Origin of the sequence: Pseudomonas lini (assembly GCF_964063345.1) — a bacterium.
In the GTDB taxonomy this organism is placed as follows: domain Bacteria; phylum Pseudomonadota; class Gammaproteobacteria; order Pseudomonadales; family Pseudomonadaceae; genus Aquipseudomonas; species Aquipseudomonas lini_B.
The window spans coordinates 2404784-3327529 of the sequence record NZ_OZ061318.1 but is presented as its reverse complement, the minus strand read 5'-3'; the positions used below and the strand labels follow the sequence as shown (position 1 = coordinate 3327529).

The 922746-nt window shown below is 58.9% G+C and carries 848 protein-coding genes, 9 tRNA genes, 7 rRNA genes, 1 other RNA gene, 12 pseudogenes and 1 riboswitch (2 of these 878 only partly in view); of the genes and pseudogenes, 447 read left to right on the top strand and 430 right to left on the bottom strand.

Annotated features, from left to right (window positions below; translation table 11 throughout):
• The 4 genes from pstA to AB3226_RS15185 all read right to left on the bottom strand — a co-directional run.
• A protein-coding gene (gene pstA, locus AB3226_RS15200) for a phosphate ABC transporter permease PstA (RefSeq protein WP_367373624.1) crosses the window boundary here: on the bottom strand, nt 1-1231 show its 5' portion. 440 nt of this gene lie to the left of the window's left edge; only the first 1231 of its 1671 coding nucleotides appear in the window; it begins with the start codon at nt 1229-1231; its stop codon lies off the left edge, out of view.
• Between the two features lie 15 nt (nt 1232-1246).
• Complete coding sequence (locus AB3226_RS15195) at nt 1247-3280, bottom strand: ABC transporter permease subunit (RefSeq protein WP_367375801.1); 2034 nt, start codon at nt 3278-3280, stop codon at nt 1247-1249.
• 502 nt (nt 3281-3782) lie between these two features.
• Nucleotides 3783-4781 (bottom strand): phosphate ABC transporter substrate-binding protein PstS family protein, encoded by a 999-nt coding sequence (locus tag AB3226_RS15190; RefSeq protein WP_123357149.1) that lies wholly within the window; start codon nt 4779-4781, stop codon nt 3783-3785.
• A 233-nt stretch (nt 4782-5014) separates the two neighbouring features.
• Complete coding sequence (locus AB3226_RS15185) at nt 5015-6313, bottom strand: MFS transporter (protein WP_367373623.1); 1299 nt, start codon at nt 6311-6313, stop codon at nt 5015-5017.
• A gap of 364 nt (nt 6314-6677) precedes the next feature.
• On the opposite strand from AB3226_RS15185, the gene AB3226_RS15180 reads away from it, so the two are divergent.
• Nucleotides 6678-7082 (top strand): acyl-CoA thioesterase, encoded by a 405-nt coding sequence (locus AB3226_RS15180; protein WP_007896491.1) that lies wholly within the window; start codon nt 6678-6680, stop codon nt 7080-7082.
• Nucleotides 7083-7184: 102 nt separating this feature from the next.
• Nucleotides 7185-8084: a D-hexose-6-phosphate mutarotase gene (locus tag AB3226_RS15175; RefSeq protein ID WP_367373622.1), complete on the top strand. Its 900-nt coding sequence runs from the start codon at nt 7185-7187 to the stop codon at nt 8082-8084.
• A 115-nt stretch (nt 8085-8199) separates the two neighbouring features.
• Here AB3226_RS15175 and AB3226_RS15170 read toward each other — a convergent pair whose 3' ends face one another.
• From AB3226_RS15170 to purE, 4 genes are all read right to left on the bottom strand, one after another.
• Nucleotides 8200-8736, bottom strand: coding sequence for a DUF3299 domain-containing protein (locus tag AB3226_RS15170; RefSeq protein ID WP_030132475.1), 537 nt, complete (start codon nt 8734-8736; stop codon nt 8200-8202).
• Between the two features lie 97 nt (nt 8737-8833).
• Complete coding sequence (locus tag AB3226_RS15165; protein WP_367373621.1) at nt 8834-9082, bottom strand: GlsB/YeaQ/YmgE family stress response membrane protein; 249 nt, start codon at nt 9080-9082, stop codon at nt 8834-8836.
• Between the two features lie 107 nt (nt 9083-9189).
• Nucleotides 9190-10272 carry a 5-(carboxyamino)imidazole ribonucleotide synthase gene (locus AB3226_RS15160; RefSeq protein ID WP_367373620.1) on the bottom strand — a complete coding sequence of 361 codons (1083 nt, stop codon included), beginning with the start codon at nt 10270-10272 and terminating at the stop codon, nt 9190-9192.
• Nucleotides 10273-10283: 11 nt separating this feature from the next.
• Nucleotides 10284-10775: a 5-(carboxyamino)imidazole ribonucleotide mutase gene (purE, locus tag AB3226_RS15155; RefSeq protein WP_003196369.1), complete on the bottom strand. Its 492-nt coding sequence runs from the start codon at nt 10773-10775 to the stop codon at nt 10284-10286.
• Nucleotides 10776-11213: 438 nt separating this feature from the next.
• Here purE and AB3226_RS15150 point away from each other — a divergent pair, with 438 nt between their 5' ends.
• A complete protein-coding gene (locus tag AB3226_RS15150) occupies nt 11214-11783 on the top strand; it encodes a reprolysin-like metallopeptidase (protein ID WP_367373619.1) in 570 nt (189 codons plus the stop codon).
• A 57-nt stretch (nt 11784-11840) separates the two neighbouring features.
• Here AB3226_RS15150 and AB3226_RS15145 read toward each other — a convergent pair whose 3' ends face one another.
• On the bottom strand, nt 11841-12752 hold the full coding sequence (locus tag AB3226_RS15145; protein ID WP_367373618.1) for a LysR substrate-binding domain-containing protein: 912 nt from the start codon (nt 12750-12752) through the stop codon (nt 11841-11843).
• A 180-nt stretch (nt 12753-12932) separates the two neighbouring features.
• Here AB3226_RS15145 and aspA point away from each other — a divergent pair, with 180 nt between their 5' ends.
• The 6 genes from aspA (at nt 12933) to AB3226_RS15115 (ending at nt 21069) form a co-directional block, all read left to right on the top strand.
• Nucleotides 12933-14357: an aspartate ammonia-lyase gene (gene aspA / locus AB3226_RS15140; RefSeq protein ID WP_367373617.1), complete on the top strand. Its 1425-nt coding sequence runs from the start codon at nt 12933-12935 to the stop codon at nt 14355-14357.
• Between the two features lie 489 nt (nt 14358-14846).
• Entirely contained in the window at nt 14847-16298 is a 1452-nt protein-coding gene (locus AB3226_RS15135; RefSeq protein ID WP_367373616.1) for an alanine/glycine:cation symporter family protein, read from the top strand.
• A gap of 197 nt (nt 16299-16495) precedes the next feature.
• Entirely contained in the window at nt 16496-17500 is a 1005-nt protein-coding gene (locus tag AB3226_RS15130) for an asparaginase (protein WP_367373615.1), read from the top strand.
• A gap of 153 nt (nt 17501-17653) precedes the next feature.
• Nucleotides 17654-18646 carry an AraC family transcriptional regulator gene (locus AB3226_RS15125; protein ID WP_367373614.1) on the top strand — a complete coding sequence of 331 codons (993 nt, stop codon included), beginning with the start codon at nt 17654-17656 and terminating at the stop codon, nt 18644-18646.
• Nucleotides 18647-18910: 264 nt separating this feature from the next.
• Nucleotides 18911-19948 carry a histone deacetylase family protein gene (locus AB3226_RS15120; protein WP_367373613.1) on the top strand — a complete coding sequence of 346 codons (1038 nt, stop codon included), beginning with the start codon at nt 18911-18913 and terminating at the stop codon, nt 19946-19948.
• A 5-nt stretch (nt 19949-19953) separates the two neighbouring features.
• Complete coding sequence (locus AB3226_RS15115; RefSeq protein WP_367373612.1) at nt 19954-21069, top strand: polyamine ABC transporter substrate-binding protein; 1116 nt, start codon at nt 19954-19956, stop codon at nt 21067-21069.
• Nucleotides 21070-21084: 15 nt separating this feature from the next.
• Here the strand turns inward: AB3226_RS15115 and AB3226_RS15110 are convergent, their stop codons facing one another.
• Complete coding sequence (locus AB3226_RS15110; protein WP_367373611.1) at nt 21085-22638, bottom strand: PLP-dependent aminotransferase family protein; 1554 nt, start codon at nt 22636-22638, stop codon at nt 21085-21087.
• A 90-nt stretch (nt 22639-22728) separates the two neighbouring features.
• Here AB3226_RS15110 and AB3226_RS15105 point away from each other — a divergent pair, with 90 nt between their 5' ends.
• Genes AB3226_RS15105 through AB3226_RS15095 form a run of 3 tightly spaced genes read left to right on the top strand, consistent with a single transcriptional unit; the run spans nt 22729 to nt 24497 of the window.
• A complete protein-coding gene (locus AB3226_RS15105; protein WP_367373610.1) occupies nt 22729-23352 on the top strand; it encodes an FMN-binding negative transcriptional regulator in 624 nt (207 codons plus the stop codon).
• A 9-nt stretch (nt 23353-23361) separates the two neighbouring features.
• Nucleotides 23362-23808 carry an N-acetyltransferase family protein gene (locus AB3226_RS15100; protein WP_367373609.1) on the top strand — a complete coding sequence of 149 codons (447 nt, stop codon included), beginning with the start codon at nt 23362-23364 and terminating at the stop codon, nt 23806-23808.
• Between the two features lie 17 nt (nt 23809-23825).
• Nucleotides 23826-24497, top strand: a complete 672-nt coding sequence (locus AB3226_RS15095; protein ID WP_367373608.1) for a GNAT family N-acetyltransferase — start codon at nt 23826-23828, stop codon at nt 24495-24497.
• A gap of 115 nt (nt 24498-24612) precedes the next feature.
• Here AB3226_RS15095 and AB3226_RS15090 read toward each other — a convergent pair whose 3' ends face one another.
• Nucleotides 24613-25509 carry a homocysteine S-methyltransferase family protein gene (locus tag AB3226_RS15090; RefSeq protein ID WP_367373607.1) on the bottom strand — a complete coding sequence of 299 codons (897 nt, stop codon included), beginning with the start codon at nt 25507-25509 and terminating at the stop codon, nt 24613-24615.
• Nucleotides 25510-25620: 111 nt separating this feature from the next.
• Here AB3226_RS15090 and AB3226_RS15085 point away from each other — a divergent pair, with 111 nt between their 5' ends.
• From AB3226_RS15085 to AB3226_RS15075, 3 genes are all read left to right on the top strand, one after another.
• The gene (locus AB3226_RS15085; protein ID WP_367373606.1) at nt 25621-26442 is read left to right on the top strand and encodes an ABC transporter substrate-binding protein; all 822 of its coding nucleotides are present in this window, start codon (nt 25621-25623) and stop codon (nt 26440-26442) included.
• Entirely contained in the window at nt 26439-27275 is an 837-nt protein-coding gene (locus tag AB3226_RS15080; protein ID WP_367373605.1) for an amino acid ABC transporter permease, read from the top strand. The genes AB3226_RS15085 and AB3226_RS15080 overlap by 4 nt, the downstream gene beginning before the upstream one ends.
• A 319-nt stretch (nt 27276-27594) precedes the next feature.
• Nucleotides 27595-29736 carry an autotransporter domain-containing protein gene (locus AB3226_RS15075; RefSeq protein WP_367373604.1) on the top strand — a complete coding sequence of 714 codons (2142 nt, stop codon included), beginning with the start codon at nt 27595-27597 and terminating at the stop codon, nt 29734-29736.
• Nucleotides 29737-29926: 190 nt separating this feature from the next.
• On the opposite strand, the gene oadA is transcribed toward AB3226_RS15075, so the two are convergent.
• Together oadA and AB3226_RS15065 are read right to left on the bottom strand one after the other, a co-directional pair.
• Entirely contained in the window at nt 29927-31735 is a 1809-nt protein-coding gene (gene oadA / locus AB3226_RS15070; protein WP_367373603.1) for a sodium-extruding oxaloacetate decarboxylase subunit alpha, read from the bottom strand.
• 11 nt (nt 31736-31746) lie between these two features.
• The gene (locus AB3226_RS15065) at nt 31747-33162 is read right to left on the bottom strand and encodes an acetyl-CoA carboxylase biotin carboxylase subunit (RefSeq protein ID WP_007896523.1); all 1416 of its coding nucleotides are present in this window, start codon (nt 33160-33162) and stop codon (nt 31747-31749) included.
• Between the two features lie 190 nt (nt 33163-33352).
• Here AB3226_RS15065 and AB3226_RS15060 point away from each other — a divergent pair, with 190 nt between their 5' ends.
• Nucleotides 33353-34315 carry a LysR family transcriptional regulator gene (locus AB3226_RS15060; protein WP_095052338.1) on the top strand — a complete coding sequence of 321 codons (963 nt, stop codon included), beginning with the start codon at nt 33353-33355 and terminating at the stop codon, nt 34313-34315.
• On the opposite strand, the gene AB3226_RS15055 is transcribed toward AB3226_RS15060, so the two are convergent.
• The 3 genes from AB3226_RS15055 to AB3226_RS15045 all read right to left on the bottom strand — a co-directional run bounded on the left by AB3226_RS15055 (nt 34257) and on the right by AB3226_RS15045 (nt 38731).
• A complete protein-coding gene (locus AB3226_RS15055) occupies nt 34257-34469 on the bottom strand; it encodes a PA3496 family putative envelope integrity protein (protein ID WP_367373602.1) in 213 nt (70 codons plus the stop codon). The genes AB3226_RS15060 and AB3226_RS15055 overlap by 59 nt on opposite strands.
• A gap of 250 nt (nt 34470-34719) precedes the next feature.
• Nucleotides 34720-35586: a transcriptional regulator HexR gene (gene hexR / locus AB3226_RS15050; protein ID WP_007896526.1), complete on the bottom strand. Its 867-nt coding sequence runs from the start codon at nt 35584-35586 to the stop codon at nt 34720-34722.
• A 271-nt stretch (nt 35587-35857) separates the two neighbouring features.
• Nucleotides 35858-38731: an EAL domain-containing protein gene (locus tag AB3226_RS15045; RefSeq protein ID WP_367373601.1), complete on the bottom strand. Its 2874-nt coding sequence runs from the start codon at nt 38729-38731 to the stop codon at nt 35858-35860.
• 257 nt (nt 38732-38988) lie between these two features.
• Between AB3226_RS15045 and uvrD the strand changes: the two genes are divergently transcribed.
• From uvrD to AB3226_RS15030, 3 genes are all read left to right on the top strand, one after another.
• On the top strand, nt 38989-41172 hold the full coding sequence (gene uvrD, locus AB3226_RS15040) for a DNA helicase II (RefSeq protein ID WP_367373600.1): 2184 nt from the start codon (nt 38989-38991) through the stop codon (nt 41170-41172).
• Between the two features lie 292 nt (nt 41173-41464).
• Nucleotides 41465-42337, top strand: coding sequence for a Tim44 domain-containing protein (locus tag AB3226_RS15035; protein WP_367373599.1), 873 nt, complete (start codon nt 41465-41467; stop codon nt 42335-42337).
• A 136-nt stretch (nt 42338-42473) separates the two neighbouring features.
• The gene (locus AB3226_RS15030) at nt 42474-42881 is read left to right on the top strand and encodes an SMI1/KNR4 family protein (RefSeq protein ID WP_008007803.1); all 408 of its coding nucleotides are present in this window, start codon (nt 42474-42476) and stop codon (nt 42879-42881) included.
• 22 nt (nt 42882-42903) lie between these two features.
• On the opposite strand, the gene AB3226_RS15025 is transcribed toward AB3226_RS15030, so the two are convergent.
• Entirely contained in the window at nt 42904-44667 is a 1764-nt protein-coding gene (locus tag AB3226_RS15025; protein WP_367373598.1) for a cation:proton antiporter, read from the bottom strand.
• Nucleotides 44668-44864: 197 nt separating this feature from the next.
• On the opposite strand from AB3226_RS15025, the gene AB3226_RS15020 reads away from it, so the two are divergent.
• The gene (locus tag AB3226_RS15020; protein ID WP_007896533.1) at nt 44865-45347 is read left to right on the top strand and encodes an acyl-CoA thioesterase; all 483 of its coding nucleotides are present in this window, start codon (nt 44865-44867) and stop codon (nt 45345-45347) included.
• Between the two features lie 109 nt (nt 45348-45456).
• Here the strand turns inward: AB3226_RS15020 and pdxY are convergent, their stop codons facing one another.
• Nucleotides 45457-46329: a pyridoxal kinase PdxY gene (pdxY, locus tag AB3226_RS15015; RefSeq protein WP_367373597.1), complete on the bottom strand. Its 873-nt coding sequence runs from the start codon at nt 46327-46329 to the stop codon at nt 45457-45459.
• Nucleotides 46330-46449: 120 nt separating this feature from the next.
• On the opposite strand from pdxY, the gene AB3226_RS15010 reads away from it, so the two are divergent.
• On the top strand, nt 46450-46863 hold the full coding sequence (locus AB3226_RS15010; RefSeq protein ID WP_007896535.1) for a DUF3301 domain-containing protein: 414 nt from the start codon (nt 46450-46452) through the stop codon (nt 46861-46863).
• Nucleotides 46864-46990: 127 nt separating this feature from the next.
• On the opposite strand, the gene AB3226_RS15005 is transcribed toward AB3226_RS15010, so the two are convergent.
• Nucleotides 46991-47953, bottom strand: coding sequence for a GTP-binding protein (locus AB3226_RS15005; RefSeq protein WP_367373596.1), 963 nt, complete (start codon nt 47951-47953; stop codon nt 46991-46993).
• Between the two features lie 27 nt (nt 47954-47980).
• Between AB3226_RS15005 and AB3226_RS15000 the strand changes: the two genes are divergently transcribed.
• Nucleotides 47981-48337: a hypothetical protein gene (locus tag AB3226_RS15000; protein WP_008073576.1), complete on the top strand. Its 357-nt coding sequence runs from the start codon at nt 47981-47983 to the stop codon at nt 48335-48337.
• A gap of 4 nt (nt 48338-48341) precedes the next feature.
• Here the strand turns inward: AB3226_RS15000 and AB3226_RS14995 are convergent, their stop codons facing one another.
• The 3 genes from AB3226_RS14995 to dksA are packed head-to-tail and all read right to left on the bottom strand — an operon-like array spanning nt 48342 to nt 50633.
• On the bottom strand, nt 48342-48992 hold the full coding sequence (locus AB3226_RS14995; RefSeq protein ID WP_367373595.1) for a DUF1826 domain-containing protein: 651 nt from the start codon (nt 48990-48992) through the stop codon (nt 48342-48344).
• Nucleotides 48992-50200 (bottom strand): zinc metallochaperone GTPase ZigA, encoded by a 1209-nt coding sequence (zigA, locus tag AB3226_RS14990; RefSeq protein WP_367373594.1) that lies wholly within the window; start codon nt 50198-50200, stop codon nt 48992-48994. The genes AB3226_RS14995 and zigA overlap by 1 nt, the downstream gene beginning before the upstream one ends.
• A gap of 28 nt (nt 50201-50228) precedes the next feature.
• Nucleotides 50229-50633, bottom strand: coding sequence for an RNA polymerase-binding protein DksA (gene dksA, locus AB3226_RS14985; RefSeq protein WP_217856960.1), 405 nt, complete (start codon nt 50631-50633; stop codon nt 50229-50231).
• Nucleotides 50634-50760: 127 nt separating this feature from the next.
• On the opposite strand from dksA, the gene AB3226_RS14980 reads away from it, so the two are divergent.
• Nucleotides 50761-51138, top strand: coding sequence for a glutamine synthetase (locus AB3226_RS14980; protein WP_367373593.1), 378 nt, complete (start codon nt 50761-50763; stop codon nt 51136-51138).
• Here AB3226_RS14980 and AB3226_RS14975 read toward each other — a convergent pair.
• Nucleotides 51135-52343 carry an N-acetylmuramoyl-L-alanine amidase gene (locus tag AB3226_RS14975; RefSeq protein ID WP_367373592.1) on the bottom strand — a complete coding sequence of 403 codons (1209 nt, stop codon included), beginning with the start codon at nt 52341-52343 and terminating at the stop codon, nt 51135-51137. The two genes, AB3226_RS14980 and AB3226_RS14975, sit on opposite strands and share 4 nt — an antisense overlap.
• Nucleotides 52344-52428: 85 nt before the next feature.
• Between AB3226_RS14975 and folE2 the strand changes: the two genes are divergently transcribed.
• The 7 genes from folE2 to AB3226_RS14940 are packed head-to-tail and all read left to right on the top strand — an operon-like array spanning nt 52429 to nt 58577.
• Entirely contained in the window at nt 52429-53325 is an 897-nt protein-coding gene (folE2, locus tag AB3226_RS14970) for a GTP cyclohydrolase FolE2 (RefSeq protein ID WP_367373591.1), read from the top strand.
• Nucleotides 53322-53990, top strand: coding sequence for a metal ABC transporter ATP-binding protein (locus tag AB3226_RS14965; RefSeq protein WP_367373590.1), 669 nt, complete (start codon nt 53322-53324; stop codon nt 53988-53990). Before folE2 ends, AB3226_RS14965 begins: the two co-directional genes overlap by 4 nt.
• A complete protein-coding gene (locus AB3226_RS14960; RefSeq protein WP_367373589.1) occupies nt 53990-54856 on the top strand; it encodes a metal ABC transporter permease in 867 nt (288 codons plus the stop codon). The genes AB3226_RS14965 and AB3226_RS14960 overlap by 1 nt, the downstream gene beginning before the upstream one ends.
• An 11-nt stretch (nt 54857-54867) precedes the next feature.
• Nucleotides 54868-55743, top strand: coding sequence for a metal ABC transporter substrate-binding protein (locus AB3226_RS14955; RefSeq protein WP_367373588.1), 876 nt, complete (start codon nt 54868-54870; stop codon nt 55741-55743).
• Entirely contained in the window at nt 55740-56300 is a 561-nt protein-coding gene (locus AB3226_RS14950; RefSeq protein WP_367373587.1) for a DapH/DapD/GlmU-related protein, read from the top strand. Before AB3226_RS14955 ends, AB3226_RS14950 begins: the two co-directional genes overlap by 4 nt.
• A gap of 2 nt (nt 56301-56302) precedes the next feature.
• The gene (locus AB3226_RS14945) at nt 56303-57640 is read left to right on the top strand and encodes a dihydroorotase (RefSeq protein ID WP_367373586.1); all 1338 of its coding nucleotides are present in this window, start codon (nt 56303-56305) and stop codon (nt 57638-57640) included.
• Nucleotides 57641-57674: 34 nt separating this feature from the next.
• Nucleotides 57675-58577, top strand: coding sequence for a His/Gly/Thr/Pro-type tRNA ligase C-terminal domain-containing protein (locus AB3226_RS14940; protein ID WP_367373585.1), 903 nt, complete (start codon nt 57675-57677; stop codon nt 58575-58577).
• A 78-nt stretch (nt 58578-58655) separates the two neighbouring features.
• On the opposite strand, the gene AB3226_RS14935 is transcribed toward AB3226_RS14940, so the two are convergent.
• Nucleotides 58656-59177 (bottom strand): DUF3617 domain-containing protein, encoded by a 522-nt coding sequence (locus AB3226_RS14935; RefSeq protein ID WP_123357105.1) that lies wholly within the window; start codon nt 59175-59177, stop codon nt 58656-58658.
• A gap of 130 nt (nt 59178-59307) precedes the next feature.
• On the opposite strand from AB3226_RS14935, the gene cls reads away from it, so the two are divergent.
• Nucleotides 59308-60747: a cardiolipin synthase gene (gene cls / locus AB3226_RS14930; protein ID WP_367373584.1), complete on the top strand. Its 1440-nt coding sequence runs from the start codon at nt 59308-59310 to the stop codon at nt 60745-60747.
• Here cls and cfaB read toward each other — a convergent pair.
• The 5 genes from cfaB to hflK (AB3226_RS14905) all read right to left on the bottom strand — a co-directional run bounded on the left by cfaB (nt 60744) and on the right by hflK (AB3226_RS14905) (nt 68102).
• The gene (cfaB, locus tag AB3226_RS14925) at nt 60744-61931 is read right to left on the bottom strand and encodes a C17 cyclopropane fatty acid synthase CfaB (protein WP_367373583.1); all 1188 of its coding nucleotides are present in this window, start codon (nt 61929-61931) and stop codon (nt 60744-60746) included. The genes cls and cfaB overlap by 4 nt on opposite strands.
• A 198-nt stretch (nt 61932-62129) precedes the next feature.
• Nucleotides 62130-64040: a cation-translocating P-type ATPase gene (locus tag AB3226_RS14920; RefSeq protein WP_367373582.1), complete on the bottom strand. Its 1911-nt coding sequence runs from the start codon at nt 64038-64040 to the stop codon at nt 62130-62132.
• A complete protein-coding gene (gene hflK, locus AB3226_RS14915; protein ID WP_367373581.1) occupies nt 64037-65095 on the bottom strand; it encodes a protease modulator HflK in 1059 nt (352 codons plus the stop codon). The genes AB3226_RS14920 and hflK (AB3226_RS14915) overlap by 4 nt, the downstream gene beginning before the upstream one ends.
• Nucleotides 65092-66141, bottom strand: a complete 1050-nt coding sequence (gene hflC, locus AB3226_RS14910) for a protease modulator HflC (protein ID WP_367373580.1) — start codon at nt 66139-66141, stop codon at nt 65092-65094. The genes hflK (AB3226_RS14915) and hflC overlap by 4 nt, the downstream gene beginning before the upstream one ends.
• Complete coding sequence (gene hflK / locus AB3226_RS14905) at nt 66138-68102, bottom strand: protease modulator HflK (protein ID WP_367375800.1); 1965 nt, start codon at nt 68100-68102, stop codon at nt 66138-66140. Before hflK (AB3226_RS14905) ends, hflC begins: the two co-directional genes overlap by 4 nt.
• Nucleotides 68103-68312: 210 nt before the next feature.
• Between hflK (AB3226_RS14905) and lpdA the strand changes: the two genes are divergently transcribed.
• Nucleotides 68313-69713 carry a dihydrolipoyl dehydrogenase gene (lpdA, locus tag AB3226_RS14900; protein WP_367373579.1) on the top strand — a complete coding sequence of 467 codons (1401 nt, stop codon included), beginning with the start codon at nt 68313-68315 and terminating at the stop codon, nt 69711-69713.
• A gap of 153 nt (nt 69714-69866) precedes the next feature.
• On the opposite strand, the gene AB3226_RS14895 is transcribed toward lpdA, so the two are convergent.
• Nucleotides 69867-70340, bottom strand: coding sequence for an Lrp/AsnC family transcriptional regulator (locus AB3226_RS14895; protein ID WP_038980472.1), 474 nt, complete (start codon nt 70338-70340; stop codon nt 69867-69869).
• 145 nt (nt 70341-70485) lie between these two features.
• On the opposite strand from AB3226_RS14895, the gene AB3226_RS14890 reads away from it, so the two are divergent.
• Nucleotides 70486-71115 (top strand): LysE family translocator, encoded by a 630-nt coding sequence (locus tag AB3226_RS14890; protein WP_367373578.1) that lies wholly within the window; start codon nt 70486-70488, stop codon nt 71113-71115.
• Between the two features lie 3 nt (nt 71116-71118).
• Here AB3226_RS14890 and AB3226_RS14885 read toward each other — a convergent pair whose 3' ends face one another.
• From AB3226_RS14885 to AB3226_RS14855, 7 genes are all read right to left on the bottom strand, one after another.
• Entirely contained in the window at nt 71119-73254 is a 2136-nt protein-coding gene (locus AB3226_RS14885) for a hypothetical protein (RefSeq protein ID WP_367373577.1), read from the bottom strand.
• Nucleotides 73241-74437: a DUF3142 domain-containing protein gene (locus AB3226_RS14880; protein ID WP_367375799.1), complete on the bottom strand. Its 1197-nt coding sequence runs from the start codon at nt 74435-74437 to the stop codon at nt 73241-73243. The genes AB3226_RS14885 and AB3226_RS14880 overlap by 14 nt, the downstream gene beginning before the upstream one ends.
• A gap of 161 nt (nt 74438-74598) precedes the next feature.
• On the bottom strand, nt 74599-75429 hold the full coding sequence (locus AB3226_RS14875; protein WP_367373576.1) for a class I SAM-dependent methyltransferase: 831 nt from the start codon (nt 75427-75429) through the stop codon (nt 74599-74601).
• Nucleotides 75423-76577 carry an acyltransferase family protein gene (locus AB3226_RS14870; protein WP_367373575.1) on the bottom strand — a complete coding sequence of 385 codons (1155 nt, stop codon included), beginning with the start codon at nt 76575-76577 and terminating at the stop codon, nt 75423-75425. The genes AB3226_RS14875 and AB3226_RS14870 overlap by 7 nt, the downstream gene beginning before the upstream one ends.
• Nucleotides 76574-77473, bottom strand: coding sequence for a class I SAM-dependent methyltransferase (locus AB3226_RS14865; RefSeq protein ID WP_367373574.1), 900 nt, complete (start codon nt 77471-77473; stop codon nt 76574-76576). The genes AB3226_RS14870 and AB3226_RS14865 overlap by 4 nt, the downstream gene beginning before the upstream one ends.
• On the bottom strand, nt 77470-78774 hold the full coding sequence (locus AB3226_RS14860) for a glycosyltransferase (RefSeq protein ID WP_367373573.1): 1305 nt from the start codon (nt 78772-78774) through the stop codon (nt 77470-77472). Before AB3226_RS14860 ends, AB3226_RS14865 begins: the two co-directional genes overlap by 4 nt.
• A complete protein-coding gene (locus AB3226_RS14855) occupies nt 78768-80333 on the bottom strand; it encodes a glycosyltransferase (protein WP_367373572.1) in 1566 nt (521 codons plus the stop codon). Before AB3226_RS14855 ends, AB3226_RS14860 begins: the two co-directional genes overlap by 7 nt.
• Between AB3226_RS14855 and AB3226_RS14850 the strand changes: the two genes are divergently transcribed.
• From AB3226_RS14850 to AB3226_RS14810, 9 genes are all read left to right on the top strand, one after another.
• A complete protein-coding gene (locus AB3226_RS14850; RefSeq protein WP_367373571.1) occupies nt 80332-80547 on the top strand; it encodes a hypothetical protein in 216 nt (71 codons plus the stop codon). The genes AB3226_RS14855 and AB3226_RS14850 overlap by 2 nt on opposite strands.
• A 215-nt stretch (nt 80548-80762) precedes the next feature.
• Nucleotides 80763-81677, top strand: a complete 915-nt coding sequence (locus AB3226_RS14845) for a GDP-mannose 4,6-dehydratase (RefSeq protein WP_367373570.1) — start codon at nt 80763-80765, stop codon at nt 81675-81677.
• Entirely contained in the window at nt 81674-82645 is a 972-nt protein-coding gene (gene gmd, locus AB3226_RS14840) for a GDP-mannose 4,6-dehydratase (protein WP_367373569.1), read from the top strand. The genes AB3226_RS14845 and gmd overlap by 4 nt, the downstream gene beginning before the upstream one ends.
• Nucleotides 82646-82648: 3 nt before the next feature.
• Nucleotides 82649-84091, top strand: coding sequence for a mannose-1-phosphate guanylyltransferase/mannose-6-phosphate isomerase (locus AB3226_RS14835; protein ID WP_367373568.1), 1443 nt, complete (start codon nt 82649-82651; stop codon nt 84089-84091).
• Nucleotides 84092-84889, top strand: a complete 798-nt coding sequence (locus tag AB3226_RS14830; protein WP_367373567.1) for an ABC transporter permease — start codon at nt 84092-84094, stop codon at nt 84887-84889. It begins immediately after the preceding gene.
• Nucleotides 84889-86142 carry an ABC transporter ATP-binding protein gene (locus AB3226_RS14825; protein WP_367373566.1) on the top strand — a complete coding sequence of 418 codons (1254 nt, stop codon included), beginning with the start codon at nt 84889-84891 and terminating at the stop codon, nt 86140-86142. The genes AB3226_RS14830 and AB3226_RS14825 overlap by 1 nt, the downstream gene beginning before the upstream one ends.
• Nucleotides 86139-87503, top strand: coding sequence for a glycosyltransferase family 4 protein (locus AB3226_RS14820; protein WP_367373565.1), 1365 nt, complete (start codon nt 86139-86141; stop codon nt 87501-87503). The genes AB3226_RS14825 and AB3226_RS14820 overlap by 4 nt, the downstream gene beginning before the upstream one ends.
• Entirely contained in the window at nt 87487-88617 is a 1131-nt protein-coding gene (locus tag AB3226_RS14815; protein WP_367373564.1) for a glycosyltransferase family 4 protein, read from the top strand. Before AB3226_RS14820 ends, AB3226_RS14815 begins: the two co-directional genes overlap by 17 nt.
• Nucleotides 88618-89748 carry a glycosyltransferase family 4 protein gene (locus AB3226_RS14810; protein ID WP_367373563.1) on the top strand — a complete coding sequence of 377 codons (1131 nt, stop codon included), beginning with the start codon at nt 88618-88620 and terminating at the stop codon, nt 89746-89748. It abuts the gene before it with no gap.
• A 103-nt stretch (nt 89749-89851) separates the two neighbouring features.
• Here the strand turns inward: AB3226_RS14810 and AB3226_RS14805 are convergent, their stop codons facing one another.
• The 27 genes and pseudogenes from AB3226_RS14805 to rpmH all read right to left on the bottom strand — a co-directional run bounded on the left by AB3226_RS14805 (nt 89852) and on the right by rpmH (nt 114853).
• Complete coding sequence (locus tag AB3226_RS14805) at nt 89852-90229, bottom strand: DUF6124 family protein (protein ID WP_367373562.1); 378 nt, start codon at nt 90227-90229, stop codon at nt 89852-89854.
• A gap of 416 nt (nt 90230-90645) precedes the next feature.
• Nucleotides 90646-90891 (bottom strand): annotated as a pseudogene (locus AB3226_RS14800) (2Fe-2S iron-sulfur cluster-binding protein); the annotation flags it as partial.
• 21 nt (nt 90892-90912) lie between these two features.
• Complete coding sequence (locus AB3226_RS14795; RefSeq protein ID WP_367373561.1) at nt 90913-91290, bottom strand: DUF6124 family protein; 378 nt, start codon at nt 91288-91290, stop codon at nt 90913-90915.
• Between the two features lie 422 nt (nt 91291-91712).
• Nucleotides 91713-92663, bottom strand: a pseudogene (locus tag AB3226_RS14790) (pyridoxamine 5'-phosphate oxidase family protein); the annotation flags it as partial.
• A 147-nt stretch (nt 92664-92810) separates the two neighbouring features.
• Complete coding sequence (locus tag AB3226_RS14785) at nt 92811-93437, bottom strand: glutathione S-transferase family protein (RefSeq protein WP_367373560.1); 627 nt, start codon at nt 93435-93437, stop codon at nt 92811-92813.
• A 129-nt stretch (nt 93438-93566) separates the two neighbouring features.
• Entirely contained in the window at nt 93567-94469 is a 903-nt protein-coding gene (locus AB3226_RS14780; RefSeq protein WP_367373559.1) for a LysR family transcriptional regulator, read from the bottom strand.
• Nucleotides 94470-94548: 79 nt separating this feature from the next.
• Nucleotides 94549-96381 carry a glutamine--fructose-6-phosphate transaminase (isomerizing) gene (glmS, locus tag AB3226_RS14775; protein ID WP_367373558.1) on the bottom strand — a complete coding sequence of 611 codons (1833 nt, stop codon included), beginning with the start codon at nt 96379-96381 and terminating at the stop codon, nt 94549-94551.
• 1 nt (nt 96382) lies between these two features.
• On the bottom strand, nt 96383-97159 hold the full coding sequence (locus AB3226_RS14770) for a DeoR/GlpR family DNA-binding transcription regulator (RefSeq protein ID WP_367373557.1): 777 nt from the start codon (nt 97157-97159) through the stop codon (nt 96383-96385).
• Nucleotides 97160-97388: 229 nt separating this feature from the next.
• Entirely contained in the window at nt 97389-98756 is a 1368-nt protein-coding gene (gene glmU, locus AB3226_RS14765) for a bifunctional UDP-N-acetylglucosamine diphosphorylase/glucosamine-1-phosphate N-acetyltransferase GlmU (RefSeq protein ID WP_367373556.1), read from the bottom strand.
• Between the two features lie 117 nt (nt 98757-98873).
• A complete protein-coding gene (locus tag AB3226_RS14760) occupies nt 98874-99299 on the bottom strand; it encodes a F0F1 ATP synthase subunit epsilon (protein ID WP_007969909.1) in 426 nt (141 codons plus the stop codon).
• 45 nt (nt 99300-99344) lie between these two features.
• Nucleotides 99345-100724 (bottom strand): F0F1 ATP synthase subunit beta, encoded by a 1380-nt coding sequence (gene atpD, locus AB3226_RS14755; RefSeq protein WP_038980433.1) that lies wholly within the window; start codon nt 100722-100724, stop codon nt 99345-99347.
• Nucleotides 100725-100751: 27 nt separating this feature from the next.
• Nucleotides 100752-101612 carry a F0F1 ATP synthase subunit gamma gene (gene atpG, locus AB3226_RS14750; protein WP_007934344.1) on the bottom strand — a complete coding sequence of 287 codons (861 nt, stop codon included), beginning with the start codon at nt 101610-101612 and terminating at the stop codon, nt 100752-100754.
• A 50-nt stretch (nt 101613-101662) separates the two neighbouring features.
• A complete protein-coding gene (gene atpA / locus AB3226_RS14745) occupies nt 101663-103207 on the bottom strand; it encodes a F0F1 ATP synthase subunit alpha (RefSeq protein WP_030132553.1) in 1545 nt (514 codons plus the stop codon).
• Between the two features lie 21 nt (nt 103208-103228).
• Nucleotides 103229-103765: a F0F1 ATP synthase subunit delta gene (locus AB3226_RS14740; RefSeq protein WP_007903030.1), complete on the bottom strand. Its 537-nt coding sequence runs from the start codon at nt 103763-103765 to the stop codon at nt 103229-103231.
• A 12-nt stretch (nt 103766-103777) separates the two neighbouring features.
• Nucleotides 103778-104248 (bottom strand): F0F1 ATP synthase subunit B, encoded by a 471-nt coding sequence (locus AB3226_RS14735; protein ID WP_258618469.1) that lies wholly within the window; start codon nt 104246-104248, stop codon nt 103778-103780.
• A 57-nt stretch (nt 104249-104305) separates the two neighbouring features.
• Nucleotides 104306-104563: a F0F1 ATP synthase subunit C gene (gene atpE / locus AB3226_RS14730; protein ID WP_002555987.1), complete on the bottom strand. Its 258-nt coding sequence runs from the start codon at nt 104561-104563 to the stop codon at nt 104306-104308.
• A gap of 133 nt (nt 104564-104696) precedes the next feature.
• Nucleotides 104697-105566, bottom strand: coding sequence for a F0F1 ATP synthase subunit A (gene atpB, locus AB3226_RS14725; protein WP_367373555.1), 870 nt, complete (start codon nt 105564-105566; stop codon nt 104697-104699).
• Nucleotides 105567-105582: 16 nt separating this feature from the next.
• A complete protein-coding gene (locus AB3226_RS14720; protein WP_007903021.1) occupies nt 105583-105990 on the bottom strand; it encodes a F0F1 ATP synthase subunit I in 408 nt (135 codons plus the stop codon).
• Nucleotides 105991-106138: 148 nt separating this feature from the next.
• Nucleotides 106139-107011 carry a ParB/RepB/Spo0J family partition protein gene (locus AB3226_RS14715; RefSeq protein WP_008007888.1) on the bottom strand — a complete coding sequence of 291 codons (873 nt, stop codon included), beginning with the start codon at nt 107009-107011 and terminating at the stop codon, nt 106139-106141.
• Between the two features lie 9 nt (nt 107012-107020).
• Nucleotides 107021-107818 carry a ParA family protein gene (locus AB3226_RS14710; protein WP_008007890.1) on the bottom strand — a complete coding sequence of 266 codons (798 nt, stop codon included), beginning with the start codon at nt 107816-107818 and terminating at the stop codon, nt 107021-107023.
• Nucleotides 107819-107836: 18 nt separating this feature from the next.
• A complete protein-coding gene (rsmG, locus tag AB3226_RS14705) occupies nt 107837-108481 on the bottom strand; it encodes a 16S rRNA (guanine(527)-N(7))-methyltransferase RsmG (RefSeq protein ID WP_367373554.1) in 645 nt (214 codons plus the stop codon).
• On the bottom strand, nt 108478-110370 hold the full coding sequence (mnmG, locus tag AB3226_RS14700; RefSeq protein ID WP_008007892.1) for a tRNA uridine-5-carboxymethylaminomethyl(34) synthesis enzyme MnmG: 1893 nt from the start codon (nt 110368-110370) through the stop codon (nt 108478-108480). The genes rsmG and mnmG overlap by 4 nt, the downstream gene beginning before the upstream one ends.
• Nucleotides 110371-110921: 551 nt before the next feature.
• Entirely contained in the window at nt 110922-112292 is a 1371-nt protein-coding gene (gene mnmE / locus AB3226_RS14695) for a tRNA uridine-5-carboxymethylaminomethyl(34) synthesis GTPase MnmE (protein WP_367373553.1), read from the bottom strand.
• A 79-nt stretch (nt 112293-112371) separates the two neighbouring features.
• Nucleotides 112372-114060 carry a membrane protein insertase YidC gene (gene yidC / locus AB3226_RS14690; protein WP_367373552.1) on the bottom strand — a complete coding sequence of 563 codons (1689 nt, stop codon included), beginning with the start codon at nt 114058-114060 and terminating at the stop codon, nt 112372-112374.
• A 2-nt stretch (nt 114061-114062) separates the two neighbouring features.
• Nucleotides 114063-114308, bottom strand: coding sequence for a membrane protein insertion efficiency factor YidD (yidD, locus tag AB3226_RS14685; RefSeq protein ID WP_074872215.1), 246 nt, complete (start codon nt 114306-114308; stop codon nt 114063-114065).
• Complete coding sequence (gene rnpA / locus AB3226_RS14680) at nt 114301-114702, bottom strand: ribonuclease P protein component (protein ID WP_038983561.1); 402 nt, start codon at nt 114700-114702, stop codon at nt 114301-114303. Before rnpA ends, yidD begins: the two co-directional genes overlap by 8 nt.
• 16 nt (nt 114703-114718) lie before the next feature.
• On the bottom strand, nt 114719-114853 hold the full coding sequence (rpmH, locus tag AB3226_RS14675) for a 50S ribosomal protein L34 (protein WP_003213577.1): 135 nt from the start codon (nt 114851-114853) through the stop codon (nt 114719-114721).
• 567 nt (nt 114854-115420) lie between these two features.
• Between rpmH and dnaA the strand changes: the two genes are divergently transcribed.
• From dnaA to gyrB, 4 genes are read left to right on the top strand one after another with little or no spacing between them, the layout of a single operon-like run.
• Nucleotides 115421-116941 carry a chromosomal replication initiator protein DnaA gene (gene dnaA / locus AB3226_RS14670; protein ID WP_367373551.1) on the top strand — a complete coding sequence of 507 codons (1521 nt, stop codon included), beginning with the start codon at nt 115421-115423 and terminating at the stop codon, nt 116939-116941.
• 39 nt (nt 116942-116980) lie between these two features.
• On the top strand, nt 116981-118084 hold the full coding sequence (dnaN, locus tag AB3226_RS14665) for a DNA polymerase III subunit beta (protein WP_367373550.1): 1104 nt from the start codon (nt 116981-116983) through the stop codon (nt 118082-118084).
• A 20-nt stretch (nt 118085-118104) separates the two neighbouring features.
• Entirely contained in the window at nt 118105-119208 is a 1104-nt protein-coding gene (gene recF, locus AB3226_RS14660; RefSeq protein WP_008007898.1) for a DNA replication/repair protein RecF, read from the top strand.
• Nucleotides 119209-119213: 5 nt separating this feature from the next.
• Complete coding sequence (gene gyrB / locus AB3226_RS14655; protein ID WP_007902994.1) at nt 119214-121631, top strand: DNA topoisomerase (ATP-hydrolyzing) subunit B; 2418 nt, start codon at nt 119214-119216, stop codon at nt 121629-121631.
• A gap of 314 nt (nt 121632-121945) precedes the next feature.
• Here the strand turns inward: gyrB and AB3226_RS14650 are convergent, their stop codons facing one another.
• The gene (locus tag AB3226_RS14650) at nt 121946-122743 is read right to left on the bottom strand and encodes a helix-turn-helix domain-containing protein (protein ID WP_367373549.1); all 798 of its coding nucleotides are present in this window, start codon (nt 122741-122743) and stop codon (nt 121946-121948) included.
• Nucleotides 122744-122907: 164 nt separating this feature from the next.
• On the opposite strand from AB3226_RS14650, the gene AB3226_RS14645 reads away from it, so the two are divergent.
• Complete coding sequence (locus tag AB3226_RS14645) at nt 122908-123807, top strand: EamA family transporter (RefSeq protein ID WP_367373548.1); 900 nt, start codon at nt 122908-122910, stop codon at nt 123805-123807.
• Nucleotides 123808-123935: 128 nt separating this feature from the next.
• Here the strand turns inward: AB3226_RS14645 and AB3226_RS14640 are convergent, their stop codons facing one another.
• A complete protein-coding gene (locus AB3226_RS14640; RefSeq protein ID WP_367373547.1) occupies nt 123936-124655 on the bottom strand; it encodes a response regulator transcription factor in 720 nt (239 codons plus the stop codon).
• A gap of 532 nt (nt 124656-125187) precedes the next feature.
• Between AB3226_RS14640 and AB3226_RS14635 the strand changes: the two genes are divergently transcribed.
• Nucleotides 125188-127500: a CHASE2 domain-containing protein gene (locus AB3226_RS14635; RefSeq protein WP_367373546.1), complete on the top strand. Its 2313-nt coding sequence runs from the start codon at nt 125188-125190 to the stop codon at nt 127498-127500.
• 182 nt (nt 127501-127682) lie between these two features.
• Here AB3226_RS14635 and AB3226_RS14630 read toward each other — a convergent pair whose 3' ends face one another.
• The 4 genes from AB3226_RS14630 to glyQ form a co-directional block, all read right to left on the bottom strand.
• Nucleotides 127683-128462, bottom strand: coding sequence for a lysophospholipid acyltransferase family protein (locus AB3226_RS14630; protein ID WP_367373545.1), 780 nt, complete (start codon nt 128460-128462; stop codon nt 127683-127685).
• Between the two features lie 82 nt (nt 128463-128544).
• Nucleotides 128545-129084: a D-glycero-beta-D-manno-heptose 1,7-bisphosphate 7-phosphatase gene (gmhB, locus tag AB3226_RS14625; RefSeq protein ID WP_367375798.1), complete on the bottom strand. Its 540-nt coding sequence runs from the start codon at nt 129082-129084 to the stop codon at nt 128545-128547.
• 4 nt (nt 129085-129088) lie between these two features.
• The gene (gene glyS, locus AB3226_RS14620; protein WP_367373544.1) at nt 129089-131143 is read right to left on the bottom strand and encodes a glycine--tRNA ligase subunit beta; all 2055 of its coding nucleotides are present in this window, start codon (nt 131141-131143) and stop codon (nt 129089-129091) included.
• Nucleotides 131140-132093, bottom strand: a complete 954-nt coding sequence (glyQ, locus tag AB3226_RS14615; RefSeq protein ID WP_008155694.1) for a glycine--tRNA ligase subunit alpha — start codon at nt 132091-132093, stop codon at nt 131140-131142. Before glyQ ends, glyS begins: the two co-directional genes overlap by 4 nt.
• Before the next feature lie 81 nt (nt 132094-132174).
• Here glyQ and tag point away from each other — a divergent pair, with 81 nt between their 5' ends.
• Nucleotides 132175-132732, top strand: coding sequence for a DNA-3-methyladenine glycosylase I (gene tag / locus AB3226_RS14610; protein ID WP_367373543.1), 558 nt, complete (start codon nt 132175-132177; stop codon nt 132730-132732).
• 40 nt (nt 132733-132772) lie between these two features.
• Nucleotides 132773-133660 (top strand): lysophospholipid acyltransferase, encoded by an 888-nt coding sequence (locus tag AB3226_RS14605; protein WP_052966003.1) that lies wholly within the window; start codon nt 132773-132775, stop codon nt 133658-133660.
• Nucleotides 133661-133819: 159 nt separating this feature from the next.
• Here AB3226_RS14605 and AB3226_RS14600 read toward each other — a convergent pair whose 3' ends face one another.
• The 5 genes from AB3226_RS14600 to def all read right to left on the bottom strand — a co-directional run bounded on the left by AB3226_RS14600 (nt 133820) and on the right by def (nt 138502).
• Nucleotides 133820-134131 (bottom strand): tetratricopeptide repeat protein, encoded by a 312-nt coding sequence (locus AB3226_RS14600; RefSeq protein WP_030129933.1) that lies wholly within the window; start codon nt 134129-134131, stop codon nt 133820-133822.
• Between the two features lie 131 nt (nt 134132-134262).
• Nucleotides 134263-135636 carry a Trk system potassium transporter TrkA gene (trkA, locus tag AB3226_RS14595; RefSeq protein ID WP_367373542.1) on the bottom strand — a complete coding sequence of 458 codons (1374 nt, stop codon included), beginning with the start codon at nt 135634-135636 and terminating at the stop codon, nt 134263-134265.
• A 22-nt stretch (nt 135637-135658) separates the two neighbouring features.
• Nucleotides 135659-136969 (bottom strand): 16S rRNA (cytosine(967)-C(5))-methyltransferase RsmB, encoded by a 1311-nt coding sequence (gene rsmB / locus AB3226_RS14590; protein ID WP_367373541.1) that lies wholly within the window; start codon nt 136967-136969, stop codon nt 135659-135661.
• Nucleotides 136966-137925, bottom strand: coding sequence for a methionyl-tRNA formyltransferase (fmt, locus tag AB3226_RS14585; RefSeq protein WP_367373540.1), 960 nt, complete (start codon nt 137923-137925; stop codon nt 136966-136968). Before fmt ends, rsmB begins: the two co-directional genes overlap by 4 nt.
• A 70-nt stretch (nt 137926-137995) precedes the next feature.
• Entirely contained in the window at nt 137996-138502 is a 507-nt protein-coding gene (def, locus tag AB3226_RS14580; RefSeq protein WP_008007919.1) for a peptide deformylase, read from the bottom strand.
• Nucleotides 138503-138671: 169 nt separating this feature from the next.
• Between def and AB3226_RS14575 the strand changes: the two genes are divergently transcribed.
• The 3 genes from AB3226_RS14575 (at nt 138672) to AB3226_RS14565 (ending at nt 141496) form a co-directional block, all read left to right on the top strand.
• On the top strand, nt 138672-139697 hold the full coding sequence (locus AB3226_RS14575; protein WP_367373539.1) for a LysM peptidoglycan-binding domain-containing protein: 1026 nt from the start codon (nt 138672-138674) through the stop codon (nt 139695-139697).
• Between the two features lie 80 nt (nt 139698-139777).
• Entirely contained in the window at nt 139778-140884 is a 1107-nt protein-coding gene (gene dprA / locus AB3226_RS14570; RefSeq protein ID WP_367373538.1) for a DNA-processing protein DprA, read from the top strand.
• Nucleotides 140885-140938: 54 nt separating this feature from the next.
• Nucleotides 140939-141496 carry an L-threonylcarbamoyladenylate synthase gene (locus AB3226_RS14565; RefSeq protein ID WP_367373537.1) on the top strand — a complete coding sequence of 186 codons (558 nt, stop codon included), beginning with the start codon at nt 140939-140941 and terminating at the stop codon, nt 141494-141496.
• A gap of 129 nt (nt 141497-141625) precedes the next feature.
• Here the strand turns inward: AB3226_RS14565 and AB3226_RS14560 are convergent, their stop codons facing one another.
• A complete protein-coding gene (locus AB3226_RS14560) occupies nt 141626-142603 on the bottom strand; it encodes an NADPH:quinone reductase (RefSeq protein ID WP_367373536.1) in 978 nt (325 codons plus the stop codon).
• 174 nt (nt 142604-142777) lie between these two features.
• On the opposite strand from AB3226_RS14560, the gene hemF reads away from it, so the two are divergent.
• A complete protein-coding gene (hemF, locus tag AB3226_RS14555) occupies nt 142778-143692 on the top strand; it encodes an oxygen-dependent coproporphyrinogen oxidase (RefSeq protein WP_008076302.1) in 915 nt (304 codons plus the stop codon).
• Between the two features lie 81 nt (nt 143693-143773).
• The gene (gene aroE, locus AB3226_RS14550; RefSeq protein WP_367373535.1) at nt 143774-144595 is read left to right on the top strand and encodes a shikimate dehydrogenase; all 822 of its coding nucleotides are present in this window, start codon (nt 143774-143776) and stop codon (nt 144593-144595) included.
• Between the two features lie 127 nt (nt 144596-144722).
• Here aroE and AB3226_RS14545 read toward each other — a convergent pair whose 3' ends face one another.
• The 3 genes from AB3226_RS14545 to betC form a co-directional block, all read right to left on the bottom strand.
• On the bottom strand, nt 144723-146291 hold the full coding sequence (locus tag AB3226_RS14545) for a SulP family inorganic anion transporter (RefSeq protein ID WP_367373534.1): 1569 nt from the start codon (nt 146289-146291) through the stop codon (nt 144723-144725).
• 191 nt (nt 146292-146482) lie between these two features.
• The gene (gene choX / locus AB3226_RS14540; protein WP_367373533.1) at nt 146483-147415 is read right to left on the bottom strand and encodes a choline ABC transporter substrate-binding protein; all 933 of its coding nucleotides are present in this window, start codon (nt 147413-147415) and stop codon (nt 146483-146485) included.
• 16 nt (nt 147416-147431) lie between these two features.
• Nucleotides 147432-148946: a choline-sulfatase gene (gene betC / locus AB3226_RS14535; protein WP_367373532.1), complete on the bottom strand. Its 1515-nt coding sequence runs from the start codon at nt 148944-148946 to the stop codon at nt 147432-147434.
• 114 nt (nt 148947-149060) lie between these two features.
• Here betC and AB3226_RS14530 point away from each other — a divergent pair, with 114 nt between their 5' ends.
• Nucleotides 149061-150011, top strand: coding sequence for a choline sulfate utilization transcriptional regulator (locus tag AB3226_RS14530; RefSeq protein WP_367373531.1), 951 nt, complete (start codon nt 149061-149063; stop codon nt 150009-150011).
• Between the two features lie 20 nt (nt 150012-150031).
• Here AB3226_RS14530 and AB3226_RS14525 read toward each other — a convergent pair whose 3' ends face one another.
• Nucleotides 150032-150694, bottom strand: coding sequence for an NAD(P)-dependent oxidoreductase (locus tag AB3226_RS14525; protein WP_367373530.1), 663 nt, complete (start codon nt 150692-150694; stop codon nt 150032-150034).
• An 83-nt stretch (nt 150695-150777) separates the two neighbouring features.
• On the opposite strand from AB3226_RS14525, the gene AB3226_RS14520 reads away from it, so the two are divergent.
• A complete protein-coding gene (locus tag AB3226_RS14520) occupies nt 150778-151104 on the top strand; it encodes a DOPA 4,5-dioxygenase family protein (protein ID WP_367373529.1) in 327 nt (108 codons plus the stop codon).
• Here AB3226_RS14520 and AB3226_RS14515 read toward each other — a convergent pair whose 3' ends face one another.
• Nucleotides 151105-151506, bottom strand: coding sequence for a GFA family protein (locus tag AB3226_RS14515; RefSeq protein ID WP_367373528.1), 402 nt, complete (start codon nt 151504-151506; stop codon nt 151105-151107). It abuts the gene before it with no gap.
• 320 nt (nt 151507-151826) lie between these two features.
• Here AB3226_RS14515 and AB3226_RS14510 point away from each other — a divergent pair, with 320 nt between their 5' ends.
• The 9 genes from AB3226_RS14510 to AB3226_RS14470 all read left to right on the top strand — a co-directional run bounded on the left by AB3226_RS14510 (nt 151827) and on the right by AB3226_RS14470 (nt 162263).
• On the top strand, nt 151827-153134 hold the full coding sequence (locus AB3226_RS14510) for a CitMHS family transporter (RefSeq protein WP_367373527.1): 1308 nt from the start codon (nt 151827-151829) through the stop codon (nt 153132-153134).
• A gap of 84 nt (nt 153135-153218) precedes the next feature.
• Nucleotides 153219-153986: a TerC family protein gene (locus AB3226_RS14505; protein WP_367373526.1), complete on the top strand. Its 768-nt coding sequence runs from the start codon at nt 153219-153221 to the stop codon at nt 153984-153986.
• A gap of 349 nt (nt 153987-154335) precedes the next feature.
• The gene (locus AB3226_RS14500) at nt 154336-155994 is read left to right on the top strand and encodes a Na/Pi cotransporter family protein (protein ID WP_367373525.1); all 1659 of its coding nucleotides are present in this window, start codon (nt 154336-154338) and stop codon (nt 155992-155994) included.
• A 56-nt stretch (nt 155995-156050) separates the two neighbouring features.
• Nucleotides 156051-157430, top strand: a complete 1380-nt coding sequence (locus AB3226_RS14495; protein WP_367373524.1) for a M16 family metallopeptidase — start codon at nt 156051-156053, stop codon at nt 157428-157430.
• 238 nt (nt 157431-157668) lie between these two features.
• Nucleotides 157669-158697 carry a DUF5924 family protein gene (locus AB3226_RS14490; RefSeq protein ID WP_367373523.1) on the top strand — a complete coding sequence of 343 codons (1029 nt, stop codon included), beginning with the start codon at nt 157669-157671 and terminating at the stop codon, nt 158695-158697.
• A 54-nt stretch (nt 158698-158751) separates the two neighbouring features.
• On the top strand, nt 158752-159900 hold the full coding sequence (locus AB3226_RS14485; protein WP_367373522.1) for an MlaE family lipid ABC transporter permease subunit: 1149 nt from the start codon (nt 158752-158754) through the stop codon (nt 159898-159900).
• Complete coding sequence (locus tag AB3226_RS14480; protein WP_367373521.1) at nt 159897-160700, top strand: ABC transporter ATP-binding protein; 804 nt, start codon at nt 159897-159899, stop codon at nt 160698-160700. Before AB3226_RS14485 ends, AB3226_RS14480 begins: the two co-directional genes overlap by 4 nt.
• A 1-nt stretch (nt 160701) precedes the next feature.
• Nucleotides 160702-161640 (top strand): MlaD family protein, encoded by a 939-nt coding sequence (locus AB3226_RS14475; protein ID WP_367373520.1) that lies wholly within the window; start codon nt 160702-160704, stop codon nt 161638-161640.
• Nucleotides 161637-162263, top strand: coding sequence for an ABC-type transport auxiliary lipoprotein family protein (locus AB3226_RS14470; RefSeq protein ID WP_367373519.1), 627 nt, complete (start codon nt 161637-161639; stop codon nt 162261-162263). The genes AB3226_RS14475 and AB3226_RS14470 overlap by 4 nt, the downstream gene beginning before the upstream one ends.
• A 117-nt stretch (nt 162264-162380) precedes the next feature.
• Here AB3226_RS14470 and AB3226_RS14465 read toward each other — a convergent pair whose 3' ends face one another.
• The 5 genes from AB3226_RS14465 to AB3226_RS14445 all read right to left on the bottom strand — a co-directional run bounded on the left by AB3226_RS14465 (nt 162381) and on the right by AB3226_RS14445 (nt 166858).
• Nucleotides 162381-163610 carry a nucleoside recognition domain-containing protein gene (locus AB3226_RS14465; protein ID WP_367373518.1) on the bottom strand — a complete coding sequence of 410 codons (1230 nt, stop codon included), beginning with the start codon at nt 163608-163610 and terminating at the stop codon, nt 162381-162383.
• A 232-nt stretch (nt 163611-163842) separates the two neighbouring features.
• The gene (gene gltP / locus AB3226_RS14460) at nt 163843-165174 is read right to left on the bottom strand and encodes a glutamate/aspartate:proton symporter GltP (RefSeq protein WP_367373517.1); all 1332 of its coding nucleotides are present in this window, start codon (nt 165172-165174) and stop codon (nt 163843-163845) included.
• Nucleotides 165175-165859: 685 nt separating this feature from the next.
• Nucleotides 165860-166324, bottom strand: coding sequence for an inhibitor of vertebrate lysozyme family protein (locus AB3226_RS14455; protein ID WP_367373516.1), 465 nt, complete (start codon nt 166322-166324; stop codon nt 165860-165862).
• A gap of 2 nt (nt 166325-166326) precedes the next feature.
• Complete coding sequence (locus AB3226_RS14450; RefSeq protein WP_003177151.1) at nt 166327-166491, bottom strand: DUF1328 domain-containing protein; 165 nt, start codon at nt 166489-166491, stop codon at nt 166327-166329.
• Between the two features lie 82 nt (nt 166492-166573).
• Entirely contained in the window at nt 166574-166858 is a 285-nt protein-coding gene (locus AB3226_RS14445; RefSeq protein WP_367373515.1) for a hypothetical protein, read from the bottom strand.
• Between the two features lie 442 nt (nt 166859-167300).
• Here AB3226_RS14445 and algB point away from each other — a divergent pair, with 442 nt between their 5' ends.
• Nucleotides 167301-168647, top strand: coding sequence for a sigma-54-dependent response regulator transcription factor AlgB (algB, locus tag AB3226_RS14440; protein WP_367373514.1), 1347 nt, complete (start codon nt 167301-167303; stop codon nt 168645-168647).
• A 10-nt stretch (nt 168648-168657) separates the two neighbouring features.
• Entirely contained in the window at nt 168658-170448 is a 1791-nt protein-coding gene (locus tag AB3226_RS14435) for an ATP-binding protein (RefSeq protein ID WP_367373513.1), read from the top strand.
• A 12-nt stretch (nt 170449-170460) separates the two neighbouring features.
• Here AB3226_RS14435 and AB3226_RS14430 read toward each other — a convergent pair whose 3' ends face one another.
• From AB3226_RS14430 to AB3226_RS14400, 7 genes are all read right to left on the bottom strand, one after another.
• On the bottom strand, nt 170461-172077 hold the full coding sequence (locus AB3226_RS14430) for an EAL domain-containing protein (protein WP_367373512.1): 1617 nt from the start codon (nt 172075-172077) through the stop codon (nt 170461-170463).
• A 73-nt stretch (nt 172078-172150) separates the two neighbouring features.
• A complete protein-coding gene (locus AB3226_RS14425) occupies nt 172151-172930 on the bottom strand; it encodes an N-acetylmuramoyl-L-alanine amidase (RefSeq protein ID WP_367373511.1) in 780 nt (259 codons plus the stop codon).
• A 105-nt stretch (nt 172931-173035) separates the two neighbouring features.
• A complete protein-coding gene (locus tag AB3226_RS14420; RefSeq protein ID WP_367373510.1) occupies nt 173036-175066 on the bottom strand; it encodes a diguanylate cyclase in 2031 nt (676 codons plus the stop codon).
• Complete coding sequence (locus tag AB3226_RS14415; protein WP_123500509.1) at nt 175067-175927, bottom strand: endonuclease/exonuclease/phosphatase family protein; 861 nt, start codon at nt 175925-175927, stop codon at nt 175067-175069.
• A 14-nt stretch (nt 175928-175941) separates the two neighbouring features.
• A complete protein-coding gene (locus tag AB3226_RS14410) occupies nt 175942-176583 on the bottom strand; it encodes a thiol:disulfide interchange protein DsbA/DsbL (protein WP_008007973.1) in 642 nt (213 codons plus the stop codon).
• 197 nt (nt 176584-176780) lie between these two features.
• On the bottom strand, nt 176781-177392 hold the full coding sequence (locus tag AB3226_RS14405; protein WP_367373509.1) for a cytochrome c: 612 nt from the start codon (nt 177390-177392) through the stop codon (nt 176781-176783).
• A gap of 46 nt (nt 177393-177438) precedes the next feature.
• Nucleotides 177439-177729: a cytochrome c5 family protein gene (locus AB3226_RS14400; protein ID WP_008156007.1), complete on the bottom strand. Its 291-nt coding sequence runs from the start codon at nt 177727-177729 to the stop codon at nt 177439-177441.
• 191 nt (nt 177730-177920) lie between these two features.
• On the opposite strand from AB3226_RS14400, the gene yihA reads away from it, so the two are divergent.
• On the top strand, nt 177921-178562 hold the full coding sequence (gene yihA / locus AB3226_RS14395) for a ribosome biogenesis GTP-binding protein YihA/YsxC (RefSeq protein ID WP_367373508.1): 642 nt from the start codon (nt 177921-177923) through the stop codon (nt 178560-178562).
• A 300-nt stretch (nt 178563-178862) separates the two neighbouring features.
• Here yihA and polA read toward each other — a convergent pair whose 3' ends face one another.
• Complete coding sequence (gene polA, locus AB3226_RS14390; RefSeq protein ID WP_367373507.1) at nt 178863-181631, bottom strand: DNA polymerase I; 2769 nt, start codon at nt 181629-181631, stop codon at nt 178863-178865.
• 74 nt (nt 181632-181705) lie between these two features.
• Here polA and AB3226_RS14385 point away from each other — a divergent pair, with 74 nt between their 5' ends.
• Together AB3226_RS14385 and AB3226_RS14380 are read left to right on the top strand one after the other, a co-directional pair.
• Nucleotides 181706-181993: a DUF2782 domain-containing protein gene (locus AB3226_RS14385; RefSeq protein ID WP_030127884.1), complete on the top strand. Its 288-nt coding sequence runs from the start codon at nt 181706-181708 to the stop codon at nt 181991-181993.
• 59 nt (nt 181994-182052) lie between these two features.
• On the top strand, nt 182053-183003 hold the full coding sequence (locus AB3226_RS14380) for a homoserine kinase (RefSeq protein WP_038980340.1): 951 nt from the start codon (nt 182053-182055) through the stop codon (nt 183001-183003).
• Between the two features lie 119 nt (nt 183004-183122).
• Here AB3226_RS14380 and AB3226_RS14375 read toward each other — a convergent pair whose 3' ends face one another.
• Nucleotides 183123-184043, bottom strand: coding sequence for a zinc ABC transporter substrate-binding protein (locus AB3226_RS14375; RefSeq protein ID WP_367373506.1), 921 nt, complete (start codon nt 184041-184043; stop codon nt 183123-183125).
• A 66-nt stretch (nt 184044-184109) separates the two neighbouring features.
• On the opposite strand from AB3226_RS14375, the gene zur reads away from it, so the two are divergent.
• From zur to AB3226_RS14355, 4 genes are read left to right on the top strand one after another with little or no spacing between them, the layout of a single operon-like run.
• Nucleotides 184110-184592: a zinc uptake transcriptional repressor Zur gene (gene zur, locus AB3226_RS14370; protein WP_007902861.1), complete on the top strand. Its 483-nt coding sequence runs from the start codon at nt 184110-184112 to the stop codon at nt 184590-184592.
• Nucleotides 184592-185377: a zinc ABC transporter ATP-binding protein ZnuC gene (znuC, locus tag AB3226_RS14365; protein ID WP_367373505.1), complete on the top strand. Its 786-nt coding sequence runs from the start codon at nt 184592-184594 to the stop codon at nt 185375-185377. The genes zur and znuC overlap by 1 nt, the downstream gene beginning before the upstream one ends.
• Nucleotides 185370-186158, top strand: coding sequence for a zinc ABC transporter permease subunit ZnuB (znuB, locus tag AB3226_RS14360; protein ID WP_367373504.1), 789 nt, complete (start codon nt 185370-185372; stop codon nt 186156-186158). Before znuC ends, znuB begins: the two co-directional genes overlap by 8 nt.
• 37 nt (nt 186159-186195) lie before the next feature.
• Nucleotides 186196-186912: a PA5502 family lipoprotein gene (locus AB3226_RS14355; protein WP_367373503.1), complete on the top strand. Its 717-nt coding sequence runs from the start codon at nt 186196-186198 to the stop codon at nt 186910-186912.
• Between the two features lie 77 nt (nt 186913-186989).
• Here AB3226_RS14355 and AB3226_RS14350 read toward each other — a convergent pair whose 3' ends face one another.
• From AB3226_RS14350 to AB3226_RS14335, 4 genes are all read right to left on the bottom strand, one after another.
• Nucleotides 186990-187826 carry an IS3 family transposase gene (locus AB3226_RS14350; protein WP_367372336.1) on the bottom strand — a complete coding sequence of 279 codons (837 nt, stop codon included), beginning with the start codon at nt 187824-187826 and terminating at the stop codon, nt 186990-186992.
• Nucleotides 187823-188128: a transposase gene (locus AB3226_RS14345; protein WP_229801896.1), complete on the bottom strand. Its 306-nt coding sequence runs from the start codon at nt 188126-188128 to the stop codon at nt 187823-187825. The genes AB3226_RS14350 and AB3226_RS14345 overlap by 4 nt, the downstream gene beginning before the upstream one ends.
• Nucleotides 188129-188231: 103 nt before the next feature.
• Nucleotides 188232-190409, bottom strand: coding sequence for a catalase HPII (katE, locus tag AB3226_RS14340; RefSeq protein ID WP_367375797.1), 2178 nt, complete (start codon nt 190407-190409; stop codon nt 188232-188234).
• A 162-nt stretch (nt 190410-190571) separates the two neighbouring features.
• Nucleotides 190572-192455, bottom strand: a complete 1884-nt coding sequence (locus AB3226_RS14335; protein WP_367373502.1) for a ricin-type beta-trefoil lectin domain protein — start codon at nt 192453-192455, stop codon at nt 190572-190574.
• 439 nt (nt 192456-192894) lie between these two features.
• Between AB3226_RS14335 and AB3226_RS14330 the strand changes: the two genes are divergently transcribed.
• Genes AB3226_RS14330 through AB3226_RS14320 form a run of 3 tightly spaced genes read left to right on the top strand, consistent with a single transcriptional unit; the run spans nt 192895 to nt 195410 of the window.
• Nucleotides 192895-193902, top strand: coding sequence for a methionine ABC transporter ATP-binding protein (locus AB3226_RS14330; RefSeq protein WP_367373501.1), 1008 nt, complete (start codon nt 192895-192897; stop codon nt 193900-193902).
• Entirely contained in the window at nt 193902-194576 is a 675-nt protein-coding gene (locus AB3226_RS14325; protein WP_123500528.1) for a methionine ABC transporter permease, read from the top strand. Before AB3226_RS14330 ends, AB3226_RS14325 begins: the two co-directional genes overlap by 1 nt.
• 60 nt (nt 194577-194636) lie before the next feature.
• Nucleotides 194637-195410: a MetQ/NlpA family ABC transporter substrate-binding protein gene (locus AB3226_RS14320; protein WP_367373500.1), complete on the top strand. Its 774-nt coding sequence runs from the start codon at nt 194637-194639 to the stop codon at nt 195408-195410.
• Nucleotides 195411-195629: 219 nt separating this feature from the next.
• Here the strand turns inward: AB3226_RS14320 and AB3226_RS14315 are convergent, their stop codons facing one another.
• From AB3226_RS14315 to AB3226_RS14295, 5 genes are read right to left on the bottom strand one after another with little or no spacing between them, the layout of a single operon-like run.
• Nucleotides 195630-196265, bottom strand: coding sequence for an SCO family protein (locus tag AB3226_RS14315; RefSeq protein ID WP_367373499.1), 636 nt, complete (start codon nt 196263-196265; stop codon nt 195630-195632).
• Nucleotides 196262-197161: a heme o synthase gene (gene cyoE / locus AB3226_RS14310; protein ID WP_367373498.1), complete on the bottom strand. Its 900-nt coding sequence runs from the start codon at nt 197159-197161 to the stop codon at nt 196262-196264. Before cyoE ends, AB3226_RS14315 begins: the two co-directional genes overlap by 4 nt.
• Nucleotides 197149-198228: a heme A synthase gene (locus AB3226_RS14305; protein ID WP_367373497.1), complete on the bottom strand. Its 1080-nt coding sequence runs from the start codon at nt 198226-198228 to the stop codon at nt 197149-197151. Before AB3226_RS14305 ends, cyoE begins: the two co-directional genes overlap by 13 nt.
• A gap of 10 nt (nt 198229-198238) precedes the next feature.
• Nucleotides 198239-198832, bottom strand: a complete 594-nt coding sequence (locus tag AB3226_RS14300) for a hypothetical protein (protein ID WP_367373496.1) — start codon at nt 198830-198832, stop codon at nt 198239-198241.
• Complete coding sequence (locus AB3226_RS14295) at nt 198798-199538, bottom strand: SURF1 family protein (RefSeq protein WP_367373495.1); 741 nt, start codon at nt 199536-199538, stop codon at nt 198798-198800. Before AB3226_RS14295 ends, AB3226_RS14300 begins: the two co-directional genes overlap by 35 nt.
• A 70-nt stretch (nt 199539-199608) precedes the next feature.
• Between AB3226_RS14295 and AB3226_RS14290 the strand changes: the two genes are divergently transcribed.
• Complete coding sequence (locus AB3226_RS14290) at nt 199609-199812, top strand: twin transmembrane helix small protein (RefSeq protein WP_030129650.1); 204 nt, start codon at nt 199609-199611, stop codon at nt 199810-199812.
• A 15-nt stretch (nt 199813-199827) separates the two neighbouring features.
• Here the strand turns inward: AB3226_RS14290 and AB3226_RS14285 are convergent, their stop codons facing one another.
• From AB3226_RS14285 to coxB, 4 genes are all read right to left on the bottom strand, one after another.
• On the bottom strand, nt 199828-200715 hold the full coding sequence (locus AB3226_RS14285) for a cytochrome c oxidase subunit 3 (protein WP_367373494.1): 888 nt from the start codon (nt 200713-200715) through the stop codon (nt 199828-199830).
• A 33-nt stretch (nt 200716-200748) separates the two neighbouring features.
• Nucleotides 200749-201306: a cytochrome c oxidase assembly protein gene (locus AB3226_RS14280; protein ID WP_367373493.1), complete on the bottom strand. Its 558-nt coding sequence runs from the start codon at nt 201304-201306 to the stop codon at nt 200749-200751.
• A 129-nt stretch (nt 201307-201435) separates the two neighbouring features.
• Nucleotides 201436-203028: a cytochrome c oxidase subunit I gene (gene ctaD / locus AB3226_RS14275; RefSeq protein WP_367373492.1), complete on the bottom strand. Its 1593-nt coding sequence runs from the start codon at nt 203026-203028 to the stop codon at nt 201436-201438.
• Nucleotides 203029-203110: 82 nt separating this feature from the next.
• Nucleotides 203111-204238, bottom strand: a complete 1128-nt coding sequence (gene coxB, locus AB3226_RS14270) for a cytochrome c oxidase subunit II (protein WP_367373491.1) — start codon at nt 204236-204238, stop codon at nt 203111-203113.
• Between the two features lie 371 nt (nt 204239-204609).
• Here coxB and AB3226_RS14265 point away from each other — a divergent pair, with 371 nt between their 5' ends.
• Nucleotides 204610-205260 carry a hypothetical protein gene (locus AB3226_RS14265; RefSeq protein WP_367373490.1) on the top strand — a complete coding sequence of 217 codons (651 nt, stop codon included), beginning with the start codon at nt 204610-204612 and terminating at the stop codon, nt 205258-205260.
• A gap of 139 nt (nt 205261-205399) precedes the next feature.
• Here the strand turns inward: AB3226_RS14265 and AB3226_RS14260 are convergent, their stop codons facing one another.
• From AB3226_RS14260 to AB3226_RS14250, 3 genes are all read right to left on the bottom strand, one after another.
• Nucleotides 205400-206926: a SulP family inorganic anion transporter gene (locus tag AB3226_RS14260; protein ID WP_367373489.1), complete on the bottom strand. Its 1527-nt coding sequence runs from the start codon at nt 206924-206926 to the stop codon at nt 205400-205402.
• A gap of 80 nt (nt 206927-207006) precedes the next feature.
• The gene (locus tag AB3226_RS14255; RefSeq protein WP_123356889.1) at nt 207007-207738 is read right to left on the bottom strand and encodes a carbonic anhydrase; all 732 of its coding nucleotides are present in this window, start codon (nt 207736-207738) and stop codon (nt 207007-207009) included.
• A 244-nt stretch (nt 207739-207982) separates the two neighbouring features.
• Nucleotides 207983-209041: a PA0069 family radical SAM protein gene (locus AB3226_RS14250; RefSeq protein WP_367373488.1), complete on the bottom strand. Its 1059-nt coding sequence runs from the start codon at nt 209039-209041 to the stop codon at nt 207983-207985.
• Between the two features lie 228 nt (nt 209042-209269).
• On the opposite strand from AB3226_RS14250, the gene AB3226_RS14245 reads away from it, so the two are divergent.
• Both AB3226_RS14245 and AB3226_RS14240 read left to right on the top strand, forming a co-directional pair.
• Nucleotides 209270-209575 (top strand): hypothetical protein, encoded by a 306-nt coding sequence (locus tag AB3226_RS14245; RefSeq protein ID WP_367373487.1) that lies wholly within the window; start codon nt 209270-209272, stop codon nt 209573-209575.
• A 299-nt stretch (nt 209576-209874) separates the two neighbouring features.
• Complete coding sequence (locus tag AB3226_RS14240) at nt 209875-210522, top strand: dual specificity protein phosphatase family protein (RefSeq protein ID WP_367375796.1); 648 nt, start codon at nt 209875-209877, stop codon at nt 210520-210522.
• Between the two features lie 46 nt (nt 210523-210568).
• Here the strand turns inward: AB3226_RS14240 and AB3226_RS14235 are convergent, their stop codons facing one another.
• Nucleotides 210569-210856, bottom strand: coding sequence for a YheV family putative zinc ribbon protein (locus AB3226_RS14235; RefSeq protein ID WP_367373486.1), 288 nt, complete (start codon nt 210854-210856; stop codon nt 210569-210571).
• Nucleotides 210853-212943 carry an oligopeptidase A gene (gene prlC, locus AB3226_RS14230; RefSeq protein ID WP_367373485.1) on the bottom strand — a complete coding sequence of 697 codons (2091 nt, stop codon included), beginning with the start codon at nt 212941-212943 and terminating at the stop codon, nt 210853-210855. The genes AB3226_RS14235 and prlC overlap by 4 nt, the downstream gene beginning before the upstream one ends.
• Before the next feature lie 62 nt (nt 212944-213005).
• On the opposite strand from prlC, the gene AB3226_RS14225 reads away from it, so the two are divergent.
• Together AB3226_RS14225 and AB3226_RS14220 are read left to right on the top strand one after the other, a co-directional pair.
• Complete coding sequence (locus AB3226_RS14225; RefSeq protein WP_007902790.1) at nt 213006-213551, top strand: gamma carbonic anhydrase family protein; 546 nt, start codon at nt 213006-213008, stop codon at nt 213549-213551.
• A 45-nt stretch (nt 213552-213596) separates the two neighbouring features.
• Nucleotides 213597-214247 (top strand): HAD family hydrolase, encoded by a 651-nt coding sequence (locus AB3226_RS14220; protein WP_367373484.1) that lies wholly within the window; start codon nt 213597-213599, stop codon nt 214245-214247.
• Nucleotides 214248-214358: 111 nt separating this feature from the next.
• On the opposite strand, the gene AB3226_RS14215 is transcribed toward AB3226_RS14220, so the two are convergent.
• Entirely contained in the window at nt 214359-215450 is a 1092-nt protein-coding gene (locus AB3226_RS14215; RefSeq protein ID WP_367373483.1) for an aminopeptidase, read from the bottom strand.
• 58 nt (nt 215451-215508) lie between these two features.
• On the opposite strand from AB3226_RS14215, the gene AB3226_RS14210 reads away from it, so the two are divergent.
• On the top strand, nt 215509-215925 hold the full coding sequence (locus tag AB3226_RS14210) for a hypothetical protein (protein WP_008008024.1): 417 nt from the start codon (nt 215509-215511) through the stop codon (nt 215923-215925).
• A gap of 40 nt (nt 215926-215965) precedes the next feature.
• Nucleotides 215966-216385 (top strand): hypothetical protein, encoded by a 420-nt coding sequence (locus AB3226_RS14205; protein WP_367373482.1) that lies wholly within the window; start codon nt 215966-215968, stop codon nt 216383-216385.
• Between the two features lie 6 nt (nt 216386-216391).
• On the opposite strand, the gene AB3226_RS14200 is transcribed toward AB3226_RS14205, so the two are convergent.
• Complete coding sequence (locus AB3226_RS14200) at nt 216392-216625, bottom strand: DUF1161 domain-containing protein (RefSeq protein ID WP_048397315.1); 234 nt, start codon at nt 216623-216625, stop codon at nt 216392-216394.
• Nucleotides 216626-216791: 166 nt separating this feature from the next.
• Nucleotides 216792-217223 (bottom strand): OsmC family protein, encoded by a 432-nt coding sequence (locus AB3226_RS14195; RefSeq protein WP_123500562.1) that lies wholly within the window; start codon nt 217221-217223, stop codon nt 216792-216794.
• A gap of 238 nt (nt 217224-217461) precedes the next feature.
• Here AB3226_RS14195 and AB3226_RS14190 point away from each other — a divergent pair, with 238 nt between their 5' ends.
• On the top strand, nt 217462-218463 hold the full coding sequence (locus tag AB3226_RS14190; protein ID WP_367373481.1) for an LLM class flavin-dependent oxidoreductase: 1002 nt from the start codon (nt 217462-217464) through the stop codon (nt 218461-218463).
• Between the two features lie 64 nt (nt 218464-218527).
• Here the strand turns inward: AB3226_RS14190 and AB3226_RS14185 are convergent, their stop codons facing one another.
• Together AB3226_RS14185 and AB3226_RS14180 are read right to left on the bottom strand one after the other, a co-directional pair.
• Nucleotides 218528-218752 (bottom strand): DUF1161 domain-containing protein, encoded by a 225-nt coding sequence (locus tag AB3226_RS14185; protein WP_367373480.1) that lies wholly within the window; start codon nt 218750-218752, stop codon nt 218528-218530.
• 130 nt (nt 218753-218882) lie between these two features.
• Nucleotides 218883-219098, bottom strand: coding sequence for a dodecin (locus AB3226_RS14180; RefSeq protein ID WP_007902773.1), 216 nt, complete (start codon nt 219096-219098; stop codon nt 218883-218885).
• Between the two features lie 155 nt (nt 219099-219253).
• On the opposite strand from AB3226_RS14180, the gene AB3226_RS14175 reads away from it, so the two are divergent.
• Nucleotides 219254-219580, top strand: a complete 327-nt coding sequence (locus tag AB3226_RS14175) for a YqjD family protein (protein WP_007902771.1) — start codon at nt 219254-219256, stop codon at nt 219578-219580.
• On the opposite strand, the gene AB3226_RS14170 is transcribed toward AB3226_RS14175, so the two are convergent.
• Nucleotides 219577-220470, bottom strand: coding sequence for a LysR family transcriptional regulator (locus tag AB3226_RS14170; RefSeq protein WP_367373479.1), 894 nt, complete (start codon nt 220468-220470; stop codon nt 219577-219579). The genes AB3226_RS14175 and AB3226_RS14170 overlap by 4 nt on opposite strands.
• Before the next feature lie 112 nt (nt 220471-220582).
• Between AB3226_RS14170 and trpB the strand changes: the two genes are divergently transcribed.
• Both trpB and trpA read left to right on the top strand, forming a co-directional pair.
• On the top strand, nt 220583-221818 hold the full coding sequence (trpB, locus tag AB3226_RS14165) for a tryptophan synthase subunit beta (protein WP_007902766.1): 1236 nt from the start codon (nt 220583-220585) through the stop codon (nt 221816-221818).
• Nucleotides 221818-222630: a tryptophan synthase subunit alpha gene (trpA, locus tag AB3226_RS14160; protein WP_367373478.1), complete on the top strand. Its 813-nt coding sequence runs from the start codon at nt 221818-221820 to the stop codon at nt 222628-222630. Before trpB ends, trpA begins: the two co-directional genes overlap by 1 nt.
• Before the next feature lie 336 nt (nt 222631-222966).
• On the opposite strand, the gene AB3226_RS14155 is transcribed toward trpA, so the two are convergent.
• From AB3226_RS14155 to AB3226_RS14105, 11 genes and pseudogenes are all read right to left on the bottom strand, one after another.
• Complete coding sequence (locus AB3226_RS14155; protein ID WP_367373477.1) at nt 222967-224928, bottom strand: DUF4105 domain-containing protein; 1962 nt, start codon at nt 224926-224928, stop codon at nt 222967-222969.
• Nucleotides 224925-225245, bottom strand: a complete 321-nt coding sequence (locus AB3226_RS14150) for a DUF2388 domain-containing protein (protein WP_008008047.1) — start codon at nt 225243-225245, stop codon at nt 224925-224927. Before AB3226_RS14150 ends, AB3226_RS14155 begins: the two co-directional genes overlap by 4 nt.
• 28 nt (nt 225246-225273) lie before the next feature.
• Nucleotides 225274-225591 (bottom strand): DUF2388 domain-containing protein, encoded by a 318-nt coding sequence (locus tag AB3226_RS14145; protein ID WP_367373476.1) that lies wholly within the window; start codon nt 225589-225591, stop codon nt 225274-225276.
• A 107-nt stretch (nt 225592-225698) separates the two neighbouring features.
• The gene (locus AB3226_RS14140) at nt 225699-226016 is read right to left on the bottom strand and encodes a DUF2388 domain-containing protein (protein WP_007902756.1); all 318 of its coding nucleotides are present in this window, start codon (nt 226014-226016) and stop codon (nt 225699-225701) included.
• Nucleotides 226017-226152: 136 nt separating this feature from the next.
• Nucleotides 226153-226362, bottom strand: a pseudogene (locus AB3226_RS14135) (DUF1127 domain-containing protein).
• A 260-nt stretch (nt 226363-226622) separates the two neighbouring features.
• Entirely contained in the window at nt 226623-226838 is a 216-nt protein-coding gene (locus tag AB3226_RS14130; protein ID WP_030129620.1) for a DUF1127 domain-containing protein, read from the bottom strand.
• 319 nt (nt 226839-227157) lie between these two features.
• Complete coding sequence (locus tag AB3226_RS14125; protein WP_367373475.1) at nt 227158-228651, bottom strand: acetyl-CoA hydrolase/transferase family protein; 1494 nt, start codon at nt 228649-228651, stop codon at nt 227158-227160.
• Nucleotides 228652-228840: 189 nt separating this feature from the next.
• A complete protein-coding gene (locus AB3226_RS14120; RefSeq protein ID WP_064675292.1) occupies nt 228841-230277 on the bottom strand; it encodes an NAD(P)(+) transhydrogenase (Re/Si-specific) subunit beta in 1437 nt (478 codons plus the stop codon).
• Entirely contained in the window at nt 230277-230600 is a 324-nt protein-coding gene (locus tag AB3226_RS14115) for an NAD(P) transhydrogenase subunit alpha (RefSeq protein ID WP_003187010.1), read from the bottom strand. Before AB3226_RS14115 ends, AB3226_RS14120 begins: the two co-directional genes overlap by 1 nt.
• Before the next feature lie 15 nt (nt 230601-230615).
• The gene (locus AB3226_RS14110) at nt 230616-231737 is read right to left on the bottom strand and encodes a Re/Si-specific NAD(P)(+) transhydrogenase subunit alpha (RefSeq protein WP_205888896.1); all 1122 of its coding nucleotides are present in this window, start codon (nt 231735-231737) and stop codon (nt 230616-230618) included.
• A 434-nt stretch (nt 231738-232171) separates the two neighbouring features.
• Nucleotides 232172-233071, bottom strand: coding sequence for a LysR family transcriptional regulator (locus tag AB3226_RS14105; RefSeq protein ID WP_367373474.1), 900 nt, complete (start codon nt 233069-233071; stop codon nt 232172-232174).
• A gap of 157 nt (nt 233072-233228) precedes the next feature.
• Between AB3226_RS14105 and AB3226_RS14100 the strand changes: the two genes are divergently transcribed.
• The 8 genes from AB3226_RS14100 to rrf (AB3226_RS14065) all read left to right on the top strand — a co-directional run bounded on the left by AB3226_RS14100 (nt 233229) and on the right by rrf (AB3226_RS14065) (nt 241717).
• The gene (locus tag AB3226_RS14100) at nt 233229-234410 is read left to right on the top strand and encodes an acyl-CoA dehydrogenase (protein WP_367373473.1); all 1182 of its coding nucleotides are present in this window, start codon (nt 233229-233231) and stop codon (nt 234408-234410) included.
• Between the two features lie 13 nt (nt 234411-234423).
• Complete coding sequence (locus tag AB3226_RS14095; RefSeq protein ID WP_367373472.1) at nt 234424-235644, top strand: CaiB/BaiF CoA transferase family protein; 1221 nt, start codon at nt 234424-234426, stop codon at nt 235642-235644.
• A gap of 641 nt (nt 235645-236285) precedes the next feature.
• Nucleotides 236286-237824: ribosomal RNA gene (locus AB3226_RS14090) — 16S ribosomal RNA — on the top strand.
• An 82-nt stretch (nt 237825-237906) separates the two neighbouring features.
• Nucleotides 237907-237983: transfer RNA gene (locus AB3226_RS14085), tRNA-Ile, on the top strand.
• A 30-nt stretch (nt 237984-238013) separates the two neighbouring features.
• A tRNA-Ala gene (locus AB3226_RS14080) sits at nt 238014-238089 on the top strand.
• 236 nt (nt 238090-238325) lie between these two features.
• A 23S ribosomal RNA gene (locus AB3226_RS14075) occupies nt 238326-241217 on the top strand.
• A 161-nt stretch (nt 241218-241378) separates the two neighbouring features.
• A 5S ribosomal RNA gene (rrf, locus tag AB3226_RS14070) occupies nt 241379-241494 on the top strand.
• 107 nt (nt 241495-241601) lie between these two features.
• Nucleotides 241602-241717 (top strand): 5S ribosomal RNA (gene rrf / locus AB3226_RS14065).
• The 16S, 23S and 5S rRNA genes sit together here with 2 tRNA genes alongside, the layout of an rRNA operon.
• Nucleotides 241718-241820: 103 nt before the next feature.
• Here the strand turns inward: rrf (AB3226_RS14065) and tssI are convergent.
• A pseudogene (gene tssI / locus AB3226_RS14060) lies at nt 241821-242637 on the bottom strand (type VI secretion system tip protein TssI/VgrG); the annotation flags it as partial.
• A gap of 727 nt (nt 242638-243364) precedes the next feature.
• Between tssI and tssA the strand changes: the two are divergent.
• The 5 genes and pseudogenes from tssA to AB3226_RS14035 form a co-directional block, all read left to right on the top strand.
• On the top strand, nt 243365-244921 hold the full coding sequence (gene tssA, locus AB3226_RS14055) for a type VI secretion system protein TssA (RefSeq protein ID WP_367373471.1): 1557 nt from the start codon (nt 243365-243367) through the stop codon (nt 244919-244921).
• Nucleotides 244922-244953: 32 nt separating this feature from the next.
• Nucleotides 244954-245469 (top strand): type VI secretion system contractile sheath small subunit, encoded by a 516-nt coding sequence (gene tssB / locus AB3226_RS14050; RefSeq protein ID WP_367373470.1) that lies wholly within the window; start codon nt 244954-244956, stop codon nt 245467-245469.
• A gap of 26 nt (nt 245470-245495) precedes the next feature.
• Nucleotides 245496-246488, top strand: a pseudogene (gene tssC / locus AB3226_RS14045) (type VI secretion system contractile sheath large subunit); the annotation flags it as partial.
• Nucleotides 246476-246961, top strand: a pseudogene (locus AB3226_RS14040) (protein kinase); the annotation flags it as partial. The pseudogenes tssC and AB3226_RS14040, both read left to right, overlap by 13 nt.
• Before the next feature lie 28 nt (nt 246962-246989).
• Nucleotides 246990-248933: pseudogene (locus AB3226_RS14035) on the top strand (type VI secretion system tip protein VgrG); the annotation flags it as partial.
• 270 nt (nt 248934-249203) lie between these two features.
• Here AB3226_RS14035 and AB3226_RS14030 read toward each other — a convergent pair.
• Nucleotides 249204-249584: a DUF6124 family protein gene (locus AB3226_RS14030; protein ID WP_305424512.1), complete on the bottom strand. Its 381-nt coding sequence runs from the start codon at nt 249582-249584 to the stop codon at nt 249204-249206.
• Nucleotides 249585-250171: 587 nt separating this feature from the next.
• Here AB3226_RS14030 and AB3226_RS14025 point away from each other — a divergent pair.
• Entirely contained in the window at nt 250172-250555 is a 384-nt protein-coding gene (locus AB3226_RS14025) for a helicase (RefSeq protein WP_367373469.1), read from the top strand.
• Nucleotides 250556-250602: 47 nt separating this feature from the next.
• Here the strand turns inward: AB3226_RS14025 and AB3226_RS14020 are convergent, their stop codons facing one another.
• A complete protein-coding gene (locus AB3226_RS14020; protein WP_367373468.1) occupies nt 250603-251367 on the bottom strand; it encodes a Fic/DOC family protein in 765 nt (254 codons plus the stop codon).
• Nucleotides 251364-251621: a hypothetical protein gene (locus tag AB3226_RS14015; protein ID WP_367373467.1), complete on the bottom strand. Its 258-nt coding sequence runs from the start codon at nt 251619-251621 to the stop codon at nt 251364-251366. The genes AB3226_RS14020 and AB3226_RS14015 overlap by 4 nt, the downstream gene beginning before the upstream one ends.
• A gap of 468 nt (nt 251622-252089) precedes the next feature.
• On the opposite strand from AB3226_RS14015, the gene AB3226_RS14010 reads away from it, so the two are divergent.
• Nucleotides 252090-253436, top strand: coding sequence for a hypothetical protein (locus AB3226_RS14010; protein WP_367373466.1), 1347 nt, complete (start codon nt 252090-252092; stop codon nt 253434-253436).
• 77 nt (nt 253437-253513) lie between these two features.
• Here the strand turns inward: AB3226_RS14010 and AB3226_RS14005 are convergent, their stop codons facing one another.
• The 6 genes from AB3226_RS14005 to exbB all read right to left on the bottom strand — a co-directional run bounded on the left by AB3226_RS14005 (nt 253514) and on the right by exbB (nt 260424).
• Entirely contained in the window at nt 253514-254914 is a 1401-nt protein-coding gene (locus AB3226_RS14005; protein ID WP_367373465.1) for an aminoacyl-tRNA deacylase and HDOD domain-containing protein, read from the bottom strand.
• 78 nt (nt 254915-254992) lie between these two features.
• Nucleotides 254993-257068 carry an ATP-dependent DNA helicase RecG gene (gene recG, locus AB3226_RS14000; RefSeq protein ID WP_030132455.1) on the bottom strand — a complete coding sequence of 692 codons (2076 nt, stop codon included), beginning with the start codon at nt 257066-257068 and terminating at the stop codon, nt 254993-254995.
• Nucleotides 257069-257077: 9 nt separating this feature from the next.
• Entirely contained in the window at nt 257078-258007 is a 930-nt protein-coding gene (locus AB3226_RS13995; protein WP_008007618.1) for a hydrogen peroxide-inducible genes activator, read from the bottom strand.
• A 285-nt stretch (nt 258008-258292) separates the two neighbouring features.
• Nucleotides 258293-259039: an energy transducer TonB gene (locus AB3226_RS13990; RefSeq protein ID WP_367373464.1), complete on the bottom strand. Its 747-nt coding sequence runs from the start codon at nt 259037-259039 to the stop codon at nt 258293-258295.
• A complete protein-coding gene (exbD, locus tag AB3226_RS13985; RefSeq protein ID WP_038980717.1) occupies nt 259036-259464 on the bottom strand; it encodes a TonB system transport protein ExbD in 429 nt (142 codons plus the stop codon). The genes AB3226_RS13990 and exbD overlap by 4 nt, the downstream gene beginning before the upstream one ends.
• A 6-nt stretch (nt 259465-259470) precedes the next feature.
• Complete coding sequence (exbB, locus tag AB3226_RS13980) at nt 259471-260424, bottom strand: tonB-system energizer ExbB (protein WP_367373463.1); 954 nt, start codon at nt 260422-260424, stop codon at nt 259471-259473.
• Nucleotides 260425-260613: 189 nt separating this feature from the next.
• Here exbB and AB3226_RS13975 point away from each other — a divergent pair, with 189 nt between their 5' ends.
• Together AB3226_RS13975 and AB3226_RS13970 are read left to right on the top strand one after the other, a co-directional pair.
• Entirely contained in the window at nt 260614-261471 is an 858-nt protein-coding gene (locus AB3226_RS13975; protein WP_367373462.1) for an SDR family oxidoreductase, read from the top strand.
• A gap of 98 nt (nt 261472-261569) precedes the next feature.
• Nucleotides 261570-262591, top strand: a pseudogene (locus AB3226_RS13970) (IS110 family transposase).
• A gap of 364 nt (nt 262592-262955) precedes the next feature.
• Here AB3226_RS13970 and AB3226_RS13965 read toward each other — a convergent pair.
• The 6 genes from AB3226_RS13965 to AB3226_RS13940 form a co-directional block, all read right to left on the bottom strand.
• Nucleotides 262956-263696 carry a hypothetical protein gene (locus AB3226_RS13965; RefSeq protein WP_367373461.1) on the bottom strand — a complete coding sequence of 247 codons (741 nt, stop codon included), beginning with the start codon at nt 263694-263696 and terminating at the stop codon, nt 262956-262958.
• A 57-nt stretch (nt 263697-263753) separates the two neighbouring features.
• Nucleotides 263754-264134 carry a RidA family protein gene (locus AB3226_RS13960; protein ID WP_003177257.1) on the bottom strand — a complete coding sequence of 127 codons (381 nt, stop codon included), beginning with the start codon at nt 264132-264134 and terminating at the stop codon, nt 263754-263756.
• Nucleotides 264135-264158: 24 nt separating this feature from the next.
• Nucleotides 264159-266264, bottom strand: a complete 2106-nt coding sequence (gene spoT, locus AB3226_RS13955) for a bifunctional GTP diphosphokinase/guanosine-3',5'-bis pyrophosphate 3'-pyrophosphohydrolase (protein WP_253546079.1) — start codon at nt 266262-266264, stop codon at nt 264159-264161.
• Nucleotides 266265-266321: 57 nt separating this feature from the next.
• Complete coding sequence (gene rpoZ, locus AB3226_RS13950) at nt 266322-266585, bottom strand: DNA-directed RNA polymerase subunit omega (protein WP_007894670.1); 264 nt, start codon at nt 266583-266585, stop codon at nt 266322-266324.
• A 167-nt stretch (nt 266586-266752) separates the two neighbouring features.
• Nucleotides 266753-267373, bottom strand: a complete 621-nt coding sequence (gmk, locus tag AB3226_RS13945) for a guanylate kinase (RefSeq protein ID WP_007894672.1) — start codon at nt 267371-267373, stop codon at nt 266753-266755.
• 12 nt (nt 267374-267385) lie between these two features.
• On the bottom strand, nt 267386-268249 hold the full coding sequence (locus AB3226_RS13940) for a YicC/YloC family endoribonuclease (RefSeq protein WP_038980731.1): 864 nt from the start codon (nt 268247-268249) through the stop codon (nt 267386-267388).
• 268 nt (nt 268250-268517) lie between these two features.
• Here AB3226_RS13940 and rph point away from each other — a divergent pair, with 268 nt between their 5' ends.
• A complete protein-coding gene (gene rph / locus AB3226_RS13935; protein WP_030132447.1) occupies nt 268518-269240 on the top strand; it encodes a ribonuclease PH in 723 nt (240 codons plus the stop codon).
• A 29-nt stretch (nt 269241-269269) separates the two neighbouring features.
• Nucleotides 269270-269638, top strand: coding sequence for a DUF4870 domain-containing protein (locus AB3226_RS13930; RefSeq protein WP_367373460.1), 369 nt, complete (start codon nt 269270-269272; stop codon nt 269636-269638).
• A 176-nt stretch (nt 269639-269814) separates the two neighbouring features.
• Here the strand turns inward: AB3226_RS13930 and AB3226_RS13925 are convergent, their stop codons facing one another.
• A complete protein-coding gene (locus AB3226_RS13925; protein WP_008030595.1) occupies nt 269815-270594 on the bottom strand; it encodes an exodeoxyribonuclease III in 780 nt (259 codons plus the stop codon).
• A gap of 82 nt (nt 270595-270676) precedes the next feature.
• Here AB3226_RS13925 and pyrE point away from each other — a divergent pair, with 82 nt between their 5' ends.
• Nucleotides 270677-271321: an orotate phosphoribosyltransferase gene (pyrE, locus tag AB3226_RS13920; protein WP_007894680.1), complete on the top strand. Its 645-nt coding sequence runs from the start codon at nt 270677-270679 to the stop codon at nt 271319-271321.
• 118 nt (nt 271322-271439) lie between these two features.
• Here the strand turns inward: pyrE and AB3226_RS13915 are convergent, their stop codons facing one another.
• The 5 genes and pseudogenes from AB3226_RS13915 to coaBC all read right to left on the bottom strand — a co-directional run bounded on the left by AB3226_RS13915 (nt 271440) and on the right by coaBC (nt 276161).
• Entirely contained in the window at nt 271440-271658 is a 219-nt protein-coding gene (locus AB3226_RS13915; protein WP_367373459.1) for a hypothetical protein, read from the bottom strand.
• 202 nt (nt 271659-271860) lie between these two features.
• The gene (argB, locus tag AB3226_RS13910; protein WP_008007602.1) at nt 271861-272766 is read right to left on the bottom strand and encodes an acetylglutamate kinase; all 906 of its coding nucleotides are present in this window, start codon (nt 272764-272766) and stop codon (nt 271861-271863) included.
• Nucleotides 272767-272791: 25 nt separating this feature from the next.
• Nucleotides 272792-274156, bottom strand: a pseudogene (locus AB3226_RS13905) (phosphomannomutase/phosphoglucomutase); the annotation flags it as partial.
• A 335-nt stretch (nt 274157-274491) separates the two neighbouring features.
• Nucleotides 274492-274947, bottom strand: coding sequence for a dUTP diphosphatase (gene dut, locus AB3226_RS13900; RefSeq protein ID WP_007894692.1), 456 nt, complete (start codon nt 274945-274947; stop codon nt 274492-274494).
• A gap of 5 nt (nt 274948-274952) precedes the next feature.
• On the bottom strand, nt 274953-276161 hold the full coding sequence (gene coaBC, locus AB3226_RS13895) for a bifunctional phosphopantothenoylcysteine decarboxylase/phosphopantothenate--cysteine ligase CoaBC (RefSeq protein ID WP_007894693.1): 1209 nt from the start codon (nt 276159-276161) through the stop codon (nt 274953-274955).
• Between the two features lie 136 nt (nt 276162-276297).
• Here coaBC and radC point away from each other — a divergent pair, with 136 nt between their 5' ends.
• Nucleotides 276298-276972: a DNA repair protein RadC gene (gene radC, locus AB3226_RS13890; RefSeq protein ID WP_367373458.1), complete on the top strand. Its 675-nt coding sequence runs from the start codon at nt 276298-276300 to the stop codon at nt 276970-276972.
• Between the two features lie 134 nt (nt 276973-277106).
• On the opposite strand, the gene AB3226_RS13885 is transcribed toward radC, so the two are convergent.
• Nucleotides 277107-278696 carry an ABC transporter substrate-binding protein gene (locus tag AB3226_RS13885; protein ID WP_367373457.1) on the bottom strand — a complete coding sequence of 530 codons (1590 nt, stop codon included), beginning with the start codon at nt 278694-278696 and terminating at the stop codon, nt 277107-277109.
• Nucleotides 278697-279141: 445 nt separating this feature from the next.
• Here AB3226_RS13885 and rpmB point away from each other — a divergent pair, with 445 nt between their 5' ends.
• Nucleotides 279142-279375, top strand: coding sequence for a 50S ribosomal protein L28 (gene rpmB, locus AB3226_RS13880; RefSeq protein WP_007894701.1), 234 nt, complete (start codon nt 279142-279144; stop codon nt 279373-279375).
• An 11-nt stretch (nt 279376-279386) separates the two neighbouring features.
• Nucleotides 279387-279542: a 50S ribosomal protein L33 gene (rpmG, locus tag AB3226_RS13875; RefSeq protein WP_007894709.1), complete on the top strand. Its 156-nt coding sequence runs from the start codon at nt 279387-279389 to the stop codon at nt 279540-279542.
• 189 nt (nt 279543-279731) lie between these two features.
• On the opposite strand, the gene AB3226_RS13870 is transcribed toward rpmG, so the two are convergent.
• Nucleotides 279732-280094, bottom strand: coding sequence for a cupin domain-containing protein (locus AB3226_RS13870; protein WP_038980750.1), 363 nt, complete (start codon nt 280092-280094; stop codon nt 279732-279734).
• Nucleotides 280095-280319: 225 nt separating this feature from the next.
• On the opposite strand from AB3226_RS13870, the gene AB3226_RS13865 reads away from it, so the two are divergent.
• Together AB3226_RS13865 and AB3226_RS13860 are read left to right on the top strand one after the other, a co-directional pair.
• Nucleotides 280320-281813: an aldehyde dehydrogenase gene (locus tag AB3226_RS13865; protein ID WP_367373456.1), complete on the top strand. Its 1494-nt coding sequence runs from the start codon at nt 280320-280322 to the stop codon at nt 281811-281813.
• Nucleotides 281814-281996: 183 nt separating this feature from the next.
• A complete protein-coding gene (locus AB3226_RS13860) occupies nt 281997-283142 on the top strand; it encodes an MFS transporter (RefSeq protein ID WP_367373455.1) in 1146 nt (381 codons plus the stop codon).
• Between the two features lie 185 nt (nt 283143-283327).
• Here the strand turns inward: AB3226_RS13860 and AB3226_RS13855 are convergent, their stop codons facing one another.
• Entirely contained in the window at nt 283328-284908 is a 1581-nt protein-coding gene (locus tag AB3226_RS13855) for a phospholipase D family protein (RefSeq protein ID WP_367373454.1), read from the bottom strand.
• A 58-nt stretch (nt 284909-284966) separates the two neighbouring features.
• Nucleotides 284967-286388 carry a PLP-dependent aminotransferase family protein gene (locus tag AB3226_RS13850; RefSeq protein WP_367373453.1) on the bottom strand — a complete coding sequence of 474 codons (1422 nt, stop codon included), beginning with the start codon at nt 286386-286388 and terminating at the stop codon, nt 284967-284969.
• Between the two features lie 179 nt (nt 286389-286567).
• Between AB3226_RS13850 and AB3226_RS13845 the strand changes: the two genes are divergently transcribed.
• Nucleotides 286568-286813, top strand: coding sequence for a DUF1127 domain-containing protein (locus AB3226_RS13845; protein WP_367373452.1), 246 nt, complete (start codon nt 286568-286570; stop codon nt 286811-286813).
• A 143-nt stretch (nt 286814-286956) separates the two neighbouring features.
• Here the strand turns inward: AB3226_RS13845 and AB3226_RS13840 are convergent, their stop codons facing one another.
• Nucleotides 286957-288270, bottom strand: coding sequence for an NAD(P)/FAD-dependent oxidoreductase (locus AB3226_RS13840; RefSeq protein ID WP_367373451.1), 1314 nt, complete (start codon nt 288268-288270; stop codon nt 286957-286959).
• Nucleotides 288271-288418: 148 nt separating this feature from the next.
• On the opposite strand from AB3226_RS13840, the gene AB3226_RS13835 reads away from it, so the two are divergent.
• Nucleotides 288419-288772: a YkgJ family cysteine cluster protein gene (locus tag AB3226_RS13835; protein WP_007894729.1), complete on the top strand. Its 354-nt coding sequence runs from the start codon at nt 288419-288421 to the stop codon at nt 288770-288772.
• Between the two features lie 124 nt (nt 288773-288896).
• On the opposite strand, the gene AB3226_RS13830 is transcribed toward AB3226_RS13835, so the two are convergent.
• Nucleotides 288897-289385 carry an Lrp/AsnC ligand binding domain-containing protein gene (locus tag AB3226_RS13830; RefSeq protein WP_003206849.1) on the bottom strand — a complete coding sequence of 163 codons (489 nt, stop codon included), beginning with the start codon at nt 289383-289385 and terminating at the stop codon, nt 288897-288899.
• A 156-nt stretch (nt 289386-289541) separates the two neighbouring features.
• Between AB3226_RS13830 and dadA the strand changes: the two genes are divergently transcribed.
• From dadA to AB3226_RS13800, 6 genes are all read left to right on the top strand, one after another.
• A complete protein-coding gene (dadA, locus tag AB3226_RS13825; RefSeq protein WP_367373450.1) occupies nt 289542-290846 on the top strand; it encodes a D-amino acid dehydrogenase in 1305 nt (434 codons plus the stop codon).
• Complete coding sequence (locus AB3226_RS13820) at nt 290818-291171, top strand: RidA family protein (RefSeq protein WP_367373449.1); 354 nt, start codon at nt 290818-290820, stop codon at nt 291169-291171. The genes dadA and AB3226_RS13820 overlap by 29 nt, the downstream gene beginning before the upstream one ends.
• A gap of 99 nt (nt 291172-291270) precedes the next feature.
• Nucleotides 291271-292344 (top strand): alanine racemase, encoded by a 1074-nt coding sequence (gene alr / locus AB3226_RS13815; protein ID WP_367373448.1) that lies wholly within the window; start codon nt 291271-291273, stop codon nt 292342-292344.
• A gap of 128 nt (nt 292345-292472) precedes the next feature.
• Complete coding sequence (locus tag AB3226_RS13810; RefSeq protein ID WP_007894746.1) at nt 292473-293021, top strand: cupin domain-containing protein; 549 nt, start codon at nt 292473-292475, stop codon at nt 293019-293021.
• Between the two features lie 181 nt (nt 293022-293202).
• A complete protein-coding gene (locus AB3226_RS13805) occupies nt 293203-293619 on the top strand; it encodes a cytochrome c5 family protein (protein ID WP_123720235.1) in 417 nt (138 codons plus the stop codon).
• A gap of 133 nt (nt 293620-293752) precedes the next feature.
• Complete coding sequence (locus tag AB3226_RS13800; RefSeq protein WP_367373447.1) at nt 293753-295675, top strand: acetyl-CoA hydrolase/transferase C-terminal domain-containing protein; 1923 nt, start codon at nt 293753-293755, stop codon at nt 295673-295675.
• A 127-nt stretch (nt 295676-295802) separates the two neighbouring features.
• Here the strand turns inward: AB3226_RS13800 and AB3226_RS13795 are convergent, their stop codons facing one another.
• Together AB3226_RS13795 and rep are read right to left on the bottom strand one after the other, a co-directional pair.
• Entirely contained in the window at nt 295803-296375 is a 573-nt protein-coding gene (locus AB3226_RS13795) for a xanthine phosphoribosyltransferase (protein ID WP_007934646.1), read from the bottom strand.
• A gap of 57 nt (nt 296376-296432) precedes the next feature.
• On the bottom strand, nt 296433-298442 hold the full coding sequence (gene rep, locus AB3226_RS13790; protein WP_123360904.1) for a DNA helicase Rep: 2010 nt from the start codon (nt 298440-298442) through the stop codon (nt 296433-296435).
• 263 nt (nt 298443-298705) lie between these two features.
• Here rep and AB3226_RS13785 point away from each other — a divergent pair, with 263 nt between their 5' ends.
• Nucleotides 298706-300379, top strand: coding sequence for a putative bifunctional diguanylate cyclase/phosphodiesterase (locus AB3226_RS13785; RefSeq protein ID WP_367373446.1), 1674 nt, complete (start codon nt 298706-298708; stop codon nt 300377-300379).
• Nucleotides 300380-300520: 141 nt separating this feature from the next.
• Here the strand turns inward: AB3226_RS13785 and AB3226_RS13780 are convergent, their stop codons facing one another.
• The gene (locus AB3226_RS13780; protein ID WP_367373445.1) at nt 300521-301918 is read right to left on the bottom strand and encodes a NorM family multidrug efflux MATE transporter; all 1398 of its coding nucleotides are present in this window, start codon (nt 301916-301918) and stop codon (nt 300521-300523) included.
• A 157-nt stretch (nt 301919-302075) separates the two neighbouring features.
• Between AB3226_RS13780 and AB3226_RS13775 the strand changes: the two genes are divergently transcribed.
• From AB3226_RS13775 to AB3226_RS13765, 3 genes are all read left to right on the top strand, one after another.
• Nucleotides 302076-302996 carry a LysR substrate-binding domain-containing protein gene (locus AB3226_RS13775; protein ID WP_305503808.1) on the top strand — a complete coding sequence of 307 codons (921 nt, stop codon included), beginning with the start codon at nt 302076-302078 and terminating at the stop codon, nt 302994-302996.
• A 185-nt stretch (nt 302997-303181) separates the two neighbouring features.
• Complete coding sequence (locus AB3226_RS13770) at nt 303182-305158, top strand: methyl-accepting chemotaxis protein (RefSeq protein ID WP_367373444.1); 1977 nt, start codon at nt 303182-303184, stop codon at nt 305156-305158.
• 265 nt (nt 305159-305423) lie between these two features.
• Nucleotides 305424-306638 carry an aldose 1-epimerase family protein gene (locus AB3226_RS13765; RefSeq protein ID WP_367373443.1) on the top strand — a complete coding sequence of 405 codons (1215 nt, stop codon included), beginning with the start codon at nt 305424-305426 and terminating at the stop codon, nt 306636-306638.
• 270 nt (nt 306639-306908) lie between these two features.
• Here AB3226_RS13765 and AB3226_RS13760 read toward each other — a convergent pair whose 3' ends face one another.
• The 5 genes from AB3226_RS13760 to AB3226_RS13740 form a co-directional block, all read right to left on the bottom strand.
• Nucleotides 306909-307277 (bottom strand): antibiotic biosynthesis monooxygenase, encoded by a 369-nt coding sequence (locus AB3226_RS13760; RefSeq protein WP_367373442.1) that lies wholly within the window; start codon nt 307275-307277, stop codon nt 306909-306911.
• 250 nt (nt 307278-307527) lie between these two features.
• Nucleotides 307528-308238, bottom strand: a complete 711-nt coding sequence (locus AB3226_RS13755) for a glutamine amidotransferase (protein ID WP_367373441.1) — start codon at nt 308236-308238, stop codon at nt 307528-307530.
• A gap of 37 nt (nt 308239-308275) precedes the next feature.
• On the bottom strand, nt 308276-309334 hold the full coding sequence (locus AB3226_RS13750; protein WP_367373440.1) for a 2Fe-2S iron-sulfur cluster-binding protein: 1059 nt from the start codon (nt 309332-309334) through the stop codon (nt 308276-308278).
• On the bottom strand, nt 309331-310293 hold the full coding sequence (locus tag AB3226_RS13745) for a diiron oxygenase (RefSeq protein ID WP_367373439.1): 963 nt from the start codon (nt 310291-310293) through the stop codon (nt 309331-309333). The genes AB3226_RS13750 and AB3226_RS13745 overlap by 4 nt, the downstream gene beginning before the upstream one ends.
• A gap of 245 nt (nt 310294-310538) precedes the next feature.
• Complete coding sequence (locus tag AB3226_RS13740) at nt 310539-311759, bottom strand: MFS transporter (RefSeq protein ID WP_367373438.1); 1221 nt, start codon at nt 311757-311759, stop codon at nt 310539-310541.
• 365 nt (nt 311760-312124) lie between these two features.
• On the opposite strand from AB3226_RS13740, the gene AB3226_RS13735 reads away from it, so the two are divergent.
• The gene (locus tag AB3226_RS13735) at nt 312125-313423 is read left to right on the top strand and encodes a serine hydroxymethyltransferase (RefSeq protein WP_367373437.1); all 1299 of its coding nucleotides are present in this window, start codon (nt 312125-312127) and stop codon (nt 313421-313423) included.
• A 33-nt stretch (nt 313424-313456) separates the two neighbouring features.
• Complete coding sequence (locus AB3226_RS13730) at nt 313457-313651, top strand: hypothetical protein (RefSeq protein WP_367373436.1); 195 nt, start codon at nt 313457-313459, stop codon at nt 313649-313651.
• A 15-nt stretch (nt 313652-313666) separates the two neighbouring features.
• Here the strand turns inward: AB3226_RS13730 and AB3226_RS13725 are convergent, their stop codons facing one another.
• The gene (locus AB3226_RS13725; RefSeq protein ID WP_367373435.1) at nt 313667-315166 is read right to left on the bottom strand and encodes a PLP-dependent aminotransferase family protein; all 1500 of its coding nucleotides are present in this window, start codon (nt 315164-315166) and stop codon (nt 313667-313669) included.
• 133 nt (nt 315167-315299) lie between these two features.
• Here AB3226_RS13725 and serC point away from each other — a divergent pair, with 133 nt between their 5' ends.
• The 5 genes from serC (at nt 315300) to glyA (AB3226_RS13700) (ending at nt 321127) form a co-directional block, all read left to right on the top strand.
• Entirely contained in the window at nt 315300-316382 is a 1083-nt protein-coding gene (gene serC, locus AB3226_RS13720) for a 3-phosphoserine/phosphohydroxythreonine transaminase (protein ID WP_367373434.1), read from the top strand.
• Between the two features lie 147 nt (nt 316383-316529).
• The gene (locus AB3226_RS13715; RefSeq protein ID WP_367373433.1) at nt 316530-317780 is read left to right on the top strand and encodes a benzoate/H(+) symporter BenE family transporter; all 1251 of its coding nucleotides are present in this window, start codon (nt 316530-316532) and stop codon (nt 317778-317780) included.
• The gene (locus tag AB3226_RS13710) at nt 317780-318598 is read left to right on the top strand and encodes a YggS family pyridoxal phosphate-dependent enzyme (protein ID WP_367373432.1); all 819 of its coding nucleotides are present in this window, start codon (nt 317780-317782) and stop codon (nt 318596-318598) included. The genes AB3226_RS13715 and AB3226_RS13710 overlap by 1 nt, the downstream gene beginning before the upstream one ends.
• Before the next feature lie 56 nt (nt 318599-318654).
• Nucleotides 318655-319827 (top strand): aspartate aminotransferase family protein, encoded by a 1173-nt coding sequence (locus AB3226_RS13705; RefSeq protein WP_367373431.1) that lies wholly within the window; start codon nt 318655-318657, stop codon nt 319825-319827.
• 34 nt (nt 319828-319861) lie between these two features.
• Nucleotides 319862-321127 (top strand): serine hydroxymethyltransferase, encoded by a 1266-nt coding sequence (gene glyA / locus AB3226_RS13700; protein WP_367373430.1) that lies wholly within the window; start codon nt 319862-319864, stop codon nt 321125-321127.
• Between the two features lie 99 nt (nt 321128-321226).
• Here the strand turns inward: glyA (AB3226_RS13700) and AB3226_RS13695 are convergent, their stop codons facing one another.
• On the bottom strand, nt 321227-322720 hold the full coding sequence (locus AB3226_RS13695) for a YifB family Mg chelatase-like AAA ATPase (RefSeq protein ID WP_367373429.1): 1494 nt from the start codon (nt 322718-322720) through the stop codon (nt 321227-321229).
• Nucleotides 322721-322899: 179 nt separating this feature from the next.
• A complete protein-coding gene (locus AB3226_RS13690; protein ID WP_201061277.1) occupies nt 322900-323070 on the bottom strand; it encodes a hypothetical protein in 171 nt (56 codons plus the stop codon).
• Nucleotides 323071-323314: 244 nt separating this feature from the next.
• On the opposite strand from AB3226_RS13690, the gene AB3226_RS13685 reads away from it, so the two are divergent.
• Both AB3226_RS13685 and AB3226_RS13680 read left to right on the top strand, forming a co-directional pair.
• A complete protein-coding gene (locus AB3226_RS13685) occupies nt 323315-323593 on the top strand; it encodes a type II toxin-antitoxin system RelE/ParE family toxin (protein WP_123720244.1) in 279 nt (92 codons plus the stop codon).
• An 8-nt stretch (nt 323594-323601) separates the two neighbouring features.
• A complete protein-coding gene (locus tag AB3226_RS13680; protein WP_283184651.1) occupies nt 323602-323907 on the top strand; it encodes a HigA family addiction module antitoxin in 306 nt (101 codons plus the stop codon).
• Nucleotides 323908-323960: 53 nt separating this feature from the next.
• Here the strand turns inward: AB3226_RS13680 and AB3226_RS13675 are convergent, their stop codons facing one another.
• Nucleotides 323961-324482, bottom strand: a complete 522-nt coding sequence (locus AB3226_RS13675) for a Bro-N domain-containing protein (RefSeq protein ID WP_367373428.1) — start codon at nt 324480-324482, stop codon at nt 323961-323963.
• A 418-nt stretch (nt 324483-324900) separates the two neighbouring features.
• Nucleotides 324901-325161, bottom strand: coding sequence for an accessory factor UbiK family protein (locus AB3226_RS13670; protein ID WP_283189406.1), 261 nt, complete (start codon nt 325159-325161; stop codon nt 324901-324903).
• Nucleotides 325162-325577: 416 nt separating this feature from the next.
• On the opposite strand from AB3226_RS13670, the gene glnK reads away from it, so the two are divergent.
• The 4 genes from glnK to sutA all read left to right on the top strand — a co-directional run bounded on the left by glnK (nt 325578) and on the right by sutA (nt 328357).
• The gene (glnK, locus tag AB3226_RS13665; protein ID WP_002555808.1) at nt 325578-325916 is read left to right on the top strand and encodes a P-II family nitrogen regulator; all 339 of its coding nucleotides are present in this window, start codon (nt 325578-325580) and stop codon (nt 325914-325916) included.
• A gap of 35 nt (nt 325917-325951) precedes the next feature.
• Nucleotides 325952-327289 (top strand): ammonium transporter, encoded by a 1338-nt coding sequence (locus AB3226_RS13660; protein ID WP_367373427.1) that lies wholly within the window; start codon nt 325952-325954, stop codon nt 327287-327289.
• A gap of 214 nt (nt 327290-327503) precedes the next feature.
• A complete protein-coding gene (locus AB3226_RS13655; RefSeq protein WP_007989493.1) occupies nt 327504-327929 on the top strand; it encodes a secondary thiamine-phosphate synthase enzyme YjbQ in 426 nt (141 codons plus the stop codon).
• Between the two features lie 104 nt (nt 327930-328033).
• The gene (gene sutA, locus AB3226_RS13650) at nt 328034-328357 is read left to right on the top strand and encodes a transcriptional regulator SutA (RefSeq protein ID WP_030129119.1); all 324 of its coding nucleotides are present in this window, start codon (nt 328034-328036) and stop codon (nt 328355-328357) included.
• Between the two features lie 199 nt (nt 328358-328556).
• Here sutA and AB3226_RS13645 read toward each other — a convergent pair whose 3' ends face one another.
• Genes AB3226_RS13645 through AB3226_RS13620 form a run of 6 tightly spaced genes read right to left on the bottom strand, consistent with a single transcriptional unit; the run spans nt 328557 to nt 333164 of the window.
• Complete coding sequence (locus AB3226_RS13645; protein WP_367373426.1) at nt 328557-329264, bottom strand: HAD family hydrolase; 708 nt, start codon at nt 329262-329264, stop codon at nt 328557-328559.
• Nucleotides 329261-330160 carry a tyrosine recombinase XerC gene (gene xerC / locus AB3226_RS13640; protein WP_367373425.1) on the bottom strand — a complete coding sequence of 300 codons (900 nt, stop codon included), beginning with the start codon at nt 330158-330160 and terminating at the stop codon, nt 329261-329263. The genes AB3226_RS13645 and xerC overlap by 4 nt, the downstream gene beginning before the upstream one ends.
• Before the next feature lie 2 nt (nt 330161-330162).
• Nucleotides 330163-330888, bottom strand: coding sequence for a DUF484 family protein (locus tag AB3226_RS13635; protein WP_367373424.1), 726 nt, complete (start codon nt 330886-330888; stop codon nt 330163-330165).
• 13 nt (nt 330889-330901) lie between these two features.
• Complete coding sequence (gene dapF / locus AB3226_RS13630; protein ID WP_367373423.1) at nt 330902-331732, bottom strand: diaminopimelate epimerase; 831 nt, start codon at nt 331730-331732, stop codon at nt 330902-330904.
• A 4-nt stretch (nt 331733-331736) separates the two neighbouring features.
• Nucleotides 331737-332984, bottom strand: coding sequence for a diaminopimelate decarboxylase (gene lysA / locus AB3226_RS13625; protein WP_367373422.1), 1248 nt, complete (start codon nt 332982-332984; stop codon nt 331737-331739).
• A gap of 9 nt (nt 332985-332993) precedes the next feature.
• Nucleotides 332994-333164: an LPS translocon maturation chaperone LptM gene (locus AB3226_RS13620; protein WP_074871901.1), complete on the bottom strand. Its 171-nt coding sequence runs from the start codon at nt 333162-333164 to the stop codon at nt 332994-332996.
• A 307-nt stretch (nt 333165-333471) separates the two neighbouring features.
• On the opposite strand from AB3226_RS13620, the gene cyaY reads away from it, so the two are divergent.
• From cyaY to rnk, 3 genes are all read left to right on the top strand, one after another.
• Nucleotides 333472-333804 (top strand): iron donor protein CyaY, encoded by a 333-nt coding sequence (gene cyaY / locus AB3226_RS13615; protein ID WP_305447385.1) that lies wholly within the window; start codon nt 333472-333474, stop codon nt 333802-333804.
• Between the two features lie 4 nt (nt 333805-333808).
• Nucleotides 333809-334027 (top strand): DUF1289 domain-containing protein, encoded by a 219-nt coding sequence (locus AB3226_RS13610; RefSeq protein WP_367373421.1) that lies wholly within the window; start codon nt 333809-333811, stop codon nt 334025-334027.
• A gap of 279 nt (nt 334028-334306) precedes the next feature.
• Complete coding sequence (gene rnk, locus AB3226_RS13605; protein WP_367373420.1) at nt 334307-334717, top strand: nucleoside diphosphate kinase regulator; 411 nt, start codon at nt 334307-334309, stop codon at nt 334715-334717.
• Nucleotides 334718-334723: 6 nt separating this feature from the next.
• Here the strand turns inward: rnk and AB3226_RS13600 are convergent, their stop codons facing one another.
• From AB3226_RS13600 to AB3226_RS13590, 3 genes are all read right to left on the bottom strand, one after another.
• Nucleotides 334724-337570, bottom strand: a complete 2847-nt coding sequence (locus tag AB3226_RS13600; protein ID WP_367373419.1) for a class I adenylate cyclase — start codon at nt 337568-337570, stop codon at nt 334724-334726.
• 194 nt (nt 337571-337764) lie between these two features.
• Nucleotides 337765-338010 (bottom strand): TIGR02647 family protein, encoded by a 246-nt coding sequence (locus AB3226_RS13595; protein WP_007894898.1) that lies wholly within the window; start codon nt 338008-338010, stop codon nt 337765-337767.
• Between the two features lie 309 nt (nt 338011-338319).
• On the bottom strand, nt 338320-338604 hold the full coding sequence (locus AB3226_RS13590) for a hypothetical protein (RefSeq protein WP_367373418.1): 285 nt from the start codon (nt 338602-338604) through the stop codon (nt 338320-338322).
• Between the two features lie 125 nt (nt 338605-338729).
• Between AB3226_RS13590 and AB3226_RS13585 the strand changes: the two genes are divergently transcribed.
• Entirely contained in the window at nt 338730-339389 is a 660-nt protein-coding gene (locus tag AB3226_RS13585) for a glutathione S-transferase family protein (protein WP_367373417.1), read from the top strand.
• A 120-nt stretch (nt 339390-339509) separates the two neighbouring features.
• On the opposite strand, the gene argH is transcribed toward AB3226_RS13585, so the two are convergent.
• The gene (gene argH / locus AB3226_RS13580) at nt 339510-340904 is read right to left on the bottom strand and encodes an argininosuccinate lyase (protein ID WP_038980789.1); all 1395 of its coding nucleotides are present in this window, start codon (nt 340902-340904) and stop codon (nt 339510-339512) included.
• A 461-nt stretch (nt 340905-341365) separates the two neighbouring features.
• On the opposite strand from argH, the gene AB3226_RS13575 reads away from it, so the two are divergent.
• The 7 genes from AB3226_RS13575 to AB3226_RS13545 all read left to right on the top strand — a co-directional run bounded on the left by AB3226_RS13575 (nt 341366) and on the right by AB3226_RS13545 (nt 347802).
• Nucleotides 341366-342112: a LytR/AlgR family response regulator transcription factor gene (locus AB3226_RS13575; protein ID WP_367373416.1), complete on the top strand. Its 747-nt coding sequence runs from the start codon at nt 341366-341368 to the stop codon at nt 342110-342112.
• A 126-nt stretch (nt 342113-342238) separates the two neighbouring features.
• Nucleotides 342239-343180 (top strand): hydroxymethylbilane synthase, encoded by a 942-nt coding sequence (hemC, locus tag AB3226_RS13570; RefSeq protein ID WP_367373415.1) that lies wholly within the window; start codon nt 342239-342241, stop codon nt 343178-343180.
• On the top strand, nt 343177-343944 hold the full coding sequence (locus tag AB3226_RS13565) for a uroporphyrinogen-III synthase (protein WP_367373414.1): 768 nt from the start codon (nt 343177-343179) through the stop codon (nt 343942-343944). Before hemC ends, AB3226_RS13565 begins: the two co-directional genes overlap by 4 nt.
• 16 nt (nt 343945-343960) lie before the next feature.
• The gene (locus AB3226_RS13560) at nt 343961-345115 is read left to right on the top strand and encodes a uroporphyrinogen-III C-methyltransferase (RefSeq protein ID WP_367373413.1); all 1155 of its coding nucleotides are present in this window, start codon (nt 343961-343963) and stop codon (nt 345113-345115) included.
• Nucleotides 345112-346350 (top strand): heme biosynthesis protein HemY, encoded by a 1239-nt coding sequence (locus tag AB3226_RS13555; protein WP_367373412.1) that lies wholly within the window; start codon nt 345112-345114, stop codon nt 346348-346350. The genes AB3226_RS13560 and AB3226_RS13555 overlap by 4 nt, the downstream gene beginning before the upstream one ends.
• Before the next feature lie 262 nt (nt 346351-346612).
• The gene (locus AB3226_RS13550; protein WP_367373411.1) at nt 346613-347164 is read left to right on the top strand and encodes a disulfide bond formation protein B; all 552 of its coding nucleotides are present in this window, start codon (nt 346613-346615) and stop codon (nt 347162-347164) included.
• Nucleotides 347165-347343: 179 nt separating this feature from the next.
• The gene (locus tag AB3226_RS13545) at nt 347344-347802 is read left to right on the top strand and encodes an Rsd/AlgQ family anti-sigma factor (RefSeq protein ID WP_007899333.1); all 459 of its coding nucleotides are present in this window, start codon (nt 347344-347346) and stop codon (nt 347800-347802) included.
• 62 nt (nt 347803-347864) lie between these two features.
• Here the strand turns inward: AB3226_RS13545 and AB3226_RS13540 are convergent, their stop codons facing one another.
• A complete protein-coding gene (locus tag AB3226_RS13540; RefSeq protein ID WP_367373410.1) occupies nt 347865-348530 on the bottom strand; it encodes an FKBP-type peptidyl-prolyl cis-trans isomerase in 666 nt (221 codons plus the stop codon).
• A 192-nt stretch (nt 348531-348722) separates the two neighbouring features.
• Here AB3226_RS13540 and AB3226_RS13535 point away from each other — a divergent pair, with 192 nt between their 5' ends.
• Nucleotides 348723-349880: an AlgP family protein gene (locus AB3226_RS13535; protein WP_367373409.1), complete on the top strand. Its 1158-nt coding sequence runs from the start codon at nt 348723-348725 to the stop codon at nt 349878-349880.
• On the opposite strand, the gene AB3226_RS13530 is transcribed toward AB3226_RS13535, so the two are convergent.
• Entirely contained in the window at nt 349877-350341 is a 465-nt protein-coding gene (locus tag AB3226_RS13530; protein ID WP_367373408.1) for a TIGR02444 family protein, read from the bottom strand. The genes AB3226_RS13535 and AB3226_RS13530 overlap by 4 nt on opposite strands.
• A gap of 50 nt (nt 350342-350391) precedes the next feature.
• Here AB3226_RS13530 and AB3226_RS13525 point away from each other — a divergent pair, with 50 nt between their 5' ends.
• The 3 genes from AB3226_RS13525 to AB3226_RS13515 all read left to right on the top strand — a co-directional run bounded on the left by AB3226_RS13525 (nt 350392) and on the right by AB3226_RS13515 (nt 353766).
• Nucleotides 350392-352302, top strand: coding sequence for an ATP-binding cassette domain-containing protein (locus AB3226_RS13525; protein WP_367373407.1), 1911 nt, complete (start codon nt 350392-350394; stop codon nt 352300-352302).
• Nucleotides 352302-352883, top strand: a complete 582-nt coding sequence (locus AB3226_RS13520) for a mechanosensitive ion channel domain-containing protein (RefSeq protein ID WP_367373406.1) — start codon at nt 352302-352304, stop codon at nt 352881-352883. Before AB3226_RS13525 ends, AB3226_RS13520 begins: the two co-directional genes overlap by 1 nt.
• A gap of 250 nt (nt 352884-353133) precedes the next feature.
• Nucleotides 353134-353766, top strand: coding sequence for a LysE family transporter (locus AB3226_RS13515; RefSeq protein WP_367373405.1), 633 nt, complete (start codon nt 353134-353136; stop codon nt 353764-353766).
• Between the two features lie 213 nt (nt 353767-353979).
• Here AB3226_RS13515 and AB3226_RS13510 read toward each other — a convergent pair whose 3' ends face one another.
• The 5 genes from AB3226_RS13510 to AB3226_RS13490 all read right to left on the bottom strand — a co-directional run bounded on the left by AB3226_RS13510 (nt 353980) and on the right by AB3226_RS13490 (nt 358738).
• Complete coding sequence (locus tag AB3226_RS13510) at nt 353980-354723, bottom strand: penicillin-binding protein activator LpoB (protein ID WP_367373404.1); 744 nt, start codon at nt 354721-354723, stop codon at nt 353980-353982.
• A gap of 3 nt (nt 354724-354726) precedes the next feature.
• On the bottom strand, nt 354727-355314 hold the full coding sequence (gene lpoB, locus AB3226_RS13505) for a penicillin-binding protein activator LpoB (protein ID WP_007899345.1): 588 nt from the start codon (nt 355312-355314) through the stop codon (nt 354727-354729).
• Between the two features lie 39 nt (nt 355315-355353).
• Complete coding sequence (locus AB3226_RS13500) at nt 355354-355725, bottom strand: DUF1425 domain-containing protein (RefSeq protein ID WP_367373403.1); 372 nt, start codon at nt 355723-355725, stop codon at nt 355354-355356.
• Between the two features lie 15 nt (nt 355726-355740).
• Nucleotides 355741-357135, bottom strand: coding sequence for a COG3014 family protein (locus AB3226_RS13495; RefSeq protein WP_367373402.1), 1395 nt, complete (start codon nt 357133-357135; stop codon nt 355741-355743).
• 205 nt (nt 357136-357340) lie between these two features.
• Entirely contained in the window at nt 357341-358738 is a 1398-nt protein-coding gene (locus AB3226_RS13490; protein ID WP_367373401.1) for a COG3014 family protein, read from the bottom strand.
• 153 nt (nt 358739-358891) lie between these two features.
• On the opposite strand from AB3226_RS13490, the gene AB3226_RS13485 reads away from it, so the two are divergent.
• Both AB3226_RS13485 and AB3226_RS13480 read left to right on the top strand, forming a co-directional pair.
• Entirely contained in the window at nt 358892-360790 is a 1899-nt protein-coding gene (locus tag AB3226_RS13485; RefSeq protein WP_367373400.1) for an FTR1 family protein, read from the top strand.
• 106 nt (nt 360791-360896) lie between these two features.
• Nucleotides 360897-361352: a YaiI/YqxD family protein gene (locus AB3226_RS13480; protein WP_367373399.1), complete on the top strand. Its 456-nt coding sequence runs from the start codon at nt 360897-360899 to the stop codon at nt 361350-361352.
• A 125-nt stretch (nt 361353-361477) separates the two neighbouring features.
• Here the strand turns inward: AB3226_RS13480 and elbB are convergent, their stop codons facing one another.
• Complete coding sequence (gene elbB / locus AB3226_RS13475; RefSeq protein ID WP_201061312.1) at nt 361478-362146, bottom strand: isoprenoid biosynthesis glyoxalase ElbB; 669 nt, start codon at nt 362144-362146, stop codon at nt 361478-361480.
• A 114-nt stretch (nt 362147-362260) separates the two neighbouring features.
• Here elbB and AB3226_RS13470 point away from each other — a divergent pair, with 114 nt between their 5' ends.
• Entirely contained in the window at nt 362261-363496 is a 1236-nt protein-coding gene (locus AB3226_RS13470) for a sterol desaturase family protein (protein WP_367373398.1), read from the top strand.
• On the opposite strand, the gene AB3226_RS13465 is transcribed toward AB3226_RS13470, so the two are convergent.
• Nucleotides 363477-364109, bottom strand: coding sequence for a DedA family protein (locus tag AB3226_RS13465; RefSeq protein ID WP_008076083.1), 633 nt, complete (start codon nt 364107-364109; stop codon nt 363477-363479). The two genes, AB3226_RS13470 and AB3226_RS13465, sit on opposite strands and share 20 nt — an antisense overlap.
• A 274-nt stretch (nt 364110-364383) precedes the next feature.
• Between AB3226_RS13465 and hemB the strand changes: the two genes are divergently transcribed.
• Nucleotides 364384-365397, top strand: coding sequence for a porphobilinogen synthase (gene hemB / locus AB3226_RS13460; protein ID WP_008076082.1), 1014 nt, complete (start codon nt 364384-364386; stop codon nt 365395-365397).
• Nucleotides 365398-365415: 18 nt separating this feature from the next.
• Entirely contained in the window at nt 365416-367638 is a 2223-nt protein-coding gene (gene ppk1, locus AB3226_RS13455; protein ID WP_367373397.1) for a polyphosphate kinase 1, read from the top strand.
• 120 nt (nt 367639-367758) lie between these two features.
• Here ppk1 and ppx read toward each other — a convergent pair whose 3' ends face one another.
• From ppx to AB3226_RS13430, 5 genes are all read right to left on the bottom strand, one after another.
• Nucleotides 367759-369261, bottom strand: a complete 1503-nt coding sequence (gene ppx / locus AB3226_RS13450) for an exopolyphosphatase (RefSeq protein WP_367373396.1) — start codon at nt 369259-369261, stop codon at nt 367759-367761.
• 250 nt (nt 369262-369511) lie between these two features.
• A complete protein-coding gene (locus AB3226_RS13445) occupies nt 369512-370249 on the bottom strand; it encodes an amino acid ABC transporter ATP-binding protein (protein WP_253546266.1) in 738 nt (245 codons plus the stop codon).
• On the bottom strand, nt 370236-370886 hold the full coding sequence (locus tag AB3226_RS13440; protein ID WP_367373395.1) for an amino acid ABC transporter permease: 651 nt from the start codon (nt 370884-370886) through the stop codon (nt 370236-370238). The genes AB3226_RS13445 and AB3226_RS13440 overlap by 14 nt, the downstream gene beginning before the upstream one ends.
• Nucleotides 370883-371563, bottom strand: a complete 681-nt coding sequence (locus AB3226_RS13435) for an amino acid ABC transporter permease (RefSeq protein ID WP_367373394.1) — start codon at nt 371561-371563, stop codon at nt 370883-370885. The genes AB3226_RS13440 and AB3226_RS13435 overlap by 4 nt, the downstream gene beginning before the upstream one ends.
• A 19-nt stretch (nt 371564-371582) precedes the next feature.
• Complete coding sequence (locus tag AB3226_RS13430) at nt 371583-372368, bottom strand: transporter substrate-binding domain-containing protein (RefSeq protein WP_367373393.1); 786 nt, start codon at nt 372366-372368, stop codon at nt 371583-371585.
• Nucleotides 372369-372625: 257 nt separating this feature from the next.
• Between AB3226_RS13430 and AB3226_RS13425 the strand changes: the two genes are divergently transcribed.
• The 6 genes from AB3226_RS13425 (at nt 372626) to AB3226_RS13400 (ending at nt 378774) form a co-directional block, all read left to right on the top strand.
• Nucleotides 372626-373333 carry a FadR/GntR family transcriptional regulator gene (locus AB3226_RS13425; protein WP_367373392.1) on the top strand — a complete coding sequence of 236 codons (708 nt, stop codon included), beginning with the start codon at nt 372626-372628 and terminating at the stop codon, nt 373331-373333.
• Between the two features lie 122 nt (nt 373334-373455).
• On the top strand, nt 373456-373785 hold the full coding sequence (gene trxA / locus AB3226_RS13420; protein ID WP_007899382.1) for a thioredoxin TrxA: 330 nt from the start codon (nt 373456-373458) through the stop codon (nt 373783-373785).
• A gap of 247 nt (nt 373786-374032) precedes the next feature.
• Nucleotides 374033-375292 (top strand): transcription termination factor Rho, encoded by a 1260-nt coding sequence (gene rho / locus AB3226_RS13415; RefSeq protein WP_007899384.1) that lies wholly within the window; start codon nt 374033-374035, stop codon nt 375290-375292.
• A 143-nt stretch (nt 375293-375435) separates the two neighbouring features.
• Complete coding sequence (gene ubiD / locus AB3226_RS13410; RefSeq protein ID WP_367373391.1) at nt 375436-376902, top strand: 4-hydroxy-3-polyprenylbenzoate decarboxylase; 1467 nt, start codon at nt 375436-375438, stop codon at nt 376900-376902.
• Nucleotides 376902-377870 (top strand): CDP-6-deoxy-delta-3,4-glucoseen reductase, encoded by a 969-nt coding sequence (locus AB3226_RS13405; protein WP_367373390.1) that lies wholly within the window; start codon nt 376902-376904, stop codon nt 377868-377870. Before ubiD ends, AB3226_RS13405 begins: the two co-directional genes overlap by 1 nt.
• Before the next feature lie 235 nt (nt 377871-378105).
• Nucleotides 378106-378774, top strand: a complete 669-nt coding sequence (locus tag AB3226_RS13400) for a gamma-glutamylcyclotransferase (protein ID WP_038980835.1) — start codon at nt 378106-378108, stop codon at nt 378772-378774.
• Here AB3226_RS13400 and glpT read toward each other — a convergent pair.
• Entirely contained in the window at nt 378750-380099 is a 1350-nt protein-coding gene (glpT, locus tag AB3226_RS13395) for a glycerol-3-phosphate transporter (RefSeq protein ID WP_008012529.1), read from the bottom strand. The two genes, AB3226_RS13400 and glpT, sit on opposite strands and share 25 nt — an antisense overlap.
• A gap of 219 nt (nt 380100-380318) precedes the next feature.
• Nucleotides 380319-381296, bottom strand: a complete 978-nt coding sequence (locus AB3226_RS13390; protein ID WP_367373389.1) for an NADPH:quinone oxidoreductase family protein — start codon at nt 381294-381296, stop codon at nt 380319-380321.
• Nucleotides 381297-381446: 150 nt separating this feature from the next.
• Between AB3226_RS13390 and AB3226_RS13385 the strand changes: the two genes are divergently transcribed.
• Complete coding sequence (locus tag AB3226_RS13385; protein ID WP_038980837.1) at nt 381447-381854, top strand: flagellar basal body-associated protein FliL; 408 nt, start codon at nt 381447-381449, stop codon at nt 381852-381854.
• 155 nt (nt 381855-382009) lie between these two features.
• Here the strand turns inward: AB3226_RS13385 and AB3226_RS13380 are convergent, their stop codons facing one another.
• Nucleotides 382010-382462, bottom strand: a complete 453-nt coding sequence (locus tag AB3226_RS13380) for an EVE domain-containing protein (protein WP_367373388.1) — start codon at nt 382460-382462, stop codon at nt 382010-382012.
• 200 nt (nt 382463-382662) lie between these two features.
• Between AB3226_RS13380 and AB3226_RS13375 the strand changes: the two genes are divergently transcribed.
• Nucleotides 382663-382812: a hypothetical protein gene (locus tag AB3226_RS13375; RefSeq protein WP_018927582.1), complete on the top strand. Its 150-nt coding sequence runs from the start codon at nt 382663-382665 to the stop codon at nt 382810-382812.
• A gap of 34 nt (nt 382813-382846) precedes the next feature.
• Here AB3226_RS13375 and AB3226_RS13370 read toward each other — a convergent pair whose 3' ends face one another.
• The 4 genes from AB3226_RS13370 to AB3226_RS13355 form a co-directional block, all read right to left on the bottom strand.
• Complete coding sequence (locus AB3226_RS13370; protein WP_367373387.1) at nt 382847-383452, bottom strand: 5-formyltetrahydrofolate cyclo-ligase; 606 nt, start codon at nt 383450-383452, stop codon at nt 382847-382849.
• A gap of 85 nt (nt 383453-383537) precedes the next feature.
• A non-coding RNA gene (gene ssrS / locus AB3226_RS13365) (6S RNA) lies at nt 383538-383716 on the bottom strand.
• A 30-nt stretch (nt 383717-383746) separates the two neighbouring features.
• Complete coding sequence (locus AB3226_RS13360) at nt 383747-384064, bottom strand: cell division protein ZapA (protein WP_007899404.1); 318 nt, start codon at nt 384062-384064, stop codon at nt 383747-383749.
• Nucleotides 384061-384270, bottom strand: coding sequence for a TIGR02449 family protein (locus AB3226_RS13355; protein ID WP_007899405.1), 210 nt, complete (start codon nt 384268-384270; stop codon nt 384061-384063). Before AB3226_RS13355 ends, AB3226_RS13360 begins: the two co-directional genes overlap by 4 nt.
• Nucleotides 384271-384488: 218 nt before the next feature.
• Between AB3226_RS13355 and AB3226_RS13350 the strand changes: the two genes are divergently transcribed.
• The 10 genes and pseudogenes from AB3226_RS13350 (at nt 384489) to gcvP (ending at nt 396956) form a co-directional block, all read left to right on the top strand.
• Nucleotides 384489-385043, top strand: coding sequence for a YecA family protein (locus AB3226_RS13350; RefSeq protein ID WP_008012538.1), 555 nt, complete (start codon nt 384489-384491; stop codon nt 385041-385043).
• Nucleotides 385044-385070: 27 nt separating this feature from the next.
• A complete protein-coding gene (pepP, locus tag AB3226_RS13345) occupies nt 385071-386405 on the top strand; it encodes a Xaa-Pro aminopeptidase (protein WP_367373386.1) in 1335 nt (444 codons plus the stop codon).
• Nucleotides 386402-387589 (top strand): 2-octaprenyl-6-methoxyphenyl hydroxylase, encoded by a 1188-nt coding sequence (gene ubiH / locus AB3226_RS13340; protein WP_367373385.1) that lies wholly within the window; start codon nt 386402-386404, stop codon nt 387587-387589. Before pepP ends, ubiH begins: the two co-directional genes overlap by 4 nt.
• A 22-nt stretch (nt 387590-387611) precedes the next feature.
• Nucleotides 387612-387707 (top strand): annotated as a pseudogene (locus AB3226_RS13335) (tetrameric acyl-CoA thioesterase); the annotation flags it as partial.
• Nucleotides 387708-387716: 9 nt separating this feature from the next.
• Nucleotides 387717-388934, top strand: coding sequence for a 2-octaprenyl-3-methyl-6-methoxy-1,4-benzoquinol hydroxylase (locus tag AB3226_RS13330; protein ID WP_367375795.1), 1218 nt, complete (start codon nt 387717-387719; stop codon nt 388932-388934).
• A gap of 247 nt (nt 388935-389181) precedes the next feature.
• Nucleotides 389182-390186: an extracellular solute-binding protein gene (locus AB3226_RS13325; RefSeq protein WP_367373384.1), complete on the top strand. Its 1005-nt coding sequence runs from the start codon at nt 389182-389184 to the stop codon at nt 390184-390186.
• Nucleotides 390187-390363: 177 nt separating this feature from the next.
• Nucleotides 390364-391980 (top strand): ABC transporter permease, encoded by a 1617-nt coding sequence (locus tag AB3226_RS13320; RefSeq protein WP_367373383.1) that lies wholly within the window; start codon nt 390364-390366, stop codon nt 391978-391980.
• A 315-nt stretch (nt 391981-392295) separates the two neighbouring features.
• Complete coding sequence (gene gcvT / locus AB3226_RS13315) at nt 392296-393378, top strand: glycine cleavage system aminomethyltransferase GcvT (protein ID WP_367373382.1); 1083 nt, start codon at nt 392296-392298, stop codon at nt 393376-393378.
• Between the two features lie 50 nt (nt 393379-393428).
• Entirely contained in the window at nt 393429-393812 is a 384-nt protein-coding gene (gene gcvH / locus AB3226_RS13310; protein ID WP_367373381.1) for a glycine cleavage system protein GcvH, read from the top strand.
• A 270-nt stretch (nt 393813-394082) separates the two neighbouring features.
• Nucleotides 394083-396956, top strand: coding sequence for an aminomethyl-transferring glycine dehydrogenase (gene gcvP, locus AB3226_RS13305; protein ID WP_367373380.1), 2874 nt, complete (start codon nt 394083-394085; stop codon nt 396954-396956).
• A 182-nt stretch (nt 396957-397138) separates the two neighbouring features.
• Here gcvP and AB3226_RS13300 read toward each other — a convergent pair whose 3' ends face one another.
• The 5 genes from AB3226_RS13300 to AB3226_RS13280 all read right to left on the bottom strand — a co-directional run bounded on the left by AB3226_RS13300 (nt 397139) and on the right by AB3226_RS13280 (nt 401233).
• Nucleotides 397139-397459 carry a DUF2388 domain-containing protein gene (locus tag AB3226_RS13300; protein WP_367373379.1) on the bottom strand — a complete coding sequence of 107 codons (321 nt, stop codon included), beginning with the start codon at nt 397457-397459 and terminating at the stop codon, nt 397139-397141.
• Nucleotides 397460-397527: 68 nt separating this feature from the next.
• The gene (locus AB3226_RS13295) at nt 397528-397965 is read right to left on the bottom strand and encodes an NfeD family protein (protein WP_367373378.1); all 438 of its coding nucleotides are present in this window, start codon (nt 397963-397965) and stop codon (nt 397528-397530) included.
• Between the two features lie 11 nt (nt 397966-397976).
• Nucleotides 397977-398897: an SPFH domain-containing protein gene (locus AB3226_RS13290; RefSeq protein ID WP_367375794.1), complete on the bottom strand. Its 921-nt coding sequence runs from the start codon at nt 398895-398897 to the stop codon at nt 397977-397979.
• Nucleotides 398898-399008: 111 nt separating this feature from the next.
• Nucleotides 399009-400793, bottom strand: a complete 1785-nt coding sequence (locus AB3226_RS13285) for a GspE/PulE family protein (RefSeq protein WP_367373377.1) — start codon at nt 400791-400793, stop codon at nt 399009-399011.
• Nucleotides 400794-400894: 101 nt separating this feature from the next.
• The gene (locus AB3226_RS13280; RefSeq protein WP_367373376.1) at nt 400895-401233 is read right to left on the bottom strand and encodes a hypothetical protein; all 339 of its coding nucleotides are present in this window, start codon (nt 401231-401233) and stop codon (nt 400895-400897) included.
• 127 nt (nt 401234-401360) lie between these two features.
• On the opposite strand from AB3226_RS13280, the gene AB3226_RS13275 reads away from it, so the two are divergent.
• Complete coding sequence (locus AB3226_RS13275; protein ID WP_046045137.1) at nt 401361-401825, top strand: Lrp/AsnC family transcriptional regulator; 465 nt, start codon at nt 401361-401363, stop codon at nt 401823-401825.
• Between the two features lie 125 nt (nt 401826-401950).
• Here the strand turns inward: AB3226_RS13275 and AB3226_RS13270 are convergent, their stop codons facing one another.
• Nucleotides 401951-403318, bottom strand: a complete 1368-nt coding sequence (locus AB3226_RS13270; RefSeq protein ID WP_367373375.1) for an inorganic triphosphatase — start codon at nt 403316-403318, stop codon at nt 401951-401953.
• Nucleotides 403319-403477: 159 nt separating this feature from the next.
• Between AB3226_RS13270 and argE the strand changes: the two genes are divergently transcribed.
• Both argE and argA read left to right on the top strand, forming a co-directional pair.
• Nucleotides 403478-404647 carry an acetylornithine deacetylase gene (gene argE, locus AB3226_RS13265; protein ID WP_367373374.1) on the top strand — a complete coding sequence of 390 codons (1170 nt, stop codon included), beginning with the start codon at nt 403478-403480 and terminating at the stop codon, nt 404645-404647.
• A 269-nt stretch (nt 404648-404916) separates the two neighbouring features.
• On the top strand, nt 404917-406215 hold the full coding sequence (gene argA / locus AB3226_RS13260) for an amino-acid N-acetyltransferase (protein ID WP_008026003.1): 1299 nt from the start codon (nt 404917-404919) through the stop codon (nt 406213-406215).
• Nucleotides 406216-406383: 168 nt separating this feature from the next.
• On the opposite strand, the gene tauA is transcribed toward argA, so the two are convergent.
• A complete protein-coding gene (gene tauA, locus AB3226_RS13255; RefSeq protein ID WP_367375793.1) occupies nt 406384-407373 on the bottom strand; it encodes a taurine ABC transporter substrate-binding protein in 990 nt (329 codons plus the stop codon).
• A gap of 363 nt (nt 407374-407736) precedes the next feature.
• Between tauA and AB3226_RS13250 the strand changes: the two genes are divergently transcribed.
• The 8 genes from AB3226_RS13250 (at nt 407737) to AB3226_RS13215 (ending at nt 413886) form a co-directional block, all read left to right on the top strand.
• Entirely contained in the window at nt 407737-409098 is a 1362-nt protein-coding gene (locus AB3226_RS13250) for an OprD family porin (RefSeq protein WP_367373373.1), read from the top strand.
• Nucleotides 409099-409391: 293 nt separating this feature from the next.
• A complete protein-coding gene (locus AB3226_RS13245; protein ID WP_367373372.1) occupies nt 409392-410030 on the top strand; it encodes a peroxiredoxin in 639 nt (212 codons plus the stop codon).
• An 82-nt stretch (nt 410031-410112) separates the two neighbouring features.
• Nucleotides 410113-410382, top strand: a complete 270-nt coding sequence (locus AB3226_RS13240; RefSeq protein WP_367373371.1) for a hypothetical protein — start codon at nt 410113-410115, stop codon at nt 410380-410382.
• Entirely contained in the window at nt 410383-410976 is a 594-nt protein-coding gene (ssuE, locus tag AB3226_RS13235; RefSeq protein ID WP_123360975.1) for an NADPH-dependent FMN reductase, read from the top strand. It begins immediately after the preceding gene.
• Between the two features lie 102 nt (nt 410977-411078).
• Nucleotides 411079-412044: a sulfonate ABC transporter substrate-binding protein gene (locus AB3226_RS13230; RefSeq protein ID WP_367373370.1), complete on the top strand. Its 966-nt coding sequence runs from the start codon at nt 411079-411081 to the stop codon at nt 412042-412044.
• Between the two features lie 6 nt (nt 412045-412050).
• Nucleotides 412051-412833 (top strand): aliphatic sulfonate ABC transporter permease SsuC, encoded by a 783-nt coding sequence (gene ssuC, locus AB3226_RS13225; RefSeq protein ID WP_367373369.1) that lies wholly within the window; start codon nt 412051-412053, stop codon nt 412831-412833.
• Nucleotides 412830-413636 (top strand): aliphatic sulfonates ABC transporter ATP-binding protein, encoded by an 807-nt coding sequence (gene ssuB, locus AB3226_RS13220; protein ID WP_367373368.1) that lies wholly within the window; start codon nt 412830-412832, stop codon nt 413634-413636. The genes ssuC and ssuB overlap by 4 nt, the downstream gene beginning before the upstream one ends.
• Nucleotides 413637-413670: 34 nt before the next feature.
• Complete coding sequence (locus AB3226_RS13215) at nt 413671-413886, top strand: molybdopterin-binding protein (protein ID WP_003229256.1); 216 nt, start codon at nt 413671-413673, stop codon at nt 413884-413886.
• A gap of 207 nt (nt 413887-414093) precedes the next feature.
• Here the strand turns inward: AB3226_RS13215 and AB3226_RS13210 are convergent, their stop codons facing one another.
• Together AB3226_RS13210 and AB3226_RS13205 are read right to left on the bottom strand one after the other, a co-directional pair.
• A complete protein-coding gene (locus AB3226_RS13210) occupies nt 414094-414726 on the bottom strand; it encodes a TetR/AcrR family transcriptional regulator (protein ID WP_367373367.1) in 633 nt (210 codons plus the stop codon).
• Between the two features lie 240 nt (nt 414727-414966).
• Nucleotides 414967-416343 carry a glutamine synthetase family protein gene (locus AB3226_RS13205; RefSeq protein WP_007897683.1) on the bottom strand — a complete coding sequence of 459 codons (1377 nt, stop codon included), beginning with the start codon at nt 416341-416343 and terminating at the stop codon, nt 414967-414969.
• A 278-nt stretch (nt 416344-416621) separates the two neighbouring features.
• On the opposite strand from AB3226_RS13205, the gene AB3226_RS13200 reads away from it, so the two are divergent.
• From AB3226_RS13200 to AB3226_RS13165, 8 genes are all read left to right on the top strand, one after another.
• Entirely contained in the window at nt 416622-417398 is a 777-nt protein-coding gene (locus tag AB3226_RS13200; RefSeq protein WP_367373366.1) for a gamma-glutamyl-gamma-aminobutyrate hydrolase family protein, read from the top strand.
• A 37-nt stretch (nt 417399-417435) separates the two neighbouring features.
• Nucleotides 417436-418794 (top strand): glutamine synthetase family protein, encoded by a 1359-nt coding sequence (locus tag AB3226_RS13195; protein WP_217857521.1) that lies wholly within the window; start codon nt 417436-417438, stop codon nt 418792-418794.
• A 58-nt stretch (nt 418795-418852) separates the two neighbouring features.
• The gene (locus AB3226_RS13190) at nt 418853-420217 is read left to right on the top strand and encodes an aspartate aminotransferase family protein (protein ID WP_367373365.1); all 1365 of its coding nucleotides are present in this window, start codon (nt 418853-418855) and stop codon (nt 420215-420217) included.
• A gap of 182 nt (nt 420218-420399) precedes the next feature.
• On the top strand, nt 420400-421497 hold the full coding sequence (locus AB3226_RS13185) for a polyamine ABC transporter substrate-binding protein (RefSeq protein ID WP_367375792.1): 1098 nt from the start codon (nt 420400-420402) through the stop codon (nt 421495-421497).
• Nucleotides 421498-421684: 187 nt separating this feature from the next.
• Complete coding sequence (locus AB3226_RS13180; protein WP_367373364.1) at nt 421685-422782, top strand: polyamine ABC transporter substrate-binding protein; 1098 nt, start codon at nt 421685-421687, stop codon at nt 422780-422782.
• A gap of 61 nt (nt 422783-422843) precedes the next feature.
• Nucleotides 422844-423986 carry an ABC transporter ATP-binding protein gene (locus tag AB3226_RS13175; protein WP_367373363.1) on the top strand — a complete coding sequence of 381 codons (1143 nt, stop codon included), beginning with the start codon at nt 422844-422846 and terminating at the stop codon, nt 423984-423986.
• A 35-nt stretch (nt 423987-424021) separates the two neighbouring features.
• Nucleotides 424022-424903, top strand: coding sequence for an ABC transporter permease subunit (locus AB3226_RS13170; RefSeq protein WP_177319477.1), 882 nt, complete (start codon nt 424022-424024; stop codon nt 424901-424903).
• The gene (locus AB3226_RS13165; RefSeq protein ID WP_367373362.1) at nt 424900-425790 is read left to right on the top strand and encodes an ABC transporter permease subunit; all 891 of its coding nucleotides are present in this window, start codon (nt 424900-424902) and stop codon (nt 425788-425790) included. Before AB3226_RS13170 ends, AB3226_RS13165 begins: the two co-directional genes overlap by 4 nt.
• Before the next feature lie 78 nt (nt 425791-425868).
• Here the strand turns inward: AB3226_RS13165 and AB3226_RS13160 are convergent, their stop codons facing one another.
• Nucleotides 425869-426510: an HD domain-containing protein gene (locus AB3226_RS13160; RefSeq protein WP_367373361.1), complete on the bottom strand. Its 642-nt coding sequence runs from the start codon at nt 426508-426510 to the stop codon at nt 425869-425871.
• A 344-nt stretch (nt 426511-426854) separates the two neighbouring features.
• Between AB3226_RS13160 and AB3226_RS13155 the strand changes: the two genes are divergently transcribed.
• The gene (locus tag AB3226_RS13155) at nt 426855-427820 is read left to right on the top strand and encodes a GlxA family transcriptional regulator (RefSeq protein ID WP_367373360.1); all 966 of its coding nucleotides are present in this window, start codon (nt 426855-426857) and stop codon (nt 427818-427820) included.
• 159 nt (nt 427821-427979) lie between these two features.
• Here AB3226_RS13155 and AB3226_RS13150 read toward each other — a convergent pair whose 3' ends face one another.
• Nucleotides 427980-430391 (bottom strand): penicillin acylase family protein, encoded by a 2412-nt coding sequence (locus tag AB3226_RS13150; protein ID WP_367373359.1) that lies wholly within the window; start codon nt 430389-430391, stop codon nt 427980-427982.
• Between the two features lie 384 nt (nt 430392-430775).
• On the opposite strand from AB3226_RS13150, the gene AB3226_RS13145 reads away from it, so the two are divergent.
• A complete protein-coding gene (locus AB3226_RS13145) occupies nt 430776-431660 on the top strand; it encodes a hypothetical protein (protein WP_367373358.1) in 885 nt (294 codons plus the stop codon).
• A 25-nt stretch (nt 431661-431685) separates the two neighbouring features.
• Here the strand turns inward: AB3226_RS13145 and AB3226_RS13140 are convergent, their stop codons facing one another.
• A complete protein-coding gene (locus AB3226_RS13140; protein WP_367373357.1) occupies nt 431686-432270 on the bottom strand; it encodes a DUF6436 domain-containing protein in 585 nt (194 codons plus the stop codon).
• Nucleotides 432271-432367: 97 nt separating this feature from the next.
• Between AB3226_RS13140 and AB3226_RS13135 the strand changes: the two genes are divergently transcribed.
• The gene (locus AB3226_RS13135) at nt 432368-433315 is read left to right on the top strand and encodes an alpha/beta hydrolase (protein ID WP_367373356.1); all 948 of its coding nucleotides are present in this window, start codon (nt 432368-432370) and stop codon (nt 433313-433315) included.
• A gap of 130 nt (nt 433316-433445) precedes the next feature.
• Here the strand turns inward: AB3226_RS13135 and AB3226_RS13130 are convergent, their stop codons facing one another.
• Nucleotides 433446-434198: a hypothetical protein gene (locus AB3226_RS13130; protein WP_367373355.1), complete on the bottom strand. Its 753-nt coding sequence runs from the start codon at nt 434196-434198 to the stop codon at nt 433446-433448.
• Between the two features lie 133 nt (nt 434199-434331).
• Between AB3226_RS13130 and AB3226_RS13125 the strand changes: the two genes are divergently transcribed.
• Entirely contained in the window at nt 434332-434964 is a 633-nt protein-coding gene (locus tag AB3226_RS13125; RefSeq protein ID WP_367373354.1) for a 2OG-Fe(II) oxygenase, read from the top strand.
• A 2-nt stretch (nt 434965-434966) separates the two neighbouring features.
• Complete coding sequence (locus AB3226_RS13120; protein WP_367373353.1) at nt 434967-435452, top strand: DUF523 domain-containing protein; 486 nt, start codon at nt 434967-434969, stop codon at nt 435450-435452.
• A 129-nt stretch (nt 435453-435581) separates the two neighbouring features.
• Here the strand turns inward: AB3226_RS13120 and AB3226_RS13115 are convergent, their stop codons facing one another.
• Nucleotides 435582-436166 (bottom strand): transporter substrate-binding domain-containing protein, encoded by a 585-nt coding sequence (locus AB3226_RS13115; RefSeq protein WP_367373352.1) that lies wholly within the window; start codon nt 436164-436166, stop codon nt 435582-435584.
• Nucleotides 436167-436301: 135 nt separating this feature from the next.
• Between AB3226_RS13115 and AB3226_RS13110 the strand changes: the two genes are divergently transcribed.
• Complete coding sequence (locus AB3226_RS13110) at nt 436302-436727, top strand: DUF4399 domain-containing protein (protein ID WP_367373351.1); 426 nt, start codon at nt 436302-436304, stop codon at nt 436725-436727.
• Nucleotides 436728-436790: 63 nt separating this feature from the next.
• On the opposite strand, the gene serA is transcribed toward AB3226_RS13110, so the two are convergent.
• Nucleotides 436791-438020: a phosphoglycerate dehydrogenase gene (serA, locus tag AB3226_RS13105; protein ID WP_367373350.1), complete on the bottom strand. Its 1230-nt coding sequence runs from the start codon at nt 438018-438020 to the stop codon at nt 436791-436793.
• 205 nt (nt 438021-438225) lie between these two features.
• Between serA and AB3226_RS13100 the strand changes: the two genes are divergently transcribed.
• The 4 genes from AB3226_RS13100 to AB3226_RS13085 all read left to right on the top strand — a co-directional run bounded on the left by AB3226_RS13100 (nt 438226) and on the right by AB3226_RS13085 (nt 442531).
• Entirely contained in the window at nt 438226-439620 is a 1395-nt protein-coding gene (locus AB3226_RS13100; protein ID WP_367373349.1) for an FAD-binding oxidoreductase, read from the top strand.
• 37 nt (nt 439621-439657) lie between these two features.
• The gene (locus AB3226_RS13095; RefSeq protein WP_008007329.1) at nt 439658-440323 is read left to right on the top strand and encodes a fumarylacetoacetate hydrolase family protein; all 666 of its coding nucleotides are present in this window, start codon (nt 439658-439660) and stop codon (nt 440321-440323) included.
• Between the two features lie 264 nt (nt 440324-440587).
• The gene (locus AB3226_RS13090; protein ID WP_367373348.1) at nt 440588-441517 is read left to right on the top strand and encodes an SdiA-regulated domain-containing protein; all 930 of its coding nucleotides are present in this window, start codon (nt 440588-440590) and stop codon (nt 441515-441517) included.
• A gap of 96 nt (nt 441518-441613) precedes the next feature.
• Nucleotides 441614-442531, top strand: a complete 918-nt coding sequence (locus tag AB3226_RS13085) for an SdiA-regulated domain-containing protein (RefSeq protein ID WP_367373347.1) — start codon at nt 441614-441616, stop codon at nt 442529-442531.
• Nucleotides 442532-442674: 143 nt separating this feature from the next.
• Here the strand turns inward: AB3226_RS13085 and rpiA are convergent, their stop codons facing one another.
• The gene (gene rpiA / locus AB3226_RS13080) at nt 442675-443349 is read right to left on the bottom strand and encodes a ribose-5-phosphate isomerase RpiA (RefSeq protein WP_367373346.1); all 675 of its coding nucleotides are present in this window, start codon (nt 443347-443349) and stop codon (nt 442675-442677) included.
• A 329-nt stretch (nt 443350-443678) separates the two neighbouring features.
• On the opposite strand from rpiA, the gene ilvA reads away from it, so the two are divergent.
• The 4 genes from ilvA to AB3226_RS13060 are packed head-to-tail and all read left to right on the top strand — an operon-like array spanning nt 443679 to nt 447382.
• Entirely contained in the window at nt 443679-445193 is a 1515-nt protein-coding gene (gene ilvA, locus AB3226_RS13075) for a threonine ammonia-lyase, biosynthetic (protein ID WP_050682241.1), read from the top strand.
• Nucleotides 445194-445232: 39 nt separating this feature from the next.
• Nucleotides 445233-445646 carry a DUF2269 family protein gene (locus tag AB3226_RS13070; RefSeq protein WP_367373345.1) on the top strand — a complete coding sequence of 138 codons (414 nt, stop codon included), beginning with the start codon at nt 445233-445235 and terminating at the stop codon, nt 445644-445646.
• Nucleotides 445647-445661: 15 nt separating this feature from the next.
• Entirely contained in the window at nt 445662-446918 is a 1257-nt protein-coding gene (locus tag AB3226_RS13065) for an SDR family oxidoreductase (RefSeq protein ID WP_367373344.1), read from the top strand.
• Nucleotides 446915-447382: a DUF2269 family protein gene (locus tag AB3226_RS13060; protein WP_367373343.1), complete on the top strand. Its 468-nt coding sequence runs from the start codon at nt 446915-446917 to the stop codon at nt 447380-447382. Before AB3226_RS13065 ends, AB3226_RS13060 begins: the two co-directional genes overlap by 4 nt.
• A 49-nt stretch (nt 447383-447431) precedes the next feature.
• Here AB3226_RS13060 and AB3226_RS13055 read toward each other — a convergent pair whose 3' ends face one another.
• Entirely contained in the window at nt 447432-448088 is a 657-nt protein-coding gene (locus AB3226_RS13055; RefSeq protein ID WP_367373342.1) for an HAD family hydrolase, read from the bottom strand.
• Between the two features lie 143 nt (nt 448089-448231).
• Between AB3226_RS13055 and AB3226_RS13050 the strand changes: the two genes are divergently transcribed.
• Both AB3226_RS13050 and ptsP read left to right on the top strand, forming a co-directional pair.
• Complete coding sequence (locus AB3226_RS13050) at nt 448232-448711, top strand: RNA pyrophosphohydrolase (RefSeq protein WP_007897732.1); 480 nt, start codon at nt 448232-448234, stop codon at nt 448709-448711.
• Nucleotides 448712-448733: 22 nt separating this feature from the next.
• A complete protein-coding gene (gene ptsP / locus AB3226_RS13045) occupies nt 448734-451013 on the top strand; it encodes a phosphoenolpyruvate--protein phosphotransferase (protein WP_038980905.1) in 2280 nt (759 codons plus the stop codon).
• Nucleotides 451014-451143: 130 nt separating this feature from the next.
• Here ptsP and AB3226_RS13040 read toward each other — a convergent pair whose 3' ends face one another.
• Nucleotides 451144-451890, bottom strand: a complete 747-nt coding sequence (locus AB3226_RS13040) for an NRDE family protein (RefSeq protein WP_367373341.1) — start codon at nt 451888-451890, stop codon at nt 451144-451146.
• A gap of 134 nt (nt 451891-452024) precedes the next feature.
• Here AB3226_RS13040 and AB3226_RS13035 point away from each other — a divergent pair, with 134 nt between their 5' ends.
• From AB3226_RS13035 to AB3226_RS13025, 3 genes are all read left to right on the top strand, one after another.
• Nucleotides 452025-452807 (top strand): sulfite exporter TauE/SafE family protein, encoded by a 783-nt coding sequence (locus tag AB3226_RS13035; RefSeq protein WP_367373340.1) that lies wholly within the window; start codon nt 452025-452027, stop codon nt 452805-452807.
• A gap of 82 nt (nt 452808-452889) precedes the next feature.
• Nucleotides 452890-453696: a prolipoprotein diacylglyceryl transferase gene (lgt, locus tag AB3226_RS13030; protein WP_367373339.1), complete on the top strand. Its 807-nt coding sequence runs from the start codon at nt 452890-452892 to the stop codon at nt 453694-453696.
• Nucleotides 453697-453760: 64 nt separating this feature from the next.
• The gene (locus AB3226_RS13025; protein WP_367373338.1) at nt 453761-454732 is read left to right on the top strand and encodes a thymidylate synthase; all 972 of its coding nucleotides are present in this window, start codon (nt 453761-453763) and stop codon (nt 454730-454732) included.
• 123 nt (nt 454733-454855) lie between these two features.
• Here AB3226_RS13025 and cadR read toward each other — a convergent pair whose 3' ends face one another.
• Nucleotides 454856-455305, bottom strand: coding sequence for a Cd(II)/Pb(II)-responsive transcriptional regulator (cadR, locus tag AB3226_RS13020; RefSeq protein WP_007897786.1), 450 nt, complete (start codon nt 455303-455305; stop codon nt 454856-454858).
• An 84-nt stretch (nt 455306-455389) separates the two neighbouring features.
• On the opposite strand from cadR, the gene AB3226_RS13015 reads away from it, so the two are divergent.
• Nucleotides 455390-457669 carry a heavy metal translocating P-type ATPase gene (locus tag AB3226_RS13015; RefSeq protein ID WP_367373337.1) on the top strand — a complete coding sequence of 760 codons (2280 nt, stop codon included), beginning with the start codon at nt 455390-455392 and terminating at the stop codon, nt 457667-457669.
• A gap of 84 nt (nt 457670-457753) precedes the next feature.
• On the opposite strand, the gene AB3226_RS13010 is transcribed toward AB3226_RS13015, so the two are convergent.
• Nucleotides 457754-459139 (bottom strand): GTPase/DUF3482 domain-containing protein, encoded by a 1386-nt coding sequence (locus tag AB3226_RS13010; protein ID WP_367373336.1) that lies wholly within the window; start codon nt 459137-459139, stop codon nt 457754-457756.
• The gene (locus AB3226_RS13005) at nt 459132-460511 is read right to left on the bottom strand and encodes a DUF2868 domain-containing protein (RefSeq protein ID WP_367373335.1); all 1380 of its coding nucleotides are present in this window, start codon (nt 460509-460511) and stop codon (nt 459132-459134) included. The genes AB3226_RS13010 and AB3226_RS13005 overlap by 8 nt, the downstream gene beginning before the upstream one ends.
• Before the next feature lie 85 nt (nt 460512-460596).
• Between AB3226_RS13005 and AB3226_RS13000 the strand changes: the two genes are divergently transcribed.
• On the top strand, nt 460597-461109 hold the full coding sequence (locus AB3226_RS13000; protein WP_367373334.1) for a dihydrofolate reductase: 513 nt from the start codon (nt 460597-460599) through the stop codon (nt 461107-461109).
• 134 nt (nt 461110-461243) lie between these two features.
• Here AB3226_RS13000 and AB3226_RS12995 read toward each other — a convergent pair whose 3' ends face one another.
• Nucleotides 461244-462635: an L-cystine transporter gene (locus AB3226_RS12995; protein ID WP_367373333.1), complete on the bottom strand. Its 1392-nt coding sequence runs from the start codon at nt 462633-462635 to the stop codon at nt 461244-461246.
• A gap of 240 nt (nt 462636-462875) precedes the next feature.
• Between AB3226_RS12995 and AB3226_RS12990 the strand changes: the two genes are divergently transcribed.
• Nucleotides 462876-463943, top strand: a complete 1068-nt coding sequence (locus tag AB3226_RS12990) for a haloacid dehalogenase-like hydrolase (protein ID WP_367373332.1) — start codon at nt 462876-462878, stop codon at nt 463941-463943.
• Between the two features lie 208 nt (nt 463944-464151).
• Here the strand turns inward: AB3226_RS12990 and ilvD are convergent, their stop codons facing one another.
• The 5 genes from ilvD to AB3226_RS12965 all read right to left on the bottom strand — a co-directional run bounded on the left by ilvD (nt 464152) and on the right by AB3226_RS12965 (nt 471160).
• Complete coding sequence (gene ilvD / locus AB3226_RS12985; RefSeq protein ID WP_367373331.1) at nt 464152-465993, bottom strand: dihydroxy-acid dehydratase; 1842 nt, start codon at nt 465991-465993, stop codon at nt 464152-464154.
• Nucleotides 465994-466251: 258 nt separating this feature from the next.
• Complete coding sequence (locus tag AB3226_RS12980; RefSeq protein ID WP_367375791.1) at nt 466252-467463, bottom strand: MFS transporter; 1212 nt, start codon at nt 467461-467463, stop codon at nt 466252-466254.
• Nucleotides 467456-468433, bottom strand: coding sequence for a diiron oxygenase (locus AB3226_RS12975; protein ID WP_367373330.1), 978 nt, complete (start codon nt 468431-468433; stop codon nt 467456-467458). The genes AB3226_RS12980 and AB3226_RS12975 overlap by 8 nt, the downstream gene beginning before the upstream one ends.
• Nucleotides 468430-469509, bottom strand: coding sequence for a SagB family peptide dehydrogenase (locus tag AB3226_RS12970; protein ID WP_367375790.1), 1080 nt, complete (start codon nt 469507-469509; stop codon nt 468430-468432). The genes AB3226_RS12975 and AB3226_RS12970 overlap by 4 nt, the downstream gene beginning before the upstream one ends.
• A gap of 454 nt (nt 469510-469963) precedes the next feature.
• Nucleotides 469964-471160, bottom strand: coding sequence for a class I SAM-dependent rRNA methyltransferase (locus AB3226_RS12965; RefSeq protein ID WP_007897847.1), 1197 nt, complete (start codon nt 471158-471160; stop codon nt 469964-469966).
• A 382-nt stretch (nt 471161-471542) separates the two neighbouring features.
• On the opposite strand from AB3226_RS12965, the gene AB3226_RS12960 reads away from it, so the two are divergent.
• Genes AB3226_RS12960 through AB3226_RS12950 form a run of 3 tightly spaced genes read left to right on the top strand, consistent with a single transcriptional unit; the run spans nt 471543 to nt 473576 of the window.
• Nucleotides 471543-472355, top strand: coding sequence for an HDOD domain-containing protein (locus AB3226_RS12960; RefSeq protein WP_367375789.1), 813 nt, complete (start codon nt 471543-471545; stop codon nt 472353-472355).
• Nucleotides 472356-472385: 30 nt separating this feature from the next.
• Nucleotides 472386-473198 carry a bifunctional DNA-formamidopyrimidine glycosylase/DNA-(apurinic or apyrimidinic site) lyase gene (mutM, locus tag AB3226_RS12955; protein WP_367373329.1) on the top strand — a complete coding sequence of 271 codons (813 nt, stop codon included), beginning with the start codon at nt 472386-472388 and terminating at the stop codon, nt 473196-473198.
• Between the two features lie 54 nt (nt 473199-473252).
• A complete protein-coding gene (locus AB3226_RS12950; RefSeq protein WP_367373328.1) occupies nt 473253-473576 on the top strand; it encodes a multidrug transporter in 324 nt (107 codons plus the stop codon).
• 138 nt (nt 473577-473714) lie between these two features.
• Here the strand turns inward: AB3226_RS12950 and AB3226_RS12945 are convergent, their stop codons facing one another.
• The 5 genes from AB3226_RS12945 to AB3226_RS12925 form a co-directional block, all read right to left on the bottom strand.
• A complete protein-coding gene (locus tag AB3226_RS12945) occupies nt 473715-473966 on the bottom strand; it encodes a YfhL family 4Fe-4S dicluster ferredoxin (protein ID WP_003195146.1) in 252 nt (83 codons plus the stop codon).
• A gap of 149 nt (nt 473967-474115) precedes the next feature.
• Nucleotides 474116-474595, bottom strand: a complete 480-nt coding sequence (gene coaD / locus AB3226_RS12940) for a pantetheine-phosphate adenylyltransferase (RefSeq protein WP_038980940.1) — start codon at nt 474593-474595, stop codon at nt 474116-474118.
• A 115-nt stretch (nt 474596-474710) separates the two neighbouring features.
• Nucleotides 474711-476306 carry a GMC family oxidoreductase N-terminal domain-containing protein gene (locus AB3226_RS12935; RefSeq protein ID WP_367373327.1) on the bottom strand — a complete coding sequence of 532 codons (1596 nt, stop codon included), beginning with the start codon at nt 476304-476306 and terminating at the stop codon, nt 474711-474713.
• Nucleotides 476307-476461: 155 nt separating this feature from the next.
• Nucleotides 476462-477007 carry a twin-arginine translocation pathway signal protein gene (locus tag AB3226_RS12930; RefSeq protein WP_367373326.1) on the bottom strand — a complete coding sequence of 182 codons (546 nt, stop codon included), beginning with the start codon at nt 477005-477007 and terminating at the stop codon, nt 476462-476464.
• Nucleotides 477008-477035: 28 nt separating this feature from the next.
• The gene (locus AB3226_RS12925; RefSeq protein ID WP_367373325.1) at nt 477036-478466 is read right to left on the bottom strand and encodes a coniferyl aldehyde dehydrogenase; all 1431 of its coding nucleotides are present in this window, start codon (nt 478464-478466) and stop codon (nt 477036-477038) included.
• 146 nt (nt 478467-478612) lie between these two features.
• Here AB3226_RS12925 and AB3226_RS12920 point away from each other — a divergent pair, with 146 nt between their 5' ends.
• Both AB3226_RS12920 and AB3226_RS12915 read left to right on the top strand, forming a co-directional pair.
• Nucleotides 478613-479284 carry a TetR/AcrR family transcriptional regulator gene (locus AB3226_RS12920; RefSeq protein WP_192344927.1) on the top strand — a complete coding sequence of 224 codons (672 nt, stop codon included), beginning with the start codon at nt 478613-478615 and terminating at the stop codon, nt 479282-479284.
• Between the two features lie 45 nt (nt 479285-479329).
• The gene (locus AB3226_RS12915) at nt 479330-480184 is read left to right on the top strand and encodes a sulfurtransferase (protein ID WP_367373324.1); all 855 of its coding nucleotides are present in this window, start codon (nt 479330-479332) and stop codon (nt 480182-480184) included.
• Between the two features lie 113 nt (nt 480185-480297).
• Here AB3226_RS12915 and AB3226_RS12910 read toward each other — a convergent pair whose 3' ends face one another.
• The 5 genes from AB3226_RS12910 to AB3226_RS12890 form a co-directional block, all read right to left on the bottom strand.
• On the bottom strand, nt 480298-481140 hold the full coding sequence (locus tag AB3226_RS12910) for an AraC family ligand binding domain-containing protein (RefSeq protein ID WP_367373323.1): 843 nt from the start codon (nt 481138-481140) through the stop codon (nt 480298-480300).
• Nucleotides 481141-481143: 3 nt separating this feature from the next.
• Complete coding sequence (locus AB3226_RS12905) at nt 481144-482154, bottom strand: hydrolase (protein WP_367373322.1); 1011 nt, start codon at nt 482152-482154, stop codon at nt 481144-481146.
• Nucleotides 482155-482227: 73 nt separating this feature from the next.
• Entirely contained in the window at nt 482228-482845 is a 618-nt protein-coding gene (rsmD, locus tag AB3226_RS12900; protein WP_367373321.1) for a 16S rRNA (guanine(966)-N(2))-methyltransferase RsmD, read from the bottom strand.
• On the bottom strand, nt 482845-484335 hold the full coding sequence (locus AB3226_RS12895; protein ID WP_367373320.1) for a M16 family metallopeptidase: 1491 nt from the start codon (nt 484333-484335) through the stop codon (nt 482845-482847). The genes rsmD and AB3226_RS12895 overlap by 1 nt, the downstream gene beginning before the upstream one ends.
• The gene (locus AB3226_RS12890; protein ID WP_367373319.1) at nt 484328-485683 is read right to left on the bottom strand and encodes a M16 family metallopeptidase; all 1356 of its coding nucleotides are present in this window, start codon (nt 485681-485683) and stop codon (nt 484328-484330) included. The genes AB3226_RS12895 and AB3226_RS12890 overlap by 8 nt, the downstream gene beginning before the upstream one ends.
• A 344-nt stretch (nt 485684-486027) precedes the next feature.
• Here AB3226_RS12890 and ftsY point away from each other — a divergent pair, with 344 nt between their 5' ends.
• From ftsY to rpoH, 4 genes are all read left to right on the top strand, one after another.
• Complete coding sequence (gene ftsY / locus AB3226_RS12885) at nt 486028-487593, top strand: signal recognition particle-docking protein FtsY (RefSeq protein ID WP_367373318.1); 1566 nt, start codon at nt 486028-486030, stop codon at nt 487591-487593.
• Nucleotides 487590-488261, top strand: a complete 672-nt coding sequence (gene ftsE / locus AB3226_RS12880) for a cell division ATP-binding protein FtsE (RefSeq protein ID WP_007897888.1) — start codon at nt 487590-487592, stop codon at nt 488259-488261. The genes ftsY and ftsE overlap by 4 nt, the downstream gene beginning before the upstream one ends.
• Nucleotides 488258-489286 carry a permease-like cell division protein FtsX gene (gene ftsX / locus AB3226_RS12875; RefSeq protein WP_367373317.1) on the top strand — a complete coding sequence of 343 codons (1029 nt, stop codon included), beginning with the start codon at nt 488258-488260 and terminating at the stop codon, nt 489284-489286. Before ftsE ends, ftsX begins: the two co-directional genes overlap by 4 nt.
• Before the next feature lie 113 nt (nt 489287-489399).
• Nucleotides 489400-490254 (top strand): RNA polymerase sigma factor RpoH, encoded by an 855-nt coding sequence (gene rpoH, locus AB3226_RS12870; RefSeq protein WP_007897890.1) that lies wholly within the window; start codon nt 489400-489402, stop codon nt 490252-490254.
• A 205-nt stretch (nt 490255-490459) separates the two neighbouring features.
• Here rpoH and mtgA read toward each other — a convergent pair whose 3' ends face one another.
• Entirely contained in the window at nt 490460-491182 is a 723-nt protein-coding gene (gene mtgA / locus AB3226_RS12865) for a monofunctional biosynthetic peptidoglycan transglycosylase (RefSeq protein ID WP_258617906.1), read from the bottom strand.
• Nucleotides 491183-491255: 73 nt separating this feature from the next.
• Between mtgA and AB3226_RS12860 the strand changes: the two genes are divergently transcribed.
• The 4 genes from AB3226_RS12860 to trmB all read left to right on the top strand — a co-directional run bounded on the left by AB3226_RS12860 (nt 491256) and on the right by trmB (nt 493509).
• The gene (locus AB3226_RS12860) at nt 491256-491627 is read left to right on the top strand and encodes a DUF423 domain-containing protein (protein WP_038980963.1); all 372 of its coding nucleotides are present in this window, start codon (nt 491256-491258) and stop codon (nt 491625-491627) included.
• A 90-nt stretch (nt 491628-491717) separates the two neighbouring features.
• A complete protein-coding gene (gene thiS / locus AB3226_RS12855; RefSeq protein ID WP_028621160.1) occupies nt 491718-491918 on the top strand; it encodes a sulfur carrier protein ThiS in 201 nt (66 codons plus the stop codon).
• A gap of 61 nt (nt 491919-491979) precedes the next feature.
• Nucleotides 491980-492774, top strand: a complete 795-nt coding sequence (locus tag AB3226_RS12850; RefSeq protein WP_007897902.1) for a thiazole synthase — start codon at nt 491980-491982, stop codon at nt 492772-492774.
• A 9-nt stretch (nt 492775-492783) separates the two neighbouring features.
• Nucleotides 492784-493509 (top strand): tRNA (guanosine(46)-N7)-methyltransferase TrmB, encoded by a 726-nt coding sequence (gene trmB, locus AB3226_RS12845; RefSeq protein ID WP_367373316.1) that lies wholly within the window; start codon nt 492784-492786, stop codon nt 493507-493509.
• A gap of 133 nt (nt 493510-493642) precedes the next feature.
• Here trmB and AB3226_RS12840 read toward each other — a convergent pair whose 3' ends face one another.
• From AB3226_RS12840 to AB3226_RS12795, 10 genes are all read right to left on the bottom strand, one after another.
• The gene (locus tag AB3226_RS12840) at nt 493643-493966 is read right to left on the bottom strand and encodes a DUF3392 domain-containing protein (RefSeq protein WP_007897907.1); all 324 of its coding nucleotides are present in this window, start codon (nt 493964-493966) and stop codon (nt 493643-493645) included.
• Nucleotides 493967-493975: 9 nt separating this feature from the next.
• Nucleotides 493976-495181: a radical SAM family heme chaperone HemW gene (hemW, locus tag AB3226_RS12835; protein WP_367373315.1), complete on the bottom strand. Its 1206-nt coding sequence runs from the start codon at nt 495179-495181 to the stop codon at nt 493976-493978.
• Nucleotides 495178-495774 (bottom strand): RdgB/HAM1 family non-canonical purine NTP pyrophosphatase, encoded by a 597-nt coding sequence (rdgB, locus tag AB3226_RS12830; protein WP_367373314.1) that lies wholly within the window; start codon nt 495772-495774, stop codon nt 495178-495180. Before rdgB ends, hemW begins: the two co-directional genes overlap by 4 nt.
• A complete protein-coding gene (locus AB3226_RS12825) occupies nt 495771-496205 on the bottom strand; it encodes a DUF4426 domain-containing protein (RefSeq protein WP_095052521.1) in 435 nt (144 codons plus the stop codon). The genes rdgB and AB3226_RS12825 overlap by 4 nt, the downstream gene beginning before the upstream one ends.
• 26 nt (nt 496206-496231) lie before the next feature.
• The gene (gene metW / locus AB3226_RS12820) at nt 496232-496852 is read right to left on the bottom strand and encodes a methionine biosynthesis protein MetW (protein ID WP_030130163.1); all 621 of its coding nucleotides are present in this window, start codon (nt 496850-496852) and stop codon (nt 496232-496234) included.
• Between the two features lie 7 nt (nt 496853-496859).
• Nucleotides 496860-497999, bottom strand: coding sequence for a homoserine O-acetyltransferase (locus tag AB3226_RS12815; protein WP_217857473.1), 1140 nt, complete (start codon nt 497997-497999; stop codon nt 496860-496862).
• A 193-nt stretch (nt 498000-498192) separates the two neighbouring features.
• Nucleotides 498193-498480: a DUF167 domain-containing protein gene (locus tag AB3226_RS12810; RefSeq protein WP_038980970.1), complete on the bottom strand. Its 288-nt coding sequence runs from the start codon at nt 498478-498480 to the stop codon at nt 498193-498195.
• On the bottom strand, nt 498480-499067 hold the full coding sequence (locus tag AB3226_RS12805) for a YggT family protein (protein WP_367373313.1): 588 nt from the start codon (nt 499065-499067) through the stop codon (nt 498480-498482). The genes AB3226_RS12810 and AB3226_RS12805 overlap by 1 nt, the downstream gene beginning before the upstream one ends.
• Nucleotides 499068-499091: 24 nt before the next feature.
• Nucleotides 499092-499910: a pyrroline-5-carboxylate reductase gene (proC, locus tag AB3226_RS12800; protein ID WP_367373312.1), complete on the bottom strand. Its 819-nt coding sequence runs from the start codon at nt 499908-499910 to the stop codon at nt 499092-499094.
• 36 nt (nt 499911-499946) lie between these two features.
• On the bottom strand, nt 499947-500633 hold the full coding sequence (locus AB3226_RS12795) for a YggS family pyridoxal phosphate-dependent enzyme (RefSeq protein ID WP_367373311.1): 687 nt from the start codon (nt 500631-500633) through the stop codon (nt 499947-499949).
• 195 nt (nt 500634-500828) lie between these two features.
• Between AB3226_RS12795 and AB3226_RS12790 the strand changes: the two genes are divergently transcribed.
• Nucleotides 500829-501863 carry a type IV pilus twitching motility protein PilT gene (locus AB3226_RS12790; RefSeq protein ID WP_367373310.1) on the top strand — a complete coding sequence of 345 codons (1035 nt, stop codon included), beginning with the start codon at nt 500829-500831 and terminating at the stop codon, nt 501861-501863.
• A 143-nt stretch (nt 501864-502006) separates the two neighbouring features.
• On the opposite strand, the gene AB3226_RS12785 is transcribed toward AB3226_RS12790, so the two are convergent.
• A complete protein-coding gene (locus AB3226_RS12785; RefSeq protein ID WP_367373309.1) occupies nt 502007-502627 on the bottom strand; it encodes a C40 family peptidase in 621 nt (206 codons plus the stop codon).
• Nucleotides 502628-502876: 249 nt separating this feature from the next.
• Here AB3226_RS12785 and AB3226_RS12780 point away from each other — a divergent pair, with 249 nt between their 5' ends.
• Entirely contained in the window at nt 502877-503308 is a 432-nt protein-coding gene (locus AB3226_RS12780; protein ID WP_367373308.1) for an NINE protein, read from the top strand.
• Nucleotides 503309-503415: 107 nt separating this feature from the next.
• Here AB3226_RS12780 and AB3226_RS12775 read toward each other — a convergent pair whose 3' ends face one another.
• From AB3226_RS12775 to gshB, 7 genes are all read right to left on the bottom strand, one after another.
• On the bottom strand, nt 503416-504687 hold the full coding sequence (locus AB3226_RS12775) for a dihydroorotase (protein WP_201061741.1): 1272 nt from the start codon (nt 504685-504687) through the stop codon (nt 503416-503418).
• Nucleotides 504684-505688, bottom strand: coding sequence for an aspartate carbamoyltransferase catalytic subunit (locus AB3226_RS12770; protein ID WP_007897943.1), 1005 nt, complete (start codon nt 505686-505688; stop codon nt 504684-504686). Before AB3226_RS12770 ends, AB3226_RS12775 begins: the two co-directional genes overlap by 4 nt.
• A gap of 27 nt (nt 505689-505715) precedes the next feature.
• Complete coding sequence (gene pyrR / locus AB3226_RS12765) at nt 505716-506219, bottom strand: bifunctional pyr operon transcriptional regulator/uracil phosphoribosyltransferase PyrR (RefSeq protein WP_008068126.1); 504 nt, start codon at nt 506217-506219, stop codon at nt 505716-505718.
• A 99-nt stretch (nt 506220-506318) separates the two neighbouring features.
• A complete protein-coding gene (gene ruvX, locus AB3226_RS12760; protein ID WP_007897947.1) occupies nt 506319-506756 on the bottom strand; it encodes a Holliday junction resolvase RuvX in 438 nt (145 codons plus the stop codon).
• Nucleotides 506756-507328: a YqgE/AlgH family protein gene (locus AB3226_RS12755; RefSeq protein WP_367373307.1), complete on the bottom strand. Its 573-nt coding sequence runs from the start codon at nt 507326-507328 to the stop codon at nt 506756-506758. The genes ruvX and AB3226_RS12755 overlap by 1 nt, the downstream gene beginning before the upstream one ends.
• Before the next feature lie 189 nt (nt 507329-507517).
• Nucleotides 507518-508417, bottom strand: coding sequence for a TonB family protein (locus tag AB3226_RS12750; RefSeq protein WP_367373306.1), 900 nt, complete (start codon nt 508415-508417; stop codon nt 507518-507520).
• Between the two features lie 77 nt (nt 508418-508494).
• Nucleotides 508495-509448, bottom strand: coding sequence for a glutathione synthase (gene gshB / locus AB3226_RS12745; RefSeq protein WP_038980983.1), 954 nt, complete (start codon nt 509446-509448; stop codon nt 508495-508497).
• A gap of 221 nt (nt 509449-509669) precedes the next feature.
• Here gshB and pilG point away from each other — a divergent pair, with 221 nt between their 5' ends.
• The 6 genes from pilG to AB3226_RS12715 all read left to right on the top strand — a co-directional run bounded on the left by pilG (nt 509670) and on the right by AB3226_RS12715 (nt 519643).
• Nucleotides 509670-510074 carry a twitching motility response regulator PilG gene (gene pilG, locus AB3226_RS12740; protein ID WP_038980984.1) on the top strand — a complete coding sequence of 135 codons (405 nt, stop codon included), beginning with the start codon at nt 509670-509672 and terminating at the stop codon, nt 510072-510074.
• 57 nt (nt 510075-510131) lie between these two features.
• The gene (gene pilH, locus AB3226_RS12735; RefSeq protein WP_007897961.1) at nt 510132-510497 is read left to right on the top strand and encodes a twitching motility response regulator PilH; all 366 of its coding nucleotides are present in this window, start codon (nt 510132-510134) and stop codon (nt 510495-510497) included.
• 10 nt (nt 510498-510507) lie between these two features.
• On the top strand, nt 510508-511062 hold the full coding sequence (locus AB3226_RS12730; RefSeq protein ID WP_367373305.1) for a chemotaxis protein CheW: 555 nt from the start codon (nt 510508-510510) through the stop codon (nt 511060-511062).
• Nucleotides 511063-511200: 138 nt separating this feature from the next.
• Nucleotides 511201-513258 carry a methyl-accepting chemotaxis protein gene (locus AB3226_RS12725; RefSeq protein ID WP_367373304.1) on the top strand — a complete coding sequence of 686 codons (2058 nt, stop codon included), beginning with the start codon at nt 511201-511203 and terminating at the stop codon, nt 513256-513258.
• 36 nt (nt 513259-513294) lie between these two features.
• Complete coding sequence (locus AB3226_RS12720; protein WP_367373303.1) at nt 513295-519192, top strand: Hpt domain-containing protein; 5898 nt, start codon at nt 513295-513297, stop codon at nt 519190-519192.
• Complete coding sequence (locus tag AB3226_RS12715; RefSeq protein ID WP_367373302.1) at nt 519185-519643, top strand: chemotaxis protein CheW; 459 nt, start codon at nt 519185-519187, stop codon at nt 519641-519643. The genes AB3226_RS12720 and AB3226_RS12715 overlap by 8 nt, the downstream gene beginning before the upstream one ends.
• 150 nt (nt 519644-519793) lie before the next feature.
• On the opposite strand, the gene AB3226_RS12710 is transcribed toward AB3226_RS12715, so the two are convergent.
• Nucleotides 519794-520171 (bottom strand): DUF6124 family protein, encoded by a 378-nt coding sequence (locus tag AB3226_RS12710; protein ID WP_123719679.1) that lies wholly within the window; start codon nt 520169-520171, stop codon nt 519794-519796.
• Between the two features lie 874 nt (nt 520172-521045).
• Between AB3226_RS12710 and mdcA the strand changes: the two genes are divergently transcribed.
• The 9 genes from mdcA (at nt 521046) to madM (ending at nt 528305) form a co-directional block, all read left to right on the top strand.
• Nucleotides 521046-522716 (top strand): malonate decarboxylase subunit alpha, encoded by a 1671-nt coding sequence (gene mdcA / locus AB3226_RS12705; protein WP_367373301.1) that lies wholly within the window; start codon nt 521046-521048, stop codon nt 522714-522716.
• Complete coding sequence (locus AB3226_RS12700) at nt 522716-523591, top strand: triphosphoribosyl-dephospho-CoA synthase (protein WP_367373300.1); 876 nt, start codon at nt 522716-522718, stop codon at nt 523589-523591. Before mdcA ends, AB3226_RS12700 begins: the two co-directional genes overlap by 1 nt.
• Nucleotides 523591-523890, top strand: coding sequence for a malonate decarboxylase subunit delta (locus AB3226_RS12695; protein WP_007897982.1), 300 nt, complete (start codon nt 523591-523593; stop codon nt 523888-523890). Before AB3226_RS12700 ends, AB3226_RS12695 begins: the two co-directional genes overlap by 1 nt.
• A complete protein-coding gene (locus AB3226_RS12690; RefSeq protein ID WP_367373299.1) occupies nt 523883-524734 on the top strand; it encodes a biotin-independent malonate decarboxylase subunit beta in 852 nt (283 codons plus the stop codon). Before AB3226_RS12695 ends, AB3226_RS12690 begins: the two co-directional genes overlap by 8 nt.
• Nucleotides 524731-525534, top strand: a complete 804-nt coding sequence (gene mdcE, locus AB3226_RS12685; RefSeq protein ID WP_367373298.1) for a biotin-independent malonate decarboxylase subunit gamma — start codon at nt 524731-524733, stop codon at nt 525532-525534. The genes AB3226_RS12690 and mdcE overlap by 4 nt, the downstream gene beginning before the upstream one ends.
• A complete protein-coding gene (locus AB3226_RS12680) occupies nt 525528-526148 on the top strand; it encodes a malonate decarboxylase holo-ACP synthase (RefSeq protein WP_367373297.1) in 621 nt (206 codons plus the stop codon). The genes mdcE and AB3226_RS12680 overlap by 7 nt, the downstream gene beginning before the upstream one ends.
• Nucleotides 526145-527056, top strand: a complete 912-nt coding sequence (gene mdcH / locus AB3226_RS12675; protein ID WP_367373296.1) for a malonate decarboxylase subunit epsilon — start codon at nt 526145-526147, stop codon at nt 527054-527056. The genes AB3226_RS12680 and mdcH overlap by 4 nt, the downstream gene beginning before the upstream one ends.
• 66 nt (nt 527057-527122) lie before the next feature.
• Nucleotides 527123-527539: a malonate transporter subunit MadL gene (gene madL, locus AB3226_RS12670; RefSeq protein WP_007897996.1), complete on the top strand. Its 417-nt coding sequence runs from the start codon at nt 527123-527125 to the stop codon at nt 527537-527539.
• Nucleotide 527540: 1 nt separating this feature from the next.
• Nucleotides 527541-528305 (top strand): malonate transporter subunit MadM, encoded by a 765-nt coding sequence (gene madM, locus AB3226_RS12665; protein WP_367373295.1) that lies wholly within the window; start codon nt 527541-527543, stop codon nt 528303-528305.
• Nucleotides 528306-528455: 150 nt separating this feature from the next.
• Here madM and AB3226_RS12660 read toward each other — a convergent pair whose 3' ends face one another.
• Entirely contained in the window at nt 528456-529370 is a 915-nt protein-coding gene (locus AB3226_RS12660; protein ID WP_052965016.1) for a LysR substrate-binding domain-containing protein, read from the bottom strand.
• Between the two features lie 263 nt (nt 529371-529633).
• On the opposite strand from AB3226_RS12660, the gene AB3226_RS12655 reads away from it, so the two are divergent.
• A complete protein-coding gene (locus AB3226_RS12655; protein ID WP_367373294.1) occupies nt 529634-530251 on the top strand; it encodes a hemolysin III family protein in 618 nt (205 codons plus the stop codon).
• A gap of 182 nt (nt 530252-530433) precedes the next feature.
• Here the strand turns inward: AB3226_RS12655 and AB3226_RS12650 are convergent, their stop codons facing one another.
• Nucleotides 530434-531342: a LysR family transcriptional regulator gene (locus AB3226_RS12650; RefSeq protein WP_367373293.1), complete on the bottom strand. Its 909-nt coding sequence runs from the start codon at nt 531340-531342 to the stop codon at nt 530434-530436.
• A gap of 107 nt (nt 531343-531449) precedes the next feature.
• On the opposite strand from AB3226_RS12650, the gene AB3226_RS12645 reads away from it, so the two are divergent.
• Genes AB3226_RS12645 through AB3226_RS12635 form a run of 3 tightly spaced genes read left to right on the top strand, consistent with a single transcriptional unit; the run spans nt 531450 to nt 533991 of the window.
• A complete protein-coding gene (locus AB3226_RS12645) occupies nt 531450-532691 on the top strand; it encodes a D-amino acid dehydrogenase (protein ID WP_367373292.1) in 1242 nt (413 codons plus the stop codon).
• Between the two features lie 18 nt (nt 532692-532709).
• Nucleotides 532710-533060, top strand: a complete 351-nt coding sequence (locus AB3226_RS12640; RefSeq protein WP_367373291.1) for a RidA family protein — start codon at nt 532710-532712, stop codon at nt 533058-533060.
• 28 nt (nt 533061-533088) lie between these two features.
• Nucleotides 533089-533991 (top strand): transporter substrate-binding domain-containing protein, encoded by a 903-nt coding sequence (locus tag AB3226_RS12635; protein WP_367373290.1) that lies wholly within the window; start codon nt 533089-533091, stop codon nt 533989-533991.
• Nucleotides 533992-534099: 108 nt separating this feature from the next.
• On the opposite strand, the gene AB3226_RS12630 is transcribed toward AB3226_RS12635, so the two are convergent.
• Together AB3226_RS12630 and AB3226_RS12625 are read right to left on the bottom strand one after the other, a co-directional pair.
• Nucleotides 534100-534819: a 16S rRNA (uracil(1498)-N(3))-methyltransferase gene (locus tag AB3226_RS12630; protein ID WP_367373289.1), complete on the bottom strand. Its 720-nt coding sequence runs from the start codon at nt 534817-534819 to the stop codon at nt 534100-534102.
• Nucleotides 534820-535017: 198 nt separating this feature from the next.
• Nucleotides 535018-536424 (bottom strand): adenosylmethionine--8-amino-7-oxononanoate transaminase, encoded by a 1407-nt coding sequence (locus AB3226_RS12625; protein ID WP_367373288.1) that lies wholly within the window; start codon nt 536422-536424, stop codon nt 535018-535020.
• A gap of 222 nt (nt 536425-536646) precedes the next feature.
• On the opposite strand from AB3226_RS12625, the gene AB3226_RS12620 reads away from it, so the two are divergent.
• Nucleotides 536647-538422, top strand: a complete 1776-nt coding sequence (locus AB3226_RS12620; protein WP_367373287.1) for a flavin monoamine oxidase family protein — start codon at nt 536647-536649, stop codon at nt 538420-538422.
• A gap of 94 nt (nt 538423-538516) precedes the next feature.
• Here AB3226_RS12620 and AB3226_RS12615 read toward each other — a convergent pair whose 3' ends face one another.
• Nucleotides 538517-539446 carry a YncE family protein gene (locus AB3226_RS12615; RefSeq protein ID WP_367373286.1) on the bottom strand — a complete coding sequence of 310 codons (930 nt, stop codon included), beginning with the start codon at nt 539444-539446 and terminating at the stop codon, nt 538517-538519.
• A gap of 284 nt (nt 539447-539730) precedes the next feature.
• Here AB3226_RS12615 and AB3226_RS12610 point away from each other — a divergent pair, with 284 nt between their 5' ends.
• The gene (locus AB3226_RS12610) at nt 539731-540282 is read left to right on the top strand and encodes a cytochrome b (protein WP_367373285.1); all 552 of its coding nucleotides are present in this window, start codon (nt 539731-539733) and stop codon (nt 540280-540282) included.
• A 32-nt stretch (nt 540283-540314) separates the two neighbouring features.
• Entirely contained in the window at nt 540315-540908 is a 594-nt protein-coding gene (locus AB3226_RS12605; RefSeq protein WP_038981025.1) for a YceI family protein, read from the top strand.
• Nucleotides 540909-541152: 244 nt separating this feature from the next.
• Here the strand turns inward: AB3226_RS12605 and AB3226_RS12600 are convergent, their stop codons facing one another.
• From AB3226_RS12600 to ahcY, 4 genes are all read right to left on the bottom strand, one after another.
• A complete protein-coding gene (locus tag AB3226_RS12600) occupies nt 541153-543018 on the bottom strand; it encodes a DEAD/DEAH box helicase (RefSeq protein ID WP_367373284.1) in 1866 nt (621 codons plus the stop codon).
• Nucleotides 543019-543240: 222 nt separating this feature from the next.
• Entirely contained in the window at nt 543241-544056 is an 816-nt protein-coding gene (locus tag AB3226_RS12595; protein ID WP_367373283.1) for a substrate-binding periplasmic protein, read from the bottom strand.
• Between the two features lie 192 nt (nt 544057-544248).
• The gene (metF, locus tag AB3226_RS12590) at nt 544249-545094 is read right to left on the bottom strand and encodes a methylenetetrahydrofolate reductase [NAD(P)H] (RefSeq protein WP_367373282.1); all 846 of its coding nucleotides are present in this window, start codon (nt 545092-545094) and stop codon (nt 544249-544251) included.
• A 162-nt stretch (nt 545095-545256) separates the two neighbouring features.
• Entirely contained in the window at nt 545257-546666 is a 1410-nt protein-coding gene (ahcY, locus tag AB3226_RS12585; RefSeq protein ID WP_007898042.1) for an adenosylhomocysteinase, read from the bottom strand.
• Nucleotides 546667-546689: 23 nt separating this feature from the next.
• Nucleotides 546690-546788, bottom strand: a riboswitch (S-adenosyl-L-homocysteine riboswitch).
• 197 nt (nt 546789-546985) lie between these two features.
• Between ahcY and AB3226_RS12580 the strand changes: the two genes are divergently transcribed.
• The 4 genes from AB3226_RS12580 to AB3226_RS12565 all read left to right on the top strand — a co-directional run bounded on the left by AB3226_RS12580 (nt 546986) and on the right by AB3226_RS12565 (nt 550004).
• The gene (locus AB3226_RS12580) at nt 546986-547390 is read left to right on the top strand and encodes an acyl-CoA thioesterase (protein ID WP_038981033.1); all 405 of its coding nucleotides are present in this window, start codon (nt 546986-546988) and stop codon (nt 547388-547390) included.
• 225 nt (nt 547391-547615) lie between these two features.
• Nucleotides 547616-548503 carry a formate/nitrite transporter family protein gene (locus tag AB3226_RS12575; RefSeq protein ID WP_367373281.1) on the top strand — a complete coding sequence of 296 codons (888 nt, stop codon included), beginning with the start codon at nt 547616-547618 and terminating at the stop codon, nt 548501-548503.
• A 229-nt stretch (nt 548504-548732) separates the two neighbouring features.
• Nucleotides 548733-549566 carry an EamA family transporter gene (locus tag AB3226_RS12570; RefSeq protein ID WP_367373280.1) on the top strand — a complete coding sequence of 278 codons (834 nt, stop codon included), beginning with the start codon at nt 548733-548735 and terminating at the stop codon, nt 549564-549566.
• 51 nt (nt 549567-549617) lie between these two features.
• Nucleotides 549618-550004 carry an MAPEG family protein gene (locus tag AB3226_RS12565; RefSeq protein ID WP_367373279.1) on the top strand — a complete coding sequence of 129 codons (387 nt, stop codon included), beginning with the start codon at nt 549618-549620 and terminating at the stop codon, nt 550002-550004.
• 158 nt (nt 550005-550162) lie between these two features.
• Here the strand turns inward: AB3226_RS12565 and AB3226_RS12560 are convergent, their stop codons facing one another.
• A complete protein-coding gene (locus AB3226_RS12560; protein ID WP_367373278.1) occupies nt 550163-551347 on the bottom strand; it encodes a murein transglycosylase A in 1185 nt (394 codons plus the stop codon).
• A 128-nt stretch (nt 551348-551475) separates the two neighbouring features.
• On the opposite strand from AB3226_RS12560, the gene AB3226_RS12555 reads away from it, so the two are divergent.
• Nucleotides 551476-551925 carry a cytochrome c gene (locus AB3226_RS12555; protein ID WP_052965033.1) on the top strand — a complete coding sequence of 150 codons (450 nt, stop codon included), beginning with the start codon at nt 551476-551478 and terminating at the stop codon, nt 551923-551925.
• A gap of 183 nt (nt 551926-552108) precedes the next feature.
• Here the strand turns inward: AB3226_RS12555 and AB3226_RS12550 are convergent, their stop codons facing one another.
• From AB3226_RS12550 to AB3226_RS12535, 4 genes are all read right to left on the bottom strand, one after another.
• Nucleotides 552109-552504, bottom strand: a complete 396-nt coding sequence (locus tag AB3226_RS12550) for a DUF1090 domain-containing protein (protein WP_367373277.1) — start codon at nt 552502-552504, stop codon at nt 552109-552111.
• A 90-nt stretch (nt 552505-552594) separates the two neighbouring features.
• The gene (gene ligB, locus AB3226_RS12545) at nt 552595-554274 is read right to left on the bottom strand and encodes an NAD-dependent DNA ligase LigB (RefSeq protein ID WP_367373276.1); all 1680 of its coding nucleotides are present in this window, start codon (nt 554272-554274) and stop codon (nt 552595-552597) included.
• Nucleotides 554275-554457: 183 nt separating this feature from the next.
• Nucleotides 554458-555648: a methionine adenosyltransferase gene (gene metK / locus AB3226_RS12540; protein ID WP_367373275.1), complete on the bottom strand. Its 1191-nt coding sequence runs from the start codon at nt 555646-555648 to the stop codon at nt 554458-554460.
• 18 nt (nt 555649-555666) lie between these two features.
• Nucleotides 555667-556662, bottom strand: a complete 996-nt coding sequence (locus AB3226_RS12535; RefSeq protein WP_123359187.1) for a metalloregulator ArsR/SmtB family transcription factor — start codon at nt 556660-556662, stop codon at nt 555667-555669.
• A 273-nt stretch (nt 556663-556935) separates the two neighbouring features.
• Between AB3226_RS12535 and tkt the strand changes: the two genes are divergently transcribed.
• The 9 genes from tkt to AB3226_RS12490 all read left to right on the top strand — a co-directional run bounded on the left by tkt (nt 556936) and on the right by AB3226_RS12490 (nt 565291).
• Nucleotides 556936-558933, top strand: a complete 1998-nt coding sequence (tkt, locus tag AB3226_RS12530) for a transketolase (protein ID WP_367373274.1) — start codon at nt 556936-556938, stop codon at nt 558931-558933.
• A gap of 151 nt (nt 558934-559084) precedes the next feature.
• Nucleotides 559085-560146 carry an erythrose-4-phosphate dehydrogenase gene (gene epd / locus AB3226_RS12525; protein WP_367373273.1) on the top strand — a complete coding sequence of 354 codons (1062 nt, stop codon included), beginning with the start codon at nt 559085-559087 and terminating at the stop codon, nt 560144-560146.
• A 25-nt stretch (nt 560147-560171) separates the two neighbouring features.
• Entirely contained in the window at nt 560172-561335 is a 1164-nt protein-coding gene (locus AB3226_RS12520; RefSeq protein WP_007894933.1) for a phosphoglycerate kinase, read from the top strand.
• Between the two features lie 34 nt (nt 561336-561369).
• Nucleotides 561370-561591: a hypothetical protein gene (locus tag AB3226_RS12515; RefSeq protein ID WP_367373272.1), complete on the top strand. Its 222-nt coding sequence runs from the start codon at nt 561370-561372 to the stop codon at nt 561589-561591.
• 56 nt (nt 561592-561647) lie between these two features.
• A complete protein-coding gene (locus AB3226_RS12510) occupies nt 561648-561980 on the top strand; it encodes an MliC family protein (RefSeq protein WP_367373271.1) in 333 nt (110 codons plus the stop codon).
• 291 nt (nt 561981-562271) lie between these two features.
• Nucleotides 562272-563336, top strand: coding sequence for a class II fructose-bisphosphate aldolase (fba, locus tag AB3226_RS12505; RefSeq protein ID WP_007945427.1), 1065 nt, complete (start codon nt 562272-562274; stop codon nt 563334-563336).
• A 157-nt stretch (nt 563337-563493) separates the two neighbouring features.
• On the top strand, nt 563494-563745 hold the full coding sequence (locus AB3226_RS12500; RefSeq protein WP_367373270.1) for a helix-turn-helix transcriptional regulator: 252 nt from the start codon (nt 563494-563496) through the stop codon (nt 563743-563745).
• Nucleotides 563738-565009: a type II toxin-antitoxin system HipA family toxin gene (locus AB3226_RS12495; protein ID WP_367373269.1), complete on the top strand. Its 1272-nt coding sequence runs from the start codon at nt 563738-563740 to the stop codon at nt 565007-565009. Before AB3226_RS12500 ends, AB3226_RS12495 begins: the two co-directional genes overlap by 8 nt.
• Nucleotides 565010-565159: 150 nt before the next feature.
• Nucleotides 565160-565291 carry a hypothetical protein gene (locus AB3226_RS12490; RefSeq protein ID WP_367373268.1) on the top strand — a complete coding sequence of 44 codons (132 nt, stop codon included), beginning with the start codon at nt 565160-565162 and terminating at the stop codon, nt 565289-565291.
• Nucleotides 565292-565344: 53 nt separating this feature from the next.
• On the opposite strand, the gene AB3226_RS12485 is transcribed toward AB3226_RS12490, so the two are convergent.
• Both AB3226_RS12485 and AB3226_RS12480 read right to left on the bottom strand, forming a co-directional pair.
• Nucleotides 565345-565638 carry a fructose-bisphosphate aldolase gene (locus AB3226_RS12485; RefSeq protein WP_367373267.1) on the bottom strand — a complete coding sequence of 98 codons (294 nt, stop codon included), beginning with the start codon at nt 565636-565638 and terminating at the stop codon, nt 565345-565347.
• Nucleotides 565639-566164: 526 nt separating this feature from the next.
• Nucleotides 566165-566833 carry a polysaccharide lyase family 7 protein gene (locus AB3226_RS12480; protein WP_367373266.1) on the bottom strand — a complete coding sequence of 223 codons (669 nt, stop codon included), beginning with the start codon at nt 566831-566833 and terminating at the stop codon, nt 566165-566167.
• A 316-nt stretch (nt 566834-567149) separates the two neighbouring features.
• Between AB3226_RS12480 and AB3226_RS12475 the strand changes: the two genes are divergently transcribed.
• The 4 genes from AB3226_RS12475 (at nt 567150) to AB3226_RS12460 (ending at nt 572768) form a co-directional block, all read left to right on the top strand.
• Nucleotides 567150-569273: a putative bifunctional diguanylate cyclase/phosphodiesterase gene (locus AB3226_RS12475; RefSeq protein ID WP_367373265.1), complete on the top strand. Its 2124-nt coding sequence runs from the start codon at nt 567150-567152 to the stop codon at nt 569271-569273.
• 45 nt (nt 569274-569318) lie between these two features.
• A complete protein-coding gene (locus tag AB3226_RS12470; protein WP_367375788.1) occupies nt 569319-569810 on the top strand; it encodes a M48 family metallopeptidase in 492 nt (163 codons plus the stop codon).
• A 253-nt stretch (nt 569811-570063) separates the two neighbouring features.
• Complete coding sequence (locus AB3226_RS12465; protein WP_367373264.1) at nt 570064-570990, top strand: DMT family transporter; 927 nt, start codon at nt 570064-570066, stop codon at nt 570988-570990.
• Nucleotides 570991-571097: 107 nt separating this feature from the next.
• Nucleotides 571098-572768: a B12-binding domain-containing radical SAM protein gene (locus AB3226_RS12460; protein WP_367373263.1), complete on the top strand. Its 1671-nt coding sequence runs from the start codon at nt 571098-571100 to the stop codon at nt 572766-572768.
• Between the two features lie 84 nt (nt 572769-572852).
• Here the strand turns inward: AB3226_RS12460 and AB3226_RS12455 are convergent, their stop codons facing one another.
• Nucleotides 572853-573797 carry a class I SAM-dependent methyltransferase gene (locus tag AB3226_RS12455; RefSeq protein WP_367373262.1) on the bottom strand — a complete coding sequence of 315 codons (945 nt, stop codon included), beginning with the start codon at nt 573795-573797 and terminating at the stop codon, nt 572853-572855.
• Nucleotides 573798-573991: 194 nt separating this feature from the next.
• Here AB3226_RS12455 and AB3226_RS12450 point away from each other — a divergent pair, with 194 nt between their 5' ends.
• The 3 genes from AB3226_RS12450 to AB3226_RS12440 all read left to right on the top strand — a co-directional run bounded on the left by AB3226_RS12450 (nt 573992) and on the right by AB3226_RS12440 (nt 576198).
• Entirely contained in the window at nt 573992-574708 is a 717-nt protein-coding gene (locus AB3226_RS12450) for a LuxR family transcriptional regulator (protein WP_367373261.1), read from the top strand.
• A 127-nt stretch (nt 574709-574835) separates the two neighbouring features.
• Nucleotides 574836-575426: an acyl-homoserine-lactone synthase gene (locus AB3226_RS12445; protein WP_367373260.1), complete on the top strand. Its 591-nt coding sequence runs from the start codon at nt 574836-574838 to the stop codon at nt 575424-575426.
• Nucleotides 575427-575901: 475 nt separating this feature from the next.
• Complete coding sequence (locus tag AB3226_RS12440; protein ID WP_007894945.1) at nt 575902-576198, top strand: helix-turn-helix domain-containing protein; 297 nt, start codon at nt 575902-575904, stop codon at nt 576196-576198.
• A 125-nt stretch (nt 576199-576323) separates the two neighbouring features.
• On the opposite strand, the gene AB3226_RS12435 is transcribed toward AB3226_RS12440, so the two are convergent.
• A complete protein-coding gene (locus AB3226_RS12435) occupies nt 576324-576776 on the bottom strand; it encodes a GNAT family N-acetyltransferase (protein WP_367373259.1) in 453 nt (150 codons plus the stop codon).
• A gap of 259 nt (nt 576777-577035) precedes the next feature.
• Between AB3226_RS12435 and AB3226_RS12430 the strand changes: the two genes are divergently transcribed.
• Nucleotides 577036-577773 (top strand): substrate-binding periplasmic protein, encoded by a 738-nt coding sequence (locus tag AB3226_RS12430; RefSeq protein ID WP_367373258.1) that lies wholly within the window; start codon nt 577036-577038, stop codon nt 577771-577773.
• A gap of 130 nt (nt 577774-577903) precedes the next feature.
• On the opposite strand, the gene yccS is transcribed toward AB3226_RS12430, so the two are convergent.
• The 9 genes from yccS to betI all read right to left on the bottom strand — a co-directional run bounded on the left by yccS (nt 577904) and on the right by betI (nt 592008).
• A complete protein-coding gene (yccS, locus tag AB3226_RS12425; RefSeq protein ID WP_367373257.1) occupies nt 577904-580087 on the bottom strand; it encodes a YccS family putative transporter in 2184 nt (727 codons plus the stop codon).
• A 287-nt stretch (nt 580088-580374) separates the two neighbouring features.
• Nucleotides 580375-581553: an NAD(P)/FAD-dependent oxidoreductase gene (locus AB3226_RS12420; RefSeq protein ID WP_367373256.1), complete on the bottom strand. Its 1179-nt coding sequence runs from the start codon at nt 581551-581553 to the stop codon at nt 580375-580377.
• 148 nt (nt 581554-581701) lie between these two features.
• The gene (gene dbpA / locus AB3226_RS12415; protein ID WP_229768771.1) at nt 581702-583039 is read right to left on the bottom strand and encodes an ATP-dependent RNA helicase DbpA; all 1338 of its coding nucleotides are present in this window, start codon (nt 583037-583039) and stop codon (nt 581702-581704) included.
• 262 nt (nt 583040-583301) lie between these two features.
• Nucleotides 583302-584729 carry a multidrug transporter subunit MdtD gene (mdtD, locus tag AB3226_RS12410; RefSeq protein WP_367373255.1) on the bottom strand — a complete coding sequence of 476 codons (1428 nt, stop codon included), beginning with the start codon at nt 584727-584729 and terminating at the stop codon, nt 583302-583304.
• 173 nt (nt 584730-584902) lie between these two features.
• Nucleotides 584903-586240, bottom strand: coding sequence for a TldD/PmbA family protein (locus AB3226_RS12405; protein ID WP_367373254.1), 1338 nt, complete (start codon nt 586238-586240; stop codon nt 584903-584905).
• Nucleotides 586240-587682 carry a TldD/PmbA family protein gene (locus AB3226_RS12400; RefSeq protein WP_367373253.1) on the bottom strand — a complete coding sequence of 481 codons (1443 nt, stop codon included), beginning with the start codon at nt 587680-587682 and terminating at the stop codon, nt 586240-586242. Before AB3226_RS12400 ends, AB3226_RS12405 begins: the two co-directional genes overlap by 1 nt.
• A 280-nt stretch (nt 587683-587962) precedes the next feature.
• The gene (gene betA, locus AB3226_RS12395) at nt 587963-589663 is read right to left on the bottom strand and encodes a choline dehydrogenase (protein WP_367373252.1); all 1701 of its coding nucleotides are present in this window, start codon (nt 589661-589663) and stop codon (nt 587963-587965) included.
• A gap of 170 nt (nt 589664-589833) precedes the next feature.
• A complete protein-coding gene (gene betB, locus AB3226_RS12390) occupies nt 589834-591306 on the bottom strand; it encodes a betaine-aldehyde dehydrogenase (RefSeq protein WP_367373251.1) in 1473 nt (490 codons plus the stop codon).
• A 108-nt stretch (nt 591307-591414) separates the two neighbouring features.
• Nucleotides 591415-592008, bottom strand: a complete 594-nt coding sequence (betI, locus tag AB3226_RS12385; RefSeq protein ID WP_367373250.1) for a transcriptional regulator BetI — start codon at nt 592006-592008, stop codon at nt 591415-591417.
• A gap of 380 nt (nt 592009-592388) precedes the next feature.
• Between betI and AB3226_RS12380 the strand changes: the two genes are divergently transcribed.
• Complete coding sequence (locus tag AB3226_RS12380) at nt 592389-594338, top strand: BCCT family transporter (RefSeq protein ID WP_367375787.1); 1950 nt, start codon at nt 592389-592391, stop codon at nt 594336-594338.
• Between the two features lie 200 nt (nt 594339-594538).
• Here the strand turns inward: AB3226_RS12380 and choV are convergent, their stop codons facing one another.
• From choV to AB3226_RS12365, 3 genes are all read right to left on the bottom strand, one after another.
• Entirely contained in the window at nt 594539-595717 is a 1179-nt protein-coding gene (gene choV, locus AB3226_RS12375) for a choline ABC transporter ATP-binding protein (RefSeq protein ID WP_367373249.1), read from the bottom strand.
• A complete protein-coding gene (gene choW / locus AB3226_RS12370; RefSeq protein WP_038983589.1) occupies nt 595714-596559 on the bottom strand; it encodes a choline ABC transporter permease subunit in 846 nt (281 codons plus the stop codon). Before choW ends, choV begins: the two co-directional genes overlap by 4 nt.
• 77 nt (nt 596560-596636) lie before the next feature.
• Nucleotides 596637-597587, bottom strand: a complete 951-nt coding sequence (locus AB3226_RS12365) for a choline ABC transporter substrate-binding protein (protein WP_367373248.1) — start codon at nt 597585-597587, stop codon at nt 596637-596639.
• Between the two features lie 437 nt (nt 597588-598024).
• On the opposite strand from AB3226_RS12365, the gene AB3226_RS12360 reads away from it, so the two are divergent.
• Together AB3226_RS12360 and AB3226_RS12355 are read left to right on the top strand one after the other, a co-directional pair.
• On the top strand, nt 598025-599401 hold the full coding sequence (locus AB3226_RS12360; RefSeq protein ID WP_367373247.1) for an L-serine ammonia-lyase: 1377 nt from the start codon (nt 598025-598027) through the stop codon (nt 599399-599401).
• Nucleotides 599402-599941: 540 nt separating this feature from the next.
• Nucleotides 599942-601045 (top strand): GlxA family transcriptional regulator, encoded by a 1104-nt coding sequence (locus AB3226_RS12355; RefSeq protein WP_258617744.1) that lies wholly within the window; start codon nt 599942-599944, stop codon nt 601043-601045.
• 114 nt (nt 601046-601159) lie between these two features.
• Here the strand turns inward: AB3226_RS12355 and AB3226_RS12350 are convergent, their stop codons facing one another.
• The 6 genes from AB3226_RS12350 to AB3226_RS12325 form a co-directional block, all read right to left on the bottom strand.
• Nucleotides 601160-601423, bottom strand: coding sequence for a hypothetical protein (locus AB3226_RS12350; protein ID WP_038981102.1), 264 nt, complete (start codon nt 601421-601423; stop codon nt 601160-601162).
• Nucleotides 601424-601819: 396 nt separating this feature from the next.
• On the bottom strand, nt 601820-602983 hold the full coding sequence (locus tag AB3226_RS12345; protein ID WP_367373246.1) for a gamma-butyrobetaine dioxygenase: 1164 nt from the start codon (nt 602981-602983) through the stop codon (nt 601820-601822).
• A gap of 10 nt (nt 602984-602993) precedes the next feature.
• Nucleotides 602994-603473, bottom strand: a complete 480-nt coding sequence (locus AB3226_RS12340; RefSeq protein ID WP_367373245.1) for a thioesterase family protein — start codon at nt 603471-603473, stop codon at nt 602994-602996.
• A gap of 161 nt (nt 603474-603634) precedes the next feature.
• The gene (locus AB3226_RS12335; RefSeq protein WP_367373244.1) at nt 603635-604600 is read right to left on the bottom strand and encodes an L-carnitine dehydrogenase; all 966 of its coding nucleotides are present in this window, start codon (nt 604598-604600) and stop codon (nt 603635-603637) included.
• A 120-nt stretch (nt 604601-604720) separates the two neighbouring features.
• Complete coding sequence (locus AB3226_RS12330; protein WP_054616877.1) at nt 604721-605608, bottom strand: 3-keto-5-aminohexanoate cleavage protein; 888 nt, start codon at nt 605606-605608, stop codon at nt 604721-604723.
• A 99-nt stretch (nt 605609-605707) separates the two neighbouring features.
• Nucleotides 605708-606652: a choline ABC transporter substrate-binding protein gene (locus tag AB3226_RS12325; RefSeq protein WP_192344854.1), complete on the bottom strand. Its 945-nt coding sequence runs from the start codon at nt 606650-606652 to the stop codon at nt 605708-605710.
• 208 nt (nt 606653-606860) lie between these two features.
• Here AB3226_RS12325 and AB3226_RS12320 point away from each other — a divergent pair, with 208 nt between their 5' ends.
• Entirely contained in the window at nt 606861-607805 is a 945-nt protein-coding gene (locus tag AB3226_RS12320) for a GlxA family transcriptional regulator (protein WP_367373243.1), read from the top strand.
• 153 nt (nt 607806-607958) lie between these two features.
• On the opposite strand, the gene AB3226_RS12315 is transcribed toward AB3226_RS12320, so the two are convergent.
• The 3 genes and pseudogenes from AB3226_RS12315 to AB3226_RS12305 form a co-directional block, all read right to left on the bottom strand.
• Nucleotides 607959-608375, bottom strand: a complete 417-nt coding sequence (locus AB3226_RS12315) for a DUF3010 family protein (protein ID WP_367373242.1) — start codon at nt 608373-608375, stop codon at nt 607959-607961.
• Nucleotides 608376-608408: 33 nt separating this feature from the next.
• Nucleotides 608409-608642: pseudogene (locus AB3226_RS12310) on the bottom strand (helix-turn-helix domain-containing protein); the annotation flags it as partial.
• 7 nt (nt 608643-608649) lie between these two features.
• Entirely contained in the window at nt 608650-609051 is a 402-nt protein-coding gene (locus AB3226_RS12305) for a lysozyme inhibitor LprI family protein (RefSeq protein WP_367373241.1), read from the bottom strand.
• Nucleotides 609052-609287: 236 nt separating this feature from the next.
• Between AB3226_RS12305 and AB3226_RS12300 the strand changes: the two genes are divergently transcribed.
• The 10 genes from AB3226_RS12300 to AB3226_RS12255 all read left to right on the top strand — a co-directional run bounded on the left by AB3226_RS12300 (nt 609288) and on the right by AB3226_RS12255 (nt 625661).
• The gene (locus AB3226_RS12300) at nt 609288-610265 is read left to right on the top strand and encodes a dipeptidase (RefSeq protein ID WP_007907542.1); all 978 of its coding nucleotides are present in this window, start codon (nt 609288-609290) and stop codon (nt 610263-610265) included.
• A gap of 78 nt (nt 610266-610343) precedes the next feature.
• A complete protein-coding gene (locus tag AB3226_RS12295; RefSeq protein ID WP_052967365.1) occupies nt 610344-610874 on the top strand; it encodes a DUF5943 domain-containing protein in 531 nt (176 codons plus the stop codon).
• 15 nt (nt 610875-610889) lie between these two features.
• A complete protein-coding gene (gene dgcA, locus AB3226_RS12290; protein ID WP_095052597.1) occupies nt 610890-612950 on the top strand; it encodes a dimethylglycine demethylation protein DgcA in 2061 nt (686 codons plus the stop codon).
• 162 nt (nt 612951-613112) lie between these two features.
• Complete coding sequence (dgcB, locus tag AB3226_RS12285) at nt 613113-615074, top strand: dimethylglycine demethylation protein DgcB (RefSeq protein ID WP_367373240.1); 1962 nt, start codon at nt 613113-613115, stop codon at nt 615072-615074.
• Nucleotides 615074-616294: an electron transfer flavoprotein subunit alpha/FixB family protein gene (locus tag AB3226_RS12280; protein ID WP_367373239.1), complete on the top strand. Its 1221-nt coding sequence runs from the start codon at nt 615074-615076 to the stop codon at nt 616292-616294. The genes dgcB and AB3226_RS12280 overlap by 1 nt, the downstream gene beginning before the upstream one ends.
• Nucleotides 616295-616309: 15 nt before the next feature.
• Nucleotides 616310-617080, top strand: coding sequence for an electron transfer flavoprotein subunit beta (locus AB3226_RS12275; RefSeq protein ID WP_030128552.1), 771 nt, complete (start codon nt 616310-616312; stop codon nt 617078-617080).
• A 21-nt stretch (nt 617081-617101) separates the two neighbouring features.
• Nucleotides 617102-617668: an N-acetyltransferase family protein gene (locus AB3226_RS12270; protein WP_367373238.1), complete on the top strand. Its 567-nt coding sequence runs from the start codon at nt 617102-617104 to the stop codon at nt 617666-617668.
• Between the two features lie 1202 nt (nt 617669-618870).
• Nucleotides 618871-622329, top strand: a complete 3459-nt coding sequence (locus tag AB3226_RS12265) for an alpha/beta fold hydrolase (RefSeq protein ID WP_367373237.1) — start codon at nt 618871-618873, stop codon at nt 622327-622329.
• A 192-nt stretch (nt 622330-622521) separates the two neighbouring features.
• Nucleotides 622522-624390 carry a hypothetical protein gene (locus AB3226_RS12260; RefSeq protein ID WP_367373236.1) on the top strand — a complete coding sequence of 623 codons (1869 nt, stop codon included), beginning with the start codon at nt 622522-622524 and terminating at the stop codon, nt 624388-624390.
• Nucleotides 624391-624416: 26 nt separating this feature from the next.
• Nucleotides 624417-625661 carry a metallophosphoesterase gene (locus AB3226_RS12255; RefSeq protein WP_367373235.1) on the top strand — a complete coding sequence of 415 codons (1245 nt, stop codon included), beginning with the start codon at nt 624417-624419 and terminating at the stop codon, nt 625659-625661.
• A gap of 120 nt (nt 625662-625781) precedes the next feature.
• Here the strand turns inward: AB3226_RS12255 and gbcA are convergent, their stop codons facing one another.
• Nucleotides 625782-627077: a glycine-betaine demethylase subunit GbcA gene (gene gbcA, locus AB3226_RS12250; RefSeq protein ID WP_052967373.1), complete on the bottom strand. Its 1296-nt coding sequence runs from the start codon at nt 627075-627077 to the stop codon at nt 625782-625784.
• A 286-nt stretch (nt 627078-627363) separates the two neighbouring features.
• On the opposite strand from gbcA, the gene gbcB reads away from it, so the two are divergent.
• On the top strand, nt 627364-628464 hold the full coding sequence (gbcB, locus tag AB3226_RS12245; RefSeq protein WP_367373234.1) for a glycine-betaine demethylase subunit GbcB: 1101 nt from the start codon (nt 627364-627366) through the stop codon (nt 628462-628464).
• A 120-nt stretch (nt 628465-628584) separates the two neighbouring features.
• On the opposite strand, the gene AB3226_RS12240 is transcribed toward gbcB, so the two are convergent.
• Nucleotides 628585-629409 (bottom strand): SDR family oxidoreductase, encoded by an 825-nt coding sequence (locus AB3226_RS12240; protein ID WP_367373233.1) that lies wholly within the window; start codon nt 629407-629409, stop codon nt 628585-628587.
• Between the two features lie 1208 nt (nt 629410-630617).
• Nucleotides 630618-631658 carry a low specificity L-threonine aldolase gene (locus AB3226_RS12235; RefSeq protein WP_367373232.1) on the bottom strand — a complete coding sequence of 347 codons (1041 nt, stop codon included), beginning with the start codon at nt 631656-631658 and terminating at the stop codon, nt 630618-630620.
• A gap of 127 nt (nt 631659-631785) precedes the next feature.
• Here AB3226_RS12235 and AB3226_RS12230 point away from each other — a divergent pair, with 127 nt between their 5' ends.
• The 9 genes from AB3226_RS12230 (at nt 631786) to AB3226_RS12190 (ending at nt 642970) form a co-directional block, all read left to right on the top strand.
• Complete coding sequence (locus tag AB3226_RS12230) at nt 631786-632502, top strand: TraX family protein (protein WP_367373231.1); 717 nt, start codon at nt 631786-631788, stop codon at nt 632500-632502.
• A gap of 319 nt (nt 632503-632821) precedes the next feature.
• Nucleotides 632822-634075, top strand: coding sequence for a serine hydroxymethyltransferase (gene glyA / locus AB3226_RS12225; protein ID WP_367373230.1), 1254 nt, complete (start codon nt 632822-632824; stop codon nt 634073-634075).
• A 23-nt stretch (nt 634076-634098) separates the two neighbouring features.
• Nucleotides 634099-635349 carry a sarcosine oxidase subunit beta gene (locus AB3226_RS12220; RefSeq protein ID WP_038981138.1) on the top strand — a complete coding sequence of 417 codons (1251 nt, stop codon included), beginning with the start codon at nt 634099-634101 and terminating at the stop codon, nt 635347-635349.
• Nucleotides 635350-635363: 14 nt separating this feature from the next.
• On the top strand, nt 635364-635693 hold the full coding sequence (locus AB3226_RS12215; RefSeq protein ID WP_038981140.1) for a sarcosine oxidase subunit delta: 330 nt from the start codon (nt 635364-635366) through the stop codon (nt 635691-635693).
• The gene (locus AB3226_RS12210) at nt 635690-638707 is read left to right on the top strand and encodes a sarcosine oxidase subunit alpha (RefSeq protein WP_367373229.1); all 3018 of its coding nucleotides are present in this window, start codon (nt 635690-635692) and stop codon (nt 638705-638707) included. Before AB3226_RS12215 ends, AB3226_RS12210 begins: the two co-directional genes overlap by 4 nt.
• 130 nt (nt 638708-638837) lie before the next feature.
• Nucleotides 638838-639470, top strand: a complete 633-nt coding sequence (locus AB3226_RS12205) for a sarcosine oxidase subunit gamma (RefSeq protein ID WP_367373228.1) — start codon at nt 638838-638840, stop codon at nt 639468-639470.
• 205 nt (nt 639471-639675) lie between these two features.
• The gene (gene purU / locus AB3226_RS12200; RefSeq protein WP_367373227.1) at nt 639676-640533 is read left to right on the top strand and encodes a formyltetrahydrofolate deformylase; all 858 of its coding nucleotides are present in this window, start codon (nt 639676-639678) and stop codon (nt 640531-640533) included.
• 206 nt (nt 640534-640739) lie between these two features.
• Nucleotides 640740-641939 (top strand): formaldehyde dehydrogenase, glutathione-independent, encoded by a 1200-nt coding sequence (fdhA, locus tag AB3226_RS12195; RefSeq protein ID WP_367373226.1) that lies wholly within the window; start codon nt 640740-640742, stop codon nt 641937-641939.
• A 413-nt stretch (nt 641940-642352) separates the two neighbouring features.
• The gene (locus AB3226_RS12190; protein ID WP_367373225.1) at nt 642353-642970 is read left to right on the top strand and encodes a DUF2780 domain-containing protein; all 618 of its coding nucleotides are present in this window, start codon (nt 642353-642355) and stop codon (nt 642968-642970) included.
• A 1-nt stretch (nt 642971) separates the two neighbouring features.
• On the opposite strand, the gene AB3226_RS12185 is transcribed toward AB3226_RS12190, so the two are convergent.
• Entirely contained in the window at nt 642972-643856 is an 885-nt protein-coding gene (locus tag AB3226_RS12185) for an acyltransferase (RefSeq protein WP_367373224.1), read from the bottom strand.
• Nucleotides 643857-644171: 315 nt separating this feature from the next.
• Between AB3226_RS12185 and AB3226_RS12180 the strand changes: the two genes are divergently transcribed.
• The 3 genes from AB3226_RS12180 to creC are packed head-to-tail and all read left to right on the top strand — an operon-like array spanning nt 644172 to nt 646851.
• On the top strand, nt 644172-644678 hold the full coding sequence (locus AB3226_RS12180) for an ATP-dependent zinc protease (protein WP_367373223.1): 507 nt from the start codon (nt 644172-644174) through the stop codon (nt 644676-644678).
• Nucleotides 644679-644737: 59 nt separating this feature from the next.
• Complete coding sequence (creB, locus tag AB3226_RS12175) at nt 644738-645418, top strand: two-component system response regulator CreB (protein WP_367373222.1); 681 nt, start codon at nt 644738-644740, stop codon at nt 645416-645418.
• On the top strand, nt 645418-646851 hold the full coding sequence (gene creC, locus AB3226_RS12170) for a two-component system sensor histidine kinase CreC (RefSeq protein ID WP_367373221.1): 1434 nt from the start codon (nt 645418-645420) through the stop codon (nt 646849-646851). The genes creB and creC overlap by 1 nt, the downstream gene beginning before the upstream one ends.
• A 1-nt stretch (nt 646852) precedes the next feature.
• Here creC and AB3226_RS12165 read toward each other — a convergent pair whose 3' ends face one another.
• Nucleotides 646853-647863, bottom strand: a complete 1011-nt coding sequence (locus AB3226_RS12165; protein ID WP_367373220.1) for an acyltransferase family protein — start codon at nt 647861-647863, stop codon at nt 646853-646855.
• 235 nt (nt 647864-648098) lie between these two features.
• Here AB3226_RS12165 and creD point away from each other — a divergent pair, with 235 nt between their 5' ends.
• The gene (gene creD, locus AB3226_RS12160; protein WP_367373219.1) at nt 648099-649469 is read left to right on the top strand and encodes a cell envelope integrity protein CreD; all 1371 of its coding nucleotides are present in this window, start codon (nt 648099-648101) and stop codon (nt 649467-649469) included.
• 211 nt (nt 649470-649680) lie between these two features.
• Here the strand turns inward: creD and AB3226_RS12155 are convergent, their stop codons facing one another.
• From AB3226_RS12155 to AB3226_RS12120, 8 genes are all read right to left on the bottom strand, one after another.
• Entirely contained in the window at nt 649681-650310 is a 630-nt protein-coding gene (locus AB3226_RS12155) for a glutathione S-transferase (RefSeq protein ID WP_038983590.1), read from the bottom strand.
• A gap of 166 nt (nt 650311-650476) precedes the next feature.
• The gene (locus AB3226_RS12150) at nt 650477-650656 is read right to left on the bottom strand and encodes a hypothetical protein (RefSeq protein ID WP_305447174.1); all 180 of its coding nucleotides are present in this window, start codon (nt 650654-650656) and stop codon (nt 650477-650479) included.
• Nucleotides 650653-651783: a PepSY-associated TM helix domain-containing protein gene (locus AB3226_RS12145; protein ID WP_367373218.1), complete on the bottom strand. Its 1131-nt coding sequence runs from the start codon at nt 651781-651783 to the stop codon at nt 650653-650655. The genes AB3226_RS12150 and AB3226_RS12145 overlap by 4 nt, the downstream gene beginning before the upstream one ends.
• Before the next feature lie 72 nt (nt 651784-651855).
• Nucleotides 651856-654285 (bottom strand): TonB-dependent siderophore receptor, encoded by a 2430-nt coding sequence (locus tag AB3226_RS12140; RefSeq protein WP_367373217.1) that lies wholly within the window; start codon nt 654283-654285, stop codon nt 651856-651858.
• 232 nt (nt 654286-654517) lie between these two features.
• Nucleotides 654518-655492, bottom strand: coding sequence for a FecR domain-containing protein (locus AB3226_RS12135; RefSeq protein WP_367373216.1), 975 nt, complete (start codon nt 655490-655492; stop codon nt 654518-654520).
• Nucleotides 655489-656007: an RNA polymerase sigma factor gene (locus AB3226_RS12130; RefSeq protein ID WP_201061817.1), complete on the bottom strand. Its 519-nt coding sequence runs from the start codon at nt 656005-656007 to the stop codon at nt 655489-655491. Before AB3226_RS12130 ends, AB3226_RS12135 begins: the two co-directional genes overlap by 4 nt.
• Before the next feature lie 248 nt (nt 656008-656255).
• Nucleotides 656256-656963 carry a PolC-type DNA polymerase III gene (locus AB3226_RS12125; RefSeq protein ID WP_367373215.1) on the bottom strand — a complete coding sequence of 236 codons (708 nt, stop codon included), beginning with the start codon at nt 656961-656963 and terminating at the stop codon, nt 656256-656258.
• Nucleotides 656960-658900 (bottom strand): putative nucleotidyltransferase substrate binding domain-containing protein, encoded by a 1941-nt coding sequence (locus AB3226_RS12120; protein WP_367373214.1) that lies wholly within the window; start codon nt 658898-658900, stop codon nt 656960-656962. The genes AB3226_RS12125 and AB3226_RS12120 overlap by 4 nt, the downstream gene beginning before the upstream one ends.
• A 262-nt stretch (nt 658901-659162) precedes the next feature.
• Between AB3226_RS12120 and AB3226_RS12115 the strand changes: the two genes are divergently transcribed.
• A complete protein-coding gene (locus AB3226_RS12115; protein ID WP_367373213.1) occupies nt 659163-659615 on the top strand; it encodes a response regulator in 453 nt (150 codons plus the stop codon).
• Between the two features lie 168 nt (nt 659616-659783).
• Here the strand turns inward: AB3226_RS12115 and AB3226_RS12110 are convergent, their stop codons facing one another.
• Nucleotides 659784-661961, bottom strand: coding sequence for a malate synthase G (locus AB3226_RS12110; protein ID WP_367373212.1), 2178 nt, complete (start codon nt 661959-661961; stop codon nt 659784-659786).
• On the opposite strand from AB3226_RS12110, the gene AB3226_RS12105 reads away from it, so the two are divergent.
• Nucleotides 661944-662210, top strand: coding sequence for a hypothetical protein (locus AB3226_RS12105; protein ID WP_131816009.1), 267 nt, complete (start codon nt 661944-661946; stop codon nt 662208-662210). The two genes, AB3226_RS12110 and AB3226_RS12105, sit on opposite strands and share 18 nt — an antisense overlap.
• Nucleotides 662211-662576: 366 nt before the next feature.
• The gene (locus AB3226_RS12100; protein WP_052967399.1) at nt 662577-663095 is read left to right on the top strand and encodes a glycine cleavage system protein R; all 519 of its coding nucleotides are present in this window, start codon (nt 662577-662579) and stop codon (nt 663093-663095) included.
• Nucleotides 663096-663310: 215 nt separating this feature from the next.
• On the opposite strand, the gene rarD is transcribed toward AB3226_RS12100, so the two are convergent.
• The 5 genes from rarD to AB3226_RS12075 all read right to left on the bottom strand — a co-directional run bounded on the left by rarD (nt 663311) and on the right by AB3226_RS12075 (nt 669104).
• The gene (gene rarD / locus AB3226_RS12095) at nt 663311-664198 is read right to left on the bottom strand and encodes an EamA family transporter RarD (RefSeq protein ID WP_367373211.1); all 888 of its coding nucleotides are present in this window, start codon (nt 664196-664198) and stop codon (nt 663311-663313) included.
• Between the two features lie 161 nt (nt 664199-664359).
• The gene (locus tag AB3226_RS12090; RefSeq protein WP_123357589.1) at nt 664360-665334 is read right to left on the bottom strand and encodes a serine/threonine protein kinase; all 975 of its coding nucleotides are present in this window, start codon (nt 665332-665334) and stop codon (nt 664360-664362) included.
• Nucleotides 665335-665530: 196 nt separating this feature from the next.
• Complete coding sequence (locus AB3226_RS12085; protein WP_367373210.1) at nt 665531-667432, bottom strand: PhoX family phosphatase; 1902 nt, start codon at nt 667430-667432, stop codon at nt 665531-665533.
• Between the two features lie 103 nt (nt 667433-667535).
• On the bottom strand, nt 667536-668300 hold the full coding sequence (locus tag AB3226_RS12080) for a TOBE domain-containing protein (protein ID WP_367373209.1): 765 nt from the start codon (nt 668298-668300) through the stop codon (nt 667536-667538).
• Between the two features lie 63 nt (nt 668301-668363).
• Complete coding sequence (locus AB3226_RS12075) at nt 668364-669104, bottom strand: ComF family protein (protein WP_367373208.1); 741 nt, start codon at nt 669102-669104, stop codon at nt 668364-668366.
• 90 nt (nt 669105-669194) lie between these two features.
• Here AB3226_RS12075 and bioB point away from each other — a divergent pair, with 90 nt between their 5' ends.
• From bioB to AB3226_RS12020, 11 genes are all read left to right on the top strand, one after another.
• Entirely contained in the window at nt 669195-670250 is a 1056-nt protein-coding gene (gene bioB / locus AB3226_RS12070; protein WP_367373207.1) for a biotin synthase BioB, read from the top strand.
• A 173-nt stretch (nt 670251-670423) separates the two neighbouring features.
• Nucleotides 670424-671602 (top strand): 8-amino-7-oxononanoate synthase, encoded by a 1179-nt coding sequence (gene bioF / locus AB3226_RS12065; protein WP_367373206.1) that lies wholly within the window; start codon nt 670424-670426, stop codon nt 671600-671602.
• On the top strand, nt 671595-672326 hold the full coding sequence (locus AB3226_RS12060; protein ID WP_367373205.1) for an alpha/beta fold hydrolase: 732 nt from the start codon (nt 671595-671597) through the stop codon (nt 672324-672326). Before bioF ends, AB3226_RS12060 begins: the two co-directional genes overlap by 8 nt.
• Nucleotides 672319-673131, top strand: coding sequence for a malonyl-ACP O-methyltransferase BioC (gene bioC, locus AB3226_RS12055; protein ID WP_367373204.1), 813 nt, complete (start codon nt 672319-672321; stop codon nt 673129-673131). Before AB3226_RS12060 ends, bioC begins: the two co-directional genes overlap by 8 nt.
• The gene (gene bioD / locus AB3226_RS12050) at nt 673128-673808 is read left to right on the top strand and encodes a dethiobiotin synthase (RefSeq protein ID WP_038981192.1); all 681 of its coding nucleotides are present in this window, start codon (nt 673128-673130) and stop codon (nt 673806-673808) included. Before bioC ends, bioD begins: the two co-directional genes overlap by 4 nt.
• A gap of 121 nt (nt 673809-673929) precedes the next feature.
• Complete coding sequence (locus AB3226_RS12045; protein ID WP_367373203.1) at nt 673930-674226, top strand: pyrroloquinoline quinone biosynthesis protein PqqE; 297 nt, start codon at nt 673930-673932, stop codon at nt 674224-674226.
• A gap of 276 nt (nt 674227-674502) precedes the next feature.
• The gene (locus AB3226_RS12040) at nt 674503-676308 is read left to right on the top strand and encodes a phenylacyl-CoA dehydrogenase (RefSeq protein ID WP_367373202.1); all 1806 of its coding nucleotides are present in this window, start codon (nt 674503-674505) and stop codon (nt 676306-676308) included.
• A gap of 227 nt (nt 676309-676535) precedes the next feature.
• A complete protein-coding gene (locus tag AB3226_RS12035; protein WP_367373201.1) occupies nt 676536-677825 on the top strand; it encodes a GGDEF domain-containing protein in 1290 nt (429 codons plus the stop codon).
• A gap of 90 nt (nt 677826-677915) precedes the next feature.
• On the top strand, nt 677916-679712 hold the full coding sequence (locus AB3226_RS12030; protein ID WP_367373200.1) for an acyl-CoA dehydrogenase C-terminal domain-containing protein: 1797 nt from the start codon (nt 677916-677918) through the stop codon (nt 679710-679712).
• A 276-nt stretch (nt 679713-679988) separates the two neighbouring features.
• Nucleotides 679989-681767, top strand: coding sequence for an acyl-CoA dehydrogenase C-terminal domain-containing protein (locus AB3226_RS12025; protein ID WP_367373199.1), 1779 nt, complete (start codon nt 679989-679991; stop codon nt 681765-681767).
• Between the two features lie 356 nt (nt 681768-682123).
• Complete coding sequence (locus AB3226_RS12020) at nt 682124-682282, top strand: YqaE/Pmp3 family membrane protein (protein ID WP_007904205.1); 159 nt, start codon at nt 682124-682126, stop codon at nt 682280-682282.
• Nucleotides 682283-682424: 142 nt separating this feature from the next.
• Here the strand turns inward: AB3226_RS12020 and AB3226_RS12015 are convergent, their stop codons facing one another.
• The 10 genes from AB3226_RS12015 to AB3226_RS11970 all read right to left on the bottom strand — a co-directional run bounded on the left by AB3226_RS12015 (nt 682425) and on the right by AB3226_RS11970 (nt 693407).
• The gene (locus AB3226_RS12015) at nt 682425-684257 is read right to left on the bottom strand and encodes a prolyl oligopeptidase family serine peptidase (protein WP_367373198.1); all 1833 of its coding nucleotides are present in this window, start codon (nt 684255-684257) and stop codon (nt 682425-682427) included.
• Nucleotides 684223-685398 carry a pyrroloquinoline quinone biosynthesis protein PqqE gene (pqqE, locus tag AB3226_RS12010; protein WP_367373197.1) on the bottom strand — a complete coding sequence of 392 codons (1176 nt, stop codon included), beginning with the start codon at nt 685396-685398 and terminating at the stop codon, nt 684223-684225. The genes AB3226_RS12015 and pqqE overlap by 35 nt, the downstream gene beginning before the upstream one ends.
• Nucleotides 685370-685645 (bottom strand): pyrroloquinoline quinone biosynthesis peptide chaperone PqqD, encoded by a 276-nt coding sequence (gene pqqD, locus AB3226_RS12005; protein WP_052967135.1) that lies wholly within the window; start codon nt 685643-685645, stop codon nt 685370-685372. The genes pqqE and pqqD overlap by 29 nt, the downstream gene beginning before the upstream one ends.
• Nucleotides 685642-686394, bottom strand: a complete 753-nt coding sequence (gene pqqC, locus AB3226_RS12000; protein ID WP_367373196.1) for a pyrroloquinoline-quinone synthase PqqC — start codon at nt 686392-686394, stop codon at nt 685642-685644. Before pqqC ends, pqqD begins: the two co-directional genes overlap by 4 nt.
• Before the next feature lie 129 nt (nt 686395-686523).
• Nucleotides 686524-687435 (bottom strand): pyrroloquinoline quinone biosynthesis protein PqqB, encoded by a 912-nt coding sequence (gene pqqB, locus AB3226_RS11995; protein WP_258617632.1) that lies wholly within the window; start codon nt 687433-687435, stop codon nt 686524-686526.
• Between the two features lie 84 nt (nt 687436-687519).
• Complete coding sequence (gene pqqA / locus AB3226_RS11990; RefSeq protein WP_009045898.1) at nt 687520-687594, bottom strand: pyrroloquinoline quinone precursor peptide PqqA; 75 nt, start codon at nt 687592-687594, stop codon at nt 687520-687522.
• A gap of 156 nt (nt 687595-687750) precedes the next feature.
• Nucleotides 687751-690189, bottom strand: a complete 2439-nt coding sequence (gene pqqF, locus AB3226_RS11985; RefSeq protein WP_367373195.1) for a pyrroloquinoline quinone biosynthesis protein PqqF — start codon at nt 690187-690189, stop codon at nt 687751-687753.
• A gap of 38 nt (nt 690190-690227) precedes the next feature.
• Nucleotides 690228-691022, bottom strand: coding sequence for a carbon-nitrogen hydrolase family protein (locus AB3226_RS11980; RefSeq protein WP_367373194.1), 795 nt, complete (start codon nt 691020-691022; stop codon nt 690228-690230).
• 12 nt (nt 691023-691034) lie between these two features.
• Nucleotides 691035-692717 carry a flavin monoamine oxidase family protein gene (locus AB3226_RS11975; RefSeq protein WP_367373193.1) on the bottom strand — a complete coding sequence of 561 codons (1683 nt, stop codon included), beginning with the start codon at nt 692715-692717 and terminating at the stop codon, nt 691035-691037.
• Between the two features lie 228 nt (nt 692718-692945).
• Nucleotides 692946-693407, bottom strand: a complete 462-nt coding sequence (locus AB3226_RS11970; RefSeq protein ID WP_007980298.1) for an Lrp/AsnC family transcriptional regulator — start codon at nt 693405-693407, stop codon at nt 692946-692948.
• 167 nt (nt 693408-693574) lie between these two features.
• On the opposite strand from AB3226_RS11970, the gene AB3226_RS11965 reads away from it, so the two are divergent.
• A complete protein-coding gene (locus AB3226_RS11965) occupies nt 693575-694222 on the top strand; it encodes a peptidase M41 (RefSeq protein ID WP_367375786.1) in 648 nt (215 codons plus the stop codon).
• Nucleotides 694223-694241: 19 nt separating this feature from the next.
• Here the strand turns inward: AB3226_RS11965 and AB3226_RS11960 are convergent.
• Nucleotides 694242-695031, bottom strand: a pseudogene (locus AB3226_RS11960) (helix-turn-helix transcriptional regulator).
• A gap of 139 nt (nt 695032-695170) precedes the next feature.
• On the opposite strand from AB3226_RS11960, the gene AB3226_RS11955 reads away from it, so the two are divergent.
• Nucleotides 695171-696274, top strand: a complete 1104-nt coding sequence (locus tag AB3226_RS11955; protein WP_367373192.1) for a polyamine ABC transporter substrate-binding protein — start codon at nt 695171-695173, stop codon at nt 696272-696274.
• Nucleotides 696275-696609: 335 nt separating this feature from the next.
• Nucleotides 696610-696918: a hypothetical protein gene (locus AB3226_RS11950; RefSeq protein WP_367373191.1), complete on the top strand. Its 309-nt coding sequence runs from the start codon at nt 696610-696612 to the stop codon at nt 696916-696918.
• Between the two features lie 60 nt (nt 696919-696978).
• Here the strand turns inward: AB3226_RS11950 and AB3226_RS11945 are convergent.
• The 5 genes from AB3226_RS11945 to rpsU form a co-directional block, all read right to left on the bottom strand.
• Nucleotides 696979-697055, bottom strand: a tRNA-Ile gene (locus tag AB3226_RS11945).
• A 15-nt stretch (nt 697056-697070) separates the two neighbouring features.
• The gene (locus AB3226_RS11940) at nt 697071-700817 is read right to left on the bottom strand and encodes a bifunctional diguanylate cyclase/phosphodiesterase (RefSeq protein WP_367373190.1); all 3747 of its coding nucleotides are present in this window, start codon (nt 700815-700817) and stop codon (nt 697071-697073) included.
• Between the two features lie 122 nt (nt 700818-700939).
• Entirely contained in the window at nt 700940-702787 is a 1848-nt protein-coding gene (gene rpoD, locus AB3226_RS11935; protein WP_367373189.1) for an RNA polymerase sigma factor RpoD, read from the bottom strand.
• Nucleotides 702788-702854: 67 nt separating this feature from the next.
• Nucleotides 702855-704828 (bottom strand): DNA primase, encoded by a 1974-nt coding sequence (dnaG, locus tag AB3226_RS11930; RefSeq protein WP_367373188.1) that lies wholly within the window; start codon nt 704826-704828, stop codon nt 702855-702857.
• A gap of 481 nt (nt 704829-705309) precedes the next feature.
• Nucleotides 705310-705525: a 30S ribosomal protein S21 gene (gene rpsU, locus AB3226_RS11925; RefSeq protein ID WP_002551877.1), complete on the bottom strand. Its 216-nt coding sequence runs from the start codon at nt 705523-705525 to the stop codon at nt 705310-705312.
• 199 nt (nt 705526-705724) lie between these two features.
• Between rpsU and tsaD the strand changes: the two genes are divergently transcribed.
• The gene (gene tsaD, locus AB3226_RS11920; RefSeq protein ID WP_367373187.1) at nt 705725-706750 is read left to right on the top strand and encodes a tRNA (adenosine(37)-N6)-threonylcarbamoyltransferase complex transferase subunit TsaD; all 1026 of its coding nucleotides are present in this window, start codon (nt 705725-705727) and stop codon (nt 706748-706750) included.
• Between the two features lie 23 nt (nt 706751-706773).
• Here the strand turns inward: tsaD and plsY are convergent, their stop codons facing one another.
• On the bottom strand, nt 706774-707343 hold the full coding sequence (plsY, locus tag AB3226_RS11915; RefSeq protein WP_007904248.1) for a glycerol-3-phosphate 1-O-acyltransferase PlsY: 570 nt from the start codon (nt 707341-707343) through the stop codon (nt 706774-706776).
• A gap of 74 nt (nt 707344-707417) precedes the next feature.
• On the opposite strand from plsY, the gene folB reads away from it, so the two are divergent.
• Together folB and folK are read left to right on the top strand one after the other, a co-directional pair.
• Entirely contained in the window at nt 707418-707774 is a 357-nt protein-coding gene (gene folB / locus AB3226_RS11910; protein ID WP_038981239.1) for a dihydroneopterin aldolase, read from the top strand.
• On the top strand, nt 707765-708283 hold the full coding sequence (gene folK / locus AB3226_RS11905) for a 2-amino-4-hydroxy-6-hydroxymethyldihydropteridine diphosphokinase (RefSeq protein WP_367373186.1): 519 nt from the start codon (nt 707765-707767) through the stop codon (nt 708281-708283). The genes folB and folK overlap by 10 nt, the downstream gene beginning before the upstream one ends.
• Before the next feature lie 105 nt (nt 708284-708388).
• On the opposite strand, the gene AB3226_RS11900 is transcribed toward folK, so the two are convergent.
• From AB3226_RS11900 to AB3226_RS11850, 11 genes are all read right to left on the bottom strand, one after another.
• Nucleotides 708389-709618, bottom strand: coding sequence for a multifunctional CCA addition/repair protein (locus AB3226_RS11900; RefSeq protein ID WP_367373185.1), 1230 nt, complete (start codon nt 709616-709618; stop codon nt 708389-708391).
• A gap of 65 nt (nt 709619-709683) precedes the next feature.
• Nucleotides 709684-711246 (bottom strand): SpoVR family protein, encoded by a 1563-nt coding sequence (locus tag AB3226_RS11895; RefSeq protein WP_367373184.1) that lies wholly within the window; start codon nt 711244-711246, stop codon nt 709684-709686.
• The gene (locus AB3226_RS11890) at nt 711243-712514 is read right to left on the bottom strand and encodes a YeaH/YhbH family protein (RefSeq protein ID WP_367373183.1); all 1272 of its coding nucleotides are present in this window, start codon (nt 712512-712514) and stop codon (nt 711243-711245) included. The genes AB3226_RS11895 and AB3226_RS11890 overlap by 4 nt, the downstream gene beginning before the upstream one ends.
• 201 nt (nt 712515-712715) lie before the next feature.
• Nucleotides 712716-714638, bottom strand: a complete 1923-nt coding sequence (locus AB3226_RS11885; protein WP_007904259.1) for a PrkA family serine protein kinase — start codon at nt 714636-714638, stop codon at nt 712716-712718.
• A gap of 297 nt (nt 714639-714935) precedes the next feature.
• Nucleotides 714936-715265, bottom strand: a complete 330-nt coding sequence (glpE, locus tag AB3226_RS11880) for a thiosulfate sulfurtransferase GlpE (RefSeq protein WP_030130002.1) — start codon at nt 715263-715265, stop codon at nt 714936-714938.
• 33 nt (nt 715266-715298) lie between these two features.
• Nucleotides 715299-716180 carry a symmetrical bis(5'-nucleosyl)-tetraphosphatase gene (locus AB3226_RS11875; RefSeq protein WP_367373182.1) on the bottom strand — a complete coding sequence of 294 codons (882 nt, stop codon included), beginning with the start codon at nt 716178-716180 and terminating at the stop codon, nt 715299-715301.
• Nucleotides 716180-716560, bottom strand: coding sequence for a Co2+/Mg2+ efflux protein ApaG (apaG, locus tag AB3226_RS11870; protein WP_367373181.1), 381 nt, complete (start codon nt 716558-716560; stop codon nt 716180-716182). Before apaG ends, AB3226_RS11875 begins: the two co-directional genes overlap by 1 nt.
• Before the next feature lie 115 nt (nt 716561-716675).
• Nucleotides 716676-717494, bottom strand: a complete 819-nt coding sequence (rsmA, locus tag AB3226_RS11865) for a 16S rRNA (adenine(1518)-N(6)/adenine(1519)-N(6))-dimethyltransferase RsmA (RefSeq protein ID WP_038981253.1) — start codon at nt 717492-717494, stop codon at nt 716676-716678.
• Nucleotides 717491-718480: a 4-hydroxythreonine-4-phosphate dehydrogenase PdxA gene (gene pdxA, locus AB3226_RS11860; RefSeq protein WP_367373180.1), complete on the bottom strand. Its 990-nt coding sequence runs from the start codon at nt 718478-718480 to the stop codon at nt 717491-717493. The genes rsmA and pdxA overlap by 4 nt, the downstream gene beginning before the upstream one ends.
• Nucleotides 718477-719793, bottom strand: a complete 1317-nt coding sequence (surA, locus tag AB3226_RS11855) for a peptidylprolyl isomerase SurA (RefSeq protein WP_367373179.1) — start codon at nt 719791-719793, stop codon at nt 718477-718479. The genes pdxA and surA overlap by 4 nt, the downstream gene beginning before the upstream one ends.
• Nucleotides 719774-722572 carry an LPS-assembly protein LptD gene (locus AB3226_RS11850; RefSeq protein WP_367373178.1) on the bottom strand — a complete coding sequence of 933 codons (2799 nt, stop codon included), beginning with the start codon at nt 722570-722572 and terminating at the stop codon, nt 719774-719776. The genes surA and AB3226_RS11850 overlap by 20 nt, the downstream gene beginning before the upstream one ends.
• 130 nt (nt 722573-722702) lie before the next feature.
• On the opposite strand from AB3226_RS11850, the gene AB3226_RS11845 reads away from it, so the two are divergent.
• Genes AB3226_RS11845 through AB3226_RS11835 form a run of 3 tightly spaced genes read left to right on the top strand, consistent with a single transcriptional unit; the run spans nt 722703 to nt 725159 of the window.
• Entirely contained in the window at nt 722703-723722 is a 1020-nt protein-coding gene (locus AB3226_RS11845; protein ID WP_367373177.1) for an aminoglycoside phosphotransferase family protein, read from the top strand.
• Nucleotides 723719-724390 (top strand): N-acetylmuramate alpha-1-phosphate uridylyltransferase MurU, encoded by a 672-nt coding sequence (gene murU / locus AB3226_RS11840; RefSeq protein WP_367373176.1) that lies wholly within the window; start codon nt 723719-723721, stop codon nt 724388-724390. Before AB3226_RS11845 ends, murU begins: the two co-directional genes overlap by 4 nt.
• A gap of 1 nt (nt 724391) precedes the next feature.
• Complete coding sequence (locus AB3226_RS11835) at nt 724392-725159, top strand: TerB family tellurite resistance protein (protein WP_367373175.1); 768 nt, start codon at nt 724392-724394, stop codon at nt 725157-725159.
• 140 nt (nt 725160-725299) lie between these two features.
• Here the strand turns inward: AB3226_RS11835 and AB3226_RS11830 are convergent, their stop codons facing one another.
• Nucleotides 725300-726292 (bottom strand): alpha/beta hydrolase family protein, encoded by a 993-nt coding sequence (locus tag AB3226_RS11830; RefSeq protein WP_367373174.1) that lies wholly within the window; start codon nt 726290-726292, stop codon nt 725300-725302.
• Nucleotides 726293-726365: 73 nt separating this feature from the next.
• Here AB3226_RS11830 and AB3226_RS11825 point away from each other — a divergent pair, with 73 nt between their 5' ends.
• The 10 genes from AB3226_RS11825 (at nt 726366) to trpE (ending at nt 738868) form a co-directional block, all read left to right on the top strand.
• The gene (locus AB3226_RS11825) at nt 726366-728762 is read left to right on the top strand and encodes a PAS domain S-box protein (RefSeq protein WP_367373173.1); all 2397 of its coding nucleotides are present in this window, start codon (nt 726366-726368) and stop codon (nt 728760-728762) included.
• A gap of 158 nt (nt 728763-728920) precedes the next feature.
• Complete coding sequence (locus AB3226_RS11820) at nt 728921-729562, top strand: response regulator transcription factor (RefSeq protein ID WP_174160275.1); 642 nt, start codon at nt 728921-728923, stop codon at nt 729560-729562.
• 366 nt (nt 729563-729928) lie between these two features.
• Nucleotides 729929-731053, top strand: a complete 1125-nt coding sequence (locus AB3226_RS11815; RefSeq protein WP_052967169.1) for an ABC transporter ATP-binding protein — start codon at nt 729929-729931, stop codon at nt 731051-731053.
• Between the two features lie 49 nt (nt 731054-731102).
• On the top strand, nt 731103-732146 hold the full coding sequence (locus AB3226_RS11810; RefSeq protein ID WP_367373172.1) for an ABC transporter substrate-binding protein: 1044 nt from the start codon (nt 731103-731105) through the stop codon (nt 732144-732146).
• A gap of 139 nt (nt 732147-732285) precedes the next feature.
• Nucleotides 732286-733533 (top strand): ABC transporter permease, encoded by a 1248-nt coding sequence (locus AB3226_RS11805; protein ID WP_367373171.1) that lies wholly within the window; start codon nt 732286-732288, stop codon nt 733531-733533.
• Between the two features lie 12 nt (nt 733534-733545).
• On the top strand, nt 733546-734370 hold the full coding sequence (locus AB3226_RS11800; RefSeq protein WP_258617533.1) for an ABC transporter permease: 825 nt from the start codon (nt 733546-733548) through the stop codon (nt 734368-734370).
• 221 nt (nt 734371-734591) lie between these two features.
• A complete protein-coding gene (locus AB3226_RS11795; RefSeq protein WP_367373170.1) occupies nt 734592-735740 on the top strand; it encodes an iron-containing alcohol dehydrogenase in 1149 nt (382 codons plus the stop codon).
• Between the two features lie 86 nt (nt 735741-735826).
• Complete coding sequence (gene rpe, locus AB3226_RS11790) at nt 735827-736501, top strand: ribulose-phosphate 3-epimerase (protein ID WP_007906892.1); 675 nt, start codon at nt 735827-735829, stop codon at nt 736499-736501.
• Entirely contained in the window at nt 736498-737316 is an 819-nt protein-coding gene (locus AB3226_RS11785) for a phosphoglycolate phosphatase (RefSeq protein WP_367373169.1), read from the top strand. Before rpe ends, AB3226_RS11785 begins: the two co-directional genes overlap by 4 nt.
• 70 nt (nt 737317-737386) lie before the next feature.
• On the top strand, nt 737387-738868 hold the full coding sequence (gene trpE, locus AB3226_RS11780; RefSeq protein ID WP_367373168.1) for an anthranilate synthase component I: 1482 nt from the start codon (nt 737387-737389) through the stop codon (nt 738866-738868).
• Between the two features lie 181 nt (nt 738869-739049).
• Here the strand turns inward: trpE and estP are convergent, their stop codons facing one another.
• Complete coding sequence (gene estP, locus AB3226_RS11775) at nt 739050-740960, bottom strand: esterase EstP (RefSeq protein ID WP_367373167.1); 1911 nt, start codon at nt 740958-740960, stop codon at nt 739050-739052.
• A 410-nt stretch (nt 740961-741370) separates the two neighbouring features.
• Here estP and AB3226_RS11770 point away from each other — a divergent pair, with 410 nt between their 5' ends.
• The 4 genes from AB3226_RS11770 (at nt 741371) to AB3226_RS11755 (ending at nt 744720) form a co-directional block, all read left to right on the top strand.
• The gene (locus tag AB3226_RS11770; protein ID WP_367373166.1) at nt 741371-741964 is read left to right on the top strand and encodes an aminodeoxychorismate/anthranilate synthase component II; all 594 of its coding nucleotides are present in this window, start codon (nt 741371-741373) and stop codon (nt 741962-741964) included.
• Nucleotides 741965-741973: 9 nt separating this feature from the next.
• A complete protein-coding gene (gene trpD, locus AB3226_RS11765) occupies nt 741974-743023 on the top strand; it encodes an anthranilate phosphoribosyltransferase (RefSeq protein ID WP_007906883.1) in 1050 nt (349 codons plus the stop codon).
• Nucleotides 743020-743856 carry an indole-3-glycerol phosphate synthase TrpC gene (gene trpC / locus AB3226_RS11760; protein ID WP_367373165.1) on the top strand — a complete coding sequence of 279 codons (837 nt, stop codon included), beginning with the start codon at nt 743020-743022 and terminating at the stop codon, nt 743854-743856. Before trpD ends, trpC begins: the two co-directional genes overlap by 4 nt.
• A 162-nt stretch (nt 743857-744018) precedes the next feature.
• Nucleotides 744019-744720 (top strand): biotin/lipoate A/B protein ligase family protein, encoded by a 702-nt coding sequence (locus AB3226_RS11755; protein WP_367373164.1) that lies wholly within the window; start codon nt 744019-744021, stop codon nt 744718-744720.
• Between the two features lie 23 nt (nt 744721-744743).
• On the opposite strand, the gene crp is transcribed toward AB3226_RS11755, so the two are convergent.
• A complete protein-coding gene (gene crp / locus AB3226_RS11750) occupies nt 744744-745388 on the bottom strand; it encodes a cAMP-activated global transcriptional regulator CRP (protein WP_007941656.1) in 645 nt (214 codons plus the stop codon).
• Between the two features lie 249 nt (nt 745389-745637).
• On the opposite strand from crp, the gene AB3226_RS11745 reads away from it, so the two are divergent.
• Both AB3226_RS11745 and speD read left to right on the top strand, forming a co-directional pair.
• Complete coding sequence (locus AB3226_RS11745) at nt 745638-746060, top strand: OsmC family protein (protein ID WP_007941657.1); 423 nt, start codon at nt 745638-745640, stop codon at nt 746058-746060.
• Nucleotides 746061-746298: 238 nt separating this feature from the next.
• Complete coding sequence (gene speD / locus AB3226_RS11740) at nt 746299-747093, top strand: adenosylmethionine decarboxylase (RefSeq protein ID WP_123355745.1); 795 nt, start codon at nt 746299-746301, stop codon at nt 747091-747093.
• A gap of 116 nt (nt 747094-747209) precedes the next feature.
• On the opposite strand, the gene coq7 is transcribed toward speD, so the two are convergent.
• The 6 genes from coq7 to hemJ form a co-directional block, all read right to left on the bottom strand.
• A complete protein-coding gene (coq7, locus tag AB3226_RS11735; RefSeq protein ID WP_367373163.1) occupies nt 747210-747857 on the bottom strand; it encodes a 2-polyprenyl-3-methyl-6-methoxy-1,4-benzoquinone monooxygenase in 648 nt (215 codons plus the stop codon).
• A 200-nt stretch (nt 747858-748057) separates the two neighbouring features.
• Nucleotides 748058-748396 carry a histidine triad nucleotide-binding protein gene (locus AB3226_RS11730; protein WP_007906873.1) on the bottom strand — a complete coding sequence of 113 codons (339 nt, stop codon included), beginning with the start codon at nt 748394-748396 and terminating at the stop codon, nt 748058-748060.
• 81 nt (nt 748397-748477) lie between these two features.
• On the bottom strand, nt 748478-749266 hold the full coding sequence (locus AB3226_RS11725; RefSeq protein WP_367373162.1) for an SDR family NAD(P)-dependent oxidoreductase: 789 nt from the start codon (nt 749264-749266) through the stop codon (nt 748478-748480).
• A gap of 62 nt (nt 749267-749328) precedes the next feature.
• A complete protein-coding gene (locus AB3226_RS11720) occupies nt 749329-750306 on the bottom strand; it encodes a DUF805 domain-containing protein (RefSeq protein WP_367375785.1) in 978 nt (325 codons plus the stop codon).
• A gap of 91 nt (nt 750307-750397) precedes the next feature.
• Nucleotides 750398-751366: an NAD(P)H-dependent flavin oxidoreductase gene (locus AB3226_RS11715; protein WP_367373161.1), complete on the bottom strand. Its 969-nt coding sequence runs from the start codon at nt 751364-751366 to the stop codon at nt 750398-750400.
• A gap of 33 nt (nt 751367-751399) precedes the next feature.
• Nucleotides 751400-751831 (bottom strand): protoporphyrinogen oxidase HemJ, encoded by a 432-nt coding sequence (gene hemJ, locus AB3226_RS11710; RefSeq protein WP_367373160.1) that lies wholly within the window; start codon nt 751829-751831, stop codon nt 751400-751402.
• A 135-nt stretch (nt 751832-751966) separates the two neighbouring features.
• Between hemJ and argC the strand changes: the two genes are divergently transcribed.
• Both argC and erpA read left to right on the top strand, forming a co-directional pair.
• Nucleotides 751967-753001: an N-acetyl-gamma-glutamyl-phosphate reductase gene (gene argC, locus AB3226_RS11705; protein WP_007941665.1), complete on the top strand. Its 1035-nt coding sequence runs from the start codon at nt 751967-751969 to the stop codon at nt 752999-753001.
• Between the two features lie 168 nt (nt 753002-753169).
• Nucleotides 753170-753520 carry an iron-sulfur cluster insertion protein ErpA gene (erpA, locus tag AB3226_RS11700; protein WP_007906865.1) on the top strand — a complete coding sequence of 117 codons (351 nt, stop codon included), beginning with the start codon at nt 753170-753172 and terminating at the stop codon, nt 753518-753520.
• Nucleotides 753521-753593: 73 nt separating this feature from the next.
• Here the strand turns inward: erpA and AB3226_RS11695 are convergent, their stop codons facing one another.
• Nucleotides 753594-754685, bottom strand: a complete 1092-nt coding sequence (locus AB3226_RS11695; protein WP_367373159.1) for an anhydro-N-acetylmuramic acid kinase — start codon at nt 754683-754685, stop codon at nt 753594-753596.
• Nucleotides 754686-754688: 3 nt separating this feature from the next.
• Nucleotides 754689-756119 (bottom strand): peptidoglycan DD-metalloendopeptidase family protein, encoded by a 1431-nt coding sequence (locus tag AB3226_RS11690; RefSeq protein WP_367373158.1) that lies wholly within the window; start codon nt 756117-756119, stop codon nt 754689-754691.
• A gap of 210 nt (nt 756120-756329) precedes the next feature.
• Here AB3226_RS11690 and tyrS point away from each other — a divergent pair, with 210 nt between their 5' ends.
• The 56 genes from tyrS (at nt 756330) to bfr (ending at nt 800012) form a co-directional block, all read left to right on the top strand.
• Nucleotides 756330-757529 (top strand): tyrosine--tRNA ligase, encoded by a 1200-nt coding sequence (gene tyrS / locus AB3226_RS11685; protein WP_008008359.1) that lies wholly within the window; start codon nt 756330-756332, stop codon nt 757527-757529.
• Nucleotides 757530-758081: 552 nt separating this feature from the next.
• Nucleotides 758082-759620: ribosomal RNA gene (locus AB3226_RS11680) — 16S ribosomal RNA — on the top strand.
• Between the two features lie 82 nt (nt 759621-759702).
• Nucleotides 759703-759779: transfer RNA gene (locus tag AB3226_RS11675), tRNA-Ile, on the top strand.
• Between the two features lie 30 nt (nt 759780-759809).
• A tRNA-Ala gene (locus AB3226_RS11670) sits at nt 759810-759885 on the top strand.
• A gap of 236 nt (nt 759886-760121) precedes the next feature.
• Nucleotides 760122-763013, top strand: a 23S ribosomal RNA gene (locus AB3226_RS11665).
• A gap of 161 nt (nt 763014-763174) precedes the next feature.
• Nucleotides 763175-763290: ribosomal RNA gene (gene rrf, locus AB3226_RS11660) — 5S ribosomal RNA — on the top strand.
• A 136-nt stretch (nt 763291-763426) separates the two neighbouring features.
• The gene (gene birA, locus AB3226_RS11655) at nt 763427-764386 is read left to right on the top strand and encodes a bifunctional biotin--[acetyl-CoA-carboxylase] ligase/biotin operon repressor BirA (protein ID WP_367373157.1); all 960 of its coding nucleotides are present in this window, start codon (nt 763427-763429) and stop codon (nt 764384-764386) included.
• Nucleotides 764376-765125 carry a pantothenate kinase gene (locus AB3226_RS11650; protein WP_367373156.1) on the top strand — a complete coding sequence of 250 codons (750 nt, stop codon included), beginning with the start codon at nt 764376-764378 and terminating at the stop codon, nt 765123-765125. Before birA ends, AB3226_RS11650 begins: the two co-directional genes overlap by 11 nt.
• Nucleotides 765126-765132: 7 nt before the next feature.
• A complete protein-coding gene (locus AB3226_RS11645; RefSeq protein ID WP_367373155.1) occupies nt 765133-765573 on the top strand; it encodes a hypothetical protein in 441 nt (146 codons plus the stop codon).
• 142 nt (nt 765574-765715) lie between these two features.
• A tRNA-Tyr gene (locus AB3226_RS11640) sits at nt 765716-765800 on the top strand.
• 24 nt (nt 765801-765824) lie between these two features.
• Nucleotides 765825-765898 (top strand) — tRNA-Gly (locus AB3226_RS11635).
• Between the two features lie 26 nt (nt 765899-765924).
• A tRNA-Thr gene (locus AB3226_RS11630) sits at nt 765925-766000 on the top strand.
• A gap of 84 nt (nt 766001-766084) precedes the next feature.
• Nucleotides 766085-767278 carry an elongation factor Tu gene (gene tuf, locus AB3226_RS11625; protein ID WP_019693885.1) on the top strand — a complete coding sequence of 398 codons (1194 nt, stop codon included), beginning with the start codon at nt 766085-766087 and terminating at the stop codon, nt 767276-767278.
• 53 nt (nt 767279-767331) lie between these two features.
• Nucleotides 767332-767407: transfer RNA gene (locus AB3226_RS11620), tRNA-Trp, on the top strand.
• A gap of 45 nt (nt 767408-767452) precedes the next feature.
• Nucleotides 767453-767821: a preprotein translocase subunit SecE gene (gene secE / locus AB3226_RS11615; protein ID WP_007896620.1), complete on the top strand. Its 369-nt coding sequence runs from the start codon at nt 767453-767455 to the stop codon at nt 767819-767821.
• Between the two features lie 9 nt (nt 767822-767830).
• On the top strand, nt 767831-768364 hold the full coding sequence (gene nusG / locus AB3226_RS11610; protein WP_007896622.1) for a transcription termination/antitermination protein NusG: 534 nt from the start codon (nt 767831-767833) through the stop codon (nt 768362-768364).
• 117 nt (nt 768365-768481) lie between these two features.
• Nucleotides 768482-768913: a 50S ribosomal protein L11 gene (rplK, locus tag AB3226_RS11605; protein WP_008008888.1), complete on the top strand. Its 432-nt coding sequence runs from the start codon at nt 768482-768484 to the stop codon at nt 768911-768913.
• Nucleotides 768913-769608: a 50S ribosomal protein L1 gene (gene rplA, locus AB3226_RS11600; protein ID WP_007896626.1), complete on the top strand. Its 696-nt coding sequence runs from the start codon at nt 768913-768915 to the stop codon at nt 769606-769608. Before rplK ends, rplA begins: the two co-directional genes overlap by 1 nt.
• Nucleotides 769609-769806: 198 nt before the next feature.
• On the top strand, nt 769807-770307 hold the full coding sequence (rplJ, locus tag AB3226_RS11595) for a 50S ribosomal protein L10 (protein ID WP_038981297.1): 501 nt from the start codon (nt 769807-769809) through the stop codon (nt 770305-770307).
• A 74-nt stretch (nt 770308-770381) separates the two neighbouring features.
• Nucleotides 770382-770747, top strand: a complete 366-nt coding sequence (rplL, locus tag AB3226_RS11590; RefSeq protein WP_038981298.1) for a 50S ribosomal protein L7/L12 — start codon at nt 770382-770384, stop codon at nt 770745-770747.
• Between the two features lie 220 nt (nt 770748-770967).
• Nucleotides 770968-775041, top strand: coding sequence for a DNA-directed RNA polymerase subunit beta (gene rpoB / locus AB3226_RS11585; protein ID WP_095054552.1), 4074 nt, complete (start codon nt 770968-770970; stop codon nt 775039-775041).
• 64 nt (nt 775042-775105) lie between these two features.
• Nucleotides 775106-779305 carry a DNA-directed RNA polymerase subunit beta' gene (rpoC, locus tag AB3226_RS11580; protein WP_008145492.1) on the top strand — a complete coding sequence of 1400 codons (4200 nt, stop codon included), beginning with the start codon at nt 775106-775108 and terminating at the stop codon, nt 779303-779305.
• Nucleotides 779306-779521: 216 nt separating this feature from the next.
• A complete protein-coding gene (rpsL, locus tag AB3226_RS11575; protein ID WP_002555494.1) occupies nt 779522-779893 on the top strand; it encodes a 30S ribosomal protein S12 in 372 nt (123 codons plus the stop codon).
• Nucleotides 779894-780011: 118 nt separating this feature from the next.
• On the top strand, nt 780012-780482 hold the full coding sequence (gene rpsG / locus AB3226_RS11570; RefSeq protein WP_002555493.1) for a 30S ribosomal protein S7: 471 nt from the start codon (nt 780012-780014) through the stop codon (nt 780480-780482).
• A 30-nt stretch (nt 780483-780512) separates the two neighbouring features.
• The gene (fusA, locus tag AB3226_RS11565; protein ID WP_038981309.1) at nt 780513-782618 is read left to right on the top strand and encodes an elongation factor G; all 2106 of its coding nucleotides are present in this window, start codon (nt 780513-780515) and stop codon (nt 782616-782618) included.
• Nucleotides 782619-782649: 31 nt separating this feature from the next.
• Nucleotides 782650-783843 carry an elongation factor Tu gene (tuf, locus tag AB3226_RS11560; protein ID WP_007896660.1) on the top strand — a complete coding sequence of 398 codons (1194 nt, stop codon included), beginning with the start codon at nt 782650-782652 and terminating at the stop codon, nt 783841-783843.
• Between the two features lie 157 nt (nt 783844-784000).
• On the top strand, nt 784001-784312 hold the full coding sequence (rpsJ, locus tag AB3226_RS11555; RefSeq protein ID WP_003186070.1) for a 30S ribosomal protein S10: 312 nt from the start codon (nt 784001-784003) through the stop codon (nt 784310-784312).
• Between the two features lie 80 nt (nt 784313-784392).
• Complete coding sequence (gene rplC / locus AB3226_RS11550; RefSeq protein ID WP_003186059.1) at nt 784393-785028, top strand: 50S ribosomal protein L3; 636 nt, start codon at nt 784393-784395, stop codon at nt 785026-785028.
• A gap of 12 nt (nt 785029-785040) precedes the next feature.
• The gene (gene rplD, locus AB3226_RS11545) at nt 785041-785643 is read left to right on the top strand and encodes a 50S ribosomal protein L4 (RefSeq protein WP_007896707.1); all 603 of its coding nucleotides are present in this window, start codon (nt 785041-785043) and stop codon (nt 785641-785643) included.
• Nucleotides 785640-785939: a 50S ribosomal protein L23 gene (gene rplW / locus AB3226_RS11540; RefSeq protein ID WP_002555488.1), complete on the top strand. Its 300-nt coding sequence runs from the start codon at nt 785640-785642 to the stop codon at nt 785937-785939. Before rplD ends, rplW begins: the two co-directional genes overlap by 4 nt.
• Before the next feature lie 14 nt (nt 785940-785953).
• Nucleotides 785954-786778: a 50S ribosomal protein L2 gene (gene rplB, locus AB3226_RS11535; protein ID WP_003176423.1), complete on the top strand. Its 825-nt coding sequence runs from the start codon at nt 785954-785956 to the stop codon at nt 786776-786778.
• Between the two features lie 16 nt (nt 786779-786794).
• The gene (rpsS, locus tag AB3226_RS11530) at nt 786795-787070 is read left to right on the top strand and encodes a 30S ribosomal protein S19 (RefSeq protein WP_002555486.1); all 276 of its coding nucleotides are present in this window, start codon (nt 786795-786797) and stop codon (nt 787068-787070) included.
• Nucleotides 787071-787081: 11 nt separating this feature from the next.
• Entirely contained in the window at nt 787082-787414 is a 333-nt protein-coding gene (gene rplV / locus AB3226_RS11525; protein WP_003103908.1) for a 50S ribosomal protein L22, read from the top strand.
• A gap of 13 nt (nt 787415-787427) precedes the next feature.
• A complete protein-coding gene (gene rpsC / locus AB3226_RS11520; RefSeq protein WP_003176422.1) occupies nt 787428-788114 on the top strand; it encodes a 30S ribosomal protein S3 in 687 nt (228 codons plus the stop codon).
• Nucleotides 788115-788126: 12 nt separating this feature from the next.
• Nucleotides 788127-788540 (top strand): 50S ribosomal protein L16, encoded by a 414-nt coding sequence (gene rplP / locus AB3226_RS11515; RefSeq protein ID WP_007896757.1) that lies wholly within the window; start codon nt 788127-788129, stop codon nt 788538-788540.
• Nucleotides 788540-788731: a 50S ribosomal protein L29 gene (gene rpmC, locus AB3226_RS11510; protein WP_008030901.1), complete on the top strand. Its 192-nt coding sequence runs from the start codon at nt 788540-788542 to the stop codon at nt 788729-788731. Before rplP ends, rpmC begins: the two co-directional genes overlap by 1 nt.
• Nucleotides 788732-788733: 2 nt before the next feature.
• Nucleotides 788734-789000, top strand: coding sequence for a 30S ribosomal protein S17 (gene rpsQ, locus AB3226_RS11505; RefSeq protein ID WP_003176419.1), 267 nt, complete (start codon nt 788734-788736; stop codon nt 788998-789000).
• A 23-nt stretch (nt 789001-789023) separates the two neighbouring features.
• Complete coding sequence (rplN, locus tag AB3226_RS11500; RefSeq protein ID WP_002555479.1) at nt 789024-789392, top strand: 50S ribosomal protein L14; 369 nt, start codon at nt 789024-789026, stop codon at nt 789390-789392.
• An 11-nt stretch (nt 789393-789403) separates the two neighbouring features.
• Nucleotides 789404-789718, top strand: coding sequence for a 50S ribosomal protein L24 (rplX, locus tag AB3226_RS11495; protein WP_003176416.1), 315 nt, complete (start codon nt 789404-789406; stop codon nt 789716-789718).
• 20 nt (nt 789719-789738) lie between these two features.
• Nucleotides 789739-790278, top strand: coding sequence for a 50S ribosomal protein L5 (gene rplE, locus AB3226_RS11490; protein WP_003176415.1), 540 nt, complete (start codon nt 789739-789741; stop codon nt 790276-790278).
• A gap of 13 nt (nt 790279-790291) precedes the next feature.
• Nucleotides 790292-790597, top strand: coding sequence for a 30S ribosomal protein S14 (gene rpsN, locus AB3226_RS11485; protein ID WP_003176414.1), 306 nt, complete (start codon nt 790292-790294; stop codon nt 790595-790597).
• Nucleotides 790598-790806: 209 nt separating this feature from the next.
• Nucleotides 790807-791199: a 30S ribosomal protein S8 gene (gene rpsH / locus AB3226_RS11480; RefSeq protein WP_003186040.1), complete on the top strand. Its 393-nt coding sequence runs from the start codon at nt 790807-790809 to the stop codon at nt 791197-791199.
• 12 nt (nt 791200-791211) lie between these two features.
• The gene (gene rplF / locus AB3226_RS11475; protein ID WP_007896774.1) at nt 791212-791745 is read left to right on the top strand and encodes a 50S ribosomal protein L6; all 534 of its coding nucleotides are present in this window, start codon (nt 791212-791214) and stop codon (nt 791743-791745) included.
• A gap of 10 nt (nt 791746-791755) precedes the next feature.
• Nucleotides 791756-792106, top strand: a complete 351-nt coding sequence (gene rplR / locus AB3226_RS11470; RefSeq protein ID WP_003186037.1) for a 50S ribosomal protein L18 — start codon at nt 791756-791758, stop codon at nt 792104-792106.
• 3 nt (nt 792107-792109) lie between these two features.
• On the top strand, nt 792110-792610 hold the full coding sequence (gene rpsE / locus AB3226_RS11465; protein WP_003186035.1) for a 30S ribosomal protein S5: 501 nt from the start codon (nt 792110-792112) through the stop codon (nt 792608-792610).
• 2 nt (nt 792611-792612) lie between these two features.
• Nucleotides 792613-792789 (top strand): 50S ribosomal protein L30, encoded by a 177-nt coding sequence (rpmD, locus tag AB3226_RS11460; protein ID WP_003186033.1) that lies wholly within the window; start codon nt 792613-792615, stop codon nt 792787-792789.
• A gap of 3 nt (nt 792790-792792) precedes the next feature.
• A complete protein-coding gene (rplO, locus tag AB3226_RS11455; RefSeq protein ID WP_007896782.1) occupies nt 792793-793230 on the top strand; it encodes a 50S ribosomal protein L15 in 438 nt (145 codons plus the stop codon).
• On the top strand, nt 793231-794559 hold the full coding sequence (gene secY, locus AB3226_RS11450; RefSeq protein ID WP_008073883.1) for a preprotein translocase subunit SecY: 1329 nt from the start codon (nt 793231-793233) through the stop codon (nt 794557-794559).
• A gap of 27 nt (nt 794560-794586) precedes the next feature.
• Complete coding sequence (rpmJ, locus tag AB3226_RS11445) at nt 794587-794703, top strand: 50S ribosomal protein L36 (RefSeq protein WP_002555468.1); 117 nt, start codon at nt 794587-794589, stop codon at nt 794701-794703.
• Nucleotides 794704-794833: 130 nt separating this feature from the next.
• On the top strand, nt 794834-795190 hold the full coding sequence (gene rpsM, locus AB3226_RS11440) for a 30S ribosomal protein S13 (protein ID WP_003186020.1): 357 nt from the start codon (nt 794834-794836) through the stop codon (nt 795188-795190).
• A gap of 30 nt (nt 795191-795220) precedes the next feature.
• Nucleotides 795221-795610, top strand: a complete 390-nt coding sequence (gene rpsK, locus AB3226_RS11435) for a 30S ribosomal protein S11 (RefSeq protein WP_002555466.1) — start codon at nt 795221-795223, stop codon at nt 795608-795610.
• Between the two features lie 18 nt (nt 795611-795628).
• Nucleotides 795629-796249 carry a 30S ribosomal protein S4 gene (gene rpsD, locus AB3226_RS11430; protein WP_003176404.1) on the top strand — a complete coding sequence of 207 codons (621 nt, stop codon included), beginning with the start codon at nt 795629-795631 and terminating at the stop codon, nt 796247-796249.
• 22 nt (nt 796250-796271) lie between these two features.
• Nucleotides 796272-797273: a DNA-directed RNA polymerase subunit alpha gene (gene rpoA, locus AB3226_RS11425; RefSeq protein ID WP_003186012.1), complete on the top strand. Its 1002-nt coding sequence runs from the start codon at nt 796272-796274 to the stop codon at nt 797271-797273.
• A 42-nt stretch (nt 797274-797315) separates the two neighbouring features.
• Nucleotides 797316-797702, top strand: a complete 387-nt coding sequence (rplQ, locus tag AB3226_RS11420; protein WP_007896790.1) for a 50S ribosomal protein L17 — start codon at nt 797316-797318, stop codon at nt 797700-797702.
• Nucleotides 797703-797944: 242 nt separating this feature from the next.
• Nucleotides 797945-799384: a catalase gene (locus tag AB3226_RS11415; RefSeq protein WP_367373154.1), complete on the top strand. Its 1440-nt coding sequence runs from the start codon at nt 797945-797947 to the stop codon at nt 799382-799384.
• A 163-nt stretch (nt 799385-799547) separates the two neighbouring features.
• Nucleotides 799548-800012, top strand: a complete 465-nt coding sequence (gene bfr / locus AB3226_RS11410) for a bacterioferritin (protein ID WP_123359019.1) — start codon at nt 799548-799550, stop codon at nt 800010-800012.
• A 156-nt stretch (nt 800013-800168) separates the two neighbouring features.
• On the opposite strand, the gene uvrA is transcribed toward bfr, so the two are convergent.
• On the bottom strand, nt 800169-803003 hold the full coding sequence (uvrA, locus tag AB3226_RS11405; protein WP_367373153.1) for an excinuclease ABC subunit UvrA: 2835 nt from the start codon (nt 803001-803003) through the stop codon (nt 800169-800171).
• A gap of 180 nt (nt 803004-803183) precedes the next feature.
• On the opposite strand from uvrA, the gene AB3226_RS11400 reads away from it, so the two are divergent.
• Complete coding sequence (locus AB3226_RS11400) at nt 803184-804581, top strand: MFS transporter (RefSeq protein WP_367373152.1); 1398 nt, start codon at nt 803184-803186, stop codon at nt 804579-804581.
• Nucleotides 804582-804590: 9 nt separating this feature from the next.
• On the top strand, nt 804591-805115 hold the full coding sequence (locus tag AB3226_RS11395) for a single-stranded DNA-binding protein (RefSeq protein WP_007896798.1): 525 nt from the start codon (nt 804591-804593) through the stop codon (nt 805113-805115).
• Between the two features lie 8 nt (nt 805116-805123).
• Here AB3226_RS11395 and AB3226_RS11390 read toward each other — a convergent pair whose 3' ends face one another.
• From AB3226_RS11390 to AB3226_RS11340, 11 genes are all read right to left on the bottom strand, one after another.
• Nucleotides 805124-805282 (bottom strand): hypothetical protein, encoded by a 159-nt coding sequence (locus AB3226_RS11390; RefSeq protein ID WP_367373151.1) that lies wholly within the window; start codon nt 805280-805282, stop codon nt 805124-805126.
• 23 nt (nt 805283-805305) lie between these two features.
• The gene (locus AB3226_RS11385; RefSeq protein ID WP_367373150.1) at nt 805306-807510 is read right to left on the bottom strand and encodes an OsmC domain/YcaO domain-containing protein; all 2205 of its coding nucleotides are present in this window, start codon (nt 807508-807510) and stop codon (nt 805306-805308) included.
• A 107-nt stretch (nt 807511-807617) separates the two neighbouring features.
• On the bottom strand, nt 807618-808775 hold the full coding sequence (locus AB3226_RS11380; RefSeq protein ID WP_367373149.1) for a glutathionylspermidine synthase family protein: 1158 nt from the start codon (nt 808773-808775) through the stop codon (nt 807618-807620).
• 12 nt (nt 808776-808787) lie between these two features.
• Nucleotides 808788-809513, bottom strand: a complete 726-nt coding sequence (locus tag AB3226_RS11375; protein WP_367373148.1) for a DUF1190 domain-containing protein — start codon at nt 809511-809513, stop codon at nt 808788-808790.
• A 19-nt stretch (nt 809514-809532) separates the two neighbouring features.
• A complete protein-coding gene (locus AB3226_RS11370; RefSeq protein WP_367373147.1) occupies nt 809533-809961 on the bottom strand; it encodes a DUF350 domain-containing protein in 429 nt (142 codons plus the stop codon).
• Nucleotides 809962-809975: 14 nt separating this feature from the next.
• Nucleotides 809976-810650: a DUF2491 family protein gene (locus tag AB3226_RS11365; protein WP_367373146.1), complete on the bottom strand. Its 675-nt coding sequence runs from the start codon at nt 810648-810650 to the stop codon at nt 809976-809978.
• Nucleotides 810637-811671, bottom strand: a complete 1035-nt coding sequence (locus AB3226_RS11360) for an ion channel (RefSeq protein WP_367373145.1) — start codon at nt 811669-811671, stop codon at nt 810637-810639. Before AB3226_RS11360 ends, AB3226_RS11365 begins: the two co-directional genes overlap by 14 nt.
• Before the next feature lie 72 nt (nt 811672-811743).
• The gene (locus AB3226_RS11355; RefSeq protein ID WP_367373144.1) at nt 811744-812307 is read right to left on the bottom strand and encodes a rhomboid family intramembrane serine protease; all 564 of its coding nucleotides are present in this window, start codon (nt 812305-812307) and stop codon (nt 811744-811746) included.
• A 238-nt stretch (nt 812308-812545) separates the two neighbouring features.
• Nucleotides 812546-813244, bottom strand: a complete 699-nt coding sequence (locus AB3226_RS11350; RefSeq protein ID WP_052967054.1) for a PspA/IM30 family protein — start codon at nt 813242-813244, stop codon at nt 812546-812548.
• A 24-nt stretch (nt 813245-813268) separates the two neighbouring features.
• The gene (locus AB3226_RS11345; protein ID WP_030131197.1) at nt 813269-813850 is read right to left on the bottom strand and encodes a YjfI family protein; all 582 of its coding nucleotides are present in this window, start codon (nt 813848-813850) and stop codon (nt 813269-813271) included.
• Nucleotides 813851-814212: 362 nt separating this feature from the next.
• Nucleotides 814213-814761, bottom strand: coding sequence for a cysteine hydrolase family protein (locus tag AB3226_RS11340; RefSeq protein WP_367373143.1), 549 nt, complete (start codon nt 814759-814761; stop codon nt 814213-814215).
• A 101-nt stretch (nt 814762-814862) separates the two neighbouring features.
• On the opposite strand from AB3226_RS11340, the gene AB3226_RS11335 reads away from it, so the two are divergent.
• The 3 genes from AB3226_RS11335 (at nt 814863) to AB3226_RS11325 (ending at nt 817943) form a co-directional block, all read left to right on the top strand.
• Nucleotides 814863-815858, top strand: a complete 996-nt coding sequence (locus tag AB3226_RS11335) for a GlxA family transcriptional regulator (protein ID WP_367373142.1) — start codon at nt 814863-814865, stop codon at nt 815856-815858.
• A 227-nt stretch (nt 815859-816085) separates the two neighbouring features.
• Nucleotides 816086-817195, top strand: a complete 1110-nt coding sequence (locus tag AB3226_RS11330) for a DUF3182 family protein (RefSeq protein ID WP_367373141.1) — start codon at nt 816086-816088, stop codon at nt 817193-817195.
• Nucleotides 817185-817943 carry an alpha/beta hydrolase family protein gene (locus AB3226_RS11325; RefSeq protein ID WP_367373140.1) on the top strand — a complete coding sequence of 253 codons (759 nt, stop codon included), beginning with the start codon at nt 817185-817187 and terminating at the stop codon, nt 817941-817943. Before AB3226_RS11330 ends, AB3226_RS11325 begins: the two co-directional genes overlap by 11 nt.
• Nucleotides 817944-817993: 50 nt before the next feature.
• Here the strand turns inward: AB3226_RS11325 and AB3226_RS11320 are convergent, their stop codons facing one another.
• From AB3226_RS11320 to AB3226_RS11300, 5 genes are all read right to left on the bottom strand, one after another.
• The gene (locus tag AB3226_RS11320) at nt 817994-818980 is read right to left on the bottom strand and encodes a lysylphosphatidylglycerol synthase domain-containing protein (protein ID WP_367373139.1); all 987 of its coding nucleotides are present in this window, start codon (nt 818978-818980) and stop codon (nt 817994-817996) included.
• Nucleotides 818977-820263, bottom strand: a complete 1287-nt coding sequence (clsB, locus tag AB3226_RS11315) for a cardiolipin synthase ClsB (protein WP_367373138.1) — start codon at nt 820261-820263, stop codon at nt 818977-818979. Before clsB ends, AB3226_RS11320 begins: the two co-directional genes overlap by 4 nt.
• On the bottom strand, nt 820260-821057 hold the full coding sequence (locus tag AB3226_RS11310; RefSeq protein ID WP_367373137.1) for an endonuclease/exonuclease/phosphatase family protein: 798 nt from the start codon (nt 821055-821057) through the stop codon (nt 820260-820262). Before AB3226_RS11310 ends, clsB begins: the two co-directional genes overlap by 4 nt.
• A complete protein-coding gene (locus AB3226_RS11305; protein WP_367373136.1) occupies nt 821054-821980 on the bottom strand; it encodes a DUF72 domain-containing protein in 927 nt (308 codons plus the stop codon). Before AB3226_RS11305 ends, AB3226_RS11310 begins: the two co-directional genes overlap by 4 nt.
• A gap of 290 nt (nt 821981-822270) precedes the next feature.
• Complete coding sequence (locus AB3226_RS11300; RefSeq protein ID WP_367373135.1) at nt 822271-826587, bottom strand: DEAD/DEAH box helicase; 4317 nt, start codon at nt 826585-826587, stop codon at nt 822271-822273.
• Between the two features lie 430 nt (nt 826588-827017).
• On the opposite strand from AB3226_RS11300, the gene AB3226_RS11295 reads away from it, so the two are divergent.
• Nucleotides 827018-827902, top strand: coding sequence for a sugar nucleotide-binding protein (locus AB3226_RS11295; protein ID WP_367373134.1), 885 nt, complete (start codon nt 827018-827020; stop codon nt 827900-827902).
• Entirely contained in the window at nt 827895-828824 is a 930-nt protein-coding gene (locus AB3226_RS11290) for an NAD-dependent epimerase/dehydratase family protein (RefSeq protein WP_367373133.1), read from the top strand. Before AB3226_RS11295 ends, AB3226_RS11290 begins: the two co-directional genes overlap by 8 nt.
• Nucleotides 828825-829001: 177 nt before the next feature.
• Here the strand turns inward: AB3226_RS11290 and AB3226_RS11285 are convergent, their stop codons facing one another.
• From AB3226_RS11285 to AB3226_RS11265, 5 genes are all read right to left on the bottom strand, one after another.
• Nucleotides 829002-829700, bottom strand: a complete 699-nt coding sequence (locus AB3226_RS11285) for an OmpW family protein (protein WP_367373132.1) — start codon at nt 829698-829700, stop codon at nt 829002-829004.
• 263 nt (nt 829701-829963) lie between these two features.
• A complete protein-coding gene (locus AB3226_RS11280; RefSeq protein ID WP_123720598.1) occupies nt 829964-830482 on the bottom strand; it encodes a DUF3299 domain-containing protein in 519 nt (172 codons plus the stop codon).
• An 11-nt stretch (nt 830483-830493) separates the two neighbouring features.
• On the bottom strand, nt 830494-831759 hold the full coding sequence (locus AB3226_RS11275) for an ABC transporter permease (RefSeq protein ID WP_367373131.1): 1266 nt from the start codon (nt 831757-831759) through the stop codon (nt 830494-830496).
• A gap of 1 nt (nt 831760) precedes the next feature.
• Entirely contained in the window at nt 831761-832471 is a 711-nt protein-coding gene (locus tag AB3226_RS11270) for an ABC transporter ATP-binding protein (protein ID WP_367373130.1), read from the bottom strand.
• 186 nt (nt 832472-832657) lie between these two features.
• Nucleotides 832658-833251, bottom strand: coding sequence for a DUF2796 domain-containing protein (locus tag AB3226_RS11265; RefSeq protein WP_367373129.1), 594 nt, complete (start codon nt 833249-833251; stop codon nt 832658-832660).
• 135 nt (nt 833252-833386) lie between these two features.
• Here AB3226_RS11265 and AB3226_RS11260 point away from each other — a divergent pair, with 135 nt between their 5' ends.
• Nucleotides 833387-833734, top strand: coding sequence for a hypothetical protein (locus AB3226_RS11260; protein WP_367373128.1), 348 nt, complete (start codon nt 833387-833389; stop codon nt 833732-833734).
• Nucleotides 833735-833847: 113 nt separating this feature from the next.
• Here the strand turns inward: AB3226_RS11260 and trxA (AB3226_RS11255) are convergent, their stop codons facing one another.
• From trxA (AB3226_RS11255) to AB3226_RS11245, 3 genes are all read right to left on the bottom strand, one after another.
• Nucleotides 833848-834720 carry a thioredoxin gene (trxA, locus tag AB3226_RS11255; protein ID WP_367373127.1) on the bottom strand — a complete coding sequence of 291 codons (873 nt, stop codon included), beginning with the start codon at nt 834718-834720 and terminating at the stop codon, nt 833848-833850.
• Between the two features lie 188 nt (nt 834721-834908).
• Nucleotides 834909-835565 carry a methyltransferase gene (locus AB3226_RS11250; protein ID WP_367373126.1) on the bottom strand — a complete coding sequence of 219 codons (657 nt, stop codon included), beginning with the start codon at nt 835563-835565 and terminating at the stop codon, nt 834909-834911.
• Complete coding sequence (locus tag AB3226_RS11245; protein ID WP_052967074.1) at nt 835562-836026, bottom strand: hypothetical protein; 465 nt, start codon at nt 836024-836026, stop codon at nt 835562-835564. The genes AB3226_RS11250 and AB3226_RS11245 overlap by 4 nt, the downstream gene beginning before the upstream one ends.
• 117 nt (nt 836027-836143) lie before the next feature.
• On the opposite strand from AB3226_RS11245, the gene nrdR reads away from it, so the two are divergent.
• The 12 genes from nrdR to AB3226_RS11185 all read left to right on the top strand — a co-directional run bounded on the left by nrdR (nt 836144) and on the right by AB3226_RS11185 (nt 845103).
• The gene (nrdR, locus tag AB3226_RS11240; protein WP_007906838.1) at nt 836144-836608 is read left to right on the top strand and encodes a transcriptional regulator NrdR; all 465 of its coding nucleotides are present in this window, start codon (nt 836144-836146) and stop codon (nt 836606-836608) included.
• Nucleotides 836605-837738, top strand: coding sequence for a bifunctional diaminohydroxyphosphoribosylaminopyrimidine deaminase/5-amino-6-(5-phosphoribosylamino)uracil reductase RibD (gene ribD / locus AB3226_RS11235; protein WP_367373125.1), 1134 nt, complete (start codon nt 836605-836607; stop codon nt 837736-837738). Before nrdR ends, ribD begins: the two co-directional genes overlap by 4 nt.
• Before the next feature lie 47 nt (nt 837739-837785).
• Nucleotides 837786-838448, top strand: a complete 663-nt coding sequence (locus AB3226_RS11230; RefSeq protein ID WP_367373124.1) for a riboflavin synthase — start codon at nt 837786-837788, stop codon at nt 838446-838448.
• Nucleotides 838449-838464: 16 nt separating this feature from the next.
• Nucleotides 838465-839556, top strand: coding sequence for a bifunctional 3,4-dihydroxy-2-butanone-4-phosphate synthase/GTP cyclohydrolase II (gene ribBA / locus AB3226_RS11225; protein ID WP_038981347.1), 1092 nt, complete (start codon nt 838465-838467; stop codon nt 839554-839556).
• Nucleotides 839557-839790: 234 nt separating this feature from the next.
• Nucleotides 839791-840267 carry a 6,7-dimethyl-8-ribityllumazine synthase gene (ribE, locus tag AB3226_RS11220; RefSeq protein WP_003228649.1) on the top strand — a complete coding sequence of 159 codons (477 nt, stop codon included), beginning with the start codon at nt 839791-839793 and terminating at the stop codon, nt 840265-840267.
• Nucleotides 840264-840764, top strand: a complete 501-nt coding sequence (gene nusB, locus AB3226_RS11215; protein ID WP_038981348.1) for a transcription antitermination factor NusB — start codon at nt 840264-840266, stop codon at nt 840762-840764. The genes ribE and nusB overlap by 4 nt, the downstream gene beginning before the upstream one ends.
• Before the next feature lie 27 nt (nt 840765-840791).
• Nucleotides 840792-841757, top strand: a complete 966-nt coding sequence (gene thiL, locus AB3226_RS11210; RefSeq protein WP_367373123.1) for a thiamine-phosphate kinase — start codon at nt 840792-840794, stop codon at nt 841755-841757.
• Nucleotides 841754-842257, top strand: a complete 504-nt coding sequence (locus AB3226_RS11205; protein ID WP_030131337.1) for a phosphatidylglycerophosphatase A — start codon at nt 841754-841756, stop codon at nt 842255-842257. Before thiL ends, AB3226_RS11205 begins: the two co-directional genes overlap by 4 nt.
• A 23-nt stretch (nt 842258-842280) precedes the next feature.
• Nucleotides 842281-843018: a substrate-binding periplasmic protein gene (locus AB3226_RS11200; RefSeq protein ID WP_367375784.1), complete on the top strand. Its 738-nt coding sequence runs from the start codon at nt 842281-842283 to the stop codon at nt 843016-843018.
• Nucleotides 843019-843269: 251 nt separating this feature from the next.
• Nucleotides 843270-843887, top strand: coding sequence for a GTP cyclohydrolase II (gene ribA / locus AB3226_RS11195; protein ID WP_007906827.1), 618 nt, complete (start codon nt 843270-843272; stop codon nt 843885-843887).
• Nucleotides 843884-844303 (top strand): MFS transporter, encoded by a 420-nt coding sequence (locus AB3226_RS11190; protein WP_367373122.1) that lies wholly within the window; start codon nt 843884-843886, stop codon nt 844301-844303. The genes ribA and AB3226_RS11190 overlap by 4 nt, the downstream gene beginning before the upstream one ends.
• The gene (locus AB3226_RS11185; protein ID WP_367373121.1) at nt 844303-845103 is read left to right on the top strand and encodes a cobalamin-binding protein; all 801 of its coding nucleotides are present in this window, start codon (nt 844303-844305) and stop codon (nt 845101-845103) included. The genes AB3226_RS11190 and AB3226_RS11185 overlap by 1 nt, the downstream gene beginning before the upstream one ends.
• Nucleotides 845104-845242: 139 nt before the next feature.
• Here the strand turns inward: AB3226_RS11185 and AB3226_RS11180 are convergent, their stop codons facing one another.
• From AB3226_RS11180 to AB3226_RS11165, 4 genes are all read right to left on the bottom strand, one after another.
• Nucleotides 845243-847126, bottom strand: a complete 1884-nt coding sequence (locus AB3226_RS11180) for a TonB-dependent receptor domain-containing protein (protein WP_367373120.1) — start codon at nt 847124-847126, stop codon at nt 845243-845245.
• Nucleotides 847127-847294: 168 nt separating this feature from the next.
• Nucleotides 847295-849193 carry a 1-deoxy-D-xylulose-5-phosphate synthase gene (gene dxs / locus AB3226_RS11175; protein WP_367373119.1) on the bottom strand — a complete coding sequence of 633 codons (1899 nt, stop codon included), beginning with the start codon at nt 849191-849193 and terminating at the stop codon, nt 847295-847297.
• 91 nt (nt 849194-849284) lie between these two features.
• A complete protein-coding gene (gene ispA, locus AB3226_RS11170) occupies nt 849285-850172 on the bottom strand; it encodes a (2E,6E)-farnesyl diphosphate synthase (RefSeq protein WP_367373118.1) in 888 nt (295 codons plus the stop codon).
• Nucleotides 850169-850411, bottom strand: a complete 243-nt coding sequence (locus AB3226_RS11165) for an exodeoxyribonuclease VII small subunit (protein WP_007894317.1) — start codon at nt 850409-850411, stop codon at nt 850169-850171. The genes ispA and AB3226_RS11165 overlap by 4 nt, the downstream gene beginning before the upstream one ends.
• Before the next feature lie 362 nt (nt 850412-850773).
• Between AB3226_RS11165 and AB3226_RS11160 the strand changes: the two genes are divergently transcribed.
• Nucleotides 850774-852204 carry a PLP-dependent aminotransferase family protein gene (locus AB3226_RS11160; protein WP_367373117.1) on the top strand — a complete coding sequence of 477 codons (1431 nt, stop codon included), beginning with the start codon at nt 850774-850776 and terminating at the stop codon, nt 852202-852204.
• 24 nt (nt 852205-852228) lie between these two features.
• Here AB3226_RS11160 and AB3226_RS11155 read toward each other — a convergent pair whose 3' ends face one another.
• The 28 genes from AB3226_RS11155 to AB3226_RS11020 all read right to left on the bottom strand — a co-directional run bounded on the left by AB3226_RS11155 (nt 852229) and on the right by AB3226_RS11020 (nt 881887).
• The gene (locus AB3226_RS11155) at nt 852229-852552 is read right to left on the bottom strand and encodes a hypothetical protein (protein ID WP_367373116.1); all 324 of its coding nucleotides are present in this window, start codon (nt 852550-852552) and stop codon (nt 852229-852231) included.
• A gap of 87 nt (nt 852553-852639) precedes the next feature.
• Nucleotides 852640-853419 (bottom strand): trans-aconitate 2-methyltransferase, encoded by a 780-nt coding sequence (locus AB3226_RS11150; RefSeq protein ID WP_367373115.1) that lies wholly within the window; start codon nt 853417-853419, stop codon nt 852640-852642.
• On the bottom strand, nt 853416-854150 hold the full coding sequence (locus AB3226_RS11145; protein WP_367373114.1) for a cupin domain-containing protein: 735 nt from the start codon (nt 854148-854150) through the stop codon (nt 853416-853418). The genes AB3226_RS11150 and AB3226_RS11145 overlap by 4 nt, the downstream gene beginning before the upstream one ends.
• Before the next feature lie 60 nt (nt 854151-854210).
• Entirely contained in the window at nt 854211-855110 is a 900-nt protein-coding gene (locus tag AB3226_RS11140; RefSeq protein WP_123720550.1) for a DMT family transporter, read from the bottom strand.
• Nucleotides 855111-855173: 63 nt separating this feature from the next.
• Nucleotides 855174-855797: a 2OG-Fe(II) oxygenase gene (locus AB3226_RS11135; RefSeq protein ID WP_223485655.1), complete on the bottom strand. Its 624-nt coding sequence runs from the start codon at nt 855795-855797 to the stop codon at nt 855174-855176.
• 3 nt (nt 855798-855800) lie between these two features.
• Nucleotides 855801-857039: a hypothetical protein gene (locus AB3226_RS11130; RefSeq protein ID WP_367373113.1), complete on the bottom strand. Its 1239-nt coding sequence runs from the start codon at nt 857037-857039 to the stop codon at nt 855801-855803.
• Nucleotides 857039-858028, bottom strand: a complete 990-nt coding sequence (locus tag AB3226_RS11125; RefSeq protein WP_367373112.1) for a hypothetical protein — start codon at nt 858026-858028, stop codon at nt 857039-857041. The genes AB3226_RS11130 and AB3226_RS11125 overlap by 1 nt, the downstream gene beginning before the upstream one ends.
• Before the next feature lie 214 nt (nt 858029-858242).
• On the bottom strand, nt 858243-858983 hold the full coding sequence (locus AB3226_RS11120; RefSeq protein WP_367373111.1) for an SDR family NAD(P)-dependent oxidoreductase: 741 nt from the start codon (nt 858981-858983) through the stop codon (nt 858243-858245).
• A gap of 349 nt (nt 858984-859332) precedes the next feature.
• The gene (locus AB3226_RS11115) at nt 859333-860478 is read right to left on the bottom strand and encodes a Fic family protein (RefSeq protein WP_367373110.1); all 1146 of its coding nucleotides are present in this window, start codon (nt 860476-860478) and stop codon (nt 859333-859335) included.
• A 408-nt stretch (nt 860479-860886) separates the two neighbouring features.
• Complete coding sequence (locus AB3226_RS11110; RefSeq protein WP_367373109.1) at nt 860887-862758, bottom strand: DNA/RNA helicase domain-containing protein; 1872 nt, start codon at nt 862756-862758, stop codon at nt 860887-860889.
• A gap of 24 nt (nt 862759-862782) precedes the next feature.
• Nucleotides 862783-863166 (bottom strand): nucleotide pyrophosphohydrolase, encoded by a 384-nt coding sequence (locus AB3226_RS11105; protein ID WP_367373108.1) that lies wholly within the window; start codon nt 863164-863166, stop codon nt 862783-862785.
• Between the two features lie 223 nt (nt 863167-863389).
• The gene (locus tag AB3226_RS11100; protein WP_281114280.1) at nt 863390-864046 is read right to left on the bottom strand and encodes a uracil-DNA glycosylase; all 657 of its coding nucleotides are present in this window, start codon (nt 864044-864046) and stop codon (nt 863390-863392) included.
• 5 nt (nt 864047-864051) lie between these two features.
• Nucleotides 864052-865173 (bottom strand): nucleoside triphosphate pyrophosphohydrolase family protein, encoded by a 1122-nt coding sequence (locus tag AB3226_RS11095; protein ID WP_078468537.1) that lies wholly within the window; start codon nt 865171-865173, stop codon nt 864052-864054.
• 6 nt (nt 865174-865179) lie between these two features.
• Nucleotides 865180-865806, bottom strand: a complete 627-nt coding sequence (locus tag AB3226_RS11090) for a hypothetical protein (protein ID WP_367373107.1) — start codon at nt 865804-865806, stop codon at nt 865180-865182.
• A complete protein-coding gene (locus AB3226_RS11085) occupies nt 865806-866273 on the bottom strand; it encodes a TIR domain-containing protein (RefSeq protein ID WP_367373106.1) in 468 nt (155 codons plus the stop codon). Before AB3226_RS11085 ends, AB3226_RS11090 begins: the two co-directional genes overlap by 1 nt.
• Nucleotides 866274-867412: 1139 nt before the next feature.
• Nucleotides 867413-867985, bottom strand: coding sequence for a TIR domain-containing protein (locus tag AB3226_RS11080; RefSeq protein ID WP_367373105.1), 573 nt, complete (start codon nt 867983-867985; stop codon nt 867413-867415).
• Between the two features lie 21 nt (nt 867986-868006).
• Nucleotides 868007-868477 carry a TIR domain-containing protein gene (locus tag AB3226_RS11075; RefSeq protein WP_234229297.1) on the bottom strand — a complete coding sequence of 157 codons (471 nt, stop codon included), beginning with the start codon at nt 868475-868477 and terminating at the stop codon, nt 868007-868009.
• A 2-nt stretch (nt 868478-868479) separates the two neighbouring features.
• The gene (locus AB3226_RS11070) at nt 868480-869925 is read right to left on the bottom strand and encodes an SIR2 family protein (RefSeq protein WP_367373104.1); all 1446 of its coding nucleotides are present in this window, start codon (nt 869923-869925) and stop codon (nt 868480-868482) included.
• Between the two features lie 521 nt (nt 869926-870446).
• The gene (locus AB3226_RS11065; RefSeq protein ID WP_367373103.1) at nt 870447-871688 is read right to left on the bottom strand and encodes a tyrosine-type recombinase/integrase; all 1242 of its coding nucleotides are present in this window, start codon (nt 871686-871688) and stop codon (nt 870447-870449) included.
• 587 nt (nt 871689-872275) lie between these two features.
• Nucleotides 872276-873022 carry a helix-turn-helix transcriptional regulator gene (locus tag AB3226_RS11060; protein WP_367373102.1) on the bottom strand — a complete coding sequence of 249 codons (747 nt, stop codon included), beginning with the start codon at nt 873020-873022 and terminating at the stop codon, nt 872276-872278.
• Nucleotides 873023-873257: 235 nt separating this feature from the next.
• Entirely contained in the window at nt 873258-873785 is a 528-nt protein-coding gene (gene ppa / locus AB3226_RS11055; protein ID WP_008052339.1) for an inorganic diphosphatase, read from the bottom strand.
• 123 nt (nt 873786-873908) lie between these two features.
• Entirely contained in the window at nt 873909-874721 is an 813-nt protein-coding gene (locus AB3226_RS11050) for a zinc-dependent peptidase (RefSeq protein WP_367373101.1), read from the bottom strand.
• 6 nt (nt 874722-874727) lie between these two features.
• Nucleotides 874728-875384, bottom strand: coding sequence for a DedA family protein (locus AB3226_RS11045; RefSeq protein ID WP_367373100.1), 657 nt, complete (start codon nt 875382-875384; stop codon nt 874728-874730).
• Nucleotides 875385-875723: 339 nt separating this feature from the next.
• Nucleotides 875724-876185, bottom strand: a complete 462-nt coding sequence (locus AB3226_RS11040) for a GNAT family N-acetyltransferase (RefSeq protein WP_367373099.1) — start codon at nt 876183-876185, stop codon at nt 875724-875726.
• Nucleotides 876186-876297: 112 nt separating this feature from the next.
• Complete coding sequence (gene eutC / locus AB3226_RS11035; protein ID WP_367373098.1) at nt 876298-877122, bottom strand: ethanolamine ammonia-lyase subunit EutC; 825 nt, start codon at nt 877120-877122, stop codon at nt 876298-876300.
• Between the two features lie 8 nt (nt 877123-877130).
• A complete protein-coding gene (locus tag AB3226_RS11030) occupies nt 877131-878525 on the bottom strand; it encodes an ethanolamine ammonia-lyase subunit EutB (protein ID WP_367373097.1) in 1395 nt (464 codons plus the stop codon).
• A 190-nt stretch (nt 878526-878715) separates the two neighbouring features.
• On the bottom strand, nt 878716-880086 hold the full coding sequence (gene eat, locus AB3226_RS11025; RefSeq protein WP_095054601.1) for an ethanolamine permease: 1371 nt from the start codon (nt 880084-880086) through the stop codon (nt 878716-878718).
• 280 nt (nt 880087-880366) lie between these two features.
• A complete protein-coding gene (locus AB3226_RS11020; RefSeq protein WP_367373096.1) occupies nt 880367-881887 on the bottom strand; it encodes an aldehyde dehydrogenase family protein in 1521 nt (506 codons plus the stop codon).
• A 481-nt stretch (nt 881888-882368) separates the two neighbouring features.
• On the opposite strand from AB3226_RS11020, the gene AB3226_RS11015 reads away from it, so the two are divergent.
• The 4 genes from AB3226_RS11015 to AB3226_RS11000 all read left to right on the top strand — a co-directional run bounded on the left by AB3226_RS11015 (nt 882369) and on the right by AB3226_RS11000 (nt 886696).
• Nucleotides 882369-884282 carry a sigma-54-dependent Fis family transcriptional regulator gene (locus AB3226_RS11015; RefSeq protein WP_367373095.1) on the top strand — a complete coding sequence of 638 codons (1914 nt, stop codon included), beginning with the start codon at nt 882369-882371 and terminating at the stop codon, nt 884280-884282.
• Nucleotides 884283-884440: 158 nt separating this feature from the next.
• Nucleotides 884441-885790, top strand: coding sequence for a UDP-N-acetylmuramate:L-alanyl-gamma-D-glutamyl-meso-diaminopimelate ligase (gene mpl / locus AB3226_RS11010; protein ID WP_008009026.1), 1350 nt, complete (start codon nt 884441-884443; stop codon nt 885788-885790).
• Complete coding sequence (gene ubiX / locus AB3226_RS11005) at nt 885787-886419, top strand: flavin prenyltransferase UbiX (protein ID WP_007894343.1); 633 nt, start codon at nt 885787-885789, stop codon at nt 886417-886419. The genes mpl and ubiX overlap by 4 nt, the downstream gene beginning before the upstream one ends.
• Nucleotides 886412-886696 carry a YceK/YidQ family lipoprotein gene (locus tag AB3226_RS11000; RefSeq protein ID WP_367373094.1) on the top strand — a complete coding sequence of 95 codons (285 nt, stop codon included), beginning with the start codon at nt 886412-886414 and terminating at the stop codon, nt 886694-886696. The genes ubiX and AB3226_RS11000 overlap by 8 nt, the downstream gene beginning before the upstream one ends.
• A gap of 131 nt (nt 886697-886827) precedes the next feature.
• Here AB3226_RS11000 and AB3226_RS10995 read toward each other — a convergent pair whose 3' ends face one another.
• From AB3226_RS10995 to AB3226_RS10985, 3 genes are all read right to left on the bottom strand, one after another.
• Entirely contained in the window at nt 886828-887469 is a 642-nt protein-coding gene (locus AB3226_RS10995) for an oxidoreductase (RefSeq protein ID WP_367373093.1), read from the bottom strand.
• A gap of 27 nt (nt 887470-887496) precedes the next feature.
• Nucleotides 887497-889212: a C13 family peptidase gene (locus AB3226_RS10990; RefSeq protein ID WP_367373092.1), complete on the bottom strand. Its 1716-nt coding sequence runs from the start codon at nt 889210-889212 to the stop codon at nt 887497-887499.
• 114 nt (nt 889213-889326) lie between these two features.
• A complete protein-coding gene (locus AB3226_RS10985) occupies nt 889327-889782 on the bottom strand; it encodes a MaoC family dehydratase (RefSeq protein WP_052967098.1) in 456 nt (151 codons plus the stop codon).
• Between the two features lie 197 nt (nt 889783-889979).
• Between AB3226_RS10985 and AB3226_RS10980 the strand changes: the two genes are divergently transcribed.
• The 3 genes from AB3226_RS10980 to AB3226_RS10970 are packed head-to-tail and all read left to right on the top strand — an operon-like array spanning nt 889980 to nt 891657.
• On the top strand, nt 889980-890342 hold the full coding sequence (locus AB3226_RS10980; RefSeq protein ID WP_367373091.1) for a CidA/LrgA family protein: 363 nt from the start codon (nt 889980-889982) through the stop codon (nt 890340-890342).
• Nucleotides 890339-891055, top strand: a complete 717-nt coding sequence (locus tag AB3226_RS10975; RefSeq protein WP_367373090.1) for an LrgB family protein — start codon at nt 890339-890341, stop codon at nt 891053-891055. The genes AB3226_RS10980 and AB3226_RS10975 overlap by 4 nt, the downstream gene beginning before the upstream one ends.
• Before the next feature lie 11 nt (nt 891056-891066).
• Nucleotides 891067-891657 carry an LON peptidase substrate-binding domain-containing protein gene (locus tag AB3226_RS10970; RefSeq protein ID WP_367373089.1) on the top strand — a complete coding sequence of 197 codons (591 nt, stop codon included), beginning with the start codon at nt 891067-891069 and terminating at the stop codon, nt 891655-891657.
• Nucleotides 891658-891764: 107 nt separating this feature from the next.
• Here AB3226_RS10970 and AB3226_RS10965 read toward each other — a convergent pair whose 3' ends face one another.
• Both AB3226_RS10965 and AB3226_RS10960 read right to left on the bottom strand, forming a co-directional pair.
• Entirely contained in the window at nt 891765-893081 is a 1317-nt protein-coding gene (locus AB3226_RS10965) for a bifunctional DedA family/phosphatase PAP2 family protein (protein ID WP_367373088.1), read from the bottom strand.
• A 192-nt stretch (nt 893082-893273) separates the two neighbouring features.
• Nucleotides 893274-893972: a DNA-3-methyladenine glycosylase gene (locus AB3226_RS10960; RefSeq protein WP_367373087.1), complete on the bottom strand. Its 699-nt coding sequence runs from the start codon at nt 893970-893972 to the stop codon at nt 893274-893276.
• 189 nt (nt 893973-894161) lie between these two features.
• Here AB3226_RS10960 and AB3226_RS10955 point away from each other — a divergent pair, with 189 nt between their 5' ends.
• The 13 genes from AB3226_RS10955 to AB3226_RS10895 all read left to right on the top strand — a co-directional run bounded on the left by AB3226_RS10955 (nt 894162) and on the right by AB3226_RS10895 (nt 906736).
• Entirely contained in the window at nt 894162-895433 is a 1272-nt protein-coding gene (locus AB3226_RS10955) for a glutamate-5-semialdehyde dehydrogenase (protein WP_367373086.1), read from the top strand.
• A 1-nt stretch (nt 895434) separates the two neighbouring features.
• A complete protein-coding gene (gene nadD / locus AB3226_RS10950; protein ID WP_008009047.1) occupies nt 895435-896124 on the top strand; it encodes a nicotinate-nucleotide adenylyltransferase in 690 nt (229 codons plus the stop codon).
• 72 nt (nt 896125-896196) lie between these two features.
• On the top strand, nt 896197-896691 hold the full coding sequence (gene rsfS / locus AB3226_RS10945; RefSeq protein WP_367373085.1) for a ribosome silencing factor: 495 nt from the start codon (nt 896197-896199) through the stop codon (nt 896689-896691).
• 9 nt (nt 896692-896700) lie between these two features.
• Nucleotides 896701-897168 carry a 23S rRNA (pseudouridine(1915)-N(3))-methyltransferase RlmH gene (gene rlmH, locus AB3226_RS10940; protein WP_003185785.1) on the top strand — a complete coding sequence of 156 codons (468 nt, stop codon included), beginning with the start codon at nt 896701-896703 and terminating at the stop codon, nt 897166-897168.
• Between the two features lie 10 nt (nt 897169-897178).
• On the top strand, nt 897179-899074 hold the full coding sequence (mrdA, locus tag AB3226_RS10935; protein ID WP_367373084.1) for a penicillin-binding protein 2: 1896 nt from the start codon (nt 897179-897181) through the stop codon (nt 899072-899074).
• Between the two features lie 31 nt (nt 899075-899105).
• Nucleotides 899106-900209 (top strand): rod shape-determining protein RodA, encoded by a 1104-nt coding sequence (gene rodA / locus AB3226_RS10930; protein ID WP_367375783.1) that lies wholly within the window; start codon nt 899106-899108, stop codon nt 900207-900209.
• A 17-nt stretch (nt 900210-900226) separates the two neighbouring features.
• Nucleotides 900227-901237, top strand: a complete 1011-nt coding sequence (gene mltB, locus AB3226_RS10925; RefSeq protein ID WP_367373083.1) for a lytic murein transglycosylase B — start codon at nt 900227-900229, stop codon at nt 901235-901237.
• Nucleotides 901237-902247 (top strand): septal ring lytic transglycosylase RlpA family protein, encoded by a 1011-nt coding sequence (locus AB3226_RS10920; protein ID WP_367373082.1) that lies wholly within the window; start codon nt 901237-901239, stop codon nt 902245-902247. Before mltB ends, AB3226_RS10920 begins: the two co-directional genes overlap by 1 nt.
• A 182-nt stretch (nt 902248-902429) precedes the next feature.
• Nucleotides 902430-903587 (top strand): D-alanyl-D-alanine carboxypeptidase family protein, encoded by a 1158-nt coding sequence (locus AB3226_RS10915; RefSeq protein ID WP_223485746.1) that lies wholly within the window; start codon nt 902430-902432, stop codon nt 903585-903587.
• A gap of 80 nt (nt 903588-903667) precedes the next feature.
• Nucleotides 903668-903943 (top strand): DUF493 domain-containing protein, encoded by a 276-nt coding sequence (locus tag AB3226_RS10910; RefSeq protein WP_038981383.1) that lies wholly within the window; start codon nt 903668-903670, stop codon nt 903941-903943.
• Nucleotides 903943-904590, top strand: a complete 648-nt coding sequence (gene lipB / locus AB3226_RS10905; protein ID WP_183682885.1) for a lipoyl(octanoyl) transferase LipB — start codon at nt 903943-903945, stop codon at nt 904588-904590. The genes AB3226_RS10910 and lipB overlap by 1 nt, the downstream gene beginning before the upstream one ends.
• Before the next feature lie 25 nt (nt 904591-904615).
• Nucleotides 904616-905614, top strand: coding sequence for a lipoyl synthase (gene lipA / locus AB3226_RS10900; RefSeq protein ID WP_161794746.1), 999 nt, complete (start codon nt 904616-904618; stop codon nt 905612-905614).
• 171 nt (nt 905615-905785) lie between these two features.
• Complete coding sequence (locus AB3226_RS10895; RefSeq protein WP_367373081.1) at nt 905786-906736, top strand: LD-carboxypeptidase; 951 nt, start codon at nt 905786-905788, stop codon at nt 906734-906736.
• A 115-nt stretch (nt 906737-906851) separates the two neighbouring features.
• Here the strand turns inward: AB3226_RS10895 and AB3226_RS10890 are convergent, their stop codons facing one another.
• From AB3226_RS10890 to leuS, 5 genes are all read right to left on the bottom strand, one after another.
• Nucleotides 906852-908174 (bottom strand): lytic murein transglycosylase, encoded by a 1323-nt coding sequence (locus tag AB3226_RS10890; protein WP_367373080.1) that lies wholly within the window; start codon nt 908172-908174, stop codon nt 906852-906854.
• A gap of 62 nt (nt 908175-908236) precedes the next feature.
• The gene (gene arfA, locus AB3226_RS10885; protein WP_003176285.1) at nt 908237-908401 is read right to left on the bottom strand and encodes an alternative ribosome rescue factor ArfA; all 165 of its coding nucleotides are present in this window, start codon (nt 908399-908401) and stop codon (nt 908237-908239) included.
• A gap of 234 nt (nt 908402-908635) precedes the next feature.
• Nucleotides 908636-909673 carry a DNA polymerase III subunit delta gene (holA, locus tag AB3226_RS10880; RefSeq protein WP_367373079.1) on the bottom strand — a complete coding sequence of 346 codons (1038 nt, stop codon included), beginning with the start codon at nt 909671-909673 and terminating at the stop codon, nt 908636-908638.
• A 39-nt stretch (nt 909674-909712) separates the two neighbouring features.
• Nucleotides 909713-910318 carry an LPS assembly lipoprotein LptE gene (lptE, locus tag AB3226_RS10875; RefSeq protein WP_367373078.1) on the bottom strand — a complete coding sequence of 202 codons (606 nt, stop codon included), beginning with the start codon at nt 910316-910318 and terminating at the stop codon, nt 909713-909715.
• An 89-nt stretch (nt 910319-910407) separates the two neighbouring features.
• A complete protein-coding gene (leuS, locus tag AB3226_RS10870) occupies nt 910408-913014 on the bottom strand; it encodes a leucine--tRNA ligase (protein WP_367373077.1) in 2607 nt (868 codons plus the stop codon).
• A 280-nt stretch (nt 913015-913294) separates the two neighbouring features.
• On the opposite strand from leuS, the gene AB3226_RS10865 reads away from it, so the two are divergent.
• The gene (locus AB3226_RS10865) at nt 913295-913615 is read left to right on the top strand and encodes a hypothetical protein (RefSeq protein WP_367373076.1); all 321 of its coding nucleotides are present in this window, start codon (nt 913295-913297) and stop codon (nt 913613-913615) included.
• A gap of 104 nt (nt 913616-913719) precedes the next feature.
• Complete coding sequence (locus AB3226_RS10860; protein WP_367373075.1) at nt 913720-914481, top strand: YdcF family protein; 762 nt, start codon at nt 913720-913722, stop codon at nt 914479-914481.
• Between the two features lie 156 nt (nt 914482-914637).
• On the opposite strand, the gene lnt is transcribed toward AB3226_RS10860, so the two are convergent.
• From lnt to miaB, 5 genes are all read right to left on the bottom strand, one after another.
• Nucleotides 914638-916161, bottom strand: a complete 1524-nt coding sequence (gene lnt, locus AB3226_RS10855; RefSeq protein ID WP_367373074.1) for an apolipoprotein N-acyltransferase — start codon at nt 916159-916161, stop codon at nt 914638-914640.
• 14 nt (nt 916162-916175) lie between these two features.
• Nucleotides 916176-917015 (bottom strand): HlyC/CorC family transporter, encoded by an 840-nt coding sequence (locus tag AB3226_RS10850; RefSeq protein WP_007894419.1) that lies wholly within the window; start codon nt 917013-917015, stop codon nt 916176-916178.
• Nucleotides 917016-917020: 5 nt separating this feature from the next.
• Nucleotides 917021-917515: an rRNA maturation RNase YbeY gene (gene ybeY / locus AB3226_RS10845; RefSeq protein ID WP_367373073.1), complete on the bottom strand. Its 495-nt coding sequence runs from the start codon at nt 917513-917515 to the stop codon at nt 917021-917023.
• On the bottom strand, nt 917508-918524 hold the full coding sequence (locus tag AB3226_RS10840; RefSeq protein ID WP_367373072.1) for a PhoH family protein: 1017 nt from the start codon (nt 918522-918524) through the stop codon (nt 917508-917510). Before AB3226_RS10840 ends, ybeY begins: the two co-directional genes overlap by 8 nt.
• Before the next feature lie 203 nt (nt 918525-918727).
• Complete coding sequence (gene miaB / locus AB3226_RS10835; RefSeq protein ID WP_367373071.1) at nt 918728-920056, bottom strand: tRNA (N6-isopentenyl adenosine(37)-C2)-methylthiotransferase MiaB; 1329 nt, start codon at nt 920054-920056, stop codon at nt 918728-918730.
• A gap of 134 nt (nt 920057-920190) precedes the next feature.
• On the opposite strand from miaB, the gene AB3226_RS10830 reads away from it, so the two are divergent.
• Complete coding sequence (locus AB3226_RS10830; RefSeq protein ID WP_007894425.1) at nt 920191-920520, top strand: DUF1820 family protein; 330 nt, start codon at nt 920191-920193, stop codon at nt 920518-920520.
• A gap of 221 nt (nt 920521-920741) precedes the next feature.
• Here the strand turns inward: AB3226_RS10830 and AB3226_RS10825 are convergent, their stop codons facing one another.
• A complete protein-coding gene (locus AB3226_RS10825; RefSeq protein WP_008070087.1) occupies nt 920742-921296 on the bottom strand; it encodes a tetratricopeptide repeat protein in 555 nt (184 codons plus the stop codon).
• Nucleotides 921297-921520: 224 nt separating this feature from the next.
• Nucleotides 921521-922746, bottom strand: the 3' portion of a protein-coding gene (gene hemL, locus AB3226_RS10820; protein WP_367373070.1) for a glutamate-1-semialdehyde 2,1-aminomutase. It continues 58 nt past the right edge of the window; 1226 of the gene's 1284 nt are visible here — the last part of the coding sequence; the start codon falls outside the window, past its right edge; the stop codon is at nt 921521-921523.

The window sequence follows — 922746 nt, the reverse complement described above, 5'->3', positions numbered from 1 at the left end:
CCACCGGCACCGCCAGCAGCGCCAGGGTCAGCGAGGCCCAGAGCAGGCCCGGCGTACCGAAGGTCGGCGCCGGCAGTGCTTCAGGGAAGAACAACCGGTCGACCGAACCGCCGAGCACATAGACGAAGAAGCCCAGACCGAATACGCCGTAAACGATGGCCGGAACACCCGCCAGGTTGTTCACCGCGATGCGGATCAGCCGGGTCATCGGTCCTTGCCGTGCATATTCACGCAGGTAAACCGCCGCCAATACACCGAACGGCGTCACGATCATCGCCATGATCAGAGTCATCATCACGGTGCCGAAAATCGCCGGGAAAATCCCGCCTTCGGTGTTGGCTTCACGCGGGTCATCACTGAGGAATTCCCAGACCTTGCTGAAGTAGAAGCCGATCTTGGTGAAAGTGCCCATGGCGTTCGGCTGGTAGGCGTGAACCACTTTACCGATGCCGATTTCGACCTCTTTACCGTTCGCGTCGCGAGCGGTGAGGCTGTCGCGGTTGAACTGCGCGTGCAGATCATTCAGACGCGCTTCGATTTCCTGATAACGGGCATTCAGCTCGGCACGCTCGGACTCCAGGTCCGCTTGTGCGGCAGCGTCGAGATGGCCAGCCAGTTCCAGTTTGCGACCGTGCAGACGCACTCGTTCGAGCCCGGCGTTGATCGCGCCGATATCGGTTTTTTCCAGGCTCTTGAGCTGTGCGGCGAGCTGGTTGACGCGATCGACACGCGCCTGCAACTCAGGCCATGCGGCCTCGCCTTCAGCGATAACCTTGCCATCCTGTTTGACGTTGACCAGATAACCGTAAAAGTTGCCCCACTCGCGACGCTCAATGGTCATCAGCTCAGGTGGGGTTTTCTGGTTGGTCAGCCATTCGCCGACAATCCACGTGAAGTCGGTGCCGTTCAGATCACGGTTGCCGACCTTGATCAGCTCGCGGGTCATGAACTCCGGGCCCTGATCGGGCACCGGCAGGCCAGCGCTTTTCAGGCGCTCGCGTGGCACTTCTTCCTTCTGCACCACTTCGCCGATGACGAGGTGATTGGCTTGTCCCGGCACGTCGTAACTGGCGTGGATCAGGTCCGCCGGCCAGAAGTGACCCAGACCGCGCACGGCAATCACCGCCAGCAGGCCAATGGTCATGATGACCGCAATGGACACCGCGCCGCCGCTGATCCAGACGCCGGGGGCGCCGCTCTTGAACCATCCATTCAGGGAGTTCTGTTTCACAGACTTCTACCTTTGTTAAAGCGACGAGTATTTCTTGCGCAGACGCTGACGAATCAGTTCCGCGAGGGTGTTCATGATGAAGGTGAACAACAGCAGCACCAGCGCCGAGAGGAACAGCACGCGGTAGTGGCTGCCGCCGACTTCCGATTCGGGCATTTCCACTGCGACGTTGGCCGCCAGGGTGCGCAGGCCTTCGAACAGGTTCATTTCCATGACCGGGGTGTTACCGGTGGCCATCAGCACGATCATGGTTTCACCGACCGCACGGCCCATGCCGATCATCAGCGCCGAGAAAATGCCCGGGCTGGCGGTAAGGATTACCACGCGGGTCATGGTCTGCCACGGTGTGGCACCGAGGGCCAGGGAGCCCAGGGTCAGGCCGCGAGGCACGCTGAACACGGCGTCTTCGGCGATGGAGTAAATGTTCGGAATGACCGCGAAGCCCATGGCCAGACCGACCACCAGAGCGTTGCGCTGGTCGTAGGTAATCCCTAAGTCGTGGGAGATCCACATGCGCATGTCGCCGCCGAAGAACCAGGTTTCCATGTACGGGCTCATGTACAGCGACAGCCAGCCCACAAACAGAATCACCGGGATCAGGATCGCGCTTTCCCAGCCGTCCGGCACTTTCAGGCGGATGGATTCAGGCAGGCGACTGAAGACGAAACCCGCCACCAGAATGCCGATCGGCAGGAGCATCAGCAGGCTGAAGATACCGGGCAAATGCCCTTCGACATACGGCGCCAGGAACAAGCCGGCGAAGAAGCCGAGGATCACCGTCGGCATCGCTTCCATCAACTCGATCACCGGTTTGACCTTGCGACGCATGCCTGGGGCCATGAAGTACGCGGTGTAGATCGCCGCGGCCACGGCCAGTGGCGCGGCCAGCAGCATGGCGTAGAACGCAGCTTTCAGGGTACCGAAGGTCAGCGGCGAGAGGCTCAGCTTGGGTTCGAAGTCGGTGTTGGCCGCGGTCGATTGCCAGACGTATTTAGGCTCGTCGTAGTTCTCGTACCAGACCTTGCTCCACAACGCGCTCCACGAGACTTCCGGGTGCGGGTTGTCGAGCAGCAACGGTTGCAGCTTGCCGCCCTGCTCCACGATCACGCGGTTGGCCCGTGGCGACAGACCGAACAGGCCTTGGCCATCAACCACCTGGTCCACCAGCAAAGTGCGGTGAGCGGTGCTGTGGAACACGCCGAGCTTGCCAGACGCGTCGAGGGCAACGAAGCCTTTGCGACGTTCTTCGGCGGTGATTTCAACGATTGGCGCAGTGCCCATCTGGAAGGTACGAATCTGCTTCAGACGCAGCTCGCCATCCGGGTCGCGGGCCATGAACCACTGGGCGAGGCCACCCTTGGAGTTGCCGATGATCAGCGAGATGCCGCCCAGCAATTGGGTGCTGGCGGTCACTTCGGCATTGCCATCTTCAAGCAACTTGTAGCGCCCGTTGAGGCTCTTCTCGCGCAGGCTGAAAACGTCGGCCTGAGCGCGACCGTTGACCACGTACAGCCATTGCTGACGCGGGTCGACGAAGATGTTCTTCACCGGCTCGGTCATTTGCGGCAGTTCGATGCGCTTCTGCTCGTTGGTGACTTCGCCGGTCATCATGTTTTCTTCGCTGGTCAGCGACATGACATGCAGTTGCGCACCGGTGGAACCGGCCAGCAGCAGGGTCGATTCGGTAGCGTTGAGGCTGACGTGCTCCAGCGCTCCGCCCGCCTCGTTCAGCGCGACCGGCGTTTCGCCGTACGGGTACTCGACGGCCGGCGAGATGGTTTTCTTGCCTTCCGGGTAGCTGACTTTATAGGTGTGACGGAACACCAGCGCCTGGCCGTTGGACAGGCCCACCGCCACCAATGGATGGCCGGGCTGATCTTCACCAATGGAGGTCACGCTGGTGCCGGCCGGAATCGGCAGGTCGACGCGGCGCAGTTCAGCGCCAGTGTCGATATCAAAGAACAACGCCTGGCCCTTGTCGGAAACCCGCATGGCGACCTGGTTCTGCTCTTCGAGGGAGATCATCAGCGGCTTGCCAGCGTCTTGCATCCAGGCAGGCGTGATGGCGTCTTTGGCGGTCAGGTCGGCCCCCTGGAACAGCGGCGCGACGACGTAACCGAGGAAGAAAAAGATCAGGGTGATTGCGCCAAGAACGGCGAGGCCGCCGACGAGGACGTACCAGCGGGTCAGGCGATCTTTCAGCGCACGAATGCGGCGCTTGCGTTGCAGCTCAGGCGTATTGAAGTCAATTCGCTTGGGGGGATTTGTAGTCATGGTGGAGTTGGCCAGATCATTCATTCGCACACCCTAGCGATCCTGTATGACAGAAAGATGACAATGCAGTGACGCAACAAATCCGCCGCCGGTGGGAACTGGCAGTGGATCGGAAATTTGGGAGGGCCGGGTTGCCATCGTGGCAACCCTGAGCCTTTGTAGGAGCGAAGCTTGCTCGCGAAGGGATCGCCTCGGTTCTCCCTTGAAAGCGATGCGATCCCTTCGCGGGCAAGCCTCGCTCCTACATAGGTCCGGGGTTTACCCCGGACCTAGGGTTTTACTTTTTTACGACGTTGTTGCCTTCTTGCAGACCCAGGTCAGCCAGTGCTTTTGCAGCAACCTTGGCTGGCAGCGGGATGTAGCCGTCTTTCACAACCACTTCCTGACCCTGTTTGGACAGAATCAGTTTCACGAACTCGGCTTCCAGCGGGGCCAGAGGCTTGTTCGGGGCCTTGTTGACGTATACGTAGAGGAAACGCGACAGCGGATACTTGCCGTTCAGGGCGTTCTCTTCGGTGTCTTCGATGAACTCAGTGGTGCCTTTCTTGGCCAGGGCCACGGTTTTCACGCTGGCGGTCTTGTAGCCGATGCCCGAGTAACCAACACCGTTCAGCGAGGAGCTGATCGACTGCACGACCGAAGCCGAGCCAGGTTGTTCGTTGACGTTTGGCTTGTAGTCGCCTTTGCACAGGGCTTCTTCCTTGAAGTAGCCATAAGTGCCGGATACCGAGTTACGACCAAACAGTTGCACTGGCTTGTTGGCCAGGTCGCCGGTCACACCCAGGTCGCCCCAGGTTTTCACGTCAGCTTTGGCGCCGCACAGACGCGTCGAGGAGAAGATCGCGTCGACTTGTTCCATGGTCAGGTGCTGGATCGGGTTGTCTTTGTGTACGAAGACAGCCAGGGCGTCCACGGCAACCGGGATAGCGGTTGGCTTGTAGCCGTATTTCTGTTCGAAGGCAGCCAGTTCGGTGTCCTTCATCTTGCGGCTCATCGGGCCCAGGTTAGAGGTGCCTTCAGTCAGCGCAGGTGGCGCAGTGGCGGAGCCAGCGGCCTGAATCTGGATGTTTACGTTCGGGTATTCTTTTTTGTAGTTCTCAGCCCACAGGGTCATGAGGTTGGCCAGGGTATCGGAGCCGACGCTGGACAGGTTGCCCGACACACCAGTGGTCTTGGTGTAGCTCGGGATCGACGGGTCAACAGCGGCAACCGCGTTGGCAGTCGCAACGCCAGCAGCGACAAAAGTCATTGCCGCCATCAAACGCTTCAGTTTCATGCCTTACTCCTAGCAGATAGGTGTGTTAAGTCGGGGCCAAGTATCAGCAGGCCGTGTGAACACTCTATGGCTGAAATATGACAATTGGATGAAAGGCCAGCATCTAGCAATAGATCGTTCCCACGCTCTGCGTGGGAATGCATCTCGGGACGCTCTGCGTCCCATTCAAAAGCGGACGCAGAGCGTCCATGGCGGCATTCCCACGCAGAGCGTGGGAACGATCGGTTACAAGGTTACCGCCCTTTCTTCCAGAGATATCCACCCACAAGAATCCCGACACAACAAATAATCGCCACATAATAGGCAGGCCCCAGCGGGCTTTCCTTCAAGAGCAACGTCACCACCATCGGCGTCAGGCCACCGAAGATGGCATAGGCCAGGTTGTAGGAAAACGACAACCCGCTGAACCGCACCACCGCCGGGAAGGCTTTGACCATCACGTACGGCACCGCACCGATAGTGCCAACCAGCAGGCCGGTCAGGGCATACATCGGGAACAGCCACTCGGGATGGTTGAACAGGCTGTGATAGAACGTCCACGAACTGATCAGCAGCGCGGCGCTACCGAACACGAACACCCGGCCGGCGCCGAAACGGTCAGCCAATACACCGGAAGCCACACAGCCCAGACTCAGGAATACGATGGCCAGGCTATTGGCCTGCAATGCGGTAGTCGGCGAGAAGTGGTAAACGGTCTGCAGCACGGTTGGGGTCATCAGGATGATCACGATGATGCCGGCGGACAGCAGCCAGGTCAGCAGCATGGAAATCAGAATCGCACCGCGATGGTCACGTAACACGGCACGCAGCGGCACTTCTTCGGCCAGCGCTTTGCGCAGTTGCAGTTCGGCGAACACCGGTGTTTCGTGGAGCCAGCGGCGCAGGTAGACCGAGAACAGGCCAAACACACCGCCCAGCAGGAACGGGATCCGCCAGGCGTAATCCGCGACTTCAACCGGCGTGTAAATGCTGTTGATCGCGGTGGCGACCAACGAGCCCAAAAGAATACCGGCGGTCAGACCGCAGGTCAGCGTGCCGCAGGCATAACCGATGTGCCGCTGTGGCACGTGTTCGGAAACGAATACCCACGCCCCAGGCACTTCACCGCCAATCGCCGCGCCCTGGATCACCCGCATCAGCAGCAACAGGATCGGCGCCCACATACCTATCTGCGCATAAGTCGGCAGCAAGCCCATGATCAGGGTCGGCACTGCCATCATGAAAATGCTCAAGGTGAACATCTTCTTGCGCCCCAGCAGATCACCGAAGTGCGCCATGACGATGCCGCCCAGCGGCCGCGCCAGATAGCCAGCGGCGAAGATGCCGAACGTCTGCATCAGGCGCAGCCACTCGGGCATGTCGGCGGGGAAGAACAGTTTGCCGACCACCGTGGCGAAGAACACAAAGATGATGAAGTCGTAAAACTCCAGAGCGCCGCCCAAGGCAGACAGCGATAACGTCTTATAGTCGTTGCGGGTCAGCGGACGTGCGGATTGGGTGGGCTGCGCGATGCTCGAGGGCGCTGTGGTCATGGCAAGGGCTTCTCTTATAGTCGGATCTGCAACCTCAACAACGCTGGCAGAGGCTTGGGCAGGTTCGGCACGATAGCAAATTGTTCGAAAAAGCACATAGAGGCGCGTATTTGACGGTCAAAATGAGAACCGGACGGTCGTCTCGGAGTCTACCGATCGATATACTCGTAACATTGCAACGGCTTGTAAGGGGTTGCTGTGCGAAACCGTCGTTGGCACCTGTCAGCCGATTTCGCAGAGTTTCCCTTTAGGCGCCTTACGAAAAACGTGACGAACGTAGTATGTTCGGGGCTGAATCGTTTTTCCAAGACGGCTATTTACCCGCTACATACATGAAGAGTCACGGGTCAGAGGCACCCCCGGCATGATAGAGCTCGAACAAGAAGATCCAATCCCGCAAGGCGATCTGGCCCTGCAAATCACCGCGCTTCCGCGCGAAACCAACGGCTTTGGCGATATTTTCGGCGGCTGGCTGGTGGCGCAGATGGATTTGGCCGGTACCGCTATGGCCAGCAAGGTTGCCGGTGGTCGCGTAGCCACCGTTGCGATCGATCGCATGGCGTTCCTGGTGCCGGTGGCGGTGGGTGCTCAACTGTCCTTTTATACCCAGGCGCTGGAAATCGGCCGCAGCTCGATTCAGATGATGGTCGAAGTCTGGAGCGACGACCCACTGTCCAGCGAATGGCGTAAAGTGACCGAAGCCGTCTTCGTGTTCGTCGCCATCGACGGCAGCGGCCGCACTCGCTCGGTTCCGCCCAGAGCTCGTTGAACCGGAGCTGGTAAAAACCAGAGTCCGTAAAAAAAGTGGGCGTTAAACCCGGCGACCGTTTTGCGGTCCATTGCAGTCCTGTTCCTGATCGAGAGTTGCCCCATGAGCACGCCCAACGTTGAAGCCGTGAAACTGGATGAACTGAACTGCTGGCGCATCCGCCACGGTCAGGCCGAATTGCTGGTGGCCCAGCAAGGCGCGCACATCCTCAGTTATCAACTGGCCGGCGAGCCGCCGCTGATCTGGCTCAACGATGAGGCGGTATTCAAGACTGGCAAGAGTATCCGCGCCGGCGTGCCGGTGTGCTGGCCATGGTTCGGTAACCTGTCGCGCAACCCGCAGAGTGTCCAGGCCATGCGCGTCAGCCAGGAACCGCCGACCGCCCATGGTCTGGTGCGGGCGATGGACTGGGAACTGGGTGGCATCGAAACCGAGGGCGAAAGCCTGAAGGTGGAATTTGTCCTGCCTTTCCCCGAAGACGGTCTGCCAGGATGGCCGCATCAGGTGGACTTGAAACTGAGCATTCGTCTGGATGAGCAGTTGCACATCAGCCTGACGAGCGAAAACAAGGGCGCCGAACAGGTCACTATCAGCCAGGCATTGCACAGCTATTTCGCGGTCAGCGATGTGCGCAACGTGCACGTTGAAGGGCTGGATGGCTTGAGCTATATCGAAACCCTGGGCGACTGGAAAACCGTCACCCAGACCGGTGATCTGCATTTTAGCGGCGAGACCGACCGCATCTATCTCAATACCCCGCCGAAGCTGAGCATCGTTGACCCGCACTGGGAACGACGCATCGAACTGACCAGCAGCGGTTCGCGCTCTGCGGTGATCTGGAACCCCTGGATCGACCGCGCCGCAGCGTTCAGCGACATGGCCGACGATGGCTGGCAGCGCATGCTATGCATTGAAACGGCGAATGTGATGGGCGATGTGGTGACGCTGGCACCTGGGGCGAGTCATACCCTGGGCGTGAGCATCGGTAGCAAACCTTTATAGCAACACCGTAAACCAATGTGGGAGCGAGCCTGCTCGCGATGAGGCCATAACATCCAACATCAATGTTGACTGTTAAACCGCCATCGCGAGCAGGCTCGCTCCCACATTTGAACGCCTACAAATCCGACTCTTTAACCACTCGCACCTGCGCCGCATCCAGCGCATAAGCCGCATCCGCCAGGTCGTTGTTGACCGTCTCGATCTTCAGCGTGCCGGTCACCCACAGCGGTGTATAGATGTCATTCAGCTTCAAGCCTTTGGGATAACGCACCAGCACCAACTGGTTAGGCGGTGGTGGCGGCACGTGGATGCAAGCGCCCGGGTACGGCACAAGGAAGAACAACGTGCTTCGGCCCTTGGCGTCGGATTCCAGCGGTACCGGATAACCGCCAATGCGGATGTGTTTGTCGTTCATCGACGGCACGGTTTTGGTCGAGTACATCACCGCCGGCAAGCCCTTGCTCTGCTTCATGCCACCCTTTTGGGTAAAGGTGCCGTTGGCTTCCGGGGAGTTGTGATCGATTTCGGGCATGGCCTCGAGGGCTTTCTGGTCCGACTTGGGCATCAGTTCGAGCCAGTCGGTTTCCGGCAGTTCGCCGGCATGGGCCAAACCACTGCCCAGGAAGAGAAGAGTCAACAGAAGACGGCGCATGAAAGTGCTCGGCAAAGGATAGGGCAATGTGACGATGGCAACGCCGAGCATTCTAGCCCTCTCCAGCGAGGACGCAGAGAGGGCTTTGTCACTTCAATCAGTTGTTTTTTTTGATCAGGCCGTAGACCACCAGCAATACCACCGCACCCACCAGAGCACCGATGAAACCTGCGCCTTCGCCAGCATGGTAAATGCCCAAGGCCTGGCCGCCGTAAGTGGCCGCCAGCGAACCGCCGATACCGAGCAGGATGGTCATGATCCAGCCCATGCTGTCATCGCCCGGTTTCAAAAACCGAGCCAGCAGGCCGACGATCAAACCGATAAAGATGGTTCCGATAATTCCCATGGCATTTCCCTCTGAATGATTTGGATATGCGGAAAGCCTAGACAGACTTTGGCATCCTGCCATCAGAGAACGGCGGTCCCTGAAGGTTCCGCCGTTGCCACATGAAACTATTCGGCGATGAGCGCTTCGACCTTGAGGATTTGCTCAGCCAACGTCTCACGGTCTGCACAGCGCAGATTGGCGTGACCGACCTTGCGGCCGACCTTGAAAGCCTTGCCGTAGTGATGCAAATGGCAGTCGTCGATCGCGATCACTTTTTCTACTGGCGGCACGACACCGATGAAGTTGAGCATCGCGCTCTCGCCGACCTTGGCCGTCGAACCCAGCGGCAGACCGGCGACGGCCCGCAGGTGGTTTTCGAACTGGCTGCACTCGGCGCCTTCGGTAGTCCAGTGCCCGGAGTTGTGCACGCGCGGGGCGATTTCATTGGCCTTGAGGCCGCCGTCGACTTCAAAGAACTCGAACGCCATCACGCCGACGTACTCCAGCTGCTTGAGTACTCGGCTGGAGTAATCTTCAGCCAACGCTTGCAGCGGGTGATCGGTGCTGGCCACGGACAGCTTGAGAATGCCGCTGTCGTGGGTGTTATGCACCAGTGGATAGAACCTGGTTTCGCCATCGCGAGCACGCACAGCAATCAGCGAGACTTCGCCAGTGAATGGCACGAAGCCTTCCAGCAGGCAGGCGACGCTGCCCAGCTCGGCGAAGGTACCGACCACATCTTCAGGCTTGCGCAGGACTTTCTGGCCCTTGCCGTCGTAACCCAGGGTGCGGGTTTTCAGCACGGCAGGCAGGCCGATCGAAGCCACGGCGGCGTCCAGGTCGGCTTGCGACTGGATGTCGGCGAACGCGGGAGTCGGAATCCCCAGGTCCTTGAACATGCTCTTTTCGAACCAGCGATCGCGAGCGATGCGCAGCGCTTCGGCACTCGGGTACACCGGGACGAATTGCGACAGGAAGGCCACGGTTTCGGCCGGGACGCTTTCGAACTCGAAGGTCACCAGATCGACTTCATCGGCCAACTGACGCAGGTGGTCCTGATCGCCGTAATCGGCCCGCAGGTGTTCGCCCAACGCGGCTGCGCAAGCATCCGGCGCCGGGTCCAGGAAAGCGAAATTCATGCCCAGCGGAGTACCCGCCAGCGCCAACATGCGACCCAATTGGCCGCCACCGATTACACCGATCTTCATCGTCAACAACCTCAGGCGATGCGTGGGTCTGGATTGTCCAGGACGCTGTCTGTCTGCTCAGCGCGGAATTTCTTCAACACGGTATGAAATTGTGGGTGCTTGGCGCCCAGGATGCTCGCCGAGAGCAGCGCTGCGTTGATCGCGCCGGCCTTGCCGATGGCCAGGGTGGCGACCGGAATGCCCGCGGGCATCTGCACGATAGAGAGCAGTGAATCGACGCCCGAGAGCATCGACGACTGCACCGGCACGCCCAGCACCGGCAGGTGGGTCTTGGCCGCACACATGCCTGGCAGGTGGGCCGCGCCACCGGCACCGGCGATAATCACCTCGATGCCCCGGGCCTCGGCCTCTTCGGCATACTGGAACAGCAGGTCCGGGGTGCGGTGGGCCGAAACCACTTTCACCTCGTAAGGAATGCCGAGCTTTTCCAGCATATCGGCGGTGTGGCTAAGGGTGGACCAATCGGACTTGGAGCCCATGATCACGCCAACCAGTGCACTCATCGTCGTGCCTCTTCTCTCTGGGCGCCCGCAGGCGCGTCAAAAAACAACAAGCCACGCAGGATGCGTGGCTTGATTGTACGAATTATGGCCGGGCGAACCGGCCGAAGGCCGCGCAGTATACCTCAATAAGGCAGATAAACAGCCCCTTGAGCGACCAGCTGTCACACGTCATGAATTTTCGGTTTTTTGACTCCAGGGTTAATAAATCAATGGGCGTTTTTCGGTAGCGAATCGATTTACCGCACACAACAAATACAACTACCTGTCATCCATAATTATTTAATCAGCAACATACAAGACATCTAATAAAACAACTTTTACTTGCTGGGAGCGCCAACAAACTTCAACTTATATCTCAATTAAATAGAACCATACGGTGGAAACCATCCATCAGTCAATTTCGCTCGACCCACTAAAAAACATATAAAGGACTATAACGTGAAAAACCCCATCCTATTAATGGTTTATATCCACGATGACCTCGATGCGTACGACCGAGACAAGCTCTACGATGATTATTTCTCTTGGCTGAAGATCGAGCTTGAAGATATTTCAGGTCGTGGCGTCTTGATTATCTTCGTCCCTAAAAACTCCTCACCGGAAATGACCAATTACAACTACAAAAATGAAAGCGCCGGAGACTCCAATCGTGGCTGGGGAAAAATGGTTAGCGAGTTAACATCGAAAGTAGAGGACACGCGCCCTTACGATCCAAACTTGAACAAGTTTTTGTTGTTAACCCGCAGCCCTATGAACAGCACCGTCGCTGGCGTTGCAACCGGAAAAGGTCAAGTTGCATTAGCCTCGATAAACTCCTATTTGACGCCTGCACACGAGGTGGGTCATATGTTCGGTGCCACGCATGAAGACGCTGACGTCGTCTACGACGGCTGGTGGCACGACACAATTATGAAAGCCGACCTAGGTTCTACTTTCCGGGGTAATTACTACCGTTTCAGTGAAAAAAACCGAGAGAATATTCGAAACTACCTCAATCAATTCGACTGAAACACCTCGGGTTGTCTGCCTCTGGCTGAAAATCAGAACCCCTGATTTCCACCCATCTCAAGAGGCAGGGCTCGCCGCCCCGCCCTCGAGTTTGCGCCACAACAACCGAACATTGGCCTTGCGCACCAGTGCGCAGCGATACAGCCGGATTTCCAGTGGCACATGCCATTGCGGGCCGCCGCAGATCACCAGTTCACCGCGCGCCAACTCGGCGCGCACGCTCAGTTGCGGCACCCAGGCGATGCCCAGGCCTTCCAGCGCCATGCTTTTCAGGCTGTCGGCCATGGCGGTTTCATAAATGGTGGTGAATCGCAGCGCTCGCTGACGTAAAAGCAAATTCACAGAACGCCCGAGAAATGCCCCGGCGCTGTAGGCCAGCAAAGGCACGCTGGTTTCGCCTTCCAGGTCGAACAACGGCTTGCCGTCGGCGTCGGCCGCGCAGACCGGGAGCATTTCAGTGTCGCCCAGATGCAGTGACGGGAAAATCTCCGGGTCCATTTGCATCGCCGAGTCCGGGTCATAGAACGCCAGCATCACATCACATCCGCCTTCACGCAGCGCATGCACCGCATCGCCGACGTTGGTGGCCACCAGCCGCGTGGCTATATTCAATCCTTCGTTGCGCAATTGTGCGATCCAGCGCGGGAAAAAACCCAGTGCCAGAGAGTGAGCGGCAGCGATTTGTATCACCTCGCCCTGCCCGCCTTCCAGGTGATGAAGATGGCGCAACACTTCACCCAATTGCTCGACCACAGTACGTGCAGTAACGAGAAACAGCTGACCCGCCGCTGTCAACTCGACGGGTGTGCGGGAGCGATTGACCAGTGTCAGCCCCAGCGCGGCTTCGAGGCTGCGGATCCGCCGGCTGAATGCAGGCTGGGTCACGAAGCGTCGTTCAGCCGCTTGGGAGAAGCTACGGGTGGCGGCCAGAGCACTGAAGTCTTCAAGCCATTTACTTTCCAGATTCATCACGCCCTCCCGGACACGCACCAATTTAGGTCACACGCTCGCCATACACGCGGCGTCACACGGGCATTATGCCGAATGTGCATAGGCTAGTGTTTAACAGCATTGGCCCAAAATAGTTCACCAGCCTAGCATTTGCAGTGTTCCGGCACAGACCGGGTCCCTATCGAGATGATTTCTATCATGTCCTCCGCTGCATCTTTCCGCACAGAAAAAGACCTGCTTGGCGTACTCGAAGTACCTGCTCAAGCGTATTACGGCATCCAGACCCTGCGAGCGGTGAACAACTTCCGCCTCTCGGGCGTTCCGATTTCGCATTACCCGAAACTGGTTGTCGGTCTGGCAATGGTCAAACAGGCCGCCGCTGACGCCAACCGCGAGTTGGGTCACCTGAGCGACGCCAAGCACGCTGCCATCAGCGAAGCCTGTGCCCGATTGATCCGCGGTGATTTCCACGAAGAATTCGTGGTGGACATGATTCAAGGCGGCGCTGGCACTTCAACCAACATGAATGCCAACGAAGTCATCGCCAACATCGCGCTGGAGGCCATGGGCCACAGCAAGGGCGAATATCAGTACCTGCATCCGAACAACGACGTGAACATGGCGCAGTCGACCAACGACGCCTACCCGACCGCGATCCGTCTGGGTCTGCTGCTGGGTCACGACGCACTGTTGGCCAGCCTCGACAGCCTGATCCAGTCGTTTGCCGCCAAAGGTGAAGAATTCAGCCACGTCCTGAAGATGGGTCGTACCCAACTGCAAGACGCCGTGCCGATGACCCTGGGCCAGGAATTCCGCGCTTTCGCCACCACCCTGAGCGAAGACCTGGCGCGCCTGAAGACCCTGGCACCTGAGTTGCTGACCGAAGTGAATCTGGGCGGCACCGCGATCGGTACCGGCATCAACGCTGACCCGCGTTATCAAGCCCTGGCCGTTCAGCGTCTGGCAACGATCAGCGGTCAACCGCTGGTGCCGGCTGCCGACCTGATCGAGGCCACCTCCGACATGGGCGCCTTCGTGCTGTTCTCCGGCATGCTCAAGCGCACCGCAGTCAAGCTGTCGAAAATCTGCAACGACCTGCGCCTGCTGTCCAGCGGTCCACGCACCGGCATCAACGAAATCAACCTGCCAGCACGTCAGCCAGGCAGCTCGATCATGCCAGGCAAGGTCAACCCGGTTATCCCGGAAGCCGTGAACCAGGTGGCGTTCCAGATCATCGGCAACGACTTGGCCCTGACCATCGCGGCCGAAGGTGGCCAGTTGCAACTGAACGTGATGGAGCCGCTGATCGCCTTCAAGATCTTCGACTCGATCCGCCTGCTGCAACGCGCCATGGACATGCTGCGCGAACACTGCATCGTCGGCATCACCGCCAACGAAGAGCGCTGCCGTGAACTGGTCGAGCATTCGATTGGCCTGGTCACCGCGCTGAACCCGTACATCGGTTATGAAAACGCAACCCGCATTGCCCGTATCGCCCTTGAGAGCGGCCGCGGCGTGCTGGAACTGGTGCGTGAAGAAGGCTTGCTCGACGAAGAAATGCTCGCCGACATCCTGCGTCCGGAAAACATGATTGCTCCGCGTCTGGTGCCTCTGAAGGCTTAACCAAACGCAGGCTCTTTTGAAGAGCCACGCTCACCAGGTCGAGGGACTAGACACCTCTCACCTTTTGAGGGCTTGGGGATATGTTCCCTCAAGCCCTTTTTTTTACCCATTCGCGGATTTTCCGAACATGTTGAATGTTTTAAGTACCACCAAGATCGCAGCCTTCGTCAGCTTCCACAGGGTTTGAGACCCTCTGTAGAAGCTGCCGAAGGCTGCAATTTTTTGATTTTGCAGCACTCTCGTTTCGTCGCTTGCACCACAATCGTGCAGACGGACGGCACTCTCCTTATGTATAGTGCCGCCCCTCTTCGCGTGAGTGCTCGTCGTTAACGAGGCCCAAACCCATGCGAAACCCGAACTAATAACAATCCCGCGATATGGAACCGGAACGAACGTCGATCCACCTGCTGAGCCACGCGCAAGCGGGTGTAACGCAATATGTCGGACCCTCCAGCATCTGCACCCACAAAAAACAGCGAGGAAAAATCCATGCTCGAAGTCATCAACGACTTCCTCTCAGGGAAAGTACTGATCGTGCTCATTGTCGGGCTCGGTAGCTACTTCACGATCCGCTCGCGTTTCGTTCAGTTCCGCCATTTCTTTCACATGTTCGCGGTCTTCCGCGACAGCCTGAAAAGCAGCGCTGGCCAGCTCAGCTCATTCCAGGCCCTGATGCTCAGCCTCGCCGGCCGCGTCGGTGCGGGTAACATCGCCGGTGTCGGTATTGCCGTGACCCTTGGTGGCCCCGGTGCGGTGTTCTGGATGTGGGTGACCGCGCTGGTCGGCATGTCCAGCAGCTTCTTCGAATGCTCCCTCGGCCAGCTCTATAAGCGCTGCGACTCCGAAGGTCAGTTCCGCGGCGGCCCATCCTTTTACATTCAGCACGGCCTGCAGAAACGCTGGCTGGGGATGATCATGGCGTTCCTGCTGCTGATCACCTTTGGCTTTGCCTTCAACGGCCTGCAAGCCCACGCCGTAACCCACTCGCTGAACAATGCCTTCGGCCTCGACACCACGTACACCGGGCTGGGCCTGGCGGTATTGTTGGGTCTGGTGTTCATCGGCGGTATCAAGCGGATTGCCAAGGTCGCTGACCTGCTGGTACCAGTGAAAACCCTGGTGTACATCGGCGTGACCATCTACGTGATCGTGCTGCAGTTCGACCACGTTCCGGGCATGTTGATGACCATCGTCAAAAGCGCCTTCGGTCTGGACCAGGCGTTCGGCGGCCTGATCGGCAGCGCCATCGTCATGGGCGTGAAGCGCGGCGTGTTCGCCAACGAAGCAGGCCTGGGCAGTGCGCCGAACGTCGCCGCTGTGGCCTCGGTCGAGCATCCGGTTTCGCAAGGTGTGGTTCAGGCGTTCAGCGTGTTCCTCGACACCTTCGTGATCTGCACCTGCACCGCATTGCTGATCCTGCTGTCGGGCTTCTACACCCCGGGCTTCGAAGGCGACGGCATTGCCCTGACCCAGAACTCCCTGGCTGCCGTAGTCGGTGAGTGGGGTCGGATGTTCATCTCCGTGGCTCTGGCGCTGTTCGTATTCACCTCGATTCTCTACAACTACTATCTGGGCGAGAACAACCTGCGCTTCATGATCGGCGAAAACCGCAAGGCACTGATCGCCTATCGCGCGCTGGTACTGGTACTGATCTTCTGGGGTGCCATCGAAAACCTCAGCACGGTGTTCGCGTTCGCCGACATCACCATGACCCTGCTGGCGTTCGTGAACCTGATTGCGCTGTTCCTGCTGTTCAAGGTCGGCATGCGCATCCTGCGTGACTACGATGACCAGCGTGCTGCCGGCATCAAGACCCCAGTGTTCGATTCGAGCAAGTTCCCGGATCTGGACCTGGACCTGAAAGCCTGGCCAGCCAATCCGCCAGCCGCCGCTCCTACGGCCGCAGCCGAGCCGCAAGGCGTGACCGCAGCGCAACGCTGATCGGTAAAAAACCGGGCGCATCCCCTGCGCCCGGCGTGACACAGCTTGCGACCGGCGTCATGCTCGGTCGCATGTTGTGGCAGCTTTTTTGATGCTGCCGTTTTGGTTCGAGCTTGAGACCACATCGCTCGAGCGCGACCCCGGTCCATCGCGAGCAGGTCGCACCGTCGCTCCCACATCGTTTTCGGAGAACCTCCATGAACCCTTCGACTTTTCCTGCCGCCCAGCACGTCATGGTGCTGTACACCGGTGGCACCATCGGCATGCAAGCCAGTGCCCACGGCCTGGCCCCGGCGTCCGGTTTCGAAGCGCGGATGCGCGAGTATCTGCACAGCCAACCCGAACTGGTGATACCGCAGTGGCGCTTTCGCGAGATGTCGCCGCTGATCGACAGCGCCAACATGACGCCCGCCTACTGGCAGCAACTGCGTGAAGCGGTGGTCGATGCCGTTGATGTCCAGGGCTGCGACAGCGTGTTGATCCTGCACGGCACCGACACCCTGGCCTACAGCGCCGCGGCCATGAGCTTTCAATTGCTCGGTCTGCACGCCCGCGTGTGCTTCACCGGTTCGATGCTGCCGGCCGGCGTGACCGACAGCGATGCCTGGGAAAACCTCAGCGGTGCGTTGGTTGCTCTTGGCCAGGGCCTCGCACCGGGCGTTCATCTGTACTTCCACGGTGAACTGCTCGACCCGACCCGTTGCGCCAAGGTTCGCAGCTTCGGTCGTCATCCATTCAAGCGACTGGAGCGTCAGGGTGGCGGCGTGAAAGCGTCTTCGATACCTGAGCCGCTGAACTACAACCAGCCTAAACAGTTGGCGAAGGTCGCGGTGCTGCCGCTGTTCCCGGGCATCGGTGCCGATCAACTGGATGGCCTGCTCAACAGCGGTATTCAGGGTCTGGTGCTGGAATGTTATGGCAGCGGTACCGGGCCAAGCGACAACCCCGAGTTTCTCGCCAGCCTGGAACGGGCCCGGGACAAAGGTGTGGTGGTGGTCGCGGTGACGCAATGTCATGAAGGTGGCGTGCAGCTCGACGTGTACGAGGCAGGCAGCCGCTTGCGTGACGCCGGTGTGTTGTCCGGTGGCGGCATGACTCGCGAGGCGGCGTTTGGCAAGTTGCATGGGTTGCTGGGCGCAGGGCTTGAGACGGCTGAAGTTCGGCGGTTGGTTGAACTCGACCTGTGCGGCGAACTGAGCTGACACGACACAGAACCGTGTAGGAGCGAGGCTTGCCCGCGAAGGCGTCTTCAAGTGCGCCAAAAGCTTCGCGGGCAAGCCTCGCTCCTACAAGGGCCGGGTCATACCGGCATATAACTTGCTCCCATTCCGGCACGCCCAACGCGGGAAGCCCCCATGCTCCACTCCCATCTCACCACCCTCAACGCCGTCTCCCTGGTACTCAACACCTTCAAGGCCGAAGGCCTGTCGAGCGATGCATTGCTGGCCGGCAGCGGCATCAATGCGGCGGATCTGAGCCGGGCGGATACGCGTATTACCACCAACCAAGAGATGCTGGTTTGCGCCAACGCCGTCGCGTTACGCCACGATATCGGCTTGGAGTTGGGCCGGCGGATGCACGTTTCCTCCTACGGCATGCTCGGGTACGCCTTACTCACCAGCGCCACTTTGGGTGACGCCTTGCGGTTGGGGCTGCACTATCCGGCGCTATTGGGAACACTGTTCGAGTTGAGCCTGGAAGAAGATGGCGAACGCATCTGGCTCACCGCCGGCGACTATCGGGAGAATCCGGCGCTGGCGCCGTTCAATGTCGAGTTTTGCCTGGTCTCTATGAAAGTCACCTGCGAAGACTTGCTCGGCCACCCTCTGCCTCTGCTCGGAGCCCGCTTCGAACACCCGGCGCCGGACTATCACGCGCGCTACGCCGAGCGTTTCGACTGCCCCTTGCAGTTCGAGGCAGTATCCAATGCCTTTGCCTTCGATAAACACTGGCTCGAACAACCACTGCCTCTGGCCGACGCCATTACGCACCAGGCCATGGCCGAGCGTTGCCGCAAGCAAAACACCGAATTCACCGGGCGTCAGGCCTGGCTCGGGCGTATCCGCCAACTACTCGCGGCGCAACTGAGCGCGGCGCCGGGCCTGGATGGGTTGGCCGAACAGCTGAACTGCTCGGCGCGCACGCTACGTCGACATCTGAAGGGCCTGGGTTGCAGCTATCAGGAACTGCTCGATGAGTTGCGCTTCGAGCAGGCCAAGCGAATGCTCTGCGAAGATCAATTGCCGATTTATCGAATTGCCGAGGCGTTGGGGTTCAGCGAGACCGCGAGCTTCCGCCATGCGTTTGTGCGCTGGAGTGGCGTGGCGCCCAGCCAGTTCCGGCCGTGATCTACCTCTGTGGCGAGGGAGCTTGCTCCCGCTCGGCTGCGCAGCAGTCGTAAAACCGGCAACCGCTATTTGAATGGAAGAACGCGGTGTGCGGTTTGGGTCTGCTACGCAGACCAACGGGAGCAAGCTCTCTCGCCACAGAGGGGCGAATTTCGGTCAAATCTTTTGGCCATATCGATCCCCTTTTGGCCTTTCTTGCCGTTCTCCCAAACGCCGCCCGCCGCAAGACTGTATGCAAACCGAATCAGCCTGCGGAGAACAAGAATGCTGACGATCTACTCGGACGATCACCACCTGCACCACGGTCGTTGTGAATTGATGGACGGGCAATTGATGCCCTGCTTCGAGATGCCCTCGCGGGCCGACCATGTGCTGGCACGCGTGCAGTACCGCCGTCTCGGCCCGGTCGAGGCGCCGGAGGACTTCGGCCTCGGGCCGATCGAGCGCGTCCACAGCCGCGACTACCTCGACTTCTTCAAAGGAGCCTGGGCGCGCTGGACCGAATTCAAAACAGACGGCGACTTGCTGCCCTATACCTGGCCGGCCCGCACCTTGCGCCGGATCATGCCCACCAGCCTGCACGGCCAGCTCGGCTATTACAGCTTCGACGGCGGCGCACCGATTACCGCCGGCACCTGGCAAGCGGCGTACAGCGCGTCGCAAGTTGCCCTCACGGCTCAAGCGGTGATCCAGCGTGGAGCGCGCAGTGCCTTCGCCTTGTGCCGTCCACCGGGACACCATGCCGCCAGCGACTTGATGGGCGGTTATTGTTACCTCAACAACGCCGCCATCGCCGCTCAGGCTTTCCTCGATCAAGGCCACAAAAAGGTCGCGATCCTCGATGTCGATTACCACCACGGCAACGGTACCCAATCGATTTTCTACGAGCGCAGCGATGTGCTCTTCACCTCGATCCATGGTCATCCGGAAGCCGAGTTTCCCTTCTTCCTCGGCTACGAAGACGAACGCGGTGAAGGCCCTGGCGAAGGGTTCAACTTCAACTACCCTTTGCCCGCCGGGTCGGGCTGGGACCGTTGGAGCGCGGCGCTGGAGCAGGCCTGCAAAGAGATCGAAAAGTACGGCGCCGACATCATCGTCGTGTCTCTGGGTGTGGATACATTCAAGGACGACCCGATCTCCCAATTCAAACTCGACAGCCCGGATTACCTGGCGATGGGCGCGCGCATCGCGGGCCTCGGCAAGCCGACGCTGTTCGTGATGGAAGGCGGTTACGCGGTGGAAGAAATCGGCATCAATGCCGTGAACGTTCTCGAAGGTTTTGAAAGTGCCCAGAGGAATTAGAACAAATGAACCGACTCAAGCGTTTTATCGCGCCAGCGCTCTTCCCCACAGTGCTATGCGCCACGTTACTCAATGGTGCTGTTCACGCTGAAGAACGCACCTTGCGGGTGTACAACTGGTTCGACTACATCACCCCCAAAGCGCTGGAAGACTTCAAAGCCCAAAACACCCAGACCAAACTGGTCTACGACATCTTCGACACCAACGAAGCATTGGAGGCCAAGTTGCTGACCGGCAACTCCGGTTACGACGTGGTGGTGCCGTCCAACGTGTTCCTCGCCAAGCAGATCGAAGCCGGGGTGTTCCAGCCGCTGGACCGCAGCAAACTGCCGAACTGGAATCACCTCGATCCGAAGCTGATGAAGCTGATCGAAGCCAACGACCCGGGTAACAAATTCGCCGTGCCGTACATGTACGGGACCATTCTGATCGGCTTCAACCCGGACAAGATCAAGGCGGCTTTGGGCGACAACGCACCGGTGGACAGCTGGGACCTGATCTTCAAGGAAGAGAACATCCGCAAGCTCAAGCAGTGCGGCGTAGCCCTGCTCGACTCGCCGTCGGAGATCCTGCCGCTGGCCCTGCAACACCTGGGCCTGGACCCCAACAGCAAGAAGCCGGCGGACTACGCCAAGGCTGAAGCGCTGCTGATGAAGATTCGTCCGTACATCACCTACTTCCATTCGTCCAAGTACATGGCCGACATTGCCAACGGTGACATCTGCGTGGCGGTCGGTTACTCCGGCAGCTTCTCCCAGGCCGCCAACCGCGCCAAGGAAGCCAAGAATGGTGTGATCGTCGACATGCGCCTGCCCAAAGAAGGCGCGCCGATCTGGTTCGACATGCTCGCGATCCCCAAAGGCGCGAAAAACCCGGAAGACGCTTACACCTTCATCAACTACTTGCTGCAACCTCAGGTCATTGCACCGGTCAGCGACTTCGTCGGTTACCCGAACCCGAACAAGGACGCCACGGAAATGGTCGACCCGGCGATCCGCAACAACCCGAACCTGTACCCGACCGAAGCGGCGATGAGCACGCTCTACACCCTGCAACCGTTACCTCGCGATGCTGAGCGGGCGCGGACCCGCGCCTGGACCAAGATCAAGTCCGGCACCTGATCCGGGTGGCGTGGCTCACACCGGAATCCAGATCTCCTTGAGCCTCGCCAGTGCCGATTCGATAGCCGCCTCCGGCACTGCGGCGAACCCCAGGACCAGCCCCGCTCGCTGGTCCTCGGGGAGCGTCGTATCTGGCAGCCAATAACTGCTCAGTCCATTAACCTCCACCCCGACGCTGGTGGCTTGTTCGATCAATTCGCGCTCACGAGCCATGCTCTCGACACGTACCGTCAGGTGCAAACCGGCCGCCACACTGGGTAGCTTACCGACGCCCGGGATATCCACAGGCCAGCCATTGAGCAAGACGTTACGCCGACTCAATGCAGCACGGCGCATACGCCGGATGTGTCGTTGGAAGTGCCCGGCCGCCATGAACTCAGCCATTACCGCTTGAGTGCTGACCTCCGAGTGCCGCACGTCCACCGCACGACGCTGGGAGAACGCCTCAACCAATCCGGGAGGCAATACCAGATAACCCAGTCTTAATGCCGGGAATGCGACCTTGCCGAAGGTGCCGACATACAGCACCCGCCCCTGCCGATCGAGTGCAGCCAACGGTGCCAGTGGCGCGCCGCTGTAACGGTATTCGCCATCGTAGTCGTCCTCGACGATCCAGCCTTGGGTGCGTTCGGCCCAGGCCAACAATTCAAGACGTCGCGCCAGACTCATGACCACCCCGGTCGGGTACTGATGCGACGGCGTGACGTAAGCCAATCGACAATCGCTGAGCGCCGCCAATTCGGTGCAATCAATGCCCTCACTGTCCACCGCTATCCCGTGCAATCGCGCGCCGGCAACAGCGAACGCATGACCCGCCGCTCGATACCCCGGATTTTCAATGCCCACTCCATCGCCAGGCTCCACCAGCAACTGTGCACAAAGGCTAATCCCCTGTTGCGCGCCACTGGTGATCACTATTTGCTCAGCCGAGCACTGCAGACCCCTTGAGCTGCGCAAGTAGGCCGCAATCAATCCGCGCAAGCGTTCATCACCCGCCGGATCGCCATAACAGAGTTGCCGTAAATCCGGCTTACGCCAGAAAGCCGCGTTCAGCTTGGCCCAGACCTCGAAGGGAAACAGATCAAAGGCCGGAACGCCGACACGAAATGCCCGAGGCGGACCACTGGGAGGCAAGGCCAAATGGTTCTTTTCAACCCGACCCAAAGCACCGTTGTGGATAACTTTACTGGATGAAAGCACAGGTAAATCCAGCCAATCTGTGGATAAGGCTGTGGGTAACCCTGTTGAAAACCCTGTGGATACTTTTGTGGATAGTTTTTTCACCGACAGCGCGGCTTTAGGCAATTGCGCGACATAAGTCCCGTCACCCACACGCCCCTCGATGAAGCCCTCAGCGTAAAGCTGATCGTAGGCACGGACCACGCTGTTACGGGAAATCGATAACGCCGCCGCCAGATCGCGACTGGCCGGCAGTCGTGTGCCGCTGGCCAGTCGCCCGTCGAGCACACGCACCCGTAGCGCTTGATAGAGCTGACGACTCAGGCCCAGACGGCGGTCAAGTTCGATACCCGCGGGGTTGAATGAAGAAGGAAGCGGCGTGTTCGACATGATAATGGACCTATGAAATTGGTCATTAATGGCTCTTACAACAGACCAATAGCCTGCCTAGGATGCAGGCATTCGCCAAGGAAAACTTCCATGTACACGCCCGGTTCTTTCGCTATCGATGATTTGAATGAACTGCATCAGCAGATTCTCGGGACTCGTCTCGCGGTCTTGGTCACCCACGGTGAGCAAGGCCTGCAAGCCAGTCATCTGCCATTGCTGCTGAATGTCGACCACGGCCCGAATGGCACTCTCTACGGGCACCTCGCTCGGGCCAATCCACAATGGCGGGAATTGCAGAACGGCGCCGAGGCGCTGGTGATTTTTGCCGGTGCCGATGCCTACGTCAGCCCGGGGTTTTACCCGAGCAAAGCCGAGCATGGCAAAGTCGTGCCGACCTGGAATTACGTTGCCGTGCACGCCTATGGCATGGCCGAAGTTTTCACCGACGCCGATCGCCTGCGCAATCTGGTCAGCACTCTGACTGATCGCCATGAGTCGGGTCGCACCCATCCATGGAAAGTCGCCGATGCCCCCACCGACTACATTGATGGGATGCTCAAGGCCATCGTCGGTTTTGCCTTGCCGATCCAGCGTCTGGAGGGTAAACGCAAGCTCAGCCAGAACCGCAATGCTGCAGACATCGCCGGTGTGCGCGAGGGGCTGGCCGCCAGCCCTGATGTGCATGACCAGGCCCTCGCCCACTTGATGCGTTAAGGAACCCACATGAGTCAGATCGACATCCGCCAAGTCACCGCCGACGATCACGCTGCCTGGCTGCCGTTGTGGCAAGCCTACTTGCGCTTCTACAACACCGAATTGCCCGATGCAGTCACCCAGAGCACCTGGCAGCGCCTGCTCGATCTGGGTGAGCCGACCCATGGGGCGCTGGCCTGGGCCGATGGCAAAGCGGTGGGCATGGTGCATTTCATCTATCACCGCTCGAACTGGAGCATCGAAAACTCCTGTTATCTGCAAGACTTGCTGGTGACGCCCGAAACCCGTGGCACCGGTGTCGGTCGGCAACTGATCGAATTCGTCTACACCACGGCCAAGGCCGATGGCTGCTGCAAGGTTCATTGGCTGACCCACGAAACCAACGCCACCGCGATCCAGCTCTATGAGCGCATCGCCGAGCGTCCCGGCTTCATCCAGTTTCGCCACGCCCTATAAGGTTCAAGGAGAGCAGCATGTCGACTTCACTCGCGGACTGGAAAGGCGTTCCGCCGCCCTCGGTTCAGCTGATCGAAGGGCGTTTCATCCGCCTGGAAAAACTTGACCCGCCCCGTCACGCCGACGGCTTGTGGAAAGCCCTCGAAGGCCCGGGCTCGGATCCGAAACTCTGGGACTATTTGCCTTACGGTCCGTTCCCGGAGCGCAGCGCGTTCAATGATTGGCTGAACAACCACGCGGCCAACAGCGACCCGTATTTCTTCACGGTGATCGACCGCGCCAGCGGCGACGTGCAGGGTATTCTCAGCCTGATGTCGATTGTCCCTGCTCAGGGCCGCATCGAGATCGGCCATGTGACCTTCGGCGCAGCCATGCAACGCTCACCAAAAAGTACCGAAGCGGTTTACCTGCTGGCCAGGGAATCCTTTGAGTTGGGTTACCGGCGTCTGGAATGGAAATGCAATAACGGCAATGCCCGCTCCAAGTACGCGGCCGAGCGGTTGGGGTTCAGTTTTGAAGGGGTTTTCCGTCAGCACATGGTGGTCAAGGGTCAGAACCGAGACACGGCGTGGTATTCGATTCTGGATTCGGAATGGCCGGCGATTGGCGCAGGGTTCGAGCGGTGGCTGTCCGATGAAAACCAGACGGAATCGGGACAGTTGAAAACGTTGGTGGAGTGCCGCACCTGATGATCGTTCCCACGCTCCTGCGTGGGAATGCAGCCACGGACGCTCTGCGTTCGATCCGGAAGGCGACGCAGAGCGTCGCCGGATGCATTCCTTTGCCGCGCGTGGGAACGATCTTTCAAACCAGTTTCTGGGCGAGCACCGCAATGTGCTCCGGCCCGATCCCGCAGCAACCGCCCAAATGGCTGGCCCCGCGCTTCTGCCACTCGGCCGCCCACTGCAGGTAGCCCGGCGGATCGAGATCGTCGCGCAACGGGTCCAGACCGTCATTGGCCGTGGCCTCTTTCGGCTGCGGCGGGAAGGCATTGGCGTACGCGCCGATGTGAATCTTCACACCCAAGCGTTCGAACGTTTCCCGTGCCGCATCAATCGCAGCGCCGATCACTTCTGGCTGGCTGCAGTTGAACAGCAAGGTCTCGACGCCCAACTCAGCCGCCACCGCGGCGGCCTCAGCCACGGGCTCACCCGAACGCAGACGCGGCACTTCGTCGGTGTCTTCATCCTTCAAGGTAAACGACAGCCAGAACGGCTTGCCGTCCTTCGGCAGACCGGCATGGATCGCCTTTGCTTCGGCAGTCGAACTCTGGGTTTCGGCCAGCCATAAGTCGACATGAGGCGCCAGTCCATTGACCAGGGGCGCCAGCAGTTCAGTTACGCGAGCAGCGTCGAACAGGTCCGGACGATAGGAGCCGAACAAGGGTGGCAATGAACCGGCCACACGCACCGGTTTGCCCGCCGCATCGACCGCACGACGGGCCAGTTCACCGGCCAACGCCGCAAGCGCCTGACCCTCAGCGGCAAAACGCTCTTCACCAATATGGAACGGCACCACTGCGTAACTGTTGCTGGTGATCACGTTGGCACCGCTTTCAATATAAGCCGCGTGCACCGCCTCTACGGCTTGCGGCGCCTCGCTCAAGGCCAGCGCCGACCACTCGGGCTGCCTGAACGGCGCCCCTCGGCGTTGCAGCTCCCGACCCATGCCGCCATCCAGAATTACCGTATTTGCGCCCATATGCTTTTCACTCATAAGCTTATGAAAATAACTCACTATCAGAGTCCTTCTTATAACTATTTAATACGCACCACTCGGTTAATAACAACCTCTTTTTTTCAGGGATCAACTGTGAAATTTCAACCACTGCTGGCCCTGGGCCTGACGATTTTGGCTGCCTCTACCCAAGCCTTTGCGGGCGCCACCCTGGATCGCATCGAGCAAAAGAAAGAACTGGTGGGCGTGCTGATGGAAAGCTATCCACCTTTCTCGTTCCTCAACGATCAAAACCAGCTCGACGGTTTCGACGTCGACGTGGCCAAGGCCGTGGCGGACAAACTGGGCGTCAAGCTGCGCCTCGAAACGCCGTCCTGGGATGTGATCGCCGCCGGCCGCTGGAGCGGGCGTTACGACATCTGCATCTGCTCCATGACTCCGAGCAAGGCCCGCGCCGAAGTCTTCGACTTCCCGGTTGAATACTACGCGTCCCCTGCCGTGATTGTGGTCAACGCCAAGAACGACAGCATTCACAGCGCCAAGGACCTGAGCGGCAAAAAAGTCGGCCTCACCAGCGCCTCCAGTTATGAAAGCTACCTGAACAAAAACCTGGTGATCGAAGGCGCCGAAGACACCCAACTGCAGTACCCGTTCGAGAACGTGCAGATCGCCCCGTATGACACCGACAACGTGGCCTTCCAGGATTTGGGCCTGGGCGCTGGCGTGCGTCTGGATGCGATCCTCACCAACCTTGTCACTGCCCAACCACGCCTGAATGAAGACAAGCGCTTCAAACTCGCCGGCCAGCCGCTGTACTCGGAGCCGAACTCGGTGGCCATCGAAAAAGGCGACGTGCAGTGGAACAGCAAAGTGCGTGAAGTTTTCGCTCAGTTGAAACAAGACGGAACCCTGAGCAAACTGTCGCAAAAATGGATTGGCGCCGACATCAGCAAATGACTTCTTTCCCCAAACCACCTCAGCCGCCGCAACCAGTGGCTGAGTCATTGCTGCAACGGATTTTCGGTTTCCGCACGCGGCTGTACCTGACCTGGGCGGCGATGTTCGGCTTGTTCGCGAGTTTCTTCCTGAGCTTCGACCTGAAGTTCTCGATCATCCTCGATAAACTGCCGAACCTGATCGGCCTGCACCTGGCGCCCAACGGCTTTCTGCAAGGTGCGGCGCTGACATTGTTTTTGTGTCTGTGCTCGATCGTGACGTCCTCGCTGCTAGGATTCATCACCGCCCTGGCGCGGCTGTCGAAAAGCGCCGTGGCGTTCGGTATCGCGAGCTTCTATGCCTCGTTCTTTCGCGGCACACCGCTGCTGATTCAGATACTGCTGATCTACCTCGGCTTACCGCAATTGGGCATCGTGCCGGGCGCCATCGCCGCGGGCATCATCGCGCTGTCGCTGAACTACGGCGCTTACCTGAGCGAAATCTTCCGCGCCGGCATCCTCGGTGTCCCCCATGGCCAACGCGAAGCATCATTGGCCCTGGGCATGCGCGAAACCGTGATCTTCTGGCGCGTCACCCTGCCCCAGGCCATGCGCACCATCATCCCGCCCACCACCAACCAGTTCATCTCCATGCTCAAAGACTCGTCACTGATTTCGGTGATGGGGGTTTGGGAAGTGATGTTTTTGGCGCAGTCGTATGGGCGCTCGAGCTATCGCTATATTGAAATGCTGACGACGGCGGCGATTATTTATTGGTTGATGTCGATTGGATTGGAACTGATTCAGGCGCGGATGGAGCGGCATTATGGGAAGGCGTATTTGAGCCGTAGTTAGGTTAAAAGCCAAAAGATCGCAGCCTTCGGCAACCCCTACAGGGTACGCGCCGGCCCAATGTAGGAGCTGCCGAAGGCTGCGATCTTTTGATCTTTAACATGCGGCAGATGCGTTTTTGGCAATGCGATAGCCCTCTTGTCTTGATTCGTTGTCAGAAAAAGCATCAGCTCAAACGGGCAAAAACAGTCCTCCTCAAACGACTGGCCATTTTCTACACAACCCATCTGACAACCCCCGCAAGCCCGCCGGAAGCGGCTGACATCGGTACCTATAGCCTCCCTCTTAGAGTTTGGTCTCTATTCAAAAGAGGCTGTACTCGATGCCCGTTCAATACAAACACCGACCACATCACCTTGCTTTAGCGATTGCGCTGGCACTGGGTTGCACTGATTTCGCAATTGCCCAGCAGATCCCTGAAGCGCCCACCCCGGCTGAAACACCGAATGATCTGATCGTGACACTCGATGCCTTCATCAGCGATCCAGAAACCATTCGGACCACAGTCGCCAAGGGATACAAAGGAAAGAACGAGCCAGCGCTTCAACTGACCGATGCAGATGATCTGATCACTGTTCTCCCCCGGGGAAGTTTTAGCGGGTTATTGGATGGCGGGGGCGGAACCAATGTCCTGCAACTCGATGCTCCTAAAGGAGGCACGCTGGGTGAAACCCGGAACATCAATGGACTGGAGGTCAAGCAGGGAAGCTGGACCCTCAAAAGTACAGATTTCTCTATCGGTGCGCTGGTAAGACCCAACGCAGCACTGATCAATGAAGGTCATATTGAGGGCAAAGTACTGACCTTGGGCCGCGTGGAAAACAAAGGCAAGATTGGCGGCGACGCCTTCGTGCTTTCCACAGGCAGCCTGACCAACCTGGGCATTATCGGAGGTAACGTCGACGTCAGTGAGCAAGGCAGTTTTGCCGGTGATGGCAGCGTTGGTGGTCTGGCAGTACGAGGCCGTCTTAACGTCGACAAATTACACGGAGCCCCGACGGTAGCGGGTGATCTGAAACTGTCTAGCACAGCCGTATTGGTCTATGGAATTACTGCCAACGCTCCTGGCGAGACCATCAACGTCAAGGGTACCGCCAGCCTCGGCAATGCAACCCTGAAGATCGTCGCTGCCCCCAATGACTACCCGCAAAGCAGCCAGCACACGATCATCAGGGCCGAAAACCTCGTGGAGGGCGAATTCGGAGCCATTGAAAACAATCTCGCGTTCATGACTCCTACCCTGCAGTACCACAAGAAAGAAGTAGGCCTGACCTACGCACGCAACGAGGTGCCATTCGAGAGCGTTGCGACCACCGAAAACGGTCGAGAATTTGCTCGCAGTCTGAAGGAACCAATCAGTCCAGCCGCGCCGTCGTCTACCCGCACGGAAAACGCTCCTGTGGCTCAACAGCCATCCAATGCCGCCGTTACCGCCCTGCTCGCTTCCAACAAGGAAACAGCTTCACAGGCTATCGAGCTACTGGCCGGCGACAGCAATGCGAACCTCGCAAAGGCGACGCTGGCCAGTGATAGTCCGGTAGGTTCCAGCATGCTCTCGGCCATGCGCCAGCTGGATAGCGCCAGTGCCTACAGCAATCCCGACAAGCGAAACAACGCACCACGCTTGGCCGCCGGCGGCAGCGAAGACGACGGCAGAGTCTGGCTACAAGCGCTTGGGCATAACGGGAAACTGGATCGCGACGTTTATCCCCTGCAGCACACAACCGAGGGCCTGTTGCTGGGAGCGGATTGGAGAATCGACGAGGAATGGCGCTTGGGGGTGATGGGCGGCAAATCCCGGACTCGGTTGGATAGCAGCGAACTCGACGGAGATCTCGACAGCTGGCACCTCGGGGCCTATGCATTGCGCCAGGACGGCCCGATGTCACTTCGCCTTGGCGCGACTTACAGCAACCACGACGGCAGCAACACACGCCAGATAGCCTTCGCGGGCTTCAGCGACCGCCCCAAGGGCAGCTACGACGCCAGTACCCAGCAAGCCTTCGTTGAGGTGGGTTACAACCTGGGCCGCGCTAACGCCAGCATCGAACCGTTCGCCAGCCTCGGCTACCAACGCTATCAGCGCGATGGCTATACCGAAAAAGGCGGTGCTGCGGCGCTGAAAGTCCATGAGCAAGCCCAAAACAACATGAACAGCACCTTTGGCCTGCGTCTGGCGAAGGTCAACACGCTGGGTAACGGCATGCAACTGACGCCGAGATTCAGTGCCGGCTGGAAACATACGTACGGTGAGGTCTACACCAAAACCCGTCAGCAGCTGGTCAATGGCGGCAACAACTACTCCGTTTACGGTGCGGAGCTGGATCGCGACAGCGTGTTGCTCGATGCGGGACTGGATCTTGGGGTTTCGACAAACCATACAGTTGGCGTTGGCCTCACCGGCGAGATCGCCGGTGATAGCCGCAATCATGGCGTGATGGGGCAATGGCGAATGGCATTCTGATAAAGCCGCTCTCACTGACTTGATGCAGAACCTGTGGGAGCGAGCCTGCTCGCGAATGCGGTGTGACATTCAGCATCATGGTTGGTTGATACTCCGCTATCGCGAGCAGGCTCGCTCCCACATATCGGGCGAAAAAAAAGGGGAGCACATGCCCCCCCGAGGTTTAAAACGGTATATCGAGGCTGTTAACTCAGCCTTCGATCTCGATCAGGATCTCGCCCGGATTCACCCGGTCGCCCTTGGCCACGTGGATGGCGGTGACTTTGCCGGCGATGGCCGATTGGACTTCGGTTTCCATCTTCATCGCTTCGGTGATCAGCACGGCCTGGCCGGCTTTCACGGTGTCGCCTTCCTTGACCAGCACATCGACGATGTTGCCCGGCATGGTGGTGCTGACGTGGCCCGGTGCAGTGGCTTGCTTGCGCTTGCTGCTGCCACCGCTGACGAACTCGTTGAGCGGTTCGAACACCACTTCTTCCGGCATGCCGTCGATGGACAGATAGAAGTGGCGCTTGCCTTCCGACTTGACGCCGACACCGGTGATGTCGACGCGGTAGGTTTCGCCGTGAACGTCGATGACGAACTCGGTCGGCACGCCTTCGCCACCGACCGACGCCACGCCGCCCGCTTCCGGAATTGGCAACAGCACCTCTGGTGTGAGGGTGCCGGCTGCGCGTTCTTCGAGGAACTTGCGGCCGATGTCCGGGAACATGGCGTAGGTCAGCACGTCTTCTTCAGACTTGGCCACGGCGCCAATTTCGGCACGCAGCTTGGTCATTTCCGGCTTGAGCAGGTCAGCTGGACGGACGTCGATCACTTCTTCGCTGCCGATCGCCTGACGACGCAGTTTTTCGTTCACGGTGCCCGGCGCTTTGCCGTAGCCGCCTTGCAGGTAGAGCTTCACTTCGTTGGTGATGGTCTTGTAGCGCTCGCCGGCCAGCACGTTGAAGAACGCTTGGGTGCCAACAATCTGCGAGGTCGGCGTCACCAGAGGTGGGAAGCCGAGATCTTCGCGAACGCGCGGGATTTCCGCCAACACTTCGCTCATGCGGTTCAGGGCGCCCTGCTCTTTCAACTGGTTGGCCAGGTTGGAAATCATCCCGCCCGGTACCTGGTTGACTTGCACGCGGGTGTCAACGGCGGTGAATTCGCTTTCAAACTGGTGGTACTTCTTGCGCACGGCGTAGAAGTACAAGCCGATTTCCTGCAACAGCTCCAGGTTCAGGCCGGTGTCGTATTCGCTGCCTTTAAGGGCAGCGACCATTGATTCGGTGCCCGGATGGCTGGTACCGGAAGCGAAGCTGGAGATCGCGGTGTCAATGTGATCGGCACCGTTTTCGATGGCCTTGAGTTGGCACATGGTGGCCATGCCAGCGGTGTCGTGCGAGTGAATGAACACGGGCAGCGATTGCTCGGATTTCAATGCCTTGACCAGTTCGCCAGTGGCGTACGGGGTCAACAGGCCGGCCATGTCCTTGATCGCCACGGAATCACATCCCATGGCTTCCATTTGCCTGGCTTGCGCCACGAACGCGTCAATGGTGTGCACTGGGCTGGTGGTGTAAGCGATAGTGCCTTGAGCGTGTTTGCCGGCCGCTTTCACCGCTTCGATGGCGACTCGCAGGTTACGCACATCGTTCATCGCATCGAAGATGCGGAACACGTCGATGCCATTGACCGCAGCCTTGGCGACGAAGGCCTTGACCACGTCGTCGCTGTAATGGCGGTAGCCCAGCAGGTTCTGGCCACGCAGGAGCATTTGCAGACGCGTATTAGGCAAGGCCGCGCGCAGTTGGCGCAGGCGCTCCCACGGGTCTTCTTTCAGGAAGCGTACGCAGGCGTCGAAGGTCGCGCCGCCCCAGCATTCCAGCGACCAGTAGCCGACTTTGTCGAGCTTGTCGCAGATCGGCAGCATGTCTTCGGTGCGCATGCGGGTGGCGAGCAGCGATTGGTGGGCGTCGCGCAGGATTGTGTCGGTAACGTGGATTTTTTTAGTCATTGGAATATTCCTCACAGGCCTGCGTGGGCGGCGATGGCGGCGGCGATGGCCAGGGCCAGCTCTTCGGGTTTGCGCTTGATCGAGTAGTTGGTCAGTTCAGGGTGGCTTTCAACGAAGCTGGTGTTGAACTGGCCGCTACGGAATTCCGGGTTACGCAGGATTTCCTGGTAGTACGCGGCGGTGGTCTTGACCCCTTGCAGACGCATGTCGTCCAGAGCTCGCAAGCCACGGTCCATCGCCTCTTCCCAGGTCAGCGCCCAGACCACCAGTTTCAGGCACATGGAATCGTAGAACGGCGGTATGGTGTAACCGGTGTAGATCGCCGTGTCGGTGCGCACACCAGGACCACCGGGCGCGTAGTAACGGGTGATCTTGCCGAAGCTCGGCAGGAAGTTGTTTTTCGGGTCCTCGGCGTTGATCCGGAACTGCAGCGCGAAACCGCGGTGCTGGATGTCTTCCTGCTTCACCGAAAGCGGCAGGCCGGACGCGATGCGAATCTGCTCGCGAACGATGTCGATGCCAGTGATTTCTTCGGTGATGGTGTGTTCCACCTGCACCCGGGTGTTCATTTCCATGAAGTACACCTCGCCCTCGGCGAGCAGGAACTCCACGGTGCCGGCGTTCTCGTAACCCACAGCCTTGGCCGCACGCACCGACAGATCGCCGATGTAGGCGCGCTGTTCCGGGGTCAGTTGCGGGCTCGGGGCGATCTCGATCAGCTTCTGGTTGCGACGCTGGATCGAGCAATCACGCTCGAACAGGTGCACCACGTTGCCAAAGCTGTCGCCGAGAATCTGCGCTTCGATGTGTTTCGGATTGACGATGCATTTTTCCAGGAACACTTCCGCCGAACCGAAGGCCTTGGTGGCTTCGGAAATGACCCGTGGAAAGGCTTGTTCGAGTTCTTCGCGGCTGTTGCAACGACGAATACCGCGGCCGCCGCCCCCGGAGGTGGCCTTGAGCATCACCGGATAACCGATGCGATCGCCTTCGGTCAGGGCTTCTTCGATGCCCGACACGTTGCCTTCGGTGCCCGGCGTGACCGGTACGCCAGCCTTGATCATGCTGCGGCGCGCTTCGGTCTTGTCGCCCATGCGGCGAATCACTTCAGCCGATGGACCAATGAATTTGATACCGCGTTCGGCGCAGATGTCTGCCAGCTCGGCATTTTCCGAAAGGAAGCCGTAACCGGGGTGCAACGCATCGCAACCGGTTTCCACCGCCAGGTTCACCAGCTTGCGCGGGTTCAGATAGCCGGCCAATGGCTCGGCACCGATGCTGTGGGCCTCGTCCGCACGCTTCACATGCAAGGCATGGCGGTCGGCGTCGGAATAGATCGCGACCGAGCGAATGCCCATTTCGGCGCAGGCACGCACGATTCGTACGGCAATCTCACCACGGTTGGCGATCAGGATCTTTTTTATCACTTGGAGGTTCCCTTGAGCCGGTGGTACCCACGACCTGTCAGACCAGGTCGACGCGTGACCAAATATTTCAATTCAGTCGCAGCTCCACACTAGCCTTCGCAAAGGATTAACAAAAATGAATAATAATTGGGTTACACATAAGCAAAGACTTATAGTTGAGGCATCAGCCTCCGCTCAGGGTCTCTAGAAAATGCGTAAGTCATTGATGCGTATGACGTTGCGTCAATTGCAGATCTTCAATGAGGTGTGCGACTTAAGGTCCTACAGCCGCGCGGCCGACGAAATGTCGCTCACACAACCTGCCGTGAGCCTACAGATTCGTCAACTCGAAGAGCTGATCGGCCAACCTTTATTCGATTACGTCGGCAAAAAACTCTACATGACCGAGGCGGCCGAAGCACTGCAGCGCGCCAGCCGGGACATTTTCGGGCGCCTGGAAAACCTCGATATGCAGCTGTCGGACATGCAAGGCTCATTGCAGGGTCAGCTGAAACTGGCGGTGGAATCCAGCGCCAAGTATTTCGTGCCGCACCTGTTTGCCGCCTTCAAGCGCCAGCACCCGGAGGTGAATCTGCAACTGACGGTGGTCAACCGTGGGCAGGTAATCCGGCGCCTCTCCGACAACCGCGACGATCTGGTGATCATGTCCATGGTGCCGCAGGACATGGGGCTGGAGTTCTTGCCATTTCTCAACAACCCGATTGTCGCCGTAGCACCACCGGATCATCCGTTGTGCCACATGGGCCCACTGCGCTTACAGGATCTGGAGCCTTACACACTGCTATTGCGCGAATCCGGCTCCGGTACGCGATTGGCGTGCGAAGAGTATTTCAAAGAAAAGCGCGTGCACTTCAACCAGACCCAAGAAGTCTCATCGGCCGAAGCCCAGCGTGAATGCGTGCTCGCGGGTCTGGGCCTGGCGCTGTTGACGCGCCATGCCCTGAACCTTGAATTGGCAACGGGCGGATTGATCGAGTTGCCGGTCGAAGAACTGCCGCTGTACCGCAGTTGGTGCCTGGTCCAGGCAAAAGCCAAACGGCTGTCACCGGTGGCGCACGCATTTCTTGCGTTTATCCGCAGCGAGCGGATGCAGATCAGCGCCCTGGTTGAGCGTTTCGACGGGAAGTTACGGGAGCTGCCTGCCAGTAATTGAGTTCGAGGTCGTCAGGAAATTCGCCAATTTCCGCCAGAAGCTGACGGCGCTCGCTGCGATCTTCGATGGCACGGCGAAATTCCATGCGGCGCTGATCTTCTTGCTGACGACGGGTTTTGACGGCGCTGTTGCGTTCTTCGTAGGGCTGAGCCATTTCGAGTCTCCCAAGGCGAGTACGGGAGTTACAAGATAGGTGCGAGGGATGACGGTTTGGCGGCGGGAAGGTTACAGCGGTGTGAACATTGGCAGATGACAGGGGTGTTTTTGAGGACGCCTTCGCGGGCAAGCCCGCTCCCACAGGGACCGGTGGTGTTCACTCATTCTGTGCAACACAGCCGATCCTTGTGGGAGCGGGCTTGCCCGCGAAAAGGTCGGAACGACCTTCCGGCAATGTCAGATCGGGCTCAATCGTCGAGGGCTTTTACTGACTTGGGCGACAGCCGCAAGCTGCGAAGGCTGCGTTTGACGCTCTTGAGGTGATTGACCAGGCTCGGACCGCGGGCCATGGCCACGCCCATCGCCAGCACATCGATCACCACCAGGTGCGCGATGCGCGACGTCAGCGGCGTGTAGATTTCGGTGTCTTCATGCACATCGATCGCCAGGTTGACGGTCGACAGCTCGGCCAACGGTGTCTGGCTCGGGCACAACGTGATCAACGAAGCTCCGCTTTCGCGCACAAGGTTGGCGGTGATCAACAGGTCCTTGGAACGCCCCGATTGGGAAATGCAGATCGCCACGTCGCTCGGCTTCAGGGTAACCGCCGACATCGCCTGCATGTGCGGGTCGGAATACGCCGCTGCAGTCAGCAGCAAACGGAAAAACTTATGCTGGGCATCCGCCGCCACGGCGCCCGAGGCACCGAATCCATAGAACTCGACACGCTGGGCCTGAGACATCAGCGACACCGCCCTCTGCAACTCCACCGGATCGAGTTTCTCGCGAACTTCCATCAGCGTGTGCAGGGTGGTGTCGAAGATTTTCAGGCTGTAGTCGGCGACCGAATCGTCTTCATGGATCGCGAACTGCCCGAAACTCGCGCCAGCCGCCAGGCTCTGCGCCAGTTTCAGCTTCAAATCCTGAAACCCGGAGCAACCGATGGCGCGGCAAAACCGCACGATGGTCGGCTCGCTGATGCCCACGCTGTGGGCCAGGTCGGCCATGGAACTGTGCATCACCGCCGCAGGATCAAGCAGCACGTGGTCGGCGACCTTGAGCTCCGACTTGCGTAACAGGTGGCGTGACTGGGCGATGTGTTGCAGCAGATTCAAAGGGGCGGACTCTTTGTTATTGGCAGGTGCCGGGGATGTAGCACGCTTGTAGTTATACTACATGAATCGGCATTTTGCCTGCTCAATGCGTAACTCAATGTCCCCATTTCATGCGACATGCGCTCCATGTAGCCCTCTCGGTCCTTGTAGCAGCATGTGAAGCCTGCGTTCGGCTGCGAAGCCGTTGTGAAGGTGGATGCGGTTTAACAGGAAAAGTCCGGTAAGCAGGTTTACGACTGCGTTGCAGCCGAACGCTGCCTTCGGCAGCGGGCTACAAAGGATTGGCGTCGCGACGTAAAAGCTCGGCCAGGTCGGCGGCCTCGACCGGACGGCTAACCCAATAGCCCTGCACTTCATCGCAGCGCTCGGCTTTCAGAAATTCCAGCTGTTCCGGTCGCTCGACGCCTTCAGCCACCACTTTCAGCGACAAACCATGCGCCATGGCGATGATCGCCCGGGTGATCGCCGCATCCTCACTGCTCTCCCCCAGCCCGCGGATAAATGCCTGATCGATTTTCACGTAGTCCACGGGGATGCGCTTGAGATAGCTCAAGGACGAATAGCCAGTGCCAAAGTCGTCGATGGCCAGTTTCACTCCAAGGTCGCGCAACTGCTGGAAGGTCGCAATGATGTGCTCGACACTGTCCAACAACTGGCTCTCGGTGAGCTCCAGTTCCAGGTAATGCGGCGCCAGGCCGGTTTCCTCCAGCACCTGACGCACCAGGCTGACCAGTTTTCCCTGACGCAACTGATGCACCGACAGGTTGACCGAGACCCGAATCGGCTCTAGTCCCTGACGCTGCCACTCACACGCTTGCCAACAGGCCTGGCGCAAAACGAACTCGCCTATAGCGCCGATCAGCCCGGTTTCCTCGGCCAGACCGATGAAATCCCCCGGCGGTACCTGACCCAGGATTGGGTGATTCCAGCGTACCAACGCCTCGGCGGCGTTCAGCCGGCCGGTGGCGAGGCAGAGTTTCGGTTGATAAAACACTTTCAGCTGCTTTTCTTCGATGGCTTTGCGCAACTGGTTCTCGAGCTGCAAACGCTCGAGCGTGCTGGCTTGCAGGCTGTCTGTATAGAACTGGAAGTTGTTGCCGCCCAAGTGTTTGGCATGCTGCATGGCCATGTTCGACTGGCTGACCAGCGCGGAAATATCCCGCGCGGTGTCCGGCAACAGGCTGATGCCCATGGACGCGCTCATCACCAATTCATGCCCCTCGACGGTGAGCGGCAAACGCAGTTTGGTCGACAATCGGGTCGCCACCCGCGCCAGGCTCGACAAGTTGCCGTAGGTATCGAACAGCACTGCAAACTCATCGCCGGACAGCCGGGCGATAGTGTCCGCTTCCGGCAGTGCATTGACCAACCGTCGGGCCATTTTTTGTAACAACTCATCGGCAATTTCGTGGCCGAGGCTATCGTTGAGCAGCTTGAAACGGTCCAGATTGATGTGCAGTAACGCCAGACTGCGACGACCGCCCTGGCGCCCACGCTGATGAGCCTCGTGCAGCCGTTCGCGGAACAACGAACGGTTGGCCAGCCCCGTGAGTTCATCGTAATGAGCGAGGTAGCGCATACGTTCTTCGGATTCACGCCGAGCGGACAGATCGGCGAAGAAGCCGACGATATGACTCACATTTCCCCGCGAATCGCGCACGGCATTCAGTTGCAGCCATTGCGGATACAGCTCGCCATTCTTGCGGGCTTCGACCAGCTCGCCCTGCCAGCTACCGTCCTGCTCCAGCGCCTGACGAATCGTCGCGTAATGCCGGCGGGCATCGCGGCTGCAGGGCAACTCGACCACGTTGCGTCCGAGCATGTCATCGATGTCATAGCCGGTAACCCGACTGAAGGCCTGATTGACGGCAATCAGCGCGTAATTCGGGTCCAGAATTACAATGCCTTCGCTGGCGGCCTCAAACACCGTCGCCGCCAGTTGTCGCTGTTGCTCCAGACCCTTGCTGGCGCTGATGTCGCGACGGGTGCCGACCATGCGGATCACCCGGCCGTTTTCACTGCGCTCAACCGCTCGACCACGGTCCTCGATCCAGACCCAATGGCCATCGCCATGCCGCACCCGATACTCGATCTGATAATCCTCGCTACGCCCCTTCAAATGCTCGACCAGCGCCCGCTTCAGCGATGGCAAGTCGTCGGGGTGCAGCCTGGGCTTGAGGTGGCGGAGCATCGCCGTCACGTATTCTGGCTCCAGACCAAACAGCTCCTGGAGTTGCGTGTGATGAACTTCGTCTGTCTGCAGGTTCCAGTCCCACAACCCGAGTTCGCTCGCCTTCAATGCCAGCGCCAGCCGCGCTTCGCTTTTGCTCAAGGCGTGGTTGGCGGCGTCCAGCTCCAGACTGCGTTGTGCGACCCGGTTTTCGAGGTCGACCTGAGTTTCACGTAATTCGTCTTCGGCGCGGCGACGCTGGTCGATTTCCTTGCCCAGCTCCTGATTGAGCTGATCACTACGACTTTGCGCCTGCTGCAAATGCTCGATCAGGGCCTGATTTTGAAAACGCCGCAGCAACCCCTGATCGATCAGCCGATTGACCTGCCAGGCAACCACGCTCAGCGAGCCCAGCAAAATCAGCCCGAACCAGCCCCAGCCCTGTTCCTGCTCATCCCCGCCCCAGAACAGATAGCCGATGGCCGGCAACAGACAGGGCAAGGTAAAGGATAGAAAAGCCGGCAGGCTGACGGCATAAGCAACGCTGGCCGAGAGTGCCGCGGCGCCGATCAGGCCGAATACCCAGGCTTGTTGCATGAAATTATCAGCGGGCACCAACGCGATGCCGGCACCGGCCAGGGTCAGGCCTGTCATCGCCGAGCCGAGGAAGAACATACGACGCCAGACCGGATGCGCCTGACGATTGGGAATCGCCGAATCGAAGGCCGCGACTTGAATCACCCGCAATGCCACCAGCGACAATAGCCAGATCAGCCAGACGCTGACCATGAAGTAACGCTGCGGGCTCCAGAGCAAGCCGGCGCACACCAGACCGTTGATCAGCATGAACAGCGTAGGCAACAGCGAACCCTGGTACAGCAGACGCGTGCGTTCGACCGCCATCTCCATGGCGTACTGTTTGCGGATAACCCGGGGCTCCACAGAGGGGCCCGACAGGTCGGAGCTGAAGGTCATAGGCAATGTTCTTGTTCTTATAGTGAGCATGCGAGCCCGAATTGTGGACGGAGCATACACAAGCAAATGCCCGGACCAAACAGCCCAAGGTCATAAAGTAGACGAAAGTTTGAGCCGCCTGCCTTGGTAAAAAAGCCGCCAGACGAGCTCCGCCCATGCTTGCAGCTGGTGACCGACCAGTCGTCATCGGTGCTTCTTTCATCGGCTAATGCAAAGCTCGGTTTGCCCGGTGTGACGGCGCACCCTAGAATGCCCCGATGCGCGATGATCTCTCCCTTCTGCTGAACTCCCTCAACGATGCCCAACGTCAGGCCGTAGCTGCCTCCGTGGGTCGTCAGTTGGTCCTGGCCGGTGCTGGTTCCGGTAAAACCCGAGTGCTGGTGCACCGTATCGCCTGGTTGATCCAGGTCGAAAACGCCTCGCCCCACTCCATTCTGTCGGTGACCTTCACCAACAAGGCCGCTGCCGAGATGCGTCATCGCATCGAGCAGCTGATGGGTATCAACCCGGCCGGCATGTGGGTCGGTACCTTCCACGGCCTGGCGCACCGCTTGCTGCGGGCGCACTGGCAGGAAGCAGGCCTGAGCCAGACCTTCCAGATTCTCGACAGCGACGACCAGCAACGGCTGGTCAAGCGGGTGATCCGCGAGCTGGGGCTGGACGAGCAACGCTGGCCGGTCCGGCAGGCCCAGTGGTTCATCAACGGGCAGAAAGACGAAGGTCTGCGTCCGCAACATATTCAGGCCAGTGGCGATCTGTTCCTGGCCACTATGCGCAGCATTTATGAAGCCTACGAGGCCGCGTGCCTGCGCGCCGGTGTCATCGACTTTTCTGAACTGCTGCTGCGCGCCCTCGATCTGTGGCGCGATAACCCGGGCCTGCTCGCCCATTATCAGAAGCGCTTCCGGCACATTCTGGTGGACGAATTCCAGGACACCAACGCCGTGCAGTACGCCTGGTTGCGTCTGCTGGCCAAGGGTGGCGACAGCCTGATGGTGGTCGGCGACGACGATCAGTCGATCTATGGCTGGCGTGGCGCGAAAATCGAGAACATTTATCAGTATTCCGACGACTTCCCGGATGCCCAGATCATTCGTCTGGAGCAAAACTACCGCTCCACAGCCGGGATCCTCAAGGCCGCCAACGCCCTGATCGCCAACAATACCGGGCGCATGGGCAAAGAGCTGTGGACCGATGGCGGCGAAGGCGAAGCGATCAATTTGTACGCAGCCTTCAACGAACACGACGAAGCACGCTACGTGGTTGAAACCATCGAAAGCGCGCTGAAAACCGGCTTGGCTCGTAGCGATATCGCGATTTTGTATCGCTCCAACGCCCAATCGCGCGTTTTGGAAGAAGCCTTACTGCGTGAGCGCATTCCGTATCGCATTTATGGCGGTCAGCGCTTCTTCGAACGGGCAGAAATCAAGAACGCCATGGCGTACATGCGTTTGTTGGAAGGCCGTGGCAACGATGCGGCCCTCGAGCGGGTGATCAACGTTCCGGCCCGTGGCATCGGTGAAAAAACCGTCGAAGCCATCCGCGATCATGCACGCCACAGCCATGTGTCAATGTGGGAAGCCATGCGTCAGCTGGTGGCCAACAAAGGCCTGACCGGTCGCGCTGCCGGTGCTCTTGGGGCATTTATGGAGCTGATCGAGAACCTCGCCGCCAAATGCCTGGAAATGCCGTTGCATCTGATGACCCAAACCGTCATCGAGCAGTCGGGACTGATTGCCTACCACCAGGCGGAAAAAGGCGAGAAAGGCCAGGCCCGGGTAGAAAACCTTGAGGAATTGGTCAGCGCCGCGCGCAACTTCGAAAATCCGGAAGAGGATGAAGAGCAGTCGCCATTGGCGGCGTTCCTCGGTCACGCCTCGCTGGAGGCCGGAGATACCCAGGCTGACGAACACGAAGACAGCATTCAGTTGATGACCCTGCACAGCGCCAAGGGCCTGGAATTCCCTTACGTGTTCCTGGTGGGTATGGAAGAAGGCCTGTTTCCGCACAAGATGAGCCTGGAAGAACCCGGCCGTCTTGAAGAGGAACGCCGCCTGGCCTATGTCGGTATCACCCGGGCGATGCAGAATCTGGTGCTGACTTATGCTGAAACCCGACGCCTGTACGGCAGCGAGACCTACAACAAGGTGTCGCGTTTCGTACGTGAAGTGCCGAAAGGCCTGATCCAGGAAGTGCGGCTGTCCAACAGCGTCAGCCGTCCGTTCGGCGGTGGCCAGCAACAGAGTTCCAGCAGCCTGTTCGGCGGCAGCGAGATCCCGGACACCGGTTTCAGCCTCGGCCAGACTGTGCGGCATTCGGTGTTCGGCGATGGCGTGATCCTGAACTTCGAAGGCGCTGGTGCTCAGGCGCGGGTGCAGGTGAATTTCAGCGAAGGCAGCAAGTGGTTGATGCTGGGTTACGCCAAGCTGGAAGCCATCTAAAAGCGACCGAGCGCTTTTGTGGGAGCGGGCTTGCTCGCGAAGAACGATGACGCGGTGCCTCTGATACACCGAGGTGCTGCCTTCGCGAGCAAGCCCGCTCCCACAGGTTGATACCCTGACTCCTACAGAACTCATCCACTCATCCTACAGACCAAAATCAACAGGCCTTATTGCGCTGACTGAAGCTGAACACAACCTGTCAGGCAAAAGCCCGAAACACTCTGCCGCTAGCCAGTAACACTTCAGCTGTGCAACATGGCGCGCGTGCCATCCACAAATGGGAATTCCCTTTATGAAACGTTTTCTTAGCATCGCCATGGCGTTGTGCATCGGCCTGACGATGAGCCTGGACGCCAACGCCAAGCGCTTTGGTGGCGGCAAGAGCTCCGGCGCTGCGCCGACTCACCAGACCAGCCAAATGGCTCCTTCTTCTCCTGCAGGCGGCGCTGCGGCCACTGCGGGCGCGGCCGGTGCCGCTGGCGCTGCCGCCAAGGCCGGCGGTGCTTCGCGCTGGCTCGGCCCTCTGGCCGGTATCGCGGCCGGTGGCCTGCTGGCCTCCATGTTCATGGGCGGCGGCTTCCAGGGCATGCAGATCTTCGACATCCTGATCATGGCGGTCATCGCCTTCCTGGTCTTCCGCTTCATCGCCGCTCGTCGTCGCAAGCAGCAGGAGCACATGGCTCCAGCCGGCGCGCCGATGCAGCGTGAAGTGTTCGAACAGAAACCAGCAGCCATGGGTTCGATCTTCGGCGGCTCGGCGGCACCTGCTGCCGCTCGTCCGGTGATTAACGCGCCAGCCTGGTTCAATGAAAACAACTTCATTGAAGCGGCCCGCAACCACTTCCAGTCCCTGCAGCAACACTGGGACGCCAACGAAATGGACAAGATCGCCGAGTTCGTGACTCCGCAACTGCTGGAGTTCCTCAAGCGCGAACGTGCCGACCTGGGCGACGGCTTCCAGTCGACCTACATCGATAACCTCCAGGTACAACTGGATGGCGTTGATGACCGTGCGGACAAGACCATCGCCACCCTGACCTTCAGCGGCGTGTCGAAGTCCTCGCGTTTCGACCAGGGCGAAGTGTTCAGCGAAAGCTGGAACATGGAACGCCCACAGGGCGAAAACCAGCCTTGGCTGGTGGCCGGTATCCGCCAGAACGGCTGATCACTTCCCGCGTTGTACCTGTTGTAATAAAACCCCGGCCTCGGCCGGGGTTTTCTATTTCGCGGTTGCATCTATAGCGAGCTACTGTATAAACCGCCCCAACTAAACCGCGCCATCAAGCAAGAGGATCCCGGACGTGGAAGAAATCATCGAACAACTGCGTGAAGCCAACGAACCGGTACCGGTCCCCTTGGAATTGCCTGACGAAGATCAGATTGTGGAAATCGAAGAGCAACTGTTCATCGACATCCCGTTCGTCTTCAGAGAATTTTTGCTGACCGTCAGCGACGTGGTCTACGGCAGCCTGGAGCCGGTGACCGTCACCGATCCGCAGTCCCACACCTACCTGCCAGACGTTGCCGCCAACGCCTGGGACGCTGGCGTCGATCGCAGCATGATTCCGATCTGCCAGGACGGTGACAATTACTACCTGGTCGAAGAAGACGGCACCGTGGTGCTGTGGCTGGCTGAAGAAGAGCTGATCGCCGAAGAAACCTGGGAATCGGTATGGCACTGGGCGCGGGACGTCTGGCTGGAAAGCTGATCCACCCTGATGCGTCGAGTGGTCAATGCCCGGACGAGTCCTTGTGATTGTCCAGCGTTTCCAGCAAGGCCACCTGCATCCGCGTATGCACGCGGATGAACCAGCGCCAGAGCAGCGCCACTACGGCGGCTGCGACGATGACGATCAGCAGCAGCAACTTGTTGGTCGGCAGAATACTGGCCGACAAGGCTGCCAGCAGCAGGAAAATTACTAACAGCGAGAGTATCGGGATCACTTCGGCGATCACCCGACGCACTCGCTGTGTGTGGCGGCCAGCCATTTCCGGCTTCACACCCATCTCTGCCAGCAGCATCGACAGCGCCTTGAGCTTGCGATAGGCGGCGATCAGGAACGGCAGTGACAACAGCAACGCCCCGCCCCAGATCAACGCTTTCTGCCAGCTCGGATCGCTGATCCAGGCTTGCAGGTAAACGGACATGCGCTCGGCGAAGAACGCGCCCGAGAGAAAGATCGCAATCACCAACGCCAGATTGACCCCTACCTGCAACAGAATCCGCCGAATCATCGACGCCAACAGTGCGCCCTCGCCCTGAGGCTGAATGCTGCGCAGCCATTCGCCATACATCCCCAGCACACGGCCCAGACGCTGCGGCATCACTGCCGCAAGTTTGATCGACAGCGGATCAGCCGCGCGAATCAGATACGGCGTCAACAGCGTGGTGATCACCGAGACGGCCACCGCCACCGGATAAAGAAAGTTGCTGGTGACCTGCAGCGTCATGCCCAACGCCGCAATGATGAAAGAGAATTCGCCAATCTGTGAGAGCCCCATCCCCACGCGCAGTGAGGTGCGTCCGTCATTGCCGGCGATAAAGGCACCGAGGCCGCAGGACAGCATCTTGCCCAACACCACGGCCACGGTGATCACCGCGATTGGCCACGCATATTGCAGCAGGATCATCGGGTCGAGCATCAGGCCGATGGCGACGAAGAAAATCGCACTGAACAAGTCGCGAACCGGCTCGATCAACTGCTCGATCTTCAGCAATTGCCGCGATTCGGCCATGATCGCGCCAATCAGGAATGCGCCGAGGACCATGCTGTATTCAAGTTTGACCACCAACAGGCAGAAGCCGAAACACAGGCCCAGCACGGTGATCAGCAGCATCTCGTTGCTGTCGAATTTCGCCACGTAGGCCAGCAGTCGGGGCACCAGCAGAATGCCTGTAACCAGTGCGACAATCATGAACAGTGAAAGCTTGCCGACCGTGGAAAACACTTCGCCGGAACTGACGGTGCCGCTGACTGCGATGCTCGATAGCAACGCGATGATGCCGATGCCGAGGATATCTTCGACGATCAGTACGCCGAAGATCAGTTGGGCAAAACGCTCGTTCTTCATCTTCAGGTCGTTGAGCGCCTTGACGATGATGGTGGTCGAGGAAATCGCCAGGATCGCGCCGAGGAACAGCGAATCCATGGTATTCCAGTCGAACCAGCGGCCGATTTCATAGCCGATCCAGATCATCAGGACGATTTCCAGGAAGGCCGCGATGAACGCCGTGGCGCCAACCTTGAACAGCTTGCGCAGGCTGAACTCCAGGCCCAGGCAGAACATCAGGAAAATCACCCCGAGTTCGGCAAGGGTTTTGATGGTTGCTTCGTCGTGGATCAGGCTGAACGGCGGCGTGTGCGGGCCGATGATGAAACCGGCGACGATGTAGCCGAGCACCACCGGTTGTTTGAGACGATGAAAGAGCACGGTCACCACACCCGCGATCAGCATGATCACAGCCAGATCCTGAATGAAGCTGATGGCATGCATGGCATATGGCTCCTTGGGGTGGGCTTTTGAAGGGTAACACCGCGACTTCCGGCGGGAAGACGGTGCAATATATGGAAACAGATCGATTCGGGCGTGACGGCGGCCCCCCGCCCGGCGTCCCGATAACTGTTGGTTTGAAAAACCAAGCGCCCACAGAGGTGCAATCCCCAATCCTGCCTTGAACCCGTGAGTACGTTATGGAACCCGGAAACGCCCAGCTGTCGATGACGGTATTGATGACCCCCGACATGGCCAACTTCTCTGGCAATGTCCACGGCGGCACCCTGCTCAAATACCTCGATGAAGTGGCCTACGCCTGCGCCAGCCGTTATGCCGGTCGCTATGTGGTAACCCTGTCGGTGGATCAGGTGATTTTCCGCGAGCCGATTCACGTCGGCGAACTGGTGACCTTTCTGGCCTCGGTCAACTACACCGGCAACACCTCGATGGAGGTGGGCATCAAGGTTGTGACCGAGAACATTCGTGAACGCTCGGTGCGTCACACCAACAGCTGCTTCTTCACCATGGTCGCGGTGGATGACCAGCGCAAACCGGCCGCAGTCCCGCCGCTGCAACCGCAGAACAGTGAAGACAAGCGTCGGTACATGCAGGCGCAGCAGCGTCGGCAGATTCGTCAGGAACTGGAAAAGCGTTATCAGGACATCAAGGGCGACGCCTGAGGTGTTCGGTCTTTAGATCGCTTTCGCGGGCAAGTCGGATCACCGCACCGCTCGCTCCTACGGGTAATGCGCCATCCCTGTGTAGGAGCGAGGCTTGCCCGCGAAGCTTTTAAAGGCTGATCGCTGTCGCCTCAAACCGCACCCGCGGATGGGCAATCCGGTCCTGCGCCCGCACCAGTTCCAGCTCATAGCTGGCGCACGCCTGGGTTTCCAGCAGCACTTCATGCACCGCGGCCGCGGTGAATTCGAAGGCGCTCACCAGATTGTCACCTTGCAGCACACGCGCCAGGAACAGCCCGGCAGTCAGATCGCCAACGCCCACCGGCTGACGCGGAAACGCCAGCAGCGGCCGACGCAGGTGCCAGCTGCCTTCGGCGGTCACCAGCAACATCTCGAAGCCATCCGCCAGTTTGCCGGGATAGTCCAGATGCTTGACCAACACCGCCTTCGGACCACGCGCCAGCAGCGCCCGCGCCATGGCCAGGCAATCGAACAATGACTGCGCCTTACGCCCCGAGAAGCTGTTGAGCTCCAACTGGTTCGGGCACATGAAGTCGGCCACCGCTGCCGCCTCCTCCAGCAGAAAATCGCTGACTTCAGCCGGTACGCTGCAACCCTTCTCCGGATGGCCCATCACAGGGTCGCAGAGGTATAGCGCTTTGGGATTGATCGATTTGATTCGTTCCACGCCCGCGAGAATCGCCCGGCCCTGAGCCGCGCTACCCAGGTAACCGGACAACACGGCATCGCAATTGCCCAGCTCGCCGATCGCCGCGATGCCTTCGACCAATTCCGGAATCTGATGCGGGGCCAGCACTTCACCCGCCCACTGGCCATATTGCGTGTGGTTGGAGAACTGCACGGTATTGAGCGGCCAGACGTTCACCCCGACCCGCTGCATCGGGAAAACCGCGGCACTGTTGCCTGCGTGGCCGAACACCACGTGGGACTGGATGGCGAGCACATGGGGCGTACGTTTCATGCGGTGAGTTTTCCGTCAAACGATTGAAATTCAAGCCGCGCAGTATGCGACCAAACGCAGCCTGTACGACAGACCGGCGACGCAGTTAAGCTGGCACTATCTTGTTGGAGCACCCTGTTGATGCTGACCCTCGGAAATATCTTCGTGCTGATGCTGCTTGCCACCGGTGGCGCGTGGCTGTGGCATAACCACGGCTTGCGCGAGCGCGCGCTGGAGCGGGTCATGCAGCATTGCGCCAAGCTGCGGATCGAGCTGCTGGACGGCAACGTAGCCTTGAAGAAGATCGCCTTCATTAAAGACGCCAATGGCCGTCGGCGCCTGGCCCGTGTGTATAACTTCGAATTCACCGTGACCGGCGAAACCCGCCACACCGGAACCATCACTCAATTCGGCGCCCATAGCGCACAGATCGAGCTCGCGCCCTACCCGATGCCGTTCGACGACACACCGCCGGTGGTTGATATCGCGAAGCCCAGAGCTGAGGTGATTGAACTGAGTCAGTGGCGGCAAGAACACACGAAGTGGCGTCCATGAGTCGGATGTCAGTCTATTAAAACCAATCGCGGGCAAGCCCGCTCCCACAAGGTGCACACTGTACCTGTGGGAGCGGGCTTGCCCGCGATGTGGCCTTCAAAAACGGCACAAAAACTCGCTAATTTGCCTAAGTGCGGCACCCCGCCAAACCTTCCTGCAGTTCCGGGACAGCCTGCGGCTCACTGAAAATCAGCTCAATGCGCGAATCCCGACGCCATTCGCTGGGCTGCCAATCCAGCATCGAGTTATCCAGCGCATTCGCCGACACCCAACCCTCGGCACTGTGGATAACCAGCTTCGCCCGCCGCCATTCAAGGCGCTCAAGCCATTTCCCGATCAGTACGGCATCGAATATCTGACTCGGATGCCACCGCCATCCAACGCTCCAGCCGCCCTCCTGCGCCTGACTCAAGCAAATCGGCAGCGTGGGGTCAGTCCAAATGGCTGGCATCTGCGCCAATCCCTTGGGCACGACAAAGTTATCCACACCCCCGACAGCCTGAGCCCCGAGCCCTGGTAACTCGCTCAACGGCAAGACCGCTTGCTGCGTCCAGTACAAAGGACGCATCGGCAACTGTGCGGCGATTCGCTGGCGATCGCTGTCGTCGAGGCCTTCCGCCTTGTTCAGCAACAACAACCCGGCACTGTCCAAGGCTTGCTGTTGCGCCGCAGGCAGCGGTTTTCCGACCGCGAGCGCCTGGGCATCCAGCACCAGCACGCAAGGTTGAACAGCCAAGACGCCTTGCCACGGCGCCTCACTCAATTGCCTGAGCAACTGCGCCGGATGTCCCAGCCCGGAGGGTTCGATAAACAGTCGATCCGGTCGTGCCTTGCGCAGCAACCGCCCGAGGCCGATCTGAAACGGCGCACCATTGACGCAACACAAACAGCCCCCGGCCACTTCCCCCAGTGCGATACCATCGGCATCCTGGGTCAACAACGCGGCATCCAGACCGATCTGGCCGAACTCGTTGATCAACACCGCCCAGCGCTCACCCACGGGCCGCTGCGCCAACAGGTGCTTGATCAGGCTGGTCTTGCCGGCACCCAGCGGGCCGGCAATGACGTGGGTGGGAATGTTCTGCAACATGGTCGAGGTTTTCTGAGGAGGTAAAGAATGCGGTTGATGGGATGGTCGTTGCTTCTGGCGCTCACATCGGGCGAAGCGCTGGCTCAGGCCTGCGTGGTGCACAGCACGGCTGAGCGGCTCGACGTGAAGGTCTGCCAGCAAAACCGCAACATCCCGGAAAAACTGTTCGCCGACGGATTCTGCCAGCCGAATCTGCCCGGGCAGAAAGTCGAGGTGCAGTACGTCGATCAATGCCCTACCGGCGCGTTCGGGGTATGCAGCAACGCTCAAGTCGCCAATATGCCTTACCGGCAGGATATTCACTATTACGGCGTGGCCACCGATGCGGCGTATTTGAAGCCGTTTTGCGAAGCCCAGAGCCAGGGAACCTGGCTCAAACCTTGAGCGGCTAGCTCAGCCAGTCGAGAGTCAGGATCAAACGACGCTCGCCCGGCGCCGGCTGCGGCGAGCGGTGGATCAAACCAAAGCCTTCGTTGCCGTGCCACTTCTCCCCTTTAAGCAGCGCCACTTCACCGCTGGTGATTTGCTGGATCAGCGAATCGTCCTGCGGTTCGGCTTCAGGTTTGCCTAATTGCCGACGATCCATCACCCCTTCTTTCAGCCATTGGCTGCCGATACCTGCGTAGGTGGTGATCAACCGCACCGGCACATGATCGACGTGGAAGCGCGGGCACATGGCTTTGTCCAGAACCCGCAGGCGCAGGCCGATACGCTGGGCGCCCAACAGGCAAGCAAAAGCGCTGACCAGCCAGGAAACATCAGTGATAAAGCCTTCGTAGCCCTCAAGGTCGCTGAAGCCTGAGGCTAAACCGTGGAGATTGGGTTCGGCGTCATCGCCGGGCATTTCCAGGGACAGCGCCTCGGCCAACGGCTCGTTCAGGGACAACAACAAGCGACCGAAATCAGCAATATGCGCCGGGAGTTGGCGTTGCCAGAGAGCGAGGTTCACGCCGTCGTCCAGAATCCCGGTCAGCGCTTTTGGCGTATCACCTTGAACCTGACGAATGACCGGTCGCAGCTTCAGACTGGGCGCCAACATCAAGCAGCCGCCTCTTCGTGCCAAGGACCAAACGGATCGGGCAGTAACTGCCAGCCCTCGACACCCAAGGCCATCTCAGTATCCGTCAGCAGGCAGCTATCGAGTTCGATGGTGAGTTGCGCGAAATCGATGTTCTGGCCGATAAACACCAGTTCCTGGCGGCAATCACCGGTAGCTGCCGTCCAGTTCTCCATGATCCCGGCGGTGCTTTCTTCGTCTTGCGGCCACTGGTTTTTCGGCACGAAACGCCACCAGCGTCCGGCAAAACCGTGACGCATCAAGCCGCCGGCCTGGGACCAGCTACCAGCGTCCCGGTGTTTGCTGGCCAACCAGAAAAAGCCTTTGGAACGCAGCAATTTGCCGTTCACCCACGGACGGTCGATGAAGCTGAAGAAACGTTGCGGATGAAACGGTCGCCGCGCCCGATAGGCCGTGGAGGCGATACCGTATTCCTCAGTTTCCGGCACGTGCTCACCGCGCAATTCCTGCAACCATCCCGGCGCCTGAGCAGCCTTGTCAAAGTCGAAGCGCCCGGTGTTGAGAATCTTCTTGAGCGGCACTTCGCCCATGACCATCGGAATGATTTCCGCCTGGGAATTGAGCCGTTCAAGGATCGCGATCAATTCCTGACGCTCGCTACTGCTGATCAAATCGATCTTGCTGATCAGGATCACGTCGGCGAATTCGATCTGCTCGATCAACAGATCGGTGATTGAGCGTTCGTCCTCCTCCCCCAGGGTTTCGCCACGGGATGCGAGGCTTTCGGCGGCCTGATAGTCGAGCAGGAAGTTCATGCCGTCGACTACGGTAACCATGGTGTCGAGCCGCGCGACGTCCGCCAGGCTCTGCCCTTCTTCATCGCGAAACGTGAAGGTTTCCGCCACGGGCAGAGGCTCGGAAATGCCTGTGGACTCGATCAACAGGTAATCGAAACGACCGTCCCTGGCGAGTTTGCTGACTTCTTCGAGCAGATCTTCGCGCAAGGTGCAGCAGATGCAACCGTTGCTCATTTCCACGAGTTTTTCTTCGGCACGGTTCAGGCTGACATCGCGCTGAACTTCGCTGCCATCAATGTTGATCTCACTCATGTCATTGACGATCACCGCGACCCGCAAATTATCGCGATTACGTAATACGTAATTAAGAAGTGTACTTTTTCCTGCGCCGAGAAAGCCCGACAGGACGGTCACGGGGAGACGATTGGGCATCAGGTATTCCTCATCAGGATGTGGCCGGTCAAATCGCCCGTTGATGGCGTTCGCGCAGCTCTTCACGTTCTTTGGCTTCAATGCACAGAGTGGCGGTGGGTCGCAGCAACAGGCGCTTGAGGCCGATCGGCTCACCGGTTTCGCGGCACCAGCCGTACTCGCCGCGAGCCAGGTGTTCGAGGGCTTCGTCGATCTTGTCCAGGAGCTTCTTTTCCCGCTCCAGCAGGCGCAGTTGCCACTGGCGCTGTTCTTCAGCGCTGCCTATATCGGCGGGATCGCTGTGGGGTTCCTGCTCGCGTAACACATCGAACTCGCCGGCAATGCGCTCCTGCAGTTCGCTGCGCTGAGCCAGTAGCAGGTCGCGAAAGAAGCCTTGCTGGGCGTCGTTCATGTAATCGGCGGCGGGTTGAGCGAGGAGTTCTTGTTCAGTCATGGCGGCGGATCATCAGAGCGGGTGTATTTTGATGTTATAGTATAACAATACAAATAAGCCACTCCCCTCTTGCTCGCCACGACAAAGGGCACGATGCTTGCGCCCGTCCGCCCCCTTGAGAAATGCCATGGGAAACGTCCTGAAATTCTCACTGTTGAGCCTTTCGTTGCTGATCGCAGTCGATGCCTGGGGACAAATGCCGAGCCTGGCCAACTGCACTCGCAGCGCCAATTTGTTGGCCTGCGTAGATGCCGACGGCAATGCCTACAGCGTTAACACCGTCGGTAGCACGATCTATCTGCGCGGCTTCGAAGTAGCCGGTAAACGCCAATGGGCGCAAACCAATAGTCGCTACGGGCAACTGACGTTCTTCACGGGCATCGCGTCCGATGGCGAAGCCTGGGTCGGCTACAACCGCCGGGTTGGCTGGACAACCATCAATCGGTTTTCCAGCTCCGGCGGCAGCAGTGGCAAGTTCACGTGCAGCCGGATGACCGGCTGCTAGGCCTGCGTCTTTTTCTGTTCCTGCTGCCAGGCGATGTAACTGTTCATCGGTGGGTTCTTCTGAAAATAGCGCTGCAACCCTTCGAACAAACCATCGGCCACGGCTTGCTGATGACGGGCAGTCACCAGTCGCTGGCTGTCGCGGGCGTTCGAGATGAAGCCGATTTCCACCAGAATCGACGGCACATCCGGCGACTTCAACACGGCGAATCCTGCTTGTTCCACGCGCCTCTGATGCAGCGTGGTAATGCCCGCCAGGCTGCCAAGCACCGTGCTGCCCAGTTGCAAACTGGCGGCGATGGTGGCGTTCATCGACATGTCGAGAATCACCCCGGCGAGCATCGGGTCCTTGTCCTTGAGATTGAGCAGGCTGGTGGCGCCCAGCAGATCTGCACCGTTCTCCCGTTGCGCCATGAGGCGCGCCGTGGCTGAAGTCGCGCCACCTTCGGACAGGCAGTACACCGACGCACCTGAAGCGGTGAGACGCGGCGCCGCGTCCGCATGGACCGAGATGAACATGTCGGCCTTGTGCTTGCGGGCGATCTCCACGCGCTTGCGCAGCGGAACGAAGAAGTCATCGTTGCGCACCAGTTTCACGTCGAAGCCCTTCTCGCGCTTCAGCCGCTTGGCAAGCAGTTGGGCGATCGACAGCACTACGTCTTTTTCCCGCTCACCTTTGGCACCGACCGCGCCCGGGTCTTTGCCACCGTGACCAGGGTCGACTACCACGATGATGTCGCGCTTGGGGTGGGCCTTGTCGGTGACGGGTTCGCGTTTTTCCAACGGCGCCGCTGCGATCTGTAGCGGCGCAGCGGTCGTCAGATCGAGCACCAATCGGTGCCCCTGCCCGTCCTGGGGCGGCAGCAGGAAACTGTTGAGCTGCACCGGGCTGCTGAGGTCGAGGACGATCCGCGTATCGCCCTGACCGAAATGTCCGGAGCGGATTGAGCGAATCACCGTGTCGCTGAGTGCCAACTGACTGAAATCGCCGCTGAGATTGGCGCCACTCAGATCGATAATCAGCCGTTCCGGAGCGCTCAGGAAAAACGTCTTGTATTGCACCGGCCCGCTCAGATCGAACACCAGTCGCAGCTTGTCGTCAGAGCGCCACAGTCGTGCATTGCGGATTTGCGTGGCCGACGCACCAAAGGGTAACGCGAAGGCCGCGCTGGCTAGAATCAGGTTGAGCAAGTGACGTCTGTGCATGTGAAAGCCCGTTCATGAAAAAGGCATCGTCGATTTGACTGTTATAATATAACATGCCAAATCAACTCCCACGATGGACCTGCTCATGAATGCGCTGACTCTGCCGGATATCGCCGCGCAGGCCTCACGCCAAGCCCTGCCACTCGATTGGGTGGGCATGTGCGGCATTGCTCTTCCTGTTGTATTCGACGGCCAGCGGCTGAGCGCAAAGGCCGACGCTGGCGTTAGCCTCGACGATGGAGAGGCGCGCGGCATCCATATGTCGCGGCTGTATCTGGCGTTGGAAATGCTTGAGCAGGAAAACCTTTCACCGGCGTTGTTGCGGCGAGTCTTGCAGAGTTTTCTCGAGAGCCATGAAGGACTTTCCCACAACGCTTACCTAAAGATTCACACCGATCTACTGCTCAAAAGACCTGCGCTCATCAGTCCGCTAGCCGGTTGGAAAATTTATCCGGTGAGCATCAAAGCCAGTTTGAAAAACGCGATGTTCCACGTGGAACTAAAAATCGACGTTCCTTATTCCTCAACCTGCCCGTGCTCAGCAGCGCTTTCGCGGCAGCTGATTCAGCAGCAATTCGTTGATGACTTTGCCAATAAGTCACTGCAACACGCCGACGTTCTGGCTTGGCTCGGCTCCACGAAAGGCATCGTCGCCACGCCGCATAGCCAACGCAGCAATGCGCAATTGCAGCTGCGTCTGGACGACTACCTGGATGACCTGCCGCTGATCGCCGCAATCAACGACGCGGAAGCAGCCCTCGGCACCGCAGTGCAAACCGCCGTGAAACGCGCCGATGAACAAGCCTTCGCCCTCGCCAACGGCCAGAACCTGATGTTCTGCGAAGACGCTGCTCGACGCTTGAACCTGGCCCTGAAACGCTCCCCGGGCATCAACGCCTTTCACGTGCGAGTCGTTCACGCCGAAAGTCTTCACGCCCACGATGCCGTTGCCGAAAGCCGTTGGAATTGGGAGGCCGCATGATCCGATGCCAAGCCTTGCGCTGGGGCGCACCCGGTCAACCGCTCACTCCGTCGGTGGATCTCCAACTACCCAAAGGAAGTCTGACCGCCGTCATCGGGGCCAACGGTTCGGGTAAAAGCAGCCTGCTAAAAGTCATCGCCGGCCTGCAAAAACCACTGACCGGAAAAGTCATCATTGATGTTCCACGCAAAGGCGGCCTTTCGTTCCTGCCTCAGCAACAACACCTGGACCGGCAATTCCCCATCAGCCTGCAAGAGTTGGTGGCTGCAGGTTTCTGGGGCAGCAAGCAAACTCCGGAAATTCGCAGCCAGCGACTCAAGTCTGCGCTGGAAGACTGGTGCCTGACCGGCCTGGAACATCGCCCATTGATGGCCCTCTCCGGAGGCGAATTGCAACGTGCCCTGCTCGCTCGGTTGAGTCTTGCCGAAGCCCCCTTGCTGCTGCTTGATGAACCTCACGCCGCGCTCGACGAACTCGGCCAGGCGCTGCTCTGGAAACACATCCACGCTTGGCATGCCGAAGGTCGAACCCTGGTCGTGGTGTGTCATGACCTGGCCGCTGTGCGCCAACATATTCCGCAAGCCCTATTGATCAAGAGCAGCGGCTGCGTCGTCGGCCCCAGTACCGATCTGATTCACCAACAACCCCAGACGCAGGTGGCCTGATGATCGCTGCCGCTCAGCTTTGGCAACCGTTCCACGAATTCGTATTCATGCGCCGGGCGTTGCTCGGTGGTCTCGTTCTGGCGTGCAGCACCGCTCCGCTTGGGGTGTTTCTGATCCTGCGACGCATGAGCCTGATCGGCGATGCAGTGGCTCACGGCATCTTGCCGGGCGCCGCATTGGGCTTCTGGTTTGCCGGGTTGAGTCTGCCCGCGTTGACCATCGGTGGCCTCGGTGCGGGCCTGAGCATGGCCGGACTGGCGGCCTGGATTACCCGCCGCACTGGCCTGCGAGAGGACGCGAGCCTGGCCGCGATTTACCCGATATCGCTGGCCAGCGGCGTGCTGATCCTCGGCATCGCAGGCAAGCGTCTGGACCTGTTGCACCTGTTGTTTGGCTCGGCACTCGCGGTCGATGGGCCGACTTTGACCGGCATGGTTTGGGTCTCGGGCTTCAGCCTGATCGCCATGGCCCTCATCTACAAACCCCTGTTACTGGACACCCTCGACCCGCTTTTTCTGCAAACCGTCAGCCGCCTCGGGCCTCTGGCTCATGGGGTATTTCTGACCCTGGTGGTGCTGAATCTGGTGATCGGTTTCCAGGCCATCGGCGCCCTGATGGTGGTCGGTTTGATGATGTTGCCAGCCGCCGCTTCTCGCTTCTGGAGTCGTCGCTTGCCGGCACTGATGGTCATCGCCGCGCTGCTCGGCTGCCTCTCGGTCTGGCTCGGATTGTTGCTGTCGTTTTACTACTCGCTGCCCAGCGGCCCGGCGATCGTGCTGGTGGCTGGCGCTTTGTATCTGCTGTCCGTGGTGTTCGGTCCGGTGCACGGTTTACTGCGCCGCCCGCCTTTGCTCACATCCCAATGAGGTGTTGCCCGATGCGCGCTTTACTCGTGCTGTTCAGTTTGATGCTGTCGATGTCACTGTCTGCCGCGGAAAAACTCCAGGTCGTCACCAGCTTCAGCATCCTCGCCGACATGACTCATCAGGTCGGCGGCGACCATATCCAGATCACCAACATGGTCGGGCCGGACGCCGATGCCCATACCTACGAGCCGACGCCGGACGATGCCAAGGCATTGCTCAAAGCCAAACTGATCATCAAGAACGGGCTGGGTTTCGAGCCATGGCTGGACCGTCTGGTGACCAGCACCGAGACCAAAGCTGCGGTCATCAGCGCCAGCCACGGCGTCATTCCACGCTCGCTGGATGAAGACGGCGAAACCATTCCCGACCCACACGCCTGGCACAACCTGGCGAACACCGAGCTGTACATCAGCAACATCACCAAAGCGTTGATCGCCGCCGACCCTGCGAACAAAGCCGACTACGAACACAACAGCCAGGCCTACCTGAAAAAGATCTACGCCTTGCTCGCCGAGGCCAAAGCCAAGCTCGGTTCGCTGCCGCCGGGTAATCGTAAAATCGTGACCTCCCATGACGCCTTCGGCTATCTCGGTCAGGCTTACGGCATCGACTTCATGGCGCCACAAGGTCTGTCCACCGAACGTGAACCGTCGGCCGCCGAAGTCGCTGCGCTGATCACACAGATCCGTCAGGCCAAGGTCAAAGCGGTGTTCATGGAAAACATCAAGGACGCACGCCTGCTCAAGCAAATCGCCGATGAAAGCGGCGCGCATATCGGCGGCACGCTGTACTCCGATGCCCTCGCGGCGAGCGGTCCCGCCAGCACGTTCGCCGGGTTGTTCGAATACAACCTCAACACCTTGTATGAGGCGTTGAGCAAGCCATGATCCGCAAGAATCCTTCGGGTGATCTGCCGTTGATTGCGGAGTCCGCGTACGTGGATAAAACCGCCATCATCTGCGGCAAAGTGGTGATCGGCGAGAACGTGTTCGTCGGTCCGTACGCGGTGATTCGCGCCGATGAAGTGGACGACTCGGGCGAGATGGAGCCCATCACCATCGGCGCTAATTCGAACATTCAGGACGGCGTGGTGATTCACTCCAAGTCCGGTGCAGCGGTGACCATCGGCGAGTTCAGCTCCATCGCCCACCGCTCCATCGTGCATGGCCCCTGCACCGTCGGTAACCGCGTGTTCATCGGATTCAACAGCGTGCTGTTCAACTGCGCGGTGGGCGACGGTTGTGTGGTGCGGCACAACTCGGTGGTCGATGGTCGTGACTTGCCTGAAGACTTCTACGTGCCCTCCACCACGCGCATCGGCCCCAACACTGACCTGTCGCAGTTCCCACCGGTGAGCGTCAGCGCCTCGGAGTTTTCCGAAGACGTGGCGCGCACCAACGTCGATCTGGTGCGCGGCTACAAAGCCCTGCAAAACGAGTTCTGACCATGAGCAGCGTGCTGATTCGCAATGCCCGGCTGGTCAATGAAGGTCGTGAGTTCGACGGTGATTTGCTGGTAAGCCACGGTCGCATCGTCAAGATCGCCAGCAGCATCGAAGGTGAAACGGCCACCGTGGAAATCGACGCCAACGGCCAATGGCTACTGCCGGGCATGATCGATGACCAGGTGCATTTCCGCGACCCCGGAGCGCCGGACAAGGGCAGCTTTCATACCGAATCTCGAGCGGCGGTGGCCGGCGGCATCACCAGTTTCATGGACATGCCCAACACCTCCCCAGCCACCCTGACCCTCACCGCGCTAGCCGACAAGAAGCGTCGAGCGGCGACCGACTCAGTGGCCAATTACGGTTTTCATTTCGGCGTGAGCAATGACAATCTCGACACGGTTGCCGCGCTCAACCCTTGCGAAGTGGCCGGGGTCAAAGTATTCATGGGCGCCTCCACCGGCAACATGCTGGTGGACGATCCACGGATTCTCGAGCGGCTCTTCGCCGAGGTGCCGACCATTTTGTTGGCCCACTGCGAACACACGCCCAGCATCGAAGCCAATGCCACGAACCTGCGAGAGCTGTTCGGCGAGCACCTTCCACCCGCCGCTCACCCGCTGATCCGCAACGCCGAAGCGTGCTTTCGCTCCTCTTCAATGGCCGTTGATCTGGCCAGGCAACACGGCACCCGACTTCACGTTTTACACTTGAGCACGGCCCGCGAACTGGCGCTGTTCGAAGACCAGCCGCTGGCACAGAAACGCATCACCGCCGAAGTCTGTCTGCATCACTTGCTGTTCGATGATCGCGACTACCCGAGCCTTGGCAACCTGATCAAGTGCAACCCGGCGATCAAGACTCAGACCGACCGCGATGCCTTGCGCCAAGCGCTGTTGAGCAATCGACTGGATGTGATCGGCAGTGATCACGCGCCTCATACCTGGGCCGAAAAACAGCGATCCTACAGCCAGGCGCCGTCCGGTTTGCCGTTGGTGCAACACGCCCTGCCCGCGTTGCTGGAGCTGGTGTCCGATGAGATATTGCCGATCACCACCCTCGTGGCCAAGACCAGTCACCGGGTCGCCGATCTGTTTGCCATCCCCGACCGCGGCTACCTGCGCGAAGGCTACTGGGCAGATCTGGTGTTGATCAAACCCGAGCCCGATGGCCTTGCCGTTTCCCGGCAACCGATCCTCTCTCAATGCGGCTGGACGCCCTTCACCCACCATAGCTTTCGCCACAGCGTCAGTACTACTGTGGTGTCGGGGCAAATTGCCTGGCACAACCAACGTCTTAATGACAGCTGCCAGGGTTTAGCTCTACGGTTTATGCGCTAGCGCGCGTTGTCGAAAACATTCGAGAACTCCGATCATGATCCACATCACCCTGCCCGATGGTTCATTGCGTGAGTACGATCAGCCGCTGTCTGTGTATGAAGTTGCTGCAAGTATCAGTCTCGGGTTGGCTAACGCGGCGGTGGCCGGTCGGGTCGACGGCGTGTTGGTGGACTGTGGTTTCCTGATCGAGGGCAATGCCCGGGTCAGTATCGTCACGCCCCAGGAACCCGATGGCCTGGAGATCCTTCGCCGTTCCTGCGCGCTGATGCTGGCCACTGCCGTCAAACAGCTCCATCCGAATGCGCAGTTGCGAGCCGGATCGTCGCTGGGTGATGGTTTCTTTTATGAGTTTGCTTTCCACCGCTCTTTAACTCTGGCCGAGCTGCCAGCTATCGAAGCGCGCATGCATGCACTGGCGGCGACCAACCATTCGATCCGACGGGCAACAGCTCCCCGGGCGACGTCAACCGAACGGTTATCGCTGTATCGCTTGGGGGATTTTGAAAGTTTCGCTGCAGGCCCGCATGTTCCCACCACCAAGGTATTGCAAGCATTCACTCTGGACCATATCAGCGGCACGTCACAGCAACAGATCTACGGCACGTGCTGGTCCAGCCAACAGGAGCTGGACACTTGGCGAGCGCCGCCGCAAGTGATGGTCGTGAACATCGATGAACGTCAGAGCGCTTATGCGCACTCGGTGACCCAGGCACTGCGCCGCCGCGAACTGCGGGCCAACTCGGATCTGCGTAACGAGAAAATCAGCCACAAGATTCGCCAGCACAGCCAGAAAGTGCCGTATCTGTTGGTGGTGGGAGAGAAGGAAAAGGAAGGCGGGTTTGTCAGTATGCGCAGCGGCAGCGGGGAGGACTTCGGGGAGAAAGGGATTGAGGCGGTGTGTGAATTGTTGAATCCGCCGAAGATTCAAGGTGACTAAACGGACGCCTTCGCGGGCAAGCCCGCTCCCACAAGGTCAAATGTGATCCCTGTGGGAGCGGGCTTGCCCGCGAAGCTTTTAGGCCCGCGGTTTAACGGTCCCGCAATCCTGGCCCAACCACACAGCGCGAGTATCGAGGCTGCCCTTCTGCTGAATGCCGGTGGCGTTGAAAGTGCCGTTGACCTTGGTGGTGAACTCACGATCGCTGAGGAATGTGGCGACACCCGCACCTTGCGCTTTCGGACAGCTGAAACGGAATTTCCACTGGTTGCCGGTACGTTCGGTGATTTGCTGCTTGCAGCCCGATTGTGGGTCCGTCAGTGGAATGTTGTCGGTCTTCACCTGCTCAGGCGTCAGGCAAGCCCGAATACCTTTACCGCCCATGGTGATGCCCTGCTTCTCCAGCTGAGCGCGCTGTTCAGGGGTCATCTGACTCTGTATCTGGCCGAGAATCAGTTGAAGATCGGGCAGGTTCTGGTCATCGACCTTCATGTTGCTTGAAGTCATTTCCCACAAACCCGGTTGCAACATCTGCGCCTGAGCAGCCACAGGAAGTGCCAAACCAAACGCAATGGCCAAACCCAGCAGACGAACGTTCATCGAGTAACTCCTGATCATTAGTGGCCGTTAGACGTCAGCTACGGGCTTCGGTTCATGGACCAATTAAATAGCGACATTCTGCCCGGAACATGGTCTGTTAAGCATGAATCTTCAGGAGCAAGGCTGCCCCATGGATTATTTTGGACCGCATGTTTTTGGTTATCTGATCGCTCTGCTGCACACGCTGGGCTCGATTGCCGCCATTCATGCCGTATTGACCGTTCGGACCGCTCAAGGCTCGATCGCCTGGGCTCTGTCCCTGCTGTTCATTCCCTACCTCACCCTTATCCCCTATCTGGTCTTCGGCCGCAGCACCTTCGATGGCTATATCAAGGCCCGGCGGCAAGCCAACGAAGAAATGCGCAAGGCAATCTCCGAGCTGAACTGGCGCCCCTGGGTAGAAGAGGCACTGGCTGCTCGCGCCTCCAGCGCCTACGCGTCTTTGAGGGCCATGCCGAAACTGGGACGTATGCCGTGTCTGGCGAATAACGAAGTGCGCTTGCTGATCGACGGCCAAGCCACCTTCGAGGCGATTTTCGACGCCATCAGCAACGCCCGGCAAGCGGTGCTGATCCAGTTCTTCATCATCCACGATGACCGCCTCGGCCAACGCCTGCATACCTTGCTGACCAAGAAAGCTGCAGAGGGCGTGGCGATTTACTTGCTCTACGACCGCATCGGCAGCCACTCCCTGCCCCACAGTTACGTGCAACCGTTGCGCGATGCCGGTATCGAGGTCAAAGCCTTCGCTACCCGCAGCGGCTGGCTCAACCGCTTTCAGGTCAATTTCCGCAACCACCGCAAGATCGTAGTGGTCGACGGGATTGTCGGTTTTGTCGGCGGGCTCAACGTCGGCGACGAGTACATGGGCGAGAAACCGCCCTTGGCACCATGGCGCGACACTCATGTGCAAGTGCGCGGGCCAGTGGTGGCCTGCATGCAGGAATCCTTTGCCGAAGACTGGTTCTGGGCGGCCCGTTCGCTGCCGCCGTTGATCCTGCCGGAGGTTTATCCGGATGACGGCGTGCTCTGCCAATTGCTGGCCAGCGGCCCGGCGGATTCCTACGAAACCTGTTCGCTATTCTTTGTCGAAGCCATCCATGCGGCGACGGAACGGGTGTGGATCACCAGCCCTTACTTTATCCCGGACGAAGCGGTATTCGCCGCGTTGCGACTGGCAGTGTTGCGCGGTGTGGATGTACGGATTTTGTTACCGTCGCGGCCGGATCACCGGATCGTCTACGCCGCTTCCAGCCTTTACGCCTTCGAAGCGGTACGTGCTGGCGTGCGCTTGTTCCGTTACCAGCCGGGGTTCATGCATCAGAAAGTGGTGTTGATCGACAGTGAAATCAGCGCCATTGGCAGCGCCAACATGGACAACCGTTCGTTCCGGCTGAATTTCGAAGTGATGTTACTGACGGTCGATAGTGTATTTGCCGCCGAAGTGGAACAGATGCTCAACGACGACTTCGCCCAGGCTCACGAGATCGCCAAAGAAGAAGGCCGGGAGACCCACCGCCTGCAACAGATCGGCATGCGGATCGCCCGGCTTATTTCACCGATTCTTTAAGGGTTGTAAATGTCATCGCGGGTCCATGGCAGTTCATGGCTGCCATCGGGATGGGTTTTCACCGCAAGGATTTGATGCAGGTTGATCCAGCCTCTGGCGAAGGCATAGGCGCACCCCGCCAGGTACAACCGCCAGATCCGCAAAGCCTGCTCCGGCACCAGTTTGCCGGCGGCTTCCAGATTGTCCTCCAGGCGTTCGCTCCAGTGGTCCAGGGTTCGCGCGTAATGCAGGCGCAGGCTCTCGACATCAACGATTTCCAGCCCCGCATCGCTGATCTCAGCCGAGATCATCGACAGGTGCGGCAGCTCGCCATTGGGGAACACGTACTTCTCGATGAACTCCCCGGCACCGCGCCCGACCGGACGACCGTCGATGTGTTTGGCGGTGATCCCGTGGTTCATCACCAGGCCACCCTCTTTCACTGCGCCGAACAAGGTTTTGCAGTACTCGGCAAGATTCGCATGGCCAACGTGTTCGAACATGCCGACGCTGACCACCTTGTCGAAGCGCCCGTCCTGAGGCAAATCGCGGTAGTCGAGCAGTTGCAGTTCGATCTGATCCTCCAGACCTTCGGCTTTCACCCGTTCGCGGGCCAGTTCCAATTGCTCTTTACTGAGCGTGATCCCGAACACCTTTGCGCCGAACTCACGAGCCGCATACCGCGCCAACCCGCCCCAGCCGCAACCGACATCCAGCAGATATTCGCCTGGCTGCAACCGCAGCTTGCGGCACAGGTGACGAAACTTGGCCTGCTGGGCTTGCTCGAGGGTTTCACTGCCGGTCTCGAAATAGGCGCAGGAATACGCCATATCGCTGTCGAGCCACAGTTGATAAAACGCGTTGGAGAGGTCGTAGTGATAGGAGATGGCTTTGGCGTCGGCTTCCTTGTCATGCACCGCGCGCACCGGTTGCACTTCGTCGTCTTCGTTGAGCAGCGCCTGACTCCATTCATCGCACACACGAATCACATCGCTGATGGAGCCTTCCAGTTCCAGCTTGCCTTCGACGAACGCCGCCCCCAACGCATCGAGGCTGGGATGGGTGAACTGGGTAACCATGTGGGGGTCCTTGACCACAATGGTGACGCTGGGCGTCGGCCCCAGATTGAACTCATGGCCGTCCCAGAGTCGCAAGCGAAGCGGTAATTGCAGATTCTGTAAGGCCGGTGGAAGTTGCGCGAGCATGAAAAGCCCCCCTTTTTCAGACGACAAATCTGAGGGTAGACCATCCTTGAAAAATAGCAGGCTATCGAATTAATAGCCTTTTTCTATTCCCGGTGTTGCCTGCAACACTGAAACCATCCAACGGGCGACCGTTGAAAATGATCGCCTTACCCTAGATGACTACAAATCCGGCACGCAGTTCTGAAAAGTTGTAGACGCTCACACCTCATCCTTAAGCTTGAGTAGGGGTTCCTGAAAGCGTAGCAAACGCCCGGCATTACCGAGCACCAATAACGTGCTCAAGTTGTGCAACAGCGCGGCAATCATCGCGCCTGCCGCGCCAAGCCAGCCGAATGCGGCGAACGCGACGATGGCCAGGGTCCAGCCCAAACCGATAATCACGTTGACCTGCAAGGTCTGGCGGCATTGGCGACTCAAGCGCACACAGGTTCCGAGCCGGCGCAGATCGCTGCCAATCAGTACGATATCGGCCGAGGCCAGCGCGATGTCCGCGCCGCCCGCGCCCATGGCCACGCCGACGACACCGGCCTTGAGCGCCAGGGAATCGTTGATGCCGTCTCCCACCACCATCGGCCGGAAACCGCTGCCGATTTCCTTCAGCACTCGATTGAGTTTGTCCTCGGGCAAAGCCTGGGCTTCGACATCGCTGATGCCCACATCCCGGGCCAGCGTGTGCGCAACGCTTTGCCGATCCCCGGTGAGCAACAGCTGACGACCCAAACCCAATTCACGCAACTCACTCAGGGCAAACCGCGCCTCGGGCTTGACGCTGTCGGCGAGCAACAGCCAGGCGAGAAATTCACCGTTGAGTGCCAACCCGGCAATCGGGCCGTCGTGTTCGGGAACAGCTGATGTATCGATGCCCAATTGCGCGAACAGCTCCGGACGACCGAGGGCCGCCTCGCCCTGCTCGGTCATCGCCACTACACCCAGCCCCTGACGCTCGTGAATGTCGGAAAGCAGCAGAAAGTGTTCCTGAGTAACCAATCCGGCCAAGGCGCGGCTGACCGGGTGGCTGCTGGCGGAACCGAGGCTGGCAGCGAGCTTCAGTACGTGACTGCGATCCTGCAGAGGACTGTCGATGGATTGCAGGCGCAAGGTGCCGAACGTCAGGGTTCCGGTCTTGTCGACCACCAACGACGTAAGGTCAGCCAACTCTTCGAGGAATGCCGAGCTGCGAATCAGAATCCCGTGCCGAGCCGCCACCGCCACCCCGGCGATGGCTGTGGCCGGTGCCGACAACACCAGCGCGCAAGGGCAAGCCGCTACCAACACGGCGAGCATCGCTTGCGCATCGTTGGTGATGAACCAGGTCACGGCCGCCAGCAACAACACCAGCACCATATAGCTGCCAGCGTAGCGTTCGAGCAAACGGGTGATCGGCGGCTTGGAACGTTCGGCGCTTTGCATCAGCGCGATGACCTTACCCAAGGTCGATTCGTTACCGGTGCGGGTCACTTCAATGCGCAACAGGCCATCAAGATTGATCGCCCCGCCGAACACCGACATGCCCACACCGGCTTCTATTGGTACCGACTCACCGGTAATCGAGGCGGTATCGAGGCTTGCCTGACCGGACAACACCCGGCCATCCGCCGGCACTCGATCGCCGGCACGCACCTCCACGAAGTCACCGGCCTTGAGGGTGCCGTTGTCGACTTCAACGACGGAACCGTCAGCCTGAATCTTGCGCGCATGGCTGCGAGTCAGTTTGCCGAGGGCATGAATCGCCTCCTGCGATCCGATTACGCTGCGCTCTTCCAGCACGTGGCCGAAGATCATGATGATCGGTAGCAGAGCCGCGGTGAGCAGATCGCCTGTGGCCCAAGCGCCGAGCATGGCCAGGGCGATCAGTTGATCGGTGATCCCGTGCAGGCTGGGATAACGCAGGCTGTACCACGCCGAGCGCATGACCGGCACGGCCACCAGCAAGGAAGCGAACCCCAGCAGCAATTGGCTGACACCGGTCTGCTCCGGCGACAACCAGCGCCAGATCAGGCCCAGTGCAAGCAACCCCAGTGCAAGCATGGCCAGGGTCAACTGGCGCGCGGCGCTACGTTGTTCAGCCGAGGACAACATGCTCGGCGCGGCGGCGGTGTGGGCAGTCATTGCGCAGCTCCCTGAATGATCAGGCGGGAATCGTCTTTCGGATCAACCGTGGTCACCGAGCCGGCCTGCCCGAGAATCTTCGGCATCCGCTCACGGTAAATACGCAGCAGCATTTGCGGGTCAGTGCCCTGTTGTTGCGCCTTGGCCAAACTCAGCACCGTGGCGGTGTCGGCAGAGGCTTTGGCCAAGCGTTCGCTGGCTTGGGCGTGAGCCACTTGCAGCGTGCGGTCGGCTTGTTCGTTGGCCGACTGAGTCAGTTTCTCGGCTTCAGTGCGTGCGTTGGCCACGACTTTGTCGGCTTGCTGACTGGCAGTTAATACTGCATTGAACGCGTTCACCGCCGGGCCGGGCAGACTCGACTGCACATCGACCCGCACCACTTCGATGCCCATCCCCTGTCCCGTCGCCGTCAGTTCGGCCAAGCGCTGATTGATGCCCCGCACCAGATCGCCGCGTAGACGTTCGCGGCGCTCAGCGGCCTGATTGTCGGCACCGATCAGTTCCGGTCGAGCCACCAGAATGGTGTCCAGGTCTCGTGCGGCGGTGAGCGCCACGGCGCTGCGGGTCACCAGCCGATCCAGTGCCGGCAGCACATGTTCACCTTGAAGAACGAAGGCATACGGCTCGGTGACTTTGTAGAACACCCGCACATCCAGTTGCACAACACCTGCATCACCGGTCAACAAATAACCTGAGCCGGCGAGCGCATCGCTGATCGGCGTGGCGAAACTCGCCACTCGATCCGCCTGCAATGCAGCATCCATGCGCAGCAGATTTTCTACACGGCGCTCGATCACCCGATCCGCTGCCGGCAACAGGATTACCTGCTCGAACGGGCGCGGCCATGCCAACAGCAAACCGGCATTTTGAATGCGATCCAGTGCGCCGAAGTGCAGCACCACGGCACGATTTTGCGGGTCGATTTGCCGCACATTGGAGAATGCCCACGCCAAAGCAGCCAACACGGTCACGGCGTACAGCGCCAAAAAAGCCAAGCGCCCGGCCTGAATCCAGGGGCTGCTCAACTCATTTGTTCCACGTGGAACTAAACTCATGGCTGCGATCCGGACTTGTTATCGAGCGTCGGCGGACCGTCAACCAACACCCGAAACGGCGCGGCATCGGTACGTAAAATCAGTTTGGTGCCCGGCGTGACGATGGTGCCCAAGGTGTCGAGAGAACGCAGCAAGTTGTAGAGCTGCGGCGAACCGGCGTAGGCACGGCCGTAAATCTGCGCGGCTTCGACGCGGGATTGGGCTTCGATGTCCGCAGCTTTCACTGTCGCATCAGCTTGCACGATCCGCGCATCACGCTCTGCCGCAGAGCGAATTTGCGCGGCTTCACGCTTGCCGATGGCCGTGCGTTCAGTGGCGATGGTTTCACGCTCGGCGCGCATACGATCGACAGTCGCGGTGAGCGTCACCGACGGCAAGGTTAAACGCTCGATGCCGACTTGCAGCACTCGCACGCCATAAGTGGTGAGCAACTGTTGATCGATCTGCTGGCGCAGCTGTGCTTCAAAATCGGCGATGCGTACTTGGTTGGCATCGGTGTTCACCAGGTTGGCCAGATCGAAACTGCTGGCGGTGGTTTCCAGCGCCGAGCCTACAAAGGTGCGGATCTGCCGTGCCGCTTCGTCCGGCTGGTTCTGTACGGCGCGCATAAAACGTTGCACGTTGTCTGGATCACCCTGCACCTGCCAGGCCACGTAGGCTTGCACGATGATGCGCAGGCCATCGCGCGTGCCCACATCCTGCAAACCGCTGGAGGTGGTACGCAGCCGCAGATCCACCGGGATCGCCGCCTCGAACGGTGCCGGCCAACGCCAACCAAGTCCCGGCTCCAGCAACACCCGCGATGGATTGCCGAAGCGCGTAATCACCGTGGCCTCGCCCGAGCGCACTTGCACCAGGCTCGCTGCCGCAATGGCAAACGCCACCAGCAGCGCCGCCCAACCCATTCGCCGCCACGGGAAAGGGCCAGCTTCTTGTGGATCACCGTGGTGATGATGGTGATGACCGTGGTGATGCCCGCCATGGCCGTGATCGTGGCCGGCGTGATCATCGTGATCGCGATTGTGAGTAGGCGTCGACTGGCTCAATGGACAGCTCCAGGTTGAACAGTATTACGCGGCGGCGCAGGATCAGCCGGCAGCGTGAATGTACGTAGGTCGATGGTCGGTGCATTACCGCTGCCGCCCAGACGATGATCGAGAACCAGCAACTTGGCGTTGGCCAAACCTTGGGTCAGTTGACTGAGGTATTGCTCCAGCACGAAGGCCTGGCCGGCGCTGGAAAAAGCCTTTCGCTCGGCGGCAAATTTCAGGTCGGCGGCCTGAGCGGTCGAATTGATTTCATGAGCACTGGCCGTGGCTTGATCATGAGCGATGCTGGCCTGCAATTGCGCCTGATTGGTCGCCTCCGCCGCTGCACCGCGCTCACGGGAAATCAATGCCTGAGCACCAATCTGCGCCGCTTGCACGCCGTGATAAGCGTTGGCGGCCCCCGCTGGCGGATGAATGGCTTCAACCACCGTGGCGAGAATTTCCACGCCGCTGTCGAGTTTTTGCAGGTCAGCCTGCACAGCGCGACCGATTTCTTCGGCGAGCCCTACCCTGTCCTCGCCGAGCAAACCATCAAGGGTTCGCGAGGCGAAGTCGTGAACCAGAATCCGGCTGGCGGTGCTGCGGATCAACGTTGGCACATCGGCGCTGTTGTACGTTGCTGCCAGCGCCGCCTGATCGCTCAGGCCAATGCGATAGACGAAGCGCACATCCATGTTGACGATCTGGAAGCTCTGTTTGTCGGCGCGGCTGCTGGCGATGACTTGGGATTTGTCGTTCACATGGCTGGCATCCCACAAGCGATTGGCAATCGCCGGTGCCGGGCCTTCGGCAGGTTCGGCTGCGACTGGTGCCGAGGTTTCGCCAACGCTGGTGGCCAACTCGTGGACCACGCCGTTCTCGACGCTCAGCACGCGGCCCAGCGGCCACGGTAAACCAGCGTGCAAACCAGGACCGAAAACTTCCACCGGTTTGCCAAAGCGCTCATAGATACCGCGCCCCTGCAGCGATATTTCGTGAATGCCGGTGAGCGACCAACCGACGATTGCCACCACCGCCAGCACCGGTAAAAACGCCCGGCGCATGTAGGTGAAGGCCCAGATTTGTCGCAGGTCGATACCGAAGCGGTTGTGCAGTTCGTGCTGCAATGCGAGCAAAGGCTGCGGCGGCCAGCGCAGCATGTCGGCGACGAAGCTTCGCGCCAGCAACGCCGGTTCCAGCTGTTCACGACGGGGACTGAACAGCGACAACACGGCGCGCAGCAGCAACTCGACAGCGACCAGCCCCGGCAGCAAGCCGATCAGCACCGCCAGACGCACCGGCCAGACCGATGTTTCGCTGCCGAACAACAAACACAGGGCGCTGAGCACCAGGCAAATAATCGCGACCCGCGTCAGCTGCGCCAACGACCCTGCTTCGGGCCACTGGGCGACGTTTTCCTGCGCCAGTTGCCGCTCCAGCACCAGCAAACCGAACGCCAGCAACAACGACAGCGCGGCGCCGACACTGGCCGACAACCCCAGCGCAGCGGGCGGCAAGGTCAGATTCCAGATTTGCTCGATGCTGTACAGCATCAACAATGCCCAGCCGCCAAGCCATAGCGTCGGTGCACCGATCTGCCCCAGCAAGCGCAACCAACGCTGACTGATCCGGTCCAGCAACCGCTCGTACCAGCCTTCAGCGGCAACGACTTCCTCAGCGACAACCACCGGCACCAACACAGCCGGATTCATCGCCCGTGCGCGCCATTGCGTCACCCACCAAGCTGATTGCAGGCCGGCGACCAGCACCAGCAAACCGGCGCTCTGATTGACCAGCAACGCCGGCCAAAGCGACTGCGGCGCAAACAGCCCGACAAAAAACGCCAGCACCAACCCTGCGCCAGCCAAGGCACCCAAACCGATCGCGAATTGCCGCAATCGCCGTCCTTGAACCACCGCCTGCTGAAAGCGCGGCAGCCCTGCTATCTGTGCTCCATCGCCATCGAGATCGACTTGCATACCACCCCAGCCATTGCTCACATCACAATTCGTTACGATATAACGAAAATGGTGAAATTTTCGTCCTGAATCGTTCTATGTAAAAGCGTTAAACCTGTCGCCAAGCTGAAGCCTTGACCGAAATGCTGAGAAACGCTCATATTACGTTCGTAATTTTTTCTGAAGACTACTTTTTTTCGATCCCGTCCCTCTCAATCCAGGAGTTGCACCATGAGCACCTATGACGTCGTAATTCTGGGCGCCGGCCCCGGCGGTTACAACGCAGCGATCCGCGCCGGGCAGTTGGGCTTGAAAGTGGCGTGCGTGGAAGGCCGCGCCACTCTGGGCGGGACCTGCCTGAATGTCGGCTGCATGCCGTCCAAGGCCCTGCTGCATGCCTCCGAACTCTACGACGCGGCCATGGGGGCGGAATTCGCCAACCTGGGGATTGAGGTCAAACCCGTCCTCAACCTTGTTCAAATGATGAAACAGAAGGATGAAAGCGTTACCGGGCTGACCAAAGGCATCGAGTTTCTGTTTCGCAAAAACAAAGTCGACTGGATCAAGGGCTGGGGCCACATCGACGGGCCGGGCAAAGTCACGGTGACCGACAGCCAGGGCGTCAAGACCGAGCTGAGGGCCAAGGACATCGTTATCGCCACCGGTTCCGAACCCACTCCCCTGCCCGGCGTGGACATCGATAACAAACGCATCCTCGACTCCACGGGCGCCCTGTCGCTGAACGAAGTACCGAAGCACCTGGTGGTGATCGGTGCCGGGGTGATCGGCCTGGAGCTGGGTTCGGTATGGCGGCGCTTGGGCGCCCAGGTGACGGTGGTCGAATTTCTCGACCGGATCTGCCCCGGTGTGGATGGTGAAGCGGGCAAGACCCTTCAGCGCTCATTGAGCAAGCAAGGCATCAGCTTCAAGTTGAGTTCGAAAGTCACCAGCGCCACGACGTCGGCAAGCGGTGTTCAGCTCAGCGTCGAACCGGCCGCGGGTGGCACCGCCGAGCTGCTTGAAGCCGATTACGTGTTGGTGGCCATTGGTCGACGCCCTTATACCCAAGGCCTGGGACTGGAAAACGTCGGTCTCGCCACGGACAAACGCGGGATGCTCGCCAATAAGGGCCACCGCACCGAGGCCGCTGGCGTCTGGGTAATCGGTGATGTCACGTCGGGGCCGATGCTCGCCCACAAGGCCGAAGACGAAGCCATGGCCTGCATCGAGCAAATCGTCGGCAAGGCTGGCGAGGTCAATTACGACCTGATCCCCAGCGTGATCTACACCAAACCGGAGCTGGCCAGCGTCGGCAAGACCGAAGAACAGCTGAAGGCCGAAGGTCGCGCCTATAAGGTCGGCAAGTTTCCCTTCACCGCCAACAGCCGGGCGAAAATTAATCATGAAACCGAAGGCTTCGCCAAAGTATTGGCCGATGAGCGCACTGACGAAGTCCTCGGCGTGCATCTTGTGGGCCCGAGCGTCAGTGAAATGATTGGCGAATATTGCGTGGCCATGGAGTTCAGCGCCTCGGCCGAAGACATCGCCCTGACCTGTCATCCACACCCGACCCGCTCCGAAGCCTTGCGCCAGGCGGCAATGGATGTGGAGGGGATGGCGACGCAGATGTAGGGCGGAGATTGGCGGCAGCTGGTCTACCGCTTGATCGTTCCCACGCTCTGCGTGGGAATGCAGCCCGTGACGCTCCGCGTCACATCAAGAGCCGAACGCGGAGCGTCCGTAGAGGCATTCCCACGCAGAGCATGGGAACGATCCTGACTCGGTCTAAAGCGGCAAATGCTCCAATGGCAGTGCCCCCGGTGTCTTTACCGTATGAATCGCAAAATTGCTGCGAATGTCGCTCACACCCGGCAATTTCAGCAGACGCCCTGTCAGAAACCGGTCATAGGCGCGCAAATCCGGCACCACCACTTGCAGCAGAAAATCCGACTCGCCTGACACCAGGAATGCCGAAATCACTTCAGGCAATGCCGTCACCGCCAAGCGAAAGGCTTCGGCCTGTTCATCGTTGTGTCGTTCGACTTTGACCCCGACAAACACCGTCAGCCCAAGGCCCACTTCATCTCGATCCAGATTGGCCTGATAGCCGCGAATCACTCCCGCCTCTTCCAGCATCCGCACACGACGTAAACAAGGCGAGGCAGACAGGCCAATCTCGTCAGCCAATTGCACGTTGCTCAGGCGTCCGTCCCTTTGCAGCGCCGCAAGAATCTTGCGGTCGTAGGCGTCCAGTTTCATGGTTTGGCATATCCCGATGGTTCAATCATCACAAAATGGCAGGTTATGCCAAATATAGAAGCTTTAGAAGCTGACTACGCAACCACCTGCCCTGCCCCTCAGCCGTAGACTGATCTCACCAAATCGACAACGAATGGGGTGAAACATGGCAGGACTCTGGCTGTTTTTCATGGCACTGGCGGTGGTGTACCTGTTGCCCGGCCCGGACATGATTCTGCTGTTGCAAACCGGCGCGCGTCAGGGCAAAGGCGCGGCGCTGGCCACGGCATTGGGGCTGGGCGTGGCGCGTGGTTGTCATGTGGCCTTGGCCGCGTTGGGTTTGGCGGCGCTATTCAAGACCGCACCGTGGACCTTCGACGTAGTGCGCCTGGTCGGGGCCGCGTACCTGCTGTGGATTGGCATTCAGTGCCTGCGCACCACGATGCTGCCGAGCTTGAACAGTACAGACCCAACCACCGAAAAACCGCATTGGCGCGAGGCGATCCAGCGCGGTTTGCTGACCAACCTGCTCAACCCCAAGGCGCTGCTGTTCTGCTCGGTGCTGTTGCCGCAGTTCATTGAGCCTCATGCCGGGCCAGTGCTCGCGCAATTTGCAACGCTGGGCGTGATGCTGGTCGGTGTCGGGTTGTTGTTCGACAGCGCCTACGCGCTGGTCGGCGCAGCACTGGGCCGCTGGCTGCAACGCAGTCCATCGGCCCAGCGGGTGCAGCAGTGGTTGTTCGGCAGCCTGCTGATCGGCTTCGCGGTGCGGCTGACCTTTGTGCAACAGGTTTGAGGGCTATCGCGCTCTACGACGGTGGCGGCGGCTAATCAGTAACAGCGCCGCCGCCGTGATCGCCACAATAGCGCCTACTTGCACCGGTTTCTTATAGGGCCGCAGCATCGAACGCGTAGCATCGGTGGCCTGGGTTACATAGCGTTTGCTGGCGTTCTGAAAGTCGGGATAAGGACATTGGTGACCGAAGTTCTCCGCCCAATCCACGTACGCCCCTTCTTTTACATAGCGTTGATAGAAGGCACTCTCCTCTTCAAGGCTGGTGTTCCACCCCGCCGCCGCACACAACACCGCCGCAAAAGCATGGCTGGTATGGGGCAGATTATCGGCAGCACGACTGGCCAAAGCTGTTGCGACATAACGATAGTGATAGCGCTCATCGGGTTGAGCGGCGCTGGCTTGCTGACGCAGGACTTCATCTTCAGCCACTAACGGACCGACCTTTAGCTCACGGCTCTCAAGGCTGTAATTACCACCGAATGTGGCGTAATCCGGCGCCATTTCGTAGCCGAGAAGCTCCATTCCCCATCGGCGTGCCATCCCAGCGGCATTGAACAACGCAGCGGCACGTTTGGTCGGCCACCAGGCAGCGTCCGCCTCCTGACGTAACTGCCCGTACGCCTTGGCCTTGTTCTGCAGATCGATATTGTCGAAGTAAGCCGGTGCTTCATCGTAACGTTCTTCGCGCAACAGGCGCCGCCCGAGCAAATTGCGCAGGTTTGCGGCCACCGGCAACGGCACATAATTGTCGCGATCCTGCTGGCTGAGCGGCGGCGGTGCGGGCACCTGAGTGTCGACGTACTGCTTGAGTTCATCGAGGGTCAGCACCCGCTCGGCAACGGTGGCTGCGTCGTACCAGTAAATGCTTTGGCTGCGATAGAGCTGATCAAAGGCTTGCAGATAATCGCCACGCTGCAGGGCCAGGATCGCGCTTTCGCCGTCGACCCGGCACTTGGGCTGCACCGTTTCGTAATCCCAGTCCGGGGTCCGTCGTTCGCCCCAGGACTCGTTCTGCGGAAAGGCCTGGGCTGCCTTGGCATACGCCGCGGCGGCAGCGCTTTTGTCGCCATCACGCAACGCCAGTTTCGCCCGCAGCCACCATGCGAGACCACCGTCACCGGCCTGTTTGAGGAAGGCTTTGGCGCTGGCGTAATCGCCCTGTTGATAATTCATCGCCGCCAGGCGATCGGCGTTATCCAGGCTGCCGCGGGTGCTGTTTTGCAGCAGTTTGATCAGTTTCTGTTCGTTCGGCGGTTGATCACCGAATGACCAGCCCAATCGACTGATCAACGACGCCGTCACCAGTTGCTGCACCGCTTTGCCCTTGAGCAACACGGCCAGTTGATCGTCGGGCATTGCCATCAGATCGGCCATCAACAACTTCAACGAGCTGTAGCCCACCGCCGAACCGTGGAGGTTCTGCGTCGCATAAAGTTTGATGGCGCCATCCCAATCACCCGCGGTGCGAGCCACTCGCGCTTCTTCGCCGAGGCTGGCAACACCCAGCTCCAACGGGTCACTGAAGCCGTCGATGCTCAGCTGACGAGTCTGCTCGAAGGCCTTTCGAGATTGAGTCAGCAGGTCGGGACCCGCGCCCGCCTCTGAACTCATGGCAAACAATGCCCGCCCCAACGAGTAAGCCGCCCAGGTACTGCGCAACGCGCGTTGATCCGCCGGCAGCACCAGCACTTTCTGAAAGTATTCGGCGGCCAAACCATGGTCACCCGCGTTGAACGCCACAGCGCCCGCCAGATAGAACAGATGCTCGGCCGGCAGGCTCGCGCCCTGCTCTTCAACCTGATAGGCATCGGTCAGGCTGCGCAGCTGTTGCACCAGCGCTTGCTGCTCAGGCGTCAGACCGGCCTGTTCGGCGGTGTTGCGCTGACCCGCGTAATCTGGCGCATCGCCGTAACCGTCCCCCGGAATGTTGGTGGCAGCCGTGACATTTTTCAGTCCCGCGATGGCATGCCCGAGGCGACTGATCTCAAAGTTGAAGTTACCTTCCGGCAGCTCCGCCAGCGACTGGCCACGGTTGTCCAGCAGGCGCATGGGGAAGTCCGGCCCGCAGGCCAGCGCCGAACCCAACGGCAGGCTGAGGCTCAGGCAAAGCACATGACGGAGCCAGTTACGGGTGAACATTCGAACCTCCTTGATCAATAGTTGCGCAACGCGCCCAACCGATAGCGCGCTGCCCGCCGGCCGGGATTCGACCCTCGCGCAGGCGGGTGAAGGTAAGCAGATCCGGGCGCTGTTGCAATGCATAACCGGCCAATGCATCGGCGCCATCGCAACCCTGCACCGCCAATGTCAGGCGTTCGGGCCAGGCGCTGTCGAGGTTGCCTTGGTTGCTGACGCTGATGTCGTAGAGGCCGTCCTGCGTCGAGAGCTTCAGCCCCACGCGGCTGTCGAGCGTATCGCCACGCGCCACAGCGGCCAGCGTCGTCAGGCTCCAGGCCCTGCGATCATTGGCCAGCGGCAGGCGAAACCAGATCAGCCCGGCCAGATGAGCCGGCGGATCGGCGCGCAACTCGGCGCCGAGTTTGCTCAGTTGCAGCGGATCCGCCAGTAACTCCCGACGATCGCCACCTCGGTCGATAGACACTTCACTTTCCACGACCGGCGCGCCACCGGTCCCCGGCAACAACGCCACGCCATAAGCCGGCAGTGCCAGATAAAACGGTTTCGAAGTGATACCGCTCCAGGCCCTGGCCCATTGCCGTGCCTGATTCGGGTCGAACAGCCCACGCCGTGGATCGCTCACCGCGTGCACCTGCAATACGCTGCTGTCGACCGTCGCCAGCAACGCCGGCAATTCAGGGCTGTCGAGCCAGGCCGGCAACGCGGTGATGCTCAGTGGCAAGGAAGCCGGCAGAACAGCGCGCAAATGCGTTAGAAATTCGCGGTAGGCCGGTAGCCGGGCGTTACCCGCATCGTGGTCGATTTCCACGCCGGAGAGGACCAGCCCCTGCCCTTGCCAATCGCTGAGCACTTGCTGAATTTGTGCAGTGACCTCGTCCTGATCCAGCCCCTTTAGCTGGCCATCCAGACGAATCACCGCAATCAGCGGTCGGCCATCACGCTTGAGCAGCACCGGATCGATTCGCGCCCGGCTCCAACCGGCTTGTGGAAACGCCTGCAAGGCCAGTACGCGCAAGGTCGAGAAGTCGGCGCGGCTGTCGCGCAGCGCAGCGTCATGGGCCGACATCCATTGTCGTTGCCAGACATAGAGTTGCTGATCGAGCGGCGGCGCGTCCGGTCGCTCGCAACCGTTGAGCAACAGCAATGCGGCGAGCAAGGCCGACAGACGAATGAAAAACACAATGAACCCTCATCCTCTGTGGCGAGGGAGCTTGCTCCCGCTCGGCTGCGCAGCAGTCGCAAATGCAGCCAATGTGGTGTGTCTGATGAAATGAGGGGCTGCTTCGCAGCCCAGCGGGAGCAAGCTCCCTCGCCACAATTGATCTATTACGAATTCCCGGCAGCCTACTCAGCTATCGGCTTGCGGGCAATGATCACCTGACTTTTCGCCACCACCGCGTCCAGCGCCTGTTTGATCTGCGCACCCCGTGGCGAGGACAGAACGGCTTGCCAGGTGTCGGCCCAATGATTGAGCAACGGGTGGTCGGCGTTGCTGAAATCGACCTTGGCTTCCCAGAACAACAGCATCCACATCGACCAATAGAACCCGTACTGGCTATGGCTGATGAGTTCCAGGCCGGCGTCGCTGACCATCGCCTTGAACTGCTCTTCGCTGATGATGCGAATGTGGTTGGGCTTCTGGAAATACTCAGGCGCAGCGATGTCTTTTTGCAGGTCTTCGGAACTCGGATGCGGAACGCTGAGCAAATACAGCGCTCCGGGCTTGCCGACCCGCACCAGTTCGGCGAGGAACTGCGCTGGATCGTCGACGTGTTCGATGACTTCAGTGGACACGACCCGGGTCGCGGTCGCGTCGGCAATCGGCAGCGGGTTGCAGTCGGTGACGTGGCACTCGACGCCCCGCGCCGGCGTGTCGGTCAGGCGCTGACGAGTCGCTTCGACCTTGGCGGCGTCGATGTCGGCGATGATGATCTTCGCCCCGCGCATGCCGCAGAAATGCACGTTGCCGCCGTCACCGCAGCCCACATCCAGTAGTGTGTCCTCGGGGCTGACCGGGAAGCCGGTAAACAGCTCGCCGGTTTGCTGGTTGAACCAGCCGCTGAGCATCGCATCGTGCAGGCCGAGCATGTACGGGTCGACCTTGTCCGGGGCCGAGGGTACTGGCGTCGCGGCAGCGGACGTACCCGCCGTGAGTTTCTTCAAAAGGCTCAACATGAGGTGGCTCCAGAGGATGGAAGGGCTGATCGGGATCCACGCAAGCGTTGCACCAGACGGGCACCCCGGTTGCGCATGGGCAGCTCGATGAATCGGTAGTTGAGATCACTCAGCAGCACGATCAGGCTCATGGCGCAAAACAGCGCCAGTGCCGACTGCATTGCCACGTCCTGCGAACCGGCGGGCGCAAAACGAAACCAGCCTTCGCGCACGGCAAAAAACGCCGGGATGTGGATCAGGTAAATGCCATAGGAACGGGCGCCCAACCAGACCAGTATTTGTTTGAGCCTGCCCTTGGGCAGCAAATAATCGCGATTGTAGGAAGCGATCCAGACCAGCGCCGCGCACAACAAGGCAATGACTGCGACCCGATAGCTCGCCAGGTTGAACGGTGTGCTCGCCAGCACGCTCAGTGCCGCCCCCAGGCCGATCAGTATCAACGGGCCGGACCAGGAGCGGCGTAACAACCGTGGCTCCCAGGTCAGATAGCTCGGCCTTGAACTCCACATCGCCAGCAACACGCCCAATGCCAGAGCATCGGTCCTGATGCTCATCAACAGCGCTGAACGCCAAGTGAACAGCTGCACCGCTATCAGGGCCAGCAACACCCACACCAACCGCTTGCGGCAGACAAAGATCAGCAACGGCAACAGCAGGTAGAACTGCTCTTCAAGGGACAGGCTCCAGTAAACGAAGCTGGCACCGTATTCGAAGCGCATGAAGCTTTCGGCAAAGCGGAAATTGGCAAATTGCAGAAAGCCCGCCAGCGTCGCCTGCAGATTGGCCTGCACCGTGCCAAAGGCACCCGAATGATTGAAATACAGCGCGCCCGATAACATCAGCAGCAGCCACAACCAGGCGGATGGCAACAGACGAAAGGCCCGGCGAATCCAGAAATCACGGGTTTCCTGCCAGAAGGCCTGCGGTGTGTGGCATCCGCGCAGCAGCGGAATCAGACCACGGGCGATCACAAAACCCGAGATCACGAAAAACAGGTCCACGCCCCACCAGAATTGCCCATGGGCCGTACCCGACTCAAAGCCCGGTAGCCCACCCGGAAACGGCATGGTTTGCAGGTGATGCACCAGCACGCCGAGCACGGCGATCCCGCGCAACAACTCGATGTCGAGAATTCGTCGACCACTCATGGCGCAGTCCCGGCCTTTGAGTCAGTCGCCATCGGTTTGCGAGCAATGATCACCTGGCTCTTGGGCATGAACTGATCGAGCATCTGCTTGATCGCCAGCCCATTGGGTTGCGCCAGCAATTCTTGCCAGGTTTTCGCCCAGCTCTCCATCAGCGGTGGGTACGGCGCCTGAATCCGGTCACGCACCGCGCCGCCCAGGTCGCGCCCGGACGCGCGCTCGCTGGCCCAGAAGAAGATCATGCCCATCACCCAGAAAAACCCGGTGGCCTGACGATGCTCGATCACCAGACCGGCGTCCTCCACCAGCGCGGCAAAGCGTTCCGGGGTAAAAATCTGTATGTGATTGGGCGACTGGAAATAGCTGGCCGGTGCGATGCCTTGTTGCAAATGCTCGCCCACCGGAGCCGGCACGCTGAGCAGATACTGCGCACCCGGACGGCCCATGCGCACCAACTCGGCCATGAACGGCTCGGGCTGGTCGATGTGTTCGAGCACTTCCATGCACACGACTTTGCTCGCGCAGCCATCGGCCAGCGGCAACGGCAGGCTATTGCTGACCAGTCCCAGGTTGGACTTGTCCGTCTGCGCTTCCACTTGCCGGGCCAGATCACGGACCTTGTCGTATTCACTGTCGGTAAAAATCACCGACGCGCCCTGACGTACCGCAAACAGTGTCGCAACGCCCTCACCGCAGCCGACATCCAGCAAGGTGTCGTCCGCTGTGATCGCAAAGCCCTTGAGCAATTCGCCGCTATCGCCCGAAAACCAGCCATCGAGCATGGCGTCGTGCAAGCCGACATCGCGCGGCGACACGCGGCCTTGCGCAACCGGTGCAGGCACAGGCACCGGTTCGGGTTTCGCCACTGGACGCAGCCAACTCATCAATGCGCGGATCATGCCTCGGGGGTTTCCACGGCAGATGTAGCGCGGGTTTCGAACAGCCGGGCAAGAAATGCTTTCAGACGCTGTTCAGCGGTCGTCTGGCTGCAGAAGTTTTGCAGGCTGGTCACCGCGTGGGCGGACATCCTTGCATAGCGTTGCGGATCGTCCGTGGCCACGTCATAGCTGGCCCGATAGGCTGTGCACAGCGAGGCCCAATTGGTGATGTAACGCAGGGTGCGAAACGCCTTGCGTGGGTCGTGGGGCCAGGCTGTCAGCTCATCCGTGGAGTCAATGAGGAAAGCGTTGTCGGCGTCCAGGTAATCGATCATCGCCGTGGTGCGCGGCGCCACCGCCGGCTTGCCACAGGACATGAACTCCATCAGCGGAAGGCACTGGCCCTCGCCGTAGGATGTGTTCACCGCGTAACTCGTGGCCTGCACCAGACGTTCGTAGTCCGCATCCGCGAGGTAGCCGTAAATCAACACGATGCGGCAGCGGTAAGGCTGGTTTTTGTACAAGTGATGAAGGATATCGGTCAGCGCTTCTTCGGCATCGTGGTGCGTCAGTTTGAGCACCAGCGTGGCGTCTTCCACCTCGCGGAAAGTCACGCAAAAGGCGCTGAGCATGTCTTCCCAATTCTTGCGCCCGTCGCCGGGGTTGAACACCGAGGTATAGATCACACCGTCGAGCACCAGCTCCTGTTCACGAGCGGGCGCCTGAAAGTCGATGCCCTTGCCGGCACGCAGATGCGCAGGACCAAAGGCCCGCAGATCAAGTTGGCGACTGTCTGCCAGCAAGCCTTTGATCTTCAATCGCACCTGGCGGGCCTTTGGCTGGCGCTGCAGCTGCGCACCGCGCTCGGCAAAGCGATCCCACACCGGCGCCGGCACCGCGACGATCGGATAGTCGGCGCCCATGGATTCGCGCACGGCGTTGACGGTGTAGCTGGAATGGGTGATCGCCGCACCGCATGCGCGCAACACCGTGCGCCAGTCATTACGCGGATCACCGGCAAATGGCTCGTTGGGGATGGTGCTGAACTCCCACGCAAACACCGCCAGGGTCGGACAGGCGAAATGCACCGGCGTGCGATGGGGTGGCGAGAACGAAAGGAACACGCAGTCTTCGCCATGGGACAGGCAGTCGAGGTACAGGGCGTCGACTTCGGTCTGCGGGTCGCTGACTTCCACTACCCGCCCCAGTCGCTCCAGCACCGGCCGATACTCCTTGAGCACGAAGTAGTAGCTGTATTCCGAACGGCCAAGGTTCTGGGCAATGGTGCGCTGGTTGGTTTCCGAATGAATGATGATCAGCATGAGGCGTTATCCGTCGCGGCCGCTGCCGGCACACTGTGTGGCGCCAGCCCGAAAAAGTCCGCCAGGCGCTGTTGCACCGGAACGAAGGCACAGTATTCGTGCATGCGCTCGACCGCAGCGTGAGACATGCGCTGATACTCCAGCGGCTGCTCCTTGGCGATCCGGTAGCTGTTTTCGTAGGCCGCTTTCAACGAACCCCAGTCCGGTCGATATCGCAGGGTACGGTAAATAATGCGGGTGTCCTGGGGCCAGATGGTCAACTCTTCGCTGGACTTGACCACAAACGCCACACGCTCATCGATGTAATCCTCCATGGCCGTGTGGTCCGGGGCGATCACCGGTTTGCCGCTGGCCATGAACTCCATCAATGGCAGGCACAAGCCCTCGCAGCGCGAAGCGTTGACGTAATAACTCGCCGCCTCATAGAGCCGGGCATATTGCGGATCGTCCAGGTAACCGTGCATCACCACCACCCGACAGGCGAACGGCGACAGCTGCGCCAGCAAGGTCATCAGCTCGGTGTAGTAGGCCGACAGGTCGCTCTGGGTGATCTTCAATACCAACGTGGCATCCTCGGTTTCCCGGAACGCCCAGCAGAATGCGCTGATCAGTTGATGCCAGTTCTTGCGCCCGTCCTTGGGGTTGAACACGGTGACGTAGACCACGCCGTCGACTCGGGTTTGCACCTGGTCCGTAGTGTCTGGCAGGTCCACCGTTGCCGGGACATGGACCGGCAACGACTGCTGACCGGCAATGGCCGGGAGGTATTTTGCGAGCCTGGAGTGAGCCGGATCGGACAACAGATCGCGAATCCCCTCCCAGTACCACTGGCTCAGAAAATGAGTGCGATGGACCGGCACCGGTTGCGCCTTGCCCAGGTCCAGCGCCCACAGACGCAAGTAGTGCCTGGCGATGACGAAGCGGCGTTTCAGGGTCAGCGGCGGCGGTCGCAAGGCATCGAGTTCGGCCTGCTGCTCGGGGGTCAACGGCGGTGGAATCAGTGAGTCGGCAAACAGTCCGAGCGTATGGGTATCGAGGATGCAGCCCTTGATGTCGAGGGTCGAACCGGCATTGACCGGCACGCTGGTATGATGGCTCCGGATGGTCGCGAAGTTTTCCCACAACGGGGTCGGCAATACCAACACCGGAAAGTCTTCGCCCATGGCCCGACGAATCGCCCGCGCGGTATGACTGGAGAGAGTGATCACCCGGCCCTGGCGCGCCAGTATACGGGTCCAGTTCTGTCGGGGATCGTTGTCCCACTGCTCATCGGGAATCGAATCGAACTCCCAGGCCACCACGCAGATCGTCGGGCATTCAAGATCGTTCGGGGTTTTCTGCGGTGGAGTGAAAGACAGGAACAGGCTGTCTTCGCCAGCGGCATGCAGTTGCCTGTAGAGGGGGTCGACCTCGGCGGTGGAGGACACCACATGCACCCGCCCAAGGCTTTCGAGCACCGGGCGATAAGCCTTGAGCACGAAGTAATAACTGTATTCGGGACGACCAAGACTTTGGCTGATGGAGCTGTCGTTGACGTCCGAGTAAAGAATGAAATTCATGGCATCCCACGATGAGGCCGCCATCCCGGCGACCTCACTCTATGACGGCGAAGCCATGGATCGAGTCGGCATTTGTCCGCCCTCGTCCATTGTCTTCATGCCCGTCTACGTTCTTGTTTTAGTGGTCAGTTTCGCGGAGTTCCAGAACAACCTTGCCGAACCCTGGTCGATCGTGACGAGGGGCATTCTAAACACATCCATCAAGGGTTCGTGAACCGCTCGGCGAGAATAAATAGACCTGCAAAAACGAGAACTGACCAGTCACGGTGGGACCTGTTGAAATTGCTGCGCAATTGGCACAGATTGGCTATCAAACAACTACAACAACGACTTCGCCTGTCTTTCGACCCAGTCATCCACCCGGTCTGACAGACATCTCCGCCAAGCCTGTGGGGAATGGACGAGGTTTTATCATCAAGGGGCCATTGCTTGAAAAAGCGTCTGTTCGTCACGGGTCTGAGTGGATTCGTAGGACAACACATCCAATCTCGTCTGAAGGCTGATGCCTCGGAATGGGAACTGCTGCCTGCCCCTTCCCGGTACGATCTTGAACAGCCAGAAAGCCTTGAAGGCCTGTGGCCAGAGATGCCCGACGCGGTCATTCACCTGGCCGGCCAGACTTTCGTTCCCGAAGCCTTCCGTGATCCGGCGCGTACGCTGAATATCAACCTGCTGGGCACCCTCAACCTGCTTCAAGCCCTCAAGACCCGCGGCTTCAACGGTACCTTCCTGTACGTCAGCTCCGGTGACGTCTATGGCCAGGTCAACGAGACCGATCTGCCCATCACCGAAGGCCAGCCACCCTGCCCGCGCAATCCTTATGCCGTGAGCAAACTGTCGGCGGAGTTCCTGAGCCTGCAATGGGGCCTGAGCGAGGGCTGGCCGGTATTGGTTGCGCGCCCGTTCAACCATATCGGCACCGGGCAGAAAGACAGCTTCGTCATTGCCAGCGCTGCACGGCAGATCAGCCGGATCAAGCAAGGCCTGCAAGCACCGCAACTGGAAGTCGGTGACATCGATGTCACCCGCGACTTCCTTGATGTGGGCGATGTGGTGTCGGCCTACCTGACGTTGCTGGAAAAAGGCGCGCCGGGGCAGGTCTACAACATTTGCTCGGGGCGCGAGCAGAGCATTCGCAGTTTGATTGAACAGCTGGGGGACCTCGCCCAGGTCGATATGCAATTGATTCAGGATCCGGCGCGTCTTCGCCGCGCGGATCAGCGTCGCGTTTGTGGCAGCCACGCCAAGCTTGCCCAGACCACAGGATGGACGCCTGAAATCACAACACAACAATCCCTGCGGGCGATCCTGTCCGACTGGGAGAAGCGAGTACGACAAGAATGACAAAAAGTGCACTGATCACAGGAATTACCGGCCAGGACGGCGCGTATCTGGCCAAACTGTTGCTCGACAAGGGTTACAAGGTTCACGGCCTGGTGGCGCGGCGCAGCAGCGATTCGCGTTGGCGGCTGCGCGAGACGGGGATCGAGGGCGATATCGTCTATCTGGACGGCGACATGGCCGATGCCTGCTCGGTGCAGCGCGCGGTGATCAAGTCGGCGCCGGACGAGGTCTATAACCTGGCAGCGCAAAGCTTTGTCGCCGCCTCCTGGGATCAACCGGTGACCACTGGCATCGTCGACGGCCTGGGCGTGACCCATCTGCTCGAAGCAATCCGCCAGTTCAGTCCGCACACCCGCTTCTATCAAGCGTCCACCAGTGAAATGTTCGGCTTGATTCAAGCCGAACAACAGGACGAAAACACGCCGTTTTACCCGCGCAGCCCGTACGGCGTGGCCAAGCTCTACGGCCACTGGATCACCGTGAACTACCGCGAAAGCTTCAACCTGCACGCCAGCAGCGGGATCCTGTTCAACCACGAATCGCCGCTGCGCGGCATCGAGTTCGTGACCCGTAAGGTTACCGACGCCGCCGCTCGCATCAAACTGGGCAAACAGCAGGAGCTGCGCCTGGGCAACATCGACGCGAAACGCGATTGGGGATTCGCCGGCGACTACGTCGAAGCCATGTGGCTAATGCTGCAACAAGACAAGCCTGACGATTACGTGGTCGCCACCGGCGTGACCACCACCGTGCGCGAAATGTGCCGCATCGCTTTCGATCACATCGGCCTCAACTACCGCGACTACGTGAAGATCGACTCGGCATTTTTCCGTCCGGCCGAGGTAGAGGTGCTGCTTGGTAACCCGGCCAAGGCCATGCGCGTTCTGGGTTGGAAGCCAAAAACAGATCTGGACACCTTGATCCGCATGATGATGGATGCGGACATGAAACGCGTTGCCAAGGAGTAGATCATGCTGATTCCCGTGATTCTCTCCGGCGGTGCCGGGACCCGTTTGTGGCCTGTGTCCCGTGAAGGCCATCCCAAGCCGTTCATGACCCTGCCCGACGGTCAGTCGCTGCTGAGTAAAACTTATCGGCGTGCAGCCGGTTTGCTCGATGGCTGGGGCGATATCGTCACGGTGACCAACCGCGACTATTACTTCCAGAGCAAGGATCACTATCAGGATGCGCGCCTGGAGCGCCATCGCGGGCATTTCCTGCTCGAGCCGATGGGCCGCAATACAGCCCCGGCCATCGCGGCAGCGGCCCTTTCGCTACAAGCCCTGCACGGCGACGAAGCGATCATGGTGGTGATGCCCGCCGACCATCTGATCCTCCACGAAGACGCGTTGAAGAGCGCGGTCGAGCACGCCATGACGCTGGCCAAGGCCGGTCATCTGGTGACCTTCGGCGTCGTGCCGACAGCCCCGGAAACCGGCTTTGGCTACATCGAAACCGGTGCGCCGCTGGACGACAAAGGCGCCGCCAAGGTGCAGCGCTTCGTTGAAAAACCTGATTTGCAAACCGCCACGCATTATCTGGAGAGCGGCAATTTCCTGTGGAATTCGGGGATGTTCTGCTTCTCGATCGCCACGCTGCTGGCCGAGTTGCACCTTCACGCCCCCGCACTGCTTGAACAGGCTCGGGCCTGCATGGCGGCCAGTGCGCCGGTGGAAACCGGTGGTTGCCTGCAACAGGAACTGTCGCCAACGCACTTCGCCGAAATCACCGACATCTCCATCGACTACGCCTTGATGGAACGCTCCGACAAAGTGGTCGTGGTGCCAGCCTCTTTCGACTGGAGCGACATCGGTTCCTGGGGCGCCGTGGCGGCGCTGGTGCCGGCCGATGCACAGAACAATCGCGCCAGCGGCGATGCGATCTTCATCGACAGCCACAACAACTTCATCCAGAGCGAAGACCGGTTGGTGGCCGCAGTGGGTGTGGATAACCTGATCATCATCGACACTGCCGACGCGGTGCTGGTGGCCCACGCCGACCGCGCCCAGGATGTGCGCCGGGTAGCCCGGCAGCTCAAGGACAAAAAACACGAAGCCTATCGCCTGCACCGCACAGTCAGCCGACCTTGGGGCACTTACACCGTGCTCGAGGAAGGTCCGCGGTTCAAGATCAAACGTATCGTGGTCAAACCCGGTGCCAAGTTGTCGTTGCAGATGCACCACCACCGCAACGAACACTGGGTGGTAGTCGAAGGCATGGCCAAGGTCACCAACAACGGTTCCGGGTCGCACCTGGTGGCCAAGAACGAGTCGACGTTCATTGCCGCCGGGCACAGGCACCGCCTGGAAAACCCCGGCGTGATCGACCTGGTGATCATTGAAGTGCAAAGCGGTGAATACCTGGGGGAGGACGATATCGTTCGCTTCGAAGACCAATACGGCAGGACGGTTTGAATGTTGCTTTCCCTGTATCGCTCGCTGTGGGGCTATCGAGGTTTCATCCTCGGTAGCGTCAAGCGAGAGTTTCAAGCGCGTTATCGCAATTCGCTGTTCGGTGCCCTGTGGACCGTGCTCAATCCGCTGTCGATGATCGTCGTCTACACCGTAATTTTTTCCCACATCATGCGCGCACGCCTGCCGGGTGTGGATGACGGCATGGCCTACAGCATCTATCTATGCGCGGGGTTGCTGACCTGGGGGCTGTTCTCGGAAATCACCCTGCGCAGCCAGAACATGTTTTTGGAGAACGCCAACCTGCTGAAGAAAATCAGCTTCCCGAGAATCTGCCTGCCGGTGATCGTACTGTTCAACGCCGGCATCAACTTCGCAATCATCATCGGACTGTTCCTGGGTTTTCTACTGATCACTGGACGCCTGCCGGGCATGGCCCTGTTGGCGTTGCTGCCGCTGCTGGCGTTGCAAGTGATGTTCTGCGCCGGGCTGGGGATGATCCTCGGCGTGCTGAACGTGTTCTTTCGCGATGTCGGGCAATTCTTCGGCATCTGCCTGCAATTCTGGTTCTGGCTTACGCCGATCGTGTACCCGATGAGCATCCTGCCCGAGTGGGTCCAGCGGCTGTTACAACTCAACCCGCTGACGAACTTGATTGGCAGTTACCAGAACCTGTTCCTCTACGGCCAATGGCCGGTCTGGAGTTCGCTGCTGCCGATCTTCGTGATCGGCGTGTTGTTCTGCGTAATCGGGCTGCGGCTGTTTCGTCAGCGAGTCGGCGAAATGGTGGATGAACTCTGATGGGGCACATACGCGTGACCGGCCTGGGCAAGGCCTACAAGCAATACCCCACGCGCTGGAGCCGACTGGCCGAGTGGCTGATCCCGTTTTCGCCGATCCGTCATCGCCAGCACTGGGTGCTGCAAGACGTGGCATTCGAGATCGCTCCCGGTGAAGCGGTGGGCATCGTCGGAGTCAACGGCGCCGGCAAAAGTACCTTGCTGAAAATGATCACCGGCACCACCCAACCCACCTGTGGGCAGATTCAGCTCGAAGGCCGCGTCGCCGCCCTGCTGGAACTGGGCATGGGTTTTCACCCGGATTTCACCGGCCGGCAGAACGCGATCATGGCCGGGCAATTGCTGGGCATGCAGGTCGAAGAAATCGAAACCCTGATGCCGCAAATCGAACACTTCGCGGAAATCGGCGAAGCCATCGACCACCCGGTGCGCACCTACTCCAGCGGCATGCAGATGCGCCTGGCGTTCAGCGTGGCCACCGCCCGCCGCCCGGACATCCTGATCGTCGACGAAGCGCTGTCGGTGGGCGACGCCTACTTCCAGCACAAGAGCTTTGAACGCATCCGCAGCTTCCGCAAGGCCGGCACCACATTGCTGATCGTGTCCCACGACCGCTCGGCAATTCAGTCGATCTGCGACTCGGCGATCCTCCTGGAAAACGGCCACATGGCCATGCACGGCAAGCCCGAAGCCGTCATGGACTACTACAACGCCCTGCTTGCCGAGCGTGAAGGCCAGACGGTGCGTCAGGAAATGCTCGCGGACGGCCAGGTGCAAACCGTTTCCGGCACCGGTGAAGCCGGGATCCTCAGCGTGCGCATGCTCGATGAGCGCGAGCACGCCATCGATGCCGCCGAAGTCGGCCAGCCGGTGGTGCTTGAGGTGCAAGTCGAAGTGCGCCAGGACATCGAACGCCTGGTGCTGGGTTTCATGATCAAGGATCGGCTGGGCCAGGCCATGTACGGCATCAATACCCATCGTCAGGACCTCGCCCTCACCGATCTGCAGGCCGGCGAACGGGTGACCTACCGCTTTGCCTTCGTCATGGGCCTGGGCAAGGGCAACTATTCCGTGGCCCTGAGCCTGTCGCGGCTGGACTCGCACCTGGACCGCAATTTCGAGTGGCGCGACTACGGCTTGGTGTTCCACGTGATCAACAACCGACACGAAGACTTCGTCGGTTGCTCGTGGCTGGGGGCAAAAACCACCATCACGCGCGCAGCCGAATCGATTGTCTCGGAGAACACGCCATGACCCGTCTTATGGTGGAATGCACGTACGTGTTCCAGCATCCCAAGGTCAATTCGGGCATTCAGCGAGTGGTGCGCAACGTCATCAATCAGTTACCTGAACGCGTCGATGGCGTTGAGTGCATCCCTGTGGTGATGCTTAAAGGCAAGCTCTACCGGGTTCTGAAGCTGAGCCCTTCGGGCATCCCTTTTTTCAATGGGCTGATGGAATTCGGTGGGCGTCTGGAGCGATTGGCCCATCGTTTCTGGCAACTGCACCAGCGCCTCGACAAACGCTGCACATCGCGATGGACCCGGCGTGCGCTGTATGTGGCCTACCGCCTTACGGCACTGGCGGGGTTCAGCGTACCGTTGCGTGTGATTGACCGGATCAACCAATATCACCTGCCCAAACGTTGCTCGCCGCTGCAGCATCAACCGGGCGATCAATTAGTGTTGCTGGATTCGTCCTGGCACGCCGATTTCTTCCCGTTGGCCGAACAGCTCAAACGCGAAGGCGTGGGCATTGTCTCGGTGATCTACGACCTGATTCCCCTGACCCACCCGCAGTTCTACGACACGCGACTGGTGCAGATTTTCAACGAGTGGTTCGACTGGATCGCCAAAACCGCCGACGGCTACGTGGCGATTTCCGCCACGGTGCGCGATCAGGTGCGCGAGGAATTGCATCGTCGCGTCGGTCCTGCCAAAGCCGAGACCTTGTGGTTCGACTATTTCCACCTGGGCTCCGAGCTGGACCTGCGCGAAGAAACCGCCACCGTCGAAACGCGTTTGACACGGCTGTTCGATACCCCGGAACCGGTGTTTCTGATGGTCAGCACCATCGAGCCGCGCAAGAACCATGACTACTTGCTGGACGCCTTCGAACTCGCCTGGGCCGCAGGTTCCACCGCCCGTCTGTGCATCGCCGGGCGCATTGGCTGGAAGTGCGATGCCCTGCTCGCCCGGGTGCGCAATCACCCGCAGCTGAATACGCGACTGTTCATGTTTAACGACCTGAGCGACACCAGCCTCGAACACGCCTATTCCCACGCCAGTGCGCTGGTATTTGCGTCCTACGTCGAAGGCTTCGGCCTGCCACTGGTGGAAGCCATGCAGCGTGGCTTGCCGGCCATGGGCAGTGACATCCCGGTTTTCCGTGAAATAGGCGGCGAGTTCATGGCGTACTTCGACCTGGCCGAACCCCAAAGCCTGGCCGATCTGGTTGCTCGATTCGAGAGCAGCAAACAATTCCCGGCCGCCCTCGATGTGGCGGACTGGCGCTGGATCGGCTGGCGTGAAGCCAGTGCGCAAATGGCCGAACGGACCCTGCGCAACCTTGTGGAAACACCCGTGGTAGAGAGGCAACATGCGAATTGCCCTTAACGCACGAATCCTCCAGGCCCCGCGCACCGGTATCGGCCATTACGTTGCCGAACTGGTGAATGCCCTGGCCGGTGAGCCGGATGTTGAATTGTCGTTGTTCCATGGCTGGGGCTGGAGCTCTTCGCTACCCGATGCCGCCATGCCGGGTTACTCGCGACTGACGCCATTGTTGCGGCAGATACCAGGGGCGTATCAGGCTCGGCGCTGGCTGACGCAGAAACGCTTTGATCAAGGCCGCGCCCAGGCGATCGACCTTTATCACGAACCCAGTCTGTGGCCATTGTCGTTCGACGGCCCGACGGTCATCACCCTGCATGACCTGACGCACTTGCACTATCCCGAGACGCAACCGCCGGCGCGCCTGCGAGAAATCGAGCGGCGACTGGCCGATGGCGTGCAACAGGCGCAGCTGATTCTCACCGATTCGCAGTGCATCGCCGACGAAGCTCAGGCCCATTTCGCCCTGCCAGCCGAGCGTTTTGTGGTCGCACCGTTGGGCGTGGCGGCACGTTTCCACCCCCGCGAACCCGAGGCCATCGATGCCGTGCTCAAGGCCCACGGGGTTGAAATGCGGGAATATTTTCTCTGTGTCGGCACCCTGGAGCCACGCAAGAACCTGACCCTGGCCCTGCGCGCTCACGCCCAACTGCCGGAAGCGCTGCGCCAGCGTTTTCCGCTATTGATCGTCGGCATGGCCGGCTGGCAGCGCGAACAGTTCAGCGATGAGCTGCGCCAGGCATTGGCCAATGGTCATGTGTGTTTGCTCGGCTATCTGCCCGACGAGCAAGTCGCGCAGCTGTTGGCGGGCGCCCGGGCGCTGATTTTCCCGTCGCTCTACGAAGGCTTCGGCCTGCCGGTGCTGGAGGCCATGGCCAGCAGCACGCCGGTCATCCTGACCCGACGTTCGGCCATGCCCGAAGTCGCAGGTGTTGCGGGCAACTATATTGAACCTGACGATCCGAACAGCCTGCGCGATGCCATGCGCCGTCTGATCGACGACCAAACACATTGGCAGGGATGCTCGGACGCCGGATTGCAACAGGCAAGGCTTTTTTCCTGGGAACGTTGCGCAAAGGTCACGGCCCGCGCCTACCGCCAGGCTATGGGAGGTTGAATGCGAGTTCTTCATTTTTTCAAGACGTACCTGCCTGACTCGGTCGGCGGGATCGAACAAGTGATCTTCCAGTTGTGCGAAAGCGGCGCCCAACATGGCATTCAAGGCCAGGTGCTGACCCTCAGTGCCGATCCGACACCGCCGGTGGTGCAGCTCGGGCAACACGAAGTGCATCGGGCCAAACTCGACATTCAGTTCGCTTCCACAGGCTTTTCTTACAGCGTCTTCAAGCAATTTCGCGAAATGGCCGCTGAAGCGGACGTGGTCAATTACCACTTCCCGTGGCCGTTCATGGACCTGGTGCATTTCTTCAGCGGCATGAACAAACCCAGCGTAGTGACCTACCACTCGGACATCATTCGCCAGAAACACCTGCTCAAACTTTACCGGCCACTGATGAACCGCTTTCTCGCCAGCGCTGACCGAATCGTCGCCGCCTCCCCCAACTATCTGCACACCAGTGACGTGTTGCAGCAGTTTCAGGACAAAACTCGAGTCATTCCCTACGGCCTGAACAAGGCCGGTTATCCACAGGCTGATAGCGAACGCATGGACCGTTGGCGGCAAAAGCTTGGGGATAAGTTTTTCCTGTTTGTGGGCGTGATGCGCTATTACAAAGGCCTGCACATCCTGCTCGACGCCTTGAAAGACGTGGACTACCCGGTGGTGATCGTCGGCGCCGGGCCGCTGGAAGCCGAACTGCACGCCCAGGCTGCGGCGTTGGGTTTGCGCAATATTCACTTCCTCGGGCGCTTAGGGGACGAAGACAAAGTCGCGCTGCTGCAACTGAGTTACGCGATCGTATTTCCGTCACACCTGCGCTCCGAAGCGTTCGGCATCTCGCTGCTTGAAGGCGCGATGTACGGCAAACCGATGATCTCCAGCGAAATCGGCACCGGCACCAGCTACATCAACATCCACAACGAAACCGGGCTGGTAGTGCCGCCGAGTCATCCACAGGCGTTCCGTGAAGCCATGCGCACGCTGTGGGAGAACCCGACGCTTGCAGCCGAAATGGGCGTGAAGGCAGAAGCCCGTTATTGGCAGTTGTTCACGGCGGAAGAAATGGGTCGCAAATGGACCCAGTTGTATGAAGAACTGCTGGAAGAAAAATCCCTGTCCTACGCCTAACTGCTTTTTGTGGGAGCGGGCTTGCCCGCGATGGCTGAGTCTCAGTCAACATCAATGTTGAATGTTAATCCGTCATCGCGGGCAAGCCCGGCTCCCACAGGGATCAGCTGTGCGGCGCAGGTTTTGGGATGGCAACGTTATCCAGCATCCGGTTCACCGCCAGTTCGGCCAGCATGACGATCTGTTGAATCGCCATCGCCGTGTGCCGGTGCGGCCCTTCCAGATACCCCGCAAAATCACTCGCCATCACACTGGCCTGGGCCAACGATTCACAGGTGTGGGCCAACAGGTCTTCGTCTTTGATATCCGGCGCAATCATATACATCGTGCTCGGTTTGCGGGTCGCGGGTGATTTGAGGGCGGATGGGTTGAGGTAGTGATCGAGCGCGCGGTCAGCGGCTTCGTGGAATTTTTTTGAGTCGAGGGATTCGTAGGGGGAAACGTCGTCGGTTTCTGGGGGATTCGGTGTGGCTTTGAACATGGTGAAACTCCATTCGAGGACTGGAGTTCGCCAACACTGCGACCAAGCAGAAGGGTGGCGAACCGTACGCGGGTTGGTCGACCAGGGAATGGAACCCGGCAGGGCCTGAGCCCTCCCACGCACAGCTCGCCATGAAGCAAGCACAAAAGTGCGCCATTCTAAACCTGGGCGACCAAACCCGATCACTGAATTTGCAGCGACCCCCAAAGCCTATCCACCCCATTTCCGACCGACAACCGTCAAAACCTGTCGGAAACATCCCCAAAAATCACTCGGTCTGTAGGACGACCACAATCAAATGTGGGAGCGAGCCTGCTCGCGATAGCGGTGTGTCAGGCAACTTAGATGTGGAAGGCTAGAACGCCATCGCGAGCAGGCTCGCTCCCACAGTGGATTTTCTGTGTTTCCCCCATGGGTTACAGGTCGAGCACCAAAGGATCTGAACCCTGCGCCGGCACCGCACAACAAATCAGCACCTCTCCAGCGTCGGGAACCTCCGCAGGGGGCTGTGGATAATTCACCTCTCCGCTGATCAGGCGGGTTTTGCAGGTCCCGCACGAACCGCCACGGCAGCTGAATTCCGGGCGCAGGCCACGGCTTTCCGCCAACTCCAGCAAACTACCGCCGTCCGGCTGCCAAGGCGCCTCTTTAGTCGAACGTTGGACACGACTGGCACCAAAATTTTAGCTCTGTGCCGCCGGCTTCGGCACGCCCACGTTATCCAGCATCCGGTTCACCGCCAGTTCGGCCAGCATGACGATCTGTTGAATCGCCATCGCCGTGTGCCGGTGCGGCCCTTCCAGATACCCCGCAAAATCACTCGCCATCACACTGGCCTGGGCCAACGATTCACAGGTGTGGGCCAACAGGTCTTCGTCTTTGATATCCGGCGCAATCATATACATCGTGCTCGGTTTGCGGGCCACGGGTGATTTGAGGGCGGATGGGTTGAGGTAGTGATCGAGCGCGCGGTCAGCGGCTTCGTGGAATTTTTTTGAGTCGAGGGATTCGTAGGGGGAAGTGCTGTCCGCTTCGGGTGGATTTGGTGTCGGCTTGAACATGGCAAAGATCCTTAAAGAGATGGAGCTGCCATTTTTCGTTTTCCAGACGAAAAGGGTGGCAGCTGTACGCGGACTGGAAAAACCGGTAAAGGATCAACCCCGGCAGACCCGAAGGTCTCCCACGCACAGCCGCCATAACTGCGGAGCTGAGAAAGCGCCGCATTATGTCATTTGCCATGATCCTATACTTCGGGTTTTCCAGACCCGATCGCTGATGTGCAGCGACCCCCAAAGCCTATCCACTCCACTTCCCACCCGACAACCGTCAAAACCTGTCGGAAACCTCCCCCTAAAATCATCGTCTGTAGGACTGCCTGAAGATCAAAAGATCGCAGCCTTCGGCAGCTCCTACGCAGGATTTGTTTACACCCTGTAGGAGCTGCCGAAGGCTCGGGCCGCGTTCGGACGATCTTTTTCTAAACCTGAGCTCGCAGACGAGCATTCGCCTGCGCCCAAGTACCGGTCAGCAAACTTTTGGGTGACACACCGTCAAAGCGCCAGCGCAAGGCCAGCGCCGCAGGCCGCCGCACCACGCGCTCCACCTCGAATGTCCACAACCGCTCGGCCCCTTGAAAGGCTTCGACCTGCGGGCCTTCGAGGATGATTTGCGTACGACCGCTGAGGTGCAGCAAGTCACCCGAATCGAAGTCGATGAATAGCAAACCGGCTCGAGGATTGGTCAGCAGGTTGCCCAAGGTATTGAAGAACAGGTTGCCGGCGAAGTCCGGGATGGTCAGGCGATTGCCCTCTACCTGGACGAAACCCGCCTGGCCACCCCGATGAGAAACGTCCACCGAGCGTTGGCCATCGACGTCCACATAACTGGCGACAAAGAAGGTATCAGCGCCGGCGATCATGGCTTTGGCCGCGTCATCCAGCCCATTGAGGTGCTGCGCGATACGGGTCGCCGGATCCGCCAAGGGCACCGAGCGAAACTGGCGCAATTGAATGTACTTCGGGCAATTGCCGAAAGACTGCTCCACCTTCACCTCGAAGCCGCTCGCCGTCACAGCGCCAACTCGGCCATTGAGACGGTTGCGACGTCGAGTGTGCAGCTCGATACCGAGCAGACCGATCGCCGCGCCCTCTTGCAATTGCGCAGGGTCGTCGCGGCCAGGCAGGCTGCCGAACTGCAACAGCGTAGGCTCTGGAGAATGGGCAAAACCCGGCGCCCCTTCAAGAATGCTGGCCCAAGGATTGCCGTCAGCATCCACCGCGCCGTACAGCATGAACGGCAGTTGCTGATAGAACATGCGGTGCTGATCCGCCATCTCGCTGCGAATCACCCTACGACCTAATTCGTCCATTCGCTCGGCGACACCCACACGAGCCTGCAACTGTTTCTCGCCTGCGTGCCAAGGTGAACGTTCCATAACGGCTTCTCCCCTGCGCTCCTCGCGCAACAAGAATGGCCCGGCTGAGTCGTAATGCTGTTCACTTAAGGCTCGCCTGAATCCCTCGCCACGGAATCATTTCATCCGCTTAAGTGAACAACATTACGGCTGAGTCGGGCCGTTAGCTCAGGCAGTTTTTTGCAAACCGGCGACGGTGCGCGGCATGCCGACAAACCCTGGCAAAGCTTCAATCCGCGCCAGCCACGCGCGGATGTTGGCGTAGTCGTCCAGCGACACATTGCCTTCGGGTGCATGGGCGATGTAGCTGTACGCAGCGATGTCGGCGATGGTCGGCTCGCTACCGGCCAGATAGGCCGTTGCGCCCAATTCCTGATCGATGACTTTGAGCCATATATGGGAATAAGCGATTACCTCTTGCGCATTGAAAGACGCACCAAACACAGTGATCAGCCTTGCCCTGGCAGGGCCAAAGGCAATCGGCCCGGCAGCGACCGACAACCAGCGCTGAACCTTGGCCGCACCGACCGGGTCGGTTGGCAGCCAGTGACCGTTGCCGTATTTCAGCGCAAGGTAGACCAGGATCGCGTTGGAATCGGCCAGCACCACGCCTTGATCATCAATCACCGGCACCTGACCAAACGGGTTGAGTGCCAGGAAGTCCGCTTGCTTGTGCGCGCCCTTGGCCAAATCGACGAAGATCAGCTCGGTCGGCAGTTGCAACAGCGACAGCATCAGCTCCACACGATGAGCGTGGCCAGAGAGGGGAAAGCTGTAGAGTTTGATGGCTTGCATGGTGACTCCGCTGAGTGGTGGCGCCATTCAGAAAAGATCAGCGCCGATGGGGGCTATCTTCCACTCGCCATCAAACCAACAGAATAACCAGCAAACGCAATCCATTATTTCATCCGGTGCAATAACCCTTCATCCGTGCAGGGCCGGGTGTTCGCGCAGTACGTTCACCGCAAAGTCCACAAAACTACGGACCCGCACCGGGGCCTTGCGCCCACCCTGGTAAACCACATGAATGGGCAATGGCGGCAGTTCGAAGTCAGCCAGCACGATTTCCAGTTCACCGGCGGCGACCTTGCTCGCCACCTGATACGACAGGACCCGGGTCAGTCCCAGTCCCATGGCGGCGGCAGTGATAGCCGCCTGATTGGCGGTGACCACAAGACGCGGTTCCGGACGAACGCTGATCGGCTCGCCCCCATCAAGGAACGGCCAGCTTCTGTGCTGCCCAATGGATGAGGTAGCGATGATCGGGGCTGCGCTCAAATCTGCAGGATGCCGGGGCCGACCATGGTCGGTCAGGAATCCAGGAGAAGCGCAGATCACCCGCCGCACTTCGCCCACGCGAATTGCATGTTGATTGCTGTCAGGCAACTCACCGATGCGCACAGCCACATCGATGCCCTCCTCGACCATGCTCACCACCCGGTCGACCAGTAGGGCGTTGATGCTGACTTCGGGGAATTGAGCCAGGTAACCGACCATGACCGGCGTAACGAACAAATCACCGAACAACACCGGCGCCGTGATCGTCAGTTGCCCACGGGGTTGGGCATGGCTGCCCGCCGCAGAATCCTCGGCTTCCTGCACCTCGGTGAGAATTCTCCGACAATCTTCCAGATAGCGTTGACCCGCCTCGCTCAAATGCACACTGCGGGTGGTACGCGTCAGCAATTGGGTACCGATGCGTTTTTCCAGCGCCGCCACCGCCCGAGTGACACTGGCCGCCGACATCCCCAACCGCCGCGCCGCCGCCGAGAAGCCTTGCTCCTGGGCGACGGTGGCGAAGACCTGCATTTCCTGGAAGCGATCCATCGGGCATGTCCTTTATTCAGATAAAAAAATCGCAACCATAGGCTGCGATTTTTTATTGTTTCGATCACCTGTGGATAACTTATTCCACCGTCACCGACTTTGCCAAGTTACGCGGCTGATCAACGTCAGTACCTTTCAACACAGCCACGTAGTACGAAAGCAGCTGCAACGGAATGGTGTAGAGAATCGGCGACAGGATGTCGTGGATGTGCGGCATCTGGACGACATGAGTGCCTTCGCCATTGGTCATGCCAGCCTGCTCGTCAGCAAAGACGATCAGCTCACCGCCACGGGCGCGGACTTCCTGGAGGTTGGACTTCAGCTTCTCCAGCAACTCGTTGTTCGGCGCCACGGTGACCACCGGCATGTCGTTATCCACAAGCGCCAACGGGCCATGTTTCAGTTCGCCCGCCGGGTAGGCTTCTGCGTGGATGTAGGAGATTTCCTTGAGCTTGAGAGCCCCTTCCATCGCCACCGGGAATTGCGCGCCGCGACCGAGGAACAGCGTGTGGTTCTTCTCGGCGAACAGCTCGGCGATTTTCTCCACGGTGCTGTCCATGGCCAGGGCTTCGCCCAAACGGGTTGGCAGGCGACGCAGTTCTTCGACCAGTGTGGCTTCGACACCTTCGGCCAACGTACCGCGAACCTGACCCAAAGACAGGGTCAGCAACAGCAGGCCAACCAGTTGAGTGGTGAAGGCTTTGGTCGAGGCCACGCCGATTTCGCGACCGGCCTGGGTCAGCAGGGTCAGGTCCGATTCGCGTACCAGAGAGCTGATGCCGACGTTGCAGATTGCCAGGCTGGCGAGGAAACCCAGCTCTTTGGCATTGCGTAGCGCGGCCAGAGTGTCGGCGGTTTCACCAGACTGGGAGATGCTCACGAACAGGGTGTCCGGCTGCACCACTACCTTGCGATAGCGGAATTCGCTGGCGACTTCTACCTGACACGGGATGCCAGCCAGTTCTTCGAGCCAGTAACGGGCAACCATGCCGGCGTGATAGCTGGTGCCGCAGGCGACGATCTGAACATTGCGCACCTTGGCGAACAGCTCGGCAGCTTGGGGACCGAACGCCTCGACCAGCACCTGGTTCTGACTCAGGCGACCTTCAAGGGTGCGCTGCACCACAGCCGGTTGCTCGTGAATTTCCTTGAGCATGTAATGGCGGAATTCGCCCTTGTCAGCCGCTTCGGCACCATCACGGTACTGAACGCTTTCACGCTGGACGAGCGCGCCATTGATGTCCCAGATCTGCACGCTGTCGCGGCGAATTTCGGCGATATCGCCTTCTTCCAGGTACATGAAGCGGTCGGTAACCTGGCGCAGCGCCAATTGATCGGAAGCCAGGAAGTTCTCACCCATACCCAGACCGATCACCAGCGGGCTGCCACTGCGAGCGGCGACCAGACGATCCGGTTGAAGGGCGCTGATCACCGCCAGGCCGTAAGCACCGTGCAGCTCTTGCACGGTCGCTTTCAGGGCCGCCGTCAGGTCGGGTTGCAGCTTGAGTTTCTCGTGCAGCAAATGCGCGATGACTTCAGTGTCAGTGTCCGACGTGAATACGTGGCCCAAAGCCTTGAGTTGCTCGCGCAGGGCTTCATGGTTCTCGATGATGCCGTTGTGCACCACCGCCAGATCGCCGGAAAAATGCGGGTGAGCATTGCGTTCACACGGCGCGCCGTGGGTCGCCCAGCGGGTATGGGCTATGCCCAGACGGCCGACTAGAGGCTCTTCGATCAGCGCCTGTTCCAACTCGCTGACCTTGCCCGGACGACGCGTGCGCAAGAGTTTTCCATCGTTGGTGTACAACGCCACACCGGCGCTGTCATAGCCACGGTATTCCAGGCGCTTGAGGCCTTCGAGCAGGATGGCGGTAACGTTACGTTCTGCGACTGCACCGACAATTCCACACATGCTATTTCTCCTGACTGACGGCGGCGCAGATCAAATTAATGCCGCGGGCCTGAATCTGATCGCGTGCCTCCAGTGGCAGGCGATCATCGGTAATGAGGGTATGGACACTGCTCCATGGCAGCTCCAGATTGGGAATTTTGCGGCCGATCTTTTCGGCCTCGACCATCACGATCACTTCGCGGGCGACTTCGGCCATGACTCGGCTCAAGCCCAGCAATTCATTGAAGGTGGTGGTTCCGCGCACCAGATCGATGCCATCGGCACCAATAAACAACTGATCAAAGTCATATGAGCGTAGTACTTGCTCGGCCACCTGACCCTGGAAGGACTCGGAATGCGGGTCCCAGGTCCCCCCGGTCATCAACAGCACTGGCTCGTGCTCGAGTTCGCTCAAAGCGTTAGCGACATGCAGGGAGTTGGTCATCACTACCAGACCCGGTTGTTGGCCGAGTTCCGGGATCATCGCGGCGGTGGTGCTGCCACTGTCGATGATGATTCGCGCATGCTCGCGGATCCGCGTGACAGCGGCGCGTGCAATCGCCTGCTTGTATTTGGAAACCGGTTGGCCGAGGTCGGCGACCAGTTCCTGAGGCATGGTGACCGCTCCGCCATAACGACGCAGCAACAGACCGTTGCTTTCAAGTGCCGCCAAGTCCTTGCGAATCGTAACTTCCGAGGTTTCGAAGCGCTTGGCCAATTCATCCACACTGACTTCGCCCTGCTCATTGAGCAAGGCAAGGATGTTGTGGCGGCGTTGGGGTGTGTTGCGCTTTGACATGGTCTGGTAAGTTTCGATTCGAAAGATAACGTAATCAATCAAAACCTATTAGCGAAACTTCGTCAAGCGGGACACGATAAAAATGATCTGTGGATAAAAGCTTCGCGGGCAAGCCTCGCTCCTACAGGGCCGGAGTCGTAAACACATTTGTGAACGACCTAAAATCCTGTAGGAGCGAGGCTTGCCCGCGAAGGCGATCTCAAGACCGCCGCAAAGCGCTGTGGATAACTCAACCCTTCTTGATCTTCTCCGGCCGTTTCCAGCCATCGATGTTTTTCTGCCGCGCCCGGCCCACAGCCAACTGAGCCTTATCCACATTCTGGGTAATGGTCGAACCGGCCGCCGTGGTCGCACCCGCTGAGATATCCACAGGTGCCACCAACGAGTTGTTGGAACCGATGAAAACATCTTCACCCAACACGGTTTTCCACTTGTTGGCGCCGTCATAGTTACAGGTGATGGTGCCTGCGCCGATGTTGGTGCGCGCACCGATTTCTGCGTCCCCCAGATACGTCAAGTGACCGGCCTTGGCGCCTTCGCCCAGGTGAGCGTTCTTCAGCTCAACGAAGTTACCCACATGCGCGCGAGCTTCCAGTACCGTGCCGGGACGCAAACGAGCGAACGGGCCGGCATCACTGCCTTCGCCAAGGATCGCGCCTTCGATATGGCTGTTGGCCTTGATCACTACACCTTTGCGCAGGGTGCTGTCCTTGATCACGCAGTTCGGGCCGATCACCACGTCGTCCTCGATGACCACTTTGCCTTCGAGGATCACGTTGATGTCGATCAGTACATCGCGACCGACTGTGATCTCACCACGCACATCGAACCGTGCCGGGTCGCGCAAGGTCACGCCTTGAGCCATCAAACGACGAGCAGCGCGCAGCTGATAGTGGCGCTCAAGCTCGGCCAGTTGCTTGCGATCGTTGGCACCCTGCACTTCCATGGTGTCATGGGGGTGTTCGGTAGCCACCACCAGACCATCACTGACCGCCATGGCGATCACGTCGGTCAGGTAGTACTCGCCCTGGGCGTTGTTGTTGGAGAGCCGGCTCATCCAATCGCCCAAGCGCTCGAAAGGAACCGCCAGAATGCCAGTGTTGCCCTCAGTGATAGCGCGCTCGGCTTCGTTGGCATCTTTCTGCTCGACGATGGCGGTAACCTTGCCGGCGGCATCGCGGACGATACGGCCGTAACCAGTCGGGTCATCCAGCTCGACAGTCAAAAGGCCCAGCTGCTGCGGTGCAGCGAGCTTGAGCAACCGTTGCAGGGTTTCGACTTCGATCAAGGGTACATCGCCGTACAGAATCAGCACGGTATCGGACTCGATGAACGGCACAGCCTGAGCCACCGCATGTCCGGTACCCAGTTGTTGATCCTGCAGGACGAAATTCAGGTCATCGGCCGCCAGACGCTCGCGCACGGCTTCGGCGCCATGACCGATCACCACATGGATGCGTTGTGGATCAAGTTGCCGGGCGCTGTGGATAACATGACCAAGCATTGAATTACCGGCAACCGGGTGCAGAACTTTCGGCAAGGCCGAACGCATGCGCGTGCCTTGGCCGGCAGCGAGGATAACGATTTCAAGAGACATGACAGGCTACTAATCCTGGGAGGTCAGCGGCTGCGACCGGGTGATAAAAGTCAGAAAAGAAAAAAGGGTAGCCGAGGCTACCCTTTTTAATCAATCACACAATTAGTCGATGGCCAATTAGTGGCCGAACTTCTTGCGGATCTGCTGGACGGTGCGCAGCTGAGCTGCAGCCTCGGCCAGACGTGCGGCAGCAGAACCGTAATCGAATTCCGCGCCCCGCTCATGCAGTGCCTTCTCGGCAGCCTTTACGGCTTCCTGAGCGGAGGCTTCGTCCAGGTCGGCAGCACGTTGCACGGTGTCGGCAAGAACCTTGACCATGTTCGGCTGAACCTCGAGGAAACCACCGGAGATGTAATACACCTCCTCTTCCCCGCCCTGCTTGACCAGGCGGATCGGGCCCGGCTTGAGATTAGTGATCAACGGCGCGTGACCCAGAGCGATACCAAGATCACCCAGTGCACCGTGCGCAATCACCATCTCGACCAGACCGGAAAAGATTTCCCCTTCCGCGCTGACGATATCGCAATGGACTGTCATAGCCATCTGATTGCCTCAACCTAAATTAGCGCCCGTTGCCGGGCGCCGGGATTACAGTTTCTTGGCTTTCTCGATCGCTTCTTCGATGCCGCCGACCATGTAGAACGCTTGTTCTGGCAGGTGGTCGTAGTCACCGTTGAGGATGCCTTTGAAGCCAGCAATGGTGTCTTTCAGGGAAACGTATTTACCCGAAGCACCGGTGAAGACTTCAGCCACGAAGAACGGCTGCGACAAGAAACGCTGGATCTTACGAGCACGGTTTACCAACTGCTTGTCGGCTTCCGACAGCTCGTCCATACCCAGGATCGCAATGATGTCCTTCAGTTCTTTGTAACGCTGCAGAACATACTGTACGCCGCGAGCGGTGTCGTAGTGGTCCTGGCCGATTACGTTCGGGTCCAGCTGGCGCGAAGTCGAGTCGAGTGGATCGACAGCCGGGTAGATACCCAGGGAAGCGATGTCACGGGACAGAACGACGGTAGCGTCCAAGTGGGCGAAGGTGGTCGCTGGCGACGGGTCAGTCAAGTCATCCGCAGGTACGTATACCGCCTGGATCGAAGTGATCGAACCTTCCTTGGTCGAAGTGATACGTTCTTGCAGAACGCCCATCTCTTCAGCCAGGGTCGGCTGGTAACCTACTGCCGAAGGCATACGGCCCAGCAGTGCGGATACTTCAGTACCGGCCAGGGTGTAACGATAGATGTTGTCGACGAACAGCAGAACGTCGTTACCTTCGTCACGGAACTTCTCGGCCATGGTCAGGCCGGTCAGTGCTACGCGCAGACGGTTACCCGGCGGCTCGTTCATCTGACCGTAAACCAGTGCCACTTTGTCCAGAACGTTGGAATCCTTCATCTCGTGGTAGAAGTCGTTACCCTCACGAGTACGCTCACCCACACCGGCGAACACGGAATAACCGCTGTGCTCGATGGCGATGTTACGGATCAGTTCCATCATGTTTACGGTTTTGCCTACACCGGCACCACCGAACAGACCGACTTTACCGCCCTTGGCGAACGGGCAAACCAGGTCGATAACCTTGATGCCGGTTTCCAGCAGGTCGTTGCCGCCCGCTTGTTCAGCGAAGGATGGCGCAGGACGGTGAATGCCCCAGCGCTCTTCGGTGTCGATCGGGCCCGCTTCGTCGATCGGGTTACCCAGAACGTCCATGATCCGGCCCAGGGTCGCTTTACCGACGGGTACGGAGATGGCTGCGCCGGAGTCGATGACGTCCAGACCGCGCTTCAAGCCTTCGGTGGAACCCATCGCAATGGTACGAACCACGCCGTCGCCCAGCTGCTGCTGAACTTCCAGGGTGGTCCCGGCCGCGCTTTGAACTGTCAGCGCGTTGTAGATGCTCGGTACGCTGTCGCGTGGAAATTCCACGTCGATAACGGCGCCGATGATTTGAACGATACGTCCGCTACTCATAGCTGGATCCTCTGAATATTTGAACCGTTAAACCGCGGCAGCGCCGCCGACGATTTCCGAGATCTCTTGGGTGATCGCAGCCTGACGCGCCTTGTTATAGACCAGCTGCAAATCGCTGATCAAATCACCGGCGTTGTCGGTAGCGTTCTTCATCGCGATCATCCGCGCAGCTTGTTCAGCCGCGTTGTTCTCGACCACCGCCTGGTAGACCTGCGACTCCACGTAGCGGACCATCAAGCCGTCAAGCAGCTCTTTGGCGTCCGGTTCGTACAGATAATCCCAGTGGTGCTTGAGTTCTTGATCCGGGGTTGCCACCAGTGGAATCAACTGCTCCACGGTAGGCTGTTGCGTCATGGTGTTGATGAACTTGTTGGACACCACGGACAGGCGGTCAATACGGCCGTCCAGGTAGGCATCCAGCATCACCTTGACGCTGCCGATCAGGTCATTGATCGACGGCTCTTCACCCAGGTGGCTGATAGCTGCAACGACGTTACCGCCGAAGTTGCGGAAGAAAGCCGCACCCTTGCTACCCACTACACACAGATCAATCTCGACGCCGTTTTCGCGGTTTACCGCCATGTCCTTGACCAGGGCCTTGAACAGGTTGGTGTTCAAGCCACCACACAGACCACGGTCACTGCTCACCACAACGTAACCGACGCGCTTTACTTCACGGTCGATCATGAATGGGTGGCGATATTCCGGGTTGGCGTTGGCCAGATGGCCAATAACCTGGCGGATGCGCTCCGCGTAAGGACGGCTAGCAGCCATGCGCATTTGTGCCTTGCGCATTTTGCTGACCGCCACTTTTTCCATGGCGCTGGTAATCTTTTGCGTGCTTTTGATGCTCGCAATCTTACTGCGAATCTCTTTTGCGCCTGCCATGTAACACCTATCAGGTTAGCAAGCGGGAGCCTTGCGACTCCCGCTGCGGCTTACCAGGTTTGGGTGGCCTTGAACTTCTCGATACCGGCTTTCATGCCAGCGTCGATTTCGTCATTGAAGTCACCCTTCACGTTGATCTTCGCCATCAAATCGGCGTGATCGCGGTTGAAGAAAGCAATCAGCGCTTGTTCAAAGCTGCCGATCTTGGCGATTTCGACGTCAGTCAGGAACCCACGCTCAGCGGCATACAGCGACAGCGCCATGTCAGCGATCGACATTGGTGCGTATTGCTTCTGCTTCATCAGCTCGGTAACGCGCTGACCATGCTCAAGTTGCTTACGGGTCGCTTCGTCCAGGTCAGAAGCGAACTGGGCGAATGCCGCCAGTTCACGGTACTGAGCCAGAGCGGTACGGATACCACCGGAGAGCTTCTTGATGATCTTGGTCTGAGCGGCACCACCCACACGGGATACCGAAACACCGGCGTTCACAGCAGGACGGATCCCGGAGTTGAACATGGCCGATTCCAGGAAGATCTGACCGTCGGTGATGGAAATCACGTTGGTCGGAACGAACGCGGAAACGTCGCCAGCCTGGGTTTCGATGATCGGCAGTGCGGTCAGGGAACCGGTTTTGCCGGTCACTGCGCCGTTGGTGAACTTCTCTACGTATTCTTCCGAAACGCGGGATGCGCGCTCCAGCAGACGGGAGTGGAGATAGAACACGTCGCCTGGGTAAGCTTCACGGCCTGGTGGACGGCGCAGCAGCAGGGAAATCTGGCGGTAAGCCACTGCTTGCTTGGACAGATCGTCATAAACGATCAGCGCGTCTTCACCGCGGTCGCGGAAGAATTCACCCATGGTGCAACCGGAGTACGGTGCCAGGAATTGCAGCGCAGGAGATTCCGAAGCACTGGCAGCCACGATGATCGTGTTGGCCAGAGCGCCGTTTTCTTCCAGCTTGCGAACCACGTTGGCGATGGTCGATTGCTTCTGACCGATCGCTACGTAGACGCAGAAAATGCCGCTGTTTTTCTGGTTGATGATCGCGTCGATCGCCAGAGCGGTTTTACCGATCTGACGGTCACCGATGATCAGCTCACGCTGGCCACGGCCGACAGGGATCATGGCATCGACAGCCTTGTAGCCAGTCTGTACAGGCTGGTCTACCGACTTACGCCAGATCACGCCTGGAGCAACTTTCTCGACCGCGTCGGTCTCGGTGTTGCCCAGTGGACCTTTGCCGTCAACAGGGTTACCCAGTGCGTCGACTACGCGACCCAGCAGTTCCTTACCCACCGGAACTTCGAGGATGCGGCCAGTGCACTTGGCGCTCATGCCTTCAGCCAGAGACTGGTAAGCGCCCAATACAACGGCACCTACAGAGTCTTGCTCGAGGTTGAGAGCCATACCGAAGACGCCGCCCGGAAACTCGATCATCTCGCCGTACATAACGTCGGCCAGACCGTGAATCCGCACGATACCGTCAGATACGCTGACGACAGTGCCTTCGTTACGGGCTTGGGAGGTCACATCGAGCTTGTCGATGCGGCCCTTGATAATTTCACTTATTTCGGAAGGATTGAGTTGCTGCATTGCTCTGCTGCCCCTTCAAACTCAAGATTTCAATGCTTCGGCAAGGTTCGCGAGTTTGCCGCGAACCGAGCCATCGATAACCAGGTCGCCGGCGCGGATGACAATGCCCCCAATCAGGGATTTGTCTTCCTCGACTTGCAGGCGCACTTCCCGGTTGAGTCGTGCACTGAGAACCTTGGCGAGTTTGTCTTGCTGTTCTTGGTTCAATGCAAAAGCACTGGTCACTTCAACGTCTACCGACTTCTCTTGTTCAGCCTTGTACAGGTCAAACAGAGCGGATATCTCCGGCAAAAGCGGGAGACGGTCGTTTTCGGCAACGACATTAATGAAGTTCTGTGCCTTGGCATCAAACTTGTCGCCGCACACGTCAATAAACGTGGCGGCCTTGTTTGCGCTCGTCAGTCGCGGGGCCTTGAGCACGCGCTGCATGGTGTCGTCTTGCGACACTGCTGCAGCCAGGCCGAGCATGGCTGACCAAGAGGCCAGTTGCTGGTGGGCCTGGGCGTGCTCGAAGGCTGCCTTAGCGTAAGGTCGGGCCAACGTGGTCAATTCTGCCATGATCGCCCTCGCTTAAATTTCAGCAGCCAGTTTGTTTACCAGCTCCGCGTGCGCGTTTTGATCGATTGTGGCACCCAGGATCTTCTCGGCGCCGCCGACAGCCAGTGCACCCAGTTGGGCACGCAGCGCGTCTTTGACACTGTTCAGTTCCTGCTCGATCTCGGCCTGAGCCTGAACCTTCACACGGTCAGCGTCGATACGGGCCTTTTCAACGGCCTCTTCGACGATCTGATTACCGCGTTTCTTGGCTTGCTCAATGATTTCAGCTGCCTGAGCTTTCGCTTCGCGCAGTTGCTGACCCACTTTCTCATGGGCCAACTCCAGGTCGCGAGCTGCTCGGCTGGCAGCGTCCAGTCCATCCGCGATCTTCTTCTGACGTTCGTGCAAAGCCGCGATGACCGGAGGCCACACGAACTTCATGCAAAACAGTACAAAAATGAAGAACGCAACGGACTGGCCAATCAGGGTTGCATTAATGTTCACGCCAACACCTCGCTCGTTCGTTGCACATCACACCAATCAACTCGAAGGTTCGAGTGATTAGCCAGCGAGTTGACCAACGAATGGGTTCGCAAAGGTGAAGAACAGAGCGATACCAACACCGATCATGGTTACGGCGTCGAGCAGACCGGCAACGATGAACATTTTGACTTGCAGCATTGGAACCATTTCTGGCTGACGCGCTGCGCCTTCCAGGAACTTGCCGCCCAACAGGCCGAAACCAATTGCGGTACCCAGTGCGCCCAGGCCGATCAACAGTGCAACAGCGATAGCGGTTAGACCAACTACAGTTTCCATCTTTCCTCCCGACTTTTACGTCGTATGGTTTAGGTTTTTTAGATTTTAAAGCGGTAAAACAAATCGTTTCATAGCCCTGTTCGGGCACCCTCTCGTTTGACCGAGAGGGACATCAGACTAGTCGAGACTGGTCTTAATGGTTCTCTTCGTGCGCCATCGACAGGTAGACGATGGTCAGCATCATGAAGATAAACGCCTGCAGGGTGATGATCAGGATGTGGAACACAGCCCACGCCCACTGCAGAACTACGCCCAGGCCGCTAAGCCAGAGCAGACCGCTGCCGAACATCACAGCAATCAGAATGAAGACCAGCTCGCCGGCGTACATGTTGCCGAACAGACGCAGCGCCAGAGAGATTGGCTTGGCCACCAGCGTCACGAACTCCAGCAGGAAGTTCACCGGAATCAGCAGGGCTTGAACGAAGATGTTCTTGCTGCCGAACGGGTGCAGGGTCAGTTCGCCAATGAAGCCGCTGATGCCCTTGACCTTGATGCTGTAGAAAATGATCAACGCGAATACCGACAGGGACATACCCAGGGTCGCATTCGGGTCAGTGGTAGGAACGGCACGGAAGACCAGGTGCGGGTCGCCGGTAATGATGGCAGCCAGCTTCGGAATCCAGTCAACCGGTACCAGGTCGACGGCGTTCATCAGGAACACCCAGACAAAAATCGTCAGGGCCAATGGTGCGATCAATGGATTACGGCCGTGGAAGGTATCTTTCACGCTGCCGTCGACGAACTCGATCAGAACTTCGACGAAGTTCTGCAGGGCGCCTGGTTGACCGGAAGTCGCCTTCTTTGCCGCCATGCGGAAAAGAAGAACGAAGATCAGACCCAACGCGACCGACCAGCCGAGAGTATCGACGTGGAAAGCCCAGAAGCCCATTTCTTTGGCTTCTGCTGCGGTGTGGGCAAAACCCCACCCGCCAGTTGAGTGCTGACCGAAAGTCAGGTTCTGCAAGTGGTGCTGGATATAGCCCGAAGCGGTTGTCTCTGCCATGGTTGCCTCAAACGCCCTAAGGTCTCGAAAGTCTTGTTCTCATTAGCAGGGGAGCGAACCAGCTAACCAGTTGGGTCAGCACGAAGACGCCGAATACTGCTAACGGCGCCAGTGGCTTCACACCTGCAAACGTCAATGCAAACAGCACTGCCGTCAAAATCAGTTTGCCCGCCTCGCCGGCATAAAAAGACCGGACGATGGCTTGAGCTGCTCGGGCGCCGGAAAACCGAAATGCCCTGTGAGCGAAATAAATATTGGGAAGCAAGGCTATCAGGCCTCCGCAGAGTCCTGAGTACCCGGCAACGACTCCATGCCATTGCCAGAGCGCCAAAGCGGCGATCAGCAAAACGACAAATTGAGCCATTAACACCGGAAAAACTGCCAGGCGATGGAACGGCAAGCGGTCTGGCGTGCGGTTTTCCATCTCTTTTGCTCCCCAATGGTCGGCTGCCAGAACTCAATAACCTGGCATAATTTGTGCCGACAAAATGCGCGCAGAGTATAGGGGCGGTTCTGCCCCTATTCAACTGTCAGGTAGTGATTTCCGACTTCACGCTACATGAGGAATTGTTTCAGCGGATGTGTGCAAGCACACCTTGAAGCTCATCAAGAGAGTTGTAGCCGATCACCAGCTGCCCCTTACCCTTCTTTCCGTGGCGGATCTGCACCGCAGAGCCTAGGCGCTCGGCCAGACGCTGCTCGAGTCGGGCGATATCCGGGTCCGGTTTTGCAGGTTCCACAGGCTCCGGTTTGCCACTCAACCACTGGCGGACCAGTGCTTCAGTCTGGCGCACAGTCAGCCCCCGTGCGACAACGTGTCGCGCCCCTTCAACTTGTTGATTTTCCGGCAAACCAAGCAAGGCACGGGCATGACCCATTTCCAGGTCGCCGTGAGACAGCATGGTTTTGATGACTTCCGGCAGCGCAATCAGACGCAACAGGTTGGCCACGGTAACGCGGGACTTACCCACAGCCTCGGCCACTTGTTGCTGAGTCAGCTGGAATTCCTGCTGCAAACGCTGCAGAGCCACCGCTTCTTCGATCGGATTGAGGTCTTCGCGCTGGATGTTCTCGATCAGCGCCATGGCGATGGCAGTTTCATCCGGCACATCGCGAACCATCGCCGGGATGGTTTCCTGGCCTGCCTGCTGGCTGGCGCGCCAGCGGCGTTCGCCGGCGATGATTTCGAAGCGTCCGCTGCCGATCGGGCGAACCACGATCGGCTGCATCACGCCCTGGGCCTTGATCGACTGCGCCAGCTCCTCCAGCGCTTGAGGATCCATGTCCCGACGCGGCTGGTACTTGCCACGCTGGATCAGGTCCAGGGGCAGGTGCTGCAGCTCGCGCTGATCGGCTTGCACCGCTTGCTCTTCCAGCGAGCTGACAGTCGGACCACTCAGCAGTGCATCCAGTCCACGTCCGAGACCTCGTTTCTTGACGGCCATGGGGATTCCTTAAGTTGCCTGAGCAGCGGCGATGCGTGAATTTTTGCGCTGACGGCGAACCATCTCGCCCGCCAATGCCAGATAGGCAATCGCGCCCCGCGATGATTTGTCGTACGCCAGCGCCGGCATGCCATAGCTTGGCGCTTCGGCCAGGCGGATGTTGCGCGGAATCACGGTGTCGTAGAGCTGATCGCCAAAGTGTTCCTTGAGCTGCGCCGATACATCGTTCATCAGGCTCAGGCGCGGGTCGTACATGGTCCGCAACAGGCCTTCGACTTTCAGGTTCGGGTTCAGCAGTTCGGCAATGCGCTTGATGTTATCCACAAGGTCGCTCAACCCTTCGAGCGCGAAGTACTCGCACTGCATGGGGATAATCACCCCGTCGGCGGCAACCAGCGCGTTGAGCGTCAACATCGACAGCGACGGCGGGCAGTCGATCAAAATGTAATCGTAGTTTTCTCGGATCGGCGCCAACGCACTGCGCAGACGACTTTCCTTCATCTGCATTTCCAGCAGAACGACCTCGGCCGCGGTCAGGTCGCGGTTGGCCGGCAGCAATTGATAACCGCCGTGCTCGGAATAGTGCATGGCCTGGGCCAGATCGCATTCACCGATCAGCAGGTCGTAGACCGAGTTTTCCAGGCCGTGTTTATCCACACCGCTCCCCATGGTGGCGTTGCCCTGTGGATCGAGATCGATCAACAGCACCCGACGCTTGGTAGCGACCAGGGAAGCTGCGAGGTTGATGCAGGTGGTGGTCTTGCCCACACCACCTTTTTGGTTCGCTATCGCGAATACCTTAGCCATTCTTGCTTGTGTTCCCAATCATGCCGTGCGGCGCAGTATCAGCAGATGGCGTTGGCCTTGGCAACCGGGTACGGCCAGGGCGTGTTCGCTATCGAGGTGGAAGTCTGCCGGCAATGCTACCAGCTCATCGGCGGGATGAACGCCCTTCATTGCCAGCCAACGTGTTTGGGCATCGCCCAAATGGCGAGTCCAGTTGCTGAAGTTCTCCATGCTGCTGAACGCACGGGAAATGATCCCGTTGAATGGCAGTTCCGGCTGAAAGGCTTCGACGCGACTGTGGATAACTTGCAGGTTATCCAGTTTGAGTTCGAGTTTGACCTGGGTCAGGAAGCGGGTTTTCTTGCCGTTACTGTCCAGGCAGGTCACTTGCGACTCGGGAAACAGGATCGCCAGGGGAATCCCTGGCATGCCGCCGCCACTGCCCACATCCAGCCAACGGCCGTTTTCGATGAAGGACATAACACTCAGGCTATCGAGCAAATGCCGTGAAACCATTTCATCCGGATCACGCACTGCCGTGAGGTTGTAGGCCTTGTTCCATTTTATCAACAGGGCCAGATAACCCAGCAGCTGTGCATGCTGGGCTTCCGTCAGGTTGACACCGAGCTGGCGAGCACCTGTGGATAACTCTTCGGCGTGTTGCGAGGTGACCAACGAACTCAAGCGCTTTGCTCCAACTGACGGCCCGCGCCGCGTTTTTTCAAATGAATCATCAACAGCGAAATCGCTGCCGGGGTCACGCCCGGAATACGCGACGCCTGGCCCAGGGTCTCTGGACGGGTCGCGCCGAGCTTGCTCTGGATCTCTTTCGAGAGACCGGAGATGTTCGTGTAATCGATATCCACAGGCAGTTTGGTGTCTTCGCTGGCCCGCAGACGCGCGATTTCATCCTGTTGACGATCGATGTAACCGGCGTACTTGGTCTTGATTTCGACCTGTTCGGCGACCTGTGGATCTTCTGCGCCCCCACCGGTCACAGCGATCAGACCAGCGTAGTCGATTTCCGGACGGCTCAGCAGGTTGAGCAAATTGTATTCGTGGGTCAGCGGCGTACCGAATTTCTCGGAAATCGCATCGCCCTGCTCGGTGCCCGGGCGAACCCAGGTACTTTTCAGGCGTTGCTCTTCCAGATCGATGCTTTCGCGTTTCTTGCAGAACGCTGCCCAACGCACGTCATCCACCAGACCCAATTCGCGACCTTTTTCGGTCAAGCGCAGGTCTGCGTTGTCTTCGCGCAGGATCAAACGGTATTCGGCGCGGGACGTGAACATCCGATACGGTTCCTGGGTTCCCAGGGTAATCAGGTCGTCGACCAAAACGCCGATGTACGCCTCGTCGCGACGCGGGCACCAGGCATCTTTGCCCTGAGCACGCAGTGCGGCGTTGGCTCCGGCCAGCAAACCTTGGGCGCCAGCTTCTTCGTAACCGGTGGTGCCGTTGATTTGCCCGGCGAAGAACAAACCGCCGATCACTTTGGTTTCCAGGCTGTATTTCAGGTCACGCGGGTCGAAGTAGTCGTACTCGATGGCGTAGCCAGGGCGAACAATGTGCGCGTTTTCCATGCCGCGGATCGATTGCACGATCTGCAGTTGCACGTCGAACGGCAGGGAAGTCGATATCCCGTTCGGGTACAGCTCGTGGGTGGTCAAACCTTCCGGCTCGATGAAGACCTGATGGCTTTCCTTGTCGGCAAAGCGGTGGATCTTGTCTTCGATCGATGGGCAATAACGCGGGCCGATACCTTCGATCACACCGGAATACATCGGCGAACGATCAAGGTTCGAAGCAATGATTTCGTGGGTACGGGCGTTGGTGTGGGTAATCCAGCAGCTGACCTGTTTCGGATGCTGCTCCTTGGAGCCCATGAACGACATCACCGGAATCGGCGTATCCCCTGCCTGCTCGGTCATCACCGAAAAATCCACAGTGCGACCGTCGATACGCGGCGGGGTACCGGTTTTCAGGCGACCGACACGCAATGGCAGTTCACGCAGACGATGAGCCAGCGCAATCGACGGCGGATCACCCGCGCGACCGCCGGAATAATTCTGCATGCCGATGTGGATAAGTCCACCGAGGAAGGTGCCGGTGGTCAACACCACGGAATCTGCGAAGAAACGCAGGCCCATTTGGGTGACAACACCGCGCACTTGTTCCTGCTCGACGATCAGGTCGTCAGCAGCCTGTTGAAATATCCACAGGTTCGGCTGGTTTTCCAAAGCTTCGCGGACAGCGGCCTTGTACAGAACCCGATCTGCCTGGGCGCGGGTTGCACGCACGGCTGGGCCTTTGCGGCTGTTCAATACGCGAAACTGAATACCGCCTTTATCGGTAGCCATGGCCATCGCGCCGCCCAGGGCATCGATTTCTTTAACCAAATGGCTTTTGCCGATCCCGCCAATGGCTGGGTTGCAACTCATGGCACCGAGGGTTTCCACGTTATGCGTCAGCAATAGGGTTTTTGCCCCCATACGTGCTGACGCCAGTGCTGCCTCGGTACCGGCATGACCGCCGCCGATGACGATCACTTCAAAACGGGAAGGGAAATCCACCACGCACCTCGTGCCTGCTTCAGTCAGGTAATCCGGAAATAGTTTGAGCTCAGGTTTTTGGACCTGGTCGGCAAGTATAGGGACTTCGCCCTTCCTAAAGAACCCTTTGCACAAAATTTAACCAGCTGTGGAGAAGTCGAGGTTATAGAAATTAAAAAGAGAGAAATTTATTAAATCTTTGTTTTTATGTTTATTTATACTGAGCCACCTTTCTGTGGATAGATTGATGTAGCCCTTTATTTTCAATATGTACAGAGATTCAAAACCCTGTGGTCATGTGCCAAGGAGGCCCTTGGATAACCGGTGTAAGCCTGTGGATGAAAGGGGTGGTTATCCACAGAGGTGGTTATCTTCAGTTTTGAGGCCTTGTTATCAACTGCCCTTAGCGGCACTTATTCACAGGGCTTAATCCACAGAAAAGCCGTCGCGTGAGCAAATCCCGGGCAAGGGAAATCCGCTCAAGCGAAGAATCTGCTCGGCACTGGGGGAAAATTTCAGAAAAGGAGAGGACAGACAGGCCTGAATGGCCTGTCTGTGAACTGCGGAAGGGACTATTTACCGATACAGAAGCTGGAAAAGATCCTTCCCAGCAGATCATCGGAGCTGAATGCGCCGGTGATTTCGCCCAAAGAGTGCTGAGCCTGCCGTAAATCTTCGGCCAACAGCTCACCGGCACCCGCTAACGTCAGCTGCGCACGGCCATGCTCGAGGGACGCACTCGCCTGACGCAGTGCCTCCAGGTGACGCCTGCGAGCACTGAAGCTGCTTTCGGAGGTCTGCTCGTAACCCATGCATTCCTTGAGATGCTCACGCAGCAATTCAAGGCCTTCGCCGGCAGATCTAGCACTGAGGCTGATAGTAACGTGGCCATCGTTGCTGACTTCCAGGGCAATCTCTTCGCCCGTCAGGTCAGCCTTGTTACGGATCAGAGTAACTTTTGCCGGATCCGGACGGGTTTCGAGGAATTCAGGCCACAAGGCAAAGGGATCAAGGGCCTCGGGAGCCGTGGCATCAACCACCAGAAGTACCCGATCCGCCTCGCCGATGGCTTTCAATGCCCGTTCGACGCCAATTTTTTCCACCTGATCATCGGTATCTCGCAGGCCGGCAGTGTCGACCACGTGCAACGGCATGCCATCGATGTGGATATGTTCGCGAAGAATGTCCCGGGTCGTGCCGGCAATCTCGGTCACGATCGCAGCTTCACGTCCGGCCAAGGCATTCAGAAGACTGGACTTGCCGGCATTAGGCCGACCGGCGATCACCACAGTCATACCGTCGCGGAGCAAGGCCCCTTGCCCGGCTTCACGCAGCACTGTGGATAATTCGTCGCGTACTTTGTCGAGCATGCTCAGCACATGGCCATCGGCGAGGAAGTCGATTTCTTCTTCCGGGAAGTCGATGGCGGCTTCGACGTAAATGCGCAGGCCTATCAGTTGTTCGGTGAGGTTGTGCACACGCTGGGAAAACGCGCCCTGCAACGAACGCAGGGCATTTCGTGCCGCCTGTGCAGAACTTGCCTCGATCAAGTCGGCGATGGCTTCGGCCTGAGCCAGATCGAGCTTGTCGTTGAGGAAGGCGCGCTCGCTGAATTCACCCGGCCGGGCCAGACGACAGCCCAGTTCCAGGCAACGCTTGAGTAGCATATCCAGAACGATCGGCCCGCCGTGGCCCTGCAGCTCAAGCACATCTTCGCCGGTGAACGAGTTCGGTCCCGGGAAGTACAACGCGATGCCTTCGTCCAGCACCTCTTCGTTTGCACTGAGGAACGGGCCGTAATGGGCAAACCGCGGTTTCAGTTCGCGACCGCTGATGGCTTTGGCTGCCAGACTCGCCAGCGGCCCGGAAATACGGACGATGCCCACACCGCCGCGACCTTGAGCGGTGGCAACGGCAGCGATGGTTTCACGAGGAACGCTCATAAACCGGTATCCAGACAAAAGTGACAGATAGCAAAACGCCCCACTAGGGGGCGTTTTGAGTGGTTACCCACAGAGTAAGTTACGCCTCGGCTTTTTTGGTAGCCGCTTCGATCTTACGCGTGATGTACCACTGTTGGGCGATGGACAGGCAGTTGTTCACTACCCAGTACAGCACCAGACCCGCCGGGAACCACAGGAAGAAGAAGGTGAAGATGATTGGCATCATTTTCATGACCTTCGCCTGCATCGGATCCGGAGGTGTAGGGTTCAACTGCTGCTGGATGAACATGGTTGCGCCCATGATGATCGGCAGAATGAAGAACGGATCCTTGATCGACAGGTCAGTAATCCACAGCATGAATGGCGCTTGGCGCATTTCCACGCTTTCCAGCAGAACCCAGTACAGCGAAAGGAAAACCGGCATCTGCACGAGGATTGGCAAGCAACCACCCAGCGGATTGATCTTCTCTTTCTTGTACAGCTCCATCATGGATTGCGACATTTTCTGCCGGTCGTCGCCATGTTGCTCTTTCAGCGCGGCCAGTTTCGGTGCCACTGCACGCATGCGCGCCATGGATTTGTAGCTGGCAGCCGACAGCGGGAAGAAAATCCCTTTGATCAGCATGGTCAGGAAGATGATCGACCAGCCCCAGTTACCGACCAGCGCGTGGATATGTTGCAGCAGCCAGAAGATTGGCTGGGCAATGAACCACAGAATGCCGTAGTCGACAGTCAGTTCCAGACCTGGGGACAACTCTTTCAGCACAGCCTGGCTTTTCGGACCCGCGTACAGAACGGCGCTGGTTTCAGCTTTCGCACCTGGCGCAACAGTCATTGCCGGGGCGGTGTAGCCGATGATGTAGTTGCCTTTGCTGTCTTTACGGGTCTGGACGACGTTGTTTTCGCCCTTGGCCGGAATCCACGCGGTCACGAAGTAGTGCTGCAACCAGGCAACCCAACCACCGGTGACGGTTTCTTTCAGCTGAGCCTTGTCCATGTCCTTCATCGACACTTTCTTGTACGGCTCGTTACTTGTCCACAGGGCGGCGCCCAGGTAAGTCGCGGTGCCGGTGGCGGTGCTGGAAGAAGGATCGGAGCTGGCATCACGCTTCAATTGCGCGAACATTGCACCGGACCAAGGCTGAGCGCTCTGGTTGTCGATCAGGTAGGAAACGGTTACGTCATACAGGCCACGTTTCAGCGTGAAACGCTTGATGTAGTTGACGCCGTCCTTGCTGAACTTCAGGTCCGCGACCAATTGGTCTTGACCGTCAGCCAGTTGATAAATCTTCTTCTCGGAGGAGTAAACCGGACGACCGGCAGGACTTGCGTCCGGACCGTTGGTGCCGATCAGGCCACTCTGAGCCAGATAAGTCCGCTCGTTGCCGTTATCAAACAGCTGGAATGGAATTTCCGGATGGTCCTGGCGACGTGGATACAGCGGCAACGTCAACTGGGCAACATCGCCACCTTGTGGATCGATTGCCAGGTTGAGCACATCCGTTTTGATCTGGATGAGGTCTTTGCTTGCAGCTACTGGTGTTTCAGCAGGTGCAGTTGCACTGGTATCGCTTGCGGCGCGTGGAATGTCGTCACTGACAGAAGCATTATTGCCAGTCGCCGTATCCGGTAGGCCCGGTGCGGTAGTACTGGAAGCAACATTCTGAGTCGGCAGGGCAGCCTGGCCATAGTCCTGGTTCCATTTAAGGACCATAACGTAGGACACGATTGCCAGGGCGACGATCAGGATCGTGCGTTTGATATCCATGATTACTCGGCCATCGAAGAAGAACGGGAGGTAGGGATAGATGGAACCGGGTCATAACCACCGGGATTCCACGGATGACAGCGACCTAAACGACGAAAGGCCAGCCAGCCACCGCGCAGAAGGCCATGATTTTCTATGGCTTCATACGCGTAGCAGGAACAACTGGGGTAGAAACGACAGTGACTGGCCATCAGGGGACTGATGGCATAGCGATAAAACTGGATCGGAACGAGTGCCAGTTTACGCATCGGGACTGTCTACCCCTACAGTTTCGGTTTTGACTGCTGGTACCGGCTTGCTGCGTGCCAGACGTTTCCAGAGTTTGTCGAAATGCTGAATCAATTCGGGGCTTTCTACGTCACCCAAACCTTTGCGCGCGACGATAACAATGTCCCAACCGACCAGTAAATCCTGGTTCAGGCGAAACGATTCGCGCATCAGACGTTTGAGGCGATTGCGCTCGACGGAGAGCTTTACGCTCTTTTTCCCGATAACCAGCCCGAGACGGGGGTGATCAAGATCGTTGTTGCGCGCAAGGAGCAGGAGATTTTTCCCCGGAACCTTGCCGGTAGGGGAGTCAAAGACTGCCTTGAAATGCCGGGGAGTAAGCAGACGCTTTTCCCGACTGAAGTCCTGACTCACCTCCAGTGCCGGATTATCAAACTGCCAGACGCGCACGACCTTTGGCGCGACGACGCGACAGGACGGCACGACCGTTCTTGGTAGCCATGCGAGCACGGAAACCGTGGGTACGAGCGCGTTTGATAGTGCTTGGTTGGAAAGTACGTTTCATTGTCGTGTTACCTGGTTCGTCCACAACGGGCCGGAATGGCCCCCGTTTTAAGAGACCGGGGATTCTAGAGAAAGCAAGCCTCTAGGTCAATTTCCAACCAGCGTTTCCTTATAAATAGATCTCCAGACGATTTGCTCGCCGAAGGTCGTTCTCTAGATATAGAAATAAAGAAGGGAATTATTTAAAGCTTTTCTGTAAAGCTTATAAAAGCTAGGGCCACGTTCATCTGTGGATAACTGCCTTTAGCCCTTCTAAACCGTGATGTACAGAGAATGACAACTACAGTGGAAAACGGTGGTCAGCCTGTGCTGCGCTGTCGGATAAGCTGTGTGTGGAAAGGCTAGTTATCCACAGGCAGGTTATCCACCGAGTTTCGCCCCCACTTGTCCAGTGCCCTCATGGGCGGTTATCCACAGAGCTTATGCACATACCGTTGGTCTTCTTTTCAAGGGTTAACGCATTGATAAATCATGCCCTGTGCGCAACCTGCATGTGGATAAGTGGACGTCCGGTCGCTACAATGACCGCTTGTTTTTGCCTCACCGGCTTTCAACTTAGGGGATATCCGTGTCAGTGGAACTTTGGCAGCAGTGCGTAGAGCTTTTGCGCGATGAGCTGCCTGCCCAACAATTCAACACTTGGATCCGTCCACTACAGGTCGAAGCCGAAGGCGACGAGCTGCGTGTCTACGCGCCGAATCGTTTTGTTCTCGACTGGGTCAATGAAAAATACCTGGGCCGCGTCCTTGAACTGCTGGATGAGCATGGCAATGGCCTGGCGCCGGCGCTTTCCTTATTAATAGGCAGCAAACGCAGTTCGGCACCGCGCGCGGCACCCAATGCCCCGTTGGCCGCTGCGGCGTCCCAGGCTCAGGCCGCTCAAGCGCCTGTCAGCGCTCCGGCGCCAGCCCCGGTAGTTGCCTCGACCAAGCGTGCGACCCAAAAAGTAGCTGAGCTCAGTGAAGAGCCGTCCCGCGACAGCTTCGATCCAATGGCCGGCGCCAGTTCGCAACAGGCTCCGGTTCGCGCCGAACAGCGCACGGTGCAAGTCGAAGGCGCGCTCAAGCACACCAGCTACCTGAACCGCACCTTTACCTTCGAGAACTTCGTCGAAGGCAAGTCCAACCAACTGGCCCGGGCTGCGGCCTGGCAGGTGGCGGACAACCCCAAGCACGGCTACAACCCGCTCTTCCTTTATGGCGGTGTCGGCTTGGGTAAAACCCACTTGATGCACGCTGTGGGTAACCACCTATTAAAGAAGAATCCGAATGCCAAGGTTGTGTACCTGCATTCGGAGCGTTTCGTTGCGGACATGGTCAAGGCCTTGCAGCTGAATGCGATCAACGAGTTCAAGCGTTTCTACCGCTCGGTGGATGCGTTGCTGATCGATGACATTCAGTTCTTTGCCCGCAAGGAACGCTCTCAGGAAGAGTTTTTTCACACCTTCAACGCCCTGCTTGAAGGTGGCCAGCAGGTCATTCTTACCAGTGACCGCTATCCGAAAGAAATCGAAGGCCTTGAAGAACGCCTGAAGTCACGTTTCGGCTGGGGCCTGACGGTTGCCGTCGAGCCGCCGGAGCTGGAAACCCGCGTGGCGATCCTGATGAAAAAGGCCGACCAGGCCAAAGTCGATCTGCCACACGACGCAGCGTTCTTCATTGCCCAGCGCATTCGCTCCAACGTCCGTGAGCTGGAAGGCGCGCTCAAACGCGTGATCGCCCACTCGCACTTCATGGGTCGCGATATCACCATCGAGCTGATTCGCGAATCCCTGAAAGACTTGTTGGCGCTGCAAGACAAACTGGTGTCTGTGGATAACATTCAGCGCACCGTCGCCGAGTATTACAAGATCAAGATCTCCGACTTGCTGTCCAAGCGTCGTTCACGCTCGGTAGCACGTCCGCGTCAGGTCGCCATGGCGTTGTCCAAGGAACTGACCAACCACAGCCTGCCGGAAATCGGCGATGTGTTTGGCGGCCGCGACCACACGACTGTTTTGCACGCCTGCCGCAAGATCAACGAGCTTAAGGAATCCGACGCGGACATCCGCGAGGACTATAAGAACCTGCTGCGTACACTGACTACTTGATGAACACCAGCGCAGCTTATTAAGGCAAGGGACTAGACCATGCATTTCACCATTCAACGCGAAGCCCTGTTGAAACCCCTGCAACTGGTCGCAGGCGTCGTCGAGCGCCGACAGACCTTGCCGGTGCTCTCCAACGTGCTGCTGGTTGTCGAAGGCCAGCAATTGTCGCTGACCGGTACCGACCTGGAAGTCGAGCTGGTCGGTCGTGTGCAACTCGAAGAGCCTGCGGACCCGGGTTCCATCACTGTGCCTGCGCGCAAGCTGATGGACATCTGCAAGAGCTTGCCGAACGATGCGCTGATCGACATCAAGGTCGATGAGCAGAAGCTCGTGGTGAAGGCCGGCCGTAGCCGCTTCACCCTGTCGACCCTGCCGGCCAATGACTTCCCGACGGTGGAAGAAGGCCCAGGCTCGCTGACCTGCAGCCTTGAGCAAAGCAAACTGCGCCGTTTGATCGAACGCACCAGCTTCGCGATGGCGCAGCAGGACGTACGCTACTACCTCAATGGCATGCTGCTGGAAGTCTCGGCCGGGATCATCCGCGCCGTGGCGACTGACGGTCACCGTCTGGCCATGTGTTCGATGCAGGCCGATATCGGTCAGCCGGATCGTCATCAGGTGATCGTACCGCGCAAAGGTATTCTGGAACTGGCGCGTCTGCTGACCGAACCGGACGGCAACGTCAGCATCGTGCTGGGCCAGCACCACATTCGCGCCACCACTGGCGAGTTCACTTTCACCTCGAAACTGGTCGACGGTAAATTCCCTGACTACGAGCGTGTTCTGCCTAAAGGCGGCGACAAGCTGGTACTCGGCGATCGCCAGGCATTGCGTGAAGCGTTCAGCCGTACTGCGATTCTGTCCAACGAGAAGTACCGTGGCATCCGTCTGCAACTGGCCAATGGTCAGTTGAAGATTCAGGCGAACAACCCGGAGCAGGAAGAAGCGGAAGAAGAAGTGGGCGTTGAGTACAACGGCGGCCCTCTGGAAATCGGCTTCAACGTGAGCTATCTGCTCGACGTACTGGGCGTGATGACCACCGAGCAGGTTCGCTTGATCCTGTCCGACTCCAACAGCAGTGCGCTGGTGCAAGAGTCCGACAACGACGACTCGGCCTACGTTGTCATGCCGATGCGTCTGTAATCATGTTCAGCAGAACCTAGATGTCCTTAAGTCGCGTCTCGGTCACCGCGGTGCGCAATCTGCACCCGGTGACCTTCTCCCCCTCCCCCCGAATAAACATTCTTTACGGCGCCAACGGCAGCGGCAAAACCAGTGTTCTGGAAGCCATTCATCTGCTGGGGCTTGCCCGTTCGTTTCGTAGCAGCCGTCTGTTACCCGTCATTCAATACGAGCAATTGGCGTGTACGGTGTTTGGCCAGGTCGAACTGGCCGAGGGTGGACACAGCGCACTGGGGATATCTCGCGACCGGCAGGGTGAGTTCCAGATCCGCATCGACGGGCAGAACGCCCGAAGTGCTGCGCAACTTGCAGAGATCCTGCCGTTGCAGTTGATCAACCCGGACAGCTTCCGCCTGCTGGAAGGCGCGCCGAAGATTCGCCGACAGTTTCTCGACTGGGGTGTGTTCCACGTGGAACCGCGATTCATGTCCACGTGGCAGCGCTTGCAGAAGGCCTTGCGCCAGAGAAACTCTTGGCTGCGACATGGTACACTTGACGCCGTTTCGCAAGCGGTTTGGGACAGGGAACTGTGCCAGGCCAGCGCTGAAATAGATGAATACCGCCGCGCTTACATCAAAGCCTTGAAACCAGTCTTTGAACAGACCTTGAGCGAACTGGTTGAGCTTGAGGGCTTAACGCTCAGCTATTACCGAGGTTGGGACAAAGACCGTGAGTTGAGTGCAGTGCTCGCCGGGTCCCTTCAGCGGGATCAGCAAATGGGTCATACCCAAGCCGGACCACAACGCGCTGATTTGCGTCTTAGATTGGGCGCACATAACGCCGCGGACATCTTGTCTCGTGGCCAGCAGAAGTTGGTGGTCTGTGCATTGCGGATCGCCCAAGGGCACTTGGTTAGCCAGGCCCGTCGCGGCCAGTGTATTTATCTGGTGGATGACCTGCCGTCCGAATTGGACGAGCACCACCGTCGCGCGCTTTGCCGCTTGCTGGAAGACTTACGCTGCCAGGTCTTTATCACCTGTGTAGATCACGAATTATTGAGGGAAGGCTGGCAGACGGAAACGCCAGTCGCTTTGTTCCACGTGGAACAGGGCCGTATCACCCAGACCCACGACCATCGGGAGTGAAGGCATTGAGCGAAGAAAATACGTACGACTCAACGAGCATTAAAGTGCTGAAAGGCCTGGATGCCGTACGCAAACGTCCCGGTATGTACATTGGTGACACTGACGATGGCAGTGGTCTGCACCACATGGTGTTCGAGGTGGTCGATAACTCGATCGACGAAGCTCTCGCCGGCCACTGCGACGATATCAGCATCATTATTCATCCGGATGAGTCCATTACCGTTCGCGACAACGGTCGTGGCATCCCGGTAGACGTGCACAAAGAAGAAGGCGTCTCGGCGGCCGAGGTCATCATGACCGTGCTGCACGCCGGCGGTAAGTTCGACGACAACTCCTACAAAGTATCCGGCGGTCTGCACGGTGTGGGCGTTTCGGTTGTGAACGCACTGTCCAAAGAACTGATCCTGACCGTTCGCCGTAGCGGCAAGATCTGGGAACAGACTTACGTCCATGGTGTTCCGCAAGAGCCGATGAAGATCGTTGGCGAGAGCGAAACCACCGGCACCCAGATTCATTTCAAGCCATCGGCTGAGACCTTCAAGAACATCCACTTCAGCTGGGACATCCTGGCCAAGCGGATTCGCGAACTGTCCTTCCTCAACTCCGGTGTCGGCATCGTCCTCAAGGATGAGCGCAGCGGCAAGGAAGAGCTGTTCAAGTACGAAGGTGGTCTGCGTGCGTTCGTTGAATACCTGAACACCAACAAGACTGCGGTCAACCAGGTGTTCCACTTCAACATCCAGCGTGAAGACGGCATCGGCGTTGAAATCGCCCTGCAGTGGAACGACAGCTTCAACGAGAACCTGTTGTGCTTCACCAATAACATTCCTCAGCGCGATGGCGGTACTCACCTGGTGGGTTTCCGTTCCGCCCTGACGCGTAACCTGAACACCTATATCGAAGCTGAAGGTCTGGCGAAGAAGCACAAAGTTGCCACCACCGGTGACGATGCCCGCGAAGGCCTGACGGCGATCATTTCGGTAAAAGTGCCGGATCCGAAGTTCAGCTCCCAGACCAAAGACAAGCTGGTTTCTTCCGAAGTGAAGACCGCGGTCGAACAGGAAATGGGCAAGTACTTCTCCGACTTCCTGCTGGAAAACCCGAACGAAGCCAAGCTGGTCGTCGGCAAGATGATCGATGCGGCGCGTGCGCGTGAAGCGGCACGTAAGGCTCGTGAGATGACCCGTCGTAAAGGCGCGCTGGACATCGCCGGCCTGCCGGGCAAACTGGCTGACTGCCAGGAAAAAGACCCTGCCCTCTCCGAACTGTACCTTGTGGAAGGTGACTCTGCTGGCGGCTCCGCCAAGCAGGGACGCAACCGTCGCACCCAGGCCATCCTGCCGCTCAAGGGCAAGATCTTGAACGTCGAGAAGGCACGCTTCGACAAGATGATCTCTTCGCAAGAAGTAGGCACCTTGATCACCGCGCTGGGCTGCGGCATTGGCCGCGACGAGTACAACATCGACAAGCTGCGTTATCACAACATCATCATCATGACCGATGCTGACGTCGACGGTTCGCACATTCGTACCCTGTTGCTGACCTTCTTCTTCCGTCAGTTGCCGGAGTTGATCGAGCGCGGTTACATCTATATCGCTCAGCCACCGCTGTACAAGGTCAAGAAAGGCAAGCAAGAGCAATACATCAAAGACGACGACGCCATGGAAGAGTACATGACACAGTCGGCCCTGGAAGACGCGAGCCTGCACTTGAACGAAGAAGCCCCGGGTATCTCCGGTGAAGCCCTCGAGCGTCTGGTGAATGATTTCCGTCTGGTGATGAAGACCCTCAAGCGCCTGTCACGCCTGTACCCACAGGAACTGACCGAGCACTTCATCTACCTGCCAGCGGTGAGCATGGAGCAACTGTCCGATCACGCAGCGATGCAGGATTGGATGGCTCAGTTCGAAGTTCGCCTGCGCACCGTCGAGAAATCCGGTCTGGTTTACAAAGCCAGCCTGCGTGAAGACCGTGAACGTAACGTCTGGCTGCCAGAGGTCGAGCTGATCTCCCACGGCCTGTCGAACTACATCACCTTCAACCGCGATTTCTTCGGCAGTAACGATTACAAGACTGTTGTGTCGTTGGGCGCTCAATTGAGCACCTTGCTGGACGACGGCGCGTACATCCAGCGCGGCGAGCGCAAGAAGCCGGTCACCGAATTCAAGGAAGCACTTGAATGGCTGATGGCTGAAAGCACCAAGCGTCACACCATCCAGCGCTACAAAGGTCTGGGCGAAATGAACCCGGATCAGCTGTGGGAAACCACCATGGACCCAAGCCAGCGTCGGATGCTCAAAGTGACCATCGAAGACGCCATTGGCGCAGACCAGATCTTCAACACCCTGATGGGTGATGCGGTCGAACCTCGCCGTGACTTCATCGAAAGTAACGCCTTGGCGGTTTCCAACCTGGACTTCTGATCCGGCAGGACCGCTAGAACGAAAAAGGCCAACGCTTAGCGTTGGCCTTTTTTATTGCGTGTTATGGACGTCGCGACAGTGCCCTGTAATGAAGATGAACCCTGCGCGCTCAAGCAGATCCAGAGTGGACGGGAATTTTCGCGGACCGCAGGCTGGAGTTCCGGGTCTTCAAGGATCTGTGTTTCCACCACGAAATGAACGTCCCTTAGGTCAACCAAGGGGTGGCTCGGTCCGGATACGCCTCGCATAACACTCCATTGAGACGGCATATCAATTTATTAAGACGTCGATTATTTCCCTTCTCGACCAATCGCTCAGAACATCGATGCGCCTTTGGACTTAGCCAGATAACGCCCCGGTGAATCCCCCAGATTACGCCGAAATACCGAGGTAAATGCGCTTGGGCTGCTGTAACCCAGATCAATCGCCACTTCGGTGATAGATGAACCATTGCTCAATCTGGATGTTGCTTCCAGCAAACAGACTTGTTGCCGCCAGAACACAAAACTCATGCCAGTCGCTTCCCGAAAACTTCGCGTGAACGTTCGCCGGCTCATGCTCGACCAACTGGCCATTTCACTGATGGAAATATTCTGCGTGGGTGCATCAAGGAATCGATGGCACGAATGGGCCAGTCGAGGCTCTGAAGGCAAAGGTGCGCTCAGTGGAAGCTCCGACATGGCGCCGATTTCATCCACCAGTAGCGTCTGCACGGATTGGCTTCGAATGTTGGGCGGTTGCTCCGGATCAATAGTCAACGCCGCTTCCAACAAGTGCCTGAGTAGCGGCGAAACATTGTAGACCTGGCAATGCTCCGGCAAACCGGCGCGGATGGAGGCAGCCTCATTGAGGTAAGTATTGATCATGGTCACGTCGCCGCGCATATGCATTTCATGCGACACGCGCGCGGGCACCCAAAGCGCTCTTTGAGGCGGGACAACCCAATTCCCCTGATCGGTGAACATCTTCAACGCGCCCGTTGAGGCGTACGCAAACTGACCACGATTGTGCGTGTGCCGCGCAAAAACAGTACCCGAAGAATACTTGCGCAGACTCACCACCGCATCGGGGCTTCCATGCTGGTAGGGATCCAGTGTTTGATTGATCGACATGGCCCGATTTTGACAAAAATAGACCTGCTACAGCAAGCAGGCCAAATTTTTGGACCCTAGAATCGCATCTCCAAAACTACCTGATGCAAAAACGGTTCGCATTGAACTGATTGGAATGCGACACACCGCCTACGCGGTGTGCCGCTTAATGTGAGGCTAGGGACATGCAGAAAAAACATTTGGTTCTGGCGATACTCGTCACCTTAGTATGGGGAGTGAACTTTCCAATCACCAAACTGGGTTTACGCTCGATCGATCCCTTTGTGTTAACCGGAATACGCTTTGCACTCGCCGCCATACCGTTGGTGTTCTTCATCAAGCGCCCCGCCATCAAGTTCAGCTATGTTGCCGCTTACGGCTTCATTTTCGGGTTGGGTATGTGGGGGGTGATCAACTATGGCATTCAGGTCGGTGTCAGCCCTGGTATTGCTTCGCTGATCATTCAACTCAGCGTGTTCTTCACCATGGGTTGGGGAGCGTTATTGTTTAAAGAAAAGTTACGCGGTGCTCAGCTTATCGGGGCACTGCTGGCATTGGTCGGGCTAGGTGGCATCATGTCCACCCAACAAGGGGAGCACGCAATACTTGGAGTACTGCTGATTGTGCTGAGTGCGGTCGCTTGGAGCGTCGGCAACGTGATTATCAAGAAATCCGGTGTCAAAGAGATCTTTTCATTCATGGTCTGGGCCAGTCTGTTTCCACCCATCCCACTCTTCTTCATCGCTTGGCTCATGCAGGGCGCCGCGCCCTTTGTGAACCTGCAAAGTAGTCTCGACTTCACGGCTGTGCTATCGATCGTTTTCCAGGTTTACCTGGCCACCCACTTTGCCTATTGGGGATGGAATTCGCTGTTGAAGCTTTATCCCGTATCCACAGTGGCACCGCTGTCGTTGTTGATTCCGGTATTCGGCATCGGCAGTTCGATGCTGATTATCGGCGAACACATCTCGATACCGAACTTGATTTCAATTGCGATCATCATTATGGGATTGGCAGTCGGCCTCTATCGTAAGTCCCCCGGCACAATCAATGCAGCCCCCAAAGCCGCGTTCCGCCCTGAGTGAACCGGTCGTGCCAGAACTATTCATCTTTGCCAGCATTTGCCAGGGCTGCCGAATCATCCGGCAAAACCGCTAGAACGAAAAAGGCCAACGCTTAGCGTTGGCCTTTTTTATTGATCGTCGAAACGTCGTCATGCGCTAGCGGTGGCCACGCTCTCGAGCCGATACCCATACCCGTAAATCGTCAGCAGTTGCCAACCGCGATCGGCCGTCAGGCCCAACTTGTTGCGCAGGCGATAAATATGAGTGTCCAGCGGGCGGGAGGAGACTATTTCTTCATGGGTCCAAAAGCGCTCATACAAATATTCACGGGATAAAGGTCGGCCCAGATTAGCGAACAGGCAACGGGCGAGACGGTATTCCCGTTCGGTCAGGCTGATGGGGGTGGACGCGCGGGTGACGGTGAGTTCGGCGTCGTCGAACTCAAGGTCATTGAAAGTCAGTATTTCGGGGGCTGCCGCGCGTTGCAGTCCATGCCGACGAAGTACGGCGCTCACTCGGGCCATCAGCTCGTTTGGACGAAATGGTTTGCTCACATAATCGTCGGCCCCGGCGTTCAACGCCTGGACGATATCGCTTTCAGTATCGCGACTAGTGAGCATGATCGCGGCCGGTGGAGCGTCCATATGTTCACGGGTCCAGCGTAACAACGCCAAGCCACTGATATCGGGCAGTTGCCAATCGAGGATCAGCAGGTCGAAGGTCTCCCGCCGGAGTTGCCGCAGCAAGTCCTCTCCCCGCTCGAAACTGTGCAACGTCCACGTCTGCTCTCCCGTTGCGGGAATCTGTCGCAGTGTCTGTTCCACCCGGCGGAGTTCGGCGGGTTCGTCATCCAGTATTGCGACACGCATGCCGAGTGATTCCTTTATCTCGTAAGTGCAAAGTGAAAATTGCGGAGTTTAGGCCGATTGATTGAATCGAAGTTCCCAAGCAGGGGTGACGTTGATGATGTTTTAGCCTTCGACCAATTCTGAACAAATATTGTGAATCGGCTTGCAGGTTACTTATGCCGGTAAATTCGTCGTCGCTGAGCGGCACAAGGGCATTGGGATGTGCCCGACGCAGGGAGCGTCAACCTGGCAGGACCATCGATTGCCGGTTTTCGACGGTTTGCAGTTCAGGGGGAAATACACGGAGTGCCTGCTCGGTTCTAACACAAGTATGTGTCATCTCTTATGTTCTTTGCTCCGATGGCTATCTGCCAGAGCGGCCGGTCGGGTATCGTGCGTTAAGTACTTGTGCGCGTTACTGGCGTGATTTTCATAAGAGCATAAAAGCCAATCCATGAACCCCATGACCTTATTGCTTCCACGCGGTGTTTGTCTCTTTGATGGGTTAGAGGGCAAGACAACGCATGTCCAATAGCATCCTGGTCGACGACCGATGAAGAGCCGACCAAGGAAGGACGAGCGTGAACCCACCCAGGCTCAGCGGTTGTTTCGGCGTATGGTCCGAGAGTGGCTGTGGGTCTGTCTGATCCTGTTGCCGCTGACGGCGATGCTGTCCATGAGCCAAGGCCTGATCTTCAGCAAGCTGTTGTACGACAATCTTCGCCGGCTAAGCCCGCTGTCGGTGGACCCACGAATACTGCTCGTAACGATCGACGACTACAGCTTGCAGCAGCTTGGCCAATGGCCGTGGTCGCGGGCCACGCACGCGCAACTGCTGGATCGGCTCAGCGCCGCGAACGTTAAAGGCGTTCTATTCGACGTAATATTCAGTGAACCTGATAGCCAACCCGAGAATGATCAGCTTTTGGCCCAGGCGGTCTGCCGGGCCGGGAATGTTTTCGTGCCGCTGCTGCGTGAAGATGAAGCGCGTTACGGTCAGCCCCTGGGGGAAATTGAACCGACGGATCCGCTGAACCATTGTGCCAAAGGCGTCGGGCACATCAATGCCGAAGCGGACGCCGACGGGATCGTGCGCAGCGTGTACTTAAGCGAAGGACCGGCGCAAAAAACACGCCCGCAACTGGCCTGGCTGCTGTACGACGAAACCCTCGCCAATAAGGGAAATGCACCAATGCCCGGTGTTCCGGCCCTGCCATCAGAGCAAGGCTGGCAGCGAGCCCACGAAATAAGGATTCCTTTCATCCACTCCGACGCGGGCTTTCCTACTGTGCCCTACGTCAGCGTATTACGCGGTGAAGTCCCGCCCGAGTTGCTGCGCGATCGCTTGATCCTGATAGGCTCAACCGCTTCAGGCCTGGGCGACCGTTATGTGACACCGCAATCGGCCAGCATCGGCACCACACCGGGCATCGAGATACAGGCGAATGTCCTCAACGGACTGCTACAAAAGCGCAATATTGTGGTTGTCGATAAGCGCTTGGCGGCATTGCTGACGATAGTGATTGTCGGTGAATTGCTGGGCCTGCTGTTGGTGCGTCCGCGTCGCGCCTTATGGCTGACCTTGGGTGCAATGACAGTCGCTCTCCTGGTTTCGGGTGTGCTGTTGCGCTTAGGTTGGTGGTGGTCGCCGGCTGCGAGCCTGATGGGTATTTTGCTGGGCTACCTGATCTGGAATTGGCGAAGGCTGAATGCGGTACTCGCCTATTTCGGCTGGGAGCTGGCGCGTCTGGACAGCGAGCCAAAAGTCTTTCCCGAACGTCGTCGTACCCAAGCGCCGGCCGGTGATGTGCTGCAAGGGCAAATCGTCGCGCTGGAGCAGGCCATGAGCCGGACCCGCGACACCCGGCGTTTTATTGCTGATGGACTTGAATACCTGCCGGTGGCGACGCTGATTAGCGATCCGAACGGGCGCATTCTGCTGGCCAACCGCAAGGCTCGAGAAATGTTTTGTCGTGGCCTGGTGGGCGAGGACATGCTCGAGCAACTGAGCGATCTGGGTTACCCGGTGCCGTCCAATGGAATGCCGTCTGCGTTGTCGACCCTGGAGCCGCTGGAGTTTCGTGACACCCAGGCACGCAGCCTGCGCCTGGACCTGGCACCGCTGTTTCCGGCCGAGGGTGACTCCGTGATTGGCTGGCTATTGAGCCTCACTGACCTGAGCGTCGAGCGGGACGCCGAAGAGCAGCGAGCGGTGTTGTTGCGCTTTTTGTCGCATGACCTCAGAGCGCCCCACTCGGCGATTCTGGCCTTGCTCGACGTTCAGCGTCATCAGGTGTCCGGCGACACACAAGTGTTCAGCCAGATCGAACTACAAGTGCGCAAGGCGCTGAAGCTGACCGAGGCTTTTGTGCAGTTGGCAAAAGCCGAGTCCGAGGCCTATCAGTTTCAGCCGAGCATATTCGCGATGTTGTTACTCGATACCTTCGACCAGGCTTCGAGTATTGCTCATCTGAAGAACATTCAATTGCTGCATGACCTCGACGAAGACGCTGAAGCGCTGGTACTGGCCGATCAGTCGCTGCTGACACGGGCACTGTTCAACCTGCTGGAAAACGCCATCAAGTACAGTCCGGCGGGTTCTCGGATCTCGGTGCGGGTGAGTTGTGCCGAGAGCTGGTTGCTGTGCGAGATCGCGGATCAGGGCCGAGGGATTACTGTCGATGAACTTCCCGAGTTATTCACTCAGTATCGGCGTTTTACCTCGGCTCACGGCAGTGATGGCCTGGGGCTGGGTTTGTCCATGGTCAAGGCCGTGGTAGACCGTCATGGCGGGAGGATTTCCTGTCATAGCGTGGTGGGGCGAGGCACAACGTTCAGTGTCCAGTTACCGCTATTGAGCGAGTGAGCCAGACGTTTTCAACGGGCATAAAAAAACCGGCTATAACAGCCGGTTTTTTTACGTCCGAAATAAACTTATGCACCTTTTTCGACGTTTTATTTGCTTAAGAAATATGTATGTAAATCATAAGCTTAAAAACTAAAAAAGACGTTTTTCAACAAAACGGTACACAGGTTATCCACAGAACTTCAGACAGTCACTTGATCGGTGGCGTTGGGTGCCGCCGGGGTTGCTGGCAACGAACCCATTTCGCGCTGCATCTGTTCGTTCCAGGCCTGCACACGGTCATTCAGGTCGGCGATGGCTCGCGGCCCACTACCCTCGGCGTACATCGGCGCGCCAATGATGACGGTGATCACGCCTTGCTGCTTCGCCCAACCGGTTTTTGGCCAGAACTTGCCAGCATTGTGCGCAATCGGCAGTACCGGTAATGACGCATTGACGGCCAACGCGGTGCCACCGCGGGAGAACTTGCCGATGGTGCCGTAAGGAACGCGAGTCCCTTCAGGGAAGATCAGTACCCAGACATTGTCCTTTAGCAGCTCATCGCCCTTCTTCGCCACATGCTTGAGCGCAGCTTTGGGATTGCCACGGTCGATGGCGATCGGTCGCAGCATGGCCATGGCCCAGCCGAAGAACGGAACGTAGAGCAGTTCGCGCTTGAGCACCTGGCTCAGAGGCGAGAAATAGGCCGAGAGAAAGAATGTCTCCCAAGTGCTCTGGTGATTCGACTGAATCACGCAGGGCTGGTCAGGCACATTCTCGGCCCCCTTCACTTCGTAACGGATGCCCAGAAAGACTTTGCTCAGCCACAAGGCGCAGCGGCACCAATACACGTTGATAAAACGATAACGCGCCTTGAACGGCAGAAACGGCGCGATAAAAAAGCTCAGGGTGCACCAGAGCAAGGAGCTGGTGCCCAGCAGCAGGTAAAAGAGGAAAGTTCTGATGGCCTGCAGTATCGACATGGCGACATTTACCGTTGCGGGCATTGCCCGCCTATTCAAACGCACTCCCGATCAGTCCTTGGCCAGGATGTTCAGAAGAGCCTTAGTGATGGATAAGTTCTGCGGCAATCGCCGCCAGATCGTCAAAAATCAAGGTGCCCGCCGGCAGGGTTTTGCTCTGAGTCTTTTCGCCTTTCCCTGTCTTTACCAAAACTGGCTGACAGTCGACGGCTCTGGCGGCTTCCAGGTCACCGAGAGTATCGCCGACGAACCATAGATTCGTCAGCGAAACGTTGTAATGCGCGGCGATGGTTTTCAACATCCCGGGTTTTGGCTTGCGGCAATCGCAGCCATCATCTGGCCCGTGCGGGCAATAGACGATCAGCCCGACGTCACCGCCCTGCTCCGCCACCAACTCGCGCAAACGAGCGTGCATGGCCTCCAGGGTGGCGATGTCGTAATAGCCGCGAGCGATGCCGGACTGGTTGGTAGCGACCGCCACCGTCCAGCCGGCCTTGCTCAACTGCGCAATCGCTTCGATCGAACCGGGGAGCGGAATCCACTCCTCCACCGACTTGATGTACGCGTCGGAGTCGTAATTGATCACTCCGTCCCGATCGAGAATCAGCAGTTTCAACAGCAGCCCCTTAGCCCAGCAGCGAAATGTCAGCGACGCCGAGGAACAAACCACGCAGACGCGCCAGCAGCGCATAGCGGTTGGCTCGCACCTTGGCATCTTCAGCGTTGACCATCACCGCTTCGAAGAACGCATCCACTGGCTCGCGCAAAGCGGCCAGACGTGCCAGTGATTCGCTGTACTGACGGGCCGCCGCCATTGGCTGCACAGCCTGGTCAGCTTGCTGGATCGCCGAATACAGCGAGAACTCATTGGCGTTGTCGAAGTACTTGGCTTCAACCACCGAAGGAACAGAGCCTTCGACCTTGCTCAGCAAGTTCGAAACACGCTTGTTCACGGCAGCCAGGGCAGCGGCTTCCGGCAATTTGCGGAACGCTTCTACCGCTTGTACACGCTGATCGAAGTCCAGCGCCGAACCCGGCTTCAGGGCACGTACCGACAGGTAAGTCCCGACATCAACGCCTTCGTCTTCATAACGGGCACGCAGACGGTCGAAGATGAATTCCAGCACCGAGTCATTCAGGCCGGCAGCCTTGACCTTGGTACCGAACGCATTCACGGCAAACGCCACGGCGTCGTTCAGGTCGAGGTCGAGTTTCTTGTCGATCAGGATGCGCAATACACCCAGCGCAGCACGGCGCAGGGCATACGGGTCTTTGCTCCCGGTTGGCAGCATGCCGATACCGAAAATACCCACCAGCGTGTCGAGCTTGTCGGCGATGGCCACGGCCGCACCGGTCAGGGTGGTTGGCAGTTCAGCGCCGGCACCGCGCGGCATGTACTGCTCGTTCAGCGCCAAAGCGACGTCTTGCGGCTCGCCGTCGTTGAGGGCGTAGTAGTAACCGGCGACACCTTGCATCTCCGGGAACTCGCCGACCATCTCAGTCGCCAGGTCGCACTTGGACAGCAGGCCGGCACGGGAGGCCCATGCGGCGTTGCCGCCAATGCGCTGAGCGATGAATGCAGCGAGTTTGGAAACGCGTTCGGCCTTGTCGTAGACGCTGCCGAGTTTTTCCTGGAACACCACGTTCTGCAGACGCAGATTGAAGTCTTCGAGTTTCTGCTTCTTGTCTTGCTTGAAGAAGAACTCGGCGTCGGTCAGGCGTGGGCGAACCACTTTCTCGTTACCGGCGATGATCTGCTGCGGGTCTTTGCTTTCGATGTTGGCCACGGTAATGAAACGTGGAAGCAACTTGCCCTCGGCATCCAGCAGGCAGAAATACTTCTGGTTGTCCTGCATGGTGGTGATCAGCGCTTCTTGCGGCACGTCGAGGAAACGTTCTTCGAACGAGCACACCAGCGGCACCGGCCATTCAACCAGCGCGGTCACTTCGTCGAGCAGGCTCGGCGGCACGATCGCCGTACCTTCCTGCAGCGTCGCCAGTTCTTCGGTGCGCTTGCTGATCAGCTCGCGACGCTCGTTGGCATCGGCCAGCACATACGCCGCACGCAGATCGCTCAGGTAGTTGGCCGGCGAGGTGATGCGCACGCTTTCAGGATGGTGGAAGCGGTGACCACGGGAATCGCGGCCGGACTTTTGCGCGAGGATGGTGCAGTCGATGACGTGGTCACCGAGCAGCATCACCAGCCATTGAGTCGGGCGAACGAATTCTTCCTTGCGAGCACCCCAGCGCATGCGCTTGGGGATAGGCAGGTCGTTCAGGGAATCTTCGACGATGGTTGGCATCAGGCTCGCGGTCGGCTTGCCGGCGATGCTTTGGCTGTAGCGCAGTTTCGGACCGCTCTGATCGATTTCGCTCAGGTCGACGCCGCACTTCTTGGCGAAGCCCAGGGCTGCTTGAGTCGGGTTGCCTTCGGCATCGAACGCGGCCTGACGCGGCGGGCCGTCGAGGTTGATGCTGCGATCCGGCTGCTGGGTCGCCAGCGCGGTAATCAGCACGGCCAGACGACGTGGCGCGGCGTAGACGGTTTTGGTTTCGTAGTTCAGGCCGGCAGCTTGCAGGCCTTTGTCGATACCGGCCATAAACGCTTCGGCCAGGGTATTCAGGGCTTTGGGTGGCAGTTCTTCGGTGCCCAATTCAACCAGAAAATCTTGAGCACTCATTGTGCAGCCTCCAGCTTGGCCAGTACTTCATCACGCAGGTCCGGGGTCGCCATCGGGAAGCCCAGCTTGGCGCGAGCCAGCAAGTAGGCTTGCGCAACGGAACGCGCCAGGGTGCGTACACGCAGGATGTATTGCTGACGCGCGGTCACCGAGATCGCCCGGCGCGCATCCAGCAGGTTGAAGGTGTGGGAAGCCTTCAACACCATTTCGTAGCTCGGCAACGGCAATGGCTGATCGAGTTCGATCAGGCGCTTGGCTTCGCTTTCATAGAAGTCGAACAACTCGAACAGCTTCTCGACGTTGGCGTGTTCGAAGTTGTAGGTCGACTGCTCCACTTCGTTCTGGTGGAACACGTCGCCGTAGGTCACTTTGCCCATCGGGCCGTCAGCCCAGACCAGGTCGTAGACCGAGTCCACGCCTTGCAGGTACATGGCCAGACGCTCAAGACCGTAAGTGATCTCGCCGGTCACCGGGTAGCACTCAATGCCGCCCGCTTGCTGGAAGTAAGTGAACTGCGTCACTTCCATGCCGTTGAGCCAGACTTCCCAGCCCAGACCCCAGGCGCCCAGCGTTGGCGACTCCCAGTTGTCTTCGACGAAACGGATGTCGTGTACCAGCGGGTCGAGGCCCACGTGCTTGAGGGAACCCAGGTACAGTTCCTGGAAGTTGTCCGGGTTCGGCTTCAGCACGACCTGGAATTGGTAGTAGTGCTGCAGACGGTTCGGGTTTTCGCCGTAGCGGCCGTCAGTCGGGCGACGACTGGGCTGCACATAAGCGGCGTTCCAGGTTTCCGGGCCAATGGCGCGCAGGAACGTGGCAGTGTGGAAAGTCCCGGCGCCTACTTCCATATCGTAGGGCTGAAGTACCACACAACCTTGCTCGGCCCAGTATTGCTGGAGGGCGAGGATCAAGTCTTGGAAGGTACGCACGGCTGGCGTAGGCTGGCTCACGAAATTCACCTGTTTCTTGGGCTGCGATTTAAAGAGCGGGAGTATACCCGATTCGGTCCTGCGCACGCCCCCTGGAGCCTTATGCCACGCTGCTTTTGGTGTACCGAAGATCCGCTGTACATGGCTTATCACGATCAGGAGTGGGGCACGCCGCTACGCGATGCGCAGGGTTTGTTCGAGTTGCTTTTGCTCGAAGGGTTCCAGGCCGGGCTTTCCTGGATCACCGTGTTGCGCAAACGAGAGCGTTATCGCGAGGTGCTGTTTGGCTTCGACGTACAGCGCGTGGCGCAGATGAGCGATGCGGAAATCGATGAATTGATGCTCGATCCGGGGATCATCCGCAATCGTCTCAAACTCAATGCAGCCCGGCGCAATGCCCAGGCCTGGCTGGCGCTGGAGGACCCGGTGGGGTTTCTCTGGTCGTTCGTCGGCGGAACGCCGGTGATCAATCATTTCAAGGATCGCAGTGAAGTGCCGGCCGTGACACCGGTCGCCGTCGAGATGAGCAAAGGCCTGAAAAAAGCCGGATTCACGTTCGTCGGCCCGACCATTTGTTACGCGTTGATGCAGGCTTCGGGCATGGTCATGGACCACACTCGCGATTGCGATCGTTACGCCACCTTGGCGAACGGCGGTTAGAATAGCCGCCTCGCGCACAGCACAAGATCAGGAGTGACCTGTGGATAAGTTGAAAGGCGCCTTGCTGGTAGGCGCTCTGCGTCTGTTTGCCCTGCTTCCTTGGCGGGCAGTGCAGGCGGTGGGTTCGGCGATTGGCTGGATCATGTGGAAAACCCCCAACCGTTCCCGCGACGTGGTACGGATCAACCTCGCCAAGTGCTTTCCGCAGATGGACCCGGCCGAACGCGAGCGTCTGGTGGGCCAGAGCCTGAAAGACATTGGCAAGTCCCTGACCGAGAGCGCTTGCGCGTGGATCTGGCCGGCTCAGCGCTCCATTGACCTGGTGCGCGAAGTCGAAGGTCTCGACGTTTTGAAAGAGGCGTTGGCATCCGGCAAAGGCGTGGTCGGCATCACCAGCCACCTGGGCAACTGGGAAGTGTTGAACCACTTCTATTGCAACCAGTGCAAACCGATCATTTTCTACCGTCCACCCAAGCTCAAGGCGGTGGATGAATTGCTGCGCAAGCAGCGGGTTCAATTGGGTAACCGGGTGGCCGCTTCCACCAAGGAAGGCATCCTCAGCGTGATCAAGGAAGTGCGCAAAGGTGGTGCAGTGGGTATTCCGGCTGACCCGGAACCGGCCGAATCCGCCGGGATCTTCGTGCCGTTCTTCGCCACTCAGGCCCTGACCAGTAAATTCGTCCCGAACATGCTGGCCGGTGGCAAAGCGGTCGGCGTGTTCCTGCATGCCCTGCGGCTGCCGGACGGTTCAGGTTACAAAGTGATCCTCGAAGCCGCGCCCGAGGCCATGTACAGCACCGATACCGAAACCTCCTGCGCGGCGATGAGCCAGGTGGTCGAGCGCTATGTGCGGGCTTATCCGAGCCAGTACATGTGGAGCATGAAACGCTTCAAGAAGCGCCCGCCAGGCGAAGAACGCTGGTATTGAGACACTGGATGATCTAACGCTGTGGTCCCTTGTGGGAGCGGCGGTGCGGCGATCCGACTTGCTCGCGAAGACGGTGTGTCAGTCGACATCATCTTGGCTGGCACTCCGCTTTCGCGAGCAAGTCGGATCGCCGCACCGCCGCTCCCACAGGGTTTTGTGTCAGATCTGACGCTCAAGCTTTTTCAGAAACACCGTCATTTCCTTCTCGGCCTGCTTGTCGCCATGGTTGCGGGCAGCTTCCAGGCCCTGTTCCCAGGCCTGACGCGCCGCCGCGTAATCCGCCAGCGCCAGATGGGCCTTGCCCAATAGCTTCCAGGCTGCCGAATATTTTGGATCGAACTCGACGCAGCGCTGGAAATGCTCTGCGGCTTTGGCATTTTCACCAAGATCCAGATAACCCTTGCCCAGGCCGAAGCGCAGCAGCGAGTTATCCACACCCTTGGCGAGCATTTTTTCCAGGGATTCGATCATCGGTGCTTCCTCAGTCAGTGATCGTTCCCACGCTCCGCGTGGGAATGCAGCCCGGGACGCTCTGCGTCCCATCCAAAGCCGAACGCGGAGCGTCCGTTGAGGCATTCCCACGCAGAGCGTGGGAACGATCATCAGAAAAAGCTCAACCCCACATGGAACAGCTTTTCCACATCCCGGATATGCTTTTTATCCACAAGGAACAGAATCACATGGTCGCCGGCTTCGATCACTGTGTTGTCGTGGGCGATGATCACTTCTTCGTCGCGGATGATTGCGCCGATGGTGGTCCCCGGCGGCAGGCCGATGTTTTCGATGGCCTTGCCGATCACCTTGCTCGACTTCGCATCACCGTGGGCGATGGCCTCGATGGCTTCCGCCGCACCTCGACGCAGTGAGTGCACGCTGACGATATCGCCGCGCCGCACGTGGGCCAGCAAGGTGCCGATGGTTGCCAGTTGTGGGCTGATGGCGATGTCGATGTCACCGCCCTGGATCAGGTCGACGTAGGCCGGGTTGTTGATGATCGTCATCACCTTCTTCGCGCCCAGACGCTTGGCGAGCAGCGACGACATGATGTTGGCTTCGTCGTCGTTGGTCAGCGCCAGGAAGATGTCGGCGTCGGCGATGTTCTCTTCCATCAGCAAATCGCGGTCGGAGGCACTGCCCTGCAACACCACGGTGCTGTCGAGGGTGTCCGAGAGGTGGCGGCAGCGGGCCGGGTTCATCTCGATGATCTTCACCTGATAACGGCTTTCGATGGCCTCGGCCAAACGCTCGCCAATCTGCCCGCCGCCAGCGATGACGATGCGTTTGTAGCTCTCATCGAGGCGGCGCATTTCGCTCATCACCGCGCGAATATTCGCTTTGGCGGCGATGAAAAACACTTCGTCGTCGGCCTCGATCACCGTATCGCCCTGGGGCAGGATCGGCCGGTCACGACGGAAAATCGCTGCAACGCGGGTTTCGACGTTCGGCATATGTTCGCGCAACTGGCGCAGTTGCTGACCCACCAGCGGACCGCCGTAATAGGCCTTCACTGCCACCAGCTGCGCCTTGCCTTCGGCAAAGTCGATTACCTGCAACGCACCCGGATGCTGGATCAGGCGCTTGATGTAGTTGGTAACGACTTGCTCCGGACTGATCAATACGTCGACCGGAATCGATTCGTTATCGAACAGTTCGGCGCGGGTCAGGTACGCGGCTTCGCGGACCCGGGCGATCTTGGTTGGTGTGTGGAACAAGGTGTGAGCGACCTGACAGGCCACCATATTGGTTTCGTCACTGTTGGTCACTGCAACCAGCATGTCGGCGTCGTCCGCGCCGGCCTGACGCAGTACGGTCGGCAGCGACCCGCGACCCTGCACGGTACGGATGTCCAGCCGATCGCCGAGGTCGCGCAGGCGTTCGCCATCGGTGTCGACCACGGTGATGTCGTTGGCTTCGCTGGCCAGGTGTTCTGCCAGCGAACCGCCGACCTGCCCTGCGCCGAGGATGATGATTTTCATCCAGTCACTCCCTTAAAACCGGTTAACCGCGCGCGGCGGCAATCTTGATCAGCTTGGCGTAGTAGAACCCGTCGTGGCCGCCTTCCTGAGCCAGCAATTGGCGGCCATGAGGCTGCTTGATGCCGGCCGTCGTGGCGAGGTCCAGTTCACGGGCTCCCGGCGTGCGGGCGAGGAACGCTTCGATGACTTCGGTGTTTTCGGTCGGCAGCGTGGAGCAGGTGGCGTAAAGCAGAACGCCGCCCACTTCCAACGTTATCCACATGGCATCAAGCAGCTCGCCCTGAAGCACCGCCAGCGCGGCGATGTCATCGGGTTGGCGGGTCAGTTTGATGTCCGGGTGACGACGGATCACCCCGGTGGCCGAGCACGGTGCGTCCAGCAAAATGCGCTGGAACGGTTTGCCGTCCCACCAGGTCGCGGTGTCGCGGCCGTCGGCGGCGATCAGTTCGGCGCTCAGTCCCAGGCGCGCAAGGTTTTCCCGCACTCGCACCAGACGCTTGGCTTCCAGATCCACGGCCACCACGCCGGCCAGTTTGGGCTCGGCCTCAAGGATGTGGCAGGTTTTACCGCCCGGTGCGCAGCAGGCGTCCAGCACCCGTTGGCCTGGCGCCAGGTCCAGCAGATCGGCGGCCAGTTGCGCGGCTTCGTCCTGTACGCTGATCCAGCCTTCGGCGAAACCCGGCAGGCTGCGCACGTCGGCGGCGGCGTCGAGGATGATGCCGTCCCGGCTGTAAACACACGGCGTGGCAGCGATGCCCGCTTCAGTCAGCAACCCGAGATAAGCATCGCGGCTGTGATGACGACGGTTGACCCGCAAAATCATCGGCGGGTGAGCGTTGTTCGCCGCGCAAATGGCTTCCCATTGCTCAGGCCAGAAGGCTTTGAGGGATTTTTGCAGCCAGCGCGGGTGAGCGGTGCGCACCACCGGGTCGTGTTCCAGCTCGGCCAGCAGCGCTTCGCTTTCCCGTTGGGCGCGGCGCAGCACGGCATTGAGCAGGGCTTTGGCCCAGGGCTTTTTCAGTTTGTCGGCGCAACCGACGGTTTCGCCGATGGCCGCGTGGGCCGGAACCCGGGTGTAGAGCAGTTGGTAGAGGCCGACCAGCAACAGCGCCTCGACATCGGCATCGGCTGCTTTGAACGGCTTTTGCAGCAACTTGGCCGCCAACGCCGACAAACGTGGCTGCCAGCGAGCCGTGCCGAACGCCAGGTCCTGGGTGAAGCCGCGATCACGGTCTTCGACCTTGTCCATTTGCGTTGGCAGAGAACTGTTGAGTGAGGCTTTTCCGTTAAGAACAGCAGCCAGTGCCTTGGCGGCAGCCAGACGTGGGTTCATTGAGCGTCCGCCGCTTGGCCGAGAACGGTGCCGAGGGCGAATTTCTCACGACGGCTGTTGAACAAGTCGCTGAAGTTCAGCGCCTTGCCGCCGGGCAATTGCAGACGGGTCAGACACAGCGCCTGGTCACCGCAGGCGACGACCAAACCGTCCTTGCTGGCACTGAGGATTTCACCCGGCGCGCCCTGCCCTTCGGCCAGGCTTGCAGCCAGCACTTTCAGCGCTTCGCCGTTTAGCGTGCTGTGAGTGATCGGCCAGGGATTGAAGGCGCGAACCAGGCGCTCCAGCTCAATTGCCGGGCGACTCCAGTCGATGCGCGCTTCGTCCTTGTTCAATTTGTGTGCGTAGGTGGCGAGGCTGTCGTCCTGCATTTCGCCTTCCAGAGTGCCTGCGGCCAGGCCGGCAATTGCCTGAATCACGGCCGGTGGACCCATCTCTGCGAGGCGATCGTGGAGGCTGCCGCCGGTGTCTTCGGCACCGATCGGCGTGGTGACCTTGAGCAGCATCGGCCCGGTATCCAGACCCAGTTCCATGCGCATGACGGTCACGCCACTTTCGCTGTCGCCCGCTTCGACGGCACGCTGGATCGGCGCCGCACCGCGCCAGCGTGGCAGCAGGGACGCGTGGCTGTTGATGCAGCCCAGACGCGGAATATCCAGCACCACTTGCGGCAGGATCAGCCCGTAGGCGACCACCACCAGCAAATCCGGTTTCAGTGCGGCGAGTTCCGCCTGAGCGTCTTCGTTGCGCAGGGTTGGCGGTTGCAACACCTGGATGTTGTGCTCCAGAGCCAACTGCTTGACCGGGCTCGGCATCAGCTTCTGCCCACGGCCCGCCGGACGGTCCGGTTGGGTGTAGACCGCAACGATCTCGTAAGGACTGTCGAGCAGGGCCTTGAGGTGTTCGGCGGCGAATTCCGGGGTACCGGCAAAGACAATGCGCAGTGGCTCAGTCATGAAAGCTCTCAATTACAAAGCGTCTTGAAAAGAAAAAGGCTTGCCGCGGCAAGCCTTTGAAAGAAGGGCATCAAGCGTTCTGGCGATGGAGCTTTTCCAGTTTCTTCTTGATCCGGTCGCGTTTGAGCGTAGACAGGTAATCAACGAACAATTTGCCGTTGAGGTGGTCGCATTCATGCTGGATGCAGACCGCGAGCAGGCCTTCGGCGATCAGTTCGTACGGTTGGCCATCGCGGTCCAGGGCTTTGATCTTGACCTTTTGCGGGCGATCGACGTTTTCGTAGAAACCCGGCACCGAAAGGCAGCCTTCCTGATACTGGTCCACCTCGTCGGTCAGGACTTCGAACTCGGGGTTGATGAACACCCGCGGTTCGCTGCGGTCTTCGGAGAGGTCCATCACGACGATACGTTTATGCACGTTGACCTGGGTCGCGGCGAGGCCGATGCCTGGCGCTTCATACATTGTTTCAAACATGTCATCGACCAACTGACGCACTTCGTCGTCCACTACAGCCACTGGTTTGGCGATAGTACGCAGGCGCGAGTCGGGGAATTCGAGGATGTCTAAAATGGCCATAAGCTCAATTGCTGCACGTGTGAGGTAAAGTCGGGTCGATGGCCTGGCGAGTCCGAGGATGCAGGCTACCGTTGTGAACGTAGCTTCCGGCTTTTCAATAATGAGCCGGGAGCGAGCCACGAGGGCTCTGGCGTTTCACGCGAACGTACATAATAAAGGGATTCACCGCATGAGGAAATCACTACTCGCCTTGCTCCTTCTGGCCTCGGCCGGTTTTGCGCACGGGCAAGTGCAACTCAGGGAAGGTTTTCCACAGCAATACACTGTGGTGGCAGGGGACACACTCTGGGACATTTCCGGCAAATACCTGCGTGAACCGTGGGAATGGCCGCAGCTTTGGCAGGCCAATCCACAGATCGAAAACCCTAATCTCATCTATCCGGGCGATACGCTGTCGCTGGCCTACGTCAACGGTCAGCCACGCCTGACCCTCAATCGCGGCGCTTCCCGGGGCACCATCAAGCTTTCGCCACGAATCCGCAGCTCGCCGGTGGCCGATGCCATTCCGAGCATTCCGCTGAAATCGATCAACAGCTTTCTGCTGAGCAACCGCATCGTCGACAAGGCAGAGGATTTCGACAAGGCGCCCTACATCGTCGCCGGCGATGCCGAACGGGTGCTCAGCGGTACGGGTGATCGAATATTCGCGCGTGGCCATTTCGACCCGGCACAACCGGTGTACGGCATCTTCCGTCAGGGCAAGGTCTACACCGATCCGCAGAGCAAGGAGTTTCTGGGGATCAACGCCGACGACATTGGTGGCGGCGAGATCATTGCCACTGAAGGCGACGTCGCCACCCTGGCCCTGCAACGCACCACTCAGGAGGTGCGACTCGGCGACCGGTTGTTCGGCGGCGAAGAGCGTTCGATCAATTCGACCTTCATGCCCAGTGCGCCAACTACCGAAATCGACGGCTTGATTATCGATGTACCGCGTGGGGTGACCCAGATCGGTGCGCTGGATGTCGTCACGCTGAACAAGGGGCAGCGCGATGGCTTGGCCGAAGGCAATGTGCTGGTGGTGATGAAGACCGGTGAAACCGTGCGTGACCGGATCACCGGCCAGCCATTGAAAATTCCCGACGAGCGGGCCGGTTTGCTGATGGTCTTCCGCACTTACGACAAGCTCAGCTACGGGCTTGTCCTTAACGCATCGCGCTCCCTGGCGGTGATGGACAAGGTGCGAAACCCTTAACACGCTCCACAAGTTACCAACAGAGTTATCCACAGCTTATTCCCGATTCGACGGGACTCTATAACGATCAAGGATGATCCATGTCGCTGCCTGCCTGTACGTCCGTTTCCCCTGCGGAACTGGAAGCCCGTTTACGCCTGCACCGTTTGCCGGAACTCGGTCCTGTGCGTTTCAAGAAATTGCTTGAGGCCTTCGGCTCTGCCTCCAAAGCCATCAGCGCACCGGCCAGTGCCTGGCGTGCATTGGGTCTGCCACTCGCTTGTGCGCAGGGCCGGCGCTCTATTGAAGTCCGTGACGGCGCCAGTCACGCATTGGCCTGGTTAGAGCGCCCGGGCCAGCATTTACTGATGTGGGACCAACCTGACTACCCCGCGTTGCTGGCGCAAATCAGTGATGCGCCGCCGCTGTTATTCGTCGCGGGCGATCCGGGAATCCTGGAAAAACCACAGCTGGCGATGGTCGGCAGCCGTCGTGCTTCGCGGCCGGGCATGGACACAGCCTCCGCGTTTTCCCGCACTCTGGCCGGTGCCGGTTTTGTCATCACCAGCGGTCTGGCCCTGGGCATCGATGCTGCGGCGCATCAGGCGGCTCTGGACGTTGGCGGGCAAACGGTCGGCGTACTTGGCACGGGGCTGGAAAATTTTTATCCACAGCGAAATCAGCGACTGGCGGACGCCATGATCGCCTCGGGAAGCGCGGTACTTTCGGAGTTCCCGCTGGACGCCGGCCCTGCCCCCGGCAACTTCCCCCGGCGCAATCGAATCATCAGCGGTTTGTCCCTCGGCGTGCTCGTGGTCGAGGCGAGTATTGCCAGTGGTTCATTGATCACCGCGAGACTGGCGGCGGAACAGGGACGTGAGGTGTATGCGATTCCAGGATCGATCCACCACCCTGGTGCAAAGGGGTGTCATCAGCTGATCCGCGATGGGGCGGTGCTGGTGGAAACCATCGAGCACATCCTCGAAGCCTTGCGCGGCTGGCAACGGCTGCCGTTATCCACAGAAACGCCGCAGACGACAGAGACTCATCCGCTGCTCATGTTGCTCCACGCGGCGCCCCATACCAGTGAAGCCTTGTCGATCACCAGCGGCTGGGCGTTGTCGAAAGTGTTGGCAGCGCTGACGGAGCTGGAAATGGACGGCCGTGCGGTCTGTGAAAGCGGCCGCTGGCTTGCGCGGGGACGCTAGGTTTTATAGGGAAGATCGGTAAACTGCGCAGAGCCTTATTCCGGAGAGTCTTTCATGGTTAACAGTTGGCGCGTGCAACAAGCCGCACGAGAAATTCGCGCTGGGGCGGTCATTGCCTATCCAACCGAAGCTGTCTGGGGCCTGGGTTGCAACCCGTGGGACGAAGAGGCGGTGGATCGTCTGTTGCTGATCAAGGGACGGTCTGTGGATAAAGGCCTGATTCTGGTGGCCGATAATATTCGTCAGTTCGACTTCCTCTTCGAAGACTTCCCTGAATTGTGGATGGACCGCATGGCCAGCACCTGGCCTGGCCCCAACACCTGGCTGGTGCCGCATCAGAATATGTTGCCCCAGTGGATTACCGGTGTGCACGAAACCGTGGCATTGCGGGTGAGCGATCACCCATTGGTGCGGGATTTGTGTGCGTTGGTCGGGCCGTTGGTTTCAACCTCGGCCAACCCTCAGGGACGGCCGGCGGCGCGGACGCGGCTTCGCGTGGAGCAGTATTTCCGTGGGCAGGTTGATTGGGTGCTGGGTGGCAATCTGGGTGGACGGAAGAATCCGAGCGTGATTCGCGATCTGGCCACCGGCCACGTTGTGCGCCCGGATTAATACCGCGTCATCGTTTATCGCGGGCAAGCCCGCTCCCACAGGTCCGAGTCGTATACGAATAATGTGAACGACCGAAATCCTGTGGGAGCGGGCTTGCCCGCGAAGAGGCCCTGACAAACACCAAATATCTTATGGCAGAAGCACCGTGGAGCCCGTCGTGCGCCGCGCCGACAATTCGGTCTGCGCTTTGGCCGCTTCAGCCAATGAATACCGCTGACTGATGTCCACCTTCAACTTGCCGCTGATGATCATCTCGAACAGCTCATCGGCCATGCTTTGCAGGTTTTCAGCGTTGTTGGCGTAGGTCGCCAGGGTCGGTCGGGTCACGTACAGCGAACCCTTCCCCGCGAGAATCCCCAGATTCACTCCATCCACTGCGCCCGAAGCATTACCGAAACTCACCACCAGCCCTCGAGGCGCGACGCTGTCGAGTGACGTCAGCCAGGTATCTTTGCCTACGCCGTCGTACACCACCGGCACTTTTTTACCGTCAGTCAATTCCAGCACGCGTTGTGCGACGTTTTCATGGCTGTAATCGATGGTCGCCCAGGCACCATTGGCTTTCGCCAGGGCGGCTTTCTCTGCTGAACTGACCGTGCCGATCAGTTTCACATCCAAAGCCTTGGCCCATTGGCAGGCCAGGGAACCGACGCCGCCGGCTGCTGCGTGGAACAGAATGGTTTCGCCGCCCTTGAGTTCATACGTCTGACGCAGCAAGTACTGCACGGTCAGGCCTTTGAGCATCACGCCGGCGGCCTGTTCGAAGCTGATGGCATCCGGCAAATGCACCAGATTGGCTTCCGGCAAGACATGAACGTCGCTATAAGCGCCCAACGGGCCACTGCCGTACGCCACGCGATCGCCGATCTTGAAGCGGGTGACTTCGCTTCCGACCGCCTCGACCACGCCCGCGCCCTCTGCGCCCAGGCCCGACGGCAAGGCGGGTGGCGCATAGAGGCCACTGCGGTAATAAGTGTCGATGAAGTTGAGGCCGATGGCCTTGTTGGTCACGCGTACCTGCAGCGGGCCGGGCTCGGCGGGTTGGTAGTCCACGTATTCGAGCACTTCGGGGCCGCCATGGGCGCGGAACTGGATACGCTTTGCCATCTGTTCTCTCCTTAAGTCTTGGCTTCTAGAGTTGTAGCGCCAAGCGCCCTATCGGACTCTTAAAGCTTGACCTTCGTCAACTGCGACGGCACAAGGTGCAGTGTTATCCTACGCAGCAATTTGCCGCCGGCCTGTATGAGCGCCGTGTAGCTTTGCCCGATTCAAGGTGATGCCATGACTACCCGCACCGAGGCCGTAAAAGCCTATCTGCTCGACCTGCAAGACCGCATTTGCGCTGCCCTGGAAGCTGAAGACGGCGGCGCGCATTTCGTCGAAGACGCCTGGACCCGGCCTGCCGGTGGTGGCGGTCGCACCCGGGTGATCGAAAACGGCGCGGTCATTGAAAAGGGCGGCGTCAACTTTTCCCACGTCTTTGGCAGCGGACTCCCACCCTCCGCCAGTGCTCATCGGCCAGAACTGGCCGGCCGAGGCTTCGAAGCCTTGGGCGTGTCGTTGGTGATTCACCCGCACAACCCGCATGTGCCGACGTCCCACGCCAACGTGCGCTTTTTCATCGCTGAAAAAGAAGGTGAAGAGCCGGTCTGGTGGTTCGGTGGCGGCTTTGACCTGACCCCTTATTACGGCAATGAAGAAGACTGCGTGCACTGGCACCGCGTCGCCGAACAGGCCTGCGCGCCGTTCGGCCCGGACGTCTACCCGCGCTACAAAGCCTGGTGCGACAGTTACTTCCACATCAAGCATCGCCACGAGCCGCGTGGCATCGGCGGCCTGTTTTTCGATGACTTGAACGAGTGGGACTTCGACACCAGCTTCGCCTTCATGCGCGCCATCGGCGATGCGTTTATCGACGCGTACCTGCCGATCGTGCAGCGCCGCAAAAACGATGCGTTTACGGCCAAACAGCGTGAATTCCAGGAGTTTCGCCGTGGTCGTTATGTCGAGTTCAACCTGGTCTATGACCGCGGCACGTTGTTCGGCCTGCAATCGGGCGGGCGTACCGAATCGATCCTGATGTCGCTGCCACCGCAAGTGCGCTGGGCCTACGACTGGAAAGCCGAGCCGGGCAGTGAAGAAGCGCGCCTGACCGAGTACTTCCTGCAAGACCGCGATTGGTTGGCCAAGGCCTGATTCATGGGTTTGAGTTTTTGCATCGTCGGGGCTGCAGTCAAGATCGCAGCCTTCGGCAGCTCCTACGGTTGAGGAATGTAGATGGATCGTTACGTCGTATTCGGTAACCCGATTGGCCACAGCAAGTCGCCGCTGATCCACCGTTTGTTCGCCGAGCAGACGGGGCAAAAACTGGACTACAGCACTTTGCTGGCGCCCCTGGATGATTTTTCCGGCTGTGCCCAGGCATTTTTCCGCGAAGGGCGTGGGGCGAATGTGACGGTGCCGTTCAAGGAAGATGCCTATCGTTTGGCGAGCAGCTTGACCAAGCGGGCGCAGCGGGCCGGTGCGGTGAATACCCTGAGCAAACTGGCCGATGGCAGTCTGCTGGGCGACAACACCGACGGCGCCGGGCTGGTTCGGGACCTGACGGTTAATGCGGGTTTCAGCCTTGCGGGTAAGCGCATCCTGCTGCTCGGGGCCGGCGGTGCGGTGCGCGGTGCGCTGGAGCCGCTGCTGGCGGAGCAACCGGCGTCGGTGATCATCGCCAACCGCACGGTGGAAAAAGCCGAATTGCTGGCGGAATTGTTCGCGGATCTGGGGCCGGTGTCGGCCAGTGGCTTCGATTGGTTGCAGGAGCCGGTGGACCTGATCATCAACGCGACGTCCGCCAGTCTGTCAGGCGATGTACCACCGATTGCCAGCAGTTTGATCGAGCCGGGCAAGACGGTTTGCTACGACATGATGTACGGCAAGGAGCCGACCTCGTTCTGCCGCTGGGCCAGCGAGCACGGTGCGGCGGTGGCGATGGATGGCCTGGGAATGTTGGCCGAGCAGGCGGCGGAAGCTTTCTATTTGTGGCGCGGCGTGCGCCCGGATACAGCGCCGGTGTTGGCCGAACTCCGCCGGCAATTGGCGCTGTAGTTCTTTGTGGCGAGGGGGCTTGCTCCCGCTGGGTTGCGAAGCAGCCCTAAAAATCTGCGGGCGCTTCGCACCCGAGCGGGAGCAAGCTCCCTCGCCACAGGTATGCCGTTGCATCGACGTCAGTGTTTCAATCTTCGAAGCGAATCGGGCATTTCTCCGCGCCTTCGAGCTTTCTCAATTCCTCCACCACCTGCGGCCGTGCCCGCCGCAGGGTCAGGCTGCGATCCTGGCGTAGTAGCCGTCGCGCTTCCTGGTGCAGCATTTCCACGCCCGAATAGTCGATGAAGTTGATCTGTTGCGCTTCGATCACCACCCGTGCGCCGTGCATCCGTTGCAAGCGCACTTGCAGGTAATGGCTGGCGCCGAAAAAGATTGAACCGCCGACTCGCAGAATATCTTCGTCGCCCTCACGCCAATGCTGCACCCGTGGTTGCGAGGTGCGTTTGAGGTAGAAGAACAACGAGGCCAGCACGCCGGCGTAGATCGCCGTTTGCAACTCCAGCAACAGCGTCGCGACACAGGTCAGCGCCATGACCAGAAACTCGGCACGGCTGACCCGCAACAAGGCGCGAATGCCGCGATGGTCGACCAATCCCCAGGCGATCAACAAAATGCTGCCGGCCATGGCCGGGATCGGAATGTGCGCGATCAATACCGCGCCGAAGATAGCGAACAACGCCACCCACACCGCTGAAAAAACCCCCGCCAACGGTGAGCAGGCTCCGGCGTCATAGCTTAGGGCCGAGCGGGTGAAGGAACCGGCTGACAGCGACCCGGAAAAAAACGCACCGACCATGTTCGAGAAACCCTGGGCGCGGACTTCTTGATTGGCGTCGAGTAACTGCTGCGAGCGCGCGGACAAGGAGCGGGCAATCGACAGGCTCGTCACCAGCCCGAGCATCCCGACCGCCACCGCGCTAGGCAGCAGGCGCAACACTAGGTCCAGATCCAGCGGCAACGGGCTGAAGGGCGGCGGCCGTCCGACAAAGGCGCTGACTAATTGCACATGGCCGAACATCGCTGGCCACAGCCATACCAGCAACCCGCTCAAGGCCAGAGCGATTAACAGCGTCGGCCAGCGCGGCACCAGCAGTTTCAGCACGATGCCTATCATCACCGTGGCCAGGCCTAGTACCAGCGAGGGTTTGTCCACCTCACTGAGATGACTGAACAGCAGCACCAGGCTGTTCAGCGCCGTGGCCTGGTTGGGCACATCCAGCCCCAGCAAGTTCGGCAGTTGCCCAATGGCAATCACCACCGCTGCGCCAAGGGTGAAGCCCAGCACCACCGAGTGAGAGACGAAATTCACCAAGGCGCCGAAACGCAGCAAACCCAGCAGCCACTGGAAAATGCCCGCAAGGAGTGTCAGAAGCAGGATCAGCGTGACGTAGTCCTGCGACGCGGGGACGGCCAGAGGACTGACGCTGGCGTACAGGACGATGGAAATGGCCGCCGTAGGACCGCAGATCAAATGCCACGACGAACCCCAGAGACAGGCGATCAGCACCGGGATAATCGCGGCGTACAACCCGTATTCCGGTGGGAGACCGGCAATCAAGGCGTAGGCAATGGATTGTGGCAACGCGAGAATCGCGCCGCTCAGGCCTACAATCAGATCACGGCCGACGCTGGCGCGGGTTTGCCGGGGCAACCAGGTCAGGAAGGGAAAGAGTGAATGGCGGCTGGGGAAGGCCATGGGTCCTCTCGGGCGGGATTTTACGCAAGGGTAACAGTGTAAAACGATCAATGTGGTGAGGGAGCTTGCTCCCGCTCGGCTGCGCAGCAGTCGCAAGTCCGGACATCTCGGTGAGACTGACAAACTGCAGTCGCCGAAATGGGAGTGCTACGCACTCCAGCGGGAGCAAGCTCCCTCGCCACAAAGAACCGTTACAACTTGGCTTTGACCGCCGACAACGCGTCCTTCCCATCCACAGTCTTCACACCGTCCAGCCACTTATCCAGCACCGCCGGGTTGGCCTTGATCCAGGCCTTGGCCGCTGCGGCATTGCTGACCTTTTTGTTTACCACCTCGGCCATGATGCTGTTCTCCATTTCCTGGGTAAAACTCAGGTTGGTGAGCAGCTTGCCGACGTTCGGGCAGGCCTGTGCATAACCTTTACGGGTCAGTGTATAAACGCTGCCGGTGTCGCCGAAATACTTCTCGCCGCCCTTCAGGTAATGCATTTTCAGCTGCACGTTCATCGGGTGGGGCGTCCAGCCAAGGAAAGTCACGAACTTCTGTTTCTTCACCGCGCGAGACACTTCGGCCAGCATCGCTTGCTCGCTGGATTCGACCAGCTTCCACTGACCCAGGTCGAAGTCGTTCTTCTTGATGATCTCTTGCAGCGAAATGTTCGCCGGGGCGCCGGAGCCGATGCCATAGATCTTCTTGTCGACTTCTTTTGGGTGTAGCTCGGCGTACTTGTTCAGATCGTTAAAGTTATGCACACCCGCGTCCCAAACGTAATCCGGGACCGCCAGCGTGAACTCGGTGCCATCGAGGTTTTTCGCCAGTTGAGTCACGTCGCCATTGGCCACGAACTTGTCGTAGAAGCCCTGCTGCGCCGGCATCCAGTTACCCAGGAACACGTCCACCTGGCCATCCTTCAGACCGCCAAAGGTGATCGGCACCGCCAGCGTGTCGACCTTGGCCTTGTAGCCCATGCCGTCCAGCAGAAACCCGGTGATGGCGTTGGTTGCAGCGATGTCGCTCCAGCCAGGGTCGGCCATTTTCACCGTCTCGCAGCTTTGCTCGGCATAAGCCGAGGCGCTGCCCAGAGCCAGAAGCCCGACCGTCAGTACTGTGGATAACCTTTGCATGGACTTCCCCTTCACATTATTGGTTTTGGCAGGGTTGTGGATAACGTGCTTTACGTTCCAGATCGTCGAGGTCGATGTGGTTGCGCATGTACTGCTGACTGGCATCCACCAGAGGCTGGTGATCCCAGCTCTTCAGCTTGCCGATGGTCAGGGCGTCGGCGACGAAACGCCGGCGTCGCTGACTGGCGAGCACCTGCTGGTGGATCGCCGGGATATCCCATTTGGCCCGTGCTTCGGCGAGAAACGCCTCGAAAAGCTGTCGATGTTGCGGCGACTGGCTGAGTTCTTCTTGTTCCTTCGGGTCGTTATGTACATCGAAGAGTAGGCAAGGGTCGTCTTCGCTGTAGATGAATTTGTAGGCGCCACGACGAATCATCATCAACGGGCTGATGGTGCCTTCAGCCATGTACTCGCCGAACACCTCATCGTGACCGCCCTGCCCTTGCAGGTGCGAAACCAGCGAGCGGCCGTCCAGCGGCAGACCCGGTTCCAGCGAGCCGCCGGCCAGTTCGACAAAGGTCGGCAACAGATCGGCAGTGGACACCGCCGCGCTGACCCGCCCAGCCCCGAATTGCCCTGGTGCACTGATCAACAGCGGTACACGGGCAGCCATTTCGTACCAGTGCATTTTGTACCAGAGGCCGCGCTCGCCCAGCATGTCGCCGTGGTCACCGGAGAATACGATGATGGTGTCATCGATAAGCCCGGTTTCCTCGAGTGTTTGCAGAAGTTTGCCGACGTTGCTGTCGATATAGCTGCACGCACCGAAATAGGCACGGCGCGCATCGCGAATTTTATCCACAGGCAGCGGCTTGTCCCAAAGGTCATAGACCTTGAGCAAACGCTGGGAATGAGGATCAAGTTGATCCTGTGCAGGTGTCTCGGGCAAAGGGATGTCGGCATTGTCGTACATATCCCAGAAAGCTTTGGGAATCGTGTACGGATCGTGTGGGTGAGTCATCGACACGGTCAGGCAGAACGGCTGATCGCTATCCTCGCGGATGTGGTCGAACAGGTATTGCTGGGCCTTGAACACTACATCTTCGTCGAAATCCAGCTGATTGGTGCGCACGCAGGGCCCGGCTTGCAGGACCGACGACATGTTGTGATACCAGGTTGGGCGTACGTCCGGCTCATCCCAGTTCACCGACCAACCGTAATCGGCCGGGTAGATGTCGCTGGTCAGGCGTTCTTCATAGCCGTGCAACTGGTCCGGGCCGCAGAAATGCATCTTGCCCGACAGCGCGGTGCGATAACCGAGGCGCCGCAGGTAATGGGCATAGGTTGGAACGTCGGCGGGGAAATCGGCCGCGTTGTCGTAGGCGCCGATCTTGCTCGGCAACTGACCGCTGACCAGCGTAAAACGCGACGGCGCGCAAAGAGGGCTATTGCAATAAGCGGCGTCGAACACCACGCCTTCGGCGGCGAGGCGGCTGAGATTCGGCAGTTTGATCGGCGAAGGGCCGTAGAACGGCAACATTGGCGCGGCCATTTGATCGGCCATGATGAAAAGAATATTTTTGCGCTTCATGTGATCGCGGCATTCCATAGTGGATATTTATGCGAGAGTGCTGTGATCGAGCATGGAGTCCATAATCTTTGTGGTAAAGCCCATGCCAGGCAATGACTAGGATAAGCACAGCTTATGTATGACGCCCTCGGTGATTTGTCCCTGGACCTGCTGCGTGCCTTTGAAGCCGCGGCCCGGCAACGCAGTTTCACCGCCGCCGCGGTGGAGCTCGGCACCACGCAACCGGCCATCAGTCAGCAGATCAAACGATTGGAAGAACAGCTCGCTACCCGATTGTTCGACCGTATCTATCGCGGTATTGAGTTGACTGAAGCCGGGGCTATTCTGTTTGAGCAAGTTCAGCTCGGTTTGCAGAATATCGATGCAGGATTGAGCGCAATCAGCGCACAGCAACAGCACGAAGTGTTGCAGGTGGCCACCGACTTCGCCTTTGCTGCGTACTGGCTGATGCCGCGTCTGCACCGCTTCCATACCGCCAACCCTCAAGTGGACGTCAGCCTGGTCACCAGTGAACGCAGCCACAACATGTTGCGCACCGATATCGATGTGGCAGTGCTGTTCGGCGATGGCCGGTTCAAGCAGGGCGAGAGCCATTGGCTGTTCAGCGAAGAGGTGTTTCCGGTGTGCAGCCCGCTGCTATTGAAGGACCGTCCCCTGCCCTTGCCGGCTCAGGCATTGCTGGAGTTTCCGCTGCTGCACCTGCGAGGCGAAAACAGCAGCAACTGGTTCGACTGGAGCGGCGTGTTTCGCGAACTGGGAATTACCTCGGCCCCAGCGCCGGGGCAACTGCGCTTCGACAATTACACCTTGCTGATTCAGGCGGCGATTGGCGGCCAAGGCGTTGCAATCGGTTGGCGGCACCTTGTGGATAACTTGTTGGCGCAAGGTCTGTTGTGTCGCCCGATTGCCGACACGGTGATTTCCCGGCTGGGCTATTACGTGGTTCTGCCCCAGCGCAAACGGCGTGGGGCGTTGATTCAGCTGTTTGTGGATTGGTTGATGGCGGAACAGGCCAGCAGTGCGCAATCGCTTAGCGGTCTCCCTTTACCTTCGATTGCGGTGTAAACGGGTTCGGACGATTTTTGCTATTCCGACGTCGCAATAAAACTCACATGCTCACCAACATGCAGGTTCAGGTGCAGCTCATCGGCAATCCCTACGGCGACTCTGTTCAGCCGCTCCAGCGCTGCGGCCAGGCCAGGTTCCAGGCTACTGCTGACATGACTGAAATGCTCGATGGTCAGCCCGGGCACGCGGCGTGGTGCATTCACCAAGGTCCAGTGCAACGAGCTGCTTTGCAGAGCCTCGCGGATTTCTTCGGCGGCGTGGCGTTGCAACGGGTCTTCGATTTCCGGGTCGTCCAGCACCTCGAAATCGCCCACCACAAACAGCCGGGCAATGCCCGCCGCCTGCATGCCGTCGATCAGTGCATCCACCGCCAGCACCTCCTCGACCGGGCCGGGCACGATGGATTTTTCGATGTGTTCACTGTTCATCGGCAACCCTGGCGCATCGAGCAAGCAAATCACTGCCGAGCAGCCGGCCACGCTTTGCTTGACCCGCTTGGCATCGAACAGGTCACCCGCCTTGGTGCGTAAACCCGGGCGCGGCGCGAGCGCGTTCAGGTCATCGAGAATCGCGATCACTTCATGCTGGCGCCGCAGCATTTCAGCCATCAGCGCACTGCCCAGGCTACTCATGGCACCATAAAGCACTACCTTCACCACCGGGGTTTCGGCATTTTTCATGGCCGTGCTCCCTACTTTCCTGCGTATATGGTGTGTGACCCGTGGAAAGCGGCGAGGGTTCGACAAGGTTCAGAGGGAGTCAGATGCAAACGATCAAGGGTTACCACGCCCATGTCTATTTCGATGCCAGCACCCTGGCACAGGCACGGGCCTTGTGTGAGCAGGCAGCGCAATTGTTTCCACTGAAGATGGGGCGCATGCACGAACGCCCGGTCGGCCCGCATCCGGACTGGAGCTGCCAATTGGCTTTCGAGCCGCAACACCTCGGCGCGGTGTTGCCGTGGCTGGCACTCAACCGCAAGGGATTGGTGATATTCCTGCACCCGGACACGGGCGACGATCTGCTCGACCACACCGAGCACGCGATCTGGATGGGCGCGATCCGGCCGCTGAACCTGTCTGTTTTCTGATCAGAGTTGTTCTTGGGCCTCATCGGGCAAGTGCTCGTCCAGATGCAACCACGGCAAACGACTGTCGGTCCAGATATGGCGCTCGGCCGGCGCCTGCTCGGGATGGTCGAGGGTGGCGATGGTCACATCGATGCTTTCGGGGCTGAGCTGCGTTACCAGCGCCAGTTGCGCCCCACAGTTTGGGCAGAAATATCGCACGCAAGTGGACGAAGACTCGTACCGGGACGGTGTGCCCGCCATCCATTCAAATGCTGAGGCAGGCACGGTGATCCAGGTGGTCACGATTCCACCGCTGACCCGTCGGCAAATCGAGCAATGGCAGTGAGCGATGTCGTGCAATGACCCGTTGAATTGATAGCGCATTTGTCCGCAGTGGCAACCGCCGGTGTGAAGTTCGCCCATGTCTTTTGCTCCTGACCCGTGTTTACGGACGCTCAATCCGGCCGACGACCGGTTGTACATTCGGTCAATGCTTTCACTCGCGAAAGCTGGCTGAAAGCTTCCCCGATTAGGATCGCCCCACTGCCGGCAAATAGACCGGCTGGCCAATGCGCGTGTTTTATCGCTCGTCCGGTCCATTTAACAACAACAATGGTGATCCTGATGTCCTCTCCTATCCGCCTCTTCGCTGCAACTCCGCCCGTACGTCTCGTGCTTCCCGTTCTGCGCTGACCTCATCCGGTTCGCCCATTTACTAGCCGCGCTACGCCTGGAGTATTCCTATGCTGACTTTCCTTGGCTTCGCCATGGTCATCACGTTCATGTTCCTGATCATGACCAAGCGCCTGTCCGCGCTGATCGCTCTGATCATCATCCCGATCATTTTCGCCCTGTTCGGCGGTTTCTCGCCGAAGATCGGCCCGATGATGCTCGAAGGCATCACTAAACTCGCGCCGACCGGCGTGATGCTGATGTTCGCCATTCTCTATTTCGCCCTGATGATCGACTCAGGTTTGTTCGACCCGGCTGTGCGCAAGATCCTCAAACTGGTCAAGGGCGACCCGTTGAAAGTTTCGGTCGGTACCGCCGTTCTGGCGCTGATCGTGTCCATGGACGGTGATGGCGCCACCACTTATATGATTTGCGTGGCCGCCATGCTGCCGCTCTACAGCCGCATCGGCATGAGCCCGCGGATCATGGCCGGTCTGATCATCCTCGCTGGTGGCGTGATGAACATGACCCCCTGGGGTGGCCCGACCGCCCGTGCGGCCAGTGCGCTGCACGTGGACCCGTCCGCGATTTTCGTACCGATGATTCCGGCGATGCTGGCCGGTGTGGTGGCGATTCTGGCAATTGCCTACTTCTACGGTAAACGCGAGCGTGCGCGTCTGGGTGAACTGCATCTGGTCGGTGATGAAGTCGATCACAGCGAAATCAGCGTTTCGCAGTTCCCGGACGCCCGTCGTCCAAAGCTGATCTGGTTCAACGGCGCGCTGACTTTGACGCTCATGGGTACCCTGATCGCCGGCCTGTTGCCGCTGCCGGTGCTGTTCATGGTGGCGTTCAGTATCGCGATGATCGTCAACTACCCGTGCCTGCAACAGCAGAAGGATCGCGTTGCGGCCCACGCCGGTAGCGTGTTGGCAGTGGTCGGGTTGATCTTTGCCGCGGGCATCTTCACCGGTATCCTGTCGGGCACCGGCATGGTCGATGCGATGTCGAAAAGCTTGCTGGCGGTCATCCCGGATTTCCTCGGCCCGTACCTGGCCGTGATCACCGCGCTGGTGAGCATGCCGTTCACGTTCTTCATGTCGAACGATGCTTTTTATTACGGCGTGTTACCGGTACTTGCCGAAGCCGCCAGTCATTACGGTATAACCGCGGTAGAAATGGCACGTGCCTCGATCGTCGGTCAGCCCGTCCACTTGCTGAGCCCGCTGGTACCATCGACTTACTTGTTGGTGGCCCTGGCCGGTATCGAATTCGGTGACCATCAGCGGTTCACCTTGAAGTGGGCAGTGCTGGTTTGCCTGTGCATACTGGTCGCTGCATTGCTGATGGGGATTTTTCCGCTGTTCAGCACTCTATAAGCTCAAGACTCACCATGACGGGTCCAGGCTTTGTTGTTGAAGCCCGGGCCCTTCGTGGTTTAACACATCCTCAAAGGAATACACATGGAATGGCTGACCAACCCTGAAATCTGGGTTGCCTTCTTCACCCTGACTGCCCTGGAGATCGTCCTGGGCATCGACAACATCATCATGATTTCGATCCTGGTCAGCCGCATGCCCAAGCACATGCAGGCGCGCACCCGGATCTTCGGCCTGGCGCTGGCCATGATCACGCGGATCCTGTTGCTGCTGTCGATCACCTGGGTCATGCGCCTCACCGCAGACCTGTTCGAAGTGTTCGGCCAGGGTATTTCCGGGCGTGACCTGATCCTGTTCTTCGGTGGTCTGTTCCTGCTGTGGAAGAGCTCGCAAGAGATGTACCACGCGCTGGAAGGTCAAGATGAAGGCGGCGACGAGCCTTCGGGCAAGGGCGGCAATTTCCTGTACACCATCATCCAGATCGCGATCATCGACATCGTGTTCTCGCTGGACTCGGTGATCACCGCGGTGGGCATGGTGTCCCACGTACCGGTCATGGTCGCGGCGATTGTCGTTGCGGTACTAGTGATGATGTGGGCTTCTGGCACCATCAGCGAGTTCATCGACAAGCACCCGTCGCTGAAGATGCTGGCGCTGTCGTTCCTGTTGCTGGTGGGTACCGTGCTGATTGCCGAATCGCTAGACGTGCACTTGCCAAAAGGCTACGTCTACTTCGCGATGGCGTTCTCGTTGGCGGTGGAAGCGATCAACATCAAGATGCGCACCGCAATGATGAAAAAGAAGAAGCAGCAAGACCCAGTGAAACTGCGCAAGGATGTTCCGGGTCAGTAATCGGTCTCAATGGGACCTCTGTGGCGAGGGAGCTTGCTCCCGCTGGGCCGCGAAGCGGCCCTGAAACCAGTCACCGCGATTACGCAGTAAAACCGCGGAAGCCTGTATTGCGGCTGCTTCGCAACCGAACGGGAGCAAGCTCCCTCGCCACAAGAACAAAGGGCCTAACGGCCCTTTGTTCGTTTCTGCAGCAAGCTGTTTTTATGACAGTTTTGTTTCAATCATCTCTTTAGCTATGCGATGCTGGCGTCCAGACCGTTAGCCAACTACAGCTTAAGTACAGAAGTAGAAGAAAAACGCGGCACTACGAACTTGCCCCACTGGGGCGCTACCACCACAGGGGGCCTGCATGCTCACCCTGCTCAATTTGTTATCAGCCGTGGCCCTGTTGATCTGGGGCACGCACATCGTCCGAACCGGCATCCTGCGGGTTTATGGTTCCAACTTGCGCCACGTGATCGCCCATAACATGTCCAGGCGCTGGTTGGCGTTTGCCGCCGGGATAATGGTGACCGCCATGGTCCAGAGCAGCAATGCCACCGCCATGCTTGTCACCTCATTTGTCGGTCAGGGCCTGATGGCGCTGACTCCGGCTCTGGCGACCATGCTCGGTGCCGATGTCGGTACCGCACTGATGGCGCGAGTACTGACCCTCGACTTGTCGTGGCTGTCGCCGTTGCTGATTTTCCTTGGGGTGATTTTCTTTCTGTCGCGCAAGCAGACCCGGGTCGGACAGATGGGACGGGTCAGCATCGGTCTGGGACTGATCATTCTGGCGCTGCAACTGATTGTCGAGGCCGCCGCGCCGATTACTCAGGCGCAAGGGGTGAAGGTCATCTTCGCCTCGCTGACCGGCGACATTCTGCTCGATGCTCTGGTCGGCGCGCTGTTCGCGATGGTTTCCTATTCCAGCCTGGCTGCCGTCCTGCTGACCGCGACCCTCGCCGGTGCCAGCGTGATCAGTTTGCCAGTGGCCATCGGCCTGGTGATCGGTGCCAATATCGGCAGCGGTATTCTTGCTTTCCTCAGTACCAGCATGCAGAACGCGGCCGGCCGTCAGGTGGCGCTCGGCAGCCTGTTGTACAAACTGATTGGCCTGCTGCTGATCATTCCGGTGCTCGACCCATTGGTGCACTGGATCGACAGCCTCGACTTCAGCCCTCAGGAAATGGTCATCGGCTTCCACCTGCTCTACAACACCGCGCGTTGCCTGATCCTGTTGCCCAGCGTCGGGGCGATGGCCAGGCTCTGCGCGTGGTTGTTGCCAGAGCGGCCGGACATCAACGGCACGGCCAAACCGCGGCATCTTGACCCGACTGCACTGGTTACCCCGAGTCTGGCGCTGGCCAACGCTGCTCGGGAAACCCTGCGCATCGGCGATCTGGTCGACAGCATGCTCGAAGCCATGCTCGACGTGCTGCGCGGCAAACAGACCGCCGTCACTCAGGAAATGCGTCGCCTGACCGATGATGTCGAAGCGCTGTACAGCGCCATCAAACTCTATCTGGCGCAAATGCCCCGCGAAGACCTCAGCGAACAGGACAGTCGGCGCTGGGCGGAAACCATCGAGCTGGCGATCAACCTGAAACTGGCCAGTGACCTGATCGAACGCATGCTGCGCAAGGTTCAGCAGCAGAAAACCTCGCAACGCCGGTCTTTTTCCGAGGTCGGTCTGGAGGAGTTGGCGGGGCTGCACAGTCAGCTGATTGCCAACCTGCGTTTGGGGTTGTCAGTGTTCCTTAGTGCCGACCCGGAAAGTGCTCGCCAGTTACTGCGTGAGAAACGTCGCTTTCGCGCACAGGAGCGCCGCCTGGCCCACGCTCATGTCAGCCGTTTAAACCGTAAGATCGTGCAAAGTATCGAGACCAGTTCGCTGCACCTGGAACTTATTGCCGACATGAGACGCTTGAATTCCCTGTTCTGCAGCAGCGCTTATGCGGTGTTGGGCACTTCGGACACCGGCGCTCTGGCGGTCGACGATTTGACTGACATCACTCATTCACCCTGAACGTCCACAGTTGCTTGAAGTCTGTTGAACTTACGCTGGTCGTACGGAAACTCGTTATGCGTTGTCTGTTGTTCGCTTGTCTGTTGCTCGGCTCACTGCCTTCATTTGCCCTGGATCGCTTTCAGGTCGAGGGCTACACGTTGCCCAACGGCCTGCAATTGGTCCTTAAGCCGGGCACCGAGCGCGGGCATGTGGCGATCCGGTTGGTGGTTGGCGTAGGCCTGGATGATTTCAGCTGTGCCGACAAAGAGCTGCCGCATTTGCTCGAACATTTGCTGTTCAGCGGCATCGACGCCACCGGCGAAGGCGGTCTGGAAGAACGCATGCAGGCCCTGGGCGGTGAGTGGAATGCCTACACCAGCAATGCCGACACGACCTTCGTCATCGAAGCCCCGGCGAAAAACCAGCGCAAGGTCCTCGACCTGTTGTTGGCGCTGCTGACCCAGACCCGGATCGACGACAATGCGATCAACGTCGCCAAGCAAGTGGTCGAGCGCGAAGACGGTGGCCATTACTCGCACCTGCAACGCTGGCTGGATCGCCAGGATCTGGGCCACACCGCCAGTAATCAGTTGGCGGTGGAACTGGGCCTCAAATGCCCCGAGCGCGCGCAAGTCGATCACCTGACCCGCGAGCAATTGGAGAAGGTGCGCAAGACCTGGTACGCGCCCAACAACATGACCCTGATCGTGGTTGGAGACCTCGACCGCCTGCTGCCGGCCTATCTGGAACGGGCCTATGGCGCACTCGAGGCGGTTGAGCCGACTGAGCACCGGCCTCTGCCAGACATTCAGGCCAGCGCGGCCCACGAGCGCAATTTGAGTAACGGTTTCGTCGGCGGCGGCGCCAAATTGCATTGGCTAGTGCCAGAACCGGTGCTGGAAGACCAGCACGACGAAACCTTCGACCTGCTCAAGGACTATCTGGACTGGGCGCTCTATCGCCAATTGCGCCTGGCCCATGGGTTGTCCTACGGGCCCTCGGCCGAGCGCGAGGTATTTGGCGGGGTGGGCTTCATGAGCCTGAACGCCGACCTTGATCGCGACGACGTGCTGGCAGCGGAACAGGTGCTGGATGAGCTTCAAGCCGATCTGCTCAAGAACGGCCTCGACGCCGCCACCTTCGCCCGTCTCAAGCAAGCCGCCATCGCTCGCCAGGCCTGGGCCGTGCAAGGCAACAGCGCCCTGGCGGACTATTACTGGAGAGCCCTTGGCGACTACGAGGACGGCCATTTCGTCAACCCGGCCAAGGCGCTGCAAGACGTGACACTGGCCGAGGCGAACAAGGCAATGCGCGAGTTGCTGCTGCAACCGGGGTATCTGCGGATCGAGAAGCCGCTGGTGAGTTATGACCAGGTGATGTGGGCGATTGTCGGGGGATTTGGGTTGATGGTGCTTGGAATATTGGGTTGGCGCGTTCACCGCACAAAGCAATGATTTCCCTGTGGCGAGGGAGCTTGCTCCCGTTGGGCTGCGAAGCGGCCCTGAAAAACGGCACCCCGGTTTATCAGACACACCGCATTCACCGATATTGCGACTGCTGCGCAGCCGAGCGGGAGCAAGCTCCCTCGCCACAGGGTTTTGGGTTCTATCAAAGTGACCGCAAGCCTCGCCACAGGGCCCCTCGGGCGGTACCCTGTCGAGGATTTTTCCCACGACTATTGTGAATCGCCGAATGCCGAATCTGACCCTGTACATACAGCGCATCCTCGAATTGATGAAGCGCTATCCTGGGGTCATTGCGCTTGGTGGTTTCATCTCCGGGGTCGGCAGCTTCATGCTGGTGGATCGCCAACAAGGTCTGGCGACGTGGATCACCACCATCATGCTGGTCAGCTGGGTCTGGCTGATGCTGGAAAACAGCCTCACCAAGCTGTTCGCCAGGGTCTTCAAGCGCGAAATACCCCAGCCACTGCTGCGTTACGCAACGCAGATGATCCATCAGGAAAGCCTGTTCTTCGTCCTGCCGTTCTTTTTGATCACCACCACCTGGAACAGCGGCCAGTTGTTCTTCACGGGATTACTGAGCATGGCGGCGCTGATTTCGATCATCGATCCGCTTTATTACAAATGGCTGGCACCGCGCCGCTGGGCGTTCCTGGCGCTGCACACCCTGACCCTGTTCGCGGCCCTGTTGACCGCCCTGCCCGTCATTTTGCACCTGACCACCGCCCAGAGCTTCAAGCTGGCGCTGGGCATTGCCATGTTGCTGTCATTCCCGAGCCTGGCCTCGATCTTCCCGATTCGCACCGTGCGCAATGCGTTGGCGATCCTCAGCATCACCGTCGGCATTGGCGCCGCCGGTTGGGTGCTGCGTTCCTGGGTGCCACCGGCGACCTTGTGGATGACCGATGTGGCGATCAGCACCCAAATGCAGGACCGCACCCCCGGCAAGAGCCTGGAAGAAGTCAGCGCCGAACAGATTCGCGGAGGTGGGCTGTACGCGTACACCGCGATTAACGCCCCTCGGGGTCTGGCCGAGCGGATTTATCACGTCTGGATGTTCAACGGTAAAGAAGTCGACCGTATCCCGCTGGATATCAACGGGGGGCGCAAGGAAGGCTACCGCGCCTGGACCCACAAGCAGAACTTCCCCGGCAACCCCGCAGGCAAATGGCAGGTCCGGGTGCTGACTGAGGACGGTCAGTTGATTGGCGTGCTGCGCTTCAAGGTGATGGACAGCACACCCGTCAAAGAAAAGTAACGCGGTTCGTGCTATTAGTCAGGTCTGCGCAATAGCCGAACAAGCACGGAGCTTATGACTAGCAGCACAATGCCCGGCAGTGCCCGACTGGACACCTCGCACAGCCCTGCCCTGTTGCGGGTCACGGGTGACTGGACGCTCGCCCATTACGCCGATCTCAGCCGCCTGAGCGAAAAGCTCCGTGGCCAATACGACAACGACACCCACATCGATCTCAATGGCCTCGGCGCGCTCGATACGGCGGGTGCGTCATTGCTGGTGGAGCTGCTGGGGGCCGAGCGTCTGGGCAAATCTGCCGAACACCCCGATTGCACCCTTTCCTCCGCTGATCGCGCCTTATTGCAGACGGTGTACTGCTCACTCACCGATTTCTGCGTGCCGATCAAAGAGCCGGAAATCAGTGTCGGCATTCAACTGCTGACCCGCATCGGCCGCGCAGTCGATGCGGTCTGGCAGGACACGTTGCAACTATTGGGTTTCGTCGGCCTTATCCTGGAAACCATCGCTCGCGGGCTGTTTCGGCCCAAGCGCTGGCGCCTCACGCCGATGGTCGCTCACATCGAACAAACCGGTCTCGACGCCGCGCCCATCGTCGCCTTGCTGACCTTTCTGGTAGGCGCGGTGGTGGCGTTTCTCGGGGCGACGGTGCTGGCGAGTTTTGGCGCGAGTATTTTCACCGTGGACCTGGTGGCGTTCTCTTTTCTGCGGGAGTTCGGCGTGTTGCTCACGGCGATCCTGATGGCCGGCCGCACCGCCAGCGCGTTCACCGCGCAGATCGGTTCGATGAAGGCCAATGAAGAAATCGACGCGATCCGCACCCTCGGCCTCGACCCGATGGAATTGCTGGTAGTACCCCGCGTCCTGGCGTTGCTGGTGGCGTTGCCGATGTTGACCTTTCTGGCGATGTTGTCAGGGATTGTCGGCGGTGGCGTAGTCTGCGCGCTGTCGCTGGATATCTCGCCGGCGATGTTTCTGTCACTGCTGCAATCGGACATCGGCGTTCAGCACTTTCTGGTGGGGATCGTCAAAGCGCCGATTTTTGCGTTCCTGATTGCCGCTATCGGCTGCCTCGAGGGCTTCAAGGTCAGCGGCAGCGCCGAGTCCGTCGGCGCGCACACCACGTCCAGTGTGGTGCAGTCGATTTTCGTGGTGATCGTGCTCGACGCCGTGGCTGCGTTGTTTTTCATGGAGATGGACTGGTGAGTCGTTTACCCCGAGCGCCTTCAGAGGCGGTGATTGAAGTCCGTGGGCTGTGCAATCGCTTCGGCCGCCAGAGCGTGCACGAAAACCTCGACCTGGATTTGTACAAGGGCGAAATCCTTGCCGTTGTCGGCGGTTCCGGCAGCGGTAAATCGGTGCTGCTGCGCAGCATTGTCGGCCTGCGTCAGCCCAGCGAAGGGCTGGTGAAGGTCTTCGGCAAGAACTTGCCAAGCCTGTCGGAACACGAGCGCTCGCTGGTCGAACGGCGGTTCGGAGTGTTGTTTCAGAAAGGTGCCTTGTTCTCTTCGCTCACCGTGACCGAGAACGTCGCCCTGCCTCTGATTGAACACGCCGGCCTGAGCCGTGCCGACGCCGAGCATCTGGCGGCAGTGAAAATGGCGTTGGCCGGGTTGCCGTTATCGGCGGCCGACAAATACCCTGCTTCATTGTCCGGCGGCATGATCAAACGCGCGGCCCTGGCCCGTGCCTTGGCCCTGGACCCGGACATCCTGTTTCTCGACGAACCCACCGCCGGTCTAGACCCGATTGGCGCCGCGAGCTTCGATCAACTGATCCTGACCCTGCGCGATGCCTTGGGGCTGAGTGTGTTTCTGGTGACCCACGACCTCGACACGCTCTACACCATCACCGACCGGGTGGCAGTGCTGGCGCAGAAGAAAGTGCTGGTCGCGGACGCCATCGACAAGGTGTCGGAAACCGATGATGCGTGGATTCACGAATACTTCCATGGCCCTCGCGGCCGCGCGGCGCTGACGGCCGCTAACCAGCTCAAGGAGGTCTGACATGGAAACCCGAGCCCATCACGTATTGATCGGCCTGTTCACCGTCATAGTGGTGGCAGGCGCCCTGCTCTTCGGTCTGTGGCTGGCCAAGTCCAGCGTCGATACCGAATTCAAGGATTACGAAATTGTCTTCAACGAGGCGGTCAGCGGTTTGTCCAAGGGCAGCGCGGTGCAGTACAGCGGGATCAAGGTCGGCGACGTGGTGATGCTGCGCCTGGACCCGAACGATCCGCGCCGGGTGTTAGCGCGGATTCGCCTGGGCGGAGACACTCCAATCAAAGAAGACACCCAAGCCAAACTGGCGCTGACCGGGATCACCGGGACCTCGATCATCCAGCTCAGCGGTGGCACGCCGCAAAGTCCGACGCTCAAGGGCAAGGACGGCAATTTGCCGACAATCGTTGCATCGCCCTCGCCCATTGCCCGGTTGATGAATGACAGTAACGATCTGATGGAGGGCGTGAACGTGTTGATGCACAACGCCAATCAGTTGTTTTCCTCGGAGAACGTCGCGCGTATCAGCAGCACCCTGGAGCACCTGGAGCAAACCACCGGCACCATCGCCGACCAGCGCGGCGACATTCGTCAGGCGATGCAGCAACTGGCTTCGGTCGGCAAGCAGGCCAGCGCCACCCTGGAACAGACCACCGCGTTGATGCGCAACGCCAACGGCCTGCTCAACGATCAGGGCAAGCAGATGTTCGGCAGTGCCGGGCAAGCGATGAAGTCCCTGGAACAAAGCAGCGCGACCATCAACACGTTGCTCTCCGCCAATCAGGATTCCCTCAACAACGGCATGCAGGGCCTCAATGGCCTGGCACCGGCGGTGCGCGAGCTGCGCGATACCTTGAGTTCGCTGCGAACCATTTCCCAGCGGCTTGAGGCCAACCCCAGCGGTTACCTGCTGGGCAGTGACAAAAACAAGGAGTTCACGCCATGAAGCTGGCTCATCTCGCCCTCCTCGCCGGTTTTGCGTTGATCGCTTCCTGTTCGATTTTCCCCAAGACCGAGCCGTCCGATGTCTATCGACTGCCATCGGCGCAGCGCGACGTATCGGCCCAACACGGCACACCGCAGCGCTGGTCATTGCGGCTGGCCAAGCCTCAGACCAGCGAAGCCTTGAACAACCCGAAAATTGCCGTAATCCCTCAAGGTGACCTGATCAGCAGCTACAAGGCTTCACGCTGGAGCGACCCGGCACCGGTGCTGTTGCGCAATCGTCTGCTCGATGGTTTCCAGCGTGACGGTCGCGTGCCGTTGCTCAGCACCGATGACAGTAATTTCCAGGCGGACCTGGAGCTGGGCGGTAACCTGCAAGCGTTCCAGACCGAGTACCAAGGCACGGCGGCGAGCGTGGTCGTGCGCCTGGATGCGTTGTTGGTACGTGGGTATGACCAGCGAATCCTCGCCAGCCGACGCTTTGAAGTGCGTCAGCCGTTAAGCGATGTGAAGGTGTCGGCGGTGGTGACCGGTTTTGGCCAGGCCAGCGATCAATTGACGGCGCAGGTGGTGGCTTGGACGGTGGAGCAAGGTCAGAAGGTTGCCCCGCCGCTGAGGCCTTGAAGCCACCACTGAACCCCTGTGGGAGCGGGCTTGCCCGCGATGAGGCCGGAGCATTCAACATCTGTGTTAAGGGTTAGACCGTCATCGCGGGCAAGCCCGCTCCCACAGGATTCTCGGTCAGCCGAAAAACCAGTAACAAACCCCGATCGCGCCAAGAACACCCGCCAACTCCGCCAGCAACGCACACCCCACTGCATGCCGCGCGCGCTGGATGCCCACCGCGCCAAAGTACACCGCCAACACATAGAAGGTCGTTTCGGTACTGCCCTGAATCGTCGCCGCCACCAGCGCCGGGAAGCTATCTACCCCGGAGGTCTTCATGGTTTCAATCAGCATTGCCCGTGCGGCGCTGCCGGAGAAGGGTTTGACCATGGCCGTCGGCAGCGCATCGACGAAGCGCGTGTCCCAACCGGCCCACTCTACCAGATGACGAATCCCGTCCAGACCGAAGTCCAGTGCCCCGGATGCTCGCAGCACGCCCACGGCACAGAGCATCGCCACCAGATACGGCAGCAGGTTCTTGGCCACGTCGAAGCCTTCTTTCGCGCCTTCGATGAACGCCTCGTAGACCTTCACTTTGCGTAATGCGCCGATCACCAGAAACAGCATGATCAGCCCGAACAGCGTCAGGTTGCCGAGGATCGATGACAGGCTCGCCAGCGCGGTCGCCGAGAGCGTCGCCAGCAGCGCCATGAAGGCGCCGAGGGCCAGGGCACCGGGAATCAGGTAGGCGAGCACCACCGGGTCCCACAGGCGCAGACGCTGCATGAATGCCACCGACAACAGACCGACCAGGGTCGAACAACTGGTCGCGAGCAGGATCGGCAGGAACACCAGGGTCGGATCGGGCGCCCCTTGCTGGGCGCGGTACATGAAAATCGTCACCGGCAGCAGGGTCAGGGAGGAGGCGTTGAGTACCAGGAAGAGGATCTGCGCGTTGCTGGCGATGGTGTCGCTGGGGTTGAGCTCTTGCAGCGCCTTCATGGCTTTGAGGCCGATCGGCGTGGCGGCGTTGTCCAGGCCCAGGCCATTGGCGGCGAAGTTGAGTGTGATCAGGCCGATGGCCGGGTGCCCCGGCGGCACTTCCGGCATCAGGCGCAAGAACAGCGGGCCCAGCGCCTTGGCCAGCCATTCGACGATCCCGGCCTTTTCGGCGATCCGCAGAAAACCGAGCCAGAGGGTGAGGGTGCCGAACAACAGGACCATGACCTCGACCGACAATTTGGCCATGGCGAAAATGCTCTCCACCATCGCCGCAAAGATCCCGGCGTTACCGCCGATCAGCCACTGCGCGAGCGCCGATACGGCTGCCACGATGAAGAAGCCAAGCCACAGGCCATTAAGCATCAGTCAAATCCCCCGGAAGATGCGGCGAATGATAGCGGGGTAGTCAGAAACGACAAACCCCGGATTTCTCCGGGGTTTGTTTGGCACCGCTAGCGGGGAACCAATGTGGGAGCGAACTGTGGCGAGGGAGCTTGCTCCCGCTGGGTCGCGAAGCGGCCCCAAAAAGGACTGCTGCGCAGTCCAACGGGAGCAAGCTCCCTCGCCACAGAGGCCGCTCCCACAGGGTTATGCGTCAGTTGCTGGAAATTTCGCCAACCGGCAGCTTTTCCTTGCTGCGCCAGTGCGGCAGGGAGTTCCAGTAGCGCTGGCCCTTGGCGTCGTCGTACATGCCTTCCCAACGCGAGATGACCAGCACGGCCAAGGCGTTGCCGATTACGTTCAGTGCGGTACGGGCCATGTCCATGATGCGGTCGACACCGGCGATGAACGCCAAGCCTTCCAGCGGAATGCCGACGCTGCCCAAAGTAGCCAGCAGTACCACGAAGGACACACCCGGTACGCCGGCGATGCCTTTGGAGGTGACCATCAGCGTCAGTACCAACAGCAATTGCTGGCTGATGGACAGGTCGATGCCGTAGAGCTGGGCAATGAAGATCGCCGCGATGCTCTGGTACAGGGTCGAACCGTCGAGGTTGAACGAATAGCCGGTCGGCACCACGAAGCTGCAAATGGCTTTCGGCGCGCCGTAGGCTTCCATCTTCTCGATCACGCGCGGCAGCACGGTTTCGGAACTGGCGGTGGAGTAGGCCAGGACCAGCTCATCCTTGAAGATGCGCATCAGCTTGATCACCGAGAAGCCGAACAGGCGAGCGATCAGGCCCAGCACCACGAAGGCGAAGAAGGCGACGGCGAAGTAAACCAGAACGACCAGTTTGGCCAGCGGCAGCAGGGAGGCGAAGCCGAAGTTGGCCACGGTCACCGCGATCAATGCGAACACGCCGATCGGGGCGTAATTCATGATCATGTGGGTGACTTTGAACATGCTTTCCGACACGCCCTGGAACATCTTCACCAGCGGATCGCGCAGGTCCGATTGCAGGCTCGACAGACCGAGGCCGAACAACACGGAGAAGAAGATGATCGGCAACATCTCGCCGCGCGCCATGGCCGCAAAGATGTTCGACGGGATCAGGTTGAGGATGGTCTGCACGAACGCGTGTTCATGCTGAACCTCGGCGGCAGTGGCCTGGTACTTGGAGATATCCACCGTACCCAGGGTGCTCATGTCGATGCCGCTGCCCGGATGGACCACGTTGGCCAGCACCAGACCGACCAGAATGGCGATGGTGGTGACGATCTCGAAGTAAAGAATGGTCTTCAGACCAATACGCCCGAGTTTTTTCGCGTCCCCTACGCCAGCGATACCGACGATCAGCGAGGAGATCACGATCGGGATCACGATCATCTTGATCAGACGGATAAAGATATCGCCTGCCGGTTGCAGAATATTGGTGATCCACCAGGCTTTTTCGGCACTGAAATGGTTGAGCACTGCACCAATTGCTATCCCCAGAACCAGACCGATCAGGATCTGCCAGGCGAGGCTAAGCTTTGCCTTCTTCATATCTTTACCCTTACTTGCATTTGACTCAGACCGATGCAAGAACTGAAACGCTCAATGGCGAACAAGTCTTGCACCGGCCCCCGTATAAGGTTCCCGCGAGCGAGCATTTACAGCTCTCAGGCAGCGAAAAAGGCGCAACTATTCCGATGCGGCGAAGCGCCGTCTAATGCCGTAAACGCCTACCCTATGCCGAATCGGCATGAGATTTTCTATCGGAAGTCCGCGTCCCAAGCGGTTCGAAGGCGACATTTCGGCGGGCATAAGTGCCGTGAGGCGGCCATTTCAGCGCAGGTGGATGTTTTTTAAACAGACGCAAATTTGGGAAAAAGCCTACGTTGGGCTGCGAATTCTCTTTCAGCGGAAGTCGGAGCTTTCTCGATATACGGTCACGAAGAAACACCGCGAAACGGTTTGGCGGGGAATATGCAGCAAAAACAGATGAGCTGAATGCTCTAGATCAACGTTTTGCACGTTGAAGCTCTCCGCAAGTCCGTCGAGCCGCTTTGGCCCCGGCGAACTTGCGTCGCAGCTTTACCTGACCCGGCCCGTGAGCAGGTACTCCCTGTACCCGTAGGTCACTCCGACCCTGAAACAGTCAGAACGTCCCGACCCCTTGGTCATGCGTCTACCGTCCTCGGGTAGCGCAGTGGAAAGAAGCGCGGTGGCCTCTTTCGTGTTTCGAAACTCAGTACCAATTCGGATCTTTCTTCAGTTGTTCCATCAATAACTTCTGCATGCCTTCGTCCGGCTTGCCGAGGAAGCGGTAGTCGGCGTGTCGTGTGGGCGACTTGTCGGCCGGCAGGCCTGCTGGCACTTCGACGAGCATGGCGTAGGCATCTTTCTTGTCGAAACTGAACGCCACGATCAGGCGCTTGTTCAGACACGTCTGCCGGGTTTCGCAGAGCGGCCCGACTACATACTTGTCGCCATCCTCTTCGACAGCATTCATTTGCTCGGCATCGCCGGACAGGTTCATCACCCATTCCGGCAGGCGTTCTTCTTTCTTCACAACGCCTTGCCAGGTTTCACGGTACTGCGGGTCGGCAGTGAGCAATTCATTGGCCCGCATCTGGCCATCATTCGCCGCGATTGCCATGGCACTGCCGCCCAGAAGCAGGGCGGCAGCCACTGTCTTTAACGAAATGCGCATGTTCAGCCTCTACCGCGGCGGCCAAAGAAGAAGGAAGCAATGAACATCACCAGGAATACGACAAAAAGAATCTTGGCGATACCCGTGGCGGTGCCCGCGATACCACCAAAGCCCAGTACTGCAGCGATGATGGCAATGATCAAGAATGTGATTGCCCAACTCAACATGGTGATTCTCCTTACGCGTTCTGTTTAAAGGTGTTGCTGGTGGTGCTTTTCCCGGCGCGTCGAGCGCGCCAAGTTCGTTTGCTTAAAACACCCAACGTTCCTGAGGCGTCTCTTCCACAGGCTGGGCCTGGTCGACATCCATCATTCGCATCGAGTCGCTGTCAGCCAGGCTGCTGCTGACGGCGCTGAAGTGGGTTTGGGGAGTGTGTGGAATCGACAGGTGCGGCGTCTCTGGCTGCTGACTCTGTTCCCAACGCAAGTACTGTTGGCCGCCAATCAAGGTGATCAATAGCGCCAGCAGGGCAAACAAACCTTGCTGGAGGTGCAATGGCGAGAGACGCAATTGGGCGGCACCTTGGCGATTCATCCTGAAGTTCCTCCCACGCTGGGGTAGTGATCTTTGGTGGGCGCTGGTTCATTAAATGCCCTGGTTACCCAGACTCCTGCAGCCTGCATGCCACCTTTTTGTTGGTATTAATTCGTTATAAATCAATACGTTGGATGATTTGTGAAAATCGTTCTGAACGCATCCTGCACGATGGCCCTTCTGAGGTCGTGCGTAATGCACGATGGACTCGCGAATACTTTCAATATTTTTGGAATTGAGGGAAGGGCGCAGATGTCAGAAAGGGACGCAGGCAATCACCGAAGAACGGTTTATTAATAAAAAATTAAATAAATCAGATGGTTATCTTGTTGATAAGTAGATAGCTCCGCTGATTTGGCTGAAATCGACCACAATCAATCATGCAACTTGCCCGATTTTTTCTGGGCCTAACCAAAATCAACAATTAAAGGAGCGCAGGAACATGGAATCAGCCACTGAGCATCAAGGCCGCATTCTGCTGGTGGATGATGAATCCGCCATCCTTCGAACCTTTCGCTATTGCCTCGAAGACGAAGGCTACAGCGTGGCCACCGCGACCAGCGCTGCTCAGGCCGAAGCCTTGTTGCAGCGCCAGGTTTTCGATCTGTGCTTCCTCGATTTGCGCCTGGGTGAAGACAATGGGCTCGATGTGCTGGCCCAAATGCGCATCCAGGCACCCTGGATGCGGGTGGTGATCGTTACTGCTCACTCGGCCGTGGACACTGCCGTGGATGCGATTCAGGCCGGTGCTGCCGACTATCTGGTCAAACCTTGCAGCCCCGACCAGTTGCGTCTGGCCACTGCCAAACAGCTGGAAGTTCGGCAACTCTCGGCGCGCCTGGAAGCCCTCGAAGGTGAAGTGCGCAAACCCAAGGAGGGCCTGGATTCCCACAGTCCGGCCATGAAAGTGGTGCTCGAAACCGCACGCCAGGTTGCCAGTACCGACGCCAACATCCTGATTCTCGGCGAATCCGGCACCGGTAAAGGTGAACTGTCCCAGGCGATTCACGGCTGGAGCAAACGCCAGAAGAAATCTTGCGTCACCATTAACTGCCCATCCCTGACAGCAGAGTTGATGGACAGCGAGCTTTTCGGCCACAGCCGGGGCGCCTTTACCGGTGCCAGCGAAAGTACTTTGGGTCGCGTCAACCAGGCCGACGGCGGAACGTTGTTTCTCGACGAGATCGGCGATTTTCCCCTGGCATTGCAGCCAAAATTGCTGCGTTTCATTCAAGACAAGGAATACGAACGCGTGGGCGACCCGGTAACCCGTCGCGCTGACGTGCGAATCCTCGCAGCCACTAACCTCAACCTGGAAGACATGGTTCGCGATGGTCGTTTTCGTGAAGACTTGCTCTATCGCCTGAACGTCATCACCTTGCACCTGCCGCCGCTTCGCGAGCGCAGGGAAGACATTCTGAACCTTGCAGACCGCTTCCTGGCGCGCTTCGTCAAGGAATACTCGCGTCCGGCCCGGTGTTTCAGCGACGAGGCCCGCGAAGCGCTGCTCAGCTACCGCTGGCCGGGCAACATTCGCGAGCTGCGCAACGTGGTGGAGCGCGCGAGCATTATTTGTCCGCAGGAGCGGGTAGAACTCAGCCACTTGGGCATGGCTGAGGCCCCGGCCAACCACACGCCGCGCATTGGTGCTGCGTTGAGCCTGGATGAGTTGGAGAAAGCTCACATTGGCGCGGTCCTCGCCACGGCCGACACACTGGATCAGGCGGCCAAGACCTTGGGTATCGATGCCTCGACCCTGTACCGCAAACGCAAGCAGTACAACCTGTGAGTCGTAATCGATGAAACTGGCGATGACGTTGCGCACCCGGCTGTTTCTGAGTATTTCCGCACTGATTACCGTGGCGCTGCTTGGGCTCTTGCTCGGGCTGGTCAGTGTGATGCAGATGGCAGGGACTCAGGAAGCGCTGATCCGTGACAACTTCGTCACGCTGGATCTGGGATTGAAGCTGCGTCAGAGCCTGGGTGATCAGCTGATTATCGTGCTTGGTCAGAACCCTGACCCTGCGGAGTTCGAGGCCTCCAGGCAGCATTCCCTCGAATTGCTTGACCAAGGCATTGCTCGCGAGCCGTCCAGCGAGGGAGCCCCGTATGGTTTCAGAAAGGCCAAGGCTGATTATCAGAGCTTACTGCAGGCCTTTGATCTTTCCCGCGTTCCGGTACAGGTAGTCAGTGATGACGGGGATCTCACGGAAAAATTCAATGCCTTGCGAAACGGTTTGATCTCTGAACAGAAGCGCGCGCTGGAAAACATCACTGAGATCGAACGCAAGGCCCGAGAGCGGGCACTGTTAATTGCCGGTCTGCTTGGATTGGTCGGGGTGGCGGTGTTGTTTATCGGGTTCATTACCGCCCATGCGATCGCCCGGAGGTTCGGGGCTCCGATCGAGGCTCTGGTGCAGGCAGCTGACAACATCGGCCAGGGCAATTTCGAAGTGACCCTGCCGATTTCTTCCGCAGTGGAACTGAACCAGTTGACCCGGCGGTTCGGAATCATGGCCGAGGCCTTGCGTGAGCACCAGGCGACCAATATCGACGAGCTGCTCGCCGGCCAGCAACGTTTGCAAGCGGTGCTCGACAGCATCGACGACGGTTTGCTGATTATCGATCGTCAAGGTCATCTCGAGCACCTCAACCCGGTGGCTCAGCGCCAGCTAGGCTGGGACACCGAGCGTCTCGGCCAAGGGCTGGGCACAGCGCTTGGGCGTCCCGAACTGGATGAACAGCTGCAGTTGGTGTTGCGCGGCGGCACTCTGGAGCAGGCGCCGGACGACCTGAGTATCGAGGTCGATGGCGAGTCGCGATTGCTGACGTATAGCCTGACGCCGGTCAGCCATACCGAAGGTCATATTCTCGGCGCCGTGATGGTGTTGCACGACGTCACCGAACAGCGTGCTTTCGAAAGGGTACGCAGCGAATTTGTCTTGCGCGCCTCCCATGAGTTGCGCACACCAGTTACCGGCATGCACATGGCATTCGGCCTGTTCCGCGAGCGGACGCATTTTGCCGCAGACTCCCGCGAAGCCGACCTGCTGGACACCGTCAACGAAGAAATGCAGCGCCTGATGCAGTTGATCAACGACCTGCTGAATTTCTCTCGCTATCAAAACGGCCTGCAAAAACTCACGCTGGCACCGTGCTCCATCGAAGACTTGCTGGATCAGGCCCAGATACGCTTTGCCGGCTCGGCGCAGGAGAAGGGCATTGAGCTGCTGGTGGAAGTGCAGGGACCATTACCGCGGCTACAAGCCGATCAGGCGCAACTGGAGCGGGTGCTCGACAACCTGATCGACAACGCCTTGCGCCATACCTCTCATGACGGACTGATCCGTTTGCAGGCCCGGCGCCATGGGGAGCGGATGATTATCAGTGTCGAGGACAATGGCGAAGGCATTGCCTACGGCCAGCAGGGACGGATCTTCGAGCCCTTTGTTCAGGTCGGCCGCAAAAAGGGCGGTGCCGGGCTTGGTCTGGCGCTGTGCAAGGAAATCGTGCAGCTGCACGGCGGGCGGATGGGTGTCTATTCGCGGCCGGGGCAGGGGACGCAGTTCTACATGGCACTGGCGATATAAACCGGAGCCCTCTCAGGCTTCGTCGTCCAGGCGTCGCGTGCTCAGTCGGCGGCCACGGGTAATCAGTTCGATGAACTGCACGGCGCTCAGTGCGTGGGCGAACAACCAACCCTGGCCAAACTTTACCCCTTCGCTGCTCAGAAACACCGCTTGGGCTTCATGTTCGATGCCTTCTGCAATCACCTTGAGTTGCAGGGCCTGAGCCATGCGAATGATGTGCGGTGCCACGCCGCTGCTGGCGGCATCATGGCCCAGTGCGTCGATAAACGCCTTGTCGATTTTCAGGCAGTCCACCGGTAGGGTTTGCAGGTAGGCGAGGCTGCAATAACCGGTGCCAAAGTCGTCGATCAGCACCTGATGCCCGACATCCCGCAGGGCTTGCAGGTTTTCTCTGGCCACCACCACATCGACCAATCCGCGTTCGGTCACCTCAAAAGCAATCTGCCTGGCCGCCACCCGATGCACACTCAGCAGACGGGCCATCACCTGACCGATACGCGGCACCATGACATCGCAGGCCGCCAGGTTGACCGAGATGTACAGCTGCGGATTGGACCGCAACAGTTGGCCGAGCTGTTCCAGCAGGCGCTGCAATACGAAGTCGGTCATCTGGCGGATCTGGCCGGTATTCTCCGCCATCGGAATGAACAGGTCGGGGCTGGTCAGCGTGCCGTCCGGTCTTCGCCAGCGCAGTAGGGCTTCGGCACCGACGCAGTTGCGGCTGTCGAGGTCGAAGATCGGTTGATACAACACCTGTAGCTCGCCTCGCCGCATGGCGCCTTGCAGTTCGGCATCCAGCGACTGACGCTGGCGTACCAGCAAAAACACCAGAATCCCTACACAGGCACTCAGCGCCAGGCTGGCCGGCAGTAGCCACCACCATACCGCCGGTACATGCATTCCTGTGCGTGGGGTGATCAGTACCAGTTGGTATTCGGGGGTGTTAGTGGGCATTCGGTAAATCAGGCGGGTATGGGTGACTTGCAGCGCATCGGGGCTTTTCGGGGGCCAGGGTTCCGCGGGGGGCCAGGGCTGCGCGACACCGAGTACCGGAATCGCCCGGGTGCCGTGGTCAAGCACCACCAACAGGCTGCTCCCCGCAGACAGATCGACCATGTCGGTCAAATGTCCGCGCGACGTCGCCACCCGGAAATTGCCACGCCCAAGCATCAGTGCGGCGCGGTTCTCATCAGGTTCGGTGGTGGTGTTCAGCCAATAGCTGTAGGTGGGGCCCTTGATGTCCGGCGGTCGGATCAGCGATACCCCTTCCTGGCGGGGGCGGTTGGAGCAGGTTCGCGAAGTGTCCATATAAGCGGCTTCATAAACGAAGCGGTAATTGAAACTGACCTGCTGCAGGGTGGCGATCATTTCGTCATCGCAGCCTCGCAGCGGCTGGGCTTCCAAGTCATCGAGGCTTTCGCGCAACTGCCCGAACAGCTGTTCCAGGCGGACCAGAAAGCGTTCTCCCTGGGCGTTCATTTCCTGGCTTTCGTTGTGCTCGACTTGATTCATCGCCACGAACAAACTGCCGACTGTCAGAAGCGTTGCGCTCAAGGCAGTAGCCAGCATCGCCAAAAACCAAGGGCGATAGAACCAGCTATGCAGTCTCTCCCGAGCAGCAGGCATCATGGAATATCCGAAGGATTACCAATGAGTTATAGCTGCTGATTTGGAAAAAGCGCTGACCGTCGGGCGGGCGTCATTATTTTGTCTGATTCAACACCTGAAGAATCGCCGCGGTTTGTGCGTCCGGTGTACCGTCGAAACGGGAAGGGCGAAAATGCAGCTGAAAGGCTGCCAGTACATTGCGTGTCTCTACATCCAGTTCGCCGGTTTGCGGCGTGGCATAGCCTACGCGGGCAAGCTGTCCCTGAAACCAACTGATGCTTGGCAGTTGCACGGCGAACTGCGCTTGCTGCCGCGCCACGGCCTGCTCGTTCGGCCAGATCCCCAAGCCTTCGGCAGCCAGGCGCTTCCAGGGAAACAGCGGGCCGGGGTCGAGCTTGCGCATCGGTGCGATGTCGCTATGACCAATGATATGGCGAGGGCTGATCCCTTGGCGCTTACTGATGTCCTTGAGCAGGAAGATCATCGACTGAATCTGGGCTTCGCTGTAGGGATACCAGAGACGCCCGTTCGGGGTGTCCTCAAAGCCCTGATTAACGATCTCGATACCAATGGAACTGGAGTTCAGCCAGGTCCGGCCTTGCCATTCGCTTTCGCCAGCGTGCCAGGCCCGGAAATTTTCATCCATCAGCTTATAAATAGTGGCGCGCTTGTCGTCGCTAATCAGGTAATGGCTGCTGACCTCGCCATGGGTCAGCAATTGCAGCGAGGTCTCCAGGGATGCGGAGGTGTAATGCATCACCACGAACTGGATACGACTGTCGTGATTGGCCGAAGGGTGGCTGGTATCAATTCGGGGGCCGCTGGCACAACCGGCTAATAGAAGCAGCGACGCAATAAGAACAAGACATTTCATGGCGGGAGGCAGTACACGCAAGACAATAATGCAACAGTGTAACGGTATTGCCTTGCGCGCAGATGGCAAAAAATGCTGTTTTAAACAAAATGGAACAATTGGCAGTCAGCCCAGTTCTACTCGATTCCGGCCATTATTTTTCGCCCGATATAGCGCCTGATCGGCTCTTTTAAGTACCAGATCGCTATGTTCGCCCGATCTGAAGGCGGTCAGCCCCATGGAAATGGTGATGGTGACTCGCTCGCCCTTGAAGTGGAACGGGCAGGCTTCGATTGATGCGCGCAAGGTTTCCAGAAGTTTCGCGCCCACAGCCGGCACTGTGGCAGGCATCAACAGTACAAACTCCTCACCACCGAACCTGGCAATAAAATCAGTCCCGCGCAGACGCTTACGTAGCACGCTGGCGATGATTTTCAGCACCTTGTCACCCGCCAGATGGCCATAGTTGTCATTGATGCGTTTGAAATGGTCGAGGTCGAGCATTGCCAGCAACAGGGTATTGCCATGTTGTTGCCATTGACCGATTTCATGCTCCAGGCGCTCGCTCCAGGCTGCTCGATTCGGCAGGCAGGTCAACGGATCGATCAAGGCCTTCTGGCGCTGCTCTTCGAGATGCTCGCGGTAGCCCAGGGCTTCCTGCTCCATGTGGGCAACCCTTTCGGCCAGGCTTTGCAGGCGGGCAGCTACTTCCTGTTCACGCTCGTCGCGCTGCTTTTGGTGTTGGTCCATGGTGCCGAGCAGGCCTTCGAGATGGTTTTCCAGCACATGCTTGAGATCATCAAGGTCTGCCGCTTCCTGCATGCTGTTTTGCAAGCCGTCGACTTGCTCGCGAATCTGCGTGTCCATCTCCCGCGCAGCCGAGCGGTTGTCGGCGTGGCCGTCGCTCGCCGCTTGCAGATTGCTCTGGAATGACTCAAGGCGTTCGTTGAGTTGCTGCAAATACGCTTCGAATTCGTGCTGGCCACTGTCGGTGATCGCCAGCATTAACGTTGCAAGATCATCGAGGATCGGTAGCAACTCGTACCAGTTCAAGCCATTTTGAAGGCGATCGCGCATCGCCTCGGCTTGCGGACGATGGCGCTCGGGCAACGCCAAGTCATCGAGAAGGCCCAGCAGCGTGTCTTCGATGTGCTTGGCGACGGAGCTGTAGGACGGCTCAGGCGAGTCTGGCAGGGCATACAGAATATCGTGCTCGGACGGCTCTGGGTCGATGGCCATCGGGGTCAGTTCATCAGGATTGATTGCCGATGGAGCCTGAGTAGCCGGTAGGGCGATCGATGGAACCGGCTCTTGTGGTTGCTCGACATTCGGTCGGGTTTGTAACTCCGGGATCTGGCTGCTCGTAGCTTCGGGCTCAAGGACGGGCGGGACAAACGCCACGACTTCAGCCGCAGGCGCCATTGATGTTGGCGCCTGAATTTGCGCTGGCTCAGGGTGCGCGGCGGCGGGCAGGGCGGTTTCTATGGTTGGCAACACCACTTGCGGCTTATCGATGGCTGGCGTGAGATTGGCCATCGGTTGTGGGGACTCGGCCGATGCTGCAACCGGTTCGACAGGTTGCGGAGCAGGCATTTGCGATTCGGGGACAGCGACCTGTTGCGCGGTCTCTTCCGTTTCCCTACCGAACAACCGCTGCAGGAAACCCGGTCGATCAGGTTCGGCAGGGTTCTCCAGCAGGTTCAAGGCTTTGCCCTGCAAGCCGCTCAGTTCGCTGAGCAGCAACGGGATTTCGCGAGCCTGACTTACGCGTCCGTCCAGTTGTTTGGCGAATTGTTTCAGCGGCCGGCTCACTTCCCTGGGCAGCGGCAACGCTTGCAGCTGAGAGACCAGCGACGTCAGGGCGGCACTGACTTGATCGACCCGGGTTTCCCGGCGCTGCTCGGAGTCGAGCACGGCTTTTTCCAGGCGCGGCAGCAAGGCAGCCAGGCCGGCGTCCATGTCATCGGTGCGGACGACTTCGCGCATTTCCTTCATGCATTGGTCAACGGCGCGATCGGTACCTTCTGCGGCCAGGGTGCTGCGCACCAGCCCGCGACGCAGCAGGTCGAGCCGGGCGTCCCATCGACGTTCCAGCTTTTCCTGTTGTTCGATGCTTTTGAGGTATTTCTCTTTCCAGCGCTGTGCTTCGTCGCTCATTCAGGCAGGACTCAACGCGGGCAATGCATCGGCCGTGAGCGAACCCGGCAGACGAATCTCTACCGCGACCGGCAGGTGATCGGAAATGGGTTGTGCCAGCACTTCGACCTTTTCAAGGGTCAGGGTAGGGCTGAGCAGAATATGGTCCAGGCAACGCTGTGGGCGCCAGCTGGGGAAGGTCGCTTCCAGTTGCGGCGCGAGCAGGCCTAAATCACGCAACGGGGAGTTTTGCAGCAAGTCACTGGCATGGGTGTTCATGTCGCCCATCAGCACCTGGTGTTTATAACCGCCGATCAACTCGCGGATGTAAGCCAGTTGCAGGCTTCGGGCGCGAGCGCCCAGCGCCAGATGCATCATCACCACCACGAGCGCCTCCGGACCTTCGCCGAAGCGCACCAGAATGGCCCCGCGACCCTTGGGCCCCGGCAGCGGATGATCTTCAATCGCCCACGGGCGCAGGCGGCTGAGCACGCCATTGCTGTGCTGGCCGAGATGACCGAGATTGCGATTGAGTTGTTGATACCAATAGGGGAAGGCGCCGAGCTGCGCCAGGTGTTCGACCTGATTGACGTAGCCTGATCGCAGGCTGCCGCCATCGGCTTCCTGCAAGGCGACCAGATCGAAGTCGCCCAGCAGATTACCGATTTTTTGCAGATTGTCGGCACGCCCGGTGTGCGGCAACAGATGCTGCCAGCCGCGGGTCAGATAGTGCCGGTAGCGCTCGGTACTGATACCGACCTGGATATTGAAACTGAGCAAACGCAGACGGCTGTCCACGGGCAACCCCGTCGATTCCAGGTGATGCTCGTTGACCCGCGGATGATGCAGGCCAACGATGCGTTCAGTTCCCCAGCGGCGCATGGCAGGTGCCGCGCTTAGTTGGCGACGGCCTTGGTTGCCGCTCGCTCTTTGGCTACCAGTTGGTCGGCCAGTTTCAGCGCTTGTTCGGCACCGCCGGCAGAGCCGATGTCAAAGCGATACTTGCCGTTGACGATCATGGTAGGCACGCCGGTGATTTCATATTTCTTTGCAAGTTCTTTGGCCTTGTTGATCTGGCCCTTGATGGCGAAGGAGTCGAAGGTGGCCAGGAACTTGTCCTTGTCTACACCTTGGGTTGCCAGGAAGTCCGCCATGTCTTCTTTGTCAGTCAGTTTCTTGTGTTCTTTCTGAATCGCTTCGAAAACTGCGGCGTGAACCTTGCTTTCGACGCCCATGGCTTCGAGGGTCAGGAACATCTGGCCGTGTGCGTCCCAAGGGCCGCCAAACATGGCCGGGATGCGCACGAAGTTCACGTCGGAAGGCAGCTTTTCAACCCATGGGTTAATGACGGGTTCGAAGGCATAGCAATGCGGGCAGCCGTACCAGAACAGCTCCACGACTTCGATTTTGCCAGGCGCGGCCACCGGGACCGGATTGCTCAGCTCGACATAGGGCGCTTCAGGTTTTTCGGCGGCTTGGGCGGTCATGCCGAACAGGCTGGCAGCGACGAGTGCGGCGCTGATGATCAGATTACGCATGCTTTACTCCTGGACAATTGGGTCGCCTCGCGCGACCTGTTTTCAGACAGATCCTGGCGGGCTTGAGTTTGTAGTGTAACGGCAGCGGCCACAAAAAAGGGCAGCCAAAGCCACCCTTTTTATGTTTGCATCGACGGATTAATCGAGTGTTAACGTTGCAAGAGATGTACATCACTCGCAACGCTCGATCGCAGGCCTTAGTGCAAGCCTTGAATATAGCTGGAGACGGCGGCGATATCTTCGTCGCTCAGCTTTTTAGCGATGCTCTGCATCGGTTTGGTATCGCCGTCGTTGGTCCGGCCACCTTCTTCTTTTCTGAAGTCGGTCAGTTGCTTGCCAACGTACTGAGCATGTTGGCCACCCAGATGCGGGAAGCCGGCAGCAGCGTTGCCCTTGCCATCTGGAGAGTGGCAGCCGGTGCAGGCTGGCAGCCCTTTGGCCAGGTCGCCACCACGGAACAGTGCTTCACCGCGAGCCACGACTTTCGGGTCGGCGGCGCCAACGCTGCCTTTCTGGCTGGCGAACCAGGCGGAGATATCAGCCAGGTCCTGATCGTTCAGGTTGGTCAGCAGGCCGGTCATTTCCAGTACCGTGCGTTTGCCGGACTTGATGTCGTGCAGCTGCTTGTTCAGATAACGCTCGCCCTGACCTGCCAGTTTCGGAAAGTTTGGCGCCATGCTATTGCCATCCGGGCCATGACAGGCGCCACATACTGCGGCTTTCGCCTGACCAGCAGTCGCATCACCTGCAGCATGGGCAATGCCGGAGATCCCCACGGTCAACAGCAGACTCACGATCAATTTGTTCATCAGCTAATCCAACTACGGCTAAGGGTTAAAGAGTTATGGGCCGGGATCACTCGCTCATCCACTGGATGATTGCTTGGTAATCCTCGGCACTGCAGTCCATGCACAAACCACGCGGCGGCATCGCCTTGAAACCCTGGGTCACGTGTTGCACCAGCGTCTCCATACCTTTCGCCAACCTCGGCGTCCAAGCTTCCTGATCGCCCTTTTTGGGCGCCATGGGTAGTTGGCCGGAATGACAGGCACCACAAACACGGTTGTACACAGCTTCCGGATCCTGTGTAGCCTGAGCGCTGTAAAGCGGCATCAAGACACCGGCAGCTAGCAGCCATTTCGTCATAAAACGACCTTTTCAGGGTTGAGAGCGTGCTGCGTTCTAGTGCGCAATCAAGGTCAATCGCTCTCGTGAACTTCATCCTACGCTGGGACAAAGCGCACACAAAATCTGCGGCATTATATACTGGCGTCACTGAAACGGAAACGACACAGCTTGCCGCGTCCATTCCCGGCGCCGCCCACATCGGAAATCCCATGCAACTCAAGAACCCCATCCTCGGCCTGTGCCAACAGTCCACCTTCATGCTCAGCGCCGCCAAAGTCGATCAATGCCCCGACGACGAAGGCTTTGAAGTGGCCTTCGCCGGGCGTTCCAACGCCGGCAAGTCCAGCGCGTTGAACACCCTGACACACGCCAGCCTGGCGCGGACCTCGAAAACTCCGGGTCGCACGCAGCTGTTGAACTTCTTCAAGCTAGACGATGAACGCCGTCTGGTCGACCTGCCGGGTTACGGTTACGCGAAAGTACCGATCCCGTTGAAGCTGCACTGGCAGCGTCACCTGGAAGCCTATCTGGGTGGTCGCGAGAGTTTGAAAGGTTTGATTCTGATGATGGACATCCGTCATCCAATGACCGATTTCGACCTGCTGATGCTCGATTGGGCCATGGCCAGTGGCATGCCGATGCATATTTTGCTGACCAAGGCAGACAAGCTGACCTACGGCGCGGCGAAAAACGCGCTGCTCAAGGTTCAGGCGGAAATCCGCAAGGGCTGGGGCGATACGATCACTATCCAGCTGTTTTCGGCACCCAAACGCATGGGTCTGGAAGACGCCTACACTGTATTGGCGGGCTGGATGGAGCTGGCGGACAAGGGCAGCGAGACTGCCGAGTAAAGCTCTCCAGACAAATCTGCAGGCAAAAAAAACCCCGGACTTCATATGGGGAGGGAGAAGTTCCGGGGTTCAAGCTCCGGACCGCTAGGGCGGGGTCCAGATATCTGCCAACACTTAACACAACATAGGAGCATCGAAGGGCTTCACCAGCCATTCAGTATCTCTGAGTGGCGGTTCACGGATTTAGTTCAGACTATTTTCAAAAACCATTGGAAATAATCGATGTCATTTTCCGCACTATAGCCCTTCGTTATTTTGTGCTGCGGCATAAGGCCGCAGCACAGGCGTCTTTCAGGCTGATCAGTGCGCTTCATCCCAGTTGTTGCCTACGCCTACCTCGACCAGAAGCGGTACATCCAGTTTTGCGGCGCTGCTCATGTGCACGCGAATCTCCTCACGCACCTGGTCGATCAGGTCCTCACGCACCTCAAGCACCAATTCATCGTGTACCTGCAGGATGACTTTGGCGTCCAGGCCTGACGATGTCAGCCAGTTATCCACCGTTACCATGGCTTTCTTGATGATGTCCGCCGCCGTGCCTTGCATCGGGGCGTTGATTGCTGTGCGCTCGGCAGCTTTGCGCAGTGCCTGGTTTTTTGCGTTGATTTCCGGAAGGTACAAGCGACGACCAAAGATGGTTTCGACGAAACCTTGCTCGGCGGCCTGGGCGCGCGTGCGCTCCATGTACTCCAGCACGCCGGGATAACGAGCGAAGTAGCGGTCGATATAGGCTTGGGACTGTTTGCGGTCAACGCCGATCTGCTTGGCCAGGCCAAACGCGCTCATGCCGTAGATCAAACCGAAGTTGATGGCTTTCGCGCTACGACGCTGATCGTTAGTGACTGCATCCAGCTCGACGCCAAACACCTCTGCGGCCGTTGCCCGGTGTACATCGAGGTTGTTGCGGAAGGCGTGCAGCAAGCCTTCGTCCTTGGCCAGATGCGCCATGATCCGCAGTTCGATTTGCGAATAGTCCGCGGCCAGCAGCTTGTAGCCTTTCGGCGCGACGAACGCCTGACGAATCCGACGACCTTCGGCAGTGCGAATCGGAATGTTCTGCAAGTTCGGGTCGATCGACGATAAACGTCCGGTGGCGGCGACGGCTTGCTGGTAAGACGTATGAATGCGCCCGGTGCGAGCGTTGATCTGCTCTGGCAAACGATCGGTGTAGGTGCTTTTGAGCTTGCTCAGCGAGCGGTACTGCATCAGTACTTTGGGCAGCGGATAGTCCTGTTCGGCCAACTCGGCCAATACCGCTTCGGCAGTCGAAGCCTGGCCCTTGGCGGTTTTGCTGAGTACGGGCAAACCGAGCTTTTCGTAGAGGATCACGCCCAGTTGCTTCGGCGAACCCAAATTGAATTCTTCACCGGCAATGGCGAACGCCTCACGTTCAAGGGCGACCAGTTTCTCGCCCAGCTCGACGCTCTGGATGCCCAGCAGGTTGGCATCCACGAGCGCGCCCTGGCGCTCGATACGGGCCAGAACCGGCATCAGCGGCATTTCAATCTCGTTGAGCACTTTGCCCAGGCTTGGCGTTGCTGCCAGTTTTTCCTGCAAAGCCAGATGCAGGCGGAAGGTGACGTCGGCGTCTTCGGCGGCATAGGGGCCAGCGAGCTCAAGAGATATCTGATCGAAGCTCAGCTGTTTGACGCCTTTGCCGGCAATCTCTTGAATGTCGGTCTTGCTTTGGCTCAGGTACTTGAGCGCCAGGCTGTCCATGTCGTGACGGGTGGCCGTCGAGTCCAGGACGTAAGACTCGAGCATGGTGTCGTAGGCAATACCCTGAACAATAATCCCGTTGCTCTGATCGCCACCGATGGCACAGTTGGCGAGGATATTGGTTTCGAACTTGGCGTGCTGGCCGACTTTCAGCTTATTCGGGTTTTCCAGCAGCGCCTTCAACGCCAGCAGCACGGTGTCGCGATCCAGTTGTTCCGGCACGCCCATGTAGGAATGGGTCAGCGGAATATAGGCCGCTTCGTTGGCTGCGACGGAAAACGACAGGCCCACCAATTGTGCATGTTGCGCATCGCTGCCGTTGGTTTCGGTGACGAAGGCGATCAATGGCGCCTTGTCGAGCTTGTCCAGCCAAGCCTCGAAGTGCTTTTGGTCGAGGATGGTCTCGTATTTCGCTTCGGCGGCGCCCGGCTGTTCCTGGATGACCTCGACAATGTCCTGGCCCGATCGCTTCGCGTCGCGCTGGTTCTCTTCGAACCAGCTTTTGAATTCCAGCAGGGTATAGAGCTCGGCGAGCTTGTCGTGATCCGGTTTGCCCATTTGCAGGTCATCGAGACCGATGTCCAGCGGCACGTCGATCTTGATGGTTGCCAGTTGATAGGAGAGGAATGCCATCTCCTTATGCTCTTCGAGCTTGGCCGGCAAGGTTTTGGCGCCGCGAATCGGCAGGGTCGGGACGATGTCGAGCTGTGCATAGAGCTCGGTCAGGCCACCGTTCACGCCGACCAGCAGGCCGGAAGCGGTCTTTGGACCGATACCCGGAACGCCCGGGATGTTGTCGGACGAATCGCCCATCAGTGCCAGATAATCGATGATCTGCTCGGGAGCGACGCCGAATTTCTCCTTCACGCCTTCTACGTCCAGCGCGCTACCGGTCATCGTATTGACCAAGGTAATGTGCCCGTCGACCAATTGCGCCATGTCCTTGTCGCCGGTGGAGATCACCACCGGGCGGTCGGCGGCCGCACTGCTGCGGGCCAGGGTGCCGATCACGTCGTCCGCTTCAACGTTGTCCACGCACAGCAATGGAAAACCCAAGGCCTTGACGCTGGCGTGCAACGGCTCGATCTGGACCCGCATGTCGTCGGGCATGCTTGGGCGATTGGCCTTGTATTCGGCGAACATCGCATCGCGAAACGTCCCGCCCTTGGCATCGAACACCACGGCAAACGGGCTCTCCGGGTACTGCTTGCGCAGACTCTTGAGCATGTTCAAGACGCCCTTGACCGCTCCGGTCGGCAGGCCTTTGGACGTGGTCAGCGGTGGCAGCGCGTGAAAGGCGCGGTACAGATAAGAAGAACCGTCCACCAGGACGAGGGGGGCTTGGCTCATGAGCAGGATCAACCTTTTCGGCGGGTCCGGCGCTAGAATAGCGGGACCGTTGACGACAAAGGGACAAGGTTATCATGCGCACACTAAATCGCTTGTTGCTGGCTGGTTTGTTTGCAATCACCCCATTGGCTGTCATGGCGGCGGACGACGCGCCCTCGGCGGACCCGGATGTAACGATCCGCACGGAAGGCGACAAAACCATTCAGGAATACCGGCAAAACGGCTTTCTGTATGCCATCAAGATCACTCCGAAGGGCGGTAAACCGTACTTCCTGGTGCGCTCGGATGGGACTGATGCAAACTTCATTCGCTCGGACCAGCCGGATATGCTGATTCCGTCGTGGAAAATATTCGAGTGGTAAACCGCTCCTAACTTAAATCGGCGCCGGCAGTCGCGGCGCCCGTACTGGCAGTTTTAACCATGTCTGTGTTCACCCCCCTGGCTCGGCCCGAGCTGGAAACCTTTCTCGCCCCTTACGGGCTTGGCCGCCTGCTTGATTTCCAGGGGATCGCCGCCGGTAGCGAAAACACCAATTTCTTTATCAGCCTGGAGCAGGGCGAATTTGTCCTGACGCTGGTGGAGCGCGGTCCGGTGCAGGAGATGCCGTTCTTCATCGAGCTGCTCGATGTGCTGCACGACGCCAACCTGCCCGTGCCTTATGCCCTGCGCACCACCGACGGCGTCGCCTTGCGCGAACTGGCCGGCAAGCCTGCGCTGTTGCAACCGCGTCTGGCGGGCAAGCACATCAAGGACGCCAACGCGCAGCATTGCGCTCAGGTCGGCGAGCTGCTGGCTCATTTGCACTTGGCAACCCAGGCCAACATGATCAAACGCAAAACCGATCGCGGCCTGGACTGGATGCTGGAGGAGGGCACGCAGTTGCTTTCGCATCTGAATGCCGAGCAAAGCGATTTGCTGCAACGGGCGCTGGATGAAATCACACAGCAGAAGACGAAAATTCTGGCGCTGCCGCGAGCCAACATCCATGCGGACCTGTTCCGCGATAATGCGATGTTCGAAGGCACGCACCTGACCGGGTTGATCGACTTCTACAACGCCTGTTCGGGGCCGATGCTCTATGACGTGGCGATTGCCTTGAACGATTGGTGTTCGGACGAGCAAGGACAGCTTGATGGCGCTCGGGCGCGGGCGTTGCTGGGGGCTTATGCCGCGCTGCGACCGTTTACCGCTGCCGAAGCCGAGCTATGGCCGACCATGCTGCGCGTGGCGTGCGTACGGTTCTGGTTGTCGCGGTTGATCGCCGCGGAGTCTTTCGCCGGGCAGGACGTGTTGATTCACGATCCGATGGAGTTTCAGCTGCGCTTGGCGCAGCGGCAGAAGGTCAGCACGCCGCTGCCGTTCGCCCTCTAAAAAGCATCGCGGGCAAGCCACGCTCCCACAGGGTTTGTGTCGTTCATAATTTTGGCGAACGACACAAACCCTGTGGGAGCGTGGCTTGCCCGCGATTGGGGCCGACACAATATTCGGAACTACAGCGACTCCAGACACCCCGCCAAATCATTCCCCAGCTTTTCCAACACCTGCTCATACCCCTGAGCGGTCGCTGGCGTGTACCCGCCCAATGCATCCAGTTCCGCCAACTTCACCGGCAAACCCGCCACCAACGTTTCCGCCAGGCGCGGGCGTAGCGGCGGCTCGCTGAACACGCAGGTCTTGCCGACTTCCTGCAATCGCGTGCGCATCGCTGCCACGTGTTGGGCGCCGGGCTGCACTTCGGCAGCGACACTGAACACGCCGGTGTGCTTGAGGCCGTAAGCGTCTTCAAAGTAGTCGAAGGCTTCGTGGAACACGAAGTAAGGCTTGCCCGCAATGCCCGCCAGGCGAGCCTTCAGGCGCAGGTCCAAAGCATCCAGACGCTCATCGAACGCCTTGAGGTTGCTCTGGTAGCGCGCTGCGTTGGCCGGATCGACAGCACTCAGATCGGTGGCCATTTTGCTGGCGATCACTCGGGCGTTGATCGGTGACAACCACAAGTGTGCATCCAGGCTGCCGGGGCGGTGATCGTGGTCATGCTCGTCGGCTTCTTCGGCGTGGGAGTGGTTATCTTCGGCGAAGTGTCGCAGTTTCAGGCCAGGCAAATCCTGCACCGAGACGCTGGGCAACGTACGACCTTTCAGTACGCGAGGCAGGAAACCTTCCATGTCCGGGCCGATCCAGTACAGCAGATCCACCGATTGCACTTTCCGTACGTCGGAAGGGCGCAAGGCGTAGTTATGGGGTGAGGCGCCGGGCGGCAGCAAGACTTCCGGAACCGCTACGCCGTCCTGCACTGCTGCGGCGATCAGCTGCAGGGGTTTGACGCTGGTGAGGACTTTGACCTCGGCTTGAGCCGAGCCGATCAGCAGAAAACTGGCGACAAATGCGACAAAGATAGAAAAAAGTCGGGACACGATGACCACTCGAAGAGGCGAGAACGGGTAACATAATAACGTCTCTCACAAAACTCGTCGCCGCTCATGCCTAAAACACCGATTGCCAGCCGTCCCCACGACCACTCTCATTGCGTGCATAGCGCATTGTCTGAGGCCGATGCCTTGTGCGCACGTCAGGGGCTGCGTCTGACCGCTTTGCGTCGGCGGGTGCTGGAACTGGTATGGCAAAGCCACAAACCGTTGGGTGCCTACGACATTCTGGCGGTGCTCAGCGAGCAGGACGGCCGCCGCGCCGCGCCTCCGACCGTGTACCGCGCGCTGGATTTCCTGCTGGAAAACGGACTGGTACACCGCATCTCCTCGCTGAACGCCTTCGTCGGCTGCAATCATCCGGAACACGCTCACCAGGGCCAGTTCCTGATCTGCCGCGAATGCCACGCCGCCATCGAACTCGAACAGAAATCCATCAGCGACGCGATCATCAATAGCGCCAAAGATGTCGGATTTATCGTCGAGGCCCAGACCGTTGAAGTGATCGGTCTCTGCTCGGGTTGCCAGGGGGCTTGATGAGCAACGCGCTGATTCGCCTTGAGCAGGTGGCTGTCACCTTTGCCGGGCAAAACGTGCTGGACAATATCGAGCTGAGCGTCGAGCCGGGGCAGATCGTCACTTTGATCGGCCCCAATGGTGCAGGCAAAACCACGCTGGTGCGCGCCGTACTCGGTCTGTTGAAACCAGACAGTGGCAGCGTCTGGCGCAAGCCGAAGTTACGCGTCGGTTACATGCCGCAAAAACTCCATGTCGACCCAACCCTGCCGCTTTCGGTGCTGCGCTTCTTGCGTCTGGTGCCGGGCGTGGACCGCGCTCGCGCCTTGGCCGCTCTCAAGGAAGTCGGTGCCGAACAGGTCATCGACAGCCCGGTGCAAAGTGTTTCCGGTGGCGAAATGCAGCGGGTGCTGCTGGCGCGGGCATTGTTGCGCGAGCCGGAATTGCTGGTGCTTGATGAGCCGGTGCAAGGCGTCGATGTGGCCGGTCAAGCCGAGCTCTACAGCCTGATTACACGCTTGCGCGACCGGCATGGTTGCGGCGTTTTGATGGTCTCTCACGATCTGCATCTGGTGATGAGCACCACCGACCAGGTGGTGTGCCTGAATCGTCACGTCTGCTGCTCCGGACATCCCGAGCAAGTCAGCGGCGATCCGGCATTCGTCGAGTTATTCGGAAAAAACGCACAAAGCCTGGCGATTTATCACCACCACCACGACCACGCCCACGATCTGCATGGCTCGGTGGTCAGCGCGGCCCCGTCGACCCCTACCCACGTTCATGGAGATAGCTGCAAGCATGGCTGATTTTCTGCTCTTCGCCCTGCTTGCAGGTCTGGCCCTGGCGCTGGTCGCGGGCCCGTTGGGGTCGTTCGTGGTCTGGCGGCGCATGGCCTATTTCGGCGACACCCTGTCCCACGCCGCACTGCTCGGTGTGGCGCTGGGTTTTCTGCTGGATGTCAGCCCGACGGTTGCCGTCACTGTAGGCTGCTTGTTGCTAGCGGTATTGCTGGTGACGTTGCAACAACGGCAGCCACTGGCGTCCGACACGCTTTTGGGAATTCTCGCACCGAGCACGCTCTCGCTTGGCTTGGTGGTACTAAGCTTCATGCATGAAGTGCGGATCGACCTGATGGCCTATCTGTTCGGCGACTTGCTGGCGATCAGCCCGACTGATCTGGTCTGGATCCTCGGCGGTAGCGCGGCGGTGCTGGCCTTGCTGGTCACCCTGTGGCGACCTTTGCTGGCAATCACGGTGCATGAAGAGCTGGCCAAAGTGGAAGGTTTACCAGTGGCAGCCTTGCGTCTGGTCCTGATGTTGCTGATCGCTGTGGTGATCGCGGTGGCGATGAAAATCGTTGGCGTGTTGCTGATTACTTCGTTACTGATTATTCCGGCGGCTGCGGCACAGCGTCACGCCCGCTCGCCGGAGCAGATGGCACTGGGCGCGAGCCTGCTGGGCATGCTCGCGGTGTGTGGCGGGCTGGCGTTGTCCTGGTTCAAGGACACCCCGGCCGGCCCGTCGATTGTGGTGACGGCCGCCGCGCTGTTTCTGCTGAGTTTTGTCCTGCCCCGTAGAGGGGTGTAGACTTGCTCGTTTTTTGCGCAAATAGAGAGTCGCAGGAATGAAGCTGTTCGCCTCCCGTTATCTGCTCCTTGTCGCATTTTCGCTGCTGCTGGGCGCTTGCCAAAGCACACCACCGGCGGCCACCGAGGCCCCCGATGCGCGGGCCACGGCTATCGCACAGCTGGAACAAAGCCTGGCCAGCAGCGAACTGGCCACCGCCGAGGACCAATTGGCCGCCTTGCAGGCAGAGTCACCCAACGATCAATCCCTCGAGCAATACCAGCGGCAATTGGCCGAAGCTTATTTGCTGCGTAGCCAGATCGTGTTGCAAAAAGGCGATGTGAATGCCGCAGCCACTGCCCTCAGCCGTGCCCGGGTGTTGATGCCCAAGGCCCCGGCGCTGACGGGTGGCGTCAACAGCGCCATTGTCCATGCGCGCAAGGCTGAACTGGATAAAGCCGAAGCGGCTCTCAAGGCTGCCGAAGCCAAACCGCAGGCCAAAGTCATCGACCCGACGGCTGAAAGCACTACGGTGGCGTTGAACCTCACCGATATGAGCAAGCTTCGTCGCCAACTGGATGCCATCGCCGCCGATGTGGTGAATTATCAGTGCGATGTGAGTATTCAGGCTCCGCGCACTCAGGATTACCCTTGGTTGGCCACGTTGCTGACCAAGCGGGTGAAGAAGCTGGATTCGGAGTTTGATCTGAAGCTGGAGAAGCAGATTCTGCGCAACATTGCGGCGCAGATGGTTTTGAGTCCGCGCAAGCCTTAAAAGCTTCGCGGGCAAGCCTCGCTTCTGTAGGAGCGAGGCTGATCTGGTCAAGTAATCCCGGACACCAGTTACGGTGTTTATGCCGCTTTTAGCTCCATAGCTATTGGCGACAGGTAGTTGTTGTAGCTGTGGAGCCTGGTGCGGTTGTAGTACATGAAGAAACGCACCATATCGGTTTGTGCTTCCTCGCTCGTGCTGTAGCCGTTGCGAGGGACCCATTCTGACTTCAGGGTGCCGAAAAAGCGTTCCGTTGGAGCATTGTCCCAACACTGCCCGCGATGACTCATGCTCTGCAAAATGCCATGGCGCATCAGCTCTTCTTGAAACTTGCGACTGGTGTACTGACAGCCCTGATCCGAATGGAACATCAACCCAGGTGGGCAGGTTCGAAGCTCTGTCGCCATGCGTAGCGCTTTACTCACCAAGTTGGCGTCATTGACCAGCGAAAATGCCCAACCAATGACCCGACGAGCAAACAAATCGATCACGATGGCCAGATGAACCCAGCGCTTGCCTACCATCAAGCTTGTAACGTCGCCACACCAGACTTGATTGACCGCGGTCGGCTTGAAATTGCGCTTGAGCAGGTTGGGCGCGACAAATGCTTCAACTCCTTTGGATCTGAATGGATGAGGCTGGCGTTGTTTGCTGACAATGTTGGCTTCCCTCATCAGGGCTTTAACAAGGCTTCTTCCGACCGCTATGTTTTGGGCCTGCAGATGCTTGCTGATCGTTCTGGACCCCATGGCTTCCCGGCTTTCGCTGTGCAGTTCGACCACCTTCCCCTTGAGCTCTTCGCGCTCGATCTTAGGCCGCGAGAGACGCTGTAGCCATTCGTAAAAGCTGCTGCGCTTCACATCGAAAACGCGACACAGGATGGCGGTCGGGAATGACTCTCTTAGCTCCGCGATCATCGAAAACGATCGGGATCCGACATCAAGAGAGCGGTAGCCTTTTTTAAGATTTCGGCTTCCATTTCCATGCGTTTGATCTTGGCTTTCAAATCCTGAATCTGGCGCTGATCCTCAGTAATGGCCTTGGTGCCTTGAACCGGTTGCCCCTTGTGTTCCTTGCGAACCTGATCCACCCAGCGCCGCAACGCGGTGGCGCTAATGTCCAGCGACGCGCAGACTTCCTGTACCGAACAACCGTCATCAATCACCATGCTGGCTGCACGATGTTTGAACTCGCGGGAAAAGACTCTTCTTTCTTTCATGGAACCTCCAAATTGGCGAAATCATATCGCCCTTAAGAGGTGTCCGGAATTATTAGGCCAGATCAGGCTTGCCCGCGAAGGCGTCCTTACTAACGAAAAAATCCTAAGCCGGAATCGCCTTCGCCTTAGGCTCCCTCTCCCAAATCCGATGCTGACCGATCGCGGCAAAAAACGCCTTGAACAGCGTGGCATCCGTCCCCACGATCAACCCCGCATCAACCTCCAGCTTCAATACATCCAGCAACTGCTTCGCTTCGCCATGCAACGCGATTGCCTTCAAATGCTTGTACGCCTCCAGCAGATAATGCAGCGCTACACCATCGGTACTCAGCGCCTTGATCGACGTCGCGCCACCCGGCACGAACACGGCGTCGAACGCTACAGAAGGCAAACCTTCCATCGACGCATCCACCGGCAGCGCTTTGCCATCGGCGGTTGTCACGGGGGCCGAGGTCGGGCCGAGCAATTTGGCGTGCGCGCCTTCGGCCATCAGAGCCTTCTTCATCGCATCAATCGCCGCGCCATCCACCCCGTTGGCCGCCAGAATGGCCACTTTTCGGGTTTTGATGTCCCCCGACAGCAGGTTGGCCTGACTCAGGGCGGGGGAGTGGTCGAGTGAAGTTTGACGCACCTCGACCGTTCCGGCCTTCGGTACCGGCAAGCCCAGGTTCTGCGCCACGCGTTTGGCCAATTCCAGATCGATATTGGCCAGGATCTCATTCACCTGCCGCGCACGAATAAATTCGCGTTCGACCTTGCCCAGCTCGAAGCTGTAGGCCGCGATGATGTGTTCCTGTTCGTGCTTGCTCATGCTGTGAAAGAACAGCCGGGCCTGAGAGAAGTGGTCGGCGAAAGACTCGCTGCGCTGACGGATTTTCGCAGCGTCGATGCGCTCCGGATAAGTCTCGAAGCCACCGTTCTGCGCGGCCGGTGGGGTTTCCTTCGGCCAGCCGCTGTCGATAGAGTTCGGCTCGTAGGAGGCGCGTCCCTTGTCGATGGTGGTGCGGTGCTGCGCATCTCGTTGACCGTTGTGAAATGGTGACACCGGACGGTTGATCGGGATCTCATGAAAATTCGGCCCACCCAGTCGGCTGATCTGCGTATCGGTGTAGGAAAACAACCGCCCTTGCAGCAAAGGATCATTGGAGAAGTCGATTCCCGGCACGATATGCCCGGGGCAAAAGGCAACCTGTTCGGTCTCGGCGAAGAAATTGTCCGGGTTGCGGTTGAGCACCATCTTGCCCAGCGCAGTGATCGGCACGACTTCCTCGGGAATGATTTTGGTTGGATCGAGAAGGTCGAAATCGAAGGCATGTTCGTTTTCCTCTTCGATAACCTGTACGCCCAATTCCCATTCCGGGTAGTCCCCCATCTCGATGGACTCCCAGAGATCACGACGGTGGAAGTCGGTGTCTTTACCGGCAAGCTTCTGCGCTTCATCCCACACCAGCGAGCAGGTGCCAGCGGCGGGGCGCCAGTGGAATTTTACGAAGCGCGCCTTGCCTTCGGCATTGATCATGCGAAAGGTGTGCACGCCGAAACCCTGCATGGTGCGCAGGCTTTTGGGGATCGCTCGGTCGGACATGGTCCACATCACCATGTGCGCGGATTCCGGCACCAGAGAAACAAAGTCCCAGAAAGTATCGTGGGCCGAACCGCCGGTAGGAATCTCATTGTGGGGTTCGGGTTTTACCGCATGTACGAAGTCAGGAAACTTGATCGCATCCTGAATGAAGAACACCGGCATGTTGTTGCCCACCAGATCGAAGTTGCCTTCGTCGGTAAAAAATTTCACCGCGAAACCTCGTACGTCCCGCACGGTATCGCCGGACCCGCGCGGGCCTTGCACCGTGGAAAAGCGCACAAAAACCGGCGTTTTCTGGCTAGGGTCTTGTAGGAACCCGGCCTTGGTCAGTACGGAATGGGTTTCATACGCCTGGAAGTAACCATGGGCACCGGTACCGCGGGCATGGACGATGCGCTCGGGAATGCGTTCATGGTCAAAGTGCGTGATCTTTTCACGCATGATGAAGTCTTCCAGCAACGACGGCCCGCGGGCACCGCCCTTCAACGTGTTCTGATTGTCCGCGACCTTCACGCCCTGGTTGGTACGCAGGGCCTGTTCGGTGGCATCGGAGCGAAATTTTTCCAGGCTGTCGAGCTTGGCGTTGGTGTTGCCGCGGTCCAGGGTATCGGTCCCGGCCAGTGCGCTTTTGGGGGCGGCAGGCTTCTTGGTACTCATCAGTTTTGAACTCCTCGTTGCGACTCCTGCCGTAGCCAGGACTCTTGAGCAATTCCCCAGGCACGGCACCGGGGGCGTTTTCGAGTTGCCTGATTAGTGACTGATAACGTTTTTAGCCGTTCCTTTTTTCTGCCCCCTGAATGCCAACCGGCGTACGACCAGGCACATTTCTGGCGTGGCCGATTGGCAAATGGTCAGGATCTAGATGCCGTCGCGCAGGATTTCAATTCGCCATCTTTGACGAGTATCAACACCTTGATACCTGTCCACCCACTCCGGACTGATCTGAGGCGAAGGTCCTAAATGGTTGGGCATGACGTCTTGGATGGAAGGCGCCAACGGGTAGCTGGCCCAAGGGATGTTCAGTGGGTTGAACACGTTTTTCGGAGTGTTTTGAAAGTGCATCGAGCCGTCTGGAATAATTTTCAATCGACTGTTATCGGAATATAGACGCCATTCACGGTTGTACAGTGAATGAAGCCGATCCGCTTGCCACTCCCACTGCTGTCTGTTATCGAGCGCACAACTATTGGTTATCAGTGCTCCGTCAGTTTCGCGAACACTCAGGCATCGCTGTGTTGCTCTATTAACATAGCGGCTTTCGGAATCCAGACCCCATAATTGCTGCGCATCCGAGGCGGCACACGACTCAAGGGTAATACTGGAGTTGGCATTTCCAGACATACATTTGCCGGTACCCTCCGCCGAACGAATCAGCACGGTCATCTCACGTGTCAAGAATGGATTATTCATATCCAGTGTGTACTTTTCCTCGGTGTTATAGATGTCGGTAATTTGGTGTGTCTTGACCTGGGTTCTATCCCACCACCACTCAGTTCGATCCAGATCGTAACCTCCCCCCACACTCACGGTAGCGACGCCTGTATAAGTGCCCGGTAACTCCCATAATGAATAAGATTCAAGCGCAGCAGAACGCATCATGGGCGTCATTTTGTCTTCGGATAAAATGGGCGTCGTGCTGGTCAGCTGCTTGATCAATGCGCCCCTTAGCTTTGTGTCTATCGGAGCGTTCCATGTCACTCTGGAACCATTTTGTGCCGCCAGCAATGAATAGTCTTTGAAGTTGTAACTCATCGTTTTAGTGTGTGCGTAACTTAAGCCGAAGTTCACGTTGAACGGTGATTTTGCCGCATACGCGATATTGTCAGCTTTCGTTCCACCAAACTCGCCACCCAATGACCCACCAATAGAAAGTCCTGTGGTTTTCGTTTCGGTGAAACTGAATTCGGTCCTTGAATCACTGGAAGGGGCGGACTTTACCAGTACAGGAGCAATTTGCGGAGCAGTCAGTTGATGGGTAAATCGATAGGCGTGAGGCAAATAGGAACCCCACAGATTAAGCCCGTTGCCACCTGGCCCGAATCCACCAATGGTTATGCCGTTTTTTGCAGAGCGCACAGTCGTCGGGACAGTTGTTATGGAAACAAACTTTTTATCCTGGCTTCGCTGAGCACTCCTGATAATGTCGATATTCACCACGGATGTCATTTCGCGAGTAGGGCTTTGGACATTAATGTTGTAAGTCAGCTTTGGCAGACCAATAAATTCATCTTCCGGTGGGTCGCTCTTGAGGTTCAATTCTTTCACCAGCAACCATGCGGCCTCCATAATATTCTTATCGTCGTAGCCTTCTAGTCGGTAAACTTCGATTTTTGAACTATTCTGGCGATGAAACAGTGCATAGTCGAAGGATCCGGAAATCCCGAAAACAGTGCTCACTTCCTTTGCAAGTTCTGGAGAATGGCTATTCATTTTCAGCAGTACCGGAATGCCTGAGCGGAAGATATCCGTCACTTGTCCGATGACCTTTTCATCATCAGCTATTGACCCAATATCCAGGAAAGCCATGGTGGAAGAATTATTGTTATCCGCTGATTTATTTAACTCCGCCTGGCTCAGCGCTGTGGCCAATCGTTGAGTGCGCTGCACGTTTTCAGTGCCGGTACCGGGGGGCGGAGACCCAAATACCATCAGTGTTTCTGAAGGTGTTGAAGTTGCGGCGACTGCGCTCCCGATTAAATTCAGTGCAAACACTCCAGCCAAAAGTACTTTATGTTTCTTCAAGTTTTAATTCCTTTTATTATTTCCAATGCAAGCTGATCAATTAGATCGCTGTCCAGTTGTTGATTTGAAGAGATTTTAAAATAACAGGCGGAAAGGCTTATACAACTAAAAGTTCTGCCGGAAATGCAACAGCGCATGTGGTTGAAGTAATAAAACAACTAATTATAAGTTATGTTAAAACATGGTTTTTCATCACTGTGGCGGTCTGGCGGAGACCTCAGTCGTTCCCCTCCTTGGCAGAAAAGGATGTACCCGGTGATTGCGAATATCCGGGCGTTCACGGTGGTTTGCGCCGGGTTTTGCCTCGACCTTTGATCGCGTTATTGCCAAATCGCTGGTTGAATGCGAAATAAATGCTAAGAACCTCTATACAGACAGGCTAAAATGCGCGCCCGGCTAACCGCTGATCCTTTTCTAACGCGCCCACAAGGTTCGCTACGTGATCGAGTTTCAAAACGTCCACAAAACTTACCGCGTCGCCGGTAAGGATATTCCCGCCCTGCATCCGACCAGTCTGACGATTGAGAATGGTCAGGTCTTTGGTCTGATCGGCCATTCGGGCGCGGGAAAAAGTACCCTGCTGCGTCTGATCAATCGCCTGGAAAACTCCAGTGGCGGCAAGATCATCGTCGATGGCGAAGAAATCACCGCGCTGGACGCCAATAGCCTGCGGCGCTTCCGTCAGCAGGTCGGGATGATTTTCCAGCACTTCAACCTGCTGGCGTCCAAAACCGTGGCCGATAATGTCGCGCTGCCGCTGACCCTCGCCGGTGAACTGTCCCGTAGCGAAATCGACCGGCGTGTGGCGGAGTTGCTGGCGCGGGTCGGCCTGGCCGACCATGCGAAAAAGTACCCGGCGCAACTGTCTGGTGGTCAGAAACAGCGTGTCGGCATCGCCCGCGCCCTGGCAACCAAACCGAAAATCCTGCTGTGCGATGAAGCCACTAGTGCCCTGGACCCGCAAACCACGGCGTCGGTCCTGCAACTGCTGGCCGAGATCAACCGCGAACTGAAACTGACCATCGTCCTGATCACCCACGAAATGGATGTGATCCGTCGGGTCTGCGATCAGGTGGCGGTGATGGATGCCGGCAAGATTGTCGAGCAAGGTTCGGTGGCCGAGGTGTTCCTGCACCCCAAGCACCCGACCACTAAGCGCTTCGTGCAGGAAGACGAGCAAATCGACGAAAGCGAACAGCGCGATGACTTCGCTCACGTTCCGGGGCGCATCGTGCGTCTGACCTTCCAGGGCGAAGCGACCTACGCGCCGTTGCTGGGTACCGTTGCCCGGGAAACGGGTGTGGACTACAGCATCCTGGCCGGTCGTATCGACCGCATCAAAGACGTCCCTTACGGGCAATTGACCCTGGCCGTCACCGGTGGCGATATGGAAGCGGCATTTGCTCACTTCACTGCAGCTGACGTCCACATGGAGGTGCTGCGCTGATGGAAGTCCTGATGAGTTTCTTTTCCAATATCGACTGGTACGAAATCTGGCTGGCCACCGGCGACACCCTGCTGATGCTCGGCGGTTCGCTGTTGTTCACCGTGCTTTTGGGATTGCCGCTGGGCGTGCTGTTGTTCCTGTGCAGCCCGCGCCAGTTGCTGGAAGCCAAAGGTGTCTACGCGATGCTGTCGCTGGTGGTGAACATTCTGCGTTCGCTGCCATTCATCATTTTGCTGATCGTGATGATTCCGTTCACTGTGTTGATCACGGGCACCTCCCTGGGTGTCGCCGGTGCGATTCCACCCTTGGTGGTGGGTGCCACGCCGTTCTTCGCGCGACTGGTGGAAACCGCCTTGCGTGAAGTGGATCGCGGCATCATCGAGGCGACCCAGGCCATGGGCGCGACGACACGTCAGATCATCATCAATGCCTTGCTGCCGGAAGCCCGCCCGGGCATCTTCGCGGCGATTACGGTGACAGCGATTACACTGGTGTCCTACACGGCAATGGCCGGTGTGGTCGGCGCTGGCGGCCTGGGCGACCTGGCGATCCGTTTCGGTTACCAGCGTTTCCAGACGGATGTGATGGTTGTGACGGTGGTGTTGCTGCTGATGCTGGTTCAAGTGCTGCAAACCGTTGGCGACAAATTGGTTGTCCACTTCTCACGTAAATAAGTCATGAGCCGGCCATTCGCTGGCAGGCGCCAAACGGGCGCCTCACAAGGAGTTAGCTGAATGAAAAAACTACTCGTCGCGTTTGCTGCCGTTGCAGCCTTTTCTGCACACGCTGCCGACACCCTGACCGTCGCGGCCTCCCCGGTGCCTCACGCGGAAATCCTCGAGTTTGTTAAACCGGCCCTGGCCAAAGAAGGCGTGGACCTGAAGGTCAAAGTCTTCACCGACTACATCCAGCCGAACGTGCAGGTGGCCGAGAAGCGTCTGGACGCCAACTTCTTCCAGCACCAGCCGTACCTGGATGAGTTCAACAAGGCCAAGGGCACCAACCTTGTCAGCGTTGCAGGCGTGCACCTGGAGCCGCTGGGCGCTTACTCCAGCAAGTACAAAACGCTGACCGAGCTGCCGGGCGGCGCCAACGTGGTGATCCCGAACGACGCCACCAACGGTGGTCGTGCGCTGTTGCTGCTGGCGAAGGCTGGCCTGATCAAGTTGAAGGATTCGAACAACATCCTGTCGACCGTGAAGGACATCACCGAGAACACCAAGGACCTGAAATTCCGCGAACTGGAAGCCGCGACCATCCCACGCGTGCTGACTCAGGTCGACCTGGCGCTGATCAACACCAACTACGCGCTGGAAGCCAAGCTCGATCCGTCCAAGGATGCGCTGGTCATCGAAGGCAGCGACTCGCCGTACGTGAACATCCTCGTTGCCCGTCCGGACGACAAGGACAGCACAGCGATGCAGAAACTGGTTGCTGCCCTGCACAGCCCGGAAGTGAAAGCCTTCATTCTCGAGAAGTACAAAGGCGCGGTATTGCCGGCGTTCTGATCAGCTGATGTAAGCGAAAAAAGGGGCGCAATCACTGCGCCCCTTTTTTGTGCCTGTTGTTCCGTCCTGAATAAGGTTTACACCTGTTTCAGGACTAGACATGAAACACCGTACCTGTGGGAGCGGGCTTGCCCGCGATGGCGGTGAAACAGTCGACATCAATGTTGAATGACGCTCCGTCATCGCGGGCAAGCCCGCTCCCACAGGGTATTGTGTCGGTTACTCGCGCTTGAGCATCACCGGCAACTGCGCCACCAGTTTCTGGTTGTTCAACGGTGCACGAATGAACCCGCGTTGAGTCCCGTCCGGGCCGATCACTGCGAGGTTACCGCTGTGGTCGACGGTGTAATTAGGCTTGCTGGTGTCCGCCGGAATAAACGGAATACTCACCGCATTGGCCAGTTTCTGAAGGTCTTCGACCGAGGATGCCGTCAGCCCGATGAACTGTGGATCGAAGTAGCCCAAGTATTGCTTGAGTTGCTTGGGCGTGTCGCGGTTCGGGTCGACGCTGACCAAAACGACCTGCAACTTGTCCACAGCATCCGCCGGCAGTTCGCTCTTGATCTGCCGCAGCTGGGCGAGGGTGGTCGGGCAGATGTCCGGGCAGAAGGTGTAGCCGAAGAACAACACACTCCATTTGCCTTTCAGCTCGTTGACCGCCACCGGCTTACCGTCCTGATCGGTCATCTTCACGTCCGGCAGGTTACGGCTTTGGGGCAACAGGATGATCCCCGCATCAATCAGTGCCGTCGGGTCGCCCTGGTTTTTTCCGCTCAGTACTTTATTGATGGTGAGGCCCAGGATCAGCGCGATCAGGGCGACGAGAATGAAGACGGTTTTCTGGGTTCGAGTCATAGGTTCAACAGTAAGTAGTGATCTACGAGCAGCGCGATAAACAGCAGGAACAAGTAGTAAATAGAGTATTTGAACGTGTTGATCGCCGCGTGCGGCCGAGTGCCACGGTACAGCACCACGGCCCATTGCAGAAACCTCGCGCCCAGTGCGAGGGCACACATCAGGTAGAGCACGCCGCTCATGTGGATTACGTAGGGCATCAGGCTGACGGCCAGCAGCGCAAAGGTATAAAGCAAGATGTGGACTTTGGTGTAGTGCTCGCCATGGGTCACCGGCAGCATCGGAATGTCAGCCTTGGCGTATTCCTCTTTGCGATGAATCGCCAGCGCCCAGAAGTGCGGCGGGGTCCAGGCGAAGATGATCAGCACCAGCAGCAACGGTTCGGCACTGACATGACCGGTGGCGGCGGTCCAGCCGAGCAGCGGCGGGGCCGCACCAGCGAGGCCGCCGATGACGATGTTCTGCGGCGTCGCACGTTTCAGGAAACCGGTGTAAACCACGGCATAACCGAGCAAGGATGCAAGGGTCAGCCATGCCGTCAACGGGTTGGTGAAGGCCAGCAGTAAAGCCTGGCCGAGCAGCGCCAGCACCAGAGCGAAAGTCAGCGCAGCACTCGGAGTTACCCGCCCTTCGGCCAAGGGCCGCTTGTGGGTCCGGGCCATGACCGCGTCGATGCGCCGGTCCACCACATGATTGACCGCCGCGGCACCGCCGGCACACAAGGCAATCCCCAGATTGCCGAACACCAGCACCGTCCACGGCACCCCGGCGCGCGTCGCGAGGAACATGCCGACCAGCGAGGTGATGAGCATCAGCACCACCACTTTCGGCTTGGTCAGCTCCAGGTAATCGCGCCAGATTGCCTGACTGTGACGTTCGCCGATCAGGGTCGCCATGGCATTTCTCCTTTTATTGTTATGGGCCCGGCCGAGTGTTTACGCAGGCTGAAACGCCAGCGCACTGGGGGCTGATGCTTGACCCGAACCAGACTGGTTCGCGCGTGATAATTGACCAGCACCATCGTCAGCAGCAGGGCTGCACCGCCGGCGTTGTGGGCGACGGCCACCGGCAGCGGCAAGTGGAACACCACATTGCTGATGCCCAGGGTGATTTGTGCGGCCAGGGCGATCAGCACCATGGCGGCCAGGCGCGTCATGCCGACGACCTTCAGTTGCCAGGCCAGACCGAGCAGAACGAGAGTGACCAGTAGCGCGCCGATACGGTGAGTCAGGTGAATCGCAGTGCGGGCATCGCTGTCCAGTTGCCCGCCCAGGTAATTGGGGCCGATGTGTTGGGTCAGGTGAAAGCCGTTGGCGAAATCAGTGGGTGGCAGCCATTGTCCGTGGCAGGTTGGAAAGTCGATGCAGGCCACCGCCGCGTAATTGGAGCTGACCCAGCCACCCAGGGCAATTTGCAGGATCACCAGCAGCAACCCGGCGGTCGCCCAGTGCTGCAAGCGCCGTGGCACGGTCAGCGCCGGCAACACGCCGGACAGGCGCAAGGTCAGCAGAAACAACAGGCTCAAGGTCGCAAAGCCGCCAAGCAAATGCCCGGTGACCACTTGCGGCCATAGCTTGAGTGTCACCGTCCACATGCCGAACGCCGCTTGGGCGAACACCACCGCCAGCAAGAACAACGGTAATTTCACCGGCTGCCCCGGGTGATGACGATGGGTCCAGGCGCGGCCCGCCAGTACCGTGATCAACAGCCCCAATGTGCCGGCAAAGTAGCGGTGAAGCATCTCGTTCCAGCCTTTGTGGGCTTCTACCGGGGTATCGGGAAAATGCAGTTCGGCATGGGCCAGTTGGGCTTCGCTGTTCGGCACGCTGATAAAGCCGTAGCAGCCGGGCCAGTCCGGACAGCCAAGGCCAGCGTGAGTCAGGCGTGTGTAGGCGCCGAGCAACACCACAATCAGTGCCAGCAAGGTGGCAAACAGCGCGAGGCGAAATCCAGGTTTGGCCATGACGATGCCCTTATCCGATGTTCGACAGTTTCAGCAAATGGCGCAGGTCGTTGAGCAGGTCCTTGCCCTTCACCGTCGGGTCGTAGCGCAGCACCAGATTGCCGTGAGGGTCGATGATCCACAGGTGCGGCGTGTCATTGCCCTGTGCGCCTTTGATGTAGGTCGGCGAGTCCAGTGAATAACGTTGCAGCTGCGGGTACTCTCGTTGAAGTTTAGTCGCGTAATCGCTGTTCAGCGGTTGCGCGATGGCCAGCGCATGGCTGGCGCGGGCAGCATCGCGGCCGAGGCCGATCTGGATCTGTCGCGCCAGATACACCAGTTGCTGGCAGTCCACCGAACAGTCCTTGGGCGCCGTCACCAGCAACTGCCAGCGGTCTTCTTGCGCCGGTACGCCGATGTCGGCGCGGGTCTGGCCGTTTCCGATCAGTTCACCGTGATAACTGCGGCCCTCCGGCACCCAGAACTGCAATTTGTACATGCCGGTGGCGAGGATCATCGGACCCACCACTCCCAACAGGATCAGTAACAACTGCAAGCGCCCGCGCCGACGATTTACCGGCGTTTTCGCCTCAGACATGCCGAGTGGATTCATGGCCGCTCCCATTATTGTTCTCCTTTGCGTTGTGCCATCCGAGATAGAGGTAAAGGCCGAGCAGGGCGATCGACAGGGCGAACCACTGCACGGCATAAGCCAAGTGTTTTTCCGGCCCCATGGCCACCACCGGCCAATCGGCCTGGTAGGTCGCGGGACCGCTTTGCGCGCGTAATTCGTAGGCGAAACCGTCACGGTCAAGCGCCGCCCAGAGCCTGGCCGGTTCAATGGCGGTGACCAGTTGTGGCCAGTTCGTGGCGTCTGGGTCGGCGTGCAACTGGAACGTTGCGCCGGGGGGGACGTAGACCCAGGCGTCGAGGCTCAATGCCTGAGTCGGTGTGGTGAATGACGGCGGTGTGCGCCGATCCGGCCACGGCAACCAGCCGCGATTGACCAGCAGCCAGAGCCCGGTTGCCCGGTCCTGAAACGGTTGCAGCAGCTCGACCCCGACCTTGCCGTCGCGCTGACGGTTGTCCAGCAACAGGCTGTGTTCGGCATCGAACTGGCCGTGCAGGCTAACCCGGCGGAAGGCCGGATCTTCGGTGTGTTGCAGTTCAGTGCTGGCCATCGGTTCGGCCGCCCGGCGCTCGGCGTAGCTTTGCAGCAGCGCGCTTTTCTCCGCGCCCCGGCTCAACTGCCAGAACCCGAGTGACACCAGCAAAGGCAGCAGCATCGCCACCACCAGGGTCGGCACGAGGCCCGGCCGGAAGCGCTTCATGGCGTCGCCAGAAAGTCGGTAGTCGCGATAGCTATACTCAAATGCATCGCCTTTCCCCCGGAGTGTCACCATGCTCAAAGCAGCCATCGTCCTGATGCTGATTGCCACGGTTGTCAGCCTGTTCAGCGGCCTGTTTTTTCTGGTCAAGGACGACAGCCACTCGAATCGCCTGGTCATCGCCTTGAGTGTTCGTGTTGCGCTGGCCGCCACCACTGTCGGCTTGATCGCCTGGGGTTTTTTCAGCGGCCAGTTGGTGTCTCACGTACCTTGGTAGTCATGAAGCCAAGTCTCAGAGCACGTAGACGAAAACGAACAGACCGATCCACACCACATCCACGAAGTGCCAGTACCAGCTCGCCGCCTCGAAGCCGAATTGATGGTCGGCATCGAAGTGCCCGCGCATGACCCGCATCAGCATCACGAACAGAATGATGGTGCCCATGGTCACGTGGGCGCCGTGGAAACCGGTGAGCATGAAGAAGGTCGCGCCGTAGATGCCGGAGCCCAGGGTCAGGCCCAGCTCGTGGTAGGCGTGCAGGTATTCTTCGGCCTGGAAACCGAGGAACGCGCAACCGAGCAACACGGTCAGCGCCAGCCAGATTTTCAGTGCGCCGCGATGGCCTTTCTTCAAGGCATGGTGAGCGATGGTCACGGTGACGCTGGAACTCACCAGCAGCACGGTATTGAGCAGCGGCAGGCCCCAGGGGCTGATGACTTCCTTGGGGGGAGGAAAGAGTTTCGAGTCCGGGTTGTTCAGCAGCGGCCAGGTGAATTCAAACGCCGGCCACAGCATGTGAGCGATGCCTTTGGTGCCTTCACCGCCCAGTGCCGGGCCTGCGATGTTGCGCACATAAAACAGTGCACCGAAAAACGCGATGAAGAACATCACCTCCGAGAAAATGAACCAGCTCATGCCCCAGCGGAACGAGCGGTCCATCTGTGCGCTGTACAACCCTTGGCGACTTTCCTTGATCACCGTACCGAACCAGCCGAACAGCATGTAGGCCAGCAACAGTCCGCCGACGAAAAAGATCAGCGGGCCGTGGGATTCCGGCCGCGCAGCCTTAAGGTCGTTGAACCAGGTGCCCAGGCCGAACACCGTGACCAGCATGCCGATCGTGGCGATGATCGGCCATTTGCTCTGGGCTGGAACGTAATAATGTTCATGAGTTGCCATTTATTGTTCTCCTTATCGGGCACGCTTTAACGCCTAGCCGCCGGTGCTTGCTGCAACAGCCACGGGCGGATGACGTGCGGTGATATCGAACAGCGTGTAGGACAGCGTCAGGTGCTTCACATCCTTGGGCATGTCGCGGTCAACAATGAACCGTACCGGCATCTCGATGCGTTGACCGGGCTGCAGCACTTGCTGGGTAAAGCAGAAACATTCGGTCTTGTGGAAGTACGCCGCGGCTGCGCTGGGTGCGATGCTCGGCACCGCTTGGGCGCTCATCGGGCGATCGGTCGGGTTGTGGGCGATAAAAATCATCTCGTTCACCGTCCCCGGGTGTGCGACCAATTCATCGCCCTTGGGATAGAAGTCCCAAGCCATGTCGGCGGCGTTGGTTGACAGAAACTGCACGCGAACCTGCCGCGAGACGTCGACCGTTTGCTCGCCTTCATACTGCCCGGCGGTTTTGCCATTGATGCCGAACGCCTGGCACATCACGTCGTAGATCGGCACCAGGGCAAAGCCGAAGACAAACATCGCCACCACCACCAGTAACAGGCGGGTGACCAGTTTCTTCGTCGAAATCGAATCAGCCATCGCACGAGCCCTCTACACCGAACCCTGTGGGAGCGGGCTTGCCCGCGATAGCGATATATCTGACACACCGCGCCGCATGCATCGCAGGCAAGCCAGCTCCCACAGGAATTCCTACAAGACCGAGGCGTTTCATTTCACTTCCGGCGGTGTGGTGAAGGTGTGATACGGCGCCGGCGACGGAATGCTCCACTCCAGGCCTTCTGCCCCATCCCACGGTTTGGCCGGTGCCGGCTCGCCACCACGAATGGTCTTGATCACGATGAACAGGAAGAAGATCTGCGTGGCCCCAAACATGAACGCGCCGATCGACGACACCATGTTGAAGTCGGCGAATTGCAGGTTGTAGTCCGGAATCCGCCGCGGCATGCCCGCCAGGCCCACGAAGTGCATCGGGAAGAACGCCATGTTCATGCCGATGAAGGAAAGCCAGAAGTGCAGCTTGCCGAGGGTTTCGTCGTACATGTGGCCGGTCCATTTCGGCATCCAGTAGTAGGCCGAGGCGAAGATCCCGAAGATCGCCCCCGGCACCAGCACGTAATGGAAGTGCGCGACCACGAAGTAGGTGTCCTGGTACTGGAAGTCCGCCGGGGCGATGGCCAGCATCAACCCGGAGAACCCGCCAATGGAGAACAGGATGACGAACGCCACGGCGAACAGCATCGGCGTCTCGAAGGTCAGCGAGCCTTGCCACATGGTGCTGGCCCAGTTGAACACCTTGACCCCGGTGGGCACCGCGATCAGCAGCGTGGCGTACATGAAGAACAACTCGCCCACCAGCGGAATGCCGACCACGAACATGTGGTGCGCCCAGACGATGAACGAAAGGAACGCAATACTCGCCGTGGCATAGACCATCGAGGTGTAGCCGAACAATGGCTTACGCGAAAAGGCCGGAATGATCGAGCTGACGGCACCGAAGGCCGGCAGGATCATGATGTACACCTCGGGGTGACCGAAGAACCAGAACACATGCTGGAACAACACCGGGTCTCCGCCACCGGCGGCACTGAAGAAACTGGTGCCGAAGTGGATGTCCATCAGCATCATGGTCACGCAGCCGGCCAGTACCGGCATTACTGCGATCAGCAGGAACGCGGTGATCAGCCAGGTCCAGACGAACAGCGGCATTTTCATCAACGTCATGCCGGGGGCGCGCAGGTTGAGGATGGTCGCGATCACGTTGATCGCCCCCATGATCGAACTGATCCCCATCAAGTGGATGGCGAAGATGAAAAACGTCACGCTTTCCGGCGCATAGGTCGTCGACAGCGGTGCGTAGAAGGTCCAGCCGAAATTCGGCCCGCCACCGGGGGTGAACAGGGTCGATACCAGCAGCAGGAACGCTGCCGGCAACAGCCAGAAGCTGAAGTTGTTCATCCGCGGCAAGGCCATGTCCGGCGCGCCGATCATCAACGGGATCATCCAGTTGGCGAGGCCGACGAAGGCCGGCATCACCGCACCGAACACCATCACCAGGCCGTGCATCGTGGTCATCTGGTTGAAGAATTCCGGCTGGACGATTTGCAGTCCCGGCTGGAACAGCTCGGCACGAATCACCATGGCGAACGAGCCGCCCAACAGGAACATGGTGAACGCAAACCACAGGTACAGCGTGCCGATATCCTTGTGGTTGGTGGTCAGCACCCAGCGCATCAGGCCTTTGGCGGGGCCGTGGGCGTGGGCGGTGCCGGTATGAACATGCTCATCGACGACAACTGTCATGTCCTGTCTCCTGCAAACGGATGGGCTGGGCGGGCCGGGGCGTCATGCCCCGAGCGGTTCCTTACGTACGCAATAGACCGGGTCATTTGCTTTCCGCCTGTTTCAGCTCCAGCACTTCTTTAGGGGTGACCATGTCGCCTTTGTTGTTGCCCCAGGCGTTACGTTCGTAGGTCACGACCGCTGCGATATCGACTTCCGAAAGCTGCTTGCCGAACGCCGCCATGGCGGTGCCGGGCTTGCCGTGGAAGACAATGCTCAGGTGATCCTTGATCGGTCCGGTGGCGATTTTCGAGCCCTTGAGTGCCGGGAACATCGGCGGCAGGCCCTGACCTTCGGCCTGGTGACAGGCCACGCAGGTGGTGTGATAGACCTTGTCGCCGCGCTCCTTGAGCTCGTCGAGGGTCCATTCCTTGCTGGTCAACTCTTTGAGCTGCGCAGCTTCCGCCTTGCGTTCGCCCAGCCAGGTTTCGTAGTCGGCCTTTTCCTTGACCTCGACCACAATCGGCATGAAGCCGTGGTCCTTGCCGCACAGCTCGGCGCACTGGCCACGGTAGATGCCGGGCTTTTCGACACGGGTCCAGGATTCATTGACGAAGCCCGGAATCGCATCGCGCTTGACCGCGAAGGCCGGCACCCACCAGGAGTGGATGACGTCGGCGGAGGTCACCAGAAAGCGCACCTTGGCACCGATCGGCAGCACCAGCGGCTTGTCGACCTCCAGCAGGTAATGCTCGCCCTTGGCTTCTTTGTTGTGGATCTGATCGGCGGGGGTGGTCAGGTTGCTGAAGAATTCGACGTCCTGACCCAGGTATTTGTAGTGCCACTTCCACTGGTAGCCGGTGACCTGGATATCGATATCCGGCTCAGTGTTGTCGTACATCTTGATCAGGGTGGCAGTTGCGGGGACCGCCATGGCCACCAGAATAAGCAGGGGCACGATGGTCCAGAGGATTTCGACGGTGGTGCTTTCATGAAATTTTGCGGCCACCTGCCCGGTAGAGCGGCGGTGGAGGATCATCGACCAGAACATGGCGCCGAAGACGATGATGCCGATCACTACACATATCCAGAAAATGGTCATGTGCAGATCGAATACTGCGTGACTGATTTCAGTCGCTCCAGGCGCCATATTCACAGTCCAGGCCGCTTGCGCCTGACTGAAAATCGACCACAACAGGAGGCCCATCCAGACATGTGGATGTCGCATCATTGCGGGTTCCCCTTATAGTTCTTTTTATCCCGCCGGCTTTCACCTGCGGCAAGGGAGCGGCTTTTTCAGACTACGAACTTGAATCGCCGAGCCTTGCTGCATATGCAGTCGGGCGTCATCAGCTAACTCCATTCAGAACCGAGTATAGACAGCGACTGCCACCTCGCAACGCGATGGCGTAAATCAACCGAAACAGGTTGGACTTGCGTTCCAGGTCGTGAATGGAGAAGGATGCAGACGAGTGGTGGCAAATCGATATAACTTCGATGTCTCAAGGATGAAATAATTATGACAAATGCGTCTTAGCATTTTTCGTAAGCCAGCTAAGTTATGTCTTCCCTATTTCATTGCCTTTGTTTCCTGGAGTTTTCATGAACACCGCCGCATTGCGCGAGCAGATCCAAAAAGCCCAACAACATGAGGCCGAGACCGGCCTGCTGACTCGTCAGCTGCAGTCCCAACTGCCTCACCTGCACCCTGCTATCCAATTGCCGGAGGCCGATGCCAACGGCGTGCTGACGCGTTTTGTTTGCGCCTACATCGAAGAGGTGCCCGACCTGCTGGAAGCAGCCAATGAAGTCGCCAGGGAAGCGGGTATCGAATCGCAAATCAAACCGGTGCTGAAAATCGCCGAGCAGTATTTCCTCCAGCCGCCGGCCATCATGGCCGGGCATGTCGGTCTGGATGGCCTGCTGGATGAAGCCTATCTGGCGCACCGCTTTGTAGAAGAGGTCAACGACCTGTACATCAAGCATTTCGGCCAGCCACTGATCCCCTTGGACATGACGGTCGCCAACTTGATTGCTCACCAATTGATCGGTGAGGAATTTGCCAACCAACTGGATGAAGCGGTACATCACGCCATCGACGAGATGCTCAACGAAGAGAGTTTTGCGCTGGAATCGGTGGAAGCCTACCGTGAGAAACTCAACAGCCCGGACACCGGCGCCGCGTGGAAACGCTGGCCGTGCATGTCGCGCCGCCTGGGCGTAGGCCTGGAACTGGATCAGCCAGCGGCGTAAGTCTACGCAATACCTGTAGGAGCGAGGCTTGCCCCAATGCCAGTCAGTTAAGGGCAACTCGGACATGTAGGAGCCAGGCTTGCCGGTGAAGGCGTCCTTAAGAGCGCTTTCGCCGGCAAGCCTCGCTCCTACAAGTGGTTTAACCGGCTGAACCTACTCCGGTTGTAGTTCGCAACCGTCCTTCAAGCCTGCGCTTCAACCCTCGTGCTTCAATTAACAGCTTCGAACCCTTGGCCGCATTGGCCCGGCCCCACTCCTCCAGCAACTCCAGGCACGAGTGATCGATGTAACTCAGGTTATTGAGCGGCACATGCACCGTTGCGCCTGCCGGAATGCTCCCCAGCACTTGGGTCAACGCCGGTACCTTGAGGAAGGTCGCCGCCCCCACCAGTCGCAGCTCCATCTTGCCGTCCGCCGGCAGATCGATCAGGCTGATTTTCAGACGCGAAGCCTTCCAGGCCAGTTTGGCCAGTGTCAGGCCGAAGCCGATCAATACGCCGGTCAACAGGTCGGTGAAGATGATTGCCAGTGCGGTCGCCGCATACGTGAACATCGGCATCCGGCCATAACGGCCCAGACCGCGAAAGGCCTTGAGGTCCACCAGTTTGAAACCGGTATAAACCAGAACCCCCGCCAGACTCGCCACCGGAATGCTTTGCAACACGCTCGACAGCAGCAGCACGAAAGCCAGCAACCACAGACCATGAAACACGGTCGATAGTCGAGTAGTAGCGCCGGCCTGAACGTTGGCCGAGCTGCGCACGATTACCCCGGTCATCGGCAGCGCGCCGAGCAGTCCGCACAGCATGTTGCCCACACCTTGCGCCGACAGTTCACGATCGAAGTCCGAGCGCTGGCCGTTGTGCATTCGGTCCACGGCGGCGGCCGAGAGCAAGGTTTCGGCACTGGCGATAAAGGCCACGGCGAAGGCGGCGATCAGCAGAGTCGGGTCGGCGAGATTGAGCAAGTCCGCCGGGCGCAGCCAATCGATGGCTTCTGCCAGGTTGGCCGGGACTTCCACACGCTTGACTTGCAATGCGAGCATCAGGCTGGCGACCGTTGCCAGACCAACCCCCAGTAATGCTCCAGGAACGAAACGCAGGGAATGCGGACGGAATTTTTCCCACAGCCACATCACGGCAATGGTCGACAGCCCGAGCAAACCCGCTTGCCAGCCAAACGACGGCAAAGCCTGAATCACTGCAGCGGGGAAGGCCGCCAGATTATCCAGCCCCGAAGGCTTGGGCACAGCATCGAGCATCACATGCACTTGTGACAGCACGATCAGCACCCCAATCCCGGCGAGCATGCCGTACACCACCGCCGGCGCCGTGACCCGAAACCAGCAACCCAGTTTCAGGCGCCCGGCCACCAATTGCAGAAAACCCGCCAGCAGCAGGATCGGCCCGAGCATGGCAATACCATGCTGGCGCACCAGTTCGAACACCAATACCGCCAGACCCGCCGCCGGGCCGCTGACTTGCAGCGGCGATCCGGCAAGCCAGCCGACCACCAGGCCACCGATGATGCCGGTGATCAGACCTTTGGCCGGCGGCAGCCCCGAGGCGATGGCGATACCCATGCACAAGGGCAGGGCGACCAGAAACACAACCACCGAAGCCAGTAGCTCCCGTGGCAGAACAGCTTTTAGTTGAGCAGCACGCATGGTGACTCTCCCGAAGTTTTCTTCAGGCATGGCAAAGCAGGCTGCCAGATCAGCAGCCTCGGCTAAACCACACGGAGGATTTAGAAGCGCGCTTTAGGCGTCGCCACCGGAATCGGATGACTGCCATCGAGCGGCAGGAAACACCCCTGATCCGCGTCGTAAGCTTTGATTTCGCTGGTTTCGATGTTGTAGACCCAACCATGGATAAACAGCTGACCATTGGCCATGCGCGAGGCCACCGACGGGTGTGTGCGCAAATGCTGCAACTGAGCGATCACATTCTCCTCAGTGAGGATATGCATGCTCTCGTTTTCGTCAGTGCAATGGCAATTGTCTTGAACCATGGTTTTCGCCACTTCCGCATGACGCAGCCAGGCCTTTACCGTCGGCATCTTTTCCAGGCTCTGTGGGTTGAGCACTGCACGCATGGCGCCACAGTCAGAGTGCCCGCAGATAATGATGTGCTGCACGCCGAGAGCCAGCACCGCGTATTCGATGGCCGTGGAAACACCGCCGTTCATTTGCCCATAGGGCGGCACGACGTTGCCGACGTTGCGGGTCACGAACAAGTCGCCGGGGGCGCTTTGGGTAATCAGTTCGGGAACGATGCGTGAATCGGCACACGCGATGAACATCGCTCGAGGCCGCTGGGCCGTGGCGAGTTTTTTGAAGAGTTCTTCCTGCTGTGGAAAGATCTCGTGATGAAAATGCAAAAAGCCGTCAACGATATGCTGCAGCGCTGCATCGGCGGTTTCCGCCTCGGGTTGGGCTGAAGCCGACGCAGCCAACGGCTGTTTATCCTTGTCACTCATGATTCATCCTCTTTGGCGGAGTCAGGGAATTTTCCCGTTTTGTCCGGTATGAAGCCAGTGGCTGTTTAAAAAACGTCCAGGTCGAAAGGCCAGACCCGTCAGTCACTCGATGAACAAGGTAGCGGTTGAAACTTAACTCAAACTGAATAAAACGCTCTAGAACGAGTGTTCCAGGTCACCAAAAACGTGACCAGCCTAAACGCGGCGTATCGTTTTCTCTACTCAACCATAGGGCCAATTGTCCTTAAATCAACGACATTTGGCGACCCGGCGGACAAAAGGCTTCGCAATCCAGATTGAAACCTTCCCGACGATTGAGCCCCAGGCGTTTGATGGTTTTGGCGAAGCGCTGCGCCAACAGATCCGCAAACGGTCCTTCACCGCGCATTCTGGCACCGAACCGGCTGTCGTAGAGCTCACCACCACGGCTTTGGCGAATCAGGCTCAACACATGAGCTGCACGCTGAGGATAGTGGGCAGCCAGCCACTCTTCGAACAGCGGCGCCACTTCCAGCGGCAGGCGCAACATCATGTAGGCCGCACTTTGCGCGCCGGCCGCATGGGCTTCGGTCAGCAGGCTTTCGAGTTCGCTGTCGTTGATCATTGGAATCATCGGTGAGCACAAAACTCCCACCGGAATCCCGGCTTCGCGCATCACCCGGATGGCCCGCAGTCGTGCCTTGGGTGCCGCGGCGCGAGGTTCGAGAATGCGTTTGAGTTCATCATCCAGCGTGGTCAGGCTGATCATCACCGCCACCAGCCTTTGTTCGGCGAGTTCGGCCAACAAGTCCAGATCGCGAAGAATCAGCGAGCCCTTGGTGATGATGGTCACCGGATGGCGGTAACGCAGCAGCACTTCGAGAGTCTTGCGGGTGATTCTGTGTTCACGTTCGATGGGCTGATAGGGATCGGTATTGGAACCCAGATTGATCGGCGCGCATTGATAGCCGCGCTTGGACAGTTGTTCTTCCAGCACATCGGCGGCGTTGGTCTTGGCGATCAGTCTGGTTTCGAAATCCAGCCCCGGTGACATATCCCAATAGGCGTGGCTGGGCCGTGCGTAGCAATAGATGCAGCCGTGCTCGCAGCCGCGATAGGGATTGATCGAACGATCGAACGGCAGATCTGGCGAGTTATTGCGGGTGATGATGGTTTTCGCCGTCTCAATGCGCACCTCGGTGCCTTGGGTGATCGGCGCTTCCTGATACCAGCCGTCATCCTCGGCCACTGAACAGTTAGGCGCAAAGCGGTTGTGCGGGTTGGTGGCGGTACCGCGGCCACGGGGTGGCAGAGGCGTATTCATCGACAAAGTCCAATGGCTGTATGTGCATACAGTATCCGAAGGTCAGGTGACAGACTAGTGCCGTTCGGCAGCTTCATACCTTAGGTAACCATATTAACTAACACGATGAATTGTGCTCCGCAGTAGTCATCGCGAGAAACAGATATAAAGTGGTGCGCTTACAATAAATACCATTACTATCCATTCCACACGAAGTTGTCGTGGATCAATAATTAGAAGGATCTAATCATGTCGTTTTTTAATCAGCGCGGTATTTTTTTACAACTGCTGGCGCCAAATATCACCAGCCCTCGTGAAGCCCGGGTATCGATGCAACTTGCACGTAAAGAGTTGGAGTGGGATGCGGTAAATAAGGTGGAGACCACAGCACTGGTCGACTCCGTCTATGTGACAGCGGTTTCCAACGATGCTGGCCGGTCCTTCACGATCAAGACCATCAACAGCGATGTGGATGGGGACGGCGATATTGATAATGATGACAGGGCTAAACTTCTGGCTTTGGCCAAGGCTTATTCCAGCATTGTAAATCCCTGAAGTTTATAGTTATTGCCAAACCTGCATGAGTGTACGTGCAGGTTTGGCTTATCTCCCTTTGCTGATTCAGTCCCGTGCCGGAGTGAGTCTCGAAACTAATGCATCACTGAACGTCAGAGTTTTTTCTGTATATAACGTCAATCAGCGAAGTCGGTACTTTGACTGCAACACCCTGGATGACCCTCTGTGTCGGAAATCAGCTATTTATTCACGATTCTTTGACAGTGGCCTCACAGGCCTTTGACTGCCCCGGGTTCAGGATGTCGGTTACTTCTTCACCCTTTACGGTCAACCTGAGCATGCCCCTACTGCGCCTTTTACCCGCGATGCTCTTTTTGTCGCTGGCCGCACTTTTCAACCTGACGCTGGCCCATGCGGACGACTCGGCTTTACCTCGTCCCTCGGAGTGGGCTCAACCGGTAGAAGCCAAATACAACCTTTTTAAAATGTCCCCGACGCTGTACCGCAGTGCATTGCCCGACCGCACAGCGCTACCGTTGCTGGAGAAACTCAAGGTCGGCACTGTCATCAATTTCCTGCCCGAATCGGACTCAACCTGGTTGTCCACACCCGGAATCACCCGGCTACAGCTGCCCTACCGCACCAATCACGTGGATGACAGCGATGTACTCAAGGCCCTTCGCACAATTCAGACCGCCGAGGCCAAAGGCCCTGTGCTTATGCATTGCAAGCACGGCTCTGACCGCACCGGCCTTATGGCCGCAATGTATCGGGTGGTCGTGCAGGGCTGGAGCAAGGAAGATGCCTTGAGTGAAATGACCCAAGGCGGCTTTGGTGACAGCACCCATTTCAAGGATGGTGTGCGTTACATGATGCAGGCCGATGTCGACAAACTTCGTACGGCGCTGGCCAATGGTGATTGCAGCACCAGCCCATTTGCCAGTTGCTCGATGAAGAACTGGTTCAAATCGGCCCATGTCGAGTAAGTAATACCTCCCACTGCATGGCGCAGTGGAAGGTGGTTTCCAGCACTCAGTGTTGCTCGTCTGGGTTCTTCTTCAGCTTCGGGTTCGGGAAAAACTGCACGGCCTGAACCTTGGCGTCCGGCACCTTGAGTGCCGAGGTATTGACCCGCGTGCCCAATTCCTTGGGCACCGACAGACCTTGTTCATTCAGCGTGTCGGAATAACCGCAGGCCACGCACTCGCGGTGCGGAACGGCGTCTTCGCTCCACATCATCAATTTGTCCGGCTCGCTGCAGGCCGGGCAGACCGCCCCGGCGATAAAGCGTTTTTTGGTAATCACAGATCCCTCACTCATGCTGCCGCGTCCTCACTCAGGCCGCTGTGGCGCAAGAGTGCGTCAATCGATGGCGCACGGCCACGGAAGTCGACGAACAGCACCATCGGTTCTTGGGAACCGCCCCGCGCCAGGATCGCTTCACGGAACGCACGACCGGTCTCGGCATTGAGCACGCCGTCTTCTTCGAACTTCGAGAAGGCATCGGCCGACAATACTTCAGCCCATTTATAGCTGTAGTAACCCGCCGCGTAACCGCCGGCAAAGATGTGGGCGAAGCTGTTGGGGAAGCGGTTGTAGGCCGGCGGACGCATGACCGAGACCTCATCGCGCACGCCTTCGAGCACTTGCAGCACACTGCGACCGTCGTCGTGGGTGGCGTGCAGTTCGAAGTCGAACAGCGAGAACTCCAACTGGCGGACCATCATCAGGCCGGACTGGAAGTTCTTCGCCGCGAGCATTTTCTCCAGCAAGTCCTGAGGCAACGGCTCGCCGGTTTCGTAGTGACCGGAAATCAGCGCCAGGCCTTCTGGCTCCCAGCACCAGTTTTCCATGAACTGGCTTGGCAGCTCGACCGCATCCCAAGCCACGCCATTAATGCCGGACACGCCAGCATGCTCGACGCGGGTCAGCAGGTGATGCAGGCCGTGACCGAATTCGTGGAACAGCGTAGTCACTTCATCGTGGGTAAGCAGGGCCGGTTTACCGCTGTCGGCCGGGGTGAAATTGCACACCAGATTCGCCACCGGGCTTTGCAGCACGCCGTTGATCGTGCGGCGATGATCGCGAGCGCCGTCCATCCAGGCACCGCCGCGCTTGTTGGCGCGGGCATACAGGTCGAAGAAGAACCGGCCGACGTGCTGGCCGTTTTCCTTGATTTCGAACAGGCGAACGTCCGGATGCCAGGTATCGAAGCCTTTCAGCTCGGCGATCTCGATGCCGTACAGGCGCTGGACGATGCTGAACAAGCCTCCCAGAACCTTGTCGATCGGGAAGTAAGCACGAAGGGTTTCCTGGGCGACGCTATAGCGCTGTTCGCGAAGTTTTTCACCGTAGAAACCGCTGTCCCAGCTTTGCAGGTCCGGGCAACCTTGTTCGGCGGCATAGGCCTTGAGCTGTTGCAGATCCTGGGCGGCGAACGGCTTGCTGCGTTTGGCCAGGTCGCGCAAGAAACTCAGCACCTGATCGTTGGACTCGGCCATTTTGGTGGCCAGGCTCAGCTCCGAGAAGCTGGAGAAACCCAATAGCTTTGCCAATTCCTGACGCAGGTCGAGGATTTCTTCCATGACCGGGCCGTTGTCATTCTGACCGGCATTCGGCCCTTGGTCCGACGCACGGGTGCAGTAGGCGGCGTAGACTTCTTCACGCAGGGCGCGGTCCTGGGCGTAGGTCATCACCGCGTAGTAACTCGGGAATTCCAGGGTGATCAACCAGCCTTCCAGCTCTTTGGCTTGCGCGGCGGCGGCCATTTGCGCCTTGGCCGACTCTGTCAGGCCGGCGAGGGCGGCTTCGTCGGTGACGTGCTTGGTCCAGGCCTGGGTGGCGTCGAGCAATTGATTGGAGAAGCGGCTGCCCAGCTCCGACAGTTTGCTCTGCACATCGGCGTAACGCTTTTGCTCTGGCGCAGGCAGGTCGATACCCGACAGGCGGAAGTCACGCAGGGCGTGTTCCAGGATGGTTTTCTGCGCCACGTCGAAACCGACGGCCTCTGGGCTGTTGGCCAGCGCTTCATAGGCCTGAAACAATTCGCGGTTCTGGCCCAGTTCGGTGGCGTATGCGCTCAAGGCCGGCAGGCAGGACTCGTAGGCTTCGCGCAACTCGGCGCTGTTGCACACGGCATTGAGGTGGCTGACCGGGCTCCAGGCGGCGCCCAGACGATCGTTGAGTTCATCCATCGCCAGCACCAGGCCGGCCCAGGTCGGTTGTGTGCCTTGGGTTTGGAGGATATCGACGATGGCGGCGCGGTTGTCAGCCAGGATCTTTTCAATGGCCGGTTGCACGTGTTCGGCACGGATCGCCGAGAACGGCGGCAGGTCGTAGGACTGCAGAAGAGGGTTGTTCACGCTCACGGTTGGCACCTTGGCTGGAAAACATGCGGGAAGAAACATGGCCCCATCTTAATTACAATCGACGCTCACCGCAGCTATCAGCAAAAGAGAGAGAGCCTATCGTGACCCTTCGCAAGTATCAGAACCACACGCCGCTGCTGGGCAAAGGCGCCTTTGTCGACGGCTCGGCAGTGGTGATCGGCGACGTCGAAATCGGCGAAGACAGCTCTGTCTGGCCGCTGACGGTGATCCGCGGCGACATGCATCGCATCCGAATCGGTGCGCGCACCAGCGTGCAGGACGGCTGCGTGTTGCACATTACCCACGCCGGACCATTCAACCCCGATGGCTTCCCGCTGTTGATCGGTGACGATGTGACCATCGCGCATAAAGTCATGCTTCATGGTTGCGCCGTGGGTAACCGGATTCTGATCGGCATGGGCAGCATCGTCATGGACGGTGCGGTGGTCGAGGACGATGTGATCATCGGCGCTGGCAGCCTGGTACCCCCGGGCAAGCGCCTGGAAAGCGGTTTCCTTTATGTCGGTAGCCCGGTGAAACAAATCCGGCCGCTGACTGACAAGGAAAAAGCCTTTTTCACCTACAGCGCGGCGAACTACGTGAAGCTCAAGGATCTGCATCTGGCCGAAGGCTACGACCAGCTCTAAGCCTCTTGATAATAGAAAGCGTCTCGTTATTGCCCAGGAATTTTCATGCATTACCAAACCGTACTGTTCGACCTCGATGGCACGCTGACTGATCCGCGTGAAGGCATCACCCGTTCCATCCAGTTCGCCCTAAGCAAATTGGGCATCGATGAGCCGGACCTGACCAGGCTCGAGCACTTCATCGGCCCGCCGTTGTTGCAGGCGTTCATGCAGTTCTACGACTTCGACGAGCCTAAGGCCTGGGAAGCGGTGAACTTCTATCGTGAGCGCTTCAAGGTCACCGGGCTGTATGAGAACCGGGTGTTCGACGGCGTCATGCCGCTGTTGGAAACCCTCGGTGGGCAAGGGCGACAGCTGTACATCGCGACTTCCAAGCCATGGATTTTCGCCCGGGAAATCGCCCGGCATTTCGACTTCGCCAAGCATTTCAAAGTGATCTACGGCAGTGAGCTGGATGGCACGCGGACCAACAAGGTCGAGCTGATTGCGCACTTGATGAGCGAAGAAGGCCTGGACCCGGCCAACACGCTGATGATTGGCGACCGTAAACACGATCTGATCGGCGCTCGCAGCAATGGACTGGACGCGGCGGCGGTGGGTTATGGGTTTGGCAGCCGGGAAGAGTTGAGCGCAGAAGCGCCGGCGTATCACTTTGAAACGCTGGAGGAGATGCATCAGGCGTTTTTGCAGCGCTGATCAAAACCCTTCGCGGGCAAGCCCGCTCCCACAGGGATTTGTGTTTGGCCAAGGGACATTGGCATACACTGATCGAATGTGGGAGCGAGGCTTGCCCGCGAAGAGGCCCGCTCAGCCACCGGGGCTCTTTGATCCCGCCAGCACTTTCAACGTCGCCTTACGCTCCCCAACCGGCATTGCGCCCAATTTCTCCACCGCAGCATAAAACCTCACCCAATCCCCATCGACCTGCCCGAACAATGCGGCAAACGCCGGCACCCATTGGTCGTACAAACCAAACGGCAGTAGCCTGGCATTGTTCATCGGGGTGTTGATCCAGGCGTCATAGCGTTTGTTCCCGGCCCATTGGCTGTCGCGTAACGTCCGGTATTCACGGCGCAATTGTTCGAACTCTGCGGCTTTGCGCTCGCGCATTTGCTCTGCCAGCAGCGGCAAGGCGTAAATCTGTTCCAACCTCTTGCGGGTGTTTAGAACCAATTGGATGAACTGATCGCGTTGCTGCCCCAAAACTCCATTATCCGGCGGCATGCCGCGGAATGTGCGCCATTGGCGAGTGCCTTCCTGCTCGACGAAGGTGGCGAAGGACTCGTTGAACTCGGTGTCGTCTTTCACATAAAAACGTTGATGTGCGAGTTCGTGAAAAATCAGCGTCGCCAGCCGTTCGTCGCCCCAACCCATCATTGAGCTCATGATCGGGTCGTTGAACCAACCGAGCGTCGAATAGGCCTCGACGCCGCCAATCGACACGTCCATACCTTGCAACCGTTGCAACGCGGCCTCACCGCGGGCAGCGCTCTGGCTGTAATACCCGCGATAGGCGACGCAGCCAGCGATGGGGAAGCAATGGTTCTGCGGCTTCAGGGAAAACTCCGGCGTGGCAAAGACGTTCCAGACTACAAACGGTCGGCCGATGTCGGCGTACAGGCGGTAGCTCTGGTTGTCCGGCAGGTGCAGATGTTGGCTGGCGAATGTCCGGGCCTTTTGTGATTGCGCCAGATGCACGCGCAATTGCTGATCGCGGCCGGGATCGGCAATCACACTGGATACCGGCTCCCGTGCCCGCAGCAAGTGCAGCTGACCACTGGCCAGTTGGCCGTAATAGCTGATGCTGGTGCAGCCGTTCAATAACAAAAGAAACATCCCCGGAAACAAAATGCGTAAAACGCGATCAAGTAACCCAAGGCTTGGACGCGGCCTGATCAAAATGAATCATCCCTGGAAAGTCTGCCCGCAAGACTATCCCGCCTATTGGAGCTCCGCTATGCGTAAGTTGATGCTGACGGGAGGCCTGCTGATGCTGGCCGGTTGTGCTGGACTGCCCACCCCTGATCCTTCGCAGGCATGGATCGATCTGGATTCACGGCAGGAAGACACCGCTCTGCAAGCCGTGGAAGTCGATGACAAGGCTTCCATCGATAAGCGCTACTTCGAGGTGCAGCCGGGTAGCCATGAGCTGACGGTTCGCTACTTGTTCGCAGTCCAGCCGACCAACATTGGCCCCGACGCCGAGCCGCTGTGGCGCGACTGCCAGTTGAATGTGAAATTCAAGGACTTCAACGCCGGTCAGCGGTATCAGCTGCAAGCGGGGTATATCGGCTTTCGGCCGTGGGCGAAGCTCTACGATCAACAGCGAAAAGTGATTGGGCAGGGCACACCGGCAGGCTGCCAACGTACTTGATCGACGCTATGCTGAATTATCAGTCCTTGGGAAATTCATCATGCGCAGGTTGTTGCTGTTGCTCGCTGCAGGCGCCTTTGTCGGTTGCACGAGTCCGTTGCCGGCGGTCGATCCGCAGATGGCCTGGGTCGACTTCGCTACGCCGAGCCCCGGCGGGAAACTGCTGATGGCCGAACGGCTGGACAACCAGCGGCTGAGCGACGGGCGTTACTTCCAGGTCACCCCGGGTAGCCATGAACTGAGGGTACGTTTCGATTTTGAAGTGTTTGGTGGCGGCTCGGGCTTGATGAATGCTCCGCTGGAGCGGCTGTGCTACCTGACCATCAACTACGACCATTTCGAGGCCGGCCAGCGTTATCTGCTGGAAGCGCGTTCTATAGCGTTCACCCCCAGCGCCCGGCTGTACAACGCCAAGCGGGAGATTGTCGCCGAAGATCGGCTGAGCAATTGCGTCATGTGAGACGAATCAACGGTCATTTTTTTGGTAAATGATTTTCTTGGTGCCGCCTTCGCATGAGCCGACGACCATGTTCTGATCGTGAACTTCGTCGTTGGTGACGATTTCCAGGGTGTAGGACGAGACGTTATTGGCCTGAATCTTGGCTTCGATCTCGGCCTTGAGTTCCTCACAGGATTTCGGTGCCGCGAGGGCCGATGTGGCCAGCGTGCAACAGATAACCGCCAAGGCAAAACGTTTCATGGTTGAAGCTCCCTTAGGGCAGCGCGCAGGGTGATGCGCTGAAGCTGCTGTCATTTATTCGACCACAGTTTTGTCTGTCAGGTTATGTTTCAGGGCAAAAAAAGACCGCAACCTGCGCAAGGGAGCCCGCGAAGGCCGCGATCTTTTATAAGCGATCAACCCATTATCAGCTGACCAACGTCGCATCCAGGCTGATTTTCGCATTCAGCACTTTGGACACCGGGCAGCCTTCTTTGGCCTTGTTGCTCAGTTCCTCGAATTGCGCCTGGGTCGCCCCGGGGATTTTCGCCTTGAGAATCAGCTTTACCGCTGTGATTGCAAAGCCACCGTCTACCTGGTCCAGGGTAACTTCGGCAGTGGTGTCGATACTGTCGGCCTTAAGGTTGGCCTCGCCGAGAATCATTGAAAACGCCATGGAGAAACAGCCCGCGTGAGCCGCGCCGATCAGCTCTTCCGGATTGGTGCCTTTACCCCCTTCGAAACGGGCCTTGAAGCCGTAGGGCGCTTCTCTGAGGACGCCGGTTTCCGTGGAAATCGAGCCGATACCGGTTTTCAGATCACCTTCCCAATGAGCCGATGCTTTCTTTGTGATAGCCATGTCTGCCTCCTCAAGATCCGGCGCGAAACGTCGCGCCTTCGTGGTTTTCGGTTACCAGGGTTCTGAGGATAGACCGTCAGGCAAAGTTCACCTCATCTGATCGGTCCTCTAATCGCGTAGGAATTTTGTCGCTCCTATTGAAACTCGGGTATATGCCCTCATTGCATAGAACACGCTTATAGACTCGGCAGGTTTTCGTTCGTGAAAAAACCTGCTTACCCATTGGAGAAGCAGGTTTATGAAACGACTATCCGATATCAAGTTCTCGACCCTCGATCTGGTGCCCGTGCGGGAGAACGGCAGTGCGGCCCAGTCCCTGCACAATTCCCTGGACCTGGCGCAGCACGTCGAAAAATTCGGCTACAACCGCTTCTGGGTTGCTGAGCACCACAACATGGACGGGATCGCCAGTTCGGCGACCTCGGTCCTGCTGGGTTATTTGGCTGGCGGCACTTCGACCATTCGTGTCGGTTCGGGTGGTGTGATGCTGCCCAACCACGCGCCGCTGGTGATCGCCGAGCAGTTCGGCACCCTTGAAAGTCTGTATCCGGGTCGGATCGACCTGGGCCTGGGGCGTGCCCCCGGCTCCGATCAGATGACCGCCCGCGCTTTGCGTCGTGAGCGCTCCGGCAGTGCCGACGACTTCCCGGAAGACGTGACCGAACTAATGCGCTACCTCGGCCCACGCACGCCAGACCAGCGGATCATTGCCATGCCGGGTACCGGCACTAATGTCCCGATCTGGTTATTGGGTTCGAGCCTGTTCAGTGCCCAACTGGCCGGTGAGCGCGGTTTGCCCTACGCCTTCGCCTCACATTTCGCACCGCGCTTCATGCACGAGGCGATTCGCGTTTACCGCAACCACTTCAAGCCTTCTGCGGTTTTGGATAAGCCTTACGTGATGCTCGGCGTGCCGTTAGTGGCAGCGGATACTGATGAGCAGGCCGATTACCTGGCCACCTCGGTCTACCAGCGGATTCTCGCATTGATGCGTGGCCAGAGCCTGGTGCAACGCCCGCCAGTGAAGACCATGGACGGCTTGTGGCTGCCCCATGAGAAAGAAGCGGTCGGTGATTTCCTTGGCCTTGCGATGGTCGGCAGCCCGCAGAAAATCCGCGCCAAGCTGGAAGTGTTGATCGAACAGACTCAGGCCGATGAGCTCATTTTCACCTGTGACCTGTACGAACATGCCGATCGCCTGCACTCCTATGAATTGCTGGCGCAGGTCATGAAGGGTTGAAGCGCAAACAGCGCTCACAAAAAAGCCGACGCCATTGCGTCGGCTTTTTCATTTTCGAGGGCAGTCAGCCCTGCTTGTAAACGATTTGCCTGGAGCCTTTTTCACAGGTGCCGACGACTTTTCCGTCAGCTGCAGCGCCTTTGTCGACGATCTCCAGTGTGTAATTGGAAATACCCTTGGCATCCAGTTTCGCTGCGATTTCGGCTTTCAGCTCTTCGCACGGTTTGCCCTGGGCAAAGGCTGTTCCCGCAAGGCTCAACAAACCTACTGCCAAAATAAACTTCTTCATCGGTTGCACTCCTTGGTCGGAACAATAGGGTGAGGACATCCAGCCATCGGCCGGAGGCGCTCGCCACGTAGCGCTTTGCCAATCCCTATGGCAGTCGGCCGGCGCGCAAGTTCAGAAGGCTGGCTTAAGCTCAGCTACTGGCAATCCGGAATCCGACTTTGAGCGTCACCTGGAAGTGTGCAGCTTTCCCGTCCTTGATGTGCCCACGGGTTTCGGTCACTTCAAACCATTCCATGTACTTGAGGCTTTTGTTGGCTTCGGCCAGGGCATTGTTGATGGCATCTTCAATGCTGGTGGTGGATGAGCCAACCAGCTCGACTTTCTTGTAGGTGTGATGGTCAGTCATGGCGTTCTCCTAAGGGTGTGAAATACAGCCTAGCAGTGATTTTTTTTATTTCTTCTGTCGACCAATTCGAGGTGGAAGTTCAGATTTACTGCACTTTCTCGAACCCCTGAAGTCCCAACCAACACACGCAACTCAAACAATGCAGGAGAGCCACCATGGCCAATACCTCGTTACGCAAAGCCTCATTGCAAAGCATGGAAGCCGAAATCGAGAGTCTGCTGAAATCGTTGGAAAGCCTGAAGGACGATGCCTCGGACGAGTCGCGTAAAACCCTTAAAACGCTGAAAATCAACGCCGAAAACGCGCTGAAACATTCGCGTCATCTGCTCTCCGATGCTTATGAAGAGGTCAAGGTCAAAACCCGTGAAACCGGGATCGCGACACGTGATTACGCCCAGGAACACCCTTGGACTACCGCCGGTGTCGCCGTTGGTGCATTGGGTCTGCTCGCGGCCTACCTGCTGTGCAAACGCGGTAATTAAGGCGCCTGGCGCAGTTCGTTTTTAAGCCATTGCGCCAATTGCCGAGCGCGCCCGTCCGCGGCGCGCTTGGGTAGCCACAACGCCAGTTGCGCCGGGGTTTCACAGAAACCCCATGGCGCAACCAGGCGACCGGCTTTCAAATCCTCGGCCACCAGCGGCTCGGGCGCGATGGCTACACCCAGTCCGGCCACTGCCGCCTCCAGCAAATAATACAAATGCTCGAACCCCTGACCGTACTTCAACGCCTTGGCGTCGAGGCCGCTTTGCTGTGCCCAACTCGGCCAGGCTTGCGGGCGTGAGGTGGTGTGCAGCAAGGGTTCGGTCAACAGTGCGTTTGCCGGTGCGTTCTGCAGCCTTTCGTAGCCGACGAATCGTGGGCTCATGACCGGGCCGATGCGTTCGCTGGCCAATTCGTAGACCTGCATGTCCGCCGGCCAGGGCGGCTCGGCAAATACCAACAAGGCATCCAGGCCGGGTCGCCGTGGATCGAGATCGCCTTCGCCAGCCGACAGATGCAAACGCAGATCCGGCAGGTCCGCATTGAGCCGCCCCAAACGCGGAATGAACCAGCGCGCCAGCAGGCTGCCCGAGCAGCCGAGTACGAACGGCGCATCGGCGGTGCTTTGGGTCAGTTCGGCGCAAACGCTGCGCAATCGCTCAAAGGCTTCACCGCTGACATCGCGCAAACGGACACCGGCATCTGTGAGTTTCAGGCCGCGTCCTTCCTTGATGAACAGACTCACGCCGAGGTGTTCTTCCAGCACCTTGAGTTGTCGGCTGACCGCACCATGAGTGACGTGCAGCTGTTCGGCGGCCTGACTGACGCTGTTCAGGCGGGCAGTGGCTTCGAAGGCACGAAGGGCGTTCAGTGGAGGAAGGTCGTGGCTCATTGGATCTGTGAGTTTTCCTGACAGGTTGTGGCGATCTTATCGGTTTTCAGTGCGGGATGTCAGGGGTAGAGTGAACCCCATCGTCACCTCTCGAATACAACTGGAGCGACCCATGACCCAGACTAATCTGCGCAACGGCCCCGACGCCAACGGCCTGTTTGGCGCGTTCGGCGGCCGTTACGTCGCCGAAACCCTGATGCCGTTGATCCTCGATCTGGCCCGCGAATACGAAGCGGCCAAGGAAGATCCGGCGTTCAAAGAAGAATTGGCCTACTTCCAGCGTGATTATGTCGGACGTCCAAGCCCACTGTATTTCGCCGAGCGTCTGACCGAGTTCTGTGGCGGCGCGAAGATTTACCTCAAGCGCGAAGAGCTGAACCACACCGGCGCGCACAAGATCAACAACTGCATCGGTCAGATCCTGCTGGCGCGGCGCATGGGCAAAAAACGCATCATTGCTGAGACCGGCGCTGGCATGCACGGCGTGGCGACCGCCACCGTGGCTGCGCGTTTCGGCCTCGATTGCGTGATCTACATGGGCACCACCGACATCGAACGTCAGCAAGCCAACGTGTTTCGCATGAAGCTGCTGGGCGCCGAAGTGATCCCGGTGGTCGCTGGCACCGGCACCCTCAAAGATGCGATGAACGAAGCCCTGCGTGACTGGGTAACCAACGTCGACAGCACCTTCTACCTGATCGGCACCGTGGCCGGCCCACACCCGTATCCCGCCATGGTTCGCGACTTCCAGGCTGTGATCGGCAAGGAAACCCGCGAGCAATTGCAAGCCCAGGAAGGCCGTCTGCCCGACAGCCTGGTGGCGTGCATTGGCGGTGGTTCCAACGCGATGGGCCTGTTCCACCCGTTCCTCGATGACAAGAGCGTCGAGATTATCGGCGTCGAAGCTGCCGGTTATGGCATCGAAACCGGCAAGCACGCGGCCAGCCTGAACGGCGGCGTACCGGGTGTTCTGCACGGCAACCGTACTTTCCTGTTGCAGGACGATGACGGCCAGATCATCGACGCTCATTCGATTTCCGCCGGCCTCGACTATCCGGGTATCGGCCCGGAGCACGCCTGGTTGCATGACATCGGCCGCGTCCAGTACACCTCGGTAACCGACGATGAAGCCCTCGACGCGTTCCACAAATGCTGTCGTCTGGAAGGGATTATTCCTGCACTGGAAAGCGCCCATGCCCTGGCCGAAGTGTTCAAACGCGCACCGACGTTGCCGAAAGATCACTTGATGGTGGTCAACCTGTCTGGCCGTGGTGACAAAGACATGCAGACCGTGATGCACCACATGGAACACTCTCAACAAGAGCAATCCAAGCAGGAGAAACACTGATGAGCCGCCTGCAAACGCGTTTTGCCGAACTCAAGGAACAGAACCGCGCCGCCCTGGTGACCTTCGTGACCGCTGGCGACCCGAGCTACGACACGTCTCTGGCGATTCTCAAAGGCTTGCCGGGAGCGGGTGCCGACGTGATCGAGTTGGGCATGCCCTTCACCGATCCGATGGCCGACGGCCCGGCGATTCAACTGGCCAACATTCGTGCCTTGGGCGCCAAACAGAACCTGGCGAAAACCCTGCAAATGGTTCGCGAGTTCCGCGAAGGCAATAACGAGACGCCGCTGGTGCTGATGGGTTACTTCAACCCGATTCACATGTACGGCGTGCCGCGTTTCATCGCTGAAGCCAAAGAGGCCGGTGTCGATGGCTTGATCGTGGTCGACATGCCGCCGGAGCATAACGGCGAGCTGTGCGACCCGGCACAGGCGGCGGGCCTGGACTTCATTCGTCTGACCACTCCTACGACTGATGACGTGCGCTTGCCGACAGTATTGAACGGCAGCTCCGGCTTTGTTTACTACGTGTCGGTGGCGGGTGTGACCGGCGCGGGCGCGGCGACTCTGGAACATGTCGAAGAAGCCGTCACCCGTCTGCGTCGCCATACCGATTTGCCGATCAGCATCGGTTTTGGTATTCGCACACCGGAGCAAGCGGCGTCCATCGCGCGTCTGGCCGACGGTGTGGTGGTGGGGTCGGCACTGATCGATCACATCGCCAATGCCTCGACGCCGGATCAGGCTGTGGAGGGCGTACTCAGCCTGTGCGCAGCCTTGTCTGAGGGCGTACGTAAAGCGCGGGTCAGCTGAAGGTACCTGATACACAGGAATTAGCGCCTCGCGGCACAGAGTAAAGAGCAAGACCGAGGGCTTCAGGATTACGTTCTGAGGCCCTTTTGCTGTATGGCTGTGAGGATATTGTGCTGATCGCCGTAGGCACCGGAATTGTTTATGAGATTCTTGATGGGGTTTTGTATTGACCCACAGCTAAGCAATCAGGCGACCCACTGTGGCGAGGGAGCTTGCTCCCCCTGGGGCGCGAAGCGGCCCCAAAATCGACCAGGCACCCTATCGCGCCGGCTTTGCCGTCGAACGGGAGCAAGCTCCCTCGCCACAGAGGATTTTGCTTTCTCGGGGGCTTATGCTTCAGGGCAATTCCAACCCACCCGCAGCCTTGTGCAACTTCCTCAGATGTTCGCCAACCTGCTTCAGGTTGGCTTCGTTGGCGGCCATTTCGGCGGCACGACTCGGCTCGAGCAACGCTCTCACTTCCTTGTCGAGATCCCCGGTCAGCGCTTGAAGCTGCTTCTGGCGCAAGCTGCTTTCTGACTCCAGGCGTGTCCATTCATTCGGCTGCGGCAAACCATAACCACCGGTGCCGAGCAGTTCGGCCGGACGGCTGAGGAAGCCGCTGTTGGCGAGAATCTCCTGCAAGGTCGCATTGGCCTTATCCATGCCGCCATTCTTCAATTCCCGAGCGCCCAGATAACGTTGCTTCACTTCGTCCTGGGCCAGCACCATCTGCTGACGGAAACTGGCCTGCTCCAGCAGCAGCAATGCCGCGCTGGTGCGTAAGTCAGCCTGATCAATCCATTTGCGGCGTTCCTCAGCTTTCAAGGACAGCCAGTCTTCGACCTTGTCCTGCTTGATCGGCAAATGCTTTTTCAGCACTTCGAACATCGCTTGATAACGCTCGCGGAAGGAGTCGAAGCGATAGCCCAGACGCAGTGCTTCGCGGGGATCGTCCAGCACGCTGGTGTCTGCCAATCCGCGGCCCTTGAGCACTTCCAGCAAACCGTTGGGCATGATGCTGTCGAGGCCGACCAGTTGCGTATTGTTGGTGCTGCTGCGCAGTAATTTCAGGCCTTCTACCGCACAGTTGTTGGACAGGAAAAAATAGTTGCCGTCGTAACTCCAGTGCATCTCCGCAGCGTGTTCCACCACGTCTTCGATCTCGCTGTGCGACAGGTTCAGCGGCACCGATGCCAGGCTGCGCAGTTCGGTCTTGGTGTATTCGTCGATCACCTGGGCCAGCGGCAAGACAAACAGGCGCGACGGGTATTTACCCACTAGCCCATCCCAGCTCGACAGCTGTAGGTCACCGACGAAGGCGCGGTAGGACAACACCAGATGCTGATCCAGATCCAGTCGACAATCCGGCCCGCGAGGCCGACCCGGTGCACAGATCACCAGTCGCAGCATGCTGTGGCCCCAGCGACTGACCCAGTTCTGGTTGGCTTCTGCCAATAGATAGTCAACCGCGTAAACCCGCTCCGGATCGACCTGACCCAGTGGCTGCTTGGCGAAGTCGTTACCCGCATTGAGGAAGGCGAATGATTGGGCGCACGTATCTTTTGCGGCGGGCGCCCAACCAAAATGTTCTTTGTAGTAGCGATACAGCGCAGGGCGACGGCAGGCATAGCTTGGGTCGAGGAGGAAATACTCCATATTGACCGCGACGAACTCCTTCGGGCTGCTCGTCTCGTAGATGTCCGGGCTGCGGGCAATCTGCCGGTTGTGCTGTTCGCGCTCGCCGCGCCGACCGACGTATTGCGGCCAGCCGGCCAAATCCAGCAGACGAGGGTCATCGCTGAGGGTCCAGCGCCGCTCCGTCTGCCCACGGCATTGATCGGGGATGCCGATCAGCCCGGAGCTGCTGTTACGTTGGGTGCAACGCTGGATCAGCGTGCGCTCGGCAGCTGGCCACAGGCGCGCACGGTCATAAATGTGGGTGAGTTCGTGCAACACCGTGGCGAGCATTTCCCGGCGCACAGTGCCGTGGGGGCGATACGTTTTTTGGGTCGCGGCGCTGCCGTTGGTGAGGCTGGCGAGCAGATTGCGATTCAGGTCCAGCTCGGATACCAGCGACGCCTGACCGTAAGCATCGCTCGGCATGTCGTCGGTCCAGCCGACATCAATGCGCCGGTCCAGTTGCTCGATGAAGCGCGGCGGTAACGCCTGCATGGCTTCATCAAGCAGCGCCTGACTGGCCTGCTGTTGCGCGGGGCTCAGACCGTCGGTCTTGAGCCGTAGTTGCAGGCCGGCCTGAGCCGTATTGCCGAGCAGCAATACAACCCCGGCCAACAGCCAGGCGCCTAGCGACTTCACAGTGCGAGGATAGCTTCGGCGAGAACCTGATCACTGGCGTCGCGGGCTTCCGGTACGCGGGTGCGCAAGGTGTCGAAGGCCGCTTCCAGGTGCGCGCCGCGGATTTCACCGTCGCTGGCGACGAAACTGGCCGCATCGTCGTGGGCTTCACGGACAATTTTCGAATCACGGATGGACGTGGTGGTATCGGACGTGAAATCAAGCGTGCGTTGGGAGGCACGAATGATGATGTTACTGGTGGCTACCAGGGTGTGCGCTTGGGCCACGTCGGCCAACAACAGCAGGCCAAGGGTGGCAGCAATCAGCGGGCTACGCATGGAACGACTCCGGAGGAACAAGGGATAACTATTGGACGAGAATTGCCTCTGCCAGTTCAAGGTCGCTGGCATGAAGTTTTGGCTGGGTCCGACGCAGGTAAATCAAGGCGGCCTCCAGTTGCGATCCTCGCAGTTGACCGTCACTGGCAATGAACGCGGCAGCGTCATCCCGGGCGGCGATCAGCAGTTTATGGTCGAAGGGTGCGGAGCTCACCATGCTGGAGGCATAACCACTGGCCACGGTGCCTTGCGTAGATAGGTTGAAAGCGTCGAAGGCATCGGCCGAACCCGACCAGCAAGCCGCAAGAAAAACCGCAGTGATCGAAAGATTGGAAAGAAAACGCATGAGACTCGATAGCTGAAAGCGAGTCCCAAGGCTAGCGTAATGCCCGGGCTAGAGCCAGTGCCGAAACATTGGGACACGACGGGCGTGTCCCACTTCCGAGCTGTCGCTTAGATCGTCAGGATGGCTTGGGCCAGCTGTGCGTCGGTCGCATTCAGTTGTGGAGTCTGTTGGCGGATATGGTCGAGCGCGCTTTCCAGTTTCACGCCACGAATAGCGCCTTCACTGGCGACGAAGCTGGCGGCATCGTCACGAGCAGCACGGACGATTTTGTCGTCGCGAAAGGAAGACGAGACATCCGACGTTGCGTCAGAGGACGCCTTCAGTCCACCAACAATGGAATCGGTGGTCACGATAAAACTGGTGGCGTGGGAATTGGCAGCAACGGCAAGCAGGGCGGCAGCGCTGAGCAGACGTAGACGGGACATGGGGTAGCTCCTTTGGATAGACCGATTTAGAGGTGGCTCGGGATCAGACGCCTGTCGTAAAGCGTTCGCCACGTTCTATCTGGATATTAGGCCTGTGCACCTCGGTTAGAACAGTCCTGTCTGTTAATGGAGAAAGCTAGCGCCAGAAGGGTTTGTCTACTTCGTTGAGGCGGTCGGCATGCTGATGCCCAAATCCGAGAGCTGTTGATCATTGAGTTGGCCCAGTAACCGTCGGGTGCGAGCCCTTTCCAGGCTGTCGGTGAGCGCTCTCGGTAATCCTCGAAGCCTTGGCCAAGCGGGGCTTCGCTTGAGGTATGACGATCGAAACATTTAGTAAGTTATTTATGGGCGCAGTCCTTTTGCCAACGTGTCGGGATTCAATGGTGAACCCCCTTACGCCTGCGGGCACAGACTCACTCCGATGAAATTGTACTTGTTCAACTGGTACAAATCATAAACTGTACCTATTGGTGGTTTTCTCTTCTGTACGGCCGAATATGAAAGCTCCAAAACGACAAAACCCGTCGTGGTTTCCCACGACGGGTTTTGTTTGTTCAATTCGGGTGCTGGCGGTGGATCCGGAGGATCAGAGCCAGCGACGCTAACTTAGCGCCAGAACGGCTTGCTCAGCTCTTCGTAGCGTTGTGCTTCGCTAATCCCGGCATCAGCCAGCAGACGCGAATCCAGACGAGCCAGTTGATGGCGGCTGGTAATGCGGCGCTGCCACAGCATCAGGTTGGCGATAACGCGCAGAGGCATGGAAGCCTGGGTTTTTGCAGCAGTATCTTCGAAGAACAGTTCGGAACTGAGTGTACGTTCCATGGTTGACATCCTTCCGCTTATGGCGGGATTAGGTAGTGGTTTAACTGATGCCAATGATCCTCTCGTTTGGCCAGTCTCTGTAGATACAGTTGACCTGTATTGTGAGCGACCAGTTAACTGTTAAAAGGCAGTGTACTGGTCGAAATTGAGGCAACTGTACCTGTCCGCACTGATACGGTGCATTTTTGCTCAATTCTGCGCAAAGGGTAGGAAAATACTGTAGGAAAAGACCGGTACAGCAGTACAGTTTTTGGCAGTGTGGAGTGTTATCACCGCGAGCTGACGAAACTGTGTTTGCGTCAGCTGCAATCTGTATCAATTACACCGCCAGCATGCGCCCGGTTTCTTCCAGGTTTATGTGCCAACTCAGGGCATCGCGAAGGATGTGCGGGGTATGCCCGCCGACTGCGCAAGCGGCAGTGAAGTAGTCATTCAAGGCTGGTCGATAGTCCGGGTGAACGCAGTTGTCGATGATGACCCGGGCGCGCTCACGCGGGGCCAGGCCACGCAAGTCGGCCAGGCCTACCTCGGTCACGAGAATGTCGACGTCATGTTCTGTGTGGTCGACGTGGCTGACCATGGGGACCACGCTGGAAATCGCGCCACCCTTGGCAATCGACTTGGTGACAAAGATCGCCAGGTGCGCATTGCGCGCGAAATCGCCTGAGCCGCCGATGCCATTCATCATCCGCGTGCCGCATACGTGGGTGGAGTTGACGTTGCCGTACAGGTCGAACTCCAGAGCAGTGTTGACGCCAATAATGCCCAAGCGCCGCACCACTTCGGGATGGTTCGAGATTTCCTGGGGGCGCAGCACCAGCTTGTCCTTATAGTGCTCCAGATTCCCGAATACATCGGCATTGCGCCGGCTCGACAGGGTGATCGAACTGCCGGAAGCAAAGCTCAGCTTGCCGGCGTCGATTAGGTCGAAAGTCGAATCCTGCAGCACTTCGGAGTACATGGTCAGGTCTTCGAACGGCGAGTCGATCAAGCCGCACATCACCGAATTGGCGATGGTGCCGATACCGGCTTGCAGCGGGCCGAGCTTGTTGGTCATGCGCCCGGCAGCCACTTCTTGTTTGAAGAAATCGATCAGGTGATCAGCGATGGCCTGAGTGTCACTGTCCGGCGGCAAGACAGTGGACGGCGAGTCAGACTGATTAGTGATCACGATCGCGACGATCTTTTCTGGCGGTATCGGGATGGCGGTGCTGCCGATGCGGTCGTCTACCTTCACCAGCGGAATAGGCGTACGGGTCGGCCGATAGGTCGGGATATAGATGTCGTGCAAACCTTCGAGATTCGGGTTGTGAGCCAGATTAATCTCGACGATCACGTGTTTGGCGAAAATCGCGAAACTGGCCGAGTTGCCTACCGAGGTGGTCGGCACGATATGGCCCTGCTCGGTGATTGCCACGGCTTCGATCACTGCGATGTCCGGTAGCTTGAGTTGTTGGTTACGCAGTAGCTCTACGGTTTCCGACAGGTGCTGGTCGATGAACATGACCTCGCCGGCATTGATCGCCTTGCGCAGGGTGCTGTCCACCTGGAACGGCATACGTCGCGACAGTACGCCGGCTTCAGTCAGTTGTTTGTCGAGGTCGTTGCCCAGGCTGGCACCGGTCATCAGGGTGATTTTCAGCGGTGCGACCTTGGCACGCTCGGCCAGGGCATGAGGCACGGCCTTGGCTTCGCCGGCTCGGGTAAAGCCACTCATGCCGACTGTCATGCCGTCCTGAATCAGAGCGGCAGCGTCGGAGGCGCTCATTACCTTGTCCAACAATGAAGGCAAGCGAATACGGTCACGGTACATAATTGTTTTCTCGGGGCAACGGAAGCAAGGTACGCAGTCTAGTGAATTTGATCAGTGCCCGTCCCGCTACCAAGGTCGCATTCGAGGCGTCTATTCTGGGTCTTTCAGGCAAAACACCGTTACAGGATCGGTAACAGCCACAAACAAAAACGCCCCGACGAGTCGGGGCGTTCAGGTTGCCGAAGGGTGTTACTCGACGGCTTTAACCATGTCTTCGATGACTTTCTTGGCATCGCCGAAAACCATCATGGTCTTGTCCAGGTAGAACAGTTCGTTGTCCAGACCGGCATAGCCGCTGGCCATCGAGCGCTTGTTGACGATGACGGTCTTGGCTTTGTAGGCCTCGAGGATCGGCATGCCGGCAATCGGCGATTTTGGATCGTTCTTCGCCGCCGGGTTGACCACATCGTTGGCGCCAAGCACCAGCACCACGTCGGTCTGACCGAACTCGGAGTTGATGTCTTCCATCTCGAACACTTGCTCGTAAGGTACTTCGGCCTCGGCCAGCAGGACGTTCATGTGGCCTGGCATCCGCCCGGCGACCGGGTGGATCGCAAACTTCACAGTGACACCACGGTGAGTCAACTTCTCCGCCAGTTCCATCAGCGAGTGCTGGGCACGTGCCACCGCCAGGCCATAGCCCGGCACGATGATCACGGTGTCGGCGTTGGTCAGCAGGAACGCGGCGTCATCGGACGAGCCGGACTTCACCGGACGAGCTTCCTTGGCGCCGGCGGGGCCTGCGGTTTCCGTTGCACCGCCGAAACCGCCTAGCAGTACGTTGAAGAACGAGCGGTTCATCGCTTTGCACATGATGTACGAGAGGATTGCACCGGAAGAGCCCACCAGCGAACCGGCGATGATCAGCATCGAGTTGTTCAGCGAGAAGCCGATACCCGCTGCTGCCCAACCGGAATAGCTGTTGAGCATCGACACCACCACGGGCATATCGGCACCGCCGATCGGGATGATGATCAGCACGCCCATCACGAAGGCCAGGGCCAGCATCAGGGCGAAGGCGCCGAGGTTGCCGGTCAGCATGAAAGTGATGCCCAGGCCGAGCGTCGCCAGGCCCAACACCAGGTTCAACTTGTGTTGACCGCTGAACTGTACCGGTGCGCCCTGGAACAGACGGAACTTGTACTTGCCCGAGAGCTTGCCGAAGGCAATTACCGAACCGGAGAAGGTGATGGCACCAATCGCTGCGCCAAGGAACAGTTCCATGCGGTTACCGGCCGGAATCGAATCACCTAGCTGTTTGACGATGCCCAGCGACTGCGGCTCGACCACCGCCGCAATGGCGATGAACACTGCGGCCAGACCGATCATGCTGTGCATGAAGGCGACCAGTTCCGGCATCTTGGTCATTTCAACGCGTTTGGCCATGATCGAACCGGCCGTGCCGCCGACCAGCAGGCCGACGATGACGTAGCCGATCCCGGCGGTGGCCAGCTCTGCGCCGAGCTTATAGATGAGGCCCACGGTGGTCAGGATGGCCAGCGCCATGCCAAGCATGCCGAACAGGTTGCCGCGCCGCGATGTAGTCGGGTGCGACAGGCCTTTGAGGGCCTGGATGAAGCAGATCGACGCGATCAGGTAGAGCGTCGTTACAAGATTCATGCTCATTACTTAGGCGCCTCTTCTTTTACTGCTTTCGGGGCTTTTTTCTTGAACATCTCAAGCATGCGACGCGTTACCAGAAAACCACCGAACACGTTCACCGCCGCCAGAGCTACCGCCAGGGTGCCCATGGTCTTGCCCAGTGGCGTCACGGTCAAAGCCGCCGCCAGCATGGCGCCGACGATCACAATCGCCGAAATGGCGTTGGTCACCGCCATCAATGGTGTGTGCAGTGCAGGTGTAACGTTCCAGACCACGTGATAACCGACATAAATCGCCAGCACGAAGATGATCAGGTTGTAGATACCGGGGGAGATAAGCTCTTCCATCGTCTGAATCCCTGCTTAGGCGTTTTTGCGGATGACTTGGCCGTCGCGGCACATCAGGCACGCAGCGACGATGTCGTCTTCTAGGTTCACTTCGAACTGGCCTTCTTTGTTGAAGACCAGCTTCAGGAAGTCCAGCAGGTTGCGCGCGTACAGAGCCGAAGCATCGGCCGCGACTGCGCCGGCCAGATTGGTCGGGCCGCAAATGGTCACGCCATTTTCGACGACCACCTGATCGGCCACGGTCAGCGGGCAGTTGCCGCCCTGGGCTGCCGCGAGGTCGATGACCACCGAGCCGGGCTTCATCTGCGCCACGGTTTCGGCGCTCAACAGCGTCGGCGCCTTGCGGCCCGGGATCAGTGCGGTGGTGATGACGATGTCAGCCTGCTTGGCGCGTTCATGCACGGCCAAGGCCTGGCGCTGCATCCAGCTAGCCGGCATTGGGCGCGCGTAACCGCCGACACCGACGGCGCATTCGCGCTCTTCATCGGTTTCGTACGGCACATCGACGAATTTCGCACCCAGAGATTCGATCTGTTCCTTCACCGCAGGACGCACGTCGGACGCTTCGATGACTGCACCCAGACGTTTCGCCGTGGCAATCGCCTGCAAACCGGCTACGCCAGCGCCGAGAATCAGCACGCGCGCCGCTTTCACGGTGCCCGCAGCCGTCATCAGCATCGGCATGAAGCGTGGATAGTAGTGGGCGGCCAACAACACGGATTTATAACCGGCAATGTTCGCCTGAGAGGACAGCACATCCAGGCTCTGTGCGCGGGAGGTGCGCGGCGCGGCTTCCAGCGCAAACGCAGTAATGCCGCACTCGGCCAGTTTGGCAATGGTTTCATTGCTGAACGGGTTGAGCATGCCCACCACTACGGTGCCGCTCTTGATCAGCGTCAGCTCACTATCGCTGGGGGCTACCACCTTGAGAATCAGCTCGGCGCCAAACGCATCATTGGCGCTGCCAATGGTTGCGCCTGCCGCTTCATAAGCACTGTCGACAACGCTGGCATTAATGCCGGCGCCGCTTTGCACAGTGACTTTATGACCCTGGCCGATCAGCTTCTTGATGGTTTCCGGGGTTGCAGCAACCCGTGTTTCACCCGTCTGGGTTTCGAGAGGAACACCAATGTGCACGTCAAATCTCCTGCGTGATCTTATTGAGTAAACCCAGGCACTTCGGATGGTGCGACTGGGGCGGCCGATCAGCACGATCCCGCCAAAATCAGGGCGGGGCGCGGCATTTTGCAGGCGAACTTTGTGCCCTTCAAGGGATTATGACGGGTGACGGAAAATTAACTACAAGTCACCCCGTGACCGAATGTCGCACCGATCCGTTCAATCCCTTGCAAGCCGTGGCTTGTGAGGATTATGTCCAAAATTCAAGAATTTACACATCGGCCCGGTGAATGAGTTGTCATTGCCTACCAATAGAGGCTCAAGGCCACGTATTCAGGCCTTTGTAGGACGTTTGTGCTACTCCTCAGTACAGTCTGCCAATATGCGACAAATACTTACATCTGTAGTGCTTTTGTCTTCCTGACTACGGGGTCAGCTAACAGGCGGAGCCTTTATCCTTCTAGGCTGTAGCCTTGTGCCTGATTCACCAGCCAATCGCGAAACGCCTTTAAAGAGGCTGATTCGACTTTTCGCTCGGGAATCATCAGGTAGTAGGCCTTAATGCTCGATAGTGCCTGGGCGTTCGCAATCACCAGGCGCTTCTCTGCCAATTCGCGCTGAATCAGGAACGGTGGAATCAGCGCGATCCCCATATCGTGCATCGCAGCTTGAGCAAGCATGGAGAATAGCTCGTAACGCGGCCCTGTCATGTCTCGCGGGATATTCAGGTTTTGAGAGTTGAACCACTGGCGCCAGGCATAAGGGCGTGTGGTCTGCTGAAGCAGGGGCAGTTCGGCGATTTCACTGGGGGTCAGGTTGGTTTTTTTTCCCAGTAACGTGGGGCTGCACACCGGCATCGGATTTTCGCCCATTAGCCTGTGGGATTCGGTACCCGACCAATCGGCGTCGCCGAAATAGATCGCGGCATCGAATTCGGTGTCGGCAAACAGGAAGGGGCGGGTGCGGTTTGTGAGGTTGACCGTCACTTCCGGATGTTTGTGCTGAAAATCCTTGAGTCGCGGCAACAGCCATTGAGTGCCGAAGGTTGGCACCACCGCCAGCTCGATCACGTTGGCGCCTTGCTGGCCCATCACTGACAAGGTGTCCCGTTCGACCGCGTCGAGTTGGGTGGCCACTCGGCGGCTGTAGGAAAGCCCGGCCTCCGTCAGCTTCACTCCGCGCCGGGAGCGTCGGAATAGTTCGACGCTAAGGAACTCCTCTAGGCTGGCGATCTGTCGGCAAATCGCTCCCTGCGTGAGGGAAAGTTCCTGGGCGGCCTTGGTAAAGCTCTCGTGGCGCGCTGCCGCTTCAAAACTGATCAGGGCAGTTGTACTGGGGATCTTCCGGCGCATGTACATCAACCTCACTAATACATCGCATATGAGCTATTTTTCGACGTTACGGAGTGAGAAATTAGCACAACAGTATGCAAAATCCTCGTTTGTCGTGAAGCCGAAGCCGGCCTAGGATCACTCCACGTTATTTGACCCGATTCGAGAGGACTCACTCATGGGCGGTAAAGCTAGCTTCAACTGGATTGATCCTCTGCTGCTGGATCAACAGCTCACTGAAGAAGAACGCATGATTCGCGACACCGCTCAGCAATTCGCTCAGCAGAAGCTCGCGCCGCGCGTTCTCGAAGCTTTCCGTCATGAGAAGACCGACCCGGCGATCTTCCGCGAGATGGGTGAAGTGGGTCTGTTGGGCGCGACCATTCCTGAGCAATACGGTGGCAGCGGCCTGAGCTACGTCAGTTACGGTCTGATTGCCCGTGAGGTCGAGCGTGTCGACTCTGGCTATCGCTCCATGATGAGCGTGCAGTCCTCGCTGGTCATGGTGCCGATCAACGAATTCGGTACCGAAGCACAGAAGCAGAAATACCTGTCGAAGCTGGCTTCGGGTGAATGGATCGGTTGCTTCGGTCTGACTGAGCCTGACCACGGTTCCGACCCGGGTGCGATGATTACTCGTGCACGCAAAGTGGAAGGCGGCTACAGCCTCACCGGCAGCAAAATGTGGATCACCAACAGCCCGATCGCCGATGTGTTCGTGGTTTGGGGCAAGGACGACGCGGGCGACATTCGTGGTTTTGTTCTGGAGAAGGGCTGGAAAGGTCTGAGTGCACCGGTGATTCACGGCAAGGTTGGCCTGCGTGCATCCATCACCGGCGAGATCGTCATGGACAACGTATTTGTCCCTGAAGAGAATATCTTCCCGGATGTCCGGGGCTTGAAAGGTCCTTTTACCTGCCTTAACTCGGCGCGTTACGGCATTTCCTGGGGCGCACTGGGCGCTGCCGAGTTCTGCTGGCACACCGCTCGTCAGTACACCCTGGATCGTAAGCAGTTTGGTCGTCCATTGGCGGCCACGCAGTTGATCCAGAAGAAGCTGGCGGACATGCAGACCGAAATCACCATGGCGCTGCAAGGCTGCCTGCGTCTGGGTCGTATGAAGGATGAAGGCACGGCTGCCGTCGAAATCACTTCGATGATGAAGCGCAACTCCTGTGGCAAATCCCTGGATATTGCCCGCATGGCGCGCGACATGCTGGGTGGCAACGGCATCTCCGATGAGTTCGGTGTCGCTCGGCACCTGGTCAACCTGGAAGTGGTGAATACCTATGAAGGTACGCATGATGTCCACGCGCTGATCCTCGGTCGCGCGCAGACCGGCATCCAGGCGTTCTATTAATAGGAGAACGGCCATGGGCGCGCTTTCGCATCTACGGGTACTGGATTTGTCGCGGGTGCTTGCCGGGCCTTGGGCCGGGCAGATCCTGGCGGACCTTGGCGCCGAAGTCATCAAGGTCGAGCGCCCGGGCAATGGCGATGACACGCGCGCCTGGGGACCTCCGTTCCTTAAAGACGCCTATGGCGAGAACACCAGCGAGGCGGCCTATTACTTGTCCGCCAACCGCAACAAGCAATCAGTAACCATCGACTTCACGCGGCCAGAGGGGCAGCAGCTCGTGCGTGAGCTGGCGGCGAAGTCGGACATCCTCATTGAAAACTTCAAGGTCGGTGGTCTGGCGGCTTATGGGCTGGACTATGAGTCGCTCAAGGCAATTAATCCGAAGCTGATCTATTGCTCGATCACTGGATTCGGTCAGACAGGTCCGTATGCCAAGCGTGCGGGTTATGACTTCATGATCCAGGGCTTGGGCGGTCTGATGAGCTTGACCGGTCGTCCCGAAGGAGATGAAGGTGCGGGCCCGGTGAAAGTCGGTGTGGCGCTAACAGATATTTTGACCGGTCTCTATTCAACGGTAGCGATCCTGGCGGCCTTGGCTCATCGGGCTCAGGGCGGTGGCGGGCAGCATATAGACATGGCATTGCTGGATGTTCAGGTGGCTTGTCTGGCCAATCAGGCGATGAACTACCTGACTACAGGCGTTGCGCCTAAACGCCTGGGCAACGCTCACCCGAATATCGTGCCTTATCAGGACTTTCCTACGGCCGATGGCGATTTCATCCTCACCGTGGGGAACGATGGGCAGTTCCGCAAGTTTGCGCAGGTGGCTGGTCAGCCGCAGTGGGTGGATGATCCGCGTTTTTCGACCAACAAATTGCGGGTGGCTAACAGGGCAGTATTGATTCCGCTGATCCGTCAGGCGACGGTGTTCAAGACTACTGCCGAATGGGTGGCGCAGCTGGAGCAGGCAGGTGTGCCATGCGGACCGATCAATGATCTGGCTCAGATGTTTGCCGATCCTCAGGTTCAGGCGCGGGGGTTGGCCATTGAGCTGCCTCATGCTTTGGCCGGGATGGTGCCGCAGGTTGCGAGCCCGATTCGTCTGTCCGAGACTCCGGTGGAGTACCGTAGTGCGCCTCCTTTGTTGGGTGAGCACACGCTGGAGGTTCTGCAGCGGGTGTTGGGTCTGGATGTCGGCGTGGTTGCTGGATTTAAGGCGTCTGGAGTGCTCTGAGCATTCCTTCTATATAGCAGGGCTGGTTTTGCTCTCCTATATAGAGGGAAATGCGCAGTTTTCCGGCTTTGCGCAAGTTATTGATAGAAAAGCGTAATCAGGGGTTGACGGCAGATTCTGGAAGTCTATAATTCGCCCCACTTCCGGCGCAGTCGAAACGGAAAACTCCTTGGTAAACAAAGAGTTACGCAGTTTTCGACAGCGGTTACGCTTCAGTTCATCGAAGCCAGAAGGAGTTGGTAAGGCCGTGTGTTTTCGCCTTATTGACGGTTCGATCATCTCGGTCGAAAGCGGAGAAAAAGAGGTGTTGACAGCAGCGAGTAACGCTGTAGAATTCGCCTCCCGCTAACGAGAGATCGGAAGCGCAAGTGGTTGAAGTTGCAAGGGAAACTTTGAAAGCTTCTGAAAATAACCGCTTGACAGCAACAGAGGCTGCTGTAGAATGCGCGCCTCGGTTGAGACGAAAGATCTTAACCAACCGCTCTTTAACAACTGAATCAAGCAATTCGTGTGGGTGCTTGTGGAGTCAGACTGATAGTCAACAAGATTATCAGCATCACAAGTTACTCCGCGAGAAATCAAAGATGTAACCAACGATTGCTGAGCCAAGTTTAGGGTTTCTTAAAAACCCAAAGATGTTTGAACTGAAGAGTTTGATCATGGCTCAGATTGAACGCTGGCGGCAGGCCTAACACATGCAAGTCGAGCGGCAGCACGGGTACTTGTACCTGGTGGCGAGCGGCGGACGGGTGAGTAATGCCTAGGAATCTGCCTGGTAGTGGGGGATAACGCTCGGAAACGGACGCTAATACCGCATACGTCCTACGGGAGAAAGCAGGGGACCTTCGGGCCTTGCGCTATCAGATGAGCCTAGGTCGGATTAGCTAGTTGGTGAGGTAATGGCTCACCAAGGCGACGATCCGTAACTGGTCTGAGAGGATGATCAGTCACACTGGAACTGAGACACGGTCCAGACTCCTACGGGAGGCAGCAGTGGGGAATATTGGACAATGGGCGAAAGCCTGATCCAGCCATGCCGCGTGTGTGAAGAAGGTCTTCGGATTGTAAAGCACTTTAAGTTGGGAGGAAGGGCAGTTACCTAATACGTATCTGTTTTGACGTTACCGACAGAATAAGCACCGGCTAACTCTGTGCCAGCAGCCGCGGTAATACAGAGGGTGCAAGCGTTAATCGGAATTACTGGGCGTAAAGCGCGCGTAGGTGGTTCGTTAAGTTGGATGTGAAATCCCCGGGCTCAACCTGGGAACTGCATTCAAAACTGACGAGCTAGAGTATGGTAGAGGGTGGTGGAATTTCCTGTGTAGCGGTGAAATGCGTAGATATAGGAAGGAACACCAGTGGCGAAGGCGACCACCTGGACTGATACTGACACTGAGGTGCGAAAGCGTGGGGAGCAAACAGGATTAGATACCCTGGTAGTCCACGCCGTAAACGATGTCAACTAGCCGTTGGGAGCCTTGAGCTCTTAGTGGCGCAGCTAACGCATTAAGTTGACCGCCTGGGGAGTACGGCCGCAAGGTTAAAACTCAAATGAATTGACGGGGGCCCGCACAAGCGGTGGAGCATGTGGTTTAATTCGAAGCAACGCGAAGAACCTTACCAGGCCTTGACATCCAATGAACTTTCCAGAGATGGATTGGTGCCTTCGGGAGCATTGAGACAGGTGCTGCATGGCTGTCGTCAGCTCGTGTCGTGAGATGTTGGGTTAAGTCCCGTAACGAGCGCAACCCTTGTCCTTAGTTACCAGCACGTCATGGTGGGCACTCTAAGGAGACTGCCGGTGACAAACCGGAGGAAGGTGGGGATGACGTCAAGTCATCATGGCCCTTACGGCCTGGGCTACACACGTGCTACAATGGTCGGTACAGAGGGTTGCCAAGCCGCGAGGTGGAGCTAATCCCAGAAAACCGATCGTAGTCCGGATCGCAGTCTGCAACTCGACTGCGTGAAGTCGGAATCGCTAGTAATCGCGAATCAGAATGTCGCGGTGAATACGTTCCCGGGCCTTGTACACACCGCCCGTCACACCATGGGAGTGGGTTGCACCAGAAGTAGCTAGTCTAACCTTCGGGAGGACGGTTACCACGGTGTGATTCATGACTGGGGTGAAGTCGTAACAAGGTAGCCGTAGGGGAACCTGCGGCTGGATCACCTCCTTAATCGACGACATCAGCTGCTCCATAAGTTCCCACACGAATTGCTTGATTCATTGAAGAAGACGATAAGAAGCAGCCCGAAATTGGGTCTGTAGCTCAGTTGGTTAGAGCGCACCCCTGATAAGGGTGAGGTCGGCAGTTCGAATCTGCCCAGACCCACCAATTTTGTGTGGGAAACGCCTGTAGAAATACGGGGCCATAGCTCAGCTGGGAGAGCGCCTGCCTTGCACGCAGGAGGTCAACGGTTCGATCCCGTTTGGCTCCACCACTACTGCTTCTGTTTGTTGAAAGCTTAGAAATGAGCATTCCACCAAGACGGTGATGAATGTTGATTTCTAGTCTTTGATTAGATCGTTCTTTAAAAATTTGGGTATGTGATAGAAAGATAGACTGAACGTTACTTTCACTGGTAACGGATCAGGCTAAGGTAAAATTTGTGAGTTTAATCGCGAATTTTCGGCGAATGTCGTCTTCACAGTATAACCAGATTGCTTGGGGTTATATGGTCAAGTGAAGAAGCGCATACGGTGGATGCCTTGGCAGTCAGAGGCGATGAAAGACGTGGTAGCCTGCGAAAAGCTTCGGGGAGTCGGCAAACAGACTTTGATCCGGAGATGTCTGAATGGGGGAACCCACCTAACATAAGTTAGGTATCTTAAGCTGAATACATAGGCTTAAGAAGCGAACCAGGGGAACTGAAACATCTAAGTACCCTGAGGAAAAGAAATCAACCGAGATTCCCTTAGTAGTGGCGAGCGAACGGGGACTAGCCCTTAAGTGGCTTTGAGATTAGCGGAACGCTCTGGAAAGTGCGGCCATAGTGGGTGATAGCCCTGTACGCGAAAATCTCTTGGTCATGAAATCGAGTAGGACGGAGCACGAGAAACTTTGTCTGAATATGGGGGGACCATCCTCCAAGGCTAAATACTACTGACTGACCGATAGTGAACTAGTACCGTGAGGGAAAGGCGAAAAGAACCCCGGAGAGGGGAGTGAAATAGATCCTGAAACCGTATGCGTACAAGCAGTGGGAGCCCACTTTGTTGGGTGACTGCGTACCTTTTGTATAATGGGTCAGCGACTTATTTTCAGTGGCGAGCTTAACCGAATAGGGGAGGCGTAGCGAAAGCGAGTCTTAATAGGGCGTCTAGTCGCTGGGAATAGACCCGAAACCGGGCGATCTATCCATGGGCAGGTTGAAGGTTGGGTAACACTAACTGGAGGACCGAACCGACTACCGTTGAAAAGTTAGCGGATGACCTGTGGATCGGAGTGAAAGGCTAATCAAGCTCGGAGATAGCTGGTTCTCCTCGAAAGCTATTTAGGTAGCGCCTCATGTATCACTGTAGGGGGTAGAGCACTGTTTCGGCTAGGGGGTCATCCCGACTTACCAAACCGATGCAAACTCCGAATACCTACAAGTGCCGAGCATGGGAGACACACGGCGGGTGCTAACGTCCGTCGTGAAAAGGGAAACAACCCAGACCGTCAGCTAAGGTCCCAAAGTTATGGTTAAGTGGGAAACGATGTGGGAAGGCTTAGACAGCTAGGAGGTTGGCTTAGAAGCAGCCACCCTTTAAAGAAAGCGTAATAGCTCACTAGTCGAGTCGGCCTGCGCGGAAGATGTAACGGGGCTCAAACCATACACCGAAGCTACGGGTATCACTTAGGTGATGCGGTAGAGGAGCGTTCTGTAAGCCTGTGAAGGTGAGTTGAGAAGCTTGCTGGAGGTATCAGAAGTGCGAATGCTGACATGAGTAACGACAATGGGTGTGAAAAACACCCACGCCGAAAGACCAAGGTTTCCTGCGCAACGTTAATCGACGCAGGGTTAGTCGGTCCCTAAGGCGAGGCTGAAAAGCGTAGTCGATGGAAAACAGGTTAATATTCCTGTACTTCTGGTTATTGCGATGGAGGGACGGAGAAGGCTAGGCCAGCTTGGCGTTGGTTGTCCAAGTTTAAGGTGGTAGGCTGGAATCTTAGGTAAATCCGGGATTCTAAGGCCGAGAGCTGATGACGAGTGTACTTTTAGTACACGAAGTGGTTGATGCCATGCTTCCAAGAAAAGCTTCTAAGCTTCAGGTAACCAGGAACCGTACCCCAAACCGACACAGGTGGTTGGGTAGAGAATACCAAGGCGCTTGAGAGAACTCGGGTGAAGGAACTAGGCAAAATGGCACCGTAACTTCGGGAGAAGGTGCGCCGGTGAGGGTGAAGCATTTACTGCGTAAGCCCACGCCGGTCGAAGATACCAGGCCGCTGCGACTGTTTATTAAAAACACAGCACTCTGCAAACACGAAAGTGGACGTATAGGGTGTGACGCCTGCCCGGTGCCGGAAGGTTAATTGATGGGGTTAGCTAACGCGAAGCTCTTGATCGAAGCCCCGGTAAACGGCGGCCGTAACTATAACGGTCCTAAGGTAGCGAAATTCCTTGTCGGGTAAGTTCCGACCTGCACGAATGGCGTAACGATGGCGGCGCTGTCTCCACCCGAGACTCAGTGAAATTGAAATCGCTGTGAAGATGCAGTGTATCCGCGGCTAGACGGAAAGACCCCGTGAACCTTTACTATAGCTTTGCACTGGACTTTGAATTTGCTTGTGTAGGATAGGTGGGAGGCTTTGAAGCGTGGACGCCAGTTCGCGTGGAGCCAACCTTGAAATACCACCCTGGCAACTTTGAGGTTCTAACTCAGGTCCGTTATCCGGATCGAGGACAGTGTATGGTGGGTAGTTTGACTGGGGCGGTCTCCTCCTAAAGAGTAACGGAGGAGTACGAAGGTGCGCTCAGACCGGTCGGAAATCGGTCGTAGAGTATAAAGGCAAAAGCGCGCTTGACTGCGAGACAGACACGTCGAGCAGGTACGAAAGTAGGTCTTAGTGATCCGGTGGTTCTGTATGGAAGGGCCATCGCTCAACGGATAAAAGGTACTCCGGGGATAACAGGCTGATACCGCCCAAGAGTTCATATCGACGGCGGTGTTTGGCACCTCGATGTCGGCTCATCACATCCTGGGGCTGAAGCCGGTCCCAAGGGTATGGCTGTTCGCCATTTAAAGTGGTACGCGAGCTGGGTTTAGAACGTCGTGAGACAGTTCGGTCCCTATCTGCCGTGGACGTTTGAGATTTGAGAGGGGCTGCTCCTAGTACGAGAGGACCGGAGTGGACGAACCTCTGGTGTTCCGGTTGTCACGCCAGTGGCATTGCCGGGTAGCTATGTTCGGAATAGATAACCGCTGAAAGCATCTAAGCGGGAAACTAGCCTCAAGATGAGATCTCACTGGGACCTTGAGTCCCCTGAAGGGCCGTCGAAGACTACGACGTTGATAGGTTGGGTGTGTAAGCGCTGTGAGGCGTTGAGCTAACCAATACTAATTGCCCGTGAGGCTTGACCATATAACACCCAAGCAATTTGCTGACCTGAGAAGGCACCAGATTGCGGTGTGTGAAGACGAAACGAACCGAAAGTTTGTGACACTCACGAAACACCAGATCTATCACATACCCATTCGCTGGAGCGTGATCTCGCAAGAGAGAACGACCTGGCTACCGAATTTCTTGACGACCATAGAGCATTGGAACCACCTGATCCCATCCCGAACTCAGCAGTGAAACGATGCATCGCCGATGGTAGTGTGGGGTTTCCCCATGTGAGAGTAGGTCATCGTCAAGATTAAATTCCGAAACCCCTATCTGCGTATGCAGGTAGGGGTTTTGTTTTAGTAGAAGTCACCGTTTTTGCTGGCACGTTACCGCTGTAACGGGCTGGTCACAGAATTTCTTGACGACCATAGAGCATTGGAACCACCTGATCCCATCCCGAACTCAGCAGTGAAACGATGCATCGCCGATGGTAGTGTGGGGTTTCCCCATGTGAGAGTAGGTCATCGTCAAGATTGAATTCCGAAACCCCTGTCTGCTTATGCAGACAGGGGTTTTGTCTTTCTAGGGCCATAGAAACTTCAATCCGGAACGGGTCAGATCCAGGCCTTGCGTGCATTGATTTTCATGGGTGGTTTCAACCCAGTCCTGACGCAGACCCAAAGAGACATGCCACTTATCCGTCTCGATGAGGTCTTGCAGGTAGATGCCGGTTGTTCCAGGCGATGCAGATAGCTGGTCGGGCTGTAGAAGTCGATGGCCGAATTGCCATGCTCCAGATTGAGCGCATCGATCGGCGCAAGACCGTCACTGGTCCAGTCAACTACCGTTTTGCGTCGCTGGTAGTCCGCGTCCATCAGCTCTATATAGTTGCGTCGGTGAAAAACTCGGCTTGCAGCATATGGTCGGGATTGCCATCCAGATAGTGTGACCACGACTTCCATGCTGATGCGTGGAATGATCACCGCGCCGAAATTCCCTCCCCGCCCAGCTGGAGGACACCCGCAGCCAACAACTGCTGTGTTCGCTATTGCCGCTCAGCACCCAATAAATTCGACTTTGACGCGACCATATTCATCGCAATAGATCTCTTCGCCGGGCCGGCCTGTGGCACGCGCGTTCTGGCAGACCAGCACAGGTTTTCGGGGAGGCATCGGTAGCCGATAGAACACGTCCCCAAGGAATCGCGTTGAAGCGTTTGCGGTAGCCCTGGGTAAAATCGTCCTCAGGTTCGGCAGCGCTGGTGACTGACTCTTAAGTACCTGGGGTTGATTTCCAGCGTGAGTGACCCCGTACAGCAGCCATAGATCGTTGTACGTTTCGCGTGGGTGTTGCATCAGGCGGAAAAAATGACCGCTGCACAGGGTCGACTGATCGCGTTCGCTTCGGCCAATTGGTAATCGGTACGGTGCCGTCCCAGCGTCTGCCGGGCGAGCTATTTACCGCGCTTTTCTCGTGGCGGGTGGTTGTGTTGGGGCGGGGTGCTGAAACGCAGGGAGACCTTAAGCCTAAAGAGCAGACAAGTCGCAGTGCCAAAGCCATGCCCGGCGTGAGCAAACGCAAACTGCCCAGCACGCTAACAAGAGGGCAAAAGAATGAATGTCGGACACGTCCAGAAAATGCGTCAGAGTTTTCCCCATTTCAGAATGTTGCGTCAGTAATGCGCGAATGGCTTTCGATACTTTTGTAAGAAGGTTGAGGGGTAAATACAAGGTGCCGTCATTGGTGGCGCCTTATATTGCTTATTGTCAGTTATCGCTATATCCATGAATGACTGTAACTTTCGGAAAACTCCTACATTTTTTATTGTTTATTTTTGTCATGCTGAGTTCCGTTTCAGCGCGTGAATGTTCTGTGATTATTGGCGCGGTTAATAAACCGCTCTGGCTCGTTGTTGCATGGGTGATACGTCGAGAGAGGGGAAGTCAAAACCAAAGTCAAGGGATCCACTGTGCCATATAGGGCGGATCTCCTACAGTAACAAAAAGACGCGGTTTTATTGTTTAATCGGATGCTTGCAAATGGCCATCGTTGTGATTGGGGTGCGCGCCTTGAAAGAGCGCGAATTCAATTGGATGAGATTCATCGCAGCTCTTTGATACTGTCCGGCACCATTGCAACTTCAATGGCCGTATGACCGTAATCCTAATTAAAGGCCATGGATGTCCTATTCAAGCAAACTTTCCGCTCATTACCTTGAACTCGCAAAAGGCTCCGTTTCAGAAGAGAATTTCGCGGGTGAGGATGTTCGCTTTTCGAGCGAATATGAGGCATTGGAAAGCGAGCTGGGCAAAGCCCAATCCATGTACGAAAGCGGTCAGATCGACTGGCTGAAAATCCGCGAAAACAGTGAAAACCTGCTGCGTGCTCAATCCAAGGATTTGCGTGTCGGAGCGTGGCTGACCTGGGCGCTGTACCAGCGCGAATCCTTCCAGGGGCTGCTGGCCGGCCTCGGTTTGCTGCACCATCTCTGTGAAAACTATTGGGCCGAGGTTCACCCTGGCAAGGCTCGTACTCGCGCTGCTGCCATCAGTTGGTTGGTGCCGCGTCTTGAGCAGGTGCTGAACGAAAACGTCGCGATCAAAGAGCAGCTGCCGCTGTTCCGCCGTCTGGTCGAGCATCTTGAAGGCCTCGACACCGCATGCACCGAGCATCTGGGCGACGAGGCGCCGTTGCTGTTGCCGATTTCCCGTCGCTTGAAAAACATGGTCCAACGCGCCGCCGACAATCAGCCGGAACCCGGTGTTGTGGGCGCCGCAGTGGCGCAGGTCAAGCAGGCCGCGACTCAGCTGTTCACCCCCGGCGCGCCAATCGACAACGAGAAAGAAGCCCACAAGGCCCTGCGTGCCCAGCAGGAAAACGCCCGTCCGTTGTGTGCCTGGTGGCTCAAGCAGAAGGCTACTGATCTGCGTGCCCTGCGCCTCAATCGCACGTTGTTGTGGCTGCCCATCGACGCGGTGCCCGAGCGCAACGCTGAACAGATCACCGTTCTGCGCGGTTTGCCTGCCGACAAGCTCAAGGCCTATCAGGACCGCTACGACCAGGGGAAATACGCTGATCTGCTGGTAGAGCTGGAGGCGAGCCTGGCGAAGGCGCCGTTCTGGTTCGATGGCCAGCGAATGGTCTGGGAATGCCTTCAAGGGCTGAGCGCCGAGATGGCGATGCGCGAAGTGGAAATCCACTTCGCGCTTTTTTTTCAGCGCCTGCCCGGCATTATCGAATTGCGTTTCCATGACGGCGCGCCGTTCGCCGATCCGGCCACCCGGGCCTGGATCGGTGCCCACGTCATGCCGCATCTGCAAAGCGCCAGTGCGCCGCGCAAGGTGGAAGTCGCCGATACCCAGCCGGCCTGGGAAGTGGCCTTGGAAGAGGTCTTGCCGATTCTGCGCAAGGACGGCCTCAAGGCCGCCGTACAAATCCTCAAACAAGGCCTGCAAAGTGCCCACGGCGGGCGGGTTCGATTCTTCTGGCAGTTCGCCCTCGCGCGGCTGTGCTTCATGGCCAAGAAGTACGAACTGGCCAAGACCCAACTCGAAACCCTCGACCAAATATTACAGGACTCAGGCCTGCACGCCTGGGAGCCCGATCTTGCGCTGGAAGTGCTGCATTTGCTGCATAGCTGCTGCGAGTTGTTACCGCAGAACCATGCAGTGCGTGAACGCAAGGAAGAGATTTATCGCAGGCTGTGCCACCTCGATCTCGAAGTGGTACTCGAATAGGCCCCAGGGCCACAACCGCAAGGAGAAAAGCCATGGCCAAAGAAGGCTCGGTAGCCCCCAAGGAACGCATCAACGTCACCTTCAAACCCGCCACCGGCGGTGTTCAGGAAGAGATTGAACTGCCGCTGAAGCTACTGGCAATCGGTGACTACACCCACCGCAAGGACGAACGCAAAGTCGAAGATCGCAAGCCGATCAGCATCGACAAAATGACTTTCGACGAAGTGCTGGCCAAGCAAGAGCTGAGCCTGACGCTGAGCGTGCCGAACCGTCTTCAGGAAGAAGGCGACACTGAAGAGCTGGCCGTGAAACTGCGCGTCAACTCGATGAAGGACTTCAACCCGGCCTCGCTGGTCGAGCAAGTGCCTGAGCTGAAAAAACTGATGGAACTGCGCGACGCGCTGGTGGCCCTCAAAGGCCCGCTGGGTAACGCGCCTGCGTTCCGCAAAGCCATCGAAGGCGTGCTCGCCGACGACGAATCCCGCGGTCGCGTGCTGGGTGAACTGGGCCTGAACGCCGCAGCCCAGGACGCCGCTAAAAACGTCTGAGCCTCTATCAGTCAAGGAAGCTAACAATGAGCACTAGCGCAGCACAGCAAAAGAGCAACGAGAACGGCGAATACAGCATTCTCGACAGCATCATCGCCGAAACCCGCCTGACCCCGGATGACGAAGCCTACGATATCGCCAAACGCGGTGTATCGGCATTCATCGAAGAGCTGCTCAAGCCGCAGAACAACGGTGAGCCGGTCAAGAAGGCCATGGTCGATCGAATGATCGCCGAGATCGATGCCAAGCTCAGCCGTCAGATGGACGAGATCCTCCACCACCCGGACTTCCAGTCTCTGGAGTCGTCATGGCGTGGCCTGCAGTTGCTGGTCGATCGCACCAACTTCCGCGAAAACATCAAGATCGAAATCCTCAATGTCTCCAAAGAAGACCTGCTGGACGACTTCGAAGATTCACCGGAAGTGATGCAGTCGGGCCTGTACAAGCACATCTACACCGCTGAATACGGTCAGTTCGGTGGTCAACCTGTGGGCGCGATCATCGCCAACTACTTCATGTCCCCAAGCTCGCCGGACGTGAAACTGATGCAGTACGTGGCCAGTGTTGCCTGCATGTCCCACGCGCCGTTCATCGCCGCGGCCGGCCCGAAATTCTTCGGTCTGGAAAGCTTCACCGGTCTGCCGGACCTGAAGGATCTGAAAGATCACTTCGAAGGCCCGCAATTCGCCAAATGGCAGAGCTTCCGTCAGTCGGAAGACTCTCGTTACGTTGGCCTGACCGTGCCGCGTTTCCTGCTGCGTAACCCGTACGACCCGGAAGAGAATCCGGTCAAATCGTTCGTGTACAAAGAAACCGTCGCCAACAGCCACGAGCACTACCTGTGGGGCAACACTGCCTACGCGTTCGGCACCAAGCTGACCGACAGTTTCGCCAAATTCCGCTGGTGCCCGAACATCATCGGCCCGCAGAGCGGTGGCGCGGTTGAAGACCTGCCGTTGCACCATTTCGAAAGCATGGGCGAAATCGAAACCAAGATTCCTACCGAAGTATTGGTTACGCCCACGCTCGCGGCGTGCTGCACGGCGACATGAAACCAAGCAACGTCATGCTCAGCGAAGAAGGCGTGCGCCTGTTCGACTTCGGCCTCGGCCAAGCGGAAGAGGGCATCTTGCCCGGCCTGCCGCACCTGAGCCGCAACCGCTTCAACGCCTGGACCCCCGGCTACGCGGCCCCCGAACTGCTCGAAGGCCAGCCGCTGTCGGCCAGCGCGGACGTGTACGGCGTGGCCTGCGTGATTTACGAACTGGCGGGTGGCAAACACCCGTTCCGCCGCTTGCCGTCGACCGAGGCCCGCGACGGCCAACTCGAACGCGAGCTGCACGCCCCTCGAAATCTACCGAAACACTGCTGGCCAGCCCTGCGAACGGCGCTGGCTTTCGATGCGGCAGATCGAACGATCACTGCTGCCCAACTGCGTGACGCTATGGGTGCCACATCGTCTTGGCTGCAACGCCTTCGACTGCGGGGGTAACGGATGACTACCGAACAGGGAGCAAGCAATGTTCAACTCAGCGAACGAAACGCACTTCAGCCTCACAGTCGAAGACTACGCAGGCGACCTGCATGTGTTGTCGTTCACCGGCACTGAAGGCATCAGCCAGCCGTATCGCTTCGACCTCGAATTGGTCAGCGAAAACCCGGACCTGGACCTGGAAAAGCTCCTGCACAAACAGGCGTTCCTCGCATTCGACCCGAAGGGTTCCGGCATCCACGGCCAGATCTACCGCGTCGCCCAAGGCGATGCCGGCAAGCGCCTGACCCGCTACAAAGTCTCCCTGGTGCCGCACCTGCAATACCTGCATCACCGCACCAACCAGCGCATCTACCAGCAGATGTCGGCGCCGAAAATCATCGCGCTGATCCTCGAAGAACACGGCATCAAAGGCAACGCCTACAAATTCCAGTTGAGCACCCCGTGCCCGGACCGCGACTACTGCGTGCAATACGACGAAACCGACCTGCACTTCGTCCAGCGCCTGTGTGAGGAGGAAGGCATTCACTACCACTTCCAGCACACCTCCAAAGGTCATTTATTGGTCTTCGGTGACGATCAAACGGTGTTTCCGAAACTCGGCCAGCCCACCGCTTATGTGCAAGGCAGCGGCATGGTCGCCGACGAACCGGTGATCAAAGGCTTCAAACTGCGCCTGGAAACCCGCACCGGCCGCGTCACGCGCCGCGACTACGACTTCGAAAAGCCCAGCCTGCGACTTGAAGCCGCGTACAAACCCGACGGCGAAAGCACCGAGCCAGACCTGGAAGACTACGACTACCCCGGTCGCTTCCTCGAGCGCGCGCGCGGCAAATTCCTTAGCCAGCGCGTCCTCGAACGCCACCGCGCCGACTACCACCAAGCCGAAGGCCATGGCGACCAAACCACCCTCGTCAGCGGCCACTTCCTGGAAATGTCCGACCACCCACGCACCGAGTGGAACGACCTCTGGCTGCTCACCGAAATCGTCCACGAAGGCAAACAGCCGCAAGTGCTCGAAGAGGCGGTGACCAGCGATACCACCGAAAACAAAGACGACTTCCACCAAGGCTACCGCAACCGTTTCCTCGCCACCCCATGGGCCATGTTCTACCGCCCGGCACTGGAACACCCGAAACCCCGCGTCCTCGGCTGCCAGACCGCCATGGTCACCGGCCCCAAAGGCGAAGAAATCCACTGCGACCAATACGGCCGCATCAAAGTGCAATTCCACTGGGACCGCGAAGGTTTGGCGGATGACAAAACCAGCTGCTGGATGCGCGTTTCTTCCAGTTGGGCTGGCGACCGTTATGGCCCCATCGCCATTCCGCGTATTGGCATGGAAGTGCTCGTCACCTTCCTCGAAGGCGACCCCGACCAACCGCTGGTGACCGGTTGCCTGTACCACAAGGAAAACCAGGTTCCGTACGAACTGCCGGCGAACAAGACTCGCACCGTGCTCAAAACCCTCAGCTCACCGGGGGGCGGTGGGTTCAATGAACTAAGGATTGAGGACAAGAAAGGGGCGGAACAGATCTTTATTCATGCTCAGCGCGATTGGGATGAAAACATTGAGCATGATCAGAAGATTCGGGTCGGCAACGAGCGTCACGACACCGTTGAGAAGAACACTTACACCGAGCTGAAGGCTGAGGAACATCGGACCACCATCGCCGACCGCAAGACTGAAGTGCGGGTGGATGATCACCTGACGATTGGGCAGAACCAGCACATCAAACTCGGGAATGCGCTGCTGACCAGTGCCGGGAAAGAGATTCACCTTAAGGCTGGGGACAAGATTGTTATCGAAGCAGGGATGGAGCTCACGGTTAAGGTCGGTGGGAGTTTTATCAAGCTCGATGCAGGTGGTGTGACGGTTGTTGGGCCGGTGGTGAAGATTAATGCCGGCGGGTCGGCGGGGAATGGGACCGGGATTGGGATTAAGCCACCGGTGCTGCCGGGGGCTGCGGATGTCCCAAGAACTCTTCCGGTTTGAAGATCCGCAAGCAGTATCTGTATCTAGCAATATGCGGACGGGCAGTGCGAGATGAGTTTCCGTCTGTTTCGTGAAGACCTTGTCTATTGCGCTGTGCGAATGCGCTTTCAGTTATCTATGAACCGCTAAAGGAATGATCGGTTTGAAATATCTGCATGAAGGCGTCACCGGAGACAGGCTGCCAGTGGTGAGTCGAGATCATTGAGAAAGGGGACTCAATGTCCCCTTTTTCTTTCTGTGGTCCCTTTATGCCTTCGCCCGATGCTCCGCCGGATTCGGCGAATCAATATGATCCAGCGCTCGTTCTACCAACAACTGAACCCCATCGGCCATTCTGCTGAGCGCCAGGGCAACTGAGCGGCGGGTGCCTTCGATGTCGTCGGCCAGGTCGGCGGCAATGGCGCTGATGGACTTCAGGTCTTCTGAGGCGTTGGCCAGGAGGGCTTCGGTGTCGATATCGGGGGAGACGGTGAAGAGTTTGCCTTTGCGTTTGGGTTTTTCGTTGGGCGGTGGGGCGAAATGGTGGTCGAGGGCGCGTTCGGCGGCTTCGTGGAGTTTTCTGGAATCGAAGGATTCGTAGGGGGATGTGGCTGGGTTTTCTGGCGGATTCGGTGTTGGCTTGATCATTGGAATAGTACCGATATTAGGAGCTAACACCGTTTCGCTTGCACTTCGAATGAGGTGGCGGCTGTGTATAGGTGTGCAAGACCGGAATCGGCAAACCGGCAGACCCGAAGGCCTCCCACACACAGCCGCCATAACGATTCGCGAGCATAAGAAAACGCTCGATGAATAGCCATAACCGATTGTGTGCCGATTCTGGACTTGCACGTCCGAGTCACCGATTTTGCGGTGACGAACAGAGGTTATCGGTGAAGATGAGGGTTGCCTAGTTCATGGACAGCCCGGCGTTTTGAAGGAAATTTCCCAGAGGTTTGAGGGCATCAAGATCAAAAGATCGCAGCCTTCGGCAGCTCCTACAGGAATGTGTTTCTTCAGGTGTAGGGCGGGTGTTGGGTATGACGCGGAGCGTCACGGGATGCATTCCCACGCGGGAGCATGGGAACGATCAAGGTTGAGGCGGGAAAGCGTGACTTGGCGGTCATCATGCGGGAAAAGCGGTTCATCTTCTTCTAACGCAACCTAACAGTGGTGTTCTTGCTTGAAGCGGCTACACTGCGCCGGCCGTTCATTTTTCTATTGAGGCTACGCGCATGAAATTTCGTTTTCTTCTGTGGATGCTGGGTTTGTTGATGGGTAAGGCCAGTCGGACTAATCCTGCGTTTCAGCAGCAGTTGGGTGACAAGGAATTGGTGTTTCAGCTACAGACCCTGGACGGGAAAGTGGCGCGGCATTTCTTTGTGAAGGATCAGCGCATTACCAGCAAGTCGGGCGTGTATGCCGAGCCGGCGTTTGCGATTGCGTTCAAGGACGCGGCGTATGGCTTTGCCACGATGCAGGCGAAGAGCAAGCAGTTGGCGTTTATGACGGGGATTCAGGACAAGTCGATTCAGATCAAGGGCAACCCGGCGTTGGTGATCTGGTTTCAGGGGTTGACCAAGTATTTGAAGCCGAGGAAGGCCAAGCCTAAGGCCTAGGTCTTTCAGGTGGCTCGCCGGGATTCATCGAGAGCAAGTTCGCCTCTTCAGCCATCCGACTCAGGAGGCGCAGGGGCGTCGAGCGGTTGGGCCCGGTATGTCTTGTAGATCTGCTGGACTTGCGGGTTATCCAGGTTCTCGTAGGTGATGTCTTCCTTGTCCAGGCCATCCAGGCCTCTGATACCACTAATGGTCTCTGGCCACTCGTCACGGCTGGATATATCGACTACGAACGGGTTGAGGTAATTATCGAGATGCCTCTCGCGAGGCTCTCGGATCTCGTCGCTGAGTGCCCGCAGGTAGTCGTCTTTGCTTGTCTTTGACCAGTCGATGGCGAACTCGGCCCGATAACAGAGTTCCATGAAGACTAATAGAATCGTGCGCCCATTGCCGTCCAGGAAGGGGTGTGCGAAAGCCAGCTGACCCATCACCCCGCCGGGATGGTCTCTGAAGCGTTTCTCGTCTGCTGCTAGCTTAAGCGCATAGTCGACAGACATTTTGATGGAGTCCGGGCGCTCGAAGATGGTGCTGCGGGGATCGTCGAGGGAACCCTTGAAGACTGCCAGGTGAGGGACAAGCTCGTTCCGGTCTTTTCCTGCCCAGTGATAGAAGCCGGAGAACAGGATTTCGTGAACGTTGAGTACAGTCTTGTAATCGATTGGCTTTTTCTTGGCCAAATAGGCAAGCGCTTCTTCGATACTCAACTCGAACGAAAGATGCTCTGACTCTTTTACTTCAGTGGGATCTTTCAGTTGCAGCGAGTTTTGAAGGTATCCAGCCGTTTCGAAGTCGCCGAACGGATCAAAAGTCATGCGCTACGTTTCTGTGCACGCCTTTCCTGAAGATAACGTCCTTGAAGCGCCAGGATTTCAGACTTGCTCAGAACGCCTTTTCTCTTGAGATTGACGAGCAACTGTTCGATGCCATCCAACTCGACGACATCGCCAGCCAAACGGGTAATGCTCACGGCCATACGACTCATGCCGTCACGTTCGGCGGTGACTTTGTTTTCTTTCGCAAGCTTACGGACCTGGTTTGCAACACTGACAGCAGCTGATTGGGTCATCGGAAAGCCCTCTATTTGCCGTCAAATCATAGCAGGGCGATTGCTGCTTGTCGTCGCTGGCTCAAAGGTCAAAATCTATGGACATTGGGTCATGTTTGAACCCCGAAAAGGCCCAGGGTAGTGTAGCGAGGCGAGTTCGCGCAGCTGCACTTCAGCCTCAAGAACATTGCTGACGACGTCGTTGGCTTTGTCGCGGGTCATGGAAAAGGGACGCCCATTAGCCGGTCTCAAGCCAAGGGGAATCCGGCGTTGGTGATCTGGCCTCAGGGGGTGACCAAGTATTTGAAGCCTGGGAGGAGGCCTGCTGCTGTTCGTTGAACTGATTCAGTGGCTCGAAAAGTCAAGCACTTGGCTTTTAATGAATGCAGAACTGCCATTTGTGACAGGTGTTTCGGGCGGTGTCTCCGTGCTCCACTGCGATTGTGTCCCTAGAAGGGACATCCTTTTGCACCACGATGGAGCGCGATTATGGATCAGATAAAAACAAATGCAGCAGGCACTCTCGATCCGTCGTTTGGTAGCGATGGCGTGGTGAAGCTGCCGTTCCCTGACATTGTCGGAGGCATTCCGGCGGCTGTTCTCGCTTTGCCAAATAACAAATTACTTATCGCTATTAGCCTAACGAGTGCGCAAAATTTACCGGTCAAGGTGATACGGCTGGATATGGCTGGAAAGATCGATGATTTGTTTGGTACGGGCGGTTTCGTTGATATCCCTTTCGGGGATGCGGGACGGTTTGTGCCATATCAACTGCGTCCGCTTCAAAAACGCGGATGGATGATTGTTGGCACGCTAGAAGAAAGCCCAGCTGATTTTTACGGCGATCTGGCCATCGTCCGCCAGTTTGAAGATGGGCAGCTGGATGCTTCATTTGGTAATGACGGTAAAGTCATCATTAAAACCAACGAACTTTTGGATAGCTGTGTCGGAGCTGACGCCAAGTTTTTAACTCGCCGTCACAACGAAAAGTCAGCTGAGACGCACGGTAATGTTCCGGTTACAGCTGCTGTGTCGGCAGCCGAGCAACAGGACGGGAAACTCGTCTTGGTCAGCACAGTTGTCTTTGATTTCGACAATTCTCTGGGGATTGTGCTGCGTCTTGATGTTGATGGCTCGCTGGATAAGACCTTTAATCAGACAGGCTTTGTATTCGTCAATCTTCCTGGCGTGACGCATTCTTGGACATTTGCTCAGGGTGTCGCAATTCAGGGGGACGGGAAGGTTTTGGTCTGTGGTGATTTCATCCGTAATGAGACGGGTGCGTTCCAAGAGGCTTATGTGCTGCGCTACCTTGAGGACGGAACAGTCGATTCGGAATACGGTGCTAGCGGATTGGTGACCATCAAAGGTAACGGAACAAAATTCTCCCTTGAAGCGATGGCCCTAAAACCGGACGGAGGGATCGTCGCCGCCGGCACCTCGACAACTCATGGTAAAGGGGCAGGATTGCTCGTCGCTCTAAACCCTAGCGGGGATTTCAACCTCGTCTTCAACAATGGAAAGCCAGTGATCTCTGATTTCCTGCCGAATGGATTGTCCTGGAGGCGGTGTGCATTGCAGACGGATGGAAAAATCATCGTCACCGGGCAGGGCGGCAGTGAGCCTCTCGATGAAAATAGCACGATGGTAACTGCCCGCTATCTCGCCGATGGCTCCCGGGATCAGTTGTTTGGAGATGATGGTTGGGCCGACTTCAATGATGGTGCAGGGCTAGTTCTCCACAGGGACAGCGTAGTTACGGTAGGCAATCAGGTCGTAGTTTGCGGCCGTATCATCAAGCCCGTTCAGGGACATGTGGTCCGTTACTTGGGATGAGCTGGTCAGCTAGTCCGCGAGGGATTCTTCGCGAGCAAGCCCGCTCCCACACTGGACCGAGTGTGGGAGCGGTTTTTTTATGCCTGGCTGAACTGCGAGGCGAGTTCACGCAGAAGCACTTCAGCCTCAAGCACTTTGCTGACGACGTCGTTGGCTTTCTCGCGGGTCAGGCCTACGCGTTCGAGCAGGGCGTCGGGGATGTCTTCATCCGGGCCGGAGCCGATGCCGCGGCTGCGCAGCAGGCGCACGGCCAGGCAGACGAGGTTCGGGTATTCGGCGTAGTCGCCGTCGTAGCCCGGATCGTGCTGGAAGCGCAACGCAGTTGCCAGTTCATCGGGCATGTCCCAGTAGCGCATCAGCCATGAGCCGATCTGTTCGCGGCTGATGCCCAGCAGGTGTTGTTCCACGTAGCTGTGGCACAGGTGCGGGTTGACCTCCAGGTGGCGGCAGATCAGCGAGAAGTGTGGCGGGAACACGTGAGCCAGCAGCAAGTAGCCGAAGTTGTGCAGCAGGCCGGCGAGGTAGGTCAGGCCGGCTTCCGGGCGCTGGGCGCGGGGCATGGCACGGGTCAGGCCTTCGATGACGGCGGCGGTGTAGATCGATTGCTGCCAGTACGGCGTGGTGTGTTGCGGGTGGTCTTTGGGCAGGCTCAGGGTTTTGCCCAGGGCCAGACCCAGCGCCAGGTTGATCACCAGGTCGAAACCCAGCACGCGGACGATGGCGTCTTCCACTGAACGAATCTTGCCCGGCGAGGCGTAGTACGGCGATGCTGCCCAGCTGACGACTTGTGCGGCCAGGGCCGGGTCGGTTTCGACCACGCCAGTGATGTCGTCGATGGTGGCATTGGGGTCGACGCGCAGCTTGATGATTTTCTGCGCGGTCTCGGCCAGCGGCGGAATCTCGATGGTCTCTTCCAAACGTTGCTGGATGCGCCGCGCGGTGAACGCTTGCACGGCCTGGGTGATTTCCTCGCGGTCATCGTCGGGGCGGTCGAGGTTCGGGCGGATGCGGTTCACGGCTTCGCCGAAATTGCCGGCGCTGGATTTGGTGAGCATGATTTTGAAATCGTCGCTGGCGATTTCCAGCAGCACGCCCGGCTCGCCCGAGTTGATCAGCAGCGTCGGTTCGCGCAGCAGGCTTTCTTCATACAGGCACGGCGAGCTGGTGAGTGCCGGCAGGCCGGGCAGCAGGCTCAGGTTTTGTTTGCCGAGCATCTTTACCTGGCGTTCGGTGGGTACAGCAGTCAACCGGCGGCCAGTGAGTTCGGCGAGGCGGTTGAGGTCGAGCAATTGATTCTGGGGGAACAGCACCATGAGCGTGCCGACGGCATCGTCCAGCAGAACTGCCTGCACTTTACGCGCGGCGTTCAGGCCGTGATGGTCGAGGACTTCTTCGTAGGCGATGCCCAGCTTGCCCAGCATCAGCCGAATAACAGACGGAGCGTGCGAGGTTTCGGGGGCGAGGGCAGCTTCTGTCATGGTCTGTATCCGTTTGCAAACAATTGCAGGAGTATAACCAGCTTGTTTAAAGCCAGGGTCCAGAAACTGCGACAGTGCTCACACTTGGCCGTATTGCTGCCCATGGCGTAGCCAGCGGTCGAGTAGCGGGCTGACGTGATCCGGCCAGCGTTCGAGCAAGGCCTGAGCGGCGTCGCGCACGGCGGGCAATAAATCGGCGTCGCGCATCAGGTCCGCGACCTTGAATTGCAGCAGGCCGGTCTGGCGCGTGCCGAGCATTTCGCCAGGGCCGCGCAGTTCGAGGTCTTTTTCGGCGATGACAAAACCGTCGTTGGTTTCGCGCATGATACCCAGCCGCTGACGGCCGATCTGCGACAACGGCGGATGGTAAAGCAGCACGCAATGGCTGACGGCGCTGCCCCGACCGACACGGCCACGCAGTTGGTGCAGCTGCGCGAGGCCGAGGCGTTCAGGGTTTTCGATGATCATCAGACTGGCGTTGGGCACGTCGACGCCGACTTCGATCACCGTGGTCGCGACCAGCAGTTGCAGGTTGCCAGCCTTGAACTCGGCCATCACCGCAGCTTTTTCGGCGGGCTTCATGCGGCCGTGGATCAGCCCGACCTTCAACTCGCCGAGGGCGGCGGTGAGGTCTTCAAAAGTAGTTTCGGCGGCCTGACAGGTCAGCTCTTCAGACTCTTCGATCAGCGTGCACACCCAATAAGCCTGACGCCCTTCGGCACAAGCGCCGCGCACGCGTTCGATCACTTCGACGCGCCGGGTATCGGTGACCAGCACCGTGTTTACAGGCGTACGGCCGGGCGGCAGTTCGTCGAGGATCGAGGTGTCGAGGTCGGCGTAGGCGCTCATGGCTAGCGTCCGGGGAATCGGCGTGGCGGTCATGATCAGCTGGTGCGGACACATCCGCCCACCGACGCCTTTCTGCCGCAATGCCAGGCGCTGCTGCACGCCGAAGCGGTGCTGTTCGTCGATGATCGCCAGCGCCAGGTTCTTGAACTGCACTTCTTCCTGAAACAGCGCGTGGGTGCCGACCACCATTGGCGTGCCATTGGCGATTTGCTCCAGCGCGGCCACGCGATTTTTACCCTTGAGCTTGCCGGCCAGCCACGCGACTTCGATGCCCAGTGGCTCGAGCCAGCGTTTGAAGGTGATGAAATGCTGCTCGGCGAGAATCTCTGTGGGCGCCATCAATGCGACCTGATAACCGGCCTCCAGCGCTTGCAATGCGGCGAGGGCAGCGACCACGGTTTTGCCGGCGCCCACGTCGCCCTGAATCAGCCGCAGCATGGGTTCGTGCTGACTGAGGTCGTAAGCGATTTCGTTGCCGACCCGTTGCTGAGCGCCGGTCGGGGTGAAGCCGAGGTTGGCCAGATACTGAGCGGGCAGCTTCGTGGCTTTTGGCATTGCCGGGGCACGCAGGGCACGCATGCTTTCGCGAAGGCGCTGCTGGGACAGTTGATGGGTCAGCAGTTCTTCGAATGCCAAACGGTGTTGGGCCCAGTGATGACCGAGGGCGAGTTCGTCGACGTCGGCATCGGCGGGCGGGTGATGCAGGTAGCGGATCGCATCGGCCAGCGGCGCCAGCTGATAGTCCCGGGCCAGTTCGGTCGGCAGCCAGTCGGGCAGGCTGCTGGGGCCGAGCAGGGTCAGGGTTTGCATGCACAGTTGGCGCAAACGCTGCTGGGTCAGGCCTTCGGTGAGCGGGTAGACCGGTGTCAGGGTTTCATCCACCGGCGGCGGCTCGTCGCCCGTGATGGCGCGGTATTCCGGGTGGTAGATCTCCAGTCCCGACGCACCGGGCCGCGCTTCGCCATAACAGCGAATGCGCGTGCCGCGTTTGAGGCCTTCTTTCTGGGCGTTGCTGAAATGGTAGAAGCGCAGGCTGAGCCCGCCGGTGCCGTCCTGCAAACGGACAACCAAACTACGTCGCCGGCCCATGACCACGTCGGCGCCGCTGACGGTGCCTTCGATCACGGCGTCCTGGCCCGGTCGCAAATGGCCGATCGGGACCACGCGGGTGCGGTCCTGATAACGCAGTGGCAGGTGGAACAGCACGTCCTGGAGATTCTCCAGGCCGACCTTGGCCAGTTTCTCGGCCATGGCTTCGCCGACACCCTTGAGTGCCGTTACCGACACTTGCGACAACTCGGTCATGGCAGCGACTTAACCGGCCACCACCGGCGCTGGCGGCTTGGCCACCGAGCACAGGCGAATGGAGTCGGCGAGAATTTCAATCGCCTTCGGCCGCGGGAAGCTCGCGCGCCAGGCGATGGCCACGGTGCGGAACGGCACTGGCGCGCTCAATGGGCGAACTTCGATCACGCCGGGAGCGTAGTGATGGCTGTCCACCGCCGACAGCGGCAGGATCGAAATGCCCAGGCCGGACGCGACCATGTGGCGAATGGTTTCCAGGGAGCTGGATTCCACCGTGGTGTGTTTGGCGCCGTCGTTGCCTTTTGCCAGGGTCGGGCAGGCTTCCAGCACTTGATCGCGGAAGCAGTGGCCTTCGCCGAGCAGCAGCAGGCTCTTGTCGTTGAGCAGGGCGGCGTCGATGGATTCTTTTTGGGTCCACGGGTGCTGGGCCGGCATCAAGACGTAGAACGGCTCGTCGTAGAGTTGCAAGGTCAGCACGTCGGCTTCGTTGAACGGCAGGGCGATGATGATCGCGTCGAGCTCGCCGTTGCGCAGTTTATCGCGCAGCACGTGGGTGAAGTTTTCTTCGATGTACAACGGCATCTGCGGGGCGACCCGGTGCAGTTGTGGAATCAGGTGCGGGAACAGGTACGGGCCGACGGTGTAGATCGCGCCGACTTTCAGCGGCGCGGTCAGCTGATTCTTGCCGGCCTGGGCCAGTTCGCGGATGCCTTGAGCCTGTTCCAGGACTTTCTGCGCCTGGGCGACAATGCCTTCGCCGACCGGCGTCAGGCGCACGGCGCTCTTGCTGCGCTCGAAAATCAGCACACCGAGTTCGTCTTCAAGCTTTTTCACGCCCACCGACAGGGTCGGCTGGCTGACGTGGCAACGCTCGGCCGCGTGGCCGAAGTGCTGCTCTTGGGCGAGGGTAACGATGTAGCGTAATTCTGTGAGAGTCATAGCAAGCGTCCATGAAGTTGCGGGCCAAGCATACCGGCTGCAATCGATAGACGCACGTTATCAGACTGAGTGTGCTGAGTGACACAGGACAATGCGGGTTTGGCGTTTGCGGATATGCAAAAGGCACCTTTCGGTGCCTTTTGGCGAGATCGCGGATCTTTCTGAAGTAAGCATGACCCTGTGGGAGCGGGCTTGCCCGCGATGAGGCCATCACATCCAACATCTTTGTTGCTGTTATATCGCTATCGCGGGCAAGCCCGCTCCCACAGGGTTTTGTGTTGTGTCTTAACGGCGACGTTCCAGCGAGTAAACAAACGGTGCAACGATTTCGATGGAGCCGTTGTTCAGCATGTCGGCCGGTGGCTTGGGCAGCGGTTGGGCGCGGCGGATCATTTCCAGGGTGGCCCGGTCCAGATCGGCGTTGCCGGAGCGGCCCACCAGTTCGAACGACAACACGTTCCCTTCAGCATCGACCACGAAGCGCAGACGATTCAAACCTTCCTTGCCGCGCTGCTGTGCACTGGCCGGGTACTTTTTGTACTTGGCCAAGTGCGCGAGCAGGGTGCCTTGCCAGCTAGCCTTGGCAGCTTGCTGCGCGGGCGATGGGCCGGGTGCCGGCTGAGCGGATTTCTCCGTCGGTGCCTGGGTCGGTTGCGCGTCGCTCGGTTTTTCCTCGGAAGGCTTTTCCTTCGGCGGTTCCGGCTTTTTCTCCACAGGCTTGGGCGGTTGAGGCTTCGGCTTGGGTTTGACCTGTTTCGGCACGGCAATCTCGGCCTTCGGCGCTTCAGCGAGTTTCGGCAGCGGCAGTTCCTCCACCGGGGCCGGAGGTTGTGGCGGCGTGATCACCTTCGGCGGTGCGGGCGGTGGCGGGGCCGGAACCGGCGCCAGCTCGACCATCATCGCCTGCGGCGGCAGCTCGATCGGCGGGCGCGACGTCCAGTTCAGCGCGAGCGCAATGGCCAGCGCATGGACGCCCAGCACCACGGCCAGGCTCCCGCTGTAACGCGTCAGCTTTTGGCGCGTGTTGATCATTTCTTGGCTGCCGTCTCGAGTCCGACCAGGCCGACCTTCAGGTAGCCGGCGGCGCGCAGGGCGTCCATCACGCTCATCAGGTCGCCGTAGTCCACGCCTTTATCGGCCTGGAAGAAGATCGTCGTGTCTTTCTTGCCCTTGGTCTTGGCGTCGAGTGTGGCGCCAAGGGTCTCGGCCTTCACTTCATCTTCGCCGAGGAACAGGCGCTGGTCAGCTTTCACGCTGAGGAACACCGGTTTCTCTGGCCGCGGCGCCGGTTTGGCGGTGGAAGCAGGCAGGTCGACCTTGATGTCCACGGTGGCCAGCGGGGCAGCCACCATGAAGATGATCAACAGCACCAGCATCACGTCGATGAACGGCGTGACGTTGATTTCGTGGTTCTCGGCCAGATCGTCGTCTGCGCCTTCTTTCAAATGCAGGCCCATGGCCGATTACCCCACTTTCACCATGTGCGGTTGCGAGCTGCGCTCGGTCGGCAGGTGGTCGAGATCACGGCTGACCAGCAGCAGGACTTCTGCCGAGGCATCGGACACTTGCGCCTTGTAACCGGCGATGGAGCGGGCGAAGACGTTGTAGATGACCACCGCAGGAATCGCTGCAACCAGACCCAGCGCGGTTGCCAGCAGGGCTTCGGCGATGCCGGGGGCTACGACGGCGAGGTTGGTGGTCTGGGTTTTGGCGATGCCGATGAAGCTGTTCATGATGCCCCACACGGTACCGAACAGACCGACGAACGGCGCGGTGGAACCGATGGTGGCGAGTACGCCGGTGCCGCTGCTCATGTTGCGACCGCACGCAGCGACGAGGCGCTCGAGGCGGAAGCTCACGCGTTCCTTGATGCCTTCCTTCTCGCGGCTGTTGGCCGACAGGCGCATTTCTTCCAGCGCGTCATGGACCAGCAGGTTGGCGAGGGTGCCTTGCTTGGCCGCCGTGGCGCTGGCTTCTTTGAGAGTGGCGGCTTTTTTCAGGTGAACGATTTCAGTGCGCAGACGACGCTTGGCGCCCATCAGCTCGAAGCCCTTGGCGATCCAGATGGTCCAGGTGATGATCGAGGCGATAGCCAGGCCGATCATCACGATCTTCACGATGATGTCGGCGTTTTGGTACATGCCCCACGGCGACAGGTCATGGGCCATGCCCAAGGTATTGTCGGCTTCGAGGACTTCCGGTACGTCAGCGGCGTCCACGGCCTGGACCGGATCGGTCGCGGCAGGTGTCACGGCAGGCGCAGCGGGTGTTTGAGCGGCGGCAGGCTGTGTGGCCGGCGCTTGTGCATCAGCGAAGGCGGCGGTCGGCGCCAGCATCAGGCTGAGCAGCAGGGCGGCCACCGCGCTCCAGGCGCGAGGTCGTTTGGTTGGCGAAGCGGGGAATTGATTGGGTGTCATGCTGGCCGGACCTGAGAGGAAAAGACGGTAAATGTTCTTCCAGGCCTCGTGAGGCCGAGAACAAAAGTGGCGTGCATTATTGCAAGTAATTCTTGTTAACAAAAGTAATAGAGTATCTTTTTTTCCTTCATTGCTAGCCGCGTGTCCTTTGCCGGCGCTAGTCTGTAGCTTTCCGATAGGAGTTTTCTGATGTCCGCGCCTTCTGTTTTGATCGCCGGCTGCGGTGATGTTGGCAGTCGTCTGGCCACGCAATTGTTGAATTCAGGGTGGGAGGTTCACGGCTTGCGGCGTAACGTCTCACGCCTGCCCCAAGGGGTGATTGGCGTTGCCGGCGACTTGTTCAATAAAGACTGCCCGGCGACCTGGCCAATCGGAGCGGTGGATTACCTGGTGTATTGCGCGGCGGCTACCGATCACGATGAGGCCGGATACCGCGCCGCTTATATTCAGGGTTTGCAGCACGTGCTGGAATGGCTCGGCGACTACGGGCAAGTGCCCAATCGGCTGCTATTCGTTTCCAGCAGCAGCGTTTACGGCCAGCAAGAGGGCGAGTGGGTCGACGAGAACTCGCCGACCGTGGCGGCTGGCTATTCAGGGCGTGTGATGCTGGAGGCCGAGCAAGTGGCGCGTGATAGCGGCATTCCGGCCAGCATCGTGCGCCTGACCGGCATTTATGGTCCGGGCCGGGAATGGCTGCTGACCCAGGTCCGTCGCGGTTATCGCGTGGCGATCGATCCACCGTTGTACGCCAACCGCATTCACGTCGATGACGCGGCGGGGTTGCTGGCGTTTTTGCTTGAGGCAGATCGGCGTGGGGTGACGCTGGATGATGACTATATAGGCGTCGACGATGCGCCCGCGTCATTGGCGGAGGTGGTGGGCTGGTTGCGTGAGTATCTGGGCGTGACCGAATGGGCCGAGGATGCGAGTGTGCGTCGTGCCGGCAGCAAGCGCTGCAGCAATGCCCGGGCGAAGGCGTTGGGTTGGGTACCGAAGTATCCGAGTTTCCGCGAAGGTTATGCCGCGATCCTCGAAGGCCGCTGCTGAAATCCAGTTACACACAACAACTAATGAAATGGCTACCCCCGCCGCCCCCTGCGATCGCCCACTAAGCTTTCGCAGGGGGCCTATCGGAGACCGTTGCCATGAAAGTAGCTATTGCCGCCATCGACCTGGGAAAACACACCTTTCATCTGCATGCACAAGATGATCGTGGTCATGAGCTTTACCGCAAAAAGTTTAACCGAGTGGCGCTCATTCAACACTTGGCGAACCTCGAATCCTGCACCGTCGTGATGGAAGCCTGTGGCGGCGCCCACTTCATGGCGCAAGAGGTGGCCAAGCAGGGCCATACGCCCAAGCTCATTGCGCCGCATCTTGTGCGTCCTTTCGTGAAAAGCAACAAGAACGACTTCGCCGATGCCGAGGCGATCTGCGAGGCGGCGACTCGCCCCTTGATGCGCTTTGTGCATCCCAAAACCCAGGCTCAGCAGTTGCTGGCCATGCTCAACTCGACACGCGACTCGTTCATCAAGGAGCGCACCGCGGCCGCCAATCGGATTCACGCGGCCCTGCTGGAGGTGGGCGTCAGCCTGGCCCCGGCTTCAAATCAATCAAAGAGCTGCCGGCGCTGCTGCAAGCGAGTTCACTTTCTGAGCCCTTCAAAAAAATCCTGATGGGGTTGCATAAGCACTTCAACTATCTGGATGAGCAGGTCAAGGCGCAGGACAAAGACGTGGAGTGCCAGGCCGCCGAAGATGATCTGGCGGCGCGTCTGATGACCATGCCGTGTGTCGGCCCGATCACCTCCACCGTCCTGGCTGCCGAGTTGGGCGATGGCAAACAGTTCAAATGCGGCCGGGGCTATTCGGCGTCGATCGGGCTGGTACCCAAGCAGCATTCCACGGGCGACAAGACCGTCCTGTTGGGCATCAGCAAGCGCGGTGATCGAAACCAGAGGCGCCTGCTTGTCCAGTGCGCCCGGGTTTACTTGATGCAACTGGACCGCCAGAAAGGCTGGCTGGCGGACTGGGTCCGGCAGCTATTGGCCCACCATCACTCCAACCATGTGGTCTGCGCGCTGGCCAACAAGCTGGCGAGGATCGCCTGGGCGATTGCGGCCCACCACACTGAATTCGATGCAGGGCCAAGCGCAATGAACGCCTGACCCTGCTGTCACCCGAGCACCACCCACCTGGTTTTGCGATGCTGGATAACTGATGACGTGAACGGCCAACCGGCCTGACGACAACCCTGAGCTCCCACACGGCTGAAAGGCCGTTCAACTAATTAGGATCGTCGGGCATCGATTCTCATCGAGGCGCGGGGCACAGTCCCCACTCAGACGCCGGATAGATGAAAGCAAGCCAACCACGCATCACAAACAGTATTGCAGAAAAGGGGGTAACCATAGATGTGGGAGCGGGCTTGCCCGCGATGAGGCCATAACATTCAACATCCAGGTTGACTGTTACACCGCCATCGCGGGCAAGCCCGCTCCCACAGGGTTATCTGTTGGCTTCAGAACCGGGTTACTGCTTTTCCAGCAACCATTTGCGATCGCCCGGCGTAAACGAAGGCATCTCGTCCGCCAGTGCGGTATTCACCGTCTGGAAGATCTCCAGTTCTTTGCCCTTGCGCGCAAAGATCCAGGTATTGCCCTGGCCATTCACCTGCAGCCAGATGTTGTCGTTGCCGCCGCTCATCGATGCGCAATCGCCCGCCAGGCATAGGGCATAACGATCCGCACCGGGCAGGCCGGCAACCTGGCCGTCTGCCTGGAATTGCACGGTATTGCCTTCGCCCGGGCCGCTGAGAATTTTCCAGCTGCCGCCCATATAAGCCGAATACAGTGCCCGCTCGAAACTCGCGCCAATCGGTGCGCCTTCCGGCACCTGGACCGCTGCACGGTCGAAGACTTGCTCCGGCTCGTTGTCGTTGGCGGCCTGGCTCAGTTGCTTGCCATCACGCTTCAACTCGCTGGCGGAGCTGCCATAAAAGTCGACTTTCCAGGCGCCGGACTCTTCGCCCAGCAGCTTGCCTTCGACATTTTCAAAACCATTGGTGTAGCGGGCCTGACCGGCCCTGGTGTTGACGTCCCATTCCAGGTTCGGGCCATAGGCCTGAAGCGCTTCCCGCAGGGGGCCGCCTTTGGATGCAGCATCAATCGCCGACTGATTGATCCAGGTGCCGCTGATATCACGGTCGGCAGGGTCGCTGGCACAACCGCCCAAGAGAAGGGCGACCAGCGAGAGAGCTAGCGCTTGGCGCATGGTGGAATCCTTTCAAAACAAGATCGGCGCAGCATTAGAGGGGCTGCGCCGGACACATTACTCGATGACCAGAATGGCATCCATTTCAACCTGCGAGCCCTTTGGCAGGGCTGCTACGCCGATGGCGGCGCGGGCTGGGTAAGGTTGGTCGAAGTACTTGCCCATGATCTCGTTGACCTTGGCGAAGTGGCTCAGGTCGGTGAGGAAGATGTTCAGTTTGACGATGTCCTTGAACGAACCACCGGCCGCTTCAGCCACGGCTTTGAGGTTCTCGAACACCTGGACGGTCTGGGCTTCGAAGCCTTCGACCAGTTCCATGGTTTTTGGGTCCAGAGGAATCTGACCCGACATGTAAACGGTGTTGCCAGCCTTGATCGCCTGGGAATAAGTACCGATGGCGGCCGGGGCCTTGTCGCTGTTGATAACGGTCTTGGTCATGTATGACTCCTTGTGAAGGGTGGGCTACGCGCGCATGCGGGTGATGCGAATCACCCCGGTCAGGGCGCGCAGTTTCTTGATCACGCGGGCCAGGTGCACGCGGTCGTGCACGCTGACCACCAGTTGGACCACGCTGATACGACCGTCGCGTTCGTCCATGCTGATTTTTTCGATATTGCCGTCGGCTGCATTGACGCTGCTGGCCAGCAGGGCGATCAGGCCGCGCTGGTGTTCCAGTTCGACGCGCAGCTCGACATTGAATTCGCCGGTGACATCCTTGGCCCACGAGAGCTGGATGCATTTTTCCGGGTTGTGGCGGATTTCGCTGATGTTGCGGCAGTTGTCCAGGTGCACCACCATCCCTTTGCCGGCGGAGAGGTGGCCGACAATCGGGTCGCCCGGGATCGGCGTGCAGCACTTGGCGTAACTGAGCACCAGACCTTCGGTGCCACGAATCGCCAGCGGGCCTTCCGGGCTTGGCAATTGTTCGCCTTCCCCGAGCAGGCGACGGGCGACCACGTAAGCCATGCGATTGCCCAGGCCGATGTCTTCGAGCAAATCTTCGATGAGTTCGAGGCGATATTCGTGGAGCATCACCTGCACGCGCTCGGCCGGGACTTTTTCCAGGGAGCTGTCGAAACCGTTGAGTACCTTGTTCAGCAGGCGTTCGCCGAGGCTGATGGACTCGGAACGGCGTTGCAGTTTCAGCGCATGGCGGATGTGCGTCCGCGCTTTGCCGGTAACCACGAAGTTGAGCCATGCCGGGTTTGGTCGTGCGCCCGGGGCGCTGACGATCTCGACCGTGGAGCCGCTTTGCAGCGGTTCGGACAGCGGCGCGAGACGACGATTGATCCGGCAGGCGATGCAACTGTTGCCCACATCGGTGTGCACCGCGTAAGCGAAGTCGACCGCCGTTGAGCCTTTGGGCAGCTCCATGATCCGGCCTTTGGGCGTGAACACGTAGACCTCGTCCGGGAACAGGTCGATCTTCACGCTCTCGATGAATTCCAGCGAATTGCCGGCCCGTTGCTGCATCTCCAGCACACCTTTGACCCACTGACGGGCGCGGGCGTGAGTGCCTTTGGGCTGCTCGTCGCCGCTGGATTTGTACAGCCAATGGGCAGCGATGCCGTTGTTGGCCATCTCTTCCATTTCACGGGTGCGGATCTGAATTTCGATCGGTACACCGTGCATGCCGAACAGCGTGGTGTGCAACGACTGGTAGCCGTTGGCCTTGGGGATCGCGATGTAATCCTTGAAGCGACCCGGCAACGGTTTGTACAAATTATGTACAGCGCCTAGCACGCGGTAGCAGGTATCGACCTTGTCGACGATGATCCTGAACGCGTAGACGTCCATGATCTCGTTGAAGGCCCGACGCTTGCCGCGCATTTTCTTGTAGATGCCGTAGAGGTGTTTCTGACGACCGCTGACCTCGCCCTGGATGCCATCGATGGCCAGGCAGTGGCTGAGGGATTCTTCGATCTTGTTGACGATTTCCTTGCGATTGCCCCGGGCGCGTTTGACCGCCTGGTTGATCCGCGCGGAACGCATCGGGTGCATGGCCTTGAAGCCGAGGTCTTCGAACTCTATGCGGATGGCGTGCATGCCCAGCCGGTTGGCGATGGGCGCATAGATTTCCAGGGTTTCCTTGGCGATTCGCCGGCGCTTTTCGCCGGACAGCACTTCCAGTGTGCGCATGTTGTGCAGGCGGTCGGCCAGCTTGACCAGGATCACGCGAATATCGCGCGCCATGGCCATGGCCATTTTCTGGAAGTTTTCGGCCTGGGCTTCGGCTTTGGTCTCGAAGTTCATCTGGGTCAGCTTGCTGACCCCGTCGACCAGTTCGGCCACGGTTTCGCCGAACTGCGCTTGCAGCGCTTCCTTGGCAATACCGGTGTCTTCGATCACGTCATGCAGCATGGCCGCCATCAGGCTCTGATGGTCCATATGCATGTCGGCAAGAATATTCGCAACCGCGAGTGGGTGCGTGACGTACGCCTCACCGCTGCGGCGGCGTTGGCCATCGTGGGCTTGTTCGGCGTAGAAGTACGCTCGGCGGACCAGATTGACCTGGTCCTTGCCGAGGTAGGTCGATAAGCGATCGGCGAGGGCGTCTATGCTCGGCATGATAATTCCTGCCGTTCGTTGTGACCCCGCGCCGTGCTACGTCGACCAGGCATAGGCTTATACTGCCTCGTTGGACTCGTCCTCGAACGCTGCGAACAGCGGTTCGTCTTCGACGATTTCTGCGTTGGCGATGAACTCGTAGCTCATCAGGCCTTCGGCGATTTCACGCAGCGCTACAACAGTAGGCTTGTCGTTTTCCCACTGAACCAGGGGCTCTTTGCCGCCGGTGGCCAGTTGACGGGCACGCTTGGTGGACAGCATGACCAGTTCAAAACGGTTTTCCACGTGGTTCAGGCAGTCTTCAACGGTTACGCGGGCCATGGTATTCCTCGGAGCGAATGCAATATGCGCGCTGCCCGGGTGGGCGAGCGGACTCAACAGTTTAAAAAATCACCAGCGATTAGGGAAGCGCTGATTTTTTGACCAGGCTCTTCAACGCGCTATAAGTGCCAATGTAAAGCCCTTGCAGCAGTTTTGGGAAGTGCTGTTTAGCCGAGCAATTCAGCCAAAAGTTTTCCGTTACGCTGCTGCTGACGCTTCTGATGCAGCTGGTTGGCACGGAAAATCGCCTGCAAATCACGCAGCGCGTGGGCGAAATCGTCGTTAATGATCAGGTAGTCGTAGTCGACGTAGTGGCTCATTTCGCTGACGGCTTCACGCATCCGGCCTTCGATGACCTCGTTGCTGTCCTGGCCGCGATTGTTCAGGCGCTGACGCAAGGCTTCCAGGGACGGCGGCAGAATGAAGATCGAACGCGCCTGGGGCATCAACTTGCGCACCTGCTCGGCACCCTGCCAGTCAATTTCCAGAATCAGGTCGTGGCCTTCATCCAGGGTTTGCTGCAGGTGGCTTTGCGAGGTGCCATAGAGATTGCCGAACACTTCGGCGCGCTCGAGGAAATCCCCGTGCTCGATCATCTTCACGAACTCGCTGCGTTCGACGAAGTGATAGTTCACGCCGTTGACTTCACCGGGGCGCATGGCACGGGTGGTGTGGGAGACCGAGACACGGATCTCCTGATCAGCGTCGGTCAGGGCCTTGACCAGACTGCTCTTGCCCGCGCCCGAAGGGGCGGAAATGATGTACAGGGTGCCGGTGCTGTGGGTCATGTCGGGTTTGCCTTACTCAATATTCTGCACTTGTTCGCGCATCTGCTCGATCAACACTTTGAGGTTGACCGCCGCTGTCGTGCTGCGCGGGTCGAAGGCTTTGGAGCCCAGTGTGTTGGCTTCGCGGTTGAGTTCCTGCATCAGGAAGTCCAGGCGCCGACCGGCAGCGCCGCCGGATTTGAGCACCCGGCGAACTTCGATGATGTGAGTGCTCAGGCGATCCAGTTCTTCGGCGACGTCGCTCTTTTGCGCGAGCATGACCATTTCCTGTTCCAGTCGCTGTGGGTCGAGGTCGGCCTTCATGTCGGTGAAGCGGTCGAGGACTTTCTGGCGTTGGGTGGCGAGCATCTGCGGGACCAGTTCACGCAGGATCACCACATCCCCTTCAATAGAGGTCAGGCGCTCGTTGATCAATCGCGCCAGCTCAGTGCCTTCGCGCTCGCGCCCGGCCTTGAGTTCTTTCAGTCCCTGATGGAACAGCGCCAGGGCTTCGGCATTCAGCGCTTGCGGGTCGGCGGCATCGGCCACCAGCACGCCGGGCCAGGCCAGGACTTCCAGCGGGTTCAGTGCGGCCGGGTTCTTGATCAGGCTGGCGACCGTCTCGGCGGCAGCGACCAGTTGCGCGGCGCGCTCGCGGTCCACTTGCAGCGGTTTGCCGGTGCTTTCTTCGGTAAAGCGCAGAGTGCATTCGAGCTTGCCCCGGGACAGTTCCTGGCGCAGGGCTTCGCGGACCGCGCCTTCGAGGTCGCGGAAAGATTCCGGCAGGCGCAGGTGGGGTTCCAGGTAGCGGCTGTTGACCGAGCGCAGTTCCCAACTCAGGGTGCCCTGGACGCCGGCTTTTTCGACGCGGGCGAAGGCGGTCATGCTGTGCACCATGGAGGTACCTCGCAATGCAGGTCGGCGCGTAACCCATGGTTTCGCGGACCCGCTATCTGTGAATTAAAGCCGACAGGCAGCAAAGGCGCAGGATTGTAGCGCAGTGGGGCGGATGCGCCCAAACACACGCTGTGACAAAGAGCTGCAGGCCGTCGGCTAAGCTCTATTCAGGGGCTTCAATCGTCGGGCGATTTTTTAGAAGTGCCCACGGGCGGTCCACGGCTCTATAATGCTCGGCAGTTTTCCGTCCTCCGTACAGGTAATCCCTATGAAACGTCCAAGTGGTCGCGCTGCCGATCAGCTCCGCTCGATCCGCATTACCCGCAACTACACCAAACACGCCGAGGGATCTGTACTGGTCGAGTTCGGTGATACCAAAGTCATCTGCACCGTCAGCGTCGAGAACGGCGTGCCGCGCTTCCTCAAAGGTCAGGGCCAGGGTTGGTTGACCGCCGAATACGGCATGCTGCCGCGCGCCACTGGCGAGCGTAACCAGCGTGAAGCGAGCCGCGGCAAGCAAGGCGGCCGTACTCTGGAAATCCAGCGTTTGATCGGCCGTTCCCTGCGTGCTGCGCTGGACATGTCCAAGCTGGGCGACGTCACCCTGTACGTCGACTGCGACGTGATCCAGGCTGACGGCGGCACCCGCACCGCGTCCATCACCGGTGCCATGGTTGCACTGATCGACGCCTTGAAAGTGATCAAGAAGCGCGGCGGCCTGAAAGGTGGCGACCCGCTCAAGCAAATGATCGCTGCCGTTTCGGTGGGCATGTACCAGGGCGAGCCTGTGCTTGACCTCGACTACCTGGAAGATTCGGCTGCCGAGACTGACCTCAACGTGGTGATGACCAGCACTGGCGGTTTCATCGAAGTTCAGGGCACTGCCGAAGGCGCGCCGTTCCAGCCGGAAGAGCTGAACGCGATGCTGGCGCTGGCGAAGAAAGGCATGAACGAGATTTTCGAACTGCAGAAGGCTGCACTGGCCGACTGATCGGACCTGCTCCACGCAAGGAGGATGCCATGAGTGACGAGCAACTGCCGCTACCCACGCCGAGCCGAGAGGCTCGTCAGTGGGCGATGTTTTGTCACCTGTCCGCCTTGCTGGGGATCTGGCTGCCGTTCGGCACGCTGATCGGGCCGCTGATTCTCTGGCAGATGAAGCGCGAGTCAGACCCGTTCATCGATGCGCAAGGCAAGGAGGCGCTGAACTTTCAGATCACCGTCGCCATTGCTTCCGCCATCTGCTTCCTGCTGATGGTGGTGATCGTCGGGTTCTTCCTGTTTGGTCTGGTCGCGATCGGTGCATTGGTATTGACCATTATTGCGGGCGTGAAAGCCAATGAAGGGTTCCCTTACCGGTATCCGTTCACCTGGCGCCTGGTCAAATAATAGCCAGCAAAGATTTCCTGTGGGAGCGGGCTTGCCCGCGATAGCGATCTGGCAGGCAACACATCTGTTGATTGTGACGGCCTCATCGCGGGCAAGCCCGCTCCCACAGAAAGCAAATCATCACCCACAAAAAAGCCGACAGCGAAGTCGGCTTTTTTGCATCTGCGAAAAGACGCTTAGATAGTCAGCGTCCAGTCGTAGTCCACGATCAACGGTGCATGCTGCGAGAACCGTGGCTGACGCGGCAGGCGTGCACTGCGTACAAAACGCCGCAGGCCCGGCGTCAGTATCTGGTAGTCGAAACGCCAGCCCAGGTTGAGCATCTCGGCCTGTTCGTTGTCCGGCCACCAGCTGTACTGGTCGCCTTCACGGCTGACTTCACGCAGGGCATCGACATAACCCATGTTGCCGACAATCTCGTCCATCCAGGCACGCTCAGGCGCCAGGAAGCCCGGAGATTGCTGGCTGTCGCGCCAGTTCTTGATATCCAGCTTCTGTTGCGCCACGTACAGCGAGCCACAATAAATGTACTCGCGACGTTTGCGTCGCTGTTTATCCAGATAACGGGCGAAGTCGTCCATTAGCTTGAACTTCTGGTTCAAGTCTTCATCGCCGTTCTGCCCCGAAGGGAGCAGCAAGGTCGCGATGCTGACCTTGTCGAAATCGGCTTGCAGGTAACGCCCGTAGCGGTCGGCCGTCTCGAAGCCGAGACCGCTGATGACTGCCTTCGGTTGCAACCGCGAGTACAAAGCCACGCCACCTTGGGCGGGAACTTCGGCTTCGCAGGCATAAAGGAAGTAGCCATCCAGTTGGAAGGCTGGATCGTCCAGTTCAAAGGCGGAGGCGCGGGTGTCCTGCAGGCAGATGACGTCGGCATTCTGTGCTTGCAGCCAACTGAGCAAACCACGCTCGACTGCAGCCTGAATACCATTGACGTTCACACTGATGATCCGCATAAGTGGCCCCAAAAATCGCGTGCGGGTATGATACACGGCGTCTACCTAATTAGCTAAATCCGTGGTATTTGGGGTTTTTTTCATGCAAGCGTATCAGCGCGACTTCATTCGTTTTGCCATTGATCGTGGCGTTTTGCGCTTCGGTGAGTTCACCCTGAAGTCCGGACGCACCAGTCCTTACTTCTTCAATGCCGGCCTGTTCAACTCGGGCTCTGCCCTGGCGCAGCTGGGTCGTTTCTATGCGGCAGCCATCGTCGAGAGCGGTATTTCGTTCGATGTGCTGTTCGGCCCGGCCTACAAAGGCATCCCGTTGGCGGCGACTACTGCCGTGGCGCTGGCCGAACATCATGGCCGTGATCTGCCATGGTGCTTCAACCGCAAGGAAGCCAAGGCCCACGGCGAAGGCGGTAGCCTGGTCGGCGCGCCATTGACTGGCGACGTGCTGATCATCGACGACGTGATCACCGCAGGCACCGCCATCCGTGAAGTGATGCAGATCATCGCTTCCCAGGACGGCGCCAAAGCCGCGGGCGTGTTGATCGCCCTGAACCGTCAGGAGCGTGGCAACGGCGAATTGTCGGCCATCCAGGAAGTGGAGCGTGACTTCGGTATCCCGGTGATCAGCATTGTTTCGCTGAATCAGGTTCTCGAGTTCCTGGCCGATGATCCGCAGCTCAAGCAACATTTGCCTGCCGTCGAAGCGTATCGCGCCCAGTTCGGCGTCTGACAGCACGGACCTGTAGGAGCGAGGCTTGCCCGCGAAAGCGATTTAACAGCCAACGTTCATGTTGGATGTGATGACCTCTTCGTGGGCAAGCCTCGCTCCTACAAGGGATTTTTTTGATCTAGACGGGTTTACTGGTTTTCTCTGGGTACGGATCAACAGCGGCGTCGCCCTGACCGGTAAGAATTTTCCAGCCATGACGGGTGTGCGGGGTTTTCCGGAGTTGCGGGCACGGCGGCATCGAGGTTTTGGCTTGGTTCGAATACTCATGACCGCAATCGACGCAGGCATAGGTGCCAGGTGAAACATCACTGCCGTATGGGACATAGTCTTTTTGCATGGATAGATCTCCTGTGGATTCAGGGACGATCCTATGCAGATTGATTCTTTTGCGATGTCGGACGTTTCGCCCAATCAGGTCAGGTATTTCCTGCACGCATAAAAAAGATCGCAGACTTCGCTAGCTCCTACAGAGTTTTCGTACATCCGAAAATCCGCTGTTGTAGGAGCTGCCGAAGGCTGCGATCGTTTTAAGGTTTGAATCAGTGACGCTTGCGATTACTGATCAAAGTGCCCACACCGGTGTCGGTGAAGATTTCCAGCAGAATCGCGTTCGGCACCCGACCATCGATGATCAACGAGCTACCCACACCGCCTTGTACCGCTTCCAGCGCGCAACGAATCTTCGGCAGCATGCCGCCGTAGATAGTGCCGTCGGCGATCAGGTCGTCGACCTGTTGAGTCGTCAGGCCGGTCAGAACCGTGCCCGACTTGTCCATCAGGCCGGCGATGTTGGTCAGCAGCATCAGCTTTTCAGCCTTCAGCGCTTCGGCCACTTTACCGGCCACCAGGTCGGCGTTGATGTTGTACGACTCGCCGTTGGCGCCGACGCCGATTGGCGCGATCACCGGGATGAAGTCGCCTTTGACCAACAGGTTCAGCAGGTCGGTGTTGATCCCGACCACTTCGCCCACTTGGCCAATATCGATGATTTCCGGCTGGGTCATTTCCGGCGTCTGACGGGTAACAGTGAGCTTTTTCGCGCGAATCAGCTCGGCGTCTTTACCAGTCAGGCCGATGGCGCTGCCGCCATGACGGTTGATCAGGTTGACGATGTCCTTGTTGACCTGGCCGCCGAGGACCATTTCCACCACGTCCATGGTTTGCGCATCAGTCACGCGCATACCATCGATGAAGTGGCTCTCGATCGACAGACGCTTGAGCAGGTCGCCGATTTGCGGGCCGCCGCCGTGAACCACCACCGGGTTAATGCCGACGGCTTTCATCAGCACGATGTCGCGGGCGAAGCCGGTTTTCAGCTCCTCGCTTTCCATCGCGTTGCCGCCGTATTTGATCACCAGCGTCTTGCCGACATAGCGGCGAATGTAAGGCAGCGCTTCGGACAGGACCTTGGCGGTGTTGGCGGCGGCTTCGCGTTCGAGGGTCATTCAGGGCTCCGGGTGCTTCAGAAGATCAAAACGGTAATTGGAGATCAGGGGCAACGCGTTTCAGTTGGACGTGGAACACATCCTTGATGCGCTGCAATTCAGCCTCGTCATCGGCCTCGAAGCGCAGCACCAGCACCGGTGTGGTGTTGGACGCGCGAACCAGGCCCCAGCCTTTGGCGTAGTCGACTCGCACGCCGTCAATGGTGGTCAGGTCGGCGCCTTCACCCCACTTCGCGTCGTGCAGTGCATCAATGATGCTGAATTTGCTCTCTTCGGTCACATGGATATTGATCTCTGGCGTAGAAATATCGTTCGGGAAGGTCGCAAACAGCTCTTCCGCGGTGGATTTCTCTTTGCTGAGGATCTCCAGCAGGCGCGCGGCGCTGTAAATACCGTCGTCGAAACCGAACCAGCGCTCTTTGAAGAAGATGTGGCCGCTCATTTCGCCGGCCAGCAGGGCGCCGGTTTGTTTCATTTTCTTTTTGATCAACGAGTGACCGGTCTTCCACATTAGCGGGCGACCGCCGTATTCCTTGATCAGCGGTGTCAGGCGACGGGTGCATTTGACGTCGAAGATGATTTCCGCGTCAGCGTTGCGCGCCAGTACGTCACGGGCGAATAGCATCAGCAGGCGGTCCGGGTAGACGATGCTGCCGGTGTTGGTCACTACGCCGACGCGGTCGCCGTCGCCGTCGAAGGCCAGGCCCAGGTCGGCGTTGGTTTCCTTGACCTTGGCGATCAGGTCCACCAGGTTTTCAGGCTTGCCCGGGTCCGGGTGGTGATTCGGGAAGTTGCCGTCGACGTCGCAGAACAGCGGGATGACTTCGCAGTTCAGGGCTTCGATCAGTTGCGGGGCGATCACGCCGGCCGCGCCGTTACCGCAGTCGACCACGACTTTGAGGCGGCGAGCCAGTTTGATGTCCTGGACGATTTCGGTGTTGTAACGGTCGAGGATCTCGACCTGGGTGATGCTGCCCTTGCCGCTGCTCAGGTTGTTGGTCTTGAGGCGGTCGTGCAGGGCCTGGATCTGTTCGTTGGCCAAAGTGTCGCCAGCGATGACGATTTTGAAGCCGTTGTAGTTCGACGGGTTGTGGCTGCCGGTGAGCATCACGCCGGATTTGCCGGCCAATACGTTGGCGGCGTAGTACAGCGCAGGGGTTGGCACCAGGCCGACGTCGCTGACGTGGCAACCGCTGTCGGCCAAGCCTTTGATCAGTTGCTCGACCAGCTCCGGGCCGGAGAGGCGACCGTCACGGCCGACGGACACGTTGGGTTCGTTTTGGGCCAGGCTCTGGGAGCCGATGGCGCGACCAAGCCAATAAGCTGTTTCAGCGTTCAAGAATTCCGGGACGGTGCCGCGAATGTCGTAGGCGCGGAAGATGCTGTCGGGGAACTTGGGTGGGACTTGGGCTGGGGTGCTCATCTGTAGGAATGCTCCATCTTGAAAGTGGCTGGACCTGCCGGCGAAAAACTCGTCTGCAGGCTCAAACTGAAGGGTATGACGGTGTTTTCCACCGAGAGTTCGTGGTGTGAAAAGGCCATGCCATCAGCACTGGCGAGCAATTGTCCGTTCAATGCCTTGATTTTCAGTGGTAAACCTTCCAGATGACGTCTTTGCAATTTGTGGTGAGGGAGCCCGCTTGGGTGCGCAGCACCCATAAAATCTTGGGGCCGCTTCGCAGCCCAGCGCGAGCAAGCTCGCTCGCCACAGGGTTCTCTATCAGATCAGTGGCTGCCGGAATGTCCGAAACCGCCGGTGCCGCGCTGGGTTTCGACGAACTCTTCGACCATTTCAAAATGCGCTTGAACCACCGGTACCAGCACCAGTTGGGCCAGGCGTTCGCCTACCACCATGTTGAAATCGGTCTGGCCACGGTTCCAGCACGACACCATCAGCGGGCCCTGGTAATCGGAGTCGATCAGGCCGACCAGATTGCCCAGCACGATGCCGTGCTTATGGCCCAGGCCTGAGCGCGGCAGAATCAGCGCGGCTAAACCTGGATCGCCAATGTAGACAGACAGGCCAGTCGGAATCAGCAGGGTTTCGCCCGGCTTGATGACGGTGTCTTTTTCCAGCATGGCGCGCAGGTCGAGGCCGGCGGAGCCTGGCGTGGCGTATTGCGGCAGCGGGAATTCGGTACCGATGCGTGGGTCGAGGATCTTGGCTTGCAAAGCGTGCATGTAAATTAAACCTGGTTCAGACGTTCGGCGATAAAAGTGATCAGCTGGCGAGCGATTTTGCTCTTGCTGGTCTGGGCGAAGAGTGTGGCGTGCAGCTCACGGTCGATCACGCTGCAGGCGTTTTCTTCGCTGTTGAAGCCAATACTCGGGTTCGCGACGTCGTTGGCGACGATCAGATCGAGGTTCTTGTCTTTCAACTTGCGTGCAGCGTAATCGAGCAGATGTTCGGTTTCGGCGGCGAAGCCGACACTGAACGGACGGTCGGGACGGGTGGCGATGGTGGCCAGGATGTCTGGGTTGCGCACCATCTGAAGCAACAAGCCGTCGCCGTTCGTAGGATCTTTCTTGAGTTTCTGTGGGGCGACGACTTCCGGGCGGTAGTCCGCGACCGCAGCAGAGGCGATGAATAGGTCGCAAGGGATCGCCGCTTCGCAGGCGGCGAGCATGTCACGGGCGCTGACCACGTCGATGCGCGTGACGCGATCCGGGGTCGGCAGGTGCACGGGGCCTGTGATAAGGGTCACGCGGGCGCCGGCTTCTACCGCGGCTTCGGCCAGGGCAAAGCCCATTTTCCCGGAGCTGTGGTTGGTGATGTAGCGCACCGGGTCGATGTTTTCCTGGGTCGGGCCGGCGGTGATCAGCACGTGTTTGCCGGTCAGTGCCTGACGCTGGAAGCAGTCTGCCGCGCACTGGGCGAGGTCGGTGGCTTCGAGCATGCGACCCATGCCGACGTCGCCGCAGGCCTGGCTTCCAGAGGCTGGGCCGAAGACTTTGAGGTCGCGGCTTTCGAGGGTTTGCAGGTTGGCTTGGGTCGCCGGGTCGCGCCACATGGCCTGGTTCATCGCCGGGGCAACCGCGACCACCGCGTCAGTGGCCAGCACCAGCGTGGTCAGCAGGTCGTCGGCAATGCCTTGGGCCAGTCGGGCGATCAGGTCCGCAGTGGCGGGAGCGATCAGTACCAGATCGGCCCATTTGGCCAGCTCGATGTGGCCCATCGCGGCTTCGGCCGCCGGGTCCAGCAAATCGAGATGGACCGGATGCCCGGACAACGCCTGCATGGTCAGCGGGGTAATGAATTCGCTGCCGCCACGGGTCATGACCACGCGCACTTCGGCGCCCTGGTCGATCAGGCGGCGAACCAGCTCGGCGCTCTTGTAGGCAGCAATGCCGCCGCCGACGCCCAGAACGATGCGTTTCCGATACAGCCGCTGCATAGGTCTGCCTTTCATTTCGTTGATGACTGCATGGCGATACCCCCTCCCCAGGGATGAATTCGCCAGCAAAAAAGATGGGCTACGATATCACAGCGACCGCTATGGAACAGCGGCGCCCACATTCCAGGGAGGTGCTATGAGTATTCGTGATTGGCCGGCGGCGGAGCGGCCGCGAGAGAGGTTACTTGAGTTGGGCTCGGGGAGCCTTTCGGACGCCGAGCTGCTGGCGATTTTTTTGAGGACCGGCGTGTCGGGTAAAAGCGCGGTAGATCTGGCGCGGCATCTGTTGAATCAGTTTGGCAGCCTGCGCGCCTTGCTGGAGGCCGATCTAAAGACATTCAGCGGGCAGTTGGGGCTCGGCCCGGCAAAGTTTGCGCAGTTGCAGGCAGTGTTGGAAATGGCCCGTCGGCATCTGGCTGAGCGCTTGCGCCACAGCTCAGTGTTGGAGAGTCCGCTGATCGTGCGTGATTACCTCAAGTCAATGCTGCGACACGAGCCTCATGAGGTATTTGGCTGCCTGTTTTTGGACTCGAAACACCGAGTGCTGGCGTTTGAATCTCTATTTCGTGGCTCTATCGACTGCACCAGCGTTTATCCGCGTCAGGTGGTCAAGCGCGCTTTGGCCCATAACGCCGCAGCTTTGATCCTTTGCCACAACCATCCGTCAGGCAACTCCGACCCCAGTCAGGCCGACCGAATGCTGACCAAGCGCCTGCAAGAGGCGCTGGACCTGATCGACGTGCGGGTGCTCGACCATTTCATCGTCGGTGACGGCGATCCGCTGTCCATGGCCGAGTATGGGTGGATGTGAGCGAGGGGGGCGGAGCTAAGTAAGTCCCTGTGGGAGCGGGCTTGCCCGCGATGACGTCGGCAAATTCAACATAGTTGTCGCCTGAAAGTCCGCTATCGCGGGCAAGCCCGCTCCCACAGGTTTTGTATTGGTGCTTATGGTTTGAGGACTACCTTGGAGTAGTCCTGGCGACCAAACGGGCTGACCTGATAGCCCTGCACATCCTTGCGCGTCAGCGCAAAGGCAGTCGGGTGAGCCAGTGGCAGCCACAACGCCTGTTGCTGGATCTGCGCCTGGGCCTGTTCGTAGAGCTTGGTGCGTACACCTTGCTCGCCAGTGGTCTTGCCGGCGCTGATCAGCTTGTCCAGGTCCTGGTTGCAGTAGCGGGCGAAGTTGGTGCCGGATTTGACCCCCGCGCAGGAAAACTGCGGTGTGAGGAAGTTGTCCGGGTCGCCGTTATCGCCAGCCCAGCCCATGAATAACAAGTCATGTTCACCGGCCTTGGCGCGGCGAATCAGTTCGCCCCATTCGATCACGCGAATCTCGGCCTGAATGCCGATTTCCGCAAGATCGGACTGCAGCAATTGCGCGCCAAGGCTCGGATTGGGGTTCAGCAGACTGCCAGAGGGGCGGGTCCAGATGGTGGTCTGGAAGCCATTCTTGAGGCCGGCCTTGGCCATCAATGCCCGGGCTTTCTCGACATCATGGGCATAGCCCGAAAGGTTTTTGGCGTAGCTCCATGTATTAGGCGGGTATGGGCCATTGGCGGGTTCGGCGGTGTCTTCGAACACAGCCTTGACGTAGTTGGCCCTGTCGAACGCCAGGTTAATGGCCTGGCGCACTTCAGGTTTGTCCAGCGGCGGATGCTGGCTGTTGATGCCAACGAATGCGGTCATGAAGGCGTCAGTTTTTTCCACCTTCAGTGTCGGTTCCTGCTTCGCAGCCTGTACGTCCAGCGGTTTGGGCGACAGGGCGATCTGGCACTCGTTGCGGCGCAATTTCTGCAAGCGCACATTGGCATCGGGGGTGATGGCGAAGATCAGCGGGTCTACCGACGGCTTGCCACGGAAGTAATCCGGGTTGGCCTTGTAGCGAATCGAGGCGTCTTTCTGGAAGCGCGTGAAGATGAACGGGCCGCTGCCGATCGGCTGGCTGTTGAGTTTCTCCGGGGTGTCGGCCTTCAGCAGTTTGTCCGCGTACTCAGCCGAATAGATCGAGGCGAAACCCATGGTCAGGGTTGGCAGGAAAGTCGAGTCCGGGTGATCGAGGGTGAAGCGAATGGTAAGCGGGTCCAGTGCGTCGATCTTCTTGATCAACGCCGGTAACTGCATCGATTGCGCGTGCGGAAAGCCACTCTGCGCCACTTTGTGCCACGGGTTTGCCGGGTCGAGCATGCGGTCGAAGCTGAACTTCACGTCTTCGGCGGTCAGGTCACGCGTCGGGTTGAAGTATTCGGTACGGTGAAATTTCACCTGCGGGTGCAATTTGAAGACGTAGGTCAGGCCGTCGGGTGTGACTTCCCAGCTGTCCGCCAGGCTGGCGACCACTTTGCCGCTGGCCGTGTCGAAGTCCACCAGACTGTTCATCAGCACGTCGGCCGAGGCATTGGTGGTGGTCAACGAGTTGTATTGCACCACATCGAACCCTTCAGGGCTGGCCTCGGTGCAGACGGTCAGGGCGGCGGCATGGGCCAATGGGCTCAGCAGCAGTGGGGCGAGCAGCAGCGGTAGGGCAGCAAGGCGCATGGTCGGATTCCTTTACAGATCGAAGGCCCATCTGCAAGTGCAGTCTGGAAAAGGCTTACCCTAGTGGGCTCTTTTGCAAATGACTATCCCCTTTTTCATTTTAAGGGGACTATGTGCGCTTGTTTTCGGTGATGCGGGCCGAGGAAAACCCGGAATCGGTCGGTTAGCCGATTCTCTGCGACGAGCGGTCTTAATCGGCGACAGCCTTTATCCAAGGCGTCCGGCGCCCGGAAAAGGGGGAATTTATCAAGTTCGCGCACACGGAATGTTGTTGCTCTCCAGTCTTTCTGGTATAAAGCAGCGCTCTTTTCTAGGGGCCCGGTTCCTTCACTGTAGGTGTAGCCGGTAAGACCTCTAAAGAAACGCGGCGCCTGGCGCCAAATGACTGAGAGATTAAGCGGCCAACCCATGCCGGGTTGGGCATGTGGTTTTAGAGGGCTGAGGCATGTCGAGAGTATGTCAAGTTACCGGTAAGGGTCCGGTGACTGGGAATAACATTTCCCACGCAAACAACAAAACCCGTCGTCGTTTCCTGCCGAACCTGCAGCATCACCGCTTCTGGGTTGAAGAAGAGAAACGTTTCGTGCGTCTGCGCGTATCTGCCAAAGGCATGCGTATCATCGACAAGCGTGGCATCACTGTCGTGCTGGCCGAAATCCGCAAAGCCGGCAAGATCTAAGGGAGCTAATCATGCGTGAATTGATTCGTTTGATTTCGAGCGCCGGTACTGGTCACTTCTACACTACCGACAAGAACAAGCGCACTACTCCGGACAAAATCGAGATCAAGAAATTTGATCCGGTTGTTCGTAAGCACGTGATCTACAAAGAAGGCAAAATCAAGTAATTGATTTTTCCCTCTTACGAAAAAGGCCCGTATCGCGAGATACGGGCCTTTTTTGTTGCCTGTGGGTTTTGTGTTGTCTGTCAGGGCCTCATCGCGGGCAAGCCACGCTCCCACAGGTTTTGTGATTGACACAGATCCCTGTGGGAGCGGGCTTGCTCGCGAAGGGGCCGGCCCAAACAGCACAAATTCTCAAGCCTTCTGTTCAAACACCACATAGATCTTGCGGCACGGCTCCAGCACTTCCCAAGTGCCTTTGAAACCGGCCGGAATCACGAAGCGATCGCCCACACGCAGGGTCTTGGCGTTGCCATCGCCGTCGCGCAGCACTGAAACCCCCTGAACGATTTCGCAGTATTCGTGCTCGGTGTAGTTCACTAGCCACTGGCCGACTTCGCCTTCCCAAACACCTGCACTCATCTGGCCGCACGGGCTGTTGTAATGGTTGTACACCGCTTGCTCGGGGTCGCCCTTGAGGACTTTTGCAGGGTCGGGCCGATAACGATCGGGCTGGGTGTTGGCCTGGCTGAAATCGACGATATCCTGAATGCTCATGCTGGTATTCCCCCGTTTGCGCTGGAAAATGGAAAGTCTATGTTTATTAAAATGAACATCGCAAGGCCGTTTGCCGTCCTTGTGTCAAATATATTGAAACTTCACCGGCCGCTGGTTTAGGGTAACGGTTGCCTTGAGCCGAAAAGCAGGCTGGCCGGGCAGAATTCCTGACAGCACCCGCATAGAACGCGGGGCACTCGTATTCAATAAGAGGAGGACACTCGAATGACCACCCTGACTCGTGCCGACTGGGAACAACGGGCTCGCGATCTGAAGATCGAAGGCCGCGCCTACATCAATGGCGAATACACCGATGCCGTCTCTGGTGAGACCTTCGAGTGCATCAGCCCGGTCGATGGCCGTCTGCTGGGCAAGATTGCCAGCTGTGACGCCGCCGATGCCCGGCGCGCCGTGGACAACGCCCGCGCCACTTTCAATTCCGGCGCCTGGTCGCGCCTGGCGCCGACCAAACGCAAAGCCACCATGATCCGTTTTGCCGGCCTGCTGAAACAGCACGCCGAAGAGCTGGCCCTGCTCGAAACCCTGGACATGGGCAAGCCGATCAGCGATTCCCTGTACATCGACGTTCCCGGCGCGGCGCAAGCCCTGAGCTGGAGCGGTGAAGCCATCGACAAGATCTACGACGAAGTCGCTGCTACCCCGCACGATCAACTGGGGTTGGTGACTCGCGAGCCGGTCGGCGTGGTGGGTGCAATCGTGCCGTGGAACTTCCCGTTGATGATGGCCTGCTGGAAACTCGGTCCGGCGCTGTCCACCGGTAACTCGGTGATCCTCAAGCCTTCCGAAAAATCGCCGCTGACAGCCATTCGCATTGCGGCGCTGGCCGTTGAAGCCGGCATCCCGAAAGGCGTGCTGAACGTGCTGCCGGGTTACGGCCACACCGTCGGCAAGGCCCTGGCCCTGCACAACGACGTCGACACCCTGGTGTTTACCGGTTCGACCAAGATCGCCAAGCAACTGCTGATCTACTCCGGCGAATCGAACATGAAGCGCGTCTGGCTGGAAGCTGGCGGCAAGAGCCCGAACATCGTGTTCGCCGATGCGCCGGACCTGCAAGCCGCCGCCGAAGCCGCTGCCGGTGCCATCGCCTTCAACCAGGGCGAAGTCTGCACCGCTGGCTCGCGCCTGCTGGTGGAGCGTTCGATCAAGGACAAATTCCTGCCGCTGGTGATCGAGGCCCTGAAGGCCTGGAAACCGGGTAATCCGCTGGATCCGGCGACCAACGTCGGTGCGCTGGTGGATACCCAGCAGATGAACACCGTGCTGTCGTACATCGAATCCGGTCATGCCGACGGCGCCAAACTGGTCGTCGGTGGCAATCGTATTCTCCAGGAAACCGGGGGTACCTATGTCGAGCCGACGATTTTTGATGGCGTAAGCAACGCGATGAAAATCGCCCAGGAAGAGATCTTCGGGCCAGTGTTGTCGGTCATCACCTTCGACAGCGCTGAAGAAGCCATCCAGATCGCCAACGACACGCCTTACGGTCTGGCCGCAGCAGTCTGGACCGCCGACATCTCCAAGGCTCACCTGACCGCCAAGGCTTTGCGTGCCGGTAGCGTGTGGGTCAATCAGTACGACGGCGGCGACATGACCGCACCGTTCGGTGGATTCAAACAGTCCGGCAACGGTCGCGACAAGTCGTTGCATGCATTCGACAAGTACACCGAACTGAAGGCGACCTGGATCAAGTTGTAAGCCTGTGAAGGAGCCCGACTGAGTATCGGGCTCCTGAATGACCCAGATCCCTGTGGGAGCGGGCTTGCCCGCGATAGCAATCTGACAGTCAGCCTCGATGTTGAATGTCAGTACGCCATCGCGGGCAAGCCCGCTCCCACACTGTTTTGTGTTGCACATAGAATATCCACAGGAGCGTGGAACATGCGTTGGGCGACGTATTTCGCCGTTTTGGCGTCTGTCTTGAGTGTCGGCCTGGCCCTGGGTGTCAGCATGCCGTTGGTATCGCTGCGTCTGGAAGGCTGGGGTTACGGCTCGTTCGCAATCGGCGTGATGGCGGCGATGCCGGCCATTGGCGTATTGCTGGGGGCGAAAATCTCCAGCCACCTCGCGGCGCGTCTAGGCACGGCCAATTTGATGCGCCTATGCCTGTGGGCCGGGGCGGTGTCCATCGGTTTGCTGGCCGTGTGGCCGAGCTATCCAGTCTGGCTGGTGTTGCGGTTGATGATCGGGGTAATTCTGACGCTCGTCTTCATCCTCGGTGAAAGCTGGATCAACCAACTGGTGGTCGAGCAATGGCGCGGTCGACTGGTGGCGCTGTATGGCAGTAGCTATGCGCTGAGTCAGTTGGCCGGGCCGTTACTGTTGGGTGCGTTGGGTACCGAGCATGATTATGGTTTCTGGGTCGGCGTCGGTTTGCTGATGACGTCACCGTTCCTGCTGTTGGGCCGCAGCGGCGCACCCACCAGTGAAGCCTGCAGCGTAACCCTCGCAGACTTGTTGACCTTCTGCCGTGGCTTGCCGGCGATTGCCTGGGCGGTATCGCTGTTCGCGGCGTTCGAAGCGATGATCCTGACCTTGCTGCCGGTCTATTGCCTGCGTCAGGGCTTCACCACGGAAATCGCCTTGGCGATGGTCAGCACGGTGGTGGTGGGTGATGCCTTGCTGCAATTGCCGATTGGCGCGCTGGCCGATCGCTTGTCGCGGCGTACGTTATTTACCGGTTGCGCGATGCTCTTGCTGCTGTCGAGCCTGGCGATTCCGTTGCTGATCGACACGCTGCTGATCTGGCCGCTGTGGGTGTTGTTTGGCGCCAGTGCCGGTGGTTTGTTCACCTTGTCGCTGATCTTGATTGGCGAGCGTTATCGCGACGATGCCCTGGTGCGAGCTAATGCCCACATCGCGCAGCTCTGGGGTATTGGTTGCCTGATCGGGCCATTGGCGGCGGGTGCCGGCAGCCAATGGATCAGCGGGCATGCCTTGCCGTTGCTGATGGCAGCGGGCGCATTGGGGTTGGTGATTCTGGTATCGCGGCAAGGGGCGTTTGGCACGGTTGCCGAACCGGCCTGAACGCTGCACAAACCTGTGGTGAGGGGGCTTGTCTGTGGCGAGGGAGCTTGCTCCCGTTGGGTCGCGCAGCGGCCCTGAATCATGCGCCACCGCTTATTCAGATAGAACGCGGATGCCGATTTGCGACTGCTGCGCAGCCGAGCGCGGGCAAGCGCCCTCGCCACAATTCATCACCAGCCTTCTGGCTACAACATCCGCTCCAGACCGACCATGCTGCTGAGCCATGAATTGAAACGCCTCCACCAGCCCCCCGGTTCTTTGGTCAATGTGTGCTGCTTGCCGTCATCTTCGGTGACCCAGACGATCTGACCCTTTTCCAACCGGGCCTGATAGCTGAGGGCAGGCGCCATGCCCTCAAGTGCCAGTTCGCGCACCCGCCCGGCGAGCTGCGGGTTGTCCACCAGTACCCCGACTTCGGTGTTCCACAGTACCGAGCGCGGGTCGAAATTGAACGAGCCGATGAAGGTTTTCTGTCGGTCGAAAACCATCGCCTTGCTGTGCAGGCTGGAATCGGAACTACGGTAGGTGCTGCTCCCGCTGTGGAACAGGCTCGGTCCGCTGCCGCTGTCACCGCTATCGCCGGGCTGGCGGCGCAATTCGAACAATTGCACCCCATGCTCCAGCAAGGCTTTTCGATAAGGCGCGTAACCACCGTGCGTGGCCGGTACATCGGTGGCTTCCAGTGAATTGGTCAGCAAACTAACCGACACGCCTGCATCGGCGCGACCGGTCAAATACACCAGGCCCGGTTGGCCGGGCACAATGTAGGCCGAAACCATGATCAGCTCCTTGCTGACCCCATTGAGCTCGGGCGCCAACTGGGTGGTCAGCTGCAAGTGCGGCTCCGGCTCACCCTTGGACAAGACCTTGCTCGGTGCGTCCCACAACGCCTGGTTCCAGGCCCAGATCAGCTCCCGGCGCCAGACATCCAGGCGAGGGTGAGTGGTGTAGGCCATTAGCTGCTGATAAAGCGCGTGGTTCTGTTTGCGCGTTTCCTCCAGGGATTCGTCCAGTCGGGTCCGGGTGTTTCTCAGATCCCTGGCTGTCGGCTTGGTCGAGAGAAACTGCTCGATCGGCTTGCTCAGGGCGCTGTTCCAGTACTCGTCGAAGCTGTGCCCTAGCTGCTCTGCAACCGGGCCGACACTGAGCATGTCGATGTCGGTGAAGTTCATGTTGGGCTCGGCATCGAAATACTCATCCCCCAGGTTGCGCCCGCCAACGATCGCTGCGCTGTTGTCCGCCACCCACAGTTTGTTGTGCATGCGCCGGTGTTGCAGCGACAGGTTGAAGAACCGGCCCATGGTTCGCGTAACGACGGTGCTGCGGCCCAGGTGCAGCGGGTTGAACACGCGGATCTGAATCTGCGGATGGGCGGCAAGGGTCGCGATGATCCGGTCCAGGCCATCGCTGGTGGTATCGTCGAGCAGAACCCGCACCCGTACGCCGCGGTCGGCGGCATTGAGCAGCTCGCTCACCAGTATCCGTGTGCTGATGCCGTCGTGGACGATGTAGTACTGCAGATCGAGGCTGCTTTGGGCGTTGCGAATCAGCTCGGCGCGGGCGGTGAAGGCCTCGGCGCTGTCAGAGAGCAAGCGAAAGCCCGATTGGCCCTGATGGGGGGCGGCCTGGGCCCGGATCGAACGGCCGAACGCCGAGTCTGCTGCCGGTAGGGCCTGACTCGGTTCGCGAGGGACGTCGAGCGTCGCGCAGCCACCCAGGAACGAGGCGAGTAACAGAAGAGCAAGCAGGGGCTGTCTGATTCTCACGGAGCATGTTCCGTTGGCGGCCTTGTTAGTTATATGGACGCCGGATCCCGAAGAAAGGTCAGTCGGCTTCCGCCAGCAGTTTGATGGCTGCCGCACCGACCTTGCGCACCGCTTCTTCGATCTGCGGGGTTGTTTTGGCAGCGTAGTTCATCCGCAGGCAATTGCGGTATTTGCCCGAGGCGGAAAAGATGCTGCCGACAGCGATCTGTACGCCTTGATCATGCAGCGCCCGATTAAGTTTCAGGGTGTCGAAGCCCTCCGGCAGTTCGACCCACAACATGAAGCTGCCTTGCGGACGGCTGGCCCGAGTGCCAGCGGGGAAGTAGCGGGTCACCCAGTCGATCATCGCGTCGCGATTGCGCTGGTATTGCGTGCGCATCTTGCGTAAATGCGGTTCGAAGTGCCCGGCCTTGAGAAATTCGGCAATCGCAATCTGCGGTTGCGGCGCGGTGGAGCCGGTGCTGATGTATTTCATGTGCAGCACCCGTTCCAGGTAACGGCCCGGTGCGACCCAGCCAATGCGCAGGCCTGGTGCCAAAGTCTTGGAAAAAGAACTGCAGAGCAGGACGCGGCCGTCTTCGTCGAAGGATTTGATCGTGCGCGGGCGCGGGTAGGTGTAGGCCAGTTCGCCATACACATCGTCCTCGATAATCGCCACGTCGAAACGCTGTGCGAGTGTCAATAGCGCACGTTTGCGCGCCTCCGGCATGATGTAGCCCAGCGGGTTGTTACAGTTGGGGGTCAACTGTATGGCTTTGATCGGCCATTGCTCCAGCGCCAGTTCCAAAGCATCGAGGCTGATGCCGGTGAGCGGGTCGGTGGGGATTTCCAGGGCTTTCATGCCCAAACCCTTGAGCGTCTGCATGGCGCCGTGAAAGCTCGGCGAATCTACGGCGACGATGTCACCCGGCTCGCAGATGGCGCGGATGCTGGTGGACAGTGCTTCATGGCAACCGGTAGTGATCACCAGATCGTTGGCGCTCAACTGGCAGCCGGAGTCGAGCATCAGGCGAGCGATCTGCTCGCGCAATTCGAGGGTGCCGTAGATGTTGTCGTAATACAGGCCGGGCATGTCCTGTCGACGGCTGATTCGCGCCAGGTTGCGCAGCAGCGGTTTCATGGTCGGCGTGGTGATGTCCGGCATGCCGCGACCCAGTTGCACGACGTCCTTGCGCGGTACGGCGCGGATCAGTTCCAGCACTTGATCCCACTGCGAAATATCCACTGGTCGTTGGGCTGGCCGGCCAACCACTGGCAGCTCCGGCAGCTCACGACTCACTGGTACGAAGTAGCCGGACTTGGGTTTGGGCATCGCCAGACCGACGTCTTCCAGCACTCGATAGGCTTGCTGCACCGTGCTCAGGCTGACCCCATGTTCGACACTCAGTGCCCGCACCGAGGGCAACCGGTCGCCGGGACGATAGAAGCCCTGTTCGATACGAGTGCCGAGCAATTCGGCGAGGTTGACGTAAAGGGTCATGGCGCAGTCTCGGTGTGGATGATTCGGTTAACCAGTACAGATGGGGCAAAAATATGTGATTCAGAGGCTGAAACGGAAAATCTGTATGGAGTTAATACACCATCGTTGAATCTGTAATGCTTTTCGCCGTCCGCGCATCATGAAAGCTCTGGCTACCCAAGTAAACAGGAGCAATGAAAATGAACGGCTTGAGCGATGTGCGGCTGACGTTACACAGTCAGGAACTGGCGGCAGGGCAAAAAAACGGCGCACGCGAGGCGGTCATGCGCAACGCACCGTCCTGCCTGGGTCGCTGGGGCCTGTTCTGGCATCGTCTGCACACGCGCAAGGTGTTACTGGAATTGACGCCGGAACAGCTCAGGGATGTCGGATTGAGTCAGGCGCAGGCGCGGGAGGAGGGGCTTAAACCGTTCTGGCGGATCTGAGTTCCAGGGCGCTCTTACGGGCCTCATCGCGGGCAAGCCCGCTCCCACAGGGATTGGCGGTGAACACAATTCTTGTGAACACCAGCGACCATTGTGGGAGCGGGCTTGCCCGCGATGAGGCCCGTAAGAACGCAGCTAACCGATCAGGCCAACTCCTTCATCCGATGCCACAACATCCCCAACGCCAACAACGGCGAACGCAAATGTTTACCGCCGGGGAAGGTGATATGCGGCACCTTGGCGAACAGGTCGAAACCACCGCCCTGCTGACCACTGATAGCTTCAGCCAACAACTTCCCCGCCAGGTGCGTGGCGTTCAACCCATGCCCGGAATAGGCCTGGGCGTAATACACATTTGGCTGATCTTTGAGCCGACCGATCTGCGGCAGGCGATTGGCGCCGATACCGATCATCCCGCCCCATTGATAGTCGATTTTCACCCCGGCCAGTTGCGGGAACACCGCCAGCATCTTCGGTCGCATGTACGCGGCGATGTCTTTCGGATCGCGCCCTGAATAATGGCAGGCGCCGCCGAACAGCAAACGTCGGTCCGCCGAGAGTCGGTAGTAATCCAGCGCCACCCGTTGATCGCAGACCGCCATGTTTTGCGGCAGCAGCGCGTGAGCCTGTTCTTCACTCAAGGGTTCGGTGGCGATGATGTAACTGCCGGCGGGCAGCACCTTGCCGCCGAGTTGCGGATTGAGATCGTTGAGGTAGGCGTTGCAACCCAGCACCAGCGTCTTCGCGCGAACCGAGCCCTGGGCGGTGTGGACTTTGACCTCGGGGCCGTAATCGATGCGGGTCACCGCCGATTGTTCGAACAGCTTCACGCCCAATTGCCCGGCGACGGCCGCTTCGCCGAGTGCCAGGTTCAATGGGTGCAGATGCCCGGAGCCCATGTCGATCAAGCCGCCGACATAACGGTCGGAACCCACCACGCTGTGCATTTCATTGGCTTGCAGCAGACGGGTTTCGTAACGGTAACCAAGGCTGTGCAGCTCGATCGCGTCTTCGGCAAAGCCTTCCAGGTCCTGGGCTTTATTGGCGAGGTCGCAGTAACCCCAGGTCAGGTCGCAAGGGATCTGAAAACGCTCGATCCGCTGTCGGACGATTTCCACCGCTTCCAGGCCCATCAGTTTCATCTGACGCACACCGTCTGCACCGATCACGTTGGCGAACTGATCGAGGCCATGGCCGACGCCGCGAATCAATTGCCCGCCATTGCGTCCGCTGGCGCCCCAACCGATCCTGTGCGCTTCCAGCAGCACCACGCTGAAGCCGCGTTCGGCCAATTCAATCGCGGTGTTCAGCCCGGAGAACCCGCCGCCCACCACACACACGTCCGCAACCAGCTCACCTGTGAGCGCCTCAAGATCGGGTTGCGGCAAGCTGCTGGCGGCGTAATAAGAGGCCGCGTGTTGATGGCTCGGGGCGGGTTGCTGAACGGGGGCGTTCATGTGCGTCATCCTGAGTTCGTGTGTTTGAAAAAGTTGACGGAGCATAAGCCGCCGCTTCGGACACGGGCAACACCGGTCGGTTGGCGCTGTCTGGATCGGGGTTTTTGCGTCAGAATCCCGGTCTATTCCGCATTCGGTCACCGTTTCGATGAGTTGCAACAGCCAGAAAATTCGCACGCTGCGCCAGCAGATTCCCTCTTTCGAGTGCGTGCCCGGCTGCCATGACTGCTGCGGGCCGGTGACCACCTCGCCCGAAGAAATGTCCCGCCTGCCGCGCAAGACCCGGGCGGAGCAGGATGCGGCGATGGATGAGCTCAACTGCGTCCATCTGGGCCCCAACGGCTGCACGGTGTATGACGAGCGCCCGCTGATCTGTCGGCTGTTCGGTACCACCAAGACGTTGCCATGCCCCAACGGACGGCGACCGGTGGAGCTGATCCATCCGCGGGTCGAGAAGCAGATTCATGAGTACATGGCTTCTACCCGACAGGTGTTGGTCTGACTGTTGCGTGAATCAGAGTCACCGAGTCGACCCCATCGCGGGCAAGCCCGCTCCCACAAGATCGGCGCAACACCTGTGGGAGCGGGCTTGCCCGCGATGGGGCCCGAACATGCACCACAAAGCCTCAATCCGGAATCGGCAGGTTCAAGCTCTCTTTCACTTCTTCCATCACGATATAGCTCTTGGATTCGCGCACATGCGGCAGCTTGAGCAGGATGTCGCCCAGCAGTTTGCGGTACGAGGCCATCTCGGAAATCCGTGCTTTCACCAGGTAATCGAAATCCCCTGACACCAAATGGCATTCCAGTACGTGGGGCAGTTTCAGCACCGCGCGTCGGAACTCTTCGAAAGTATCGCCGGATTTGTAGTCGAGGCTGATCTCGACGAACACCAGCAAGCTACCCTTGAGGTGCTGCGGATTCAGGCGAGCGTTGTAGCCCATGATGATCCCTTCGCGCTCCAGTCGCCGTACCCGCTCGGTGCAGGGCGTGGTGGAGAGGCCGACCTTTTCCCCGAGTTCGGTGAAGGAAATACGCCCGTCCGCTTGCAGGATCCGCAGGATGTTGCGGTCGATCTTGTCCAGCTCACGTTTGGTCTGAGTGTTGGTCCGCATAGGGGATGCGCCTCCGTGAAAAGGGTTTTTGCCGAGAATTGTCGCCAAATATAGGCACTTATATAGTGAAAAGCACTGGCTAATCTTTTTTAAACTGCCCACATCTTCGGTCTGCACAATAAACGTCAGCGGTAAGCCGCGATGAGGGATATGAAAATGCGCGTTCTGGTCTTGGGTAGCGGCGTCATCGGTACCGCCAGTGCCTATTATCTGGCACGAGCCGGTTTTGAAGTGACGGTCGTCGATCGTCAACCAGCAGCGGCCATGGAAACCAGTTTCGCCAATGCCGGGCAGGTTTCGCCGGGTTATGCCTCGCCGTGGGCCGCGCCGGGCGTGCCGCTCAAAGCCATCAAGTGGCTGTTGCAGCGTCACGCACCACTGGCGATCAAGGCCACTGCCGACATCGACCAATACCTGTGGATGGTGCAGATGCTGCGCAACTGCACCGCCAGCCGTTACGCGGTGAACAAGGAGCGCATGGTGCGCCTGTCCGAGTACAGCCGCGACTGCCTCGACGAATTGCGCGCCGAAACCGGCATTGCCTACGAAGGCCGCAGCCTGGGGACTACCCAGCTGTTCCGCACCCAGGCGCAGCTTGATGGCGCCGCCAAAGACATCGCCGTGCTGCAAGAGTCCGGCGTGCCGTTCGAACTGCTCGACCGCGCCGGTATTGCCCGGGTCGAACCGGCCCTGGCCAGTGTCACCGACATCCTCGCCGGTGCCTTGCGCCTGCCGAACGACCAGACCGGCGACTGCCAGATTTTCACCACCCGCCTGGCCGAAATGGCCACGAAACTGGGTGTGGAATTCCGTTTTGGCCAGGACATCCAGCACCTCGACTTCGCCGGTGATCGCATCAACGGCGTGTGGATCGACGGCAAGCTGGAAACCGCCGACCGCTACGTGCTGGCGCTGGGCAGCTACTCGCCGCAATTGCTCAAGCCGTTGGGCATCCGGGCTCCGGTGTATCCGCTCAAGGGTTACTCGCTGACCGTGCCGATCATCAACCCGGCGATGGCCCCGACGTCGACCATTCTCGATGAGACCTACAAGGTCGCGATCACCCGTTTCGACAACCGCATCCGCGTCGGCGGCATGGCGGAAATTGCCGGTTTTGACCTGTCGTTGAACCCGCGTCGACGCGAAACCCTGGAGATGATCGTCAACGACCTTTATCCTCAAGGCGGCGATCTGCCCCAGGCGAGCTTCTGGACCGGCCTGCGTCCGACCACGCCGGACGGCACCCCGATTGTCGGCGCCACGCCGTTCAAAAACCTGTTTCTGAATACGGGCCACGGTACGCTCGGCTGGACCATGGCCTGTGGCTCCGGTCGTTTGCTGGCTGACCTGATGGCGAAGAAAACGCCGCAGATCAGTGCCGAAGGCCTCGATATTTCCCGTTATGGCAACAAACTTCAGGAGTCCGCAAAACATGTCAATCCAGCGCCAGCTCACCAATGAGCGCATGAGCCCGATCGTTGTCCACAACAGTACCGTGTATCTGGCAGGGCAGGTCGGCGATGACATGAGCGCCGGGATTGAACAGCAGACCCGTGAAACCCTCGCCAACATCGAGCGTTTGCTGGATCTGGCCGGGACCGACAAGAGCCGTCTGCTGTCGGTGACGATTTACCTGAAAGACATCGATGCGCACTTCGAAGGCATGAATTCGGTGTGGGACCAGTGGCTGCCGAAAGGCGTTGCCCCGGCCCGCGCTACCGTTGAATCGAAGCTGTGCGAACCGCAAATCCTGGTTGAGCTGTCGGTTGTCGCCGCGCTGCCATAACGCTCAGCCAGAAAGATCCCTCTCCCGGCGCTGTTGGCGGTTCACGCTGTCAGCCAGTGCCGGTTTTTTATTCCAATGACCGACTAGAAGTCTGCCGCCATGCGTCCAGCCCGTGCCCTGATCGACCTTCAAGCCCTGCGCCACAACTACCGGATCGCCCGTGAAGTCACGGGGGCAAAAGCCCTCGCGGTGATCAAGGCCGATGCCTATGGCCATGGCGCAGTGCGTTGCGCCCAGGCGCTGGAAGCCGAGGCGGACGGGTTTGCCGTGGCGTGTATTGAAGAAGCGTTGGAGCTGCGTGCCGCCGACATTCGTGCACCGGTGTTGTTGCTCGAAGGCTTTTTCGAAGCTGATGAGCTGTCACTGATCGTCGAGCATGACTTCTGGTGCGTGGTGCATTCGCTGTGGCAGCTCGAAGCCATCGAAAAAGCCGCGCTGAGCAAACCGATCACGGTCTGGCTCAAGCTCGACTCGGGCATGCATCGGGTTGGTTTGCACCCGGCGGATTACCAGGCGGCCTATCAACGGCTGCTGGCCAGCGGCAAAGTGGCGAAGATCGTGCTGATGAGTCACTTCGCCCGCGCCGATGAGCTGCACTGCCAGGCCAGCGCCGAGCAGGTTGCGGTGTTCGAGGCGGCGCGTCAGGGTTTGGCGGCCGAAATCAGTCTGCGTAACTCGCCGGCGGTGCTCGGTTGGCCGCAGATTCCGAGCGATTGGGTGCGCCCAGGCATCATGCTCTACGGCGCAACGCCGTTCGAAGAGGCCAATGCCGTGGCGTCCCGCCTGCAACCGGTGATGACCCTGGAATCGAAAGTAATTTGCGTGCGTGAACTGCCGGCCGGCGAGCCGATTGGCTATGGCGCGAAATTCGTCACCCCCAAGCCAATGCGCGTTGGCGTGGTGGCGATGGGGTATGCCGACGGTTATCCGCGCCAGGCACCGACCGGTACGCCCGTGATGGTCGCCGGGCAGCGCAGCCAGTTGATTGGCCGCGTGTCGATGGACATGCTCTGTGTCGACCTGACCGATGTACCGCAAGCCGGCCTCGGTTCGCCCGTCGAGTTGTGGGGCAACAATATCCTCGCCAGTGACGTTGCGACGGCCGCAGGCACGATTCCTTACCAGATCTTCTGCAATCTGCGTCGAGTGCCGCTGCTCTATTCCGGGGCCTGACGAATAACACTCCCGACCGAAAGTCGCTTCGCCAAACAGGATTCAGGCCCAAGTGTTGTAAATACTGAACGCTGTCGCCATGATAACGCTCAATATTCCTGCAACCTGAATCCCTGGAGGCGCAAGCATTGGACGTCGGTGAACGACTGCAATCGATCCGTAAGCTCAAAGGTCTTTCCCAGCGTGAGCTCGCCAAACGCGCGGGTGTTACCAACAGCACCATTTCGATGATCGAGAAGAACAGCGTCAGCCCCTCGATCAGTTCGCTGAGGAAGGTACTGGGCGGGATTCCCATGTCCATGGTCGAGTTCTTTTCCGAAGAAATCCTGCAGGAAAAACCGACTCAGATCGTCTACAAGGCCCACGAGCTGATCGATATTTCCGATGGGGCAGTGACCATGAAACTGGTCGGTCGGGCTCACCCGAGCCGGGCTATCGCGTTCCTCAACGAAATCTACCCGCCTGGCGCCGATACCGGTGACGAGATGCTCACCCATGAGGGCGAGGAAACCGGAATTCTGGTGGAAGGTCGGCTGGAGCTGGTGGTCGGGCTCGAAACATTTGTGCTCGAGGCCGGCGATAGCTACTACTTTGAGAGTACCAAGCCGCACCGCTTCCGTAATCCGTTCGATGCCCCGGCGCGACTAATCAGCGCAGCTACCCCAGCGAATTTCTAAGAGAAGAGGCGTCCTGCCCGGATTGTGGAGACGCCCATGCTGTATTTCCGCCCACGATAAAACCCCTTCGACTTTGGGGTTGTTTCAGTGTGACGGGCTTACCGCTATACTTGCGCCCGCCTGCGAACCGTGGCCGTGGGCGTGACTAGCCACCATTGAGGGTGAACGCGTGAATCTAATTATGAAAATGCTGGCTGTACCAGCAACCGTATTGGCCCTTTGGGCAGTCAGCGCACAAGCAGCGACCAACGACGATATTGCTAAACGTCTTGAACCCGTCGGCCAGGTTTGTGTGCAGGGCAAAGAATGCAAGGGGATGGAAGTCGCTGCATCTGCTGGTGGCGGTGGTGGTGCCAAGACCCCTGACGAAGTGATTGCGAAACATTGCAACGCTTGCCACGGTACCGGCCTGTTGGGCGCACCGAAAATCGGTGATGCCGCAGCCTGGGGCGAGCGCGCCAAGAAAGAAGGCGGCCTGGACGGCTTGCTGGCGAAAGCAATCTCCGGCATCAACGCAATGCCGCCAAAAGGCACTTGCGCCGATTGCGCAGACGCCGAGCTCAAGGGCGCCATCCAGAAGATGTCTGGCCTGAAGTAAGCCCGGTCTTCAACGAAAAGCCGCTTGCGAGCGGCTTTTTTGTGCCTGCGATTTACCCCTGAGGCTATGCTTTGCAGCAAAGACCCAGCAAGCTCGGTCCAATCCCAATTCATGGAGCGGGCGGGAGGATCAGATGGTGCAGTTGTGTTCTATCGAGCAGGCGGTCGATGACGTTCTGGCGCGGTTGCCGGCGCATATCCACATGGGATTGCCGCTGGGGCTGGGCAAGCCCAATCACTTCGTCAACGCGCTGTATCAACGGATCGCGCAACTGCCCGAGCGGCAACTGACGATTTACACCGCCCTGTGCCTCGGACGCCCACCATTGGGCGATGGTTTGCAAAAGCGCTTCCTCGAACCCTTCATCGAGCGGGTGTTCGGCGATTATCCGGAACTGGATTTCCTCGCCGACCTGCATCGCGACAGCCTGCCAGCCAACATCCACATTCATCAATTTTTCATGCAGCCAGGCAGCCTGCTTAACAGCGCGTCGGCCCAGCAGGATTACGTCAGCAGCAATTACAGCCACGCCGCCCGGGACATCAATGCCGCTGGCTTGAACCTGGTGGCGCAACTGGTCGCCAGCCACAGCGAGCATCCCGATCGCCTGAGCCTGAGCTGCAATCCGGACATCACCCTCGACCTGTTGCCGATGATCGCCAAACGCAGGGCGGCGGGGGAAACGATCCTGCTGGTGGGGCAGGTACACAACGATTTGCCGTACATGCCTGGCGATGCGGAAATCGGCATCGACAGCTTCGACCTGCTGATCGACGCGAAGGACGAAACCACACTGTTTTCTACACCGAACATGCCGGTGGGTTTCCAGGATCATTTCATCGGACTGCACGCCAGCACGCTGGTGCGCGACGGCGGCACTTTGCAAATCGGCATCGGTGCCATGGGTGATGCCCTGACGGCAGCGTTGCTGGCGCGACAGGCTGACAGTGATGGTTACAAGGCGTTGTTGGCGGATCTGAATCTCAGCCAATGGGCGCAGCTGATTGAGCGCGAAGGAGGCATCGAACCGTTCGCCAAGGGCCTTTACGGTTGCAGCGAAATGTTCGTCAACGGCTTACTGGTATTAGCAGACGCCGGGATCGTGCGGCGCAAGGTCTACCCGGACGTGCCGACCCAACAGCAGGCGAATGCCGGCACGCTGGACGAGGCCGCCCAAACGGATGGGATCTGCGTGCACGGCGGGTTTTTCCTCGGGCCGCGCAGTTTCTATGAACGCCTGCGGGAGATGCCCCAAGGCAAACGACTCGAATTCAACATGACCCGCATCAGCTACATCAACGAGCTCTACGGTCAGGAACAACTCAAGCGCTTGCAGCGCCTTGATGCGCGCTTCATCAACACTGTCTTCACCATGACCTTGCTCGGCGCCGGCGTGGCCGATCAACTCGAAGATGGGCGGGTGCTGAGCGGCGTCGGCGGGCAATACAACTTCGTCGTCCAGGGCCATGCGCTGGAAGGCGCGCGTTCGATCCTGCTGCTGCGCAGTTGGCGCGAGTCGGGCGGTGAAGTCAGTTCGAATATCGTCTGGGAATACGGCCACTGCACGATCCCGCGGCAACTGCGGGATATCGTCGTCACCGAGTACGGCATCGCTGATTTGCGCGGCAAGACCGACGCGGCAGTGATCGAGACGTTGCTGAATGTCAGCGACTCACGCTTCCAGCCGGGGCTGATCGAGCAGGCGCAGAATGTTGGCAAATTGCCGAAGCATTTCCGCCTCGATCCGCGTTTCGCCGACAACAGCCCACAGCGGTTGCAGGCCATTCAGGCTCGGCATTCGAATCTGTTTCCGGAATATCCGCTGGGCTGTGATTTCACCGCTGAGGAACGGGACTTATTGCGGGCGCTGAACTGGTTGAAGAGCAAGTTCAAGCTTACGGAGATTCTGGAGTTGGGCAAGGCTGCGCTGGATGCTCCGCAGCCTTCGGAATTCCCGGTGCATCTGGAAAGGATGCAGCTGACCAACCCGGAAGGGCTGAAAGAGGATTTGTTTCAGCGGTTACTGCTCACCGGCCTCAAAGCCACCGCACAATAACTGCCACCACAAAAACCTGTGGGAGCGGGCTTGCCCGCGATGAGGTCATAACATTCAACATTGATGTTGGATGTTCCACCGCCATCGCGGGCAAGCCCGCTCCCACAGGTTCGGTGATGCTGTTGGTTTATTCGATGAAGGTTACAACGCCATCCTTCAGCGACTGCACCCGCGCCAACGATTCAACGCGATAACCCTGAGCATCCAGTTCCGCACGACCACCCTGGAACGACTTCTCGATCACAATACCCAAACCCGCCACAGTCGCGCCGGCCTGTTTGATAATCGAGATCAGCGCTTGCGAGGCCTTACCGTTGGCCAAAAAGTCGTCGATGATCAGCACGCGGTCGCTGCTGGTCAGGTGGCGCGGGGAGATCGCGACGGTACTTTCGGTCTGCTTGGTGAACGAGTAAACGGTCGCCGACAGCAGGTTTTCAGTCAGGGTCAGGGACTGATGCTTGCGGGCAAAAATCACCGGCACGCCGAGGTTCAGGCCGGTCATGATCGCCGGAGCAATGCCCGAGGCTTCGATCGTGACGATCTTGGTGATGCCCGAATCCTTGAACAGCGTGGCGAATTCGTCGCCGATCAGCTTCATCAGGGCCGGGTCGATCTGATGATTCAGAAAGGCATCGACTTTCAGAACCTGGTCGGAAAGCACGATGCCTTCTTCGCGAATTTTCTTGTGCAGTGCTTCCATGAAGCGTTCCTCTTTTGGCGCCTTGTGGCCCCTGAATGCTTATAAAAGTGCTCGATTCTAGCGCTTTAACATCGCGCGTATATCCGCCAATGCGGTATTTCCGCGAACCGCTTTGACTTCAACGGGAGTGTCGTCATTACCTTCCCAGGCCAGGTCGTCCGGTGGCAGTTCATCGAGGAAACGGCTAGGCGCGCAGTCGATGATCTCGCCGTATTGCTTACGCTTGGCAGCGAAGGTGAACGCCAACGTCTGACGCGCTCGGGTAATCCCGACGTAGGCCAGGCGACGTTCCTCTTCAATGGTGTCGGCTTCGATGCTGGAGCGGTGCGGGAGGATTTCCTCTTCCATGCCCATGATGAACACGTAGGGAAACTCCAGGCCCTTGGAGGCGTGCAAGGTCATCATCTGCACACCTTCGGCGCCGTCTTCCTCTTCCTGCTGACGCTCCAGCATGTCGCGCAGAACGAGTTTGCCGATGGCGTCTTCAACGGTCATCTCGCCTTCTTCGTCTTTCTCCAGCGTGTTCTTCAAGGCCTCGATCAGGAACCAGACGTTACCCATGCGGTAATCGGCGGCCTTGTCGCTGGAACTGTTGGTGCGCAGCCAGTTCTCGTAGTCGATGTCCATGACCATGCTGCGCAGGGCGGAGATCGGGTCTTCGCCGGCGCACTGCTCGCGGACCTTGTCCATGAAACGCTTGAAGCGTGACAGGCGATCGGTGAAGCGCGTGTCGAGATGCTCGCCCAAACCAATTTCGTCGGTGGCAGCGTACATCGAGATTTTGCGCTCGGTGGCGTAGTTGCCCAGCTTCTCCAGCGTGGTCGAACCGATCTCCCGGCGTGGGACGTTGATCACCCGCAGGAAGGCGTTGTCGTCGTCCGGGTTCACGATCAATCGGAAGTAGGCCATCAGGTCTTTCACTTCCTGACGTCCGAAAAAGCTGTTGCCGCCGGACAGGCGATACGGAATCTGGTGGTGCTGCAGCTTCAACTCGATCAACTTGGCCTGGTAGTTACCGCGATACAGGATCGCAAAATCGCTGTATGGCCGATCCGTGCGCAGGTGCAGGGTCAGCAGTTCCACCGCCACGCGCTCCGCTTCGGCGTCTTCGTTGCGGCAACGGATCACGCGGATTTCGTCGCCGTGGCCCATCTCACTCCACAGCTGTTTTTCGAACTCGTGCGGGTTATTTGAGATCAGCACGTTGGCGCAGCGCAGGATGCGGCTGGTGGAGCGGTAGTTTTGCTCGAGCATGACCACTTTCAGGGACGGGTAATCGTCCTTGAGCAGCATCAGGTTTTCCGGACGGGCGCCGCGCCAGGCGTAGATCGACTGGTCGTCGTCACCCACCACGGTGAACTGATTACGCTTGCCGATCAGCAGTTTCACCAGCAAATACTGGCTGGCGTTGGTGTCCTGGTATTCGTCCACCAACAGGTAGCGGACCTTGTTCTGCCATTTTTCCAGGATATCGTCGTGTTCCTGGAACAGTTTTACCGGCAGCAGGATCAGGTCGTCGAAGTCCACCGCGTTGAACGCCTTGAGCGTGCGCTGGTAGTGGGTGTAGACGATGGCGGCGGTCTGTTCCTTGGGGTTGCGGGCGTTTTCCAGGGCTTCAGGCGGCAGGATCAGATCGTTTTTCCACGAGCCGATCATGTTCTTGATCTCGTCGACGCCGTCGTCGCCCGAGTATTCCTTCTGCATGATGTCGGTCATCAGGGCTTTGACGTCGGTCTCGTCGAAGATCGAGAAGCCCGGTTTGTAGCCCAGCCGCACGTGTTCCTTGCGGATGATGTTCAGGCCCAGGTTGTGGAAGGTGCAGACCGTCAGGCCGCGGCCTTCGCCGCCCTTGAGCAGCGTGCCAACCCGCTCCTTCATCTCCCGCGCGGCCTTGTTGGTAAAGGTCATGGCGACGATGTACTGGGCGCGGATGCCGCAACTCTGGATCAGATGCGCAATTTTGCGGGTGATCACGCTGGTCTTGCCGGAGCCTGCGCCGGCGAGCACCAAAAGAGGGCCGCCGACGTAGTTCACGGCTTCTTGCTGCCGGGGATTGAGTCGGGACATACGAAGTCAGGGAGTCATTAGCGAAATGGGCCGGCATTTTAACAGGCTCAGCGAATTGTGCTGCTCTCTCCGACTTGTGACGCAACACGCTATCTCTATTTGCCGGTTTTGCTACTTTCACGCAGGATGCGCAGTGAATTTGCGTCTAATGTTCGTATTCAATACGCCAAAGTCGTGTTTGATAACCGATGTCATTTTGTCATTGGTTATCTGCGCGGCATAATGCCCGCCGCCTACATCTTTGCAGAGTCTAGGGAGCTAGCTTGTCTACGCCTGTCGAACCCTTGCGTTTGCTGCTACTGGCTGAAGAGCCGGCGTGGGCAGCGTTGTTGCGCGAGTGTCTGGCTCCGATGGGGAGTTCGGCTGTGCTGCTCAGCGCGCCGAGCTGGGAGTCGGTCAGCAACCTGTTCGATGACAACCGCAGCGCGGTGTTGTTGACGATTCCTGCTCTCCAGCCAGCACCCGGCCGTTGCAACCTGCCGACCGTGTTGCTGCTCGAACACGAGCCGCTGGCGCCGCCCGACGGTGTGAGCGACTGGCTGGTGCGCAATCTGCTGGACCCCGGCATGTTGCGCCGCTGCCTGCGCCATGTGCGTGAACGCGGCGTGCTGGAAAACACGTTGCAGCGCCTGGCCGAGCAGGACCCGTTGACCGGTATCGCCAACCGTCAGGGTTTCCAGACCTTGCTGGCGGCGCGTCTGGCCGAAAACGAAGGTCGCGGCCTGGCCCTCGGTCACCTCGACCTCGACAACTTCCGACACGCCAACGACGCCCTCGGCCACCAGGCCGGCGATCGGTTGATCCTGCAGGTGGTCTCGCGGCTGAAAAGCCAGCTGGAGGCCAGCGATCAACTGGCGCGGCTGGGCAGCGATGAATTCGCCCTGCTGATCGACACCCGCCGCGCCCCTCAGCGCGCCGAATGGATGGCCGAACGCATTACCGAAGCCCTGTCCGAACCCTATTGGGTCGACGGCGAAAGCCTGTTGATCGGTTCCAGCCTCGGCATCGCCCACGCACGAGCGCAGGCCGGCGCCGACCCGTTGATGTGGCATGCGCACATCGCCATGCAGCAGGCCAAGAGCACTCAGGGCTGCACCTTTCACATCTTCAACGAACGGATCAATCGCAATGCCCGCAGCATCGCCGACCTTGAAAGCGAGCTGCGCCGGGCCTTGCGCCGCGATGAGCTGGAATTGCATTACCAGCCGCGCCTGAACCTTGAGGACGGTCAGATCGTTGGCCTCGAAGCGTTGGTGCGCTGGCGTCATGGCGAACGCGGCTTGTTGCCCCCCAGCGAATTCGTGCCGCTGGCCGAGCAAAGTGGTTTGATCGTGCCGCTGGGGTACTGGGTGATTTCCCGGGCCCTGCGGGACATGCAGGCGTTGCGCGAACGAGGTCTGCCAGCGTTGCACATGGCGATCAACCTGTCGTTCCGGCAGTTTCAGGACAGCCAATTGCTGTCGACCCTGAGCCGGCTGATTGCCGAGCGAGGCGTCGAGGCGCAATGGCTGGAATTCGAACTGACCGAGACGGCGGTGATGCGCCGCAGCGATCTGGTCAAGCAGACCATGGACGCCCTCGGGCGTTTGGGCGTGCGCTTCTCGCTGGATGATTTCGGCACCGGATTCTCTTCATTCGTGCACCTCAACAGCCTGCCGATTGCATTGTTGAAGGTGGATAAGAGCTTTGTCGGCGGCATGGAGGAGCGGGAAGAGAATCGCAAACTGGTGCACGCCATGATCAACCTGGCGCACAACCTCAACCTCGAAGTGGTCGCCGAAGGGGTGGAAACACAGGCACAGCTGGATTTATTGCGCGGGTTTGGTTGCGACCAGGTGCAGGGGTATCTGATCAGCAAGCCGTTGCCATTGGCGGAGTTGGTTGAGTATTTGACCTTTGGCAGCAGTCAGCAGACCGCACTGGAAGTCGTGAGCTAACCACAAACAACTGTGGATGCTTTTGTGGCGAGGGAGCTTGCTCCCGCTCGGCTGCGAAGCAGTCGCAAAGCTTTTGGGGCCGCTTCGCGACCCAGCGGGAGCAAGCTCCCTCGCCACACAGCCTCGCTCCCACAGGGGACCTCAGTCAGGCTGAGCGACCTGGAAATTCTGCTCTGACGCCGGCTCCCGCCGAATCATCCGCTTCATCTTCCACTCAAACGCCAGCGTCAGGCTCACCGCCGCACACGCCAGACCCAGCGCCAGACCCCACCAGACCCCCGTTGGCCCCCAGTTCAAATGGAAGGCCATCCACCAGGCGGCCGGTGCGCCGATCAGCCAATAGCAACCCAAACCCACCAGGAACGTGGTCTTGGCATCCTTGAGCCCGCGGATGCAGCCCATGGCGATGGTTTGCGTGCCGTCGAACAGCTCGAACCACGCCGCCACCGCCAACAGGCTCACGGCCAGGTTGATGACTTCGCGGAACGCCGGGTCGTTGTGGTCCAGGAACAAGCCGATCAACTGATGCGGCAGCAGCCAGAAAACCATCGCAAAACCCAGCATTGCCGCCGCACCGAAAGCGATCCCGACCCGTCCGGCCAGCCGTGCATCGAGCAATTGCCCGGCGCCGTAATGCTGGCCGATGCGCATGGTGATCGCGTAAGAAAGTCCCGCCGGAATCATGAACGCCACCGAGACGATTTGCAGGGCGATCTGATGCGCCGCCAGTTGCGTACTGCCCATGGTGCCCATGCACAGCGCAGCGAAGGCAAACAGTCCGACTTCCACCGCATAGGTGCCGCCAATCGGCAGGCCCAGGCGCCACAATTCCTTCAAGTACTGACGGTTGGGCCGCGACAGACCCTGACGCAGCGGATAGGCGTCGTAGGCCGGATGCCGACGAATGTGCAGCGCGAGCGCCAGCGCCATGAGGTTGGCGACGATCGCCGTGACCAGACCGATGCCCACCAGGCCCATTTTTGGTAGGCCGAACATGCCGGTGATCAACGCATAGTTGAGCAGGAAGTTGGCCACGGTACCGGCGAGACTGATGACCATCACCGGCGTCGCCCGGCCGATGGCGCTGGTGAAGCCGCGCAGCACCATGAAGCTCAGGTAGCCGGGCAGGGCGAACGGCAGGATCAACAGAAACTGCCCAGCCGCCTGAACGTTGGTTTCGGTCTGGCCGAACAGCAGCAACACCGGTTTGAGGTTCCACAGCAGTAAACCCGCCACCAGCGCCATCAACCATGCCAGCCACAACCCGGCTTGGGTCAACCGCGCCGCGCCAATGATGTCGCCCGCGCCCTGACGGATCGCCACCAGGGTGCCGACGGCGGCGATCACGCCAAGGCAGAAAATCGACACGAATGAATACGTCGCCGCGCCCAGGCCGCCGCCGGCCAGTGCTTCGGGGCTCAGGCGCGCCATCATCAACGTGTCGGTGAGGACCATCAACATGTGCGCCAACTGCGAGGCAATCAACGGCCCCGCCAGCCGCAGGATGGCCCAGAGTTCAATACGCGCTGGATGCTGCATGATCATCACGCTCGATTGTCAGAGAGAACAGGAAGCGTCGATTCTCGGCGCTCTGCGGGGTTTGCACAAAGGGATAAAAAGGATGGGTGGCATGATTAAAACTCATGCGAGAGAGTTTCTGATAAGTTGAAGCAATCACGCTGTAGGAGCTTTCCTGATGTCTCGTCGTCTTCCTCCCTTGTATGCCCTTCGAGCATTCGAAGCGGCGGCGCGGCATAGCTCGTTTACCCGCGCCGCCGAAGAACTGTCGATCACGCAAAGTGCGGTCAGTCGGCACATTCGTACGCTCGAAGAGCATTTCGCCTGTCGGCTGTTTCATCGCAGCGGGCGAAACCTGCAACTGACCGAATCGGCGCGGCTGATCCTGCCCGGCATTCGCGAAGGCTTCACTGCCCTTGAGCGGGCCTGCAATACCTTGCGCGCCGAGGACGACATCCTGCGCATGAAAGCCCCGTCGACCCTGACCATGCGCTGGTTGTTGGCGCGACTCAGCCGTTTTCGGCACCTGCGACCGGGGAACGAGGTGCAATTGACCAGCGCCTGGATGGATGTCGATACGGTGGACTTCAACCACGAACCCTTCGATTGCGCGGTCATCCTCAGTAACGGGCATTTTCCACCGGACTGGGAGACGACTTTGCTGTTCCCCGAAGAGCTGATTCCGGTGGGGGCGCCGAATCTTCTGAAGGATCAACCGTGGGACGTTGCGCGCCTGGCCAGCACCGAGCTGCTGCATCCGACGCCGGACCGCCGTGACTGGCGCAATTGGCTGGAGCGCATGGGCTTGACCGATCAAGTCTCGCTCAAGGGCGGTCAGGTGTTCGACACACTGGAGCTGGGCATGATCGCCGCTGCCCGAGGTTACGGCGTGTCCATGGGCGATTTGCTGATGGTGGCGGAGGATGTTGCGCAGGGGCGTCTGAGTTTGCCGTGGCCGACGGCCGTCGCCAGTGGTGAGCATTATTACCTGGTCTGGCCGAAAACCCGCCCCGGCGGTGAGCGTTTGCGCCGCCTTAGTGATTTCCTGCAAGGCGAAGTCCGGGCCATGGAATTACCGGATGTAGAACGTCTTGGCTGAATCGATGGAGTCGCCGCAATGGCGGCCTTGAGCCATATCCCCGTTAATTACTCAAGTATTCAGCTTTGCCGCCGAAAATCTGCTGATGGCACCGTCGTGCAGGTTCCATGTTTTCCCCACAATCAGAAATTTTGCCGAGTGTGCGATGGGATCAGAATGATCCGGCCACTGGGTCAGGAGCTGTCATGTCTCAACCTCGTGCTCGGATTGCCTCACAGCTGGGTCTTGCGCTTGCCGTGATTCTGGCGATTGTCATCAGCGGCAGCACAGTATTCGCCCTGCGCTCGCTTGACTCGGCCAACCTCGCCACCCGCGAAGAGCATCTGGCCAGTGAGGCCCGCTTGCTGGCCGATCAGTTGAGCACCTTTCACGGCACCTTGCGTGAAAGTACCCAGCGCCTGGCCGGCCTGTTCGAGAAGCGCTTCAGTGCCGGTTTGAGCGTGCATCCGGATGAGCCGGTGACCGTGGCGGGTGTGCAGACCCCGGGCCTGCACTTGGGCAGTGAAGTGTTGAACAACAACTTCGCAGAAGTCGACGAGTTCAAGCAGATGACCGCAGGCGTGGCGACCGTGTTCGTGCGCAGTGGTGAGGAGTTCATTCGGGTCAGCACGAATGTCACCAAACAAGATGGCAGCCGCGCCATTGGCACTCTGCTCGACCACGCGAACCCGGCTTACGCCCGTTTAATGGCGGGGCAGAGCTACGTGGGTCGAGCGTTGCTTTTCGAACGCTTCTACATGTCGCAGTACACTCCCGTACGTGACAGCAGCGGTAAGATCATTGCCGTGCTGTACGTAGGATTCGATTACACCGACGCGCAGAACGCGCAGTTCGCCAACCTCAAACGCTTCCGCATCGGCCAGACCGGTTCTCTGGCGTTGCTGGATGAACAAGGCAAATGGCTGGTGCCGATTGCCGGTGTACAAGCGCCGGATCAAGCGGTCCCGAGCATCGTCGGTTTGGCCAAGACACCGGGCAAAGGCGACTTCTGGAACGACAAGTCGCAAGACTTTTACAGTGTTGCCGTGCCGTTCGAAGGCGGGCCGTGGTCGGTGGTGGCGAGCATGCCGAAAACCGAAATCCGCGCCGTGACTTGGAGCGTCGGTATTCAATTGGCGATCGGCAGTCTGCTGGCGATGTTGCTGGCAGTCGGTGCGGCGGTCTGGTTGCTGCGCAGCAAACTGGCGCCACTGGGTGATCTGGTGCGTCAGGCTGAAGCCTTGGGCGCTGGTGATTTGAGTGTTCGCCTGAACGTGTCGAGCAATGACGAAATCGGTCAACTTGCCCGCGCCTTCAACCAGATGAGCCAGGCCCTGTCGACCATGGTCGAGCACATCCGTAAAGCCTCGGGAGAGGTCAACAGCCGTGCCCAAGCGTTATCCGGTTTGTCTGGTGGTGCCTATGAAGGGATGGAACAGCAGTCCGGCGAAATCACCAGCATGGCCGGCGCCGTAGAAGAATTCAGCGCCACCTCGCTGAACATCGCCGACAACATGGGCAACACCCAGCGTCTGGCGCAGGAAAACGCACAGCAAACTCAGATCGGTCGTACGTCGATGGACGAAGCGTCCTCATCCCTGGAGCAAATCGCCGGCGCGCTGAACAGCACCGCGACGGTGATCAATACCTTGGGGCAGCGCTCCCAGGAAATCGGCGGCATTGTCGGGGTGATTACCGCGATCGCCGAGCAAACCAACTTGCTGGCGCTCAACGCCGCCATCGAAGCCGCCCGCGCCGGTGAGCAGGGCCGTGGGTTTGCGGTGGTGGCCGATGAGGTGCGCAACCTGGCCTCACGCACCCGCCAGGCCACTGACGAAATTTCCGGGATGATTCAAAGCATCCAGCAGGAAACCGGCAACGCCATCAGCACCATGGAGCAAGGCAACGTGCTGATGCAGGAAGGTTTGTCGCGCAACGCCAACGTTGCCTCGGCGCTGGCGCGGATCGATGAACAAAGCCGCTCGGCCGGTCAACAATTCGCCGCCATCACCACCGCGACCCAGGAACAAAGCAGCACCGCGACCTTGCTCAGCAGCAACCTGCAAAGCATCGCTTTGGCGAACAGTGAACAGCGAGAAGTGGTGTCGAACCTGGCGGTGACTGCCAAGGAGCTGGAGAAGCTCGCGGCGGATTTGCGGCATGAGGTTGACCGGTTTCGTTGAGTCGCCTCTGAAATTGCCTTCGCGAGCAAGCCCGCTCCCACAGTAGATCTGCGGCGAACACAGTACCTGTGAACACCCGAGATCATGTGGGAGCGGGCTTGCTCGCGAAGGGATCGACTCCATTCCCTATTTGCCCCAAATCTGCGGATCAATTCCTGTCTAGTGGTATTCCTTGGCATTTAGCACCAGTGTCTCGATTTTTATGCTTGCTGAAACGTTTCTTCAAGTCTATAAAATTGGCACAACTCCAAGAAAGGCTGCTGCCATGACTCCGCTCAAACTCTTCGTTGCTCTCAGCGCACTGTCCGCTGCTTCCCAGGCCATGGCTTGGGACTACGTCCTGCTCGACACCGATAAAGCTGCCCAGAACTGGCAAATCACCAGCCAGCAACTCGGGGCAAAAACCGACAAACCCTTCAGCGTGACCCTGCGCACTTTGCACGGCGGTCGGCAGGAAGGCGTCAGCATCGTCGACATCGATAACGGCACGATGAAACTCTCGGTGGTGCCCACTCGCGGCATGAACGTCCTACAAGCGTCTGTAGGTGATGTGCGCATGGGCTGGGATTCGCCGGTCAAGGAAGTGGTCAATCCATCCTTCATCGAACTCAACGGCCGTGGTGGTCTGGGCTGGCTGGAAGGTTTCAATGAACTGGTCACCCGTTGCGGCTACGAATGGGTCGGTCACCCCGGCATGGACAACGGCGAACTGCTGACCCTGCACGGTCGCGCCGCTAACATCCCGGCGAACAAAGTCACCCTGCACATCGACGAAAAACCGCCGTATGCCATCACCCTGCGCGGCGAGCTGAAGGAGCAGGCGTTCAAGAAAGTCGACTTCTCCGTCGCCACCGAACTGGTCACCGAACCCGGCAGCGTAGCGTTCGCCCTCAACGACACCCTGACCAACAACGGCGACTATCCGAAGGAATACCAGGCGCTGTATCACAGCAACTTCAGCACCCCATTCCTGGAGCAGGGCGCCCGCTTCGCTGCGCCGGTGAAACAAGTGTCGCCGTTCAACGACAAGGCCAAGGGCGATCTGCCGGACTGGCAAACCTACCGCGCACCGACCAAGGACTACGACGAAACGGTTTACAACGTGGTGCCGTATGCCGATGCCAAGGGCGATACGCTGACCGTGCTGCATAACAAGGCCGGCAGCCTGGGCGTCTCGGTCGGCTTCAATACGCAAACACTGCCCGTGTTCTCCCTGTGGAAAAACACCGATACCCAAGGGCAGGGCTATGTCACGGGGCTGGAACCGGGGACGAGTTTTTCCTACAACCGCCGGTATCAGCGGCCATTGAACCTGGTGCCGACGATCGGGCCGAAGGAACAGAAGCAGTTCCGCATCAACTACAGCTTGCTGGCGGATAAGGCGGCTGTGGATAAGGCGTTGAAGCAGGTGAGCGAGATTCAGGGTGGGCGGGAAACTGAGGTGCGGCAGACGCCGTTGGTTGATCTCACCAAGGGGTAACGTCGACTAGAGCGTTGTCGGCCGATATTGCAGCGCATCGGCCAAGTGTTCACGGGTAATGCCATCGACTTGCTTGTGCAGTCGATGGACAGCTCTAAGGGGCAAGAGCCTCTCCCATGCCCTCCCAAAAGGAAGGAGAGTATTGATTCGCGCATAAGAACGCCGGTTCTGGATGTGTTTGATCGCAAGTACAACATCCATTAAACCGGCGTTCTTGTTTCTGTGTTTCCCGGGATTGCGTAAAGAGTCCTGCCTGGTAGAACCTGGGCCCTACGCCTCGGCGGTTGTTTTGGCGGGTTCGCCGTCGATTACTTCGTTGTAGGGGGCCTGTTCACGATCACGCAATCCGTAGTCACGGATCACCGAGGTCACACGTACACGGTAGTCATCGAAAATCTTGTCGCGGCCCGCTTTCTGCGCCGACAGGTGTGCGGTCACGTTGCGCCACTGCACCACGGCTTCCTCATCACGCCAGGTAGTGACCGACATGACTTTCTTGGGGTTCAGCGTGCTTTGAAAACACTCGACCGAAATAAAGCCGTCCATGGGTTCGAGCATCGGCGTCAGCTTGTTTACCAGGTCAACGTAGGTCTCGCCTTGACCTGGCAGTGCCTGCAACTCAAACAAAACTACGATCATTCTTGACTCCTCATCCTTGCATTTATAGGTATAAAAAAACGTACTTCTTGACCCACCAAAACGTGAAACCCTGGTTTGGGTGAGTGATGAGAAGGCCGTGGTGAGACGGCTGATGACTCGCCGACAGGGCCTTCTCAATCTTCCTTGGTTCCTCGGGAGTCATGTTGGTCAAGATGGCTTGCAGGCCGATTTATACGGCGAAAATGGAGTGGTCTGCTAGTCCGGTTGCCGGTAGCAAAGCAGACCACTTTCAGGCCGACGCGTGGTCATCCAGGTTACTCAGCCAATCGCTAAGTACCGCGTGTGCCGCGTGGGTCAGCCGATCGCCGACGGCTGCAGCAGCGTCCCGCAGTGCGCAAGGAGTGATACCGGCCTGCGCCAATTCGCTGGCATGACCGACCAGCCATTGTTCGAGCTTGCGCACATCGGCTTCCAGGTGAAATTGCAGGCCGAGGACGTTGCGCCCCACCGCAAACGCCTGATGGGCGCCGACAGCGGTACTGGCCAAATGCACGCCACCTTCGGGAATATCGAACTGGTCGCCGTGCCAGTGCAGCACGGGCGTGTCTTCCAGTTTGGCCAGCACCGAATCCTGCCCCGCCGGGGTCAGGGTCAGTGGTGAAAAGCCGATCTCCTTGACGCCCAGCGGATACACCCTGGCGCCCAGGGCACGAGCGATCAGTTGCGCACCCAGGCAGATACCCAACATGGGTTTGCCGGACTGCAAGCGCTGACGCACCAGCGCCATCTCATCTTTAAGAAACGGATAGAGCTGTTCGTCATAGGCGCCAATGGGACCTCCGAGCACGATCAGCAAATCGGCCTGCTGCACCTGAGCGCTGTTCAATGTGTCGAGGGTGGGATCGAGGTAACGCAGCTCATACCCCTGCTCGGCGATTACGGTATCAAGGGTGCCAACGTCCTCGAAGTGAATGTGGCGCAACGCAATTGCAGTTTTCATGGAAAACTCACTTGTGAAAGAAGTAGAGGGAGATGATTCAGGCCGGTGGGTTCAGGCCTACCTTGACCGCCCCGGACTGGGGGAAGGTGCAACACGCCAGCGCATACCCTTCGTCCTTATCCTGATCACTGAGGCAGAAGTCTGGCTCGAGGGTGTATTCACCGTCCGACACCTTGATCCGGCAATTGCCGCAGATACCGGCCCGACACAGGCTGCGCACCGCAATACCGTTGGATTCGAGCATATCCAGCAGGCTCTTGCCTGCGGGCACTTCAATGATCTGATCGCTATCTGTCAGGTGCAATCGTACCGAGCCTGGCGCCTGGGCATCTGACTGCTCTGTCGCTACAGCTGCCGCCGGGGGTGTGAATGACTCGATCAGGAGCTTGCTTGCGGGAAACATCGCCAGAGTGTGCTCGCGCAAGCCTTGGGCAAAGCGATGGCTGCCGCAAATCACCACGGCCTCTGGCATACCCAGAAAGCTCAAGTCTTCGGCACCAGGGCGGCCCGACGTAAAGTGCCCGTTGCTTTTGACTGTCTCGCGGGTGACGAACACCTGCAAGGCGAACCAGGACGTGGTCAGCTCCAGCTCCAGCAACTCGTGAAGGAAGGGAATCTCGGCAATGGTCGGTACACACAGCAGCAATGCGACCCTGGGCACCGATAACCCGCGACGCGAACGCTCGAGCAGCCCACGCAGCAAGGCAATCGGCAGGGTGATACCTATGCCGCCAGCGAGCATACCGACCTGTTGACAGCCGACGATCGACGCCAGGGAAATCTCCCCGGCCACAAATTGCATCGGCACTATCGAGCCTTCCTGCAAGGTGGCATGCAGATGGTCCGAAACCCCGCCGCGGCCTTCGCGCTTTACTGCGATTTCGAACAGATCCGCACCTTGTTTGCGGGTGATCGAATACAGCCGCTGGTGCTGAGTGCCCGCTGTGTTCGGGTAATGCAGGGCCACATGTTTGCCGGGTTCCAGGCTGTGGAGAAACTCGGCATGGGCGCCTTGCGCACGCAGGGCGAACACCTTCACGCCCGTCGTTTCAGTGGTCACGCGCTCACAGCGCGCCTGAAGGGTGATGCTGTTCATGCGCGGACCTTTTCGCGTAAGGTTTCAAGGGCGTTATCAGCACTGCCAAGGCCGTTGCCGGTCAGTCCGATGCGGTTGATCAGGGCTTCGACCGAGCCGGTGTAGACGCTGATCTCGTTGCTATCGCCCACGTCATGCAGGATGTCTCTGGCGTGGGGAAACGCCAACATCGAAAACACCGTGGACCACGCGCCCATTTCATTGTTGGCGAACATCTGCACGGTTTTGAGAATGACCGAGCGCAGGTACTCACGCTCTTTGCGGCTCAGGCCATGAACGATGTCAGAGGCGACGAAGCTGAAGACACTGGAATGGCTCCATTCATCTATGGCATGGGTGCGCGTGACTTCATGGCAGATGGACTGGATGCTATTGTCTTCAGCCATGGTCTTGAGGTAGTCGGTGATCAAAGTCTCACTGGCGCACGCGATGCCGAAGCGCGTCAGGCGGCGCTCCCACTCGGCATTGCAGTCGGCCAGGAGGCCTTCGCGCCAGGTCACCAGATTGAAGTCACGAAAGTCCAATGGCGCGAGTGCGCGCATGTCGTAGATGTAGTTGCAGGCCATGATCGACATGCGCGTGTGCAGCGCCTCGTCCAGCAGCGCCTGGGACATCACATCCTGCAGCAGTGCGCGATTCTGGCTCGGCGGCGGCGTCTTGATAATGTCCTCGCAAGCGGGCACCACCACATCGCATTCGATGTAGATGGTTTTGAGGTTATAGATTCCCCAGGCATAGGAGAGACACTTGGATTGCAGCTCTTCAGGGGCTTCGCGCCATGCCTGGTGATGACGGAAAGGCAGCAGGGAGACACTGAAGTCCTGCTTGGCCGGGTCGAAGGCAAGGTTCCGGTAATCCACTTGGTCATTGTTGACGGCGGCGCGGGTTTCCCAGAGTCCGGATAACTTTGCCAGCATGTTTTGAACCACGTCATCGGTTCCACAGTTCGAACGGTCCATGTTTTAGCTCCCATGGGTCAGGCTATTTTTTAAAGCGTTAACGCTGCAGTCATTGCTTAAACATCCCTCACCGCCACAGTCCCCGCGCCGTAAAGGGAAGCAAGTCTGCGGGGTTTTTTTCATCTGCTCTCGTTGCGGGGCCGGATGCCAGAAGTAGCAGTGGCAGTGCGGGGTAGGGCGATGCCGGCAGGTATCCGCCCTTCAAGTTTGCTGCAAGAATGCGGCACAAACCTTGTCCCAAGTCATTAAAAGGCCACCAGCAGTGGCTTCGTTTTTCTGAGTCTTGCCAGGTACCACTCTTGCATCAGAGTCAGCACGACGGTCAGGCTCATGAATGTCACGCTGGCCCAGAAGATGGCCGTGGGGTGCCCTTGGTCCAGCATCCAACCGAAGCCGAGGGGCCCGACTGCGCCACCGATGTTGAAACCGGTGGAGACGATGCCGAAGGTTTTGCCTTCAGCCCCCTTGGGTGATGCCGCCCGCACCAGCATGTCGCGCGACGGTGCGATCAACCCCGTCAGAAACCCTACGGCGCCAAGAGCGAAGATTAGTGCCAGTTCGCTCAAGCTGGCCGTGCCGACGATGGCCGTCAACACGGCGGCCAGTGCAAAAGCGGTGGCGGCAACCACCCCATGACGCTGGGTACGATCGGCCAGTGCACCGCCGGCCAGCACGCCAAAGGCGCTGGCAAACAGGAATGCCGTCAGCGCCGAATTGGCCCAAGGCAACGTTGCACCTTGCCCTTGCATCAGGGCCGCGACGGAGAATTTTTCAATCGCGCTGGTGCTTAAATTCAACAACACGAATAGCAAGGTCAGGCTCAGGATCATCGGCGAGAGCAGTGACAGCCGTCGGTTGCTGGCAATGTTGAGTGCAGGCTCGAGTGGGCGGCGCACCTGGGCAACCCGTGCCAGCCCTGAGCCGGGTATCAATAACAGCCCCAACGCGACAAAACCCACCAGTGCGGCGCCAACGAATGCCAGGCCCGGGTCACTCGCGGTTGCAATCCCCAGCAGAAACAATGGTGCGATGGCGGCGCCCAAAAAGCCGGCAAAGGTATGGACAGAGAACGCCTTGCCGATGTGGGCAGGATTGATCTCTTGAGAGAGCAATGCATAGTTGGCCGGATGGTAGACGGCGTTGGCTATACCGGCCAACGTCATGGCAATCAGCAAACAGCTGTAGCTCGGGAACAGTCCAATCAGCAGGAAGCTGATGCTGCCCAAGGCAACGCCGGCAATCAGCAAACGCCTGGCCCCGTAATGATCGACGGCGAAGCCCATGGGGGCTTGCACCAGTGCCGTGACGATGTTGAAGATGCTCAGGGCCAGGCCCAGCTCCACATAACCCGCGCCAAAAAAATCCGGCAGCACGGGAAACAGGGCCGCCAACACCATGATGTGCAAATGGCTGACAAAGTGCGCTGTTGCTACCTGAGGAAGCAGTCCAATACGAACAATCGACATGGCTAAACCTGTTCTCTGAGCATCAACGCTCTGGCAAGAAGTGTCCTGCTGATCCGGCTGAGTCGCTGCCTGCTGGCGGTAGAAAAATACAGGGCCGGGTCGGCTCGGCGCAGATCTTAAGCACGTCATGGTCTTGCTTGATAGTCCATTACTGGCGGGACAACCAGACCACTTTAAAAAGGTCAGAGCCCTCGCGTTTTCGCCCCCGCGTACATGCTTCGAAGCAGCACTGCGCCCAAAGTGGTCTGTAGAGCCCGCACGAAATGGTATATCTCGTCAGTCCGTTAGCCGATAGGGTAGTCGCCAGTTGATAAGACCGCAGGCAGGTGCAGCTTGCTATTCGACATTTACCGACTGGAGTCAAAATGCCGCATTTCGCTCATATGGACGGGCACGCGCTGCCGATTGTCAGTGGCGCTAATTTGCCCCAGGCGGACCGGGATGTCTGGCGCGCAATCGACACCGAACGCCTGCGCCAGATGCACTCGATCGAGCTGATCGCCGCCGAGAATTTCGTCAGCCGCGCCGTACTCGAGGCTCAGGGATCGGTATTGACCAACAAGCATGCCGAGGGCTATCCGGGGCGTCGCTACTACGCCGGTTGCCGCAATGTCGATGCGATCGAAGACATCGCCATCGAGCGCGCAAAGCGGCTGTTCAAGTGCGCCTACGCCAACCTGCAGCCCCATTCGGGTAGTCAGGCGAACCAGGCGGTGTTTCTGGCGTTGCTGGCGCCGGGCGACAAGATCCTGGGGCTGGACCTCAAGGCCGGCGGGCATCTGTCCCATGGCGCGACGTTCAACATGTCCGGGCGCTGGTTTCAGGCTCTGAGTTATGGGGTGCATCCTGTCACCCATCAAGTGGACATGGACCAGGTCGAGCGGATAGCCCGGCGAGAGCGGCCCCGGTTGATTATCGTCGGCGCCTCGGCCTACTCGCGCATATTGGACTTTGCCCGGTTTCGGTCCATTGCAGACGAGGTGGGCGCATTCCTGATGGCCGATATCGCCCATGTAGCCGGCCTGGTTGCCGGTGGCGCCTATCCGTCGCCGGTGCCGTTCGCTCACGTTACCACCACCACCACGCACACCACATTGCGCGGGCCACGTGGCGGGATGGTCCTGTGCAATGAGCAAGCGATAGCGCAAAAAATCAATGCAGCGGTGTTCCCCGGCCTCCAGTGCGCTCCGCTGATGCACGTCATTGCGGCAAAAGCGGTCGCGCTGGGTGAGGCGCTGCAGCCCTCTTTCAGTACTTATGCTCACGCCGTCGTTGCCAATGCCCAGGCCCTGTGTGGCCGACTTGCCGAAGGTGGATTGTCGATAGTTTCGGGCGGCACCGACTGTCATCTGGGCGTCATTGACCTTCGGCCCTGGGATCTCGCGGGCGATGTCGCCGAACACGCCCTGGAACAGATTGGCATCACCGTGAACAAAAATGCCGTGCCCAACGATGAGGCCAGGCCGACGGTGACTTCCGGTATTCGCCTGGGCAGTGCGGCGTGCACGTCGCGTGGCATGGGTGTCGATGAATTCCGGGAGATCGGCGACATGATCCTCGCGCTGCTCGGCGGAGTGCGTAGCGGAACCATCGACAGCCGCACGGAGAGGTCCATTCGTGAAGGCGTTGCTGGCCTGACGAAGCGTTTCAGACTGCCTTATTAACCGCCTGCGCTTTTTGCCTGAAAAGGAATTCCAATGCCTGATAGCAACCAACCCGGCCGATACAGGGCACTACAAACCCTGAGGCTCAAGCCGCTCAATACGGTCATGGCCGAGCCGTTGCAACCCCGTCTTGAGGTAGACGTTGTCGCCTGCGCCAAAGGGATGAAACGCGCGCGGATTGCCGCCCAGACGCAACGCCTGTTGATGAACTATGCCTTGGGCCACTAGTCGTCAGACATTGCCCTACCGGGTTTTCAGGGCATTGGCCAGGCGCAGCATGGCCGCTTCGATTTCATAAGCGGTCAGGGATGAGTAACCCAATAGCCAGCCTTGTTTCTTCTCCTCGCCGGCATACAACCGGCTCAGACCGGAAAGCTGTACGCCCGCGCTGGCCGCTTGGCGGATGGTTTTTTCCTCAGACCAGCCATCGTGCAGCAGGCAGGGAATTTGTAGGCCGCCGGGCGGGCGCAAGGCGGTAACGATGCCGTCCAAGTGCTTGCCGATCGCGTCGAGCATGATGGAACGGCGTCCGGCATACAGCTTGCGCATGGCCCGGACATGGGCGTTGTAATGGCCGTCCTCCATAAAGCGCGCCAGGGTCAGTTGGAGGATTTGTGGCGTGTGGCCGTCCATCATGCTGCGCGCGTAGGTGAAGGCTTTGATCAACTCGTGGGGCAATACCATGTAGCCCATTCGCAACCCGGGGTAGAGGGTCTTGCTGAAGGTGCCGATGTAGAGCGTACGCTGGTACTTGTCCAGGCCCTGTACGCAGGCGGTCGGTTGCCCGTCGTAGTGAAATTCGCTGTCGTAGTCATCTTCGATGACCCACTTGCCCTTCTCTGCGGCCCAGTTGATCAGCTCAAGACGACGTTCCAGTGGCAAGGTCGCGCCGGTGGGGTATTGATGAGACGGCGTGACATAGACGCAATTGGCGCCGCTGCGGTCGGCGTATAGCAGGTCAGTGCGTATGCCCAGTTCATCGACATCGATGGGCAGAACCTTGGTCTCGGCGGTTTCAAAGGCCTTTTTGGCGCCATAGTAGCCCGGGTTTTCCAGCAGGATCGGTTTGCCGGCATCCACCAACAACTGCGCACACAGAAAAAGTGCCTGGCGAGTGCTGCTCAATACCATGATCTGGTCGGGGGAGCATTTGGCCCCGCGTTCGAGGTTCAAGTAGGTGGCAATCGCCTTGCGCAGCGGCTCGGCACCTTGCGGGTCGCCATGCAACAGCACGTTGGCGCGATAGTCCTTCATCACCTGGCGTTGCAAGCGCTCCCAGACATCGGTGGGGAAGGTGCGGGTTTCCGGCAGGCCAGTTGCAAACGCCTTGATCACCTGCTGATCGGTAACGCCGCCACTGGCGAAGATCATCCGCCCGCGCTGGCTCAATCCCGCCCCCGGTGCCGCCTGGCTGCTTTTGACTTCTTGCGCCTTGATGCGTCGGCGCGCTGCGCCGCGCAATTCGGTGCCCAGCGTTTCGCAGACATAACTGCCAGCCCCCTCGCGCCGCACGATAAAACCGTCGCGGTGCAGTTGCACGTAGGCGTTCTCAACGGTGTCGCGGGCAATCCCGAGTGACTTGGCCAAGACCCGAGTCGCGGGCAGCTTCAAGCCTGGGTCAAGGGCACCCTCCAGGATCAATGCACGCAGTGCGCGCTGAATCCGTTGGTGCAGATCCAATAGCTGAAACTCAACATCGTTGAGGCGCATTTTCAGCGTTTCCAGTTCGAACGTTTTCGCCATGCGGTCTGCCTCGATTGAATAAATTGGCCTGCAAGGGCAGGCCATCCTATCCGTAGAATCCGCTCCTCGCCACTGCCTTTGCGCTCGGCGATCACGTGCATTGCGAGCAATTTTGAACAGGGGTTACTCAGCTATGGCCAGGTCATACAACTTCAGCGCAGGCCCAACCGCGTTGCCGATGGAAGTACTCAGGCAAGCGCACGAGGAGTTTTTTGACTTCGCGGGTACGGGCATGTCGGTGATGGAAATCAGCCATCGCTGCGAGGTGTTCATGGAGGTTGCCTACCAGGCCGAGCACGACCTGCGGGAGATTTTGCAGGTGCCCGGCGAGTACAAGGTGCTGTTCGTGCAAGGGGGCGCCTCGCTGCAATTTGCCCAGGTGCCGATGAACCTGCTGGGGGATAAGCGCACGGCAGACTATCTGCATACCGGTCTCTGGTCAGGCAAGGCCATCGAGGCCGCCCGGCGCTATTGCGACGTTCGCATCGTCGCCAGCAGCAAGGCGTCTGGTTTTGATCGCATCCCCGAGGTGTCGGACTGGAACCTCAACCCGAACGCCGCCTACCTGCACTACACCGAGAACGAAACCGTACATGGCCTGCAATTCGTCGAGGCGCCTGATGGTTTGGCGCCTTTAGTGTGCGACGCCTGTTCAAGCCTGCTTTCCAAGCCGATTGACGTGGCTAAACATGGCCTTGTGTATGCCGCCGCGCAAAAAAACATGGGAGTGGCCGGACTGACGGTGGTCATCGTCGACCCGGCGTTGCTGGATGCCGCGCAGACGTTTACCCCGGACATACTCAACTACGCGCGCATCAACGACGCCCAGTCGATGCTCAACACCCCGGCGACCTTTCCTTGGTACCTCACCGGCCTGACGCTCAAATGGATCAAGCGCAGCGGCGGCCTCGACGCCCTTCACCGGCTTAACCAGGCCAAGGCCCAATTGCTGTATCGCACACTCGACGACAGTGATGGATTTTACCGCAACAGCGTGCAGGCACCGTTTCGTTCGATCAACAACGTGCCATTCCTGCTCGCCGATGCAGCGCTGGAAAAGACCTTTATGCAACGGGCCGAACAGGCCGGGCTCAATGGACTAAAAGGGCACGCCTCGGTCGGCGGGATGCGAGCCAGTCTCTATAACGCAGTCACGCTGCAGGCGGTCGAGGCATTGAGCGACTTCATGAAGAATTTTGCCCGCGTGCATGGCTGAGGCAGGGATCGCTTTTCAGTCACAGCAAGCGGTCTGGTAAGTGGTCTGGCCTTCTACAAGAAAGTGTAGGGGCAAAACATGCCATTTCAGCGCTATAAATTCCCTCACCCGGGGCAAACACCTCGTTTTGCAAGGAGCAAAGCAATCATGTCTTCTTCAGCATCCCCATCGCCCCTGCGTTTACGCGACCTTCTGCATCCGATTGTCGCCGGGCTGATTTCAGTCATCGTCAATTATGGCGGCACATTCATCCTGGTCTTTCAGGCCGCCAAAGTGGCCGGGCTCAGCCCAGAGCTGACGGCGTCGTGGGTATGGTCGGTGTCGATTGGCGTGGGCATTACCGGGCTGTTTCTCAGTTGGGTGAGCCGCGAGCCGATTATTACTGCCTGGTCGACACCCGCTGCGGCCTTTCTGGTCGTCGCGCTGTCCACCACGCCCTACGCCGAGGCAGTAGGTGCGTACATTATTTCGGCCGCCGCCTTCGTGCTGCTGGGTTTGTCCGGCTGCTTCGAAAAAGTCATTCGCCTGATTCCGCCGGGTGTGGCTGCGGGCCTGTTGGCCGGCATCTTGTTGCAGTTCGGTATAGGCGCATTTGGTGGCATGAGTCTTGACCCCGTGTTGGTCGGGTTGCTGATTACCGCTTACGTTGCGCTCAAGCGCTTTACCGCGCGCTACGCGGTGGTAGGCATTCTGGTGCTGGGGCTGGCGTTTCTTCTGACGCAGGGCCGTGTAGAACTGTCGGGGCTGGCGCTGCAATTCGCGGCACCGGTATTCACCCAGCCTGAGTTTTCGATCAATGCGCTGCTCAGCGTGGCGCTGCCGCTGTTTCTGATCACCCTCACTGGCCAGTACATGCCGGGCATGCTGGTGCTGCGCAACGATGGCTTTAGCACCAGCGCCAACCCTATCCTGACGGTCACAGGGCTGGGCTCCTTGCTGATGGCGCCCTTTGGTTCCCACGCCTTCAACGTCGCCGCCATCACTGCGGCTATCTGCACCGGCAAGGAAGCCTCGGAGGATCCGTCCAAGCGCTGGATCGCCGGGGTTGCCGCGGGGGTGTTCTATATCCTCGTCGGGATTTTCGGGGTGACCCTCGCTGCAGTGTTCATGGCGTTACCGGCCTCCTTCATTACGACGCTGGCCGGGCTGGCCCTGCTCGGCACTATCGGCGCCAGCCTGGCCAGCGCCATGGCTGACGTCAAAACCCGCGAAGCCTCGCTGATCACCTTTCTGGCGTCTGCCGCCAACATCACCTTGCTGGGGATCGGTGGGGCGTTCTGGGGATTGCTGATTGGTCTGGCGGCCTACGCCTTACTCAATGGGCGCTTGCCGCGTCGCGAGGCGGTGGTCATTCCGGCTGCCGACGTTGTTGTGACGAGTAAAGGAGCCACCCACTGATGCTCGATCAATTGGAAGAAACCGTCACCCTGCACGAGCGTCATGGCCGTTACCCACAGGCCACCAGCGTCGAGGACTTTCGCCGCAACCTGGCAGCCGTGCAGCAGCGAATTGCTGACGCCTGTCTGCGGGTCGGACGTGATCCGGCGAGTGTGCGCCTGTTGCCGGTCAGCAAAACCTTTGATGAAGCTCATCTGCGTCTGGCTTACGCCGCCGGCTGCCGGCTACTGGGTGAGAACAAAGTTCAGGAAGCGCAGCGCAAATCACAAGCCATGGCCGATCTGGCCGACCTGCAATGGTCGGTTATCGGCCACCTGCAAACCAACAAGGCCAAGCAGGTGGCGCGTTTTGCCAGTGAGTTTCAGGCGCTGGACAGCTTGCGAGTGGCCGAGGCCCTGGATCGTCGCCTGCACATCGAGGGGCGCCAGCTGGATGTGTTCGTTCAGGTCAATACCTCCGGCGAAGCCAGCAAATATGGCTTGGCGTCCGAAGCCGTCGCGGACTTTTTGAACGCCCTGCCGGCGTTCCCGGCGTTACGGGTGCGTGGATTGATGACACTGGCGCTGTTTTCGGCTGACGTGGTCCGTGTCCGCCCTTGCTTTGTGCGGCTGCGCGAACTGCGCGAGCGCTTGCGCCAGCACGCCCCGGCGGGCGTCGGGCTGGAGGAACTGTCCATGGGCATGTCCGGTGATTTCGAAGTCGCCATTGAAGAGGGGGCCACCGTGGTGCGTGTCGGTCAGGCCATCTTCGGCGCACGTGCCATGCCGGATGCCTACTACTGGCCGACCGCGGATGCCCGCCCGGGAAGTAATGAGTAGCCGCCGCTGACACCCCCCTTAAACATCTTGATCCAGCTCTACAGGAAGCCAATCCGATGTCCTCTGCACCCTCGTACCTCATGCACAACTATGCTCGCCAGCCGGTCTCCTTCAGTCGAGGCCAAGGGGCATCTCTGTGGGACACGCACGGGGTCGAATACCTGGATGCAATCGCCGGTGTGGCGGTAACCAGTCTCGGGCATGCCAACCCCGAAATCGCCGCCGCCATTGCCGAGCAAGCGAGCCAGTTACTGCACACCACCAACATGTTTCGCATCGAATGGCAGGAGCAGTTGAGTGAGCGTTTGTGCGTCTTGTCGGGCATGCAACGCGCCTTTTTTTGCAACTCGGGGGCTGAAGCCAACGAAGCGGCGCTCAAGTTGGCCCGGCTGCACGCCAACGCCAGGCACGTGGCACAGCCACAAGTGTTAGTGATGGAAAACAGCTTTCACGGTCGCACCCTGGCCACCCTCGCAGCCACCGGGAACCCGGCCGTGCAGCGTGGCTTTGAGCCTTTGATGCCAGGCTTTCTACGGGTGCCTTACGACAACATCGAGGCGATCCGCGAGGTGGCGGCGCAATCACCCAACATCGTCGCGGTACTGGTCGAGCCCGTGCAGGGTGAGGGCGGTGTGCATGCCGCATCCACCAGTTATTTGCAGGCTCTGCGGCAACTGTGCGACGAGCACGATTGGCTGATGATGGTCGATGAAGTGCAAACCGGGATGGGCCGCACCGGTGCCTGGTTTGGTTTCCAACACGCGGGGATAGTGCCGGATGTCATCACGCTGGCCAAGGCACTGGGCAATGGCTTTCCCATTGGCGCATGCCTGGCTCGGGGTAAGGCCGCTGAACTGTTTTCCCCGGGCCATCATGCCTCCACTTTCGGCGGTAACCCCCTGGCCTGCCGCGTGGGATGCACCGTACTCGACATCATGGAGCGCGATCACATCCCGCAGCGCGCAGCCACATCTGGCCGTCGGCTGCTGGCTGCGCTGCAGGAGGCGCTGGGCAATCACAGCGAGGTCGTTTCCATTCGCGGCCTGGGCCTGATGGTCGGTATCGAACTGAACCGTGAGTGTGCCGAACTGGTCGGCCGGGCGCGGGATGAACAACGCCTGCTGATAACGGTGACTCGCGGCACCACCCTCCGATTGTTGCCGCCGTTGATCTGTGAGGACTCGCAGATCGACGACATCGCAGTGCGTGTTACTCGGCTCTTCTCGTAAACCGGCTTACTTTCCCAACCAAGGACCCCTTCATATGTACGACACAACACTGACCCTTAAAGCATTCGACGCCGAGCTGTGTGAGGCGATTCATAACGAAGAACATCGTCAGGAAGACCACGTCGAACTGATCGCTTCCGAAAATTACGCCAGCCCTCTGGTGATGAAAATCCAGAGCACCGTGCTCACCAACAAATACGCCGAAGGCTATCCAGGCAAGCGCTACTACAGCGGCTGTGAGTATGTCGATGTGGCCGAGCGCCTGGCCATCGAGCGGGTCAAGGCCCTGTTCAACTGTGACTACGCCAATGTGCAGCCACATGCGGGTGCACAGGCGAACGCCGCGGTATTCCTGGCTTTGATCAATCCCGGCGACACGGTGATGGGCATGAACCTGGCTCAGGGTGGGCACCTGACCCATGGCAACCCTTCAAATTTCTCGGGCCGTCATTACAAGATCGTTCCTTATGGCCTTGACCCGCAGACGGGCTTTCTCGACTACGACGAGATGGAACGTATCGCCCTGGAAACCCGGCCGAAGATGCTGATCGGTGGTTTTTCTGCCTACTCCCGGTACAAAGACTGGGCGCGCATGCGGGCCATTGCCGACAAGGTCGGCGCCATTTTCTGGGTCGATATGGCCCACGTCGCCGGGTTGGTCGCCGCGGGAGAATACCCGGACCCATTGCCGCACGCCCATGTGGTCACCAGCACTACGCACAAGACCCTGCGGGGCCCAAGGGGTGGCTTGATTTTGTCCAAGGGGCAAGATGAAGCATTCTACAAAAAGCTCGATTCTGCGGTATTCCCGGGTGTCCAGGGCGGCCCATTGATGCACCAGATCGCCGCCAAGGCCGTCGCTTTCAAGGAAGCACTGAGGCCCGAGTTCAAAACCTATCAGGCGCAGGTGGTGATCAACGCCCGGGCCATGGCGGCCGTGCTGCAAGAGCGGGGTTACAAAATCGTCTCCGGTGGCACCGATAACCACATGATGCTAATCGACCTGTCCGACAGGCCTTATACCGGTAAGGAAGCCGATGCGGCCCTGAGCAATGCCTACATCACCGCCAACAAGAACTCGGTGCCCAACGACCCGCGCTCACCGTTCGTGACCTCCGGGCTGCGCATCGGTACCCCGGCCATCACCACCCGTGGTTTCGGCGTGATCGAATGTGAACAATTGGCGGGCTGGTTGTGCGACGTACTGGACGCCCTGGAAAATGGCAACAGCGAGAAGGTCGGGCATCACGTGCGTGAGCAGGTGGTGGCGCTCTGCCGCCGTCATCCTGTCTATCGTTAACCCTTTTGCTCCGGGCTATTACCCGGCTGATGTCATCATTGGGCGAAAAACCAGACGCTTGGGACGAACGGGTGCATCCGGTGCCAACCTGTTGCGTCTCTAGCTGGGTGCTGATGGCCGATATTGCAGTGCTTCGGCGACGTGGCTGCGACCGATAGCGTCTACTTGTTCCAGATCCGCCAGGGTACGGGCGACTTTCAGTAGGCGGTGAGCGGCACGAAGCGAAAGGGTCAGTCGCTCGCAGGCGCTTTCCAGCCAGCCTTCATCGGCTTTGGATAACGCGCAATGCTGGCGTAGCCCTGGCAGGTCGAGAAAGGCGTTGGCGCAGCCTTGACGCTGTTGCTGGCGCTCCCGGGCCTGGGCGACCAGGGCAGAAGCGCTGGCCGTGTCGTCACCGGTTTTGATCGGGTTCAACGCCGTGCTTTCCCGGGCTACGGTTAGATGCAGATCGATGCGGTCCAGCAGCGGCCCCGACAGTTTGTTGCGATAGCGCTGAACCATGTCCGGCGTACAGGAACAGCGGCCACTCGGCTCGCCAAGATATCCACAGGGGCAGGGATTCATCGCGGCGACCAGTTGAAAGCGCGCCGGGAAGCGTACGCGGTCCTTGGCGCGGGAAATCACGATGTGGCCGGATTCCAGTGGCTCTCTCAATACCTCCAGCACCTTGCGGTCGAATTCCGGGAGTTCATCGAGGAACAGCACACCATGGTGGGCGAGGGTGATTTCGCCGGGTTGCGGTTTAGAGCCGCCGCCCACCAGTGCCGGGCCTGAAGCGGAATGGTGTGGCTGTCGGAAGGGGCGCTGTGGCCAATGGCTCAGTGGCACACAACTGGCGACGGATTGAATCGCTGCGACTTCCAGTGCTTCGCTCTCGGACAATGGTGGTAACAGCCCCGGCAGACGACTCGCCAACAACGTTTTTCCCGTGCCGGGTGGACCACTAAACAGCAGGTTATGACCTCCCGCGGCCGCAATCAGCAACGCGCGCTTGGCCGCGAGTTGCCCCTGCACTTCATTCAAATCGGGGTAGGGTTTGTTGGCGTAGAGCAAACCATTGGAAGCATAGGGCGCGATAGGCGTGTGGCCATTGAAATGTGCGACGGCTTCCAGCAAATGATCCACCGCAATCACTTTCAGCCCTGAAGCCAGGCAGGCCTCCTCGGCATTCGCTCGCGGCACCACCAGTGTGCGTCCGGCCTTGCGCGCTGCCAGCGCAGCGGGCAACACACCCCGAACTGCCCGCACCGCGCCCGACAGTGCCAACTCCCCAAGACACTCCACATCATCCAGCGTCAATGTTGGGACCTGCACGCTGGCCGACAGAATCCCCAGGGCAATCGCCAGATCGAACCGTCCGCCGTCCTTCGGTAAATCGGCCGGGGCGAGATTCAAGGTGATACGCCGCGCCGGAAATTGCAGACCTGAATTGATGATCGCGCTGCGTACCCGGTCCTTGCTTTCCTTCACGGCCGCTTCAGGTAGCCCAACCATGGTCAGCGATGGCAAGCCGTTGGCCAGATGGACTTCTACGGTGACGGCGGGCGCTTCCACGCCGACCTGGGCGCGGCTGTGGACGATGGAGAGGGACATGGTCGTTCCTTGAGCTGACAGAGAACCGCGTCCTGCGGTTTTTTGAAGGGTAGTTGGCGGAGGAAGTTCTGGTGGGGTGGTTTAGGCGACAAACTTTCACTGGATGTTGCAAGTACGAAGCAGGCCAATCGCGAGGCACAAAAAAACCGCCACTCGGGCGGTTTCTTCGGGGAGCCTAGTCAGGCTCGTGCACCTGCAAGCAAGCCATCAGGTTCAAGTTCTTTGCCATATGTTGCCGCCACTTTAAAAAAGCGATGTTGGCTGGCAGAAACGTTTCCGGCTAAACGGAGCGCCTCGGCATGATACTCAGCAATCATTAACGGCTTCGCTTTTTGCTTTTTGCGTTTCATAGACACCTCGCGTGCCTGGATGAGTGTTCGAGTCAATCAGCTTAAGAGATGTGCTTACTTGTGAGGCAATGGGAATTGGAGGTTTTTTTTGTAGGACTCAGCTTGGTTTTGAAGACCTTCTGAAGGGCGCAGGTAGTCCTTTTCCTAGATTTTTGAAGGGAGGCCAAAAGTCAAAACAGCACGTTTGCATTTGTGAATTCAGGTTATACACTCAAGATTAATGCATAACGTTAAGCTTTAAATTGTGATCGTTAGCTTTAAGTGTTCTGAGACCAAGTACCTGTTTCGCAGCGGAAGAACCCGTGTGTGGTCAGCCATTTTGAATGTCGCGGAACGAAAGCTGACGATGCTTGATGCCGCAGCTGTGTTAATAGATCTCCGATCACCGCCGGGCAATCGTCTGGAAGCGCTCGAGGGTAGTCGCAAAGGGCAGCACAGCATCCGTATCAACGCCCAATGGCGAATTTGCTTTATCTGGAGTCCTAACGGACCGGAGAATGTCGAAATCGTCGATTATCACTGAGGTGAGTAATGACTAAGAATGGTATGCGCCCGGTTCATCCCGGCGAGATCCTCAAAGAGGAATACCTGGAGCCTCTGAACCTTACGGCTGCTGCTTTGGCCAGAGCATTGAGCGTATCGACACCGACGGTGAACGACATCGTGCTTCAGCGTAGGGGCGTCAGTGCAGACATGGCGCTCAGGCTTTCCATCTGCCTGGATACGACCCCAGAATTTTGGCTGAACCTGCAATCGACATACGATTTGCGCAAAGCCGAGATTGAACGGGGTGCCGTGATTCGAGATCAGGTTGAGCGTCTTCCTCACTGCGCCTGATCTTTCGTATTAATTGAACCCCACGTTAAAAGCGTGGGGTTCTTTTTTGGGGATCAGAATGCTTGGAGCACCTTCGATACTCGCTTCCACCAAGGTTCGTTGACGGCGCTTCGTGGTCGATCCTGGTCCGGCAACATCTGCGGAACATCCTGCAACCGAATCCACGGCTGGTTATTCCAGTGCAGCAAACTCAACGACATCTCCGGCCAATTCAGCAGGCTCAGAATCGGGCGCTCTGTTGAGGTGGGTTGCTGGGCGTCTCTGAGGGCTGGCACTACGTCATGGGTCAGCCATTCGCGCAGGCCTCGGTATTCGGGGCAATAGTGGTAGACCAGTAATGCGTAGACGCCGGATTCGCTGATTAGCAGGGTGTTTTCGACGGTACCGTGGATGAGTGTCTGCAGATTCTGGTGTTGGTCGGGATCGAGTTTGCGTAGTGCTCGTTCGTCGAGGAAGAGGCGGAGCAGTCGGCCGAGGTCACGTGCGCTGAACCAGGGTTGGTTTTCTAGCAGGAGTGCGTGGAGGTGAAGTTTGTGGCGGGTGAAGGTGTGGGGGATTAGATAGTTTTCGTCCATGGTGCAGTTCTCGGGATCAAATGAAGAAAACTGCCTCTGATCGTCGCCAAACGAAAAGGGTGGCAGCCATGCGCGGGTTGGCGAACCGGTGACGCCCGAAAACCGGCAGACCCGAAGGTCTCCCACGCATAGCCGCCATAATTCGAGATGGGAACAAATTCCTCGGTCGAATGTGGTCGCGGTGCGTCGGGGTCTTCCGGGTCGCCAAACCCAGTGCTGAATATTCAGCATTGGGTGAGCTTAGGAACCGGAGCTTTGCGACGCAATCGGACGGCGGATGAGAACTTTGTAGGACGTTGCCGAGATGTTTGCGGGGCTTAAGATCAAAAGATCGCAGCCTTCGGCAGCTCCTACAGGTGGGCTGGAAGGTCGTTCCGACCTTATCGCGGGCAAGCCCGCTCCCACAGGGATTGCGGTGTTATTCGGCTGGTGGATTGAGCTTCGCTTCCATCTCAGCCACTTTCGCCTCAAGGCTCTCCAACCGTGCCCGGGTCCGTGCCAGTACGACCATCTGGCTATCGAATTCTTCCCGGCTCACCAGGTCCAGCTTGCTGAAGCCGCTCTGCAACAAAGCCTTGAACTGGCTTTCGATTTCGCTTTTTGGCAGTGGAGTATCGCCGCTGAAGAGGCGGGAGGCGGTGCCGCTCAGGGCGTCGAGAAAGTCTTTGGGCGCAAGCATGGGAAATGTCCTGTCAACAATGGCGGGCAGTGTATCACGCAGTGTCTATAGTCAATCTCGGCGACTGCGATGCACGCTTTTCGCGCATGTGAGTGGGCGGCCGCGCACTGTTGTTGTGCGTAACCGTCGCGTCAATTGGGCGAAAGGGTCTTCGGCAGCGGCCAAGCACTTGAAATCAATGGGTTTTGGATAGATGGCAAGCTTTCTGCTTAGTCGCTGGTGACCCATGCACTGATGCAGTCGCTGTGACGAATGCAGTGCGCCAAGCGGAACGGGGGAAGTTTCGTGCGGAGTGGTTCGCTGGCGTCGGACGGGCAGGTAAGGCCGACGATGCGTTACAAAGCCAGGCACTGCGCTTAGACTTGAGTCGGGTTTGTTTTCCTGGGGCAAGTCCACCAATTCGGGAGAGAGTTTTCATGAAGCTAGTCACTGCCATCATCAAGCCGTTCAAACTGGACGACGTACGCGAGTCGCTGTCCGAGATCGGCGTGCAGGGCATTACCGTTACTGAGGTCAAAGGCTTCGGTCGGCAGAAGGGTCACACCGAGCTGTATCGCGGCGCGGAATACGTGGTCGATTTCCTGCCCAAGGTGAAGATCGATGTCGCCATTGACGACAAGGATCTGGACCGGGTTATCGAGGCGATAACCAAGGCCGCCAATACCGGCAAGATCGGTGACGGCAAGATCTTCGTGGTCAATCTGGAACAGGCGATTCGCATCCGTACCGGCGAAACCGATACCGACGCAATCTAAGCCGCCACAAACCCAACGCCCCAGGAGAAAACAAAATGACTCTGCGTAAATTCGCAGGGCTAGGAGCCCTGTTGTCCCTCGTAATGCCCGGCCTGGCCATGGCGGCAGACGAAGTGGCGGCCCCAGTCCTCAATTCCGGCGATACCGCCTGGATGATGACCTCGACAGCCCTTGTGCTGTTCATGACCATTCCCGGCCTCGCGCTGTTCTACGGCGGCATGGTTCGTTCGAAAAACATTCTTTCCGTGATGATGCAGTGTTTCGCCATTACCGGTCTGATCAGCATTCTGTGGGTCATTTATGGCTACAGCATTGCGTTCGACACCACCGGCATGGAGCAGGGCGTCGTCAACTTCAACTCGTTCTTCGGCGGCATGGGCAAGGCTTTCCTCGCCGGTGTCACGCCATCGAGCCTGACCGGTCCCGCGGCGCTGTTCCCTGAGGCGGTGTTCATCACCTTCCAGATGACCTTCGCCATCATCACCCCTGCGCTGATCGTCGGTGCCTTCGCCGAGCGGATGAAGTTCTCCGCCATGCTGATCTTCATGGGCATCTGGTTCACCCTGGTTTACGCACCGATTGCGCACATGGTCTGGTCCGGCAACGGCGGCCTGATGTGGGACTGGGGCGTACTCGACTTCGCCGGCGGCACCGTGGTGCACATCAACGCCGGTGTGGCCGGTCTGATTTGCTGCCTGGTACTGGGCAAGCGCAAAGGTTTCCCGACCACCCCGATGGCTCCGCATAACCTCGGCTACACCCTGATGGGCGCCGCGATGCTGTGGTTTGGCTGGTTCGGCTTCAACGCCGGTTCCGCTGCCGCCGCCAATGGCACTGCCGGCATGGCAATGCTGGTCACCCAGATCGCCACTGCCGCTGCGGCACTGGGCTGGATGTTTGCCGAGTGGATCACCCACGGCAAACCAAGCGCGCTGGGTATCGCTTCGGGTGTGGTGGCCGGTCTGGTTGCAATCACTCCAGCGGCAGGCACCGTGGGCCCGATGGGCGCTCTGGTGATCGGTCTGGCGGCGGGCGTGGTGTGCTTCTTCTGCGCCACCACCCTGAAACGCAAACTCGGTTATGACGATTCCCTGGATGCCTTCGGCGTGCACGGTATCGGCGGTATCCTCGGCGCGATCCTGACCGGTGTGTTTGCTGCGCCATCGCTGGGCGGTTTCGGCACCGTTACCGACATCGCTGCTCAAGTCTGGATTCAGTGCAAAGGCGTGGGCTTCACGGTGATCTACACCGCGATCGTTACCTTTATCATTCTCAAGGTCCTGGACGCCGTCATGGGTCTGCGTGTCACTGATGAAGAAGAGGCGGTCGGCATCGATCTGGCGCTTCACAACGAACGCGGCTACAACTTGTAAGCACGCGCATGAAAAATTTGCCCGGCTTGCCGGGCATTTTTTTGTCTGGGATTTGTCTTGGAAGGAGGAGCTGAAAGGTTTTTTCATACACGTTCAGTCGCGTTTACGACGAGCGTTTTTCTACGGCCAAAGGCTTACATGATTGAAGGAATATTAGGGCCTTTGTTTTTTCACAGAGCGCGCTAGAATGCGCCCCGAACGTGCGGAGAACTGTATGTGGCAACAGACTCTGATTACCCTGCGGGCACGGCCCCGGGGCTTTCATCTGGTAACGGATGAATTACTCGCCGGCTTGCCTGAACTCAAGGCGTGTCGGGTCGGTCTGTTGCATTTGTGGCTACAACATACCTCGGCGTCGTTGACCATCAACGAGAACGCCGATCCGGCGGTACGTCGCGACTTCGAACGATTTTTCAATCGTCTGATCCCACAAGGAACAGACGGTTATGAGCATAACGACGAAGGCCTGGACGACCTCCCGGCGCACTTCAAGGCCAGCGTACTTGGCTGTCAGCTCAGTTTGCCGATCTCGGCAGGCCGACTGGCGTTAGGGACCTGGCAAGGTGTTTATCTGGGCGAGCACCGTGATCATGGCGGTGCCCGTAAAGTCCTCGCCACCGTGCACGGTGAAGGGGCATGAAAACCGCTGGTTGCCAGCGGTGGTTGATTTTTTTCCGGCTGCCGTCGACAGACGGCAAAGCTGGGCTATAACTAATCTGCTTTTCGCAAGTCATGAGGTAGAACATGAGCGACGATGATCTGGAAAACGACGACCTCGAAGTAGGCGACGAAGACGAAACCGAAGAAGGCCTTGAAGCAGCGGCAGAAGACGTTGCTGAAGATGACGGCGGTGATACGCCCGTTCCGACTGCCAAAGGCAAGGCCAAGGCTGCGGTATCGGTCGATGAGCTGCCGAGCGTCGAAGCCAAGAACAAGGAACGCGACGCCCTGGCCAAGGCCATGGAAGAGTTTCTGGCACGGGGCGGCAAGGTGCAGGAAGTGGAGGCCAATGTGGTCGCCGATCCTCCCAAAAAGCCTGATAACAAGTACGGCAGCCGGCCTATCTAAGCGCCTGCTTCTTGCTTGCTGAAAAAGCCCGCCGTCGCTGCGGGCTTTTTCATGGGTGCAGAAATTCAAAATTCGCGCTGATCCCTGTGGGAGCGAGCTTGCCCGCGATGAGGCCGTCACATTCAAAATTTATATTGGATGAAACACCGCTATCGCGGGCAAGTCGAATCGTCGCACCGCCGCTCCCACAGGTTATGTATCAGGCGGAAGCCGAATTCCACCGCGCCAACAACCCCGGCAATTCGGTCAGGCTACGAATCTCGGCATCCGGCGCCTTCTCGGCTTCCCACACTTTGCCCGCCGGGTTAAACCAGATTGCCCGCAACCCCGCCTGCTGGGCGCCGGCAATGTCGTCGCCGGGGTGGTCGCCGATATGCACCGCTGTTTCGGCGGTCGCGCCGCCCCGCTGCAGCGCTTCATGAAACAGTCGCGCATCGGGCTTGGCAATGCCGATGTCTTCGGCGCACAACGCAAACTTGAAATAATCCGCCAGCCCCAATCGACGCACATCGGCATTGCCGTTGGTCACCACGCCAAGCGCATAGTGATTGGCCAGAATTTCCAGGGTCGGTTGTACCTCCGGGAAGATCTCCAACTGATGCCGTGCATGCAGAAACACTTCGAAACCCTGATCGGCCAGGTCGGATGCTTCGGTATGTCCATAACCGGATTCTTCAAGTGCATGGAACAGCACCCGCCGACGCAGGGCACTGATGCGGTGCTTGAGGCCCGGTTCGTTGCTCAGCACTCGCTCACGAATCGACCACAGATGTTCCACCGGCACCGCGCCCAGGTTCGGTGCATGCTCGGTCAGCCATTCACGCAATACGACTTCGGCGCTGGCGATCACTGGGGCGGTGTCCCACAGGGTGTCGTCGAGGTCGAAGGTGATCAATTGGAGGGTCATGAATCATCGCCTTTAATGCGTTTGGCCCGTGGATGGGCACTGTCGTAGACGGTCGCCAGGTGCTGGAAGTCCAGGTGGGTGTAGATCTGGGTGGTCTTGATGTCCGAGTGGCCTAGCAGTTCCTGCACCGCCCGCAAGTCCTGAGAGGACTCCAGCAAATGGCTGGCGAAGGAGTGTCGCAACATGTGCGGGTGCAGGTTCTGTCCCAGTTCGCGCTCGCCGGCGGCCTTGACCCGCACCTGAATCGCCCGAGGGCCGAGGCGCCGGCCTTGCTGGCTGACAAACACCGCATCGTCCGCCGGGTTGGTCATGGCTCGCAATGGCAGCCATAACTCCATTGCTTCGCGAGCCTTTTTGCCCACTGGCAACAGCCGGGTCTTGCTGCCCTTGCCGAGCACCTGGACCATACCGTCAGCCAGGTCCAGCTGATCAAGGTTGAGCCCGGTCAGTTCGGAGAGGCGCAGGCCAGAGGAATAGAACAGTTCCAGAATCGCCTGATCCCGACGCGCGAGAAAATCATCCTCCACCGCGCCCTCAAGCAGTTGCAGCGCGCGGTCGGTGTCGAGGGTTTTCGGCAGGCGACGTTCGCCCTTGGGCGGTGCCAGGCCATTGGCCGGGTCGTGATCGCACAGACCTTCGCGGTTCAGATAGTGATAGAGCCCGCGCACTGCCGACAGCAATCGCGCCAGGCTACGGGACGATTGACCTTGGGAATGCAGGCGAGCGATCAGGCTGCGCAGGCGCTGGATGTCCAGCGCGGCCCAGTTGTCGATGTTCTGTTTGACGCACCAGCCCAGCACTTTGTCGAGGTCGCGGCGGTAGGCGTACAGCGTGTGCGGCGACACCTGCCGCTCACTGCGCAGGTGTTCGCAGTAAGCGTCCAGTTGTCGTTCCATGGTCAGCGTACCGAGCGCAGGGAGTTGTTGACCCGTGGCAGCACGCGGCCCATGACTTCGGCGATGTAACTCAGGAACAGCGTACCCACCGAGCTCTTGTAGTGCTGCGGATCACGGCTGGCGATGGCCAGAACGCCGTGGATGCCCTGATAGCTGATGGCGACGACGGCGGTGGAGCCGATCTGCTTGCGCTGTTCTTCGCCGAACAGGAAGTCCAGTTCGTGTTCGCGCAGGCTGCCGCTGACGCTTTTGTCTTCCGAGAGCAAACCGCCGATGGCCGTTTGCGCGTCGGCATGCGTCACCCAGCGACCTACCGGCATCGGGTTGTCGCCCAGCAGGATCAGGCTGACAAAGGGCACCTGGAAGTCCTGGCGCAGGCTGTCTTCAACGCTGATCACCACATCTTCCAGGCTGGTGGCGTCCATCAGCGCGAGAATCAGGCGGCGGGTCTTGTCGAAGAGGCGGTCGTTGTCGCGGGCCACGTCCATCAAATGCGAGAGGCGATGACGCAGCTCGATGTTGCGGTCGCGCAGAATCGTCATCTGGCGTTCGACCAGCGAAATGGTGTCACCGCGCTGGTGCGGAATGCGCAGCGCCGGGAGCAGTTCTTCGTGCTCGATGAAGAAATCCGGATGAGCCTCCAGGTACGCGGCAATCGCCGCCGCCTCAAGGCTTTCGGAAGGGGATTCGTCGGGCTGTAGGGCGGGAACCTGGGGCTTGTCGGTCATGGATTTCGCTCTCTCAAAGACGCACTTGTCCTTCGTATACGCGCACTGCCGGGCCGGTCATCATGACCGGTTGGCCTGGGCCTGCCCATTCAATGGACAGACGCCCGCCGGGCAGGTCGATCAATAGCGGCGAATCCATCCACCCCTGGCTGATCGCGGCCACTGCGGCAGCACAGGCGCCGGTTCCGCACGCCTGGGTTTCCCCGGCCCCGCGTTCCCAGACGCGCAACTGCGCGCGGCTCCGGTCGATGACCTGGAGAAAACCGACATTGACCCGCGCCGGGAAGCGCGGGTGATGTTCGATTTTCGGTCCCAGTTCATGCACCGGTGCGTTGTTGATGTCGCTGACCCGCAACACGGCATGGGGGTTGCCCATGGACACCGCGGCCAGTTCGACCGTGGTGCCGTCGACGTCGACTTGATAGCTCAGGGCCTGGCTCGGGGCTTGGAACGGAATCTCGGCCGGCACCAGACGCGGAGCGCCCATGTTGACGCTGATCTGACCATCGTTGCGGATGTCCAGTTCGATGATGCCGCTTTTGGTCTCGACGCGAATCAGCCGCTTGGCGGTCAGGCGCTTGTCGAGCACGAAGCGGGCGAAACAGCGCGCACCGTTGCCGCACTGTTCCACTTCGGAGCCGTCGGAATTGAAGATCCGATAGCGGAAATCCACGTCCGGGTTGCTCGGCGCTTCGACGATCAGCAACTGGTCGAAACCGATCCCCGTGTGCCGATCGCCCCAAAGCTTTGCGTGTTTTGGCAGGATGTGCGCGTGCTGGCTGACCAGGTCGAGGACCATGAAGTCGTTGCCCAGGCCGTGCATCTTGGTAAAACGCAGCAGCATGGTTTTACTCCGGCAGCAGGCTTTCGCCAGCAAACAACTCGGCTACCGTCTCACGGCGACGCACTTCACATGCCTGATCACCGTCCACCAACACTTCAGCGGCACGGCCACGGGTGTTGTAGTTGGAACTCATGACAAACCCATAGGCACCGGCCGAATGCACGGCCAACAGATCGCCTTCTTCCAGGGCCAGTTGACGATCCTTGGCCAGGAAGTCGCCGGTTTCGCAGATCGGGCCGACGATGTCGTAGGCGCGAGCGGCGCTGTTGCGCGGGCGCACGGCGGTGACGTCCATCCAGGCTTGATACAGCGCCGGGCGGATCAGATCGTTCATGGCCGCGTCGACGATGGCGAAGTCTTTGTGCTCGGTGTGCTTGAGGTACTCGACCTGGGTCAGCAGTACGCCGGCGTTGGCGACGATGAAACGGCCCGGCTCGAACACCAGCGCCAGGTCACGACCGTCGAGACGCTCGCGCACGGCTTTGATGTAGTCGGCAGCCAATGGCGGCTCTTCATCGCGATAACGCACGCCCAAACCACCACCGAGATCGATGTGGCGCAGGTAGATGCCGCAATCGCCGAGGCGGTCGACCAGGCCCAGCAGGCGGTCGAGGGCGTCAATGAATGGCGGCAGGGTAGTCAGTTGCGAACCGATGTGGCAATCGACGCCGACCACTTCCAGGTTAGGCAGTTGCGCGGCACGGATGTACACGTCTTCGGCGTCGGCGATGGCGATGCCGAACTTGTTTTCCTTGAGACCGGTGGAGATGTACGGATGAGTGCCGGCATCGACGTCCGGGTTCACGCGCAACGAGATCGGCGCACGAACGCCCAGCTCGGCAGCCACCACTTGCAGGCGTTCCAGCTCATCGGTGGATTCGACGTTGAAACAATGCACGCCGACTTCCAGCGCCCGACGCATGTCGTCACGGGTCTTGCCGACACCGGAGAACACGATCTTGTCAGCCGTACCGCCAGCGGCCAGTACGCGTTCCAGCTCGCCACGGGAAACGATGTCGAAACCGGCGCCCAAACGCGCCAGGACATTCAGCACGCCCAGGTTTGAGTTGGCCTTGACCGCAAAGCAGACCAGGTGCGGCATGCCGGTCAGCGCATCGGCGTAAGCCAGGTACTGGGCTTCGATGTGGGCACGGGAGTAGACGTAAGTCGGAGTACCAAAGCGTTCGGCGATGGCGGACAGGGCAACCCCTTCCGCGAACAGCTCACCGTCACGGTAGTTAAAAGCGTCCATAGCGTTCCCTTAGTAGACGTCGTGCTTGTGTGCTTTCGACGGAGTCTGCTGCGACGATTTGGCTTGCTCTGCAGGATCCTGATTTTCATCAGGCAGGTACAGCGGGCCTTTTTGACCACAGGCCGATACAAGGCAGGCGACCGCGACGAGCGCAGCAAGGGAAGAGATCAGGCGCTTCATGGCGAAATCCTTGAAAATGCGTTAATTGCGCCGGAGTATACCGGCCACCCGGCAGCTTGCCTATGCGACGCGGCTCCCGTCCGGCGGGGCTTGGCCGGATGTGCGTCGGTTTAATGCAATCCCTGTGGGAGCGGGCTTGCCCGCGAAGGCGTTGGTTCAGTCAACAAAGATATTGAATGTGCTGACCCCTTCGCGGGCAAGCCCGCTCCCACAGATCGGCGCGGAGTGGTTATCCTTTGCAATCACCGGGGCTCGCCCGTATCTTGCGGCGCTTGAGCGTGAGTAGACACTTTTTGAGGTTCCCGCAATGAGTTTGACTGAAGCCCGTTTCCACGATCTGGTCGATGCCACCCAGCAGACGCTGGAGGATATTTTCGACGAGAGTGGCCTGGATATAGATCTGGAGAGCTCGGCTGGTGTGCTCACCGTCAAGTTCGAAAACGGCAGCCAATTGATCTTCAGTCGTCAGGAACCGCTGCGTCAGCTGTGGCTGGCGGCGGTATCCGGCGGCTTCCACTTTGATTACGACGCAGAAAGCGAGCGCTGGATGTGTGACAAGAGTGAAGAGCAGCTCGGTGAGATGCTTGAGCGCATCGTCAAGCAGCAAGCCGACGTCGAACTCGATTTCGAAGGTCTGTGAGATCGTGACCCCGCCTGCGCCCGTCCGTCCGCCCAAGCCGCTTTACAGCAATGTCAGCCCGGCGGTGCCGTCGCCGTGCAGCGGTGTGTGTCGGCTGGATGAGCAGAAGGTGTGCCTTGGGTGTTTTCGCCATGTCGAAGATATTCGCGAATGGCGCTCGGCGGATGATGAGCGGCGGCGGGTGATCTGTGCGCAGGCTGTTCAGCGAAAATCTGCGGTCTGATCACTCTATTGGGTAACGATGCTTACTTGTGGCGAGGGAGCTTGCTCCCGCTCGGTTGCGAAGCAGCCGCAAGGTTTTTAGGGGCGCTCCGCGCCCCAGCGGGAGCAAGCTCCCTCGCCACAGTGATCAGAGCAGGGCCATGGTCGCCCCTGACTTGTATATTTATTGAGCTGTGATAGTGTCCAGAGACGCCTCAACCCATCGAGGCTCGTGAAAACCCCGCCTTTTTCTGGCGGGGTTTTGCTTTTTTCGTGCAGAAGAAAGGAGTCTGCCCTGATCATGACCGCACCTTCCATCACCCTTACCCGTCTGGACGTACAACGTCTGGAGCGCCTGATCGACAGCCTGGATGACACGCTGCCGGGCGTTATCGCGCTGCAAACCGAACTGGATCGCGCCGATACTCTGGTCGGTCACGATGAAGTGCCCGCCGATGTCGTGACCATGAATTCCCGTGTGCATTGCCGTGAAGAGAGCAGCGGCAAGGACTATCACCTGACTTTGGTTTACCCCAAGGATGCCAACGCCGACGAAGGCAAGATTTCCATCCTGGCGCCGGTCGGCAGCGCGTTGCTGGGGCTTAAGGTTGGTCAGCACATCGACTGGCCAGCACCGGGTGGCAAGACCTTGAAACTGACCCTGCTGGAAGTTGAATCGCAGCCTGCTCATGGCGGCGACTTCCCGGAATGAAACCCCTCAGACCTGCTCGAGCGCCTCGTTCAGTGCGCGTTCCAGGTCGGCCTTGTAGCGCAGATACAGCTGGCTTGAACCCTGACCATCACCGAGCAGGCCCGACAGGTCCAGGTCGGTGATGTAGCAGCGATAGCGTTCCGTCTCGCGACGCTGCGAGACGATTTCCCCCGCGACTGCGCTGAACAATTGATCGCCATGTTCCAGCTCGGAAAATTCCCGTTGATTGCAATACAAGGTGACCTGCCCCTGCCCCGGTGCGGCTTTGCCGATGATGGCCTGCACGTCATAGAACGGTTTGTTGAGCGGGGTTTGCGGTGTCGGCCGGGCTTCGACCCGACGCGCCCGCGCGGGACCTGAAGGCAACAACTGGTAATACAAAGTCTCCAGGCTCAGTGGCTGGGCGGCGTCTATCGGCAGCAAGGCATCGCGCCGGTACTGGATCGATTGCAGGAAGCGTTGCAGCGGCACCAACAGGCTCTGTTCGTCGTGATAGGGCAAACGCTGCTGCCACAAGGCATTGAACTCATCGAGCACATACAAATCGGCCTGGTGCTCATTGATCCGGTAGAACACCTGAACGCAGTCGGGTTGCCCCATGGGCAGGATCAGTGCCAGATCGTGGTCTTCCAGTGCCATCGGGTCCAGATGAAACGGGCTGTAGCTCGCCAGTTCTTCGCCGAGGTAGTCGAACAGCGCCGGCAGTGTGGCGAGGGCGACGTGATTGACCTGGCCCGGCACCAGCTCCAGCACGTGGTAGTGCTGTTGGACCTGAATCAGGTAACGATGATTGAGTTTACTCAGCAGCAGGTTCTGCGTGGTGTCGAGGATTTCTTCGACCCGCCGCGCAATGAATTGCGCGCGGTTGTGGCAGAAGCAGCGCACCCGCAGCTTGGGCTGTTGTGGCCCGTCCGGCAGGTTGTTGAGGTAATCGCGCAGGCAGTCGAGCAGGGCGTGGGGGCCGTCAAAACGGCTGACCAGCACCTCGTTCCAGCTGTTGAGCGTGACTTGGTCCAGGGTCAGCACCAGGTTTTCCCGCACGCCGGCGTAGCTCAGGGAGTCGGTGCGCTCGGTGGTCATCAGGATGTTCAGGTCGCGATGGTGCCTGAGCGGATCGACGCCGACGTTCACCAGAATCAGTATTTCGCTCGGCTCACTGGCGCGCAGCAAAGGCTCTTCGGCAACAGTGGTCAGGGGCAGGGCGATGCTTTGTTGCAGGCTGCCGAGCAGGTTGAACAATTCGAATTCGCTCAAGTCGCTGGTGCCGGGGTGCAGGGCCAGGCGGGTGCTGCTGTCGATCACGCCGTTGCGGTGGCACCAGGTGAGCAGTTCCAGTAACTGACGACTGCGCTTGATCGGCGCGAAATGCTCCCACTCATGGGTGGTCAGGCTTCCGTTGTACAAACCCCATTGGGTTTGCCCCGGTTCTTTTTTGTTCGGCGCCTGCACCAGCGTCAGAGTGTCTTCGGCCAGATCGGGGGCGATGCCCGGGTTGATGAATTCGATCTTGTCGGCCTTGCGCTCGAAGGCCGCGTACAGCCGCCGGCCCAGTACATTGAGGTCGCGCTTGTTGATCAGGCTGACGGTTTGCTCGTTGCGGGCAAACTGCGTCAGGAAGCGGTAGCTGTAATTCAGCTCGCCCACCAGGGCCCTGCGTTCGGCGCTGACCTGGCGGACTTTCCACTGGCTGCGGCTGTCGAGCAATGCGAGCTGACGCTGATCCCAATGCCATTCTTGGGCCAGGCGTTCGAGCAATGAACGCTGCCAGCTCTGAGTGCGACCGCTGCTGCCGGTGAGTTTGCGATTGACCTTCAGGTACAGCGCGCGGCGTACCAGCTCCAGCCGTTCCGGTTCGCCCCGGGCCGCGAGGTATTCCTCGATACGCCGGTAAACCACGATGTATGGATCCAGTTCGTCGAGATCCAGTCGATTGGCAAACACCGCCTGCTTGAAGCGCAGGCTCAGGCATTGGACCTTGGGGTGTTCGCTGGCGTAGACCTCGGTCAGCAGCAGTTTGAGCACTGATTTGTACGGTGACTCAATGCCTTTGAACAACTGCCAGAGCCCGGCGCCGATGAATTCCCCGGGCGGGATATACGCCAGATGCCCCAGGTCCAGGGTTTCGTCGGCACGGATAAAACGCTTGGATAACAGCGTGTGGGTATAACGGTCGTACGCCGCCTCTTCGTAAACCGGCACCAGCCACCAGATGGGTGTACGGCCGGCCAGCCAGATCGCGGTGCGGTAGAACTCGTCCAGCAGCAGATAGTGCTGGGTGGTGCCGCAGTCTTCCGAACTCAGTTGGGTATCGCGCTCGCCGAGTACGAAGCGAGCAGGGTCGATCAGGAAAAAATGCGCCTCGGCACCCTGGCTGGCGGCCCATATTTCAAGCAACTGGCATTTCTTGCGCAGCTCTGTGAGCTCGCTTTCGCTCAAGTCCGGCCCGTGACAGACCCATACGTCCATATCGCTCTGGTCGGCCTGTGCCAAGGTACCGAGGCTGCCCATCAGGAACAGGCCGTGAATCGGTCGCGGTGGATTGCTGCCGTGGCGCGGCTTATAGGAAAACGAGCGGGTCAGGCGCTGGGCTTCGGCGAGGGTATTGGCGTCAGGTTCGAAATTCGACAGCCCGGCCGGGGTGCTGCCCGAAACGTAACCCGGCAACAGCGGATGATTGACATGGAAAAACAGCGGCAGCAGGGTCAGAACCGTTTGCTGGCGGGTCGATAGCCCTTCCATGGCGCGTGCCATGCGGCCCTCGTTGAGTTTCAGAAAACGGGCGCGCAGCTGGCTGAGAACCTTGCGGTCGATTCCCTCGTCCAGATCGGGGCGGATTTCATGGGTGCGGGTCATGTCAGCTCAATCCGGCTCGCGGGGCTCGGACGTGGAGGGCTCGGGATGAGGGGCAGTTTAGCGCCTCGGCCCCGGGACTTTTAAGCTGATTTTGTATTTCTGGTGTCAGGTTCCTATCGCACGGCGACAGCGGGCACCAAAGTGTGCCCGCGGAAATCCCGTGACAGAGGTTTCCGTGGGCGATGCGGTGAGGCTCAGGCTGTTTCGCGCACGGACAGAATGGTTAGAACGGTTTGCACATTTTGTGCAGCATCACGCCCCAGGCTGGTCAGATAACCGCCATCGGGCTGGGTGATCAATTCTTTGTCGAACAGTCTTTGGGCAGCGGCAATGGCTTTCGGGGCAGCGGTCTGATGAATTTTCAAACCTTCCTGGGAACTGTCCAGGTTGAAGAGGGCGAGGATTTCCAGTTCGGCAACCAACTCAGGGGTAAGCGACATAAGGACTCCAGACTTTCTAGGAATTGGACGATAGCGCTCCTAAGGTGATCCCACTCGCGCAGCATGTCCAGTGCTCGTAACAGGGTTTTTTCGCCTCGGGGCGGTTTCCAGTTTAGTCAGCGTCTGGGGCAAGGCGGTACTGATTGGTGACAATCCATGTGGAGGCGGGTTTCTGTGGCGAGGGGGCTTGCCTGTGGCGGGGGAGCTTGCTCCCGTTGGGTCGCGAAGCGGCCCCAAAAGCTTTGCGACTGCTACGCAGCCGAACGGGAGCAAGCTCCCTCGCCACAAAAGCCCCGTGACAGGGCTGGCTTATTTCTTTTCCGGCGGCAACTCTGGCAGCGCGCGCAGCGCGGTTTCGTACCATTCGGTGTTGAACGCGCGGTCTTCTTCGAGGATCGCGTCGATTTCCACTGCCAGCACGTGAGCCATCAGGCTGAGGATTTCCTCACGCTCGTAACCCACCAGGGTCAGCTTGTTGAAGGTCGCCTTGGCCGCTGGCGGGTTATCGCTTTCGATCTGGTTCTCGATCGCTTCGATCAGCGTCGTTTCGGTGAACTCTTCTTCGTCGTTGTCGATATCGTTAGGCTCGCTCATGGCAGGCTCCTCAAGGAAAGGCGGCCAGTTTACCCGCATTCAGCGCTGTGATGCTGCTGGCAAGAAGTGCCCGGGCGTTCTATAACTGGCGCTGCCAACCCCCTGCACGGCCTGGAGGCTATGTAATGCTCAAGCTTTATGGATTTTGCGCCAGCAACTACTACAACATGGTCAAGCTGGCGTTGCTGGAGAAGGGACTGCCGTTTGAAGAGGTGCCGTTTTACCCAGGCACTACCCCCGAGACGCTAGCCATCAGCCCACGTGGAAAGGTTCCGGTGCTGGGCGTCGAACAAGGTTTCATCAACGAAACCAGCGTGATTCTCGAGTACCTCGAGCAGAGCCAGAAAGGTACGCCACTGCTGCCGAGCGATCCCTTCGAGCGAGCTCAGGTCCTGGCGATGGCCAAGGAAATCGAGCTGTACATCGAATTGCCCGGGCGCGCCTGTTATCCCGCGGCGTTCTTCGGCATGTCAGTACCGGAGGCTATCCAGGAAAAGACCAAGGCCGAGTTGCTGCTGGGGTTTGCCACGCTGGGCAGGCACGGTAAGTTCGCCCCTTATGTGGCGGGTGACAGCCTGAGCGTGGCCGATCTGTATTTCCTCTACAGCGTGCCGTTGGCGCGTGCAGTGGCGCAGAAGCTGTTTGATATTGATCTGTTGGCCGAGATGCCAGCGGCCAGGGCGCTGCTGGAGCGTCTGGGGCAGAATCCGCATGTGCAGCAGATCGCAAAGGACAAGGACGCGGCGATGCCGGCGTTTCTGGCGATGATCGCGTCCAAAAAGTAGGTTTTGTAGTGCTCTGAAGTCCGTCATCGCGGGCAAGCCCGCTCCCACAGGTTTAACTGTCTGGCAAAAATTTCTGGCCAGTCGGAGATCCTTGTGGGAGTGGGCTTGCCCGCGATGCTTTTAGCGGCTGGCGAGCAACGCCTGACCGCGAGCAACAGCCTTCTTGACTTGCGCCGGCGCAGTCCCGCCGATGTGGTCACGGGCATTCACCGAGCCTTCCAGGGTCAGCACGGCAAATACGTCCTGCTCGATCTGATCGCTGAACTTGCGCAGTTCTTCCAGGCTCATTTCCGCCAGGTCCTTGCCGCTTTCCACGCCGTACTTCACGGCATGGCCAACGATCTCGTGGCAATCACGGAACGGCAGGCCACGACGAACCAGATAGTCAGCCAGGTCGGTAGCCGTGGAGAAACCACGCAGAGCTGCCTCGCGCATCATCGCGTGCTTGGGCTTGATCGCCGGGATCATGTCGGCAAAGGCCCGCAGCGAATCGCGCAGGGTGTCGGCGGCGTCGAACAGCGGCTCTTTGTCTTCCTGGTTGTCCTTGTTGTAGGCCAGCGGCTGGCCTTTCATCAGGGTCAGCAAGCCCATCAATGCGCCAAATACCCGGCCAGTCTTGCCGCGAACCAGCTCCGGGACGTCCGGGTTTTTCTTTTGCGGCATGATCGAGCTGCCGGTGCAGAAACGGTCAGGTAGATCGATGAACTGGAACTGCGCGCTGGTCCACAACACCAACTCTTCGGAGAAACGCGACAAGTGCATCATCGCGATGCTCGCGGCCGAGCAGAACTCGATGGCGAAGTCGCGATCGGACACGTTGTCCAGGGAGTTACCGCCGACAGCGTCGAAGCCCAGCAGTTGAGCGGTGTATTCGCGGTCGATCGGGTAAGTGGTGCCCGCCAGTGCGGCGCTGCCCAGCGGCATGCGATTGGTGCGCTTGCGGCAATCGACCAGACGCTCGTAGTCGCGGCTGAGCATTTCGAACCAGGCCAGCATGTGATGCCCGAAGGTCACCGGCTGCGCGGTTTGCAGGTGAGTGAAGCCCGGCATGATGCTGGCGGCTTCGCGCTCGGCCTGCTCCAGCAAGCCTTGTTGCAGACGGGTAATTTCGCTGAGGATCAGGTCGATCTCGTCACGCAGCCACAGGCGGATGTCGGTGGCGACCTGGTCGTTACGGCTGCGGCCGGTGTGCAGCTTTTTACCGGTCACGCCGATACGGTCGGTCAGACGCGCCTCGATGTTCATGTGCACGTCTTCAAGGTCGATGCGCCAGTCGAACTGGCCAGCCTCGATTTCACCCTGGATGGTGTTCAGGCCATCGATGATACTGTCGCGCTCGGCATCGGTCAGCACGCCGACCTTGGCCAGCATGCTGGCGTGGGCGATCGAGCCCATGATGTCGTGGCGATACAGGCGCTGGTCGAAGGTGACGGAGGCGGTGAAGCGGGCGACGAAGGCGTCGACGGGTTCACTGAAGCGGCCGCCCCAGGACTGATTGGTCTTGTCAGTGCTCATGAATTCGCTCGTATCGGCTTGAAGAAAGATGGCGTGAAACGCTGACGCGGATAATAACAGGGTTGCCAATCCTGTCGCTGACACTGGTCGACAGGTTTTTTTCTCATCGTGCGACCCCTGCTCGAAGCAAACGATACAGAAATTGCGCAACGATATTTTTCAATTGAGCAATATCGTCCCGGCAACCGTCTACAGTTGGACAGAGGATCAGCGCACTTCTCGATGCTGCAGCTGACTATAGAGAGAAGAGGGGTGTTCATATTGTGTATCAGCAAACCCTACGGCGATACCTCGCCAGTGCGGGCCTGGGCCGCCAGTCAGACGGCAGATAAAAATTTAGCCGCCGGTCTCGCGGCACTTTTTGGCCCTCGCGCTAGTCTTAGCGTGGATCGCGGTGACGGACGTCACTTCACCTGTCTACGCTATCCTTGTGCGAGACTCACGCAGGAATCCAGCGCAATATGAATGTCCTGATCGTTGATGACGAACCCCTGGCCCGCGAGCGCCTGAGCCGAATGGTCGGCGAACTCGAGGGATACAATGTCCTGGAGCCCAGCGCCACGAACGGCGAAGAGGCGTTGGCACTGATCGACAGTCACAAACCGGATATCGTGCTGCTCGATATTCGCATGCCGGGCCTCGATGGCCTGCAAGTGGCTGCACGATTGTGCGAACGCGAAACCCCGCCCGCCGTGGTGTTTTGCACCGGACCCGATGAATTTGCCGTGGAAGCCCTACAGGCCAGCGCCGTGGGCTATCTGGTGAAGCCAGTGCGCACAGAACAGTTACACGAAGCGTTAAAGAAAGCCGAGCGACCCAATCGCGTCCAGCTTGCGGCCTTGACTCGCCCGGCGGCCGAAACCGGTAGCGGTCCGCGCAGCCACATCAGCGCCCGCACCCGAAAAGGCATCGAACTGATCCCATTGGATCAGGTGGTCTACTTCATTGCCGACCACAAGTACGTCACCTTGCGTCATGAAGGCGGTGAGGTGCTGCTCGACGAACCACTCAAGGCCCTCGAAGACGAATTTGGCGACCGTTTCGTTCGCATCCACCGCAACGCACTGGTTGCCCGCGAACGCATCGAGCGGCTGCAACGCACGCCCCTGGGGCATTTCCAGCTGTTTCTCAAAGGCCTGAATGGCGATGCCCTGATCGTCAGCCGACGCCATGTGGCCGGTGTGCGCAAAATGATGCAACAGCTTTAAGGGCCGGATTTCTACCCTGTTACCGGACATTGAGGGCCAGGGAGGCCACGCAGTTTCTGATACAAGTCAAAGCGGATTTGGCTGAGCTGTTATTATCTGCCGTATCTATTCAGTACGGATTGATCCATGTCCTCTCGCGAAATCCGCATCGCCACCCGAAAAAGTGCTCTCGCCCTGTGGCAGGCCGAATACGTCAAGGCTCGTCTGGAAGAGGCCCATCCGGGCCTGCTCGTGACGCTGGTTCCCATGGTCAGTCGAGGCGACAAACTGCTCGATTCGCCGCTGTCGAAAATCGGCGGCAAGGGCCTGTTCGTCAAGGAACTGGAAACCGCGCTGCTGGAAAACGCAGCCGACATCGCCGTGCATTCCATGAAAGACGTGCCGATGGACTTCCCCGAAGGCCTCGGTCTGTTCTGCATCTGCGAGCGCGAAGACCCGCGCGATGCATTTGTCTCCAATACCTACGCCAGTCTGGATGAGTTGCCGCCAGGCAGCGTCGTCGGCACCTCCAGCCTGCGTCGTCAGGCTCAGTTGCTGACCCGCCGCCCGGATCTGGAAATCCGCTTCCTGCGCGGCAACGTCAATACTCGTCTGGCCAAGCTCGATGCCGGCGAATACGACGCCATCATCCTCGCCGCGGCGGGTTTGATTCGCCTGGGCTTCGAGGACCGCATCACTTCGGCTATCAGTGTCGAAGACAGTCTGCCGGCAGGTGGCCAGGGCGCGGTCGGTATCGAATGCCGTAGCGCCGACACTGAAATACATGCGCTGCTGGCGCCGCTGCATCACCAGGACACGGCCACTCGCGTTACCGCCGAACGTGCCCTCAACAAACATCTGAATGGCGGCTGCCAGGTGCCAATTGCTTGCTACGCCGTGCTTGAAGGCGAGCAGATCTGGTTGCGCGGTTTGGTGGGTGATCCGAATGGTGGCCTGCTGCTCAGCGCCGAGGCCCGGGCGCCACGGGCGGATGCCGAGGCTTTGGGTGTGCAAGTGGCCGAAGACCTGCTGAGCCAGGGCGCCGCTGACATTCTGAAAGCAGTCTATGGCGAGGCAGGGCACGAGTGACTGGCTGGCGCCTGTTGCTGACGCGCCCTGTGGATGAGTCGGCGGCGCTTGCCCGTGTGCTGGCCGACGCGGGGGTTTTCAGCAGCAGCCTGCCGCTTTTGGATATCGAGCCGATTCCTGCCTCTGACACAATGCGCGAAGTGATTCAGAACCTGGATAGCTATTGCGCGGTGATCGTGGTCAGCAAGCCGGCCGCCAGAATCGCTGTCGATCTGCTCAACCAATACTGGCCGCAACCACCGGGTCTGAAGTGGTTCAGCGTGGGCGCGGCGACGGCGCAGATCCTCGAGGATAGCGGGCTGGATGTGAGTTTCCCGGTCGATGGCGATGACAGTGAAGCCTTGCTTGAGCTTGCGCCGTTGCGCGAGGCTGTCACTCGACCCGATCCGCGAGTGCTGATCATGCGCGGGGAGGGTGGGCGCGAGCTGCTGGCTGAGCGTTTACGCGAGCTTGGTGCTAGTGTCGAGTATCTGGAGTTATACCGACGCGGTTTGCCGCAGTACCCGTCGGCAACGCTGCCTGACCGGATCAAGGCGGAACGCTTGAACGGGCTGGTGGTCAGCAGTGGACAGGGTTTTGAGCACCTGCACCGATTGGCTGGCGATGCCTGGCCGAGCATGGTGCGGTTGCCGTTGTTTGTTCCAAGCCCCAGGGTCGCCGAGCTGGCACGTGCCGCCGGGGCCCAAACAGTTGTGGATTGTCGTGGCGCCAGTGCCGCGGCCTTGCTGGCGGCGTTACGGGAACACCCCGTGCCCGTTTTCTAATGCAAAGGATGGATACGTGAGCGAAACAGCCTTGCCTAAAGATGACGTCCGGCCCGTGCTTGATGCACCGGCTGATGCACCGGTTGAAACTGCGCCACCTGCCGTTGAGCAGCGCCGAGGCAATGGGTTGGCAATCGTCGCGCTGCTGTTGGGCGCTGCCGGTGTTGCCGTGGGCGGTTGGGGTGTCTGGCAGGTGCGTCACCTGCAAGCCAATAACCAGCAACAGTTGAGCCAGGTACAGGCGTTGAACGATCAGGCACAGAGCCTGAAGCTCAACGAGCAGCGCCTGACGGCTCGCCTTGAGCAAATGCCGGCCGCCGAGGAACTCGACGCGCGCAGTCGTCTGGTCACTCAACTCCAAGGCGATCAGCAGCGCCTGAATCAACGCCTGGAAACCGTCCTCGGCGCAAGCCGCAAGGACTGGCGTCTGGCCGAAGCCGAGCACTTGCTGCGTCTGGCCAGCCTGCGTCTGTCGGCGTTGCAGGACATCAGCAGCGCCCAGGCCCTGGTGCAGGGCGCCGATGAAATTCTCCGTGAACAGAACGACCCCGGGGCTTTCGCCGCTCGCGAGCAAGTGGCCAAAACCCTGGTAGCCCTGCGCAGTACCGAACAGCCGGATCGCACCGGGTTGTTCCTGCGACTGGGTGCCTTGCGCGACCAGGTGATCAACCTCACCGAGCTGGCGCCCGAGTACAAGGACCGCGGCGAATCCCTGCTGGGCCTGACCGCCGATGGCGACGGTGCCAGTCGCTGGGCACAATGGTGGGATCAGATTTCGCGTTATATCCGCATCGATTTCAACGCCGACAAGAATGTCCGGCCGTTGCTGGCAGGGCAGAGCCTGAGCCAGGTGCGTCTGGCTCTGAGCCTGGCGCTAGAGCAGGCGCAGTGGGCTGCGCTCAATGGCCAGGCTGCGGTTTACACCCAGGCGCTGGCCGAAGCGCGGGACGTGCTCAAGGGCAACTTCAACCCGGACAACCCCCAGAGCAAAATCATGCTCGAGCAAGTGGCCGAGCTGAGCAAGCAGCCAGTCACGGTGGTCACGCCAGATCTGACGGGCACGTTGAGTTCGGTTCAGGCCTATCTCGAGCGTCGTAACGTCAATGCCGAGGAGTCGGTGAGACCTCTGGCCAAACCTGCCGCGAGCACTACGCAGGAGGCCACGCCATGAAGCGCCTCTATGTGATCGTGTTCGTGGTCATCGCCGCTGCCGCCGCGCTGGGACTGGCGATTGCCGAGCATTCCGGCTACGTGCTGATCGCCTACAAGAACTTCCGTTACGAATCGAGCCTGTGGGCAACCCTGGCCTTGGTGGTCGTGCTGTGGCTGGTGTTCTGGGGCATCAAGGTGTTGATCGAGCTGGTGACGACTTCCGGTGGAGTGGTCAATCCATGGTCGCGGCGCAATCGCAGTCGGCGGGTGCAAGTAGCGATCGAGCACGGTCAGCTGGATTTGGCAGAGGGCCGCTGGGCCAGTGCGCAGCGTCATCTGTATCGCGCAGCGGAAGCCGAGCGCCAACCGTTGCTCTACTACCTCGGTGCCGCCCGCGCCGCGAACGAACAAGGTCACTACGAGGAAAGCGACAACCTGCTGGAGCGCGCTCTGGAGCGACAGCCCCAGGCCGAGCTGGCAATTGCCTTGAACCATGCCCAATTGCAGACTGATCGCGGTGACACTGAAGGCGCGCTGGTGACCTTGCAAGCCATGCACGAGCGTCATCCTCATAACGTCCAGACCTTGCGCCAGTTGCAGCGCCTGCTTCAACAGCGGGGCGACTGGTCGGCCGTGATTCGCTTGTTGCCGGAGTTACGCAAGGACAAGGTATTGCCACCGGCCGAACTGGCTGAGCTGGAGCGCCGGGCCTGGGGTGAAAATCTTTCGTTGGCGGCGCACCGGGAAGAGGACGGAACGGTCGGTTTGCAATCGCTCAATCGCGCCTGGCAGCAACTCACCGCCGCTCAGCGGCAGGAACCGCAACTGGTGCTCGCCTATGCCGAGCAATTGCGGCAACTGGGCGCGCAGGTAGAGGCTGAAGAGGTCCTGCGTGCAGCCCTCAAGCGCAAATACGACAGCCATCTGGCACGCCTGTATGGGCTGGTTCGCGGCAACGATCCGGCCAGGCAACTGCACACCGCCGAGGGTTGGCTCAAGGATCATCCCGCCGACCCGAGCCTGTTGCTGACGTTGGGCCGTTTGTGTCTGCAAAGCAGTCTGTGGGGCAAGGCCAGGGATTATCTAGAGAGCAGTCTGCGTGTGCAGCGCAATCCAGAAGCCTGCGCCGAACTGGCGCGGTTGCTGGCGCAACTGGGTGACACCGAGCGCAGTAATCAGCTGTTCCAGGAAGGCTTGGGCCTATTGGATGAGCGCTTGCTGGCAGCACCGCTGCCATTGCCGGCTCACGCCTGATTCCTGCGCCGGACCTTATGTGGGAGCTGTCGAAGACTGCGATCTTTTGATCTTCTTATAAGAACGCAGTCGCTTCAAATCCATCACTGTTTCAGTGTTGTAATCCTTCGCCGGCAAAGTCCTACAGAGGACTACATCAAATCCTCTCGGCACTGTCGGGAATTCGCTACACTTCTGGTGAAGTGTCCGTGGTGGCCTGCCTTGAAAGGCTGCTGCGCTTTCCTCTACCGTAACCGCCTGTCTCTACTGTTACGGAAAAGCCATGTCTTTGGCCTGCTCACGCTCCTTGTTTTTCATGGTTTTCATTGCAGGTGCCCTGGCCTTGGGCGTTTCCTATTACCTGGAATATGCGGTCGGCCTCAAGCCTTGCGGGTTGTGCCTGTTGCAGCGGGTTTGCCTGACGCTGCTCACGGGTGTCTGCCTGGCGGCTTCAGTGCAAGGGCCTGGTCGCTTCGGATCATTCCTGTATTGGCTGCTGGGTCTGCTTTGCAGTCTGGCGGGTACCGTCACGGCGTGGCGGCAGGTGTTGTTGCAGAGTGATCCGGTGCATCAGCTATCGACATGCTCGCCTGATCTGGCGGATCTGTTCGCCAGTACGCCCTGGCTGTGTGTCGTGCAGCGAATGTTCAAGGGGACCGCCGATTGCGCGGAAATTTCCTGGACGCTGTTCGACCTGAGCATTCCGGAGTGGAGCCTGCTGTTCTTCGTTGCGATGATGATTCTGGGCGGGTATCAGTTGCTGCGCCTTGTCTGGATCGCGTGTCAGCGACCGCTCAGCGGCGAGTCGTCGCACCGGGTGCTGGCGGGCGATTAAACACTTGTATGAACTTTATCTCCTGCGTACCTTGAAGCCATAGGCGCGCGGGCATAATCTGGCCCGCACGTGTCATTGGATTTATGTTGCTCGAATGACGCTCTGCCTGGTCGATTCTTGATTTTCAAGTGTGCGACAGGTGTAGAGCAGCATGACCCACAAGGGAAGAGAGAATCACCATGCTCGAAAGTTGTCAGAATGCTCAGGAACGCTGGGGTGGAGTGCATCTGCTGATCGATCGCTGGTTGCAGGAGCGTCACGAACTGGTTCGGGCCTATGATGCTCTCGGCGCCAAGCCCGAAGCTTTGGGCGAGAACCGAAAACCGTTGCAGGAATTCTGCGGTGTGCTGGTCGACTACGTGTCTGCCGGGCATTTCGAGATCTACGAACAACTGACTGGCGAAGCCAAGGCGTTCGGTGATACTCGCGGTCTGGAGTTGGCCGAGACGATTTACCCGCGCATCGACGTCATTACCGAAAAGTTGCTGGCGTTCAACGATCTGTGTGATGCCGGTAAGTGTGTCGCGGAGAAATTCAAGGAGTTGGGTGGCTTGTTACACGAACGCTTCGAGCTGGAAGATTGCCTGATCGAAGTGCTGCACACCGCTCACAAGGAAGAGGATTCGGTTCAGGCTTGAACCTTGTCCAGCAACACCCTCAAAACGGTGCGCAAATGCGCGCCGTTTTTCGTTTCCGGCTTTCAGCTTGTAGCACCACGCAATTCGACTTCGAATACCAGTGGTGTGAACGGCGCGATCAGGTCGCCGGCACCGTCGGCACCGTAGGCTTGGGCCGATGGAATCACGAGGCGCCATTTCGCGCCGACCGGCATGTTTTGCAGCGCACTGCGCCAGCCCGTAATCACACTATCAAGACTGAACCACTGCGGCTGGCTATTCTGGTCGAACACTGAGCCGTCAGGCAGGCGTCCGATGTACAGCACCTGGACCTTACCGTTCGGACCAGCCTTGGCGCCAGTGCCTGGCGCCAGCTCTGTCAGCAATATTCCATCGGTCAGTTCGCGAACGCCGGGTTTGGCTTTTTCCTCGGCGAGAAAACGTCGCTCGTTTTCCAAAGCCAGTTCGCTTTGCGGCACAGGCGATTGCATGGCAATCCGGGCTTCATGCTCGGCCAGAATCTGTTCGATCCGCTCATCTTTCAATGCCAGCGGCTTACCTTGATAGGCTTGCTGCAAACCTTCGAGCAGGGCCTGAAGTTGCAGTTCCGGAACTTCCTGGCGCAAGCGTTCGCCAAGGCTTGCGCCCAAGCTGTAAGCGAGATCGTGAGCGTCATTTTCGGCGGTTTTTTCGGCGGCCTGGGCCACGGAAAAAAACACGCACAGCGATAAAAAAAGGTAGCGCGACATGGGCACTCTCCGACCTGAGATGCGCAGGATTATGCCAGTGTGAATGCTCTCGAAGGTGAACTGGTTTTACGTCAGCGCAGAACTTTTTTACTTCATTGCAACGGAGTGCTTTCGATACTGTCAACATGCCCTAGCGGCGGTAGCAGCAGAGGTCTAGTATGAGCCGCATTCACGTCAGCCAGGAGGTAAATCATGTCGGCCACCAAGAAGCCTGTAAATACTCCGTTGCACTTACTCCAACAACTCTCGGGCAGCTTGCTCGAGCATTTGGAAAACGCTTGTTCCCAAGCTCTGGCTGATGCTGAAAAACTGCTCGCCAAGTTGGAAAAGCAGCGCGGAAAAGCGCAGGAAAAACTGCACAAATCCCGGACCAAATTGCAGGACGCTGCGGCGGCCGGCAAAGCCAAGGCGCAAGCCAAGGCCAAAGAGGCGGTGAAAGAGCTTGAGAACTTGCTCGATGCCCTCAAGGATCGTCAGTCCGAAACGCGCAGCTACATCCTGCAACTCAAACGCGACGCTCAAGAAAGCCTGAAACTGGCCCAGGGTGTCGGTCGTGTCCAAGAGGCTGTCGGCAAGGCGTTGTCCCTGCGTTCGGCCAAACCAGCTGCGGCACCTGCGAAGAAAGCCGCTGCCAAACCAGCTGCTGCAAAAGCACCGGCCAAGCCTGCTGCCAAAGCTCCGGTAAAAGCCGCAGCCAAGCCAGCCGCAAAACCGGCGGCTAAAAAACCAGTCGCTGCCAGTGCTGCGAAACCAGCGGCTAAAACGACGGCTGCCAAACCTGCCGCCAAGCCAGCTGCTGCCAAAACAGCTGCCGCTAAACCGGCTGCAAAAACCACGGCTGCCAAACCCGCCGTGGCAAAAACTGCAGCGGCAAAACCAGCGGCTAAAACTGCTGCCAAGCCAGCCGCTAGAACTGCCGCCGCGAAACCTGCTGCCAAGCCAGCTGCCAAACCTGTCGCGGCTAAAACCGCCGCAGCCAAGCCTGCTGCAAAAACAGCTGCTAAACCGGCTGCAAAAGCTGCGGCCAAACCCGCCGCGAAACCAGCTGCCAAAACTGCTGCTGCGAAACCTGCGGCTGCTGCCAAGCCAGCCACTGCAGCCAAACCAGCCGCCGCAAAACCGGCTGCAAAACCGGCTGCAAAACCAGCAGCCAAGCCAGCCGCAAAACCGGCCGTGAAAAAGCCAGTCGCCGCTGCCAAGCCGCCTGTTGCGCCAGCGATCAAGCCAGCAACTCCGGCCCCGGCCTCCTCGGCTTCGTCCGCGCCTGCAGCAACCACCTCGACAACCACCTCTGCGCCAACGCCAGCCGCGTCGTCGAGCACCAGCACCACCCCAACCAGCGCTTCCTAAGTGCCGGTTACCGCGACGCGCAACTGATGCAGCGCGTCGCGGTCCAGGTTGGCGGCATCCGCTGCCACACCTTCGAGCCAGGCCGTTCGTTCGGTCTCCTCATACTGCGGCCAACTCTGTGCCACTCGTTCCAGCCGTGACAGCAGATGTCGTTCGGCTTCCATCTCCAGTGACTTTACTTGTTCGCGCAAATCATTCAGCCCGGCATCTTCGCTAGCGGCGGCTTTCCATTGCAGGCGCAATGCGCGCAACGGTTGCACGACATCCGCGTCCCAAGGCCCGGCTACATCGCGAAGCAGCTGCAAGCGTTGTTTGTCGTAGGTAACTCCACGTTCTTCAAGCCACAACCCGCACAGCAGCAGGCACACATTCACGCCTGCCGACTGCAATTGCAGGCACGCACGTTCTACTCCGCGACGGGAGTAAGTGATAACGGAAAAACTCCACAGGTCAGAGGACATAGTGCTACTCGCGCCAGTTGCGAGCGAAGCTGGTAGACTCCGCCGCCATTATGATTCGACTTCAGAACCTGACTTTACAGCGTGGCCCGCAACGTCTGCTAGAAGACGCCGAGCTGACCCTGCACGCCGGCCACAAAGCCGGCCTCATCGGTGCCAACGGCGCCGGCAAATCGAGCCTGTTCGCCTTGATCCGGGGCGAACTGCACCCGGACTCGGGTGATTGCTTCCTGCCGGCCGACTGGCGCATCGCCCACATGCGTCAGGAAATCGAGACGCTCGAACGCATCGCGGTCGACTACGTGCTCGATGGTGACCTGCGCCTGCGCGAGGTGCAACGCGACCTCGCCGCAGCCGAAGCGGCCCATGACGGTGCCGCTCAGGCCCGCCTGCACTCGGAACTCGACAGCGCCGACGGTTACACCGCCGACGCTCGGGCTCGAAAGCTGCTGGCCGGCCTTGGTTTCACCAACGAGCAAATGGATCGACAGGTAGGAGATTTCTCCGGTGGCTGGCGGATGCGTCTGAACCTGGCGCAGGCTTTGATGTGTCCTTCGGACCTGTTGCTGCTCGACGAGCCGACCAACCACTTGGACCTCGACGCCATCATCTGGCTCGAAGATTGGCTTAAAAGCTATCCCGGCACCTTGATGCTGATTTCCCACGACCGGGACTTCCTCGATGCCGTGGTCGATCACGTAGCCCACGTCGATCAGCGCAAGATCACCCTGTATCGCGGTGGTTACAGCGCCTTCGAACGCGCCCGTGCCGAACGTCTGGCCCAGCAACAACAGGCCTACGAGAAGCAACAGGCGCAACGTGCGCACATGGAAAGCTACATCGCCCGCTTCAAGGCCCAAGCCACCAAGGCCCGTCAGGCCCAGAGCCGGATCAAGGCGCTGGAGCGGATGGAAGAGTTGTCCGCCGCCCACGTCGATTCTCCGTTTGATTTCGTCTTCCGCGAATCGACGAAAATTTCCAGCCCGTTGATCGATCTGTCGGATGCTCGACTGGGTTACGGCGACAAAGCCATTCTGGAGAAGGTCAAGCTGCAACTGACCCCAGGCGCGCGGATCGGTTTGCTCGGCCCGAACGGTGCGGGTAAATCGACCCTGATCAAAAATCTCGCCGGTGAACTTGAGCCGTTAGCCGGTCGCCTGACGCGCGGTGAAAACACCGTCGTTGGCTACTTCGCCCAGCATCAGCTCGATTCCCTCGACTCCAAGGCCAGCCCGTTGCTGCACTTGCAGCGCCTGGCGCCGACCGAGCGTGAGCAGACCCTGCGCGACTTCCTCGGCGGTTTCGACTTCCGCGGCGCGCGTATCGATGAGCCGGTACTGAATTTCTCCGGTGGTGAGAAGGCGCGTCTGGCCTTGGCATTGATCGCCTGGGATCGACCGAACTTGTTGCTGCTCGACGAACCGACCAACCACCTGGACCTGGAAATGCGTCTGGCGCTGACCATGGCCCTGCAGGAATTCAGTGGTGCGGTGTTGGTGGTCTCCCACGATCGCCATTTGCTCAAAAGCACCACTGACAATTTCTATCTGGTGGCCGACGGCAAGGTCGAGGAGTTTGACGGCGACCTGGAAGACTACGCTCGTTGGCTGGTCGAATACCGTCAACGCAATGCCCCGGTCAGCAATACCCCGGTCAATCCGGACAAGACCGACAAGAAGGCTCAGCGTCAGGCTGCTGCTGCGTTGCGTCAGCAACTGGCACCGCACAAGCGTGAGGCCGACAAGCTTGAAGCCGAGCTGGGCAAGCTGCACGAGAAGCTGGCCAAGATCGATACCAGCCTCGGCGACAGCGACATTTACGAGCCGATGCGCAAGAACGATTTGCGTGATCTGCTGGCTGAACAAGCCAGGCTGAAGGTGCGTGAAGCCGAACTGGAAGAAGCCTGGATGGAAGCGCTGGAACTGCTGGAAAGCATGCAGGCGGAGTTGGAGGCGCTGTCCTGATGGAAGCCTTCAAGCTGCCGTTGCCGGCGATGTGGGTCGAGCCGCTCTGGCTGGTCGTGCAAATCCTGCTGATCCTGCTGGCCGGTTATATCGCCCAGCGCGTCGTCGCTAAATGCCTGACTCGGTTGGGTGAGCGCTATCCGTTTCCGCCGCAGTTCTTCATGCCGCTGCGCGGCGGTTTGCGCTGGCTCATCATGGGCAGCGCGCTGATCTTTGTGCTGGAACGTCTTGGCGTGTCGGCCACGGTACTCTGGACGGCGTTGTCCGGTTTCGTTGCGGTGGCTGCCGTGGCGTTTTTCGCCATGTGGAGCGTGCTGTCCAACCTGCTGTGCGCGATCCTGATCTTTACCGTCGGCCCGTTCCGTATCGGCGATGTGGTCGAGTTGGTGGATACCACCGACAAACCCGGCGTCAAAGGCCGGGTGGTGGCGATCAATCTGCTCTACACCACGCTGATCGAAGCCGAAGAACTCGGTACCGGCAGCGCCATGGTGCAAGTGCCCAATAGCCTGTTCTTCCAGCGCTCGGTTCGACGCTGGCGTGGCACGGATGTGTTCTCTTCGCACGGGTTCGAAAAGTAAGCCTTCTGTTGCCTGACACCGCCATCGCGGGCAAGCCCGCTCCCACAGTTTTCGGGTTGAATTGCAGGTTTGTGATCAGACCGAAACCCTGTGGGAGCGAGCATGCTCGCGATGGCGGTTCGCCAGACGATAGCTCCTTCAAGCCATAAACACTGGTCGGCAGTCGCCATGTCCTGCAAAAAATCGGTAGTCATCGGCCCAAAGGCGCATTAGCTTAGACGTCTGTCACGAGTCTGAGTCGAGGTGTGCGATGGTGCTTCAAACATGGCTGGCGTTTTTTGCCGCCTGCTGGGTGATCAGTCTTTCTCCCGGTGCCGGCGCCATTGCGTCGATGTCCAGCGGTTTGCGCTACGGTTTCTGGCGCGGTTACTGGAACGCACTGGGCTTGCAACTGGGCCTGGCGGCGCAGATTGCGATTGTCGCTGCCGGTGTGGGAGCGATCCTTGCGACTTCGGCCACGGCTTTCTATGCGATCAAATGGTTTGGCGTGGCTTACCTGGTCTACCTCGCGGTCAAGCAATGGCGCGCGCTGCCCAATGAGATGAACGACGACGCTGCCATCCGGCAGATCGGCAAGCCGATGGCGCTGGTGTTTCGCGGTTTTCTGGTGAACGTCAGCAACCCCAAGGCCTTGGTGTTCATGCTCGCGGTGCTGCCGCAATTCATCGACCCCCACGCACCACTGGTGGCCCAGTACCTGATCCTCGGCGTGACCATGATTTGTGTCGACCTGATCGTCATGGCCGGCTACACCGGGCTGGCGGCCAAAGTACTGCGTTTGTTGCGCACACCCAAACAGCAAAAACGCATGAACCGCACCTTTGCCGGGCTGTTCATCGGCGCGGCGGCGTTCATGGCGACCCTGCGCAAAGCCGCGGTGTAAACCTTCAGGCACAAAAAAGGCGACCTCTTACAGGTCGCCTTTTTCATTGTGGAGAGCGAGCTTTTGTGGCGAGGGAGCTTGCTCCCGCTCGGCTGCGTAGCAGTCGTAAAGCCGACTGACACGGTTTGCCTGACACTACCGGAGGAATGGTTTTGGGGCCGCTACGCGGCCCAACGGGAGCAAGCTCCCTCGCCACAGGTACCTACTGAAATATCAGTGCAGAATCACCGGCGCCGTATCCCGCGGCAAGTTATTGCGCTGCGGCGCCTGCCCCGGCTGCTCATAGCCACCGCCACCGAGCTGTTGGCTCAGTTGCGCAGCCACATCCTCACCCAGTGCCTTGGACACATCACGTACCACCCGTGGGCGGTTCAGCGAAATCTTGATATCCCGGCCATTCACCAGTTTGGTGTCCTGACCTTCACCCATCGCCGTGAAAGCCGAGGTGATCTCATAGGTCTTGGTGTTGATCAAGCTGAAGTCCGCCACCAGCGTCAGCCCCAGCACTGCCGAATAACTGTCGGTGTTGGCCAGCTCGTTCATGTCGCGGGTGAAGTCGATGTCCGACACGGTGCCGAACAGCACGTAGTCGGCACCTTTGAAGCTACCAGCCTTGATCCGCTTGATCACGTCATACACGTCACCTTTGGACGATGCTGTGTAAGGCGTGCCTTGCACCAGCTGAAACATGCCGGTGCGCAGAATCTCGCCCTTGATGTCGCCGGTGAATTTGCGCAGTTCACCTTGCTCGATGTAGCTGCTGGTTGCTTCGTACTCTTCGTAACTGGACGAACCACTGGCGCTGTAATAGCTCTGGCTGTGGTTGCTCTGGGCCGAAACAGTGTGGACGTATTGCTCCACCCGTTCCTGATACGCCAGGTCCGCTACTGCGACTTTCGGGGCCGCTTGCACGCTGAACGCGCAAGCCAGGGCCATCATGCCAATCCATGCGCGCATCGATTAACGCTCCGTGGTTTTGCGAATCTCTTTTTCGTCCATCCATTCGGCCAGACCGCTTTCAACGTCGATCAATTGCAGGCTGAATTTGTAGAAGACGTCCTTGTAATCGCTGCTGCGCTTGACGATCGAGCTGATCGAACCTTCGATGCGATACTGGGCAGCGATCATGTTGCCAGTCTTGGCAACGGTGCTTTTCTTGTACAGGCCGCTCTGGTTTTGCAACTTGAGCTGGTCAACCTGGCTTTGCATGGCGGTGTTGTCGCTGGCGAAGCGGGCGACGCCGGTCTTCATCAACTGGGTCTTGATGCTGGTGGTGATTTCGCGGGTATCGATGTACTCGCTGGTCTTGTTCTTCACGTCGTAAACCTGAACCACCGGCCGGCCTTGCAGGATGCCGGACTGGGCCAGGGAGCGGGTCATGGATTCGGCGATCATCTGCAGGTCGGTGGAGCCGAACTCGTTGGTCACGGTTTCCACGGCCTTGGTGTCGCCGTAGCTGATGTTTTTGCTGCCCAGGGTCGGCGAAGTGTTGGCGCAACCGCTGGCCAGAAGGGCGATGACGGCGATGAACGAAAAGCGTGCAAACATGGGAATGCTCTCTAGAACTGAACGAATAGGGTGTCGGGCTTAAGGCGTTTTGATTTCGAGACGGAAATCCACGGCTTTGGCGGTTGGCGCAATGGCCTGAATGAAACTGGTCTGCTCGCCGTACATCAGCTGGCTTTTCCAGGTTTCTTCTTCGGCAACCGGGAAGCCTTCAGGGCCGAGCCAGGCAAAACGGTAGTAGAAGGTCTTGTTGTTGTAGCTGGTGTTGCTCAACTGGGCATTGACCGTCATGAAGCCGTTTTCCCGGGCCACGCGCATGGCGCCGACCACGATGTTCTTGAGCTTGCCCATGGCCACGACCTTGCTGGCAGCGCTGCCAGGCTCCGGCGGTGGCGGGGTGGCGCAACCGGCCAGCAAGGCCAGGGCGACGACAGCGATGAGTTTGAAGCGCATGCAAAGACTCCGTTCTTAAGGTTGTTTGAGGCTGGCCACGGCGGTCGGGTTGGCGCTCGGGATCACGTGCGCAGCCACGCCGCTGGCGAATACCTGATTGCCCACGGCGCGCAGGGTGATGACCTGAAAGCGCTGATCAACAGTGACCTTGACCACCGAGCCGCCCACGGCACTCGGCAGCGTGAGGCTGTGCTCGCCTTTCTTCAAGCGCAGACGCACTACCTGAGTGTTGTCCGGCAGCGTACGCCACGTACGGGTATCGGCACCTTCGAGCACGGCTGAAGTGATGCCGACTGCAAGGCCTGCCAGCGGGTTGGTTTCGTTGATCTGCTTCTGCGCCACGCCACGGGTGATTGCCCGCACGGTAGTGCGCAGGATGATGCCCGGCATGTCATCACGCAGCGCGCGACGGGACATGGCGGTGGTGCTGTTGAGTTGCGTCAGATTCAGCTGCTGACCGTCCACGCCGATCTGGGCGAAGGTGGCAGTGGAGGTATCCGGCTTGATGATCGGGAACGACAGCGGCGTGATCACCACGTTGTTGCTGATCGGCAATGGCAGCGGAATGCGGATCGAGTCGCGGGACGGCGCCAGACCGCTTTGCACGACGATCAGGATGTCGCTGTTCTCGTCCTTGGCGGGTTTGTCGAGATTCACCAGCGCCTGTTCCAGCAGCGGCGTGTTAGGACGCAGTTCGGCGGCTTTGCGATAACCTGGCGCCGCCAGATCTTTCTCGCCCAGGGCTTCATAGACGAAGCCGGCCAGGTAATGGCTGAACGCACTCTGGTAGCTGTTTTTCAAGCCGACCACTTCCGGCGCGTCGAGGCTGGCCACCGGGTAACCCTGAAGATCCTTGTACTGGGTTTTGACGCCTTCTTTTTCGGCTTGCTCTTCGCTCTTGAGGTATTCCTTGTCGCGCAGGTCGGCGATCACTGCTTCACGTTCGTGAGTCTTCTTGATCGCGGTGCGCGCGCCGTCGAAGTCGTTCACTGCCAGCAGGTTGAGGGCCATCTGCGTGGTCAGCATGACTTTTTCGTAGTCATAGCCTTCGTAACGACGAACCTTGTCGTTGACCAGGAAGCTGCCGAACTGAGCTAGGTATTTGTCGGTGTCGAGCTTGACCGAGTCCTCCCACTTGCCCACCACCTGATCGGCGCTGGTCCAGGCGTTCTGGCTGCCGGACAAGTCGCCCTTGGCGCGCAGCAGTTCACCTTTCTCGAAGTAATAGAGCAGGTCTTTGTCTTTGCTGGAGTTGTTCTTTTCCAGCAGGGTCAATGCGGCGTCGACGTTGCCGGCAGCCAGTTGCTGGTTGGTTTGCGCAAGTTCCGAATCGTAGTTACGAAAGGCCGAACAGCCGGAAAGCAACGTGACAGCGCTGAGCGCGATCAAGGTGGGGGCGCGGAATGCCATAAGGGGTACGTCTTCCCTGAATATAAGCAGCCGCGTGCGGGTCGGGCTGTTGGGACCTATCGGCAGGGCTGTTGGCCTCCTGCCAATTCCTCATAAAAAGAGGAGCTTAAATGCCGAATCGTAATAACTGCGGCGCGGCATTATAAACAGGGATGCTGGCTATGTAATGGCTTTTTAATTACATCTTTTCACAATGTGCCACTACTTATTTCTGGCCTGATACCGGCGCTGGCGAGGTGAGCTCGTAAGTCGTTCCGACGATAAATGCCACGGTGTTTATCGTGCGCAGGTTGATGACTTGAAAGTCGCGGTCGATGCGCAGGGTAACCGGCGCGGTGCCGGGCGCGTTCGGCGCGATGAACAGGTGTTCACCTTTTTTCAGCCGCAAACGCGCGACCAGGGTTTTGTCCGGCAGGGTGCGCCATGTGCGGGTGTCGGCCTCCTCGAATGGGTCTTCGCGGGTGACCACCAGCGATGCTTTGGCCGGGTTGCGTTGGTTTTCCTCGGCCTGGCCGATAGCCGCCATGTTAGCGCGGAACATGGCCCGCGAGATGATGGCGGGCATGTCATCACGCAAGGTGCGCAACGCCATGTCAGTGACGCTGTTGAGTGCGGTCAGCGGCCGTTTGCGACCATCGACGATGATGTGGTCGAACGTTGGCGTGATGCTGTCCGGGATCATCACCGGGAAAGAAATCGGGGCAACGATCACCAGGTTTTCGTTGAGCCGTACCGGAATCGGCACGCGCACCGAGCTGCGTGCCGGCGCCAGGCCGCTTTGGACGATGATTAACACATCACTTTCATCGGCTTTTGCCGGCGGCTTGTCGAGGTTGCGCAGCGCCTGCTCGAGAAACGCCAGGTTCGGGCGCAATTCAATTGCCTGGCGATAGCCCGGCGCGGCGAGAGCGCGTTCGCCGAGGGCTTCGTAGGTGAAGCCAGCCAGGTAATGACTGAACGCACTCTGATAGCCGTTCTTCAGCTCGATGACGGCTGGCGCATCGAGGGTGGTCACCGGGTAGCCCTGCAGATCCTTGTAGCGCACCGAAATGCCCTGGGCCTTGGCCTGCTCCTCGAGCTCTTCGTACTGCCGCTCGCGCTGACGGGCAATCAGCGCTTCGCGTTCGTGGGTTTTCTTGATGTCGGCGCGGGCGCCGTCGAAGTCATTCGCAGCCAATTGGTTGAGGGCCATTTGGGTGGTCAACATGACTTTTTCGTAGTCGTAACCTTCGTAGCGACGCAGTTTGTCATTGACCAGCATGGTGCCCATTTCATTGCCAAACCGTGTGAGCAGTTTCATTGCGCCGGAGGGCACCGCTTCTTCGCGCTGGAACACCATCTGGTCGGCACTGCGCCAGGCTTTCTGGCTCTGCGGCAGCGCACTGGCGACACTCAGGATGGCGCCTTTCTCGAAGTAATAGAGCAGATCCTTGTCTTCCCAGGGATTGTGCGATTCCACCAGGTCCAGCGCACCCTGAAGGTTACCCGCCAATAGTTGATCGTTGGTCTGTTGCATCTCCTGATCGTAATTTCGGTACGCGGCACATCCACTCAGTTGCAGGGCGAGGCTCAGCAGCAGTGAGAAAAAGAGGCAGGAGCGCATGGACGATGATTCTTCCCTGATCGGATTACGCGAGGAGGTAGTAATTGGCCGCTGAATGTATACGCAGCTGCGCAGGAAATACCAACAAAGCTTGAGTGAAACTCATTGGGAGTGAACAATGTGTTACTTCGTATTTCCATTTGAGATTTATTCATGATTGCCTCATCTCGTTTTCTGGCGTGGCTCGTGCTGCCGGTGATCGCGTTCTGCAGCTTCAATGCGCTGGCCGAAACCGCGGAAGGTGCGCCCAAGGCCCTGCATTTGCTCGATTACATTGGCGCTGATTACCCGGCGACGGTCGAGGCGGGCAAAATCATCGATGAGTCTGAATACCGCGAACAGCAGGAATTCCTCAAGGTGCTGCAAGGTTTGATCGCCGATTTGCCGGCCAAACCCGAACGCGCAGAACTGGAGCAAGGCGTCGGCAGCCTTGGCGTTGCAATCGCCGCTCGCAAGGAGGGCGCAGACGTCGCCCGTCAGGCGCGGCAGCTGGGGGCAAAACTGGCGGTGACCTATGAGGTCAGCCAGGCTCCGGTTATCACGCCGGATCCGACTCGCGGCGCGCCGCTGTATGCCCAGCAATGCTCGGTGTGCCATGGCGATGCGGGCGCCGGTGATGGCCCGGCAGGTGTCGGCATGACGCCGCCGCCGGCCAATCTGCGCGATGCCGTGCGACTGGACCGTCTGAGCCTCTATGCGATCTACAACACGCTGGGCATGGGCGTTGAAGGCACCGACATGCCGGCCTTCGCCGATCAATTGGATGATCGTCAACGTTGGGACCTGGCGACCTACATCGCCAGCTTCAGCGCCGACCCGGCTGCGGCAAAATCCGAGAAAACCTACAACATCGCCGACCTGGCACGTCAGACGCCAGCCGAAGTGCAGGCCGCCGAAGGTCCGCAAGCAGCCGCGACCTTCCGCGCGCAACGAGCGCAACCGCCGCAGGTCAAGCGTGGCCCGGGACAGTTGCTGGATTACACGGCAGCCACCTTGGACAAGAGCATCGCAGCCTACCGTGCCGGCGAACACGACCAGGCTTACGACCTGTCGGTGGCCGCGTACCTGGAAGGCTTCGAGCTGGTCGAAAGCTCCCTGGACAACGTCGACGCCAACGTGCGCAAAGACACCGAGAAGTCCCTGATGGCTTACCGTCAATCGTTGCAGGACGGTTTACCGGTGGCCCAGGCCGAGCAGCGTCTGGAGGCGGCCAAGGCCAAATTGAAAGAGTCCGCTGGCCTGCTTGGCAGTGATGGCTTGAGTTGGTCGCTGAGCTACATTTCCGGCCTGTTGATTTTGTTGCGAGAAGGTCTGGAAGCGATTCTGGTGCTCGCGGCGATCCTCGCGTTCCTGCGCAATACCGGTCAGCAATCGGCGGTGCGCAGCGTCAACATCGGTTGGGGGCTGGCGCTGCTGGCCGGGCTGGCGACCTGGGCGGTGGCAGCGTATGTGATCGACGTCAGCGGTGCCCAGCGTGAACTGCTGGAAGGCGCGACGGCGTTGTTTGCCAGTGTCATGGTGCTCTGGCTCGGCGTGTGGATGCACGACCGTCGCCACGCGGCGGCCTGGCAGGATTACATCAAGAGCAGCCTGGTGAGCGGTGGCGGGCGTTTCGGGTTTGCGATCCTGGCGTTCTTCTCGGTGTATCGCGAGCTGTTCGAAGTGATCCTGTTTTACGAAACCCTGTGGTTGCAGGCCGGGCCGGCAGGGCACAACGCCGTAATGGCGGGCGGGGCGACGGCGCTGGTATTGCTGATCGGTCTGGCCTGGGTGATTCTGCGCGGCTCGGCGAAACTGCCGTTGGCGTTGTTCTTCGGCATCAATGCCGGTTTGCTCTGCGCGTTGTCGGTGGTGTTTGCCGGGCATGGGGTGAAGGCATTGCAGGAAGCCGGGATCTTCGGCACGCGGCCGGTGCCGTTCTTTGACTTCGACTGGCTGGGGATCCACGCTGATGCGTATTCGCTGAGTGCTCAGGCCGTGGCGATCATTGCGATCATCGTGTTGTACAGCCGTAGCCGGATGGCCGAGAAGCGTAGGGTGTCGGCTTCTTAAAAGCATTCGCTGCGCTCACAATCGCGGGCAAGCCCGCTCCCACAGGTTCAGCGCTAACCTTGTGGGAGCGGGCTTGCCCGCGATGCTTTTCAACAGAGGAAACAATATGCGCGTGTGGATCGATGCCGACGCTTGCCCTCGGGCAGCCAAGGATCTGGTGGTGAAATTTGCCCTCAAGCGCCAGTTCGAAGTGGTGCTGGTGGCTGGTCAGCCGCAGATCAAACCGGGCCTCGCCCTGGTGAAGCTGATCGTGGTGCCCAGCGGTCCAGATGCCGCCGATGATTACCTGGTGGAATACGCGGTACCGGGTGAACTGGTGATTTGCAGTGATGTGCCGCTGGCGGATCGGCTGGTGAAGAAAGGTGTTGCGGCGCTGGATCCACGGGGCAAGGAGTTCGATGCGCAGAACATGGGCGATCGACTGGCGGTGCGTAACCTGTTCACCGATCTGCGCGAGCAGGGTCAGATGAACGGCGGACCGGCACCGTTTGGCGACCGTGAGAAGCAGGCGTTCGCCAATGCGCTGGACCGGATACTTACGCGGTTGTCGCGCAAGTCTTAAGCAAGACGGTAATGATCGTTCCCACGCTCTGCGTGGGAATGCCTCAATGGACGCTCTGCGTCCGCTTTGGGACGCAGAGCGTCCCGGGCTGCATTCCCACGCGGAGCGTAGGAACGATCACAGTGTTACTCGTCGTTTTCGTGGGTCAGTTCCAGTACGCGGTCGACCAGTTTGTTGATGCCGGAAGCAGCCTCGCTGATCGATTGCGCCAGCATGTACGCCGGAGTGCTCACCAGCTTGCGCGCCTTGTCTTCGACGATGTCGGTCACTGCGCACTCGGCATGCGTGGCGCCCATTTTGTTCATCGCGGCGGCGGTATCGGCATCGTTGCCGATGGTGCAGGTCACACCCGGGCCGTAGATCTTGGCCGCCAGGGCCGGCGAGATGCAGATCAGCCCCACCGGTTTGCCGGCCTCGGCGAACGCTTCGGTCAACGCCAGGACGTCAGGCTGAACGCTGCATCCGGCGCCTTCGACGGCAAAGTTCGACAGGTTCTTGGCCGAGCCGAATCCGCCTGGAACAATCAACGCATCGAAGTCTTCGACGCTGGCGTCACGGATATCCTTGATGTTGCCCCGGGCGATCCGTGCCGATTCCACCAGCACGTTGCGCGCCTCGGGCATTTCTTCGCCGGTCAGGTGGTTGATCACATGCAATTGCGCGATATTGGGTGCGAAACACTGCACCTGGGCGCCGCGCTGGTCCAGCCGCAGCAGGGTGATCACGCTTTCGTGGATCTCGGCGCCGTCGTACACGCCGCAGCCGGAAAGGATCACTGCAATTTTTTTGCTCATGGGCTTTTCTCCAGATTCATGGCGTTAAATGTCCACTAATTTGTCACTCGTTGCCATAGGGTTAATACGCGGCTACACCTAATCTCTGCTGAACGATTCTGATCAGGGCGCGTCATGGACTTCATTCTGTATGCGGTGCCGTTTTTCTTTGTGCTGATTGCGGTCGAGTTGCTGGCCGACCGTTGGCGCGGGGTGAGCAATTACCGCGTGGCAGACGCGATCAACAGCGTCAGCACCGGCGTGCTGTCGACTACCACGGGCCTGTTGACCAAAGGCGTCGGCCTGGTGACTTATGCCTTCGCCCTGAAGCACCTGGCCGTGATCGAGTTGTCGGCCGACAGTGTCTGGGTCTGGGTGTTTGCTTTCGTCTTCTACGACTTCTGCTATTACTGGCTGCACCGCATGGGCCACGAGCGCAACATCCTCTGGGCCGCCCACTCGGTGCATCACCAGAGCGAGGATTACAACCTCTCCACAGCCTTGCGCCAGACCAGCACCGGGTTTCTGTTGAGCTGGATTTTCTATCTGCCCATGGCCGTGCTCGGTGTGCCGCTGGTGGTGTTTGTCAGCGTTGCGGCGCTGAATCTGCTGTACCAATTCTGGGTGCATACCCGGCACATTCCCAAGCTCGGCTGGTTCGAGTGGTTCTTCGTTACGCCGTCCAATCATCGGGCTCACCATGCACAGAATGCTCTTTACATGGATCGCAACTACGGCGGGGTGTTCATTATTTGGGACCGTCTATTTGGCTCGTTCCAGGAAGAGGACGACAACGAGCCGGTGATTTTCGGCGTGACCACGCCGCTGGCGAGCTGGAATCCATTGTGGGCAAACGTGCAGTTCTATGCGCAGCTGTGGGATGACGCCCGGCGCGCCGAAAGCGGGTGGGACAAGCTGCGGATCTGGTTCATGCGCACCGGTTGGCGGCCAGCGGATGTGGCGGCCAAATACCCGATGAACAAACCGGACCTGAGCCAGTTCCGCAAGTTCGAGGTGCCGCTGGACGGGCGCCAGCGGTGGTATGTGGCGCTACAGTTTTGCGTCTACATCGCCTTGGGCAGTTACTTGATGAACCTGGAACAGAGCTTGCCGGTCTCGGCCCTGGTGTTGGGCTGGGGTGCCGTGGCGTGGGGGCTGTTTGTGTTGGGCGTGGCCCTGGAAAATCGCCCGCAGGCACTGAAGCTGGAGCTGTTGCGGCTGGCGTCGAACCTGCCGCTGGTATGGCTGGCGCCAATGGTCGGGCTATGGCCGGGCAGTGCGGTGGGCTGGGTGGGGCTGCTCAGTTACAGCCTGCTCAGCGGAATCGGTCTCTACTGTTGTAGAAACCGCTTCACTCGATGGGCGTCGTAGGTTCGCTGGACTTGGCCTGTTCGGCTTTCAACGCTTGCTCGTCGGCGTAGATCTTCTTCGCCAGACGGGCATTCTTGAAGCGCCGCCGCAGCCACAGGCAAAAGCCCAGTACCAGCAGGGCACCCAGCACCCACAGCTCATACTTCTTGACGCTGCCCAGCATGCCTTCGAGCACTGCGCCGAAGTGATAGGCGGCGGAAGCCAGCGCGGCGGCCCAGATCGCCGCGCCAATCCCGTTGAGCAGCAGATAGCGTCCCGGCGGATAGCCCGACAGACCGATCGCCACCGGCATCACGGTGCGCAAGCCGTAGACAAAGCGGAAGCTCAGCACCCAGATATCCGGGTGTTTGCGGATATGTTCCAGCGCCCGATCACCCATCAGTTGCCAGCGCGGTTTGCGCGCCAGCAATTTGCGCCCGTGCTTTCGCCCCAGGAAGTACCACAGCTGATCGCCGGCATAACTGCCGAGGAACGCCACGAGCATCACCACCTTGATGTCCATGTATCCACGGAACGCAAGGAAGCCCGCGAGCACCAGGATGGTTTCGCCTTCGAAGAACGTGCCGAGAAAGAGGGCGAAGTAGCCGAATTCCTGAAGAAATTGTTGGAGCATTGTCTGGGTGCTGGCGAAATGAACGCGCAGCCTAACCCCTCGGACACATTCAGGAAAGTGTCAAAATGTGTCTCGACGTGAACATTTCCTACAAGGACAATGGAATGCGGCTACCTGTCACAGGGGGGCACGGGTGTCTCGTCCTGAAGTCAGGTTCAAGCCGCCGCTGCAGTTGAACAGTGACTTCAAGACGAGACACTTATGTAATACGTTCGTCATAATGGCCGCTTATAACTGTCACGCTCGCCCGCCAGCGCGGGCTCAGGAGTCTGCCGTGAGCTTTACCCCCGCCAACCGTTTGTTTCCTGCAACCCGCCTGCGTCGCAACCGTCGTGATGATTTCTCGCGTCGACTGGTCCGTGAAAACGTGTTGACCGTCGACGATCTGATTTTGCCGGTGTTCGTGCTGGACGGTGAAAACCGTCGAGAAGCGGTGGCCTCGATGCCGGGCGTCGAACGCCTGACCATCGATTTGTTGCTTGAAGAAGCGGCCAAGTGGGTCGAGTTGGGGATTCCGGCGCTGGCATTGTTTCCGGTGACGCCACCGGAGCTCAAATCCCTGGACGCCGCTGAAGCCTGGAACCCGGACGGTATCGCCCAGCGCGCTACCCGAGCCCTGCGTGACCGGTTCCCGGAGTTGGGTGTGATTACCGACGTCGCTCTGGACCCGTTCACCACCCACGGGCAGGACGGCATTCTCGATGAAGAAGGCTACGTGCAGAACGACATTACCGTCGACGCACTGGTTAAGCAGGCTTTGTCCCACGCTGAAGCCGGCGCTCAGGTGGTGGCCCCGTCGGACATGATGGACGGTCGCATCCAGGCGATCCGCGAGGCGCTCGAGCTGGCCGATCACGTCAACGTGCGGATCATGGCTTACTCGGCCAAGTACGCCAGCGCCTATTACGGCCCGTTCCGCGACGCGGTGGGTTCGGCGCTGAACCTGGGCAAGGCCAACAAGGCCTCCTATCAAATGGACCCGGCCAACAGCAACGAAGCCCTGCACGAAGTGGCGGCGGACTTGTCAGAAGGCGCGGACATGGTCATGGTCAAGCCGGGCATGCCGTATCTGGATATCCTTTACCGGGTCAAGGAAGAGTTCAAAGTGCCGACCTTTGTGTATCAGGTCAGCGGCGAATACGCCATGCACATGGCGGCGATCCAGAATGGCTGGTTGAGCGAAGGGGTTATCCTCGAATCCCTGACCGCTTTTAAACGTGCAGGCGCTGATGGCATCCTGACCTACTTTGCCGTCCGTGCCGCTCAATTGTTACGAGAGCAAAAATAGCCCTCCCAGGAACATTCGATGAATACCGAAGGACTCACTGAAGTTGCCGTAAAAGACGCTCAACCTGTGGTGGAGCAAATCGCCGAAACCCCGCCGGAGCTGGAGCCTGCTCCACCCGCGGTGGTGGCCGAGCCCGTTGTGGCGGCGCCAGCGATTGCCATTCCCGGCCTGGATGACAGCAGCCTGTACATCCATCGTGAGCTCTCGCAACTGCAGTTCAACATCCGCGTGCTGGAGCAGGCGCTGGATGAGTCTTACCCGTTGCTGGAGCGGCTGAAGTTTCTGCTGATCTTTTCCAGCAACCTGGACGAGTTCTTCGAGATTCGGGTGGCCGGCCTGAAGAAGCAGATCACCTTCGCCCGTGAACAGGCTGGCGCCGATGGCTTGCAACCGCACCAGGCCCTGGCTCGCATCAGCGAGCTGGTGCACGGCCACGTCGATCGCCAATACGCGATCCTCAACGACATTTTGTTGCCGGAACTGGAAAAACATCAGGTCCGCTTCATCCGCCGCCGCTACTGGACCACCAAGCTCAAGACCTGGGTTCGTCGTTATTTCCGCGACGAGATCGCGCCGATCATCACCCCGATCGGCCTTGACCCGACACACCCGTTTCCGTTGCTGGTGAACAAGAGCCTGAACTTCATCGTCGAGCTCGAAGGCGTCGACGCCTTCGGTCGCGACTCCGGTCTGGCGATCATCCCGGCGCCGCGTCTGTTGCCGCGAATCATCAAGGTGCCGGAAGAAGTTGGTGGCCCGGGCGACAATTACGTGTTCCTGTCGTCGATGATCCACGCCCACGCCGATGACCTGTTCCAGGGCATGAAGGTCAAGGGCTGCTACCAGTTCCGCCTGACCCGTAACGCCGACCTCGCGGTCGATACCGAAGACGTGGAAGACCTGGCGCGCGCCCTGCGCGGCGAGTTGTTCTCCCGTCGCTACGGTGACGCGGTGCGGCTGGAAGTGGCCGATACCTGCCCGAAACACCTGTCCGATTACCTGCTCAAGCAATTCAACCTGCACGAGACCGAGCTGTATCAGGTCAACGGCCCGGTCAACCTGACCCGGCTGTTCAGCATCACCGGCCTGGACAGTCATCCGGAGCTGCAATACACGCCGTTCACCCCGCAGATCCCGAAACTGCTGCAAAACAGCGAGAACATTTTCAGCGTGATCAGCAAGCAGGATATCCTGCTGCTGCACCCGTTCGAGTCGTTCACCCCGGTGGTCGATTTGCTGCGCCAGGCGGCCAAGGATCCTCATGTGTTGGCGGTTCGTCAGACGTTGTATCGCAGCGGCGCCAACTCGGAGATCGTCGATGCGCTGGTGGACGCTGCGCGTAACGGCAAGGAAGTGACCGCGGTAATCGAATTGCGCGCGCGGTTCGACGAAGAGTCCAACCTGCAACTGGCCAGCCGTCTGCAAGCGGCCGGTGCGGTAGTGATTTACGGCGTGGTCGGCTTCAAGACCCACGCCAAGATGATGCTGATTTTGCGCCGCGAGGCTGGCGAGATTGTCCGTTACGCCCACTTGGGTACCGGCAACTACCATGCGGCCAACGCCCGTCTGTACACCGACTACAGCCTGCTGACCTCCGACGATGCCTTGTGCGAAGACGTCGGCAAACTGTTCAGCCAGTTGATCGGCATGGGTAAAACCCTGCGCATGAAGAAACTGCTACATGCGCCGTTCACGTTGAAGAAGGGCATGCTCGACATGATTGCCCGCGAGACTCAGTTCGCCCTCGACGGCAAACCTGCGCACATCATCGCCAAGTTCAACTCGCTGACCGATCCGAAAGTCATCCGCGCGTTGTACAAGGCCAGTCAGTCCGGTGTGCGTATCGATCTGGTGGTGCGCGGCATGTGCTGCTTGCGACCGGGCATCGCCGGGGTCTCCCACAACATCCACGTGCGCTCGATCATCGGTCGCTTCCTGGAACATACCCGGGTCTTCTACTTCCTCAACGGCGGCGAAGAACAGATGTTCCTGTCCAGTGCCGACTGGATGGAGCGCAACCTCGACAAGCGTGTCGAGACTTGCTTCCCGGTCGAAGGCAAGAAGCTGATCATGCGGGTCAAGAAAGAGCTGGAGCTCTATCTCACCGACAACACCCACAGCTGGAGCCTGCAGGCGGACGGTCGCTACATCCGCAACACGCCGACCGGCAACCAGAACCCGCGCAGTGCCCAGGCAACCTTGCTTGAGCGTTTGGGCAGCCCGATTCTGGCGGTCCGTTAACGTAGATTCGGTTGATACAAAAAAAGGGCGATCCATGTGGATCGCCCTTTTTTATCCCCGCCCGAGGGGTGAATGACTTGCTCCCTCGCCACAGGGATAGTGTTCGCCCTTTCTGGGGTTTTAGCGGACGTTGAGTACGAAGCTGACGCGGGTCAGCCACTCTGCTTCCAGGGCGAAGTCGGCCTGGGTCAACTGGTTGTCGTCCAGCCAGTGTTCCGGGAACAACACATCCAGGCTATCGCCATTGGCGTGCAGCACCACTTGTGGCATTTCCTGCGTGCCGCGGATGTGATGGAACAGAATCGCAAAGCGCAGCAGCACGCACAGGCGAATCAGCTTGATGCCGTCGTCACCGAAGTCGGCGAACTTGTCCTTGGGAATGTTGCGTCGGTGGCCACGCACCAGCAGCGCGAGCATTTGCTGGTCTTCACGGGAAAATCCGGCGAGGTCCGAGTGCTCGATCAGGTAGGCGCCGTGCTTGTGGTACTGATAGTGGGCGATGTCCAGGCCCACCTCATGGACCTTGGCCGCCCAGCCCAGCAATTCGCGCCAGACACCGTCGTTCAGGTCCCAGTCTTCAGCCACTTGATCGAAGGCATGCAGCGCCTTGCGTTCGACACGCGCCGCTTGTTCGAGGTCTACGTGGTAACGCTCCATCAGCGAGCTGAGCGTACGTTCACGGACGTCTTCGTGATGATGACGGCCCAGCAGGTCATAGAGCACGCCTTCGCGCAGGGCGCCTTCACAGTGATCCATGCGTTGCAGTTCGAGGGAGTCGAAGATTGCTTCGAGAATCGCCAAACCGGCGGGGAAGATCGCCCGGCGGTCGGGCTTGATGCCTTCGAAGTCGATTTTCTCGGCATCGCCGAGTTTGAACAGCTTGCGCTTGAGCCAGGCCAGGCCTTCGGCATTCACTTCGCCAGTGCCATGCCCGCCGGCCTTCAACGCCAGGCCAATGGCGCGAATGGTGCCCGAGGAGCCGATGGCTTCATCCCAGGTCAGGCGGTGCAGGGCGTGTTCGATGCTCATGATCTCCAGCCGCGCCGCGGTATACGCCTGGGCGTAGCGGGCCGGGGTGATCTTGCCATCCTTGAAATAGCGCTGGGTGAAGCTCACGCAGCCCATTTGCAGGCTTTCGCGCAGCAACGGTTCGAAGCGCTGGCCGATGATGAATTCAGTACTGCCGCCGCCGATATCGGCCACCAGACGCTTGCCTGGGGTGTCGGCGAGGGTATGGGAGACGCCGAGGTAAATCAGGCGCGCTTCTTCTCGGCCGGAGATGACTTCTACCGGATGGCCGAGAATTTCTTCGGCACGGTGGATGAATTCGGCGCGGTTACGGGCTTCGCGCAGGGCGTTGGTGCCGACGATCCGCACGGTGCCGGGCGGCATACCGTTGATCAGTTGGGCGAAACGCTTCAGGCAATCGAGCCCGCGCTGCATGGATTCTTCGCTGAGTTGACGTTCTTCGTCGATGCCGGCGGCCAGCTGAACCTTCTCCCCGAGACGTTCGAGAATCCGGATTTCGCCGTTCTGGGCCTTGGCCACGACCATGTGAAAGCTGTTGGAGCCCAGGTCGATTGCGGCGATCAGGGACAGATTCTTGGCTTGGGATAGCGGCATGGTCAGGGGGTCTCGGTCGATAACCTCGACATCCTGCCACGATCAAACGCTGCCGCCAACGCGTAGAGTTTAAAGCTTTGATCCAGCGCATGGCCGACATAAGTTCCCTGTGGCGAGGGAGCTTGCTCCCGCTGGGCTGCGTAGCGGCCCTAAAACCATTCAACGCGGTGCATCAGGAAAAAGGTGTATGGCAGGTTTTACGACTGCTGCGCAGCCGAGCGGGAGCAAGCTCCCTCGCCACAGGGGGGTATTAGCCCGCCGCCTCAACCGTCCCGATGAAATTCGCCAGCTCCGCCGTCTGCGGGTTGGCAAACAACACCTTCGGATCCCCCACCTCATGCACCTTGCCATGGTGCATGAACACTAATTTGTCCCCAACCTCGCGGGCAAAGCGCATTTCATGGGTGACCATGATCAGCGTCATGCCCTCCTTGGCCAGTTGCCGGACCACGCTCAGCACTTCGTTGACCAGTTCCGGGTCGAGTGCCGAGGTGATCTCATCGCACAGCAAGACTTTCGGCGACATCGCCAACGCCCGAGCAATCGCTACCCGCTGTTGCTGGCCGCCGGAGAGTCGATCCGGGAAGGCATCAAACTTCTCCCCCAACCCGACCCGTTCCAGCATCTGCCGCGCCAGCTCGGCGGCTTTGGCTTTCGGCACTTTCTGCACCACTTGCGGCGCGAGCATGACGTTTTCGCCCACGGTGAGGTGCGGGAACAGATTGAACTGCTGGAACACCATCCCGACTTTCTGCCGCAGGCTGCGCAGGTCGGCGCGGGCGGCGTCGAGGTATTCGCCGTCGACTTCGATCACGCCGTCATTGATCGACTCCAGGCCATTGAGGGTGCGCAGCAAGGTGGATTTGCCCGAGCCGCTGCGGCCGATGATCGCCACCACCTGGCCTTCCTCGACACTCAGGTCGATGCCTTTGAGCACATGGTGATCGCCGTAATATTTATGCAGGGCGGAAATTCTAAGCAGAGGCATGCAGTCTCCTTTCCAGGTAGCGCGCACTGAGGGACAAGGGGTAGCAGAGCAGGAAGTAACCGAGCGCCACCAGGCCGTAGACCATGAAAGGCTCGAAGGTCGCGTTGGCGAGCATGCCGCCGGTCTTGGTCAGTTCGGTGAAGCCGATGATCGAGGTGACGGCGGTGCCTTTGACCACTTGCACCGAGAAACCCACGGTTGGCGCCACGGCGATGCGCAGGGCTTGCGGCAGGATCACGTAACGCAGTTGCTCCAGCGGATTGAGCGCCAGACTCGACGAGGCTTCCCACTGGCCATTGGGGATCGAGTCGACGCAACCGCGCCAGATCTCCGCCAGGTAGGCGCTGGTGAACAGCGTCAAGGCAATCGCCGCCGCCATCCACGGCGAAATCTCCAGACCGGCCAACGCCACACCGAAGAACACCAGAAACAGCTGCATCAATAGCGGCGTGCCCTGGAACAGTTCGATGTAGGTGCGGGCGAAGTTGCTGGGCAGGGACTTTTTTGAAATCCGCATCACCATGATCAGCAAACCGATCAGCCCACCGCCGATAAACGCCACCAGCGACAACGCCAGGGTCCATTGCAGGCCCATGAGCAGATTGCGCAGGATGTCCCAGAAGGTGAAATCGCTCATTGGCTGGTCCTTGCGCTGCTTCTTGATATAAACCGCCGGCCGATCCAGTTCAGCAATTGGCGGATCAGCAGCGCCATGCACAGGTAGATCAATGTGGTCAGGGCATAGGTTTCAAAGGCGCGGAAGTTGCGCGATTGAATGAAGTTGGCGGCGAAGCTCAGCTCTTCGGTGGCGATCTGCGAACAGACCGCCGAGCCGAGCATCACGATGATGATCTGGCTGCTCAGGGCCGGCCAGACCTTGCCCAGCGCCGGCAACAGAACCACGTGGCGGAAAGCTTCGAAGCGGGTCATTGCCAGAGCGGCCGCGGCTTCCAGCTGCCCGCGAGGGATCGCTTGAATGCCGGCGCGGATGATCTCGGTCGAATAGGCGCCGAGGTTGATCACCATCGCCAGCACCGCCGCCTGCCATTCGGAAATCTGCAGGCCCAGCGACGGCAAACCGAAGAAGATGAAAAACAACTGGACCAGGAATGGCGTGTTGCGGATCAACTCGACGTAAACCCCGAAAATGCCGGCGAACGGGCGGATGTTCCACGCCCGCACCAGTGCCCCGACGATGCCCAGACTGACTCCGAGCACCGCGCCAATGGCCGTCAACTCAAGGGTGAACAGCGCACCGCGCAGCAGCAGGTCGGTGTTTTCCACCACCGGCAAGAAATCGAACTGATAAGCCATAAATCGTCTCCGCGAACGATCAGAGATCGGCCGGCAGCGGCTCTTTCAGCCAGGTTTGCGAATTTTTTTCCAGCGCACCATCAGCCTTGGCCGTGGCGAGGATGTCATTGACCTTGCCCAGCAATGCCGGCTCGTTCTTGTTCACGCCGACGTAAACCGGCGAATCCTTGAGCTTCACTTTCAGGGCCGGCACGCGTTTCGGGTTTTTCTCGCTGATCGCCACCATCACCACGTTACCGCTGGCGATCAGGTCGACTTGCCCTGCGAGGTAGGCGGCGATGGTCGAGTTGTTGTCTTCGAAGCGCTTGATGGTCGCGCCTTCGGGAGCGACTTTGGTCAACTCGATGTCTTCAATGGCGCCACGGGTGACGCTGATGGTTTTGCCCTTGAGATCGTCCAGGCCCTTGATGGTGGCGTCTGGCGGGCCGAACACGGCGAGGTAGAACGGTGCGTAGGCTCGGGAGAAGTCGATGACTTTTTCGCGCTCAGGGTTCTTGCCGAGGCTGGAAATCACCAGGTCGACTTTGCCGGTGGTCAGAAACGGAATGCGGTTGGTGCTGTTGACCGGGGTCAGTTCGAGTTTGACCTTGAGTTGGTCGGCCAGCAGTTTGGCGGTGTCGATGTCCAGGCCCCGAGGTTTCATGTCCGGGCCGACCGAACCGAACGGCGGGAAGTCCTGGGGCACGGCGACTTTGAGGGTGCCGCGCTTGACCACATCCTCCAGGCCGTCGGCGTGGGCGGGTGCCTGGCTCAGCATCAGGCTGGCAAACAGGGCTGCGAGGAGGGCGCTGTAACGCATGGTCATGGCAAATCTCCGGATCGGCGGGAAGTGATTTCTGCGGATCGACAGAGCATGGGCCATGCCAAGATTCGATTTTGGGGCGCGCAGGCCACGGTTTTGCTGGTGTTGTTCGGTCTTACTGGTCTGAACAGTGGGGTGGCATTTCGCACCCTGATGGCGCACCCGTGAAAATTCCCGAACCCCCATGGGGCACGACTTGCCGGGCGTCGCGAATAGCTTTACAACTAGCCGCTCATTGGCCTGGCTCGTCTGAAAAAACCATGAACTCGATCTCCCGCGCCGTACCCGAAGTGGCGCTGCAAGCCATCCGCAAACTGATCGCCGAACAAGGTTTTGGGGCGGGGGATGCCTTGCCCTCGCAACGGGACCTGGCGGTGCAATTGGGGGTCAGTCGGGCGTCATTGCGTGAGGCGTTATCGTCCCTGAGTGCGCTGGGCGTGATCAGTATCCAGCCAGGCAAGGGCGTGTTCGTGCAGTCATCGGTCGATCTGCCCCGGGGCGATGCAGCGCCGGGCTGGCCGTTCGCAGCTCAGGCATCGCCGTTGGACATCTTCCAGTTGCGCTACGCGCTGGAAGGTTTTGCCGCCGGGCTGGCGGCCGTGACCCTGAGCACCGATGAGCTCGATGCCCTGGAAGACAATGTCGCCGCCATGCGCAATGAACTGCGTGCCGCTGACTTCGATGCCGCGGCGCGACTGGATTTCGAGTTTCACCGGCGCATTCTTCTCGCCAGCGGCAATCAGGCGATGCTGAGCATTCTGACGGCCAGCGCCGACATCTTCCTGGAGAGCCAGAAGCTACCGTTCATCCGGGCCGAACGGGCCATGGAAACCTGGCAGGAACACCGTAAAATCCTCCGCGCGCTGGCTCGTCGGGCCTCAAGTGCTGCGCAGAAGGCCATGCAGGAGCATGTGCGCAACGCCGCCCTGCGCACTGGAATCGCTTTCGTGGCTCCCGCCACCTCGTGACTTGAGCTATACCCAAACTCATGGGCCACCATAGCGAGACTCAATCATCTGCGGCTTCCTGAACACGGGAAGGGCGGCTATGATGGGCCACGTTTTTTATTGCTTACAACCCGGAGACATCCATGAGCAGCGATCTTATCAAGCACGTCACCGACGCGAACTTCGAAGAAGAAGTACTGAAGGCTGCTGGCCCTGTGCTTGTTGACTACTGGGCTGAGTGGTGCGGCCCTTGCAAAATGATCGCCCCGGTTCTGGACGAAATCGCTGGCACCTACGCTGGCAAGCTGACCGTTGCCAAGCTGAACATCGACGAAAACCAGGAAACCCCGGCCAAGCACGGCGTACGTGGTATCCCGACGCTGATGCTGTTCAAGAACGGCAACGTCGAAGCCACCAAGGTTGGCGCGCTGTCGAAGTCGCAACTGGCTGCTTTCCTCGACGCCAACATCTAAGCGTTGTTATAAAGCGTCATGAAAAGGCCCCGCATTATGCGGGGCCTTTTCGTTATTGAGGGCTAGACGCTCTGAAACTCAGGTGGTACATTCGGCCCCGCACTGGTTTCTCCACTGCCCCCTGCTAGCCGTCGCCGACGCACTCCTTTTCGAATAAGTACGCGATCCTGTCGCCTTCTCTGCGGCGCGGCCTCATTAAGCCAAAAGCTTAATTTCCCCCCTCCATAAATGATTACGTCATTCCTATATGAATCTGACTGAACTCAAGCAAAAGCCGATTACCGAACTGCTCGAATTGGCCGAACAGATGGGCATAGAAAATATGGCCCGTTCGCGCAAGCAGGACGTGATTTTCTCCCTGCTCAAAAAGCACGCTAAAAGCGGCGAGGAAATCTCCGGTGATGGCGTGCTGGAGATTCTCCAGGACGGCTTCGGCTTCCTGCGCTCCGCTGACGCTTCCTATCTCGCCGGCCCAGACGATATCTACGTCTCGCCGAGCCAGATCCGCCGCTTCAACTTGCGCACCGGTGACACCATCGTTGGCAAGATCCGCCCTCCAAAGGAAGGCGAGCGGTATTTCGCGCTGCTCAAGGTCGACACGATCAATTACGATCGTCCCGAGAACGCGAAAAACAAGATTCTCTTCGAGAACCTGACCCCGCTGTTCCCGACCGTGCGCATGAAGATGGAAGCCGGCAACGGTTCCACCGAAGACTTGACCGGTCGTGTCATCGACCTGTGCGCCCCGATCGGCAAAGGCCAGCGCGGCCTGATCGTTGCACCGCCCAAAGCCGGTAAAACGATCATGCTGCAGAACATCGCGGCGAACATCGCACGTAACAATCCTGAAGTTCATCTGATCGTATTGCTGATCGACGAACGTCCGGAAGAAGTGACCGAAATGCAGCGCACCGTGCGCGGCGAAGTAGTTGCCTCGACGTTCGACGAGCCGCCAACCCGCCACGTGCAGGTTGCCGAAATGGTGATCGAGAAGGCCAAGCGCCTGGTCGAACACAAGAAAGACGTGGTGATCCTGCTCGACTCCATCACCCGTCTGGCGCGTGCCTACAACACCGTGATCCCGAGCTCCGGCAAGGTACTGACCGGTGGTGTCGATGCCCACGCCCTGGAGAAACCGAAACGTTTCTTCGGCGCTGCACGGAACATCGAAGAAGGCGGCTCGCTGACCATCATCGCTACCGCGCTGGTTGAAACCGGCTCGAAGATGGACGAAGTGATCTACGAAGAATTCAAAGGCACCGGCAACATGGAACTGCCTCTGGATCGCAAGATCGCTGAAAAACGTGTGTTCCCGGCCATCAACATCAACCGTTCCGGTACTCGCCGCGAAGAGTTGCTGACGGCCGACGACGAACTGCAGCGTATGTGGATCCTGCGCAAGCTGCTGCACCCGATGGACGAAGTCTCTGCCATCGAGTTCCTGGTCGACAAGCTGAAACAGACCAAGACCAACGACGAGTTCTTCCTGTCGATGAAGCGCAAGTAAATCGCAGAAAGTCAGCAAAAGCCGGGGAAACCCGGCTTTTTGCTATCTGATTTTTGATGAACCGGCAGTTCGTGGTTCTGAATAGAGGGGTTCGGCGCTAAACTGCCTGCCCCCGAACGCCACGGCCAACACGAGGCTCACGCATGCAGTATCGCGACTTGCGCGACTTTATCAGCGGCCTGGAAAAGCGCGGCGAACTCAAGCGCATCCAGGTTCCAGTGTCCCCAGTGCTCGAAATGACCGAGGTCTGCGATCGCACGTTGCGCGCCAAGGGCCCGGCGCTGCTTTTCGAAAACCCTACCGGTTATGACATTCCAGTACTCGGCAACCTGTTCGGCACCCCCGAGCGCGTGGCGCTGGGCATGGGCGCGGAAGCGGTCAGCGAGTTGCGCGAAATCGGCAAGCTGTTGGCGTTCCTCAAGGAGCCCGAGCCGCCGAAGGGCCTGAAGGACGCCTGGTCCAAGTTGCCGATCTTCCGCAAGATCATTGCCATGGCGCCGAAAGTCGTCAAAGACGCGGTGTGCCAGGAAGTGGTCATCGAAGGCGACGATGTCGATCTGGCGATGTTGCCGGTACAGACCTGCTGGCCGGGCGATGTAGGCCCGCTGATCACTTGGGGTCTGACCGTCACCAAAGGTCCGAACAAGGATCGCCAGAACCTCGGCATCTACCGTCAGCAAGTGATTGGCCGCAACAAGGTGATCATGCGCTGGTTGAGCCACCGTGGCGGCGCGCTGGATTACCGTGAGTGGTGCGAGAAACACCCCGGCCAGCCGTTCTCTGTCTCTGTGGCCTTGGGCGCTGACCCGGCAACCATTCTTGGCGCCGTGACGCCGGTGCCGGACAGCCTCTCCGAATACGCTTTCGCCGGTCTGTTGCGCGGCAATCGCACCGAACTGGTGAAGTGCCGTGGCAACGACCTGCAAGTGCCGGCCACCGCCGAGATCATCCTCGAAGGCGTGATCCATCCGGGCGAAATGGCCGATGAAGGTCCATACGGCGACCACACCGGCTACTACAACGAAGTCGACAGCTTCCCGGTGTTTACCGTCGAGCGCATCACCCACCGGATCAAACCGATCTACCACAGCACCTACACCGGCCGTCCGCCGGATGAGCCGGCGATTCTCGGCGTGGCGCTGAACGAAGTGTTCGTGCCGATCCTGCAAAAGCAGTTTCCGGAGATCACCGACTTCTACCTGCCGCCCGAAGGCTGTTCGTACCGCATGGCCATCGTGACCATGAAGAAGTCGTATCCTGGGCATGCCAAGCGGGTAATGCTCGGTGTCTGGTCGTTTTTGCGACAGTTCATGTACACCAAGTTCGTTATCGTCACTGACGACGATATCAACGCACGGGACTGGAACGACGTGATCTGGGCCATCACCACGCGCATGGACCCCAAGCGTGACACGGTGATGATCGACAACACGCCGATCGACTACCTGGACTTCGCCTCGCCGGTCTCCGGCCTGGGTTCGAAGATGGGGCTCGATGCCACGCATAAATGGCCGGGCGAAACCACTCGCGAGTGGGGCCGGGTCATCGTCAAGGATGAAGCCGTTACCCAACGGATCGATGCCATCTGGAATCAGTTAGGAATAGATTGATGCGTGTAACTTTGCAGCCCTCCGGAGCAGTGCTAGAGATTCTGCCCGGCGAGCGGATTCTCGATGGCGCGCGGCGCCTGGGCTATGAATGCCCGCAAAGCTGTCGCAACGGCAATTGTCATGTGTGCGGCGCGTTGCTGGTGGAAGGGCGGGTCGAACAAGCCGGCGATGTGCGCGACCATGGCGAGTTCTACACTTGCATAGCAGAGCCGCTGGAAGACTGCATCGTGCTGTGGGATGGCGTGCTCGCGCTGGGAGAGTTGCCGGTGCGCAGCGTGTCGTGTCAGGTCATTGAATGCAGGGACGTCGGCGGCGATACCTGGCGCGTGCGTCTGCGTGCGCCCGCGGGCAAGCCGCCGCGCTATCACGCCGGTCAGTACCTGATGATCGAGCGTGAGAACGGCGAGAAATCCGCCTTCTCCTTGGCCTCTGCACCGCATTCCGGCCGCGATCTGGAAATTCACGTACTGGCGCGCGAAAGCAGTGCGCTGAGCCTGATCGAACAGCTTCAGCGCAACTCGATGGTGCGCATCGAGATGCCATTCGGCGATACCCATCTGGCGGAACTGCCGGACGGTCCATTGGTACTGATTGCTGCCGGAACCGGCATGGGCCAGATCCACAGCCTGATCGAACATTGCCGGGCCACGGGTTTCAAGTATCCGGTGCATCTGTATTGGGGCGTGCGTCGTCCCGAAGACTTTTATGACATCGAGCATTGGGATGAATGGGAAAAACTGCCCAATTTATTCCTGCACAAAGTCGTCAGCGATCAATGTGGCTGGGGCGGGCGCTGCGGTATGTTGCATCAGGCGGTGTGTGAAGATTTCCCTGATCTGAAAGCCCTGCACGTCTACGCCAGCGGCTCTCCGGCCATGGTTTATGGCACGCTGGATGCGTTGGTCGAAGCAGGAATGGATGCCCATCAAATGCGCGCGGATGTTTTCGCTTACGCGCCTCGATCTTGATCCTCGATCTTGATCCTCGATCTTGATCCCCGATTTAAATCGTTATAACTCCCCATATAGCCGATCGGTATTTATAGATTTATATAAATGCCGGTAGGTTATATCTCATTCAGGCAATAAGTTTTAGAGCGCCGCCATGGCACTTAAATTGCCTTAAAACATATGTGCCTTATTGTTACAACGGTGCGTTCTATTAAGTAATTCTTCACTCGCGAGGAGCTGAACGCTATTCGCCATGAGCGCCATTGAATCTGCTTTTTTGAATCTGGCTTACCCTCCGCGGCTCGATCTGGGGCCGCAGCTTACGCACGAACAATTACTCGGCTCAATGCAGGCGACCATGGCACGCCACAAGGGTGGGCCGGTCTGGTTGTTCGCTTATGGTTCGCTGATCTGGCGTCCTGAATGTGCGGCGGTTGAGCGAGTACGCGGTCGCGTGCATGGCTACCATCGCGGCTTGTACCTGTGGTCCCACGAACATCGCGGTACGCCGGAGGTGCCAGGGCTGGTGTTTGGCCTGGATCGTGGCGGCTCATGCAGCGGGTTTGCCTATCGCTTGCCCGAAGAGCAACTCGAAGCTTCGCTTTATGCGCTCTGGCAGCGTGAAATGCCATTCCCGTCCTATCGTCCACATTGGCTCAACTGCCGTCTTGAAGACGGAAGCCAGGTTCAGGCATTGGGATTTGTATTGGAGCGGCACCTGCCCAGCTATGCCGGCAACTTGCCGGATCATGTGCTGAGCCAGGTATTCGAAAGCGCTTGCGGGCGTTACGGCACCACTCGCGAGTATGTCGAGCAGACTGCGCATGCCCTGCGTAGCCACGCCATGCCAGACCGGAATCTGGAGGCGCGGCTCAAGCGCTGCAAATCAAAGGCCGATCAGGCGATCGCTTCGCGGCTTTGACTGGCGACGTTCTTGTGACCCAGAGTGGGTGCAAGGAACGCCATCGCCAGCAGGCAGGCGACGACCAGCAGGATGAAGCCGCCATCCCAACCGAAATAGTCCACCGTGTAGCCCATCAGGGCACTGGCCGCGACTGAACCACCCAGGTAACCAAACAAACCGGTAAAACCGGCAGCCGTACCCGCCGCTTTCTTGGGCACCAGTTCCAGCGCCTGCAGACCCACCAGCATTACCGGGCCATAGATCAGGAAGCCGATCGCGAACAGCGAGATCATGTCGACCATTGGGTTACCCGGCGGATTCAACCAGTAAACGATCGTTGCAACGGTCACCAGTGCCATGAACACCATGCCCGTCAGGCCGCGGTTGCCCCGGAAGATCTTGTCCGACATCCAGCCGCACAGCAGCGTGCCGGGAATGCCTGCCCACTCGTACAGGAAGTAAGCCCAGGACGTTTTGTCGAAGTCGAAGTGCTTGACCTCTTTAAGGTAGGTCGGCGCCCAATCCAGAATGCCGTAGCGCAACAAGTAGACGAAGACGTTGGCCAGCGCGATGAACCAGAGCATTTTGTTGCGCAGCACGTATTTGACGAAGATGTCCTTGGCGCTGAATTCTTCTTCGTGGCTGGCGTCGTAGCCTTCCGGGTAATCGTTCTTGTACTTCTCGATGGGCGGCAAGCCCGTCGATTGCGGGGTGTCACGCATGACAATGAAGGCAAATACGGCGACCAGCAACGCCACCGCTGCCGGAACGTAGAACTTGCTGTGCCAGTCGTTGAACCAGCCCATGCCGAGGATCGCCAACGGGCCGATCAAGCCGCCGCCAACGTTATGCGCGGTGTTCCATACCGAAACCACACCGCCGCGTTCTTTCTGCGACCACCAGTGCACCATGGTTCGCCCGCTCGGTGGCCAACCCATGCCTTGCGCCCAGCCGTTGATGAACAACAGGATGAACATCATGGTCACGCTGGACGTCGCCCACGGTGCGAAACCGAAAACGAACATCACCCCGGCGGACACAATCAGGCCAAAGGGCAGGAAGTAACGAGGGTTGGAGCGGTCGGACACGATGCCCATCAAAAACTTGGAAAGACCGTAGGCGATTGCAATCGCCGACATCGCCACCCCGAGTTGGCCTTTTGTATAGCCTTGGGCGATCAGATCCGGAAATGCCAGGGTGAAGTTCTTGCGCAGCAGGTAGTAACCCGCATACCCAATGAAAATCCCGGCGAAGATCTGCCAGCGAAGGCGTCGGTAGGTGCTGTCTATTTTTTCTTCAGGCAATGGAGCCTGATGTGCGGCAGGACGAAAGAAAGCAAACATTCAAGAGCTCCAGATTTCTTGTTTTGACTGCGGATGCGAATGTTACAGTTTCGTTACCGAAAATAGCACCGGTCTGCATCGGCCAAATAGCTGAAATGTTGGAGATCACATGTTCTTTTATGAACATGTCGCTCAGGTATAAATGAAGGGCGGTATGGGGATGGCGGCACCGGGTCGCAGGGCTGGGACCCGGTTAGGTAAAACAGTTCAGGTAAACAATCAGCGAACCTGAACCACCACTTTCCCGACCGCCTTGCGCTGGCCAAGATCATTGATGGCCTGCGCCGCGTTGCTCAGCGGATACACCTGCGACACCAGTGGTTTCAATTTGCCCTCGGCAAACCAGCCAAACAACTGCTGGAAGTTGGCCGCGTTGTCCTGTGGCTGGCGCTGGGCAAACGAGCCCCAGAACACGCCGACTACCGCTGCGCCTTTGAGCAGTGCCAAGTTCACTGGCAGCTCAGGGATTCGTCCGCTGGCGAAGCCGACTACCAAAAGACGGCCGTTCCAGGCGATGGCGCGGATCGCCTGGTCGAACAGGTCGCCGCCCACCGGATCGTAGATCACGTCGGCGCCCTGGCCGTCGGTCAGGCGTTTAATCTCGTCCTTGAGGCTGGTTTCGCTGTAGTTGATCAACTCATCGGCACCGGCGGCCTTGGCCACCGCGAGTTTTTCCGCGCTGCTGGCGGCGGCGATTACCCGGGCGCCCATGGCTTTGCCGATTTCCACCGCGGCGAGGCCGACGCCACCGGAAGCACCGAGCACCAGCAAGGTTTCGCCGGGTTGCAGGTTGCCCCGTTGCTTGAGAGCGTGCATCGAAGTGCCGTAGGTCATGCTGAATGCGGCGGCGGTGTTGAAGTCCATTGATGACGGGATCGGCAACACGTTGTAGCCCGGCACCGCGACCTGCTCGGCAAAGCTGCCCCAGCCAGTCAGGGCCATGACCCGGTCGCCAATCTTGAGGTGGCTGACCTTTTCGCCCACCGAGCTGACCACGCCAGCTGCTTCGCCACCCGGAGAAAACGGGAAGGGCGGTTTGAACTGGTATTTGCCCTCAATGATCAATGTGTCCGGGAAGTTCACCCCAGCCGCGTGCACATCCAGCAGGATTTCATTCTTCTTCGCGACAGGACTGGCGACGTCTTCCAGCACCAGCGATTCGGCAGGGCCGAAGGCTTTGCACAGCACGGCTTTCATCAGGGCTATTCCTTTGGGAGTGATGGCCGATAAGTGTAGGTGTGTGAGTCATTGGGTCAACGAGCATGCCCGACCCTGATAGTCAGCCATAAGCTTGTGCTTGAGCGGCGGGTCGTTATGCTTGGCCGCAAACCGGATAAGGAGCGAATTGTGAAAGCGTGGATCATGTTGTTGCTGGCCCTGTCTCTGCCTGTGGCAGCGATGGCCGAAGAAGCCAAAGAAGGTGAGGCCCCTAAGGTCAACTACATCACCCTGAGCCCGCCATTCGTGGGCAACTATGGGCTGGACGGCACGCCGAAGCTCAAGGTCTACAAGGCCGATGTGGCGTTGCGGGTGACCGGTGAAGAGGCGACCAAAGCGGTGAAGGCCAATGAGCCATTGATCCGCAATCAGCTGGTGGCGTTGTTTGCACAGCAGACCACTGAAGCCATGAATAATGTCGAAGCCAAGGAAAAGCTGCGTCAGGAAGCCTTGAAGCAGACCCAGCAAGTGATGAACGACGAAACCGGCAAGCCGGTGGTTGAGGATTTGTTGTTCAACAATCTGATAATTCAATAAGTCTTTTGCTGTCCGGGCGGGCCTCATCGCGGGCAAGCCCGCTCCCACAATGATCTCCAGTGAATGCAGCCTTTGCATCCATCCCAGATCCCTGTGGGAGCGGCGGTGCGGCGATCCGACTTGCCCGCGATGACATTCGAAGTAGCGCTGGAGATTTACGGCTTGAGCGCAATCACCCCCGCCCACTGCTCGGCTGTCACTGGCATCACCGACAATCGCGAACCTTTCTGTACCAGTGGCATCTCGGCCAGCGCCGTTTGCTGCTTCAGATACTCCAGCTTCAGCACGCTGGCAAACGTCTCGACATGCGCAACATCAATCGCGCTCCAGGCGTTTTTCTCGGCAGTGGCCTTCGGATCGAAGTAATGACTCTCAGGCTCCAGCGCCGTCGGGTCCGGGTACGCGGCTTCGACAATCTTGCCGATCCCGGCAATCCCTGGCTCAGGGCAGCTGGAATGGTAGAAAAAGAACTCGTCACCCACCGCCATGGCCCGCAGGAAGTTACGCGCCTGGTAGTTGCGAACCCCGTCCCAGCGCGCTCGGCCAAGCTTCTGCAGGTCTTTGATCGAGAGTTCGTCGGGCTCGGATTTCATCAGCCAATAGGCCATGGGTTTGCTCCTTGCGAGGTGAGTGGGCAAGCGGTCGGGCAATTTTATGACAAACCGACAGTCGGTTGACGCCAGCGTTTGCGTGTCGGTTCACGTTGTCGCAAAATGCCGGCCTTCTAAGCTTGACGCTGCTGCACGGCCTACACCTACAACGGAAACCGCTGCTGTCATCGTGTTGATGTGCCTTTGGGGGGCAATCGATGAAACGCAAACCGGATTTACTATGGATTTTGGTAATTTTATTCGGCCTTGGTGTTGTGACCACCGGCTATGCCCAAAGCCTGTGGAACAACAAACCCGATGCTCCTGTCGAGATCGCACAGCAACAGCCGTCGGCCTTCAAGCGCTGAACCTGTCTTTCGACGCCGCTGAAATCAGTGGCGTCTAGTCCGCGAAATACCACGCGTTGTCCGTGACCGTTCCCTGCAGCGGCACATCCCAGCTCGCCTGAGCCAATCGTTGAACCTTCTGACATTCATGGGCCAGGCCCAGCAGCGTCGGCTTGCGCCAGTTTTTGCGGCGCGCCAGGTACGCCAGGCTCCGGTCGTAGAAACCACCGCCCATTCCCAGGCGTCCGCCGACATCGTCAAACCCCACCAGCGGCAACAACACCAGATCCAGCGCCCAGACCTTGCGTTGTCGGGCGATGTTGTGTCGAGGTTCGGGGATGCGAAAACGGTTAGGTTTGAGCTTTTCGCCGGAACGAATCCGCTGGAACACCATTTTGGTTCGCGGCCAGGCACTGAGCACCGGCAGATAAGTCGCCTTGCCCCGACGTTGTGCGGCACGCATCAGCAGACTCGGATCGATTTCACCGTCCATGGGCAGGTACAGGGAGATGTGTTTTGCGCGGCGGAACAGCGGATGCTGGGCCAATTGTTTATACAGCCCGCGAGCGGCCTCGCGCTGCTGACTGGGGGTCAGTGCGCGACGGGCCTTGCGCAGCATGCGTCGAAGTTGCGGGCGGGGCAGCAGCGCAGGTTCGGTCATGGATTCAGGCTTCGAAGTGCGAGTACGTAAAGCGTACCCGTAAAAAAGCCGATGCCGGTATTTAAACCGGCATCGGACTGGAATCAGGCTCCCCGGATGAACCGCTGTCGACTTAGCCCTTGAACCCGAAAGTTCAAGGTGGAAGATGCAGTAGGCTTTAAGGCTTTCCGTCTAGCGGACATGCACACCAGCCCAACGTGCAACCTCCAGGGTAGTGCGAATCGGCTCAGGGACGTCGTCAACTGGCAAGCACCCCAGGGAGTGATGCGAGTATACCCCAAGCGGTCGCGCGAATCAGCCCTTGGTGACATCCGGATCGGTCGACAACACCAGATCGACGCGGTCCAGCAGATCGCGAACCTGCTCACGGGTCGAACCGCTGGCCTGCACATCCGGGCGTTCTTCCTTGTGCAGGAGATCGTGCGTGATGTTCAGCGCGGCCATCACGGCGATGCGGTCGGCGCCGATGACTTTGCCGCTGCTGCGGATTTCGCGCATCTTGCCGTCCAGGTAACGGGCAGCGCTCACCAGGTTGCTGCGCTCTTCCTGGGGGCAGATGATCGAATATTCTTTGTCGAGGATCTGCACGGTAACGCTATTGCTTGAACTCATGAGTCTTGCTCCAGGGCCTTGAGGCGCGAAATCATCGATTCGACCTTACGCCGGGCGATTTCATTTTTTTCAATGAGATGCGCGCGTTCCTCGCGCCAGCTCTTTTCCTGAGCTAATAGGAGTCCATTCTGACTCTTTAGTTGCTCGACTCGAGTAATTAGCAGTTCGAGTCTGGCCATCAGCGCTTGCAGGTCGGTGTCTTCCATTGTGTCCACTGAGTTTGTGTCTGATGGATGGCAGGCCCTGTACGAAACTGCCTGCGCGTCGATCATGCTGCGTTAAAAACAGGCTCGCCTGATCGGCGCTCGGCGAGTTTCGTACAGACCCTGGCTGGCGGACAGCCTTTAATAGTCTTGGCGAGTCTGTCGATGTAGGATACAAGGCCTTCATTCTAGACATAGCGCCGTCTGGCGCCTAGCTGCCCATGCCCATTCAGAATTCTCCGTACCAAGCCTTTGCCACCCTGCTGAGCACCAGCGGCCATCCCGTCTCGCCTGCCGAACTGCACGGACTGTTGCTCGGCCGCAGTTGCGCCGGTGCCGGCTTCGAAGCCGACAGCTGGTTGGCCGACGCCGCCGAGCTGCTCGAAGGCGAACCACAAGACAACGTTCGCAACGCCTTGATCGGCCTGCAAGAGATGGTCAAGGGCGAGCTTACCAGCGACGACATGACCGTTGTTCTGCTGCTGCCGACCGACGACGCGCCGCTTACCGAGCGTGCGGCTGCACTGGGCCAGTGGTGCCAGGGCTTCCTTACCGGCTTCGGTCTGACCCGCCGTGAATATGCCTTGAGCACTGAAGCCACCGAAGTGCTGCAGGATCTGGCCGCTATCGCCCAGGTGCAAGACGCGCTGGAAGAGTCCGACGACGGCGAAAGCGATTACATGGAAGTGATGGAGTACCTGCGCGTCGCTCCGTTGCTGCTATTCACCGAAACCAAGAAAACCGACGAAGCGGCTGCCAAACCGTCGTTGCATTAATCGCGTGCCAGGGAAAGCCATCTGCCCATGATTCATATCCCGAAATCGGAATACAGCCGTCGCCGCAAGGCGCTGATGGCGCAGATGGAACCCAACAGCATCGCGATCCTGCCCGCCGCCGCGGTGGCCATCCGCAACCGCGATGTCGAGCACGTCTACCGTCAAGACAGCGATTTCCAGTACCTCAGCGGTTTCCCCGAGCCTCAAGCCGTCATCGTCTTGATGCCTGGCCGTGAGCACGGCGAATACGTGCTGTTTTGCCGGGAGCGTAATGCCGAACGTGAATTGTGGGACGGCCTGCGCGCCGGCCAGGAAGGCGCGATCCGCGACTTTGGCGCCGACGACGCGTTCCCGATCACCGACATCGACGACATCCTGCCGGGCCTGATCGAAGGCCGCGACCGGGTGTACTCGGCCATGGGCAGCAACCCGGAATTCGATCGGCACCTGATGGACTGGATCAACGTGATCCGCTCTAAGGCGCACCTCGGCGCCCAGCCGCCGAACGAATTCGTTGCCCTGGATCATCTGCTTCACGACATGCGCCTGTATAAATCGGCGGCAGAAGTGAAGGTGATGCGCGAAGCCGCACGGATTTCCGCCCAGGCCCATATTCGTGCGATGCAGGCCAGCCGTGCCGGTTTGCATGAGTTCAGCCTCGAAGCCGAGCTCGATTACGAGTTCCGCAAGGGCGGGGCGAAGATGCCGGCTTACGGGTCGATCGTCGCGGCGGGGCGCAACAGCTGCATCCTGCATTACCAGCAGAATGATGCGGTGCTCAAGGACGGCGATCTGGTGCTGATCGACGCCGGTTGCGAGATCGACTGCTACGCCAGCGATATCACCCGCACCTGGCCGGTCAACGGCAAGTATTCACCGGAGCAGAAGGCGATTTACGAGTTGGTGCTGGCTTCCCAGGAAGCAGCGTTTGCCGAAATTGCGCCGAACAAGCACTGGAATCAGGCGCACGAAGCCACGGTCCGGGTGATTACCACCGGTCTGGTGAAGTTGGGCCTGTTGCAGGGTGACGTCGACGAGTTGATCGCCAGCGAAGCCTATAAAGCGTTTTACATGCACCGCGCCGGCCACTGGCTGGGCATGGATGTGCACGACGTCGGCGAATACAAGGTCGGCGGCGAATGGCGCGTGCTGGAAGTCGGCATGGCGCTGACGGTCGAACCGGGCATTTACATTGCTCCAGACAACCAGAACGTAGCGAAGAAATGGCGCGGCATTGGCGTACGCATCGAGGACGACGTGGTGGTCACCAAAACCGGTTGTGAAATCCTGACTAACGGCGTGCCGAAAACGGTCGCCGAAATCGAGGCATTGATGGCCGCAGCACGGACACAAGCGGCATGAGTCGAGTCAATCTGGCAATCATCGGTGGTGGCCTGGTCGGCGCCAGTCTGGCGTTGGCGTTGCAGGCCGGGGCCAAGGCCCGTGGCTGGAAGATCGTGCTGATCGAACCGTTTGCCCCCGGCGATACCTATCAACCGAGTTATGACGCCCGCTCTTCGGCGCTGTCCTTCGGTGCGCGGCAAATTTATCAACGGTTGGGCGTGTGGCAGGAAATCTCTCGCCGCGCCGAGCCGATCAAGCAGATTCATGTCTCCGACCGTGGACGTTTCTCCACCGCGCGGCTGTCGGCGATGGAAGAGGGCGTTCCGGCGCTGGGTTATGTGGTGGAAAACGCCTGGCTTGGCCAATGCCTCTGGCAAGGTCTGGACAAGGACGTGATCAGTTGGCGTTGCCCGGCGGAAGTCATCCGCATGGAACCGTTGACCGACGGCTATCGCCTGACCCTTAACGATGAAACCACCCTGGAATGCGACCTTGCGGTGCTCGCCGATGGCGGCCGTTCCGGTTTGCGTGAGCAACTGGGGATCGGCATCAAGAAACGCCCGTACAACCAGAGCGCGCTGATCGCCAACATCACCCCAAGTGAAGCGCACAACGGCATGGCCTTCGAGCGTTTCACCGACGATGGTCCGATGGCCTTGCTGCCGTTGCCGGACAATCGTTGCGCCTTGGTCTGGACCCGTCTGGGTATGGACGCGCAACGGCTGGCAGCCCTGGATGACCGCAGCTTTCTTGCCGAGTTGCAGGGCATCTTCGGTTATCGCCTCGGCACGCTGAAACAGGTGGGCGCGCGGCATTTGTATCCGCTGTCGCTGATCGAAGCCGAGGAACAAGTCCGCCCGCATCTGGCGATTCTTGGCAACGCCGCCCACAGCCTGCATCCGATTGCCGGGCAGGGTTTCAACCTGTCGTTGCGTGACGCCCAGGCGCTGGCCGACAGTTTGTTGGGCAGCGAGACATCGCCCGGCGACTTCGCCACCTTGCAGGCCTATCGCGAGCGTCAGCGTCTGGACCAGAGCCTGACCGTGGGTTTCTCCGATCAGGTCACCCGCTTGTTCGGCAGCACGCAGCCGCTGGTTTCCCTGGGCCGCAACATTGGGCTGCTCGGCCTCGATCTGCTGCCGCCGGCCAAGCGCTGGTTCGCCCGGCAGGCCATGGGCTTGGGTACGCGTCCCGATGATTAAGCGAAAACCGGGCAGGGTGCACCTGCAAGTCGATATTCATGACGGCGCGAGCACTTGGGTGACGCGGGTCGAGAAAAACCTTTATGGGCGGCTCAAGCCGCAAGCGAGACAGGCTTAAAGCATGGAAATGCGCGCAGATCTGCTGATTGTCGGGGCCGGAATGGTCGGCAGTGCCCTGGCGCTGGCGTTACAAAACAGTGGGCTCGAAGTCCTGCTGCTGGACGGTAGCCCCCTGAGCGTCAAACCCTTCGATGGGCAGGCGCCGTTCGAACCGCGGGTGAGCGCCTTGTCGGCGGCCAGCCAGCGAATACTCGAACGTCTCGGCGTCTGGGATGGCATCGCCAGCCGGCGCAGTAGTCCGTACACCGACATGCACGTCTGGGACGGCAGCGGCACCGGGCAGATCCATTTCTCGGCGACCAGTGTGCATGCCGAAGTGCTCGGGCATATCGTCGAGAACCGCGTGGTTCAGGACGCTCTGCTCGATCGACTGCACGACTGCGATCTCGGGATGCTGGCCAATGCGCGTCTGGAGCAGATGCGCCGCTCCGGTGACGACTGGCTGCTGACCCTGGCCGATGGCCGCACCTTGCGCGCGCCTTTGGTGATTGCGGCGGATGGCGCCAACTCGGCTGTTCGACGCCTGACCGGTGTTGCAACCCGTGAGTGGGATTACATGCACCACGCAATCGTCACCAGTGTGCGCAGCGCAAAACCTCATCAAATGACCGCGTGGCAGCGCTTTACCGACAATGGCCCGCTGGCGTTTCTGCCGCTGGAACGGGACGGTCAACAGGATTGGTGCTCGATCGTCTGGTCGACCACGCCGACCGAAGCCGAACGCCTGATGGCGCTGGACGACGAAGGCTTCTGCAAGGAGCTGGAACGGGCCTTCGAGGGTTGCCTCGGCACAGCGCTCAGCGTCGACCCGCGTTTGTGCGTGCCGCTGCGTCAGCGTCATGCCAAGCGTTACGTGGCTGAAGGCCTGGCGCTGATCGGCGACGCGGCCCACACCATCCATCCGCTGGCCGGGCAGGGCGTGAACCTCGGTTTCCTCGATGCCGCGGTGCTGGCCGAAGTGCTGCTGCAAGCGGCCGCGCGTGGCGAGCGGTTGGCGGACGTGAAAGTGCTCAGTCGCTACGAGCGTCGGCGCATGCCCCACAACCTGACGTTGATGGCGGCGATGGAAGGGTTCGAACGACTGTTCCAGGCCGATCCGTTGCCGGTGCGCTGGTTGCGTAATACCGGGTTGAAGATGGTCGATCAGATGCCCGAGGCCAAGGCGTTGTTCGTGCGTGAAGCGCTTGGGTTGATTGGGGATCTGCCGGCGTTGGCCAAGGCTTGAAATTTTCGCTGTGGTAGCTGGCCCCATCGCGGGCAAGCCCGCTCCCACAGGTATTCAGGTGTTAATGCATTATGTGTGAGCGCTGAAGCTCCTGTGGGAGCGGGCTTGCCCGCGATGGCGGCAGACCAGCCACCTCATATCCCAAGTTGTGCAACATCCGGTAACTCCTCCACTCACTGTTCGATTGAGAAGCGAAATGTGAGTCCTTATCATTTGGCCTCACTTCCCCACTCGAGAGACCGCTTCCATGTTGGCACCCAAGCGTCTACTGACCGCACTGGCCTTGACCCTGATTGGCAGCACCGCTGCCCAGGCCGCCGACGAGGTGGTGGTTTACTCCTCGCGTATCGATGAGCTGATCAAACCGGTCTTCGATGCCTACACCCAGAAAACCGGCGTGCAGGTGAAATTCATCACCGATAAGGAAGCGCCGCTGATGCAGCGGATCAAGGCCGAGGGCGAAAACGCCACTGCCGACCTGCTGCTGACCGTCGACGCCGGCAACCTCTGGCAGGCCGAGCAGATGGGCATCCTCCAGCCGTTCACTTCCAAGGTGATCGACGCCAACATCCCACTGCAATACCGCGCTTCCTCCCATGCCTGGACCGGCCTGAGCCTGCGGGCGCGGACCATCGCCTACTCCACCGACCGGGTGAAACCCGGTGAGCTGAGCACCTACGAGGCGTTGGCCGACAAACAGTGGGAAGGCCGCCTGTGCCTGCGCACGGCGAAGAAGGTCTACAACCAGTCCCTGACCGCCACCATGATCGAAGTCCATGGCGCCGAAAAAACCGAGAAGATCCTCAAGGGCTGGGTTAATAACCTGTCCACCGACGTGTTCTCCGACGACATTGCCGTGCTGGAGGCGATCAACGCCGGCCAGTGCGACGTCGGCATCGTCAATACTTACTACTACGGTCGTTTGCACAAACAGAAGCCAGACCTGCCGGTGAAGCTGTTTTGGCCGAATCAGGGCGACCGTGGCGTACACGTCAACCTGTCGGGCATCGGCCTGACCAAACACGCGCCGCACCCGCAAGCTGCCAAGGCGCTGGTGGAGTGGATGACCACGCCTGAAGCGCAGAAGATTTTCGCTGACGTGAACCAGGAATTCCCGGCCAACCCTGCCGTTCAGCCTTCAGCTGAAGTCGCGAGCTGGGGCAAGTTTGTGGCTGATACCTTGCCGGTGGAAATCGCCGGCAAGCGTCAGGCTGAAGCGATCCGGATGATGGATCGGGCTGGCTGGAACTGAGTCTGTCGATATACTGCGCCACACAATGAAGTCGGCGGCGTCCCTGCCGGCCTGATCATTCCCACGCTCTGCGTGGGAATGCATCCACCGACGCTCCGCGTCGAGGCGTGACGCAGAGCGTCACAAGATGTGTGCCCACGCAGAGCGTGGGCACAATCATTTAAACGAGAGCTTTCCTTGGCCCACCCCGCCCAACGCCGCTGGTATCCCCTGGTCTTCGCCATTGCTGCGCTGGTCCTGCTGCCCCTGAGTGTCCTGCTTCTTTCCTGGCAAACCATCGATCAGCAGATCTGGTCCCACCTGTGGGAAACCCAGATGCCACGACTGCTGGGCAATACCCTCACGCTGGTCCTTGGTGTCGGTTTCGGCGTAACGCTGCTGGGCGTCAGCCTGGCCTGGCTCACCAGCCTCTGCGAATTCCCCGGGCGGCGTTGGCTGGACTGGGCGCTGATGCTGCCCTTTGCGATTCCTGCGTACGTGCTGGCATTTGTCTTCGTCGGTCTGCTGGATTTCGCCGGCCCCGTGCAAACCTTGCTGCGCGAATGGTTCGGCAGCGGTTTGAGGCTGCCGCGAGTGCGTTCCACCGGCGGTGTGATTCTGGTGCTGGTACTGGTTTTCTATCCGTATGTTTACCTGTTGGCGCGTACCGCATTCCTGGCTCAGGGCAAAGGCTTGATGGAAGCAGCGCGAGTCCTTGGGCAATCTCCATGGCAGGCGTTCTGGCGCGTGGCGTTGCCGATGGCACGTCCGGCCATCGGCGCGGGAGTGGCGTTGGCGCTGATGGAAACCCTGGCGGATTTCGGTGCGGTGTCGGTGTTCAACTTCGATACGTTCACCACCGCTATCTACAAAACCTGGTACGGCTTTTTCAGTCTTTCCACCGCGGCGCAACTGGCCAGTCTGTTGCTGTTGGTGGTGATGGTGGTGCTGTATGGCGAGCGCCGTGCCCGCGGGGCCAACCGGGCGAGCAACGAACGGCCACGGGTCAAGGCGTTGTATCACCTGCGCGGGGTCAAGGCGCTGGCGGCCATGAGCTGGTGTGGTCTGGTCTTCGCCTGCGCCTTCGTCATTCCCGTGCTGCAACTGGTGGTGTGGTTCTGGCAACGTGGACGTTTCGATCTGGATGAGCGTTATACCGGATTGATCATCCATACCTTGTACCTGGGTGGCATGGCGGCGTTGATCACCGTCGGTGTTGCTTTGGTGCTGGCCTTTGCCCGTCGATTGGCGCCGACCCGGGCGATCCGTTCTGGCATCAGTCTGGCGAACCTTGGCTACGCTTTGCCGGGCTCGGTGCTGGCGGTGTCGATCATGCTGGCGTTCAGTTACCTGGATCGCGAAGTGGTGATCCCGCTGTCGGGGTGGCTGGGCGGCGCGGGCAAACCGCTACTGCTGGGCAGTCTGTCGGCGTTGTTGCTGGCCTATCTGGTGCGATTCATCGCTGTGGCCTATGGACCGCTTGAAAGCAGCCTGGCGCGAATACGGCCCTCTTTGCCCGAAGCTGCACGTAGCCTTGGCGTCAGTGGGCCACGACTGTTTTTCAAAGTGTATCTGCCGCTCCTGCTGCCGGGCACGTTGAGCGCGGCGTTGCTGGTATTCGTCGACGTGCTCAAGGAAATGCCCGCGACCCTGCTGATGCGCCCGTTTGGCTGGGACACACTGGCGGTGCGGATCTTTGAAATGACCAGCGAAGGCGAGTGGGCGAGGGCCTCATTGCCGGCACTGACGCTGGTGTTGGTCGGGTTGTTACCGGTTATCGGATTGATCCGACGTTCGGCGCATCGAAACACGTAGGCGCCCTGTCTCGCGAATCCGTCCCGAGTTTGACGAGTGACTGTTATTGCCAGGCAAGGCGCCGTGACGAGTCATAGCTCGCTATGGCGAGGAACGGCAACGCAGCATGGCAATAACAGGCGCCGTCAAAACGGGACAGTGATTCGTGAGACAGGGCGCTGTGCCAGTCCTACACCTTGCGGCTACAATGCGCGGCATTCGGTGCGGTCCGTCTTTCAGACCGGGTCGCTGAAACGGCTGAAAGCCTTTTATTTCAAGGCATTCACCCCGTGCAGCGCCTGTCCGCATCTTCGCCACGCCCGGAAGGAGAAACCCATGGGACAGCGTACGCCTCTGTATGACCTTCATCTCGCCCTCGGCGCGAAGATGGTCGATTTTGGCGGTTGGGATATGCCTTTGCATTACGGCTCGCAGGTCGAGGAACACCATCAGGTGCGCCGCGATTGCGGGGTTTTCGATGTATCCCACATGACCGTGATCGATGTTGACGGCCCCCAGGCCAAGGCCTGGCTTCAGTATTTACTGGCCAATGACGTCGAACGTCTGCACAGCCCCGGCCGTGCCATGTACAGCGCCATGCTCAACGAGCACGGTGGCATCGTCGACGACATGATCGTCTACCGTCTCGAGGACGGTTATCGCCTGGTGGTCAACGCCTCCACCCGCAATCAGGATCTGGCCTGGATGCAAGCTCATCTCGGCGACTTCGAGGTGCAGCTCAACGAGCGCTCCGAGTTGGCGATGCTGGCCATTCAAGGGCCCCACGCCCGGCACAAGATTGCCGAACTGGTGACTCAGTCCCGTGGCACGCTGATTCAGCAGCTCAAATATTTCGAAGGTCAGACCGACGGTGACTGGTTCATCGCGCGCACCGGTTACACCGGTGAGGATGGTCTGGAAATCGTGCTGCCGGCCGATCAGGCGCCGGGGTTCTTCAATGATCTAGTGGGTGCGGGCATTTCCCCGATCGGCCTCGGCGCGCGCGATACCTTGCGGGTCGAAGCCGGCATGAATCTCTACGGTCAGGATATTCATCAAGACGTTTCGCCATTGGCTTCCAACATGGCCTGGAGCATTGCCTGGGAACCGGCCACGCGCCAGTTCATCGGCCGCACTGCCCTGGAAGCCGAACTGGCTGCCGGCGTGCAGCACAAACTGGTCGGTCTGGTCCTTGAAGAACGGGGAGTTTTGCGTGCGCATCAGGTGGTTCGCATCGCCGATGTTGGCGAAGGGGAGATCACCAGTGGTAGTTTCTCTCCTACGCTTAGCAAGTCGATAGCACTGGCGCGCGTGCCGGTGGCCACCGCCGACCGCGCTGAAGTGGAAATCCGTGGCAAGTGGTACCCGGTTCGAGTGGTCAAACCGACCTTCGTACGCCACGGCAAAACCTTGATCTAACTTTTTTTGGCGGGCAATGACCGCTGACATTTTTCTTGAGGACACAGAACATGAGCGAAATCCCTGTCGACCTGCGTTTTGCCGAAAGTCACGAATGGGCCCGTCTAGACCATGATGGCGGCGTGAAAGTGGGTATTTCAGACCATGCTCAGGAAGCCTTGGGTGACGTGGTGTTCGTTGAACTGCCGGAAATCGGCAAAGTGTTCGCTGCCGGTGAGGCTGCGGGTGTAGTCGAGTCGGTCAAGGCCGCCTCCGATATCTACTCGCCAGTCTCCGGTACCGTCATTGCCGTTAACGAAGAATTGGCCAACAACCCGGAACTGGTCAACAGCGCGCCTTATGACAGCTGGTTCTTCAAGCTCGAGCCAAGCGATACCTCTGAGCTGGACAAGCTGCTCGACCCGTTGGCCTACAAGGCTGCTATTGGCGAGTAAGCCTTCAGCGTTACCCCAAAAGCCCCGATTTTTCGGGGCTTTTTTGTCTCTGCTAACTTGATGCGCTGGAGATTGATGTGGGAGCGGGCTTGCTCGCGAAAGCGATTAATCATTCAACGTATATGTCGACTGACCCACCGTTTTCGCGAGCAGGCTCGCTCCCACAGGGTATGTGTCAACCTTTCCCACAGGTTCGCTGCTGGCAGCGACTGCTATGCTGGTTTGACCGCATTGCATCGACGCCGAGCGCCAGTCAAGAGAGAGCCCGTCATGTCCCAGTTGCCGTCCTTGAGCCAGTTACGCGACCCCAATACCTTCCTGCGCCGCCACTTGGGCCCTGATGCCGCCGAGCAGCAAGCGATGCTCGACAGTCTTGGTCTTGGCAGCCGGGTCGAACTGATCGAGCAGACGGTGCCGCCGGGAATCCGCCTCAACCGGCCACTGGACTTGCCGCCGGCCCTCGACGAGGAAGCCGCACTGGCCAAGTTGCGGGGCTATGCCGAGCAGAACCAGGTCTGGACCAGCCTGATCGGCATGGGGTACCACGGCACCCTCACGCCGGCCGTCATCCTGCGCAATGTGTTGGAAAATCCCGGTTGGTACACTGCCTATACGCCCTATCAACCAGAGATCGCCCAAGGCCGGCTCGAAGCGTTGCTGAATTTCCAGCAGCTAACCATCGACCTGACCGGCCTGGAACTGGCCAACGCCTCACTGCTGGATGAAGCCACGGCGGCAGCCGAGGCCATGGCTCTGGCCAAGCGTGTGGCCAAATCCAGAAGTAACCTGTTTTTCGTCGATGAGAATTGCCACGCGCAGACCATTTCCGTGGTGCGGACCCGGGCCGAAGGGTTCGGTTTCGAGCTGATCGTCGACGCTGTGGATAACTTGAAACAGCACCAGGTGTTCGGCGCGCTGCTGCAATATCCCGACACTCACGGTGAAGTGCGCGATCTGCGTCCATTGATCGATCATCTGCATGCCCAACAAGCTTTGGCTTGTGTGGCGACCGACCTGCTAAGCCTGCTGTTGCTGACCCCTCCGGGGGAGTTGGGCGCTGATGTGGTGTTCGGTTCATCCCAGCGATTCGGCGTGCCCATGGGTTACGGCGGCCCGCACGCGGCTTTTTTTGCCAGTCGCGACGAATACAAGCGGGCGATTCCCGGCCGGATCATTGGCGTGTCGAAAGATGCTCGCGGCAACGTCGCCCTGCGCATGGCCCTGCAAACCCGCGAGCAACATATCCGCCGGGAGAAAGCCAACTCCAACATCTGCACCGCTCAGGTGTTGCTGGCCAATATCGCCAGTTTCTACGCGGTCTACCATGGCCCGGAAGGGCTCAAACGGATTGCCCAGCGCGTCCATCGGCTGACCTGCATCCTCGCTGCCGGCCTGGAGCGCCATGGCATCACCCGTCTCAACCAGCATTTCTTCGACACCCTGACCCTGGAGGTCGGTGGCACTCAGACTGCGATCATCGAAAGTGCCCAGGCGGCGCAGATCAACTTGCGCATTCTTGGCCGTGGACAGCTCGGCCTGAGCCTCGACGAAACCTGTGACGAAACCACCGTGGCGAAGCTGTTCGATGTGTTTCTCGGCGCCGATCATGGGCTCAACATCGACGAATTGGACGCTGAAACGCTGGCATCCGGCATTCCTGCCGGGTTGCAGCGCAGTACACCGTATCTGCGTCATCCGGTGTTCAACGCTCATCACAGCGAAACCGAAATGCTGCGTTATCTCAAGCAGCTGGAAAACAAAGACCTGGCGCTCAACCAATCGATGATTCCGCTGGGCTCCTGCACCATGAAGCTCAACGCCACCAGCGAGATGATCCCCATCACTTGGCCGCAGTTCGCCAACCTGCATCCGTTCGTGCCGAAAGAGCAGGTGGTGGGTTATTCCTTGATGATCGAGGAACTGGAGCGCTGGCTCTGCGCGATCACCGGTTTCGATGCGATCTGCATGCAACCCAACTCGGGCGCTCAGGGTGAGTACGCCGGGTTGTTGGCGATTCGCAAATATCACGAGAGCCGCCATCAGGGCGCGCGGGATATCTGCCTGATCCCGTCCTCGGCCCATGGCACCAATCCGGCCTCGGCGCAGATGGCCGGGATGAGGGTGGTGATCGTCGAGTGCGACGAGGGGGGTAATGTCGATCTGAATGATCTGAAGGAAAAAGCCACAGAGGCGGGAGACAAACTCGCCTGCCTGATGGCGACTTATCCTTCGACCCATGGGGTCTACGAGGAGGGCATCAGCGAGATCTGTGAAGTTATTCACAGCCATGGCGGTCAGGTGTACATGGATGGCGCCAACCTTAATGCGCAGGTTGGACTGGCACGGCCGGCCGACATCGGTGCCGACGTGTCGCACATGAACTTGCACAAAACCTTCTGCATTCCCCACGGCGGTGGCGGACCGGGGATGGGCCCGATTGGCGTTCGGGCGCACCTTGCACCGTTCGTTGCCAATCACCCGGTAGTGCCAATCGATGGCCCGCTGCCGGAGAACGGCGCGGTGAGCGCGGCACCTTGGGGCAGCGCAAGCATTCTGCCCATCAGCTGGATGTACATCGCCATGATGGGGCCGCAACTGGCGGATGCGAGCGAGGTGGCGATTCTCGCCGCGAATTATTTGGCACAGCATTTGGCTGGCGCATTTCCAGTGCTCTACACCGGGCGCAACGAGCGAGTGGCCCACGAATGCATTCTCGACTTGCGACCGCTCAAGGCGCAGACCGGGATCAGTGAAGAAGACGTTGCCAAACGCCTGATGGATTACGGCTTCCATGCGCCGACTATGTCATTCCCGGTGCCGGGGACCTTGATGGTCGAACCGACCGAGAGTGAATCGAAGGCGGAGCTGGACCGTTTTATCGGCGCGATGCTGAGTATCCGCGCGGAAATCACCGAGGTGCAGAACGGCAACTGGCCGGCGGAGGACAACCCGCTGAAACGCTCACCGCATACCTTGGCCGACATCACCGGGGTTTGGGAGCGCCCGTACAGCATTGAGCGGGCGGTGACGCCGGATGCTCACACCAAGGCCCATAAGTATTGGCCGGTGGTGAACCGTGTGGACAATGTCTACGGGGATCGCAACCTGTTTTGCGCGTGTGTGCCGGTGGATGAATACCGCTGACAGGGGGAGGCTGATCGTTCCCACGCTCTGCGTGGGAATGCATCCCGGGACGCTCCGCGTCCCAAGAGCGGACGCAGAGCGTCCATGGCGGCGCTACCACGCGGAGCGTGGGAGCGATCATCGACAATTAGGGGGCAAAAAAATGCCGCTCATGAGAGCGGCATTTTGTTCAGCAACGAACTTTATTTCGAGGCGATGGCATTCTTCGCCAGGATGGCGTTCGCCAGTTCCATGTCCGTGGCTTGCAGGCCAGGGTTGTCGGCGCGGACTTTCTGTATCGCGGCTTCCAGGTAAGGGCCGCGAATTACGCCATCACTGGCGACAAAGCTGCCGGCGTCGTCCTGGGCGGCGACGACCAGCTTGTGATCCCTGGAGGTCAGGTAGGACGTACCGGTGGTGGCACCGGACGTAAGGACGTTACGCAAAAAGCTGTCATCAGCCATCGCCGAACCGACTTGAAGGGACAACACGGCGAAGGTAGCGACAGCAAGTTTGAGACGCATAAAAGGTGACTCCACTGGGTTTTAACTGCGGCCTTTGATTGCCGATAACCCAATCGAGTTCCGTGACGTTAGTCGGCTCGCTCCACCAGTAAAATCGCCCCTTGTTGCCCGACCACCCGAACACGGCTGCCGGATGCGGAGTCAGGTCCTCGGGCCATCCACACGCCATCGGCGACCTTGATCTTGCCGCGGCCGTCGACAATCGCTTCGCTGACCACAAACACCTTGCCGATCAGCTCTTGTCCTCGCAGGTTCAGATTCGGCTGGTCGCTGGCCCGCACCACACTGCGTTGACGTCTCCACCAGTACAGCGCGGTGAGGATTGAAAAGACCGCAAACAGCAGCACCTGCAATTCCCAGGGCAAGCCCGGTATCACGAAGGTCAGCACGCCGACAGCGGCGGCTGCCATGCCGATCCACAACAGATAACCACCGGCCCCGAATACCTCGAGGATCAACAACAGCGTGCCCAGGGCCAACCAGCTCCAGAACGAAAACAGCTCCATGGGCACCGACCTCAGCCTTTCTTGCCGTCGAACGTGGCCTTGACGATTTCGCCAATGCCGCCGACTGCGCCGATCATCGAACTGGCCTCGAGCGGCATCAGGATCACTTTGCTGTTGTTGGCCGAGGCCAGTTTGCCTAAGGCATCGATGTACTTCTGCGCAACGAAGTAATTGACCGCCTGCACGTTACCGCCGGCGATGGCTTCGGACACGACTTTGGTGGCTTGGGCTTCGGCCTCGGCCTGACGCTCCCGGGCCTCAGCTTCGAGGAACGCCGCCTGACGGCTACCCTCGGCTTCCAGGATTTGCGCCTGCTTCTTGCCTTCTGCGGTGAGGATCGCCGAGGCGCGCAAACCTTCGGCTTCAAGAATCTGTGCGCGTTTGATCCGCTCGGCTTTCATCTGGCCGGACATGGCGGCCATCAGGTCGGCGGGAGGGCTGATGTCCTTGATTTCGATCCGGGTGATCTTGATGCCCCACGGTGCGGTAGCCTCATCAACGGTGCGCAGCAGTTTTTCGTTGATGTTGTCGCGCTGGCTGAGCATCGCGTCCAGCTCCATGGAGCCAAGCACGGTACGGATATTGGTTTGCAGCAGATTGCGGATCGCGTGTTCGAGGTTGTTCACCTCGTAGGCGGCCTGGGCGGTGTTGACCACCTGGAAGAAGCACACGGCGTCGATTTGCACGGTGGCGTTGTCGGCGGTGATGACTTCCTGGGGCGGGATGTCCAGCACGCTTTCCATCACGTTGATCTTGCGGCCGATGCGGTCCATCACCGGAATGATGATGTTCAAGCCTGGTTTGAGGGTGTTGGTGTAACGGCCGAAACGTTCGACCGTCCATTCAAAGCCCTGGGGCACCACCTTGAAACCCATGAAAAGAATGGCCACGGTCAGCGCGACGAAAAGACTCAGTGCAATACCCATAACGATCCCTGTCCATCTGGTGGAGTTGCGATGGCCAGAGTGTAGGGCAAAAGGCCTGCAACGTTGTGTTCGACGTGAGGCTTTAGATGTCTGAACGCGTGCTACCGGGACTATTGCCTACTTCTGCTCACTTTGCGGCGTCACTCGCAACACCTCTTCGATGGTGGTCAAACCCGCCGCCACTTTCTGCGCCCCCGACAGCCGCAAGCTGCGCATGCCTTCCTTGAAGGCCTGACGGCGGACCGCCAGCAAATCGGTGTCGGGATTGATCAGCGCTTTAATGCCGTCAGTCAGCTGCATGATTTCGTACACCCCGGCGCGGCCGCGATAGCCGGTTTCGCGGCATTCCAGGCAACCGATAGCGCGTTGTGCGTTACTTGGCAGTGGCGCTTGCCAAGGTCGGGTCAGGGTATGCCAGTCGTCCTCGCCCAAAGTTAATGGCGCCTTGCAATGCGGGCAAAGGGTCCGGACCAGACGCTGAGCCATAACCCCTAGCACCGTGGCCTTGATCAGGTAATGCGGCACGCCGAGCTCCAGCAGGCGGCTGATGGCGCTCGGGGCGTCGTTGGTGTGCAACGTCGACAACACCAAGTGACCGGTGAGTGCGGCCTGAATCGCCATTTCGGCGGTTTCGAGGTCGCGGATCTCGCCGATCATGATGATGTCCGGGTCTTGCCGCATCAGTGCGCGCACACCGGCGGCAAAGGTCAGGTCGATGTTGTGCTGGACCTGCATCTGATTGAACGCCGGCTCGACCATTTCGATCGGGTCTTCAATGGTGCAGAGGTTGACCTCCGGCGTCGCCAGTTTCTTCAAGGTGGTGTACAGCGTGGTGGTCTTGCCTGAACCGGTCGGCCCGGTCACCAGAATGATGCCATTGGGCTGGCGGGTCATGTCTTGCCAGCGACGCAGGTCATCGGCGGAAAAACCCAGCTGATCGAAGTCCTTGAGCAGCACTTCCGGGTCGAAGATCCGCATGACCATTTTTTCGCCGAACGCAGTCGGTAGTGTCGACAGCCGCAGCTCGACTTCGCCGCCATCCGGGGTCTTGGTTTTGACCCGGCCGTCCTGGGGTTTGCGCTTTTCCGCGACATTCATCCGCCCCAGGCTTTTCAGGCGGCTGACGATGGCCATGGTCACCTGCGGCGGGAATTGATAGACGTTGTGCAGCACGCCGTCGATGCGAAAACGTACCGTGCCTTGCTCGCGCCGGGGTTCGATGTGGATATCGCTGGCCCGTTGCTGGAACGCGTACTGGAACAGCCAATCGACGATATTGACGATGTGTGCATCGTTGGCGTCCGGCTCCTGGTCGCTGGCGCCGAGGTTGAGCAACTGTTCGAAGTTGCCCAGGGTGCTTGTTTGCTGATCAGCGTTGGTGGCGCCGGTGACCGATTTGGCCAGGCGGAAAAACTCCACGCTGAAGCGCTGGATGTCCACCGGGTTGGCCACCACGCGCTTGATCGGCAGTTTCAGCACGTGGGTCAGGTCGGCTTCCCAGCTGCTGACGAAGGGCTGGGCGCTGGCTACGGTGACGGCGTCGCGGTCAATGGACACCGCCAGAATCTTGTGGCGTTGGGCGAAGGCATAGGACATCAACGGCGTAATGGCCGCGACATTGATTTTCAGCGGGTCGATGCGCAAGTAAGGCTGACCGGCCTGCTGAGACAGCCAGAGCGTCAGGCTTTCCAGGTCGAGGTGTTTGCCGGGACGGCTGAGGTCGTCCAGGTGTTGGCTGGCAATGAATTCCAGCGGGTGCTGCTGACCATTTATGGCGTGACGGCGGCGGGCGTTGAGTGCGTGTTCGGCCGAATCCTGACTGATAAAGCCTTGGGCGACCAATTCACGCAGCAAATCATTGAGGTCCAGCCAGCGGTCCTGAGTGGCGAGTTGAACGGACATGCGGGCTCCTTATGAACAACCGTTCGCAAAGGATAGTCGCGCACCCGTAAACCGTTGGGCCACTACCGGACCAAGTCGTGTCGGGTTTTTTCAGGGTTTTTTTAACCAGCTGCCTGAGCTGGCTCTCCCCACGCAGAATCAGTCGCTTGCAGGTTCACCGAGCAGACGCTGATCAGGTTACGTAATTTTTCCGCGATCACTTGAGCACGGTGCCAGCTCAGGCCGTCCATGACGATGTCAATCGACAGCAAATCGTCCATGCGCTGCACGTTGACCTGCTGCGGCGTCAGAAACTGCAAGGCGAACAGATTGAGCGCCCGGCACAGCAGATCCGGCTCGGCCTCGGCCAGTAATTGATAGTGAACGCGGCAGTGGGCATTGCTGACGTTCCAGACATCGGCGCGGGCGGGCGGGGTGTTCACGGCTTCTAAATGCGGCATGGTCCGGTCTCCAAAATCACTGGAGGAATTTTTACATTCGGTGCGGGGCATTTCTTATCTATGATTGGGCTTATTGACCATTTATCGAATCGATCAATTCGATTAAGTACCCACTATAGGTTTTTCTATGCACAGCGAGCTGGATGGCTACGACCGCAAGATTCTCGCGTTGCTGCAAGAGGACGCTTCGCTTTCCAGTGCACAGATTGCCGAACAGGTAGGGCTCTCGCAGTCGCCGTGCTGGCGGCGGATTCAGCGGATGAAGGAAGAGGGGATCATTCGCGGTCAGGTGACGTTGCTTGACCGCAAGAAAATCGGCCTTAACACGCAGATCTTCGCCGAGATCAAACTTAACGCCCACGGACGCTCGAACTTCACTGAGTTCACCGAGGCGATTCGCGGTTTTCCCGAAGTGCTGGAGTGTTATGTACTGATGGGGTCGGTGGATTTCTTGCTGCGGATCGTTACGGCGGACATTGAGGCTTATGAGCGCTTCTTCTTCGAGAAGCTGTCGATGGTGCCGGGGATTCAGGAGGTCAACTCGATCGTGGCGTTGTCGGAGATCAAATCCACGACGAGTTTGCCGGTCTGAAGTTTTTGCGGTGGATGTGAAGGCCTCATCGCGGGCAAGCCCGCTCCCACAGTATTTTGTGTTGAAACACGATGCGCGTTCCAGCATTGATCCCTGTGGGAGCGGGCTTGCCCGCGATGGCGGTCTTACATACGCAGGAGCATCTTCCAGGCACGATTCTGATACACCGCAATCGCTTGGTGCTTACGCGCATCCAGCAACTCATCGGTGATCGGCTCGTTGGCCAGTTGCGTCAGTTTGTTCAGCTCACCGTACAGGCGATCCATTTCCGGGATCTCCAACACGCCACGGGCATGGTGCAGCCAGGCTTGGATGCGCTCGATACGCGGCAGCTGCTCGGCCAAGTCTTCCGGCTGTTGCTGGTAACGCTGCAATTGCAGCGAGTTGGCTTCTTCACCCAGCATGCGCGGCAGCCAGCTGCCCAGTTGTGCCGCACCCTGGCGATTGCCACGGGTGTTGCGATCGGCGGCCCAGGTGCGGGCCAGCAACCAGCGCGACGTGTTCAGGGAGAACAGGCCCCAACGCACGTCTTCCAGCTCTTCGAGGAATTGCTCCGGCGCGGCTTTGCGCACGTCTTCGTCGTCCAGGCCGGCTTGTACCAGCGGGCGCCAGTCTTCCAGCAGGGCATCCAGCGCGACCCGCAGATCGTGAGTCGACTGACGCGGTGCGGCCTGACCGAGGCTGCTGATCAGCGCGCGCATTTCAGCGAGGTTCTCGACCCAGTCCTGCAACAGGCGCCAGTGGCCATTGAAGCGATATTGCTCGGCCAGACGCTGGCTGCTGCTCAGCAAATGCCAGCTCAGGGAGGCGAACGCATCGTCCAGCGGCATTTCGGCGGTGATCTGCGGCGCCGGCAAGCTCAGCGAGTAGCTGTTGGCGTCGAACAAGCGATAACCGCGTTCGGCCTTGCTGATGTCACATGGCATCAGCGCCAGGGTCGCAGCCAGTTCGGCGGCCAGTTCCAGCAACGCGGCCGGTTCGCCTTCGCGTAGCTCCAGCTCCAGCTCGCAGATTTCTTCTTTCTGCTTGCCGACCACCACGTGGCCCAGGTCCAGCGCGGCTTCGATGACCACTTTGGTCTTGCCACGGCCCCAAGCGATTTCCGCGCGTTCGCGAACAAAATCGGTGGTGAAGATGGCTTTCAGGGTTTTCTTGTCCAGCTCGGCCAGCTCTTCGGGCCAGCATTCACCGTCGAGTTTCTTCACGTCGAGCTTGGCTTTGGGCAGGGACCAGTCGTACTCGTGACGCTCGGACAGACCGGCGACGCTCTGGCCACGGGTCTTGAGGGTCTGAATCACTTCTTCGCCATCGCGGCGCAGGCGCAGGGCAACCTTGGCGCGGGCCAGGTCGCGCTCAGGCGTGTCGAAGTACTGGTTCATCAACTCACGGCGTTCCCAGCCACTTTTGTTGCGTTTTTTCAGTAACGGGTGCTCGCGCAGGGCGGCGAGGGTTTCGCGGCTGACGCGGAGTTTGATTTCGGTTTCTTTCTGCATGGCCGGAAAATCCAGGATCGGGAGCGCAGCCGGGGGAATGTGTGGCTGCCAAGGTCGTGCAGTGTACAGGACTCCCCCCTCCTACGCGTCGCAACGGTTTATTCCTGTCGCCGGATGGTTCTATGATGGACTTCAATTCGGGAGTGTTGGGAGTCAGCGATGCCTTTGCCGTCCATGAAAGATCAGTTCGCTGCGCTGATCGCCGCGCCGTCTGTCAGCTGTACCCAACCCAGCCTGGATCAAACCAATCGGCCGGTCATCGACTTGTTGGCGACATGGCTCGGGGACTTGGGTTTTGCCTGCGATATCCAGCAGGTCAGCCCCGGCAAATTCAATCTGCTGGCCAGTTTTGGTTCCGGCCCCGGCGGCCTGGTGCTGGCCGGTCACAGCGATACGGTGCCGTACGACGAGGCGTTGTGGCAGACCGACCCGCTGAAGCTGACGCAAGTGGATGGTCGCTGGGTCGGCTTGGGCAGTTGCGACATGAAGGGTTTTTTCGCCCTGGCCATCGAAGCCGTCAAACCTTTGCTCGACCAACCGTTCAAGCAACCCTTGCTGATCCTCGCCACCTGCGATGAAGAAAGCTCGATGTCCGGCGCTCGCGCTCTGGCCGAAGCTGGGCGACCATTAGGTCGCGCAGCGGTGATCGGCGAGCCGACCGGGCTGAAGCCGGTGCGGATGCACAAAGGCGTGATGATGGAGCGCATCGACATCCTCGGCCAGAGCGGCCATTCTTCGGACCCGCGCCTGGGCCACAGTGCCCTCGAGGCCATGCACGATGCCATCGGCGAACTGCGCGGCTTGCGCTTGGCGTGGCAGCGCGAATTTCGTAACTTGCAGTTCAGCGTGCCACAACCGACGATGAATTTCGGCTGCATTCACGGCGGCGATAACCCCAACCGCATCTGCGGCCAGTGCTCGCTGGAGTTCGACTTGCGTCCGTTGCCAGGCATGGACCCCAAAGCCCTGCGCGCGGCGATTTTGCAGAAACTCAATCCAATTGCCGAACGGCATATGGTTAAGATCGATTACGCGCCGCTGTTCCCCGAAGTGCCGCCGTTCGAGCAGGCCGAGGACTGCGAATTGGTGAGGATCGCTGAAAAGCTCACCGGCCATCGCGCCGAAGCAGTGGCGTTCGGCACGGAAGCGCCTTATCTTCAGCGTCTTGGTTGTGAAACGCTGGTATTGGGGCCGGGTGATATCGCCTGCGCACACCAGCCGGGGGAATACCTCGAAATGTCACGTTTGCAGCCTACCGTGCATCTATTACGACAACTGATTGAACATTACTGCCTGACACCGGCCAAAACGGCGATGCCAGTGCGTTAAGTGCAAAAATCAATGTGGGAGCGAGTCTGCTCGCGAATGCGATTGAACAGGCGGCATTGATGTCGACTGTCACGGCGTCTTCGCGAGCAGGCTCGCTCCCACAGGGTTTGTGCTTTGCCTGACAAGCCGTATAAATTGCCGGTACCCAAACCCGTATTCATGAGGAGAGCGCGCGTGTCGCCAAGCCTGTTCCGACGATAACCATCAGCCCGCTGTGCGTTTACTGCTTTACCCTTTTTTCGGCTGCTATTTATTACAGGCCCAGGTTCATGCCCGAATACGTCAATTGGCTTCGTCACGCTTCGCCTTACATCAACGCCCACCGCGATTGCACCTTCGTCGTCATGCTGCCCGGCGACGGCGTGGAGCACCCGAACTTCGGCAACATCGTCCACGACTTGGTGCTGTTGCACAGCCTGGGCGTACGACTGGTGCTGGTTCACGGTTCGCGTCCGCAAATTGAAACCCGCCTCGCTGCTCGTGGCCTGACCCCGCATTACCACCATGGCATGCGCATCACCGATGCGGCGACGCTTGAGTGCGTGATCGATGCGGTCGGCCAGCTGCGCATCGCCATCGAAGCGCGGCTGTCCATGGACATGGCCTCGTCGCCGATGCAGGGTTCGCGCCTGCGGGTGGCCAGCGGCAATCTGGTCACTGCACGGCCGATCGGCGTACTTGAAGGTGTCGACTATCACCACACCGGCGAAGTGCGTCGGGTTGATCGCAAGGGCATCAATCGCCTGCTGGACGAGCGCTCCATCGTGCTGTTGTCGCCATTGGGTTACTCGCCGACCGGTGAGATCTTCAACCTCGCTTGCGAAGATGTCGCTACTCGCGCCGCTATCGATCTGGGTGCGGACAAGCTGCTGCTGTTCGGCGCCGATTTGGGCTTGATCGATGAAAATGGTCGTCTGGTTCGCGAATTGCGCCCGCAGCAAGTGCCGGCGCATCTGCAACGCCTGGGCAGCAACTATCAGGCCGAACTGCTGGACGCGGCCGCTGAAGCGTGCCGGGGCGGGGTGGCGCGCAGTCACATCGTCAGTTACGCCGAAGATGGCGCGCTGCTGACCGAACTGTTCACCCGTGACGGTGGCGGTACGCTGGTGGCGCAGGAGCAATTCGAAGTTGTGCGCGAGGCGGCCATCGAGGACGTCGGCGGTTTGCTCGACTTGATCAGCCCGCTGGAAGAGCAGGGCATTCTGGTACGGCGTTCCCGCGAGGTGCTGGAGCGTGAGATCGAGCAGTTCAGCGTGGTCGAACGCGAAGGCATGATCATCGCCTGTGCGGCGCTGTATCAGATCGCCGATTCGGATGCCGGGGAGTTGGCGTGTCTGGCGGTGAACCCGGAGTACCGCCATGGCGGTCGCGGCGATGAACTGCTGGAGCGCATCGAAACCCGCGCTCGGGCTCAGGGGCTGAAAACCTTGTTCGTGCTGACCACCCGGACGGCCCACTGGTTTCGTGAGCGGGGCTTCGTGCCGAGCAGCGTCGAACGCCTGCCGTCGGCGCGGGCGTCGCTTTACAACTACCAGCGAAATTCGAAGATCTTCGAAAAAACCCTCTGACTGGGTGGCTGTCCGTGTTGGCTTTTGTGGCGAGGGAGCTTGCTCCCGCTGGGCTGCGAAGCGGCCCCAAAACCAGTAAACGCGTTATGACTGATTCACCGCGTTGTCGGGTTTGGGAGTCCTCCGGCCTCCAGCGGGAGCAAGCTCCCTCGCCACAGGTTTTGCGTGTTATTCAGTGACGAATTTCGCGCTGACGTACGGCGAATAATCCGGCAGTACCGTCTCGACCTTCCCTTGCTCCTTCAAGAACTTAGCCGTCTCGCCAATCGCCTTGGCTGTGCCGCCATCGAGCAGCGCGGTGGTCTGTTGTGCCTTGGCATCCGGGAATGCGGAACCGGCCAGCAGCTCCGGCACATCGGCGGCATTGGCACCGGTCAATTTGGCGATTTTCTGCACCGGTACCGAATCAGCGGTCCAGCTGTCTTTATGGGCGGCATAGTCGGCGAATGAATCCAGGGTGACCTTGGCAAATCGGGCCACGACTTCAGGATGCTTCTCGGCGTAATCCTTGCGAGCGACCCACACCTCGAAGGTCGGCGCGCCCCATTGGCCGACCTGCGCCGCGTCGGTCAACGTCTTGCCGGTCTTGCGGATCTCCCCCAGCGCCGGCGACCAGACAAACGCGCCATCGATGTCGCCACGCTTCCAGGCTGCGGCGATCTCCGCCGGTTGCAGGTTCACCACTTTGACTTTCGAGGCGTCCAGGCCCCAATGCTTCAGCGCGCCGAGCAGGCTGTAGTGGGAGGTTGAAACGAAGGGCGTGGCAATGGTTTTTCCGATCAGATCTTCCGGTTTATCGATGCCGCTGCCATTGCGCACCACAAGTGCTTCGGCAGCGTTGATCTGAGCCGAAACAATGAACGCGACAATCGGCAGATTGCGCGAAGCGGCTGCCGCCAACGGGCTTGAGCCGAGATTGCCAATTTGCACATCGCCGGATGCAATGGCGGTGACCACTTCCGGGCCACTGTTGAAGCGACGCCAATCGATTTTCTGGCCGATGGTTTTCTCGTAAACGCCATCGGCCTGAGGAACTTTGCTGGGATCGATACCGGTTTGATAACCGACGGTGAGAGTGGTCGCCTGGGCGGAAAAAGAAAATATAAGCGATACACAAACTGTAACAAATTGACTAGATAGTGCGCGTTTGGCCATGATGGCGTCGCCTTTTCGAAAGTGATTGACGTTTGGGGAATACGTCAAAGCTAATCGATCTAAAAAAATGCTAACAAATACCATTTAGGAATTAGCTTATGAGCCGATACCTTGGGTCCCGGTTCGGATCTCAATCGGTGAGCCATATTCCTAAAGGGTATTAAAAAGAACGAAATAATTCTTTTTGGGTTTATGAGAAAATCATTACCCTGCAGGGAGCAAATCACTGCGGTTAGACCTTGGTCGTAGACACACATGGTTACGATTGACTTGTTAGTCACGGTCTGGCGCTAATCGCGCATCTGTGGATCTGGGCGTTAGACCCGAGACCAAAGAACACAAAAATTAGAACGAGAGGAGCGAAACATGAATAAGTCCACCTTGGCCCTGGCTGTGGCCGTAGGGGTTTTGGCGCAGCAGGCAAGCGCCGCCGGTTTTATCGAAGACAGCAAGGCTACATTGGGGCTGCGTAACTTCTACATCAACACGGATAACCGTGATTCCGCTGCGAGCACGGCTGCTGGCGTTCAGAACAAAAACGAAGAATGGGGTCAAGGTTTCGACCTGCGCTTCACTTCCGGCTACACCCAAGGCACTGTCGGCTTCGGTATCGATGCCATCGGCCTGCTGGGCGTGCGTCTGGACTCGGGCGGCGGCACCAACGGCGCCACTTCGACTTCTTACGGCGGCACTGTTTTCCCAAGCAAATCCAACGGCGAAGCAGTTGATAACTTCTCCAGCCTGGGCCTGACTGCCAAAGCCAAGATCTCCCAGACCGAACTGAAGCTGGGCACCCTGCAGCCAAAACTGCCGGTGATCGTGACCAACGACGGTCGTCTGCTGCCGCAAACCTTCCAGGGCGGTCAGATCACTTCGAACGAGATCAAAGACCTGACATTGGTCGGTGGTCAGATCGAGCACGCCAAGGGCCGTAACTCCAGCAACAACGAAGAGTTGTCGATTGCTGGTGCGAACGCTCACACTGCTGCCGGTCGTGACAGCAACAAGTTCATCTACGGCGGCGGTGACTACAAAATCACCAAAGACCTGACTGCCCAGTACTACTACGGCAACCTGGAAGACTTCTACAAGCAACACTTCCTGGGCCTGGTTCACAACTGGTCGATCGGCCCTGGTGTGTTGAAGTCTGACTTGCGTTACTTCAACAGCTCTGATGATGGTGCCAACGGCCACGACTCGGCTTATTTCAGCTCCGGTAACGATGAAGGCTTCCGTTCCGGTCGCGGTAAAGTCGACAACAACCTGTACAGCGGCCTGTTCCTGTACTCCGTTGCCGGTCACACCTTCGGCGGCGGTTATCAGGTCAGCAACGGCAGCAGCGACTTCCCTTGGTTGAACCAGGGTGACGGCTCGTCGGCTTACCTGACTACCGACAGTCAGATCGCCAAGTTCGCCCGCGCTGGCGAACGTACCTGGCAAGCTCGCTACTCGTATGACTTCGCCAAGTTGGGTCTGCCAGGCGCTACTGCCGGCATCGTTTACCTGCGTGGCGACAACATTGATACCGTGGGTACCAATGGTCGCGAGAACGGTTCCGGCCGTTCCGAGTGGGAACGCGACCTGACCCTGGCTTACGTAGTGCCAGAAGGTCCGTTGAAAAACCTGGGCTTCACCTGGAAAAACGCTATGTGGCGCAACGACGTCCCAGGTCAGCGCGACCAGGACGAAAACCGCCTGATCGTCAGCTACTCGATCCCGCTGTTGTAACAACGCTCGCGTAACCGACGTAAAAAAGCCCCGCCCGGCATCACGCCGGGCGGGGCTTTTGCGTTTTCAAGGTGGGCTCACCCCCGTAAACCCTCCTTGAAATTCCCCTCTTTTGCAGCAACTCAAGGCCTTCTCGAACCTTGTGACCGATGTTCGTCTCGATGGCTATTCAGGTCCAGTGAACAGATTTTTAATATTCATTTTGGATCTAAATAAATCGATATTTATTCTTTTTAATTAATACCGAACGCAGGCACAGTTGGGCTCAACAAGCACTCACAAGGATCAGCACCATGAGCCTCAGACTTGGCGATATCGCCCCCGATTTCGAACAGGATTCCAGCGCCGGCACCCTCCGTTTCCACGAATGGCTGGGCGATAGCTGGGGCGTGCTGTTTTCCCATCCGGCGGACTTCACGCCGGTGTGCACCACCGAGCTGGGCTTCACCGCCAGGCTCAAGGATGAATTCGCCCAGCGCGGCATCAAAGCCATTGCTCTGTCGGTAGACCCGGTGGACTCGCATCACAAGTGGATAGAGGACATCAACGAAACCCAGAACGCCATCGTCAACTTCCCGATCCTCGCCGATGCGGACCGTAAAGTGTCCGACCTGTACGACCTGATCCATCCGAATGCCAACGACACCCTGACTGTGCGTTCGCTGTTTGTAATCGATCCGAACAAAAAGATCCGGCTGACCATTACTTACCCGGCGAGTACTGGCCGTAACTTCAATGAAATTTTGCGGGTGATCGATTCGCTGCAGCTCACCGACAACTACAAGGTGGCGACCCCGGCCAACTGGCAGGATGGTGATGAAGTGGTGATCGTGCCGTCGCTCAAGGACGAAGACGAAATCAAACGACGTTTTCCCAAGGGATATCGCGCAGTGAAGCCGTACCTGCGCCTGACACCGCAACCGAACAGGTGATCATCCGAATTTTGCGATGTGGCTGAAATCGCTATCGCGGGCAAGCCCGCTCCCACAGTGGACTGGGGAGGGTCAGAGATGTGTGGCAGATCTAAAATCCTGTGAGAGCGGGCTTGCCCACGAAGGCGGTAGACCGGCCAGTGAAAATTTCGTGTCATCCACAAAGCAGGGGATTTCGGGCCGTTTCGACGGCCTGTTTTTTTGCCTGGAAAAAGACAGTTCTCATATTCATTTTGGGTATAAACAAATGAATAAATATGATTTATGGATATATGAGTCAGCTGTTAAGGTCATTCCATCGACGCGAGATCGCAAGCCGCGAATCGCCAACACCGCTAAAGGAATTGTCTGAATGCTGGTCGTCTCACTCGGTGGCAGTCCCAGCCCACGCTCCCGTTCCGGAGTTTTGCTGGAGCGCTCGCGACGCTGGTTGCAAGAGCAAGGGGTGGAAGTGGTGAGTTACCAGGTACGGGACTTCCCGGCCGAAGATTTGCTGCATGCCCGCTTCGACAGCCCGAAGGTGATCGACCTGTTGCAACAGATTGAAAACGCCGATGGCTTGCTGATCGCCACGCCGGTTTACAAAGCGTCGTTCTCCGGCGCGCTGAAAACCCTGCTCGATCTGCTGCCCGAACGCGCCCTGAGCCACAAGGTGGTTTTACCGATGGCTACTGGCGGCAGCATCGCCCACATGCTGGCGGTGGATTACGCGCTCAAACCGGTGCTGTCGGCGTTGAAAGCCCAGGAAATGCTGCAGGGGATTTTCGCCGTGGACAGCCAGATCGCCTACGGCGAAGGCAGCGCCCAGGCACAGTTGGCGCCGGAGCTTGCGCAACGATTGTTTGAAGCGCTGGAGCAGTTTTTCAGCGCCATGGCTCGTCGGCCCAGGCCGCTCGATCCTAATCTGTTGAATGAACGTTTGCTGAGTGCTCGCTGGAGCATTTAAACCTGCACTTAAGCCACACCTGAATTTGAAGTACTTCACCTTACTGGCCCGCTAACGGGCAAGCAGGTGCAGCCAAAACCCAACTGCAAAAAGGAGAGCGCTATGCGCACTGTCATTTTGCGTCGTGGTCTGGTCGCTCTGTTTGCTGCGGCTGTGTCCTTCGGCGTTATTGCTCAAGCTCAGGCTGAGACACTAAGAATCGGTTATCAGAAGTACGGCACTTTGGTGCTGCTCAAAGCCAAAGGCACGCTCGAAAAACGCCTCGCCGGCCAAGGCGTGGACGTGCAATGGACTGAATTCCCCGGTGGCCCGCAACTGCTCGAAGGCCTGAACGTCGGCTCCATCGACTTTGGCGTCACCGGCGAAACTCCACCGGTGTTCGCTCAAGCAGCCGGCGCCGATCTGCTCTATGTCGCCTACGAACCATCAGCGCCCCACAGCGAAGCGATCCTGGTGCCGAAGGACTCGCCGATCCAATCGGTGCAGGACCTCAAGGGCAAAAAAGTCGTGCTCAACAAAGGCTCCAATGTGCACTACCTGTTGGTACGTGCGCTGGAAGATGCCGGCCTCAAATACACCGACATCCAGACCGTGTTCCTGCCGCCAGCCGATGCCCGTGCCGCGTTCGAGCGTGGCAGTGTCGATGCCTGGGTGATCTGGGATCCGTACCAGGCTGCCGCTGAACAGCAACTGCAAGCACGCACTCTGCGTGATGGCCAAGGCCTCGTCGACAACCACCAGTTCTACCTGGCGACCAAACCCTACGCGCAGAAAAATCCTGAAGTGATCAAGGCGCTGGTGGAAGAAGTGCGCGCGGTTGGCGAATGGTCCAAGGCCAATCCGGAGGACGTGACCAAGCAAGTTTCGCCACTGCTCGGCCTGCCAGCGGACATCACCCTGACCTCGATGAAACGCCAGGGCTACGGCGCACTGTTCCTTACCCCTGACGTGGTCGCGGCCCAGCAAAAAATCGCCGACAGCTTCTACCAGCTCAAGTTGATTCCAAAACCATTGAGCATCAAAGACGTGATCTGGACGCCACCGGCGGCCGTAGCCAAAGCGCAGTAATTCACCATGAAAAAAATCATCCACAACCTCGCGCCCTGGGCGTTGCCGGTCTTATTGCTGGCGGTATGGCAGTTGTCGGTGTCGGCGGGGTGGTTGTCGACGCGGATTCTGCCGGCGCCGATCGCGGTGATCGAGGCCGGTGTGAGCCTGGTCAGCAGCGGTGAAATCTGGACCCACTTGGCCATCAGCGGTTGGCGCGCGGCGCTCGGTTTCGCCATTGGCGGCGGCATTGGTCTGACCTTGGGCTTCATCACCGGCTTGTCAAAATGGGGCGAGCGCCTGCTCGACAGTTCGGTGCAGATGATCCGCAACGTACCGCATCTGGCGCTGATTCCACTGGTGATCCTGTGGTTCGGCATCGACGAGTCGGCGAAGATTTTTCTGGTGGCGTTGGGCACGTTGTTCCCGATCTACCTCAACACGTATCACGGTATCCGCAACGTCGATCCGGCGCTGGTGGAGATGGCGCGCAGTTATGGCTTGTCCGGTTTCAGCCTGTTTCGCCAAGTGATCCTGCCGGGTGCATTGCCTTCGATTCTGGTCGGTGTGCGTTTCGCGTTGGGCTTTATGTGGCTGACATTGATCGTGGCGGAAACCATTTCCGCGAGCTCGGGCATCGGCTACCTGGCGATGAATGCCCGGGAGTTTTTGCAGACCGACGTTGTGGTGCTGGCGATTCTTTTGTACGCGGTGCTCGGCAAGCTGGCTGATCTTGCTGCGCGTGGGCTTGAACGTGTGTGGCTGCGCTGGCATCCGGCTTATCAGGTTGCCAAGGGAGGTGCTGCATGACGGCTCAACAACCTCCACGCCTGCTGCGCGGTATTCCGCTGGCCGTGCGCAAGCTGCAAAAAACCTTTGGTTCACGGCAAGTGCTGCGTGAAATCGATCTGCACATTCCGGCCGGGCAGTTTGTGGCGGTGGTCGGGCGTAGCGGCTGCGGTAAAAGCACCTTGCTGCGCTTGCTCGCCGGTCTCGACAAGCCCACGGGAGGTGAGCTGCTTGCAGGCTCCGCGCCACTCAGTGATGCGCGGGAAGACACTCGGCTGATGTTCCAGGAAGCACGTCTGCTGCCGTGGAAAAAGATCATCGACAACGTCGGTCTCGGGCTTAAAGGCAACTGGCGACCGCAAGCACTGGAAGCACTGGAAGCGGTCGGCCTGGCGGATCGCGCCAACGAGTGGCCGGCAGCCTTGTCCGGCGGGCAAAAGCAGCGTGTGGCCCTGGCTCGCGCATTGATTCATCAACCGCGCTTGCTGTTGCTCGATGAACCCCTGGGCGCATTGGATGCTCTGACCCGAATCGAAATGCAGCAACTGATCGAACGGCTCTGGCAACAGCATGGCTTCACCGTGTTGCTGGTGACCCACGACGTCAGCGAAGCGGTGGCGATTGCCGATCGGGTGATCCTGATTGAAGAGGGCGAAGTCGGCCTCGACCTGCATGTGGAACTGCCGCGCCCTCGGGTCCGTGGCTCCCATCGGCTGGCGGCGCTGGAAACCGAAGTGCTCAACCGCGTGCTGTCCCTGCCTGGCCAGCCGCCGGAACCGGAACCTGTTTCACCACTGCCTACGCAATTGCGCTGGGCTCAATAACTTAAAGATTCATCCAACGACAGGAATCAACATCATGACTATCAAAGCCATCAACGTTCGCAACCAGTTCAAAGGCTCGATCAAGGAAATCGTGCTGGGTGACGTGCTGTCGGAAATCGACGTGCAGACCGCCTCCGGCATCGTCACTTCGGTGATTACCACCCGTTCGGTGAAAGAGCTGGAACTGGTGGTCGGCAGTGAAGTGATCGCGTTTGTAAAATCCACCGAGGTGTCGATCGCCAAGTTGTAAGGGCGTGCGCCAACTACAACCCCGGAGGGTGTGAGCCCTTCGGGGTTTTTCTATGTCTGCCTGATTTGAAACTGGTGGTGCTGCCATCGCGGGCAAGCCCGCTCCCACAGGAATCTCCAATGGATTCAGATTTTGTGAGCGACAGATAAACCTGTGGGAGCGGTGGTGCGGCGATCCGACTTGCCCGCGATGAGGCCAGTGAAGGCGCTAGAGATTTCTCTTGGGCAGATAGGGCGGCAAATACAACCCAAGATAAGCATCAAACACCCGCATCCCTTCTTCAGCCATTCTCGGCGTGATCTGCCCATGCTGCTGCACCGAACGTGCATACACCCGATCGCCCAGCTCCATGGCCAGCGCAAACACATCAACATCACTTGGCAGCGTCGGCAGTTCGAAGTGGTGGTCGAACAACTTGTGCATCAGGTCGCCGAGTTCGATGTCGTGCTGGCGGTCGGCTTGGGTGACTTCGGTCAGACCGTGCTGGGCGAGGATCAGCTGGCGGGCGGCGGCGTCTTCGTCGTAGATAGCGAGCATGCGTTGTTCCACCAGTCGCGACAGATCGCGCCAGCCGTTGAGTGCGTTGTGGTCGATGGGCGCTTGCAGGCAGGCGCGGAACGCGGCGTGGACGTCGGCGGTCAGGGCTTCAAGCAGGGCCGGGACGCTGGCGAAGAAATGGTAGACGGAGGAGGGCGGGATCTCGGCGCGTTCGGCGACGCTGTAGATCGACAGGCTGGCCACGCCCTCGGCGGCCAGCAGCGTGCGGGCGGCATCGAGTATCGAATCGATCCGGGCCTGGCTGCGGGCGCGAGGTTTGCGGATGGTGGCGGTGCGCGTCATTGAAGTCTCCTGCAGGGCAGCGGGCATTGTACGAGTCGAGTTGTGTGTTGTCTTCTCGGCCGCCATCGCGGGCAAGCCCGCTCCCACAGGGAACTGCTGTGGACGCAATATCTGTGTGCATCACACGACACTGTGGGAGCGGGCTTGCCCGCGATGCAGGCACCTCGGTTTAACTGAATAAACCCCATAAAAAAACGCCGCAAGCTGTAAGGCCGGCGGCGTTGTTTTTACTGCAAACGCTTACACGGTATGCAGGTACCAGTTGTACTCGAGGTCGGAGATGGAGTGTTCGAACTCCTCCAGCTCACTCTCTTTACAGGCGACAAAGATATCGATGTATTTCGGATCGATGTACTTGGCCATGACTTCGCTGTCATCCAGCTCGCGCAGTGCGTCACGCAAATTGTTGGGCAGGCTTTGCTCGTTCTGCTCGTAGGAATTGCCTTCCACAGGCGCGCCCGGCTCGATCTTGTTGGTCAAGCCGTGATGCACACCGGCCAAAACCGAAGCCATCAACAGATACGGGTTAGCGTCAGCGCCGGCGACACGATGCTCGATGCGCACGGCATCGGAGGAACCGGTCGGTACGCGGATGGCCACGGTGCGGTTGTCCAGACCCCAGCACGGCGAGTTCGGCACATAGAACTGTGCGCCGAAACGACGGTAGGAGTTGACGTTCGGGCAGAGGAAAGCCATCTGCGCCGGCAGGGTCTCGAGCACACCGCCGATCGCGTGACGCAGTGCGGCGTTCTGCTCGGGATCCTCGCTGGCAAAAATGTTTTTGCCATCTTTATCAAGAATCGAGATGTGGACGTGCAGACCGTTACCCGCCTGGCCCGGGTAAGGCTTGGCCATGAAGGTGGTATCCATCTCATGGTCGTAGGCGATGTTTTTAATCAGACGCTTGAGCAGGACCGCATAGTCGCAGGCCTTGATCGGGTCGGCCACGTGGTGCAGGTTCACTTCGAACTGTGCCGGGGCACTTTCCTTGACGATCGCGTCGGCAGGGATGCCTTGCTCCTTGGCGCCTTCCAGAATGTCCTGGAGGCAGTCGACGTATTCGTCGAGGTCGTCGATCAGGTAGACCTGGGTCGAATGCGGGCGTTTGCCGGAGATCGGCGAGCGCGGCGGTTGCGGGCGACCGTTCACGTTCTCCTGGTCGATCAGGTAGAACTCCAGTTCGAACGCGGCGCAGATGGTCAGGCCCATCTCGTCAAACTTGGCTACGACTTGTCGCAGGACTTCGCGCGGGTCGGCGAAGAAAGGATCACCTTCGAGTTCGTGCATGGTCATTAACAGCTGCGCGGTCGGGCGCTTCTGCCAGGGTTCATTGCACAGGGTGTCGGGGATTGGATAGCAGATTCGGTCAGCATCGCCGATGTCCAGGCCCAGGCCGGTGCTTTCCACCGTCGAACCATTGATATCCAGAGCAAATAGAGAGGCCGGCAGGTTGATGCCTTTCTCGTAAACCTTGTGGAGGCTGGTGCGTTCAATGCGCTTGCCGCGCACCACACCATTCATATCCGCAATCAGAAGGTCAACGTACAGAACCTCAGGATGTTCCTTAAGGAACGCGTTCGCTTCGTTAAGCTGAACGGCACGCGGGGGTACCGACATGATGCAACACCTTTGTTGTTAAAAATATCAATCATTGATCTCTTCGGATTCCAGTCAACCCGAACGGCATGCCGAAGTCAAGCGAGGCCTTTTTTGCCCTAAAAAAGCACTCACGGGGCTTTTTTGAGGCACTTTGGGGCGTTTTTTGGCCTTCAGTCGTCTTGGCTCCCGCGAGCTTGAGCGGGCCGTGTTGTATTTTTTACGGGGGTGTTGTGTAAAAAAATGAACAAGGCTAAGCTCGATTTAAACCCATAACAGCAATAATACCGGGGTGCTTCATGTCTCGCCTGCCGTTAATCGGCGTCACCGCCTGCTCAAAGCAGATCGGTCTGCATGCTTATCACATCAGTGGCGACAAATACGTACGCGCCGTGGCTTCAGCTGCCAAGGGCCTGCCGTTGATTCTTCCATCCCTGGCGGATCTACTGGCGTCGCCCGATATTCTGGACGCTCTGGACGGTATTCTCTTTACAGGCTCTCCATCTAATATAGAACCGTTTCACTATAACGGCCCGGCCAGTGCGCCAGGTACTGCTCATGATTCTGCACGCGATGCCACCACTCTCCCGCTGATCCGCGCCGCTGTCGAGGCCGGTGTTCCCGTGCTCGGCATTTGCCGCGGCTTCCAGGAAATGAATGTGGCGTTCGGCGGCAGCCTGCATCAAAAAGTTCACGAAGCCGGTGCTTTCACGGATCACCGTGAAGATGACAGCCTGCCGCTGGAAGGGCAGTACGCGCCAAGTCACCCGGTGCACGTCCAATCGGGCGGTGTACTGGCCGGACTTGGCCTGGCGAGCGAGATTCAAGTCAATTCGATTCATGGTCAGGGCGTTGACCGTCTGGCGCCGGGCCTTCGCGTAGAGGCTTTGGCGCCAGACGGATTGATCGAAGCTGTCTCGGTCGATGGCGGCAAGGCTTTTGCTCTGGGAGTCCAATGGCATCCCGAATGGCAGGTAAGCTCTAACCCTGACTACCTTGCGATTTTCCAGGCATTTGGCGATGCCTGCCGCAAGCGCGCACTACAACGCGACGCCGATGCGTCAAACAACGCCTGACTTATCAAAGTCAGGAAACTCAGCCTAAGAGGCATTTATGAGTAACAACCTCGACCAGCTCACCGATTGGTTGAAAGACCACAAGATCACAGAAGTCGAATGCATGATTGGCGACCTGACCGGCATCACCCGGGGCAAGATTTCGCCGACCAACAAGTTCATTGCCGAAAAAGGCATGCGCCTGCCCGAAAGCGTTCTGTTGCAGACCGTGACCGGCGACTACGTCGAAGACGACATCTATTACGAACTGCTCGACCCGGCCGACATCGACATGATCTGCCGCCCCGACCAGAACGCGGTGTTTCTGGTGCCTTGGGCCATCGAGCCCACTGCGCAGGTGATCCACGACACCTACGACAAGCAGGGCAATCCGATCGAGCTGTCGCCGCGCAATGTGCTCAAGAAGGTACTGAAACTCTACGCCGACCACGGCTGGCAGCCGATCGTGGCGCCGGAAATGGAGTTCTATCTCACCAAGCGCAGCGATGACCCGGATTACCCGTTGCAACCACCGATTGGCCGCTCTGGTCGCCCGGAAACCGGTCGCCAATCCTTCTCGATTGAAGCCGCGAACGAATTCGATCCGTTGTTCGAAGACGTCTACGACTGGTGCGAACTGCAGGAGCTGGACCTCGACACGCTGATCCACGAGGACGGCACCGCGCAGATGGAAATCAACTTCCGTCATGGCGATGCCCTGTCTTTGGCCGACCAGATTCTGGTGTTCAAACGCACCATGCGTGAAGCCGCGCTCAAGCACAACGTGGCGGCGACCTTCATGGCCAAGCCCATGACCGGCGAGCCGGGCAGCGCCATGCACTTGCACCAGAGCATCATCAGTATCGAGACCGGCAAAAACGTTTTCTCCAATGAAGACGGGACCATGAGCCAACTGTTCCTGAACCACATCGGCGGATTGCAGAAATTCATTCCTGAGCTGCTGCCGTTGTTCGCACCCAACGTCAATTCGTTCCGCCGCTTCCTGCCGGATACCTCGGCACCGGTGAACGTGGAGTGGGGCGAAGAGAACCGCACCGTGGGCCTGCGGGTTCCGGATGCCGGGCCGCAGAACCGCCGGGTGGAAAACCGTCTGCCGGGTGCCGATGCCAACCCTTACCTGGCCATCGCCGCCAGCCTGTTGTGCGGCCTGATCGGCATGGTCGAAGGGCATAACCCGAGTGCTCCGGTCGTGGGTCGTGGTTACGAGCGGCGCAACCTGCGCTTGCCACTGACTATTGAAGATGCCCTGGATCGCATGGAAAACAGCAAGACCATCGAAAAGTACCTGGGCAAGAAATTCATCACGGGCTACATCGCGGTCAAGCGTGCCGAGCATGAAAACTTCAAGCGCGTGATCAGTTCGTGGGAGCGGGAGTTCCTGCTTTTCGCCGTCTGATGCGCCGGGCGCCGCCGCGCTTGGCGGCGCCCTCCACTCGAATCCCAGGAGAATTCGCATGACCAGCAACAACCCGCAAACCCGTGAATGGCAAGCCCTGAGCAACGATCACCACCTGGCCCCGTTCAGCGACTTCAAGCAGTTGAAAGAGAAAGGCCCGCGCATCATCACCAGCGCCAAGGGCGTTTACCTCTGGGACAGCGAAGGCAACAAGATCCTCGACGGCATGGCCGGCCTGTGGTGCGTAGCGATCGGCTACGGTCGCGATGAGCTGGCCGATGCCGCCAGTAAGCAGATGCGCGAATTGCCTTATTACAACCTGTTCTTCCAGACCGCTCACCCGCCGGTGCTGGAGTTGGCCAAGGTGATTGCCGACGTTGCGCCTGAAGGCATGAATCACGTGTTCTTCACCGGTTCCGGTTCCGAAGGCAACGACACCATGCTGCGGATGGTTCGCCACTACTGGGCGATCAAGGGCCAGCCGAAGAAGAAAGTCATCATCAGTCGCAAGAACGGCTATCACGGTTCTACCGTGGCCGGCGCGAGCCTGGGTGGCATGACGTACATGCACGAACAGGGCGACTTGCCGATCCCGGGCATCGTCCACATTGCCCAGCCGTACTGGTTCGGCGAAGGCGGCGACATGACCCCGAACGAGTTCGGTATCTGGGCGGCCAATCAGCTGGAAGAGAAGATTCTGGAAGTCGGCGTCGACAACGTCGGTGCCTTTATTGCCGAGCCGATCCAGGGCGCTGGCGGCGTGATCATTCCGCCAGACAGCTACTGGCCGCGCATCAAGGAAATCCTCGCCAAATACGACATTCTGTTCGTGGCCGACGAAGTGATTTGCGGTTTCGGCCGTACCGGTGAGTGGTTCGGTACCGATTTCTACGACCTCAAACCCCACATGATGACCATCGCCAAAGGCCTGACCTCTGGTTACATCCCGATGGGTGGCCTGATCGTGCATGACGACGTGGTCGAGGTGCTCAACGAAGGCGGTGATTTCAACCACGGTTTCACTTATTCCGGGCACCCGGTGGCCGCTGCGGTGGCGCTGGAAAACATCCGCATTTTGCGTGACGAGAAAATTGTCGAGCGCGTGCGTACAGAAACGGCACCTTATTTGCAAAAGCGTCTACGGGAACTGAGCGATCACCCGTTGGTGGGAGAAGTGCGTGGCGTCGGTCTGTTGGGGGCCATTGAACTGGTTCAGGACAAAGCCACCCGCAAACGTTACGAAGGGCGGGGCGTCGGCATGATTTGCCGCACCTTCTGCTTCGACAACGGCCTGATCATGCGCGCGGTGGGCGACACCATGATCATTGCTCCGCCACTGGTGATTACACCGGCTGAAATCGATGAGCTGGTAACAAAAGCACGCAAGTGCCTGGACCTGACCCTGAGTGCGTTACAGGGCTAAGTGCTAGGCTCTGAGCGAGGTGCGAAATTTGCACTTCGCTCAGTGCAAACAAAGGATGGGTCTTTCCTTGAAAGCCTGCCTTGGATCTTGCCAGACTACCGGTTGTTCGGATGCCCAGTAACAGGCCGCTGAGCACATGGTTAAAAAGAAAAATTGGAGCATTACCCATGAAGGCATTAGGTATGAAGATAGCTGGCAAGACCCTCCTCGCCATGTCCCTGATGGGCGTGATGGCGGGCGCCGTTCAGGCTGACGACAAAGTGCTGCACGTGTACAACTGGTCCGATTACATCGCACCGGATACCGTCAAGAAGTTCGAAGCCGAGTCGGGTATTAAAGTCGTCTACGACGTGTTCGACAGTAACGAAACCCTCGAAGCCAAGCTATTGGCAGGCAAGTCCGGCTACGACATCGTCGTGCCGTCGAACAACTTCCTGGCGAAGCAGATCAAGGCCGGCGTCTACCAGAAGCTAGACAAGTCCAAGCTGCCTAACTGGAAAAACCTGAACCCGGACCTGCTCAAAGCGGTGTCGGTGAGTGACCCGGGCAACGAACACGCATTCCCTTACATGTGGGGTTCGATAGGTATCGGGTACAACGCCGAGAAGGTCAAGGCTGCATTGGGTGCCGATGCACCGACCAACTCCTGGGACTTGCTGTTTAAACCTGAAAACGCTGCCAAGTTGAAGTCGTGCGGTATCAGCTTCCTCGATTCGCCAACCGAGATGATTCCGGTGGCGTTGCATTACCTGGGCTATCCAACCGACAGCCAGGACAAGAAACAACTGGCTGAAGCCGAAGCGCTGTTCCTGAAGATTCGTCCTTCGGTGGGCTACTTCCACTCGTCCAAGTACATCTCCGACCTGGCCAACGGCAACATCTGCGTCGCCGTGGGTTATTCGGGTGACATCTACCAGGCCAAGGCTCGCGCCGCTGAAGCCGGTGACAAGGTGAAAGTCAGCTACAACATTCCGAAAGAAGGTGCCGGCAGTTTCTACGACATGGTCGCCATCCCTAAAGATGCCGAAAACGTCGAAGGCGCCTACAAGTTCATGACCTTCCTGCAGAAGCCGGAAATCATGGCCGAGATCACCAACGCCGTGCGTTTCCCGAACGGTAATGCGGCGTCGACTCCACTGGTCGATAAAGAAATCACCAGCGATCCAGGCATCTACCCACCAGCAGAAGTGCTGGCCAAGCTGTACGCGATTGCCGATTTGCCGGCCGCCACCCAGCGGATCCTGACTCGTAGCTGGACCAAGATCAAATCCGGTAAGTAAGCCGATTTGAGGCAACTACCTGTTGCCGTCGTCGCGCGACGGCGGCAACAGGAATAATTAAATGACAGAAAGTTTTGCTGGAACGGTTTTTCGAGGGTAAGTTGCGCGCCGGTTTTGTTGCCAGGCAGCCATGGCTGTCATGTAACGCGGGGCAACTTGGGCCCAACTAATTTTAGAGGACCTCCACTTGCCTATTTTTTCTTTGTTGCGCAATGCCCTGCTGGTCGGCACCGGGCTGACACTTGCTGTCAGTGTTCAGGCCGCTGGCACAGTGCATATTTATAACTGGTCGGACTACATCGGTGAAACCACCCTGGCCGACTTCCAGAAAGAAACCGGCATCAAGCCGGTGTATGACGTTTTCGATTCCAACGAAACCCTGGAAGGCAAGTTACTGGCCGGGCGTACCGGTTATGACGTGGTCGTGCCGTCCAACCACTTCCTTGGCAAGCAGATCAAGGCCGGGGCTTTTCAGAAGCTCGACAAATCGAAGCTGACCAACTATTCGAACCTTGACCCGGTGCTGCTCAAGCGCCTGGAGCAGAACGATCCGGGCAATCAGTATGCCGTGCCGTATCTGTGGGGCACCAACGGCATCGGTTACAACGTTGATAAGGTCAAGGCCGTGCTGGGCCTCGATAAGATCGATTCCTGGGATGTGGTGTTCGAGCCGCAGAACATCAAGAAACTGCACAGCTGTGGCGTGGCGTTCCTCGACTCTGCCGATGAAATGATGCCCACGGTCCTCAACTATATGGGCCTGAACGCCAACAGCACCAACCCTGAAGACTACAAAAAGGCTGAAGCCAAGTTGCTGGCAGTGCGGCCTTACGTGACGTATTTCCACTCATCCAAATACATCGCAGACCTGGCCAACGGTGACATCTGCGTGGCGATCGGTTTCTCCGGCGATATGTTCCAGGCCAAGGCCCGCGCGGCTGAAGCCGGCAAAGGCATGAACATCGCCTACTCGATTCCGAAAGAGGGCGGCGCGCTCTGGTTCGACATGCTGGCGATCCCCAAGGATGCCGCCAACGCCAAAGAAGCCCATGCCTTCATCAACTATTTGCTGAAACCCGAGGTGATTGCCAAGGTCAGCGATTCCGTAGGCTACGCCAACCCGAACCCCGGGTCGGACAAACTGATGGAACAGTCCATACGCACCGACGCATCGGTTTATCCACCACAAGCGGTCCTCGACAAGACGTACGTATCCATCGAGTTGCCACCGAACATTCAACGTTTGATGACGCGCAGCTGGACCAAGGTCAAGTCGGGCAAATAGCTTCAAACTATCCAGGTTCGCCACGTTGAGCGAACTGCAAATTCTGTTGGGAGTTTCGTAAATGGCAGTTGCCTCCGGCGCCTATAAGAAAGCCCTCGAGGGCGACCAGACACCTAAACAGGTGTTGGTCAAAATCGACCGGGTCACCAAAAAGTTCGACGAGACGATTGCTGTGGACGACGTGTCCCTGGAAATCAAGAAAGGCGAAATCTTCGCCCTGCTCGGCGGCTCGGGTTCGGGCAAATCCACCTTGCTGCGGATGCTGGCAGGTTTCGAACGGCCCACGGAGGGGCGCATTTACCTCGACGGCGTCGACATCACGGAGATGCCGCCGTACGAGCGACCGATCAACATGATGTTCCAGTCCTATGCCTTGTTCCCGCACATGACCGTGGCGCAGAACATCGCCTTCGGCCTCAAGCAGGACAAGCTTCCCGCCGCTGAAGTCGATGCACGCGTGGCCGACATGCTCAAGCTGGTGCAGATGAGCCAGTACGCCAAGCGCAAACCCCATCAGTTGTCCGGCGGTCAGCGTCAGCGTGTGGCGCTGGCGCGTTCGTTGGCCAAGCGGCCAAAGCTGTTGCTGCTCGACGAACCGATGGGCGCGCTGGACAAAAAACTGCGCTCGCAAATGCAGCTGGAACTGGTCGAGATCATCGAGCGGGTCGGCGTGACCTGCGTGATGGTGACCCACGACCAGGAAGAGGCCATGACCATGGCCGAGCGCATCGCGATCATGCACTTGGGCTGGATCGCCCAGATCGGCAGCCCGATCGACATCTACGAAACCCCGACCAGTCGTCTGGTCTGCGAGTTCATCGGCAACGTCAACATTTTCGACGGTGAGGTGATCGACGACGCCGAAGGCCACGCGACCATCACCTGCAAGGACCTGGACCGCCAGATTTACGTAGGCCACGGCATCAGCACGTCGGTGCAGGACAAATCCGTGACCTACGCGATCCGTCCGGAAAAACTGCTGGTAACACCGACCATGCCGACCTGCGAATACAACTGGTCCAGCGGCAAAGTCCATGACATCGCCTACCTCGGCGGCCACTCGGTGTTTTACGTCGAACTGCCGAGCGGCAAGATCGTCCAGTCGTTCGTCGCCAACGCCGAGCGCCGCGGCCAGCGCCCAACCTGGGGTGACCAGGTTTACGTGTACTGGGAAGACGACAGCGGCGTGGTGCTTCGCTCATGAACATGCGCAAATTCAAACGCCGGCTCAATCGAATAATTCCCGGTGGCCGTCAGCTGGTCATCGGGGTTCCGTTCATCTGGCTGTTCATGTTCTTCATGCTGCCGTTCTTCATCGTTCTGAAGATCAGCTTCGCCGAAGCCGACGTGGCCATTCCGCCGTACACCGAGATCTACAGCTTCATCGACCAGAAGCTCCAGGTGCTGCTTAACCTGAGCAACTACGCGATGCTCGGCGATGACGAGTTGTACATCGCCGCTTACCTCGGTTCGCTCAAGATGGCGCTGATCAGCACCGTCCTCTGCTTATTGATCGGCTATCCGATGGCCTACGCCATTGCCAGCGCCCGCAAAGAGCTGCAAACCGTGCTGGTGCTGCTGATCATGATGCCGACCTGGACTGCGATCCTGATCCGCGTTTACGCGTGGATGGGCATCCTCAGCAACAACGGTCTGCTTAACGGCTTTTTGATGAGCATGGGCTGGATCGATGAGCCGCTGCAGATCCTCAACACCAACCTCGCGGTTTATATCGGGGTGGTTTATTCCTATCTGCCGTTCATGATCCTTCCGCTCTACGCCAACCTGGTCAAACACGACACCAGCCTGCTGGAAGCCGCGTCGGACCTCGGTTCGAGCACCTTCAACAGTTTCTGGAAGATTACCGTGCCGCTGTCGAAAAACGGCATCATCGCAGGCTGCATGCTGGTGTTCATCCCGGTCGTGGGTGAGTTCGTGATCCCGGAACTGCTCGGCGGTCCGGAAACCCTGATGATCGGTAAAGTGCTCTGGCAAGAGTTCTTCAACAACCGTGACTGGCCGGTGGCATCAGCGCTTGCGGTGGTGATGCTGGCGATCCTGATTGTGCCGATCATCCTGTTCAACCGTAGTCAGGCCAAAGAAATGGAGGGCAAGGAATGAAGCGCTTCCGTTTCTCAAGTTTCATGCTGGTAGCGGGTTTGCTGTTCATCTACGCGCCGATGCTGATCCTGGTGATCTACTCGTTCAACGCCTCGAAGCTGGTGACGGTGTGGGGCGGCTGGTCGATCAAGTGGTACGTGGGGTTGATGGACAACACCCAACTGATGGGCTCGGTGGTGCGCTCGCTGGAAATCGCCTGCTACACGGCGATTGCAGCGGTGGCGCTCGGCACCTTGGCGGCGTTCGTGCTGACCCGCATCACCCACTTCAAGGGCCGCACGCTGTTCGGTGGTCTGGTCACCGCGCCGCTGGTGATGCCGGAAGTGATCACCGGTCTGTCGCTGTTGCTGCTGTTCGTGGCCATGGCGCAGATGATCGGTTGGCCACAGGAACGCGGCATCGTCACCATCTGGATCGCCCACACCACGTTCTGTGCCGCGTATGTGGCGGTGGTGGTGTCGGCGCGCTTGCGTGAGTTGGACCTGTCGATTGAAGAAGCGGCCATGGACCTCGGTGCGCGGCCGTGGAAGGTGTTCTTCCTGATCACCATCCCGATGATCGCGCCGTCGCTGGCGGCGGGCGGCATGATGTCGTTTGCCCTGTCGCTGGATGACCTGGTGCTGGCGAGTTTCGTGTCCGGTCCGGGCTCCACGACCTTGCCGATGGAAGTGTTCTCGGCGGTGCGCCTGGGCGTGAAGCCCGAGATCAACGCCGTGGCCAGCCTGATTTTGCTGGCGGTGTCGCTGATGACATTCCTGGTCTGGTTCTTCAGCCGTCGTGCCGAAGAAGCGCGCAAGCGCGCGATCCAGCAAGCCATCGAAGAAGGTGCCGCCGACTCCTGGAAACAACCGGACGTGCGCCGGGCGCCGGCGCCGGAAGCGGCTTGAGCTAGATGTTGGGTTGACCACCGTTGCGTGGCCAACCTAAATCCCTGTGGGAGCGGGCTTGCCCGCTCCCACAGGTTTCTAGGAAATCCACGGTGATTTGCGGATGATCTCGACGAAGTTCATCGGCTTGAAGCCCGGCTCGCTGTCCACCAGCACATCCGCGTTCACGGTGCCAAAAGTGCTGTCCGGCTTATGTTTGAAGCCATTGGCAAACGCACACAGAATGCACTCCTTGAACCCTTCACCCCGTGGATGCGCATGCACCACTGCTTCACGCTGCACGGTGGAAAACGCCGCGTAGTCGATACCCAGCACATCCATCTCGACACCGGCCGTCACTAGCGCCACGTTGGGGCGCAAGTGTTGCGGCACGCACGGTGTGGTGTGCAGGGCAATCGACAACCAGACCTGTTCGATATCGTCGTCAGACAAACCGTAGGGTTTGAGGAACGCTTTGGCTGCGTTGGCACTGTCGACTTCGAAGCGCTCGTCATCGCTGCGGTGACCTTCCACCAGGCCCAAGTCATGAAACATCGCGCCGACGTAAAGCAGCTCCGGGTCGTAGGCCAACTGCTTGCGCCCACCGCTCAATGCGCCGAACAGAAACACCCGGCGTGAGTGATGGAACAGCAGGTCGGACTCGACGTCGCGAATGTATTCAGTGGTGGCCCTGGCCAACGCGCTGTCGGGGATTTTGATACCGGCGATGATGCTGCTCATGGTGCTTTCCTCACGGGGAACGCCGTGGCGGCGCTGATGGGGTCAGTCTGTTCGCGCAGCCGAAACCGGACAATCGATCCATGGCTGCGATCCCGGCCAATGAACCTGCATATCGCGCCAACCTCGCTTGTTGGGCTTGGATTGGCTAGGGTTCAACGCGGTGATTAAGCTTTTGTGGCGAGGGAGCTTGCTCCCGCTGGGCTGCGAAGCGGCCCCAAAGCATCCACCGAATTCTGTCAGGCATACCGCATCCGGCTATCTGCGACTGCTGCGCAGTCGAACGGGAGCAGGCTCCCTCGCCACAGGTAGGCGTTGATCCGGAACCACAGAGAGCCTTTCGTACCATGAGTAAAACCATTGCCATCGTGGTGTTCCCAGGCGTCCAGTCGCTGGACGTCACCGGCCCCATGGATGTGTTTTCCGAAGCTAATCGTTTCCTGGCCCCGCAGGATCACTATCGGCTGGAGGTGATCGGTGTCGAGCATGGGGTGATGGCCTGCTCCAATGGTTTGTCACTCAATGCCCACCGGCATTTCAATGAAGCGCTGGAGGCTTATGACCTGCTGTTGGTGGCAGGCGGGCCGCAGTTGCCGTTCATGAATTTTGGCGCGGCGTTTGATACCTGGTTGTGCGATGCCTGCGCGCGGGCGCAATGCTTCGGCTCGATCTGCAATGGCGCCTTCATGCTCGCCCGGGCCGGACTGCTCGACGGGCGAACAGTCACCACCCATTGGGGCGATGCTGCGGCGCTGGCGCAGTTGTGCCCGTCGACTCAGGTCGAGGCTGATCGCTTGTACGTGCAGGACGGCGAGCTTTACACCTCGGCCGGGGTTACGGCGGGGATCGATCTGTCGCTGTATCTGCTGGCTCGGGATCACGGGCCGGACGTGGCACTCAGCGTGGCCAAGCGGCTGGTGGTGTTCACTCAGCGTTCGGGCGGGCAATCGCAGTTCAGCCCGTTCCTCACGCCCCATGCCGAACCGACTTCGGCGGTTGCGCTGGTCCAGCTCTACGTGTTGGCCAACCTCAATGGCGACCTGACCATCGCTGATCTGGCCAACGCCGCCAATATGAGTGCGCGCAACTTTTCCCGGGTGTTCGCCAAGGAGGCGAAAATCACCCCGGCGGAATTCGTCGAGCGGGCGAGGGTGGATGCGGCGCGGGTGATGCTCGAAAGCACCCATGCGCCGCTGAAAACCGTGGCGTATCAATGTGGGTTTCGCGATGCCCAGCACATGCGCAGTGTGTTCAACCGCAGGCTGGGGGTGACACCGCAGCAGTTCAGATTGAATTTTGCGGTGATGGTTTGAGCCAGGATTTGGGTTGTTTTTGTGGGCCTCATCGCGGGCAAGCCCGCTCCCACAGTGATCGGTGTGAAGCCACAATCTTGTGATCAACACAAAACCTGTGGGAGCGGCGGTGCGACGATTCGACTTGCCCGCGATGACGTCAGTTCAACCAACAGAAATCTATTGCCCTGAACGCGCTGGCAACAGCTTCAACGTACTGCGGGTATTGGCCGTCACTTCTTCATCATTGAAATGTGCCTGGTAGTAAACCCCCTCGATATATGCCTCGGCCTGATCGGCATAGTGGCTGTCAAATGGCACGCCGCTCTGGCCGACCGGGTTGATAGTCAGGCTGTGGGCCGGGTCGGCGAAGTCGATCAGCCGTCGCGTCGACGGGCCGTAAGTCACGGGCCACGGCGCCGGGCCGATCTTGGCCGAGAGGTTGTTCGGCACTTCGTGGGTGCCGGGCGCCGCGAACGGGCCGACGTTGAAGATCCGCTCCAGCGGTTTCTGCGTCCCCAGCGGATGGCCATGAGTCAGGGTGTGCGCCTTGCCCCACTTCCATTGTGTCGAATCAGCGCCAAGGGTGGTTTTGAGGTGAGCCATGCTCGCTTGCCAGGCAACCTTGACCGTCTCGGCGTGGGTTTCCTTGCCGGGGGTGTTGCGGTTGTCCCACCACGGTGAATCGGCGGAGGCCGCCAGACGCGGCAGTGCGGCATCGATCACCCGAGTCGGGAGCAGCGTTTCGAAGAAGTCATTGCCCAGTTCATCGCGCATCGCCGCGTCGGTGAGGTTGAACAAGAACTGGTTGAACAGCGTGGCGCTGATGGAGTCCAGCGGATAATCGCCGCTCCACTGCGCCAGTTGCTCCACCAGTCTGAGCTCGGCGGGATCGCTCACCACTTCACGCAGTACCGGTAGCAACGGCGCCAGCAAACGCGGACCGTAGTCGGTGGTGGTGCCCAGTTGCAGCTTCTGGTTGGAGTCGTTGTCCCACTTCACGTTCTTGTCGCTGAGTTGACGATTGAGCTGCTGGCCGCGATCGGCGAGGTTGTAGTAACCGGGAATTTCCATGCCGGTCGGCGACACCGGCTGGAAGTTGGCCGAGACGATATAGCCTCGCGCCGGGTTCTCTTCCTGTGGGTTGGCGCTGAACGGGTAAAAACCTTCCTTGTCCGCCTGAGGGGTACTGCCGTCGAGGATGAAGCCGGGTTTTACCCCGGCCGGGCGCTTGGGCAGCAACGCCGAGGCCCACCAACCGATGTCGCCCTTGGCGTTGGCGTAGACAATGTTCAGCCCCGGTGCCTGGATCTTGGCCGAAGCGGCGCGGGCCTTGGCCAGGGTGTCGGCGCGGTTGAGCTGATAGAAGCCGTCGAGGATCGGATTCGGCGTCTCGAGGAAGGCCCACCACATGGCGACCGGCGTCTTTCCGGCGGCGGTGCCGAGTGCATCGTTGATGATCGGGCCGTGGGGTGACTGGCGCAGGGTCAGCGTGACCGGTGACTGGCCTTTAACCGAGATCTGTTGTTCGGTGTTGACCATGTCGACCCACTGGCCGCGATACCAGACCTGGTTCGGGTTGTCCGGGTTGACCTTCTCGGCGATCAGGTCCAGATCGTCGTTCTGGAACATCGTCAGGCTCCAGCCGAAGTCCAGGTTGTGGCCAAGAAACGCAAACGGCACCAGCGCCTGATGGTAGCCATACAGCTCGAAACCCGGTGCCGACAGATGCGCTTCGTACCACACCGATGGCACCGAGAAGCGAATGTGCGGGTCACCTGCCAGCAGAGGCTTGCCGCTTTTGCTGCGGTTGCCGGAAATCGCCCAGGCATTGCTGCCTTCGAATTGTGGCAGGCCATTGTCGGCCAGCGCCTGCTCACTCAAACGAGCGAGGGCGTTCAGACCCTTCCAGTCATTGGCGGTAAGGGCCGGCGCAGGGTTGGCGCGCCTTTTGGCCAACACGCCCTGAGGCTGCCAGTCGAGATCGAAGATGTTCAGGTACTCGGCGCCCAGTTGGTCACGCACGTAAGTCAGCAACGGTTCGGTGCGAAACGCCGCAGCAAAGCTGTAAGCCATGTAGCCGGCGATGCTGATGCTGTCTTCGGCGGTAAAAGGGCGCTTGGGGATTCCCAGCACATCGAACTCTACCGGCGCAGCGTGGCTGTCCTGATATTGGTTGATGCCGTCCAGATAAGCTTGCAGGGCCTTCCACGCCGGCGACTGACGATCCAGCGCGGCCACATAGCTTTCAGCCCGTTCGCGGATGCGCAGGCTGCGAAACAGTTTGTCGGTGTCGAGCAGTTTCGGGCCGAGGACTTCGGCCAGTTCCCCACGGGCCAGGCGCCGCACGGCTTCCATCTGGAACAATCTATCCTGGGCGTGCACGTAGCCGAGGGCGCGGTAGAGGTCGGTTTCGTTTTCGGCACGGATATGCGGCACGCCGCGTACGTCGTAGCGCACGGTCACCGAACCTTGCAGGTGTTGCAATTGCACCTGGCCCTGGCGCGTCGGCTGCTTGCTGTACACATACCAGCCGCCCCCGGCGACGAGTACGGCGATCAGCAAGGCAAGTACGGTCAGGACGCGTTTCATGGTGACTCCTTGTTCTAAAAGCCGCTCGGTCATCCGGGCTGCGAATGTTTATCACAACCGAAAGGGACGCGCAGTGTATCGATCGATATTTTGCTGGAGTCCGGCGGATGTTCCGTCTGGGGGAGTCGCAAATTTTTCAGGTGGGGAAGCATATGTGGGTCTGGTTAAGTATGTTTTAGTTGGAGTAAGTTTGATTCTGACGGCTTGAAAAGTTGGTGTTTGAATATTTGTGAAATAACTCTTTCTGGTGTTTTTTTATTGTTGGGTGCTATGTTTGATTTGCGATGTGTTTGCGGTTTTGGACGCTTCGAAAAATAATTTCTCATTGGTTTTTTTTGTTCGTCTTAACTAAGTGACGTGCAATTTATTGAAAAGGATTTTGATATGAAAGAATCACAAGAGTTTAGTAGCGCTGTAGGGCCTGACATGACCGCGACACTCAGGGCAGGTTATAGGCCAAACGCCTGGATGACTGACCTGCAAAACAATATCGGGCATAAGAGAATTTGGCAGTTGAGTTTGCCGGGTGCACACAACAGCGGAATGGATAGGGCGGCAGGGTATAGCAACTCTTACATAACATGTCAGCATGATAGTTTTAGTTATCAACTGAATAGCGGTATCAGGGCGCTGGATATACGACTGAAGTATTACGCAGGTGTGTCCACTCCCAGTCTTCGCTTCCGACATGAACACAGTCAGGACTCTGGGCGCACGCTGTGGGACACGATGCATGCCGTTCACTGGTTTCTGGAGTATAACCCCGGAGAAATAGTAATTCTGGATATACATGAGATCAATACGCAACAGTCGCCGGCCGCCTATAGGGAGTTACTTGATTATTTGATGGGTGAGCATGGCTGGAAATTTATTCCGCGCGCGGCGGCCAATATGACGTTAAATCAAATTAAAGAAGCATACCCGCGACGTCGAGTTATTTTGGCTGCGCCCCATGAGCTCTCGAGTTTAAATGCGACCTACATTTGGCCTAAGATAAACCATCAGTGGGTAGGTTCGGGGTTGGTCAGTGTCAGTCGTTTATACGGTCATATCGAAAGTGTTATGAGGAATCCGCCCGCCGCAGGTGCGTTATGGTCGATGTCCGCTACTTGTTATTCGATATTGGGTGTGGAGGGGATTCCATCGGAATTGAATAATTGGTACAGGGCCAGGAGCGAGTGGCAAATGAAGAGCAACATTATCAATGTCGATTTTTTCGGAAGTTCTAACTTGGTTGCCAATTGCATCGAGAGCAATCTTGTCAAATAGCTCTGCCCGTCCGACCGAACCTTTTTCACTGTGAGGGGGTGACAACCGGCCACGGGCAGTAACAACCGATGGCGAGCGTATGCGTTGCATTCACTGCGCGACCTTCGCTCAGGGCTTGCAGGATGGGCTCGATAAAGCTGTTGTTCGAATTGCAGGTCAGGCCTTCGCTGTACGGACCGAAGTAGGCCAGTTTGCCGCTGCGATCCCAGATCGCCACGGCCGGGCTGGCGGGAATCTGTTCAGAACCCGGCAGGACGGTAATGGTTTTCAGGTTGCTCAGCGTGGCAGGTAGCTGGCCATGACTGCCGGGTTTTTGCACGGCGTAAAACTCAACGCCTTGCGGAACATAGCGCTCGACCAGTTCGCTCAGGTGTTGCTGATTGCCGACATTGCACGGGCAGGCCGGGTCCCAGAAGTGCACCAGGCGAATGGCGCCGGGGCCGGCAAGTTCGTCCGGCAGGCGCAATGGGTCGCCGGAAAACACCGCGGTGTGCGAACTGAAGGCGCGCAAGTAGCGCCCCTGAAACCAGTCATAGGCGGCCCACAGCACGCCGGCACACACAAGGGCGAGCAGGATGGCAAGCAGTGTGGTGCGGTAGGCCGGACGCATGGGTTTCAATCCTCGAAGGTCGGCTAGCTTGCCATGCTTGCCGCGACAGATGAATATCGCAGGCCTATAAAGTCCGTTTCGCGCTCTGGAATAGCCCATGTCTGCCACTTTCGACCCCGATCATTTGCGTGCCAGCCTGCGGCCATTGGCCGAGTGGCAGCCGCTGTCGGCGGAGGCGATGGCCTATCAGCATTTTTATCGGCTGGATTTTCCCCGGCGGACCTTGCGCAGTGGCCTGGGGCGTTTCGAGGTCGATGGCTATGAAGTGGTCAGCCAACTCTGGTGGCCCGAGCGGGCGAAGGCGACACTGTTTCTGTTTCACGGTTTCTACGATCACACCGGGCTCTATCGGCATGTGATCGAGTGGGCGCTGGACCAGGGTTTTGCAGTGATCGCCTGTGACCTGCCGGGGCATGGTCTGTCCAGTGGCGAACGGGCGAGCATCAAGGATTTCGCCGAGTATCAGAGCACGCTGCAAGGGCTGTTGGCCGAGGCGCAATCGCTGGGCCTTCCGCAGCCCTGGCACCTGTGCGGGCAAAGCACCGGCGGGGCGATCGTGATCGATCATGTGCTCAATCAGGGCGCGCACAGTCCCGCCCAGGGGCAGGTGATTTTGCTGTCGCCACTGGTGCGGCCGCGAGCGTGGGGCTGGTCGCAGCTCAGTTATTACCTGCTCAAGCCGTTCGTCAAAGGCATCGCCCGGCGTTTCAGCGAGAACTCCAACGACCCTGACTTCCTGACGTTCCTGCAAGCCGATCCGTTGCAACCGCTGCGTCTGCCAACGGCCTGGGTCGGTGCGCTGGGTCGGTGGATCAAGCGCATCGAAGCGGCGCCGCGCAGCCCGCGGCGGCCGCTGATCGTGCAGGGGCAGGCGGACATGACCGTGGATTGGCAGCACAACCTTGAGGTGTTGCGGGGCAAGTTCGATCGGCCTCAGGTGCTGATGCTGCCTGAGGCGCGGCATCATCTGGCGAATGAGTCAGCGGGATTGCGGCAGGAGTATTTCGGGTTTTTGACCAAGCGGATGAAGGGGCGAAATCTTTAGTGCTAGTCAGGGCCTCATCGCGGGCAAGCCCGCTCCCACAGGTATCTGCTTTGACCGAAGGATTTGTGAACGACACCGATCACTGTGGGAGCGGGCTTGCCCGCGATGGCGATCTGGCGGACACCAAAAACTATTGGGTAAGACTCGACGTACTCTGCCCCACCGCCAACCCCGCCCGAATTGCTGCCAATGCCGCTTGGTAGTAAGTCTTGCCTTCAGTGGACTCGGCAAAAGTTGCGAACTCTTCCAGCTCGTCATCCGACAGGTCGCGATAGACATACAGCAGCGTGTTGTTCAGATCGGCGCCGATCTGCTCCATCAGGCGCTGGCGCTGACCGTTCAACATGCCTTGCGCCTGACCGCCGCCGAGCAGGCCGGGGATCATCGAACTCAGGCTGTCGGCCGCCACGCCCGCGATCGCCAGGCTGACTTCAGCGCCGGCCTCGCGAGCGGGCAGGGCCTGGGCCAGGTGACCGATGATGAGTTGACGGGTATCGCTGGCCTGCATTTTCGGCAAGCCCTTGGCATTTTTCGCCAATTGATCGCGACGGGTCGCCAGCAGTTCGGCGGCGACGATTTTCTTGCCCAGGGCCGATTGAAAGAAGGTCAAGGCAGGTTTTGGATCGGCAAGCTTTTTGCGTAATTGCGCTTCGGCACGCTGGTCCATGGCCTTGGGAGCAAAGCGCTGATTGCTGTTGTTGACCAGAGCCTGGAACACCGCCGGCGGCAGGCTGTTCTGGTAACGCTGCTGAGCGGCCGAAAGAGCATCGTTGAAATGCGCGCGTTGTTCTGGCCAACCGGCGACCTTGTACAACTGGTCGTGGCCGTCCGCCCAAGCGGGCAAAACGCAGAACATCAACAGTGAGAAAAGCAAGCGACGCATAGGGACTCCTGTCAGCAGGCGACTATTCTCCGTGCGGCATTCGTACTTGTCGAGAATTCGTATCAGGTTGAGTGCCTTATCCGACCAATCCTCCGCTATGCGGCTCTGTCGGATTTGCGGGCACAGGAATACTATGCGCGCCATGCAAATATCCTCTGATCATCCGCTGCTGTTACGTATCGTCGACGACCTGGCTGAGCGTGGCTGGTCGCGGCAGAATATTTTCCTGCCTCTGGATCTGACCCAGGCGCTGGCAGCCGAGTGCCGAAAACGTGCCGCTGAGGGTGAGCTCGCCCCGGCCGCCGTGGGGCGCGGGCCGTTTTCGGAAATTCGCGAGGGCATTCGTGGTGACCATATCCAGTGGATCGAACCCGGTCAGGCCGAGGCCTGCGACCGTTATCTGGGGTTGATGGACAGCCTGCGTGAGGCGATGAATCGCGGTTTGTTTCTGGGCCTTGAAGATTTCGAAAGCCATTTCGCCCTGTACCCGCCTGGCGCTTTCTACCTAAAGCATGTCGACCGTTTCCGCGACGACGACCGGCGCATGGTCTCGGCGGTGATCTACCTCAATGACGGCTGGCTGCCCGAGCATGGCGGTCAGCTGCGCATGTACCTCGACGAAGGCGTCGAACACGATGTGGTGCCTACCGGCGGATGCCTGGTGGTGTTCCTGTCGGGCGAAGTCCCCCACGAAGTCCTGCCCGCGACCCGAGATCGCCTGTCGTTGACGGGCTGGTTCCGGCGTCGTGGCAACGAGCCGTTCTGATCATGCAAAAGATTCTGGTAAGCCGCTGTTTGCTCGGTCACCGCGTCCGTTACGACGGCGGCGCCAGTGGGCCATTCAACCTGTTGGAACAGTGGATTTCCGAAGGCCGGGTGGTGCCGTTGTGCCCGGAAGTCGCCGGTGGTTTGCCGACGCCAAGGGCCGCGGCGGAGATTCCGGGCGGGCAGGGCGCTGAAGTGCTTGATGGCCTTGCATCGGTGATCACCACCGAGGGCGAGGACGTCAGTGCCGAGTTTCTTTCGGGGGCTTATCAGGCGCTGGAACTGGTGCAGCAGCACGGCATCCGCATTGCCGTGCTCAAGGCCAACAGCCCGTCTTGCGGGAATCTGTTGACGTATGACGGGACGTTCAGAGGCGTGAAGGTCAGTGGTGAAGGTGTCACCGCTGCATTGCTCAAGCGCAATGGCGTCCAAATCTTCAGCGAGTTGGAATTGGCCGAAGCGGCGCAGGCTCTGGCAGCCCTCGACTAACGACCCTGCACAAATCCCTGTGGGAGCGGGCTTGCCCGCGATGGCGGTTCTACATTCAACATCGATGTTGAATGTTATGGCCTCATCGCGGGCAAGCCCGCTCCCACAGGGTTACTCATCAGCCTTGAATCAGGGTTTCGGCGTCACACTCGTATCCGCCCCTAACCACTTCTGCGACAACGCTTCCAATCGGCCATCTCCCTTGATCCGCTGCAAGGCGTTTTCGAGGCTCGCTTGAAATGCCGGGTTACCCTTCTGAAACGGAATCGCCAGGCTCACGGTCTGGCTGGCTTTCGGCTTTTCCTCAGTCAGCGACTGCACCAATAGTATTGAGCGCGGTTCTTCCTTCTGCGCGATCAATTGCGCATCGGTTTGAATGTAAGGTTGGCTGAAGTCGAAACGCTCCGTGAGCGCCGGGGTCTCTGTGATGTGGTTGATGGCGATGTCGTATTTGCCACTTTCGACGCCGGTCAGCAAATCATTGGAATCGGTGACGACAAAGTCGGCGCGCACATCCAGCTCAGCGGCCAGCAACTGCCCCAGCTCGACCTCGAACCCGGTCAGTTTGTCGTCCTCCTTGAAATTGAAGGGCGGTGTATTAGCCTCAAGGGCAATGCGCAATTCGCCGCGGTCGTTTACATCGTCAATCAGTTCGGCATGAGCCAAAGGGCTCAAAAGGGGCAGCAGGCAAATCAGGCCAGGCAAAAAGCGCATGGTCACTCCTTTGAATTCATTTATCGCGACGCGCTGTTCAGCCTCGCTTTGCTATGGTTATTGAGTGACTTCGACAACGAATGGCCGTGAAGTTGTCACGGTCGAGCGGATTTTACGGAAAAACTGGAGAAGAGAATGAAAAGCTTTATGTCACGTGCAGCGTTGGCTGGCCTGTTGCTGGGTGCATCGATGCTGGCAACGGCTGCTACACCGGCCCCCAAAGGCGCCGAAGCGTCCATCGTTTCTCCTGAGGACGGCGCCACGGTTCCCCAGACCTTCACCGTCAAATTCGCTGTGAAGAACATCGCGCTGGCGCCTGCCGGCGATGTCACCAAGAACACGGGGCATCATCACTTGCTGATCGATGTCGATAAACTGCCCGCCGCCGGTGCGCCGATCCCGATGGATGCCAACCATATGCACTTCGGCAAACCGCAGACCCAGGCCGAAATCAAACTGGCACCGGGCAAGCACACCTTGCAGCTCGAGCTGGGCGACAGCGGTCACATGCCGTTCGATCCGCCGATCGTTTCGAAGAAAATCACCGTGACTGTGAAGTAACTTTTCCACAGCCATGAAAAAGGGAGACCCGAGGGTCTCCCTTTTTTGTCGCTCAAAACGCGATCAGAACAACACGCGGCAACGAATGGTGCCGTTGATGTGCTGCAGCTTCTCCTGGGCAATTTCCGAGTAATCGGCGTCGACGTCGATCACGACGTAGCCGACTTTCTCGTTGGTCTGCAGGAACTGACCGGAAATGTTGATGCCGTTTTCGGCGAAGACCTTGTTGATCTCGCTCATCACACCCGGAATGTTCTCGTGGATGTGCAGCAGACGGTGCTTGCCAGGGTGAGCCGGCAGAGCCACTTCCGGGAAGTTCACGGACGATACCGAAGTACCGTTGTCGCTGTACTTGACCAGTTTTTCCGCCACTTCCAGACCAATGTTGGCCTGCGCCTCAGCGGTGGAACCACCGATGTGCGGGGTCAGGATCACGTTGTCCAGGCCACGCAGCGGGCTTTCGAACTCTTCTTCGTTGGAGCGCGGCTCCACCGGGAATACGTCGATGGCCGCACCGATCAGGTGTTTGTCCTTGATCGCGTCCGCCAGGGCGTCCAGTTCGACCACGGTGCCGCGAGCAGCGTTGATCAGAATGCCGCCCTTCTTGATGGCGCGGATTTCCTTCTCGCCGATCATCCACTGGGTGGCTGCGGTTTCCGGAACGTGCAGAGTGACGATGTCGGACATGCCCAGCAACTCGGTCAGGCTGGCAACTTGCGTTGCGTTGCCCAATGGCAGCTTGGTCACCGTGTCGTAGAAGTACACCTGCATGCCCAGGCCTTCAGCCAGGACCGACAATTGAGTACCGATCGAGCCGTAACCGACGATACCCAGCTTCTTGCCACGGATTTCGAAGGAGTTGGCTGCGCTCTTGATCCAGCCGCCACGGTGGCAGGAAGCGTTCTTCTCAGGAATGCCGCGCAGCAACAGGATCGCTTCGGCCAATACCAGCTCGGCTACGGAGCGAGTGTTGGAGTACGGCGCGTTGAATACTGCGATGCCGCGTTCGCGAGCCGCGTTGAGGTCGACCTGGTTGGTGCCGATGCAGAAACAGCCAACCGCCACCAGTTTCTTCGCGTGATCGAAAATTTCTTCGGTCAGTTGAGTGCGGGAGCGAATGCCGATGAAGTGAGCATCAGCGATCTTTTCCTTCAGCTGGGCTTCCGGCAGAGAACCTGTGAGGTACTCGATGCTGGTGTAGCCCGCCGCCTTGAGGACGTCGACAGCCGATTGGTGGACGCCTTCGAGAAGAAGGAACTTGATCTTGCTCTTATCGAGAGAAGTCTTGCTCATCTGCGTAAACCTGTGTCCCGGAGAAAAAATGGCAGGAAGTAGCCAGCAGATGCTGACCCGGACGGCAAGAAAGCCGTCGCCGCAGAACAGCCTTTGGGCACTATCCTGCGGGGTCGGTATGCTAGCATATGCACCCCGCTAAACACTCATTCCTGCGACGTGAAGCGTCTTCAGGATGACCATGAATTGTTCGAGAGTTCTGTCGATGACCAATCCTGCCCTGATTGATGAGCTGAAGACCCTGGTTGAGCCTGGCAAGGTGCTGACCGACGCCGACTCCCTGAATGCTTACGGTAAGGATTGGACCAAGCATTTCGCCCCGGCCCCGACGGCCATCGTGTTTCCCAAGACCACCGAGCAGGTCCAGGCCATTGTTCGTTGGGCCAATGAACACAAGGTGGCGCTGGTGCCGTCCGGCGGTCGTACCGGGCTTTCGGCTGCGGCCGTGGCCGCCAATGGCGAAGTGGTCGTGTCCTTCGACTATATGAATCAGATCCTCGACGTGAACCTGACCGACCGCACGGCCGTTTGTCAGCCAGGCGTGGTCACTGAGCAATTACAGAACAAAGCCGAAGAACACGGTCTGTACTACCCGGTGGACTTCGCGTCGGCAGGTTCCAGCCAGATTGGCGGCAATATCGGCACCAATGCCGGCGGGATCAAGGTGATTCGCTACGGCATGACCCGCAACTGGGTGGCCGGCATGAAGGTCGTCACCGGCAAGGGCGATCTGCTGGAACTGAACAAGGACCTGATCAAGAACGCCACCGGCTACGACCTGCGTCAGCTGTTTATCGGCGCCGAAGGCACGCTGGGTTTTGTGGTCGAGGCCACCATGCGTCTGGACCGTGCGCCGAAAAACCTCACCGCAATGGTCCTCGGCACCGCCGATTTCGATTCGATCATGCCGGTGTTGCACGCCTTCCAGAGCAAACTTGACCTGACCGCCTTCGAATTCTTCTCTGACAAAGCTCTGGCCAAGGTTATGGCGCGCGGCGATGTGCCGGCGCCGTTTGAATCCGATTGCCCGTTCTACGCGCTGCTGGAATTCGAAGCGACCACTGAAGAAGTGGCCAACCATGCCCTGGAAACCTTCGAGCACTGCGTCGAGGAAGGCTGGGTGCTGGACGGCGTGATGAGCCAGAGCGAAACCCAGTTGCAGAATCTCTGGAAGCTGCGCGAATACATCTCCGAAACCATTTCCCACTGGACGCCTTACAAAAACGACATTTCGGTCACTGTGTCGAAAGTTCCGGGGTTCCTGAAGGAGATTGACGCGATCGTCGGCGAACACTACCCGGATTTCGAAATCGTCTGGTTCGGGCACATCGGCGACGGCAACCTGCACTTGAACATCCTCAAGCCGGATAACCTGAGCAAGGACGAGTTTTTCGCCAAGTGCGCGACTGTCAACAAGTGGGTGTTCGAAACCGTCGAGAAGTACAACGGTTCGATTTCCGCCGAACACGGTGTGGGCATGACTAAACGTGACTATTTGACCTACAGTCGCTCGCCAGTTGAGATCGAGTACATGAAAGCCGTTAAAGCGGTATTCGACCCGAATGGCATCATGAACCCGGGCAAGATTTTCGCTGTTTGATTCTTCGAACTTTAAAAGCACGAAGCAGGAGTCGGTAATGAGCTACCAGCACCAGTATGTCGACGGTACGCGTATTCATTTCCCGTTGGGAAAAGTGGTATGCATCGGCCGCAACTACGCCGAGCACGCCAAGGAACTGGACAATCCGGTGCCTACCGAGCCACTGCTGTTCATCAAACCGGGCAGTTGCGTGGTGCCGCTGGAAGGCGGTTTCAGCATTCCAACCGAGCGTGGCTCGGTGCATTACGAGGCGGAAATCGCCGTGTTGATTGGCAAGCCATTGTCGACCAAACCGAGCCGTGAAGAAGTGCTGGACGCCATCTCCGGCATCGCCCCGGCTCTGGACCTGACTCTGCGCGACAAACAGGCCGAGCTGAAAGCCAAGGGCCTGCCGTGGGAAATCGCCAAGTCCTTCGATGGCGCGGCGGTGATTGCGCCATTCGTGGCGGGCAGTACCTTCGCCGACCTGACCGACATTGGCATCCGCCTGACCATCAATGGCGAAGTCCGCCAGGATGGCAACAGCAAGGACATGCTGAATCCGATCGTGCCGATGATCCAGTACATGGCCGGCTGCTTCTCGCTGCAGGCCGGTGATGTGATTCTCACGGGTACGCCGGTGGGCGTTGGTCCGCTGAATGTTGGTGACGAACTGGTGCTCGAACTGCCGGGCGCCAGCCGCTTCACCAGTAGCGTGCGCTGATCCAACGCAAAACCCTGTGGGAGCGGGCTTGCCCGCGATGAGGTCGTAACAGTCAACATTGATGTTGAATGTCAGACCGCCATCGCGGGCAAGCCCGCTCCCACAATGATTTTTAGTGGTCGCAAGTTTCTGTGTTCACACAGGGCAATCCCGCCATTTCCCGTTTTTTTCACATTTTGTCCGGATAATTCCGGGGCTTCTGGCGTCTGAGCCAGTCCCAATGTGCTATTACCCATAGCCTGAATTTCTGGAACGCATCCCTGCATGGCCACCCAACCGCTGCCCAAGCTGAAAACTGTCCGCCGCTCGCGCTTTGTCATGCGTTGGTATTCCTGGTTTTTGCTGGTGGCGGCCGCCGTGTATGGCCTCATGTTTGCGATGCATTGGGACGATCGCGGCCTGCTCTGGGTGATGGAGCGTTTCGAAAGCCCGGCCGAACGTCAGGAAAGTATCTGGCTGCCGGATTATCGGGCTGTGATCGACGCCAAGCTGCTCCCGGGCATGGAGAAGGATGAAGCATCGGACGTGTCTTATGACCCGCAGACCAAAACCCTGTTTGCGGTGATGGGCAAGAACCCGTTTCTGGTCGAATTGACGTTGCAAGGCGACGTGTTACGCAAGATGCCGCTGGTGGGTTGGGGTAACCCGGAAGGCGTGACGGCCATGGGTAACGGTTTGCTGGCGATTACCGATGAGCGCAAACACCTGCTTTCCATCGTCAAGGTCGATGCCGATACTCGCGAATTGAATATCGACAGTTTCCCGAAATATGACCTTGGCCCGTCGAAAAACCAGAATAAGGCCTTCGAGGCGATCGTCTGGGATGCGCGCAACCAGCAACTGCTGCTGGGTGAAGAGCGTCCGCCGGCACTGTTCAGCTGGAAAAGCGACGGAAGCCAAATCCTCAAGGGCGACAAGCAAAAGCTGCCCAGCGATGAGTTGGACATCCGCAATCTCTCGGCCCTGGCTATCGATCCGCGCACCGGCCACACCCTGGTGCTGTCCGCCGACTCTCACTTGTTGCTGGAATTGAACGAGAAAGGCGAGCAGGTCAGCTTCATGACTTTGCTTGGGGGGTTCAATGGTCTGAAGGAAACCATTCCTCGTGCCGAAGGCGTGACCATGGACGAAGCGGGTACGCTGTACATGGTGAGCGAACCTAACCTGTTCTACCGGTTCGAAAAACAACCGTAGAGTTCGGTAATTGTGGTCGAAGGCCACTGGCCATTAAGCTTGAATTCATACTGCCGTGGTATTTCATCCGCCCGTCTTGTTGCCGAGCTCGCCTGAATGCGCCGACTTGCCCGTCCCAAACCCCTGATGCTGATCCTGTCGGTAATTGCGCTGATCGTGCTGATTGCAGTCGGCCAGTACCTGCGTCTGTTCGAGCGCACCTGGTTCAATGTGCAGGCGTTATGGCAGCCTATGAATGCCCAGTCCATTGGTCTGGATCAGTATCAGGCAGTCATCGAGGCGCAAGTCATTGACGGTCTGGACCACGATGTTTCGGCGCTGACCTTCGATCCCGTGCGTAAAAGCTTGTTCACCGTTACCAACAAAAATGCCGAACTGATCGAATTGTCCCTGGAAGGCAAAATCCTGCGGCGTGTGGCGTTGGTCGGGTTTGGCGACCCGGAGGCGGTGGAATTCATCAGTGCTGACACTTACGTGATCACCGACGAGCGCCAGCAACGGCTGATCAAGATTCATCTGGAAAAGGACACGACGTTCCTCGATGCCGCGGACGCCGAGCAGATGACCCTCGGCGTGCACATGAGCGGCAACAAGGGTTTTGAAGGGTTGGCCTATGACTCGGTGGGCAAGCGCTTGTTTGTCGCCAAGGAGCGCGACCCGATGCTGATCTACGAAGTTCAGGGCTTTCCGCATTACAACCCGGAGAAATCCTACGCGGTGCATGTGGTGAACAACCCCAAGCGCGATGCCGGGATGTTCGTGCGAGACCTGTCGAGCCTGCAATACGACGAGCGCAGCGGCCATCTGCTGGCGCTGTCCGATGAGTCACGACTGATTCTGGAGCTGGATGTCGATGGGCGACCGCTGACCACTCTGTCACTGAGCAAGGGTCGTCAGGGATTGCAGAAGACTGTGCCGCAAGCAGAAGGCATCGCCATGGACGACGACGGCACCCTGTACCTCGTCAGCGAGCCGAATCTTTTCTACGTCTTCAAAAAACCGACGCAAAACTAACCGGTATCCCAAAACACTGTGGGAGCGGGCTTGCCCGCGATGGCGGCCTTTCAGTCAACATCAATGTTGAATGTGACGGCCTCATCGCGGGCAAGCCCGCTCCCACAGGTATTTCATTTGCCCATAAATCTGGGCGATTTCACTTACTCGGCGCGCAGGGTTTTCACACCTTCACTCGTCCCCAGCAGCAGCAAATCGGCCGGGCGGGCTGCGAACAAACCGTTGGTGACCACGCCGACGATGGCATTGATCTGTGTTTCCAGCTCCACCGGGTTGGTGATCTGCATGTTGAACACATCGAGGATGATGTTGCCGTTGTCGGTCAGCACGCCTTCACGGTAAACCGGGTCGCCGCCGAGTTTCACCAGTTGGCGGGCCACGTGGCTGCGGGCCATCGGGATCACTTCCACCGGCAGCGGGAACGCACCGAGCACCGGCACCAGTTTGCTGGCGTCGGCGATGCAGATGAAGGTCTTGGCCACGGCCGCAACAATCTTCTCGCGGGTCAGGGCCGCGCCGCCGCCCTTGATCAGATTCAGGTGTTCGTCGCTTTCATCGGCGCCGTCGACGTAGAACTCCAGGTCGCTGACGGTATTGAGCTCATACACCGCAATGCCGTGGCCCTTGAGGCGGGCGGCGGTGGCTTCGGAACTGGCGACCGCGCCATCGAACGCGCCTTTGTGCTTGGCCAGGGCATCGATGAAGCAGTTGGCGGTGGAGCCGGTGCCGACCCCGACGATGCTCTTGTCGTCGAGTTTCGGAAGGATGAAGTCGACGGCGGCCTGGGCTACGGCCTGTTTGAGTTGATCCTGGGTCATGCGGGCTCCGAAGTGCCGAAAGGGGAACGAAAGGCCGGCATTATAGGCCTCGCGATGGGGAAGGTCATTGCCGGTATGTCGAATGGTGGCGAGGGGGCTTGCTCCCGCTCGGCTGCGCAGCAGTCGTAAAACCTGCTGATGCGGTGTGTCTGAAAGAACGGGGGTGTCTGTTTTGGGAGCGCTTCGCGCTCCAGCGGGAGCAAGCTCCCTCGCCACAATGAGTCTCTTGCGTTCGCGAGCGGCTAAAACCATCTGTTTAGTGTGGTCGCCCGCCCAAAAGCCGGGTTAGACTCCTTGACCCTGCCCAACCCGCTCAGTGATGCTTTCCGATGCTCGAACAGTACGTCAAAAAGATCCTCACCTCGCGCGTTTATGACGTTGCCGTAGAAACCCCATTGCAGACTGCCCGCCAGCTCTCCGAGCGGCTGGGCAACGATATCTGGCTCAAGCGTGAAGACTTGCAGCCGGTGTTCTCGTTCAAGATTCGCGGCGCCTATAACAAGTTGACGCAGCTGAGCGATGAAGAGCGCGCTCGCGGCGTGGTCACCGCGTCGGCGGGCAATCATGCGCAAGGCCTGGCCCTGGCGGCCAAGGTTCTGGGCGTGAAAGCGACCATCGTGATGCCCAAGACCACCCCGGAGATCAAGGTCGAAGGCGTACGCTCGCGCGGCGGCAAAGTGGTGCTGCACGGGGATTCGTTCCCGGAAGCCTTGGCCTACTCGCTGAAACTGGTCGACGAAAAAGGCTACGTCTACATTCACCCTTACGACGATCCCCACACCATTGCCGGGCAGGGCACGGTGGCGATGGAGATTCTGCGCCAGCACCCTGGGCGCCTGGATGCGATCTTCGTTCCGGTGGGCGGCGGCGGGCTGATCGCCGGGATCGCGGCGTACGTGAAATACCTGCGCCCGGACATCAAAATCATCGGCGTCGAACCGGATGACTCCAACTGCCTGCAAGCCGCCATGGCGGCCGGCGAGCGGGTGGTGCTGCCGACCGTGGGGCTCTTTGCCGACGGCGTCGCGGTGGCTCAGATCGGTCAGCACACTTTCGATATCTGCAAAGACTACGTAGACGAAGTCATCACCGTCAGCACCGACGAGATTTGTGCGGCAATCAAGGATATCTACGACGATACCCGCTCGATCACTGAACCTGCCGGCGCCTTGGGCGTGGCCGGGATCAAGAAGTATGTCGAGCAACGCGGTGTCACGGGGCATACCTTCGTGGCCATCGACTCCGGCGCCAACGTCAACTTCGACCGCTTGCGCCACGTGGCCGAGCGCGCTGAACTGGGCGAGGGTCGCGAAGCCATCATCGCCGTGACCATTCCCGAGAAACCGGGCAGCTTCAAGGCGTTCTGCGAAGCCATCGGCAAGCGCCAGATCACCGAATTCAATTACCGCTACAACACTGGCAGCGAAGCGCACATCTTTGTCGGCGTGCAGACGCATCCGGAAAACGACCCGCGCAGTGCGCTGCTCGCCAGTCTCACCGAGCAGGGTTTCCCGGTGCTCGACCTGACCGACAACGAACTGGCCAAGTTGCACATCCGCCACATGGTAGGCGGGCGTGCTGTCCATGTGGTCGATGAAGTGGTGCTGCGCTTCGAGTTCCCGGAGCGTCCGGGTGCGTTGTTCAACTTCCTCAACAAACTCGGCGGGCGCTGGAACATTTCGATGTTCCACTACCGCAACCACGGCGCGGCAGATGGCCGTGTGGTCGCGGGCCTGCAAGTGCCGCACGACGAGCGTCACCTGGTACCGGCCGCGCTGGAAGAAATCGGTTACCCGTACTGGGACGAAAGCGACAACCCGGCCTATCAGCTGTTTCTCGGCTGAGCGGCTACGCTGATGGGCACGGCCTAAGGAAGAAAACACATGGAAACCCTGACTACCCTCAAAGTCCTCCACGTCGCGGCGACCGTTGTGTTGCTGGCTTGCGGTCTGGGGCTCGCGGTTCTGACCTGGCGTAAGCGTGGCGAGGGGCCGGCCAGTACGCTGCGCCGGCCGTGGTTGTTTGTCTGGTATCTGGCGCTGCTGTGCATGCTCAGCATGCCGTTCACAGGCTGGTGGCTGGTGCATCTGGTCGGCTGGCCGTTGGGTCAGACATGGGTGCTGGGTTCCAGTGTCATCTATGTCATAGCGGCGTTTAGCGCGCTGTGGCTGCTGGCGCGACTGAATCGCCTGCGCACTGGCGGTGCCGGCAGCTGGAAGTTCACGCTGGGGCTGGCGATCGTCAGTGGCGTCGGTTTTCTCTCTATTGCTGCATTGATGGGTGCAAAACCCGTTTAAGCAACAAGGACGTTCATGAAAATTCTATTGGCGGGTGGCACAGGTTTTGTGGGCCGCCACCTGTTGCGTGCGCTGCGCGGTGCGGGCCATTCGGTCATTGCCACCAGCCGCGAACCTCAGGCTCCGGGTTGGCCGGGTGTTGAGTGGCGGCGACTGGATCTCGGGTTGTTGGCGGGCGATCCCGCGCATTTTGTTTTTCCCTACGATGTCGATCTGTTGATCAATGCCGCCGGTCTTCTGAGCGTCGACGCGCAGACGCTGAGTCTGATTCAGGATCGCGGCACCCGAGTGTTGTTCGATCAGGCTGCGCGCCAGGGTGTCCGGGTACTGCAGATTTCCGCGCTGGGGGCGGCGGCTCAATCCGATGTGCCGTTTCTTGCCAGCAAAGGTGTGGCAGATGAGTATCTGTTGGGGCTGAACATCGCCTCAGTCGTCTTGCGGCCCTCGCTGGTGCTAGGCGCGGGCGGTGCGAGCAGTGCCTGGCTGGCCGGCCTTTCCCCTTGGCCGTTGATCCCCTTGCTGGATCTCAAGGCTCGGCTGCAACCCCTGCATATCGATGATCTGGTGGGTGCTGTGATGGCCCTGCTGCGGCAATGGCCGGCTCAGTCAATGGTGCTGCCGCTCGTTGGTCCCGAGCCGATGACGCTAGCCGAGGTCATCGATCATATGCGTGCGGCGCAGGGTTGGGCGCCCGGGCGATATGTAAAGGTACCTGACTTGTTGACCCGCGTGGGCAGCTGGCTGGGAGACCGATCCGGCTGGCGGGCCTTGAACCGTCAAAGCGTGACCCTGGCGCAGCGGGACAACCTGGCTGACCCCGACGTACTGGCTTCGGTCTGCTGCTATCGCGCCGCGCCTGTGCAAATCTGTTTGCAAGACTGGCCCTCGGTGGCTCAAAGCAGTCAGCGTGCCTTGCGCCCGCTGATGTTGGCGGTGCTGGCACTGATCTGGCTGGGGACGGCAGTGGTCTGTCTGGGCCCCGGCTACGAATGGAGTCTGCGGATCATGGCTGAAACCGGCATACACGGTAGCTGGGCGAAGTTTGCAGTCATCAGTGGCGCCGTGTGTGACGGCTTGCTGGGGTTGGGAATGCTGTTCAAGCGCTGGCGCCGATTGGCGTTGCGGCTGCAATTGGGCTTGATGCTCGGTTACACCGTCTGCATCAGCTTCGTGCTGCCCCATTACTGGTTTGATCCTTACGCGGCTGTCGGCAAGAATCTGGTGCTGATGGTGGCTACTTTATGGCTTCTTTGGACTGAACCCCGCCGATGAGCGCTTATCTGCTACTGAAAACCCTGCACATCCTGTCGTCGACTATTCTCTTTGGCCTTGGAGCCGGGTCCGCCTATTACGCACTTCGGGCCTGGCGCACCGGCAAGGTCGAAGTGATTGCTGTCACCTTCAAGCATCTGGTTTTTGCCGACTGGGCTTTCACCGCCACCACAGCCGTTCTCCAGCCGCTGAGCGGTTTGGGCCTGATGCATCTGGCAGGCTGGCCGCTGCAACAGACCTGGCTGATGTGGAGCATCGGTCTCTATTGCCTGGCGGGGATTTGCTGGTTGCCGGTGGTGTGGCTGCAAATCCGCGTGCACAAAATGGCCGACAAGGCTTTGCTGGAGGGCGCGCCGATGCCGATCAAGGCAGCGACCTACATGCGCTGGTGGTTTGCCTTGGGCTGGCCGGCGTTTTTGGCTTTCATGGCGATCTTCTACCTGATGGTGGCCAAGACCGCTTGAAAGCTCGCCCACAGGGGGGCGGCAACCACTGTGGGCATTGAGACAGCTTTTAGTCGCGCAGGCTGATCACCGGCCAACCACGCTTTTCAGCCTCGGCCCGCAGATTCACGTCCGGATCAACAGCAATCGGATTCGCCACCTGTTCCAGCAACGGCAAGTCATTCATCGAATCGCTGTAGAAATAGCTGTCTTCCAGGTTGTGGCCAGTCTCTTCCAGCCAACGAATCAACCGGGTCACCTTGCCTTCACGGAAGCACGGAACATCGGTGCTGCGCCCGCTGTAACGGCCGTCGATCATTTCGCATTCGGTGGCGATCAGGGTTTCGACGCCTAAACGCGTGGCAATCGGTCCGGTCACAAAGCGATTGGTGGCGGTGATGATCACCAGTTTGTCGCCGGCCTCACGGTGTTTAGCCAACAGTTCGAGGCCCTTGGGCAGCACGATCGGTTCGATGCAGTCGCGCATGTAGTCCAGGTGCCATTGATCCAGCGTGGCCATCTCGGTGCGGCCGAGAACTTCCAGGCAGAAGTTCAGGTACGCGTCGTTATCCAGCTTGCCGGCCAGGTAATCCTGATAGAACTCGTCGTTGCGTGCCTTGTAGGCGACGGCGTCGAGGAAACCGCGTTCGCACAGATAATCGCCCCAGGCGTGGTCACTGTCACCGCCCAGAAGCGTGTTGTCCAAGTCGAATAAAGCCAGCCGCATTGCAGTTACTCGCTGAAAAGTCTGTAGAAAGGTGTCCAGAATACGGACTTTTCACAAGAGTGCACATAAGGTAGGTCGGCTCGTTGCTGCTTTCACAACCTTTGTGGAACAATGCGACGACATGCGTTTGCGAGGTTGTTGCCGTGATCGACCCCGATGGTTTCCGCCCCAATGTCGGGATCATTCTGACGAATGATGCCGGCCAGGTGCTATGGGCTCGCCGTATCAATCAAGATGCCTGGCAGTTTCCACAGGGAGGGATCAACCCCCAGGAGACGCCGGAAGACGCCTTGTACCGCGAGTTGAACGAAGAAGTGGGCCTGGAGCGCGAAGATGTTGAAATACTCGCCTGCACCCGGGGCTGGTTGCGCTATCGTTTGCCGCAACGTCTGGTCAGGACGCACAGCCAACCACTGTGCATCGGCCAGAAGCAGAAATGGTTTCTCCTGCGCCTGATCTCCAACGAGCAGCGGGTGCGGATGGATTTGACCGGTAAACCGGAATTCGATGGCTGGCGCTGGGTCAGTTATTGGTATCCGTTGGGCCAGGTGGTGACATTCAAGCGCGAGGTTTATCGCCGCGCTCTCAAAGAGCTTGCCCCGCGCCTTTTAGCGCGCGACTGACGACGGAGTTCGACCCCGAGCCATGCTCAATACGCTGCGCAAGATCGTCCAGGAAGTTAACTCCGCCAAGGATCTCAAGGCGGCGTTGGGGATTATTGTGTTGCGCGTCAAAGAGGCCATGGGCAGCCAGGTCTGCTCGGTCTACCTGCTTGACCCAGAGACCAACCGCTTCGTGCTGATGGCCACCGAGGGCTTGAACAAGCGCTCGATCGGCAAAGTCAGCATGGCACCCAACGAAGGTCTGGTCGGCCTGGTCGGCACGCGTGAAGAACCCCTGAACCTCGAAAACGCCGCGGATCACCCGCGCTACCGTTACTTCGCCGAGACCGGTGAAGAGCGCTACGCCTCGTTCCTCGGGGCGCCGATCATTCACCACCGTCGCGTCGTCGGCGTGTTGGTCATTCAGCAAAAAGAACGCCGCCAGTTCGATGAAGGTGAAGAAGCCTTCCTCGTGACCATGAGCGCGCAACTTGCCGGCGTTATCGCCCACGCCGAGGCCACCGGCTCGATCCGTGGCCTGGGCCGTCAGGGCAAAGGTATCCAGGAAGCAAAGTTCGTCGGTGTACCGGGCTCACCGGGCGCGGCGGTCGGAACCGCGGTCGTCATGCTGCCGCCGGCCGACCTGGACGTGGTGCCGGACAAGACCATCACCGACATCAACGCGGAACTTGGCCTGTTCAAAACTGCCATCGAGGGCGTGCGCGCCGACATGCGAGCCTTGTCCGCCAAACTGGCGACCCAGCTGCGGCCTGAAGAGCGGGCGCTGTTCGACGTTTACCTGATGATGCTCGACGATGCCTCGCTCGGCAGCGAAATCACCACGGTGATCAAGACCGGTCAGTGGGCCCAGGGTGCGTTGCGTCAGGTGGTCACCGAACACGTCAACCGTTTCGAATTGATGGACGACGCCTACCTGCGTGAGCGCGCCTCGGACGTCAAAGACCTCGGTCGGCGCTTGCTGGCTTATCTGCAGGAAGAGCGGCAGCAGACGCTGGTCTACCCCGACAACACCATTCTGGTCAGCGAAGAACTGACGCCGGCAATGCTCGGCGAGGTGCCGGAAGGCAAGCTGGTCGGTCTGGTGTCGGTACTCGGTTCCGGCAACTCCCACGTGGCGATCCTGGCGCGCGCCATGGGCATCCCGACGGTGATGGGCCTGGTCGACTTGCCGTACTCCAAGGTCGACGGCATCCAGATGATCGTCGACGGCTACCACGGTGAGGTCTATACCAACCCGAGTGATGTGCTGCGCAAGCAGTTCGCCGAGGTGGTCGAGGAAGAGAAGCAACTGGCCCTCGGCCTGGATGCACTGCGGGACCTGCCGTGCATAACGGTCGACGGTCACCGCATGCCGCTGTGGGTCAACACTGGCCTGCTGGCGGACGTGGCACGGGCGCAGAAGCGCGGTGCCGAGGGCGTGGGTCTGTACCGCACCGAAGTGCCGTTCATGATCAATCAGCGCTTCCCGAGCGAAAAGGAGCAGCTGGCAATCTATCGCGAGCAGCTCGCCGCGTTCCATCCGCAACCGGTGACCATGCGCAGCCTGGACATCGGCGGCGACAAGGCGCTGTCGTACTTCCCGATCAAGGAAGACAACCCGTTCCTCGGCTGGCGTGGCATTCGTGTGACCCTCGATCACCCGGAGATTTTCCTGGTTCAAACCCGCGCCATGCTCAAGGCCAGCGAGGGCCTGAACAACCTGCGTATTTTGCTGCCGATGATTTCCGGCACCCATGAACTGGAAGAAGCCCTGCACCTGATTCATCGGGCCTGGGGCGAAGTGCGCGACGAAGGCTGCGACGTGCCCATGCCGCCGATTGGCGTGATGATCGAGATTCCGGCGGCGGTGTATCAGACAAAGGAACTGGCGCGGCAAGTGGACTTCCTGTCGGTCGGTTCCAACGATCTGACCCAGTATCTGCTGGCCGTGGACCGCAACAACCCGCGGGTGGCCGATCTCTACGACTACCTGCACCCAGCGGTGCTGCAAGCCCTTCAGAGCGTGGTGCGTGACGCTCATGCCGAAGGCAAGCCTGTGAGTATCTGCGGCGAAATGGCCGGTGACCCGGCGGCGGCGGTGTTGTTGATGGCGATGGGTTTCGACAGCCTGTCGATGAACGCCACCAACCTGCCGAAAGTGAAGTGGATGCTGCGTCAGATCAATCTGAGCAAGGCCAAGGAGTTGCTGGCTGAGCTGATGACCATCGACAACCCGCAAGTTATCCACAGCTCGCTGCAGTTGGCGCTGAAGAACCTTGGGCTGGCGCGGATGATTAATCCGGCTTCGGTTAAAACCCTTTAAAAGGCTGATGGCCTCATCGCAGGCAAGCCAGCTCCCACAGGAACTTGGGTCGACTCACAGATTTGTGATCAACACCAAAACCTGTGGGAGCTGGCTTGCCTGCGATGGGGCCAGTCCAGACAGTACAAAATTAAATCCTGACTTCCACTTCCCCCAAATGCCCCCCATACGGCCCGAAACTCCTTTCGACCATATGCCGTCCCCCCTCCGCCTGAACAATCAACGCCGTGCTCGCCCGTGTCCCATAAGTCGGGCTCTTGATAAATACGCTCGACAACAACGTCTCGGTAGCTTGCCCCACGCCAGTGTCCGGCAGTTCGGCAAGTGGCGCCGTCTGCGGGTCGCTCAGCAAGGCCAATAGCGCCTGTGGCTGCGGATCGCCCAACACTTCGCTCAATGCTGCCTTGGCCTTGAGCACTTTTGGCCACGGCGTATCCAGCCCCGCGTTCGATAGGCCATAAACCCCAGGTTTGAGCATGACTGCCTCTGTCTCACGGGCATTGAAGTGCCATAGCTCATTGGTATTGCCGATCAGCAGGTTAAACCCGGCATATTCCAGCGAACGTGCAACAACGTCGCTCAAGTAGTCGTCAATCGACATGTCCCCGCTGAGAAACTGCGCCACCAGTTCGCCTCGCGATTTGCGCGCCGGTGGCTGGAGGGGATCACGGATGTTGGTCAGCGCGGCGAAGCGCCCGTTGGCGCCGACACCGAGCCACGTACCGCCAGCCTCAAGGTCGCGACCGGCGTACACGTGCGGGGCTTGCGGCCATTGCGCCAGGGGCAGGCTGGGCCGGGCATAGAATTCGTCGCGGTTGGCCGCCACGATCAGTGGCTGGGCATGACCCGGCCGCCAGGCAAAAACAATCAGGCACATAAGGTGGTCCTTGTGTGTTTTTTGCTCACTCTACGCAGACATCGCTCATCGATCCATCGCCATCCACAGTGGAGCCAGAGGCCATGCTTCCGTTACCATGCCGCTCCTGATTCGGGATGCTTGGGGATGCGGCCATGGAATTTCTGCTCTATCTGGCGCTGGGCGCCTGTGCGGGCGTGCTGGCCGGGCTGTTCGGGGTAGGCGGCGGGATCATCATTGTCCCGGTGCTGGTGTTCAGTTTCACCTTGCAGGGATTTGATGCGTCGATCCTGACGCATCTGGCAGTCGGCACCTCGCTGGCGACAATCATCTTTACGTCGGTCAATGCGGTTCGCGAGCACCATCGCCGCGGCGCCGTGCGTTGGCCGATTTTTGCCTGGATGACGCTGGGCATTCTGATCGGTGCCGGTTTCGGCGCGCTGACTGCCGAAGCGATTTCCGGGCCGCATTTGCAGAAGATCATTGGTGTATTTGCGCTGATCATCGCCGTTCAACTCGCTTTGGACTTCAAGCCCAAGGCCAGCCGAACGGTGCCCGGTAAAGTCGGTCTGACCGTGGCTGGCAGCGTGATCGGCTGGGCCTCAGCGATTTTCGGGATTGGCGGCGGCTCGTTGACCGTGCCGTTCCTGACCTGGCGCAGCGTGCCAATGCAGCAGGCGGTGGCCACTTCGTCGGCCTGTGGCCTGCCAATCGCCCTGGCCAGTGCATTAAGTTTCATGATTCTGGGGTGGCACGATCCACTGCTGCCGGCCCATAGTCTCGGTTTTGTTTATTTGCCGGCGCTGCTGGGGATCGCCCTGACCAGCATGGTTTTCGCCCGCCTCGGTGCGCGACTGGCCCACAGGCTGTCGCCGCGTTTGCTAAAAAGACTGTTTGCCGCTTTGCTGTTTTGCGTCGGCTTGAGCTTCCTGCTCTGACGCATCGCGCAATCCTGGCTTAATCCTGGCGTGACAGCGTCGCCCGGGAATTTGAAGGTTTCAACTCTAAGGAGGAGTCGCAATGCTGCCTTACCCGCAGATCGACCCGGTGGCCCTGGCCATCGGTCCGCTGAAAATCCACTGGTACGGCCTGATGTACCTGATCGGCATCGGCGGTGCATGGCTGTTGGCGTCCCGTCGGCTGAACCGCTTCGACCCGACCTGGAGCAAAGAGAAACTCTCCGACATGGTGTTCTGGATGTCGATGGGTGTCATCGTCGGCGGCCGTTTGGGTTATGTGCTGTTTTACGACCTGAACGCCTACATCGCCAACCCACTGCTGATTTTCGAAGTGTGGAAGGGCGGCATGTCGTTCCACGGCGGATTTATCGGCGTGATGCTGGCGGCGCTGTGGTTCGGTAAAAAGAATGACAAGTCGTTCTTCCAGCTGATGGACTTCGTCGCGCCGATGGTGCCGATTGGCCTGGGTGCCGGGCGTATCGGTAACTTCATCAATGCTGAGTTGTGGGGCAAGGCGACCGACGTGCCGTGGGCGATGGTCTTCCCGACCGATCCGGCGCAGCTGGCGCGTCATCCGTCGCAGCTGTATCAGTTCGCGCTGGAAGGCGTGGCGCTGTTCGCGATCCTCTGGCTGTTCTCGCGCAAGCCGCGGCCGACCATGGCGGTGTCCGGGATGTTCGCGCTGTTCTATGGCATCTTCCGTTTCATCGTCGAATTTGTTCGCGTGCCGGATGCGCAACTGGGCTATCTGGCCTGGAACTGGCTGACCATGGGCCAGGTGCTGTGCGTACCGATGATCGTCGGCGGTTTGTTCCTGATCTGGCTGGCTTATCGACGCGCCCCGGCGACCCCGGCGGCCGCTGTATAAGAAGCAGGCGTTAAAATTCGAACCCCGGGGGCTTTGGCCCCGGGTTCAAGGACACAGGTAATTCATGAAGCAATATCTCGAACTGGTCGCCCACGTCATCAAGAACGGCACCAAACAGGCCAACCGCACGGGCGTGAACACCATCAGCTTTCCGGGCGCGATGCTGCGCTTCGATCTGCAGGAAGGTTTCCCGGCGATCACCACTCGCAAGATGGCTTTCAAATCCGCCATCGGCGAGATGTGCGGTTTTCTGCGTGGGGTGAACAACGCCGCCGAATTCCGTGCGCTGGGCTGCAAGGTCTGGGACCAGAACGCCAACGAAAACGCCCAGTGGCTGGCCAACCCGTTCCGTCAGGGCGAAGACGACCTCGGCGAGATCTACGGCGTGCAATGGCGCAAATGGCCGGCGTACAAGCAGATCCCGGTCAGCAACCAGGCGGCCATCGAGCAGACCCTGAGCCAGGGTTATCGTCAAATTGCCGAAGGCGAAGAAGACGGTCAGGCCTATGTGGTGCTGTACAAGGCGATCGACCAGATCCGCCAGTGCGTCGACACCATCATCAAGGACCCGGGCAGCCGTCGCATCCTGTTCCACGGCTGGAACGTTGCCCAGCTCGACGAAATGGCCCTGCCGCCGTGCCACTTGCTGTACCAGTTCCACCCGAATGTCGAGACCAAGGAAATCTCCCTGACCCTCTACATCCGCTCCAACGATCTGGGCCTGGGCACGCCGTTTAACCTCACCGAAGGCGCCGCGCTGCTGAGCCTGATCGGTCGCCTGACCGGTTACACACCGCGCTGGTTCACCTATTTCATCGGCGACGCCCACGTCTACGAAAACCATTTGGACATGCTCAACGAGCAGCTCAAGCGCGAGCCGTTCCCGATGCCGAAACTGGTGATTTCCGACCGCGTGCCGGAGTTTGCCAAGACTGGTATTTATCAGCCGGAATGGCTGGAGCAGATCGAGCCGAGCGATTTCTCGCTGGAAGGCTATGAGCACCACGCGCCGATGACCGCGCCGATGGCGGTCTGAAGATCAACGACTGAACCTGTGGGAGCGGGCTTGCCCGCGATGACGGCGTCACATCCAACATTGATGTGACTGACAAACCGCTATCGCGGGCAAGCCCGCTCCCACAGGGGATTTGTGGTGTTCTTAGTGGCCGTGGCTTCTCCCGACATGGGAATGCTCAACCTCCGTCGCCACAACCCCGCCGCTCACTTCCAACCGCTGCAAAATCCCGCACTGATCGATATCCGGCCCTTCGCTGCAGCGTTGGCGCAGGTCGAGCAGTTGTGTCTGCAAGGCCAGCAAACCATCGATCCGGGCCTTCACATGGTGGATGTGTTCGTCGATCAACGCGTTGACGTTTTCGCATTGGTCCTGCGGGCTGTCGCGCAGGGCCAGCAGGCTGCGGATTTCCTCGAGGGTCATGTCCAGGGTGCGGCAGTTGCGGATGAAAGTCAGGCGCTCGGCGTGGGCCTGGGTGTAGACGCGGTAATTGCCGTCGCTGCGGGCGGGCTCCGGCAGCAGGTTTTCGCGCTCGTAGTAGCGAATGGTTTCCACGGCGCAGTCGGTGAGTTTCGCCAGTTCTCCGATTTTCATCGCGACAATCTCCAAAAGGGTGCTTGACCCTATAGTGGCTACAGGGTCTTTACTTGGCAACAGGCACCTTCATGGACGCGACCAATGAGCGATTCTCTTCACACCCACAAACCCGAGACCGGGCACGATCACAGCCACAAGCTGCAGCCTGTGCCCCAACATGGCCATGGAAGCCACGGGGATTCCTGCTGTTCCTCCAAAGCAGCGGCACCTTCGCGGATTGTGTTGAGCGAGACGCCGACCGCCGGTGCGCGGTTGAGCAGTTTCCGCATCGAGGCCATGGATTGCCCGACCGAGCAGACGCTGATCCAGAACAAACTCGGGAAGCTGTCGGGTGTGCAGCAACTGGAATTCAACCTGATCAACCGGGTGTTGGGCGTGACCCATGACCTGCCAAACACCACGCCGATCATCGACGCGATCAAGTCCCTCGGCATGCACGCCGTGCCGATAGAGCAGGGCGCTGAAGCGCCGGCGTCGAGCCCTGAACCTGCGAAAAAGCCCTGGTGGCCGCTGGCGCTGTCCGGCGTCGGGGCGCTGGCCGCCGAGCTTATCCACTTCACCAATGCGGCGCCAAACTGGGTGGTGGCGGTTATTGCGCTGGTCTCGATCCTCAGCGGTGGCCTCGGCACTTACAAAAAGGGCTGGATCGCCCTGAAAAATCTCAACCTGAACATCAACGCACTGATGAGCATCGCGGTGACCGGCGCGATCCTGATCGGCCAATGGCCGGAAGCGGCGATGGTGATGTTCCTGTTCACCGTGGCCGAGTTGATCGAAGCCAGGTCTCTGGACCGGGCACGCAATGCCATCGGCGGGCTGATGCAGATGACCCCCGAGCAAGCTACGGTGCAGCAGGCCGACGGCAGTTGGGTCGCACAACCGGTTAAAAACATCGAACTGGGTGCGCGGGTGCGGGTGCGTCCCGGCGAACGGATCGGTCTGGACGGCGAAGTGCTGTCCGGCAACTCGACCATCGATCAGGCGCCGATCACCGGTGAAAGCCTGCCGGTGGAGAAAACCATCGGCGACAAGGTGTTCGCCGGCACCATCAACCAGTCCGGTTCGCTGGAATACACGGTAACCGCAGCGGCGAGCAATTCGACCCTGGCGCGGATTATCCACGCCGTGGAACAGGCTCAGGGTGCTCGCGCTCCGACCCAGCGTTTCGTCGACGCCTTCTCGAAAATCTACACCCCGGCGGTGTTCATCCTGGCCCTGGCCGTGGCGGTGATTCCGCCACTGTTCATGGATGCGCTGTGGTTCGACTGGATCTACCGGGCGCTGGTGTTGCTGGTAGTCGCCTGCCCGTGTGCCTTGGTGATTTCCACCCCGGTGACCATCGTCAGCGGCCTCGCGGCAGCGGCGCGCAAAGGGATTCTGGTCAAGGGCGGCGTTTACCTGGAACACGGCCACAAACTCGATTACCTGGCCCTCGACAAGACCGGCACCCTCACTCACGGCAAACCGGTGCAGACCGACTATCTGTCCCTCGACCCAATCGCTGATGAAATAGCCCCGGCCATTGCGGCGGCGCTGGCCACTCGTTCGGATCACCCTGTGTCGCTGGCCATCGCCAATGCAGTGGTGAATGCAGTTACGGAAAACCAACGCGCGCCGCTGATTGTGGATAACTTCGAAGCCTTGCCGGGGCGTGGCGTGCGCGGCGAGATCAACGGTGAGCTCTACCACTTGGGCAACCACCGCCTGGTGGAAGATTTGGGCCTGTGCTCGCCAGCGCTGGAAGAGAAACTGTTTGCGCTGGAGAAACAGGGCAAGTCGGTGGTGCTGTTGCTCGACAAATCCGGCCCATTGGCCTTGTTCGCCGTGGCAGACACCGTGAAAGCCTCCAGTCGCGAGGCGATCCAGCAATTGCATGAGCTGGGCATCAAAACCTTGATGCTGACCGGCGACAACGTTCACACCGCTCAGGCCATCGCCGCCCACGTGGGCATCGATCAGGCGCAGGGCGATCTGTTGCCGACCGATAAGCTGCAAGCCATCGAAAGGCTGTATGCCCAGGGCCATCGGGTCGGGATGGTTGGCGATGGCATCAACGACGCCCCGGCACTGGCGCGAGCCGAGATCGGTTTCGCCATGGCGGCCGCCGGCACCGACACCGCTATTGAAACCGCTGATGTCGCCCTGATGGACGACGATCTGCGCAAAATCCCTGCTTTCATCCGCCTGTCGCGGCAGACCTCGAATATCCTCAAACAGAACATTGCCCTGGCATTGGTCATCAAAGCGATCTTTCTTGGGGTAACCTTCGCCGGGATCGCCACCATGTGGATGGCGGTGTTCGCCGACATGGGCGTTAGCCTGTTGGTGGTGTTCAACGGTTTGCGCCTGTTGCGCAAATAGACGATGAGGGAAGGGTGTGCTGAGGCGCAGGAAATGGCCTCGGTTGAAGAACTGCGGCGATCCGACTTGCCCGCGAAGGCGTACTTAACTATCAACCACCTTCCCAGCCAACACCTCAACCTGCTCTTGGCGCTCCGCCTGACTCAACTTCGAATGAGGATTGAGCGACGACCACTGCGGATGCGCCCGCGCCTTGCTCAGCGCATCCGGCAGTTTGCCTTCGCGCCAGGTTTTATCCTGCGGTGTGGCGAACTGAATGCTGTCCATCGCCGCATGCCCACGGGAATTCAGAGCCTGCAGCAATTGTCGCTGGCGCAAGGCCAACAGCCGTAACACGCCGTCATCGACAGTCAGTTCTCGCTGCCCTTTGATTTTTCCCAGCAGGCGACTGCCATAACTGCGGGCAGTTTGCAGGGCGCCGCCGGCAATCGCTCCGGCCAGTGCCGCCGCGCCGAGGGTCAGGCCGCCCACCAGCAAATCGACACCGGCCCCGGCCGCCGCGCCGGCTGCGATACCGCCGCCGACCCGCACACCGAGCTGCTTCAGGGTTTCCGGGTTGAACAGATCATCGCCCCAGCGGCCATCGAGCAGCGGCAAGTCACTGGCCGCCGCATCTTGTGGGCGAAAGGCGTAGAGCTTGAGCAAAGCCTCGACGCAGCGTTGTTCGCGCTGACGCACTGCTTTGCGCAGTTCGCTGATCGCTTGCTGTTCCTGCTCCACCTCGCTGACCACACTGCGGCGGCAGGCGGCGCAATCGATCAATAAATCGGCAATCAGCCGCGCTGCACTTTGCTGACGGGCCAGACGTTGGGCCTGCTGGTCGGCGATCAAGCGCTCCAGTTGTTCGCGGGAGTTTTCCAGCAGCAGCGCGAGGCTTTCATAGAGTCGACGCTCGCCATCTTCCGGCGGCGCGACGCTGTCAAAACGCACCAAAGCATGTAAGCCGAGACGCGCCAGAGCTTCACGCCAATCAGGTTCGCGATGCTGGGCGCTGCTGACAAAATTCAGCACCGGCAGCAGCGGTTTGCCGCAACTGGCCAACACTTCCAGTTCGTCGCGGTACTTGGCCAGCACCGGCTCCCGAGCGTCGATCACATAGAGGCCGGCGTCCGAGGCGAGCAGTTGCCGCAGCACTTTGGCTTCCTGTTCGAAGCGCTGTCGGGCTTCGCTGGCCTCAAGAAAACGCGCCAATCGTGCCGGGCCGTCGAGGCGTTCGCCGGGCCGTTCCAGGCGCTCAAGGTAGTCGAGCAGGGCGATGGCGTCTTCCAGGCCCGGAGTGTCGAAGAGATCAAGCAACGGCTCGCCGTCTACCGACAATCGTGCGCCTTCGACGTGGCGAGTGGTGCTGGGGCGATGGGACACTTCGCCGAAGCCGACGTCTCGCGTCAGCGTTCGCAGCAACGAGGTTTTGCCGACATTGGTGTGGCCGACCACGGCGAGCTTCAATGGCTTATTCCAGGCATCAGTCATGACCCGTCTCCAGCCAGTTCAACGGCGCGCAATCGGCGAATGGCAGGTCCAGTTGTCGTAGCGCAACATGCCAGTCGCCCAAGCGTTCGGCATCCAGTGCTTCGCCGGGTGGCGCTTGCAACAACCACACGCGGGTGGCGCTGGCGCTGCGGGCCAGTTCGGCAATCAGCGCCAGGCTGCCACGGTCCGGCGAGCGCCGTGGGTCACAGGCGATGGCCAGACGGGCCGGAGGAAAACGGCTCAGCTGTTCGAGCAGTTTGTGCCGGGATTCTCGGCTGTCGAGGATGCCGGCGTTGTTGACGGTTTTCGGCAACTGCGGTGGCCAGGGGCGTTGCTCGTCCAGTTCGATGGCCACCAACAGTGCGCCATCGCTTTGCAGATCACTGGCAGAACTTTCAACCCGATGAAGTTGTTCTGGCGCGGCATCGCTGATGCCCAGGCGTTCACTGGTGGGCATCAGTCGTTCGCGCAACTGGGCGTAGCCGGGCAGGTTCAAATCCAGATGCAGGGCTGCTTGACCGGTTTTCCAGCGCCACAGGCAGAACAATGCGAGCAGCAGTCGCGGCAAAACACCGTACACCAGCAGCACCCCAACCAGCCACGCCGCCCAGGCCTGGCGAGCGCTTTCGATGTTCAGCGCGGCATCGCCGCTGGCCCGGATCATCTCCACGCTGGGCACACTGAAACCGAGCAAGGCCGGCAGGGCACCGAGGGCTTGGGTCATGGCGACGAAGGTGTCGCCGCCGAGAATGGTGGTTGCCCAGACGAAACCGTAGCGCCGGGTCGCCATCAGCGTCAGCACCATCACCAAGGCGCTGAGCATCGCCAGCAACCACAATCCATTGACCAGCACGCCCAGCGCCCAACGATTGAGTTTCTGCCGTTGCAGCAACAGCAGCAGGGCTGGCGCCAGTTGCGCGGCGTTGGCATCGCGGGCGAGTTTTTCACTGAGCCACAGCCATAATCGTCCAAGGGCTGCACCCTGCTCGCCGGCAAACACCAGACCCAGGGCCCAGCTCAGCAATAAAATCAGATTCAGTCCGAGCAGGCTGCCCAACGCCCAGAACACATTGACTGGGGTCTGGCCATCGCCCAGCGCGGCAAACGCCAGGCCGGCGCCGCTGATCACGGCCAGAACGGCCAGCACGATCAGCGCCAGTCGCGCGCCTTGCAGCCAATGTTTGAGGGCGTGGGTCTGTCCGTCGCGCTCGGCCAGCCACAGGGCGCGGCGTTGAATACGCGTCGGCAGGTCGCCGCCGGCGCTACGGGCGATTCGATTGGCTTCCAGATCGTCCAAAGGGCCGGCGTGTTCTTCACGCAGGCGCACGGTTTCGCTCAGCCAGAGGTTTTGCAGTGGAGTCAGTTCAGTCACGCGGCATCCCGTCGCTTAATTGAGCGGTGAGCATAACCGCTGTGACGCTTATCGGGGTAAGGGAGGCTCTGGTATCCTCGCCGACATGACTAAATCACTCCCCCTCAGCCTGATCGCAGCCCTCGGTGAAAACCGTGTGATCGGCGTCGACAACAGCATGCCCTGGCACTTGCCGGGGGACTTCAAATACTTCAAGGCCACCACCCTCGGCAAGCCGATCATCATGGGTCGCAAGACCTGGGATTCCCTCGGTCGTCCGCTGCCGGGCCGATTGAACATCGTGGTCAGCCGTCAGGCGGATCTGCAGCTGGAAGGCGCGGAGGTTTATCCGTCGCTGGAGGCAGCGGTGGTTCGCGCGCAGCAATGGGCGAACGAGCAGGGCGTCGATGAGGTGATGTTGATTGGCGGGGCGCAGCTGTATGCACAAGGGTTGGCACAGGCTGATCGGCTGTACCTGACCCGCGTGGCACTGAGCCCGGAAGGGGATGCGTGGTTTCCGGAGTTTGATTTGAACCAGTGGAAACTGGTGTCGAATATTCCGAATCCGGCGGAGGGTGACAAGCCAGCCTACAACTTCGAAGTGTGGGAAAAAGCTTAAAAGCATCGCGGGCAAGCCCGCTCCCACAGTGATCAAGGTGGAACACAAATTGTGTAAACACCAAAAAACCTGTGGGAGCGGCGGTGCGGCGATCCGACTTGCCCGCGAAGAGGCCCGCTCAGACGATGAAAGCCTTAAGCCTGAGCCAACGCCCCATGCTCATCCGCATCCAGCAGCTCTTTATCCGTCTGCTGCATGATCTGGCTGGTAATCGCACCCGCCGTAATCGAACCACTTACGTTCAACGCCGTACGACCCATATCAATCAGCGGCTCAACCGAAATCAGCAACGCCACCAGTGACACCGGCAAACCCATGGCCGGGAGCACGATCAGCGCGGCGAACGTCGCGCCACCACCGACCCCGGCCACCCCGGCCGAACTCAGCGTCACAATCGCCACCAACGTCGCGATCCACAGTGGGTCCAGCGGGTTGATGCCCACGGTCGGCGCCACCATCACCGCCAACATTGCCGGGTACAGACCGGCACAGCCGTTCTGGCCAATGGTCGCGCCAAACGAGGCAGCGAAACTGGCGATGGATTGTGGAATACCCAAACGGCTGGTCTGGGCTTCGATACTCAGTGGAATAGTCGCGGCGCTGGAGCGGCTGGTGAAGGCAAACGTCAGCACCGGCCAGATCTTGCGGAAGAAGCGCAGCGGGTTGATCCCGGCCGCCGACACCAGCAGGCCATGGACCACAAACATCAAGCCCAGGCCGATGTAGGACACCACCACGAAACTGCCGAGCTTGATGATGTCTTGCAGGTTGGAACCGGCGACCACTTTGGTCATCAGCGCCAATACGCCGTACGGGGTCAGCTTCATCACCAGGCGTACCAGACGCATCACCCAGGCTTGCAGGGTGTCGATGGCGTTGATCACTTTCTGACCTTTCTCGACATCGTCCTTGAGCAGTTGCAGTGCCGCGACCCCAAGGAATGCGGCGAAGATCACCACGCTGATGATCGACGTCGGCTTGGCGCGGGCCAAATCGGCGAACGGGTTCTGCGGGATGAACGACAGTAGCAATTGCGGCACATTCAGGTCAGCGACCTTGCCCGCGTAGTCGCTCTGAATGGTTTGCAGGCGAGCCATTTCCTGGGTGCCGGCGACCAGGCCTTCGGCGGTGAGGCCGAACAGGTTGGTCAGGCCGATGCCAACCAGCGCCGCGATAGCGGTGGTGAACAGCAGCGTGCCGATGGTCAGGAAGCTGATTTTGCCCAGCGACGAAGCGTTGTGCAGGCGCGCCACGGCGCTGAGGATCGAGGCGAACACCAGCGGGATCACGATCATTTGCAGCAACTGCACGTAACCGTTGCCCACCAGATCGAACCAGCCGATCGAGGCTTTCAATATCGGGTTGCCAGCACCGTAAGTCGTGTGCAGAGCGACGCCAAATACCACGCCCAGAACCAGCGCCAGCAGAACCTTTTTGGCCAGGCTCCAGGTGGTGTGACGGGTTTGCGTCAGGCCAAAGAGCAAGGCGAGGAATACCAACAGATTGAGGATCAGCGGTAGATTCATTGGAACTCCCATAGGACGTGTGCCAACTGCCTTCCGGGGCAGCTGCGAACCGGGAAGCCTAACAGCTTGAAAATTAATGAATTAATATCAAAAACGTATGGCTACTGTCGTTTTTGGAATAAGCGGGTGTCGCTGTCGGAGATGCAGTTGGCGCAATAGGAACGCGGGCGGTCGCTGACAGACGAGGACTGTCACACTTATTTGTTAGCGTCGATTTCTTTGAATCAGGGAGAAACGCCGATGAAGCTCGCACCGAAATTTCTGGCTGTCGCACTTGGATTGAGTTTGGGCTTTGGCCTTGCTGGCCAGGCGTTCGCTACTGACCTGAAGCACTGGCCAGCCGATCAGGCCAAGGCGCTGGATGCGATGATCGCGGCCAACGCCAACAAGGGTAACTTCGCGGTGTTCGACATGGACAACACCAGTTACCGCTACGACCTCGAAGAGTCCTTGTTGCCGTTCATGGAAAACAAGGGCCTGATCACCCGCGAGAGCCTCGATCCCTCCCTGAAACTGATCCCGTTCAAGGACACTGCCGACCATAAGGAAAGCCTGTTCAGCTATTACTATCGCCTCTGCGAAATCGACGACATGGTTTGCTATCCATGGGTTGCCCAAGTGTTTGCCGGGTTCACGCTTCAAGAGCTCAAGGGCAACGTCGATGAGCTGATGGCGTCCGGCAAACCGGTGCCGAGCACTTATTATGACGGCGACGTGGTGAAGACCATCGACGTCAATCCGCCGAAAATCTTCACCGGTCAGAAAGAGCTCTACAACAAGCTGATGGAGAACGGCATCGAGGTCTATGTGATGACTGCCGCCTCCGAAGAGCTGGTGCGCATGGTCGCCTCTGATCCGAAGTATGGCTACAACGTCAAACCACAGAACGTGATCGGCGTGAGTCTGCTGCTCAAGGACCGCAAGACGGGCGAATTGACCACGGCACGCAAGCAGGTCACCGCTGGCAAGTATGACGAGAAGGCCAACCTGGGCCTCGAACTGACTCCGTACCTGTGGACCCCTGCCACCTGGATGGCTGGCAAGCAAGCGGCGATCCTGACGTACATCGATGAATGGAAAAAACCGGTCCTGGTGGGCGGTGATACTCCGACCAGCGACGGTTACATGCTGTTCCACAGCGTCGACGTGTCCAAGGGCGGCATCCATTTGTGGGTCAACCGCAAAGACAAATACATGACCCAGATTAACGGCATGATGGCCAAAAACGCAGCAGCCCAAGCGAAAGAAGGGTTAGCGGTGACGGCGGACAAGAACTGGGTGATCGTGAAGCCGGAAGAGATTCAGTAAGACCGAGTCGCACCCATCGCGGGCAAGTCGGATCGCCGCACCGCTCGCTCCTACAGGACGATGATCGTTCCCACGCTCTGCGTGGGAATGCAGCCCGTGACGCTCCGCGTCACTGGACGCGGAGCGTCCCTTGAGGCATTCCCACGCGGGAGCGTGGGAACGATCAGCCCCGCACTTGGCGGGGCATTTGTGTTTCTGCGGCTGACGCTTACAACCCGTCGAGCATCGCCTTGTTACGTACCGCACCCTTGTCGGCGCTGGTGGCCAACAGGGCATACGCTTTCAGCGCAGTGGTCACTTTACGTGGACGCACTTCCACCGGTTTCCAGCCTTTCTTGTCCTGCTCGGCACGGCGCGCGGCCATTTCTTCATCGCTGATCAACAGGTTGATCGAGCGGTTTGGAATGTCGATCAGTACCTTGTCGCCATCCTGCACCAGACCGATCGCGCCGCCAGCAGCGGCTTCTGGCGAAGCGTGGCCGATGGACAGGCCCGAAGTACCGCCAGAGAAGCGGCCGTCGGTGAGCAGCGCACAAGCTTTGCCCAGGCCTTTGGATTTCAGGTAAGACGTCGGGTACAGCATTTCCTGCATGCCCGGGCCGCCTTTCGGGCCTTCGTAACGGATGATCACGATGTCGCCGGCCTTCACTTCGTCGGCGAGGATGCCGCGTACGGCGCTGTCCTGGCTTTCGAAGATCTTCGCGTTGCCTTCGAAGACGTGAATCGATTCGTCGACGCCGGCGGTTTTCACCACGCAGCCGTCCAGGGCGATGTTGCCGTACAGAACGGCCAGGCCGCCTTCTTTCGAGTAAGCGTGTTCGACACTGCGGATGCAGCCGTTCTCACGGTCGTCATCCAGGGTTTCCCAACGGGTCGACTGGCTGAACGCGGTTTGCGTCGGGATGCCCGCCGGACCGGCCTTGAAGAAGTGATGCACGGCTTCGTCGGTGGTCTGGGTGATGTCCCACTTGGCGATGCCTTCAGCCAAGGACTTGCTGTGCACGGTCGGCAGGTCGGTGTGCAACAGACCGCCACGGGCCAGGGAGCCGAGGATGCTGAAGATCCCGCCGGCACGGTGCACGTCTTCCATGTGGTACTTCTGGATGTTCGGCGCGACTTTGCACAGTTGCGGTACGTGACGGGAGAGACGGTCGATGTCGCGCAGGTCGAAATCGATCTCGGCTTCCTGGGCCGCGGCCAGCAAGTGCAGGATGGTGTTGGTGGAACCGCCCATGGCGATGTCCAGGGTCATGGCGTTTTCGAACGCCTTGAAGTTGGCGATGTTGCGCGGCAACACCGACTCATCGTTGTCGCCGTAGTAACGCTTGCACAGCTCGACGATGGTGCGGCCGGCCTGCAGGAACAGCTGTTCGCGATCACTGTGGGTGGCCAGGGTCGAACCGTTGCCCGGCAATGCCAGGCCCAGGGCTTCAACCAGGCAGTTCATCGAGTTGGCGGTGAACATGCCGGAGCACGAGCCGCACGTCGGGCAGGCGCTACGTTCGTACTCGGCGACTTTCTCGTCGGATGCGCTGGAGTCGGCGGCGATCACCATGGCATCGACCAGATCGAGACCGTGGCTGGCCAGTTTGGTCTTGCCGGCTTCCATCGGACCGCCGGACACGAAGATCACCGGGATGTTCAGGCGCAAGGAGGCCATCAACATGCCAGGGGTGATCTTGTCGCAGTTGGAGATGCAGACGATGGCGTCGGCGCAGTGGGCGTTGACCATGTATTCGACGGAGTCGGCGATGATCTCGCGGCTCGGCAGCGAATAGAGCATGCCGTCGTGGCCCATGGCGATGCCGTCATCCACGGCGATGGTGTTGAATTCTTTGGCGACGCCACCGGCCCGTTCGATTTCGCGAGCGACCAGTTGCCCCAGATCCTTGAGGTGCACATGGCCCGGTACGAACTGGGTAAAGGAGTTGGCAATGGCGATGATCGGCTTCTTGAAGTCGTCATCTTTCATCCCCGTGGCGCGCCACAGTGCGCGGGCACCGGCCATGTTGCGGCCGTGGGTGGATGTTTTCGAGCGGTAATCAGGCATGAAGCACTCCGGGCGGCTAATCAGATATCAAAAGGGAAGTGAGCTTCTATTTACGTCTGGAACACTCAGAAATGGCCGTGTGTCCGGAAGTTGCCGATAACTTTGCGGGATCGCCGCGCGCTTCAGCTTGAGCTCATAAACCCGCCGGGGGATGAATGGCGATGAATCTCGCGATTCTACACCGCTGGCGTCAGGAGGGAATGCCGGAAAGTGTTGAACCGGCGCTGATGGAGCGGGCGAGATGACGACTGGCACGTATCACCCTGTATTAAGTGCCTGTTGAGTCTTGTGGTTGATCACTGCGTTCACCCCAAGCCCTGCAACGCTCATTGTCAGGAAGCCCAGAGCCAGCGTCGTGGTCAGGTCTTCGGGCGTCAGAATGATCACCGAGCTGATCACACCGCCGAACATGAAAATCAGCATGGCCCCGACCGAGGTGGAGGCCCCGGCATTCTCCGGGTGAAGACTCATCGCTTTGGAATTGACGATTGGCCGGGCAATGGTGGTGCCGATGGTGCAAACCAGCATGGAGATCAATACCGTCGCCGCAGAAAGACCGAACTGGCGAGTCAGCCACAGCATGACCCCGCCTGAAACGGCGATCAGACCTAGGCCGATAATGATCTGGGTGTTGGCTTGCAGGTATCGATGCAAAACGCTGGCCAGTACTCCGCCGAATACGTACGCCACGCCATACAGCAGCAACGCCCAGGCGAATTCATACGGTGAGAGCGTCAGACGCTCCATGAAAATGATGGGAGAAGAAACGATGAACGAAAAATGGCAGGCGAAGGCCAGGGCCGAAATCAACCAGTAACCCATGAAACGTACATCCGAACACAAGCGCCGATAAGCACTGAAAAAAACCGTGTGTGCAGCCCTGCGAACTGGCGGGATGTGCTTGAGCAGACGGTAGGTGCCGACCCAGGCAACAATCGCCAGTGCAATGAATACATAGAAACTGCCTTGCCAGCCAAGGCACGATTGCAGCCAGGTTCCCAGCAGGGGCGAAATAGAAATGAACACTCCGCCCGCCGTCACCATCCAGATCCTGATGCGCTCACGTTCACTACCGACGAACAGATCCTGGATCAGTGCCTGCGACAATGAAAATGACCCGCAGCCCATCGCCTGAACCATACGAAACACCAGAAACCAGCAGTAGTCGCTTGTGAGCACGCAGCCAACCGCTCCAATTGCCGCGATGGCAATACCTCCCAGCAGCAGTTTCTTGCGCCCCCACGCATCCGACAATGGCCCGACCAGCATCACGGACAGTGCCAGACTAATGGCGAACACGCTGACGGACAGGGAAATCTCGGACGGCGAGGTCTGAAAGTAATCGCCAAGATCGGGAAAGGACGGGAGCACGACGTCGAGAGGGAAGACACCCAGCAGCGTCATGGCCATCAGCAGCGTGACCGTGGCCCGGTGTTTTTTGATGCAGGCCGCATCGTTTCCTTCATTCATCGAGAAGCCCGGCCTGGATGAACAGTTTTCGGTTACAAGACAGATCGAAGAACCCGGCATTTTTCAAGGCGCTCAGGGTAGCGCTGGCGCCCGAGCGGGCCCGTTGCAGGGTGGCTTGCGCGTCGGACAGCCCTTCGATGATTTCTAGGCAAGCTGTCTCGCTGAGGCCGACAAAGCGAAGGCTCGCCCGCAGCCAACGTTCATCGACTTCAAAGAAAACCCGAATGAGTTCCGGCAGCAGACCCGCGCAGAACAAGCGTTGCGCGCTGTTCAGGTGCAGCCACAGATAATGGAATACTTCGCAGAAATAGCGACTGTGTCGCGCCTCGTCGGCGAGGTGGTCCCTGAGCATTTCCTGAACGCCGTCCACCAACGCATCGCGACAGATGTCGAGTAGATCCTTGGCGATGATTGTCTCGGAGACGAAGCCGGTGAGGAACCAGGCCAGTGGCTTGTGCCTGTCAGGTGTGCGCTCGAGCAGGGCGTGCAGTCGGATAATTCGCTGCGGCATGACGGGGCGATCGAACATGCCGTAGAACGCGGCAATCTGTTCGGCGAGGCCATTGGAAACGAGGGCGTGATACCCCTCGTCGGTGTAGAGCTGCAGCGCGGCGTTTTTCATCCGCCGGGGAATGCTCACACCGAGTTCGTCATGGATGATGGTTTCCACGGAACGGTTGACGATGCGGTGTTCGAGCACGGTGGTGTAGTCGAGGAAGTACACCAGATGATTGGCCGACAGCCGATGGATGACGGTTGGACCTAGCGCCTTGATAGCCGGGTGATTCAGGTAAGCCAGCAACCCTGGGGGAAACCAGTGACGTGTTTCCAGTTGCTGTTCCAGGTCTGGCGGTAATAGATAGTCATGCTCGCTGGTTCGCACCGACGCGCGGGTATTCCAGTCGCCGAGAGTGAAACGCAGAGCCCAGGAAACGGGGTGGTCTGACGGGGCAATGATGGGGGCGGTCATTGTTGCGGCTCCCGACTGCTCAGCAGATCCTTCAATTCCTTGCACATCACTTGTCCGTCACTGTGGCCACAGCCAACAAAAAACAAGGGTTGTTCTGCGTTGTTCTCGAGCCCCAGCAATGTTTCCACCTGATCGTCCGTGAGTGCTCCGGTCAGCCACGTGTTCAACCCCAGTGCAGTGGCCACCAGTTGAAAGGTCTGGGAGATATGGCCTGCCTCGATGTAAGCCATTCGGTAGGCTCGTGAGTGTCCATATTTCCACCACAACTTGTCGAAGCGAGCGGTAATGAACAATCCCACGGGCAGGTTATTGATGAAGTGTTGCCCACACAGCAATTGCCCCAGGAGCGAGTCAGGTACCGCGTTGACGAAGCTCAGTGCATGGTCGGTGGGATGGTAGGCGTAGAGCCCTGGATTCAGGCCGCTGACGTTTTGTACATGAAGAAAGCCTTCGCAGGCATTCAACCCGCCGCCGGACGGGCTGCTGCGTCGGGCGCCGAGACCTTCGACAGTGGTTTCGTCGACGTCATTTTCGCGCTCATGCAAGTAGCCCAGGGACAGGTAAAGCAGTGTGCCGACATCTTCCAGTGAGACCGCTTCATCCGTGAAGGTGCGGCAGGTTTTTCGGCCGATCAGGACGTTGGCAAGGGAGCCCTCCGGCAGACAGGACGGTTTTGGCAGGGTAATCAGCTCGTATGCCTGGCGCTCTGTGAGCCTGGCGTCCGGCGCGGGTGCGTCCAGTACTTCGGTGCAATGATCCAGATAGTGTATCGACCATTCATGAATATTCTGAGGAACATGTTCGCAGGGGATGTTCTTGGTGCCGATATGGAATATCTTCGACAGTTCATCCCAACCCCATTCAATAGTGTTTTGTGTTGAGGTGGTCAGTATTCCGGAGTTTAGAAGTTGAGTGTCTACTGTGTTGCTGTCGTTATACAGTTGGGGGTTATAGATAAGTTGTGCAAGCCGGGTTGAATATTCCAGATTAAGTTCAAATTGTTTGTGGTTCTTGTAATCCCAGACTATTTGCCCGGGCGTACGGGGAAGTATGAACAGGTATGGATTTATCTGCATGATTGGCGGTTCGCTCTGGGCTGTGCCATAGAAAAGCTGTGCCATAGAAAACGCTGGGTAGCCGGCACTCCCCAACGTTTCATTTACTTAGCGGGTCTTTGGCGCAACCAGAAAAGCCAGGTTGGCGATTTTGTTTGTTTCCAGAGTAATTGCTTTCATGTTTTTTGACTCCTTGTCATTGATAGTGAGTGTCACTTCGCGGTGACAACTCAATCATAGGCTGTAATGAGCTCTTATCAAGGGGATATTAAGTAGGAATATTCTAGTAATTTTGTCGGAGCGATCTGGGGGTGGGGGCAAGTTTGTAAGTTATATTCTTTTAAATAAAAGATGCAGAGAAACGTCCTGCAAGTCAGTAGGACCGCAAGAGTAAGAAGCAGAGGCTGAAGAGTGGATGATGTGGCGTTAAAACGGCTGACGGAGAGCCCGTTGGCTCCCCGTCAAACCAGCGTACTCAGCTGTTTGGCAGCAGACGGCAGGTGATGCTCTTGATGTAGCGAGTCTCGGCAATCGCTGGGTGTACCGGGTGATCCGGGCCCTGGCCGCCGCGCTCCAGCATCTGGATGTTGCGGTCCAGGTGACGGGCGCTGGTCAGCAGAATGTTCTGCAGATCGTCTTCCGGCAGGTGCATCGAGCACGAAGCGCTGACCAGGATGCCGTCCTTGCTGAGCAGGCGCATGGCTTGCTCGTTCAGACGACGGTAAGCACCTTCACCGTTTTTCATGTCTTTCTTGCGTTTGATGAAGGCAGGAGGGTCGGCCACGATGACGTCGAAACGCTCTTCGCTGGCTTTCAGTTCCTTCAGGGCTTCGAATACGTCGCCTTCGATGCAGGTCATTTTTTCGGCGACGCCGTTCAGTGCAGCGTTGCGCTCGACGCCGTCGAGGGCGAAGGCCGAAGCATCGACGCAGAACACTTCACTGGCGCCGAAGGCAGCCGCTTGAACGCCCCAGCCGCCGATGTAGCTGTACAAGTCCAGTACGCGTTTGCCTTTGGCATAAGGTGCCAGACGTGCGCGGTTCATGCGGTGGTCGTAGAACCAGCCGGTTTTCTGACCCTGGATGACTGGCGCTTCGAATTTCACGCCATTCTCTTCCAGCGCGACCCATTCCGGCACCAGGCCGAATACGGTTTCGACGTAACGGTTGAGGCCTTCGGCATCACGGGCAGCGGAGTCATTCTTGAACAGAATGCCGCTTGGCTTGAGCACTTGGGTCAGTGCCGCGATCACGTCATCTTTATGAGCTTCCATGGTTGCCGAGGCGATCTGGACTACCAGGATGTCGCCGAAACGGTCGACCACCAGGCCTGGCAGCAGGTCGGAGTCACCGTAGACCAAGCGATAGAACGGCTTGTCGAACAGGCGATCGCGCAGGGACAGGGCAACGTTCAGGCGATGCACCAGCAGCGACTTGTCCAGCGGCAGCTTGATGTCGCGCGACAGCAGGCGGGCGCAGATCAGGTTGTTCGGGCTCATGGCAACGATGCCCAGCGGCTTGCCGCTGGCGGCTTCGAGGATCGCCTGGTCGCCGGCCTTGAAACCGTGCAAAGGCGTAGCGGCTACATCGATTTCGTTGCTGTAGACCCACAGGTGGCCGTTTCGCAGGCGACGGTCGGCGTTGGCTTTGAGGCGCAGGCTAGGCAGGGACATGACGTCGCTCCGGAAAAAAGAGCGGGAGTATAGCGTGTTGAGATCCTGGATAGTCCGGCGAGTGGACATGTGGCGAGGGAGCTTGCTCCCGCTGGATGGCGAAGCCGTCCCGAAATCGGTAGTTGCAGTGCATCAGCCAAACCGCATTCGCTGGATTTGCGACTGCTTCGCAGCCGAGCGGGAGCAAGCTCCCTCGCCACAGGAGTTGTTTTGTACCTGGAAGAGGGCCTGAGCATTTTCTGATGAAACTTCAAGCGATGTTCCGGCCACAGTGTCAGATCCATCTTCTTAAGGGTTAGAATCGCCGCCTGACCCGGAGTGTGTACTTATGTCCCAAGAGCTGACGGCCGAACAGATTCAACAGTCCCTGCAAGGCATCAGCGTGCCGGCCCAGCCGCAGATCATGGTGGATCTGCAGATGGAGCAATACATGCCCGACCCGGACCTGGAAGTGATCGCGAAGCTGATCTCCCAGGACCCAGGCCTTTCCGGCGCCTTGCTGAAAATCGTCAACTCGCCGTATTACGGCCTGAGTAACAAAATCACCGCGATCCAGCGGGCAGTGAACCTGTTGGGCAGCCGCTCGATCATCAACCTGATCAATGCGCAGTCGATCAAGGGCGAGCTGAACGACGACGCTATCGTCACCCTCAACCGATTCTGGGACACGGCGCAGGACGTGGCGATGACATGCCTGACCCTGGCCAAGCGTGTTGGTGTCCAGGCCGGTGATGAAGCCTATGCGCTGGGCCTGTTCCACGATTGCGGCATCCCGTTGATGATCAAGAAATTCCCCGACTACATGAAAGTGCTGGAACAGGCCTATGGCAATGCCAGCGCCGAATGCCGCGTGGTCGATACCGAGAACAAGCAATACAACACCAACCATGCCGTGGTCGGGTATTACACCGCCAAATCCTGGCGCCTGCCGGAACACGTCACTCAGGCCATTGCCAACCATCACAACGCCCTGGCCATTTTCAGCGATGAATCGTCGCGCAACACACCGCTGAAGAACTTACTGGCGATCCTGAAGATGGCCGAGCACATTTGCGCCTCCTTCCGCGTGCTGGGCAACCAGTCCGAAGACCATGAATGGAACAGTGTCGGGCCTCTTGTGCTCGATTACATGGGGCTGTCGGAATACGATTTCGAAACCCAGAAACAAGAGATTCGCGACCTCGCCACTCGTTGAGTGTCGAACCTCGCCTGATTCGAGAGCGCCATGCCTGAACTGCCGGAAGTCGAAACCACCCGCCGCGGGATTGCACCGCACCTGGAAGGCCAGCGCGTCAGCCGTGTGATCGTGCGTGAGCGCCGTCTGCGCTGGCCGATCCCCGAAGACCTGGATGTGCGGCTGTCCGGCCAGCGCATAGTGCTGGTGGAGCGGCGCGCCAAGTACCTGCTGATCAATGCCGAAGTCGGCACGCTGATCAGCCATTTGGGGATGTCGGGGAACCTGCGGCTGGTGGAAGTCGGCACGCCGGTGGCCAAACATGAGCATGTGGACATCGAACTGGAATCGGGCCTGGCTCTGCGCTACACCGATCCGCGACGCTTTGGCGCGATGCTCTGGAGCCTGGACCCGCTGAACCACGAATTGCTGATTCGCCTCGGGCCGGAGCCGTTGACCGATCTGTTTGACGGCGAGCGGCTGTTCCAGCAATCGCGCGGGCGTTCCATGGCGGTCAAGCCGTTCATCATGGATAACGCGGTGGTGGTCGGCGTCGGCAATATCTACGCGACCGAAGCGTTGTTTGCGGCTGGCATCGACCCGCGTCGCGAAGCCAAGAGCATTTCCCGGGGGCGCTATTTGAAGCTGGCGATCGAGATCAAGCGCATCCTGGCCCTCGCCATCGAGCGCGGCGGCACCACGTTGCGGGACTTTATCGGCGGCGATGGTCAACCGGGTTACTTCCAGCAGGAACTGTTCGTGTACGGCCGTGGTGGTGAACACTGCAAGGTCTGTGGCACAGGGCTGCGGGAAGTCAAGCTTGGGCAGCGCGCCAGCGTCTTTTGTCCACGCTGCCAGAGCTGATATCGGCGACGGTCTATAGTCAGTGTTCTCACTGCCTAGCCGAAGGACCGTGCCATGAAACTGTTTCGAACCCTTGTTGTTACGCTGCTGCTGAGCGTCGGTGCGTCCGCGCTGGCGGCTGAGAACGGCAGCGGCGATCCGCGTTACACCATCCAGAACCCACCGGCCTACGCCATGCTTGGCGATTTACTGATTGCCCGACCGTTATTGGTGGTGGCGACGGTGATCGGTGCGGGGGCGTTTGTGCTGTCGTTGCCGTTTACCGCGTTCGGTGGCGGTATTGGCGATGCAGGGCAGGCATTGGTGGTCGATCCGGCGAAAGCCGCATTTGTGCGGTGCCTGGGGTGTATCGGGGAGGGGTTTGAGCAGCGGGAGTGAAGTCAGTTACATCTACGGTGTGGCTGATGACCTCATCGCGGGCAAGTCGGATCGCCGCACCGCCGCTCCCACAGGGTTTACGCGGTCCTTGTGGGAGCGGGCTTGCCCGCGATGGCGGCGTTGAAGTCGCCGGATGACTCAAGCCTTACCGGTAATCTTGCGGTATTTCTCCATCAACTGTTCTTCAGTCTCCGGATGGGCCTCGTCCAGTGGGATGCAATCCACCGGGCAGACCTGCTGGCACTGCGGTTCGTCGTAATGGCCGACACATTGTGTGCACAGGTTCGGGTCGATCACGTAGATCTCTTCGCCTTGGGAGATGGCGGCGTTCGGGCACTCGGGTTCGCAGACGTCGCAGTTGATGCAATCGTCGGTGATGATCAGGGACATGCTAACTCCAGCCGGGGCGGCAGGCCCGGGCGCAATAAATCAATGCGCACAATTGTGCCGCATTGGCGCCCGCAGTGCACGCGGGCGCGATCAAGTGCAGCAGATCGCAGACTGCGGTAACCCCAAAAGATCGCAGCCTGCGGCAGCTTTTACTTCTTGAAGCGCAGGGTGAGGGCGTCGGCCACCGCCGGGTGGACGAACTTGGTGATATCGCCGCCCAGGGCTGCGATTTCACGGACCAGCGTCGAGGAAATGAACGAATAACGCTCGGACGGGGTAAGAAACAGGCTTTCCACATCCGGCGCCAGTTGGCGGTTCATGTTGGCCAGCTGGAATTCGTATTCGAAGTCCGATACCGCGCGCAAACCACGCAGGAATATGTTGGCGTTCTTCTCTTTGGCGAAGTGCGCGAGCAACGTCGAGAAGCCGACGACTTCAACGTTCGGCAAATGTTTGGTGACCTCGCGGGCCAGCTCCACACGTTGTTCCAGGGGAAACAGCGGGTTTTTTTTCGGGCTGGCGGCGACGGCGATGATCACATGATCGAACAGGCGCGAGGCGCGTTCGACCAGATCGCCATGGCCCTTGGTAATAGGGTCGAAGGTACCTGGGTACAACACTCGGTTCATCGCGTCGTCCTGGCGGGAGTCCGTTGGGGAGTCGGATGGTATCGCAGCCTTCCCGGTCGGCCAAGTCGCCTTTTGGGTAAGAAAGCACTATAGACGATGGGAATATTCCGCGTTTTCATGGGTTTTTCAAACGTTCGGCCAGCGAAGTGGCCAATTGCGCCGTCAGTCCGTAGACCGACAATTGTGGGTTTGCGCCAATGCTGGTAGGGAAAAGCGAGCCGTCATGAATCGACAGATTGCGCAATTGGTGATGTCGGCCGAGGCTGTCGGTCACGGCGTTTTTCGGGTCTTCACTCATGGCACAACCGCCCATCACATGAGCACTGCCCAGGCGCGTGCGGTACAACTCAAGACTCAAATCGTCGATCAATGCGCGCGCTTCGGTGAGTGTTTTCACGTAACGAGCGTCGGCGTGCATCGGCATCACGGCGTTGGCGCCCCCGGCGAACTGGATCTCGGCCATGCTGTGGAACGCCCGGCGCAACCCGTCCCAGGCATACGGTGAAACCTGATAATCGAGCACCGGTGTACCGTCATCGCGCAATTCAACGCTGCCGCCAGGGCTGTCCGGGTGAAAACCGTCCCGCAGCAACGCCAACATGGCGTGAGTGTGTGGCAGGTTTTCCATATCCCGGGCGCTTTCCGTGCCGAAACCACCGAGTAATGTGCTGGCCAGCGCCGGGTGGAGCGGTGGAACCTCCAGTTTGTAGGACATCTTGCCAGTGGTGCCATCCTGCCACTGGAAATGGTCGGAATAGATCGACTGCGGCGCGCCGTAGAACGGGTTGATCACCTCATCAAACAGCCCGGCGGACATGTTTACCAAGTGAAGGAAGGTCCGTTTACCCAGCCGCTCGTGCGGATCTGGCGCTTCGGAGCGCAATAGCAGCGCCGGGCTATTGATCCCGCCGCCGGCCAGCACGTAATGCCGCGCCTTGACCGTAATCGTGCGTCCGGTGGGCGCAACGCAACGCTCATCCATCGCCACACATTGCAACCCCGTAACCCTGCCGTCTTTGATCGACAGCTTTTCGGCGCGGGCCAGATAGAGCAGTTCGCCACCTTTTTCCAGGGTCGCCGGGATGGTCGTGACCAGCATTGACTGCTTGGCGTTGGTCGGGCAACCCATGCCGCAGTAGCCGATGTTCCAGCAGCCACGCACGTTGCGCGGGATCACATGCCAGGCGTAACCGAGCTTTTCACAGCCTTTGCGGATGACGTCGTTGTTGGCGTTGGGAGGCACCATCCACGGGGCGATACCCAGGCGTTGTTCCATTTTCTCGAACCAGGGCGCCATCTCGGCCGGTGTGTGGCCTATGACGTCGTGCTCTTTGGCCCAATGTTCCAGCGTCGGGTCCGGGGTGCGAAAGCTCGAGGTCCAGTTGATCAGCGTGGTGCCGCCCACCGCTCGACCCTGGAGGATGGTGATCGCGCCGTCCTTGCTCATGCGCCCAATGCCTTCTTGATAGAGGCTGGTGTAGGCCTGGTCTTCGAGCATCTTGAAGTCGCTGCTGGTCTTGAGCGGGCCTTCTTCGATCAGCAACACCTTATAGCCGGCGGCGCTGAGGATTTCGGCGGTGGTCCCGCCGCCAGCACCGCTGCCGATGATCGCCACGTCCGCTTCGAGGGTCAGGTCCTGGGTCAGTTGGGCGCCGTTGTAGGTTTTCCAGCCACGGGCCAGGCCTTCGCGGAACGGATCGGGTACGGGCATGTTTGGGTTCTCTTATTATTTTGGATTTGGTGGTGATGCGGCTGACGCCATCGCGGGCAAGCCACGCTCCCACAGGGGTTGAGTCGTTCACAAAAGGGTGGTCCATCTCAAACCCTGTGGGAGCGTGGCTTGCCCGCGATAGCGTCGACTCGGTCTCAAACCGTGGGCGGCCCGGGATACCCGCAATGCGCCCACGATTCCGCCCGGCTGTACCACGCCATCATTACCATTTGCAGCAACGAGCTATGGCCCATGCGCAGCAGGCTCAACGAGCTGTTTTCCCAGCGGTCGAGAAAGTGCCGGATTTGTTCGCTGCTGGCGTTTTCCCAACTGCCCCAGATCCCGGTCAATGGGCCGCGGGTAATGCTCATCCCCAACACATCGAACAATTGCCGGGTCAGTTTGAGCATTTCCGGCGACAAGTGATTCAGGCCGTTATCCAGGCAGTGCAGGGTCTTGGCGACGGCAGCCGGCATTTTTTCGACGGCCACGGCACCGTCGAGCATCACCGGGATCACTGCCCGCAGAAACAGCAGGTCGCCGCTGCGCAGAATCGCGAAACCGCTGGCCGGAGTACTCGACGAGCAACCGCTGAGACTCGCGCCTAATCCGGCCGTGGCCAGAAAAGCGCTGGCGCCGAGGCTGAATTTAAGCAGGCCGCGCCGTGACAGCGCGGGTGTGTCGGACAGGCTTGGGCTCATTATTGTTATTACCCGGCGGTGATGATCGTTAGCGGATAAACAGCTTCTGGATCAGTTTCTGAATGGATTTGCCGTAGGGTGGATAGATCAACTTCGCCGCATTGAAGCGCTGTTTGATCAGCACGCCTTTGGCCTTGCTGAAGGTCAGGAAGCCTTCGTGGCCGTGGTAGTGGCCCATGCCCGAGGCACCGATGCCGCCGAACGGCATGTCGTCCTGAGCAACGTGCAGCAAGGTGTCATTGAGGCAAACGCCACCGGAATGGGTTTCGTGGAGGACGCGGTTTTGCTCGCGCTTGTCGTAGCCGAAGTAATACAGCGCCAGCGGACGAGGGCGTTGGTTGATGTAGGCAAACGCTTCGTCGAGATCCTTGTACGGCACGATCGGCAGCAACGGGCCGAAGATTTCGTCCTGCATCACCGTCATGTCGTCGCTGACGTTGAGCAGCAGGCTATGACTCATGCGCCGGCCCTGGCCCTGATCGAACAGCGGAATCAGCAGCGCCCCTTTGCTGGTGGCGTCGCTGAGGTAGCCGTTGAGCCGCGCCAGCTGCCGGTCGTTGATGATGGCGGTGTAGTCCGGGTTGTCAGCCAGCGTCGGATAAAACCCGCGAACCGCCTGACGATAGGCTTCGACGAAAGAGCCGACGCGGTCTTCCGGCACCAGCACGTAGTCCGGGGCGACACAGGTTTGCCCGGCGTTGAGGGTTTTGCCGAAAGCGATGCGTTCGGCGGCGTCCTTGAGCGGCACATCGCGGGACACGATGGCCGGGGACTTGCCGCCCAGTTCGAGGGTCACCGGGGTCAGATTCTCGGCCGCCGCGCGCATCACGTGTTTGCCGATGCTGGTGGCGCCGGTGAACAATAAATGATCAAAACGCAGCCGCGAGAACGCCACACCGATATCGGCCTCCCCCAGCACCACGCAGACCAGGTCCTGCGGAAAAACTCGCCCCAGCAATTCCTTGAGCAGCAAACCGGTGGCAGGGGTCGATTCGCTGAGTTTGAGCATCACCCGATTGCCTGCTGACAACGCCCCCACCAACGGCCCGATGGCCAAGTAAAGCGGGTAGTTCCACGGCACGATCACGCCGACCACGCCCAACGGTTGATAAACCACTTTGGCCGATGCTGGCTGAAAGGCGAGGCCGACTTTGCGTCGCGAGGTTTTCATCCAGTTTTTGAGGTGCCGGCTGGCGTAATGAATGCCGTGCAGGCTGGGCATCAGTTCGGCGAGCAGGGTTTCATCGGCGCTGCGGTGGCTGAAGTCCTGGCTGATGGCGTCGATCAGGGCCTGACGCTCATTGCTCAGCAGGTCCTTCAACGCCTTTAGCCATTGCTGGCGCTGAGCCGCGGGTGGCATCGGGTTGGCTGCATACGCTGCGCGTTGAGCATCGAACAGGGCTTGGAGTTCGTCCAGAGGCTGCTGCAGGTTCTTCAGGTAGGCGATGTCAGCAGGCATGGTCGGCTCCGGATTTATTGTAATGAGGAACTTTTTAGAGTCTATGCTCTAGAATGTCAAATGACACTCTGGTACAGCTTTGTTTTATCCATGCGTGGATAGGTCGTAAGATGCCCCTCATCGCACTCTGAATTAAAGCTCAAGCCATGGCCCCTCGGATCAAAACCAGCGAGCGCATCGTGCAGAACAGCCTGGAGCTGTTCAATCAGCAGGGTGAGCGCAGCATCAGCACCAACCACATTGCTGCCCACATGGAGATTTCCCCGGGCAACCTGTACTACCACTTCCCCAACAAGCAGGCGATCATCGCCGTGTTGTTCAGTGAGTACGAAAACCTGGTGGACAGCTTCCTGCGCCCGCCCCAGGGTCGCGCTGCGACGGTCGAAGACAAGCGCTTCTACCTCAAGGAATTGCTCGCAGCCATGTGGCAATACCGCTTCCTGCATCGCGACCTCGAGCATTTGCTCGACAGCGATCCCGAGCTGGCCGCCCGTTACCGGCGCTTTTCCCAGCGCTGCCTGATCCAGGGCACGCACATCTACGCGGGCTTCGTCGAGGCCGGCATTCTGTGCATGGACAAGGTTCAGATCGAGTCCCTGACCCTCAATGCCTGGATCATCCTCACCTCGTGGGTGCGTTTTCTGTGCACCACGCGGGAAAACTCCAACCATCTGAGCGAACAGGCGATCAAACGGGGCGTGTATCAGGTGCTGGTGCTGGAGGCCGGATTCGTCACGGATCAAGCTCACGATGCGGTGAATGCACTGTTCGAAGAGTTTTATGTGCCGCTGGCCCAGGCGCTGGAAGAAGTGGGATAAAGAGTGCAGCAGGATTGCAGACAAACAAAATCACAGGAGCCCGTTATGCCCATTGCGCAACTGATCAGCCCGCAAGCGTTGGACCTGAAAAAGGAGACGCCGGGGCTGGTGATTCTGGATTGTCGTTTTGCCCTCGAAGACCCTGATTACGGTCAGCGCAGCTACGCCGAAGGGCATGTTGCCGGATCGAGCTTTGCCGACCTGGAGCGTGATTTGAGCGGTGCTGTGGTCAAGGGGGTGACCGGGCGTCATCCATTGCCTGAACCCGCCGACTTGATCGAACGCTTTCAAGCCTGGGGCATCAACGCCGACAGCGAAGTGGTTTTGTACGATGACGGTCCCGGTGCCTACGCGGCGCGGGCCTGGTGGTTGCTGGCGTGGCTGGGCAAGCGCGATGGCGTGTTCATTCTCGATGGCGGGCTGAAAGCCTGGCACGCCGCCGGATTGCCCCTCAGTCTTGATCCGCCGTCGGTTACCCGCGGCACCTTCAGCGGGACGCCGGATGCTTCGTTGGTGCTCAGTGCCGAACAGCTCCAGCAACGTCTCGGCCAGCCGGCGCTGACCTTGCTCGACGCCCGCGGCTTGCCGCGTTTCAAGGGTGAAGTGGAGCCGATCGATCCGGTTGCCGGGCACATCCCCGGCGCACAATGTGCCGCGTTCACGGATAACCTGGGCAGCGACGGGCGGTTCCTGCCGGCCGAACAGCTCAAGCAGCGGTTTGCCGCAAAGCTCGGTGATCGTTCACCGACAGAGTTGGTCGCGTATTGCGGTTCCGGTGTGACCGCCTGCCACAACTTGTTCGCCCTGTGCCTGGCGGGTTATCCGTTGGGGTCGTTGTATGCCGGGTCGTGGAGCGAGTGGATCAACGATCCTGCACGAGGCGTCGCCAAGGGCGAATGATCCCCAATCATTGTGGGAGCGGGCTTGCTCGCGAAGGCGGTGTAACAGACGACATTAATATCGACTGACTCACCGCTTTCGCGAGCAAGCCCGCTCCCACATTTGGATCTTCGTCATCCATAACCGGGTAGCTGCCGCGCGCTGCGATACGCCCCCGGTCCTACGCCGTAAACTTGCTTGAATTGCCGACTCAGATGGCTTTGATCGGCAAAACCCAGTTGCGTCGCGACTTCCAGCGGCAGGCAGCCGCGCTGTAACAGCGCTCGTGCCTGGGCGATACGCTGCTGCATCAACCAGGTGTGTGGCGGCATGCCGGTAGCGCGGCGGAATACTCGGGCGAAGTGGAAAGGCGACAGGTTCACCGTCGTCGCCAGTTCTTCCAGCGAAGGCGGGGCAGCCAATCGGGATTGCAGTAGTTCTTTGGCCCGGATCACCGCCCGGTGTTCCTTGCCAGGTTTGTTGGCGGTCGGAACGGCTGCGTGACGTTGCAACAGCGACAGCATCATTTCCCGCCAGACCGTTTGCTGCTGCAGCGCCGTGGACGGGCTCTCGAGCAAGCAATGCAGTTGGCAGAACCCCTTCACCAGATCCGGATCGCGATACAACGTGGCGCCAAACGCCGGCAAGGTATCGGTCGGCAGTTCGAGCTCGTCCAGCAGTGAAAGAATCTGCCCACTGTCGGGATAAAACGCCCGGTACAACCAACCGTCTTCCGTACCTTTATGGCCGGTGTGAAGTTCATCCGGATTGATCAGCACCAGCGTGCCGCTGCCCGCCAGATGCTCGGCGCCTCGATAGCGATAACGCTGGGCGCCGGCCATGATCATGCCGATCACATAGCCGTCATGCACGTGGGGGGCGAAGCGCTGTTCGATGTAGCGTGCGGACAACAACTCGACCCCGGCCAACGGCGCCGTTTGCCAGAAGTGGATCGACTCGCCCTGATCCGAACCCATGCTCTACTTGCGCCCTGTGGTGGCCAGCCATTGGGGAATGCGCCGTTCCAGGTAGTAACCCGGTTGCCGGAACGAGCCCTCGACGAAGCCGACATGCCCCCCCTTGGCCTGCAACTCGAATTGCGTGCAGGCAGACAACTCGTCGGTTTGCGGCAGGCTATGAGGAAAGACAAACGGGTCATCGGTCGCCTGGATAATCAGGGTTGGTGTGCGAATCTCTCCGAGGAAATAACGACTCGACGCACGGCGATAATAATCCGCGGCATCGGCGAAACCATTCAGCGGTGCGGTCACCCGGCCATCGAAATCCCAGAAGGTGCGCATATTCTCCAGTGAGCCCAGCGCCTCCAATGCGGCCAGGCCATCCTTATGCCCATCATGCTGGAACCTGCGCTGCTTGTTCTTGATGTAGGCGACCATCTCTCGCATGAAATGCGCTTGATAGAACTTGGAAAAACCCTGGCTGATCCGATCGGCGCAGTGATCGAGGCGAAACGGCACCGACACTGCAACGGCGCCTAGCACACCGCTGTTGCTGCCGGTTTCGCCCAGATGCTTGAGCAACACGTTACCGCCCATGGAATAACCGACCGCATACAGCGGTGCAAGGGGGCGTTGGTTTCGCAGGTGCTTGATGGTTTCCGCCAGATCTTCACTGGCCCCGGAATGGTAACTGCGCGGCAACAGATTAGGCTCGCCGGAACAGCCTCGCCAGTTCAGCGCGACACTGGCCCAACCCTGGGCACCCAGTGCCTTTTGCATCCCTGCCACGTAAGGCGAATTCGACGAGCCAGTCAGGCCATGCAACACCAGCACCAACGGCGCATTCGCGCTGTGGGGGCCATGCCAGTCCAGGTCAAGGAAGTCCCCGTCTTCAAGCCATAAACGCTCGCGCTCGCGGTCCAGGTGTGTGGTTTTGCGCCATAGCGGTCCCCACAGGGTTTGTAAATGCGGATTACCCAGACCGTAGGCGGGCGTGAAGGCGGGGGTGAAGCGTTCTGGCAGATGGGACACGATTGCTCTCGATGCAGCGGTGCTTACCCGCAGCGTTAACTGACTGAGCTTCGCACCGTTTTTACAGGCCGGACTAACCGGCGATCCCTGCCATACGTTGCCACAACGCGTAATACACCCGTCCGGATTTTTGCTCCCGATGCAGGCGCCAATTTTCTGGCAAGCCCACTATCGACGGTGCCGTTTCGCTTTCAGTGTAGACCCACGCATCGTCACTCAGCCAATGACGTTCTTCGAGCAAAGTGCAAACGGCCGGCAACAGATTCTGATTAAACGGCGGGTCGAGAAACACCAGATCGAATGCCGTGGCCGGTTGGGTTTCCAGATAGCGCAAGGCGTCGGCAGTCTGTACCTGGCCGGTCGTGCAGCGCAGGGTGCCCAGATGTTCCTTGATGCTCGCTACCGCAATGTTGCTGGCATCCAGTGCCTGGCCCATTGCTGCGCCACGGGACAAAGCCTCGAGAAACAATGCGCCGCTACCGGCAAAGGGGTCGAGCACCTTGGCCCCGGCGACATAAGGCGCGAGCCAGTTGAACAGGGTTTCACGGACTCGGTCCGGCGTTGGGCGCAAGCCTGGCGCATCGGGGAAGCTCAGCTTTCGGCTGCCCCATTCACCGCCGATGATGCGCAGTTGATTCACACCGTTATGCACGTTGTGAACAGGTTTTTTTGGACGCGATGGATGGGCCATTAATGCTCCGGAACCCCGAGCGGTTGCTCGGCAGGTTTGTCAGTAGGGGCCGGCAACGGCTTTTGTGGCACGGTCGGGCCAGCGCTGACGATGACCAGTTTGTCCGTGCTCAGGTGTTTGTTCAATGCGGCTTTGACTTGCTCGACGGTCAGGCTCTGGGACTGCTGCATGAAGTCTTCCAGGTAGCTCAGCGGCAAGTTGTAGAAACCCATGGCGCCGAGTTGCCCGACGATATCGGCGTTGCTGGCAGTGGACAGCGGAAAGCTGCCGGCCAGTTCGCGCTTGGCATCGTCGAGTTCTTTCTCGGTGGGGCCGGTTTTAAGGTAGTCGGCGAGTACGTCCTGCACCAGTTTCAGCGTGCCTTCGCTCATCTCGGCGCGGGTTTGCAAATTGATCATGAACGGGCCGCGAACTTGCATCGGGCTGAAACCCGAATACACACCGTAAGCCAGGCCACGCTTCTCGCGCACTTCGCTCATCAACCGGGTGCCGAAGCCACCGCCGCCAAGGATCTGATTGCCCAGCGACAATGCTGCGTAATCCGGATCGTCACGGTCGATGCCCAGTTGCGCGATCATCAGGTTGGTTTGCTTGGACGGAAACTCGATGTGTCCGATGCTGGACTTGGGGTCGGTCGGTTGTTCGATTTTCGCCAGGGCCGGCCCTTTGGGCAGATCGGCGGACACTTGTGCGGCAACCGCCTCGGCCTCGGCGCGCGACAAGTCGCCCACCAACGCAATCACCACGTTACCGGCGGCGTAGGCTTTCTGATGGAAGGCTCGCAACTGCGCCAGGGTGATCGGTGGGATGCTTGTCGCCGTGCCGTCGCTGGAGTGCGCGTACGGGTGATCGCCATACAAGCGGTTCATCAGCTCCAGGCTGGCGAGTTTGCCGGGGTTCTGTTTCTGGTATTCGAAGCCGGCCAGCATCTGGTTCTTGATGCGGGCAAACGAGTCGGCGGGGAAGGTCGGTTTGCCGACGACTTCAGCGAACAGCTTCAAGGCAGGCTCGCGTTTGTCCGCGGCACTGAGGCTGCGCAGCGAGGCAATCGCCATGTCTTTATAGGCGCCGTTACCGAAGTCGGCTCCCAGGCCTTCGAAGCCCTGGGCGATAGCGCCGACGTCTTTGCCAGCTACACCTTCGTTGAGCATGGCGTTGGTCAACAGTGCCAGGCCGGATGCATCGCCGTCCTGGCTGCTGCCGGCGGCGAAAGTCAGGCGCATGTCGAACATCGGCAGCTCACGGGCTTCGACGAACAGCACCTTGGCGCCTTCGGCCGTGTTCCAGGTCTGCACGTTCAGTGAGCGATGGCTTGGAGCCTTGCCGTCGAGTTCGGCCAGCGATTGCAGTTTCTGGCTCGCCTTGGCTTTGTCGAGGGCTTCGCTGGCGCTGGTTTCGTCAGACTTGGAGAAATAGAAGGCGGCAGACCCGAGCAGTGCAATGACGACCAGGCCGATCAGGGCCAGGCGCGGTTTTTTACGCTCACTCATGAGTCGTCTCCTCTGGCAGTACATGGGCGACGCTGAGACGTGCGCGGGTGAAGTACAGCTTGGCGGCCTTCTGGATGTCTTGCGGGGTTACGCTTTCCAGTTCGGCGAGTTCGGTGTCCATCAGTTTCCAGGACAGCCCGACGGTTTCCAGTTGGCCGATGGCGGTGGCCTGGCTGGTGATCGAGTCACGCTCGTAGACCAGGCCGGCAATGACCTGCGCTCGCACCCGCTCCAGCTCTTCAGTGGACGGCGCGGTGGTTTTCAGCTGTTCGAGCAGTTTCCACAGGCCGGCTTCCGCCTGGGCCATGGTTTTCTTCTTCTGGGTGTTCGGTGTGGCCGACAAAGTGAACAGGCTATCGCCACGGGTGTAGGCGTCGTAGCTCGACGAACCGCCGGACACCAGCTCTTCGCCGCGTTCCAGTTGCGTCGGGATCCGGCCGCTGTAGCCGCCGTCGAGCAGTGCGGAGATCAGGCGCAGAGCGTTAACCGAACGCTTGTCTTCGGCGGTGGCGATGCTCGGCACGTTGAAAGCCAGCATCAGGCTCGGCAATTGGGTCTGCACATGCAGGGTGATCTTCCGTTCGCCGGGCTCGGCCAGTTCCAGCGGGATTTTCGCGGGTGGCACGTCACGCTTGGCGATCGGGCCGAAGTAACGCTGGGCCAGGGTTTTGACTTCGTCCGGGGTCACGTCACCGACCACCACCAGGGTGGCGTTGTTCGGCACATACCAGGACTGGTACCAGTGGCGCAGTTCTTCGACCTTCATGCGGTCGAGGTCCGCCATCCAGCCGATAGTCGGCGTGTGATAACCGCTAGCGGGGTAGGCTATGGCCATGAAGCGTTCGTAGGCCTTGGACATCGGCTTGTCGTCGGTGCGCAGGCGACGCTCTTCCTTGATCACCTCGATCTCGCGGGTGAACTCGTCGGCCGGCAGGCGCAGGCTGGCCATGCGGTCGGCTTCCAGCTCGAAGGCCACGCCCAGGCGATCACGGGCCAGCACCTGGTAATACGCGGTGAAGTCGTCGCTGGTGAAAGCGTTCTCTTCGGCACCGAGGTCGCGCAGGATCAGCGACGCTTCGCCGGGGCCGACTTTCTCGCTGCCCTTGAACATCATATGTTCCAGCGCATGGGACAGCCCGGTCTGGCCCGGGGTCTCATAGCTTGAGCCGACCTTATACCAGACCTGGGAAACGACGACCGGCGCACGATGGTCTTCGCGCACAACGACCTTCAGGCCATTGTCGAGGGTGAATTCGTGGGTGGGTTGTGGGTCGGCAGCCAGGGCCGAGAGGGGCAGACAAACTGTGCTGAACAGCAGGCCTGCAGCGCGGCGGGCTAGAGCATTCATTCGTTTTTAAACCTTTGGGGCTGCCCGCTTGGTCTTAGCCTAGGCGGGCGAGGAGGTGCTAGGATACTGATCCGTTTTACTGGCGGCCACGCCTATCAGGCCTTTGATCGGTCAATAGGTTGTTTGGGTTTGCGGCTTGGGCTTTGAGTTTGTCAGCTAAACTCTGCGTTTTCGCCGACGATGCTGTTCCAGTCCTTCGTATTAATCAACCTTTGAGGTGCCGTTGGTACCTCGACAAAATGTTGCGCGTGAACAAGCTGGATGAATCGCAGTCTGTTCTGCATCGAATTATTTATTGCCGAGGCGCCCTTTGGCGCGTCGCTACTGTGAGATAGCCGTCCTCCATGTTTGGTTCCAACGACGACAAGAAGACCCCAGCTGCGGCTGGCGAGAAGAAAAGCCTGTTCGGATGGCTGCGCAAAAAGCCGCAGGAACCCGTTGTCGAACAGCCACAACCACTTCCTGAGCCAACACCGACGCCGGTCATGGAAGAAGTGCCCGCGCCGATTGCCCTGCCGATCGCCGAGCCGGTGCTGCAATCCGTGGTCGAGCCTGCGCCTGAAACCGTAGTCGTGGCCCCGTTGCCGCTGACGCCAGCCGCCGAGCCGTGGCTGACGTTGCCGGTGGCGGAAGAGCCGGTGGCATTGGTCGAAGATGAGCAAGCAGCGCACATCACTCCGCCGATTCCGGCCCCGACCGCGTTTGCTCCTGAGCCGGTTCAGACGCCAGTGGTTGAGCCGGTCGTTGAACCTGTGTTCGTGGCTGAGCCTACGCCGGTTGCTCCAGAGCCTGAAGTGCCGGTATTTGTTGCTCCTGCTCCGGTTGCTCCGATTGTTCAAGCGCCAGAGCCTGCACCTGCACCTGCACCTGCACCTGCACCTGCACCTGCACCGGTCATCGTTCCTGTTGTCGCCACGTCCGTTGCTCCCGTTGCTCCTGTTGAAACGCCGGTCGAGCCTGTGCGTACCGAAGAGACCAAGGCCGGTTTCTTCGCCCGTCTCAAACAAGGTTTGTCCAAGACCAGCGCCAGCATTGGCGAGGGCATGGCCAGCCTGTTCCTCGGCAAGAAAATCATCGATGACGAGTTGCTCGAAGACATCGAAACCCGTCTGCTGACCGCCGATGTCGGCGTCGAAGCGACGTCGGTGATCATTCAGCGCCTGACCCAGAAAGTCGCCCGCAAAGAGCTGGCCGATGCCGACGCACTGTACAAATCCCTGCAGGCGGAACTGGCGGCGATGCTCAAGCCCGTCGAACAGCCGCTGAAAATCACCTCACAGAACAAGCCATTCGTGATTCTGGTGGTGGGCGTCAACGGCGCCGGCAAGACCACCACCATCGGCAAGCTGGCGAAGAAGCTGCAACTGGAAGGCAAGAAAGTCATGCTCGCCGCTGGCGACACCTTCCGCGCCGCAGCGGTGGAGCAATTGCAGGTCTGGGGCGAGCGCAACAAGATCCCGGTCATCGCCCAGCACACCGGCGCCGATTCGGCTTCGGTCATCTTCGATGCCGTGCAGGCCGCCAAGGCCCGTGGGGTTGACGTGCTGATCGCCGACACCGCCGGTCGTTTGCACACCAAAGACAACCTGATGGAAGAACTGAAAAAAGTTCGCCGGGTAATCGGCAAACTCGACGCCGATGCGCCGCACGAAGTGCTGTTGGTGCTCGACGCCGGTACCGGCCAGAACGCCATCAACCAGGCCAAGCAATTCAACCAGACCGTCGAACTGACCGGCCTGGCGCTGACCAAACTCGATGGCACCGCCAAGGGCGGGGTGATTTTCGCCCTGGCCAAGCAATTTGGCTTGCCGATTCGCTATATAGGTGTCGGCGAAGGCATCGACGATTTGCGTACTTTTGAAGCAGAACCCTTTGTCCAGGCATTGTTTGCCGAGCGGGAGCGTTCATGATTCGTTTCGAACAGGTCGGTAAACGCTACCCGAATGGTCACGTCGGCTTGCATGAGCTGAGCTTTCGAGTCCGTCGGGGCGAATTCTTGTTTGTCACCGGCCATTCCGGCGCCGGTAAAAGCACCTTGTTGCGGCTGCTTCTGGCCATGGAACGTCCGACCACCGGCAAATTGCTGTTGGCAGGGCAAGACCTGAGCACCATCAGCAATGCGCAGATTCCGTTCCTGCGCCGGCAAATCGGCGTGGTGTTCCAGAATCACCAGCTGCTGTTCGATCGCACGGTGTTCAACAACGTCGCATTGCCGTTGCAGATCCTTGGCCTGTCCAAGGCCGAAGTCGCCAAGCGCGTGGACTCGGCCCTGGAGCGCGTGGCGCTCTCGGACAAGACCGATCTCTACCCCGGCGACCTGTCCACCGGCCAGCAACAGCGCGTCGGCATTGCTCGCGCCATCGTTCACCGTCCGGCCTTGCTGCTGGCGGACGAACCGACCGGTAACCTCGACCCGCGTCTGGCGGCAGAAATCATGGGCGTGTTCGAAGACATCAACCGTCTGGGCACCAGTGTGCTGATCGCCAGTCACGACCTGGCACTGATTGCCCGCATGCGTCACCGCATGCTCACCCTGCAGCGTGGCCGATTGATCGGCGACGGGGAGGCTGGCGTATGAGTGCAACACGTAGCCCCAAGGTTTCCGAGCGCGTGGCCCCGAAGGCCGCCGATCCGCAACCGCAGCAGCAGAAGAAAAAGCGCGACGATGACGATGGCCCGGATTTCTCTACGCTGTTCCGCGCCTGGGTCGAAAGCCATCGTGCCAGTCTGCTGGACAGCTTGCGCCGCTTGGGCAAACACCCGATCGGCAGCTTTTTCACCTGCATGGTGATGGCAGTTGCCCTCAGCTTGCCGATGGGTCTGTCACTTTTGCTAAGTAACGTCGAGCGTCTCGGCGGTTCCTGGCAACGTGCGGCGCAGATTTCCCTGTACCTGCAACTCGATGCCAGCCCTGAACAGGGCGAGTCGTTGCGTGAGCAGATCAAGGGCATGCCGGGCGTGGCCGAGGCCGAATACGTGGGTCGTGATCAGGCGCTGGAAGAGTTCCAACAACAGTCCGGCTTGGGCGAAGCGCTCAAGGAACTCCCGGAAAACCCGCTGCCGGGCGTGGTCCTGGTGACCCCGAACGAGGTCGACAAGCCCGCGCTTGAAGCATTGAGACAAAAACTTTCCGAATTACCGAAGGTACAACAGGCGCAACTTGATCTAGTCTGGGTCGAGCGTCTGGCAGCCATCCTCAAGCTGGGCGACCGATTTGTCTTCGGTCTGACCGTGCTTTTGGTTTCTGCATTACTTTTGGTGATAGGCAATACCATTCGTCTTCATATTGAAAACCGCCGCACAGAGATAGAAGTGATTAAACTCGTCGGCGGCACTGACAGCTATGTGCGCAGGCCCTTTCTGTATATGGGCGCGCTTTATGGCTTTGGTGCGGGGATTCTGTCCTGGGGTGTATTGGCGTTTGGCCTGAACTGGCTGAACGACGCGGTGGTTGGGCTGTCCGGTTTGTACGGCAGTGATTTCGCGCTGGCCGGAGTGCCAGTTGCCGACGGTCTATCGCTCTTGCTTGGCGCGGTGCTGTTGGGGTATATCGGTGCATGGATTGCAGTCGCACGCCACCTGCGGGAGCTTGCGCCAAAGTAATATCATTTTGCTCGTATTGACCTTTCAGCGTTTATGGGAACTTGTCTTTTGGTTTCCGGTCAATTTTCGCAGTGCTGAACTGCACGAGTTATGTAAGTCGGAGGTTTTTTCGTATGACCAATTCTTTGCAGCCTGCATATGCTCTGGTCCCGGGTGCGAACCTGGAGGCCTATGTGCACACGGTGAACAGCATTCCATTGCTGACGCCGGAGCAGGAGCGTGAACTGGCCGAGAGTCTCTATTATGAGCAGGATTTGGGGGCGGCTCGGCAGATGGTGCTCGCCCACCTGCGTTTTGTCGTACACATTGCCCGTAGCTATTCCGGCTACGGCCTGGCCCAGGCTGACCTGATCCAGGAAGGCAACGTTGGCCTGATGAAAGCGGTCAAGCGTTTCAACCCGGAAATGGGTGTACGTCTGGTGTCCTTTGCGGTGCACTGGATCAAGGCGGAAATCCACGAGTTCATCCTGCGCAACTGGCGGATCGTGAAAGTCGCGACCACCAAGGCTCAGCGCAAGTTGTTCTTCAACCTGCGCAGCCAGAAGAAACGTCTGGCCTGGCTGAACAACGAGGAAGTCCATCGCGTGGCGGAAAGCCTCGGCGTAGAGCCGCGGGAAGTGCGCGAGATGGAAAGTCGCCTGACCGGCCATGACATGGCTTTCGACCCGGCTGCGGAAGCGGACGACGACAGCGCATTCCAGTCGCCGGCCAACTACCTGGAAGACCACCGGTACGATCCGGCCCGTCAACTGGAAGATGCTGACTGGAGCGACAACTCGAACCACAACCTGCACGAAGCGCTTGAAGTGCTGGACGACCGCAGCCGCGACATCCTCTACCAGCGCTGGCTGGCAGAAGAAAAAGCTACGCTGCACGACCTGGCGCAGAAGTACAACGTGTCGGCCGAGCGTATTCGCCAGCTCGAGAAGAGCGCGATGAACAAACTCAAGTTGTCGATCGCCGCATAACCTGCGCGCCGGCAATAAAAAACGCCCCGATCATTGATCGGGGCGTTTTTGTTGGTGCCCATTTTCCAGCCTCACCTTGGTCCCTGTGGGAGCGGGCTTGCCCGCGATAGCGGTGTGTCTGTGACTGTTGTGTTGACTGACACAACGCCTTCGCGGGCAAGCCCGCTCCCACTGGGATCTTCAGTGTTCAGAAAGTAGTGTTCGACTATTGAGACCAAGGTGCCCGGCGCGAATCGTTAAGCCCGAGCAGATAACTGTCCCCGCCCAGCTGACTCATCTGCTGGCGAATCCAGCCGGCCCGTCTTGCAACGTAAGAGGTTGGATGGCTGGCGCTCCACACCCGCGGGTTCGGCAGTACCGCGGCCAGCAGACTCGCCTGCTGTCGGGATATCGAGCGAGCGCCCACACCAAAGTGATGCCGGGCCGCCGCTTCGGCGCCAAAAACGCCTTCATCCCACTCGACACTGTTGAGGTACACCTCAAGAATCCGCTGCTTGGGCCAGAACACCTCGATCAGCCCGGTAAACCAGACCTCCAGGCCTTTGCGCAGCCAGCTGCGGCCAGACCATAGAAACAGGTTCTTCGACACTTGCTGGCTCAGGGTGCTGGCGCCGCGAATCGAGCCACCGCGCTCGTTATGCGCAAACGCCGCCTGAATCGCGCCGATATCAAAGCCCCAATGCTCGGGAAACTTCTGATCTTCACCGGCAATCACCGCGACTTTCAGGTCGTCGGAGATTTCATCCCAGGGTTTCCAGGTGCGTTGCACGTCGATGGGTTCGCCATCGAACCAGGATTCGATCTTGCGCTCGACCATCAGCGCCGTTCCCGGTGGCGGCACCACCCGGAACAGCAACACCAGCAATACGCTACCGCCCGCGAACCAGAGCAGGGCCTTCGTGAAGCGACGGAAAATTAAACGCAGCATAGAGATGGCTTGGCCGAACCCGTTGAGCCGGCCATTATACAGACCCTGTTGATCGAGTCTGACTGGAGTTCTCATGTTGCGTGGCTTCCTGATGCTGGCTGCTTTTTTCGGCTTCACCGGTGTTGCCTTGGGCGCCTTCGCCGCTCATGGCCTGAAAAGCCGCCTGAGCGCCGAGTACCTGGCGATTTTCCATACGGGTGTCACCTATCAACTGGTGCATACCTTGGCGCTGCTGGGTGTAGCGCTACTCGCCACGCAGATTCCCGGTCGACTGATTACTTGGGCCGGCGCATCATTTGCTATTGGCATTCTGTTGTTTTCCGGCAGCCTGTACCTGCTGACGATAACGGGCATCAGCAAGCTCGGGATCGTTACGCCCTTCGGTGGCCTGGCGTTCCTGGTCGGCTGGGTTTGCCTGGGACTTGCCGCCTGGCGGCTGAGCTGACCACGCGGTCCATTTCGTGACGAATGGCTTGGGTCGGCCTGACTGATCGGGCTAGAATGCCAGCCCCTAAAAATGATGGCGGCATTCGGTATGCGCATTCAATTGAACGGCGAATCCCTTGAACTGCCCGACGGTGAAACCGTTGCGGCCCTGCTGACCCGTCTGGAATTGACCGGGCGCCGGGTGGCGGTCGAACTCAATCTGGATATCGTCCCGCGCAGTCAACATACCGACACCACGCTGAACGACGGCGATTCTGTCGAAGTCGTTCACGCCATCGGCGGCGGCTAGCCGTCCGGCCCTTAAAGGGCACAGAATTCTGCAAGAACCTCACCCCTACAGAGGATTTCCCATGAGCATCGTTCGTAGCGACAAGCCCTTCGTCCTGGCCGGTCGTACTTACCAGTCACGTTTGCTGGTAGGTACTGGCAAGTACCGCGACATGGAAGAAACCCGCCTGGCCATCGAAGCCTCCGGCGCCGAGATCGTGACCTTCGCCGTGCGCCGCACCAACCTCGGCCAGAACCCGGGCGAACCGAACCTGCTCGAAGTCCTGTCGCCGGATCGCTACACCTTCTTGCCTAACACCGCCGGCTGCTTCGACGCTACCGAGGCCGTGCGCACCTGCCGCCTGGCCCGTGAGCTGCTCGGCGGCCACAACCTGGTGAAGCTGGAAGTGCTGGCGGACCAGAAAACCCTGTTCCCCAATGTGATCGAAACCCTCAAGGCCGCCGAAGTGCTGGTCAAGGAAGGTTTCGACGTGATGGTGTACACCAGCGATGACCCGATCATTGCCCGTCAACTGGCGGAAATCGGCTGCATCGCGGTGATGCCGCTGGCCGGTCTGATCGGCACAGGCTTGGGGATCTGCAACCCGTACAACCTGCAGATCATCCTCGAAGAAGCCAAGATCCCGGTGTTGGTGGATGCCGGTGTCGGCACCGCCTCCGACGCCACCATCGCCATGGAACTGGGTTGCGAAGCGGTGCTGATGAACTCGGCCATCGCCCATGCCCAGCAGCCGATCATGATGGCTGAAGCCATGAAACACGCCATCGTTGCAGGTCGCTTGGCCTACCTCGCCGGCCGCATGCCGAAAAAACTCTATGCCAGCGCCTCCTCGCCGCTGGATGGTCTGATCAAGTAAGAGCCACTGATGACTGAATCAAACGACACGCCTATCCAGACGGAAGAAGGCGAAGAGCGCCAACACCGCCGCATCAAGAGTTTCGTGATGCGCGCCGGGCGCATGACCGAAGGCCAGCAGCGCGGTCTGGACCAAGGTACGCCGCTGTTCGTACTGCCTTTGGCCGATGCGCCGGTGGACTTCGACCAAGTGTTTGGCCGTTCGGCGCTGCGCTCGCTGGAAATCGGCTTCGGCATGGGCCATTCGCTGCTGGAAATGGCCGCGGCCTCGCCGGAGCAGGATTTCATTGGCGTTGAGGTTCACCGTCCGGGTGTCGGCGCGCTGCTTAATGGCGTGCTGACTCAGGGCCTGACCAACCTGCGTGTCTACGATTGCGATGCGATCGAAGTGCTCAACCGTTGCATCGCCGATAACAGCCTCGATCGCTTGATGCTGTTCTTCCCGGACCCGTGGCACAAGAGCCGTCACCACAAGCGTCGTATCGTTCAGGCATCGTTCGCTGAGCTGGTGCGCAGCAAGTTGAAAGTCGGCGGTGTGTTGCACATGGCCACCGATTGGGAACCGTACGCCGAGTACATGCTGGAAGTGATGAACGTCGCGCCGGGCTATCGTAACGTCGCCGAAGACGGCAAATGTGTCCCGCGCCCGACCGAACGCCCGATCACCAAGTTCGAACGCCGCGGCGAACGTCTTGGGCATGGCGTGTGGGATTTGAAGTTCGAAAAACAGTCTTAAGTACAACACTGACTGATCGTTCCCACGCTCCGCGTGGGAATGCCTCAACGGACGCTCCGCGTTCGGCTCTGAATGGGACGCGGAGCGTCCCTGGATGCATTCCCACGCAGAGCGTGGGAACGATCATCAGCCCTCAGCGGCGGTCTGCCACGACGCCAATCAATACCAGCACCACCAACAACACCGGCGCCAGGCTGTAGTTGTTGAACTGGCTCAGGCCTTTGATGATCCATGGCGTCGCATAGATCAGCGCCACGCCGCTGCCGACCATGCACAGCAGGGCCATCAGCGGGACGCGCAAGGCGCCGGCGATGCTACCCAGGCGTTGGTCGACCCAGCCTTTGATGTCGGCGCCAAACAGCACCAGCAAGCAGCCCACCAGTGCCAGAGAGATTTCCGACAGGTTGCTACGGCTCCAGCGGGACACGGTGGCGAGCAGGTCGAGTACCAGATCCATTCGATTTCCTTATGTCAGAAAATTCTGCAGCAAGTCATTGAGAAAGAGTTGTCCGCGCAGCGTGGCCGCCAGACGTGACGGTTCGACCTGCAACAAGCCACTTTGTTCGGCCTCTCGACGGCCTTCGGCGAGGCTTTCCAGGGGTAGCCCGGTGCGCTCTGGATACAACCGCGCTTCGACGCCCTCGGTCAGGCGCAAGGCGTTCATCAGGAACTCGAACGGCAGCTCTTCGTTGGTCAGGGTTTTCTCGCCGGCCTGGAAGCTCTTGGCCGGGTTGAGGTAGTCCTTCGGCAGGCGGGTCTTCCAGGTGCGCACGATGCGCCCGTCTGGATGGCTGAGCTTGCCGTGGGCGCCAGCGCCGATGCCGATGAAGTCGCCGAAACTCCAGTAATTGAGGTTATGCCGCGCCGGGCGACCGGGCAGGGCATAGGCCGAGACTTCGTATTGCGCGTAACCGTGTTCGGCCAACAGTGCCTGACCGGCCTCCTGAATATCCCACAGGGTGTCGTCTTCGGGCAGCGTCGGCGGCTGGTTCCAGAACACCGTGTTCGGTTCCAGCGTCAGTTGATACCAGGACAGGTGCGTCGGCTTCAGGGCAATGGCCTGGCGCAGATCGCTCAGGGCGTCGTCCAGGGACTGATCGGGCAAACCATGCATCAGGTCCAGATTGAAGTTGTCGAAGCCGGCCTGACGGGCCATGCCGGCGGCACGCACGGCTTCATCACCGTTGTGAATCCGCCCCAGGGCCTTGAGTTTCTCTTCCTGAAAGCTCTGGATGCCGATCGACAGGCGATTGATGCCCAGCGCCCGGTAGGCGCGGAATTTCTCCTGCTCGAACGTTCCGGGGTTGGCTTCCAGGGTGATTTCAATGTCGCTGGCAAACGGAATACGTTGCTCGACACCTTTGAGCAAACGGCCCAGACCCTCGGCGCTGAACAGGCTCGGCGTGCCGCCACCGAAGAAGATCGAACTCAGTTCGCGACCATAGACCGCATGCAGGTCTTGATCGAGGTCGGCCAGCAAGGCGTCGACATATTCTTCTTCCGGCAGCACCGGGCTGGCGGTGTGGGAGTTGAAGTCGCAATAAGGGCATTTGCGTACACACCACGGGATGTGGATGTACAGCGCCAGGGGCGGCAGCACGGGCAGGGCCGCTCGAGGCGATTGGGCGGCGCCGCCGAAGATCAGCGGCGACGCGGACGAGTCATGGGTCATTTCAGGCCCAGACGCTGGCGCAGCAGATCCATTGCACGGGCGCGGTGGCTGATCTGGTTCTTGTCGCTCGGGCTCAATTCGGCGCTGGAGCACTCGCGCTCCGGCACCCAGAACAGCGGATCGTAGCCAAAACCATGCTCCCCGCTGGCCTGGGTGAGGATGCGCCCATGCCACAGGCCTTCGCAGAGGATCGGCAACGGATCGTCGGCATGCCGCACCAATGCCAGCACGCAGACGAACTGCGCGCCGCGCTCGGCTTCGGGCACGTCTGTCAAGACGTCGAGCAGTTTGGCGTTGTTCGCCGCATCGCCCTTGCCGTCGGCATAACGCGCCGAGTAGATACCCGGCGCACCGCCGAGGAAATCCACTGCCAACCCCGAATCGTCGGCCAGTGCTGGCAGGCCGGAGATGCGCGAGGCATTGCGGGCCTTGAGAATGGCGTTCTCGACGAACGACAGGCCGGTTTCTTCAGGCTCGACGCTGCTGAACTCGCCGATCGAGCGCAAGTGCACCGATTCGCCGAGCATGGCCTGGAGTTCCTTGAGTTTGCCGGCGTTATGGCTGGCCAGTACGAGTTGGGTGAAATTCATCATTGGCCGGGGAAAAGCTCTTGTTGAAAACTGATGGTGTTGGTTTTGTCACCGGTCTGCACCTTGATGTCAAAGGTGCGGATTTCCTGCTGATCCACCGGGAACTGGGCGATGTAGTATACCGCGCCTGTTTCGGTGATCTGTTTGAACTTCAGCGGGATGCTTTGGCTGGTCAGGTCTTTGACCGTGCCGCTGACCTGAGCCGTCTGTGGTTTACCTTCCTTGAGTATCGAGACGTTGATCACGCCCTGATTCTTGCTGCGGGTCAGCTCGGCCGCTTTGGCGATCTCCGGCGTCAGGAAGGTGGAGTTGAAGGTGTTGTAGTGCACCGTCACATCGCCAAAGGTTTCCTTGCGCTCGCCCTTGATAACATCGGCGGCCATGGCGGTGACGCTCAGGCAGGCAGTAAGTAAAAACAGCGCTAGACGACCCATGATCGTTCTCCTCGAAGTGTCGTGATTCAGACCGCGACCTTGTGGTCCGGCAGACCGGGGCTGCTGACGCGATAGATACCGATCTCACCTAACAGATTAGGCCATAGCTTACTGGCCCACCCATGCCGATGCTGTTGATCCACGGCAAGCCGATCAATGACCTTGGCTTCACGTTCGCGACACAGCGCTTCGAAGTCTTCGAAGGTGCAAAAGTGGATGTTCGGCGTGTTGTACCAGGTGTATGGCAGAAAATCGGAGACCGGCATCCGGCCCTTGCTCGCCAGGTACCAGCGGCAGCGCCAGTGACCGAAATTGGGGAAGGTGATGATGCACTGGCGACCGACCCGCAGCATTTCGTCGAGGATCTTGTCCGGGTAGTGCACAGCTTGCAGGGCTTGGGTCATGACCACGATGTCGAAGCTGTTGCTGGCGAAGTTGCCCAGGCCCTTGTCCAGGTCCTGCTCGATGACGTTGATGCCCTTGGCCACGCACTCGGCAATATTGTCCGGGTCGTTTTCCAGGCCATAGCCGGTGACCTGTTTGTGGTCACGCAGCCAGGTCAGCAGCTCGCCGTCACCGCAACCGAGGTCGAGCACGCGGCTGCCGGCGGGGATCCATTCCTGGATGATTTCCAGATCGGCTCTCATGTCTTCCTCAAAGCGCTATACGGTTCATGTAATTGCTGAAGGCCTGCAAATAACGCGGGATCGGAATCAGGAAGGCGTCGTGGCCTTGCGGTGCGTCGATCTCCAGGTAGCAGACGTCTTTCCGGGCTGCCATCAGCGCGTCCACCAGTTCCCGCGAGCGGGCCGGGGAGAAGCGCCAGTCAGTGGTGAAGGACATCACGCAGAACCTGGCCTGGGCATTGGCGAAGGTTTTCGCCAGGTCATTGTCGAAGTTCGCCGCCGGGTCGAAGTAGTCCAGTGCCTTGGTCATCAGCAGGTAGGTGTTGGCGTCGAAACGTCCGGAAAACTCCTCGCCCTGATACCGCAGGTAGCTTTCGACCTGAAACTCGACGCTGTGGAAGTCGTAGTTGAGCTTTTCGCTCTTCAGGCCACGACCGAATTTCTCGCCCATGGAGTCGTCGGACAGGTACGTGATGTGCCCGACCATCCGCGCCAGCATCAGCCCGCGCTTGGGGATCACGCCCGCTTCCTGGAACGAGCCGCCATGGAACTCCGGGTCGGTGAGGATTGCCTGGCGGGCGACTTCGTTGAACGCGATGTTCTGTGCCGACAGTTTCGGTGCCGAGGCAATCGCCAGGCAGTGCCGCACGCGGTCCGGGTAGGTGATGGTCCACTGCAAGGCCTGCATGCCGCCGAGGCTGCCGCCGATCACTGCTGCCCATTGGCGGATGCCGAGCAAGTCGGCGAGACGTGCCTGGCTGTGCACCCAGTCTTCCACGGTCAGTACCGGGAAGTCGGCACCGAATGGCTTGCCGGTTTCCGGATTGATGCTGCTGGGGCCGGTGGAACCGTTGCAGCCGCCGAGGTTGTTCAGGCTGACCACGAAGAACTTGTTGGTGTCGATCGGCTTGCCGGGGCCGATGCAGCTGTCCCACCAACCGGGTTTGCGGTCGTCGGGGCTGTGGAAGCCGGCAGCGTGATGGTGGCCGGACAAGGCGTGGCAGATCAGCACGGCGTTGCTCGCCGTAGCGTTCAGCGTGCCGTAGGTTTCGTAGATCAGGTCATAAGCGGGCAGCGAACGTCCGCAGGCCAAGGCCAGGGGTTCACTGAAGTGCGCCACTTGCGGCGTCACCAGACCAACAGAATCGGGGGGGAAGGCAGCTGGCATCGACCCTGCTCTCATTGAAATGAGGCGTAAGTCTAAAGACCGGTGGGGTTAGCGGCAAGCAAAGGCCGGGCCTGATTGCGTTCCCGTCAGGCCGAGGTGCGGCCATCGCGGGCAAGCCACGCTCCCACAGGGTTACGCATTCCAATGTGGGAGCGTGGCTTGCCCGCGATGAACGATGACGCGGTCATTCGGATTAACGCGACAACCCCGGCAAATCCGGCAGCTTCTTCGGCGAACAGATCCGCACCCGCTTCTGCCGGTTCAGCTCCCCGCTGATCAAACTCACCTGACTCTTGGAGACCCCAAACGCCTTGGCCAAAAACGCCATCAGATACGCATTGGCCTTGCCTTCAACGGGCGGTGCGGTCAGGCGGATCTTCAGGCGATCACCATGCAGCCCGCAGAAATCATCGCTGCGGGCCGCAGGTTGCAGGTGACATTCCAGAATCAGGTCATCACCGTCCCAGCGAAAGTAGCTCATCAGATCAGGCCGAACAATTCCTTAGGCATGAGGGCGTAGTACGCAAGACGTGGAATCAGCCAGCTTTGCAGCAACTGCAGCGCGATAAACGCGAAGATCGGTGAGATGTCGAGGCCGCCCAGGTTCGGCACGATCCGACGGAACGGCGCGAGTACCGGTTCAGTGATCTGCTGGACCAGCTCTGCGCCCGGGTTATGGCTGCCCGGAGCAACCCAGGACAGAATCACACTGATGATCATCGCCCAGAACAGGATCTTCAAAAACAGCGCGAAGATACCAATCAATGCCCACGGCGCCAGAAACAGCACGTCGACCTCATAGCCACTGAGCAGCAGGATGACCGCGTACAGCGCCATTTGCACGATCAGCGCCAATACCAGCGACGACATGTCCAACCCGAACATGCTCGGGATAACCCGACGCAGCGGCTTGAGCAGCGGTTGAGTGGCTTTCACGGCGAACTGGCAGAGCGGGTTGTAGAAATTCGCCCGTACCAGTTGCAGGATGAAGCGCAGCAGCACGATCAGCAGATACAGGCTGCTCAGGGTTTGAATCACAAAAATGGCAGCGTCATTGAGTCCGAGCATCATTGATTCCTTTGTAAGAGCTGATTAGCGGCCGAGTTGCTCAGCCATCTCGGCCGAGCGGTGCGCAGCGGCGCCGAGTGCTTTTTCGACCAGGGCTTCGAAGCCGCCGGCCTGGAACGACTTGATCGCCGCTTCGGTGGTGCCTGCAGGCGACGTCACGCGGCGACGCAGTTCTGCCGCGTCGACATCACTGGCGGCCGCCATGTGTGCTGCGCCCAACGCGGTTTGCACGGTCAGTTGGGCGGCGATATCCGCTGGCAGGCCGAGCTTCACGCCTGCGGCGGTCATGGCTTCGATCAGCAGGAAGAAGTACGCAGGGCCCGAGCCGGAAACGGCGGTGACTGCATCCAGTTGCTGTTCTTCGTTCAGCCACAGGGCAAGGCCAACCGCCGACAGCAGCTCTTCAGCTTGCTGGCGTTGTTCGGCGCTCACCTCGCCGGTGGCGTACAAGCCGCTCACGCCCTGGCGCAGCAGCGCCGGGGTATTGGGCATACAGCGCACGATAGGCTGGGCGCCAAGCCAGTTGTTCATGCTGGCGCAGGTGATGCCGGCTGCAATCGAGACAACCAGTTGATTCGGCTGGAGGCTTGGGCGAATGGCTTCGCAAACGGCTTTCATCGCCTGCGGTTTGACCGCCAGCACGATCACGTCCACGCCCTGAATGGCGTCGGCGTTGTCGGCAAACACTTCGATGCCGTGTTCGGCGCTCACGCGGGCACGGGTTTCTTCACCCGGATCGCTGGCGCGGATCTGCGCGGCGTCCAGACCTTTGGCGCGCAGGCCGCCGATCAGGCTGGCGGCCATGTTGCCGGCTCCGATAAAGGCAATACGAGTCTTGCTCATGTCAGGTCCTTATAAAGAGAGGTGTCAGCCATTGTTTCAAGACTGGCCGTAGTCGCGGGCGCCAAACAGGGCCGTACCGATACGAACCCACGTGGCGCCCTGGGCAATGGCCGACTCAAGGTCGTGGCTCATGCCCATGGAAAGTGTGTCGAGTGGCAGATTCAGGCTGGCTTGCAGGCTCTGCACGGCAGCAAAGGCTGCATCCTGGGCGGCGCGATCTTCCGTCGGCTCGGGAATCGCCATCAGGCCGCGCAATTTCAAGCTCGGCAGAGCGCTGATGGCATTGGCCAGGGCGGGCAGGTCGGCCGGGGTGCAGCCGGACTTGCTGGCTTCACCACTGACGTTGACCTGGATGCAGATGTTCAATGGAGGCAAATCGGCAGGGCGTTGTTCGGACAGGCGTTGTGCGATTTTCAAGCGATCCACGGAATGCACCCAGTCGAAATGCTCGGCGATAGCGCGAGTCTTGTTCGATTGAATGGGGCCGATGAAGTGCCAGATCAAGGGCAGGTCGGCCAATTCGAGCTGTTTGCTCAGGGCTTCCTGCAAGTAGTTCTCGCCAAAATCGCGCAGGCCGGCGGCATACGCTTCCCGCAGGGCTTCGGCGGGCTTGGTCTTGCTCACGGCCAGCAACTGGATGCTGTGCTCGTCGCGCCCGACGGCGAGCGCGGCAGCACGGATGCGTGAACTAACCTGAGCAATGTTGTCTGCTATCGTGGACATCAAATCCTGCCTGAAAAGTGCCTACACTCGATCATGCGGCGTTAAAAGTCGACTCAGAATGCTTATTGACTGACGTCAACTCCGCTTCTTCGCCGACTTTTGCCTTGCCTGATCATCGCTCGGCTACTTTTCGGGCGAGGATTGGGCGCCAGCGGGTCTGAGGTTCGCGGCATTCTACTGGAATTGAGGAGCGCTATGGATATCACTGAGCTGCTGGCTTTCAGCGCCAAACAAGGCGCGTCTGACCTGCACCTGTCCGCCGGCCTGCCACCGATGATCCGTGTCGACGGCGATGTGCGATGCATCAACCTGCCGGCCCTGGACCACAAGGAAGTGCATGAGCTGATCTACGACATCATGAACGACCTCCAGCGGGTGGACTTCGAGAAGCATCTTGAAACCGACTTTTCCTTCGAAGTGCCCGGTGTGGCACGTTTTCGGGTCAATGCCTTCAACCAGAATCGTGGCGCGGGCGCGGTATTCCGGACCATCCCGTCCAAGGTTCTGAGCATGGACGACCTAGGGATGGGGGAAGTGTTTCGCAAGATTACCGAAGCGCCCCGAGGCCTGGTGCTGGTGACCGGTCCGACCGGTTCCGGCAAGTCCACCACATTGGCGGCGATGATCGATCACCTGAACAACCATCGCCATCACCACATCCTCACCATCGAAGACCCCATCGAGTTCGTCCACGAATCGCGCAAATGCCTGATCAATCAGCGCGAGGTCCATCGCGATACTCGCAGCTTCGCCACGGCCCTGCGCTCGGCCCTTCGCGAAGACCCGGACGTGATTCTGGTAGGGGAAATGCGTGATCTGGAGACTATTCGGCTGGCATTGACCGCCGCCGAAACGGGTCACCTGGTATTCGGCACGTTGCACACGACGTCGGCGGCGAAAACCATCGACCGAGTGGTGGACGTGTTTCCGGGCGATGAGAAATCGATGGTGCGTTCAATGCTCTCCGAGTCGTTGCTGGCGGTGGTGTCGCAGACATTGATCAAGAAAGTCGGCGGCGGGCGAATTGCCGCCCACGAAATCATGCTTGGCACTTCGGCGATCCGTAACCTGATCCGTGAAGACAAGGTGGCGCAGATGTATTCGTCGATTCAGACCGGAGGGTCGCTGGGGATGCAGACACTGGATATGTGCCTGAAGGAGTTGGTGACCAAGGGCGTGATCAGCCGCGAGCATGCGCGGGAGAAGGCGCGGTCGCCGGATAATTTTTAAGGCTGGAATGCGAACCTGTGGCGAGGGAGCTTGCTCCCGCTGGGCTGCGAAGCGGCCCCAAAAAACTGCGAGCGCTGCGCACTCGAACGGGAGCAAGCTCCCTCGCCACAAATGCCCGCCTTCAGAAGGTGAGGGTTTTCAAATCAACGCTGAACAACCCGCAATGCGTTCTGTTCTTTCGGCAGAACCCGCTTGGCAACCACGTAGTGGCTTTCCCAGTACGGTTTCTTCAGGGTGTCGATGCTCACCGACTTGCCACGGCGCGGTGCGTGGATGAAGCGGTCGTTGCCCAGGTAGATGGCAACATGATTGACCCGACGGCTCTTGATGTTGAAGAAAATCAGGTCGCCTGGCTTCAGATCGTTGCGATCGACTTTCTCGCCATGACCGCTGGCCATGGCGTTAGAGGTACGTGGCAAGTCGAACGTGGCGTCGTTGAACGCGTATTTCACCAGACCGCTGCAATCGAACCCTTTACTTGGGCTGCTGCCGCCCCAACGATAAGGGGTACCGAGCACGTTTACCGCGCGGCTCAGCACGTTACTGCTTTCCTTGGTCGCCATCGGCGGGACCAGCTTGCTGTTTACGCTGCTCAGTTGGCTGGAGCGTTTTACTGTTTGTTTGTTTTTGCTCGAAGGAGCAGAAACATGGGATTTTGGAGTGTAACCATTAACGTTAGGAAGACGTTGCTCACGATTGGTGGCGTGGGCGGCCAGTGGCAATAATAGGCAAATGGTTAGCCATGTCTTGAAAAATGGACGCATTAGGCAAGGCTCATATAGGTGAACGCGCAACTTTATAACAGCTTTTTTGGCCCTTCCGAGTCCGTTGGTCGATTCACTTTGCGGGCAATGGAACCAAATAAGCAGAAAATGGACGCGATTGTCGGACAGAGGTCAGGTATTACAAGGCTTTGACAGGAATGAAGGTAGCATTTGCCGTATGTCGGCCGCCTGTAAAAAAGTCACAAAGAATTCAAGAATATTTCTCTATCGTGTGAGTCGAGGTCATCCATGAACACCTATCAACACCCCGTTTCAGGGCAAGACACACACAGCAAAGTGATTGGTTACCTGTTGTGGATTTTCGGTTTTACCGGGGCTCACCGCTTCTATTACGGCAAGCCGGTGACCGGGACGATCTGGTTTTTTACCTTCGGTTTGCTCGGTATCGGCTGGTTGATCGACGTGTTTCTGATCCCTGCCATGGATCGTGAAGCGGACCTGCGTTTTACCGCTGGCCCCATCGAATACAACGTTGCGTGGATTCTGCTGACGTTTCTCGGGGTTTTCGGCGTACACCGGATGTATCAGGGGAAGTGGATCAGCGGGTTGCTGTACCTGGTGACGGGCGGGGTGTTCTTTCTGGGGGTGTTGTATGACTTCTGGACGTTGAATGACCAAGTGTCTATTCGCAACGCGCAGAACAGAGGCGCCTTCCAATAAGTCATCGCGGGCAAGCCCGCTCCCACAGTGGTTATGTTGTCCGAAAATCTTGCGGCCAACCGATAACCCTGTGGGAGCGGGCTTGCCCGCGATTGGAGCACCGCGTTTTACGCCTGGTGACTGATCCGCCCATCCACCAAGGTGTAACGCACCACACCCGGCAGGCTGTGACCAATGAACGGGCAGTTTTCGCCCTTGGACAGCCAGGTCTCACCGGCCACGGTCGAGGCCGCTGGGTCGAACAGTACGATATCCGCCGGCCCACCCACCGCCAGCTTGCCCGCCGGCAGACGCAACGCTTCGGCAGGACCGGCGCTCAAGCGTGCGAGCAGCGTCGGCAAGTCGAGCAAACCGTCTTCCACCAGGGTCATCGCCAGCGGCAGCAGCAGTTCAACACTGCTGATGCCCGGTTCGGTGGCACCGAACGGCGCCAGTTTGGCATCGCGTTCATGGGGCTGGTGATGGCTGGAGATGGCTGACACCACCCCCGACTTCACCGCTGCCCGCAGGCCATCGCGGTCCGCACGAGTGCGCAACGGCGGCTGGACGTGGTAGAGGCTGCTGAAGTCGATCAGCGCTTCGTCGGTGAGGATCAGCTGATACAACGCCACGTCCGCCGTGACCTTCAGGCCACGGGCCTGGGCCTGAGCGATCAGCGCCACACCGCGCGCGCTGGTGAGCTGGCTGAAGTGCGCACGCACGCCGCTTTGCTCGACCAGCAGCAGATCCCGGGCCAGGGCCACGGTTTCGGCGGTTTCCGGAATGCCCGGCAAACCCAGGAAACTGGCGGTCGGGCCTTCGTGAGCCAGGCCACCTTCGGCCAGATCATGGTCCTGCGAGTTAAAAATCACTGTCAGGTCGAACGTCGCCGCGTATTCCAGCGCCCGGCACAGGGTGCGGGTATTGCGGAAACTCTCCAGGCCGTTGCCGAAAGCCACGCAGCCGGCATCGCGCAAGGCGACCAGTTCGGCCAGCTGTTCGCCGTCCAGGCCTTTGCTCAGGGCGCCGATCGGGAAGACTTTGGTGTTGCCGGCCTCGCGAGCGCGATCGAGGATCAGCTCGGCCACGGCCGAGGTGTCCAGCACCGGTTTGGTTTTCGGTGGGCAGCACAGGCTGGTCACGCCACCGGCAGCAGCTGCGCGGGTTTCGCTGGCGATCGAGCCTTTGCGGCTGTAGCCCGGCTCGCGCAGGGCGACGTTAAGGTCAACCAGGCCCGGGGCCGCCACCAAGCCCTTGGCGTCGATGGTGTCTACTGCAACGAAACCGGCCGGAGCGGCGCCAAGGGCGACGATCTTGCAGGCTTCAACGTGGATATCAGTCACTTGATCCAGGCCGCTGGCCGGATCGATAACGCGTGCGCCGAGAATGCTGAGCTTCACTGGGCGTTCTCCTGCTCGAATTGGCGCTGGGCTGTTTGCCCGCTCATGGCCATGGACAGCACAGCCATACGAATCGCGATGCCGTAGGTCACCTGGTTGAGGATCACCGAATGCGGACCGTCGGCCACCGCCGACTCAATTTCCACCCCACGGTTGATCGGCCCCGGGTGCATGACGATGCAATCCGGTTTGGCCCCGGCCAGGCGCGCGGTGGTCAGGCCGAACAGGCGGTAGAACTCGCCTTCGCTCGGCAGCAGGCCGCCGGTCATGCGTTCGCGCTGCAGGCGCAGCATGATCACCACGTCGACGTCTTTCAGGCCTTCGGTCATGTCGGTGTAGACCTTCACGCCGTACTGCTCGATGCCGATCGGCAGTAGGGTTTTCGGCGCAATCACGCGGATGTCCGGGCAGCCGAGGGTTTTCAGCGCAAGCATGTTCGAGCGGGCCACCCGCGAGTGCAGGATGTCGCCGACGATGGCCACCGAGAGGTTTTCGAAGCCGCCCTTGTGCCGACGAATCGTGAGCATGTCGAGCATGCCCTGGGTCGGGTGGGCGTGACGGCCGTCGCCGCCGTTGATGATCGCCACTTGTGGGCAGACATGCTCGGCAATGAAGTGCGCCGCGCCGGAGTCACCGTGACGCACGACGAACATGTCGGCGGCCATGGCTTCCAGGTTGCGCAGGGTGTCGAGCAGGGTTTCGCCCTTGCTCGCCGACGACGTGGACACGTTCAGGGTGATCACGTCTGCCGACAGCCGCTGGGCCGCCAGTTCGAAGGTGGTGCGGGTGCGGGTGGAGTTCTCGAAGAACACGTTGCACACGGTCTTGCCGCGCAGCAACGGGACTTTCTTCACCGCCCGGGCGCCCACTTCGAGGAACGAGTCGGCGGTATCGAGGATTTCCGTCAGCAACTCGCGGCGCAAACCGTCGAGCGAGAGGAAGTGGCGCAGCTGGCCCTGATCATTGAGCTGCAGCGGGCGCTTGGTTTCTAGAGGCGTCATCGCGAGGGGGACTCTCAATAGGGCGAATTAAAGGGCGAGGTCTTGAAGTTCGAGCTTGAGTTCCGGGCCGGACAGTTTCACTCGTTCGTGGGCCGCCAGCGACAGGGTCGCGCCAACCACGTTCGGGCGGATCGGCAGCTCACCGGCGTCAAGGTCCAGCAGGCACACCAGCGTCACGCTGGCCGGGCGGCCGTAGTCGAAGAGTTCGTTCATCGCGGCGCGGATGGTCCGACCGCTCATCAGCACGTCATCGATCAGCACCAGGTGCTGGCCTTCGATTTCGAACGGCAGCGCCGATGGGCGTACTTGTGGGTGCAGGCCGTTCTGGCTGAAATCGTCGCGGTAGAACGAAACGTCCAGGGTGCCCAGGGGCGAATCGCTGCCCAATTCATCGAGCAACGCCTGCGCGACCCAGACGCCACCGGTCCGAATGCCGATATAGCGCGGTTCGCTGATGCCCCGTTTGGCCAGATAGGTGTCAAGACGGATCGCCATCTGGCTGATCAGTTCGGCGGGATTGGGCAGGCTCATGGTTTGCTCCTTCTTTGTCCCGAGCCGGATGTTGCTTGAGTGGTGGCTCGGGTTGTAGCTAAGGGAGACGCCGCAGCGGCTCTTCAGAATTAGGTGCGGTCAGGATTCGAACAGTGCGGTGTTTTCGTCGAGCCAGCCTTGCAGCAGCAGGGCGGCGGCGATGGCATCGACCGGGTTGTCGCGGTAACTGCCTTTCTGGCCGCCACGGACCAGGCGTTCGCCCTTGGCCTCGAAGGTGGTCAGGCGCTCGTCATGCGTATAGAAGGGCAGGTTGTAGCGGCCGTTCAGGCGTCGGGCGAACTTCTCGGCCCGCAGGCACATGTCGCTCGGCGTGCCGTCCATGTTCAGCGGCAGGCCGACCACCACAGCGTCGGGTTTCCACTCTTTAATCAGCGCTTCGACCTGATTCCAGTCGGGAATGCCATTTTGCGCCTTCAAGGTGCACAGCTCGCGGGCCTGGCCGGTAATCACCTGACCGACCGCAACGCCGATCTGTTTGGTGCCGTAGTCGAAACCCAAAATCAACCGCAGGGCCATCAGGCGTGCCCCGCCTGGCTGGTGAGCAGGTTGAGATTGACGCCCAAGTGCTTGGCCGCCGCTTCAAGACGCAATTCGCTGCTGGTGTTGAACAGAATGTCGGCATCGAACGGGCAGGTGAGCCAGGCGTTATCGGCCAGTTCGGCTTCCAGTTGCCCGGCTTCCCAACCGGCGTAGCCGAGGGTGATCACACTTTTCGCGGGACCGACGCCGTCGGCGATGGCGAACAGCACGTCCTGGGAGGTCGAGAGGGACAAATCGCCTTCCAGATCAACGGTCGCCTGAAAAGATTTACCCGATGGGTGCAGGACAAAACCGCGGTCGGTTTGCACCGGGCCACCCATAAAGATCGGCACGTGCTGGCAGAGCAACGGCGGTTCGATATCGGGGCGCAATTGCTCGAGGATATCGGCCAGGTTCAGGTCCTGCGGGCGATTGACCACCAGCCCCATGGCACCATTGGCCGTGTGCTCGACGATGTAGGTCAAGGTGTGCGCAAAGTTCGGGTCGGCCATGTGAGGCATGGCGATCAGGAAGTGATGCTTGAGGTAGCTGGGGCTGACGTTCTTCATGAGCGCTAGTGTGGCGTTGGAGGGGCGAACTGACAAGCCGGGGATGCACAGGAAATGCCCCGAATACCCGCAAACAACCTGTTCCCTGTGGGAGCGGGCTTGCCCGCGATGACGGCGGTACATCCAAAATTGAAGTGTCAGACAGACCGCTATCGCGGGCAAGCCCGCTCCCACAGGGTTTTGTGGCGTTCAGTTACTCGAAAGACGATCCCCACGCGCAAACTTCCACGTGCGAATGATTTCCAGACGGTCAATGTCCGACAGATCCCCGGTAAACGGTGCAAACGGCGCCGCGAGCCTGACGATGCGCTGCGCCGCCTGATCCAGCAGCGGCTGGCCGGACGATTCCAGCACCAGCACTTCATACAGCGAGCCGTCGCGGTTGATCGAGACCATCAGTCGCAAATTGCCATAGATCTGTTTGCGCCGAGCCTCGTCGGGGTAGTTGAGGTTGCCGATGCGCTCGACCTTCTTGCGCCATTCATCTTTGTACCAGGCGCCTTTGTCGCGCATGGTCGACGCGGCGCTCAAGCGGTGAATGCGCGGGCGCTTGGCGTACAGCTGTTGTTCGTTGGCCAGTTCCGCTTCCAGGCTGGCGATGTCGCTGGACAGCTGCGAGCTATCGAAGGTCGGTGCCGCCACTTGGGGTTTGGTCAGGGGCTTGGGTTCTTCAGTCTTGGTTGCGGCTTTTTTCGGCTTCGGCGCGACGGTGGTCACAGATGCCTTGGGCGCGGCTTCCTGCACTTGAGGCTTGGCCGCCGGCGGTGGGGTGACTTGCTGCACCTTGTTGTCCTGGAATGGCGCGACCTCGGTGGTCTTGGGAATCGCCTTTTTTTCCAGGGTGCCGCTGCCTTGCTGATTTTCCTGGGCGAGAAAGTCAGCTTTTGCAGGCTTCTTTTCGCTTTTGAAAGTGGCGAGGGTGATTTCCAGGGTTTTGCTGATTTGCTGGGGCTCGACCATGGAGAACCCGACGCCCAACAGCAAGGCCAGGTGAATCAGCGCCGCCAGGAACAGGGTGAAACCGAGGCGATCAGCCGGACGCACGCCACGGTGGGCGAGTTCAGGGGGCAGATCGGACGGGAGTGTCATAACAAGAAAACCAACATCGCGTTTTTTACAAGCCGGGGATGATAACGCAATGTTGGTTGCTTCTTGGCTGTTCTCGATCAACGAGTCTTGAGCTTCTGATCGATGGCATCCATCAGAAGGCCACCAATGTCGGTGCCGAACGCGTTATCGATCTCGCGAATGCAGGTCGGGCTGGTGACGTTGATTTCGGTCAGATGCTCACCGATCACGTCGAGACCGACGAACAGCAAGCCCTTCTCACGCAGGGTCGGGCCGACTTGCGCGGCGATCCAGCGATCCTTCTCGGTCAGCGGTCGGGCTTCGCCACGGCCACCGGCGGCGAGGTTGCCACGGGTTTCGCCGAGCGCGGGAATCCGTGCCAGGCAGTAATCCACCGGCTCGCCGTCGATCATCAGGATGCGTTTGTCGCCATCAACGATCGCCGGCAGGTAACCCTGGATCATGATCTGCTGACGGCCATGCAAGGTCAGGGTTTCGAGGATCACCGACAGGTTCGGGTGGCCAGCGGTGTGACGGAAGATCGACGAGCCGCCCATGCCGTCCAGCGGCTTGAGGATCACGTCACCGTGATGGTCGGCGAATTCACGCAATACGTCCGGGCGACGGCTGACGATGGTCGGCGGCGTGCACTGCGGGAACAGCGTGGCGAACAGCTTTTCGTTGCAGTCACGCAGGCTTTGCGGCTTGTTGACCACCAGTACGCCAGCATTTTCCGCTTGTTCCAGCAAATACGTGGAATAGACGAATTCCATGTCGAACGGCGGATCCTTGCGCATCAGGATCACGTCCAGGTCGCTCAGCAGCGCATCGCTTTCGGCGCCCAGCTCAAACCATTTTTCCGGGTTGGCGAACACCTTCAGCGGACGCATCCGCCCGCGAGCCTCGCCTTCGGCCTGATACAAATCGCGCTGTTCCATATAGAACAGTTCCCAGCCACGCTTTTGCGCGGCCAGCAGCATGGCCAGCGAGCTATCCTTTTTATAGGAGATGCTGGCGATAGGATCCATGACAATCCCGACGCGAACGCTCATGGGGTTTTCCTCGAAATTGGGGTGGAAAGTGTGGTGAAAAAGTGGCGTCAGAGTGGCGCTGAGTGTGTTCCCGGTCAAGGAAAAACCACCGCCAGGGTCGCCCGATAGATTGGAGGGGGAGACTGTGCTAAAAAGGCTCGGCCCTTGATCAATAAGGGTTTTGAGCCATCAATGAGCCGTAAACGGACAATTTGATTCACAAAGGCGACGGTAGAGCCACTATGGAACAGCATTCCAGCGCCTTGAAGGTCATGGTGATCGATGATTCGAAAACGATTCGTCGCACCGCCGAAACGCTGTTGAAAAATGTGGGCTGTGAAGTCATCACCGCAATCGATGGTTTCGATGCCTTGGCCAAGATTGCCGACAATCACCCCGGCATCATCTTTGTCGACATCATGATGCCGCGTCTGGATGGTTATCAGACCTGCGCTTTAATCAAGAACAACAGTGCGTTCAAGTCCACGCCAGTGATTATGCTGTCGTCCAAGGACGGGTTGTTCGACAAGGCCAAAGGCCGGATCGTCGGTTCCGACCAGTTTTTGACCAAGCCTTTCAGCAAGGAAGAACTGCTGAACGCGATTCAGGCCCATGTACCGGGCTTCGCCGCCGTTTCGCCGCAGTAGGACACGCACAGTGACGCTCGGCCATGGGGCCCGGTGTCGACAAGAATGGGGAAGACCATGGCACGTATTCTGATCGTCGATGACTCGCCGACCGAAATGTACAAATTGACCGGCATGCTCGAAAAGCACGGTCATGAGGTGTTGAAAGCCGAAAACGGCGCCGACGGCGTGGCCCTGGCCCGTCAGGAAAAACCCGACGCAGTGCTGATGGACATCGTCATGCCCGGCCTTAATGGTTTCCAGGCGACCCGTCAGCTGACCAAAGACCCGGAAACCGGGCACATTCCGGTGATCATCATCACCACCAAGGATCAGGAAACCGACAAAGTCTGGGGCACGCGACAGGGCGCCAAGGACTATCTGACCAAACCGGTCGATGAAGACACCCTGATCAAAACCCTGAACAACGTGTTGGCCGGTTGATCATCCGGTCATGACCGAGTCGCTGACGGCTTTCGAACTGCTGCTGCAGATTGACCAGCGCTGTCGTCTGCTGGCGGCGGATCTGCCGTCCCAGCCGACCCGACAGGACAGCTGGAGCGGCATCGGCTTTCGCTTGGGCGAGCATTGGTATGTCGCGCCCATGGGCGAAGTCAGCGAAGTCCTGCATGAACCGCGGGTTACGCAATTGCCGGGGGTCAAACCCTGGGTCAAGGGCGTGGCTAACCTGCGCGGGCGCCTGCTGCCGATCATGGATTTGCATGGCTTTTTTTATGGTCATGAGCCCGGCCATGAACTGCCTGCCTTGCGCAAGCAACGGCGGATATTGGTGGTGGAGCACAAAGACGTGTTTGCAGGGTTGATGGTCGATGAGGTCTTCGGCTTGCAGCACTTTGCCCTGGAAAGTCTGGAGCCGGTGCCGGTCGGTGACTTGCAAGGGCCGATGTCGGCGTTCGTCAAAGGCCGGTTTCAGCGGGAGCAGAAGTGGCAGGTGTTCAGCCCGTTTGCGTTGGCGCAGTCGCAAGGATTCATGAACGTCGCCGCATAACCTGTGGGAGCGGGCTTGCCCGCGATAGCGGTGTGTCAGGTTCAATAGATGTCGACTGACACGCCCTCATCGCGGGCAAGCCCGCTCCCACAGGGTTCTCGGCAAGGTTCACAGATGTTGGTTAACAGGCGAGGACCGATGATAAAAGCAAACACAGGCAAGCCAGAAGGGTCGCGCAGCCGGTCGCAGATCATCGTGCTGTTCATCGCGCTGATTGTCTTCATCATGCTGCTGTTCGCCAACTTCGCGTACCTCAACACCCAGGCGAATTACGACAAACAGTACATCGGGCACGCCGGTGAACTGCGCGTGCTGTCCCAACGCATCGCCAAGAACGCCACCGAAGCCGCCGCCGGCAAGGCTGCGGCATTCAAATTGCTCAGCGATGCGCGCAACGACTTCGCCCAGCGTTGGGGTTATCTGAAGAAAGGCGATCCTTCCACCGGCCTGCCACCAGCACCGTCCACCGTGCGCCCGGAAATGCGCGCCGTGCAGCTGGATTGGGAGCGTCTGCTGAAAAACACCGACGCCATCCTCTCCAGCGAACAGACTGTGTTGTCCTTGCATCAAGTGGCCGCGACCTTGGCAGAAACCGTGCCGCAGTTACAGGTCGAGTATGAAAAGGTCGTCGAAACCCTCCTGCAACGTGGCGCCCCGGCCACTCAGGTGGCGATGGCCCAGCGTCAGTCGTTGCTGGCCGAGCGGATTCTCGGTGCGGTGAACACCGTGCTGTCCGGCGATGAAAATTCGCAGCAGGCGGCCGACGCTTTCGGTCGCGATGCGGCGCGTTTCGGCCTGGTGCTCAACGGCATGCTTCAGGGCAATGCGGCACTGAAAATCAGCCAGGTTGAAGACCGTGATGCGCGTACCCGTTTGACCGAAATTTCCGAACTGTTTGAATTCGTCTCGGGTTCGGTGGATGAAATCCTCGAAACTTCGCCGCAGCTGTTCAAGGTCCGCGAATCGGCCAGCAACATTTTTACCCTCTCGCAAACCCTGCTCGATGAAGCCTCGCACCTGGCCAGCCGTTTCGAAAACCTCGCCGGCGGGCGCAACACCGATACCATCGGCGGCTATGTGCTGGGCTTGCTCGCACTAATGTCGATCATCCTCATCGGCCTGGTGATGGTGCGCGAAACCAACCGTCAGTTGCGTGAAACCGCCGAGAAGAACGAGCGCAACCAGAACGCGATCATGCGTTTGCTGGACGAAATCGAAGACCTCGCCGACGGCGACCTGACCGTGACCGCCTCGGTGACTGAAGACTTCACCGGGACCATCGCTGACTCGATCAACTATTCCGTCGACCAACTGCGCGATCTGGTGGCGACCATCAACCTCACCGCCGGCCAAGTCGCCGCCGCCGTGCAGGAAACCCAGGCCACCGCCATGCACCTGGCCCAAGCCTCGGAGCATCAGGCCCAGCAGATTTCCGAAGCCTCCACGGCCATCAATGACATGGCCCAGTCCATCGATCAGGTCTCGGCCAACGCCGCCGAATCCTCTGCGGTGGCCGAGCGCTCGGTGGAAATCGCCAACAAGGGCAACGAAGTGGTGCACAACACCATTCATGGCATGGACAATATTCGCGAGCAGATTCAGGACACCGCCAAGCGCATCAAACGACTGGGGGAGTCTTCTCAGGAAATCGGCGACATTGTCAGCCTGATCGATGACATTGCTGATCAGACCAACATCCTCGCCCTCAACGCGGCCATTCAGGCGTCCATGGCCGGTGATGCCGGGCGCGGTTTTGCGGTGGTGGCCGACGAAGTACAGCGGCTGGCAGAGCGTTCGTCCGCGGCGACCCGGCAGATCGAAACACTGGTGCGGGCGATTCAGACCGACACCAACGAAGCGGTGATTTCCATGGAGCAGACTACCACCGAAGTGGTGCGCGGCGCGCGTCTGGCGCAGGATGCCGGAGTGGCCCTGGAAGAAATCGAAGGTGTATCGAAGACCCTCGCGGCATTGATCCAGAGTATTTCCAACGCCGCGCAGCAACAGACTTCGTCGGCCGGCCAGATTTCCCTGACGATGAACGTGATCCAGCAGATCACCACGCAAACCTCGTCCGGCTCCACCGCCACCGCCGAGAGCATTGGCAACCTGGCGAAAATGGCCAGCCAGCTACGACGTTCGGTGTCTGGATTCACCTTGCCGGCCGCTAAAGCGCAGGCTGCGGACAAAGCTTGAACCGCCTCAGGGCGTATGCATTTGATTGGAGTAGTTATGGGTGATCGGCACGACTATGTGGCCCTCGAGTGGGTCAAAGGCGAGATTGCCGAAACGCTGAAACAGGCTCATCAGGCGATCGAAACCCTGATCGACGACCCGCAGGCGACGCACACGCTGGGTGAGTGTCTGGCCTGTGTCCATCAGGTTCACGGTAGTTTGCAGATGGTCGAGTTTTACGGCGCGGCCCTGCTCGCCGAAGAGATCGAGCAGTTGACCAGCGCCTTGCAGCAGAACCGCGTCAGCCATCGCGACGAGGCGATCCATCTGTTGCTGCAAGCCCTGGGGCAATTGCCGACTTACCTCGACCGGGTGCAAGGCGCCCGTCGTGATTTGCCTTTAGTCGTGTTGCCTTTGATCAACGACCTGCGCAGCGCCCGTGGCGAAAGCCTGTTATCGGAAACCAGCCTGTTCAGCCCGCAACTGCTGGAGCTGCCGCCCCTGAGCCAAGAAGCCCTGGCGCTGCTGGAACCGTCCGACTTGCCGAATGTGCTGCGCAAGTTGCGGCAAATGTTGCAGATGGCCCTGGTCGGTTTGTTGCGCGAGCAGGATGACGAAACCCACTTCGGTTATCTGGCCAGGGTTTTTGCGCGCCTCGAAGCGCTGTGCGGCAATGCGCCCCTGAGCCCGTTATGGCAAGTCGCTTCGGCACTGGTCGAGGGCATGCGCAATGGCTCTATCGCCAACAGCCCGGCGTTGCGCAGTCTGTTCAAGGACGCCGACAAAGAGCTCAAGCGTTTGCTCGAACAGGGCATGCCCGGCATCAATCAACCGGCACCGCCGGAGCTGCTCAAGAGTTTGTTGTTCTATATTGCCAAGGCCGAACACCCCACCGGGCAGATGCTGACCATGAAAGATCGCTACTCACTAGACGATGCGCTACCCGACGGCGCGATGGTCGATGAAGAACGGGCACGGCTGGCCGGCCCTGACCGCGACGCCATGCGCTCGGTATTGTCGGCGCTGTGCGAAGAGCTGGTGCGGGTCAAGGAGCGCCTGGACTTGTTCGTGCGCAGCGACCGCCAACACACCTCGGACCTCGAAAGCCTGCTGGCGCCCCTGCGGCAAATCGCCGACACCTTGGCGGTGCTCGGTTTCGGCCAGCCGCGCAAGGTCATCATCGATCAACTGGCGGTGGTGCTGAGCCTCGCTCAGGGCCAGCGTGAACCCAACGACGCGACCCTCATGGACGTCGCCGGGGCCTTGCTTTACGTCGAAGCGACCCTGGCCGGCATGGTCGGTACCGTGGAGCCGGAAAGCCAGGAAGACAGCCGTCTGCCGACCACTGATCTGACGCAGATCCATCAGATCGTGATCAAGGAAGCGCGCATTTGCCTGCAACAGGCCAAGGACATGATCGTCGACTACATCGACGCCGACTGGGACCGCCAGCATTTGCAACCCTTGCCGGCGTTGCTGACCCAGGTGCGCGGTGCGTTGGCGATGATTCCGTTGGCCCGCGCGGCGAGCCTGGTCGAGACCTGCAACGGCTTCATCCGCGAGCATCTGCTGGTGGACCCTGGCCAGCCCGGCTGGCAGCAACTGGACAGCCTCGCCGACGTCATCACCAGCATTGAGTATTACCTGGAGCGCCTCGGCGACGACCCCGAAGCACCGGGGGAACACCTGCTCGATGTCGCGGAAAAAGGCCTGGCCTCACTCGGCTTCTTCCCCAGCGAACAGCAGGTGCCGATGCTCAAGGATGTGCTCAACCCAAGTGAAGCCCTGGTCATGCAGGACATGCAGGAACTCGACGACCCCGAAACCGTTCAGTCTCTGGCCGATGTGCTGGCCAGTCCTGTGTCGTCGGTCAACCCACCAGCGCTGATCACGCCGGGTAGCCTGTTGCCGCCGCCCGTCGGTGAAGATCCGGTGGACGATGAACTGCGGGACGTCTTCCTCGAAGAGACTGACGAGGTGCTGGAAATCCTCGAGGAGTATCTGCCGCGCTGGTCGGCCAACCCCGACAACACATCAGTCTTGAGTGAATTACGCCGCGCCTTCCACACCCTCAAAGGCAGTGGCCGGATGGTCCGTGCGCTGGTGTTGGCTGAGTTGGCCTGGGCGGTGGAAAACCTGCTCAACCGTGTGCTTGAGCACAGCGTCGCCCCTTCGCCTGCGGTGCAACAACTGGTGGGCGATGCGCTGAAGCTGCTGCCGGATCTGGTGGCCGAATTCGCCGCAAATGCCCAGCGCCAGCGCAACGATGTCGATCAATTGGCCGCTCGCGCCCATGCCCTCGCCAAGGGTGATAAGCCGGTGACCGACGAGGACACGCAGGATGTCGCGGCGCTCGATCCACTGTTGCTGGAGATCTTCCGCAACGAGGCGCAAACCCATCTAAGCAGCCTCAATCGCTTCCTCGACCAAGCCTGCGAACGCGTGCCGCTCCAGGCCAGCGACGAGTTGCAGCGGGCGTTGCATACGCTCAAGGGCAGCGCCTCGATGGCTGGCGTGTTGCCGATTGCCGAACTGGCGGCACCCCTGGATCAACTGGCCCGGGAGTACAAGGCGCACCGGATTGCCCTCGACCTGGACGAAGTTGAATTGCTGCTGGAAGCCGAAGGGCTGTTCCGCCTTGGGTTGCGACAACTCAAGAGCGACCCGCTGGCTGAAATCCCCGACGCTCGCTCGCTGATCGAGCGAACCAAGGCATTGCTGGCCGAGCGTCTGCAAAGCCTGTTGAGCACGCCCGATACGAAGCAGCGCATCAAGCGCGATCCGCAACTGATCAACAACTTCCTGGCCCAAGGCATGGACATCCTGCTGGACGCTGAAAGCCTGTTACAGCGCTGGCAGCAGCATCCCGGCGAGCGGCAGGAACTGAGCGCGCTACTGGACGAATTGACCACCCTCGGCGAAGGCGCGCACCTGGCCGATCTGCATCCGGTGGATGAACTCTGTGAAGCATTGCTCGACCTTTATGGCGCGGTGGAAGAAAGCAGCCTGGCGGTCAGCGACAGGTTTTTCCATGAGGCGCAAAGTGCCCATGAAGCGCTGATCAACATGCTCGACGAACTGGCCGCCGGACAGGAAGTCACTGCGCAACCGGAACGCGTACGGGCCTTGCGCGGCTTGCTCGATGAGAGTCTCGATCCATCTTCCATGGGCCTGATCCGCAGTGACGGCAGCCGCACCCTGAGCATCCGCGAACTGGGCAGCGCCACCGCCGAGCTGGAACAAGCCGCGACGCAGGTGGAGGTGGACGACGAAATCGTTTCGATCTTCCTTGAAGAAGCGGTGGATATCCTCGAAAGCGCCGGCCAGGCCTTGCAGCGCTGGCTGAGTGAGCCGGACAACGCCGCGCCGCTGTCGTCCTTGCAGCGCGATTTGCACACCCTCAAGGGCGGTGCGCGGATGGCCGAGATCGGGCCGGTCGGCGATCTGGCCCATGAACTGGAAAGCCTTTACGAAGGCTTGGTGGACCGCCGTTATAGCCACAGCGAAGGGCTGGCGCAGTTGCTGCAGCAGAGCCATGACCGACTGGCTATGTTCCTTGATCAGTTGCAGCACAATCGTCCGTTGGGTGACCCGGGCGAGTTGATCGAAGCCATTCGTGAGTTTCGTCAGGGCAATGCCGGCAGCGCCGAGGTGGTCGAGCCAGCGGTCAGCAATGACTCAGCGGGCCATGATTCCGAGCTTCTGGAAATCTTCCTCGAAGAAGGTTTCGACATCATTGAAAACTCCGGCGCGGCACTGTTGCGCTGGCAGGCCGAACCGTCGAATCGCCAGGAAGTGGAAACCCTGCTGCGTGACCTGCACACCCTCAAGGGTGGCGCGCGGATGGTGGAAATTGCGCCGATTGGCGACCTGGCCCATGAACTGGAATTCCTCTATGAAGGCTTGTCGGCGGGCGCGCTGCAACCCACTGTCGAGCTATTCTCGTTGTTGCAACGCAGCCATGACCGACTGGCACAGATGCTCGACGCCACTCGCGCCGGTCAGCCATTGCCGCCAGCCGATCGGCTGATCGACGCGATCAAGAATTTCAGCCATCCGACGGTGCCCGAAACATCGGTGACGCTGCCTGCAGTGCCCAAAGCCGAGCCGGCCACACCGCAAACCGAAGGCACCGACACGGTCAAGGTCTCGGCGGAGTTGCTCGACGACCTGGTCAACCTGGCTGGGGAAACTTCAATCTTCCGCGGGCGCATCGAACAACAGGTCAACGACGCACGGGTGGCCCTGAGCGAAATGGAAACCACCATCGAACGCATGCGCGACCAATTGCGCCGTCTCGATACCGAAACCCAGGGGCGGATTCTCAGCCGTCAGCAAGTCGAAGCCGAGCGCTTGGGCTACGAAGAGTTCGACCCGCTGGAGATGGACCGTCACTCGCAGTTGCAGCAGTTGTCTCGGGCGCTGTTCGAGTCAGCTTCGGACCTGCTCGACCTCAAGGAAACCCTCGAGCGGCGTAATCATGACGCGCAAAACCTGCTGCAACAGCAGGGCCGCATCAACACCGAATTGCAGGAAGGCCTGATGCGTACGCGCATGGTGCCGTTCGAGCGAATGCTGCCGCGTTTGAAACGCATCGTTCGGCAGGTCGCCAGCGAGCTGGGCAAGGACGTGGACTTCGTCGTCGGCAACGCCGAAGGCGAGATGGACCGCAACGTTCTCGAGCGCATGGCCGCGCCGCTGGAACACATGCTGCGCAACGCCGTCGACCATGGGCTGGAATCGGCCGAGGTGCGTATCGCGGCGGGTAAACCGGCCCAAGGCAAAATCACCCTCGACTTGTCGCGAGAGGGCGGCGACATCATTTTCGACATCCGCGACGACGGTGCCGGCGTGCCGCTGGACGCCGTGCGGCGCAAGGCGATCAAGCGCGGATTACTCCACCCGGAAAGCGATATCAGCGACCGCGACGTGCTGCAATTCATCCTGCAACCGGGGTTCTCCACCGCCGAGAAAATCACCCAGATTTCCGGACGTGGCGTCGGCATGGACGTGGTTCACGAAGAAGTCCGGCAGCTCGGCGGCAGCATGATCATCGACTCTGTGCCGGGGCAGGGCGTGCACTTCCGGATTCGCCTGCCGTTCACCGTGTCGGTCAACCGCGCGCTGATGGTGCAGTGCGCAGAGGATCAATACGCGATCCCGCTGAACACCATCGACGGCATCGTGCGGGTGTTGCCCAACGAACTCGAAGGGCATTATCGGCTCGATCCGCCGACCTACGAATACGCCGGGCAACGTTATGAGTTGTGCTATCTCGGCGAGCTGCTGAAAACCAGCACCCGCCCGAAACTGCTGGGCCAGAGCCTGCCGTTGCCAGTGTTGCTGGTGCAGTGCAACGAGCGGCATGTCGCGGTGCAAGTGGATGCGATGGCCGGCACCCGGGAGATCGTGGTCAAAAGCCTTGGCCCGCAGTTCGCCGCAGTGCAGGGTTTGTCCGGCGCGACGATTCTCGGCGATGGCCGGGTGGTGCTGATTCTCGACTTGCTGGCGCCGATCCGAGCCATGCAAGCGCAGGTGCCAAAACGGCCTGTGACGCAGGACGTAGAGCCCGAATCGCAACGGCCGTTGCTGGTGCTGGTGGTCGACGATTCGGTCACCGTGCGCAAGGTCACCAGCCGTTTGCTGGAACGCCACGGCATGAACGTGCTCACCGCCAAGGACGGGGTCGACGCCATGCTGCTGCTCGAAGAACACATGCCCGACCTGATGCTGCTGGACATTGAAATGCCGCGCATGGACGGCTTCGAAGTGGCGACCCAGATACGCGCCGACGAACGCTTGCAGCATCTGCCGATCATCATGATCACCTCCCGTACCGGCCAGAAACACCGCGACCGCGCCATGGCCATCGGCGTCAACGACTACCTCGGCAAGCCATACCAGGAATCGGTGCTGCTCGAGAGCATCGCCCGCTGGAGCAAAACCCATGCATGAACACCGCTCCAGCAATCTCACTGGTCTTTTATTGCCCTTGGCTGATCGCAACCTGATCCTGCCCAATGTCGCTGTCGCTGAACTCATCGATTACCAACCCGGCGCCTTCGACCTCGACACACCGCCGTGGTATCTGGGGCGGGTGACGTGGCGGGAGCGACAGATTCCGTTGCTCAGTTTTGAGTCTGCGTGTGGCAACAAAGTGGTGATCGGTGAGCGAGCACGGATCGTCATCCTCAATGCCCTCGGCGGGCGGCCTGAGCTGAAGTTCATTGCGCTGCTGGTGCAGGGGATTCCGCGGTCTTATAAGCTTGATAGCCAGTTGAGCTATGTCGATGTGCCGTTGTGTGCGCTGGAGCAGGCGGCGGTGCAGGTGGGGGAGCAAGTGGCCAAGGTGCCGGATTTGTTGGCGCTGGAGGAGCTGCTTGTTACAGCTGGTTTAGCCAACTGATCCGGATATTGTGGTGATTTCACCGGCCTCATCGCGGGCAAGCCCGCTCCCACAGGTATTGTGGATGACTCAGGATTTGAGCAAGACACGGACACTGTGGGAGCGGGCTTGCCCGCGAAGGCGGCCTTCAACTTACCAAAGACCTCACTGTTAAACCCCGGCCTGAGCCTTCATCTGCAACGACTCATGATGATCCAGCACTCGCTCCACCAACAACTGCACGCCATCTGCCAAACGGCTGAGCGCCAAGGCGACAGAGCGGCGTGAGCCTTCCACATCGTCCGCCAGGTCGGCAGCAATGGCGCTGATGGACAGCAGGTCTTCGGAGGCATTGGCCAGAAGGGCTTCGGTGTCGATGTCGGGGCAGACGGTGAAGAGCTGGGACTTACGGCGTTTGGCGGGTTTTTCGTGGGGTGACGGGAAGTAATGGGAGAAGGCGCGGTCGGCGGCTTCCTTCATTTTTTCTGCATCGAGGGATGCTTGGGAATCGGTATCGGATTCTGGCGGGTTGGGAGTAGCTTTGAACATAGTGAATCTCCATTTACTGAGTTTCAGCTGCTCCATTCGGTTTCCAGGCGAAGGGGTGGCAGCTGTACGCAGGCTGGAACCCGGGCAAACGGACAAAACCCGGCAGACACAAAGGTCTCCCGCGCACAGCCGCCATAACGGAGTGCACACAATAAAGGTGCGCAAGCATACGTTATGAAAGGCGCTTTTGCCTCGTTAACACCTCGGGATTCCAGGCCCGGTCGCTGACGTTGTCAGCGACACACAAACGATAAAGATCAACGCAAAACCGCACCAGTCAGCGGGTTCCGGCATTGCTGTAGGCAGCGACGCCAGATTGCGTAGCCTCTCACCGTTCCAGCGGACAAACTTTTAAACACAAAACCCCATGCGGTCGGCCCCCTGTGGCGAGGGAGCTTGCTCCCGCTGGGTTGCGAAGCAGCCCAAAAACCCGCAACCGAGGTGTATCAGGAACACCGCACACAATGGTTTTACGACTGCTGCGCAGCCGAACGGGGGCAAGCCCCCTCGCCACAAAGGTTTCTGCATTAGGTTGAAGATTCCCAAAAAGGGACCGATCGGTCCTATTTTGGGACTTATCGGTTGTTTGCTCTCTCTGCCATGAGCGACGAAATCTTCGTCATCGAAAGCTGCGGGGAATGTACTGGCCTCATCGCGGGCAAGCCCGCTCCCACAGTATCCGTGTCGTGCTCAAATCCTGAGTCATACACAATACCTGTGGGAGCGGGCTTGCCCGCGATGAGGCCGGTACTGGCAACAGAGGTCTTCTGTCGATCATTACCCTGACCGTAACGATCCAACACTCTGCTTGATTGATGCCCTCCACCCAACACTCCTAAGGTGACTCCCACGACAGCGAACCCGTGGAGTGGTCATGACAACAACAATATCCCCCGACTCGCGATGGACGCGGCGGCGCAGCGAAAAGCAGCGGCGTCTGGAGTTGGTCAAGGATCTAGCCGACGGTGTGGTGCTGCCCACCGACAATATCGTTGCGGCGCTGGAGGCGTTGATTCTGCCCGGCGACCGTGTGGTGCTGGAGGGCAATAACCAGAAGCAGGCGGATTTCCTTTCCCGCTCCCTGGCCAAGGCCGATCCGCGCAAGCTGCATGACTTGCACATGATCATGCCCAGCGTCGGGCGGTCCGAGCACCTGGACCTGTTCGAGCGTGGTATCGCCCGCAAGCTCGACTTCTCTTTCGCCGGCACCCAGAGCCTGCGTATCAGCCAGTTGCTCGAAGACGGCCTGCTGGAAATCGGCGCGATCCACACCTACATCGAACTCTATGCGCGGCTGGTGGTGGACTTGATTCCCAACGTCGTGCTCTCGGCCGGTTTCATGGCCGACCGCGCCGGCAACATCTACACCGGCCCAAGCACCGAAGACACCCCGGCATTGATCGAACCGGCCGCCTTCAGCGACGGCATCGTCATCGTCCAGGTCAACCAATTGGTGGACGATGTCAGCGAACTGCCCCGTGTCGACATTCCCGCATCCTGGGTCGATTTCGTGGTGGTGGCCGACAAGCCGTTCTACATCGAACCGCTGTTCACCCGCGACCCACGACACATCAAGCCTGTGCACGTGTTGATGGCGATGATGGCGATCCGCGGGATCTATGAAAAACACAACGTTCAGTCGCTCAACCACGGCATCGGTTTCAACACCGCGGCCATCGAACTGATCCTGCCGACCTACGGCGAATCCCTCGGTTTGAAGGGCAAGATCTGCCGCAACTGGACGCTCAATCCTCACCCAACCCTGATCCCGGCCATCGAAAGCGGCTGGGTCGAAAGCGTGCATTGCTTCGGCACCGAGTTGGGTATGGAAAACTACATTGCCGCTCGGCCCGACGTGTTTTTCACTGGCCGCGACGGCTCGCTGCGTTCCAACCGGATGTTCTGCCAACTAGCCGGGCAATACGCGGTGGATCTGTTTATCGGCGCGACCCTGCAAGTCGACGGCGACGGTCATTCTTCCACCGTGACGCGCGGTCGCCTGGCCGGTTTCGGGGGGGCGCCGAACATGGGCCACGACCCGCGCGGTCGCCGCCATGGCACACCGGCCTGGCTCGACATGCGTCATGACGATGCACCCGAAGCCCTGCTCGAACGCGGCAAAAAACTCGTGGTGCAAATGGTCGAGACCTTCCAGGAGGGCGGCAAACCGACCTTCGTCGAAACCCTCGACGCGGTGGAAGTGGCGAAGAAAAGCGGCATGCCGCTGGCGCCGATCATGATTTACGGCGACGACGTCACCCACTTACTGACCGAAGAAGGCATCGCCTATTTGTACAAGGCCCGCTCCCTCGAAGAGCGTCAGGCGATGATCGCTGCCGTGGCCGGGGTGACCGCCATCGGCCTGCGCCACAACCCGAAAGACACCGCCCGCATGCGTCGCGAAGGCCTGATCGCCTTGCCCGAAGACCTCGGCATCCGCCGCACCGACGCCACCCGCGAGTTGCTCGCAGCGAAAAGCGTGGCCGATCTGGTGGAGTGGTCCGGTGGCCTCTACAACCCACCCGCCAAGTTCAGGAGCTGGTAATGCGCGCATATAACCTGAAACCGAAACCTTTAACCCTGAGTGAGCGGCTGGCGGACCTGGCCGTGGACGCGCTGATCGACGAAGCGGATCTGTCGCCGAAACCGGCGCTGGTCGACCGTCGCGGCAATGGTGCGCACACCGATTTACACCTGAGCCTGATGCACGCCTCGGCGCTGTCGTTGTGGCCGGCGTTCAAGGCAATGGCAGAAGCGGCCATCGAGTTTGGCGAAGTCGGTTTACCCCTGCGCGAAGCCCTCGGGCGGATTGGTCGTGACGGTGAGCAAACGATGCTCGCCACCACCAACGGTGTGAATACTCATCGTGGGGCGATCTGGGCGTTAGGGCTGTTGGTCGCTGCAACGGCGCTGGAGGGCACGAATACCAAAGCAAGCGCCGTGACCTTGCGCGCGGCACGTCTGGCCTTGCTCGACGACCGTTACGCGCCGCGTCCTCTGAGCCATGGCGCCCAAGTCTCCCAGCGTTACGGCGCTCGCGGTGCACGCGAAGAAGCACAGCTTGGTTTCCCTGCAGTGATTCAACGCGCACTGCCGCAACTCAAACTCAGCCGCGCCGCCGGCCATGGCGAACAGAACGCTCGGCTCGATGCTTTGCTGGCGATCATGACCCATCTCTCCGACACCTGCGTGCTCTACCGCGCAGGCGAAACCGGCCTGCACACCATGCAACTCGGCGCCCAAGCGGTGCTCGACGCTGGCGGCAGTGCGAGCCTGGCCGGTCGTCGTCGTTTGCATGAGCTGGACCAACAATTAATCGCGTTGAATGCCTCGCCCGGCGGCGCTGCGGACTTGCTCGCAGCCTGCCTGTTTATCGACCGTATCGACTCGGGCGACGGCATCTTCCAGGGAGCGTTTTGATGGAAACCTTATCCTTTGAATTCCCCGCCGGGCAGCCGCCTCGGGGCAGGGCGCTGGTGGGCTGCGTGGGCTCGGGCGATCTGGAAGTGCTGATCGAACCGGGGCTGGCGGGCAAGCTGACGATCCAGGTGCAAACCTCGGTCAATGGCAGTGAGCAACGCTGGCAGCATCTGTTCGCGCGGATGTTCGACGGCCAGACACCGCCCGCGATGGCGATCGATATCCACGATTTCGGCGCCACTCCCGGCGTGGTGCGTTTGCGCCTGGAACAAGGGTTCGAGGAGATCAGCCATGACTGACAGCGCAGCGCTTCTCAGCAAACATAGCTTCGTAGAACTCGGTGCGCGGCAACGAGCGAAAGCCTTGCTCGACGCGGGTACTTTTCGTGAACTGCTCGACCCGTTTCAGCGCGTCATGTCGCCATGGCTGTCGCGCCAGGGCGTGGTGCCGCAAGCCGATGACGGCGTGGTGATCGCCAAGGGCAGCCTCGGCGGTTTGCCGGTGGTGATCGCGGCCATCGAAGGCGCGTTTCAGGGTGGCAGCCTGGGTGAAGTCGGCGGGGCGAAGATTGCCGGTGCGCTGGAATTGGCCGCTGAGGACAACCGTAAAGGCATTCCCACGCGCGCTGTATTGCTGCTGGAAACCGGTGGCGTGCGTTTGCAAGAAGCGAATCTGGGGTTGGCGGCGATTGCCGATATTCATGCGGCGATTGTCGATTTACGCCAGTACCAGCCGGTAGTTGGCGTGGTCGCTGGCAGCGTCGGTTGCTTTGGCGGCATGTCGATTGCCGCCGGGTTGTGCAGCTATTTGCTGGTGACTCAGGAAGCGCGCCTTGGCCTCAACGGCCCCCAAGTGATCGAACAGGAAGCCGGGCTTGAGGAATACGACTCTCGCGACCGGCCGTTTATCTGGAGCCTGACCGGTGGCGAGCAACGGTTCGCCACTGGGTTGGTGGATCGCTACGTCGGCGATGACGTGGCGCAGATTCAGCAGCAGGTCGGCGAATTGCTCAAGCAGGGTTTGCCGGCGCTGCAACGTAGCCGCCAGGCCGAATGGTTTCTGCAACGGCTGGCCAGCCTGGACGCCGAACCACAAATCGAGCCGGCGACGGTTTGCGATCTGTATCAAGGAGAGCGCTCATGAGTTCGTATTCCCTGAGAGGCTTGAACTGGTTCAACGCCTTGAGTGCCGGCGCGAAACCGGCCGCGGGTTTGCCGGCGTCGTTGAAAGTCGCCGATGGTGTGATGGGTGACCAGCCCGTGCGATTTATCGCAGTGGTGGCCGATCCCGATAACCGCTTCGTCCGCGCTCGCAATGGCGAGGTCGGTTTGCTGGAAGGCTGGGGCCTGGCCAAAGCGGTGGATGACGTCATTGCTGCGGATAACGACAAGCCGCAAAAACGCGCCTTGATCGCCATCGTCGATGTGCCGAGCCAGGCTTACGGCCGGCGCGAAGAAGCCCTCGGCATTCATCAGGCCCTGGCCGGTGCGGCGGACAGTTATGCCCGCGCCCGACTGGCCGGGCACGCAGTGATCGGTTTGCTGGTGGGCAAGGCGATGTCCGGGGCGTTTCTCGCTCATGGCTATCAGGCCAACCGGCTGATCGCGTTGCGCGATCCGGGGGTGATGGTGCATGCGATGGGCAAGGCGTCGGCGGCGCGAGTGACATTGCGCAGCGTCGAAGAACTTGAAGCCTTGGCCGCCAGCGTGCCGCCGATGGCGTATGACATCGACAGCTTTGCCAGCCTGGGTTTGCTCTGGGAAACCTTGTCGGTGGATCAGATCGAACAGCCGACGACGGCGGATCTGGCGCGGGTGAACGAGTGTCTGGTTCAGGCAATTGCAGATGTCGAGGCAGGTCGTCGCGATTTGAGCGGCCGCTTGGGTGCGAGCAATCGCGCCGCGTCGAGCAAGGTTCGCCAACTGCTGAGAGAGCAGTGGTGAACACGTTTCTGGCCCACGACCTGCTGTGGGGGATGACCCGGGAGCAGTTGCCTGCGGATGCGCCTGCGTGGGTGATCGAGTCGATCAGCGCGGGTCAGCCGTTGGTGGTTCGGCGTGCGATGACCGCGCCGGATCAAATCGCGGTCGGCGTGCGCGGACGCTTGCGTGAGCAGCGTTATGCAACGTCGATGGCGATCACGGCGATTTCGCGTCGGGTAAGGCCGGAAGAGCTGTGTCATGTCGAGACGGTTCGGGATCTCCCGGCTTTGCGAGCGCTGGCGCAATTGCGACCAATGCTCGACGCCTGCGGTTGGGTGTGGGGTGTCAGCGGTAGCGCCGGGTTTGAATTGGCCAGCGGTTTTGCGGCGTTGCATGAGCGCAGCGATCTGGATTTGATCCTGCGTACACCGCAACCGTTGAGCCGATTTCAAGCGCAAGAGTTGGTGACGCTTCTCGGCACCGCTGAATGTCTGGTCGACCTGCAATTGCAGACGCCGAATGGCGCAGTGGCCCTGCGCGAATGGGCCGGCCCGTCGCATCGGGTGCTGCTCAAAAACGCTCAGGTCGCGTGCCTGGTCACCGATCCCTGGAACCCGCAGGAGCAAGCAGCGTGAGCAGTTTGCTGGTGTTCCCCGGCCAGGGTGCGCAGCAACCGGGCATGCTCCATCGTTTGCCTCGGGAAACGCTGATCGAGGCAAGCGAGGTGCTGGGTGAAGATGTTTTGTTGCTCGATTCTGCCGAGGCGTTGCAGTCGACGAGGGCGGTTCAGCTGTGCCTGCTGATCGCTGGAGTTGCCGCTTCACGTCAGTTGTTATTGAGCGCGGATTACGTGGCTGGATTGTCCATCGGTGCTTATCCCGCTGCGGTGGTCGCGGGTGCCTTGAGCTTCAGCGATGCATTGCATCTGGTCAGCCTGCGCGGTGAGCTGATGCAGCAGGCTTATCCTCAAGGCTATGGCATGACCGCGATCATCGGTCTGGATCTGGCGATGGTGGAAGGTTTGCTGGCGCAGGTACACAGCGTCGACACGCCGGTTTACCTGGCCAATATCAACGCCGATAACCAAGTGGTCATTGCCGGCAGCGATGGGGCGATGAAAGCGGTTGCCGAGTTGGCGAAAAGTCGTGGCGCCGGCCTGGCCAAACGTCTGGCGGTCAGTGTGCCGTCCCACTGCCCGCTGCTGGAAGCACCGGCAAAAATCCTGGCCGAAGCCTTCGCCAAGGTGCAATTGAAAACGCCGATGCTGGGTTATCTCAGCGGCAGTCGCGCACGGCCTGTTATCAATCCCGAGGCGTTACGCGACGACCTGGTCTTCAACATGTGCCGCGTGGTGGATTGGCGCGGCACGGTGCAAAGCGCTTACGAGCGTGGCGTACGTCTACAGATCGAACTGCCGCCCGGTGCGGTGTTGACCGGGCTGGCGCGCCGGGTGTTCGAGCAGGGCACCGTGATTGCCTTTGACGGTGCGCGGCTCGATACCTTGCAGGCGCTGTTGCGTGAGGAGGGAAGCCGCCAACCCTAGATCACCGACTCAGGCTGCGAACTACAAAAACAACAATTCCGACGATGCACTTTGAGGACTACAACAATGATTATTTACGGTGTGGCGCTGTTGGCGATCTGTACGCTGGCAGGGGTGATCATGGGTGACATGCTCGGCGCGTTGCTGGGCGTGAAATCCAACGTCGGCGGGGTCGGGATCGCGATGATCCTGCTGATTTGTGCACGGTTGTGGATGCAAAAACGCGGCGGCATGACCAAGGATTGCGAGATGGGTGTCGGCTTCTGGGGCGCCATGTATATTCCGGTGGTCGTCGCGATGGCCGCGCAACAGAACGTCGTTACTGCCCTGCATGGCGGTCCGGTGGCGGTGCTGGCGGCGATCGGTTCGGTGGTGCTCTGCGGCTGCACCATTGCCCTGATCAGCCGGACCCACAAGGGCGAACCCTTGCCCGATGAGCCGGCGGATATAACGTCGGTTGGCGCACCGGCAGGAGGTCGCTGATATGTGGGAACTCATCGAGAAAGGTCTGGTAAATAACAGTCTGGTCACGGCGTTCGCCTTCGTCGGCGTGGTCATGTGGGTGTCGGTGGTGTTGTCCAAACGCCTGACCTTCGGACGAATTCACGGCTCGGCGATTGCCATCGTCATCGGCCTGGTGCTGGCCTGGGTCGGCGGCACCATGACCGGTGGGCAAAAAGGCCTGGCGGATTTGTCGCTGTTTTCCGGCATCGGTTTGATGGGCGGCGCCATGCTGCGTGACTTCGCCATTGTCGCCACCGCGTTCGAGGTGCAGGCCACCGAAGCGAAAAAGGCCGGGATGATTGGTGTTATCGCGCTGCTGCTGGGCACGATCCTGCCGTTCATTGTCGGGGCGAGCATTGCCTGGGTGTTCGGTTATCGCGATGCGATCAGCATGACCACCATTGGCGCAGGCGCAGTGACGTACATCGTCGGGCCAGTGACCGGGGCAGCGATTGGTGCCACGTCCGACGTGATGGCGTTGTCGATTGCCACCGGGCTGATCAAGGCGATTCTGGTGATGGTCGGCACACCGATGGCGGCGCGCTGGATGGGGCTGGATAACCCACGCTCGGCCATGGTGTTTGGCGGCTTGGCCGGGACTGTCAGCGGTGTGACCGCCGGGTTGGCGGCGACGGATCGGCGGCTGGTGCCATATGGCGCGTTGACCGCGACGTTCCACACCGGGCTTGGGTGCTTGCTTGGGCCTTCGTTGCTGTACTTCATTGTTCGCGGGATTGTCGGTTAGATCGGTGATTGCTTTTTGTGGCGAGTGAGCTTGCTCCCGCTGGGCTGCGCAGCAGCCCCAACTTCTACCACCGAGGTGTATCAGGTAAATCCGGTGGTCTGATTTTGCGGGCGCTCCGCACCCGAGCGGGAGCAAGCTCCCTCGCCACATTCAGGCCTGCCGATTGGCATACATCCGACACTCCGCCAACAGCGCCAGCAAATTCGGGTCACGCTCCTTGGCCTTCAGGAACACCACGCCGATGTGCTGCTGTAACCGATACTTTTCCTGCAGTGGAATCAGCTTCACCCGGTTCTCATACACCGCCGCAATCCTTCCCGGCAGCAACGCATAACCCACCCCGGAGCTGACCATGCTCAGTAGGGTGAAGATGTCGTTGACCTGCATCGCCACCTTCGGCTCGAACCCCGCCTGCTTGAACACCCGAATACCGTCCTGGTGCGTGGCGAAGCCTTGGGTCAAGGTGATGAATGTCTCGTCGCGCACCTCGGCCAGATCGACTTCGGTCCGCTGGGCAAAGGGAGAATCAGCCGGGGTGGCGAGGAAGATGTCATCGGAAAAAAGCGGAATCTGCTCGCAGTCCGGGTCGTTGACGCTGTCGTCCAGCGACACCAGGATCGCATCGACTTCCATGTTCTTGAGCTTGTACAACAGGTCGATGTTCGAGCCCAGGATCAGGTCGATATTGAGTTCGCTACGGCGAATCTTCAGGCCCATGATCAGCTGCGGCACGGTTTTCACCGTCAGCGAATACAGTGACCCAAGCTTGAAGCGCTCAGCCGAGAACCCGGCCGCTTCGCGGGTCAGGCGCACGCTTTCGAGTACGTCCTGAATCAGCTTCTGCGCCCGTTCTTCCAGCACATAAGCGCTTTCGAGTGGGGTCAGGTTGCGGCCTTCGTGTTTGAATAGCGGGCAACGCAGGGCGCTTTCCAGAGAGTGGATGGCGCGGTGCACGCTAACGTTGCTGGTTTGCAACTCGGCGGCGGCGCGGGCCAGGTTGCCGGTGCGCATGAAGGCCAGGAACACCTCGAGTTTCTTCAGGGTCAACTCTTCATCGATCAGCATGGGCCAGACTCTTATTCGAATCGCTCGATTGTGCCCAATTGGCTGACGTTTGGCTCGATGGCTTTCGTAGGAGCTGCCGAAGGCTACGATTTTTTTGCACCTTCAAGGGCGTCGAGAATCAGGATCAAAAGATCGCAGCCTCGTTTCACTCGACAGCTCCTACACAGCTCCTACAGGGGGCATTGTGTCTTGAAACATTGCGCTTTTAGTCTCAAGGCCTGAGCCTTGCGCGATGCGGCAACGAATTTTGAGGTGAGCAACACATGTATCACGGGGAAAGATTGAATGCCTGGACGCACTTGGTCGGGGCGGTGGCGGCGTTTGTCGGGGGTGTGTGGCTGCTGGTGATCGCCAGTATGGACGGCAGTCCGTGGAAGATCGTCAGCGTGGCGATTTACGCGTTCACCTTGCTGGTGCTCTACAGCGCGTCGACCGTTTACCACAGCGTGCGCGGGCGCAAGAAAGCGATCATGCAGAAGGTCGATCACTTTTCGATCTACCTGCTGATTGCCGGCAGTTACACACCGTTCTGCCTGGTGACCCTGCGCGGGCCGTGGGGCTGGACGCTGTTCGGGATTGTCTGGGGGCTGGCGCTGATCGGCATTCTGCAAGAAATAAAACCCCGCTCGGAAGCACGGATTCTGTCGATCGTGATTTACGCGGTGATGGGCTGGATCGTGCTGGTGGCGGTCAAGCCGTTACTCGCGGCGCTGGGGCCTGTGGGCTTCACCTGGCTGGCGTCGGGCGGGGTGTTGTACACCGTGGGGATTATCTTTTTTGCCCTCGACAATCGTCTGCGCCATGCCCATGGGGTCTGGCATCTGTTCGTGATCGCCGGGAGCGTGCTGCACTTTGTGGCGATTCTGTTTTATGTCTTGTAGATAGCTATTTGCAAAACCTGTGGGAGCGAGGCTTGCCCGCGATGGCGGCAGCACATTCACCATTGATGTGTCAGACAGATCGCTATCGCGGGCAAGCCACGCTCCCACAGGTTCCGCAGCTTAACCGAGTGACATTAGGGCAAGCCTCGCTCCTACAGGGGATCGCGAGCAGGCTTTCTCCCTCAGGGACACAGGCGATCCAATTGCGCCTGCGCCCGTCGGCTGAATACCTGCAGCAAATCGCTCAAGGTGTGTGGCGGCGGTTCGTCAGCGCGGGTCACCGCGTACAGGGTGATCGGTAGCGCCGGCGCCAAGGGGCGAATCGCCGTGATGGCGGGGGACGCGCCGAGGGCGGTAAACGGATCGATCACCGCCAACCCGGCCCCGGATTCAACCATCGCCCGCGCCAGCGAATAGGTCTGCACAGCGATGCGTACCTTGGGCGGCGGATCGACCGCCTCAAGGTAGCTGTCGAGTCTGGCGGCCAGCGGGTCGGCGCTGGACAAGCCGATCAGCGGCGCACCGGCCAGTTCGATCAACGGCAGCGGTTTACCGTGAGTGTCCTCGGCCCAAAAGCCTTTCGGTGCCAGCGCCACCAGCATCCCACAGGCCAGGGCCTGCGCCTTCAGGCCCGGATGATCGGGCAGTTGCAACGTCAGGGCGACATCCACTTCGCGCATCAACAGGTTCTGCATCAGCTCACGGCTGTGGGCGCTGGACAGTTCGCAGGCGATTTCCGGGTAGCGTTGCGTCCATTCGTTGATCGCCGGCGGTAGCAGCGACAAGGCCAGCGCCGGGATCGCGCCAATCCGTACACTGTGGCCCGGCTCGCGGCGCAGGCTCTGGGCCAGGCGTCGCACGCCTTGCAGGCTTTCGGTGACCTTGTCGACTTCGCGCTCAAGCTCCAGGGCTTCCGGCGTCGGCTGCAATTTACCGCGCACCCGCAGGAATAACGGAAAGCCCAATTGCTGTTCGGCGTGTTGCAGCACTTTGCTCACCGCCGGCTGCGACACGTGCAGCAACTGGGCGGCGCCACTGACCGAACCGGTCTGGCGAATAGCCTGAAAAATCTCGATGTGTCGCAGTCGCATGGCAAGTCCATAACCTTTGTTTATGGGTCAGGCATCTTTATGCATTGTTCAACGGCTGTCACCTGGTCCTAACCTGAAGCACGTTCCAACAACGCTAAAGGACAGACATGGCTCAGCGGGTTTGCATCATCGGTGGCGGCGTCATCGGGCTGACAACGGCTTACGCACTGGTTCGCGACGGCATCGATGTGACGCTGATCGAGGCCCGGGATTCGTTTGCCAGCGAGACCAGTTTCGCCAATGGCGGCCAGTTGTCCTACCGCTACGTCGCGCCATTGGCCGACGCCGGCGTACCGTTGCAGGCGCTGGGCTGGATGTTGCGCGGTGACTCGCCGTTGAAGCTGCGCCCGCGTCTGGACCCGGCGCAATGGCGCTGGATGGCGTCCTTTCTGGCGGCTTGCCGTCGTTCGGTGAATCAGCGCAACGGCGCACATCTGCTGCGCCTGGCGTTGCTGAGCCAGGCCACACTGCAAGGCTGGCGCGACGAAGACCGCCTCGACGGTTTCGACTGGCGGCGCAACGGCAAACTGGTGACGTTTCGTGAAGCTGCAAGCTTCGAGCATGCGCGTCAAGGGCTGGCTGATCCGCGACAGCAACAGGTGTTGTCCCGGGCCGAGTGCGCACAGCTGGAGCCGGCACTCGCCGAGGTACCGTTCGTGGGCGCGATCTATACGCCTGATGAAGAAGTCGCCGATTGCCATGCGTTCTGTCAGCAAATGGTGGCCCGGCTCAAGGCGTCGGGGCGTTGCGAGTTTTTGCTGGGCCGCACGGTCACCGGCATTCGCCACGGGGACGGCGCGGTGCAGGCCGTCGAAATGGGCGCGCAGGTATTGCCGGTCGAGCAATTGGTGATAGCGGCTGGTCATCGCAGCCCGGCGTTGGCGTTGCCGGGCATGAACCTGCCGCTGTATCCGCTCAAGGGCTACAGCCTGACCCTGCCGATCCGTGCCGAACATCGCGCGCCGGAGCTGAGCATCACCGATTACAACCGCAAGATCGTTTACGCCCGCATCGGTGCACAACTGCGGGTGGCGGCGATGGTCGACATTGTCGGCTTCGATCCGGCGCTCGATCCCAAGCGTCTGGCGCTGATCAAGCGCCAGGCTCAGGAAACCTTGCCCAATGCTGGCGATTATGACGCCGCCGTCGAATGGGCCGGCATGCGCCCGGCGACCCCCAGCGGCGTGCCGTTGATTGGCGCCACGGCGTACCGCAACCTCTGGCTCAACCTCGGCCATGGCGCCTTGGGCTTTACGTTGGCCTGCGGTAGCGCTCGGCTGCTGAGTGAGTTGATTGCCCGGCGCGTACCCTCGATCGAAATGCAAGGCCTCGCACCCCGCGTCGCCTGACTGGAAAAGGAAGAACCGATGAGCATCAAGCGTTTCAACAGCAACAATCGACTCTCCGGCGCCGTGACCTTTGGCGAGCTGGTGTTTTTATCGGGACAGGTGCCGGGTGACAGCCGCGACGCCGCAGGCCAAACCGCAGAGGTGCTGGCGAAAATCGATGGGTTGCTGGCCGAGGCTGGCAGCGACAAGGATCACTTGCTGAGCGCGACCATTTACTTGAGCGATATTGGCCGCGATTTCGCCGCCATGAACGAGGTCTGGTCACAATGGCTGTCGCCGGACAAGGCGCCGACCCGCACCACATTGCAGGCGCAACTGGCCCGTCCAGAGGTTCTGGTGGAAATCACCGTGATCGCCGCCCGACGCTAATCGCACTTACCCACAACGGAGAATAACAATGCAAAAAATCACGTTGATCGGCTGCACCCTCGGCCTGCTGTTCGCCAGTCAGCTCCAGGCCAATGAAGCGCCGCTGACCGGCACGCTGAACAAAGTCGCCAATGCCAAGAGCATCACGCTGGGCTATCGCGACGCGTCGGTGCCGTTCTCTTACGTGGGTGATCACACGGGGCAGCCGATGGGCTATTCGGTGGACCTGGCGAGCAAGATTGTCGAGCGCATCAAGCAAAAACTCGAGCTGCCGGATCTGCAGGTGAAGTACAACCTGGTGACCTCGCAAACGCGCATTCCGCTGGTGCAGAACGGCACGGTCGACCTTGAATGCGGCTCCACCGGCGTGACCGCCGAGCGCATGCAGCAAGTGGCGTTTTCCTATGGGTTCATCTACGTGAAGGGGCAATTGCTCACGGCGAAGGACAGCGGCATCAAGCGCTTCGCCGACCTGCGCGGCAAGAACGTCGTGACCACCGCCGGCACCACCAACGAGCGGTTTTTGAAGAGCTACAACGTCGATCACAAGATCGATATGTTTGTGATCAGCGCCAAGGACCACGGCGAAGCATTCCAGATGCTGCAGTCAGGGCGGGCGGCGGCGTTCTATATGGACGATGCGTTGCTTTACGGTGAACGCGCCAAGGCTCGCGATCCGCATAAGTGGGTCGTGGTGGGCGAGGAGCAATCGCGGGAAATCTACAGCTGCATGGTGCGCAAGGGCGATCCGCAGTTTCTTGAGTTGGTGAATTCGACGCTTGCTGATTTGTACAGCTCAGGGGAAATCAACGGCATCTACAACCGCTGGTTCCAGCAGCCAATTCCGCCTAAAGGTTTGAACCTTGAGTTTCCGATGACCAGCGAGTTGAAAGCGATTATCGCCAAACCGGTGAGTGATCCGGTGCAGTAGGATCGTTCCCACGCTCTGCGTGGGAATGCCTCTAGGGACGCTCTGCGTCCAGTGACGCGGAGCGTCACGGGCTGCATTCCCACGCAGAGCGTGGGAACGATCATGGGGTCAGAAGTCGCCCCACAACTGCTGGGCTACCGCCAACGCCACCACCGGCGCGGTTTCGGTGCGCAACACGCGAGGGCCGAGGCGGGCGGCATGAAAGCCGCCAGCCTTGGCCTGCTCGACTTCAGCGTCGGACAACCCGCCTTCCGGGCCAATCAGAAACGCCAGCGTCGCCGGTTTCGCATGGCTCACCAATGGCTCGGCCACCGGGTGCAGCACCAGCTTCAATTCGGCTTCCGTCTGCTTCAGCCAATCGGCCAACAACAGCGGTGGATGAATCACCGGCACCGATGAGCGCCCGCATTGCTCGCAAGCGCTGATCGCCACCTGACGCCAGTGCATCAGGCGTTTGTCGGCGCGCTCGTCCTTGAGGCGGACTTCGCAGCGGTCGGTGAAGATCGGCGTGATTTCGCTGACGCCCAATTCGGTGGCTTTCTGAATCGCCCAGTCCATCCGTTCGCCACGGGACAAGCCCTGGCCGAGATGGACCGCCAGCGACGACTCGACCTGCCCGGCGAAGCTTTCATCGATGTTCACCACGACGCGCTTCTTGCCGACTTCTGCCAGCGTGCCGCGAAACTCATGGCCCGAGCCGTCGAACAATTGCACCGCATCACCCTCGGCCATGCGCAGCACGCGGCTGATGTAATGGGCCTGGGCCTCGGGCAACTCGTGTTCGCCGATGCTCAAGGGGGCGTCGATAAAGAAGCGGGACAGTCTCATGCTGGGTCTCTGTAAAAAGTCGAATGTAGCAGCGTGCGCAATCAGCTTTTGTGGCGAGGGAGCTTGCTCCCGCGGGGTTGCGAAGCAGCCCCAAACCCGGCGACCGCGTTTTGTCAGTTAAAACGCGCAAACCGGATTACGACTGCTTCGCAGCCGAGCGGGAGCAAGCTCCCTCGCCACAGGGTTACTCAGTGGCTGTTAGCCCGGATCACGATAGCCCGGATGAAAGTCCTTCGGCACCGCCACGCTGATACTGTCACGGGTGGCGATGTCGATGCCTTCGCTGGCCACCTCGGCCAGAAAATCGATCTGCTCCGGGGTAATCACGTACGGCGGCAGGAAATACACCACGCTGCCCAATGGCCGCAATAACGCACCACGCTCCAGCGCATGCTGGAACACCTTCAAGCCACGACGTTCCTGCCACGGGTAAGCGGTCTTGCTGGCCTTGTCCTTGACCATCTCGATGGCCAGGACCATGCCGGTCTGGCGCACTTCGGCAACGTTCGGGTGATCGGCCAGGTGCGCGGTGGAGGAAGCCATGCGCTGGGCCAGGGCCTTGTTGTTCTCGATAACGTTGTCTTCTTCGAAGATATCCAGCGTCGCCAATGCCGCCGCGCACGCCAGCGGATTGCCGGTGTAGCTGTGGGAATGCAGGAAGGCGCGCAGGGTCGGGTAGTCGTCGTAGAAAGCGCTGTAGACCTCATCGGTGGTCAGGCAGGCCGCCAACGGCAGATAGCCGCCGGTCAGGGCCTTGGACAGACAGAGGAAGTCCGGGCGGATACCGGCCTGTTCGCAGGCGAACATCGTCCCGGTGCGGCCGAAGCCGACGGCGATTTCATCGTGGATCAGGTGCACGCCATAACGATCACAGGCTTCGCGCAGCAGCTTGAGGTACACCGGGTGATACATGCGCATCCCGCCGGCGCCCTGAATCAGCGGCTCCAGAATCACGGCGGCCACGGTGTCGTGGTTGTCGGCCAGCGTTTGCTCCATGGCGGCGAACATGTTGCGCGAGTGTTCTTCCCAGCTCATGCCCTCGGGGCGCATGTAGCAATCGGGGCTCGGCACCTTAATGGTGTCCATCAGCAGGGCTTTGTAGGTTTCGGTGAACAGCGGCACGTCGCCCACCGCCATCGCCGCCATGGTTTCGCCGTGGTAGCCGTTGGTGAGGGTGACGAAGCGCTTTTTGTTCGGCTGGCCGCGGTTGAGCCAGTAGTGAAAGCTCATTTTCAGCGCGACTTCGATGCAGGACGAACCGTTATCGGCATAGAAACACCGGGTCAGGCCTTCGGGCGTCATCTTTACCAGACGCTCCGACAGTTCGATCACCGGCTGATGGCTGAAGCCGGCGAGGATCACATGTTCCAGTTGATCGACCTGATCCTTGATGCGTTGGTTGATCCGCGGGTTGGCGTGACCGAACACATTGACCCACCAGGAGCTGACCGCGTCGAGGTAGCGTTTGCCTTCGAAGTCTTCCAGCCAGACGCCTTCGCCGCGTTTGATCGGGATCAGCGGCAGCTGTTCGTGGTCTTTCATCTGGGTGCAGGGATGCCACAACACCGCGAGATCGCGTTCCATCCATTGTTTATTCAGGCCCATTTTCTGTCTCCTCGAGGCTACCCGTGACGTAGGCGGGTAAACAATCGCGCAAGCCTATGCAATGCGCGCCACCGGGACAACCCATTGTGTCGATTGAGCTACTTTGTATAGGACGATAGACGTTGCTGGCGGCGTTTTGATGGCTGACGTATTCTTCGCGGTTCTTTGAGTCGTCTGACTCGTAAAACCGCTATTTCCTCGTGTATTTCCGGAGTTCGCTGAATGTCTGCTGGTTGGCTGCGCGCGTGTGCGCTGGTGATGTTGGGGCTGTTCAGCGTTTCGGCGCTGGCCAAGGATAAAACGGCGATCGTGGTCGGCGGTGGGCTTGCGGGCCTCACTGCTGCTTACGAGCTGCAGAACAAAGGCTGGCAGGTCACCCTGCTGGAAGCCAAACCGACTTTGGGTGGTCGTTCCGGCATGGCCACCAGTGAGTGGATCGGCAGCGACAAGACCCAGCCGGTGCTGAACAAGTACGTCTCGACGTTCAAGCTGACCACCACGCCAGCGCCTGAATTCGTACGCACCCCAGGCTATCTGATCGACGGTGAGTACTTCACCGCCGCCGATCTGGCGACTAAACAGCCGGCCACCGCCGAAGCGCTGAAACGCTACGAAAAGACCCTGGATGATCTGGCGCGTTCGATCGAGGACCCGCAGAACCCGGCCGCCAACAGTACGCTGTTTGCTCTGGACCAGATCAACGTGTCCAACTGGCTCGATCGCTTGAATCTGCCAGCCACAGCGCGTCAGTTGGTGAATCAGCAGATTCGTACCCACTATGACGAACCTTCGCGCCTGTCACTGCTGTACTTCGCACAACAGAGCCGCGTCTACCGTGGTGTTGCCGACCGTGACCTGCGCGCCTCGCGTCTGCCCGGCGGCAGCCCGGTGCTGGCCCAGGCCTTCGTCAAACAGCTGAAAACCATCAAGACCAGCTCCCCGGTTTCGGCCATTACTCAGGACAAGGACGGCGTGACCGTCAAGGTCGGCAGTGTTGGCTATCAGGCGGACTACGTTGTGCTGGCCGTGCCGTTGCGTGCACTGAACAAGATCCAGATGACCCCGGCGCTGGACGCCCAGCACATGGGCGCCATCAAAGGCACCAATTACGGCTGGCGCGACCAGATCATGCTGAAGTTCAAGACGCCAGTATGGGAAAGCAAGGCGCGCATGTCCGGCGAGATCTACAGCAACACCGGCCTGGGCATGTTGTGGGTCGAGCCTGCCTTGAAGGGCGGCGCCAACGTGGTGATCAACCTGTCCGGCGACAACGCGCGGGTGATGCAGGCCTTCGGCGACAAGCAGATGGTCGATCAGGTACTGATTCGTCTGCACGCCTTTTACCCACAGGCACGCGGCTCGTTCACCGGTTATGAAATCCGTCGCTACAGCACCGACCCGTCGATGGGTGGCGCATACCTGGCCTTCGGCCCGGGCCAGATGAGCAAATACTGGCGTCTGTGGGAGCGTCCGCTGCAACGTGTAGCCTTTGCCGGCGAACACACCGATACCTTGTACCCAGGCACTCTGGAAGGCGCATTGCGCACCGGTCAGCGTGCAGCCAGTCAGGTAGAAGACCTGGCGGCGGGCAAATCGTTTGAGCCGGCGAAGGTTGTTCCGGCGGCGACCGCAGCAGCGGCCGGTGCAGTGAAGGCGAAGAAAGGCAACTTCTTTACCAACCTGTTCGGCGGTTCTGACGACAAACCGGAACCGGCCAAGGCGCCAGCACCAGTGGCCCCGGTTGCTCCGGCACCCGCCCCAGTACCTGCGTCGACTCCAGCGCCAGCACCGGTTGAGGCGCCGAAGCCTGCGGCACCGGTGAAAGCAGAGCCTGCCAAGAAAGCACCGGCCAAAGCGCCAGTGAAAAAGCCTGCTGCCAAAACCGAGGCCAAAAAAGCTCCGGTCAAGGCGACGGCGAAAAAGACTGAGCCAACGAAGAAACCAGCGGTCAGTACTGCTGCAAAGACCCCGGCGACAACTGAAACCAAGACGCAGTAAGTCCTGGAATCAAAAAAAGCGCGGCAGTGATGCCGCGCTTTTTTTATGTCTTGGGTATGTCGCCCTAAAGCCGGCTGCTGATTTAGCTTTGACGCTAAGCTAGATCGACACTATGTATTTCGTCGCTTTGGTAGTCGCTGACATAAGCATGATCATGTTGATCAAGAACCATGTCATACGGTTCGGAAGCCCCAGGAATGGGCACCCGGCGAATAATCTCATACGTGGCGGTATTAATTTCGACGACCTCTTTTTTGATTTGATCAACGGCATAAGCGTTTTTTTCGCCGAACACTATTTTCCCTTCGCACGTCACAAAATCGAAATGCCTGGTGGTCGATGACTTAGGGTCCAGTACGGTCAATTTTTGAGCGTCCAGGCACACGATATACACTTCTCCGTCGTCGGGGCTGACGGTAATCGCTGACGGATATTTTTCGGTTTTGATGATATCCAGCACTTTGAAAGTCTTGCTGTTGATGATCGTTAGTGCGTCCTGATAAGGGCCATCAGGAGCGTTTGTGCTGGAAATATAAAGACGTGAATCGTCCTGGCTGATATCCACACTTATGGAGGGAGAGGGTAGTCCTCGCACTCTGCTCACCGCATAAGTGCGGGTATCAATAATTGCCAGCCACTCTTTATCTTGTCGAACGGTGACGTAAACATGCTTCCCGTCTCGGCTGACGACGATTCCCCGAGGATATCTTCCCACCGTGACGTTACCCACTGCATAGGTTTCAGTATCAATAACTGAAACCGAACTTGAACCGTAGTTGGTCACGTAAGCTCTTTTCCCTCCATGGGCAAGAACAATGTTTTGGGGGTAACGCTCGACGGCGATGGTGCGAATGACCTTTCTGTTCCGGGTGTTGATCACTGACACATTGCCTGAAATGTAATTACAAACAAAAACCCGTGATCCATCGTTGTTGATGGCTAACCCTCGCGGTCCTTCCCCTACGGGTATCGAATTGGATAGGTTGCGCGTAGTCGCGGAGGATGAGCTCGAATGGTGACTCATGGTAGAACTCCTGTTCAGAGGCTCGGACAAACGCCCGAGGTCAGGTTCATCAATGACCTGTAATGGTGGCTACTGTCAGATATGACAGTTCCGACGAATGGTAAAAGTTTTATTGAAGCGAATATGGGACAGCGTCGGTAGGTTTTTTCTTCTGGTTAACACTCTCTTAACATCTCGACCTCAAGGTCATGATCGTATTTCTCGATGTTTCAGAGCGAAATTTTCCGCTTTAAGTCGATAGATAACTCGATAGTCTTGGGCGCAGTTCTTACAGGATTTGGGCAATGCAGCTACGTAACTCTTCTTCCCGCTACGGTTGGGTCAGCATCTTCGTGCACTGGGGTGTGGCGCTCGCGGTCTTCGGCCTGTTCGCGTTGGGGTTGTGGATGGTCGGTCTCGACTACTACAGCTCCTGGCGTAAAGATGCGCCGGATTTGCACAAGAGCATTGGCCTGGTGTTGTTCGCAGTCATGTTGCTGCGGGTGTTGTGGCGTTTCATCAGCCCACCTCCACCGCCCCTGCAAAGTTATAGCCGCATGACGCGACTTGGCGCCGTGTTCGGCCATGCCTTCCTTTATTTCGGTCTGTTCGCCGTGATGATTGCCGGTTACCTGATTTCCACCGCAGACGGTGTCGGGATTCCGGTGTTTGGCCTGTTTGAAGTTCCTGCACTGGTTTCCGGACTACCGGACCAGGCAGACACCGCTGGTGTGATCCATTTGTACCTGGCTTGGGCGCTGGTAATTTTTTCCGGCCTTCACGCGTTGGCAGCATTGAAACACCACTTTATCGATCGTGATGCGACCCTGACGCGAATGCTGGGACGCAAAGCCTGATGTTCAATCTCGACTCCAAAGGAATAGAAAGCATGTTGAAAAAGACGCTCGCCGCTCTGGCAATCGGTTCTGCTCTGCTGTCCGCTAATGTGATGGCGGCCGATTACGTTGTCGACAAAGAAGGTCAGCACGCCTTCGTTGACTTCAAGATCAGTCACCTGGGTTACAGCTATATTACCGGTACCTTCAAGGACATCGACGGCAAGTTCAGCTTTGACGCCGCCAAACCTGAAGACAGCAAGATCGAGTTCAATGTACGCACCGCCAGCGTGTTCACTAACCACGCTGAGCGCGACAAGCACATTGCCAGCGGTGACTTCCTGAATGTGGGCAAATTCGCCGACGCCAAGTTCGTTTCCACCAGCGTCAAATCCACCGGCAAAAACGCCGCTGGCAAAGACACTGCCGACGTTACCGGTAACTTGACTCTGGCTGGTGTTACCAAGCCAATCGTAGTCAAAGCCACCTTCCTGGGTGAAGGCAAGGATCCTTGGGGCGGCTACCGTGCCGGCTTCGAAGGTACCACCAGCATCAAGCGTTCAGATTTCGGCAAGCAGAAAGATTTGGGCCCAGCGTCCGACGCGGTTGAGTTGTACGTTACGTTTGAAGGCGTGAAAGCGAAGTGAATTTCGCTGCTTGAACAAAAAAACGCCCCTGATCTCGCGATCCGGGGCGTTTTTTATGAATCTATATGGACGGTGCCGAGCCACTGTGGGAGCGGGCTTGCCCGCGATGGCGGTGGGTCAGTTAATATCAATGTTTGCTGGACGGACGCCATCGCGGGCAAGCCCGCTCCCACAGGGTTCTTCGTCAGCATAAAAAAATGCCCCTGATCTTGCGATCAGGGGCATTTTTCATATCAGCGACAAATCAGCGATTGCGGGTCAGCAAGGCTGGTTTTTCGCCGCGTGGACGGCCTGGAAGTTGATCAAGTTGCTCAGGTGTCGGGAAGCGATCGCTTTTCGACTCCTTGTGAATGATCTTCGGTGCCGGGCCCCGCGGGTTCTGCACGGCTGGTTCCGAACGAGGTTGTTCGTCACGGGCCGGGCGGCGGTTGCGGGACTCTTCGCGACGGGCCTGGCCGTCACGTGGAGCACCATTACGTGGGCCGCTGCGCTTGGCCGGTGGGGTGCCGGTGGTTGCGCCGCTGCTGCTGCGCGGACCGTTCTGGCGACCTTGTGGCTGACCGGTGCGCGGAGTACCTGCACCTGCGCCTTGTGCCGGAGCGCCCGGACGGCGACCACGGCCCTGAGCAGGTTTGGCTTGAGGCACGTAGTCGACGCGGTTACCAAAGTTATCGACGTCGTCGTCCAGGAACTCGTCCGGAGCACGGTCAGCGGCGGCGCGAGGTGCCGGACGTTGTTGCTCACGGGCCGGGGTGCCTTCGCGAGGCTTGTGTTCACGGGCAGGGCGATCGCCACGGCCAGTGGCAGCAGGTTTTTCCTTGCCGCCCTTGTCCTTGCCTTTGTCTTTACGACCGCCACCACCGCCGCTGCCGTTCGGACCATCGCCGCGCGGGCCACGTGGATTGCGCGGGTTACGCACATCTGGACGCTCGCGAACTTCAGGTTTCTCGGCTTCCACGGCGCTGGAGTCGAAGCCCATCAGGTTGCCGTCGGCAATCTTCTGCTTGGTCATGCGCTCGATGCTTTTCAGCAGCTTTTCTTCATCCGGGGCGACCAGCGAGATCGCCTCGCCCGAACGACCGGCACGGCCGGTACGACCGATACGGTGCACGTAATCTTCGTCGACGTTCGGCAGTTCGAAGTTGACCACGTGGGGTAACTGGTCGATGTCCAGGCCGCGAGCGGCGATGTCGGTGGCGACCAGGATACGCACTTCGCCGGCCTTGAAGTCGGCCAAGGCTTTGGTGCGGGCGTTCTGGCTCTTGTTACCGTGGATGGCGACGGCGGTGAGGCCGTGTTTGTCCAGGTACTCGGCCAGGCGGTTGGCGCCGTGCTTGGTGCGGGTGAATACCAGTACCTGTTCCCAGGCGCCAGCGGTGATCAGGTGCGCCAGCAACGAACGCTTGTGGCTGGCGGCCAGGCGGAATACACGCTGTTCGATCCGCTCGACCGTGGTGTTCGGCGGCGTGACTTCGATGCGTTCCGGGTTGTGCAGCAGCTTGCCGGCAAGGTCGGTGATGTCTTTGGAGAACGTCGCCGAGAACAGCAGGTTCTGGCGTTTGCTCGGCAGACGAGCAAGAACCTTTTTCACGTCATGGACAAAACCCATGTCGAGCATGCGGTCGGCTTCGTCCAGCACGAGGATTTCCACGTGGGACAGGTCGACGCTGCCTTGGCCGGCGAGGTCGAGCAGGCGACCGGGGCAGGCCACCAGCACGTCGACACCGCGGGACATGGCCTGAACCTGTGGGTTCATGCCGACGCCGCCGAAGATGCAGGCGCTGACGAACTTCAGGTCACGGGCATAGACCTTGAAGCTCTCATGCACCTGGGCCGCGAGTTCGCGGGTTGGGGTCAGGACCAGTACGCGCGGTTGGCGCGGGCCATGACGCTGGGATTTGTCCGGGTGACCGTTGGGAAACAACCGTTCCAGAATCGGAAGGGCGAAGCCGCCGGTTTTACCAGTACCTGTCTGTGCCGCAACCATCAGGTCGCGACCTTGCAACACGGCGGGAATGGCCCGCTGTTGCACCGGAGTAGGCTCGGTATAGCCCGCTGCCTCGATGGCGCGGACTAAAGCCTCGGAGAGACCGAGGGAAGCAAAGGACATGAGTAATCCTGTTTTAGTTAGGGCTTGGCCCAATGGGAGTCTTGCCTGGCGCGAATCGCGTTTAAGAGGACGCAATCCCGTCCGGTCCTGCTGGGCCTCGAAGGCTCGTCTGGAGCGCTCGCGCGGGCTGAAAAGCTGCGCTGTAGCGGGATCGAGATGCCTTGAACAAGTCCGAGCGTCCGGGCGTGAGCCTGGCGGGAAGGCCGGAGTATAACAGAGCAATCACTGCGCGCCGCTTTCCTGCTGCTCAACGGTTTTTCCGCCGGTTGCGGTGGCGCTGGCGGCCCGTGCTTCGGTGGCCGGGCCGGCGCCGTAGCGGGCGCTCAGTTCGGCGTAGGCCGGCTCGCGCTTGAAGCGTTTGAGCTCGGCACCGAAACGCTGCACCAACAAATCCATCCCGGCATTGCGGCGTACCGCCAGAAACTGGCTTTGCTGGCTGATGATGATCGGGTTTTCGGTGATCTTGTCGCGGATATTCAGTTGATCGAGCAAATACTGGCCAACCCGGCGATCAGTGATCAGCAGGTCGATGCGGCCGCGCACCAGCTTGCCGAAGTTGGCTTCATGGGTGGGGGCCGGCTCTTGGGTGAACAGCGTCGATTCGCTGAAGTCCTTGCTGTACAGGTAGCCCGGTGAGGTGCCGATGGTCAGGCCTTTCAGATCATCCAGCGTGCGAAACGGATGCGCTCGCTCATTGGCGTAGAACATCACGAACTCCACTTGCGAGAGCGGTTCGCTGGGGTAGAGCAGGGTCGCGTCGCGTTCATCGCTGTAGAAAATATCCAGCACGCCATCCGCCTGGCCTTGCTCGAGCATCGACAGACAGCGCTTCCACGGGAGGAACTGCCATTCCACGTCGATCCCCAGGCGTTTGAAGACGATGGCCGTGGTTTCGTAGTCCAGCCCCAGCGATTTTCCGTTTTCCTCATACACGTAAGGCGCCCAGGGTTCGGTGACAATACGTAGCTTCTCGCCCCGAGCGGTGAAGCTCAGGCAAGTGAACAGAAGCACGGTCAGTAGCTGAGCGATCAGGGGCATGGGTTGAGATTACGACGAGAAATCATAAAGAGCCAGAAACCGGATCCAGAAGCTCTATCTCAGGATCTGACTGCACAATAAAGGGGCGCCGGAAAGCAAAAGATCGCAGCCTTCGGCATTTCCTACAGGGGGATACGTACCTCTGTAGGAAATGCCGAAGCCTGCGATCTTTTGATCTTGCTTTAACGACGATTAACGCGGCAACTTCAGGTTATTCCACACCAGCAGACTCGGCTCAGCCTGGTTCAGCGTGTAGAAATGCAGCCCTGGAGCTCCACCCTGCAGCAGGCGTTCGCACATCTCGGTGATGACTTGCTCACCAAAGCCTTGAATGCTTTGGGTGTCGTCGCCGTAGGCTTCCAGTTGCTTGCGGATCCAGCGCGGGATTTCCGCACCGCAAGCGTCGGAGAAACGCGCGAGCTTGCTGTAGTTGGTGATCGGCATGATCCCCGGCACGATCGGGATGGTCACACCCTTCGCCCGTACACGCTCGACGAAATAGAAGTAGCTGTCGGCGTTGAAGAAGTACTGGGTGATCGCACTGTTGGCGCCGGCGTTAGCCTTGCGCACGAAGTTGTTGAGATCGTCTTCAAAGTTGCGCGCTTGCGGATGCATTTCCGGGTAGGCGGCGACTTCGATGTGGAAATGATCGCCGGTCTCTTCACGAATGAATTCAACCAGATCATTGGCGTGACGCATCTCGCCGCTGGCCATGCCCATGCCCGAGGGCAGGTCACCGCGAAGCGCAACGATACGCTTGATGCCGGCTGCCTTGTACTGGCTCAGCAGGCCACGAATATCGTCCTTGCTGTCGCCCACGCAAGACAGATGCGGTGCGGCAGGGACTTTGACTTCGCTTTCAAGCTGCAACACGGTGTTGAGGGTGCGATCACGGGTCGAACCGCCAGCGCCGTAGGTGCAGGAGAAGAAGTCGGGGTTGTAAGTCGCCAGCTGACGGGCAGTGGCGATCAGTTTTTCATGTCCAGCATCGGTCTTCGTGGGGAAGAACTCGAAGCTGTAGCGACGGTCTTGGGACATGGTCATATCCTTGGAAACGCGTAAGCCTGAAAGATGTGCACATCCCAGTGTGGGAGCGGGCTTGCTCGCGAAGACGGTGGGTCAGACGACATTAATGTTGAATGATAAACCGCCTTCGCGAGCAAGCCCGCTCCCACAAGGGAGAGCAGGCAGCAGGACCAATCAGTAGCGGTAAGCGTGCGGCTTGAACGGGCCTTCGACGGTCACGCCGATGTAGTCAGCCTGTTGCTTGGTCAGTTGAGTGACCACGCCACCGAAACCGCGGACCATTTCCAGGGCCACTTCTTCGTCGAGTTTCTTCGGCAGTACTTCAACGGTCAGGCGCTCGGCTTTCTGGGCTGGCGACAGGTCGGCGTACTTCTGGCCGAACAGGAAGATCTGCGCCAGAACCTGGTTGGCGAACGAGCCATCCATGATGCGGCTTGGGTGGCCAGTGGCGTTGCCCAGGTTAACCAGACGGCCTTCGGCCAGCAGGATCAGGTAGTCGTCGTTCTGAGCGTCGAATGCGCCCGGGCCGGTACGGTGAACCTTGTGAACCTGTGGCTTCACTTCTTCCCATGCCCAGTTCTTGCGCATGAAAGCGGTGTCGATTTCGTTGTCGAAGTGACCGATGTTGCAGACAACAGCGCGCTTCTTCAGGGCTTTGAGCATGTTCGCGTCGCAAACATTAACGTTGCCGGTGGTGGTCACGATCAGGTCGATCTTGCCCAGCAGTGCTTTGTCGATGCTCGCTTCGGTACCATTGTTGATACCGTCGATGAACGGCGAAACCAGTTCGAAACCGTCCATGCAGGCTTGCATGGCGCAGATCGGGTCGACTTCGGACACTTTAACGATCATGCCTTCCTGACGCAGGGACTGGGCCGAGCCCTTGCCCACGTCACCGTAACCGATGACCAGCGCTTGCTTGCCGGACAGCAGGTGGTCGGTGCCGCGCTTGATCGCGTCGTTCAGGCTGTGACGGCAGCCGTACTTATTGTCGTTCTTGCTCTTGGTCACCGAGTCGTTGACGTTGATGGCCGGGATTTTCAGCTCGCCCTTGGCCAGCATGTCCAACAGGCGGTGAACGCCGGTGGTGGTTTCTTCGGTGACGCCGTGGACGCGGTCCAGGATCGCCGGGTATTTCTTGTGCAGCAGCTCGGTCAGATCGCCGCCGTCGTCGAGGATCATGTTGGCATCCCAAGGCGCGCCATCCTTCAGGATGGTTTGCTCCAGGCACCACTCGTACTCTTCTTCAGTCTCGCCTTTCCAGGCGAAAACCGGGATACCGGCAGCGGCGATAGCGGCTGCGGCCTGGTCTTGAGTCGAGAAAATGTTGCAGGACGACCAACGTACTTCGGCACCCAGGGCAACCAGGGTTTCGATCAGCACGGCAGTCTGAATGGTCATGTGGATGCAGCCGAGGATTTTCGCGCCTTTGAGCGGTTGCTCGGCGGAATACTTGCGGCGCAGACCCATCAGGGCTGGCATTTCGGATTCGGCGATGATGGTTTCGCGACGGCCCCAGGCAGCCAGGGACATGTCGGCGACTTTGTAATCGTTAAAATCTACAGGCGTGATAACAGCGCTCATGATGAGCCTCCATTCGTAATGTATGCGAATGGGCGCCGTTGTGCGTTTAGTGTCTGGCCGTGGCCAGTCAACGCCCCATCCGAGCCTGACAGGTCGAACCTGCTGCAGCGCCCCTCGGACAGGTGGCGGGAAAACGGTAGCAAGTGAACATTACCGTTTTGAAACGGGGCGATTATAGCGGGCTATGCTGATCTTCCAAAGCCTTTCTGTTGGTCAATGTCCGAACGGTAATCGAGACCATAGTCGATGCTTGTTAGAGCTCTAGTCCGGGCTCTGCCATGATGGCCGGCATCAATCGGCAAGACGGTCAGGAGTGAGTATGAATTTCCACACCCGCAAATGGGTAAAACCCGAAGACCTCAACCCCAACGGCACGCTGTTCGGCGGCAGCCTGTTGCGCTGGATCGACGAAGAAGCGGCGATCTACGCCATCGTCCAACTGGGTAATCAGCGCGTAGTCACCAAGTACATTTCCGAAATCAACTTCGTCAGCGCCTCGCGCCAGGGCGACATCATCGAACTGGGCATCACCGCCACCGAGTTCGGTCGCACCTCGATCACGCTGACCTGCGAAGTGCGCAACAAGATCACCCGCAAGAGCATCCTGACGGTGGAGAAGATGGTTTTCGTGAACCTGGGCGAAGACGGCCTGCCGGCACCGCACGGCCGGACCGAAATCAGGTACGTCAAAGACCAGTTCAAGGATGATGATATCGGCGAGTAATTGCCGCTCTGTGGCGAGGGAGCTTGCTCCCGCTCGGCTGCGTAGCAGTCGCAAGCTGATAGTGAAGTCTGTCTGAAAGAACCCGATGGCAGATTTTAGGGCCGCTTCGCGCCCCGACGGGAGCAAGCTCCCTCGCCACAGGGTTTGCTTCGTTTCGCCGGGCAGTGAACAGCTCCGAACCCCACGTGTCGTAATTAAACGACACGCCACTGGTTCAGGAGCTTTATGGACACGCCCAAAGACGGCAAGACCCCGGACCTCTCGGCGCAAGAACAGCGCGAGGTCGACAAGAACCAGCCACCGCGCGCGGCGGTGCTGCACGAAATCATTCGCACCCAAGGTGATCAGGAACTCGAGCGTAGCGTTGCGGCGCTGTGGTGGTCAGCCCTGGCTGCGGGATTGACCATGGGCTTGTCATTGATGGGCATGGGGCTGCTCAACTCGCGTCTGCCGGACGGCGAAGGCTTCAAGGTGATCGCCAGTTTCGGCTACTGCGCAGGTTTTCTCGCGGTGATTCTGGCCCGTCAGCAACTCTTCACCGAAAACACCCTGACTGCCGTGCTGCCGATCATGAGTAAGCCTACGCTGGGTAATTTCGGTCGGTTGTTTCGGTTGTGGTCGGTCGTGCTGGTGGGCAACCTTTGCGGCACCTTGCTGGTGGCGTATGTGATGCTGCACCTGCCGATTTTCGACACCAAGACCGATCTGGCCTTTCTCGACATCGGGCGTAAGGTCATGGAGAACGATGCCAGCAAAATGTTCGCCAAAGGCATCATCTCTGGCTGGATGATCGCCACTATGGTCTGGATGATCCCGTCCATGGAAAGCGCCAAGATGTGGATCATCATCCTCATCACCTATTTCATGGCGCTGGGAGATTTCACTCACATCGTGGTCGGATCGGTGGAGGTTTCGTATCTGGTGTTTGCCGGCGAGTTGCCGTGGAAGGATTTCTGGCTGGTATTCGCTGGGCCGACGCTGGTGGGGAACATTATCGGTGGCAGTTTTATTTTCGCGCTGATCAGTCATGCGCAGATTCGCAGTGAAAGCGGGCCGCCGAAGACATCTGCGGAGCGGGGCGAGGGGCCCGAGCCGCAGAAGATCAAAAAATGATCAGAGGCAAAAACTGACCCTGTCAGCCGGACACATTGATCGTGACAGTACTGCGACGTTGCAGGTGGATGAAAAACAGCTGCGGACATATGGCGAATCGATTCTCTGCCCCCGCCCTTGTAGGATCTGCCGAAGGCTGCGATCTCTTTATCCTGAAAATCAAAATCAGAAGATCGCAGCCTTCGGCAGTTCCTACGGGCTAGGGTGGGGCAACAACAAGGAGTGTGCCGTGCTTGCGACGGTTCTGGTATTGGTGGCGGCGCTGTTGCACGCGGCGTGGAATACCCTGATCAAATTCAGCGCGGAGCGGCTGTTGGTGGTGGCCTGCATGGACAGCGTGGCGCTGCTGTTTGTCGCCCTGATGCTGCCCTTCGTGGTGTTGCCGCCACTGGAGATGTGGCCGTGGATTCTCGCGTCGGCAGCATTCGAGTTGCTCTATCGCTACCTGTTGATCCAGGCCTATCGGGTCGGCGATCTCGGCTTGGTCTACCCGTTGATGCGTGGCCTGTCACCGCTAGTGGTGCTGGTACTGACGCTGATTTTCGCCGGGGAAGTGCTGACGGCTCAGCAGATCTTCGGGATTTTGCTGATCCCGTTCGGCATGTTGTGCCTGCTCTGGCAGGGCGGGGGAGGAGTGCGTCTGCCGTGGTCGATGCTGCCGGTGGTAGCGCTGATCGGGTTGTGCATCGGTTGCTACACCTTCATCGATGGCCAGGCTTTACGGCGCTGGTCTCACCCGCTGGACTACCTGGTGTGGGTCACCTTGCTTAGCGCCTGGCCGTTTCCATTGCTGGCGATGGTGCGCAAGCGGCCGGCATTCATGCTGTTCTGGCGTGAGCAGTGGCGGTTGGGGTTGGCGGTCGGGTTTTGCGTACTGTTCAGTTACGCTCTGGTGCTGTGGGCCATGCAGCTCGGTTCGATTGCCGAAGCGGCGGCGTTGCGCGAAATCAGTGTGATCCTGGTGGTGCTGTTCGGCATGCGCTACCTGCAAGAACCTTTCGGCAGACCCCGGCTCTTAGCCTGTGGGCTGGTGCTGGTCGGCATGTTGGTGATGAAGTTTTAGTCGCCCCTGATGGAACTCGACTCTCTATAACTTTGAAGAAGGGACTGCGTTATGACGGTTGCTCTGTGGTGCATTTTGATTGCGATCTGTTTGCCGTATCTATGCACAGGCGTCGCCAAGTTCAGCGGCGGCAAGTTCGGGCTGAAACAGAATCACGATCCGCGGGCATTTCTGGATTCGCTCGAAGGGGTGGCCAGGCGTGCACATTCGGCGCAGTTGAATAGCTTCGAAGTGACGCCGGCGTTTGCTGCAGCGGTAATCGTCGCGCACCTGGCCGGTAATGCCGATCTGGTGACGATCAATGTGCTGGCGGTGTTGTTTATCACCAGTCGGCTGCTGTACATCATTTGCTATCTGGCGGACTGGGCGATTCTGCGGTCACTGGTGTGGGCCATTGGCATGGGGTTGGTTGTCAGTTTCTTTGTGGTGTCGGTCTGAATCTGGCCGTTGAAATTTTCTGTATCTGTCAGGGCCTCTTCGCGAGCACGCCCGCTTGTGTCACACATTGAATCTTCAGTGAGCACAAGATGTGTGTCCGCCGATAACTCAATGTGTGGGGCTTGCTCGCGAATGCAGTAGTGCTGACGATACAACTCTTAAGGGTTAGCTTTAACCGTATCGGCAACCTGCGGCACCTGAGGTAACGCCGCCCCTTTAGGCCAAAGCATCCAGATCTGCCCCTGCTGTTTCATGTCGCCGGCCAATTGCCCGGCTGCGTCCCCCGTGCCCCAGAACAGGTCTGCGCGGACCTCGCCGGCAATTGCGCCGCCAGTATCTTGCGCGGCCACCGGGCGCACCAACGAGCTGCCGTCCGGGCGTGTGGTGGATAACCACAACAGACTGCCGAGCGGAATCACCTTGCGGTCCACCGCCGCGCTATAACCTGCGGTCAGCGGTACATTCAGCGAACCACGCGGCCCTTCGTTGCTGTCGGGGTTGCGGGTGAAGAACACGTAGCTGGGGTTGCTGCCGAGCAGTTCGGGAATACGTGTTGGATTGGCCTTGGCCCAAGTGCTGATAGCGCCCATGGTCACGTCTTCTTTCTTCAACTCACCCTGGTCCACCAGCCAGCGGCCGATGGGGCGGTACGGGTGGCCATTCTGGTCGGCATAACCGATGCGCAACTGACGACCGTCATCAAGCTGGATACGACCCGAGCCCTGGATTTGCAGGAACTGCAGGTTCATCGGGTCGGTCAGCCAGGCAATCACCGGCGCCTTCACACCGTTGGTTTCAATGGTTGCCGCATCGTCGTACGGCTTGAGCACGCGACCTTCGAGTCTGCCGCGCAGGCGTTTGCCTTTGAGTTCCGGATAGATACTGTCCAGCGAGACGATGATCATATCCTCGGGTACACCATACACCGGAATATTGGCTGCTTCGGTCTGGGTCAGGCTGCCGGGGTACACCGGTTCGTAGTAACCGGTAATCAGGCCATTGGGGTTGTCATTGGCGGCGCGCAGGCCATAGACGTCCAGGTTCTGTTTGAGGAAACCGCGGATGTCATTGGCGGTTGGTTGCACATTGACGGAAGCCGCACAGGTGCCGCCCCAGACCGGATCGGCCTTGAGTCGGGTGCAGGCGCTGCGCCACGAGCCGAAGCCAGCGACGAGGTCGTTGTCGGACACCGCCGGAAGCGCTTCCCAGGTGGCGCTGGAGTAGGTCGCCAGTGCGTGGGTTTTCGGTTTGCTGCTGTCGCCGCCGGTGCAACCTGCCAGCACGGCCACCATCGGAAGGGTCCAGGCCAGATTGTGACGCCATGCCTTGAAACGGCTGTTCATGGAGTAATTCCTTTGTCGGTTGCCTGAGTGCTCCATGCGCTCAAACAACCCGTATTAATAATAGGGCTATTGGTCTTTGCCGGTGACGCGAGGATACTGGCCGCCGTTTCCAGTGACCTGAAGCCACCATGACTCTTAAAAGACTTTCTGTTGTATTGCTGGCCTGCCTGACCTTGTCCGCCTGCGGTGGTGTCGACCCGAACTCGCCGCTGGGTCAGCGCAAGGCGATCTTCAAGCAGATGCTCAAGACCGGCGAAGACCTGGGCGGCATGTTGCGCGGACGTATTCCGTTCGATGGCCCGAAATTCGCCGACGGCGCGGTGAAGCTCGACGCGTTGTCGCATGAGCCGTGGAAACATTTCCCGCAGGTGCGCGAAGAGGATCACACCAGCGCCAAGGATGATGTCTGGCAGAAGCAGGCACGCTTCCAGGAAATGGCCCGCACCCTTGAAGGCGCCACCGGTGAACTGGTGATTGCCAGCAAGGTTCAGCCCTACAAGGTCAGCAACCTGGGGCCGGCGGTACAGAAAGTCGAAGATGCCTGCAGTGCCTGCCATAAAGAGTTTCGGGATCATTGATTCTCGAGTGTGACACCTGGCTTGTGCCTACTTGCAATTGTGGCGAGGGAGCTTGCTCCCGCTGGGCTGCGAAGCAGCCCCAAAACCATACAATCGTGTTTCGTCCCGTATTCGGCGCTCCAGACTCACGACGGCTCCGCCGCCGAGCGGGAGCAAGCTCCCTCGCCACAAAATCCCTTCGGCCTACTTATCCAGCTCATCCAGCGCTTCCTGCAATTCCTTGCGCGATTGAGCCAGTTTGTCTTTGCGCTTGTTGATCTTCTCGGCGTCGCCTTTTTTCATTGCCTTCTCGAGGTCGGCCTGACGCGTGCTGACTTCGTGCTTGGCGTCGAGCACCCTGTTTTCCCGCTCCTTCTTCAAGGAAGCGTCGGTGCAATGGGCAGTGACTTCGTTCAGGGCGGTTTCCAGGCCAGCCTGTTGATCGGCGTTGCCGCGGGACTTGGCCAGTTCGATCTGGTTGATGATGCCTTGTTTTTTTGCGGCGCAGCCCGTCAGGCCCGGGGCATCTTCGTCGGCCATCAATGGAGCGGCCATCACGCTGCACAGGGTCAACACGGCGAGCGGTGAAAGAAGTTTCATAAAAGCTCCAGGTGAAAAATTCGATATGGCGATGGGCTGTTTGAGCGCATCGGCACCTTTGGGTTCCCGGTTGTCAGAGCGGCCTGGCGTCTAGAAACCGTCAATCCCGGCAACACGTAATGTCTCACTCAAGGCCAGGACCTGTGGGTCGCGGAAAAATGCGCTCAATTGCACTGCGCGTCCCGGACCGATGCCGGCCTCGGCCTGCCATTGTTCGGTGGTTCGTTGCGCCAGCGCCTGCCATGTATCGGCGAGGCGTGCCTGGCCAGTCGGCGGCAAACCCAGGGCTTTGAGCCAGCGAGTGAATGGGCGTTGCCGGGCGCTGTTGAAACTGTCCAAAAGACGAGCACTGCTGCGCTCACCGAAGCCGTCAATGTTAGCAAGCTCTTGCCCGTCGAGGGTCATCCAATCGAGCAGACTGCCGATGCGTTCAGCCTTGAGTAGTTTCTCCCAGGTGCCTGGTCCGACATGAGGCAAGGCCAGCCCCTGTTTGCCACTGAGCCAGGCCAGGCGTGCGAGGAATTGGCTTTCGCATCCGGATGTTGGCTCCCAGCAGCTTAAAGAGTGAAAGTCTGCTGGCAGCGGTACATTCAATTCCTGGCGTTCAGTACTGCGCAATACGACACCATCGAGCCTGGGGATGGTCAGCCCCGCCAGGCTGATGGCGACCTGGTCGCCCGGACGAATGTCCAGCGCTTCCCAGCGTTGCAGGGAGCTGGCACTCACGCGTTTGATCTGTCGGTCATCGAGCATCACCGGTACCAGGTCCAGCACCGGTGTGATCCGTCCGGTCCGCCCGATCTTGAAGCGGACCTTGCGCACCTCGGCCAGCGCCTGAGCAAAAGGGTATTTCCAGGCGACGCTCCAGTAAGGTGTTTTCGCCTGCCAGCGCTCGGCCGGCGGGCGTTGGTTCTGGCGCAACACGACCCCATCGCTGGCAAAAGGCAGGGGCGTGCGATACCAGTGATCGCGCCAGCGTTCGGCATCGGCAAATGCCTCGATCGGCTGACTGTAGGGCGCCGTGCTGGGGAACCCCAATTCATCCAGGGCGGCCACCCGGGCCGGCAGGCTTTTCGGGCCCTGCGGCCAGTCCCAGACAAACAACCCGATGCCGGCGGCATGCTCGGTACTCAGCGCCTTGCGCGCCATCAACCCCGCCACCGTGGCGCGGGCATTGAGGCTGCCAGCCTGGGCTTGTACGTGTTCGGTCTGGCGCCAATAGAGTTCGCCTTGCAGTAGCAAGTCCAGAGACTGCGAAAGTTTTTTAGGGATGGCGGCGATCTGGCGCGCCGAGGCAGTCCAGTCCTGGCCGTTTAACCCGTCCCCTCGACTGATTACCCGGTGCAACCAGCCGTTGCGATAGACCAATGTCACCGCCACGCCATCGACCTTGGGCTGAATCCAGACCTCTCCCCGATCTTTTAGCCAGGTTTCGACGGCGTGCCCGTCGCTTAGTTTTTCCAGGCCGGTGTGGGCGATGGGGTGAGCAACCGTGCCGCCAGCCGTACGCAATGGTTCGTCGGAGGAGCCTGAATCAAAACACTCGCGCCATTCGCTCAGTCGCGCGCGGGACTGATCGTAGAGTTCATCGGCGATCAGCGACTGGCCTTCACGGTGGTAGCTGTCGTCCCAGCGATCGATTTGCAGTTGCAGGGTAGTGATTTCGTCTAGTGCGCGGGCGGGCGGCCAGTCGGGGCATTCGGCTGCATTGGTGGTCAGGCAGGTGAAGGTCAGCAGGAAACAGAAAAACAGGCGCAGGTTGGGCAGCATCGAGAGCGTCCTTGCTCAGTGGGATGCTTGAAGGCTAGATCAGTACTGGTAGGCGCGAAGGGTGGTTTTTTTGCTGAGTGTTTCTGGCATGAGACAGAGGCGGCGACGCGGTCTCAAGCAGCAAGGCAATAAAAAGCCCCGCACGGCGAACCGTGCGGGGCTTTGGGTACCGCCGGGGAAGTCTTACAGGCCGGCCGCGACACGCAGGTCGTCGGCGCGGTCGGTTTTTTCCCAGGTGAAGGTGGTGAAAGTATCTTCGCCCACAGTCTTGGTTGCCGGAGTGCGACCGAAGTGGCCGTACGCAGCGGTTTCCTGGTACATCGGGTGCAGCAGGTCGAGCATGGTGGTGATTGCGTATGGACGCAGGTCGAACACTTCGCGAACCAGTTTGACGATCTTGTCGTCGCTGATTTTGCCGGTGCCGAAGGTGTTCAACGAAATCGACGTAGGCTGAGCAACACCGATCGCGTAGGAAACCTGAATCTCACAACGCTCGGCCAGGCCGGCCGCGACGATGTTCTTGGCCACGTAACGACCGGCGTAGGCCGCCGAACGGTCAACCTTCGATGGATCCTTGCCGGAGAACGCGCCACCGCCGTGACGGGCCATGCCGCCGTAGCTGTCGACGATGATCTTGCGACCGGTCAGGCCGCAGTCGCCAACCGGGCCACCGATGATGAATTGGCCAGTCGGGTTGATATGGAACTGGGTGTCCTTGGTCAGCAGTTCGGCAGGCAGTACGTGCTTGACGATCAGTTCCATCACGCCTTCGCGCAGGTCTTTGTAGGACACTTCGGGGTTGTGCTGGGTCGACAGTACAACGGCGTCGATACCGACAACCTTGCCGCCTTCGTAGCGGCAAGTCACTTGCGACTTGGCGTCCGGGCGCAGCCAAGGCAGCAGGCCGGATTTACGGGCTTCAGCCTGACGTTGAACCAACTGGTGCGAGAAGGTGATCGGTGCTGGCATCAGCACGTCGGTTTCGTTGCTGGCGTAGCCGAACATCAGGCCCTGGTCGCCGGCGCCCTGGTCTTCAGGCTTGGCACGGTCGACGCCCTGATTGATGTCAGGGGACTGCTTGCCGATGATGTTCATCACGCCGCAAGTTGCACCGTCGAAGCCGACATTGGAGCTGTTGTAGCCGATGTCGAGAATCACGTTACGGACGATGTCTTCCAGATCGACCCAGGCCGACGTGGTGACTTCACCTGCGATGATTGCCACGCCGGTTTTCACCAGAGTCTCGCACGCCACGCGGGCGAACTTGTCTTCAGCAATGATGGCGTCCAGCACCGCATCGGAAATCTGGTCGGCGATTTTGTCCGGATGCCCTTCGGACACGGACTCGGAGGTGAAGAGGGAGTATTCGCTCATCTCGATTTTTTCCTGAATTTACCGATGGTGAGTGTCGCCAGCCGGTCGCTGAAAATGGCGGACCTGAATCTGGAAACCATTACGTAAGCCTACATAGAGGCTTTCCCCGGGAACGAGTCCCGCAGCGGTGGCCCAACGGGCCAGATCGTCCTGTTCAAACCCCAACCAGAGATCACCGCAGGCCTCCCTGGCCCAACTCTGGTTGTGGCTACATAACTCTGTCACGAGCAGGCTACCGCCCGGTTGCAGCAAGTCGGCCATGTGCTTGAGTGCTTCGGCCGGCGCGGCGAAATGGTGCAGTACCATGTTCAGTACAACGCAATCAGCCTTGAGGCTTACACCGTTCAATGCATCGGCCAATTGCAGGCTGACGTTAGCCAGCGTTTCACGTTCACAGACCTGACGAGCCAGATCGAGCATCGCCGGGCTGTTGTCCAGCGCCGTGACTTGAGCGAAACGACGCGCCAGCTCCGGCAGAAAACCGCCATCGCCAGGGCCCACTTCGATGGCTGTGGCGCCAGGGCCGAAACTCAGCTTGTCGAGCAGTGCCACCACGCTTTCGCGGTATTGCGGCAGGCCGGCGATCAAGTCTTGCTGGGCGCGAAACTTCTCCGCCACCCGTGAGAAAAAGTCCTGGCTGGCGGCCGCTCGTTGCCCGTGGACCTGACCGATCCGCGACTGAACGTCAGTCGGCAGGGTCAGGTTATCCACTTCTTCCAGCAGCGCGGTATGCAGCTTGCCGCCCAGCAGATCGGTGTGGGGCAGGGCGCGACGGTAGAAAATCGCATTGCCTTCACGACGGGTCGCCACCAGATCGGCCTGGGCCAAAACCTTGAGGTGATGACTCATGCCCGACTGACCGATGCCGAAGATCTGCGCCAGTTCCAGTACGCCGAACGAGTCGTTGGCCAGCGCACGCAATACATTCAGCCGCAGAGGATCGCCGCCGGCCTTGCACAGGGCCGCCAGCTCATCGCAATCGTCATGTCGAATGGAAGGCACGCGTAAATTCATAAGGCCAGCAGTCTAGTGACGCTCAGAAATCATCGCAAGAGCAATATCAAAAAGTTTTGATATTGCTCGATGGATGGCACTTCTCAGCGTTAGGTTCAGTCAGCAAGTGAACGGCGGAAAGGTTTCACCCGTCGAATACGTCGTTATCGATTGGAAAAACGTCTTCGGATGACTATCTGTCATTGCCCCGAGGGCGGTCGGTGAGGGAAAATGCTCGCCTTTTTTCCGTTTCGTTTTATTCACTCTCGATTCAATATCCGCAGGAGAACAGCGATGCCCAGCCGTCGTGAGCGTGCCAACGCCATTCGTGCCCTCAGCATGGATGCCGTGCAAAAAGCCAACAGCGGCCATCCCGGTGCCCCTATGGGTATGGCGGATATCGCCGAAGTACTTTGGCGTGACTACCTGAAGCACAACCCGAGCAATCCATCGTTCGCCGACCGTGACCGCTTCGTGCTGTCCAACGGTCACGGTTCGATGCTGATCTACTCGCTGCTGCACCTGACCGGCTACGACCTGTCGATCGATGACCTGAAAAGCTTCCGCCAGTTGCACAGCCGCACTCCGGGTCACCCGGAATTCGGCTACACCCCGGGCGTTGAAACCACCACCGGTCCACTGGGCCAAGGCCTGGCCAACGCCGTGGGTTTCGCCCTGGCAGAAAAAGTCCTGGCGGCGCAGTTCAACCGTCCTGGCCATAACGTCGTCGATCACCACACCTACGTGTTCCTGGGTGATGGCTGCATGATGGAAGGCATTTCCCACGAAGTCAGCTCCCTGGCCGGTACCTTGGGCCTGGGCAAACTGATCGCCTTCTACGATGACAACGGCATCTCCATCGACGGCGAAGTCGAAGGCTGGTTCACCGACGACACGCCGAAGCGTTTCGAGTCCTACAACTGGCAAGTGATCCGCAACGTTGACGGTCACGACCCGGAAGAAATCAAGATCGCCATCGAAACAGCGCGCAAAAGCGAGCAACCGACGCTGATCTGCTGCAAAACCACTATCGGTTTCGGTTCGCCGAACAAGCAAGGCAAGGAAGACTGCCACGGCGCCCCATTGGGTGACGCGGAAATCGCTCTGACCCGTGAAGCACTGAAGTGGAACCACGGCCCGTTCGAAATTCCGGCCAACATCTATGCCGAATGGGATGCCAAGGAATCCGGTCGCGCTGCCGAAGCCGAGTGGGATCAGCGTTTCGCTGCTTACTCCGCTGCTTTCCCGGAGCTGGCCAACGAACTGGTTCGTCGTCTGAGCGGTGATCTGCCAACTGACTTCGCTGAAAAAGCCTCGGCGTATATCGCTGAAGTCGCGGCCAAGGGCGAAACCATCGCCAGCCGTAAAGCCAGCCAGAACGCCCTGAATGCGTTCGGCCCGCTGCTGCCGGAACTGCTCGGCGGTTCGGCTGACCTGGCAGGCTCCAACCTGACCCTGTGGAAAGGTTGCAAAGGCGTCACCGCCGAAGACGCTAGCGGCAACTACATGTACTACGGCGTTCGCGAGTTCGGCATGAGCGCGATCATGAACGGCGTCGCCCTGCACGGCGGCCTGGTGCCTTACGGCGCGACCTTCCTGATGTTCATGGAATACGCCCGCAACGCAGTGCGCATGTCGGCGCTGATGAAGAAACGCATCATCTATGTGTTCACCCACGACTCCATCGGTCTGGGCGAAGACGGCCCGACTCACCAGCCGATCGAGCAGCTGGCCAGCCTGCGCTGCACGCCGAACCTCGACACTTGGCGTCCAGCCGATGCCGTTGAATCGGCGGTGGCCTGGAAATCTGCTCTGGAGCGTGACGACGGTCCGTCGGCACTGATCTTCTCCCGTCAGAACCTGCAGCACCAGACCCGCAATGCGATCCAGATCGAAGAGATCGCGCGTGGCGGTTACGTGCTGAAAGACTGCGCAGGCGAGCCTGAGCTGATCCTGATCGCCACCGGTTCGGAAGTCGGCCTGGCCGTTCAAGCCTTCGACAAACTGACCGAGCAAGGCCGCAAGGTGCGTGTTGTTTCGATGCCGTGCACCAGCGTCTTCGAAGCCCAGGACGCCGGCTACAAGCAAGCGGTTCTGCCGTTGCAGGTCAGCGCCCGTATCGCCATCGAGGCCGCCCACGCGGACTACTGGTACAAGTACGTGGGCCTGGAAGGCCGCGTAATCGGCATGACCACCTACGGCGAGTCGGCGCCTGCGCCTGCCTTGTTCGAAGAGTTCGGCTTCACCCTGGAAAACATCTTGGGTCAGGCTGAAGAGCTGCTGGAAGACTGATCCAGAAAGTGTGTCGTCTGATCTGACGCCATCGCGGGCAAGCCCGCTCCCACAAGGATCTCCATCGGTCCTGTGGGTGCGGGCTTGCCCGCGATAGCGGTCGGTCAGGCCACACTGCAATAACGGATTCACCACGGTAATCGAGAACCCCATGCCTCAACCGCGTCCTTACAAAGTTGCACTCAACGGCTACGGCCGGATTGGTCGTTGCGTCTTGCGTGCGTTGTTTGAGCGAGGCTCGACGGCCGGGTTTGAAATTGTCGCGATCAACGATCTGGCCGACATGGCCAGCATCGAATACCTGACACGCTTCGACTCTACACACGGACGGTTTCCCGGCGAAGTGAAGGTCGATGGCGATTGTCTGCATATTAATGGCGACTGCGTGAAGGTCCTGCGCAGTGCCACCCCCGAAGGCATCGATTGGGCGTCACTGGGCGTCGATCTGGTGCTGGAATGCTCCGGTGCTTACCACACCCGTCAGGATGGCCAGCGTTTTCTCGACGCCGGTGCGCCCCGGGTGCTGTTTTCCCAGCCGATGGCCAGCGAGGCGGATGTTGACGCCACCATCGTCTACGGCGTGAACCAGGATTGCCTGACCGGCGACGAGCTGCTGGTGTCCAACGCCTCCTGCACCACCAACTGCGGCGTGCCGCTGTTGCGCCTGCTGAATCAGGCCATTGGTCTGGAATACGTGTCGATCACCACCATCCACTCGGCCATGAACGATCAGCCGGTGATTGACGCCTATCACCACGAAGACCTGCGCCGCACCCGGTCAGCGTTCCAGTCGGTGATTCCGGTGTCCACTGGTCTGGCGCGAGGCATCGAACGCCTGTTGCCGGAACTTGCCGGGCGAATTCAGGCCAAAGCCGTGCGGGTGCCGACGGTTAACGTGTCCTGCCTCGACATTACGATGCAGACCGTAAGTGATACCGACGCCACCGAGGTCAACCGGATTCTGCGCGAGGCCGCCACCCATGGCCCGCTCAAGGGCCTTCTGGCCTACACCGAGTTGCCTCACGCCAGTTGTGATTTCAATCATGACCCACATTCGGCCATCGTCGATGCCAGTCAGACCCGCGTTTCCGGCCCACGGCTGGTGAACATCCTGGCCTGGTTCGACAACGAATGGGGTTTTGCCAATCGAATGCTGGACGTTGCAGAACACTATTTGCAAACAGCTGCACCCCAACCAAAACCTGCTCTCTAAAACAGCTATCCAGGAAATGCGACCCATGACCGTGTTGAAGATGACCGACCTCGATCTGCAAGGTAAGCGCGTACTGATCCGCGAAGACCTCAACGTCCCAGTCAAGGACGGAGTTGTCACCAGCGATGCGCGAATCCTGGCTTCGCTGCCGACCATCAAGCTGGCCCTGGAAAAAGGCGCGGCCGTGATGGTCTGCTCGCACCTTGGCCGTCCGACCGAAGGCGAGTTCTCGGCCGAGAACAGCCTCAAGCCAGTCGCTGACTACTTGAGCAAGGCGCTGGGCCGCGAAGTGCCGCTGGTGTCCGATTACCTGGGCGGCGTCGACGTGAAAGCCGGCGACATCGTGCTGTTCGAAAACGTGCGCTTCAACAAAGGCGAGAAAAAGAACGCTGACGAACTGGCCAAGCAATACGCTGCCCTGTGCGACGTGTTTGTGATGGACGCCTTCGGCACCGCTCACCGCGCCGAGGGTTCGACCCATGGCGTGGCCAAGTTCGCCAAAGTCGCTGCCGCTGGTCCATTGCTGGCCGCCGAACTGGACGCACTGGGCAAAGCCCTGGGCGCCCCGGCGCAGCCGATGGCCGCTATCGTTGCCGGCTCCAAAGTGTCGACCAAACTGGACGTGCTGAACAGTCTGAGCCAGATCTGCAATCAGCTGATCGTCGGTGGCGGCATCGCCAACACCTTCCTGGCCGCTGCCGGTCACCCGGTCGGCAAATCGCTGTACGAGCCGGACCTGCTGGACACCGCTCGTGAAATCGCCGCCAAAGTCAGCGTGCCATTGCCAGTGGACGTGGTGGTTGCCAAGGAATTCGCTGAAAGCGCGACCGCGACCGTCAAGCTGATTGCCGACGTGGCGGCAGACGACATGATCCTGGACATCGGCCCACAGACCGCGGCGAATTTCGCCGAGCTGCTGAAGTCGTCCAAGACCATTCTGTGGAACGGCCCGGTGGGCGTGTTCGAATTCGACCAGTTCGGTAACGGCACCAAGGTGCTGGCCCAGGCCATCGCCGAAAGCTCGGCGTTCTCCATCGCTGGCGGCGGCGACACCCTGGCGGCCATCGATAAATATGGCGTTGCCGAGCAAATCTCCTACATTTCTACCGGCGGCGGCGCGTTCCTCGAATTCGTCGAAGGCAAAGTCCTGCCGGCCGTTGAAGTCCTGGAAAGCCGGGCCAAGGCCTGAGGCCGCGCATTTGACCAGGCAAAGGAGTGTTCACATGGTCAGGACCCTAATGTTGTTGATCGCCGCGGGTATGCTGGCGGCTTGCGGGAGTAACCCGAAAGCCACGCCGGAACCCGCGCCGCAAACACAGGAAAAAGGCTGCTACCAGGCCGACTGGCAAGCGGAAACCAACCCGGTGATCAACAAGCGATCCGGGCCCGATGGCCTGGACAAATACGAGACACAGGCCCCTGCCAAGGAACATGGTTGTCCTTGAAGGGTCTGACTCTTTACTCAAGGCGGGCGGCGTGCGCCGTCAGCCGAGGAACACGGATGAAACGCTTTATCGCCGTTGCGGCACTGGCATTGCTGGCAGGTTGCGCCAATCTGAACCTGTTCAACACTGCCGAGCCTGCGGACAGTTGGACCACCTGGGCCTGCGACAGCCAGGCCAAAGTGCTCTGGCGCTACACTGACGTCAGCCGCAAGGAAGTCGACGTTCGCCTGGGCGGTGCCGATCAGGTCTACCGCTTGAAGCTTGAGCCGGGCGCCGAAGGTTCGCTGTACAGCAACGACATGCTGGCGTTTCACGTAAAAGGTGAGGAAGGCCTGGTGTACTGGGTCGCCACCAATGATTTGATCGGCCGCGGTTGTAAAGCGCAGTAGCAACGCCGATCGCAGGCTTTTGTGGCGAGGGAGCTTGCTCCCGCTGGAGCGCGAAGCGGTCCCAAAGCCAGTCGACATGGTATTTCAGAATACCGCGTCAACGGTTTACGACTGCTTCGCAGCCGAGCGCGAGCAAGCTCGCTCGCCACAGGGTTCTTCGTCACAGACAGGATTTATGTTGTACCGAATTCGCAGCTCGGGCCAACCCCCGATCTGCAATAACTTGAATAGCCGCCGCCGCTACGGCAGGCTGGCACGATTAACGACCCTCAACCGGGAGAGACACACACAATGGCACTTATCAGCATGCGCCAGATGCTGGACCACGCAGCCGAGTTCGGCTACGGCGTTCCAGCCTTCAACGTCAACAACCTTGAACAGATGCGCGCCATCATGGAAGCCGCTGACAAGACTGACTCCCCGGTGATCGTCCAGGCTTCGGCCGGTGCTCGCAAATACGCCGGTGCACCGTTCCTGCGTCACCTGATCCTGGCGGCAATCGAAGAATTCCCGCACATCCCGGTGTGCATGCACCAGGACCACGGCACCAGCCCTGACGTCTGCCAGCGCTCCATCCAACTGGGCTTCAGCTCGGTAATGATGGACGGCTCCCTCGGCGAAGACGGCAAGACCCCGACCGACTACGACTACAACGTCCGCGTTACCCAACAAACCGTAGCCATGGCTCACGCCTGCGGCGTATCGGTAGAAGGCGAGCTGGGCTGCCTGGGTTCGCTGGAAACCGGCATGGCCGGTGAAGAAGACGGCATCGGCGCCGAAGGCGTTCTGGATCACAGCCAAATGCTGACCGACCCGGAAGAAGCCGCTGACTTCGTCAAACGCACTCAGGTCGACGCCCTGGCCATCGCCATCGGCACCAGCCACGGCGCCTATAAGTTCACCAAGCCACCTACCGGCGACGTACTGGCGATCGACCGCATCAAAGAAATTCACAAACGCATCCCCAACACCCACTTGGTGATGCACGGTTCGTCTTCGGTTCCGCAAGAGTGGCTGGCGATCATCAACCAGTACGGCGGCGACATCAAAGAAACCTACGGCGTACCGGTTGAAGAAATCGTCGAAGGCATCAAGCACGGCGTGCGCAAGGTCAACATTGATACAGACCTGCGTTTGGCGTCCACTGGTGCGATGCGTCGTTTGATGGCTACTAATCCTAGCGAGTTCGATCCGCGTAAGTTCTTTGGCGCTACCGTCACTGCCATGCGTGACGTGTGTATTGACCGTTATAACCAATTCGGTACGGCGGGTAATGCTTCGAAGATCAAGCCGATCTCGCTGGAAGGGATGTATCAGCGGTATTTGAAGGGTGAGTTGAACGCTAAGGTGAATTGAGCCTGAGCGTTAAGCTGCGTTGATAAAAAAACCGCCGAGAGGCGGTTTTTTTATGGCAGGGAAATGGGGGCGCTGTCTGACATAAGGCGCTTGAAATGTAACCTATAGTGGACATAATAAGAACATCCGCTAGTAAAGTCCGATATAGGTGACATTCATGCTCTTGCACAATCCTTCTGTGTTCGGTGAGAGAGTCCGCCAGTTACGACGGGCCAAAGGTTATAGCCAGGCAATACTGGCGCACAGAGCAAAATGCAGCCGCAAAACCATCATTGACCTTGAGTCTGGCGAAAATGTCGCGCTTTACACTGCGTTCAGGGTGCTATCGGCACTGGGTATGGCGCTTGAAATCGTTGATAACCGAATTGACCTCAAATCCCTTGCTGATCTGGTAGAGCATGATGAGTAAGGTCAAGTTGCTCAATGTCATGACACCGCAGGGCTTTTCGGGCGAGCTGTCCAAGGGGTCGCAGTTCTCGTTTTCCTATGAATCCGCCGATGCACCAAAGGAAGTCTCCCTGGTCATGCCCTATGACCCGACGCCCTCGGTGAGCAATGTGCTGCATCCGATTTTCGATATGAATGTGCCTGAAGGGTTTCTGGCCGATCAGATCAAACGCCGGATGGCCAAGCATATGCAGGTGGATGAAATGCGCCTGTTATCGGTCATCGGAGGGAATCAAATCGGGCGCCTCACTTACCAGAACCCAACAGAGGCACTCGTGTCCGTTCGTGCTCAGGTCGGGCTGCAGGAAATCCTGTCTGCAGATGCCTCGCAAGGTGTTTTCGAGTTCCTCGTTGATACCTACTTCGAGTCGGGCATTTCAGGTGTGCAACCCAAGGTGCTGGTACCCGATCTGGATAAGCTCACCGGTAATCGAAAAACCATGCTCAGCTCCGATCTGATTGTTAAGTCAGGCGCCGATGAGTACGCACATCTGGCTCAGAATGAATTTCTCTGTCTTGAAGCGGCCCGTCTTGCCGGGCTGGAAACGCCACCGTTCTGGTTGTCTGAAAACGGTGATCTGTTTGTGATGGCGCGATTCGATCTGACCGCTTCCGATCGGCTCGGCTTTGAAGACATGGCCGTTCTTTTGGGGCTCAACAAGGATCCCCATGACAACTACAAGTATTCCCAAAGCTACGAAACCCTTGCCGCGGTGATTGGCCAGGTCTGCCGACATGGCGATCCGATACGTGAACTGGAGCGTTTTTACTCTTCGGTCTGCCTGTCGGTGATGGTGCGCAACGGAGACGCACACTTGAAGAATTTCGGGGTGATTTACACTCATCCTGATGCGCTTGAAACGGTGCGATTGGCGCCGGTCTTCGATGTCACGACCACGACCGTCTATGAAAACTACAACCCCAAATCCGGTCGCTCATTGGTAGACCGTACTTTGGCCATCAAGATGAACAAAGTGAAAAGCTACCCAGACCGTCAGCAATTGATTGAGTTCGGTCGAAAACACTGCGCGGTGGACAGGCCGGCCTGGATCATTGAGCGTATTGCCGAGGCGATGACTCAAGCGTTGGCGGCTAATCGGAGTCGTGTTGATGGAGAGCTGTTTGCGGATATGCAGCGTGAATGGGATGCGGGGCGGGTGGCGGCGCTGAATGACACTGTTGCGTCAGGGCTGAGGCGTAAACCTGTGGGCAAGACGGGCATTTGATTGGGGTGATAAGCACAGATGATCGTCTTGTCTCGTCTTTGTTTGACGGGTTATTGCCAATGTATCTAAAGGACTGTCATATCTGACAGTAGACATCCAGTATCGATTCTCTCACGATAAAAACTCCACCCTGTAATGGAGTACGTAGTCATGAGTACCAAGGATGTAAAACCAAAAGCGAAAGGCTCTGCGCCTGTCACCATTCCAATTGCACCAGAGCCAGGAAGTATCCAAAATTCTAAAGGACCTGCGCCTTTCACGCTTCCGAAAGAGTCAGAATAAGCACGTAATAAAAAACCCGCAGAGAATGCGGGTTTTTAATGCTTGAAAATTGATTACTGAGCCTTGAGAGAATCAAACCCACGCTGTTCAATCACCCCAAACACATCGGCAATGTCCTGGACCATGATCCGCGCAATGTTGGTGACCGTGTTGATGTCGTTTTCGGCGTAGTCAGGCAGGCTGGTGCAGGCCATCAGGTTCAGGTATTTGAGGACGGCGTTGAGGCGTTCGCTGACGCAGTTGTGGAGTTCGCGTAGCGGAGCGTCGCTGTCGATGAGCAGGACGGGGTAGTCGGTGGCGAACTGGGACATAGGGGTGAAGCGGCGGGGCGGGTGTTGATTGATCATGGAAAATCCTTAACTCAAGAAAAGAATTTGCCACCGTCTGCTGCGAAACAAATGGGGTGGCAGCTGTGCGCGGGTTCGCAGACCGAGGAGTTAAGACCCGGCAGACCCGAAGGTCTCCCACGCACAGCCGCCATAAAAAACGAGTACGGGCAAACGCTGCCCGTGTCGTATTTTGACGGTTGTGGTTCTAACTCGGTAGGGCTGCGAAACCCTATCGCCGACTGTTGCCGGCGACGGGGCGAACTATAAGCGGCGACTTTGGTGACTGCAACCGGGGTGTAGGAACGTGCGCGGTCATTGTGGCGAGGGGGCTTGCCCCCGTTCGGCGGCGCAGCCGTCGTAAACAGGGCGGTGCGGTGTGTCTGAGGAATTGGGTGGCAGGGTTTGGGGCTGCTTCGCATCCCAACGGGGGCAAGCCCCCTCGCCACAGTCGGAGCAATCCTACGAGTTTTACGGATGCCCGGATCGTTCTTTGCCCTTAGCACCTGTCGAGCTTGCGAAGCTCCGCTACAGGGATCGAGTCGCCTTACGTATCGTGATCAATATCCAGCTTGCTGAACGTCACTTCCCCTCCTTCGCTGGTGTACCCGCTGTTGTCCTGCACATAGACGCCGGCCTTGAAGTACAGCGGTTTATCCCGCCACATCGCGCTGATGTCGGTGTCCCACTGGTAGCCCGCTGCACTGATGCCCAATGCACCGCCGGGGCTGAGGTGGATGAGGTAGGAAAATTCCCGATCGAGTTTTACCCCGGTGGCGAGGGTGATGACTCGGGCGGTGTCGTCGTCGGGGTGCATGCGGACTTTGGCGACGATGTTTCCGGTTTCGCTGGAGTCCTTATATTGATACTCGAGCTTCACCATGGGCTTCTGGCTTTTGTAGGCATGGATCTGACCAATGACGATCTTGCCCGTGCTGGGTACCTTGCTGACCGTAAGGGTCGCACGCAGGGAGTTGTCCGCGTCGGGGTAGTACCAGTTTTTCAGCGTGCCGTTGCTGTAGGTTTCGCGGAGTTCGGTGCGAGGGTAGATGGCGTTTTCAGTGCGGGAGCCGGTTACCGGGGACCAGAAAAACAAGGTGCCGGTGTCGGAGTGGAAGTATTGATCCTTGAAGCCGTCCACCAGTTTGGTTGTTTCAACGGTGTACGGCGGACTGCCGACAGGAACGCTGAGGTTCCAGGTTGCGAGATCGATCATATTCAAGCTTCCACTTTTTTCTGTACGCACGTGCCAGAAGCTCTAGCGCGCGCCTTCGGGCCGTCTTTATAAGCGTTGAACGGTTGTTTGTTAATGCCCGTTTGGCAGATGGTTGACGTCAACAACCTGTCGAAATGCCATCTCTCCCGGTTTACGGGGGCTGTAGGAATGACCGTTAGTCGGCTATGCGAAACTTTACCGAAGTGATGGCACTCTCGCTGCTTCTGCTTTCGTGGATCCGGGGCTAGAGTGAAGTCGCACTATGTGTCCGGTTTTCACAAGAGACCGGCCTAAGGTCCAGCACAAGAGATGCAGCATGGAATGCGCACAACCTACGCCAGCTGAAGGCAGCTCAATCCTTTTGATTGTTGATGATTACCCCGAAAACCTGATCAGCATGCGCGCGTTGTTACAGCGCCAGGACTGGCAGGTCATCACCGCGGCTTCCGGCTTTGAAGCGCTCAGCCAGTTGCTCGAACACGACGTCGACTTGGTGCTGCTGGATGTGCAGATGCCAGGTATGGACGGTTTCGAAGTGGCGCGCTTGATGCGTGGCAGCCAGCGTACCCGCCTCACGCCGATCATTTTCCTTACCGCCAACGAACAATCCCAGGACGCCGTGATCAAGGGCTATGCCAGTGGCGCGGTGGATTACCTGTTCAAACCGTTCGACCCGCAAATTCTCAAACCCAAAGTCCAGGCCCTGCTCGAGCATCAGCGTAATCGCCGTGCCTTGCAGCAGTTGAGCCATGACCTGGAGGTCGCCCGAGCCTTCAATGCCTCGGTACTGGATAACGCCGCCGAAGGTATTCTGGTGGTGGGGGAGGATGGGCTGATTCGTTTTGCCAACCCGGCGATGTCTCGCCTGCTCAATGCCACGGTGCACGAACTGCAAGGCAAAGAGTTTTTGGACTTCCTGCAAAAACCGCACATCCCGATCTGGGCCGACTCCGAATTGTTTACCGGCTACAAACGCGGTGAAACCCTGCGCCTGCACGATGCGTTACTGCGTACGGCGCCCGGCCAGCAAGTGCCGGTGGCGCTGTCCTGTGCGCCGTTGCCCGCCGAACAACAGGCCATGGTGGTGACGGTGCTGGACATGTCGGTGGTTCGCCATCTGCATCAACAGCTGGAATTCCAGGCGGTGACCGATCCGCTGACCGGGCTGCTCAATCGCCGGGGTTTCTACCAGACCGCTGAAAACCTGCTGCTGCGCGGCGAGCGCACCGACAGCACCTGGGTGCTGTTGTACCTGGACCTGGACGGCTTCAAACGGGTCAATGATTCCCTCGGCCACGATGCTGGCGACCGGGTGCTGCGTTGGGTGTCCGAGCAGCTGAAGGCCTGCCTGCGGCCCTTCGATATTCTGGCGCGGATGGGTGGCGATGAGTTCACCGCGCTGCTGGATCTTGAGCACCCCGAGCAAGCGGCGAAGATTGCCGAGAAGCTCATCGAGCGGGTATCGATCTGTCAGCAAATCGAAGGCATGGACATTGCCTTGGGCGCTAGCATCGGCATTGCCACTTATCCCGATTGTGGGGCTAATCTCGACGGGTTGATGCGCGCTTCCGACATCGCCATGTACGAAGCCAAACGTGCCGGGCGTCAGCAATATCGCTTCTACGATCACGAAATGAATGGCCGGGCGCGCTCGCGGCTGATGCTCGAAGAGAGCGTGCGCACGGCCATCGAGAACCGAGATTTCAACCTGGTGTATCAGCCTCAAGTGGCCATTGCCGACGGGCAGATTCGCGGGTTCGAGGCGTTGTTGCGATGGCAGCATCCGAGTGTCGGCGATGTTCCTCCGGGGCTGTTTTTGCCGTTGCTGGAAGAGGCGCGGTTGATCAGTCGCCTGGGCAGCTGGATTTACCATCGAGGAGCCAAACAGCGAAAAGCCTGGGAAACCTTGTTTGCCGAAGACTTGGTGCTGGGCGTCAGTTTGAGCAGCACGCAGTTCGGTTTGCCCAACCTGGTCACCGAGCTGCGTCAGGTACTGGAGCGCCATGGTTTGAAGCCGCGGCAGCTGGAGGTCGAGGTCACGGAAGAGGCCTTGATGCTTAACCCCGACGAAACCCGCAAGCAGCTGCGTTTGCTGCGCAATTTGGGAGTGCGGGTGGCGCTCGATGATTTTGGCTCCGGGGCTTGTTCGCTGGCGCACTTGCGCGACCTGGAACTGGACACGCTCAAACTCGACCGGCATTTGATCGCCCGGTTGCCGGGGTCCGAACGGGATGCAGCGCTGGCTCGCAGTGTCATCGATTTGTGCAAACAGTTCGGTCTGTTGGTGATTGCCGAAGGGGTGGAAACGGTGGCGCAATATGAATGGCTGCAAGCCAATGGTTGCCAGTACGTGCAGGGTTTTCTGGTGGCGCGACCGCTGATGGCCGAGGACACTCGTCACTTTGTTGAACCGTTCGACTGGAGCGCGCTGACGAGTTGAATTCGTTACACTGGCGATCTTTTCGTGACTCGTGTTGCCGCCCCAATGACCGCGTTGAAATACCTCCAGGCCTATCCCGCTGCTTTGCAGGACCAAGTGCGCCAGCTGATCGCCGAAGGTCGACTGGGCGACTACCTGAGCCAGCGGTATCCAGAAAAGCACGGGGTGCAGAGCGACAAGGCGCTGTACACCTACGCCCTGGATCTCAAGCAGGAATACCTGCGTAATGCCCCGGCTATCGACAAGGTGTTATTCGACAACCGTCTGGACCTGACCCACCGCGCGCTCGGCCTGCACACCGCGATTTCCCGGGTGCAGGGCGGCAAACTCAAGGCCAAGAAAGAAATTCGCGTCGCCTCGTTGTTCAAGGACGCGGCGCCACAGTTCCTGAAAGTGATCGTGGTGCATGAGTTGGCGCACTTCAAAGAGTCGGATCACAACAAGGCGTTCTACAAGCTGTGCGAACACATGTTGCCGGGGTATCACCAGGTGGAGTTTGATTTGCGGGTGTACCTGACGTGGCGGGATATGCGGTAAAAATCGATAGATGTCAATAAAATCAAACGTCTACGATGTGGACTCCAAACATTCCAGAGTGCATGCAGACGAGCCTCGGAAGCTAAACTGAATTGCGCAGTGAAGGCAACTACCTAAATCAATAGTTCTGAAGCAAGGTGTTCCCTGATACCTTTTTCAACTATGCCCTACCCATCGTAAATCACTGCTGTTCCCATTTTTTTGCCGGAGCGCATTCAGCGTTGCCGCAAAATTTACGCAAGGGGCAAGTTGGATGACGTCAATATTCGAAAATATGAAGGCAATGATGTGTCTGACGATGGCAATGGCGTTGTGGGCCAGCGCTTTCATCGCCTTGAAAATAGCACTTGAAGAGGTGCCTCCGTTTTTGCTTATTTTTTCTCGATTGGCACTCGGAAGCCTATTTTTCTTGATGTTATGGAAATATAAGGGGCAGGCAAAAATAGAAAAGAAGGACTATGTGTATTTGCTGATAATGGGCGCGCTCGAGCCGTGTCTGTATTTCATCTTTGAAACAATGGCCCTTCAATATACAACAGCGTCCCAGGCGGGTGTCGTATTTGCCTTTCTCCCAATATTTATTATTGCCTTCGGTTTTTTTGCACTTCGAGAAAAACCCAGTATCTCGCAATGCTTGGGTGGGGTTATCGCCACTCTCGGCGTCATCTTACTATGCTTGACGGGTACGAAGAGCGAGGCAGCTATTGCGCCAGTGAAAGGTAACTTGCTGGAGTTGTTGGCGATGGCGTGTGCAGCCGTATACACCGTTATGTTGAAGAGATTGTCTGGGCATTACTCTCCGTTCTTATTGGCGGCACTGCAAAGTTTTATAGGGACTGTGTTTTTTCTTCCTTTTGCCATTTATGAGTCGGATATTCCCCGCGAAGTCAGTGTGCATGTTTTATTGGCGGTTCTCTATCTTGGAACCATAGTGACGGCCGGCGCCTATACTTTTTTCAATATAGGTATTTCCAAGGTGAGTGCTTCCGAGGGAGGGATGTACTTTAATCTCATCCCTATTTTTACGTTGCTATTTTCTGTTTTGATCCTTAACGAGAACGTCGATTGGACGCAAATGATGTCCATGATGTTGGTTATCTTCGGTGTGTCCATCGGATTGATTAATCATCGTTTCTTTTTGACGCGCTTGCGTCGTAAGACACTGATTATTCGTGAGTGAATTGTTATTCAAGTCTGATAAAACCGATCTCGAACTCATCCTGTTCTGCCCCTTGTTAATTTCAAGGGGCTGGCTTCTTGGTGGAATGACACAAGGAATATAGAGCTATGTTGACGGTTACCCTTTTTTCGGTTCCCGCGCCAGGACAATGTGTCAAAGGCGATGATCGTTTTCTTGGCACGGTGAGGACGAGTATGCATAAGGCGCCTTTAACGGCGCTGGCAGCAGGATTGAAAGAAGCCATGCTGGCACGCGGTGTCATTGTTGATGTGCGAATATGTGACATGCAAACACAAGGCGCGCTGCGGGTTGAAGACAGACTCAAAGAAAAGTACGGAGAACTTTGTTTCGGTGACCTGGTGCTGGAAAAGTACCGGGTAGGCTTACCGTTCAATGCCGTTATAAAAGAAATCCAGGAATCAGACGTTATTGGAATTAATTCTAATTTTACTCATTCTCGTCGAATTGTCGTTGACTTCATACAGTACTGTAAAGAGCAGAATCCTGATGCCGTTATTGTGCTGGGCGGAACCGACGCCACTGTAGAGCCGGACTATCATGTTTCCGTTGGCGCTGATGTGGTCGTTAAAGGCGAAGGAGAGCTTTGTTTTGCCGATTTGCTGGAGTGTGTCGATAAGGGTAAGGATTATAGCGCGGTCCCCAATATTGCCTATCGTGCCATGGATGGTGAAATTGTTCACACGGTCAAATCGTTCTTAACAAAAACGGGAGCCTATGATGTCAACGATATGCCTCCTCCCAATCTGGATATTGTCGATCTAGAGCGTTACTCCGATACCGGTGAGGGTAAACCGCCCTACGGTATTGAAGGTCCATTTATCAGTGTGGAAACTTCACGTGGATGTGCGCAAGCTTGTTCGTTTTGTGCAACGCCGACGACCAAAGGCCGGTTCAGGTTTATGCAACTTGAAAAAATAAGACGGCATTTCGATTATTTCAAAAGCAAGGGGATCAGAACGCTCTTGTTTCAAGAGGATAACTTGTTGTCCCGTATTCATCGTTCTACCTCAGGGAAGCAAGTGTTCTCAACGGGGCGGGATGAGTTGTTTGATATGTTTAACCTTGCAAGAGATATGGGGTTTAGCTGGGAATTTACCAATGGTATCGAATTGGGACAGTTTGAATATCAAGGTGTCGTGGATCGTGAATTGATTCGTGTCATGTTTGACTCCGAATTTGTCAATGGTGAATTGGTGGGTTGCTATCGTGCAACATTACCGCTGGAAAATTTGACGGATGACTGTTCGAAATTATTCAGGAAGCTAAAGCCACTGGGTGTTATCAAGGATGTTATTGAAGAAATCGTTAATACTGGAATTCATTCGCTTTCGTTCAATGTGATTATTGGTCGACCCGAGGATGATGAACAAAGCTTGAGCCTGACTTATCTCCGCTCGTTGCAGATTCGTACTCTGTGTAAGGCGTTTAATCCGCAGGTTCAGGTTTATTTCAATATATATATTCTTTCGTTGCTGCCTGGCACCGTTGACTTCAGGCGTTACAAACAGAATCTTGAGTTTGATCTGACGCAAGATCCCGAAGTCATTACCTTTTATCTCGGTTCCCTGAAGACCCAGTTTTTTTCCCCCTTGGAAATCACGCAAGCGCGCGGTGCCATGGCCAAAATGCTTAATAGTGACGCGTTAATTGATGATTACGATGAGGTGCATTACCTCTCGAGCGAGCGATTCGAAGACCTTTTCACGCACGCGTCGTTCGAGGATGAGGCGACTAACATCATCGCAATAGGCGCTTGATCTGCTCAAGGCTGGCTACCCATGACCGCCCCGCACTTCTTTGATACGAAGTGCGGCGGCTGGCTTGTTATCTGTACCGTCCTGCTACTGACGTGTGTTGACCACCGCGAGAATATGATTGGCAAAATCCAGGTATTTCGGATTGAGGCCGGTTCTTGCTTCCAGCGCGAGAAGATCATCCATCGGAAGAGAGCTGGTGTGCTTTTCATCACCTAGCCATCTAGGGTCCGGCAGGAAGCGCGATATCAGCACATCCAGTGCAACGAAGTCATAGCTCACGGGATGCCCGCTCAACAGTTCATCCAGCTGTTTGCGTGAAATCAGGTTAGAGCGAACGACATGGAAGTGACCCTTCCGGTCCAGGGCATAGAGATGCTCGTCGCGCCTTTCATAATGCAAGATCTCAGACATTGGGGCGGCGTAGAACGTCGGGCGACTGAAGGGCGGCTTGACCGAGAAGTAAAGAAAGCCGGAACTGTATTCGATAAGCTCTGAAATACAGAATGCCAGGTGTTCACTCGGTACATGATTCAAGACAGTGTGAAGGCACAGGGTCAAATCATAAGTTGTATGTCGAAGCGAGTTCGCCAGTCCCTTTGTCAAATCACACTGTGTGTAAGTCACTGAGAGTGCAGCAGTACCCTTGCGCGCTTCTATATAAGCTGAAAACATATTTTCGGCTTGCAGCAGCATGTCCATAGACAAGTCCAGGCATTCAATATCTATGGCGATATCTTGTTGCAGGCAATAGTTTGCGATTCTGATGGCCCACATTCCATCGCCACAACCCACGTCCAGCAGTTGAAGAGCCCGGGGTTCTCCGGATTTTTCTTTTTCAAGAATGATCGCATCAATGGACTCCTGCAGGGCTTGCCAAGTTTGCAAGTCGCTCCAGGAGAAAGGGTGGTCAGCCTTGCAGGCCTTGAGGTCGATAATCTCTTCAAGTGTCGAAGTGCCGTTGGCGTATTGCGTATAACTTGCCGAAAACCGGCTGTAAAAATCACTGACGCTCTGAGTGGAAGTGGTCATAGGTCACTGGGTCTCGATGATGATAAAAAATACTGATTGAACTTAGCAAGCAAAGTGGTCCTTGAACACTATCTGTTTTGATAGCTAGTGCGGGCGCTTTAAGGTTGACAGTTTTTGCATCTACTGCTTGCTGGTGGATTGAGAATGTAGCAACGTGCGTGGTAGTATGCGGCGCAAAGGGAGAGGTGTTGGAAATGGATTTTCTCGAGAGAGTAGTGCAATTAGAATCAGCAACGGATATTGAAAGTTGGCATAGCCTGATTATCGAAACAGCCCATTTTATGGGCTTTGAGCAAACACTTCTTGGCATTATCGACAGTGCTCAGTCTCCGCTGCATGAAGCAATCATTCTGACCAGTTATTCCTCGATTTGGCGTGATAAGTACGACGCCCATGGATATACTGATATAGATCCTGTGGTTGCACACGCGCGAAGTAGTGTCAGGCATGTCATCTGGCACGACGATTTGTATGTGACACCCCGGCAGAAGTGCTTTCTGGAAGAAGCCAAGTCTTTCAATTTGACGTCGGGTGTGACATTTCCGCTTCATGGCCCAGCTGCCGAGTTTGGGATGTTAAGCCTGCAAGTCGATGCAGAGAATGCGGATGCCGAAAAATTTATTCACAGTAAATTGATGGAGATCAGTTTTTTAAAGGATTCGTTGTTTCAGAAGGCGCTTGGTTTTATACGGAGCCATAAAGCTGAGCCTGATATCATGCTTTCTCCGCGTGAAATGGAAATTTTAAAGTGGAGTGCGATCGGGAAGTCTACATGGGAGATTTCGAAAATCTGCAATTGCTCTGAGGCGAATATTGACTATCATATTAAGAACATAAGGTCAAAATTCAAAGTTAATACTCGGCGTGCCGCTGCCGTTAAAGCGATAGCGCTAGGACTTATAACTGTATGAAAGGCAGGTCGGTTGCCTTTACGGTAGCAGAATATTTTTCCTCAAGGAACTACTGCATTGGATAGGTGAAAACCAAGTTGAAGTTGAATAGCTTTGTCTGGCTAGCCAGTCAATTGAGGAGCTGTTCATGCAGTATGAAATCGCACGGCGTACAGAGTTCGATGGCTCAAAACTTCAAGCCATGCACACGTTGCGTGCCCAAGTATTCAAGTATAAAAAAGGTTGGGACGTCACTCTGATTGCCGGTATGGAAATCGATGGATACGATGCGCTTAATCCGTTTTACATGCTGATCAATAGCCAGGCTCAGCCGAATGATGTCCAAGGATGCTGGAGATTGTTACCTACGACCGGTCCTTACATGCTCAAGGATACATTTCCTGAGCTTCTTGCCGCGACGGCTCCTGAAGCCAGCGATGTGTGGGAACTCAGTCGATTCGCTGTCGCTGCAGGGCAACAGTCAACAATGCAGTTTTCAAATTTAACCTTCGAGGCGATCAAGGAAGTCATTTCTTTTGGTATCCGTAATGGTATAAAAACTTATGTGACAGTAACGACGGTAGGTATTGAACGGATGTTGTTGAAGGCGGGGCTGGATATCGGTCGTCTAGGCACACCACTGCAAATTGGGGTCGAAAAGGCTGTTGCATTGACTATCGATCTTGGCGACCTTACTCGTAAGGCTTTAGGGTTGAATGGTGTCGTTCAGTACCCATAAAAAGGTGTTCAACCTATTTGTTCATATGGTCGCTTGAGTGGGAGGTTGTCAGGTGTGGCGATCAGATCGCATGCTGCGTAAAATCCTTGGACAATTCGGTGTTTTGCACGGTATTCACACGGTACCAGGGACGTCGTGAGCAAATGGACATCGGATGATGGAGATTTTACCACCATCCTCCTTCCCCCCGAGCGCAGGCGAACGCATGCGCCAGGTTCAAATACAGTCATATTGTTGTTCTCCCAAAAACGACATTTAGCTCTTCGCCAGTGCTTTAAAAAGGCTTCAGTGGCGCACAATGAAGAGCGCATAGATTAGTTGACTGGAATCTAGTCCGAGAATTCGCTGAATGTACACTATCAAAACAGATAGTCTGCAGCGATTGCGGGGGTGGTCTTGTGATTGAGGTTAATGGCTTGTTATCGTTCTTCAAGCCTGCGATCTTTTGGGGTCATCAGGGGGCGGGGAATAGCGGATGGACGTGAGCAAGACTAAAAGCAGTTTTTACCGCCGGTTGTACGTGGCGTACCTGATCGACAGTGGACTGGCCAGCAGCGTCCCGGCGTTGACCGAAGTGACTGGCATGCCCCGGCGTACCGCCCAAGACACCATCGCGGCATTGGCGGATCTGGATATCGTTTGTGAATTCGAGCAGGAAGAAGGCGCGCGCAACCATGCGGGGCGTTATCGGATTCGCGAGTGGGGGGCGATTGATCGGGGGTGGATCGAGCGCAATCTGCGGCAGATCAAAGCGGTGTTGGAATATCCCTGAATGCCTGCGGTGACAGGGCTGACGTCATCGCGAGCAGGCTCGCTCCCACAAGGTTCAACGGTGTGGCATAGAAGGTAGCCACACCACTGATCCTTGTGGGAGCGGGCTTGCCCGCGAAGAGGCCCTCAAGATCGGCGCATCCCGATATGCGGAATGTCATCCTCCAAATATTCCTCACCCACCACCACAAACCCGTACCGCCCGTAATACCCCTGCAAATGCGCCTGGGCCGAGAGGTAGATCGGCACTTCAGGCCAGTGCTTTTGCGCCTGTTTCAACGCCTGGCTCATCATCTCATGCCCAAGCCCGGTGCCGCGTGCAGCAGGAGCAATGATCACCCGGCCAACCACCACGTCGCCGCCCTGTAGTTCCGGGTCGAGCAAGCGCAGATAGGCCACCAGTCGATCCCCGTCCCAGCCCATCAAATGGCGGGTATCACCTTCCAGGTCCTGGCCATCGATGTCCTGATAAAGGCATTTCTGCTCGACGACGAATACTTCGGCACGCAGCTGCAAAATGGCATACAGCTGCTCTTTCCCCAGATCGCTGTGGTGTTTGCAGACCCAATCGATTGTCATCTTCAGATTCCTTGAGCAACGTAGCTCCGATACTAAGCGTCCGGATGCGGAATGTCTTGATGGCAGCGAAATCTGTGACAAAGGCCAAAATGCCATCATTCATTTCTCGCGAGATTGTCTTCTTTGTGTAATCTGCGATGAAGCTCTGTGCAATGTTGTCGATAAGCTAATGTGAGGACCTGGGTTTCGCCGGTAGAGGGGCCTTGGAGTTTTGGCTGAGAAACACGTCGGGCAGTCCGCCCGCTAAGGATTTTCTGGCATGCCGCGATTGCATCGAGCGTTTGCTTTGATTGGATTGCTGTTGCTGACACAGGGCGCGGCAGCGGAAAAGCTGCGTCTGGTAGCCGATGTCTGGCCACCTTTTACCGACGCGACGTTGACCAATGGCGGATTGGCCACAGACATCGTCAGCACCGCGCTGGCACGAGCCGGTTATGCCAGTGATTTCGAACAAGTGCCCTGGGCGCGAGCCTTGTTTGGGGTAGGCGAGGGGCGTTACGACGTGCTGGTCAACGCTTGGTACACCGACGAGCGCACGAAACTGGGGCAGTTTTCCGGCGAGTACCTGCTCAACCGCGTGCGCTTTCTCAAGCGCAAAGACACGCCGATCGAATTCAGCAATCTGCAACAACTGAACACCTACCCGATAGCGGTGGTACGCGGTTATGCCTATTCGCAAGCATTCGACGACGATGTGTCGCTGCAGAAAGTCCCCGTGCATAGCTTCGCCATGGCCGTGCGCATGGTCGCGGCCGACCGGGTCAAGCTGACCCTGGAAGACGAGTTCGTCGCCCGGTATTACCTGGCTCGGGAATCATCCAGGGTGCGCAATGCCGTGGAGTTTTTGCCCAAGCCGTTGAGCGAGAACAGCCTGCATATTCTGGTGAGCCTGAAGAACCCGCAGCATGAACAGATCGTCGCCGGGTTCGACCGTGAGATTGCGGCGATGAAGGCTGATGGGAGTTATGAGGAGTTGCTCAAGCAGCATGGGATGTAATGGGGTTGATCCAGTGTTTGTGTTGAAGCTGCTGGCGCCATCGCGGGCAAGCCCGGCTCCCACAGGACTTGCACAAACCTGTGGGAGCGTGGCTTGCCCGCGATGACGTCAGGCGAGTCACTACAAAATCTCAGGCTTCGCTAGTGTCCTTGATGAGATGCGCCGCCAACGTCCGCAACGGCCCCAGCTGCCGGCAGATCAACGCCAGTTGCGTCTGCACCAACCGCTGCCCTTCATCGATCTCATCCGGCATCTGCTCAAGCGTATTGGCCAGGGCTTCTTCCTCATCACTCTGAATCGCAACCGGCTGCTTGCTTGTGAGGCCTTTGGCGATTTCGTCGAGGCTGGCGGCCAGGTTCACACCGGCGCCGTCGATCAAATGCTCGCGCACATCCGACGGTAGTTGGGTTTCGCGGTGTGCTCCCAGCCCCGATAAATAGCTGAGCAAGGTGTGCGACAGCACCAGGAAACGGAACCCGACATCCGCTTCCTTACGGAAGTGCCCGGGCTCCATCAGCATGTTGGCCAGCGTCGTCGACAACGCGGCATCGGCGTTGTGCGCGTTGCGTCGGGCCAGGCGATAAGCCAGGTCGTCGCTTTTACCGGCGGCGTATTGGTGCATGATCTGGCGCAGGTAAATGCTGTTGCAGGTGAGGGTGTTGGCCAGCACTTTGTTCAGGCGTCGACCCTGCCAGTCCGGCAGGAACAGGAATACCGCCAGCCCGGCGATCAGGCTGCCGAGCAAGGTATCGAACAGTCGGGGCAGAAGCAGCCCATAACCATCGCCCACCTGGTTGAAGCAGAACAGCACCATGAGCGTGATCGCGGCAGTCGCCAAGGTGTAGCGGGTGGTGCGGTTGGTAAAGAACACCACTCCGGCAACAATGGCGAAGCTCGACTGGATCAACGGGTTCGGGAACAGATCGAACAGCGCCCAGGCCACGGTCAGGCCAATGGCGGTGCCAATGATTCGCTGCCCGAGTTTGCGGCGGGTGGCGCCGTAGTTCGGCTGGCAGACAAACAGCGTGGTGAGGATGATCCAGTAACCTTGCGATGGGTGGATCAAATGCACCATGCCGTAGCCGATGCTCAATGCCAGGGGCAGGCGCAGGGCGTGGCGGAACAGCAAGGACGTCGGCGTCAGCTGCGTGCGCAAGCGTATCCAGACATCCTTGAGGCTGCGTGGCGAACGGTCGAGCAAGCTGCTATCGGTGGCGTCTGCGAGCGCATCGGGGTTACTGGCGTCGCTGAGCAAACGGTCGAGGGTGCCGAGGTTGGCAGCCAATGCTCGCAACGAACGCAGCAGACCGCGCCAGGCCGGATTGCTCTGGATGCGCAGGTGTTCGAGGGAAGCGTGCAGGTCGTTCAGGGCCTCGGCGAAGCTTGCGTCATAGATGAACGGCTGGCGCATCTGGATCGATTCGGCCAGCGCGCGGCAAGCCTTGCCTTGCTGGCGCAGCAGGCGCTGACAGCGGAACAGTACGTCGCTGTGGAAGAACGCTTCGGCCAGCGCATTGTAGGGGTAGTGCGAGGAACTGGCGCGCTCGTGGATATCCTGGGCGAGGAAGTACAGCTTCAGATAACGGCTGACTTTTACGCCCGGTCGACCGTCGCCGACCCGATGCAGAATGATTTCCTTGGCGGCGTTCAGGGCCGCCACCACCCGACCGTTCTGCTGGGCCAGCTCCAGCCGCTGCGCTTCCACGTCCAGCTGCCGGATCGGTTCGAACAACGACGATTTCAGCTTCAGGTAATAACCCAGTTCACGGAACAGCCGCGCCAGGCTTTGCTGCACCGGCTGGTTGGAAAACAGCGCCTGCCACAGCACCGAGAGCAAGCCGTACCAAGCCGCACCGGCCACCAGCAGCACCGGTTCGTGCCAGAAATCAGTGACCGCGCCACCGCGCTGGTCCACGCCGATCATGGTGTAGACCGACAGAATCAGCGTCGCCGAAGCAATCGCGCCATAACGTTCGCCCAGCGCGCCGAGCATGGTCAGGCAGAAGCTGGCCAGTGCAAAGGCGATGATAAAGAGGACGGGGTAGGGGAAGAGCAGTTCGACGGACAGGGCGGCGACCATAAAACACACCAGCGTCACGGCCAGTGCGTTGAGGCGACCCTGCCAACTGTCGTCGGTTTCGGCCAGGGCGCTGGCGATGATCCCCAGGAACAACGGGATCAGCAGCCCCATTTCATCCTGATACCAACACAGCGCCATGCTGCCGGTCAGGGCGATGAATACCCGCACGCTGTAGCTGAATTTATCCAGCGCCCAGAGGCGACGCAGAGACTGCCGAAATGTGGTCGATGACATGAAGTGCGAAGGCCTTCCGAGGCAATGACGCTAAATTGAGCCACTAATGACGCCGACGCAATGGCGCCGATCACATTCGACAGCAAAATCTGTTCCCGGGAGGACGAGGGATCTGTTGCCGATCAAATATTCTGTGGTTGGCAGAGAAACCTGTGGGAGCGGCGGTGCGGCGATCCGACTTGCCCGCGAAGAGGCCGGTACATTCAACATCTATGTTGGCTGTCAGACCGCTATCGCAGGCAAGCCAGCTCCCACATTGACCGCATTTCACATTCGGGTTGCGTGAGTCACACGAATTGCGCGGCGGCGTAACCGGAGGCCCAGGCCCACTGGAAATTGAAACCACCCAGATGCCCGGTGACATCGAGTACTTCGCCAATGAAATACAAACCAGGGCTTTTCAGCGACTCCATGGTCTTGGACGACACTTCGTGCGTATCGACGCCACCCAGGGTCACTTCAGCAGTGCGGTAGCCTTCAGTGCCGGCCGGCACGACTCTCCAGCTCGCCAGTTTTTCGGCGATGTCCGCCAGTTCGGCGTGGGTGTACTGCTTCATCGGTTTGGAGACGAACCAGTTGTCAGCCAGCAGGTTGGCCATCTTCTTGGTGAAGATTTCACCGAGCAGGGTTTTTAACTCGCTATTCGGGCGTTCGACCTGCTGCTGTTGCAGCCAGCTCGGCGCGTCGTGGTCCGGCATCAGGTTGATTTCCACCGTGTCGCCGGATTCCCAGAACGACGAAATCTGCAAGATCGCCGGCCCGCTGAGGCCGCGGTGGGTGAACAGGATGTTCTCGCGGAAACTCTGGTCATTGCAGCTCACCAGGCAATCCACCGACGTACCGGACAGCTCGGTGCAAAGCTCCTTGAGCTGATCGGTAATGGTGAACGGCACGAGGCCAGCGCGGGTCGGCAGCAAATCGTGGCCGAACTGCTTGGCCACTTGATAACCGAAACCGGTGGCGCCGAGGGTCGGAATCGACAGGCCTCCGGTGGCGATCACCAGAGATTTACAGGTAATTTGCCCCAGCGTGGTGTCCAGCAGGTAACCGCTTTCAAGCTTCTCGATCGTCTGGATCGAGGTGTCCAGGTGCAGGCTGACGCCGACCTGATCGCATTCATTGAGCAGCATTTCGAGGATGTCGCTGGATTTGTTATCGCAGAACAACTGGCCGAGTTTCTTCTCGTGATACGGCACGCCGTGTTTGGCCACCAGACCGATGAAATCCCACTGGGTGTAGCGCGCCAGCGCGGATTTGCAGAAGTGCTCGTTTTGCGAGAGAAAATTGTTCGGTTCGGTGTACATGTTGGTGAAATTGCAGCGACCACCACCCGACATCAGGATTTTCTTGCCGGCCTTGTTCGCATGGTCGAGCAACATCACTTTGCGCCCGCGCCCGGCGGCGGTCAGCGCACACATCAACCCTGCGGCGCCAGCGCCAATGATCACGACTTCGGTAGAGCGCAAAACGGTGTCCTCACACAAATTTCAAATTCACCGGCAAACCAATGTGGGAGCGGGCTTGCTCGCGATGACGGACTGACAGACAACATTGATGTTGAATGTGCAGGCCTCATCGCGGGCAAGCTCGCTCCCACAGGGAAGTGCGCTGTTCTTACAGGATGCGCACGCGCAACGAGCGGCCTTTGATTTTACCGTCGTTCAGGCGCTGCAAGGCTTGCTTGGCGATTCCGCGTTCCACGGCCACATAGGCCTGGAAGTCGAAAATCGCAATCTTGCCGACCTGGGCGCCCGGGATGCCGGCATCGCCGGTCAGTGCACCGAGAATGTCGCCCGGACGAACCTTGTCTTTACGGCCCGCACCAATGCACAGCGTGCTCATTACCGGCAGCAGCGGTGCGCCGCCCTGGGACTTGAGGTTGTCCAACTGATCCCAGCTCAACGGCGACTTCTGCAGTTGCTCGATGGCCTGGGCGCGGTGGGCTTCGGACGGGGCGACCAGGCTGATCGCGATGCCTTTCTCACCGGCACGACCGGTACGGCCGACACGGTGAATGTGGATTTCCGAGTCACGGGCCAGTTCGACGTTGATCACCATGTCCAGCATATCGATGTCCAGACCGCGAGCGGCGACGTCGGTGGCGACCAGCACTGAAGTGCTGCGGTTGGCGAACATGGCCAATACCTGGTCGCGGTCACGCTGTTCCAGATCCCCCTGCAGACCGACGGCGGAGATGCCTTTGGAGGTCAGGTGATCAACGGTTTCCTGAACCTGCTGCTTGGTGAAGCAGAAGGCTACACAGGACGCCGGACGGAAATGCGCGAGGACTTTGACCACCGCGTCCATACGCTCTTCCGGAGAGATCTCGTAGAAGCGCTGCTCGATCTGCGTATCGTCGTGGAACGCCTCGGCCTTCACGATCTGAGGGGTGCGCATGAATTTCGACGCCAGTTGCTTGATGCCCACCGGGTACGTGGCGGAGAACAGCAGGGTCTGGCGGCGCTCCGGGGTCTGGGCGATGATTTCTTCGATGGAATCGTAGAAACCCATGTCGAGCATGCGGTCGGCTTCGTCGAGGATCAGCGTGTTCAGGCCATGGAGCACCAGCGAACCCTTGCGCAGGTGCTGCTGGATGCGCCCCGGGGTGCCGACGATGATGTGCGCGCCGTGCTCCAGCGAGCCGATCTGCGGGCCGAAAGACACGCCTCCACACAGGGTCAGAACCTTGATGTTGTCTTCGGCACGGGCCAGACGACGGATTTCCTTGGCAACCTGGTCAGCCAACTCGCGAGTCGGGCAAATGACCAGCGCCTGGCAACCGAAGAAGCGCGGATTGATCGGGTTCAGCAGGCCGATACCGAAGGCGGCGGTCTTGCCGCTGCCGGTCTTGGCCTGGGCGATCAGGTCCATCCCCTTGAGGATCACCGGCAAGCTTTGCGCCTGGATCGGCGTCATCTGGGCATAACCGAGGGAGTCGAGGTTAGCCAGCATGGCGGCGGACAGCGGCAAAGTATTAAAAGCGGTGGCGATGGTGGTCACGGGACTGGCCTGCAAAACAAAATGTCGCGCAGTGTATCAGTCCCATGGCCATTCGCCCGTAGTTTCCAGACGAGAAGTCGCCGAGCGCAGACCAGGCAAGGCGAAAATAGGTGAGAAACGGCTGGGGTCGCACTCGACTCGGCTTTAGCCAATGAGCATTTCGAGCCTGTTTTCAACGCAGCATGGTCGAGCGCAGTCACTTATCGTCTGGAAACTAAGGCTCGATGTGTTCTTCCGGATGCCTGTCTCGCCGTCCGTCAGTTCTAGACAGCTGCGAGAAGATCGTTGCAGCCAGCATCGCCATGATTCCGACCGTCACAAACGTCAGCTGGAACGCGCCCAGGACCGTGTCCACGCCGTCGTTGCCGATCTCCGCCGTGAAGCCGCCGAGCAGGGCGCCGGCGCAGGCCACACCGAGGCTCAGGGACAATTGCGCGACCACCGACAGCAAACTGTTGCCGCTGCTGGCGCTGGCGTCGTCGAGGTCGATCAGCGTGACGGTGTTCATCGCGGTGAACTGCAAGGAGTTGATCGCCCCCAGAACTGCCAACTGAGCCAGCAGCAGCCAATACGGCGTCTGCTCGCTGACCAGGCCCATGCTTGCCAGCATGATCCCCAGCGCCAGTGTGTTGCCGGTCAGCACGGTGCGGTAGCCGAAACGTTCGATCAGCGGCCGCGCCACCGACTTGGCGACCATCGCGGCCGCAGCCAGGGGCAGCATGCTCATCCCTGCCTGTGACGGCGAATAACCCAGCGCCACTTGCAGCAGCAACGGCACCAGGAACGGCAATGCGCCGCTGCCGAGGCGAGCGAACAGATTACCGAGGATGCCCACGGCGAAGGTCCGGGTTTTGAATAGCGAGGGTGCGAACAACGGATTGTCTACGTGCCCGGCCCGCAGCCAATACGCCGCCAGACACGCCATGCCGCCAAACAGCAGCAACATTACCCGCAAGTGCGGCAGGTGCAGTTCGCCGAGGCCTTCCATGGCGATGGTGATCAGCACCATCGCCGCGCCGAACAGCAAAAAGCCCAGGCTATCGAAGCGGGTGCGCTCAGTGCCGCGCAGGTCGGGTATGAATTTCCATACCGCGTAGCAACCGAGGACGCCCACCGGCAAATTGATCAGGAAGATCCAGTGCCAGGTCAGGTATTGCACCATCCAGCCGCCCATGGTCGGGCCGATCAGCGGGCCAAGCAGGCCAGGGATGGTAATGAACCCCATGATCCGCACCAGATCCGAGCGCGGATACGCGCGCAGCACCACCAGTCGTCCGACCGGCAACATCAAGGCGCCGCCCAGGCCCTGAATCACCCGCGCGCCGATGAGCATGCTCAGGGTGCTGGACAAGGCGCAGAGCAATGAGCCGAAGCTGAACAGGAGGATCGCGCCGAAGAAGATTTTCCGGGTGCCGAAGCGGTCGGCGATCCAGCCGGAGGCGGGGATCAACAAGGCGACGGTGAGCATGTAGGCGATAATGACGCCCTGCATGCGCAGCGGGTCTTCGGCCAGATCCCGGGCCATGGCGGGGAGGGCGGTGTTGAGGATCGTCCCGTCGAGGGACTGCATGAAGAAGGCAATGGCCACAACCCACGGTACCCAGCGGGCGGTGACAGCGTCGAGAGGTGGGCGGTTGGGCATGGGACCTCTTTGTCAGGTAGTGCTCGGTCCCTGTGGCGAGGGGGCTTGCCCCCGTTGGGCTGCGAAGCTGCCCCAAAACCGGCAAACGCATTTCACCAGAAAGATCGCATTTGCAGGATTTACGACTGCTACGCAGCCGAACGGGGGCAAGCCCCCTCACCACAGGTTTGTGTTTACAGCGTCAACGTAAGACGGCTGACGAGCGCGCCCGGCAACAACGCCGAAGCAGTCGCCCGCTGACTGTAGGTGCTCGCCGACAGCAACAACTCACGTTCCTCGGTCAACGCTTCCAGCTGCGAACCAAGCAAGCTGTAGGCGCTGTCATCGAAACGCATGGTGCTGACCGGTGCCTGAATCTCGCCGTTCTCGACCCAGAAGGTCGCAAACCGGGTCATGCCGGTCAGGCGCGCCGCCGGTTGGTCCGAGTAGTTCAGGTACCACAGGTTGCTGATGTAGAGCCCTGTGCCGAGGCGCTTGAGGATGTCCGCCTGCTCCAGATTGCCGCCTTGCATGACCAGCGCCGTCGGATATTCGTGGCTGCTGGCGCCGTTGGCAGTAAGGTCGTATTCAGCGGCGCTGCGGGAACTGATTAGTCGGGCATTGGCCAAGCCTTTGGCGATCAGCCCCAGATCATCGCGAGGATAACCTTCGTCGGAAAACGCCGGGCTCAAGGAACCGCTGACCTGCTCACTCAACCCTACGTCGGGGCTGAAACAGGTTTCGCCGGCGTAGAGCTTCTGCAACGGGCTCTGTTTGCTGGCAATCGCCTGCGCCGAAAACCCGCCCCAGCTCAACATGCCCATGATCTCTTCCAGCGCTGCCGGCGCCAGATAGGCGCGGTATTCGCCGGGCGGCAGCGTGCGCAATGGCCGACCCAGAAACGCCAATTGCTCGCGGGCCTGCTGGAAGCGCCTGGCAAACCCTTCGCTGTTCCAGTCGTGCCCGGCATAACTGGCTTTCACTGCCTGACCGTTTTCATGAAACAGGCTGAAATCGAAGTTGAAGCTGTTGGCCTGATGCCAGCCGAACGCGCCCGAGGAACTGGCGAAACCGCGACTGATCGGCCCGGCGGCATAGAAGCCGACCAGATCCAACCCTTCGGCAGCCTGAGTGATTTCAGCGACCACTTGCTCGGTGTCCGGCAGCGGATGCTCCTGCACGTTGTTGCTCTGCCAGTCGTTCTGGTTAAGCTGCAGGTATGGATCCTGAGGCAACAGTGGCAGGGTTTCGCGCAACTGTTGCAGGCCTTCGGCCAGACGCTGAAGATCGATTTCGGGGTCGTCCGACAGCGTGATATTCAGATCGGCATGACGACCATCGTTAATCAGTTTGAACCCGACACTCGCCTGCTGCACCTGCCCGGCCTGACGGACTTTGGCATGGTTGAAGCGCACGAAAGCCGACGACTCGGCGGCGTAGCCGAGGGTGAATTTCTCCGGCCCACGAATTGCTTCGCGCAGCCAATTGACCAGGTCCTTGAATGACTTAGCCTGACCCTTGGAAGTACTCATCAGGCATCTCCCCCAAACACATCCACATGGCTGAACACACAGGCCGGCGACGCATGGCCGACGCGGATCACCTGGTTCGGTTCGCCCTTGCCGCAGTTCGGCGTGCCTAGCACTTTGACGGTGTTGGCATCGCCGACGGCGCTGAGGCTTTTCCAGAACTGTGCGGAAATCGCCCGGTAGTTCGGGTTCTTCACCACGCCCTTGAGTTCGCCGTTTTCGATCAACTGGCCCCATTCGCAACCGAACTGGAATTTGTTGCGCGCATCGTCGATGGACCACGAACGGTTGGTGCTCATCAAAATGCCGTGCTCGATATTGCCGATCAGTTGTTCCAGCGGCTGATCGCCGGGCTCGATGTTGAGGTTGGCCATACGGTCGATCGGCGGACGGTTCCAGCCGCAGGCGCGGCTGTTGGCAACGCCGTCCATGCCGGCACGGAATTGCGAGAGCGCGCCGCCCAATGGGCGCAGCAGCAAACCTTCTTTAATCAGAAATTGCTTGCTGGCGGCGCTGCCGTCGTCGTCATGGCCGTAGCTGGCGAGCTGTTCGGGGATGTCCGGGTCGAACGTCACGTTGAGCAGTTCGGAGCCGTATTGCAGGCTGCCGAAGTCTTCTGCCTTGACGAAGCTGGTGCCGGCGTAATTGCGCTCATCGCCCAGGATGCGGTCCAGTTCCAGCGGGTGACCGATGGACTCGTGGATCTGCAGCATCATCTGGTCGGGCATCAACAACAGATCGCGCGGCCCTTGCGGGGTGTTTGGCGCCAGCAGCAATTGCAGCGCCTGATCGGCGACTTTCGGGCCGGCACCGATCAGGCCGCAACGGCTGATCACATCAAAGCCGCCCTGCTGGCCGAAATTCTCGCGGCCGAGGGTGCGGGTCTGGCTGTCGCTGCCGTCGTAGGCGGTGACGTCCATGCTCGGGTAAACGAAACGCTGGGCCTGACGCAATTCGGCGCCGGCGCTGTTGAGGTAGATTTGCTCGACGTTGGTGATGCCGATGCTTGCCTGCCAGTTCACCAGTCGCTCGTCCTTGGGCACGGCGGCGGATTCGGCGCCGAGCAATTGGTAGCAGTCACTCAGGGACGCAAAGGGCTGGTCGAAGTTGGGCGAGAAATAGTCGGCGCGGTCGCTGGAGACGGCTTGCTCGCGCAGGTCGAGCAGGGCGTGGGGCTTGAGTCGACGGGCTTGTTGCTCGGCTTTCTCCAGCGCGGCTTGCAGGCCGGATTGGGACAGATCGTTGGTCGCGGCATAGGCTTCGACGCCATTGACCCGAACGGTCAGCATCGCGCCTTCGTCACGGCTCAAGCTTGGTGGTTCGGCGACGTTCTTGCGCACCGACAGGTACTGGCCGGACTCGCGTACATAACGCAGCGAAAAGAATTCAGCGCCCGTGCGCAAGGCAGCAAAACGCTGCTTGAGCTGGGGGGGGAAATCGAACATTCGGGAACCTCCTTGGTATGGAGTGGCGATGTATCGGTATTGCGAGGGGGTGAGGCGTTTGCGTGGGGCTAGATTAGGCCTGCGAGGGGGTAGGATCAAGTTTGGATCTGTGCAGGGAGGGATTACTGTGTTTGGCAGGAAGATGTGTGCTGGATTGTAGGGCCTAATCGCGGGCAAGCCCGCTCCCACAGGTTTCAGCGCCGCACACAAATTACGTGTACGCCACAAATTACTGTGGGAGCGGGCTTGCCCGCGATTAGCCGTGACGCGGTATAAAGCCTTACGCCGTCAGGCTCACATCCCGCAACGGCTTGCCACGCACCGGTGCATCACCGGCCACGAAGTAGGCGGCCTTGCTGCGCGGCAGTGGCTTGCGACCGCGGATCTTGTCGGCGATTTTCTCCGCCATCATGATCGTTGGCGCGTTCAGGTTGCCGGTGGTGATGATCGGCATGATCGAGGCATCGACCACGCGCAGGGCTTGCATACCGTGCACACGACCTTCGCCATCGACCACGGCCATCTCGTCGGTGCCCATCTTGCACGAGCAGGATGGGTGGAACGCGGTTTCGGCGTGCTCGCGGATGAACTTATCGAGCTGCTCATCGGTTTGCACCTCGATGCCCGGGCTGATTTCGCGACCACGGAAGGCGTCCAGTGCAGGCTGTTGCATGATTTCACGGGTCAGGCGGATGCCATCGCGAAACTCCTGCCAGTCCTGCTCGGTGGCCATGTAGTTGAACAGGATGCTCGGGTACTCGCGCGGATCCTTGGACTTGGCCTGAATGCGACCGCGGCTTGGCGAACGCATGGAACCCATGTGCGCCTGGAAGCCGTGTTCTTTCACGCCGTTGCTGCCGTTGTAGTTAATCGCCACCGGCAGGAAGTGGTACTGAATGTTCGGCCAATCGAATTCCGGACGGGTGCGGATGAAACCACCGGCTTCGAACTGGTTACTGGCGCCGATGCCGGTGCCGTTGAACAGCCACTCGGCACCGATGGCCGGTTGGTTGTGCAGCAGCAGCGACGGGTACAGCGAGACCGGTTGGGTGCACGCGTATTGCAGGTACAGTTCAAGGTGATCCTGCAGGTTTTCGCCAACGCCCGGCAGGTCGTGGACCACCGGAATGTCGAGCTTGTTCAACAGTTCGGCCGGGCCGACGCCGGAGCGTTGCAGAATCTGCGGCGAAGCGATGGCGCCGGAGCACAGCAGCACTTCCTTGCGGGCGCGGGCTTCAACGCGCTCTTCAGCGGCGCCGATCAGGTAACGCACGCCAACCGCACGCTTGCCTTCGAACAGGATCTTGTCGGTCAGCGCGTGGGTGACGATGGTCAGGGTCGAACGCTTCTTGGCGACGTCCAGGTAACCGCGAGCGGTACTGGCGCGACGGCCGTTCGGCGTCACGGTGCGGTCCATCGGGCCGAAACCTTCTTGCTGGTAGCCGTTCAGGTCTTCGGTACGCGGGTAACCGGCTTGCACGCCGGCTTCAACCATCGCGTGGAACAGCGGGTTGTTGCCGGCTTTCGGCGTGGTCACGCTGACCGGACCGTCGCCACCGTGGTAGTCGTTCGGGCCGATGTCACGGGTTTCCGCCTTGCGGAAATACGGCAGGCAGTCGAGGTAGCTCCAGTCTTCCAGACCGGGCAGCTTCGACCAGTTGTCGTAGTCCATGGCGTTACCACGGATGTAGCACATGCCGTTGATCAGCGAAGAACCACCCAGGCCCTTGCCGCGACCGCATTCCATCCGGCGACCGTCCATGTGTGGCTCTGGATCGGTTTCATACGCCCAGTTGTAGCGACGACCTTGCAGCGGGAACGCCAGGGCGGCCGGCATTTGCGTGCGGAAGTCGAGACGGTAATCCGGGCCGCCCGCTTCGAGCAGCAGGACGGTGACGCCTTCGTCTTCAGTCAGACGGGTCGCCAGGGTATTACCGGCCGAGCCGGCACCGATGATGATGTAATCGAATTCTTGGGACATTGAATGCACCCTCTTTGAAGTTGGTCAGGTCGGCGAGTGCTTCGCACTCGATCGCGGGCAAGCCACGCTCCCGCAGGGATTGGGGGCACCGCAGATTTGGCGAACGACGCCAAACCTGTGGGAGCTGGCTTGCCTGCGATAGCGATCTTGCAGGCGAAGCAAATGCCGCCTTAGAAAACCGAGGCGTAATCGCCCAGTTCGACCTGTACCGATTTGATGCGTGTGAAGTTGTTCAGCGAGCTGATGCCGTTCTCACGGCCAACACCCGACTGCTTGTAGCCGCCGACCGGCATCTTGGCGTCGGACTCGCCCCAGGCATTGATCCAGCAAATACCGGCTTCCAGTTGATGAATCACGCGGTGAGCGCGGTTCAGGTCTTTGGTGACGACGCCAGCGGCCAAACCGAACTCGGTGTCGTTGGCACGACGGATCACTTCTTCTTCGGTTTCGTAGGTCAGGATGCTCATCACCGGGCCGAAGATTTCTTCGCGAACGATGGTCATCTCGTCGGTGCAGTCGGTGAACACGGTCGGTGCCACGAACGCGCCTTTGGCGAATTCACCGTCGGTCAGACGATCGCCGCCGCACAGCAGGCGAGCCCCTTCTTCCTTACCTTTGGCGATGTAACCCAGCACGCTTTCCATGTGGGCGAAGCTGACCAGCGGGCCGAAGTTGGTGCTTTCGTCTTGCGGGTTGCCGACGCGAATGCGGGCAACACGCTCAACGATCTTGGCTTCGAACGCGGCTTTCAGGTGGCTCGGTACGAACACGCGAGTGCCGTTGGTGCAGACCTGACCGGAGCTGTAGAAGTTGGCCATCATCGCGGTATCGGCGGCGCGATCGAGGTCGGCGTCGTCGAAAATGATCAGCGGGGATTTGCCGCCCAGTTCCATGGTCACGTCTTTCAGCGACGAAGCGGAAGCGCTGGCCATGACCTTCTTGCCGGTGTCGGTGCCGCCGGTGAAGGAGATTTTTTCGATGCGTGGGTGCTCGGTCAGCCAGGTGCCGACTTCACGGCCGCTGCCGGTCAGAACGTTGAACACGCCAGCCGGAACGCCAGCTTCGGTGTAAATCTCGGCCAGTTTCAGGGTGGTCAGGGAGGTGACTTCGCTTGGCTTGAAGATCATCGCGTTACCGGCCGCCAGGGCAGGTGCGGATTTCCACAAAGCGATCTGGATCGGGTAGTTCCACGCGCCGATACCGGCCACCACGCCCAATGGCTCGCGACGGGTGTAAACGAAAGACGTGGTGCGCAGTGGAATCTGCTCGCCTTCGATGGCCGGTACCAGACCTGCGTAGTACTCCAGCACGTCAGCGCCGGTAACGATGTCCACGTAACGGGTTTCGGAGTACGCCTTGCCGGTGTCCAGGGTTTCCAGGGCGGCCAGTTCATCGTTGCGCTCGCGCAGGATGTCGACGGCACGACGCAGGATGCGCGAACGCTCCATGGCGGTCATCGCGGCCCAGATTTTCTGGCCCTTTTCGGCGCTGACCACAGCGCGCTCAACGTCTGACTGGGTCGCACGTTGTACGGTTGCGAGGACTTCACCGTTAGCCGGGTTGATGGCTTCGAAAGTGGCGTCGCTGCTGGCGTCACTGTAGCCGCCATCGATGTAGAGTTTTTGCAGTTCGAAACGGGCCATAAAGTCCTCGCAAGTGCATAAGTGGTTGGCGTTGACCACCGGGCGTGCCGTATAGCGTTGGCATCGCGGTCGGTAGCGGTTCAGGGGCTGAGCGCTTTTATGTGTGCTCTAACTCACCTGCTTGGCCAGTTGGAAATCCATGTATTCGTAAGCGATCTGGTGCGCCTGCCCGGTGTCGAAAGCATCTCCCGACAGCGCGCCGCGCAACCACAAACCGTCAATGAGGGCTGCCAGGCCGCGGGCGGCGCTGCGCGCTTGATCAAGCGGCAACACACGGCGGAACTGGCAGCACAGGTTGGAATACAGACGGTGATCGTTGATCCGCTGCAACCTGTGCAATGACGGGTGGTGCATGCTGGTGGCCCAGAAGGCCAACCAGGTTTTCATTGCCGGGCCATTGACCTGGCTGGCGTCGAAGTTGCCTTCGATAATCACCTGAAGATGAGCCCGTGGGCTCGTGTCCTCCAGTGCCTGACGGCGCGCGGTGACGTTCTCGCTGAGGACGCTCATCAGGTACTGCGCCGTGGCGGCGATCAGGCCGTTCTTGTCCCGAAAATAGTGACTGATGATGCCATTCGAGACACCGGCCAAACGGGCGATCAGCGCAATGCTGGCGTCCCCCATGCCGACCTGATCGACAGCCTGCATCGTGGCTTCAATCAATTGCTGGCGGCGGATGGGTTGCATACCGACCTTGGGCATCTTGCACATCTCCTTAGGCCTTCCGGTGGACGAAAAACGGCTACCGGATTGAGGGCCAGTCTATTTTGTTTTGATTGAACGTTCAATCAACAAAGAATAAGATCTGCGACAAATCGTCGCTACCTACAGGTTTTTCCTACGTGTAGTTGGCGGAAAAACGACATCCAAAAATGCTCGAAACCCATACGCGCAAGCGTCCCAAGGGTTTCGGGCTTTTTTCGGGGTGTCTTTATATCACCCGCCGGTCGGCTGCCAACTAACCGATTGGTCGGGTAACGCGTTGCCTTGTGTTCTTCTCTCGCACTGCCTGGAGCATCTGTGCCATGAGTTCTGCCTCTCTAATAAAGACCCCACCCGAGAAGGTGACGGTCAACGGTTGGGTGTTCTACACCTCTACCGCGTTGATTCTGCTGTTGACCGCCATTCTGATCATCGCCCCGCAAGAGGCCGGCAGAATGCTTGGCATTGCCCAGGCCTGGTTGTCCCGCAGCTTCGGCTGGTACTACATGGTGGTGATCGCCGCTTATCTGGTTTTTGTGGTTGGCCTGGCGTTTTCGTCCTACGGCAAACTCAAACTGGGCAGCAAGGACGACACCCCGGATTTCAGCTATGGCGCCTGGGCGGGGATGCTGTTCTCGTCGGGTATCGGCATCTCGTTGCTGTACTTCGGTGCTTCCGAGCCGCTGGACCATTACTTCAATCCGCCAGAAGGCGTGGCCAGCAGCAACCTTGCCGCGCGTCAGGCGGTGCAGCTGACGTTCCTGCATTGGGGCCTGCATGGCTGGGCGATCTACGCACTGGTCGGCTTGGCCGTGGCGTACTTTGCCTACCGTCATAACCAGCCGCTGGCATTGCGGTCGGCGTTGTATCCGCTGGTCGGCGAGCGTTGGGTCAAAGGCGCAGCCGGTCATGCGGTGGACGGCTTCGGCATGTTCGTGACCTTGCTGGGGTTGGTGACGAACCTGGGGATCGGTTCGCTGCAAGTGTCGTCGGGGCTGGAAAACCTGTTCGGCATGGAACACAGCAATACCAACCTGCTGATCGTGATCATCGTAATGAGCACCGTGGCGACCATCGCCGCTGTGTCTGGTGTGGAAAACGGCATCCGCCGCCTGTCCAACCTGAACATCGTGCTGTTTAGCGGTCTGCTGATTTTCGTGCTGCTGTTCGGCCCGACCCTGCACCTGCTCAACGGCTTTGTGCAGAACATCGGCGACTACCTGAACGGCGTTGTGCTGAAGACTTTCGACCTCTATGTGTATGAAGGCGACAGTGAAAAATCCGACCGCTGGTTGGGCCTGTGGACCCTGTTCTATTGGGCCTGGTGGATTTCCTGGGCGCCATTTGTAGGCATGTTCATCGCGCGTATTTCCCGTGGTCGCACGGTGCGTGAGTTGGTGGCCGGCGTGCTGCTGATTCCGCTGGGCTTCACCCTGGCATGGCTGTCGATCTTCGGTAACTCGGCCCTGGACCTGGTGATGAACCATGGGGCGGTGGAGCTCGGGAAGACGGCGCTGGAACAGCCGTCGATGGCGATCTACCAGTTGCTTGAGCATTACCCCGCGTCGAAAATCGTGATCGGCGTGTCGATTTTTGTCGGCTTCGTGCTGTTCCTGACCCCAGCGGATTCCGGCGCGGTGATGATGGCCAACCTTTCGTGCAAGGGCGGTAACGTCGACGAAGATGCGCCACACTGGCTGCGGATTTTCTGGTCGGCGGTGATCACCCTGGTGACCATCGGTCTGCTGTTCGCCGGTAACTTCGAAGCCATGCAAACCATGGTGGTGCTGGCGGGGCTGCCGTTCTCGGTGGTGCTGGTGTTCTTCATGTTTGGTTTGCACAAGGCCATGCGCCAGGACGTGCAAATCGAACAGGAGCAAGCGGAACTGGCAGCGCGTGGTCGTCGTGGTTTCAGCGAGCGTTTGACCCAACTGGATCTGCAACCGAACCAGTCGATCGTTCAGCGTTTCATGGACAAGCACGTCAGCCCGGCGCTGGAAGATGCGGCTGTGCAATTGCGTGCTCAGGGTCTGGATGTGCAGACGTTGCTGGGCAAGTCGAAACGCTGCATGGGCGTGCGGATCGAGATGGAAGAGGGCAACCCTTTTGTCTACGAAGTGAGCCTGGACGGTTATCTGGCGGCGGCGAGTGACACGGTGTCTGCTGAAAGTGCCGATGAACCGCGCGCACGTTACTACCGTGCCGAGGTTTACCTGCATAACGGCAGCCAGGACTACGACCTGATGGGCTTCACTCAGGATCAGATCACCCGTGACGTGCTCGATCAGTTTGAAAGCCATCGGCAGCTGCTTGGCCGGGTCTATAGCTGAGATCAGAAGTGATGCGGTAAAGCTGTTGTGGCGAGGGAGCTTGCTTCCGCTGGATTGCGAAGCGACCCCAAGAATTTGTGAGTGCTGCGCACTCAAGCGGGAGCAAGCTCCCTCGCCCCAGTTGTCAGTATTCCAAGCCAAATATCTGCATTAACAAAAACGCCGCGATCATCTCGCGGCGTTTTTGTGTCTGCTGCTTCTTACCCCAGGTTCTTGCCGAGCAGCGCGTGGTACAGCTCGCTGTCACCGAGAATCCCGACAACCTTGTTGTTGTCGTGCAGCACCAGTTTGTTGCCGGTCTGGTAACGAATCTGCAGCGCATCGCGCATGCCGATGTTGGAGTCCACCAGCGTTGGCCGACGACCCAAGCCTTCAACCGCTTGCCCCGGTATCCAGTTCTGCAGGTCCAGGCTCGAGCCGTTCTGGCGTGCGCCTTTGATGGTGTTGCCTTCGGCCAGGTCCAGCCACGAATCGCCGCCCGGATCCAGGCATACCGAACCATTGATGCGTTTGCACTTGTCCAGGGTGCGCATCAGGCTGCGACCGCACAATACGTTCAGCGGGTTGGTGTGAGCGACGAAGGTGCGCACGTAATCGTCCGCAGGGTTCAGGACGATTTCTTCCGGTTTGCTGTACTGGATGATCCGGCCGTCTTTCATGATGGCGATACGGCTGCCGAGCTTCAGGGCTTCATCGAGGTCGTGACTCACGAAGACGATGGTTTTGCTCAGCTTGCGTTGCAGTTCCAGCAGTTCGTCTTGCAGACCCTGGCGGATCAGCGGGTCGAGGGCCGAGAAAGGTTCGTCCATTAGCAGAATGTCGGCGTCCATCGCCAGGGCACGGGCCAGGCCAACGCGTTGTTGCATACCACCGGACAGCTCGTTGGGTTTCTTGTTGCGCCATTGGGTCAGGCCCACCAGCTCGAGTTTTTCATCGACCAGTTTCTTCCGTTCCTTCTCCGGCCGACCCTGCATTTCCAGACCGAAGCTGATGTTCTCGCGCACCGTCAGCCAAGGCATCAGGGCGAACTTCTGGAACACCATCGCAATGCGCTTGGTGCGCATCATTTTCAGTTCTGCCGGGGTGCAGGAGGCGATGTCGATCTGCTTGCCTTCGTGCTCGACGAACAGCTTGCCGCGGCTGACGGTGTTAAGGCCGTTGATGCAGCGCAGCAGACTGGACTTGCCGGAGCCGGAAAGGCCCATCAGTACGCAGATTTCACCTTTTTCGACGTCCAGGCTGGCCTTTTCGACCCCAACGATCTGCCCGGTCTTTTTCAGGATCTCGTTACGGGTCATGCCTTGATCCAGCAGCTTGAGAGCCTCGCGTGGATCCTTGGAGAAGATTACGTCGACGTCTTCGAAGCGAATAATGCTCATGCGTCACCCCCTACTTTAGCGTCGGGTTGTTTGCAGATACGGTCGAGCATGATCGCCAGCAGCACGATCGCCAGGCCTGCTTCGAAGCCCAGGGCGATATCAGCAGTGTTCAGTGCGTTGACCACGGGTTTGCCCAGGCCATCGGCGCCCACCAGTGCCGCGATCACCACCATCGACAACGACAGCATGATGCACTGGGTGATACCGGCCGCGATGCTTGGCATGGCGTGGGGCAGTTCGATTCGCGAGAGCAGCTGACGTCGCGAGCAGCCAAAGGCCTTGCCAGCGTCCATCAGTTCTTCCGGGACATCGCGAATACCCAGGTAGGTCAGGCGGATAGGCGCGGCAATCGCGAACACTACCGTCGAGATCAGACCCGGGACCACACCCAGACCGAAGAGGGTCAGGGTAGGAATGAGGTACACGAAGGTCGGCACGGTCTGCATCAGATCGAGCACCGGCCGCATCACTGTGTAGAACATCGGTTTGTGCGCGGCGACGATGCCCAACGGCACGCCGATCAGCACGCACACCAGGGTGGCGAACAACACCTGGGCGAGGGTTTCCATGGTTTCCTGCCAGTACCCCAGATTGAGGATCAGCAGAAAGGAGGCAATGACGAAAACGGTCAGGCCCCATTTGCGTTGAATGAAGTGTGCCAGTAGCGCGATGAGGCCGATCAATGCCAGCGGGTTGAACCAGGTCAGCGCGAAAGTCACGCCGTGGATCATCGTTTCCAGTGACACGGCGATTGCGTCGAAGGTGCTGGCGCCGTTTTGCGTCAACCATTCAACGAAGCCCGCGATGTACTGGCCTAAGGGTATTTTCTGATCAATCAGCATGGTAGTGAACGTCCGCATGCAAGGAAATAAACAGCCCGGGCGAGCTGGCTCGCCCGGCGTAAGCGATGCTTCCTAATTCAAGGCTGCGCGAGCTTGGTTTTCACGGCCTCCAGGCCTGGTTTACCGTCAATGGTGGTCACGCCAGCGAGCCAGGTATCGAGCACCTGTGGATTCTTTTTCAGCCAGGCCTTGGCGGCCGCGTCAGGCTTCATTTTGTCGTCCAGGACGTTGCCCATCAGCGTGCTTTCCATGTCGAGGGTGAATGCCAGGTTTTTCAGCAACTGACCGACGTTGCTGCATTCCTGTGCGTAACCCTTGCGGGTGTTGGTGTAGATGGTCGCCTGGCCGAAGTTCGGGCCGAAGTATTCGTCGCCGCCGGTCAGGTACTTCATCTTGAATCGAGTGTTCATCGGGTGTGGTTCCCAGCCCAGGAACACCACGGCGGTGTTGCGGCGCTGGGCGCGATCGACTTGCGAGAGCATGCCTGCCTCGCTGGACTCGACCACCTTGAAGCCGGCGTCTTTCAGGCCGAAGGCGTTCTTGTCGATCATGCTCTGGATCAGGCGGTTGCCGTCGTTACCCGGTTCGATGCCATAAATCTTGCCGTCGAGTTCTTTCTTGAACTTGGCGATGTCGGCGAAATCTTTCAGACCTTTGTTATACAACTCTTCGGGGACGGCGAGTGTGTATTTTGCGTTTTCCAGATTAGCGCGCAGCGTGTCCACGGTGCCGGCATCACGGTAGGCCTTGATGTCGTTTTCCATGGTCGGCATCCAGTTGCCGAGGAATACGTCCATGTTCTTGCCGTCGGCCAGGGACTTGTAGGTCACCGGCACGGAAATCATCGTGGTCTTGGTCTTGTAGCCCAGGGCATCGAGAACGACGCTGGTGGTGGCGGTAGTGACGGTAATGTCCGTCCAGCCGACATCGGAGAAGTTTACGGTGCTGCATTGAGCCGGTTCTGCGGCTTGAGCCAGAAACGGCAGACTCAGCATGGCGGCCAACAACAACGACGGGGAACCTTTCATAAGGGGCGACTCCTTGGTGTTTTTTTTGGCAGTGTTCCGACTGGACCACCGCACTTATCTGTTGCGGTTGGATGGCGTTTTGGAGACAGCTCTACCACGGCGCCTTGCAATCGAGTCGATACGATCATGTACCAGTGAAAATCTGACGCCTACAGGGGGCGTCGTAACCAGTACAGGGATGGTCGCATCCAGTGTCGGTGACGTCGTTTACAGCTTTTTTCAGCCCGTTTTGCCTCGCTGATCCGCAAAAAAACGGCGAAAACACTGCATGAGCGGCTTGCGGCGCTAGCGGGCATGAGTGCGTCGGTGTGAGACGTCGAACGACATGGCAAAAGCCTGATGATGCGGCCATCTCGGCGGATTGCAGCTTGAGCGTAGCAGCTCCGTCACTGGGCGCTTTTGCGCCTGGAGCAGGCACATCCAGGAGTTCAGCAGTAATGGCTATCAGCGTTTTCGACCTGTTCAAAATCGGCATCGGCCCTTCCAGTTCACACACCGTGGGGCCTATGCGAGCTGCGGCGCTGTTCGTGCAAGGTTTGCGCGAGCAGGGTCTTTTGGAACAAGTAACGCGTGTCGAAGTTCAGCTTTATGGTTCGTTATCTGCCACCGGCATCGGTCACGGCAGCGACAACGCGGTGATCATGGGGCTGATGGGCGAGTGGCCGGACGCGATCGATCCGTCGCAAATCGGCATCCGCATCGAGACCCTGCGTGAGACCAGCACGCTATTGCTCGACGGTCGCTTGTCAGTCCCGTTCATCTGGGCCCGGGACATGCGCCTGATCGACGAGAACCTGCCGTTCCATCCCAACGCCATGACCCTGGTTGCCGAAGGCGATCACGGCGAGCTGCATCGCGACACCTACTATTCCATCGGCGGCGGTTTTGTCGTCGATGAGGCACAAGCTTCCAGCGGCGTGGTGGATCTGGATCGCACTGTGTTGCCTTACGATTTCTCCAGTGCCGTCGAGCTGCTCAGTCTCTGCAAGCAGCACAACCTGCGCGTTGCAGAGCTGATGATGGCCAACGAGAAAGTCTGGCGCAGCGAAGAGGAAATTCGCGCCGGCCTGATGAAACTCTGGCGCGCGATGCAAGATTGCGTGGAGCAAGGCCTCAAGCACGAGGGCATCCTGCCCGGTGGCCTGAATGTGCGTCGTCGCGCAGCCAAACTGCACCGCAGCCTGCAAGAACTGAACAAGCCCAACGTGATCGGCTCGACCCTGAGCGCCATGGAATGGGTGAACTTGTTCGCCTTGGCGGTTAACGAAGAAAACGCTGCCGGCGGGCGCATGGTGACGGCACCGACCAATGGCGCGGCGGGGATCATTCCGGCGGTGCTGCATTACTTTATGAAGTTCAGCGAGGCAGTGACCGATGCCAACGTGGTCGACTACTTCCTCAGTGCCGCAGCGGTAGGGATTCTGTGCAAGAAGAACGCCTCGATCTCCGGTGCCGAAGTCGGTTGCCAGGGTGAAGTCGGTTCGGCCTGCGCCATGGCGGCCGCCGGGTTGGCGGAGATTCTTGGTGCCACCCCGGAGCAGCTGTGCAACGCGGCGGAAATCGGCCTGGAACATAACCTCGGCCTGACCTGCGATCCCGTGGGCGGGCTGGTGCAAGTGCCGTGCATCGAGCGCAATGCGATTGCCGCGGTGAAAGCGATCAACGCGGCGCAGATGGCGCTGCGCGGCGATGGTCAGCACTTTATCTCGCTGGACCGGGTGATCCGCACCATGCGTGATACCGGTGCCGACATGCACGACAAATATAAAGAGACATCGCGCGGTGGGTTGGCGGTTAGCGCGGTTGAGTGTTGAGACCGGTTTGACCCCACCGCGGGCAAGCCCGCTCCCACAAGTATTTGTGGTGTGTATTAGTTCTTCGTCACACAACAATTCCTGTGGGAGCGGGCTTGCCCGCGATAGCGCCAGACCAGTCAAAACTGCGCACCAAGTGAACACCCGATGCAAAACGCGCCACCTTTTAGCGCGTCGCAAACAGGTAAGTCTTTCTTCCCAGATCGGGGATCCAATTCAAGCCTGACCGTCCGTCACCCGTGCCTGCGGTGACACTCGTTCCCGGCACGTCGCAGCCCGGTTCCCACAAGTGCTACCGATTTGCTCACAGGCAACGGGGTAGCGGGTTTGCGGCCTCTAATGGCACTTATAACCTCTTATCTCTGCGCGCCATATCCAGACACATCGCGACGTCGTTTTCAGGAGTTATTGAACGCGCATTCAATTTTAGGCATGGCAATTGCTCTGTCATTACAAAGCCCGTCTCCCACGCGAGAACGATGGCAATAAAAAGAGCCTCCGCCTGAGGCCATCACCCGCTTTGTGTGAGGAGATACCGCGATGACGACGTTCAACTCCGGGGCCCAACCCCAGAACCGTGCGCCTCAATCCATCGGCTTTTTGCTGCTGGACAATTTCACGCTTATTTCTCTGGCCTCCGCAGTAGAACCTCTGCGCATGGCCAACCAATTGTCCGGCCGCGAGCTGTATCGCTGGACCACACTCACCGTCGATGGCGGTCAGGTCTGGGCCAGTGACGGTCTGCAGATCACTCCCGACGCGGCGATGCACAAAGCGCCTCCCCTGGACACTGTCATTGTCTGCGGCGGCATCGGTATTCAGCGTACTGTTACCCGCGAGCACGTATCGTGGCTGCAAAGCCAGGCGCGTCAGCACCGTCGTCTTGGCGCGGTTTGCACCGGCAGCTGGGCCTTGGCGTGCGCCGGTCTGCTGGACGGTTTCGATTGCAGCGTGCACTGGGAATGCCTGGCGTCGATGCAGGAAGCTTTCCCGCGGGTGGCCATGAGTACCCGGCTGTTCACCCTCGACCGTAACCGTTTCACCAGCTCCGGTGGCACCGCGCCGCTGGACATGATGTTGCACCTGATCAGCCGCGATCACGGTCGTGAACTGTCGGCCGCGATCTCGGAGATGTTTGTCTACGAGCGCATCCGCAACGAGCAGGATCACCAGCGCGTGCCACTCAAGCACATGCTTGGCACCAACCAGCCGAAGTTGCAGGAAATCGTGGCGTTGATGGAAGCCAACCTTGAAGAGCCGATCGACCTCGATGAACTGGCGGTGTACGTCGCCGTGTCGCGTCGCCAGCTGGAGCGGCTGTTCCAGAAATACCTGCACTGCTCGCCGTCGCGTTACTACCTGAAACTGCGTTTGATCCGCGCTCGGCAATTGCTCAAGCAAACACCGATGTCGATCATCGAAGTCGCGTCGGTATGTGGTTTCGTGTCCACGCCGCACTTCTCCAAGTGCTACCGCGAATACTTCGGCATTCCGCCGCGTGACGAGCGTGTGGGTTCCAACACCACACAACAAGTGGCGATGATGCCGCTGCCGCAAGCCTTGGTGCTGTCGCCGTTGTCCGGGCCGCTGTCGGCGTTGAGCCAGGCGCGTAATGAGTCGACTTTCGCGAGCGTAAGGCTCTAATCCGAGGCGCCTTCATCGCGGGCAAGCCCGCTCCCACAGGTTCTGTGTCGATGCATCAATTGTGTATACGACGCAAAACCACTGTGGGAGCGGGCTTGCCCGCGATTGGGTCTATCAGGCGCTACGGCTTTGCTGGTACTGCGCCAATGCCGGCAGCAACTGCTTGTCGATCGCCTGGCGCACGGCCGGCAGGATGGTCGCGCTGCTGGTGTACATCTGCTTGACCATGGTCCGCAGCGTCATCGCCCGCTCATCGTTCAAGCCTCGCACCGCACACTCGCAAGCCTGCTCGGCTGTAGAGCCACTCGGTACTTGAAAACCCAACGATTTCAGCTGGCCCAACAGGTCTTCCTGGTCAATTAAATCGGCGTGCATCATGACGCAATCCTTCTTCAGGGAACGGTGTCGTGGTTCGATTCTGGTTGGGGCATGAAGTGGCGGCAAGGGCGATTTGTCGCAATGGCCGCATTGGCTATGAACATGTCGTTTTCGGCTAACTTGCCAGCGAGGAGAGTGGGCACACTGGACTCAGCTGGCTTCACGAAGGTTTGGTCACCCTCGCGCAACGGCTCCTCAACAGTACCCACCTCTGCCCCGATCCTGTCACGGCTTGATCGGGGTTTTTTTTGCGTGTGAATCAGAGGGTTTGGTGTTGCCTGTGCGGACGCCATCGCGGGCAAGCCACGCTCCCACAGGATCGGGGTTACTGCAGCTTTGGCGAACGACGCCAAATCTGTGGGAGCGTGGCTTGCCCGCGATGAACGATGACGCGGTTTATCTTTGCAATACCAATATCCGCGACAACAACTCATCCCGGTCGACATAACACCCCTGGAAATGCCGGGCACCCGTAGCGGGGTCGAACGTGTTGCGGGCGTGGAGGGTGCGGCGGTTATCAAAGCACCACAGCTCGCCGGGATTGAGCCTTTGCATCAGCCTGAACCGCGCCTCGCGGGTCATCGCAATGAAACGTCGGTAAGCGCGATACAGCTGGGGCATCTGCTCCACCGAAGCATCGAACGGCCCACGCAGAAAGTTCGCCATGCGGATTTCCGACACTTGCCCGAAAGAGTCCAGAGCGATGATCGGCGCCAGACAGCGATAGTCGCTATGGCGGTCCTTGTTGCGGAACTCCACGGGTATTTCACACAAGGCCTGAAACGCCTCGGGATCTTCCCGACGCAAGGCTTCAGCGATGGCAAAACCGTCGACGAAAATGCTCTCGCCACCGTCGGCGTCATTGACCAGGCAATGCAGAAATTGCAGCCCCGGTTGCAACTCTCGGGTCGGCAGGTCGCTGTGCAGCGGCAGGTTGAAGGCGGTGTAGGCATTGCTGTCGGCGTCGGCCTTGGATTGCACGTTGAACAGCACACCGAAATTGCTCTCGCGGATGAAGGAAATCCGTTGGGCGATCAGCTTCAGCGAGCCCGGCTCAGTGGGTACGCCGCGAACCTGGGTCAAGCCGATGTCACGTACGGCCAGCAGCCATTGCAGCAAGGCATCGTGGTCGTCCATCAACGCCTGATAATCAAACACCGGAAGCTTCAGGTGGCTGTCCCACCACTTACTTTTCGGTTTGGCGGCCCGGCGTTCGGCGCGGGACTCGTCGTCATAGGCGTGGGCTCGCAGCCAGCCCGGGTCGAAGCGGCTGAGATGGCCGTCCTGCCAATCGACACACAGACAACCTTCGGCATCGATTCGTGCACTGTCGGGGATCAGATCTTCCGCGACATCGACGATTTCCAGCACTTGCTCGCGGGTCACCGTGTAGACGCACTGCGGGCACGGGCAGTTGTCCCGTAGCCATTGATGATGAAAAGGGCTGATCCGACCGTCCGCCCATTGCACTTGAATTCGGTCCGCCAGGGTGTGCACGGCGGTCAACGCGCTGATCAACGGGTAGGTGCGGAAGTCGGCAAAAGCGGCGGCGGTGTTCATGACGAGCTCCTTATTGTTTTTCGGGCGGTAAGGCGATCACTCGGCCGATGAAGGCGGGTGCGGGCAGGTCGGCTTGCTCGGCGACAATGGCTTGCAGTTTGCTCAAGGTTTCTTCGCTGAACGGTGCGGATCGCGGCCCGGCGAGGTCGACGTGCAGCAACATTTGTTCATTTCCCGCCAACTCCTTGTCTCCGCCCACCAGATGCAGGCTGTGGTAGAGGTGCAGGCGCTTGCGGTCATGGCCGATGATCTGGGTGTGCACCTCGACGTCGGCATCGAGCTTCACTTCGTGCAGGTAGTTGAGGTGCAGTTCGAGGGTGAACAGCGAATTGCCGCTGGCTTCGCGGTTGTTGCTGTCCATGCCCAGCCGATCCATCAGCGCGTCGGTGGCGTAGCTGAAAATCAGCAGGTAGAAGGCATCGCGCAGATGGCCGTTGTAGTCGACCCAGTCGGGGATGATTTTGGTTTGGTAGGTGGTGAGGGTGGGCATGGTGAGTGATCCAAGATGTGTGGTGACTGTACTGGCACTATCGCGGGCAAGCCCGCTCCCACAGTGATTTGAGGTGTTTATAAAATCTATGCCACTCAGTAGATCCTTGTGGGAGCGGGCTTGCCCGCGATGAGGCCAGACCTGCTGGCCCCTGACTTGGTTTATTCGCTAAACGCCATGCCATGTTTGGCCTTGGTGGTCTTCACCGCCTCCAGCACCGCCAGCAAGCAATCATCACGATAGCGCTCCAGCGCCGAGATGCTGTGTTTGCCCAATTGCTCGCTGGTGCCATCCACCACGTCATCGATCAATCTGTCGGTCAGCTCCGGTGCCGGCAGATACGTCCAGGGTAGCTGCAACGCCGGCCCGAATTGCGCCATGAAGTGCCGCATGCCTGCGTCGCCGCCCGCCAGGGTGTAAGTCAGGAAGGTGCCCATGAACGACCAGCGCAGGCCCGCGCCAAAACGAATCGCATCATCGATTTCGCCAGTGGTCGCCACGCCGTCGTTGACCAGATGCAACGCCTCACGCCACAACGCTTCGAGCAAACGGTCGGCGATAAAACCTGGTACTTCCTTGCGCACATGCAACGGGCGCATGCCTAAAGATTCATAGACTTTCATTGCTGCTTGAACCGCTTCTGGCGCGGTATTTTTGCCCCCGACCACTTCCACCAATGGCAGCAGGTAAACCGGGTTGAACGGGTGCCCGACCACGCAGCGTTCCGGGTGGGTCGAACTCTCGTAGAACTCGCTCGGCAACAGCCCCGACGTACTGGAACCGATCAAGGCATTGGGCTTGGCCGCCGCGCTGATTTTGCTGTGCAGTTCCAGTTTCAGGTCCAGTCGTTCTGGTGCACTTTCCTGAATGAAATCCGCATCGCGAACGCATTCTTCGATAGTGTCGACAAAGCGCAGACGATCCTGCGATGCGCCGGGTACCAGACCTTGTTTCTCCAGTGCGCCCCAGGCATTGGCGACGCGTTTGCGCAGCGCCGCTTCGGCACCGGGCGCCGGGTCCCAGGCCACCACATCGAGGCCATGGGCGAGGGCGCGGGATACCCAGCCGCTGCCGATGACACCGCTGCCCAGGGCGGCGAAGGTTTTGATATCAGTAATAAAACTCATGAATGCTGTCCTGAAGATTGGTCGAGAAACCTGTGGGAGCTGGCTTGCCTGCGATGGCGGCGTTCCTCTCACAAGAGATGTGGCGGATGTACCGGCCTACAGGGTTAGGTGTAGGTCGGGTTAACCGCGCTTGGTCAGGCCCATTTTTGCCCGGCCTTCAGCTGGGGTCAGAACACGGGCGCCGAGGCGGCTGAGGATTTCTGAGGCGCGTTCGACCAGTTGGCCGTTGGTCGCCAATACGCCCTTGTCCAGCCACAGGTTGTCTTCCAGACCGACCCGCACGTTGCCGCCGAGCAGCACCGCTTGCGCCGCCATTGGCATCTGCATGCGACCGATGCCAAACCCGGCCCAGACCGCGTCGGCCGGCAGGTTGTCGACCATGGCTTTCATGGTGGTGGTGTCGGCCGGTGCGCCCCACGGGATGCCCAGGCACAGCTGAAACAGCGGGTTATCGAGCAGGCCTTCCTTGATCATCTGCTTGGCAAACCACAGGTGGCCGGTGTCGAAGATTTCCAGCTCGGCCTTCACGCCCAGCTCTTGAATGCGTTTGGCGCCAGCGCGCAGTTGCGCCGGGGTGGACACGTAAATGGTGTCGCCGTCACCGAAGTTCAGGGTGCCGCAATCCAAAGTGCAGATTTCCGGCAGCAGTTCTTCGACGTGGGCCAGACGGGTCAGCGGGCCGACCAGGTCAGTGTTCGGGCCGAACTCCATCGGATTCTCGCCCGCGCCGATTTCCAGGTCGCCGCCCATGCCGGCGGTGAGGTTGACGATGATGTCGACGTCGGCCTCGCGGATACGCTCCATCACTTCGCGGTACAGCGCCACATCACGGCTGAACTTGCCGGTTTCGGGGTCGCGAACATGGCAGTGGACCACGGTAGCGCCGGCCTTGGCGGCTTCCACGGCGGCCGCGGCGATTTGTTTCGGGGTGACCGGCACGTGTGGGCTTCTGGCGGTCGTGTCGCCAGCACCGGTGAGTGCGCAGGTGATGATGACGTCGTGATTCATGAGGCGGTTCCTTACAGGCGTGATTTTCGGGTGTGGCTCAGGGCGTGACGATTCCGTTCGCAGCCCGGTCGGGCTGCGAATCGGTGGTTCATTTCGGTTCTATTTACTGGTTAGTTTCAGGTTCTCAGCCGCCGGTTTGCCATCGAAGGTGGTCACGCCTTCGAGCCAGCGTTGCTTGTCTTGCGGGTGATCTTTCAGCCATTGCTTGGCCGACTCGAAGGCGTCCTTGTGATCGAGCAGCGGCTGCATCATCCGGCTCTCGTCTTCGGCGGTGTAGGTCAGATTGCTCAGCAAACGACCAATGTTCGGGCATTGTTCGGCGTATTTCGGCGCGGTGACGGTCCAGACGGTGGCCATGCCTTCGTTCGGGCCGAGGGCGTCTTCGCTGCCGGTGAGGTAGGTCATTTGCACGTTGACGTTCATCGGATGCGGCGCCCAGCCGAAGAACACCACGGCTTCCTTGCGCCGCACGGCGCGATCCACCGCCGCGAGCATGCCGGCTTCACTGGACTCGACCAGTTGGAACTTGCCCAAGCCAAACTGGTTCTTGGCGATCATCGCCTTGATCTGAGTATTGGCGCCCGAGCCAGGCTCGATGCCATAAATTTTGCCGCCCAGTTCTTTTTCGAACTTGGCGATGTCAGCGAAGGTTTTCAGGCCTTTGTCGGCGAGGTAAGTCGGCACGGCGAGGGTGGCGCGAGCATCCTTGAGGCTTGGCGCTTCAAGCACTTTGACCTGCTTGGCATCGACAAACGGCGTGATGGTCTGGGTCATCAGCGGGTTCCAGTAACCGAGGAACAAGTCCAGGCGCTGGTCGCGAATCCCGGCGAAGATGATTTGCTGGGAGGCGCTGGTCTGTTTGGTGTTGTAGCCGAGGCCATCGAGCAGGACCTGGGTCATGGCGCTGGTGGCGATTACGTCGGTCCAGTTCACCACGCCCATGCGCACGTTCTGGCACGACGCGGGTTCGGCGGCCATGACGCTGGCGCTCAAGAAAGCGGTACCGCTGAGTGCAAGAACACAGCTGCTGATCAGTCGTTTCATGTCGGGTTCCTCGGCAGGTCGTTATTGTGGGTCCGGGCGTCTTCGTGCGCCGGTTATGCCAAGTTACGCAGCTTGAGGCCCGTCAAAGCGCACTATGGCGACCAGCTCTTGCACTGCAGCGACCTGCGCTCTTGAATGCCGCGTGCAACTGGCGTATCAACGTCAACACGCTTCCCGCCCTCTCGCTACCTGCCATCGAGTGCGCTCCATGTCCCAGGATTTCTACTTCTTGTTGATGCCCGGTTTTTCGGCGATCGGTTTTATCTCGGCAATCGAGCCGCTGCGGGTCGCCAATCGCTTTCGCGGTGAGCTGTACCGCTGGTATGTGTTGAGCGCTGATGGCGGGGCGGTGTTGGCCAGTAATGGCATGTCGGTCAACGCCGATGCAGCGCTGGAACCCCTGAAGAAAAGCGCGACCTTGCTGGTGGTCGCCGGTTTCGAGCCGCTGAAATTCACCACCCCGGCGCTGGAGCACTGGTTGCGTCGTTTGGACAACGAAGGCGTGACCCTCGGCGCCATCGACACCGGCAGCTTCGTCCTCGCCGAAGCCGGCCTGCTCGAAGGCCATCGCCTGACCCTGCACTGGGAAGCTATCGATGCCTTCAAGGAGTCTTATCCACAGCTCAGCGTCACTCAGGAGCTGTTCGAGATCGACCGTCGTCGCATCACCTCCGCCGGCGGCACGGCTTCCATCGACCTGATGCTCGACCTCATCGGCCAGGCCCACGGCCCGGAACTGGCGATCCAGGTCAGCGAACAGTTCGTACTCGGGCGCATCCGCCCGCGTAAAGACCACCAGCGCATGGAAGTCGCCACGCGGTATGGCATCAGCAACAAGAAACTGGTGCAGGTGATCGGGGAGATGGAACAGCACAGCGAGCCGCCGCTGAGTACGCTGGCGCTGGCGGAATCGATCAAAGTGACCCGGCGTCAGCTCGAACGCCTGTTTCGCCTGCACCTGAACGACACGCCGAGCAATTTCTATCTGCGGTTAAGGCTGGAGAAGGCGCGGCAGTTGCTGCGCCAGACGAACATGAGTGTGTTGGAGGTGAGTATCGCGTGCGGGTTTGAATCGCCGTCGTATTTCACCCGCAGTTATCGGGCGAGATTTGAGCGGTGCCCGCGTGAAGACCGACGTACGGCTAAAGCGTAATTCTGACGACACCCGAGAAACCTGTGGGAGCGGGCTTGCCCGCGATGAGGCCGGCACATTCAATGTTGATGTTGACTGACACGCCGCCATCGCGGGCAAGTCGGATCGCCGCACCGCCGCTCCCACAATGATCTGTGTTGATGAGAGAAAATGTTACTTCTTCATCAGCGCGGAACACGCCGCCTTGTAAGCCTCATGCTGATACTTGTTCAGCGTCTCCGGCAGTGCAAAATCGAACTTCTTGTTCTGCGCATTGATGGTCTGCGGCGACAGCAGCGTCACCTCGCAATTTTCCAGCAGCTGGAAAATCCCCTCGATCTTGAACGTAGTCGGCCCACCGGCGAACTCACCTTTCTTGCTGCGTTTCTTGATCGCGATCCGGTCGATGGAATTCTCGCGAACAAACGACGCTACCTGTGCTGCGAACAGCTTGACGTTGGCCGCCTCGTCATCCTCATCGAGGGCGATTTTCTTGGTGTTGAGCGCGACATGACTCAGGCTCGTACCGTCGAGGGACGCCACGGCGATGATCGCTTCGCTGCCTTTGATTTCGATGCCGCAGACTTTCATGTTGAATCCCTTAACTGGCTGATGGCGTTCAGCTTACAACTCTAGTTGGTTGGCGGTGATGCCAAAAGCTGCGGCAATTTTTTCACGGGTTGCTTTGCGGGGCTTGGAGACCGTTTCTTGCTGGGCGAAATCCGGTTGGGAAATGCCCATGCGCTTGGCAACTTCATCCTGCTTAAGGTTCAGGTGTTCGCGCCAGGCGCGAACAGGGAGTGCTCCATCGACGATGCGGCTCACTACTTCGTGGGGGATCAAATAATTCTCCATTCTTATGTCTTTATTCCTGCCCGATCGACTCCAAAAACTCCGACCGTTCATCACTCATCCGCGCCACGCAATCATTTTGCGCAATGGTGGACGCCTTGCTACCGCTGGTCGCCGGAAATGCGTCCACTGCGCAATCGGCATCCCGGGTTTTCAGCCATTGCTGTTGCGCAGTTTTGATTTTGGCGGTGATGTCGGTCAGTTGCGCCTTGTTGTTGCCGTAAAGCGTTTGCATGCGCTCGGTCAGGCTCTGATAGTTGTCGCTCAGCAGCTGTTCGGCGGTGGTTCTGCTGTAGGCCGAGCATTCCAGGGTCTGGATTTCGTTTTCGACAGCGTCGCAGGGATTGTCGTCGGCCTCTTCAGCTGCTTGTACGCCAGTCGCTATCAGTGCCAAAGCCAGGAAGATCGATTTCATTGCGCCGCCGCCCCTAATTCAGTGATTACATCCAGTGATGCGGCGAATTCTGGCCCAAGCGGGCGGCGTTGGATAGGTAGGCAATGACGCCTGCTGACGACCCTTTGTCGCGGATTGACGCTTTCGGCAAACCCTCTGTCGTTTTTGCACCCGGCTGCACAGGCACCGAGGCATATGCTGGCCCCAAAGCGCCGGCACACGATTCGGCGCATGAATCGCTAATAGGGGACAGCCTGATGAGCCCAGCCGAATTGCACGCCGACAGCATCGTTATCGACGGGCTGATTATTGCCAAGTGGAACCGCGAGCTGTTTGAAGACATGCGCAAGGGCGGTCTGACCGCGGCCAACTGCACCGTGTCGGTGTGGGAGGGCTTCCAGGCCACTGTCAACAACATCGCCGCCAGCCAGAAGCTGATCCGCGAGAACAGCGACCTGGTAATTCCGGTGCGCACCACCGCCGATATCCGCAAGGCCAAGGAACAAGGCAAGACCGGCATCCTCTTTGGCTTCCAGAATGCTCACGCGTTTGAAGACCAGATCGGCTATGTCGAGGTCTTCAAGCAGCTCGGCGTCGGTATCGTGCAGATGTGCTACAACACCCAAAACCTGGTCGGTACCGGTTGCTACGAGCGCGATGGCGGCCTGTCGGGTTTCGGTCGTGAAATCGTCGCCGAGATGAACCGTGTCGGCGTCATGTGCGACCTGTCCCACGTCGGCTCGAAAACGTCCGAAGAAGTCATCCTCGAATCCAAGAAGCCGGTCTGCTACTCCCACTGCCTGCCGTCGGGTCTGAAAGTGCACCCGCGCAACAAATCCGACGAAGAGCTGAAGTTCATCGCCGATCACGGCGGTTTCGTCGGTGTGACCATGTTCGCGCCGTTTCTGGCCAAGGGCATCGATTCGACCATCGACGACTACGCCGAAGCCATTGAATACACCATGAACATCGTCGGCGAAGACGCCATCGGCATCGGCACCGACTTCACCCAGGGCCATGGCCAGGACTTCTTCGAATACCTGACCCATGACAAGGGCTACGCCCGCCGTCTGACCAGCTTCGGCAAGATCATCAACCCACTGGGCATCCGCACCGTGGGCGAGTTCCCGAACCTGACCGAGACCCTGCTCAAACGCGGCCATTCCGAGCGGGTGGTGCGCAAGATCATGGGCGAGAACTGGGTGAACGTCTTGAAAGACGTTTGGGGCGAATAAGCCACCGCATCTCTGAATCCTTTCCCCCGGCCGTCCGTGCCGGGGGCAACACAACGAATTTTCTGGAGTTAAGTTTCCATGGCCAAAATCGCCCCGCAATTGCCAATCGAAGTCGACAGCGAAACCGGTATCTGGACTTCCGACGCCCTGCCAATGCTGTATGTGCCGCGCCATTTCTTCGTCAACAACCACATGGGCATCGAGGAAGTGCTGGGCGCCGACGCCTACGCCGAAATCCTCTACAAGGCCGGCTACAAGTCCGCCTGGCACTGGTGTGAAAAAGAAGCTGAATGCCACGGCCTGGAAGGTGTCGCAGTGTTCGAGCACTACATGAAGCGCCTGTCGCAACGCGGCTGGGGGCTGTTCAAGATTCAGGACATCGACCTCGACAAAGGCACCGCCAGCGTCAAGCTCGAACACTCCGCATTTGTCTACGTGTACGGCAAGGTCGGGCGCAAGGTCGACTACATGTTCACTGGCTGGTTCGCCGGCGCCATGGACCAGATCCTGGCCGCTCGCGGCAGCAAGATCCGTACAGTCGCCGAACAAGTCTACGGTGGCTCCGAAGAAGGCCACGACGACGGTTTGTTCACCGTCAAGCCGTTGTAAGTCGAGGACCCCGCCATGGCTTTCGAAGCAATGTTCCAGCCGATCCAGATCGGCAAACTGACCATCCGCAACCGCGTGCTCAGCACCGCGCACGCCGAGGTCTACGCCACCGACGGCGGCATGACCACCGACCGGTACGTCAAGTATTACGAAGAGAAAGCCAAGGGCGGGATCGGCCTGGCGATTTGCGGCGGTTCCTCCAGCGTGGCCATCGACAGCCCGCAAGGCTGGTGGAAGTCGGTCAACCTGGCCGACGACCGGATCATTCCGCACTTCCAGAACCTGGCCGACGCCATGCACAAGCATGGCGCCAAGATCATGATCCAGATTACCCACATGGGCCGTCGTTCCCGCTGGGACGGCGAGCATTGGCCAACCCTGCTGTCGCCGTCGGGCATCCGTGAACCGGTGCACCGCGCGACCTGCAAAACCATCGAGCCGGAAGAAATCTGGCGGGTGATCGGCAACTACGCCAGCGCAGCCGCGCGGGCCAAGGCCGGTGGCCTGGACGGCGTCGAGCTGTCCGCCGTGCATCAGCACATGATCGACCAGTTCTGGAGCCCGCGAGTCAACAAGCGTACCGACGAATGGGGCGGCAGCTTCGAAAACCGCATGCGTTTCGGCCTGGAAGTGATCAAGGCTGTGCGCAAGGAAGTCGGCCCGGATTTCTGCGTCGGCATCCGCCTGTGCGGTGACGAATTCCACCCGGACGGCTTGTCCCACGAGGACATGAAACAGATCGCCAAGTATTACGACGACACCGGCATGATCGACTTCATCGGCGTCGTGGGTTCGGGTTGCGACACCCACAACACCTTGGCCAACGTTATTCCGAACATGAGTTATCCACCGGAGCCATTCCTGCACTTGGCCGCCGGTATCAAAGAAGTGGTGAAGGCCCCGGTTTTGCACGCGCAGAACATCAAGGACCCGAACCAGGCGACTCGTATTCTGGAAGGCGGCTACGTCGACATGGTCGGCATGACCCGCGCCCACATCGCCGACCCGCACCTGATCGCCAAGATCAAAATGGGTCAGGTCGACCAGATCAAACAGTGCGTCGGCGCCAACTACTGCATCGACCGTCAGTACCAGGGCCTGGACGTCTTGTGCATCCAGAACGCCGCGACTTCCCGTGAATACATGGGCGTGCCGCACATCATCGAGAAATCGACCGGTGTGAAGCGCAAAGTCGTGGTGGTCGGTGCCGGTCCTGCCGGGATGGAAGCGGCTCGCGTGTCGGCTGAACGTGGCCACGACGTGACCCTGTTCGAGAAGAAAGAATTCATCGGCGGGCAGATCACTACTGCGTCGAAAGCTCCACAACGGGACCAGATCGCCGGCATCACTCGCTGGTTCCAGCTGGAACTGGCACGTTTGAAAGTCGACCTGCGCCTGGGTGTGGCGGCGGATGCGGCGACCATTCTCGACCTGCGTCCGGACGTGGTGGTACTCGCCGTCGGCGGTCATCCGTTCCTGGAGCAGAACGAACACTGGGGCGCGGCTGAAGGCCTGGTGGTCAGCAGCTGGGACATCCTCGACGGCAAGGTTGCGCCGGGCAAGAACGTGCTGGTCTACGACACCATTTGCGAGTTCACCGGGATGTCGGCGGCCGACTTCCTTGCCGACAAGGGCAGCCAGGTCGAGATCGTCACCGACGACATCAAACCGGGCGTGGCCATCGGCGGTACGTCGTTCCCGACTTACTACCGCAGCATGTACCCGAAAGAAGTGATCATGACCGGCGACATGATGCTGGAGAAGGTCTACCGCGAAGGCGACAAGCTGGTGGCGGTGCTGGAGAACGAATACACCGGCGCCAAAGAGGAGCGGGTGGTGGACCAGGTCGTCGTCGAAAACGGCGTGCGTCCGGACGAAGAAATCTACTACGCGCTGAAGGAAGGCTCGCGCAACAAAGGCCAGATGGACATCGAAGCTTTGTTCGCGATCAAGCCTCAGCCTTCGCTGAGTCAGGCGGGCGACGGCTACTTGCTGTTCCGCATCGGCGACTGCGTGGCCCAGCGCAACACCCACGCGGCGATCTATGACGCGTTGCGGTTGTGCAAAGACTTCTAACGGCTTGCACATGACCCTGTGGGAGCGGGCTTGCCCGCGATAGCGGTGGGTCAGTCAATGCAGATGTGACTGACAGAATGCAATCGCGGGCAAGCCCGCTCCCACAGGAACCGAGTAAGGCATCTCGACCTGCAAGACCCCGAGGTCTTTGGGAGCTCCACCATGTTGAACACCCTTCTTCCAATCCTGTTGTTCGCTGCCTTGGGCCTGGCTGTCCTGGGCGCGTTGCGGCGGGTGGCTATGTGGCGTCAGGGCCGGGCTTCGAAAGTCGACCTGATCGGCGGTCTGTTCGCCATGCCCAAACGCTACATGGTCGATTTGCACCACGTCGTCGCGCGGGACAAATACATTGCCAACACTCACGTCGCCACGGCTGGCGGTGCGGTGGCGTCCATTGTGCTGGCGATTCTGGTGCATGGCTTTGGCCTGCATAACCGCATCCTCGGTTATGCACTGCTGTTGATGTCTGCGGTGATGTTTGTCGGCGCGATCTTTATGTTCCTGCGCCGTCGCAACCCACCGGCCCGTTTGTCCAAAGGCCCGTGGATGCGCTTGCCGAAAAGCCTGATGGCGTTCTCGGCATCGTTCTTCCTGTTGACCCTGCCGGTAGCCGGCATCCTTCCGGAAAACTTCGGTGGCTGGGTGGTGGCTGCGATCCTCGGCGTCGGCGTGCTCTGGGGCGTGTCGGAACTGTTCTTCGGCATGACCTGGGGCGGGCCGATGAAGCACGCCTTCGCCGGTGCATTGCACCTGGCTTGGCACCGTCGCGCCGAACGTTTTGGCGGCGGTCGTTCCACCGGTTTGAAACCGCTGGATCTGAATGACCCGAACGCGCCGCTGGGTGTGGAAAAACCCAAGGATTTCACCTGGAACCAACTGCTCGGCTTCGACGCCTGTGTGCAGTGCGGTAAATGCGAAGCCGCGTGCCCGGCGTTCGCCGCCGGCCAGCCGCTGAACCCGAAAAAACTGATTCAGGACATGGTCGTTGGCCTGGCCGGTGGCACTGATGCCAAGTTCGCCGGCAGCCCCTATCCGGGCAAAGCCATCGGCGAACACGGGGGCAATCCGCATCAACCGATCGTCAACGGTCTGGTGGACGCTGAAACCCTGTGGTCCTGCACCACTTGCCGTGCCTGCGTCGAGGAATGCCCGATGATGATCGAGCACGTCGACGCCATCGTCGACATGCGTCGCCATCTGACCCTGGAAAAAGGCGCAACCCCGAACAAGGGCGCCGAAGTCCTGGAAAACCTGATCGCCACCGATAACCCTGGCGGCTTCGCGCCGGGCGGTCGGATGAACTGGGCGGCGGATTTGAACCTGAATCTGCTCAGCGAGAAGAAATCCACCGACGTGCTGTTCTGGGTCGGCGACGGCGCCTTCGACATGCGCAACCAGCGCACCCTGCGTGCCTTCGTCAAAGTACTGAAAGCGGCCAAGGTCGACTTCGCGGTGCTGGGGCTTGAAGAACGCGACAGCGGTGACGTGGCCCGACGCCTGGGCGACGAAGCGACCTTCCAGCTGTTGGCCAAACGCAACATCCAGACCCTGGCCAAGTACAGCTTCAACCGCATCGTCACCTGCGACCCGCACAGTTTCCATGTGCTGAAAAACGAGTATGGCGCCTTCGACGGCAACTACGGTGTTAATTACGTTGTGCAGCACCACAGCACTTACATGGCGGAGATCATAGGCGCTGGCGCCCTGAACCTAAGCCAGCACAAAGGCAGCAGCGTGACCTATCACGACCCGTGCTACCTCGGTCGCTACAACGGCGAATACGAGGCGCCGCGTGAAGTGCTGCGCGCCCTGGGCATCGAGATCAAGGAAATGCAACGCTCCGGTTTCCGTTCACGCTGCTGCGGCGGCGGTGGCGGTGCGCCAATCACCGACATTCCGGGCAAGCAGCGGATCCCCGACATGCGCATGGAAGACATCCGCGAAACCGGCGCCGAACTGGTGGCCGTGGGTTGTCCACAATGCACCGCGATGCTTGAGGGCGTGGTCGAGCCACGGCCGTTGATCAAGGACATTGCCGAACTGGTGGCCGATGCCTTGCTCGAAGACGCCGCGCCGGGAAAGCCTTCGGCACCGGCCAAACGTGAACCTGCGGAGGTGCATTAATGAGCGACATTATCCGCCGCGACCCACGCGCCGAATGGATCGCCCGCAACCGCTTGCACCCGCTGCACGCGGCCATGCAACCGGCGCAACACAGCTGGATGGGGCCTAACGGGCTCATCCGCAAGAATCCTCACGGGATCGGTTTTATCGGCCCCAACGGCATCAAACGAATTGACCGCAGCGGCGCTCAGCAGGGCGGGGCGACCAAACGCTCGGCCGCGGTTGAAGTGCAATTGCCGCTGCATCAAGTGCCTGCCCCGGCGTTCTACATCAGCGTGGTGCCGGACATGGTCGGCGGCCGCTTGAGCAGCCACGACCGCGACTTGCTCGGCCTGGCTCATCAGTTGGCCGGCAAGGACGGCGCGGTACTGGCCGTGGTCTTCGGTGAGCACAAGGAAAACGCCTTCGCCACGGCTGGCGTGGATCGTTTGCTGGTGCTTGAGGGCGACGAATTCAGCGGTTATGCACCGGAGCAACGCGTCCAGGGCCTGCGGGCTGTGGATAACCAGTTCAGCCCGCGTCACTGGTTGCTGCCGGACAGCCGCAGCGGTGGTGGCGAACTCGGTCGGCGCTTTGCCGCCGCATTGGGCGAACGCCCGGCCACGCGTGTCTGGCAGGTCAAGGATCAGGAGTGCATCGGCCGCGCCGGTGCTGGTTTGCAAGACCTTGCACGTCCGGTCGCCCGTTTGATTCTGGCTGCTGCCGAATGCGCCGAACCGGTCAGCGAAACCCGTCATGAGGCCTTGCCGGTGGAGTTATCCACAGCGGTCGCACGCAGCCTGTCGCGGATCGAAGATCTGGGCGCGGTGGCGGTGGACCCGGCGGCGATTCCGATGGCCGAAGCCGAGTTCATTTTCTCCGGCGGTAACGGGGTCAAGGACTGGGGACTTTTCCACAGGACGGCCGAGGCGTTGGGCGCGACCGAAGGTGCGTCGCGAGTGGCGGTGGACGACGGCTTCATGGCCCGCGACCGTCAGGTCGGTGCGTCCGGCACTTGGGTCACTGCACGGGTTTACGTGGCGGTGGGCATTTCCGGGGCGATCCAGCACCTGCAAGGCATCGGTGCCTGCGACAAGGTGGTGGCGATCAACCTTGATCCTGGCTGCGACATGATCAAACGGGCCGACCTGTCGGTGATCGGCGAGAGCGCCGAGATTCTTCAAGCCTTGATCGATGCGGTAGAGGCTTACCGCAATGAAGCCAAGCGCGATGCGGCTTAAGGAAAGGAAAGGGTTATGAGCACGAAAATCATCAGCCTGGTGTCCATCGGCGCCCACCCGACCTCCGGCCGGCCACGTCGTGCCGAGCAGGATGCGCGAGCGGTTGAGCTGGGTTTGCAACTGGCTGGGGATAACCTGCAAGTGCTGCATGCCGGTGACGTCGCCGAACCGGCATTGCGCGCTTATCTGGGCATGGGCCTGGAGCAGTTGCATGTGCTGGAGCAACCGGAAGGTGCGGACGCACTGCCAGCGTTGACCGCGTATTTGCGCGATGCCGGGGCGCAAGTGGTGCTGACCGGCAGCCAGGCGGAAACCGGTGAAGGCTCGGGCATGTTGCCGTTCCTGCTGGCGGAAAGCCTTGGCTGGCCGCTGGTGGTGGGGTTGGCGCAGGTCGAATCCATCGACGGCGGTTCGGCGTTGGTGCTGCAGGCTTTGCCTCGCGGGCAGCGTCGGCGCTTGAAAGTACGCCTGCCATTTCTGGCGACTGTGGATAACGCGGCGCCCAAGCCTCGGCAGAGCGCCTATGGTCCGGCACGTCGCGGGGTATTGCAGGCGGATGAAGTCGAGGTGATCGACGATGAACTGCTGGCGGTGGCCACGCTGCAACCGGCCAAGCCACGGCCCAAACGCTTGAAAGTGATCAAGGCCAAGAGCGGTGCAGACCGCATGAAAGCCGCGACGGCCAAGGCCAGTGGTGGAGGCGGACAGGTGCTCAAGGGCGTAACCGCGCAGGCGGGCGCCGAAGCCATTCTCAAGTTGCTGATCGAAGAAGGTGTGGTTCGCTAACGGTCCTGTGGAGCCCGGTAAATGGCAGTTGAGTTTCGTTCGGCCCTGCGCGCGGATGCGCGCGAGATTGCTCGCTTGTTTCAGATTTCATCAGAAGGTGCGGCGGATTACATCTGGAGCCAACTGGCGCAGCCCGGCCAGGACCTGCTGGAGGTCGGTGCCAGTCGTTACGCTCGCGAAGACGTCGATTTCTCCTATCAAAACTGTCTGATCGCGCAGGCCGAGGGAGAGGTCATCGGCATGCTGCACAGCTACGCGATGCGCCACGATCCGCTGGCCGCTCCCGTCACCGATCCGGTCCTGGCACCGTATGCCACGATGGAAATCCCCGACACCCTTTATATTTCGAGCCTGGCCCTGCATGAGGGCTGGCGCAATCAGGGTTTGGGCAAACAATTCCTCGCCTACGCCTACGACCGTGCCAACCGGTTGGGGCTTAATGGCTTAAGCCTGATCGACTACGAGGCGAACACCGGCGCCCGACGGTTTTATGAACGCCATGGCTTCCGGATCGTCGATACCTGCCAGATCACACCCCACCCAATGATTCGGGTCACCGGGGAGGCCTATTTGATGTATCGGCCTTGAGGCTGAGCCCTGTTCGTGTGGGAGTGGGCTTGCCCCAATGCTAGTCAGTTAAGAGATAGAAACAAGCGATGAGTAACCTGTGGCGAGGGAGCTTGCTCCCGTTGGACTGCGAAGCAGTCCCCCTCTTTTTGGGATAAGGGGGCCGCTTCGCAGCCCAGCGGGAGCAAGCTCCCTCGCCACAGGTTCAGTGTCGATCACTGTGCACACCAACAATCCACCGGGTTACCCACAATCCCTGTTAATGCTTCTGTGGATAACATGTTCGCCCCTCGCTACATCCCTTACCCATCAAGCCCTCCAGCCCTCCGTACAAAAAATAACCAGCCTAAGCCCCGGTTTTTTCGAGCTTTTTTCACAGAACGACTTCGCTAGCCAGCCGATACTTGCCCCCAATCTCTGTTGGCGCTTCTGTGGATAAGATGTTCGCTGTCCGCTACAGGCTATATAAACCGTGGCTTTCAGTGAGTTGATCAAATAATGTTCAATTGACCTTTTTCTCTCACTAATCCTTCCGCAAACCCTGAATTCTCGGGGCTTTCGGCGGTTTTCCACAGAACCTGCAAAGTTGCCCCCAAAGTCTGTTGGCGCTTCTGTGGATAAGGTGTTCGCTATCCTCTGCACGTCATATAAACCGTGGTCTACAGGCTTCTGGTTAAAAAACAACCAATGCTTGCGTAAAACCCTGCTTCTGGATAAGTCACGGTTTTTCTTGGTTTTTTGTGAATAAATTTGCTCCTTCATCCACAGTTGTCCCCAATAGCTGTGGGTGGAGATGTGGATAACTTGTTCGCTAAACCCTGCAAGCCACGGCCCCTATAGACCGCAACGCGATAGATCAGATTTCATACAGGTCTAAGGCGCTCCCTTGACTTCGATCTGTCACCTGTCTTCACTCTCAGGGCACAAGGACAGCCGTCACTTATCCACATCTGGTTCAGGGAGAACGCGTGATGGATAGCCAGCCACATCGCTTGCACCCAAATCCCTGCACGACCTGTGTACCGACACCCGCGACCTTGCTGCGTAAGCGGATTCACCGTCGCGCCGCCAATCAGCGCGCTCGTCTATAGCGCCTGAAACCTTTCCCCATACCCTGACGCCGCTGCCACTGAGGCCCGACCGTGCCCGGTGACCAGGCGTTCGTTCGTCGATCGATTGCAGGCAACCACAGAGTTGCCCATCTGCCTGAGAGGAAATGACCCATGACACGGATCGCCACGCCCATCAGCGACATCAAGGAACATTACGACGTGATCGTCATCGGCTCCGGCTACGGCGGCGGGATCGCGGCGTCGCGCCTGTCCCGGGCCGGCAAGCGGGTGTGCCTGCTGGAGCGGGGCCGGGAAATCCAGCCCGGCGAATACCCCAATACGATGCTGGCGGCCACTGAAGAGCTGCAAGTCCATGACCCGGACGGGCACATCGGTTCGCGCACCGGGTTGTTCGACCTGCACGTCAATGCCCAGCAGAACGTGGTGGTCGGTTGCGGTCTGGGCGGTACGTCATTGATCAACGCCAACGTTGCGCTGGAACCGGAGCCCGGCGTGTTCGACGACCCGCGCTGGCCACTGGCGGTGCGTGAGCATCGCGACACGCTGCTCAAGGAGGGTTATGCCCGGGCTCGAGAAATGCTAAAGCCCAATCCGTATCCAAGCACCGCACCCAACCTGCCGAAACTGGATGCCAACAAAAAATCCGCGGACTACCTCAAGCAAGGCGCGCATTTTTACAAGCCACCGATCAACGTGACCTTCGACAAACTGCCGAACAATCTCAACCACGTCGGCGTCGAGCAATTACCGTGCAACCACTGCGGCGACTGCGTGTCGGGCTGTAACAACAAGGCCAAGAACACCACGCTGATGAATTACCTGCCGGATGCCTGGAACCACGGCGCGGAGATTTTCTGCCAGGCGGAGGTGCGACATCTGGAGCTCGACGCCGACGGCGACGGCTGGATCGTGCACTTCCAGTATCTGGACAGCGGCCGCGAGAAGTTCTCGGCACCGACGCTATTCGTCAAGGCTGACGTCGTGGTGGTTTCGGCGGGCACCCTGGGTTCCACCGAAATCCTCCTGCGTTCTCGGGATAAAGGCCTGGCGACGTCCGATCAGCTCGGCGAGAACATGAGCGGCAACGGCGACATTCTCGGTTTTGGCCACAACTGCGACCAAGCGATCAACGGCATCGGTTTCGGTGCGCACCCGGCCAGTGAAATGAAACCGGTCGGCCCGTGTATCACCTCGATCATCGACATGCGCACCGAAGGCGACTGGCGCAGCCGCATGGTCATCGAAGAAGGCTCGATTCCCGGCGCTCTAGGCCGGCCCATGGTACCGAGCATGGCTGCGTTCGCCGGGTTGATCGGCAAACCCACCGACGACAGTTTCACCGGCAAGCTCAAGTACGCGGAGCGCGAAACCGAAAGCTTCCTTCGCGGCCCGTATCACGGCGCCCTGCATAACATGCAGACCTACCTGATCATGAGTCACGATGACGGCAAGGGGCGCATGGTGCTCGACAGCAAGGATCAGCTGCGCATCGACTGGCCGGGCGTTGGCGAGCAGGAAAACGTCAAACTCGGTAACGAGCGACTGCACCAGAGCACCAAGGCATTAGGCGGGATCTGGGTCGAGAACCCGATCTGGACCGAGCTGCTCAAACACAGCATCGTTTCCGTCCACCCGTTGGGCGGTTGCGTGATGGGCGAGGACGCGGAGCAGGGCGTGGTCAACCACAAGGGCCAGGTGTTCAGCGGCGTCAGTGGCACCAATGTCTATGCGGGGTTGTACGTGACCGACGGCGCGGTGATTCCGACCTCCCTGGCGGTCAATCCGCTGCTGACCATCTCCGCCGTGAGCGAGCGCAACATGGGCCTGCTGGCCGCCGATCGCGGTTGGCATATCGACTACACGTTGCCCTCGGCGCCGCGCAAACAGGTGGCGCCGCCGACCCTCGGCGTGCAGTTCACCGAAACAATGAAGGGCTATTTCTCCAAAGACTTCACTCAGCCTCAAGGTACTGATCTCAAACTCTACGAGGCGGCCGCCAAGAGCGGCGAGTCAGAGAACTCGCCGATCGAGTTCACCCTGACCATCACCGCCAACGACCTCAACCGCATGATCAAGGAGCCGCAACACGCTGCGACGCTGGTCGGCACGCTCAATGCGCCGGGCCTGTCACGGGAACCGCTGACCGCCAGCAATGGCGTGTTCAACCTGTTCGAGGAGTATCAGGAACAAGTTGGCGTGCGGCACATGAATTACGACATGAAACTGACCGCCGAGGACGGCAGCGATTATTACTTCAGCGCGTTCAAAACGGTGCCCGAAGACAACGGCGTGCTGAACGTCTGGCACGACACCAGCACCCTCTACGTCACGCTGTATCGCGGCGCTGACAAGACCGGTGAGGTGATGGGTTCGGGTGTAATGCACATCCATCCAGTCGATTTCGCCAAGCAGATGACCACCATGAAGGTGCTCAATGCCCGCAACGAACGGGAGCGCATAGATGGGCTGGCGCGGTTCGGCAAGTTTTTCGCCGGCATTTTGTGGGAGAGCTACGGCGGCGTGTTCGCGGGTGACATCTACTTCAACCCTGATGCACCGCCGCGGCAGAAACGCCCATTGGATGCGCCGATCCCGAGCGTGCAGTTCTTCCAGACCGAAGACAACGTACAGCTACGCCTGACCCGCTATCAGGGCGGCAGCAAAGGGCCGGTGATGCTGGTGCATGGCTTGGGCGTGGGCTCGAATATTTTCTCCACCGACACCATCCAGACCAACCTGCTGGAGTACCTGTGCAAGCACGAGTACGACGTCTGGCTGCTGGATTTGCGGGTGAGCATTCTGTTGCCCGCGAGCAAGAAGGAATGGAACGGCGATCAGATTGCGCAGTACGACTTCAAGGCCGCCATCGCGCAGATCCAGCAAGCAACCAAGGCCGCGGACGTGCAATGCGTGGTGCATTGCTACGGAGCGACGACTTTCTTCATGTCGCTGTTGGCCGGGTTGCAGGGCGTGCGTTCGGTGGTGTGTTCACAGATCGCGGCGGATACGGTGGTCGCCACGGCAACCGGGCTCAAGGCCGGTTTGCACCTTCCGGGGATGCTCGACGCCATTGGCATCAAATCCCTCACCGCGTATGCCGACAACAAGGAGAGCTGGTTCAACAAACTCTACGACAAGGCTCTCAACGGGTATGCCCGCATCGAGGCTCAGGGCTACTGCACCAATCCGGTGTGCCATCGCATCACCTTCATGTACGCGTCGCTGTACCGCCACGACACGCTCAACGAGACCCTGCATGACAACCTGCATGAACTGTTCGGCGAATCGAACATGCAGACCTTCGAGCACCTGGCGTTGATCCTGCGCAAAGGTCATCTGGTGGACTTCAAGGGCCAGGACGTCTACATGCCTCACTTTGACCGGCTGACCATGCCGATCTGCTTCATCAGCGGCGAAGACAACCAGTGCTACCTGCCGGAAAGCACGCTCAAGACCTATGAGCGCGTGTGCAAAGTCCATGGGCCGGAGCGCTACAGCCGGCATGTGGTGCCGGGTTACGGGCACATCGACTGCATGTTCGGCAAGAATGCGGTGGTCGACGTGTACCCGATCATCCTGCAACACCTGGAGAAAACAGCCCTCGGCTAGCACTGCTTACCTGTGGCGAGGGAGCTTGCTCCCGCTGGGCTGCGTAGCAGCCCCAAAACCTGAGGGTGCGATCTATCAGATACACCGCGTTTTCTGGTTTTACGACTGCTTCGCAGCCGAGCGGGAGCAAGCTCCCTCGCCACAAAAGCCGTGTGCTGACTTGGGATTGGTGACAAAAAGGAAAGGGACGCCATGGACAGTTACATCCGCTGGTTTCAACGCTTCATCTGGCTAGGCATTGTGATGAATATGGTCTTCGCGATTCCGGCGTTGTTCGCGCCGGCGTTGCTGACCTCAATGCTCGGGATGCCGCCGCAGCTCTCCGATCCATGGCTGGAAAACGCCGGCATGCTGCTGGTGGGGATCAGTCTGTTTTACATGCCGTCTGGCTTCAACGCACCAAAATACGTCGTGCATTCGTGGCTGTGCGTATTGTCGCGATTGGTCGCCGTGGCGTTCTGGATTTACCTGATCAACACCAGCAACCAGGCCCAGGTGTTCGTGCCGATGCTGCTGGGCGATCTGAGCATGTTCCTGATCCTCGGGACTCTGCTCTACCTGGGCAGCGCGCCGGCCAATCGGCCCTTGGCGTTGCTTCGCGACGGCTTGCATGAGTGGCGCGAGGCGTGGGCACGACGCTGGCAGCGACACAGCTTCAAAGTCGCCACGCTGGTCGTGGTGCTGGCGCTGGGGTTTATCGGCTACGAAACCTGGTACCAGATGCTGCGGGTGGTGCCGGCCGAGCAATACGCCTCCGATGAGGACCACTACAAGTACGGCGCCATCGGCCTGGGCATCGAAGCGCGGATTCCCTATTACCTGTTCGCCGTATTGCCGCAAATGTGCCCGGATAAACTGCCGAAACCCGGCGGCTACGAAGTCTTCGGTTTCCTCTACGAGAACGGGAAGGACCTGCCGATCGGCATGGCCAAGCGGCAGATAGGCTATCCGACCGTGGAGCCCAACTGCGCCTTGTGTCATACCGGTTCTTACCGGGCCACTACCAGCGACGTCGCCATCCCGGTGGCCACCGCGCCGGCCAATACCCTGCAACTGCAGGCCTTCCAGTGGTTTGCCTACAATTGCGCCAGCGACCCGAAATTCACCCCCGACGCGGTGATGACGGCGATCAACAGCAAGTTCCAGCTCGGGTTTTTCGAGCGCTTGTACAACCGCTACGTGATCATTCCGATGGCCACGAGCGCGCTGGTCAAGCAGAAGCAGGCCTATGCCTGGCAACGCCTGCGCGCACCGCAAGGGCCGGGACGTACCGACACCTTCAACCCGACGAAAATGGTGGTGTTCGGCTTCCCGGATGACTCGACCATCGGCACCGTCGACTTGCCGCAAGTCTGGAACCAGAAGCCTCGGGAGTCGCTGTACCTGCACTGGGACGGCAACAACAACGACATCCATGAGCGCAACTACGCGGCAGCCATGGCCGTGGGCGCAACGCCGGAGTCGGTATTGCCGGCCAGTTTCAACCGGGTGACCAACTGGTTGCTGGGCCACAAGGCGCCGGCCTGGCCGTTCGCGCTGGATCAGGCCAAAGTCGCACGGGGTAAACCGGTCTGGGAAAACAACTGCGCCAATTGCCACGATTTTGGCCGCACCGACACCGGTCAGGTCACCACCAGCATTGATGAGCTGGGCACCGATCCCCATCGGCTGAACTCGTTCACCACAGGTTTGGTGACGGCTTTCCATGGCTTCAAGAAATCGCCGTTCGACTTTGGCGCCTATCGCAAGACCCAGAGCTACAGCAACACGCCCACCGACGGCGTCTGGTTGCGTGCACCGTATCTGCACAACGGTTCGGTACCGACCCTGTGGGACTTGCTGCAACCACCGGAAAAGAGGCCGCTGGTGTTCTTCACCGGCTCCGATGTGTACGACCAGGACAAGGTCGGCTTCGTCACCAGTGGCCAGCAGATGAAGGCCTCGGCGGACTTCAAATACGACACCCGTCTGGAGGGCAACCACAACGGCGGCCACCTGTACGGCACGCAGCTGTCGGAACTCGATAAGCGTGCGCTCATCGAGTTCATGAAAACCCTGTGATTCCACTACGGATGGAGGAAAGCGACATGTCATTGGTCAGTCATTGGGAACACGAGTACGACAAGGTCAAGCTACGCGTACACGGCTTGTTCACCCGTTTGGAAATGGCCTGGAAAAAGCTCGTCAGCGAGCTTGAGCCCGAGGAGTTCGAAGCCATTGTCGCGCTGCTGCAGCGGGGTCACGATCAGGCGCAATACGTGCTCAAGCACGGCGATATGCCAGACGATCAGCCGAGTGTGCCGTGGGAGTTGTCCCACGGCTTGTCGATCCTGCACATCGGCAACGCCAGCCCCTTGCCGCAATCGGTGGACGAGCTGCAAACCCGAGTGCTCAAGGACGGCAGCCTGCTCGGTTGTCGCAAATGGGAGCTGCTGGATCTGTTGTGGAGCGAGGCATTGCTCAAATGGATCGAGAACCTGCGGCATCACGCGCCGTTCGCCACCAACCCGGCGCTGATGCGCATGGACAGTGACGTAACCCTGGCCATCGCCGGCGACTGGGGCACCGGGCCGTTCGACAGCCATGCTCCGGCGGTGTCGGTGGCCAACCAGATGCAACTGGCCCAGGCCGACTTCACCATTCACCTGGGGGATGTGTATTACGCCGGCACCCGCTCCCAGGAAGACGTTGACATGGTCGGCTGGCCCATGGGCAAGCACGGCTCGTTCACCCTCAACTCCAATCACGAGATGTACAGCGGCGCCCATGGCTATTTCAAGGAATTGGCCAAGCGTTTTCCGGCGCAGCAGGGCACCAGTTATTTCGCGTTGTACAACGATGACTGGCTGGTGATCGGGCTCGACACGGCTTACGCCTCGGATGCGATCAACCTGTACATGGACGGTGCACTGAACAAGGAGCAGATCGACTGGATGAAAGATCTGCCTCAACGCAAGAAAATCATGGTGCTCAGTCATCACCAGGGCTTTGATATTTCCGGGCACAGCAAGACGGCGCTGTATCAGCCGGTGTGCGATGCCTTGGGCCGCGAGCCGGATTACTGGTATTGGGGGCATTTGCACAACGGCATCTGCTACGCCGCTCAAGGCGGGTTGCATGCGCGCTGCGCCGGGCACGGGGCGATTCCCTACGGCAATGCCAGCGAGCTGAACGGGCATGCGCGGGTGCTGTGGTCGGAAACGGAAAATGCGCGGGATGAGGCGTACCCGGATCGGGTGTTGAACGGTTATGTGAAGGTGCGGCTGGTGGGGGAGAACATCGAAGAGACGTTTATTGGCGAGGATGGGTCGGTGCGGTGGTCTTCGAGTTAACGGGCTGACTGTGCCGGCCTCATCGCGGGCAAGCCCGCTCCCACAGTGATGGGGGTGTTCACAAAATCTGTGTACGCCGCCGATCCTTTGGGAGCGGGCTTGCCCGCGATGCTTTTGCTCTTAGCCTTGAACCGGAACACCTTTGAGATAAGGCGCAGGCTCGGCCCCAAGGTTGTTCAGCAACCGCTCGCTGTACCAATCCACGAAGTTCACCACGCCAAACTCATAGGTCTTGGAGTAAGGCCCAGGCTGGTACGCGGTGGAGTTGATCCCGCGCTGGTTTTCTTCGGCCAGGCGACGGTCCTGGTCGTTGGTCGCATCCCAGACCTGGCGCATGCGCTCCACGTCGTAGTCCACGCCTTCGACCGCGTCCTTGTGCACGATCCATTTGGTGGTAACCATGGTTTCCTGAGCGCTGATCGGCCACACGGTGAACACGATGATGTGGTCGCCCATGCAGTGGTTCCACGAATGCGGCAGGTGCAGGATGCGCATCGAGCCCAGGTCCGGGTTTTTGATGCGGCCCATGAGTTTGGCGCAGCCCTGTTTGCCGTCCAGGGTCATCGACACGGTGCCCTTGAGCAGCGGCATGCGCACGATGCGGTTACGCAGGCCGAAACTGGCGTGGGCGTAAGGGATTTTCTCGGCTTCCCAGGCAGCGGCCGAAGCAGCCACGTGGTCCTTGAAGGCCTGGTCGGCACGCGGGTCGGTGACGTCGTCCCATTCCAGCAGGGTTTTCAACAGTTCCGGGTGCGACGCGTTGCAGTGGTAGCACTCGCGGTTGTTTTCCAGCACCAGTTTCCAGTTGGCTTTTTCGAACAAGGTGGTCTGGATCGCCACCTTGGTATTCTCCATGTCGTACGGTTCCATGTAATGGTTCAGCGTCGACAAGAAGTCATCAATGGCCGGCGGGTTTTCCGAGAGGCTGATGAAGATGTAACCGCCAGCGGTTTTCACGTTCACAGGCTTCAAGCCGTACTGCTTCATGTCGAAGTCGGCGCCCATTTCGGTGCCGGCGAACAGCAGGCGACCGTCCAGCTCATACGTCCACTGGTGGTAGTGGCAGACCAGTTTGGCGACTTTGCCTTTTTCACTGGTGCACAGCCGCGAACCGCGGTGACGGCAGACGTTGTGGAATGCATGGACCACGCCGTCGGCACCACGAATCACGATGATCGGGTTCTTGCCGACTTGCAGGGTCAGGTAGTTGCCCTTGGTCGGGATTTCGCAGGTCATGCCGGCGATCAACCACTCTTTCTGAAAGATTTCCTGCATGTCGATATCAAACAGCCGCTCGTCAGAGTAAAACGGCTGCGGCAGCGAAAAAGTGCGCTCGCGCTCTTGCAGCATCTGCGCGGTGGCCTTGCGTGCGGGTTCCAGCGGATCGCCCAGGCTGATTTTTGCGGTGACGTCCATCGATTTGATCCTCATGGCCATTCTGTGTGGCCGGCGAAATAGTGGCTGATACGGTTTGCTACGCAAGGTGTAAAGGTTGTGACTTGGTATGGGGCGAGTGTGGGGCCGGCGCTCGCCAGAACCTTATCCATGGGCGACATGGCCCAATCTGTTCCCGACGCGCAACCCCCGGTAATTGGGGGCTGGTCGCGATAAGTATGTGAATGTCGCAGATAGGTAAATGGGAGGTTCTCGCTATACGCAGAATCGCCAACATGAAGGCCGACAGTCGGCCGTGGAGATCAGCATGTCCAACAGCTTCCTGAACCCGGTAACCACCCAGACCTGGGCCAATGGTCGACACATTGTCCGTTGCGTCAAAGTCATCCAGGAAACCTGGGATGTGCGCACCTTCTGCTTTATGGCCGACCAGCCAATCCTGTTCTTTTTCAAGCCCGGGCAGTTCGTCACCCTGGAGCTGGAAATCGACGGCGTGCCGATTATGCGTTCCTATACCATTTCCAGCTCACCGTCGGTGCCGTACAGCTTTTCGGTGACGATCAAGCGCGTGCCGGGGGGCAAGGTGTCCAACTGGCTGCACGACACCCTGCATGAAGGCCAGGAGTTGGCGGTGCACGGGCCGGTCGGGCTGTTCAACGCCATGGACTTCCCTGCGCCGAAAGTGCTTTACCTCAGCGGCGGCGTCGGCATCACGCCGTGCATGTCCATGGCGCGCTGGTTCTATGACACCAATGGCAACGTCGACATGACGTTTATCCACAGTGCCCGCTCGCCCAAAGACATCATTTATCACCGCGAGCTGGAACACATGGCGTCGCGGATCGACAACTTCAGCCTGCACCTGATTTGCGAGAAGCATGGTCTGGGCGAGCCGTGGGCCGGTTATCGCGGTTACCTGAACCACAAGATGCTCGAATTGATGGCGCCGGACTTCCTTGAGCGTGAAGTCTTCTGCTGCGGCCCGACCCCATACATGAACGCGGTCAAGCGCATGCTCGAGACGGCGGGTTTCGACATGTCGCGTTATCACGAGGAATCCTTCGGCGCGACGCCAGCGGAAGCCCGTGCCGACGCGGTGGAACAAGCCGAACAAGCGGCGGATGCTCCGGAAGTCGATGCGGCGGATCTGCATCAGGTGGAATTCACCGCGTCCGGCAAGAGCATTCGTGTGGCGCCGGGCGAAACCGTGCATGCGGCGGCGGCCAAGCTTGGCTTGCTGATTCCGAAGGCCTGCGGGATGGGGATCTGCGGGACCTGCAAGGTGATGAAGCTTGGTGGTGAGGTCGAAATGGACCACAACGGTGGGATTACCGAGGAAGACGAGGCCGAGGGTTACATTCTGTCGTGCTGCAGCGTGCCGAAGGGCGATGTGCGGATCGAGTTCTAATAAGCACCATGGAACCCTGTGGGAGCGAGCTTGCTCGCGATGACGGAATCAGATCCAACATCAATGTTGGCTGATCCACCGCTATCGCGAGCAAGCTCGCTCCCACAGGAACGGTGTTTTTCAGTCGATAAACAGGTCGGGCATCAGCTTGTCGTTGCTGTCCGGCTCAAAACGATAATGATCAAATTCGTTAACCCCATGCTCCCGCAGAATCTCCTCATCAATCAGCAAGCGCCCGGTAATGCTGCGGCCACTGCTGCTCAGAATCGCGTAAGCAGCATCCGCCATAATCGCCGGCGAACGCGCATGCTTGAACGACTCGCGTGACCCCAGCTGAAACTCGATCGCAGCGGTCGCGATCATGGTCTGCGGCCACAGGGAATTAACGCTGATGCCGTAGGAGGCGAATTCCTCGCTCATGCCCAAAGTCAGCATGCTCATGCCGTATTTGGTCACCGTGTAAGGGCTGTACTGGGCGAACCACTTGGTGGCCAGGTTCAGCGGTGGTGACAGGTTGAGGATGTGGCCGGCGGTTTTTTTCAAATAGGGCAGGGCAGCCTGACTGCACAGCAGCACGGCGCGGGTGTTGATCTGATGCATCAGGTCGAAGCGCTTGAGTTCGATGTGTTGCACCCCGGTCAGCTTGATCGCCCCGGCATTGTTGATCAGCGCGTCGATGCCGCCGAAATGCTCAGAGGCGTCGGCCATGGCCTGGCGCACGGCAATTTCATCACGCACATCCACCTGCAAGGCCAGCGCCTTGCCGCCCGCTGCTTCAACTTCCGCCGCCACACTGAAGATGGTGCCAGGCAGTTTGGGGTGAGGAGTGGCGCTTTTGGCGGCAATCACGATGTTAGCCCCGTCCTTTGCTGCCCGCAGCGCAATCTCACGCCCAATGCCACGACTGGCACCGGTGATGAACAGGGTTTTGCCTTGTAATGACATGCGTACGCTCCTGATTGTTGTTATCGATGCGGATCGAAACGGCTCGCCAGTCAATGTAGACCAACTCTTGCGGGATCATTTTGCATGAAGGCTGTATGTGGCGAGTTGGCTCGCCCCCGTTGGGTTGCGAAGCAGCCCTTAACCCTGAGAATGCGGTCTGTCAGGCAGACCGCGTTGGTTGATTTACGACTGCTGCGCAGCCGAGCGGGAGCAAGCTCCCTCGCCACAAAAGCTCATTTCAATCAATTAGCGGAGGTGAACACAGACCTGTGGCGAGGGAGCTTGCTCCCGCTGGGTTGCGAAGCAGCCCCAAAGCCTGAGCATGCGGTTTGTCAGGCAGACCGCGTTGGTTGATTTACGGCTGCTGCGCAGCCGAACGGGAGCTTGCTCCCGCTGGGTTGCGAAGCAGCCCCAAAGCCTGAGCATGCGATTTGTCAGGCAGACCGCGTTGGTTGATTTACGACTGCTGCGCAGCCGAGCGGGAGCAAGCTCCCTCGCCACAAAAGCTCATTTCAATCAAATAACTGAGGTCGAACACAGACCTGTGGCGAGGGAGCTTGCTCCCGCTGGGTTGCGAAGCAGCCCCAAAGCCTGAACATGCGGTCTGTCAGGCAGACCGCGTTGGTTGATTTACGACTGCTGCGCAGCCGAACGGGAGCAAGCTCCCTCGCCACAAAAGCTCATTTCAATCAAATAACTGAGGTCGAACACAGAACCTGTGGCGAGGGAGCTTGCTCCCGCTGGGTTGCGCAGCAGCCCCAAAGCCTGAGCATGCGATTTGTCAGGCAGACCGCGTTGGTTGATTTACGACTGCTGCGCAGCCGAGCGGGAGCAAGCTCCCTCGCCACAAAAGCTCATTTCAATCAATTAGCTGAGGTCGAACACAGACCTGTGGCGAGGGAGCTTGCTCCCGCTGGGTTGCGAAGCAGCCCCAAAGCCTGAGCATGCGGTCTGTCAGGCAGACCGCGTTGGTTGATTTACGGCTGCTGCGCAGCCGAGCGGGAGCAAGCTCCCTCGCCACAAAAGCTCATTTCAATCAATTAGCTGAGGTCGAACACAGACCTGTGGCGAGGGAGCTTGCTCCCGCTGGGTTGCGCAGCAGCCCCAAAGCCTGAGCATGCGATTTGTCAGGCAGACCGCGTTGGTTGATTTACGGCTGCTGCGCAGCCGAACGGGGGCAAGCCCCCTCGCCACAAAGCTTGGGGGTGTCAGGCTGACATTACTTCCCGAATATCCGTCGCCAATTCGCGCACGCGTTCTTCTTCGGTGTCCCACGAGCACATGAACCGTGCGCCGCCGTTGCCGATGAATGTGTAGAAGCGCCAGCCCTTGGCGGTCAGTGCGGCAATGGCCGGCTCTGACAGCTGCAGGAACACGCCGTTGGCCTGCACCGGGAACATCAGTTCCACGCCCGGAATGTCGCTCACCAGTTCGGCCAGCAGCTGCGCGCAGTGGTTGGCGTGGCGGGCGTATTTGAGCCAGGCGTCGTTTTCCAGAATCCCGACCCACGGCGCCGAGAGGAAGCGCATTTTCGAGGCCAGTTGCCCGGCCTGTTTGCAGCGGTAATCGAAGTCTTCAGCCAGTTTGTGGTTGAAGAACAGAATCGCTTCGCCCACCGCCATGCCGTTTTTCGTGCCGCCGAAGCACAGTACGTCGACGCCGGCCTTCCAGGTCAGGTCCGCTGGTGAGCAGCCCAGGTACGCGCAGGCATTGGAGAAACGTGCGCCGTCCATGTGCAGGTTCAGGCCCAGTTCTTTGCAGGTGGCGCTGATGGCGCGGATTTCGGCCGGGGTATACACGCTACCGACTTCAGTAGCCTGGGTCAGGGTCACTACGCGCGGTTTCGGGTAGTGGATGTCCTGGCGCTTGAGGGCGATTTCGCGGATCGATTCCGGCGTCAGCTTGCCGTTTTCGGTGCGGGCGATGAGCAGCTTGGAGCCGTTGGAGAAAAACTCCGGCGCGCCGCATTCGTCGGTTTCGACGTGGGCGGTTTCCGAGCAGATCACGCTGTGGTAACTCTGGCACAGTGACGACAGGGCCAATGAGTTGGCCGCGGTGCCGTTGAAGGCGAAGAACACTTCGCAGTCGGTTTCGAACAGTTTGCGGAATTGATCCGAGGCGCGTGCGGTCCACTCATCGTCGCCGTAAGCGCGCTGGTGGCCGTGGTTGGCCTGTTCCATGGCAGCCCAGGCTTCAGGGCAGATACCGGAATAGTTGTCGCTGGCGAATTGTTGGCTCTTATCGGTCATGGCCTGCTTCCGTGATCGAGGCGCTTGTGGCGCTTCGTTGGTCAATGATGGTGCGCACTTTACCGAAGATCGTCCGGGGAGCACACGGGGTGAGTCTGTCAGAAAAATACAAACGCCTTGGGCAATTATGCACATGACTCAGAGGGACGGTGCACTGGATCTGCTCAAGTGGCTGGCGCTGCTGAGCATGGTGCTTGATCACCTGCGATATGTCGGTTACTCCATCGATTTGCTGTATGTGCCGGGTAGATTGGCATTCCCGTGGTTCTGTTTGGCGATGGCGGCGAACCTGTCGCGAGCCCGTGCAGTAACGACCGACGGCCAGTGGCGTTACCTCGGTTGGTTGTTGCTGTTTGGCGCTTTGAGCGAAATCCCCTACCGGATGTACATTCCTGAACACGACACCTTGAACGTGTTGCCCACGTTGGTTCTGGGTCTGTTGATCGTCCGTGGCTGGCAGCACAGGATGCTTCAGTCGCGACTATTGGCGGCCGGTGCCTTGTTGCTGGCAGCGCTGTTCCCGGAGCGACTGATGTTCGGTTTCTTCGGCGTGCTGTTGCCGTTGGCGATGTTGCTGGTGATCAGGCGTCCCTGGTATTTCAGCCTTCTGCCGGGGCTGGTCTGTTTGGCGGCTAATCAATGGCAGGTGCTGTATTACGCTGCACGACTTCATAGCAATGTAGCCATCCTCGGCATTGCCGCTTGTCTGATTGCGCCACTATTGGGGCTGTTGCTATTGCGACACGCCCAAGGCATCCGGCCACCACCGATGCGTCGCTGGGCTTACGCGCTCTATCCCGCGCACTTCTTCGTGCTTTTGGCCTTGCGCCAACTTATTGCCTGACCTCTGCAGGGGCGCGTAAAACCCTGTGGGAGCGGGTTTGCCCGCGATGGCGGCATCACTCCAGCATTGATGTCAGCTGACCCACCGCTATCGCGGGCAAGTCGAATCGTCGCACCGCCGCTCCCACAGGGGATCCTTTCTAATTTGAAGATTGTGTCCGGTCAGGCTTTCTGGCCCATGTCGTAAACGCACCTTTGCGTGGCGTCCATAGGCATTTGACCTGTCTGCGCCGGTCATACCATCGCATCCAAAGGGCACTGCCGTAACGCCAGTGCCTTACCGAGACGAATGGCGCATAGATGCCGCTGGGAGAGACGCGATGTTCAGCAAGCAAGACCAGATCAAGGGTTACGACGATGCACTGCTGGCGGCGATGAATGCCGAGGAGCAACGCCAGGAAGATCACATCGAGCTGATCGCGTCAGAGAACTACACCAGCAAGCGCGTGATGGAAGCGCAAGGCAGCGGCCTGACCAACAAATACGCCGAAGGCTATCCGGGCAAACGCTACTACGGTGGCTGCGAGCACGTCGACAAAGTTGAAGCCTTGGCCATTGAACGCGCCAAGCAACTGTTCGGCGCCGATTACGCCAACGTCCAGCCGCATTCCGGCTCTTCGGCCAACAGCGCCGTGTACCTGGCCCTGCTGCAAGCCGGCGACACCATTCTGGGCATGAGCCTGGCCCATGGCGGTCACTTGACCCACGGCGCCAAAGTGTCGTCCTCGGGCAAGCTGTACAACGCCGTGCAGTACGGCATTGACACCAAAACCGGTCTGATCGATTACGACGAAGTCGAGCGACTGGCCGTCGAGTGCAAGCCGAAAATGATCGTTGCCGGGTTCTCGGCCTACTCCAAGACCCTCGACTTCCCACGCTTCCGCCAGATCGCCGACAAGGTCGGTGCGCTGCTGTTCGTCGACATGGCTCACGTTGCCGGTCTGGTTGCTGCTGGCCTGTACCCGAATCCGCTGCCGTACGCTGATGTGGTCACCACCACCACCCACAAGACCCTGCGCGGTCCGCGTGGCGGCCTGATCTTGTGCAAGTCCAACGAAGAAATCGAGAAGAAGCTCAACGCTGCGGTATTCCCCGGTGCCCAGGGCGGCCCGCTGATGCACGTGATCGCCGGTAAGGCGGTGTGCTTCAAGGAAGCGCTGGAACCTGGCTTCAAGGCTTACCAGCAACAAGTGATCGACAACGCTCAGGCCATGGCCAGCGTATTTATCAAACGCGGCTACGATGTAGTGTCCGGCGGTACCGATAACCACCTGTTCCTGGTCAGCCTGATCCGTCAGGGTCTCACCGGCAAAGAGGCGGACGCAGCACTCGGTCGCGCCCACATCACCGTGAACAAGAACGCTGTCCCGAACGATCCACAGTCGCCATTCGTGACCTCCGGCCTGCGTATCGGCACCCCGGCGGTGACCACTCGCGGCTTCAAGGTCACCCAGTGTGTAACGCTGGCCGGCTGGATCTGCGACATCCTCGACAACCTCGGCGATGCCGATGTCGAGGCCAATGTCGCGCAGCAAGTGGCAGCCCTGTGCGCGGACTTCCCGGTTTATCGCTGAGCGCGGTTTTGGAGTAAATGACTATGCAACGCTATTCGGGCTTCGGCCTCTTCAAACACTCCCTCAGCCATCACGAAAACTGGCAGAAGATGTGGCGCACGCCGACCCCTAAAAAGGTCTACGACGTGGTCATCGTCGGCGGTGGCGGGCATGGTCTGGCGACCGCCTACTACTTGGCCAAGGAACACGGCATCACCAACGTGGCTGTGGTCGAGAAAGGCTGGCTGGGCGGCGGTAACACCGCGCGCAACACCACCATCGTTCGCTCCAACTACCTGTGGGACGAATCGGCGCACCTGTACGAACACGCGATGAAATTGTGGGAAGGCCTGTCCCAGGACCTGAACTACAACGTGATGTTCTCCCAGCGTGGCGTTTACAACCTGTGCCACACCCTGCAGGACATCCGTGATTCCGAGCGTCGTGTCAGCGCCAACCGCCTCAACGGCGTGGACGGCGAACTGCTTGATGCCAAACAGGTAGCCGACGAGATTCCGTACCTCGACTGCTCCAAGAACACTCGCTACCCGGTGATGGGCGCAACTGTCCAGCGTCGCGGCGGCGTGGCTCGTCACGATGCCGTGGCGTGGGGTTTTGCCCGTGCCGCCGACGCCTTGGGTGTGGACCTGATCCAGCAGACCGAAGTGATCGGCTTCCGCAAGGAAAACGGCGTGTGCATCGGTGTTGAAACCAACAAAGGCTTCATCGGCGCCAAGCGCGTTGGTGTGGTTACCGCCGGTAACTCCGGGCACATGGCCAAACTCGCCGGTTTCCGTCTGCCGATCGAATCGCACCCGCTGCAAGCGCTGGTGTCCGAGCCGATCAAGCCGATTATCGACAGCGTGATCATGTCCAACGCCGTACACGGTTACATCAGCCAGTCCGACAAGGGCGACCTGGTGATCGGCGCCGGTATCGACGGTTACAACGGCTACGGCCAGCGCGGTTCGTACCCGGTGATCGAACACACCGTTCAGGCCATCGTCGAGATGTTCCCGGTGTTGTCCCGCGTACGCATGAACCGTCAGTGGGGCGGCATCGTCGACACCACGCCGGATGCGTGCCCGATCATTTCGAAAACACCGGTACCGAACATGTTCTTCAACTGCGGTTGGGGCACCGGTGGCTTCAAGGCAACACCTGGCTCGGGCAACGTATTTGCCGCCAGCCTGGCCAAGGGTGAAATGCACCCATTGGCCGCACCTTTCTCCATCGACCGTTTCCACAACGGTGCGTTGATCGACGAACACGGCGCTGCTGCGGTTGCCCACTAACAGGAGAAATCCCCATGTTGCATATCTTCTGTCCTCACTGCGGCGAGTTGCGCTCCGAAGAGGAATTCCACGCATCCGGCCAGGCGCACATCCCGCGTCCACTGGATCCAAACAGCTGCACCGACGAGGAGTGGGGCGACTACATGTTCTTCCGCGATAACCCTCGCGGTCTGCACCACGAACTGTGGGATCACGTTGCCGGTTGCCGTCAGTACTTCAACGTCACCCGTAACACCGTGACCTACGAGATTCTCGAAACCTACAAGATCGGCGCCAAGCCGCAGTTCACCGACAAGACCGACAGCCCGAAAGCGGCCGCCACGGCTCTGGGAGAGAAGGTATGAGCCAGATCAATCGCCTGTCCAACGGCGGACGCATCGACCGTAACAAAGTGCTGAGCTTCACCTTCAACGGCCAGGTCTACAAAGGCTTTGAAGGCGATACCCTCGCCGCCGCCTTGCTGGCCAACGGTGTCGACATCATCGGCCGCAGCTTCAAGTACTCGCGCCCGCGCGGCATCTTCGCCGCCGGTGCCGAAGAGCCGAACGCCGTGCTGCAGATCGGTGCGACCGAAGCCACGCAGATCCCGAACGTGCGCGCCACGCAACAAGCGCTGTACCAAGGCCTGGTCGCCACCAGCACCAACGGCTGGCCGAGCGTGAACAACGACATGATGGGGATTCTCGGCAAGGTCGGCGGCAAGCTGATGCCGCCGGGCTTCTACTACAAAACCTTCATGTACCCGCAATCGTTCTGGATGACCTACGAGAAGTACATTCGTAAGGCTGCCGGCCTTGGCCGCTCGCCGACCGAGAACGATCCGGACACCTACGACTACATGAACCAGCACTGCGACGTGCTGATCGTCGGCGCTGGCCCTGCGGGTCTGGCGGCTGCACTGGCGGCTGCCCGTAGCGGTGCGCGTGTGATCCTGGCCGATGAGCAGGAAGAGTTCGGCGGCAGCCTGCTCGATTCCCGCGAAAGCCTCGACGGCAAACCCGCTACCGAGTGGGTCGCCAGCATCATCGCCGAGCTGAAAAACACCCCGGACGTGCTGCTGTTGCCGCGCGCCACGGTCAACGGTTACCACGACCATAACTTCCTGACCATTCACGAGCGCCTCACCGATCACCTCGGCGACCGCGCCCCGATCGGCCAGGTGCGTCAGCGCATCCACCGGGTTCGCGCCAAACGTGTAGTGCTGGCGACCGGTACTCACGAGCGTCCACTGGTTTACGGCAACAACGACGTGCCGGGCAACATGCTCGCCGGCGCCGTGTCGACTTATGTTCGCCGTTACGGCGTGGCACCTGGCAAAAAGCTCGTGCTGTCGACCAACAACGATCACGCTTACCGCGTAGCGCTGGACTGGCTCGATGCCAGTCTGCAAGTGGTCGCGATCGCCGATGCCCGCAGCAACCCTCGCGGTGCGCTGGTGGAAGAAGCGCGCGCCAAAGGCATCCGCATCCTGACCGGCAGTGCCGTGATCGAAGCCCGTGGCAGCAAGCACGTCACCGCTGCGCGCGTTGCCGCGATTGACGTAAAAGCACACACCGTGACCAGCCCGGGCGAGTGGCTCGATTGCGACCTGGTCGCCAGTTCCGGCGGCTACAGCCCGGTGGTTCACCTGGCGTCGCACTTGGGTGGCAAGCCGATCTGGCGTGAAGACATCCTCGGTTTCGTACCGGGCGAAGCACCGCAAAAACGCGTGTGCGTCGGTGGCATCAACGGCGTTTACGGCCTCGGCGATTCGTTGGCCGATGGTTTTGAAGGCGGCGCTCGCGCCGCTAGTGAAGCCGGTTTCGGCAAGGTCGAAGGCGTTTTGCCGAAAGCCTTGAGCCGTCTGGAAGAACCGACGTTGGCGCTGTTCCAGGTGCCTCACGAAAAAAACACTGCCCGTGCGCCGAAGCAATTCGTCGACCTGCAGAACGACGTCACCGCTGCCGCCATCGAACTGGCGACCCGCGAAGGCTTCGAGTCGGTCGAGCACGTCAAACGCTACACCGCGCTGGGCTTCGGCACCGATCAGGGCAAGCTCGGCAACGTCAACGGTCTGGCCATTGCCGCCCGTTCGCTGAACGTGACCATCCCGCAGATGGGCACCACCATGTTCCGTCCGAACTACACGCCGGTAACCTTCGGCGCCGTGGCCGGTCGTCACTGTGGGCACATCTTCGAGCCGGTTCGTTTCACCGCGCTGCATCACTGGCACGTGAAAAACGGTGCTGAATTCGAAGACGTCGGTCAGTGGAAACGTCCTTGGTACTTCCCGAAAAACGGTGAAGACCTGCATGCCGCCGTGAAGCGCGAATGCAAAGCCGTGCGTGACAGCGTCGGCCTGCTGGACGCTTCGACCCTGGGCAAGATCGACATCCAGGGCCCGGATTCGCGTGAGTTTCTCAACCGTATCTACACCAACGCCTGGACCAAGCTTGACGTGGGCAAGGCGCGTTACGGCCTGATGTGTAAAGAAGACGGCATGGTGTTCGACGACGGCGTGACTGCCTGCCTTGCCGATAACCATTTCGTGATGACCACCACCACCGGCGGCGCTGCACGCGTGCTGCAATGGCTGGAAATCTACCATCAGACCGAATGGCCTGACCTGAAGGTGTACTTCACTTCCGTGACGGATCACTGGGCAACCATGACCCTGTCGGGGCCGAACAGCCGCAAGCTGCTCAGCGAAGTCACCGATGTCGATCTGGCCAATGAAGCTTTCCCGTTCATGACTTGGAAAGAAGCTCTGGTCGGTGGCGTACCGGCGCGGATATTCCGGATTTCGTTTACCGGTGAGTTGTCGTACGAAGTCAACGTGCAGGCCGACTATGCAATGGGCGTGCTGGAAAAAATCGTCGAGGCCGGGAAGAAGTACAACCTGACTCCGTACGGCACCGAAACCATGCACGTACTGCGGGCAGAGAAGGGCTTCATCATTGTCGGTCAGGACACTGACAGCTCGATGACCCCGGACGACCTGAACATGGGCTGGTGTGTCGGTCGCACCAAACCGTTCTCCTGGATCGGCTGGCGTGGGATGAACCGCGAAGACTGCGTGCGTGATCAGCGCAAACAGCTGGTCGGTCTGAAGCCGATCGATCCGACCAAATGGCTGCCGGAAGGTGCGCAACTGGTGTTCAACACCAAGCAAACCATCCCGATGACCATGGTCGGTCACGTGACTTCCAGCTACTTGCACAACTCCCTCGGTTATTCGTTTGCCATGGGTGTGGTCAAGGGCGGCCTGAAGCGCATGGGTGAGCGGGTGTTCGCACCGCTGGCCGACGGCAGCGTGATCGAGGCGGAAATCGTTTCTTCGGTGTTCTTCGATCCGAAAGGCGATCGCCAGAACGTGTAACACCACAGTCCCCTGTGGGAGCGGGCTTGCCCGCGATGAACGATAACGCGGTGCCACAGGCAGACCGAGTTGCTCCCATCGCGGGCAAGCCACGCTCCCACAGGAAATTGAATTCAGGAACAGGTGCTTTATGACCGCAGCCAATGTTTACCAACAACGCCCAACCACCGGGGCCAAGGCCGAGTCGTCGCTGCATCACGCCGACCTCGCCAGCCTGGTGGGCAAGGGCCGCAAGAACGCCGGCGTGATCGTGCGTGAGAAAAAACTCCTCGGTCACCTGACCATTCGTGGCGATGGCCATGATCCAGCGTTCGCTGCCGGTGTGCACAAGGCCCTGGGCCTGGAGCTGCCAGCCGCGTTGACCGTGGTGACCAAGGGTGAAACCAGCCTGCAATGGATGGGGCCGGACGAATGGCTGCTGATCGTGCCGACCGGTGAAGAATTCGCCGCCGAGCAGAAATTGCGCAAAGCCCTGGGCGACCTGCACATCCAGATCGTCAACGTCAGCGGCGGCCAGCAGATCCTCGAACTCAGCGGCCCGAACGTACGCCAGGTGCTGATGAAGTCCACCAGCTACGACGTGCATCCCAACAACTTCCCGGTGGGCAAGGCTGTCGGCACGGTGTTCGCCAAGTCGCAACTGATGATCCGCCACACTGCCGAAGACACCTGGGAACTGCTGATTCGTCGCAGCTTCTCGGATTACTGGTGGTTGTGGTTGCAGGATGCGGCCGCTGAGTACGGGCTTAGCGTCCAGGCGTAACACAGGGTTGTGTTCATGACTGCTTTTGTGGCGAGGGAACTTGCTCCCGCTCGGCTGCGCAGCAGTCGTAAAACCTGAGTTCGCGTTCCTTCTGCCGGAATGCGGTTGCTGAAATAGGGGTTGCTTCGCAACCCAGCGGGAGCAAGCTCCCTCGCCACAGGTCTTCGCAGTCGCGTAGGTATTTTCGAACAGGAGTCACCGCACTATGAGCCGCGCCCCAGACACATGGATTCTGACCGCCGACTGCCCTAGCGTCCTCGGCACCGTGGATGCGGTGACCCGCTTTCTGTTCGAGCAGGGCTGCTACGTCACCGAGCACCACTCCTTCGATGACCGGCTCTCGGGCCGTTTCTTCATTCGCGTGGAATTCCGTCAGCCCGATGGCTTCGACGAACAAGCCTTTCGCGCAGGTTTGGCAGAGCGTGGTGAAGCCTTCGGGATGGTCTTCGAGCTGACCCCGCCACACCACCGGCCAAAAGTGGTGATCATGGTCTCCAAGGCCGATCACTGCCTCAACGATTTGCTCTACCGCCAGCGCATCGGCCAGTTGTCGATGGACGTGGTCGCGGTGGTCTCCAACCACCCGGACCTCAAGCCGTTGGCCGACTGGCACCAGATTCCGTACTACCATTTCCCGCTGGACCCGAACGACAAACCGGCGCAGGAGCGTCAGGTCTGGCAGGTAATTGAAGAGTCCGGCGCTGAACTGGTGGTCCTTGCCCGTTACATGCAGGTCCTGTCGCCAGAGCTGTGCCGCAAACTCGACGGCAAGGCGATCAACATTCATCACTCCCTGCTACCCGGTTTCAAGGGTGCCAAACCCTATCACCAGGCCTACAACAAGGGCGTGAAACTGGTCGGCGCCACGGCGCACTACATCAACAACGACCTGGACGAAGGCCCGATCATCGCCCAAGGCGTGGAGGCTGTGGATCACAGTCACTATCCCGAAGATTTGATCGCCAAGGGGCGAGATGTCGAAGGGCTGACTTTGGCACGGGCCGTTGGATATCACATTGAACGACGCGTGTTTTTGAACGCCAATCGCACCGTCGTTCTTTAGATCGCCATCGCGGGCAAGCCCGCTCCCACAGGGTTTGGGTCGTTCACAAACCTTGGGCCCACCCAGATCCACTGTGGGAGCGGGCTTGCCCGCGATGAGGCCCCAACAGACAACGCAAGAAGACACAGGCAACAACCCGAGCAATCAACGCGCCGCCGATCCATGGCGACGCGACCGCTACATAAAAACAACAGCGAGGTGAAAGCATGTCTGACAATCGTGGTGTGGTGTATCTCGGCAATGGCAAAGTCGAAGTACAGAAAATCGACTATCCGAAAATGCAGGACCCGCGCGGCAGGAAGATTAACCACGCTGTCATCCTGCGTGTGGTTTCCACCAACATCTGTGGTTCCGACCAGCACATGGTGCGCGGCCGTACCACCGCTCAGACCGGTCTGGTGCTGGGCCACGAGATAACCGGTGAAGTGATCGAGAAGGGCAGCGACGTCGAAAATCTGCAAATCGGCGACCTGGTGTCCGTACCGTTCAACGTAGCTTGCGGGCGCTGCCGTTCCTGCAAAGAGATGCACACCGGTGTGTGCCTGAGCGTCAACCCGGCGCGTCCGGGCGGTGCTTATGGTTATGTCGACATGGGCGACTGGACCGGTGGCCAGGCTGAATACGCGATGGTGCCGTACGCTGACTTCAACCTGCTGAAACTCCCGGATCGCGATCGCGCGATGGAAAAAATCCGCGACCTGACCTGCCTCTCCGACATCCTGCCGACCGGTTACCACGGCGCAGTGACGGCCGGTGTTGGCCCTGGCAGCACGGTATACATCGCCGGTGCTGGCCCGGTGGGCCTGGCGGCTGCCGCTTCTGCTCGCCTGTTGGGCGCGGCTGTGGTGATCATCGGTGACGTCAACCCGATCCGCCTGGCTCACGCCAAGGCTCAGGGTTTCGAAGTTGCCGACCTGTCGACAGACACCCCGCTGCACGAACAGATCGCTGCGCTGTTGGGCGAGCCAGAAGTGGATTGCGCTGTTGATGCGGTGGGCTTCGAAGCCCGCGGTCACGGCCATGACGGCGTGAAACACGAAGCTCCGGCGACCGTGCTCAACTCGCTGATGGGCGTGGTTCGGGTAGCTGGCAAAATCGGTATCCCTGGCCTGTACGTGACTGAAGACCCAGGTGCTGTGGATGCGGCCGCGAAAATGGGCAGCCTGAGCATTCGCTTCGGTCTGGGCTGGGCCAAATCCCACAGCTTCCACACCGGCCAGACGCCAGTGATGAAGTACAACCGCCAACTGATGCAGGCGATCATGTGGGACCGCATCAAGATTGCCGACATCGTCGGTGTTGAAGTCATCAGCCTGGATGACGCGCCACGTGGTTATGGTGAGTTCGATGCAGGTGTGCCGAAGAAGTTTGTGATCGATCCGCACAAGTTGTTCAGCGCGGCGTAAAGCTTCAAGCAAAGCAAAACGGCGACCCTCGGGTCGCCGTTTTTTTTATGCGTCACGCTAACCCTATGGTGAGGGGGCCTTTGTGGTGAGGGGGCTTGTCGGAACGCCGCACCGCTCCTGCGAAGCGGCCCCAAAACCATCCCCCCACGGTGTGTCAGACAAAATGTAGTGTCTGGATTAACGACGGCTGCGCCGCCGAACGGGGCGGTGCGGCGTTCCGACAAGCCCCCTCGCCACAAAAGTCGCCTCACTTCTTCCTCCAGATCCGGGTGCCTGTATGCCATTCATCGCGTGAGTCCGGGGTTTCACGTTTCATCGACGTGACGGGGGAACATGCCAGCGGATACCCGGTCAAATCGGCAGTTTTTCCGCCTCGTTACCGGGCGGTTTTCATGCCACTAGAGGATGTCTGGATGAACGTTTCACGCGGTTTTGCATTGGCATCGCTCATGGCTGTTGCTTCGTTGACGACGCTGGTCGCCAGCCCGGCCTTTGCACAGTTCAGTCTCGTTGATGCGGCCAAAGCGGTTTCGGCGATGCAGGGCGACGAAGGCGGCGAAGGCGATGATGAAGGCGATGAGGCCGATGGTATCGTGGCGGCGGCGCCCAAGGCCGCCGGTTTGCTCAATACCCTGGGCTCGCAGCTCGACATCACCCCGGAGCAGGCCATCGGCGGTGCCGGTGCGATGCTGGGGCTGGCGAGAAATCAGCTCAGCGGCCAGGACTTCTCCGAACTGAGCAAAAACGTACCGGGCCTCAATCAAATCGCCGGTAATAGCGCCATCGGTGGCTTGAATGGATTGGGTGGACTGCTCGGCGGCGGTTCGGACAAGAACGCTTTGCTCGATGGCCTGTTGGGTAACGTCAAAGACACCAACGACTTGAACAACGCTTTCAGCGCGCTGGGTATGGACAGTGGCATGATCGGCCTGTTTGCCCCGGTCATCCTGCAATACCTCGGTCAGCAAGGCGTGGCCGGTTCGTTACTGCAAAACCTCGGCGGGATCTGGGGCACCGGCACCGGTAGCTGAGTCAGCCTTCGGCGCGTAGCGCCTTGATGCGCCGGTCCTTCTCGATCCAGAGCTGGTTGACCCAGTTCTGGATTGTTTCGCGAAACGCCGCATCGTTTTCGTAATCGCCTTGCCACAGCGCCGGGTCCAGTTCGCGGGTCCGGATGTCGATGATCACCCTCGGCACGTTGCCGCTGATCAAATCCCAGAACCCTGGAATCTTCTGCTGTGGATACACCACTGTCACATCGAGAACGGCATCCAGCTGTTCACCCATCGCCGCCAGCACAAAAGCCACGCCGCCAGCCTTGGGCTTGAGCAGGTGGGTGAACGGTGACTGCTGTTGGGCGCTTTTCGCCGAGGTGTATCGAGTGCCTTCCAGGTAATTGACCACCGTCACTGGCTGACGTTTGTACAACTCGCAGGCTTGTTTAGTGATCTCCAGATCCTTGCCGGCCAGCTCCGGGTTTTTCTCCAGAAACGCCTTTGTGTAGCGCTTCATGAACGGATAGTCCAAAGCCCACCAGGCCAGACCCAGGAACGGCACCCAGATCAGTTCTTTCTTGAGGAAGAATTTGAAGAACGGCGTGCGCCGGTTAAGCGTCTGAATCAGGGCCGGGATATCGACCCAGGACTGATGGTTGCCGATCACCAGATACGAGGTGTCGCGGCGCAAATCATCGCCGCCGCGAATGTCCCACTGGGTGGGAATGCACAGCCGAAAGATCAGCTTGTCTATTTCGGCCCAGGTTTCGGCTATCCACATCACCGTCCAGGAGGCGTAATCGCGAAAGCGCCCGGGCAGGAGCAGCTTCAGCAGGGCGAACACCATCAAAGGCCCGAACAGCACCAGGGTGTTAAGAAACAGCAGCAGGGTAACGAAACAGCCGGTGAGCAGGCGGCGCATAAATAACTCTTGAAAGCGTTTGGGCGCGCCATGATAAGCAGCTTCAGGCGACACGCCAAATCAGTGGTGACGAATGTTTCACGTTTGCGGCGGTATGCTTTAGCGAATTCGAACCCGTCAGGCTGTTGTGGTGATTGATCTGGCCTATTCGCGGGCAAGCCCGCTCCCACAGGAATTTTGTGCTGACCACATTTTTTGTCGCGAACCCAAAACCCTGTGGGAGCGGGCTTGCCCGCGAAGCGATTTCAAGAACGAACGAATTCAAAGGCAGCGGTTCTAAAATTCCGCTGCCCACTCTACAAGGAAGCCCCTTACGTGAAATCTATCCTTGCACTGCTTGCCCTTGTAGCCCTGCCGGTTTTGGCCGCCGAGCCGACCCTGTACGGGCGTTACGAATACATCGCGCTGCCGGAAATCGGCGGCGAAGTTCTCAAGGCCAAAATGGACACCGGCGCCCTGACCGCGTCGCTGTCGGCCAAAGACATCGAAACCTTCACCCGTGACGGCGACGAGTGGGTGCGTTTCCGTCTCGCCACCAAAGGCGCCAGCAACAAGGTTTACGAACACAAGGTCGCGCGGATCAGCAAGATCAAGACCCGCTCCGAAGAAGACGACGATGACAAGGAAGCGATCGAGCCCACCAAGCGGCCAGTGGTCGATCTGGAACTGTGCCTGGGCAACGTCAAGCGCACCGTCGAGGTCAACCTCACCGACCGCAGCAGCTTCAATTACCCGTTGTTGATCGGCGCCAAAGCGCTGCGTGAATTCGGTGCGGCGGTGAACCCGGCACGGCGTTTTACGGCAGACAAACCCGACTGCTGATTGACGGCGAATCAGCCTTGGGGCACCGTTCGCCCACTTAACTAGCGGGCTCGGACGCCATGCCTCATATCCTGATTGTCGAAGACGAAGCGGCGATTGCCGACACCCTGATTTTCGCCTTGCAGGGCGAGGGCTTTACCACCACCTGGTTGAGCCTTGGCGCGGCGGCGCTTGAACATCAGCGCGCCACGCCGGCCGACCTGATCATCCTCGATATCGGCCTGCCAGACATCAGTGGCTTCGAGACCTGCAAGCAGTTGCGGCGTTTCAGCGAAGTGCCGGTGATTTTTCTCAGCGCCCGTGATGCAGAGATCGACCGCGTGGTCGGTCTGGAAATCGGTGCCGACGATTACGTGGTCAAACCGTTCAGCCCCCGGGAAGTGGCGGCGCGGGTCAGGGCGATTCTCAAGCGCATGGCGCCACGACCGGTGGCGGAGGCGGCGTCCGCGCTGTTTCGCATCGACAGTGAACGGGTGCAGATCAGCTATCGCAGCCAGCCGCTGAGCCTGACTCGCCATGAGTTTCGTTTGCTGCAATGCCTGCTCGAGCAACCCGAACGAGTCTTCAGCCGCGAGCAATTGCTCGATGCGCTGGGTGTGGCCGCCGATGCCGGCTACGAGCGCAGCATCGACAGCCACATCAAGAGCGTGCGCGCCAAATTGCGCCAGGTGAAGGCCGACGCCGAGCCGATCCAGACTCACCGCGGCCTCGGTTACAGCTACAGCCCGGGACACAGCTGATGCCATTGGGGATCCGGATTTTCCTGGTCTACGTGCTGTTCATCGGCCTGACCGGCTACTTCGTGCTCAATACCGTGATGGAAGAAATTCGCCCCGGCGTGCGCCAGTCCACCGAAGAAACCCTGGTGGACACCGCCAACCTGATGGCCGAGATCCTGCGCGACGACTTCAAGGCTGGCACCCTCAGCCAGAACCGCTGGCCCGAGTTGCTCAAGGCTTATGGTGAACGGCAACCGAAGGCGAGTATCTGGGGCATGCCGAAGAATCAGGTCAACCACCGGATTTACGTCACCGATGCCAAGGGCATTGTGGTGCTGGATTCCAGCGGCATCGCGGTGGGCCAGGACTACTCGCGCTGGAACGACGTCTACCTGACCTTGCGCGGCGAATACGGCGCTCGTTCGACGCGCAGCAACCCGGATGATTCGAACTCGTCGGTGATGCACGTCGGTGCACCGATTCGCGACAACGGCCAGATCATCGGCGTGGTGACGGTGGCCAAACCCAACAGCTCGCTGCAGCCCTACGTTGATCGCACCGAGCGGCGATTGCTGATTTATGGTGCCGGGCTGATTGGCCTGGGTTTGCTGTTCGGTGCGTTGTTGTCGTGGTGGCTGAGCGCGGCGCTGCGGCGGTTGACGGCGTATGCCCAGGCAGTCAGCGAAGGTCGTCGGGTCGAGGTGCCGCATTATCGTGGCGGCGAGCTGGAGCAACTGGCCACGGCGGTGGAACAGATGCGCACCCAGCTCGAAGGCAAAGCCTACGTCGAGCGTTATGTGCACACCCTGACCCATGAATTGAAAAGCCCGCTGGCGGCGATTCGTGGTGCGGCGGAGTTACTGCAAGGTGAGATGCCGCTGGCTCAGCAGCAGCGATTTGTCAGCAACATCGACAGCGAAAGTGCACGCATGCAGCAGTTGATCGAACGACTGTTGAACCTCGCGCAGGTGGAACAGCGCCAAGGGCTGGAAGAGCGGGTGGCCGTGCCGTTGGCGAGTTTGGTGGACGAGCTGTTGAGCGCGCAGGCTGCGCGAATCGAAGGCAAGCAGTTGCATGTGGAACTGCAAATTGCAGCAGATTTGAACCTGCTCGGCGAGCCGTTTCTGTTGCGTCAGGCACTGGGCAATCTGCTGGAGAATGCCTTGGACTTCACCCCAGCTCGCGGTGTGCTGCGTTTGTGCGCCGAACGAATCGATGATCGCATTGAGTTCAGGCTATTCAACCAGGCCGAGGCGATTCCCGACTATGCATTGCCGCGCTTGAGCGAGCGCTTCTATTCACTGCCGCGCCCGGACAGTGGGCGCAAGAGTACGGGGCTAGGGCTTAACTTCGTTGAGGAAGTGGTCAAACTGCATGGCGGCCAACTGTGGGTAGGCAACGTTGCTGGCGGTGTAGAGGCCAAGTTGCATTTGCCTGAGGCGACTCGTCATTGACTCAAGGCGCTAGCCAGCCAGGCACTGATTTTCGGGCCTTGTTTCTATGCACGAACTTGAGTGCCGGCTGCTCGATGAACAGCCATGAAAGTGTTGCCAGGCCGATGACAATAAGCGTCGTGACAACAATGGACGGTAAAAAGGCCAGTGGGGTTTTATTGATGACCAGTTGTTGCACGGGAAAGGCATACAGGTAGATGCCATACGAGATATCAAACCGGCCCCTGATGGTTTTATCTACGTACAACAAGCCCACGCTGATGGTTGCCAGACTAACCCCCAGGGTCGCGGTGACCCACACGGACGAAGTCCCCAACGAAACTACTATCAGTAGGATGGAGGCGGCCAATACGATTGCTTTTGTGCGAGGGCTGTTGAAGTGATGTCGATGAAAGGCGATCAATGATCCCGAGAAAAACGCTATGCCCGCGGCGCAGTAGGCCAGAAATTTCTGCGCCAGTGCGCCCGTGATGTAGTTGCTCAGGAAAAAGGTTGCGAGGCCAAACAGGAGTAACAAAGCCAGAGGCATCAAGGCGCTGCGATACAAGGTCAGTACTACCGCCAGCAGAATGTAAAAAACGAACTCGATCTTTAACGTCCACAGGCTTCCGTTAAAGGATTCGCTGAAGATGAAGTCGCTGGTTACTTCATCAATGGAAGCACGTCCAAAGGCTGAAATGCGCAGAAAGTCGACCAAGGCCTCTTTTCCCAAGACATAGTCGCTGGCAAAGAACGCTCCGGCCACGTAGGTCATCAAAAATGAGCAAGCGATGAGCGCCGGAAAGATTCGAGCGACACGCTTTGCCAGGTAGTCTTGAAAGCTTGCGGCGTTCAAATAACTGAGGGTAATTAACAGCCCGGAAATAGCGAAGAAGCAAATGACCGCCATACCGCCCAACGAGTTGTAACCAGCTATCCCCGGCTCGCTCATGCCCGACAGCACAAAGTGATGGCTGACCAGGACCATGAGGGCAGCGAGGTGTCTGATCAGGTCGAATGAGTTATTTCGCAAAGAGGCGCTCCTTGTCTGGCCTCCTTTGGATCAAACAAAGGGGCGAAAATCTGAACTGTAGCTGGCAGTAAAACGTATCCGGAATGGGTGCAGATACCCGCAGTGGCCTGAAGGTGGCGCAGTGTGCCAAGACCCAAAAGGCTTTTACAGGTATTTCCACGTAATCCCCACAGATCCTCCACGAAACCCCCACACAACTGACCCAGACTTTCCCCATCCAAACAGGGAGAGTCCCATGAACCGTAGCCTGACCCTAAAACTCGGGGCGATTGCCCTTTTGATTCTGTTGCTGCTGATCCCGTTGCTGATGATCAACGGCGTGATCGAGGATCGGCAACAACTGCGCGATGGCGTACTCGAAGACATCGCCCGCAGCTCCAGTTACAGCCAGCAACTGAGCGGCCCGCTGATGGTGGTGCCCTATCGCAAAACGGTGCGTACCTGGAAAACCAACCAGAAAACCAACCAGCGTTACCAGGACGTTGGCGAGGAACGCGGGCGTTTGTATTTCCTGCCGGAGCGCTTCGAGCTGGACGGCCAGGTCCAGACCGAACTGCGCGCCCGGGGTATCTACGAGGCACGGCTGTTTCATGCCGACAACCGCATTAGCGGGCAGTTCTCGGTTCCGGCACAACTGGGCATCAAGGAAGACTTCGCCGACTACCGCTTCGACCAACCGTTCCTGGCCGTTGGCATCAGCGACATTCGCGGCATCGAGAATGCGCTGAAACTCGAACTCAATGGCCAGAGCCTGGATTTTGTACCGGGTAGCCAGGTGGGCTGGTTGGGCGAGGGTGTGCACGTGACGCTGCCAGCGCTGAACACCCAACAGGCTACGGAACTGGCCTTCGGTTTCGATTTGCGCCTGCAAGGCACCGGTCAGTTGCAGGTTCTCCCGGTGGGCAAGACCAGCAAGGTTTCACTGGCCGCCAATTGGCCTCATCCCAGCTTCATCGGCAACTACCTGCCGGCCCAGCGTGAAATCACCGATCAGGGTTTCACCGCCAATTGGCAGACCTCGTTTTTCTCCACCAACCTGCAAGAGGCGTTGAACAGTTGCGTGTCTGGCGGCCAGTGCGAGGCGTTCAGCGGTCGCAGCTTCGGCGTGAGTTTCATCGACCCGGTGGACCAGTACCTGAAAAGCGACCGGGCAATCAAATACGCGTTGTTGTTCATCGTCCTGACCTTCGCCGGTTTCTTCCTCTTCGAAGTGCTGAAAAGCCTGGCAGTACACCCGGTGCAATACGCACTGGTGGGCGTGGCGCTGGCGTTCTTCTACCTGTTGCTGTTGTCGCTGTCCGAACACATCGGCTTCGCCCTGGCGTATCTGCTGTCGGCGAGTGGTTGTGTGTTGTTGATCGGTTTCTATGTCTGTCATGTGCTACGCAGCGTGCATCACGGTTTGAGTTTTTCGGCGGGGCTGGCGGCATTGTATGGCTTGCTCTACGGCTTGCTGAGTGCCGAGGATTACGCGCTGTTGATGGGCTCGCTGCTGTTGTTCGGTCTGCTGGGTGTGTTCATGGTGCTGACCCGCAAGCTGGACTGGTACGGGATCGGGCAGAAACCCGCCAAGCCGCTGGCTTTTGATATTGGAGCCGTGGAATGAGCCGGTCGTTGGGGTTGCGCGAGGATCAGCGGGTGGGAGAGGTGTTGGCGACGCGGATTGCCGGGTTGTTTCCGTTGGATCCGGTGTGGTGCATTCGCGAGCAAGCCCGCTCCCACATTGGCTCTGTGTTGTTACAAATATGGAATGAACAACACAAGTCCCCTGTGGGAGCGAGCCTGCTCGCGAAGAGGCCGGTACAGCCAGCGAACATCTAAACCTTGGGCATCGTCGCAATCATCGAAGGCCGCTGACTCACCTCAAAATACCACTCTGCCAGCTTAGGATTCTCTTTGCGCCATTCCAGATCCGGATGGCGCAGATCCAGATAACCCAAGGCACAGGCAACACTGATTGCCGCCACATCGAAATGGCTGGTCAGCTCGGCAATCGCGTCGGCTTCCAGCAGTGCCAGAGCGCGGCGAATCTTGTCGCGCTGACTGTCGAGCCACTCGTCCCAGTGTTTTTCCGGGGTGCGCAGGGCCACTTCGTAGCGAACCATCACCGCGGCATCCATGATCCCGTCGGCCAGGGAAGCCAGGGTCAGGCGCCGCCAGCGCGCCGAGCCGTCGCGAGGGATCAGCGGATTGCCGACGTGCTGATGATCGAGATAGTCGAGGATCACTCGGCTGTCGTACAACACATTGCCGTCGGCCAGGCGCAGGGCCGGAATTTTACCTAGCGGGTTGTCTTCGTTGAGGGCCAGATCCGGGCTGACCGGCGTGAGCTGGCTGGCTTGCAGCGCCACGCGGTTCGTTTGACCGGTTTCGTGCAGCAGCACCATGACTTTGCGAACGAAGGGCGACGCAGGGTTGTGGAACAAGGTCATGCTGGGGACGGACATGGCGACGATCTCAATCGTGGGCAGTGTCGGCAGCATAGCGCTTTAGCGTTTAAGTGTGGGAGCGGGCTTGCTCGCGAAAGCGGTGTATCAGTTGGCATTTATTTCACCTGACACCCCGCTTTCGCGAGCAAGCCCGCTCCCACATTTTCCACAGGTTTTGTGCTGTTTAATGGCGTTGCAGCAACCCGCGCAAGGCGAGGGCGGCGGGGATCCCCAGCCCGAGCCAACTCAATGCATCCCACACGCCATCGCCCAGCAGTGCGGCAAACAGACCCGCTGCGCTGAGCAGGGCGATGACGGTGGGTGTGGCGAAGACCTTCCAGAAATTCGACTGTCTCGGCCTCATGTCGGGCACTCCGCGTTTTCGAGCACAGGTTTCGCGACCTTGCGCCGCACCACCCACAAATAAACCCCGCTGCCGAGCACGATGATGGTCAGCACATCGAGGGTCGCCCAAAGGATCTTCATCGGCATGCCGCCGTAATCACCGAAGTGCAGCGGCTGCGACATGCCCATGGCGTCCATGTACCACGGCCGTTCGGCCACCGCCGTGACTTGCAGGGTGCTCGCGTCGATCAGCACCGGCGTCAGCAAGTGCGAGGTCAGCTGGGTGCTGCCTTTCATGAACACGGCGTAATGGTGTTCGCTGGAAAACCGCGTACCGGGGAAGGCGATGAAATCGGGCTGCATGCCCGGCGCGACGTCTTTGGCGATGTCGAGCAGACGGGTCGCAGGCGCCAATTGAGTCAGCGGCGGCGCATCCCGGTAAGGCGCGACCATCGCGCTCAGGCTGTCGTTGCGCCACGCCGCGATCAACAAGTCGGCGCACGCGCTGATCACGCCGGTCACGCCGACCACCAGCGCCCAGGTCAGGGTCACCACGCCGATCAGGTTATGCAGGTCGAGCCAGCGCAGACGGGTGGATTTGTCGTGGCGCACGGTGGCGAACTTCAAGCGCCGCATGAACGGCAGGTACAGCACCGTTCCGGAAACAATCGCCAGCACAAACAGAATCCCCATGAACGCCAGCAGCAACTTGCCCGGCAGGCCGGCGAACAGGTCCACGTGCAGACGCAGCATGACCATCATCAGCCCGCCGTTGGCCGATGGCATTTCCAATGATTCGCCGGTGCGAGCGTCGAGCATGAAAGTGTGGGACGAGTTCGGCTCGGTGCCGGCGGTGGGCGCCATGATGGCGATCACGCCGTTAGGGTCTTCTTCGTCGTAGCCGAAATATTGCATGACCTCGCCGGGACGATGCTTTTCAGCCGCTTGCACCAACTGCTGCAAATTCAGCTGCGGGGTATCGGCCGGCATCGATTTCAACTCGGCGGCATCGCCCAGCAGATGGTCGATCTCGTGGTGGAAGATCAACGGCAGGCCGGTGAGGGCCAGCATCAGCAGGAATACCGTGCAGATCAGGCTGGTCCAGGTGTGAACGAATGACCAGCGGCGGATGGTTTTGCTTTTCATTTCATGGCCTTCAGAAAGACCAAAGCCGTCCTCGAAGGACGGCCTGGTCGTGGCGCGTGTCAGTTCAGGCGATTACCACTTGTAGGAAGCGCTGGCGACGACGCTGCGTTGGTCGCCGTAGTAGCAGTAGAAGCCGTCGCAAGTGGAGATGTAGTCCTTGTCGAACAGGTTGGTGGCATTCAGCGCCAGTGACGCACCTTTCAGACTGTTATCCAGACGGCCCAAGTCGTAATGGACCGCCGCGTCGAACACCGTGTAGGCATCAGCCTTGCCCAGCCAGGTGTTGCCCTGGTCGCCATAAGTATTGCCGGTGTAGCGTGCGCCGGCACCGATGCCGAAACCATCCAGCACACCGTTGTGCCAGGTGTAATCGGCCCACAGCGACGCTTGCTGGTTAGGCATCAGTTGCAGGCGATTGCCCTTGAAGTCACCCTTTTGCACTTCGGACTTGGCCAGGGTGTAGGCGGCGATGACTTTCAGGTTGTCGGTGACGTCGGAAACGGCTTCCAGCTCCAGGCCTTTGACCTTCACTTCGCCGGTCTGGCTGGTAATCGAGACGTTGTCCGAGTTGGTCGTGGTGACGGAGACGTTTTTCTGGGTCAGGTCATAGACCGCTGCCGTCAGCAGGGTGTTGCTGCCCGGCGGTTGGTACTTGATGCCCAGTTCCCACTGCTTGCCTTCAGTCGGCTTGAACGACTCGGTCGGCGATGCCGTGGCTTTGCTGGTCGGCTGGAACGACTCGGCGTAGGACAGGTAGGGTACGAAGCCCGAGTCGAACACATAGCTGATCGCTGCGTTGCCGCTGAATTTCTTGTCCCGTTCGGTGTTGGTGGCATCACCTTTGTTGAAGAATTTGGTGCCCGTGTGGATCCAGTCCTCACGACCACCGAGGGTCAGACGCCATTGGTCGAGGGCCATTTGGTCCTGGACGTACAAACCGGTCTGGTAGGTCTTCTGGTCATAGTCATAGAACGCCGTCGAGCGTGGCGGGCGAACGATTGGCTGGCCATAGATCGGGTTGTTGACGTTGGTGGCCAGACCGTCACCGAAGATCGAGGTGTAGTTGGTGTTGGTGCGTTGGTGATCGAGGCCGATCAACAGGGTGTGACGGATGTCGCCGGTCGCGAAGTCGCCCTGGAAGTTGTTGTCCACGGCGAACTGGCTGATGTCCTCGTCGGCACTGGTGCTCGAGCGGCCAACGTTGCCCTCGGCATCGACCTGGGTGAACGGGTAGGCGCCGGGGGTAAGAGCCTGGAAGGACAGGTCCGATTTGGTGTACCGCAGGTTCTGCTTGAACTGCCAGACATCATTCAAACGATGCTCAAAGGCGTAGCCCAGCGCGTAATAGGTGCGGTCGTAGTATTCCCAGTCCGGGTCACCGAGGTTTTTGTGATGGGAGATATCGCCGAGCGGCGAATGGATCTTCGTGCCTTGCACGGGCAGGAACTGGCTGGTGATGCCTGTGTCGTCACGGGTAAATTGCGTCAGCAGGGTGAATTTGGTGTCTTCATCGATGTTCCAGGTCAGGCTCGGTGCGATGTTGTAGCGCTTGTTGTCGACGTGGTCGATCTGCGTGCCGCTGTCGCGTACCACACCGCTCAAACCGTAGAGGAACTGGCCTTCGTCGTCGATCTTACCGGTGCTGGCGAAGTTAATCTGGCGATGATTGTCGCTGCCATATTGCACCTGGATTTCGTTGCTCGACTCGGCGCTGGGACGACGGCTGACCATGTCCAGCAGGCCGCCCGGCGGGGTCTGGCCGTAAACTGAAGAGGCCGGGCCGCGCAGCAGGGCCAGGCGATCAAGGTTCCAGGTTTCCTGTTTCGGGTTGGCGTAAACGCCTCTCGGCAAGGGCAGGCCATCCAGAAACTGTGTCGGCTCGAAACCGCGTACCCGCAGCCAGTCGTCTCGGGTGTCGCTGCCGTAGCTGCTGGCGACGATGCCGGGCATGTAGCGCACGGCGTCATCGAGGTTTTGCACACCACGATCTTCCATTTGCCGGCGGGTGGCGACGGAAATCGAACGCGGCGCTTCGACCAGCGCGGTGTCGGTTTTGGTGCCTGCGGCGGTGCGCGTGGCAACGTAACCTTCGACCGGGCCCCAGGCAGTTTCCGCATTTTCCAGGCCAATGACGGCGGTTTCCGGCAACGCCATCACACCTTCGGGCGTGGCCACCAGGCTGTAGGTGCCGGCGCTGCTCTGTTCCAGTTGCAGACCGGTACCGCGCAAGGCTTCCCGCAGAGCGCCAGTGGCGTCGAACTGGCCCTTCACCGGAGCCGAAGTCTTGCCCGCTGCCAGCGACGGATTCAACGACAGTGCCAAACCGGCCTGGCTGGCGATCTGGTTCAGGGTGCTGGCCAATGGCGCAGCCGGCAGGTTGTAGGCGCGAACGCTGGACGCCTGTTCAGCGGCAATCAGTGGACCGCTGGTCAAAGGGACGCAAAGGGCAATGGCGACCGCCAGTAAACGGGGGCGCAACACGGTGTCTAGCGAACGGGACATACAGCGGCTCCTGAATGGAAATATTTCTCAATTGCCTAGGTGCCGGACGAGAATCCAAAAGTGATAGGGCGAGATGAAAATAATTTCGATTCATCAATTGCGGTGAGGCAGATGGCCCCATCGCGGGCAAGCCACGCTCCCACAGGTTTTGTGTCGAGCGGGAATTCTGTGAACGACAAAACCTGTGGGAGCGGGCTTGCCCGCGAAGGCGGCGGATCAGGCGCAGCGCCTTTTAGGGCTTGGCCTCAGACTTCGCCGCGACCGTTACCCACCATGGCGTGTGCTGTTCGATCTGCACCGGCAGGGTCGGCAAAAGCGCACTCAGCGCCTTGTCGGTATCGTTCAGGGGGAAGCTGCCGGTGATGCGCAGGTCGGCCACTTCCGGCGTGACGCCAAGATGTCCGCGACGATAGCGGCCGAGCTCCTGGACCAGATCCGCCAGCCGCGCGTTGTCCACCACGAGCATGCCGCGAGTCCAGGCATCGGCGCCGAGACTGAGGGCGATGATCGGTCCCAGGCCATTGCTGCGCATCAGCACTTGCTGGCCTTCGCGCAGGATCTGTTCCTCGGGGCTCGATTCTGGATGGGCGGCAACCGCTGATTTCAATACGCTCAGGCGCGTGCCTTCGTCTTCACGCTTGACCAGGAACCGCGTCCCCAGTGCACGCATGCTGCCTTCGCGGGTCTCGACGATAAACGGCCGGGCATCGCCATGGCCGGTTTCGACAAGGATCTCTCCTTCCTGAAGGACGATCAGTCGCTGCTTCTCATCGAAGCGCACATCCACTGCGCTGTGGGTGTTGAGGTTGATCAGCGTGCCGTCGGTCAGGCGTAGAGTGCGCTGCTCGCCGGTGGCGGTGCGCTGGTCGGCCAGCCAATAGTCGATGGGCAGATAGCGATCACCGGCGAACAGCGCCAGGCCGATCACCGCTACGATGCTGGCCAGGCCGCTGCCGAGCTTGCGCACCCGTCGCCGAATGCTTTCGCGCGATTGCAGCAACGCTGTGCGGGCCGGGCCATTGGCGACGCTGAAACGCTGGTCGAGCATGCCCAACTGACGCCAGGCCCGAGCATGTTCTTCGTGTGCGGCGTGCCATTTGGCGAACGCTTCGCGCTCGACCGCGTTGCCGGAATCCAGCGACAGTTGCCAGGCAATCGCCGCATCCAGCACTTGCGCTGACACGGGTTTGGAGCTGACGGGGCTCATACCGGCTCACCGTACAACGCGATGTAGCACTGGCGAATGCCTTGGGCCAGGTATTGGCGAACTCGCGGCACCGACACGCCCAGACGCTGAGCGATTTCGGCGTGGCCGAGGCCATCGAGACGGTTATAGAGAAACGCCGCCCGGGCCTTGCTCGAGAGCTTGCCCAGCAGGCGGTCGATGGCTTTGAGGTCTTCGAGGATCAGTTGCTGTTCTTCCACCGACGGTTGTTCGCCTTCGGGGATCAGCATCAACTCGGTGAGGTAGGCCTGTTCCAGCGCGGCGCGGCGGAAATAGTCGAACAGCAGGCCCTTGGCGATCGCCACCAGAAACGCCCGGGGTTCGCGAGGCTCCTTGAATTCATCACGGCCCAGCAAGCGCACGAAGGTGTCCTGGCTCAGGTCTTCGGCCCGTTGCGGGCAAGCCACGTTGCGCCGCAGCCAGGCCAATAGCCAACCGCGATGGTCGCGATACAGCGCACCAACGAGCTCACTGTGAGGGCTTTGGACTGACGACACGCAACATCACCGAATGAGAAGTGTTAAGTAACGAGAATTGTTCGCGATTGTGGCAGAGGCGGGGGAGGTAAGCAATTGGCGCTGGTCGGGTGGTTTCAGCAGGGGAATATCAAGTCAGACCGAGTTATCGTTCATCGCGGGCAAGCGACGCTCCCACAGGTTTTGTGCCGTTTGCGAAATCGGCGGACGACGAAAAACCTGTGGGAGCGTGGCTTGCCCGCGATGGGGCCCGAACAGTCACCGAAGATCTAGAACAAAGGCGCTTGCCGCCGCCGCTTCCACTGACTCAGCCGCTGCTGCAAATTCAACGGGCTATGAATCTGCTGCTGCCGCGCTCGGCTGAACAGAATCAGCACCAGCTCCGCCGTCGCCAACGCATCGGCACTGGCGTTATGCCGCTCGAAGACCTCCAGCTTGAACCAGTCGATCCACTCGTCCAGCCCGGCCTCGCGAAAGTGCGCCTGCGGGCACAGCAGCGGCGCGATGTCTGCCACATCCAGAAACGGATGCTGCAACTTGTAACCCAGATGTTCTTTCAGCGCGCGCCCCAGCATGTGCTGGTCGAACGGCGCATGAAACGCCAACACCGGACTGTCGCCGACGAACTCCATGAATTCGACCAAGGCCTGCGCGGGGTCGCTGCCGGCGGCAATGGCGCTGGGGCCCAGGCCGTGAATCAACACGCTGGGGCCGAGTTTGAGTTCGGTGCATTGCAGCGTGCGTTCGAACTGCTGGCTGAAATCGATCGCCCCGTCCTCGATCACCACCGCGCCGATGGACAACAGCCGATCCTTGTTCAGGTTCAGCCCGGTGGTTTCCAGGTCGAGTACCACCCAGCGTTGCTCGCGCAGACTGCAATCACCCAGCTCGGCCGCGGCAGGCAAGCGCTCCAGACGTTGTTGCAGTTCGCCGGGCAAAATGGGGCTGACCGGGCGCAGCCATGAAAACAGGCTCATAACTGATACCGCAGGGTCAGGCTGCTTTGCAGGCGTTGGGCCTGGCGCAGGGATTCACGCAGGATGCGTCGGTCCAGATGATTGAGACTGTCAGGATCGACGCGGTTGGAGTAGGGCAAATTCTCCCGGGTCTGTAGCTGATGTTGCTGCATGCGGGTTTGCTGAATGAAGTGATACGCCTCTTCGTACGCCGCGCCGTCGAGCCGTTCGATGACCTCTTTGTCCACCAATTGACGAAAGCGCTCCAGGGTATTGTTGGTGTCGATGCCGTGGGCCAGGGCCAGCACTCGAGCGCCATCGACGAAAGGGGTCAAACCCTGGAGTTTCAGGTCGAGTGTGGCTTTCTCGCCATTCTTGCGAGCCAACACGAATTCGCGGAAACGGCCCACGGGCGGTCGGTTGCGCAGGGCATTTTCGGCCATCATCCGCTGGAACAAACGGTTGTCGCCGACCTGATCGAGAATGCCTTGGCGCAGCTGCTCACAGCCTCGCTCGTCGCCCCAGACCACACGCAGGTCGAAATAGATGCTCGATCCCAGCAGATTCTCCGGTGTCGCCTCGCGGATAAACGCCGCAAAACGTCGCGCCCATTCGGCCCGGGACAAACACAGCTCGGGATTGCCGGCCATGATGTTGCCTTTGCACAGGGTGAAGCCGCACAGCGCCAGGTTCTGATTGATCTGTTGGGCGATGGGCAGCAACTTGCCGCGAATCTCGGCGGCGTGGGCCGCGTCGCGGGCTTCGAACAGAATGCCGTTGTCCTGATCGGTGTGCAGCGTCTGCTCGCGGCGGCCTTCGCTGCCGAAACACAGCCAACTGAACGGCACGCCAGGGTCACCTTTCTCGGCAAGCACCAGTTCAATCACCCGGCACACGGTGTGGTCGTTGAGCAGGGTGATGATGTGGGTGATCTGGGTCGAGGACGCGCCGTGGGCCAGCATCCGCTCCACTAATTGGCCGATTTCGCCGCGCATCGCCACCAGGTTTTCCAGCTTGTGGGCACTGCGGATAGTCCGCGCCAGATGCACCAGATCGACCCGTTGCAGGGAAAACAGGTCGCGTTCCGAGACCACGCCGCACAGACGCTGATCCTTGACCAGACAGACGTGGGCGATGTGGCGCTCGGTCATGGCAATCGCGGCGTCGAAGGCACTGTGGTCCGGCGTCAGGTAAAACGGCGCCCGGGTCATGTGCCCTTCGATGGCTTCATTGAAATCGCTGGTGCCGTTGGCCACCACATGCCGCAAGTCGCGCAGGGTGAAAATGCCCAGCGGTGCCTTTTGCTCATCGACCACCACAATGCTGCCAACTTGCTGATCGTGCATCAGCGTCACGGCTTCACGCAGAGGCGTGATCGGGCTGCAGGTCACCGGGTGACGCATGGCCAGTTCGCCCAGCCGGGTATTGAGCGAGTACTGGGTCCCGAGGGTCTCCACGGCTTTTTGCTGGACTTGTTGATTGACCTGATCCAGCAAACTGCTGACGCCGCGTAGGGCAAAGTCGCGAAACGGGCTGGAAAGTGCGAACAGTTTGATGAACGCCAGCTTATTCAGCTGTAGGCAAAAGGTATCTTCGGCCGCCAGATGTTCGGTGCGAGTCGCCCGTTCCCCCAGTAGCGCGGCGAGGGGGAAACACTCGCCGGTGGTGATTTCGAAGGTAGTTTCGGTCCCGCCCTTGGCCGTGTGCGGACGTTCGCCCACGACCCGACCCTGTTTGACGATGTAGAAATGCTCAACCGGGCCATCGGCAGGTTTGATGATGCTTTCGCCGGGGCCATAAAAACGCAGCTGACATTGCTCGACCAGATAGGCCAGGTGGGCGTTTTCCATCTGATTGAACGGCGGGAAGCGCTGGAGGAATTGCAAAGTGCCCTGGATGTTCTGCAACACCGCGGTTTTCCCTGCCTGGGTGAAGGCGTCCGCTTTACTCATAACCATTACCGCAGTCTTTTTCGTTGTTGTGTCGGATCGTTGTGTCAGATCGTTCCAGGCATGGTCGGCCCCTGCGGGCAGGGTGCCCATTGGACGTAAGTCTAGGTAGGCAGTGCAGCGACCGTAATATGGGAAATGTCTGACACAACTGTGGGAAAAACCTCCTACATTGTCTATTGGAAATGTTTCCGACGAAGTGCACATTGAAGGCTGCTGAGCGATGTCTGACCACTGTGTCAGGGATCGAATCGAAAACGTTGAGAAAGCCATGTCCGACCACGATATTTTGAGTGATGCCGAGCGCGAAGCGCTCAGTGCCGTCATGTTGGAACCAGACTTGCCGCCGCAGCGGGTGCTGATCGTCGATGACGATAAGGACTCCCGGGAATTGCTGTCGGAAATTCTGGGACTGGACGGCATTCACTGCATGACGGCAGCCAGTGGCGAAGCGGCGCTCAAATTGCTGGAGGCGAAGTCATCGATCGGGCTGGTGATTACCGACCTGCGGATGAGACATGTCGATGGCCTGGAACTGATCCGTCAGGTGCGGGAGTCGGCGCGTGCGGCGTTACCGATCATCATCGTCTCCGGTGACGCTGACGTGAAAGATGCGATCGAAGCGATGCACCTGCACGTAGTGGACTTTCTGCTCAAACCCATCGATAGCGGCAAACTGCTTGAATTGGTCAAGCATGAGCTGGGGATGGGGTCTTTGCCGTGATCGTTCCCATGCTCCGCGTGGGAATGCCTCCATGGACGCTCTGCGTCCGTTTGGGACGCGGAGCGTCCCGGGCTGCATTCCCACGCGGAGCGTGGGAACGATCAATCTGAAGCAAAAAAGCCCCGATCTTTCGATCAGGGCTTTTTCATGTCCGGCGTCAGCGTTTACTCAAAGGCCATTGGCAGCCTTGAATTCGCGACGACGACGGTGCAGAACCGGCTCGGTGTAGCCGTTCGGCTGTTGGGTGCCTTCGACCACCAGTTCGACCGCCGCCTGGAAGGCGATGTTGCTGTCGAAGTTCGGTGCCAGCGGACGGTACAGCGGGTCGTTGGCGTTCTGACGGTCAACCACCGGCGCCATGCGCTTGAGGCTTTCCATTACCTGATCTTCAGTGACGATGCCATGGCGCAGCCAGTTGGCGATGTGCTGGCTGGAAATACGCAGCGTCGCACGGTCTTCCATCAGGCCGACGTCATTGATGTCCGGCACTTTCGAGCAACCCACGCCCTGGTCGATCCAGCGCACCACGTAACCGAGAATGCCCTGGGCGTTGTTGTCCAGTTCGTTCTTGATCTGCTCCGTGGTCCAGTCTGGATTGACGGCCAACGGGATGGTCAGGATGTCGTCCACCGAAGCGCGAGCACGTTTGGCCAGTTCGGCCTGACGGGCGAACACGTCGACCTTGTGGTAATGCAGCGCGTGCAACGCGGCGGCGGTCGGCGATGGAACCCAAGCGGTGTTGGCCCCGGCCATCGGGTGGGCGATTTTCTGTTCGAGCATCGCTGCCATAAGATCCGGCATGGCCCACATGCCTTTACCGATCTGGGCGCGACCTTGCAGGCCAGTGCTCAAACCGATGTCGACGTTCCAGTTCTCGTAGGCGCTGATCCATTTTTCAGCCTTCATGTCGGCCTTGCGCACCATCGGGCCGGCTTCCATGGAGGTATGGATTTCATCGCCCGTGCGGTCGAGGAAGCCAGTGTTGATGAACACCACGCGCTCGGCGGCAGCCTTGATGCAGGCCTTGAGGTTGACCGTGGTACGGCGTTCCTCGTCCATGATCCCGACTTTGAGGGTGTTGCGCGGCAAGTCGAGGACGTCTTCGATGCGACCGAACAGCTCGTTGGTGAATGCAGCTTCTTCCGGGCCGTGCATCTTCGGCTTCACGATATAGACCGAGCCAGTACGGCTGTTCTTGCGCGAGCTGTTGCCGTTGAGGCTGTGGATTGCCGCGAGGCAAGTCACCAGGCCATCGAGAATGCCTTCCGGTACTTCGTTGCCGTCTTTATCGAGGATCGCGTCGATGGTCATCAGGTGACCGACGTTGCGCACGAACAACAGCGAGCGACCGTGCAGGCTCAGTTCGCTGCCATCGAGGGCGGTATAGGTGCGATCGGCGTTCATGGTACGGGTAAAGGTCTGACCGCCCTTGGCGACTTCTTCCGACAGATCGCCCTTCATCAGGCCGAGCCAGTTGCGGTAGATCACCACTTTGTCATCGGCATCGACCGCGGCGACCGAATCTTCGCAGTCCATGATGGTGGTCAGCGCGGCTTCCATCAGGATGTCTTTGACACCGGCAGCGTCGGTCTGGCCGACCGGGGTGCTGGCGTCGACCTGGATCTCGAAGTGCAGGCCGTTGTTCTTCAGCAGGATCGCGGTTGGAGCCGCCGTATCGCCGTGGAAACCGATCAGTTGGGCATCGTCGCGCAGGCCGGTGTTGCTGCCGCCTTTGAGGGCGACCACCAGTTTGCCGTCAATGATCTTGTAGCCGGTGGAGTCGACGTGGGAGCCAGCAGCCAGTGGCGCGGCTTCGTCGAGGAAGGCGCGGGCGAAGGCGATGACCTTGTCGCCGCGAACCTTGTTGTAGCCTTTGCCTTTTTCCGCGCCGTCCGCTTCGCTGATGGCGTCGGTGCCGTAGAGCGCGTCATACAGCGAACCCCAGCGGGCGTTCGAGGCATTGAGCGCGAAACGCGCGTTCATCACCGGCACCACCAGCTGTGGACCGGCCATACGGGCGATTTCGTCATCGACGTTTTGTGTCGTTGCCTGGAAATCAGCCGCTTCTGGCAGCAGATAACCGATGTCTTGCAGGAAGGCTTTGTAGGCCACCGCATCGTGCGCAACACCTGCACGAGCCTGGTGCCAGGCATCGATACGTGCCTGGAAATCATCGCGTTTGGCGAGTAGGGCTTTGTTCTTCGGCGCCAGGTCATGGATGACCTTGTCGGCACCGGCCCAGAACGTGTCGGCGGTGAGGCCGGTACCGGGAATGGCTTCGTTGTTCACGAAGTCGAACAGGACTTTGGCGACCTGCAGGCCACCGACTTGAACGTGTTCAGTCATTGCTTGCCTCACTCTGCTCAGCTATTTCGCTTTTCAGCTCTTCAATTTAACAATGAAGCCTCTGGCCATTTAAACCACAAACCCATCTACCAGTACATGCCATTGCTGGCGGCTGGGTTCGATCCGATCAACGGCTTTGCGGCCTTGCTGACAGGGCTTTCAGGGGTTGCGACGGCACCTGCGGCAGACATCGATCCAGCGTTATGTAGTGCGCGCTGCGGCATACTACATGATGAATTGCGGTTGTGAAAATTAGACTAATTACGTCGTTCTGCGACCCCATGACGCATTGCAGTCACGTCGGGGCACGGGATGTTCTCAAAAAACTATTGGATTGTTCCAGTTAAATATAAAAACTTGTACACATAATATTCGAAGCCCTGCTATGGGGCACTGCTCTTTGTGGCGAGGGAGCTTGCTCCCGCTGGGGCGCGAAGCGGCCCTCTGCATTTATTCAGACAGAACGCATTCGCTGTTTCTTGCGACTGCTTCGCAGCCGAACGGGAGCAAGCTCCCTCGCCACAAGAACAGGAGCCAAAGCAGCATCGCGCCGAATCCAGCCCCTTGCCTATACTTGTTTTTCTATAACAAAAGTCATGACCAGAGGGCTGCGCCATGGACCATCTCGTACTCACTGTAATTGCGCCAGACAAGCCCGGGCAGGTCGAGCGCATTGCTCAATGCATTGCCGAGCACGGCGGTAACTGGCTGGAGAGCCGCATGTCGCGTATGGCCGGGCAGTTCGCGGGGATTCTTCGGGTGGGTGTGCCGGCTGAGGCCTACGACGAACTGGTAGACGCCTTACAGAGATTGGCGGATCAAGGGATCCGCGTGCTGATCGCCGAAAGTGGCATCGAGCAGTCCTGCACCTGGAAGCCGATTGCCATGGAGTTGGTGGGCAATGATCGTCCGGGCATTGTGCGAGACATTACGCGTCTGCTGAGCGAGCAGGGCGTGAACCTGGAGCAGTTGGTGACCGAAGTTCGACCGGCGCCGATGAGCAGCGAGCCGCTGTTCCATGCCGAGGCAATTCTTGCGGTGCCGCTGACATTGTCGCTGGAGGTGCTGCAATCGCGGCTGGAAACCCTGGCGGACGATCTGATGGTCGAATTGGTGCTGCGCAGCGAACCTTGAAAAGGTTATCCAAGTTATACGTGCACCTGCCTGTGGATAACCTGTAGAGACACCTCGCCAGGCCACGTCGGCCGGTGCTCTTCAGGATCTGATCAAAAAACCAGCAGTTTCAGTGACTTGCGCACAAACGCCGGGGATCACACTGTGGATAACCTTGGGAAGGATAGATGCAGGCCACGAGAGACGTGGCCTGTAGAGGTTTGTACGTTTTCTGATCAGCGACGGCGGCGCAGACTTATCCACGCGTCGATGCTGTAAATCGCCAAACCAGCCCAGATAAAGATGAATGCCACCAGCGTGCTGGACGACAAGTGCTCGCCAAACAGCAGAACGGCTTGCAACAACACCAGCGTCGGCGCCAGGTACTGGAGAAATCCGAGGGTGGTGTAGGGCAAATGCCGGGCGGCGGCGTTGAAACACACCAGCGGTACCAGCGTCACCGGACCTGCAGCCACCAACCACCAGGCTTCAGAGGTGGTCCAGAATTCGGCTTGCGCGCTGGTCGCGGTCGGATTGAACAGCAACCAGGCGACGGCAATCGGCACCAGCATCCAGGTTTCCACCACCAGCCCCGGCAGCGCCTTGACCGGTGCCTGCTTGCGGATCAGTCCATAGAAGCCGAAGGTCAATGCCAGTACCAGCGACACCCACGGCAGGCTGCCGACTTGCCACACTTGCTGCGCAACACCGACCGCCGCCAGGCCAACCGCCAGCCATTGCATGCGCCGCAGCCGTTCGCCGAGGATCAGCATCCCCAACAACACGTTTACCAGCGGGTTGATGTAGTAACCGAGGCTGGCTTCAAGCATGCGTCCGTTGTTCACCGACCAGACGTAGGTCAGCCAGTTGGCGGCGATCAACGTGCCGCTCAGGGCCAGGATTGCCAGCCGCCGCGGATTCTCCCGCAGCTCACGCCACCAGCCGGGATGCTTCCAGACGAGTAGCAGCAAAGCGCCGAACAGCGCGGACCACAGCACTCGGTGGATGATGATCTCCACGGCGGGTACGTTGGCGATGGCTTTGAAGTAGATCGGGAACAGGCCCCAGATGATGTAGGCACTCAGGCCCAGGATGTACCCGCGACGCGGGTTGGCGGCTTGCATGAGAATCCTTGCTTAGGCAGCTAACAAAGAGGGGATTGTATAGATGTGTCATGTTTTTTGTAGGAGCGAGGCTTGCCCGCGAAGAACGATGATGCGGTTCGTCAGACAAACCGCGTTATCGTTCTTCGCGGGCAAGCCTCGCTCCTACAGGTCCGTGGTGTTTAGAAGAGTTTTAGTGGCTCTTCATTGAGTGCGGCGAGTTGCTCACGCAACGCCAATACTTGATCGCCCCAATAGCGCTCGGTGCCGAACCACGGAAAGCTGCGAGGGAAGGCCGGGTCGTCCCAGCGACGGGCGAGCCAGGCGCTGTAGTGCATCAGGCGCAAGGCGCGCAGCGGCTCGATCAGCGCCAGCTCTCGCGGATCGAAGTCGTGGAATTCGTTATAGCCGTCCATCAATTCCGACAACTGTCCCAGACATTCCTGACGATCACCCGCCAACATCATCCAGATATCCTGCACCGCCGGGCCCATGCGGCAGTCGTCGAGGTCGACGATGTGGAACATCTCATCGCGGCACATCATGTTGCCGGGGTGGCAATCGCCGTGCATGCGGATGTTCTGATGCGGCGTGGCCTTGTAGACCTCTTCGACCCGCTTGAGCAGGTCGCGGGCAACGGACTCGTAGGCCGGCAGCAAACTTTTGGGTACGAAATTGCCTTCGAGCAGGGTCGTCAGCGAGTCCTGACCAAAGTTCTTTACCCCCAGCGCTTCACGGTGTTCGAACGGTTTTGTAGCACCGACCGCATGCAGGCGACCCAGCAATTGCCCCAGGCGATACAGCTGATCGAGATTGCCCGGCTCCGGTGCGCGGCCGCCGCGACGGGGAAACAGGGTGAAACGGAAACCGTTGTGTTCGTGCAGGCTGGCACCGTTGTGAATCATCGGCGCGACCACCGGTACGTCGCACTCGGCGAGTTCGAAGGTGAATTGGTGTTCTTCGAGAATCGCTTCGTTGGTCCAGCGCTGCGGACGGTAGAACTTGGCGATCAGCGGCTCGGAGTCTTCGATGCCGACCTGATAGACGCGGTTCTCGTAGCTGTTGAGCGCCAGAATGCGTGCGTCGCTGAGAAAGCCGATGCTTTCGACGGCATCGAGCACGAGGTCTGGGGTGAGCGTTGCAAACGGGTGGGCCATGCTGACTCCTGCGCGCAGCAGGCTGCCGCGTCGGGCCAAGCATGGTAGCGCAGACGGGGCTTCTTTAGTGGTTGGGTTGAGGTAAGTGTTGTTCACACCGACGCCATCGCGGGCAAGCCCGCTCCCACAGGTCATGCGCTAATTTTGAAATCGCGCCTATCCTTGTGGGAGCGGGCTTGCCCGCGATATGGCCCTATCAGGCGCCGACGATCCCGCCATCCTCGCGGGAAATCGCCATCACCGAAGACCGCGGCTTGCCGTTAGGCAGATGCTCAGGGAACGTTGACCCACCGTTTTCCCCCGGATGCTGAATCCCGACAAACAAGGTTTTCTGATCCGGCGAGAAGCTGATCCCCGTCACCTCACAGCCCACCGGGCCGACCATGAAGCGACGGATCTCGCCCGTCACGGGGTCAGCACAGAGCATCTGGTTATTGCCCATGCCCGCGAAGTCACCGGCGTTGCTCGAATCGCCATCCGTGAGAATCCACAAGCGTCCGGCTTTGTCGAAGCCCAAGCCGTCGGGGCTGTTGAACATGTTCTGCGGGGTGATATTCGATGAACCACCTTTTGGCGTACCGGCGTGGACGCCTGGGTTGCCAGCGACTACAAACAGATCCCAGGCAAAGCTTTTCGAGCCGTGATCGTCGTGGTCGGTGCGCCAGCGCAGGATCTGACCGTAAACGTTTTTCTCGCGCGGGTTTGGCCCGCCCACCGGCTGGCCTTCTTCGCCGCGTTTGGCGTTGTTGGTCAGGGTGCAATAAACCTGGCCATCCTTGGGGCTGACAACGATCCATTCCGGACGGTCCATGCGCGTCGCGCTCGCAACGCTGGCTGCGAGACGTGCATGAATCAGCACTTCGGCCTGATCGGCAAAGCCGCTGCTGGCATCGATGCCATTTTTGCCGTGGGTCAGTTCGATCCACTGGCCTTGGCCTTTCGGGTGATCGGCGTTGCCGTCGCCCGCGTCGAAACGCGCCACGTACAAGGTGCCGTGATCCAGCAGGTCGCGGTTGGCTTTGGGGTTTTTGTGGTTGATCTTGTCGCGGCTAACGAACTTATAGATGAACTCGCCACGTTCATCGTCGCCCATGTACACCACGGCGCGACCGTCATTGGTTTCGGCCAGCGCGGCGTTTTCATGTTTGAAGCGGCCCAGCGCAGTGCGTTTGACCGGCATCGACTGCGGATCGAACGGGTCGATTTCCACTACCCAGCCGTGGCGGTTGAGTTCGTTGGGGTTTTTCGCCAGATCGAAGCGCGGGTCATGTTGATGCCAGTTGATTTCTTTACTGGCCGCCACCGCGCCGTAGCGTTTCTGCGCGGCATCGAATTTCTGCTCGGCATTGCTACTGCCGAAGCAGTCGGTGAAGTTCTCTTCGCAGGTGAGGTAAGTGCCCCACGGCGTCTTGCCATTGGCGCAATTCTGGAAGGTGCCGAGGACGTTCTTGCCGTGTTTGTCGGCGCTGGTTTTCATCAGCTCGTGACCGGCCGCCGGACCGCTCAGGCTGATCGGCGCGTTACCGTGAATGCGCCGGTTGTAGCGCGAGCCCTGGACGAATTGCCATTGGCCATTCTTGCGCTGCACTTCGATCACCGACACGCCTTCACAGGCCAGGGCCTTGCGCACATCTTCTGCCGATTGCGGCGTGCCGCCGTGGGGGTAGAGGTAGCGGTAGTTGGTGTATTCGTTGTTGATCGCCATCAGTGCCCGGTCTTTGTCGCCGGGAAATTCGAACAGGCTCATGCCGTCGTTGTTGTCGCCGAATTGGACTTCCTGCGCCTGGGCCGTGCCGTTACCGCTCGGGTCGAAAGCCGGGCCATTCTTTTGCAACGGCTGCCCCCAACTGATCAAAACCGAAGATTTGTAGCCCGGCGGCAGGGTAATGGCGTCGGTCGTGGCGGCGGCGATGCTGTCGAAACCCAACAGTTTGCTGGAGCCCGCGCTGACGCTGGCGGCCAGCACACTGCGACTCAGCAAATTGCCACCGAGAAACATCGCTGCACCGCAGAGGGCACCAGCGCTGATGAAGCCTCGACGGCTGAGGCCAACCATCTTTTCGAGGTCGGTGGGTTGGTTGTCTTCTAATAAGCTCACATCAGGCTCCCTGCGGGTTTTTGCAGTCACCTTAATGGTGATCGATGAAGGTTTTGTTGCAGTCGCCACAACACACTGCTACAGAGGTTGCGATGCACTTGGGCTAAAGCGGTGTACCCAGCAGAATGTTGGACGGTGCGAATTGCACCAGCACCGGTTTATCAGCGGCAAGCTCGAGGGTTTTCAAGTGCAGAGGCTCGGCCAGGGCGCAAAGCGTCTGGCCATTAGGCAGGCCGATACGCACTTCGCTGGGGCCGTCATCGGCGTCGAGGATTTCTTCGATCATGCCCTTCAGGCAGTTGTTGCCGGGCGTCGCGGCTTGATCGATGCCCAGCAGTTCCAGCCAGCCAGCCTTGATCAGTGCCACCACTTCGGTGCCGGTTTGCAGTTCCAGGCGCAGAGAGCTGTCGTGGGTGATCTGCGCATCGATACGCAAGCCTTCGGCCAGTTCAAGACGGATGCGGTCGTTGCGTCCCTGTGCATCGATCGCCACGACCTTGCCGTGCAGTTGATTGCGCGCGCTGGTTCTGAGCATCAGGCGCCCGAGCAGGTCCAAGTCACTGGCCTCCTCGGCGGTTTCCAGCACTTGGGCCTGCAACGCTTGCAGCTTTTGATACAGACGCAACACGCGCTCGCCTTCGCTGGACAGTTTGGCGCCACCGCCGCCCTTGCCGCCGACGCTGCGCTCCACCAGCGGTTTCTGCGCGAGGTTGTTCAGCTCGTCGATGGCATCCCACGCCGCTTTGTAACTCAGGCCCGCGCTTTTCGCGGCGCGGGTGATCGAGCCTTGTTCGGCGATGTGTTGCAGCAACGCGATGCGCTGCGGGCGACGGACAATGTGTTGGGACAACAACGTAGGCAAGGACATGGCGAGACGCTTTGGGCTGTGACGATGGATAGGACGTTGGCGGCTTGAGGTGCGGGAGTCAAGTCAGCCCTCATCGCCAGGTTTGGGTGTACGGGCAAGGCAGTAGACATCGACTCGCGCGGCCCCCGCATCCATCAACAAGCGAGCCAGGGCCTGGGCGGTGGCGCCGGTTGTTAGCACGTCATCGACCAATGCGAGGTGGCGGCCCTTGATCGAAGCCACGGGCGCGAGGGCAAAGGCGTGGCGCAGGTTCTTTTTACGTTCGTCGGCATTCAGCTTTTGTTGCGCGCTGGTGTCCTGGATTCTCAGCAACAGCGTTTCATCACAAGGAATGTCGAGGCTGACGCTGAGCCAGCGGGCGAGCATCGCCGCCTGGTTGAAACCTCGCTGGCGCAGACGTTTGGTGGCCAGAGGTACCGGTATCAGCGCATCGGGCCGGTCCAGATCCTCATCGAAACGATGTTGCAGGAATTGAGCGAGAAGTTCGGCGAGCAGGCGGCCAAATGGCCATTTCGCGCTGTGCTTAAAGCGCGTGATCAAACTGTCGACAGGAAAGCTGTAAGTCCAGGGTGCGGCGACTCGTTCGAAGGCCGGCGGTAGCTTTAAACATTGGCCACACGTCAGGCCCGCCGCCGGTAAGGGCAGGGCGCATGTTTGGCAGTGATCGCCAAGCCAAGGCAGGTCAGTTTCACAGGCCATACAGATTGGCCTGATATCCTCGGTCGCTTCGTTGCAAAGTAAGCAGTGTTGGTTATTGTTTAACCAGATGTAAACCGGTCCTACGTAACGTGGTTGACAGCGCATCGCTCTTCCTTAAATATGCCGAACATCCGTGTCGCGTCTGTGGGTATTCCATTCCCGAGCCGCTTGCCAAGCATAAACAAGGAAACGCCCATGAGCGCCAGCACCACTGCAACCCTGCGTCATGACTGGTCTTTGGCCGAAGTCAAAGCACTCTTCGTTCAGCCATTCAACGACCTGCTGTTCCAGGCGCAGACGGTGCACCGCGCGCATTTCGACGCCAACCGCGTTCAGGTGTCGACGCTGCTGTCGATCAAGACCGGTGCGTGCCCTGAAGATTGCAAATATTGTCCGCAGTCCGGCCACTACAACACTGGCCTGGAAAAAGAAAAACTGATGGAAGTGCAGAAGGTCCTCGAAGAGGCCGCTCGTGCCAAGGCCATCGGTTCGACCCGTTTCTGCATGGGCGCGGCGTGGAAACACCCGTCGGCCAAAGACATGCCGTACGTGTTGGAAATGGTCAAAGGCGTGAAAGCCATGGGCCTGGAAACCTGCATGACCCTCGGTCGTCTCGATCAGGACCAGACCGTCGCCCTGGCCGAAGCCGGCCTGGATTACTACAACCACAACCTCGACACCTCGCCTGAGTTCTACGGCAGCATCATCACGACCCGTACTTACGGCGAGCGCCTGCAAACCCTGGCTTATGTGCGTGATTCGGGGATGAAGATCTGCTCCGGCGGCATTCTCGGTATGGGCGAATCCCTCGACGACCGCGCCAACCTGTTGATCCAGCTGGCCAACCTGCCCGAGCATCCAGAGTCGGTGCCGATCAACATGCTGGTGAAAGTCGCCGGTACGCCGCTGGAAAACGCCGACGACGTCGACCCGTTCGACTTCATCCGCATGCTCGCCGTCGCGCGCATCCTGATGCCGCAATCCCATGTGCGCCTGTCCGCCGGCCGTGAAGCGATGAACGAACAGATGCAGGCCCTGGCGTTCTTTGCCGGCGCCAACTCGATTTTCTACGGCGAGAAACTGCTGACCACCGCCAACCCGCAGGCGGACAAGGACATGCAACTGTTCTCGCGTCTGGGCATCCTGCCGGAAGCGCGCGAAGAGCACGCCGACGAAGTGCATCAGGCCGCCATCGAACAGGCACTGGTGGAGCAGAAGAGCAGCGAGCAGTTCTATAACGCTGCGGTCTGAAGCTGGAATCGACTTTTTTGATGCAATGCAAAACACTGTGGGAGCGGGCTTGCCCGCGATAGCGATGGAGCATTCGACATCTTTGTTGAATGTGACACCGTCATCGCAGGCAAGCCAGCTCCCACAGGATCTGTGTCCATCCTGATATATGTGATCTGACACTTGAGGCCTGCATGTCTTTCGATCTCAGCGCACGCCTTGCTGCCCGTCGTGCCGAAAACCTTTATCGCCAGCGCCCGCTGCTCGAGAGCCCTCAGGGCCCGGAAGTGGTGGTCGATGGTCAGCCGTTGCTGGCGTTCTGTAACAACGATTACCTGGGCCTGGCCAATCATCCGCAAGTGATTGAAGCCTGGCGTGCCGGCGCGTCGCGTTGGGGCGTGGGCGGTGGTGCTTCGCATCTGGTGATCGGCCACAGCGGCCCGCATCACGCACTGGAAGAAGCCCTCGCCGAGTTCACCGGCCGCCCGCGAGCGTTGCTGTTCACCACCGGTTACATGGCCAACCTCGGCGCAGTCACCGCACTGGTCGGGCAGGGCGATACGGTGCTGGAAGACCGTCTCAATCATGCGTCGTTGCTGGATGCGGGGCTGTTGTCAGGTGCGCGTTTCAATCGCTATCTGCATAACGACGCGGCCAGTCTGGCCAAGCGCCTTGAGAAGGCCACCGGCAATACGCTGGTGGTCACCGATGGCGTGTTCAGCATGGACGGTGACATCGCCGATCTGCCGGCGCTGGCGCGGGAAGCCAAGGCCAAAGGCGCTTGGCTGATGGTCGATGACGCTCACGGTTTTGGTCCGCTGGGTGCCCATGGCGGCGGGATCGTCGAGCATTTCGGTCTGAGCCAGGAAGACGTGCCGGTGTTGGTTGGTACCCTCGGCAAGGCTTTCGGTACGGCCGGTGCTTTTGTCGCCGGCAGCGAAGAGTTGATCGAAAGCCTGATCCAGTTCGCTCGCCCATACATCTACACCACCAGCCAACCGCCGGCGCTGGCCTGCGCGACGCTGAAAAGCCTGGAGCTGTTGCGCAGCGAACACTGGCGACGTGAGCATCTGCAGACGCTGATTCGGCAGTTCCGCCAAGGCGCCGAACAGATTGGCCTGGAGTTGATGGACAGCTTCACGCCGATCCAGCCGATCATGATCGGCGATGCCGGGCGTGCGGTTCGACTGTCGCAGATGCTGCGCGAACGCGGACTGATGGTGACTGCGATTCGTCCACCGACTGTGCCCGCAGGCAGCGCACGTTTGCGCGTAACCCTGACCGCCGCTCACAGCGAGGCGCAGGTACAGCTATTGTTAAATGGACTGGCCGATTGTTTTCAACAACTGGGACCGGAGCCAAGCCATGCGTGATCGTCTGATTCTGCTGCCGGGTTGGGGTCTCGGGATTTCGCCGCTGGAACCCTTGGCGGCTGCCTTGCAGGGTTTGGATGAGCACCTGCGCGTCGAGATCGAGCCCTTGCCGGAACTGGAGTCGAGCGACCTTGAAGAATGGCTCGATGAGTTGGACTCGACGTTGCCACAGGATGCCTGGCTCGGTGGCTGGTCATTGGGCGGCATGCTGGCGTCCGAATTGGCGGCGCGACGCGGTGACCGCTGCTGTGGCTTGGTGACGCTGGCGAGTAACCCTTCTTTTGTCGCCCATGAGCAGTGGCCGAGCGCGATGCCCGGCGAAACCTTCGATGCGTTTCTGGCCGGCTGCAAGGCTGACTCGCGCATGACGTTGAAACGCTTTTCGCTGTTGTGCGCCCAAGGTGCCGAAGACCCGCGCGGGATGTCGCGACTGTTGCTCGCTGGCGCACCGCATACGTCTTCGCCGGTGCTGATGAGCGGCCTGGAGTTGCTCGCACAATTGGATACCCGGCAAGCCTTGCAAGCGTTTCGCGGCCCGCAATTGCACTTGTTTGGCGGCCTCGACGGGCTGGTCCCGGCCGAAGCGGCGCAAGACCTGCTGACGTTGCTGCCGGATGTCGAAATCGGTCTGATTGAACAGGCCAGTCACGCGTTTCTTCTGGAAGACCCTCACGGTGTGGCGGGGGCGATTCAGGCCTTTTTGCATGAGTTCGGTGATGACTGATTTATCCCTTCCCAACCTGCCCGGCGGCTTGCCCGACAAGCGCCAGGTGGCGGCATCCTTTTCCCGTGCGGCGGCAAGCTACGACAGCGTGGCCGAATTGCAGCGCGACGTGGGCAGCGAGTTGTTACGTCGGTTGCCGGAAGATTTTGCTCCTGCTCGTTGGATGGATATGGGCTGCGGCACCGGGTATTTCAGCCGAGCCTTGGCGCAGAGGTTTCCTGCGAGCGCTGGCGTGGCGTTGGACATCGCAGAAGGGATGCTCAATCACGCCCGTCCCTTGGGCGGCGCGACTCATTACATCGCAGGCGATGCGGAGCGCTTGCCGTTGCAGGACTCGACCTGCGATCTGGTCTTCTCCAGCCTGGCGGTGCAATGGTGCGCGGATTTCGCCTCGGTGCTCAATGAAGCGTACCGGGTACTGAAGCCGGGCGGAATTTTCGCGTTTGCTAGTCTGTGTGCAGGCACGCTGTACGAATTGCGCGACAGCTGGCGTCAGGTGGACGGCATGGTGCACGTCAACCGCTTCCGCGAGTTCGGTGTTTACCAACAGCTTTGCGCGGGCAGCGGCTTGAAGGTCGTCAGCCTCGAAACGCAACCGCATGTGTTGCATTACCCCGATGTCCGCAGCCTGACCCATGAGCTCAAGGCACTTGGGGCGCACAATCTGAACCCCGGTCGGCCGGGCGGTTTGACCGGCCGGGCGCGGATCCTCGGCCTGATCGAGGCTTACGAGCAGTATCGTCAGGCACAGGGACTGCCGGCGACTTATCAAGTGGTTTACGCCGTGTTGGAGAAACCCTTATGAGCGCAGCCTATTTCATCACCGGTACTGACACCGATGTCGGCAAGACCACCGTCGCCGCAGGTTTGCTGCATGCCGCGCGGTTGGCGGGCTTGAGCACGGCAGCGGGCAAACCGGTGGCCTCCGGTTGCGACCTGACGCCCAAGGGTTTGCGCAACGCCGATGCACTGGCGCTGTTGGCCGAGTGCTCGATACCGTTGACCTACGATCAGGTCAATCCGGTCGCGTTCGAGCCGGCGATTGCACCGCATCTGGCGGCGCGGGAGGCTGGCGTGGCGTTGACCGTGCAATCACTGTTGACACCGATGCGGCAGATTCTCGATATGCAGGCGGACTTCACCTTGATCGAAGGCGCTGGCGGCTGGCGAGTGCCATTGGCGGATCAGGACAATCTGTCGGACCTGGCAATGGCGCTGGGTCTGCCGGTAATCCTGGTGGTCGGCGTACGGCTGGGTTGCATCAATCATGCACTGCTGACAGCCGAGGCGATCGCACGGGATGGTTTGCAGTTGGCAGGGTGGGTGGCCAACATCATCGATCCGAAGACCTCGCGCCTGGAAGAGAACCTCGCGACGCTGGCCGAGCGCATTCCCGCGCCGTGCCTGGGGCGGGTGCCGAAACTCAAGTCGGTGACAGCCGATGCGGTAGCCGAACATCTGCAGCTGGATCTGCTGGACTGAGTTTGTTGGCTTGGGGTTTTACCTATGACAAGGCACTGTGCCATTAGTGTTTTTGTCGGGCCTTTTGTCGGCGTGTCTGGTTCAATGGCCGCTGTTGATCCTTTGTCGGACGAGTTGCCCCATGGAAATCTCAGGAAACACCGCTTTTTATGCTGGTCTGAGCACTATTCAGACAGGGCAGAACCGTGTCGATCAGGCTTCGGGGCAGATCGCCAACAACACCATCGAGCGTTCGGTCACCAGTCAATCCTCCGAGATTCAGGTTGATCGTCTGCGTTCGGTAGACCGCAGCCAGCAATCGGATCTGACCAGCAACATGGTCGAGATGGCTCAGGGTAAATTCCAGGTGGAGCTGGGCGTCAAAGTCGCCAAGGCATCCGATGAAATGCTCGGTACGCTGATCGATACCTACGCCTGATCCCTCGCTGAATCCGCTACTCCCACGCCGCGCCTGTTCGCGGCGTTTTTCTGCGTAAGTCCTTCTGCCTCAACTAATCTCTCCTACATGGCGTGTTGCTCAGTCAACGACGTTGCGCAACAGCGTGGCCGATGTTTTCGTGGGCGATGACGAACGGCAAAAGATCGGCGCTTGACAAGAATTGGGCGTAAACGTATGTTTCAAACAACTGTTTGACCGCCACAACAAATCAACGCGGTCGTTCATTCCCGGTTACATCAGCAGAGGTTTATCGCTATGCCTGACTACAAGGCCCCCTTGCGTGATATTCGCTTCGTTCGTGACGAACTGCTCGGCTACGAAGCGCACTATCAGAGCCTTCCGGCTTGTGCAGACGCAACTCCAGACATGGTTGACGCCATTCTCGAAGAAGGCGCCAAGTTTTGTGAGCAGGTGCTGGCTCCGCTGAACCGCGTGGGTGACACCGAAGGCTGCACCTGGAGCGAGTCCGGCGTTAAAACCCCGACCGGTTTCAAAGAAGCCTACAAGCAATTCGTTGAAGGCGGCTGGCCAAGCCTGGCTCACGACGTAGAGCACGGCGGCCAAGGCCTGCCAGAGTCTCTGGGGCTTGCCGTTAGCGAAATGGTTGGCGAAGCCAACTGGTCGTGGGGCATGTACCCAGGCCTGTCCCATGGCGCGATGAACACCATTTCCGAACACGGTACGCCTGAGCAGCAAGAGGCTTACCTGACCAAGCTGGTTTCCGGCGAATGGACCGGCACCATGTGTCTGACCGAACCGCACTGCGGCACCGATCTGGGCATGCTGCGCACCAAGGCCGAGCCTCAGGCCGACGGTTCCTACAAAGTCTCCGGCACCAAGATCTTCATCTCGGCCGGCGAACACGACATGGCCGACAACATCGTCCACATCGTTCTGGCACGTCTGCCGGATGCACCGGCAGGCACCAAAGGCATTTCGCTGTTCATCGTTCCGAAATTCCTGCCAAACGCAGACGGCTCGATCGGCGCACGTAACGCTGTGACCTGCGGTTCCCTGGAACACAAAATGGGCATCCATGGTAACGCCACCTGCGTGATGAACTTCGACGCGGCCACTGGTTACCTGATTGGCCCGGCGAACAAAGGCCTGAACTGCATGTTCACCTTTATGAACACCGCACGTCTGGGGACTGCGTTGCAAGGTCTGGCGCACGCCGAGATCGGCTTCCAGGGCGGCCTGAAATACGCTCGCGATCGTCTGCAAATGCGCTCCCTGACTGGCCCGAAAGCGCCCGACAAAGCCGCTGACCCGATCATCGTTCACCCTGACGTACGTCGCATGCTGTTGACCATGAAGGCTTTCGCCGAAGGCAACCGTGCGATGGTTTACTTCACCGCCAAGCAAGTCGACATCGTCAAGTACGGCGTCGATGAAGAAGAGAAGAAGAAAGCCGACGCACTGCTGGCCTTCATGACGCCGATCGCCAAAGCCTTCATGACTGAAGTCGGTTTCGAATCCGCTAACCACGGCGTACAGATCTACGGCGGCCACGGCTTTATCGCCGAGTGGGGCATGGAGCAGAACGTTCGCGACAGCCGCATTTCGATGCTGTACGAAGGCACCACAGGTATCCAGGCACTCGACCTGCTGGGCCGTAAAGTGCTGATGACTCAAGGCGAAGCGCTCAAAGGCTTCACCAAGATCGTCCACAAGTTCTGCCAGACCAACGAAGGCAACGACGCGGTCAAAGAGTTCGTCGAGCCATTGGCTGCGCTGAACAAAGAGTGGGGCGAGTTGACCATGAAGGTCGGTATGGCAGCCATGAAAGACCGCGAAGAAGTTGGCGCCGCGTCGGTGGACTACTTGATGTACTCCGGTTACGCGTGCCTTGCCTACTTCTGGGCTGACATGGCGCGTCTGGCTGCCGAGAAACTGGCGGCTGGTACCACTGAAGAGGCGTTCTACACCGCCAAGCTGCAGACTGCGCGCTTCTACTTCCAGCGCATCCTGCCGCGTACCCGCACTCACGTCGTAACCATGCTGTCGGGCGCCCACAACCTGATGGACATGAAAGAAGAAGACTTCGCACTGGGTTACTAAGCCCTACGCTGTCCTTCATAAAGCCGCTGCTTCCTCGGGAGCAGCGGCTTTTTTGTGCCTGACGCAAACGGGCTGAGCGTGTAAATATTCCTGACTAAAACGCTAAGAAGAACACCATTGCTGCCGTTAAAGAGGATGGCGATGTGACACATGTCACATCGCACGTGCTTAGCTGCTCTAAATGCAGGCACAATGCCATCTTTGTTTGCCGGGTCGGAGCTTTACCCTTGCCGCGTTCTTCCGCTGTACGTTTCAGTCATTTTTTGCCATCGCTGCTGTTGTTGCTTGCGGGGCTTGCGGCTGCCTACGTCAAGGATCTCAACGTCTTCTTCACTTCGCTGTTCAACGTTCTGCCTACTCTGGTGCTGTTGCTCGGCGGGGCGTATTGCGCGGTTTACCGACGTCAGCGTGAACTGTTTCTGATGGTCACGGTGTACATCGCCTACTTCCTGCTCGACACCCAGACCGACTATTACCGCGACAACGGCAAAGTCCGTGAAGACGCCGCCGTGGTTTTCCATTTGTGCTGTCTGTTGTTGCCGTTGCTCTTTGGCTTGTTCGCCGCCTGGCAAGAGCGTACTCACCTGTTCCAGGACATGGTGGCGCGCTTCGCCGTATTGTTGGCGTTCGGCAGCGTGGCGCTGGGGCTGGAACAAAGTTACCCACAGGCGCTCCTGATGTGGCTTTCGGAGATCCGCTGGCCTGCTTTGCATGGCGCCTGGATGAGCTTGATTCAGTTGTCCTACCCGGTATTCATTGCCTCATTCTTGTTACTGGCCTGGCAATACTGGCGTAACCCAAGACCCTTGCATGCTGCGCAATTGGTGGGGCTGTTGGGATTGTTCTGGATGTTGCCGAAAACCTTCATCCTGCCATTCACCCTGAACATCATGTGCAGCCAAGTGATGTTGATGATTGCCGCCGCGGTTGCCCATGAGGCCTATCAAATGGCCTTCCGCGATGAGCTCACCGGTCTGCCGGGCCGTCGTGCCCTGAACGAACGCATGCAACGGCTGGGGCGCAATTATGTGCTGGCCATGGGCGACGTCGATCACTTCAAGAAATTCAACGACACCCACGGCCACGATGTCGGCGACCAAGTGCTGCGACTGGTCGCCAGCAAGTTGTCGAAAATCAGCGGGGGCGGTAGGGCATATCGCTACGGCGGTGAAGAATTTGCGCTGGTGTTCGCAGGCAAAACCCTCGAAGAGTGCATGCCGCACCTGGAAGTCATCCGCGAATCCATTGCCACCTACAACATCCAGCTGCGCAATCAAGACAACCGTCCCCAGGATGACAAGCAAGGACGCCAGCGCCGCGCAGGCTCGGGCGCCTCGAGTGTATCGGTCACCGTCAGCATCGGCGTCGCCGAGCGGTTGGAGCAGCGCACGCCTGAACAAGTGCTCAAATCCGCTGACGAGGCGCTCTACAGCGCCAAAGGCGCGGGGCGAAATTGTGTCATGGCTTTCGGTCAGAACCGTCGTGGCGCGGTGCGCATGGACGCCGCTGCGGGTTGAGTGATGATGGCGCATTCAGCGTCTGGACTGTGATTGTGAGGCGTGGTGCGCGGCAGTAGGTTTGAGCAATCTGCCGCCGGAGAAATGACCATGCCCGAGTACAAAGCTCCCCTGCGCGACATGCGCTTTCTGATCGACCACGTCTTCGATTTTCACAGCAACTACGCCGCGCTGGGCGCCACCGATGCCAGCCCGGACATGATCAATGCGATCCTCGAAGAAGGCGCGAAATTCTGTGAGAACGTTCTCGCACCGCTGAACCGCAGCGGCGACGAAGAAGGCTGCCATTTCGACAACGGCGTGGTCACAACGCCTACAGGTTTCAAGCAGGCTTTCGCGCAATATGTTGAAGGCGGCTGGCATGGTCTGGCGGCAGATCCGGTTTACGGCGGCCAAGGCTTGCCAAGTTCTTTGGGTTTGGTCATCAGTGAAATGGTCGGCTCCAGCAACACCTCTTGGGGCATGTACCCCGGCCTGACTCACGGTGCGATGTCAGCGATCCACGCCCATGGCACCGAAGAGCAGAAACAAACCTACCTGAGCAAGCTCACTGCCGGCCACTGGACCGGCACCATGTGCCTGACCGAAGCCCATTGCGGCACCGATCTGGGCATCATCAAGACCCGCGCCGTGCCTCAGGCCGATGGCAGTTATGCAATTTCCGGCAGCAAGATTTTCATCTCTGCCGGCGAGCACGACATGAGTGACAACATCATTCACCTGGTGCTGGCCAAACTGCCGGACGCTCCCGCCGGTACCAAGGGCATTTCGCTGTTTATCGTTCCCAAATTCCTACCCAATGCCGAGGGCGAGGCGGGCGAGCGCAATGGCGTTTCCTGCGGTTCGATCGAACACAAAATGGGCATCAAGGCCTCGGCCACTTGCGTGCTGAATTTCGACGACGCCAAGGGCTTCTTGATCGGTGAGCCGAACAAGGGCCTGAACTGTATGTTCACCATGATGAACCACGCGCGGCTAGGCACCGGTATGCAAGGTTTGTGTCTGGGTGAGGCGAGCTTCCAGGGCGCGATCAAATACGCCAACAACCGCCTGCAAATGCGCTCGCTGACCGGCCCGAAAGCACCGGAAAAAGTCGCTGACCCGATCATTGTTCATCCCGATGTGCGCAGGATGTTGCTGACCATGAAGGCCTTCAACGAAGGCAACCGAGCGTTGACCTATTTCACCGCGCAGTTGCTGGACGTTGCGCATCTGAGCCCGGATGAAACGGCGCGTCAGGATGCTGAAGACCTGTTGGCATTCCTGACGCCAATCTGCAAAGCCTTTATGACCGACACCGGGCTAGAGGTGACCAACCTCGGCATGCAGGTGTTTGGTGGCCACGGTTTCATTCGTGAGTGGGGCATGGAGCAGTTGGTTCGTGACTGCCGGATCGCGCCGATCTACGAAGGCACCAACGGCATTCAGGCGCTGGACTTGCTTGGGCGAAAAGTCCTTGGCAGTCAGGGAAAACTGCTGCGCGGCTTCACCAAAATCGTCCACAAGTTCTGTGCGGCAAACGCTGAACATCCGCAACTCGCCAGCTATGTGGCGCAGCTCGATGGTCTGAATCAGCAGTGGGGCGAGTTGACCACCAGGGTCGGCATGGCGGCGATGAAAAATCCGGATGAAGTGGGTGCCGCTTCGGTGGATTACCTGATGTACAGCGGCTACATCATCCTCGGCTATCTGTGGTTGCGCATGGCGTTGGTGGCTCAGGCGCAGTTGGAGGCGGGCGGCGGCGATGCCGATTACTGCCGGGGCAAACTGGCGACCAACGAGTTTTATTTCAAGCGTTTGCTGCCACGTACCGCCGCACATCAGGCGGCCATCGAGGCGGGCAGCGATTGCCTGATGAAGCTGCCGGCGGAGTTGTTTGCGCTGTAAATCGGCTATCTGTGGCGAGCGAGCTTGCTCGCGCTGGGCTGCGCAGCGGCCCCAATCGGACTGTCTGCTCGATTGGTGAGTGCTGCGCACTCAAGCGGGAGCAAGCTCCCTCGCCACAGGTTTTTTGTGATAACAAATATAATTCCAGTCTGGTGACTAAAAATAACAAAACGGTCATGAGTTGACCCTATGTGTCGTAAAAGTTGTTGAGGTACACTCGGACACAACGAAATCACTATTCTACGAACCACCTGTTTAGATCTTGCGAGGTTTGCCATGGCTGACTACAAAGCGCCCCTGCGCGATATGCGCTTCGTCCTCAATGAAGTTTTCGAGGTCGCCAAACTCTGGGCCGAACTGCCTGCGCTGGCCGAGACCGTCGATGCGGAAACGGTTGAAGCCATTCTCGAAGAAGCCGGCAAGGTCACCAGCAAAAGCATCGCGCCGCTGAGCCGTGCAGCTGACGAAGAAGGTTGCCACTGGGCTGACGGTGCCGTCACCACCCCGGCCGGTTTCCCACAGGCTTATCAGACTTACGCCGAAGGTGGTTGGGTGGGTGTCGGTGGTGATCCGACCTACGGCGGCATGGGCATGCCCAAGGCGGTTTCGGCGCAGGTCGAAGAAATGGTCAACTCCGCGAGCCTGTCGTTCGGTCTGTACCCGATGCTGACCGCCGGCGCTTGTCTGTCGATCAACGCCCACGCCAGCGAAGAGCTGAAAGCGGCGTACCTGCCAAACATGTACGCCGGGATCTGGGCCGGCTCCATGTGCCTGACCGAGCCGCACGCCGGTACTGACCTGGGAATTATCCGCACCAAGGCCGAGCCTCAGGCCGATGGTTCCTACAAAGTCAGCGGCACCAAAATCTTCATCACCGGCGGTGAGCACGACCTGACCGAGAACATCATCCACCTGGTATTGGCCAAACTGCCTGACGCGCCAGCGGGGCCGAAAGGCATTTCGCTGTTCCTGGTGCCGAAGTTCATGGTCAATGCCGATAGCAGCCTGGGCGCGCGTAACCCGGCGAATTGCGGTTCGATCGAACACAAGATGGGCATCCAGGCATCCGCGACCTGCGTGATGAACTTCGACGAAGCCGTGGGTTACCTGGTCGGCGAGCCGAACAAAGGCCTGGCGGCGATGTTCACCATGATGAACTACGAGCGTCTGGGCGTCGGCATCCAAGGCCTGGCCACTGGCGAGCGCTCCTACCAGAACGCTATCGAATACGCTCGCGACCGTCTGCAAAGCCGCTCGCCGACCGGCGCGCAGAACAAGGACAAAGTGGCTGACCCGATCATCGTCCACCCGGACGTGCGACGCATGCTGCTGACCATGAAAGCCTCGAACGAAGGCGGCCGTGCCTTCTCCACTTACGTGGCGATGCAGCTGGACACCGCCAAATTCAGCGAAGACGCCACCACCCGCAAACGCGCAGAAGACCTGGTTGCACTGCTGACGCCGGTGGCCAAGGCCTTCCTGACCGACTTGGGTCTGGAAACCACGGTTCACGGCCAGCAGGTTTTTGGCGGTCACGGCTACATTCGTGAGTGGGGCCAGGAGCAACTGGTTCGTGATGTACGGATTACTCAGATCTACGAAGGCACCAACGGTATTCAGGCGCTGGACCTTGTAGGGCGTAAGATCGTTGGTAGCGGCGGGGCGTTCTACAATCTGTTCGCTGACGAGATTCGTCATTTCATCGGGACAGCCAATGCTGACCTGGCGGAGTTCACCCAGCCGCTGAATGATGCGGTGGGTACCCTCGACGAACTGACTGCGTGGTTGCTGGACCGGGCGAAAAACAACCCGAACGAGATTGGCGCGGCGTCGGTCGAGTATCTGCAAGCATTCGGTTACATGGCCTACGCCTACATGTGGGCACTGATGGCCAAGGCAGCCTTCGGTAAAGAAGCACAGGACGATTTCTACGCGAGCAAACTCGGTACGGCGCGGTTCTATTTCGCACGTCTGCTGCCGCGTATTCACTCGTTGAGCGCGTCGGTAAAGGCCGGTAGCGAATCGCTGTTCCTGCTGGACGCAGGACAATTCTGACCCTTTAACGTTATGTAAGCATTCTCTTACATAACGTGCTGCTGTTTTCCCATAGGCGAAGATTGGATCCAGAGCTAATCTACTTCACATGGACGTCGCGCAGGAAGCGCAAAGCAACAACACGGACACGTAGGATTCTGCCAGGATGGCGGAGTGAAATGGATGTCAGGGAAACAGTCTGCAAAGCCCCGCTTCGGCGGGGTTTTCTTTTGCCTGGAAAAAAGTGCTCAGCTCAACCCGTCCAGTGTCACTGAGCTGCTGAGGCTGCGACTCGATCTACAACTGAACCCTGAAGAACGCTGCGGGTCGATTAGCTGTAGGGTTCACAAGAGCCTACGTCAATCAGGAGCTACCCCATGGACTTTATTCGAATCATCATCGCCATTCTGTTGCCGCCACTGGGTGTGTTTCTGCAAGTCGGTTTCGCTGGAGCATTCTGGCTGAATATTCTGCTGACGTTGTGCGGTTACATTCCGGGGATCGTGCATGCGGTGTACATCATCGCCAAGCGCTGACATTCGCTGCGTCAGATAGACCGCTTTCGCGAGCAAGCCCGCTCCCACATTAATCGCATTCTTCCTGAAAGAACTCGGTCGAATGTGGGAGCAAGCTTGCTCGCGAATGGGCCGCCGCAAATAGCTGCACTGAGCGCAGACTTCAGTCCGCCAAGTCCATCACCCTTTGATAAAACAACCACTCCTGCTCCAGTGCATGGGCCTGATTGCCGGCCTTGCGAAAGCCATGGCGTTCGTCGGCGTAGTAATGCGCTTCGACCAGAATCCCGTTGTCCTGTAGCGCAGTGACCATGTCGCGGGTCTGTTGCGGCACGACCACGGCGTCCAGTTCACCCTGAAAGAAAATTACCGGAACGCTGATGTTGTTCGCGTGCAGCAATGGCGTGCGTGCGGCGTAGCGTTCAGCGTCCTGCACCGGGGCGCCAATCAACCAATCCAGATAATCGCCTTCGAACTTGTGGGTGGTGCGGCCCAGCGCAACGGGATCGCTGACGCCATACAGGCTGGCGCCCGCACGAAAGACCTTGTGAAAGGCCAGTGCGCACAACGTGGTGTAGCCACCGGCGCTGCCTCCACGGATAAACGCCTTGTTGCCGTCGATCAGCCCCCGATCGGCGAGGTAGGCCACCGCCGCACAGGCATCTTCCACATCCACATCGCCCCAACTCAAATGCAGCGCCTGGCGATAAGCGCGGCCATAGCCGCTGCTGCCTCGGTAGTTGAGGTCGGCCACGGCGAAGCCGCGCTGCGCCCAATACTGGATTCGCGGGTCGAACATCGGGTAGCAGGCCGAAGTCGGGCCGCCGTGAATGAACACCACCAACGGCGCTTTCGTGTCACCGGTCATCGCCGGGTAGAAGAAACCGTGGGCCTCGCCTGAACCGCTCGGATAGCGCAGGGTTTGCGGGCGGCTGATTTGTTCGGCGGGCAGCGGTGCGATACCGCCGGCCAGAACGTTGACCTGGCGTGTTTCACGGTCGATGGCAATGATTGCCGACGAACTGACCGGCGAAGCGGCGATGCAGTAGATGAACTGTTCATCCTGTGCGAGATGGCGGAAGCGGCTGTAGTCGCCCGTGAAATCGTCACAGGAGCCATTGCCATGGCAAAGCCCCATTCGACCAAAACCACCTTCGGTCCAACTCGCCAGATAAGTGTCTTCGCCCAACGGCAACCAGGTGCAACCACCCAGTTGCCAAGGCGCCGGTCCATGGTCGGCGGCAGCGCTTGGGAGTGGGCTCAGACCGTCGCTCGACTCCATCCACGGCTGCCAGAAGCCGCCGCGATCCGTCAGACAAAACAGACGGCCGCTGTCATCGAATCGAGGCTGTTGCAGTGACTCCTGAGCGCCATCGCCTGCCACACAGTGCGGCTGCGCAAAACAGCGATCGCTCTGGCGTTCGGCAACCATCAGGCGAGTGGCGGTCCAGGGCTGATCCGGACGGTTCCATTCGATCCAGGCCAGACGCTGACCGTCAGGACTCACGGTCGGTGCAGCGTAGAAATCGGCACCTTCGGCCAGCAGATGACGTTGGCCGCCAGCCAGATCGATAGCCACCAGGCGATGTCGATCGCGGTTCTCTTCTACCGCCAGCACTTGCCCGTTGGCGAAGTGCAAATCGCCGTAGCGGCATTCACTTGAAGTCAGCACCTCTGGCGCCTCCCCCGTCAGCGATTGCCGATACAACTGCTGATCGGCCTCGTTGACGAAAACAAGCCCGTCATCGGTCAGACAAAACGCGCCGCCGCCATATTCGTACACCCGGCTGCGCACACTGAAGGTGGGCGGCGTCAGGCAATGAGCCTGGCCGTCGCGCCACTGCCAGATCCGGCAGGCGGCGTCCTCGGGGCGGTATTCGTTCCAGAACAGGCCATGCTTGCCGATTTGCAACTCGGCGAAGTCGATGCCGGCCGCGACAGCCTTGGCGGCGCTTAAGGGTTCAGCTTTTAGCGATGAGGCGTGAGTTTCGTTCATTGCGGAAGGCCAGTTGTTCGATGGTTTGGGTCGCGTGTTCGGCTTCTTCGCGGGCCTTGAGAATCACGCCGTGATGTTCCGACTTGCTGCACACCGGGTCGGCGTTGCTCGCATCACCCGTGAGCATGAACGCCTGACAGCGGCAGCCGCCGAAGTCCTTTTCTTTCTCGTCGCAGGAACGGCACGGCTCGGGCATCCAGTCGTAACCGCGAAAGCGGTTGAAACCGAACGAGTCGTACCAGATGTGCTGCATGCTGTGGTCGCGCACGTTAGGGAATTGCACTGGCATCTGTCGGGCACCATGACAGGGCAAGGCAGTTCCGTCCGGTGTGACCGTCAGAAAAATACTGCCCCAGCCATTCATACAGGCTTTCGGGCGTTCTTCGTAATAGTCCGGCGTAACGAAAATCAGCTTGCACGGATGCCCTTCGGCTGCAAGTTTTGCGCGGTATTCGTTGGTGATGCGTTCGGCGCGAACCAATTGTTCTTTGGTCGGCAACAGGCCAACCCGATTGAGCTGGGCCCAGCCGTAGAACTGGCACGTCGCGAGTTCGACGAAGTCCGCTTCAAGGGCGATGCACAGCTCGATGATCCGGTCGATCTTGTCGATGTTGTGCCGATGGGTGACGAAGTTCAGCACCATCGGGTAGCCGTGAGCCTTCACCGCGCGAGCCATTTCGAGCTTTTGCGCGAAGGCCTTTTTTGAGCCGGCCAGCAGATTATTCACTTGCTCGTCGCTGGCCTGGAAACTGATCTGGATGTGGTCCAGGCCAGCCTTCTTGAAGTCGCTGATTTTCTGCTCGGTGAGGCCGATGCCGGAAGTGATCAGGTTGGTATAGAAGCCCAGTTTGCGCGCCTCGGCGATCAGTTCGGTGAGGTCTTGGCGCACCAGCGGCTCACCGCCGGAAAAACCCAGCTGCGCCGCGCCCATCTCCCGCGCTTCGCGGAATACCTTGATCCACTGCTCGGTGGTCAGTTCTTTGCCTTGTTCGGCGAAATCCAGCGGGTTGGAGCAATATGGACATTGCAGCGGGCAGCGATAGGTCAGCTCGGCCAGCAACCACAGTGGGAGGCCGATTTCAGGCTTGGGCGGTAACTTGTCTGACACGGAATCAGGCAAGTTCGATCCAGTGCTGAGCACGGGCAACCTCCATGAACTGCTCGATGTCATCACCGAGCTCAGGCACGTCGGGAAACTGCGCGCCCAGTTCGGCGATGATCGCCGCGACATCGCGCTGACCATCAATCAAACCGCCAATCAGCGCAGCGCTGTCGTTGAGTTTGATCATGCCTTCCGGGTAGAGCAGCACATGGCCTTTTTGCGCCGGTTCGTACTGGAAGCGATAGCCGGTGCGCCATGTCGGGGTTTTGCTGCGATCGAAACTCATACGGTGATCCCTTTATGCCAGACCTGCTGTTCGGTCACGCTGTGGTAGGGCGGGCGGTTCAGTTCGTAGGCCATGCTCATGGCATCGAGCATGCTCCAAAGAATGTCCAGTTTGAACTGGAGAATTTCCAGCATGCGCTCCTGGCCATCCCGCGTAGTGTAATGCTGCAAAGTGATCGCCAGACCATGCTCCACATCCCGGCGCGCTTGGCCCAGACGCGTGCGGAAATATTCGTAACCGGCCGGGTCGATCCACGGGTAATGCTGCGGCCAACTGTCGAGGCGTGATTGGTGGATTTGCGGCGCGAACAACTCGGTCAGCGAACTGCTGGCGGCTTCTTGCCAACGGCCCCGGCGGGCGAAGTTGACGTAGGCATCCACGGCGAACCGCACGCCAGGCAGCACCAATTCCTGAGAACGCAGTTGATCCGGGTCGAGGCCGACCGCTTGTCCGAGACGCAGCCATGCTTCGATGCCGCCCTCTTCTCCGGGGGCGCCGTCATGGTCCAGCAGGCGCTGAATCCATTCGCGACGAATCTCGCGGTCCGGGCAGTTGGCCAGGATAGCGGCGTCCTTGAGCGGGATGCTCACCTGATAATAAAAGCGATTGGCGACCCAACCCTGAATCTGCTCGCGGGTTGCCCGGCCTTCATACATCGCCACGTGATACGGGTGATAGATATGGTAGTAGGCGCCCTTGGCGCGCAGGGCCGCTTCGAATTCGGCGGGGGACATTGCGGTGTCAGTCATTGCGGTTCTCCGGGAACAACCGGTGGATTCTTTGGTGTCTGGTCTGACGCCTTCGCGGGCAAGCCACGCTCCTACAGGGGATAGCGCTATCTCTGTAGGAGCGTGGCTTGCCCGCGATGGGGTCATCCGCTACAACACAATACTCATGCCGTCATACGCCACTTCAACCTCGCGCCGAACCAACTCCGCACGCTCCGGCGAATCCTCGTCGAGAATCGGGTTGGTGTTGTTGATGTGGATAAGCACTTTGCGCTGCTTGGGCAGTTGCTCCAGCACTTCGAGCATGCCGCCGGGGCCGTTCTGCGCCAAGTGGCCCATCTCCCGGCCAGTGCGCGTGCCCACACCGCGGCGTTGCATTTCGTCGTCGTCCCACATCGTGCCATCCACCAACAGGCAATCGCTGCTGGCCATGATCTTCATCAGCGCAGCGTCGACCTTGCCCAGGCCCGGTGCATAGAACAGTTTGCCGCCGGTGCCCAGGTCTTCGACGATCAGACCGATGTTGTCGCCCGGATGCGGGTCGAAGCGATGCGGCGAGTACGGTGGGGCGGCGCTACGCAGGGGCAGCGGGGTGAAGCGCAGGTTCGGGCAGGCCGGGACGGTGAAGCTCTGATCGAGTTCTATGCGGTTCCAGTTCAACCCGCCGTTCCAGTGAGTCAGCATGGTGAACAGCGGGAAACCGGTGCTCAGGTCTTCGTGGACCATGTCGGTGCACCAGACCTGATGCGGGCAGCCTTCGCGCAGACTGAGCAGGCCAGTCGTGTGATCGATCTGGCTGTCCATCAGGATGATTGCGCTGATGCCGGTGTCACGCAGCGCGCGACCTGGCTGCATCGGCGCGAAGTTCTGGAGCTGGGCGCGGATGTCCGGCGAAGCATTGCACAGCACCCAGTTCACGCCGTCATCGGAAATCGCGATGGACGACTGGGTGCGCGCCTCGGCCCGCAGGCTGCCGTCGCGAAAACCTGCGCAGTTCACGCAGTTGCAGTTCCACTGGGGGAAACCGCCGCCGGCGGCGGAACCTAGAATCTGGACAAACATGGCCGCTCCATCATTGAAAGCTGAAAATAAAAACGCCCCGGCGAGCCGAGGCGTAGCACTGCATTCTCTACCAGACGGCAGAGCTTAGCGGCTTGCGAAGTACATGGTGACTTCGAAGCCGATACGCAGGTCGGTGTAAGCAGGTTTGGACCAGGACATAGAAGCGCTCCTTCAGGTGGATGGGACAGTCGAGACCTATACATATAGTCCACCTCCAGCTGGAGATGTTCAGATAGTTAGGCGGCTATGTTACTCAAAATTACAGAGCGATTGGCCACGAATCTTTGAGAAAGCTAATTGCAGCACCGGTAATGATCATTTTGCCACTTGCCAAAGCGTAGTGGGGCACGGTCCGTTGGCCAGACAGCGCCATCCACCGTCGGCCCGATTCAGTCGTTGTGCCGCCGCCAGCAAGGCTTCACGGTCGATCATCAGAATCGCCTGAGGCAGATGTTTCAGGTAATCCGACGAGTGGCCGGCCAGTTTGCCTTGCCAGAGCAGCTCGGCGGCCTGGGCGTTGGGCAGGGCGGTGCTGTCGAATTGATCGGCCAGGGCTTGGCGCTGAGCGATGAAGGTCGTGTCATCGATGCTTTCGATCATCCCTTCCAATTCGCTGAGGAACTGTTCGATGTGTTCCAGCAAATCCAGAGGCGCGACGCTCGGTGATTGCACGCCAAACAGCAGCCCGGTCTGACCGTTTATCTGGCGTAGTCCGCTGAAAACGACATACCCAAGTTGCAGCTCCACCCGCAGGCGCTGGTAGAACGGCGTCTGGCACACGTGCGCGAGCAATCGCCAGGCGGCTTCATCGGCGATGTCATGGGTTGCCGTCGGACAAAAGAGTAACAGCGCATGTTCGCTGGATTCGGTGGCGACGGAGTTCCACAGATGCTGCGAGCGAATCGACGGAGGCTGCGTCAGTTGACTGTCCGCAGTGCCGGGAATACGACTCAAGGCAAGCCCCATCGCCGCTTGTGTCTGGGCAGACAGGCCTGTCGCCAGGCCATCCCAGCGTGCGCTCGACCAGAGTTGCTGCAGGTCATTTGAGATTACGGTGTGCTCAAGGCATAGATCGGGCAGTGCCTTGAGCAATTGTCGAATCGGCATCAATGCAACGGCCGCCGGCTCTTCCTGTGAGAAATCGGCATCAGGTTTTGTCAGTTCTTTCAGCGCATGTTCTAGGACAGTCGGCATCGGTTCCTGCAGGCCCGTCATTTTCAGCAGCCATTCATTGCCCGAAACGCTGAAGGAAAAGTCGACACCGGCCTGACGTGCATCTTCGCGCAGCATCCGCAGGCAGTTTTCCAGATTCGACTGAAGGCGGCTGTGAGGTGCGAACTCCAGGTGCCAGCGCAGATAAACCGCACCTTCATCCGTGTTATCCGGCAATGCCTGACTGAACTGCATCGGCGATCGTTCGCGGCGACTGCGTGAGCGATCCTGGGCAAAAGTCCGCAGGCCGCGATGAGCGCTGGTCTGGCCGCGAATCAATCCGGTATTCGAGGCTGGAGTCTCGGCGCGCAAAAACGGGTTAGGGGTCGGCAGTTGCCACTGGCCGGTGAAGTTATCCACAGCGCCGATTTGTTTGAGAATTGCCTTGAGGGCGACAACGCCCTGTTCCGATAACCCGGATTCAAGCTGTTCGCTGTCTCGTCGGGCCAGTTTCAAGGCGCTGCTGACTTGCTGTTGGCGCTGCAGCAGAGCCGCATATTCTTCGCGCAATTCGGCCCAATCCTGATGAGAGGCAAAAAAGCCCAGCCAATCCAGAAGCCGTTCGCGGATCACGTTGTCCGGTTGCGTAGTGTTGGCGGGCCGGGTGAATTCGATGTGCAGCAAGGCTTGGCCAGCGTAGTGATAGAGCGGCGCGGCTTTCAGATTGTCCGCCAGCCCATGCTCTCGCAGCTGCGCCGAAAGGCCACCGGGTTTTTCGGCGTTCAGCCAGTGGCACAGGAACGCCAGCGCTTCGAGCGATGAGTCGGGCAGCGCTTCGAAGGCGAACAGCAGATCCAGCCGACGTTCTCCAGCCTGTTGATAACTATTGTCTGAAGAATCCATCAACAGGGTGGGATTTGTCTGAGAGACTTTTTCGCCGGGGGTAATAGCAGCGGCAAACGCTTGAGCCATCCCCTTCAATTCATCGAGACCCTGTGGCCCGACCAGGCTCAGCGTCATCTGTCCGGTCTGATAAAACTGCTGATAGAAATCCTTCAACGCTTGCTGAAATTCGGGCTGCGGCACCGGCAGGCTGTAACGGTTTCCCGCATGAAACGCCCGCAACGGATGAGCCGCCGAGAGTCCATCGAACAGCGCAAACTGCTGTTGGGCCGACGCATCCCGCGACCAGGCGACAAATTCGGCGTGCAGCACTTCCCGTTCCCGCCGCTGATCGTCCGGATTCATACGCGGATGAGCGAGCATGTCTGACAGACGCTCCAGCCCATCCCTAAACGCCTGAGGCGGCAGCTCGAAAAAGAAATCTGTCGTACGTTCGCTGGTTCGCGCATTCACCTGCCCGCCATGACCTTGTACGTAGGCCATCAGCCCTTGCTCTGCGGGAAAACGCTCTGTACCCAGGAACAGCAGATGCTCAAGAAAGTGCGCCAGCCCCGGCCAGGCCAGTGGCACGTCGTGACTGCCGGCAGAGACCCGCAACGCGGCCCCGCAGCGCTTCAAATCAGGAGCATGACGCAGCGTCACCCGCAGGCCGTTGGCGAGGGTTTCAGTGTGGAGGCGAGGGTGATTCAGCGCAGGCATGAGCACTTCCAGAACAGAGAAGCGCTAATGCTAGCGGATTAGGGCTTGTTCAGCTCGCCGTATAGCTCGGGACGGCGATCGAGGAAGTAGCGATTGGCGGCGCGGGAATCGATCATCAGCTGACGATCCAGTTCACCGACAATCAGCGCTTCATCAAGTCCGGCCTGGGCGATGCGGCTGCCATCCGGCGCGGCGATGCTGCTTTGGCCGCAATACTGGATCTCGCCTTCGTGCCCGCAATAGTTGGCGTAAGCCACATAACACTGGTTTTCGAAGGCCCGTGCGCGGACGGTGACGTCGGCGATGAAGTCGTACGGAATCATGTTCGCCGTCGGCACCAGAATCAGCTCGGCGCCGGCCAATGCCAGGCGGCGGGCGTTTTCCGGGAACTCCAGGTCGTAGCAGATCAAAAAGCCAAGCTTCCAGCCGTTGAGTTCAACCAGCGGAAACTCATCCGGCCCAGGGCTGAACATCGAGTGATCGAGGTCGCCGAACAAGTGAGTCTTGCGGTAGTTGCACAACCGCTCGCCATTGGCGTCGATCAACTGCACGGCGTTGTAGATCTGCCCGTCTTCGGTGCGCTCCGGGTAGCCATACAAAATGGCGATTCCCGTCGCCTTGGCAATGCGCGCGATTTGCTGCGCCGATTCACCGTTGTGCACCTCCGCCAGCACGCTGACCGCATCGGTGCCGATGTTGTAGCCGGTCAGGAACATCTCCGGCAGCACCAGTAAGTCCGCACCCTTGGCCTCCAGCGCCAGTTGATGCAGGCGTTGCAGATTACCTGCGACGTCCAGGGGCAGCGGTGGGCATTGGTAAAGGGCTACGCGCATTTCGGATTCCTCTTACTCGGGCAGGGCGATCGGCCCGATCTCGTTGAACACATCTCCTGGACCCGGGTTTTCGGCGTGAGTTTCACCGCCGAAGTGTTTCATGATCCCCCACACCGCGTTAAGCGACGTCTGCACCGCGCCTTCGACCCAGGCCGGCGTCCACGAAACGTCATCGCCGGCGATGAAAATCCCGCGCTGCTCGGCCGGCATCTCGTCCTGCATGAAGTGCGCGTACATGCGCTGGTTGTAGCGGTAGTGGCCGGGCAGCGCACCTTTGAAGGCCCCGAGGAAATGCGGGTCGGCTTCCCACGACACGGTGATCGGATCGCCGATGATCCGCGCGGCGATGTCGACTTTCGGGTAGATCTTCTTCAACGCGTCCAGTGCCAGCTTCACGCGTTTTTCCACCGGGTGCGGGAGCATTTTCAGCGCGTCGCTCATCCACGAGTACGACAGGCAAATCACTCCTGGTTTGTCGTCGCCGTTGTCGAAAAGGTAAGTGCCGCGAGTCAGGCGATCGGTGAGGGTCATGCTCATCAGGTCGCGGCCGGTTTCCGGGTCCTTGTCCTTCCAGAATGGGCGATCGACCATCACGAAAGTCTTCGACGATTGCATGTAGCGGGTGCGGTCCAGGGCCATCCACATCTTTTGCGAGAACAGGCTTTCGTCGCATTCGATCTGGGTGGTCAGTAGCCAGCTCTGGCAGGTGGTCAGTACTGCTGCGTACTCGCGGGTGTCGCCATAGTTGTCGGTGACGGTAAAACGCCCGTTCGGTGCATGGGCAATTTTTTTCACGCCGGAGCGCGGCGCGCCGCTGTGCAGCGAACTGAGACTGGTGCCTTCAGGCCAATGCACGCAACGCTCCGGCACATGGCGCCAGATGCCCAGCGGCACTTGTTCCACGCCGCCGACCACCAGATGCTGGTGATCGTCGCAGTTGGTCATCACCACGCGGAAGATTTCGAGCATCGAGTTGGGGAAGTCCGAGTCCCAGCCACCGGTGCCGAAACCGACCTGGCCGAACACTTCGCGATGATGGAACGAGAGCTTGGCGAAGGCTTCGGAGGTGGCGACGAAATCATAGAACGTGCGGTCGTCCCACAGCGGCACCAGAGTGTTCCACAGTTCCTTGAGACGCGGCACATCGCGGTCTCGGATCGCTTGCTGGATATCGGAGAACTGCGAGCCGGCTTCAAGAGCATCGGCCCAGGCGTCAGCGACTTCCTGGAACAGTGCAGGAAGATCCGCCAGTTTCTGTGCGTAATGAGTTTTGCCTTCCAGATCGATTACTGTGCTGCCCGACGCAGGCGTCAGCGGGTTGGGGAAGGGTTTGGTCTGCAGGCCGAGCTTGTCGACGTAGTGATAAAACGCGGTCGACGACACTGGGAAACGCATACCGCCGAGTTCGGCGATGATACCTTCAGCGCCGTTGAAGGCCTGGGAGCGCAGCCGGCCGCCCATCTTCGAGGCTTCGTAGACGACAGGCTTGAGGCCCAGCTTCATCAATTCGTAGGCGGCCACCAGGCCTGCAATGCCAGCCCCGACAATCGCCACTTCGGCGCCGTGATTGTGCGCCGGAATACTGCCCAGCCCGGCCGGGTGCTCGATCCAGTCGTCGAAGGCGAAAGGAAAGTCCGGGCCGAAAACGGTGACCGGTTTTTTACCGTCTGCAGGATGGCGATTGTTCTTGTTCATGGCTGACCTTGCTGGCGACCTGACGCAGAGTGCGCGTCTGAGTATAGGAAAAGATGGCAGCCATTCTAGAGAGCGTAGAACACGTTAATAAGACGCAATGTGTCGTCATTTTGATTTGCATTAATACATTATGACGATATAGCGCGGCATTGCGACGAAATCAATCTGTAGGAGCGAGGCTTGCCCGCGAAGGGGCCCGACCAGACACCCAAGACAATTGGCAGAAACTCAAACCGGCTGGCCCCGATCAATCTTGCTGCTCAAGATGATCGAAGTCGTCGTCTTCTCCACGCCATCCACACTGCCAATCTGATCCAGCAACTGATCCAGCTGCTCCGGCGAATCGGTGCGCAACCACGCCACATAATCAAATTCGCCACTCACCGCACACAATTGCTGAACCTGCGCCATGGCGCTGAGACGCCGCAGCACTTCCTTGCCGGACCGTGGTTGTACCGTAATCCCGACATACGCCTGCAATCCGCCATCCACCACGCGCTGCCCCAGGCGCACACCATATCCGGTGATCACCTTGGCCTTTTCCAGCCGCGCCAGACGCGACGTCACCGTGGTGCGGGCGATGCCCAGTTGCCGGGCGAGCATGGCCACGCTTTCGCGGGCATTGATCTGCAAGGCTGCGATCAATTGGCGGTCGATTTCGTCAAGAACAGGCGGGCGGGTGTCAGGCAAAGGTCGTCTCCAGCGGCACAGATCAATGGGCAGGCATGTTACAGGCACATCCTGCGCGGTGCTCGTGGCCGTTGTCTGATCCAGGTTGGCTAAACAATGGTCGATAGCATGGACAGGTGTCGTAACTCGTAGTCGAATGCGCTACTAAGGACTGTGACGGGATGGAAATGATGAAGAAGATGCCTCCCGCTATACGGGAACATGCATTGCAGATTGCGAATCACGAAATGGGGCACTACGTAGTTGCCCGAGCCTTGGGCTTTGAAACGGGTGATGTGACCCTGAAAGTCACCATGGACTTGAGGCATCAGGCCGGGGCTTCCATTACCTTGACGCGGTCAATTCTCTCGATAGAAGACATGAAGGAACATTTGGAAGGTCGGCTGATCGTCCTCTTTGCTGGTGCTATGAGTCAGGCATTACCTGCAAAACATTCAGCCAGGAAACTCGTCGATAAATCGAAAGCGACAGCCATTCTGAATGGAGAACTTGGAGCGGAACAGGATTACGCAAAAATAAGGGAGTTACGGCACTTGCTGCGCAATATCTCCTACCCGGATACGGATCCAGCGTCGCCCGAGCGCATAACTGCCGAACTTAAAGAGATTACTGATCGTGTGTGGCTGCGGACTCAACAAATCGTAGAGGCATTGGCCGATACGATTACCGGATTGGGCGCGCTACTAGTAGACGGCATGACTATTGTGGAGCAGTGGGGCAGTCCGGCGGACACCTATGAGGTTGTGTTGACGGGTGAAATGCTTGAGCGACTGCGGCAAGTGCAGGCGATTCCGTCGTTGAGCGTTTGGGCCTGAAAAGTGCCAAGCGCTGACTTCAATTTGCAGGGAAAACATCCTGTTTTGGCATAAAAAATCGAGCAAATAATTCGGGTTGTGACTTGATGTTTAATTTGGCGTAAATGTTTCGGCGGTGAACTTTTATCGTTTCTGCCGACAGGGAAAGTTTTCCTGCTATCTCTTTATTAGAGAAGCCGCTAAGTAATAATTTGAGAACGTCCTTTTCGCGTGTTGTTATTTGTGTGCCAAGCTGGAGAATCGTTTCTGGCCACAGAGTTGGTTCGGGGGGCTTTTTCTACGTCAATCTCAAAACTCATGCGTTGATGCATTAATGCAGTCACCCATGGTTTGATAATATTAAGGATTGTTATTTGCTCTTGATTGAAGCGGACGTTACTACCAAAGGAAATGCATAGCGTTCTATCGGAGTCAAGCTGTACATTGTACTGCGCCTCATCTACAGAGATGTACTGTGCAAAGTATTGATGATAATACTCGGTTTCAAGGAAGTGCTCCGGCGCAATATCCAGCATATGAAAGAAACCGCTCTGTGGGTTTTCCCGGTTTGCAATATAAAACGGATCCAGCATATAAAGCCCCTTCACGTAGCGATGAGTGAATGCATCTATCTCTTCTGTATCTGCTACTTCAGGAAGGCTGACAACTTGCACTTGCTGATTGCTAAATATTAATACGACCCAGTTATCGATTTGCACATATTCATTTAACGTACGAATAAGTGAGTTCCAGAATTCTGGACGGTTCAACTGCATGATCAGCTTTCCAATCGATCGGTGCCAAGCCAGGCTATGAAGGTCGAGTGGCATTTTCTACCCCTTTAGGGTTAGGGATTCGTGGGTCGCGAGTAAGTATTCGTAGGTATTTACTATTCGTCAATGCCGGGTATATTCACGATCAGGATTCACGATGGCCATGAAGGCATGTCGTCTTGACAAGGATAGTTGTATGAGCAAATCACCTTTGCGAACCCTTTTTGCCGCCTCGCTTCTCTGTGCAGGGATAAGCACATCAGTGGGGGCTGTAGAGACTGGGGTGTATCTGTATAACTGGTTCGATCTTCTTGCGCCGGAGACCCCAAAGGAGTTTGAGCAGGAAACCGGCACCAGCATCCATATGGATGCGTTCGACAGTGCCGAAATCATGCAGAGTAAAGTGATGGCTGGGCGCACGGGGTACGACGTGGTTGTGGCTACCTCCAACGTGTTGCCAAGCCTGATTCAGGCGGGAGTCCTTCAGCCGTTGGATCGTAATCAACTGAGTAATTTGTCCCACATCGATCCTGAGATCTTGTCCCAGCTTGCGGTCAATGACCCTGGTAATCGCTACGCTGTTCCCTATTTATGGGGCACTACCGGCATTGGCTATGACGTTGATAAAGTCAAAGCGGCATTGGGTGATAATGCTCCGGTGAATAGCTGGGACTTGATCTTCAAAGAAGAAAACATCAGCAAACTCAAGTCGTGCGGTGTGGCAATGCTCGACTCTCCAAGTGAGATCATTTCAATTGCCTTGCATTACCTTGGGCTCCCTAGCAACAGCAAGAACCCGGATGATTACCAGAAAGCTCAAGCCCTGTTGTTAAAGATCCGTCCCTATGTCCTCTATTTCGACTCATCCAGAATCGACTCTGACCTGGCTGATGGCAATATTTGTGCAGTTGTAGGATGGGCCAATGGTGCCCTTGCTGCGCAGGCCATCAACGAGAAGACTAATACTGGACGCAAGATTGCATACAGCCTTCCTCGCGAGGGAGCGCTGGTTTGGTCAGAAAATCTGGTTCTGTTAAAAGATGCCCCCCACCCAAAGGAAGGCATGGCATTTATTAATTATATGTTGCGACCAGAAATTATTGCCAAGAGCTCAAATCACACGTTGTACCCTAACGCTAATAAAGATGCCACGGAATTTGTTGAGCAGAAACTGCGCGACAATCCTTGGATTTATCCAGACAAAAAGACCGTTGCTGCACTTGTTCCACTTGAGCCGCTGCCGTTGAAGTTGGAGCGAATCCGCACTCGGGTTTGGACCAAAGTGAAGAGTGGTACGTGATCTGACTGGGTTATCATTTTTATTGTTCTATGAGGATCTTTATGTGAGGGGGGTATTGCAGAGAAATTAAAGGTGAAACTATATCAATTCGACCTTCAGGGCTCGGAGACGGATAAAGCGGACTCTTTCAAGCCAACCAATACCCTCTGCGCCTAACGGTTCGGGACTCCTGAAGGGCGCCTGATGGGAAGGTTCTGTATATGCGAAATTGGTGCGTTTCGTGCAATAGCCCGCGTTTATTTGGAGCACTGGTAATCACGTAGGGTGCAGGGACAGCCCTTATCAGCCGACTTACTTTGGGGTTGTCACAAAGGTTCTAGGGAAGGAGAAAAATCATGTACCAAGGTGATTGCCAATGCTACTTGGAGTCGGACGAATACAAAGCCTACAAGGAGATTGAGGAGCAGATCGGCCACTGCACGCCCGAACAAGCCTGGGCCATGTATTACGTCTCGGTCGGGATGGTGCGTGAAAACATCGCCATGGCGGTGATGGAGCACATCGCCAGGGGTAACAAGGCATTGCTGGTTGAGTTCCCCGAACTTGCACCGGCTGAAAGGGCGTTCACCAATCGAGTTAAGACGGATCACGCAAGCCTTTACAGCGAAGGGGTCATTAGTCCTGGATCGAGACGGTGTCCATAGGACTGTATCAGCGGTGGCCGACCAGAAACACGAAAGCCGCGCAATGCGCGGCTTTGAGTATGGTGGGCCCAGTAGGACTCGAACCTACGACCAAGGGATTATGAGTCCCCTGCTCTAACCAACTGAGCTATAGGCCCTCAGTAGGTCGCGGATTATAGCGATGGTTTCTCGGCTGTGCTATCCGAAAAATCCAATATGGCTGTACGAAGAAACGTCGCGGCGAATTCGTCCGCTGGTAAGGGCAGGCTGACGATGTAACCCTGGATCTGTTCACAGCCCTCCGCAGCCAGGAATTGCTGCTGCGCCTGGGTTTCGACGCCCTCGGCGATGACGGTGAATTGCATGCTGCGGCCCAGGGCGATGATTGCGCGAACAATCGCCGCGTCATGTGGGTCGTCGGGCAGGCCGCGGACGAAGGATTGGTCGATCTTGAGGATGTCCAGTGGCAGGCGTTTGAGGTAGCTCAGGGACGAATAGCCAGTGCCGAAATCGTCGATTGCCAATTGCACGCCCAGGCGTTTGAGTTGATGCAGCACCGCCAGCGCCTCTTCGGCCTGGCTCATGATGAAGTTTTCAGTGATTTCCAGTTGCAGGAAGCCGGGGTTGAGGTGGTTGTCTTTGAGCAATTGCTCGATCCGGCCGAGCAGGTTCGGCTGGCGCAGTTGAGCACCGGCCAGATTGACCGAGAGTGGGCCCAGGCATTCATAGACCTGATTCCACTCGTACATCTGTCGGCAGGCGGTCTCAAGTACCCAGTCGCCGATTTGCAGAATCATGCCGTTTTCTTCGGCCAGGGGAATGAAGTGCTCGGGAGGCACATCGCCGAAGGTGGGGTGATGCCAGCGAATCAGCGCTTCGGCGCCGACCACTCGATGATCGTCCAGACTGATTTTGGGCTGGTAGTACAAAAACAGCTCATTGCGCTCGATGGCACGCCGCAGTTCATGTTCCAGCGCCACGCGCTCGCTGGCTTGGGCGGTGAGGTCGCGAGTGTAGCTTTCAACCCGGTTACGGCCCTTGGCCTTGGAGCGATACATCGCGGCATCGGCGTTCTTGACCAGTGTGGCAACGTCGCAGCCGTCCTTGGGGTACAGGCTGGTGCCGATGCTGGCGCTGATGAAAAACTCGTGCTCGCCGGCCTGGAAAGGGGCGGCGAAGCAATTGAGCAGCTTGGTGGCAATGTTGTCGGCATCGCTGGATTGTTGCAGGCCAGGGAGCAGGATGATGAATTCGTCGCCACCCAGCCGCGCTACGGTATCGATATCGCGCAGTTGCTCCTTGAGGCGCACGGCAATGCCTTTGAGCAGCAGGTCGCCAACCGGGTGGCCGAGGCTGTCGTTGATGTGTTTGAAACGGTCCAGGTCGAGGAACAGCACCGCGCCTTGGCCACCGTTTTCCTGCTGGCTGTTCAGTGCCGTCAACAGCCGACTCTCGAACAGCGTGCGGTTTGGCAGGCCCGTCAACGGGTCGTGGTGCGCCTGGTAGTCGAGTTTGGCTTGCGCGTGTTTGAGGCTGGAAATGTCTGCGAACACCGCAACAAAGTGGGTGATGAGTTTGTCTCGGTTGCGCACCGCACTGATGGTCAGCCAGCTCGGGTAGAGCTCGCCATTCTTGCGCCGGTTGGAGATCTCGCCTTGCCAATGACCGTCGGCGGTCAATTGATGCCACATCGCCGCATAAAATGCGCTGTCATGCAGGCCCGAGGCGAGCAGGCGAGGGGTGTGGCCCAGCGCTTCGCTCTCGCTGTAGCCGGTAATTTCGGTGAAGGCACGATTGACCGCGCTGATGTGCTGTTGGGTGTCGGTGATCAATACGCCTTCGGCAGTGCTCTCGAACACCGTGGCGGCCTGTTGCAGTTTCTCCTGCATCAGATGTCGCTCGGTAATGTCCCGGGCAATGGTCAGCATGCAATCTTCATCGCCAATGGGCAACGGCCGGCTTGAAACCTCGCAGAGCCGGATCTGCCCGTCTTTGCGGCGAATGTGGCAACTGAAGTCGCGGACGAAACCGTCCCGGTGCAACAGTTCGAGCATCTGTTTGCGCTCGTTGAGATTGACCCAGATCCCCAGGTCCAGGGCCGAGCGATCCACGGACATCGCGCTGTTGAAGCCGGTAATACGGCTGAAGCCTTCGTTCACTTCCAGCAACAAGCCGTCGCTCTGCCGGGACAGGAGCAAGCCGTCGGGAGAGGCATGAAAGGCCTTGGCGAATTTCTCCTCGGAGGTTTGCAGCTGTTGTTGGGTTTCCTTGAGTTGACTGATATCCCGCACGACGACCACCAGGGCCGGGGTCGTATCGAGGTCGAAAGGCTCGGCAGAAATCAGGCCGGTAAACACCTGGCCATTGCTGCGGCGAAAGGGCATCTCCAGATTGCGGATGCTGCCGGCCTGCAACCGTTGCAATAAACCCGGCCCCACGCCGGGTACGCCCCAGATGTTCAGGTCGGTGGCGGTCTGGCCTATGACGTCTTCGGCCTTGAGGCCGATCTGTTCTTCGAACGCTTCGTTGACCTCCAGCAGACAACCGTCGGAAAGCCGCGCGATCACCAGAATATCCGGGCATTGCTGGAACACTGAAGCGAACTTCTGCTCCGACAGGCGCAGCGCCTCTTCAGTGCGCTTGGCTTCGCTGATGTCGATCATCAGTCCGCGCAGTACCGGTTCATGGGCGTGCTCGATCAGGCTGACGATGTCGCGGACCCACAGGCAACGGCCGTCAGCGGTGATGACCCGATAATCGACGCTGTGATCGCGCCCGGCCGCCACTTCACGGTCGCAGAAGGTCTGGGCGCGGGTCAGATCCGCGGGGTGAATGATGTTGCGCCAGAAGCCCGGAATCAGCCAATGGGGCAGGGGATAACCAAGGAGATCCTGGGCATGAGGTGACACGTAGCTGTAGGTGTAGTCGCTGATCCGTGCTTCCCAAGCAATGGCTGAAAGGCTCTCCACCAGCCCGCGGTAATGGTATTCGCTGCTGCGCAGCTCCTGTTCCAGAGCGACCCGACGGGCAATTTCAGAGCTGAGACGGCGGTTGATCCGGATAACCACTGCCAGCACGATCATGAGAAACAGTAATCCTGGCAGGCCGTAACTCAGCACGTCGAGCCAGAAGGTTCGATGGTCCAGGACGTTACCGATCCAGTGTTCCTGGATGGCACTGATTTCACTCGGGGTCATGTCTGCCAGGACTTTGTCCAGGATGCTGACCAGCAGCTTGTTGTTCGGAGGAACGGCCATCGCCAATTGGTAGCGATAGGGTGTTTCACCGCTGACATAGAGCCCGTCGAGCTTGAGCTGGCGCAGGCTCCAGACACTGGAGGCAAGATCGCCCACTACGGCGTCCACGGCGTCGGTGGCGAGCGCCTGCAGCGCCGAGCTGACGTTGGGCATCGCCACCAGATTCAAGTCGGGATGGTGGCTACGCAACAGTTCGTGGGGGGCATAGTTTTCCACCACGGCGATCTTCAGCCCGTACAGGTCTTCGAGTTTGCGCGGTTGGGGGCCTCCGACGTGAGCCAGAATAACTATCGGAAAGTCGAGATAGGGGCGGGTGAACGACAGATACGTCTGGCGTTCGGGAGTCGACATGATGCCCGGCAAGATGTCTAGCTTGCCTTGTTTGGCCTGCTGCAAGACTTCGGTCCAGCTGACCGGCTCAATGGGCGTGAGTTTGATGGCCAGCCGTTGACGGATGACGTTGATGTAGTCTGCTGCCAGGCCTTGATAACGCCCATGTTCGTCGCGAAACTCAAACGGCGGCCAGGACGCGTCAACGCCCAGGCGCAATTCCGGGTGAGCCGTCAGCCAGCTACGTTCTTCGTCGGTAAGAGTCAACGCGCCAGCCGTTGCGGTCCAGGTCATCAGCGACAGCAAAAAAAGCACGGTCGGCCATCTGGGCATAACGGTCTCGTTACGGCTTGGGGGAATGTTTCGAGTGTAGACGGGCTATGCGGCGGGGGGGATGTACGGGGCATTTAATCTGCATAAAGCAAAACCCCCGGCCTGGGCCGGGGGTTCTGTGATCACTCGTCGAGGAAGGAGCGCAAATGCTCGCTTCTCGTCGGGTGGCGCAGCTTGCGCAGCGCCTTGGCTTCGATCTGACGAATCCGTTCACGGGTCACGTCGAACTGCTTACCAACCTCTTCGAGGGTGTGGTCGGTATTCATGTCGATACCGAAGCGCATGCGCAGAACCTTGGCTTCACGGGCAGTGAGGCCGGACAGGACTTCGCGAGTCGCTTCTTTAAGGCTCTCAACAGTGGCGACATCGATTGGCGACTGCATGGTCGAGTCTTCGATGAAGTCACCCAGATGAGAATCTTCGTCATCACCGATCGGGGTTTCCATGGAGATCGGCTCTTTAGCGATCTTCAATACCTTGCGGATCTTGTCCTCAGGCATTTCCATGCGTTCGCCCAGCTCTTCCGGGGTCGGTTCGCGACCCATTTCCTGCAGCATCTGCCGGGAAATACGGTTGAGCTTGTTGATCGTCTCGATCATGTGCACCGGAATACGGATGGTGCGGGCCTGGTCGGCGATCGAGCGAGTGATCGCCTGACGGATCCACCAGGTGGCATAAGTCGAGAATTTGTAGCCGCGGCGGTATTCGAACTTGTCTACCGCTTTCATCAGACCGATGTTGCCTTCCTGGATCAGATCGAGGAACTGCAAACCACGGTTGGTGTACTTCTTGGCGATGGAGATCACCAGACGCAAGTTCGCTTCAACCATCTCTTTCTTCGCGCGGCGGGCCTTGGCCTCACCGATCGACATGCGACGGTTGATGTCCTTGATCTCGGCGATCGTCAAACCGGTTTCGGTTTCCAGCGCGGTCAGCTTCTGCTGGCAACGAATGATGTCCGGTTGCAGGCGACCAATGGCTTCAGCGTATTTGCTTTTGCCTTTGGCCAGTGCATCGGTCCAGCTTTCGTCGACTTCGTTGCCCGGGAACTGGCGCAGGAAGTCGGCACGCGGCATACGAGCATCACGAACGCACAGTTGCATGATCGCGCGCTCTTGTTGACGCAGACGATCCAGGGCACTGCGAACACGCTCGACCAGGCCTTCGAATTGCTTCGGCACCAGTTTGATCGGCATGAACAGCTCAGCCAGGGCGATCAGCTCGGCGATTGCCAGCTTGTTGCCACGACCGTGCTTTTTCAGGGCCTTGCGGGTGATTTCCATCTGATCGGCGACAGCGCCAAAGCGCTGTGCGGCGATGACCGGATCCGGACCGCTTTCGGCTTCTTCTTCGTCATCAGTCGCTTCGGCGTCATCGTCGTCGGTTTCGTCATCCGCTTTCACGGCTTTCGGGTCGACAGGTGGTGGCACTTCGGCTGCAGGCGGCGCAATGCCGTCGTCCGGGTCGATATAACCGCTCAGGACGTCGGACAGGCGGCCACCTTCGGTGGTGACGCGAGTGTACTCGGAGAGAATATGGTCAACCGTGCCAGGGAAGTGCGCGATTGCGCCCATCACTTCGCGGATGCCCTCTTCAATACGTTTGGCGATTTCGATTTCGCCTTCACGTGTGAGGAGCTCTACCGTACCCATTTCACGCATGTACATGCGCACTGGGTCGGTGGTGCGACCAATGTCGGTCTCGACCGCTGCCAACGCTGCTGCTGCCTCTTCGGCCGCGGCTTCGTCAGTATCGGCGTCGGCCAGCATAAGGGAATCCTTATCTGGCGCAACCTCGAATACGTTGATCCCCATGTCATTAATCATGCGGATGATGTCTTCCACCTGTTCCGGATCTGAAATATCCTCCGGCAGGTGGTCGTTGACCTCCGCGTAAGTCAGGTAGCCCTGCTCACGACCAAGTGTGATCAACTCTTTGATACGAGACTGCTGTTGCGCTTTTCCGGACATAACACCCTATCCACTGAAGGTCTTGGCGGGCAAAAAACAAGCCGAGGATTATACCTGAGCTATGACCTCACGCGCCAGTTGAGGTCGGGCTTGATGCGGAAACATTGCGACTTAAAAGGTCGCGCAGTTGATTTTTCTCTTCGGTGCTCAATTCACTTTGACGTGCTTTTCGAAGAAGTTGTTCCAGGTTTCGCTCGCGTTGGCGGGCTGACAAGCTAGTAATGGTGTCGAAAAACTGTTGTTCAAGGTTATCTCCATCAATCAGCCATTCCTTTTCTGCCAGCGCTTTGAGCAATCGGCCTTGTTCGGTGCCGTGCCAACGCGCAATCAGTTGAAATGAGTTTAGCTTGGGATTCTTCTGTACGGCTTCGAGCAAGGCGACCAACAGTTGCGTGTTGGTATGGTCCTCGGCAGCGAAGTGCCCGGCGTCCTCGACTTTTTCAGCCAGTTGCGGGTGATGCAGTAGCGTGCGCAAGGCGGCCAGGGTGGGCGGCTCTACAGCGGCCGGCACCCGTGGCGCGCGCGGTTGATCGCGATCGCCGCCACGTTTGCCGTTCTTGTCCCACGGCTTCTTGTCCCATTTCTTGCCGCCTGCGCCAGGCTTTTTCGGCGTCCATTCCTGCTGCGGCGCGTACATCTCTTGTGCCTGCGGCTGATGGTAGTCGCTGTAATCCGGCATGGCGTCGTAATCGATGCCCGGATCGTAAGCGGGTGGCGCTTCCTGAGGGTGAGGCGTGCTTTGCACGAGTTGGCTCACGGCTTCACCACTTAGCCCGGTAATTTCGCTCAGGCGCTGGCGCATCAAGATGCGCAGGTTGGCGCCCGGGACTTTGTCGATCAGCGGCGCGGCGAGGGTGGCCATGTGGGCCTTGCCTTCGAGGGAGCGCGGATCCGATTCCTCGGTCAATTGTTGAAAAAAGTAATCGGCCAATGGCTGGGCATGTTGATTGATCCGTGCGCGGAAGGCGTCAGTGCCCTCGGAGCGGACCAGAGTATCCGGGTCCTCGCCCTCGGGCAGGAACAGAAAGCGTGCCCGGCGCCCGTCCTGCAGGCATGGCAGGGTTGCCTCCAGCGCCCGCCAGGCGGCATTTCGGCCCGCCTGGTCGCCATCAAAGCAGAACAGCACGTTGGGCACGACGCGAAACAGCCGTTTCAAGTGCTCTTCGCTGGTGGCGGTACCCAGGGTCGCGACGGCATTGCGCAGGCCTTGCTGGGCGAGGGCGATGACGTCCATATAGCCTTCGACGACGATGATTTCGTCGAGGTTGCGGTTGTTCTTGCGTGCTTCATAAAGGCCGTAGAGTTCCTGGCCTTTATGGAAAACCGGGGTTTCCGGTGAGTTCAGGTATTTCGGCTTGTCGTCGCCCAATACCCGGCCACCGAAGGCGATGATGCGCCCGCGACTGTCGCGGATCGGGAACATCACGCGATCGCGGAAGCGGTCATAACGCTTGCCGGTTTCGGCGTTCTCGATCAACAGGCCGGCATCGATCATGGCCTTTTGCTGCAGGGTATCGCTGCTCAAGTGCTTGAACAGATTGTCCCAGCCGGGCGGGGCAAAACCGAGTCCGAAGTCCCGGGCGATTTCTCCCGTTAGTCCGCGACCCTTCAAGTAATCCACGGCGGCTTTGCGCGATGGATGGCTTTTCAGGGCTTGACGATAAAAATCGGCGGCGGCAGTGAGCAGCGGATACAGCGGCGAATCGGTGGGCTGCCGTGGTTTGTGCGGTCGACCACTTTCTTCGCGGGGAATTTCCATGCCGGCGGCTTTGGCCAGTTCTTCCACAGCCTGGACGAAATCCAGGTTGTCATGGTCCATCATGAAGCCGAGGGCGTTACCGCCAGCGCCGCAGCCGAAGCAGTAATAGAACTGTTTGTCGGGGCTGACGCTGAAGGAGGGGGTTTTCTCTTTGTGAAACGGGCAGCAGGCCGTGTAGTTCTTGCCGGCTTTTTTCATTTGCAGGCGCGAGCTGACCACGTCGACGATGTCGGTGCGGTTCAGAAGGTCGTCAATGAAGCTCTGGGGAATTAGCCCGGCCATGGCGTTCTCGTCATCTGCGCTGAAATGGACCCAAAACGAAGGGCGGCCGAACGCGGGTCGTTGTTTGAGGCGCGCAGGCTGTGCGGCTCGACCGGTGTCGTCTGCGTATCGCTGTCGGGAAGTGTATCTGCCGAAAATCCACTGACGTTAGTACCAATCAGTAATCGACTATTTGAAAGTGTTTCGCTGAATCCGGCGACGGCCAGTCATTGGCCTCGGATAGCTCATAAGCGGGCACGCAAGAAGGTGCCTTGGGCTGATCGTCGTGAGAGGAATCAGTGGGTGTGCTCGTCAGTAGCCTTGGAAGGCTCGTCAGAAAAGACGTGCACCGCTGGCAAAAGAGCCAGGTCTGACGCTGTGAAGCAGATTTGTCTCGGTCGCGTCTGCGACTTTGACGGTGAAGCATCAAGCGTTTTCCGCAAATGCCATTAGCCCGGCTGAGGGCCGGGCTTGGCAGAAGCTTGCTACGATCGTCTGTGTATTAGTACAGACGAACGGCGCGGCGCTGTTCGCGCTGAACTTTCTTGGCGTGACGCTTAACAGCGGCTGCTGCTTTACGCTTACGCTCAGAAGTTGGCTTCTCGTAAAATTCGCGGCTACGAACTTCAGCCAGTACACCGGCTTTTTCGCAGGAGCGCTTGAAACGACGCAGAGCTACGTCGAAGGGTTCGTTCTCTTTTACTTTGACGGCTGGCATCCAGAGCTACCTTCATTCATTACCGGGGTCAACATCCTCGCGGCAAAAGAGCACTTGAAGACGTCGGTTTTTAAGGGTTGCGGATGTTAACCCCTCATCGCTCGGAATGCAAAGCCTCTGATCGAAAACCGCTGGTCGGGGCATCACGCGACGACTATTATGCGCGCCTTCGAATTCAGCCTCTACAAGGCGCAAACCCATGCTAGTACTGGGATTAGAAACCTCTTGCGACGAAACCGGTGTCGCACTTTACGACAGTGAACGCGGGTTGTTGGCCGACGCGCTGTTCAGTCAGATCGATCTGCATCGTGCCTATGGCGGCGTGGTGCCGGAGCTGGCGTCGCGTGATCACGTCAAACGCATGCTGCCCTTGATTCGTCAGGTCCTGGCCGAGGCCGACTGTGTTCCGACCGAGATCGACGCCATCGCTTATACCGCGGGTCCTGGCCTGGTCGGGGCCTTGCTGGTGGGGGCTTCGTGCGCCCAGGCGCTGGCCTTTGCCTGGGGTATTCCGGCCTTGGGCGTGCACCACATGGAAGGTCACTTGCTGGCGCCGATGCTGGAGTCGCAACCACCGGAGTTCCCGTTCGTCGCTTTGTTGGTGTCGGGTGGTCATACGCAGCTGGTTCAGGTCGACGGGATTGGCCAATACACGCTCTTGGGCGAGACCCTCGACGATGCTGCCGGCGAAGCTTTCGATAAAACCGCGAAGATGATGGGCCTGAATTATCCGGGCGGCCCGGAGATTGCTCGTCTGGCGGAGCAGGGCGTTGCAGGACGTTTCACTTTTCCGCGTCCGATGTGTGATCGTCCAGGCTTGGCTTTCAGCTTCAGCGGCCTGAAAACCTTTGCGCTGAACACCTGGCAGCAGAGCGTCAGCGCCGGGGACGACAGCGAGCAAGCCCGTTGCGACATCTCGCTGGCGTTCCAGCAGGCCGTGGTGGAGACTTTGACCATCAAGTGCAAGCGTGCCCTGAAACAGGCGGGTCTCAAGCGTCTGGTGATCGCAGGGGGCGTCAGCGCCAACAAAGCGCTGCGGGTTTCACTGGAGAAAATGCTCGGCGACATGAAGGGCGATGTGTTTTATGCCCGTCCGGAGTTCTGCACCGATAATGGCGCGATGATTGCGTTTGCCGGCTGCCAGCGCTTGCAGGCCGGCCAGCATGAAAGCCTGGCGATCAGCGTGCAGGCGCGCTGGCCGATGGAGCAGCTGTCGGCGCTGTGATGAGCGGTGCTCACGTGCGGTATTTAAAAATGCCGTTCGCGCCCGGCAAACAGGTCGCGTAGATTGCCGCGATGACGCCAGACAATCAGGCCCGTGAGCGCGCTCATGGGTAGCAGTGCCGCCGGTTCTTGCCAGGCAAGCAGCGGCAGGGTCAGTGGCGTGGCAATCAGGGCTGCGAGTGAGCTGGTGCGGGTCAGGTAGAACGTCAGCAGCCAGGCGCAGACTGCCAGTAGCGCGGCAGGCGGGTAGAGCCCCAGCAGCATGCCAGCTGCGGTGGCGACGCCCTTGCCACCGCGAAAGCGGAAGTACAGCGGAAACAGGTGGCCGATAACGGCACAGACGCCGATCCAGGCCTGTTCTTGTAGTGAAAGGCCTATTGCGCCCGCGATCAATACAGGCAGCAGACCTTTGTTCAGGTCGCCGAGCAAGGTCAGGATGGCGAGTTTCTTGCCGGCCAGACGCAACATGTTGGTGGCGCCGGCATTGCCCGAGCCACTCATTCGCGGATCGGGGTTACCGGTCAGGCGGCTGAGCAAAATGGCGAAGGACAGAGAGCCGAGCAGGTAGGCGAGGATCGCCAGTAACCAAAACATGCTAACTATTCCGGGCGAGGACGCCCTGATTCTAACGGCGCATTGCGCCCTTGTCGTGTAGTGGAGAGAAGTGCTTGGACAGAGTGTTTATCGAGGGCCTGGAAGTCGACACCGTGATTGGTGCCTACGACTGGGAACGAGGCATCCGACAGTGTCTTCGACTTGATCTGAGCTTCGCCTGGGACAATCGTCCGGCCGCCGCCGGTGATGACCTGGCCCTGGCGCTCGACTACGCGAGCGTTTCGTCACGCATTCAGGCGTTCGCCGAGCAGGCACAGTTTCAACTGGTCGAGACCTTTGCCGAGCGTCTGGCGGAAGTGCTGATGAGCGAATTCAAGATCACCTGGATGCGCCTCAAACTGACCAAGCCAGGTGCCATCCCGGCTGCCACGGGTGGTGTGGGCGTGGAGATCGAGCGCGGATGTCGCTGACTCAGGTGTACCTCGGGCTCGGTAGCAATATCGAGCGCGAATCCCATTTGCAGGCTGGCCTGGACGCCCTGGCGGGTTTCCTGGTGGACATGCGCTGCTCGGCGGTATTCGAAAGCCAGCCGGTGGGGATCAAGAGCGGCCCATTTTTCAACTTTGTGGTCTCGGCCTTCACCGATCTGCCGCTAATGGAGTTGGATCGACGGTTGAAATTCATCGAAGCGGATAACGGCCGTTACGCGCCAGACCGCAAGGGCTTGCCGTTGGATATCGACGTGCTGCTGTTCGGCGACCTGGTGGGTAACTTTGATGGCTTGATCTTGCCGCGGGCAGAGATACTGAAAAATGCTTTCGTGCTGTGGCCGTTGTCGCTGATTGCGCCGGATCGTGTGCATCCGGGCGTAGGCAAGAGCTTTGCGGCTTTGTGGGATGAGGCGCAGATCGATCAAGTGCTGGCGCCGGTGGCTTTTGAGTGGCGCGGTGAGCAGCTGACTCCTTTGAATTTGCTGTGAGGCGGATGACGCCATCGCGGGCAAGCCCGCTCCCACAAGTTAGCGTTGTTTAGATAATCGACAAACGACTCGTACCTGTGGGAGCGGGCTTGCCCGCGAAGCTTTTCAGACCGATGACGCCGATTTGTAAACCTTCAACGCCTTGAGCCGCTCGCCCTTGATCGCCTCGCCGAGTTCTGGTCCCTTGAATCCCTTCTCCAGCAACGGCTGAACCGCAACGCTTCGCGCCGCCGTTGCCGCGCCACGTAAATAATCTGCCTGTGGATAACTTCTCTGCTCCAGGCCTTTACGCCCCCGAGCGTCCATCTCGCACGCAGCGATAAACTCCTCAAAGCGCTGAGGTCGACGATAGACGTCGAAACTCTGCAGCAACTCCAGCAAGGTCGACGGCTTCAGCTCCAGCGCACGATGGCCATGGGTGTGATACTTACCCACCAGCAGCGCCAATTCCTGACAGTCCTTCGGTGCCTTGAAGCGCTCGTTGACCGCTTTGATCAGCTTCAGGCCTTTGTGCTCGTGGGCGATGTGGCGGGGCCATTCTTCCTCGGGCGTCAAGCCTTTGCCTAGGTCATGCAGCAAGCAGGCCCAGCGTACGGTCAGCGGTTGTTTGTGCAGCGCCGCTTGCTCCAGCACGCTCAGGGTATGCACGCCTGTGTCGATTTCCGGGTGATGGGCTTCGGGTTGCGGTACACCGAACAGCGCGTCGACTTCCGGCATCAGTACCTTGAGAGCACCGCACTCGCGCAGCACCGCGATGAACACCTGGGGTTGGTCTTCCATTAGCGCGCGGGCGATTTCTTTCCAGCTGCGTTCGGGAGTCAATGCCTTCAGTTCACCTGATTCGCTGAGTTGACGCATCAGTTCCAATGTCTCGGGGGCGACGGTGAAACCCAGTTCCGCGTAACGAGCGGCGAAGCGGGCAACACGCAAAACACGGAGTGGATCTTCGGCGAACGCGGGGGAAACGTGACGAAGAACGCGAGCCTCGAGATCCCGCTGGCCATGGTAGGGGTCGGTCAGGTTCTGCTGGTCGTCTTCGGCCATAGCGTTGATCGTCAGGTCGCGACGAATCAGATCTTCTTCGAGTGTGACGTCGGGGCTGGCGTGAAAGATGAAACCGCCGTAGCCACGCCCGTTTTTGCGTTCAGTGCGGGCGAGGGCGTATTCCTCGCCGCTTTTTGGATGAAGAAACACCGGGAAGTCCGCGCCCACCGGACGAAAGCCCTTGGCGAGCATTTCTTCGGTGGTGGCGCCTACAACGACCCAGTCGATATCAGTGACAGGCTGGCCCAGCAGGCGATCGCGTACCGCACCGCCGACTTTATAAATCTGCATAAAAAACCTCCGTTAGTCCGACAGAATAACCTTTGCGTCGAACTTCCGGAGGCAGAAAAACAGGATCAAAGGTGAATGACTGCCAGGTCCAGCCGGCCGTAATCCCCCTCGCCATGTTCGTTTCTGGGTGGGACATGGTGGGTTTTCATCACCTGATCCCCTTGCAGGGTTTCCAGGTGAATGTCGAAGCCCCAGAGGCGATGCAGGTGCTTGAGTACTTCGTCGGTGGAATCGCCCAGCGGTTTGCGGTCGTGTTGCTGGTGACGCAAGGTCAGGGAACGGTCGCCACGGCGGTCAATGCTGTAGATCTGTATGTTGGGTTCGCGATTGCCCAGGTTGTATTGCGCCGCCAGTGTTTCACGAATGGTTCGATAGCCGTCTTCGTCGTGTATCGCCGGAACCAGCAGATCGTCCTTCTGATCGTCATCGAGGATGCTGAACAGTTTGAGGTCGCGGATTACCTTCGGTGACAGGTACTGCAGTATGAAACTCTCATCCTTGAAGCTGCTCATGGCGAATTTGATGCTGGACAGCCAGTCGGTACCAGCGATTTCCGGGAACCAGCGATAGTCCTCTTCGGTGGGCGCTTCGCATATCCGGCGGATATCGCGATACATGGCAAAACCCAGGGTGTAGGGGTTTATGCCGTTGTAGTAGGGACTGTCGAAGCCGGGTTGAAAGACCACGCTGGTATGGGAAGTCAGGAACTCCATCATGAAGCCATCGGTGACGAGGCCTTCGTCATACAAGTCGTTCATCAAGGTGTAGTGCCAGAACGTGGCCCAGCCTTCGTTCATCACCTGGGTCTGGCGTTGTGGATAAAAATACTGGGCGATCTTGCGCACAATCCGCACGATTTCGCGCTGCCAAGGCTCCAGCAGCGGAGCGTGTTTTTCGATGAAGTACAGGATGTTTTCCTGAGGTTCGACGGGGAAGCGTGCGTTGTCCTTATCGCTGTACTTGTCCGCGCCCTTTGGAATGGTCCGCCACAAATCGTTGATCTGCTTCTGCAGATGCTCTTCCCGATCCTTCTGCCGACGGCGTTCTTCTTCGGCGGAAATCGGATAAGGGCGTTTGTAACGGTCGACCCCGTAATTCATCAGTGCATGGCAGGAATCGAGCAAGTCCTCTACCGCGTCGATGCCGTGGCGTTCTTCGCACTGCATGATGTACTGCTTGGCGAACACCAGGTAATCGATGATCGAGCTGGCGTCGGTCCAGGTGCGGAACAGGTAGTTGCCTTTGAAAAAGCTGTTATGGCCATAGCAGGCGTGAGCCACCACCAGCGCCTGCATGCAGATGGTGTTTTCTTCCATCAGATAGGCGATGCAAGGGTCCGAGTTGATCACAATCTCGTAGGCCAGTCCCATTTGGCCGCGGCTGTAGGATTTTTCGGTGCTGAGGAAGTGTTTGCCATAGGACCAGTGGTGATAACCCAAGGGCATGCCGACAGAGGCATAGGCGTCCATCATCTGTTCGGCGGTGATCACTTCGATCTGGTTGGGGTACGTATCCAGCGCGTAGCGGGCCGCGAGACGACTGATTTCGCGGTCGTAGGCCTGGATCAGCTCGAATGTCCATTCGGAGCCGGTGGAAATGGGTTGGCGCTTCTGCTCTTTGGCGGTCATGTCACTAACCTGCGCTGGAAGAGTTCACGGAAGACCGGATAGATATCCCCGGCCGAGACCAGTTGCTGCTGGGCAAAAGTGTCAGAGAAGGCTTCGGCGATGCGTTCGTACTCGAACCACAGGGCCTGATGTTCGCGCGGGGTAATCTCCACATAAGTGTAGTACTGCACGAACGGCATGATCTGATTGATCAGGATGTCGCGGCAGATCGGCGAATCGTCGTTCCAGTTATCGCCGTCGGACGCCTGGGCGGCATAGATATTCCATTCGTTGCTCGGATAACGCTCGGCCATGATCTCCTGCATCAGTTTCAGGGCGCTGGAAACGATGGTGCCGCCGGTTTCCCGGGAGTAGAAAAACTCTTCTTCATCCACTTCACGGGCGCTGGTGTGGTGGCGGATGAATACGACGTCGATTTTGTCGTAGTTCCGCTTGAGGAACAGGTACAGCAGGATGAAGAAGCGTTTGGCGATGTCCTTGGTCGCCTGGGTCATGGAGCCGGACACGTCCATCAGGCAAAACATCACTGCTTTGGAACTGGGGTTCGGCTGTTTGATCAGCAGGTTGTACTTGAGGTCGAAGGTGTCGAGAAATGGCACTCGGTGAATGCGTGCGCTGAGCTTCTCGATTTCTGCTTCGAGGTCCTGAATATCGCCGAAGTTATCCGGTTCCTCGCGTTTAAGTCGCAGCAGTTCCTCTTTTGCTTCGCGCAATTTCGCCCGGCTGCTACCGGACAAGGCAATGCGCCGGGCATGGGCCGAACGCAGCGTACGGATAATGTTGATCCGTGACGGGTTGCCCTCGTTGCTAATGCCTGCGCGTACGGTCTTGAAGGTGTCGGTGCCGGTCAGGTGGCGTTTGACCAGATTTGGCAGCTCCAGGTCCTCGAACATGAATTCGAGGAATTCCTCCTGGGTAATCTGGAAGACGAATTCGTCCATCCCTTCACCCGTGTTACCGGCCTTGCCGGGGCCTCTGCCGCCTCCACCTCCAGGCGGACGGGCAATGTGCTCGCCGCTGGTGAATTCCTTGTTGCCGGGGTGCACGATGGTTTGCTTGCCGCCACGACCGTGGTGAAGCACCGGCTCGTCGATGTCGCGGCCGGGAATGCTGATCTGCTCGCCGTGTTCCATATCGGTAATGGAGCGCCGGCTGACCGCCTCTTCGACAGCCTTTTTGATGTGATCACGGTAGCGCCGCAGAAACCGCTGGCGGTTTACCGTGCTCTTGTTCTTGCCATTGAGACGTCGGTCGATCACATAGCTCATGACTGCTCCTTAGAAGCTGTCCTGAAATGGGCGAGCGTTAACGCAGCATAAGGCCAGTGCCGGAGGGTGTACACGCTCCCCCAAGCGCTTTGATGCCGCCTGAACCTCGCTACCGCATTTCGGACACCTCCAGAGGCCTGTGTAACAGAAAACGCGTAAACAGGCCTCGGGCTAACGACAACCGGTCTGACCGGCAGCGGGTTACTGTGATTTTCTGACCCGCAAGTACCACTCGGACAGCAGTCGTACCTGTTTGTCGGTGTAGCCCCGCTCGACCATCCGTGTGACAAAGTCGTTGTGCTTCTGCTGGTCCTCTTTGCTGGCCTTGGCGTTGAAGCTGATGACCGGCAGCAAGTCCTCGGTGTTGGAGAACATTTTCTTCTCGATGACCACCCGCAGTTTTTCGTAGCTGAGCCAGGTTGGGTTCTTGCCATTGTTGTTGGCTCGGGCGCGCAATACGAAGTTGACGATTTCGTTGCGGAAATCCTTCGGATTGCTGATGCCGGCCGGTTTTTCGATTTTCTCCAGTTCCTCGTTCAGGGCTACGCGGTTGAGGATCTCGCCGGTTTCCGGATCGCGATATTCCTGATCCTGAATCCAGAAGTCGGCGTACAGCACGTAGCGATCGAAGATGTTCTGACCGTACTCGCTATAAGACTCGAGATAGGCAGTCTGGATCTCCTTGCCGATGAATTCGATATAACGCGGCGCCAGGTACTCTTTCAGGAAGCGCAGATAGCGCTCGCGGGTCTCCGCCTGGAACTGTTCCTGTTCGATCTGTTGTTCCAGCACGTAGAGCAGATGCACCGGGTTGGCGGCGATTTCGTGCGGATCGAAGTTGAAGACCTTCGACAGGATCTTGAAGGCGAAGCGGGTCGACAGACCGTTCATGCCTTCATCGACACCCGCTGCGTCGCGGTATTCCTGGATCGATTTGGCCTTCGGATCGGTGTCCTTGAGGTTTTCACCGTCGTACACACGCATCTTGGAGTAGATATTGGAGTTTTCCGGCTCCTTGAGGCGCGAGAGCACGGTGAACTGAGCGAGCATTTTCAGGGTGTCGGGCGCGCAATGGGCCTTGGCCAGCGAGCTGTTGAACAGGAGCTTGTCGTAGATCTTCACCTCGTCGCTGACGCGCAGGCAGTATGGCACTTTGACGATATAGATCCGGTCGATGAAGGCTTCGTTGTTCTTGTTGTTACGGAAGGTGTGCCATTCCGATTCGTTGGAGTGGGCCAGCAGGATCCCGGTAAACGGAATCGCCCCCAGGCCTTCGGTACTGTTGTAGTTGCCTTCCTGGGTGGCCGTCAGCAATGGGTGCAGCACCTTGATCGGTGCCTTGAACATTTCGACGAATTCCATCAGGCCCTGGTTGGCCCGGCACAGGGCTCCCGAGTAGCTGTAGGCATCGGCGTCGTTCTGCGGGAACTCTTCCAGTTTGCGAATATCGACCTTGCCCACCAGTGCCGAGATGTCCTGGTTGTTTTCATCACCCGGCTCGGTTTTCGCGACTGCGATCTGGTTAAGGATCGACGGATAGAGTTTCACCACGCGGAACTGGCTGATGTCGCCGCCGAATTCGGCCAGGCGCTTGGTGGCCCATGGCGACATGATGGTATTGAGATAGCGCCGGGGAATGCCGAAGTCTTCCTCAAGGATCGCGCCATCTTCAGTGGCGTTGAACAGACCCAGAGGCGACTCGAAAACCGGCGAGCCCTTGATTGCGTAGAAGGGCACTTTCTCGATCAGTTGTTTGAGCTTTTCGGCCAGGGACGACTTACCGCCGCCGACAGGGCCGAGCAGATAGAGGATCTGTTTCTTTTCTTCCAGACCCTGAGCGGCATGGCGGAAATACGACACGATCTGGTCGATGCATTCTTCCATCCCGTGGAAGTCTTCAAAGGCCGGATAGCGGCGGATCACCTTGTTGGAAAAGATTCGCGACAGCCTCGAGTTGGTCGAGGTGTCGAGCAGCTCCGGTTCACCGATGGCCAGCAAAAGACGCTCAGCTGCGGAAACGTAGGCGCTGCGGTCCTTTTTGCACAGCTCCAGGTACTCCTGCAGCGAGAGTTCTTCCTGGCGCGTGGACTCGAAGCGTTGTTGGAAGTGGCTAAAGATACTCATGACGTCACCTCGCTCGATACGTGGAGCCGACGCCGGATCAGTCAGTCGATGCTGGCAAGCAACTGAATATGCAGTTGCTGTTTACCCCCCAGAACACCTTCAGGGTATCAACCCCGAAAGCTACTCCCGATGACCCGCGCGCCGGTGTACCGGCTCTCCCCTGTTTTGGATGGCCTGCGCTTAAGGATAGTTCGGAATCTTGAAGGTAAAGGCGCAATAAGTAATTAGTTGTGGCAGACCGTTCGTCTGCCAGTGCCCGAACCCACGGGGGCCGGGGCTTGCGCGCCTTGAAAAAAATTATTCGGAAGTGCCTTGCGCCGTTTCCGAAGGATAGGTCGTACGCCACAGCTCAAAACCGCCGTCCATGCTGTAGACGTCCGAGAAGCCTTGACTGATCAGATAAGCAGCCGCGCCCTGGCTGGAATTGCCGTGATAGCAGACCACCACCGTCGGCGCGTCCAGGTCAGCGCCCTGAATGAAAGCATGCAGAGAATGGTTGTCCAGATGCTTCGAGCCGGCGATGTGCAGCGCGGCAAAAGTTGCAGGGTCGCGGACATCGACCACCACCGCGCCTTGTTCGCGCAGGGCCTGGGCCTGTTCTGGGGGGATACGTTTGAATTCGCTCATGGCGGGCTCCTGTGGCTCGGCTGAAAGCGCAGTCTAGCGCGGGGCGCTGGCTGACGTTTGTTCGGGAGTAGAGGCGGCGACAGCCGGCCGAGTGTGGCCATGGGCGTCGCATTTACATTGCAGGCGTTCGCCGGTGTCGACGTTCATCAGGGTCATGGCGCCACCCCAGACGCAACCGGTGTCGAGCGCAAACAGACCTGGCTCGTTGCACTGGCCTTCGAGCGCCGCCCAGTGACCGAAGATGATCTTCAGGCCTTTGGTCTTGCGCTCCTTGTGGGTGAACCACGGCGCATAACCCGGCGGTGCGGTGTCGATGCCTTCCTTGCCCTTGAGATCAAGCTTGCCGTCGCTGGTGCAAAAACGCATCCGGGTGAAATAGTTGGTGATGACTCGCAAGCGCGGCGCGCCCTTGAGGTCGTTATCCCATTTCACTGGCTCGTTGCCGTACATACCGTCGAGGTAAGGCGCGAAGCGGTTGTCATCGCGCAGGGCTTCTTCGACTTCGGCGGCGCACTTCAAGGCTTTGCGTAGCGACCATTGAGGCGGGATGCCGGCATGGACCAGGGCGATATCGCGCTGTTCGTCGTAATGCATGAGCTTTTGCTGTCGGACCCACTCCAGTAGCTCCGCGCTATCGGGTGCTTCAAGGATCTCGCGCAGGGTGTCGGCTTTCTTCAGGCGTTCGATGTTTTGCCCGACGGCCAGCAAGTGCAGGTCATGGTTGCCGAGCACGCACACCAGCGATTCGCGGATGCTATAGAGGAAGCGCAAGGTTTCCAGCGACTGCGGGCCACGGTTGATGAGATCACCCACCAGCCACAGACGGTCCCGCGCAGGGTCGAAGGCAACTTGCCTGAGCAGGCATTGCAGCGGCTCAAGGCAACCTTGCAAATCGCCGACGGCATACGTCGCCATCAGTGCAGGGCTCCGGGTACCGCCAGACGAAACGGCGCGATGATGGCATCGAAGTGTTTGCCGTCGTCGGCGACCATTTCATAAGTGCCCTGCATCGTACCGACCTTGGACGTCATGACAGTGCCGCTGCTGTAAGTGTGGCTCTTGCCGACGTCGATCAACGGCTGCTGGCCGACGACGCCTGCGCCGCGAACCTCCTCGACATGTCCGTCACCGTCGGTGATTACCCAGTGCCGCGACAGCAGCTTGGCGGGTAACTCGCCATTGTTGTGCACGGTGATGGTGTAAGCGAAGGCAAAGCGGTTTTGCTCGGGTTGCGATTGTTCTGCCAGATAGCGGGTGACGACGCTGACGTCGACCTGATAACGAGGATCGGACATGCAAAAGGCCTTAGAAACGAAGCGGGACGCGGGGCGTAGCTGATTGAACTCAGTCTAGGCCAAGTATCGGGTAGTAGACCAGAGTGGCGTCCTACCCGATAGCGCTCATCGCCTGTCAGTCGGTAACAGGCTTTTGTAGGACTTGTTCGCTGAGCTTGTCGGCCAGGCGCACGAAGGCAGCCAGATCGAGCTGTTCGGGGCGCAGGCTGCCATCGACGCCGGCGGCTTCGATTTCAGCATTGCTCAGCAACAGTTTCAGCGTGTTGCGCAGGGTTTTGCGGCGCTGGTTGAAGGCTTCGCGCACGACGCGCTCGAGCAGTTTGTGATCTTTGGCTGGATGCGGGAGTACCGCGTGAGGCACCAGACGCACGATGGCCGAATCGACTTTCGGTGGCGGATTGAATGCCCCCGGGCCGACATTGAACAGATGCTCGACCCGGCAATGGTACTGAACCATGATCGACAGGCGACCCCAGTCACCACCACCAGGACCGGCCGCCATACGCTCGACCACTTCCTTTTGCAGCATGAAGTGCATGTCGCGGATCAGGCTGGCGTTATGCAGCAGGTGGAAAATAAGCGGCGTAGAGATGTTGTACGGCAGGTTGCCGACTACCCGAAGACTGCCCGGTGCTGCGTTCAGACTGGTGAAGTCGAACTTCAGCGCATCGCCCTGATGCAGGTTGAAATTGCTCCTGCCGGCGAACTGCTGATTGAGGATCGGAACCAGGTCCTTGTCCAGCTCCACCACGTCCAGCTGGGCGCCGCTGTTAAGCAGGCCTTGGGTCAGCGCACCCTGGCCCGGGCCGATTTCCAGCAGACGGTCTTCGGGTTTGGCGTGGATGGAGCGCAGGATGCGGTCAATAACGCCGGCATCGTGCAGGAAATTCTGGCCGAAGCGCTTGCGCGCCCGGTGTTGGTAATGCTCGGTCATAAATGGGTCTCGGCCATCTGGTAGGCGGTTTCCAGGGCGACTTGCAGGCTGCCGGTATCGATTTTGCCGCTACCGGCCAGATCCAGGGCGGTGCCGTGGTCGACCGATGTGCGGATGATCGGCAAGCCGAGGGTCACGTTGACTGCCGCGCCGAAGCCTTTGTATTTCAGCACGGGCAGGCCCTGGTCATGGTACATCGCCAGCACCGCGTCGCAGTGCTCCAGATATTTGGGGGTAAACAGAGTGTCGGCGGGCAGGGGACCGCGAAGGTCCATGCCCTCGCCGCGCAGGCGCTCTAATGTAGGTTCGATGATGTCGATTTCTTCATGGCCCAGATGACCGCCTTCACCGGCGTGCGGGTTAAGCCCGCAAACCAGGATGCGTGGCTGGGCGATGCCGAATTTTTCTTGCAGGTCGGCGTGCAGAATCCGTGTGACCCGCTCCAGCCGCTCCGGTGTGATTGCGTCGGCAATCTCGCGAAGTGGCAAGTGAGTGGTGACCAGCGCCACGCGCAAGCCGCGGGTGGCGAGCATCATCACCACTTGCGCGGTATGAGTCAGGTCAGCAAGAAATTCCGTGTGCCCGGAAAAGGCGATTCCGGATTCATTGATCACGCCCTTGTGCACAGGGGCGGTGATCATGCCGGCGAAATGCCCGTCCAGGCAGCCCTGGCCAGCACGCGTCAGGGTTTCCAGGACGAAAGCCGCGTTGGCTTTGTCCAGTTGCCCGGCGGTGACCTTGGCGTTGAGCGGCGTATCCCACACATACAGGCTGTTGGCAGGTGCGGGAGCATCCGGCCAGCTGTCCGGCGTTACCGGCAGCAGATCGACAACCACGCCCAGCTGCGCAGCCCGCTCGATGAGCAGGTCGCGGCTGGTAATGGCAATCAGAGGGTGTGGCTGGGCTTGCGAGGCGAGCAGCAGGCACAGGTCAGGACCTATGCCGGCCGGTTCGCCGGGGGTCAACGCGAAACGCTTGGGTTTCACTGCGTTGCCTGGTCTGCACCAGGGAGCTTGATTTCTACATACGCTTCGTCACGGATCTGACGCAGCCAGGTTTGCAGCTCTTCGTCGTATTTGCGGTTACGCAGTACGGTCATGGCTTGCTGTTCACGGGCCTGGGTGGTGCTGTCGGTGGCGCGGCGGCCAAGGACTTCCAGAACGTGCCAGCCATATTGAGTCTGGAACGGCTTGGACAGCTGACCTTGTGGGGTCTTGGCCATCACTTCGCGGAATTCAGGAACCAGCGCATTCGGGTCGATCCAGTTCAGGTCACCACCGTTGAGGGCGGAACCCGGATCTTCCGAGAAGCTTTTCGCCAGCTCGCCAAAGTCTTCGCCCGCTTCAATACGGGAGTAGAGCGATTGAGCCAGGGCTTTGGTTTTTTCTTCGTCGCGGATCGGGCTTGGTTTGACCAGGATGTGACGCACATGCACTTCGTCACGCACCTGGGCTTCGCCGCCACGCTTGTCGAGGATCTTCAAAATGATGAAGCCGCCCGGGGTACGCATAGGCTGGGTCACGTCACCCACCGCCATGGTGCTCAGCATACGATCGAACGGAGGTGGCAGTTGAGCGGCTTTACGCCAGCCCATGTCGCCGCCTTCCAGCGCGGTTTCGCTGGCGGATTTGGCAATTGCCAACTGACCGAAGTCAGCGCCTTGCTTGAGTTGCTGGTAAACCGCGTCGGCTTGTTTGGCGGCATTCTGAATCGCGTCGGAGTTGGCGCTTTCCGGCGTAGGAATCAGGATGTTGGCCAGACGAAACTCTTCGGACAGCTGCATCTTGCCCAGGTCGGACGCCAGGAAGTTCTTCACTTCCTGCTCGGACACCTGAATGCGTTCAGCGACACGGCGTTGACGCACACGGCTGATGATCATTTCGCGGCGGATCTGGTCACGAGCGTCGTCATAAGACAGGCCGTCGCGAGACAAAGCGGAGCGGAATTGCTCAATCGACATGTTATTGCGCTGGGCAATGGTGCCGACTGCCTGGTTCAGCTCTTCATCGGTAATGCGGATGCCGGAACGCTCGCCGATCTGCAGTTGCAGGTTTTCGACGATCAGACGCTCGAGCACCTGCTGATCCAGCACGCCGGCAGGTGGTACGGCAGCACCACGTTTGGCGATGGTTTGCTGAACTTCATGAACACGCTGGTCCAGTTGGCTCTGCATGACCACGTCGTTGTCGACGATGGCCACCACTTTATCGATGGACTGTACCGCGGCGTTGGCCGCGGTACCCAGGAACAGCGCGCCCAGCATCAGCGGGCGCAGACAATCAGAAAGCTTGGTCTTCACGTTCACGATAACCTTGGATGCCTTTGTCGAGGAAGCTCTCTACCTTGGCGCCGGTGAGGCCGCCGAGTCCCTTCAGAACAATTTGGAGGAAGACGCCGTGGTCGCCTTTTTCGTTTTCCGGGGCGTTCTGACTGAACTCGTCATAGCTGACCCAGTAACGGTTGATCAGGCGCAATTTCCAGCAGCAGTTGTCGTATTCGAAACCACCGAAGGCTTCCAGAGTACGGTTGCGGTTGTAGTCATACTGCCAGCGGCTGATGGCGTTCCACTGCGGCACGATCGGCCAGATCACCGAGAAGTCGTGCTGCTGGATCTTGTAGTAGTCCTTCACGTAGCCAGGAGTGCCCGGAGTACCGTAGTCACCGCCGCCCACCGACCATTTACCGGTGTTCTGGTCATAACGGACCTGGTCGTTGCGATAGCGATAACCGGCGTTGATAACCTTGTTCGGGTTGTCTTCAGGCTGGTAGTGGAACATCGCGCTGCCCGAGCGAGGGCTGCGGCTGTCCGGGTCCCAGTTGTAGTCGGCCGTGGTGCGCCAATCGCGGTTCCAGCGGTATTCGTATTCCAGTGCGTACGGCGAAACACTGGATTTTGCATCGTCGCGGGTTTTCGCATCGATACCTGGCAACTGGACTTCGCGGTCCTTGAAGTACAAGGCCTGGCCGACGCTGATGCGTTGACGCTCGAAGCCGTTGTCTTCGATCCAGCGGTTGGTGATGCCCAGCGACAGCTTGTTCTCGTCACCGACACGGTCGGAGCCGGAGAAGCGGTTGTCGCGGAATAGCGAGGCGTAGTTGAAGGTGTATTCGCCGGTGTCGAATACCGGAATATCCTTCTGGTCTTCCTCAGGTACATAAAGGTAGAACAGGCGCGGTTCCAGGGTCTGGCGATAGTTCTTGCCGAACCATTGGGTGTTGCGATCGAAGTACAGGCCGCTGTCGATGCTCGCGATCGGTACGCCGCGATTCTGGTTGCTGCTGAACGTGCCATTGGTACGGTCTGCTTCTGAATCCTGCGAGGCGATGTCGCTTTTACCTTTGCCGTCCAGATCCAGCTGGTACTGGGTGTACTGATACTTAAGAGACGGCTTCAAGAACCCATAGGTCCAGTTCAACGGCAGACTGACACCCGGCTTGAGATTCAAACGGTCGCCGTTAGCGCGAGCCAGGCCAGCCACGTTGTTATCAAGTCGCGGTTCGACAGTGCCATCTTCGTTTACGAAGTTGCCACTCTTCAAATCACGATCAAACCGCACGACCTCTGTCTCGTAATCGAAGTTCAGCCCTTCCGGATGGTAAGGCAACTGTCCATTGAAGGTGATCTGCGGCAAGCGATCGTACGGGGTGATGTTCGAAACGGTCGCCAGCTGATAAGCCTGGGCATTCAAACGAGCGGTATAGCTGTCGCCACGATAGGTGACAGAACCCTGCTGGTTCACGAAATCGGCACTTTTCACACCAATCTGATCAGTCTGCAGATCCTGGAAGTAATACGGATCGCTGATCTTGGTGTAATCGACTTGCGTAAGGACGCGCGAGTCCAGACCACCCTTGTGCTGCCAGTTATACATGTAGCGGGTTTTTTCGTAATCAGTCTGCAGCTTGCGATCGTCGTTCTCGTCGTTGAGGTACGCGGCGCCGAACTGACCTTCGCTGGACTTGGTCAGATAGCGGAATTCACCTTCCATCAACAGGCCACGCTTGGTCATATAGCGCGGGTACAACGTGGCATCGTAGTTCGGTGCCAGGTTGAAGTAATACGGGGTGACCAGCAGGAAGCCGGTATCGCTGCCGGTGCCAATGGTTGGCGGCAGGAAGCCGGATTGGCGACGGTCGTCGATCGGGAAATAGATGTATGGCGTGTACAGAACCGGAATGTCCTTGACCCGCAGCGTCACGTTGGTCGCAGTACCGAAACCGGTCGCCGGGTTCAAGGTGATGTTGTTGCCCTTGAGCTGCCAGGCGTTGCTGTTTGGTTCGCACGTGGTGTACGTACCATCCTTGAGTCGGATGATCGCGTTCTCGGCACGTTTGGCGTACAGCGCGTTACCGCGGATACGGGATTTGTGCATCACGTATTCGGCGTTGTCGACCTTGGCTTCACCCGTGTCGAGCTGCACGTCGGCGTGGTCGCCCACGATCAGTGCGCCGTTGTCGCGAACACGGACGTTGCCGCTCAGTTCGCCACGGCTCTCGGCCTGGTAGAGGTTCGCTTCGTCGGCTTCGACCTGCATGCTGCCCTGACGCATGACCACGTCACCGGCCAGGGTAGCGACCTGTTCATCCTGCTTATAGCGAGAGGCTTTTGCACCGAGAAAGGTCGGAGCGTCACTTTTATTCGTCTTGTCATTCATGCCAGGACGAATCGGTTCGATATAGGAACCAGAGCAGTAAGGACCGGTTTCGGCCAATTGCGCTGCAGTGAGCTTCTCGCGCGGAACCCAGTCGAGGTGGCTGTAGTCTTCACTACGCGACTTCAGGCCGCGACCCTTGGACTCGGTAACCAGCACAGGTTTTGCGCCGGTGTCTGCGCTGGAGCCGGTGTCTGCCGGGGCTTCGCCAGTGGCGGAAACTGCGCTGCCGTCATGGACGGGGCGTGGCGGCAATGCAGCGGCCGGCGCTTTTGGCGCACAGTCCCAGGCACCCGAAGCAGAGACTGAGCAGTCATACTGTTCCGCGGCGACCACGAACGAAGTGGCGAGTGGTTGCAGGGCCAGCAGACTGCCGGTGACCAACAACGGAAATTTTTTACGAAACGCGGGGGATTTCAATGCCATCTTATTAGTCCGGGCTTCCTGCGTGCCATCTGCCCGCGGTGTGGGCCGCACGCCTCTCGATGGTCTGAAAAAGATGCTGGATAATAAAGCATGACCCGCTTGACGGCTAGCGCCGTCGGAGACCCTTGCAATGCCTGACCAAGATGTACGCTTGCAACACCTGAAAGTTTGGCTCGATGAACAGTTGGCTATCCTCTTCGCAGAACAAGGTTGGGGCTCTGTGCCCCCGGCCACGTTGACTGCGGCCAGTAGCGACGCGAGTTTTCGGCGCTATTTCCGCTGGGAAGGCGCAGGCCGAAGTTTCGTTGTGATGGACGCGCCGCCGCCCCAGGAAAACTGCAAACCCTTCGTGGATATTGCTTTTCTGCTGGCGAAATCCGGAATAAACGTGCCGAAAATTTATGCCGAAGACCTAGAGCGTGGTTTTCTTTTGCTCAATGACCTGGGCAACAAGACTTACCTGGACGTGATCGACAGCGAAAACGCTGACGATTTGTTCAAGGATGCCCTGCAAGCACTGCTGGCTTTCCAGCAGTTGCCGATGGTGGCGCCGCTGCCAAGTTATGACGTGGCACTGCTGCGTCGTGAACTGGAACTGTTCCCCGAGTGGTACGTGAAGCGCGAACTCGGCATCGAGTTTGATTCGGCGCAGCAAACGCTCTGGCAACAGGTCAGCGACCTGCTGATCGACAGCGCCCTGGCTCAGCCCAAAGTCCTGGTGCATCGCGACTACATGCCGCGCAACCTGATGCTCAGCGAGCCGAATCCCGGCGTGCTGGATTTTCAGGACGCGGTTTATGGCCCGGTGACCTACGACGTGACTTGCCTGTTCAAGGACGCCTTCCTCAGCTGGCCTGAAGAACGCGTGCGTGGCTGGCTGGAAGATTACTGGCAGCAAGCCGGCGCGCTCGACATCCCGGTGCAGCCGGACTTCGAAGATTTCCTGCGCGCCAGCGATCTGATGGGCGTGCAACGGCACCTGAAAGTCATCGGCATTTTCGCCCGTATCTGCCATCGCGACGGCAAGCCGCGCTACCTCGGCGATGTGCCACGCTTCTTTGCTTATATAGACGCGGTCATCGCCCGTCGCCCTGAGCTGGCGGAGCTGGGTGAATTGCTGGCCAGTCTGCGTGCTGGAGCGACGGCATGAAGGCGATGATTCTGGCGGCGGGCAAAGGCGAGCGCATGCGTCCGCTGACCCTGACCACGCCAAAACCGCTGGTTCGCGCCGGCGGAGTGCCCCTGATCGAATATCACTTGGGGGCGTTGGCGGCAGCAGGGTTTACCGAGATCGTGATCAACCATGCCTGGCTCGGTCAGCAGATCGAGGACTACCTGGGCGATGGCTCGCGGTATGGCGTGAGCATTCAGTACTCGGCGGAAGGTGAGCCGCTGGAAACCGGTGGCGGTATTTTCCGTGCATTGCCGTTGTTGGGTGACGATGCCTTTGTGGTGGTCAACGGTGACATCTGGACCGATTACGATTTCAGCGTGTTGCATCAGCCCATCGCCGGGCTCGCTCATCTGGTATTGGCGGACAACCCGACGCATCACCCGAGTGGAGATTTCACTTTGGTCGATGGCCTTGTGCAGGACGGTCGGCCGGATACATCGACCCTGACCTACAGCGGCATCGCCGTGCTGCACCCGCAGCTGTTTGACGGTTGCTCGGCCGGTGCCTTCAAACTTGCGCCGTTGCTGCGCAAAGCCATGGCTGACGGGCAAGTGACCGGCGAACGCCTGAATGGGCATTGGGTGGATGTCGGCACTCATGAGCGTCTGGCTGAAGCAGAAACTCTGATAGAAGCGAGACGCTGACATGTTGTGGCCAGGGACTCTGATTGGAGCCGGAGCGGGCTTTGCCATAGCCAGCATTCCGGGGGCCATGCTCGGCGCTTTATTGGGACAGGCGCTGGACCGGCGCTTGCACCTGCAGAGCTGGGCGCATTTATGGGAAAAATTCGGTGGTCGCTCGGTGCTGCGCAACGATGAACTGCTGTTCGTGTTGCTGGGCCGATTGGCCAAGAGTGATGGGCGGGTAGTGGATGGGCACATCCAGCAGGCGCGGCAGGAAATGCGCTCGCTGGAGATGACCGAATCGGCGCAACGTCGAGCGATTACGGCGTTCAATCGCGGTAAGTCGGGACATGACCGGTTGCGCGGTTATCTACGACGCCTGAGTACTCAACCCTATGCGGCGGAAGGTGTGTTGCGCGCCTGTTGGCGGATGGTCTGGGCCGATGGCCGCGCTGGTAGCAGTGAGCGCGAGCTGATTGCCCAGTGGGGCAAATGGTTGGGATGGACGCGGCAACAGGTGCAGGCCTTGGCGACTGATTATGAGCCGCAGAAACGCCCATCGGTCAGCAGCGCGGTGACTTATCAAGACGCCTTGCGGCTATTGGGCGTGTCGGCGACCAGCGAGCCGGCGCAAATCAAGCGCGCCTATCGACGCCTGCTCAGTCGTCATCACCCGGACAAGATTGCCGGCAGTGGTGCGACAGCGTTGCAGGTTCGCGAGGCCACGGACAAAACGCGTGAATTGCATACTGCCTATACGTTGATTCGTGAGCGGCGGGATTTTCGTTAGCAAGTAAGGTTTGTGTCGCTAGTGATGCCGCCATCGCGGGCAAGCCACGCTCCCACAGGTTTTATGTCGATAGCAAAAATTGCGTACGACTCAAATCCTGTGGGAGCGAGGCTTGCCCGCGATGAGGGCGACTCGGTCTATCAGTCCGCCACAGGCTGCGGATTCAGCCACCCCCGCACCCGACGGACCAATTGCTCCTGCTCGGCCTTGGCATTTCCCGGCAAAGCCTTGAGCGAAACCTGGCTGAACCCCGAAGTCTTCAAGCGCTTGCTGGCCTGTAAGCGTTCCAGCGCCGCGTTACGATCCACCGGTTTATCCATATAGAAGATATCTGCGGTAGGCAGCTTCAAGGTGGGTGTGAGCTCAGCCAGCTCGGGCTTCGCCGTAACAGGCGTCTGGGCGGCGACCATCACGAGCTTCTCGACTTGCGAGGGCTGCTTCTCGCTCAGATAACGCGCGGCCCAGTAAGCGCCGGTACCATGGCCCAACACGACGATACTGCGAGCGCTTTGCTGTTCGGCGTAGGCGATGGCCGCATCGATGCGGGAGAAGATTCGCTCGGCGTCGGCTTTGGCCTGTTCTTCGGTGGTTTCGACGATGGCCTTGTCGGCCACATCCGCTTCGCCGCCGGCCGCCTGTTCGATGGGCGCCGCAGTCGTGGAGTCTTTGCTGCCGGCATCAGGCGTTTTGGGTGCCGGCGCCACTTCGACGATACGTGGCGCAATGGCTTCGCTTTGCAGGTCCGGCAAGGTGATACTCAGGCTGCTCCACTCGGCGTCCGGCAACTTGCGCCGCAATGGGCTGATCGCTTGCGGCCAGTCAACGGTTTCACCGGCGCCAGGGATGATAATCACCGCGCCTTTGGGTTCGGCGGTATTGGCCGGTTTCCACAAGGCGAGAAAACTGTCGGTACCGGCTTGCAATTGTTGCTGTTCCTGCGCAGGGATTTTTCGCTCAAGTGCGCTCGCTTCTTCCTGACTACGCTCAAGCAACGGCTGACGTTCGACCGGTTTTTCTTCGGCGGGTTTTTCCGCAGCGGCAGGTGCCGGATCGGCCGCCTCGACGGAAAACGCGCAAGGCAGGATCAGCGACAGGCACAATGCTGGCAGTGCCAGGCGGTAGACAGGGGGCATCGGATATTCCAGGCCAGAAGTTAATCCGGCAGCCTAATGGGTTGGTCAGTATTTGTCAGTGTGTGAGACTTTGATGATGCATTTTCGCTGCCTGTGGGTTATCGGCTGTTTATGGTTTCCCTTGATGGGCTGGGCGGCGCCCGCGCCACCGGCGCACCTCGTGCACCTGTCTCCGGCGCAACAGCAATGGCTGACGCAGCATGGCGAGTTGCGGGTCGGGGTGGTGTTGCAAACACCCTATGCCCAATACGATCGCCGCTTGCAGCGCCTGTCCGGGGTTAACGTCGAGCTGATGAAGTGGCTGGCCAAGGCGCTCAAGATCGAACTGAGCTGGCGCAATTACCCTGATCTTGCGCAACTGGAAGCCGCCGCTCGTGAAGGCGACATCGATATAGCACCGGGGCTGACGCAAACTCCTGCGGGTTTGCGGTTCTGGCAATTTTCCGACCCTTACATGCGGGTGCCGCAACTGGTGGTCAGCGACCAGAAGAGCACCGGTGCGGTAGAGCTGGAAAAGCTCGACAGCCAGACCCGCGTCGCCGTGCGCATGCCTGGCGTCACCGCCGATTATCTGCGCAGTAACTATCCCCATCTGAACCTGCAAGGCGTGCCTCTGGAACGCCAGGCGCTGCAACTGCTGTTGAGTCAGCAGGCCGGTTACGCCGTGGTCGATGAAGCGCAGTTCGGGCGTCTGTCTGCCGAGCCCGAGTTCTCCGGGCTGGTTGTGGTGGGCGATATCGGTTTCCCGCAACTGCTGCGAGTGGCCACACGCCGGGACTGGCCGGAGTTGGCCGGCATCGTCGAAAGCGCGCTACGGGCGATTCCGGCCAAGGACCTCGAGCAACTGCACAATCAATGGCTGCAACCCAAGTATCCGCGGCTGTCCGAGTCGCCGGGTTTTTGGCAGAACCTCAGCCTGCTCTTGGTGGTGTTGCTATTGAGCAGCATGGCCATTGTGTTCTGGCAACGTCGCCAACAACACAGTATGGAGCAACGATTGCTGGCGGCGCGCGAAGACATTGCCCTGCGCGAGGCCAGTGAAGAGGCCTTGCGCCTCACGCAGTTTTCCATCGATCAGAGCACCGTCGGCATCCTCTGGGTCAACTGGGACAGCCATGTGCGCTACGCCAACCGGGCAGCCGAAACCATGCTCGGCTACCCGGCGGGCGGGATCATTGATCGGCCATTGATCGACTTCGAACCCGGTTTGCACATGGACCGCTGGCTGAACTTGTGGAAACGCGCCAGGGCCAGTGACGAAGGGCCGCAAAGTTTCGAAACCAATTGCGTGCGAGCAGATGGCAGTATTCTGCCGGCGGATGTTTCGTTGAGCTTCTTGCGTTTTCGCGATGGGGAATACCTGGTGGTTTACCTCAATGACGTCACCGAGCGTCGTCGTGCCCTGGCCGCGTTGCAGGAAAGCGAAGCGCGGCTGCAAGGGATCGCCGCCAATGTCCCCGGCCTGGTCTTTCGTCTGGAGCGTGCGCCGGTGACCGGGCAGATCGACTTTGCCTACATCAGCGAAGGCAGCGAGAGCCTGGTGGGTTACTCACCGGCTACGTTGGCCCATCGGGACAAAGGCCTGCGCAGCCTGGTGCATCCGGATGACAAGGCCAGTTACCACCAGACTCAGGACCATGCGCTGGATACCGACAGCGACTGGTCGTGGCAGGGACGGATTCTGACCCGTCAGGGCGAACAGCGCTGGGCCGAGATCAAGGCCATCACTCGCCGCCTCGAAGACGGCGCCTATGTCTGGGACGGGATCGTCTGGGACATCACCGAGAGCAAGCGCATCGAACTGGAACTGGCCAGCTCTCGCGAGCAATTGCGTGAGTTGTCCGCCCACCTGGAGAGCGTGCGGGAAGAGGAAAAGGCGCGCATCGCCCGGGAAGTTCACGACGAGTTGGGTCAGATGTTGACCGTATTGAAGCTGGAAACGTCCATGTGCGAACTGGCCTACGCCCAGCTCGATCCGGGTCTGCATGAGCGCTTGAACAGCATGAAGCGGTTGATCGCTCAGCTGTTTCAACTGGTGCGCGATGTGGCCACGGCGCTAAGGCCGCCGATTCTCGATGCCGGGATCGCCTCGGCGATTGAGTGGCAGGCGCGACGGTTCGAAGCGCGCACGCAGATTCCGTGTCTGGTGCAGGTGCCGGATAACCTGCCGGTGCTCAGCGATGCCAAAGCCATCGGGCTGTTCCGGATCCTTCAGGAAGCGCTGACCAATGTCATGCGCCACGCCCAGGCGCATACTGTTGAACTGACGCTGACCCTTGAGGGCGATGAACTCTGTCTGACTGTCAGCGATGATGGCGTAGGATTTGTCGCCGGCACTGGCAGGCCGACGTCCTTTGGTGTGGTTGGCATGCGTGAGCGGGTGTTGATCATGGGCGGGCAGTTGTCGCTTGAGAGTGAGCCGGGGGAGGGTACGACCTTGAGTGTGCGAGTGCCGCTGGATGAGGCCTGATGGTTTTAAGTTGTTTGGACTGGCGCCTTCGCGGGCAAGTCGGATCGCCGCACCGCCGCTCCCACAGGGATTTGTGCAAATGCGCAGATCTTTGACACCCCCCAGTCACTGTGGGAGCGGGCTTGCCCGCGATAGATCTTGGCTCTGACATAAGAAGAATGGAGAAGAACGTGATCCGTGTACTGGTAGCCGAAGACCACACCATCGTTCGCGAAGGCATCAAGCAATTGATCGGCCTGGCCAAGGACTTGCTGGTGGTAGGGGAGGCGAGCAATGGCGAGCAGTTGCTCGAGACCTTGCGCCATGTTCCCTGCGAAGTGGTGTTGCTGGATATCTCCATGCCCGGGGTCAACGGCCTGGAAGCGATCCCGCGGATTCGCGCGCTGAACAATCCTCCGGCGATTCTGGTGTTGTCGATGCACGACGAAGCGCAAATGGCCGCTCGGGCGTTGAAGGTTGGCGCCGCAGGCTATGCGACCAAGGACAGCGATCCGGCATTGCTGCTGACGGCAATCCGCAAAGTCGCGGCGGGCGGGCGATACATTGACCCGGACCTGGCCGACCGGATGGTCTTCGAAGTCGGCCTGACGGATTCGCGGCCGCTACACTCGTTGCTGTCGGAGCGTGAATTCTCGGTGTTCGAACGCTTGGCCCAAGGCGCCAACGTCAACGACATCGCCCAACAACTGGCCCTGAGCAGCAAAACCATCAGCACCCACAAGGCGCGGCTGATGCAGAAACTTAACATTACCTCCCTGGCCGAACTGGTGAAGTACGCGATGGAACACAAACTCCTCTGACACACCCCATCCACGGGTTCACTGCAAATCCCTGTGGGAGCGGGCTTGCCCGCGATTGCGGTTTGTCTGTCGATAGGGTTCTGAATGTTCCATCGTCATCGCGGGCAAGCCCGCTCCCACAGGACCGCGGTCGCATGTCCATTTGCGACATGCACACAAAGCCGCTTTTGCCTGTTTTTGCGGCTTGCAGCTTACCGCCTGTCGCGATCCCGAATTGACATATCCATCCCCGCCATCCTTGTAGGGCAATCCCTACCCCCAATCTTCCATCCGGCTGAGGCGATTCTCTCCTGCACCCCGATTTGCGCGGCTCCCAGCGTCCACTAGGCTTAATCCACAGCAGTCATCAATAACAAAGGTGTGGGTATGAGCCAGGTTGATTCAAGCGCAGGGGCCAGCGATATTCTGGTCAGCTTTCGTGGAGTGCAAAAGAGCTACGACGGCGAGAACCTGATCGTCAAAGACCTCAACCTGGAGATTCGCAAAGGCGAATTCCTCACCTTGCTCGGGCCGTCCGGCTCCGGCAAGACCACCAGCCTGATGATGCTCGCCGGTTTCGAAACGCCGACCGCCGGGGAGATTCAACTGGCCGGGCGCTCCATCAACAACGTGCCGCCGCATAAACGCGACATCGGCATGGTGTTCCAGAACTACGCGTTGTTCCCGCACATGACGGTCGCCGAGAACCTGGCGTTTCCGCTGACTGTGCGCGGTTTGAACAAGAGCGATGTCAGTGACCGGGTCAAACGTGTTTTGAGCATGGTTCAGCTCGACACCTTCGCCCAGCGTTATCCGGCGCAACTGTCCGGCGGCCAGCAACAGCGTGTGGCCTTGGCCCGTGCGTTGGTGTTCGAACCGCAACTGGTGCTGATGGATGAACCCCTCGGCGCACTGGACAAACAACTGCGCGAACACATGCAGATGGAAATCAAACACCTGCACCAGCGCCTCGGTGTGACCGTGGTCTACGTGACCCACGACCAGGGCGAAGCCCTGACCATGTCCGACCGCGTTGCCGTGTTCCACCAGGGTGAAATCCAGCAGATCGCGCCACCGCGCTCCCTCTATGAAGAACCGAAAAACACCTTCGTCGCCAACTTCATCGGCGAGAACAACCGTCTCAATGGCCGCTTGCACAGCCATACCGGCGACCGCTGCGTGGTCGAACTCGGACGTGGTGAAAAGGTTGAAGCGCTGGCGGTCAATGTCGGCAAGACCGGCGAACCCGTCACGCTGTCGATTCGCCCGGAGCGCGTGAGCCTCAATGGTTCGAGCGAGTCCTGCGTCAACCGCTTCTCAGGGAGGGTGGCGGAATTCATCTATCTGGGCGACCACGTCCGGGTTCGCCTGGAAGTCTGCGGCAAGACCGACTTCTTCGTGAAACAACCGATTGCCGAGCTCGATCCTGCGCTGGCTGTCGGCGATGTGGTACCGCTTGGCTGGCAGGTCGAACACGTTCGCGCGCTCGACCCACTTTTAGAGGCGCATTGATCGCCCCCTGCTTCACCAACACCAACCCTGCACGTGGAGAGAACAATAAATGTTGAGATCCTTGAAATTCACCGCTCTGGTCGTCGGCATGATGAGTGCGGCGCACGCGATGGCGGCGGGCCCGGACCTGACCGTGGTGTCCTTTGGCGGGGCGAACAAGGCGGCGCAGGTCAAAGCCTTCTACGCACCGTGGGAAGCAGCGGGCAACGGCAAAATCGTCGCTGGCGAGTACAACGGCGAGATGGCCAAGGTCAAAGCCATGGTCGACACCAAGAGCGTGTCCTGGGATCTGGTGGAAGTTGAATCGCCAGAGCTGTCCCGTGGTTGCGACGAAGACATGTTCGAGCAGCTTGATCCGAAGCTGTTCGGCAAGTCCGAAGACTACGTCAAAGGCGCCATCCAGCCGTGCGGCGTGGGCTTCTTCGTGTGGTCGACCGTGTTGGCCTACAACGCCGACAAACTGGCTTCCGCTCCGACTAGCTGGGTTGATTTCTGGGACACCAAGAAATTCCCGGGCAAACGTGGCCTGCGTAAAGGCGCCAAGTACACCCTGGAATTCGCCTTGATGGCCGATGGCGTTGCGCCGAAGGACGTCTACAAAGTACTGGCCGGCAAGGATGGTCAGGACCGTGCGTTCAAGAAACTCGATGAACTCAAGCCAAGCATTCAGTGGTGGGAAGCCGGCGCACAACCGCCGCAATACCTCGCCTCCGGTGACGTGGTCATGAGCTCGGCCTACAACGGCCGGATCGCGGCGGTACAGAAAGAAAGCAACCTGAAAGTGGTGTGGAACGGCGGTATCTACGACTTCGACGCGTGGGCAATTCCAAAAGGCCTGGATAAGACCCGTGCTGAAGCGGCGAAGAAATTCATCGCGTTCTCGGTGGCTCCGCAGCAGCAGAAGACCTACTCGGAAAACATTGCCTACGGCCCGGCCAATACCCAAGCCGTTCCATTGCTGTCCAAGGATGTTCTGAAGGACATGCCGACCACCCCGGAAAACATCGCCAACCAGGTGCAGATCGACGTCAGCTTCTGGGCTGACAACGGCGAGCAACTGGAGCAGCGCTTCAATTCCTGGGCTGCGAAGTAACCACAATCCTTGTGGGAGCGGGCTTGCCCGCGATGGCGGTGGGTCAGTTGACAGAGATGTTGAATCTGATGACGCCATCGCAGGCAAGCCAGCTCCCACAGGTTGTTTGACTTAGAAAGATCGATTTCCGGAGTACGCCATGGCTATCGCCGTTCCCGTGAACGCGGGCACTGACCCCACCTTGAAGCAGCGGCTCAAGCACGCCGAGCGAATCAACCGCTGGAAAGCACAAGCCTTGATCGCGCCGTTGGTGCTGTTTCTGTTGCTGGTGTTCCTGGTGCCGATCGTGGCGCTGCTCTACAAAAGCGTTGGTAACCCGGAAGTGGTCGGCGTCATGCCGCGCACCGTGGCGGCCATCGCCAGTTGGGACGGCCGAGGCCTGCCGGCAGAGCCTGTGTACAAGGCCGCCAGCGAAGACCTCGCCGAAGCTCGCAAGAATCAGACCTTGGGCGACTTGTCCAAACGCTTGAACATGGAGTTGGCCGGCTACCGCAGCCTGCTGACCAAAACCGCACGTGCCTTGCCGTTCGCCCCCGAACCGGCCTCTTATAAAGAAGCGCTGGAAGGCCTCGACGAGCGCTGGGGCGATCCGGCCTATTGGCAGGTCGTGCGCCGCAACACCAGCGGCGTGACGCCTTATTACCTGCTGGCCGCCGTCGATCACCGCATTGACGACCTCGGCGAAATCGCTCCGGCCACCCCGGATCAGGCGATCTATCTCGACATCTTCGCCCGGACCTTCTGGATGGGCCTGATCATCACCTTGATCTGTCTGGTGCTGGCCTACCCGTTGGCTTACCTGCTGGCGAACCTGCCATCGCGACAAAGCAACCTGTTGATGATTCTGGTGCTGTTGCCGTTCTGGACCTCGATTCTGGTGCGGGTCGCCGCGTGGATTGTGTTGTTGCAATCGGGCGGCTTGATCAACAGCGGTCTGATGGCCATGGGCGTCATCGATAAGCCGCTGGAGCTGGTGTTCAACCGCACCGGGGTCTACATCTCGATGGTGCACATCCTGCTGCCGTTCATGATTCTGCCGATCTACAGCGTGATGAAAGGCATCTCGCCGACTTACATGCGCGCAGCGATTTCCCTCGGCTGTCACCCGTTCGCCAGTTTCTGGCGGGTGTATTTCCCGCAGACCTATGCCGGTGTCGGCGCCGGTTGCCTGTTGGTGTTCATCCTCGCCATCGGCTACTACATCACCCCTGCGTTGCTGGGCAGCCCGAACGATCAGATGGTCAGTTATTTCGTCGCCTTCTACACCAACACCAGTATCAACTGGGGCATGGCGACCGCACTCGGTGGGCTGTTGCTGCTGGCGACCGTGGTGCTTTATCTGATTTACAGCTGGCTGGTGGGCGCCAGTCGCCTGCGCCTGAGCTAAGGGGAGAATGAAATGCTGAGTCCTTATATGTCGCCCATCGAACGGGTATGGTTCTACAGCTTGCGGATTCTCTGCGGCTTGATTCTGTTGTTCCTGATCTTGCCGGTGCTGGTGATCATTCCGCTGTCATTCAATTCGGGGAGTTTTCTGGTTTATCCGCTGCAAGGTTTCTCACTGCACTGGTACCAGGACTTCTTTGCTTCGGCCGAATGGATGCGTTCATTGAAGAACAGCATGATCGTGGCCCCGGCAGCGACGGTACTGGCGATGATCTTCGGCACGCTGGCGGCGATCGGCCTGACCCGGGGCGATTTCCCGGGCAAACCGCTGGTGATGGCGCTGGTGATTTCGCCGATGGTGGTGCCGGTGGTGATCATTGGTGTAGCCAGTTACCTGACCTTTGCCCCACTGGGGTTCGGCAACAGCTATCTCTCGCTGATCGTCGTGCACGCTGTGCTGGGTGTGCCGTTCGTGATCATCACTGTGTCGGCGACCTTGCAGGGGTTTAACCAGAACCTGGTGCGGGCCGCTGCAAGCCTGGGGGCTTCGCCGCTGACCGCGTTTCGTCGGGTGACATTGCCGTTGATTGCGCCGGGCGTGATTTCCGGTGCGCTGTTTGCCTTCGCCACCTCGTTCGATGAAGTGGTGGTAACGCTGTTCCTCGCCGGCCCCGAACAAGCGACCTTGCCTCGGCAGATGTTCAGCGGCATCCGCGAAAACCTCAGCCCGACGATTGCCGCTGCCGCGACGCTGTTGATCGCGTTCTCGGTGATCCTGTTGCTGACGCTGGAATGGCTGCGCGGGCGCAGCGAAAAACTGCGCACTGCGCAGGTCTGAAATCACACACAGCTCAAAATGTGGGAGCGGGCTTGCCCGCGATGACGGTGTATCAGTCAACACTGATGTTGGATGTCATGACGCCATCGCGGGCAAGCCCGCTCCCACAGGGATTTAGGGTAATTTCGGAATCTGCGGTGATTCACAATCTGAATAGCAGACAAACCCCAATCCCCAGCTACTATTGTGCCCAGCTCCCCTATCTATAAGAGGCTGCGCACATGAGTCTTTCCTCTTTCAAAATCGCTCACAAACTGATCACCGGCGCAGGTGCCATCGAGCAACTCGCGGCCGAATTGACGCGTCTGGACATCGACAACCCGCTGATCGTCACCGACGCCGCGCTGGTCAAGTCCGGCACGGTAGAGCTGGCGCTGGCGCAGCTGGGCGAGCGCAGTTACGAGATCTTCGACCGAGTGTTGCCGGACCCGGAAATCGCCATCGTCGAAGATTGCATGCGGGTTTACCGTGAAGGCGGGCATGACGGATTGATCGGCCTCGGTGGCGGCAGTGCCATCGACATTGCCAAGAGTGTTGCAGCCTATGCCGGTTACCACGGCGCCCTGGAGGATTTGTTTGGTGTCGATCAGGTGCCGCGCAAAGGCCCGCCGCTGATTGCCATCCCGACCACTGCCGGCACCGGTTCGGAAGTGACCAACGTGGCCATCCTCTCCGACAAGGTTGCGCAGCTGAAGAAGGGCATTATCAGCGATTACTTGTTGCCGGACGTGGCACTGGTCAGCCCGCAAATGACCCTGACCTGCCCGCGCAGTGTCACCGCTGCCAGTGGCGTCGATGCGCTGGTGCACGCCATCGAGTCCTACCTGTCGCTCAATGCCTCGCCAATCACCGATGCCCTGGCCATTGGCGCGATCAAACTGATTACCCAGGCGCTGCCCAAGGCCTACGCCAATCCCTCTCATCTGCAAGCCCGCGAGGACATGGCGACCGCCAGCCTGATGGCCGGCATGGCGTTCGGCAATGCCGGGGTCGGAGCGGTGCATGCGTTGGCTTATCCGCTGGGCGGGCGTTTCAACATTGCCCATGGCGTCAGCAATGCCTTGCTGCTGCCGTATGTCATGACCTGGAACAAGATGGCCTGCGTGGAGCGTATGCAGGATATTGCCGAGGCCATGGGGGTGAAGACTGCTCATCTGAGCGCCAACGAAGCGGCGGACAAAGCCGTGGAGGCGATGACCGAGCTGTGCGCCGCGGTGGAGATCCCGCTGGGCCTGCGCAGTTTCGGGGTGCCCGAGGATGCGATCCCGGCCATGGCCGTGGAAGCCGCCGGCATCGAGCGCCTGATGCGCAACAATCCGCGCAAGCTGAGCGCCATCGATATCGAGAAGATCTACCGAGCGGCCTATTAGTACCCAATCATCGCAGCACGGTGCGCGCGTCAAAGCATGAGGTATACAATGCGCGCCATCGTGATTCTGCTCAAAAAAGGTGCGTCATGCAGCCCTTCGTCATTGCTCCGTCGATTCTCTCCGCCGACTTCGCCCGCCTGGGCGAGGAAGTGGACAACGTCCTGGCCGCCGGCGCCGACTTCGTGCACTTCGATGTCATGGACAATCATTACGTACCCAACCTGACCATCGGCCCGATGGTGTGTGCCGCGCTGCGCAAGTACGGCGTGACCGCGCCGATCGATGCGCACCTGATGGTCAGCCCGGTGGACCGCATCGTCGGTGACTTCATCGAGGCCGGTGCGACCTACATTACTTTCCACCCGGAAGCCACGCAGCACGTCGACCGTTCCCTGCAATTGATCCGCGAAGGCGGCTGCAAGGCGGGCCTGGTGTTCAACCCGGCGACCCCGCTGGACGTACTCAAGTACGTGATGGACAAGGTCGATATGATCCTCCTGATGAGCGTCAACCCGGGTTTCGGCGGGCAGAAGTTCATTCCCGGTACCCTCGACAAGCTGCGTGAAGCGCGGGCTCTGATCGATGCTTCCGGACGTGACATTCGCCTGGAAATCGACGGCGGCGTAAACGTGAACAATATTCGCGAAATCGCCGCCGCAGGCGCCGACACTTTCGTGGCCGGTTCGGCGATCTTTAATGCGCCGAACTATCAGGAAGTGATTGAAAAAATGCGCTCCGAACTGGCGCTGGCGCGCCCATGAGTGGTTTTGAGCAGCTGTTCCCGGGGCGTCTGCCGCGGCTGGTGATGTTCGATCTGGATGGCACCCTGGTCGATTCGGTCCCCGACCTCGCGGCGGCTGTGGATAACATGCTGCTCAAACTCGGGCGTCAACCTGCCGGTATCGAACCGGTGCGGGAGTGGGTTGGCAACGGCGTGCACATGCTGGTGCGCCGGGCCTTGGCCAATCACATCGACGGTGAGGGTGTCGATGAGGTCGAGGCCGAGCATGCCCTGGAATTGTTCAACGGCTTTTATGAGGACGGTCACGAACTGACGGTGGTTTACCCCGGCGTGCGTGACACCCTCAAGTGGCTGAACAAACAAGGTGTCGAAATGGCGCTGATCACCAACAAACCGGAACGCTTCGTCGCGCCGCTGCTGGATCAGATGAAGATCGGCCGTTACTTCAAATGGATCATCGGTGGCGACACCCTGCCGAACAAGAAACCTGACCCGGCCGCGCTGTTTTTCGTGATGAAAATGGCCAACATTCCGGCATCGCAATCGTTGTTCGTCGGCGACTCGCGCAGCGATGTGCTGGCGGCGAAAGCGGCGGGGGTCAAATGCGTGGCCCTCAGTTATGGCTATAACCACGGTCGGCCGATTGCCGAAGAATCGCCGGCGCTGGTGATCGATGATCTGCGCAAACTAATTCCCGGTTGCCTGGATCCGGCCGCTGAGATAACGTTGCCCGACGCTGTTCAATCCCCTTCTGGAAACGCCATCGTGGTGGTCACTCGCAAACTCTGGATGAAAGTCATCAAGGCCCTGGCCCGTTGGCGTTGGCGCGCCTGACTTGTTCCTGGCCGGCGTACCGGCGCGTTTGCACACCTGACCGTTAGACCCTCAAGCCACGAGGCACCTCATGATCCGCGAAGAATTCCTGCGTTTGGCCGCTGCCGGCTACAACCGCATCCCGCTTGCCTGCGAAACCCTGGCCGACTTCGACACGCCATTGTCGATCTACCTGAAACTGGCCGACGAGCCCAACTCCTACCTGCTGGAGTCGGTGCAGGGCGGCGAGAAATGGGGCCGTTATTCGATCATCGGCCTGCCGTGCCGCACCGTGCTGCGGGTTCACGATCACCACGTCAGCGTGACCCACGACGGCGTCGAGATCGAAAGTCACGATGTTGAAGACCCGCTGGCCTTCGTCGAAGCCTTCAAGGCACGCTACAACGTGCCGACCATCGCCGGTCTGCCGCGCTTCAATGGCGGTCTGGTGGGTTACTTCGGTTATGACTGCGTACGTTATGTGGAGAAGCGTCTGGGCAAATGCCCGAACCCGGATCCGCTGGGCGTGCCGGACATTCTGCTGATGGTCTCCGACGCGGTGGTGGTGTTCGACAACCTCGCCGGCAAGATGCACGCGATTGTCCTGGCCGATCCGTCGCAGGAAGATGCTTTCGAGCAAGGTCAGGCGCGTCTGCAAACGCTGCTGGAACAACTCCGTCAGCCAATCACTCCGCGCCGTGGCCTGGATTTCAGCAAGCAGCAATCGGCTGATCCGGTATTCCGTTCAAGCTTCACCCAGGACGATTACGAAAAAGCCGTCGACACCATCAAGGAATACATCCTGGCCGGTGACTGCATGCAGGTCGTGCCGTCCCAGCGCATGTCGATCGATTTCAAAGCCGCGCCTATCGACCTGTATCGGGCGCTGCGCTGCTTCAACCCGACGCCTTATATGTACTTCTTCAACTTCGGCGACTTCCACGTCGTCGGCAGTTCGCCGGAAGTACTGGTGCGGGTCGAAGACAACCTCATCACCGTGCGCCCGATTGCCGGCACCCGTCCGCGAGGCGCCAACGAAGAGGCTGACGTGGCGCTGGAGAAAGACCTGCTGTCGGACGACAAGGAGATCGCCGAGCATTTGATGCTGATTGATCTGGGCCGCAACGACACCGGTCGCGTTTCGGAGATCGGTTCGGTGAAACTCACCGAGAAGATGGTCATCGAGCGTTATTCCAACGTGATGCACATCGTCTCCAACGTTACTGGCCAATTGAAAGCCGGGCTGACAGCGATGGACGCACTGCGGGCGATCCTGCCGGCCGGCACCTTGTCTGGCGCGCCGAAGATTCGCGCGATGGAAATCATCGACGAGCTGGAACCGGTCAAGCGTGGCGTCTACGGTGGCGCGGTCGGTTACTTCGCCTGGAACGGCAACATGGACACGGCGATTGCGATCCGCACCGCAGTGATCAAGAACGGCGAACTGCATGTGCAGGCCGGTGGCGGCATCGTCGCCGACTCGGTGCCGGCGCTGGAATGGGAAGAAACCCTGAACAAACGTCGCGCCATGTTTCGCGCGGTGGCCCTGGCCGAGCAGACGCCGGACACCTGAGTTCACGCAATACCTGTGGGAGCGAGCTTTTGTGGCGAGGGAGCTTGCTCCCGCTGGCCTGCGTAGCAGGACCTCTGACGACTGCTACGCAGCCGAGCGCGAGCAAGCTCGCTCGCCACATAAGTACTTCATTAAAAAACGCGGCACCTGTGAGGGCGCCGCGTTTTTTATGGCCCGGGATTTAGAAGTCCAACGCTACCCCAACGTTAATACCTTGCTGGGTAAAGTCATCATCCTTGCGGATATCGTAGCTGGCGCGCAACGCCAGGTCCTTGGTGAGGTTGTGACTCACGCCCAGGTTCAAACGGTTCAGGTTGGTCTGCGGAGTGTAGCCGGCCAGGGTGTAGTGGTTGTTCGGCAGGCTGTTGAGGTTCATGGTCACGTCCTGGGTGTCGTCGTTGTACTCACGTTCGTGAGCCAGTTCGCCAAACACCTGGGTCTGCGGGGTGATCTGGTACTTGCCCTGAATCCCGAGACCCAGGCGCCGAGAGATGCGCGACTGGTCATCGAAGGTCAGCGCGGTGGAGTCAGCGCCATTTTCCGAGTACCCGTCGACTTCAACCTTGGCGAAATCAGCGCTGACGAACGGCGACAGGTGCCAAGGGCTGGTTGCTTCTGGTGCGATGTCGTAACCCAGCCGGCCGCTGAAGGCCAATACATAACCGTCGGTATCGCCTTTCTCCCCTCGCTCGTTGACCCCCAGTTGGAATTTGCGTTTGAGGCTGTCGTAGTCCAGATGCCCGGCCGTCAGTGCCGCGTCACCCCACCAGCGGTTCTGCTGGTACTGGGCGAAAGCCGTACCCATGTACGTGTTGAGCTTGTAGTCCGAATCGTTATCACCGGCTTCGAGTTTCTGATTGTAGAAGCCAGCCGCCAGGCCAACACGCCACGCTTCATTCAGCCGGTAGCTGCCACCGATATTCAAGTTGTAGCCATTACCGTCAGCACTGGCGCCGCTGCGCTGACTGTCGAAATCCTGATGCTGGCCGCCGCCGGCGACAATCGCCCGCCATTGACCCACGCCTTGCCAGTTTTCCCAATCGGCCAGCCACTGGTTGCGTAATTCATCCTGATGCGCACGCAGGGTGCCCTGAGCCATTTCCGGCAGGAGCGTCGCTTCCCACGGCGCGGCCAGCAGCGAGTAGGCGTAATCGGCAATCAGGCGTTGCCCGGCTTCGGTCGGGTGCACCGAGTCGTTGTAGATCAGTTTGGTCGGGTCCGGGGTGGCACTGTTGATCCCGTAGCGGGTGTTCTCGGTGCAACTGTTGCCGCTGAAGCAGGTGGCGCTCAGGTTCTGGTCGGTGGCCAAGCCGAATTGCGCCGGGTTGGCGAACGTTTCTTTGAGCAGCACCGGAATGTTCAGGGGAATGACGTTGGCATTAACGCTTTGCAGCTGGCTCACCAGTTCGCTGTTGAACTGGTTGCTGAGCTGGGACGTGAACGCTTGCAGAGACGTGCCGTTGAAAGCCGGGGTAAAGCCGATGTCCGGCAGCAACCAGACCATGATGTAGCGGGCACCGGCCTGTTGCAGGGTTTGCACACTGCTGGCCAAGCGATCGGCGGCGGCGCTGGCTTGGGGCAGACTGGTCACGCGACCTTGAAGGAAGTCGTTACCACCGCCCGAGAGGTAATACAGTGCGTTCGGGTCGGCGCGGAAGTTGTTCGACGGCAGATAGCCTGCGCGGGTACGTTCGCCGGTGGCGGAGGTGCTGGTGATCGAGTCGAGAATCTGGTCGGTGCGATAACCGCCAACCGCCCAGTTGTTGCCATCGGGCAAGCCTTCGTTGGCGCGTACCGCCGAGGAAGAAGACGCCGTCTGGTCCGGTGAGAACCCCAGTCTCCCGCCGAGAATTTGCGTGGCATTGAGCGAGCGCACTTCACCGCTGCCGTCCAGGTAGACCGGGCCGGTGCGATTGGTGAAACGTTGGGTCGCCCCGGCAGGCCCGCCGGTATCGGTGAAGGTCCCGGCATCGCTGAGGCTGTCGCCGAAGACGACGAAATTCGTATAAGGATTGGGCGCGGCGATCGCCTGGGCACAGGCAGCAGCGAGCAGGCATCCGGCGAGCGGTACAAACAACGTCTGTTTGATCATGAGCAAGTCCGTTTATTTTATTGTTGTAGTTAACGAAACGACAGTACCAAAAACTTTCGGCCTTTTGCCATCTGTCGTGAACCCTTCGTTTGTTTCGCAAGCTGTCGCTCCGGCCATATTGCACGCTCTGCCCAGCTAAGTTACTGTGCCGAGACGTATGAATGAGACCTTCCCCGTGTTGATCGTCAGCAAACTCCTGGATCAAGTCATCAAGGCACACGCCCGTTGGCGTTGGCGCGCCTGAATCTTTTCTGCCGGCCTGGCCGGACCTGTACCGCTTTGCCTTCTTTACCTGTCTGAAATGCCGCTTTGCTGGCGCCACTCCAGCACCTGACAAAGCGCAGCGCATTGCGGGTAAATCATTCGAAGGCCGTATTAAAAGTCAGTGAATTCAAGAGGTTCTAAACGCCATGTTGCTGATGATCGATAACTACGACTCTTTTACTTACAACGTTGTGCAGTACCTTGGCGAGCTAGGCTCCGAGGTCAAAGTCGTGCGCAACGATGAACTCACCATTGCCGAAATCGAAGCCCTCAACCCTGAGCGCATTGTCGTGTCCCCGGGTCCATGCACCCCGACCGAAGCCGGTATTTCCATTGAGGCAATCAAGCACTTCGCCGGCAAGTTGCCGATTCTCGGCGTTTGCCTGGGTCACCAGTCCATCGGCCAGGCCTTTGGGGGCGATGTGGTCCGTGCCCGTCAAGTCATGCACGGTAAGACTAGCCCGGTATTCCACGAGGACAAGGGCGTGTTCGAAGGCCTCAATCACCCGCTGACGGTCACCCGCTACCACTCGCTGATCGTCAAGCGCGAAACCCTGCCCGATTGCCTGGAGCTGACCGCCTGGACCCAGCTCGAAGACGGCTCGGTCGACGAGATCATGGGCCTGCGCCACAAGACGCTGAATATCGAAGGTGTGCAATTCCACCCTGAGTCTATCCTCACCGAACAGGGGCACGAGCTGTTCGCCAACTTCCTCAAACAAACCGGCGGCACGCGCTAAGGACTTTCCATGGATATCAAGACAGCCCTGAGCCGTATCGTCGGCCACCTCGACCTCAGTACCGATGAGATGCGCGATGTCATGCGCGAAATCATGACCGGGCAATGCACGGATGCGCAGATCGGCGCGTTCATGATGGCCATGCGCATGAAGAGCGAAAGCATCGACGAGATAGTCGGCGCCGTGACGGCGATGCGCGAGTTGGCGGACAAGGTTGAACTCAACACCCTCGACGGCGTGGTCGATGTGGTCGGCACTGGGGGCGACGGTGCAAACATTTTCAACGTCTCCACGGCTTCCTCGTTCGTGGTCGCCGCAGCAGGTTGCACCGTAGCCAAGCACGGTAACCGTGCGGTGTCGGGCAAAAGCGGCAGCGCCGATTTGCTGGAAGCGGCCGGTATCTACCTGAACCTGACGCCGGTCCAGGTGGCGCGCTGCATCGACAACGTCGGCATCGGTTTCATGTTTGCCCAGACTCACCATAGCGCCATGAAGCACGCCGCCGGCCCACGCCGCGAGTTGGGCTTGCGCACGCTGTTCAACATGCTCGGCCCGCTTACGAATCCGGCCGGTGTGAAACATCAGGTAGTAGGGGTGTTCAGTCAGGCGTTGTGCCGGCCATTGGCCGAAGTTTTGCAACGTCTGGGCAGTAAACACGTGCTGGTGGTGCACTCGAAGGATGGCCTGGACGAGTTCAGTCTGGCGGCTCCGACCTTTGTGGCGGAATTGAAGAATGACCAGATCACCGAGTATTGGGTCGAACCCGAAGACCTGGGGATGAAGAGCCAGAGCCTGCACGGTCTGGCGGTGGAAAGCCCGGCGGCCTCCCTTGAGCTGATTCGCGATGCCTTGGGCAAGCGCAAGACCGAGAACGGTCAGAAAGCCGCCGAGATGATCGTGCTCAATGCCGGTGCCGCGCTGTACGCCGCCGACCATGCCAGCAGTTTGAAAGAAGGCGTTGCCCTGGCGCACGATGCGCTGCACACAGGCCTCGCTCGGGAAAAACTTGAGGAATTGGGTGCATTTACCGCGGTATTCAAAGTGGAGAATGAGGGATGAGTTTACCGACGGTTCTGGAAAATATTCTGGCCCGCAAAGTTCAGGAAGTCGCCGAGCGTCGCGCTCGTGTGAGTCTGGCGGAACTGGAAAATCTGGCCAAGGCGGCCGATGCCCCCCGTGGTTTTGCCAAGGCACTGATCGATCAGGCCAAGACAAAACAGCCGGCGGTCATTGCTGAAATCAAGAAGGCTTCGCCAAGCAAAGGCGTGATTCGCGAGAACTTCGTGCCTGCGGACATTGCCAGAAGTTACGAAAAGGGCGGGGCCACTTGCCTGTCGGTGCTCACCGACATCGATTACTTCCAGGGGGCCGATGCGTATCTGCAACAGGCCCGGGCGGCGTGCAAGTTGCCGGTGATCCGCAAGGATTTCATGATCGATCCGTACCAGATTGTCGAAGCCCGCGCATTGGGTGCGGACTGCGTGCTGTTGATCGTCTCCGCACTGGACGACGTGAAGATGGCCGAGCTGGCGGCCGCGGCCAAAAGCGTCGGTCTTGATGTGCTGGTGGAAGTCCACGATGGCGACGAGCTGGAGCGGGCTTTGAAAACCCTCGACACACCGCTGGTGGGCGTGAACAACCGCAACTTGCACACCTTCGACGTCAATCTGGAAACCACCCTCGACCTGTTGCCGCGCATCCCGCGTGATCGTCTGGTGATTACTGAAAGTGGCATTCTTAACCGGGCCGATGTCGAGCTGATGGAAATCAGCGATGTGTATGCGTTCCTGGTCGGCGAAGCATTCATGCGCGCCGAAAGCCCGGGTACCGAATTGCAGCGCCTGTTCTTTCCCGAGCGTGGCATTCCAGTGAGCGGTTCTACGCTCGACTGATTGAAATCGGGGCGCTCCCTTCGCGAGCAAGTCCGCTCCCACATTAGCCCGCGTTCAGCCAGACAACGCGGGTCAATTGTGGGGGCGGCGGTGTGGCGATCCGACTTGCTCGCGAAGGCGGCATAAGATGCACCACAGACTGACCGTCCTATGGAATACCTTATGACCTCACCAACCCCACTGACCATCGAAGCCGGCCTGCTCGCCGAACAGGATCTGTTGGCCCATGTGTGCACCGGTGAATCGGAGTTCGGTCTGCTGTTCTGGCAACCCACTGACCGCGCATTGGTCATGCCCCGTCGCTTGAATCGCCTGCCACAGTTCGAGGCAGCGTGCGAAGTCTCCGCTGCCGCCGGCTGGCCGGTACTACTGCGTGAAACCGGCGGTGAGCCAGTGCCGCAATCGGCCTCGACGATCAACATCGCACTGCTCTATGCCCCGCCGCGCAGCGAAGGCGATCTGAACCGCATCGAAACCGGCTACCGGCGTCTGTGCGATCCGATCTGTCAGTTACTGGATGAGTTGGGCGGCACTTCGTCGTTGGGCGAAATAGAGGGCGCGTTCTGCGACGGCCGTTTCAACGTCAATCTCGATGGTCGCAAGATGGTCGGCACCGCTCAGCGTTGGCGCCAGAGCAAGGGCGGGCAGCGTCCGGTCGGGCTGGTGCATGGGGCGATGTTGATCGATAACGAACGAGAGTCGATGGTCGCGGCGGTCAATCGCTTCAACGAAGCCTGTGGCCTGGAACAGCGGGTTCGCGCTGAAAGCCACATCGCCCTGCATGAAAAGTTTGCCGCTCCTGATGTGCTGGAACGGCTCGACACGCTATACCGACAGTTGCTGGCAGAAATGCTCGGGACTTAAATCAGGAGCTTGAGTCTTCGAGCTTAGCGCGTACCGAAGACCACCATGGTCTTGCCTTTGACGTCGACCAGGTTGCGCTCTTCCAGATCCTTGAGCACGCGGCCGACCATCTCACGGGAGCAACCGACAATCCGGCCGATTTCCTGACGGGTCACCTTGATCTGCATGCCGTCCGGGTGGGTCATGGCGTCTGGTTGCTTGCACAGCTCCAGCAAGCAGCGCGCAACGCGACCGGTCACGTCGAAGAACGCCAGGTCGCCGACCTTGCGCGTGGTATTGCGCAGGCGCTGTGCGATTTGTCCGCTGAGCACGTAAAGAATGTCTGGATCTTGTTGGGACAGCTCGCGGAATTTCGCGTAGCTGATTTCCGCGACTTCGCATTCGACCTTGGCACGTACCCAGGCGCTGCGCTCCTGTTCCAGGCCGGCTTGCTCAAACAGACCCAGCTCGCCGAAAAAGTCGCCAGAATTGAGGTAGGCAATGATCATTTCACGGCCGTCGTCATCCTCAATCAGGATGGTTACCGAACCTTTGATGATGAAAAACAGCGTGTCCGAGCGGTCACCTGCACAAATGATGTTGCTCTTGGCGGCATAGCGACGGCGCTGGCAGTGCATCAACAGTTTGTCGAGGTTTTTGATTTTGGGTGTGGGGGTAATAGCAACCATGGTTGTATCCCGAAAAGACTGCACGGTGTGTTTGTTATTTGTAGGAGCTGGCGAAGCCTGCAATCCTTTTTTGTTCGCTGCAAAGCTGGCCATACGCCACTGAGTTGGCGCCAGCTTAACAGACGCATTCCTTCAAGATTTGAGAATTTGCCTACGACGCAGATGGTTATGTCCTAGGAAGGCGAAGCGCTGCCAATCAAGGGCCCTGTGCTAAGCTGGCGACCCTTTTTATACAGTGGAGTCTTGGCGATGAAGGCACGCATCCAATGGGCTGGCGAAGCCATGTTCCTCGGTGAATCTGGCAGCGGTCATGTCGTGGTCATGGACGGACCGCCCGATGCCGGCGGTCGTAACCTGGGTGTCCGGCCAATGGAAATGCTCCTGCTGGGGGTTGGCGGTTGCAGCAATTTCGATGTGGTCAGCATCCTCAAAAAGTCCCGTCAGGCTGTGGAAAGCTGCGAAGCCTTCCTCGAAGCCGAGCGTGCGACCGAAGATCCGAAGGTTTTCACCAAGATCCATATGCATTTCGTGGTCAAGGGCCGCGGGCTGAAAGAAGCTCAGGTCAAGCGCGCCATCGAGCTGTCGGCCGAGAAGTATTGCTCGGCCTCGATCATGCTCGGCGCGGCCGGCGTGGCGATTACCCACGACTACGAAATCATCGAACTCGGTTGAATCGACATTCAACTATCATAAAAGCAGTGCAGACTCTGGCGATCCATAGCTGACGTCTGCATAATGCGCCACTTTTTTCAGGGCAGTGATCGGTCAGCCGACAGGTCGCTTGCCTGAACAGACAACCAAAATCGCCATCGCGAAGAGGTGTTAACCGTCCTACGCAGGTGCGTCGTTCGCATCTGACGGGCATGCTTGATCACGCGGCCAGCCCGCAATACATAGAGAGTTTTTAACGGTGAAAAGCAAACTCAAGCTCCACGGGTTCAATAACCTGACAAAGACCTTGAGCTTCAACATCTATGACATCTGCTACGCGGAAACCCCGCAAGACCAACAGGCTTACGTCGAGTACATCAATAAAGAGTACAACGCCAAACGCCTGACGCAGATCCTCACAGAAGTTGTCGATATCATTGGTGCCAACATCCTGAACATCGCCAGTCAGGACTATGAACCCCAAGGTGCCAGCGTCACGATTCTGATCTCTGAAGAGCCGGTGACCCCGACCGACAGTCAGATCGAAGAGTCTCCGGGCCCATTGCCCGAAATCATCCTGGCCCACCTCGACAAGAGCCACATCACGGTGCACACCTATCCGGAAATCCATCCGGTGGACGGTATCGCGACGTTCCGTGTGGATATCGACGTGTCGACCTGTGGCGTCATTTCACCGCTCAAAGCGCTTAATTTCCTGATTCACCAGTTCGACTCGGACATCGTGACTGTGGATTACCGCGTGCGCGGCTTCACCCGTGACGTTGAAGGCAAGAAGCACTTCATCGACCACGAGATCAACTCGATCCAGAACTACCTCTCCGATGACACCCGCGACGCGTACCAGATGACCGACGTGAACGTGTACCAGGAAAACCTGTTCCACACCAAAATGCTGTTGAAGAACTTCGAGCTGGATAACTACCTGTTCGGCGACGCCACCAGCAATCTGTCCTCTGAGCAACGTGCCCAGGTGACTGAGCGTGTGAAACACGAAATGCTCGAAATCTTCTACGCGCGCAACATGCCGAGCTAAGATTTTTCGGACACAAAAAAGGCGACTACCTTGCGGTAGTCGCCTTTTTTATTGCTGCCTGTCAGACAGACCGTGCTATGGCCTTCGCGAGCAAGCCCGATCTGAAGACGCTTCCGTCAGATCCGATAAGTACTCTTCGTCATCACCTTGGCCAACAAACTCATCCCGAACTTCACCGGTGCCGGAAAACGAAACCCACCCGCATCCAGCGCGCTTTCGGCGTGGTGTTCTTCATCAATGCGCATTTGCTCCAGGATCGCCCTGGATTTCTCGTCCTCGGCGGGCAGTTGTTCAAGGTGTTCGTTCAGGTGTTTGCAGACCTGATGCTCAGTGGCAGCAACGAAACCCAGGCTGACTTTGTCGCTGATCAACCCGGCGACCGCGCCAATCCCGAACGACATGCCATAGAAAAGCGGATTGAGGATGCTTGTATGGCTGCCCAGCTGATGAATGCGTTGTTCGCACCAGACCAGATGGTCGATTTCTTCTTCGGCAGCGTTCTCCATGGCAGCGCGTACTTTTGGCAGCTTGGCGGTCAGGGCCTGCCCCTGATACAGCGCCTGGGCGCAGACTTCACCGGTATGGTTGATGCGCATCAAACCGGCGACGTGCCGGGTGTCCTCATCGCTCATTTGCGCATCCGGCTGCACGATGGCAGGCGACGGACGGTAGGGCTGGCCACTGAAGGGCAGCAAAGTACGCATCGCGGCATCGGCTTGCAGCAGAAGACGGTCAATCGGCGAGTAGTGACGTTGGGTAGTCATGCTGACCTCCGGAAAGAATCTCGGCGGCCAGTTTAACCCAATCGGCCGGGGGAGGGTTTGCGTTGGGTCATGGCTGGTAATGGATTCATCTGACCCGGGTAAAAACGATCTGTAGGAGCGAGGCTTGCCCGCGAAGGCGTCCTCATGTGCACCAAAAGATTCGCGGGCAAGCCTCGCTCCTACAAGGGGCTGGTGGTGGATCAGCCTGGCGGCCAGTGCATCTGGCGTTGACCCAGCACGTGCATATGAATGTGATAGACGGTCTGCCCGCCCAATTCATTGCAGTTCATGACCACCCGGAAACCTTCTTCACAGCCCAATTCCAGAGCCAGACGCTGGGCCGTGAACAGAATGTGCCCGGCCAAAGCCTTATCGTCCTCGGTGAGGTCGTTAAGGGTGCGCACCGGTTTCTTCGGGACTACCAGGAAATGCACGGGGGCCTGTGGCGCGATGTCGTGGAAGGCCAGTACCTGGTCGTCCTCGTAAATGATCTTCGCCGGGATTTCCCGGTTGATGATCTTGGTGAACAGAGTATCCACAGCTGTTTTCTCCGTTGTTTGGGCTGGCCTGAGTGTAACCATGGGTTATGTCAGAGCCCAGTCTTTTGCCTTGAGGATTGATCAGCGCGGGCAATAGGCTTTGTTGACCATGCCCGCGATTGTCCGGGTCAGCCAGCGTGAGCCGAGCCGCGGCAGGAACGCGAACCAGCGATTCAGGCGACCGGGGATAATAATGGCGCGATTTTTCGCCAGCGCGCGCACGGTATAAAGCGCGACTTCCTCGGGGCTCATCAGCCTTTTGCTCTCGCCCAGTTTGTCGGTGTCCAGTTGCGCGTTACGAAAAAACGCCGTACGGGTCGGGCCAGGGCAGAGCACCGACACCTTGACCGCGCATTTCTTCAGTTCGACGCGCAAGCCTTCGGAAAAATGCAGTACGTAAGCCTTGCTGGCGTAGTACGTGCTCATCCATGGACCGGGATGGAACGCCGCGACCGAGGCGACGTTCAGAATCTGCCCGCCGCCCTGCAAGGCCATGCTGTTGCCGATGGCATGACACAAGCGCGTGAGGGCCAGGATGTTCACTTCGATCAAGTCCTGCTCGGTCATCCAGTCCTGAGCCAGGAACGGACCGCAGGTGCCGATGCCGGCACAGTTGACCAGCAAATCTATCTGCCGGTCGCCTTCCTCCAGCTCCAGCAAAAATCCGGACAGCCTCAACGGCTCCCCCAGGTCGCAGGCACGAAACAGCACTTCCACACCAAAACGTTGAGTCAGTTCAATCGCAATACTTTCCAGCTGATCACGCTGTCGGGCCACCAGAATCAGGCTGCGGCCGCGCCGGGCCAGCGCTTCGGCCATCGCCAGGCCGATGCCGCTGGAGGCGCCAGTGATCAGAGCGTAACGGGTCATGCAGTTCTCCATCGCAACAGCTCCGCGCCGGCGACGCAGGTGTCACGGGCGGGGAGCGCTGTTCATTCTTTCGCAGAGTCTACAGTGGGCTCGGCAGCTTCGGCTGCATCATCGGATGAATTTGGCGCTTGTTCAGCCTCTTCGGCCGGTTCGACTTCAACTTCGTCGGTGATCACCGCGCTGCTTTGATAGGTGCTGTCGGTGGCGCTTTCGTACTCATCCTGGATCGCGGTGAGGCCTCCAGTCAGCCCGCCGACGAACATGATCGCGATAAACACCAGCCATAGCGAAGCCAGCACCCTGACCGCGTTGCTGTTAGGCGGCGGTGGTGCGCCATACCGGTTGGCAGTGTTGTTACCCGGTACGATCATTATCACGAACGGAAAAATGCTGCCCACGACCGGTACAAGGTTCAACAGCCAGAGCCAGCCGGACCAGCCGATATCGTGCAGACGCTGCACGCTGAATTGGATGCTGATGAAGGCGAGCACCACGACCAGGATAAAGGCCAGCAGAGCGGCGAGAATCAAGCCAGCAGTGGAATCGGTGCTAATGAGCGCAAAGCCGAAAATAGCCAACACGGAGCCAACGCCAAGCGTCACCAGCGTAAGCGCCATCGTCCAGGCCAGAAAGCGCAAGCGACCGATGCGGCCAACGAAGCTGAATGCCTTGAGTGCAGAAAACTCCGGCAATGCTTCGCCGACAGAGGCTCGGGGCGGTGCATAGGGAGAATCGGGATCTGCCGTGACAGGTTGGCTGTTGTCAGGGGCGCGTTCGTGAACGTCGGACAGGTTCAGCTCGATCGAGGGTTCTGTTTCGATTCGGGCATCGATGCCGGTTTTCGTCAGCGCCTGAAGGTAAGTTTGCGCATCGGTGTGTGACAGGTCGCGTTTGAGCGCAACCTTGCGGCCACTGAACAGGCGTTCGATGGCCGCGACATCGCTTTTGAACAGCTCGGCAAGATTGAGCTTCGCGGTGGTGGCGTCAACACCTGGCTGCAGAGCGCCATCGAAGACGATCTTGAAACGGTTTTCGCTCATGGCCGAGGCATCCTTGTCGCGAGAGTGTAATAGACGGTGTTGCAAGTATGGAGTGTAGGGCCAGCCGGATTGGGCTGGCCAAGTTTTTCTGTCAGCGCGGCCAGCGTTTGGGCAACGCCGCCGCCAGTTCCAGCGCCTTGCGGTATTCGGCATCGAGACGTGCGACCAGTTGATCGACACTCGGCAGGTCCTCGATTTCTCCGACGCCCTGACCTGCGGACCACACGGTTTTCCAGGCTTTGGCTTCATCGCTCAACGGCTTGAGCTTGGAGCCGAAGTTCACCTCGCCCTTGTCTTGCAGGGCTGCCATGTCGAAACCGGCGGCCTCCAGGCTCCGACGCATGAAGCTCGCCGGTACGCCCGACACCGCTGGAGTATGGACGATATCTGCGGCTCTGGAAGTCAGGAGCATCTCCTTATACGCGTCAGGCGCATGACTTTCCGTGGTACCGATAAATCGCGTACCGAAGTAGGCCAAATCCGCGCCGAGCAATTGCGCGGCAAGAATTTCATGGCCATGGTTCAGGCAGCCGGCCAGCAGCAGGGTCTTGTCGAAAAACTGGCGAATCTCGGCGATCAGCGAAAACGGGCTCCAGGTCCCGGCGTGACCACCGGCGCCCGCAGCCACGGCGATCAAACCGTCCACGCCGGCCTCGGCGGCTTTCTCTGCGTGGCGACGCGTCGTCACGTCGTGAAACACCAGGCCTCCATAGCTGTGCACGGCGTCGACCAATTCCTTCACGGCGCCGAGGCTGGTGATCACGATCGGTACTTTGTGCTCGATGCAGATCGCCAGGTCGGCCTGCAATCGCGGGTTGCTGTTGTGGACGATCAGGTTCACCGCGTAAGGCGCGGGATTTTCCAGTGTCGCCAGTCCTGCTTCGATCTCTTCCAGCCAGGCCTTGAAACCGCTGCTCTCACGCTGGTTCAGCGCAGGAAAGCTGCCCACCACGCCATTACGGCAGCAGGCGAGCACCAGCTCAGGGTTGGAAATCAGGAACATCGGCGCCGCCACCACGGGCAGACGCAAGCGTTGTTCGAGCAAAGCGGGCAGCGACATTGGAAGTACCCCGGGTGAATGATGCTTGTTGGATTAAAACGGCCGAACGACGACCAGAATTACGATAGCCAGCAATATCAGAACCGGCACTTCATTGAACCAGCGATAAAAGACATGGCTGCGGGTGTTTTCGCCACGGGCAAAACGTTTTACCTGAGCACCACACATGTGGTGGTAACCGATCAGGATCACCACCAGGGTCAATTTGGCATGCATCCATGCACCTTGGGTGAAGTAGGCGCTTGGGTTGAGGCTGATCAGCCAGATGCCGAACACCAGGGTGGCGATCATCGCCGGGCCCATGATGCCCCGGTACAGCTTGCGCTCCATGATGCTGAAGCGTTCCTTGCTGACGGTGTCTTCGCTTTGGGCGTGATAGACGAACAGGCGCGGCAGGTAAAACAGGCCGGCAAACCAGCAGACCAAGCTGACGATATGAAGCGCTTTGAGCCACAGATAAAGCATTTTTAGTTATTCCCAGGTTCACGGTAGCGGGAATAGTAGAGGCTTGAGCCGCCGCACGTCACCTTGACGGTTGTCGCAGGGCCGCGCGGCCCCTATTATCGACGGCTTTCCAGTGGGTTCGTTGAGGGCAGGTTTATGGTCAAGGTCGGTATCGTCGGCGGCACGGGTTACACCGGTGTCGAACTGCTGCGTCTGTTGGCGCAGCATCCGCAAGCTGAAGTGGTGGTGATCACTTCCCGATCCGAGGCCGGCTTGGCCGTGGCCGACATGTACCCGAACCTGCGAGGCCATTACGACGGCCTGGCGTTCAGCGTTCCGGACATCAAGACCCTCGGGGCCTGCGACGTGGTGTTCTTCGCCACGCCGCACGGTGTCGCCCATGCTCTGGCGGGAGAGTTGCTAGCGGCCGGGACCAAGGTCATCGACCTGTCGGCAGACTTCCGTCTGCAAGACGCCGATGAGTGGGCCAAATGGTACGGTCAGCCGCACGGCGCGCCAGAACTGCTGGAGGAGGCGGTTTACGGCTTGCCGGAAGTCAATCGCGAGCAAATCAAGCAAGCGCGCCTGATTGCTGTACCGGGTTGCTACCCGACTGCCACGCAACTGGGTTTCCTGCCATTGCTTGAAGCCGGTCTGGCAGATACCACTCGTTTGATTGCAGACTGCAAGTCCGGCGTCAGCGGTGCGGGTCGTGGCGCTTCTGTAGGTTCGCTGTACTCCGAGACGTCGGAAAGCATGAAGGCCTACGCCGTCAAAGGGCACCGTCATTTGCCGGAAATCCGCCAGGGCCTGCGTCGTGCAGCGGGCAAGGACGTGGGGCTGACCTTCGTTCCGCACCTGACGCCAATGATTCGCGGCATTCACTCGACACTCTACGCGACTGTCGTGGATCGCTCGGTGGATCTGCAAGCGTTGTTCGAAAAGCGCTATGCCAACGAACCGTTCGTCGATGTAATGCCTGCCGGCAGCCATCCGGAAACCCGTAGCGTGCGCGGCGCCAACGTTTGCCGAATTGCCGTGCATCGTCCGCAGGATGGTGATCTGGTGGTGGTATTGTCGGTGATCGACAATCTGGTCAAAGGCGCGTCGGGTCAGGCGGTGCAGAACCTGAATATCCTGTTCGGTCTGGATGAGCGTCTGGGTCTGTCCCATGCGGGCATGCTGCCGTAAGGTTTTATCCCGATCAGCAAAAAGGCCCGTCGAACGGGCCTTTTTGCATTGTGGTCTGACAATTGGGTTGATTGATATACCGTAACAATAGTTGACCGATTTTCTGGGAGAAGCGGATAATGCGCGTCATCACGCATTATGGCGGCGTAACGCCGGGAGATAGTCAGCATGAGCGTCGAATCCTTCACCCCCACGGCTTTGCAATTCACCCACGGTGCCGCGCACAAGGTGAAGAGCCTGGTCGATGAAGAGGGGAATGATCGCTTGAAGCTGCGCGTATTCGTTACGGGCGGCGGTTGTTCAGGGTTTCAGTACGGCTTCACCTTCGATGAAGAAGTGGCCGATGACGACACCATCGTCGAGCGCGAAGGCGTCAGCCTGGTGGTCGATCCGATGAGCTTCCAGTACCTGGCAGGTGCCGAAGTGGATTACCAGGAAGGTCTGGAAGGTTCGCGTTTCGTAATCAAGAACCCGAACGCTACCACCACGTGTGGCTGCGGCTCTTCGTTCTCGATCTGATCGCACCTCACCGCATTACCAGGCGCCGCAGGGTCTCAGGACTCCGCGGCGTTTTGCTGTCTGGGGTTCAGGCTCAGGCGGGGTAGATGGCGCCGAGTATGCGCAGGCCGCGGGCACCGGTGACACTTGGGCGGTTGGCCGCGATGCCTTCCAGGCAGCAATGAGCCAGCCAGGCGAAGGCCATGGCTTCGACCCAGTCCGGGTCTACGCCGTAAGCAGCAGTGCTGCTGACTTTCGCGTTCGGCAGCAGAGTGGCCAAGCGCTTCATCAACGTGGCGTTGTGCGCGCCGCCGCCACAAACCAGCAGCTCCCGTGTATCCGATTGGGCGCTTTGCAATGACTCGACAATAGTCAGCGCAGTCAGCTCAAGCAGCGTGGCCTGTATGTCTTCGGCAGCGAAGGTTGGCAGCTGCGACAGATGCTGCATCAGCCACGGCAGATTGAACACTTCGCGGCCGGTGCTCTTCGGGCCCTGAGTCACAAAGAATGGATCGCTGAGCAGCTCGTTCAACAGAGCAGGTTGAACCTTGCCGCTGGCAGCCCAATGGCCGTCACGATCAAAGTTGTCACCACGTTGCTGATGAATCCAGGCATCCAGGAGGACATTTCCGGGGCCGCAGTCAAATCCTGCAACAGGCTTGCCGGGCTCGATCAGGCTGAGGTTGCTGAATCCGCCGACGTTCAATACCGCGCGGTTACCAGGTCCTTCTTCAAACAGGGCTTCGTGAAAGGCTGGAACCAGTGGCGCGCCTTGTCCACCTGCGGCTACATCGCGGCTGCGGAAATCGCTGACCACGGTGATGCCGGTCAGCTCGGTGAGCAAGGCTGGGTTGCCGATTTGCACCGTGAACCCGCGCGCGGGCTCGTGGCGAATGGTCTGGCCGTGGCTGCCAATCGCGCGAATGTCGGCGGGTTTCAGGTTTTGTTGGTCGAGGAGGGTGTGAATGCCCTGTGCGGCCAGTTTCACCCAATTCTGCTGGGCAATGGCGGAGCGGGCAATCTCGTCCGGGCCGCTGGCGCACAAGCCAAGCAGCTCGGCGCGCAGGGAATCAGGCATAGGGATGTAATGGGTGGCGATCAGCTTGATTGCCGGGGCTTGCTCGATCAACGCAATGTCCAGGCCATCAAGGCTGGTCCCGGACATCACACCTATATAGAGCGCCATGGCTTAGCGTTTACTCGAAGCCAGCTGGGTGGTTTTCTCTTGATCCATGCGCGCCATCAGCGGTTGGCTTTGCGCGAGGAAGCGCGAGCGTTCAGCTTTGGAGATCGGATCGGCCATCGCCACCTTCTGACCCAGCGGGTCGACGTGCACGCCATTGACCTGGAACTCGTAGTGCAAGTGCGGGCCGGTGGACAGGCCGGTGGTGCCGATGTAACCAATCACCTGACCTTGCTTGACGCTGCCGCCAGTCTTGATGCCTTTGGCGAAGCCTTGCATATGGCCGTACAGCGTGCGGTAGGTATTACCGTGCTGGATGATCACGGTGTTGCCGTAACCGCCGCGACGACCCGCCAACAATACTTTGCCGTCACCGGCAGCCTTGATCGGCGTACCGCGTGGTGCCGCGTAATCGACACCCTTGTGGGCGCGGATCTTGTTCAGGATCGGGTGCTTGCGGCCCATGGAAAATTTCGAGCTGATGCGGGCGAAGTCTACCGGGGTACGGATAAACGCCTTGCGCATGCTGTTGCCGTCAGCTGTGTAGTAGCTGCTGTTGCCTTGTTTGTTGGTGTAGCGCACCGCGGTGTAAGTCTTGCCGCGGTTGGTGAAGCGTGCGGAAAGGATCGGGCCGTTGCCGACAGCTTTGCCGTTGACGACCTTCTGTTCATAGATCACATCGAACTCGTCACCCTGGCGAATATCCTGGGCGAAGTCGACGTCATAGCCAAACACACTGGCCATATCCATGGTCAGGCTGTGGGACAAACCGGCTCGGGCGGCAGATTGAGACAGCGAACTGTTGATCACGCCATGCACGTAGGCGGAGCGAACGGTGGGCTTGGCGGTAATGCGATTGAACGCATAACCCTTGTCGTTCTTGGTCAGGCTGATGCTTTCCGTGTCGCTGACTTTGCTGTGCAAGTTGGTCAGCTGGCCATCCGGGCTCAGTTCGAACTCAAGCTTCTGACCATGTTTGAGCTGGCTGAACTGCTTGGCCTGTTTGTCGCTGGCCAGTACTTCATGCACCGAAGTGGCCGGAAGGCCGACTTTCTCGAACAAAGTCGAGAGAGTGTCGCCTTTGCTAACAATCACTTCCTTATGGCCTGGCGCCTTCTTCTCTTCGACGACTGGCGCGGGAGCGGGGGCGGGAGCGGCCTGGGCGGTTTCCTGAGTGTCCTCGGCGCTGTTTTCGATCTGCGCGAAGGGGGGGGCGGCCGGTTCATTTGTGGCTTGAATGGCGTCGGCAGCGTCTTGATCTTGTGTCAGTTGTTCAGCAGGGCTTTCCAGTTCAAGACTCAGGGTCGTCTTTTTGGCTTCAACATCACTGGAAGGGAATACCAGAAGCGCCAGGCTGAGAAGGGCGGCGATCCCACTTGCTGCGAGCAGGTGGGTCTTCGGGTAAAGCGGTGGCGCTTTAGACGGTTCTGTGGTCATAGGTAATTTTGACTTTGAAAAGATGAATTGGAAAAGATGAATGACATGATGAAGACGAAATAACTGTATAAAATATAACCAAATCATCTCTGAAGCAAGTCTGCGAACGCTCTGTCCGTGGATTGGCGTCCGTGCGCCGGGCAAAACTTGTATTTGGTGCGCGATCTTGTATGGTTGTTCCCCTTTGAATCTGAGCCTTGCGGGTCTGTTATGAAGTCGGTTGAAGAGCAGCTAGCGCTGATCAAACGTGGTGCAGAAGAACTGTTGGTCGAGTCCGAGCTGATCGAGAAACTCAAGCGTGGCCAGCCGCTGCGTATTAAGGCAGGCTTCGATCCGACCGCGCCGGATTTGCACCTGGGTCACACCGTGCTTATTAATAAGCTGCGCCAGTTCCAGGAGCTGGGTCACCAGGTGATCTTCCTTATAGGTGACTTCACCGGGATGATCGGTGATCCGAGCGGCAAGAGCGCGACACGTCCTCCGCTCACCCGTGAGCAGGTTCTCGAGAATGCCGAGACCTACAAGACTCAGGTCTTCAAGATTCTTGATCCGGCCAAGACTGAAGTGGCGTTCAACTCCACCTGGATGGATCAGATGGGGCCGGCCGACTTCATTCGCCTGACTTCGCAATACACCGTGGCTCGCATGCTCGAGCGCGACGATTTCGACAAGCGCTACACGACCAATCAACCCATCGCCATTCACGAGTTCCTCTATCCGCTGGTTCAGGGTTATGACTCGGTCGCGTTGCGCGCGGATGTCGAGCTGGGTGGTACCGATCAGAAGTTCAACCTGCTGATGGGGCGCGAGCTGCAGCGTAGTTATGGTCAGGAGGCTCAATGCATTCTGACCATGCCGTTGCTCGAAGGGCTGGATGGTGTGAAGAAGATGTCCAAGTCGTTGGGCAACTACGTCGGTATCCAGGAGGCGCCGGGTGTCATGTACGGCAAGCTGGTTTCTATTCCGGATGTGCTGATGTGGCGTTACTTCGAATTGCTCAGTTTCCGCTCCATGGAAGAGATCAATGCTTTCCGGGCTGACGTCGAGGCAGGTGCGAATCCGCGTGACATCAAGATCAAGCTGGCCGAAGAGATCGTTGCGCGCTTCCATGGTGAAGAGGCTGCGGCCAATGCTCATCGTGCGGCGGGCAATCGTATGAAAGACGGTGAGCTGCCGGATGATCTGCCAGAGATCGAGTTGACCGCTGCCGAGGATATGCCGATTGCTGCTGTCCTTAATAAGGCAGGTTTGGTGAAGAACTCCGCTGTGGCGCGCGACCTTCTCGGTTCTGGTGGTGTGCGTATAGATGGTGAGGTTGTTGATCGCACCTTTATATACGTACTGGGTGCGACCCATGTTTGCCAGGCTGGGAAGAAGGCATTTGCGCGTATTACGCTCAAATCTGAATAAAGCTGAAATCAGGGGTTGACGGCAGATTCTGGAAGTCTATAATTCGCCCCACTTCCGGCGCAGTCGAAACGGAAAACTCCTTGGTAAACAAAGAGTTACGCAGTTTTCGACAGCGGTTACGCTTCAGTTCATCGAAGCCAGAAGGGGTTGGTAGGGCAGTGTGTTTTCGCCTTATTGACGGTTCGATCATCTCGGTCGAAAGCGGAGAAAAAGAGGTGTTGACAGCAGCGAGTAACGCTGTAGAATTCGCCTCCCGCTAACGAGAGATCGGAAGCGCAAGTGGTTGAAGTTGCAAGGGAAACTTTGAAAACTTCTGAAAATAACCGCTTGACAGCAACAGAGGCTGCTGTAGAATGCGCGCCTCGGTTGAGACGAAAGATCTTAACCAACCGCTCTTTAACAACTGAATCAAGCAATTCGTGTGGGTGCTTGTGGAGTCAGACTGATAGTCAACAAGATTATCAGCATCACAAGTTACTCCGCGAGAAATCAAAGATGTAACCAACGATTGCTGAGCCAAGTTTAGGGTTTCTTAAAAACCCAAAGATGTTTGAACTGAAGAGTTTGATCATGGCTCAGATTGAACGCTGGCGGCAGGCCTAACACATGCAAGTCGAGCGGCAGCACGGGTACTTGTACCTGGTGGCGAGCGGCGGACGGGTGAGTAATGCCTAGGAATCTGCCTGGTAGTGGGGGATAACGCTCGGAAACGGACGCTAATACCGCATACGTCCTACGGGAGAAAGCAGGGGACCTTCGGGCCTTGCGCTATCAGATGAGCCTAGGTCGGATTAGCTAGTTGGTGAGGTAATGGCTCACCAAGGCGACGATCCGTAACTGGTCTGAGAGGATGATCAGTCACACTGGAACTGAGACACGGTCCAGACTCCTACGGGAGGCAGCAGTGGGGAATATTGGACAATGGGCGAAAGCCTGATCCAGCCATGCCGCGTGTGTGAAGAAGGTCTTCGGATTGTAAAGCACTTTAAGTTGGGAGGAAGGGCAGTTACCTAATACGTAATTGTTTTGACGTTACCGACAGAATAAGCACCGGCTAACTCTGTGCCAGCAGCCGCGGTAATACAGAGGGTGCAAGCGTTAATCGGAATTACTGGGCGTAAAGCGCGCGTAGGTGGTTCGTTAAGTTGGATGTGAAATCCCCGGGCTCAACCTGGGAACTGCATTCAAAACTGACGAGCTAGAGTATGGTAGAGGGTGGTGGAATTTCCTGTGTAGCGGTGAAATGCGTAGATATAGGAAGGAACACCAGTGGCGAAGGCGACCACCTGGACTGATACTGACACTGAGGTGCGAAAGCGTGGGGAGCAAACAGGATTAGATACCCTGGTAGTCCACGCCGTAAACGATGTCAACTAGCCGTTGGGAGCCTTGAGCTCTTAGTGGCGCAGCTAACGCATTAAGTTGACCGCCTGGGGAGTACGGCCGCAAGGTTAAAACTCAAATGAATTGACGGGGGCCCGCACAAGCGGTGGAGCATGTGGTTTAATTCGAAGCAACGCGAAGAACCTTACCAGGCCTTGACATCCAATGAACTTTCCAGAGATGGATTGGTGCCTTCGGGAACATTGAGACAGGTGCTGCATGGCTGTCGTCAGCTCGTGTCGTGAGATGTTGGGTTAAGTCCCGTAACGAGCGCAACCCTTGTCCTTAGTTACCAGCACGTCATGGTGGGCACTCTAAGGAGACTGCCGGTGACAAACCGGAGGAAGGTGGGGATGACGTCAAGTCATCATGGCCCTTACGGCCTGGGCTACACACGTGCTACAATGGTCGGTACAGAGGGTTGCCAAGCCGCGAGGTGGAGCTAATCCCAGAAAACCGATCGTAGTCCGGATCGCAGTCTGCAACTCGACTGCGTGAAGTCGGAATCGCTAGTAATCGCGAATCAGAATGTCGCGGTGAATACGTTCCCGGGCCTTGTACACACCGCCCGTCACACCATGGGAGTGGGTTGCACCAGAAGTAGCTAGTCTAACCTTCGGGAGGACGGTTACCACGGTGTGATTCATGACTGGGGTGAAGTCGTAACAAGGTAGCCGTAGGGGAACCTGCGGCTGGATCACCTCCTTAATCGACGACATCAGCTGCTCCATAAGTTCCCACACGAATTGCTTGATTCATTGAAGAAGACGATAAGAAGCAGCCCGAAATTGGGTCTGTAGCTCAGTTGGTTAGAGCGCACCCCTGATAAGGGTGAGGTCGGCAGTTCGAATCTGCCCAGACCCACCAATTTTGTGTGGGAAACGCCTGTAGAAATACGGGGCCATAGCTCAGCTGGGAGAGCGCCTGCCTTGCACGCAGGAGGTCAACGGTTCGATCCCGTTTGGCTCCACCACTACTGCTTCTGTTTGTTGAAAGCTTAGAAATGAGCATTCCACCAAGACGGTGATGAATGTTGATTTCTAGTCTTTGATTAGATCGTTCTTTAAAAATTTGGGTATGTGATAGAAAGATAGACTGAACGTTACTTTCACTGGTAACGGATCAGGCTAAGGTAAAATTTGTGAGTTTAATCGCGAATTTTCGGCGAATGTCGTCTTCACAGTATAACCAGATTGCTTGGGGTTATATGGTCAAGTGAAGAAGCGCATACGGTGGATGCCTTGGCAGTCAGAGGCGATGAAAGACGTGGTAGCCTGCGAAAAGCTTCGGGGAGTCGGCAAACAGACTTTGATCCGGAGATGTCTGAATGGGGGAACCCACCTAACATAAGTTAGGTATCTTAAGCTGAATACATAGGCTTAAGAAGCGAACCAGGGGAACTGAAACATCTAAGTACCCTGAGGAAAAGAAATCAACCGAGATTCCCTTAGTAGTGGCGAGCGAACGGGGACTAGCCCTTAAGTGGCTTTGAGATTAGCGGAACGCTCTGGAAAGTGCGGCCATAGTGGGTGATAGCCCTGTACGCGAAAATCTCTTGGTCATGAAATCGAGTAGGACGGAGCACGAGAAACTTTGTCTGAATATGGGGGGACCATCCTCCAAGGCTAAATACTACTGACTGACCGATAGTGAACTAGTACCGTGAGGGAAAGGCGAAAAGAACCCCGGAGAGGGGAGTGAAATAGATCCTGAAACCGTATGCGTACAAGCAGTGGGAGCCCACTTTGTTGGGTGACTGCGTACCTTTTGTATAATGGGTCAGCGACTTATTTTCAGTGGCGAGCTTAACCGAATAGGGGAGGCGTAGCGAAAGCGAGTCTTAATAGGGCGTCTAGTCGCTGGGAATAGACCCGAAACCGGGCGATCTATCCATGGGCAGGTTGAAGGTTGGGTAACACTAACTGGAGGACCGAACCGACTACCGTTGAAAAGTTAGCGGATGACCTGTGGATCGGAGTGAAAGGCTAATCAAGCTCGGAGATAGCTGGTTCTCCTCGAAAGCTATTTAGGTAGCGCCTCATGTATCACTGTAGGGGGTAGAGCACTGTTTCGGCTAGGGGGTCATCCCGACTTACCAAACCGATGCAAACTCCGAATACCTACAAGTGCCGAGCATGGGAGACACACGGCGGGTGCTAACGTCCGTCGTGAAAAGGGAAACAACCCAGACCGTCAGCTAAGGTCCCAAAGTTATGGTTAAGTGGGAAACGATGTGGGAAGGCTTAGACAGCTAGGAGGTTGGCTTAGAAGCAGCCACCCTTTAAAGAAAGCGTAATAGCTCACTAGTCGAGTCGGCCTGCGCGGAAGATGTAACGGGGCTCAAACCATACACCGAAGCTACGGGTATCACTTAGGTGATGCGGTAGAGGAGCGTTCTGTAAGCCTGTGAAGGTGAGTTGAGAAGCTTGCTGGAGGTATCAGAAGTGCGAATGCTGACATGAGTAACGACAATGGGTGTGAAAAACACCCACGCCGAAAGACCAAGGTTTCCTGCGCAACGTTAATCGACGCAGGGTTAGTCGGTCCCTAAGGCGAGGCTGAAAAGCGTAGTCGATGGAAAACAGGTTAATATTCCTGTACTTCTGGTTATTGCGATGGAGGGACGGAGAAGGCTAGGCCAGCTTGGCGTTGGTTGTCCAAGTTTAAGGTGGTAGGCTGGAATCTTAGGTAAATCCGGGATTCTAAGGCCGAGAGCTGATGACGAGTGTACTTTTAGTACACGAAGTGGTTGATGCCATGCTTCCAAGAAAAGCTTCTAAGCTTCAGGTAACCAGGAACCGTACCCCAAACCGACACAGGTGGTTGGGTAGAGAATACCAAGGCGCTTGAGAGAACTCGGGTGAAGGAACTAGGCAAAATGGCACCGTAACTTCGGGAGAAGGTGCGCCGGTGAGGGTGAAGCATTTACTGCGTAAGCCCACGCCGGTCGAAGATACCAGGCCGCTGCGACTGTTTATTAAAAACACAGCACTCTGCAAACACGAAAGTGGACGTATAGGGTGTGACGCCTGCCCGGTGCCGGAAGGTTAATTGATGGGGTTAGCTAACGCGAAGCTCTTGATCGAAGCCCCGGTAAACGGCGGCCGTAACTATAACGGTCCTAAGGTAGCGAAATTCCTTGTCGGGTAAGTTCCGACCTGCACGAATGGCGTAACGATGGCGGCGCTGTCTCCACCCGAGACTCAGTGAAATTGAAATCGCTGTGAAGATGCAGTGTATCCGCGGCTAGACGGAAAGACCCCGTGAACCTTTACTATAGCTTTGCACTGGACTTTGAATTTGCTTGTGTAGGATAGGTGGGAGGCTTTGAAGCGTGGACGCCAGTTCGCGTGGAGCCAACCTTGAAATACCACCCTGGCAACTTTGAGGTTCTAACTCAGGTCCGTTATCCGGATCGAGGACAGTGTATGGTGGGTAGTTTGACTGGGGCGGTCTCCTCCTAAAGAGTAACGGAGGAGTACGAAGGTGCGCTCAGACCGGTCGGAAATCGGTCGTAGAGTATAAAGGCAAAAGCGCGCTTGACTGCGAGACAGACACGTCGAGCAGGTACGAAAGTAGGTCTTAGTGATCCGGTGGTTCTGTATGGAAGGGCCATCGCTCAACGGATAAAAGGTACTCCGGGGATAACAGGCTGATACCGCCCAAGAGTTCATATCGACGGCGGTGTTTGGCACCTCGATGTCGGCTCATCACATCCTGGGGCTGAAGCCGGTCCCAAGGGTATGGCTGTTCGCCATTTAAAGTGGTACGCGAGCTGGGTTTAGAACGTCGTGAGACAGTTCGGTCCCTATCTGCCGTGGACGTTTGAGATTTGAGAGGGGCTGCTCCTAGTACGAGAGGACCGGAGTGGACGAACCTCTGGTGTTCCGGTTGTCACGCCAGTGGCATTGCCGGGTAGCTATGTTCGGAATAGATAACCGCTGAAAGCATCTAAGCGGGAAACTAGCCTCAAGATGAGATCTCACTGGGACCTTGAGTCCCCTGAAGGGCCGTCGAAGACTACGACGTTGATAGGTTGGGTGTGTAAGCGCTGTGAGGCGTTGAGCTAACCAATACTAATTGCCCGTGAGGCTTGACCATATAACACCCAAGCAATTTGCTGACCTGAAGAGGCGCCAGATTGCGGTGTGTGAAGACGAAACGAACCGAAAGTTTGTGACACTCACGAAACACCAGATCTATCACATACCCATTCGCTGGAGCGTGATCTCGCAAGAGAGAACGACCTGGCTACCGAATTTCTTGACGACCATAGAGCATTGGAACCACCTGATCCCATCCCGAACTCAGCAGTGAAACGATGCATCGCCGATGGTAGTGTGGGGTTTCCCCATGTGAGAGTAGGTCATCGTCAAGATTAAATTCCGAAACCCCTATCTGCGTATGCAGGTAGGGGTTTTGTTTTGTCCGCAGGAAAATCTCGCTTGTAGGGTTTCTATGCAACAGCCCGGGGCATGGCTATCATGCGGGCCTCATTGTGAGGCGAGACTTGCATGCTGACGTTGTTAAAGCTTCTTAAGGATGGTCGATTCCATTCGGGCCAAGCCCTGGGTGCTGCCTTGGGCGTCAGTCGTAGCGCTGTATGGAAGCAGCTTCAGCACTTGGAAGCTGAGCTCGGTTTATCCATTCATAAAGTGCGCGGTCGCGGCTATCAACTGGCTGCACCGTTGACACTGCTTGATCCTGCGGAAATAAGCGCGCGGGCGCCTTCTTGCGAATGGCCCGTTCTAGTCTTCGATTCAATTGACTCTACTAACGCTGAAGCTTTGCGCGCTATCGAGCGTGGCCAGCCTGCGCCATTTCTGGTGCTCGCTGAGCGGCAGACGGCTGGTCGTGGGCGGCGTGGACGCAAATGGGTGAGTCCGTTCGCGGAAAACATCTATTACAGTCTGGTACTGCGCATTGAGGGTGGGATGCGGCAGCTGGAAGGCTTGAGTCTTGTGGTCGGGCTTGCCGTAATGCAAGTCTTGCGAGGGCTTGGTATTTCAGGTGTGGGGTTGAAGTGGCCGAATGATGTTCTGGTGGGTCAGCAAAAAATTGCGGGAATACTGCTCGAGTTAGTGGGGGATCCTGCTGATGTGTGCCACGTGGTGATCGGTGTCGGAATAAATGTGAACATGCAGATGACCGATGAGGTTGATCAGCTATGGACGTCCATGCGTCTCGAGTCGGGTAAGCCTGTTGATCGCAATCATCTGGTTGCGGAGTTAGGGTTGATGCTCCAGGCCTATTTAAATCGCCACCAGGCCGGCGGATTTCCGGCGATCCAGGCGGAGTGGGAGCAAAATCATCTATGGCAGGGGCGGGCGGTATCGTTGATTGCCGGTGTTAGTCAGATAGATGGTGAGGTGCTGGGTATCGACGGCCAGGGTGCCTTGCGCTTGAAGGTGAATGGTGTGGAGAAGGTCTTTAGTGGTGGCGAGCTCAGCCTGAGGTTACGTGATGATTCTTGAGCTCGATTGTGGAAACAGTTTCATCAAGTGGCGTGTGCTCGGCGAGGATGTCCGGCGGGCGATTGGCGAGGGGGTCGTTGATTCAGATCTCGCATTGCTGGAGAGCTTGAGAGGGCTCAAGGGGCTCGCTCTCATGCATTGTCGTTTAGTCAGTGTCAGAACCGCTGAAGAAACCAGTGCGCTGATTTCTCTGCTGACCGAGGCTTTCGGCGTTTCCGTGGTGTGCGCGGCACCGGCTCGGGAGATGTCTGGGGTTCGAAATGGCTATGAGGAGTTCGAGCGGCTAGGGCTTGATCGTTGGCTTGCAATGCTCGGAGGATTTCATCTGGCTTCGGGTGCTTGTCTGGTGCTCGACTTTGGTACGGCTGTTACGGCTGACTTTATTGCGGGGGATGGTGAGCATCTCGGAGGATTTATCTGTCCGGGGATGCCTTTGATGCGCAACCAGCTGCGTACCCATACCCGTAGAATTCGCTATGGAGATCTTGCTGCCGAGCGCGCTTTGGAGAGTCTTGTTCCTGGGCGCACAACCGTCGAGGCGGTCGAGCGAGGTTGTTTGCTAATGTTGAGAGGGTTTGTCCTGACTCAGCTAGAGTTGGCGCGAAGCTATTGGGGAGAAGATTTCGCAGTCTTCCTGACTGGAGGAGATGCTGATCTGGTCTCCGAGATTGTGCCCGAGGCCAGGGTAGTTCCAGACCTGGTATTTGTAGGTTTGGCGATGGCGTGTCCCTTGTCCTGAGGTTTTTATGCGTTGGTTGTTCCTGTTGTTGCTTGTTCTCAATGTGTTCTATTACGTCTGGCACCAACAGGAGGCTCCGCTTCGCGCGAAAGATGTAACCCCCTTGAGTTTGTATCGGGGTTCGCAGCAAGACATTCGCTTGTTGAGTGAAACGACTGACGCGGCTCGTGATAAAGGAAAGCCTGCCCAGGCAGGCGATGGATGCCTCTATCTTGGCGGTTTTACTCGTCAGGAAGCTGCTCAGGCGGTCGAGCGGCGATTGAGTGGCATGGAAATCAAGTTCGAGTCCTTGCTGAGGGCTCCTGCCGAGTCTGATGGTTACTGGGTGCGCATAGCCCCGGAAAGCCGGCGTTTGGTGGGGGACTCGCAGCTGCAAAGCCTTTCTAAAGAATTCAATGAGTTAAAACATAAAATAATGCCGTGCGAGGGGGTTGCACCCGTCGAATAGTTTGCATAGAATGGCGCCCGCTTCGCAGTGAAGACCTTTAGCGGTCAGCAGTGTGAAGCGAGGTCAACGCAGCTAACCTCAGGTTTTTAATGAGAAAATGCTTGACAGAAGGCTGGCATGATATAGAATGCCGGCTCGCTTAGGAGGGGTTCCCGAGCGGCCAAAGGGATCAGACTGTAAATCTGACGTCTACGACTTCGAAGGTTCGAATCCTTCCCCCTCCACCATTTTTAGCGAGAGCTGCAAGCTCCGCGGGTATAGTTTAGTGGTAGAACCTCAGCCTTCCAAGCTGATGATGCGGGTTCGATTCCCGCTACCCGCTCCAAGTTTGCAGGTCCTGCAAAGTGTTACGCTCTTGTAGCTCAGTTGGTAGAGCACACCCTTGGTAAGGGTGAGGTCAGCGGTTCAAATCCGCTCAAGAGCTCCATATAACAAGGCAGATATGAAAATATCTGCCTTTGTTTTAATGGCTGATAGTACTTGCTTAATTCTTCTGCTAGGGGTGATTTCGATGGCTAAGGAAAAGTTCGAACGTAACAAGCCGCACGTCAACGTTGGAACCATTGGTCACGTAGACCATGGCAAGACGACTCTGACCGCTGCTTTGACCCGCGTCTGCTCCGAAGTGTTCGGTTCGGCAAAGGTTGACTTCGACAAGATCGATAGCGCCCCAGAAGAAAAAGCTCGTGGTATCACCATTAACACTGCTCACGTTGAGTACGATTCGGCTGTGCGTCATTACGCACACGTTGACTGTCCGGGTCACGCTGACTACGTAAAAAACATGATTACCGGTGCTGCGCAGATGGATGGTGCGATTCTGGTTTGCTCGGCCGCTGATGGTCCGATGCCGCAAACCCGTGAGCATATCCTGTTGTCCCGTCAGGTTGGCGTTCCGTACATCGTTGTCTTCCTGAACAAGGCTGACATGGTCGACGACGCTGAGTTGCTGGAGCTGGTTGAGATGGAAGTGCGCGATCTGTTGAGCGCTTACGATTTCCCAGGTGATGACACGCCGATCATCATTGGTTCGGCGCTGATGGCGCTGAATGGTCAAGATGACAACGAGATGGGTACTACCGCCGTCAAGAAGTTGGTCGAGACTCTGGATAGCTATATTCCGCAGCCTGAGCGTGCTATTGATAAGCCGTTCCTGATGCCGATCGAGGATGTGTTCTCGATCTCCGGTCGCGGTACTGTTGTGACTGGTCGTGTTGAGCGTGGCATTGTCCGCATTCAGGAAGAAGTTGAGATTGTTGGTCTTCGTGACACTGTCAAAACTACTTGCACTGGTGTTGAAATGTTTCGCAAGCTGCTCGACGAAGGTCGTGCGGGTGAGAACTGCGGCGTTCTGCTGCGTGGTACCAAGCGTGATGATGTTGAGCGTGGCCAGGTCCTGGTCAAGCCCGGCACTGTCAAGCCGCATACCAAGTTCACTGCTGAGGTTTACGTTCTGAGCAAGGAAGAGGGTGGTCGTCATACGCCATTCTTCAAGGGCTACCGTCCACAGTTCTACTTCCGTACAACTGACGTGACTGGTAACTGCGAGCTGCCAGAAGGTGTTGAAATGGTGATGCCGGGTGATAACGTTCAAATGACCGTTACCCTGATCAAAACCATCGCGATGGAAGATGGTCTGCGTTTCGCTATCCGTGAGGGCGGTCGTACCGTCGGCGCTGGTGTCGTAGCAAAAGTCATCGAGTAAGTTGTTGTAATGTCTTTTTCGGGCCGGCATAATGGTCGGCCTGATTTTGTTTTAGGTCAGTAGCTCAATTGGCAGAGCGACGGTCTCCAAAACCGTAGGTTGGGGGTTCGATTCCCTCCTGACCTGCCAGATTCACTTGGTGTGTCTGGCTTTCTTTTCACAGGATCTTCATAGATGACTCCTAAAGCTGAAGCTCAAGGCTCTCGCTTCGATCTGCTCAAGTGGCTAGTAGTAGTCGCTTTGGTGGTTGTTGGCGTTGTTGGCAATCAGTATTACTCTGCTTCGCCGATCCTGTACCGCGTACTCGCTTTGCTTGTAATTGCTGCTGTAGCTGCCTTTGTAGGCCTGCAGACAGTCAAGGGCAAGTCTTTCTTTGTACTGGTTAAGGAAGCTCGCACCGAGATTCGTAAAGTCGTATGGCCAACTCGCCAAGAAACCACGCAGACCACGCTGATTGTTGTGGCTGTTGTTCTGGTTATGGCGTTGCTGTTGTGGGGGCTTGATTCCCTGCTCGGCTGGCTTGTTTCCTTGATTGTCGGCTAAGGGTGTCCCGTGGCTAAGCGTTGGTACGTTGTGCATGCTTACTCCGGTTACGAGAAGCATGTCATGCGCTCGTTGGTAGAGCGCGTAAAGCTGGCTGGCATGGAAGATGGCTTTGGCGAAATTCTGGTTCCCACTGAAGAAGTGGTTGAAATGCGTAATGGCCAGAAACGCAAAAGCGAGCGCAAGTTCTTCCCAGGTTATGTGCTGGTCCAGATGGACATGAACGAGGGTACTTGGCACTTGGTCAAGGATACTCCTCGGGTGATGGGTTTCATCGGCGGTACTGCTGATAAGCCTGCGCCGATCACTGATAAAGAGGCAGAAGCGATTCTGCGTCGCGTTGCTGATGGTAGCGACAAGCCGAAGCCGAAGACGTTGTTCGAGCCAGGTGAGTCGGTACGTGTCAACGACGGACCGTTTGCTGATTTTACTGGCACGGTTGAAGAAGTTAACTACGAGAAGAGCCGGATCCAAGTGGCAGTGCTCATTTTCGGTCGCTCTACTCCGGTAGAGCTAGAGTTCAGCCAGGTCGAAAAGGTCTAGCTGAGCAAGCATCCCAACCCCGCAGCCCCAGGCTGTGGGGTTTTGTCGTCACTGGGATAAACGCGCAAGTAACCGGGGAGCCTTTCGAGGCGTTCGAACCCGTAATTGGAGTGCCTCATGGCCAAGAAGATTACCGCTTACATCAAGCTGCAAGTGAAGGCCGCTCAGGCTAACCCAAGCCCACCTGTTGGTCCTGCTCTGGGTCAGCACGGCGTGAACATCATGGAATTCTGCAAGGCTTTCAACGCCCGTACTCAGGGTATTGAGCCAGGTCTGCCGACTCCAGTGATCATCACTGTCTACAGCGACCGTAGCTTCACTTTCGAAACCAAATCCACACCTGCTTCGGTTCTGCTGAAGAAGGCTGCTGGTCTGACTAGCGGTTCCGCTCGTCCGAACACCGTTAAGGTTGGCACCGTGACCCGTGCTCAGCTGGAAGAAATCGCGAAAACCAAAAACGCGGATCTGACTGCAGCTGATATGGAAGCAGCCGTGCGTACTATCGCCGGTTCTGCTCGTAGCATGGGCCTTAACGTGGAGGGTGTGTAATGGCTAAGTTGACCAAGCGTCAAAAGGCTATCGCCGGCAAAATCGAAGCAGGCAAGTCCTACAACTTTGTAGACGCTGCTGCCCTGCTGGCTGAGCTGTCGACTGTCAAGTTCAGCGAGTCGTTCGACGTTGCTGTGAACCTGGGTGTTGACCCGCGTAAATCCGACCAGGTCGTTCGTAGCGCTACTGTGCTGCCACACGGCACTGGCAAGACTGTTCGCGTTGCTGTGTTCACCCAGGGTCCAGCTGCCGAGGCCGCTCTGGCTGCCGGCGCTGACCGTGTAGGTATGGACGACCTGGCTGCCGAAATGAAAGGCGGCGACCTGAACTATGACGTAGTTATCGCATCCCCGGATGCCATGCGCGTTGTTGGTCAGTTGGGTCAGATCCTGGGCCCACGCGGCCTGATGCCTAACCCTAAAGTCGGCACTGTAACTCCAGACGTAGCTACCGCGGTTAAAAACGCCAAGGCTGGTCAGGTTCGTTATCGCACCGACAAAAACGGCATCATCCACACCTCCGTTGGCAAAGTCGGCTTCGATGCCGTCAAGCTGAAGGAAAACGTTGAAGCCCTGATCGCTGATCTGAAGCGTATCAAGCCAGCTTCCTCGAAAGGTATTTACGTCAAGCGCGTTACCCTGAGCACCACCATGGGTCCAGGTCTGGTCATCGACCAAGGCTCGCTCGACGCGTAAGACACAGGTTGGCGCAAGCGATTGCGTCAATTGAAAGATTGGGGTCCCTGCCTGGCGGGGGCTATCCAAGACCGTAGGCGGCGCAAGTCTTAAACCACAAGCCTACGCAGATGGTGCTCCCGGTTCCTTACCGAATCAGACACCAAAACGACATCCGGCTTCGGTTGGATGAAACGGTAACAAGCAGGAGTTAAACCCGTGGCAATTAAACTCGAAGACAAGAAGGCCATCGTCGCTGAAGTCAACGAGGCTGCCAAAGTCGCTCTGTCCGCTGTCGTGGTTGATGCCCGTGGCGTAACAGTAGGCGCAATGACCGGACTCCGTAAAGAGGCTCGTGAAGCTGGCGTTTACGTACGTGTTGTACGTAACACCCTGCTCAAGCGCGCTGTTGCTGACACTGAATACAGTGTTCTCAACGACGTGTTCACTGGCCCGACCCTGATTGCATTCTCGAACGAACATCCGGGCGCTGCTGCCCGTATCTTCAAAGAGTTTGCCAAGGGTCAGGACAAGTTCGAGATCAAGGCAGCTGCGTTCGAGGGCAAGTTCCTCGCAGCTAATCAGATCGACGTACTGGCAACTCTGCCGACCCGTGACGAAGCAATTTCCCAGCTGATGAGCGTGATTCAAGGCGCTACCAGCAAATTGGCTCGTACTCTGGCGGCAATTCGCGACCAGAAAGAAGCTGCTGCAGCCTAAGGCTCGTCAACTTCTCGCGTTTTTTGTTTATTTCGATGGTCGCGTAGGCCGTCCCCCAATTCAGGAATTGAGTCATGTCTCTGACTAACGAACAAATCATCGAAGCAATCGGCCAGAAATCCGTAGTGGAAATCGTTGAGCTGATCAAATCGATGGAAGAAACCTTCGGTGTTACCGCTGCTGCTGCATCGGCTGGTCCAGCTGCTGCTGCCGCTGTTGTTGAAGAACAAACTGAATTCAACGTCATGCTGACCGAAGCTGGCGAGAAGAAAGTTAACGTGATCAAGGCAGTACGTGAACTGACCGGTCTGGGCCTGAAAGAAGCCAAGGCTGTAGTTGACGGCGCTCCTGGCATCGTTCTGGAAGCTGTTTCGAAAGACGCAGCTGACAAAGCAAAAGCCACTCTGGAAGAAGCAGGCGCTAAAGTCGAGCTGAAGTAAGCATCGACTTTGCACCTCCAGCCCGAGCGTTAAGCGAAAGGCTGATGGCTGGTGGCTCTTGCCACCGGCCTTTTTCCGTTATTGGCAGCCGACTGGGTCGGTGCTGGTAACGAGCTGTAACCACCCGATGCGGTGGCGCAAACCATGGGGTTTGCACGATTTTCTGGCTGCTCCCGTCGGGAGGGGCCAAACAAGCAGGTGACCAAGCTGGGGAACGCTGATGGCTTACTCATATACTGAGAAAAAACGTATCCGCAAGGACTTTAGCAAGTTGCCGGACGTCATGGATGTGCCGTATCTCCTGGCAATCCAGCTGGATTCGTATCGTGAATTCTTGCAGGCGGGAGCGACTAAAGATCAGTTCCGCGACGTGGGCCTGCATGCGGCCTTCAAATCCGTTTTCCCGATCATCAGCTACTCCGGCAATGCTGCGCTGGAGTACGTCGGTTATCGCCTGGGCGAACCGGCATTTGATGTCAAAGAATGCGTATTGCGCGGTGTAACTTACGCCGTACCTTTGCGGGTAAAAGTGCGCCTGATCATTTTCGACAAAGAATCGTCGAACAAAGCGATCAAGGACATCAAAGAGCAAGAAGTCTACATGGGTGAAATCCCCCTGATGACTGAAAACGGTACCTTCGTAATCAACGGTACCGAGCGTGTAATCGTTTCCCAGCTGCACCGTTCCCCGGGCGTGTTCTTCGACCACGACCGTGGCAAGACGCACAGCTCCGGCAAACTGCTGTACTCCGCGCGCATCATTCCTTACCGCGGTTCGTGGCTGGACTTCGAGTTCGACCCGAAAGACTGCGTGTTCGTGCGTATCGACCGTCGTCGCAAGCTGCCTGCATCGGTACTGCTGCGCGCGCTGGGCTATACCACTGAAGAAGTGCTGGACGCGTTCTACACCACCAACGTCTTCCACGTGCAAGGTGAAAACCTCAGCCTGGAACTGGTGCCTCAGCGCCTGCGTGGTGAAATTGCTGTCCTGGATATCCTGGATGACAAAGGCAAGGTTATTGTCGAGCAAGGTCGTCGTATTACTGCTCGCCACATCAACCAGCTGGAAAAAGCAGGGATCAAAGAGCTGCAAGTGCCTCTGGACTACGTCCTGGGTCGCACTACCGCCAAGGTCATCGTGCATCCGGCAACCGGCGAAATCCTGGCAGAGTGCAACACCGAGCTGAACACCGAAATCCTGGCAAAAATCGCCAAGTCTCAGGTTGTTCGTATCGAAACTCTGTACACCAACGATATCGACTGCGGTCCGTTCGTCTCCGACACTCTGAAGATCGACTCCACCAGCAACCAATTGGAAGCGCTGGTCGAGATCTATCGCATGATGCGTCCTGGCGAGCCGCCAACCAAAGACGCTGCCGAGACTCTGTTCAACAACCTGTTCTTCAGCCCTGAGCGCTATGACCTGTCTGCGGTCGGCCGGATGAAGTTCAACCGTCGTATCGGTCGTACCGAGATCGAAGGTTCGGGCGTGTTGTGCAAAGAAGACATCGTCGCGGTACTGAAGACTCTGGTCGACATTCGTAACGGTAAAGGCATCGTCGATGACATCGACCACCTGGGTAACCGTCGTGTTCGCTGCGTAGGCGAAATGGCCGAGAACCAGTTCCGCGTTGGCCTGGTACGTGTTGAGCGTGCGGTCAAAGAGCGTCTGTCGATGGCTGAAAGCGAAGGCCTGATGCCGCAAGACCTGATCAACGCCAAGCCAGTGGCTGCGGCGGTGAAAGAGTTCTTCGGTTCCAGCCAGCTTTCCCAGTTCATGGACCAGAACAACCCGCTGTCCGAGATCACCCACAAGCGTCGTGTTTCTGCACTCGGCCCTGGCGGTTTGACTCGTGAGCGTGCTGGCTTTGAAGTGCGTGACGTACACCCGACTCACTACGGTCGTGTATGCCCGATTGAAACGCCGGAAGGTCCGAACATCGGTCTGATCAACTCCTTGGCCGCCTATGCGCGCACCAACCAGTACGGCTTCCTCGAGAGCCCGTACCGTGTGGTGAAAGACGCTCTGGTCACCGACGAAATCGTATTCCTGTCCGCCATCGAAGAAGCTGATCACGTGATCGCTCAGGCTTCGGCCACGATGAACGACAAGAAAGTCCTGATCGACGAGCTGGTAGCTGTTCGTCACTTGAACGAGTTCACCGTCAAGGCGCCGGAAGACGTCACCTTGATGGACGTATCGCCGAAGCAGGTAGTTTCGGTTGCAGCGTCGCTGATCCCGTTTCTCGAGCACGACGACGCCAACCGTGCGTTGATGGGTTCGAACATGCAGCGTCAAGCTGTACCAACCCTGCGTGCTGACAAGCCGCTGGTCGGTACCGGCATGGAGCGTAACGTAGCCCGTGACTCCGGCGTTTGCGTCGTGGCTCGTCGTGGCGGCGTGATCGACTCCGTCGACGCCAGCCGTATCGTGGTTCGTGTTGCTGATGACGAAGTTGAAACCGGCGAAGCTGGTGTCGACATCTACAACCTGACCAAGTACACCCGCTCCAACCAGAACACCTGCATCAACCAGCGTCCGCTGGTGAGCAAGGGTGATCGGGTTCAGCGTAGCGACATCATGGCCGACGGTCCGTCCACCGATATGGGTGAGCTGGCACTGGGTCAGAACATGCGCATCGCGTTCATGGCATGGAACGGCTTCAACTTCGAAGACTCCATCTGCCTGTCCGAGCGTGTTGTTCAGGAAGACCGTTTCACCACGATCCACATTCAGGAACTGACCTGTGTGGCACGTGACACCAAGCTTGGGCCAGAGGAAATCACTGCAGACATCCCGAACGTGGGTGAAGCTGCACTGAACAAACTGGACGAAGCCGGTATCGTTTACGTAGGTGCTGAAGTTGGCGCAGGCGACATCCTGGTCGGTAAGGTCACTCCGAAAGGCGAGACCCAGCTGACTCCGGAAGAAAAGCTGCTGCGTGCCATCTTCGGTGAAAAAGCCAGCGACGTTAAAGACACCTCCCTGCGCGTGCCTACCGGCACCAAGGGTACCGTCATCGACGTACAGGTCTTCACCCGTGACGGCGTTGAGCGTGATGCTCGTGCACTGTCGATCGAGAAGACTCAACTCGACGAGATCCGCAAGGATCTGAACGAAGAGTTCCGTATCGTTGAAGGCGCCACTTTCGAACGTCTGCGTTCCGCCCTGGTCGGCCACAAAGCCGAAGGCGGCGCCGGTCTGAAGAAAGGTCAGGACATCACCGACGAAATTCTCGACGGTCTTGAGCATGGTCAGTGGTTCAAACTGCGCATGGCTGAAGATGCTCTGAACGAGCAGCTCGAGAAGGCTCAAGCCTACATCGTTGATCGCCGCCGTCTGCTGGACGACAAGTTCGAAGACAAGAAGCGCAAACTGCAGCAGGGCGATGACCTGGCTCCAGGCGTGCTGAAAATCGTCAAGGTTTACCTGGCAATCCGTCGTCGCATCCAGCCGGGCGACAAGATGGCCGGTCGTCACGGTAACAAGGGTGTGGTCTCCGTGATCATGCCGGTTGAAGACATGCCGCACGATGCCAATGGCACCCCGGTCGACGTCGTCCTCAACCCGTTGGGCGTACCTTCGCGTATGAACGTTGGTCAGATCCTTGAAACCCACCTGGGCCTCGCGGCCAAAGGTCTGGGCGAGAAGATCAACCGGATGGTCGAAGAGCAGCGTAAAGTTGCTGAACTTCGCACCTTCCTGGACGAGATCTACAACCAGATCGGCGGTCGTAACGAAGATCTGGATAGCTTCTCCGACCAGGAAATCCTGGATCTGGCGAAGAACCTGCGTGGCGGCGTACCAATGGCCACTCCAGTGTTCGACGGCGCCAAGGAAAGCGAAATCAAGGCCATGCTGAAACTGGCAGACCTGCCAGAAAGCGGCCAGATGCAGCTGACCGACGGCCGTACCGGCAACAAGTTCGAGCGCCCGGTTACTGTTGGCTACATGTACATGCTGAAGCTGAACCACTTGGTAGACGACAAGATGCACGCTCGTTCTACCGGTTCGTACAGCCTGGTTACCCAGCAGCCGCTGGGTGGTAAGGCGCAGTTCGGTGGTCAGCGTTTCGGGGAGATGGAGGTCTGGGCACTGGAAGCATACGGTGCTGCTTACACTCTGCAAGAAATGCTCACAGTGAAGTCGGACGATGTGAACGGTCGGACCAAGATGTACAAAAACATCGTGGACGGCGATCACCGTATGGAGCCGGGCATGCCCGAGTCCTTCAACGTGTTGATCAAAGAAATTCGTTCCCTCGGCATCGATATCGATCTGGAAACCGAATAACACGTGACGCGAATCGAGAGCGGGGCAGGATTGCCCGCTCTCTGCTCCGCCAGGAGGAAAGGCCTTGAAAGACCTACTGAATTTGCTGAAAAACCAGGGTCAAGTCGAAGAGTTCGACGCCATCCGTATTGGATTGGCATCGCCTGAGATGATCCGTTCGTGGTCGTTCGGTGAAGTTAAAAAGCCGGAAACCATCAACTACCGTACGTTCAAACCTGAGCGTGACGGCCTGTTCTGCGCCAAGATCTTTGGCCCGGTAAAGGATTACGAGTGCCTGTGCGGTAAGTACAAGCGCTTGAAGCACCGTGGTGTGATCTGCGAGAAGTGCGGCGTTGAAGTCGCGCTGGCAAAAGTTCGTCGTGAGCGCATGGCGCACATCGAACTGGCCTCGCCGGTTGCCCACATCTGGTTCCTGAAATCGCTGCCTTCGCGTATCGGCTTGCTGATGGACATGACCCTGCGTGATATCGAACGCGTTCTCTACTTCGAGAGCTATGTCGTTATCGATCCAGGCATGACCACCCTTGAAAAAGGTCAGCTGCTCAACGACGAGCAGTACTTCGAAGCGCTGGAAGAGTTCGGCGACGATTTCGATGCCCGCATGGGTGCCGAAGCTGTCCGTGAACTGCTGCACGCTATCGACCTGGAACACGAGATTGGCCGCCTGCGTGAAGAAATTCCGCAAACCAACTCCGAAACCAAGATCAAGAAGCTGTCCAAGCGTCTGAAGTTGATGGAAGCCTTCCAGGGTTCCGGCAACCTTCCAGAATGGATGGTGCTGACCGTTCTGCCGGTTCTGCCGCCAGATCTGCGTCCACTGGTCCCGCTGGATGGCGGTCGCTTCGCGACTTCCGACCTCAACGATCTGTATCGTCGAGTGATCAACCGTAACAACCGCTTGAAGCGTCTGCTCGATCTGTCCGCTCCGGACATCATCGTGCGCAACGAAAAGCGTATGTTGCAGGAAGCTGTCGACGCACTGCTCGATAACGGTCGTCGTGGCCGCGCTATCACCGGTTCCAACAAGCGTCCTCTGAAATCCCTGGCTGACATGATCAAGGGTAAGCAGGGTCGTTTCCGTCAGAACTTGCTCGGTAAGCGTGTTGACTACTCCGGTCGTTCGGTAATTACCGTAGGTCCGACCCTGCGTCTGCACCAGTGCGGTCTGCCGAAGAAAATGGCTCTCGAGCTGTTCAAGCCGTTCATTTTCGGCAAGCTGGAAATGCGTGGTCTTGCTACCACCATCAAAGCTGCCAAGAAGATGGTCGAGCGCGAGCTGCCAGAGGTTTGGGACGTTCTCGCTGAAGTGATTCGCGAACACCCGGTTCTCCTCAACCGTGCACCGACCCTTCACCGTCTGGGTATCCAGGCGTTTGAACCGGTACTGATCGAAGGTAAGGCTATCCAGCTGCACCCTCTGGTCTGTGCTGCGTACAACGCCGACTTCGACGGCGACCAAATGGCCGTGCACGTACCGCTGACACTGGAAGCCCAGTTGGAAGCGCGTGCGTTGATGATGTCGACCAACAACATTCTGTCGCCAGCCAACGGTGAGCCAATCATCGTTCCGTCGCAGGACGTTGTATTGGGTCTGTACTACATGACTCGTGAAGCGATCAACGCCAAGGGCGAAGGTCGTGTGTTCGCGGATCTGCAGGAAGTTGACCGTGTGTTCCGTGCCGGCGAAGCCGCACTGCACGCCAAGGTCAAAGTGCGGATCAACGAAACCGTCAACGATCGTGATGGTGGCAGCGTCAAGAACACCCGTATCGTCGACACTACTGTTGGCCGTGCGCTGTTGTTCCAGGTTGTTCCACCTGGCCTGTCGTACGACGTCGTCAACCAGCCGATGAAGAAAAAGGCGATCTCCAAGCTGATCAACCAGTGCTACCGCGTGGTTGGTTTGAAAGAGACCGTGATCTTCGCTGACCAGTTGATGTACACCGGTTTTGCCTATTCGACCATCTCCGGCGTTTCCATCGGTGTTAACGACTTCGTTATCCCGGATGAAAAAGCCCGCATCATCAATGCTGCTACTGATGAAGTGAAAGAGATCGAAAGTCAGTACGCCTCCGGCCTGGTAACCCAGGGCGAGAAGTACAACAAAGTGATCGACCTTTGGTCCAAGGCGAACGACGAAGTTTCCAAGGCAATGATGGCCAACCTCTCGAAAGAGAAAGTCATCGACCGCCATGGCGTCGAGGTCGACCAAGAGTCTTTCAACTCGATGTACATGATGGCCGACTCGGGCGCACGGGGTTCTGCTGCGCAGATCCGTCAGCTCGCCGGTATGCGTGGCCTGATGGCCAAGCCGGACGGCTCCATCATCGAAACGCCAATTACTGCGAACTTCCGTGAAGGTTTGAGCGTACTTCAGTACTTCATCTCCACTCACGGTGCTCGTAAAGGTTTGGCGGATACCGCGTTGAAAACAGCGAACTCCGGTTACCTGACTCGTCGTCTGGTAGACGTGGCGCAGGATCTGGTTGTGACCGAGATCGATTGCGGCACCGAGCATGGCCTGGTAATGACTCCGCACATTGAAGGCGGTGACGTTGTTGAGCCGCTGGGTGAGCGCGTATTGGGTCGTGTCATTGCCCGTGATGTGTTCAAGCCAGGTACCGAAGAAATCATCGTTCCTGCCGGCACTCTGGTAGACGAGAAGTGGGTCGAGTTCATCGAGCTGAACAGCATCGACGAAGTGATCGTGCGTTCGCCGATCAGCTGCGAAACCCGCTATGGCATTTGCGCCAAGTGCTACGGCCGTGACTTGGCTCGTGGTCACCAGGTGAACATCGGTGAAGCGGTCGGCGTTATCGCTGCCCAGTCCATCGGTGAGCCGGGTACCCAGCTGACCATGCGTACGTTCCACATCGGTGGTGCGGCAAGCCGGACCTCCGCAGCTGACAGCGTTCAGGTGAAGAATGGCGGTACCGTCCGTCTGCACAACCTGAAACACGTTGAGCGAGTGGATGGTTGCCTGGTTGCTGTGTCCCGTTCGGGTGAGCTGGCAATCGCTGATGACTTCGGTCGTGAGCGCGAGCGTTACAAGCTGCCGTACGGTGCTGTGATTTCGGTTAAAGAAGGTGACAAGGTCGACGCTGGCGCAATCGTGGCCAAGTGGGATCCGCACACTCACCCAATCGTTACCGAAATGAAAGGTACCGTGACCTACGTGGGCATGGAAGAAGGCATCACGATCAAGCGTCAGACTGACGAATTGACCGGTATGACCAACATTGAAGTACTCGATGCCAAAGACCGTCCAGCTGCCGGTAAAGATATCCGTCCTGCTGTGAAGATGGTTGATGACAACGGCAAGGATCTCTTGCTGCCGGGTACTGACGTAATTGCTCAGTACTTCCTGCCTGCTAACGCCCTGGTTGGTGTAGCGGACGGTGCGAAGATTGCGATCGGTGATGTTATCGCTCGTATCCCGCAAGAGACTTCGAAGACCCGTGACATCACCGGTGGTCTGCCGCGTGTTGCCGACTTGTTCGAAGCACGTCGTCCGAAAGAAGCCTCGATTCTGGCTGAAGTCAGCGGCACCATCGCGTTCGGTAAAGAGACCAAAGGCAAGCGCCGTCTGGTTATCACCCCGAACGACGGTACCGATCCGTACGAAGAGCTGATTCCGAAGTGGCGTCACCTGAACGTCTTCGAAGGCGAACAGGTAAACCGCGGCGAAGTTATCTCCGACGGCCCGAGCGATCCACACGACATCCTGCGTCTGCTGGGTGTGAGTGCGCTGGCCAAGTACATCGTGAACGAGATCCAGGACGTTTACCGTCTGCAAGGCGTGAAGATCAACGATAAGCACATCGAGACCATCCTGCGTCAGATGCTGCGTAAGGTTGAAATCGCTGAATCCGGCGACTCGACTTTCATCAAGGGCGACCAGATGGAGTTGACTCACGTTCTGGTAGAGAACGAGCGTCTGGCTGGCGACGAGAAGTTCGTTTCCAAGTTCACCCGCGTACTGCTGGGTATCACCAAGGCGTCGTTGTCCACCGAATCGTTCATCTCGGCGGCTTCCTTCCAGGAAACCACTCGCGTACTGACCGAAGCGGCGGTAACCGGCAAGCGCGATTACCTGCGCGGCCTGAAAGAAAACGTGGTCGTGGGTCGTCTGATCCCGGCCGGTACCGGTCTGGCTTATCACAGCGAGCGCAAGCGCCGCCGTGATGCTGACAAACCGTTGCGCGTAAGCGCCAGTGAAGTGGAAGCTGCACTGACCGAAGCGCTGAACTCGAGCGGTAACTGAGTTCTGCGATAAATGAGCGTAAGGCCCTGGCCGTTCCGTTCATCGAATCGAGACAATTTGTCGAGGTTGGATGAGCGGGGAGGTCGGGGCCTTGCCTTGACTGGGGGCAAGATCCTCTTTAGACTCTTGTACCCCTAAATTTGGCGGGAATTCGTTCCTGCCATTTTGCTTTTCTTGCAAGACAATAGCGTCGCAAGACAACAGTGGAGCTAGTAGATGGCAACTATCAACCAGCTGGTACGTCAGCCGCGTAAGCGTATCGTCGAGAAATCCGACGTGCCTGCGCTGCAGAACTGCCCGCAACGTCGTGGCGTATGCACCCGTGTGTATACCACCACGCCGAAAAAACCTAACTCGGCACTGCGTAAAGTATGCCGTGTGCGTCTGACCAACGGTTTCGAGGTTTCCTCGTACATCGGCGGTGAAGGCCACAACCTGCAAGAGCACAGCGTGGTACTGATCCGCGGCGGTCGTGTAAAAGACTTGCCAGGTGTTCGTTACCACACCGTACGCGGTTCTTTGGATACTTCCGGCGTTAAAGGTCGTAACCAGGGTCGTTCGAAGTACGGTACCAAGAAGCCTAAGTAGTAGTGGCTTTTTGTAAAAACTGATTTTCTATTTTTCTGAGTCGATAAGAGTAAGGTCGGAGGCGTCCCGAAAGGGCACCGATTCCGAGCGAACCTGAAGACCGTTTGAGGGCTTATCCATGCCAAGAAGACGCGTAGCAGCCAAGCGCGAAGTGCTTGACGATCCAAAATACGGCAGCCAGATCCTGGCCAAGTTCATGAACCACGTAATGGAAAGCGGCAAGAAAGCCGTTGCCGAGCGTATCGTTTATGGCGCGCTGGAAAAGGTTAAAGAACGCAAGAACAGCGATCCCCTGGAAATCTTCGAGAAAGCTCTCGACGCCATCGCTCCGCTGGTCGAAGTGAAGTCGCGCCGTGTAGGCGGTGCTACTTACCAGGTTCCGGTCGAAGTTCGTCCGTCCCGTCGTAACGCTCTGGCAATGCGCTGGTTGGTAGACTTCGCCCGTAAGCGCGGCGAGAAGTCTATGGCTCTGCGTTTGGCTGGCGAACTGTTGGACGCTGCCGAAGGCAAAGGTGCTGCAGTTAAGAAGCGTGAAGACGTGCACCGTATGGCTGAAGCCAACAAGGCTTTCTCGCACTACCGCTTCTAATTTTAGCGTCACTAATTTTGCGAGGGCTTTATGGCTCGTACTACACCGATTAACCGCTACCGTAACATTGGTATCGTTGCTCACGTGGATGCTGGTAAAACCACCACCACCGAGCGCGTCCTTTTTTACACTGGCAAAAGTCACAAGATGGGCGAGGTGCATGACGGCGCCGCGACCACAGACTGGATGGTTCAGGAGCAGGAGCGTGGTATTACCATTACTTCTGCTGCCATTACCGCCTTCTGGCAGGGTTCCGAGAAGCAGCACAAGGACCAATACCGCTTCAACGTCATCGACACCCCGGGCCACGTTGACTTCACTATTGAAGTTGAGCGTTCCCTGCGTGTTCTCGACGGCGCGGTTGTTGTGTTCTGCGGCACCTCGGGTGTTGAGCCTCAGTCGGAAACCGTATGGCGTCAAGCCAACAAATACGGCGTTCCACGTCTTGTTTACGTAAACAAGATGGACCGTGCTGGTGCCAACTTCCTGCGCGTGATCGGTCAGATCAAGCAGCGTCTGGGTCACACTCCGGTGCCAATCCAGTTGGCCATCGGTTCCGAAGACAACTTCCAGGGTCAGATCGATCTGATGGCCATGGAAGCTGTTTACTGGAATGACTCTGACAAAGGCATGGTTCCAGTTCGCAAGCCTATCCCTGCTGAGCTGCAGGAACTGGCTGACGAGTGGCGCGGCAACATGGTTGAGGCTGCGGCCGAAGCCAGCGAAGAGCTGATGAACAAGTACCTCGAAGGTGAAGAACTCACCAACGCGGAAATCAAGGCCGCTCTGCGTCAGCGTACTATCGCTGGTGAGATCGTTCTGGCTGTTTGCGGTTCTTCCTTCAAGAACAAGGGTGTTCCCCTGGTTCTCGACGCCGTTATCGACTACCTGCCTGCTCCTACCGACATTCCTGCCATCAAGGGTACTGACCCGGATGACGAGACCAAGGAAATGGAGCGTCACGCAGACGACAGCGAGCCGTTCTCGGCTCTGGCGTTCAAGATCGCTACCGACCCATTCGTGGGTACCTTGACCTTCGTTCGAGTTTACTCGGGCGTGTTGGCCTCCGGCGACGGCGTGATCAACTCGGTTAAAGGCAAGAAAGAGCGCGTGGGTCGTATGGTGCAAATGCACGCAAACGCCCGTGAAGAAATCAAGGAAGTACGCGCTGGTGACATCGCGGCCTTGATCGGCATGAAGGACGTCACCACTGGTGAAACTTTGTGCAACGCTGACAAGCCAATCATCCTGGTTCGTATGGACTTCCCGGAGCCGGTTATTTCGGTTGCCGTAGAGCCTAAGACCAAGGACGACCAGGAAAAAATGGGTATTGCTCTGGGCAAGCTTGCTCAGGAAGACCCGTCTTTCCGCGTCAAGACTGATGAAGAGACTGGTCAAACGATCATCTCCGGCATGGGCGAGTTGCACCTGGACATCCTGGTTGATCGGATGCGCCGTGAGTTCAACGTCGAAGCCAACATCGGTAAGCCTCAGGTTTCCTATCGTGAGCGCATCACGAAGAACTGTGAAATCGAAGGTAAGTTCGTTCGTCAATCCGGCGGTCGTGGCCAGTTTGGTCACTGCTGGATTCGTTTTGCGCCGGCTGATGAAGGTCAGGAAGGTCTGCAATTCGTGAACGAAGTAGTGGGTGGTGTGGTTCCTAAGGAATACATCCCGGCTATCCAGAAGGGTATCGAAGAGCAGATGAAGAACGGCGTTGTTGCCGGCTATCCGCTGATCGGCCTGAAGGCTACCGTGTTTGATGGTTCCTACCACGACGTCGACTCCAACGAGATGGCGTTTAAAGTGGCTGCTTCCATGGCAACCAAGCAACTGGCCCAGAAGGGCGGTGGTGAGTTGCTTGAGCCGATCATGGCGGTAGAGGTGGTTACGCCTGAAGACTATATGGGTGACGTGATGGGCGACCTTAACCGTCGTCGCGGCATGATCCTGGGTATGGAAGACACGGTCTCCGGCAAAGTGATTCGCGCCGAAGTTCCGCTGGGTGAGATGTTCGGTTATGCGACCGACGTCCGTTCCATGTCCCAAGGTCGCGCAAGCTACTCTATGGAATTCAAAAAATACAATACAGCTCCGTCGCATATCGTCGAAACTGTTACCAAAAAACAAGGCTGATTCAGCCCCTTTAGGCTAGGAGTTAATTGTCGTGGCTAAAGAAAAATTTGACCGTACCCTCCCGCACGTCAACGTTGGCACCATCGGTCACGTCGACCACGGTAAAACCACGCTGACCGCTGCTCTGACTCGCGTCTGCTCCGAAGTTTTCGGTTCGGCCGTTGTTGCTTTCGACAAAATCGACAGCGCTCCGGAAGAAAAGGCTCGTGGTATCACCATCAACACCGCGCACGTTGAATACAACTCGCTGATCCGTCACTACGCTCACGTTGACTGCCCAGGTCACGCTGACTATGTGAAGAACATGATCACCGGTGCTGCTCAGATGGACGGCGCTATCCTGGTTTGCTCGGCCGCTGATGGTCCGATGCCACAAACCCGTGAGCACATCCTGTTGTCCCGTCAGGTTGGCGTTCCGTACATCGTTGTCTTCCTGAACAAGGCTGACATGGTTGACGACGCTGAGCTGCTGGAACTGGTTGAGATGGAAGTGCGCGATCTGCTGAGCACTTACGACTTCCCAGGTGACGACACTCCGATCATCATCGGTTCGGCTCTGATGGCTCTGAATGGCCAAGACGACAACGAAATGGGCACCACTGCCGTTCGTAAACTGGTTGAGACTCTGGACAGCTACATCCCAGATCCAGTTCGTGTTATCGACAAGCCGTTCCTGATGCCAATCGAAGACGTATTCTCGATCTCCGGTCGCGGTACTGTTGTAACTGGCCGTATCGAGCGCGGTATCGTCAAGGTTCAGGATCCACTGGAAATCGTTGGTCTGCGTGACACTACCGTCACCACCTGCACCGGTGTTGAAATGTTCCGTAAGCTGCTCGACGAAGGTCGTGCTGGCGAGAACTGCGGCGTTCTGCTGCGTGGTACCAAGCGTGACGACGTTGAGCGTGGCCAGGTTCTGGTTAAGCCGGGTTCGGTTAAGCCGCACACCAAGTTCGAAGCTGAAGTCTACGTTCTGAGCAAAGAAGAAGGCGGTCGTCACACTCCGTTCTTCAAAGGCTACCGTCCACAGTTCTACTTCCGTACTACTGACGTGACTGGTAACTGCGAACTGCCGGAAGGCGTTGAGATGGTAATGCCAGGCGACAACATCAAAATGGTTGTCACCCTGATCAAGACCATCGCAATGGAAGACGGTCTGCGTTTCGCTATCCGTGAAGGCGGTCGTACCGTCGGCGCTGGCGTCGTAGCCAAAATCATCGAGTAAGCTCTTTTTTGAGTTAGCTTCGATGAGTTGAAAAGGCCTCCGCTTAGCGGGGGCTTTTTTATTGGGTTGACACCTATATGGGGCGTCTATAGAATTGCGCCTCCTTTTAACGGGCGTATTGCGCTCGGTGGGAATAGCAGCCGGAGTCTGAAATCCAATGCAAAATCAGCAAATCCGTATCAGGTTGAAGGCTTTTGACCATCGCCTGATCGACCAATCCACCCAGGAAATCGTGGAAACCGCGAAACGTACTGGTGCTCAAGTGCGTGGTCCAATTCCACTGCCTACCCGTAAAGAGCGGTTCACCGTTCTGGTCTCCCCGCACGTCAATAAAGACGCGCGTGACCAGTACGAGATCCGTACTCATAAGCGCGTTCTGGACATCGTCCAGCCAACGGATAAAACCGTTGATGCACTTATGAAGCTTGATCTTGCGGCCGGTGTGGAAGTGCAGATCAGCCTCGGCTAAGACTCGGTCTTAGTCGTGTAACGCTCTGAAATGGGCGGCCATAGCGGGTGAAAGCCCCGTACACTCATGAGGTTTACAACATGACTATTGGTGTAGTCGGTCGTAAATGCGGTATGACCCGTATTTTCACCGAAGAAGGTGTCTCCATTCCGGTCACGGTCATTGAGATCGAGCCGAATCGCGTCACCCAGTTCAAAACTGAAGAGACCGATGGCTATCGTGCAGTGCAAGTCACTGTAGGCGAGCGTCGTGCTTCGCGTGTTACAGCTGCTCAGGCTGGCCACTTCGCTAAAGCGAACGTTGCCGCTGGTCGTACCGTAATGGAATTCCGCCTTGAAGAAGGCGAGTACCAGGCCGGCGATCTGATCAACGCTGAAATCTTCGCTGCTGGTCAACTGGTTGATGTAACCGGTCAGTCCAAAGGTAAAGGCTTCCAGGGTACGATCAAGCGTTGGAACTTCCGCGGGCAAGATAATACCCACGGTAACTCCGTGTCCCACCGCGTTCCAGGCTCTATCGGCCAGTGCCAGACTCCTGGTCGTGTATTCAAGGGCAAAAAAATGTCCGGTCATATGGGCGCTGAGCGCGTGACCGTGCAGTCCCTCGAAGTAGTGCGCGTGGACGCTGAACGCAATCTGTTGTTGGTCAAGGGTGCTGTTCCTGGCGCTACTGGCGGCAACTTGGTTGTACGTCCAGCAGCCAAGGCTCGCGGTTAAGGGGAAGCTGACATGCAATTAAATGTAAATGACGCTCAAGCGATCGAAGTTTCCGAACTGACATTTGGCGGCGAATTCAACGAGACGCTGGTTCACCAAGCAGTCGTGGCCTACATGGCCGGCGGCCGTCAAGGTAGCAAGCAGCAAAAGACCCGTTCCGACGTTCGTGGTGGCGGTAAGCGCCCATGGCGTCAGAAAGGTACTGGCCGTGCTCGTGCCGGTACTATCCGTAGCCCAATCTGGCGTGGCGGCGGTACCACTTTCGCAGCTCGTCCTCAGGATCACACCCAGAAGCTGAACAAGAAGATGTATCGCGCAGCAATGCGTTCCATCCTTGCTGAGCTGGTGCGTACTGATCGTCTGGTTGTGGTTCAGGACTTCGCTGTTGATGCACCGAAGACCAAAGATCTGCTGAACAAACTGACCGGCATGGGCCTGACTGACGTCTTGATCGTGTCTGAAGTGGTTGATCAGAACCTGTACCTGGCTGCTCGCAACCTGCCACACGTTGATGTACGTGACGTGCAAGGTTCCGATCCAGTTAGTCTGATCGCATACGACAAGGTGTTGATCACCGTGTCGGCCGTGAAGAAATTCGAGGAGCTGCTGGGATGAACCAGGAACGCGTATTTAAAGTTCTGCTTGGCCCGCACGTTTCCGAGAAGGCTACGGTTCTGGCTGACAAGAAAGGCCAGTTCGTTTTCAAGGTTGCAACTGACGCAACCAAGCTGGAAATCAAGAAGGCCGTCGAAAGCCTGTTCAGCGTGAAAGTAGAGCGTGTTACTACCCTGAATGTTCTGGGTAAGAGCAAGCGCACTGCTCGCGGTCTGGGCAAGCGTAATGACTGGAAGAAGGCAGTTATCTCCCTTCAGCCAGGCCAAGATCTCGATTTCAGCAGCAGTGCTGAGTAAGGAAGGGGTGCATCATGGCAATCGTTAAATGCAAACCGACTTCCCCTGGCCGCCGTTTTGTGGTCAAGGTGGTCAACCAGGAGCTGCATAAAGGCGCTCCTCACGCACCGCTGCTCGAGAAAAAATCGAAGACTGGTGGTCGTAACAACAATGGTCGTATTACCACTCGTCACATCGGTGGTGGCCATAAGCAGCATTATCGTCTGGTCGATTTCCGTCGCAACGACAAAGATGGCATCTCTGCCACTGTCGAGCGTATTGAATACGATCCAAACCGTACTGCTCACATCGCTCTGCTGCTGTACGCAGATGGCGAGCGTCGCTACATCATCGCCCCTAAAGGCGTGAGTGCTGGTGACCAGCTGATCGCAGGTGCTCTGGCACCGATCAAGCCGGGCAACGCTCTGCAACTGCGTAACATTCCAGTTGGTAGCACCGTACACGGCATCGAATTGAAGCCAGGTAAAGGCGCGCAAATCGCTCGTTCCGCTGGTGCTTCGGCTCAGCTGATCGCTCGTGAAGGTGTCTACGTGACCCTGCGTCTGCGTTCTGGTGAGATGCGTAAAGTGCTGGCTGAATGCCGCGCGACCCTGGGTGAAGTCTCGAACTCCGAGCACAGCCTGCGTTCGCTGGGTAAAGCTGGTGCCAAACGCTGGCGTGGCGTTCGCCCAACCGTTCGTGGTGTTGCCATGAACCCGGTTGACCACCCACATGGTGGTGGTGAAGGTCGTACCTCTGGTGGTCGTCATCCGGTATCGCCATGGGGCTTCCCGACTAAGGGCGCGAAGACTCGTGGTAATAAGCGTACCGACAAAATGATCGTCCGTCGTCGCAAGTAAATAGAGGGATACGACAGTGCCACGTTCTCTGAAAAAAGGTCCTTTTATCGATCTTCACCTACTGAAGAAGATCGAAGTGGCGGCGGAAAAGAATGATCGCAAACCGGTGAAAACCTGGTCGCGTCGTTCGATGATCCTGCCACAAATGGTCGGTTTGACCATCGCAGTACACAACGGTCGTCAACACGTCCCAGTTCTCGTTAACGAAGACATGGTCGGCCACAAACTGGGCGAGTTCGCCGGTACCCGCACTTATCGTGGGCACGTGGCAGACAAGAAAGCCAAGCGTTAAGGGGTTAGGAAATGGAAGTAGCCGCTAAGTTGTCGGGCGCTCGAATCTCCGCCCAGAAAGCCCGCTTGGTCGCCGACCAGATCCGCGGGAAGAAGGTGGGCGAAGCGCTCAACTTGTTGGCTTTCAGCAGTAAGAAAGCCGCCGAGATCATGAAGAAAGTGCTGGAGTCGGCCGTAGCCAACGCCGAGCATAACGAAGGCGCAGACGTTGATGACCTTAAAGTCAGCACCGTTTTCGTCAACGAAGGGCGTTCGCTGAAGCGCATCATGCCACGTGCCAAAGGCCGTGCTGATCGCATCGTCAAGCGGTCTTGCCATATCACTGTCAAGGTTGCTGACAAGTAACGGAGTCGAAGAGATGGGTCAGAAAGTACATCCCATTGGCATTCGCCTGGGAATCGTCAAGGAGCACACCTCCGTCTGGTACGCAGACGGTCGGACTTATGCGGACTATTTGTTCGCTGATCTGAAGGTGCGTGAGTATCTCCAAGACAAACTAAAAAGCGCGTCCGTAAGCCGTATCGATATCCATCGTCCGGCTCAGACTGCACGTATCACCATCCACACCGCTCGTCCAGGTATCGTTATCGGGAAGAAAGGTGAAGATGTTGAGAAACTGCGTCAGGACCTGACCAAGCAAATGGGTGTGCCTGTGCACATCAATATCGAAGAGATCCGTAAGCCGGAGCTCGACGGTATGCTGGTTGCGCAGAGCGTAGCTCAGCAGCTGGAGCGTCGCGTAATGTTCCGTCGCGCTATGAAGCGCGCTGTTCAGAACGCCATGCGCATTGGTGCCAAAGGCATCAAAATCCAAGTGAGCGGTCGTCTCGGCGGTGCTGAAATCGCACGTACTGAATGGTATCGCGAAGGTCGTGTGCCACTGCACACCCTGCGTGCCGACATCGACTATGCCAACTACGAAGCTCACACCACTTACGGTGTGATCGGTGTAAAGGTTTGGATCTTCAAAGGCGAAGTAATTGGTGGTCGCCAAGAAGAACTGAAACCACAAGCACCAGCGCCTCGTAAAAAAGCTGCTAAGTAAGGGGTACGCCAAATGTTGCAACCAAAGCGTACGAAGTTCCGCAAGCAGATGACAGGCCACAACCGTGGTCTGGCTCAGCGCGGTAGCAAAGTCAGCTTCGGCGAGTTCGCGCTGAAGTCTGTAGCTCGTGGTCGTCTCACCGCTCGTCAGATCGAGTCAGCGCGTCGTGCTCTGACCCGTCACGTTAAACGTGGCGGCAAGATCTGGATCCGTGTATTCCCGGACAAGCCTATTTCCAAAAAGCCACTCGAAGTTCGGATGGGTAAAGGTAAGGGTAGTGTGGAGTACTGGGTTGCCCAGATTCAGCCAGGCAAAGTCCTGTATGAAATCGAGGGTGTTTCTGAAGAGCTGGCGCGTGAGGCTTTTGCCCTGGCTGCTGCAAAGCTGCCGCTCGCCACCGCCTTTGTTAAACGGACGGTGATGTGATGAAAGCGAACGAACTTCGTGAAAAAGACGCGCCGCAGCTTAACGAGCAACTGCTCGGCCTGCTGCGCGACCAGTTCAATCTGCGTATGCAGAAAGCAACTGGCCAGTTGGGGCAGTCTCACCTGCTCCGGCAAGTTAAGCGTGACATCGCTCGCGTGAAGACTGTGCTCAAACAGCAGGCAGGTAAGTAATCATGGCTGAAGCCGAAAAAACCGTCCGTACGCTGACTGGCCGTGTTGTCAGCGACAAAATGGACAAGACCATCACCGTTCTGATCGAGCGTCGCGTAAAGCACCCGATCTACGGTAAATACGTTAAGCGTTCGACTAAGCTGCACGCGCACGACGAAACCAATCAGTGCCACATCGGCGACAAAGTCACTATTCGTGAAACTCGTCCTTTGGCCAAGACCAAGTCTTGGGCGCTGGTTGATGTTCTCGAACGCGCTGTGGAAGTCTAAGGACTAGGGGTCGGAGAAATTATATGATTCAGACTCAATCCATGCTCGATGTGGCCGATAACAGCGGCGCACGCCGCGTTATGTGCATCAAGGTGCTGGGTGGCTCCCATCGTCGTTACGCTGGTATCGGTGACATCATCAAAGTTACCGTGAAGGAAGCAATTCCTCGCGGTAAAGTGAAAAAAGGCCAAGTGATGACTGCTGTTGTAGTCCGCACTCGTCACGGCGTACGTCGTGCTGATGGCTCCATTATCCGCTTTGATGGCAACGCTGCTGTTCTTCTGAACAACAAGCAAGAGCCGATCGGCACCCGTATCTTTGGGCCAGTGACCCGTGAACTTCGTACTGAGAAGTTCATGAAGATCGTCTCGCTCGCCCCAGAAGTGCTGTAAGGAGATCCGACATGCAAAAGATTCGTCGTGACGACGAGATCATCGTGATCGCCGGCAAAGACAAAGGTAAGCGCGGTAAGGTGCTTAAGGTTCTCGCTAATAACCGTCTGGTTATTGGCGGTCTGAACCTGGTTAAGCGTCATACCAAGCCTAACCCGATGTCGGGCGTACAAGGCGGTATCGTCGAAAAAGAAGCTCCACTGGACGCTTCTAACGTCGCCATTTTCAACGGCGAAACCAACAAGGCTGACCGCGTTGGTTTCAAAGTAGAAGACGGCAAGAAAATTCGTGTCTTCAAGTCGACCCAAAAAGCGGTTGATGCTTGAACACTGCTAGGTAGAAGACCATGGCACGACTAAAAGAGATTTACTGGAAGGAAATCGCACCGAAGCTTAAGGAAGAACTTAAGCTTTCGAACGTGATGGAAGTTCCACGCGTTACAAAAATCACCCTGAACATGGGTCTGGGCGAAGCGGTCGGTGACAAAAAAGTCATCGAGCACGCTGTTGCTGACCTGGAAAAGATCACCGGCCAGAAAGTCGTTGTGACCTACGCTCGGAAATCCATCGCTGGCTTTAAAGTCCGTGAAGGTTGGCCGATCGGCGTCAAAGTGACCCTGCGCCGTGAGCGTATGTACGAATTCCTGGATCGTCTGCTGTCGATCTCCCTGCCTCGGGTACGCGACTTCCGCGGCCTGAATGCCAAGTCCTTCGATGGTCGTGGTAACTACAGCATGGGCGTTAAAGAGCAGATCATCTTCCCGGAAATCGACTACGACAAGATCGATGCTCTCCGCGGTCTGGACATTACCCTGACCACCACTGCCAAGAACGATGATGAAGGTCGCGCCCTGTTGCGTGCTTTCAAATTCCCGTTCCGCAACTGATTGGAGTAGGAAAATGGCCAAGATGAGCATGAAAAACCGCGAGCTGAAACGTCAGCTCACGGTTGCCAAGTACGCCAAAAAGCGTGCAGCACTGAAAGCTATCATCGTTGATCTGAACGCAAGTCCAGAAGCGCGTTGGGAAGCTACAGTAGCTCTGCAGAAGCAGCCACGTGACGCAAGCGCTTCGCGCATGCGTAACCGCTGCCGCCTGACCGGTCGTCCACACGGCGTTTACCGCAAGTTCGGCCTCGGCCGTAACAAGCTGCGTGAAGCTGCTATGCGTGGTGACGTACCTGGTCTGGTTAAAGCCAGCTGGTAAGCACTATCAAAGTCTCGGTGTTCGGGATCGCAAGATCCTGACCATCGGTGACCTTGAACTTGAATCAAGCCCCTATTGGGGCTTGATTCATTTGTGGGGTGTGTCTAGAATACCCGGCTCGCCTGAGCCCGTGCTTTTTTCGCATGGATGAGCTCGGCGACACGTAGTAGCCGCAAGGCTAATTTTTTTGTATTAGGAGCGTCTAGCCCATGAGTATGCAGGACCCGTTAGCGGACATGCTAACTCGAATCCGTAATGCCCAGATGGCTGAAAAGTCCGTCGTAAGCATGCCATCTTCTACTTTGAAGGTAGCTGTTGCCAAAGTCCTGAAGGACGAAGGTTACATTGCGGGTTATCAGATCAGCAGCGAAATCAAACCACTGCTGTCCATCGAGCTGAAGTACTTCGAAGGCCGTCCGGTCATCGAAGAAGTGAAGCGCGTTAGCCGTCCAGGCCTGCGTCAGTACAAGTCCGTCGATGATCTGCCAAAAGTTCGTGGCGGTCTCGGTGTGTCTATCGTCTCCACCAACAAAGGTGTGATGACGGATCGTGCTGCGCGCGCTGCCGGTGTCGGCGGCGAAGTTCTTTGCACTGTGTTCTAAGGGGGGATAAGCATGTCACGCGTCGCTAAGAACCCCGTTAAGCTGCCAGCCGGTGTCGAAGTCAAATTCGCAGGCCAACAGCTTTCGGTGAAGGGTGCCAAGGGCACTCTTGAACTGAACATCCATTCGTCCGTTGAGATCGTTGAAGAAGCTGGTGAGCTGCGTTTCGCTGCTCGCAATGGCGATCAACAAACTCGCGCAATGGCTGGTACCACTCGTGCGTTGGTAAACAACATGGTCCAAGGCGTAAGCCAAGGCTTCGAGCGCAAGCTCCAGCTGGTCGGTGTTGGTTACAAAGCGCAAGCAAAAGGCACAGTGCTGAACCTGGCTCTTGGCTTCTCGCATCCAGTGGATTATGAACTGCCGGAAGGCATCACCGCTGAGACTCCTAGCCAAACCGACATCCTGATTCGGGGTATCGATAAGCAGCTGGTAGGTCAAGTGGCCGCCGAGATCCGCGACTTCCGTCCACCAGAGCCGTACAAAGGCAAAGGTGTGCGCTACGCGGACGAAGTCGTCCGTCGTAAAGAAGCCAAGAAGAAGTAGGGCATAGCAAATGACCGACAAAAAAGTTACTCGACTGCGTCGCGCTCGCAAAGCACGCCTGAAAATGCACGAACTCGAAGTCGTGCGTCTCTGCGTGTTCCGCTCGTCGCAGCACATCTACGCCCAGGTCATTTCGGCCGACGGCAACAAAGTCCTGGCAAGTGCCTCGACTTTGGATAAAGAACTGCGTGATGGCGCCACTGGCAACATCGACGCGGCCACTAAGGTTGGCCAGCTGGTCGCTACGCGTGCTAAAGCCGCTGGCGTCTCGCAGGTGGCTTTCGACCGCTCTGGCTTCAAGTACCATGGCCGCGTCAAGGCGCTGGCTGATGCTGCTCGTGAAGCTGGGCTGGAGTTCTAAGTTATGTCAAATAACGACCAAAAGCGCGACGAAGGCTACATCGAGAAGCTGGTTCAAGTTAACCGCGTAGCCAAAACCGTTAAAGGCGGCCGTATCTTCACTTTCACTGCGTTGACCGTGGTTGGTGATGGTAAAGGGCGTGTTGGCTTCGGCCGTGGCAAGTCGCGTGAAGTGCCTGCTGCGATCCAGAAGGCAATGGAAGCTGCTCGCCGCAACATGATCCAAGTTGACCTGAACGGCACCACTCTGCAGTACGCAATGAAGTCCGCCCATGGCGCTTCGAAGGTGTACATGCAGCCTGCTTCTGAAGGTACCGGTATCATCGCTGGCGGCGCTATGCGTGCTGTCCTCGAAGTTGCTGGCGTTCAGAACGTTCTGGCCAAGTGCTACGGCTCGACTAACCCGGTAAACGTGGTTCACGCCACTTTCAAAGGTTTGAAAGCTATGCAGTCTCCTGAATCCATTGCCGCCAAGCGTGGCAAAAGCGTCAAGGAGATCTTCTGATCATGGCTACCGTTAAAGTTACGCTGATCAAAAGCATGACCGGCCGCATCCCTAACCACAAACTGTGCGTTAAGGGTCTGGGTCTGCGTCGCATCGGTCACACTGTAGAAGTACTTGATACTCCCGAGAATCGCGGGATGATCAACAAGGCTTACTACATGCTGCGTGTCGAGGGTTAATCGATGAAACTCAATGATCTGAGTCCAGCGCCGGGTTCCCGTCGCGAAAAGCATCGTCCGGGCCGTGGTATCGGTAGTGGTTTGGGCAAGACCGGTGGCCGTGGCCACAAAGGTCAGTCCTCCCGCTCCGGTGGCACCATTGCTCCAGGCTTTGAAGGCGGTCAACAGCCGCTGCATCGTCGCCTGCCGAAGTTCGGTTTCGTTTCCCTGAAAGCCATGGATCGCGCAGAAGTGCGTTTGTCCGAGCTGGCTAAAGTGGAAGGCGACATCGTCACCGTGCAGTCCCTGAAAGATGCCAACGTGATCAACGTCAACGTACAGCGTGTGAAAATCATGCTGTCCGGCGAAGTTACTCGCGCTGTTACCATCGGAAAGGGAATCGGCGCCACCAAAGGTGCGCGTGCGGCTATCGAAGCAGCTGGCGGCAAGTTCGAGGAATAAATGGCTAAGCAAGGTGCTCTCTCTGCGCTCGGCAAAGGCGGTATGTCTGAACTCTGGGCTCGTCTGCGTTTTCTATTCTTGGCGATTATCGTCTACCGAATAGGCGCACACATCCCGGTTCCAGGTATCAACCCGGACCGACTCGCGGACCTGTTTCGACAGAATGAGGGGACCATTCTTAGCTTGTTCAACATGTTTTCCGGCGGCGCGCTGGAACGGATGAGCATCTTTGCACTGGGGATCATGCCGTACATTTCGGCATCGATCATCATGCAGCTGATGACCGCCGTCAGCCCGCAGCTGGAGCAGTTGAAGAAGGAAGGTGAAGCTGGGCGTCGCAAGATCGCTCAGTACACCCGCTACGGCACTGTCGTCCTCGCTCTCGTTCAGGCAATTGGCATGTCCATTGGTCTGGCGGGGCAGGGCGTTTCGTTCACTGGTGACTTTGGCTTCCATTTCGTCGCGGTATCCACTTTTGTGGCTGGTGCGATGTTCATGATGTGGCTGGGTGAGCAGATTACTGAGCGTGGTGTTGGCAACGGTATCTCGATGTTGATTTTCGCAGGTATCGTCGCCGGTCTTCCGAGAGCGATCGGGCAGTCTTTCGAGTCTGCGCGTCAGGGTGATATCAACATTTTTGCCCTGGTTGCCATCGGTTTGCTGGCAGTAGCGATTATCGGTTTCGTGGTGTTCATTGAGCGTGGTCAGCGTCGTATTGCTGTTCATTACGCCAAGCGTCAGCAGGGCCGTAAGGTCTTTGCTGCGCAGACTAGCCACTTGCCGTTGAAGGTGAACATGGCCGGTGTTATTCCAGCCATTTTCGCGAGCAGCATTTTGCTGTTCCCGGCTTCGTTGGGTACCTGGTTTGGTCAGTCTGAAGGTATGGGCTGGCTGCAGGACATCTCGCAGTCGATCGCTCCTGGTCAGCCGTTGAATATTCTGCTGTTTAGTGCAGGGATTATTTTCTTCTGCTTCTTCTATACGGCGTTGATGTTCAATCCGAAAGACGTAGCGGAAAACCTGAAGAAGTCCGGTGCCTTTATTCCGGGTATCCGTCCAGGTGAACAGTCTGCGCGCTACATTGATGGCGTTCTGACTCGTTTGACCCTGTTCGGTGCTCTATATATGACGGCCGTGTGCCTGTTGCCCCAGTTCCTGGTGGTTGCAGCAAACGTTCCGTTCTACCTTGGCGGGACCTCGTTGCTGATCGTGGTCGTGGTTGTGATGGACTTCATGTCTCAAGTACAATCGCACCTCGTTTCGCACCAGTACGAATCCCTGATGAAGAAAGCCAACCTGAAGGGTTACGGCAGCGGCATGTTGCGCTGAGTACCCATAAGGTTCGAGGAGTTGGTGATGAAAGTTCGTGCATCGGTGAAAAAGCTGTGCCGTAACTGCAAGATTATTCGCCGCGAAGGTGTTGTTCGAGTAATTTGCAGCGCGGAACCGCGTCACAAACAGCGCCAAGGCTGAGTGTGATTGTGCTTCAAGCCCGGCAGCTAGTGCGCTGCCGGGTTGATTATTTGTTATTACAGCGATATTATCTCGCGCCCTATTTCTTGGCTTCCGGGGCGTAGGTAGCTGTCAATTGGAGTCCCACTGAATGGCCCGTATTGCAGGCGTTAACATTCCAGATAACAAGCATACTGTTATCTCGCTGACCTACATCTATGGTGTTGGTCGCACTACTGCACAGAAAATTTGTGCAGTGACTGGGGTAAACCCAGCCGCAAAGATCAAAGATCTGAGCGACGAGCAGATTGAACAGCTGCGTGGCGAAGTGGCGAAGTTCACCACTGAAGGTGACCTGCGTCGCGAAATCAACATGAAAATCAAGCGTTTGATGGACCTCGGTTGCTATCGCGGTCTGCGTCATCGTCGTGGTCTTCCAGTGCGCGGTCAGCGTACCAAGACTAACGCGCGTACCCGTAAAGGTCCGCGTAAGCCGATCCGCAAGTAATCGCCCCAGCGAATCGACAGGAAATTAATCATGGCTAAACCTGCTGCTCGTCCTCGTAAAAAAGTTAAAAAGACAGTGGTTGATGGCATCGCCCACATCCATGCATCTTTTAACAACACAATCGTGACCATCACCGACCGTCAAGGCAACGCTCTTTCCTGGGCTACCTCCGGTGGTTCGGGTTTCCGCGGTTCCCGCAAGTCCACCCCGTTTGCTGCTCAAGTAGCTGCTGAACGTGCTGGTCAAGCTGCGCTGGAATACGGCCTGAAAAACCTCGACGTTAACGTCAAAGGTCCAGGCCCAGGTCGTGAATCTGCAGTCCGCGCTTTGAACGGCTGTGGCTACAAGATCGCCAGCATCACCGACGTGACGCCAATCCCGCACAACGGGTGCCGTCCGCCGAAGAAGCGCCGCGTGTAATCCAGGAGATTGTAAAGAATGGCTCGTTACATTGGTCCAAAATGCAAACTCGCTCGTCGCGAAGGCACCGATCTCTTTCTGAAGAGCGGCGTGCGCGCGATCGAATCGAAGTGCAACATCGAAGCAGCACCTGGTATCCACGGCCAACGCCGCGGTCGCCAGTCCGATTACGGCACCCAACTGCGTGAAAAGCAGAAGGTCCGTCGTATCTACGGCGTTCTCGAGCGTCAATTCAGCGGCTACTACAAAGAAGCTGCTGGCAAGAAAGGCGCAACTGGCGAAAACCTGTTGCAGCTGCTCGAATGCCGTCTGGACAACGTTGTATACCGTATGGGTTTTGGCTCTACTCGTGCCGAATCCCGTCAGCTGGTATCGCACAAGTCGATCAGCGTTAACGGTCAGACCGTAAACGTTCCGTCTTACCAGGTTCGTGCTGGTGACGTGGTCGCAGTTCGCGAGAAAGCAAAGAACCAACTTCGCATTGTCCAAGCTCTCGATCTGTGTGCCCAACGTGGCCGCGTAGAATGGGTAGAAGTAGACACTGAGAAGAAGTCGGGCGTTTTCAAGAACGTTCCTGCTCGCAGTGATCTGTCCGCCGACATCAACGAAAGCCTGATTGTCGAGCTCTACTCCAAGTAAGGGCTAGAAAATAGGTGCATCCATGCAGATTTCGGTAAATGAGTTCCTGACACCCCGCCATATTGATGTGCAGGTTGTCAGTCCAACCCGCGCCAAGATCACTCTCGAGCCTCTCGAGCGTGGTTTCGGCCACACCCTGGGCAACGCGCTGCGCCGCATCCTGTTGTCCTCAATGCCCGGCTGTGCAGTAGTCGAGGCCGAGATTGACGGTGTACTCCATGAGTACAGCGCCATCGAAGGCGTACAGGAAGACGTAATTGAAATCCTGTTGAACCTTAAAGGTCTGGCTATCAAGCTGCACGGTCGTGACGAAGTTACGCTGACCTTGTCGAAGAAGGGTTCGGGGGTGGTTACCGCTGCCGATATTCAGCTGGATCATGATGTCGAGATCGTTAATCCCGATCACGTAATCGCTAACCTGGCGTCTAACGGCGCCCTGAACATGAAGCTCACCGTAGCTCGTGGTCGTGGTTATGAACCGGCAGACTCGCGTCAGAGCGATGAAGACGAAAGCCGCAGCATCGGTCGCTTGCAGCTTGACTCTTCGTTCAGCCCGGTTCGCCGTATCGCATACGTGGTGGAAAACGCCCGTGTCGAACAGCGTACTAACCTGGACAAGCTGGTTATTGATCTGGAAACCAACGGTACCCTGGATCCTGAAGAGGCTATCCGCCGTGCTGCAACCATTCTGCAACAGCAGTTGGCTGCGTTCGTCGACCTCAAAGGTGACAGTGAGCCAGTGGTTGTCGAGCAGGAAGACGAGATCGATCCGATCCTGCTTCGCCCGGTTGACGATCTGGAACTGACTGTACGTTCGGCTAACTGCCTTAAGGCGGAAAACATCTACTACATCGGTGACCTGATTCAGCGTACCGAAGTAGAGCTGTTGAAGACTCCGAACCTTGGCAAGAAATCCTTGACTGAAATCAAGGACGTTCTGGCCTCCCGCGGTCTGTCCCTCGGCATGCGCCTCGACAACTGGCCGCCTGCGAGTCTTAAGAAGGACGACAAGGCGACTGCCTGATCGTCGTAATCACCGAACGTTGTGTTTGGTAAGGAATGAACCATGCGTCATCGTAAAAGTGGTCGTCACCTGAGCCGCACCAGCTCGCACCGCAAGGCCATGTTTCAAAACATGGCGGTGTCGCTGTTCGAGCACGAGCTGATCAAAACTACACTGCCAAAAGCCAAAGAACTGCGCCGCGTTGCTGAGCCGCTGATCACTTTGGCCAAGACAGACAGCCTGGCTAACCGCCGTCTGGCTTTCGACCGTACTCGTTCGAAAGCTATCGTTGGTAAGCTCTTCAACGACCTGGGCAAGCGTTACGCTACCCGTGAGGGTGGCTACCTGCGCATCCTCAAGTGCGGTTTCCGCACTGGCGACAACGCGCCTATGGCGTACGTCGAGTTGGTTGATCGTCCTGTCGGCGGTGAAGCTGTATCCGCTGAGTAAGACGTCAGTCTGAAACGAAGAACCGGGCCTAGTGCCCGGTTTTTTGTGCCTGTAAAAAATGCGCCATGCCTACAAGCTACTATGCTGTCCAAGTCTGCATTATGGACAGGGGGAAAATATTGTTAGTTATTTCCTATTGATGCCTACAAATTAATGCATTGGTAGCTTTCATATAGAAGATTAATACTTCCCCTCAAGCCGATTAGCCGGCATATCAAAATTGATAGAGGAAGAAGATCAAAATGAGCCAGAACAAGACATTGACCACCGCCAGCGGCGCACCTGTGGCGGATAATCAGAACTCCCGCTCTGCGGGGCCTAGAGGCCCATTGCTCCTCGATGATTTCCATCTGATCGAGAAGCTTGCCCACTTTAATCGTGAAAACATCCCGGAGCGCCGTGTACATGCCAAGGGTTCGGGTGCTTACGGTACTTTCACCGTTACCAATGACATCACTCAATACAGCATGGCCGACTTGTTCTCGGCCGTGGGCAAGCAGACTCCGACCTTCCTGCGTTTTTCCACTGTGGGCGGTGAGCGCGGTTCGGCTGATACCGCACGAGATCCGCGTGGTTTCGCACTGCGGTTCTATACCGAAGAAGGTAACTGGGACGTCGTTGGCAACAATACGCCGGTGTTCTTCATTCGAGATCCGCTGAAGTTTCCCGATTTCATTCACACGCAAAAGCGCGACCCACACACCAATTTGAAAAGTTCGCAGAATGTCTGGGACTTTTGGTCGCTCTCACCTGAAGCGCTGCATCAGATCACCATTTTGATGTCCGATCGGGGTATCCCGGATGGCTACCGGCACATGCACGGATTCGGCAGCCACACCTTCAGCCTGATCAACGCCCAAGGCGTTCGTCACTGGGTTAAATGGCACTACAAGACCCAGCAAGGCATCAAAAATCTTGATCCAGCGGTTGCAGCGCAACTTGCGGGTACTGATCCTGATTACGCCCAGCGCGACCTGTTCAATGCCATCGAGCGCGGGGATTTTCCGAAATGGGACGTATGCATGCAGATCATGACCGAGGCTCAGGCAGCAAGCCACGCTGATAACCCGTTTGATGTCACCAAGACCTGGTCTCAACAGGACTTTCCTCTGATCAGGGTCGGTGTGCTGGAGTTGAACCGCAATCCGAAGAATTACCATGCCGAGGTGGAACAAGCAGCCCTCGCTCCGAGCAATATCGTGCGTGGCGTTGGCTTCTCGCCGGATCGCATGCTGCAAGGTCGGATCTTCGCTTACGCTGATGCGCATCGGTACCGCGTAGGGACCAACCACCAGCAACTGCCGGTGAACGCACCGCGCAGCCCGGTGAATACCTATCAACGCGATGGTGCCATGGCGTATGGCAATTACGGTGCTGGCGCGCCCAATTACGAGCCTAACAGCTATGCGGGGGCGCCCAAGCAGGACGCGAGCTATGCGGAGCCGGCATTGTCATTGAGTGGTGCGGCCGATCGTTACGACCACCGCACAGATGGGGATTACTTCAGCTATGCCGGTGCTTTGTATCGACTGATGAGCGACGAACAGAAAACGTTGCTGGTCAACAATATCGCCGGTTCGATGGATGGTGTCTCGAATGATGTCCTTGACCGGGTACTGGAATATTTCTTCAAAGCCGATCCAGCGTATGGAGACGCAATCGCAAAGCTGTTGAGCAAATAGATTACGTAGTCTAAACGATAAGCAGAACCGCCCTCATTTGGGCGGTTTTTGCGTTATTTAAGCCACTTTTCTAAGAATATCTTCGCTTTTATAGCGTCGGGCGAGTGACCTTCCGGTCAGGTTGGTTCAAACTACAGACTTTCAAGCAGGGAGATGTAGGGCGATGCAAGGTCACCCAGACGTAATCGATTACCTCAACACGTTGCTGACAGGCGAACTGGCAGCCCGTGATCAATATTTCATCCATTCGCGGATGTACGAGGACTGGGGTTTCACCGAGCTCTACGAACGTATCAATCACGAGATGGAAGAAGAGGCGCAGCACGCTGACGCTCTGATGCGTCGGATCCTCATGCTCGAAGGCACTCCACGTATGCGTCCGGACGATCTGGATGTGGGCACCACTGTGCCTGACATGCTCGCTGCTGACCTGCGTCTGGAATACAAAGTTCGCGCGGCTCTGTGCAAAGGCATCGAGCTTTGCGAGCTGCACAAGGATTACGTCAGCCGCGAGATCCTGCGCATTCAGCTGGCCGATACCGAAGAAGATCACACCTACTGGCTCGAGAAGCAGTTGGGTCTGATCAAGCTGATTGGCCTGGAAAACTATCTGCAATCGCAGTTCTGATGCTGTTGTAGGAGCGAGGCTTGCCCGCGAAGGGATCGCCGCGGTGCATCAGCCAGACCGAGGTGAGGCCTTCGCGGGCAAGCCTCGCTCCTACAGAAACGCACAAAAAAGCCCCTGTCACTGATGAAGTGACAGGGGCTTTTTCGTGGGCCTGATTCAGGCCTTATCGCGAGCCAGCAACGGTTTGAGATAGAAGCCAGTGTGAGACTGCTTCATCTCGGACACTTCCTCCGGTGTACCGACGGCAATGATCTGTCCGCCTTTGGACCCACCTTCCGGCCCCAGGTCCACCAACCAGTCGGCTGTCTTGATCACATCCAGGTTGTGCTCGATCACCACCACGGTATTGCCGTGGTCGCGCAGGCGATGCAACACGTCGAGCAGTTGCTGGATATCCGCAAAGTGCAGGCCGGTGGTCGGCTCATCGAGGATGTACAGCGTCTTGCCGGTATCGCGCTTGGACAGCTCGCGGGACAGTTTCACCCGCTGGGCTTCACCGCCCGACAGCGTCGTCGCCGATTGCCCCAGCTTGATGTACGAAAGGCCTACGTCCATCAGCGTCTGAAGTTTGCGCGCCAAGGCTGGGACGGCGTCGAAGAACACCCGGGCTTCCTCGATGGTCATCTCGAGGGTTTCGTGGATGCTCTTGCCCTTGTACTTGATCTCCAGCGTTTCGCGGTTGTAACGCTTGCTCTTGCAGACGTCGCACGGGACATAGATATCTGGCAGGAAGTGCATTTCCACCTTGATCAGGCCATCACCCTGACAAGCTTCGCAGCGTCCGCCCTTCACGTTGAAGGAGAAACGCCCCGGCCCGTAACCGCGGGAGCGCGATTCCGGCACACCGGCAAACAACTCGCGAATCGGCGTGAACAACCCGGTATAGGTCGCCGGGTTGGAGCGCGGCGTGCGACCGATCGGGCTCTGATCAATGTCGACGACCTTGTCCAGATGTTCTAGGCCTTTGATGCTGTCGTGAGCTGCTGCTTCCAGGGTCGTTGCGCCATTGAGTGCCGTAGCGCTCAAAGGAAACAACGTATTGTTGATCAGCGTCGATTTGCCCGAGCCGGACACGCCGGTGACACAAGTCAGCAGGCCAATCGGAATCTCCAGATCCACGTTGCGCAAATTGTTACCGCGAGCGCCTTTGAGGGCCAACGACAACTTCTTGTTACGCGGCGTGCGTTTGGCTGGAACTGCGATCTTTACCCGGCCCGACAAGTACTTGCCGGTCAGCGAATCAGGGTGAGCCATGACCTCGGCCGGCGTGCCTTCGGCGACGATATGCCCACCATGCACACCAGCGCCCGGGCCGATATCCACCACATAATCGGCCAGACGAATCGCGTCTTCGTCGTGCTCGACCACGATCACCGTGTTGCCGATGTCGCGCAGGTGTTTGAGGGTGCCCAGTAACCGGTCGTTATCGCGCTGGTGCAGACCGATCGATGGCTCATCGAGAATGTACAGAACCCCCACCAGGCCGGCGCCAATTTGACTGGCCAGGCGAATCCGCTGGGCTTCGCCGCCGGACAGCGTGTCGGCACTGCGATCCAGTGACAGATAGTCCAGGCCGACGTTGACCAGAAACTGCAGGCGCTCGCGGATTTCCTTGAGAATCTTGTCGGCAATCTCGCCACGGCGGCCGGTCAGTTTCAGTACGCCGAAATACTCACAGGCGTCGCCGATTGGCAGATTGGTCACCGCTGGCAAGGTCTTCTCGCCAACCCAAACGTGCCGCGCCTCGCGACGCAGACGGGTGCCGCGGCAATCCGGGCAGGGTTGGGTGCTGAGGAACTTGGCCAGTTCTTCACGGACTGAAGCCGATTCGGTTTCGCGGTAGCGGCGTTCCAGGTTCGGTACGATGCCTTCGAACGGGTGCGAACGTTTGACGATGTCGCCACGGTCGTTCAGGTATTTGAAGTCGACGTTCTGCGAGCCACTGCCATGCAGGATGAACTTCTGCTGATCGGCCGGCAGGTCGTTGAACGGTACTTCAAGGCTGAACTTGTAGTGTGAGGCCAGCGACCCGAGCATCTGGAAGTAATAGACGTTGCGCCGGTCCCAGCCGCGAATCGCGCCTTCGGCCAGCGTCAGCTCGCCATTGACCAATCGCTTGATGTCGAAAAATTGCTTAACACCCAAGCCATCGCAGGTCGGGCAAGCACCGGCCGGGTTGTTGAAGGAGAACAGCTTGGGTTCCAGCTCGCTGATGGCGTGGCCACAGATCGGGCAGGCGAAGCGCGCGGAGAAGATGATTTCTTCGCCGGGCTCGTCATCCATCGGTGCTACCAGTGCAATGCCGTCCGCCAGTTTCAACGCAGTCTCGAACGACTCAGCCAAACGCTGTTGCAGATCGGCGCGGACCTTGAAGCGGTCGACCACGACATCGATCGAGTGCTTTTTCTGTTTATCCAGCTTCGGCAACTCGTCCAGCTCGCAGAGCCGGCCGTTGACCCGGGCCCGCACAAAACCCTGAGCGCGCAATTCTTCGAAGACCGAGAGGTGCTCGCCTTTGCGCTCGCGGATCACCGGGGCCAGCAGCATTAATTTGCTGCCCTCCGGTTGTGCCAGCACCAGGTCGACCATCTGGCTGACGGTCTGGGCTTCCAGCGGAATGTCGTGGTCCGGGCAGCGCGGAATACCGACGCGAGCGTAGAGCAGGCGCAGGTAGTCGTAGATTTCGGTGATGGTGCCGACCGTCGAGCGCGGGTTGTGCGAGGTCGACTTCTGTTCGATGGAGATCGCTGGCGACAGACCTTCAATGGTGTCGACGTCGGGTTTTTCCATCATCGACAGGAACTGCCGGGCGTAGGCTGACAGCGATTCGACATAGCGGCGCTGGCCCTCGGCGTACAACGTGTCGAAGGCCAGGGACGACTTGCCGGATCCGGACAGGCCGGTGATAACGATCAGTTTGTCCCGTGGCAGGGTCAGGTCGATGTTCTTCAGGTTGTGGGTTCGGGCCCCACGAATCAGGATCTTGTCCAAAGTGGCCTCGCTCGGCGGGCGTCGAAAACGTAGGAGTATACGGCCAAATACTGGATGGATGCACACTATCGAATGAGGGCATTGCAGTCATACATGAAAGCTGCGCGTCAAAGCGTCGCGATGTACCCCGTCAATCGATGGGACTGGTAGAATCGCCGCCGGTTCACATGAGGTTTTTCCATGCACGATCCCCACAGCGAACGCATGAGTGGCAGTGAGACCCGCGCAGCAAGCGGTCTGGCCCTGGTGTTCGCCTTCCGTATGCTTGGCATGTTCATGGTGTTGCCGGTTCTGGCGACCTATGGGATGGACCTGGCAGGAGCGACCCCGGCCCTCATCGGGTTGGCGATTGGCGCTTACGGCCTGACCCAGGCGATCTTTCAGATTCCTTTTGGCTTCATTTCCGACCGCATCGGTCGTCGTCCGGTGATTTACCTGGGGCTGATCATCTTCGCCCTGGGGAGTGTGCTGGCGGCCAATGCCGATTCGATCTGGGGCGTCATCGCCGGACGCATCCTACAAGGCGCCGGGGCGATTTCCGCGGCGGTCATGGCGTTGCTGTCAGACCTGACCCGGGAACAGCATCGGACCAAAGCCATGGCCATGATCGGCATGACGATTGGTCTGTCGTTCGCTGTCGCCATGGTTGTAGGACCGTTGCTGACCCGTGTCTTTGGCCTGTCCGGGTTGTTCTTCGCCACCGGTGGCATGGCGCTGGTCGGCATCGTCATTGTGATGTTCATGGTGCCGCGCGCAACGGGGCCGTTGCAGCACCGCGAGTCTGGCGTTGCGCGCCAGGCGCTGATACCGACACTCAAACATCCGGACCTGCTGCGTCTGGACTTGGGCATTTTTGTGTTGCACGCGATGTTGATGTCGAGCTTCGTTGCATTGCCCCTGGCCTTGGTCGAAAAGGCTGGGCTGCCCAAGGAGCAGCACTGGTGGGTGTATCTGACCGCGCTGCTGATCTCCTTCTTCGCCATGATCCCGTTCATCATCTACGGCGAGAAGCGACGCAAAATGAAACGAGTTTTGCTCGGTGCCGTCGTGACGCTGATGCTCACTGAGCTATTCTTCTGGCAGTTCGGCGATAGCTTGCGGGCTCTGGTGATTGGTACGGTGGTGTTCTTCACCGCGTTCAATCTGCTGGAAGCCTCCTTGCCATCGCTGATCAGCAAGGTTTCACCGGCGGGCGGCAAGGGCACGGCAATGGGGGTTTATTCCACCAGCCAGTTCCTCGGTTCGGCGCTGGGCGGGATCCTCGGCGGCTGGATGTTCCAGCACGGCGGTTTGTCGGTTGTATTCCTCGGATGCGCCGGCCTGGCTGCCCTCTGGCTGGCCTTTGCTGTTACCATGCGCGAACCACCTTACGTCACGAGCCTGCGCTTGCCGTTGTCGCCCGAGGCGATCCGCGAAGCGGGTCTGGTCGAGCGCCTGAAGGCCGTCGTAGGGGTAACAGATGCAGTGATCGTCGAAGATGAAGCGGCGATTTACATCAAATTGGACACAGAACTATTGGATCGCACCACCCTTGAGCGCCTGGTGAACAACCCGGCCGGGGCAGCGTGCGTAGCCTAGGAGAACGTTATGGCCCGTGGGGTTAACAAAGTCATATTGGTCGGCACTTGCGGCCAGGATCCCGAAGTTCGCTACTTGCCTAACGGTAACGCCGTGACCAACCTGAGTCTGGCGACCAGCGAACAGTGGACTGACAAGCAAACCGGTCAGAAGGTCGAGAAGACCGAATGGCACCGTGTGTCGATGTTCGGCAAGGTTGCCGAAATTGCCGGCGAATACCTGCGCAAAGGTTCGCAGGTGTACATCGAAGGCAAGCTGCAGACCCGCGAGTGGGAAAAAGACGGTATCAAGCGTTACACCACGGAAATCGTGGTCGACATGCAAGGCACCATGCAACTGCTGGGCGGCCGTCCGCAACAGGGCGACCAACAAGGCGGGGGCAATAACTACCAGCAGTCCGCCCCGGCTCCACGCCAACAGGCGCCGCGTCCACAGCAGTCGGCACCGCAACAGTCGCGTCCGGCTCCACAGCAGCAGGCCGCTCCTCAGCCGGCTCCGGATTTCGACAGCTTTGATGACGATATCCCGTTCTGAGAGTTACCTTAGACTTTCTTGTAAGGTTTAGCCTCGAAACCTCCGATCGGTCTTCTTGACTGGTCGGGGGTTTTCTTTTGCGCCTCATTTTGTAGGAGCCAAGCTTGCTGACGAAAAACGATGACGCGGTTGGTCTGATTAACCGCGTGACCGTTCTTCGCCAGCAAGCTTGGCTCCTACAGAAATACAGTCAACGGGATAAAGTGGTTACATTGGCCCGTGCCGAGTGCAGTTTCTTGTAGCTATCGATCAACCGCAGGTGCCTGTCGAGCCCCTCCAGCTTCATGCTGGTCGGCGTCAAGCCATGGAAACGGACGCTGCCGTCTACCGATCCGATCGCTGCATCCATCCGTTCGTTGCCAAACATCCGGCGGAAATTGGCCTCGTAGTCTTCCAGTTCCAGGTCTTCGTCCAGCTTCATCTCCAGCACCACATTGACGGCCTGGTAGAACAAGCCACGCTCAACCGTGTTGTCGTTGTACTGCAGGAACATTTCCACCGCCTCTTTCGCCTCTTCAAATTGCTGCAAGGCGAGATAAATCAGCAGCTTCAATTCCAGGATCGTCAGCTGACCCCAAGCCGTATTGTCGTCAAATTCGATGCCGATCAAGGAGGTGATGTCGGTGTAGTCGTCCAGCTCGCTTTCCACCAGGCGCTCAACCAGCGCTTGCAGTTCGTCTTCGTCCAGGCGATGCAGGTTGAGGATATCGGCGCGGAAAAACAGCGCTTTATTGGTGTTATCCCAGATCAGATCGTCTGCCGGATAAATTTCCGAATAGTCCGGCACCAGAATGCGGCACGCCTTCGCGCCGATATGCTCGTAGACCGCCATGTACACTTCCTTGCCCATGCCTTTGAGAATGCCGAACAAGGTCGCGGCTTCCTCGGCATTCGAGTTTTCACCCTGGCCGGAGAAGTCCCATTCCACGAATTCGTAATCCGACTTGGCACTGAAGAAGCGCCATGACACCACGCCGCTGGAGTCGATGAAGTGCTCGACGAAGTTATTCGGCTCGGTCACTGCATGGCCTTCAAACGTCGGCTGTGGCAGATCGTTGAGGCCTTCGAAGCTGCGGCCCTGCAGCAATTCGGTCAGGCTGCGTTCCAGCGCCACTTCCAGGCTCGGATGCGCGCCGAACGAGGCGAACACGCCGCCGGTACGCGGGTTCATCAACGTGACGCACATCACCGGGAATTCACCACCCAGGGACGCATCCTTTACCAACACGGGGAACCCTTGCTCTTCCAGCGCCTGGATCCCGGCCAGTATCCCGGGGTACTTCGCCAGCACTTCGGCCGGCACATCCGGCAGTGCAAATTCACCTTCGATGATTTCGCGTTTTACCGCGCGTTCGAAGATCTCCGACAGGCACTGCACCTGGGCTTCGACCAGCGTGTTACCGGCGCTCATGCCGTTGCTGAGGAACAGGTTTTCGACCAGGTTGGACGGGAAATACACCACCTCACCGTCCGACTGGCGCACGTAGGGCAGCGAGCAGATACCGCGCTCTTCATTGCCGGAGTTGGTGTCGATCAGATGGGAGCCGCGCAGCTCGCCGTCACGGTTGTAAATCTTCAGGCAGTATTCGTCGAGAATTTCAGTCGGCAGCGCATCCTTGCGACCAGGCTTGAACCAGCGTTCGTTCGGGTAATGTACGAACGGCGCATTGGCGATGTCTTCGCCCCAGAACTGGTCGTTGTAGAAGAAGTTGCAATTGAGTCGCTCGATAAACTCGCCCAGTGCCGAGGCCAACGCGCCTTCTTTGGTCGCGCCCTTGCCGTTGGTAAAGCACATCGGCGAGTGCGCATCGCGGATATGCAGCGACCATACATTGGGCACGATATTGCGCCACGAGGCGATTTCAATCTTCATGCCCAGGTCCGCCAGAATGGCCGACATGTTGGCGATGGTTTGCTCCAGCGGCAGATCCTTGCCCGCGATATAGGTGCCCGTCCCGGAATTCGAAGCAGGCATCAATAACGCCTGGGCATCGGCGTCGAGGTTTTCCACCTCTTCGATCACAAACTCAGGCCCGGCTTGCACCACTTTTTTCACGGTGCAACGGTCGATGGAACGCAGGATGCCCTGGCGGTCCTTGTCGGAGATGTCCGCCGGCAACTCGACCTGGATCTTGAAAATCTGGTTGTAGCGGTTTTCCGGATCAACAATGTTGTTCTGCGACAGGCGGATGTTATCCGTGGGAATACTGCGAGTGTCGCAGTACAACTTCACGAAATAAGCCGCACACAACGCCGACGAAGCCAGGAAATAGTCGAATGGACCAGGTGCCGAGCCATCGCCCTTATAGCGGATAGGTTGGTCGGCCACCACCGTGAAGTCATCGAACTTGGCTTCAAGTCGAAGGTTATCGAGAAAGTTGACCTTGATTTCCATGGGGGATTACCAGAATAACGGGCTAGACGATTTGGCCGCCATTATCCGGTATTTCCGCCGTAAGTCTTGCGGGCATCGTACTTATGTCCACACCGGCGATGGATGGGTCAGTCGAGTATCAGGTGCGGCAAGAAACGGCTCGAATCCTTGGTGATCAAACTGTTGTCTTCTCGCACGCCAATACCGGCCGCCTGATCGCCGATGACCCAAGAGCCAACCAGCGTAAAGCTGTCGCCAAACTTCGGCAGTGGGGCGAACTCCTGAAGGATAAACGGCGCGTCGGTGTAGGGCCCGTCCTCTTTCACGATCAGGCCGTCAGCGGTTTGCAACTCGATGTTGGCGCCTTCCCGGGAGAAGAACGGTTTGCGGACCCAGCCTTTGGGCACTGCTTTGCTTGGGTCGACATCCAGGTGCGCCGCGAGCAGGTTCGGGTGACCTTTGTTGAACTCCCACAGCAGCGGCAGTATGCCCTTGTTGGAAATGATCGATTTCCAGGCCGGCTCGAAAAACTGTGTGTCGCTCTGAGCAATCGCTGCACCGAAGGGCTCGTGGAAGATAAATTCCCAGGCATGCAGCTTGAACAGGTGAGGAATCCAGCGATCTTCTAAATCGACGAAACGTCCCTCGTTGGTGAGGCCGATGTCCTCGATATCGATGTGTCGCGATTCGATGCCGACCTTCTCCGCGATCAGGCGCAGATAGTCGGTGGTGCCTTTGTCTTCGACCGAGTCTTTCATCGAAGCGAAGTAGAAGGGCTGTTTGAGCTGTAGCTGGGCAAAGGCCTGATGCAGCTTGGTGTCGATACTGTTGAACTGATCGACGTGCCTGGGTAGCAAGCCGCGTTCAATGCATTGCTCCAGCCAGCCCCACTGAAACGCCGCGGCCTCATACAGACTGGTCGGCGTGTCGTAGTTGAGTTCCAGCAACTTGGCCGGCCCGCTGCCGTTGTAGGAGAAATCCATGCGTCCATACAGGTGCGGATGGCCTTCGAGCCATGAAGTGCGAACCATGTCGAAGAAGGGCGCGGGAATGCTCAGGCGCTCCAGCAACTCCTCGCTCTGAACCACGCGGGCCACCAGGTCCATGCACATCTCATGAATCTCGGTGGTCGGGTCTTCGAGATCGTTCTCGATCTGTTTGAGCGTGAACTGGTAATACGCGCTCTCGTCCCAATAGGGTTCGTCGTCGATGGTATGGAACAGAAAGCCGAGACTTTCGGCGGTCTGTTTCCAGTCATGACGCTCGGCGCAAAGGATTTTCTTCATGGCCCTGTTTCCTTAGCTGCTCGAACCGCCAAAGCTCTTGCTTGATCCACCCCAACCACTGCGTGCGCTGGCCTGGCTGCCGAAGCCGCCGCGAGAGGTGGCCGAGGCAACAGACGCCGCCTTGCTGCGGGTGATGGTGTCGCTATAGCTGCTGGTGCCGTACCGCACCTGATTGGACCTGTTGAAGGTCGAACCTGACGAGACCCGCTGGCTGAGTGTCGAGGACGAGTAGCTGCCGCGATCATCGCGATAGCGGTAGACCGGTTCGGAGTAGTAACTGTTGCGGTTGTTACTGAGCATATTGCCGATCAGCAGGCCGGTCAGCAGGCTGCTGCCAGAGAAGCCCGACCCTGCGGCGCTCGCTTCCGACGCGGGCAGTTTGGCCTTGGCCGCGTCCACTTCGGCTTGTGTCACCTCGCCATCGGCGTTCAGTTCGAAACCGCCGAGCTTGGGGATGAACTTGCCAGCGGAGTCCTGCTGGCACCAGTCGGCAACAAAGTCGGCGTCACAATCAGCCTGGTTGTCGTACACCGGCGCAATGCGGCGATGCTCGGCCATGGCCTTCATGTAGGCGTCAGAACAGATATCGACCGGGAGCTTTTCATCCGCGCACTGCTGAACGGACTGGAAGTTGTATTTTTTGTGTATCTCGTAGGTCTTTTCCGTTGGCCCGCAGCCTGAGATCGCCATGGCGACCGACGCGGCCAGGGAGAGCTGAACGTACTTGCTTCGTTTCATCGGGATCTCCGTGGCGCAATCAGTTCTGGGAAGGGGTCATGCACGCGGCGTTCAACATGCCGACGCTGATGGCCACTGCCGCGACATAGATACCCGCAGCGATTTCGCCCTTTTTAATGCGTTCAGAGGCGCCTTTGAGCACCAGGCTGGTCACCAGGAACGCCAGCAGTTGTACGAACGCGGCGATCACTGCCCAGACGACGAAATCCAGAATGCTGATCGAGTAGGCAATCACATTGCTGGCCGGAATGGCGAAACCGATGATGGCGCCACTCAGCGCGATCGCGGCCGAAACGTTGCCCGAACGGATCAGTTCGAACTCTCTGTGCGGGGTGATTCGGGTGTAGATGAACTGAAACAGCGCGAACAGCACGGCGGCGCCGAGGATGTACGAAACAAACCCGAGCACGGCGGCTTTATTCAGGGAGATGGAGAGCGCTTCAAGCATGGACTTCTTCCTTTTTAAAAAGTGTTCAGGTCGGTGGTGTACAGCGAAATACCCAGCGAAGTGCTCAGGCTGATGGTGCCTTCGGCGTCTTCTTCGACGGAAAACAGCAGGAATTCCCGGCGATCGGTCAGGCCGGTTTCGCGGGCGTACAGCATCGAACGGTGCTCGATGCGGTAGGACTCATCCGGGTTTTTCAGGTGTTCGCTCAGCGCCACCAGTTCTGTCTGGCCGTTCTCGGTGCCCCATTCGCGGATGTATTCGACACCGTTGTGGGTGTAGCTCGGCAAGCCGATCAGGCTTTGAGGTCCGGCCAGACGACGCAGCTCCGCTTCACTGTTGATGGTGACGTAACTGAGGTAATTGAACAGGATCACCGACTCAACCTGTCCGGCGATGTCGCCGGTGGTGTGCACTTGCAGCCAGTAGTCTTCATCGTTCATGTAATAGCGTGACAGCCAGTTCGACTGCCCGAGATCAACAGTGCCAGCGCTCCAGATCTGTTGGGAGCCCGGGATGACCACGTTGGTGTTGCCATCGAGCAACAATTTCAGGGTGGTGTCGAACATCACCTCTTTGCCCAATGCCAGGCCCAGCGGACCGATGGCGGGCAGGGTTTGGTTGGCTGTCCATTTCGATTCTGTATTCGCTTTCGGGGCCTCAAGCCCCATCAACTGTTTAAACCATCCCATTGGTGATTTCCTTGAGGCGAGTGGAGGCGATATAGAAGAGTTCGCCGCCCTCAACGCGAGTGGCGCCGGGCGGGTTGATCGAAGGCTGTCGGGCGCCTTTGGCGCGGTAGCCGATAAGGGTAGCGTTGTGGCGCTCTTTCATCTGTGTGTACAGATCGCCGAACGTTGCTTCAAAGGTCTCGGGCAGTCTCATCAGGTATTGGGTAGCGCCTTGACCCACGCACAGCAATTCATTGATGACCACTGATGAGCCCGGATCCTGAGAGGCACGCACCAACATCTCGATGGCCATGCTCGAGGTGCATTCCAGGCTGGGCGCGTAGGCGCTGGCGAGCGCGGCGATTTCACTTTCATTGAAGTGGGCAACCACATGCCCGACAGGGCTCAGTTGATTGACCGCTAGCACGGTGGCCAGGGTCAGGTCGTCTGATTGGGTTCGCACCAGGACGCGTTCGGCACCGGGAACGCCGGCCCGCAGCAAAAGCGCGGCAGAGGACAGGCTTTCGCCTTTGATAAAGTCCGCTTTGCCCGGCATGGGGTTTTCTTCGAGGTCGCAATCGCAAATGACGATCAGGTTGTCATTGGAGGTTTCGTCCTGCAGCAATAATTCAATGACCCGCTCGCTGGACGCGCCTTCCCAGCCGATGAGAACCGTGTGGCCGACCTTGCCGGTGAAATCGCCTTTGCCCTTCATGCCTTTTCTCCATGCATCGATGACGCTGCTGGTGGTTTTGCCGATGGCTGCCGTCAGCAGCGCAATGCCCCCGAGCATGACCCAGGTAGCCACGAAAATTCGTCCCGCCGATGTCTGTGGCGCGAGATCGCCATAGCCGACGGTGAGCGTAGTGGTGAGATAGAAGTAGGTAAACGTGGCGGGGGCGGTGAGGTGTTGTTCGCCCAGAAGCACCAGGCCGATATAGGCCGTGCTCAGGTGTATGCCCAGCGCAATGGCCAGGCCTGCCCAGCCGAACCGATGGAAGAAGGACGCGGCGTACGTGCGCAATAAAAGGAAAATCGACATTACATCCCTGACTCCATGGGGGGCTCATTCCTGGCGACGTAATCGCTCTGGCGTCTGAGTGCTCAAATGCGGTTACCGGGCGGCATTAAACCTGCTGCGCGGCGTAGATAACAGTACCTTGGCTGCAATAAATCCGGCGATCGCACCAAAGATGTGCCCTTCGAAGGACATGCCTTGGCGAGGAAAGAAGCCAAAAATCAGGCCGCCATAGAGCAGGACCACGACACTGGCCGTTATCAGGTTGCTCCAGCTCCTCTGGAACCAGGCGCGCGACAGGAGGTACGCCCACAGTCCGAATACCCATCCGCTGGCACCGATGTGAACGCCTGCAAAACCGAACAGCCAGACCAGCGAGCCGCCCAACAGAATAATGATGGCGCTGACGGCCATGAACCGGCTGAGCCCTTCGACGATGACCAGGGTACCGAGAATCAAAAAGGCAATCAGGTTGGTGCTCAGGTGCGCAAAGGACCCGTGCAAGAAAGGCGAGGTGATGATGCCGACCAGTCCGTGCAATGTTCTCGGCACCAGGCCGAAGGCAACAAGGCTGTAGCCGGTCGCAACATTGAGCAGTTGCAGCGCGACCATGAAGAGGGCCACGCCTGCGATTGTCTTGAAACCCTTCAGGGCATCCATCCGTGACCTCGACTCGGCAAAAAGAAGGACATTGAATTACTGCCTGTCAGTTAAGAGATAGAACGAGCGCTGAGTAACATTGTGGCGAGGGAGCTTGCTCCCGTTGGGTCGCGAAGCGGCCCCCCTATATTGCAAAAAAGAAGGGGGCTGCTGCGCAGTCCAGCGGGAGCAAGCTCCCTCGCCACAGGTTCAGTGCGCTTGCCTGACTGACATCAAGGCAATGAATGCCCTAACCGGGTTACTCAGCCGATTTTTTCTTCAGGCGTTCCAGAATCGCATTGGCGCTGCCTTCGTTCGGCGTGATGCCGGCTTCACGCAGCTTGCGCTCCAGGTCGGTGCCGGTCGACGCATCGGCCAGTTGGTCCTGGGCTTCCAGTTCAGCGGCGCGTTGCTGCTGCTTGGCTTGCAGGCGGTTCAGCGTACCGACGGCGGTTTCCAGCTTGCCGTTGGCGCCGCCACTGGCGATCGATGCACTGACCTGGGCTTTCTGTACGCTTTCACGCGCCTTGGCCATGTCCACTTGCTGACGCAGGCTTTTGATGCGGCTTTCAGCCTTGGTGATGTCTTTGCGCATGTTGTCCGCGTAACCGCCGAATTCGGTGGCCTGCTTTTGCTCGACATCCAGTTCATTGGTCAGGGTCGAAATGGCTTCGGCCACTTCCAGTGCCAAGTCTTCGCGATTGGCCTGAATCGCGGCCAGGGCCTTGGACTCCAGATCCTTGATCTTGGCGTTGTACTCGCTGACGCGATCAGCCGACAGTTTGTGCTTGGCCATGATGGTGACCAGCTCACGCTTGGCGTTGGCCAGCGCGCTGTCAGCATCACGAATTTCCTGGTCGAGGATGCGCAGGGCCTGTTGGTCGACGATCGATTCACCGACTTCGTTGGCACCGCCACGCAGCGCGGTGAACAATTTGCTCCAGATGGACTGAGTCATTGGATATTTCCTGTTCCCGAAAAATTAGATGAAGAAACGTTCAAAGGCTTCGCTGGCGCGCTGGACGTTGTCGACGAGGGTTTTGACCTCGGTCACGACGTTGGTCAGGCTGGAGTCGGAGCTCAACGCGCCGAACATGTTGTAAACAACCTGGCCGTTGGGCATGGACTCGATACCGATTGAGGACAGCGGGAACATTTCCCGGCTGCGCAGCACGGCATCATTGAATGCCGGCACGTCGTTGATGGACTCGACATCGACCAGAACGGTATCGACGATGACCTGATCGCCAACCACGGCGATGTAAATCGGCAAGCCACCGAAGTCGTTCATTTCCAGCTTGATGCTGGACTCGGAGCCTTGAACGAGGGAGAGGGTGATGTCGTTCGAAACCACTTCGTCGAGGGCCTGAAGGGCGCTGTAAAGGCGGTCGATGTTCCAGTTATTACCTGCGCTCATGTAATTCTCCGACATGAATGAGCCAGCCAGAATCGGTTGGCGTAGCTGTTTCTCCATCTGCTTGAGCAGGCTTCGGTTTTCGGGAAGCACCCAAGTCTCGTGTTTCACATAACCGGCGGCACCCAGGCCCGCGCGCATCTGTTTCATGTAGAAACTGGATGGTTTTTTCGCGGACGGTTTCGAGCGCTCTCCCTTTTGGCTCGCTGAATCGGTAACAGATCCGGTAGGCGGATCTGATGGAGAGCTGCTTTTCATGATGCTGACCCCGTTGTGAAAATCTCACGCGTGAGAAACACTACAGGCAATTTTTGCGGACCTCAATAGCTCACGCGTGAGATTTTTCGACTGTTGCACAGGTGCATGACCAAAGAAGGTCTATCACTCTATGCCATTCAGTTAAGCGCAATCCTGTGGGAGCGGGCTTGCCCGCGATAGCGATGTAACAGTCAACAAAGATGTTGGATGTGATGGCCTCATCGCGGGCAAGCCCGCTCCCACAGGTTCTTCACTTAGCCAGCCAGAAAATCGTCAGTGGACACCACGCTTGCATAAGCAAAACCCAGGGACGACATGAAGGCGGCATGCACGTGAGCTGCCGGAACCGTCAGACCGTTGAACTCAAGATCACGGGTGGCGCACGCATCGTGAACGACGGTAATGGTGTAGCCCAAGTCGGCGGCGGCACGGGCGATGCCGTCGATGCACATATGACTCATGCTCCCGACGATCACCAAGTGCTCAATGCCTTGCTGGTCGAGGATGGCTTCCAGTTCGGTCTCGCGGAACGAGTTGACGAAGTGTTTAAGCACCACCGGCTCGTCGGTGCGGTTGAGGACTTTGGGGTGCAGCTTCGCGCCGTCGGAGCCTGGCGTGAAGAACGGTGCGGCGTCGGAGGTGAATTCGTGGCGGATGTGCACCACCGAATCACCGGCCTCGCGAAACGCCTGAATCAACCGTGCAGCGTTGTCTGCAGCGGCGTCGGCGCCCACCAGCGGCCACTTGCCTTGGGGGAAGTAGTCGTTCTGGATATCGACTACGATGAGTGCTTGCTTGGCCATGACTGTTTCCTCGAAGTGTGTGTTGGTGTGCAATCAAGTATTGGTGCTGGCCGTTCGTTCGAGGATTGGCCGCACCGACAATAGAAGGGGGAAAACTGACAATGGGTGTAGAAAGGGCAGTCGCCGAACTGGGAGTGCTGATCTATCCCGGTGCGCAGATGGCGGCGGTGCATGGGCTGACGGACCTGTTCGGCGTGGCCAACCGGATCGCCGCCGAGCATCAGGCGGCGCAGTTGCCATTGCTGCGGGTCAGTCACTGGCAGGTCGATGGCGATCAAGTGCCCGAGCGGGTCTATGACACTCATCCTGGCCCGGTCGGCGCGTTGGTCGCCGTGTTGATCCCGCCCTCGATCGGAGGTTTTTCCGAGCGGCAGGCGCCCCAAGAGTTGATTCGCTGGCTTCGTCAGCAACACGCCAACGGTGCGACCCTCGGCGGGGTCTGCGTGGGTTCTATTTTGTTGGCTGAAAGCGGCCTGCTCGATGGCCGTAGCGCCACCACCCACTGGACCTCGGCCAAGGCCTTCGCCGAGCGTTATCCGGCGATCAAGCTCAAGGCCGACACGCCGATTGTCGACGATGGTGACCTGATCACTACTGCCGGGTTGATGGCCTGGTCAGAGCTGGGATTGCGGTTGGTGAACCGCTTGCTCGGACCGAGCATCGCCACTGGCACGGCGCGGTTTTTGATGGTGGAACACAGCGACAGCGCGAGCGAGTGCGGCAGTAATTTTTCACCGATTCTCAACCATGGCGATGCGTCGATTCTCAAGGTCCAGCATTGGCTGCAAAGCACCGGGGCGACCGATGTCTCGTTGACGGCAATGGCCGAGCGGGCGGGGCTGGAAGAGCGCACTTTCCTGCGGCGTTTTCGTGCGGCAAGCGGGTTGAAACCCACTGAGTACTGCCAGCACCTGCGGGTTGGCAAGGCACGGGAAATGCTCGAGTTCACCAACGGCACCATTGATCACATTGCCTGGACCGTGGGTTACCAGGACCCGAGTGCGTTTCGGGCAACGTTCAAAAAGATTACCGGGCTGGCGCCGAGTGATTACCGGGGGCGGTTTGGGGTAACGCCAAACACAGCTGTGTCTCGGTAGCCAGATCACACCAGATCAAAAAATGTCCCACATTAGATCTGTGCCAGGCTTTGAGTCGTGCAAAATGCCGGGAGTATTGAAAGGTGTCGTGCAGAATAAAACAGGCCTTGTGCTATCACGTATTTCGCAACCGGCTGATTTGAAACCCGTTTCACTCCAGCCGCCGTTGGCCTGATCTCTGCACCTCCTTGAGCTACATTTATCAAGCGCAGATTGAAGGGGAACGCATGACCCCAACAAACCGCAAGAAACTGGTGCTCGCCCATTCGGTGCGCCCCCACGCCCCACTGCACGAAGTCGAAACCAATCGCGCACTGGCCCGTTGGCTGGCGCAGGTCGTCGGGCTCGAGTACGGCGGCAGTTATGACTTGGAACTGCACAGCGGCCGTGATGTTTATCTATTGCCGACCCAAACTCTGGTGGGCGTTGCTGCCGCCCGGCGGTTGGGCGTCAAAGGGCCGGAGGATTTGTGGGGCGGTTACGTCGACCACGATTTCATCTGCACCAAAGCCATCAGCCATGGGTTGTTGAACCGCTATGCGTTCGCGCCCGAAGGCTGGTCGTCGATATTTTCCGAACGGGTGCGCAGCGTCGTGCTCGACGGCCTCAGCGTGTTCTCCCTGGAGGATGCTCGCCCGGCGGCGGAACACCTGCTCTACAGTGGGCCGATCCGCATGAAGCCTATTCATGCCTGCGCCGGACGCGGTCAGGAAGTGATCAAAAGCCTCGACCAGTTCGATGCCATCCTCGCTCGTCCCGATGCCAAAACATTGTTCACCGAAGGTGTGGTGCTGGAACAAGACTTGACCGAGGTGGTCACCCATAGCGTCGGTCAGAGTTTTATCGGCGACAAGGTGCTGAGTTATTGCGGTGATCAATACTTGACCGAAGACGGTCAGGGCGATCAGGTTTATGGAGGGTCCAACCTATTGGTGGTGCAGGGTTATTACGAGGACCTGCTGGCGCTGGAACTACCGGACGACACGAGGCTGGCGATCCAGCAGGCGCAGGTATTCGACAGCGCGGCCGATGAAGCCTACCCCGGGTTCTACGCCTCGCGGCGCAACTACGACATCGCCCAGGGGCTGGATTGCGATGGCAAACAACGCAGCGGCGTGCTCGAACAATCCTGGCGCCTGGGCGGTGCCAGCAGTGCCGAAGTCGCGGCGCTGCAGAGTTTCGTCAATGACCCCGGCCTGCAGGCGATTCGCGTGTCGTCGGTCGAAACCTATACCGATCAACCGCTGCCGGCCAACACCATTGAGGTCTACCGCGGGCCAGCGGAACACGGTGACTTTCTTCTCAAGTACGTAACGGTAAAATCCTATGACGGCTAGAAGCGAAACCATTGCGATCGACATCGATGATGAGCAGATGAGCGGAACCTTCCTCAGCCCCAAATCGAAAGTCCCGGGTGTGCTTTTCGTTCATGGCTGGGGCGGCAGTCAGGAGCGCGACCTGGAGCGCGCCAAAGGCATCGCCGGGTTGGGTTGCGTGTGCCTGACGTTCGACTTGCGCGGCCACACCGGCGGGACCGGTATTCCGTTGTCCCGGGTAACCCGCGAAGACAACCTGCGTGACCTGCTGGCGGCCTACGACCGCTTGCTCGCGCATCCGGCGCTCGATACCTCTGCGGTCGCTGTGGTGGGTACCAGTTATGGCGGTTATCTGGCGGCGATCCTGACCTCCTTGCGCCCGGTGCGCTGGCTGGCGCTGCGGGTGCCGGCGTTGTATCGCGACGACTTCTGGCACACGCCCAAGCGTGAGCTGGACAAGCTCGATTTGCGCGATTACCGCAGCACGCGGGTCCACGCTGACAGCAATCGCGCGCTGCATGCCTGTTCGCAATTTACCGGGGATGTGTTGCTGGTGGAGTCCGAGACCGACGCCTATGTGCCCCACGCGACCATCATGAGTTACCGCGCGGCGTGTCAGCAGACCCACTCGCTGACTCACCGGATTATCGATGGTGCCGATCACGCCTTGAGCGAGCCTGTCTCGCAACAGGCGTACACCTCGATCCTGGTGGGCTGGATCACGGAAATGGTGGTGGGCGAGCGGTTGAGCATTATTCAGTCGCGTTGAGGTTTGCGGTGTTCTTGCTCGCGAAAGCGGCATCCGTTTCAACTAATCTTTCAAGAAGGTTTCTTCTGGATCCGCAACGACTTGGCCTTGGCTTCCACCACCAGGTACATCACCACGGTAATCAGCAGCGGCAGGAGGAAATAGATCGCCCGATAAGCGAGCAACCCCGCCACCAGGCTTCCCCGCGAGACCTCATGTTGCAGCAATGCCACGAACACCGCCTCCAGCACACCGAGCCCGGCCGGAATGTGGGTGATGACCCCGGCAATGGCGCTGATCAGCAACACGCCAAGCACCAGCGGATAATCCAGTTTGCTCGGCAGCAGGGTAAAGATTACCGCCGCCATCAGCGACCAGTTCAGCGCGCCGAGGGCCAGTTGCAGGACCGCCATGTGCAGTGACGGCAGGTTGATTTCCACGCCGCGAATCGACCACTCCCGCCGCCTGGAAAATCGGCAGGCGGCCAGATACCCCGCGCTCAACAGCAGCAATAACGCGCCCACGCCTTGCAGGGCACCGCTGCTCAGCTTCCAGCCTGGCGGCATTCTCACCAGTCCGCTGCTGAACACGGTGCCGGCAATCACCATGTAACCGAACCAGTTGGTCGCCAGGCTTAGCCCGAGGATTTTCGCGATGTTGCTTTTGCTCACACCGAGCCGTGAATACAGCCGATAACGCATGGCGATGCCGCCGACCCAGGCGCTCAGGTTGAGGTTGAAGGCGTAGCTGATAATCCCTACCGGGAGGATCTGTCGCCAGGTCAGGTTCTGCCGGATGTAGGTGCGGCCGATCAGGTCGAAACAGGCATAGACCAGAAAACTCATCAGCGTCACCCCGGACGCAATGATCAGTGTGCGCACCTTGAAGTCGGCCAGGGTATCGAACACTTCGCCCCATTCGATGCGTTCGGCGAGCATCGTGAACAAAACGATCAACGCCAAAAAAAACAGCATCGTCAGCGGCTTTTTCCAACGGTGCCAATGGGATTTTCGCGGCGCGTCGGAGTGAGGGGCAGGCCGTGCATCGGAATGGCTCATGCCTTATCGCTCCCGGCCGGATGAATGAAGGGTTTCAAGCGCGGTTTGTGCGCCGGCAACCAACCGGCCCATGCCGGGAAATGCCGCAGGAAGTGAAACACCAGAAAACCGATGGTCATGTCCCAGATCCGTCCACGAGGCGCCTTGTCCGCCGACATGACCTTGCAGTGGTTGCTGCTCAATTCGTCGAGACGCTCGAACAGGTCGCGGTTGAAGGCTCGGTCGCGGATCAACACGTTGGCCTCCAGATTCAGGGACAGGCTCAGCGGGTCGAGGTTACTTGAGCCGACAGTGCTCCAGTCCTCGTCGACCAGGGCGACTTTGCCATGCAGGGGACGGTCGCAATATTCGTAAATCGCTACCCCGGCCCGCAGCAGATAGTCGTAGGTCATGCGCGCGGCGAGCCTGGCCACCCGCAGATCCGGTTGCCCCTGAAGAATCAGGCGCACCTCGACCCCTCGGCGCGCCGCATTGCGGATCTCCCGCAGCAGCCGATAGCCAGGAAAGAAGTAGGCGTTGGCGATGACCACGCGATGCCGGGCACCGCGCAGTACCCGCAAGTACACCTCTTCGATATCGCCCTGATGTTCGCCATTGTCGCGATACACCAGCCGTACCTGACCATCATGATCGCTGACCGCCAGTTCCGCGCGCCTCTGTCTGCGACGCTGCCACCAGTACTTGGCCCGAGCCGGACGACCGCTTTGCAGCAAGGCGAAATGATGAATGTCTGCCACCGCCGGGCCTTGCACTTCAACCGAATAATCCTGTTTGGCCTCGGGGCCGAAGTCGGCCAAATGGTCGGCGGAAAAGTTGATTCCGCCGAGGAACGCAATCGTGCCGTCGACCACCACAATCTTGCGGTGCAGGCGGCGGAACCAATTGGTGCGAATGCCAAAGTGACGCGGGGCGGGGTCGAATATTTGCAGACGCACACCTGCATTGCTCAGCGCCGCGAGGTACTCCGTGCTCAGTTCGCCACAGCCGAAACCGTCGAGGTTGACGGTGATGCGCACGCCGCGTTGAGCCGCTTCAATCAGGATTTTTTGCAGCTCATTACCGACCTTGTCCTCGAATACAATGAAGGTCTCCAGCAGGATTTCACTCTGGGCCTGGCGCAGCGCTTCAAACACTCGTGGAAAGTATTCCTCGCCGTTCTCCAGCAATTCGACGCGATTGTTACCGTGCCAACCATATTCGACGTCAGCCACTGCGGGCTTGCGTACCGGCGGAGGCGCGGAGACGTGTTCGATCGTGGTTTTTTCCATCAGTGGGCCGGTCATAGCTCGATCTCCACCGATAGCGGTGCATGGTCGGAAAGGTGTGACCAGGGTCGTGCCGCCAGTACTTGCGGATGGCTGGCCTTGAGGTCGCGCACGTAGATGCGGTCCAGGCGCAGCGCGGGCAAACGCGCCGGGAAACTGCGTGCTGGTTTGCCATGCAACTCAGCGAATACTTCACGCAAACCGCAGGGCTTGAGCAGCGCATCGGCGCGCAGGCGCCAGTCGTTGAAGTCGCCGGCCACCACCACCGGGGCATCCTCCGGCAACTCTTCCATACGTTGGCTCAGCAGCTTGAGTTGTGCCTTGCGGTGACTTTCGCGCAGCCCCAGATGGACGCAAATGGCATGCACTTCCCGGCCATCGCCGGGCATGCGCAGCACGCAATGCAGGATTCCACGGTTCTCATGGCCGTGGATGGAAACGTCGAGGTTGTCGTGGCGAATGATCTGAAACTTCGACAACAGCGCATTGCCGTGATCGCCCGCCGGGTAGACTGCGTTGCGCCCATAGGCAAATTGCGGCCACAGGGTATCGGCCAGGAATTCGTACTGAGGCATTGCCGGCCAATTGAGGTAGCGCTGTGGATGATGTTCGTGAGTGCCATGGACCTCCTGCAAAAACACCACGTCGGCGGACACACTGCGTACCGCTTCGCGCAATTCGGGCAGGATGAAGCGTCGGTTGAGCGCGGTGAAACCCTTGTGGGTGTTGACCGTCAGCACGGTAAAACGACTCACGGTGCTGATGATGGGTTGCTGTTCATCCGTTGTGCCGACCGGTTCGGGAATGCTCATGGCAGCACTCCTTCGGCAGCGGGTTCGCCGGGGGCAGTGGCAAGGTCTTTGTCGAGATGCAAACGCTCAAGCAGGCGGCGCGCATCGAAGGGTGCCCGGACTTTTATGTCGTTATCGAAATAACAGAACACCTCACGGGATCTGCGTGTTTTGGGTTTTTGCCGAGGCGCGATCAATTGCGGATCTGCCGGTTGCTGTCCGTGATACCAGGCCTCGATCCGGTCACCCCAGCGTTGCAGCGCTTGTGGGGTGTAACCGCTGGCGTAGAGCTCTTCGGCACCGTGCAGGCGCAGATAGACGAAATCACTGGTGAGGTCTTCGCGGTACGGCCATTTTCCGGCGGTGTCGGCGATGACCAGCGCAGTGTTGTAGCGTTTGAGCAGACGGATGAAGGCGGGATCGACAAAACTTTCGTGGCGAATTTCCACGGCATGGCGCAGCGGCTTTTTGCCGTAGGCCTTCATGCTGGCGTGACCATTCAGGCGCGGCTCATGTTGGCGGGCGAGGGCGGCGGCCTGTTCCGTGTCGTGGGGTAATTGTTCGAGAAAGCTTTCGAACAATTGCGGGTCGAATTTGAAGTTGGGTGGAAACTGCCAGAGGATCGGGCCGAGTTTTTCCTTGAGTTCCAGCACCCCGGAAGCGAAGAAATTCGCCAGCGGCTTATGAATGTCCCGCAAGCGCTTGATGTGGGTGATAAAACGCGGCGCCTTGACGCTGAAGACGAAGCCCGCCGGGGTTTCGTCGTACCACTGGGCATAACGTTCTGGCCGTTGCAGGGCGTAAAACGATCCATTGATTTCGATGCTGTTCACTGCCCGTGAAGCGAATTGCAATTCGCGCTTCTGGGTCAGCCCCTTCGGGTAGAACTCCCCCCGCCAAGGCGTGTAGCGCCAGCCTGAAATACCAATATGAATCGCCGCCATGTCGCCTCCCGTCTATGTAACCCTCGGACAGCCTCTGTCTTTTGATGACTGCCGGGCGTGCGAGAAAGTTTCGACGGGGCTACGGACGGTAAAACTCAAAAACACCACAAATCAAATGTGTGCGGGCATGCTCGCGATGAGGCCAGAACATTCAACATTGATGTCGACTGTTAGACCGCCATCGCGGGCAAGCCCGCTCCCACAGTGTTTTTTGTTGTTCACAAATATTGCATTCACAGAAGATCCCTGTGGGAGCGGGCTTGCCCGCGATGGGGCCGTTCCAGACCACATCAATGCCGGATCAGTTTGTTTCGGACCTCGGCACTGGCCTGCTGATCCAGCTCCAGCCAGAACTGTTGCTTGCCGGCGATCTCGGCGGCGGCCGGTAGGCCGTCGCGATACACCAGTCGATTGCTCGCCAGCGCCGGCACTTTCGCGCCAGGCAACAAGGTGCCGGCGAGGTTCAGCGGATCCACCCCACACACCGCGATCAGACTTCCATCGCAGGGGCGCCGTCTGACTTCGCGCAACAATGGAATCGCCTCGGGCAGCGCAAATTGCTCCCCCGCCAGACCACTGACAAACCGCCCGCCGCGAATCTCGCCCCGGGCCTCGAGCCGATGAAATGTGCGCAGCAATTCCCGCCAACTCGGCAACCAGTCCGCCTCCCGCTCCAGCAAGCGCCAGAACACTACGCCGTAACGGCGCAACAAGGTCATGGCGATGTGTTCCAGGGTGTCGCTCGGCGTAGGCGCCGGCTGTTGTTTATCCACAATCGGCGCGACAGCACCGCGGCGCAGCAACGCCCAGCGTCCGGCATCGTCCATGCCGCCAACAAACGCTCCGCGCCCGCGTCGGTTGCTGCGATTCTGGCGTTTGCTGGCCGGGGTAATCAGCGCCCGCAGGCCGGCGAAACTGTCGGCGTTTACCAGCCCGGCACCGACCAGTTCCTGCAAGGCGATTTCCAGTTCCGAGCGCAGCAGATGGGCTTCGTGAATCAGCTCATCGAAAAACAGTGCGCCATGCTGGCTGAGCGCTTCATGGACTTTTTGGGTTTTAGGCGACAGTTCGCTGACCGGTGTCTGCTCGGTCAAGCCGCTCCACAACCCGACTTGACTGCGCGGCAGCAGTAGAATCGGCGTGCTGCGTAATGCCGTGCTGGTGCTCTTGTTGTGCGTGGTCAGGCGGGTCCACACCAGTTTGCCGCTGCGGCATAACTCATCCAGCCAGCTCGCCGAATAGTCTTTGATACGCGCCGGCAGAATGTCGCTGTCCCACGCCGACGCGGCGGCGGGGTAGCCTTCGAACTGGCTGATGATCGCCGGCAACACCGCGCGGCCCTGACCTTGGCTGGCGGCGGAAAGATGCTGCCAGTCAAACAGAAAACGCATGAAATCCTGCAACGCCACCGGCTCGATTTCCCGTCGCAGCCGTTTGACCGTGTAGCGATGAATCCGCGCCAGCAGATGTCGTTCACACCATTCTTCTTCAGGGACGCCTGGGGTGAATTGCCCGCGCAGTACATAGCCTTCGCGCTCCAGTTGCGCCAAGGCTTGAGTGACTTGAATCGCCGGTAATCCAAGCGGTTCGGCAATCGCTTTCAGCGGCAACGGACCAAACGCGCTGAGCCGCGCGCGGATCACTTCCAGCACCGCTTCGTCTGGCTCCCAGGTTTCATCGAAACCGGGCAATGCCTCCAACGGTGGAGCCAATGTGGCCTGTGGATAAATCGCCCGCAGGCAGGTCAGTCGCTCCAGCGCCAACCACAGCGATCGCTCTGCGTTGATTTGCAAACGACTGGCGCGGCCAGTGTCGGCGAGGGTATTCAGCCAATCGAGCCAATTCGGGTTGGCCTGAGCCTCGTTATCGGCGATGCACGCCAGGCTCATCAACGCTTCATGCATTTCATCAATGCCGGTGGGCGTTGGCCAGGCTTCATCACGCACCGCAGTAATCGCCTCGGCGTCCAGCGCACCGAGATCATCGGTGGACTGCGGATCACTCCAGCGGCGGCTGAGCACTGCCTGAGTGCGGCGCTCTTCCAGCGGCGCATCGTCGAGAAAGGTGTAGGGGCGGGCGCTGAGTATCTCCGCCGCCAGTGGCGAAGGCGCTGGCAGATCACGGCTGATCAGGCGGATGTCGCCCTGTTCGATGCGCCGCAACAACGCCAGCCAGCCTTCGCTGTCCATGGCTTCGTGCAGGCAATCGTCGAGGGTTTGTTCCACCAGCGGGTGATCGGGAATCTCACGCTCGCCGGCGAGGTTTTCCACGCAGGCGATCTGATCGGGAAACACACTGGCGATCAGGTCTTCGCTTTTCATCCGCTGGATCTGCGGCGGTACTTTACGTCCGCCGCTGTAGCGCGGCAGCGCCAGGGCGACCCCGGCGTTCCAGCGCCAGCGCACGCCAAACAGCGGCGCCTCGAGCACCGCTTGAATCAAGGTATGTTCGGCACTGTTGCTGTGCAGATAACGCCAGACGTCCTCAAGCTCGAAGCTGTGACCGGTGGACAGCGACAGCACGATGGCGTCCTCGCTGGCGGCGGCCTGCAATTCGAAGTTGAAGGTGCGGCAGAACCGCTTGCGCAGGGCCAGGCCCCAGGCGCGGTTGATGCGGCTGCCGAATGGCGAGTGGATGATCAGTTGAGTACCGCCGGACTCGTCGAAAAACCGCTCCATCAGCAGCGTGTCTTGCGATGGCAAGGCGCCGAGGGTCTGACGCGCCCGGGCCAGATAATCCACCAGTTGCTCGGCACTGGCGAGATTCAAGCCGAGGGTGTCAGTCAGCCAGTCGACGGCTGGCTGCAGGTTGCCGGGTGTGGCACCGAGGCGTTCATCGAGTTGCGCTTGCAGGCGGGCCACGGCGAACGACAGTTCATCGCTGCGCCCGGGTGCTTCTCCGAGCCAGAACGGAATGGTCGGCGGTTGACCCTGAGCGTCTTCGACCCGGACTTTGCCGGTTTCAACCCGCAAAATTCGATACGACGTATTGCCCAGCTGAAAGATATCTCCGGCGATACTTTCCACCGCGAAGTCTTCGTTGACGCTGCCGATGTTCAGCCCTTGAGGCTCCAGCAGAACGCTGTAGTCGGCGTTGTCGGGAATCGTCCCGCCGCTGGTCACGGCGGTCAGCTTGGCGCCTCGACGGCCGCGAAGGGCGCGGCTTACGGCGTCCCGGTGCAGATAAGCGCTGCGAATACCCAGGCGCCCGTTGTAGCCCTCGGCGAGCATCTGCAGCAGTGCCTGATAGTGCTTTTCGTCGAGCCTGGCGTAAGGCGAGGCGTTGCGCAGCATGTCCAGCAGCGCCTGTTCCTGCCATTCCTGACAGCTGACTTCAGCGATGATCTGCTGGGCCAGCACGTCCAGCGGCGCTTCTGGGATCTGCAGCGTGTCGAGTTCGCCACGGCGGACGCAATCGAGCAGGGCGGCGCATTCGATCAGATCGTCGCGAGTGGTGGCGAATAACCGGCCCTTGGGCATGCCGCCGACCTGATGCCCGGAGCGGCCGACCCGTTGCACAAACCCGGCAATCGAGCGTGGCGAAGCGATCTGGCACACCAGGTCGACGTCGCCGATGTCGATCCCCAATTCCAGCGAAGCAGTGGCGATCAGCACTTGCAGCTCGCCGCGCTTGAGCCGTTGCTCGGCGTCCAGGCGAAACTCCTTGGCCAGGCTGCCATGGTGGGCCGCTACCGCGTCCTTGCCGAGGCGTTCGCTCAAGTGTCGACTCAGGCGTTCGGCCAGACGCCGGGTGTTGACGAAAATCAGCGTGGTCCGGTGTTCACGGGCGAGGGCGGCGAGTCGGTCATAGACCAGTTCCCAGACGTCGTTGGCCATTACCGCCGACAACGGCACGGGCGGCACCTCTATATCGAGATCCCGTGGGCGGGCGTGGCCGATGTCGATGATGTCGCAGTCGCGATCACGGCCGACCAAAAAGCGCGAGACCGCTTCGATGGGTTTCTGCGTGGCGGACAGGCCAATACGCACCAGCGGTTGCGAACAGAGGGCCTGCAAACGCTCCAGGCTCAGGGCCAGGTGGCTACCGCGTTTGCTGGCGGCAATGGCGTGGATTTCGTCGACGATCACCGTTTGCGTGGTGCCGAGCATTTGCCGGCCGGAGTCGGAACCGAGCAGTACGTAAAGGGATTCCGGAGTAGTCACCAGAATGTGCGGCGCGGTTTTGCGCATGGCCGAACGCTCTTTTTGCGGCGTATCGCCGGTGCGCACGGCGGTGCTGATCGGCACATCGGGCAGGCCCATCACCCGCAACTGTTCGGTGATGCCGGCCAGCGGGTTTTGCAGGTTGATCTGGATGTCGTTGGACAGCGCCTTGAGCGGTGAAACGTAGACCACCAGGGTTTCGTCCGGCAGGCCGTCCGGGCTCTCCAGGCCACGATGGACCAGATCGTCGAGCACGGCCAGAAACGCGGTAAGGGTTTTGCCGGAACCGGTGGGCGCGGCGATCAGGGTCGAACGGCGCTGGCGGATCAACGGCCACGCCCGGGCCTGGGCGGCGGTGGCCGTCGCGAAGGTATTGCTGAACCAGGCGCTGACGGCGGGGTGAAAGCCTGCCAGAGCAGCGTCCGTGGGGATGGGCAGATTCATGTCCTGATTTATGCGGGCGAGTCGGGGAAGATGCAAGTACCGCTCACGACCTTTGCCGGCCTTTAGGGCCCTATCGCGGGCAAGCCCGCTCCCACAGTGTTCTCTGTTGTTCACAAATATTGCATTCACAGAAGATCCCTGTGGGAGCGGGCTTGCCCGCGATGGGGCAGTAGCAGCACCAAATCCCTGGGGTCTCCCACAGTGTTCTCTGTTGTTCACAAATATTGCATTCACAGAAGATCCCTGTGGGAGTGGGCTTGCCCGCGATGGGGCCGGTTGCAGCACCGCAAATCTGGGAGATCTACACTTTACGGATGACGGTTGCGCACTAAACCCGCAAAATGCAACGATTCCGGCAATTATTGAGGACATCGCCTGCGGGCGTTGTCGATATAGCCATCGTTCCAATCAGACTGGGCCTGCTGACTCTATGCGAATGCGCCTTATGTTACTGGGCGGCGGAAATGCCCTTGGGCAGGCGCTGATTCGCCTCGGTGCGGAGGAAGACATCGGTTTCCTCGCCCCCCGCCCACCGCAAGACGGCTGGGACGCCGCGAGCCTGACGCAACTGCTCGACGATACCCGTCCGGATGCGTTGATCAATCTCGCCTACTATTTTGACTGGTTCCAGGCGGAGGCCGTCAGCGAACAGCGTCTGGCCGGGCAAGAGCGAGCCGTCGAACGGCTGGCCGAGCTGTGCCAGCATCACAACATTGTGCTGCTGCAACCGTCGAGTTATCGCGTGTTCGACGGCTCCCGGGCGACCGCCTACAGCGAAAAAGACGAACCGGTGCCGCTGGGCTTGCGTGGCCAGGCCTTGTGGCGAATCGAGCAAAGCGTGCGCGCCACTTGTCCGCAGCACGTACTGCTGCGTTTCGGCTGGCTGCTCGATGACAGCCCCGACGGTACCCTCGGGCGATTCCTGAGCCGGGCCGAGAAAGCTGAAGAACTGCTGATGGCTGATGATCGTCGCGGTAATCCGACGCCAGTGGACGATGCCGCCCGGGTGATCATTTCGGTGCTCAAGCAACTCGATTGCTCCGCGCCGCTGTGGGGCACTTACCACTACGCCGGACATGAAGCGACCACGCCGCTGGCACTGGGGCAGGCGATTCTTACCGAAGCACGCGCCCTGCACCCGTTGGCCATCGAAGCGCCGACCGCCCAGGCTCACGCCGCGCGGTCCGACGCCGCCGAAGAACCGCAACACGCGGTGCTGGCCTGCAAGAAAATTCTGCACACTTTCGGGATCAAGCCCCGCGCCTGGCGCGCGGCACTCCCGGGCTTACTGGATAGGTTTTATCGCCATGGCTGACAGCCCTGTTTTAATCACCGGCGGTGCCGGTTTCATCGGTTCGCACCTGACCGACGCCTTGCTCGCCAAGGGGCATTCGGTGCGGATTCTCGATGACCTCTCTACCGGAAAACGCAGTAACCTGCCGCTGGACAATCCCCTCGTCGAACTGATCGTGGGCGACGTCGCCGATGCTGCACTGGTGGCGCAGGCGATGGTCGGTTGCAGCGCTGTGGCGCACCTGGCTGCGGTGGCTTCAGTGCAGGCATCGGTGGATGATCCGGTGAAGACTCACCAGAGCAATTTCATCGGTTCGCTGAATGTCTGCGAAGCCATGCGTCAGGCTGGCGTAAAACGGGTGCTGTTTGCATCCAGCGCCGCGGTCTATGGCAACAACGGTGAAGGCGAATCGATCGACGAAGACACACCCAAGGCACCGTTGACGCCGTATGCGGCGGACAAGTTGGCGAGCGAGCATTACTTCGATTTCTATCGCCGCCAGCATGCTCTGGAGCCGGTGGTTTTCCGCTTCTTCAACATCTTCGGCCCGCGCCAGGATCCGTCCTCGCCGTATTCCGGGGTAATCAGCATTTTCAGCGAGCGCGCGCAGAAAGGCTTGCCGATCACCGTGTTCGGCGATGGCGAGCAGACTCGCGATTTTGTCTATGTAGAGGACCTGGTGGACGTGTTGGTGCAAGCCATCGAGAAGCCGCAGGTCGAAGTCGGCCCGGTGAATGTCGGCTGGAATCAGGCGACGACCCTCAAACAAATGCTTGCAGCCCTTGAGGCGGTGGTCGGCAAGCTTCCGCCCGTGAGCTACGGCCCGGCGCGCTCCGGTGACATCCGTCATTCACGCGCGAACAACCGACGTTTGCTGGAGCGGTTTACCTACCCGCAGCAGACACCGATGAGCGTCGGCCTTGCGCGGTTGCTGGGACGCTGAGGTTTACACAGCCATGAAAAAGGCGCCTTTGAAGGCGCCTTTTTTGTGGCCGATGCGATAACCGTGGCGAGGGAGCTTGCTCCCGTTCGACTGCGCGGCAGTCGCCATCACTATTGGGTCTGCTTCGCAGCCCAGCGGGAGCAAGCTCCCTCGCCACAAAAGCCGGACAAGTGTTTCTTAAAACTTGTAACCCAAACCAACCATGTAGATGAACGGATCCACATCAACATTGACCCTGGCGCGAGTGCCCGGCGCGACGGCGTTGTTTTCCACGGTCGCACGGGTGTCGATATCGATGTAGCGCACCTGGGCGTTGATCATCACGTTGTCGGTCAGCATGTAATCGGCACCCACCTGCCAGGCCAGACCCCAGGAGTTATCCGCCTTGAAGTTGCTGAAGCCGTTGGCGCTGGCTTCGCTGCTGACGTGCTCGTCGTAGATCCAGGTGTAGTTGATACCGCCGCCGATGTACGGCTGGAACGCGGACTTGGCGTCCAGTGGGTAGTAGACCAGGCTCAGGGTCGGCGGTAGGTGTTTGAGGGTGCCGAGTTTGCCGTTGGCGGCGCCGAGGGCGGTGCCTTTGAGCTTCACGTCATGCTCGAACGGCGAGGCCGCCAGCAGTTCGATTCCCAGATGGTTGGTGATCATGTAAGCGAAGTTCAGGCCCAGTTGCGTGTCGCTGCTCATGGTGGCCTTGCCACCCAGATCGGCGCCCTTCAGCGGGCCCTGATCGACCTTGACGCTGGAGCTGTCGGCTTCCGGGTTGACGGTAATCGCACCGGCCCGAACGATGATGTCACCAGCGGTGTGAGCATGGGCGAGCGGTGCTGCGAGCGCGAGGGCGAACAGCGAAGCGCAGAGCTTGAACTTGTGCATGGGGGCTCCAGAGGACGTTAAAAATGTTCGATGTCCAATGGTAGGGATCCAACTGATACGGTCTTTTGATTCAGCTCAATGAAACAGTGATGGGCGGTTTTTTGGTGGAGTCTTTGATGGCCTCATCGCGGGCAAGTCGGATCGCCGCACCGCCGCTCCCACAGGGATCTTCTGTGAATGCAATATTTGTGAACAACAGAGAACACTGTGGGAGCGGGCTTGCCCGCGATGGCGATTGAACAGACAACACCGAACTACCAGATTCACTCCGGCAATTCATACACGTAAATCTTGTCCGCCTCCATCTGATACCCGGCATCCGCCAACTCGCTGGTAGACGCCTTGACCTGCAACGCACCTTCGATCCAGTACGGCTGATACAACTCATCAAGCTTCACGCCGACTTCGCTTTTGACATGCACGATCTGGTTCGACGGAGGCGGCGGTACATGGATGCAGGCGCCGAAATACGGCACCAGCAGAAACTCCGTGGTGCGGCCTTCTTCACTGACTTCCAGCGGCACGATGTAGCCCGGCAAACGAATGTTCTTGCCGTCGAGGCTCTTCACCACCGGCGCGTTCGGCATGTCCTGTTTGGCCGCTGGAGCCGACTCCGCAGACAACGCGTCGCTCATCTTCGACAGGTCATGCAGCGGCGTCATGTTCGGCACTTCTGGCGCCGCATCCGGCGGGATCATTTCCGACCAGGTCAGGTCCTTCGGCTCGGCCGCCCACAACGGGAGGGCAACCAGCATCAATAGCGCAAGCACAGCGCGGGGCATCATTAATGTCCTCATAGTCGGATCGACAGGCCATCGGCCAAGGATTGGCGATAAGCACGCCAGGCCGGCACGCTGCCCATCAGCAGCGCGGCGATCAGGATGCCACCGAGCAGCGTCCATTCATATTCGCTCGGCCAGGCCAGCGGCAGGTACAAGCCGTAATTCGCCTGCACGTAACCCTGCGCTACGGCGATGCCCACATACAGCAGCGCCACACCGGCAATCACTCCGGACAATGCCAGGGCAAATGCCTCCAGCACCAACAAGGTCGCGATGTGCCACGGCCGAGCGCCGACCGAGCGCAGAATCGCCATCTCGCGGCGTCGCTCGTTGAGGCTGGTGAGAATCGCCGTGAGCATGCCGATCAACCCGGTCAGCACCACGAACAGCGAGACGACGAACAAGGCTTTTTCCGCCGTGCTCATCAAACTCCACAGCTCCTGCAACGCCACACCCGGCAGGATCGCCAGCATCGGTTCGCCACGGAATTCGTTGATCTCTCGTTGCAGCGCAAACGTCGAAATCTTGTTGTTGAGGCCGAGCATGAACGCGGTGATCGCTTGCGGCGTCAGGTCCATGTTGCGCGCTTGGTCGGCACTGATCCGGCCGTTACCGCGTGCTGGCACGCCGTTGTGCCAGTCGATGTGGATCGCTTCCATTCCGCCGAGGCTGATGTGCAGCGTGCGGTCCACCGGGGTGCCGGTGCGTTTGAGAATGCCGACCACGGTGAATGGTTTGTCGTCGTGTTTGACCAGGCTGATTGCCGCTACGCCATGGGCCAGCACCAGTTTGTCGCCGAGCTTGTAGTGCAGCGCATCGGCCACTTCGGCGCCGAGCACCACTTCGAACGGATCGTTGGCGAAGGCGCGGCCGTCGGTGAGTTCGAGGTGCTGTTGATGGCCGTACTGGTAGTGCTCGAAGTACGCCTCGGTGGTGCCCATCACTCGATAACCGCGATGGGAATCGCCGAGGGACATCGGGATCGCCCACTTCACTTTCGGGTTGTTGGCGAAATGTTCAAAGCTGTCCCAGCGGATGTTGTTGGTGGCGTTGCCGATGCGGAACACCGAGTACAACAGCAGGTTTACTGAGCCGGAGCGCGCGCCGACGATCAGGTCGGTGCCGCTGATGGTGCTGGCGAAACTGGCTTTGGCCTCGGTGCGCACCCGCTCCACCGCCAGCAGCAGGCAGACCGACAGGGCGATGGTGAATGCGGTGAGGATCGCGGTGAAGCGACGGTTAGCCAGACTGGCCATGGCTAGACGAAACAAATACATCTCAGACCTCGGACGGGGGGGCGGCGCGATTGAGATCGGCCAGCGAGAGGTGGCGATCGAACAGCGGCGCGAGGCTCTGGTCATGGCTGACAAACAACAGGCTCGACCCGGCTTCACGGCATTCGGCAAACAGCAAGCGAATGAAGTTTTCGCGGGCGTCGTAGTCCAGCGCCGAGGTCGGTTCGTCGGCGATTACCAGTTCCGGCTGACCGATCAACGCACGTGCAGCGGCGACCCGTTGCTGCTGGCCGATGGACAGCGAATCGGCGCGGCGGCTGAGGATCTTTTCATCCTTGAGGCCCAAGTGGGCGAGCAGGGTAGCGGCGGCCTGATCGACACTGCCGTGGCGCTGAATCGCCCGTTCGGCACGCAGCTTGGAGAAGTGGCAGGGCAGCTCGACGTTCTCGCGCACCGAGAGAAATGGCAGCAAGTTGAACTGCTGGAAGATGTAGCCGGTGTGATCGACGCGGAAGTGGTCGCGAGCCCCGGCGGAGAGTTCGGTCAGCTCCTGGCCGAGCAGGCGGATGCTGCCGTGATCAGGCTTTTGCACGCCACCGAGCAGGCCCAGCAGGGTGGTCTTGCCGCTGCCGCTGGGGCCTTTGAGGAACAGGGTTTCCCCAGGCATAAGGCGAAACGCCGGGATGTCCAGCAGCGGCGGATGACCGGGCCAGCTGAAGCCCAGGTCGGACAGTTCGATGAGTGCTTGGGTCATAGCGCCGATTTCATGGGTATTGGGTACTTGTCTCAACTTCACATTCCACACCAACCCCGATTTCTGTAGGAGCGAGCGGTGCGGCGGTCCGACTTGCCCGCGAAAGCGATCTCACAGTCAACATCACTGTTGAATCTAATGGTCTCTTCGCGGGCAAGCCTCGCTCCTACAAGGATTGGTGTCGGATCAGAATTTCAGGGCGGCAGCCTTGGCGGTCACTTCAACCCCTTGCTGCCCGCTCGGGCTGATCAGTTGTACCTGAATCTTCTGGGTGGCCGGGAATGTGTTGAAGATATTTGCCAAATCCAGGGTTTTCAGTGCGCCAGGGGCTGAGCAGCTGAATTGGTAATGGGCATGGATCTCGCTGTGGTCATGATGATGCTCGTGACCGTCCTTGGCGTCTTCTTCGTCATGATCATCGGCATCCGGCTTGTCACCGAACAGCGGGCTTTCCAGTTCCTGAGTCGCGACCATGCAACCGGCGGCTTTCGGCAGGTTGAACAGCACCAACGGTTTTTCCAGCAGCGCGCGGACGGTGGCGACTTTGGCCTTGTCGGCGTCGGTGGTGGCGGCGTGTTCGAAACCCACCAGGTTCATCGCCGGGCTTTCCAGCTCCAGCTCCAGCGTCTGGCCGTCCAGCGCCGCGTTCAGGCGACCGACGCCGTGTTCGTGGGCGCTGAGGCTGCCGTGCTCATCATGATCGTGATCATGTTCGACAGCGGCATGGGCGACAGCCAGCGGCAACAAGGCAAACGGCAAAGCGAGCAGCAGACGGCGCATGGCGGGTCTCCGAAAAGTAAAATGAAAAAATTGTTATGTAATCTTATAACGAAAGTGCCGAGAGTTTGACCGTCTGCTTGGCGTTGCGCAAGACCCATGGGAGCATGCGAGTCAGGTATGTGCAGGAGCAGACTTATGTTGCGAATACGCGGAAGCATCGGCGACTGGCCGGTGGATTTGACGCTGGAACTGGATGAGGGCGACTGGGCGCAGCTGGGTGCGCAGTTGCAGGCAGCAAAACCCGAGGAGAGTGCTACGCCGGCCAAACCGGTGAATCAGGACGATGCGCTGTGGCAGATCGCCCAGGAATTGTTGCGCAAGGCCGGGCAATTGAGCGGGCCGGATTTGTTGGAGCAGCTGGAAGGGCTGACCGGCAGCGCAGTGGCGGGCAAGCGCTTGTTGGTGCGCTTGCGCCACAGTGCAAATGTCAAAGTGGTGAGCGGCGGGGATACGCCGCTGTACAGCTGGATCGAGCCAGCGTAGGAATCGGGTTCACACGGACAGATCGAGTAAGCCGCAAAAAAGATCGCAGCCTGCGACAGCTCCTACACGGGATTTGTATTTCCCCTGTAGCCGCAGGCTGCGATCTTTTGATTTTAATAAAGCGCAGCAAACAACTTGCGACGGTACGTGGTCACCAGCGGGTGATCGTTGCCCAGCAGTTCGAACACTTGCAGCAAGGTCTTGTGCGGCAAGCCTTCGCTGTAGCTGCGATTGCGGATGAACAGCTTCAGCAAGGCATCCAGCGCCGCGTCGTATTGCTGGCGGGCCAGTTGCTGGATCGCCAGTTGATAGACCGCCTCATCGTCCTGCGGATTTTTCGCCAGACGTGCTTTCAGGTCTGCCGCATCCGGCAAATCCCTGGCCTGACCGAGGAACTGGATCTGCGCCTTGGCGCCGGCCAGCGCGGCCTTGTGCTCATCGGTCTTGACCGCGTCGAGCACGATTTGCGCTTCACCCAGCTCGCCGCGCTCAGTCAGGCAGCGGGCGTAGAGGATCAGCGCCTTGGCGTTGGTGTTATCTTCAGCCAGCAGTACTTTGAGGGTGGCTTCGGCGTTGGCGTAACGGCCGTCATCGAACAGCGCCTGAGCCTGTTCGAACGGATCGGCAGCAGCGGGCGGCGGCATTTGCACGTGGGGTTCGAGCATGGTGCGCACGGCCGATTCCGGTTGTGCACCGGCAAAACCGTCCACCGGTTGACCGTCCTTGAACAACACCACCGTCGGCAGGCTGCGAATGCCGAAGCGCGCAACAATGTCCTGCTCGATGTCGCAGTTGACCTTGGCCAGCAGCAACTCACCCTGATAGCTCTCGGCGATGGTTTGCAGCATCGGCATCAAGGCCTTGCACGGCGCACACCATTCGGCCCAGAAATCCACCAGCACCGGTTTGTGAAAAGAGTTCTCGATCACCGACTGGTCGAAATCGGCAGTCGTGGCGTCGAAAATGTACGGCGTTTCCTGACTCATGGGGGATCTCGTAAAAGCGTGAATGTGGTCACTATAAGGCTTGGTGGGGGGTGGCTGAAAGCGGGGTGGCCATTGAGTGATGTGCTGTCTGACGGGACGCCTTCGCGGGCACGCCTCGCTCCTGCAGGGTTGGTGTCGATCTTGAAATCAGCGCGGACCTGTAGGAGCGAGGCTTGCCCGCGAAGCTTTTAGCCGCGCCGCGCATGGTAAAGGCTCACATACCGAAACTCTTCAGGCTCGGCCAGATCCGGCAAGGTCATCGCTTCCAGCATTTCAATGCGCTGATACAACGGATGGCGAAAATCCCTCACCCGCGAATCCGCCACCAAGGCTTCCCGGCCACGGCTGAGAAACTCGTCGAGCAACGGCAAATTCGCCCGGTCGTACAACACATCGGCCACCAGAATCAGATCAAACCGATCGACCTCGGCGAAAAAGTCCGTCGAGTAGCTGAGTTGCACGCCATTAAGTTCGGCATTCGCCCGACACGCGGCAATCGCCAACGGGTCCAGGTCACAGGCCACCACTTCCAGTGCTCCGGCTTTCACCGCCGCAATCGCGGCGACCCCTGAGCCGGCGCCGAAATCCAGCACCCGTTTACCTTCGACCCATTGCCGGTGCTCAGCGAGATAACGGGCCACGGCCAGCCCACTGGCCCAGCAGAAACTCCAGTACGGCGGCTCGTGGAGAATCCGCCGGGTTTCTTCCGGGCTGAAGGCACGGTCCATGTTATCGCCGTCGATCAGCCAGAGTTTCAGCTCGGTGCCGGGTAACTCACAGGCTACAAGCTGTGCATCGCCGAGCAGTTCACCTAACGCCTGTTGCAGGTCGAGCGGTGCAATCATGGCGCTTTGACGAATTGCAGCTGACCCAATGCCTGGGTGGTTGGCTGTGTGATCATTTGCGCCGGCAGATGCAGAATCAACTGCCCGGACTGGCTGGCGCGGCCGCGAAGTTCGACGCGGGCACCGACGGGAAAGGACTCGGGATTGAAGCGCAGGCGAAACGGCAACACTTGATTGGTACCGATCAGGTTGGAACTGGCGAGCAATAGTTGCGGACGATCCTTTTCGTCGATCACCAGCAACGCCAGTTCGACTTCGGCACCGGCCGGCACGCCCTGCAGGGTGCCGCTCAATTCACGTTGATAAGCTGGCAGCGGACCGAGCTCGGCCGACGCCTTGGCTTTCTTCTGCGCCTGTTGCGGTGCAGGGCCGGGCGTTGGCGGCTGGGGCTTGGGCGCATCGCTGCCACAGGCCACCAACAGGCTGAAAAGACTGAGCAAAATGAGGGGTCGTAAAGACATGGGCGGCTCCAGCAAGCGAAATCCATATACAGCCAGTCTGTATACCGCAAACCCTATGGCTTGTCTTGCCACGGGGATGCGCTACCATGGCCCTCCCATTTTTTGTTGCCTGCCACCATGCACTGTCCCTTCTGCGGTGCCAACGACACCAAGGTCATCGACTCGCGTCTGGTCGCCGAGGGCGAACAGGTGCGCCGCCGGCGTGAATGCCTGGCCTGCGGCGAACGTTTCACGACGTTCGAAACCGCTGAACTGGTGTTGCCGCGCCTGATCAAAACCGACGGCAGTCGCCAGCCGTTCGACGAAGAAAAACTGCGTGCCGGCATGCAGCGGGCGCTGGAGAAGCGCCCGGTGAGTGTCGAGCGCCTCGAATCGTCGCTGGTGCACATCAAACACAAGCTGCGCGCCACCGGCGAACGCGAGGTCAAATCCCTCGTGGTCGGCGAACTGGTGATGGCCGAGCTGAAGAAGCTTGATGAAGTCGCCTATATCCGCTTCGCTTCGGTGTACCGACGCTTCCAGGACCTCAACGAGTTCCGCGAAGAGATCGATCGCCTCGCCCGTGAGCCGGTGAAAGAATGACCACACCTCCCGAACAAGCCATCCTCGACGCGCATTACATGGCCCGAGCCCTGGAACTGGCGCGCAAAGGTCATTACACGACGCATCCCAACCCCCGGGTTGGCTGCGTGGTGGTGCGTGACGGTCAGATAGTCGGCGAAGGCTGGCATGTGCGCACCGGTGAACCGCACGCTGAAGTCCACGCCCTGCGCGCCGCTGGCGACAAGGCGCGGGGTGCAACGGCTTACGTGACCCTCGAACCTTGCAGCCACCACGGCCGTACGCCGCCCTGCGCCGATGCGCTGGTGAATGCCGGTGTGGCGCGCGTCGTTGCGGCGATGCAGGACCCGAACCCGGAAGTCGCCGGTCGCGGCCTGCAACGTCTGGCCCAGGCCGGTATAGCCACTGAAAGCGGCGTACTGGAAGGCGAGGCGCGCAAGCTCAATCAAGGCTTCCTCAAACGCATGGAACATGGCTTGCCGTTCGTGCGGGTCAAGTTGGCGATGAGCCTCGACGGTCGCACAGCGATGGAAAGCGGCGAGAGCCAGTGGATCACAGGTACAGCGGCGCGTTCGGCGGTACAGCGTTTGCGCGCCGAGGCCAGCGTGGTGCTGACCGGCGCCGACACGGTACTGGCAGACAATGCGCGCTTGACCGTACGTGCCGACGAATTGGGTCTGGACGCTGAACAAACGGCCTTGGCCATGAGCCGTCCGCCGCTTCGCGTACTGATCGACGGTCGCCTGCGGGTGCCGCTGAATGTACCGTTCTTCAAGGCCGGTCCGGCACTGGTCGCCACGTGTGTCGCGGTGGAAGAACAGTACGCCAACGGCCCGGAATGCCTGATCGTGCCGGGCGACGATGGCCAGGTCGATCTGCATCAGTTACTGGTCGAACTCGCCAACCGTGGCGTCAATGACGTGCTGGTCGAGGCCGGCCCGCGACTGGCTGGCGCGTTTGCCCAACTCGGGTTGGTGGACGAATTCCAGATCTTCATCGCCGGCAAGTTTCTCGGCTCCTCGGCCCGTCCCTTGCTGGACTGGCCGCTGGCGCAGATGAAAGACGCGCCCGAGCTCAAAATCATCGATATTCGTGCGGTTGGCGATGACTGGCGAGTCACTGCCATTCCTGTGCCGTCGGCGAGCGTATAATTCCCGGCCATTGCTCTAGCGCTGGCTCTGTTCTCGAGGAGGACTCCATGTTTACCGGCATCATCGAATCCATCGGCAGTATTCGTGCATTGACCCCAAAAGGCGGAGATGTGCGGGTTTACGTAGAAACCGGCAAGCTCGACCTGAGCGATGTAAAGCTGGGCGACAGCATTGCCGTCAATGGCGTGTGCCTGACCGCGGTTGAATTGCCGGGCAATGGTTTTGCGGCGGACGTCAGTCGCGAAACCCTCGACTGCACCGCGATGAATGACCTCAAAAGCGGCAGCCCGGTCAACCTGGAAAAAGCCCTGACCCCGACCACTCGCCTCGGCGGGCATCTGGTCAGCGGCCACGTCGATGGCGTGGGCGAAGTGGTTGCCCGCACCGAAAATGCCCGCGCCGTGGAATTTCGCATCCGCGCTCCGAAAGAGCTGGCCAAGTACATTGCCCATAAAGGCTCGATCACTGTCGACGGCACCAGCCTGACCGTGAACGCAGTCGATGGCGCCGAGTTCTTGCTGACCATCATTCCGCACACCCTGAGCGAAACCATCATGGCGTCGTACCAGCCGGGTCGCCGAGTGAATCTGGAAGTCGACTTGCTGGCCCGTTATCTGGAGCGCCTGTTGTTGGGCGATAAGGCTGCAGAGCCAACTTCCAGTAACATTACCGAAAGCTTTCTGGCCGCCAACGGCTACCTCAAATCCTGACTCAAGGGGGTGCCTTGTGGCGCTCAATAGCATCGAAGAACTGGTTGAAGACATCCGCCAAGGCAAGATGGTCATCCTCATGGATGACGAAGACCGCGAGAACGAAGGCGACCTGATCATGGCCGCCGAATGCTGCAAGCCTGAACACATCAACTTCATGGCCAAGCACGCCCGTGGCCTGATCTGCATGCCGATGAGTCGCGAGCGTTGCGAACTGCTCAAGCTGCCATTGATGGCGCCACGTAACGGTTCCGGTTTCGGCACCAAGTTCACCGTGTCCATCGAAGCCGCCGAAGGCGTGACCACCGGTATCTCCGCGGCCGACCGTGCGCGCACTGTACAAGCAGCTGCCGCCAAAGACGCCAAGGCTGAAGACATCGTCAGCCCCGGCCACATCTTCCCGCTGATGGCCCAGGCCGGCGGTACGCTGGCCCGTGCCGGCCACACCGAAGCTGCTTGCGATCTGGCGCGCATGGCCGGTTTCGAGCCGAGCGGTGTGATCTGCGAAGTGATGAACGACGACGGCACCATGTCCCGTCGCGCCGAACTCGAAGCGTTTGCCGCTGAACACAACATCAAGATCGGCACCATCGCCGACCTGATTCACTACCGGATGATCCACGAACGTACCGTTCAGCGGATTGCCGAGCAGCCGCTGGACAGCGAATTGGGCCAGTTCAACCTGGTGACCTATCGTGATTCGGTGGAAGGCGATGTGCACATGGCCCTGACCCTGGGCACCGTGTGCGCCGAAGAGCCGACGCTGGTCCGGGTGCACAACATGGACCCGCTGCGTGACCTGCTGATGGTCAAGCAACCGGGCCGCTGGAGCCTGCGCGCCGCCATGGCTGCGGTTGCCGAGGCTGGCAGCGGCGTGGTGCTGTTGCTCGGTCACCCGCTCGATGGCGACGTGTTGCTGGCGCATATCCGCGAAACCGCGGATCACAGCGCAGTGAAAAAACCGACCACTTACAGCATCGTCGGTGCCGGTTCGCAGATTCTTCGGGACCTGGGCGTGCGCAAAATGCGTCTGATGAGTGCGCCGATGAAATTTAATGCGATATCCGGTTTCGATCTGGAAGTTGTAGAATACGTGCCCTCCGAATAATGACCCCGGAGATTTCGGCATTGTTGACTTAGATCCATTGTGGCGAGGGAGCTTGCTCCCGCTTGGGTGCGCAGCGCCCACAAAAGGGGCTGCTACGCTGCCCGGCGGGAGCAAGCTCCCTCGGCACGGATGTGTAAGTGAACGGCAATGCGGTGTCTGCGGCCATGTATTCGTGGCTAATATCACTGAGGGATGCGTACGAGACGCGTCCCGGCTCTTTAAGAGATCTAACGAATGACCCTGAAGACCATCGAAGGTACCTTCATCGCCCCTAAAGGCCGCTACGCTTTGGTAGTGGGCCGTTTCAACAGCTTCGTCGTTGAAAGCCTGGTCAGCGGTGCAGTTGATGCCCTGGTTCGCCATGGCGTGAGCGAAAGCGACATCACCATCATCCGTGCGCCTGGCGCCTTCGAAATCCCGCTGGTTGCGCAAAAAGTCGCTCAGAAGGGCGAGTTCGCGGCAATCATCGCCTTGGGCGCAGTCATTCGTGGCGGTACTCCGCACTTCGAATACGTGGCTGGCGAATGCACCAAGGGCCTGGCCCAGGTGTCCATGGAGTTCGGCGTACCGGTCGCTTTCGGCGTACTGACCGTTGATTCCATCGAACAAGCCATCGAACGTTCCGGCACCAAGGCCGGTAACAAAGGTGCTGAAGCTGCCCTGTCCGCCCTGGAAATGGTCAGCCTGCTGGCGCAGTTGGAGGCCAAGTGATTAGCGACGATAGCGATCGTTTCAACCCGCGCGATCCAAAGCCTGCGGATGCCGGCAAGCCATCGAAAAGCGTCAAGCGTCGCGAAGCCCGTCAGCTCGCGACTCAGGCGCTGTACCAATGGCATATGGCCAAGCAATCGCTGAACGAGATCGAAGCGCAGTTTCGGGTCGATAACGATTTCAGCGATGTCGACGGCGCCTACTTCCGTGAAATCCTGCATGGGGTTCCGGCTCAGAAGGACCGGATCGACGCCGCACTGGCGCCATGCCTGGACATCACCATCGAAGAGCTGGACCCGGTTGAACTGGCGGTTCTGCGCCTGTCCACCTGGGAGCTGCTCGAGCGCGTTGATGTGCCGTACCGCGTTGTGATCAACGAAGGTATCGAACTGGCCAAGGTCTTCGGTTCCACCGACGGCCACAAGTTCGTCAACGGTGTGCTCGACAAGCTGGCCCCGCGTCTGCGTGAAGCTGAAGTGAAGGCGTTCAAGCGCTGATTGGCGCTTGAACACTAAGTCTGCGCCATGGGTGAGTTTGAGCTGATCCGCAATTTCTTCGCCGCCGCGCCTTGTGCGCAGGGCGGCGAAGGCGTTGCCCTCGGGATCGGCGACGACTGCGCCTTGCTGGCTGTTCCCCCCGGGGAGCAGTTGGCGATTTCCACCGACACGCTCGTGGCCGGTGTGCATTTCGCAGACCCTTGCGACCCGTTTCTGCTCGGTCAGCGCTCGCTGGCCGTGGCGGTCAGTGATCTGGCCGCCATGGGCGCTGCTCCCATTGCCTTTACCCTTGCCCTGACCTTGCCGACGGTGACCACCGATTGGCTGGAAGCCTTCGCCCGTGGTTTGAACCTCATGGCGCAAAATTGCGGTGTGGCGCTGGTGGGTGGCGATACCACTCGCGGGCCGTTGAGCCTGACCATGACCGTGTTCGGTCGGGTGCCAACCGGTCTGGCCTTGACCCGCAGCGGCGCACAGCCGGGCGATTTGCTTTGCGTGGGCGGTGAGCTGGGGAATGGCGCGGGCGCGTTGCCTTTGGTGCTCGGCCAGCGAATGGCTGATGCGGCCATCGCTGATCCGTTGCGTGCCCATTACTGGTCGCCGCAACCGCAGCTGGGTCTGGGCATGGCGTTGCGCGGCAGAGCCACTGCGGCGCTGGACATCTCCGACGGCCTGCTCGCCGACTGCGGGCACATTGCCTTGGCGTCGAAAGTCGGGGTTCAGATAGAGCGCAACAAGCTGCCGTTATCGAAGGCGCTACTGGCCTTCCTCGGTCAGTCTGGCGCTGAGCAAGCCGCCCTGAGCGGTGGTGACGATTACGTGCTGGCCTTCACCTTGCCGCCCGCCGAGTTGCCATCGTTGCTGGCGGACGGCTGGCCGATCCATGTGCTTGGGCGGGTCGTAGCAGGGCAGGGCGTGACACTGCTGGACGCCGACGGACACGACATCACCCCGCCAATCCGGGGTTATCAACATTTTCGGGAGACACCGTGACAGATCATCCCAAACAGGTTCCGGCGGAGTTCGTACCGCCGTCGGTCTGGCGCAATCCTTGGCATTTCCTGGCGTTCGGCTTCGGCTCGGGCACCCTGCCAAAAGCGCCGGGCACCTGGGGTTCGTTAGTGGCGTTACCCTTCATTCCGTTGTGGCAGATGCTGCCCGATTGGGGTTATTGGCTGATGCTCGGCATCACCATGCTGTTCGGCTTCTGGCTGTGCGGCAAGGTCGCCGATGATTTGCGCGTGCACGATCACGAAGGCATTGTCTGGGACGAAATGGTCGGGATGTGGATCACCCTGTGGCTGGTGCCGGAAGGTTGGTATTGGTTGCTGGCGGGGTTCTTGATGTTCCGCTTCTTCGACATCCTCAAGCCCTGGCCGATTCACTGGATCGACCGGCATGTGCACGGCGGTGTAGGCATCATGCTCGACGATGTGCTGGCGGGCGTATTTGCGTGGTTGGCGATGCAAGGGCTGGTGTGGCTTTTCGTCTGATGCATCAACTGAGAGAAACGGGGATGGCGCAACGCGGGTTGCTGCTGATGGTTTTCGCGCTATTTTGCTCGTTCGCCCAGGCGGGGGATGCACCGACGACGCCGTCCGTGATTCACCTGGCGAGCGAAGCCTGGGAAGACTTTACCGCCGCCGATGGCCATGGTTTGGGTTGGGATGTGCTGCGCGAAGTGTTTGAGCCGGCTGGCGTCAAACTGGATATTCGAACCGAACCCTACACGCGCGCCACGGGCCTGGCACAGCGCGGTGAAGTGGATGCTTGTGTCGGTGCTTATCGGGATGAAGTGAGCGATGTGCTCTATCCGCGTTGGCATTTCGATACCGATCCGATCTATGCACTGGGTCTGGCCAGCAATCCGGCGCCGACCCTGCAAACCCTGGGCAACTATCGATTGGCCTGGGTACGCGGCTACAAATTCCAGGATTATTTACCCAATGTGCAGAGCTACAACGAAATCGTGCGGCGTACCGGGATTCTTTCGATGCTGATTCACAACCGCATCGATTACTACATCGACGCGCTGGACGAGGTTAACTCCATCGTCAACCGAGCCAAGGCCCCATCGCAATTTCGCCGCACGCACATCGTGGATTTGCCGCTTTATCTGTGCTTTGCCGATACACCGAATGCCCGCAAGTTGATGGTGCTGTTCGATCAGCGCATGGAAGTGCTGGTAAAAAACGGCCAGCTGAAACCGATCTTCAAACGCTGGAAGCAGCCCTATCCGTTTGAGTCGAACTGATCACAGATCATGCAGTTGGCAAGGACTTCCCTGTGGGAGCGAGCCTGCTCGCGATGACGGACTGTGAGCTGACACAGATATAACTGACAATCAGCTATCGCGAGCAGGCTCGCTCCCACAAGGGATAGGTGGATTTGATATCAAACTTTTTGATCGTTATAGCCGATAATTCAGCCTAAGCGTCTGTAGGAACGGCCTGTTACAATGCCGCCTCTGCGAATCTTCAGTACATCTAGATCAGGAGCACACCGGTGCCTGTCGTTTTTGTCGCCGCTTCCAAGCTGCCAACGCCTTTTGCGCAATTCACCATGCATGGCTTTCTCGATGAAGAGAACGGGCGCGAGCACGTGGTGCTGAGCCTGGGTGAGTTCGCCGACGGTGCTCCGGTACTCGGCCGGTTGCACTCCGAATGCCTGACGGGCGATGCCTTGTTCAGCCAGCGCTGCGACTGCGGTTCGCAACTCGAGGCAGCCTTGCAGGCAATCGCCCGTGAAGGCCGTGGGGTGTTGCTCTACTTGCGTCAGGAAGGTCGCGGCATTGGCCTGTTGAACAAGATCCGCGCCTATGAATTGCAGGACGGCGGTGCCGACACCGTTGAAGCCAACGAGCGTCTGGGTTTCGCCGCTGACCAGCGCGACTACGCCATGTGCCTGCCGATGCTGGAGCATTTGGGCGTGAAGTCCTTGCGTCTGATGACCAACAACCCACGCAAGGTCAAAGCCTTGACCGACATGGGCATCGTGGTTGCCGAGCGCGTGCCGTTGCACACCGGGCACAACCCGCACAACAAACTCTACCTGGCGACCAAGGCCAGCAAGCTCGACCACATGATGGGTAACGAGCATCAGGGCGAGGTTGACCGGGCGTGACCCGCGGTCAGGTACGGCGGCGACTCTCTGTCAACTGGTGGCAATACCTGGCGCTGGCCTTGCTGCCGCTGTTCGTGATCAACGGTGTATTCGGCAAAAGCGAGGCGATTCTGCCGGTGCTGGCCATGCCGTTATTCATCGCCGGTGTGGCCTCGATGTTTGTCAGCCTGAAGTTCTTTGGCGGCTACAAGCACGCGCTGATCGCCACCCAGAAAGCCCTCGACACCCCTGAAGAACCCGACGCCTGGATCGCCCTGGCCGCGAAACGCCGTGCCGCGTTTCTGGTGGCCGGCCTGCCCGCCTGGATTGGTGCGCTTGCGGTATTCGTTGGGCTTGAAGCTGTGCCGCTGGTGCTGCTGGCGCTGTCGACCACGGTGCTGTTCTACCTCTACCGTATCCCGCGTCAACTCGGCTGATGCGCAGCATCTGGCTGGCAGTGTTGCTGCTGGCCGTCAGCGGTTCGGCGGCTGCAATTGAACGGGTCGTCAGTCTGGCACCGTCGCTTTCTGAAATCATCGTTGAGCTGAACTCGGCTGACCTTCTGGTCGGTATGCTGGATGCAGGCGAACGTCCTCCTGAACTCAAAGACATTCCTTCCGTTGGCAGCTACGGCCAGTTGGACATGGAACGACTGCTCAGCCTCAAACCCGATCTGTTGCTGCTCTGGCCGGGTAGTGTGGGGCCGGCTCAGCGTGAGCAGCTCAAACGGCTGAACATTCCCACCTATGTCGCCGAACCTCACAACCTCGAACAACTTACCGCCCAGATTGAAGTGATCGCTACGCAGCTCGGAAGACCGGAGCGTGGCGTTTTATTGGCCGAAAATCTGCGTCAACGACTTGATTTCCTGCGCCAGCGTTATCGAAGGGATGAGCCGTTACGGGTGTTTTATCAAGTCTGGGATCGGCCGCTGTACACCGTGGGCGGTGGGCAGATCATCAGCGATGCGCTGGAGGTGTGCGGGGCGCGCAATGTATTTGCCGACCTGACGCAGCCTGCACCGCAGGTCAGTGTGGAGGCGGTGTTGCAGCGCAATCCCGAGGTGATTCTGGCCAGTGATCAGGCGCAGCTCGATGCATGGAAGTCCTGGCCCCAAGTGACGGCGGTGGCGCAGGGGCAATTGCTATTGGTGACGGATAAGGGGCTGGAGCGGCCGAGTGGGCAGATGATCGAAGCGACTGCCAAGTTGTGCCAGTTGATCGCGCCCGACCTCTAACCTGTGGCGAGGGAGCTTGCTCCCGTTGGGCTGCGAAGCGGCCCCAAAACTTTTCAGATGGATCGGATCAGCTTGGATTGCGGCTGCTACGCAACCGAGCGGGAGCAAGCTCCCTCGCCACAGTGATCGGGTGATGGCTTCAAATATCCGGTGTCCAGGTCACCCCGAACATCCACGCCCGGCCTTCCTCGCGATACCCATACTGACTGCCGTCATGGCTGTACAACGCCCGGCTGTAGCCCTTGTCCAGCAAATTATCGACCTTCAATTGTAGCTTGATCTCGCGATTCAGCGCCCAACTGCTGCGCAACCCCAACAACGCATACCCGCCTAACGGCTGCTGGTTGTTCTGGTCGTCATAACTGCTGCTCACCGCTTGCCAACTGGCCCCGAGGCCGAGCCGGTCGAACTGCCGATCCAGATCCAGGCTCAAAGTCCGCCGTGCACGGCGGGCGAGGGTGTGGCCGCTGTCGCGATCTCGTGGGTCGATGATTGATATGCCGAGGTTGCTCTGCCAGCCGAACAGCTCTTGTTTCAAAGCCGCTTCAAAACCGTTAATGCGCGCCGAAGCGACGTTCGCCGGGCGGTTGTTGCTGCCGAAAATAATCGCGTCTTCCAGATCAGTGCGGTACAGCGAAGCTTCCAGGCGACTGTTCTGCGTCAGCTGACTGCGCCATTGCAGTTCATAACTTTTCGAGGTTTCGGGTTTCAGGTTCGGGTTGCTGAAATCCGGGTAGTACAGGTCATTGAAGGTCGGCGCGCGGAAGCCTTCGCTGTAGGTCAGCAGCACATCGTTGTCCGGGTTCAGCGGCAGGGTAAACGTGCCGCTCCAGCTGTTCTGGCTGCCGAACTGCTGGTTCTGGTCGCGACGCAGGCCCAGTTCTGTAGAGAAACTGTCGGCCTGATAGCGATGCTGGATAAACGCTGCACGGTTCCAGCGGCTATCTTCATCGAACGTTGTGCTGCTGTTGATTCGGTCTTCGTACCAGTCGCCGCCGAGGATCAGGCTGTTGCGCTCATCCAGGGTCAGGTCGTTCTGCCAGTTCACAGAATCGCGGTAAGTGTTGAACACGCTGCGCTCGTCGCTGAGCTTGTCGAGCGTCTTCTCACGGTTTTCGCTGTGGCCGAACTCGACGCGGGTTTTCCACCGGTCATTGATCCGCGCGTCGACGTAACTGCTGACGCTGCTCACAGAGAACTCGCTGTAGGGCTGCTGCTGGACCGATTCGAAGGTGTTCATATCGAAGCGACCGAACGGGTTGTCGAACGCACTTTTGCCCTGGTTATCCAGCAGATTGGCGCCGATTTCGATGTCGTCGGTGAGCGCGTGGCTCAGGCTTAAGCTGACCGACTTATTGCGGTATTCATCGTGATCGCCATCACTGGGATATGACTCATGGGTGCGATTGATGCCTGCCGTTTCATCAAGGCTGGCGCCGAGGTTGAAGCGGGTCTGCGCGTCGCCGCCGGACAATCCGAGGCTGCGCTCCCAGGTCTGGTTGCTGCCAGCCCCAACGTGCATGCGTGGTTGCAGGCCTTGTTCGTCGCCACGGCGGGTGAAGATCTGGATCACCCCGCCAATCGCATCGCTGCCGTAAATCACCGAGCGGGAGCCGCGCAGTACTTCCACGCGCTCGACCTGTTCGATGTTGATGTGTTGCAGGTTGCTGTCGCCGGAGGTCGAGTTGCCGATGCGCTGGCCGTCGACCAGCACCAGGCTTTGCGCCGACTTGGTACCACGAATGTAGATCCCCGGCAGACTGCCGCGCCCACCGGTTTGCCCGACTTGTACGCCTGGTACGCGGCGCAGCAGGTCAGTGACACTGCTCGGTTGCAGACGGTCGATGTCGTCGCGGGTGAACACCGTGTTGGCGGCGCTGCTGTCGTTGCGCGCTTCGACCTGACGGTTGGCGCTGATCAGCACGTCGGGCAGTTTCAGGGCCTGGTCGCGTTCGAAGGTGTCGGCCCAGAGTTGGCCGGCCGGCAGGAGGGTCAGCGTCAGGGCAAAAGGGGAGAGTTTCATGAACAGTCCGTTGGCGCTTTAAAGCGAATACATTCTGAAGGTTGCATAAAACCCAATGTGGGAGCGGGCTTGCCCGCGATGACGGTGTGTCAGTCAATGAATAAGTTGACTGTCACTCCGCTATCGCGGGCAAGCCCGCTCCCACAGGGTTTTGCGTATATCTGATGTTTAGATATTCAGCAGTTGCAGGCGCTGACGTACCGCTTCTTCGATCCCTGCCTCATCCAGCCCACACTCAGCCAGCATTTGCGCAGGCTTGGCGTGCTCCACATAGGTATCCGGCAAGCCCAGGTGCAGCACCGACTTGAGGATGTTTTCGCGGGCGAGGAACTCGCTGACCGCGCCACCGGCACCGCCCATGATTGCGTTCTCTTCGACGGTCACCAGCAACTCGTGGCTGCCGGCGATTTCGCGAACCAGTGCTTCGTCGAGCGGTTTGACGAAACGCATGTCGACCACGGTCGCATCCAGCTTCTCGGCGACTTTCAGTGCCTCGGCCAGTTGCACGCCAAACACCAGCAGGGCGACTTTGCTGCCCTGACGGCGGACGACACCCTTGCCGATTTCAATCGGTTCGAGGTCTTTCGCGATCGGCGCATTCGGGCCGGTGCCGCGCGGATAACGCACCGCCGCCGGGCCGTTGTACAGATGGCCGGTGCTGAGCATTTTGCGCAGTTCGTTTTCGTCGCTCGGGGTCATCACCAGCATGCCGGGGATGCAACGCAGGAACGACAGGTCGAAGCTGCCCGCGTGCGTCGGGCCGTCTTCACCCACCAGGCCTGCGCGGTCGATGGCGAACAAAACGTCGAGGTTTTGCACCGCCACATCATGCACAAGCTGGTCGTAAGCGCGCTGCAGGAACGTCGAATAGATCGCCACCACCGGTTTGGCGCCTTCGCAAGCCATGCCGGCGGCGAGGGTCACGGCGTGTTGCTCGGCAATCGCCACGTCGAAATAACGCTCCGGGAAGCGCTCGCTGAAAGCCACCAGATCGGAGCCTTCCTTCATCGCCGGGGTAATCCCGACCAGACGCGGATCAACCGCGGCCATGTCGCACAGCCATTCACCGAACACACCGGAATACTTCGGCCCGCCGGCTTTCTTCGGCGCGGCGGCCGGAGCATCCACAGGTTCGAGTTTGGTGATGGCGTGGTAACCGATCGGGTCGACTTCTGCCGGAGCGAAGCCTTTGCCTTTCTTGGTGACCACGTGCAGGAATTGCGGGCCTTTCAGATCGCGCATGTTGCGCAGGGTAGCGATCAGGGTCGGCAGGTCGTGGCCATCGATCGGGCCGATATAGTTCCAGCCCAGCTCTTCGAACAGCGTGCCGGGAACCAGCATGCCTTTGGCGTATTCTTCGGTGCGACGGGCGATTTCCCAGGCGCCGGGCAGGCGCGAGAGGACCTTTTTGCTGCCTTCTCGCATGCTCGCGTAAGTGCGGCTGGAAAGGATTTTCGCCAGATAGTTCGACAGCCCGCCGACGTTGCGCGAGATCGACATGTCGTTGTCGTTGAGGATCACCAGCATGTTGGCGTCTACTTCCGGCGCATGGTTCAGCGCCTCGAAAGCCATGCCGGCAGTCAGTGCGCCGTCGCCGATCACCGCGATCGCCTTGCGATCACTGTGTTGCAGGCGGGCGGCAATCGCCATGCCCAGCGCTGCGCTGATCGAGGTGCTGGAGTGGCCGACGCCAAAGGTGTCGTACTCGCTCTCGGAACGACGCGGGAAGGCGGCAATGCCGTCCTTCTGGCGCAGGGTGCTCATGCGCTCGCGACGGCCGGTGAGGATTTTGTGCGGGTAGGCCTGATGACCCACGTCCCACACCAGCCGGTCATCCGGGGTGTCGAAGACGTAATGCAACGCGATGGTCAGCTCGATGACGCCCAGGCCGGCACCGAAATGCCCACCGGTCTGACCGACCGTGTAGAGCAATTCCAGGCGCAACTCATCAGCCAGGGTTTCCAGCTCGGCTTCGCCTAACCGGCGCAGGCCGTCCGGCGTGTTGGCACGGTCGAGCAGGGGCGTGGTCGGGCGCTTGCGGGGAATCTCATGAAACGTCGTGGGCATCAGGCGAATCGTTATAGGTATAAAAGATGCGGCAGTTTACCTGATGCATCGCCCCCTGCCCACGCGTTGGTTTTTTTTGGCGGATACGCCGTCAGCTGCGGCGATCGACGATGTACCGGGCCAGATCGCGCAATGGCTCGGCCGCCGCGTCAAACGGTCGCAGCGCGTGCAGGGCCTGGTCGCGCAGTTCCAGGGCATAGGCCTTGGCCGCGTCAAGACCGAGCAGAGCCGGGTAGGTCGGCTTGTCCCGGGCAATGTCGGCGCCCTGGCGTTTTCCGAGGGTTTCGGTGTCACTTTCGACGTCGAGAATGTCGTCCTGGACCTGAAATGCCAGGCCAATGGCCTGTGCATAAGTCTGCAGGGACTTCAGTTCGTCCTTCGCGGCATGACCACTGGCCAGGGCGCCGAGCTTGACGCTGACTTCGATCAACGCGCCGGTCTTGTGCCGATGCATGTATTCAAGGGCTTTTTGATCGAGCTTCAGGCCCACCGAACCGAGATCGATGGCTTGCCCGCCGACCATGCCCGCCGGGCCCGCCGCCAACGCCAGGGCGCTGACCATCTGTAGACGGGTTTCGGCGTCACAACTGCTCAGGCGCGGGTCGAGGAGGGCGCTGAAGGCCAGGCTCTGCAAACCGTCACCGGCGAGGATTGCACAGGCTTCATCGAATTTTTTATGCGTAGTCGGCTGGCCGCGACGCAGATCGTCGTCGTCCATGGCCGGTAAATCGTCGTGCACCAGCGAATAAGCGTGGATCAGCTCCACCGCGCAGGCCGCGCCGTTGGCTTGCTCGGCCTTGCCGCCCAGCGCCTCACACGCGGCGTAGGCCAGCAACGGGCGTACGCGCTTGCCGCCATTCATCACGCTGTAGCGCATGGCTTCGTAGAGGCGGGCAAGTTCAGGACCCGGTGCGTTGAACAGGGTTTCCAGTGCAGCATTGACGCGCGCCTGGCTGGTCGCCGAATACGCCGCAATCATTCTGGCTGATCCGCGTCGAAGGGTTCCTCGGCCAGCTCACCATCACGCTCGAGCAGCACCTGGACCTTCTGCTCGGCCTGAGCCAGCGCCGCCTGGCAATCACGGGTCAGACCGATGCCCTGCTCGAAAGCGGTCAGCGAGTCTTCCAGCGACAATTCGCCGTTCTCCAGACGCTCTACCAGCGTTTGCAGGTCAGCGAGGGATTGTTCGAAATCCAGTGCAGCTTTTTTGCGGGCCATGGCGGCTATTTCCGGTTGACGTTAAACCGGCGCGACACTAGCAGAGAGAGGGAGTTGGGGCAAATAGGCGGTCATTGTGACGGTGCTGCTGACACAATTGCCGGCTCCGATAGTTATCGCTCGACCTGTTGCCAGGAGCGGATAAAAAATCTTGCCAGTGATGAGAGATCGACGAGCATCGTGATCGCCGCAGACGTTGCAATAGACGAGGCATTTTTTGCGCGCTGGCGTAAACTTTGCTTACAAAGTTCCAAGGGCTGTCTCGTACGCGAGTGTTGGCGCGATGGCCTGTCGATCACCTGTCTGCGCTTTGCCAGGCATCAGGAAGGCCATGATGGCGGCGGTTTCATTAAGGGAATGAGATGTTTGAGATAGATCGCAGCAGCAAGACGTTGTTGGTGGACCAGATCCGAAGCGCAATTATTACCCGCATTGAATCTTTTCAATGGGTTCAAGGCAGCAGGTTGCCATCGGTCAGGGCGCTGTCCAAACAACTGGGCGTCAGTAACTTTACGGTGAGCAGCGCTTATGAGGACCTCGTGGCGCAGCACATTATCGAGTCCCGACCCGGGGCCGGTTACTTTATTCTCGCGACCAATCCAGCGGGAACCCTCAAGGACCTGGACGAGTTGATCCCGCCGTCCAGCCTGCACGCGGGGTTTCTGTACCGCGCGCTGGACCCTTCCCAGTACGATATCCCCGTCAGTTCAGGTTACTTTCCTCCGTCCTGGCTGGCTGAAGCGGTGCCTGTTTCCGTGACCGGACGGTTGATTCGTAACACGCTGTCTTGCAGCGTCCCGGCGCCAGCAGCGGGGAGCCAGGCGTTGCGCTCGGTGATTGCGCGCAAGTTGCGAGAGGTTCACATCAATGCCTCCAGCAGCCAGATTGTGGTGACGGTGGGCGCTACCCATGCGTTCTCGCTGATTCGTAATGTCATGCTCAAGCCTGGTGATTACCTGCTGGTCGAGGACCCAAGCTACTTGTTGCTGCAATTGAAGCTGATCAAGGGGCGGGATTTCAACATCATCACGGTGCCACGTATGGGGGATGGTCCGGACCTGGAGGCCATGGAGGCCATGCTGATCAAGTACCGGCCAAAACTGTTTCTGACCCAGACCCTGATCCACAACCCCACTGGCGGCAATACCTCCCCGGCCAAGGGGTTCAAGATTCTTTCGCTGGCCGAGAAATATGATTTTCACATTGTTGAAGACGATATTTTCGGCTCGTTGTCTGCCAAGCAAACACTTCGATTGGCCAGCCTGGATGGTTTGAATCGCACGTTTTACATCAGCGGTTTCAGCAAGGTGCTAAGTCCTGCCCTGCGCCTTGGGTATGTGGCGGCACCACCGGCCTTTGTCGAGCGTCTGGTGGAGCAGAAGATGTATAACTTGTTGTGCGGCTCATCGCTGGACGAAACCATCGTGACTTACACCCTGGAGTCCGGGCGCTACCAACACCATTTGGATGCCCTGCGTCAGCGGGTGATGCAGGAGCGTGTCAGGGCGCGGGAGTGGCTGGGCAAGGTCGGCGTGGTGTTTGACGAACCCGGCGTGGATGGCTTGTTCCTGTGGGGACGTTTCCCCGCGCACGTGGATATTCGTCGTCTGATTGAGCAGGCTCATGACGCCCGCATCTTTCTGGCTCCAGGGTCGTTGTTCAGCAACACCCGGGACTACGATCAGTACATCCGCCTGAACGTCAGCCACTGCAATGACATCCAGTTCAAGCGTTTCATCGAGTCTCAGACCCGCAGCGAAACAGCTCGCCGGGTCACTGAACCCGGCGCTTGAGGCCATGCCCAGGTTAGCCTGATGCTAGTCAATCTCGCTGCCCGGCGGCGCTTCATGGGAGAAGGGAGGGCGGTGCATCGACTTCAGGTTTTGCTGCCAGCTTTTGAAGTATTCCACCAAGGTGGCCACTTCACCCAGGTCTGCATAGGAGTAGATGACGCCATTGAGGATCTGGACTTCGTCATTATCGTGCAGGGCCTTGATGAGCGAATCCTCGACGATTTCCGAGCCGTTGACGGCCAGGCTGATGTCATCGATCCAGTACAGCGGTTTACCGTCCTGGCTCGACCACATCTGGGCGTCGGCGTAAAAAGACTTCAGCGTTAATCCATTGGTTTTCATAGACATATCGTTATTCCCAGTTCGACGGCAAGCATCGCCCGCCGTCTGCTGCTTGCTTCAATGTGCCGCTCTTTTTCAGACAGGTTCTGGGGGTTATGCCTTTTTCTCGGCCCTGAAACGCAAGCGTGTGTAGTCCACCGTCCAGCCGTCGGAGTTCAGCAGGTCATTGGCCAGCTCCTCCGTTACTTCCTCCAGAAAACCCGCACGGGCTTCAACTGGCAGCACTGTCAGATATGGGCTGCCAAAAGTTTGTATCCATTGGGCAATGGGGTAATCCAGCACCACCGGTCGCTCAAACCAACTGATGAAACTGACGTGAAACCCGGCGTTCTCCAGCACCTGTTGGTATTCACCGGCCGTGGGCAGGTACCAGGGGTCAATGTCCTGTGCATCGACGGATCTACGCTCGAGGGCGCCGTGAATCGCCCGACGGATCAGTAAGGCATTCTCGGCGCCGGCGAATTCACCGACAAAACGCCCACCGGGTTTGAGTGCCATAAAGGTCCCATGGGCGACTTGATCGGCACGTCGCATCCAGTGCATGGCAGCGTTGCTGAACACCGCGTCGAACTCCTGGTGAAAGATCAGCTCCTCGGCATTACCCAGCCTTACATCCAGGCCGCGCAAACGTGCGGCTTTCACCAGTTCCGGGCTGTAGTCGAAACCCACCACGTCAGCGCCTTGCCGAGCCAATTGCTCGCTCAGGTAGCCGTCGCCACAACCGATATCCAAGACCCGTTCGCCAGCCTTGAGGGCCAACAGTTCCACCGCGCCATTGGCCAGATGAGCGACGAAACGGGCGTTGTTTTCATACTGCGAGGCGTCCCATTGTTGCAGTTCAGAGGTGGGGCGAAAAAAGCTCGAAGAGGTCATGGGCGGTTTTCCGTCTGGGTATGGAGATGTTGTAACTGCTGGGCCGACAGCCCCTCGATCAGGGTTCTGTTGAGCATGGTGTGGTTGGTATCGCTGGGGCCGGTATCGGAATCAGGATGGAAAATCACGATGCGCAAGGCCTGTTCGGCGCTCTGAAAACTGTGCAATACGCCAGGCGGGATGACGAACACCGTGCCCTCCTCAAACGGCAGAACACCCTGTTCGGTTTCGCACTGGCCATTACCCGACAAGATCAGGCCTGCACGGAGCGAGGGATGGGTATGAGGTGTCTGGGAAACATGGGCGGGCAGGTGCAAAAAGTTCAGGCAGGGATCCCCGTCGATGGGCGGTGGGAGCAACAGGCTATTGGTGCAGCCGTCGAGATAAAGCAGGCGTCCCCGATCTTCCACCGGGCCACCCAGCAATGTCGTGCCGCGGTAGCCACCCTGGCTGACGATCAGCGCCCGGCCTTCTCCCTGTACATGTGTGCGGCCGGGGAAACTGCCAAAGAACCCCGCACCCAATTCGAAGCGGTGATGGTCGACGGAGACCTCCAGGCGACCGCTATACACAATGAAAAAGTGAGTGGCGGATTCCGCCAGCCACTGTTCCCCGGCTGTCCACAGGGTGATGTTGGCTTGATGCCGGGCATCGCTGAACGACAGCGTGAGGGGTGAATCCAGAGGGGCTACCAGCATGACGTTGGGGTCGATCAAGGTCATTTCGGACATGGGGATACCTGCAGGAGCACGTTGGGTGGAGCGCGCTGGTTAGCCAGCGCGCGGTCCTGTTCAGATGCGCTTGGACAGCCAGACCAGCACGATGACGATGGCGCAGACGGCCGGGGTCAGCCAGTTCCACGACTCGCCCATCAGGATGATCGAAAAGGCAAAAGTGAAGAACGGTTGCAGCAACTGCAGCTGGCTGATGCGCTGGATGCCACCCAGGGCCAACGCGCGGTTCCAGGAGAAGAAACCCAGCAATGAGTTGATCAGAGCCAGGAACAACAGGGCGGCGACGCCTTGTCCAGGCAAGTTGGCGATGGTCTGGCTATCAAAGAGCCAGAGGCTGACCGGAAGCAGCACCGGCAGGCTGATGACCAGAGTCCAGCACATGACCTGCCAACCCGGCAGTTCCTTGGACAGTGCACCGCCTTGGGCATAGCCAAAACCGGCCAGCAGTACAGCGCCCAGCAGCGCCAGGTCGCCGATGTAGATGTCTGAAACGTCCGACTTGATGACGGTGTAGGCCATCACCACCAAGAAGCCCAGGCTTGAGACCGCCCAGAACATTTTGGATGGGCGAGTGCCTGTGATGAGGGTGCCGAAGATCGCTGTGGACAGCGGTAGTGCGGCGAGCACCACGCCGCCATGGCTGACCGGCACGTACTGCATGCCCAGCGCGGTGAGGATCGGAAAGCCGTAAACAATCCCGGTGGAGGTCAGCAACATTCGCTTGATTTGCGAGCGATTGGGAAACTTTGCCCGACCGATAAGCAAAAAGGGAATTGCCGCAAACGCAGCCAACACCGACCGAAAGAACCCGACTTGCAGGGCACTCAGGTCGCCAGCGAGCATTTTTGCCGCCGGCAAGGTCATGGCAAAGGCCGCGACCGAAATGAGGCCCAGGAAATAGGCTTGCAGGTCTTGATTCTTTGTTTCTTGAAAACTGGCTACGTTGGTTTGCGTCATGGGACGTTTCCTTCTGGCTTCGTCGGTCGTACGTCCACCCGGCGGGGTGGACGTACACTCCGATCAGATCTGTTTGTTGTTGAGGTTGGGTTTGTCCAACGGGCTGGTGCTCAGGAAAAACACCAGGGAGGAGCGTGTGCCGCTCTCCACTTTGCGTACGCCGTGGGGAATCTCGCAGCGATTGATCAGCACATCGGCGTAGCCGGTCTTGAATTGCGACTCGCGGCCTTCATGCTCGATGAAAAACTCGCCGCCTTCGTATTGTTTGCCGAACTGGATCACCACGGAGTAGCGATATTCCAGGTTGCTGTAGGTATCGATGTGCTTGCCGATGAAGTTGCCGGCTTCCAGCAGATTGGACTGGCAGCGACGGATAAAACACTCGGCTTCCATGATGCCGTTGAAGAACTCGCGACTTTTTCCCGAAGAGAGGATCTCCACCACGCGTTTTCCGTAAGGGTCGTTGCGATACACGGGTAACTGGCCTTTTTGATCCTCCATGAAGCGCCCCACCGCGAGAAAGTTTTCTTCGCCCACATCGCCGATTTCGATAATGGTTTTCGGGATGACCTGGCACGCCGCTTCCATGTACTCCAGCTCTTCCTGAGAAAACAGCTGTGAGGCTTTGAGGGAGGCGTAGGCGTTGTTCTGCAGTTCGTGGTTCGCAGCTTGAATCGTCTCTTGCATTGCTCAGACTCCTTGAGAGGTGGACGTTGGGTACAGGCTGTTTGGGGTATCGAGAGAAGCAGGTTCCCGAGGGGTAAACGGCTCGACCACCCCTCGGCACAAATGGTCGCGAATCAGGTACAGCCCGGCCATGAACCCCCAGACTTCGAGGAACGGCCCATAAGGGGAGGGCTGTAGTTCGACGCTGGCGCGATAATTGGCGATATGCCGGTAATGCACGTTGGGGCGGCGGTGGTGTGCGTCGTGGTTGGGCAAGTCTTGCGGGTACACATACAAGCGCACCGGCAGATCGTAGAGCACGCATTTCAATACCCAGGCGGTATGTGCGATGACCCCGCGCTCTGGCGGTGTACGGCCCTGGAAACGACCCCAAGTCAGTCGGCCATAGTGGCTTTTCTCGGTGCTCCGGGCGTCCCGGTGATAGAACCACAGGTGCTCGGTAAACAATTGCAGCCACATGGAGTGCTCAAACAACACGGCGCGCGGGATCACATACATCAAGCCGAAGGCTTGCAACCCGCCTGTCGCCCACAGTAGCGCCAGCAATACCCCCCAGAAGCAGGCGCGAAACAGCGCTTCACGACGGTCAAGACGAACGAAGCTGTCGAGCAACGTCCCACGCCATTGGCGCATCAGGTAAACAGGGCGAAAGGGCGTGCTGCAGACTCGCCACCAGTAGACCGGTTCCGGCATCCCCGGGTAGAACCCTTGCTCACGGATGAAGCGCTGGTCGGGATCGGTGTCGGAACACAACACATGGATATTGTGGTGTTCGCGTACATGGCTCTGGTTATAGGTGTCCCAATCCTGGTACAGCAGCGGTGTGGTCAGAAAGAGCCTGGCATAACGCTGCGCGCGAGCCTTGTCCTTGAGCACCGCACCGTGGGTCAGGTAGTGGAAAGTGGCTTGCATGCTGCGCAACCGGTTAACCATCAGGACCCAGCCCATCAGCACCAGCACCACTGCCGTACCCGTGGCGAAAGCACCCTCCAGAACGGCTTGGCCAAGCATCACCAGGGCAATCATCACTAACCAGGTGAACAGCAAATGAGCCACCAGAAAACGCTCGCCGCTCTCATTCATTGCGCTCTTCAGCGCCTCGGGCGCAAGTACCTGTCCCTTGCCCGTCAGCCAGGTCCAGAAACCCTGGAAGGGCAAATGGGCATAGCTGGCGCGGACATCGCCCTGTGGCCCGTACTGACAGTAGTGAGTGCATGGACGTGCACTTTCACGGGCATTCATCAGTAAACCCTGGTCAGGTAAAGGACAGGAATGGTGCTGTACAACCAATAGAAGGGTTGCATGCGGTTGTGATCCGCGCCGATGACAATGGGGTTGGTCCACTGCTGGGCAAACACCTTGCCGATGGCCGCATACTCCGCACCCTGGGCATACAGGATCTGCATCAGCTCTTCATTGCTGCGCTGCTGGTGCCAGGCCTGATAGAGCGGCAGTCGTGCACTGAAGATGGAGGCATAGTCGAGATCGTCCTCGACGATGCAGCCGTTGTCCTGGTGTGCCAGGCGCTGTTGTGCCTCTGTCGTCAGTGCATGCCAGCAGTCTTCGCCACCGGCAGCTTCGGCGATCATGATCGACTCGGCGTCAGGGCCGAGAACGTCGAGGATCTTCTGCTGGCTGATGCGCAGTTTGTGAGCGAAGCCTTCGCGTGTTTCCTTGAGGCGGTTCAGGGTGCTGGCGTCAAACCCTTCAAAATCCCCGGCCGCGACGGCGATCCGTGCATCGATGCCGTGCTTTTGCAGCACTGCTTGCAGGTCAGGCAGGGTCTTGACCACACGCCCGGCCACCAGCCCGATGCCTTCGCCCAGATGCTCGAAGGTATAACGCAGGCGGCCATTCTTGTTTTCGTAGCCGTAATCAGGACACACCGGGGAGACCAAGGTAATGGTTTCACCGGCCAGCCCCTTGGCCAGGGCCTGGGCAAAACGCGCTACGAAGTGGGGGGCTGATTGGGCAAATGACAAGCGCTCAAAAGCCTGCTCAAGATCCACCACCAATTCGTCCGGCAGTTCTCGCATGGCGGGGTATCGCACCTTCAGGGCCGGGGTCGTGGCGGTGTTGTCGTTGATGGCACACAGCAGCAAATTCAATAGCGAAGGACGGCTTTGGTTGATGTACGGCTTGTCCAGAATCAAGGTTTTCTTGCCCTGAGTGGAACGGACCTGCCATTGAAAGCCGGGGAATTTGGACTGTATGAAACGATAAAACGGCATGTAACGAGGAAGCCCCGTCTGGTTATCGTCCGAGTGTTGGAACCGGGCATAAACATCGGACAACTTTGACACTTCACTTTCAATGCAAAGTGCCTGTACCAAGTCAGCCGGTGGCTGTTGGGAAAGTGAAATAGGTGACAGCACGCGCTTGCTGATCAACTTGTGGGTAAGTTTGTTTCTGACATAGTAGTGGGCGAGAGATTGGCTCATGGGATCACCGGTATGAAAGTTCCTGATCAGCAGGCATCAGTTCAATAAGATTAATATTGACGTGGGAGGGCTGATGCAGGGCCCAGAGGATCGAGTCGGCAACATCCATCGGCTCAAGCGGCGTCAGGGTGCTGTATACCCGGTCGGCTCTGGCTTGATCGCCGGCAAACTGAACCAAGGCGAATTCTGAGCGGGTTTTACCAGGTGCGATGTTGGTCAACCGGACCCGGGCACCCACCAGTTCAGTACGCAGGCATTGTCCGAAGTGGTCGACAAAGGCCTTGGATGCCGCATAGACATGGCCGCCGGCGTAGTGATAATGAGCGCCGATCGAGGTCAGGTTGATAATGTGCCCGCGCCCGCTTTCTATCAGCTTGGGTAATACCGCCCGAGTGACATTGATCAAACCGTGAACATTGGTCTCCAGCATGGTGGATATTTGAGCATCCGAGACTTCCAGTAACGTCCCTTGTCCCTGCAGTAAGCCGGCGCTATTGATGAGTTTGCTGATAGCGGCAAATGCATCCGGAAGTTGTTTCAACTGTGTGTTGAGTGAGTCGATATCACGAACATCACAACTCAGGGGATAAAAACGTTCACCCAATTCGTCGCCCAATGCATTGAGGCGCTCGGTTCTGCGCCCGATTCCAACTACTTTGCTTCCCTGTTCTATCAACTTCCTGGCACAGGCCAGACCAATACCTGACGTCACTCCGGTGACAACCACTGTTTCATCAGTGTTCAATTGAAGCTCCTTTTTTATTGCATTTTTATCGGTAATTGACGAACTGAGGCGTGGGTGCCTGATGAAGACCTGCAGATTAGGGCGCTTGGCGAGGGATGTACCGGTACGGCGACGAACATGGGCAACGAACTGTATCGTTGCGCGACCATGACAGTTGGAGGCCTGTTTGTTTCGATAGCGCGCAGGCGTGCGTGCGCACACAGATCGATGCCTGATGAGAGGGTTCGCTAGGGGGAGGAACGAGGAGCGCTTTAGCAGGCCTGGCTTGGGTAATAAAAGCCGTTATCCGATAACGGTGACATGGGCATAGGCAAATAAATAGGATCAGATTATTTACAAAAAATCGGACTCAATCTGTCACGTCATCGGGATAACGGATCTGGTACCGAGTGCTACGCCCACCACCGGGCAGGCGTTTCAGGCAGCCCTTTTCCAACAGATCGGTCAGATGACGGGTTGCGGTGGCTTTGGAAACCTTTGCCACTGCCTGGTATTGAGCGGCGCTGATGCCATTATCGAAACCTCGCTCCCCGCCATCGAGCAAGCGATTCAGTACTTTGGTCTGCTCGGCCGACAGTTCAGATTCCCGATGCGCCTGCCAGAAACGCGCCTTGCCCAGTACCGACTCGATCCGCGTCATGGCTTGCTGCAAACTGCGCAATAAGGTTTGCAGGAACCACTCCAGCCACTCGGTGATATCCAGTGTGGCTTTCTGGCTGGTTTCCAGCACTCGGTAATAGCCTGAACGATCATCCAGAATACTCGCCGACATAGCGTAGAAACGGATGGCCTGAGCCTCACCCTGAGCCAGGGCCAAATCAGTGATCGTTCGCGTCAGGCGACCGTTGCCATCGTCGAAAGGATGCAACGTCACGAACCAGAAATGCGCGACGCCGGCCCGCAGCAAAGGGTCGAGGCCGACCTGATTTTGGCTGGCTTCAAACCAGGTCAGGAAGGTTTCGAGTTGTCGTTCAAGACCAAGGCGAGGTGGCGCTTGGAAGTGAACGGTCGGCCTGTCGAGCCGCCCCGAAACCACTTGCATGGGCTCGTCGCCGCGCAGGGCGCCGACACGGATCGACCGGGAGGAAAGATCAGTGTCTTGCTCAGGAAACAGCCATTTGTGCCAATCCAGCAATCGCACCAATGTCAGTGGTTCAGCGAAATGCCGGGTCGCGTCGAGCATTAATTGCGCAAGGCCCTCACTGCGCTGACTCACCTTATCGCCATTGACCAGGTCCAACCCTAACCGTCGCGCCAGAGAAGAGCGTACGGAGCCAACATTCAGTTGTTCACCCTCAATAGCGGACGAGGTCACGATGTTCTGCAACAACGCATCCAGTTCGTTTTGCGCGCTCAACGAACTGCCGACCGAACTGGCCATCCCCATCAACCGCCCCTGCGCCTGAACGCAGTCGCGCAACAGTAGCGTCAAGCGCTCGGCTTGCCATTGGAAATTCGGCCAATCAGGCTGCTGCCAGATCCAGTGAGGTGCCATGAAGTCGGTGCTCTTGGAATGAGTGAGCCGATTAAAAATGCTATTCGGCTCATATAGTGAGCCGAATATGACGCCTATTCGGCTCATCGTCCAGTTGTCGGAGAGCGTGTCGCCTCACGTGCGGCTGCGACTGGATCGCAACATGTGGGTTGGCTGCAGGTCAATGCGGTCAAAGTGTATTCAGGATTTATTTTCAGGCATTAAAAAGCCGGCTTGTGGTTAGCTTTTAACTGATCTATGTTTTTGAAAAACAATGATTTAGGTGTTTTGGAAAGCGCTCTGATCCCCCATTTGTTCCCCCACTTTTTTGTGGTTTTTGCACGGCATTTGACCGGCTTTTTTCGTGGTTCCGCCTACGGTTTTTTCGTGAGGCTGAACCCGAATAGTGACATCCAACCCGCGGGGCCATCAGTCGTTGCTGTACCCGGCAAGTCGACTCTCAAAGTATTGCGCGGTCTCCTGATCGGTACAGTATAGGTAGCAGCCCTTCATCCCACGAGTCATCAATGTTCGATACGTGTTTTTGATGATCAGGTCTGTCTCTTGCTGCGCCAGAGCAGGTTGCTCCTTCATCAACTTCTTCCAGCCACGAATCGATTTGTCGTGCTTATCTCGCTCATGCGGCGACGTCATCACCTGCCCATCACGCACGACTAGATCCGGTCCGATGATCACTCCAATATAATCAACTTCCAGCCCTTGGCAGGTGTGGATACAACCGACCTGTTCAATGGAATTTTCAGCGATGATCCACAAGCTGCCATCCTGATCCAGATTCCATTGGCGTGCGTAGTCATTGCCGATAACGATGTCAGCGGCCTCGGAGTCTTTCTTGCTGAGCCAAGACCAGCAGTAACCCGCGACAACGCGAGCCTTGTTTCCGTGGTTTTTCTGCTCGATAGCCGCATGCATCGCCTGAGGGGAGTCGAACACCTTGAACTCATACTCGCTGGTATCGAGCAGCGGGTTGGCTGTCGCGTGAATCCCCAATACGTCATCCAACCACGCCAGGTAGCCATCAGAACCACTGCAACGGAACTGGGAAGATAGTATGTATTCCTCCACGGTTGCGCCTTTGGCTTTGGCAAAGGCGCGGATAGCCTGCTTGTTACCAATGTCGTTCAAGGTCACGCGCTGGTCTTCGTCGATGAAGAAAATCGAGCATTTTGCTGATTCGATCAGCTCATTGATCTGGTTTTCACCCAGGTTTCCGTAAAGCCCGCTTTTCTCATTGAGCCTGTGGGCTTCGTCAACGATGAGTGCGTCATACGTATTGGGCTCGGTATCGATGAAGGCTCCCGAACCGGAAAAAAAGTTGGAGAAATGGCTACGTTTGACGGTGCCAACCAACTTGCTCTCGTACACCTTGCGTGGCGCAGCATTTTTTGAGACGTACTTGCTCAACAGCTTCAAGGCGGTGAGCCTCACCAGCAAGTTGATCGCTAATACTGTTTTTCCGGTACCCGGACCGCCTTCGATGATCAGCACCTTCGGCGCTTCAATAGAGGCCTCACTTGCCGCAGCGAGCGCCGACTCGAAGATTGATTTTTGATCATCAATCAATACGAACTCAGGCTTGCCTTTCATTAGCCCGCTCAGCGCCTCCGCCAGTGCTTTGGACGGGCGAATCTTCCCGTTGGCGAGTTCGTAAAGAACCTCCTTGTTGTCGCCATGAATGATGTGTTTCTTGAGGAAACTTCGCAGCTTTGCAAGCTCTTCGGGGCCCTTGAGGAACAAGGGGGCTTTGCTGGTATAGGCTTCGTAGTGAGCAGAGTCGATGACGCCATCACTGACATAGTTATGGAGGTAGGCACAGGGGCGTACTTCGATGCTTTTGTCGTAGACGGCTTCGTTGAAGCCCTCCAGCAGCGCGGCGTACGACCAGACCTGGTAGGACGGATGAATGGTTTCGACAAGACCTCCACCCAGCGCCGTTTTGACAATCGCATCCTTGGTGGTTGCGCTGGCCTTGCTCCATTGCTTCAGTTCGATCAATACCGCATTTTTAGTCTGATTCTCATCGCGGCCTGTCAGCAAAAAGTCGATTCGTTTCGATGACTGAGGGATGTGCAGCTCAATCGCCAGGCCGGCACTGTTGGGCAGGCCGTCGTCTCGAAGCACTTTGGCCATATAAGTCAGTGAACCCTGCCAGGATCTAATCTCCGAAGCTCCTACCTTCTTGCCGGTGGCTTCTTTGAAGTGCCTGAGGATCACATCTTCAATATCGTCGTTATCGCTGTCTTTGAGGAATTGCTGTTTGGTCGCAGCGTAAACGATCACGAGTGGTCCTTAGAGCCCAATGGGTCAGAGTTGGTCGTACTTTTTGCTGGTGCTTTTAGCTTTGTCGACAGGGTATTTCTGCCCGTTCAGGGCGAGCTTGCTTGTCACAGCTTCGTTGAGGTCGACGCCCAGCACACTGGCCAAGCGGACCAAGTACATAAGCACGTCAGCCAGTTCGTCCTTCACAGCTTGGGCGGTTTCGGGACGCTTTGCTGCACCCGTTGAATCGGCCTCGCTCATCCATTGGAAAATTTCGCAGAGTTCACCTACCTCGCCTGTGAGAGCCAAGAGGAGGTTCTTGGGTGAGTGAAACTGCTTCCAATCGCGATCATCTGCAAAGCGGTGAAGCGACGAGGCAAGATTTTCCACGTCGACCAGTTGTTCGGGTGTGCCATCTGTTTTGCTCACAGACTCGCCTCTCGCTCGCCACCAGGAACGTGACCGAACAGCCACGTCAGAAATCTAGAGATGGATTGTAAGAGTTTTCCTTTTGTGCGGTAGGTTTTTCACTGATTTTCGCTCGACAGGTGGCTGCTCGTACCTAGGGCTCGACGTGCTGGGGGAAGATGGCTCTGCAGCTTGATAATTTCCTGTTGTATAGATTTTCTGGATTTTTTATATGTGCCAGGATCTATAAAAGTGTTTTCTGGCGTGGAGAGCATCCATAGATCTCGGAAACTTGTGCAATAAATATGTTCTGCCCGCCATAGCTTGGGTGTCTTACGCACAATACCGGTATGGAATTTGTAATTCGGCTTGCAGAAGCGGCAGCATCGTTTCCTATAGCTACAATGCGTGACGGATTCAGCAGGCGAATTAGCTCTTTTAGTAACTCCTCACCGATTTTTCTTTCTAGAGTATTGTGCTGTCGATTTGTAAACTGTTCGCCCGCTGCGTGCGGATGAAGAGGAAAAACATTCCAGAGGAATATTTGTGCATCTACTTGGTCTAACATGTTCCAAATAACTGCAGCTGTCCGTTCCGTGACAGCGTTCCCAATGGTAGGTCTTTCGGCGAATAGATTGAACCGTTTGGCATGGTTTTCAATGTGCGCGTCATCAGTCAATGCTAGACCTGTACGGCGGCCGCCGCGATAACCAAGATCCCGTCCGATCCATATGGCATCGATAGGGCGGCTTGTTGCGCTGTATATTATGTTGGATAGCGTTTGGGCACGAAGGCTGGGTGCTTCTATACTGTCATGTATTTCGCAGCGATCTGAATACGGGTTGAAGCAATTTTCTAGGTGCAATTTAACGATTGTTTCAACAAAAGGGTGTAGCTTCATATGTTCTACTCTAGTGGTTCATATCGTATGGTACGCAGTGAGCGATCACCAATGATCCAGCCTCCTTGAGCCGCTTTCACTTGGCGGAAGACGCTGTACCCTTCTAATATCGCCTTTTCCCAAAGTTTTAAAGGGCAACGTTCTACTTCGTAACCGCTTACAAATTCCCCAATGATTTTCAACATTCCAAGTGAGATTTTATCTTGGTTTTCAAAAAAGTTTAGTTCTTTGGCTCTTGAAAAGATCCAGGCAGTCAAACCTTCTTCAACAACGATTGCTCGTCCGCTATCTTGCTCCTCGTCGTACTCAGGGTTGCTTTTTCGCTTGTGTTTTATCAATGAGCGGACTACTGGCGACCAATGGAGAATGGCTGCGTATGCAAGATGAAATACATCATGAAAGCGGTATCCATCGTGGTCGGATATATTGTCTGTCAAAGGATCTCCGATGAAAACTCCATTCCATTGGAGATAGCTTCTGCTGCTTTCACGTTGATTAATACGGATTTTAAAGTCGCGCGGAAGTTGCTCGTCAAACGAAAAATTTGAATCGAAGTCGATTAAGTCAGCAGGGTTTGGATCTAGAAATGCTCCGCGAGCTTTGCGTAGGTTTGCCCTAGCAACCTCTGAAAATACTAGCTTGGCAGCGTGAAGGGCATCAAGATAGTCTTTTGCGAAATTTACAACATTTTCTCGCGAGGGCACACTTCCCAATAATGACGCCGCAGAACGACCGAGGCGTACCAGTGAAACATCTGCAGAATCTCTTGAAGCAATTGGCATTGCTACATACGCGAAAGCACCGTCAATAACATCACTTGCTACGCCCACGGTTTGAAAGTTTTCACACTTGACTGCGTCGGAAAATATATCGCTAAGTGGAAGTTCCAAGCGTTTACAAAGCGCTGCTAAATACCAAAGTGTATCTCCAAATTCTTCTTCTGCTGCTTTTTTAAAGCCGGGGTAGGCGGACTGCTCTCGAATGTGTTTTTTTGCAGTGGACATGATTCCACCGACTTCACCATATAGACCTTGTAGTATTGGGTTGACATCTTTTAGATCGAGCACGTCAGTAAGGGCAATTTCCGTGGCATATTCGGAAAGTAAGAGAGAACCTTCTTTTTGCATGAGGCGTCACTTCCTAAGTGAGATCCATTCAAAAGGCGCCCCTTGATACCCTGTTAAATCAAGGCTGCGCACCCATGTTTCCAAGCTTTCGAAAAGTTGTGGGTCATTGAAAGTAGTAGATCCAATCCCACTTTTGCACAAACGGCGTCCTCGTCGATCCACAAGGTGTTCGGGAAACTCCGGTCCTTCTCCGCCAAAATAGACGAAATCGCTGCTAATTAGTACGCGATTTGTACCAGTGTCCCGTTTAACATGTTCAGGTTTAAGTGCACCATCTTCTTTTGAGTGAAAAGAGTCTCGTTGATTCCAGTCCGATTCAGGGTTGCCTCGAAAGTAAATGTTATCGCCGCAACTCTGCTTTCTGCTCCCATTACGGAATGGCTTTTTATTTTCAAAGCGGAGGTCTGACGCGTATTCATCGAAAGAAAGCGCTTCAGTGATTTTCATGGCGTAAACCAGATGTCCGCCTCTTTTGACTTTTCTGTCGTTACTCCCACTACCAACAACCCAGTCACCAATGTGTGCACTTTTACGAATGGTTGGCTTGCAGGTAGCTAAAGTACAAAATCCATAGTAGGGATTGGGCGCAAATCCGCTATCATAACGTACAACATATGAGTGGATACGTGCCATCAGCAGGGGTGCCTATTAAGTTCAACTGGCTCGCAGTCACCACCGTCTGGTTTTTCCCACGTATCCTTTCCGTTAATGGCATCTATTATTGAATCGCCGTTCCAACCTACTAACGCATCGGCGTATTCTTTGAGCGCTGAGGGAAGATCGCACTCTTTTTCTCCGTGTTCCCACACGCCAATAACTCTTTTTCCTTGTTTGGCAGCATATTCAATTTCCCAGTTTACCCAGTCACTATCTTTTGTTTGTGGGGAAACATAACAAATAAATACACCTGCCCAATTTATTGCAGGGGCAAGTATTTGGGTTTTGATGTAATGCGGATCGGTCGCATTGTTGAATTTTCCGGTATGAATAGATGAGTCCCGGATGTCTAGACCTTTTGGAGCCAAAAGATCCTTCAGTTTCTGCAATCCATGATCGTCTTTGTGTACGTGACTGATGAATACGTTTTTTTGTTTGGCCATGCCTCTACTCCCTGATGCAGTGCGTCATTTTGCCAGCATAGACCGTTTTCAGATCAGTGAGTAGGTCCGACGTAGCATCAGGTAGCTATGTCGCTATTGTTCAATTCCCCGTCTCTACGGGATCAAGCCGACCCTGTGTGCTCGATAGGATCCGTTTCATGCTCATGTAGGCTCCAGCAGTAGCTGTGGTCACGTACTGATGCCTATTCCTCACGTCGTCCCGCCAAAAATGTTGAGTGTTATCAGGGATCAAGGCCCCTGCGACCTGTGAGGGTTGTCCACTAACGCGGGACTGACGACTCCTTACGACCGGGAGCTTGGGCATCTCATGATCTGACCTCCTGAACACTTCCGAAGACGTGGGCGGGTGGAGGCTGCGCTGGCTGACGAGACCAGCGCCGCGAGATCTGAGTTAGGTGAAGGTAGTGAAGCGATGACCGGGGCATGCCTGACTGTCAGTCAGGTGCAGTCCATTCCGTGGGCTGCGGCACCATCATCGGCATCGCTGTTGCTGGTGACTTCGGTGTTTGTCACGCCAATTGTCACGAGGGGAAATGCCGCAAAGCCTTGTACGAGGTGGGCTGCAGCAGCGGTAGGAGCGCCCGTCTCTTTCCGGAAGAAAGAGACGGGCGCAGGTTGGCGCAAGGAAATGGCCAAGCGGATAGGTTGCTGCAGGGCAGTTATGAAAGGGGATGAGTTGCCGCAGTGGGCGCACTGGTAAAAGTAGGCATCCATCACATCGCTGTGACCGTGCGAGCTACCGGACGCTAATCGCACTTTGGGAGAACCACCACGGTGTGGCGTAGCCTTAAAGGTTCTGGCTACCTGGGAGCCGCTAACGACAGCGCTTTGAGGCTTCTTTTTATCGCCCGCGTATGGCTGGGTCAACCGAGTTGCGCGCAGTCCATTGCGCCAATCGGCGATGCTGGAAGGCGTTGGTCGTTAGTGATATTGGGTGGACATTTAGCCGTTTGTCGTCTTTTTAATGTGAACCCCTGCGCGTGGGAATGTGAAGTCATCCCATGCGCAGGGGCTCGGTCGGAAAACCTAGAGCGAGGCTGATAATGGTCCGAAGAAGCGTGAGTGTCATGCTACAGCGTGGGGGACCAAGCATGTCGAGACAAGGGGGGAGAGGGTTATCAATAGCTGTTCCACGTGGGTACGCCACGGGCAAAGCTACCGAGATGACTCCACTTATTGCCGCGGTCTTCGACGTAGTGGTTCGTGACTTGGTTCTTTAAGTACTTGGTGACCACCGGATAAAGACCCAGATATTCTTGTCCCTGGAAGCTCTGGTTTTCAGAGTCCAACAGCGGAAGGATGGCGACCCGGCCAGGCTTGTGGCCGTCGAAGAACCCTAACTCCCAGGGCATCCATTTCGAGTTGGAAGAGTTTTCAGTGGCGATATACATCATGGAGCTTGAGTGCTTCATGCGGTCTCGGAGGATGGCAGCTGTCTCCTTGTCCACCGAGCTGCGGTCCAGTTGCCGGTCGACAACCCAGTCCACATAGACGCGCATTCCCTGCTTTTGCAGGAGGATCATCACCCCCAGAACAAGGTCAGAATCGTCGGTGGAGTGTGACAGGAAGATGTCGAACTCCTCGTATGATTTGTAGTTTTCCATTGTTGCGGTCAGAACAGCTTTTGCAGTGCGATATCCACGAGCGCCGGCCGCAGCGGCACGCGCCTCGCTTTTGGTAAAAAAAGCCATATTAAGTACTTCTGGTATGGGTTACTGATTGATGGCGTTTTCGATCCAGGTCGCCAAGTTGTCCCTAATATCGCCATAGGCATCGCTATAGTTGGGCTCATACACAAGGGGCTTAACGATCTGGCCGCTTTTGTTCTTGAAGCTGAACTGATTAAAAGGGTTGGTCCCCATTGTCCCGAAGCCATTGCGGGGGCAATTCAGGCGGTGGATATGAACGCCCACCACTGCCTTGCCCAGCTCCCAGGCTCGCTTGATTTCGTACTGGACCCATGGACGGTTGGCGGTCTGGCTGCCGATCAGCACCACTAAGCAAGATTTTCCGTTCAGGTTCTGGTCGATCCAGTTTTTCACGCCTTGCTCAGTGCGTTTGATCTGTTCCCACGTGTTAGGGCTGACGGGCTCATCGCCTTCCAGCGCACCCATTCGGCGGATCTGCTGCACTCGCATCACATCGTTGTCGAAGTGAAAGCTATAGAAAACCTTGCGTTTCATCCCTAACCCCCAAGTTTCTTAATGATGGACAGAATCTGCCGTTCGATTTTGGCCCGATTAGCTGCGGGGTCCGCGAGTTGCGCCACCTCCGCTTCAAGCCAGGGATAATCGGAGAAGTGGTTAGCTGGATCCGCAAGCATCTCGTCTGCCAGAGCCTTCGCCATGTAACCGGTAGTTCCAATGGGCAGTGCTACGACGCCTTTCTCCTGAGCAATTTCGAATTCCTTATGTACGCCGTCGGCGTTAACGACGCTGCCGTCCTTAACCTTGTTGCCGAAAATGAAGAGGGCTATGCCGGAAAGCCCAATCATGCGGTGCCTGTATTCATGCCACAGATCGGGCAGGTCTTTGCCATTCGAGGCCACCTGCGGAAACGGCCGCATGATGAGTTGATCCTCTGAGTACTTTTCCGGTTTGGAATAAATGGCATCGAGAGCACCGTTGATGACCGCGCTCCCGATTCCCCAGCCAAATCCATTGACGACTCTGTAACCCCCTTTCACCAAGGATGCAGAAAGGGAGTGCACGAAATTCAGGGCATCCTGCTTGTCCCAGGCACCGTACTCTTCGGCGCTACCGGAAATGAAGATGGTCTTCTTGAGGAAGCGGCTCTCGATCTCCTTCAAAATCACCGGTATTTCATTGTAATCGTCGATCAGAAGTGCCTGAATGCCAAACCGCAGCAGGTCGCGAACATGGTGCTCCTGTCGGCGCCGCCGATACTTCGCGGACTCTTCGTCTTCCTTCCCTTGCAGCTCAGCAGGCTCCTTGCGAAGGAAGCAGTAGTGGGTTCGCCGATAATCGTCCGGCACATGCAGTCTACTGAGCACGTAATCCAGGTTGGGGTCCGTGAAACTGAAGCCTATGAACAGGAATGTCTTAGAAATCAGATCCCCACTCAGGGTTGTTACAAAGGCTTCGTGGCTCTTGTGGTATTTCTCGTATTGAGACTTATAGAGAATGGCAGCACCTGGCGACGACACGTCACCGTGCATTTTGTAAACGACGGCGTCACGCTTGGGGCGAGTGGTAACTAGGTCGTCTGTTTTGCGTTTGATATCCGCGACGCGGTAGTTCTGCTTGAGGCTATCTTCTATCAGAGTGTCGTAGTTGGTCGTCCAATACGTTCTGATCGGAAGTCGGGAGATAATGTCGTGAGCTTCGGAGGGTTCTGCCTGCTCCGAGAATTCTTCAAGGATTTTTCGGGCCAGGCCGTTCGAGCTGTTTTTCTGGTTGACATGGTATTGCGCAACCGAAATCAGGTCGTGCTCCAGCTCAACCTTAAGACCCAGTTCTTCGGCGATTTCACTGAGCAGCTCGCTCCAGTTGACGAAACCGCAGCTTTTAGAAAGGCCCGCGCCGGCAAACACAGCGGCCCCCCCATTCTCAATGTCCTTCACATACGTTCTGATGAACGCTTCAATTTCGGCTGAAAACTTACCGGTCATACCCGGATACTTCCCTGTAATTGGCCAGTAGCCATCATACGGGGAGAGGGGGGGGTGTCAATGCAGCCAGGGGGTTATTAAGCGTCCACCGATCTGGCAAGTAACTATGCGAGCTTCCGGGCGCGAATCGCACTCGGGGTGAACCACACACGGTGTGGCGTAGCCTTAAAGGTTCTGGTTACCTGGGTTGCTGTCAACGACAGCGCTTTGCCCGATCTTTTTTACGTCGGTGAATAACTTGGGTCAAGGCCCGAATTTTCGGTAGTTCTGCGGCTGTGGATGCAATTATCCACCGGTGGAAATCAGTGGTTTTTCACAGACAGATGCATGGGGTTTAGATTTTTTAAGTGAGGTCCCTTTAAGCAGGGAGGCTATGCCTCCCTGCTTAAAGGGACCCGGCTTTAAAATCGGTAACCAGAGGCCTCGTGGTCCTACATCGATGTTGGTTGCGCCGCGCTTGCGGGATTGTAGCGTTGATGCATCCGCTCCAAGGTCCGAGGCATTCAGCGGTCGCCGTCTCATCATTCTCCTGATGTTTCGCGTTGGGCCTCATCCGCGTGTTCAGGTGTGGATGTGGCGTAGATGGCCCATGCGTGCATGAGCTCCCGTCGCTTATCAAAAAAGTCTGATCGAGAGTATGCGCTTTCCGTTTCCCCGCGTTCGTCATGGGCCAGCGCGAGCTCGCAGATATCTCTTGGGAAAGGAGTCTTTTCACCTGCCCAATCCCGGAAGGTTGAGCGAAAACCATGACGAGTGATGTGCTCATAACCCAATGCATGAAGCAAATTGCGAATGCCATTAGCGTGCATCACGCCGCTTCGGCCGTGGCCGGGGAAAACGTAGGGACTTTTGGGGGTGACTTTCGGAAGGCCCTTCAGAAGTGAAACCACCTCTGGAGCCAGGGGGATCGCGAACGCTTGCCGGGTTTTCATGCGCTCATCAGGCAGAGACCATCGACCCGATTCCAAGTCAAACTCATCCCAGCGTGCGAATCGGACCATATGCGAGCGAGCGCCGGTTAGAATCAGTAACTGAGCCGCGACAGAAGCGTGGCAGGGATCCTTGCGTAAGGCTTCCATAAGCTTCGGCAGATCCTGCCATTTCAGCGCAGGATGATGCTGGCGTTTACGAGCTTTCTTCTTCTCATGCCGGCTCAGCAGGTTTTCCAGATGGCCGCGCCAGCGTGCCGGATTCTCTCCAGTCCTGAGACCTCGGGCTCTGGCGGCATCCAGGATTTGTTCGATTTGCCCACGTACTTCGTCAGCCGTCCGCGTTTTGGTCACCCAAAGTGGTTGCAGTGCCTTGATCAGGTGTTTGGTCTCGACCTTGTCGGCTGACAACTTCCCTATCGTAGGGAAAGCATAGAGTTCTAGTTTCCTCAGCCAGCCCTTGCGCCATTTCTCCGACCAGCTCGAACCATGGGCATCTCGATAGTCGGTGGCCAATTTCTCAAAGGTAATCAGCTGCGCCAGTTCACGGCGTTCAGCTTCCCGTTGAGCGGCTTGTTCAGCCTGTCGTTTTGCGAGTGGATCAGTGCCTTTCAAAATCTGGACTTTGTTTTCATAGGCGGCCGCGCGGGCCTTTTTTAGATCGAGCTGGGGGTAGCCACCCAATCCCATCTCTCGTCGTTTGCCGTGTAGCTGAAACCGCAACACCCAGTTTTTTCGCCCCGTAGCTTTGACGATAAGGCGTAGCCCTTCACCGTCTTCGTAGGTGCCTGGCTCGGTCACATTTTCGACATACTTTGCGGTCAGCTTGCCCATCTTTTCGGCCCTCTGGTCCCCCACTTGATCCCCCACTTGGCTGTGGAAGACGATGGATGAAAACGGAAGTCACAGGAACAAAAGTAGGCTGAAACCCTTGATCTAGCAAGGCTCTCGCGGTTTTCAGGAGATGAGAGTGGCTTTCAAAAATAAATTAAAAAGCCGGCTTGTGGCCGGCTTCTCGGGGACTGGCTTGGTTTATTTTTGGTAAACCGCGCCAGCCTTCAAAACGTACACCCGGATCTTGCGTCCGGCTGTGGGACTCGGCGAGAAAATCATCTGCCTTGTCGGTGCGATCTGAGCCTGAAGAAGGGTCGATGCGCAAATGTGGGGCGCAGCATACTGATTTTTTTGAGGAATTCCCAGCTTGGTATGCAGGGTAGAGGGATTGCGCTGAGCTGTAGCAGCTGCCGAAGGCTGCGTTCGGCTGTTGCGTAGTCGAACGAGGCAAGCCCCTGTAGGAGCGAGCGGTGCGCGGTCCGACTTGCCCGCGAAGAGCGATGACACGGTCTGCCTGGCGGACTGCGGCGCTCCCTTCGCAAGCAAGCCTCGCTCCTACACAGGGGCAAGCCCCTCGCCATGGTTGCTTACAGGAAGGGCACAGACGGCCGCCGTTTGTTGAGCGTCGACCACCAGAATACCCATCCCAATACCCTGATGTTTTGCTTGTCGATCTGCTCGGCATTGAAGATCTCGTCTGGATACTCGGCTTTGTTGTAACTGCGCAACCGCAGCGCATTCCCCGGCATTCGGTGCAGGTATTTGATCCGCAGCATCCCGTCATGCTCGATCGCATAAATTTCCCCATCAATAACCTGAGTAAGCCCGCGGTCGATTGCAAGCGTCGAACCGTCTTCAATCTTTTCGGCCATGCTGTTGCCGATCATGTGGGTAAAAATAGCGTCGGCGTGGTTGATTTCCAGGGAGTCCAGATGGCTGCGGGGCAGGCGGATGGATTGGCTGGGGTCTTTGACGACGTGAGTTTTGTTGGAGCCCGGGGCGGTGGTTGTTTCTTTGTAGAAGGGCAGCTCGACGTCGATGGCTTCGATCACCGTGTAGATGCCGCGGATGGCTTGGGCGTCGAAGGTGTTGCCGGCCTCGTCGAGCACGCGCAGGCGTGAGGATTCTTTCGGGCCTTCGCCGGTTTTTAGCCAGTCGCTGTTTACAGACAGTAGTCTGGCGACCTCTTCCATGCGGTAGGCGGGCACACCTCGGGTGTACCAGTTGTGGATATTTTGCGCTTCCGTGTCGAAGAAAGCGGCAAATCCAGTGGTTGTGATTTTCGCTGCTTCGAGGAGTGCTTTAAACCGTGGGCCGCTAGTGTTCTTTTTCATAAACACGAGTTTACTGGCGCAGGATGGGGGTTTGAATAAACGACCCGTTCAAATTTCGAGGGAAATTTAAGACTGGATGTAAGACGCTTTTAGTGGAATTTAAACAGGAAAAAACCAAAGCCAAGAAGCGTTCCACGTACCGTTAAAGGTCAGTGTCTGAGCGGAGCGCCCACAAAAAACCCCGGATCAACCGGGGTTTTTCTTCAAGCGTCGCAGCTAGAAGCTAAGCAGCTTCTCAGCCTTTATAGGCAGCAACCGACTTGGTGATCGCGTCGCGGGCGGCATCTGCGCCGGCCCAGCCTTCGATCTTCACCCATTTGCCTTTTTCGAGATCTTTGTAGTTCGCGAAGAAGTGCTCGATCTGCTGGATCAGCAGAGGTGGCAGATCGGTGTATTCCTTCACGTCGACGTACAGCTGGGACAGCTTGTCGTGTGGAACCGCGATCACTTTGGCATCGCCGCCGCCGTCGTCGGTCATGTTCAGGATGCCGACTGGACGCGCGCGGATTACCGAACCTGGAGCAACCGGGTAAGGTGTCACGACCAGCACGTCGAGGGGATCACCGTCGTCGGCCAGGGTGTTCGGGATGTAACCGTAGTTGGCCGGGTAGAACATCGGGGTGGCCATGAAACGGTCAACGAACAGGCAATCGCTGTCTTTGTCGATTTCGTATTTGATCGGCGCGTGGTTGGCCGGGATCTCGATCGCGACGTAGATGTCGTTCGGCAGGTCTTTGCCAGCCGGAATCTTGCTGTAGCTCATTGGGCGGTGCCCCCGTTAGTTGACCAAAAACACTTGGCCGGATTGACCAAAAAGTGGCGGCGATTATAGGCATATTCCGCCGTCGTTGCCATGCGCCAGAGGTCGTAGAGACCCAGGTGCCCGCTAGTCGTGTGCCTGATAGACAGGGTTCTCGGCCAGAAGTTGCTTCAGCCTCGCCAGCGGATCTTGCCGGTAAAACAGCTTCAGCTGCTCATAAACCTGCGGATAAGCCTCGTGCAATAAATCCGGGGCGCTGAAGAAGTATTCGCTGGTGACCGCGAAGAACTCGGCGGGGTTTTCCGCTGCGTATGGGTCAATGGCGGTTTGTGCGTCAGGGTTGCGGTCCAGATGCCGATCGAGGTCGTCATAGGCTTCTTGCATGACCTTGGCCCAGTCGCTGACGCGCATATCGGCATGCAGCGGTGGCAGGCCATTGGCGTCGCCGTTGAGCATGTCGAGTTTGTGCGCGAGTTCGTGGATGACCAGGTTGTAGCCTTCCCAGCCACCGCTGGCCATCACGCCGGGCCAGGCGAGGATGATCGGGCCTTGCTGCCAGGCTTCGCCGCTGTGTTCGCCGTCCCATTCATGTTCGACGCCGCTGGCGTCGCGATGGCGCTGGGGGCTGAGGAAATCGTCGGGGTAAAGGATGATTTCGTGAAAGCCCTGATACCAGTTCAGATCGCCCAGGTGCAGCAGCGGCAATTGGGCTTGGGCGGCGAGTAGTAGGCGTTGCTCTTGGTGAAGTTCGACGCCGGGCAGGGCGGTCAGGTGTTTGTCTTGCAGGAACAGCACGCAGGCTTCGCGCAGCCACTGGTCTTCGGCTGCGCTGAGGCCATCGAGAAAACTCAAGTGATGGCGCACCCGTTGCCACATGTCGTCGGCAATCGGATGCCTGGCCAGGGTGCGCCGGCGTCGCCAGGCGCTAAGGGACCACATCGTGAGTCAGCGGGGTTCGGCTTTGGACGCAGCATGACCGAGGCGGCTGCGGATCACGCTGATGATCATCGGCAGCAGCGACAGCAGGATGATGCCCACCACCAGCAGCGACAGGTTTTTCTTGATGAACGGTACGTTGCCGAAGAAGTAACCGAGGGTGACCAGGCCACCCACCCAGAGGATGGTGCCGAGGACGCTGAAGGCAAAGAATCGTGGGTAAGGCATTTTGCCAATGCCCGCGACGAACGGGGCAAAGGTACGGATGATTGGCATGAAGCGCGCCAGGGTCACGGTTTTGCCGCCGTGTTTGTCGTAGAAGTCGTGAGTTTGTTGCAGGTAGTCGCGGCGGAAAATTTTCGAGTTCGGGTTGCGAAACAACCGTTCGCCAACGGTGCGGCCGATCACGTAGTTGGTGCTGTCACCGAGAATCGCAGCCAGCATCAGCAGGCCGCCCAGCAGCACCGGGTCCATGCCGCCACCGGCCGCCACGGCGCCGGCGATGAACAGCAGAGAATCGCCCGGCAGGAATGGCATCACCACCAGACCGGTTTCGCAGAAGATCACCAGAAACAGAATGGCGTAGATCCATGACCCGTAGTTAGTCACCAGCAGGTCGAGGTAAACATCGAGATGCAGGATAAGGTCGATCGGGTTGAAATCCATGGAAAGCACCTGTGGTGATGGCCCGACTCTGCAGGCCTGTGCGGATGGCTCGCGTAAGACTACAGCCAGGTGTAATTTTTCCTACGAGCCGGAAGAATGGGCATTATACGGGGTGACAAGTGAAAAACGCGTCGAGTTTGTAGCGGGGAATGTCGATGGGTCGACCATAGGTCTGTTGGCTTTGCACAATCCACTGTGGTGAGGGGGCTTGTTTCCGCTGGAGTGCGAAGCGCTCCTGGTCCGACTACGCGGTGTATCAGGAAAATCGCTTTGGTGGGTTTACGACTGCTGCGCAGCCGAACGGGAGCAAGCTCCCTCGCCACATAAGGCCCCAGTGCGTTACAGCCCGTCACTGATCGGCAACACGTAGTTCTTGAACTCGGTGTCTTCCTTGAACCCGATGGATTCGTAGGTTTTCTGTGCGACATCGTTATCGCTGCTGGTGGAAACGCGCATGCGCACGGCATTGGTTTCCTTGGCCATTTTTTTCGCGGTGCGGATCAGGTTATCGGCCACCAACTGGCGGCGGGCGTCTTCGGCGACGTAGATGTCGTTGAGGATCCACACGCGTTTAAGCGAAAGAGACGAAAAGCTCGGGTACAACTGACAGAAACCCATCAGTTTATTGTTGTCGTCATCGGCCAAGGCCAGGTAGATCACCGATTCCTTGCGTCGCAGGCGTTTCTCGAGGAACGCCCGGGACGAGTCCGGATACGGCAGGGAACCGTAAAACTCACGATATTTGACGAATAACGGGGTCAGCAGGTCGAGGTGTTCGAGGGTCGCTTGAATAATCCGCATGGTAGGTCTCGTCTTCAAGTGGCTGTCTTACGTGGTGACGGCGACGGGAAACCCTGGCGGCCGTGCATCGATCCTGCCTGAAACCTGAATAGAAACGCAATGCGGAAACGGTTCAGGTATCCGACGGGCTCAGTAGGAAATTACCTCTCATGTCTGCACCAATGTCCGACTCCAGCGTCTGAACCTGGGCTTCGTCCTTCAGACTGACCCCTGATAACTGCCGCCGACAGGCTTCGCGCATCAAATACAGCAAGCGGTGTGCCGCCATGCCGTAACTCAAGCCTTCGAGCCGAACATTCGAGATGCAGTTGCGATAGGCATCTGTCAGTCCGACTTTCGGATTATAGGTGAAATACAACCCCAGGCTGTCTGGCGAGCTCAAGCCGGGGCGTTCGCCGATCAATATGACCACCATCTTCGCGCCGAGCAGCTCGCCGACCTCGTCGGCCACCGCTACACGGCCCTGTTCCACCAGAATTACTGGCGACAGGGACCAGCCTTCAGCGGCTGTCTGTTCTTCCATACGCGCCAGAAACGGTAAGGTGTGGCGATGAACGGCCAATGCCGAGAGGCCATCGGCCACCACCACGACCAAATCCACTCCGCCAGGATGGCTCAGCGCGTAATCGCGCAAGGTCTGCGCCGACTCATCACTCAACTTGCGCCCCAAATCGGGGCGCTGCAGATAGCTGTTCCGGTCGGTGGCGGCGCTGTGCAGCAACAAACTTTCACGTCCACGCTGGGCCAGTTGCGAACTGAGCCCCAGGTGGTCGAACGGCAGGTGCACTGCATCCCGGGCCTGTGCATGGGCGTACTGAAAATCCAGCTGCGCGCTGGTCGGCATGCTGGTGCCTGTACGACCGAGGGCAATACGTGCCGGGGTCAGGCGCCGCAACTCCAGCAATGGGTTTTGCGGATCGACAGGTGGTTTATCCATCTCAATACTCATCCCAGTTGCGCCATGGCCTGACGGAAGGCCGGCGGCAGGTTGTCGCCGAAGTGAATTTTGCCGTCTGCCTGGGTGAAGATGCCCATGTTCGCCAGCCACTGTTCAAACTCCGGCGCCGGTTTCAGGCCCAAGGTTTTCCGGGCGTAGAGGGCGTCGTGGAACGAGGTGGTCTGGTAATTGAGCATGATGTCATCAGAGCCGGGGATGCCCATGATGAAGTTGATTCCGGCCACGCCCAGCAGGGTCAGCAGGGTGTCCATGTCGTCCTGATCGGCCTCGGCGTGATTGGTGTAACAGATGTCGCAACCCATTGGCACGCCCAGCAGCTTGCCGCAGAAGTGGTCTTCGAGACCGGCGCGGATGATCTGTTTGCCGTTGTAGAGGTATTCCGGGCCGATGAAGCCTACGACGGTGTTCACCAGAAACGGTTTGAAATGGCGCGCCACGGCGTAGGCGCGGGTTTCGCAGGTCTGTTGATCGATGCCATGGTGAGCGTTGGCTGACAAGGCGCTGCCCTGGCCGGTCTCGAAATACATCAGGTTCTGGCCCAACGTGCCGCGATTCAGGCTCAAGCCCGCGTCATAGCCTTCCTGCAAGACGTTGAGGTTGATACCGAAACTGGCGTTGGCCGCTTCAGTGCCGGCGATCGACTGGAACACCAGGTCCAGCGGAACGCCGCGATTCACCGCCTCGATGGAGGTGGTGACGTGGGTCAGCACGCAGGCCTGTGTAGGAATTTCATAGCGCTGGATGATCGCATCAAGCATTTCCAGCATGGCGCAGATCGAAGCGATGCTGTCGGTGGCCGGGTTGATGCCGATCATTGCATCACCGTTGCCGTACAGCAGGCCGTCGAGAATGCTCGCGGCGATGCCGGCCGGCTCGTCGGTGGGGTGATTGGGTTGCAGGCGTGTCGAGAGCCGGCCGCGCAGGCCCAGAGTGCCGCGGAATTTCGTGACCACGCGGATTTTCTGCGCCACCAGCACCAGGTCCTGCACACGCATGATCTTCGACACGGCGGCGGCCATTTCCGGGATCAGGCCCGGAGCGAGGGCGCGAAGACTCTGTTCGTCGGCGGCGTCGCTGAGCAGCCAATCGCGAAAGCCACCGACAGTGAGGTGGCTGACCGCTTTAAAAGCTTGTTTATCGTGGGTGTCGATGATCAGCCGGGTGACTTCATCGGCCTCGTAAGGAATCAGTACTTCCTGCAGGAAGTGAGTCAGCGGGATGTCAGCCAGGGCCATCTGCGCGGCCACCCGCTCGCCATCATTTAGGGCTGCAACGCCGGCCAGAAAGTCCCCGGAACGCGCCGGGCTGGCTTTGGCCATGACGTCTTTGAGACTGTCGAAGCGGTAGGTCTGGGCGCCGACGGTATGGGCAAATATGGCCATGGGACGGTGTCCTCCTGATGAATACAAATCTTGATAACACGGAGCATCCTGTGGGAGCGGGCTTGCCCGCGATGCAAACAACTCGGTTCAATAGTTGCACCGCGGTGATGCAATCGCGGGCAAGCCCGCTCCCACATGGATTGCGCTGTATCAGGGCAGGCGCCGGGAATCAGCCCGGCGCCGGTGCAACTCAGACGCCTTCGAGCATCGCATCCGCCGGCGCGTCGGAACGCTGCTTGGCAGTCAGTTGGAAATACAGGTAACCGGCCGCCATGAACCCGAGGAATACACAGCCGATCAGCGTGTTGAACCATGCCATCGCCACCAGACACACCACCGCCAGAAACAGCGCGATCCCAGGTACGATCGGGTAACCCGGGGCGCGGAAGGTGCGTTCCAGGTTCGGCTCGGTTTTACGCAACTTGAACAGGCTCAGCATACTGATGATGTACATCACGATGGCGCCGAATACCGACATGGTGATCATTGCCGCCGTCAGCGTCATGCCTTGCAGGTTGACCAGGCCGTCGCTGTAGATCGCTGCGATGCCGATCACGCCGCCCGCCAGAATCGCCCGGTGCGGAGTCTGGAAGCGCGAGAGTTTGGCCAGCCCTTTGGGCAGGTAACCGGCGCGTGCCAGGGCGAAGAACTGTCGCGAGTAGCCAAGAATGATCCCGTGGAAACTCGCCACCAGGCCGAACAGGCCGATCCACACCAGCATGTGCATCCAGGTCGAATTATTGCCGACCACGGCTTTCATCGCCTGAGGCAGCGGATCGTTGATGTTCGACAGTTGGCGCCAGTCGCCAACACCGCCAGCCATCACCATGACGCCGATGGCCAGGAACACCAGGGTCAGAATGCCACTGACGTAAGCCCTGGGAATCGTGCGTTTCGGGTCCTTGGCTTCCTCGGCGGCCATGGCGGCGCCTTCAATGGCGAGGAAGAACCAGATCGCGAAAGGGATTGCCGCAAAGATGCCGGGAATCGAGGCCATGGTGAATTCGTTGGAGCCCGACCAGCCGTTGAGCACGAAATTGCTGAAGCTGAAGCCCGGTGCGACCACGCCCATGAACACCAGCAACTCGGCGACCGCCAGCACGGTGACCACCAATTCGAACGTGGCAGCGATGCTCACGCCGAGGATATTCAAACCCATGAACACGAAATAGGCGCCAACAGCGGCGATCTTCGGGTCCAGTTCCGGGTATTGCACGTTGAGGTAGGCGCCGATGGCCATGGCAATGGCCGGTGGCGCAAAGACGAATTCGATCAGGGTGGCAATGCCGGCGATCAGTCCGCCTTTTTCACCGAAGGCCCGACGGCTGTAGGCAAACGGCCCGCCAGCGTGGGGAATAGCGGTGGTCAATTCGGTGAAACTGAAGATGAAGCAGGTGTACATCGTCGCCACCATCAAGGCGGTGACGAGAAAACCCAGGGTCCCTGCGGTGCCCCAGCCGTAACTCCAGCCGAAGTACTCGCCGGAAATCACCAGGCCGACGGCAATGCCCCATAGATGCAGGGTGCCGAGTGTGGGTTTGAGCTGTGTAATAGAAGTCATAAGTCCTCTCTGTCTTTTTTATTGTTTGATCTGTTGGACTTTCGGGTATGGCGTTTTCGAGTAATGCGGGCACGCAAAGCCCGTGCCAGACAAGCAGGGCTATGATTTACGGTGCGTTTAAGGACGCCATCGCGGGCAAGCCCGCTCCCACAGGGTTATGGGGTAAGTTCACCTATTGGGGTTGACCCAAAACACTGTGGGAGCGGCGGTGCGGCGATCCGACTTGCCCGCGATGACCATCTGAAGGGCGATACAGAACTACCTGTATCGCCCCCGGTTTTTAGAAGAAGCCCAACGGATTGATGTCGTAGCTCACCAGCAGGTTTTTGGTCTGCTGATAGTGATCGAGCATCATTTTGTGGGTTTCACGACCGACGCCGGACTTTTTGTAGCCACCGAACGCGGCGTGCGCCGGGTACAGGTGGTAGCAGTTGGTCCACACACGGCCGGCCTTGATGGCGCGGCCCATGCGGTAGGCGCGGTTGATGTCGCGGGTCCAGAGACCGGCACCCAGGCCGAACTCGGTGTCGTTGGCGATGGCCAGGGCTTCGGCTTCGTCCTTGAAGGTAGTGATGCTCACCACCGGGCCAAAGATTTCTTCCTGGAACACGCGCATTTTGTTGGTGCCCTTGAGCAGGGTCGGCTGGATGTAATACCCGGTCGCCAGGCTGCCCTCGAGTTTTTCCACCTTGCCGCCGGTCAGCAGCTCGGCGCCTTCGCCCTTGGCGATTTCCAGGTACGAAAGGATTTTGTCGAATTGCTGCTCGGATGCCTGGGCGCCGACCATGGTGTCGGTGTCCAGCGGGTCGCCACGTTTGATCGACAGCACTTTCTTCATCACGACTTTCATAAAGTCGTCGTAGATCGACTCTTGCACCAAGGCGCGGGACGGGCAGGTGCAGACTTCGCCCTGGTTGAAGAACGCCAGCACCAGGCCTTCGGCGGCCTTTTCGATGAAGGTCGGTTCGGCTTGCATGATGTCGGCGAAGAAGATGTTCGGCGACTTGCCACCCAGCTCCACGGTCGACGGAATGATGTTTTCGGCGGCGCATTTCATGATGTGCGAGCCGACCGGGGTCGAGCCGGTGAAGGCGATCTTGGCGATGCGCTTGCTGGTGGCCAGGGCTTCCCCGGCTTCTTTGCCGAAGCCTTGCACCACGTTGAGCACGCCGGGCGGCAGCAGGTCGCCAATCAGTTCCATCAGCACGGTGATGCCCAATGGCGTTTGCTCGGCCGGTTTAAGGACCACGCAGTTACCGGCGGCGAGGGCCGGGGCAAGTTTCCAGGCGGCCATCAGGATCGGGAAGTTCCATGGAATGATCTGCCCGACCACGCCCAGCGGTTCATGGATGTGATAGGCCACGGTGTTGCCGTCGATCTCGGCGGCGCTGCCTTCCTGGGCGCGGATGCAACCGGCGAAGTAGCGGAAATGGTCGGCGGCCAGCGGGATGTCGGCGTTGAGGGTTTCGCGAACGGCCTTGCCGTTGTCCCAGGATTCGGTGATCGCCAGCAGTTCCAGGTTCTGTTCGATGCGATCGGCGATTTTCAGCAGCACCAGCGAGCGCGCCTGGGCGGACGTGGCGCCCCAGGCATCGGCGGCGGCATGGGCAGCGTCCAGGGCCCTTTCGATGTCTTCGGCTGTGGAGCGCGGGAATTCGGCAATAGGTTGGCCGTTGACCGGCGATGTATTGGTGAAGTACTGACCTTTGACAGGCGCGACGAACTCGCCGCCGATGTAGTTACCGTATTTGCTCTTGAACGAAACGATAGCGCCTTCAGTACCGGGGTGAGCGTAACGCATGATGGGTTTCTCCTTGGCTTTTGTGCTTATAAGGGAGGACGCGCTAAAGCGCTGTACAAGCGTAGAGCAAAGGTCGGGCCAGTGCCTTGCAGGTCAGGTAAATCAAGGCCTTGCGCGTTTTTTGTCGGACGGATGGGCGGTGTTTGTGACGCTTGCGGTACAGCCCCTGTGACACTTTGTACCGTTTGTGGCGCAGGCTGTGACTGGCGGGTCTTGCCAGCATTGCAATGCGTCGATGGCTGGAGGATGCTGGGCCTCAAATTGCCACACAGGTAATCCTCTGTGGCGAGGCTTGTGTGTGAGGGGCTTGTGTGGCGAGGGAGCTTGCTCCCGCTGGGCTGCGAAGCGACCCCTAAAATGTCTGCCGGTCATGATTTTTTGGCGAGCGCTTCGCACTCGAGCGGGAGCAAGCTCCCTCGCCACAGGTGTGTGCCAGCCTCTTGATAGGGGGCAGCACAGCTATCGGGGAGAATAATAAGAAATGCACGACAACCATTTGAGTCGCCATGCCCAGCAAGTGCTGACCGTGACCCAGGGTAAATCCCACCTGCATGGTCCCGGCAGCGATCCATCCATTGCCCGTTCCTGGCTGCGTTGTCTTGAGGACTATCACCTCGACCCGGCCCTGACCATGGCGCCGACGGTGCTGGAGCATGGCCGCGTGCTGGAAAGCCGCGAACGCTTGCAGCAAGTGCTGCAGATCGCCGGCAACGAAATGACCAGCCTCCACCAGCAACTTTCCGGTGCTGGCCACGCGGTGCTGCTGACCGACGCCCGCGGGGTGATCCTCAACTGCGTCACCGCGCCCGCCGAACGGAAGATTTTCGAGCGCGCCGGCCTTTGGCTCGGCGCCGACTGGAGCGAAGCCTGCGAAGGTACCAACGGCATCGGCACCTGCCTGGTGGAGCGTCAGTCCCTGACCATCCATCAAGACGAACATTTTCGGGGGCGTCATACCGGCCTGACCTGCTCGGCGAGCCCGGTGTTCGACCCTCACGGCGAGCTGTTGGCGGTGCTCGACGTGTCTTCTGCGCGTCATGAGGTTTCACGGCAGAGCCAGTTTCACACCATGGCTCTGGTCAACCTCTCGGCGAAGATGATCGAGAGCTGCTATTTCCTGCGTTACTTCGACAATCAATGGTTGCTGCGTTTTCACCTGCAGGCCGAATCCGTCGGCCTGTTCAGCGAAGGGTTGCTGGCGTTTGACGGGGAAGGGCGGATCTGTGCGGTGAACCAGAGTGCGCTGAATTTGCTCGGGCATATCCGCGGTGGGCTGTTGGGCAAACCGGTGGAGGCGTTTTTCGACTGCTCGCTGGATGAGTTGCTCGGCCGCGCGAGCCCTGGTGCCAGCGCCAGTTGGCCGTTGCGCACCCGTGATGGGCGGCGGCTGTTTGCCGTGTTGCGCGGGCAGTCGCGCAGTATTCCGGTGCCGGTGGTGCAAAGCCCGATGGTTGCCGAGCGTCCGCGCTTGTCAGGCATTTGCCTGGGCGATGCCGCGTTGCAGGAGGATTTCCGCAAGGCCCTGCGGGTATTCGAGCGTGATGTACCGTTGCTGATCAACGGCGAAACCGGCTCAGGCAAGGAAGCCTTCGCCAAAGCGGTGCATCAGGCCAGTCAACGCTCGGAAAAATCGTTCGTCGCCCTGAATTGCGCGGCGATTCCCGAAAGCCTGATCGAAAGTGAACTGTTCGGCTATCGCGGCGGCAGCTTCACCGGTGCCCGCAAGGAAGGCATGCGCGGCAAGTTGCAGCAGGCCGATGGCGGGACGTTGTTCCTCGATGAAATCGGTGACATGCCGCTGAGCATGCAGACCCGTCTATTAAGGGTGCTGGAAGACCGTCAGGTGGTGCCGATTGGCGGTGAGCCGGAATCGGTCAATGTGCGGATCATCAGCGCCACTCACCGCAATCTGCTTGAAAGGGTGCAGGACGGCAGCTTTCGCGAGGATTTGTATTACCGGCTCAACGGGCTGGAGGTCGCATTGCCGGCGCTGCGTGAGCGCGCTGACAAATCACAGTTGCTCGACTTTTTGCTGGCCGAAGAGGCGGGTGGGGAAACGGTATTGATCGACGGGCCGGCGCGGCAGGCCTTGCTGGATTTTGCCTGGCCGGGGAATGTGCGGCAGTTGCGCAATGTGCTGCGGACTTTGGCGGCGCTGTGTGATGGTGGTCGGATCGGGCTGGAGGATTTGCCGGCGATGATTCGCCAGGCCCGGCCGGTGACAGTACCGGCGGTTGAAGCCCAGTCCGAGTATCCGCTGGACGATGCCGAGCGGCTAGCGTTGCTCAATGTGCTGGAGCAGCAGCGCTGGCACATGACGCACACGGCTGAACAGCTGGGCGTTAGTCGTAATACCCTCTACAGAAAGCTGCGTAAACACGGAATCGCCCGGTAAACCGAGTCGCGGCCAATCGCGGGCAAGCCCGCTCCCACAAGGGCAGCGCAGACCCTGTGGGAGCGGGCTTGCCCGCGATGGCGTCAGTATGGGCGAAACACAAGGTGCGATTTTCCCCTCCCTACGCTAACCTGCGGCCATGTTTTACGAGGTCGACTATGCACATTCATATTCTTGGTATTTGCGGCACTTTCATGGGGTCGATGGCGGTTCTTGCCAAAGAGCTGGGCCATCACGTGACGGGCTCCGATGCCAACGTCTATCCGCCGATGAGCACTCAGCTGCAAGCCCAGGGCATTGAGTTGACCCAAGGTTACGACCCGGCGCAACTCGATCCGGCCCCGGACCTGGTGGTGATCGGCAATGCCATGTCCCGTGGCAACCCGGCCGTCGAGTACGTGCTGAACAAAGGCCTGCCATACGTCTCGGGCCCGCAATGGCTGGCCGATCACGTACTGCAAGGTCGCTGGGTGCTGGCAGTTGCCGGCACTCACGGCAAAACCACCACCAGCAGCATGCTCGCCTGGGTCCTGGAACACGCTGGCATGAGCCCGGGTTTCCTGATCGGCGGTGTGCCGCAGAATTTCTCGGTGTCAGCGCGTCTGGGTGATACGCCGTTTTTCGTGATCGAAGCCGACGAATACGACAGCGCGTTCTTCGACAAGCGCTCCAAGTTCGTTCACTACCGCCCGCGCACGGCGATCCTGAACAATCTTGAGTTCGATCACGCCGACATCTTCCCTGATCTGCCGGCGATCGAGCGGCAATTCCACCATTTGGTTCGGACCATCCCGAGTGAAGGCCTGGTGATCCATCCGACCACCGAGCCGGCATTGCTGCGCGTGATCGAAATGGGCTGCTGGACCCCGGTGCAAACCACAGGTGCTGGCGGTCAGTGGCAAGTCAAACTGCTCAGTGAAGACGGCTCGAAATTCGAAGTGATGTTCGAAGGCGCCGTTCAAGGCGTGGTCGAGTGGGACATGACCGGTCAGCACAACGTCGCCAACGCCTTGGCCACCTTGGCCGCTGCGCGTCACGTCGGCGTAGTGCCGTCGATGGGCATTGCGGCACTGAGCGCGTTCAAAAGCGTGAAACGCCGGATGGAAAAAGTCGCGGAAGTTCGTGGCATCACCATTTACGACGACTTCGCTCACCACCCGACCGCCATCGCCACCACCCTCGACGGTCTGCGCAAACGCATTGGCGACGCGCCGTTGATCGCGATCATCGAGCCGCGCTCCAACTCCATGAAGCTCGGCGCTCATCGTGATGGCTTGCCGGAAAGCGTGGTCGATGCCGATCAGGTGATCTGGTATTCACCGGCCAACCTCGGTTGGGATCTGGGCGCCACCGCCGCGTTGTGCACCGTGCCGTCGATTGTCAGCGATTCGCTGGAAGGCATCATCGAGCGTGTGAAGAGTCAGGCCCAGCCCGGCACTCACGTGGTGATCATGAGCAACGGCGGCTTCGGCGGCCTGCACGGCAAACTGGCCGAGGCGCTGCAATGAACAACGGCCCGGAACGCATCACGCTGGCGATGACCGGCGCTTCGGGCGCCCAGTACGGCTTGCGCCTGCTCGACTGCCTGGTGCGCGAAGACCGCGAGGTGCACTTCCTGATCTCCAAGGCCGCGCAACTGGTGATGGCCACCGAGACCGATGTCTCGCTGCCGTCCAAGCCGCAAATGATGCAGGCCTTCCTCACTGAATACACCGGCGCCGCCGCCGGGCAGATTCGGGTGTATGGCAAGGAAGACTGGATGTCGCCGGTGGCTTCGGGCTCTGGCTCGCCAGCGGCGATGGTGGTGGTGCCGTGTTCCACCGGGACCTTGTCGGCTATCGCGACCGGGGCCTGCAACAACTTGATCGAACGGGCCGCCGACGTGACCTTGAAGGAGCGCCGCCAGCTGATTCTGGTGCCGCGCGAGGCGCCGTATTCGAGCATTCATCTGGAAAATATGCTCAAGCTGTCGAACATGGGCGTGACGATTCTGCCGGCGTCGCCGGGCTTCTATCACCAGCCGCAGACCATCGATGACTTGATCGACTTCGTCGTGGCGCGAATTCTTAACTGTTTAAACATCCCGCAAGACATGCTGCCGCGCTGGGGCGAACACCATTTGAGCAGCGATGAATAAGCTGCTGATCATTCTGCTGGCATTGCAATTGGCCGGCTGCGCCACGGCGCGCACGCTCGATGCCGCCAAGCCTGGAGCGCCGGTGGTGTATTCGGGAACGCGCCTGGATTTGTATGCAATGAACGGCGGTTGCTGTGCCATGGACCGATTTGGCGCAGAAGCGCCGAGTTATCCGGGTATTGACCTGCCAGCCAGTGCGTTGCTCGACACGCTGCTGTTGCCGCTGTCGTTGTTGACGGTGATTGGCGTAAGTTTTCAAGCGACGGGTGGTTTGTAAGAACGAGCGCGGCTCTTGTGGCGAGGGAGCTTGCTCCCGCTGGGCCGCGTAGCGGCCCCGCTTATCCCCCAAAAGAATGGGACTGCTGCGCAGTCCAGCGGGAGCAAGCTCCCTCGCCACAGGTCGGCGCGTTATTTACCTAACTTGCGCAACTCATCCGACTCGACAATCCGCACGCCATCCTGCTCTTCCAGTGCCAGGCGCCACATGGCGCGGGCCAATTGGCAGGCTTCGATGCCGTGGTATTTGCCCGGAATCAATCGCGACAACGGACCGGCGACTTTCTCGGCCAGTCGCGGCTCGACGCGATCGCCCAACAGCAGCGAAGGTCGGCAAATGGTCAGCTGCGGCCAATTCTGTGCGCGCAATGCGTGTTCCATCTCGCCTTTGACCCGGTTGTAGAAAATCGAGGATCTGCGATCGGCCCCCAAGGCGCTGATCACGATCAAGTGCCGTGCGCCCATTTCCCGAGCACGTTTGGCGAAAGCCACGACCATGTCCAGGTCCACCGCGCGAAACGCTTCCTCGGAGCCGGCCTGCTTGATCGTGGTGCCCAGGCAGCAGTAGGCAATGTCGACGCGACCGTTCAATTGCGGCAAAAACACCACCGGGTCGCCGACCGGGTTTTCCAGATGTGGATGCTCGGCCAGCGGCCGGCGTGAGGGGGCCAATACGCGTGTAATCGTTGGCTCGTTGAGTAGACGGTCAAGCAAATGTTCACCGGTTAAACCGGTGGCTCCGGCAAGCAATACATGCTGAGGCGTCAAGTACATAATTATTCCCCCTTGATACTGTTCAGCTTAGTTGCTCTTTTCATCCTTGCTGATAGAGACACTTTGCAGTGCCTTTCGTGCCTGTTGTTTGCGCAACAGTTGCCAGTGGCTGAGAACGGTTTTCGGCGCCCAGATCTGTGGCTCGGAAGCTTCGAAGCTGTCGGCCAGTTCACGCTCGGCCACGGTGGCGCTGGCCAGTTTGAAGGCTTGCTCCAGATCGTCAGTCTGGTTCAGCGCCTGGGCGAACAGCGCGTCGCCGAAATACGTGAAGTTGGCCTCCTCCGAACACCCGAAGGACACTCGATCGGCGCGCGAGGCGGTCATGATCAGGGTGCGTTCATCCTTGAGAGCGGGGATGAAACCGCCGGAATAGCAAGACGAAATCACAATGATTTTGTCGCGCTTTTTCAGGGGGGCGAGGACGGCGGCGAGTTCGTCGGCCGGCAGGTCGGCCAATTCCATGCGTGGCTGGTCGAGCACCAGTTCGTGTTCGCTCGAACCATGGCTGGTCAGGTAAATGAACAGCAAGTCTTCCGGGCCACTGCGCTCTGCCAGGGTCAGGGCGGCGCGGCGCAGGTTTTCCCGGGTGGCCATCGGCCGGTCGCCGAGGTGATCGCGATGGTTGACCAGGCGGATCTGGCCAAAGGCGCCGAACCGGCTGGAGAGCATGTTGGCGACGTAGTCGGACTCGCGCAGGAACACGCTCTGCTTGCCATCGCCGCCCAAGGTCAAGGTGTACAGTTCGACCGCCGGGGTCGAGGCCGGGACGTTGGCCAGTGCATCGTCGAGCAAGCGACCCTGAGCCAGCAAGCCGAGTTCGAGAGGGTCGGGCAGCAGCTTGCCGTCGGCGTCGCGCACGCGTTGACTATTGACCCAGGTGCCGCTCTGCACCGTGCCATCGGTCAGCACCAAAGTGCCTTGGCCCTGATAATTGTCGCCATCGAACTGGCCGACATAGAAACTGCCATCGGCCAGGTTCAAACGGCCCTGGCCGGTAAAACGCCAGTCGCTGAACTGGCCGATATAGTGACTGCCGTCGGCGCCGATCAACTCGCCTTTGCCGCTGAGCACGCCTTCTTTGAACTGACCGAGCCAGACATCGCCATCGGCGTTTTCGTAGCGACCCTTGCCGTGCAGTTGATTGTTCTTGAAACCGCCGACATAGATATCGCCATCGGCGCTGTTGAAGGTGCCGTTGCCTTCTAGTTGGCCGTCGGCGAAATGCCCGGTGAACTGGTTGCCACTGGCATCGCTGCGCTGGCCTTCGCCGTTGGGTTTGCCGTGGGCGAATTGACCCTGGTACTGGCTGCCGTCTTCGAGTTCCAGACGACCGAGCCCTGAGTATTGATCGGCCTTGAATTCGCCGCGGTAGGTCATGGCATTTTCTTTGAGGGTACCTTCACCCTCGCGTCGACCCGCCTTGAAACCGCCGGTATAGGTGCTGCCAGTGGTGGTCAGCGTGCCTTGGCCGTCGAATAGCCCTTGCTGGAATTGCCCGCGATAGACCTCGCCGTTGCTGCCATGCCATTCGCCCTGGCCATGCCATTGGCCTTTGTCGAACTGGCCGGCGTACCAGCTGCCGTTCGGGTAATCGATGCGGCCTTCACCTTGCAGCAAGCCATTGACCAGATCACCGCGATAGCGTCCGCCGTCCGGCAGGCGGGCATCGGGGGGCAACAGCGATTCGCCGTCGCCGCAAGCGGTGAGCAACAGGGTCAGAGCAAGGAGTGCAAGTGGGCGCATAGCGGGATCCGGGCAATTAGGCGACGGAGTATGACGCAGCTATGTGTCGCATTTATAGGGACACGGCAGAGAGACGGCGCGAAACAGCGTGAGCTGCTTCGCATCCGGGATGCTTTACACGAAGCAGAGGGACAGTGGCTCGGCGATATACGCCGGTTTGTCCGACCCTTCGATTTCAAGCGTGGCGGTGGCCTTGAGCAGCCATTGGCCGGGTTTCTTCTCGATGACCTCGTTCATGTCGACCTTGAGTCGAACCCTGGAGTTGACCTTCACAGGCTGGATGAAACGCACGCTATCCAGACCGTAGTTGACCACCATCTTCGCGCCTTCTGGCAGGATGAGGATGTCTTCCATCAGTTTGGGGATCAGTGACAACGACAGGAAACCATGGGCAATGGTGCTGCCAAAAGGTGTTTGCGCAGCTTTGACCGGGTCGACATGGATGAACTGATAATCGCCTGTGGCTTCGGCGAACAGGTTGATGCGTTCCTGATCGATGGTGAGCCACTGGGAACGTCCGAGTTCCTTGCCGACATAATCTTTGAGCTCCGCAACTGGAACATAGGGCATTGAGACTCTCCTTGGGTTCATCGGTTTTATTGGATTTTCGAGCGGGTGGGATGACCTCCCTTGCGAACCACTTTAGATCAACATGACAAATTGTTCCGGTCAACTAACCATGCTTTTGGCGAATGCCGATTCATAGCGTTAGCGTGCTTATAATGTCGGGCCCCTTCTTTGTGGGGAGAGCACGTGGGAGATGATGGATGTTGTTACGTGGCCTGACCTGGCTGGTGCTTTTTCAATTGCTCGGCACCGCCCTAAACCATCTGTTTTTGCCGGTGCTGCCGGGGCCGATCGTGGGCCTGTTGTTGCTGCTGGGATATCTGATTCTCCGCGGTCAAGTCGGCGAGCCGCTGAGCCTTGCGGCCAGCAGCTTGTTACGTTATCTGCCATTGCTGCTGGTGCCGCCGGCGGTGGGGGTGATGGTTTACGCCGCCGACATTGCCGCGGATTTCTGGGCGATCACTGGCGCATTGGTGTTGTCGTTGCTGTTGTCCATGGCCTTTGCCGGCGTACTGATGCAGCGCATGGTCAAGCACCATGCCCATCCTGAGGACGGCCAATGATGCTCGATTGGCACGGCGCCTGGGCGTCGGTGATTCATCATCCGTTATTCGGCATTGGCGTAACGCTGGGTGCGTATCAGTTGGTACTGGCGGCCTTCGAGAAAACCCGCTGGATCTTTCTGCAACCGGTGCTGGTCTCCATGTTGCTGGTCATCGGTGTACTGGTGGGGTGCGGCCTGAGCTACGCCGAATATCGCAAGAGCACCGAGATCCTCAGCATCTTGCTCGGGCCGGCCACTGTTGCGCTGGCGGTGCCGCTGTACCTCAACCTGCGGCGGATCCGGCAGTTGTTCTGGCCGATATTTACTACGCTGGTGATAGGTGGCGTGGTCGCCACAGGTATGGGTGTATTGCTGGGCTGGTGGTTCGGTGCCGAACACATGATCCTGATGACCATGGCACCCAAATCGGTCACCTCGCCGATTGCCATGCTGGTGGCGGAGCAGATCGGTGGCGTCGCGGCGCTGGCGGCGGTGTTCGTGTTGATTACCGGGGTGATCGGGGCGATCTTCGGGCCGAGTCTTTTGACAAGGCTTGGTGTTCACAGTCCTGAGGCGCGCGGTATGGCGCTGGGCATGACGGCGCATGCGGTCGGCACTGCGGTGGCGATGCAGGAAAGTGAAGAATGCGGCGCTTTCGCGGCGCTGGCGATGAGTCTGATGGGTGTGGCCACGGCGGTGTTCCTGCCGCTGGCAGTGTCGATGGTGGTGTAAAGGAAATGTCTATGAGTCTGCCGCTTTTTCCGCTGAACACGGTGCTGTTTCCGGACTGCATCCTCGACTTGCAGATCTTCGAGGCGCGCTACCTGGACATGATCGGTCGCTGCATGAAACAGGGCGGCGGCTTCGGCGTAGTGTGCATTCTCGACGGTGAAGAAGTCGGCATCGCCCCTGAAGGTTACGCACGGGTGGGGTGCGAGGCGCTGATCACCGATTTCCATCAGCAGGACAACGGCCTGCTGGGCATTCGGGTGAAGGGCGGGCGGCGTTTTTACGTTGTGCGCACCGAGGTGCAGCGCAACCAGTTGATCGTCGCCGAAGTCGAGTGGCTGGAAGACGAGCCCGAGCAACCGCTACAGGATGAGGACGCCGACCTGGTCGCGCTGCTCAAGGCTTTGGCGGAACACCCGATGGTCGAAGCGCTGAGCATGGGCACCGAAGCGACAGGGCAACAGTCGCTGGCCAACCAGTTGGCGTATCTGTTGCCGTTTGCCGAGGTGGACAAGATAGACCTGCTGCAACTTGATGATCCGCAGCAGCGGCTGGATGCGATTCAGGCGTTGCTGAATGAGTTGCAGGGTGAGTTGTTTGCCTGACGTCCGCCAGAAGATCGCAGCCTGCGGCAGCTCCTACATTAAATTGGCGTACACCCTGTAGGAGCTGCCGAAGGCTCGGGCCGCGTTCGGACGATCTTTTGATCTTTTCAGTACGCATACCGCAACATCGCATGCGGCATGTGCCTCAACGCAAAGAAACCGAACAACGCCACCAACGATGGCAACACCAGCCACCAGATTTTCGGCGGCATGGCATTGAGCGAAGTCTGGCGTTGAGTCAGCCAAAGGCTCGCCGCACACACGCACGCCGCCAGCATTGCGCCGGCCAGCACATCGGTCGGCCAGTGCGCGCCCAGGTACACCCGTGACAGGGCAATCATCAGCGCCGGCAAGCAGCCCACTAATAACCAGGTCAGGCGCATGCGCGGTGGTTGTCCGCGACCGGCAAGCACTGCGAGCGTCAAGAACAGCGCGAAAGAGCCCGAGGCGTGGCCGCTGGGCATGCTGTAGCTGGTCAGTGGATCACTCAGCACTTCCGGGCGCACACGGGCGAAAAAGTGTTTGGTCGCAGTGTTGCCCAGCGCGGTGAACAGCAGGGTGCCGCCAGCGAAGATCGCGTGTCGCCATTGTCGTGTCAGCAACAGCAAAACTGTCAGCAGGGCGCTGAGCATAAACATGTTGCGCAATTCACCGATCAGCGTGAACACCACCGCCACTTCATCGAGCGCCGGGCTGCGGTGTTCCTGGATCAGGGTCATCAATCCTTGGTCGAGGGCGGTCAGGTGCGGGTAACCGATGAACAGGCCGATCAGGATCAACAGGCTCATGCTGCTGATCCAGATGGTCGCCCGGCGATGGCGGCGCAGGCTGCTGTTTGCGCTCAGGCCGACCATCACTGCAATGCTGCCGGCGACAATCCCGGCTTCAAGCCAGAAACCTTCCGGCAATGGCAAGCGGATCGCCGCCCCGGTGGCCCAGCCCGGCAGGAGATAGGCGAGGCTCCAGCCCGCGGCAGCCAACAGGCTGACGACGGCGAAGCGCGGGAAGGGCATGTCGCACATCCCGGCGACCATTGGCAACATTGGCCGCAGCGGGCCGATAAAGCGTCCGACCAACAGGCTGGCGATACCATAACGCTGGAAATAAGCCTCGGCCCCGGCCATCCATTCCGGATGATGGCGCAACCCCGGCAGGCGCCGGATGTTCTGGTGGAAATGTCGCCCTAACAAATACGAAACGATGTCGCCCAGCACTCCGCCGAGAAAGCCCATCAACAGCGTTTCACCCAATGACAGCGCGCCACTGCCGGCCAGCACCGTCACGGCAAACAGCAACACCGTGCCGGGCACGATCAATCCGACAATCGCCAGGCATTCCATACAAGCCACTACGAACACTGCCGCGGCCAGCCATTGCGGATTGACCGTCAACCAACCGGTCACGCTATCGAGCCATGGGCCCATAAAAACAACTCCATCTGATTCAATTAGCCCTTGGTGGGCGAACACAATTTAAACAACTCCATAAAACCCTGTGGGAGCGGGCTTGCCCGCGATGGCGCCGGGACAGTCAGCATTGATGTCGACCGGTAGGGCCCTATCGCGGGCAAGCCCGCTCCCGCAGGGATTCCCGTTTACCTGTAGCCCGGGCACGTCTCAGGACAACAAAAAATAATCGCGACCTTCGATTTGCCCCCGGCGCAGCGGGTTGCGCGTGCAGTAAAGCGCGTAAGCCGCATCAACAAAGCGGTACATCAAGTGTTCGTCGCGCCCGTGGGGAATGCCCAGGCGTGTGGTCTGGATGATATGGCCGGGCGCGGGCCCGACATCTTCCACCAGCAGCACTTCATGGTCGAAGCGCTTGGTGTCCCAGACCGGCACCTTCAGCCCCAGCGCCTTGCAGAGCAATGTCTGCCCGGCACACAGCTTTTGCGAGGGGCGAGGGCGGCCCTGGGCATCGGGATTGTTCAAAAGCATTTGCGCCAGGCTTGCCGGCCCGCTCAATTCATCGACCCATGGATAGGCGGATTTGATCAATACCGCATTGCCCGGCCCCTGAGCGCTGAAGTTCAGGGAATCACCGCCGCGGGCGTAATACATATAGATGTGGCCGCCATCCAGAAACAAAGCTTTACGCTTTTCTGTGTAGCCAAGGGAGGCGTGGCTGCCTTTTTCTTCGCAGTAATAGGCTTCGGTCTCGATGATCCGGGCACTTAGCCACAGGTCGCCGACCCGATGACGGATGATTTTGCCCAGTAAATCCCGGGCCAGCGTTTGGGCATCGCGGTCGAAAAATGCATCCGGCAACCCCTTGGGCTGGCGCGTAGTGGATGCAGAAACAGGCAGGTTGGTCATGATGAACAGCGTTTATCAGGGCTGATTGAGTCGTGATGATAACAATATGCAGCTTAATCCCGGCTGAACGTCGGCAAATTGCGCTCCATTTCGACCATCCGCCTGTCACCGCTGTTAGTCCCGGGACGCGACAGCTATAATCTGCCGCTTTACTCTTTACCAAGACCTTAGCAAAGACCATTGCAGACCATGACTGAGTCCGTTCTTGACTACATGACCCGTTTGGGTCGCGCCGCCCGCGAAGCTTCCCGCGTGATCGGCCGTGCCAGCACCGCGCAGAAAAACCGCGCCTTGCAGGCGGCTGCCACTGCGCTGGACGCTGCACGCGCCGAGCTGACCTCAGCCAATGAACTGGATTTGGCCGCCGGCCGTGCCAATGGTCTTGAGCCTGCTCTGCTGGAACGCCTGGCACTGACCCCGGAGCGCATCGACGGCATGATCGTCGGTTTACGCCAGGTCGCGGCATTGCCGGACCCGGTGGGTGCGATCCGCGACATGAGTTATCGCCCTTCTGGCATCCAGGTCGGCAAGATGCGCGTGCCATTGGGCGTGATCGGGATCATCTACGAATCACGGCCGAATGTGACCATCGATGCCGCCAGCCTGTGCCTGAAGTCCGGCAACGCCACCATCCTGCGTGGCGGCTCCGAGGCGATTCATTCCAACCGTGCGATTGCCGCCTGCATCCAGCGCGGCCTGGCCGAAGCCGATCTGCCGGCCGCCGTGGTGCAAGTGGTTGAAACCACCGATCGTGCCGCCGTTGGCGCGCTGATCACCATGCCTGAATACGTCGACGTCATTGTGCCCCGTGGCGGCCGTGGCCTGATCGAACGGGTCAGTCGCGATGCCCGCGTGCCCGTCATCAAGCACCTGGACGGCATCTGTCACGTCTACGTCAGTGCCCACGCCGATCTGCCGAAGGCCCAGCGCATTGCGTTCAACGCCAAGACTTACCGTTACGGTATCTGTGGCGCCATGGAAACCTTGCTGGTCGATCAGGCAGTCGCCAAGGAGTTCCTGCCGTCGATGGCTGCCCAGTTCCGCGAAAAAGGCGTCGAACTGCGCGGTTGCGAGCTTACCCGGGTGATCATCGAGGCCGTTGCGGCCACTGAAGAAGACTGGCACACCGAATACCTGGCGCCGATCCTCTCGATCCGCGTGGTTGACGGGCTGGATCAGGCCATCGAGCACATTAACAAGTACGGCTCCCATCACACCGATTCGATCGTCAGTGAAAACCTGGCTGACACCCGGCGTTTCGTGGCTGAAGTCGATTCGTCTTCGGTGATGATCAACACCCCGACGTGCTTCGCCGATGGCTTCGAATACGGATTGGGTGCCGAGATTGGCATTTCTACTGATAAGCTGCACGCCCGCGGCCCGGTGGGCCTCGAAGGGCTGACCTGCGAGAAGTACGTCGTGGTCGGTGACGGGCAGTTGCGCGGCCAGGAGTCGGTCTGACTTGGGCGACTTCGACCCATCAGCCCAAGTGACCGCCAGCGAGCCTCAGCCTCGACGCATTGGCGTATTGGGCGGGACCTTCGACCCGGTGCACATCGGCCATTTGCGCGGTGCGCTGGAAGTCGCCGAATCGCTGGCGCTCGATGAGTTGCGTCTGACACCCAGTGCCAGGCCGCCTCATCGGGGCACGCCGCAGGTGTCGGCGAAGGACCGTCTGGCGATGGTCAAGTGCGCGGTGGCCGGTGTGCCGCCGTTGGTGGTGGACGCTCGCGAATTGCAGCGGGATAAACCGTCCTACACTATCGACACCCTGGAATTGATGCGCGCCGAATTGGCCGCCCCAGACCAGGTTTTTCTACTTTTGGGCTGGGACGCATTTTGCGGCCTGCCCACTTGGCACCGCTGGGAAGAGTTGCTCCAGCATTGCCACATCCTGGTGCTGCAACGCCCGGATGCCGACAGCGAACCGCCGGATGCCTTGCGCAACCTGCTGGCAGCGCGCTCGGTGAGCGACCCGCTGGCCCTCAAAGGGCCGAGCGGACAGATTGCATTCGTCTGGCAGACGCCGCTCGCGGTATCCGCCACCCAGATCCGTCAACTGCTGGCCAGCGGTAAGTCGGTACGTTTCCTGGTGCCCGACGCGGTCCTGGCCTACATCGATGCGCACGGGCTTTACCGTGCGTCGAACTGAAAAAGGGTGCGCTTCAAGGCACGTGAATGCGTGTAGCGAAGCGCCCGAACATACGAGCAAAACGAGTTTTATATGACTGACAAAGACGTAAGCAAAGTAAAGCGCAAGGGCACGTTCAAGAGCGCCCCACTGCCAGTAGAGGCCCCAACCGGGCCGGAGCTGCGTGGCGAAGAGCTGGTCAAGGTTGCCGTAGCAGCCCTGGAAGACGTCAAGGCCCAGGATGTTCTGGTGATCGACGTTCGTGAAAAGCAGAGCATCACTGACTTCATGATCATCGCTACCGGTACTTCCAACCGCCAGATTGGCGCGATGCTGGATAAGGTCCGCGAGGCGGTCAAGGCCCAGGGCGTCAAGCCGTTGGGTGAAGAAGGCAAGGGCGACAGCGACTGGGTGTTGCTGGACATGGACGACGTCATCGTGCACATGATGACTGCCAGCGCTCGCCAGTTCTATGACCTGGAGCGTTTGTGGCAGGGTGCCGAGCAGAGCCGTGCCGGCAGCGCCGCGCATCACAGCCCGGAAAACACCCATGAGCATTTCATCAAGCTCAACAAAGACCAGCAATAAGGGACCGCTGTGCGACTGCGACTGATCGCCGTCGGTTCACGCATGCCCAAATGGGTGGAAGAAGGCTGGCATGAATATGCCAAGCGTCTTCCATCCGAGCTGGCGCTGGAACTGGTGGAAATTCCGCTCAACACCCGCGGCAAGAACGCCGACGTGGCGCGCTTCATCCGTCAGGAAGGCGAAGCCATGCTGGCCAAGGTCGGGCCGAATGAGCGCATTGTCACCCTCGAAGTCCACGGCAAGCCCTGGAGTACCGAGCAACTGGCGGTCGAACTCGATCGCTGGCGGCTGGACTCGCGCACGGTGAATTTCATGGTCGGCGGCCCCGAGGGGCTGGCGCCGGAAGTCTGTGCACGGGCGGATCAACGCTGGTCGTTATCACCGTTGACGTTGCCGCACCCACTGGTGCGGATTCTGATCGGCGAACAGCTGTATCGTGCCTGGACAGTGTTGTCCGGCCACCCTTACCACAAGTAGTTCTGCCCTCATGTCCCAGCCGATCCGCATCAAGGACCACGAAAAAGACGCCCGTCTGGTGCGTGGCCGCGTCGTGTTCGGGGCTATTGCTGTGGTAACGCTGATTGGCGTGCTGATCGCGCGGTTGTATTTCCTTCAGGTGATCCAGTACGAGTACCACTCGACCCTGTCGGAAAACAACCGCGTCCATGTGCAGCCGATTCCGCCGACTCGGGGGTTGATCTTTGACCGCAATGGCGTGGTGGTGGCCGACAATCGGCCCAGCTTCAGCCTGAGCATGACCCGCGAACGCTCCGGTGACTGGCAACAAGTGCTCGACGTAATCGTCGAGGTGCTCGAGCTGACGCCCGAGGACCGGGTGATCTTCGAGAAGCGCATGCGTCAGGGTCGCCGGCCGTTCGAACCGGTGCCAATCCTGTTCGAGCTGACCGAAGAGCAGATCGCCCGCATCGCGGTGAACCAGTTCCGTCTGCCCGGTGTGGAAGTGGTCGCGCAACTGGTGCGTCATTACCCGCAGGGCGCGCACTTTGCGCATTCAGTGGGTTACATGGGGCGGATCAACGAGAAAGAGCTGAAGTCGCTCGATCCGGTGAGTTACAGCGGCACCCATCAAATTGGTAAAACCGGCATCGAGCGGTTCTACGAGCCCGAGCTGCACGGTCAGGTGGGTTACGAAGAAGTCGAGACCAACGCTCGGGGCCGCGTATTGCGCGTGCTCAAGCGTACCGAACCGATTTCCGGCAAGGACATCGTCCTGAGCCTGGACATCAAATTGCAGGAGGCCGCCGAAGCTGCACTCGGCGGTCGCCGTGGCGCGGTGGTGGCGCTGGACCCGAAAACCGGCGAAGTGCTGGCGATGGTCAGTCAGCCGAGTTTCGACCCGAACCTGTTCGTCACCGGCATCAGTTTCAAAGCCTATTCCGAGTTGCGCGATTCCATCGACCGGCCACTGTTCAACCGCGTGTTGCGCGGTCTGTACCCGCCGGGCTCGACGATTAAACCGGCGGTGGCGATTGCCGGTCTGGATGCGGGCGTGGTTACGGCGTCGACCCGGGTCTACGATCCCGGTTACTACCAATTGCCCAACTACGATCACAAATACCGTAACTGGAACCGTACCGGCGACGGCTACGTGGATCTGGACACGGCGATCATGCGGTCCAACGACACCTACTTCTATGACCTGGCCCACAAGCTGGGTATCGATCGGCTGTCGTCGTACATGAGCAAATTTGGCATTGGCCAGAAGGTCTCCCTGGACATGTTCGAAGAATCGCCGGGGTTGATGCCGACCCGGGAATGGAAGCGCGCGACCCGTCGTCAGGCCTGGTTCCCGGGCGAAACGCTGATTCTCGGGATTGGACAGGGCTACATGCAATCAACACCCTTGCAACTGGCCCAGGCTACGGCGCTGGTGGCGAACAAGGGTGTCTGGAACCGTCCGCACCTGGCCAAGACCGTCGAAGGCGAGCGGCCGAAGGATGAAAATCCGATGCCGGACATTGTCCTGCGTGACCCGTCGGACTGGACCAAGGTCAACCACGGCATGCAGCAGGTGATGCACGGTGCCCGCGGTACGGCGCGCAAGGCCTCCATCGGTGCTCAATACCGGATTGCCGGCAAGAGTGGTACGGCACAGGTGGTCGCCATCAAGCAGGGCGAAAAGTACGACCGCTCCAAGGTTCAGGAGCGTCACCGCGACCACGCCCTGTTCGTCGGTTTCGCGCCGGCCGACAACCCGCAAATCGTGGTGTCGGTGATGGTCGAGAACGGCGAGTCCGGTTCTGGCGTAGCCGCGCCGGTGGTGCGTCAAGTCATGGACGCCTGGCTCCTGGACCAGGACGGTCGACTGAAAGCCGAATACGCCAGCCCTATCAGTGCGGAGGCTACGGCCCGTGAAGAATAATTTCGATCGCATGCTCTCCAGCGAGGATGTGATGCGTCGCCGCGCAACGCTGTTGCAACGCCTGCACATTGACGGCCCGTTGCTGATCCTGCTGCTGACCCTGGCTGCCGGCAGCCTGTTCGTGCTGTATTCGGCCAGCGGCAAGAGTTGGGATTTGTTGGCCAAGCAAGCCACTTCCTTCGGCATCGGCCTGGTATCGATGATCGTCATCGCCCAATTCGAGCCGCGCTTCATGGCCCGTTGGGTGCCGGTCGGTTATGTGGTCGGCGTGCTGTTGCTGGTGGTGGTGGATGTCATGGGCCACAACGCCATGGGTGCCACGCGCTGGATCAATATCCCCGGGGTGATTCGCTTCCAGCCCTCGGAATTCATGAAGATCCTGATGCCGGCGACCATCGCCTGGTACCTGTCCAAGCGCACCTTGCCGCCGCAGCTCAAGCATGTGGGCGTCAGTCTGTTCCTGATCGGGTTGCCATTCATCCTGATCGTACGCCAGCCCGACCTTGGCACTTCGCTGCTTATTCTGGCCGGTGGCGCGTTCGTGCTGTTCATGGGCGGCCTGCGCTGGCGCTGGATTCTCAGCGTGATTGCCGCGGCTGTGCCGGTGGCGGTCGGCATGTGGTACTTCATCATGCACGACTACCAGAAGCAGCGAATCCTGACCTTCCTCGACCCCGAGAGTGATCCGCTGGGCACGGGCTGGAACATCATTCAGTCGAAAGCGGCCATCGGTTCCGGCGGCGTGTTCGGCAAAGGCTGGCTGCTCGGTACCCAGTCGCACCTGGACTTCCTGCCGGAAAGCCACACCGACTTCATTATTGCGGTAATGGGCGAAGAGTTTGGCCTGGTAGGCATCTGCGCACTGTTGCTGATTTATCTGTTGTTGATCGGTCGCGGACTGGTGATTACCGCCCAGGCGCAGACATTGTTCGGCAAATTGCTCGCGGGCAGCCTGACCATGACGTTTTTTGTTTACGTTTTCGTCAACATCGGTATGGTCAGTGGCCTGTTGCCGGTTGTGGGGGTGCCGTTGCCGTTCATTAGCTACGGAGGCACTTCGCTGGTGACGCTACTGTCAGCGTTTGGGGTTTTGATGTCGATCCATACCCATCGCAAGTGGATCGCACAGGTTTGAATAAGGTGAAGATTTCAATGCAAGTAATGCGTGGCTGGGCGGCTCGATACGCGCCATGGGTCGGCCTGGTAAGCATCCTTGGTACCGCGCAGCAAGCGTTGGCCGGCGATTACGAAGGCTCACCCCAGGTGGCCGAGTTCGTCGGTGAAATGACCCGCGACTATGGCTTTGCCGGTGAACAGCTGATGGGCGTGTTCCGCGAAGCCGAGCGCAAACAGTCGATTCTGGACGCGATCTCCAAGCCCGCCGAACGGGTTAAACAGTGGAAAGAATATCGCCCGATGTTCATCACCGACGCGCGCATCGCCCGAGGTGTGGACTTCTGGCGTCAGCATGAAGCGGTCCTGGCTCGTGCCGAACAGGAATACGGCGTGCCGGCGCAGGTGATCGTCTCGATCATCGGCGTCGAGACCTTTTTTGGTCGCAATACCGGCAATTTTCGGGTGATCGATGCCTTGGCTACCCTGGGTTTCGACTATCCTCCCCGTGCCGAATTCTTCCGCAAGGAATTGCGTGAATTCCTGCTGCTGGCCCGCGAGGAGCAAGTCGACCCGTTGACCCTCAAAGGCTCCTACGCCGGGGCCATGGGCTTGCCGCAGTTCATGCCGAGCAGTTTTCGCGCCTATGCGGTGGATTTTGACGGTGACGGCCACATTAATATCTGGAACAACCCGATTGATGCCATCGGCAGCGTCGCCAGTTATTTCAAGCGTCACGGCTGGGTCGCCGGCGAACCTGTGGTCAGCCGCGCCGATGTGCGTGGCGATCAGGTAGACGCGGGTTTGACCGCAGGCATCGAGCCGACGAAAACCGTCGGGGAGTTGCGGGCGCTGGGCTGGTCGAGTCATGATGCGCTGCGCGATGATATGCCGGTCACGGCTTTCCGCCTGGAAGGTGACAATGGCCCTGAATACTGGATGGGCCTGACGAATTTTTACGCGATCACGCGTTATAACCGCAGCGTGATGTACGCCATGGCCGTACATCAACTGTCTGAACAGCTGGTCCAAGCACGGGGCGTCAAGTAATGCGGGCATTGCCTATGAATAAACCCCTGAAGCTCATGGCATTCGCCGCGTTGGCGGTGCTGGTCGCCAGTTGTTCGACCAGCCGCTCGCCGACTCAGAAATCTCCGACCGCCGTTCGTTCGGCACCTGGCCTGGATATCAACCGGGCTCACAAGGATGGCGCACCCTGGTGGGATGTCGACGTTTCGCGCATCCCGGATGCCACGCCGACCCTGCACAGCGGTCCTTATAAAGCCAACCCGTACACCGTGCTGGGCAAGACTTACTTCCCGTTGCAGGAATCCAAGACCTACGTGGCCTCGGGCACTGCGTCCTGGTATGGCACCAAGTTCCACGGTCAGAACACCGCCAATGGCGAGGTTTACGACCTGTACGGCATGAGCGCCGCGCACAAGACCTTGCCACTGCCAAGTTACGTTCGGGTGACCAACCTGGACAATAACAAGAGCGTGATCCTGCGGGTCAATGACCGTGGGCCGTTCTACTCGGACCGGATCATCGACTTGTCCTATGCAGCGGCCAAGAAGCTCGGCTATGCCGAAACCGGTACCGCGCGGGTCAAGGTCGAAGGCATCGACCCGCAGCAATGGTGGGCAGCCAAAGGCCGTCCGGCGCCTTTGATGCTCAACGAGCCGCAAGTGGCGCAAAATGCCGCGCCCACCGTGACGGCCTCCACCGGCACCGTCGAGCAATGGACGCCACCTCCGCAGCAACACGCCGCGGCCGTTGTGCCCGTGCAGATCGATGCAAAAAAAAACGCTTCTGTACCAGCCTCTGGCCAGTATCTGCAGGTGGGCGCGTTCGCCAACCCGGACGCTGCAGAACTCCTGAGATCGAAGCTCAGCGGGATGGTGAGCGCTCCGGTGTTTATCAGCTCGATCGTGCGTAACCAGCAGACGCTGCATCGGGTGCGGCTGGGGCCGATCGGCTCGCCGGGTGAAATCCAGCAGGTGCAGAACAGCGTGCGACTGGCCAACCTCGGTTCGCCGAGCCTGGTCAGCGCCGAGTAATACGCAGTACTTGATTGACGGTTCGCTTGCGGTTTGGGGGGCGAACCGGGTTGTTGGCTCGTTGAAGAACAAAAGCCCGGCAAGGGTTGCAGAGTGAGCAACTGAACACGCGACAGCTTTTTAGAAAGTTGTCTGATTAGTTTTGCCTTAGGGCAGTTTCCATTAGCGATTTCGAGAGACGGATGAATATCACCACCTTTGCCAAACGCCTGTGCCTGCTAGTCCCGCTGCTCCTCTCGCCTGCCGCTTTCGCGGTCGAGATGATGCCGTCGCCACCGCAGTTGGCCGCCAAAGCCTATGTACTCATGGACGCCAGCAGCGGCAACGTGCTGGTGGAGAACAACGGTGACCAGCGTCTGCCGCCGGCCAGCCTGACCAAGCTGATGACCGCGTACATCGCGACCCTGGAAATCCGTCGTGGCCAGATCGGCGAGAACGATCCGGTGACCGTCAGCGAAAACGCCTGGCGTACCGGCGGTTCGCGGATGTTCATCAAAGTCGGCTCGCAGGTTACCGTCAACGACCTGCTGCACGGCATCATCATCCAGTCGGGCAACGACGCCAGCGTTGCGCTCTCCGAGCACATCGCCGGCAGCGAAGACGCTTTCGCCGACCTGATGAACAAAACCGCCGCCGACCTGGGCCTGACCAACACCCACTTCATGAACCCGACCGGCCTGCCAAATCCTGAGCACTACTCCTCGGCTCACGACATGGCAGTGCTGGCTCGCGCGATCATTCACGAAGACCCGGCTCACTACGCGATCTACTCGCAGAAAGAGTTCTTCTGGAACGGCATCAAGCAGCCTAACCGCAACCTGCTGCTGTGGCGCGACAAGACCGTCGACGGTCTGAAAACCGGTCACACCGACGAAGCCGGCTACTGCATGGTGTCTTCGGCCGTACGTGATGGCATGCGCCTGATCGCCGTGGTGTTCGGCACCAACAGCGATGTAGCTCGCGCTGCTGAAACCCAGAAGCTGCTGACTTACGGTTTCCGCTTCTTCGAAACCCAGACCTTCTATCAGAAAGGCGCCGAGCTGGCTCAGGCACCTGTCTGGAAAGGCACCACCAATCAAGTCAAGGCCGGCCTGGCTCAAGACCTGACCATGACCCTGCCAAAAGGCCAGCTGAAAAAGCTCGCCGCCAGCATGACCATGAACCCGCAACTGGTTGCGCCTATCGCCAAGGGCGATGTGATCGGTAAAGTCGAAGTGAAACTGGACGACAAGGTGGTGCACAGCGCCGACCTGATCGCTCTGGACGCCGTCGACGAGGGTGGTATCTTCCGCCGCATGTGGGATAGCATCCGTCTATTCTTCTACGGCTTGTTCAACTGAATTAGTGTGGACCTGCATGGCCCTGTTCCAATCCGGAGCGGGGCCGTGTCCGTTGCCACGGCTTACGAGGCCGTTACGCCATGACAGACACTGAAGTAAAGGCACCAAAAATCGAATTCCCCTGCGCGGATTACCCGATCAAGGTAATCGGCGACACCGGTGTGGGTTTCAAGGACAAGATCATCGCGATCCTTGAGAAACACGCGACCGTTGACCACAAAACTTTTGCCGAACGGCAGAGTACCAACGGCAAGTACACAACTATCCAGTTGCACATCATCGCCACCGGCCAGGAACAGCTGTACGACATCAACAGCGAGTTGCGGGCTACCGGTTTCGTGCACATGGTGCTGTGATGTCTGGCACGCTGGGCTTTCGCGAACTCGGCCAGATGGCTTACGAGCCGGTCTGGCATGCCATGCAGCGCTTCACCAACGAACGCGGTAGCGATGCCGCCGACGAGATCTGGCTGGTGGAACATCCGCCGGTGTTCACCCAGGGCCAGGCCGGCAAGGCTGAGCATCTGCTGTTGCCCGGGGATATTCCGGTGGTGAAGGTCGACCGCGGCGGGCAAGTGACTTACCACGGTCCCGGCCAATTGGTGGCCTACCTGTTGCTGGACGTGCGTAAGCTGGGGTTCGGCGTGCGTGACCTGGTCAGCCGCATGGAGCAATGCCTGATCGAGCTGCTGGCCAGCTACGGCGTGACCGCGGTGGCCAAGCCGGATGCGCCGGGTGTCTATGTCGATGGCGCGAAAATCGCTTCTCTGGGTCTGCGGATCCGCCACGGTTGCTCCTTTCATGGCCTGGCCTTGAACGTGGATATGAACCTGGAACCGTTTCGACGGATTAATCCCTGCGGCTACGCCGGGCTGGCAATGACCCAGCTGCGCGATCACGCAGGATCGATTGAATTTGCCGAGGTAAGTGCCCGGCTGCGCGCGCAGCTCGTCAAACACCTCGACTATGCTGAGCAGACGACCCTAACGGGCGGAATCGACTGATATGACTACTGATGCAGTGCAAACCATGATCCCGACGCTCGATGTCACCGAGCGTCCGGCCCCGCGTGCCAAGGTTGAAGCCGGCGTCAAGCTGCGCGGCGCCGAGAAGGTTGCACGCATCCCGGTGAAGATCATCCCGACCACTGAACTGCCGAAGAAACCCGACTGGATTCGCGTGCGCATCCCGGTTTCCCCGGAAGTCGACCGCATCAAGGCCCTGCTGCGTAAACACAAGCTGCACAGCGTGTGCGAAGAAGCGTCCTGCCCGAACCTGGGCGAATGCTTCTCCGGCGGCACCGCAACCTTCATGATCATGGGTGACATCTGCACCCGTCGCTGCCCGTTCTGCGACGTTGGCCATGGTCGTCCGAAGCCACTGGACGTCAACGAGCCGGAAAGCCTGGCTATTGCCATCGCCGATCTGAAACTCAAGTACGTCGTAATCACTTCGGTAGATCGCGACGACCTGCGTGACGGCGGTGCCCAGCACTTTGCCGACTGCATCCGCGAAATCCGCAAACTGTCGCCGAACGTACAGCTCGAAACCCTGGTCCCGGACTACCGTGGCCGCATGGACGTCGCGCTGGAAATCACCGCCGCCGAGCCGCCGGATGTGTTCAACCACAACCTGGAAACCGTGCCGCGCCTGTACAAGGCTGCGCGTCCGGGTTCGGATTACCAGTGGTCGCTGACCCTGCTGCAACGTTTCAAGCAGATGATGCCGCACATTCCGACCAAGTCCGGTTTGATGCTGGGCCTGGGCGAAACCGACGAAGAAGTCATCGAAGTCATGAAGCGCATGCGCGAACACGACATCGACATGCTGACCCTGGGCCAGTACCTGCAACCGTCCCGCAGCCACCTGCCGGTCCAGCGCTTCGTGCACCCGGATACCTTCGCCTGGTTTGCCGAGGAAGGTTACAAGATGGGCTTCAAGAACGTCGCTTCCGGTCCGCTGGTACGCTCCTCGTACCATGCCGACGAGCAGGCGAAACTGGTCAAGGCCGAGCTGATGTCGTCCTGATCCCGCTATGAGAAAACGCCCGCAAGGATTTTACCCTTGCGGGCGTTTTCATTGGCGTTGCCTACGGCCATTACCGCCTTTTCCTGCAAACCGTAGTACGACTGACCCTCTTCTGTTTATTCCCGTTCCTGACTACTGTGTGCTGAAGTATTCACGCAGGGAGAATCATGGATGACTGCTCGACCGACCCACACCCTTTGTCCTCATGCCCCCGTTCCGGCCTTGCCGCCTGCAGGGCTGATCGGCGTGATCGCGCCCGCCGGCCCCGCAGCGCTGGACACCGATAAAGCCATTGCCTGGATGCGCGCTCGCGGCTATTCGCTGCGGGTGTTTCCCGGTGTTTATGAGAAAGATGGCTACCTGGCCGGCAGCGATGATGTGCGGCTCAATGACTTGCATGGCGCATTCGCCGACAGCGAGGTCGATGCCATCATCTGTCTGCGTGGCGGTTACGGTACGCCGCGCTTGCTCGATCGCATCGATTTCGAATTACTACGCAACAACGCCAAGCCGTTTATCGGCTACAGCGACGTTACTGCACTGCACTCGGCTATCAGTCGTTATGCCGGGTTCGTGACCTTCCATGGCCCGATGCTCAACGCTGACCTGCTGGGTGACAAGCAGCAACCCACCGAGTTCTCGTTTTTCAATATGCTGCGTGGGCAGGTAAAGGCGGGCAGTGTGCTTTCTCACCCGGTGGCCTGGCCGTTGACCACAATCGAGCCCGGCATCGCTCACGGACGTTTGCTGGGGGGCAATCTGTCAATGATTGCCGCGACCATGGGCACGCCTTATGAGATCGATGCCGAGGGCGTCATCCTGTTCATCGAGGACATTAACGAGCCGCTGTATCGCATCGACCGGCTGCTGACTCATCTGCGTCTGGCCGGCACGCTGCACAAGCTGCGTGGGGTTCTGGTGGGGGATGTGGCAGGGGTTGATGCGATTGCGCTGCAGAGGTTGCTCAAGCAGACCTTTGCTCCTTTGCGGATACCGGTGCTATCTGGATGGCGCAGCGGGCATTGTGATCCGAATTTGACGCTGCCGATGGGCGCGCTGGTCAGGCTGGATGCGGGGGACAAGACGTTGGTGTTGGAGCAGGATGTGGTGATCAGGCGGTAGAGTTCGTCGCCTGTTAGTCAGTCATCGCGGGCAAGCCCGCTCCCACAAGGTTTAAGGTGTACGCAATGTTGTGATCACCTATGAACCTGTGGGAGCGGGCTTGCCCGCGATGCTTTTAGCGGCTACGCAACCCTTCGAGCAACTTGTGCGTCGGATAACCATCCGCCGGCCAGCCAAACGACTGCTGGGCGCTGCGGATTGCTTTGCGGGTATTGGCGCCGATAATCCCGTCGGCGGTCCCTGCGTCGTAGTTCTGGGCGCTTAGCAGGTTTTGCAGCTCGATTCGCTCGGTACGGCTTAGCGGCAAGTCATCTTTTGGCCATAGACCGCTGATTAGTCCACCGCCATTGAAACGCTCGGACAACAGACTCACGGCCAAGGCGTAGGACGAAGAGTTGTTGTACTTGAGGATCGCGCGAAAGTTATCGAGGACCAGGAACGCCGGGCCGCGATAGCCTGCCGGCAGCAGCAGGGCGGCCGACAGGTGTTCGGAGCCTGCCGGAACCTGAGCGCCATTGGGCAGGATCACCCCCAGTTGTCGCCATTCGGCAACGCTCTTGCGAATCGTGCCATCGGCCAGGGCGTAATTGAAGTCGCTCGGCAGCTGTGCTTCGAAACCCCAGGGCTGGCCTTTCTGCCAGCCGGAGCTTTGCAGGTAGTGCGCGGTCGAGGCCAGTGCATCTGCGGAGCTGTTCCAGATGTCCCGGCGGCCATCACCGTCGAAGTCCACGGCGTGGGTGTTGTAGGTGGTCGGAATGAACTGGGTCTGGCCCATGGCGCCGGCCCAGGAACCGAGCATTTTCTCAGGTTCGATATCGCCCTGTTGCAGGATTTGCAGGGCAGCGATCAGCTGTGCGTGAGCAAAGCCCGGACGTCGACCTTCATAAGCCAGGGTCGCCAGGGAGTTGATCACCGACTTGTTGCCCTGGAACTGACCAAAGTTACTTTCCATGCCCCACACCGCAACCAGAGCCTGGCGGTCGACGCCATAGCGCTGTTCTATGCTTTGCAGGATGTCGGCGTACTCGCCGACCAGTGCCTGACCTTTTCGCACCCGTAACGGCGACAGCGCGCCATCGAGGTATTCCCACACCGGGCGAGTAAATTCTGGTTGGCTGCGATCGGCACGGATCACGCTGTCGTCCACGCTGACATTGGCAAACGCACGGTCGAACAGGTCGGCGCGAATACCGGCGGCGAGGGCGTCTTTACGGAAACCCGCCTGCCATTCGGCAAAGGTCTGGGTAGGCTGGATGTCGAGATTCTCACCAGTCGGAACCACCGGCGGAATGATCGCAGGGGCCGTCGCAACGGTGCGGGTCTGAAGCGGTTGGGCGTCGGCGGCGGTGGGTTTTTCCGCGCAGGCGACAAGCAGAATGAGGCTGGAGGCAGCTATCAGTTGGCGAAGGGGCCAACGACGGGAAATACAAAGGGGCATGCACAGGTCCAGAGGATACGAATCAGGTGCAGACCTTAACATGTTGAGCGATGGCTTGCCTTTCAGGCCGCCAGAAAGTAAGAAGCCTCCCAGCTATTAGACTGGAAGGCTTCGCGGCGGTAGCTGCCTTTGCCCTTGCCGGCTCGTTCCTGACGGCTGCGGAACAGTGGCTGGGCGATGATGGATTTGGCCTTGTTGGGGCCATGCTTCGATGGCTTTTTGCTCATGATGATTTCTCGCAAGTGAGTGGTTTTTTGCGGGGCAAATCATCGGCCGAAGTCGGGGTTTTGTCTAGTCCCCGCATTGTGTAGGAAATGATACCTGTGGCGAGGGAGCTTGCTCCCGTTCGGCTGCGTAGCAGTCGTAAAACGGATAGCCGAGGAGTATCTGAAGACGCGCGGTGACTGGTTTTAGGGTCGCTTCGCAACCCAGCGGGAGCAAGCTCCCTCGCCACAAAAGCCTTATTCGGCAGGCAGCGACAATCTCTGACCGGCCATCAACAGCGTCAACCGACTCAGGCTCATCCATGGAGATCCCGCTGCCTGACCTTTGATCTGCGCGTCGATGCGCTGCGCTTCGAGCAGCAACTGCGCCCAGCGTTGCGCCGAGTAACGTTGCAGCGCCTTGCTCATCAGCGGTTTGCGTTTGTCCCAGATCGGCGGTCTGGCCTGGCTGAAGGCTTTGTCCAGCGGCACGCCCTGGCTGTATTGCAGCGACAGGTTGGCCAGCAGGCGCAGCTCCCGGGCCAGCGCCCAGAGAATCACCGGCGGTTCGACGCCTTCGCCGCGCAACCCTTCGAGCATGCGCAAGGCGTGAGCAGCCTCGCCATTAAGAATCGCATCGGTCAGGCCGAAGACATCGAAACGCGCGCTGTCGGCCACCGCCGCTTGCACGGTTTCGACGGTGATCTGGCCACCCTCGGCCATCAGCTTGAGCTTTTCGATCTCCTGGGCGGCAGCCAGCAGGTTGCCTTCGACTCGAGCGGCGATCAGTTCGACGGCGTCCTGACTGGCTGATAGCCCGGCCTGGGACAGGCGTTGACGGATCCAGCTCGGCAACTGGTTGGTGTCCACGGGCCAGATCTGCACGAACTGGGTCTGCGGACCTTCGACCAGTGCCTTGCCCCACTTGGTTTTCTGCGCGCTGCCATCAAGCTTGGGCAGGCTGATCAGCAGCACCGTGTCTTCGGCCGGGCGCGAGCAATACTCAATGAATGCCGCCGCGCCTTTGTCACCGGGTTTGCCGGAGGGCAGACGCAGCTCCAGAAGACGCTTTTCGGCGAACAGCGACATGCTGGCGCCGGCCTGCAGCAGCGTACCCCAGTCGAAACTGGCGTCAGCGGCAAAGACCTGGCGTTCATCGAAACCTTGCAGGCGGGCAGCCGCGCGAATGGCGTCGGCGGCTTCCTGACACAGCAGTGGGTCATCGCCACTGATGACGTAGACCGGCGCGAGGGCGCCTTGCAGGTGTTTACCGAGTTGGGCGGGGGCGAGTTTCATAAGAAGAGGCGAACGGGGCGCCTGAGCGCCCCGTAAGGCTTATTGCTGCGGCAGTTCGACAGGCGACTGACGCGGCGTCTGCGCTTCAGCCTTCTGCGCTGCTTCCAATGCGTCGGCTTCAGCCTTGGCCCTGGCGTCAGCGGTCTGTTGCAGCTGTTCCAACTGGGTCGGAGAGAGCTGTTGCAGGCGCAGCATCATGCGTTGAACCAGTTCACGACGCATTTCCTTGCGGGCATCGTTGGCTTCCTGATCGGAACCCACCAGGTTGTTGCCGTCATGGATGAAGACTTTCTGTACTTCGAGCTTGTCGCTCAGCAGTGGCAGGTTGCCCTGACCCTGGATGTCGTAGTTCAACACCATGGTCATCTGGTACTCGCCAGTACGACCGGCGCCCGCGTAACTGAGGATGCGCTGGCTTTCCTGCTCATCGGTCAGCACCAGTTTGTGAGGTGCGCCGCTGTAGACCTTGACGCCGCTGCTTTCCAGCACCTGACGCAGTTGCGTCACGGTTTCGCCGTAGGCATTGCGGGCGCTCAGGTCGAGTTCCTTGATCGCCAGTTCGGTGGTGCCGGTGCCGCGCAGCTGGAAGCCGCAGGCACTCAGCAGGACTGCAAGGCCCATTACCAGCAAATTGCGTTTGATCATCTTGTTGCTCCCCTTGAAACCATGTGGGCCGGTCAAGCGGCCCGAAAGGTTTTACTCGGCGCCAGGCATGACCTGGCGCCCGATCCAATTTAGCTGGCGACGATATTGACCAGTTTCCCGGGCACTACGATCACTTTGCGAATAGTCAGGCCATCGACGAAGCGCAGGACGTTTTCGTTGGCCCGTGCGGCAGCTTCGACTTCTTCGCGGCTGGCGCTGGCCGGCATTTCGATGTGGCCGCGCAGTTTGCCATTCACTTGAATGACAAGCTGCAGGCTGTCCTGCACCAGGGCATTTTCGTCCAGTACCGGCCAACCGGCATCGATTACCGGGTCAGCATGGCCCAGTCGATGCCACAGATCGTGGCTGATGTGCGGGGTGATCGGTGCCAGCAGCAGGACTACGGCTTCCAGACCTTCGTGAATCAGTGCGCGATCCTGTTCGGTGCCTTGCGCGGCTTTTTCCAGCACGTTCATCAGCGTCATCACTTGGGCGATGGCGGTGTTGAATTTGTGGTTCTGGCCGACGTCGTGGCTGGCCTGCTTGATGGCCTGGTGGATCGAACGGCGAATGGCTTTCTGTTCGTCGTTCAGGCTGGTGACGTCCAGTTTGCCCGGAAGGCCCTGAGTGACGTGCGCTTGAGCCAGACGCCAGACGCGTTTGAGGAAGCGGTGCGAACCCTCTACGCCGGAGTCAGACCATTCCGCGCTCATGTCGGGCGGGGAGGCAAACATCATGAACAGGCGGCAGGTGTCTGCGCCGAACTGGTCAATCATCGACTGTGGGTCGACGCCGTTGTTCTTTGACTTGGCCATCTTCTCGGTGCCGCCGATCTCCACCGGCAGGCCGTCTGCGATCAGCTTGGCGCTAATAACCTTAGCCTTGCTGTCGCGCTCGAGTTCCACGTCCGCCGGGTTGAACCAGGTGTAAGCACCATTGGCTTCGCGACGATAGTAAGTCTCGGCGATCACCATGCCCTGGGTCAGCAGGTTCTTGAACGGCTCGTTGGAGCTCACCAGGCCTTCGTCGCGCATCAGCTTGTGGAAGAAGCGCGCATAAAGCAGGTGAAGAATGGCGTGTTCGATACCGCCGATGTACTGATCCACTGGCAGCCAATGGTCGGCAGCCGCTTTGTCTACCAGGCCACCTTCATAGTGTGGCGAGGCGTAGCGGGCGTAGTACCACGAGGACTCGACAAAGGTGTCCATGGTGTCGGTTTCACGCTTGGCCGGTGCGCCGCATTTCGGGCAGGTGCACTCGTAGAACTCGGGCATGCGTGCCAATGGCGAACCAGCACCATCCGGTACGACGTCTTCCGGCAGCACCACGGGCAGTTGATCTTCCGGGACCGGCACATCACCGCAGGTGTCGCAGTGGATGATCGGGATCGGGCAGCCCCAGTAGCGCTGACGGCTGATGCCCCAGTCGCGCAGGCGGAACTGGGTGCGCGAGGCGCCGAGGTTTTTCTTGATCAGCGCCACTTCCATGGCGTCGAAGGCGCCTGCGAAGTCGAGGCCGTCGAGTTCGCCGGAGTTGATCAGCGTGCCGTGCTCGCCGTACGCATCCTGCCAAGGGGCCGGGCTGGTGTCGCCGGAACTTGTGCGCACCACGGATTTGATCGGCAGGTTGTACTTGGTGGCGAACTCGAAATCACGCTCATCGTGAGCCGGAACAGCCATCACCGCGCCATCGCCGTAATGCATCAGCACGTAGTTGGCGACCCATACCGGGAGTTTTTCACCGGTCAGTGGGTGTTCGACGAACAGCGAGGTCGGCAGACCTTTTTTCTCTTGAGTGGCGACGTCGGCTTCGGCGACGCTGCCGCCCTTGCATTCAGCGATGAACGCTTGCAGCTCAGGGTTGTTCTGTGCGGCCAGGGTAGCCAAATGGTGTTCGGCGGCCACGGCAACGTAGGTCGCGCCCATCAGGGTGTCTGGACGGGTGGTGAATACTTTCAGCACGCCGGTTTCGCCAATGGAGGCGACGTCGAACGGGAACTGCACTTCCATGCCGCGGGATTTGCCGATCCAGTTGCGCTGCATGGTCTTGACCTGCTCAGGCCAGCCCGTCAGTTCGTCGAGGCTTTCCAGCAGCTCATCCGCGTAGGCGGTGATCTTGAAGTAGTACATCGGGATTTCGCGCTTTTCAATCAGCGCGCCGGAACGCCAGCCGCGACCGTCGATCACTTGCTCATTGGCCAGAACGGTCTGGTCGACCGGGTCCCAGTTCACGGTGCCGCTTTTCTTGTAAATCACGCCTTTTTCGAACAGGCGAGTGAACAGCCATTGTTCCCAGCGGTAGTAATCGGGCTTGCAGGTGGTCACTTCACGCGACCAGTCCACCGCCAGGCCCAGGCTGCGCAGCTGGGTTTTCATGTAGGCGATGTTTTCGTAGGTCCACTTGGCGGGCGCTACGTTGTTCTTCATCGCGGCGTTTTCCGCCGGCATGCCGAAGGCGTCCCAACCCATGGGTTGCAGGACGTTCTTGCCTTGCATGCGCTGGTAGCGGGAGATCACGTCGCCGATGGTGTAGTTGCGCACGTGCCCCATGTGTAGCTTGCCGCTGGGGTAAGGGAACATCGACAGGCAGTAGAACGTCTCCTTGCCTGGCTGTTCACTGACTTCAAAGGACTTTTGCTCGTCCCAGAACGACTGGGCGGCGGCTTCGATTTCACGGGGCTGATATTGTTCGTGCATGGCTACTTTTGAACTGAATAGGGGTGGCCTAATCCTCTTCAATGCAACGCTGGACGGTGATAACGCCAAATCGACGTTTCGGTGTCCAGGCGAGCTGGAAGTGGAGTTACAGGAAGCGCCGTAGCATACATGACCGCGCTCTACCGAGGGAAACCCTGATTACACGCAAGGACGCAGCGAATACCCGTCCCGAGGGCCGTTGGTCGCGGCACTCAGCCGGTTTTTTCAGTGAGGCTAAGCTCTAAAAGGGGAGTGAGTCTTATCTTCAATGAGGTGATGGATGGTTGAGTCACAGCAAAATGCTACAAAACCGGAGCTGTACGAAAGACTGATAGACCGTCTCGCAATGGCCTTGGATGTGGCCAAAACCGCCGGTCGGCTTCGCGATGAGCGCCCCCTGGAGCTGGAGCTGCGTGGCTTGAGCCCCGCAGAGTTTGAACTGGTCAAGGCGTACCTGGACCGCAGTGAGCGTGAGACGCACGGATGCTTGTCAGCAGCAGTGAAGCAACTCGAAGCACCACGTTCGGCCAAGATCATCTGGCTCAAGGACAAGGCACCCGGCAAAGGCTCGGTAAAGGTCCGGTCTTTGCAATTCAAGTAAGGGCACTGAGCCGTGGGATATGCTTTTTTGAAGCAAAGTCCTTCCACATTTGTTGTCGCATTGTGTCAATCCACCTAGGCTTCGGGCATCTATGGAGATGCCCGATGCCTTTTCGTTATTTCATTAAACAACTTCTACTGCCGCCCGGCATTTTATTGCTGTTGCTGGTGCTTGCCTGGTGGTGGCGCCGCTCAAGGCCGAGGCTGGCGGGGTTGTGTTTCGTCCTGGGCGTAGGCGGCTTCTGGTTGATGAGCCTGCCAGTGATGGTGGAGTGGAGTGCCAAGGCCCTGGAGCGCGAGCCGTCGCTGACGCGCGAGGAATGGGCAACCTTGGGCCGACGGGCCGATGCGATCGTGGTGCTGGGTTCAGGACGTGAGCGTGGCGACCCGGCCTGGGGTGTCGACCAGCCGACCGGCGTAGGCCTGGGGCGCGAGCGCTATGCCGCGCGCCTGGCCAAGGCGTCCGGCTTGCCGATTCTGACCAGTGGTGGTCTGCATTACGGCACGCCACCGACCGAAGCGAAACTGATGGCGGACTCATTGCTCGATGATTTTGGCGTGACGGTGCGCTGGCAGGAAGGGCGCAGCCGCACGACCTGGGAAAACGCGCAACTCAGCGCCCAGGTGTTGTTGCCAGAGGGGATCAAGCGGGTGGTGGTCGTGACTCAGGCCTGGCACATGCCGCGAGCGGTCTGGAGTTTTCAGCAGGCCGGATTTGAAGTGGTGCCAGCGCCAGTGGGGTTTTTAGGCGTGGACAATGCCCGGCCGCTGGGCGGCTGGATGCCGGAATTCAAATCGATCTGGCAGAGCGGGCAGTTGATGAATGAGGCGGTGGGGCAGATCGGGTATTCGTTGTTTTATCGATAGAAGTGCCGAATATAGAACCTGTGGCGAGGGAGCTTGCTCCCGTTCGGCTGCGTAGCAGCCGCAATATGGGTTAATGCGGTGTATCAGCCAGAATTGGATTGCAGGGTTTGGGGCTGCTGCGCAGCCCAACGGGAGCAAGCTCCCTCGCCACGGAACTTAAACAGTTTTCGCCATCCGGTTGGCCACTAACGCCCAGCCAAACAACAACACGCAAACAATGATTAACGGCCACGAACGCCATTGCAGGTACGGCGTCAGGTTGTGCATTGGCACCACTTCGCCGTATAGAATGCCGCGTTCAAACTGCGGGATCTGCGCAGTGATCTGGCCAAACGGGTTGATCAAACCGGTCACGCCGTTGTTGGTGGCGCGGATCATCCAGCGACCGGCCTCAAGTGCGCGCATCTGCGCCATCTGCAAATGTTGCAGAGGGCCGATCGAGGTGCCGAACCAGGTGTCGTTGCTGATGGTCAGCAGCAAATCGCTGCGGGCGGCGAGGCCTGCGGCGAATTCCGGGTAGACCACTTCGTAGCAGATGAACGGCGCAATCTGATAACCCTTGGCTTGTAGCAGCGCTTGATCGGCCGGCCCACGGGCAAAGTCGGACATGGGCAGGTCGAAGAAAGCGATCAGGCCGCGCAAGACTTCCTGCAATGGAACGTATTCGCCGAACGGCACCAGTTTCTGCTTCAGATAAGTGCCATCGCCTTCACCGACAACGGTAATGCCGTTGAAGAAGCGCTTCTCGTGGTGGACTACCTGGCGAATCGGCACACCGGTAATCAACGCGGATTTACGCTCGGCGGCGAAACTTCCCATCATGTTCAGGTAGCCCTCGGCGGACTCCTTGAGCACAGGGACCGCCGTTTCCGGCCAAATCAGCAGGTCGACGCGTTTGGAGCTCAAGCTCATGTCGCGGTACAGCGCCAACTGCGCATTGAGCTGCGACGGGTCCCATTTCATGCTTTGTTCAATGTTGCCCTGAAGCGCCGCGACGCTCAGTGGTGCGCCCGCCGGGCTGGTCCAGGCATGTTCCTTGAGCGCCATGCCGGCCACCCATGGGCCAGCCAGCAGCAACACGCCGACAGCGATGAAGCCTTTACGGCCAGTGCGCACCAGTCGCATAGCGTTGTAGAGCAGTGCAGCCGTCAGGGCCAGGGTGAAGGAAATCAGCCACATTCCGCCGACCGGCGCGAGCCCGGCCAAGGGGCCATCGAGCTGGCTGTAACCGGAATAGAGCCATGGGAAACCGGTAAGGAACCAGCCGCGAAAGGCTTCCTGACCCACCCACAACGCCGCAAATGCCAAGGCATCGGCCAGCGGTGCCTCGTTACGGCGCAGCCAGCGCGCCCAAATCCAGGCGGGCAGGGCGAAGAACCAGGCAATCGCCGCGGTGAAGAGCAGCATCAAGAATCCGGCCAGCAGCACCGAGGCGCCGCCAAAGTTGTGGATGCTGTAGTAGATCCAGCTAGTGCCCGCGGCAAACAGGCCGAAACCGAAACACCAGCCACGGCCCAAGGCTTGGCGGGGGCTCAGTTCACGCAAACCGGCGTAAAAGAAACCGACCGCCAGCAATGCCAGCGGCCAGATATCGAACGGCGCCAGGGCCAGGGTGGTGAGTGCACCGGCCGCCACGGCCAGCAGGTTACCGGGCCAGCCGGGGCGGGTGATACGGAGCATTTCAGTCCTTAGAATTACCGGGCGATAGGTGTCAAGCGCAGCAAATGAATCCGACGGCTGTCGGCGTTCAGGATGCGGAAGCGATAGGCGCCGATTTCAGTGATTTCGTTGCGTTTTGGCAAGTGCCCGAACGCGCTCATCACTAAACCGCCGACGGTGTCGAATTCATCGTCGGAGAATTCGCTGTCGAAGAACTCGTTGAAGTTATCGATCGGCGTCAGGGCCTTGATCAGGAAGTCACCGCTGGGCAGCGGCTTGATGTAGCTGTCTTCTTCGACGTCGTGCTCGTCTTCGATGTCGCCGACGATCTGTTCCAGCACGTCTTCGATGGTCACCAGGCCGGCCACACCGCCGTATTCGTCAATGACGATGGCCATGTGGTTATGGTTGGCGCGAAACTCGCGCAGCAGCACATTCAGGCGCTTGGACTCGGGCACGAACGTGGCCGGGCGCAGCAGGTCCTTGATGTTGAAGCTGTCACCGTTTTCCTTGAGGATCAACGGCAGCAAGTCCTTGGCCAGCAACACGCCCATCACGTCATCGTGGCTTTCACCGATCACCGGGTAGCGGGAGTGGGCCGAGTCGACAACGGCCGGCAGGAACTCGCGGGGTGTCTGGGTCGCCTTGATGCTGATCATCTGCGAGCGCGGGACCATGATGTCCCGTACTTGCAGGTCAGCAACCTGGATGGCGCCTTCGACGATGGCCAGCGCTTCGCTGTCCAGCAACTTGTTTTGATGTGCATCGCGCAGCAGCTCCAGCAGCTCCTGACGGTTCTTCGGCTCGTGGGCAAAAGCCTGGGTGAGCTTACCCAGCCATGACTTCTGCCCGTTGCTCGATCGATCTTCGCTCATAGCGATTACTCTGAATCCTTTGTTGTTACGGTAGGGGATGTGTCTGTTTCGTCGTCCGCATAAGGGTCAGGATGACCCAGTTCTGCAAGCAACGTTCGTTCCAGTGCTTCCATTTCTTCGGCTTCATCGTCATCTATATGGTCGTAACCAAGCAGATGCAAGCAGCCGTGAATGACCAGATGCGCCCAGTGGGCCGTTAATTCCTTGCCTTGTTCCGCCGCTTCGCGCTCGACCACTGCTACGCAGATCACCAGATCGCCGAGCAAGGGAATGTCGAGAAACTCATCGGGAACATCGGCCGGAAACGACAAAACGTTGGTGGCGTAGTCCTTCTGCCTCCAGGTGAAGTTCAGTTCACGGGCTTCCTCTTCGTCGACCAAACGGATGGTCATTTCGGAGTCGGCAGTACGCTGGCGCAGGGCCAGTTCGCACCATTGACGGAATTCGGCTTCGCTTGGGGCAGACGCTTCGGTAGCCAGTTGCAGATCAAGCTCAAGCATCGGGGCGAGTGTCCTTGGGAGAGAGCTTCGCCGGTTCGTCGGCTGTGCGATTTTCGAAGCGCTCGTAGGCTTCGACAATGCGCTGCACCAGCGGATGGCGCACCACGTCCTTGGGCATGAAGTGGGTGAAGCTGATACCCGGTACGTCTTTCAACACCTCGATCACGTGATGCAGCCCGGACTTGGTGCCTTTCGGCAGGTCGACCTGGGTGATGTCACCCGTGATGACGGCGGTGGAGCCGAAGCCGATCCGGGTCAGAAACATCTTCATCTGCTCGACGGTGGTGTTCTGGCTTTCGTCGAGGATGATGAAACTGTTGTTCAGCGTACGACCGCGCATGTAGGCCAGCGGTGCGACTTCGATTACTTGACGCTCGATCAGCTTGGCGACGTATTCGAAACCGAGCATTTCGTAGAGCGCGTCGTAGAGCGGGCGCAGGTACGGGTCGATTTTCTGGGACAGGTCGCCGGGCAGGAAGCCGAGCTTTTCGCCCGCTTCAACCGCCGGACGAACCAGCAGAATGCGGCGAATCTGCTCGCGCTCCAGCGCGTCTACCGCGCAGGCAACGGCCAGATAGGTCTTGCCGGTACCGGCCGGGCCGATGCCGAAATTGATATCGTTACCGAGGATTTCCTTCACATAGCGCAGCTGATTCAAGCCGCGAGGGCGAATCATGCCTTTCTTGGTGCGCAAGGCGACGGACGGTTCGGCGGGGGAGTGGTTGTCCAGTTCCTCGACGGCCGATTCCTGCAGAAACAGGTGAACAGTGTCTGGCGACAGCTCGGTACCTTTGGTTTCCCGGTACAGGCGGCGCAGCAGGTTTTCCGCGGAGGTAGTGTGCTTGGGCTCGCCGATCAGTTCGAACTGGTTTCCACGGTTGCGGATCTCGATAGCGAGGCGCTGTTCGATCAAGCGCAGATGCTCGTCGAATTGCCCGCACAAATTGGCGAAGCGGCGAGCTTCAAAAGGCTCGAGGATGAAACGATGTGGTTCTATGGGTGCGTTCAAGGTCGTATTTAGCCGCCCTGGGGCAATTATGATGAATCAAGGATAGCGCCAGTCGCCTGGGTGCGAAAGCTCTTAAATATCGCAAAGTCAGTCACCGTCCCTGTGGGAGCCGGGCTTGCCCGCGATGAACGATAACGCGGTTTGTCCGACGGACCGCGGTGTAGCCATCGCGGGCAAGCCCGGCTCCCACAGGTGACGAGGTGTTATGGGATCAGCGAGCCCCGCAGCGAGTGCGGTTGTGCGGCATCGATGTGCACGTCGGCGAACTGGCCGATCAGGGTCGGATTGTCGCAACGGAAGTTGACGATACGATTATTCTCGGTCCGGCCTTGCAGTTCGCCGGGGTCTTTTTTCGAATAATCGGTTACCAGAATCCGCTGAATGGAGCCCACCATTTGTCGGCTGATCTCAAAACCTTGCTGGTTCAGGCGATGCTGCAGGGCGTTAAGGCGTTCTTTTTTCAGTTCTTCCGGCGTTTCGTCAGCCAGATCAGCGGCCGGAGTGCCCGGGCGCTGGCTATAAACGAACGAGTAGGAGAAGTCGAAACCGACGTCTTCGATCAGCTTCATGGTCTGCTCGAAGTCTTTCTCGGTTTCGCCCGGGAAGCCAACGATAAAATCTGAACTGATGCAGATTCCCGGCACGGCGGCCCGCAACTTGCGCAGTTTGGATTTGTACTCCAGTGCGGTGTGGTTGCGCTTCATCGCCGCGAGGATCCGGTCGGAACCCGATTGCACCGGCAAATGCAGGTGTTTCACCAATTCCGGTACGTCCGCGTGGGCCTGGATCAGGCTGTCGGAGAATTCCAGTGGGTGCGAAGTGGTGTAGCGAATCCGGTCGATGCCATCGACAGCCGCCACTACGCGGATCAGTTCAGCCAGATCGGCCAGGCGACCATCGTGAGTGGTGCCGCGATAACCGTTGACGTTCTGCCCCAGCAAGGTCACTTCGCGCACGCCGTTTTCGGCCAGGTGAATGATCTCGGCAATCACGTCGTCGAACGGCCGGCTGACTTCTTCACCGCGCGTATAAGGCACCACGCAGAAGGTGCAGTACTTGCTGCAGCCTTCCATGACCGACACATAGGCGCTCGGCCCATCGATGCGCGGCTCGGGCAGGTGGTCGAATTTTTCGATTTCCGGGAACGAGACGTCGACTTGCGGCAGCTTGGTCAGGCGCGCGGCGTCGATCATTTCCGGCAGGCGGTGCAGGGTCTGCGGGCCGAATACCACGTCCACGTACGGAGCGCGATCACGGATGGCCGCGCCCTCCTGGCTGGCCACGCAACCGCCGACGGCGATGACCATGTCCGGGTTGGCCAGCTTCAATTCGCGCCAGCGGCCCAGCTGGGAATACACCCGGTCCTGGGCGCGTTCGCGGATCGAGCAGGTGTTGAGCAGGATCACGTCGGCGTCTTCAGCGCGAGCGGTGACTTCCAGGGCCTGATGTTCGCCCAGCAGATCGACCATGCGCGAGCTGTCGTACTCGTTCATCTGGCAACCGTGGGTTTCGATGTAAAGCTTCTTGGCCATGGACAGAGTCATCACGTGATTCAAAGAACCGCGCATTATAGGGAACATGCACCAAGGTTCCTACCGTTGCGCGTCCGGCGGCTATGCTATAGTTCGCGCCCTCATTTTTATCCCCGATGTGTTACCCGCCCACCATGACCAAACGTGAAGCTCCAATCTACAAGGTGATTTTCCTCAATCAGGGCCAGGTGTACGAAATGTACGCCAAGCAGATCTATCAAAGTGATTTGTGGGGCTTCCTGGAAGTGGAAGAGTTCGTCTTTGGCGAGCGCACGCAAGTGGTCGTCGATCCGAGCGAAGAGAAGCTCAAGGCTCAGTTCGAAGGCGTTGTGCGCAGTTTTGTGCCGATGCATTCGATCGTGCGCATCGACGAGGTCGAGCGCCTGGGCACGCCGAAAATCAGCGAAGCCCGTGGCGCGGTCGGCAATGTCATGCCGTTTCCGATGCCGATGCCTGAGAAGTAGGAAGCAGGTCTTTGAGGTGAGAACGGCTTTTTGTGGCTAGTGATGCTTGTGGCTGATGCTTGTTGTGGCGAGGGAGCTTGCTCCCGTTGGGCTGCGAAGCGGCCCTGAAATCAGCCGCCGCTAACTTCCAGGCAGACCGCGTGTGCTGACTTTACGACTGCTGCGCAGCCGAGCGGGAGCAAGCTCCCTCGCCACAACAAGCTCCCTTGCGATCAGCGAGCTCAGGGCAGTGGCGAAAACGGCGTACGCCCATCGGCGCTCTGCAATTCCATCAGGTATTTACGGAAAATTTGCCCCAGCACCTGGGTAGCGACTTCCAGATCTTCGCGGGGCATTTTCTCGGCGACTTCGTCGGCGGTGTCCAGCGCCTCTTCGGCACCGTTGACCGCGGCCATTTTCAGCACGATATACGCCTGAACGTTATTGGCCGGCACGCCTTCGCCGTGGAAGAACATGGTGCCGAGTTTGAATTGCGCCTGGGCGTGGCCTTGCAGCGAGGCCTTTTCGAAGTAGCTCAGGGCTTGATTGAGGTCGCGCGGCGCGTTTTTGCCGTCGTAGTAGAACTCACCCAACTCGTATTGCGCTTGCGCATCCCCTTCATCCGACGCTTTCTGACAGGCGGCGAGCGCTTGCGTCAGGTCTTGCGGCTGAGTATTGAGGGTGCAGCGACCCATCGCCGGGATCAACAACGAGTTGCCGCCTGCTTGTGCGAGCGCGAGCAGGGGCTGAAGGAGCAACAGGCAGCCCAGTGCAAGGGTGCGGCCGGTGCGGTTCATGGGAATCGACTTACCTCTGAGGGGCGCGTGGACCCATCGAGGGGATCCAATAAGCGCGCATTATGAAATAAGCAGGACCAACCTTACAAAGTCTTTACTCGTTTTTCTGCTGCGCGGGGAATATATCGCCCACTTTGCGCAGATTATTAGCAGATGAGTAGGAAAAAGGACGCGAATGTAGGTGAAAGCTGACGCTGGCAATCGCCAACGTCAGCGTTGCAGCTTTATTTTAGTGCGGCGAATGCACGCTCGGCGGCGTCCAGCGTCAGTTTCAATTCTGTTTCGCCGTGGGCGATCGAGGTGAAACCGGCTTCGAAGGCGCTTGGCGCCAGGTACACGCCACCTTCCAGCATCAGGTGGAAGAAACGCCCGAACAGGCCGGCATCACTGGCCATCACGTCATCGAAGGTCACGATGTCGTCGGCACCGCTGAAGTACAGGCCGAACATGCCACCGGCCTGAGTGGTCACGAACGGAATGCCGGCGGCATCGGCGCGCTGCTGCAGGCCATCGAGCAGACGGCTGGTGTAGTCGCTCAGCTCGGCGTGGAAACCAGGACGACTGATCAGGCGCAGAGTGGTCAGGCCAGCCGCCATCGCCAGCGGGTTACCCGACAACGTACCCGCCTGGTAGACCGGCCCCAGTGGCGCGATTTGCTCCATGATCTTGCGTTTGCCGCCGAAGCAGCCAACCGGCATGCCGCCACCAATGATCTTGCCGAAGGTGCTCAGGTCCGGCGTGACGCCGTAGTGGGCTTGGGCACCACCGAGGGCGACGCGGAAACCGGTCATCACTTCGTCGAAAATCAGCACCACGCCGTGTTTGTCGCACAGGGTCCGCAGGCCTTCGAGGAAGCCCGGTGCCGGTGGTACGCAGTTCATGTTGCCGGCCACTGGCTCGACAATGATGCAGGCCACTTCCTGGCCGACTTCGGCGAGCATGGTTTCCACCGCGTCGATGTCGTTGAACGGCAGCGTCAGGGTGTGTTTGGCGAACGCCGCCGGTACACCGGCCGAACTCGGCACGCCTTGGGTCAGGGCGCCGGAACCGGCCTTGACCAGCAGGCTGTCGGAGTGGCCGTGGTAGCAGCCTTCGAATTTGATGATGCTGTCACGGCCGGTGAAGCCACGGGCCAGACGGATGGCACTCATGGTCGCTTCGGTACCGGAGCTGACCATGCGCACCATTTCCATCGACGGCACGATCGAGCAGACCAGATCGGCCATCTCGGTTTCCATCGCGGTCGGGGCGCCGTAGGACAGGCCGTGTTCCAGCTGTTTGCGCACCGCGTCCAGCACGTCCGGATGGCTGTGACCGAGAATCATCGGCCCCCAGGAACCGACATAATCCACATAGCGCTTGTCGTCTTCGTCGGTGACGTAGGCGCCTTCGGCGTGTTTGAAGAACAGTGGCGTGCCGCCAACGCTCTTGAACGCACGAACAGGCGAGT

Coding starts and splice junctions, on each gene's coding strand:
- AB3226_RS15195 (WP_367375801.1), bottom strand. CDS start 3,280: ATGCAAGACGCTGGCAAGCCGCTGATGATCTCCCTCGAAGAGCAGAAC.
- AB3226_RS15190 (WP_123357149.1), bottom strand. CDS start 4,781: ATGAAACTGAAGCGTTTGATGGCGGCAATGACTTTTGTCGCTGCTGGC.
- AB3226_RS15185 (WP_367373623.1), bottom strand. CDS start 6,313: ATGACCACAGCGCCCTCGAGCATCGCGCAGCCCACCCAATCCGCACGT.
- AB3226_RS15180 (WP_007896491.1), top strand. CDS start 6,678: ATGATAGAGCTCGAACAAGAAGATCCAATCCCGCAAGGCGATCTGGCC.
- AB3226_RS15175 (WP_367373622.1), top strand. CDS start 7,185: ATGAGCACGCCCAACGTTGAAGCCGTGAAACTGGATGAACTGAACTGC.
- AB3226_RS15170 (WP_030132475.1), bottom strand. CDS start 8,736: ATGCGCCGTCTTCTGTTGACTCTTCTCTTCCTGGGCAGTGGTTTGGCC.
- AB3226_RS15165 (WP_367373621.1), bottom strand. CDS start 9,082: ATGGGAATTATCGGAACCATCTTTATCGGTTTGATCGTCGGCCTGCTG.
- AB3226_RS15160 (WP_367373620.1), bottom strand. CDS start 10,272: ATGAAGATCGGTGTAATCGGTGGCGGCCAATTGGGTCGCATGTTGGCG.
- purE (WP_003196369.1), bottom strand. CDS start 10,775: ATGAGTGCACTGGTTGGCGTGATCATGGGCTCCAAGTCCGATTGGTCC.
- AB3226_RS15145 (WP_367373618.1), bottom strand. CDS start 12,752: ATGAATCTGGAAAGTAAATGGCTTGAAGACTTCAGTGCTCTGGCCGCC.
- aspA (WP_367373617.1), top strand. CDS start 12,933: ATGTCCTCCGCTGCATCTTTCCGCACAGAAAAAGACCTGCTTGGCGTA.
- AB3226_RS15135 (WP_367373616.1), top strand. CDS start 14,847: ATGCTCGAAGTCATCAACGACTTCCTCTCAGGGAAAGTACTGATCGTG.
- AB3226_RS15130 (WP_367373615.1), top strand. CDS start 16,496: ATGAACCCTTCGACTTTTCCTGCCGCCCAGCACGTCATGGTGCTGTAC.
- AB3226_RS15125 (WP_367373614.1), top strand. CDS start 17,654: ATGCTCCACTCCCATCTCACCACCCTCAACGCCGTCTCCCTGGTACTC.
- AB3226_RS15120 (WP_367373613.1), top strand. CDS start 18,911: ATGCTGACGATCTACTCGGACGATCACCACCTGCACCACGGTCGTTGT.
- AB3226_RS15115 (WP_367373612.1), top strand. CDS start 19,954: ATGAACCGACTCAAGCGTTTTATCGCGCCAGCGCTCTTCCCCACAGTG.
- AB3226_RS15110 (WP_367373611.1), bottom strand. CDS start 22,638: ATGTCGAACACGCCGCTTCCTTCTTCATTCAACCCCGCGGGTATCGAA.
- AB3226_RS15105 (WP_367373610.1), top strand. CDS start 22,729: ATGTACACGCCCGGTTCTTTCGCTATCGATGATTTGAATGAACTGCAT.
- AB3226_RS15100 (WP_367373609.1), top strand. CDS start 23,362: ATGAGTCAGATCGACATCCGCCAAGTCACCGCCGACGATCACGCTGCC.
- AB3226_RS15095 (WP_367373608.1), top strand. CDS start 23,826: ATGTCGACTTCACTCGCGGACTGGAAAGGCGTTCCGCCGCCCTCGGTT.
- AB3226_RS15090 (WP_367373607.1), bottom strand. CDS start 25,509: ATGGGCGCAAATACGGTAATTCTGGATGGCGGCATGGGTCGGGAGCTG.
- AB3226_RS15080 (WP_367373605.1), top strand. CDS start 26,439: ATGACTTCTTTCCCCAAACCACCTCAGCCGCCGCAACCAGTGGCTGAG.
- AB3226_RS15075 (WP_367373604.1), top strand. CDS start 27,595: ATGCCCGTTCAATACAAACACCGACCACATCACCTTGCTTTAGCGATT.
- oadA (WP_367373603.1), bottom strand. CDS start 31,735: ATGACTAAAAAAATCCACGTTACCGACACAATCCTGCGCGACGCCCAC.
- AB3226_RS15060 (WP_095052338.1), top strand. CDS start 33,353: ATGCGTAAGTCATTGATGCGTATGACGTTGCGTCAATTGCAGATCTTC.
- AB3226_RS15055 (WP_367373602.1), bottom strand. CDS start 34,469: ATGGCTCAGCCCTACGAAGAACGCAACAGCGCCGTCAAAACCCGTCGT.
- AB3226_RS15045 (WP_367373601.1), bottom strand. CDS start 38,731: ATGACCTTCAGCTCCGACCTGTCGGGCCCCTCTGTGGAGCCCCGGGTT.
- uvrD (WP_367373600.1), top strand. CDS start 38,989: ATGCGCGATGATCTCTCCCTTCTGCTGAACTCCCTCAACGATGCCCAA.
- AB3226_RS15035 (WP_367373599.1), top strand. CDS start 41,465: ATGAAACGTTTTCTTAGCATCGCCATGGCGTTGTGCATCGGCCTGACG.
- AB3226_RS15025 (WP_367373598.1), bottom strand. CDS start 44,667: ATGCATGCCATCAGCTTCATTCAGGATCTGGCTGTGATCATGCTGATC.
- AB3226_RS15020 (WP_007896533.1), top strand. CDS start 44,865: ATGGAACCCGGAAACGCCCAGCTGTCGATGACGGTATTGATGACCCCC.
- pdxY (WP_367373597.1), bottom strand. CDS start 46,329: ATGAAACGTACGCCCCATGTGCTCGCCATCCAGTCCCACGTGGTGTTC.
- AB3226_RS15010 (WP_007896535.1), top strand. CDS start 46,450: ATGCTGACCCTCGGAAATATCTTCGTGCTGATGCTGCTTGCCACCGGT.
- AB3226_RS15005 (WP_367373596.1), bottom strand. CDS start 47,953: ATGTTGCAGAACATTCCCACCCACGTCATTGCCGGCCCGCTGGGTGCC.
- AB3226_RS15000 (WP_008073576.1), top strand. CDS start 47,981: ATGCGGTTGATGGGATGGTCGTTGCTTCTGGCGCTCACATCGGGCGAA.
- AB3226_RS14995 (WP_367373595.1), bottom strand. CDS start 48,992: ATGTTGGCGCCCAGTCTGAAGCTGCGACCGGTCATTCGTCAGGTTCAA.
- zigA (WP_367373594.1), bottom strand. CDS start 50,200: ATGCCCAATCGTCTCCCCGTGACCGTCCTGTCGGGCTTTCTCGGCGCA.
- dksA (WP_217856960.1), bottom strand. CDS start 50,633: ATGACTGAACAAGAACTCCTCGCTCAACCCGCCGCCGATTACATGAAC.
- AB3226_RS14980 (WP_367373593.1), top strand. CDS start 50,761: ATGGGAAACGTCCTGAAATTCTCACTGTTGAGCCTTTCGTTGCTGATC.
- AB3226_RS14975 (WP_367373592.1), bottom strand. CDS start 52,343: ATGCACAGACGTCACTTGCTCAACCTGATTCTAGCCAGCGCGGCCTTC.
- folE2 (WP_367373591.1), top strand. CDS start 52,429: ATGAATGCGCTGACTCTGCCGGATATCGCCGCGCAGGCCTCACGCCAA.
- AB3226_RS14965 (WP_367373590.1), top strand. CDS start 53,322: ATGATCCGATGCCAAGCCTTGCGCTGGGGCGCACCCGGTCAACCGCTC.
- AB3226_RS14960 (WP_367373589.1), top strand. CDS start 53,990: ATGATCGCTGCCGCTCAGCTTTGGCAACCGTTCCACGAATTCGTATTC.
- AB3226_RS14955 (WP_367373588.1), top strand. CDS start 54,868: ATGCGCGCTTTACTCGTGCTGTTCAGTTTGATGCTGTCGATGTCACTG.
- AB3226_RS14950 (WP_367373587.1), top strand. CDS start 55,740: ATGATCCGCAAGAATCCTTCGGGTGATCTGCCGTTGATTGCGGAGTCC.
- AB3226_RS14945 (WP_367373586.1), top strand. CDS start 56,303: ATGAGCAGCGTGCTGATTCGCAATGCCCGGCTGGTCAATGAAGGTCGT.
- AB3226_RS14940 (WP_367373585.1), top strand. CDS start 57,675: ATGATCCACATCACCCTGCCCGATGGTTCATTGCGTGAGTACGATCAG.
- AB3226_RS14935 (WP_123357105.1), bottom strand. CDS start 59,177: ATGAACGTTCGTCTGCTGGGTTTGGCCATTGCGTTTGGTTTGGCACTT.
- cls (WP_367373584.1), top strand. CDS start 59,308: ATGGATTATTTTGGACCGCATGTTTTTGGTTATCTGATCGCTCTGCTG.
- cfaB (WP_367373583.1), bottom strand. CDS start 61,931: ATGCTCGCGCAACTTCCACCGGCCTTACAGAATCTGCAATTACCGCTT.
- AB3226_RS14920 (WP_367373582.1), bottom strand. CDS start 64,040: ATGACTGCCCACACCGCCGCCGCGCCGAGCATGTTGTCCTCGGCTGAA.
- hflK (WP_367373581.1), bottom strand. CDS start 65,095: ATGAGTTTAGTTCCACGTGGAACAAATGAGTTGAGCAGCCCCTGGATT.
- hflK (WP_367375800.1), bottom strand. CDS start 68,102: ATGCAAGTCGATCTCGATGGCGATGGAGCACAGATAGCAGGGCTGCCG.
- lpdA (WP_367373579.1), top strand. CDS start 68,313: ATGAGCACCTATGACGTCGTAATTCTGGGCGCCGGCCCCGGCGGTTAC.
- AB3226_RS14895 (WP_038980472.1), bottom strand. CDS start 70,340: ATGAAACTGGACGCCTACGACCGCAAGATTCTTGCGGCGCTGCAAAGG.
- AB3226_RS14890 (WP_367373578.1), top strand. CDS start 70,486: ATGGCAGGACTCTGGCTGTTTTTCATGGCACTGGCGGTGGTGTACCTG.
- AB3226_RS14885 (WP_367373577.1), bottom strand. CDS start 73,254: ATGTTCACCCGTAACTGGCTCCGTCATGTGCTTTGCCTGAGCCTCAGC.
- AB3226_RS14875 (WP_367373576.1), bottom strand. CDS start 75,429: ATGTTGAGCCTTTTGAAGAAACTCACGGCGGGTACGTCCGCTGCCGCG.
- AB3226_RS14870 (WP_367373575.1), bottom strand. CDS start 76,577: ATGAGTGGTCGACGAATTCTCGACATCGAGTTGTTGCGCGGGATCGCC.
- AB3226_RS14865 (WP_367373574.1), bottom strand. CDS start 77,473: ATGATCCGCGCATTGATGAGTTGGCTGCGTCCAGTGGCGAAACCCGAA.
- AB3226_RS14860 (WP_367373573.1), bottom strand. CDS start 78,774: ATGCTGATCATCATTCATTCGGAAACCAACCAGCGCACCATTGCCCAG.
- AB3226_RS14850 (WP_367373571.1), top strand. CDS start 80,332: ATGGCATCCCACGATGAGGCCGCCATCCCGGCGACCTCACTCTATGAC.
- AB3226_RS14855 (WP_367373572.1), bottom strand. CDS start 80,333: ATGAATTTCATTCTTTACTCGGACGTCAACGACAGCTCCATCAGCCAA.
- gmd (WP_367373569.1), top strand. CDS start 81,674: ATGACAAAAAGTGCACTGATCACAGGAATTACCGGCCAGGACGGCGCG.
- AB3226_RS14835 (WP_367373568.1), top strand. CDS start 82,649: ATGCTGATTCCCGTGATTCTCTCCGGCGGTGCCGGGACCCGTTTGTGG.
- AB3226_RS14830 (WP_367373567.1), top strand. CDS start 84,092: ATGTTGCTTTCCCTGTATCGCTCGCTGTGGGGCTATCGAGGTTTCATC.
- AB3226_RS14825 (WP_367373566.1), top strand. CDS start 84,889: ATGGGGCACATACGCGTGACCGGCCTGGGCAAGGCCTACAAGCAATAC.
- AB3226_RS14820 (WP_367373565.1), top strand. CDS start 86,139: ATGACCCGTCTTATGGTGGAATGCACGTACGTGTTCCAGCATCCCAAG.
- AB3226_RS14815 (WP_367373564.1), top strand. CDS start 87,487: ATGCGAATTGCCCTTAACGCACGAATCCTCCAGGCCCCGCGCACCGGT.
- AB3226_RS14810 (WP_367373563.1), top strand. CDS start 88,618: ATGCGAGTTCTTCATTTTTTCAAGACGTACCTGCCTGACTCGGTCGGC.
- AB3226_RS14805 (WP_367373562.1), bottom strand. CDS start 90,229: ATGTTCAAAGCCACACCGAATCCCCCAGAAACCGACGACGTTTCCCCC.
- AB3226_RS14795 (WP_367373561.1), bottom strand. CDS start 91,290: ATGTTCAAGCCGACACCAAATCCACCCGAAGCGGACAGCACTTCCCCC.
- AB3226_RS14785 (WP_367373560.1), bottom strand. CDS start 93,437: ATGCAAGCCATCAAACTCTACAGCTTTCCCCTCTCTGGCCACGCTCAT.
- AB3226_RS14780 (WP_367373559.1), bottom strand. CDS start 94,469: ATGGATCGCTTCCAGGAAATGCAGGTCTTCGCCACCGTCGCCCAGGAG.
- glmS (WP_367373558.1), bottom strand. CDS start 96,381: ATGTGTGGAATTGTCGGTGCAGTCGCAGAACGTAACGTTACCGCCATC.
- AB3226_RS14770 (WP_367373557.1), bottom strand. CDS start 97,159: ATGTCAAAGCGCAACACACCCCAACGCCGCCACAACATCCTTGCCTTG.
- glmU (WP_367373556.1), bottom strand. CDS start 98,756: ATGTCTCTTGAAATCGTTATCCTCGCTGCCGGCCAAGGCACGCGCATG.
- AB3226_RS14760 (WP_007969909.1), bottom strand. CDS start 99,299: ATGGCTATGACAGTCCATTGCGATATCGTCAGCGCGGAAGGGGAAATC.
- atpD (WP_038980433.1), bottom strand. CDS start 100,724: ATGAGTAGCGGACGTATCGTTCAAATCATCGGCGCCGTTATCGACGTG.
- atpG (WP_007934344.1), bottom strand. CDS start 101,612: ATGGCAGGCGCAAAAGAGATTCGCAGTAAGATTGCGAGCATCAAAAGC.
- atpA (WP_030132553.1), bottom strand. CDS start 103,207: ATGCAGCAACTCAATCCTTCCGAAATAAGTGAAATTATCAAGGGCCGC.
- AB3226_RS14740 (WP_007903030.1), bottom strand. CDS start 103,765: ATGGCAGAATTGACCACGTTGGCCCGACCTTACGCTAAGGCAGCCTTC.
- atpE (WP_002555987.1), bottom strand. CDS start 104,563: ATGGAAACTGTAGTTGGTCTAACCGCTATCGCTGTTGCACTGTTGATC.
- atpB (WP_367373555.1), bottom strand. CDS start 105,566: ATGGCAGAGACAACCGCTTCGGGCTATATCCAGCACCACTTGCAGAAC.
- AB3226_RS14720 (WP_007903021.1), bottom strand. CDS start 105,990: ATGGAAAACCGCACGCCAGACCGCTTGCCGTTCCATCGCCTGGCAGTT.
- AB3226_RS14715 (WP_008007888.1), bottom strand. CDS start 107,011: ATGGCCGTCAAGAAACGAGGTCTCGGACGTGGACTGGATGCACTGCTG.
- AB3226_RS14710 (WP_008007890.1), bottom strand. CDS start 107,818: ATGGCTAAGGTATTCGCGATAGCGAACCAAAAAGGTGGTGTGGGCAAG.
- mnmE (WP_367373553.1), bottom strand. CDS start 112,292: ATGAGCGTTCCTCGTGAAACCATCGCTGCCGTTGCCACCGCTCAAGGT.
- yidC (WP_367373552.1), bottom strand. CDS start 114,060: ATGGATATCAAACGCACGATCCTGATCGTCGCCCTGGCAATCGTGTCC.
- yidD (WP_074872215.1), bottom strand. CDS start 114,308: ATGCGTAAACTGGCACTCGTTCCGATCCAGTTTTATCGCTATGCCATC.
- rpmH (WP_003213577.1), bottom strand. CDS start 114,853: ATGAAACGTACTTTCCAACCAAGCACTATCAAACGCGCTCGTACCCAC.
- dnaN (WP_367373550.1), top strand. CDS start 116,981: ATGCATTTCACCATTCAACGCGAAGCCCTGTTGAAACCCCTGCAACTG.
- recF (WP_008007898.1), top strand. CDS start 118,105: ATGTCCTTAAGTCGCGTCTCGGTCACCGCGGTGCGCAATCTGCACCCG.
- AB3226_RS14650 (WP_367373549.1), bottom strand. CDS start 122,743: ATGTCGATCAATCAAACACTGGATCCCTACCAGCATGGAAGCCCCGAT.
- AB3226_RS14645 (WP_367373548.1), top strand. CDS start 122,908: ATGCAGAAAAAACATTTGGTTCTGGCGATACTCGTCACCTTAGTATGG.
- AB3226_RS14640 (WP_367373547.1), bottom strand. CDS start 124,655: ATGCGTGTCGCAATACTGGATGACGAACCCGCCGAACTCCGCCGGGTG.
- AB3226_RS14635 (WP_367373546.1), top strand. CDS start 125,188: ATGAAGAGCCGACCAAGGAAGGACGAGCGTGAACCCACCCAGGCTCAG.
- AB3226_RS14630 (WP_367373545.1), bottom strand. CDS start 128,462: ATGTCGATACTGCAGGCCATCAGAACTTTCCTCTTTTACCTGCTGCTG.
- glyS (WP_367373544.1), bottom strand. CDS start 131,143: ATGAGTGCTCAAGATTTTCTGGTTGAATTGGGCACCGAAGAACTGCCA.
- tag (WP_367373543.1), top strand. CDS start 132,175: ATGCCACGCTGCTTTTGGTGTACCGAAGATCCGCTGTACATGGCTTAT.
- AB3226_RS14600 (WP_030129933.1), bottom strand. CDS start 134,131: ATGATCGAATCCCTGGAAAAAATGCTCGCCAAGGGTGTGGATAACTCG.
- trkA (WP_367373542.1), bottom strand. CDS start 135,636: ATGAAAATCATCATCCTCGGCGCAGGGCAGGTCGGCGGTTCGCTGGCA.
- rsmB (WP_367373541.1), bottom strand. CDS start 136,969: ATGAACCCACGTCTGGCTGCCGCCAAGGCACTGGCTGCTGTTCTTAAC.
- fmt (WP_367373540.1), bottom strand. CDS start 137,925: ATGACTGAGCCACTGCGCATTGTCTTTGCCGGTACCCCGGAATTCGCC.
- def (WP_008007919.1), bottom strand. CDS start 138,502: ATGGCCATTTTAGACATCCTCGAATTCCCCGACTCGCGCCTGCGTACT.
- AB3226_RS14575 (WP_367373539.1), top strand. CDS start 138,672: ATGAGGAAATCACTACTCGCCTTGCTCCTTCTGGCCTCGGCCGGTTTT.
- dprA (WP_367373538.1), top strand. CDS start 139,778: ATGTCGCTGCCTGCCTGTACGTCCGTTTCCCCTGCGGAACTGGAAGCC.
- AB3226_RS14565 (WP_367373537.1), top strand. CDS start 140,939: ATGGTTAACAGTTGGCGCGTGCAACAAGCCGCACGAGAAATTCGCGCT.
- AB3226_RS14560 (WP_367373536.1), bottom strand. CDS start 142,603: ATGGCAAAGCGTATCCAGTTCCGCGCCCATGGCGGCCCCGAAGTGCTC.
- hemF (WP_008076302.1), top strand. CDS start 142,778: ATGACTACCCGCACCGAGGCCGTAAAAGCCTATCTGCTCGACCTGCAA.
- aroE (WP_367373535.1), top strand. CDS start 143,774: ATGGATCGTTACGTCGTATTCGGTAACCCGATTGGCCACAGCAAGTCG.
- AB3226_RS14545 (WP_367373534.1), bottom strand. CDS start 146,291: ATGGCCTTCCCCAGCCGCCATTCACTCTTTCCCTTCCTGACCTGGTTG.
- choX (WP_367373533.1), bottom strand. CDS start 147,415: ATGCAAAGGTTATCCACAGTACTGACGGTCGGGCTTCTGGCTCTGGGC.
- betC (WP_367373532.1), bottom strand. CDS start 148,946: ATGAAGCGCAAAAATATTCTTTTCATCATGGCCGATCAAATGGCCGCG.
- AB3226_RS14530 (WP_367373531.1), top strand. CDS start 149,061: ATGTATGACGCCCTCGGTGATTTGTCCCTGGACCTGCTGCGTGCCTTT.
- AB3226_RS14525 (WP_367373530.1), bottom strand. CDS start 150,694: ATGAAAAATGCCGAAACCCCGGTGGTGAAGGTAGTGCTTTATGGTGCC.
- AB3226_RS14520 (WP_367373529.1), top strand. CDS start 150,778: ATGCAAACGATCAAGGGTTACCACGCCCATGTCTATTTCGATGCCAGC.
- AB3226_RS14515 (WP_367373528.1), bottom strand. CDS start 151,506: ATGGGCGAACTTCACACCGGCGGTTGCCACTGCGGACAAATGCGCTAT.
- AB3226_RS14510 (WP_367373527.1), top strand. CDS start 151,827: ATGCTGACTTTCCTTGGCTTCGCCATGGTCATCACGTTCATGTTCCTG.
- AB3226_RS14505 (WP_367373526.1), top strand. CDS start 153,219: ATGGAATGGCTGACCAACCCTGAAATCTGGGTTGCCTTCTTCACCCTG.
- AB3226_RS14500 (WP_367373525.1), top strand. CDS start 154,336: ATGCTCACCCTGCTCAATTTGTTATCAGCCGTGGCCCTGTTGATCTGG.
- AB3226_RS14495 (WP_367373524.1), top strand. CDS start 156,051: ATGCGTTGTCTGTTGTTCGCTTGTCTGTTGCTCGGCTCACTGCCTTCA.
- AB3226_RS14490 (WP_367373523.1), top strand. CDS start 157,669: ATGCCGAATCTGACCCTGTACATACAGCGCATCCTCGAATTGATGAAG.
- AB3226_RS14485 (WP_367373522.1), top strand. CDS start 158,752: ATGACTAGCAGCACAATGCCCGGCAGTGCCCGACTGGACACCTCGCAC.
- AB3226_RS14475 (WP_367373520.1), top strand. CDS start 160,702: ATGGAAACCCGAGCCCATCACGTATTGATCGGCCTGTTCACCGTCATA.
- AB3226_RS14470 (WP_367373519.1), top strand. CDS start 161,637: ATGAAGCTGGCTCATCTCGCCCTCCTCGCCGGTTTTGCGTTGATCGCT.
- AB3226_RS14465 (WP_367373518.1), bottom strand. CDS start 163,610: ATGCTTAATGGCCTGTGGCTTGGCTTCTTCATCGTGGCAGCCGTATCG.
- gltP (WP_367373517.1), bottom strand. CDS start 165,174: ATGAAGAAGGCAAAGCTTAGCCTCGCCTGGCAGATCCTGATCGGTCTG.
- AB3226_RS14455 (WP_367373516.1), bottom strand. CDS start 166,324: ATGCGCATTTCGTTAAAGACAGTGGCTGCCGCCCTGCTTCTGGGCGGC.
- AB3226_RS14450 (WP_003177151.1), bottom strand. CDS start 166,491: ATGTTGAGTTGGGCAATCACATTCTTGATCATTGCCATCATCGCTGCA.
- AB3226_RS14445 (WP_367373515.1), bottom strand. CDS start 166,858: ATGAATCGCCAAGGTGCCGCCCAATTGCGTCTCTCGCCATTGCACCTC.
- algB (WP_367373514.1), top strand. CDS start 167,301: ATGGAATCAGCCACTGAGCATCAAGGCCGCATTCTGCTGGTGGATGAT.
- AB3226_RS14435 (WP_367373513.1), top strand. CDS start 168,658: ATGAAACTGGCGATGACGTTGCGCACCCGGCTGTTTCTGAGTATTTCC.
- AB3226_RS14430 (WP_367373512.1), bottom strand. CDS start 172,077: ATGATGCCTGCTGCTCGGGAGAGACTGCATAGCTGGTTCTATCGCCCT.
- AB3226_RS14425 (WP_367373511.1), bottom strand. CDS start 172,930: ATGAAATGTCTTGTTCTTATTGCGTCGCTGCTTCTATTAGCCGGTTGT.
- AB3226_RS14420 (WP_367373510.1), bottom strand. CDS start 175,066: ATGAGCGACGAAGCACAGCGCTGGAAAGAGAAATACCTCAAAAGCATC.
- AB3226_RS14415 (WP_123500509.1), bottom strand. CDS start 175,927: ATGCGCCGCTGGGGAACTGAACGCATCGTTGGCCTGCATCATCCGCGG.
- AB3226_RS14410 (WP_008007973.1), bottom strand. CDS start 176,583: ATGCGTAATCTGATCATCAGCGCCGCACTCGTCGCTGCCAGCCTGTTC.
- AB3226_RS14405 (WP_367373509.1), bottom strand. CDS start 177,392: ATGAACAAATTGATCGTGAGTCTGCTGTTGACCGTGGGGATCTCCGGC.
- AB3226_RS14400 (WP_008156007.1), bottom strand. CDS start 177,729: ATGACGAAATGGCTGCTAGCTGCCGGTGTCTTGATGCCGCTTTACAGC.
- yihA (WP_367373508.1), top strand. CDS start 177,921: ATGCAACTCAAGAACCCCATCCTCGGCCTGTGCCAACAGTCCACCTTC.
- polA (WP_367373507.1), bottom strand. CDS start 181,631: ATGAGCCAAGCCCCCCTCGTCCTGGTGGACGGTTCTTCTTATCTGTAC.
- AB3226_RS14385 (WP_030127884.1), top strand. CDS start 181,706: ATGCGCACACTAAATCGCTTGTTGCTGGCTGGTTTGTTTGCAATCACC.
- AB3226_RS14380 (WP_038980340.1), top strand. CDS start 182,053: ATGTCTGTGTTCACCCCCCTGGCTCGGCCCGAGCTGGAAACCTTTCTC.
- zur (WP_007902861.1), top strand. CDS start 184,110: ATGCCTAAAACACCGATTGCCAGCCGTCCCCACGACCACTCTCATTGC.
- znuC (WP_367373505.1), top strand. CDS start 184,592: ATGAGCAACGCGCTGATTCGCCTTGAGCAGGTGGCTGTCACCTTTGCC.
- znuB (WP_367373504.1), top strand. CDS start 185,370: ATGGCTGATTTTCTGCTCTTCGCCCTGCTTGCAGGTCTGGCCCTGGCG.
- AB3226_RS14355 (WP_367373503.1), top strand. CDS start 186,196: ATGAAGCTGTTCGCCTCCCGTTATCTGCTCCTTGTCGCATTTTCGCTG.
- AB3226_RS14350 (WP_367372336.1), bottom strand. CDS start 187,826: ATGATCGCGGAGCTAAGAGAGTCATTCCCGACCGCCATCCTGTGTCGC.
- AB3226_RS14345 (WP_229801896.1), bottom strand. CDS start 188,128: ATGAAAGAAAGAAGAGTCTTTTCCCGCGAGTTCAAACATCGTGCAGCC.
- AB3226_RS14325 (WP_123500528.1), top strand. CDS start 193,902: ATGGAAGTCCTGATGAGTTTCTTTTCCAATATCGACTGGTACGAAATC.
- AB3226_RS14320 (WP_367373500.1), top strand. CDS start 194,637: ATGAAAAAACTACTCGTCGCGTTTGCTGCCGTTGCAGCCTTTTCTGCA.
- AB3226_RS14315 (WP_367373499.1), bottom strand. CDS start 196,265: ATGACTCGAACCCAGAAAACCGTCTTCATTCTCGTCGCCCTGATCGCG.
- cyoE (WP_367373498.1), bottom strand. CDS start 197,161: ATGGCGACCCTGATCGGCGAACGTCACAGTCAGGCAATCTGGCGCGAT.
- AB3226_RS14305 (WP_367373497.1), bottom strand. CDS start 198,228: ATGGCCAAACCTGGATTTCGCCTCGCGCTGTTTGCCACCTTGCTGGCA.
- AB3226_RS14300 (WP_367373496.1), bottom strand. CDS start 198,832: ATGGGAGCGGCCATGAATCCACTCGGCATGTCTGAGGCGAAAACGCCG.
- AB3226_RS14295 (WP_367373495.1), bottom strand. CDS start 199,538: ATGAAGCGCTTCCGGCCGGGCCTCGTGCCGACCCTGGTGGTGGCGATG.
- AB3226_RS14290 (WP_030129650.1), top strand. CDS start 199,609: ATGCTCAAAGCAGCCATCGTCCTGATGCTGATTGCCACGGTTGTCAGC.
- AB3226_RS14285 (WP_367373494.1), bottom strand. CDS start 200,715: ATGGCAACTCATGAACATTATTACGTTCCAGCCCAGAGCAAATGGCCG.
- AB3226_RS14280 (WP_367373493.1), bottom strand. CDS start 201,306: ATGGCTGATTCGATTTCGACGAAGAAACTGGTCACCCGCCTGTTACTG.
- ctaD (WP_367373492.1), bottom strand. CDS start 203,028: ATGACAGTTGTCGTCGATGAGCATGTTCATACCGGCACCGCCCACGCC.
- coxB (WP_367373491.1), bottom strand. CDS start 204,238: ATGATGCGACATCCACATGTCTGGATGGGCCTCCTGTTGTGGTCGATT.
- AB3226_RS14265 (WP_367373490.1), top strand. CDS start 204,610: ATGAACACCGCCGCATTGCGCGAGCAGATCCAAAAAGCCCAACAACAT.
- AB3226_RS14260 (WP_367373489.1), bottom strand. CDS start 206,926: ATGCGTGCTGCTCAACTAAAAGCTGTTCTGCCACGGGAGCTACTGGCT.
- AB3226_RS14255 (WP_123356889.1), bottom strand. CDS start 207,738: ATGAGTGACAAGGATAAACAGCCGTTGGCTGCGTCGGCTTCAGCCCAA.
- AB3226_RS14250 (WP_367373488.1), bottom strand. CDS start 209,041: ATGAATACGCCTCTGCCACCCCGTGGCCGCGGTACCGCCACCAACCCG.
- AB3226_RS14245 (WP_367373487.1), top strand. CDS start 209,270: ATGTCGTTTTTTAATCAGCGCGGTATTTTTTTACAACTGCTGGCGCCA.
- AB3226_RS14240 (WP_367375796.1), top strand. CDS start 209,875: ATGCCCCTACTGCGCCTTTTACCCGCGATGCTCTTTTTGTCGCTGGCC.
- AB3226_RS14235 (WP_367373486.1), bottom strand. CDS start 210,856: ATGAGTGAGGGATCTGTGATTACCAAAAAACGCTTTATCGCCGGGGCG.
- prlC (WP_367373485.1), bottom strand. CDS start 212,943: ATGTTTCTTCCCGCATGTTTTCCAGCCAAGGTGCCAACCGTGAGCGTG.
- AB3226_RS14220 (WP_367373484.1), top strand. CDS start 213,597: ATGCATTACCAAACCGTACTGTTCGACCTCGATGGCACGCTGACTGAT.
- AB3226_RS14210 (WP_008008024.1), top strand. CDS start 215,509: ATGCGTAAGTTGATGCTGACGGGAGGCCTGCTGATGCTGGCCGGTTGT.
- AB3226_RS14205 (WP_367373482.1), top strand. CDS start 215,966: ATGCGCAGGTTGTTGCTGTTGCTCGCTGCAGGCGCCTTTGTCGGTTGC.
- AB3226_RS14200 (WP_048397315.1), bottom strand. CDS start 216,625: ATGAAACGTTTTGCCTTGGCGGTTATCTGTTGCACGCTGGCCACATCG.
- AB3226_RS14195 (WP_123500562.1), bottom strand. CDS start 217,223: ATGGCTATCACAAAGAAAGCATCGGCTCATTGGGAAGGTGATCTGAAA.
- AB3226_RS14190 (WP_367373481.1), top strand. CDS start 217,462: ATGAAACGACTATCCGATATCAAGTTCTCGACCCTCGATCTGGTGCCC.
- AB3226_RS14185 (WP_367373480.1), bottom strand. CDS start 218,752: ATGAAGAAGTTTATTTTGGCAGTAGGTTTGTTGAGCCTTGCGGGAACA.
- AB3226_RS14180 (WP_007902773.1), bottom strand. CDS start 219,098: ATGACTGACCATCACACCTACAAGAAAGTCGAGCTGGTTGGCTCATCC.
- AB3226_RS14175 (WP_007902771.1), top strand. CDS start 219,254: ATGGCCAATACCTCGTTACGCAAAGCCTCATTGCAAAGCATGGAAGCC.
- AB3226_RS14170 (WP_367373479.1), bottom strand. CDS start 220,470: ATGAGCCACGACCTTCCTCCACTGAACGCCCTTCGTGCCTTCGAAGCC.
- trpB (WP_007902766.1), top strand. CDS start 220,583: ATGACCCAGACTAATCTGCGCAACGGCCCCGACGCCAACGGCCTGTTT.
- trpA (WP_367373478.1), top strand. CDS start 221,818: ATGAGCCGCCTGCAAACGCGTTTTGCCGAACTCAAGGAACAGAACCGC.
- AB3226_RS14150 (WP_008008047.1), bottom strand. CDS start 225,245: ATGCGTAGCCCGCTGATTGCTGCCACCCTTGGCCTGCTGTTGTTGGCC.
- AB3226_RS14145 (WP_367373476.1), bottom strand. CDS start 225,591: ATGCGTTTTCTTTCCAATCTTTCGATCACTGCGGTTTTTCTTGCGGCT.
- AB3226_RS14140 (WP_007902756.1), bottom strand. CDS start 226,016: ATGTCCCGTCTACGTCTGCTCAGCGCTGCCGCCCTGCTTGCCGTTGCT.
- AB3226_RS14130 (WP_030129620.1), bottom strand. CDS start 226,838: ATGGAACGTACACTCAGTTCCGAACTGTTCTTCGAAGATACTGCTGCA.
- AB3226_RS14125 (WP_367373475.1), bottom strand. CDS start 228,651: ATGTACCGTGACCGTATTCGCTTGCCTTCATTGTTGGACAAGGTAATG.
- AB3226_RS14120 (WP_064675292.1), bottom strand. CDS start 230,277: ATGAGCATGAATCTTGTAACGACGCTCTACCTGATCGCGTCGATCTGC.
- AB3226_RS14115 (WP_003187010.1), bottom strand. CDS start 230,600: ATGGAAGAGCTTATCTCCCCCGGTATCTACAACCTGATCATCTTCGTG.
- AB3226_RS14105 (WP_367373474.1), bottom strand. CDS start 233,071: ATGCGCCGGAAGATCCCCAGTACAACTGCCCTGATCAGTTTTGAAGCG.
- AB3226_RS14100 (WP_367373473.1), top strand. CDS start 233,229: ATGGGCGGTAAAGCTAGCTTCAACTGGATTGATCCTCTGCTGCTGGAT.
- AB3226_RS14095 (WP_367373472.1), top strand. CDS start 234,424: ATGGGCGCGCTTTCGCATCTACGGGTACTGGATTTGTCGCGGGTGCTT.
- tssA (WP_367373471.1), top strand. CDS start 243,365: ATGTCCTATTCAAGCAAACTTTCCGCTCATTACCTTGAACTCGCAAAA.
- tssB (WP_367373470.1), top strand. CDS start 244,954: ATGGCCAAAGAAGGCTCGGTAGCCCCCAAGGAACGCATCAACGTCACC.
- AB3226_RS14030 (WP_305424512.1), bottom strand. CDS start 249,584: ATGATCAAGCCAACACCGAATCCGCCAGAAAACCCAGCCACATCCCCC.
- AB3226_RS14025 (WP_367373469.1), top strand. CDS start 250,172: ATGAAATTTCGTTTTCTTCTGTGGATGCTGGGTTTGTTGATGGGTAAG.
- AB3226_RS14020 (WP_367373468.1), bottom strand. CDS start 251,367: ATGACTTTTGATCCGTTCGGCGACTTCGAAACGGCTGGATACCTTCAA.
- AB3226_RS14015 (WP_367373467.1), bottom strand. CDS start 251,621: ATGACCCAATCAGCTGCTGTCAGTGTTGCAAACCAGGTCCGTAAGCTT.
- AB3226_RS14010 (WP_367373466.1), top strand. CDS start 252,090: ATGGATCAGATAAAAACAAATGCAGCAGGCACTCTCGATCCGTCGTTT.
- AB3226_RS14005 (WP_367373465.1), bottom strand. CDS start 254,914: ATGACAGAAGCTGCCCTCGCCCCCGAAACCTCGCACGCTCCGTCTGTT.
- recG (WP_030132455.1), bottom strand. CDS start 257,068: ATGACCGAGTTGTCGCAAGTGTCGGTAACGGCACTCAAGGGTGTCGGC.
- AB3226_RS13995 (WP_008007618.1), bottom strand. CDS start 258,007: ATGACTCTCACAGAATTACGCTACATCGTTACCCTCGCCCAAGAGCAG.
- AB3226_RS13990 (WP_367373464.1), bottom strand. CDS start 259,039: ATGATCAACACGCGCCAAAAGCTGACGCGTTACAGCGGGAGCCTGGCC.
- exbD (WP_038980717.1), bottom strand. CDS start 259,464: ATGGGCCTGCATTTGAAAGAAGGCGCAGACGACGATCTGGCCGAGAAC.
- exbB (WP_367373463.1), bottom strand. CDS start 260,424: ATGACACCCAATCAATTCCCCGCTTCGCCAACCAAACGACCTCGCGCC.
- AB3226_RS13975 (WP_367373462.1), top strand. CDS start 260,614: ATGTCCGCGCCTTCTGTTTTGATCGCCGGCTGCGGTGATGTTGGCAGT.
- AB3226_RS13965 (WP_367373461.1), bottom strand. CDS start 263,696: ATGCGCCAAGCGCTAGCTCTCTCGCTGGTCGCCCTTCTCTTGGGCGGT.
- AB3226_RS13960 (WP_003177257.1), bottom strand. CDS start 264,134: ATGACCAAGACCGTTATCAACAGCGACAAGGCCCCGGCCGCCATCGGT.
- spoT (WP_253546079.1), bottom strand. CDS start 266,264: ATGCCGAGCATAGACGCCCTCGCCGATCGCTTATCGACCTACCTCGGC.
- rpoZ (WP_007894670.1), bottom strand. CDS start 266,585: ATGGCCCGCGTAACCGTTGAAGACTGCCTGAACCACGTGGAAAACCGT.
- gmk (WP_007894672.1), bottom strand. CDS start 267,373: ATGACCCACAGCACCGGCACCCTGTACATCATTTCCGCCCCTTCGGGC.
- AB3226_RS13940 (WP_038980731.1), bottom strand. CDS start 268,249: ATGGTGCACAGCATGACCGCCTTCGCCCGCGTCGAAAAAGCCGGCGTC.
- rph (WP_030132447.1), top strand. CDS start 268,518: ATGAAACGTCCAAGTGGTCGCGCTGCCGATCAGCTCCGCTCGATCCGC.
- AB3226_RS13930 (WP_367373460.1), top strand. CDS start 269,270: ATGAGTGACGAGCAACTGCCGCTACCCACGCCGAGCCGAGAGGCTCGT.
- AB3226_RS13925 (WP_008030595.1), bottom strand. CDS start 270,594: ATGCGGATCATCAGTGTGAACGTCAATGGTATTCAGGCTGCAGTCGAG.
- pyrE (WP_007894680.1), top strand. CDS start 270,677: ATGCAAGCGTATCAGCGCGACTTCATTCGTTTTGCCATTGATCGTGGC.
- AB3226_RS13915 (WP_367373459.1), bottom strand. CDS start 271,658: ATGCAAAAAGACTATGTCCCATACGGCAGTGATGTTTCACCTGGCACC.
- argB (WP_008007602.1), bottom strand. CDS start 272,766: ATGACCCTCGAACGCGAAGCCGCCGCCAACACCGCCAAGGTCCTGTCC.
- dut (WP_007894692.1), bottom strand. CDS start 274,947: ATGCACGCTTTGCAAGCCAAGATCCTCGACCCACGCATCGGTACCGAA.
- coaBC (WP_007894693.1), bottom strand. CDS start 276,161: ATGCAGCGGCTGTATCGGAAACGCATCGTTCTGGGCGTCGGCGGCGGC.
- radC (WP_367373458.1), top strand. CDS start 276,298: ATGAGTATTCGTGATTGGCCGGCGGCGGAGCGGCCGCGAGAGAGGTTA.
- AB3226_RS13885 (WP_367373457.1), bottom strand. CDS start 278,696: ATGCGCCTTGCTGCCCTACCGCTGCTGCTCGCCCCACTGCTGCTGAGC.
- rpmB (WP_007894701.1), top strand. CDS start 279,142: ATGTCGAGAGTATGTCAAGTTACCGGTAAGGGTCCGGTGACTGGGAAT.
- rpmG (WP_007894709.1), top strand. CDS start 279,387: ATGCGTGAATTGATTCGTTTGATTTCGAGCGCCGGTACTGGTCACTTC.
- AB3226_RS13870 (WP_038980750.1), bottom strand. CDS start 280,094: ATGAGCATTCAGGATATCGTCGATTTCAGCCAGGCCAACACCCAGCCC.
- AB3226_RS13865 (WP_367373456.1), top strand. CDS start 280,320: ATGACCACCCTGACTCGTGCCGACTGGGAACAACGGGCTCGCGATCTG.
- AB3226_RS13860 (WP_367373455.1), top strand. CDS start 281,997: ATGCGTTGGGCGACGTATTTCGCCGTTTTGGCGTCTGTCTTGAGTGTC.
- AB3226_RS13850 (WP_367373453.1), bottom strand. CDS start 286,388: ATGACCCTTTACGTCAACCTCGCCGAATTGCTCGGCACTCGTATCGAA.
- AB3226_RS13845 (WP_367373452.1), top strand. CDS start 286,568: ATGAACGGCTTGAGCGATGTGCGGCTGACGTTACACAGTCAGGAACTG.
- AB3226_RS13840 (WP_367373451.1), bottom strand. CDS start 288,270: ATGAACGCCCCCGTTCAGCAACCCGCCCCGAGCCATCAACACGCGGCC.
- AB3226_RS13835 (WP_007894729.1), top strand. CDS start 288,419: ATGAGTTGCAACAGCCAGAAAATTCGCACGCTGCGCCAGCAGATTCCC.
- AB3226_RS13830 (WP_003206849.1), bottom strand. CDS start 289,385: ATGCGGACCAACACTCAGACCAAACGTGAGCTGGACAAGATCGACCGC.
- dadA (WP_367373450.1), top strand. CDS start 289,542: ATGCGCGTTCTGGTCTTGGGTAGCGGCGTCATCGGTACCGCCAGTGCC.
- AB3226_RS13820 (WP_367373449.1), top strand. CDS start 290,818: ATGTCAATCCAGCGCCAGCTCACCAATGAGCGCATGAGCCCGATCGTT.
- alr (WP_367373448.1), top strand. CDS start 291,271: ATGCGTCCAGCCCGTGCCCTGATCGACCTTCAAGCCCTGCGCCACAAC.
- AB3226_RS13805 (WP_123720235.1), top strand. CDS start 293,203: ATGAAAATGCTGGCTGTACCAGCAACCGTATTGGCCCTTTGGGCAGTC.
- AB3226_RS13800 (WP_367373447.1), top strand. CDS start 293,753: ATGGTGCAGTTGTGTTCTATCGAGCAGGCGGTCGATGACGTTCTGGCG.
- AB3226_RS13795 (WP_007934646.1), bottom strand. CDS start 296,375: ATGGAAGCACTGCACAAGAAAATTCGCGAAGAAGGCATCGTGCTTTCC.
- rep (WP_123360904.1), bottom strand. CDS start 298,442: ATGTCCCGACTCAATCCCCGGCAGCAAGAAGCCGTGAACTACGTCGGC.
- AB3226_RS13780 (WP_367373445.1), bottom strand. CDS start 301,918: ATGCAGCATCCAGCGCGTATTGAACTCTGGGCCATCCTGCGGCTGGCG.
- AB3226_RS13775 (WP_305503808.1), top strand. CDS start 302,076: ATGTCTCGTCGTCTTCCTCCCTTGTATGCCCTTCGAGCATTCGAAGCG.
- AB3226_RS13770 (WP_367373444.1), top strand. CDS start 303,182: ATGTCTCAACCTCGTGCTCGGATTGCCTCACAGCTGGGTCTTGCGCTT.
- AB3226_RS13765 (WP_367373443.1), top strand. CDS start 305,424: ATGACTCCGCTCAAACTCTTCGTTGCTCTCAGCGCACTGTCCGCTGCT.
- AB3226_RS13760 (WP_367373442.1), bottom strand. CDS start 307,277: ATGATCGTAGTTTTGTTTGAGTTGCAGGCACTGCCAGGTCAAGGCGAG.
- AB3226_RS13755 (WP_367373441.1), bottom strand. CDS start 308,238: ATGAAAACTGCAATTGCGTTGCGCCACATTCACTTCGAGGACGTTGGC.
- AB3226_RS13750 (WP_367373440.1), bottom strand. CDS start 309,334: ATGAACAGCATCACCCTTCAGGCGCGCTGTGAGCGCGTGACCACTGAA.
- AB3226_RS13745 (WP_367373439.1), bottom strand. CDS start 310,293: ATGGACCGTTCGAACTGTGGAACCGATGACGTGGTTCAAAACATGCTG.
- AB3226_RS13740 (WP_367373438.1), bottom strand. CDS start 311,759: ATGTCGATTGTTCGTATTGGACTGCTTCCTCAGGTAGCAACAGCGCAC.
- AB3226_RS13735 (WP_367373437.1), top strand. CDS start 312,125: ATGCCGCATTTCGCTCATATGGACGGGCACGCGCTGCCGATTGTCAGT.
- AB3226_RS13730 (WP_367373436.1), top strand. CDS start 313,457: ATGCCTGATAGCAACCAACCCGGCCGATACAGGGCACTACAAACCCTG.
- AB3226_RS13725 (WP_367373435.1), bottom strand. CDS start 315,166: ATGGCGAAAACGTTCGAACTGGAAACGCTGAAAATGCGCCTCAACGAT.
- serC (WP_367373434.1), top strand. CDS start 315,300: ATGGCCAGGTCATACAACTTCAGCGCAGGCCCAACCGCGTTGCCGATG.
- AB3226_RS13715 (WP_367373433.1), top strand. CDS start 316,530: ATGTCTTCTTCAGCATCCCCATCGCCCCTGCGTTTACGCGACCTTCTG.
- AB3226_RS13710 (WP_367373432.1), top strand. CDS start 317,780: ATGCTCGATCAATTGGAAGAAACCGTCACCCTGCACGAGCGTCATGGC.
- AB3226_RS13705 (WP_367373431.1), top strand. CDS start 318,655: ATGTCCTCTGCACCCTCGTACCTCATGCACAACTATGCTCGCCAGCCG.
- glyA (WP_367373430.1), top strand. CDS start 319,862: ATGTACGACACAACACTGACCCTTAAAGCATTCGACGCCGAGCTGTGT.
- AB3226_RS13695 (WP_367373429.1), bottom strand. CDS start 322,720: ATGTCCCTCTCCATCGTCCACAGCCGCGCCCAGGTCGGCGTGGAAGCG.
- AB3226_RS13690 (WP_201061277.1), bottom strand. CDS start 323,070: ATGAAACGCAAAAAGCAAAAAGCGAAGCCGTTAATGATTGCTGAGTAT.
- AB3226_RS13680 (WP_283184651.1), top strand. CDS start 323,602: ATGACTAAGAATGGTATGCGCCCGGTTCATCCCGGCGAGATCCTCAAA.
- AB3226_RS13675 (WP_367373428.1), bottom strand. CDS start 324,482: ATGGACGAAAACTATCTAATCCCCCACACCTTCACCCGCCACAAACTT.
- AB3226_RS13670 (WP_283189406.1), bottom strand. CDS start 325,161: ATGCTTGCGCCCAAAGACTTTCTCGACGCCCTGAGCGGCACCGCCTCC.
- glnK (WP_002555808.1), top strand. CDS start 325,578: ATGAAGCTAGTCACTGCCATCATCAAGCCGTTCAAACTGGACGACGTA.
- AB3226_RS13660 (WP_367373427.1), top strand. CDS start 325,952: ATGACTCTGCGTAAATTCGCAGGGCTAGGAGCCCTGTTGTCCCTCGTA.
- AB3226_RS13655 (WP_007989493.1), top strand. CDS start 327,504: ATGTGGCAACAGACTCTGATTACCCTGCGGGCACGGCCCCGGGGCTTT.
- sutA (WP_030129119.1), top strand. CDS start 328,034: ATGAGCGACGATGATCTGGAAAACGACGACCTCGAAGTAGGCGACGAA.
- AB3226_RS13645 (WP_367373426.1), bottom strand. CDS start 329,264: ATGACCCTCCAATTGATCACCTTCGACCTCGACGACACCCTGTGGGAC.
- xerC (WP_367373425.1), bottom strand. CDS start 330,160: ATGGAACGACAACTGGACGCTTACTGCGAACACCTGCGCAGTGAGCGG.
- AB3226_RS13635 (WP_367373424.1), bottom strand. CDS start 330,888: ATGACCGACAAGCCCCAGGTTCCCGCCCTACAGCCCGACGAATCCCCT.
- dapF (WP_367373423.1), bottom strand. CDS start 331,732: ATGCTGCTGCGTTTTACCAAGATGCACGGCCTGGGCAACGACTTCATG.
- lysA (WP_367373422.1), bottom strand. CDS start 332,984: ATGGACGCTTTTAACTACCGTGACGGTGAGCTGTTCGCGGAAGGGGTT.
- AB3226_RS13620 (WP_074871901.1), bottom strand. CDS start 333,164: ATGAAGCGCCTGATCTCTTCCCTTGCTGCGCTCGTCGCGGTCGCCTGC.
- cyaY (WP_305447385.1), top strand. CDS start 333,472: ATGAGTTTGACTGAAGCCCGTTTCCACGATCTGGTCGATGCCACCCAG.
- rnk (WP_367373420.1), top strand. CDS start 334,307: ATGACCGCACCTTCCATCACCCTTACCCGTCTGGACGTACAACGTCTG.
- AB3226_RS13600 (WP_367373419.1), bottom strand. CDS start 337,570: ATGACCCGCACCCATGAAATCCGCCCCGATCTGGACGAGGGAATCGAC.
- AB3226_RS13595 (WP_007894898.1), bottom strand. CDS start 338,010: ATGTCGCTTACCCCTGAGTTGGTTGCCGAACTGGAAATCCTCGCCCTC.
- AB3226_RS13590 (WP_367373418.1), bottom strand. CDS start 338,604: ATGAGCGAGCCTAACGATATCGACAACGACGAAGAAGAGTTCACCGAA.
- AB3226_RS13585 (WP_367373417.1), top strand. CDS start 338,730: ATGCTCAAGCTTTATGGATTTTGCGCCAGCAACTACTACAACATGGTC.
- argH (WP_038980789.1), bottom strand. CDS start 340,904: ATGAGCACTGACAAGACCAATCAGTCCTGGGGCGGCCGCTTCAGTGAA.
- AB3226_RS13575 (WP_367373416.1), top strand. CDS start 341,366: ATGAATGTCCTGATCGTTGATGACGAACCCCTGGCCCGCGAGCGCCTG.
- hemC (WP_367373415.1), top strand. CDS start 342,239: ATGTCCTCTCGCGAAATCCGCATCGCCACCCGAAAAAGTGCTCTCGCC.
- AB3226_RS13555 (WP_367373412.1), top strand. CDS start 345,112: ATGAAGCGCCTCTATGTGATCGTGTTCGTGGTCATCGCCGCTGCCGCC.
- AB3226_RS13550 (WP_367373411.1), top strand. CDS start 346,613: ATGTCTTTGGCCTGCTCACGCTCCTTGTTTTTCATGGTTTTCATTGCA.
- AB3226_RS13545 (WP_007899333.1), top strand. CDS start 347,344: ATGCTCGAAAGTTGTCAGAATGCTCAGGAACGCTGGGGTGGAGTGCAT.
- AB3226_RS13540 (WP_367373410.1), bottom strand. CDS start 348,530: ATGTCGCGCTACCTTTTTTTATCGCTGTGCGTGTTTTTTTCCGTGGCC.
- AB3226_RS13535 (WP_367373409.1), top strand. CDS start 348,723: ATGTCGGCCACCAAGAAGCCTGTAAATACTCCGTTGCACTTACTCCAA.
- AB3226_RS13530 (WP_367373408.1), bottom strand. CDS start 350,341: ATGTCCTCTGACCTGTGGAGTTTTTCCGTTATCACTTACTCCCGTCGC.
- AB3226_RS13525 (WP_367373407.1), top strand. CDS start 350,392: ATGATTCGACTTCAGAACCTGACTTTACAGCGTGGCCCGCAACGTCTG.
- AB3226_RS13520 (WP_367373406.1), top strand. CDS start 352,302: ATGGAAGCCTTCAAGCTGCCGTTGCCGGCGATGTGGGTCGAGCCGCTC.
- AB3226_RS13515 (WP_367373405.1), top strand. CDS start 353,134: ATGGTGCTTCAAACATGGCTGGCGTTTTTTGCCGCCTGCTGGGTGATC.
- AB3226_RS13510 (WP_367373404.1), bottom strand. CDS start 354,723: ATGCGCGCATGGATTGGCATGATGGCCCTGGCTTGCGCGTTCAGCGTG.
- lpoB (WP_007899345.1), bottom strand. CDS start 355,314: ATGTTTGCACGCTTTTCGTTCATCGCCGTCATCGCCCTTCTGGCCAGC.
- AB3226_RS13500 (WP_367373403.1), bottom strand. CDS start 355,725: ATGCGCTTCAAACTCATCGCTGTCGTCGCCCTGGCCTTGCTGGCCGGT.
- AB3226_RS13495 (WP_367373402.1), bottom strand. CDS start 357,135: ATGGCATTCCGCGCCCCCACCTTGATCGCGCTCAGCGCTGTCACGTTG.
- AB3226_RS13490 (WP_367373401.1), bottom strand. CDS start 358,738: ATGCGCTCCTGCCTCTTTTTCTCACTGCTGCTGAGCCTCGCCCTGCAA.
- AB3226_RS13485 (WP_367373400.1), top strand. CDS start 358,892: ATGATTGCCTCATCTCGTTTTCTGGCGTGGCTCGTGCTGCCGGTGATC.
- AB3226_RS13480 (WP_367373399.1), top strand. CDS start 360,897: ATGCGCGTGTGGATCGATGCCGACGCTTGCCCTCGGGCAGCCAAGGAT.
- elbB (WP_201061312.1), bottom strand. CDS start 362,146: ATGAGCAAAAAAATTGCAGTGATCCTTTCCGGCTGCGGCGTGTACGAC.
- AB3226_RS13470 (WP_367373398.1), top strand. CDS start 362,261: ATGGACTTCATTCTGTATGCGGTGCCGTTTTTCTTTGTGCTGATTGCG.
- AB3226_RS13465 (WP_008076083.1), bottom strand. CDS start 364,109: ATGCTCCAACAATTTCTTCAGGAATTCGGCTACTTCGCCCTCTTTCTC.
- ppk1 (WP_367373397.1), top strand. CDS start 365,416: ATGAATACCGAAGGACTCACTGAAGTTGCCGTAAAAGACGCTCAACCT.
- ppx (WP_367373396.1), bottom strand. CDS start 369,261: ATGCCGCTATCCCAAGCCAAGAATCTGTCCCTGATCGCCGCAATCGAC.
- AB3226_RS13445 (WP_253546266.1), bottom strand. CDS start 370,249: ATGCCTCTGCTTAGAATTTCCGCCCTGCATAAATATTACGGCGATCAC.
- AB3226_RS13440 (WP_367373395.1), bottom strand. CDS start 370,886: ATGAGCGATTTCACCTTCTGGGACATCCTGCGCAATCTGCTCATGGGC.
- AB3226_RS13435 (WP_367373394.1), bottom strand. CDS start 371,563: ATGGCTTATCAGTTCGATTTCTTGCCGGTGGTGGAAAACACCGACCTG.
- AB3226_RS13430 (WP_367373393.1), bottom strand. CDS start 372,368: ATGACCATGCGTTACAGCGCCCTCCTCGCAGCCCTGTTTGCCAGCCTG.
- AB3226_RS13425 (WP_367373392.1), top strand. CDS start 372,626: ATGAACTCGATCTCCCGCGCCGTACCCGAAGTGGCGCTGCAAGCCATC.
- trxA (WP_007899382.1), top strand. CDS start 373,456: ATGAGCAGCGATCTTATCAAGCACGTCACCGACGCGAACTTCGAAGAA.
- rho (WP_007899384.1), top strand. CDS start 374,033: ATGAATCTGACTGAACTCAAGCAAAAGCCGATTACCGAACTGCTCGAA.
- ubiD (WP_367373391.1), top strand. CDS start 375,436: ATGCAGTATCGCGACTTGCGCGACTTTATCAGCGGCCTGGAAAAGCGC.
- AB3226_RS13405 (WP_367373390.1), top strand. CDS start 376,902: ATGCGTGTAACTTTGCAGCCCTCCGGAGCAGTGCTAGAGATTCTGCCC.
- AB3226_RS13400 (WP_038980835.1), top strand. CDS start 378,106: ATGAGCGCCATTGAATCTGCTTTTTTGAATCTGGCTTACCCTCCGCGG.
- glpT (WP_008012529.1), bottom strand. CDS start 380,099: ATGTTTGCTTTCTTTCGTCCTGCCGCACATCAGGCTCCATTGCCTGAA.
- AB3226_RS13390 (WP_367373389.1), bottom strand. CDS start 381,296: ATGAAAGCCGTGCTGTGCAAAGCCTTCGGCCCTGCCGAATCGCTGGTG.
- AB3226_RS13380 (WP_367373388.1), bottom strand. CDS start 382,462: ATGGCCTATTGGCTGATGAAATCCGAGCCCGACGAACTCTCGATCAAA.
- AB3226_RS13375 (WP_018927582.1), top strand. CDS start 382,663: ATGAAACGCAAACCGGATTTACTATGGATTTTGGTAATTTTATTCGGC.
- AB3226_RS13370 (WP_367373387.1), bottom strand. CDS start 383,452: ATGACCGAACCTGCGCTGCTGCCCCGCCCGCAACTTCGACGCATGCTG.
- AB3226_RS13360 (WP_007899404.1), bottom strand. CDS start 384,064: ATGAGTTCAAGCAATAGCGTTACCGTGCAGATCCTCGACAAAGAATAT.
- AB3226_RS13355 (WP_007899405.1), bottom strand. CDS start 384,270: ATGGAAGACACCGACCTGCAAGCGCTGATGGCCAGACTCGAACTGCTA.
- AB3226_RS13350 (WP_008012538.1), top strand. CDS start 384,489: ATGCCCATTCAGAATTCTCCGTACCAAGCCTTTGCCACCCTGCTGAGC.
- pepP (WP_367373386.1), top strand. CDS start 385,071: ATGATTCATATCCCGAAATCGGAATACAGCCGTCGCCGCAAGGCGCTG.
- ubiH (WP_367373385.1), top strand. CDS start 386,402: ATGAGTCGAGTCAATCTGGCAATCATCGGTGGTGGCCTGGTCGGCGCC.
- AB3226_RS13330 (WP_367375795.1), top strand. CDS start 387,717: ATGCGCGCAGATCTGCTGATTGTCGGGGCCGGAATGGTCGGCAGTGCC.
- AB3226_RS13325 (WP_367373384.1), top strand. CDS start 389,182: ATGTTGGCACCCAAGCGTCTACTGACCGCACTGGCCTTGACCCTGATT.
- gcvT (WP_367373382.1), top strand. CDS start 392,296: ATGGGACAGCGTACGCCTCTGTATGACCTTCATCTCGCCCTCGGCGCG.
- gcvH (WP_367373381.1), top strand. CDS start 393,429: ATGAGCGAAATCCCTGTCGACCTGCGTTTTGCCGAAAGTCACGAATGG.
- gcvP (WP_367373380.1), top strand. CDS start 394,083: ATGTCCCAGTTGCCGTCCTTGAGCCAGTTACGCGACCCCAATACCTTC.
- AB3226_RS13300 (WP_367373379.1), bottom strand. CDS start 397,459: ATGCGTCTCAAACTTGCTGTCGCTACCTTCGCCGTGTTGTCCCTTCAA.
- AB3226_RS13295 (WP_367373378.1), bottom strand. CDS start 397,965: ATGGAGCTGTTTTCGTTCTGGAGCTGGTTGGCCCTGGGCACGCTGTTG.
- AB3226_RS13285 (WP_367373377.1), bottom strand. CDS start 400,793: ATGTCCGTTCAACTCGCCACTCAGGACCGCTGGCTGGACCTCAATGAT.
- AB3226_RS13280 (WP_367373376.1), bottom strand. CDS start 401,233: ATGCCGCATTTAGAAGCCGTGAACACCCCGCCCGCCCGCGCCGATGTC.
- AB3226_RS13275 (WP_046045137.1), top strand. CDS start 401,361: ATGCACAGCGAGCTGGATGGCTACGACCGCAAGATTCTCGCGTTGCTG.
- AB3226_RS13270 (WP_367373375.1), bottom strand. CDS start 403,318: ATGCAGAAAGAAACCGAAATCAAACTCCGCGTCAGCCGCGAAACCCTC.
- argE (WP_367373374.1), top strand. CDS start 403,478: ATGCCTTTGCCGTCCATGAAAGATCAGTTCGCTGCGCTGATCGCCGCG.
- argA (WP_008026003.1), top strand. CDS start 404,917: ATGCCCGAATACGTCAATTGGCTTCGTCACGCTTCGCCTTACATCAAC.
- AB3226_RS13250 (WP_367373373.1), top strand. CDS start 407,737: ATGAATAAGTCCACCTTGGCCCTGGCTGTGGCCGTAGGGGTTTTGGCG.
- AB3226_RS13245 (WP_367373372.1), top strand. CDS start 409,392: ATGAGCCTCAGACTTGGCGATATCGCCCCCGATTTCGAACAGGATTCC.
- ssuE (WP_123360975.1), top strand. CDS start 410,383: ATGCTGGTCGTCTCACTCGGTGGCAGTCCCAGCCCACGCTCCCGTTCC.
- AB3226_RS13230 (WP_367373370.1), top strand. CDS start 411,079: ATGCGCACTGTCATTTTGCGTCGTGGTCTGGTCGCTCTGTTTGCTGCG.
- ssuC (WP_367373369.1), top strand. CDS start 412,051: ATGAAAAAAATCATCCACAACCTCGCGCCCTGGGCGTTGCCGGTCTTA.
- ssuB (WP_367373368.1), top strand. CDS start 412,830: ATGACGGCTCAACAACCTCCACGCCTGCTGCGCGGTATTCCGCTGGCC.
- AB3226_RS13215 (WP_003229256.1), top strand. CDS start 413,671: ATGACTATCAAAGCCATCAACGTTCGCAACCAGTTCAAAGGCTCGATC.
- AB3226_RS13210 (WP_367373367.1), bottom strand. CDS start 414,726: ATGACGCGCACCGCCACCATCCGCAAACCTCGCGCCCGCAGCCAGGCC.
- AB3226_RS13205 (WP_007897683.1), bottom strand. CDS start 416,343: ATGTCGGTACCCCCGCGTGCCGTTCAGCTTAACGAAGCGAACGCGTTC.
- AB3226_RS13200 (WP_367373366.1), top strand. CDS start 416,622: ATGTCTCGCCTGCCGTTAATCGGCGTCACCGCCTGCTCAAAGCAGATC.
- AB3226_RS13195 (WP_217857521.1), top strand. CDS start 417,436: ATGAGTAACAACCTCGACCAGCTCACCGATTGGTTGAAAGACCACAAG.
- AB3226_RS13190 (WP_367373365.1), top strand. CDS start 418,853: ATGACCAGCAACAACCCGCAAACCCGTGAATGGCAAGCCCTGAGCAAC.
- AB3226_RS13185 (WP_367375792.1), top strand. CDS start 420,400: ATGAAGATAGCTGGCAAGACCCTCCTCGCCATGTCCCTGATGGGCGTG.
- AB3226_RS13175 (WP_367373363.1), top strand. CDS start 422,844: ATGGCAGTTGCCTCCGGCGCCTATAAGAAAGCCCTCGAGGGCGACCAG.
- AB3226_RS13165 (WP_367373362.1), top strand. CDS start 424,900: ATGAAGCGCTTCCGTTTCTCAAGTTTCATGCTGGTAGCGGGTTTGCTG.
- AB3226_RS13160 (WP_367373361.1), bottom strand. CDS start 426,510: ATGAGCAGCATCATCGCCGGTATCAAAATCCCCGACAGCGCGTTGGCC.
- AB3226_RS13155 (WP_367373360.1), top strand. CDS start 426,855: ATGAGTAAAACCATTGCCATCGTGGTGTTCCCAGGCGTCCAGTCGCTG.
- AB3226_RS13150 (WP_367373359.1), bottom strand. CDS start 430,391: ATGAAACGCGTCCTGACCGTACTTGCCTTGCTGATCGCCGTACTCGTC.
- AB3226_RS13145 (WP_367373358.1), top strand. CDS start 430,776: ATGAAAGAATCACAAGAGTTTAGTAGCGCTGTAGGGCCTGACATGACC.
- AB3226_RS13140 (WP_367373357.1), bottom strand. CDS start 432,270: ATGCGTCCGGCCTACCGCACCACACTGCTTGCCATCCTGCTCGCCCTT.
- AB3226_RS13135 (WP_367373356.1), top strand. CDS start 432,368: ATGTCTGCCACTTTCGACCCCGATCATTTGCGTGCCAGCCTGCGGCCA.
- AB3226_RS13130 (WP_367373355.1), bottom strand. CDS start 434,198: ATGCGTCGCTTGCTTTTCTCACTGTTGATGTTCTGCGTTTTGCCCGCT.
- AB3226_RS13125 (WP_367373354.1), top strand. CDS start 434,332: ATGCGCGCCATGCAAATATCCTCTGATCATCCGCTGCTGTTACGTATC.
- AB3226_RS13120 (WP_367373353.1), top strand. CDS start 434,967: ATGCAAAAGATTCTGGTAAGCCGCTGTTTGCTCGGTCACCGCGTCCGT.
- AB3226_RS13115 (WP_367373352.1), bottom strand. CDS start 436,166: ATGCGCTTTTTGCCTGGCCTGATTTGCCTGCTGCCCCTTTTGAGCCCT.
- AB3226_RS13110 (WP_367373351.1), top strand. CDS start 436,302: ATGAAAAGCTTTATGTCACGTGCAGCGTTGGCTGGCCTGTTGCTGGGT.
- serA (WP_367373350.1), bottom strand. CDS start 438,020: ATGAGCAAGACTTCTCTCGATAAGAGCAAGATCAAGTTCCTTCTTCTC.
- AB3226_RS13100 (WP_367373349.1), top strand. CDS start 438,226: ATGACCAATCCTGCCCTGATTGATGAGCTGAAGACCCTGGTTGAGCCT.
- AB3226_RS13095 (WP_008007329.1), top strand. CDS start 439,658: ATGAGCTACCAGCACCAGTATGTCGACGGTACGCGTATTCATTTCCCG.
- AB3226_RS13090 (WP_367373348.1), top strand. CDS start 440,588: ATGGCCACCCAACCGCTGCCCAAGCTGAAAACTGTCCGCCGCTCGCGC.
- AB3226_RS13085 (WP_367373347.1), top strand. CDS start 441,614: ATGCGCCGACTTGCCCGTCCCAAACCCCTGATGCTGATCCTGTCGGTA.
- rpiA (WP_367373346.1), bottom strand. CDS start 443,349: ATGACCCAGGATCAACTCAAACAGGCCGTAGCCCAGGCCGCCGTCGAC.
- ilvA (WP_050682241.1), top strand. CDS start 443,679: ATGCTCGAACAGTACGTCAAAAAGATCCTCACCTCGCGCGTTTATGAC.
- AB3226_RS13070 (WP_367373345.1), top strand. CDS start 445,233: ATGGAAACCCTGACTACCCTCAAAGTCCTCCACGTCGCGGCGACCGTT.
- AB3226_RS13065 (WP_367373344.1), top strand. CDS start 445,662: ATGAAAATTCTATTGGCGGGTGGCACAGGTTTTGTGGGCCGCCACCTG.
- AB3226_RS13060 (WP_367373343.1), top strand. CDS start 446,915: ATGAGCGCTTATCTGCTACTGAAAACCCTGCACATCCTGTCGTCGACT.
- AB3226_RS13055 (WP_367373342.1), bottom strand. CDS start 448,088: ATGCGGCTGGCTTTATTCGACTTGGACAACACGCTTCTGGGCGGTGAC.
- ptsP (WP_038980905.1), top strand. CDS start 448,734: ATGCTCAATACGCTGCGCAAGATCGTCCAGGAAGTTAACTCCGCCAAG.
- AB3226_RS13040 (WP_367373341.1), bottom strand. CDS start 451,890: ATGTGCCTGATTGTTTTTGCCTGGCGGCCGGGTCATGCCCAGCCACTG.
- AB3226_RS13035 (WP_367373340.1), top strand. CDS start 452,025: ATGGAATTTCTGCTCTATCTGGCGCTGGGCGCCTGTGCGGGCGTGCTG.
- lgt (WP_367373339.1), top strand. CDS start 452,890: ATGCTGCCTTACCCGCAGATCGACCCGGTGGCCCTGGCCATCGGTCCG.
- AB3226_RS13025 (WP_367373338.1), top strand. CDS start 453,761: ATGAAGCAATATCTCGAACTGGTCGCCCACGTCATCAAGAACGGCACC.
- cadR (WP_007897786.1), bottom strand. CDS start 455,305: ATGAAAATCGGAGAACTGGCGAAACTCACCGACTGCGCCGTGGAAACC.
- AB3226_RS13015 (WP_367373337.1), top strand. CDS start 455,390: ATGAGCGATTCTCTTCACACCCACAAACCCGAGACCGGGCACGATCAC.
- AB3226_RS13010 (WP_367373336.1), bottom strand. CDS start 459,139: ATGACTGATGCCTGGAATAAGCCATTGAAGCTCGCCGTGGTCGGCCAC.
- AB3226_RS13000 (WP_367373334.1), top strand. CDS start 460,597: ATGACTAAATCACTCCCCCTCAGCCTGATCGCAGCCCTCGGTGAAAAC.
- AB3226_RS12995 (WP_367373333.1), bottom strand. CDS start 462,635: ATGAATCTACCGCTGATCCTCAATCTGTTGGTATTCCTCGCCTTGCTC.
- AB3226_RS12990 (WP_367373332.1), top strand. CDS start 462,876: ATGAAGCTCGCACCGAAATTTCTGGCTGTCGCACTTGGATTGAGTTTG.
- ilvD (WP_367373331.1), bottom strand. CDS start 465,993: ATGCCTGATTACCGCTCGAAAACATCCACCCACGGCCGCAACATGGCC.
- AB3226_RS12980 (WP_367375791.1), bottom strand. CDS start 467,463: ATGAATGAAGGAAACGATGCGGCCTGCATCAAAAAACACCGGGCCACG.
- AB3226_RS12975 (WP_367373330.1), bottom strand. CDS start 468,433: ATGACCGCCCCCATCATTGCCCCGTCAGACCACCCCGTTTCCTGGGCT.
- AB3226_RS12970 (WP_367375790.1), bottom strand. CDS start 469,509: ATGCAGATAAATCCATACCTGTTCATACTTCCCCGTACGCCCGGGCAA.
- AB3226_RS12965 (WP_007897847.1), bottom strand. CDS start 471,160: ATGTCCCTGCCTAGCCTGCGCCTCAAAGCCAACGCCGACCGTCGCCTG.
- mutM (WP_367373329.1), top strand. CDS start 472,386: ATGCCTGAACTGCCGGAAGTCGAAACCACCCGCCGCGGGATTGCACCG.
- AB3226_RS12950 (WP_367373328.1), top strand. CDS start 473,253: ATGAAACTGTTTCGAACCCTTGTTGTTACGCTGCTGCTGAGCGTCGGT.
- AB3226_RS12945 (WP_003195146.1), bottom strand. CDS start 473,966: ATGTCCCTGATCATCACCGACGATTGCATCAACTGCGACGTCTGCGAA.
- coaD (WP_038980940.1), bottom strand. CDS start 474,595: ATGAACCGAGTGTTGTACCCAGGTACCTTCGACCCTATTACCAAGGGC.
- AB3226_RS12935 (WP_367373327.1), bottom strand. CDS start 476,306: ATGCCCGTACCCGATCCGTTCCGCGAAGGCCTGGCCCGTGGCTGGAAA.
- AB3226_RS12930 (WP_367373326.1), bottom strand. CDS start 477,007: ATGAGCCCAAGCCTGTCCGACACACCCGCGCTGTCACGGCGCGGCCTG.
- AB3226_RS12925 (WP_367373325.1), bottom strand. CDS start 478,466: ATGCCTGCTGACATCGCCTACCTGAAGAACCTGCAGCAGCCTCTGGAC.
- AB3226_RS12920 (WP_192344927.1), top strand. CDS start 478,613: ATGGCCCCTCGGATCAAAACCAGCGAGCGCATCGTGCAGAACAGCCTG.
- AB3226_RS12915 (WP_367373324.1), top strand. CDS start 479,330: ATGCCCATTGCGCAACTGATCAGCCCGCAAGCGTTGGACCTGAAAAAG.
- AB3226_RS12910 (WP_367373323.1), bottom strand. CDS start 481,140: ATGGGTTCGGATCAGGGCGAGTCGATCCACTTCTGGCAAACGGCGCCG.
- rsmD (WP_367373321.1), bottom strand. CDS start 482,845: ATGGCCCATCCATCGCGTCCAAAAAAACCTGTTCACAACGTGCATAAC.
- AB3226_RS12895 (WP_367373320.1), bottom strand. CDS start 484,335: ATGAGTGAGCGTAAAAAACCGCGCCTGGCCCTGATCGGCCTGGTCGTC.
- AB3226_RS12890 (WP_367373319.1), bottom strand. CDS start 485,683: ATGAATGCTCTAGCCCGCCGCGCTGCAGGCCTGCTGTTCAGCACAGTT.
- ftsY (WP_367373318.1), top strand. CDS start 486,028: ATGTTTGGTTCCAACGACGACAAGAAGACCCCAGCTGCGGCTGGCGAG.
- ftsE (WP_007897888.1), top strand. CDS start 487,590: ATGATTCGTTTCGAACAGGTCGGTAAACGCTACCCGAATGGTCACGTC.
- ftsX (WP_367373317.1), top strand. CDS start 488,258: ATGAGTGCAACACGTAGCCCCAAGGTTTCCGAGCGCGTGGCCCCGAAG.
- rpoH (WP_007897890.1), top strand. CDS start 489,400: ATGACCAATTCTTTGCAGCCTGCATATGCTCTGGTCCCGGGTGCGAAC.
- mtgA (WP_258617906.1), bottom strand. CDS start 491,182: ATGCTGCGTTTAATTTTCCGTCGCTTCACGAAGGCCCTGCTCTGGTTC.
- AB3226_RS12860 (WP_038980963.1), top strand. CDS start 491,256: ATGTTGCGTGGCTTCCTGATGCTGGCTGCTTTTTTCGGCTTCACCGGT.
- thiS (WP_028621160.1), top strand. CDS start 491,718: ATGCGCATTCAATTGAACGGCGAATCCCTTGAACTGCCCGACGGTGAA.
- AB3226_RS12850 (WP_007897902.1), top strand. CDS start 491,980: ATGAGCATCGTTCGTAGCGACAAGCCCTTCGTCCTGGCCGGTCGTACT.
- trmB (WP_367373316.1), top strand. CDS start 492,784: ATGACTGAATCAAACGACACGCCTATCCAGACGGAAGAAGGCGAAGAG.
- AB3226_RS12840 (WP_007897907.1), bottom strand. CDS start 493,966: ATGGATCTGGTACTCGACCTGCTCGCCACCGTGTCCCGCTGGAGCCGT.
- hemW (WP_367373315.1), bottom strand. CDS start 495,181: ATGACCCATGACTCGTCCGCGTCGCCGCTGATCTTCGGCGGCGCCGCC.
- rdgB (WP_367373314.1), bottom strand. CDS start 495,774: ATGATGAATTTCACCCAACTCGTACTGGCCAGCCATAACGCCGGCAAA.
- AB3226_RS12825 (WP_095052521.1), bottom strand. CDS start 496,205: ATGGGTCGTCTAGCGCTGTTTTTACTTACTGCCTGCCTGAGCGTCACC.
- metW (WP_030130163.1), bottom strand. CDS start 496,852: ATGAGAGCCGATCTGGAAATCATCCAGGAATGGATCCCCGCCGGCAGC.
- AB3226_RS12815 (WP_217857473.1), bottom strand. CDS start 497,999: ATGCCAGCTGCCTTCCCCCCCGATTCTGTTGGTCTGGTGACGCCGCAA.
- AB3226_RS12810 (WP_038980970.1), bottom strand. CDS start 498,480: ATGAGCTACTTTCGCTGGGACGGTGATGACCTGATTCTGGAATGTCAC.
- AB3226_RS12805 (WP_367373313.1), bottom strand. CDS start 499,067: ATGCTCGGACTCAATGACGCTGCCATTTTTGTGATTCAAACCCTGAGC.
- proC (WP_367373312.1), bottom strand. CDS start 499,910: ATGAGCAAGACTCGTATTGCCTTTATCGGAGCCGGCAACATGGCCGCC.
- AB3226_RS12795 (WP_367373311.1), bottom strand. CDS start 500,633: ATGTCCACGATAGCAGACAACATTGCTCAGGTTAGTTCACGCATCCGT.
- AB3226_RS12790 (WP_367373310.1), top strand. CDS start 500,829: ATGGATATCACTGAGCTGCTGGCTTTCAGCGCCAAACAAGGCGCGTCT.
- AB3226_RS12785 (WP_367373309.1), bottom strand. CDS start 502,627: ATGCGTCCATTTTTCAAGACATGGCTAACCATTTGCCTATTATTGCCA.
- AB3226_RS12780 (WP_367373308.1), top strand. CDS start 502,877: ATGAACACCTATCAACACCCCGTTTCAGGGCAAGACACACACAGCAAA.
- AB3226_RS12770 (WP_007897943.1), bottom strand. CDS start 505,688: ATGACGCCTCTAGAAACCAAGCGCCCGCTGCAGCTCAATGATCAGGGC.
- pyrR (WP_008068126.1), bottom strand. CDS start 506,219: ATGAGCCTGCCCAATCCCGCCGAACTGATCAGCCAGATGGCGATCCGT.
- ruvX (WP_007897947.1), bottom strand. CDS start 506,756: ATGGCCCTGCGGTTGATTTTGGGTTTCGACTACGGCACCAAACAGATC.
- AB3226_RS12755 (WP_367373307.1), bottom strand. CDS start 507,328: ATGAAGAACGTCAGCCCCAGCTACCTCAAGCATCACTTCCTGATCGCC.
- AB3226_RS12750 (WP_367373306.1), bottom strand. CDS start 508,417: ATGACACTCCCGTCCGATCTGCCCCCTGAACTCGCCCACCGTGGCGTG.
- gshB (WP_038980983.1), bottom strand. CDS start 509,448: ATGAGCGTTCGCGTCGGGATTGTCATGGATCCTATCGCCAGCATCTCC.
- pilG (WP_038980984.1), top strand. CDS start 509,670: ATGGAACAGCATTCCAGCGCCTTGAAGGTCATGGTGATCGATGATTCG.
- pilH (WP_007897961.1), top strand. CDS start 510,132: ATGGCACGTATTCTGATCGTCGATGACTCGCCGACCGAAATGTACAAA.
- AB3226_RS12730 (WP_367373305.1), top strand. CDS start 510,508: ATGACCGAGTCGCTGACGGCTTTCGAACTGCTGCTGCAGATTGACCAG.
- AB3226_RS12725 (WP_367373304.1), top strand. CDS start 511,201: ATGATAAAAGCAAACACAGGCAAGCCAGAAGGGTCGCGCAGCCGGTCG.
- AB3226_RS12720 (WP_367373303.1), top strand. CDS start 513,295: ATGGGTGATCGGCACGACTATGTGGCCCTCGAGTGGGTCAAAGGCGAG.
- AB3226_RS12715 (WP_367373302.1), top strand. CDS start 519,185: ATGCATGAACACCGCTCCAGCAATCTCACTGGTCTTTTATTGCCCTTG.
- AB3226_RS12710 (WP_123719679.1), bottom strand. CDS start 520,171: ATGTTCAAAGCTACTCCCAACCCGCCAGAATCCGATACCGATTCCCAA.
- mdcA (WP_367373301.1), top strand. CDS start 521,046: ATGACAACAACAATATCCCCCGACTCGCGATGGACGCGGCGGCGCAGC.
- AB3226_RS12700 (WP_367373300.1), top strand. CDS start 522,716: ATGCGCGCATATAACCTGAAACCGAAACCTTTAACCCTGAGTGAGCGG.
- AB3226_RS12695 (WP_007897982.1), top strand. CDS start 523,591: ATGGAAACCTTATCCTTTGAATTCCCCGCCGGGCAGCCGCCTCGGGGC.
- AB3226_RS12690 (WP_367373299.1), top strand. CDS start 523,883: ATGACTGACAGCGCAGCGCTTCTCAGCAAACATAGCTTCGTAGAACTC.
- mdcE (WP_367373298.1), top strand. CDS start 524,731: ATGAGTTCGTATTCCCTGAGAGGCTTGAACTGGTTCAACGCCTTGAGT.
- madL (WP_007897996.1), top strand. CDS start 527,123: ATGATTATTTACGGTGTGGCGCTGTTGGCGATCTGTACGCTGGCAGGG.
- madM (WP_367373295.1), top strand. CDS start 527,541: ATGTGGGAACTCATCGAGAAAGGTCTGGTAAATAACAGTCTGGTCACG.
- AB3226_RS12660 (WP_052965016.1), bottom strand. CDS start 529,370: ATGCTGATCGATGAAGAGTTGACCCTGAAGAAACTCGAGGTGTTCCTG.
- AB3226_RS12655 (WP_367373294.1), top strand. CDS start 529,634: ATGTATCACGGGGAAAGATTGAATGCCTGGACGCACTTGGTCGGGGCG.
- AB3226_RS12650 (WP_367373293.1), bottom strand. CDS start 531,342: ATGCGACTGCGACACATCGAGATTTTTCAGGCTATTCGCCAGACCGGT.
- AB3226_RS12645 (WP_367373292.1), top strand. CDS start 531,450: ATGGCTCAGCGGGTTTGCATCATCGGTGGCGGCGTCATCGGGCTGACA.
- AB3226_RS12640 (WP_367373291.1), top strand. CDS start 532,710: ATGAGCATCAAGCGTTTCAACAGCAACAATCGACTCTCCGGCGCCGTG.
- AB3226_RS12635 (WP_367373290.1), top strand. CDS start 533,089: ATGCAAAAAATCACGTTGATCGGCTGCACCCTCGGCCTGCTGTTCGCC.
- AB3226_RS12630 (WP_367373289.1), bottom strand. CDS start 534,819: ATGAGACTGTCCCGCTTCTTTATCGACGCCCCCTTGAGCATCGGCGAA.
- AB3226_RS12625 (WP_367373288.1), bottom strand. CDS start 536,424: ATGGGCCTGAATAAACAATGGATGGAACGCGATCTCGCGGTGTTGTGG.
- AB3226_RS12620 (WP_367373287.1), top strand. CDS start 536,647: ATGTCTGCTGGTTGGCTGCGCGCGTGTGCGCTGGTGATGTTGGGGCTG.
- AB3226_RS12615 (WP_367373286.1), bottom strand. CDS start 539,446: ATGAGTCACCATTCGAGCTCATCCTCCGCGACTACGCGCAACCTATCC.
- AB3226_RS12610 (WP_367373285.1), top strand. CDS start 539,731: ATGCAGCTACGTAACTCTTCTTCCCGCTACGGTTGGGTCAGCATCTTC.
- AB3226_RS12605 (WP_038981025.1), top strand. CDS start 540,315: ATGTTGAAAAAGACGCTCGCCGCTCTGGCAATCGGTTCTGCTCTGCTG.
- AB3226_RS12600 (WP_367373284.1), bottom strand. CDS start 543,018: ATGTCCTTTGCTTCCCTCGGTCTCTCCGAGGCTTTAGTCCGCGCCATC.
- AB3226_RS12595 (WP_367373283.1), bottom strand. CDS start 544,056: ATGCCCCTGATCGCTCAGCTACTGACCGTGCTTCTGTTCACTTGCCTG.
- metF (WP_367373282.1), bottom strand. CDS start 545,094: ATGTCCCAAGACCGTCGCTACAGCTTCGAGTTCTTCCCCACGAAGACC.
- ahcY (WP_007898042.1), bottom strand. CDS start 546,666: ATGAGCGCTGTTATCACGCCTGTAGATTTTAACGATTACAAAGTCGCC.
- AB3226_RS12580 (WP_038981033.1), top strand. CDS start 546,986: ATGAATTTCCACACCCGCAAATGGGTAAAACCCGAAGACCTCAACCCC.
- AB3226_RS12575 (WP_367373281.1), top strand. CDS start 547,616: ATGGACACGCCCAAAGACGGCAAGACCCCGGACCTCTCGGCGCAAGAA.
- AB3226_RS12565 (WP_367373279.1), top strand. CDS start 549,618: ATGACGGTTGCTCTGTGGTGCATTTTGATTGCGATCTGTTTGCCGTAT.
- AB3226_RS12560 (WP_367373278.1), bottom strand. CDS start 551,347: ATGAACAGCCGTTTCAAGGCATGGCGTCACAATCTGGCCTGGACCCTT.
- AB3226_RS12555 (WP_052965033.1), top strand. CDS start 551,476: ATGACTCTTAAAAGACTTTCTGTTGTATTGCTGGCCTGCCTGACCTTG.
- AB3226_RS12550 (WP_367373277.1), bottom strand. CDS start 552,504: ATGAAACTTCTTTCACCGCTCGCCGTGTTGACCCTGTGCAGCGTGATG.
- ligB (WP_367373276.1), bottom strand. CDS start 554,274: ATGCTGCCCAACCTGCGCCTGTTTTTCTGTTTCCTGCTGACCTTCACC.
- metK (WP_367373275.1), bottom strand. CDS start 555,648: ATGAGCGAATACTCCCTCTTCACCTCCGAGTCCGTGTCCGAAGGGCAT.
- AB3226_RS12535 (WP_123359187.1), bottom strand. CDS start 556,662: ATGAATTTACGCGTGCCTTCCATTCGACATGACGATTGCGATGAGCTG.
- tkt (WP_367373274.1), top strand. CDS start 556,936: ATGCCCAGCCGTCGTGAGCGTGCCAACGCCATTCGTGCCCTCAGCATG.
- epd (WP_367373273.1), top strand. CDS start 559,085: ATGCCTCAACCGCGTCCTTACAAAGTTGCACTCAACGGCTACGGCCGG.
- AB3226_RS12520 (WP_007894933.1), top strand. CDS start 560,172: ATGACCGTGTTGAAGATGACCGACCTCGATCTGCAAGGTAAGCGCGTA.
- AB3226_RS12515 (WP_367373272.1), top strand. CDS start 561,370: ATGGTCAGGACCCTAATGTTGTTGATCGCCGCGGGTATGCTGGCGGCT.
- AB3226_RS12510 (WP_367373271.1), top strand. CDS start 561,648: ATGAAACGCTTTATCGCCGTTGCGGCACTGGCATTGCTGGCAGGTTGC.
- fba (WP_007945427.1), top strand. CDS start 562,272: ATGGCACTTATCAGCATGCGCCAGATGCTGGACCACGCAGCCGAGTTC.
- AB3226_RS12500 (WP_367373270.1), top strand. CDS start 563,494: ATGCTCTTGCACAATCCTTCTGTGTTCGGTGAGAGAGTCCGCCAGTTA.
- AB3226_RS12495 (WP_367373269.1), top strand. CDS start 563,738: ATGAGTAAGGTCAAGTTGCTCAATGTCATGACACCGCAGGGCTTTTCG.
- AB3226_RS12490 (WP_367373268.1), top strand. CDS start 565,160: ATGAGTACCAAGGATGTAAAACCAAAAGCGAAAGGCTCTGCGCCTGTC.
- AB3226_RS12485 (WP_367373267.1), bottom strand. CDS start 565,638: ATGATCAATCAACACCCGCCCCGCCGCTTCACCCCTATGTCCCAGTTC.
- AB3226_RS12480 (WP_367373266.1), bottom strand. CDS start 566,833: ATGATCGATCTCGCAACCTGGAACCTCAGCGTTCCTGTCGGCAGTCCG.
- AB3226_RS12475 (WP_367373265.1), top strand. CDS start 567,150: ATGGAATGCGCACAACCTACGCCAGCTGAAGGCAGCTCAATCCTTTTG.
- AB3226_RS12470 (WP_367375788.1), top strand. CDS start 569,319: ATGACCGCGTTGAAATACCTCCAGGCCTATCCCGCTGCTTTGCAGGAC.
- AB3226_RS12465 (WP_367373264.1), top strand. CDS start 570,064: ATGACGTCAATATTCGAAAATATGAAGGCAATGATGTGTCTGACGATG.
- AB3226_RS12460 (WP_367373263.1), top strand. CDS start 571,098: ATGTTGACGGTTACCCTTTTTTCGGTTCCCGCGCCAGGACAATGTGTC.
- AB3226_RS12455 (WP_367373262.1), bottom strand. CDS start 573,797: ATGACCACTTCCACTCAGAGCGTCAGTGATTTTTACAGCCGGTTTTCG.
- AB3226_RS12450 (WP_367373261.1), top strand. CDS start 573,992: ATGGATTTTCTCGAGAGAGTAGTGCAATTAGAATCAGCAACGGATATT.
- AB3226_RS12445 (WP_367373260.1), top strand. CDS start 574,836: ATGCAGTATGAAATCGCACGGCGTACAGAGTTCGATGGCTCAAAACTT.
- AB3226_RS12440 (WP_007894945.1), top strand. CDS start 575,902: ATGGACGTGAGCAAGACTAAAAGCAGTTTTTACCGCCGGTTGTACGTG.
- AB3226_RS12435 (WP_367373259.1), bottom strand. CDS start 576,776: ATGACAATCGATTGGGTCTGCAAACACCACAGCGATCTGGGGAAAGAG.
- AB3226_RS12430 (WP_367373258.1), top strand. CDS start 577,036: ATGCCGCGATTGCATCGAGCGTTTGCTTTGATTGGATTGCTGTTGCTG.
- yccS (WP_367373257.1), bottom strand. CDS start 580,087: ATGTCATCGACCACATTTCGGCAGTCTCTGCGTCGCCTCTGGGCGCTG.
- dbpA (WP_229768771.1), bottom strand. CDS start 583,039: ATGCTGGCTAACCTCGACTCCCTCGGTTATGCCCAGATGACGCCGATC.
- mdtD (WP_367373255.1), bottom strand. CDS start 584,729: ATGCCCAACCGCCCACCTCTCGACGCTGTCACCGCCCGCTGGGTACCG.
- AB3226_RS12405 (WP_367373254.1), bottom strand. CDS start 586,240: ATGAGTACTTCCAAGGGTCAGGCTAAGTCATTCAAGGACCTGGTCAAT.
- AB3226_RS12400 (WP_367373253.1), bottom strand. CDS start 587,682: ATGTTCGATTTCCCCCCCCAGCTCAAGCAGCGTTTTGCTGCCTTGCGC.
- betA (WP_367373252.1), bottom strand. CDS start 589,663: ATGTCCCAAGAATTCGATTACATCATCATCGGTGCCGGCTCGGCCGGT.
- betB (WP_367373251.1), bottom strand. CDS start 591,306: ATGGCCCGTTTCGAACTGCAAAAACTCTACATCGATGGCGGCTACAGT.
- betI (WP_367373250.1), bottom strand. CDS start 592,008: ATGCCCAAGGTCGGTATGCAACCCATCCGCCGCCAGCAATTGATTGAA.
- choV (WP_367373249.1), bottom strand. CDS start 595,717: ATGAGCATTATTCGCTTCGAAGACGTCGACGTAATCTTCTCCAAGGAT.
- choW (WP_038983589.1), bottom strand. CDS start 596,559: ATGCTGATTGATCAGAAAATACCCTTAGGCCAGTACATCGCGGGCTTC.
- AB3226_RS12365 (WP_367373248.1), bottom strand. CDS start 597,587: ATGAAAGGTTCCCCGTCGTTGTTGTTGGCCGCCATGCTGAGTCTGCCG.
- AB3226_RS12360 (WP_367373247.1), top strand. CDS start 598,025: ATGGCTATCAGCGTTTTCGACCTGTTCAAAATCGGCATCGGCCCTTCC.
- AB3226_RS12355 (WP_258617744.1), top strand. CDS start 599,942: ATGACGACGTTCAACTCCGGGGCCCAACCCCAGAACCGTGCGCCTCAA.
- AB3226_RS12350 (WP_038981102.1), bottom strand. CDS start 601,423: ATGATGCACGCCGATTTAATTGACCAGGAAGACCTGTTGGGCCAGCTG.
- AB3226_RS12345 (WP_367373246.1), bottom strand. CDS start 602,983: ATGAACACCGCCGCCGCTTTTGCCGACTTCCGCACCTACCCGTTGATC.
- AB3226_RS12340 (WP_367373245.1), bottom strand. CDS start 603,473: ATGCCCACCCTCACCACCTACCAAACCAAAATCATCCCCGACTGGGTC.
- AB3226_RS12335 (WP_367373244.1), bottom strand. CDS start 604,600: ATGAGTTTTATTACTGATATCAAAACCTTCGCCGCCCTGGGCAGCGGT.
- AB3226_RS12330 (WP_054616877.1), bottom strand. CDS start 605,608: ATGAATCACGACGTCATCATCACCTGCGCACTCACCGGTGCTGGCGAC.
- AB3226_RS12325 (WP_192344854.1), bottom strand. CDS start 606,652: ATGAAACGACTGATCAGCAGCTGTGTTCTTGCACTCAGCGGTACCGCT.
- AB3226_RS12320 (WP_367373243.1), top strand. CDS start 606,861: ATGTCCCAGGATTTCTACTTCTTGTTGATGCCCGGTTTTTCGGCGATC.
- AB3226_RS12315 (WP_367373242.1), bottom strand. CDS start 608,375: ATGAAAGTCTGCGGCATCGAAATCAAAGGCAGCGAAGCGATCATCGCC.
- AB3226_RS12305 (WP_367373241.1), bottom strand. CDS start 609,051: ATGAAATCGATCTTCCTGGCTTTGGCACTGATAGCGACTGGCGTACAA.
- AB3226_RS12300 (WP_007907542.1), top strand. CDS start 609,288: ATGAGCCCAGCCGAATTGCACGCCGACAGCATCGTTATCGACGGGCTG.
- AB3226_RS12295 (WP_052967365.1), top strand. CDS start 610,344: ATGGCCAAAATCGCCCCGCAATTGCCAATCGAAGTCGACAGCGAAACC.
- dgcA (WP_095052597.1), top strand. CDS start 610,890: ATGGCTTTCGAAGCAATGTTCCAGCCGATCCAGATCGGCAAACTGACC.
- dgcB (WP_367373240.1), top strand. CDS start 613,113: ATGTTGAACACCCTTCTTCCAATCCTGTTGTTCGCTGCCTTGGGCCTG.
- AB3226_RS12280 (WP_367373239.1), top strand. CDS start 615,074: ATGAGCGACATTATCCGCCGCGACCCACGCGCCGAATGGATCGCCCGC.
- AB3226_RS12275 (WP_030128552.1), top strand. CDS start 616,310: ATGAGCACGAAAATCATCAGCCTGGTGTCCATCGGCGCCCACCCGACC.
- AB3226_RS12270 (WP_367373238.1), top strand. CDS start 617,102: ATGGCAGTTGAGTTTCGTTCGGCCCTGCGCGCGGATGCGCGCGAGATT.
- AB3226_RS12265 (WP_367373237.1), top strand. CDS start 618,871: ATGACACGGATCGCCACGCCCATCAGCGACATCAAGGAACATTACGAC.
- AB3226_RS12260 (WP_367373236.1), top strand. CDS start 622,522: ATGGACAGTTACATCCGCTGGTTTCAACGCTTCATCTGGCTAGGCATT.
- AB3226_RS12255 (WP_367373235.1), top strand. CDS start 624,417: ATGTCATTGGTCAGTCATTGGGAACACGAGTACGACAAGGTCAAGCTA.
- gbcA (WP_052967373.1), bottom strand. CDS start 627,077: ATGGACGTCACCGCAAAAATCAGCCTGGGCGATCCGCTGGAACCCGCA.
- gbcB (WP_367373234.1), top strand. CDS start 627,364: ATGTCCAACAGCTTCCTGAACCCGGTAACCACCCAGACCTGGGCCAAT.
- AB3226_RS12240 (WP_367373233.1), bottom strand. CDS start 629,409: ATGTCATTACAAGGCAAAACCCTGTTCATCACCGGTGCCAGTCGTGGC.
- AB3226_RS12235 (WP_367373232.1), bottom strand. CDS start 631,658: ATGACCGATAAGAGCCAACAATTCGCCAGCGACAACTATTCCGGTATC.
- AB3226_RS12230 (WP_367373231.1), top strand. CDS start 631,786: ATGCACATGACTCAGAGGGACGGTGCACTGGATCTGCTCAAGTGGCTG.
- glyA (WP_367373230.1), top strand. CDS start 632,822: ATGTTCAGCAAGCAAGACCAGATCAAGGGTTACGACGATGCACTGCTG.
- AB3226_RS12220 (WP_038981138.1), top strand. CDS start 634,099: ATGCAACGCTATTCGGGCTTCGGCCTCTTCAAACACTCCCTCAGCCAT.
- AB3226_RS12215 (WP_038981140.1), top strand. CDS start 635,364: ATGTTGCATATCTTCTGTCCTCACTGCGGCGAGTTGCGCTCCGAAGAG.
- AB3226_RS12210 (WP_367373229.1), top strand. CDS start 635,690: ATGAGCCAGATCAATCGCCTGTCCAACGGCGGACGCATCGACCGTAAC.
- AB3226_RS12205 (WP_367373228.1), top strand. CDS start 638,838: ATGACCGCAGCCAATGTTTACCAACAACGCCCAACCACCGGGGCCAAG.
- purU (WP_367373227.1), top strand. CDS start 639,676: ATGAGCCGCGCCCCAGACACATGGATTCTGACCGCCGACTGCCCTAGC.
- fdhA (WP_367373226.1), top strand. CDS start 640,740: ATGTCTGACAATCGTGGTGTGGTGTATCTCGGCAATGGCAAAGTCGAA.
- AB3226_RS12190 (WP_367373225.1), top strand. CDS start 642,353: ATGAACGTTTCACGCGGTTTTGCATTGGCATCGCTCATGGCTGTTGCT.
- AB3226_RS12185 (WP_367373224.1), bottom strand. CDS start 643,856: ATGCGCCGCCTGCTCACCGGCTGTTTCGTTACCCTGCTGCTGTTTCTT.
- creB (WP_367373222.1), top strand. CDS start 644,738: ATGCCTCATATCCTGATTGTCGAAGACGAAGCGGCGATTGCCGACACC.
- creC (WP_367373221.1), top strand. CDS start 645,418: ATGCCATTGGGGATCCGGATTTTCCTGGTCTACGTGCTGTTCATCGGC.
- creD (WP_367373219.1), top strand. CDS start 648,099: ATGAACCGTAGCCTGACCCTAAAACTCGGGGCGATTGCCCTTTTGATT.
- AB3226_RS12155 (WP_038983590.1), bottom strand. CDS start 650,310: ATGTCCGTCCCCAGCATGACCTTGTTCCACAACCCTGCGTCGCCCTTC.
- AB3226_RS12150 (WP_305447174.1), bottom strand. CDS start 650,656: ATGAGGCCGAGACAGTCGAATTTCTGGAAGGTCTTCGCCACACCCACC.
- AB3226_RS12145 (WP_367373218.1), bottom strand. CDS start 651,783: ATGAAAAGCAAAACCATCCGCCGCTGGTCATTCGTTCACACCTGGACC.
- AB3226_RS12140 (WP_367373217.1), bottom strand. CDS start 654,285: ATGTCCCGTTCGCTAGACACCGTGTTGCGCCCCCGTTTACTGGCGGTC.
- AB3226_RS12135 (WP_367373216.1), bottom strand. CDS start 655,492: ATGAGCCCCGTCAGCTCCAAACCCGTGTCAGCGCAAGTGCTGGATGCG.
- AB3226_RS12125 (WP_367373215.1), bottom strand. CDS start 656,963: ATGAGCCTGTTTTCATGGCTGCGCCCGGTCAGCCCCATTTTGCCCGGC.
- AB3226_RS12120 (WP_367373214.1), bottom strand. CDS start 658,900: ATGGTTATGAGTAAAGCGGACGCCTTCACCCAGGCAGGGAAAACCGCG.
- AB3226_RS12115 (WP_367373213.1), top strand. CDS start 659,163: ATGTCCGACCACGATATTTTGAGTGATGCCGAGCGCGAAGCGCTCAGT.
- AB3226_RS12110 (WP_367373212.1), bottom strand. CDS start 661,961: ATGACTGAACACGTTCAAGTCGGTGGCCTGCAGGTCGCCAAAGTCCTG.
- AB3226_RS12100 (WP_052967399.1), top strand. CDS start 662,577: ATGGACCATCTCGTACTCACTGTAATTGCGCCAGACAAGCCCGGGCAG.
- rarD (WP_367373211.1), bottom strand. CDS start 664,198: ATGCAAGCCGCCAACCCGCGTCGCGGGTACATCCTGGGCCTGAGTGCC.
- AB3226_RS12090 (WP_123357589.1), bottom strand. CDS start 665,334: ATGGCCCACCCGTTTGCAACGCTCACCCCAGACCTCGTGCTCGATGCC.
- AB3226_RS12080 (WP_367373209.1), bottom strand. CDS start 668,300: ATGTCCTTGCCTACGTTGTTGTCCCAACACATTGTCCGTCGCCCGCAG.
- AB3226_RS12075 (WP_367373208.1), bottom strand. CDS start 669,104: ATGCGCTGTCAACCACGTTACGTAGGACCGGTTTACATCTGGTTAAAC.
- bioB (WP_367373207.1), top strand. CDS start 669,195: ATGAGCGCCAGCACCACTGCAACCCTGCGTCATGACTGGTCTTTGGCC.
- bioF (WP_367373206.1), top strand. CDS start 670,424: ATGTCTTTCGATCTCAGCGCACGCCTTGCTGCCCGTCGTGCCGAAAAC.
- AB3226_RS12060 (WP_367373205.1), top strand. CDS start 671,595: ATGCGTGATCGTCTGATTCTGCTGCCGGGTTGGGGTCTCGGGATTTCG.
- bioC (WP_367373204.1), top strand. CDS start 672,319: ATGACTGATTTATCCCTTCCCAACCTGCCCGGCGGCTTGCCCGACAAG.
- bioD (WP_038981192.1), top strand. CDS start 673,128: ATGAGCGCAGCCTATTTCATCACCGGTACTGACACCGATGTCGGCAAG.
- AB3226_RS12045 (WP_367373203.1), top strand. CDS start 673,930: ATGGAAATCTCAGGAAACACCGCTTTTTATGCTGGTCTGAGCACTATT.
- AB3226_RS12040 (WP_367373202.1), top strand. CDS start 674,503: ATGCCTGACTACAAGGCCCCCTTGCGTGATATTCGCTTCGTTCGTGAC.
- AB3226_RS12030 (WP_367373200.1), top strand. CDS start 677,916: ATGCCCGAGTACAAAGCTCCCCTGCGCGACATGCGCTTTCTGATCGAC.
- AB3226_RS12025 (WP_367373199.1), top strand. CDS start 679,989: ATGGCTGACTACAAAGCGCCCCTGCGCGATATGCGCTTCGTCCTCAAT.
- AB3226_RS12020 (WP_007904205.1), top strand. CDS start 682,124: ATGGACTTTATTCGAATCATCATCGCCATTCTGTTGCCGCCACTGGGT.
- AB3226_RS12015 (WP_367373198.1), bottom strand. CDS start 684,257: ATGAACGAAACTCACGCCTCATCGCTAAAAGCTGAACCCTTAAGCGCC.
- pqqD (WP_052967135.1), bottom strand. CDS start 685,645: ATGAGTTTCGATCGCAGCAAAACCCCGACATGGCGCACCGGCTATCGC.
- pqqC (WP_367373196.1), bottom strand. CDS start 686,394: ATGACTGACACCGCAATGTCCCCCGCCGAATTCGAAGCGGCCCTGCGC.
- pqqB (WP_258617632.1), bottom strand. CDS start 687,435: ATGTTTGTCCAGATTCTAGGTTCCGCCGCCGGCGGCGGTTTCCCCCAG.
- pqqF (WP_367373195.1), bottom strand. CDS start 690,189: ATGCCTGCGCTGAATCACCCTCGCCTCCACACTGAAACCCTCGCCAAC.
- AB3226_RS11980 (WP_367373194.1), bottom strand. CDS start 691,022: ATGCGCGTAGCCCTTTACCAATGCCCACCGCTGCCCCTGGACGTCGCA.
- AB3226_RS11975 (WP_367373193.1), bottom strand. CDS start 692,717: ATGAACAAGAACAATCGCCATCCTGCAGACGGTAAAAAACCGGTCACC.
- AB3226_RS11965 (WP_367375786.1), top strand. CDS start 693,575: ATGATGAAGAAGATGCCTCCCGCTATACGGGAACATGCATTGCAGATT.
- AB3226_RS11955 (WP_367373192.1), top strand. CDS start 695,171: ATGAGCAAATCACCTTTGCGAACCCTTTTTGCCGCCTCGCTTCTCTGT.
- AB3226_RS11950 (WP_367373191.1), top strand. CDS start 696,610: ATGTACCAAGGTGATTGCCAATGCTACTTGGAGTCGGACGAATACAAA.
- AB3226_RS11940 (WP_367373190.1), bottom strand. CDS start 700,817: ATGCCCAGATGGCCGACCGTGCTTTTTTTGCTGTCGCTGATGACCTGG.
- rpoD (WP_367373189.1), bottom strand. CDS start 702,787: ATGTCCGGAAAAGCGCAACAGCAGTCTCGTATCAAAGAGTTGATCACA.
- dnaG (WP_367373188.1), bottom strand. CDS start 704,828: ATGGCCGGGCTAATTCCCCAGAGCTTCATTGACGACCTTCTGAACCGC.
- rpsU (WP_002551877.1), bottom strand. CDS start 705,525: ATGCCAGCCGTCAAAGTAAAAGAGAACGAACCCTTCGACGTAGCTCTG.
- tsaD (WP_367373187.1), top strand. CDS start 705,725: ATGCTAGTACTGGGATTAGAAACCTCTTGCGACGAAACCGGTGTCGCA.
- plsY (WP_007904248.1), bottom strand. CDS start 707,343: ATGTTTTGGTTACTGGCGATCCTCGCCTACCTGCTCGGCTCTCTGTCC.
- folK (WP_367373186.1), top strand. CDS start 707,765: ATGTCGCTGACTCAGGTGTACCTCGGGCTCGGTAGCAATATCGAGCGC.
- AB3226_RS11900 (WP_367373185.1), bottom strand. CDS start 709,618: ATGCAGATTTATAAAGTCGGCGGTGCGGTACGCGATCGCCTGCTGGGC.
- AB3226_RS11895 (WP_367373184.1), bottom strand. CDS start 711,246: ATGACCGCCAAAGAGCAGAAGCGCCAACCCATTTCCACCGGCTCCGAA.
- AB3226_RS11890 (WP_367373183.1), bottom strand. CDS start 712,514: ATGAGCTATGTGATCGACCGACGTCTCAATGGCAAGAACAAGAGCACG.
- AB3226_RS11885 (WP_007904259.1), bottom strand. CDS start 714,638: ATGAGTATCTTTAGCCACTTCCAACAACGCTTCGAGTCCACGCGCCAG.
- glpE (WP_030130002.1), bottom strand. CDS start 715,265: ATGAGCGAATTCAAACGTATCCCCCCAGAACAGGCCCAGGCCCTGCGC.
- AB3226_RS11875 (WP_367373182.1), bottom strand. CDS start 716,180: ATGGCGACGTATGCCGTCGGCGATTTGCAAGGTTGCCTTGAGCCGCTG.
- apaG (WP_367373181.1), bottom strand. CDS start 716,560: ATGTCCGATCCTCGTTATCAGGTCGACGTCAGCGTCGTCACCCGCTAT.
- rsmA (WP_038981253.1), bottom strand. CDS start 717,494: ATGACCGAGCATTACCAACACCGGGCGCGCAAGCGCTTCGGCCAGAAT.
- AB3226_RS11850 (WP_367373178.1), bottom strand. CDS start 722,572: ATGGCATTGAAATCCCCCGCGTTTCGTAAAAAATTTCCGTTGTTGGTC.
- AB3226_RS11845 (WP_367373177.1), top strand. CDS start 722,703: ATGCCTGACCAAGATGTACGCTTGCAACACCTGAAAGTTTGGCTCGAT.
- murU (WP_367373176.1), top strand. CDS start 723,719: ATGAAGGCGATGATTCTGGCGGCGGGCAAAGGCGAGCGCATGCGTCCG.
- AB3226_RS11835 (WP_367373175.1), top strand. CDS start 724,392: ATGTTGTGGCCAGGGACTCTGATTGGAGCCGGAGCGGGCTTTGCCATA.
- AB3226_RS11830 (WP_367373174.1), bottom strand. CDS start 726,292: ATGCCCCCTGTCTACCGCCTGGCACTGCCAGCATTGTGCCTGTCGCTG.
- AB3226_RS11825 (WP_367373173.1), top strand. CDS start 726,366: ATGATGCATTTTCGCTGCCTGTGGGTTATCGGCTGTTTATGGTTTCCC.
- AB3226_RS11820 (WP_174160275.1), top strand. CDS start 728,921: ATGGAGAAGAACGTGATCCGTGTACTGGTAGCCGAAGACCACACCATC.
- AB3226_RS11815 (WP_052967169.1), top strand. CDS start 729,929: ATGAGCCAGGTTGATTCAAGCGCAGGGGCCAGCGATATTCTGGTCAGC.
- AB3226_RS11810 (WP_367373172.1), top strand. CDS start 731,103: ATGTTGAGATCCTTGAAATTCACCGCTCTGGTCGTCGGCATGATGAGT.
- AB3226_RS11805 (WP_367373171.1), top strand. CDS start 732,286: ATGGCTATCGCCGTTCCCGTGAACGCGGGCACTGACCCCACCTTGAAG.
- AB3226_RS11800 (WP_258617533.1), top strand. CDS start 733,546: ATGCTGAGTCCTTATATGTCGCCCATCGAACGGGTATGGTTCTACAGC.
- AB3226_RS11795 (WP_367373170.1), top strand. CDS start 734,592: ATGAGTCTTTCCTCTTTCAAAATCGCTCACAAACTGATCACCGGCGCA.
- rpe (WP_007906892.1), top strand. CDS start 735,827: ATGCAGCCCTTCGTCATTGCTCCGTCGATTCTCTCCGCCGACTTCGCC.
- AB3226_RS11785 (WP_367373169.1), top strand. CDS start 736,498: ATGAGTGGTTTTGAGCAGCTGTTCCCGGGGCGTCTGCCGCGGCTGGTG.
- trpE (WP_367373168.1), top strand. CDS start 737,387: ATGATCCGCGAAGAATTCCTGCGTTTGGCCGCTGCCGGCTACAACCGC.
- estP (WP_367373167.1), bottom strand. CDS start 740,960: ATGATCAAACAGACGTTGTTTGTACCGCTCGCCGGATGCCTGCTCGCT.
- AB3226_RS11770 (WP_367373166.1), top strand. CDS start 741,371: ATGTTGCTGATGATCGATAACTACGACTCTTTTACTTACAACGTTGTG.
- trpD (WP_007906883.1), top strand. CDS start 741,974: ATGGATATCAAGACAGCCCTGAGCCGTATCGTCGGCCACCTCGACCTC.
- trpC (WP_367373165.1), top strand. CDS start 743,020: ATGAGTTTACCGACGGTTCTGGAAAATATTCTGGCCCGCAAAGTTCAG.
- AB3226_RS11755 (WP_367373164.1), top strand. CDS start 744,019: ATGACCTCACCAACCCCACTGACCATCGAAGCCGGCCTGCTCGCCGAA.
- crp (WP_007941656.1), bottom strand. CDS start 745,388: ATGGTTGCTATTACCCCCACACCCAAAATCAAAAACCTCGACAAACTG.
- AB3226_RS11745 (WP_007941657.1), top strand. CDS start 745,638: ATGAAGGCACGCATCCAATGGGCTGGCGAAGCCATGTTCCTCGGTGAA.
- coq7 (WP_367373163.1), bottom strand. CDS start 747,857: ATGACTACCCAACGTCACTACTCGCCGATTGACCGTCTTCTGCTGCAA.
- AB3226_RS11725 (WP_367373162.1), bottom strand. CDS start 749,266: ATGACCCGTTACGCTCTGATCACTGGCGCCTCCAGCGGCATCGGCCTG.
- AB3226_RS11720 (WP_367375785.1), bottom strand. CDS start 750,306: ATGAGCGAAAACCGTTTCAAGATCGTCTTCGATGGCGCTCTGCAGCCA.
- AB3226_RS11715 (WP_367373161.1), bottom strand. CDS start 751,366: ATGTCGCTGCCCGCTTTGCTCGAACAACGCTTGCGTCTGCCCGTGGTG.
- hemJ (WP_367373160.1), bottom strand. CDS start 751,831: ATGCTTTATCTGTGGCTCAAAGCGCTTCATATCGTCAGCTTGGTCTGC.
- argC (WP_007941665.1), top strand. CDS start 751,967: ATGGTCAAGGTCGGTATCGTCGGCGGCACGGGTTACACCGGTGTCGAA.
- erpA (WP_007906865.1), top strand. CDS start 753,170: ATGAGCGTCGAATCCTTCACCCCCACGGCTTTGCAATTCACCCACGGT.
- AB3226_RS11695 (WP_367373159.1), bottom strand. CDS start 754,685: ATGGCGCTCTATATAGGTGTGATGTCCGGGACCAGCCTTGATGGCCTG.
- AB3226_RS11690 (WP_367373158.1), bottom strand. CDS start 756,119: ATGACCACAGAACCGTCTAAAGCGCCACCGCTTTACCCGAAGACCCAC.
- tyrS (WP_008008359.1), top strand. CDS start 756,330: ATGAAGTCGGTTGAAGAGCAGCTAGCGCTGATCAAACGTGGTGCAGAA.
- birA (WP_367373157.1), top strand. CDS start 763,427: ATGCTGACGTTGTTAAAGCTTCTTAAGGATGGTCGATTCCATTCGGGC.
- AB3226_RS11650 (WP_367373156.1), top strand. CDS start 764,376: ATGATTCTTGAGCTCGATTGTGGAAACAGTTTCATCAAGTGGCGTGTG.
- AB3226_RS11645 (WP_367373155.1), top strand. CDS start 765,133: ATGCGTTGGTTGTTCCTGTTGTTGCTTGTTCTCAATGTGTTCTATTAC.
- tuf (WP_019693885.1), top strand. CDS start 766,085: ATGGCTAAGGAAAAGTTCGAACGTAACAAGCCGCACGTCAACGTTGGA.
- secE (WP_007896620.1), top strand. CDS start 767,453: ATGACTCCTAAAGCTGAAGCTCAAGGCTCTCGCTTCGATCTGCTCAAG.
- rplK (WP_008008888.1), top strand. CDS start 768,482: ATGGCCAAGAAGATTACCGCTTACATCAAGCTGCAAGTGAAGGCCGCT.
- rplA (WP_007896626.1), top strand. CDS start 768,913: ATGGCTAAGTTGACCAAGCGTCAAAAGGCTATCGCCGGCAAAATCGAA.
- rplL (WP_038981298.1), top strand. CDS start 770,382: ATGTCTCTGACTAACGAACAAATCATCGAAGCAATCGGCCAGAAATCC.
- rpoB (WP_095054552.1), top strand. CDS start 770,968: ATGGCTTACTCATATACTGAGAAAAAACGTATCCGCAAGGACTTTAGC.
- rpsL (WP_002555494.1), top strand. CDS start 779,522: ATGGCAACTATCAACCAGCTGGTACGTCAGCCGCGTAAGCGTATCGTC.
- rpsG (WP_002555493.1), top strand. CDS start 780,012: ATGCCAAGAAGACGCGTAGCAGCCAAGCGCGAAGTGCTTGACGATCCA.
- fusA (WP_038981309.1), top strand. CDS start 780,513: ATGGCTCGTACTACACCGATTAACCGCTACCGTAACATTGGTATCGTT.
- rpsJ (WP_003186070.1), top strand. CDS start 784,001: ATGCAAAATCAGCAAATCCGTATCAGGTTGAAGGCTTTTGACCATCGC.
- rplC (WP_003186059.1), top strand. CDS start 784,393: ATGACTATTGGTGTAGTCGGTCGTAAATGCGGTATGACCCGTATTTTC.
- rplD (WP_007896707.1), top strand. CDS start 785,041: ATGCAATTAAATGTAAATGACGCTCAAGCGATCGAAGTTTCCGAACTG.
- rplW (WP_002555488.1), top strand. CDS start 785,640: ATGAACCAGGAACGCGTATTTAAAGTTCTGCTTGGCCCGCACGTTTCC.
- rplB (WP_003176423.1), top strand. CDS start 785,954: ATGGCAATCGTTAAATGCAAACCGACTTCCCCTGGCCGCCGTTTTGTG.
- rplV (WP_003103908.1), top strand. CDS start 787,082: ATGGAAGTAGCCGCTAAGTTGTCGGGCGCTCGAATCTCCGCCCAGAAA.
- rpsC (WP_003176422.1), top strand. CDS start 787,428: ATGGGTCAGAAAGTACATCCCATTGGCATTCGCCTGGGAATCGTCAAG.
- rplP (WP_007896757.1), top strand. CDS start 788,127: ATGTTGCAACCAAAGCGTACGAAGTTCCGCAAGCAGATGACAGGCCAC.
- rpmC (WP_008030901.1), top strand. CDS start 788,540: ATGAAAGCGAACGAACTTCGTGAAAAAGACGCGCCGCAGCTTAACGAG.
- rpsQ (WP_003176419.1), top strand. CDS start 788,734: ATGGCTGAAGCCGAAAAAACCGTCCGTACGCTGACTGGCCGTGTTGTC.
- rplN (WP_002555479.1), top strand. CDS start 789,024: ATGATTCAGACTCAATCCATGCTCGATGTGGCCGATAACAGCGGCGCA.
- rplX (WP_003176416.1), top strand. CDS start 789,404: ATGCAAAAGATTCGTCGTGACGACGAGATCATCGTGATCGCCGGCAAA.
- rplE (WP_003176415.1), top strand. CDS start 789,739: ATGGCACGACTAAAAGAGATTTACTGGAAGGAAATCGCACCGAAGCTT.
- rpsN (WP_003176414.1), top strand. CDS start 790,292: ATGGCCAAGATGAGCATGAAAAACCGCGAGCTGAAACGTCAGCTCACG.
- rpsH (WP_003186040.1), top strand. CDS start 790,807: ATGAGTATGCAGGACCCGTTAGCGGACATGCTAACTCGAATCCGTAAT.
- rplF (WP_007896774.1), top strand. CDS start 791,212: ATGTCACGCGTCGCTAAGAACCCCGTTAAGCTGCCAGCCGGTGTCGAA.
- rplR (WP_003186037.1), top strand. CDS start 791,756: ATGACCGACAAAAAAGTTACTCGACTGCGTCGCGCTCGCAAAGCACGC.
- rpsE (WP_003186035.1), top strand. CDS start 792,110: ATGTCAAATAACGACCAAAAGCGCGACGAAGGCTACATCGAGAAGCTG.
- rpmD (WP_003186033.1), top strand. CDS start 792,613: ATGGCTACCGTTAAAGTTACGCTGATCAAAAGCATGACCGGCCGCATC.
- rplO (WP_007896782.1), top strand. CDS start 792,793: ATGAAACTCAATGATCTGAGTCCAGCGCCGGGTTCCCGTCGCGAAAAG.
- secY (WP_008073883.1), top strand. CDS start 793,231: ATGGCTAAGCAAGGTGCTCTCTCTGCGCTCGGCAAAGGCGGTATGTCT.
- rpmJ (WP_002555468.1), top strand. CDS start 794,587: ATGAAAGTTCGTGCATCGGTGAAAAAGCTGTGCCGTAACTGCAAGATT.
- rpsM (WP_003186020.1), top strand. CDS start 794,834: ATGGCCCGTATTGCAGGCGTTAACATTCCAGATAACAAGCATACTGTT.
- rpsK (WP_002555466.1), top strand. CDS start 795,221: ATGGCTAAACCTGCTGCTCGTCCTCGTAAAAAAGTTAAAAAGACAGTG.
- rpsD (WP_003176404.1), top strand. CDS start 795,629: ATGGCTCGTTACATTGGTCCAAAATGCAAACTCGCTCGTCGCGAAGGC.
- rpoA (WP_003186012.1), top strand. CDS start 796,272: ATGCAGATTTCGGTAAATGAGTTCCTGACACCCCGCCATATTGATGTG.
- rplQ (WP_007896790.1), top strand. CDS start 797,316: ATGCGTCATCGTAAAAGTGGTCGTCACCTGAGCCGCACCAGCTCGCAC.
- AB3226_RS11415 (WP_367373154.1), top strand. CDS start 797,945: ATGAGCCAGAACAAGACATTGACCACCGCCAGCGGCGCACCTGTGGCG.
- bfr (WP_123359019.1), top strand. CDS start 799,548: ATGCAAGGTCACCCAGACGTAATCGATTACCTCAACACGTTGCTGACA.
- AB3226_RS11400 (WP_367373152.1), top strand. CDS start 803,184: ATGCACGATCCCCACAGCGAACGCATGAGTGGCAGTGAGACCCGCGCA.
- AB3226_RS11395 (WP_007896798.1), top strand. CDS start 804,591: ATGGCCCGTGGGGTTAACAAAGTCATATTGGTCGGCACTTGCGGCCAG.
- AB3226_RS11385 (WP_367373150.1), bottom strand. CDS start 807,510: ATGGAAATCAAGGTCAACTTTCTCGATAACCTTCGACTTGAAGCCAAG.
- AB3226_RS11380 (WP_367373149.1), bottom strand. CDS start 808,775: ATGAAGAAAATCCTTTGCGCCGAGCGTCATGACTGGAAACAGACCGCC.
- AB3226_RS11375 (WP_367373148.1), bottom strand. CDS start 809,513: ATGAAACGAAGCAAGTACGTTCAGCTCTCCCTGGCCGCGTCGGTCGCC.
- AB3226_RS11370 (WP_367373147.1), bottom strand. CDS start 809,961: ATGCTTGAAGCGCTCTCCATCTCCCTGAATAAAGCCGCCGTGCTCGGG.
- AB3226_RS11365 (WP_367373146.1), bottom strand. CDS start 810,650: ATGGGATGGTTTAAACAGTTGATGGGGCTTGAGGCCCCGAAAGCGAAT.
- AB3226_RS11360 (WP_367373145.1), bottom strand. CDS start 811,671: ATGTCGATTTTCCTTTTATTGCGCACGTACGCCGCGTCCTTCTTCCAT.
- AB3226_RS11355 (WP_367373144.1), bottom strand. CDS start 812,307: ATGGATGCCCTGAAGGGTTTCAAGACAATCGCAGGCGTGGCCCTCTTC.
- AB3226_RS11350 (WP_052967054.1), bottom strand. CDS start 813,244: ATGACTCAGTCCATCTGGAGCAAATTGTTCACCGCGCTGCGTGGCGGT.
- AB3226_RS11345 (WP_030131197.1), bottom strand. CDS start 813,850: ATGAAACAGATGCGCGCGGGCCTGGGTGCCGCCGGTTATGTGAAACAC.
- AB3226_RS11340 (WP_367373143.1), bottom strand. CDS start 814,761: ATGGCCAAGCAAGCACTCATCGTAGTCGATATCCAGAACGACTACTTC.
- AB3226_RS11335 (WP_367373142.1), top strand. CDS start 814,863: ATGGGTGTAGAAAGGGCAGTCGCCGAACTGGGAGTGCTGATCTATCCC.
- AB3226_RS11330 (WP_367373141.1), top strand. CDS start 816,086: ATGACCCCAACAAACCGCAAGAAACTGGTGCTCGCCCATTCGGTGCGC.
- AB3226_RS11325 (WP_367373140.1), top strand. CDS start 817,185: ATGACGGCTAGAAGCGAAACCATTGCGATCGACATCGATGATGAGCAG.
- AB3226_RS11320 (WP_367373139.1), bottom strand. CDS start 818,980: ATGAGCCATTCCGATGCACGGCCTGCCCCTCACTCCGACGCGCCGCGA.
- clsB (WP_367373138.1), bottom strand. CDS start 820,263: ATGACCGGCCCACTGATGGAAAAAACCACGATCGAACACGTCTCCGCG.
- AB3226_RS11310 (WP_367373137.1), bottom strand. CDS start 821,057: ATGAGCATTCCCGAACCGGTCGGCACAACGGATGAACAGCAACCCATC.
- AB3226_RS11305 (WP_367373136.1), bottom strand. CDS start 821,980: ATGGCGGCGATTCATATTGGTATTTCAGGCTGGCGCTACACGCCTTGG.
- AB3226_RS11300 (WP_367373135.1), bottom strand. CDS start 826,587: ATGAATCTGCCCATCCCCACGGACGCTGCTCTGGCAGGCTTTCACCCC.
- AB3226_RS11295 (WP_367373134.1), top strand. CDS start 827,018: ATGCGAATGCGCCTTATGTTACTGGGCGGCGGAAATGCCCTTGGGCAG.
- AB3226_RS11290 (WP_367373133.1), top strand. CDS start 827,895: ATGGCTGACAGCCCTGTTTTAATCACCGGCGGTGCCGGTTTCATCGGT.
- AB3226_RS11285 (WP_367373132.1), bottom strand. CDS start 829,700: ATGCACAAGTTCAAGCTCTGCGCTTCGCTGTTCGCCCTCGCGCTCGCA.
- AB3226_RS11280 (WP_123720598.1), bottom strand. CDS start 830,482: ATGCCCCGCGCTGTGCTTGCGCTATTGATGCTGGTTGCCCTCCCGTTG.
- AB3226_RS11275 (WP_367373131.1), bottom strand. CDS start 831,759: ATGTATTTGTTTCGTCTAGCCATGGCCAGTCTGGCTAACCGTCGCTTC.
- AB3226_RS11270 (WP_367373130.1), bottom strand. CDS start 832,471: ATGACCCAAGCACTCATCGAACTGTCCGACCTGGGCTTCAGCTGGCCC.
- AB3226_RS11265 (WP_367373129.1), bottom strand. CDS start 833,251: ATGCGCCGTCTGCTGCTCGCTTTGCCGTTTGCCTTGTTGCCGCTGGCT.
- AB3226_RS11260 (WP_367373128.1), top strand. CDS start 833,387: ATGTTGCGAATACGCGGAAGCATCGGCGACTGGCCGGTGGATTTGACG.
- trxA (WP_367373127.1), bottom strand. CDS start 834,720: ATGAGTCAGGAAACGCCGTACATTTTCGACGCCACGACTGCCGATTTC.
- AB3226_RS11250 (WP_367373126.1), bottom strand. CDS start 835,565: ATGATTGCACCGCTCGACCTGCAACAGGCGTTAGGTGAACTGCTCGGC.
- AB3226_RS11245 (WP_052967074.1), bottom strand. CDS start 836,026: ATGTCTTTACGACCCCTCATTTTGCTCAGTCTTTTCAGCCTGTTGGTG.
- nrdR (WP_007906838.1), top strand. CDS start 836,144: ATGCACTGTCCCTTCTGCGGTGCCAACGACACCAAGGTCATCGACTCG.
- ribD (WP_367373125.1), top strand. CDS start 836,605: ATGACCACACCTCCCGAACAAGCCATCCTCGACGCGCATTACATGGCC.
- AB3226_RS11230 (WP_367373124.1), top strand. CDS start 837,786: ATGTTTACCGGCATCATCGAATCCATCGGCAGTATTCGTGCATTGACC.
- ribE (WP_003228649.1), top strand. CDS start 839,791: ATGACCCTGAAGACCATCGAAGGTACCTTCATCGCCCCTAAAGGCCGC.
- thiL (WP_367373123.1), top strand. CDS start 840,792: ATGGGTGAGTTTGAGCTGATCCGCAATTTCTTCGCCGCCGCGCCTTGT.
- AB3226_RS11200 (WP_367375784.1), top strand. CDS start 842,281: ATGGCGCAACGCGGGTTGCTGCTGATGGTTTTCGCGCTATTTTGCTCG.
- AB3226_RS11185 (WP_367373121.1), top strand. CDS start 844,303: ATGCGCAGCATCTGGCTGGCAGTGTTGCTGCTGGCCGTCAGCGGTTCG.
- AB3226_RS11180 (WP_367373120.1), bottom strand. CDS start 847,126: ATGAAACTCTCCCCTTTTGCCCTGACGCTGACCCTCCTGCCGGCCGGC.
- dxs (WP_367373119.1), bottom strand. CDS start 849,193: ATGCCCACGACGTTTCATGAGATTCCCCGCAAGCGCCCGACCACGCCC.
- ispA (WP_367373118.1), bottom strand. CDS start 850,172: ATGATTGCGGCGTATTCGGCGACCAGCCAGGCGCGCGTCAATGCTGCA.
- AB3226_RS11165 (WP_007894317.1), bottom strand. CDS start 850,411: ATGGCCCGCAAAAAAGCTGCACTGGATTTCGAACAATCCCTCGCTGAC.
- AB3226_RS11160 (WP_367373117.1), top strand. CDS start 850,774: ATGTTTGAGATAGATCGCAGCAGCAAGACGTTGTTGGTGGACCAGATC.
- AB3226_RS11155 (WP_367373116.1), bottom strand. CDS start 852,552: ATGTCTATGAAAACCAATGGATTAACGCTGAAGTCTTTTTACGCCGAC.
- AB3226_RS11150 (WP_367373115.1), bottom strand. CDS start 853,419: ATGACCTCTTCGAGCTTTTTTCGCCCCACCTCTGAACTGCAACAATGG.
- AB3226_RS11145 (WP_367373114.1), bottom strand. CDS start 854,150: ATGTCCGAAATGACCTTGATCGACCCCAACGTCATGCTGGTAGCCCCT.
- AB3226_RS11140 (WP_123720550.1), bottom strand. CDS start 855,110: ATGACGCAAACCAACGTAGCCAGTTTTCAAGAAACAAAGAATCAAGAC.
- AB3226_RS11135 (WP_223485655.1), bottom strand. CDS start 855,797: ATGCAAGAGACGATTCAAGCTGCGAACCACGAACTGCAGAACAACGCC.
- AB3226_RS11130 (WP_367373113.1), bottom strand. CDS start 857,039: ATGAATGCCCGTGAAAGTGCACGTCCATGCACTCACTACTGTCAGTAC.
- AB3226_RS11125 (WP_367373112.1), bottom strand. CDS start 858,028: ATGCCGTTTTATCGTTTCATACAGTCCAAATTCCCCGGCTTTCAATGG.
- AB3226_RS11115 (WP_367373110.1), bottom strand. CDS start 860,478: ATGGCACCTCACTGGATCTGGCAGCAGCCTGATTGGCCGAATTTCCAA.
- AB3226_RS11100 (WP_281114280.1), bottom strand. CDS start 864,046: ATGAAGCTACACCCTTTTGTTGAAACAATCGTTAAATTGCACCTAGAA.
- AB3226_RS11095 (WP_078468537.1), bottom strand. CDS start 865,173: ATGCAAAAAGAAGGTTCTCTCTTACTTTCCGAATATGCCACGGAAATT.
- AB3226_RS11090 (WP_367373107.1), bottom strand. CDS start 865,806: ATGGCACGTATCCACTCATATGTTGTACGTTATGATAGCGGATTTGCG.
- AB3226_RS11085 (WP_367373106.1), bottom strand. CDS start 866,273: ATGGCCAAACAAAAAAACGTATTCATCAGTCACGTACACAAAGACGAT.
- AB3226_RS11080 (WP_367373105.1), bottom strand. CDS start 867,985: ATGGCTTTTTTTACCAAAAGCGAGGCGCGTGCCGCTGCGGCCGGCGCT.
- AB3226_RS11075 (WP_234229297.1), bottom strand. CDS start 868,477: ATGAAACGCAAGGTTTTCTATAGCTTTCACTTCGACAACGATGTGATG.
- AB3226_RS11070 (WP_367373104.1), bottom strand. CDS start 869,925: ATGACCGGTAAGTTTTCAGCCGAAATTGAAGCGTTCATCAGAACGTAT.
- AB3226_RS11065 (WP_367373103.1), bottom strand. CDS start 871,688: ATGGGCAAGCTGACCGCAAAGTATGTCGAAAATGTGACCGAGCCAGGC.
- AB3226_RS11060 (WP_367373102.1), bottom strand. CDS start 873,022: ATGAAAAAGAACACTAGCGGCCCACGGTTTAAAGCACTCCTCGAAGCA.
- ppa (WP_008052339.1), bottom strand. CDS start 873,785: ATGAGCTACAGCAAGATTCCGGCTGGCAAAGACCTGCCGAACGACATC.
- AB3226_RS11050 (WP_367373101.1), bottom strand. CDS start 874,721: ATGTGGTCCCTTAGCGCCTGGCGACGCCGGCGCACCCTGGCCAGGCAT.
- AB3226_RS11045 (WP_367373100.1), bottom strand. CDS start 875,384: ATGGATTTCAACCCGATCGACCTTATCCTGCATCTCGATGTTTACCTC.
- AB3226_RS11040 (WP_367373099.1), bottom strand. CDS start 876,185: ATGCGGATTATTCAAGCGACCCTCGAACACCTCGACCTGCTGACCCCG.
- eutC (WP_367373098.1), bottom strand. CDS start 877,122: ATGGATAAACCACCTGTCGATCCGCAAAACCCATTGCTGGAGTTGCGG.
- AB3226_RS11030 (WP_367373097.1), bottom strand. CDS start 878,525: ATGGCCATATTTGCCCATACCGTCGGCGCCCAGACCTACCGCTTCGAC.
- eat (WP_095054601.1), bottom strand. CDS start 880,086: ATGACTTCTATTACACAGCTCAAACCCACACTCGGCACCCTGCATCTA.
- AB3226_RS11020 (WP_367373096.1), bottom strand. CDS start 881,887: ATGCGTTACGCTCACCCCGGTACTGAAGGCGCTATCGTTTCGTTCAAG.
- AB3226_RS11015 (WP_367373095.1), top strand. CDS start 882,369: ATGCACGACAACCATTTGAGTCGCCATGCCCAGCAAGTGCTGACCGTG.
- mpl (WP_008009026.1), top strand. CDS start 884,441: ATGCACATTCATATTCTTGGTATTTGCGGCACTTTCATGGGGTCGATG.
- ubiX (WP_007894343.1), top strand. CDS start 885,787: ATGAACAACGGCCCGGAACGCATCACGCTGGCGATGACCGGCGCTTCG.
- AB3226_RS11000 (WP_367373094.1), top strand. CDS start 886,412: ATGAATAAGCTGCTGATCATTCTGCTGGCATTGCAATTGGCCGGCTGC.
- AB3226_RS10995 (WP_367373093.1), bottom strand. CDS start 887,469: ATGTACTTGACGCCTCAGCATGTATTGCTTGCCGGAGCCACCGGTTTA.
- AB3226_RS10990 (WP_367373092.1), bottom strand. CDS start 889,212: ATGCGCCCACTTGCACTCCTTGCTCTGACCCTGTTGCTCACCGCTTGC.
- AB3226_RS10985 (WP_052967098.1), bottom strand. CDS start 889,782: ATGCCCTATGTTCCAGTTGCGGAGCTCAAAGATTATGTCGGCAAGGAA.
- AB3226_RS10980 (WP_367373091.1), top strand. CDS start 889,980: ATGTTGTTACGTGGCCTGACCTGGCTGGTGCTTTTTCAATTGCTCGGC.
- AB3226_RS10975 (WP_367373090.1), top strand. CDS start 890,339: ATGATGCTCGATTGGCACGGCGCCTGGGCGTCGGTGATTCATCATCCG.
- AB3226_RS10970 (WP_367373089.1), top strand. CDS start 891,067: ATGAGTCTGCCGCTTTTTCCGCTGAACACGGTGCTGTTTCCGGACTGC.
- AB3226_RS10965 (WP_367373088.1), bottom strand. CDS start 893,081: ATGGGCCCATGGCTCGATAGCGTGACCGGTTGGTTGACGGTCAATCCG.
- AB3226_RS10960 (WP_367373087.1), bottom strand. CDS start 893,972: ATGACCAACCTGCCTGTTTCTGCATCCACTACGCGCCAGCCCAAGGGG.
- AB3226_RS10955 (WP_367373086.1), top strand. CDS start 894,162: ATGACTGAGTCCGTTCTTGACTACATGACCCGTTTGGGTCGCGCCGCC.
- rsfS (WP_367373085.1), top strand. CDS start 896,197: ATGACTGACAAAGACGTAAGCAAAGTAAAGCGCAAGGGCACGTTCAAG.
- mrdA (WP_367373084.1), top strand. CDS start 897,179: ATGTCCCAGCCGATCCGCATCAAGGACCACGAAAAAGACGCCCGTCTG.
- rodA (WP_367375783.1), top strand. CDS start 899,106: ATGCGTCGCCGCGCAACGCTGTTGCAACGCCTGCACATTGACGGCCCG.
- mltB (WP_367373083.1), top strand. CDS start 900,227: ATGCAAGTAATGCGTGGCTGGGCGGCTCGATACGCGCCATGGGTCGGC.
- AB3226_RS10920 (WP_367373082.1), top strand. CDS start 901,237: ATGCGGGCATTGCCTATGAATAAACCCCTGAAGCTCATGGCATTCGCC.
- AB3226_RS10915 (WP_223485746.1), top strand. CDS start 902,430: ATGAATATCACCACCTTTGCCAAACGCCTGTGCCTGCTAGTCCCGCTG.
- AB3226_RS10910 (WP_038981383.1), top strand. CDS start 903,668: ATGACAGACACTGAAGTAAAGGCACCAAAAATCGAATTCCCCTGCGCG.
- lipB (WP_183682885.1), top strand. CDS start 903,943: ATGTCTGGCACGCTGGGCTTTCGCGAACTCGGCCAGATGGCTTACGAG.
- lipA (WP_161794746.1), top strand. CDS start 904,616: ATGATCCCGACGCTCGATGTCACCGAGCGTCCGGCCCCGCGTGCCAAG.
- AB3226_RS10895 (WP_367373081.1), top strand. CDS start 905,786: ATGACTGCTCGACCGACCCACACCCTTTGTCCTCATGCCCCCGTTCCG.
- AB3226_RS10890 (WP_367373080.1), bottom strand. CDS start 908,174: ATGCCCCTTTGTATTTCCCGTCGTTGGCCCCTTCGCCAACTGATAGCT.
- arfA (WP_003176285.1), bottom strand. CDS start 908,401: ATGAGCAAAAAGCCATCGAAGCATGGCCCCAACAAGGCCAAATCCATC.
- holA (WP_367373079.1), bottom strand. CDS start 909,673: ATGAAACTCGCCCCCGCCCAACTCGGTAAACACCTGCAAGGCGCCCTC.
- lptE (WP_367373078.1), bottom strand. CDS start 910,318: ATGATCAAACGCAATTTGCTGGTAATGGGCCTTGCAGTCCTGCTGAGT.
- leuS (WP_367373077.1), bottom strand. CDS start 913,014: ATGCACGAACAATATCAGCCCCGTGAAATCGAAGCCGCCGCCCAGTCG.
- AB3226_RS10865 (WP_367373076.1), top strand. CDS start 913,295: ATGGTTGAGTCACAGCAAAATGCTACAAAACCGGAGCTGTACGAAAGA.
- AB3226_RS10860 (WP_367373075.1), top strand. CDS start 913,720: ATGCCTTTTCGTTATTTCATTAAACAACTTCTACTGCCGCCCGGCATT.
- lnt (WP_367373074.1), bottom strand. CDS start 916,161: ATGCTCCGTATCACCCGCCCCGGCTGGCCCGGTAACCTGCTGGCCGTG.
- AB3226_RS10850 (WP_007894419.1), bottom strand. CDS start 917,015: ATGAGCGAAGATCGATCGAGCAACGGGCAGAAGTCATGGCTGGGTAAG.
- ybeY (WP_367373073.1), bottom strand. CDS start 917,515: ATGCTTGAGCTTGATCTGCAACTGGCTACCGAAGCGTCTGCCCCAAGC.
- miaB (WP_367373071.1), bottom strand. CDS start 920,056: ATGGCCAAGAAGCTTTACATCGAAACCCACGGTTGCCAGATGAACGAG.
- AB3226_RS10830 (WP_007894425.1), top strand. CDS start 920,191: ATGACCAAACGTGAAGCTCCAATCTACAAGGTGATTTTCCTCAATCAG.
- AB3226_RS10825 (WP_008070087.1), bottom strand. CDS start 921,296: ATGAACCGCACCGGCCGCACCCTTGCACTGGGCTGCCTGTTGCTCCTT.